The organism is Streptomyces violaceusniger Tu 4113 (genome assembly GCF_000147815.2).
GTDB lineage: Bacteria > Actinomycetota > Actinomycetes > Streptomycetales > Streptomycetaceae > Streptomyces > Streptomyces violaceusniger_A.
In genome coordinates this window covers 628,260-1,534,642 of the sequence record NC_015957.1, presented here as the reverse complement: position 1 = coordinate 1,534,642, position 906,383 = coordinate 628,260, and the positions used below count along the sequence as shown (strand labels likewise).

Annotated in this window: 802 protein-coding genes, 10 tRNA genes, 30 pseudogenes and 1 riboswitch (2 of these 843 cut by a window edge); of the genes and pseudogenes, 379 read left to right on the top strand and 463 right to left on the bottom strand. The window is 70.8% G+C overall.

What is annotated here, in order from left to right; genetic code table 11:
• The 4 genes from STRVI_RS06890 to STRVI_RS06875 form a co-directional block, all read right to left on the bottom strand.
• On the bottom strand, nt 1-1,927 hold the 5' portion of the coding sequence (locus tag STRVI_RS06890; protein ID WP_014054903.1) for an ATP-binding protein. Its footprint begins 401 nt before the window's first position; 1,927 of the gene's 2,328 nt are visible here — the first part of the coding sequence; it begins with the start codon at nt 1,925-1,927; its stop codon lies off the left edge, out of view.
• Nucleotides 1,928-2,021: 94 nt separating this feature from the next.
• Entirely contained in the window at nt 2,022-2,657 is a 636-nt protein-coding gene (locus STRVI_RS06885) for a DUF6879 family protein (protein ID WP_014054902.1), read from the bottom strand.
• Complete coding sequence (locus STRVI_RS06880) at nt 2,650-2,919, bottom strand: hypothetical protein (RefSeq protein ID WP_014054901.1); 270 nt, start codon at nt 2,917-2,919, stop codon at nt 2,650-2,652. Before STRVI_RS06880 ends, STRVI_RS06885 begins: the two co-directional genes overlap by 8 nt.
• Before the next feature lie 704 nt (nt 2,920-3,623).
• Entirely contained in the window at nt 3,624-7,064 is a 3,441-nt protein-coding gene (locus STRVI_RS06875; RefSeq protein WP_251982568.1) for a type ISP restriction/modification enzyme, read from the bottom strand.
• A 571-nt stretch (nt 7,065-7,635) separates the two neighbouring features.
• Here STRVI_RS06875 and STRVI_RS06870 point away from each other — a divergent pair.
• From STRVI_RS06870 to STRVI_RS50470, 6 genes and pseudogenes are all read left to right on the top strand, one after another.
• Complete coding sequence (locus tag STRVI_RS06870; RefSeq protein WP_043235496.1) at nt 7,636-9,225, top strand: TIGR02677 family protein; 1,590 nt, start codon at nt 7,636-7,638, stop codon at nt 9,223-9,225.
• Nucleotides 9,226-9,234: 9 nt separating this feature from the next.
• Entirely contained in the window at nt 9,235-10,500 is a 1,266-nt protein-coding gene (locus tag STRVI_RS06865) for a TIGR02678 family protein (RefSeq protein ID WP_014054898.1), read from the top strand.
• Nucleotides 10,497-14,642, top strand: a complete 4,146-nt coding sequence (locus tag STRVI_RS06860) for a TIGR02680 family protein (RefSeq protein ID WP_014054897.1) — start codon at nt 10,497-10,499, stop codon at nt 14,640-14,642. The genes STRVI_RS06865 and STRVI_RS06860 overlap by 4 nt, the downstream gene beginning before the upstream one ends.
• Nucleotides 14,643-14,688: 46 nt before the next feature.
• Nucleotides 14,689-15,936, top strand: coding sequence for a TIGR02679 family protein (locus tag STRVI_RS06855; RefSeq protein ID WP_014054896.1), 1,248 nt, complete (start codon nt 14,689-14,691; stop codon nt 15,934-15,936).
• A 42-nt stretch (nt 15,937-15,978) separates the two neighbouring features.
• A pseudogene (locus STRVI_RS54070) lies at nt 15,979-16,122 on the top strand (CopG family transcriptional regulator); the annotation flags it as partial.
• 4 nt (nt 16,123-16,126) lie between these two features.
• Nucleotides 16,127-16,267, top strand: a pseudogene (locus STRVI_RS50470) (IS5/IS1182 family transposase); the annotation flags it as partial.
• Here STRVI_RS50470 and STRVI_RS06850 read toward each other — a convergent pair.
• Together STRVI_RS06850 and STRVI_RS06845 are read right to left on the bottom strand one after the other, a co-directional pair.
• Nucleotides 16,255-16,791, bottom strand: a complete 537-nt coding sequence (locus tag STRVI_RS06850; protein WP_014054895.1) for a DUF2231 domain-containing protein — start codon at nt 16,789-16,791, stop codon at nt 16,255-16,257. The pseudogene STRVI_RS50470 and the gene STRVI_RS06850 sit on opposite strands and share 13 nt — an antisense overlap.
• 511 nt (nt 16,792-17,302) lie before the next feature.
• Complete coding sequence (locus STRVI_RS06845) at nt 17,303-17,776, bottom strand: hypothetical protein (RefSeq protein ID WP_014054894.1); 474 nt, start codon at nt 17,774-17,776, stop codon at nt 17,303-17,305.
• A 95-nt stretch (nt 17,777-17,871) separates the two neighbouring features.
• Here STRVI_RS06845 and STRVI_RS06840 point away from each other — a divergent pair, with 95 nt between their 5' ends.
• Entirely contained in the window at nt 17,872-18,237 is a 366-nt protein-coding gene (locus STRVI_RS06840; RefSeq protein ID WP_014054893.1) for a MerR family transcriptional regulator, read from the top strand.
• Between the two features lie 287 nt (nt 18,238-18,524).
• Here STRVI_RS06840 and STRVI_RS47535 read toward each other — a convergent pair.
• A pseudogene (locus STRVI_RS47535) lies at nt 18,525-18,921 on the bottom strand (DUF72 domain-containing protein); the annotation flags it as partial.
• Nucleotides 18,922-19,135: 214 nt separating this feature from the next.
• Here STRVI_RS47535 and STRVI_RS06835 point away from each other — a divergent pair.
• The gene (locus STRVI_RS06835) at nt 19,136-19,804 is read left to right on the top strand and encodes a lytic polysaccharide monooxygenase auxiliary activity family 9 protein (protein ID WP_014054892.1); all 669 of its coding nucleotides are present in this window, start codon (nt 19,136-19,138) and stop codon (nt 19,802-19,804) included.
• A 65-nt stretch (nt 19,805-19,869) separates the two neighbouring features.
• Here STRVI_RS06835 and STRVI_RS06830 read toward each other — a convergent pair whose 3' ends face one another.
• From STRVI_RS06830 to STRVI_RS06820, 3 genes are all read right to left on the bottom strand, one after another.
• Nucleotides 19,870-20,352, bottom strand: coding sequence for a hypothetical protein (locus STRVI_RS06830; protein ID WP_014054891.1), 483 nt, complete (start codon nt 20,350-20,352; stop codon nt 19,870-19,872).
• 85 nt (nt 20,353-20,437) lie between these two features.
• The gene (locus STRVI_RS06825; RefSeq protein ID WP_014054890.1) at nt 20,438-20,833 is read right to left on the bottom strand and encodes a DUF427 domain-containing protein; all 396 of its coding nucleotides are present in this window, start codon (nt 20,831-20,833) and stop codon (nt 20,438-20,440) included.
• Between the two features lie 88 nt (nt 20,834-20,921).
• Nucleotides 20,922-21,500 (bottom strand): MarR family winged helix-turn-helix transcriptional regulator, encoded by a 579-nt coding sequence (locus STRVI_RS06820; protein ID WP_014054889.1) that lies wholly within the window; start codon nt 21,498-21,500, stop codon nt 20,922-20,924.
• 128 nt (nt 21,501-21,628) lie between these two features.
• Here STRVI_RS06820 and STRVI_RS06815 point away from each other — a divergent pair, with 128 nt between their 5' ends.
• Nucleotides 21,629-24,052: an MFS transporter gene (locus tag STRVI_RS06815; RefSeq protein WP_014054888.1), complete on the top strand. Its 2,424-nt coding sequence runs from the start codon at nt 21,629-21,631 to the stop codon at nt 24,050-24,052.
• A gap of 301 nt (nt 24,053-24,353) precedes the next feature.
• Here STRVI_RS06815 and STRVI_RS06810 read toward each other — a convergent pair whose 3' ends face one another.
• From STRVI_RS06810 to STRVI_RS06795, 4 genes are all read right to left on the bottom strand, one after another.
• On the bottom strand, nt 24,354-24,590 hold the full coding sequence (locus STRVI_RS06810; protein ID WP_014054887.1) for a hypothetical protein: 237 nt from the start codon (nt 24,588-24,590) through the stop codon (nt 24,354-24,356).
• A 42-nt stretch (nt 24,591-24,632) separates the two neighbouring features.
• On the bottom strand, nt 24,633-25,919 hold the full coding sequence (locus STRVI_RS06805) for an MFS transporter (RefSeq protein WP_014054886.1): 1,287 nt from the start codon (nt 25,917-25,919) through the stop codon (nt 24,633-24,635).
• A gap of 134 nt (nt 25,920-26,053) precedes the next feature.
• Complete coding sequence (locus STRVI_RS06800) at nt 26,054-26,566, bottom strand: GNAT family N-acetyltransferase (RefSeq protein WP_014054885.1); 513 nt, start codon at nt 26,564-26,566, stop codon at nt 26,054-26,056.
• Between the two features lie 349 nt (nt 26,567-26,915).
• Entirely contained in the window at nt 26,916-28,031 is a 1,116-nt protein-coding gene (locus tag STRVI_RS06795) for a ferritin-like domain-containing protein (protein ID WP_014054884.1), read from the bottom strand.
• A 191-nt stretch (nt 28,032-28,222) separates the two neighbouring features.
• Between STRVI_RS06795 and STRVI_RS06790 the strand changes: the two genes are divergently transcribed.
• The 4 genes from STRVI_RS06790 (at nt 28,223) to STRVI_RS06775 (ending at nt 31,940) form a co-directional block, all read left to right on the top strand.
• Complete coding sequence (locus tag STRVI_RS06790) at nt 28,223-29,152, top strand: AurF N-oxygenase family protein (RefSeq protein ID WP_014054883.1); 930 nt, start codon at nt 28,223-28,225, stop codon at nt 29,150-29,152.
• A 191-nt stretch (nt 29,153-29,343) separates the two neighbouring features.
• Entirely contained in the window at nt 29,344-30,171 is an 828-nt protein-coding gene (locus tag STRVI_RS06785; RefSeq protein ID WP_014054882.1) for a TetR/AcrR family transcriptional regulator, read from the top strand.
• A gap of 127 nt (nt 30,172-30,298) precedes the next feature.
• Entirely contained in the window at nt 30,299-30,565 is a 267-nt protein-coding gene (locus tag STRVI_RS06780; protein ID WP_014054881.1) for a hypothetical protein, read from the top strand.
• A 127-nt stretch (nt 30,566-30,692) separates the two neighbouring features.
• On the top strand, nt 30,693-31,940 hold the full coding sequence (locus STRVI_RS06775; protein ID WP_014054880.1) for a C40 family peptidase: 1,248 nt from the start codon (nt 30,693-30,695) through the stop codon (nt 31,938-31,940).
• A gap of 20 nt (nt 31,941-31,960) precedes the next feature.
• Here the strand turns inward: STRVI_RS06775 and STRVI_RS06770 are convergent, their stop codons facing one another.
• The 5 genes from STRVI_RS06770 to STRVI_RS06750 all read right to left on the bottom strand — a co-directional run bounded on the left by STRVI_RS06770 (nt 31,961) and on the right by STRVI_RS06750 (nt 38,111).
• Entirely contained in the window at nt 31,961-33,325 is a 1,365-nt protein-coding gene (locus STRVI_RS06770; protein ID WP_014054879.1) for a styrene monooxygenase/indole monooxygenase family protein, read from the bottom strand.
• Between the two features lie 77 nt (nt 33,326-33,402).
• Entirely contained in the window at nt 33,403-34,014 is a 612-nt protein-coding gene (locus tag STRVI_RS06765; protein ID WP_228054154.1) for a GTP-binding protein, read from the bottom strand.
• Nucleotides 34,015-34,048: 34 nt separating this feature from the next.
• A complete protein-coding gene (locus STRVI_RS06760) occupies nt 34,049-34,441 on the bottom strand; it encodes a DUF742 domain-containing protein (RefSeq protein WP_014054877.1) in 393 nt (130 codons plus the stop codon).
• A complete protein-coding gene (locus STRVI_RS06755; RefSeq protein ID WP_014054876.1) occupies nt 34,438-34,923 on the bottom strand; it encodes a roadblock/LC7 domain-containing protein in 486 nt (161 codons plus the stop codon). The genes STRVI_RS06760 and STRVI_RS06755 overlap by 4 nt, the downstream gene beginning before the upstream one ends.
• Nucleotides 34,920-38,111: a sensor histidine kinase gene (locus tag STRVI_RS06750; RefSeq protein WP_014054875.1), complete on the bottom strand. Its 3,192-nt coding sequence runs from the start codon at nt 38,109-38,111 to the stop codon at nt 34,920-34,922. Before STRVI_RS06750 ends, STRVI_RS06755 begins: the two co-directional genes overlap by 4 nt.
• A gap of 389 nt (nt 38,112-38,500) precedes the next feature.
• Between STRVI_RS06750 and STRVI_RS06745 the strand changes: the two genes are divergently transcribed.
• Complete coding sequence (locus STRVI_RS06745) at nt 38,501-39,271, top strand: hypothetical protein (protein WP_014054874.1); 771 nt, start codon at nt 38,501-38,503, stop codon at nt 39,269-39,271.
• A 216-nt stretch (nt 39,272-39,487) separates the two neighbouring features.
• On the opposite strand, the gene STRVI_RS06740 is transcribed toward STRVI_RS06745, so the two are convergent.
• Nucleotides 39,488-40,057, bottom strand: a complete 570-nt coding sequence (locus tag STRVI_RS06740) for a MarR family winged helix-turn-helix transcriptional regulator (protein WP_014054873.1) — start codon at nt 40,055-40,057, stop codon at nt 39,488-39,490.
• 209 nt (nt 40,058-40,266) lie between these two features.
• Here STRVI_RS06740 and STRVI_RS06735 point away from each other — a divergent pair, with 209 nt between their 5' ends.
• Nucleotides 40,267-41,115 (top strand): lysozyme, encoded by an 849-nt coding sequence (locus tag STRVI_RS06735; protein ID WP_014054872.1) that lies wholly within the window; start codon nt 40,267-40,269, stop codon nt 41,113-41,115.
• 114 nt (nt 41,116-41,229) lie between these two features.
• Complete coding sequence (locus STRVI_RS06730) at nt 41,230-41,808, top strand: TetR/AcrR family transcriptional regulator (protein ID WP_014054871.1); 579 nt, start codon at nt 41,230-41,232, stop codon at nt 41,806-41,808.
• Between the two features lie 135 nt (nt 41,809-41,943).
• Here the strand turns inward: STRVI_RS06730 and STRVI_RS06725 are convergent, their stop codons facing one another.
• The 5 genes from STRVI_RS06725 to STRVI_RS06705 form a co-directional block, all read right to left on the bottom strand.
• A complete protein-coding gene (locus STRVI_RS06725) occupies nt 41,944-42,498 on the bottom strand; it encodes an NAD(P)H-dependent oxidoreductase (protein WP_014054870.1) in 555 nt (184 codons plus the stop codon).
• 106 nt (nt 42,499-42,604) lie between these two features.
• Nucleotides 42,605-43,210 carry a short chain dehydrogenase gene (locus STRVI_RS06720; RefSeq protein ID WP_014054869.1) on the bottom strand — a complete coding sequence of 202 codons (606 nt, stop codon included), beginning with the start codon at nt 43,208-43,210 and terminating at the stop codon, nt 42,605-42,607.
• A gap of 67 nt (nt 43,211-43,277) precedes the next feature.
• A complete protein-coding gene (locus STRVI_RS06715; protein WP_014054868.1) occupies nt 43,278-43,871 on the bottom strand; it encodes a Uma2 family endonuclease in 594 nt (197 codons plus the stop codon).
• 136 nt (nt 43,872-44,007) lie between these two features.
• On the bottom strand, nt 44,008-46,425 hold the full coding sequence (gene lon / locus STRVI_RS06710; RefSeq protein ID WP_014054867.1) for an endopeptidase La: 2,418 nt from the start codon (nt 46,423-46,425) through the stop codon (nt 44,008-44,010).
• A 137-nt stretch (nt 46,426-46,562) separates the two neighbouring features.
• Nucleotides 46,563-47,216, bottom strand: coding sequence for a rhomboid-like protein (locus tag STRVI_RS06705; protein ID WP_251982567.1), 654 nt, complete (start codon nt 47,214-47,216; stop codon nt 46,563-46,565).
• 543 nt (nt 47,217-47,759) lie between these two features.
• Here STRVI_RS06705 and STRVI_RS06695 point away from each other — a divergent pair.
• The 5 genes from STRVI_RS06695 (at nt 47,760) to STRVI_RS53430 (ending at nt 55,174) form a co-directional block, all read left to right on the top strand.
• Nucleotides 47,760-48,506, top strand: a complete 747-nt coding sequence (locus STRVI_RS06695) for a hypothetical protein (RefSeq protein WP_014054864.1) — start codon at nt 47,760-47,762, stop codon at nt 48,504-48,506.
• A 104-nt stretch (nt 48,507-48,610) separates the two neighbouring features.
• The gene (locus tag STRVI_RS06690) at nt 48,611-49,351 is read left to right on the top strand and encodes a response regulator transcription factor (protein ID WP_014054863.1); all 741 of its coding nucleotides are present in this window, start codon (nt 48,611-48,613) and stop codon (nt 49,349-49,351) included.
• 140 nt (nt 49,352-49,491) lie between these two features.
• Entirely contained in the window at nt 49,492-50,658 is a 1,167-nt protein-coding gene (locus STRVI_RS06685) for a HAMP domain-containing sensor histidine kinase (protein WP_078505682.1), read from the top strand.
• A gap of 247 nt (nt 50,659-50,905) precedes the next feature.
• A complete protein-coding gene (locus STRVI_RS06680) occupies nt 50,906-54,751 on the top strand; it encodes a multifunctional oxoglutarate decarboxylase/oxoglutarate dehydrogenase thiamine pyrophosphate-binding subunit/dihydrolipoyllysine-residue succinyltransferase subunit (protein ID WP_014054861.1) in 3,846 nt (1,281 codons plus the stop codon).
• A gap of 186 nt (nt 54,752-54,937) precedes the next feature.
• Nucleotides 54,938-55,174, top strand: a complete 237-nt coding sequence (locus STRVI_RS53430) for a hypothetical protein (protein ID WP_014054860.1) — start codon at nt 54,938-54,940, stop codon at nt 55,172-55,174.
• 170 nt (nt 55,175-55,344) lie between these two features.
• Here STRVI_RS53430 and STRVI_RS06675 read toward each other — a convergent pair whose 3' ends face one another.
• Both STRVI_RS06675 and STRVI_RS06670 read right to left on the bottom strand, forming a co-directional pair.
• Nucleotides 55,345-55,725 (bottom strand): MerR family transcriptional regulator, encoded by a 381-nt coding sequence (locus STRVI_RS06675; protein ID WP_014054859.1) that lies wholly within the window; start codon nt 55,723-55,725, stop codon nt 55,345-55,347.
• Between the two features lie 196 nt (nt 55,726-55,921).
• Complete coding sequence (locus STRVI_RS06670) at nt 55,922-56,692, bottom strand: SDR family NAD(P)-dependent oxidoreductase (protein WP_014054858.1); 771 nt, start codon at nt 56,690-56,692, stop codon at nt 55,922-55,924.
• Nucleotides 56,693-56,818: 126 nt separating this feature from the next.
• On the opposite strand from STRVI_RS06670, the gene STRVI_RS06665 reads away from it, so the two are divergent.
• Entirely contained in the window at nt 56,819-57,001 is a 183-nt protein-coding gene (locus STRVI_RS06665) for a DUF6104 family protein (protein WP_014054857.1), read from the top strand.
• Nucleotides 57,002-57,110: 109 nt separating this feature from the next.
• On the opposite strand, the gene STRVI_RS06660 is transcribed toward STRVI_RS06665, so the two are convergent.
• Complete coding sequence (locus tag STRVI_RS06660) at nt 57,111-57,926, bottom strand: AfsR/SARP family transcriptional regulator (protein ID WP_014054856.1); 816 nt, start codon at nt 57,924-57,926, stop codon at nt 57,111-57,113.
• 22 nt (nt 57,927-57,948) lie between these two features.
• Nucleotides 57,949-58,632 carry a TetR/AcrR family transcriptional regulator gene (locus STRVI_RS06655; RefSeq protein ID WP_014054855.1) on the bottom strand — a complete coding sequence of 228 codons (684 nt, stop codon included), beginning with the start codon at nt 58,630-58,632 and terminating at the stop codon, nt 57,949-57,951.
• Between the two features lie 148 nt (nt 58,633-58,780).
• On the opposite strand from STRVI_RS06655, the gene STRVI_RS06650 reads away from it, so the two are divergent.
• A complete protein-coding gene (locus STRVI_RS06650) occupies nt 58,781-59,401 on the top strand; it encodes a malonic semialdehyde reductase (protein WP_014054854.1) in 621 nt (206 codons plus the stop codon).
• Between the two features lie 82 nt (nt 59,402-59,483).
• Here the strand turns inward: STRVI_RS06650 and STRVI_RS06645 are convergent, their stop codons facing one another.
• The 3 genes from STRVI_RS06645 to STRVI_RS06635 form a co-directional block, all read right to left on the bottom strand.
• Complete coding sequence (locus tag STRVI_RS06645; RefSeq protein ID WP_014054853.1) at nt 59,484-59,882, bottom strand: nuclear transport factor 2 family protein; 399 nt, start codon at nt 59,880-59,882, stop codon at nt 59,484-59,486.
• Nucleotides 59,883-59,897: 15 nt separating this feature from the next.
• Entirely contained in the window at nt 59,898-60,842 is a 945-nt protein-coding gene (locus tag STRVI_RS06640; RefSeq protein ID WP_014054852.1) for an NAD-dependent epimerase/dehydratase family protein, read from the bottom strand.
• A 97-nt stretch (nt 60,843-60,939) separates the two neighbouring features.
• Entirely contained in the window at nt 60,940-63,786 is a 2,847-nt protein-coding gene (locus STRVI_RS06635) for a non-ribosomal peptide synthetase (RefSeq protein ID WP_014054851.1), read from the bottom strand.
• 384 nt (nt 63,787-64,170) lie between these two features.
• On the opposite strand from STRVI_RS06635, the gene STRVI_RS06630 reads away from it, so the two are divergent.
• From STRVI_RS06630 to STRVI_RS06620, 3 genes are all read left to right on the top strand, one after another.
• Nucleotides 64,171-65,028: a DUF4097 family beta strand repeat-containing protein gene (locus STRVI_RS06630; protein ID WP_014054850.1), complete on the top strand. Its 858-nt coding sequence runs from the start codon at nt 64,171-64,173 to the stop codon at nt 65,026-65,028.
• Nucleotides 65,028-66,143 (top strand): PadR family transcriptional regulator, encoded by a 1,116-nt coding sequence (locus STRVI_RS06625; protein WP_014054849.1) that lies wholly within the window; start codon nt 65,028-65,030, stop codon nt 66,141-66,143. Before STRVI_RS06630 ends, STRVI_RS06625 begins: the two co-directional genes overlap by 1 nt.
• 248 nt (nt 66,144-66,391) lie before the next feature.
• On the top strand, nt 66,392-67,186 hold the full coding sequence (locus tag STRVI_RS06620) for an antibiotic biosynthesis monooxygenase (protein ID WP_014054848.1): 795 nt from the start codon (nt 66,392-66,394) through the stop codon (nt 67,184-67,186).
• 158 nt (nt 67,187-67,344) lie between these two features.
• Here STRVI_RS06620 and STRVI_RS06615 read toward each other — a convergent pair whose 3' ends face one another.
• Both STRVI_RS06615 and STRVI_RS06610 read right to left on the bottom strand, forming a co-directional pair.
• Nucleotides 67,345-68,307: a zinc-binding dehydrogenase gene (locus tag STRVI_RS06615; RefSeq protein WP_043238081.1), complete on the bottom strand. Its 963-nt coding sequence runs from the start codon at nt 68,305-68,307 to the stop codon at nt 67,345-67,347.
• Nucleotides 68,308-68,484: 177 nt separating this feature from the next.
• The gene (locus tag STRVI_RS06610) at nt 68,485-69,729 is read right to left on the bottom strand and encodes an NAD(P)-dependent malic enzyme (protein WP_014054846.1); all 1,245 of its coding nucleotides are present in this window, start codon (nt 69,727-69,729) and stop codon (nt 68,485-68,487) included.
• Between the two features lie 508 nt (nt 69,730-70,237).
• Between STRVI_RS06610 and STRVI_RS06605 the strand changes: the two genes are divergently transcribed.
• From STRVI_RS06605 to STRVI_RS06595, 3 genes are read left to right on the top strand one after another with little or no spacing between them, the layout of a single operon-like run.
• Complete coding sequence (locus tag STRVI_RS06605; RefSeq protein ID WP_014054845.1) at nt 70,238-71,191, top strand: ABC transporter substrate-binding protein; 954 nt, start codon at nt 70,238-70,240, stop codon at nt 71,189-71,191.
• A gap of 43 nt (nt 71,192-71,234) precedes the next feature.
• The gene (locus STRVI_RS06600) at nt 71,235-72,173 is read left to right on the top strand and encodes an amino acid ABC transporter permease (protein ID WP_014054844.1); all 939 of its coding nucleotides are present in this window, start codon (nt 71,235-71,237) and stop codon (nt 72,171-72,173) included.
• Between the two features lie 5 nt (nt 72,174-72,178).
• Nucleotides 72,179-72,931 (top strand): amino acid ABC transporter ATP-binding protein, encoded by a 753-nt coding sequence (locus STRVI_RS06595; RefSeq protein WP_043238078.1) that lies wholly within the window; start codon nt 72,179-72,181, stop codon nt 72,929-72,931.
• Between the two features lie 91 nt (nt 72,932-73,022).
• Here STRVI_RS06595 and STRVI_RS06590 read toward each other — a convergent pair.
• Nucleotides 73,023-73,729, bottom strand: a pseudogene (locus STRVI_RS06590) (class I SAM-dependent methyltransferase).
• A gap of 124 nt (nt 73,730-73,853) precedes the next feature.
• Here STRVI_RS06590 and STRVI_RS06585 point away from each other — a divergent pair.
• Complete coding sequence (locus STRVI_RS06585; protein WP_014054841.1) at nt 73,854-74,516, top strand: CGNR zinc finger domain-containing protein; 663 nt, start codon at nt 73,854-73,856, stop codon at nt 74,514-74,516.
• A gap of 104 nt (nt 74,517-74,620) precedes the next feature.
• Here STRVI_RS06585 and STRVI_RS56325 read toward each other — a convergent pair.
• Nucleotides 74,621-74,788: pseudogene (locus STRVI_RS56325) on the bottom strand (S24 family peptidase); the annotation flags it as partial.
• Nucleotides 74,789-75,041: 253 nt separating this feature from the next.
• Here STRVI_RS56325 and sodN point away from each other — a divergent pair.
• Nucleotides 75,042-75,437, top strand: coding sequence for a superoxide dismutase, Ni (gene sodN, locus STRVI_RS06580; protein ID WP_014054839.1), 396 nt, complete (start codon nt 75,042-75,044; stop codon nt 75,435-75,437).
• Nucleotides 75,438-75,570: 133 nt separating this feature from the next.
• Here sodN and STRVI_RS06575 read toward each other — a convergent pair whose 3' ends face one another.
• The gene (locus tag STRVI_RS06575) at nt 75,571-76,131 is read right to left on the bottom strand and encodes a TetR/AcrR family transcriptional regulator (protein ID WP_014054838.1); all 561 of its coding nucleotides are present in this window, start codon (nt 76,129-76,131) and stop codon (nt 75,571-75,573) included.
• Between the two features lie 126 nt (nt 76,132-76,257).
• On the opposite strand from STRVI_RS06575, the gene STRVI_RS06570 reads away from it, so the two are divergent.
• Together STRVI_RS06570 and STRVI_RS06565 are read left to right on the top strand one after the other, a co-directional pair.
• Nucleotides 76,258-77,184: an NmrA family NAD(P)-binding protein gene (locus STRVI_RS06570; protein ID WP_014054837.1), complete on the top strand. Its 927-nt coding sequence runs from the start codon at nt 76,258-76,260 to the stop codon at nt 77,182-77,184.
• Between the two features lie 169 nt (nt 77,185-77,353).
• Nucleotides 77,354-79,798, top strand: coding sequence for a SpoIIE family protein phosphatase (locus STRVI_RS06565; RefSeq protein ID WP_014054836.1), 2,445 nt, complete (start codon nt 77,354-77,356; stop codon nt 79,796-79,798).
• Nucleotides 79,799-79,843: 45 nt separating this feature from the next.
• Here STRVI_RS06565 and STRVI_RS06560 read toward each other — a convergent pair whose 3' ends face one another.
• Nucleotides 79,844-80,353 carry a pyridoxamine 5'-phosphate oxidase family protein gene (locus STRVI_RS06560; RefSeq protein WP_014054835.1) on the bottom strand — a complete coding sequence of 170 codons (510 nt, stop codon included), beginning with the start codon at nt 80,351-80,353 and terminating at the stop codon, nt 79,844-79,846.
• 100 nt (nt 80,354-80,453) lie between these two features.
• The gene (locus STRVI_RS06555) at nt 80,454-81,557 is read right to left on the bottom strand and encodes a LysR family transcriptional regulator (protein ID WP_014054834.1); all 1,104 of its coding nucleotides are present in this window, start codon (nt 81,555-81,557) and stop codon (nt 80,454-80,456) included.
• A gap of 304 nt (nt 81,558-81,861) precedes the next feature.
• Between STRVI_RS06555 and snpA the strand changes: the two genes are divergently transcribed.
• Together snpA and STRVI_RS06545 are read left to right on the top strand one after the other, a co-directional pair.
• Entirely contained in the window at nt 81,862-82,527 is a 666-nt protein-coding gene (gene snpA / locus STRVI_RS06550; RefSeq protein WP_014054833.1) for a snapalysin, read from the top strand.
• 230 nt (nt 82,528-82,757) lie between these two features.
• The gene (locus STRVI_RS06545) at nt 82,758-82,970 is read left to right on the top strand and encodes a hypothetical protein (protein WP_014054832.1); all 213 of its coding nucleotides are present in this window, start codon (nt 82,758-82,760) and stop codon (nt 82,968-82,970) included.
• Between the two features lie 66 nt (nt 82,971-83,036).
• Here STRVI_RS06545 and STRVI_RS54065 read toward each other — a convergent pair whose 3' ends face one another.
• Nucleotides 83,037-83,630, bottom strand: coding sequence for an STAS domain-containing protein (locus STRVI_RS54065; RefSeq protein WP_078505146.1), 594 nt, complete (start codon nt 83,628-83,630; stop codon nt 83,037-83,039).
• A 228-nt stretch (nt 83,631-83,858) separates the two neighbouring features.
• Entirely contained in the window at nt 83,859-84,251 is a 393-nt protein-coding gene (locus STRVI_RS06535) for an STAS domain-containing protein (protein WP_050993894.1), read from the bottom strand.
• 265 nt (nt 84,252-84,516) lie between these two features.
• Between STRVI_RS06535 and STRVI_RS06530 the strand changes: the two genes are divergently transcribed.
• The 3 genes from STRVI_RS06530 (at nt 84,517) to STRVI_RS06520 (ending at nt 86,820) form a co-directional block, all read left to right on the top strand.
• A complete protein-coding gene (locus tag STRVI_RS06530; protein ID WP_014054829.1) occupies nt 84,517-85,176 on the top strand; it encodes an HAD family acid phosphatase in 660 nt (219 codons plus the stop codon).
• Between the two features lie 208 nt (nt 85,177-85,384).
• Nucleotides 85,385-86,323 (top strand): beta-ketoacyl-ACP synthase III, encoded by a 939-nt coding sequence (locus tag STRVI_RS06525; protein WP_014054828.1) that lies wholly within the window; start codon nt 85,385-85,387, stop codon nt 86,321-86,323.
• Nucleotides 86,324-86,424: 101 nt separating this feature from the next.
• The gene (locus STRVI_RS06520) at nt 86,425-86,820 is read left to right on the top strand and encodes a VOC family protein (protein WP_014054827.1); all 396 of its coding nucleotides are present in this window, start codon (nt 86,425-86,427) and stop codon (nt 86,818-86,820) included.
• Here STRVI_RS06520 and STRVI_RS06515 read toward each other — a convergent pair.
• The 3 genes from STRVI_RS06515 to STRVI_RS06505 all read right to left on the bottom strand — a co-directional run bounded on the left by STRVI_RS06515 (nt 86,809) and on the right by STRVI_RS06505 (nt 88,815).
• Nucleotides 86,809-87,594, bottom strand: coding sequence for a helix-turn-helix domain-containing protein (locus STRVI_RS06515; RefSeq protein WP_014054826.1), 786 nt, complete (start codon nt 87,592-87,594; stop codon nt 86,809-86,811). The two genes, STRVI_RS06520 and STRVI_RS06515, sit on opposite strands and share 12 nt — an antisense overlap.
• Nucleotides 87,591-87,815, bottom strand: a complete 225-nt coding sequence (locus tag STRVI_RS06510; protein WP_014054825.1) for a hypothetical protein — start codon at nt 87,813-87,815, stop codon at nt 87,591-87,593. Before STRVI_RS06510 ends, STRVI_RS06515 begins: the two co-directional genes overlap by 4 nt.
• Before the next feature lie 88 nt (nt 87,816-87,903).
• Nucleotides 87,904-88,815, bottom strand: a complete 912-nt coding sequence (locus STRVI_RS06505; protein WP_014054824.1) for a glutaminase — start codon at nt 88,813-88,815, stop codon at nt 87,904-87,906.
• A 170-nt stretch (nt 88,816-88,985) separates the two neighbouring features.
• Here STRVI_RS06505 and STRVI_RS06500 point away from each other — a divergent pair, with 170 nt between their 5' ends.
• Entirely contained in the window at nt 88,986-89,576 is a 591-nt protein-coding gene (locus tag STRVI_RS06500; RefSeq protein ID WP_014054823.1) for a peptidoglycan recognition protein family protein, read from the top strand.
• Between the two features lie 51 nt (nt 89,577-89,627).
• On the opposite strand, the gene STRVI_RS06495 is transcribed toward STRVI_RS06500, so the two are convergent.
• Nucleotides 89,628-91,238, bottom strand: coding sequence for a Na+/H+ antiporter (locus STRVI_RS06495; protein WP_014054822.1), 1,611 nt, complete (start codon nt 91,236-91,238; stop codon nt 89,628-89,630).
• Nucleotides 91,239-91,315: 77 nt separating this feature from the next.
• Here STRVI_RS06495 and STRVI_RS06490 point away from each other — a divergent pair, with 77 nt between their 5' ends.
• The 4 genes from STRVI_RS06490 (at nt 91,316) to STRVI_RS06475 (ending at nt 93,800) form a co-directional block, all read left to right on the top strand.
• Entirely contained in the window at nt 91,316-91,576 is a 261-nt protein-coding gene (locus STRVI_RS06490; RefSeq protein WP_014054821.1) for a UBP-type zinc finger domain-containing protein, read from the top strand.
• A 95-nt stretch (nt 91,577-91,671) separates the two neighbouring features.
• Nucleotides 91,672-92,217, top strand: coding sequence for a GNAT family N-acetyltransferase (locus STRVI_RS06485; protein ID WP_014054820.1), 546 nt, complete (start codon nt 91,672-91,674; stop codon nt 92,215-92,217).
• Nucleotides 92,218-92,463: 246 nt separating this feature from the next.
• On the top strand, nt 92,464-92,877 hold the full coding sequence (locus STRVI_RS06480; protein WP_014054819.1) for an anti-sigma regulatory factor: 414 nt from the start codon (nt 92,464-92,466) through the stop codon (nt 92,875-92,877).
• Between the two features lie 17 nt (nt 92,878-92,894).
• Nucleotides 92,895-93,800 (top strand): RNA polymerase sigma factor SigF, encoded by a 906-nt coding sequence (locus STRVI_RS06475; RefSeq protein ID WP_086019615.1) that lies wholly within the window; start codon nt 92,895-92,897, stop codon nt 93,798-93,800.
• Nucleotides 93,801-94,041: 241 nt separating this feature from the next.
• Here STRVI_RS06475 and STRVI_RS06470 read toward each other — a convergent pair whose 3' ends face one another.
• Nucleotides 94,042-94,587 carry a hypothetical protein gene (locus STRVI_RS06470; RefSeq protein WP_014054817.1) on the bottom strand — a complete coding sequence of 182 codons (546 nt, stop codon included), beginning with the start codon at nt 94,585-94,587 and terminating at the stop codon, nt 94,042-94,044.
• Nucleotides 94,588-94,667: 80 nt separating this feature from the next.
• On the opposite strand from STRVI_RS06470, the gene STRVI_RS06465 reads away from it, so the two are divergent.
• Nucleotides 94,668-95,636: a diacylglycerol/lipid kinase family protein gene (locus STRVI_RS06465; RefSeq protein ID WP_014054816.1), complete on the top strand. Its 969-nt coding sequence runs from the start codon at nt 94,668-94,670 to the stop codon at nt 95,634-95,636.
• A gap of 317 nt (nt 95,637-95,953) precedes the next feature.
• On the top strand, nt 95,954-96,211 hold the full coding sequence (locus STRVI_RS06460; RefSeq protein WP_014054815.1) for a WhiB family transcriptional regulator: 258 nt from the start codon (nt 95,954-95,956) through the stop codon (nt 96,209-96,211).
• Between the two features lie 157 nt (nt 96,212-96,368).
• On the opposite strand, the gene STRVI_RS06455 is transcribed toward STRVI_RS06460, so the two are convergent.
• From STRVI_RS06455 to STRVI_RS06430, 6 genes are all read right to left on the bottom strand, one after another.
• A complete protein-coding gene (locus STRVI_RS06455) occupies nt 96,369-97,838 on the bottom strand; it encodes a PAS domain-containing sensor histidine kinase (protein ID WP_014054814.1) in 1,470 nt (489 codons plus the stop codon).
• 372 nt (nt 97,839-98,210) lie between these two features.
• Nucleotides 98,211-99,281 (bottom strand): SIS domain-containing protein, encoded by a 1,071-nt coding sequence (locus tag STRVI_RS06450; RefSeq protein WP_014054813.1) that lies wholly within the window; start codon nt 99,279-99,281, stop codon nt 98,211-98,213.
• 51 nt (nt 99,282-99,332) lie between these two features.
• Entirely contained in the window at nt 99,333-100,892 is a 1,560-nt protein-coding gene (locus tag STRVI_RS06445; RefSeq protein ID WP_014054812.1) for a glycoside hydrolase family 3 protein, read from the bottom strand.
• A gap of 9 nt (nt 100,893-100,901) precedes the next feature.
• A complete protein-coding gene (locus tag STRVI_RS06440; protein WP_014054811.1) occupies nt 100,902-101,732 on the bottom strand; it encodes a carbohydrate ABC transporter permease in 831 nt (276 codons plus the stop codon).
• Nucleotides 101,729-102,730, bottom strand: a complete 1,002-nt coding sequence (locus STRVI_RS06435) for a carbohydrate ABC transporter permease (RefSeq protein ID WP_014054810.1) — start codon at nt 102,728-102,730, stop codon at nt 101,729-101,731. The genes STRVI_RS06440 and STRVI_RS06435 overlap by 4 nt, the downstream gene beginning before the upstream one ends.
• A 5-nt stretch (nt 102,731-102,735) precedes the next feature.
• Nucleotides 102,736-104,007, bottom strand: coding sequence for an extracellular solute-binding protein (locus STRVI_RS06430; protein WP_014054809.1), 1,272 nt, complete (start codon nt 104,005-104,007; stop codon nt 102,736-102,738).
• 261 nt (nt 104,008-104,268) lie between these two features.
• Between STRVI_RS06430 and STRVI_RS06425 the strand changes: the two genes are divergently transcribed.
• From STRVI_RS06425 to mctP, 3 genes are all read left to right on the top strand, one after another.
• Entirely contained in the window at nt 104,269-105,063 is a 795-nt protein-coding gene (locus STRVI_RS06425; RefSeq protein WP_014054808.1) for a GntR family transcriptional regulator, read from the top strand.
• A 231-nt stretch (nt 105,064-105,294) separates the two neighbouring features.
• Nucleotides 105,295-105,555, top strand: coding sequence for a DUF3311 domain-containing protein (locus STRVI_RS06420; protein ID WP_043235484.1), 261 nt, complete (start codon nt 105,295-105,297; stop codon nt 105,553-105,555).
• Nucleotides 105,552-107,165, top strand: coding sequence for a monocarboxylate uptake permease MctP (gene mctP / locus STRVI_RS06415; RefSeq protein WP_014054806.1), 1,614 nt, complete (start codon nt 105,552-105,554; stop codon nt 107,163-107,165). The genes STRVI_RS06420 and mctP overlap by 4 nt, the downstream gene beginning before the upstream one ends.
• A gap of 113 nt (nt 107,166-107,278) precedes the next feature.
• On the opposite strand, the gene STRVI_RS06410 is transcribed toward mctP, so the two are convergent.
• Entirely contained in the window at nt 107,279-107,770 is a 492-nt protein-coding gene (locus STRVI_RS06410; RefSeq protein WP_014054805.1) for an ATP-binding protein, read from the bottom strand.
• Nucleotides 107,771-107,923: 153 nt separating this feature from the next.
• On the opposite strand from STRVI_RS06410, the gene STRVI_RS06405 reads away from it, so the two are divergent.
• The 6 genes from STRVI_RS06405 to STRVI_RS06380 all read left to right on the top strand — a co-directional run bounded on the left by STRVI_RS06405 (nt 107,924) and on the right by STRVI_RS06380 (nt 113,994).
• The gene (locus tag STRVI_RS06405) at nt 107,924-108,775 is read left to right on the top strand and encodes a helix-turn-helix domain-containing protein (protein WP_014054804.1); all 852 of its coding nucleotides are present in this window, start codon (nt 107,924-107,926) and stop codon (nt 108,773-108,775) included.
• A gap of 10 nt (nt 108,776-108,785) precedes the next feature.
• Nucleotides 108,786-108,986 (top strand): DUF397 domain-containing protein, encoded by a 201-nt coding sequence (locus STRVI_RS06400; protein ID WP_014054803.1) that lies wholly within the window; start codon nt 108,786-108,788, stop codon nt 108,984-108,986.
• A gap of 10 nt (nt 108,987-108,996) precedes the next feature.
• Nucleotides 108,997-109,197 (top strand): DUF397 domain-containing protein, encoded by a 201-nt coding sequence (locus STRVI_RS06395; RefSeq protein WP_014054802.1) that lies wholly within the window; start codon nt 108,997-108,999, stop codon nt 109,195-109,197.
• A gap of 30 nt (nt 109,198-109,227) precedes the next feature.
• Entirely contained in the window at nt 109,228-109,950 is a 723-nt protein-coding gene (locus tag STRVI_RS06390) for a DUF6333 family protein (RefSeq protein ID WP_014054801.1), read from the top strand.
• Between the two features lie 172 nt (nt 109,951-110,122).
• Nucleotides 110,123-112,492 (top strand): LPXTG cell wall anchor domain-containing protein, encoded by a 2,370-nt coding sequence (locus STRVI_RS06385; RefSeq protein ID WP_014054800.1) that lies wholly within the window; start codon nt 110,123-110,125, stop codon nt 112,490-112,492.
• A gap of 344 nt (nt 112,493-112,836) precedes the next feature.
• Nucleotides 112,837-113,994 (top strand): serine hydrolase domain-containing protein, encoded by a 1,158-nt coding sequence (locus STRVI_RS06380; RefSeq protein ID WP_014054799.1) that lies wholly within the window; start codon nt 112,837-112,839, stop codon nt 113,992-113,994.
• A gap of 203 nt (nt 113,995-114,197) precedes the next feature.
• Here STRVI_RS06380 and STRVI_RS06375 read toward each other — a convergent pair whose 3' ends face one another.
• Nucleotides 114,198-115,112 (bottom strand): IPT/TIG domain-containing protein, encoded by a 915-nt coding sequence (locus tag STRVI_RS06375; RefSeq protein ID WP_014054798.1) that lies wholly within the window; start codon nt 115,110-115,112, stop codon nt 114,198-114,200.
• Between the two features lie 472 nt (nt 115,113-115,584).
• On the opposite strand from STRVI_RS06375, the gene STRVI_RS06370 reads away from it, so the two are divergent.
• The 5 genes from STRVI_RS06370 to STRVI_RS06355 all read left to right on the top strand — a co-directional run bounded on the left by STRVI_RS06370 (nt 115,585) and on the right by STRVI_RS06355 (nt 120,583).
• Nucleotides 115,585-115,872: a hypothetical protein gene (locus STRVI_RS06370; protein WP_014054797.1), complete on the top strand. Its 288-nt coding sequence runs from the start codon at nt 115,585-115,587 to the stop codon at nt 115,870-115,872.
• A gap of 51 nt (nt 115,873-115,923) precedes the next feature.
• The gene (locus STRVI_RS52515) at nt 115,924-116,088 is read left to right on the top strand and encodes a DUF7196 family protein (protein WP_014054796.1); all 165 of its coding nucleotides are present in this window, start codon (nt 115,924-115,926) and stop codon (nt 116,086-116,088) included.
• An 84-nt stretch (nt 116,089-116,172) separates the two neighbouring features.
• Nucleotides 116,173-116,679, top strand: coding sequence for a GNAT family N-acetyltransferase (locus STRVI_RS06365; RefSeq protein ID WP_014054795.1), 507 nt, complete (start codon nt 116,173-116,175; stop codon nt 116,677-116,679).
• A 180-nt stretch (nt 116,680-116,859) separates the two neighbouring features.
• Nucleotides 116,860-117,019, top strand: a riboswitch (cobalamin riboswitch).
• A 136-nt stretch (nt 117,020-117,155) separates the two neighbouring features.
• The gene (locus STRVI_RS06360) at nt 117,156-119,570 is read left to right on the top strand and encodes a ribonucleoside-diphosphate reductase subunit alpha (protein WP_014054794.1); all 2,415 of its coding nucleotides are present in this window, start codon (nt 117,156-117,158) and stop codon (nt 119,568-119,570) included.
• Nucleotides 119,561-120,583: a ribonucleotide-diphosphate reductase subunit beta gene (locus STRVI_RS06355; RefSeq protein WP_014054793.1), complete on the top strand. Its 1,023-nt coding sequence runs from the start codon at nt 119,561-119,563 to the stop codon at nt 120,581-120,583. Before STRVI_RS06360 ends, STRVI_RS06355 begins: the two co-directional genes overlap by 10 nt.
• A gap of 59 nt (nt 120,584-120,642) precedes the next feature.
• On the opposite strand, the gene def is transcribed toward STRVI_RS06355, so the two are convergent.
• The 8 genes from def to STRVI_RS06315 form a co-directional block, all read right to left on the bottom strand.
• Nucleotides 120,643-121,272: a peptide deformylase gene (gene def, locus STRVI_RS06350; RefSeq protein WP_043235481.1), complete on the bottom strand. Its 630-nt coding sequence runs from the start codon at nt 121,270-121,272 to the stop codon at nt 120,643-120,645.
• A 587-nt stretch (nt 121,273-121,859) separates the two neighbouring features.
• Nucleotides 121,860-122,846, bottom strand: coding sequence for a tetratricopeptide repeat protein (locus STRVI_RS06345; protein ID WP_014054791.1), 987 nt, complete (start codon nt 122,844-122,846; stop codon nt 121,860-121,862).
• Between the two features lie 233 nt (nt 122,847-123,079).
• Entirely contained in the window at nt 123,080-124,342 is a 1,263-nt protein-coding gene (locus STRVI_RS06340) for an HD domain-containing protein (protein ID WP_043235477.1), read from the bottom strand.
• 1,175 nt (nt 124,343-125,517) lie between these two features.
• Nucleotides 125,518-126,978 carry an HD-GYP domain-containing protein gene (locus STRVI_RS06335; protein ID WP_014054789.1) on the bottom strand — a complete coding sequence of 487 codons (1,461 nt, stop codon included), beginning with the start codon at nt 126,976-126,978 and terminating at the stop codon, nt 125,518-125,520.
• 355 nt (nt 126,979-127,333) lie between these two features.
• Nucleotides 127,334-127,651: a mycothiol system anti-sigma-R factor gene (gene rsrA / locus STRVI_RS06330; RefSeq protein WP_014054788.1), complete on the bottom strand. Its 318-nt coding sequence runs from the start codon at nt 127,649-127,651 to the stop codon at nt 127,334-127,336.
• Nucleotides 127,648-128,337: a sigma-70 family RNA polymerase sigma factor gene (locus tag STRVI_RS06325; RefSeq protein WP_043235475.1), complete on the bottom strand. Its 690-nt coding sequence runs from the start codon at nt 128,335-128,337 to the stop codon at nt 127,648-127,650. The genes rsrA and STRVI_RS06325 overlap by 4 nt, the downstream gene beginning before the upstream one ends.
• A gap of 295 nt (nt 128,338-128,632) precedes the next feature.
• Nucleotides 128,633-129,316: an alpha/beta hydrolase family protein gene (locus tag STRVI_RS06320; RefSeq protein ID WP_014054786.1), complete on the bottom strand. Its 684-nt coding sequence runs from the start codon at nt 129,314-129,316 to the stop codon at nt 128,633-128,635.
• The gene (locus STRVI_RS06315) at nt 129,316-130,131 is read right to left on the bottom strand and encodes an SOS response-associated peptidase (protein ID WP_014054785.1); all 816 of its coding nucleotides are present in this window, start codon (nt 130,129-130,131) and stop codon (nt 129,316-129,318) included. The genes STRVI_RS06320 and STRVI_RS06315 overlap by 1 nt, the downstream gene beginning before the upstream one ends.
• 48 nt (nt 130,132-130,179) lie before the next feature.
• Between STRVI_RS06315 and STRVI_RS06310 the strand changes: the two genes are divergently transcribed.
• From STRVI_RS06310 to STRVI_RS06295, 4 genes are all read left to right on the top strand, one after another.
• A complete protein-coding gene (locus STRVI_RS06310; protein ID WP_014054784.1) occupies nt 130,180-130,893 on the top strand; it encodes a M50 family metallopeptidase in 714 nt (237 codons plus the stop codon).
• Between the two features lie 138 nt (nt 130,894-131,031).
• Nucleotides 131,032-132,408, top strand: coding sequence for a 3-phosphoshikimate 1-carboxyvinyltransferase (gene aroA, locus STRVI_RS06305; protein WP_014054783.1), 1,377 nt, complete (start codon nt 131,032-131,034; stop codon nt 132,406-132,408).
• A 12-nt stretch (nt 132,409-132,420) separates the two neighbouring features.
• Nucleotides 132,421-133,428 (top strand): ribosome small subunit-dependent GTPase A, encoded by a 1,008-nt coding sequence (rsgA, locus tag STRVI_RS06300; RefSeq protein WP_014054782.1) that lies wholly within the window; start codon nt 132,421-132,423, stop codon nt 133,426-133,428.
• A gap of 171 nt (nt 133,429-133,599) precedes the next feature.
• Entirely contained in the window at nt 133,600-133,923 is a 324-nt protein-coding gene (locus STRVI_RS06295) for a DMT family transporter (protein WP_014054781.1), read from the top strand.
• Nucleotides 133,924-133,943: 20 nt separating this feature from the next.
• On the opposite strand, the gene STRVI_RS06290 is transcribed toward STRVI_RS06295, so the two are convergent.
• On the bottom strand, nt 133,944-134,513 hold the full coding sequence (locus STRVI_RS06290) for a TetR/AcrR family transcriptional regulator (RefSeq protein WP_014054780.1): 570 nt from the start codon (nt 134,511-134,513) through the stop codon (nt 133,944-133,946).
• A 169-nt stretch (nt 134,514-134,682) separates the two neighbouring features.
• Here STRVI_RS06290 and hisN point away from each other — a divergent pair, with 169 nt between their 5' ends.
• On the top strand, nt 134,683-135,480 hold the full coding sequence (gene hisN, locus STRVI_RS06285; protein WP_014054779.1) for a histidinol-phosphatase: 798 nt from the start codon (nt 134,683-134,685) through the stop codon (nt 135,478-135,480).
• 192 nt (nt 135,481-135,672) lie between these two features.
• Nucleotides 135,673-136,065: a CBS domain-containing protein gene (locus STRVI_RS06280; RefSeq protein ID WP_043238061.1), complete on the top strand. Its 393-nt coding sequence runs from the start codon at nt 135,673-135,675 to the stop codon at nt 136,063-136,065.
• Between the two features lie 139 nt (nt 136,066-136,204).
• Here STRVI_RS06280 and STRVI_RS06275 read toward each other — a convergent pair whose 3' ends face one another.
• Nucleotides 136,205-137,671 carry a catalase gene (locus tag STRVI_RS06275; RefSeq protein ID WP_014054777.1) on the bottom strand — a complete coding sequence of 489 codons (1,467 nt, stop codon included), beginning with the start codon at nt 137,669-137,671 and terminating at the stop codon, nt 136,205-136,207.
• Between the two features lie 162 nt (nt 137,672-137,833).
• On the opposite strand from STRVI_RS06275, the gene STRVI_RS06270 reads away from it, so the two are divergent.
• Entirely contained in the window at nt 137,834-138,247 is a 414-nt protein-coding gene (locus STRVI_RS06270) for a Fur family transcriptional regulator (protein WP_014054776.1), read from the top strand.
• An 81-nt stretch (nt 138,248-138,328) separates the two neighbouring features.
• On the opposite strand, the gene STRVI_RS06265 is transcribed toward STRVI_RS06270, so the two are convergent.
• From STRVI_RS06265 to STRVI_RS06250, 4 genes are all read right to left on the bottom strand, one after another.
• A tRNA-Met gene (locus STRVI_RS06265) sits at nt 138,329-138,405 on the bottom strand.
• Nucleotides 138,406-138,578: 173 nt separating this feature from the next.
• Nucleotides 138,579-140,417, bottom strand: coding sequence for a tetratricopeptide repeat protein (locus STRVI_RS06260; protein WP_050993633.1), 1,839 nt, complete (start codon nt 140,415-140,417; stop codon nt 138,579-138,581).
• A gap of 190 nt (nt 140,418-140,607) precedes the next feature.
• Nucleotides 140,608-140,681, bottom strand: a tRNA-Met gene (locus STRVI_RS06255).
• A 70-nt stretch (nt 140,682-140,751) separates the two neighbouring features.
• Nucleotides 140,752-143,694, bottom strand: a complete 2,943-nt coding sequence (locus tag STRVI_RS06250; protein ID WP_078505678.1) for a UPF0182 family membrane protein — start codon at nt 143,692-143,694, stop codon at nt 140,752-140,754.
• Between the two features lie 134 nt (nt 143,695-143,828).
• Between STRVI_RS06250 and STRVI_RS06245 the strand changes: the two genes are divergently transcribed.
• On the top strand, nt 143,829-144,392 hold the full coding sequence (locus tag STRVI_RS06245; RefSeq protein ID WP_014054773.1) for a PPA1309 family protein: 564 nt from the start codon (nt 143,829-143,831) through the stop codon (nt 144,390-144,392).
• Nucleotides 144,393-144,413: 21 nt separating this feature from the next.
• Here STRVI_RS06245 and STRVI_RS06240 read toward each other — a convergent pair whose 3' ends face one another.
• The 4 genes from STRVI_RS06240 to STRVI_RS06225 all read right to left on the bottom strand — a co-directional run bounded on the left by STRVI_RS06240 (nt 144,414) and on the right by STRVI_RS06225 (nt 147,712).
• Complete coding sequence (locus STRVI_RS06240; protein ID WP_043235473.1) at nt 144,414-145,508, bottom strand: YlbL family protein; 1,095 nt, start codon at nt 145,506-145,508, stop codon at nt 144,414-144,416.
• A 77-nt stretch (nt 145,509-145,585) separates the two neighbouring features.
• Nucleotides 145,586-145,768: a hypothetical protein gene (locus STRVI_RS06235; protein ID WP_014054771.1), complete on the bottom strand. Its 183-nt coding sequence runs from the start codon at nt 145,766-145,768 to the stop codon at nt 145,586-145,588.
• A 248-nt stretch (nt 145,769-146,016) separates the two neighbouring features.
• Nucleotides 146,017-146,475 (bottom strand): molybdenum cofactor biosynthesis protein MoaE, encoded by a 459-nt coding sequence (locus tag STRVI_RS06230; RefSeq protein ID WP_043238057.1) that lies wholly within the window; start codon nt 146,473-146,475, stop codon nt 146,017-146,019.
• Nucleotides 146,476-146,596: 121 nt separating this feature from the next.
• Nucleotides 146,597-147,712, bottom strand: coding sequence for an NAD-dependent epimerase/dehydratase family protein (locus tag STRVI_RS06225; RefSeq protein ID WP_014054769.1), 1,116 nt, complete (start codon nt 147,710-147,712; stop codon nt 146,597-146,599).
• A 192-nt stretch (nt 147,713-147,904) separates the two neighbouring features.
• On the opposite strand from STRVI_RS06225, the gene STRVI_RS06220 reads away from it, so the two are divergent.
• Complete coding sequence (locus tag STRVI_RS06220) at nt 147,905-149,389, top strand: zinc-dependent metalloprotease (RefSeq protein WP_014054768.1); 1,485 nt, start codon at nt 147,905-147,907, stop codon at nt 149,387-149,389.
• Entirely contained in the window at nt 149,386-149,913 is a 528-nt protein-coding gene (locus tag STRVI_RS06215) for an NUDIX hydrolase (RefSeq protein ID WP_014054767.1), read from the top strand. The genes STRVI_RS06220 and STRVI_RS06215 overlap by 4 nt, the downstream gene beginning before the upstream one ends.
• Before the next feature lie 71 nt (nt 149,914-149,984).
• On the opposite strand, the gene STRVI_RS06210 is transcribed toward STRVI_RS06215, so the two are convergent.
• From STRVI_RS06210 to STRVI_RS06195, 4 genes are all read right to left on the bottom strand, one after another.
• Nucleotides 149,985-150,743, bottom strand: a complete 759-nt coding sequence (locus tag STRVI_RS06210) for an AIM24 family protein (RefSeq protein ID WP_014054766.1) — start codon at nt 150,741-150,743, stop codon at nt 149,985-149,987.
• A 16-nt stretch (nt 150,744-150,759) separates the two neighbouring features.
• Entirely contained in the window at nt 150,760-151,443 is a 684-nt protein-coding gene (locus tag STRVI_RS06205) for an AIM24 family protein (RefSeq protein WP_014054765.1), read from the bottom strand.
• A gap of 11 nt (nt 151,444-151,454) precedes the next feature.
• Nucleotides 151,455-153,227 (bottom strand): TerD family protein, encoded by a 1,773-nt coding sequence (locus tag STRVI_RS06200; RefSeq protein ID WP_014054764.1) that lies wholly within the window; start codon nt 153,225-153,227, stop codon nt 151,455-151,457.
• Between the two features lie 165 nt (nt 153,228-153,392).
• Entirely contained in the window at nt 153,393-154,019 is a 627-nt protein-coding gene (locus STRVI_RS06195; protein ID WP_014054763.1) for a M48 metallopeptidase family protein, read from the bottom strand.
• A gap of 266 nt (nt 154,020-154,285) precedes the next feature.
• Between STRVI_RS06195 and STRVI_RS06190 the strand changes: the two genes are divergently transcribed.
• On the top strand, nt 154,286-155,425 hold the full coding sequence (locus tag STRVI_RS06190) for a ThiF family adenylyltransferase (protein WP_014054762.1): 1,140 nt from the start codon (nt 154,286-154,288) through the stop codon (nt 155,423-155,425).
• A 75-nt stretch (nt 155,426-155,500) separates the two neighbouring features.
• Nucleotides 155,501-157,033 (top strand): ABC1 kinase family protein, encoded by a 1,533-nt coding sequence (locus STRVI_RS06185; protein ID WP_014054761.1) that lies wholly within the window; start codon nt 155,501-155,503, stop codon nt 157,031-157,033.
• Nucleotides 157,034-157,218: 185 nt separating this feature from the next.
• On the opposite strand, the gene STRVI_RS06180 is transcribed toward STRVI_RS06185, so the two are convergent.
• The 4 genes from STRVI_RS06180 to STRVI_RS06170 form a co-directional block, all read right to left on the bottom strand.
• Nucleotides 157,219-157,530 (bottom strand): hypothetical protein, encoded by a 312-nt coding sequence (locus STRVI_RS06180; RefSeq protein WP_014054760.1) that lies wholly within the window; start codon nt 157,528-157,530, stop codon nt 157,219-157,221.
• Nucleotides 157,527-157,889 (bottom strand): WhiB family transcriptional regulator, encoded by a 363-nt coding sequence (locus STRVI_RS06175; protein WP_014054759.1) that lies wholly within the window; start codon nt 157,887-157,889, stop codon nt 157,527-157,529. Before STRVI_RS06175 ends, STRVI_RS06180 begins: the two co-directional genes overlap by 4 nt.
• A gap of 115 nt (nt 157,890-158,004) precedes the next feature.
• Nucleotides 158,005-158,271: a hypothetical protein gene (locus STRVI_RS47515; protein WP_014054758.1), complete on the bottom strand. Its 267-nt coding sequence runs from the start codon at nt 158,269-158,271 to the stop codon at nt 158,005-158,007.
• Nucleotides 158,272-158,411: 140 nt separating this feature from the next.
• On the bottom strand, nt 158,412-160,706 hold the full coding sequence (locus STRVI_RS06170; protein ID WP_014054757.1) for an ATP-dependent DNA helicase UvrD2: 2,295 nt from the start codon (nt 160,704-160,706) through the stop codon (nt 158,412-158,414).
• Between the two features lie 146 nt (nt 160,707-160,852).
• On the opposite strand from STRVI_RS06170, the gene STRVI_RS06165 reads away from it, so the two are divergent.
• Nucleotides 160,853-161,095 carry a mycoredoxin gene (locus STRVI_RS06165; protein WP_014054756.1) on the top strand — a complete coding sequence of 81 codons (243 nt, stop codon included), beginning with the start codon at nt 160,853-160,855 and terminating at the stop codon, nt 161,093-161,095.
• 1 nt (nt 161,096) lies between these two features.
• Here STRVI_RS06165 and nudC read toward each other — a convergent pair whose 3' ends face one another.
• From nudC to STRVI_RS06140, 5 genes are all read right to left on the bottom strand, one after another.
• Nucleotides 161,097-162,032: an NAD(+) diphosphatase gene (gene nudC / locus STRVI_RS06160; protein ID WP_014054755.1), complete on the bottom strand. Its 936-nt coding sequence runs from the start codon at nt 162,030-162,032 to the stop codon at nt 161,097-161,099.
• A gap of 51 nt (nt 162,033-162,083) precedes the next feature.
• A complete protein-coding gene (locus STRVI_RS06155) occupies nt 162,084-163,487 on the bottom strand; it encodes a dipeptidase (protein ID WP_014054754.1) in 1,404 nt (467 codons plus the stop codon).
• 54 nt (nt 163,488-163,541) lie between these two features.
• Nucleotides 163,542-167,210 carry an ATP-dependent DNA helicase gene (locus tag STRVI_RS06150; RefSeq protein ID WP_078505142.1) on the bottom strand — a complete coding sequence of 1,223 codons (3,669 nt, stop codon included), beginning with the start codon at nt 167,208-167,210 and terminating at the stop codon, nt 163,542-163,544.
• A gap of 95 nt (nt 167,211-167,305) precedes the next feature.
• Nucleotides 167,306-170,524, bottom strand: a complete 3,219-nt coding sequence (locus STRVI_RS06145; RefSeq protein ID WP_251982861.1) for an ATP-dependent helicase — start codon at nt 170,522-170,524, stop codon at nt 167,306-167,308.
• 382 nt (nt 170,525-170,906) lie between these two features.
• A complete protein-coding gene (locus STRVI_RS06140; protein WP_014054751.1) occupies nt 170,907-171,296 on the bottom strand; it encodes an MGMT family protein in 390 nt (129 codons plus the stop codon).
• Nucleotides 171,297-171,516: 220 nt separating this feature from the next.
• On the opposite strand from STRVI_RS06140, the gene STRVI_RS06135 reads away from it, so the two are divergent.
• The 3 genes from STRVI_RS06135 to STRVI_RS06125 all read left to right on the top strand — a co-directional run bounded on the left by STRVI_RS06135 (nt 171,517) and on the right by STRVI_RS06125 (nt 177,633).
• Entirely contained in the window at nt 171,517-174,282 is a 2,766-nt protein-coding gene (locus STRVI_RS06135) for a flippase-like domain-containing protein (protein ID WP_014054750.1), read from the top strand.
• A gap of 141 nt (nt 174,283-174,423) precedes the next feature.
• Complete coding sequence (locus tag STRVI_RS06130; RefSeq protein ID WP_014054749.1) at nt 174,424-175,932, top strand: alpha/beta hydrolase; 1,509 nt, start codon at nt 174,424-174,426, stop codon at nt 175,930-175,932.
• A 96-nt stretch (nt 175,933-176,028) separates the two neighbouring features.
• Nucleotides 176,029-177,633, top strand: a complete 1,605-nt coding sequence (locus tag STRVI_RS06125; RefSeq protein ID WP_014054748.1) for an alpha/beta hydrolase — start codon at nt 176,029-176,031, stop codon at nt 177,631-177,633.
• A gap of 120 nt (nt 177,634-177,753) precedes the next feature.
• On the opposite strand, the gene moeZ is transcribed toward STRVI_RS06125, so the two are convergent.
• The 7 genes from moeZ to STRVI_RS06090 form a co-directional block, all read right to left on the bottom strand.
• Nucleotides 177,754-178,932: an adenylyltransferase/sulfurtransferase MoeZ gene (gene moeZ, locus STRVI_RS06120; RefSeq protein WP_014054747.1), complete on the bottom strand. Its 1,179-nt coding sequence runs from the start codon at nt 178,930-178,932 to the stop codon at nt 177,754-177,756.
• Nucleotides 178,933-179,017: 85 nt separating this feature from the next.
• Nucleotides 179,018-179,785, bottom strand: a complete 768-nt coding sequence (locus STRVI_RS06115; RefSeq protein WP_014054746.1) for a spherulation-specific family 4 protein — start codon at nt 179,783-179,785, stop codon at nt 179,018-179,020.
• Nucleotides 179,773-180,822, bottom strand: a complete 1,050-nt coding sequence (locus STRVI_RS06110; RefSeq protein ID WP_014054745.1) for an NAD-dependent epimerase/dehydratase family protein — start codon at nt 180,820-180,822, stop codon at nt 179,773-179,775. The genes STRVI_RS06115 and STRVI_RS06110 overlap by 13 nt, the downstream gene beginning before the upstream one ends.
• Before the next feature lie 112 nt (nt 180,823-180,934).
• Nucleotides 180,935-182,245 (bottom strand): hypothetical protein, encoded by a 1,311-nt coding sequence (locus STRVI_RS06105; RefSeq protein WP_014054744.1) that lies wholly within the window; start codon nt 182,243-182,245, stop codon nt 180,935-180,937.
• On the bottom strand, nt 182,242-184,062 hold the full coding sequence (locus STRVI_RS06100; protein ID WP_014054743.1) for a DUF3492 domain-containing protein: 1,821 nt from the start codon (nt 184,060-184,062) through the stop codon (nt 182,242-182,244). Before STRVI_RS06100 ends, STRVI_RS06105 begins: the two co-directional genes overlap by 4 nt.
• 203 nt (nt 184,063-184,265) lie before the next feature.
• Nucleotides 184,266-185,774 (bottom strand): DUF3152 domain-containing protein, encoded by a 1,509-nt coding sequence (locus STRVI_RS06095; protein ID WP_014054742.1) that lies wholly within the window; start codon nt 185,772-185,774, stop codon nt 184,266-184,268.
• Nucleotides 185,758-186,792, bottom strand: coding sequence for an alpha/beta fold hydrolase (locus STRVI_RS06090; RefSeq protein ID WP_014054741.1), 1,035 nt, complete (start codon nt 186,790-186,792; stop codon nt 185,758-185,760). The genes STRVI_RS06095 and STRVI_RS06090 overlap by 17 nt, the downstream gene beginning before the upstream one ends.
• Before the next feature lie 208 nt (nt 186,793-187,000).
• Here STRVI_RS06090 and STRVI_RS06085 point away from each other — a divergent pair, with 208 nt between their 5' ends.
• From STRVI_RS06085 to STRVI_RS06070, 4 genes are all read left to right on the top strand, one after another.
• Nucleotides 187,001-187,231: a hypothetical protein gene (locus tag STRVI_RS06085; protein ID WP_014054740.1), complete on the top strand. Its 231-nt coding sequence runs from the start codon at nt 187,001-187,003 to the stop codon at nt 187,229-187,231.
• 136 nt (nt 187,232-187,367) lie between these two features.
• On the top strand, nt 187,368-188,009 hold the full coding sequence (locus STRVI_RS06080) for a TetR/AcrR family transcriptional regulator (RefSeq protein ID WP_014054739.1): 642 nt from the start codon (nt 187,368-187,370) through the stop codon (nt 188,007-188,009).
• Nucleotides 188,010-188,233: 224 nt separating this feature from the next.
• A complete protein-coding gene (locus tag STRVI_RS06075) occupies nt 188,234-188,461 on the top strand; it encodes a DUF3107 domain-containing protein (protein WP_014054738.1) in 228 nt (75 codons plus the stop codon).
• 206 nt (nt 188,462-188,667) lie between these two features.
• Complete coding sequence (locus tag STRVI_RS06070; protein ID WP_014054737.1) at nt 188,668-188,940, top strand: hypothetical protein; 273 nt, start codon at nt 188,668-188,670, stop codon at nt 188,938-188,940.
• Between the two features lie 133 nt (nt 188,941-189,073).
• On the opposite strand, the gene STRVI_RS06065 is transcribed toward STRVI_RS06070, so the two are convergent.
• On the bottom strand, nt 189,074-189,883 hold the full coding sequence (locus tag STRVI_RS06065; RefSeq protein ID WP_014054736.1) for a ferritin-like fold-containing protein: 810 nt from the start codon (nt 189,881-189,883) through the stop codon (nt 189,074-189,076).
• Between the two features lie 428 nt (nt 189,884-190,311).
• On the opposite strand from STRVI_RS06065, the gene STRVI_RS06060 reads away from it, so the two are divergent.
• Together STRVI_RS06060 and STRVI_RS06055 are read left to right on the top strand one after the other, a co-directional pair.
• Complete coding sequence (locus tag STRVI_RS06060) at nt 190,312-192,723, top strand: DEAD/DEAH box helicase (protein WP_251982565.1); 2,412 nt, start codon at nt 190,312-190,314, stop codon at nt 192,721-192,723.
• A 113-nt stretch (nt 192,724-192,836) separates the two neighbouring features.
• Nucleotides 192,837-193,703 (top strand): alpha/beta fold hydrolase, encoded by an 867-nt coding sequence (locus STRVI_RS06055; protein WP_043235465.1) that lies wholly within the window; start codon nt 192,837-192,839, stop codon nt 193,701-193,703.
• Between the two features lie 136 nt (nt 193,704-193,839).
• On the opposite strand, the gene STRVI_RS06050 is transcribed toward STRVI_RS06055, so the two are convergent.
• Nucleotides 193,840-194,769 carry an NYN domain-containing protein gene (locus tag STRVI_RS06050; RefSeq protein ID WP_043235464.1) on the bottom strand — a complete coding sequence of 310 codons (930 nt, stop codon included), beginning with the start codon at nt 194,767-194,769 and terminating at the stop codon, nt 193,840-193,842.
• A 215-nt stretch (nt 194,770-194,984) separates the two neighbouring features.
• On the opposite strand from STRVI_RS06050, the gene STRVI_RS52510 reads away from it, so the two are divergent.
• A complete protein-coding gene (locus tag STRVI_RS52510) occupies nt 194,985-195,137 on the top strand; it encodes a hypothetical protein (RefSeq protein ID WP_014054732.1) in 153 nt (50 codons plus the stop codon).
• 75 nt (nt 195,138-195,212) lie between these two features.
• Here STRVI_RS52510 and STRVI_RS06045 read toward each other — a convergent pair whose 3' ends face one another.
• From STRVI_RS06045 to STRVI_RS06030, 4 genes are all read right to left on the bottom strand, one after another.
• On the bottom strand, nt 195,213-195,818 hold the full coding sequence (locus STRVI_RS06045) for a MarC family protein (protein ID WP_014054731.1): 606 nt from the start codon (nt 195,816-195,818) through the stop codon (nt 195,213-195,215).
• Between the two features lie 94 nt (nt 195,819-195,912).
• Nucleotides 195,913-196,767, bottom strand: a complete 855-nt coding sequence (locus tag STRVI_RS06040; protein ID WP_014054730.1) for a PHP domain-containing protein — start codon at nt 196,765-196,767, stop codon at nt 195,913-195,915.
• A 206-nt stretch (nt 196,768-196,973) separates the two neighbouring features.
• Nucleotides 196,974-197,615, bottom strand: a complete 642-nt coding sequence (locus tag STRVI_RS06035; RefSeq protein ID WP_014054729.1) for a DUF6758 family protein — start codon at nt 197,613-197,615, stop codon at nt 196,974-196,976.
• 185 nt (nt 197,616-197,800) lie between these two features.
• On the bottom strand, nt 197,801-198,406 hold the full coding sequence (locus STRVI_RS06030) for a suppressor of fused domain protein (protein ID WP_014054728.1): 606 nt from the start codon (nt 198,404-198,406) through the stop codon (nt 197,801-197,803).
• Nucleotides 198,407-198,854: 448 nt separating this feature from the next.
• Here STRVI_RS06030 and STRVI_RS06025 point away from each other — a divergent pair, with 448 nt between their 5' ends.
• Nucleotides 198,855-199,955: a magnesium and cobalt transport protein CorA gene (locus STRVI_RS06025; RefSeq protein WP_014054727.1), complete on the top strand. Its 1,101-nt coding sequence runs from the start codon at nt 198,855-198,857 to the stop codon at nt 199,953-199,955.
• 54 nt (nt 199,956-200,009) lie between these two features.
• Here STRVI_RS06025 and STRVI_RS06020 read toward each other — a convergent pair whose 3' ends face one another.
• Nucleotides 200,010-200,969, bottom strand: a complete 960-nt coding sequence (locus STRVI_RS06020; RefSeq protein WP_014054726.1) for a DMT family transporter — start codon at nt 200,967-200,969, stop codon at nt 200,010-200,012.
• 85 nt (nt 200,970-201,054) lie between these two features.
• On the opposite strand from STRVI_RS06020, the gene STRVI_RS06015 reads away from it, so the two are divergent.
• A complete protein-coding gene (locus STRVI_RS06015; protein ID WP_014054725.1) occupies nt 201,055-201,600 on the top strand; it encodes a hypothetical protein in 546 nt (181 codons plus the stop codon).
• A gap of 151 nt (nt 201,601-201,751) precedes the next feature.
• Here the strand turns inward: STRVI_RS06015 and STRVI_RS06010 are convergent, their stop codons facing one another.
• The gene (locus tag STRVI_RS06010) at nt 201,752-202,501 is read right to left on the bottom strand and encodes a hypothetical protein (RefSeq protein ID WP_014054724.1); all 750 of its coding nucleotides are present in this window, start codon (nt 202,499-202,501) and stop codon (nt 201,752-201,754) included.
• Nucleotides 202,502-202,688: 187 nt separating this feature from the next.
• Between STRVI_RS06010 and STRVI_RS06005 the strand changes: the two genes are divergently transcribed.
• From STRVI_RS06005 to STRVI_RS05995, 3 genes are read left to right on the top strand one after another with little or no spacing between them, the layout of a single operon-like run.
• Nucleotides 202,689-203,972 (top strand): magnesium transporter MgtE N-terminal domain-containing protein, encoded by a 1,284-nt coding sequence (locus STRVI_RS06005; protein ID WP_014054723.1) that lies wholly within the window; start codon nt 202,689-202,691, stop codon nt 203,970-203,972.
• Complete coding sequence (locus STRVI_RS06000) at nt 203,962-204,492, top strand: DUF1003 domain-containing protein (RefSeq protein ID WP_014054722.1); 531 nt, start codon at nt 203,962-203,964, stop codon at nt 204,490-204,492. Before STRVI_RS06005 ends, STRVI_RS06000 begins: the two co-directional genes overlap by 11 nt.
• Before the next feature lie 42 nt (nt 204,493-204,534).
• Nucleotides 204,535-205,689, top strand: a complete 1,155-nt coding sequence (locus STRVI_RS05995; RefSeq protein ID WP_014054721.1) for an Mrp/NBP35 family ATP-binding protein — start codon at nt 204,535-204,537, stop codon at nt 205,687-205,689.
• 107 nt (nt 205,690-205,796) lie between these two features.
• On the opposite strand, the gene STRVI_RS05990 is transcribed toward STRVI_RS05995, so the two are convergent.
• From STRVI_RS05990 to sigE, 5 genes are all read right to left on the bottom strand, one after another.
• Entirely contained in the window at nt 205,797-206,456 is a 660-nt protein-coding gene (locus tag STRVI_RS05990; protein WP_014054720.1) for a hypothetical protein, read from the bottom strand.
• A 118-nt stretch (nt 206,457-206,574) separates the two neighbouring features.
• Complete coding sequence (locus tag STRVI_RS05985) at nt 206,575-207,045, bottom strand: sec-independent translocase (protein ID WP_014054719.1); 471 nt, start codon at nt 207,043-207,045, stop codon at nt 206,575-206,577.
• Nucleotides 207,046-207,144: 99 nt separating this feature from the next.
• Entirely contained in the window at nt 207,145-209,166 is a 2,022-nt protein-coding gene (locus tag STRVI_RS05980; RefSeq protein ID WP_014054718.1) for a trypsin-like peptidase domain-containing protein, read from the bottom strand.
• Between the two features lie 427 nt (nt 209,167-209,593).
• On the bottom strand, nt 209,594-210,523 hold the full coding sequence (locus tag STRVI_RS05975; protein WP_014054717.1) for an anti-sigma factor family protein: 930 nt from the start codon (nt 210,521-210,523) through the stop codon (nt 209,594-209,596).
• The gene (gene sigE, locus STRVI_RS05970; RefSeq protein ID WP_078505135.1) at nt 210,520-211,338 is read right to left on the bottom strand and encodes an RNA polymerase sigma factor SigE; all 819 of its coding nucleotides are present in this window, start codon (nt 211,336-211,338) and stop codon (nt 210,520-210,522) included. Before sigE ends, STRVI_RS05975 begins: the two co-directional genes overlap by 4 nt.
• 130 nt (nt 211,339-211,468) lie before the next feature.
• On the opposite strand from sigE, the gene STRVI_RS05965 reads away from it, so the two are divergent.
• Nucleotides 211,469-212,134, top strand: a complete 666-nt coding sequence (locus STRVI_RS05965) for an O-methyltransferase (protein ID WP_014054715.1) — start codon at nt 211,469-211,471, stop codon at nt 212,132-212,134.
• Between the two features lie 146 nt (nt 212,135-212,280).
• Here the strand turns inward: STRVI_RS05965 and STRVI_RS47510 are convergent, their stop codons facing one another.
• The gene (locus tag STRVI_RS47510) at nt 212,281-212,448 is read right to left on the bottom strand and encodes a DUF3117 domain-containing protein (protein WP_003966491.1); all 168 of its coding nucleotides are present in this window, start codon (nt 212,446-212,448) and stop codon (nt 212,281-212,283) included.
• A gap of 360 nt (nt 212,449-212,808) precedes the next feature.
• Between STRVI_RS47510 and STRVI_RS05960 the strand changes: the two genes are divergently transcribed.
• The gene (locus tag STRVI_RS05960) at nt 212,809-213,615 is read left to right on the top strand and encodes an enoyl-CoA hydratase-related protein (RefSeq protein ID WP_014054714.1); all 807 of its coding nucleotides are present in this window, start codon (nt 212,809-212,811) and stop codon (nt 213,613-213,615) included.
• Between the two features lie 56 nt (nt 213,616-213,671).
• Here STRVI_RS05960 and STRVI_RS05955 read toward each other — a convergent pair whose 3' ends face one another.
• Both STRVI_RS05955 and STRVI_RS51690 read right to left on the bottom strand, forming a co-directional pair.
• Nucleotides 213,672-214,268 (bottom strand): DNA-3-methyladenine glycosylase I, encoded by a 597-nt coding sequence (locus STRVI_RS05955; RefSeq protein ID WP_014054713.1) that lies wholly within the window; start codon nt 214,266-214,268, stop codon nt 213,672-213,674.
• Nucleotides 214,265-214,762 (bottom strand): DivIVA domain-containing protein, encoded by a 498-nt coding sequence (locus STRVI_RS51690; protein WP_123060277.1) that lies wholly within the window; start codon nt 214,760-214,762, stop codon nt 214,265-214,267. The genes STRVI_RS05955 and STRVI_RS51690 overlap by 4 nt, the downstream gene beginning before the upstream one ends.
• A gap of 138 nt (nt 214,763-214,900) precedes the next feature.
• Here STRVI_RS51690 and folP point away from each other — a divergent pair, with 138 nt between their 5' ends.
• Nucleotides 214,901-215,761 carry a dihydropteroate synthase gene (gene folP, locus STRVI_RS05945; protein WP_014054711.1) on the top strand — a complete coding sequence of 287 codons (861 nt, stop codon included), beginning with the start codon at nt 214,901-214,903 and terminating at the stop codon, nt 215,759-215,761.
• 61 nt (nt 215,762-215,822) lie between these two features.
• Here folP and STRVI_RS05940 read toward each other — a convergent pair whose 3' ends face one another.
• Complete coding sequence (locus tag STRVI_RS05940; RefSeq protein WP_014054710.1) at nt 215,823-216,572, bottom strand: TIGR00730 family Rossman fold protein; 750 nt, start codon at nt 216,570-216,572, stop codon at nt 215,823-215,825.
• A gap of 339 nt (nt 216,573-216,911) precedes the next feature.
• Entirely contained in the window at nt 216,912-217,982 is a 1,071-nt protein-coding gene (gene dapE / locus STRVI_RS05935; protein ID WP_014054709.1) for a succinyl-diaminopimelate desuccinylase, read from the bottom strand.
• Nucleotides 217,983-218,108: 126 nt separating this feature from the next.
• Between dapE and STRVI_RS05930 the strand changes: the two genes are divergently transcribed.
• Both STRVI_RS05930 and STRVI_RS56320 read left to right on the top strand, forming a co-directional pair.
• Nucleotides 218,109-219,062, top strand: a complete 954-nt coding sequence (locus STRVI_RS05930; RefSeq protein WP_435532577.1) for a hypothetical protein — start codon at nt 218,109-218,111, stop codon at nt 219,060-219,062.
• Nucleotides 219,063-219,277: 215 nt separating this feature from the next.
• Complete coding sequence (locus STRVI_RS56320; RefSeq protein WP_014054707.1) at nt 219,278-219,877, top strand: hypothetical protein; 600 nt, start codon at nt 219,278-219,280, stop codon at nt 219,875-219,877.
• A 254-nt stretch (nt 219,878-220,131) separates the two neighbouring features.
• Here STRVI_RS56320 and dapC read toward each other — a convergent pair whose 3' ends face one another.
• A complete protein-coding gene (gene dapC / locus STRVI_RS05920) occupies nt 220,132-221,229 on the bottom strand; it encodes a succinyldiaminopimelate transaminase (RefSeq protein WP_014054706.1) in 1,098 nt (365 codons plus the stop codon).
• Nucleotides 221,230-221,443: 214 nt separating this feature from the next.
• Nucleotides 221,444-221,770 carry a ferredoxin gene (gene fdxA, locus STRVI_RS05915; protein WP_014054705.1) on the bottom strand — a complete coding sequence of 109 codons (327 nt, stop codon included), beginning with the start codon at nt 221,768-221,770 and terminating at the stop codon, nt 221,444-221,446.
• Nucleotides 221,771-221,884: 114 nt separating this feature from the next.
• Between fdxA and STRVI_RS05910 the strand changes: the two genes are divergently transcribed.
• Together STRVI_RS05910 and STRVI_RS05905 are read left to right on the top strand one after the other, a co-directional pair.
• Nucleotides 221,885-222,901, top strand: a complete 1,017-nt coding sequence (locus tag STRVI_RS05910; RefSeq protein WP_043235460.1) for a GNAT family N-acetyltransferase — start codon at nt 221,885-221,887, stop codon at nt 222,899-222,901.
• An 18-nt stretch (nt 222,902-222,919) separates the two neighbouring features.
• Nucleotides 222,920-223,756, top strand: coding sequence for a transglutaminase-like domain-containing protein (locus tag STRVI_RS05905; RefSeq protein ID WP_014054703.1), 837 nt, complete (start codon nt 222,920-222,922; stop codon nt 223,754-223,756).
• Nucleotides 223,757-224,509: 753 nt separating this feature from the next.
• On the opposite strand, the gene STRVI_RS05900 is transcribed toward STRVI_RS05905, so the two are convergent.
• The 8 genes from STRVI_RS05900 to STRVI_RS05865 all read right to left on the bottom strand — a co-directional run bounded on the left by STRVI_RS05900 (nt 224,510) and on the right by STRVI_RS05865 (nt 232,590).
• A complete protein-coding gene (locus STRVI_RS05900; protein ID WP_043235457.1) occupies nt 224,510-225,115 on the bottom strand; it encodes a response regulator transcription factor in 606 nt (201 codons plus the stop codon).
• A 262-nt stretch (nt 225,116-225,377) separates the two neighbouring features.
• Nucleotides 225,378-226,649 carry a sensor histidine kinase gene (locus STRVI_RS05895; RefSeq protein WP_014054701.1) on the bottom strand — a complete coding sequence of 424 codons (1,272 nt, stop codon included), beginning with the start codon at nt 226,647-226,649 and terminating at the stop codon, nt 225,378-225,380.
• 162 nt (nt 226,650-226,811) lie between these two features.
• Nucleotides 226,812-227,555: an ABC transporter permease gene (locus STRVI_RS05890; protein WP_014054700.1), complete on the bottom strand. Its 744-nt coding sequence runs from the start codon at nt 227,553-227,555 to the stop codon at nt 226,812-226,814.
• Entirely contained in the window at nt 227,552-228,541 is a 990-nt protein-coding gene (locus tag STRVI_RS05885; protein WP_014054699.1) for an ABC transporter ATP-binding protein, read from the bottom strand. Before STRVI_RS05885 ends, STRVI_RS05890 begins: the two co-directional genes overlap by 4 nt.
• Before the next feature lie 186 nt (nt 228,542-228,727).
• Complete coding sequence (locus STRVI_RS47505; protein WP_014054698.1) at nt 228,728-230,887, bottom strand: hypothetical protein; 2,160 nt, start codon at nt 230,885-230,887, stop codon at nt 228,728-228,730.
• Nucleotides 230,888-231,083: 196 nt separating this feature from the next.
• On the bottom strand, nt 231,084-231,452 hold the full coding sequence (locus tag STRVI_RS05875; protein WP_014054697.1) for a DUF6113 family protein: 369 nt from the start codon (nt 231,450-231,452) through the stop codon (nt 231,084-231,086).
• Nucleotides 231,449-232,333 carry an N-acetyl-1-D-myo-inositol-2-amino-2-deoxy-alpha-D-glucopyranoside deacetylase gene (gene mshB / locus STRVI_RS05870; RefSeq protein WP_014054696.1) on the bottom strand — a complete coding sequence of 295 codons (885 nt, stop codon included), beginning with the start codon at nt 232,331-232,333 and terminating at the stop codon, nt 231,449-231,451. Before mshB ends, STRVI_RS05875 begins: the two co-directional genes overlap by 4 nt.
• 62 nt (nt 232,334-232,395) lie before the next feature.
• Nucleotides 232,396-232,590 carry a hypothetical protein gene (locus tag STRVI_RS05865; RefSeq protein WP_014054695.1) on the bottom strand — a complete coding sequence of 65 codons (195 nt, stop codon included), beginning with the start codon at nt 232,588-232,590 and terminating at the stop codon, nt 232,396-232,398.
• Between the two features lie 319 nt (nt 232,591-232,909).
• Here STRVI_RS05865 and STRVI_RS05860 point away from each other — a divergent pair, with 319 nt between their 5' ends.
• Entirely contained in the window at nt 232,910-235,072 is a 2,163-nt protein-coding gene (locus tag STRVI_RS05860; RefSeq protein ID WP_014054694.1) for a S9 family peptidase, read from the top strand.
• Between the two features lie 352 nt (nt 235,073-235,424).
• Here the strand turns inward: STRVI_RS05860 and STRVI_RS05855 are convergent, their stop codons facing one another.
• Nucleotides 235,425-236,699 (bottom strand): hypothetical protein, encoded by a 1,275-nt coding sequence (locus STRVI_RS05855; protein WP_014054693.1) that lies wholly within the window; start codon nt 236,697-236,699, stop codon nt 235,425-235,427.
• A 477-nt stretch (nt 236,700-237,176) separates the two neighbouring features.
• Here STRVI_RS05855 and STRVI_RS05850 point away from each other — a divergent pair, with 477 nt between their 5' ends.
• The 5 genes from STRVI_RS05850 (at nt 237,177) to STRVI_RS05830 (ending at nt 243,380) form a co-directional block, all read left to right on the top strand.
• The gene (locus STRVI_RS05850; RefSeq protein WP_014054692.1) at nt 237,177-238,181 is read left to right on the top strand and encodes an ABC transporter permease; all 1,005 of its coding nucleotides are present in this window, start codon (nt 237,177-237,179) and stop codon (nt 238,179-238,181) included.
• Nucleotides 238,182-238,252: 71 nt separating this feature from the next.
• The gene (locus STRVI_RS05845) at nt 238,253-240,046 is read left to right on the top strand and encodes an ABC transporter substrate-binding protein (protein WP_043238030.1); all 1,794 of its coding nucleotides are present in this window, start codon (nt 238,253-238,255) and stop codon (nt 240,044-240,046) included.
• Nucleotides 240,047-240,137: 91 nt separating this feature from the next.
• Nucleotides 240,138-241,115 (top strand): ABC transporter permease, encoded by a 978-nt coding sequence (locus STRVI_RS05840; protein WP_014054690.1) that lies wholly within the window; start codon nt 240,138-240,140, stop codon nt 241,113-241,115.
• Nucleotides 241,116-241,134: 19 nt separating this feature from the next.
• The gene (locus STRVI_RS05835; protein WP_014054689.1) at nt 241,135-242,208 is read left to right on the top strand and encodes an ABC transporter ATP-binding protein; all 1,074 of its coding nucleotides are present in this window, start codon (nt 241,135-241,137) and stop codon (nt 242,206-242,208) included.
• Nucleotides 242,209-242,234: 26 nt separating this feature from the next.
• Nucleotides 242,235-243,380 (top strand): ABC transporter ATP-binding protein, encoded by a 1,146-nt coding sequence (locus tag STRVI_RS05830; RefSeq protein WP_014054688.1) that lies wholly within the window; start codon nt 242,235-242,237, stop codon nt 243,378-243,380.
• A gap of 88 nt (nt 243,381-243,468) precedes the next feature.
• On the opposite strand, the gene STRVI_RS05825 is transcribed toward STRVI_RS05830, so the two are convergent.
• Nucleotides 243,469-244,254, bottom strand: coding sequence for a GNAT family N-acetyltransferase (locus tag STRVI_RS05825; protein ID WP_043235455.1), 786 nt, complete (start codon nt 244,252-244,254; stop codon nt 243,469-243,471).
• Between STRVI_RS05825 and STRVI_RS05820 the strand changes: the two genes are divergently transcribed.
• The gene (locus STRVI_RS05820) at nt 244,253-244,789 is read left to right on the top strand and encodes a hypothetical protein (RefSeq protein ID WP_014054686.1); all 537 of its coding nucleotides are present in this window, start codon (nt 244,253-244,255) and stop codon (nt 244,787-244,789) included. The two genes, STRVI_RS05825 and STRVI_RS05820, sit on opposite strands and share 2 nt — an antisense overlap.
• Here the strand turns inward: STRVI_RS05820 and STRVI_RS05815 are convergent.
• The 5 genes from STRVI_RS05815 to STRVI_RS05795 are packed head-to-tail and all read right to left on the bottom strand — an operon-like array spanning nt 244,779 to nt 250,407.
• Complete coding sequence (locus tag STRVI_RS05815) at nt 244,779-245,804, bottom strand: ABC transporter ATP-binding protein (RefSeq protein WP_014054685.1); 1,026 nt, start codon at nt 245,802-245,804, stop codon at nt 244,779-244,781. The two genes, STRVI_RS05820 and STRVI_RS05815, sit on opposite strands and share 11 nt — an antisense overlap.
• The gene (locus STRVI_RS05810; protein ID WP_014054684.1) at nt 245,797-246,804 is read right to left on the bottom strand and encodes an ABC transporter ATP-binding protein; all 1,008 of its coding nucleotides are present in this window, start codon (nt 246,802-246,804) and stop codon (nt 245,797-245,799) included. Before STRVI_RS05810 ends, STRVI_RS05815 begins: the two co-directional genes overlap by 8 nt.
• An 8-nt stretch (nt 246,805-246,812) precedes the next feature.
• Nucleotides 246,813-247,850, bottom strand: coding sequence for an ABC transporter permease (locus STRVI_RS05805; protein ID WP_014054683.1), 1,038 nt, complete (start codon nt 247,848-247,850; stop codon nt 246,813-246,815).
• Entirely contained in the window at nt 247,843-248,766 is a 924-nt protein-coding gene (locus STRVI_RS05800) for an ABC transporter permease (protein WP_014054682.1), read from the bottom strand. The genes STRVI_RS05805 and STRVI_RS05800 overlap by 8 nt, the downstream gene beginning before the upstream one ends.
• Before the next feature lie 3 nt (nt 248,767-248,769).
• A complete protein-coding gene (locus tag STRVI_RS05795; protein ID WP_014054681.1) occupies nt 248,770-250,407 on the bottom strand; it encodes a peptide ABC transporter substrate-binding protein in 1,638 nt (545 codons plus the stop codon).
• 203 nt (nt 250,408-250,610) lie between these two features.
• Between STRVI_RS05795 and STRVI_RS05790 the strand changes: the two genes are divergently transcribed.
• The 3 genes from STRVI_RS05790 (at nt 250,611) to STRVI_RS05780 (ending at nt 252,821) form a co-directional block, all read left to right on the top strand.
• Entirely contained in the window at nt 250,611-251,735 is a 1,125-nt protein-coding gene (locus STRVI_RS05790) for an epoxide hydrolase family protein (protein ID WP_014054680.1), read from the top strand.
• A gap of 109 nt (nt 251,736-251,844) precedes the next feature.
• On the top strand, nt 251,845-252,042 hold the full coding sequence (locus tag STRVI_RS05785; RefSeq protein WP_014054679.1) for a hypothetical protein: 198 nt from the start codon (nt 251,845-251,847) through the stop codon (nt 252,040-252,042).
• 107 nt (nt 252,043-252,149) lie between these two features.
• Nucleotides 252,150-252,821 carry a M15 family metallopeptidase gene (locus STRVI_RS05780; RefSeq protein WP_014054678.1) on the top strand — a complete coding sequence of 224 codons (672 nt, stop codon included), beginning with the start codon at nt 252,150-252,152 and terminating at the stop codon, nt 252,819-252,821.
• 51 nt (nt 252,822-252,872) lie between these two features.
• Here STRVI_RS05780 and STRVI_RS05775 read toward each other — a convergent pair whose 3' ends face one another.
• The 3 genes from STRVI_RS05775 to STRVI_RS05765 all read right to left on the bottom strand — a co-directional run bounded on the left by STRVI_RS05775 (nt 252,873) and on the right by STRVI_RS05765 (nt 254,396).
• A complete protein-coding gene (locus tag STRVI_RS05775; RefSeq protein ID WP_043235451.1) occupies nt 252,873-253,076 on the bottom strand; it encodes a hypothetical protein in 204 nt (67 codons plus the stop codon).
• Between the two features lie 216 nt (nt 253,077-253,292).
• On the bottom strand, nt 253,293-253,493 hold the full coding sequence (locus tag STRVI_RS05770; RefSeq protein WP_014054677.1) for a DUF397 domain-containing protein: 201 nt from the start codon (nt 253,491-253,493) through the stop codon (nt 253,293-253,295).
• 12 nt (nt 253,494-253,505) lie between these two features.
• On the bottom strand, nt 253,506-254,396 hold the full coding sequence (locus tag STRVI_RS05765) for a helix-turn-helix domain-containing protein (protein ID WP_014054676.1): 891 nt from the start codon (nt 254,394-254,396) through the stop codon (nt 253,506-253,508).
• Nucleotides 254,397-254,553: 157 nt separating this feature from the next.
• Here STRVI_RS05765 and STRVI_RS05760 point away from each other — a divergent pair, with 157 nt between their 5' ends.
• Together STRVI_RS05760 and STRVI_RS05755 are read left to right on the top strand one after the other, a co-directional pair.
• Nucleotides 254,554-254,991 (top strand): ATP-binding protein, encoded by a 438-nt coding sequence (locus STRVI_RS05760; RefSeq protein ID WP_014054675.1) that lies wholly within the window; start codon nt 254,554-254,556, stop codon nt 254,989-254,991.
• 62 nt (nt 254,992-255,053) lie between these two features.
• On the top strand, nt 255,054-255,413 hold the full coding sequence (locus tag STRVI_RS05755; RefSeq protein ID WP_014054674.1) for a hypothetical protein: 360 nt from the start codon (nt 255,054-255,056) through the stop codon (nt 255,411-255,413).
• A 121-nt stretch (nt 255,414-255,534) separates the two neighbouring features.
• On the opposite strand, the gene STRVI_RS05750 is transcribed toward STRVI_RS05755, so the two are convergent.
• The 7 genes from STRVI_RS05750 to STRVI_RS05720 all read right to left on the bottom strand — a co-directional run bounded on the left by STRVI_RS05750 (nt 255,535) and on the right by STRVI_RS05720 (nt 266,400).
• Nucleotides 255,535-256,704, bottom strand: coding sequence for an ABC transporter ATP-binding protein (locus STRVI_RS05750; protein ID WP_014054673.1), 1,170 nt, complete (start codon nt 256,702-256,704; stop codon nt 255,535-255,537).
• Entirely contained in the window at nt 256,697-257,755 is a 1,059-nt protein-coding gene (locus STRVI_RS05745) for an ABC transporter ATP-binding protein (RefSeq protein ID WP_014054672.1), read from the bottom strand. Before STRVI_RS05745 ends, STRVI_RS05750 begins: the two co-directional genes overlap by 8 nt.
• Nucleotides 257,756-257,766: 11 nt before the next feature.
• Nucleotides 257,767-258,744 carry an ABC transporter permease gene (locus STRVI_RS05740; protein ID WP_014054671.1) on the bottom strand — a complete coding sequence of 326 codons (978 nt, stop codon included), beginning with the start codon at nt 258,742-258,744 and terminating at the stop codon, nt 257,767-257,769.
• Entirely contained in the window at nt 258,737-259,663 is a 927-nt protein-coding gene (locus tag STRVI_RS05735; RefSeq protein ID WP_014054670.1) for an ABC transporter permease, read from the bottom strand. Before STRVI_RS05735 ends, STRVI_RS05740 begins: the two co-directional genes overlap by 8 nt.
• Before the next feature lie 148 nt (nt 259,664-259,811).
• The gene (locus STRVI_RS05730) at nt 259,812-261,455 is read right to left on the bottom strand and encodes a peptide ABC transporter substrate-binding protein (protein WP_014054669.1); all 1,644 of its coding nucleotides are present in this window, start codon (nt 261,453-261,455) and stop codon (nt 259,812-259,814) included.
• A gap of 507 nt (nt 261,456-261,962) precedes the next feature.
• Nucleotides 261,963-263,858 (bottom strand): translational GTPase TypA, encoded by a 1,896-nt coding sequence (typA, locus tag STRVI_RS05725; RefSeq protein ID WP_014054668.1) that lies wholly within the window; start codon nt 263,856-263,858, stop codon nt 261,963-261,965.
• Nucleotides 263,859-264,237: 379 nt separating this feature from the next.
• The gene (locus STRVI_RS05720; protein WP_014054667.1) at nt 264,238-266,400 is read right to left on the bottom strand and encodes an ABC transporter family substrate-binding protein; all 2,163 of its coding nucleotides are present in this window, start codon (nt 266,398-266,400) and stop codon (nt 264,238-264,240) included.
• Nucleotides 266,401-266,707: 307 nt separating this feature from the next.
• Between STRVI_RS05720 and STRVI_RS05715 the strand changes: the two genes are divergently transcribed.
• From STRVI_RS05715 to STRVI_RS05700, 4 genes are all read left to right on the top strand, one after another.
• Entirely contained in the window at nt 266,708-266,992 is a 285-nt protein-coding gene (locus STRVI_RS05715) for a hypothetical protein (protein ID WP_014054666.1), read from the top strand.
• A 75-nt stretch (nt 266,993-267,067) separates the two neighbouring features.
• Nucleotides 267,068-267,919, top strand: coding sequence for a hypothetical protein (locus STRVI_RS05710; protein WP_014054665.1), 852 nt, complete (start codon nt 267,068-267,070; stop codon nt 267,917-267,919).
• Between the two features lie 15 nt (nt 267,920-267,934).
• A complete protein-coding gene (locus STRVI_RS05705; protein ID WP_014054664.1) occupies nt 267,935-269,890 on the top strand; it encodes a fumarate reductase/succinate dehydrogenase flavoprotein subunit in 1,956 nt (651 codons plus the stop codon).
• A complete protein-coding gene (locus tag STRVI_RS05700) occupies nt 269,887-270,657 on the top strand; it encodes a succinate dehydrogenase/fumarate reductase iron-sulfur subunit (protein ID WP_014054663.1) in 771 nt (256 codons plus the stop codon). The genes STRVI_RS05705 and STRVI_RS05700 overlap by 4 nt, the downstream gene beginning before the upstream one ends.
• A gap of 76 nt (nt 270,658-270,733) precedes the next feature.
• On the opposite strand, the gene STRVI_RS05695 is transcribed toward STRVI_RS05700, so the two are convergent.
• The 8 genes and pseudogenes from STRVI_RS05695 to STRVI_RS05660 all read right to left on the bottom strand — a co-directional run bounded on the left by STRVI_RS05695 (nt 270,734) and on the right by STRVI_RS05660 (nt 280,316).
• A complete protein-coding gene (locus STRVI_RS05695; protein ID WP_014054662.1) occupies nt 270,734-273,427 on the bottom strand; it encodes a SpoIIE family protein phosphatase in 2,694 nt (897 codons plus the stop codon).
• 375 nt (nt 273,428-273,802) lie between these two features.
• Nucleotides 273,803-274,198, bottom strand: a pseudogene (locus STRVI_RS05690) ((deoxy)nucleoside triphosphate pyrophosphohydrolase); the annotation flags it as partial.
• A 278-nt stretch (nt 274,199-274,476) separates the two neighbouring features.
• The gene (locus STRVI_RS05685; protein ID WP_014054660.1) at nt 274,477-274,662 is read right to left on the bottom strand and encodes an SPOR domain-containing protein; all 186 of its coding nucleotides are present in this window, start codon (nt 274,660-274,662) and stop codon (nt 274,477-274,479) included.
• A 185-nt stretch (nt 274,663-274,847) separates the two neighbouring features.
• A complete protein-coding gene (locus tag STRVI_RS05680; protein WP_208949121.1) occupies nt 274,848-276,560 on the bottom strand; it encodes an APC family permease in 1,713 nt (570 codons plus the stop codon).
• A gap of 220 nt (nt 276,561-276,780) precedes the next feature.
• Complete coding sequence (locus tag STRVI_RS05675) at nt 276,781-278,526, bottom strand: purine-cytosine permease family protein (protein ID WP_014054658.1); 1,746 nt, start codon at nt 278,524-278,526, stop codon at nt 276,781-276,783.
• A gap of 223 nt (nt 278,527-278,749) precedes the next feature.
• The gene (locus tag STRVI_RS05670) at nt 278,750-279,502 is read right to left on the bottom strand and encodes a GntR family transcriptional regulator (protein WP_014054657.1); all 753 of its coding nucleotides are present in this window, start codon (nt 279,500-279,502) and stop codon (nt 278,750-278,752) included.
• Nucleotides 279,503-279,690: 188 nt separating this feature from the next.
• Nucleotides 279,691-280,056 (bottom strand): annotated as a pseudogene (locus STRVI_RS05665) (hypothetical protein).
• A gap of 14 nt (nt 280,057-280,070) precedes the next feature.
• Nucleotides 280,071-280,316 carry a hypothetical protein gene (locus tag STRVI_RS05660; protein WP_050993628.1) on the bottom strand — a complete coding sequence of 82 codons (246 nt, stop codon included), beginning with the start codon at nt 280,314-280,316 and terminating at the stop codon, nt 280,071-280,073.
• Between the two features lie 110 nt (nt 280,317-280,426).
• On the opposite strand from STRVI_RS05660, the gene STRVI_RS05655 reads away from it, so the two are divergent.
• On the top strand, nt 280,427-281,893 hold the full coding sequence (locus STRVI_RS05655) for a M1 family metallopeptidase (protein ID WP_014054656.1): 1,467 nt from the start codon (nt 280,427-280,429) through the stop codon (nt 281,891-281,893).
• Between the two features lie 51 nt (nt 281,894-281,944).
• Entirely contained in the window at nt 281,945-282,526 is a 582-nt protein-coding gene (locus STRVI_RS05650; protein WP_014054655.1) for a Uma2 family endonuclease, read from the top strand.
• A 62-nt stretch (nt 282,527-282,588) separates the two neighbouring features.
• Here STRVI_RS05650 and STRVI_RS05645 read toward each other — a convergent pair whose 3' ends face one another.
• The gene (locus tag STRVI_RS05645) at nt 282,589-283,494 is read right to left on the bottom strand and encodes a LysR family transcriptional regulator (protein ID WP_014054654.1); all 906 of its coding nucleotides are present in this window, start codon (nt 283,492-283,494) and stop codon (nt 282,589-282,591) included.
• Between the two features lie 70 nt (nt 283,495-283,564).
• On the opposite strand from STRVI_RS05645, the gene STRVI_RS05640 reads away from it, so the two are divergent.
• From STRVI_RS05640 to STRVI_RS05630, 3 genes are all read left to right on the top strand, one after another.
• Nucleotides 283,565-283,882, top strand: coding sequence for a hypothetical protein (locus STRVI_RS05640; protein WP_014054653.1), 318 nt, complete (start codon nt 283,565-283,567; stop codon nt 283,880-283,882).
• Nucleotides 283,879-284,631 (top strand): SDR family NAD(P)-dependent oxidoreductase, encoded by a 753-nt coding sequence (locus tag STRVI_RS05635; protein ID WP_014054652.1) that lies wholly within the window; start codon nt 283,879-283,881, stop codon nt 284,629-284,631. The genes STRVI_RS05640 and STRVI_RS05635 overlap by 4 nt, the downstream gene beginning before the upstream one ends.
• Nucleotides 284,632-284,983: 352 nt before the next feature.
• The gene (locus tag STRVI_RS05630; protein ID WP_014054651.1) at nt 284,984-286,306 is read left to right on the top strand and encodes an MFS transporter; all 1,323 of its coding nucleotides are present in this window, start codon (nt 284,984-284,986) and stop codon (nt 286,304-286,306) included.
• A gap of 197 nt (nt 286,307-286,503) precedes the next feature.
• Here the strand turns inward: STRVI_RS05630 and STRVI_RS05625 are convergent, their stop codons facing one another.
• Complete coding sequence (locus STRVI_RS05625; protein ID WP_014054650.1) at nt 286,504-287,397, bottom strand: hypothetical protein; 894 nt, start codon at nt 287,395-287,397, stop codon at nt 286,504-286,506.
• Between the two features lie 95 nt (nt 287,398-287,492).
• On the opposite strand from STRVI_RS05625, the gene STRVI_RS05620 reads away from it, so the two are divergent.
• Nucleotides 287,493-288,101 (top strand): TetR/AcrR family transcriptional regulator, encoded by a 609-nt coding sequence (locus STRVI_RS05620; protein ID WP_014054649.1) that lies wholly within the window; start codon nt 287,493-287,495, stop codon nt 288,099-288,101.
• A 13-nt stretch (nt 288,102-288,114) separates the two neighbouring features.
• On the opposite strand, the gene STRVI_RS05615 is transcribed toward STRVI_RS05620, so the two are convergent.
• The 5 genes from STRVI_RS05615 to STRVI_RS05600 form a co-directional block, all read right to left on the bottom strand.
• Complete coding sequence (locus STRVI_RS05615; protein WP_014054648.1) at nt 288,115-289,518, bottom strand: sensor histidine kinase; 1,404 nt, start codon at nt 289,516-289,518, stop codon at nt 288,115-288,117.
• Nucleotides 289,499-290,164: a response regulator transcription factor gene (locus STRVI_RS05610; protein WP_014054647.1), complete on the bottom strand. Its 666-nt coding sequence runs from the start codon at nt 290,162-290,164 to the stop codon at nt 289,499-289,501. Before STRVI_RS05610 ends, STRVI_RS05615 begins: the two co-directional genes overlap by 20 nt.
• Before the next feature lie 3 nt (nt 290,165-290,167).
• Complete coding sequence (locus tag STRVI_RS05605; protein ID WP_050993627.1) at nt 290,168-291,802, bottom strand: MMPL family transporter; 1,635 nt, start codon at nt 291,800-291,802, stop codon at nt 290,168-290,170.
• 741 nt (nt 291,803-292,543) lie between these two features.
• Nucleotides 292,544-292,684: a DUF4387 family protein gene (locus STRVI_RS50455; RefSeq protein WP_251982564.1), complete on the bottom strand. Its 141-nt coding sequence runs from the start codon at nt 292,682-292,684 to the stop codon at nt 292,544-292,546.
• Nucleotides 292,685-292,686: 2 nt separating this feature from the next.
• Nucleotides 292,687-293,655 (bottom strand): SDR family oxidoreductase, encoded by a 969-nt coding sequence (locus STRVI_RS05600; protein WP_014054646.1) that lies wholly within the window; start codon nt 293,653-293,655, stop codon nt 292,687-292,689.
• Here STRVI_RS05600 and STRVI_RS05595 point away from each other — a divergent pair.
• A complete protein-coding gene (locus STRVI_RS05595; protein ID WP_435532576.1) occupies nt 293,646-294,065 on the top strand; it encodes a DUF5914 domain-containing protein in 420 nt (139 codons plus the stop codon). The two genes, STRVI_RS05600 and STRVI_RS05595, sit on opposite strands and share 10 nt — an antisense overlap.
• A 202-nt stretch (nt 294,066-294,267) precedes the next feature.
• Complete coding sequence (locus STRVI_RS52505) at nt 294,268-294,423, top strand: DUF6131 family protein (protein WP_014054645.1); 156 nt, start codon at nt 294,268-294,270, stop codon at nt 294,421-294,423.
• A 336-nt stretch (nt 294,424-294,759) separates the two neighbouring features.
• Here the strand turns inward: STRVI_RS52505 and STRVI_RS05590 are convergent, their stop codons facing one another.
• Complete coding sequence (locus STRVI_RS05590) at nt 294,760-295,134, bottom strand: hypothetical protein (protein WP_014054644.1); 375 nt, start codon at nt 295,132-295,134, stop codon at nt 294,760-294,762.
• A gap of 437 nt (nt 295,135-295,571) precedes the next feature.
• Nucleotides 295,572-296,990, bottom strand: coding sequence for an ATP-binding protein (locus tag STRVI_RS05585; RefSeq protein WP_014054643.1), 1,419 nt, complete (start codon nt 296,988-296,990; stop codon nt 295,572-295,574).
• Nucleotides 296,991-297,512: 522 nt separating this feature from the next.
• Here STRVI_RS05585 and STRVI_RS05580 point away from each other — a divergent pair.
• From STRVI_RS05580 to STRVI_RS55880, 5 genes and pseudogenes are all read left to right on the top strand, one after another.
• A complete protein-coding gene (locus STRVI_RS05580) occupies nt 297,513-298,757 on the top strand; it encodes a helix-turn-helix domain-containing protein (RefSeq protein WP_043235446.1) in 1,245 nt (414 codons plus the stop codon).
• Between the two features lie 331 nt (nt 298,758-299,088).
• Nucleotides 299,089-299,883: a toll/interleukin-1 receptor domain-containing protein gene (locus STRVI_RS05575; protein ID WP_043238001.1), complete on the top strand. Its 795-nt coding sequence runs from the start codon at nt 299,089-299,091 to the stop codon at nt 299,881-299,883.
• Complete coding sequence (locus tag STRVI_RS05570) at nt 299,880-301,868, top strand: hypothetical protein (protein WP_014054640.1); 1,989 nt, start codon at nt 299,880-299,882, stop codon at nt 301,866-301,868. The genes STRVI_RS05575 and STRVI_RS05570 overlap by 4 nt, the downstream gene beginning before the upstream one ends.
• Nucleotides 301,865-303,223 (top strand): hypothetical protein, encoded by a 1,359-nt coding sequence (locus tag STRVI_RS05565; RefSeq protein WP_014054639.1) that lies wholly within the window; start codon nt 301,865-301,867, stop codon nt 303,221-303,223. The genes STRVI_RS05570 and STRVI_RS05565 overlap by 4 nt, the downstream gene beginning before the upstream one ends.
• A 47-nt stretch (nt 303,224-303,270) precedes the next feature.
• Nucleotides 303,271-303,495, top strand: a pseudogene (locus STRVI_RS55880) (RNaseH domain-containing protein); the annotation flags it as partial.
• Between the two features lie 420 nt (nt 303,496-303,915).
• Here STRVI_RS55880 and STRVI_RS05560 read toward each other — a convergent pair.
• Nucleotides 303,916-304,221, bottom strand: a complete 306-nt coding sequence (locus STRVI_RS05560) for a tyrosine-type recombinase/integrase (RefSeq protein WP_050993625.1) — start codon at nt 304,219-304,221, stop codon at nt 303,916-303,918.
• Between the two features lie 201 nt (nt 304,222-304,422).
• Here STRVI_RS05560 and STRVI_RS50450 point away from each other — a divergent pair.
• The 3 genes and pseudogenes from STRVI_RS50450 to STRVI_RS54055 form a co-directional block, all read left to right on the top strand.
• A pseudogene (locus STRVI_RS50450) lies at nt 304,423-304,542 on the top strand (RNA polymerase subunit sigma-24); the annotation flags it as partial.
• 660 nt (nt 304,543-305,202) lie between these two features.
• The gene (locus STRVI_RS05555) at nt 305,203-306,123 is read left to right on the top strand and encodes an IS3 family transposase (RefSeq protein WP_014054638.1); all 921 of its coding nucleotides are present in this window, start codon (nt 305,203-305,205) and stop codon (nt 306,121-306,123) included.
• Nucleotides 306,124-306,145: 22 nt separating this feature from the next.
• Nucleotides 306,146-306,325 (top strand): annotated as a pseudogene (locus tag STRVI_RS54055) (IS256 family transposase); the annotation flags it as partial.
• A 371-nt stretch (nt 306,326-306,696) separates the two neighbouring features.
• Here STRVI_RS54055 and STRVI_RS05550 read toward each other — a convergent pair.
• Nucleotides 306,697-307,548, bottom strand: a complete 852-nt coding sequence (locus STRVI_RS05550; protein ID WP_014054637.1) for a hypothetical protein — start codon at nt 307,546-307,548, stop codon at nt 306,697-306,699.
• Nucleotides 307,549-307,998: 450 nt separating this feature from the next.
• On the opposite strand from STRVI_RS05550, the pseudogene STRVI_RS05545 reads away from it, so the two are divergent.
• The 4 genes and pseudogenes from STRVI_RS05545 to STRVI_RS05530 all read left to right on the top strand — a co-directional run.
• Nucleotides 307,999-308,580: pseudogene (locus tag STRVI_RS05545) on the top strand (SPFH domain-containing protein); the annotation flags it as partial.
• 99 nt (nt 308,581-308,679) lie between these two features.
• Nucleotides 308,680-309,204 carry a PadR family transcriptional regulator gene (locus STRVI_RS05540; protein WP_014054635.1) on the top strand — a complete coding sequence of 175 codons (525 nt, stop codon included), beginning with the start codon at nt 308,680-308,682 and terminating at the stop codon, nt 309,202-309,204.
• The gene (locus STRVI_RS05535) at nt 309,201-309,887 is read left to right on the top strand and encodes an ABC transporter ATP-binding protein (protein WP_014054634.1); all 687 of its coding nucleotides are present in this window, start codon (nt 309,201-309,203) and stop codon (nt 309,885-309,887) included. Before STRVI_RS05540 ends, STRVI_RS05535 begins: the two co-directional genes overlap by 4 nt.
• Entirely contained in the window at nt 309,884-312,376 is a 2,493-nt protein-coding gene (locus tag STRVI_RS05530; protein WP_014054633.1) for an FtsX-like permease family protein, read from the top strand. Before STRVI_RS05535 ends, STRVI_RS05530 begins: the two co-directional genes overlap by 4 nt.
• A 77-nt stretch (nt 312,377-312,453) precedes the next feature.
• Here STRVI_RS05530 and STRVI_RS05525 read toward each other — a convergent pair.
• Nucleotides 312,454-312,660 (bottom strand): annotated as a pseudogene (locus STRVI_RS05525) (hydrogen peroxide-inducible genes activator); the annotation flags it as partial.
• Nucleotides 312,661-313,061: 401 nt separating this feature from the next.
• Nucleotides 313,062-314,150 carry a redox-regulated ATPase YchF gene (gene ychF, locus STRVI_RS05520; RefSeq protein ID WP_043237985.1) on the bottom strand — a complete coding sequence of 363 codons (1,089 nt, stop codon included), beginning with the start codon at nt 314,148-314,150 and terminating at the stop codon, nt 313,062-313,064.
• A 208-nt stretch (nt 314,151-314,358) separates the two neighbouring features.
• Between ychF and STRVI_RS47485 the strand changes: the two genes are divergently transcribed.
• The gene (locus STRVI_RS47485; protein ID WP_014054630.1) at nt 314,359-315,027 is read left to right on the top strand and encodes a DUF6542 domain-containing protein; all 669 of its coding nucleotides are present in this window, start codon (nt 314,359-314,361) and stop codon (nt 315,025-315,027) included.
• Here STRVI_RS47485 and ppgK read toward each other — a convergent pair.
• Entirely contained in the window at nt 314,933-315,724 is a 792-nt protein-coding gene (gene ppgK, locus STRVI_RS05515; RefSeq protein ID WP_014054629.1) for a polyphosphate--glucose phosphotransferase, read from the bottom strand. The genes STRVI_RS47485 and ppgK overlap by 95 nt on opposite strands.
• Complete coding sequence (locus STRVI_RS05510) at nt 315,721-316,764, bottom strand: 4-hydroxy-3-methylbut-2-enyl diphosphate reductase (protein ID WP_014054628.1); 1,044 nt, start codon at nt 316,762-316,764, stop codon at nt 315,721-315,723. The genes ppgK and STRVI_RS05510 overlap by 4 nt, the downstream gene beginning before the upstream one ends.
• A 53-nt stretch (nt 316,765-316,817) precedes the next feature.
• Here STRVI_RS05510 and xseA point away from each other — a divergent pair, with 53 nt between their 5' ends.
• The 3 genes from xseA to STRVI_RS05495 all read left to right on the top strand — a co-directional run bounded on the left by xseA (nt 316,818) and on the right by STRVI_RS05495 (nt 319,561).
• Nucleotides 316,818-318,038, top strand: coding sequence for an exodeoxyribonuclease VII large subunit (gene xseA / locus STRVI_RS05505; protein WP_043237979.1), 1,221 nt, complete (start codon nt 316,818-316,820; stop codon nt 318,036-318,038).
• Nucleotides 318,039-318,048: 10 nt separating this feature from the next.
• Nucleotides 318,049-318,363, top strand: coding sequence for an exodeoxyribonuclease VII small subunit (locus STRVI_RS05500; protein WP_014054626.1), 315 nt, complete (start codon nt 318,049-318,051; stop codon nt 318,361-318,363).
• Nucleotides 318,364-318,970: 607 nt separating this feature from the next.
• On the top strand, nt 318,971-319,561 hold the full coding sequence (locus STRVI_RS05495) for a malonic semialdehyde reductase (protein WP_014054625.1): 591 nt from the start codon (nt 318,971-318,973) through the stop codon (nt 319,559-319,561).
• Between the two features lie 94 nt (nt 319,562-319,655).
• Here the strand turns inward: STRVI_RS05495 and STRVI_RS05490 are convergent, their stop codons facing one another.
• On the bottom strand, nt 319,656-320,195 hold the full coding sequence (locus tag STRVI_RS05490; protein WP_014054624.1) for a DUF4245 domain-containing protein: 540 nt from the start codon (nt 320,193-320,195) through the stop codon (nt 319,656-319,658).
• Nucleotides 320,196-320,380: 185 nt separating this feature from the next.
• On the opposite strand from STRVI_RS05490, the gene glpX reads away from it, so the two are divergent.
• On the top strand, nt 320,381-321,412 hold the full coding sequence (gene glpX / locus STRVI_RS05485; RefSeq protein ID WP_014054623.1) for a class II fructose-bisphosphatase: 1,032 nt from the start codon (nt 320,381-320,383) through the stop codon (nt 321,410-321,412).
• A gap of 117 nt (nt 321,413-321,529) precedes the next feature.
• On the opposite strand, the gene STRVI_RS05480 is transcribed toward glpX, so the two are convergent.
• Together STRVI_RS05480 and STRVI_RS05475 are read right to left on the bottom strand one after the other, a co-directional pair.
• Nucleotides 321,530-321,886, bottom strand: a complete 357-nt coding sequence (locus STRVI_RS05480) for a WhiB family transcriptional regulator (RefSeq protein ID WP_014054622.1) — start codon at nt 321,884-321,886, stop codon at nt 321,530-321,532.
• A gap of 179 nt (nt 321,887-322,065) precedes the next feature.
• Nucleotides 322,066-322,752: a DUF1707 and DUF2154 domain-containing protein gene (locus tag STRVI_RS05475; RefSeq protein ID WP_063644364.1), complete on the bottom strand. Its 687-nt coding sequence runs from the start codon at nt 322,750-322,752 to the stop codon at nt 322,066-322,068.
• 220 nt (nt 322,753-322,972) lie between these two features.
• Here STRVI_RS05475 and STRVI_RS05470 point away from each other — a divergent pair, with 220 nt between their 5' ends.
• Nucleotides 322,973-324,676: a fumarate hydratase gene (locus STRVI_RS05470; RefSeq protein ID WP_014054620.1), complete on the top strand. Its 1,704-nt coding sequence runs from the start codon at nt 322,973-322,975 to the stop codon at nt 324,674-324,676.
• A 288-nt stretch (nt 324,677-324,964) separates the two neighbouring features.
• Here the strand turns inward: STRVI_RS05470 and STRVI_RS05465 are convergent, their stop codons facing one another.
• Nucleotides 324,965-326,059, bottom strand: coding sequence for a chitinase (locus STRVI_RS05465; protein WP_014054619.1), 1,095 nt, complete (start codon nt 326,057-326,059; stop codon nt 324,965-324,967).
• 166 nt (nt 326,060-326,225) lie between these two features.
• On the opposite strand from STRVI_RS05465, the gene STRVI_RS05460 reads away from it, so the two are divergent.
• The 6 genes from STRVI_RS05460 (at nt 326,226) to STRVI_RS05435 (ending at nt 335,051) form a co-directional block, all read left to right on the top strand.
• The gene (locus STRVI_RS05460) at nt 326,226-327,086 is read left to right on the top strand and encodes a hypothetical protein (RefSeq protein WP_150112881.1); all 861 of its coding nucleotides are present in this window, start codon (nt 326,226-326,228) and stop codon (nt 327,084-327,086) included.
• A gap of 137 nt (nt 327,087-327,223) precedes the next feature.
• Complete coding sequence (locus STRVI_RS05455) at nt 327,224-329,425, top strand: bifunctional polysaccharide deacetylase/glycosyltransferase family 2 protein (protein WP_167543195.1); 2,202 nt, start codon at nt 327,224-327,226, stop codon at nt 329,423-329,425.
• 78 nt (nt 329,426-329,503) lie between these two features.
• Entirely contained in the window at nt 329,504-330,922 is a 1,419-nt protein-coding gene (locus STRVI_RS05450) for a class II fumarate hydratase (protein ID WP_014054616.1), read from the top strand.
• Between the two features lie 68 nt (nt 330,923-330,990).
• Entirely contained in the window at nt 330,991-331,692 is a 702-nt protein-coding gene (gene fomD / locus STRVI_RS05445) for a cytidylyl-2-hydroxypropylphosphonate hydrolase (RefSeq protein WP_014054615.1), read from the top strand.
• Between the two features lie 134 nt (nt 331,693-331,826).
• Nucleotides 331,827-332,546, top strand: coding sequence for a class I SAM-dependent methyltransferase (locus STRVI_RS05440; protein ID WP_014054614.1), 720 nt, complete (start codon nt 331,827-331,829; stop codon nt 332,544-332,546).
• A 57-nt stretch (nt 332,547-332,603) separates the two neighbouring features.
• Nucleotides 332,604-335,051, top strand: a complete 2,448-nt coding sequence (locus tag STRVI_RS05435) for a SpoIIE family protein phosphatase (RefSeq protein WP_014054613.1) — start codon at nt 332,604-332,606, stop codon at nt 335,049-335,051.
• A 55-nt stretch (nt 335,052-335,106) separates the two neighbouring features.
• On the opposite strand, the gene STRVI_RS05430 is transcribed toward STRVI_RS05435, so the two are convergent.
• Both STRVI_RS05430 and STRVI_RS05425 read right to left on the bottom strand, forming a co-directional pair.
• Complete coding sequence (locus STRVI_RS05430) at nt 335,107-335,760, bottom strand: TetR/AcrR family transcriptional regulator (RefSeq protein WP_014054612.1); 654 nt, start codon at nt 335,758-335,760, stop codon at nt 335,107-335,109.
• A gap of 82 nt (nt 335,761-335,842) precedes the next feature.
• The gene (locus tag STRVI_RS05425) at nt 335,843-338,068 is read right to left on the bottom strand and encodes a transglycosylase domain-containing protein (RefSeq protein ID WP_014054611.1); all 2,226 of its coding nucleotides are present in this window, start codon (nt 338,066-338,068) and stop codon (nt 335,843-335,845) included.
• A gap of 242 nt (nt 338,069-338,310) precedes the next feature.
• Between STRVI_RS05425 and STRVI_RS05420 the strand changes: the two genes are divergently transcribed.
• The 5 genes from STRVI_RS05420 (at nt 338,311) to STRVI_RS05400 (ending at nt 343,266) form a co-directional block, all read left to right on the top strand.
• Nucleotides 338,311-339,267, top strand: a complete 957-nt coding sequence (locus STRVI_RS05420) for an SPFH domain-containing protein (protein WP_014054610.1) — start codon at nt 338,311-338,313, stop codon at nt 339,265-339,267.
• A complete protein-coding gene (locus STRVI_RS05415; RefSeq protein ID WP_435532608.1) occupies nt 339,213-339,563 on the top strand; it encodes a hypothetical protein in 351 nt (116 codons plus the stop codon). The genes STRVI_RS05420 and STRVI_RS05415 overlap by 55 nt, the downstream gene beginning before the upstream one ends.
• 87 nt (nt 339,564-339,650) lie before the next feature.
• Nucleotides 339,651-340,175 carry a PadR family transcriptional regulator gene (locus tag STRVI_RS05410; protein WP_014054608.1) on the top strand — a complete coding sequence of 175 codons (525 nt, stop codon included), beginning with the start codon at nt 339,651-339,653 and terminating at the stop codon, nt 340,173-340,175.
• Nucleotides 340,172-340,858 (top strand): ABC transporter ATP-binding protein, encoded by a 687-nt coding sequence (locus tag STRVI_RS05405; protein ID WP_014054607.1) that lies wholly within the window; start codon nt 340,172-340,174, stop codon nt 340,856-340,858. The genes STRVI_RS05410 and STRVI_RS05405 overlap by 4 nt, the downstream gene beginning before the upstream one ends.
• Nucleotides 340,855-343,266, top strand: coding sequence for an ABC transporter permease (locus STRVI_RS05400; RefSeq protein WP_014054606.1), 2,412 nt, complete (start codon nt 340,855-340,857; stop codon nt 343,264-343,266). Before STRVI_RS05405 ends, STRVI_RS05400 begins: the two co-directional genes overlap by 4 nt.
• Before the next feature lie 151 nt (nt 343,267-343,417).
• Here the strand turns inward: STRVI_RS05400 and STRVI_RS05395 are convergent, their stop codons facing one another.
• A complete protein-coding gene (locus STRVI_RS05395) occupies nt 343,418-344,413 on the bottom strand; it encodes a hydrogen peroxide-inducible genes activator (RefSeq protein ID WP_014054605.1) in 996 nt (331 codons plus the stop codon).
• 138 nt (nt 344,414-344,551) lie between these two features.
• Between STRVI_RS05395 and STRVI_RS05390 the strand changes: the two genes are divergently transcribed.
• Both STRVI_RS05390 and STRVI_RS05385 read left to right on the top strand, forming a co-directional pair.
• On the top strand, nt 344,552-345,106 hold the full coding sequence (locus STRVI_RS05390) for a peroxiredoxin (protein ID WP_014054604.1): 555 nt from the start codon (nt 344,552-344,554) through the stop codon (nt 345,104-345,106).
• Between the two features lie 11 nt (nt 345,107-345,117).
• Nucleotides 345,118-345,657: an alkyl hydroperoxide reductase gene (locus tag STRVI_RS05385; protein ID WP_014054603.1), complete on the top strand. Its 540-nt coding sequence runs from the start codon at nt 345,118-345,120 to the stop codon at nt 345,655-345,657.
• A 94-nt stretch (nt 345,658-345,751) separates the two neighbouring features.
• On the opposite strand, the gene STRVI_RS05380 is transcribed toward STRVI_RS05385, so the two are convergent.
• The 5 genes from STRVI_RS05380 to STRVI_RS05360 form a co-directional block, all read right to left on the bottom strand.
• Nucleotides 345,752-347,395, bottom strand: a complete 1,644-nt coding sequence (locus STRVI_RS05380) for an AI-2E family transporter (RefSeq protein WP_014054602.1) — start codon at nt 347,393-347,395, stop codon at nt 345,752-345,754.
• A 145-nt stretch (nt 347,396-347,540) separates the two neighbouring features.
• Complete coding sequence (locus tag STRVI_RS05375; RefSeq protein ID WP_014054601.1) at nt 347,541-348,260, bottom strand: transglycosylase SLT domain-containing protein; 720 nt, start codon at nt 348,258-348,260, stop codon at nt 347,541-347,543.
• A gap of 429 nt (nt 348,261-348,689) precedes the next feature.
• Complete coding sequence (locus STRVI_RS05370; RefSeq protein ID WP_014054600.1) at nt 348,690-350,024, bottom strand: PhoH family protein; 1,335 nt, start codon at nt 350,022-350,024, stop codon at nt 348,690-348,692.
• A 396-nt stretch (nt 350,025-350,420) separates the two neighbouring features.
• Nucleotides 350,421-351,182, bottom strand: coding sequence for an isoprenyl transferase (locus STRVI_RS05365; protein WP_043235438.1), 762 nt, complete (start codon nt 351,180-351,182; stop codon nt 350,421-350,423).
• 295 nt (nt 351,183-351,477) lie between these two features.
• Nucleotides 351,478-352,224: a prepilin peptidase gene (locus STRVI_RS05360; protein WP_014054598.1), complete on the bottom strand. Its 747-nt coding sequence runs from the start codon at nt 352,222-352,224 to the stop codon at nt 351,478-351,480.
• Nucleotides 352,225-352,307: 83 nt separating this feature from the next.
• On the opposite strand from STRVI_RS05360, the gene STRVI_RS05355 reads away from it, so the two are divergent.
• Together STRVI_RS05355 and STRVI_RS05350 are read left to right on the top strand one after the other, a co-directional pair.
• Nucleotides 352,308-352,781, top strand: coding sequence for a DUF192 domain-containing protein (locus tag STRVI_RS05355; RefSeq protein WP_014054597.1), 474 nt, complete (start codon nt 352,308-352,310; stop codon nt 352,779-352,781).
• Between the two features lie 102 nt (nt 352,782-352,883).
• The gene (locus STRVI_RS05350) at nt 352,884-353,288 is read left to right on the top strand and encodes a cold shock domain-containing protein (protein ID WP_014054596.1); all 405 of its coding nucleotides are present in this window, start codon (nt 352,884-352,886) and stop codon (nt 353,286-353,288) included.
• A 174-nt stretch (nt 353,289-353,462) separates the two neighbouring features.
• Here STRVI_RS05350 and STRVI_RS05345 read toward each other — a convergent pair whose 3' ends face one another.
• The 12 genes from STRVI_RS05345 to STRVI_RS05290 form a co-directional block, all read right to left on the bottom strand.
• Complete coding sequence (locus STRVI_RS05345; protein ID WP_014054595.1) at nt 353,463-354,758, bottom strand: SLC13 family permease; 1,296 nt, start codon at nt 354,756-354,758, stop codon at nt 353,463-353,465.
• A gap of 180 nt (nt 354,759-354,938) precedes the next feature.
• On the bottom strand, nt 354,939-355,574 hold the full coding sequence (locus tag STRVI_RS05340; protein ID WP_014054594.1) for an OmpA family protein: 636 nt from the start codon (nt 355,572-355,574) through the stop codon (nt 354,939-354,941).
• 8 nt (nt 355,575-355,582) lie between these two features.
• Nucleotides 355,583-356,167 (bottom strand): hypothetical protein, encoded by a 585-nt coding sequence (locus STRVI_RS05335; protein ID WP_014054593.1) that lies wholly within the window; start codon nt 356,165-356,167, stop codon nt 355,583-355,585.
• A gap of 42 nt (nt 356,168-356,209) precedes the next feature.
• The gene (locus STRVI_RS52000; RefSeq protein ID WP_014054592.1) at nt 356,210-356,953 is read right to left on the bottom strand and encodes a pilus assembly protein TadG-related protein; all 744 of its coding nucleotides are present in this window, start codon (nt 356,951-356,953) and stop codon (nt 356,210-356,212) included.
• Between the two features lie 8 nt (nt 356,954-356,961).
• Nucleotides 356,962-357,111, bottom strand: coding sequence for a hypothetical protein (locus STRVI_RS52500; RefSeq protein ID WP_162496074.1), 150 nt, complete (start codon nt 357,109-357,111; stop codon nt 356,962-356,964).
• Nucleotides 357,112-357,401: 290 nt separating this feature from the next.
• Nucleotides 357,402-358,289, bottom strand: a complete 888-nt coding sequence (locus STRVI_RS05320) for a DUF5936 domain-containing protein (protein ID WP_014054590.1) — start codon at nt 358,287-358,289, stop codon at nt 357,402-357,404.
• Between the two features lie 79 nt (nt 358,290-358,368).
• On the bottom strand, nt 358,369-359,307 hold the full coding sequence (locus tag STRVI_RS05315) for a type II secretion system F family protein (RefSeq protein ID WP_014054589.1): 939 nt from the start codon (nt 359,305-359,307) through the stop codon (nt 358,369-358,371).
• An 8-nt stretch (nt 359,308-359,315) separates the two neighbouring features.
• The gene (locus STRVI_RS05310; protein WP_014054588.1) at nt 359,316-360,782 is read right to left on the bottom strand and encodes a CpaF family protein; all 1,467 of its coding nucleotides are present in this window, start codon (nt 360,780-360,782) and stop codon (nt 359,316-359,318) included.
• Nucleotides 360,779-361,378 carry a TadE/TadG family type IV pilus assembly protein gene (locus STRVI_RS05305; protein WP_014054587.1) on the bottom strand — a complete coding sequence of 200 codons (600 nt, stop codon included), beginning with the start codon at nt 361,376-361,378 and terminating at the stop codon, nt 360,779-360,781. The genes STRVI_RS05310 and STRVI_RS05305 overlap by 4 nt, the downstream gene beginning before the upstream one ends.
• Before the next feature lie 406 nt (nt 361,379-361,784).
• Nucleotides 361,785-363,539, bottom strand: coding sequence for an AAA family ATPase (locus STRVI_RS05300; protein WP_014054586.1), 1,755 nt, complete (start codon nt 363,537-363,539; stop codon nt 361,785-361,787).
• A 16-nt stretch (nt 363,540-363,555) separates the two neighbouring features.
• Nucleotides 363,556-364,260 carry a Flp pilus assembly protein CpaB gene (gene cpaB / locus STRVI_RS05295; RefSeq protein WP_014054585.1) on the bottom strand — a complete coding sequence of 235 codons (705 nt, stop codon included), beginning with the start codon at nt 364,258-364,260 and terminating at the stop codon, nt 363,556-363,558.
• 26 nt (nt 364,261-364,286) lie between these two features.
• Nucleotides 364,287-365,192, bottom strand: coding sequence for a hypothetical protein (locus tag STRVI_RS05290; protein WP_014054584.1), 906 nt, complete (start codon nt 365,190-365,192; stop codon nt 364,287-364,289).
• A gap of 281 nt (nt 365,193-365,473) precedes the next feature.
• On the opposite strand from STRVI_RS05290, the gene STRVI_RS05285 reads away from it, so the two are divergent.
• Nucleotides 365,474-367,186 carry a chitinase gene (locus STRVI_RS05285; RefSeq protein ID WP_014054583.1) on the top strand — a complete coding sequence of 571 codons (1,713 nt, stop codon included), beginning with the start codon at nt 365,474-365,476 and terminating at the stop codon, nt 367,184-367,186.
• 248 nt (nt 367,187-367,434) lie between these two features.
• Entirely contained in the window at nt 367,435-368,445 is a 1,011-nt protein-coding gene (locus STRVI_RS05280) for a chitinase (RefSeq protein ID WP_014054582.1), read from the top strand.
• Nucleotides 368,446-368,529: 84 nt separating this feature from the next.
• On the opposite strand, the gene STRVI_RS05275 is transcribed toward STRVI_RS05280, so the two are convergent.
• Complete coding sequence (locus STRVI_RS05275) at nt 368,530-369,381, bottom strand: S1 family peptidase (protein ID WP_014054581.1); 852 nt, start codon at nt 369,379-369,381, stop codon at nt 368,530-368,532.
• Between the two features lie 126 nt (nt 369,382-369,507).
• Here STRVI_RS05275 and STRVI_RS05270 point away from each other — a divergent pair, with 126 nt between their 5' ends.
• Nucleotides 369,508-370,866 (top strand): M14 family metallopeptidase, encoded by a 1,359-nt coding sequence (locus tag STRVI_RS05270; RefSeq protein ID WP_014054580.1) that lies wholly within the window; start codon nt 369,508-369,510, stop codon nt 370,864-370,866.
• Between the two features lie 457 nt (nt 370,867-371,323).
• On the opposite strand, the pseudogene STRVI_RS05265 reads toward STRVI_RS05270, so the two are convergent.
• From STRVI_RS05265 to STRVI_RS05235, 9 genes and pseudogenes are all read right to left on the bottom strand, one after another.
• A pseudogene (locus STRVI_RS05265) lies at nt 371,324-371,686 on the bottom strand (ABC transporter ATP-binding protein); the annotation flags it as partial.
• 467 nt (nt 371,687-372,153) lie between these two features.
• Complete coding sequence (locus STRVI_RS47475) at nt 372,154-373,047, bottom strand: hypothetical protein (RefSeq protein WP_251982563.1); 894 nt, start codon at nt 373,045-373,047, stop codon at nt 372,154-372,156.
• Between the two features lie 71 nt (nt 373,048-373,118).
• Nucleotides 373,119-374,162, bottom strand: a complete 1,044-nt coding sequence (locus STRVI_RS05260; RefSeq protein WP_014054578.1) for a thiopeptide-type bacteriocin biosynthesis protein — start codon at nt 374,160-374,162, stop codon at nt 373,119-373,121.
• Nucleotides 374,163-374,184: 22 nt separating this feature from the next.
• Nucleotides 374,185-375,417, bottom strand: coding sequence for a lanthionine synthetase C family protein (locus tag STRVI_RS05255; protein ID WP_014054577.1), 1,233 nt, complete (start codon nt 375,415-375,417; stop codon nt 374,185-374,187).
• The gene (locus STRVI_RS05250; RefSeq protein WP_014054576.1) at nt 375,414-378,539 is read right to left on the bottom strand and encodes a lantibiotic dehydratase; all 3,126 of its coding nucleotides are present in this window, start codon (nt 378,537-378,539) and stop codon (nt 375,414-375,416) included. Before STRVI_RS05250 ends, STRVI_RS05255 begins: the two co-directional genes overlap by 4 nt.
• Before the next feature lie 93 nt (nt 378,540-378,632).
• Nucleotides 378,633-378,806: an FxLD family lanthipeptide gene (locus tag STRVI_RS47470; RefSeq protein ID WP_014054575.1), complete on the bottom strand. Its 174-nt coding sequence runs from the start codon at nt 378,804-378,806 to the stop codon at nt 378,633-378,635.
• Between the two features lie 38 nt (nt 378,807-378,844).
• Nucleotides 378,845-380,086, bottom strand: coding sequence for a methyltransferase, FxLD system (gene fxlM / locus STRVI_RS05245; protein WP_014054574.1), 1,242 nt, complete (start codon nt 380,084-380,086; stop codon nt 378,845-378,847).
• A gap of 401 nt (nt 380,087-380,487) precedes the next feature.
• The gene (locus STRVI_RS05240; protein WP_251982562.1) at nt 380,488-380,670 is read right to left on the bottom strand and encodes a hypothetical protein; all 183 of its coding nucleotides are present in this window, start codon (nt 380,668-380,670) and stop codon (nt 380,488-380,490) included.
• Nucleotides 380,671-380,735: 65 nt separating this feature from the next.
• Nucleotides 380,736-381,080 (bottom strand): hypothetical protein, encoded by a 345-nt coding sequence (locus STRVI_RS05235; protein WP_014054572.1) that lies wholly within the window; start codon nt 381,078-381,080, stop codon nt 380,736-380,738.
• A 292-nt stretch (nt 381,081-381,372) separates the two neighbouring features.
• Here STRVI_RS05235 and STRVI_RS05230 point away from each other — a divergent pair, with 292 nt between their 5' ends.
• Both STRVI_RS05230 and STRVI_RS05225 read left to right on the top strand, forming a co-directional pair.
• Nucleotides 381,373-382,197 carry a helix-turn-helix domain-containing protein gene (locus STRVI_RS05230; protein ID WP_014054571.1) on the top strand — a complete coding sequence of 275 codons (825 nt, stop codon included), beginning with the start codon at nt 381,373-381,375 and terminating at the stop codon, nt 382,195-382,197.
• Complete coding sequence (locus STRVI_RS05225) at nt 382,184-382,411, top strand: DUF397 domain-containing protein (RefSeq protein ID WP_014054570.1); 228 nt, start codon at nt 382,184-382,186, stop codon at nt 382,409-382,411. Before STRVI_RS05230 ends, STRVI_RS05225 begins: the two co-directional genes overlap by 14 nt.
• Before the next feature lie 81 nt (nt 382,412-382,492).
• Here STRVI_RS05225 and STRVI_RS05220 read toward each other — a convergent pair whose 3' ends face one another.
• From STRVI_RS05220 to STRVI_RS05190, 7 genes are all read right to left on the bottom strand, one after another.
• The gene (locus STRVI_RS05220) at nt 382,493-385,243 is read right to left on the bottom strand and encodes an alkaline phosphatase family protein (RefSeq protein WP_014054569.1); all 2,751 of its coding nucleotides are present in this window, start codon (nt 385,241-385,243) and stop codon (nt 382,493-382,495) included.
• 6 nt (nt 385,244-385,249) lie between these two features.
• Nucleotides 385,250-386,626 carry an ABC transporter permease gene (locus STRVI_RS05215; RefSeq protein WP_014054568.1) on the bottom strand — a complete coding sequence of 459 codons (1,377 nt, stop codon included), beginning with the start codon at nt 386,624-386,626 and terminating at the stop codon, nt 385,250-385,252.
• The gene (locus tag STRVI_RS05210) at nt 386,623-387,564 is read right to left on the bottom strand and encodes an ABC transporter ATP-binding protein (protein WP_014054567.1); all 942 of its coding nucleotides are present in this window, start codon (nt 387,562-387,564) and stop codon (nt 386,623-386,625) included. The genes STRVI_RS05215 and STRVI_RS05210 overlap by 4 nt, the downstream gene beginning before the upstream one ends.
• 318 nt (nt 387,565-387,882) lie before the next feature.
• The gene (locus STRVI_RS05205) at nt 387,883-389,355 is read right to left on the bottom strand and encodes a GntP family permease (RefSeq protein ID WP_014054566.1); all 1,473 of its coding nucleotides are present in this window, start codon (nt 389,353-389,355) and stop codon (nt 387,883-387,885) included.
• Between the two features lie 177 nt (nt 389,356-389,532).
• Nucleotides 389,533-389,946: a RidA family protein gene (locus tag STRVI_RS05200; RefSeq protein WP_014054565.1), complete on the bottom strand. Its 414-nt coding sequence runs from the start codon at nt 389,944-389,946 to the stop codon at nt 389,533-389,535.
• Complete coding sequence (locus tag STRVI_RS05195; RefSeq protein ID WP_014054564.1) at nt 389,943-390,776, bottom strand: IclR family transcriptional regulator; 834 nt, start codon at nt 390,774-390,776, stop codon at nt 389,943-389,945. Before STRVI_RS05195 ends, STRVI_RS05200 begins: the two co-directional genes overlap by 4 nt.
• Nucleotides 390,773-391,909 carry a sugar kinase gene (locus tag STRVI_RS05190; protein ID WP_106685840.1) on the bottom strand — a complete coding sequence of 379 codons (1,137 nt, stop codon included), beginning with the start codon at nt 391,907-391,909 and terminating at the stop codon, nt 390,773-390,775. Before STRVI_RS05190 ends, STRVI_RS05195 begins: the two co-directional genes overlap by 4 nt.
• A 243-nt stretch (nt 391,910-392,152) precedes the next feature.
• Between STRVI_RS05190 and STRVI_RS05185 the strand changes: the two genes are divergently transcribed.
• The 5 genes from STRVI_RS05185 (at nt 392,153) to STRVI_RS05165 (ending at nt 397,667) form a co-directional block, all read left to right on the top strand.
• Nucleotides 392,153-393,442: an amino acid deaminase gene (locus STRVI_RS05185; protein ID WP_014054562.1), complete on the top strand. Its 1,290-nt coding sequence runs from the start codon at nt 392,153-392,155 to the stop codon at nt 393,440-393,442.
• A gap of 46 nt (nt 393,443-393,488) precedes the next feature.
• On the top strand, nt 393,489-395,099 hold the full coding sequence (locus STRVI_RS05180; protein WP_014054561.1) for an N-acyl-D-amino-acid deacylase family protein: 1,611 nt from the start codon (nt 393,489-393,491) through the stop codon (nt 395,097-395,099).
• A 642-nt stretch (nt 395,100-395,741) separates the two neighbouring features.
• Nucleotides 395,742-396,389, top strand: coding sequence for a hypothetical protein (locus tag STRVI_RS05175; RefSeq protein ID WP_014054560.1), 648 nt, complete (start codon nt 395,742-395,744; stop codon nt 396,387-396,389).
• Between the two features lie 190 nt (nt 396,390-396,579).
• Complete coding sequence (locus STRVI_RS05170; RefSeq protein ID WP_014054559.1) at nt 396,580-397,149, top strand: SigE family RNA polymerase sigma factor; 570 nt, start codon at nt 396,580-396,582, stop codon at nt 397,147-397,149.
• Nucleotides 397,150-397,217: 68 nt separating this feature from the next.
• A complete protein-coding gene (locus STRVI_RS05165; RefSeq protein ID WP_251982561.1) occupies nt 397,218-397,667 on the top strand; it encodes a hypothetical protein in 450 nt (149 codons plus the stop codon).
• A 62-nt stretch (nt 397,668-397,729) separates the two neighbouring features.
• Here STRVI_RS05165 and STRVI_RS05160 read toward each other — a convergent pair whose 3' ends face one another.
• From STRVI_RS05160 to STRVI_RS05135, 6 genes are all read right to left on the bottom strand, one after another.
• Nucleotides 397,730-398,398 carry a TetR/AcrR family transcriptional regulator gene (locus STRVI_RS05160; RefSeq protein WP_043235432.1) on the bottom strand — a complete coding sequence of 223 codons (669 nt, stop codon included), beginning with the start codon at nt 398,396-398,398 and terminating at the stop codon, nt 397,730-397,732.
• Entirely contained in the window at nt 398,365-400,377 is a 2,013-nt protein-coding gene (locus STRVI_RS05155) for a CocE/NonD family hydrolase (RefSeq protein WP_014054556.1), read from the bottom strand. Before STRVI_RS05155 ends, STRVI_RS05160 begins: the two co-directional genes overlap by 34 nt.
• Nucleotides 400,378-400,731: 354 nt before the next feature.
• The gene (locus STRVI_RS05150) at nt 400,732-402,666 is read right to left on the bottom strand and encodes a dipeptide ABC transporter ATP-binding protein (protein ID WP_014054555.1); all 1,935 of its coding nucleotides are present in this window, start codon (nt 402,664-402,666) and stop codon (nt 400,732-400,734) included.
• Nucleotides 402,666-403,565 (bottom strand): ABC transporter permease, encoded by a 900-nt coding sequence (locus STRVI_RS05145; protein ID WP_014054554.1) that lies wholly within the window; start codon nt 403,563-403,565, stop codon nt 402,666-402,668. The genes STRVI_RS05150 and STRVI_RS05145 overlap by 1 nt, the downstream gene beginning before the upstream one ends.
• Nucleotides 403,562-404,521, bottom strand: a complete 960-nt coding sequence (locus STRVI_RS05140) for an ABC transporter permease (protein WP_014054553.1) — start codon at nt 404,519-404,521, stop codon at nt 403,562-403,564. The genes STRVI_RS05145 and STRVI_RS05140 overlap by 4 nt, the downstream gene beginning before the upstream one ends.
• Before the next feature lie 5 nt (nt 404,522-404,526).
• Nucleotides 404,527-406,155: an ABC transporter substrate-binding protein gene (locus tag STRVI_RS05135; protein WP_014054552.1), complete on the bottom strand. Its 1,629-nt coding sequence runs from the start codon at nt 406,153-406,155 to the stop codon at nt 404,527-404,529.
• A gap of 276 nt (nt 406,156-406,431) precedes the next feature.
• Here STRVI_RS05135 and STRVI_RS05130 point away from each other — a divergent pair, with 276 nt between their 5' ends.
• On the top strand, nt 406,432-407,643 hold the full coding sequence (locus STRVI_RS05130; protein WP_014054551.1) for a pyridoxal phosphate-dependent aminotransferase: 1,212 nt from the start codon (nt 406,432-406,434) through the stop codon (nt 407,641-407,643).
• A 92-nt stretch (nt 407,644-407,735) separates the two neighbouring features.
• Nucleotides 407,736-408,149 (top strand): hypothetical protein, encoded by a 414-nt coding sequence (locus STRVI_RS05125; protein ID WP_014054550.1) that lies wholly within the window; start codon nt 407,736-407,738, stop codon nt 408,147-408,149.
• A gap of 126 nt (nt 408,150-408,275) precedes the next feature.
• Here STRVI_RS05125 and STRVI_RS05120 read toward each other — a convergent pair.
• Nucleotides 408,276-409,038: pseudogene (locus tag STRVI_RS05120) on the bottom strand (RNA-guided endonuclease InsQ/TnpB family protein); the annotation flags it as partial.
• Nucleotides 409,039-409,088: 50 nt separating this feature from the next.
• Here STRVI_RS05120 and STRVI_RS05115 point away from each other — a divergent pair.
• The 3 genes and pseudogenes from STRVI_RS05115 to STRVI_RS05105 form a co-directional block, all read left to right on the top strand.
• A pseudogene (locus tag STRVI_RS05115) lies at nt 409,089-409,977 on the top strand (toxic anion resistance protein); the annotation flags it as partial.
• Entirely contained in the window at nt 409,974-411,605 is a 1,632-nt protein-coding gene (locus STRVI_RS05110) for a substrate-binding domain-containing protein (protein WP_014054548.1), read from the top strand. The pseudogene STRVI_RS05115 and the gene STRVI_RS05110, both read left to right, overlap by 4 nt.
• Entirely contained in the window at nt 411,592-412,218 is a 627-nt protein-coding gene (locus STRVI_RS05105) for a hypothetical protein (protein WP_014054547.1), read from the top strand. The genes STRVI_RS05110 and STRVI_RS05105 overlap by 14 nt, the downstream gene beginning before the upstream one ends.
• 160 nt (nt 412,219-412,378) lie before the next feature.
• Here STRVI_RS05105 and STRVI_RS05100 read toward each other — a convergent pair whose 3' ends face one another.
• Nucleotides 412,379-414,235: a phosphoenolpyruvate carboxykinase (GTP) gene (locus STRVI_RS05100; RefSeq protein ID WP_014054546.1), complete on the bottom strand. Its 1,857-nt coding sequence runs from the start codon at nt 414,233-414,235 to the stop codon at nt 412,379-412,381.
• Nucleotides 414,236-414,488: 253 nt separating this feature from the next.
• On the opposite strand from STRVI_RS05100, the gene trhA reads away from it, so the two are divergent.
• Entirely contained in the window at nt 414,489-415,199 is a 711-nt protein-coding gene (gene trhA / locus STRVI_RS05095) for a PAQR family membrane homeostasis protein TrhA (protein WP_014054545.1), read from the top strand.
• Nucleotide 415,200: 1 nt separating this feature from the next.
• Nucleotides 415,201-415,917, top strand: a complete 717-nt coding sequence (locus tag STRVI_RS05090; RefSeq protein WP_014054544.1) for a TetR/AcrR family transcriptional regulator — start codon at nt 415,201-415,203, stop codon at nt 415,915-415,917.
• Between the two features lie 221 nt (nt 415,918-416,138).
• Here STRVI_RS05090 and STRVI_RS05085 read toward each other — a convergent pair whose 3' ends face one another.
• Nucleotides 416,139-418,175, bottom strand: coding sequence for a thioredoxin domain-containing protein (locus STRVI_RS05085; protein WP_014054543.1), 2,037 nt, complete (start codon nt 418,173-418,175; stop codon nt 416,139-416,141).
• Between the two features lie 312 nt (nt 418,176-418,487).
• Between STRVI_RS05085 and fumC the strand changes: the two genes are divergently transcribed.
• Nucleotides 418,488-421,616 (top strand): class II fumarate hydratase, encoded by a 3,129-nt coding sequence (gene fumC / locus STRVI_RS55495; protein WP_014054542.1) that lies wholly within the window; start codon nt 418,488-418,490, stop codon nt 421,614-421,616.
• 36 nt (nt 421,617-421,652) lie between these two features.
• Here fumC and STRVI_RS05070 read toward each other — a convergent pair whose 3' ends face one another.
• Together STRVI_RS05070 and STRVI_RS46190 are read right to left on the bottom strand one after the other, a co-directional pair.
• Nucleotides 421,653-423,044, bottom strand: coding sequence for a mercuric reductase (locus tag STRVI_RS05070; RefSeq protein ID WP_014054541.1), 1,392 nt, complete (start codon nt 423,042-423,044; stop codon nt 421,653-421,655).
• 113 nt (nt 423,045-423,157) lie between these two features.
• Complete coding sequence (locus STRVI_RS46190; protein WP_014054540.1) at nt 423,158-425,803, bottom strand: serine/threonine-protein kinase; 2,646 nt, start codon at nt 425,801-425,803, stop codon at nt 423,158-423,160.
• 387 nt (nt 425,804-426,190) lie between these two features.
• On the opposite strand from STRVI_RS46190, the gene STRVI_RS05060 reads away from it, so the two are divergent.
• From STRVI_RS05060 to STRVI_RS05050, 3 genes are all read left to right on the top strand, one after another.
• Entirely contained in the window at nt 426,191-427,048 is an 858-nt protein-coding gene (locus STRVI_RS05060; protein ID WP_014054539.1) for an NAD-dependent epimerase/dehydratase family protein, read from the top strand.
• A 45-nt stretch (nt 427,049-427,093) separates the two neighbouring features.
• On the top strand, nt 427,094-428,041 hold the full coding sequence (locus STRVI_RS05055) for a LysR family transcriptional regulator (RefSeq protein WP_014054538.1): 948 nt from the start codon (nt 427,094-427,096) through the stop codon (nt 428,039-428,041).
• A 158-nt stretch (nt 428,042-428,199) separates the two neighbouring features.
• The gene (locus STRVI_RS05050; RefSeq protein ID WP_014054537.1) at nt 428,200-431,487 is read left to right on the top strand and encodes a tetratricopeptide repeat protein; all 3,288 of its coding nucleotides are present in this window, start codon (nt 428,200-428,202) and stop codon (nt 431,485-431,487) included.
• 115 nt (nt 431,488-431,602) lie between these two features.
• Here STRVI_RS05050 and STRVI_RS05045 read toward each other — a convergent pair whose 3' ends face one another.
• Nucleotides 431,603-431,851, bottom strand: a complete 249-nt coding sequence (locus STRVI_RS05045) for a hypothetical protein (protein WP_014054536.1) — start codon at nt 431,849-431,851, stop codon at nt 431,603-431,605.
• Nucleotides 431,852-431,858: 7 nt separating this feature from the next.
• Nucleotides 431,859-432,731, bottom strand: a complete 873-nt coding sequence (gene mca, locus STRVI_RS05040) for a mycothiol conjugate amidase Mca (protein WP_014054535.1) — start codon at nt 432,729-432,731, stop codon at nt 431,859-431,861.
• Nucleotides 432,732-432,828: 97 nt separating this feature from the next.
• On the opposite strand from mca, the gene STRVI_RS05035 reads away from it, so the two are divergent.
• Both STRVI_RS05035 and greA read left to right on the top strand, forming a co-directional pair.
• Complete coding sequence (locus tag STRVI_RS05035) at nt 432,829-433,233, top strand: DUF4307 domain-containing protein (RefSeq protein ID WP_014054534.1); 405 nt, start codon at nt 432,829-432,831, stop codon at nt 433,231-433,233.
• A 187-nt stretch (nt 433,234-433,420) separates the two neighbouring features.
• Nucleotides 433,421-433,918 (top strand): transcription elongation factor GreA, encoded by a 498-nt coding sequence (gene greA / locus STRVI_RS05030; RefSeq protein ID WP_014054533.1) that lies wholly within the window; start codon nt 433,421-433,423, stop codon nt 433,916-433,918.
• A 143-nt stretch (nt 433,919-434,061) separates the two neighbouring features.
• On the opposite strand, the gene STRVI_RS05025 is transcribed toward greA, so the two are convergent.
• From STRVI_RS05025 to STRVI_RS05015, 3 genes are all read right to left on the bottom strand, one after another.
• Nucleotides 434,062-434,925, bottom strand: a complete 864-nt coding sequence (locus tag STRVI_RS05025) for an ABC transporter permease (protein WP_014054532.1) — start codon at nt 434,923-434,925, stop codon at nt 434,062-434,064.
• Nucleotides 434,925-435,911 (bottom strand): daunorubicin resistance protein DrrA family ABC transporter ATP-binding protein, encoded by a 987-nt coding sequence (locus tag STRVI_RS05020; protein ID WP_014054531.1) that lies wholly within the window; start codon nt 435,909-435,911, stop codon nt 434,925-434,927. Before STRVI_RS05020 ends, STRVI_RS05025 begins: the two co-directional genes overlap by 1 nt.
• A 383-nt stretch (nt 435,912-436,294) precedes the next feature.
• Nucleotides 436,295-437,200 (bottom strand): AraC family transcriptional regulator, encoded by a 906-nt coding sequence (locus STRVI_RS05015; protein WP_014054530.1) that lies wholly within the window; start codon nt 437,198-437,200, stop codon nt 436,295-436,297.
• An 83-nt stretch (nt 437,201-437,283) separates the two neighbouring features.
• Between STRVI_RS05015 and STRVI_RS05010 the strand changes: the two genes are divergently transcribed.
• Entirely contained in the window at nt 437,284-438,300 is a 1,017-nt protein-coding gene (locus STRVI_RS05010) for an aldo/keto reductase (RefSeq protein WP_043235427.1), read from the top strand.
• Nucleotides 438,301-438,344: 44 nt separating this feature from the next.
• On the opposite strand, the gene STRVI_RS05005 is transcribed toward STRVI_RS05010, so the two are convergent.
• A complete protein-coding gene (locus STRVI_RS05005; protein WP_050993620.1) occupies nt 438,345-438,947 on the bottom strand; it encodes an aldo/keto reductase in 603 nt (200 codons plus the stop codon).
• Between the two features lie 124 nt (nt 438,948-439,071).
• Here STRVI_RS05005 and STRVI_RS50435 point away from each other — a divergent pair, with 124 nt between their 5' ends.
• Nucleotides 439,072-439,212 (top strand): hypothetical protein, encoded by a 141-nt coding sequence (locus tag STRVI_RS50435; RefSeq protein WP_435532575.1) that lies wholly within the window; start codon nt 439,072-439,074, stop codon nt 439,210-439,212.
• Nucleotides 439,213-439,326: 114 nt separating this feature from the next.
• Here the strand turns inward: STRVI_RS50435 and ilvA are convergent, their stop codons facing one another.
• Nucleotides 439,327-440,769: a threonine ammonia-lyase gene (ilvA, locus tag STRVI_RS05000; RefSeq protein WP_014054527.1), complete on the bottom strand. Its 1,443-nt coding sequence runs from the start codon at nt 440,767-440,769 to the stop codon at nt 439,327-439,329.
• A gap of 228 nt (nt 440,770-440,997) precedes the next feature.
• Here ilvA and STRVI_RS04995 point away from each other — a divergent pair, with 228 nt between their 5' ends.
• The 3 genes and pseudogenes from STRVI_RS04995 to STRVI_RS04985 all read left to right on the top strand — a co-directional run bounded on the left by STRVI_RS04995 (nt 440,998) and on the right by STRVI_RS04985 (nt 442,568).
• Nucleotides 440,998-441,498 carry a MarR family winged helix-turn-helix transcriptional regulator gene (locus tag STRVI_RS04995; RefSeq protein ID WP_014054526.1) on the top strand — a complete coding sequence of 167 codons (501 nt, stop codon included), beginning with the start codon at nt 440,998-441,000 and terminating at the stop codon, nt 441,496-441,498.
• A gap of 108 nt (nt 441,499-441,606) precedes the next feature.
• A pseudogene (locus STRVI_RS04990) lies at nt 441,607-442,101 on the top strand (sigma factor-like helix-turn-helix DNA-binding protein); the annotation flags it as partial.
• Between the two features lie 212 nt (nt 442,102-442,313).
• Complete coding sequence (locus STRVI_RS04985; RefSeq protein WP_014054524.1) at nt 442,314-442,568, top strand: hypothetical protein; 255 nt, start codon at nt 442,314-442,316, stop codon at nt 442,566-442,568.
• A 125-nt stretch (nt 442,569-442,693) separates the two neighbouring features.
• Here STRVI_RS04985 and STRVI_RS04980 read toward each other — a convergent pair whose 3' ends face one another.
• Nucleotides 442,694-443,857: a cystathionine gamma-synthase gene (locus STRVI_RS04980; protein ID WP_014054523.1), complete on the bottom strand. Its 1,164-nt coding sequence runs from the start codon at nt 443,855-443,857 to the stop codon at nt 442,694-442,696.
• 137 nt (nt 443,858-443,994) lie between these two features.
• Here STRVI_RS04980 and STRVI_RS04975 point away from each other — a divergent pair, with 137 nt between their 5' ends.
• From STRVI_RS04975 to STRVI_RS04960, 4 genes are all read left to right on the top strand, one after another.
• Nucleotides 443,995-445,092, top strand: a complete 1,098-nt coding sequence (locus STRVI_RS04975) for a hypothetical protein (protein ID WP_014054522.1) — start codon at nt 443,995-443,997, stop codon at nt 445,090-445,092.
• 196 nt (nt 445,093-445,288) lie between these two features.
• Complete coding sequence (msrA, locus tag STRVI_RS04970) at nt 445,289-445,975, top strand: peptide-methionine (S)-S-oxide reductase MsrA (protein WP_014054521.1); 687 nt, start codon at nt 445,289-445,291, stop codon at nt 445,973-445,975.
• Between the two features lie 90 nt (nt 445,976-446,065).
• Complete coding sequence (locus STRVI_RS04965) at nt 446,066-446,419, top strand: DUF6247 family protein (protein ID WP_014054520.1); 354 nt, start codon at nt 446,066-446,068, stop codon at nt 446,417-446,419.
• The gene (locus tag STRVI_RS04960) at nt 446,416-446,688 is read left to right on the top strand and encodes a hypothetical protein (protein WP_014054519.1); all 273 of its coding nucleotides are present in this window, start codon (nt 446,416-446,418) and stop codon (nt 446,686-446,688) included. The genes STRVI_RS04965 and STRVI_RS04960 overlap by 4 nt, the downstream gene beginning before the upstream one ends.
• A gap of 239 nt (nt 446,689-446,927) precedes the next feature.
• Here the strand turns inward: STRVI_RS04960 and STRVI_RS47455 are convergent, their stop codons facing one another.
• The 3 genes from STRVI_RS47455 to STRVI_RS04955 form a co-directional block, all read right to left on the bottom strand.
• Nucleotides 446,928-452,012: a wHTH domain-containing protein gene (locus tag STRVI_RS47455; RefSeq protein WP_014054518.1), complete on the bottom strand. Its 5,085-nt coding sequence runs from the start codon at nt 452,010-452,012 to the stop codon at nt 446,928-446,930.
• Between the two features lie 15 nt (nt 452,013-452,027).
• Nucleotides 452,028-452,393, bottom strand: coding sequence for a Pepco domain-containing protein (locus STRVI_RS51990; protein WP_014054517.1), 366 nt, complete (start codon nt 452,391-452,393; stop codon nt 452,028-452,030).
• Between the two features lie 261 nt (nt 452,394-452,654).
• A complete protein-coding gene (locus STRVI_RS04955; RefSeq protein WP_014054516.1) occupies nt 452,655-453,218 on the bottom strand; it encodes a flavoprotein in 564 nt (187 codons plus the stop codon).
• A gap of 134 nt (nt 453,219-453,352) precedes the next feature.
• On the opposite strand from STRVI_RS04955, the gene STRVI_RS04950 reads away from it, so the two are divergent.
• The 4 genes from STRVI_RS04950 (at nt 453,353) to STRVI_RS51985 (ending at nt 457,847) form a co-directional block, all read left to right on the top strand.
• Entirely contained in the window at nt 453,353-454,537 is a 1,185-nt protein-coding gene (locus tag STRVI_RS04950) for a helix-turn-helix domain-containing protein (protein ID WP_014054515.1), read from the top strand.
• Between the two features lie 492 nt (nt 454,538-455,029).
• The gene (locus tag STRVI_RS04945; RefSeq protein ID WP_353477031.1) at nt 455,030-455,302 is read left to right on the top strand and encodes a hypothetical protein; all 273 of its coding nucleotides are present in this window, start codon (nt 455,030-455,032) and stop codon (nt 455,300-455,302) included.
• 459 nt (nt 455,303-455,761) lie between these two features.
• Complete coding sequence (locus STRVI_RS04940; RefSeq protein ID WP_014054512.1) at nt 455,762-456,052, top strand: hypothetical protein; 291 nt, start codon at nt 455,762-455,764, stop codon at nt 456,050-456,052.
• A 595-nt stretch (nt 456,053-456,647) separates the two neighbouring features.
• A complete protein-coding gene (locus STRVI_RS51985; RefSeq protein ID WP_251982856.1) occupies nt 456,648-457,847 on the top strand; it encodes a PIN domain-containing protein in 1,200 nt (399 codons plus the stop codon).
• A 117-nt stretch (nt 457,848-457,964) separates the two neighbouring features.
• Here the strand turns inward: STRVI_RS51985 and STRVI_RS04935 are convergent, their stop codons facing one another.
• The gene (locus STRVI_RS04935) at nt 457,965-458,741 is read right to left on the bottom strand and encodes a GntR family transcriptional regulator (protein ID WP_014054510.1); all 777 of its coding nucleotides are present in this window, start codon (nt 458,739-458,741) and stop codon (nt 457,965-457,967) included.
• 169 nt (nt 458,742-458,910) lie between these two features.
• On the opposite strand from STRVI_RS04935, the gene STRVI_RS04930 reads away from it, so the two are divergent.
• The 4 genes from STRVI_RS04930 to STRVI_RS04915 all read left to right on the top strand — a co-directional run bounded on the left by STRVI_RS04930 (nt 458,911) and on the right by STRVI_RS04915 (nt 462,471).
• Nucleotides 458,911-459,273, top strand: a complete 363-nt coding sequence (locus STRVI_RS04930; RefSeq protein ID WP_014054509.1) for an SCO3933 family regulatory protein — start codon at nt 458,911-458,913, stop codon at nt 459,271-459,273.
• Complete coding sequence (locus STRVI_RS04925) at nt 459,273-460,583, top strand: FtsK/SpoIIIE domain-containing protein (RefSeq protein WP_014054508.1); 1,311 nt, start codon at nt 459,273-459,275, stop codon at nt 460,581-460,583. The genes STRVI_RS04930 and STRVI_RS04925 overlap by 1 nt, the downstream gene beginning before the upstream one ends.
• Nucleotides 460,580-460,777: a hypothetical protein gene (locus STRVI_RS04920; protein ID WP_014054507.1), complete on the top strand. Its 198-nt coding sequence runs from the start codon at nt 460,580-460,582 to the stop codon at nt 460,775-460,777. The genes STRVI_RS04925 and STRVI_RS04920 overlap by 4 nt, the downstream gene beginning before the upstream one ends.
• Before the next feature lie 278 nt (nt 460,778-461,055).
• Nucleotides 461,056-462,471, top strand: a complete 1,416-nt coding sequence (locus tag STRVI_RS04915) for a replication initiator (protein WP_014054505.1) — start codon at nt 461,056-461,058, stop codon at nt 462,469-462,471.
• Nucleotides 462,472-462,605: 134 nt separating this feature from the next.
• Here the strand turns inward: STRVI_RS04915 and STRVI_RS04910 are convergent, their stop codons facing one another.
• On the bottom strand, nt 462,606-464,051 hold the full coding sequence (locus STRVI_RS04910) for a recombinase family protein (RefSeq protein WP_014054504.1): 1,446 nt from the start codon (nt 464,049-464,051) through the stop codon (nt 462,606-462,608).
• 235 nt (nt 464,052-464,286) lie between these two features.
• Here STRVI_RS04910 and STRVI_RS04905 point away from each other — a divergent pair, with 235 nt between their 5' ends.
• The 4 genes from STRVI_RS04905 (at nt 464,287) to STRVI_RS04890 (ending at nt 468,247) form a co-directional block, all read left to right on the top strand.
• Nucleotides 464,287-465,975, top strand: coding sequence for a PP2C family protein-serine/threonine phosphatase (locus STRVI_RS04905; RefSeq protein ID WP_014054503.1), 1,689 nt, complete (start codon nt 464,287-464,289; stop codon nt 465,973-465,975).
• Complete coding sequence (locus STRVI_RS04900) at nt 465,972-467,036, top strand: cobalamin B12-binding domain-containing protein (protein WP_014054502.1); 1,065 nt, start codon at nt 465,972-465,974, stop codon at nt 467,034-467,036. Before STRVI_RS04905 ends, STRVI_RS04900 begins: the two co-directional genes overlap by 4 nt.
• A gap of 88 nt (nt 467,037-467,124) precedes the next feature.
• The gene (locus STRVI_RS04895; RefSeq protein ID WP_014054501.1) at nt 467,125-467,616 is read left to right on the top strand and encodes a GNAT family N-acetyltransferase; all 492 of its coding nucleotides are present in this window, start codon (nt 467,125-467,127) and stop codon (nt 467,614-467,616) included.
• Between the two features lie 220 nt (nt 467,617-467,836).
• Nucleotides 467,837-468,247, top strand: a complete 411-nt coding sequence (locus STRVI_RS04890; protein WP_014054500.1) for a hypothetical protein — start codon at nt 467,837-467,839, stop codon at nt 468,245-468,247.
• 74 nt (nt 468,248-468,321) lie between these two features.
• Here the strand turns inward: STRVI_RS04890 and STRVI_RS04885 are convergent, their stop codons facing one another.
• Nucleotides 468,322-469,671, bottom strand: coding sequence for a hypothetical protein (locus STRVI_RS04885; protein ID WP_014054499.1), 1,350 nt, complete (start codon nt 469,669-469,671; stop codon nt 468,322-468,324).
• 325 nt (nt 469,672-469,996) lie between these two features.
• On the opposite strand from STRVI_RS04885, the gene STRVI_RS04880 reads away from it, so the two are divergent.
• Complete coding sequence (locus STRVI_RS04880) at nt 469,997-470,191, top strand: hypothetical protein (protein WP_353477030.1); 195 nt, start codon at nt 469,997-469,999, stop codon at nt 470,189-470,191.
• Nucleotides 470,192-470,346: 155 nt separating this feature from the next.
• Here the strand turns inward: STRVI_RS04880 and STRVI_RS04875 are convergent, their stop codons facing one another.
• Nucleotides 470,347-471,132: a class I SAM-dependent methyltransferase gene (locus STRVI_RS04875; protein ID WP_014054497.1), complete on the bottom strand. Its 786-nt coding sequence runs from the start codon at nt 471,130-471,132 to the stop codon at nt 470,347-470,349.
• 119 nt (nt 471,133-471,251) lie between these two features.
• Between STRVI_RS04875 and STRVI_RS04870 the strand changes: the two genes are divergently transcribed.
• The 4 genes from STRVI_RS04870 (at nt 471,252) to STRVI_RS04855 (ending at nt 474,758) form a co-directional block, all read left to right on the top strand.
• Nucleotides 471,252-471,851 carry a TetR/AcrR family transcriptional regulator gene (locus STRVI_RS04870; RefSeq protein WP_014054496.1) on the top strand — a complete coding sequence of 200 codons (600 nt, stop codon included), beginning with the start codon at nt 471,252-471,254 and terminating at the stop codon, nt 471,849-471,851.
• Nucleotides 471,852-472,024: 173 nt separating this feature from the next.
• Nucleotides 472,025-472,390, top strand: coding sequence for a YybH family protein (locus STRVI_RS47445; protein WP_353477029.1), 366 nt, complete (start codon nt 472,025-472,027; stop codon nt 472,388-472,390).
• 33 nt (nt 472,391-472,423) lie between these two features.
• On the top strand, nt 472,424-473,173 hold the full coding sequence (locus STRVI_RS04860; RefSeq protein ID WP_014054494.1) for a vWA domain-containing protein: 750 nt from the start codon (nt 472,424-472,426) through the stop codon (nt 473,171-473,173).
• A gap of 115 nt (nt 473,174-473,288) precedes the next feature.
• Complete coding sequence (locus STRVI_RS04855; protein WP_014054493.1) at nt 473,289-474,758, top strand: hypothetical protein; 1,470 nt, start codon at nt 473,289-473,291, stop codon at nt 474,756-474,758.
• Nucleotides 474,759-474,769: 11 nt separating this feature from the next.
• Here the strand turns inward: STRVI_RS04855 and STRVI_RS04850 are convergent.
• Both STRVI_RS04850 and STRVI_RS04845 read right to left on the bottom strand, forming a co-directional pair.
• Nucleotides 474,770-475,789 (bottom strand): annotated as a pseudogene (locus STRVI_RS04850) (BtrH N-terminal domain-containing protein).
• A complete protein-coding gene (locus STRVI_RS04845) occupies nt 475,786-476,592 on the bottom strand; it encodes a MerR family transcriptional regulator (RefSeq protein ID WP_014054491.1) in 807 nt (268 codons plus the stop codon). Before STRVI_RS04845 ends, STRVI_RS04850 begins: the two are co-directional and overlap by 4 nt.
• A 232-nt stretch (nt 476,593-476,824) precedes the next feature.
• Here STRVI_RS04845 and STRVI_RS51980 point away from each other — a divergent pair, with 232 nt between their 5' ends.
• A complete protein-coding gene (locus STRVI_RS51980; RefSeq protein ID WP_150112880.1) occupies nt 476,825-477,004 on the top strand; it encodes a hypothetical protein in 180 nt (59 codons plus the stop codon).
• On the opposite strand, the gene STRVI_RS04835 is transcribed toward STRVI_RS51980, so the two are convergent.
• The 4 genes from STRVI_RS04835 to STRVI_RS04820 all read right to left on the bottom strand — a co-directional run bounded on the left by STRVI_RS04835 (nt 477,001) and on the right by STRVI_RS04820 (nt 481,155).
• Nucleotides 477,001-477,729 carry a helix-turn-helix transcriptional regulator gene (locus STRVI_RS04835; RefSeq protein ID WP_014054489.1) on the bottom strand — a complete coding sequence of 243 codons (729 nt, stop codon included), beginning with the start codon at nt 477,727-477,729 and terminating at the stop codon, nt 477,001-477,003. The genes STRVI_RS51980 and STRVI_RS04835 overlap by 4 nt on opposite strands.
• A 16-nt stretch (nt 477,730-477,745) precedes the next feature.
• Nucleotides 477,746-478,678: an alpha/beta hydrolase gene (locus tag STRVI_RS04830; protein ID WP_014054488.1), complete on the bottom strand. Its 933-nt coding sequence runs from the start codon at nt 478,676-478,678 to the stop codon at nt 477,746-477,748.
• Nucleotides 478,679-478,760: 82 nt separating this feature from the next.
• Nucleotides 478,761-480,008 carry a cytochrome P450 gene (locus tag STRVI_RS04825; RefSeq protein ID WP_014054487.1) on the bottom strand — a complete coding sequence of 416 codons (1,248 nt, stop codon included), beginning with the start codon at nt 480,006-480,008 and terminating at the stop codon, nt 478,761-478,763.
• Nucleotides 480,009-480,273: 265 nt separating this feature from the next.
• Nucleotides 480,274-481,155: a class I SAM-dependent methyltransferase gene (locus tag STRVI_RS04820; RefSeq protein ID WP_014054486.1), complete on the bottom strand. Its 882-nt coding sequence runs from the start codon at nt 481,153-481,155 to the stop codon at nt 480,274-480,276.
• A 47-nt stretch (nt 481,156-481,202) separates the two neighbouring features.
• Here STRVI_RS04820 and STRVI_RS04815 point away from each other — a divergent pair, with 47 nt between their 5' ends.
• A complete protein-coding gene (locus STRVI_RS04815) occupies nt 481,203-481,814 on the top strand; it encodes a helix-turn-helix domain-containing protein (RefSeq protein WP_014054485.1) in 612 nt (203 codons plus the stop codon).
• A 76-nt stretch (nt 481,815-481,890) separates the two neighbouring features.
• On the opposite strand, the gene STRVI_RS04810 is transcribed toward STRVI_RS04815, so the two are convergent.
• The 4 genes from STRVI_RS04810 to STRVI_RS04795 form a co-directional block, all read right to left on the bottom strand.
• Nucleotides 481,891-482,502, bottom strand: a complete 612-nt coding sequence (locus STRVI_RS04810; RefSeq protein ID WP_014054484.1) for a GTP-binding protein — start codon at nt 482,500-482,502, stop codon at nt 481,891-481,893.
• Nucleotides 482,450-482,830: a DUF742 domain-containing protein gene (locus STRVI_RS04805; RefSeq protein WP_050993885.1), complete on the bottom strand. Its 381-nt coding sequence runs from the start codon at nt 482,828-482,830 to the stop codon at nt 482,450-482,452. Before STRVI_RS04805 ends, STRVI_RS04810 begins: the two co-directional genes overlap by 53 nt.
• Before the next feature lie 245 nt (nt 482,831-483,075).
• Nucleotides 483,076-483,546 carry a roadblock/LC7 domain-containing protein gene (locus STRVI_RS04800; protein ID WP_014054482.1) on the bottom strand — a complete coding sequence of 157 codons (471 nt, stop codon included), beginning with the start codon at nt 483,544-483,546 and terminating at the stop codon, nt 483,076-483,078.
• Nucleotides 483,527-486,163, bottom strand: a complete 2,637-nt coding sequence (locus STRVI_RS04795) for a sensor histidine kinase (protein WP_014054481.1) — start codon at nt 486,161-486,163, stop codon at nt 483,527-483,529. Before STRVI_RS04795 ends, STRVI_RS04800 begins: the two co-directional genes overlap by 20 nt.
• A 470-nt stretch (nt 486,164-486,633) precedes the next feature.
• On the opposite strand from STRVI_RS04795, the gene STRVI_RS04790 reads away from it, so the two are divergent.
• Entirely contained in the window at nt 486,634-487,773 is a 1,140-nt protein-coding gene (locus tag STRVI_RS04790; protein WP_014054480.1) for a substrate-binding domain-containing protein, read from the top strand.
• A gap of 147 nt (nt 487,774-487,920) precedes the next feature.
• Here STRVI_RS04790 and STRVI_RS04785 read toward each other — a convergent pair whose 3' ends face one another.
• Entirely contained in the window at nt 487,921-488,766 is an 846-nt protein-coding gene (locus tag STRVI_RS04785; protein WP_014054479.1) for a calcium-binding protein, read from the bottom strand.
• 250 nt (nt 488,767-489,016) lie between these two features.
• Complete coding sequence (locus tag STRVI_RS04780) at nt 489,017-489,931, bottom strand: LysR family transcriptional regulator (protein ID WP_014054478.1); 915 nt, start codon at nt 489,929-489,931, stop codon at nt 489,017-489,019.
• A gap of 184 nt (nt 489,932-490,115) precedes the next feature.
• Between STRVI_RS04780 and STRVI_RS04775 the strand changes: the two genes are divergently transcribed.
• On the top strand, nt 490,116-490,868 hold the full coding sequence (locus STRVI_RS04775) for an SDR family oxidoreductase (RefSeq protein ID WP_014054477.1): 753 nt from the start codon (nt 490,116-490,118) through the stop codon (nt 490,866-490,868).
• A gap of 97 nt (nt 490,869-490,965) precedes the next feature.
• Here the strand turns inward: STRVI_RS04775 and STRVI_RS04770 are convergent, their stop codons facing one another.
• Nucleotides 490,966-491,964: an MBL fold metallo-hydrolase gene (locus STRVI_RS04770; protein WP_014054476.1), complete on the bottom strand. Its 999-nt coding sequence runs from the start codon at nt 491,962-491,964 to the stop codon at nt 490,966-490,968.
• Between the two features lie 83 nt (nt 491,965-492,047).
• Nucleotides 492,048-492,929 (bottom strand): serine hydrolase, encoded by an 882-nt coding sequence (locus tag STRVI_RS04765; RefSeq protein WP_043237905.1) that lies wholly within the window; start codon nt 492,927-492,929, stop codon nt 492,048-492,050.
• Between the two features lie 95 nt (nt 492,930-493,024).
• On the opposite strand from STRVI_RS04765, the gene STRVI_RS04760 reads away from it, so the two are divergent.
• Together STRVI_RS04760 and STRVI_RS04755 are read left to right on the top strand one after the other, a co-directional pair.
• Nucleotides 493,025-494,011, top strand: coding sequence for a LysR family transcriptional regulator (locus STRVI_RS04760; protein WP_014054474.1), 987 nt, complete (start codon nt 493,025-493,027; stop codon nt 494,009-494,011).
• A 177-nt stretch (nt 494,012-494,188) separates the two neighbouring features.
• On the top strand, nt 494,189-494,773 hold the full coding sequence (locus STRVI_RS04755) for a hypothetical protein (protein WP_014054473.1): 585 nt from the start codon (nt 494,189-494,191) through the stop codon (nt 494,771-494,773).
• Here STRVI_RS04755 and STRVI_RS04750 read toward each other — a convergent pair.
• A complete protein-coding gene (locus STRVI_RS04750; protein WP_014054472.1) occupies nt 494,770-495,552 on the bottom strand; it encodes a FadR/GntR family transcriptional regulator in 783 nt (260 codons plus the stop codon). The two genes, STRVI_RS04755 and STRVI_RS04750, sit on opposite strands and share 4 nt — an antisense overlap.
• A gap of 379 nt (nt 495,553-495,931) precedes the next feature.
• Here STRVI_RS04750 and STRVI_RS04745 point away from each other — a divergent pair, with 379 nt between their 5' ends.
• The 6 genes and pseudogenes from STRVI_RS04745 to STRVI_RS04720 all read left to right on the top strand — a co-directional run bounded on the left by STRVI_RS04745 (nt 495,932) and on the right by STRVI_RS04720 (nt 503,656).
• On the top strand, nt 495,932-497,599 hold the full coding sequence (locus STRVI_RS04745) for an ABC transporter substrate-binding protein (protein ID WP_014054471.1): 1,668 nt from the start codon (nt 495,932-495,934) through the stop codon (nt 497,597-497,599).
• Complete coding sequence (locus STRVI_RS04740; RefSeq protein WP_014054470.1) at nt 497,599-498,549, top strand: ABC transporter permease; 951 nt, start codon at nt 497,599-497,601, stop codon at nt 498,547-498,549. The genes STRVI_RS04745 and STRVI_RS04740 overlap by 1 nt, the downstream gene beginning before the upstream one ends.
• Before the next feature lie 127 nt (nt 498,550-498,676).
• On the top strand, nt 498,677-499,492 hold the full coding sequence (locus tag STRVI_RS04735) for an ABC transporter permease (RefSeq protein ID WP_425288530.1): 816 nt from the start codon (nt 498,677-498,679) through the stop codon (nt 499,490-499,492).
• Nucleotides 499,493-499,511: 19 nt separating this feature from the next.
• Complete coding sequence (locus tag STRVI_RS04730; protein WP_014054468.1) at nt 499,512-500,660, top strand: ABC transporter ATP-binding protein; 1,149 nt, start codon at nt 499,512-499,514, stop codon at nt 500,658-500,660.
• Nucleotides 500,657-501,682 (top strand): ABC transporter ATP-binding protein, encoded by a 1,026-nt coding sequence (locus STRVI_RS04725; protein ID WP_014054467.1) that lies wholly within the window; start codon nt 500,657-500,659, stop codon nt 501,680-501,682. The genes STRVI_RS04730 and STRVI_RS04725 overlap by 4 nt, the downstream gene beginning before the upstream one ends.
• Before the next feature lie 46 nt (nt 501,683-501,728).
• Nucleotides 501,729-503,656, top strand: a pseudogene (locus STRVI_RS04720) (gamma-glutamyltransferase family protein).
• An 80-nt stretch (nt 503,657-503,736) separates the two neighbouring features.
• Here STRVI_RS04720 and STRVI_RS52485 read toward each other — a convergent pair.
• Nucleotides 503,737-503,904 carry a hypothetical protein gene (locus STRVI_RS52485; RefSeq protein WP_167543179.1) on the bottom strand — a complete coding sequence of 56 codons (168 nt, stop codon included), beginning with the start codon at nt 503,902-503,904 and terminating at the stop codon, nt 503,737-503,739.
• Between the two features lie 101 nt (nt 503,905-504,005).
• Here STRVI_RS52485 and STRVI_RS04715 point away from each other — a divergent pair, with 101 nt between their 5' ends.
• The 3 genes and pseudogenes from STRVI_RS04715 (at nt 504,006) to STRVI_RS04705 (ending at nt 506,596) form a co-directional block, all read left to right on the top strand.
• The gene (locus STRVI_RS04715) at nt 504,006-505,559 is read left to right on the top strand and encodes a PucR family transcriptional regulator (protein ID WP_014054466.1); all 1,554 of its coding nucleotides are present in this window, start codon (nt 504,006-504,008) and stop codon (nt 505,557-505,559) included.
• A 355-nt stretch (nt 505,560-505,914) separates the two neighbouring features.
• Nucleotides 505,915-506,255: pseudogene (locus STRVI_RS04710) on the top strand (type II toxin-antitoxin system RelE/ParE family toxin).
• Nucleotides 506,252-506,596, top strand: a complete 345-nt coding sequence (locus STRVI_RS04705) for a helix-turn-helix domain-containing protein (RefSeq protein ID WP_014054465.1) — start codon at nt 506,252-506,254, stop codon at nt 506,594-506,596. The pseudogene STRVI_RS04710 and the gene STRVI_RS04705 overlap by 4 nt, the downstream one beginning before the upstream one ends.
• Before the next feature lie 57 nt (nt 506,597-506,653).
• Here STRVI_RS04705 and STRVI_RS04700 read toward each other — a convergent pair whose 3' ends face one another.
• From STRVI_RS04700 to mfd, 3 genes are all read right to left on the bottom strand, one after another.
• Nucleotides 506,654-507,049 (bottom strand): type II toxin-antitoxin system VapC family toxin, encoded by a 396-nt coding sequence (locus STRVI_RS04700; protein ID WP_014054464.1) that lies wholly within the window; start codon nt 507,047-507,049, stop codon nt 506,654-506,656.
• Nucleotides 507,046-507,324 (bottom strand): hypothetical protein, encoded by a 279-nt coding sequence (locus tag STRVI_RS04695; protein WP_043235419.1) that lies wholly within the window; start codon nt 507,322-507,324, stop codon nt 507,046-507,048. Before STRVI_RS04695 ends, STRVI_RS04700 begins: the two co-directional genes overlap by 4 nt.
• Nucleotides 507,325-507,421: 97 nt before the next feature.
• On the bottom strand, nt 507,422-510,976 hold the full coding sequence (gene mfd, locus STRVI_RS04690; protein ID WP_043235416.1) for a transcription-repair coupling factor: 3,555 nt from the start codon (nt 510,974-510,976) through the stop codon (nt 507,422-507,424).
• 711 nt (nt 510,977-511,687) lie between these two features.
• Between mfd and STRVI_RS04685 the strand changes: the two genes are divergently transcribed.
• The 8 genes from STRVI_RS04685 to STRVI_RS04650 are packed head-to-tail and all read left to right on the top strand — an operon-like array spanning nt 511,688 to nt 515,350.
• The gene (locus STRVI_RS04685; protein ID WP_043237884.1) at nt 511,688-511,999 is read left to right on the top strand and encodes a gas vesicle protein; all 312 of its coding nucleotides are present in this window, start codon (nt 511,688-511,690) and stop codon (nt 511,997-511,999) included.
• Between the two features lie 50 nt (nt 512,000-512,049).
• The gene (gvpJ, locus tag STRVI_RS04680) at nt 512,050-512,529 is read left to right on the top strand and encodes a gas vesicle protein GvpJ (RefSeq protein WP_014054460.1); all 480 of its coding nucleotides are present in this window, start codon (nt 512,050-512,052) and stop codon (nt 512,527-512,529) included.
• Between the two features lie 26 nt (nt 512,530-512,555).
• Nucleotides 512,556-513,284, top strand: a complete 729-nt coding sequence (locus STRVI_RS04675) for a GvpL/GvpF family gas vesicle protein (protein WP_014054459.1) — start codon at nt 512,556-512,558, stop codon at nt 513,282-513,284.
• Nucleotide 513,285: 1 nt separating this feature from the next.
• Nucleotides 513,286-513,549: a gas vesicle protein GvpG gene (locus STRVI_RS04670; protein WP_014054458.1), complete on the top strand. Its 264-nt coding sequence runs from the start codon at nt 513,286-513,288 to the stop codon at nt 513,547-513,549.
• Nucleotides 513,542-513,913: a gas vesicle protein gene (locus STRVI_RS04665; protein ID WP_014054457.1), complete on the top strand. Its 372-nt coding sequence runs from the start codon at nt 513,542-513,544 to the stop codon at nt 513,911-513,913. The genes STRVI_RS04670 and STRVI_RS04665 overlap by 8 nt, the downstream gene beginning before the upstream one ends.
• Complete coding sequence (locus STRVI_RS04660) at nt 513,910-514,764, top strand: GvpL/GvpF family gas vesicle protein (protein WP_014054456.1); 855 nt, start codon at nt 513,910-513,912, stop codon at nt 514,762-514,764. Before STRVI_RS04665 ends, STRVI_RS04660 begins: the two co-directional genes overlap by 4 nt.
• A gap of 59 nt (nt 514,765-514,823) precedes the next feature.
• Nucleotides 514,824-515,057: a gas vesicle protein gene (locus STRVI_RS04655; protein ID WP_043237878.1), complete on the top strand. Its 234-nt coding sequence runs from the start codon at nt 514,824-514,826 to the stop codon at nt 515,055-515,057.
• A complete protein-coding gene (locus STRVI_RS04650) occupies nt 515,054-515,350 on the top strand; it encodes a gas vesicle protein K (protein ID WP_014054454.1) in 297 nt (98 codons plus the stop codon). Before STRVI_RS04655 ends, STRVI_RS04650 begins: the two co-directional genes overlap by 4 nt.
• 7 nt (nt 515,351-515,357) lie before the next feature.
• On the opposite strand, the gene STRVI_RS04645 is transcribed toward STRVI_RS04650, so the two are convergent.
• Complete coding sequence (locus tag STRVI_RS04645; protein WP_043235414.1) at nt 515,358-515,819, bottom strand: MarR family winged helix-turn-helix transcriptional regulator; 462 nt, start codon at nt 515,817-515,819, stop codon at nt 515,358-515,360.
• An 83-nt stretch (nt 515,820-515,902) separates the two neighbouring features.
• On the opposite strand from STRVI_RS04645, the gene STRVI_RS04640 reads away from it, so the two are divergent.
• Nucleotides 515,903-516,274, top strand: coding sequence for a VOC family protein (locus tag STRVI_RS04640; RefSeq protein WP_014054452.1), 372 nt, complete (start codon nt 515,903-515,905; stop codon nt 516,272-516,274).
• 2 nt (nt 516,275-516,276) lie between these two features.
• Complete coding sequence (locus STRVI_RS04635; RefSeq protein ID WP_014054451.1) at nt 516,277-517,284, top strand: DNA-3-methyladenine glycosylase family protein; 1,008 nt, start codon at nt 516,277-516,279, stop codon at nt 517,282-517,284.
• Between the two features lie 109 nt (nt 517,285-517,393).
• On the opposite strand, the gene STRVI_RS04630 is transcribed toward STRVI_RS04635, so the two are convergent.
• The 4 genes from STRVI_RS04630 to STRVI_RS04615 form a co-directional block, all read right to left on the bottom strand.
• A complete protein-coding gene (locus STRVI_RS04630; RefSeq protein WP_014054450.1) occupies nt 517,394-517,792 on the bottom strand; it encodes a VOC family protein in 399 nt (132 codons plus the stop codon).
• 107 nt (nt 517,793-517,899) lie between these two features.
• On the bottom strand, nt 517,900-518,886 hold the full coding sequence (locus STRVI_RS04625; RefSeq protein WP_014054449.1) for an aldo/keto reductase: 987 nt from the start codon (nt 518,884-518,886) through the stop codon (nt 517,900-517,902).
• A 215-nt stretch (nt 518,887-519,101) separates the two neighbouring features.
• A complete protein-coding gene (locus STRVI_RS04620; protein WP_014054448.1) occupies nt 519,102-521,672 on the bottom strand; it encodes an ABC transporter permease in 2,571 nt (856 codons plus the stop codon).
• Nucleotides 521,669-522,457, bottom strand: a complete 789-nt coding sequence (locus tag STRVI_RS04615) for an ABC transporter ATP-binding protein (protein WP_014054447.1) — start codon at nt 522,455-522,457, stop codon at nt 521,669-521,671. Before STRVI_RS04615 ends, STRVI_RS04620 begins: the two co-directional genes overlap by 4 nt.
• A 466-nt stretch (nt 522,458-522,923) precedes the next feature.
• On the opposite strand from STRVI_RS04615, the gene STRVI_RS04610 reads away from it, so the two are divergent.
• Complete coding sequence (locus STRVI_RS04610) at nt 522,924-524,486, top strand: MFS transporter (RefSeq protein ID WP_050993618.1); 1,563 nt, start codon at nt 522,924-522,926, stop codon at nt 524,484-524,486.
• 135 nt (nt 524,487-524,621) lie between these two features.
• On the opposite strand, the gene STRVI_RS04605 is transcribed toward STRVI_RS04610, so the two are convergent.
• The 3 genes from STRVI_RS04605 to STRVI_RS04595 form a co-directional block, all read right to left on the bottom strand.
• Nucleotides 524,622-525,545, bottom strand: a complete 924-nt coding sequence (locus tag STRVI_RS04605; protein ID WP_014054445.1) for a hypothetical protein — start codon at nt 525,543-525,545, stop codon at nt 524,622-524,624.
• 211 nt (nt 525,546-525,756) lie between these two features.
• Entirely contained in the window at nt 525,757-528,990 is a 3,234-nt protein-coding gene (locus tag STRVI_RS47435; protein ID WP_078505119.1) for an SUKH-4 family immunity protein, read from the bottom strand.
• A 5-nt stretch (nt 528,991-528,995) separates the two neighbouring features.
• A complete protein-coding gene (locus tag STRVI_RS04595) occupies nt 528,996-529,973 on the bottom strand; it encodes an HNH endonuclease (protein WP_014054442.1) in 978 nt (325 codons plus the stop codon).
• A 196-nt stretch (nt 529,974-530,169) separates the two neighbouring features.
• Between STRVI_RS04595 and STRVI_RS04590 the strand changes: the two genes are divergently transcribed.
• Nucleotides 530,170-530,691, top strand: a complete 522-nt coding sequence (locus STRVI_RS04590; RefSeq protein ID WP_014054441.1) for a YwqJ-related putative deaminase — start codon at nt 530,170-530,172, stop codon at nt 530,689-530,691.
• Nucleotides 530,688-531,260 carry an SUKH-3 domain-containing protein gene (locus tag STRVI_RS04585; protein WP_014054440.1) on the top strand — a complete coding sequence of 191 codons (573 nt, stop codon included), beginning with the start codon at nt 530,688-530,690 and terminating at the stop codon, nt 531,258-531,260. Before STRVI_RS04590 ends, STRVI_RS04585 begins: the two co-directional genes overlap by 4 nt.
• A 54-nt stretch (nt 531,261-531,314) precedes the next feature.
• Here the strand turns inward: STRVI_RS04585 and STRVI_RS46180 are convergent, their stop codons facing one another.
• Nucleotides 531,315-532,883, bottom strand: a complete 1,569-nt coding sequence (locus STRVI_RS46180; protein ID WP_014054439.1) for a sensor histidine kinase — start codon at nt 532,881-532,883, stop codon at nt 531,315-531,317.
• A 156-nt stretch (nt 532,884-533,039) separates the two neighbouring features.
• Here STRVI_RS46180 and STRVI_RS04575 point away from each other — a divergent pair, with 156 nt between their 5' ends.
• The 7 genes from STRVI_RS04575 to STRVI_RS04545 all read left to right on the top strand — a co-directional run bounded on the left by STRVI_RS04575 (nt 533,040) and on the right by STRVI_RS04545 (nt 538,710).
• Complete coding sequence (locus tag STRVI_RS04575) at nt 533,040-533,933, top strand: hypothetical protein (protein WP_078505672.1); 894 nt, start codon at nt 533,040-533,042, stop codon at nt 533,931-533,933.
• 28 nt (nt 533,934-533,961) lie between these two features.
• Nucleotides 533,962-534,033: transfer RNA gene (locus STRVI_RS04570), tRNA-Gln, on the top strand.
• Nucleotides 534,034-534,140: 107 nt separating this feature from the next.
• Entirely contained in the window at nt 534,141-535,598 is a 1,458-nt protein-coding gene (glmU, locus tag STRVI_RS04565) for a bifunctional UDP-N-acetylglucosamine diphosphorylase/glucosamine-1-phosphate N-acetyltransferase GlmU (protein WP_078505116.1), read from the top strand.
• Nucleotides 535,599-535,669: 71 nt separating this feature from the next.
• Entirely contained in the window at nt 535,670-536,647 is a 978-nt protein-coding gene (locus STRVI_RS04560; protein WP_014054436.1) for a ribose-phosphate diphosphokinase, read from the top strand.
• 200 nt (nt 536,648-536,847) lie between these two features.
• Complete coding sequence (locus STRVI_RS04555; RefSeq protein ID WP_014054435.1) at nt 536,848-537,447, top strand: 50S ribosomal protein L25/general stress protein Ctc; 600 nt, start codon at nt 536,848-536,850, stop codon at nt 537,445-537,447.
• Nucleotides 537,448-537,531: 84 nt separating this feature from the next.
• On the top strand, nt 537,532-538,122 hold the full coding sequence (gene pth, locus STRVI_RS04550; protein ID WP_014054434.1) for an aminoacyl-tRNA hydrolase: 591 nt from the start codon (nt 537,532-537,534) through the stop codon (nt 538,120-538,122).
• 69 nt (nt 538,123-538,191) lie between these two features.
• Entirely contained in the window at nt 538,192-538,710 is a 519-nt protein-coding gene (locus STRVI_RS04545) for a hypothetical protein (RefSeq protein ID WP_014054433.1), read from the top strand.
• 626 nt (nt 538,711-539,336) lie between these two features.
• On the opposite strand, the gene ppc is transcribed toward STRVI_RS04545, so the two are convergent.
• Nucleotides 539,337-542,057 carry a phosphoenolpyruvate carboxylase gene (gene ppc / locus STRVI_RS04540; protein ID WP_014054432.1) on the bottom strand — a complete coding sequence of 907 codons (2,721 nt, stop codon included), beginning with the start codon at nt 542,055-542,057 and terminating at the stop codon, nt 539,337-539,339.
• A gap of 245 nt (nt 542,058-542,302) precedes the next feature.
• Between ppc and STRVI_RS04535 the strand changes: the two genes are divergently transcribed.
• From STRVI_RS04535 to STRVI_RS04525, 3 genes are all read left to right on the top strand, one after another.
• A complete protein-coding gene (locus tag STRVI_RS04535; RefSeq protein WP_014054431.1) occupies nt 542,303-543,283 on the top strand; it encodes an acyl-CoA desaturase in 981 nt (326 codons plus the stop codon).
• A complete protein-coding gene (locus STRVI_RS04530; protein ID WP_043235408.1) occupies nt 543,280-543,990 on the top strand; it encodes a TetR/AcrR family transcriptional regulator in 711 nt (236 codons plus the stop codon). Before STRVI_RS04535 ends, STRVI_RS04530 begins: the two co-directional genes overlap by 4 nt.
• Nucleotides 543,991-544,138: 148 nt before the next feature.
• Nucleotides 544,139-544,516 (top strand): hypothetical protein, encoded by a 378-nt coding sequence (locus STRVI_RS04525; RefSeq protein ID WP_251982556.1) that lies wholly within the window; start codon nt 544,139-544,141, stop codon nt 544,514-544,516.
• Nucleotides 544,517-544,526: 10 nt separating this feature from the next.
• On the opposite strand, the gene STRVI_RS04520 is transcribed toward STRVI_RS04525, so the two are convergent.
• Both STRVI_RS04520 and STRVI_RS04515 read right to left on the bottom strand, forming a co-directional pair.
• A complete protein-coding gene (locus STRVI_RS04520) occupies nt 544,527-544,733 on the bottom strand; it encodes a DUF397 domain-containing protein (RefSeq protein WP_014054428.1) in 207 nt (68 codons plus the stop codon).
• Nucleotides 544,730-545,569, bottom strand: coding sequence for a helix-turn-helix domain-containing protein (locus STRVI_RS04515; RefSeq protein WP_014054427.1), 840 nt, complete (start codon nt 545,567-545,569; stop codon nt 544,730-544,732). Before STRVI_RS04515 ends, STRVI_RS04520 begins: the two co-directional genes overlap by 4 nt.
• A 217-nt stretch (nt 545,570-545,786) precedes the next feature.
• On the opposite strand from STRVI_RS04515, the gene STRVI_RS04510 reads away from it, so the two are divergent.
• From STRVI_RS04510 to STRVI_RS04500, 3 genes are all read left to right on the top strand, one after another.
• Complete coding sequence (locus STRVI_RS04510) at nt 545,787-546,053, top strand: hypothetical protein (protein ID WP_043235402.1); 267 nt, start codon at nt 545,787-545,789, stop codon at nt 546,051-546,053.
• Nucleotides 546,054-546,276: 223 nt separating this feature from the next.
• On the top strand, nt 546,277-546,906 hold the full coding sequence (locus tag STRVI_RS47430; protein WP_014054426.1) for an ATP-binding protein: 630 nt from the start codon (nt 546,277-546,279) through the stop codon (nt 546,904-546,906).
• Nucleotides 546,849-547,982, top strand: a complete 1,134-nt coding sequence (locus STRVI_RS04500; protein ID WP_014054425.1) for a Gfo/Idh/MocA family protein — start codon at nt 546,849-546,851, stop codon at nt 547,980-547,982. Before STRVI_RS47430 ends, STRVI_RS04500 begins: the two co-directional genes overlap by 58 nt.
• Before the next feature lie 3 nt (nt 547,983-547,985).
• Here the strand turns inward: STRVI_RS04500 and STRVI_RS04495 are convergent.
• The 3 genes and pseudogenes from STRVI_RS04495 to STRVI_RS04485 form a co-directional block, all read right to left on the bottom strand.
• Nucleotides 547,986-548,243: pseudogene (locus tag STRVI_RS04495) on the bottom strand (Uma2 family endonuclease); the annotation flags it as partial.
• A gap of 172 nt (nt 548,244-548,415) precedes the next feature.
• Nucleotides 548,416-548,793, bottom strand: a complete 378-nt coding sequence (locus STRVI_RS04490) for a VOC family protein (protein WP_014054424.1) — start codon at nt 548,791-548,793, stop codon at nt 548,416-548,418.
• Nucleotides 548,790-549,614 carry a trans-aconitate 2-methyltransferase gene (locus STRVI_RS04485; protein WP_014054423.1) on the bottom strand — a complete coding sequence of 275 codons (825 nt, stop codon included), beginning with the start codon at nt 549,612-549,614 and terminating at the stop codon, nt 548,790-548,792. Before STRVI_RS04485 ends, STRVI_RS04490 begins: the two co-directional genes overlap by 4 nt.
• A 131-nt stretch (nt 549,615-549,745) precedes the next feature.
• Here STRVI_RS04485 and STRVI_RS04480 point away from each other — a divergent pair, with 131 nt between their 5' ends.
• Nucleotides 549,746-550,243 carry a MarR family winged helix-turn-helix transcriptional regulator gene (locus STRVI_RS04480; protein WP_014054422.1) on the top strand — a complete coding sequence of 166 codons (498 nt, stop codon included), beginning with the start codon at nt 549,746-549,748 and terminating at the stop codon, nt 550,241-550,243.
• Here STRVI_RS04480 and STRVI_RS04475 read toward each other — a convergent pair.
• From STRVI_RS04475 to galT, 4 genes are all read right to left on the bottom strand, one after another.
• Nucleotides 550,202-551,056 carry a LuxR C-terminal-related transcriptional regulator gene (locus STRVI_RS04475; protein WP_014054421.1) on the bottom strand — a complete coding sequence of 285 codons (855 nt, stop codon included), beginning with the start codon at nt 551,054-551,056 and terminating at the stop codon, nt 550,202-550,204. The two genes, STRVI_RS04480 and STRVI_RS04475, sit on opposite strands and share 42 nt — an antisense overlap.
• A gap of 402 nt (nt 551,057-551,458) precedes the next feature.
• Nucleotides 551,459-552,691, bottom strand: a complete 1,233-nt coding sequence (galK, locus tag STRVI_RS04470; RefSeq protein ID WP_078505110.1) for a galactokinase — start codon at nt 552,689-552,691, stop codon at nt 551,459-551,461.
• Complete coding sequence (gene galE / locus STRVI_RS04465; protein WP_014054419.1) at nt 552,658-553,686, bottom strand: UDP-glucose 4-epimerase GalE; 1,029 nt, start codon at nt 553,684-553,686, stop codon at nt 552,658-552,660. The genes galK and galE overlap by 34 nt, the downstream gene beginning before the upstream one ends.
• Nucleotides 553,683-554,726 carry a galactose-1-phosphate uridylyltransferase gene (gene galT, locus STRVI_RS04460; RefSeq protein ID WP_014054418.1) on the bottom strand — a complete coding sequence of 348 codons (1,044 nt, stop codon included), beginning with the start codon at nt 554,724-554,726 and terminating at the stop codon, nt 553,683-553,685. The genes galE and galT overlap by 4 nt, the downstream gene beginning before the upstream one ends.
• 162 nt (nt 554,727-554,888) lie before the next feature.
• Here galT and STRVI_RS04455 point away from each other — a divergent pair, with 162 nt between their 5' ends.
• A complete protein-coding gene (locus STRVI_RS04455; RefSeq protein ID WP_014054417.1) occupies nt 554,889-556,559 on the top strand; it encodes a sodium:solute symporter family protein in 1,671 nt (556 codons plus the stop codon).
• A 385-nt stretch (nt 556,560-556,944) separates the two neighbouring features.
• Complete coding sequence (locus tag STRVI_RS04450) at nt 556,945-557,316, top strand: hypothetical protein (protein WP_014054416.1); 372 nt, start codon at nt 556,945-556,947, stop codon at nt 557,314-557,316.
• Nucleotides 557,317-557,525: 209 nt separating this feature from the next.
• Here the strand turns inward: STRVI_RS04450 and STRVI_RS04445 are convergent, their stop codons facing one another.
• From STRVI_RS04445 to rsmI, 9 genes are all read right to left on the bottom strand, one after another.
• The gene (locus tag STRVI_RS04445) at nt 557,526-558,251 is read right to left on the bottom strand and encodes a response regulator transcription factor (RefSeq protein WP_014054415.1); all 726 of its coding nucleotides are present in this window, start codon (nt 558,249-558,251) and stop codon (nt 557,526-557,528) included.
• Between the two features lie 261 nt (nt 558,252-558,512).
• Nucleotides 558,513-560,348, bottom strand: coding sequence for a hypothetical protein (locus tag STRVI_RS04440; protein ID WP_014054414.1), 1,836 nt, complete (start codon nt 560,346-560,348; stop codon nt 558,513-558,515).
• Nucleotides 560,349-560,649: 301 nt separating this feature from the next.
• Nucleotides 560,650-562,467, bottom strand: coding sequence for an ABC-F family ATP-binding cassette domain-containing protein (locus STRVI_RS04435; RefSeq protein ID WP_014054413.1), 1,818 nt, complete (start codon nt 562,465-562,467; stop codon nt 560,650-560,652).
• Nucleotides 562,468-562,527: 60 nt separating this feature from the next.
• Entirely contained in the window at nt 562,528-563,454 is a 927-nt protein-coding gene (locus STRVI_RS04430) for a 4-(cytidine 5'-diphospho)-2-C-methyl-D-erythritol kinase (RefSeq protein ID WP_014054412.1), read from the bottom strand.
• Between the two features lie 349 nt (nt 563,455-563,803).
• Complete coding sequence (gene rsmA, locus STRVI_RS04425; RefSeq protein WP_014054411.1) at nt 563,804-564,673, bottom strand: 16S rRNA (adenine(1518)-N(6)/adenine(1519)-N(6))-dimethyltransferase RsmA; 870 nt, start codon at nt 564,671-564,673, stop codon at nt 563,804-563,806.
• A 131-nt stretch (nt 564,674-564,804) separates the two neighbouring features.
• Nucleotides 564,805-566,004 carry a resuscitation-promoting factor gene (locus tag STRVI_RS04420; RefSeq protein WP_251982555.1) on the bottom strand — a complete coding sequence of 400 codons (1,200 nt, stop codon included), beginning with the start codon at nt 566,002-566,004 and terminating at the stop codon, nt 564,805-564,807.
• A 130-nt stretch (nt 566,005-566,134) separates the two neighbouring features.
• Nucleotides 566,135-567,055, bottom strand: coding sequence for a TatD family hydrolase (locus STRVI_RS04415; RefSeq protein ID WP_014054409.1), 921 nt, complete (start codon nt 567,053-567,055; stop codon nt 566,135-566,137).
• Nucleotides 567,056-567,203: 148 nt separating this feature from the next.
• The gene (locus tag STRVI_RS53425; RefSeq protein ID WP_014054408.1) at nt 567,204-567,722 is read right to left on the bottom strand and encodes a hypothetical protein; all 519 of its coding nucleotides are present in this window, start codon (nt 567,720-567,722) and stop codon (nt 567,204-567,206) included.
• A 186-nt stretch (nt 567,723-567,908) separates the two neighbouring features.
• On the bottom strand, nt 567,909-568,784 hold the full coding sequence (gene rsmI / locus STRVI_RS04405) for a 16S rRNA (cytidine(1402)-2'-O)-methyltransferase (RefSeq protein WP_043235397.1): 876 nt from the start codon (nt 568,782-568,784) through the stop codon (nt 567,909-567,911).
• 138 nt (nt 568,785-568,922) lie between these two features.
• Here rsmI and STRVI_RS04400 point away from each other — a divergent pair, with 138 nt between their 5' ends.
• The 4 genes and pseudogenes from STRVI_RS04400 to STRVI_RS04385 form a co-directional block, all read left to right on the top strand.
• Nucleotides 568,923-570,701, top strand: a complete 1,779-nt coding sequence (locus STRVI_RS04400; protein ID WP_014054406.1) for a dolichyl-phosphate-mannose--protein mannosyltransferase — start codon at nt 568,923-568,925, stop codon at nt 570,699-570,701.
• A gap of 147 nt (nt 570,702-570,848) precedes the next feature.
• Nucleotides 570,849-572,492 (top strand): penicillin-binding transpeptidase domain-containing protein, encoded by a 1,644-nt coding sequence (locus STRVI_RS04395; RefSeq protein WP_014054405.1) that lies wholly within the window; start codon nt 570,849-570,851, stop codon nt 572,490-572,492.
• Between the two features lie 289 nt (nt 572,493-572,781).
• Entirely contained in the window at nt 572,782-573,282 is a 501-nt protein-coding gene (locus STRVI_RS04390; protein ID WP_014054404.1) for a YbaK/EbsC family protein, read from the top strand.
• 29 nt (nt 573,283-573,311) lie between these two features.
• Nucleotides 573,312-573,648 (top strand): annotated as a pseudogene (locus STRVI_RS04385) (EamA family transporter); the annotation flags it as partial.
• Nucleotides 573,649-573,661: 13 nt separating this feature from the next.
• Here STRVI_RS04385 and STRVI_RS04380 read toward each other — a convergent pair.
• From STRVI_RS04380 to STRVI_RS04370, 3 genes are all read right to left on the bottom strand, one after another.
• A complete protein-coding gene (locus tag STRVI_RS04380) occupies nt 573,662-574,876 on the bottom strand; it encodes a helix-turn-helix transcriptional regulator (RefSeq protein ID WP_014054403.1) in 1,215 nt (404 codons plus the stop codon).
• Nucleotides 574,877-575,886: 1,010 nt separating this feature from the next.
• Entirely contained in the window at nt 575,887-576,654 is a 768-nt protein-coding gene (locus STRVI_RS04375; protein WP_014054400.1) for an alpha/beta fold hydrolase, read from the bottom strand.
• Nucleotides 576,654-577,031: a DUF1330 domain-containing protein gene (locus STRVI_RS04370; RefSeq protein ID WP_014054399.1), complete on the bottom strand. Its 378-nt coding sequence runs from the start codon at nt 577,029-577,031 to the stop codon at nt 576,654-576,656. Before STRVI_RS04370 ends, STRVI_RS04375 begins: the two co-directional genes overlap by 1 nt.
• Before the next feature lie 74 nt (nt 577,032-577,105).
• Between STRVI_RS04370 and STRVI_RS04365 the strand changes: the two genes are divergently transcribed.
• From STRVI_RS04365 to STRVI_RS04355, 3 genes are all read left to right on the top strand, one after another.
• Complete coding sequence (locus STRVI_RS04365; protein WP_014054398.1) at nt 577,106-577,723, top strand: TetR/AcrR family transcriptional regulator; 618 nt, start codon at nt 577,106-577,108, stop codon at nt 577,721-577,723.
• Between the two features lie 107 nt (nt 577,724-577,830).
• Entirely contained in the window at nt 577,831-578,220 is a 390-nt protein-coding gene (locus STRVI_RS04360) for an effector-associated constant component EACC1 (protein ID WP_014054397.1), read from the top strand.
• 2 nt (nt 578,221-578,222) lie between these two features.
• Nucleotides 578,223-581,015, top strand: coding sequence for a caspase, EACC1-associated type (locus tag STRVI_RS04355; RefSeq protein ID WP_014054396.1), 2,793 nt, complete (start codon nt 578,223-578,225; stop codon nt 581,013-581,015).
• Here the strand turns inward: STRVI_RS04355 and STRVI_RS04350 are convergent.
• Nucleotides 580,988-581,788 (bottom strand): SDR family NAD(P)-dependent oxidoreductase, encoded by an 801-nt coding sequence (locus STRVI_RS04350; RefSeq protein ID WP_014054395.1) that lies wholly within the window; start codon nt 581,786-581,788, stop codon nt 580,988-580,990. The two genes, STRVI_RS04355 and STRVI_RS04350, sit on opposite strands and share 28 nt — an antisense overlap.
• A 161-nt stretch (nt 581,789-581,949) precedes the next feature.
• Between STRVI_RS04350 and STRVI_RS04345 the strand changes: the two genes are divergently transcribed.
• A complete protein-coding gene (locus STRVI_RS04345) occupies nt 581,950-583,215 on the top strand; it encodes a serine hydrolase domain-containing protein (protein WP_435532574.1) in 1,266 nt (421 codons plus the stop codon).
• Between the two features lie 468 nt (nt 583,216-583,683).
• Here the strand turns inward: STRVI_RS04345 and STRVI_RS04340 are convergent, their stop codons facing one another.
• The 5 genes from STRVI_RS04340 to STRVI_RS04320 form a co-directional block, all read right to left on the bottom strand.
• Entirely contained in the window at nt 583,684-584,454 is a 771-nt protein-coding gene (locus STRVI_RS04340; RefSeq protein ID WP_014054393.1) for an energy-coupling factor ABC transporter ATP-binding protein, read from the bottom strand.
• Nucleotides 584,451-585,215 (bottom strand): cobalt ECF transporter T component CbiQ, encoded by a 765-nt coding sequence (gene cbiQ / locus STRVI_RS04335; RefSeq protein ID WP_014054392.1) that lies wholly within the window; start codon nt 585,213-585,215, stop codon nt 584,451-584,453. Before cbiQ ends, STRVI_RS04340 begins: the two co-directional genes overlap by 4 nt.
• A 2-nt stretch (nt 585,216-585,217) precedes the next feature.
• On the bottom strand, nt 585,218-586,354 hold the full coding sequence (locus tag STRVI_RS04330; protein WP_014054391.1) for an energy-coupling factor ABC transporter permease: 1,137 nt from the start codon (nt 586,352-586,354) through the stop codon (nt 585,218-585,220).
• Nucleotides 586,355-586,548: 194 nt separating this feature from the next.
• Nucleotides 586,549-588,792: an MMPL family transporter gene (locus STRVI_RS04325; protein WP_014054390.1), complete on the bottom strand. Its 2,244-nt coding sequence runs from the start codon at nt 588,790-588,792 to the stop codon at nt 586,549-586,551.
• Nucleotides 588,793-588,933: 141 nt separating this feature from the next.
• Nucleotides 588,934-589,551 (bottom strand): TetR/AcrR family transcriptional regulator, encoded by a 618-nt coding sequence (locus STRVI_RS04320; RefSeq protein WP_014054389.1) that lies wholly within the window; start codon nt 589,549-589,551, stop codon nt 588,934-588,936.
• A gap of 133 nt (nt 589,552-589,684) precedes the next feature.
• On the opposite strand from STRVI_RS04320, the gene STRVI_RS04315 reads away from it, so the two are divergent.
• Complete coding sequence (locus tag STRVI_RS04315; RefSeq protein ID WP_014054388.1) at nt 589,685-593,047, top strand: S41 family peptidase; 3,363 nt, start codon at nt 589,685-589,687, stop codon at nt 593,045-593,047.
• Between the two features lie 145 nt (nt 593,048-593,192).
• Here STRVI_RS04315 and STRVI_RS04310 read toward each other — a convergent pair whose 3' ends face one another.
• The 4 genes from STRVI_RS04310 to STRVI_RS04295 all read right to left on the bottom strand — a co-directional run bounded on the left by STRVI_RS04310 (nt 593,193) and on the right by STRVI_RS04295 (nt 597,014).
• Complete coding sequence (locus STRVI_RS04310) at nt 593,193-593,513, bottom strand: hypothetical protein (RefSeq protein WP_014054387.1); 321 nt, start codon at nt 593,511-593,513, stop codon at nt 593,193-593,195.
• A 119-nt stretch (nt 593,514-593,632) separates the two neighbouring features.
• On the bottom strand, nt 593,633-594,541 hold the full coding sequence (locus STRVI_RS04305) for an SDR family oxidoreductase (protein ID WP_014054386.1): 909 nt from the start codon (nt 594,539-594,541) through the stop codon (nt 593,633-593,635).
• Nucleotides 594,538-595,488 (bottom strand): alpha/beta fold hydrolase, encoded by a 951-nt coding sequence (locus STRVI_RS04300; protein WP_014054385.1) that lies wholly within the window; start codon nt 595,486-595,488, stop codon nt 594,538-594,540. The genes STRVI_RS04305 and STRVI_RS04300 overlap by 4 nt, the downstream gene beginning before the upstream one ends.
• Nucleotides 595,485-597,014 carry a flavin-containing monooxygenase gene (locus tag STRVI_RS04295; RefSeq protein WP_014054384.1) on the bottom strand — a complete coding sequence of 510 codons (1,530 nt, stop codon included), beginning with the start codon at nt 597,012-597,014 and terminating at the stop codon, nt 595,485-595,487. The genes STRVI_RS04300 and STRVI_RS04295 overlap by 4 nt, the downstream gene beginning before the upstream one ends.
• Before the next feature lie 188 nt (nt 597,015-597,202).
• Between STRVI_RS04295 and STRVI_RS04290 the strand changes: the two genes are divergently transcribed.
• Nucleotides 597,203-597,904, top strand: coding sequence for a MerR family transcriptional regulator (locus STRVI_RS04290; protein WP_078505104.1), 702 nt, complete (start codon nt 597,203-597,205; stop codon nt 597,902-597,904).
• Nucleotides 597,905-597,985: 81 nt separating this feature from the next.
• Here the strand turns inward: STRVI_RS04290 and STRVI_RS04285 are convergent, their stop codons facing one another.
• A complete protein-coding gene (locus tag STRVI_RS04285; RefSeq protein ID WP_043237842.1) occupies nt 597,986-598,789 on the bottom strand; it encodes an exodeoxyribonuclease III in 804 nt (267 codons plus the stop codon).
• A 63-nt stretch (nt 598,790-598,852) separates the two neighbouring features.
• Here STRVI_RS04285 and STRVI_RS04280 point away from each other — a divergent pair, with 63 nt between their 5' ends.
• Nucleotides 598,853-599,395: a GNAT family N-acetyltransferase gene (locus STRVI_RS04280; protein ID WP_014054381.1), complete on the top strand. Its 543-nt coding sequence runs from the start codon at nt 598,853-598,855 to the stop codon at nt 599,393-599,395.
• Nucleotides 599,396-599,475: 80 nt separating this feature from the next.
• Here the strand turns inward: STRVI_RS04280 and STRVI_RS04275 are convergent, their stop codons facing one another.
• Nucleotides 599,476-600,642 carry a trypsin-like serine peptidase gene (locus STRVI_RS04275; protein ID WP_014054380.1) on the bottom strand — a complete coding sequence of 389 codons (1,167 nt, stop codon included), beginning with the start codon at nt 600,640-600,642 and terminating at the stop codon, nt 599,476-599,478.
• Nucleotides 600,643-600,963: 321 nt separating this feature from the next.
• Here STRVI_RS04275 and STRVI_RS04270 point away from each other — a divergent pair, with 321 nt between their 5' ends.
• The gene (locus STRVI_RS04270) at nt 600,964-601,464 is read left to right on the top strand and encodes a Dps family protein (RefSeq protein ID WP_014054379.1); all 501 of its coding nucleotides are present in this window, start codon (nt 600,964-600,966) and stop codon (nt 601,462-601,464) included.
• 120 nt (nt 601,465-601,584) lie between these two features.
• Here STRVI_RS04270 and STRVI_RS04265 read toward each other — a convergent pair.
• The 7 genes from STRVI_RS04265 to galU all read right to left on the bottom strand — a co-directional run bounded on the left by STRVI_RS04265 (nt 601,585) and on the right by galU (nt 607,028).
• Nucleotides 601,585-601,658: transfer RNA gene (locus tag STRVI_RS04265), tRNA-Ala, on the bottom strand.
• Nucleotides 601,659-601,734: 76 nt separating this feature from the next.
• Nucleotides 601,735-602,943, bottom strand: coding sequence for a divisome protein SepX/GlpR (sepX, locus tag STRVI_RS04260; protein WP_043237836.1), 1,209 nt, complete (start codon nt 602,941-602,943; stop codon nt 601,735-601,737).
• A 142-nt stretch (nt 602,944-603,085) separates the two neighbouring features.
• Nucleotides 603,086-603,709: a GNAT family N-acetyltransferase gene (locus STRVI_RS04255; RefSeq protein WP_014054377.1), complete on the bottom strand. Its 624-nt coding sequence runs from the start codon at nt 603,707-603,709 to the stop codon at nt 603,086-603,088.
• Nucleotides 603,706-604,257: a MogA/MoaB family molybdenum cofactor biosynthesis protein gene (locus STRVI_RS04250; RefSeq protein WP_014054376.1), complete on the bottom strand. Its 552-nt coding sequence runs from the start codon at nt 604,255-604,257 to the stop codon at nt 603,706-603,708. Before STRVI_RS04250 ends, STRVI_RS04255 begins: the two co-directional genes overlap by 4 nt.
• Nucleotides 604,254-604,736 carry a cyclic pyranopterin monophosphate synthase MoaC gene (moaC, locus tag STRVI_RS04245; RefSeq protein WP_014054375.1) on the bottom strand — a complete coding sequence of 161 codons (483 nt, stop codon included), beginning with the start codon at nt 604,734-604,736 and terminating at the stop codon, nt 604,254-604,256. Before moaC ends, STRVI_RS04250 begins: the two co-directional genes overlap by 4 nt.
• 65 nt (nt 604,737-604,801) lie before the next feature.
• Nucleotides 604,802-606,121: a molybdotransferase-like divisome protein Glp gene (gene glp, locus STRVI_RS04240; RefSeq protein ID WP_014054374.1), complete on the bottom strand. Its 1,320-nt coding sequence runs from the start codon at nt 606,119-606,121 to the stop codon at nt 604,802-604,804.
• 4 nt (nt 606,122-606,125) lie between these two features.
• Entirely contained in the window at nt 606,126-607,028 is a 903-nt protein-coding gene (galU, locus tag STRVI_RS04235; protein ID WP_014054373.1) for a UTP--glucose-1-phosphate uridylyltransferase GalU, read from the bottom strand.
• Nucleotides 607,029-607,113: 85 nt separating this feature from the next.
• Here galU and STRVI_RS04230 point away from each other — a divergent pair, with 85 nt between their 5' ends.
• Nucleotides 607,114-607,713, top strand: a complete 600-nt coding sequence (locus STRVI_RS04230) for a 5-formyltetrahydrofolate cyclo-ligase (RefSeq protein WP_078505668.1) — start codon at nt 607,114-607,116, stop codon at nt 607,711-607,713.
• A gap of 124 nt (nt 607,714-607,837) precedes the next feature.
• Here STRVI_RS04230 and STRVI_RS04225 read toward each other — a convergent pair whose 3' ends face one another.
• The gene (locus STRVI_RS04225; RefSeq protein WP_014054371.1) at nt 607,838-610,600 is read right to left on the bottom strand and encodes a penicillin acylase family protein; all 2,763 of its coding nucleotides are present in this window, start codon (nt 610,598-610,600) and stop codon (nt 607,838-607,840) included.
• Nucleotides 610,601-610,834: 234 nt separating this feature from the next.
• Here STRVI_RS04225 and STRVI_RS04220 point away from each other — a divergent pair, with 234 nt between their 5' ends.
• The 5 genes from STRVI_RS04220 to mscL all read left to right on the top strand — a co-directional run bounded on the left by STRVI_RS04220 (nt 610,835) and on the right by mscL (nt 615,288).
• The gene (locus tag STRVI_RS04220; protein WP_014054370.1) at nt 610,835-612,340 is read left to right on the top strand and encodes a potassium/proton antiporter; all 1,506 of its coding nucleotides are present in this window, start codon (nt 610,835-610,837) and stop codon (nt 612,338-612,340) included.
• A gap of 202 nt (nt 612,341-612,542) precedes the next feature.
• On the top strand, nt 612,543-612,923 hold the full coding sequence (locus STRVI_RS04215) for an FmdB family zinc ribbon protein (protein ID WP_014054369.1): 381 nt from the start codon (nt 612,543-612,545) through the stop codon (nt 612,921-612,923).
• A gap of 97 nt (nt 612,924-613,020) precedes the next feature.
• Nucleotides 613,021-613,866 (top strand): S-methyl-5'-thioadenosine phosphorylase, encoded by an 846-nt coding sequence (locus tag STRVI_RS04210; RefSeq protein ID WP_014054368.1) that lies wholly within the window; start codon nt 613,021-613,023, stop codon nt 613,864-613,866.
• Nucleotides 613,867-614,124: 258 nt separating this feature from the next.
• On the top strand, nt 614,125-614,688 hold the full coding sequence (locus STRVI_RS04205; protein WP_353477028.1) for an RcpC/CpaB family pilus assembly protein: 564 nt from the start codon (nt 614,125-614,127) through the stop codon (nt 614,686-614,688).
• Between the two features lie 132 nt (nt 614,689-614,820).
• Nucleotides 614,821-615,288 (top strand): large conductance mechanosensitive channel protein MscL, encoded by a 468-nt coding sequence (mscL, locus tag STRVI_RS04200; RefSeq protein WP_043237834.1) that lies wholly within the window; start codon nt 614,821-614,823, stop codon nt 615,286-615,288.
• A gap of 7 nt (nt 615,289-615,295) precedes the next feature.
• Here the strand turns inward: mscL and STRVI_RS04195 are convergent, their stop codons facing one another.
• Nucleotides 615,296-615,484, bottom strand: coding sequence for a hypothetical protein (locus STRVI_RS04195; protein ID WP_014054365.1), 189 nt, complete (start codon nt 615,482-615,484; stop codon nt 615,296-615,298).
• Nucleotides 615,485-615,487: 3 nt separating this feature from the next.
• Nucleotides 615,488-616,030 carry an AMP-binding protein gene (locus STRVI_RS04190; protein ID WP_240450673.1) on the bottom strand — a complete coding sequence of 181 codons (543 nt, stop codon included), beginning with the start codon at nt 616,028-616,030 and terminating at the stop codon, nt 615,488-615,490.
• Nucleotides 616,031-616,232: 202 nt separating this feature from the next.
• On the opposite strand from STRVI_RS04190, the gene STRVI_RS04185 reads away from it, so the two are divergent.
• Together STRVI_RS04185 and STRVI_RS04180 are read left to right on the top strand one after the other, a co-directional pair.
• A complete protein-coding gene (locus STRVI_RS04185; protein WP_014054363.1) occupies nt 616,233-617,375 on the top strand; it encodes a P1 family peptidase in 1,143 nt (380 codons plus the stop codon).
• An 88-nt stretch (nt 617,376-617,463) separates the two neighbouring features.
• A complete protein-coding gene (locus STRVI_RS04180) occupies nt 617,464-618,462 on the top strand; it encodes an FAD-dependent oxidoreductase (protein ID WP_014054362.1) in 999 nt (332 codons plus the stop codon).
• A gap of 7 nt (nt 618,463-618,469) precedes the next feature.
• Here STRVI_RS04180 and STRVI_RS04175 read toward each other — a convergent pair whose 3' ends face one another.
• The 3 genes from STRVI_RS04175 to STRVI_RS04165 form a co-directional block, all read right to left on the bottom strand.
• Complete coding sequence (locus STRVI_RS04175; protein ID WP_014054361.1) at nt 618,470-620,602, bottom strand: PTS fructose transporter subunit IIABC; 2,133 nt, start codon at nt 620,600-620,602, stop codon at nt 618,470-618,472.
• Between the two features lie 85 nt (nt 620,603-620,687).
• Nucleotides 620,688-621,632, bottom strand: coding sequence for a 1-phosphofructokinase (gene pfkB / locus STRVI_RS04170; RefSeq protein ID WP_014054360.1), 945 nt, complete (start codon nt 621,630-621,632; stop codon nt 620,688-620,690).
• Entirely contained in the window at nt 621,629-622,390 is a 762-nt protein-coding gene (locus tag STRVI_RS04165) for a DeoR/GlpR family DNA-binding transcription regulator (protein ID WP_014054359.1), read from the bottom strand. The genes pfkB and STRVI_RS04165 overlap by 4 nt, the downstream gene beginning before the upstream one ends.
• Before the next feature lie 337 nt (nt 622,391-622,727).
• On the opposite strand from STRVI_RS04165, the gene STRVI_RS04160 reads away from it, so the two are divergent.
• Nucleotides 622,728-623,465 carry a 3-oxoacyl-ACP reductase family protein gene (locus STRVI_RS04160; protein WP_014054358.1) on the top strand — a complete coding sequence of 246 codons (738 nt, stop codon included), beginning with the start codon at nt 622,728-622,730 and terminating at the stop codon, nt 623,463-623,465.
• Between the two features lie 153 nt (nt 623,466-623,618).
• Here the strand turns inward: STRVI_RS04160 and STRVI_RS04155 are convergent, their stop codons facing one another.
• Nucleotides 623,619-624,623, bottom strand: coding sequence for a sigma-70 family RNA polymerase sigma factor (locus STRVI_RS04155; RefSeq protein WP_014054357.1), 1,005 nt, complete (start codon nt 624,621-624,623; stop codon nt 623,619-623,621).
• A 372-nt stretch (nt 624,624-624,995) separates the two neighbouring features.
• Between STRVI_RS04155 and STRVI_RS04150 the strand changes: the two genes are divergently transcribed.
• Together STRVI_RS04150 and STRVI_RS04145 are read left to right on the top strand one after the other, a co-directional pair.
• Nucleotides 624,996-625,412: a hypothetical protein gene (locus STRVI_RS04150; protein ID WP_014054356.1), complete on the top strand. Its 417-nt coding sequence runs from the start codon at nt 624,996-624,998 to the stop codon at nt 625,410-625,412.
• A gap of 202 nt (nt 625,413-625,614) precedes the next feature.
• Complete coding sequence (locus tag STRVI_RS04145; protein WP_014054355.1) at nt 625,615-626,721, top strand: questin oxidase family protein; 1,107 nt, start codon at nt 625,615-625,617, stop codon at nt 626,719-626,721.
• Between the two features lie 68 nt (nt 626,722-626,789).
• Here STRVI_RS04145 and STRVI_RS04140 read toward each other — a convergent pair whose 3' ends face one another.
• Nucleotides 626,790-627,572, bottom strand: coding sequence for a dioxygenase family protein (locus STRVI_RS04140; protein WP_014054354.1), 783 nt, complete (start codon nt 627,570-627,572; stop codon nt 626,790-626,792).
• 121 nt (nt 627,573-627,693) lie between these two features.
• On the opposite strand from STRVI_RS04140, the gene STRVI_RS04135 reads away from it, so the two are divergent.
• The gene (locus tag STRVI_RS04135; RefSeq protein ID WP_014054353.1) at nt 627,694-628,194 is read left to right on the top strand and encodes a MarR family winged helix-turn-helix transcriptional regulator; all 501 of its coding nucleotides are present in this window, start codon (nt 627,694-627,696) and stop codon (nt 628,192-628,194) included.
• 131 nt (nt 628,195-628,325) lie between these two features.
• Here STRVI_RS04135 and STRVI_RS04130 read toward each other — a convergent pair whose 3' ends face one another.
• Together STRVI_RS04130 and STRVI_RS04125 are read right to left on the bottom strand one after the other, a co-directional pair.
• The gene (locus STRVI_RS04130) at nt 628,326-629,837 is read right to left on the bottom strand and encodes an MFS transporter (RefSeq protein WP_014054352.1); all 1,512 of its coding nucleotides are present in this window, start codon (nt 629,835-629,837) and stop codon (nt 628,326-628,328) included.
• A 176-nt stretch (nt 629,838-630,013) separates the two neighbouring features.
• Nucleotides 630,014-630,664 carry a TetR/AcrR family transcriptional regulator gene (locus tag STRVI_RS04125; protein ID WP_014054351.1) on the bottom strand — a complete coding sequence of 217 codons (651 nt, stop codon included), beginning with the start codon at nt 630,662-630,664 and terminating at the stop codon, nt 630,014-630,016.
• A 287-nt stretch (nt 630,665-630,951) separates the two neighbouring features.
• On the opposite strand from STRVI_RS04125, the gene STRVI_RS04120 reads away from it, so the two are divergent.
• Nucleotides 630,952-632,283: a M6 family metalloprotease domain-containing protein gene (locus tag STRVI_RS04120; RefSeq protein WP_014054350.1), complete on the top strand. Its 1,332-nt coding sequence runs from the start codon at nt 630,952-630,954 to the stop codon at nt 632,281-632,283.
• Here STRVI_RS04120 and STRVI_RS04115 read toward each other — a convergent pair.
• Nucleotides 632,249-632,878 carry a TetR family transcriptional regulator gene (locus tag STRVI_RS04115; protein WP_014054349.1) on the bottom strand — a complete coding sequence of 210 codons (630 nt, stop codon included), beginning with the start codon at nt 632,876-632,878 and terminating at the stop codon, nt 632,249-632,251. The two genes, STRVI_RS04120 and STRVI_RS04115, sit on opposite strands and share 35 nt — an antisense overlap.
• Nucleotides 632,879-633,028: 150 nt before the next feature.
• Between STRVI_RS04115 and STRVI_RS52475 the strand changes: the two genes are divergently transcribed.
• The 12 genes from STRVI_RS52475 (at nt 633,029) to STRVI_RS04055 (ending at nt 643,766) form a co-directional block, all read left to right on the top strand.
• Nucleotides 633,029-633,184 carry a hypothetical protein gene (locus STRVI_RS52475; RefSeq protein WP_014054348.1) on the top strand — a complete coding sequence of 52 codons (156 nt, stop codon included), beginning with the start codon at nt 633,029-633,031 and terminating at the stop codon, nt 633,182-633,184.
• Between the two features lie 5 nt (nt 633,185-633,189).
• The gene (locus STRVI_RS04105; RefSeq protein WP_014054347.1) at nt 633,190-633,468 is read left to right on the top strand and encodes a DUF4190 domain-containing protein; all 279 of its coding nucleotides are present in this window, start codon (nt 633,190-633,192) and stop codon (nt 633,466-633,468) included.
• Between the two features lie 96 nt (nt 633,469-633,564).
• A complete protein-coding gene (locus tag STRVI_RS04100) occupies nt 633,565-634,626 on the top strand; it encodes an aromatic ring-hydroxylating dioxygenase subunit alpha (protein WP_043237831.1) in 1,062 nt (353 codons plus the stop codon).
• A 35-nt stretch (nt 634,627-634,661) separates the two neighbouring features.
• Nucleotides 634,662-634,880 carry a hypothetical protein gene (locus STRVI_RS04095; RefSeq protein WP_043237830.1) on the top strand — a complete coding sequence of 73 codons (219 nt, stop codon included), beginning with the start codon at nt 634,662-634,664 and terminating at the stop codon, nt 634,878-634,880.
• Nucleotides 634,877-635,854, top strand: coding sequence for a PDR/VanB family oxidoreductase (locus tag STRVI_RS04090; protein ID WP_014054344.1), 978 nt, complete (start codon nt 634,877-634,879; stop codon nt 635,852-635,854). Before STRVI_RS04095 ends, STRVI_RS04090 begins: the two co-directional genes overlap by 4 nt.
• A gap of 152 nt (nt 635,855-636,006) precedes the next feature.
• The gene (locus tag STRVI_RS04085; protein WP_014054343.1) at nt 636,007-637,032 is read left to right on the top strand and encodes an ABC transporter substrate-binding protein; all 1,026 of its coding nucleotides are present in this window, start codon (nt 636,007-636,009) and stop codon (nt 637,030-637,032) included.
• Between the two features lie 61 nt (nt 637,033-637,093).
• Nucleotides 637,094-637,978, top strand: a complete 885-nt coding sequence (locus STRVI_RS04080) for a siderophore-interacting protein (protein ID WP_014054342.1) — start codon at nt 637,094-637,096, stop codon at nt 637,976-637,978.
• 258 nt (nt 637,979-638,236) lie between these two features.
• Nucleotides 638,237-639,811, top strand: a complete 1,575-nt coding sequence (locus tag STRVI_RS04075) for a pyridoxal phosphate-dependent decarboxylase family protein (protein ID WP_014054341.1) — start codon at nt 638,237-638,239, stop codon at nt 639,809-639,811.
• A gap of 26 nt (nt 639,812-639,837) precedes the next feature.
• Nucleotides 639,838-641,145 carry a lysine N(6)-hydroxylase/L-ornithine N(5)-oxygenase family protein gene (locus STRVI_RS04070; protein ID WP_043235391.1) on the top strand — a complete coding sequence of 436 codons (1,308 nt, stop codon included), beginning with the start codon at nt 639,838-639,840 and terminating at the stop codon, nt 641,143-641,145.
• Nucleotides 641,142-641,741 carry a GNAT family N-acetyltransferase gene (locus tag STRVI_RS04065; protein WP_014054339.1) on the top strand — a complete coding sequence of 200 codons (600 nt, stop codon included), beginning with the start codon at nt 641,142-641,144 and terminating at the stop codon, nt 641,739-641,741. Before STRVI_RS04070 ends, STRVI_RS04065 begins: the two co-directional genes overlap by 4 nt.
• Nucleotides 641,738-643,528 carry an IucA/IucC family protein gene (locus STRVI_RS04060; protein ID WP_014054338.1) on the top strand — a complete coding sequence of 597 codons (1,791 nt, stop codon included), beginning with the start codon at nt 641,738-641,740 and terminating at the stop codon, nt 643,526-643,528. The genes STRVI_RS04065 and STRVI_RS04060 overlap by 4 nt, the downstream gene beginning before the upstream one ends.
• A gap of 162 nt (nt 643,529-643,690) precedes the next feature.
• Nucleotides 643,691-643,766 (top strand) — tRNA-Arg (locus STRVI_RS04055).
• Between the two features lie 177 nt (nt 643,767-643,943).
• Here STRVI_RS04055 and STRVI_RS04050 read toward each other — a convergent pair.
• A pseudogene (locus tag STRVI_RS04050) lies at nt 643,944-644,350 on the bottom strand (arsenic resistance protein); the annotation flags it as partial.
• Between the two features lie 112 nt (nt 644,351-644,462).
• A pseudogene (locus STRVI_RS04045) lies at nt 644,463-644,808 on the bottom strand (ArsR/SmtB family transcription factor).
• A 16-nt stretch (nt 644,809-644,824) separates the two neighbouring features.
• On the opposite strand from STRVI_RS04045, the pseudogene STRVI_RS54040 reads away from it, so the two are divergent.
• The 3 genes and pseudogenes from STRVI_RS54040 to STRVI_RS04035 form a co-directional block, all read left to right on the top strand.
• A pseudogene (locus tag STRVI_RS54040) lies at nt 644,825-645,177 on the top strand (hypothetical protein); the annotation flags it as partial.
• Nucleotides 645,178-645,292: 115 nt separating this feature from the next.
• Nucleotides 645,293-646,339, top strand: a complete 1,047-nt coding sequence (locus tag STRVI_RS04040) for a hypothetical protein (protein ID WP_014054336.1) — start codon at nt 645,293-645,295, stop codon at nt 646,337-646,339.
• A 268-nt stretch (nt 646,340-646,607) separates the two neighbouring features.
• Nucleotides 646,608-646,970: pseudogene (locus tag STRVI_RS04035) on the top strand (succinyl-CoA--3-ketoacid-CoA transferase); the annotation flags it as partial.
• Between the two features lie 52 nt (nt 646,971-647,022).
• Here the strand turns inward: STRVI_RS04035 and STRVI_RS53420 are convergent.
• Complete coding sequence (locus STRVI_RS53420; RefSeq protein WP_050993612.1) at nt 647,023-647,307, bottom strand: MarR family winged helix-turn-helix transcriptional regulator; 285 nt, start codon at nt 647,305-647,307, stop codon at nt 647,023-647,025.
• Between the two features lie 63 nt (nt 647,308-647,370).
• Here STRVI_RS53420 and STRVI_RS04025 point away from each other — a divergent pair, with 63 nt between their 5' ends.
• Entirely contained in the window at nt 647,371-647,571 is a 201-nt protein-coding gene (locus STRVI_RS04025) for a hypothetical protein (RefSeq protein ID WP_078505102.1), read from the top strand.
• Nucleotides 647,572-647,899: 328 nt separating this feature from the next.
• A complete protein-coding gene (locus STRVI_RS04020; protein WP_014054335.1) occupies nt 647,900-648,121 on the top strand; it encodes a hypothetical protein in 222 nt (73 codons plus the stop codon).
• A gap of 324 nt (nt 648,122-648,445) precedes the next feature.
• Here the strand turns inward: STRVI_RS04020 and STRVI_RS46170 are convergent, their stop codons facing one another.
• The 4 genes from STRVI_RS46170 to STRVI_RS04000 all read right to left on the bottom strand — a co-directional run bounded on the left by STRVI_RS46170 (nt 648,446) and on the right by STRVI_RS04000 (nt 652,755).
• Nucleotides 648,446-649,231, bottom strand: a complete 786-nt coding sequence (locus tag STRVI_RS46170; RefSeq protein WP_014054334.1) for a hypothetical protein — start codon at nt 649,229-649,231, stop codon at nt 648,446-648,448.
• A 112-nt stretch (nt 649,232-649,343) separates the two neighbouring features.
• The gene (locus STRVI_RS04010; RefSeq protein WP_014054333.1) at nt 649,344-650,564 is read right to left on the bottom strand and encodes a helix-turn-helix domain-containing protein; all 1,221 of its coding nucleotides are present in this window, start codon (nt 650,562-650,564) and stop codon (nt 649,344-649,346) included.
• Between the two features lie 223 nt (nt 650,565-650,787).
• A complete protein-coding gene (locus STRVI_RS04005; protein WP_014054332.1) occupies nt 650,788-651,732 on the bottom strand; it encodes an NAD-dependent epimerase/dehydratase family protein in 945 nt (314 codons plus the stop codon).
• A 69-nt stretch (nt 651,733-651,801) separates the two neighbouring features.
• Nucleotides 651,802-652,755 (bottom strand): alpha/beta hydrolase family protein, encoded by a 954-nt coding sequence (locus tag STRVI_RS04000; protein ID WP_014054331.1) that lies wholly within the window; start codon nt 652,753-652,755, stop codon nt 651,802-651,804.
• Between the two features lie 266 nt (nt 652,756-653,021).
• Here STRVI_RS04000 and STRVI_RS54035 point away from each other — a divergent pair.
• Nucleotides 653,022-653,120: pseudogene (locus STRVI_RS54035) on the top strand (TetR family transcriptional regulator); the annotation flags it as partial.
• 507 nt (nt 653,121-653,627) lie between these two features.
• Complete coding sequence (locus STRVI_RS03995) at nt 653,628-655,091, top strand: FG-GAP and VCBS repeat-containing protein (protein ID WP_014054330.1); 1,464 nt, start codon at nt 653,628-653,630, stop codon at nt 655,089-655,091.
• Between the two features lie 289 nt (nt 655,092-655,380).
• On the opposite strand, the gene STRVI_RS03990 is transcribed toward STRVI_RS03995, so the two are convergent.
• Entirely contained in the window at nt 655,381-655,677 is a 297-nt protein-coding gene (locus STRVI_RS03990; RefSeq protein ID WP_014054329.1) for a GYD domain-containing protein, read from the bottom strand.
• A 255-nt stretch (nt 655,678-655,932) separates the two neighbouring features.
• Between STRVI_RS03990 and STRVI_RS03985 the strand changes: the two genes are divergently transcribed.
• A complete protein-coding gene (locus tag STRVI_RS03985; protein WP_014054328.1) occupies nt 655,933-656,919 on the top strand; it encodes an alpha/beta fold hydrolase in 987 nt (328 codons plus the stop codon).
• Nucleotides 656,920-656,926: 7 nt separating this feature from the next.
• Here STRVI_RS03985 and STRVI_RS03980 read toward each other — a convergent pair whose 3' ends face one another.
• Both STRVI_RS03980 and STRVI_RS46165 read right to left on the bottom strand, forming a co-directional pair.
• A complete protein-coding gene (locus STRVI_RS03980) occupies nt 656,927-658,180 on the bottom strand; it encodes a hypothetical protein (protein ID WP_014054327.1) in 1,254 nt (417 codons plus the stop codon).
• A 138-nt stretch (nt 658,181-658,318) separates the two neighbouring features.
• On the bottom strand, nt 658,319-659,983 hold the full coding sequence (locus STRVI_RS46165; protein WP_014054326.1) for a serine/threonine-protein kinase: 1,665 nt from the start codon (nt 659,981-659,983) through the stop codon (nt 658,319-658,321).
• Nucleotides 659,984-660,171: 188 nt separating this feature from the next.
• Here STRVI_RS46165 and STRVI_RS03970 point away from each other — a divergent pair, with 188 nt between their 5' ends.
• From STRVI_RS03970 to STRVI_RS03945, 6 genes are all read left to right on the top strand, one after another.
• On the top strand, nt 660,172-661,113 hold the full coding sequence (locus STRVI_RS03970) for a TetR/AcrR family transcriptional regulator (RefSeq protein ID WP_014054325.1): 942 nt from the start codon (nt 660,172-660,174) through the stop codon (nt 661,111-661,113).
• Between the two features lie 65 nt (nt 661,114-661,178).
• A complete protein-coding gene (locus STRVI_RS03965) occupies nt 661,179-662,072 on the top strand; it encodes a 3-keto-5-aminohexanoate cleavage protein (RefSeq protein ID WP_014054324.1) in 894 nt (297 codons plus the stop codon).
• 66 nt (nt 662,073-662,138) lie between these two features.
• Nucleotides 662,139-663,152: a 3-hydroxyacyl-CoA dehydrogenase NAD-binding domain-containing protein gene (locus STRVI_RS03960; protein ID WP_014054323.1), complete on the top strand. Its 1,014-nt coding sequence runs from the start codon at nt 662,139-662,141 to the stop codon at nt 663,150-663,152.
• Nucleotides 663,149-663,622, top strand: a complete 474-nt coding sequence (locus STRVI_RS03955; RefSeq protein WP_014054322.1) for a thioesterase family protein — start codon at nt 663,149-663,151, stop codon at nt 663,620-663,622. Before STRVI_RS03960 ends, STRVI_RS03955 begins: the two co-directional genes overlap by 4 nt.
• A 151-nt stretch (nt 663,623-663,773) precedes the next feature.
• Nucleotides 663,774-664,661, top strand: coding sequence for a class I SAM-dependent methyltransferase (locus STRVI_RS03950; RefSeq protein ID WP_014054321.1), 888 nt, complete (start codon nt 663,774-663,776; stop codon nt 664,659-664,661).
• 127 nt (nt 664,662-664,788) lie between these two features.
• On the top strand, nt 664,789-665,820 hold the full coding sequence (locus tag STRVI_RS03945) for a 1-aminocyclopropane-1-carboxylate deaminase/D-cysteine desulfhydrase (protein ID WP_014054320.1): 1,032 nt from the start codon (nt 664,789-664,791) through the stop codon (nt 665,818-665,820).
• A 121-nt stretch (nt 665,821-665,941) separates the two neighbouring features.
• Here STRVI_RS03945 and STRVI_RS03940 read toward each other — a convergent pair whose 3' ends face one another.
• Together STRVI_RS03940 and ligD are read right to left on the bottom strand one after the other, a co-directional pair.
• The gene (locus STRVI_RS03940; protein WP_014054319.1) at nt 665,942-666,880 is read right to left on the bottom strand and encodes an ATP-dependent DNA ligase; all 939 of its coding nucleotides are present in this window, start codon (nt 666,878-666,880) and stop codon (nt 665,942-665,944) included.
• Nucleotides 666,877-667,854 carry a non-homologous end-joining DNA ligase gene (gene ligD, locus STRVI_RS03935; protein WP_014054318.1) on the bottom strand — a complete coding sequence of 326 codons (978 nt, stop codon included), beginning with the start codon at nt 667,852-667,854 and terminating at the stop codon, nt 666,877-666,879. The genes STRVI_RS03940 and ligD overlap by 4 nt, the downstream gene beginning before the upstream one ends.
• Before the next feature lie 30 nt (nt 667,855-667,884).
• On the opposite strand from ligD, the gene STRVI_RS03930 reads away from it, so the two are divergent.
• A complete protein-coding gene (locus tag STRVI_RS03930; protein WP_014054317.1) occupies nt 667,885-668,985 on the top strand; it encodes a Ku protein in 1,101 nt (366 codons plus the stop codon).
• 210 nt (nt 668,986-669,195) lie between these two features.
• Here the strand turns inward: STRVI_RS03930 and STRVI_RS03925 are convergent, their stop codons facing one another.
• On the bottom strand, nt 669,196-670,023 hold the full coding sequence (locus tag STRVI_RS03925; RefSeq protein WP_014054316.1) for an NAD(P)H-binding protein: 828 nt from the start codon (nt 670,021-670,023) through the stop codon (nt 669,196-669,198).
• Between the two features lie 136 nt (nt 670,024-670,159).
• Between STRVI_RS03925 and STRVI_RS03920 the strand changes: the two genes are divergently transcribed.
• Nucleotides 670,160-670,768, top strand: a complete 609-nt coding sequence (locus STRVI_RS03920; RefSeq protein ID WP_043235383.1) for a TetR family transcriptional regulator — start codon at nt 670,160-670,162, stop codon at nt 670,766-670,768.
• Between the two features lie 9 nt (nt 670,769-670,777).
• Here the strand turns inward: STRVI_RS03920 and STRVI_RS03915 are convergent, their stop codons facing one another.
• A complete protein-coding gene (locus tag STRVI_RS03915) occupies nt 670,778-672,244 on the bottom strand; it encodes a glycoside hydrolase (protein ID WP_014054314.1) in 1,467 nt (488 codons plus the stop codon).
• Nucleotides 672,245-672,546: 302 nt separating this feature from the next.
• Here STRVI_RS03915 and STRVI_RS46160 point away from each other — a divergent pair, with 302 nt between their 5' ends.
• A complete protein-coding gene (locus STRVI_RS46160; protein WP_014054313.1) occupies nt 672,547-674,601 on the top strand; it encodes a GTP-binding protein in 2,055 nt (684 codons plus the stop codon).
• On the opposite strand, the gene STRVI_RS03905 is transcribed toward STRVI_RS46160, so the two are convergent.
• From STRVI_RS03905 to STRVI_RS03890, 4 genes and pseudogenes are all read right to left on the bottom strand, one after another.
• The gene (locus STRVI_RS03905; protein WP_167543178.1) at nt 674,598-675,296 is read right to left on the bottom strand and encodes an IPT/TIG domain-containing protein; all 699 of its coding nucleotides are present in this window, start codon (nt 675,294-675,296) and stop codon (nt 674,598-674,600) included. The genes STRVI_RS46160 and STRVI_RS03905 overlap by 4 nt on opposite strands.
• A gap of 129 nt (nt 675,297-675,425) precedes the next feature.
• Nucleotides 675,426-675,620, bottom strand: a pseudogene (locus STRVI_RS54030) (IPT/TIG domain-containing protein); the annotation flags it as partial.
• Between the two features lie 58 nt (nt 675,621-675,678).
• Nucleotides 675,679-676,338, bottom strand: a pseudogene (locus tag STRVI_RS54025) (IPT/TIG domain-containing protein); the annotation flags it as partial.
• A gap of 111 nt (nt 676,339-676,449) precedes the next feature.
• Nucleotides 676,450-677,202, bottom strand: coding sequence for an IPT/TIG domain-containing protein (locus STRVI_RS03890; protein WP_014054312.1), 753 nt, complete (start codon nt 677,200-677,202; stop codon nt 676,450-676,452).
• A 474-nt stretch (nt 677,203-677,676) separates the two neighbouring features.
• Here STRVI_RS03890 and STRVI_RS03885 point away from each other — a divergent pair, with 474 nt between their 5' ends.
• Genes STRVI_RS03885 through STRVI_RS03865 form a run of 5 tightly spaced genes read left to right on the top strand, consistent with a single transcriptional unit; the run spans nt 677,677 to nt 685,726 of the window.
• A complete protein-coding gene (locus tag STRVI_RS03885) occupies nt 677,677-679,380 on the top strand; it encodes a S1 family peptidase (RefSeq protein WP_014054311.1) in 1,704 nt (567 codons plus the stop codon).
• Entirely contained in the window at nt 679,377-682,010 is a 2,634-nt protein-coding gene (locus tag STRVI_RS03880; RefSeq protein ID WP_014054310.1) for a serine/threonine-protein kinase, read from the top strand. The genes STRVI_RS03885 and STRVI_RS03880 overlap by 4 nt, the downstream gene beginning before the upstream one ends.
• A 19-nt stretch (nt 682,011-682,029) precedes the next feature.
• Nucleotides 682,030-683,514 carry a VWA domain-containing protein gene (locus STRVI_RS03875; RefSeq protein WP_014054309.1) on the top strand — a complete coding sequence of 495 codons (1,485 nt, stop codon included), beginning with the start codon at nt 682,030-682,032 and terminating at the stop codon, nt 683,512-683,514.
• Complete coding sequence (locus tag STRVI_RS54020) at nt 683,511-684,443, top strand: hypothetical protein (protein ID WP_014054308.1); 933 nt, start codon at nt 683,511-683,513, stop codon at nt 684,441-684,443. The genes STRVI_RS03875 and STRVI_RS54020 overlap by 4 nt, the downstream gene beginning before the upstream one ends.
• A complete protein-coding gene (locus STRVI_RS03865; protein WP_014054307.1) occupies nt 684,440-685,726 on the top strand; it encodes an ABC transporter substrate-binding protein in 1,287 nt (428 codons plus the stop codon). Before STRVI_RS54020 ends, STRVI_RS03865 begins: the two co-directional genes overlap by 4 nt.
• Before the next feature lie 6 nt (nt 685,727-685,732).
• Here STRVI_RS03865 and STRVI_RS03860 read toward each other — a convergent pair whose 3' ends face one another.
• Complete coding sequence (locus STRVI_RS03860; protein ID WP_014054306.1) at nt 685,733-687,631, bottom strand: MFS transporter; 1,899 nt, start codon at nt 687,629-687,631, stop codon at nt 685,733-685,735.
• A 201-nt stretch (nt 687,632-687,832) separates the two neighbouring features.
• Nucleotides 687,833-690,493, bottom strand: a complete 2,661-nt coding sequence (locus STRVI_RS03855) for a D-alanyl-D-alanine carboxypeptidase family protein (RefSeq protein ID WP_014054305.1) — start codon at nt 690,491-690,493, stop codon at nt 687,833-687,835.
• Between the two features lie 255 nt (nt 690,494-690,748).
• Here STRVI_RS03855 and STRVI_RS03850 point away from each other — a divergent pair, with 255 nt between their 5' ends.
• From STRVI_RS03850 to STRVI_RS03840, 3 genes are all read left to right on the top strand, one after another.
• Nucleotides 690,749-691,498: a GOLPH3/VPS74 family protein gene (locus STRVI_RS03850; RefSeq protein ID WP_014054304.1), complete on the top strand. Its 750-nt coding sequence runs from the start codon at nt 690,749-690,751 to the stop codon at nt 691,496-691,498.
• 380 nt (nt 691,499-691,878) lie between these two features.
• Entirely contained in the window at nt 691,879-692,772 is an 894-nt protein-coding gene (locus STRVI_RS03845; protein WP_014054303.1) for a helix-turn-helix domain-containing protein, read from the top strand.
• 193 nt (nt 692,773-692,965) lie between these two features.
• Nucleotides 692,966-693,175, top strand: coding sequence for a DUF397 domain-containing protein (locus STRVI_RS03840; protein WP_014054302.1), 210 nt, complete (start codon nt 692,966-692,968; stop codon nt 693,173-693,175).
• A gap of 134 nt (nt 693,176-693,309) precedes the next feature.
• Here STRVI_RS03840 and STRVI_RS03835 read toward each other — a convergent pair whose 3' ends face one another.
• Nucleotides 693,310-694,137: a hypothetical protein gene (locus STRVI_RS03835; RefSeq protein WP_014054301.1), complete on the bottom strand. Its 828-nt coding sequence runs from the start codon at nt 694,135-694,137 to the stop codon at nt 693,310-693,312.
• 184 nt (nt 694,138-694,321) lie between these two features.
• Between STRVI_RS03835 and STRVI_RS03830 the strand changes: the two genes are divergently transcribed.
• Together STRVI_RS03830 and STRVI_RS03825 are read left to right on the top strand one after the other, a co-directional pair.
• A complete protein-coding gene (locus STRVI_RS03830) occupies nt 694,322-695,104 on the top strand; it encodes an SDR family oxidoreductase (protein WP_014054300.1) in 783 nt (260 codons plus the stop codon).
• Nucleotides 695,105-695,417: 313 nt separating this feature from the next.
• Nucleotides 695,418-696,989: a sodium:solute symporter family protein gene (locus STRVI_RS03825; RefSeq protein ID WP_014054299.1), complete on the top strand. Its 1,572-nt coding sequence runs from the start codon at nt 695,418-695,420 to the stop codon at nt 696,987-696,989.
• Nucleotides 696,990-697,064: 75 nt separating this feature from the next.
• Here the strand turns inward: STRVI_RS03825 and STRVI_RS03820 are convergent, their stop codons facing one another.
• Nucleotides 697,065-697,619 carry a GNAT family N-acetyltransferase gene (locus STRVI_RS03820; RefSeq protein WP_014054298.1) on the bottom strand — a complete coding sequence of 185 codons (555 nt, stop codon included), beginning with the start codon at nt 697,617-697,619 and terminating at the stop codon, nt 697,065-697,067.
• A gap of 293 nt (nt 697,620-697,912) precedes the next feature.
• Between STRVI_RS03820 and STRVI_RS03815 the strand changes: the two genes are divergently transcribed.
• Nucleotides 697,913-699,337 carry a glycosyltransferase 87 family protein gene (locus tag STRVI_RS03815; RefSeq protein ID WP_014054297.1) on the top strand — a complete coding sequence of 475 codons (1,425 nt, stop codon included), beginning with the start codon at nt 697,913-697,915 and terminating at the stop codon, nt 699,335-699,337.
• Here the strand turns inward: STRVI_RS03815 and STRVI_RS03810 are convergent.
• The 3 genes from STRVI_RS03810 to STRVI_RS03800 form a co-directional block, all read right to left on the bottom strand.
• Nucleotides 699,322-700,446 (bottom strand): ADP-ribosylglycohydrolase family protein, encoded by a 1,125-nt coding sequence (locus STRVI_RS03810; protein WP_014054296.1) that lies wholly within the window; start codon nt 700,444-700,446, stop codon nt 699,322-699,324. The genes STRVI_RS03815 and STRVI_RS03810 overlap by 16 nt on opposite strands.
• 182 nt (nt 700,447-700,628) lie before the next feature.
• On the bottom strand, nt 700,629-701,069 hold the full coding sequence (locus STRVI_RS03805) for a hypothetical protein (protein WP_014054295.1): 441 nt from the start codon (nt 701,067-701,069) through the stop codon (nt 700,629-700,631).
• A 175-nt stretch (nt 701,070-701,244) separates the two neighbouring features.
• On the bottom strand, nt 701,245-701,610 hold the full coding sequence (locus STRVI_RS03800) for a hypothetical protein (RefSeq protein WP_014054294.1): 366 nt from the start codon (nt 701,608-701,610) through the stop codon (nt 701,245-701,247).
• Nucleotides 701,611-702,069: 459 nt separating this feature from the next.
• Here STRVI_RS03800 and STRVI_RS03795 point away from each other — a divergent pair, with 459 nt between their 5' ends.
• Entirely contained in the window at nt 702,070-703,287 is a 1,218-nt protein-coding gene (locus tag STRVI_RS03795) for an RNA-guided endonuclease InsQ/TnpB family protein (RefSeq protein ID WP_014054293.1), read from the top strand.
• A 413-nt stretch (nt 703,288-703,700) separates the two neighbouring features.
• On the opposite strand, the gene STRVI_RS03790 is transcribed toward STRVI_RS03795, so the two are convergent.
• Nucleotides 703,701-706,313, bottom strand: coding sequence for a bifunctional FO biosynthesis protein CofGH (locus tag STRVI_RS03790; RefSeq protein WP_043235371.1), 2,613 nt, complete (start codon nt 706,311-706,313; stop codon nt 703,701-703,703).
• A 324-nt stretch (nt 706,314-706,637) separates the two neighbouring features.
• On the opposite strand from STRVI_RS03790, the gene STRVI_RS03785 reads away from it, so the two are divergent.
• Nucleotides 706,638-708,158, top strand: coding sequence for a CehA/McbA family metallohydrolase (locus STRVI_RS03785; RefSeq protein ID WP_014054291.1), 1,521 nt, complete (start codon nt 706,638-706,640; stop codon nt 708,156-708,158).
• Nucleotides 708,159-708,235: 77 nt separating this feature from the next.
• On the opposite strand, the pseudogene STRVI_RS54015 reads toward STRVI_RS03785, so the two are convergent.
• A pseudogene (locus STRVI_RS54015) lies at nt 708,236-708,498 on the bottom strand (NAD-dependent epimerase/dehydratase family protein); the annotation flags it as partial.
• A gap of 130 nt (nt 708,499-708,628) precedes the next feature.
• Nucleotides 708,629-709,288 (bottom strand): O-methyltransferase, encoded by a 660-nt coding sequence (locus STRVI_RS03775; RefSeq protein ID WP_014054290.1) that lies wholly within the window; start codon nt 709,286-709,288, stop codon nt 708,629-708,631.
• A gap of 87 nt (nt 709,289-709,375) precedes the next feature.
• On the opposite strand from STRVI_RS03775, the gene STRVI_RS03770 reads away from it, so the two are divergent.
• Nucleotides 709,376-710,026 carry a TetR/AcrR family transcriptional regulator gene (locus STRVI_RS03770; protein ID WP_014054289.1) on the top strand — a complete coding sequence of 217 codons (651 nt, stop codon included), beginning with the start codon at nt 709,376-709,378 and terminating at the stop codon, nt 710,024-710,026.
• A 68-nt stretch (nt 710,027-710,094) separates the two neighbouring features.
• On the opposite strand, the gene STRVI_RS03765 is transcribed toward STRVI_RS03770, so the two are convergent.
• The 5 genes from STRVI_RS03765 to STRVI_RS03745 form a co-directional block, all read right to left on the bottom strand.
• On the bottom strand, nt 710,095-710,838 hold the full coding sequence (locus STRVI_RS03765; RefSeq protein ID WP_014054288.1) for an SDR family oxidoreductase: 744 nt from the start codon (nt 710,836-710,838) through the stop codon (nt 710,095-710,097).
• 4 nt (nt 710,839-710,842) lie between these two features.
• Nucleotides 710,843-712,585 carry an N-acyl-D-amino-acid deacylase family protein gene (locus tag STRVI_RS03760; protein WP_014054287.1) on the bottom strand — a complete coding sequence of 581 codons (1,743 nt, stop codon included), beginning with the start codon at nt 712,583-712,585 and terminating at the stop codon, nt 710,843-710,845.
• A 200-nt stretch (nt 712,586-712,785) separates the two neighbouring features.
• Nucleotides 712,786-713,913 (bottom strand): LLM class flavin-dependent oxidoreductase, encoded by a 1,128-nt coding sequence (locus STRVI_RS03755; protein ID WP_014054286.1) that lies wholly within the window; start codon nt 713,911-713,913, stop codon nt 712,786-712,788.
• 275 nt (nt 713,914-714,188) lie between these two features.
• Entirely contained in the window at nt 714,189-714,971 is a 783-nt protein-coding gene (locus tag STRVI_RS03750) for an SDR family NAD(P)-dependent oxidoreductase (protein WP_014054285.1), read from the bottom strand.
• A gap of 58 nt (nt 714,972-715,029) precedes the next feature.
• Nucleotides 715,030-715,977 carry an LLM class F420-dependent oxidoreductase gene (locus tag STRVI_RS03745; RefSeq protein ID WP_014054284.1) on the bottom strand — a complete coding sequence of 316 codons (948 nt, stop codon included), beginning with the start codon at nt 715,975-715,977 and terminating at the stop codon, nt 715,030-715,032.
• Nucleotides 715,978-716,186: 209 nt separating this feature from the next.
• Here STRVI_RS03745 and STRVI_RS03740 point away from each other — a divergent pair, with 209 nt between their 5' ends.
• Nucleotides 716,187-717,233 (top strand): AraC family transcriptional regulator, encoded by a 1,047-nt coding sequence (locus tag STRVI_RS03740; protein ID WP_014054283.1) that lies wholly within the window; start codon nt 716,187-716,189, stop codon nt 717,231-717,233.
• Between the two features lie 139 nt (nt 717,234-717,372).
• Here the strand turns inward: STRVI_RS03740 and STRVI_RS03735 are convergent, their stop codons facing one another.
• Entirely contained in the window at nt 717,373-718,602 is a 1,230-nt protein-coding gene (locus STRVI_RS03735) for an amidohydrolase family protein (protein WP_014054282.1), read from the bottom strand.
• 157 nt (nt 718,603-718,759) lie between these two features.
• Between STRVI_RS03735 and STRVI_RS03730 the strand changes: the two genes are divergently transcribed.
• The 3 genes from STRVI_RS03730 (at nt 718,760) to STRVI_RS03720 (ending at nt 724,810) form a co-directional block, all read left to right on the top strand.
• Entirely contained in the window at nt 718,760-721,222 is a 2,463-nt protein-coding gene (locus STRVI_RS03730) for an ATP-binding protein (RefSeq protein WP_014054281.1), read from the top strand.
• A 128-nt stretch (nt 721,223-721,350) separates the two neighbouring features.
• Entirely contained in the window at nt 721,351-724,275 is a 2,925-nt protein-coding gene (locus STRVI_RS03725; protein ID WP_014054280.1) for an AfsR/SARP family transcriptional regulator, read from the top strand.
• A 214-nt stretch (nt 724,276-724,489) separates the two neighbouring features.
• Nucleotides 724,490-724,810 (top strand): hypothetical protein, encoded by a 321-nt coding sequence (locus STRVI_RS03720; RefSeq protein WP_150112879.1) that lies wholly within the window; start codon nt 724,490-724,492, stop codon nt 724,808-724,810.
• 552 nt (nt 724,811-725,362) lie between these two features.
• Here STRVI_RS03720 and STRVI_RS03715 read toward each other — a convergent pair.
• Both STRVI_RS03715 and STRVI_RS52470 read right to left on the bottom strand, forming a co-directional pair.
• Nucleotides 725,363-726,973 (bottom strand): FadD3 family acyl-CoA ligase, encoded by a 1,611-nt coding sequence (locus STRVI_RS03715; protein ID WP_014054277.1) that lies wholly within the window; start codon nt 726,971-726,973, stop codon nt 725,363-725,365.
• A gap of 61 nt (nt 726,974-727,034) precedes the next feature.
• Nucleotides 727,035-727,187, bottom strand: a complete 153-nt coding sequence (locus tag STRVI_RS52470) for a hypothetical protein (RefSeq protein WP_167543193.1) — start codon at nt 727,185-727,187, stop codon at nt 727,035-727,037.
• Here STRVI_RS52470 and STRVI_RS03710 point away from each other — a divergent pair.
• The 3 genes from STRVI_RS03710 to STRVI_RS03700 are packed head-to-tail and all read left to right on the top strand — an operon-like array spanning nt 727,159 to nt 729,604.
• Nucleotides 727,159-728,298: a lipid-transfer protein gene (locus STRVI_RS03710; RefSeq protein ID WP_043235368.1), complete on the top strand. Its 1,140-nt coding sequence runs from the start codon at nt 727,159-727,161 to the stop codon at nt 728,296-728,298. The two genes, STRVI_RS52470 and STRVI_RS03710, sit on opposite strands and share 29 nt — an antisense overlap.
• Nucleotides 728,299-728,306: 8 nt before the next feature.
• Nucleotides 728,307-728,840, top strand: coding sequence for a Zn-ribbon domain-containing OB-fold protein (locus STRVI_RS03705; RefSeq protein ID WP_014054275.1), 534 nt, complete (start codon nt 728,307-728,309; stop codon nt 728,838-728,840).
• Nucleotides 728,837-729,604 (top strand): enoyl-CoA hydratase/isomerase family protein, encoded by a 768-nt coding sequence (locus STRVI_RS03700; RefSeq protein ID WP_014054274.1) that lies wholly within the window; start codon nt 728,837-728,839, stop codon nt 729,602-729,604. Before STRVI_RS03705 ends, STRVI_RS03700 begins: the two co-directional genes overlap by 4 nt.
• Before the next feature lie 32 nt (nt 729,605-729,636).
• Here STRVI_RS03700 and STRVI_RS03695 read toward each other — a convergent pair whose 3' ends face one another.
• The 4 genes from STRVI_RS03695 to STRVI_RS03680 form a co-directional block, all read right to left on the bottom strand.
• Nucleotides 729,637-730,197, bottom strand: a complete 561-nt coding sequence (locus STRVI_RS03695; RefSeq protein WP_251982552.1) for a PT domain-containing protein — start codon at nt 730,195-730,197, stop codon at nt 729,637-729,639.
• A gap of 135 nt (nt 730,198-730,332) precedes the next feature.
• Complete coding sequence (locus STRVI_RS03690) at nt 730,333-730,893, bottom strand: hypothetical protein (RefSeq protein WP_014054272.1); 561 nt, start codon at nt 730,891-730,893, stop codon at nt 730,333-730,335.
• 157 nt (nt 730,894-731,050) lie between these two features.
• On the bottom strand, nt 731,051-733,696 hold the full coding sequence (locus tag STRVI_RS03685) for a serine/threonine-protein kinase (RefSeq protein WP_014054271.1): 2,646 nt from the start codon (nt 733,694-733,696) through the stop codon (nt 731,051-731,053).
• Nucleotides 733,697-733,926: 230 nt separating this feature from the next.
• Nucleotides 733,927-734,712: a VOC family protein gene (locus STRVI_RS03680; protein WP_014054270.1), complete on the bottom strand. Its 786-nt coding sequence runs from the start codon at nt 734,710-734,712 to the stop codon at nt 733,927-733,929.
• Between the two features lie 439 nt (nt 734,713-735,151).
• On the opposite strand from STRVI_RS03680, the gene STRVI_RS03675 reads away from it, so the two are divergent.
• A complete protein-coding gene (locus tag STRVI_RS03675; protein ID WP_014054269.1) occupies nt 735,152-735,799 on the top strand; it encodes a TetR family transcriptional regulator in 648 nt (215 codons plus the stop codon).
• Between the two features lie 152 nt (nt 735,800-735,951).
• Here the strand turns inward: STRVI_RS03675 and STRVI_RS03670 are convergent, their stop codons facing one another.
• Together STRVI_RS03670 and STRVI_RS03665 are read right to left on the bottom strand one after the other, a co-directional pair.
• Nucleotides 735,952-736,434: a nitroreductase family deazaflavin-dependent oxidoreductase gene (locus STRVI_RS03670; protein WP_014054268.1), complete on the bottom strand. Its 483-nt coding sequence runs from the start codon at nt 736,432-736,434 to the stop codon at nt 735,952-735,954.
• Nucleotides 736,434-737,828 (bottom strand): acyl-CoA dehydrogenase family protein, encoded by a 1,395-nt coding sequence (locus STRVI_RS03665; protein ID WP_014054267.1) that lies wholly within the window; start codon nt 737,826-737,828, stop codon nt 736,434-736,436. The genes STRVI_RS03670 and STRVI_RS03665 overlap by 1 nt, the downstream gene beginning before the upstream one ends.
• A 187-nt stretch (nt 737,829-738,015) precedes the next feature.
• On the opposite strand from STRVI_RS03665, the gene STRVI_RS55490 reads away from it, so the two are divergent.
• The 3 genes from STRVI_RS55490 to STRVI_RS03655 all read left to right on the top strand — a co-directional run bounded on the left by STRVI_RS55490 (nt 738,016) and on the right by STRVI_RS03655 (nt 740,329).
• Entirely contained in the window at nt 738,016-738,144 is a 129-nt protein-coding gene (locus STRVI_RS55490) for a hypothetical protein (RefSeq protein WP_014054266.1), read from the top strand.
• A gap of 185 nt (nt 738,145-738,329) precedes the next feature.
• The gene (locus tag STRVI_RS03660; RefSeq protein WP_014054265.1) at nt 738,330-739,508 is read left to right on the top strand and encodes a thiolase C-terminal domain-containing protein; all 1,179 of its coding nucleotides are present in this window, start codon (nt 738,330-738,332) and stop codon (nt 739,506-739,508) included.
• A 128-nt stretch (nt 739,509-739,636) separates the two neighbouring features.
• Nucleotides 739,637-740,329 carry a pyridoxine/pyridoxamine 5'-phosphate oxidase gene (locus tag STRVI_RS03655; protein ID WP_014054264.1) on the top strand — a complete coding sequence of 231 codons (693 nt, stop codon included), beginning with the start codon at nt 739,637-739,639 and terminating at the stop codon, nt 740,327-740,329.
• Nucleotides 740,330-740,446: 117 nt separating this feature from the next.
• On the opposite strand, the gene STRVI_RS03650 is transcribed toward STRVI_RS03655, so the two are convergent.
• Nucleotides 740,447-740,926, bottom strand: coding sequence for a Zn-ribbon domain-containing OB-fold protein (locus STRVI_RS03650; RefSeq protein WP_014054263.1), 480 nt, complete (start codon nt 740,924-740,926; stop codon nt 740,447-740,449).
• Entirely contained in the window at nt 740,908-741,360 is a 453-nt protein-coding gene (locus STRVI_RS03645) for a hypothetical protein (RefSeq protein ID WP_014054262.1), read from the bottom strand. The genes STRVI_RS03650 and STRVI_RS03645 overlap by 19 nt, the downstream gene beginning before the upstream one ends.
• Nucleotides 741,361-741,611: 251 nt before the next feature.
• Here STRVI_RS03645 and STRVI_RS03640 point away from each other — a divergent pair, with 251 nt between their 5' ends.
• From STRVI_RS03640 to STRVI_RS03625, 4 genes are all read left to right on the top strand, one after another.
• Complete coding sequence (locus STRVI_RS03640) at nt 741,612-742,766, top strand: flavin-containing monooxygenase (protein WP_014054261.1); 1,155 nt, start codon at nt 741,612-741,614, stop codon at nt 742,764-742,766.
• Nucleotides 742,767-742,976: 210 nt separating this feature from the next.
• On the top strand, nt 742,977-745,226 hold the full coding sequence (locus tag STRVI_RS03635; RefSeq protein WP_014054260.1) for an acetate--CoA ligase family protein: 2,250 nt from the start codon (nt 742,977-742,979) through the stop codon (nt 745,224-745,226).
• Between the two features lie 16 nt (nt 745,227-745,242).
• Complete coding sequence (locus tag STRVI_RS03630; RefSeq protein ID WP_014054259.1) at nt 745,243-746,058, top strand: enoyl-CoA hydratase/isomerase family protein; 816 nt, start codon at nt 745,243-745,245, stop codon at nt 746,056-746,058.
• Between the two features lie 84 nt (nt 746,059-746,142).
• Entirely contained in the window at nt 746,143-746,778 is a 636-nt protein-coding gene (locus tag STRVI_RS03625) for a flavin reductase family protein (RefSeq protein WP_014054258.1), read from the top strand.
• Nucleotides 746,779-746,841: 63 nt separating this feature from the next.
• On the opposite strand, the gene STRVI_RS03620 is transcribed toward STRVI_RS03625, so the two are convergent.
• The gene (locus tag STRVI_RS03620) at nt 746,842-748,176 is read right to left on the bottom strand and encodes an MFS transporter (RefSeq protein WP_043235366.1); all 1,335 of its coding nucleotides are present in this window, start codon (nt 748,174-748,176) and stop codon (nt 746,842-746,844) included.
• Between the two features lie 112 nt (nt 748,177-748,288).
• On the opposite strand from STRVI_RS03620, the gene STRVI_RS03615 reads away from it, so the two are divergent.
• Complete coding sequence (locus STRVI_RS03615) at nt 748,289-749,320, top strand: GlxA family transcriptional regulator (protein ID WP_014054256.1); 1,032 nt, start codon at nt 748,289-748,291, stop codon at nt 749,318-749,320.
• Nucleotides 749,321-749,367: 47 nt separating this feature from the next.
• Here the strand turns inward: STRVI_RS03615 and STRVI_RS03610 are convergent, their stop codons facing one another.
• From STRVI_RS03610 to STRVI_RS03585, 6 genes are all read right to left on the bottom strand, one after another.
• The gene (locus STRVI_RS03610; protein WP_014054255.1) at nt 749,368-750,006 is read right to left on the bottom strand and encodes a hypothetical protein; all 639 of its coding nucleotides are present in this window, start codon (nt 750,004-750,006) and stop codon (nt 749,368-749,370) included.
• 48 nt (nt 750,007-750,054) lie between these two features.
• A complete protein-coding gene (locus STRVI_RS03605; RefSeq protein WP_043235364.1) occupies nt 750,055-750,270 on the bottom strand; it encodes a substrate-binding domain-containing protein in 216 nt (71 codons plus the stop codon).
• A 75-nt stretch (nt 750,271-750,345) separates the two neighbouring features.
• Nucleotides 750,346-751,395: a Zn-dependent alcohol dehydrogenase gene (locus tag STRVI_RS03600; protein WP_043235362.1), complete on the bottom strand. Its 1,050-nt coding sequence runs from the start codon at nt 751,393-751,395 to the stop codon at nt 750,346-750,348.
• Between the two features lie 21 nt (nt 751,396-751,416).
• Nucleotides 751,417-752,883 carry an aldehyde dehydrogenase family protein gene (locus tag STRVI_RS03595; RefSeq protein ID WP_014054253.1) on the bottom strand — a complete coding sequence of 489 codons (1,467 nt, stop codon included), beginning with the start codon at nt 752,881-752,883 and terminating at the stop codon, nt 751,417-751,419.
• Nucleotides 752,880-754,280, bottom strand: a complete 1,401-nt coding sequence (locus tag STRVI_RS03590; RefSeq protein ID WP_014054252.1) for an acyl-CoA dehydrogenase family protein — start codon at nt 754,278-754,280, stop codon at nt 752,880-752,882. Before STRVI_RS03590 ends, STRVI_RS03595 begins: the two co-directional genes overlap by 4 nt.
• Nucleotides 754,281-754,348: 68 nt before the next feature.
• The gene (locus tag STRVI_RS03585) at nt 754,349-755,260 is read right to left on the bottom strand and encodes an SDR family oxidoreductase (RefSeq protein WP_014054251.1); all 912 of its coding nucleotides are present in this window, start codon (nt 755,258-755,260) and stop codon (nt 754,349-754,351) included.
• Between the two features lie 110 nt (nt 755,261-755,370).
• On the opposite strand from STRVI_RS03585, the gene STRVI_RS03580 reads away from it, so the two are divergent.
• Nucleotides 755,371-756,297 carry a cyclase family protein gene (locus STRVI_RS03580; protein ID WP_014054250.1) on the top strand — a complete coding sequence of 309 codons (927 nt, stop codon included), beginning with the start codon at nt 755,371-755,373 and terminating at the stop codon, nt 756,295-756,297.
• Between the two features lie 326 nt (nt 756,298-756,623).
• On the opposite strand, the gene STRVI_RS54010 is transcribed toward STRVI_RS03580, so the two are convergent.
• The 3 genes from STRVI_RS54010 to STRVI_RS03565 form a co-directional block, all read right to left on the bottom strand.
• Nucleotides 756,624-757,196 (bottom strand): ATP-binding protein, encoded by a 573-nt coding sequence (locus STRVI_RS54010; RefSeq protein ID WP_014054249.1) that lies wholly within the window; start codon nt 757,194-757,196, stop codon nt 756,624-756,626.
• 465 nt (nt 757,197-757,661) lie between these two features.
• The gene (locus tag STRVI_RS03570) at nt 757,662-758,666 is read right to left on the bottom strand and encodes an acyl-CoA dehydrogenase family protein (protein ID WP_014054248.1); all 1,005 of its coding nucleotides are present in this window, start codon (nt 758,664-758,666) and stop codon (nt 757,662-757,664) included.
• An 8-nt stretch (nt 758,667-758,674) separates the two neighbouring features.
• Complete coding sequence (locus STRVI_RS03565) at nt 758,675-759,838, bottom strand: acyl-CoA dehydrogenase family protein (RefSeq protein WP_014054247.1); 1,164 nt, start codon at nt 759,836-759,838, stop codon at nt 758,675-758,677.
• Between the two features lie 236 nt (nt 759,839-760,074).
• Between STRVI_RS03565 and STRVI_RS03560 the strand changes: the two genes are divergently transcribed.
• Nucleotides 760,075-761,709, top strand: coding sequence for an AMP-binding protein (locus STRVI_RS03560; RefSeq protein WP_014054246.1), 1,635 nt, complete (start codon nt 760,075-760,077; stop codon nt 761,707-761,709).
• On the opposite strand, the gene STRVI_RS03555 is transcribed toward STRVI_RS03560, so the two are convergent.
• Together STRVI_RS03555 and STRVI_RS03550 are read right to left on the bottom strand one after the other, a co-directional pair.
• Complete coding sequence (locus tag STRVI_RS03555) at nt 761,706-764,534, bottom strand: protein kinase (protein ID WP_014054245.1); 2,829 nt, start codon at nt 764,532-764,534, stop codon at nt 761,706-761,708. The genes STRVI_RS03560 and STRVI_RS03555 overlap by 4 nt on opposite strands.
• A 158-nt stretch (nt 764,535-764,692) precedes the next feature.
• Nucleotides 764,693-766,696, bottom strand: a complete 2,004-nt coding sequence (locus STRVI_RS03550; protein WP_014054244.1) for a serine/threonine-protein kinase — start codon at nt 766,694-766,696, stop codon at nt 764,693-764,695.
• 200 nt (nt 766,697-766,896) lie between these two features.
• Here STRVI_RS03550 and STRVI_RS03545 point away from each other — a divergent pair, with 200 nt between their 5' ends.
• Complete coding sequence (locus tag STRVI_RS03545; RefSeq protein ID WP_251982550.1) at nt 766,897-768,090, top strand: serine hydrolase domain-containing protein; 1,194 nt, start codon at nt 766,897-766,899, stop codon at nt 768,088-768,090.
• Between the two features lie 34 nt (nt 768,091-768,124).
• Here the strand turns inward: STRVI_RS03545 and STRVI_RS03540 are convergent, their stop codons facing one another.
• Nucleotides 768,125-769,831: a glycerol-3-phosphate dehydrogenase/oxidase gene (locus tag STRVI_RS03540; RefSeq protein WP_014054242.1), complete on the bottom strand. Its 1,707-nt coding sequence runs from the start codon at nt 769,829-769,831 to the stop codon at nt 768,125-768,127.
• 206 nt (nt 769,832-770,037) lie between these two features.
• On the opposite strand from STRVI_RS03540, the gene STRVI_RS03535 reads away from it, so the two are divergent.
• A complete protein-coding gene (locus STRVI_RS03535; RefSeq protein ID WP_014054241.1) occupies nt 770,038-771,312 on the top strand; it encodes a nucleotide sugar dehydrogenase in 1,275 nt (424 codons plus the stop codon).
• A 269-nt stretch (nt 771,313-771,581) separates the two neighbouring features.
• Here STRVI_RS03535 and STRVI_RS03530 read toward each other — a convergent pair whose 3' ends face one another.
• Both STRVI_RS03530 and STRVI_RS03525 read right to left on the bottom strand, forming a co-directional pair.
• The gene (locus STRVI_RS03530; RefSeq protein WP_106685612.1) at nt 771,582-774,059 is read right to left on the bottom strand and encodes a DUF6049 family protein; all 2,478 of its coding nucleotides are present in this window, start codon (nt 774,057-774,059) and stop codon (nt 771,582-771,584) included.
• Nucleotides 774,060-774,482: 423 nt separating this feature from the next.
• Nucleotides 774,483-775,640, bottom strand: coding sequence for a rod shape-determining protein (locus STRVI_RS03525; RefSeq protein ID WP_014054239.1), 1,158 nt, complete (start codon nt 775,638-775,640; stop codon nt 774,483-774,485).
• An 89-nt stretch (nt 775,641-775,729) separates the two neighbouring features.
• Between STRVI_RS03525 and STRVI_RS03520 the strand changes: the two genes are divergently transcribed.
• Nucleotides 775,730-776,173 (top strand): hypothetical protein, encoded by a 444-nt coding sequence (locus STRVI_RS03520; protein WP_014054238.1) that lies wholly within the window; start codon nt 775,730-775,732, stop codon nt 776,171-776,173.
• A 210-nt stretch (nt 776,174-776,383) separates the two neighbouring features.
• Nucleotides 776,384-777,097, top strand: a complete 714-nt coding sequence (locus STRVI_RS03515; protein ID WP_014054237.1) for a hypothetical protein — start codon at nt 776,384-776,386, stop codon at nt 777,095-777,097.
• A gap of 105 nt (nt 777,098-777,202) precedes the next feature.
• On the opposite strand, the gene STRVI_RS03510 is transcribed toward STRVI_RS03515, so the two are convergent.
• The 4 genes from STRVI_RS03510 to STRVI_RS03495 form a co-directional block, all read right to left on the bottom strand.
• Entirely contained in the window at nt 777,203-778,330 is a 1,128-nt protein-coding gene (locus tag STRVI_RS03510; RefSeq protein ID WP_014054236.1) for a GuaB3 family IMP dehydrogenase-related protein, read from the bottom strand.
• An 84-nt stretch (nt 778,331-778,414) separates the two neighbouring features.
• Nucleotides 778,415-779,917, bottom strand: coding sequence for an IMP dehydrogenase (gene guaB, locus STRVI_RS03505; RefSeq protein WP_014054235.1), 1,503 nt, complete (start codon nt 779,915-779,917; stop codon nt 778,415-778,417).
• A 157-nt stretch (nt 779,918-780,074) separates the two neighbouring features.
• Nucleotides 780,075-780,686, bottom strand: a complete 612-nt coding sequence (locus tag STRVI_RS03500) for a sigma-70 family RNA polymerase sigma factor (protein ID WP_014054234.1) — start codon at nt 780,684-780,686, stop codon at nt 780,075-780,077.
• A 290-nt stretch (nt 780,687-780,976) separates the two neighbouring features.
• Nucleotides 780,977-781,588, bottom strand: coding sequence for a response regulator transcription factor (locus STRVI_RS03495; RefSeq protein WP_003948568.1), 612 nt, complete (start codon nt 781,586-781,588; stop codon nt 780,977-780,979).
• A 408-nt stretch (nt 781,589-781,996) separates the two neighbouring features.
• Here STRVI_RS03495 and STRVI_RS03490 point away from each other — a divergent pair, with 408 nt between their 5' ends.
• A complete protein-coding gene (locus STRVI_RS03490; protein WP_014054233.1) occupies nt 781,997-782,311 on the top strand; it encodes a WhiB family transcriptional regulator in 315 nt (104 codons plus the stop codon).
• Nucleotides 782,312-782,381: 70 nt separating this feature from the next.
• On the opposite strand, the gene STRVI_RS03485 is transcribed toward STRVI_RS03490, so the two are convergent.
• Nucleotides 782,382-783,284, bottom strand: coding sequence for a LysR family transcriptional regulator (locus STRVI_RS03485; RefSeq protein ID WP_043235356.1), 903 nt, complete (start codon nt 783,282-783,284; stop codon nt 782,382-782,384).
• Between the two features lie 81 nt (nt 783,285-783,365).
• On the opposite strand from STRVI_RS03485, the gene STRVI_RS03480 reads away from it, so the two are divergent.
• A complete protein-coding gene (locus tag STRVI_RS03480) occupies nt 783,366-784,034 on the top strand; it encodes an MOSC domain-containing protein (protein WP_014054231.1) in 669 nt (222 codons plus the stop codon).
• Between the two features lie 83 nt (nt 784,035-784,117).
• Nucleotides 784,118-784,891, top strand: coding sequence for an SDR family NAD(P)-dependent oxidoreductase (locus tag STRVI_RS03475; RefSeq protein WP_014054230.1), 774 nt, complete (start codon nt 784,118-784,120; stop codon nt 784,889-784,891).
• 359 nt (nt 784,892-785,250) lie between these two features.
• Here the strand turns inward: STRVI_RS03475 and groL are convergent, their stop codons facing one another.
• The 3 genes from groL to STRVI_RS54005 form a co-directional block, all read right to left on the bottom strand.
• On the bottom strand, nt 785,251-786,876 hold the full coding sequence (gene groL / locus STRVI_RS03470; protein ID WP_014054229.1) for a chaperonin GroEL: 1,626 nt from the start codon (nt 786,874-786,876) through the stop codon (nt 785,251-785,253).
• Nucleotides 786,877-786,967: 91 nt separating this feature from the next.
• On the bottom strand, nt 786,968-787,276 hold the full coding sequence (gene groES, locus STRVI_RS03465; protein WP_014054228.1) for a co-chaperone GroES: 309 nt from the start codon (nt 787,274-787,276) through the stop codon (nt 786,968-786,970).
• 313 nt (nt 787,277-787,589) lie between these two features.
• Nucleotides 787,590-788,693, bottom strand: coding sequence for a polysaccharide deacetylase family protein (locus tag STRVI_RS54005; RefSeq protein WP_014054227.1), 1,104 nt, complete (start codon nt 788,691-788,693; stop codon nt 787,590-787,592).
• Nucleotides 788,694-788,737: 44 nt separating this feature from the next.
• Between STRVI_RS54005 and STRVI_RS03455 the strand changes: the two genes are divergently transcribed.
• A complete protein-coding gene (locus STRVI_RS03455) occupies nt 788,738-789,919 on the top strand; it encodes a class I SAM-dependent methyltransferase (protein WP_014054226.1) in 1,182 nt (393 codons plus the stop codon).
• A 320-nt stretch (nt 789,920-790,239) separates the two neighbouring features.
• Nucleotides 790,240-791,649, top strand: coding sequence for an acyltransferase (locus tag STRVI_RS03450; RefSeq protein ID WP_014054225.1), 1,410 nt, complete (start codon nt 790,240-790,242; stop codon nt 791,647-791,649).
• Nucleotides 791,650-791,708: 59 nt separating this feature from the next.
• Here the strand turns inward: STRVI_RS03450 and STRVI_RS03445 are convergent, their stop codons facing one another.
• Nucleotides 791,709-792,179 (bottom strand): ATP-binding protein, encoded by a 471-nt coding sequence (locus tag STRVI_RS03445; protein ID WP_014054224.1) that lies wholly within the window; start codon nt 792,177-792,179, stop codon nt 791,709-791,711.
• 189 nt (nt 792,180-792,368) lie between these two features.
• Between STRVI_RS03445 and STRVI_RS03440 the strand changes: the two genes are divergently transcribed.
• The 4 genes from STRVI_RS03440 (at nt 792,369) to STRVI_RS03425 (ending at nt 794,795) form a co-directional block, all read left to right on the top strand.
• On the top strand, nt 792,369-793,220 hold the full coding sequence (locus STRVI_RS03440) for a Scr1 family TA system antitoxin-like transcriptional regulator (protein ID WP_014054223.1): 852 nt from the start codon (nt 792,369-792,371) through the stop codon (nt 793,218-793,220).
• 10 nt (nt 793,221-793,230) lie between these two features.
• The gene (locus STRVI_RS03435) at nt 793,231-793,443 is read left to right on the top strand and encodes a DUF397 domain-containing protein (RefSeq protein ID WP_014054222.1); all 213 of its coding nucleotides are present in this window, start codon (nt 793,231-793,233) and stop codon (nt 793,441-793,443) included.
• 82 nt (nt 793,444-793,525) lie between these two features.
• Complete coding sequence (locus tag STRVI_RS03430; protein ID WP_043235354.1) at nt 793,526-794,362, top strand: arylamine N-acetyltransferase family protein; 837 nt, start codon at nt 793,526-793,528, stop codon at nt 794,360-794,362.
• A gap of 100 nt (nt 794,363-794,462) precedes the next feature.
• Nucleotides 794,463-794,795, top strand: a complete 333-nt coding sequence (locus STRVI_RS03425; protein ID WP_014054220.1) for a hypothetical protein — start codon at nt 794,463-794,465, stop codon at nt 794,793-794,795.
• Here the strand turns inward: STRVI_RS03425 and STRVI_RS03420 are convergent.
• Nucleotides 794,753-795,463, bottom strand: coding sequence for a hypothetical protein (locus STRVI_RS03420; RefSeq protein WP_014054219.1), 711 nt, complete (start codon nt 795,461-795,463; stop codon nt 794,753-794,755). The two genes, STRVI_RS03425 and STRVI_RS03420, sit on opposite strands and share 43 nt — an antisense overlap.
• A 242-nt stretch (nt 795,464-795,705) precedes the next feature.
• Between STRVI_RS03420 and STRVI_RS03415 the strand changes: the two genes are divergently transcribed.
• Complete coding sequence (locus tag STRVI_RS03415) at nt 795,706-796,563, top strand: polysaccharide deacetylase family protein (protein WP_014054218.1); 858 nt, start codon at nt 795,706-795,708, stop codon at nt 796,561-796,563.
• A 33-nt stretch (nt 796,564-796,596) separates the two neighbouring features.
• On the opposite strand, the gene STRVI_RS03410 is transcribed toward STRVI_RS03415, so the two are convergent.
• Complete coding sequence (locus STRVI_RS03410) at nt 796,597-797,514, bottom strand: alpha/beta fold hydrolase (RefSeq protein ID WP_014054217.1); 918 nt, start codon at nt 797,512-797,514, stop codon at nt 796,597-796,599.
• Between the two features lie 96 nt (nt 797,515-797,610).
• Between STRVI_RS03410 and STRVI_RS54000 the strand changes: the two genes are divergently transcribed.
• Nucleotides 797,611-800,142, top strand: a complete 2,532-nt coding sequence (locus STRVI_RS54000; RefSeq protein ID WP_014054216.1) for an AfsR/SARP family transcriptional regulator — start codon at nt 797,611-797,613, stop codon at nt 800,140-800,142.
• Nucleotides 800,143-800,474: 332 nt separating this feature from the next.
• Here STRVI_RS54000 and STRVI_RS03400 read toward each other — a convergent pair whose 3' ends face one another.
• From STRVI_RS03400 to tsaB, 4 genes and pseudogenes are all read right to left on the bottom strand, one after another.
• The gene (locus STRVI_RS03400; protein ID WP_014054215.1) at nt 800,475-800,738 is read right to left on the bottom strand and encodes a hypothetical protein; all 264 of its coding nucleotides are present in this window, start codon (nt 800,736-800,738) and stop codon (nt 800,475-800,477) included.
• The gene (gene tsaD, locus STRVI_RS03395; RefSeq protein ID WP_014054214.1) at nt 800,735-801,841 is read right to left on the bottom strand and encodes a tRNA (adenosine(37)-N6)-threonylcarbamoyltransferase complex transferase subunit TsaD; all 1,107 of its coding nucleotides are present in this window, start codon (nt 801,839-801,841) and stop codon (nt 800,735-800,737) included. Before tsaD ends, STRVI_RS03400 begins: the two co-directional genes overlap by 4 nt.
• A gap of 220 nt (nt 801,842-802,061) precedes the next feature.
• A pseudogene (gene rimI / locus STRVI_RS03390) lies at nt 802,062-802,508 on the bottom strand (ribosomal protein S18-alanine N-acetyltransferase); the annotation flags it as partial.
• 26 nt (nt 802,509-802,534) lie between these two features.
• Complete coding sequence (tsaB, locus tag STRVI_RS03385; RefSeq protein ID WP_014054212.1) at nt 802,535-803,203, bottom strand: tRNA (adenosine(37)-N6)-threonylcarbamoyltransferase complex dimerization subunit type 1 TsaB; 669 nt, start codon at nt 803,201-803,203, stop codon at nt 802,535-802,537.
• 179 nt (nt 803,204-803,382) lie between these two features.
• Between tsaB and STRVI_RS03380 the strand changes: the two genes are divergently transcribed.
• Nucleotides 803,383-803,949: a hypothetical protein gene (locus STRVI_RS03380; protein ID WP_014054211.1), complete on the top strand. Its 567-nt coding sequence runs from the start codon at nt 803,383-803,385 to the stop codon at nt 803,947-803,949.
• A 57-nt stretch (nt 803,950-804,006) separates the two neighbouring features.
• Here the strand turns inward: STRVI_RS03380 and STRVI_RS03375 are convergent, their stop codons facing one another.
• The 3 genes from STRVI_RS03375 to STRVI_RS03365 form a co-directional block, all read right to left on the bottom strand.
• Complete coding sequence (locus STRVI_RS03375; protein ID WP_014054210.1) at nt 804,007-804,225, bottom strand: hypothetical protein; 219 nt, start codon at nt 804,223-804,225, stop codon at nt 804,007-804,009.
• A gap of 212 nt (nt 804,226-804,437) precedes the next feature.
• On the bottom strand, nt 804,438-804,956 hold the full coding sequence (tsaE, locus tag STRVI_RS03370) for a tRNA (adenosine(37)-N6)-threonylcarbamoyltransferase complex ATPase subunit type 1 TsaE (protein ID WP_043237761.1): 519 nt from the start codon (nt 804,954-804,956) through the stop codon (nt 804,438-804,440).
• A gap of 590 nt (nt 804,957-805,546) precedes the next feature.
• Complete coding sequence (locus STRVI_RS03365; RefSeq protein ID WP_014054208.1) at nt 805,547-806,149, bottom strand: TetR/AcrR family transcriptional regulator; 603 nt, start codon at nt 806,147-806,149, stop codon at nt 805,547-805,549.
• 92 nt (nt 806,150-806,241) lie between these two features.
• Here STRVI_RS03365 and STRVI_RS03360 point away from each other — a divergent pair, with 92 nt between their 5' ends.
• Complete coding sequence (locus STRVI_RS03360) at nt 806,242-807,024, top strand: MBL fold metallo-hydrolase (protein WP_014054207.1); 783 nt, start codon at nt 806,242-806,244, stop codon at nt 807,022-807,024.
• Nucleotides 807,025-807,258: 234 nt separating this feature from the next.
• Here the strand turns inward: STRVI_RS03360 and STRVI_RS03350 are convergent, their stop codons facing one another.
• Both STRVI_RS03350 and alr read right to left on the bottom strand, forming a co-directional pair.
• On the bottom strand, nt 807,259-808,482 hold the full coding sequence (locus tag STRVI_RS03350; RefSeq protein ID WP_014054206.1) for an alpha/beta fold hydrolase: 1,224 nt from the start codon (nt 808,480-808,482) through the stop codon (nt 807,259-807,261).
• Between the two features lie 2 nt (nt 808,483-808,484).
• Complete coding sequence (gene alr, locus STRVI_RS03345; RefSeq protein ID WP_014054205.1) at nt 808,485-809,639, bottom strand: alanine racemase; 1,155 nt, start codon at nt 809,637-809,639, stop codon at nt 808,485-808,487.
• 83 nt (nt 809,640-809,722) lie between these two features.
• On the opposite strand from alr, the gene STRVI_RS03340 reads away from it, so the two are divergent.
• On the top strand, nt 809,723-811,207 hold the full coding sequence (locus STRVI_RS03340) for an NAD(P)H-hydrate dehydratase (protein WP_014054204.1): 1,485 nt from the start codon (nt 809,723-809,725) through the stop codon (nt 811,205-811,207).
• 197 nt (nt 811,208-811,404) lie between these two features.
• Here the strand turns inward: STRVI_RS03340 and STRVI_RS03335 are convergent, their stop codons facing one another.
• A complete protein-coding gene (locus tag STRVI_RS03335) occupies nt 811,405-811,773 on the bottom strand; it encodes a holo-ACP synthase (RefSeq protein WP_014054203.1) in 369 nt (122 codons plus the stop codon).
• Nucleotides 811,774-811,789: 16 nt separating this feature from the next.
• Nucleotides 811,790-813,637, bottom strand: coding sequence for a glutamine--fructose-6-phosphate transaminase (isomerizing) (glmS, locus tag STRVI_RS03330; protein WP_043237758.1), 1,848 nt, complete (start codon nt 813,635-813,637; stop codon nt 811,790-811,792).
• Nucleotides 813,638-813,765: 128 nt separating this feature from the next.
• On the opposite strand from glmS, the gene coaA reads away from it, so the two are divergent.
• Together coaA and STRVI_RS03320 are read left to right on the top strand one after the other, a co-directional pair.
• Nucleotides 813,766-814,743: a type I pantothenate kinase gene (coaA, locus tag STRVI_RS03325; RefSeq protein ID WP_014054201.1), complete on the top strand. Its 978-nt coding sequence runs from the start codon at nt 813,766-813,768 to the stop codon at nt 814,741-814,743.
• A 16-nt stretch (nt 814,744-814,759) separates the two neighbouring features.
• Complete coding sequence (locus tag STRVI_RS03320; protein ID WP_014054200.1) at nt 814,760-815,680, top strand: DUF389 domain-containing protein; 921 nt, start codon at nt 814,760-814,762, stop codon at nt 815,678-815,680.
• Nucleotides 815,681-816,011: 331 nt separating this feature from the next.
• On the opposite strand, the gene glmM is transcribed toward STRVI_RS03320, so the two are convergent.
• From glmM to rplM, 3 genes are all read right to left on the bottom strand, one after another.
• Entirely contained in the window at nt 816,012-817,370 is a 1,359-nt protein-coding gene (glmM, locus tag STRVI_RS03315) for a phosphoglucosamine mutase (protein ID WP_014054199.1), read from the bottom strand.
• 140 nt (nt 817,371-817,510) lie between these two features.
• On the bottom strand, nt 817,511-818,038 hold the full coding sequence (rpsI, locus tag STRVI_RS03310) for a 30S ribosomal protein S9 (RefSeq protein ID WP_014054198.1): 528 nt from the start codon (nt 818,036-818,038) through the stop codon (nt 817,511-817,513).
• A 41-nt stretch (nt 818,039-818,079) separates the two neighbouring features.
• The gene (rplM, locus tag STRVI_RS03305) at nt 818,080-818,523 is read right to left on the bottom strand and encodes a 50S ribosomal protein L13 (RefSeq protein WP_014054197.1); all 444 of its coding nucleotides are present in this window, start codon (nt 818,521-818,523) and stop codon (nt 818,080-818,082) included.
• Nucleotides 818,524-819,132: 609 nt separating this feature from the next.
• Here rplM and STRVI_RS03300 point away from each other — a divergent pair.
• Complete coding sequence (locus STRVI_RS03300; protein WP_043235345.1) at nt 819,133-819,993, top strand: hypothetical protein; 861 nt, start codon at nt 819,133-819,135, stop codon at nt 819,991-819,993.
• A gap of 36 nt (nt 819,994-820,029) precedes the next feature.
• On the opposite strand, the gene STRVI_RS03295 is transcribed toward STRVI_RS03300, so the two are convergent.
• On the bottom strand, nt 820,030-820,785 hold the full coding sequence (locus STRVI_RS03295; RefSeq protein WP_014054195.1) for a hypothetical protein: 756 nt from the start codon (nt 820,783-820,785) through the stop codon (nt 820,030-820,032).
• A gap of 306 nt (nt 820,786-821,091) precedes the next feature.
• On the opposite strand from STRVI_RS03295, the gene STRVI_RS03290 reads away from it, so the two are divergent.
• Nucleotides 821,092-823,179, top strand: coding sequence for a glycosyltransferase (locus STRVI_RS03290; RefSeq protein WP_014054194.1), 2,088 nt, complete (start codon nt 821,092-821,094; stop codon nt 823,177-823,179).
• A 98-nt stretch (nt 823,180-823,277) separates the two neighbouring features.
• Entirely contained in the window at nt 823,278-823,814 is a 537-nt protein-coding gene (locus STRVI_RS03285; RefSeq protein WP_014054193.1) for a hypothetical protein, read from the top strand.
• Here the strand turns inward: STRVI_RS03285 and STRVI_RS03280 are convergent.
• From STRVI_RS03280 to rpsJ, 37 genes are all read right to left on the bottom strand, one after another.
• Nucleotides 823,808-825,013 (bottom strand): PP2C family protein-serine/threonine phosphatase, encoded by a 1,206-nt coding sequence (locus STRVI_RS03280; RefSeq protein WP_014054192.1) that lies wholly within the window; start codon nt 825,011-825,013, stop codon nt 823,808-823,810. The two genes, STRVI_RS03285 and STRVI_RS03280, sit on opposite strands and share 7 nt — an antisense overlap.
• Entirely contained in the window at nt 825,010-826,029 is a 1,020-nt protein-coding gene (locus STRVI_RS03275) for a SpoIIE family protein phosphatase (protein WP_014054191.1), read from the bottom strand. Before STRVI_RS03275 ends, STRVI_RS03280 begins: the two co-directional genes overlap by 4 nt.
• Nucleotides 826,026-826,505, bottom strand: coding sequence for an anti-sigma regulatory factor (locus STRVI_RS03270; RefSeq protein ID WP_014054190.1), 480 nt, complete (start codon nt 826,503-826,505; stop codon nt 826,026-826,028). Before STRVI_RS03270 ends, STRVI_RS03275 begins: the two co-directional genes overlap by 4 nt.
• Entirely contained in the window at nt 826,489-826,899 is a 411-nt protein-coding gene (locus STRVI_RS03265) for an STAS domain-containing protein (RefSeq protein ID WP_014054189.1), read from the bottom strand. The genes STRVI_RS03270 and STRVI_RS03265 overlap by 17 nt, the downstream gene beginning before the upstream one ends.
• Nucleotides 826,896-827,774: an STAS domain-containing protein gene (locus STRVI_RS03260; RefSeq protein WP_043235341.1), complete on the bottom strand. Its 879-nt coding sequence runs from the start codon at nt 827,772-827,774 to the stop codon at nt 826,896-826,898. Before STRVI_RS03260 ends, STRVI_RS03265 begins: the two co-directional genes overlap by 4 nt.
• 174 nt (nt 827,775-827,948) lie before the next feature.
• Nucleotides 827,949-828,815, bottom strand: a complete 867-nt coding sequence (truA, locus tag STRVI_RS03255) for a tRNA pseudouridine(38-40) synthase TruA (RefSeq protein WP_014054187.1) — start codon at nt 828,813-828,815, stop codon at nt 827,949-827,951.
• Between the two features lie 86 nt (nt 828,816-828,901).
• A complete protein-coding gene (rplQ, locus tag STRVI_RS03250) occupies nt 828,902-829,453 on the bottom strand; it encodes a 50S ribosomal protein L17 (RefSeq protein ID WP_014054186.1) in 552 nt (183 codons plus the stop codon).
• A 175-nt stretch (nt 829,454-829,628) separates the two neighbouring features.
• Nucleotides 829,629-830,651 (bottom strand): DNA-directed RNA polymerase subunit alpha, encoded by a 1,023-nt coding sequence (locus STRVI_RS03245; protein ID WP_014054185.1) that lies wholly within the window; start codon nt 830,649-830,651, stop codon nt 829,629-829,631.
• 107 nt (nt 830,652-830,758) lie between these two features.
• The gene (rpsD, locus tag STRVI_RS03240; protein WP_014054184.1) at nt 830,759-831,385 is read right to left on the bottom strand and encodes a 30S ribosomal protein S4; all 627 of its coding nucleotides are present in this window, start codon (nt 831,383-831,385) and stop codon (nt 830,759-830,761) included.
• A gap of 27 nt (nt 831,386-831,412) precedes the next feature.
• Nucleotides 831,413-831,817, bottom strand: a complete 405-nt coding sequence (gene rpsK, locus STRVI_RS03235; protein ID WP_009715860.1) for a 30S ribosomal protein S11 — start codon at nt 831,815-831,817, stop codon at nt 831,413-831,415.
• Between the two features lie 66 nt (nt 831,818-831,883).
• A complete protein-coding gene (gene rpsM / locus STRVI_RS03230) occupies nt 831,884-832,264 on the bottom strand; it encodes a 30S ribosomal protein S13 (RefSeq protein ID WP_014054183.1) in 381 nt (126 codons plus the stop codon).
• Nucleotides 832,265-832,459: 195 nt separating this feature from the next.
• On the bottom strand, nt 832,460-832,573 hold the full coding sequence (gene rpmJ / locus STRVI_RS03225) for a 50S ribosomal protein L36 (protein WP_003956441.1): 114 nt from the start codon (nt 832,571-832,573) through the stop codon (nt 832,460-832,462).
• Between the two features lie 27 nt (nt 832,574-832,600).
• A complete protein-coding gene (infA, locus tag STRVI_RS03220; protein WP_003956442.1) occupies nt 832,601-832,822 on the bottom strand; it encodes a translation initiation factor IF-1 in 222 nt (73 codons plus the stop codon).
• Nucleotides 832,823-832,972: 150 nt separating this feature from the next.
• A complete protein-coding gene (gene map / locus STRVI_RS03215; RefSeq protein ID WP_014054182.1) occupies nt 832,973-833,809 on the bottom strand; it encodes a type I methionyl aminopeptidase in 837 nt (278 codons plus the stop codon).
• An 89-nt stretch (nt 833,810-833,898) separates the two neighbouring features.
• A complete protein-coding gene (locus STRVI_RS03210; protein ID WP_014054181.1) occupies nt 833,899-834,555 on the bottom strand; it encodes an adenylate kinase in 657 nt (218 codons plus the stop codon).
• Entirely contained in the window at nt 834,555-835,868 is a 1,314-nt protein-coding gene (secY, locus tag STRVI_RS03205; protein ID WP_014054180.1) for a preprotein translocase subunit SecY, read from the bottom strand. Before secY ends, STRVI_RS03210 begins: the two co-directional genes overlap by 1 nt.
• Nucleotides 835,869-836,072: 204 nt before the next feature.
• Nucleotides 836,073-836,528 (bottom strand): 50S ribosomal protein L15, encoded by a 456-nt coding sequence (gene rplO / locus STRVI_RS03200; protein WP_014054179.1) that lies wholly within the window; start codon nt 836,526-836,528, stop codon nt 836,073-836,075.
• A 1-nt stretch (nt 836,529) separates the two neighbouring features.
• Nucleotides 836,530-836,712 carry a 50S ribosomal protein L30 gene (rpmD, locus tag STRVI_RS03195; protein ID WP_009715866.1) on the bottom strand — a complete coding sequence of 61 codons (183 nt, stop codon included), beginning with the start codon at nt 836,710-836,712 and terminating at the stop codon, nt 836,530-836,532.
• Nucleotides 836,713-836,714: 2 nt separating this feature from the next.
• A complete protein-coding gene (rpsE, locus tag STRVI_RS03190) occupies nt 836,715-837,320 on the bottom strand; it encodes a 30S ribosomal protein S5 (protein ID WP_014054178.1) in 606 nt (201 codons plus the stop codon).
• 43 nt (nt 837,321-837,363) lie between these two features.
• Nucleotides 837,364-837,747 carry a 50S ribosomal protein L18 gene (rplR, locus tag STRVI_RS03185; RefSeq protein WP_014054177.1) on the bottom strand — a complete coding sequence of 128 codons (384 nt, stop codon included), beginning with the start codon at nt 837,745-837,747 and terminating at the stop codon, nt 837,364-837,366.
• A 3-nt stretch (nt 837,748-837,750) separates the two neighbouring features.
• Complete coding sequence (gene rplF / locus STRVI_RS03180; protein WP_014054176.1) at nt 837,751-838,290, bottom strand: 50S ribosomal protein L6; 540 nt, start codon at nt 838,288-838,290, stop codon at nt 837,751-837,753.
• A 20-nt stretch (nt 838,291-838,310) separates the two neighbouring features.
• Nucleotides 838,311-838,709, bottom strand: a complete 399-nt coding sequence (gene rpsH, locus STRVI_RS03175; protein WP_014054175.1) for a 30S ribosomal protein S8 — start codon at nt 838,707-838,709, stop codon at nt 838,311-838,313.
• Between the two features lie 260 nt (nt 838,710-838,969).
• Nucleotides 838,970-839,155: a type Z 30S ribosomal protein S14 gene (locus STRVI_RS47375; protein ID WP_003948630.1), complete on the bottom strand. Its 186-nt coding sequence runs from the start codon at nt 839,153-839,155 to the stop codon at nt 838,970-838,972.
• A gap of 3 nt (nt 839,156-839,158) precedes the next feature.
• Nucleotides 839,159-839,719, bottom strand: coding sequence for a 50S ribosomal protein L5 (gene rplE, locus STRVI_RS03170; RefSeq protein WP_014054174.1), 561 nt, complete (start codon nt 839,717-839,719; stop codon nt 839,159-839,161).
• Complete coding sequence (rplX, locus tag STRVI_RS03165) at nt 839,719-840,042, bottom strand: 50S ribosomal protein L24 (RefSeq protein WP_014054173.1); 324 nt, start codon at nt 840,040-840,042, stop codon at nt 839,719-839,721. The genes rplE and rplX overlap by 1 nt, the downstream gene beginning before the upstream one ends.
• 3 nt (nt 840,043-840,045) lie before the next feature.
• Nucleotides 840,046-840,414: a 50S ribosomal protein L14 gene (rplN, locus tag STRVI_RS03160; RefSeq protein WP_003998823.1), complete on the bottom strand. Its 369-nt coding sequence runs from the start codon at nt 840,412-840,414 to the stop codon at nt 840,046-840,048.
• A 130-nt stretch (nt 840,415-840,544) separates the two neighbouring features.
• Nucleotides 840,545-840,832 carry a 30S ribosomal protein S17 gene (gene rpsQ, locus STRVI_RS03155; RefSeq protein ID WP_014054172.1) on the bottom strand — a complete coding sequence of 96 codons (288 nt, stop codon included), beginning with the start codon at nt 840,830-840,832 and terminating at the stop codon, nt 840,545-840,547.
• Nucleotides 840,832-841,056, bottom strand: a complete 225-nt coding sequence (gene rpmC / locus STRVI_RS03150) for a 50S ribosomal protein L29 (protein ID WP_014054171.1) — start codon at nt 841,054-841,056, stop codon at nt 840,832-840,834. The genes rpsQ and rpmC overlap by 1 nt, the downstream gene beginning before the upstream one ends.
• Complete coding sequence (gene rplP, locus STRVI_RS03145) at nt 841,056-841,475, bottom strand: 50S ribosomal protein L16 (protein WP_014054170.1); 420 nt, start codon at nt 841,473-841,475, stop codon at nt 841,056-841,058. The genes rpmC and rplP overlap by 1 nt, the downstream gene beginning before the upstream one ends.
• Before the next feature lie 5 nt (nt 841,476-841,480).
• Nucleotides 841,481-842,308, bottom strand: coding sequence for a 30S ribosomal protein S3 (gene rpsC, locus STRVI_RS03140; RefSeq protein ID WP_014054169.1), 828 nt, complete (start codon nt 842,306-842,308; stop codon nt 841,481-841,483).
• Nucleotides 842,308-842,655 (bottom strand): 50S ribosomal protein L22, encoded by a 348-nt coding sequence (gene rplV / locus STRVI_RS03135; RefSeq protein ID WP_014054168.1) that lies wholly within the window; start codon nt 842,653-842,655, stop codon nt 842,308-842,310. The genes rpsC and rplV overlap by 1 nt, the downstream gene beginning before the upstream one ends.
• A gap of 40 nt (nt 842,656-842,695) precedes the next feature.
• A complete protein-coding gene (gene rpsS, locus STRVI_RS03130) occupies nt 842,696-842,977 on the bottom strand; it encodes a 30S ribosomal protein S19 (protein WP_014054167.1) in 282 nt (93 codons plus the stop codon).
• A gap of 12 nt (nt 842,978-842,989) precedes the next feature.
• On the bottom strand, nt 842,990-843,826 hold the full coding sequence (rplB, locus tag STRVI_RS03125; protein ID WP_014054166.1) for a 50S ribosomal protein L2: 837 nt from the start codon (nt 843,824-843,826) through the stop codon (nt 842,990-842,992).
• A gap of 47 nt (nt 843,827-843,873) precedes the next feature.
• Nucleotides 843,874-844,200, bottom strand: coding sequence for a 50S ribosomal protein L23 (gene rplW, locus STRVI_RS03120; protein ID WP_014054165.1), 327 nt, complete (start codon nt 844,198-844,200; stop codon nt 843,874-843,876).
• Nucleotides 844,200-844,853 (bottom strand): 50S ribosomal protein L4, encoded by a 654-nt coding sequence (gene rplD / locus STRVI_RS03115; protein WP_014054164.1) that lies wholly within the window; start codon nt 844,851-844,853, stop codon nt 844,200-844,202. Before rplD ends, rplW begins: the two co-directional genes overlap by 1 nt.
• A gap of 8 nt (nt 844,854-844,861) precedes the next feature.
• Nucleotides 844,862-845,506, bottom strand: a complete 645-nt coding sequence (rplC, locus tag STRVI_RS03110; RefSeq protein ID WP_014054163.1) for a 50S ribosomal protein L3 — start codon at nt 845,504-845,506, stop codon at nt 844,862-844,864.
• 13 nt (nt 845,507-845,519) lie between these two features.
• Nucleotides 845,520-845,828 (bottom strand): 30S ribosomal protein S10, encoded by a 309-nt coding sequence (gene rpsJ / locus STRVI_RS03105; RefSeq protein WP_014054162.1) that lies wholly within the window; start codon nt 845,826-845,828, stop codon nt 845,520-845,522.
• 480 nt (nt 845,829-846,308) lie between these two features.
• Here rpsJ and STRVI_RS03100 point away from each other — a divergent pair, with 480 nt between their 5' ends.
• Entirely contained in the window at nt 846,309-847,313 is a 1,005-nt protein-coding gene (locus STRVI_RS03100) for a GNAT family N-acetyltransferase (protein ID WP_014054160.1), read from the top strand.
• Nucleotides 847,314-847,526: 213 nt separating this feature from the next.
• A complete protein-coding gene (locus tag STRVI_RS03095; RefSeq protein ID WP_251982547.1) occupies nt 847,527-849,683 on the top strand; it encodes a PIG-L family deacetylase in 2,157 nt (718 codons plus the stop codon).
• 569 nt (nt 849,684-850,252) lie between these two features.
• Here STRVI_RS03095 and STRVI_RS03090 read toward each other — a convergent pair.
• The 16 genes from STRVI_RS03090 to STRVI_RS03015 all read right to left on the bottom strand — a co-directional run bounded on the left by STRVI_RS03090 (nt 850,253) and on the right by STRVI_RS03015 (nt 870,212).
• Nucleotides 850,253-851,416, bottom strand: coding sequence for an SRPBCC family protein (locus STRVI_RS03090; protein ID WP_014054158.1), 1,164 nt, complete (start codon nt 851,414-851,416; stop codon nt 850,253-850,255).
• Nucleotides 851,409-851,996 (bottom strand): hypothetical protein, encoded by a 588-nt coding sequence (locus STRVI_RS03085; protein ID WP_251982546.1) that lies wholly within the window; start codon nt 851,994-851,996, stop codon nt 851,409-851,411. The genes STRVI_RS03090 and STRVI_RS03085 overlap by 8 nt, the downstream gene beginning before the upstream one ends.
• A gap of 116 nt (nt 851,997-852,112) precedes the next feature.
• The gene (tuf, locus tag STRVI_RS03080) at nt 852,113-853,306 is read right to left on the bottom strand and encodes an elongation factor Tu (protein WP_014054156.1); all 1,194 of its coding nucleotides are present in this window, start codon (nt 853,304-853,306) and stop codon (nt 852,113-852,115) included.
• A 225-nt stretch (nt 853,307-853,531) separates the two neighbouring features.
• Nucleotides 853,532-855,652: an elongation factor G gene (fusA, locus tag STRVI_RS03075; RefSeq protein ID WP_014054155.1), complete on the bottom strand. Its 2,121-nt coding sequence runs from the start codon at nt 855,650-855,652 to the stop codon at nt 853,532-853,534.
• Between the two features lie 38 nt (nt 855,653-855,690).
• Nucleotides 855,691-856,161 carry a 30S ribosomal protein S7 gene (gene rpsG, locus STRVI_RS03070; RefSeq protein ID WP_014054154.1) on the bottom strand — a complete coding sequence of 157 codons (471 nt, stop codon included), beginning with the start codon at nt 856,159-856,161 and terminating at the stop codon, nt 855,691-855,693.
• A gap of 2 nt (nt 856,162-856,163) precedes the next feature.
• Entirely contained in the window at nt 856,164-856,535 is a 372-nt protein-coding gene (rpsL, locus tag STRVI_RS03065; protein WP_014054153.1) for a 30S ribosomal protein S12, read from the bottom strand.
• Nucleotides 856,536-856,912: 377 nt separating this feature from the next.
• Nucleotides 856,913-860,812, bottom strand: a complete 3,900-nt coding sequence (locus STRVI_RS03060; protein ID WP_014054152.1) for a DNA-directed RNA polymerase subunit beta' — start codon at nt 860,810-860,812, stop codon at nt 856,913-856,915.
• A gap of 98 nt (nt 860,813-860,910) precedes the next feature.
• On the bottom strand, nt 860,911-864,393 hold the full coding sequence (gene rpoB / locus STRVI_RS03055) for a DNA-directed RNA polymerase subunit beta (protein ID WP_014054151.1): 3,483 nt from the start codon (nt 864,391-864,393) through the stop codon (nt 860,911-860,913).
• 589 nt (nt 864,394-864,982) lie between these two features.
• On the bottom strand, nt 864,983-865,372 hold the full coding sequence (rplL, locus tag STRVI_RS03050; RefSeq protein ID WP_014054150.1) for a 50S ribosomal protein L7/L12: 390 nt from the start codon (nt 865,370-865,372) through the stop codon (nt 864,983-864,985).
• Between the two features lie 84 nt (nt 865,373-865,456).
• Nucleotides 865,457-866,017 (bottom strand): 50S ribosomal protein L10, encoded by a 561-nt coding sequence (rplJ, locus tag STRVI_RS03045; RefSeq protein WP_014054149.1) that lies wholly within the window; start codon nt 866,015-866,017, stop codon nt 865,457-865,459.
• Between the two features lie 274 nt (nt 866,018-866,291).
• Nucleotides 866,292-867,122, bottom strand: coding sequence for a hypothetical protein (locus STRVI_RS03040; RefSeq protein ID WP_014054148.1), 831 nt, complete (start codon nt 867,120-867,122; stop codon nt 866,292-866,294).
• Between the two features lie 204 nt (nt 867,123-867,326).
• A complete protein-coding gene (gene rplA / locus STRVI_RS03035) occupies nt 867,327-868,046 on the bottom strand; it encodes a 50S ribosomal protein L1 (protein ID WP_014054147.1) in 720 nt (239 codons plus the stop codon).
• Between the two features lie 94 nt (nt 868,047-868,140).
• Nucleotides 868,141-868,575, bottom strand: a complete 435-nt coding sequence (gene rplK, locus STRVI_RS03030; protein WP_014054146.1) for a 50S ribosomal protein L11 — start codon at nt 868,573-868,575, stop codon at nt 868,141-868,143.
• Between the two features lie 165 nt (nt 868,576-868,740).
• Nucleotides 868,741-869,655, bottom strand: a complete 915-nt coding sequence (nusG, locus tag STRVI_RS03025) for a transcription termination/antitermination protein NusG (RefSeq protein WP_014054145.1) — start codon at nt 869,653-869,655, stop codon at nt 868,741-868,743.
• An 83-nt stretch (nt 869,656-869,738) separates the two neighbouring features.
• Complete coding sequence (secE, locus tag STRVI_RS03020) at nt 869,739-870,032, bottom strand: preprotein translocase subunit SecE (RefSeq protein WP_043235335.1); 294 nt, start codon at nt 870,030-870,032, stop codon at nt 869,739-869,741.
• Nucleotides 870,033-870,139: 107 nt separating this feature from the next.
• Nucleotides 870,140-870,212 (bottom strand) — tRNA-Trp (locus STRVI_RS03015).
• A gap of 181 nt (nt 870,213-870,393) precedes the next feature.
• On the opposite strand from STRVI_RS03015, the gene STRVI_RS03010 reads away from it, so the two are divergent.
• Nucleotides 870,394-871,632 carry a pyridoxal phosphate-dependent aminotransferase gene (locus tag STRVI_RS03010; RefSeq protein ID WP_014054143.1) on the top strand — a complete coding sequence of 413 codons (1,239 nt, stop codon included), beginning with the start codon at nt 870,394-870,396 and terminating at the stop codon, nt 871,630-871,632.
• Between the two features lie 132 nt (nt 871,633-871,764).
• A complete protein-coding gene (locus STRVI_RS03005; RefSeq protein WP_043237748.1) occupies nt 871,765-872,778 on the top strand; it encodes an adenosine deaminase in 1,014 nt (337 codons plus the stop codon).
• A gap of 55 nt (nt 872,779-872,833) precedes the next feature.
• Here the strand turns inward: STRVI_RS03005 and STRVI_RS03000 are convergent, their stop codons facing one another.
• The 6 genes from STRVI_RS03000 to STRVI_RS02975 form a co-directional block, all read right to left on the bottom strand.
• Nucleotides 872,834-873,889 carry a UDP-N-acetylmuramate dehydrogenase gene (locus STRVI_RS03000; protein WP_014054141.1) on the bottom strand — a complete coding sequence of 352 codons (1,056 nt, stop codon included), beginning with the start codon at nt 873,887-873,889 and terminating at the stop codon, nt 872,834-872,836.
• Between the two features lie 164 nt (nt 873,890-874,053).
• Nucleotides 874,054-874,491, bottom strand: coding sequence for a MaoC family dehydratase (locus STRVI_RS02995; protein WP_014054140.1), 438 nt, complete (start codon nt 874,489-874,491; stop codon nt 874,054-874,056).
• Nucleotides 874,488-874,958, bottom strand: a complete 471-nt coding sequence (locus STRVI_RS02990) for a MaoC family dehydratase N-terminal domain-containing protein (protein WP_014054139.1) — start codon at nt 874,956-874,958, stop codon at nt 874,488-874,490. Before STRVI_RS02990 ends, STRVI_RS02995 begins: the two co-directional genes overlap by 4 nt.
• Nucleotides 874,959-875,042: 84 nt before the next feature.
• Complete coding sequence (gene rpmG / locus STRVI_RS02985) at nt 875,043-875,207, bottom strand: 50S ribosomal protein L33 (RefSeq protein ID WP_009715907.1); 165 nt, start codon at nt 875,205-875,207, stop codon at nt 875,043-875,045.
• An 86-nt stretch (nt 875,208-875,293) separates the two neighbouring features.
• Nucleotides 875,294-875,366: transfer RNA gene (locus tag STRVI_RS02980), tRNA-Met, on the bottom strand.
• Nucleotides 875,367-875,426: 60 nt separating this feature from the next.
• Nucleotides 875,427-875,499: transfer RNA gene (locus STRVI_RS02975), tRNA-Thr, on the bottom strand.
• 323 nt (nt 875,500-875,822) lie between these two features.
• On the opposite strand from STRVI_RS02975, the gene STRVI_RS02970 reads away from it, so the two are divergent.
• Together STRVI_RS02970 and STRVI_RS02965 are read left to right on the top strand one after the other, a co-directional pair.
• Nucleotides 875,823-877,100: a hydrolase gene (locus STRVI_RS02970; RefSeq protein ID WP_014054138.1), complete on the top strand. Its 1,278-nt coding sequence runs from the start codon at nt 875,823-875,825 to the stop codon at nt 877,098-877,100.
• Between the two features lie 24 nt (nt 877,101-877,124).
• Nucleotides 877,125-877,793, top strand: a complete 669-nt coding sequence (locus STRVI_RS02965; protein ID WP_014054137.1) for an NAD(P)H-binding protein — start codon at nt 877,125-877,127, stop codon at nt 877,791-877,793.
• A gap of 50 nt (nt 877,794-877,843) precedes the next feature.
• On the opposite strand, the gene STRVI_RS02960 is transcribed toward STRVI_RS02965, so the two are convergent.
• Together STRVI_RS02960 and STRVI_RS02955 are read right to left on the bottom strand one after the other, a co-directional pair.
• Nucleotides 877,844-878,335, bottom strand: coding sequence for a DUF3574 domain-containing protein (locus STRVI_RS02960; protein ID WP_014054136.1), 492 nt, complete (start codon nt 878,333-878,335; stop codon nt 877,844-877,846).
• 253 nt (nt 878,336-878,588) lie between these two features.
• A complete protein-coding gene (locus STRVI_RS02955) occupies nt 878,589-879,458 on the bottom strand; it encodes a DUF1206 domain-containing protein (RefSeq protein WP_014054135.1) in 870 nt (289 codons plus the stop codon).
• 166 nt (nt 879,459-879,624) lie between these two features.
• On the opposite strand from STRVI_RS02955, the gene STRVI_RS02950 reads away from it, so the two are divergent.
• Nucleotides 879,625-880,845: an amidohydrolase family protein gene (locus STRVI_RS02950; protein ID WP_014054134.1), complete on the top strand. Its 1,221-nt coding sequence runs from the start codon at nt 879,625-879,627 to the stop codon at nt 880,843-880,845.
• Between the two features lie 26 nt (nt 880,846-880,871).
• Here the strand turns inward: STRVI_RS02950 and STRVI_RS02945 are convergent, their stop codons facing one another.
• Entirely contained in the window at nt 880,872-881,300 is a 429-nt protein-coding gene (locus STRVI_RS02945; protein ID WP_014054133.1) for an MscL family protein, read from the bottom strand.
• A gap of 332 nt (nt 881,301-881,632) precedes the next feature.
• Between STRVI_RS02945 and STRVI_RS02940 the strand changes: the two genes are divergently transcribed.
• On the top strand, nt 881,633-883,144 hold the full coding sequence (locus tag STRVI_RS02940) for a glycoside hydrolase family 30 protein (protein WP_014054132.1): 1,512 nt from the start codon (nt 881,633-881,635) through the stop codon (nt 883,142-883,144).
• A gap of 128 nt (nt 883,145-883,272) precedes the next feature.
• Here the strand turns inward: STRVI_RS02940 and STRVI_RS02935 are convergent, their stop codons facing one another.
• A complete protein-coding gene (locus STRVI_RS02935) occupies nt 883,273-883,608 on the bottom strand; it encodes an EthD domain-containing protein (protein ID WP_014054131.1) in 336 nt (111 codons plus the stop codon).
• A 148-nt stretch (nt 883,609-883,756) separates the two neighbouring features.
• On the opposite strand from STRVI_RS02935, the gene STRVI_RS02930 reads away from it, so the two are divergent.
• On the top strand, nt 883,757-884,125 hold the full coding sequence (locus tag STRVI_RS02930) for a MerR family transcriptional regulator (RefSeq protein ID WP_014054130.1): 369 nt from the start codon (nt 883,757-883,759) through the stop codon (nt 884,123-884,125).
• A gap of 330 nt (nt 884,126-884,455) precedes the next feature.
• On the opposite strand, the gene STRVI_RS51970 is transcribed toward STRVI_RS02930, so the two are convergent.
• Nucleotides 884,456-884,545 (bottom strand) — tRNA-Tyr (locus STRVI_RS51970).
• Nucleotides 884,546-885,024: 479 nt separating this feature from the next.
• On the opposite strand from STRVI_RS51970, the gene STRVI_RS51965 reads away from it, so the two are divergent.
• Complete coding sequence (locus STRVI_RS51965; RefSeq protein WP_150112878.1) at nt 885,025-886,026, top strand: LPO_1073/Vpar_1526 family protein; 1,002 nt, start codon at nt 885,025-885,027, stop codon at nt 886,024-886,026.
• A 53-nt stretch (nt 886,027-886,079) separates the two neighbouring features.
• Here the strand turns inward: STRVI_RS51965 and STRVI_RS02925 are convergent, their stop codons facing one another.
• The gene (locus STRVI_RS02925) at nt 886,080-886,901 is read right to left on the bottom strand and encodes a class I SAM-dependent methyltransferase (protein WP_014054128.1); all 822 of its coding nucleotides are present in this window, start codon (nt 886,899-886,901) and stop codon (nt 886,080-886,082) included.
• Nucleotides 886,902-886,959: 58 nt separating this feature from the next.
• Between STRVI_RS02925 and STRVI_RS02920 the strand changes: the two genes are divergently transcribed.
• The 15 genes from STRVI_RS02920 (at nt 886,960) to STRVI_RS02855 (ending at nt 900,564) form a co-directional block, all read left to right on the top strand.
• Nucleotides 886,960-887,676, top strand: a complete 717-nt coding sequence (locus STRVI_RS02920; protein ID WP_014054127.1) for a GntR family transcriptional regulator — start codon at nt 886,960-886,962, stop codon at nt 887,674-887,676.
• A 469-nt stretch (nt 887,677-888,145) separates the two neighbouring features.
• A complete protein-coding gene (locus STRVI_RS55485; protein ID WP_014054126.1) occupies nt 888,146-888,274 on the top strand; it encodes a hypothetical protein in 129 nt (42 codons plus the stop codon).
• Nucleotides 888,275-888,371: 97 nt separating this feature from the next.
• Nucleotides 888,372-888,668 (top strand): hypothetical protein, encoded by a 297-nt coding sequence (locus STRVI_RS02915; protein WP_014054125.1) that lies wholly within the window; start codon nt 888,372-888,374, stop codon nt 888,666-888,668.
• Complete coding sequence (locus STRVI_RS02910) at nt 888,665-888,994, top strand: hypothetical protein (RefSeq protein ID WP_014054124.1); 330 nt, start codon at nt 888,665-888,667, stop codon at nt 888,992-888,994. The genes STRVI_RS02915 and STRVI_RS02910 overlap by 4 nt, the downstream gene beginning before the upstream one ends.
• The gene (locus STRVI_RS02905) at nt 888,994-889,380 is read left to right on the top strand and encodes an RRQRL motif-containing zinc-binding protein (protein ID WP_014054123.1); all 387 of its coding nucleotides are present in this window, start codon (nt 888,994-888,996) and stop codon (nt 889,378-889,380) included. Before STRVI_RS02910 ends, STRVI_RS02905 begins: the two co-directional genes overlap by 1 nt.
• Before the next feature lie 27 nt (nt 889,381-889,407).
• The gene (locus tag STRVI_RS02900) at nt 889,408-890,493 is read left to right on the top strand and encodes a hypothetical protein (RefSeq protein WP_014054122.1); all 1,086 of its coding nucleotides are present in this window, start codon (nt 889,408-889,410) and stop codon (nt 890,491-890,493) included.
• 238 nt (nt 890,494-890,731) lie between these two features.
• On the top strand, nt 890,732-890,983 hold the full coding sequence (locus tag STRVI_RS02895; protein ID WP_014054121.1) for a hypothetical protein: 252 nt from the start codon (nt 890,732-890,734) through the stop codon (nt 890,981-890,983).
• Between the two features lie 198 nt (nt 890,984-891,181).
• Complete coding sequence (locus STRVI_RS02890) at nt 891,182-892,750, top strand: hypothetical protein (protein WP_014054120.1); 1,569 nt, start codon at nt 891,182-891,184, stop codon at nt 892,748-892,750.
• A gap of 1 nt (nt 892,751) precedes the next feature.
• Complete coding sequence (locus tag STRVI_RS02885) at nt 892,752-894,869, top strand: hypothetical protein (RefSeq protein WP_014054119.1); 2,118 nt, start codon at nt 892,752-892,754, stop codon at nt 894,867-894,869.
• 222 nt (nt 894,870-895,091) lie between these two features.
• Nucleotides 895,092-895,406, top strand: coding sequence for a hypothetical protein (locus tag STRVI_RS02880; protein ID WP_014054117.1), 315 nt, complete (start codon nt 895,092-895,094; stop codon nt 895,404-895,406).
• Between the two features lie 86 nt (nt 895,407-895,492).
• Nucleotides 895,493-896,170: a class I SAM-dependent methyltransferase gene (locus STRVI_RS02875; RefSeq protein ID WP_014054116.1), complete on the top strand. Its 678-nt coding sequence runs from the start codon at nt 895,493-895,495 to the stop codon at nt 896,168-896,170.
• On the top strand, nt 896,167-897,006 hold the full coding sequence (locus tag STRVI_RS02870) for a bifunctional DNA primase/polymerase (RefSeq protein ID WP_014054115.1): 840 nt from the start codon (nt 896,167-896,169) through the stop codon (nt 897,004-897,006). Before STRVI_RS02875 ends, STRVI_RS02870 begins: the two co-directional genes overlap by 4 nt.
• Before the next feature lie 2 nt (nt 897,007-897,008).
• A complete protein-coding gene (locus STRVI_RS02865) occupies nt 897,009-898,481 on the top strand; it encodes a hypothetical protein (protein ID WP_014054114.1) in 1,473 nt (490 codons plus the stop codon).
• A gap of 468 nt (nt 898,482-898,949) precedes the next feature.
• A complete protein-coding gene (locus STRVI_RS02860; RefSeq protein ID WP_014054113.1) occupies nt 898,950-899,138 on the top strand; it encodes a helix-turn-helix transcriptional regulator in 189 nt (62 codons plus the stop codon).
• A 61-nt stretch (nt 899,139-899,199) separates the two neighbouring features.
• Nucleotides 899,200-900,564 carry a tyrosine-type recombinase/integrase gene (locus STRVI_RS02855; protein ID WP_014054112.1) on the top strand — a complete coding sequence of 455 codons (1,365 nt, stop codon included), beginning with the start codon at nt 899,200-899,202 and terminating at the stop codon, nt 900,562-900,564.
• 161 nt (nt 900,565-900,725) lie between these two features.
• Here STRVI_RS02855 and STRVI_RS02850 read toward each other — a convergent pair.
• A tRNA-Tyr gene (locus tag STRVI_RS02850) sits at nt 900,726-900,807 on the bottom strand.
• A 189-nt stretch (nt 900,808-900,996) separates the two neighbouring features.
• Here STRVI_RS02850 and STRVI_RS02845 point away from each other — a divergent pair.
• Complete coding sequence (locus STRVI_RS02845; protein WP_014054111.1) at nt 900,997-901,485, top strand: YajQ family cyclic di-GMP-binding protein; 489 nt, start codon at nt 900,997-900,999, stop codon at nt 901,483-901,485.
• Nucleotides 901,486-901,557: 72 nt separating this feature from the next.
• Here the strand turns inward: STRVI_RS02845 and STRVI_RS02840 are convergent, their stop codons facing one another.
• The 5 genes from STRVI_RS02840 to STRVI_RS02820 all read right to left on the bottom strand — a co-directional run.
• Nucleotides 901,558-901,950 (bottom strand): YccF domain-containing protein, encoded by a 393-nt coding sequence (locus tag STRVI_RS02840; protein WP_014054110.1) that lies wholly within the window; start codon nt 901,948-901,950, stop codon nt 901,558-901,560.
• Complete coding sequence (htpX, locus tag STRVI_RS02835; RefSeq protein ID WP_014054109.1) at nt 901,947-902,810, bottom strand: zinc metalloprotease HtpX; 864 nt, start codon at nt 902,808-902,810, stop codon at nt 901,947-901,949. The genes STRVI_RS02840 and htpX overlap by 4 nt, the downstream gene beginning before the upstream one ends.
• Before the next feature lie 255 nt (nt 902,811-903,065).
• Complete coding sequence (locus STRVI_RS02830; protein WP_014054108.1) at nt 903,066-904,649, bottom strand: NADH-quinone oxidoreductase subunit N; 1,584 nt, start codon at nt 904,647-904,649, stop codon at nt 903,066-903,068.
• A complete protein-coding gene (locus STRVI_RS02825) occupies nt 904,646-906,259 on the bottom strand; it encodes a complex I subunit 4 family protein (RefSeq protein WP_014054107.1) in 1,614 nt (537 codons plus the stop codon). The genes STRVI_RS02830 and STRVI_RS02825 overlap by 4 nt, the downstream gene beginning before the upstream one ends.
• A gap of 3 nt (nt 906,260-906,262) precedes the next feature.
• On the bottom strand, nt 906,263-906,383 hold the 3' portion of the coding sequence (locus STRVI_RS02820) for an NADH-quinone oxidoreductase subunit 5 family protein (protein ID WP_014054106.1). Its footprint extends 1,898 nt past the window's final position; 121 of the gene's 2,019 nt are visible here — the last part of the coding sequence; its start codon lies beyond the right edge, outside the window — the gene reads right to left on this strand; its stop codon occupies nt 906,263-906,265.

Sequence of the window (906,383 nt, the reverse complement as noted above, 5' to 3'; positions counted from 1 at the left end):
CCTCCAGGCGGAGGTTACGGAGGCTGAGAGCGATGTCGAGGGCGGCCTGGGCCGAGACCAGGGATGCCTCGACGTCGCCCCGTTCGCGTTGGACGTCGCTCAGCACACGGAGGATGTTGCCCTCGCCGCGCTGATCGCCGAGGGCCCGGTGCGCTGCCAGGACCTGGTCGATGACGGTCGCCGCCGCCGGAAGCCGCCCTGCGCGGTAGTGGGTGGTCGCGAGATTGGACATCCCCGTGGCGGCCCAGTGGGCGGCGTCCTGGTCCTGGAAGGCGGAGATGGCCTGCTCGAAGTAGCGGGCAGCGGAGTCGAGTCGTCTGCCGCGGAGATGGTTCAGCCCGATCAGGTTGAGTGAGCGTGCTTCGCCAAGGCGGTCGTCCAGGTCGCGCCGGATCGTCAGCGCGCTCTCGTGGGATTCGAGGCTCTCGGCCTGGCGGTTGATGCGGGTGTAGGCCATGCCGAGGTAGGTGTGGAGTGCGCCTTGTGCAGCGCGTTCCCCCAGGCGTTCGGCTGCCTCCAGCCCGATGCGGCCCACGGCCGGCCAGCTTGTGCCCGAGGCGGAGGGGAACTGCGCGTTCCACAGCACTGTGGCCAACTGCCACGCCAGTCGGTCATGGCCGGCGTCGGCCGCCGTACGCACTGCTTGGATGAGGTTGTCGTGCTCCCGCTCGGCCCAGTCCACGGCGGCGTCGTACTCGGAGAACGTCAGCGGGCTGACGTCGTCCGGGGCAGGGGTGAGGGGCACGCGATCCTCGGCGGGGTTGATCCAGCTCTGCGCGGCATCGGCGGTGTGCAGGTACCACTCCAGCACGCGGCGCAGAGCTGGCTCCCGCTCGGCCGGCGGCTCTTCGTGCTGGGCCTGGTCGATGGCGTAGGCACGCAGCAGGTCATGGAACCGGTAGCGGTCCTGGGCGGTCTGTTCCAGGAGGTGTGCACCGACCAGAGAGTCCAGCGACTGCCGGGACCGACTGGTGCTGGCCGACCCTGCCAGGGCCGCCGCTGCCTGCAGCCCGAATTCGGGTCCGGGGTGTAGGCCCAGCAGGCGGAACAGGCGGGCGGCTTGCTCGGACAGGGCGCGATAGGACCACGCGAAGACGGTGCGGACCGCTTCGGCTTCCTCGTCGTCGCCAGTGCTCAGGGCGTCCCAGAGGGCCGATTCGTCGCGTAGGTCGGCAATCAGGTCGTCCAGCCGTAGGTGGGGGTGACTGGCGGCGCGTTCCGCGGCTATCCGCAGGGCGAGCGGAAGTCGTGCGCACAACTGGGCCAGTTCGGCGAGCTGCCGTTCGTCATCGACCGGCCGGTATCCCGCGGTGACGACGCGCAGCAGGGCAACCGCCTCCGGCTCCGGCAGCACGCCGAGCGTGAGCCGGCGGGCCCCGTCGCGGACGGCGAGGCCGGACAGGCGGCTGCGGCTGGTGACCAGCACCAGGCTGTGTGCGCTCCCCGGCAGCAACGGCCTGACCTGGCCGACGGTGGCCGCGTTGTCCAGGACCACCAGTACCCGGCGGTCGGCCAGCAACGAGCGGTACAACGCGGCGGCCGCGTCGAGATCCTGCGGTACGGCTTCGGGCTGGACACCGAGCGAGGTCAGCAAGCGGTGCAGGGCCTCGCGTGCCGCGACCGGCTCTCCGGGGTCGTAGCCGCGCAGATTGGCGTACAACTGGCCATCCGGGAAACGCTCCCGGACCTGGTGCGCCCAGCGCAGTGCCAACGATGTCTTTCCGGCGCCGGCGGTGCCGGCGATCACGTATACCGAAACGACGAGCGGATCGCCGTCCTCGGTGGTGAGGACGGCATTCAACTGGCCGAGCTCATCGGTTCGGTTGACGAATCCGCCCACGTCGGCCGGTAACTGGCGTGGGATGGGGCTGGAGGAACCCCCCGCGTCCGGTGTGCCCCGCGCGTGGAAGTGGATGCCTCCGTGCACACTTCTCGCCTGGACGACGTCACGTGAGGATCCCGACAGCTCGGAGTGGGTGCTACCGAAGTGCTCGTCCTGTCCGCCTGGCGATGTGATCGGCCTACTCCCTTCCCGCGCCCAGCGTCGGCGGCTCAAGGTGCGCCACCTCACGGTCGAAGTAGGAGATCACCTCTTCACCCACCGCGTAGAGCGCCTTGATGTAGTTCTCCCAGCGCTCGACAAGATCACGGTCGGTGAAGCGGATCGCGCCGTTCGCAACTCCTGCTTCGGTGTAGACGACTTGGAAGAGGGTGCGGCCGCCCAGCACAACCACTTCCGGAAGCGGGCCGCTGTCCTCCGAGGCGGCCACCTGTTCGGCCGGAACGACCCTGATCCGCTGCCCGTACTGCGCACGCTGCCGCTGGGAGTGGAGTTCCCATTGCACATACGGCGTCAGTGGACTCTCGACCACCCGCACACGGTGAAAGGCATACCCCCTGCGCTCGTCCTCCTGAGCGGTCGCGGCCAAGGTGTCGCGCCGGTCGGCGAGGAGCCGAAGCGCCTCCTCCCAGTCACCCCGGCGCAGGGCGTCCCGGCTCGGACTGCCCTGCTCCTCGAAGTGCTGTCGGCGCTCCAGCTTCCAGGAACTCCCGTTACGGACCGCGTCCTCCCGTTGCCGGAAGTCCTGCTTGTAGGCGGTGCGGGTGAGCCGATCGCCCTGCTCGGGAACGAGAACGGGGGCGAGGAGATCAAGCATCGGGGATGTCCTTCTTCGCCGCGCGGAGCATGTTCCCCGGGATGACGACCAGCCGCTCATCAGGAGCGAGGCTCACGCCCTGCGGCAGGCGGGGGCCGTAGACGGCTGTCAGATCCCTGCCGATCACAGCCACATCACCGTTGTCGAGCTGCCAGATGTCCGGACACTCGTCATTGCCGTCGGAGTTCCCGAGTTCTTCGGCCGACTTCCCCAGCCGACGCTCGAATAACGCGGACGGGTCAGCCTCCCAGGCACGGGCCATGTCTGCCTCCGGTCGAGGTGGTCGAGCACGCTGTGGCTACCCACTGTATCCGGGGGCACACCCATAGGTGAGGGGGTCGCCCCACGGCCGAGCCGCCGGGCTGGTGGCATGGAAGCCGTCAGGGGCGGCTCCCCGTGCGGTCGGAGCGCCGGTCGGCTACGTGCGAGCTCGATTCACCGTCGCCCGGAAGGCGGTCTGGATCACCAGCTCACCGGGCATCGATGGTTCGGTGCATCCCCATGTGACGAGCATTTCGCCGGGGGCACCGGAAACCTAGGCCCTGACCAGCAGAAACGCTTGCCAGGGCCTTTCTTGCGCATGCCAAAACACACGGCCTGTTCGGCCGTCCCCACTCGAGCCCTCATGGCCCTGATCAGGGGTTTTCCCATCGCCAGGGGAACGAAATCCCAATCGCACGATTCCGCAAAATCCAATTTCTGTGGGACATACGTGGGCCAGAAAGCCGCAAGGCGGATCCGTCGATCACGTGCGGCGACCGGCCCGCACGGCCATAGGCCTGCCATCGACGCCATCGCCAAGCCTGCGCCAGCCACCGTGCTCGCCTCCGCCCCGGAGGCCTTCCCCCTCTGTGCGGCAAAGGCGTCACCGTCGTCAAGACCTCACACACAAGGCCGGGTCAGGTCAGCCCTCCCACGGACGGCGCCCCGACGAACTCACCCATGACACCGAGTCAGGCAACAGCTCTACGGATCTTGTCGCTTCCTGCGGGGTGCCTGCGTAGCGTCGGAGTTCCGACTCCTCCGTGGCCGCCTCATCGGATCGGTGGCCGGTGAGCCCCTCTCCGCGGTGAGTGGCCTGACGGCGTGCGGCTCGCGCGCCTCGATCCCCTCGGTACCGGGGATGGGGTCGGCCTGTGTCGGTGCGGGAGCGGAACGACGTGCGGTGTCAGGGACGGGCAGGACGTTCCGACGCTGCAGCTCGGCAACACTGACCAGCGGTGACGTGAGGACACCGTCGAGCAGCTCGTCCTGAGCCGACTGCAGCTCGACCAGATGCCACAGGACGGCAAGCACATGCTGAAGTTCCTCGCTCCAGGCCGGGCACCACCGGTCGGGCCGGATGCGGTCCAGCTGGCTGACGGCCCTGCGTGACGGCGGCCCGGTCCGGCGTTTCAACCAGCCGTCGAGAACGTTCTGTCCGCTGACCTGGTACTCCCGCATCTTTTGAGTCACCGGCCCGAAGGCTCCCTGGCCAAAATGGAGTTCGAGACCGTCGGGATCGTGGACGAAGCCATCGGGTAGCTCGTCCCCACCGACCTGCCTCCGGTACGTGATCGCCGGCTGCGCGGTCGTCCAGACACCCCGAGACCCACCGGGCCTCCCCGCCACCGGGTCCACGAGCCTCTCTCCAAAGGTCGAGGCCCAGATCACCTTCCGCCCGACATGCAGCGCCTCCGACCACAGGGCGGCGTCACCGGTGACCGGTACGCGGACGCCGTTGGTGGTGAGTTCGTCGTCAAAGCGGGAGCGGAAACCGGGGTGGGCCGTGATCGCGGCGATGTACGAGGCCAGGTCCTCGGCGGTGACAGGCACACCACCATAGGAGTTACGAAGGTGCTGGAGAAGGCCGGGAACCACATTGGGGGTGCCATCCTTCTGCAAGAGAGGGATCACCCTGCCACCGCCCCAGCCAGCGAAGTGATCCATATCCGGCATCAGCGCGGTGAACAGCGTGGCGGGGCCGTCGCCGAAACGTCCGGAGTGCTTCTCAACGATGTGTATTTGCCCCTCGGCCCGGTTCTCCCATAGCTCCGGCGAGCATCTATCGAGGACCCTGTTGTCCGGGATGATCCACTGCCGATCGAAGGGACGGAACGCGAAAAGTACCGGTTCCGGGCACTCGGGGACCGCCTCCAGCATCGACCCCCGTCGCTGTGTTGCCCCTGGGAGGGGCTTGACCTGCCGGTCGACGGTACGGCTCTGGGTCTCCCTGAACAAGGCACGCTTCTCGGCAATGTCCGTCTCGGCGGTCAACCTTCGCCATCGGGAGCGCAGCGTGTCAGAGTCCGGGGAGTAGACCCACGTCCGCTTCGGCAAGATGCCGGGCACAGTCCATGGCAGCAGGTCACCCAATGCGGGGTATGTGTCCCATGCTCCTCGTGCGGTGGGCGTGAACGGGGCTTGGGCGTCCTGGCGCACCGACCGCCACTGGTGGCTGTCCGGCTCAAGAGCCTCGAGCTGCGCGTACTTCTCCTCACGGGTGCTTCCGTCCAGGGCGACGTACCTGATGTGGGCGAGTTCGGTGTCCGCCCTGCTGCGGACGAACACGGCGATCGCCAGTGGCTGCTGGACGCCTTCGAAGAGGCGTGTCCGCATCGGCGGCTGAATGCCCTCCGGGCTAAGGTCGATGATCCAGCCCTCCGAACAAGTCTCACGTAGGTACTTTCTCATCCCCCGGAAACCAGGGCCACTGAGGAAGCCCGCGGTACTGATAAAGGCGACGATTCCGCGGTCCGACTCGGAACGATGCTGTTCGAAGACCTTGAAGGTGGCCCAGCGCCAGAAGTAGACATACAAGTTCTTGAGTTTATTCTCGTGCACTCCGTTTCTGCCACCGAGGCGGAAGTCATCCAGCAGAGGCGCTCTGTCGTCGCCCTCGTGGCCTTTCTCCACCCAGCCGCCCTCACCCTCGGCTCTCTCTCGATCCGGCGGGTTGCTGATCATGACGGTGACCTTCTGCTCACGCTTGATCCAGTCCGCCTTGCGGGTGTTCTCGACCAGAGGATCACCATCGGGCAGGAACGTGAAGAGCGTGGCCCTCTCGTAGGGGTCTGCGAGGGTGTCGGCGAGATGGAGCCGCAAATCGCCGAGTTGAGTGTCGGTGACTTGCTCGCGGAGGGTCTGGGTGATCCGCATCTGCGCGACCGCGTAGGCAGCCATCTGGCGCTCAAAGCCGATCAGTCGGCCCGCCAACTGTTCCACCGCTTCGCCGCGGAAGCCCTCCCCGCGGCGGGAGCGCTCCTCGGCGACCCTGTCGATGATCTCGCTGAGGAATGTGCCGGTGCCCATGGCGGGGTCGACGATCGTCACCTGCTCGTCGGCGAACCCCTCCACGCAACCCAGTCGGGTGCGCAGTACGGCGTCCGTGAGGCGGACCATCTCCCTCGCGAGGCGGGGCGGAGTGTAATACGTGCCGGAGCGTTTACGCAGCTCGCGATCGTATTCCTGGAGAAAATTCTCGTAGAGATGAACGTGGGCGTCGGGCTTCTGAGCTCGGATCGCCTCCCAGTTGACAGCGTCGATGACCTGCACGAGCGTGTCGATACGGCGGGCGAACTCTGCGTCTACCGTCTCCGTCAGCAACTGCAGGGCTCGGCCCATGACCGTGTTCTCGGCCTTCAACTCACGTGCAACGTCAACGAAGTTCCGGTCGGCGAGCGGTACGTTCTCGATACGGGCCAGCAGCAGGGCGAAGGCGATCGTCTGGGTGTAGCGGTCGGCGAAGAGGTGGTCGGGGTCTTGCCCATCGGTCGAGGGGAAGAGCACCTTGCTCCAGTGATGCGCGAGAGCGGTGAAGGGCTTGGGAACACGCCGCCGACTGCGGGGGCCGTCCGGTGCTCTGCGTTCGAGGGCAAGCTGCTCCAGCACCTCCTCTCGCAGGTACTGGCACAGTGGAGCGATGGACGTCACCAACTGACTCACAGTGGTGATGCGTTGAGGTTGCCATCCGAGAAAATCCCGGAGCAGATCCCGAAACGCCGCGCCGTCGGCTTCACGGGTACGCAACCGGCTGCCGGACCGGTATAGATCACCGTCGAGCCGGACCGTGCGGAGAGGCCGCGAACCGCCTCGGTACAGGCACCAAGTGTGGCCGTTGCTGTACAGCACGTTGGGCAGTCGGCGCATCAGCTCCCACTGCTCGCGGTCTCGCTTCGTGAAGCCGTCGGGCGTGACGTCGTGTCCAGGGGCCTTGAGCTCCAGGAAGCCAGCGATTCGCCCCGAGGTCTCCACCGCGTAGTCCGGACGCACCCGGGCCTCGGGCAAGGGGTACTCAGGGTGAAGGCGAGGACTCAGCTTCCAGCGTGCCCCGGAAGTCTCCACCAGCTTCACCACCGGCGGGCTGATGGATGCCTCAGTGTCGCTGACCCGCAGGCGCTCCCTGCACTCGGATCCGAAGTCTGCCACGAGAGCCCGTATCCACTCCTCCGGCACCTTGTCCCCCTACAGGCTGTGGTCTCGGGCGGTGGATCACCGCAGACACAGCCTTATTGGAGGTGAATGGGCCGACTCAGTGCGCACGGGGGGCGCGCGGGGGGCACTGACGGCGCGTTCCGTGACCGCTGGGAAACCAGGTGCGGGTGTTGGTCAGGAAGGGATCCCGAAGACCTCGCCGCGCTGTGCGGCAGCCGGGTCACCGTCATCAGGATCTGAGCGCGGACGTGGGCGAGCCGCGCCCTCACCTCCCGCACGCGGCGGCGGTCGTGCTGTGTCCGCCGGGTTTGTCAGTGGTGCGCCGTACGGTTTTCTTCGTGGCCGGCGATGTTTCTGGGGGCGGAGCCGGCTGCCGAAGAGGTACGTCGTGTCATCGTGCTCTCGGTGGGAGGTCGGTGTGGTCTGCGAGCGACCGGTCGCTCTGCGCATGCGGGGTGTGACGTGTCAGCGGCAGGGCGTCCCGTCAATCCCCGCGGCTCATCCTGTCAATCCCCGCGGCGGGGATTTCCGCCCCGGTGTACGTGTCGGGAAGAATGCCGGGACGATGACGTCACCAGCTTCCGGTCCGCGCGGCAGCGAGCACGCGCCGTTCATCCATCTGACCGTGCCGAACGCGGCCTTGTACCGTCAGGTGATGTGCGCGTTCCTCGCGGCGAAGGAGCGGTTCGCGGTGCATCTGCGGCCCGAGGACGTGCATGCCGCGCTGCCGCCGGAGCACCGGCCGACGGATCCGGACGCGGTGGTGAAGGCTCTGGACAGCCTCGTGGAGTGGGGCAATCTGCGGGCGGATCCGGACACCTCCCGGGTCACCGCGGTCGAGGACTTCTACCGCAAGCGGTTCATCTACCAGCTCACGCAGGCCGGGGAGGCCGCCGAGCAGGCGTTGTCGGTGTACGACGAGGCGCTGGGGCGGCGCGGTGCGCTGCAGGCGGTGGCACTGCACGACATCGTCACGCAGCTGCGGGCCCTTCTGGTGATCGCGGCCGAGCGGGAGGAGGGCGGGCCGGACGCGGCGAAGGCGCATCTGGCGCTGTCGGCGCTGACGGGCCGGTTCAAGGCGCTGGCGGAGAACGCGCGGGCGTTCATGGGGTCGCTGCAGCGCACCATGGATCTGCACGGTGTGGAGGTCGAGGTGTTCCTCGCCTACAAGGACCGGCTGATCCAGTACCTGGAGCGGTTCATCCAGGACCTGATCACGCTGGGCGGGCGGATCGCGGTGCTCATCGGCGAGCTGGAGCAGGACGGGCGGGCCGGTGTGCTGCTGCGGCTGGCGGCGGCCCGTGAGGCGGCCGACGCCGCGCCCGAGGACACCGAAAGCGCCGAGGAGCAGGCGTATGAGCGGTGGGCGGCGAAGTGGTCGGGGCTCACCGCCTGGTTCATCTCCGCGGACGGCCGTGAGTCGCAGGCCCGGCTGCTGCGCGGGCGGGCCCTCGGGGCGATCCCGCAACTCCTCGCGGTTGTCAGGCAGTTGAACGAGCGGCGGGCCGGGCGTTCGGACCGGTCCGCGGACTTCCGTACCCTGGCCCGCTGGTTCGCCGAGGCCCCGGACGACGAGGCGCGGCACCGGCTGTGGCGCGCCGCCTTCGGTCTGTACTCCGCGCGTCATCTGACCGTGGACGCCGATACCCTGGCCGAGCGCACGGCCCGCCCGGTGCCCGCGTCCATGTCGTGGGCCGAGGCCGAGCCGCTGCGGATCAGCCCGCAACTGCGCCGTACCGGCAGCTACGAACGCCGCGGGCGGGCCCGCCGGGTGCAGGACCGCTCCGAGCAGCGACACCGGCTCGCCGAGATCGCCGCCAGGCAGGCGGAGGAGATCGCCGCCGCCCGTGCCCGGCTCGCGACGGACGACACCATACGGTTGTCCGCGCTGGGAGAACTCGACCCGGCGGCCTTCGGGCTGTTCTTGCAGTTGCTCGGCGATGCCCTGGCCACGTGGCGACCCGGTATGACGAACACGGTGGCGACCAGCAACGACGGCTCGTTGGAGATCCGGCTGACGGCTCTCGCCGACGGGACGACGGCCGAAATCCGTACGCCGGGCGGGACCTTCCGCGGCCCCGACCACCTGATCGAGATCACCGACCTCACCCGACCCGGCCGCGCGGGACGGCCACGCACCGGCCGAGACGATTGAGGGGGAGCCATGACCACGCCCCTGGGCGAGGTGCTGGACGGCCGGCGAACGGCCGAGGTACACAAGGCGGCCCGGACGCTGTTGAAGGAGCCGCTGTTGCTGGCGCGGGGCCCGCACGCGGACGAGTTCCGGCTGGTGCGGCAGCACGCCTCGGAGCTGCGCGACTGGTTCGACCGCAACACCGGCTGGTCGCTGCGGGTGGATGCGGAGGCCGCCCGGCTGGCCCGGACGCCCGGCACCTTGGCCGATCCCACCCATCCGGCGCGCGAGGCGTCCCGTGGCCGCGTCGCGTTCACGCGCCGCCGGTATGTGCTGCTGTGTCTGGCGCTGGCCGCGCTGGAGCGGGGTGAGGCGCAGATCGCCCTGGGCCGCCTGGCCGAGCAGGTGGTGCTGGACGCCGCCGATCCCCACCTGGCCGCCGCCGGGGTGGAGTTCACCATGGAGCGCCGCGACGAACGCCTGGATCTGGCGGCGGTGGTGCGGCTGCTGCTGCGCTATGGAGTGTTGCGGCGGGTGGCCGGTGAGGAGGAGGCATACGTCAGCGGTAGCGGCGACGTGCTCTACGACGTGCAGCGGCGCGTCCTGGCCGGGCTGCTGGCCGCCCGCCGGGGTCCGTCGACGATCATCACCGAGGACTTCGAGGACCGGCTGGCCGAGCTGACCGCCGAGAGCGCGCTGGACAGCGACGAGCTCCGGTTCCGCGCGATCCGCCAGCGGCTGACCCGGAGGCTGCTGGACGACCCGGTGCTGTACTACGAGGAGCTGACCGACGAGGAACTCGTCTACCTGACCCGCCAACGCGCCTTCCTCACCGCCCGCATCACGGAACTGACCGGCCTGGTTCCCGAGGTGCGGGCCGAGGGCGTCGCCATGGTCGATCCGCACGACGATCTGACCGACGTACGAATGCCGGAGCAGGGCACGCACGGGCACGTCACCCTGCTGGTCGCCGAACACCTGGCGGCCATGGACGGCGGGGTGAGCCGCGCCGACCTCGAGCGCAAGGTTCAGGAGCTGGCCGCCGAACACGGTGCGTTCTGGTCGAAGAGCGCCAAACAGCCCGGCGCGGAGGCGGAGCTGGTCGGCCAGGCGCTGGAGAGGCTCACCGCGCTCGGCCTGGTCGCCGCCACCCCGAAGGGCATCGTCCCGCTGCCCGCGCTCGCGCGGTACGCGGTCGGCGAGACCGTCGTGACGGAACCGGGACAGGCTTCCTCCCGCACACCCCGTGTTCCTCGCACGCCCCACACACTCAAGCGAAAGGCACCGCAGTCGTGACCGCCCTGCCCGACCCGACACCCGGCCGGTGGCAGCCGCTGCGCATCGGCCTGGTCGACCTCTTCCATTACGACACGGAGGAGTTCTGGTTCCGTGACGGCCGCCTGCTGCTGCGCGGCAACAACGGCACCGGCAAGTCCAAGGTGCTCGCCCTGACCCTGCCTTTCCTCCTGGACGGCGACCTGTCCGCCCGCCGGGTGGAACCCGACGCCGACCCGGGCAAGCGCATGGAGTGGAACCTGCTGCTCGGCGGCCGGCACCCGCACCCGGAGCGGCTCGGCTACACCTGGATCGAATTCGGCCGCCGCGACCAGGACTCGGGCCAGGCGCACTTCCGCACGCTGCTGTGCGGGCTGAAAGCGGTAGCGGGCCGCGGCATCGCCCGCCACTGGTACGCGGTCACCGACCAGCGCGTCGGTGAGGAGCTGACCTTGCTCGACGCCACCGGCACCGCGCTGTCGCGGGATCGCCTGGCCGAGGCCGTCGCCGCACGCGGCATGGTCTACGACCAGGCGAAGGCGTACCGCCGGGCGGTCGACGAGGCGCTGTTCGGGCTCGGCGAGCGGCGCTACGCCGCCCTGGTCGACCTGCTCATCCAGCTGCGCCAGCCCCAGCTGTCCAAGCGCCCCAATGAGACGGCGCTGTCCCGCGCGCTGACCGAGGCGCTGCCGCCCATGGACCAGGCGGTGATCGCCGATGTGGCCGAGGCGTTCCGCTCCCTGGACGAGGAGAAGGAGGAACTGCGAGCGGCCGGTGAGGCCGAACGGGCCGCTTCCGCCTTCCTCGACCACTACCGCCGCTACGCCCGCGTGGCCACCCGTCGGCGGGCCCGGCTGCCGCGCAGCGAACACGCCCGCTACGAACAGCTGCACCGTGACCTGTCCCAGGCGCGGACCGATCGGGAGGAGGCCGAGCGGCAACGGGCGGAGGCCGCGGAGCGGATCGCCCAGCTGGAGGAGACGTCCGTGCGGCTGACGGCCCAGGACGCCGCGCTGCGCGCGGGTCCGGAGATGCGCAGCGCCCGGAAGCTGGAGCAGGCGGCGGCCGATGCGCGGCGCACCGCCGGCGAGCGGGCCCGAGCGGAGACGGACCGGGACCAGGCCGCCCAGGCGAACTCCCGCGCCCTCGGCCGCCTGACGGGCGCCGAAGGGCGGCTGGCAGCGGCCGAGCAGCAGGTCGGGAACACGCTGCGCCAGGCAGGGGAGACGGCCCGGGCGGCCCGGCTCGACGACGTGCTGGGGCCCCACGACGCGGTCCCGGAGGCGGAACTGCGCCACGCGGCCGAGGAGTCGGTGGCACGCCGGAGGCGGACCCTCGACCACGTGGAGGAGCTGGCCGCGGGGGCCGAACAGGCCGCCCGCGAACGGCGGGCCGCCGCCCGCCGCCTGGACGAGGCCCAGACCGAGGCCGCCCACACCGCCGAACGCCAGGCCCAGGCGGAGGCGTCCGCCACACAGGCGGGCCAAGACCTGGTGGGTGCCGTACGCGAACACCTCGACCGGTGCACGGAACTGGACCTTCCCGACCCGACGGGGCTCCTGGACGCTCTGCACGACTGGGGCACGCATCTGCACGGCCCCAGCCCCGCCCGGGAGCAGCCCGCGGCAGCCCACCGCGGGCAGGCCGCGGACCTGGCCGACCAGGCCGCCGCACTCGGCCACCGGCTGGCCGAACTGGCCGAGCGGTGCACCGCGGCCGAAAGGGAGCTGGCGGAGCTGGAGGCCGGTGGCCAGCACGGGCCGGAGGCACCCCGCACCCGCACCCCGGGCCTGCGCGACCGGACTCCCGGAGCGCCTCTGTGGAAGCTGATCGACTTCCACGACCACGTCACTCCGGACGAACGGGCGGGGCTGGAGGCCGCGTTGGAGGCGTCCGGGCTCCTGGACGCGTGGGTGTGCCCGGACGGCACCATGCTGGAGGCGAGCGGGCACGACGTGCTGCTGTCCCCGCTGCCTTCGCATGCGTCGCCGGCCGGCTCCGTGCTCGCCGACGCGCTGCGGCCCGCCGTCGACCACGGCGATCCCCGGGCCACGCAGGTCGGTGAACCGGCCGTGTCCGCTCTCCTGGCGGCCGTCGGTCTCGGGGATACCGGTGCACCCGGCACGTGGGTGGCGGCGGACGGTCACTTCCGCATCGGCGCGCTGACCGGCAGCTGGTCGAAGGAGGCGGCCGTGTACGTGGGTGAAGGCGCCCGCGAGGAAGCACGCCGCGCCCGGATCGGCACCCTGCGCGGCGAACTGGACGCCCTGGCCGCCAGCACGGCACGCCGTGAAGCCGAACGCGCCACGGTGGCCGCGCGCCGGCGCACCCTGGACGCCGAACTGGCCGCCGTCCCCGACGACGCCCCCCTGCGCCACGCCCACGCGGTGGCCGCCGCAGCGGCGGACGCCGCCCACCGGGCCCGCACCCGCCAGGAGGAACGCGCGGCCGAACTCACCGAGGCGGCCCGCCGCGAGGCCGAAGCGGCCACCGCACTCACCGAGACGGCCGACGCCGTGAACCTGCCCGCCGACCGACCGGCCCTCACGGCCGTCCGCCAGGCCCTGGCCGACCACACGGCCGCCCTCGCCGCCCTGTGGCCGGCCCTGCGCGACCGGGCCGAGGCGCGACGCGCTGTCGCCGACGAGCAGGCGGAAGCCGGCCGGACCGGGGAACGGGTGGCCGAACTGGACCAGCGTATGGCCGAGGCGGCCCGGCTCGCCGCCGCCGCGGACGAACACCACACCACTCTCCGCTCGACCGTCGGCGCGGCTGTCGCCGAGCTGGAGCGCCGTCTGGCCGAAACCGCGGGTGCCCTCGCCACATGCGAGCGGGACCAGAAGCAGGCCCGTCACGAGTACTCCGCCGCGGATCGCCGCGCCGGCCGCGCCGAGGGCCGTATCGAGCAGCTGGACAAGGACGTCCATGAAGCGGCGGCCACGCGCGCCGAGGCCATCGCCGCGCTCCAGCGGTTCGCGGCCACCGGCCTGCTGACCGTCGCTCTGCCCGAGGCTCCCGTACCGCCGCTGGACGGCGGATCCTGGGCCGCCACCCCGGCGATCGGGCTCGCCCGGGCGATCGAGGCGGCACTGTCGGGTACGGACGACTCCGAGGGCGCCTGGGAACGCGTGCAGAAGCGGCTCAGCGAGGAGTACAAGAAGCTCCAGGACGTCCTCTCCCGGGGCGGCCACAGCGCCACGGCGCGCATGACCGAGGACGGGATGATCGTCGACCTCGTCTACCAGGGCCACGGGCGGGCCGTGCCCGAACTGGCCGGGGCCCTGGCCACCGAGGTCCAGGAGCTGACCCGCATACTGTCGGCGCACGAACGCGAAATCCTGGAAACCCACCTGCTGACCGAGGTCGCCGGCACCCTGCAGGAGCTGATCGACACTGCCGAGCGCCAGGTACACGCCATGAACACCGAACTTGAGCAGCGGCCCACCTCCACCGGCATGAAGCTGCGCCTGATCTGGCGGCCCTCCCGCAAGGCACCGGCCGGACTGGCACAGGCGCGGGCACGGCTGCGCCAGTCCGCCGACGCCTGGGCGGCCGAGGACCGGGCGGCGGTCGGCGAGTTTCTGCAAGTCCAGATTGCCCGCGCGCAGGCCGAAAACGCCACAGGCAGCTGGCTGGAAGTGCTCACCACCGCGCTCGACTACCGCGCCTGGCACGAATTCGGCATCGAACGCCACCAGCACGGCACATGGGTGCCCGCCACCGGGCCCGCCTCCGGCGGCGAACGCGTCCTGGCCGTCTCCGTACCCCTGTTCGCCGCCGCCTCCGCTCACTACGCCACCGCCGCTCCACACGCCCCGCGCCTGGTCACCCTGGACGAAGCCTTCGCCGGCGTCGACGACGACTCCCGCGCCAAGTGCCTGGGCCTGCTCCACGCCTTCGACCTGGACGTGGTGATGACCAGCGAGCGTGAATGGGCCTGCTACCCGCAAGTGCCCGGCATCGCCATCGCGCAGCTCTCCCGCGTCGACGACATCGCCGCGGTCCTGGTGACCCGCTGGCAGTGGGACGGCGCCGAGCGGGCACGGGCCCCCGAACCCGACCGCCGCCTGGCGACGGTCCTCGCACCGGCACACTCCCCCGGAGAGCCCGAGCCCACCCCCACCGAGAACCCCGCACCCGGCCAGGACGCCCTGTGGGCCTGAGACGTGACGCAGGACCGCCCGTGGAGAGGAAAGGGAAGACCCTCACATGAGCGCACCCGACGCCCCCGCCGGGCACGTCGACCACGAGCGCCTCACCCGTCTCCTCGGCGATCCGGGCTGTGCCTGGCTGCTGGACCGGATACGCCGCCGCATGGAACGCGCCGAGCCACTCACCGGCTCGGTCATCCTGGCCGCGCCCACCGACGGCGAGCGGGCCGCCGTCGAGCGCCTGCTGGGCCGAGCCCCCGGCGGCGGGCGCTCGCTGAGCATCCGGCTCGACGCCGTCGACACCATCCTGCGCCGCTCCGGCATCAGCCCCGATGGCCTCGCCACCGCCGTCATCGCCCTCACCGGACCCGTCACCCTCCGCAGCGACGCACGCCGGCGGGAGGCGGACGCCTGGCACGACGCGTACACCCCGCTCACCGGTTTGTGCTCCGAGCGGCCCGAATTGACCGACTGGGGCGAGCACATACGCGTGAGCGGCCTCGTCCGCCGCCTCGCACGCGGCCCGGAGACCGCCCGGGCCCTGCTCACTTCCACCGCGACGGCGCTGCGGAGCCTGCCCACGGATCCGGCCGTCTCCCTCCCGGCCTTCGCCGCCCGCACCCTCGGCGATGCCCACGCCCTCGATGACGGCACCCCGCTCGCCACCCTCGTCCACTCCGGCATCCGCGCCCTGACCGGCTTCCCCGACGGCACCGGAGCCGAGTGGCGCCGCGAAGCATGGGCCTCCGCGGGCCTCCTCAAGGACGCCCTGTCCTCCACCGTCCTGACCCTGGGCCTACGCGGCACACCCGCGCTCGACTGGGCCACCGGCACCGGGGAACCCGCCGTGCTCACCCTGCGCCAGCTCACCCGCACCCCTCCCCGCACAACGCCCCCGGTGGTGCACATCTGCGAGAACCCGACCGTGCTCGCCACCGCGGCCGACACCTACGGCCCTGCCTGCCCACCCCTGATCTGTCTCCAGGGCCAGCCCTCGGCCGCCGCCCTCACCCTCCTGCGCCACCTGCACTCCCACCGGGCAAGGCTGCTCTACCACGGCGACTTCGACTGGGGCGGCATACGCATCGCCGCCGCCTTGCTGCAGCGCGTGCCCTGGCGCCCCTGGCGCTACACCACCGTCGACTACCGCGCCGCCGCCAGCAGAAGCCCCATGGCACCATCCCTGACGGGCACACCTGCCACCGCTCCCTGGGACCCGAACCTGCGGGCCGCCCTCAGCGAACTCGGCGTACGCATCGAGGAGGAAACCGTCCTCGACGATCTCCTGACCGACCTCGCACCCTGACAACTCACGGCCGCCTGGAGGATGCGCGGTAGCATAAGGGGCATCTCCGAGCCCACCCAGAAGTACTCGATCACGATGCCTCGGGACATCGCCGAAGCCGCTCGCGCTCGCAGCCGGCCGTCCGGCCTGTCCGCCTACGCCGCCGCGGCCGTGGCCCGCCAGATCGAGCGCGGCAACCTCAACAAGCCCGCGGAGGCTTGGGCGGCTGCACGGCTTCCGGCGCCTTCGCGTCCGCTGGGAACAGCGAGCCGACATCCACGAAGCGCTCCTGAAACTGGCCTGCTGCCTCATGACCCACCGGCAACTGAGCCAATGCCGTCAGCCGTTGTGATCCCGGTCGCCGTGGGCGGTCTTGGAGAAGCCGTCGTGCCAGGCGGCCTTCGCCCCGGAGTCCCCGATCCGGTGCACGTCCACGACTGCGCCCGCGGCCACCCCGACACACAGCACCGCCACCGCGACACGGACTAGCAGCGCATACCGCGACGCGACGGCCTGGGTCCGCTCTCCGGAGGCGGCCTCCGCCGCGGCCGACCTGCGGGCCGTCCACCAGATCACCGCCGCGAGGACCAACAAGGCCACAGCCCAGGGGAGCAACCCGTCGCCGAGTTCGGCGTGCCTGCGCACCAGGGCGTCGCTGTCCACGTGCTTTTCCAGCCACTCGCCGGCCCCCGTGGCCAGCGGCACACACGCCAGGGTCACCAATGCCAGGAGTGGCAGTGCAACGCCCATGCGCCGGGCGGCACTCGGCCATATGGCGCCGACCACGACCGCCAGTGCGCTCAGGGGAACGAGCACGACGACGAAGTGCACGATCAGGACGTGTGCGGGCAGACCGTTGACAACGGTGAGGCTCATCGGGTGTTTCCTCCAGAAAGCAACCGTGCGGAATCGACACACGCACGGTCTCCCCGTGCCGGCCGGTAGGGCGCGTCAGCCTGGCACAGAAAGTTCTCAGCTTCCTCTGAATCCGCGTCCTTCCGGAAGCACGCAGCGAGCCTCGGCACACCCCTCGGCCCGGCCCCGGTTACGCTCGCGAGCAGCCAGGCAACCACCCCGCAGCGGGCCTCAGCCAGAACGCCTCCGGCTCGCTCTCCGGATCAGCCCGGCCCAACCGACACCCGCGCCCAGCAACTCGTCGGCATTCGCGCCATTCGCCCGCCCGAGAAGGAAGCCCCTGGCGCTTTGGCCATCGAGATCGAACTCATTCGCCGGCGGCCGGAAGCGGCATCGTGCAGGCCACCACAGTGGTAATCGTGCTTCCACTGTGGTGTGGTTTCACTGTGTTGATCCAGCAAAGTGACCAGGTGGCCTGACCTCTCGATCGGCGCCGTCCGTCCCGCGTGCCGCTTCTGATCCGACCCGGACATCACCGAGCCTCGGCGCTGAGCGGGTGTTCGGCGGCCGGACCGGCGGGGCCGTCCATGAGGTTGGTGCGGGCCCGCCACCACGGCATTAGCTGGACGACGTCGAACGCCACCTCGACAACGAGAAAGAGCCACAGCAGCCGCGGGGCACCGTGGGCCATCGCATACGCCAGCCACGCGGCGAACAGCGTGCGCGCGACACCATCGAGGAGTCCGTGCAACGGCAGCGGCTTGACGATCCGCAGGACTGCCCAGACGACCACCACCGAACCCATCAGATTCGCATACAAGGTCTGCATCGGGTCACGGGCGGGCAGAACGCCCAGCCCGAGTGTGTCGCCCAGCGACGACAGTGCGGTGTGCAGCAGCGCGTAGGTCCACGGTGTGGCAAATCCCGCTGTGACCACGAGGTCGTACCAAGCACTCGCGCGGACGAGGCGGAGATAGGTGCGGCGAGAAGGGGCGAAAAGATGCATCACGACAAGGCTCCTGCTGGTCTCACGGCAGCGACGCCTCACCGTAAACAGTGGAGTACTCTCCAAGGTCAAGTCCGCGGTTCGGGGGGAGAGCCATGCGTATCGGAGAGCTGGCCACGCACGCGGGTATGACCAAGGACACCATTCGTTTCTACGAGAAGATCGGCCTCGTCGCAGGTCAGCGGCTGGCGAATGGTTATCGCGACTTCCCGGCGGAGACAGTGACTTGGCTGCATTACGTCCGCACCGCACAAACGCTCGGCTTCTCGCTGGCCGAGATCGCACAGCACGGGGAGAAATTGAGCGACGCGCCGGATGCCGCTGAGGCGTTGTCTGCGCTGTTGGAGGAGAAGATCCGGGTCATCGACACGCGTATGGCCGAGCTTGCCGTTCTGCGGGCCGATCTCGAAGAGCGCGTCGGCACCGGATGTCCCTTCCGGGTGGCTGACCGGGCCGGCTGAGCACCGAGCCTTTTACGGCCTGCCGATTCGTCGCCGAGGGCGTCGAGGCCCTGGCAACACCCCGGACCTCGCCGCAACAGCGGTCCTCGCCCCTCCGCCACCGCCGCACCGAGAGTCCGGAAGCCGGAGCCGGCCGACCGCAGACCGCCCGGCTTCCCCAGGCGGTCTGTCATCGCCCATCCGGGCGGCGCATGTTCCCAGCCATCCAGCCCGTCGGGCGGACCACGGCACGGAAGTGCAGAGCAGGTCGCGCCGTTGGTTCCCGACGGGTATGGATGGGCCGAAGCCCGGAGCGGTTTGACGCCATCAGGTGTCCGTGACGGCTGCCACACCTCGTCGAGCAGTCCGGGATCGACGTCTGCGGGCCGCGGCCGGTGGTCCCTTCGTCCGGCCAGTGCTGGGCGGAAATCGGCGGGCAGGGCGTTCGGGGTTGTCGGGTGCCCGGTGAGCAGGGAGAACGCCTTGACGTCGAAGCGGAATCCGTCCGGAGTGCGCTCGGTCCATAGGCCGCTGTTACGGGCGCTGGGCAGGGAGTAGTACGTGGCGTCGACCTCCACCACCGGGAACTGGGCAGCGTAGTGCCGCAGTCTCCCCTCCGCGTCGCGCAGCCCCGGCGGGTACCAACCGCTGGACAACCAGCGCGCGGTCCGTCCATGAACAGGTGCCGACCAGAATCTCGCCCATGCCCTGCCGACTACCCCGGGTCGGGGCGGGCGGCACCGTCGGGGAGGTCAACCAGCCTTGGGTTTTGGGCTGTTCGGGGTCAGTCGGGCGCTTCGGATGGGTTGTTGCCGCCTCGGCTCCAGGTTTCGAGGTCTCGTCGTTCGGGAAGCAGCCAACTTGGGAGCGCTCCCATCATATCCCGACACCCCCAAGGACGATGGAGGAAGATCGCGAAATGATTTGTCATGAACGCGGCAATTCCTTACGTTGGGCGTCTCGCGCCCTTGGTCTGCCGGCCGCGGCGCTGTTGTGCCTGATCCCGTGGTCCACCACCGCGAACGCCCATGGATCGGTCGTCGACCCAGCCTCCCGCAACTACGGGTGCTGGCTGCGCTGGGGAGACGACTTCCAGAACCCTGAGATGGCGAAGTTGGACCCCATGTGCTGGCAGGCATGGCAGGACAACCCGAACGCCATGTGGAACTGGAACGGGCTGTACCGCAACGGCTCCGCCGGTAACTTCCCGGCGGTGATCCCGGACGGGCAGTTGTGCAGCGGTGGCCACACCGAGGGCGGCCGCTACAACTCGCTGGACACACCGGGCGCCTGGCAGACGACGAACATCGGCGGCAAGTTCACCGTCAAGCTGTACGACCAGGCCAGCCACGGTGCGGACTACTTCAAGGTGTATGTGTCCCGTGAGGGGTACGACCCCACCACCCAGCCGCTCAAGTGGAGTGACCTGCAACTGGTCACCACGACCGGCAAGTACGCCCCCAGCCAGAACTACGCGATCGACGTCAGCACCTCCGGCTACACCGGTCGCCACGTCGTCTACACGATCTGGCAGGCGTCGCACATGGACCAGACGTACTTCCTGTGCAGTGACGTGAACTTCGGCTGAGCGGCGCCCCCAGCGGCTCAGGCACCCGCGCCACGACCCCGCCGGATGCGCCCTGTCCGGCGGGGTCAGATGAGGGGGCAGGGCAGGTCCGGGGCCCAGTGGTTGGGGGTGCAGGTGACCAGGGCCAGGGAGAGGAATGAGGTGCGGCCCAGGTAGAAGCCGAAGGAGACGTCCGTGCCGTGGGTCAGGCGGTCGGCGGCCGTGGTGACCAGGCGGGCCAGGCGGGCGGTGTCGGCTTCCTGGTGGGAGAGGAAGCCGGGGGCGTGTTCGGTCAGTTCGCGGCCCAGCCAGGCCGCCGCGTCCTTGGGCTCCTCGAAGGTGGCGCGGACGAGGGTGGGGGACTTCAGGAGCCAGAGGGACGTTTCCAGTGGGGGGAGCTCCGAGTGGCGGAAGGTTTCCAGGAGCGTGCGGTAGCGCTCCTGGTCCTCGCGGTGGTACTCCTCGTCCGCCGCCGTGGTGGGCGGGCGGGGGCGGTTGGGTGGGCGGCGGAGGGACTCCCGGTCGAAGAGCTCCTTCTCGCCCAGCCACGAGTACGCGTGGATGTGCACGCGTCAGGGGTTCCCCCCGGGGAGTTCCCGGAAGGCCCCTGATGGGGTGATGTCAGGGTGGGGTGCCGCCCTGCCGGGTGTTCTCTTACTTTGAGACGTCGATCTTCGCTACCGCGTCGTAGAACGACAGATGGTCCTTGATCTCCGCCACCTTCTCGATCGGCTGCGGGTACGCCCACACCACGTCCGGCCGGGGCTCCGCCTCGTCGCCTGCCGCGCCGCGGTAGGTCCAGTACGCGGCCTCGCCCTTGAAGGGGCAGGTGGTGTGGGAGTCGGTCGGCTGGAAGAGGGTCAGGTCCACGTCCTCCGGGGGGAGGTAGTAGCGGACCGGGAGACCGGTCTCGTGGACGAGCAGGGGGCGGCTCGACTCCGCGACGACGCGGCCGTCGATCGTCACCGTGACGTGCTGGGAGCCGTGCTCCACGTCCACGCGGTGTCCGCCGGTGCCGGTGGTCTGCGGGTGGGAAGCGGGGGTGGGCATCTCTTCCTGGCCTCCTCGGTATGGTCTTGTCTACGGGAACGTCCTCGGCGCCGCCGTCATTCCAGAGGCGCGCGTCATTCCGGAGGCGTTACGCCTCGCCCGTCTCGCGGGGCCAGGCCCGGCCATCCTGGCGCTCCACCTCGCGGTTGAAGCGGGTGAGGACGTCCTCGAGGCGGGCCACATCCTCGGAGGGCCACGACTCCAGCAGCCGGGACAGGTCGGTCTGCCGGCACGTCCGTTCCGCCGCCATGCGGTCGGCGCCCTGCGGGGTGATGCGGAGCTTGCGGGCCAGGCCGCCGTCGGGGTCCGCGATGCGTTCTACGAGACCGGCCCGGAGCAGGGCGCCGGTCTGCCGGTTGACGGTCGAGACGTCGAGCTGGAACGCGTCGGCCAACTGGCCGATGGACATCGCGCCCTCCACGTCGAGGCGGGAGAGGAGCAGATAGCCGGAGCGGTCCAGGCGGGTGGGGGTGCAGGATTCGGCGCCGAGGTTGGCTGGGGGAGCTGTGTGGGCTTCCTTGCCGGTGTCCGCTTTCGTGCTGGGCTTCCGGGGCTCCGCCTCGTGGGCCTCCGTCGCCTGGCACTTCCGTTCGCGGGGTGTCAGGACAGAACACCTGGCCACCAGCATGAGCTCGCGCTCCAGCCGCTCCAGCCGCCGATCCAGCACGATTCCTCCTCGTCTCCCCCGCGCCCCTCAATGGAAGTGTGCACGATACACGCCATGTGTAGGATGCACATCTCTCATCGTTCCACTTATCGCACATCTCTCGAAATCTCTTTGGAGGCGGCATTCGCATGCCCCAGTCAGCCCCACCTCGCCTCGCGGAACCTCTGAGCGCCGCGCCCTCCGGCACGCCGCTCCCGCGGGAGGTCGGCGGTGGCTTCGTGGCGGTGCTCGCGTTCTGCGGTATCGCCGTGTCCGTCATGCAGACGCTGGTCGTTCCGCTGGTCACCGAGCTGCCCCAGCTACTGCATACCACCAGTTCCAACGCGTCCTGGGTGGTCACCGCCACCCTGCTCGCCGGCGCCGTCTCCACCCCGGTCATGGGCCGGCTCGGGGACATGTTCGGCAAGCGCCGGATGCTGATGGTCGCGTTGGCGCTGATGGTCATCGGCTCGCTGACCTGCGCCGTCACCTCCGACCTGGTGGTGATGGTGATCGGCCGGGCCATCCAGGGCGGGGCCATGGGGGCCATCCCGCTCGGCATCAGCATCATGCGCGACGAGCTGCCGCCGCAGAAGCTGGGCTCGGCGATGGCTCTGATGAGCTCGTCGCTGGGCATCGGCGGCGCGCTGGGGATGCCCGCCGCCGCGTTCGTGGCGCAGCACACGAGCTGGCATGTGCTGTTCTACGGGGCCGCCGGCCTGGGCGTGATATCGATCGCCCTGGTACTCGCCGTCATCCCGGAGTCCGCCGTCCGCACCCCCAGCCGCTTCGACGTCATCGGCGCGCTCGGGCTGACGGCCGGACTCGTCTGTCTGCTGCTGCCCATCACCAAGGGCGGTGACTGGGGCTGGACGAGCGGCACCAGTCTCGGGCTGTTCGGCGCGGCCGTGGTGATCCTGCTCCTGTGGGGCGTCTTCGAGCTGCGCACCGCCGAGCCGCTGGTCGATCTGCGGACCACGGCTCGGCGTCAGGTGCTGCTGACCAACCTCACCTCGATCATGGTCGGCTTCTCGTTCTACGCGATGTCGCTGATCCTTCCGCAGTTGCTGCAGCTCCCGAAGGCCACCGGTTACGGCCTGGGCCAGTCGATGGTCATGGCGGGGCTCTACTTCGCCCCCATGGGCGTGGCGATGATGCTGGTCTCGCCGCTGTCCGCGCGGATCAACGCCGCGAAGGGGCCGAAGGTCTCGCTGGTCCTCGGGCTGATCGTGATCGGCGCGACGTACGGCGCGGGCCTGATGATGATGGACTACATCTGGCAGATCGTGGTGCTGTCCACCGCGCTCGGCGTCGGCATCGGCATCGCGTACTCGGCCATGCCCACGCTCATCGTCAGCGCCGTTCCGGCCGCCGAGACGGGGGCGGCGAACGGGCTCAACACCCTCATGCGGTCCATCGGCATGTCCACCTCCAGCGCGGTGGTGGGCGTGATCCTGGCGCACCAGACGACCGATTTCGGCGGGGTGGCGCTGCCGAGCAAGGACGGGTTCCAGACGTCGTTCCTGGTGGCGTGCGCGGCCTCGGTCGGCGGACTGCTGATCGCCCTGTTCCTGCCCGCGCGGCGGCGCGCCGGGCTGGCGGGCTCGGCTCCCGTGGCCACCTCGGCCCCCGCGACCGCGACCGCGGCGGACTCCGCCCCGATAGCCGACTCCGCACCCGTGGCCGCCCCCGCGCTCGTGGGCGCCCCGGCCGCCGTCGCCACCTCGGCCGCGACAGAGACCGCGGCAGAGGTCGGGGGTGTCGCCTACGCCGAGTACGGGGCGGAGGACATGCCCGCCCTCACCGGCAGCGTCATCCACGGCCGGGTCCTCGGCCCCGGCGACACCCCGCTCGCCGACGCCGCCATCACCCTCATCGACACCGGCGGCCGTCAGCTCGGCCGTACGGTCACCGGCCGCGACGGCCGGTACCGCGTGCCCGCCCCGGACACCGCGAGCGTCGTCCTCATCGGCTCGGCCACCGGGTACCAACCGCAGGCCGCCACGCTGCTGGTGACGGACCTGCCGGTGGTCTGCGATCTGCGGCTGTCCGGCGGGGGCGGGCTGACCGGGTCCGTACGGGCCGTCGGCGGGGAGCCGCTGGCCGGTGCGACCGCCACGGCCACCGGGCCCGAGGGCGACGTGGCGGCGTCCGCGACCGCCGACGAGAAGGGCGAGTTCGCGCTGCCGGAGCTGGCCCCGGGGACGTACACGCTGACCGTGGCCGCCGCCGGACACCGGCCGTACGCCACCCAGGTGGAACTCACCGTCGGTGAGCCGGTGCGGGTGGACGCGGAGCTGGCGCCGGCGGCCCGGGTCCGCGGCACCGTACGGGACCGGGGCGGCCGACCGCTCGGGGACACCCGGGTCTCGCTGCTGGACGCGTCCGGTGACGTGGTCGGCCAAGTCATCACCGGTGACGACGGGTCCTTCGGCTTCGAGGCGCTCACCGGCGATCACTACACGGTGGTGGCCAGCGGCTACGCCCCGGCGACCCGCCAGATCACGGTCGGCGGCGCGGCGGGCACCGAGCGGCGGGATGTGGACTTCCTGCTGGGTCACGGCGAGGAGTGAGACGGCCCCGTCTCGGGCCCGGAGCTTGAGGCGGCCCGCCTCCGGCCCCGAGCTTGAGGCGACCCCGCCTCCGCACGGAACTTGAGGCGGTCCGTCCCCGGCCCCGGAGCTAGCGGCGACCCCGTCGTCTCAACCGGGCCCCGGAGCTAGCGGCGGCCCCGTCGTCTCAAGCTCCGGGGCCCCCGCTGAAGGCTCTACGCGACGACGGCAGGCCGTCAGGCGACGGCAGGCCCGTCAGGTCAGCGGCGTCCAGAGGGAAGGAGCAGCGCCCCCGGGCGCTGCTCCTTCTTATTCCTCCCGCTCATTCCTCCTCCTCGGGGAGGCTCTCCCACGCCTCGCCCTTCCGGTACAGCTCGTAGCCCTCCTCGTCCGCGATGGACTCCGCCTGGGCACGGCTGCGCACGGAGATCTCATACGTGTGGCTGTCGACGGTCGCGTGGACGCCCGAGCCGTCGGTGACCGTCTCGATCGCATGCGTCTCGTAGATGACGCGTCCCGGCTCGCATTTGCTCCAGACCACATGCATGCTCACTGCCATCGGACCCACTCCCGCGCAGACGAGTCCCCTGGGTTCAGGGTCTCACCTGAGCGCCTGGTCCACCTGGCTTGACGTGGCCCCATGGCCTGAGGAGGCCCCCGTCCGGCCGGACGCCGCGACGGCCCCCCGGCTGCCGAAGAGCGCCATGTTCGCCAGGGCGAGGACCGCCAGCGCGCCCCCGAACCACATCACGCTGGGGGCCGCGATCACGTCCGCCGCCCGGCCGCCGAGCAGTGCGCCCAGCCCTATCGCCACGTTGAAGACCCCGACGAACAGCGCCGACGCCGCCTCCCGCGCGTCCGGCGCCGCGCGCAGCGCCCAGGTCTGGCAGGTCACCGACACCCCGCCGTACGCCAGGCCCCACACCAGCAGCAGTACGGCCGCCCCCGCCGTCGTGGCACCGGCGACCGGGATCAGCAGCTCGGCCGCCGCGAGCAGGGTGAAGATGACCATGAGGGTGCGGCGTGGATCGCGGTGGGCGGTGGTGCCGGCCAGGAAGTTCCCGGCGATGCCCGCCACGCCGTACGCCAGCAGCAGCATGCTGATCAGGCCCGTTCCGACCCCGGCGACGTCCTCGAGCACCGGGCGGACGTAGGTGTAGGCCCCGAAGTGGCCGGTGACCAGCAGCAGTGTGGTGATGAGGCCGGTCCGCAGCCGGACGTTGCGGAACAGCCCGGGCACCTCGCGCAGCCAAATCGTCCCGGCCATGGGCAACGGCGGCAGGGGGACGGCCATGGCGGCGGCCACGGCCGGCGACAGCGCGGCGATGGCGGCGAACGCGACCCGCCAGTGGACCAGATCGCCGAGGAGCGTCCCGGTCGGCACCCCGAGCACCGAGGCCACCGCGATACCGCTGAAGATCAGCGTGGTGGCGTGGCCCGTGGACCGCTCGGGCACCAGCCGCACCGCGAGCCCGCCCGCGATCGACCACACCCCGCCGATGCTCACCCCGACCAGCACCCGGGCGAACAGCAGGACGGCGAAGCCGGACGCGAACGCGGACAGCAGATTGGCCACGGCCAGCAGCCCCATCAGACCGCACAGCACCAGCCGCCGGTCGAAGCGGCCGACGGTGACGGTGAGCAACGGGGCGGCGAACGCGGCGACCAGCCCGGGCACGGTCATGGCCAGGCCCGCCGTACCGTCCGAGACGCCGAGCGCGGAGCCGATCGATGTCAGCAGGCCGACCGGCAGCATCTCGGTGGTGACCACCGAGAAGGTGCCGACCGCGACGGCGGCGACGGCGAGCCAGGCCCTGAGCGGCGAGCGCACCACCGGAGGTGACCCGGATGTGCCTGCCGGAGCGGTGAGTTCCGTGCTATTGGACATGCCTTGAGCGAACTGCTGTGCCCCTGCGGGAACAACACCCTGGCCTCGTCGGCCTCCCCCGCCCCGTTACCGCGCCGCGGCCACCTCGCCGCCCCGCGCCACCTCTGCCGCCTCACCCCACCTCGGCCTCCCCGCTACCCCACATCCCTGCGCATGCACACCCGTGGCCAGCGGTCCAGCCCGTGGCCCGCCTCGCAGCGCCGGATCTCCCGGAGGCCGGGGGTCAGCTCGGCCTCGGCCAGGGTCCGGAAGCCGCAGCGTGCGGCGTAGTACGGGGCGTTCCAGGCCACGTCGACGAAGGTGGTCAGGGTGAGCGCGGGGACGCCGTCGTCGGCGGCCCGTACCGCGATGTGGTCGATCAGGGCCCGGCCCACGCCACGGCGGGCGCTGTCGGGGTGGACCGAGATCTGCTCGATGTGGACGTTTCCGTCCACGGGGTCGGTGATCAGATACGCCATCGCCCGGTCGGCGTCGTCCACCGCGACCCAGGCCCGTCCGGCCCGCTGGTAGCGGCTCAGCTCCTCCAGGCTCAGGGGCTCGTCATCGGCGACTTCGTCCATCCCGACGTCCCGGAAGCAGAGTCCGGCGGCGCGCTCTATGTCCTGGAGGACGGGGAGCTCTTCACTGGTGCTCGTTCGAATCCGCACCCCACCATCATCCTCCGGAACGCCGGAACAAAGGTGTGCCCCCCACCGCCGTGGAGAGCACCCTTCGGCCGTTCCTTCGTTCCTTCATATGAAGGCATATGAACGCCACCGGACCGAGGTCACCCCAATGACCTCGGCCTTCTCCGTTGGCGATGATCAAGAACCTACCAAGAACACTGATTCGAGGGGAGGTTGAGGGGGCCACGAGGTCTCACGCGGTTTCGCGAGATCTCATCTGGCCTCACGCCTCACGCGGCCCCACGAGGTCCCATCCGGCCTCACGCCTCACGCCTCACGCGGCCCCACGAGGTCCCATCCGGCCTCACGCCTCACGCGGCCCCACGCGTCCTCATGCCTCGGCCTCGGCCGCGCCCTCGGCGATCGCCTCCTCGACCTCGCCCGTGCGCGCCGCCTCCTCCGCCGCGAAGCGCCGTTCGTCCAGCCGCTCGGCGAGTTCCTCATCCTGGCTCATCAGCAGGTCGAGGTTGCTGTCGCCCAGCTCCAGCACGCCCATGTCGACGTACGCCCGCTGGAGCCGCTCGCCCCACAGCCCGATGTCCTTCACACAGGGGACGATCCGGCTGAACAGCAGCTTGCGGAACATATGCAGGAACGGCGACTGCTCGCAGTACTCCTCGGCCTCGGCCTTCGGGATGCCGAAGTTCTCCAGGACCTCCACCCCGCGCAGCCGGTCGCGCATCAGGTAGCAGCCCTCGATGACGAACTCCTCGCGCTCCCGCAGCTCCGCGTCGCTCAACTGCCGGTAGTAGTCGCGCAGGGCCATCCGGCCGAAGGCGACATGGCGGGCCTCGTCCTGCATGACGTAGGCGAGGATCTGCTGGGGCAGCGGCTTGTCGGTGGTGTCGCGGATGAGGCCGAACGCGGCGAGCGCCAGGCCCTCGATGAGCACCTGCATGCCCAGATAGGCCATGTCCCAGCGGGAGTCGCGGAGGGTGTCGCCGAGGAGGGTCCGCAGATCGGTGTTGATGGGGTAGAACGTGCCGAGCTTGTCGTGCAGGAAGCGGCTGTAGAGCTCGGCGTGGCGCGCCTCGTCCATGGTCTGGGTGGCGGAGTAGAACTTCGCGTCGAGGTCGGGCGCGGCCTCGACGATCCGGGCCGCGCACACCATCGCGCCCTGTTCGCCGTGGAGGAACTGGCTGAACTGCCAGGCGGCGACGTGATGCCGCAGCTCGCCCTTGTCCCGTTCGGTCATCCGGTCCCAGTGGCGGGTGCCGTAGAGGGCGAGCGACTCATCGGGGGTGCCCAGGGGGTCGTTCGGATCCACCTCCAGGCCCCAGTCGATGCGCTTGGCCGCGTCCCACTGCTTGTCCTTGCCCTTCTGGTAGAGGGCGAGCAGCCGGGCCCGGTGGTCGTCGTACTCCCAGTTGAATCGGGCGGCGCCACCGGCGGGCACCTGCCACAGGGGGTCCCCGGGATCCATCGCGTAGAGCTCTTGCGTCGACACCGACGCCTCCTTCGCCTCGCTCCCCCGTGAACGGATGCGTACTCGGCAGGCTCACATGACCGTTACTCGCCGGTCAATAAGACCTCCTCAAGGGATTGACGCCGTTGCTGACACAGAGTCTCATAAGAGATATCCACCGGTAACCCATCCCACCGGCGTTTGTCCGAGCCACCAGTGAGGTGCCCTCAGCGATGACCACCACGACCGAACCCCCCGCGCTCCGGGACGCGCTCGGGCTGATCAAGGACCGCGAACGGGTCGCGGAGCGACTGCTCGAGTCCTCCGCCAGGCACTCCTTCGACCCCGACACCGAACTCGACTGGGACGCGCCGTTCGAGCCCGGCAAGTGGTTCTGGCCACCGGAGCTGGTCTCGCTCTACGACACCCCCATGTGGCGGCGGATGCCCGAGGAGCAGCGGCAACTGCTGGCCCGGCACGAGGCGGCGGCGCTCGCCTCCCTGGGCATATGGTTCGAGATCATCCTCATCCAGCTCATGACCCGGCACATCTACGACAAGCCCGCGACCAGCGCCCATGTGCGGTACGCGCTCACCGAGATCGCCGACGAATGCCGCCACTCCAAGATGTTCGCGCGGCTGATCACCAAGAGCGGCACCCCGGCCTATCCGGTCACCCGGCTCCACCACAATCTGGGCCGGATCTTCAAGGCGATCTCCACCACGCCCGGTTCGTTCACCGCGACCCTCCTCGGTGAGGAGATCCTGGACTGGATGCAGCGGCTGACCTTCCCCGACGAGCGCGTGCAGCCGCTGGTGCGCGGGGTGACCCGGATCCATGTGGTCGAGGAGGCGCGCCATGTGCGGTACGCACGCGAGGAGCTGCGCCGCCAGATGCTGCGGGCGCCGCGCTGGGAGGCGGAGCTGACCCGGATCGGGTCGGGCGAGTTCTCCCGGATCTTCTCGCAGGCGTTCATCAACCCCAAGGTCTATTCGGACGTGGGGCTCGACCGGCGCGCGGCCGTCGCTCAAGTGCGGGCCAGCGCCCATCGCCGTGAGGTGATGCGCAGCGGCGCCGGCAAGCTGACCGAATTCCTCGACGACGTCGGGGTGATGCGGGGCGTGGGCCGCCGACTGTGGAAGAGCTCGGGGCTCCTGGCCTAGGGCCGGGCCCAAGGCGGTGCGGGGCCGGGACCCGAGGGGATACCGCCTCGGGCCCCAAGGCGGCCCCGGGCCGGGACCCACGAGGGGCCACCGAGGTGGACGGTGATGGACTCGTCGTCGCCTCCGCCCGACATCGGGCCGGGACCAAGGGGGCATCCGCTTCGTCACGATGGCCGGTTACGCTGCCAGGCATGACGACAGGCAGCGGCACCGCTTCGGCGCCCCCGGAGGCGACACCCCCGGCGGAGGCGAGCGCCGCCGCACGCCCGGCGGCGGAACCCCCGGCCACCGCCCGCCCGCCGGCCGCCCGGCGGGGGAGCTACCGCAGGCTGAGCGTCGAGGCGCGGCGGGCCGAACTCCTCACCGCCGCGCTCGGCCTCTTCGCCCACCGCGCGCCCGAGGACGTGTCGCTGGACGATGTGGCCTTGGCCGCCGGTGCCTCCCGTCCGCTGGTCTACCGCTACTTCCCGGGCGGTAAGCAGCAGTTGTACGAGGCGGCGCTGCGCAGCGCCGCCGATGAGCTGGAACTGTGCTTCGCGGAGCCCAGGAGCGGTCCGCTCAGCCGCCGGCTGAGCCGGGTGCTGGACCGCTATCTGGCCTTCGTGGACAAGCACGACGCGGGGTTCAGCGCGCTGTTGCAGAGCGGCAGCGTGGTCGAGACCTCGCGGACGAACGCGATCGTGGACGAGGTGCGGCGGGCGGCGGCCGAGGAGATTCTGCTCCATCTGGCGGTCAAGGAGCCCGGTGCGCGGCTGCGGATGATGGTGCGCACCTGGATCACGGCCGTCGAGGCGGCCTCGTTGATCTGGCTGGACGAGGAGAAGCAGCCGCCGGTGGAGGAGCTCCGCGACTGGCTGGTGGACCAGTTCGTGGCGATGCTGACCGCCACCGCGACCACCGATCCGCAGGCGGCCCGGGTGATACGGGCCGCGCTCATCATGGAGCCCGCCGAGGGCCTGGTGGGGCGGCTGGCACGCCGTGTTGTGCCCGCGCTGGGCGAGGCGTCGCATCTGCTGTGACGGGTGCGATCGGTGACAGCCGTGATGGATGCGGTGGGTGACCGCTGTGACGGGGACGATCGGTGACTGCTGTGGGGGGCGCGGCCGGTGACGGCCGGGGCGCGGGCGATGCTGTGAGACTGGTGCGGTGAGAAGCGAGGAGACGCCCTTTGTGGGCGGGCCGCTGGACGGCCGGGTGCTGCCGGTGCTGGTCGGCCTCACCGGCCAGCCGCCGAAGACCTACGAGGTGCCGGTGGAGAACGAGGCGGGCGCACCGCCGACGGTGCATGTCTACCGCAGGGTTCCGGCCGCCACGTCCAAGCGGCTGGGCCTGGTCCGGGGCTGGGCCTATGAGTACGACCCGGAGGGAAAACCGGGCGGCGGGCTGAAGTGGCCGTGGTCCAAGCCGAGCTGACGGCCCGCCGGACGGGTGACCATATTCACCCGACTCGCCCACAATTCTCCTGAAGATACGAACGTCATGCCACGATCCTGCTGAGCTGGACGCCGAACAGAGGCGTCAGTGAGCCGGAGGTGATCACGTGTCAGGAAGGATCGTGGGCTCGGTCTGGGCGGCGGCGATCACGGCGACCGCCGCGCTGGTACCCGCCGTTCCGGCGGCGACGGCGACGGCCGCCCCCTCCCGCCCCGCCGACCGGTCCGTGTCCGAGCTGCTGACGCAGCTCAAGACGCTGTACCGGAAGGCCGAGGAGGCGACGGAGACGTACAACGCGACCGAGGAGAAGCTGCGCAAGCAGCGCACCAGAACCAGGGAGCTCACGACCGAGCTCATGCACGCCCGTACGGAGCTCGCCGACAGCCACGACGACGCGGGACGGCTGGCCCGCCAGCAGTACCAGGGCCACAGCACGCTCTCCTCCTACACCTTTCTGCTGACCCTGCTCACCCCCCACCCGGAGAGCGCCGCCGACGAGGCCCGTGAGCTGGAGCGGGCGGCGGGCCGCGAGGCCGCCCTGATGCAGCGGCTGACCAGGGGCGAGCGGCACGCCGACACCATCGCCACCCGGGCCCGGACCGCGCTGGACAAACAGCTCTCCCTGACGGCGAAACGAAAGAAACAGCGGGACAAGGTGGAGAAAAAGCTCCACTCCATCGAGAAGCTGCTCGCCGCGCTCAGCGCCCGCCAGATCGCCCAGGTGGCGCAGCGCGAGCGCCAGGAGACCGCGAAGGCGCAGCGCAAACTGCTCGGCTCCGGGGCGCTCGGCCCCGCGAACGGCGCCTCGCCGGACGCCCCCGCCACAGACGGCGGCACCCGCACCACCCCGGCCCCGGCCCCGGCCCCCGGAAGCGGACGGGCCACCCCCGCGGGCACCCCCGCCCCGGGCACCCCCGCCCCGGTCGCCACCGTCACCGCGCCCGGCCCGCGCCCGGCCCCCGGCCGCCCCGGAACGGCGACCGCGGAGGCCGGGAAGCGGGCGCTCACCTATGCGCTGAACCAGATCGGCAAGCCGTACGTCTGGGGCGCCGAGGGGCCGAACTCCTTCGACTGCTCGGGGCTGACCTCCTCCGCCTGGGCGTATGCCGGGCGGCTCATTCCGCGCACCAGCCAGGAGCAGTGGCGCCAACTTCCACGGGTGCCGCTCAACAAGCTGCGCCCCGGCGATTTGGTGATCTACTACAAGGGTGCGAGCCATGTGGCGATGTACGCGGGCAACGGCCAGGTGGTCCAGGCGCCGCGCCCCGGCCAGCGGGTGAAGCTCTCCCCGCTCGCCTCCAATCCGCTGCACGGCGCGGTGCGCCCGGGTCCGGCCACCGTGGCCAAGCGCTGAGCGCCCCGGCGACGCCGGTGTCAGCCGACGTACCGGCCCGCCCTGGCCTCGGCCCCGGCCCGGTCGTCGGCCCCGGCCTCCTCACAGACCTCAGCTCCCCCACAGGCCCCGGCTTCACCCTCCGCGGCCTCGGCCTCTTTCCTGACCTCGTCCAGATAGGCGGCCGTCTTCTCCGGCTCGTAGAAGAAGTTCTCGAAGTCGGAGGGGTCGTCGAAGCCATTGGCGATGCGGTGGGCGACGGCGGGGAAGGCGGCCCCCGCCCCGAGGAGGTCCACGATGTACTCCGGCGGCGGGCCCAGCATCGCGTTGGTCCACTTGGTGACGTGCCGTGCGGACTCCCAGTAGCGGTCGAAGGTCGTCCGCATCCACTCCTCGTCGAACGGCCGGTCGCCGTGCTCGACGATGCTCTCCAGATAGGCCGCCGCGCACTTGGCCGCCGAATTGGCGCCCTGCCCGGTGATCGGGTCGTTGGCCACCACCACATCGGCGACGCCCAGGACCAGCCCGCCGCCCGGCAGCCGCGCGACCGGGTTGCGCACGGTCGGGGCGTACCCCCCGGACAGCGTGCCGCCCGCGTCCGTCAGCTCGACCTTGGTGGCGCGCGCGTACTCCCAGGGCGTGAACCGCTCCATCAGCTCCAGGACGCGCGCCAGATGCTCCGAGGGGTCGGTGATGCCCTGGAAGGCGTCGACCGGACCGCCCGGGACGCCCTCCCAGAAGAGGATGTCGGCGCGGCCGGTGGTGGTGAGCGCGGGCATCACGAACAGCTCGCCGACGCCGGGGACGAGATTGCAGCGCACCGCCTCGATGCCGGGGTGTTCGGGGCGCGGGCCGAGCCCGTGCACATAGGCCACCGCGAGGGCGCGCCGCGGAGTGTCGTACGGGGAGCGGGCGGCGTCCCGGCCGAAGAGCGAGACCAGTTCGCCCTTGCCCGCGGCCACCAGCGCCAGGTCGTACTTTCTGTCGAGGACGTCCAGGTCGGAGACGGCGGCGCCGTGGACGACCACCTGGCCGCCGCGCTGCTCGAACGTCTCCATCCAGCCGGCCATCTTGATCCGCTGGTCGACGGACTGGGCGTGGCCGTCCAGCCGGCCGACCCAGTCGATGACCCGCGGATGGGCCTGGCCCTCGGAAGCCGGCGGCCCGGCGACGGAGACCCCGAGGCCCTCGACCCGCGGCGCCCGCTCCTCCCAGAAGTTGAGCTCCAGATCGCGCTCATGGCCCAGCGCGGTGTGGAACATGCACTGGGTGGACATCACCCGTCCGCCGCGGATCTCATCGGACGTCCGGTTGGACATCAGCGTGATCTCGTAGCCCTTGGACTGCAGGCCGAGAGCGAGTTGGAGGCCGGACTGACCGGCACCCACGATGAGTATCTTCCGCATGGCTGTCGACTCTCCCTCAAGCTCGGACCGGTAAAGGGAATGGAGCATTCCTTCCCGCGGGCGGAGCTGAGGTTACGTCACTCGGGTGAGGCGTCAACGGCGTGTCTCACCAGCGCCAGCAGCGCGTCCACGACCGCGATCCGGCGCCGGGCGTCCATCATCACCACCGGCACCGTGGACGCCACGGAGAGCGCGTCCCGCACATCCTCGGGCTCGTAGAGCGGGGTCCCCTCGAAGTGGTTGACCGCCACCACATACGGCAGACCGAGGCTCTCGAAGTAGTCCAGCGCCGGGAAGCTCTCGTCCAGGCGCCGGGTGTCGACCATCACCACCGCGCCGATGGCCCCGCGCATCAGGTCGTCCCACATGAACCAGAAGCGCTGCTGGCCGGGGGTGCCGAAGAGATACAGGACCAGATCGTTCTCCAGCGTGATCCGGCCGAAGTCCATCGCGACGGTGGTGGTCAGCTTCTCCGGCGTCGCCTCGAGGTCGTCCACGCTCTCGCTGGCCTGCGTCATCAGCGCCTCGGTCTGCAGCGGAGTGATCTCCGAAACCGCGCCGACGAAGGTCGTCTTGCCGACCCCGAACCCTCCCGCTATCACGATCTTGGTGGCGATCGGCGCGCGGGAGCGGTCCGTCTGCCACCTCTGGAGCACCTCCTCGGCCCCGGGTATCCCGGCCCCGGGTATCTCCGACGTCGCCGGCGGGGTCGCCGTGATCGTCTCAGAGCCTGCGAAGTCCACTGAGCACCCTTTCGAGCAACGCGCGGTCCGGCTGGCCGGGACCCCGCCCGGTGCCGTAGACGCGGATCTTTCCCTGGTCGGCCAGGTCGCTGAGCAGGACGCGCACCACCCCGAGTGGGATCTTGAGCATCGCGGAGACCTCCGCGACGGAGCGCATCCTGTCGCACAGTTCGATGATCGCCCGGATCTCCGGCATCATCCGGGCGTTCAACCCGCTGGGAGCCGGGTCGAGCGGTCCGTCCGGAGACTCCAGCGACGCCACGAAGGTCTCCACCAGCAGCACATGGCCGGAGCGGGTGCGACCGCCGGTGAGTGAGTACGGACGTACGCGAGCGGGTTTACGGGCGGGCCGGCCGGACCCGGCGGTCGTCACTGTGCGTGCTCCAGCGACCTGCGTAGTTCATTGCGGAGTTCGGGGGTGAGCACATGTCCGGCCCGGCCCACGAACAGTGCCATGTGGTAGGCGACGACGGTCATGTCGCAGTCGGGGGTGGCATGCACCCCGAGCAGCGAACCGTCGCTGATCGACATGACGAACAGACTGCCCTCGTCCATCGCCACCATCGTCTGCTTGACGCCGCCGGCGTCCATCAGCTTCGCCGCGCCGAGCGTGAGGCTGCCGACCCCCGAGACAATCGTCGCGAGATCCGCACTGGAGCCCTTGGGGCCGTCCTGTGCCGCCGGATCGGACGACGCGGCATGGTGCCGTGTGTCGGAGGAGAGCAGCATCAGCCCGTCGGTCGAGACGACCACAACCGAGCGGACGCCCGGCACCTCCTCGACCAGGTTGGCCAGCAACCAGTGCAGATTACGGGCCTCGCGACTCAACCCGTACGTACTACTGGGCGCATTCACCCGCGTGCCTCCTCAACCGTGCCACCCACGTTCTGCGCCCCCGTTTGTCCTGCTGTTCCCCGTTGCCGCCGCGCGGGCTCGCCCCGGGCGGCGACCTCGGCGGCGGCGTCCCGGCGTCCGTCGCGGGCGCCGCGCTGAAAGCCACCGAGCCGACGCCGCAGCTCCTCCGCGTTCACCGAGCCGGTCCGCTCCCGTGGGTCGGGCTCCCGGAGCGCCAGGTTCCGCGGTGTGCGTTTGGGAAGCCCCTTGTCGGTGCGCGCCGCCTGGTCCTGCGGGCGGGTGTGCTGGTCGGGGCCGATGGCGTACGGATCGACGGGGGACGGCTCACCGGCCGCCGCCGGGCCGCCCTGCGCCGTCGGGCCGCCGACCGCCGGGCCCCAGGCGTCCGCGCCGACGGGGCGGATGCCGTGGCCCGGGCCGCCGAACCGCCGGTCGAAGTCCTCGAAGTCCTCGTGGTCGTCGCCGTCGGCGCGGTCCGCGCCGCCCTCACGGCTCGCACGGCCCTCGCGGTCGTCGTGGTCCTCATGGCTCTCGCGGCTCATGCGATGGAGGGTCAGCTCCATCGTCCGCTCCACGGCCGGTACCTCCGGCTCCTCGACCTGGGCGGTCGGGGCCGTCTGGGGTGCCGGGGCGGCCTGGGATGCCGTGGCCGGTGCGTCCGCGCCGCGCCGTGCGCCGTCCTGTCCGTCGGCCCGGGCCGACTTGGGGACGCGCTTGGGCAGGGTGGGCAGCGCACCGCCGTTCCCCGGGCTCGGATGGCCGCGCGGCGGCGTGGGCTCCATGGGGTAGTCACGGCCCGTGTCCGCGGTCTGCCCCCACTGCCCGGCGGGGACGGCCCAGGAAGCGGACGGCTCGGAGTCCGGGGCCGCATCGACGGGCGTGGGCTCCGGGTCGAGCGGGGGCTCGGGCTCCGGCTCGGCGGCCTGGGGCGCCGGATCCGGCCCCGCGGGCGGCGCGACCGGCTCGGCCGACGGCTCGGCGTCGACACCGACGCCCACCGCGGCGCCGGCGCCCGCGCTCGGCACACCCTCCTGGTCCCGGGAGACCGAACGGGCCTGCCCGGGAAGCGTGTTGGAGTTCGCCTCGGCCTCGGACCCCGGGAAACCCAGGAAGGACGACGGTCCCGTGCTGCCGAACGTCGCGCTCACGCTCACCGGCGGGGCGGGCGGCAGCCCGGAGCCGGGCTGACCGGCCGGGAGGATCTTCGTCGGGAGGACGACCACGGCGGCCACCCCGCCCGGCTGCTGCTCGCGCAACTGCACCCGGATGCCGTGGCGCGCGGCGAGCCGCGTCACCACATACAGCCCAAGGCCCAGCGGGTCCTCCGGCTGGGGGCCCTGGCAGTACTCCGGCACCGGGTCGGCGAGCCGGGTGTTCAGCTCCAGGAACCGCTCGGGCATCATGCCGATGCCCTCGTCCTGGACGGAGAGCATGACCTCACCGGATTCCAGGAGCCAGCCGGAGACCTGGACCGCCGCGTCCGGCGGAGAAAACGATGTCGCGTTCTCCAGGAGTTCGGCGATCAGGTGGCTGACGCTGTCCGCGGCGAACCCGGCGACCTGGGCATGCGGCGGCAGCGCCTGGATCTGCACCCGGTCGTACCGCTCGACCTCGCTGATCGAGGCGCGCAGCACATCCAGCAGCGGCACCGGCCCCGGGTGGGTGGCCTTCTGCTCGGAGCCCGCGATGACCAGGAGGTTCTCGCCGTAGCGGCGTATCCCGGTGGCCAGGTGGTCGAGCTGGAAGAGCGTCTCGAGGCGGTCCGGGTCCTGCTCCCGCTCCTCCTGGGACTCGATGATGGCGAGCTGGCGCTCGATCAGGCCCAGCGAGCGCAGCGCGAGGCCGACGAAGCTGCCGTGGACCCGGGCCCGCAGCCCCTCCAGCCGGGTGGCGACCGCGTCCCGCTCGGCGCGCAGCCCGTCCCGCTCATCGGCCATCCGCTGGCGCTCGCCGACCAGCCGGGTGCGCTCGGTCTCCAGCTCGGCGACCCGCTCGTACGCCTGCGCGGCCTTGGCGTGGAGTTCGTTGACGGCCCGTACGGCGTCCGCGTACTCGTCGTCGCGGCCCTTGAACGCGACCGGCTCCTCGGCCGCCGGATCGGCCGCGACCCGCCGGGCGCCGAGCCGCAGCGCGGCCAGCGGCCGGGTCATCGAGCGGGCGCTGTGCACCCCGGCGCCGAGGGCGACCAGCAGGGCGGCGCCGACGATGCCGATGCGCAGCTCGAGGTCGGTGACCTCGTCGTCCCGCAACCGCGCGAGCTGGGCGGCCTCGGAGGAGGCCAGCGAGGACTGCGCGCCGCGCATCCGGTCGATCCGGGTGGCCAGGCCGGCCTCGACGCGGTCCTTGTCGAGGAAGAAGTCATTGCCCGCGAAGCGGTTCTGGTCGGTGAGCCGGGCGAGGTAGCGCTCGGCGTCGGTGACCTCGGTGCCGTTGACGGTGCGGCCGTAGGCGTCGCGCATGGCGGCCGGGGCGAGCTGCTCGAAGTCGGCGAGCGCGGACTGCTCGCGGAGGTTGGTCCGCTGGGCGGCGGAGACCAGCGTGGGCTGGCCGCCGCCCGCGTCGAGCGCGGCCAGCAGCAGTCCGCGGGTGGCGGACGCCTCCTCCACCGCGCGGCCGAGCGGGGCCAGCGCGGCGGTGGCGGCGGACTCGGCGTCGGCGGGGAGCCGGCGGGCGAGGGTGTCGGTGATCCCGTTCAGCGCCTGGACGGTCCGGGTGTACGAGGTGAAGACGTCGACGGCCGAGCCCTTGCCGGTCAGCGCCTGCTGCCGCACTTCGGGCAGGGCGTCGAGGAGCCGCCGGACCGAGGCCGGGACCTGCCCCCGCACCTCGCGGACGCGGCGGTCGACCCGGGCCCGCATCTCCTCGGAGACCCCGCGGCCGGAGGCGGTGGTGCGCCCGTCGGCGACGTACCGCGTCATGGCGTCGCGCTCGTCGGCGAGGGCGTGGGCGAGGGTCACCGCGCCGCGGTTGGTCTCCGCGAGGTCGACGAGCCGCTGGGCGTCGGTGGTGTCATCGAGGGCGAGCAGGACGGCGGGAGTCCCGGCCCCGAGGACGGCGACGGAGACGAGGGCGACCGATGTGGTCAGCCGACGACGGACTCGTGCGGTGTGCCGTCGCGGCGTCGCCTCGTCCTGGCGTGGCTCGCTTACCGCATCGCGCGTGGTGCCCCGAAGCCGCTTCTTCCGCACCGGTGCTCACAATCCATTCTCGCCCGACCGCTCTGTGAACCAGAGGTGACGACGGATCAACAATTGTGTTTCCCCACCTCTGGTAGGGATTCCGACCCTTCCAGGACGGGTCTGGGGCGGGCATGCATCACCCACCCGGCCACCCGAACGAGTGAACCGCATTGGGTAGTTGACCACCAACTTTGGCTCGCGGCCATACCCACCCGCCACCTTACGCGGATTGGTAAAGACCTCACCGCCCTGACAAGATGCCCACCCGCAGCTTCCCAGAAGTGTCAATCCCTCCCCAATCAGGCAGCCGAGAAACCGGCGCGGGATTTGGTACGGACCAACACCCGCCCAGCTCACCACGGCGGCGGTGATCAACAGCGGTCCGGCAGACTGAGGGAATGCGCATCGAACTCGCGACCGCCCCCGGCGATCAGCAATATCCCAACGAGGACTACGCATCGGTAGCCCTTCCGGCCTCGGGGACCGGCGGTGCGCTGGTGGTTCTGGACGGGGTGACCCCGCCCGCGGGCGACGACGGATGCGTACACAGCGTGAGCTGGTTCACCGCGCGCCTCGGCGGATCGCTGCTCGAACTGTCCGGTTCGCGACGGGATATGCCCCTGACACAGTGCCTCTCCGAGGCGATCGCCCGAACCGCCGCGTCACATGGTTCAACGTGTGACCTTTCTCACCATCTCACTCCGCAGGCAACCGTGGTCGCGGCGCGCTGGAGCGCCGAGCGCATCGAGTATCTGGTGCTCTCCGACTCGGTGTTGCTCATCGAGCCGGCCCATGGCGGAGTGACTCCGGTACTGGACGACCGCATCGACCGGCTGCGGGCCGAGGGCCGGCGGCTCGCCCCACTGCGCAATGCGGAGGGCGGCTTCTTCACCGCCGCCGCCGACCCCACGGTCTCCGACAAGGCCGTCACCGGGGAGTTCCCGCGCGGCGAGGTACGGGCGCTGGCGGCGCTCACCGACGGCGCGACGCGCTGGGTGGAGCGGTTCGGCGAGGGCGACTGGGCCGAGTGCTTCGCGCTGCTGCGCAAGGAAGGCCCGCAGGCGCTGATCGACCGGGTACGGGCGGCCGAGCACGCCGATCCGGACGGTACGGCGTTTCCGCGGGGCAAGACCCACGACGACGCGGCCGTGGTCTTCGTGGAGCCCTGACCGGCGGAGGCGCCCTCTTCCGGGGCGGGGCGACACGGCGCCATGCCTCCGGGGCGGGGTGACACGGCGGCCCTGCCTCCGGGGCGAGGCAGCGCGATTGCCCCGTCCCCAGGGCGGAGTAGCGCGGTTGCCCTGCCTCCGGGGCGGAGTAGCGCGGTTGCCACGTCCGCGTCGCCGGATGCGTGGGGGTCGCCGATCCTGGCGGGTATGAGCGCCTTACTCCTGCGTCGCCCGCGCCGCCTGACCGGGATCCCCGGCCTCCTGCTCCGCCCGCGCCGCCTGACCGGGGTCCTCGGCCTCCTGCTCCGCGTTCAACCGGTGCAGCAGTCTGGCGAGTTCGGCGACCTCGTCGCGCTCCCACGCGGCGAGGCGGCGGGCGTAGCGCGCCCGCCGGGCGACCCGTACGGCGCTGAAGCGGCTGCGGCCCTCCTCGGTCAACTCCACCAGAAAGGCCCGGCCGTCCGCCGGATCGGGCGTCCGCGTCACCAGCCCGAGCCCCTCAAGGGCGCGGAGCTGACGGCTCATCGTGGCCTTTCCGACGCCCACGAAGCCCGCGAGGTCGGTGGCGCGCTGCGGACCCGCGTCCTCCAGCCGCATCAGCAGGCCATAGGCGGCGGATTCGAGCTCCGGGTGGACCTCCCGGGCCAATTCCCCCGAAGCGGCTCGGGCTCTGCGGAGGAAAACCGCCAATTCGCGCTCCAGAGCCAGGAATGCGTGGTCCACACCAATGCCGCCCACGGTGCCACCCGCACCCTGTTCGGGTGGCAGTGCCGCGTTGTTGTGCACGTCAGAGCCCTCTCCGGGTTTTCACTTCGTGAAAGTTTCTACCACGCGCGGTTGTTACCGCAGCTCCACCAGTATTTCGCAGGATTAGACCAACGGCATCACACCCTCCCCCTTCCGTCGGCCTATCTACGCCCGTAGCGTCAGTCCTGACATGGTCATAACAATCTGACGTCCCTCTCTCCCCCCACCGAGGCTTCGGAGGCAACGCCATGCTCGTGCACAGACCTGGTTCGGTCCGACGCGCCCTCAGCGCGCTGATCGGACTCCTCGCCGCTCTCCTCGCCATGACCATCGCACTGCCCGGTGCGGCATTCGCCGCCCAGAGCCAGGGCGACAAGGCCATCCCCCACCCCGAGGACGACTGGGCGGGTTCACAGATACTCAAGCACGAGGGCGGATCCACGGCCGGCGAGGCGCCCACGGGGCTGCTCGCCACCGTCGAGGGCGTGGACGTCAGCAGCCACCAGGGCAACGTCAACTGGGCGACGCTGTGGAGCAGCGGGGTCCGGTTCGCCTACGTCAAGGCGACCGAGGGCACGAGCTACACCAACCCGAACTTCGCCCAGCAGTACAACGGCTCGCTCAACGTCGGCATGATCCGCGGCGCGTACCACTTCGCCCTGCCGAACAACTCGACCGGCGCCGCGCAGGCCAACTACTTCGTGGACCACGGCGGCGGCTGGTCCAAGGACGGCAAGACGCTGCCGGGCGCGCTCGACATGGAGTACAACCCCTACGGCGCGAGCTGCTACGGGCTGAGCGCCGGCGCGATGGTCAACTGGATCAAGTCCTTCAACAGCACCTACAAGGCGCGCACCGGCCGCGACCCGGTGATCTACACCTCCACGAGCTGGTGGAAGAGCTGCACGGGCAACTCCGCCGCCTTCGGCGGTGTCAACCCCCTGTGGATTCCGCGCTACGGCTCGTCCGTCGGCGAGCTTCCGGCGGGCTGGGGCTTCCACACCATCTGGCAGTACACCTCCTCCGGCCCGACGGTCGGCGACCACAACAAGTTCAACGGCGCCATGGACCGGCTGCAGGCGCTCGCCAACGGCTGAGCCCGCGCCTCCTCACCCCCCACATCCGGCGCGTCCGCCCTCCGGTGTACGGACAGGTCTGTCTGTACGCTGGAGGGCGTCGGTCGTCCTACGGCCAAGTCAAGGAGCATGATCATGAGCACCGCCCGCCCCTCCGCCCATGAGCGGATCCTGTCCACCGCGACCGCGCTGTTCAACGCCCATGGGGTGCGCGGCGTCGGCGTGGACCGGATCATCGCCGAGTCGGGCGTGGCGAAGGCGACGCTCTACTCCCACTTCCGCACCAAGGACGATCTGGTCCTGGCCTATCTGCACCGGTCGGACCAGCACTGGCGGGCGGCGCTGCGGCAGGCCGCCGAGGCGGCCGGCGCCGATCCCCGGGACCGTCTCGTCGGAGTCTTCGACGCGCTGATCGCGACGACCAGGCGGGACGGTTTCCGCGGCTGCGCGTTCACCAGGACCGCGGGCGAGACCGAGCCGGGCACCGCCCCGCACGCCACGACGGCCGAGCACAAGCGCGCCATACGGGCCTGGCTGACCGAGCTGGCCCGGGAGGCCGGGGCCGCCGACCCCGAGCGGCTCGGCCTGCAGATCTCCGTGCTCGTGGACGGGACGATGGCGGCGGCCGCGCTGGAGCCGCGGCCGGAGTGCGCGGAGGCGGCCCAGGACGCGGCGCGGGCGCTGGTCGCGGAGGCGTGCCCGGCGCGGGTGTAGCCCTCGTACACAGCGTCTGGCTCTCGTACGTACGCGAAGGGCCCGGCCGCCCATGGGGTCCCATGGGGTGCGGCCGGGCCCTTCGCCGTGTCGCGCGGGTGGGGCGTGACGCGTGGGTGGGGCGTGACGCGTGGCTCAGACGGCGGTCAGCTCCCGCTCCCGTATCACGCCGGAGGCCAGCAGCTCGCGATAGCGGTCCTGGTGCGCGGCGAGCTCGGTGTCGTCGAGCGTATGGGTGCCGTGCACGATGAGCGGCTCCTCGTAGCGCATCCCGGTGAGGTGGGCGGTGTTGTCGAACGGCTTGAGCAGCTCGACGACCGGGAAGCGGTGGAGCCCGTCCGGCCGGTACTTCTTCTCGGCGCCGCCCGTCGAGGTGGCGATGAGCAGCGACTTGCCGTGCAGCGAGGTGCCGCCGGCGCCGAAGGCGAAGCCGCGCAGGAACACCTCGTCCAGCCACTTCTTCAGCAGCGGCGGCGCCGAATACCAGTAGAAGGGGAACTGCAGCACGATCCGGTCGTGCTCCAGCAGCAGCCGCTGCTCGTGCTCGACATCGATCCGCAGATCGGGATAGGTGGCGTAGAGGTCATGGAGGGTGACCCCGTCCACCGGCCGGGCCGCCTCGGCGAGCGCGGCGTTGATGCGGGACGCGGCGAGGTTGGGGTGGGCGAGGACGAGCAGGGTGCGCGGCACGGATCCCTCCGGGATGACGAGTGCGAACAGACAGGTCTGTCTGTTTCGCTGGCGAAGCTACCAGACAGACCTGTCCGGCTGCCAACAGATCCGGCCCCGTCCCGGGTCAGCCGCGGCCGGACACGATCACCTGCCCCTGCGCCGCCCCCTCGATGACCTGCGCATACGCCTGGGCCACGGTCTCCACCGGGGTCCCCTCGGCGGGGTCCATGCCCAGCTTCTCCAAGGTTTCCCGCACCCATCCCGGGCAGATCGCGTTCACCCGCAGCCCGCGCTCCAGCTCGATCGCGGCGGCCCGGACGAAGGCGTCGAGCCCCGCGTTCACCAGCGCGCCGAAGGCCCCGCCGGGGGTGGGCTTCTCGAAGACCCCACTGGTGAGGGTGATGGACCCGCCGTCGCGGAGGTGGTGGAGGGCCCGGCGCACGAGGGCGACCTGGCCCAGCAGCTTGGCGTCCAGACCGGCGGTGAACTCCTCGTCCGAGGCGTCCCCACCGAGCGGGGTCAGCGCGCCGGAGGCGGCGCAGCAGACGACGGCGTCGATGTCCTGGACGGTCGCGAAGAGGTGGTCGAGGGTGGCGGGGTCGGCCATGTCGACGCGTACGGCGCCGGTGGCGCCGGTGCGGGAGGCCCGTACGACCTCATGCCGACCTTCGAGGGCGTCCGCCACGGCACGCCCGATGGTTCCTGTCGCTCCGATCACGATGATCTTCATGCGGCCCAGCGTGCCGGAGCGCGGGGCGCGCCGCCTGGCCCTGTGGGAACCAGGCAGCGCGGGTGAGTCAGTCGCGGGGGAACTCGTCGGTCTTGAGCGTGAGGCCCACAAGGGTGTTGGTCAGATCCACGTCATCACCGAAAGACACCGTGCGTTCGTTGACGTAGGCGCCTTCCTTGGGCTCGGTGAACAGATGACACCTGCCGGTGTAGGGGTCAATGATCAGGTAGACGGGGACCTCGGCAGTGGCGTATGCCGCCTTCTTGGGGCCGTAATCATTGGCACCCGTGCGCTTCGAGATCACCTCGGCCACGAACTCGACGTCCTGATGGCGCCACAGGCCCTTGGAGTTCTTAACAGCGCCCTCGGCGATCAGCGTCACATCGGTCGCGAAGCCGTTGAGAGAGCCGGGATAGTCGATACGGACATCCGACAGCACGTTCACGTTCACCCCGAAGCGATCTTCGAGAGCCCGCACGATCTTGCGGATGATGTGCCAATGGACGTCCCGCTGCGGCGACATGTAGATGTTCCCCTCGACAATCTCAACCTTGATTCCCTCGGGGACGGGCATCTTCTCGAGCGCCTCGAACATCGCGTCCAAGGTGAGTTCGTCGCTGCTGTCGGCCATCTCGATCCTGTCAATCGCCATGACGGTCACTGTGCCGCTCCTCCCCGCCGCGAACACCGAAGCTGCGGCCGGTTAGTCCAACGATACGCACGGCCGACAGGTCACGCGTGGCCCGGAATTCCGTTCGACACGGGATCCCGGGCCACGGCGCCACCGGCAGCGTCCGTCACGCCGCTGCCGGAACCTCGGGGGCGGCCGCCCGGGCGGGTTCGAGGGCCAGCTCCAGGACTCGGCGGACGTCCGAGACCGGGTGGACGTCGAGCTTGTCCAGGACCTCGGCGGGGACGTCGTCCAGGTCGGGTTCGTTGCGCTTGGGGATGATCACGGTGGTCACCCCGGCCCGGTGCGCCGCCAGCAGCTTCTGCTTGACGCCGCCGATGGGCAGCACCCGCCCGGTCAGGGAGACCTCACCCGTCATCGCCACGTCCGGGCGCACCTGGCGGCCGGAGAGCAGCGAGGCCAGGGCGGTGGTCATGGTGACGCCCGCGCTCGGGCCGTCCTTGGGGACCGCGCCCGCCGGGACGTGGAGGTGGACGCCGCGCTCCTTCAGGTCGCCGACCGGCAGCTCCAGTTCCGCGCCGCGGGAGCGCAGGAAGGAGAGCGCGATCTGGGCGGACTCCTTCATGACGTCGCCGAGCTGACCGGTGAGGTTCAGCCCCGCGCCGCCCGTCTCCGGGTCGGCCAGCGACGCCTCCACGAACAGCACGTCACCGCCCGCGCCCGTGACCGCGAGCCCGGTCGCCACGCCGGGGACGGCGGTGCGGCGCTCGGCCGGGTCCTGGGCGGACTCGGGGGTGTGGTGCGGCCGGCCGATCAGCGGGCGCAGCTCCGCCACACCGACGGTGAAGGGGAGTTCGCGCTCGCCGAGCTCGTGCTGGGCCGCCACCTTGCGCAGCAGCCGGGCGATCGAGCGCTCCAGGGTCCGTACGCCCGCCTCGCGGGTGTACTCGCCCGCCAGCTTGCGCAGCGCCTCGTCCGCCACCGTGACCTCGCCCGGCTCCAGGCCGGCCCGCTCCAACTGCCGGGGCAGCAGGTGGTCCCGGGCGATGGTGACCTTCTCGTCCTCGGTGTAGCCGTCCAGGCGCACCAGCTCCATGCGGTCCAGGAGGGCCTCCGGGATGGCCTCCAGGACATTGGCGGTGGCGAGGAAGACCACGTCGCTCAGGTCGAGTTCGACCTCCAGGTAGTGGTCGCGGAAGGTGTGGTTCTGGGCCGGGTCCAGGACCTCCAGCAGGGCCGCGGCCGGGTCGCCGCGGAAGTCGGAGCCCACCTTGTCGATCTCGTCCAGGAGGACGACAGGGTTCATGGAGCCCGCCTCCTTGATGGCCCGGACGACGCGGCCGGGCAGCGCGCCCACGTAGGTGCGCCGGTGGCCGCGGATCTCCGCCTCGTCGCGGACGCCGCCGAGCGCGACCCGGACGAACTTCCGCCCCATCGCGCGGGCGACGCTCTCGCCCAGGCTGGTCTTGCCGACGCCGGGCGGGCCCACCAGGGCGAGCACCGCGCCGCCGCGACGGCCGCCGACGACGCCGAGGCCCCGGTCGGCGCGGCGCTTGCGCACCGCCAGGTACTCGGTGATCCGCTCCTTGACGTCGTCCAGGCCCGCGTGGTCGGCGTCGAGCACGGCCTTGGCGCCCTGGATGTCGTACGCGTCCTCGGTGCGCTCGTTCCAGGGCAGCTCCAGGACGGTGTCCAGCCAGGTGCGGATCCAACTGCCCTCGGGGCTCTGGTCGCTGGACCGCTCCAGCTTGTCGACCTCCTTGAGGGCCGCCTCGCGCACCTTCTCCGGCAGATCGGCGGACTCGACCCGGGCGCGGTAGTCGCCGGACTCGTCCTCAGGGTCGCCGTTCAGCTCGGCGAGCTCCTTACGGACGGCTTCGAGCTGGCGCCGGAGCAGGAATTCGCGCTGCTGCTTGTCGACGCCCTCCTGGACGTCCTTGGCGATCGACTCGGCGACGTCCTGCTCGGCGAGGTGGTCGCTCAGCCAGGTGACGGCCAGCTTCAGCCGGGCCACCGGGTCGGTGGTCTCCAGCAGCTCGACGCGCTGGGCCACGCTCAGGAAGGGCGAGTAGCCGGAGTTGTCGGCGAGCTGCGCGACATCCTCGATCTGCTCCACCCGGTCCACGACCTGCCAGGCGCCGCGCTTGCGCAGCCAGCTCGTGGCCAGCGCCTTGTATTCCTTGATCAGTTCGGTGACGGTACCGGGCAGCGGATCGGGCACGATCTCCTCGACCGTGGTCCCCTCCACCCACAGCGCCGCCCCAGGTCCGGTGGTCCCGGCCCCGATGCGGACGCGGCGCACACCGCGGATCAGCGCGCCGGGGTCGCCGTCGGAGAGCCGGCCCACCTGCTCGATGGTGCCGAGCGTGCCGATGCCCGCGTACGTGCCGTCGACGCGGGGCACCAGCAGCACCTTCGGCTTACCGCTGCCGCTCCCACTGGAGCGTGCGGCGGCCTGGGCGGCCTCCACCGCGGCGCGTACCTCGGTATCGGAAAGGTCCAGCGGCACCACCATGCCGGGCAGCACGACCTCGTCGTCGAGAGGCAGTACGGGCAGGGTGAGCGGTGTGGACAGCGAAGCCATGATCTCCCCTTCGGCAGGCAACTTGAGTCGGCGAGACTCAAATAATCAATGCCCACTCAATGCACGGAGGGGTCTCAGGTGTTCCCGGACGCTCGTTCGCTGTGAGCGAAGCCGCCCTCGGCGGCGTCGCCGCCCTTCTAGGAGGGCCGCCACCTGGCGTTTCGCCGGACATAGAGCCAGCAGACGACGCCGATCAGCAGGGCGAGCCCATGGCCCCATTCGGTGAGCGGATCGAAGTCGACGAGGCTCCCGGCGACGAGCGCAACGCCGATCCCGCCGAGCAGCGCCCAGCGCAGCCGGGGCACCAGCAGCCCGGCGAGCGCGGCGGCGCAGGCGATCAGGCCGTAGCTGACCCCGTAGTCGAGGCGGCGCAGCGAACTGGCCGGGAGATCCCCGACGGCGACGGAGGCGGCCACCGGGAGCTCGGTGAGCAGCGTCGCCAGCACATGGCCGAGCAGGAACACCCCGGCGGTGCGCGCCCCGCCGACGCGCCGCTCCAGCGCGCCGAGCACCAGGGGGAAGACGACCAGATAGGGCGAGGTGATCCCGCCCACCGCCCACAACGCGCTGAACAGCAGCGTCAGCAGCGGCCGCTGGGAGAGGTGGGACACATCGGTACTGGAGTCCGCGAGCAGATCGTGCACGGTGCCGGGGTCGCCGAGGCGGGCGTAGAGCCCGGTGCCGAGCAGGACGAGCGTGTAGCCGAGGGTGAACGGCACGCGGATGAGCGTGCGCGGAAGCTTGTCGAGGAGCGGCGGCTTGCTGAGGCGCGGCAGCGCGCTCGGGCCCACCGCTGTGGCAGCCGTAAGGCGCCCGCGCCCCGCCGACGCCATAGAGGCCGCCCACGCCGTAGGCCCCGTCGAGGCCGCAGAAGCCGCAGCCCCCACCGACGCCGTAAGGGCCGCACCAGAGGCATCCGCGCCCGCAGAGCCGGGGTGCCCGGAGGCACCCGCACCCACAAAGCCCGAAGGCCCGGAGGCATCCGCACCCACCGACCCCATAGGCCCGGAGGCATCCGCACCCCCAGAGCCGGGTGACCCGGAGGCGTCCGTGCCTCCGGGCTCCCCGGGCTCCCCGGGCTCCGCGTCCGTCGTCCCTCGTATCGATGTCGTCAACGCCCGCGCCCCTTCCTCACTCCCTCTGCTCTCCCTCTGCTCTCCGCATATCCGCGACAGCGGGAACAACAACCCGGAGGCCGTGAGTCATGTCACCGTGGTGCCGGCTGTGACGCGGGCGACGTCGTGGCACCGGACCACCGGTGGAATCGGTTGGACCGGCGAGCGAGACCGGCGCGAGGATGGCGGCATCAGGACCAGCCGGGAGGACCCCACCCCATGCAGCCGCAGCCGCCGTACGACCTCCGCCCCGCCGACGACGACCGGCCGGTGACCGTCGACCGCCGGGAGGGTCCGTACGGCGAGGTGGTGCTGCGGCGGCGCGGTGACGGGGGGCCGTCGGGCGACGCCGTCTTCGAGATCATCGCCAATGGGTGCTTCCTCATGGACACCTCCGACGGCCGCTCCGAGCGGCTGCTCATCCGCGCCGCCCTGCGCGCGCTGCCCGCCGACCGGCCCTCCCCCGCACTGCTCATCGGCGGCCTCGGCGTCGGGTTTTCGCTGGTCGAGGCGGTGGCGGAGCCCCGGTGGGGGCGGATCGCGGTGGTCGAGCGGGAGGCGGCGGTGATCGACTGGCACCGCGAAGGACCCCTGGCGGCCGTGACCGCCGGGGCGCTGGCCGATCCGCGCGCCGAGATCGTGCACGCCGATCTGGTCGCCTGGCTGCGGACCGGCCCGCGCGCGCCGCAGACCCCGCAGAGCTATGACGCGCTGTGCCTGGACATCGACAACGGACCCGACTGGACCGTCACCGAGGACAACGACGGCCTCTACTCCCCCGCCGGGCTCGCCGCCTGTGCGGCGCGCCTGGCACCGGGCGGAGTGCTGGCCGTCTGGTCGGCGCAGCCGTCACCCGCATTCGAGGAATCTCTCCGGAATGCCGGGTTCACGCAGGTGCGTACGGAAGAGGTCGCCGTTGCCCGGGGTGTTCCCGACGTCGTGCATCTCGCCGTCCGGGGCGCGTAGCAAAGCCGCGTACGCTGGCTTTACGCTTGCTTGCCTACCAAACGCGGCTGAGCGATGACCAGGCGCGAGCCGCGGGTTTCACCGGAAGACGCAGGGGCGGGCGTATGGAGCAGACTCATAACGGTCACAACGGGACCGCCACGACCACCCCTGGCGCACAGCGCCGGGTCCTCGTCGTCGAGGACGATCCGACCATAGTGGACGCCATCGCGGCCCGGCTGCGTGCCGAGGGGTTCCAGGTCCAGACGGCGGGAGACGGTCCGGCGGCGGTCGACACGGCCGAGGCGTGGCAGCCCGATCTGCTGGTCCTCGACGTGATGCTGCCGGGCTTCGACGGTCTGGAGGTCTGTCGCCGGGTGCAGGCCCGCCGTCCGGTGCCCGTGCTGATGCTGACCGCGCGCGATGACGAGACCGACATGCTGGTGGGGCTCGGGGTCGGCGCCGACGACTACATGACCAAGCCGTTCTCCATGCGCGAACTGGCCGCGCGGGTGCATGTGCTGCTGCGGCGGGTGGAGCGGGCGGCGCTGGCCGCCCACACCCCGCGCAGCGGGATCCTGCGCCTGGGCGAGCTGGAGATCGACCACGCCCAGCGCCGGGTGCGGGTGCGCGGTTCGGATGTGCATCTGACCCCGACCGAGTTCGATCTGCTGGTCTGCCTGGCCAACACCCCGCGCGCGGTGCTCTCGCGTGAGCAGTTGCTGGCCGAGGTGTGGGACTGGGCGGACGCCTCGGGCACCCGCACCGTGGACAGCCATATCAAGGCGCTGCGGCGGAAGATCGGCGCGGAGCGGATCCGTACGGTGCACGGCGTCGGTTACGCCCTGGAGACCCCGGCGGCATGAGGAAGGGCCGCTGGGCGCGCAGGGTTCCCAAGGTCTGGCGGATCCCCGGGGCCCGGATTCCCAAGGTCTGGCGGATCCCCGGGGCCCTCATTCCCAAGGCCTGGCGGATTTCCGGGGCCCGGGTTCCCAAGGTCTGCCGGATGTACGTGGACCCCAGGGGCCGGCGGGCGTTGTCCCGCGCCACCTGGGCCCGGATCTGGGAGGCGCTGCGGCCCTTCGACCCGTACCGCTCGGTCAAGGCGGCGCTGGGGGCGCTGGTCATCGGCTCGGTGATCATCACCACGTGGCTGGTCTTCGCGGCGGTGCACTCCGATACCGAGCTGCGCGTGATCACCATCTTCTCGATCATCGCCTCGCTGCTGATCACCCAGTTCGTGGCACACGGGCTGACCGCCCCGCTGGACGAGATGACCGAGGTCACCCGGGCGATGGCGAACGGCGACTACACCCGGCGGGTGGAGGCGGCGGTGCGCCGGGACGAGTTCGGCGACCTGGCGACCGCGTTCAACCGGATGGCGGCCGACCTGGAGGCGGTGGACACCCACCGCAAGGAGCTGGTCGCCAACGTCTCGCATGAGCTGCGCACCCCCATCGCGGGCCTGCGCGCCGTGCTGGAGAACGTGGTGGACGGGGTCTCGGAGGCCGATCCGGAGACCATGCGGGTCGCGCTGCGGCAGACCCAGCGCCTGGGCCGCCTGGTGGATCAGCTACTCGATCTCTCCCGCCTCGACAACGGGGTGGTGCCGCTGCACGCCCGGCGGTTCGAGGTCTGGCCGTATCTGGCCGGAATCCTCAAGGAGGCGAGCATGGCCAAGGGCGCGGAGTCCCAGTCGGGCGCGCACACCCGTACGGACGTCCATCTCAATCTGGACGTCTCGCCGCCCGAGCTGACCGCCCACGCCGACGCCGAACGGCTGCACCAGGTGATGGCGAACCTCATCGACAACGCGGTGAAGCACAGCCCGGCGCACGGCCGGGTGACCGTGCGCGCCCGGCGCGGTGAGGCCGGCCCGGAGAGCCTGGAGCTGGAGGTGCTGGACGAGGGTCCCGGCATCCCGGAGGCGGAGCGGCACCGGGTCTTCGAGCGGTTCAACCGGGGCGGGCTCTCCCCCGACAGCTCGGCGAACGGGGGCCGGCGCCGCCCGGGCCCGGTCAGCGACGGCGGCACCGGTCTGGGGCTGGCGATCGCGCGCTGGGCGGTGGACCTGCACGGCGGGCGGATAGGCGTGGCGGAGTCCCCGCGCGGCTGCCGGATCAAGGTCAGCCTCCCCGGACCGGCCCCGGAATCCAAACCGGCCACCCCCTGAGATCAAAGTTGAAGTAAAGTCGCCCCTGTCGCGCCCATACGAGCGGCGGGGGTGCACGTTTGCGCTGCCCTACGTGAGGAAACACACGAAACTCCGGGTGTTTCCCGGTGAGTCATGCGCTGAAACCCGCCAATCAATGTGACTTGCGCGACGATGACCAGTGCGGCCTGCACGTAAGGGTCCAAGGGGCGTAGCCTTAATTCCCGCTGTCCACCACCTTAGGAAGCGGAAGAGGGCGGTTGCCGCCGTGTCGCCACAGTCCCCCAACACCTCGAGCGTCTCGACCGATGAACAGGACGGGCAGGGAAGTAACCCTGCCGCTGCCTTCGGCCCCAATGAGTGGCTCGTCGACGAGATCTACCAGCAGTACCTCCAGGACCCGAACTCGGTCGACCGAGCCTGGTGGGACTTCTTCGCCGACTACAAGCCGGGTCAGGACACCGGCTCCGCGGTGGCCAAGCCACCACAGGGAGTAGCCGCGAGCGCCGCCCCGGCGGCTCCGGCCCAGCCGGCGGAGGCCAAGCCCGCCGTCCCGGCCGCGAAGCCCGCCGAGGCCAAGCCCGCCGCGGCGGCCCCGGCCGCCCCGAAGCCCGCACCGGCGCAGCCCGCGGCCCCCGCCGCGAAGGCCGCCCCGACGGCTCCGGCGGCCCCGGCCAAGCCCGCTCCGGTCAAGCCGACTCCGGCCGAGCCGACGGTCTCCAAGAAGGAGCCCGCCGGGCCGTCCGTCGGCCCCGAGCTGGTCACGCTGCGCGGCCCCTCCGCCGCCGTGGCGAAGAACATGAACGCGTCGCTGGAGCTGCCGACGGCCACCTCGGTCCGCGCGGTCCCGGTCAAGCTGCTGTTCGACAACCGCATCGTCATCAACAACCACCTCAAGCGCGCCCGCGGCGGCAAGGTGTCCTTCACGCACCTGATCGGCTACGCCATGGTGCAGGCGCTGAAGGCGATGCCCTCGATGAACAATTCGTTCACCGAGAAGGACGGCAAGCCGACCCTGGTCAAGCCCGAGCACATCAACCTCGGTCTCGCCATCGACCTGGTCAAGCCCAACGGTGACCGCCAGCTCGTCGTGGCCGCGATCAAGAAGGCCGAGACGCTCAACTTCTTCGAGTTCTGGCAGGCGTACGAGGACATCGTGCGCCGCGCCCGCTCGGGCAAGCTGACGATGGACGACTTCACCGGCGTGACGGCCTCCCTGACCAACCCCGGCGGCATCGGCACCGTCCACTCGGTGCCGCGGCTGATGCCCGGGCAGGGCCTGATCGTCGGCGTCGGTGCCATGGAGTACCCCGCCGAGTTCCAGGGCACCTCCCAGGACACCCTGAACAAGCTGGGCATCTCCAAGGTCATGACGCTGACCAGCACCTATGACCACCGGGTGATCCAGGGCGCCGCCTCCGGCGAGTTCCTGCGGATCATGAACCAACTGCTGCTCGGCGAGAACGACTTCTTCGACGAGATCTTCAAGGCGCTGCGGATCCCCTACGAGCCGGTCCGCTGGCTCAAGGACATCGACGTCAGCCACGACGACGACGTCACCAAGGCGGCGCGGGTCTTCGACCTGATCCACTCCTACCGGGTCCGCGGCCATGTCATGGCCGACACCGACCCGCTGGAGTACCGCCAGCGCAAGCACCCCGACCTGGACATCATCGAGCACGGGCTCACCCTGTGGGACCTGGAGCGCGAGTTCGCGGTCGGCGGCTTCGCGGGCAAGACCATGATGAAGCTGCGCGACATCCTGGGCGTGCTGCGCGACTCGTACTGCCGCACCACCGGCATCGAGTTCATGCACATCCAGGACCCCAAGCAGCGCAAGTGGATCCAGGACCGCGTCGAGCGCAACCACGACAAGCCGGAGCGCGAGGAGCAGTTGCGCATCCTGCGGCGGCTCAACGCGGCCGAGGCGTTCGAGACCTTCCTCCAGACCAAGTACGTCGGCCAGAAGCGGTTCTCCCTGGAGGGCGGCGAGTCCGTCATCCCGCTGCTGGACGCGGTGCTGGACGCGGCCGCCGAGTCGCGGCTGGACGAGGTCGTCGTCGGCATGGCCCACCGCGGCCGGCTGAACGTGCTCGCCAACATCGTCGGCAAGTCGTACGCGCAGATCTTCCGCGAGTTCGAGGGCAACCTCGACCCGAAGTCCATGCACGGCTCCGGTGACGTCAAGTACCACCTGGGCGCCGAGGGCACCTTCACCGGTCTGGACGGCGAGCAGATCAAGGTCTCGCTCGCCGCGAACCCCTCCCACCTGGAGGCCGTGGACCCGGTCCTGGAGGGCGTCGTCCGCGCCAAGCAGGACATCATCGGCAAGGCCGGCACCGACTTCACGGTGCTGCCCGTCGCCCTCCACGGCGACGCGGCCTTCGCGGGCCAGGGTGTGGTCGCCGAGACGCTGAACATGTCGCAGCTTCGCGGCTACCGCACCGGCGGCACCGTGCACATCGTGATCAACAACCAGGTCGGCTTCACCGCCGCCCCGGCCGCGTCCCGCTCCTCGATGTACGCCACGGACGTCGCGCGCATGATCGAGGCGCCGATCTTCCATGTGAACGGCGACGACCCGGAGGCCGTCGTGCGCGTCGCGCGGCTCGCCTTCGAGTTCCGCCAGGCGTTCAACAAGGACGTGGTCATCGACCTGATCTGCTACCGCCGCCGCGGCCACAACGAGACCGACAACCCCGGTTTCACCCAGCCGCTGATGTACGACCTGATCGACAAGAAGCGCTCGGTGCGCAAGCTCTACACCGAGTCGCTGATCGGGCGCGGCGACATCACGCTGGAAGAGGCCGAGCAGGCGCTGCAGGACTTCCAGGGCCAGTTGGAGAAGGTCTTCACCGAGGTCCGCGACGCGGTCTCGGCCCCGGCTCCGGCCGAGGTCCCCGAGCCGCAGGCGGAGTTCCCGGTCACGGTCCAGACGGCCGTCTCCCAGGAGGTCGTCAAGCGGATCGCCGAGTCCCAGGTGAACACCCCCGACCGGATCACCGTCCACCCGCGGCTGTTCCCGCAGCTCCAGCGGCGCGCGGCGATGATCGAGGACGACTCGATCGACTGGGGCATGGGCGAGACCCTCGCCATCGGCTCGCTGCTGATGGAGGGCACCCCGGTCCGGCTCGCCGGCCAGGACTCCCGCCGCGGCACCTTCGGCCAGCGCCACGCGGTGCTGGTGGACCGCGAGACCGGCGACGACTACACCCCGCTGCTGTACCTCACCGAGGACCAGGCGCGGTACAACATCTACGACTCGCTGCTCAGCGAGTACGCGGCGATGGGCTTCGAGTACGGCTACTCGCTGGCCCGTCCGAACGCGCTGGTCATGTGGGAAGCGCAGTTCGGTGACTTCGTCAACGGCGCGCAGACCATCGTGGACGAGTTCATCTCGTCGGCCGAGCAGAAGTGGGGCCAGACCTCTGGTGTCACGCTGCTGCTGCCGCACGGTTACGAGGGCCAGGGGCCGGACCACTCGTCGGCCCGTATCGAGCGCTTCCTCCAGCTCTGCGCGCAGAACAACATGACGGTCGCCGCGCCGACGCTGCCGTCGAACTACTTCCACCTGCTGCGCTGGCAGGTCCACAACCCGCACCACAAGCCGCTGGTCGTCTTCACCCCGAAGTCGATGCTGCGTCTGAAGGCCGCGGCGTCGAGGACCGACGAGTTCCTCAACGGCTCCTTCCGTCCGGTGATCGGCGACGAGACGGTCGACCCGGCCGCGGTGCGCAAGGTGGTCTTCTGCTCCGGCAAGGTCTACTACGACGTGGCCGCGGAGCGGGACAAGCGCGGTGCGAACGACACGGCGATCATCCGCCTGGAGCGGCTGTACCCGCTGCCGGGTACGGAGCTGCAGGCCGAGATCGCCAAGTACTCGGGTGTCGAGAAGTTCGTGTGGGCGCAGGAGGAGCCGGCCAACCAGGGTGCCTGGCCGTTCGTCGCACTCAACCTGATCGACCACCTGGAGCTGTCGGTCGGCGCGGACGTCCCCGCCGCCGAGCGCCTGGTCCGGGTCTCGCGTCCGCATTCGTCCTCGCCCGCGGTGGGGTCGAACAAGCGGCACCAGTCGGAGCAGCAGGCGCTGGTGAACGAGATCTTCGAGATCTGATCCACCCCGTCCGACCCGGAAGGCCCGGTCCCGCGCTGCGCGGGGGCGGGCCTTCCGGCCGTTCGGGGTGCTCTTACGGTCAGATCGGCGGCGGCTCGAAGCCCCAGCCGGGGCGGGTCCGCCAGTTTCACCCGGTCCGGCGAGGATGCCCCGGCGTTCACATGGATCGGAGTCGACCGGGGCATCGTGAACCTCGCCACCAGCTCCGACGGCACGAACCACCAGGGCCGTCGCCTGTCCCGCTACCGGCGCCGGCAGGCCCTCGAACGCGCCGGACTCCAGGCCGAGCGGACCCGCTCGGCCACCCGCCGCCTCGCCCGTCGCCTACGCAAGGAGCACCGTAGGCAATCGCGCGCGCTCGGCGTGGGTGTGTGTCACCGCACCCGCACCCTCCCTCTCACCACTAGCCGGGAGCTGGGTTGATGCGACCTGTGACCGTCCCGTCGTAAGGGCAGCCGGGAGCGCGACGAGGTGCGAACGACCGGGCGTACAAGCTTGGCCGTGCACGGCCGAGAAGGTGACGAAAGCAGGTCAACGATGCCGAACCGCCGGCATGCTCTCCAGCGCTGTACGCGCGCTGGTGTCCTGGCTGCTCAGCCGGACGACGTAGGGCCCGCGGCCCGGTCGCCGGAGGCGATGGCCAGCCGCTCGGCGAGCTCCTCGCGCACCCGCGCGAGGGTGGCGATCCGGTCGTCCAGCACGCTCAGGCGGCGGCGCCCGACGTCCAGCATGGCCTCGGAGGGGCGGCTGCTGGGCAGGTCGCCGTCCAGGCAGGCGCCGAAGTGCTCGATGTCCTCCAGCGTGAGCCCGGCGTCCAGCAGATAGCGGATGTTCGCCACCCGCTGGATCGCCCGCTCGTCGTAGATCCGGTAGCCGTTGACCGCGCGTGTGGAGCTCAGCAGCCCTCGCTCCTCGTAGAAGCGCAGGGCCCGGGTGGTGGCACCGGTGGCCTTCGCCAACTCCCCTATCCGCATGCGGCGACACTACCCGCGGCCAGTCGGCAGGCACCTAGGGTCTGTCATTTGGATCAGGCCGGATCAGGGAGCGGGGTCTGGTGCGTGCGGTTGCAAGGCGGAGGAGGGAGTCGACGCGGAGCGTCGGCGAGTGACGACAACGCCGCAGATGCGCGTGCCAGACCCCGCGAGCCCGGCCTGATCCAAACGACAGGCCCTAGCCCACCAGTGCCCCGCCGTCCACGGGCAGGACGACGCCGGTGGTGTAGCCCGCCTCGGGCCGGGCGAGCTGGGTGATCCAGAAGGCGACCTCTTCCACCCGGCCGAGCCGCCGCAGCGGCACATGCTCGATCAGGGTCGTCCGCAGGGCGTCGATCTGCTCGGTGTCGAGCCCCTGGTGCCGCCCGATCGAGGTGGCGATGGGGCCGGGGGCCACACCGGCCACACGCACCCCGCGCGGGGCGAGTTGCACCGCCCAGCTCCGTGTCAGAGTGTCCAGGGCGGCCTTCAGCGCGGCGTACAGCTCGGTGCCGGGCATCGGCCAGCCACGCTGGCCGATCGCCGTACTGACGTTGATCACGACACCGGCGCTCTCGCCGAGATGCGGAACGGCGGCCTCGGTGAGGTACACCGGCGCGAGCAGATTGACGGCGAGCATCTCCTCCACGGCTTCCCGGCGGATGTCCCCGAGCGGCGCTTGCCGCACCACGGCGGCATTGTTGACCAGCACGTCGATCCGGCCGAACGCCTCCAGCGCGGCGTTAACGATCAGTTCGGCGGCGCCGGGCGCCGAGACGTCGGCCACCAGCGGCCGGATGCCCGGCGCGTCGGCGGCCGTCTCCTCGAGCCGGGCCGCCGTCCGGCCGACCACCAGGACCTGGGCGCCCTGCTCGGCGAAGGTCCGTGCGGCGGCCCGCCCGATCCCCGTGCCCCCACCGGTGACGATCACCGCTGTGCCGTCGAAGTGTGCGGCTGTCATGTCTGTCATGCCAACGCACCGTAAACATTGACGCCCGCGTCAAGGTCAACTCCGGCGGCCCTCGGGTCGCTCACCGGGCCGCTGTGCCGCATATCCTGGACGGGTAGATCCACACCATCCCGACCGGAGCGACCCTTGTACTTCACCGATCGCGGTATCGAGGAGCTGGAGCAGCGACGCGGCACCGAGGAGGTCACCTTCGAGTGGCTCGCCGAGCAGCTTCGGACGTTCGTCGACCTGAACCCGGACTTCGAGGTTCCGGTGGAGCGGCTGGCGACCTGGCTGGCCCGGCTCGAGGAGGAAGACGACGACCTCTGAGGGCGAACGACGTCCGAGGGCGACGACGTCCGAGGGCGACGACGCCTGAAGGCGAACGGCGTCCAAGGGCGCTGACGCATAAGCGCTACGCGGCCCTACCGGCCGCCCCTCACGCCACCACCGGTCCGCGCCCCGGCGCCCCCGCCTCGTGGTCCAGCCGGGGGTCGGACACCAGCACCGCCTGCTGCAGCCGCTGCAGCTTCGCCGAGGGTTCCAGCCCCAGCTCCTCCGTCATCGCCGTCCGCAGCCGCTGGTAGACGGTCAGGGCGCGGGTGCGCTGGCCGGAGCGGTGGAGGGCGAGCATGTACTGCCCGTGCATGCCCTCGTGGAAGCGGTGCTCCACGACCAGCGAGGCGAGGTCGCTCAGCACCTCCAGATGGCCGCCGAGCCGCAGCCGGGTCTCGATTCCGCGCTCGGTGACCGTGAGCCGGGACTGCTCCAGCCGGGCGACTTCCGCCTGCAGCGGGCGGCCGTGCGGGGTGACGTCCACCAGGGCCGGGCCCTGCCAGAGGGCCAGCGCCCGCCGGAAGGAGGTGTCCGCCGTCCGCTCGTCGCCGGCCTCCAGCGCGCCTTCGCCCTCGGCGACGAGGGCGCGGTACTGATGGACGTCGAGCTGGCCCGGGCCCACCACCATGGCGTAGCCCCCGGGCCGGGTCTGCAGCACATCCCGGGTGACGGCGGCCGACGGCATCCCCAGCACCTCGGCGAGCAGCTTGCGCAGATGCAGGATGTACGTCTGCAGCGTGGTCAGTCCGGTGCGCGGCGGATGATCGCCCCACAGCTCGGCCATCAGCGACTGCACCGGCACCATCCGGCCGGCGTGGAGCAGCAGCAGGGACAGGACCTTGCGCGGCTTCATCGCGCTGGGCACCCCGGACCGGGCGCCGAGGCCGAGTGTCAGCGGTCCGAGCACGCTCACCCGCATGGGTGGCACCTCTCTTCGGGCTTCATGGGCGGTAGGCACGGACGAGCAGGTCGGCGGCGCTTTCGCAGACGGCCGCGGCCTGCGCGTCGGCGAGCGGGCTGGTGCCGTACATCGACTGGTAGAGGCCCTGCTGGACGATCAGGGCCACGAACTGGCGGGCGGCGGTGGCCGGTTCCGGCACGCTCAGCTCGCCGCGGGCGGTGCGCCGGCCGAGCATCTCGGCGAGGTAGGTCACCAGTTGCTGGGGCTCTCCCTCGGCGCATGCGGGGCGCAGCGAGGGATGGCGGGCGACCTCGGCGATGACCAGGCGGCGGAGCGCGGAGGCCCGTTCGTCGAGGAGTACGGCGAGCACCCGGTGGCCGAAGTGGATCAGCGCGGTGCGGGCGTCACCGCCGTCGTACGCCTCGACGGGCTCGGTGCCGTCCGGTCCGAAGGCGTACGGGGAACCGGCGGCGAAACCGGCCGCCACGCGCTCCCGCTCCTCCTCGACGGCGGCGATGAACAGCCGTTCCTTGTCGCCGAAGTGGTTGTAGACGGTCTGCTTGGACACGCGGGCCTCGTCCGCGATGACGTCCACGCTCGCCCGGTTGTATCCCTCGCGCAGAAAGACGGCCACGGCCGCCTCCAATATCGCCTGCCGCTTGGCGGGCTGGGGGCCCGCGGGCCGCCCCGCGGCGCTGCGCCGGGGACCGCTGTCCGTCCGCAACGGCCCAACCTCCTCGCTCCGAGCCGGTCTTGCCCTCGATGGACGTGTGAGTCTAGCCTTCGTTTACTGCAATGGACTAGCCCGTCCAGTCCAATTAATTCATCGGCAGATCATGTCGTTTCCTCACCGCTTCACAAGGAGAGCTCCCATGAGCGCACCGGAGAGCAGCGGGGCCCTGAGCCCCCTCACCCTGGCGCCGGAGGCGCAGCGGCAGCTGTTCCTGGAGGCCCGGACGGCCAACACCTTCACCGAAGAGCCGGTGACGGACGAGCAGGTCCGCGCGATCCACGAGCTGGTCAAGTACGCGCCCACCTCGATGAACCAGCAGCCGCTCCGGGTGGTCCTGGTGCGCTCGGAGGAGGCGCGCGCCCGGCTGGTGACGCATATGACGGGGCGTAACCAGGAGAAGACGGCCAAGGCCCCGCTGGTCGCGGTGCTCGCCGCGGACCTGGACTTCCATGAGGAGCTGCCGCGGCTGGTGCCGTTCATGGAGAACCCGCAGCAGATCTTCGCCGACCCCGGCATGCGGGAGGCGTCGGCACGCTTCAACACCGCGCTGCAGGTGGGCTACTTCATCCTCGGCGTGCGCGCCGCGGGGCTCGCCGCCGGGCCCATGATCGGCTTCGACCACGCGGCCGTCTCCAAGGAGTTCTTCGAGGACGGGCGGCACGCGGCGGTCTGTGTGGTCAACATCGGCAAGCCGGGTCCGGACGCCTGGATGGGCCGGCTGCCGCGGCTGGAGTACGAAGAGGTCGTCCGTACGGTCTGAGACCTCTTCCGGAAGAACGGCCGTCCGCTCCCGTGCCTTCTCGGCGCGGGAGCGGACGGCTGTAGGGGCTTGTCGGGTTCGGTCAGCTCTCGATCAGTTCATGGAACGCCACGGTGTCGAAGATGTCCTCCATCCTCGCCGCCCTGCCGTCCCGCATCGTCCACGAGTGGACGAAGTCCAGCGTCACGGTCGTACCGCGGCGCGAGGTCACCTCACGGGTGCCGAACACCACGACCCGGTCGCCCTGTTCGATGAACTCCTTCGGCGCGAGCTTCATCCCGCCCAGCACGGTCGGCACATGGGCGAGGAAGTCCTTGATCCCCGCATGGCCCAGCTTGGTGCCGCCGAGCCCGTACTGGGCCATCCCCTCCGGATGGACCCACTCCACATCGGGGTGCATGCCCGACAGAATCCCCTCGATGTCGCGGTCGCGGAAACCCGCGTAGGAGGCGCGGATGGCCTCGATGTTCGCTGATGCCATGGTGGTCGCCACTCCTCAGACGGCGCTGTGCCGCGGCTCGGACGGAAGGTGCTCGGGGTGGAGCGCCTGGAGCGTACGCCGCACGCCCTCGCGCCACGGCACCCGGCAGGGTCCGGTGATCTCGCGCCGCCGGGTGGGGTCGAATTGATAGGTCTCGCGGGTGACCTCGCTGGGCACGAGCCGGGCCCGCACCCCGGTGAGCTCCTCCAGATGGCGCACGCAGTCGGTCATCCCGACCGCCTCGTCCCCGCCCCAGTTGACCAGCGTGGCCGGGGCCGATGCGGCGTTCCACAGCTGGGGGACGTGGGCGACGAGATCGTCCGTGTGGAGGAGCGAGCACCAGTTCTGGCCCTCCATGGGCACCGGTATCGGCTCGCCCGCGAGCATCCGCTTGAAGTAGAGCATCGGCACCCCGCCGTAGCCGCCCGGGCCGTAGGCGATGTTGAGCCGGGCGATGGTCGTCGGCAGGTTCAGCACCTGGGCGAACGCCCGTACCGCGCCCTCGGCGGCGATCTTGCCCACCGGGTAGGCGGGCAGCCAGTCGGCCACCCCGTCGACGGGGTCGTCCTCCGTGTACGCGTGGTCGAGGGTCTGCCGCTTGTAGAGCGCTCCGGTGGAGACGAAGAGGAACGCCTCCGCCCGCCGGCAGTGGCTCATCAGCCGGCCGGTGGCCACCGAGTTGACCTCGATGGCCGCGTTGACGTCGCCGTCCTCACCGCGGCGCACCGCCGAGTGGAAGACATGGGTGAAGTCGTCCGGCAGCCCCTCGTACGCCGCCGCGCCCAGGTCGTTCATGTCCCAGTGGAATGTGGTGATCCCCTGGTCGTTCAGCTCCTTCTCGGCACCGGGGGTGCCGAACCGGCCGAGGCACCACACCTCATTGCGCTCGGCCAGCGCCTCGGCCACCGGCCGGGCGACCTGCCCGGTGCCCCCGGTGACCAGGATCTTCTTGCCTTCCACCCTGCTCTTCTCCTTGTGCCTGGCCCGCTCGGGCCGCTGCCTGGCCCGTTCGGGCCGCTGCCTGATCCGCTCGGGCCTATGCCTGGTCCGCTCGGGCCTATGCCTGGTCCGCGGCCCGGGCCCGGTCGGCGTCGCCCAGCGCACGGTCGAGTTCCCTGCGCAGAACCGCCTGGAAGGCCGCGACATGCCGCGGACCCATCAGTGTGTAGTGCTCACCGGGTACGTCCAGATACCGGTTCGGCTCCGTGGTGTGCTCGTCCCACCGGCGCAGCTCGTTCGCCAGCCAGTCCTCCTTGGTGCCGCGCAGCGGGATCGCGTAGAAGACCGTCATGGACCGGGTGGTGCCGCTGGGGTGGTAGTCGCGGCCCAAGGTGGTGAGGCCGTGGGCCAGCTCCGCCCAGGCGGTGAACGTGTCGAGGTTCAGGTCGAGTTCGTCCAGCCGGGCGCCCGGGGCGATCCGCAGCAGATGCGCGAGCTGCTCCTCCCGGGGCAGGGGTCGCAGCTCGGCGGGGAGGTCGAGCGACTGCTTCTTGTTGATCAGGTCGAGGAAGAAGGCGAGGTTGGTCGCGGTCTCGACGAAGTCGAGTTCCTCCATGCGGTACTTGATATGCGGCGGAAGGTTGAAGCTGCCGACGAAGTCGACCCGCTCGCCCTGGGCCTCCAGCGCCTTGGCGATCTCGAAGGCCACGGCGCCGCCGTAGGAGTAGCCGGCGACGGCGTAGGGGCCGTGCGGCTGGCGGGCGCGGATGGCCTCCACATAGCACTCCACCATCTCCTCGAAGCTGGTGAAGGGCTTCTCGTGCTCGTTGAAGCCACGGGCGCGCAGCGCGTAGAACGGCCGGTCGCCGACGAAGTACTTGGCGAGGTTGACGAAGACCAGCACCTCGCCGACACCGGGGTGGACACAGAACAGCGGGGTCTTCTCGCCGCCGGTCTGCAGCGGTACCACCGGGTCGTACACGGCGTCGGGCGCGCCGCCGTCGCCGAGCCGGGCGGCGAGCTGCCGTACCGAGGGCGCCGTGAGCACCGTGATGACCGGCAGGTCCGCGATGCCCAGGCGCCGGTGGACCTGGCGGCGCAGCCGCAGGATGTCCAGCGAGGTGCCGCCCAGGTCGAAGAAGCCGGCGGTGGCGCTGATGCGCTCCGGGGCGGTGTCGAACATCTCGGCGTAGATCTCGGCCAGGGCCCGCTCGGTCTCGCCCTCGGGCGGGGTGTGGCCGCCGAGCCGGCGGGTGGTCAGCTCCGCGACCCGCTCGATGACGTCGTCGAATCCGCCGGACTCCAGACGGTGGCGCATGCGTCGGCGCAGCGTCTTGCCGAGGCTGGTCTTGGGGAAGGCGTCCTTGGGCAGCGGCAGGATGAGGAAGGGCCGAAAGCCCCAGTGGATCACGACGGTGGAGCGCACCGCGGTGATCATGCGGTGCAGCCCGGCCTCGTCGTCGTCCGCCGGTTCGGGGCTGACGGCGATGACGAGCTGCTCGGTGTCGCTGCCGGGGCGGCGCGTCGGGAACGCCGCCACAAAGCCGCTCGCGACATCGTCGAGCTGCTCCAGGGCGGCCTCTATCTCATGGCTGAAGTAGTTGACGCCATTGACGATGACGCTGTCCTTGCTGCGCCCGACGAGGGTCAGCCGGCCCTCGTCGATCCGGCCCAGATCGCCGCTGCGGAACCAGCCGTCGGGGGTGAAGGCCGCCTCGGTGGCCGCCTCGTCGTGGTAGTAGCCGGTGGTGATCATCGGCCCGCTGAGCTGCAGCTCGCCGATCTCGCCCGCGGGCAGCGCCCGGTGGTCGTCGTCGGCGACCCGGATCCGCAGCCCCTCGACGGGGGTCCCGAGGTTGGCGAACTCCTGGCCCACGTCGGTGACCGGGAACGCGCGGTTGTAGATGGATCCGGCGCAGGTCTCGGTCATGCCGAAGGCGGGCCAGAGGGCTCCCTCCCGCAGTCCGTACGGAGCGTAATGGGCGAGGAATGCCTCACCGGTCGCGACGACATTCGCCTCACCGCCGCTGACGATATGGCGCAGCGCGCCGAGATCGAGCCCTTCACCGCCCGCCGATATCTCCTCCGCTATCTCATGGGCGGAGGAATTGAGCGGACCGAGGAGGAAGTTCGGCGTAAAGGTCATCGTGACCTTGTGGCGGGAGATGATCCGGAGGAACCGCAATGGCTCCTCGAGGATGACCGCCGCCTCCACGTGCAATTGCTCGGCGCCCACATACAGCGGCAGCATATGCGCTTCCAGGAGCGCGGCCACATGGTCGTAGGAAATCCAGTTGAAAGTGGTGTCGGCGGCGGTGAGCTGTTGTTTCCCCGCCTTTCCGGCCATCGACGCCAGGATATTTCCATGGGTGAGCGTGACCGCCTTGGAATTCCCGGTGGAGCCGGAGGTCAGCACCAGCAGGGCGAGGTCCTCCGGGGCCGCGGAGTGCACGGCGGGCGGCTGCCCGCGCTCCGCGCCGGAGGCGTCCGCGGCCTCGTCCCGCAGCTCCTCCACCACGGCCACCGCGAGGCCGGGCACCTCCGGCAGCTCGGCGCGCATCGCCTCGGTGGTCACCAGCAGGGGACCGTCCAACAGCCGGTCGACATGGGTGAGTTGGGCCGTCCAGCGGGCCGGGTCACCGGAGATGGGCACCATCGGGCAGGGCACGAAGCCGCCCAGCAGACAGGCCCAGAGGGCGGTCAGGAATTCCGGCTGGCGGTCCAGCAGCAGGGCCACCGTGTCCCGCGGCCGCAATCCCCGGCCCCGGAGTGCGGAGAGGAGGTCGAGCGCCGATTCCAGAAGTTCCGGGTAGGGCTGCCGCACGGATTCACTCGCCGCGGGCCCGACCAGATAGCGCACCCCCGAATGAGCGTGGTCGCGCGCAGCCCGCAACAGCAACTGGGCAACCGAGAGCGGCTCCGGGCCTTCCTCTGGTGCCGAGGTATTCAAGGGTTGTGACGTCATTCCCCCGCAGCCCTCTTCCTTCCCGATTCTGAGGCCACGAAGGTAACAGCCCCAAACATGTGTCTCCATGACGCTCTACCAGTGCTCTAGCGAGACTCTAGCGGGGAATTTCCGGGGAGGAGGATTTTCTCGAAGAAGGGTGATCCGGTCCACAGGGAACGATGACTGCACCATGCATCCGTCACCGGCTCGCGCGATTGTGCACAGGTGCGCGCCCGTCCCGGCGGCGGCCACCGCCGGGACGGGCGACAGCCGGGCGCCGCCCTCCCGGGCCGGACCCGGCCCGGGCTTGACTCCGCAGGACCGCGATATATCGTGTTCAGTGGAGACACGATATGTTGCGTCGTCGTGACGCGTCGCACGTCCAGTCAGGGGAGGCCAGGGATGTCAGCCGGATCACAGTGGTCGATCACCGCGCCACAGAAGCTCACCTTCGACGACCCGGTCTCGGCCCTCGACGTCCGTATCGCGGGCGGCACGGTCAATGTGGTCGGCACCGGCGATGGTCCCGCCCGTCTCGAGGTCTCGGAGATCGACGGCCCGGCGCTGAAGGTCTCCCATGTCGACGGCACGCTGAGCGTGGGCTATGACGACCTCTCCTGGAAGGGCTTCCGCAAGTGGCTCGGGCAGTGGAACCGCAGCGCCCATGTCACCCTCACCGTGCCCGTCGACACCAGCGCCACGGTCGGCGTGATCGGGGGCTCCGCCGTGGTCTCCGGGCTGGCCGGCCGCGCCGAACTGCGCGGTGTCTCCGGCGACTTCACCCTGCTCGGGCTGACCGGGCCGGTGCGGGCCGAGACCGTCTCCGGCCGGGTCGAGGCGCAGGCCGTCACCGGCGATCTGCGGTTCCACTCCGTCTCCGGCGACCTCACCGTCATCGAGGGCTCCGGGCCCTTGGTACGGGCCGAATCGGTCAGCGGCGACATGGTGCTCGACCTCGCCCCCGCCTCGAAGTGCTCCGACATCGGACTCATCACCGTCTCCGGCGAGATCGCCATCCGGCTGCCGCACCCCGCCGACGCCGAGATCGAGGCCAACACGGCCAGCGGTTCGGTCTCCAACGGCTTCGACGATCTACGGGTCAGCAGCCAGTGGGGAGCCAAGAGGATCACCGGGCGGCTCGGCACCGGCAATGGCAGCCTCAAGGCCACCACCGTCTCGGGCGCCATCGCGCTGCTGCGCCGTCCGCCGTCCGAGGACGACACGGACACCACCGACGGCACCCAGGGAAAGGTCCTCTGATGCCCCCCGTATTCGCCCACGGCCGACTGCGCCTGTACCTGCTCAAGCTGCTCGACGAGGCGCCGCGCCACGGCTATGAGGTCATCCGACTGCTGGAGGAGCGGTTCCAGGGGCTGTACGCGCCCTCGGCCGGCACCGTCTATCCGCGGCTGGCCAAGCTGGAGGCCGAGGGGCTGGTGACCCACACCACCGAGGGCGGCCGCAAGGTCTACTCCATCACCGACGCCGGACGTGCCGAACTGGCCGACCGCGGCGGTGAGCTGGCCGATCTGGAGCTGGAGATCCGCGAGTCGGTCGCCGAACTCGCCGCCGAGATCCGGGAGGACGTCCGCGGCTCCGCGAGCGATCTGCGGCGGGAGATGCGGGAGGCGGCCCAGCAGGCCCGCGCCTCCGGAGGCACCGGCGGCACCGGCGGCGCCCAGGACAAGCACGGCCCGTGGGAGGGGCCGTGGGGCGACAAGGAGACCTGGCGGCAGGCGAAGGAGGACATGCGGCGCGCGAAGGAGGAGTGGAAGGAGCAGGCGCGCCGGGCGAAGGAGGAGAGCCGGCGGGCCCGGCAGGACGCCCAGCGCGCCCGTAAGCAGGCCAAGGACGCGCAGGACTTCGCGCGCGAGGAGGTCCAGCGGATCGCCCGGCGGGTCCAGGAGCAGACGCAGGAGCACATCCGGGCGGGCGACTGGCAGCAGGCGGTGCGCGAGGGGCTGGCCGAGGTGTCGCGCGGGATGAGCCGGATCTCCCGCCAGGGCACCTCGCGCTCGGACTGGGGCTGGGGCTGGGGCTGGGACGACGAGGCGTCCGGGCCGGAGACCAAGGTCGAGCGGATGGACATGACCAAGCCGGAGGGCGGCAGCAAGGAGGAGAAGCCGACCGGCGGTGGCAGCGAGGACAGCGGCAGTGGCGCGGCCGGAGTTCAGGAGCCCGAGTGGGCCAGGGACTTCACCCCGTCGGACGCCCCCGCCCGCGATCTGGAACGGCTGCTCGACCGGCTCCGCGACGACATCCGCGACGCGGCCCGCGACCACGGGGTGACGGACGCCCAACTGGCCGACGCCCGCCATCACCTGGGGGCGACCGCGGCGCGCATCACCGCGCTGCTCCGAGACGACCAGGCATAGGCCCGGCCTCCTTCTCGCTCAGGACCGGCCTCCTTCTCGCTCAGGACCGGCTTCCGTCTCGCTCAGGACCGGCTTCCGTCTCGCTCAGGACGGCTTCCGTCTCGCTCAGGACGGCTTCCATCCACCGCTTGACCTCAACCGCGGTTGAAGTTCCAGGATCGGGGTCGGAGGGGCGCACCACGGGGGGCGCCCCTCCGGCCCCGATCCCCGTGTCCTTCCCAGCTCTTCCCGACCGCGAGGAGACCGTCATGTCCGCCCTGCCCAGCTCCGGCCCGCTGCCCGATCTCACCCGGCCCGATGTGGGTGCCGCGCTGTTCAGCACCTGGAGCGTAGGCACACCGGAACGGCAGCGGGCCACGGTCGACGCCATCGCCGCCACCTGGGACGGCCACCTCTGGCCGGCACCCGAGTTGCTCTCCTACAACCTCTACGCGGGTACGGACGGCGATACGTTGATGCACCACTCCCAGTGGGCCAGTGAGGCCGCGTACCACGCCTTCGTCCGGACCCAGCGCCGGCAGCGCAACGACGAGATCGACAGCACGGTCCCGGACATCAAGAGGCTCGGCCTCTCCTCGTACCGCCACTACCGCGGCTTCCAGGCACCGGCCGCCCAGAGCGATACGCCGGACCCCGGGTCGGACCCCGGGCTGATCGTCGTGGTCGAGATCGACTTCGACGACCCCGACCCCGGGCTCCGCCGGTCCTGGATCGACCTGGTCATCGAGGCCCTGGAGAACGAGCCCGACCCGGGCCTGATCTCCGCCGACTTCCATCTGATCGTCGACGGCGAGCGCCATCTGAGCACCGACCGCGTCCGGGTGTTCAACTACGCCCGCTGGACCGGCGTGGAGACGTACGAGGCGGCGATGGCGGCCGATGGGCCGCGCGGCGGCGGCTCGTCCCTCTGGGACCGGGTGCGCGACTTCCCCGGTCTGGTGGGTTCCGCGTCCCGCTCCTATCGCTTCCGGCGGAGCTTCGTACCGCAGTCGGCGGCGGCGTCGCGGAATTCCGCGAATTCGCCGGAGCGCGAGGCCGGGTAGATCATCGCGCGGGCTTCGCGCCAAGCCTCCGGCATATGCTCGCCGCCGTCTCGGCGCTCTCTCGACGCCTTCTCGGCGCGGACCGGATCCACCGGGCCTGTTCGAATTCCCGCGCGAATCCCCGGCCCCCATCGCGACCGTGGAGGGCGGCACGGTATTCAGACCGTCAATACGACCTTGCCGAACAGATCGCCGCCCGCCATCTTCTCGAACCCCTCACGGGCCCGGTCCAGCGGCAGCACCGAGTCGATCACCGGTCGTACACCGCGGGCGGCGCAGAAGCTCAGCAGGTCCTCCAGCTCGTCCTTCCCGCCCATCGTGGAGCCGACGACCTTCAGCTCCAGGAAGAAGATCCGGTTGAGCTCGGTGGCCTTCGGGTTGGGGCCGCTGGTGGCGCCCGAAATCACCAGGGTGCCACCGGGCTTGAGGGACTTCACCGAATGCGACCAGGTCGCGGCGCCCACCGTCTCGATCACGGCGTCCACCCGGCGCGGCAGCCGCTCCCCCGGTTCGTACGCGCTCTCGGCGCCCAGCTCGACGGCGCGGGCCCGCTTGGCCTCGTCACGGCTGGTGGCCAGCATCCGCAGACCGGCGGCCGCGCCCAGCACGATCGCGGCAGTGGCCACACCGCCGCCCGCGCCCTGGACCAGGACACTGTCGCCGGGGCGCACCCCCGCGTTGGTGAACAGCATGCGGTACGCGGTCAGCCAGGCCGTGGGCAGGCAGGCGGCCTCCTCGAAGGAGAGCTCCTTGGGCTTGGGCAGCAGATTCCAGCTCGGGACGGTCACCTTCTCGGCGAAGGTGCCCTGGTAGCGCTCGGTGAGGATGGAGCGGGGCTCCTTCGGACCGACGCCGTGTCCGCTCTGGCCGATGACGGAGTGGAGGACGACCTCGTTGCCGTCCTCGTCGATCCCGGCCGCGTCGCAGCCGAGGATCATCGGAAGCGACTCCTCGCCGAGCCCCACACCGCGCAGCGACCACAGGTCGTGGTGGTTGAGCGAGGCGGCCTTGACGTTCACGGTCGTCCAGCCGGGCCGGGCCTGCGGCTCGGGGCGCTCCCCCAGTTCGAGGCCGTTCAGCGGCTGGTCACGGTCGATACGTGCGGCATAGGCAGCGAACATGATCCCGACCTTAGGCCGCACGGCGATCCCACGGAACCACGCCACGGTGTGACCCCGCTCGCCCACCGCACACAAGCCGACGGGCCGGTCCACCCCTCCGGATGAGGGGCGGACCGGCCCGTGAAGACACAGCCCGCGATGGCCCGGCGCGCGATGGCGCCTGGGCCCTGGCGGGCGTCAGCGGCGGGCGACGCCCTCCGCGCGGGCGGCCGCGGCGACGGCCGCGGTCACGGCGGGGGCGACCCGGTCGTCGAACGGCGAGGGGATGACCTTGTCCGCGCTCAGCTCATCGGCCACCACCGCGGCCAGCGCCTCGGCGGCCGCGAGCTTCATGCCCTCGGTGATCCGGGAGGCCCGGACCTGGAGGGCGCCCGCGAAGATGCCGGGGAAGGCGAGGACGTTGTTGATCTGGTTCGGGAAGTCGCTGCGCCCGGTGGCGACCACGGCCGCGTACCGGTGGGCGACGTCCGGGTGGATCTCCGGGTTGGGGTTGGCCATCGCGAAGATGAAGGCGCCCGAGGCCATCTTCGCCACCGCGTCCTCCGGCACCGTGCCGCCGCTGACGCCGATGAAGACGTCGGCGCCGTCCAGCGCGGCCTCCAGGGATCCGGTGAGCCCGGCCTTGTTGGTGAACCCGGCCAGCTCGCGCTTGACGTCGGTGAGGTCCTCGCGGTCCTGCGAGACGACGCCCTTGCGGTCGCACACGGCGACATCGCCGATGCCCGCCTCGGTGAGGATCCGGGCGATGGCCACACCGGCGGCGCCGGCGCCGGAGATGACGGCGCGGAGCTGGCCCAGCGCGCGGTCCGTCAGCCTGGCGGCGTTGCGCAGCGCGGCGAGGGTGACCACCGCCGTGCCGTGCTGGTCGTCATGGAAGATCGGGATGTCGACCCGCTCCTGGAGCTTGCGCTCGATCTCGAAGCAGCGGGGCGCGGAGATGTCCTCCAGATTGACGCCGCCGAACGAGGGCGCGAGCCGGGCGACGGTCTCCACGATCTCGTCCACGTCCCGGCAGTCGAGCGCGATCGGCACCGCGTCGACACCGCCGAACTGCTTGAAGAGGATCGCCTTGCCCTCCATGACCGGGAGGGACGCCTCCGGGCCGATGTCACCGAGCCCCAGCACCGCGCTGCCGTCCGTCACCACGGCGACGACCTGGGACTTCCAGGTGTAGTCGTGGACGAGCTCGGGCTGCTCGGCGATGGCGCTGCAGACCTTGGCCACGCCCGGTGTGTACGCGAGGGACAGATCGTCCCGGTCGCGCACGGGCACGGTCGCCTGGACGGCCATCTTGCCGCCGCGGTGCAGGGCGAATGCCGGGTCGAAGGGCTCTTCGCCGGTCACGCCGTCGGCTCCTTCGCCACTGCCGCTTGTGCTGCCGCTTGTGCTGTCGCTGCGAGGATTGACCATCTCCGCTGCCACTGTTTGACCCCTTTGTCGTTTTTCTGTCGAGGGTATCCGCCCCAGGTTCGGAGCGGGCGGGCACCGCGTCGTCCCATTCAGCGGATGACCACCGCATGGGTCTGGGTACGGACGCCGGGCGCGTCGCACACACGCCCTGAGCCCCGGGTGAGGGGTGCCGTCTGTTCTACCTGAAGCGCACGTCGAGCGACGAGCGTGTTCCGGTGCGATGACACCGGAAAACCGGGCATTAAGGCTGAAGGCGGGCGAATCTCTAGGGAAAGTCCATGCCTCCGTCACGCGCTGTTCTCCGCGTGATCATGAGCCCGCCCCGCGTCTCGGGCCGTCGCTGTCCGGCCGGCGCCGCTGTCCGGTTGTGCACCACGGGGATCGCCCGTTATCCGATTTTGACATGGCCGGCGGCCCGCACGGGCCCGTCCGATGACAAGATGCCCCAATCACACGAGATCGCGACACCCACAAACGTGTTCCCGAGATCTCGCCCCCTCACCCTGCCGGAGGAACCAGCATGACCGCCAGCTTCACGCCCCGTGGGGCCACCCTGAAGTCCCGGATGGCCTCCGTCGGCGCGATAGCGGTGGCAGGTGCCTTGCTGCTGACGGGCTGCGGCGACCAGACCGACAAGGCCACTGGTGGGTCGAACACCAACGCGGCCCCGCTCTTCAACCAGCTCCCCAAGGAGATCCAGAGCGCCAAGGTGATCAAGGTCGGCTCGGACATCAACTATCCGCCGGTCGAGTTCAAGAAGAACGGCGAGGTCATGGGCATCGACCCGGACATCGCCGACGCCCTCGGCAAGCAGCTCGGGGTGAAGTTCGAGTTCAACAACGGCACCTTCGACACCCTGCTCTCGGGCCTGCGCTCCAAGCGTTACGACATCGCCATGTCGGCCATGACCGACAACAAGGGCCGCCAGGAGGGTGTCGACCCGGACACCGGCAAGAAGGCGGGCGAGGGCGTCGACTTCGTCGACTACTTCACCGCGGGTGTCTCGATCTACACCAAGAAGGGCGCCAACACGGGGATCAAGACGTGGGACGACCTGTGCGGCAAGAAGGTCGTCGTGCAGCGCGGCACCGTCTCCCACGACCTGGCCAAGTCCCAGTCGAAGACCTGCCAGAAGAACGGCAAGGGCAAGATCTCGGTCGAGGCGTTCGGCAATGACACCGAGGCCCAGACCCGGCTGCGCGGCGGTGGCGCCGTGGCCGGCTCCAGCGACTTCCCGGTCGCCGCGTACGCCGTGAAGACCTCCGGCGGCGGCAAGGACTTCGAGCTCGTCGGCGAGCAGGTGGAGGCGGCCCCGTACGGCATCGCCATCGCCAAGAAGAACACTCAGCTTCGCGACGCCATCAAGCAGGCCCTCGCCCTGATCGTCGCGAACGGCGAATACGACAAGATCATCGCGAAGTGGGGCGTCAAGGAAGGCGCGGTCACCAAGGCCATCATCAACGGCGGCAAGTGATCCGGCCCTCCCCCGTCCGCGCTCGCGCTGAAAGGCACCATCCGTGACGACAAAGATTGACAAGGCGGGTCCGGTCGACGCCCCGCCGCCGGCGCCGGAGAACATCAAGGCCATCCCGGTGCGGCACTACGGCCGCTGGGTCTCCGCGGTCATCACCATCGCCGTGCTCTTCCTGCTCATCTCCGCGTTCGCCCGCGGCGATGTGAACTGGAACGCCATCCCGGACTACTTCTTCGACGGCGAGGTCCTCAGGGGCGTTCGCAACACCGTCTGGATCACCATCCTCTCGATGGTGCTCGGCGTGGTCCTCGGCATCATCCTCGCCGTGATGCGGCTGTCGAAGAACCCGGTGACCGCCTCCATCGCCTGGGGCTACATCTGGTTCTTCCGCGGCACCCCGGTCTATGTGCAGCTACTGGTCTGGTTCAACCTCGGCCTGGTGTTCGACTACATCAACATCATGCCGATCTACAAGGACGAGTGGTCGGACTTCATGACCCCGTTCCTGGCCGCCCTGCTGGGCCTGGGCCTGAACGAGGCCGCGTACATGGCCGAGATCTGCCGGGCGGGCCTCCAGTCGGTCGACGAGGGTCAGTCCGAGGCCGCCCAGGCGCTCGGGATGAGCCACGCCAAGACGCTGCGCCGGGTGGTGCTGCCGCAGGCGATGCGGGTGATCGTGCCGCCGACCGGCAATGAGTTCATCAACATGCTCAAGACCACCTCGCTGGTGATCGCGGTCCAGTACTGGGATCTGCTGCAGGCCACCTCCGAGGTCGGCCAGAACTCCGGTGCCACGGCGGAGATGCTCTTCCTGGCGGCCGCCTGGTACCTGATCCTCACCTCCGTCCTGAGCGTGGGCCAGTACTACCTGGAGCGGTACTACGCGCGCGGCTCGAGCCGCAGCCTGCCGGCCACCCCGCTGCAGCGGGTCCGGGCCAATCTGCTCTCCTTCAGCAACCGCTCCGGAGGTGTCGGCGCATGACCGCCATGGTGAAGGCCGAAGGCGTCCACAAGTCCTTCGGCCCGGTGCAGGTCCTCAAGGGCATCGACCTCGAGGTCGCGCCGCGCGAGGTGTTCTGCCTGATCGGCCCGTCCGGCTCCGGCAAGTCCACCTTCCTGCGCTGCATCAACCACCTGGAGAAGATCAACTCCGGGCGGCTGTCCGTCGACGGCGAGCTGGTCGGCTACCGCCAGAAGGGCGACAGGCTCTACGAGCTCAAGGACCGCGAGGTCGCCGAGAAGCGGCGCGACATCGGCATGGTCTTCCAGCGCTTCAACCTCTTCCCGCACATGACCGCGCTGGAGAACGTGATCGAGGCGCCGGTCCAGGTCAAGCGCGAGACGAAGGCGGTCGCGCGGGAGCGCGCGCTGAAGCTGCTGGACCGGGTGGGCCTCGCCGACAAGGCGGCCAACTACCCCTCCCAGCTCTCCGGCGGCCAGCAGCAGCGCGTCGCGATAGCGCGGGCGCTGGCGATGGAGCCGAAGCTGATGCTCTTCGACGAGCCCACCTCGGCGCTCGACCCGGAGCTGGTCGGCGATGTGCTCGATGTGATGCGCGGGCTCGCGGAGGATGGCATGACGATGATCGTCGTCACGCATGAGATGGGCTTCGCCCGCGAGGTCGGGGACTCGGTCGTCTTCATGGACGACGGCGTGGTGGTGGAGTCCGGGCACCCGCGTGAGGTGCTGACCAATCCGCGGCACGAGCGGACGAAGTCGTTCCTCTCCAAGGTGCTGTAGGCGCTGTCACGGGCGCGAGGTAGGCGCTGTCACGGCCACGAGGGCGGTACGGGCACCTGCCCGTACCGCCCTCGCGCACTCCCCACCGGCATCACTTCAGCCCGAGCACCATCGCGTCCGAGGGCGAGCACCATACGGCCCGCGCCTCCGCGAAGCCCCCCTCGCGCAGCGCCTCGGCATGCCAGGCGACGGGCTGTGTCTCCCCGTCCGCGTGGTCGCCGTTCGCCGGATCGCCGAAGATCGTGAACCGCTCGGCCACCGGTGCGGCGAGCGTCTCGTCCCGTGCGGCGGCCTGCCACCACTCCGCCCAGTCCTGGACGCCCGGGCGGGCATATGGTCCGCGTTGAGGAACACCCCGCCCTCCCGCACGACGCCCGCGATCTGCCCGTACAGCACCCGCAGCTCGTCCGAGCGCAGCCAGTGGAGCGCCGTGGCGGTCAGGACGGCGTCGTACGTACCGTGCGGCAGCCGCCCGGTCCATCCGGGATCGCGCAGATCGGCGGTCACGAACTCGGCGCGCGGCTCGGCCGCGAAATGGCCGCGGGCGATCGTGAGCAGCGCGGGGTCGAGGTCCACGCCGGTGCTGGTGGCGCCCGGGAACCGGCCCAGCGCCCGGTCCGAGATACTGCCCGTGCCGCACGCCAGGTCGAGGATCCTCGGCTCCGGGCCGACGACGGCCTCGACCGCGTCGAGCATCACCCGGAACCGCTCCTCACGATCGGGGAGGTACCACTCCTGCTGCCGGTCCCAGCTCCGCTGCCACGCCTGCCAGTCCGCCACGGCGACGGTGTCCGTCATCGAGCCCCTCCAAGCCATGCGTCGTAAGCCATGCGTCATCGTCTCCGGCGCAGCCGCCCCGTAATACCCTCGTAGGCAGAACGCCTCTTACCCGACTCTAGATGCCCCGTCGTAAGGACCACAAGTGGAACTGGCTTATTACTCGGATCTCGCCGTGCGCCTGGTCAACAGCGAGGAGCCAAGCCGCGGCACCGACACCCTGACCTCGGTGGAGGCCGTACGGGCGCTCTTCGGGGAGAGCCGGCAGGCGGCCCGGCGGACGACGGACGCCGATGTCACCCGGCTGAGGTCGGTCAGGGCCCGGCTGCGCGCCGTCTTCAAGGCGGCGGCGGGCGGCGACGAGGTGCTGGCGGTGGACCTGCTGAACGCACTGCTCATCGAGTTCCCGGTGAGCCCGCAGATCTCCGGCCATGAGATCCGCGACGAGGACGGCCGCCCCAAGTGGCATATGCATATCGCGGACTACGCCGCCAACGCGGGCGCCGGATACGCCGCGACCGCCTCGATGGGGCTGGCCTTCCACCTCACCGAGCTGGGCGCCGACCGGCTGGGCATCTGCGAGGCGTCCCCCTGTCGCAACGCCTATCTCGACACCTCGACCAATCGATCCCGGCGCTACTGCTCCGACCGCTGCGCGACCCGCGCCAATGTGGCCGCCTACCGCGCGCGCAAACGCCTGGACGCCGAGCGGTCGGCCGGCGCCGAGCGCAGCCGGCGCCAGGACCGCCAGCCCACCGGCCGTACGGCGGACACCGCCCAGAAGACCAGCCCGGCCATGGACCGCTGACCACCGCGTCCGGCACCCGGGCGCGGGCGCAGCCGCAGCCATGCCCGGGCGACCACCAGCTCGTCCGGCACGACGCCGAACTCCCGGCTGTCGTTCTCCACATACGGGTTGTCGCCCTTGACCCACCAGCCGCCCTCGCGCCGCTCCACCGCGCGCTTGACGATCAGCAGGTCCTGCCGGAACGGATGGCGCACCACCACCACGTCCCCCGGCCGCACGGGCGCCCCGTAGCGGACCACCAACTGGTCGCCGGGGTACAGCGTCGGCTGCATCGACGGGTTGTACACCTCCGCGAGCCCGATCCGCAGCAGTCCGCGCTGGTCGCGGTCGGGCTCCTGCCCGTGATCGCCCAGCTGCTCCCGCATCACGGCACCTCCGGTCCTCAACCCCGCACCATCACGATCCCAGGCATCCCAGCCTGTCACCGGACTTTTGACCTAAGCCCCCCGGGGCACCCGAGAAAAGGCTTCCCCCACGGAGTAATCTCGCACCTGAGAAGACGATCACGAATGGAAGGACAGCTCTATGCTCTCCCGCCTGTTCGCCCCGAAGGTTAAGGTCAGCGCGCACTGCGACCTGCCCTGCGGTGTGTACGACCCGGCCCAGGCCCGTATTGAAGCCGAGTCCGTCAAGGCCGTCCAGGAGAAGTACCAGGCCAACGAGGACCCGCACTTCCGCGCCCGTGCCACCACCATCAAGGAGGAGCGCGCGGAGCTCGCCAAGCACCATGTCTCGGTGCTGTGGAGCGACTACTTCAAGCCCCCGCACTTCGAGAAGTACCCGGAGCTGCACCAGCTGGTCAACGACACCCTCAAGGCCCTGAGCGCGGCCAAGGGCTCGACCGACCCGGCCACGGGGCAGAAGGCCCTGGACTACATCGCCCAGATCGACAAGATCTTCTGGGAGACCAAGAAGGGCTGACCGCTCTTCCCTTGCATGGCCAGACCGCACCCGAGCCGCCCCGAGTGGCCCGGGTGCGGTCTTCTTTGCAGGGAACGTCCATTTCACAGGGAACGTCCTTGACGGGCACGGGGGTTGACCGGCCCCCGCCCGCTCACCCCCGCGGGCTGATCCCCGCCACGGCCAGGCCCAGCAGCCGGTCCGCCTCGGTGGCGGGGTCCGGGTGGTGCTGGGTGGCCAGCGCGATCCCGGCGATCAGGGTGACCAGGTCGACCGCGGTCGCCCCGGGGGCCATCACACCGGCCCGTTCGGCTCGCCGCAGCAGTGGCTCGCCCGCCTCGGTGAGCGTGTCCACGCAGGGGTTCGCATGTTCCGGGGCGAGTTCGCCATTGCGCAGCAGCGCGGTGGCCAGGCCCTGCACCGAGGCGGAGTAGACGGTGAGCTCACCCAGCCACTCCAGCAGCGCGGCCCGTACGTCCTCCGCCTCGGCGAGTTCGCGGGCGCGGGCGGCCAGGACCTCGATCCGCTCGCGGAAGACGGCCTCCAGGAGGGCGCTGCGGGTGGGGAAGTGGCGGCGCACGGTGGCCGAGCCGACTCCGGCGGTGCGGGCGATCTGTTCCAGGGAGGCGTCGGCGCCGTGGGCGGCGACCTCCTCCTCGGCCACGGCGAGGATGCGCTCGTAGTTGCGCCGGGCGTCCGCGCGCTGGGCGGGCATGGCGTCACCTCCGGGTTGCTAAGTGGCGGGGCCCTCCGTATCGTACCGAGCAATAAGTGGCGGGGCCCGCCGTTTAGTGTCCGTGCAGTCGATAAGTCGATATCGCCATGCCCGAGGAGCAGCAGCATGCCCATGAACTCCCCGACATCCGCCCCCTCCGCCCCCGTTCTGGTCACCGGCGCCACCGGACAGCAGGGCGGCGCCACCGCCCGCGCGCTGCTCTCGGCGGGCGTTCCCGTACGGGCCCTGGTCCGCGACCCGGACACCGAGCGGGCCAAGGCCGTGGCGGCGCTCGGCGCCGAGCTGGTCACCGGCGACCTGCTCGACCTCGACTCGGTGCGGCGGGCCGCCGAGGGGGCGCGCGCCGTCTTCTCGATCCAGATGCCCGATATGAATGACCTCCAGGGCGACTCCGAGTGGGTCCAGGGAAGCAACCTGATCGACGCCGCGCGGGACGCGGGGGTGGCGCAGTTCGTGCACACCTCCGTCTCCGGCGCCGGACAGCACCACACCGCGCCCGGCTGGGCGGAGGGCCGCTGGGCGGCGCTGGAGCACTACTACGCGACCAAGTCCGGCCTCCAGGACCGGGTCCGCGAGGCGGGCTTCCGCCACTGGACGCTCCTCAAGCCCGCCTTCTTCATGGAGAACTTCCTGTCCCTGCTCCCGAACGGCCCCGAGGGCGGCCTGGCCACCATCCTCCAGCCCGGCACCGAGCTCTCCCTCATCGCCGTCGCCGACATCGGCACGGCGGCCGCCGCGGCCTTCGCCGACCCGGAGCGGTTCCACGAGGTCGAGCTGGAACTGGCGGGCGAGTGCATGACGATGGCCCGGGTCGCCGAGGTCCTCTCCGCCGTCGTGGGCACCGAGGTGACCGCCCCGTCGATGACCGCGGACGAGGCGCTCGCCGCCGGGATGCCGCAGTGGGGCCTCGGGCATGTGCGGCTGAACGAGGTCGGCCAGCCGGCCCGTCCCGAGTTCGCGCGGGCCCTCGGCCTCCCGCTCACCGGCTTCGCCGAATGGGCCGGGCGCCATCTGGGGCCCGCGGCGGCCTGACCCGCCCGCGGCCGCCTGACCCGCCCGCCCCGGCAGCGGCGTCCGCTCCGGCTCAGCAGCGGCGTCCGCTCCGGCCCGGGCTGTGGTTGATGCCCGGACCGGAGTGGACGAGGCTGGAAGAGGACCCTGGTGGACGGACCCGGTGCCGTCCCCGGAGGGATGGGCGACCATGATGCGCCACGACAGCGGCTCCACGCGGGAGTGGGGCGGCCTGGACGAAACGGAAACGGCGAGGGCCACCGTCACCGATGACGGGACGCTGACCAGCTGGAACGACGGTGCCCGCCGGCTGCTCGGGTATCCGCCCCCGCAGGTCGTGGGGCGGTCCGCCGCCGAGCTGCTGGCCGATCCGGCCCGCGCGCGCGACGCCGGGGCCCGCCGCGCCCGCACCCGGCTCACCCGGTGGCACGGGACGGTGGCGCTGCGCCACCGGGACGGCCATGAGATGCCGGTGCGGGTGCTGGCACACCACAGAGAGCCGGAGGGCGACTGGCTGCTGGTGGCCGCGGCACCCCGGGCGGAGCTGCCGCCCGAGTCCTGGAACGACGCGCTGATGCGCTGGGCCTACGCGCAGTCGCCCTGCCCGATGGCGATCTACGACGCCGATCTGCGGCTGCGCAAGGTGAACGACGAGATGGCCCGCGTCGTCGGCCTCCCCGAAGCGGAGATCCGCGATCTGCGGCTGTCGGAGGTCGGGGGCAAGCTCCGGAGCGAGCAGCTCGAAGCCGTCATGCACCATGTGCTGACCACCGGCGAGCCACGCGAGATGGAGACCTACCTGCGCACCGGCGGCGAGACCAAGGAGCACGCCTGGTCGGCCCGGTTCGCCCCGCTGAAGGCGAAGGACGGCCAGGTGTACGCGGTCTGCCTGGCGGCGCATGACATCACCGAGCAGTATCTGGCCCGCCAGCGGCTGCTGTTGCTGAGCGCGGCCAGTGAACGGATCGGCAGCACCCTCGACATCGACCACACCGCGCAGGAGCTGGCCGACGTCTGCGTACCGCGGCTGGCCGACTACGCCAGCATCGACCTGCTGGACCGGCTGGCCCAGGACGAGGAGCTGCCGTCCGGGCCGCTCACCGGCCCGATCGTGCTGCGCCGCGCGGCCATGCAGTCCCTCTACGAGGGCTGCCCCGAGTCCGTGGTGCCGGTGGGGAAGGTGGACACCTATCCGCAGGTCTCGCCGATGGCGGAATGCCTGGTGGTGGAGCGGCCCCTCATCTACGCGACCACCGACCCCATGATCGCCAAGTGGGGTGCGCTGAAGCCCGCCCGGGCCCGTTCGATCCGGCGGTTCGGCATTCACTCGATCATGGCGGTGCCGATCCGGGCGCGGGGGACGACGCTCGGGGTGGCCGTATTCGCCCGCCACCACACTCCCGAGCCGTTCACCCAGGACGATGTGGTGCTGGCCGAGGAGATCACCACCCGGGCCGCCGTCTGTGTGGACAACGCCCGCCGCTTCACCCGGGAGCGCGACACCGCCCTGGCCCTGCAGCGCAGCCTGCTGCCGCGGACCCTCCCGCAGCCGCCGGCCGTCGAGGTCGCCTCCCGCTATCTGCCCGCGGGCCCGTACGCGGGGGCGGGCGGGGACTGGTTCGACGTCATCCCGCTCTCCGGGGCACGGGTCGCGCTGGTCGTGGGCGATGTGGTCGGCCACGGCATCCAGGCGTCGGCCACCATGGGCCGGCTGCGGACGGCGGTCCGTACTCTCGCCGACGTCGATCTGCCGCCGGACGAGCTGCTCACCCACCTGGACGACCTGGTGATCCATCTGGCCGCGGAGACCGGCGCCGAGGAGTCCACCGGGGATGTGGGGGCCACCTGTCTGTACGCGGTCTACGACCCCGTCTCGCACCGCTGCTCACTGGCCGCGGCCGGGCACCCGCCGCCGGCGCTGGCCAGGCCCGACGGCACCGTGGAGTTCCTCCCGGTACCGGCCGGACCGCCGCTGGGGGTCGGCGGGCTGCCCTTCGAGTCGATGGAGACCGAGCTGCCCGAGAACGCCGTGCTCGCCCTCTACACCAACGGGCTGATGGCCGTATGGGACCGCGATGCCGACGAGGGCCGTCTGCTGCTGACCAACGCGCTGGCCCACCCCAGCGGGTCCCTGGACGGCACCTGCGACGCCGTTCTGCGCACGCTCCTCCCCGCGGGGGGCGCGCTCGACGACGTCGCGCTGCTGCTCGCCCGCACCCGCTCCCTGGACGAGGCGCACGTGGCCACCTGGGACGTGCCCGCCGACCCGGCGTGGGTGGCCCGCTCCCGCCGGAACGTGACGGAGCGGCTGACCGAATGGGGGCTCGACGAGGCCGTCTTCACCACCGAGCTGGTCGTCAGCGAGCTGGTCACCAACGCCATCCGGCACGCCGTCCCGCCCATCCGGCTGCGGCTGATCCATGACCACTCGCTGATCTGCGAGGTCACCGACTCCTCCAGCACCGCCCCGCATATGCGCCGCGCCCGCACCTTCGACGAGGGCGGCCGCGGGCTGCTGCTGGTCGCGCGGCTCAGCCAGCGCTGGGGGAGCCGGCAGACCGCCGAGGGCAAGACGATCTGGTCGGAGCAGACCCTTCCGGTCGGGCTGCCCACGGGACTGCCGGGCCTGGACTGAGCCGGCCGGGGGCGGGGTGGGGTGCGTGGGGGCGGTCGGCCCGCGTCAGAAGCGCCAGCGCGTCTGGCCGTACACGTCCTTGCGGAAGCCGAACGCCGTGGCCGGGGCGACCCGGTGGACCAGGGCCTCATGGCCGTCGTGGTGGAAGGCGCCGTCGCGCACCTGGAAGGTCCACTCCGCGCCGTACTTCGCCACGTACGCCGCGGCGATCCGCTCGAGCGTGGCGTCCTCCCGCACCGGCTCGGCCTCGCCCTCGACCACCAGGTCCAGCCCCTCGTGCAGCACGCCCGCGCCCGTGGTGAGGACGCAGCGCGGATCGTGCGCGAGGTTCCGGGCCTTCTGTTCCTCGGGGCCGGTGCAGAAGCAGAGCGCGCCGTCGAACCAGACGGCGATGAGCGGGGTGACATGGGGGCGGCCGTCCCGGCGGACGGTGGACAGCCAGTACAGCTCAGCCGCCGCCAGCGCCTCACGTCCCTCCGGCCAGGGCGTGGCGGTGGCGTCCGGGCTGCTGAAGCGGGTGTCCAGCGCGGTCTGCGGATCGTGCTCCGTGATCATCTGCTCGCTCCTCGGGTGGCATGCGGTGCGGTCCCGGGTGCTTGGACCGCGCGGCGGAGCGAAACTCATCGCTCGCCGCCACCCGCCCCCCGGAGGGGTGCTACGAGACCTCGGCGGGCCCGGCGAGGTCCAGGATGTCGAGGGCGTCGCGGGTCCGGGGCTCATGGGAGCGCAGCAGCGGACTCTCGTTGCGGACCAGCCACTGGCGGTACGCGGAACTCGCCCAGGCGATCTCGAAGTACGCGTCCGCGAGATCGCCGAAGAGGGCGTCGACGTCGAGCGGGGCGCCGGGCGCGGTGTCCGGATCGGGTCCGGCCGCCTCGGTGTCGGTCTCGGTCGGGAGCGCCGTGTCCGGGTCGGGTCCGGGGGCCCCGGTGCGGGCCGCCGGGACCGCCCGTGCGGCCAGGAACAGCCGGACCGTCAGCGGATCCCCGTGCAGCGGGCGGACGGCCACGTCCTGGCGGGACCGCGCGGTGGGCTGGCAGGGGGTGACCACCTCGCCCGAGGCGACCAGGTCGGCGGCGGTCAGATAGTCCCCGTACACCACCCTCGGATTGAGCCCCGCGGCGGCCAGGACCCGGCGCAGCCCGGGCCCCTCGCCGTCCACGCTGGGGTCGACCATCCACTGGTCGGCGGCGAGGTCGGCGAGCCGCACCGCGGGCCGCGCGGCGGCCGGATGGGTTTCGGCCAGCGCCACGAACTGCGGCTCCCGCTCCACGAGCACCCGGCGCTCCACGCCCTCGGGCACCCGCAGCGGCGCGCCCTCGACCTCGTGCACGAAGGCGACGTCGAGCTGGTTGGCGGCGACCATCTGCAGCAGCGCGTTGGCCGAGACGTCGATGTGGATGGTGGTGTCCGCGTCGGGATAGCGGTCGCGGAGCCTGCGCAACCAGCCCACCACGGCCCGGCTGCCCGTGCTGCCGATGCGCAACCGGGCGTCGGCGGTCTGCCCCGCCTCCAGCCGGACCTCGCTGACCAAGGCGTTCATCTCGGCCACGATCGGCCGGGCGCGGCACAGCACGGACCGCCCCAGCGGGGTCGGCCGGCTGCCGGTGACCTCCCGCGAGAACAGCCGGCCGCCGATGGTGTTCTCGATGCGCCGGAGCTGGGTCGTCAAGGATGGCTGGGTCATGCCCAGTTGGCGCGCCGCCTTCCGTAGGCTGCCGGTGTCGGCAATGGCGCACAGTGCACGGAGGTGCCTCACCTGGAGCTCCACGGCGGGAGCATATCTGCGCCCTTGTCGGTCACACCAGACTCTGAAACCACTCCAACCCATACCGGAATTGATCAATCGGTGGTCAAACACCGGTCAACGGGACGGCAAACCGCCATCCCCGCAAAGGGCTTGAGAGCCCGGCGGGGGATATGCCTTCGTACTATCACCAGTTGATATCTCCGCGTACGGCTCGATCTCCTCAAGACTCGGCGTCAGCCAAGAGTTCATCCCACGGCCCCGGCCGCCACCCCACACGGCGACCGGGGCCCGAGGGCGATGAGGAGCCCCCCACATGTCACTCCGCAAGCTCGCGCTGTCCGCGACCCTCGGCCTCGGCCTGGCGGCCGCCCTGTCCGCCGTGCCCGCCTCCGCGGCCACGCCCGACCACTCCACGACCCAGCGCAGCGCCGCGGCCGCCGGCTACACGGCGAGCGGCGAGGAGAAGGCCGACACCGACGCCTTCATCAAGGCCGTCATGAAGTCGGCCCTGGCCAAGCAGGCCAAGGCACCCCGCGGGGCGGCGGCCGTCACCGTGACCTACGACGCGAGCCAGGCCCCGACCTTCCAGTCGCAGATCTCCCGCTCCGCCCAGATCTGGAACTCCTCGGTGAGCAACGTGAAGCTGCAGGCGGGCAGCAACGCGGACTTCACCTACCGCGAGGGCAACGACCCCCAGGGCTCGTACGCGAGCACCGACGGCCACGGCAGCGGCTATGTCTTCCTGGACTACGCCCAGAACCAGGAGTACGACTCGACGCGGGTCACCGCGCACGAGACCGGCCACGTGCTGGGTCTGCCGGACCACTACGAGGGCCCGTGCAGCGAGCTGATGTCCGGTGGCGGCCCCGGCCCGTCCTGCACCAACTCGCAGCCCGACCAGGCCGAGATCAGCCGCGTCAACCAGCTCTGGGCCAATGGCCTGGCCAAGCTCGAGAAGCAGCTGGCCAAGTCCCACTGAGCCCGCTGAGACCGCCAAGCCACTGATCCCCTGGATCAGGGCCTGACCGCCCGCACCCGGTTCCCGACGCCGGGTGCGGGCGGTCGGCGTGTACGGGGCCCGCCCACCGCGATAGCGCACGGGAAGCGCCGCCGCCTCCGGCCGGAGGTACCGTATAGACACCAGGAGCATTTCGCACAAACCGGCCGGATTCCCTCCAGTCTGGGGCCCGGCCCCAGGGAGTGAGCACCATGGAGACCCTGATCACCGTGGTCGTCATCCTCGCGCTGATCGGGGTGGGCGCGCTGCTGATCCACCGGACCAATGTCCAGAACGGCAACCGCATGTCCGCCGAGAGCCACGACGATTCCCCGGCCGGCGGACGGCCGCACCATCGCACCTGGGGCCGCCGGCGGCAGCACGCGGGCCAGGGGGTCACGCCTCCCCAGGACCGCCGTACCTGAGTCCGGCCATATCCCGGCCACATCCCGGCCGTGCGAGGCGCCCTACTCCTCGCCGTGCGAGGCGCCCTACTCCTCCTCGCGCAGCGCCTCGTCCAGCGTGGCGACCGGGCGGAGCACATCCAGCATCCGCCCCGCCCGCAGGGTGCGCAGGATCAACGCGTTGTCGCAGACCAGCCGCATCAGCCCGCCCCGCTCCATGACACGCCGATGGGCCCGGCACAGCAGTCCCAGGCCCGAGCAGTCGAAGAAGGCGGCCGGCCGTAAGTCCACGATCACCGCGGGCTTGTCCCCGGCCGTGGCCGCGTCCAGCGCCGGTCCGACACTTCCCACCCCGGCGATGTCGATCTCACCGTGGAGTTCCACGACGGTGTACCCGCCGACCCGGTGCGTACGGGCGCGGGGAGTGGTGACGTCCGCGGCGGCGCCGTCCTGAGCGACCGGATCACCCTGAGCGACCGGATCACCCTGAGCGGCAGAATCATCCCGGGCGGCCGGACCGTCCTGAGGGGCGGAATCCCCGCCGGAGGACGCCCACGCGGCCGGATCCCGGCCGGAGGGCCCCCATGCGGCCGGATCCCCGCTCGCGGGCCCCTGCGCGGCGTCCTGGGCACCGCGCTCCAGCGGCACCGGCGCATCACGGGGAGCGCCTTGCTGCGTCATCGCGATATCCCCTCGGAACGGCACACTGCCCCCTCTCACCTTCGTCAGGGTCCCGGAAGCGGGCAGGGTCGGGCATCGGGCGTGAATCCGCCGGGTCCTTGGGCGACGTCTCGCGAGCGTAAAGGGGTGACCGCCGGTTACAGAGGTAGGAACGCAGCATTCCGCCGGTGAATACCGCTCGTCCGAGTGAATTTCGGTTCTTACTATTGACACTTGGTCAGATACGGCCTAGGCGAAGGCATCACCGCCCCCTCCGGCCACCGGACCCGCCACCCCCGCGATCGCCGGAGTCAGATCCTCCAGTACCTCGAACGCGTCGTCCAGCCGGACCATGCGCAGCAGCCGCACAAACCGCGGTTCGTCGATGACGAGCCGCAGCCGCCCGTCCCGCTCCAGCACGCGATTGCGCAATCGGCACAGTAACGACAATCCGGCACAGTCCAGGAAGGTGACCGGCCGTAGGTCCAGGACCAGATCCGGACACCGTGCCTGGATGAGGGAATCGAGCCGAGCCACGATCCGCCCCGCGGCGAAGATGTCCAACTCTCCCGCGATCTCGGCGACGGTGACGCCGCCGAGTGCGTGGACTCGGACGCCGAAGGCGGGCCGATCATCGAACATGCAAGCCTCCTTGACCTGGTGGAGGCGCGCGACACCGGAGCCCGCGGCCACGCCGGTCATCGCCGGGGTCCAGGCCGGCCCTTCAGTAGATGACATACCCATCTACCGGCTGACCAGTCAACGAACGGCGCGGCACATGTCGTTGGCCTATTAAGACCCCTCGGCCGCGAACTGTTACTCGCCGGTAAAGCAGGGGTCTTCTCAAGTCCACCGGGAGCCGTGAGCATGCCATCCGGCAATCGCCTCGAAGTGAAGGATGTGACCGATGACAGCAGGACGCGTGCGATCACGGCGGCTCGGCATGACGACGGTGGTCGTCGCCCTCGCCATCGGCGTCGGCGGAACGGCCACCACGGCGACCGCCGCCACCCCCGGCACCACGGCCACCACGGCGGCCACGGCGGCGCCGTCGAGCGCCACCGCCGCCGAGGACGTCGACTACGAGACCTGGCAGCGCGATGTTCGCGCCATCATCGACGAGCAGGCCCGCCCCTACATCGAGGAGCGCACCGCCAACCCCTCGGGCGAGAAGCAGGCCATCGTCCTGGACATCGACAACACCTCGCTGGAGACGGACTTCGGCTTCACCTTCCCCCAGCCCCCCGTCGAGCCGGTCCTGAAGCTCTCCCAGTACGCGCACGACCGCGGCGTGGCCATCTTCTTCGTCACCGCGCGGCCCGGCATCATCTCCTGGCCGACCGAGTACAACCTGGACAAGGTCGGCTACTCGGTCGCCGGTCTGTACGTACGCCACCTGCCGGATCTCTTCCGACACGTGGCCGACTACAAGACCGCCAAGCGGGCGGAGATCGAGAAGAACGGCTACACGATCATCGCCAACATCGGCAACAGCCCCACCGACATCAGCGGCGGCCACGCCGAGAAGTCCTTCAAGCTCCCGGACTACGACGGCCAGCTTTCCTGAGTCACGGTCAGGTCATCCCCTTCCGCCACCGCCGATCACCCCCCACCGGGGAAAGGTCGAAAACTCCAGATCTTGGCGCCCAAGATTGGTGAGTAGGCCGAGCGCACGGCACGTCTGCTCCGCTCAACACTGGACACACCGCAGACTGTGCGTCGAGATCTCCGCAATCGGCGCGGATACGTCGGCACTGGCGCGAAGGGGATGACCGATGACCGGCTCACACGTACTGGCACTCGGCCACTACCAGCCCGCGAAGGTGCTCGGCAACGAGGACCTCGCGGCCATGGTCGACACCAGCGACGAGTGGATCCGCAGCCGGGTCGGCATCCGCACCCGGCATCTGGCCCGCCCCGACGAAACGGTCGACGAGATGGCGGCGGCAGCCGCCGCCAAGGCGCTGGCCCACAGCGGGCTGGCCCCCTCCGACATCGACCTCGTGCTCGTCGCCACCTGCACGGCGATCGACCGCAGCCCCAACATGGCGGCCCGGGTCGCCGCCCGGCTCGGGCTCGCCTCCCCCGCCACCATGGACCTCAATGTGGTGTGCGCCGGTTTCACCCACGCCCTGGCCACCGCCGACCACACCATCCGGGCCGGGGCGGCCACCGCGGCCCTGGTGATCGGCGCCGACAAGTTCAGCGCGGCCACCGACTGGACCGACCGCTCCACCTGCGTCCTGACCGGCGACGGCGCGGGCGCGGCCGTGGTGGTGGCCGCCGAGCGGCCGGGTGTCGGCCCGGTGGTGTGGGGCTCGGTCCCGGAGATGGGCGGCGCGGTCCGTATCGAGGGCACACCGCCCCGCTTCGCGCAGGAGGGCCAGACCGTCTACCGCTGGGCCACCACCCACCTGCCGCCGATCGCGCGGCAGGTGTGCGAACGGGCCGGGATCTCCCCGGAGGACCTGGCCGGTGTCGTGCTGCACCAGGCCAATCTGCGGATCATCGAGCCGGTCGCCCACAAGCTGGGCGCTGTCAACGCGGTGATCGCCCGCGATGTGGTGGAGTCCGGCAACACCTCGGCGGCCAGCATTCCGCTCGCCCTCTCCAAGCTGGTCGAGCGCGGGGAAGTGGCCTCCGGCGCCCCGGTGCTGCTCTTCGGCTTCGGCGGCAATCTGTCGTACGCCGGCCAGGTCATCCACTGCCCCTGACTGCCGCGTCCTGCAAAACCTCCGGCGGCGCCCCGGCCGCCTCCACCAGGACGTCCGATTCGTTCAAGACCGGCCGTCGGCCCGCTGCCTACGCTGCCCGTATGACAGCACGATTCAACGCCATCGGCCTGGTCGTCGCCGACCTGGCCACCTCCCTCGCCTTCTACCGCCGCCTCGGCCTCGACATCCCCGCCGAGGCCGACGCCCAGCCGCACGCCGAGGCCGCCCTGCCCGGCGGGGCGCGGCTGATGTGGGACACCGTCGAGACGGTGCGCTCCTTCGACCCGGAGTGGACGCCGCCGAGCGGCTCCCACCAGGTGGCGCTGGCCTTCGCCTGCGACAGCCCGGCCGATGTGGACAAGACCTACCAGGACCTCGTGGGGGCGGGCGTACGCGGAAAGAAGGAGCCGTGGGACGCGCCGTGGGGCCAGCGCTACGCGACGGTCCTCGACCCCGACGGCAACAGCCTGGACCTCTTCGCCCCGCTACCCTCCTGACCCCTGAAGCAGACGGCCCAGGGGGACGCCGGTCAGGGTCCTGACCTCGCGGGCGAGATGTGCCTGGTCGGCGTAGCCCGCCGTGGCCGCGCCCGCCGCGAAGGGGACGCCGGTGCGCGCCAGGTCCAGGGCCCGGTTCAGCCGCAGCACCCGGCCGAGCGTCTTGGGGCCGTAGCCGAACGCGGCGAGGGAGCGGCGGTGCAACTGCCGCTCCCCCAGCCCCACGGCGGCGGCGATCCCGGCCACGCCCGTCCCGCGCGAGACCCCGGCGACGACCGCGGCGAGCACCGGATCGGGCGGCTCCGCCGTCCGCAGGCGGCCCAGGGCGGCGTCCTCCAGCAGGCGGCCCTGGGCGGCCTGCCGCGCGGCCGTCCGCTCGGTGTCGGCGATCCGCTCGGCGTCGGCGATCCGCTCGGCCAGCCGCCGGACCTCCGCGCCCGGCCAGAGCGCGGCCAACGGCACGAGCTGATCGCGGAGTTCATGCGCCGGTACGCCGAGCACGGCGGGGCCCTGGCCCGGGGCGAAACGCAGGCCCACGGCGCGGGTGCCGGGCGGGCCGGGGGCGAGACGGGCGCGCGTGTCCGGCCCGGCGACCAGCAGCTCGCCGTCGGGTCCCGCCTCGCTCCAGATCAGATCCGTGCAGCCGTCCGGGAGCACCCGCTGCGGCCCGGTGCCGGCCGTACGGGTCCACACCGCGGCGCCGCGGCCGAGCAGCGCCCTTCGCTCCCGGTAGGCGTCGCACTCCCGGTCTTCAGGCTCCCCGTGCTCGCTCAAGGGACCTCGCGCAGATACATCGCACCGCACGAGTGACAGAAGGGCCCCGAGTCACCCGTGGCCCACAGATCGGCGGCCTGGGTCTCGGCGTCCGGGTCCAGCTCCCGCCCGCACATCGCGGTCGTTCCGTTCGCGCGGACCATGTGCCAGATCTTGACGGGCGCGCCCGCGACCCGGCCGGAGCTGCCCTCCTCGTATTCGGCGCGCATCTCATGCTGCATGGCGGTACACCTCCTGCTCACCACCACTACTCTCCATGCTCCCGCCGCGCCAGGCCGAGCGCCACCTCCGCCGCCGCGCCCGCCGCCGCTAGAAGACGGACCAGCCGGTCAGCGTGGTGAAGTGGTCCAGGGCCGCCACTCCGGCCACCGAGTTGCCGCGGGCGTCGAGGCCGGGGCTCCAGACGCACAGCGTGCAGCGGCCGGGGACCACCGCGACGATGCCGCCGCCGACGCCGCTCTTGCCGGGCAGTCCGACGCGGTAGGCGAAGTCGCCCGCCGCGTCGTACGTGCCGCAGGTGAGCATGACCGCGTTGACCCGCTTCGCCTCGCTCTGCGACAGCAGCCGCGAGCCGTCCGCGCGCAGCCCGTGGCGGGCCAGGAAGCCGCCGGCCAGGGCCAGGTCGCGGCAGCTCATCTCGATCGAGCACTGCCAGAAGTAGTGCTCCAGGACGGTCGGCACCGGGTTGTGGAGGTTGCCGTAGCTCGCCATGAAGTGCGCGACGGCGGCATTACGGTCGCCATGGGCGGACTCGGAGACGGCGACCTCCTGGTCGAAGGCGAGGTCCGGATTGCCGCTCTCGGCGCGCAGGAAGTCCAGCATGGTGGTGCTGGCGTCGCCGGTAAGGGTCTGCAGCCGGTCGGTGACGACGAGCGCCCCGGCGTTGATGAACGGATTGCGCGGGATGCCGTTCTCGTACTCCAGTTGCACCAGGGAGTTGAAGGGATTGCCCGAGGGCTCCCGGCCGACCCGCCGCCACAGCTTCTCGCCGTCGTCGGCGAGGACGAGCGCGAGGCTGAACGCCTTGGAGATGGACTGCACCGAGAACGGCCGCTCCCAGTCGCCGACCCCGGTGACATGGCCGTCGACATCGGCGAGGGCGATCCCGAAGCGGTCCGCGTCCACCGAGGCGAGCGCCGGGATGTACTGCGCCACCCGGCCCCGGCCGATCTGCGGTTTCACCTGGGCCGCGACCTCGTCCAGCACTGCCTGGTAGTCCATGGTGCGGTGCGTCTCCCGGTGCGATGTGGAACGGATGGATCGGCTCGCACGATAACGCGCCCCCCACCATCCATCACCCCATGTGTTTATGTGCGTGCGATGGGTAAGCAAGCGGATGAACGAGGCGGACCACGACCGGGGCCCGCCGTACGACCAGAACGGAGGCGGTCATGGCCTCACCCATGTCCGCGGGGGACTTCCTGGCGGCGCTGACGAACGAGGGCGTGCGGGTGACGCAGGTCGGCGACTGGCGGGACCACAACAGAAACCACAAGGGCCCGTGGGGCCCGGTGCACGGGGTGATGATCCACCACACCGTCACCTCCGGCACCGAGGAGACGGTGGAGATCTGCCGGGACGGCTTCGAGGGGCTGCCCGGCCCGCTGTGCCACGGCGTGATCGCCAAGGACGGCGGCGTCCATCTGGTCGGCTACGGCCGCGCCAACCACGCCGGTCTTGGCGACGACGACGTCCTGCGGGCGGTGATCGCCGAGAAGGCCCTGCCGCCCGACAACGAGGCGAACACCGACGGCAACCGCGCCTTCTACGGCTTCGAATGCGAGAACCTGGGCGACGGCGAGGACCCGTGGCCCGAGGCCCAGCTCGACGCGATCGCACGGGCCGCGGCGGCCGTGTGCCGCCATCACGGCTGGACCGAGCGCTCGGTGATCGGCCACCTCGAATGGCAGCCGGGCAAGGTGGATCCGCGCGGCTTCACCATGGCCGCGATGCGCGACCGGATCCACGAGCGGCTCAAGTAGCACCCTCGCCCGGCAGCATGGGCGCTGGACGGCCGCGGAGGGGCCGGGGCCTCAGGCCCCCTCCTCCGCGGCCCCCTCCCGGTAGAGCGCCGCCTCCTCCAGGTCCAGCCGCCGCAGCAGCGACCGCAGCATCTCCTCGTCGATCCGCCGGGCGTCCCGCAGGTCCACGAACACCTTCCGCTCGGCCTCGATCATCTCCCGGGACAGCCTCCGATAGGTGTCGTCCGCCGATTCGCCGGTCACCTCGTTGACCGCCCCGAGACGCTCCCATACGGCGTTGCGGCGCTGTTCCAGCACGGTGCGCAGCCGGTCGGCGAGCGGCGGGGGCAGGGCGTTGCGCTCATCGTCGAGCAGCTCCCCCAGGCGGCTCTCGGCCGCCAGTGACGCCTGGTTCTGCGCCTGTGCCTCGGCGAGGGTCTCGGCCCGTGGATCGCGGCCCGGGAGCCCGAGCAGCCGGATCAGGGACGGCAGGGTGAGCCCATGGACGACCAGGGTGCCGATGACGGTCGTGAAGGTCAGGAAGAGGATCAGATTGCGGGCCGGGAAGGGTTCCCCGCCGTGAATGGTCTGCGGGATCGAGAAGGCGATGGCCAGCGAGACCACCCCGCGCATCCCGGCCCAGCCGATGACGACCGGCGCGGTCCAGTTGGTGCCGGGCTCGCGCTCGCGGATCCCGGGGAAGAGCATGCGCGGCACGAACGTCGAGGGGAAGACCCAGACGTAGCGGGCGGCCACCACGGTCAGGAAGACGACGGCCGCGTACCAGGCGGCCTCGCCCGCCCCGTACTCACCCAGGCCACCCAGCACGACCCGCAGTTGCAGCCCGATCAGCGCGAACACCGCCGACTCCAGCACGAAGTCGATCATCCGCCAGACCGCGGCCTCCTGGAGCCGAGTCGCGAAGTCGACCTGCCAGGAGTGGTGTCCGAGGTAGAGCCCGACCACCACGACGGCCAGCACACCCGACGCCTGGAACTGCTCGGCGGTGGCATAGGCGACGAAGGGGATGAGCAGCGAGAGGGTGTTCTGCAGCAGCGGATCCCGCATCCGGATGCGCAGCCAGTGCAGCGGCACCATCAGGATCAGCCCGACCACCACGCCGCCCACGGCCGCGAAGGCGAACTCCCGCAGGCCCTCGGCCCAGCTCACGCCCTCCCCCACCGCCGCGGCCAGCGCCACCCGGTAGGCGGTGATCGCGGTCGCGTCGTTGAACAGGGACTCGCCCTGCAGGAGCGTGGTGAGCCGGGAAGGCAGCCCGATCCGGCGGGCGATGGCGGTGGCGGCCACGGCGTCCGGCGGCGCGACCACCGCGCCCAGCACCAGCGCGGCGGTCAGCGGCAGCCCCGGGATCACCAGATGGGCGACCACGCCGACCGCGACCGTGGCAAAGAGCACATACCCGACCGACAGCAGCGCGATCGGCCGCAGATTGGCGCGCAGATCCAGATACGAGCTGTCCAACGCGGCGCTGTGCAGCAACGGCGGCAGCACCAGGGGCAGCACGATATGCGGGTCCAGGGTGTAGTCGGGCACCCCCGGGACGTACGAGCCGACGAGCCCGACCACGACCAGCAACAGCGGCGCGGGCACCGGGGTCCTGCGGGCCGCGCCGGCGACCACCGCACTGCCCGCGACCAGCATCAACAACGGCAATACGTCCATCGACCGACCCCGTCCCCGCCGGTCGCACCGACGGTCGTCCATGTGATCCGCCCACGCGGCGTTTTAGTCTGGCAATCATGAGCGAGTGCCTGCATGTTCCCGCACTGCCGCGCCCCGAGCCGGAGCCGCGGTCCGACACCTGTCCCGAGTGCCTGGCGGTCGGCAGCCATCCTGTCCAGCTTCGGAAGTGTCTGGTGTGCGGCCACGTGGGCTGCTGCGACTCCTCGCCATACCAGCACGCCACCCGGCACTTCGAGGAGACCGGACATCCGGTGATGCGCAGCTTCGAGGAGGGCGAGGAGTGGCACTGGTGCTATGTGGATCAGTTCATCGTGTAGGTCCGGCTCCGCGAACGCCCTGGTCTTGGCGTTTTCCGCGCATTGCGGGAGATCGACCTCCGCGTTTGTCGGCCCGGGCAGCTAGCCTTCACCACATGATCCGATCAGCCAAGCCGTCCGACGTCCCCGCGATCCATGCGATGATCCGCGAGCTGGCGGACTACGAGCGGGCTCCGCAGGAGGCGAAGGCCACCGAGGAGCAGCTTCGTGAGGCGCTCTTCGGGGCGCATCCCGCGGTGTTCGCGCTGATCGCCGAGGAGACCGGCGGCGCCGGAGAGCCCGGCGGGCCGGTGGGGTTCGCCCTCTGGTTCCGTAACTTCTCCACCTGGACAGGCACCCATGGCGTGTATCTGGAGGATCTGTACGTCACCCCGCGGGCCCGCGGCGGCGGCCACGGCAGGGCGCTGCTCGCCGAGCTGGCGCGGATCTGCGTGGAGCGGGGCTATGCCCGCTTCGAATGGTCGGTGCTGGATTGGAACGAGCCCGCGATCGGCTTCTACGCCGCGCTCGGCGCGGAGCCGATGGACGAATGGACGGTGCGCAGGCTCTCGGGAGAGCCACTGCGAGGGCTGGCCGCTCAGGCCATGGGCACCGCCGTGACCAGCGATTCCCTGAGTGAGGCGACATCTCTTTCGAATTGAGACCGCAAACCCTCTAGCCACGCTGCGTACTCATGTGCTTACTATGAGTGATATCGCGGCTCTGTGGGCCGGGGTTCACCCGTGATGGGGGCCGTGCTTCGTCCGGGCGACACCGAACCGCAGATCGCGATAGCGTCGCAGCCAAAGTACATACAGCGCCGGTCCGTCCACCCTCCACCATAAGGGTTCGGGGCCGACGCTCCAATCAGCTCAGCTCAATCAGCTTGTGTCACCTTGGAGGTGAGGGTGTCCCAGATCGCAGGCGAGCCCGGGACCCAGGACTTCGTGGAAGTCCGGCTGCCCGCTGCGGGTGCCTATCTGTCGGTGCTGCGTACGGCGACCGCCGGCCTCGCAGCCCGCTTGGACTTCACCCTCGACGAAATCGAGGATCTGCGTATCGCCGTGGACGAGGCATGCGCGATCCTGCTGCAGCAAGCCGTGTCCGGCAGTGTGCTGAGCTGCGTCTTCCGCTTGATCGACGACGCACTGCAGGTCACCGTCTCGGCTCCCACCACTGACGGCCGCGCCCCCGAGCGCGACACCTTCGCCTGGACGGTGCTCTCCGCACTGGCGGGCAAGGTGGACTCGACCGTGGCCGAGGACCGAACGGTCAGCATCAGCCTGTACAAGGAGCGCGGCGCCGGCCCCGGACAGCCGTGACGGAAAAAGGGGGCTCCGTGAGCACTGCATCATCGCGGGGAGTGGGTACCCCGGCCATCCCGCACCCGCCGGCCCGGCCGCATCCCGCGGACTCGGAGGCGGCAGGAGACCGACCAGAGCGGGCGGACCACATGGATCAGCACGAGCAGGTGCATCAGCAGCACGATCCACATGACCGGAGCGGCGCGCGGGCGATGTTCCTCGAGCTGCGCGGGCTGCCGGAAGGCTCCACCGAGCGGGCCGAGATGCGCAACCACCTCGTGCGTATGCATCTGCCGTTGGTGGAGCACCTGGCCCGGCGCTTCCGCAACCGCGGTGAGCCGCTGGACGACCTCACCCAGGTCGCCACCATCGGGCTCATCAAATCCGTGGACCGGTTCGACCCGGACCGCGGGGTGGAGTTCTCGACCTATGCGACACCCACGGTCGTCGGCGAGATCAAGCGCCACTTCCGTGACAAGGGCTGGGCGGTGCGGGTGCCGCGCCGGCTGCAGGAGCTGCGGCTGTCGCTGACCACGGCCACCGCGGAGCTCTCCCAGCGCCATGGCCGCGCCCCGACCGTCCATGAGCTGGCCGAGCAACTGTCCATCTCCGAAGAGGAGGTGCTGGAGGGGCTGGAGTCCGCCAATGCCTACAGCACCCTGTCCCTTGACGTACCGGACACGGACGACGAGTCCCCGGCGGTCGCCGACACCCTCGGCGCGGAGGACGAGGCGCTGGAAGGCGTCGAGTACCGCGAATCGCTCAAACCGCTGCTGGAGGATCTGCCGCCGCGCGAGAAGAAGATCCTGCTGCTGCGCTTCTTCGGCAATATGACGCAGTCGCAGATCGCGCAGGAAGTCGGCATCTCCCAGATGCATGTCTCCCGGCTGCTGGCCCGCACACTCGCGCAGTTGCGCGACAAGTTGCTGGTCGAGGAGTAGCGAGCGCATCCGGCCCACGGTGCCCGGGGCTTCCCGGGCACCGGCCGTGGGACTCTCCTGTCAGCCGTGTCCGGCGCTGGGGTGACCGGCTAGGCGGCCTCGATGAAGTCCGGTGCGGTTCGGGTGCGCCCCAAAGGGGGCGCGGGGCTGTGTCGATGTGCGGCTCCGCCGCGTGGGCGCGACCAGCCACGACACAGCCGCGGATGAACGACCGCACCTCGCGGCACTCCCCGCGGAGCGCTTAGGCGTCGCGGGGGCCGATACCGAGGGCCTCGGTCGCCGTCGGGTTGATCAGCAGCGCCAGGACGGCGAGGGCCGCGATGGCGGTGACCACCCCGGCGGCGATCAGCCCGCCGCCGTTCTGCACCAGCGTCCAGGCCACCGGCAGCGCCATGAGCTGAGTGATCATCGCGGGGCCGCGGCTCCAGCGGCGGCGCAGCCACAGTCCGCGGGCCGCCAGCAGCGGCAGCAGGGCCAGCGCGACCACGGTGACGCCGAGCATCTCCGCCTGCTGGGGGCTCTCCGGGTTTCCGGTCAGCCCCATGATCAGTACGTAGACGCCGAAGCCCAGCAGCACCACGCCCTCCGCGGCGGCCAGCACCGCGGCGGCGGTCAGCCGGGTGGGGCGGGGCCCGGTGGGCGCGTCGTCGGCGGCGCCGGTCGCCGTGGCGGCGGCCTCGGCGTCCGGCCGGGCCGTGGCCTGCTGCGCCGCGGCCTTCCGCTCGGTCGCCTTCCGCGCCGTGACCCTCTGTGCCTTCTTCGCGGTAGCGGACTTCTTACTGCTCACCCCAGCAGCGTAGCCGCCCCCGGGCCGCCCGGACCCTACCCCCCTCGGGCCGGTCGTCTCGGATAGGTAGGCTGACGCGCATGCGCGCGCTCCTTGTGGTCAATCCGGCAGCAACCACCACCAGTGCCCGCACTCGGGATGTTCTGTTCCATGCGCTCGCCAGCGATCTGAAGCTGGACGTGGTGACCACCGAGTACCGGGGTCATGCGCGCGATCTGGCCCGGCGGGCGGTCGACGGCGGCACTCATGAACTGGTCGTGGCCCTGGGCGGCGACGGCACCGTCAACGAGGTCGTCAACGGACTGCTCCACCACGGCCCCGCCCCGCGCGAACTGCCCCGGCTCGCGGTCGTCCCGGGCGGCTCCACCAATGTCTTCGCCCGCGCGCTGGGGCTGCCCAATGACGCCGTCGAGGCGACCGGCGCCCTGCTGGACGCGCTGCGGGACGGCACCGAGCGCACCGTGGGCCTCGGGCTCGCGGCCGGCACCCCCGGCACGCCGGACGAGTCGGTCCCGGCGCGCTGGTTCACCTTCTGCGCCGGGCTCGGCTTCGACGCGAGCGTCATCGGCCGGGTCGAGCAGCAGCGCGAGCGCGGCAAGCGGTCCACCCACGCGCTCTACATACGCCAGATGGTGCGGCAGTTCATCGGAGAGCCGTATCGGCGGCAGGGCGCCATCACGATTCGGCGGCCCGGCCAGGACCCGGTCGAGGGGCTGGCGCTGTCGATAGTCTGCAACACCTCCCCGTGGACGTTCCTGGGCAACCGCCCGGTCTACGCGTCCCCGCAGGCGTCCTTCGACACCGCCCTCGACGTGCTGGGACTCACCAAGCTGTCGACGTCGGCGGTGACTCGCTACGCGACTCAGCTACTGATGTCGACGCCCGAGCGCGGCCCCCGCGGCAAGCATGTGGTGGGGCTCCACGACGTGGAGGACTTCACCTTGCAATCCCAGGCGCCACTGCCGTTCCAGATGGACGGTGACCATCTGGGACTGCGTACGAGCGTGACGTTCACAGGCGTACGCCGTGCACTGCGTGTGATTGTGTGAGTGAGACCGCAAAAAGTCCTTCCACTCGAACGTTTAGGCTGGCCTCCACCCACCGGAAGTACGGCTGTGACTGAGTCGACACCAAGGAATCAAAAAAAACTTTCCGGAAGGGGTTGTATCCGCCGCCGAGGTTTGCGAGTCTCTTCTTGGCGATCGGGACGGCCTCCAGAAGGCCCCCTTGAGAGCCCGAACCCCCACCTCATTCCACGGGACCGCACCAGCCCCAACTGGTCGGCGTCCCTACCCTTGCGGGGGGATTCGTGAAAGCGTTCACATTCACAAGCAACGAGCCCGCAATACGAGGAGATGGAGCAGCCATGGACTGGCGTCACAACGCCGTTTGCCGCGAGGAAGACCCCGAGCTGTTCTTCCCCATCGGCAACACCGGTCCTGCGCTGCTGCAGATCGAGGAAGCCAAGGCCGTCTGCCGCCGCTGCCCCGTCATGGAGCAGTGCCTGCAGTGGGCGCTTGAGTCCGGCCAGGACTCCGGCGTCTGGGGTGGAATGAGCGAAGACGAGCGCCGCGCCATGAAGCGCCGTGCCGCTCGCAACCGGGCACGCAACGCCAGCGCCTGAAGCCCGCACCCCGTGGCCCCCGAGCCGCAGCGCGTAGTACCCCCGATGCGCACAGCAAATTGAGCTTTGAGCCCCGGACCAGATGGGTCCGGGGCTCAGTGCTTTCCGGGGTACGGGGCTATGCCCGTCCGGCAGTTGTAGAACTGTGGCCGACGCCTCAGTGCTTCTCGGCACGCACCGGGAAGTCCAGCACCACACGGGTGCCGCGCTCCGGGGCGGGCACCATGTCGAACGTCCCGCCCAGCTCGCCCTCCACCAGGGTGCGGACGATCTGCAGGCCCAGGTTTCCGGCCCGCTGGGGGTCGAACCCCTCGGGCAGCCCCCGCCCGTCGTCCTGGACGGTCACCATCAGCCGGCTCTCCTCACCGCTGCCACCGCGCACCGCCGAGACCTCGACCGTGCCCTGCTCCCCCGGTCCGAAGCCGTGCTCCAGCGCGTTCTGCAGCACCTCGGTGAGGACCATGGACAGCGGGGTGGCGACCTCGGCCTCGAGAATGCCGAAGCGCCCGGTGCGACGGCCGGTCACCTTTCCGGGCGATATCTCGGCCACCATGGCCAGCACCCGATCGGCTATGTCGTCGAACTCGACCCGCTCATCGAGGTTCTGGGAGAGGGTCTCGTGGACTATCGCGATCGAGCCGACCCTGCGCACCGCCTCGTTGAGCGCCTCCCGTCCCTGCGCCGAGTCCATCCGGCGGGCCTGCAGCCGCAACAGGGCGGCCACCGTCTGGAGGTTGTTCTTCACCCGGTGGTGGATCTCCCGGATGGTGGCGTCCTTGGTGAGCAACTCGCGCTCGCGGCGGCGCAGTTCGGTGACGTCCCTGAGCAGCACGAGCGATCCGATGTGCAGCCCCTTGGGCTTGAGCGGAATGGCCCGTAGCTGGATGACCCCGTCGCCGCCCTCGACCTCGAACTCCCGGGGCGCCCAGCCGCTGGCCAGCTTGACCAGCGCCTCGTCCACCGGGCCGCGCACCGGGGCGAGTTCGGCGGTGGTCTTGCCCAGATGGTGGCCGACGAGGTCGGCGGCGAGCCCGAGGCGGTGGTAGGCGGAGAGCGCGTTGGGGCTCGCGTACTGGACCACCCCGTCCGCGTCGAGCCGGATCAGCCCGTCGCCCGCGCGCGGTGACGCGTCCATGTCGACCTGCTGATCGGGGAACGGAAACGATCCGGCGGCGATCATCTGGGCGAGGTCGGACGCGCTCTGGAGATAGGTGAGCTCCAGCCGGCTGGGGGTCCGTACGGTCAGCAGGTTGGTGTTCCGCGCGATCACTCCGAGGACCCGGCCCTCCCGCCGGACCGGGATGGACTCCACCCGGACCGGCACCTCCTCGCGCCACTCGGGGTCGCCCTCCCGGACGATCCGGCCCTCGTCGAGCGCCGCGTCGAGCATCGGACGGCGGCCTCGGGGGACGAGATGGCCGACCATGTCGTCCTGGTAGGAGGTGGGCCCGGTGTTCGGCCGCATCTGGGCCACCGAGACATACCGGGTGCCGTCGCTGGTGGGGACCCACAGCACGAGATCGGCGAACGAGAGGTCGGAGAGGAGCTGCCACTCCGAGACCAGCAGATGGAGCCACTCGAGGTCGGAGTCGTCGAGTGCGGTGTGCTGGCGTACGAGGTCGTTCATGGAGGGCACATGGTGAGCCTACCCTCAGCGGTGGATTAGCCTATTCGCGCATAAGCATGGACAGACAGCAGTGGTCTAGTCCAGAATATCGAGCACTGCGATCTTCCGCTCTCCCCGCACAGGAGGGCGGATCGAGGAGCCCGGAGCGCTCTGCCCTGACCGCCCGGGGTCCTCAGGTCGGCCGCTCGGCCGATGCAACTCCGGGCTGCGGTGCCGGGTGGGTTGAGGGTCCCGCCCTGGCGCCGCGGCCCGCGGGTGTCCCACCCGTCGTGCTCAAGGCTCCCGAGCACCCGTCGTACTCAGGCTCCCGCGCCTCCTCGAAGGCCGCGGGAGCCTTTTCCGTACCCCAAGCCGTACGCCCGGCCGTACGCCTCAGCGGGTCTCCGTCACCTTCGCCAGCGCCCTGGGCGCGTCCGGGTCCTGGCCGCGCGCGATCGTCACCTCGTACGCCAGCATCTGCAGCGGGAGGATCTCCAGGATCGGCTGGAGCTCCTCGGCGACTCCGTCCGTCGGCAGGGCGAACCCCGCCGAGGCCCGCTCCACCTCCGACGCGCCGCCGATGACGACGAGGTCGGCGCCCCGGCCGCGCAGCCGCTCCAGGACCGGCTGCAGCGCCTGGCCGCCCTTGCCCTCGGTGACGATCGCGATCACCGGCGAGATGTTGTCGACCATGGCGAGCGGACCGTGCAGCAGATCGGCGCCGGAGTAGGAGAGTGCCGGAATGTAGCTGGTCTCCATCAGCTTCAGGGCGGCTTCCTTGGCGGTCGGATAGCCGTAGCCCCGGGAGGTGAGGACCATCCGCTCGGCGAAGCGGTAGCGCGCCGCGAGCTGCCGGACCTCGTCCTGGCGGTCGAGGATCTGCTGGGCGAGGTCGGGCAGCACCTTGGCGGCCGCGCCGTCGCCACCGCGCAGCCCCTCCACGAAGAGGTAGAGGGCGAGGAGTTCGGCGGTGTAGGTCTTGGTCGCGGGCAGCGCCTTCTCCGGCCCGGCCAGGACGTCGATGTGGAACTCGGAGACGGCCGCGAGCGGCGAGTCGGGGTTGTTGGTCACCGCGAGGGTGATCGCACCGGCCGCGCGGGCGGCCTCGGTGGAGGCGACCAGGTCCGGGGAGCCGCCGGACTGGCTGACGGTGATCACCAGCACATCGGTGAGGTCCGGCTGGGCGCCGTACGCGGTGGTGGTGGACATGGAGGTCAGACCGCACGGCTTGCCGAGCAGCACCTCGAGCAGGTACTTGGCGTACAGCGCCGCGTTGTCGGAGGTGCCCCGGGCGGTGAGCAGGACGAAGCGCGGGTTGCGGGCGGCGATCCGCTCCGCGACCTCGCGGATCCGCGGGGCGCCCTGGTCGAGGATGCGGCGCAGCACGGCGGGCTGCTCGGCCATCTCGCCGGACATGATCCGGCCCGGCTGGTCGCTGCGCTGGGCCGTCGTCGTGGCGGACATGCTGGGTGCCTCCAGGTGGCTCTGTGCCGGCTGTGCTGAGGGGGCTGGGGATCAGTCCCCGGAGTGGTCACCGGCGCCGATGCCGGCGATCACCTCGGCCGCCGCCCGTCCACACACCCGGGCGGCGCCGTGGGTCGCGATGTGCAGCGCTCCGGCGGGCGGCGCCTGGGGCACGCCCATCTCGACGACGACCGTCTCCGGCCGGGCGGCGAGCAGGGCGTCCAGCGCGTCGGCCATCCAGGGGTGCCGGTGGACATCGCGGACCACAGCGACGATCCTACGGTCCGCCGCCGCATCGAGCATATTTTCGATCAGCGCGGGGACGCCCCGGGCCTCGGCGTCCTGCCGCCCGTAGGTGGCGGCCTGGGTGCCGGGACGCAGCCGGGCCAGTTCGGCGCCGACGCCCCAGGGGGTCTCCTCGCCAACCGCGATGTTGGCGACCGGGGTGAGGGCGGCCACGTAGGCGGGCCCGGTCACCGGCTCGTACGACAGCCCGGCCGGGGTGACTCTGAGCGCCCGGCGCGCGGCGGCGAGCCCCACCCCCGCGGCGGGCTCGATGCCGTGCGCCGCGCGCGGTCCCGCGGAGTGCCGCGTCCACTCCCCCAGGGCGCGCACCCGCGCCGCCGCCTCGGCCAGCCGCTCCTCCGCCAGCCGTCCCTCGAGGACGGCCGTGACCAGCGCGTCGCGCAGCCGCAGCACGGTGTCCTCGTCGGCGAGCCCGCCGCCCACGCAGATCGCGTCGGCGCCCGCGGCGATGGCCATGACGCTGCCGTGCTCGATGCCGTACGCGTCGGCGATGGCCCGCATCTCCATGCCGTCGGTGACGATCAGCCCGTCGAAGCCGAGGCCGCCGTCGGCCACGGGCCGGCGCAGCAGGCCGTGCAGCGCGGCGGGGCTGAGGGTGGCGGGCAGGTCGGGGTCGAGCACGGGCAGCAGGATGTGCGCGCTCATCACGGCCTTGGTCCCGGCGGTGACGGCGGCGCGGAAGGGCACCAGTTCGCGGGCGGTGAGGGTGTCGAGTCCGGCGTCGATGCGCGGCAGGGCGTGGTGGGAGTCGACGGCGGTGTCGCCGTGGCCGGGGAAGTGCTTGGTGCAGGCGGCGACCCCGGCGCTCTGGAGGCCCTCGATGTACGCGGCGGTGTGCCGGGCGACGAGCCCGGGTTCGGCGCCGAAGGAGCGCACGCCGATGACCGGGTTGTCGGGGTTGGAGTTGACGTCGGCGGAGGGCGCCCAGTTGAGGTTGACGCCGCACTCGGCGAGGCGGCGGCCCAGCTCGCGGGCGACGGCCCGGGTCAGCTCCGGGTCGTCGACGGCGCCGAGTGCCAGATTGCCGGGGAAGGAGGAGCCGGCGCGCACCTCGAGCCGGGTGACGTCGCCGCCCTCCTCGTCGATGGCCACCAGGACGTCGTCGCGCTCGGCGCGCAGCTCGGCGGTGAGGGCGGCGAGCTGCTCGGGCGAGGCGATGTTCCGGCCGAACAGGCCGACGGAGGCGAGCCCCTCGCCGAGCCGCCGCAGCAGCCAGTCGGGGGCGGTGGTGCCGGTGAAGCCTGGCTGCAGAACGGTGAGAGCGTCGCGGGTGAGGGTGGCGGAGTCATGCGCGAGGGTCGTCATAAACCGGGATCATCCCTTCACAGCGCCGGAAGTGAGCCCACCGACCGCCTTGCGTTGCAGAAACAGGAACAGGATCAGGATCGGGATGGCGAACAGCGAGGCCGCCGCCATGGTGGCACCCCAGTCGTCGCCGAAGGCGGTCTGGAAGCTGGACAGCCACAGCGGAAGCGTCTGGGCCTCCGGGTCCTTGTTCAGGATGAGGACGAGCGGGAATTCGTTCCAGGCCGTGATGAAGCCGAAGAGCGAGGTGGCCATCAGGCCGGGCGCCAGCAGCGGAAAGATCACCCGGACGAACGCCTGCGGACGGGTGCAGCCGTCGACCATCGCCGACTCCTCCAGCTCCTTGGGGATCGCGGCCACGTAGGCGCGGAGCGTGAGGATCGTGAAGGGCAGCACCATGACCATGTAGAACAGGGTCAGCGGAAGCAGGCTGTTCAGCATGTCGCCGTCGCGGACGAGCATGTAGACGGCGATGACCAGGACTTCCCAGGGCGCCATCTGCGCGATCATGAAGGTCACCAGGAAGCCGCGGCGCCCCTTGAACCGCATCCGGGCCAGGGAGAACGACGCGAGCAGCGCGATCACCAGCGAGAGGGCGACCGCCGAGAGGGTCACGGTGAGCGAGTTGCCCACCAGCGTCCAGAAGTTCTTGGCGTCCAGGGCCTTCTGGAAGTGGTCCAGGGTGGCACTGGTCGGGAACCACACCGGGTCCTCGGAGATGACGTCCGAGGTCGGCTTGAAGGCCGTGGTGAACATCCAGTAGACGGGGAACGCGAAGCCGATGAAGAGCACGACGGCGGTCACGTTGGGCCACAGCCGGGCGAGCGGCGAGCGCTTCACAGCTCGTCCTCCTCTTGCCTGAGCACGATCCGGAGGTAGTAGGAGGTCAGCGCCAGCAGGACGGCGATGGTCAGCAGCGAGATCGCGGCGCCCATGCCGTAGTGCTGATTGCCCACGCCCTCGATGAAGGCGTAGACGGGGAGGGTTTCGGTGAGCCGGTCCGGGCCGCCCTCGTTGATCGCGAAGACCTGGGTGAACGCCTTGAAGACCCAGATGACTTCGAGGAACGTCGTGGCCAGCAGAAACGGCTTGAGGAAGGGGAACGTCACCGAGGTGAAGCTCTTCCAGGTGCCGGCGCCGTCGAGCGCGGCCGCCTCGTAGAGCTCGCCGGGGATGGTGGTGGTCGCGGCGTAGAGGTTGATCGCCACGAAGGGGATCGACTGCCAGACGATCAGCACGGTGATGATGAAGAAGGTGGAGAACTGGCTGCCGGTCCAGTTGTAGTGCGCCATGGAGTGCCAGCCGAGCGCGTCCAGCACCCAGTTGACCACCCCGAAGCGGGCGGCGAAGAGCCACTGGAAGACCGTGGTGCCGGCGATGGGCGGCATGGCCCAGGCGAGCACAAGACCGACCGAGAGCAGCAGCCGCATCTTGCTGCCGAGGCGGGCCAGCAGCAGTCCGACCAGGGTGCCGAGCAGCATGATCAGCACGACGTTGACCGCGGTGAAGATCATCGACCGGAGGGTGACCCGCCAGAAGTCCTCGCTGGTCAGTGTCTCGCGGTAGTTGTCGACGCCGTTCCACTCGGTGAGGTGCTGGATGAGCTGCCGCATATTGAGGTTCTGGAACGACAGCAGGCCGTCCTTGACCAGCGGCCAACCCAGCAGCAGCACGGTCGCCACCAGCGCGGGCAGCAGCAGGAGGTACGGGGCGGCGCCGGTCAGCCGTCCGCGCCCGGGGGTGCCCGGGGCCGGGCGGCGGGTGCCTGGCGGCTCCCCGCTCCGGCGGACCCCGGCCGCCGCCGGGCCGGGGTCCTGGCGTTCGGTCGCTACGGGCATTGGGCTCAACGCTCCTGGCTGAGGCGCTTGTTCAGCTCGCCTTCGACCGACTTGGCCGCCTCGGCGGGCGACTTACCGGTGAGCACCGCGGTCATATAGGTCTTGACGGGGTTCGGGGCGTTCTCCACCGGGGCCCATTCGGGGATCAGCGGGGTGGTGCCGCCGGTCGCGGCGGCCGGTGCGGCGGCCAGTCCGGCGGGGTTGCCCTTGAGCTGCGCCTGGAGCGACTCCTTGTTGGGGATGACGCCGCCTTCCTTGGCGAGCTGTCCCTCGTAGGTGTCATTCAGTGCGATCTTCAGGAACTCCTTGGCCAGCTCCTGCTTTTCGCTGCCCGCGGCGACCGCGAGGTTGGAGCCGCCGAGGAAGACGCCCTCCGGCTTGCCGGCGGTCTCACCCGGGATGGTGAAGTAGCCGAGGTCCTTCTCGATCTTCGGGTTGGCCTTGATCGCGATACCGGCTTCCCAGCCCATGCCGATGAACGCGCCGGTCTTGCCCTTGGCGAAGACCTCGCCCTGCTGCGGGGTGGCCTCGTCCTTGTCCTTGGGGGCCTTGCTGAAGGACTGGTACTGCTGGTAGATGTCCATGGCCTTGCCGACCTTGGGGTCGGCGAGGTTGGAGACCCACTTCTTCCCGTCCTTCTTGACGAGGTCGGCGCCGGTGCCGATGGTGAGCCCGTCGAAGAAGTACCAGTTCTGGCCAGGGAGATAGATCGGCTCGGCGTCCGTCTTCTTCTGGATGGTGTCGAGGTCCTTGAAGAACTCGGTACGGGTCTTGGGGGTGTCCTTGATCCCGGCGTCGGCCCAGATCTTCTTGTTGTAGAGGACGACCCGGTTGGCCGCGTACCACGGCGCCGCGTACTGCTTGCCGTCGTAGACCGCGGACTTGTTGATCGACTCCGCCCAGTCGGCGCCGATCGACTTCTTCAGGTCATCCAGTTCGGCCAGTCCGCCGGTCTGCGCGTACGACGGCGTCTGGGTGTTGCCGATCTCCAGCACATCCGGCGGATTGGATTCCGAGAGCGCGGTGGTCACCTTCTGCTGAATGCCGTTCCACTGCTGGATCTCCAGCTTCAGCTTGGCGCCCGTCTTCTTCTCGAAAGCGGCCTTGACATCCTTCGTCCAGCCGTCGGGCGTAGAGCCGTCCATCGCCCAGACGGTCAGCGTCTCGCCCTTGAAACCATCCGCTCCGGCCTTTTTGTCATCGCCGTCGGACCCACAGGCCGCGACGGATACCAGCATTGCCGCGACACCCGTCGCCGCTATGAGCCCACGCTTCACAGCACTCTCCTCAGAAGGCCGGACGAGGGGTTTAATGGTCCAGACCAGTGCCCGCAGCTTGGCCTAGACCTTTTGGGGTGTCAAGGGTGTATAAGAGTCACCGGCGGCTCCGTTACCGGACCGACACTTCCCGACATCCGGACCGAGCGGATGCCCGGAGCCGGGACCGTGCCACGATGTGAGGCGCTGGATTCTTCAGGAGACCGGTAACGGCGGCAGACGCCGGTGACGGCAGCGGACCAGGAGTCGGAAGGGCGCGCGATGGAGACCGAGGGGGCAACGGCGGCAGCGGCGGCCATCACGACGGCCGAGAGCGACGGCAACGGCTCCGCCGGGGCGCGTACGGCGCGCGTCCCGAAGTACTACCGCCTCAAGCGCCACTTGCTGGACATCACCGAGACCCTGCCACCGGGCACCCCGGTCCCGCCGGAGCGCACCCTGGCCGCCGAGTTCGACACCTCGCGCACCACCGTGCGCCAGGCGCTGCAGGAGCTGGTCGTCGAGGGACGGCTGGAGCGGATCCAGGGCAAGGGCACCTTCGTGGCCAAGCCCAAGGTCTCCCAGGCGCTGCAACTCACCTCGTACACCGAGGACATGAAGGCCCAGGGCCTGGAGCCCACCTCCCAGCTCCTGGACATCGGCTATGTCACCGCCGACGACCGGCTCTCCGGGCTGCTGGACATCGCCGCCGGCGGGCGGGTGCTGCGCATCGAGCGGCTGCGGCTGGCCAGCGGCGAGCCGATGGCGATCGAGACCACCCATCTGTCCGCCAAGCGCTTCCCCGCGCTGCGCCGCAGCCTGGTCAAGTACGCCTCGCTCTACACGGCGCTGGCCGAGGTGTACGACGTCCGCCTGGCCGAGGCCGAGGAGACCATCGAGACCTCGCTGGCCACTCCGCGCGAGGCGGGGCTGCTGGGCACCGATGTGGGGCTGCCGATGCTGATGCTCTCGCGCCATTCGCGGGACGCGTCCGGGGAGCCGGTGGAGTGGGTGCGGTCGGTCTACCGCGGGGACCGCTACAAGTTCGTGGCCCGGCTCCAGCGGCCGAACGGCTGAGCGGCGGTACGTCCGGGGCGCGCCAAGGCTGAGCCGCGCCACGCCCGAGCAAACGCTACGGCTGGGCCGTACACGGCGACCTGCTTTCTTTCTCATACCGATATACGGACGGGTAGTGACGACCGCCGGGCCGGGGGCTTAGATTTCCTGCGCATTACACAAATGATCAGCTGGGATCCAGGTGATCGACTGTGCCGCAGGTGATGAGCCGAGGGGACTGGAGCCCGCCGCATGTCAGACACGTCCGCTTCACCCGGCAGGAGACCGGTCGTGACGCCTGCGCGCGTCGTGGCCGCTCTGTGCCTGATCGCACCCTTTGTCGGAATGCTCTGGGTCGGCTCGTACGCCAAGGTCGAGCCGACCCTCATCGGGATCCCGTTCTTCTACTGGTACCAGATGCTCTGGGTGCCCATCTCGGCCGTGCTGACCTCGGTCGCCTACATCCTGGTCCGCCGTGAGCAGCGGGCACGCAAGGGGGGTGAGTCGGCATGAACGGCGGAGTGAACGGCGTCGCACTCGCCGTCTTCATCTTCTTCTTCGTGGTCGTCACGGCCATGGGGTTCCTGGCCGCGCGCTGGCGCCGCGCCGAGAACGCCAACAACCTCGACGAATGGGGACTGGGCGGCCGCAGCTTCGGCACCTGGGTCACCTGGTTCCTGCTCGGCGGCGACCTCTACACCGCGTACACCTTCGTCGCCGTCCCGGCGGCGATCTACGCGGCGGGCGCGTCCGGCTTCTTCGCGGTCCCGTACACCATCCTGGTCTACCCGCTGATCTTCACCTTCCTGCCCCGGCTGTGGTCGGTGTCCCATAAGCACGGGTACGTCACCACGTCGGACTTCGTCCGCGGCCGCTTCGGCTCCAAGGGGCTCTCGCTGGCCGTCGCGGTCACCGGCATCCTCGCGACCATGCCGTACATCGCCCTCCAGCTCGTCGGCATCCAGGCGGTGCTGGACGTGATGGGCGTCGGCGGCGGGGAGAACACCAACTGGTTCATCAAGGACCTGCCGCTGCTGATCGCCTTCGGCGTCCTCGCGGCGTACACCTACTCCTCCGGGCTGCGCGCGCCCGCGCTGATCGCCTTCGTCAAGGACACCCTGATCTACATCGTCATCGCGGTGGCGATCATCTACATCCCGATCAAGCTGGGCGGCTTCGACGACATCTTCGCCGCGGCGAACGACAAGTTCACCAAGGCGGGAACGGGTTCGCTCGCACCCCCGGCGGAGGGCCAGTGGGCCTACGGCACCCTGGCCCTGGGCTCGGCGCTCGCCCTGTTCATGTATCCGCACTCGATCACCGCGACGCTCTCCAGCCGCAGCCGCCAGGTGATCCGCCGCAACACCACGATCCTGCCGCTGTACTCGCTGATGCTGGGGCTGCTGGCGCTGCTCGGCTTCATGGCCATCGCCGCCGGGGTCCAGGTCGAAAACGGCCAGCTCGCCATCCCCCAGCTCTTCGAGGACATGTTCCCCGACTGGTTCGCGGGCATCGCCTTCGCCGCGATCGGCATCGGCGCCCTCGTCCCGGCGGCCATCATGTCGATCGCCGCGGCGAACCTCTTCACCCGCAACATCTACAAGGACTTCCTGCGGCCGAACGCCACGCCGGAGGAGGAGACCAAGGTCTCCAAGCTGGTCTCGCTGCTGGTGAAGGTCGGCGCGCTGATCTTCGTGCTGGGCATGGACAAGACCGTCGCGATCAACTTCCAGCTCCTGGGCGGTATCTGGATCCTCCAGACCTTCCCGGCCCTGGTGGGCGGCCTGTTCACCCGCTGGTTCCACCGCTGGGCGCTGCTGGCGGGCTGGGCGGTCGGCATGGTCTACGGAACGTGGAAGGCGTACGACACCCCGAGCGGCACCCAGAAGCACTTCGGCAACACCGCCGATATGCCCGCCATCGGGGAGATCGGCTACATCGGTTTCACCGCGATCGCGCTCAACGTGCTGGTGACCGTCGTCCTGACGGTGGTGCTGCGCGCGCTCAAGGCCCCCGACGGCATCGACGAGACCACCGCCGCGGACTACAAGGCGGACGCGGGCGACCCGGGCGTCCAGGCCGACCTCCCGCCGGCCACGGCGGGCTCCCCGGGCGGCCACTGACGCCTGCGGCGGTCTGCGCCGACTGACGGCGAACGGGCCGTCGGCTCCCCCTGACTGACGGGGAGCCGACGGCCCGTTCGCCGTTTCGCCGACCCCGCCCATGTCCGCGCGTTTCAGGCGGCGATCTCGTAGGCGTCGCGGGGCGGCTGGGGTGCGAGTTCGAACCAGAGCAGCTTGCCGCTCCTGCCGAACAGCTCGTCGGCGAGGGCGTAGCCGCCCCAGTTGTCGGCGCAGATCCGGACGATGAGCAGGCCGCGCCCGTACGTGGCCTCGGTGTTCGCGGCGGCCTCGGCGAGGGCGGACGAGCGGTCGAAGAGGGCCGGGGGCTTGTCGAAGGGCGGCGGGATATCCGGATTCGTGTCCCACACGCTGATCCGCAGACGCCCCTCCACGGCGCGGATGCGCATTTCGGCCGGACCCGTGGTGTGGCGGTAGGCGTTCGTGACCACCTCACTGGTCACGAGGGTCGCGGGGTCGGTGAGGCCACCCATGCCGTGCCGGGCGAGGACCGCACGGAGGGTGGTCCTCGCGATGGCGGCGGCGCGGGGGTCGTGGGGCAGGCGCAGCGAGTACGACCAGGGGTTTTCCGGGGGTGGGGTGGGCATGAAGTCTTCGGTCTGTGCGTGGAGTTGGGCTGTGTCCGGGCACACACCGTAGAGCTTGCAATGGCCTATATTCCATTCAGGCGACGAAATGCGGGCCAAGTTGCCCTGTGTGGGTGACACGTGCACACTGTGTGCCGACCAGGAGGACGAACCATGCCGTCGAGCACCACCCCGACGCTGCGTCAGCAACGACTGGGCGCCGAGCTGCGCAAACTCCGCGATCGCGCCGGCCTGTCGACCACCGCGGCCGCCTCGCTCCTCGGCGTCAACCAATCCCGCATCAGCAACATCGAGGCCGGGCGGTACGCCGTGGGCGCCGATCGCGTCCGCACCATGGCGTGCAACTACACCTGCGCGGACACTCGGCTGGTCGATGAGTTGGCCGCCATGACCGGAGGCCGTACCCGTGGCTGGTGGGAGGAATACCGGGAGATCCTCGTCCCCGGCTTGCTCGACCTTGCCGAACTGGAGCACCACGCGGCGGACCTGCGCATCGCATCGGTGGTCCACATGCCCGGCCTGCTGCAAACCACCCAGCACGCGCGCACCATCTTCAGCGAGGCCATTCCTCCCCTGGCGGGATACGAAGTGGAGCACCGGGTCTCGTTTCGCATCAAGCGGCAGGCGGTCCTCTACGGGGACCAGCCGATCCCGCTGACGGTCGTCCTCCACGAGGCCGCCCTGCGCATGGGTTTCGGTGGCCCGGAGACAACCCGCGAGCAGCTCGACCACCTCATCGAGATGAGCGAACACGACCACATCACCATCCTGGTGATCCCCTTCGGCGGCGGCACGTTCCCCGGCTCGGGCCAGCCCATCGTCTATGCTCACGGCCCGGTGCCGCAGCTCGATACCGTCCAGTTGGACACGGACCACGGTTGCGAGTTCATCGACGCGGAGGCCAAGTTGGTGATGTATCGCTCGGTGCTGGACCGGATGGAAAGCTGCGCCCTTGAGCCCGCGAAGTCGCGCAACCTGATCCATGACATCGCGCAGGACACCTGAGAGGGAACACATGCGCACCCACCACTGGCGGAAGTCCTCGTACAGCTCCCAAGGGGCCAACTGCCTCTACGTCTCCGCATCCGACAACGCCACGATCCGACTGCGCGAGAGCGACGAACCCAACACCATCCTCACCACCACCCCCACCGCCCTGAGCGCCCTCATACGCAGCGCCAAGGCCGGGCAACTCGACCACCTCGCCAAGGCATAGGGCGGGCCGAATGCGCACCCACCACTGGCAGAAGTCCTCGTACAGCTCCGCAGGCAACGCCTGCCTGTACGTCTCCGTACCCGACAACGCCACCATCCGACTCCGCGAGAGCGACGAACCCGACACGATCCTCACCACCACCCCCCACGCCCTGGACGCCCTCATACGCAGCGCCAAGTCCGGGCGACTCGACCACCTCGGCAGAGCGTGAGGGCGGGGGCGGCCCGCTACGGTGTCATCCATGTCTGACGAGGAGACCCTGTGGGACTACCCCGCCGATGAACCCGTGGAGCGGCACGGCGAGTTCACCCTGACCGTCGTACAGCCGCCGTTCCCCGGCCCAGAGGGCGTGCTGGAGGCCCACGACGAGGCCGGAGCGCGGTCGTTCGCGGAAGCGTTCGGCACCGTACAGCGGGTCCTGGAGTACCAAGGGGCGATTCCCGCCACCGAACTCATCGACGTGGACACCCGCGCCGACCTGGATGTGATCCGGGTCGGCTGCTGGGGCGGCGTCATCCAGATCAACGACCCTGCCCTGATCGGCCTGTCCGAGAGCTTCCCCATCGAGGAGCAGGCCGAAGCGCTCGCCGAGCGCTACCCCGACGCGGTCATCGTCGCCGCCGCCGACATGGACCTTCCCGGCGCCGACTACGGCACCTGGAAGATCGTGCACCCCGGCGGCGCCCGCATCTTCGCGGCCGGTTTCGCCGGTGAGGAGGACTGGGATGTCGTGGGCGAGGTGACCGCGGTTCTCGATGCCTTCGGGATCACCCCGGAGCAGGCCGCCGCTGCCGGGGTCGACCCGGCCCACGCGCCGGGAAGCTTCGCGTGGGACGCCCTCGCGGGTCTTGCGCTCAAGGCTGTGTCGCCCACCGACCGGCGCGGCCTGACGGCTTCCGTCTTCCGTGTGCGGCGCACCGAGGATGCCGTCGTTTCGATGGAAGACACCTGGTTCGATCAGTAACGATTCGGGAACCAGGAGAACTTGACGCGGACACGCCGTAAAAAACCCGGAACACCACGCGCCCCGCCCCTTAACGTGAAGCGTCGTCGGCGCAACCAACACCTAGACGCAGTCTCGGAGCCCTCTTGCGCGCCGCGGTCTTGAACGGGGGCTCTCAGGGGGAGGGCGCACGTTGAACAGCCTCATATCCAAACCCACGCATCCACGGCGCCTCTGGGCGCGCCTGGTGGTCGCGTTCACCGCGGCGAGCGCCGTGACGCTGACCGGTCTGCCCGGCCTCCACACCGACGAGGCCGAGGCCAAGCCCCGCACGCAGCGCTGTGACGAGAAGTACCTGGGCCAGAAATTCGACCGCACTCCGGCGAACTCCGGACCCCCGGACAACCTGGAGTACGACGCCTGGCCCAACGACGAGACCTACACCTACGACAACCCGGCCAAGGCATACGACGGCGTCCTCCCGCCCACGGAGAAGCAACTCGAGAAGGCGGGCACGGACTACCGCAAGTGGCAGCGGATCGCCAACAAGTCCGGCAAGCCGGCCGACCGCGTCATGGAGATCTACGCCCGCTACCAGGAGCAGCTTAAGCGGGGCGGATACACGGACTTCAGGCGCTATCTGGACGTGAAGTACATCGGCAAGCCCGGCAACAACTACCGCGGCGAAGCCTTCATGGGGCGCATGGTCAAGAAGTACAACATGATCGGCCCCGACTGGTGGTGTGAGGACCCCGTCGACTACACCGACGAAAACGGCAACAAGAAGCGCCGCTGGGTCGACGCCCGTAACCGGCGAACCGACGTGCACGTCGAGGGCAAGTCCAACGGCGAGGTCCAGCAGAAGCAGGTCGACGCCGACCGGCAGATCGCCAAGCAGAACAAGGACGTCACCAACCGGTATCTGACCGGTGCGCGGACCGACCAGGCCACGAAGGGGCGGATCGCCCAGCTCAACAAGGACATCCAGCAGGACCGCCAGACCACCCGCACGGTGGCCGGGATCAATGAGCGCCGTTCGAACGCGATCGAGCGCACCCAGAACCCGAACAACTACACGCGCTACGACCCGCGGTTCAACCCCGACCCGCGCAAGAACGGCATGCGCGGCCCGATCATCGACCAGGCACTCCGGTCGGGGAAGTCCCTGGAAGAGGCCCAGAAGCTCCAGCGCATCTACAACGGGAACAACTCGCGCGGGTACTTCATGCGCGGCCCCGGCGGCATCGACTTCTCCAGCCTCGAACTCAGCTACGTGGGCGCCCCCGTGAAGGGCAAGGGCTTCAACTACTCGATGAAAGCCGACTACGCCAAGGACCCCGACAGCAAACCGGGTTACGGCGGGGACGCCAAGCTGTCGATGTCCTCGGACGCCATGTTCACCTGGCTCGCGCTGACGCCGGACAAGTTCTGGGTCAACCTCAACCCGGACCAGCCCGAGACGATCATGGACAGCAAGTTCGCGTCCACCGACGCGGGCCGTGTGCTGCTGGAGGCCGACCTTCGCCTCAAGCACGACTTCTTCAAGGCCATGGACCCCAAGACCGAAACCGGCAAGGCGGCGTGGGACGGCCTGGTCAAGCGCAACGGCTGGCCTTGCCTGAACTCCGGCCGCAACTGGATCGAGCCCAAGACGGCCAAGGTCCGTGAGCAGGACGGCGGCGTCTACATCCTCGACGCGCCGCTGAAGCTCCAGTCGGAGTACATGGACATCAACACTCCCGGCCCCGGCGGCGGCAACTCCTGTGCCAAGGACCTCACCAAGGCCGAGATCGAGCAGAACGAACGCGTCCTCCACAACACCGTGGTCCCGCTCGTCGAGAAGTGGATCAACACCGAGCCGCAGTACGCCGACCTGCGCCGGGTCTACAACGCCCGCGTCGCGGCCGAGTACATCCGCCGTAAGGACGCGGTGTCGCCGACGGACTTCCACAACATCATCAACAGCAACGACGTCAAGCGGTGGCCGCTGCGCGCCCCGCACCAGGACTGGGACAAACAGCAGGTCTTCGACAAGTACCGGAAGATCTTCACCGAGGGCGAGTTCAAGTACGAACTCACCAAGGGCCAGGAGGTCTGGGTGATCACCGTCGGCGGCGTGGACTTCTCCAAGGCCCCCAAGCGGAACATCAGCCGCACCCAGTTCAACCTCGAGCACCGCGGCCTGGACAAGACCACCAAGACCTCCACCGGTGCCGAAACGACCTACCGGGACACCGAGACCACCTATCTCGGAGGCACCTCCGGCAAGCTCCCCGGCGACGACCCCACCCCGACGCCCACTCCGACACCGACGCCGACGCCAACCGATAAGCCCACGGACAAACCGACCGACCAGCCGACCACTCCGGCGCCCGACCCGTCCACCCCGGGCGGCGGCGACGGCAGCCAGCCCCCCGCCACCAAGGACCCGGACGGAAACCTCGCCCACACCGGATCCGACACCCCTGTGGCTCTGATCGCGGGCATCGCCGCGGCTCTCGCAGCGGTCGGCGGAACGCTGGTGTGGTGGATGCGGCGCCGCAAGACCACCCAGGACGGCTAGTCGGTTTCGCTGGAATCGGTGGCTCGTTGATCCGGGGACGGCTCCTCGATCGTGCGAGCACATCAGCACGCGGCCGGGGCCCCGAAAAGGGGCTCCGGCCGGCGAGCCGGCCGACAACCCGCGACCTGCCGCCGGCATCCCAGGTGAGGCGCTGACCGGCCATGTGCCGGAGGCGGCCCGGGCGACCGCTTCCGACGTCGAGCCGGTGCTGACCCGGGGGCTGTCCCCACCACGTTCGTTACAGGCAGCCGGACGCTGATCCGGCGGGACAGCAGGATCGCCCCGAGCGATCGTGATCGGAAAAGCTGAAGGCCGGTTTCGCGAGACTTCCCAGGAGTTCACTCGTGCGCAAACAGGCAGGTCAAAAGGTTCGTTCGGCCCGATGCGGGCACGGGTGGCGCGGGGCCGGTGCCGCTGTCGCCGTGGGGGCCGTGATGATCGGCGCCCTGGCGCCGCAGGCGGCCTTCGCCGGCGCCCGCCCGGACCGCGGCGTCCAGCAGGGACTGAACGCGCTGGTACATGCCGATGGAGTCCCCGCCGCGCTGGCGAGCGTGCGGGACCGGCACGGTCACACCCGTACCTACACCGCCGGGATCGGCGACCTGGCCACCGGCGCCGAGGTGCCCCCGGACGGACAGGTGCGCATCGGCAGCAACACCAAGACGTTCACCGCCGTGGTCGTGTTGCAGCTGGTCGCCGAGGGGAAGGTCGGCCTCGACACGCCGATCGAGACCTACCTGCCCGGCCTGGTGCGCGGCGAAGGCATCGACGGGCGTCGCATCACGGTTCGCCACCTGCTGCAGCACACCAGTGGGTTGCCCGACTACGTCCCGTACCTCGACGACGAGCCCCGCTCCTACACCCCGCCCGAGCTGCTCGCCGCCGCCCTCCGGCACAAGGCCGACTTCGAACCCGGAACGAGCTGGCGGTACAGCAACACCAACTACGTCCTCGCCGGCATGCTGATCGAGAAGGTCACCGGACACTCGTACGCCGAGGAGGTCGACCGGCGCGTCATCAAGCGCCTGGCGCTGCGCCACACCTACTTCCCGAAGCCCGGCGAGGTGGACATCCGCGAGCGCCACCCCCACGGTTACGACCGGAGTTCGGCCGACGCACCCTGGCAGGACGTCACGGAGCTCAACCCCTCCTGGGGCTGGGCGGCCGGGCAGATGGTGTCCACCAACTCCGACCTCAACCGCTTCTTCTCCGGGCTGCTGTCCGGGCGTCTCCTCCCGGCGGCCCAGCTCGCCCAGATGCGCACGACCGTCCCCGCCGCGTACTTCGGTCCCGGTGCCCGCTACGGGCTGGGCCTGGTGAGCAAGCCGCTGTCGTGCGGCGGCGTCTACTGGGGCCACGGCGGCAGCACCACGGGCTACGAAACCCGGGGCGGGGCCACCGACGACGGCCGCGCCGCCGAGCTCGCGGTGACCACGCAGCCGGGCGACCCGGCGGTCATGCGGCACGTGGACACGGACGTGGACCGGGCGTTCTGCCGCTGAGCTCAAGACGGCCCATAGGGGCCCAGTACGGCCTTGGGGACCAGCCCCTCGGCGCGGAGGCGGCATAGTGCCGCTCGGCGGCCCCGGCGCGGTGCTCACGGAAGGTGACCGGTGAGTCCTCAGCAGTTCGAACGGACGTCGCCGGTCACCGGGCCCTGATGGAAGGGGCCCGATGACCGGCACGGTTCGGCCGGATGTGCGCGTCAGACGTAGAGGAAGCCGCCGGGGACGGTGACGGTCCCGGTGGCCGTCACCAGCGTGACGGTCGCGGTGCCGGGCACCCCGGGCGGGGTGGTGCCGGTGACCGTGGTGGCGGTGGCGGTCACACCCGTGGCGGGAACGCCGTTGAACAGCACGCCCAGCACGCTGCCGAGGTTGGTGCCGTTGATGGTGAACGCGGTGCCGCCGGCGGCGGGTCCGGTGGCGGGCGTGATGTTGGTGGGCGCCGGGGCGGGCGGCGCGACGAAGTAGGTGAAACCGCCGGGGACGGCGGCGGTGCCGTTCGGGCCGCTCAGCACCACAGCGACGGTGCCGCCCCCGGGCGGGCCTGCCGGGGTGATGCCGATCAGGCTGGTCCCGCCCGGGTTGATGGTCAGGATGGCCGACGGGACCCCGCCGAAGGTGACACTGGTGACACCGGTCAGGTTGGTGCCCGTGATCAGGTACAGGGTGCCGCCGGTGGTCGGCCCCACGGTCGGAGTGATGGAGAAGGCGGTGGGCGGCGTCGGCGCCACGTAGGTGTACACCTGGCTGTTGCTGGTGCCGGCGGTGGTGGTGACCAGGACCTGGACGGACCCGGGCGCGTGCGGCGGGGCTATCACCACGATGACGTCGTTGGTGGGGTTGCCCGGCCAGCCGCCACCGGGCCAGCCACCGCCGCCCCAGCCGCCGCCCCAGTCACCGCCACCGGAACTGCTCTGGCTGACGATCTGGGCGGGCACGCCGCCGAAGGTCACGCTGATGACATTGCGCAGGTTCTGCCCGTTGAGCTGGACGAGGTTCCCACCGGCGGCGGGGCCCGAGTTGGGCACCACGGACAGCAGCAACGGCGGCCCCACCTGCGACGGGGGCCAGTTGGCCGCGGTGGGGGCGGCGGTCGCGAGAGCGGTCGAGGTCATGGTTGGTCCTCCCGGGGAGGGGTCGGGTGTGCGCCGACGGCATGCCGATGTCGTGGGCAGGCCGCTGGTCAACGCCTCGTCGTCGCCGCGTCGTGGCAGGCGCGGTCGAGGCAGGCCGGCACCGGAGGAACGGAAAGCCGCCGGGCGGCCGGTCAGGGCGCGGAAGCGATGCGCCGAATGAGAGCGGAACTACGGGACGAACGCCCGGCTCCTGGATGGCCTACGAGGTATGGGGCACCCTCGGCGGCACGTTTCCAGTTATCCACGCCCACCCCCGTCGCTCAAGGTTCCAGGGCTGCCATCACTCGTTTGGCGCATCTGGGCGCGCCCGGCGGCGAGCTTGTATGACAAGCGCTCCGCTATTCGGGGGAACGCGCGGCCGGAGTATGGCCTGCCGTCCTCCACCGTGCCTCTAATGAGTGACATCGGCAGTGCCAACCCGTGCGGGACCACCCGGGGAGGGAGCGATCCGATGAGCCTCGCCGCGTTCCTCCTCGCCCTCGGCACCACCTGCCGTATCACCCGCTTCATCACCAAGGACACGCTGGCGGCGGGGTTCAGAACCTGGGTCGCCGACCGCTTCGGCGACGACTCCCGGCCCTCCTACCTCGTCAACTGCGGCTGGTGCACCAGCACCTGGGTCGCCGCAGCCATCGCCGTCTACGCCTCCTTGCTGCACACCACCGCGTGGTTCCACCTCCCGGCCACCGCCCTGACGCTCTCCTACCTCGCCGGGGTCGCCTCGCGGTGGCTGGACTGACACCGACCTGCACTGGGCTCGAGGGAGACTCGAGGGAAAGGAACGGCAGCCATGGCCTGCAACTGCGGCGGAGGGGCACGTGGCCCGCGACCCGTTGTCGTCTATGAGTTGACGCTGCCGGACGGCACGGTCCGGCGCTATTTCACCTATCAGGAGGCCGACGCCGCCAATAAGCGCGCGGGCTCCACCGGAGTGATCAACACCGCCGTCCAGTGACGGCGAAGCGCGGCGAGTAACGCCGAAGACCGGCGCCGGCGGCATGGCGGCCCCGCTGTCAGTGGTGTGCGGCAGACTGCGGACATGGACATCACGATCAGACGCGCGCGGGACGAGGAACTGGACGGAATCGGCGAGCTCACCGCGCAGGTGTATCTCGGGGACGGGCTCCTGGACTTCGGCGACAGTGATCCATATCTCACCACCCTGCGCGACGCCCGGCGCCGGGCCGCCGAGGCCGAGCTGCTGGTCGCGGCGGACGCGGCGAGTGACGAGGTGCTGGGGGCCGTGGCGTTCGCCGTGTACGGCGGGGCGTATGCGGAGCTGGCCCGGCCCGGCGAGGGCGAGTTCCGGATGCTGGCCGTGCGGGCGGAGTCGCGGCGGCGCGGGGCGGCCGAGGCGCTGGTGCGCGCCTGCCTGGACCGGGGGCGCGCGCTGGGGCTGCGGCGGATCGTGATCAGCAGCCAGCAGTCCATGACCGCCGCCCACCGGCTGTACGGTCGGCTGGGGTTCGTACGAGCCCCGGAGCGGGACTGGTCGCCGATAGCCAAGTTGGAGCTCACCCTGTGGGCGTTCACCGTGGAGCTGTGACGACCGGCGGCGCGCGCCCTGGGCCCATGGGCTCTCGCGCGCCGGGCAACGGGCTCTCGCGCGCCGGGCTACGGACTCGCGTGCGCGCCGGGCCACGCCCCGCCACGGGCCCCAGGTCACGGGCCACCTTCGGAACGCATTAGCACATTCATGCGAAACTCCGCACCTCGCGACACAAGATATGGGGGTGCGTGCGTCGGCCGACACAAGATGTATGCTCGTCCTCGCTGCCGCCGCAGGGAAATCCGGTGGGAATCCGGAACTGTCCCGCAACGGTGTACGTGTGCGCTTATGCGGCGTGCCCGTAAGTCCGAGCACCTGCCGACAGCCCTGTGTGAACACGTCCCCCGGCCTCGAGGGTTGGGCCGATGGACGCTGCGTGGTGTGCCTGACGTACGAGGAGTACGGCATCGGCATGCCCGTACGCGCCCATCGCACCCCCTCGTGGCCCCGGCCGAGCGAGGGAGAGCACCTCAGTGACCATCGCGCCCGCAGATCCGGTTTCAGAGCAGGCGGTTTCTCAGGCAGCGCACGACGCGCCCGGAACCGCCCTGCTGCGGACCCTCACCGGACTCACCGCCGACCTGCCTGCCACCGACCCCGGTAAGGTCGCGGCCGCCGCCCTGCGCGGCCGCCATCCCGGCTCGGACGAGGCGGAGTTGCGCGGCCTGGCGATTGAGGCGGCCGCCGGGCTGATCGCCGAGGAGCCGGAGTACTCGCGGCTGGCCGCGCGGCTGCTGGCGCTCACCATCACGGAGGAGGCGGCCGGGCAGGGCGCGGTCTCCTTCTCCACCTCCGTCCAGGTGGGCCACCGTGAGGGCCTGCTCGCCGACTCCACCGCGGAGTTCGCCGCCGCCCACGCCGCACGGCTGGACGCGCTGGTGGAGCGGGCCCTGGCCGACGGCGCCGACAAGCGCTTCGGCTACTTCGGACTGCGCACCCTCTACAGCCGCTATCTGCTGCGCCACCCCATCACCCGTCAGGTGATCGAGACCCCGCAGCACTTCCTGCTGCGGGTGGCCTGCGGGCTCGCCGAGGACCTCTCGGAGCGGGCGCTGGACGACGTGGCCGAGCTGTACCGGCTGACCAGCACGCTGTCGTATCTGCCCAGCTCCCCCACGCTGTTCAACTCCGGCACCCGGCATCCGCAGATGTCGTCCTGCTATCTGCTGGACTCGCCGCTGGACGAGCTGGACTCGATCTACAACCGCTACCACCAGGTGGCGCGGCTGTCGAAGCACGCGGGCGGCATCGGCCTGTCCTACTCCCGTATCCGGGCGCGCGGTTCGCTGATCCGGGGCACCAACGGGCACTCCAACGGCATCGTGCCGTTCCTGCGCACGCTCGACGCCTCGGTGGCCGCCGTCAACCAGGGCGGCCGGCGCAAGGGCGCGGCCTGCGTCTACCTGGAGACCTGGCACGCGGACCTCGAGGAGTTCCTGGAGCTGCGGGACAACACGGGCGAGGAGGCCCGCCGTACCCACAACCTGAACATCGCCCACTGGATCCCGGACGAGTTCATGCGCCGGGTCGAGGCGGACGCCGACTGGTCGCTGTTCTCCCCGGTCGACGCGCCCGCTCTGGTGGACCTGTGGGGCGACGAGTTCGACGCCGCGTACCGGAAGGCCGAGGCCGAGGGGCGGGCGGTCAAGCAGGTCCCGGCGCGGCAGTTGTACGCCCGGATGATGCGCACCCTCGCGCAGACCGGCAACGGCTGGATGACGTTCAAGGACGCCGCCAACCGCACCGCCAACCAGACCGCCGAGCCCGGCAGGGTCGTCCACTCCTCGAACCTGTGCACCGAGATCCTGGAGGTCACCAACGACGGCGAGACCGCCGTGTGCAACCTCGGCTCGGTCAACCTCGCCGCGCACCTGGACGAGGACGGGCAGGTGGACTGGGAGCGCCTGGACGCCACCGTCCACACCGCCGTGACCTTCCTCGACCGCGTGGTGGACATCAACTTCTACCCCACGGACGAGGCCGGGGCCTCCAACTCCCGCTGGCGCCCGGTGGGTCTGGGCCTGATGGGGCTGCAGGACGTCTTCTTCCGGCTGCGGCTGCCGTTCGACTCGCCCGAGGCCAAGGCGCTCTCCACGCGGATCTCCGAGCGCATCATGCTCGCCGCGTACGAGGCGTCCTGCGAGCTCGCCGAGCGCCACGGCCCGCACCCGGCCTGGTCCGAGACCCGCACCGCGCGCGGTGTGCTGCACCCGGACCACTACACGGACGCGGTGGCCACCTGGCCGGAGCGCTGGGAGGCGCTGCGCACCCGGATGGCGAAGTCCGGGATGCGGAACTCGCTGCTGCTGGCGATCGCGCCGACCGCGACCATCGCCTCCATCGCGGGCGTCTACGAATGCATCGAGCCGCAGGTCTCCAACCTCTTCAAGCGCGAAACGCTCAGCGGGGAGTTCCTGCAGGTCAACTCGTATCTGGTGGACGACCTCAAGAAGCTGGGCGTCTGGGACGCCCATACCCGCGAGGCGCTGCGCGAGTCCAACGGCTCGGTCCAGGAGTTCTCCTGGGTGCCCGCGGACGTACGGGACCTGTACCGCACCGCGTGGGAGATCCCGCAGCGCGCCCTGATCGAGATGGCGGCGGCCCGCACCCCGTACCTCGACCAGAGCCAGTCGCTGAACCTCTTCATGGCCTCGCCGACCATCGGCAAGCTCAGCTCGATGTACGCGTACGCCTGGAAGCGCGGCATCAAGACCACGTACTACCTGCGCTCGCGTCCGGCCACCCGGATCGCCCAGAGCGCCCGTGGCGGCGGCGCCGCCGCCACCGCGCCCGCCCCTGCCCTCATCCCCGTACAGCAGGCTCCGGCCGAGGCCGACGCCATCGCCTGCTCCCTGGAAAACCCCGAGTCCTGCGAGGCATGCCAGTAACCATGAGTGACACCAAGAACCTGCTCGACCCGGGCTTCGAACTCACCCTGCGGCCGATGCGGTACCCGGAGTTCTACGACCGCTACCGCGACGCGATCAAGAACACCTGGACCGTGGAGGAGGTCGACCTCCACTCCGACGTCACCGACCTCGCCAAGCTCTCCCCCGGTGAGCAGCATCTGATCGGCCGTCTGGTCGCCTTCTTCGCGACCGGCGACTCGATCGTGTCCAACAACCTGGTGCTGACGCTCTACAAGCACATCAACTCCCCCGAGGCGCGGCTGTATCTGTCCCGGCAGCTCTTCGAGGAGGCGGTGCACGTCCAGTTCTATCTGACGCTGCTGGACACCTACCTCCCCGACCCGGACGACCGCGCCGCGGCCTTCGCCGCCGTCGAGAACATCCCCTCCATCAGGGAGAAGGCGGAGTTCTGCTTCCGCTGGATGGACTCGGTGGAGAAGATCGACCGGCTGGAGACCAAGCAGGACCGCCGCCGCTTCCTGCTCAACCTGATCTGCTTCGCGGCCTGCATCGAGGGGCTGTTCTTCTACGGCGCCTTCGCGTACGTGTACTGGCTGCGCTCGCGCGGGCTGCTGCACGGCCTGGCGACGGGCACCAACTGGGTGTTCCGCGATGAGTCGATGCACATGGAGTTCGCCTTCTCGGTCGTGGACACCGTCCGCGAGGAGGAGCCGGACCTCTTCGACGACGAGCTCCGGCAGCAGGTCACCGACATGCTGAAGGAAGCCGTCGAGGCGGAGCTGCAGTTCGCCCGCGATCTGTGCGGGGACGGGCTGCCGGGCATGAACACCGCGTCGATGCAGGAGTATCTGCAGTGCGTTGCCGACCAGCGCCTGATGCGCCTCGGCTTCCCCGCGGTCTTCGGCTCGGAGAACCCGTTCTCCTTCATGGAGCTGCAGAACGTCCAGGAGCTGACCAACTTCTTCGAGCGCCGCGCCTCGGCCTACCAGGTCGCGGTCGAGGGCTCGGTCGCCTTCGACGACGACTTCTGATGCCACAGGGCGGGCCGGACCCCGCCTGGGTCCGGCCCGCCCTGTGAAGTACGGCACACTCAGTCGTTGGGCACCGTCTCGTAGCGGGCGGTGCCCTCGGCCATCTGCTTCAGCACATCCTTACGGTCGCGCTTGGAGAGCCGGTCGGTGTACAGGTAGCCGTACAGGTGGTCGGTCTCGTGCTGCAGACAGCGCGCGAAGTAGCCGGTGCCGCGCACCGCGATCGGCTCGCCGTCGAGGTCCTGGCCGCGCACCACCGCGTAGTCGGGGCGGGCCAGCTCCATATAGGCCGTGGGGACCGACAGACAGCCCTCATTGGAGTCGTCCAGCACCCGGCGGTCGGCGGGCAGCTCCTCCAGCACCGGGTTGCACACCGCGCCCACATGGCGAACGCCCTCGTCGTCCATGCAGTCGTAGACGAAGACCTTAAGGTCGACACCGATCTGGTTGGCGGCCAGGCCCACGCCCTCCGCCGCCCGCTGGCTGGCGAACATGTCGTCGACGAGCCGCGCCAGCTCCTCGTCGAACACGGTCACGTCCCGGCACTCCTTGTGCAGGACCGGGTTGCCGTAAACGGTGATCGGGCGGGCGGTGCCGCGCTCGCGGAAGGCCCGCTCACGCTCCTCGCAGTCCTCCGTGTCCACGACGAAATCGTCGACCACCTGTTGTTTCGTCCCTTGCTGCGACATCGTCCGCCGTGTGCCTTCCCTCAACCGTGATGCGTTGCCCTACAGGGTACGGGCACGACGCGCCCGGGCGCGGTGTGCTTACGCGCTGTGAGCGGGCCTCCACGGGCCCTGGTGGGGCGTACAGGTCGGCTAGGGGGTATCCGGCGGGTCTCTCCCCTCCCCGCCCCTTCCCGCAGCATCGATATGCGGCTCCGCCGCGTGGCAGGGCTCCGCCTCTGGACCCCGGCTGCCGAGGAGGCGATCGTCGCGGCAGCGGATGGCCGGGCGGAGGCCCGCGCACATCCGCGTCGCCCGGCCGGAGTCTGGGGCGGCGTCCCACCACGAGGCGGAGCCGCACATCGATGCTTCGGGAAGGGGCAGAGCCCCAATCCGGGGCCCGGGGCAGAGCCCCAATCCGGAGCCCGAGGCAGAGCCCCAATCCGGAGCCCGAGGCAGAGCCCCAATCCGGAGCCCGAGGCAGAGCCCCAATCCGGAGCCCGGCGCAGAGCCCCGGTTTCGGGAAGGGGCGGGGAGGGGACAGCCCGCCGCAGGCGTCACGGCCCGCCGAGCCCCCTAGGCCCCCAGGGCAGCCGCCAGCCGCCAGGCGGTCAGCAGACCTCTTCCAGATCCCGCCACTCGCGGGTGTCCGGGCTGTCGGCGACCCAGCCGTCCAGCAGCCCCCGCACCAGCCCACCGGGCGCCGCGATCCCGCATTCGCGCTCGGGGACCCACAGCGAACCCGAGCCCGCCATACGGTGGCCCAGCGGCCCGGGGTGGCCCGGTTCGCTGTGGTCGTGCGGGTCCAGATGCTCGCCCTCGCCCTCGTCGCTGGGCATCCGGCTCTCCGAGCAGGAGCGGCACAGCAGCCGCACCGACGACGACCAGTCCTCGGCCGCGAAGCCCGCGTCCGCCGCGAGCCGCTCCAGGGCGTCCCGGTCGGCCTCGGTGGCCGCCTCCAGCAGCACCACCCAGGTCGGCACCGGGGACGGCGCCCACAGCTCGATCTCGTCGAAGACCGGGTACGAGGGACCCGCGGAGGTCACGCGCTCACCGTGCGGTACGCCGTCGTGCAGCACCACCTCGCCCCAGCGCCGCCCGGACGACGGCAGCGGGATGGACAGCACCTCGATCCGGGCCGGGTCCAGCCGGCGGCCCCAGACGACCTCGGCCTCGCCCTCCGGGGACAGCCTTACCGCCGCGCTGCCCAGCTCCATGCCGAGCGGCTCCCCGGACGCGGACGCCTCTCCGGGCACCTTCAGCCCGTACGCCTGCCAGGCGCGGCGGGCCAGCGGCCAGTCCTGCAGCGCGGTGGCCGCGATTCCCACGTTCCACCAGTCCGGAGCGCCCGTCTCGCGGTCCAGCAGCGCGACCGCCCGCAGCCCCGCGGCGCGCGCCTGCTCCCAGTCGTGCCGGAACTTGTGCAGCAGCGCCAGGTTGAACCAGGACTCCGACAGCCACGGCTCCAGGTCGGCGGCGCGGGTCAGCAGCGCTCCCGCGTCCTCGTACCGGCCGTCGCCGATGAGCGTGAACGCACGGTCCGTGGCCTGCCGCCATGAGGCGGACGGCCGGTGCCGTACCTTGCCGAAGATCTTCACGATTCCCGCCTGCCGGTATCGAAGTCGTCCCGTACCAGATGCCTTCGCGGACGGCGTCGCCCTCCCTCGAAGACAACCTGCCACACATTCGCGGACATCTCAGCCCGGCCCCTCACCCTCCGGCCGGGATGCGAAGCCCTCCACACCTCCTTGCCACCGGCCATTCGGCCTGGCACCCCTCTCCTCGCATCCAACCATGCCCCTCGGGAGGCCCGCTTATTACCGGCGAGTTCTCACCGGGGCCGGCCGTACACCTGGTGCGACAGCACCGTGGCGAGCGTCTCGACCACGATGGGGTCGAAGTCGCGCGCCGTGGCCAGCCGCAGCCGCTCCAGGGCGCGCAGGGCGGCCGCCCCGGCCGCACCCTCGGCCCCTGGCCCGCTGACCAGCTCGGTATACGCGTTCACCGCGCGCACGATACGCGCGGCGAGTGGCTGCTCGCGGTACGGGTCCGCCTGGCGCTCCACGACCTGTGCCACCTCGGCGGGTACCCCGGTCTGGCGGACCACAGCGCCGCCGAGCAGCGCGATTTTGCGCTGCTCGGCGGCGGGCAGCGGCTCGGTGGCCCCGGCGGGCACCGGGTCCAGCAGCGAGAGCTGGCCGATGTCGTGCATCAGCGCCGCGTACTCCAGCACGGTCAGCCGCGGCTCGGAGAGCCCCAGCTCACGCCCCACCGCCCGGCTGAGCGCGGCCACCTCACGGGCGTGGCCCGTCGGGGTGTACCCGGCTATCTCGGTCGACCGGGCCAGGGAGGCGATGGTCTGGCGGTAGGTGGCCCGTATCCCCGCGTAGCGGCGGTAGGAGTACTGGATCAGCAGCAGCGGCACCGCCAGCACCGGCACCGGCCACAGCCCGGCGACGGCCACGGTGAGCGGCATCACCACCGCGGTCGCGCAGACCGCCGCCGCAACGCCCGGCAGCGACCGCAGCTCGTCGCGGAGCAGCGGTCCGTAAGGCCAGCCGGTACGGGCGCGGGCGAGCGCGGCGGCCAGGACGGCGTCACACAGGGCGGTGAGGGCCAGCAGGGCGAGCAAATAGCCGACGAGATACGGGCTGTGGCCGAACCAGGAGCCCAAGAGGCCGGTCCGGTGCAGCGGTTGGAAACAGATGGCGGCGAACGCGACGGTGAGCACCCGGCGGGCGGTGTGGCCGGGGTCGACCGGGCAGCCCAGCGCCAGCGGCGCCACCAGCCCGGCCAGGGAGGCGGCCACGACGACGGTGACCACCTGGAGGACACCGTGTGTGGTCGGCTCCCCGCCGAGCCGCCCCAGCAGGGCGTAGCCGAGGGCACCCGCGGCGGCGACGGGCGCGGGCTCCCCACGCGGATCGGGCACCCCACTACCCCCCGGAAGGGCGGGCGGAGCCTCCACGCACCGGATCGCCTCCCCTACGGCGATGAGCGCCCCGAAGGCCAACGCCGCCTCCGGCTGCCGCACCCCGTGCCACTCGGTCCACACGAGCGCGACCACGGCAAGCGCCCCGGCCGCGCCATACACGGCGACAACGGTAAGGCCGCCATAACGGCGCCCCGATATGCGCTCCCGGGCCCGGGCACCCACGCCGTCTTCGCGGTAGCCCGCGCCCCGGCTTCCCTTACGGACACCCGCGCCGCGGCTCGTCCAGCGGACGCCCACGCCGCCCTTACGGACACCCGCGCCGCGGCCCGCCCGGCGGACGCCTGGACCGCCCTTGCGGACACCCGCTCTCCGCCCCTCTTCGCGGACGCCCACGCCGCCCTTACGGACGGCCGCGCCCCGCCCTTCCTCGCGACCGCCCGCGTCCCTGCCTCTCTCGGGGAGGCCCGCGCCACGGCCCTTCCCGCTAACGCGCGCGCTACGGCTCGCCTGGCGGGCGCCTGCGCCCTGGTCTCCCCCGGGGAGGCCCGCAGCCCGGCCCTCCTCGTGGACGTTCTCGCCCCGGCCTCCCTTACGGACGCCCCCGCCGCGGCCCTCCTCGCGGTCCGCAGCCGGACCACCGCCCGCGTCGGCGGCCGTGGGCCGGGCCTCCTTACGGGCGGTCGCGGGCTCGCCTTGCTGTCCGCGGGCGCGGTCAAGGGCCCGGTCGTGTCGTTCCGCGAGCCAGCCGAGGCTGCCGCGGAGGGCCTTCGGGAGGCGAGGTGCGGCCGGTGCCGGGACGGAGCGGGCCGCCCCGGATGGCCACTGGGCCGCGCTCTCGTCCCGGTCACCCCGTCCGGGGCGGGTCGTGCCACGGCCCCCGCCCCCGCCCGAGGCTTCCGGGCCACCCGGGGCGACTGCTGCGTCCGGCGAGACGGGCTCTCCCCCGGCCCGTCCCGGGGCCACCCCGGGGCCGTCCGGGGCGGCGCGGCGGAGGGCCCGGTCGTGTCGTTCCGCGAGCCAGCCGAGGCTGCCGCGGAGGGCCTTCGGGAGGCGAGGTGCGGCCGGTGCCGGGGTGGAGCGGGCCGCCCGGGATGGCCACTGGGCCGCGCTCTCGTCCCGGTCACCCGGTCCGGGGCGGGTCGTGCCACGGCCCCCGCCCCCGCCCGAGGCTTCCGGGCCACCCGGGGCGACTGCTGCGTCCGGCGAGACTGGCTCTCCTCCGGCCCGTGCCGGGGCCACCCCGGGGCCGTCCGGGGCGGCGCGGCGGGGACGCCGGGCGGGCCGGGGGTCCCGGTCCGAGCCGCCGGGGGCGGTGGGCGGGTCCTGCTTGGGGCTCATGGCCCACCGCCGGGGGCGCCGAGGCCAGGACGGGGCTCGGGGCCGTCAGCCGAGCCGGAAGCCGCCGCGCGTACCAGGGGCGGCAGCTCCAGCGGCGGGCTCAAAGGATCTGGCGGGACGTTTCCGCGCTCCTCGGGGGCGTCCGCGGTGACCGCCGCATGCCAGCCGTGGCGGTCCAGGGCGGTGCTGAGGGCCCGCACCATCCGGGGGTCGAACTGCGACCCCGCACACCGCTTCAGCTCCTCCACGGCCGTGTCCACCGGCCGGGCCCTGCGGTACGTACGCGTGGAGGTCATCGCGTCGAAGGCGTCCGCCACCGCGACCACCCGGGCGAACTCCGGGATCTGCGCCCCGGCGAGCCCGTACGGATAGCCGCTGCCGTCCAGCCGCTCATGGTGGTGGAGGATCGCGGCCCGCGCCTCGCCCAGGAAGCCGATGCCGCGCACCATCTCGTCGCCGTACTCGGGGTGGAGCTCGATCACCCGGCGCTCATCGGGGGTGAGCGGGCCGTTCTTCCGCAGCAGCCGGGTGGGCACGCCGAGCTTGCCCACGTCGTGGAGGATGCCCGCGATCCGCACCACCTCCAGCCGGTCGCCGCTCATGCCCAGCTCGCGGGCGATCATCGCGGAGGCCCGGCCGACACGCTCGCTGTGGCCCCGGGTGTAGCGGTCCTTGATGTCGACCGCCTGGACCAGGGCCCGGATGGTGGCCTGATGGGCGGCGCTCTCGCGGCGGTAGAGCACGAATCCGCAGGCGCAGACGTACATCGGCAGCAGCACCAGCAGGGCCGCCGCCGGTCCGTAAGGGCTGCGCCAGAGCACCGCCATGGCGAGCCCGGCGGGCCCGTGCACCAGATACGGGGCGAGCGCACCGGGCAGCCGGCCGCACCAGGCGGCGCGCGGGGAGTGGCGCTCGGCGGTGACCAGCACCCCGCCCTCCAGGGCGGTGGCGGTCAGGCCCAGAACGAGCGCGGCGGCGACGGCGGCCGCCAGGGCGTACGCAAAGCCGGGCGTACCGGATGCCTCGGCGACGGCAAGCTGCGCAGCGGGGTCCTGTGCGCCGCCACCGAGCGCCCACAGGGCGCTGAGGGCCCGAGAGCCGCCCAGAGCCGCGAAGGCGCACGAGGCGGCCCAGACGGCCAGCGAGAGCCGTGCGGCGCGCCAGGCCCGCCGTGTCCCGGCCGGGGGCCGCTCGACGCGGGCGAGCAGCGCACCCGGCACGGCGACCAGCGCCGCGGCGGCGGGCGGCAGCAGAAAAGCCCCGGCCAGAAGGACGGGGCTGCACCATTCGGGCCAGCGGGCGCGGACCCTGGAGCCCACCGCGTGCACCACGGCGAGCAGGGCGGCCGTGGCCCAGGGGACGGCCGCTCCGGGCCGTACGGCCGGGGCGGCACAGAGCCCCCCGGCGAGCACGGCGCACAGGACATAGGCGCGCGCCCCGTGGGGAAGTGCCCGCACGGTGTCCTCCTCCCCATCCACGTCCGTTGCGCCGCCCCTCCAGGACGGGGGCGGGTCAGGTGGTTGGGGAGCTTAGGCCGGACTGGGGCGGATGAGATCGGAGGGACTGTCCGATTACACCCCTTCGAGTGATGATCTGATCACCGAAGGTGGGGCCGGGAACCCGCCAGGCTCGTTGACGATCAACCAACCGGTCGAGGATCGGCTGACGATCAATCGACGGACGGTCGACGGGCAGTCGTTCAACGCGCCCCATCGACGAACGGTCATCGAGGGACGATCCACCGGCGCTCAAGGCCGGGGGTCACTCCTGGCCGGGGGTCACTCCTGGGCGGTGGTCACTCCTGGGCGGTGGTCACTCCTGGGCGGTGCTCGGAGCGTTCGTCTCCGCGGTGACCTCACGCTCGGGCACCACCTGCCCGGCGCGGATCAGCTCGATCCGCCCCATGACCTTCGAACGGAGGTCGCTGGGCACGTCGTCCTGGCCGCAGCACCGCGCCACGAGCTTCTTCACGGCCTTCTCGAGGCCGTACTTCTCCAGGCAGGGAGAGCACTCGTCGAAATGCACCTCGAACTTGGCGCAGTCGCCGTCCGGCATCTCGTGGTCGAGGAACTCGTAGAGGTGATCGAGAACCTCGGAGCAGTCCGTCTCATGCGGCTCTCCGCAGCTCATGAGTCCGCGCCTTTCCGATCGTGCGACTCGTCCGCCCCGGCGGCCGCGCCCGCGGGGACCAGCCCGCGCCCACGGGCGTAGTCCTCCAGCAGATCGCGAAGCTGGCGGCGCCCACGGTGCAGTCGGGACATCACCGTACCGATGGGTGTACCCATGATGTCCGCGATCTCCTTGTAGGCAAAGCCCTCGACATCCGCGAGATAGACCGCGATGCGGAACTCCTCGGGGATGGCCTGAAGGGCTGCCTTGACATCGGAGTCGGGCAGGTGGTCGAGGGCCTGCGACTCGGCGGACCGCAGACCGGTCGACATATGCGACTCGGCGCGCGCGAGCTGCCAGTCCTCGATCTCCTCGGCCGCGCTGCGCTGGGGCTCCCGCTGCTTCTTGCGGTACGAGTTGATGAAGGTGTTGGTCAGGATGCGGTACAGCCACGCCTTGAGGTTGGTGCCCTCACGGAACTGGTGGAAGGACCCGTACGCCTTGGCGTACATCTCCTGCACCAAGTCCTCGGCGTCGGCCGGGTTCCGCGTCATCCGCAGCGCGGCCGAGTACATCTGGTCCAGGAAGGCAAGGGCGTCCCGCTCAAAGCGCGCGTTGCGCTCCGAGGACGTCTCCTGCGACCGCTCGACCGGCTCTCCCTCGGTAACGCCGTCGGTCCCTGCGTCGGTCCCAGTGACCTGACCCACCTCCTCCAGCTTCGCGTCGGGTCCGGATGTGGACCCGCTCGAATCGGAGAATAGACGACGATCCGGTGCGCCCGCCGCTCCGATCTTCACAGCCTGTGCCGCCTGGAGCTGCGACCAGTCGAGGTCAGCGCCGTGCGGACGGGCCGGGCAAGCAAGCGAACCCATGCGGGAATCTCCCTTTCCTCGTATTCCGCGTATCAGTGCCTCTTACACGGTGAGTACCAACGGCCCTTACAACACGGGACCCCTCCGTCGCATTCCCGCGCCCGGCCCCGGCTCCCCCGGCCCGCCCAGGTCAGGCCAGGGCGCGCGGCAGCCAGTCGGCGACGGCGCCGGTGATCAGGGCGAGCGCCGCGGGCTCGTCGAGGTCCGCCGATTTCGGCAGGCCGAAGACGTGATCGCCGTACGGCACCGTCACGAGCTCCATGTCCGCGGGCAGCTCGGGGAACTCCTCCGGCCGTCCGAAAGGGTCCCGGCCGCCCTGGACGATCAGCGTCGGCACCCCCGTGGCCAGCAGCTCATCGGCCCGGGACCGCTCCGGCTTGCCCGGTGGGTGCAGCGGGAACGACAACGCCAGCACGGCCTTCGCGCCCAGCTCCCGGCCGGTCCGGCAGGCCACCCGCGCCCCGGCGCTGCGGCCGCCCGCCACGATCGGCAGCCCGGCCTTCTCCAGCGCGGGCCACAGGGCGCGCCATCCGGTGTCCAGGGTCGAGGGCGCGGGCGCGATCTTCTTGCCCGCCACCCGCCACGGCTGCTCGACCAGCGCCACGCTCACCCCGCGCCCGGGGAGCACCGCGGCCAGCGCGCGCAGGTCGCGCGCCTCGATGCCCCCGCCGGCGCCGTGGCTCGCGGCGAGCAGGGCATGGGCGCCGGGCGCGTGATGCCAGGTGATCCGGGCGTCCCCGGCCGGGGTCGGCACCGTCTCGGTCGTCACCGTCTCGGTCGTCACCTCGGGCGATTCCGTCTTCTTGGCGGCCATCAGAACAGCGTGCCCTCCTCCGGGGCCTCGAGTTCCTCCAGCAGCTCGGGGCCGTTGTTACGGACATCACTCACCCCGGTCGCCACCGGATAGGCCCGCAGCAGCCCGGAGGGCGGCGGCGCCAGCAGCGGCAGCAGGTCGTCGGGGTCGGTGCGGGCGGGATCCAGCCAGGAGGCCCAGCGGTCCTCGGTGAGAACCAGCGGCATCCGGGGATGGATCTCGGCCAGCGACCGCGGTCCCTCGTCGTGGCCCACGCCCCCGAAGGGCTCCTTGTCCGCCTCGGTCGTGATCACCGTGCAGGTCACCCACCACGAGCGCGGATGATCGTCCGGCAGCGTCCGGTCCCGCCAGAACTCGTACAGCCCGGCCATGGCCATCACCGAGCCGTCCACCGGGGTCACGAAGTACGGCTGCTTGCGGGGCCTGCGCTTGCCCTTCTCCTCGAGCTGCCGCTCCTGCGCCGCGGTGACCCACTCGTAGTAGCCGTCGGCGGGCAGGATGCAGCGCCGGGAGGCGAACGGGCGCCGGTAGGAGGGCTTCTCGTGCACGGTCTCGGCCCGTGCGTTGATCATCTTCGCGCCGCCCTCGGGCGACTTCGCCCAGGAGGGCACGAGCCCCCACTTCAGCGCCCTGAGCTGGCGAACCGGGCGCGGCTCGTCTGCGTCTTTAAGAGGGCGTTCGAGCACCGCGTACACGTCCTTGGTGGGCGCGACGTTCCAGTCCGGCGCCAGAGTCTCCTCCGGTTCCCACTTCTCCACTCCGAAGATGCCGACGAGATCCTCCGGCTTCCGGCTCGCTGCATATCGACCGCACATAGGTGCCACACTGCCACGACCCCTACCGACGCGAGGAGCCGCCAGCACATGGACGCAACGAACGCCGCCGATCTGTGGGACCGGGTGACCGGCGCCCAGCCCGACCCCACCACCTGGCTGGTCGTCTCCACCGGTGTGGTCGCGCTCGCGGTCGTCGTCTTCCGTACCGCCTGGCGAATAGCCCGTAACGCCGTCACGATCGCCCACGAGGGCGGCCACGCCCTGGTCGCCCTGCTCAGCGGGCGGCGGCTGGACGGCATACGGCTGCACTCGGACACCTCGGGGCTGACCGTCTCCCGCGGCAAGCCCACGGGCCTGGGCATGATCCTCACGGCGGCGTCCGGCTACACCGCCCCCTCCCTGCTGGGCCTCGGCGGCGCCTGGCTGCTGGCGGCGAACCACATCACCCTGCTGCTGTGGGGGACGACGGCGCTGCTGGTCGCGATGCTGGTGATGATCCGCAACGCGTATGGCGTCCTTACGGTCGTCATCAGCGGGGCCGCCTTCTTCCTCGTCTCCTGGCTGACCGGGCCGGACGTCCAGGCGGGGTTCGCGTATGCCGTGGTCTGGTTCCTCCTCCTGGGGGGTGTGCGCCCGCCCTTCGAGCTCCAGCGCAAGCGCCGGCACCAGGGCGCGTACGACTCCGACCCCGACCAACTGGCCCGGCTGACGGGCATTCCGGCCGGCGCCTGGCTGCTGCTCTTCCACGTGGTCTCGCTGTGTTCGCTGCTCGCCGGCGGGCGCTGGCTGCTGGGGCTGTGACCCGTACGCGCGTCCGGCGCGCCACCCCCGGCGCATAGTGCGCGACCCTCGGCGCGCGGTAGCAGCGCCGTGTTTCGACTGGGTTTCGCCACTTTCGATCAAGATTGGCACTCCGGGCGAACCACTAAAGTGAGACCCATGACCGGCATTGAGACCTCCCCGGGCGATCACACCGCCCTCTGGCCCGCTCCGACCGCCGATGGAGCGGTGGCCGCGACCGTCACCGTGCCCGGATCCAAGTCGGTTACCAACCGCGGTCTGATCCTGGCCGCGCTCGCCGCCGAACCCGGCTGGCTGCGCCGCCCGCTCCGCTCCCGCGACACCCTCCTGATGGCCGCCGCGCTGCGCGCCATGGGCGTCGGCATCGAGGAGACGGTGTCCGACGGCGCCCTCGGCTCGGGCGGCCCCTCCGGCGGCGGAGAGGCATGGCGGGTCATCCCGGCGGGGCTGCACGGCCCGGCCACCATCGACGTCGGCAACGCCGGCACCGTGATGCGCTTCCTGCCCCCGGTCGCCGCCCTGGCCGACGGCCCCGTCCACTTCGACGGCGACCCCCGCTCCCATGAGCGCCCGCTGCACGGCGTGATCGACGCGCTGCGCGCCCTCGGCGCCCGCATCGACGACGACGGCCGCGGCGCGCTGCCGATGACCGTGCACGGCGGCGGGGCGCTGGACGGCGGCCCGGTCCGCATCGACGCCTCGTCGTCCTCCCAGTTCGTGAGCGCGCTGCTGCTGTCCGCGCCGCGCTTCAACCAGGGCGTCGAGGTGCGCCACATCGGCGCCGCGCTGCCCTCCCTGCCGCACATCCGGATGACCGTCGACATGCTGCGCGCGGCGGGCGCACGGGTGGACACCGCGGAGGCGGGCGGCGAGCGGGGCGTCTGGCGGGTGGCGCCGAGCGCGCTGCTCGGCCGCGACCTGGTCGTCGAGCCCGATCTGTCCAACGCGGCGCCGTTCCTGGCCGCCGCCCTGGTCACCGGCGGCCGGGTGACCATCCCCGACTGGCCGGACCGCACCACCCAGCCCGGGGACGAACTGCGCCGCATCTTCACCGAGATGGGCGGTTCCTACGACCTCACCGACGCCGGTCTGACCTTCACCGGAACGGGCCGGATCACCGGGATCGACGCCGATCTGCACGAGGTCGGCGAGCTCACCCCTGTGATCGCGGCGGTCGCGGCGCTGGCCGACTCCGAGTCGGTGCTGCGCGGCATCGCGCATCTGCGGCTCCATGAGACCGACCGGCTCGCCGCCCTCGCCAAGGAGATCAACGAGCTCGGCGGGGACGTCGCCGAGACCGAGGACGGACTGCGGATCCGCCCCCGGCCGCTGCACGGCGGGATCTTCCACACCTACGAGGACCACCGGCTGGCCACCGCCGCCGCCGTACTGGGCCTCGCCGTCGACGGTGTGCTGGTCGAGAACGTGTCCACCACCGCCAAGACCCTTCCCGACTTCCCCGGTCTGTGGACCGGCATGCTCGACGCGACGACGACCTCGGCGCGGAGATCCTGAGAGCCTGGACTCATGCGCCGCTACGGCAAGCACACCGACGAGGATGACGTTCGGGTCCGCCCCAACCGCAAGGGCAACCGGCCGCGCTCCAACATCCGCCCCAAGCACGAGGACGCCGCCGAGGGGTTCGTGCTGACGATCGACCGCGGCCGGCTCACGGTCCTGGTCGAGGACCGCACCATCACCGCCATGAAGGCCCGCGAGCTCGGCCGTAAGGGCGTCGTGGTCGGCGACCGGGTCGCGGTCGTCGGGGATCTGACCGGCGACAAGGACACGCTCGCCCGGATCGTCCGGGTCGAGGAGCGCTCCTCCGTCCTGCGCCGGACCGCCGACGACGACGATCCGTACGAGCGGGTCGTGGTCGCCAACGCCGACCAGCTAGCGATCGTGACCGCGCTCGCCGATCCGGAACCGCGCCCGCGCCTGATCGACCGGTGTCTGGTGGCCGCCTTCGACGCGGGGCTCGAACCGCTGCTCGTGCTCACCAAGTCCGATCTGGCACCCGCCGAGGAGATGCTGAAGACCTATGAGCCGCTCGGCGTCCCCTTTGTCGTCACCAGCCGTGACGAGCTGGCCGACGGGGACACCGCCGACCGGGTGCGGGAGCAGCTGACGGACCGGATCACGGTCTTCGTCGGCCATTCGGGCGTGGGCAAGACGACGCTGGTGAACGCGCTGGTCCCGGACCACCAGCGGGCCACCGGCCGGGTGAACGCGGTCACCGGCCGCGGCCGCCACACCACCACCTCCGCGCTCGCGCTGCCCCTGCCGGACACCAAGGGGTGGGTGATCGACACCCCGGGCGTACGGTCCTTCGGGCTGCACCATGTGGACCCGGCGCGGGTCATCCACGCCTTCCCGGACCTGGAGCCGGGCACCGAGGGCTGCCCGCGCGCCTGCAGCCACGACGAGCCGGACTGCGCGCTGGACCAGTGGGTGGCCGACGGCCACGCCGAACCGGCCCGGCTGTACTCCCTGCGACGGCTGCTGGCGACCCGGGAGCGGCGGGAGGGCGACTAGGGCCCGTCCGGGGAGCAGCCCGCCATAGGCGCTCAAGATCCGCGGGACACCTCCTGGGGAGCGTGTTTGCCGTCCACCCGGGACGGTAAATGGATAATCGCATCAAGGAGTCCAGGCGACCGGGCGGGCCCCGGGCGGCGGCAGCCGACGGCGGCACGGGAGGGCATCTCTATGGCGTGGCTGCTGGTCGTGGTCGCCGGGCTTCTCGAAACGGGCTTCGCCGTCTGTCTCAAGCTCTCGCACGGCTTCACCCGCCTCTGGCCGACGGTCGCGTTCTGCGCGTTCGCGCTCGGCAGTTTCGGACTGCTGACGCTGTCCCTGAAGAAGCTCGACGTGGGGCCCGCGTACGCGGTGTGGACGGGGATCGGGGCCGCCGGGACCGCGATCTACGGCATGATCTTCCTCGACGATCTCGTCTCCATGCTCAAGATCGTCTCCATCAGCCTGGTGATCATCGGCGTGATAGGACTCCAGCTCTCCGGCTCGGCCCACTGAGCCCGGCCGCCCGGGTGGGTTCAGGCCAGCACCGTGCGCACCATACGGGCCACATCAGCCACCGGGGCGGGCGCCACCACGTACGACAGGGCCAGTCTGGCGACCGCCTCGCAGGCCAGCGGCAGCTCGACCGCACCGGGCGGCCAGTCGCCCGCCAGCAGCCGCACCGCCCGGTCCCGCGCCTCGCCGAGCAGCTCGCCCGGCGCGGGCAGCGGGCCGGGCGGTGCCGTCCTTACGGACGTCACGGACGTCGGCAGCCGCTCGTTCCAGCAGCCCGTGAGCACCGCCCGCACCAGTGGATTCTCGGTCGCCGAGCGGACCGTCCACACCGCCGCGGCGGCCAGCCGCTCCCTGGGGCCCGCCGCGCCGGACGCCCCGGACAGCGCCCGCTCGACCCCGCTCAGATACGCGTCGGCCTCGCGCCGCACCAGAGCACGGGCGAGGCCCTCCTTGCTGCCGAACTCGTTGTAGAGGGTCTGCCGGGAGACCCCGGCCGCCGCCGCGACCTCGGCCATCTTGACCCTCGGCCACGGACGGCCCTCGAGCGCGGCGAAGGCCGCGTCGAGTAAGGATTCACGCGCTGCGGGCATCGTCGCCTCCCAGAGCGGGCATCGCCGCCTCCCAGCGGCATGTGCCCGACAGAATTGACGGGCCGCCAGATGAAGTCAAGAGCCCCGCACGGGCCGACCCGTACGGCCCGCGTCCCTGGCATGTGGAGTCGCGTGGCTCCCGGTCTTTTCCGCTCGATACTGTTCGGCCATGCCCGACTACCACGATGACCTGCGTCTCGGCCACGTCCTCGCCGACGCCGCCGACTCGACCACCATGGAGCGGTTCAAGGCGCTCGACCTCAAGGTCGAGACAAAACCCGATATGACGCCGGTGAGCGAGGCCGACAAGGCGGCCGAGGAGCTGATCCGCGGCTCCCTCCAGCGCGCCCGGCCGCGCGACGCGGTGCTCGGCGAGGAGTTCGGCAGCGAGGGCAGCGGCCCGCGGCGCTGGGTGATCGACCCGATCGACGGCACCAAGAACTACGTGCGCGGGGTCCCGGTCTGGGCCACCCTGATCGCCCTCATGGAGCGCGGTGAGGGCGGCGACCGCCCGGTGGTCGGGGTGGTCTCCGCGCCGGCGCTGGGACGCCGCTGGTGGGCCGCCGAGGGGCTGGGGGCGTACACCGGGCGCAGCCTGTCCTCCGCGTCGCGGCTTGCGGTCTCGAAGGTGAACAGCCTCTCCGACGCCTCGTTGGCGTACTCCTCGCTCAGCGGCTGGGAGGAGCGCGGCAAGCTGAACGGCTTCCTCGATCTGACGCGCGCCTGCTGGCGCACCCGTGGCTACGGCGACTTCTGGCCGTACATGATGGTCGCCGAGGGCTCGGTGGACATCTGCGCCGAACCGGAGTTGTCGCTGTGGGACATGGCGGCCAACGCGGTGATCGTCCAGGAGGCGGGCGGCCGCTTCACCGGGCTCGACGGCGTGCCCGGCCCGAACAGCGGCGACGCGGCGGCGTCCAATGGGCTGCTGCACGGGGCGATGCTGGACTATCTGCGGTCCTCCTGAGGGCCCACCGGTGTGAGAGCCGGACGAGAACCGGAGTGTGAACCGGAGCGCGGGGCGCGCTCGGCGGCCCGTCGGCCACCGCGCGCCCTTGTTGGATCCACCAAGGCATGTGAACATGAGAATCCAAGACCTTGTGAACTTGTGAATCTATTCTCGAATGGGTTCACCAAGGAGGTGGCTCCATCCATGCCCATGCACGTCCGTGACGCCATGAGCTCGGTGGTCCTCACCATCGGCCCCGCGCACACGCTCCGTCAGGCCGCCCGGCTGATGTCCGCACGCCGGGTCGGATCGGCCATCGTGCTCGATCCCGACACCTGCGGCCTGGGGATTCTCACCGAGCGCGACATCCTCAACTCGGTGGGGGCGGGCCAGGACCCCGATCAGGAGACCGCGCACGACCACACCACCGCCGACGTCGTCTTCGCCGCCCCCGGGTGGACGCTGGACGAGGCGGCCCGCACGATGACCCAGGGCGGCTTCCGCCATCTGGTCGTCCTCGACGCGGACGGCCCCGTCGGAGTGGTGTCGGTGCGCGACATCATCCGCTGCTGGGCCCCGATCCCCCAGCCCGTACCGGCCTGAGGCGCACCGGAAGCGGAACCGGACTTCGCACCCGGCTCACCGCATCCGTCGCACCCGCCCACGGCACACCGCGCCCGGCACACGAAGAGGCCGGAGCCCAACGGCGTCCGGCCTCTTCGGTTGATACGGCAAGCGTCCGTCAGCCGCGCAGGGCCTGAACCGCGGCCTCCAGCCGCTTGCCGTAGTCGGCGTCCGCCTTGCGGAAGTTCTCGATCGCCCGCTGTGCGATGTCATCGCGGGAGACCTTGGCGATGAACTGCGCCAGATTCTCGATCAGGCGCGCCTTCTCGTCGTCCGACATCAGCCGGTAGAGGTTCCCCGCCTGGACGAAGTCGTCGTCCTCGGCATGCGAGGGGGCCTCGTGGTCACCGGTCCGGCCGGAGACCGGGGACGGCTGCCACAGTGGCCGGCCGGTCTCCGCCGGGCCGCCGAAGCTGTTGGGCTCGTAGTTCTTGGCGCCCGCGTGACGGCCGTCGTACAGGAAGCCGTCCCGGCCGTAGGTGCGCGCCTCGGCCGCGTGCGGACGGTTCACCGGCAGGTGGTCGGCGTTGATGCCGACGCGGTAGCGGTGGGCGTCGCCGTACGCGAAGAGGCGGCCCTGGAGCATCTTGTCCGGGGACGGGCCGATGCCCGGCACGAAGTGGGCCGGCGAGAAGATCGACTGCTCGACCTCGGCGAAGATGTTCCGCGGGTTGCGGTTCAGCTCCAGCTTGCCGATCTCGATCGGCGGGTAGTCCTCGTGCGGCCAGACCTTGGTCAGGTCGAACGGGTTGAAGCGGTAGTTCGCCGCGTCGGCCGCCGGCATGATCTGCACCTGCACGGTCCAGGTCGGGAAGTCACCGCGCTCGATGGCCTCGCGCAGATCGCGCTGGTGGCTGTCCGGGTCCAGACCAGAGGTCTCGGCCGCCTCGGCGGTGGTGAGGCTCTTGATCCCCTGGTCGGTCTTGAAGTGGTACTTCACCCAGAAGACCTCGCCCGCGGCGTTGTTCCACTGGTAGGTGTGCGACCCGTAGCCGTTCATGTGGCGGTACGAGGCGGGGATGCCGCGGTCGCCGAACAGCCAGGTCACCTGGTGGGTGGACTCGGGCGAGAGCCCCCAGAAGTCCCAGACGTTGTCCGCCTCCTGCGAGCCGGTGTACGGGTCGCGCTTCTGGGTGTGGATGAAGTCGGGGAACTTGATGGCGTCCTTGATGAAGAACACCGGGGTGTTGTTCCCGACCAGGTCGTAATTGCCGTCCTCGGTGTAGAACTTCAGCGCGAAGCCGCGCGGGTCGCGCACCGCGTCCGCCGAGCCGAGGTTGCCGGCGACCGTCGAGAAGCGCAGGAACGTCTCGGTCTGCTTGCCGACCTCGGAGAGGAACGACGCGCGGGTGTACTTGCTCACGTCCGCGGTCACGGTGAAGGTGCCGTACGCACCGGCGCCCCGCGCGTGCACGATCCGCTCCGGGATCCGCTCGCGGTTGAAGTGGGCGAGCTTCTCGATCAGGTGCTGGTCCTGGATGAGGACCGGACCGCCGACGCCCGCCGTCTCGCTGTTCTGGTTGTCCGCCACCGGAGCCCCGGACTCCGTGGTCAGCGGACCAGTGATGTTGTCCTGGACCGTCACATGCGCCTCCTGCGTACTCGCATTCTGTCCCTTGGTCTGGGGCTGTTCTCGATCCTACATTGGACAATGTCTAAGTCAAGAAGCATTGGAAAGTCGTACCCGATCTGGCCAAGGACCCGTCCGCTGCTACCCTTGTCCTTATCTGACTGATAGGTGAATGGCATGAGTGACCTGCTGGAACGGCTCAGGGGACGCGGCTGGAGGCTGACGGCGCAGCGGCGTGTCGTCGCCGAGGTCCTCGACGGGGACCATGTGCACTACACCGCCGACGAAGTCCACGCGGCGGCGGCCGTGCGACTGCCCGAGATCTCCCGCGCGACCGTCTACAACACCCTCGGCGAGCTCGTCTCGCTCGGTGAGGTGATCGAGGTCACCACGGACGGCAGGGCCAAGCGCTACGACCCGAACGCACACCACGCGCATCAGCACCTGGTGTGCGCGAAGTGCGGCACCATCCGCGACGTCCACCCCTCCGGCGATCTGCTCGCCGACCTGCCCACGCAGGAGCGCTACGGCTTCGCGATCTCCGCGGTCGAGGTGACCTACCGGGGGCTCTGCCCCGACTGCGCGGCCTGAGAACGACCGCGAGAGACGGCCACGACAGACCGCCACAACAGGCGAAAGGCCCGGATCCTGGAGGATCCGGGCCTTTCGTATTGGTAGCGGGGACAGGATTTGAACCTGCGACCTCTGGGTTATGAGCCCAGCGAGCTACCGAGCTGCTCCACCCCGCGTCGTTGTGTTGCAACCTTAACCCGGGGTGGACGGCAGGAGCAAATCGGTTACCGGCGGGACGCCCGCCGGTGGCTCCGGGCCGGGGTTCCGGCCCGGAGCACAACGCCATGAGCTACCCGCGACGCCGCGAGCTCCTGCTACGCGCGAGCTGCCCCTGCTCCACGAGCTCCTGCTACGCCGTGAGCTCCTGCTGCAGCGCGTCCCGCAGCCGCGCCGCGCGCTCGGTGACCTCCGCGGGCCCCAGCTCCACCGCCCGCGCACACCACCGCTGCCCCTCGGTGAGCGCCCCGCGGCGGGCCGCGAGCAGCGCGAGCCGCAGCGCGGCCCGGCCGTGCCCCGCCTCGGCGGCACGCGTCCACCACAGGGCGGCCTCCGGCTCGCTGCCCTCCCGGGCCAGCAGCAGCCCCAGGTTGAACGCGCCGTTGCTGCTGCCTGCCTCGGCCGCCGCCCGGTACCAGCGCGCGGCCTCGACCACGTCGCCGCGGGCGGCGGCGAACATGCCCACCCGCACCTGGGCCCGCCGGTGGCCCTGGCGCGCGGCACGCTCGTACCACTCCTCGTACTCGGGGACGTGCGGCCCGGAGCCGTCGTCGGACGGCGGGGTCGGGAAGCGCGTCCCGGACGAGCTGCCGAAGCCGGTGCCGGTCGCCGGATCGCCGCCGACCGACGAGCGGTCCAGCAGCGCGGCCAGCCGGAAGGCGCCCTCGGCGCTGCCGCCTCCGGCAGCGCAGCGCAGATGGCGCTCGGCGCCCTGGAGGTCGCCGTCCCGCTGCAGGGCGAGGCCGACCTGCAGCGCCGCCTCGGTGTGCCCGGCGGCGGCGGCCCGCTCGTACCACTGCCGGGCCGCCCGGCCCTCGCCCCGGCCCGCGTACAGGATCCCCAGGTTGAACGCGGCGTCGACGCTGCCCGCCTCGGCCGCCTTGGAGAACCACGGCTCGGCGCCCGCCGCGTCGCCGCGCTGCAGCAGCATGACGGCGACCGCGTTGGCGGCCTCGCGGTGGCCCGCGTAGGCGGCGCGGCGGTACCACTGCTCGGCCTGTGCGGTGCGGCCCTGCTCGGCGCAGAGCAGCCCGAGGTTGTAGGCGCCGTTGATGTCCCCGGCGTCGAGCGCGGCGCGGTACCAGCGCTCGGCGGTCTGGGTCTCGCCCCGGTCGGCGTGCAGCGCGCCGAGCGCGTTGGCGGCGTTGCCGTCGCCGTCCTGGGCCGCCCGGTGCCACCAGACGGCCGCGCTGTCCGTGTCGCCCGCGTCGCGCAGCAGGAAGCCGAGCGCACAGGCGGCGCGGGACTCACCGTCCTTGGCGGACATCAGGTACCAGCGGCCGGCCTCCTTGGTCTCACCGCGCTTCTCCAGCAGCGTGCCGAGGTGGAGCGCGGCGCGCCGGTGGCCGCGCGCGGCGGCCTGCCGGTACCACTGCTCGGCCTCCTGCGGCCCGGCCCCCTCGGCGCCGCGGCGGCGCTCGGCCACCGGCTCGTCGCCCTCGTCGCCGCGGTCGTCCAGGATGCGGGCGAGCCGGTACGCGGCCTCGCGGTGGCCGCGCTCGGCGGCCGTGCGGAACCAGCGCTCGGCGCCGATGTCGCTACGGTGCTCCAGCAGATCGCCCAGCGCGTACGCGCCCAGGGTGTGGCCGGATTCGGCGGACTGGCGCAGCCAGTACTCGGCGGCGGGCTCATCGCCCCGCTCACGGTGGTGCCGGCCCAGGGCGTGGGCCGCGGCGGCGGATCCGGCGACGGCGGCTATGCGCCACCAGCCGGCCGCCTCGTCGGCGTAGCCGCGCTGGTGCAGCAGGACGCCGAGGTTGTTGGCGGCGGCGCGATCGCCCGCCGCGGTGGCTCCCCGCAGATGCGGTTCCGCACCGTCGACGTCACCGCGGCGCAGCAGCAGCGCGCCCAGTGCGCTCATCGCGGCGGTGTCACCGGCCTCGGCGGCACGACGGTGCCGGGTCTCCTCCTCGGCATCGTCATGCGTGTGCACAAAACGCCCTGTCTCCAACAGACTGACCCTGTCCCCCATAAATCCCATCGTGACATCACCCGCATCCGGCGTACACCTGGTATACCGCAGCCGAGGAGGTCACTTCAGCGTTTTGTCGACATGCCCACAGAGAGACAACCCAAACGCTTGTATCCGCATTCCCCGAGTGGACGCTCGCAGAACACACAACAAGGCCCGGATCCTTGCGGATCCGGGCCGTGTCTGTCAGTAGCGGGGACAGGATTTGAACCTGCGACCTCTGGGTTATGAGCCCAGCGAGCTACCGAGCTGCTCCACCCCGCGCTGTGTTGTCACCACCGTATCACGGTGCGCGGGGTCGGCCGCCCGGCCGTTCTCGCAGGTCGTCAGAGGGTCAGCCGCCCTTCTTGCCGGAGCCGTCACCGGCGCTCTGGCTCTGTGGCTGGTTCTGCTTCTGCCCCGGCTTGTCGCCCGCCTTCGCCTCCGCCTTGGCGGCGCGGTTCAGAGCGTTCCTCAGATCGTCCTGGGCCCTGCCGTACGCCTGCCAGTCCTGCGGCTGCTTCTGGAGCGCGTCCTGGCCGTCCTGATACGCCTTCTGGGCGTCCTTGAGGGCTTCTTTCACCGTGGGGTTGGCGCTCGACGGTGGCTCCTGCCCGCCGTCGCTCGGTGGCTGCTGCTCGGACGACTTGCCGAAGACCGCGTCCAGGGCCTCGCCCAGCGTGTCCTTGAAGACGGTCTCCTTGCCGTAGGAGACGCCCACCTTCTTCAGCAGCGGGTAGTTGGCGCTGCCGCCGCGGGCGTAGACCGGCTCGATATACAGGAAGCCGTTGTCCAGTGGCACGGTGAGCAGATTGCCGTACTCGATGTCGGAGTCGGTGCCTCTGAGGTTCCGGACGAACTCGGCGACCTCCGGATCACCGTTGAGCTCGCTCTGCACCTGTTGTGGCCCTGGCACGTTGGAGGTGACCTTCAGCAGTCTTATCGTGCCGTAGTCCTTGCTGTTGGCATCCGCGTCGATCGACATGAACGCGCCCAGGTTGGGACGCCCGTTGGGGGTGAACGTCGTCGTCAGCGAGAACGTCTGCCCCTTCTGGTCGGGCATCTTCATGCTCAGGTAGTACGGCGGCACCGCGTTCCCGTCCTTGTGGGTCGGGTCCTCGGGGACCTGCCAGGCGTCACTGCCGCTGTAGAACTGCGTCGGGTCGGTGACGTGGTAGCGGGTCAGCAGCTCGCGCTGGACCTTGAAGAGGTCCTGCGGATACCGCAGATGCTCCATCAGGTCCTTGCTGATCTTCTCCTTGGGCTCGACCGTCCCCGGGAACGCCTTCTCCCAGGTCTTCAGGACCGGGTCCTTGGTGTCCCACTCGTAGAGCTTGACCGTGCCGTCGTAGGCGTCCACGGTCGCCTTCACCGAGTTGCGGATGTAGTTGACCTTGTTCTGCTGCGCGACCACCGAGCGGTCTCCGTCGCTCAGCGAGTCGGCCGTACTGTCGCCCAGGGTCGTGCGCGAGGCGTACGGATAGCCGTTGGTCGTGGTGTAGGCGTCGACGACCCACTTGATCCGGCCGCCGACCACCGCCGGATAGGCGTCGCCGTCGATGGTCAGCCAGGGGGCGACCTTCTCGACGCGCTCCTTGGGGGTGCGGTTGTACAGGATCCGCGAACCGTCGCCGATCGCGCCCGAGTAGAGGATCTGGGGCTCGCCGAACGCCACCGCGTAGGCGGCGCGGTTGACCGGGTTGGAGAGGCTGACCCCGCTCTTGCCCTTGTAGCTGGTGGTCTTCTCGCCGTTCTTCTCGTAGTCGAGCTCCTTCTGGGGACCACCGACTATCGAGTACTGATCGGTCTTCTCGCCGTAGTAGACCTGCTGCTTGTAGGTGCCGACCCCGCCGCCGCTGGAGCTCTTGGTGGGCAGCCCGGACTCGGTGAAGTCCGGCGAGCCGGCCGGGTCCGCGTTGGGATCGGTCGTGGTGCCCTTCGCCGCCACCATGCCGTAGCCGTGGGTGTAGGTGAAGTGGTCGTTGATCCAGTTCCGCTTGGGGATGCCGTTGAGGTTCAGCTCGCGGACACCGACGACGGTGTCCTGATCCTTGCCGTCCGCGCCCTTGTAGCGGTCGACGTCGAGCGTCGAGGGGAACTGGTAGTACTTCCGCTCCTGCTGGAGCTGCTGGAAGGTCGGCGAGATGACGCTGGGGTCGATCAGCCGGTAACTGGCCGTCGTATTGGCGTCCTTACGGAGCTTCTCGCCGCCCTCGCTGCCGTTCTTGCCGGAGTAGTCCGCCACCTTGGAGTCGTCGATGCCGTACGCCTGGCGCGTGGCCTCGATGTTCTTCTGGATGTACGGCGCCTCCTTGGCCTGCTCGTTCGGCTGGACCTGGAACTTCTGCACGATCGCCGGGTAGAGCCCGCCGATGAGGATCGCCGACAGCACCATCAGCCCGAAGCCGATGACCGGCAGCTGCCAGGTGCGGCGCCACAGCGTCGCGAAGAAGAGCACCGCGCAGATGGCCGCGATGCAGAACAGGATCGTCTTGGCGGGCAGATAGGCGTTGGCGTCCACATAGCGCAGACCCGTCCAGTTGCCCGTCGCCTTGAAGTCGCTGGACTTCACCGCGAGCCCGTAGCGATCCAGCCAGTACGCCACCGCCTTGAGTGCGACGAAGACGCCCAGCAGCACCGACAGATGACCGGTGGCCGCGGCGGTCGCGCGGGCGCCCGGGCTGGTGACCCGCAGGCCCCCGTAGAGGTAGTGCACCAGGGCGGCGGCGATGAGCGAGAGCACCGTGGCCGCGAAGCCGAAGCTCAGCAGAAAGCGGTACCAGGGCAGATCGAAGGCGTAGAAGGCCACGTCCTTGTGGAACTGCGGGTCCTTCTGGCCGAACGGCACTCCGTTGACCCACAGCAGCCAGATCTGCCACTGGCCGGCCGCCGAGGCGCCCGCGATCAGCCCGACCAGGGCGGTGACCGCGAGCAGCACCCACTTCTTGAACGGGGCGATGCCCATCCGGTAGCGGTCCAGGCTCTGCTGCTCCATGGACATCGCGCTGAGCGGCGGCCGCAGCCGGTGCGCCAGCCAGATGTTGATCCCCACCGCCGTGGCCATCAGCACGCCGAAGACGAAGAACAGCCCGATCTTCGTCTTCAGGGTCGTACTGAAGACGGACGAGTAATGAAGCGAGCGATACCAGAGCCAATCCGTCCAAAACCCGGCAAACATGACAAAGAGCATGGCCAAGACGGCCAGCACGCCCAGGGTCATGAGCAGGGTTCTGGCACGCCGGGACGGTCGGCCGACTCTCATCCGCGGCCCTGTCGGGCCTCCGCCGCGGTCCGGCATCTGGAAAGCCAAGGTGCGCACCTCGAAGTTCGCTGTCGATTGAGGGACCCTGAACTCCAGGGCCCACCTGATGCAACTTACTCAGGCTTTACTCAGTTCCCGTTTCCGGGTCCGAACAGGGCACGATATGAACCATGTCCAACGCAACCCCCGGCACCGACCCGCTGGCCTCGAATCCTCTGACCCGAGCCGTCCTCGAAATCGACGAGTACGCCTCAGGGCTCGGCTGGGACCAGCCCGCCCGGCTCTTCGCCCTCGTCGACACCGCCCGGCTGCGCGCCGAGGAGCCCGGCCTCGCCTCCCAGCTCGGCCTTGACGAGGGCGGCGAGGTAATCGCCGCCCTGACCCCCATCGAGCAGGACGAGCTGCCCTCCGGCGCCCCGCTGGACGAGTTCCTCGCCACCATCGCCTGGCCCGACGCCGTGACCGGCTGCGCCCTGACCGTCGAGCGGCAGATGCTGCCGCCGTCCGCCGAGGGCTCCGTGCCCAAGGGCCTGGCCGACGCCGAGCTGGCCAAGTGGGTCGCCGAGCACCCGGACCGCCAGGAGGTCCGGATGACCGTCGCCGTGCTGCGGAACGGCACGCGTGAGTCGGCCCTGCGGCTGCGGGAGAAGGACTCCCCGACCGAGGTGCTCACCGGTGCCGGCCTGGTGCCGGGCCTGGCGGAGGCGCTCACCGCCACCTTCGCCACCGACTGACCGCTGAGCGGGGGGCGCCGCTCAGCCCGTCGTGCACTTCGGCAGACCGGCGGTGTCCCCCTTACGGATCTTCTCGAGCGCCTTGAGGGCGTCGTCGATCGTGTGCACCTTGACCAGCCGCAGGCCGCCCGGCACGTCCTTGGCGGCGGCCGCGCAGTTCTCCTTGGGCGTGAGGAAGTAGCGGGCGCCCGCGTCGCGCGCGCCGATCGTCTTCATCTCGATCCCGCCGATCGGACCGACCGTGCCCTTGTCGTCGATGGTGCCGGTGCCCGCGATGTACTTCCCGCCGGTGAGATCGCCGGGCGACAGCCGGTCCACGATCCCGAGCGCGAACATCAGACCCGCGCTGGGCCCGCCCACGTCCGCCAGCTTGATGTCGATCCGGAACGGGAAGGTGTAGTCGACCCCGGCCTGGATGCCCACGATGGCGCGGGAGGGGCCCTGGTCCGCCTTAGCGGTGGTGATCGTGACGCGCTCCTCGCCGGTGGGCTGCTTGCCGCGCTTCTCCGCCGCGGCCACATCCTTGGCCGGGACGACCGAGAAGGCCACCTTCTGGCCCGGCTTGTGCTTGGTGACCAGTTTGGCGACGTCATCGGGCTCGCGCACCGCCGTGCCGTCCACCGACTTGATCACATCGCCCGCGTGCAGCTTGCCCTGGGCCGGGGCGCCCTTCTGGACGGCGCCCACGATGACATGCGCGGTGACCGGCTTCTTCAGCGCCCGCAGCGCGGCGACCTTGGCGGACGCCTGGGACTGGGTGAACTCCTCGGCGTTCTGCTGGTCGACCTGGTCCGGGGTCTTGTCGTCCGGGTAGAGGGTGCTGTGCGGCACGACCACGTCATCGTGCGCCAGCCAGCCGTAGACGGCCTCCACGAGGTTCATCCGGTACTCGGAGCCGGTGACGCGGACCGTGGTCATGTTCAGATGGCCACCCGTGGTCTCACAGCTCTTACGGCCCGAGATCTGCAGCACGCACTCCCCGTTGTGCTCGCCCAGGGTGTTGTACGTCGGCCCGGGAGACATCTCCGCGTACGGCACCGGGATCAGCACTCCGGCGCAGAGCAGCGCGATCAGCATCAGAAGGGAGGCGAGCATCGTCGCGGTGCGGCGTGGCATGGAACGACAGTACGGGACCCGTCCGTCAGTCCACTGTCGGGGCCGTCCGTACGAGGGGCGGCGGGGACGGGGCGCGGTCAGGCCGCGGCGTCCGAATCGGAGGACCGGCGCTCCATCGCCTCGCGGAAGCGGGCGTATCCGGCCAACTCAGCTACGTCCCCCCCGGACTTCCGTTTTACGGCCCGGGCGGCTATGCCCGCGTATATCGCCGCGGCTATCGCCGCGAACAGCGGAATCAGCAACCAGAGAAGCGCACCCACAGCAGCCTCCCGACCCCTGGAAAAATCGCGGCTCACGACCGCGACTGACAGATGAGCAGATTAGTCCTCTGCCAGGTCAACGCTCACGGCAGGGTGGGGGTTACGCAAGTGGAGTACACCCTTCCGTGCCCAACCGCATTCCCGCTACCCGCCCACCGGCCCTCCCGTCGCCCGACCACCACCCCTCAACGAGGCACTACGCGCCCACCCGCCCTCCCGTCACCCGACCACCACCCCTCAACGAGGCACTACGCGCCCACCCATTCCTCGGTGCCATCCGCGAATGACTGGTGCTTCCAGATCGGCACCTCACGCTTGAGGTCGTCGATCAGACGGCGGCAGGCGGCGAACGCCTCCGCGCGGTGCGGGCAGGAGACGGCCACCACCACGGCCAGATCGCCGATCACCAGATCGCCCACCCGGTGCACGGCGGCCAGCGCGCGGACCGGGAAGTCGGCCACGACCTTCTCGGCCACCCGGCGCAGCTCGGCCTCGGCGGTCGGATGCGCGGAGTAGCCGAGGGCGCCGACCTCCGCGCCTCCGTCGTGGTTGCGCACGGTGCCCACGAACAGCGCCGTACCGCCCGCCGCGGCATCCCCCACCGCCCCGAACACCTCGTCCACGGACAGGGGCCTGTCACGGACGGCGAGCAGCCGGATGGGGTTGGCGGCCGCGAGTTCGCCGGGATGATCGTACGAATGTGCCATGCCGTCCATCGTGCCGCACCGTCCCGTCCTCGCGTAATACCGGATCCCGGAAGGCGCCTTCCGGTACAGGCCCGTGGCAGGCGCGTCGCAGGCCCGGACCAGGCCCGTCTCAGGCCTTGTCTCAGGCCCGGCGGCGCGCCTTACGGGCGCGGCGCACGATCGCCGCGGTGCCCACCAGGGCCACGGTCGCGCCCGCGGCAGTGGCGCCGAGCGTCGTGGCGTCCTTACGGCCCAGGCGTCGGCCGGCGACCGTATGGCGGCCGGAGACCTCCTCCAGCAGCTCCGCCAGGACCTCCTCGTTGGTCCAGCGCGGCCGCCAGCCCGCCGCGTGCAGCCTGCTGCCGCTGATCGCCCACGGGTGCATCGTGTACGCGAGATCGCCGGCCGGGGACGGCGTCAGACCGAGCCGGTGCAGCCGGGAGGCGGCGCCCAACGCGACCGCCGAGGGCAATTCCATGCGCCGGATTCCGGACAGCTCCTCGACCTCCTCCTGCTCCAGCCAGCCCTCGCAACCGACCGCCAGCTCACCCTCGACCTTCTCCAGAGCGGCGTACTCCAGCGCGCCGACCAGGTCCTCCACATGGCAGAACTGCCAGGTGGGACGGGATCCGGCGACGACCAGCAGCCGCGGTGACTCGAAGTAGCGGGTGAGCGCGGTGTCCGTGCCACCGACCAGGATCGCCGGGCGCACGATGGTCACATTCAGCCCCGGATGCGCCCGGGGCGCGCGCTCCCCGAGCCGCTCGATCTCCAGGAGGTCGCCGACGCCGGTGGCCTCGGCGGTCGCCCGCAGCTCCGCGTCCTCGGCGAGCGGCACGGCGTTGTCCGGGAGCGCCCCGTAGACCATCGCGGAGGTGCACAGCACCACCCGGCGCACCCCGGCCGCCGCGGCGGCCGTAAGGACGGTCTGGGTGCCGCGCACGTTGTAGGCCGTGCGGGCGGCGGAGTCGGTGCCCAGGTCCAGGTCGACGGCGAGGTGGACCACCACGTCCGCGCCGCGCAGCTTCTCGGCGATGGCCGGATCGCGGACGTCCAGCACATGCCACTGCGCCTCGGTCACCTCACCGCGGCGTTCATCGATGGCCAGGACCTGCTTGACCTCTTCGGACTCCGCGAGCCGCTGCGTGAGCAGGGCACCTGGGCCCGAGGCGGCACCGGTCACCGCCACGACGGGTCGTCGTGCGGCGCGAGCCGTATCGTTTCGCGCAGCGCGAACTTCTCGGTCTGGGGAACTCACCGGGCGTCTCCAGCGGTTGTCTTCAGTACGGAGCGCATGCACGCATACGTACCAGGTGACGTCCATCCTGCCGCAGGGCGGCGATCAGCGAAGCACCGAGCCCGGAAACCGGCGAGGTGTCTAGGCTGGGTGGTGATGTCGGGCATCCGCCACCGGCCCGGGAGCCGGTGGCCCAACGAGCCGAGGAAACCCGTGAGTGACACCCCATTCGGATTCGGCCTTCCGCCGGAGGAGCCGGAGGACGGCGACGACGGCAAGAAGAAGGGCGGCCAGGGCGGCGAGCAGGGCCCCGCGAATCCCCTCGGGTTCGGAGGCGGACCCGGCGGAGCGGGCGGCGCGGACAATCCGTTCGCCGCGATGTTCGGTTCGCTGAATCCGGGCGACCTGGGCGCCGCCTTCCAGCAGCTCGGGCAGATGCTCTCCTACGAGGGCGGCCCGGTGAACTGGGACATGGCCAAGGACATCGCGCGCCAGACCGTGGCGCGCGGCACCGCCGACGGCAGTAAGGACGAGAGCGTCGGCCCCGCCGACCGTGCCGCGGTCCAGGAGGCCGTGCGCCTGGCGGACCTGTGGCTGGACGGCGTCACCTCGCTGCCCTCGGGCTCCGGGAGCGCCGTGGCCTGGAGCCGCGCCGAATGGGTCGAGGCGACCCTGCCGGTGTGGAAGGACCTGGTGGACCCGGTCGCCGAGCGGGTCGGCGCCGCCATGGGCGATGTGCTGCCCGAGGAGATGCAGGCCATGGCCGGCCCGCTGCTCGGGATGATGCGCTCGATGGGCGGCGCCATGTTCGGCACCCAGATCGGGCAGGCGCTGGGCGTGCTGGCCGGCGAGGTGGTCGGCTCGACCGATATCGGGCTGCCGCTGGGCCCGGCGGGCAAGGCGGCCCTGCTGCCGGTCAACATCGCGGCGCTCGGCTCCGGCCTCGGCGTGCCCAAGGAAGAGGTCCGGCTGTATCTGGCCCTGCGCGAGGCGGCCCACCAGCGGCTCTTCGCCCATGTGCCGTGGCTGCGCTCGCACCTCTTCGGCGCGGTCGAGGGGTACGCCCGCGGTATCAAGGTCGACACCGCCAAGCTGGAGGACGCGGTCGGCCAGCTCGACCCGACCCACCCCGAGCAGCTGCAGGAGGCACTGCAGCAGGGCATGTTCCAGCCCGAGGACACCCCCGAGCAGAAGGCCGCGCTGGCGCGCCTGGAGACCGCTCTGGCGCTGGTCGAGGGCTGGGTGGACGCGGTGGTGCACGCCGCCGCCAAGCCGCATCTGCCGTCCGCCGACGCCCTGCGCGAGACGCTGCGGCGGCGCCGGGCGAGCGGCGGCCCCGCCGAGCAGACCTTCGCCACGCTGATCGGCCTGGAGCTGCGGCCGCGCCGGCTGCGGGACGCCTCCCGGCTGTGGGCCTCGCTGACCGACGCCCGGGGCCTGGAGGGGCGCGACGGGCTGTGGGCGCATCCGGACATGCTGCCGACGGCGCAGGACCTCGACGACCCGGACGGCTTCGTCCACGGCGAGCAGCTTGACTTCTCCGAGCTGGACAAGATGCTCGGCGAGGCGGCGGGCGGTGAGGACCGTAAGGACGGCCCCGAGCGCCCCGACCTCCGTAAGGACGACCCCGACCGTCCCGACCTCCGTAAGGACAGCGAGAGCGGCGAGGACGACGACCGGGGCGACGGCGAGAAGTGAGTCTGCACCAGGACGCGGCGCGGGTGCTCACCGAGTGGCCCGCGCCCGATGCCGCCCAGGAGCGGCTGCGGCGGCATTACGGCGACCATCTGGCCGCGTATCCGGACGGCATGTGGAAGGCGTGCGGGGACGGCCACATCACGGCGAGCGCCCTGGTGGTCGACCCGGACTCGAAGCGCGTGCTGCTCACCCTGCACCGGAAGCTGCGGATGTGGCTGCAGATGGGCGGCCACTGCGAGCCGGACGACAGCACGCTCGCGGGCGCGGCGCTGCGCGAGGCCACCGAGGAGTCCGGGATCGAGGGGCTGACGCTGCTGCCTGGCGGCCCGGTGCGCCTCGACCGGCACCACACCCCCTGCGCCTGGCATCTGGACGTCCAGTACGCGGCGGTCGCGCCCCAAGGCGCGGTGGCGGCGATCAGCGACGAGTCACTGGATCTGCGCTGGTTCGGCTACGACGAGGTGGCGGATGTGGCCGATGAGTCGGTGCGGCACCTGGTGACGCGCACCCGCGCGCTGTTGTGAGGAGCGCGCCGGCCGCGAACCGGGGAGTCCGCGGCCGCCGTGCTCCATCGACGTGATCAACGTGACCGCGGTCAGTTGCTGAAGATATTGCCCTGGTTCTGACCACGGGCGCCCTGCTGGCCCATGCCGAACTGCGCGGCCATGCCGCCCCCGACCACCGCGTTCTGCGGCGGGAGCAGCTCGCTGGGCTGCACCAGGGCGTAGCCCTGGCCGAGGAAGCTGAGCTCCCAGCCCTCGCCGGTGTTGCCGCGCCGCCGCCAGACGCCCGAGGAGTGCGTCTGCGCCTGCATCTGGACCCGCAGTGAGCTGGACCAGGCGACGATGGCGTCCGCGTCGACGTTGACGTACTTGTCGGGGGTGACCTGGAGCAGCAGCGGCTGCCCCGAGGTCATCAGCGCGACCTTGCCGTGGCCGGAGATGTTGAGGTTGTACTTGCCGGAGCCGGAGATCCCGTACTGGCTGTCCACCGCGATCGTCTCCCAGTGCAGCGTGGAGTCGAGCGCGAGCACATAGGAGCTGTCGACGGTCAGCCCGTCGTGGTCCACGTCCATCACATGGATGTGCTGGGCGAGGTTGGCGAGGTAGACGGTGCCCTGCCCGGAGCAGCGCATCAGGTCCAGGCCCTCACCGGCGCGGCTGCGGGTCATGCGCTGCCCCGGCGTCTGGTACTCGCCGTCGAACTCGATGAGCCCCTGATAGGCGACCATGCTGCCCTTACGGGCGAGCACATCCTCATGGCCGCTCAGGGCGACCCGCAGCAGCTGCGGGTTCTGCAGCGCGTAGCGGTCCTGCGTCTGGGCCTCGGTGAAGGCGAAAAGCGGGCTCTGCATCTGGTGTCCCTCCCCCTCAGCCCCGGGCCCGGAGCCGGTCGGTGCTGTCCTCACTGGGCTGTACGACGACGAAGCCCTGCCCGGAGAATCCGAGCTGATATGCCTCGCCGCTGCCCCGGCCGATCAGGGACGACGCCTTGAAGCTGCGCTTGCCCTTCACCTTGAGCCCCGAGGACCAGGCCACGAGCGCGTCCGGGTCCACATAGGTCTCGTCCTCACCGCGGCCGCAGTCGACCACGATGGGGGTGCCGCGGGAGGTCAGGGCGACCCAGCCGGTGCCGGAGACGCCCACGTTGAACAGGCCCTGCCCGGCGAACTTGGCGATGCCCTTGACCCGTTCGACGCCCCACTGGAGGTGTGCGTCGAAGGCGAGGAGGTTGGTGCCGTTGACCGACAGCGCGTCGCCGTTGAGGTTGATGCACACGACGTTGGCCCCGTAGTCGGCGAGGTAGAGCAGCCCGTCGCCGCTGCACCGCATCAGCGGGGCGCCCTCGCCGGTCAGCCACTGGGAGGCCATCTGACGTACCGCCGGCGGGTTGGGCTCGTACTGGACGAAGCCCTCATAGGCCACCATCGAGCCGGTGCGGGCGAAGAGGTCCTGGCCGCTCTGCATGGCGACCTTGAGCATGCTGGCGCCGTGGTTCTCCATACGGGCGGCGACCGGGGCGGGTGCGAAGCCCGAGATCATTTGCTGGTCCATGACGGGCTCCTTCAGACCTCGTAGGGCTGGACGACGATGAAGTTGCCGGGCGCGCCACGGAACTGGAGGTTCACGGTCTCCCCGCTGTGGCCGGGATAGGCGCTGCGGCGCAGCCGCACCTGGCTGGAGATGATCACCTGGGATCCGGCGGACCAGGCCACGATGGCGTTGCTGTCGGCGAAGGTGGTCGGGGTGACGGGGAGGACGACCGGCGTGCCCTCGGTCTTCACCACGACGGTGCCGGTGCCCTGGAACTGCATGGTGAACAGCGCGCCACCGGGGATGCCGTGACCCTCGATCCGGCGCACCTCGTGGTGCAGCGACTCGTCGAAGGCGAGCACGTTCTCGGCGGCGACACAGATGGCGTCGCCCTGGAGCTCGATCGGGTGGAGTTCGGCGGCGTTCTCGGCGAGGAAGACCTGGCCCTGGCCGGTGCAGCGCATCAGCTGCATCTCCTGGCCGGTCGCGTTGCCGACGATCCGGCCGCGGAAACCGGCGCCCTTGTAGCTGAAGTCGACCTTGCCCTGGTAGAGCACCATCGTGCCCTGGCGGGCGAGCACGGGCTGCCCGCCGACGCCGAGGTCGACCCGCATCAGCCGGGGGTTCTGCGGCGTCCAGCGCTGGCCGGTGGGCGCCTCGCGGTACTGGACGAGCGCGGCCTGGAGCCCGGGCGCGCCACCGCCCTGGGGGACGCCCATGGCCTGCGGCTGACCGTAAGGAGCGGGCTGACCGGGGTGGCCTGGCTGACCGGCCTGGCCGGGGTACGGCTGGGCGGGCGGCTGACCGTACGGCGCGGGGGCGGGCGGGGTCTGGCCCGGCGGCTGTCCGAAGGGGGCCTGCTGGCCCGGAGGCGGGGGCGGCGGCACCTGGCCGGGCGGGGGCACCTGCCCAGGGGGCGGCACCTGACCGGGCGGCGCGATGGGTGCGGCGATGGTCGGGGCGCCGTGCATCTGCGGGGTGCCGGGGGCGGGCGGCTGAACGCCCTGAGGGGGCGTGCCCTGGGGCGTTCCCTGCGGAGGCGTACCCGGGGCGGGCATCCCTTGGGGCGGCATCCCCTGCGGGGGCATCCCCTGGGGCGGCATCCCCTGCGGCGGCGTTCCCTGGGGAGCGCCGAAGGCGGGGGCGGGCTGCGGTGCGGGCGGCGCCGGGGCGGCCGGGGCAGCGGTCGCGGCCGGGGCTGCGAAGCCCGGGGCGGGGGCTGCCTGGCCGGGCGGCGCGAAACCGGGCGCGGCGCCCTGGGCGGGGGCGGGCTCCTCCTCGGCCACTTCACCGCCGAAGTTCTTGAGCAGCGCGTCCAGTCCCCCGTCGAAGCCCTGCCCGACGGCGGCGAACCGCCAGACGTCCTTGAGGTAGAAGTCGCCCAGCATCACCGCGCGTTCGGTGCTGAACTCCGAACCGGTGAAGGAATACCGGGCCACCTCCTCGCCGCCCGCGACGATCCGGATGTAGCCGGGGCCGATCTGCGACATCTGCCCGGCGCCGTCGAGGGTCGCGGTGAAGGAGAGCTTCTGGATGGCGGAGGGGATGCTGTCGAGCGTGACACGGAACGAATCCGTGTCACCGGCCTGCGCCCCGAGTTGCTGTATCGCTTCTTCAGGGGATTTCGGCTGGTTGAAGAAGATGAAGTAGCGGTCGTCCGACAGCCGCTCGTTCGCGTCGAGCCCGAAGCAGCTGATGTCGAACGTCAGGCCGGGCCCGGCGATCTGCACCCCGACGTACAGATCCCTCCCGGCCGTCAGATCACTGATCCTGGCCTTGTGGCCGCGCTGGAATTCCCTGGCCATACGTTAGGACCGTCCCCCATCGCCGTACCGGTGAGTGCATTGCGCGCCAGGCTAACCGCTGCCGCCGACTATGAGCGACGCCAAGGAACACGGGTGTGGTTCCGTTACGGCACGGGGGTGGTTCCGTTACGGCACACGCGTGGCCCCACGGCCGCGCGTGGTCCCCTACGGCTGGTCGTCCCCGGGCCCGGAAAGATGCGGCAACCGCCCGGCGGCGACCACCCCTTCGAGATAGCCCCGCGCCCGCTCGGTCCGCGGATACGCCTCCAGAAGCTGCCAGAAGCGCCGGCCGTGACCCGGCACCAGCAGATGGGCCAGCTCGTGGAGGAGCACATAGTCCACGACGTACTCGGGCATGCCCTGGAGCCGGTGCGAGAGCCGGATGCTGCCCTCGGCGGGGGTGCACGACCCCCAGCGGGTGTTCTGGTTGGTGACCCAGCGGACGGAGGCGGGCCGGGCCCGCCCGCCCAGGTACTGGCCGGAGAGCAGCTCGGCGCGGGCGGCCAGCTCCGCGTCGCCCAGCATCCGCTTGCTCTCCTGCGCGGCCAGCTTGTCCAGCATGACGCTCACCCAGCGCTGCTCCTCGGCCTCGGACATCCGGGCGGGGATGAGGACGACGGTGCGGTCGCCCTCGCGATAGGCGGAGACCGTCCTGCGCCGCCGGCTGCTCCGGCGGACCTCGACCGCGCTCGCGCCCGAGCCTCGGCTCTGCGGGCTCGGGACGGTGCGCGGTGCGCTCGCGGCGCTGCGGGGGTTCTCCCCCGCGGTGCGAGAGGACGGATCGGCGGGCACGCCCCGACGTTACCCGGTGGCCGCCGGGGAAGTCCCGCCCCGCACCTTGTTGCGGACCGAACCACTCCACGGTGTGCACGGCTTGTACGACCGGCGTTCGTACGACTTATTCCACCGCCTGTGGATAACGCTCTGCGGGCTTCGGGTGCCGGCCCGCATGCTGAGGGCGGTGCAACGGAAGCGAACCGGTGCAACTCAACGCGAAAAGTCATGAACAGGTAAGTACAGACACGAAGATCCACAGAACATCACACGGGGGGGCGGCGATGCATCCGATGCTCAAGCCCGCGCTGCGGCGCGGCTGGCGGAGCCGGGACACGATCCAGTTCGGGGTGGCCCGGGCGCATGCGGTGGTGATGGGGCCGGTGGACACGGCCACGGGCAGCTTTCTGGAGCTGCTGGACGGCACACGCGGTCTGCCGCTGCTGCGGCAGGAGGCCCGGGCCATCGGGCTGCCGGAGGGCCGGGCCGACGCACTGGTGGACCGGCTGGCGGCGGCCGGTCTGCTGGACGAGCCGAGGGACGGCGGTGAGCCCGCCGCGGCCCTGGACCGGCTGCGGCCCGACGCGGGGGCCCTGTCGGTGCTGCATCCCGAGCCCGGGGCGGCGGCGCGGCTGCTCGCCGCACGGCGGGCGATGCGGGTTCAGGTGCGAGGCGCCGGCCGGGTCGGGGCGGCGGTCGCGGCCGCGCTGTCGGGCTCGGGGATCGGCCGGGTCGATGTGGTGGACGGAGGCCGTGTCGAGCCCTGGGATGTGGCTCCCGGCGGGCTGTCGGCCGAGCAGATCGGGGAGCGCAGGGATGTGGCCGCGCGTCGCGTGGTGCGACAGACCGCGCCCGGTCCGCTGCCGCGCCGGTCCGTGCGTGAGCGGACCTGCGCAGAAGAGCAGGTCCCCTCGGGAGAGCCCGGTCTGGCGCTTGTGGTGATCGCCCCGCGTGACGGCCTCGCCGCATACGCACCGGATCCGGAGTCGGCCCAGCCGCTGCTCGCCTCCGGGACACCCCATCTCTATGCGGGAGTCCTCGAGGCGACGGGGGTCGTGGGGCCCCTGGTGGTGCCGGGCATGACGCCCTGCGCGGGCTGTGCCGCGGCGGGCCGTGCCGAGCGGGAGCCCGTCTGGCCGCGGATGCTCGCGCAGTGGCGGTCCGGGCGGCGGCGGACCGCCCCGGCCTGTGACGCGGCGCTGGCGATGGTGGTGGCGGGGCTCACCGCGGTGCAGGCGCTGGCCTTCCTCGACGGCCGGCCCTCCGGGGGCGCGGGGGTCCGGTGGGAGTTGGCGCTTCCCTCCCTCGTCTGGGAGGCGCGTCCGGTCGTAGCACATCCCGGATGCGGCTGCGGAGCAGCCGGGGAGGAGGATGCCGTATATGCCTCGGCCGCAGAGGCACCGCACGCGACAATGTCCGGGTGACCCACGTCCGTGGAGTGGGCGACGGGGGCCCGGGGGCCACCCTCCGGGATGGCACGGCTGTAGTTGGAGGGGCGCATGACCGATCTGCCGCGCAAGGCGATCACCCGTACCGCCAAACTGGCGGCGCTGCCCTTGGGATTCGCGGGGCGCGCCACGTGGGGGCTCGGGAAGCGGATAGGGGGACGGCCGGCGGAGATGGTCGCGCGCGAGGTACAGCAGCGCACCGCCGAGCAGATGTTCAAGGTCCTCGGTGAGCTCAAGGGCGGGGCCATGAAGCTCGGGCAGGCCATGTCGGTCTTCGAGTCGGCGCTGCCCGAGGAGATAGCCAGGCCCTACCGAGCGGCCCTGACCAAGCTCCAGGAAGCGGCCCCTCCCATGCCCAGCCGCACGGTCCACGCGGCTCTGGAGGAGCGGCTGGGCCCGGACTGGCCGGAGCTGTTCCAGGAGTTCGAGGACAAGCCGGCGGCGGCCGCCTCGATCGGGCAGGTGCATCGGGCGGTCTGGCACGACGGGCGCACGGTGGCGGTCAAGGTGCAGTACCCGGGCGCGGGCGAGGCGCTGCTGTCCGACCTCAACCAACTGAGCCGCTTCGCCCGGGTGCTGGGGCCGCTGGTACCGGGGCTGGACATCAAGCCGCTGATCGCGGAGTTGCGCGACCGGGTCGCCGAGGAGCTGGACTACGAACTGGAGGCGGCGTCCCAGCGGGCCCATGCGGAGGAGTACGCGCAGGACGCGGAGATCGTGGTGCCCGCGGTGGTGCACCAGAGCGATCAGATACTGATCACCGAATGGCTCGAGGGGATACCGCTCTCCGAGGTGATCGCCGACGGCACCCAGGAGGAGCGGGGCCGCGCCGGGCAGCTACTGGCCCGCTTCCTGTTCTCGGGGGCGTCCCGCACCGGACTGCTGCACGCCGATCCGCATCCGGGAAACTTCCGGCTGCTGACCGGTGACGCCCCGGACGGACCGCCGGAGCGGTGGAAGCTGGGGGTGCTGGACTTCGGTTCGGTGAACCGGCTCCCGGAAGGGCTTCCGGAGCCCATCGGCATCGCACTGCGCATGGCACTCCAGGGCGACGCCATGGGGGTCTACGAGCTGATGCGCGGGGAGGGCTTCGTCAAGCCGACCATCGAGATGGACCCGGACGACCTGCTGGACTTTCTGCTGCCGATCCTCGAACCGGCCCAGGTCGACGCGTTCGTCTTCGACCGGCAGTGGCTGCGCAGCCAGGCGGCGCGGATGGCCGACCGTCACTCCCCCGTCCATGAGCTGGGCAATCAGCTGAATCTGCCGCCCGCCTATCTGCTGATCCACCGGGTGACCCTGAGCACCATCGGGGTGCTGTGCCAGTTGGGCGCCACGGTGCGGCTGCGGGATGAACTCGAGGCATGGGTCCCCGGCTTCGCCAAGAGCCCGGAACCCGAGGACGGCGCCGAAGCTGAAGAAGGCGCCGCAACCGGAGAAGCCGTCGAAGCCGAAGAACTCGCCGGTATCGAAGAAGGCGCCGAAGCCAAAGAAGCCGCCGGAACCGGGGAAGCCGCCAAAGCCGGAGAAGGTGCCGCACAGGGCACCGAGGAGAAGTCCGAGGCCGCGGAGACCTCGGCCTGAGCACGCGCGGCACCCGGCCGCGCCTCTGCCGCCGGGTGGTGTCGCCCCGGAGCGCAGGCGCTTCGGGGTAGCCAAAGGGCCGGTCCGATCGGACCGGCCCTCTGTGGTCACGTGACGGGTCGGCGTATGACCCGTCGGCGTGTGGTGCTGTCAGCCCCGGCTCTGGCCGGTACCGCACCTGGTGGTCACTGCATGAGCGCCATGGCCAGGGCACGGCGGGCGCGGAGCGAGGCACGCTCCGCGCGGCGCTGCATCCGGCGGGCGGCGGCGAGCCGAGCGGCGGGCCGTTCGGACTCTGCCTCCTGAAGCCGGTCGTGCATATGCGCACGCGCCAGGGCTTCTTGGATGAGTTGCATCTCTCGGTTCCTGTTCTGGCGCGACTCGGGCGCGCCGGACGTTTCGGGTGCTGGGGTGTCGGAGACCGGTGGGGTCATCGTCGGGACCTGCTTCATGGGGTCGTGCGTCGCTGGGCGATCGATGGTGCCGGTGGTGCTCATGCCGCAACCGGGTTCTTACGCGGGCGGCCACGCGGCCGCTTGCGGGCGACCACCACGCCCTGGACGAAGAGCTCCCCGCCCCAGACGCCCCAGGGCTCGCGACGGTCCTTGGCACCGGCGAGGCAGGCCTCACGCAGCGGGCAGGTCTGGCACAGCGACTTCGCGTACTCGACGTCGGCCGGGGACTCGGCGAAGAAGACCTCCGGGTCGTACGAACGGCACGGAACAGCTACACCCAGGTTCTCGATGGCGTCATCGAGTTCGGTGAGGGCGGTGAGCGGGGTCAAGGAGTCCTCCGAGGAGTCAGGCGGTGGGTTCAGGTCGGTCGATGCGGACGGGGCGTGTGCGTTGAGTTGCACGGTGTGTGGTCCTCGTCTCTTTGGTCCGGCTGGTGGCCGGGCTCTGGCAAATCAAAAGGGCCGCGGATCCCGGTGTGGGTTCCGCGGCCCTGGAAGGTGCCGACCTGATCCTGGATCAGGCTGGATAACTCCAGGGTTCGAGCCTGCGGAAGGCCCACGTCTTGTGGTGCTGCTGCGTCGCCCGGGATTCGGCACCATTGGCCGCAAAGGCATAGGCCATTGCCTGTGCCACTGCCGTTACCGCAGGTGCCTGGATCGGTCGCTCACTGAGGCGCTCCTCATTGACGCCGGGCATACCGGTGCCAGGAAGCGCGGAGCCGAGCAGGCAGGTGGCGACGACCGATCGATCGGCCTTTTTGATGGTGTTGATGAAGGTGATCACTGGTCTTCGCCTCCTCTCGGCGTCTCAGGGACCGATCGAAACCAGTCCGGGTGTTCAGTACAACACGGAATCCTCGGCTCCTGGAAGGGCCGTTGTCTCCGTGTTCGGAAGGCTATGGGTATGGCCTCCGCGCGCGCAAACTATTTTTCCGTCGAGTTTTGCCAAGGGTCACCCGAATGGCTTCCCCCGGCACCGTCGTCCCCCTCGCCATCGACTGCCGAGGGCAGTTCCCGCCCCTCGCACAGCGCGAGAACGTCGGCTCCGAACCGGTCGAGCTTGCGTCGTCCGACACCGGCGATGCGGGCGAGCTCCGATCCGGTTCCCGGAACGGCCTCGGCGATCGCGAGCAGTGTCTTGTCGGTGAACACGCAATAGGCCGGCTGTCCCAGCAGCCCCGCCTGCTCCGCCCGCCAGTCGCGCAGCCGCTCATAGAGCGCCTCGTCCAGCTCGGACGGGCAGCCCTCGCAGCGCATCAGCTTCATCTCGCCCGCGTCGGTCAGCGCCCGGCCGCACACCCGGCAGTGGACCGGACCGCGCCGCCTGCGCACCCCGCCGCCCCCGCCCGGGGCCGCCGCCCCGCGCTCGATTCCGCCGGCCCCGCCGAGGGTGCGGGCGCCCACGGCCTGGGAGCCGGGCCGCAGCCCGTTGAGAAAGCGGGTGGGGCGACGGGAGGCCCGGCCGCCCGGAGCCCGCGAGAGCGCCCAGGACAGCGTCAGATGGTGACGGGCGCGGGTGACCCCCACATAGAGCAGCCGACGCTCCTCCTCGATCTGCTGGTCCGTCTTGGCGTAGGTGATCGGCACCATCCCCTCGGTGAGACCGACCAGGAAGACGGCGTCCCATTCGAGGCCCTTGGCCGCGTGGAGTGAGGCGAGGGTCACACCCTCGACGGTCGGGGCGTGCTGCGCCGCCGCCCGCTCGTCGAGCTCCGCCACCAGATCGGAAAGCGTGGCCCCGGGGCGGCTGCCCGCGAAGTCCTCGGCGAGCCGCACCAGGGCGGCCAGGGACTCCCAGCGGTCGCGCACCGCGCCCGACCCCGCCGGGGGCTCGGGCGTCCAGCCACGCGTGCCCAGCACGGCCCGCACCTGGGACGGGATGTCGGCATCCGCCAGCGCCGGGTCGGTACTTCTGCCGCGGGCCGCGCCGCGCAGCAGCAGCCCCGCCTCGCGCACCTCGGGCCGCTCGAAGAACCGCTCGGCGCCGCGGAGCTGATAGGGCACCTGGGCATCGGCCAGCGCCTGCTCATAGAGCTCCGACTGGGCGTTGACCCGGTAGAGGACCGCGATCTGGCTCGCCGGGACGCCGCCGCCCCCCTGCTCGACCGGGGTGATCAGCTCGCGGATCCGGCGGGCGGTGCCCTCGGCCTCGGCCGGCTCGTCCGCATAGGCGGCGTAGACCGGGTCGGGGCCCGCCTCCCGCTGGGAGACCAGCTCCAGCCGGTGCTCGGCGGCCCGGCCGCGGGCCTGGGAGAGCAGCCCATTGGCCAGGTGGACCACCTGCGGGGTGGAGCGGTAGTCCCGGATCAGCTTGACCACCGTGGCCCCGGGGTGGCGGGTGCGGAAGTCCAGCAGATGGTCGGGGGTGGCGCCGGTGAAGGAGTAGATGGTCTGGCTGGCGTCCCCGACCACGCACAGGCTGTCCCGGTCGCCCAGCCACAGCTCCAGCAGCCGCTGCTGCAGCGGGCTGACGTCCTGGTACTCGTCGACCACGAAGTGCTGGTACTGACGGCGCACCTGATCGGCGATGTCGTGCCGCTCCTGGAGCACACCGACCGTGAGGAGCAGCACATCCTCGAAGTCGATGACGCCGCGGTCGCGCTTCAACTGCTCATAGGTGGCGTAGATCCGGCCGATCTCGGCGGCGTCGCGGGGGGCCTCCCGGCCGGATTTGGCGGCCACGGCCGGATAGTCCTCGGGCACGGTCTGGGTGACCTTCGACCATTCGATCTCGCCGGTCACGTCCCGCAGCTCATTGCGGTCCAGCCGGACCCGGCACCGCGTGGCGGCCTCTGCCACGAGCTGCACCTTGCGCTCGACCAGCCGCGGCACCTCACCGCCGACCGCCTTGGGCCAGAAATACTGCAACTGCCGCAGGGCCGCCGAGTGGAAGGTGCGCGCCTGCACCCCGCCCGCGCCGAGCTGCCGCAGCCGGCCGCGCATCTCCCCCGCCGCCCGGTTGGTGAAGGTGACGGCCAGCACACTGGCGGGCTGGAGCATGCCCGCGCGCACCCCATAGGCGATCCGGTGGGTGATGGCGCGGGTCTTGCCGGTGCCGGCCCCGGCCAGCACGCACACCGCGCCGTGCAGGGACGTCGCCACCTCGCGCTGCTCGGGGTCGAGCCCGTCGAGCACCGCGTCGGCGTCACGCGGCGTGGCCGCGTAGGAACCCGGTGTGGAGCCCTGCGGGAACAGAGTGGAGGACGTTGCTGCAGTCACCCCGCCATGCTGCCAGGTCCCCTGGGACCCCCGTGCCGGTTGTCCACAGCCGTGGCCTTCCGGTCATATGAATCCGGGAATGACCGGCGGAGGGTGAGCGTTCACCTTCTGCCCACCCAACACGACCCCGAGGAGAGCGAAGACCGATGTCCGGCACTGTGACGATGTACAGCACCACCTGGTGCGGCTACTGCCGCCGTCTGAAGGGGCAGATGGACCGCGAGGGCATCGCCTACACCGAGATCAACATCGAGCAGGACCCGGAGTCCGCGGCCTTCGTCGAGAAGGCGAACGGCGGCAACCAGACGGTGCCGACCGTTCTCTTCCCCGATGGGTCGACCCTGACCAACCCGTCCTTGGCGCAGGTCAAGGCCAAGGTCGGCGGCTGAGTCAGCCTCGCGGCAAGGGCTCGCCGTACCAGAGTTCGATCAGCCGGGCCGCGATCGAGATACCGGACGGAGGCAGGACCTCCCCGGACTCGATCGCGGCCCGCAGGTCGTCCCGGGAGAACCAGCGCGCCTCGTGGATCTCCTCCCCGTCCACCTGGATCAGGGAGGACGTGGCCTGTGCCATGAAGCCGAGCATCAGGCTGGACGGGAACGGCCACGGCTGGCTGGCCACGTACTCGACCTCGCCGACCGTGACGCCCGCCTCCTCCGCCACCTCGCGGACCACGGCCTGCTCGATCGACTCGCCCGGCTCCACGAAGCCCGCCAGCGTCGAGAAGCGCCCCTCCGGCCAGTGCACCTGCCGCCCCAGCAGCGCACGGTCCTGCTCGTCCCGCACCAGCATGATCACGGCAGGGTCGGTCCGCGGGTAGTGCTCGGCGCCGCACGCGGGGCAGCGGCGGATATGACCCGCCGCCGCGATCATCGTGCGCTCACCGCAGCGTGAGCAGAAGCGGTGCAGCCGCTGCCAGTTCTCCAACGCGACCGCGTGCACCAGCAGCCCCGCGTCGCGCTCGGACAGCAGCGCGCCCGCCTCGCGCAGCCCGGCGGGGCGTGCCGACTGGTCCATCCGCCCCGGCAGGGAGTCCTTCTGCAGCGCGAAGTAGCGCACGCCCTCCTGGTCGGTGCCCAGGAAGTAGCGGTGGTTCTCGGTGGGCGGGGCCTCGAAGGACGGGGTCATGACGAGCTCGGTGCGGCCGTCCGGGGTGTCGTCGACCAGGGCCTGGCCGCCGGAGACCACGAAGACACGCGTCGTCGGGTGACTCCACGCCGCCGCCAGCCACGCCTCGTCCAGGCGGTGATGCGCGGAGCGGTCGATGCCGCTCGGGGCAGCGAGCGTGATCGGCCGGTCGGTGGCGTGGTCGGTCCAGGTGGTCACGGTTGCTTCCAACTCCCCCAGCGAAATGGGTGGTTTACGTACATGAGCGAGCTATTCCCGCCCATTCTCGGCGAGATCGTCCCAGAGATGGGCGGCCGTCTCGGCACCCTTCATGAGCAGGCCGAGCTCGACCTTCTCGTTGGGCGCGTGCCAGCCGTCGGACGGCACCGAGATGCCCAGGAAGAGCACCGGGGCGCCGAGGACGTCCTGGAGATCGGCGGCGGGGCCCGATCCGCCCTCGCGGGTGAAGCGGACCTCCTGGCCGAAGGCGCGCCCCATGGCCCGGACGACCGACTGGAGCGCGGGGTGGTCCAGCGGGGTCAGACAGGGGCGGGTGGCGCCCCAATAGGTGATCTCATGGCGGATACCGGCCGGGAGCCGGGCGGCGACCCAGTCCCGTACGGCCGACTGGACCTTCTCCACGTCCTGCCCGGCCACCAGCCGGAAGGACAGCTTCAACTGGGCGGCCGAGGGCACGATGGTCTTTCCGCCCGGCCCTTGATAGCCTCCGCCGATGCCGTTGACCTCGGCGGTCGGACGGGCCCAGATCCGCTCCAGGGTGGAGTACCCCGCCTCGCCGAGCGAGGCCCGCGAATGCGCGGTCCGCAGCCAGCCCGCCTCGTCGAAGGGCAGCTCGGCGAAGAGCTCGCGCTCACGGTCGGTCAGCTCCACGACACCGTCGTAGAAGCCGGGGATGGCCACCTTACGGTCGGCGTCGTGCAGCGCGGCGGCCAGACGGGCGGCCTCGGTGGCCGGGTTGGGGACCGCGCCGCCGAAGGAGCCGGAGTGGATGTCCTGGGCGGGCCCGTGGAGATCGATCTGGCATTCGACGAGGCCCCGCATGCCGGTACAGACGGTCGGGGTGTCCTCGGACCACATCCCGGTGTCGGAGACGATCACGGTGTCGCAGGCCAGCCGGTCGGCGTGCGCGCGGATCAGCTCGGAGAAGTGCGGGGAACCGGACTCCTCCTCGCCCTCGATCAGCAGCTTGAGGTTCACCGCGGGCGCGCCACGGCCGGTCACGGCCAGATGCGCGCGTATCCCCAGGGTGTGGAAAAGGACCTGCCCCTTGTCGTCGGCGGCGCCGCGGGCGTAGAGCCTGCCGTCCTCGATGACGGGCTCGAAGGGGTCGGTGCGCCAGCCGTCCTCGCGGTCGGCGGGCTGGACGTCGTGGTGGCCGTAGACGAGCACCGTAAGGGCGTCGGGATCGCCGGACGGCCATTCGGCGAAGACGGCCGGGGCGCCCGGTGTGTCCCATATCTCAGCCACCGGGAAGCCCGTCGCGGCCAGATGGCCCCTCAGCCACTCGGCGCTGCGCCGGACGTCGTCGGCGCGGGCCGGGTCGGCGGATACGGACGGGATGCGCAGCCACTCGGAGAGTTCGGCGAGAAAGGCGGCGCGATGGTCGTCCACATAGGCGCGGACGGCGTTGTCCGTGTCCGGGGTGTTGCTCATGCATGTGAGCCTATCCGGCCCGCGCCGGGACGAGGGCGGGGGCCGCCGGGGCGCTCATGAGCGCTCGCTCTCGGTGACGGCTTCGGCGTCGGTATGGTCATTTCCGGCCGCGCCCTCGGCCCCGTCCCCGGCCACGTCCGCCTCCGCGCCCCCATCCCCCTCATCCGGCTCGCCGAGCGGACCGCCGCCGGTCCCGCCGCCCGGCTCCCCGAGCAGGACGCGCTCGAGCCCGGCCCGGCCGGGCAGTCCGGCGGGGCGCACGACCTCACCGCTGCGCACGTACACGAACGCCGCCGTGACCGCCGACAGGGGCAGTCCATGCTGCTCGGCCCAGGCGAGGCGGTAGATGGCCAGCTGGAGCGGGTCGGCGTCCTGGGAGCGGCCGGTCTTCCAGTCGACGATCTCGTAGCGCGGGCCGCCGTCGGGGCCGCTTCCGGACGCGCGGTACACCGCGTCGATCCGGCCGCGGATGATGCGGCCCGCCAGGGTCAGCTGGACCGGCACCTCCACGCGGTAAGGGGTGCGACGGGCGTACGGCGTGCGCGCGAACGCCTCCTTGAGCGCGGTCAGATCCCGCTCGTCGGCGATCTCCGCCTCGTCCTCCTCGCCGCCAGGCAGCTCGTCGGGGCCGAGGAAGGGCAGCGACAGCGCCTCGAAGCGCGCTTCGACCCAGGCGTGGAAGCGGGTGCCGCGCCGCGCGGCGGGGCGCGGCGGGCGGGGCATGGGGCGGGCCAGCTCCCGTGCGAAAGCGTCCGGGTCGTCGGCGAGGCGCAGCAGCTGGGAGGCGGTCAGCGTCCCCGGCAGGGGCACCTCGTGCACGGTCTCGCGGGCGCGGCGCAGCTCCCCGGCGAGCGCGTCCAGATCGCGGTCCCAGGAACTCGCCAGCCGGGCCTCCTCGGGTGCCAGCTCGTCCTCGGCCGGTTCTCGCGTGATATCCGGCACACCGGGTTCCGGTGCGCCGTAAGGATCGGCGTGTGGCCCGTCGCCGTACGGCTCGTCCTCGTATGGCTCGTACGAGTCGTCGGCAGCTCCGTACGCGTCCGCGTCCTCGTAAGGGTCCTCCGGAGGCGCGGGCCACTCCGGGTCCTCCAGGGGTTCAGGCTCCTCCGGTGGCTCCAGATCGTCCATGGGCTCCGGGAACGGACCCCCGTCAGCCGAGGAGTGCCCCCCGTCCTGCGCGGTCGGCCCCTCCCCCGCCGTCTCGATGCGCGCCAGATGGGCGAGCACCACATCGGCGGCGCGCCGCCGGTGGCGCAGCGCTGCCGGGTCCAGCGGAAGCGGCCAGGCCCGGTCGGCCGCCGACGCCCGCAGGGCCGGGTTCTCCGCGCCCTCCTCCGGCGGCTCGGCCCATGCCTCGACCTCGCCGTACCCGGCCTCACAGTGCTCGCGCAGCGCGTCCAGGAAGGCCGACGGGCCGCGCGGCCGCTTCTGGGTGGGGCCCCACCAGTGGCCGGAGCCCAGGAGCAGCGACCGCGGCCGGGTGAACGTCACATAGCCAAGCCGGAGCTCCTCGGTCCGCTGATGCCCCTTCATGGCGTCCTTGAAGGCCGCGATCCCCTTGCTGTCCCAGGCGGTGACGTCCGGGAGGGTCCGCGCGTCCCCGCGCAGCTCATGCGGCAGGACCTTCGCGTTCGCCGTCCAGGACTCGCGGGACTGCTCGCTCGGGAACTGCTTGGCGACCAGCCCCGGCACCGCCACCACGTCCCACTCCAGCCCCTTGGACTTGTGGGCGGTGAGCACCTTGACCGTGTTCTCACCGCCGGGGAGGGCGTTGTCGAGCCCCTTCTCGTACTGCGCGGCGGTGCGCAGGAAGCCGAGGAAGCCCTGCAGGGTGGCCTCGCCCTCCACGGCCGCGCCGCCCTCCCGGCCCGCGAAGGCGGCCGCGACGTCCAGGAAGTTGCCGAGCGTCTCGCGGCGGCGCGCGGCCAGGGCGTGCGGTGAGGCGGACAGCTCGACCTCGAGGCCCGTGGTGGCCAGCACCCGGTGGAGCACGTCCATCAGCGGATCGGCCAGCGAGCGGCGCAGTTCGCGGAGTTCGGCGGCGAGCCGGGCGAACCGGATCCGTGCCTCGGCCGAGAAGGGCAGCCCGTCGTCCGGGCCGCCGCCCGCCTCCAGGAAGGTGTCGAGGGCGTCGGCGAGGGAGATCACCTCGGAGGGGTCGGTGCCCTCGACGGCCCCGGGGAGCCGTAGGTCCGGATCGTCGTCCGCCCCGTCCGGCCCGCCGTGGAAGACCAGCGCGCGGGCGCGGCGGCCGAGCAGCGCGAGGTCGCGGGGGCCGATCCGCCAGCGCGGCCCGGTGAGCAGACGGACCAGCGCGGCGTTGGCCCCCGGGTCCTGGAGGACCTCGCAGACGGCCACCAGATCGGCGACCTCCGGCAGATGCAGCAGCCCCGACAGGCCCACCACCTCCACCGGAATGTCCCGCTCCACCAGGGCGCCCTGGATCTGCGCGAAGTCACCCGCCGTACGGCACAGGACCGCGATCTCACCGGGCGGGGTGCCGGTGCGCACCAGGTGGGCGATGGAGTCGGCGAGCCAGGCCAGCTCCTCGGCGTGGGTGGGCAACAGCGCACAGCGCACCGCTCCGTCCCGCTCGGCACCGGGCGCGGGGCGCAGTGCCTCGACGCCCTCGTGCATCGCGCGCAGCGGGGCGGCCAGCCCATTGGCGAGGTCCAGGAGGCGGCCCCCGCTGCGCCGGTTCTCGCTGAGCGCGAACCGCCGCGCCGGGCTGTTGTCGGCGTGCCGGAAGTGCTCGGGGAAGTCGTCCAGGTTGGCCACGGAGGCGCCGCGCCAGCCGTAGATGGCCTGGCAGGGGTCGCCGACGGCGGTGACGGGGTGTCCGGTGCCGCCGCCGAAGAGACCGGACAGCAGCAGCCGCTGGGCGACCGAGGTGTCCTGGTACTCGTCGAGCAGGACGACCGCGAACTGCTCGCGCAGGATCCGACCGACCTCCGGGTGGTCGAGGGCCAGGGTCGCCGAATGGGCGATCTGGTCGCCGAAGTCGAGCAGATCGCGGCGCCGCTTCTCCTCGCGGTACGCCTCGACCAGGCCCAGCAGCTCCTGGCGGGCGCGGGCGGCCTCGGGCACCTTGCGCAGCGCCTCGTTGGTGAGCCGCGCCCCCTCCAGGGTCCGCAGCAGCTCGGTGTCGTACGCGCGCAGCCGCTCGGCGGGGACGAGGTGCTCGGCGAGCTCGGCGTCGAGCGCGAGCAGATCGGTGACCAGGTCGGAGAAGGGGCGGGTGAGCGCCGGATACGGGCCGGGGGCCGAGCGCAGGACGCGCGCGGCGAGCTGGAAGCGGGTGGCGTCGGCGAGCAGCCGGGCGCTCGGCTCCAGGCCGACGCGCAGCCCGTGGTCCTTGAGCAACTGTCCGGCGAAGGCGTGGTACGTGGAGATGACGGGCTCGCCCGCGGCCTCCTCGGTGGCGCCCGGATCCGGGTCCTGGTCCACGATGCCCGCCGTGACGAGGGCCCTACGGACCCGCTCGGCCAGCTCTCCGGCGGCCTTGTTGGTGAAGGTGAGGCCGAGCACCCGGTCGGGCGCGACCTGTCCGGTGCCGACCAGCCAGACGACGCGGGCGGCCATCACCGTGGTCTTGCCGGAGCCCGCCCCGGCGACGATCACCTGCGGGGCGGGCCGTGCGGTGATGCACGCCACCTGCTCAGGGGTGAACGGGATCCCGAGGAGTTCCTTGAGCTCCTCGGGATCGGTGATGCGGGCTGCCACTCCAGTGAGGCTATCGGTGCCCACCGACATGCCCCGCCGCCCTCGCCGCCCCGGTGGGCGGCGGCCCCGGGGTCCGGGCCCGATACGCGAAAGCGTCACTCGACCACATGGCGCCCCTCCGCGCGGGCGCTGCACGCGCCGCGGAAGGCGCAGCGCTCGCAGTGGTCGCCCGTGGTCGGGGTGAACCGCTCGTCGAGGACGCGCCCGGCCGCGGTGGCGAGCAACTGCCCCACCCACTCGCCGTCCGGCGGCTCCTGGGCCTGGACCTTGGGGACGTCGTCGCCGCCGTCCTTCTTGGCGGCGCCCTGCCGTAGCTGGACGAGCTCCGCGCCGCCCGCCTCGGGGCGCCCGCCCTCGAAGAGGTCGTCGACGGCGCCCTCGCGCACCGCCAACTGATAGGCCGCCAGTTGGGGATGGTGCTCGACATCGCCCCGGGTCACGGCCTGCTTGCCGGTCTTGAAGTCGACGACATAGGCGTGCCCCTCGCCGTCCGTCTCGACGCGGTCCATGCTGCCGCGGATGCGCACCTTATAGACGTCGGCTTCGAGCGTGACGTCGAAGGAGTGCTCGGTGGCGACCGGGGTGCGGCCGCCGCGCTCCATCACATGCCAGTGCAGAAAGCGCTCCAGGGCCGCCCGTGCCTGCTCCTTCTCCTGCCGTGACTTCCAGGGGGCGTCGAAGGCGAGCGCGTCCCATACGGAGTCCAGGCGCTCCATGAGGACCGCGAGATCGGCCGGGGTGCGTCCGGAGGCGACCTCGTCGGCCAGGACGTGCACGACGTTGCCGAAGCCCTGGGCGGCCGTCGAGGGCGCGTCGGCCTTCACCTCGCGCCCCAGGAACCACTGGAGCGAGCAGGTGTTGACGAGCTGGTCGAGGGCGCTGCCGGACAGCGCCACGGGCCGGTCCCGGTCGCGCAGCGGGACCTCGCTGTGTGTCGGCTCGTGCAGCCCCCACCAGCGGTGCGGATGGGCGGCCGGGACCAGCGGCCGGCCCTCCTCGTCGCGCAGCGCCGCGAGCCGCGCCAGCCGGCGCGCGGCGGCGTCGCGCAGCGCCTCCGAGGCATCCGGGTCGACGGTGGTGGCGCGCAGCTCGGCGACGAGCGCGGCGACGGACAGCGGGCGGCGCGGCCGCTGGGTGACGTCGGTGGGCGGGACGCCGAGTTCGGTGAGGAAGCGGGAGGGCTGGTCCCCGTCCTCGGAGGCGGCCTTGACGGCGGTGACCACGAGCCGCTCCTTCGCGCGGGTCGCCGCCACGTAGAACAGCCGCCGCTCCTCGGCCAGCAGCGCGCCCGGCGGCAGTGGCTCGGCCAGTCCGTCCCGGCCGATCCGGTCGGCCTCCAGGAGCGAGCCGCGGCGCCGCAGATCGGGCCACAGCCCCTCCTGCACCCCCGCGACGACCACCAGGGCCCATTCGAGCCCCTTGGCGCGGTGGGCGGTCATCAGCCGTACGGCGTCGGGGCGGACCATCCGGCGGGAGAGGGTGTCGGCGGCGATGTCCTGGGCGTCGATCTCCTCCAGGAAGTTGAGGGCGCCGCGGCCGCCGGTGCGCTCCTCGGCGCGGGCGGCGGTCTCGAACAGCGCGCACACCGCGTCGAGGTCACGGTCCGCGTTCCGCCCGGCGGTGCCGCCGCGCTGCGCGGCCCGCTCCAGCCGCCCGGGCCAGGAGGTGCCGTCCCACAACTGCCACAGCGCCTGTTCGGCGGTGCCGCCCCGGGCCAGCGCCTCCCGGGCGGTGCGCAGCAGCGGCCCGAGCCGCTGGGCGCCGCGTGCGTACGCCGGGTCGTGGACGGCCAGCCGCTCGGGCTCGGCGAGCGCCTCGGCGAGCAGGACGTCGGAGGGGCGCGGCACCGCGCGTCCGGCGGACCGCTCCTCCTCGCGCAGCGCACGGCCCAGGCGGCGCAGATCGGCGGCGTCCATCCCGCCGAGCGGCGAGGTGAGCAGGGTCAGGGCGGTCTCGACGCCGAGGACCGCGGACAGCCCGCCGCTGTCCGGCAGCGCGGCCGTGGCGGCGGCCCGCAGCGCCGTCAGCAGGGGGGCCACGGCGGGCTCATGGCGCAGCGGGATGTCATCGCCGTCCACCTCGACGGGGACTCCGGCCGAGGTGAGCGCCCGGCGCACACCGGGGATCGAGCGCCCCCCGGCGCGCACCAGGACGGCCATCTCGCGCCACGGCACCCCGTCCTCCAGATGGGCGCGGCGCAGGATGTCGGCGACGTTGTCGAGCTCGGCGCCCGCGGTGGGGTACGTGTACGCCTCGACGCGGCCGCCGTCGCGGACGGCCGCGAGCTCCCGATGCGCCCTTACGGCTCGCGCGGGCAGCCGGGTGAGCGGCATCCGGCCGGTGATCCGCCGGGTGGCCGCGAGCAGGACGGCCCCCGAGCGGCGGGAGACGGTGAGGACCTCCATGTCGGCGGGCCGGCCGTCCGCCCGCGGGAAGTCCTCGCGGAAGCGGAGGATGCCGCCCACGTCGGCACCGCGGAAGGCGTAGATCGACTGATCGGGGTCGCCGAAGGCGAGCAGGGTCCTGCCGCCGCCCGCGAGCGCCCCCAGCAGCCGGCCCTGGGCCACGTCGGTGTCCTGGTACTCGTCGACGAACACGGCGTCGTACCGCCCCGCCAGCTCGGCCGCGACCTCCGGCCGCCCGGCGAGCAGCACCGCGCGGTGCACCAGCTCCGCGTAGTCCAGCACCCCCTGGGCGTCCAGGACGTCGAGGTACTCGGCGAGGAAACCGGCCGCGGCGGACCAGTCGGGGCGCCCGGTGCGCTCGGCGAACTCCCCCAGCGCCCGTGGGCCCAGGCCCAGCTCCCGGCTGCGGGCGAGCACCGCGCGCACCTCGTCGGCGAAGCCCCGCGTGGTCAGGCAGGCGCGCAGGTCGTCGGGCCAGCGGACGAAGGCCCGGCCCTCGCGCGCCAGCTCGGCCTGGCCGGCGAGCAGCTCCCTGACGACGACGTCCTGCTCCGGCCCGGAGAGCAGCCGCAGCGGATCGACGAAGAGATCGACGTCCTGGTGGGCGCGGACCAGGGCGTAGCAGTAGGAGTGGAAGGTCGTGGCCCGTGGGGCGCTCGCGCCGCCCAGGCGCGCGGCCATGCGGTCGCGCAGTTCGACGGCGGCCTTACGGCTGAAGGTGAGCACAAGGAGCCGCTCGGGGTCCGCGCCCTCGCGCACCCGGCGGGCCACCGCCTCCACGAGCGTCGTCGTCTTGCCCGTACCGGGCCCGGCGAGCACCAGCAAGGGGCCGCCCCGATGCTCAGCCACAGCGCGCTGCGGTGCGTCCAGGACAGGAAGGGCTCCGGGCTCCGGCCGATGACGGAGCAGGCGGTAGACGCCCGAGGACGACTGCCGTGAGGAGGGCTGCCGCGCCTGCCGCTGCCGTGGAAGGGACGAGGGGGAGGAGCTCACGTTGGATCGCCGGTCCTGGTGGGTTGGCTGGGTGCGGGACAGCCTCTCATGCACGGCGGGACCTCACCCGTATGGCTGTGGATACCGCCGGTACGACGACTGCGGGCGCGGCGCACAGCAGTACATCCCCGCACGCCCGGCACGCCGGTACGGCCCCACGCGCACGGCACATCGGTACCGCCCCGCGCGAATCGCACACGCGTACGACCCCGCGCACACCGCGCCCCGGCACGGCCGCACGTCCACCCTCCCCCGGCACGGCCACCGCGGCCCCGGAACATCACCGCATGCGGCCCCACTACCGGCCGTGGTCCTGCCCGCCCCCGTCCCACCGCGCCCTGGCCATGTCGATCCGCGGCAGATGGCCCTCGGCCGAGCGCGCCGCCTCGCGCAGCGGGGTGCCCTCCTCGCGGTAGTGGTCAAGAGCGCGCAGCTCATGGCCGGGCAGCAGCGCACCGTCCGCGCGCACCACCCGCCACCACGGCACGGCGCCCCCGTAGAGCGCCATCACCCGCCCCACCTGGCGCGGCCCGCCCTCCTCCAGCCATTCCGCGACGTCCCCGTAGGTCATCACGCGGCCGGAGGGGATCGACTCGGCCACGTCCAGCACCCGCTCGGCGTACTCGGGCAGCTCGTCAGCGCTGTCCCCGTCCTCCGGCTCCCTGCTGTCCCTGTTCTCCCGGCTCATCCGCCCCATCCTGCCGCACCCCTCCGACAGCCCCGCCGACGGCCGCGCCGAGCGCCCCGTGAGCGGTGGCGAGGGGCCGCTCGGGGGCGGATTGCGGTTCGATCACGCATTGTGCGGGAATCCTCAGCAGGGCGTACCATTCGGGGTTCACGTCCCCGAAATGCACCCTGATGCCCCCCTCCGCAGCCCGGGCATGCCACCATCTTCCGGGCGGTGACTGGTGATACGAGATCAAGAAGAGACGGCGAAGCAGCAGGGTGCGCAGCCTCCGGAGGAGGAGGCCCGCACCCCGGAGTCATTGCCGCACTCCAAGGCGCCGTCCGGCGGCCGGCAGGAGCCCCCGGAGGCGGGGGATGACTGCGGCCCGGACGGACCGGAGGGCCATGTGGACCGGGTCTCCGGGGACGAGCCGCTGCTGCCCGCCCGTGTCCACCGTCCCGCCGATCTGCTGCGGCTGCTGCTCGGGGTCCTCGGCATGGCCGTCGTACTGGCCATCGCGGCCTTCGCCCACGGCACCACCGCGGGTCTGGAGAAGGACATCGGGCACGGCGCCAACCAGGCGCCTCCACTCCTGATCGACTTCGCGGGGCTCACGGCCGGGGTGGCCGTCCTCGTCCTGCCGGTGGCCTTCGCCTTCGAGCGGCTGATCAAACGGGACGGCCTGCGGATCGCCGACGGTGTGCTGGCCGCGGTGCTGGCCCACGGCGTGTCCCTCGCCACGGACCTGTGGGTCGCCAGGGCCGCCCCCGGCTCGATCCGCGAGGCGCTCACCCAGCCCGCGCCCGGCGGCGCCTTCAGCGACCCCGTGCACGGCTATCTCGCCCCTGTCATCGCCTATATGACGGCCGTCGGCATGGCCCGGCGCCCGCGCTGGCGGGTGGCCATGTGGTGCGTACTGCTGCTCGACGCCTTCGCGGTGCTCGTGGGCGGCTACACCACACCGTTCTCGATCATCCTTACGGTGCTCATCGGCTGGACGGTGGCCTACGGCACGCTCTACGCGGTCGGCTCCCCCAATGTGCGCCCCACGGGCCAGAACCTGCTCGCCGGGCTGCGCCGCGTCGGCTTCAACCCGGTCAGCGCCATGCGCGCCGAGGAGCCCGAGGACGTGCACGGCGGCCACGGCGACCGGAGCCGCCGCTATCTGGTCACCCTGGAGGACGGCCCGCCCCTGGACGTCACCGTGGTCGACCGGGAGCAGCAGGCCCAGGGCTTCTTCTACGGCGTCTGGCAGCGGCTGACCCTGCGGACGATCACCCCGCCCCGCAGTCTCCAGTCGCTGCGCCAGGCCCTGGAGCAGGAGGCGCTGCTCGCCTACGCGGCCATCGCAGCCGGGGCCAACGCGGCCAAGCTGATCGCCACCTCCGAGCTGGGCCCGGACGCCGTGATGCTGGTCTACGAGCATGTCGGCGGGCGTCCGCTGCACGCCCTGCCGGACGCGGCGATCACCGATGAGCTGCTGGCCGGGGCCTGGCACGAGGTCCACGCGCTCCAGTCGCGGCGCATCGCCCACCGGCGGCTGGACAGCGACGCCCTGCTGGTCGACCGGAACGGCACGGTCATCCTGACCGATCTGCGCGGCGGTGAGATCGCGGCCGGTGACGTGGTGCTGCGGATGGACGTCGCACAGCTCCTGACCACCCTGGGCCTGCGCGTGGGCGCCGAGCGCTCCGTGGCCGCCGCGGTGGCGGTCCTCGGCCCGGACGCGGTCGCCGACAGCCTGCCGCTGCTCCAGCCCCTGGCGCTCGGCCGGGGCACCCGCGCGACCCTGCGGCAGCTCGCGCGCGAGCGCGCCCAGCGCCAGCGGGACGCCGTCCTGGAGGCGTCACACGCCGCCAAGGAGGCCAAGGAGGCGCGGGACGCCGAGGAGACGAACGCCCAGGAGCCCGGGGCCCCGGAGGCGGCCACCAGCGACCGCAGGACCAGCAAGGCCGAGAAACAGGCGGAGAAGCGCGCCATAGAGGAGGCCGTGGAGGACGCCCGCGAGGAGGATCTGCTCTCCCAGATCCGGCAGCAGGTGCTGCTGGTGAGGCCGCAGGCGCCGATAGAGCCCGAGCGGCTGGAGCGCATCAAGCCGCGCACCCTGGTCAGCTTCTGCGCGGGGGCCTTCGCCGCGTACTTCCTGCTGTCCCAGTTCACCCATCTCAAGCTGGGCGCCCTGGTCGGCGAGGCCAACTGGATCTGGGTCATCTTCGCGCTCCTCTTCTCGGCGCTCACCTATCTGGCCGCGGCGCTGAGCCTGCTCGGCTTCGTCCCGGAGAAGGTGCCGCTGCCGCGGGCGGTGCTGGCGCAGGTCGCCGCCTCGTTCGTGAAGCTGGTGGCGCCCGCGGCGGTCGGCGGCGTCGCGCTCAACACCCGCTTCCTGCAGCGCGCGGGGGTGCGGCCGGGGCTCGCGGTGGCCAGTGTGGGCGCCTCCCAGCTGTTCGGGCTCGCCAGCCACATCGTGCTGCTGCTGACCTTCGGCTACATCACCGGCACCGAGCGCACCCCGGCGCTCTCGCCGTCCCGGACCGTGATCGCCGGGCTGCTGACGGCCGCCGTGCTGGTCCTGGTGGTGACCGCGATCCCCGTCCTGCGGAAGTTCGTGTCCACCCGGGTGCGGTCGCTGTTCGCGGGCGTCATCCCGCGCATGCTGGACGTGCTGCAGCGGCCCAAGAAGCTGCTCACCGGCATCGGCGGCACCCTGCTGCTGACCGCCGCCAACGTGATGTGCCTCGACTCCGCGATCCGGGCGTTCGGCGGTGAGCTGAGCTACGCGAGCATCGCCGTCGTCTTCCTCGCGGGCAACGCCCTGGGGTCGGCGGCGCCCACTCCCGGCGGTGTGGGCGCGGTCGAGGCCGCCCTGATCGCGGGTCTGACCTTCGCCGGGCTGCCGTACGAGACCGCCGCGCCCGCGGTGCTGCTCTTCCGGCTGATGGTCTTCTGGCTGCCGGTGCTGCCCGGCTGGGTGGCCTTCACCCACCTCACCCGCAGAGAGGCGCTGTAGGGGCCGTGAAGGCCCCGCCGGAGCCCTCCCGCGGGCACCGGCCGCCCGGCACCCCTCTCACCCGTACGCCCCCGCTGTGCGCGCGCGGGCCGCCCGCCGCCCGCAGGATGGCGATACGCCGCCACCCCCGGGAGGGCCGCCGTGTCCCGACCTCTGCGCCTCGGTGCGCTGTCCACCGCCCTGCTGCTGGCCGTCCTGGCCGCCGGATGCGGTAGCGGCGGAGGCCGGCCGGACACCTCGGCCCATCAGAAGCTGCACTGGTCAAGCTGCCCCGCCCCCTCCCCGGACCAGGACGCGGCCGCCACCAAGGCCCCGGGCGGGCAGTGGGAGTGCGCGACGCTCCATGCGCCGCTGGACTATCGCAAGCCGCACGGCCGGACCATCGGCATCGCCATGATCCGTGCCAAGGCCACCGACCGGCGCCACCGGATCGGCTCGCTCATCTTCAACTTCGGCGGCCCCGGCGGTTCGGGCGTGGCCACCCTCCCGGCCCTCGCCAACAGCTACAAGCAGCTACGCACCCGCTACGACCTGGTCAGCTTCGATCCGCGCGGGGTCGGGGAGAGCGCCGGGGTGCGCTGCCTCGGGGACCGGCAGCTCGACGCCTACTACGCCGCGGACTCCACCCCGGACAACAAGGCCGAGGTGAAGAGCCAGCTCCGCCGGGTCAAGACCTACGCCGCCGCATGCGAGAAGAACTCCGGCACGATCCTGCCCTACGTCGGCACCACCAACGCCGCCCGCGACATGGACCTCATGCGGAGCGTCCTCGGCGACAAGGAGATGCACTACTTCGGCGTCTCCTACGGCACCGAACTCGGCGGCGTCTACGCGCATCTGTATCCGAAGAAGGTGGGGCGAGCCCTCTTCGACGGGGTCGTGGACCCCATGCAGACACCCGAGCAGGGCGCGCTCGCCCAGGCCAAGGGGTTTCAGCGCGCCCTCGGCGACTATCTGAAGGCATGCACCAGGAGCAGCGTCTACAGCTGCCCCAGCCAGCCCCGGATCCGCTCGCTGCTGAAGCGGCTCGACGGCCATCCGGTGCGCGGCTACGGCGGCCGGAAGCTGACCGAGTCCCTGGCCGACGGTGGCATCGCGCAGTCCCTCTACTCCCGGGACTACTGGCAGTACCTCACCCAGGGGATCGCGGGCGCCCAACAGGGCGACGGCAGAATCCTGCTGGCCCTGGGCGACGCCTTGAACGGACGCGGCCCGGACGGCCACTACAGCACCCTGCAGTCCGCGCTGACCGCCATCACCTGCGCCGACTTCAAGCAGCGCTATACGGTCGCGGACATCGAGCGGAAGCTGCCCGCCTTCCGTAAGGTCTCCCCCGTCTTCGGCGACATGATGGCGTGGGGCCTGACGCAGTGCACCGACTGGCCGGTCCGCGGCGCCTGGACCACACCCGACGTGAGCGCCAAGGGGGCCGCGCCGATCCTGGTCGTCGGCAACACCGGTGACCCGGCCACCCCGTACGAGGGCGCGGGGCGGATGGCGAAGGAGCTGGGGCCCGGGGTCGGGATCGAGCTCACCTACAAGGGCGAGGGCCATGGGGCGTACGACAGCGGCAACGCCTGCGTCCGAAAGACCGTCAACGCCTATCTGCTGCAGGGCAAGGTGCCGGGGAAGGGCAAGATCTGCGGCTAGGCCCGGGTCCGCGCCCGGGCCCGCCTCGCGAACCGTGACGGCATTGAGAAGAAGTACGGACGATTCCGCCCGCGCCTCCTCATAGGATCTCCGGATATGCCGAGTTCCCCACGCACCATACGGACCAGGGCGCTGGTCTCCATGACCGCCATAGTCGCCCTCATCGCCGTCGCGGGCTGCGACGGAGACGGGGGAAGCGAGCAGGGCAAGGCGTCGGCCAAGCCCTCGGCCCCGGCCCCGGCCGCGCCCTCGGACTCCGGGCTGCCGGGCTCGCTCACCGCTCAGAAGCTCAACTGGTCGTCCTGCCCTGCCCCGACCACGATCCAGGGCACCGGTGAGAAGCCGGGAGATGAGTGGGAATGCGCCACGCTCAAGGCGCCGCTGGACTATGCGAAGCCCAAGGGCGAGACGATCGATCTGGCCATGATCCGTGCCAAGGCCGACGGGCCGGGCAAGCGCATCGGCTCCCTGGTGTTCAATTTCGGCGGACCCGGCGGCTCCGGTGTCTCCTCGCTCCCCGGTTTCGCCGCCGCCTACGACACCTTGCGCTCCCGCTACGACCTGGTGAGCTTCGATCCGCGCGGGGTCGGGGAGAGCGCCGGGGTGACCTGCCAGAGCGACAAGCAGATCGACGCCTCCGACTCCGTCGACGGCACTCCGGACGACGACGCCGAGGTCAAGACAGCGATGGCGGACGCCAGGGCGTTCATCAAGGGTTGCCAGAAGCGTTCCGGCACGGTGCTCGCCCATGTGGACACCGTGAGCGCCGCCCGCGACATGGACCTCATGCGGCAGGTGCTCGGCGACGACAAGCTGTCGTACTTCGGCATCTCCTACGGCACCGAACTCGGCGGCGTCTACGCCCACCTCTTCCCCGGCCGGGTGGGACGCGCGGTCCTGGACGCCGTGGTCGACCCCACCGAGGACCCCGAGCAGGGCTCCTACGGCCAGGCGAAGGGGTTCCAGCTTGCGCTGGACAACTACCTCAAGGACTGCGCCAAGAAGGGCGCGGCCTGTCCGACCGGCGGCGACCCGGCGGCCGGTGCGGACCGGATCGTCGGCTTCCTGAAGCGGCTCGACAAGAAGCCGCTGTCCACCGAGAGCGGCCGCAAGCTCACCCAGGACGGGGCGCTGGGCGGTATCGCCGCCGCGCTCTACGACAAGGAGAGCTGGAAGTACCTGACGATCGGGCTGCAGGAGGCGATGCAGCTCGACGAGGGCAATCTGCTGCTGGCCATGTCGGATTCGATGTCCGGCCGCGACGACGACGGCCACTACAGCAACATCAACGCCGCCAATGCCGCCATCAACTGCGTGGACGACAGGCAGCGTTACACGGTGACCGATGTGAAGGCGCAGTTGCCGCGCTTCCGTAAGGCGTCACCGGTCTTCGGCGAGTACCTGGCCTGGGGCCTGCTCGGCTGCACCGACTGGCCGGTGGACGGCACCACGGACACTCCGGACGTCAGCGCCAAGGGCTCGGCGCCGATCCTCGTGGTCGGCAACACCGGCGACCCGGCCACCCCGTACGAGGGGGCGCGGAAGATGGTCAAGGAGCTGGGCGAGGGCGTGGGTGTCGAGGTCACCTACAAGGGGCAGGGCCATGGCGCGTACAACAGCGGCAACGCCTGTATGACGAAGACCGTGAACGCCTATCTGCTGGACGGGAAGGTGCCCGCGGGCGGCAAGACCTGCCGGTAAGGGGCTCACGAAGCACTGAGGGGGCCGGGACCGCCGTAAGGGGCTCATGGAACGGCAAGGGGGCCGGACCCGCCGTCGGTGCGGCGGGTCCGGCCCCCTGGTGCGCGGTGCGTCAGAAGATCAGTAGACCGGCTTGTCGGGCTCGATCTGGTTGACCCAGCCGATCACGCCGCCGCCCACATGGACGGCGTCGGAGAAGCCCGCGGACTTCAGGACGGCCAGGACCTCCGCCGACCGGACACCCGTCTTGCAATGCAAGACGATCTTCTTGTCCTGCGGAAGGTCCTGGAGGGCGCCACCCATCAGGAAGTCGTTCTTCGGGATCAGCCGGGCGCCGGGGATCGAGACGATCTCGTACTCGTTCGGCTCGCGGACATCGATGACGTCGATGTTCTCGCCGTCGTCCATCCACTCCTTGAGCTGCTTGGGAGTGATCGTCGAACCGGCCGCCGCCTCCTGGGCCTCCTCCGACACCACACCGCAGAACGCCTCGTAGTCGATCAGCTCGGTGACGGTCGGGTTCGGACCGCAGACCGCGCAGTCCGGGTCCTTGCGGACCTTGACCTGGCGGTAGGTCATCTCCAGGGCGTCGTAGATCATCAGACGCCCGACCAGCGGGTCGCCGATGCCGGTGAGCACCTTGATGGCCTCGGTGACCTGGATCGAGCCGATGGAGGCGCACAGCACGCCCAGCACGCCGCCCTCGGCGCAGGACGGGACCATGCCGGGGGGCGGGGGCTCCGGGTACAGGCAGCGGTAGCAGGGGCCGTGCTCGGACCAGAAGACCGACGCCTGGCCGTCGAAGCGGTAGATCGAGCCCCAGACGTACGGCTTGTTCAGCAGCACGCACGCGTCGTTGACCAGATAGCGGGTGGCGAAGTTGTCGGTGCCGTCCACGATCAGGTCGTACTGGGAGAAGATCTCCATCACGTTGTCCGCCTCGAGGCGGCCCTCGTGCAGCACGACGTTGACGTACGGGTTGATGCCCAGGACCGAGTCACGGGCGGACTCCGCCTTGGGGCGGCCGATGTCCGCCTGGCTGTGGATGATCTGGCGCTGCAGGTTGGACTCGTCGACCTCGTCGAACTCCACGATGCCGAGCGTGCCCACGCCGGCCGCGGCGAGGTACATCAGGGCCGGAGAGCCGAGGCCGCCCGCGCCCACACAGAGCACCTTGGCGTTCTTCAGCCGCTTCTGCCCGTCCATCCCGACATCCGGGATGATCAGATGGCGTGAGTACCTGCGGACCTCGTCGACGGTGAGCTCGGAAGCCGGCTCGACCAGCGGTGGCAGCGACACGGGGACTCCGTAAGGGAAGGGAGCAAACGGTTCACCCCCGCGTGAGCGGGGAGGTTTTCTTCCTGTAACACTGCCACGCCCCATCTCATTCCATGACACGTGGTCCGAGTCGCGAGACGATCTCGTCCCAGTAGCCGGGCAGGGCCTTCCAGGGGGAATCCGCGCAGGTCCGCCCCTCAGGATGGGCCGTACGGTCGGTGAAGTAGATCGTGCCCGCCCCCTGCCAGCGGGCGATCCTCAGCGCTTCCTCGAGATGGCGGCGGGGAACGCCGTGCACCTGGTGGCAGAACCGTTCGGGCGGATACCCCGCCGTCCACTCGGCCACCTGGGACCAGCGGTAATCCGCCCACGACCCCCGGAAGGTCACGAGCTGATCGGCGAGCTCCATATAGCCCTCATGCGGGTGGATGCCCTGGCCGAGCACCAGATACGCCCCGCCCAGCAGCGCGCGCAGCGTGGCCACCGTACGGCGGACGTCCGGCAGACCGGGGCGGTCCACCGGGCAGCGGTCCAGGCAGAAGCCGTCGACCTGGTACCAGTCCAGGAAGTGGTTCGCGTCACTGATCAGCTCGCCGAAGGGGCGGGTGCCGCACCGCAGGTCGAGGTGGCCCAGCACCCGTACGCCCGTGGCGCGCAGCCTCGACGCCGCCGTAAGGCAGTGCGGATCCCTGCTCGTGCCGGGGCCGCGGGAGACGTTGAGGACCGCCCAGTGCAGGGGCGTGCCGGGGCGGGTGAGCTCGGCCCACTCGGTGGGCGCGACCAGGGGGTGGGCGTAGCCGGGCACTCCGAAGCCCAGCCGGTCGGCGGTGGCCGGGGTGTTGTGCGAGGGGCCCGCGGGGATCAGATGCGACATGCCGCCTCCATCCAGATGTCGGCGAGCGACTCCTCCAGTGGGATCCGGGAGCGCCAGCCGAGCCGGTCGCGGGCGGTGCGCACATCGGCCTGCTGCCAGCTTCCGCAGCCGTCCGGATAGGGATAGGTGGTCGCGTTGCCGGAGCCTCCCGGGCCGCCGCCGTGCTCGGCCGCCGCCTGGGGGTGAGCGGGCGCGTGGCCGTAGGCGGTGGCATGGGCGTGGGCCGTGCCGTGGTGGGCGGGCGCCGGGATATGGCCGGCGGCGGCTGGGACGCGCCCCGGCGGGGCGTCGATCTCGTGCAGGGCGCCGCCGAAGCCCGCGACCCTGGCGAGCACGGAGGCCGCCTCGCGGAGCCGTACGGCCCGCCCGGTGCCGATGTTGACGACGCCCTGCGCCGCCGACAGCGAGGCCGCGTGGACCGCCCGCGCCACGTCCCGTACGTCCACGAAGTCGCGCTGCACGCCGAGGCCGCTCAGCTTGAGCTCGCTCTCGCCGGACTGCATCGCGCGCCGCATCGCCTCCGCGAGCCGCCCCAGCGGCGAACCGGCCGGAGTGCCGGGCCCCACGGGCGAGAAGACCCGCAGCACCACCGCGTCAAGACCGGAGCCCAGCACCAGCTCGGTCGCGGCGAGCTTGCTCACGCCGTACGGGCCGCCGGGGCGCGGCACGGCGTCCTCGGCGGTCGACGAGCCGGGCTGCGAGGGCCCGTACTCGGCGGAGCAGCCGATCTGGACGAGGCGGGCGCCGCAACCGCTGCGGCGCAGCGACTCGCAGACGGTCGCCACGGCGACGGTGTTGTGCCGGGTGAGCTCGCGCGCCCCGCCGCGGGTCGCCCCGGCGCAGTTGATCACGACGCCGGGGTGGACCGCGTTGAGGAAGCGGGTGAGCGCCCCGGGACTGCCGTTGGAGAGGTCGAACCGCACATCGGCGTCATCGCCGCGGCCGAGCGCGGTGAGCTGGACGGCGGGGTCGGCAAGCAGGTGTTCGGCGACGTAGCGGCCGAGAAATCCGCCGGAACCGAGCAACAGGACTCTCATCGGTCGCGCCTCCCCGTGCCGGCGCGCTGATCGGTCGTGTCGCAGCTCATGTGGTTGCTCCTCGGACTCGTCAAGGGGGGAAGGACGGGGGGTGGCGGGTTCGGTGAGCGCCTTACGGGGCGCGGTCCGGGGCGGTGCCGGTGATACGAGCGGTATGGGCGGTACGCGCGCCCGGGCCGCCGTGGGCGGAGGCCCGGCACAGGGCGCCGAACGCGTAGATCAGCAGCGCGAGCGCGGCGGCACCGCAGGCGGCCGCGGGGATGGCGGCCGTGCCGTGGGCGGCGGTCAGCCGTGCCACCGGCGCACCGAGCGGCCCGGCGCCCGGCAGCCGGGCGGCGGCGGCCGTCGCCAGGGCCGCGGCCTGGACCGCGCAGGCCACGGCGGTGCCGATCAGCGCGGCCCCGCGGAAGCCGTGGACGGCGAGCAGCCGGGCGAGGAACAGCAGCGCGCAGAGCGCCACGACGGCCGCCTCGGCCATGGAGGGCGGCGTGGCGGCGGGGGGTGATCCGGGCACCGTCAGCCGGGCCGCGAGCACCAGGGCCGCCAGACCGCAGAGGAAGGCCGTCACCACACCCGCGAACAGCGGGCGCACCCCTGCCGCGAACTCCTCCAGCCCACGGCTGACCGCCAGCCTGCGGCGCGCCCTTACGGCGAACCAGCGGGCACACCACGCGGCGGGCGCGACGGCCAGGGCGAGGAGGACGGCGGCCTGTGTCGCGGGCGCCGCTTCGTAAGGGCGGCGTCCGTCGAGGAGCCCGGTGAGCAGCCAGTCCCCGACGGCGGCGTAGCCGAGGAGCCAGCCGGCGCCGAGGGCGTACGCGATACGGCCCCCGCGTCCGCTGCCACGAACGCGCAGGGGCCCGCGGCGCAGGCACAGCCACAGGGCGATGACCGTCAAGGCGGCGCCGCCCGCGCCCACGGCGAGGCCGACGGTGGCGTCCTTACGGATGGCATCGACGCGGAGGACGGCGGAGGCGGTCGCCGCGCACAGGGCGCCCGGCAACAGCCACAGCGCCCCGAGCGCCATGCGCGCCGCCAGCGCGCGCCCCGGCGCGGCAGCGGCCGGGGGCGCGGGCTCCTCGGCGCGCGGCACCCGGGCGTACAACTCCTCGGCGAGCGAGAAGACATCGCGATGCCGGAAGCGTGCGGCGGGGCGGTCCGTCACACCGTGGGCCTCCAGCCCAGCGGCGATCTCCAGCGGATCGACGGCGCGGGCGCACAGGTCGTGGTGGTGGTGCATCAGCACCCGCACCGGATCGGCGGGCCCGCGCCGCCCCTTGCCCTGTCCCCTCCCGGCGCCGGTGCGCGCGGACGCCTCGTCCGGCCGCCGGGAGACCGGCACCCGGACCTCGGACAGGGCGCCGAGGCCGCGGTCGGAGGAGGCGCGATCGAACGGGCCGTTCCCCCGGGGAGGCGTGGTCATGCGCCCTCCTCGGACGGCCGCGGGCCCACGCCCAGCGGCTCACGCGGCGGTGGGGTGGCCCAGGCGGGGGTGTGCTCCGGGGCGGAGCGGGAGGCGAGCGGGCCGGGCAGCCAGTGGCCGAAGCCGTCACCGTCGCGGCCCGCGGTCCAGCGCCCCGGGACATGGGCCTCGGCGGGGCGGGCGAACGGCAGCGGCCCGCCGCCCTCACCGACCTCCTCGCGCCGCACCGGGCAGTGCGACATCAGCTCCAGATAGATCCCGCGGAAGGCCGCGACGTTCTGCTCGACGGTGAAGAGCTCCAGCGCACGGGCGCGCGCGGCGGCGCCCAGGCGCGCGCAGCGCTCGGGGTCGCCCAGCATCGCCAGGCACGCATCCGCGAGCGCCCGGGGATTGCGCGGGGGCACCACGAGCCCGGTGCCGCCGATGACCTCGCATACCGCGCCCACATCCGTGGACACCGTGGCCCGTCCGCAGAACATCGCCTCGACCAGCCCGACCGGGAAGCCCTCGACCACGCTGGACAGCACCACGACGCCGCCCGCCCCATAGGCGTCGGCCAGGGTCGGCACCTCGGGGTCGCCGAGCCGCTCGAAGGAGACCGGGTTGTCACCGGCGGAGTGGGCGTCCGCCGCCTCGTCGGGGAAGAGATGCTCGGCCAGCGCCCGGCAGTGGGCCGGATAGCCGTCCGTCTCCGGGTCCTCGCCGTGCCGGGTCTCGATGATCCTCAGCCGGGCGTCCGGCTGCCACCTGCGCACCTCCGCGAAGGCGTGCAGCAGGGCGATGACGTCCTTGGGGGGCTCGATCCGGCCCACCCACACCAGCGTCCGGTCGTCGCCGCCGGACTGGGCAGCGCCCTGCTCGCCGACCTCCGCGAAGCGGGCGGCGTCCATGCCGGGGTAGACGGTGCGCAGCCGCTCCCGCTCGGCGCCGCACCGCTCCTGCCAGCGGCGCGTATGCGTATTGCCCGGGGTGATCAGATCCGCCCGTGCGTACGCCTCGGCGGCCAGCCGGCCGTGGAACGTGGCCAGCAGGGTCCGTACGGGCCCGGGGAGCGGCCGGCCGTCCGCCGCGTCGCCCCCGCCCGCCAGATAGCACTCGCGCAGCCGTACGCCGTACTCGGTGAGCAGCAGCGGTGTGCCGAAGCGGCGCTTGGCCAGCAGCCCGGGCAGTACGGCCGCACCGCCGGTCGCGGCGTGGCACAGGTCCACCCCGGACAGCCCCGGATCACCTCCGGCGCCCTCGCCGTACCAGTCGAGCGACAGCGGGCGCAGCGCGCGCTCCAGCGCCTCGGTGACGGTCAGCAGATCGGCCACCCGCACCTGGTGGGCGCCGTGTGGCGCCCCAAGGGTGCGGCAGGCCCGCTCCAGCGTCCTTACGGCGTCCTCGGAACGGAGCGCGGCGGGCAGTCCGCCGTACTCCCCGGCAAGGTCGGCGAGGCCGTGGAGACCATTGGCGAAACGGTCCGCCTCGGCCGGGGAGCGGCCGGGCACGCCGGAGCCATGGGGCGCGCCGGAACCGTAAGGCGCGCTGATCGCCGCGGCCAGCTCCCCGAAGTGCTCGGCGAACCGCCGCCGCTGCCGTCGGCCGCCAAGCCCGCCCCGCCGGCGCTCCGGCTCGCCCCACAGCGGCGCGGTGCGCACCAGGCCGACGTGGCGCGGCAGATCGCCCCAGCCTCCGGCCTCCTGGCCCGGGCCGCGGCTGAGCGCGTACACCTCGAAATCATGCTGGGCGAGGCCGCGCACCAGCCGGTCGCACCACACCCGCGCATCACCGGTCGCATACGGATAGCCACCCTCCGTAAGCAGTCCTACGCGCATGAGCGCACCCCCGATCTTCCAAACGGGCCGTCGTCCTGCCGCCGTCACCGGCGGCGGCCGCCGTCAGGCAGCGGGAGCACGTTATGCGCGCAGAGCCCCGGTGCGACGGACGGTTGTCCGTCGCACCACCGGAAGGGGTGAACGCACGTGACCTATCGGGAATTCAGGCGTTGGGGCGCGCTATACGCGCCAGCGCGGGGCCGTCAGCCCTTGGGGAACGGCCAGGCGTTGGGGCGGCAGGTGGCGCCGTCCGTCGACAGGAACTTGGTCTGCTGCATCATCACCGGCGCCAGCGCGCCCTGCTTGGGGCAGATCTCATGGTTGTGGCCGAGACGGTGGCCGACCTCGTGGTTGATGAGCATCTGGCGGTACAAGTGCATCTTGTCGTCGCCGTAGGTCCTGGCGCCCTGCGCCCACCGATAGGCATTGATCATGACGCGCTCGGTCGACGCCGAGTCGCAGGAGACGTTGTCCTCGGTGGTGTCGAGGCCGGACTTGGCGCACCACACCGCCGTGGTCCCGGGACTCGCGAGGGTGATGACGAAGTCCGCATGGCCGGACGAGACCCGCTCGAAGGTGCGAACGCCACCATGCGCCCAACTGCGGTCGTCGTTGAGCGTCTTGTGCACGGCCTCGGCGAACAGCTCGCCGTCGAGCGGCAGTCCCTTCTCCACATCGACGCGGTAGCGCATCATCTGGCCCCGGCCGGGGGCCTTGTCGTGCCCGCCGACGGCCTGGAAGGAGCCGGAGCCGCGCAGCTTGGCGTCGAGCGGGAAGACGGTCGCCATCTTCGCGTCGTAGGTGACGGGGGCCGCCGGGCCGGCCGAGCGGGCCGCCCCGCGACCGTCGTCGGTGCGGGAGTCGCGGCCGCCGCGGGCGGCGGCGTCGCCACGCTCCGGGCCGTCCTGGGCCTGCGTCTTGCCGCCGCTGTGCGGTCCGCTCGCGACCTGTCCGGCCACCACGACGGCCAGCACGGTGGTCACGGCCGCGGCGGCGACACCGGTGAAGGTGCGCCCCTTACCGGTCTTGGTGACGCCGCGCGCCCCCTTGCCCGCGGGACCCGTCTCGTCGTCGTCCGGTCCGCTCCCGCCGTCCCCGCCGGAGCCGCCGCCGATCCCGTCGGAGGGGGTGGCCGCCCGCTGCGTACGGCGCTGCGGGGGCACTCCGCCGGGCGCCCCGGCGGCGAAGACGTCATCGCCGTCGCAGTCCAGGGCGTCGGGGGTGTCGAACGCCTGGACGTACTCCTTGCGCGGGCCGGGCATCAGACCGGCCGCGCCGCCCGTGCCGCCCGTGGTCGGGCGCTGCGGCGGGTTCATGGTGCGCATGCCGTAAGGGGGTCGCTGGCCACCGGGACCGCCGGGGCCCCTGGCTCCGCCCGGACCGCCGCCGCGGCCACCGACCGCGCCCCAGCCGCCGCCCGCCTCGCGCTGCTCGGGATGCCCGCCCCTGGTGCGCGCGGCGGGGCCGCCCGCTCCGTGAGGCAGCCTCGGCACGCCCTGCGGCGGGGTCACACCGGGATCCACGGCACCGGGCCCCGCCGCGGCGCGACGCCGTCCGGTGCCCGGTCTGTCGTCCTCCGGGGCCGGGCCGGATGCGGTGTGCTCGACGAACTCGGGGCCCGAGCCCTGCCCCTGTTCGGAGCCCGCCGCCGCGGACCGGCGCTCCCGGCCCTCCTGGCTGCCACGTGCGCTGTGTTTACCCACGCGCCGCACCGCTCCCGTCCGCACCGGACGCCGGTACGGCCCCCCGCGCCTTCCGGCTGTCCCGGTCATCTCGTTCTTCAACGCCGTCGAGCAGCTCGCGCATCCCGCGCGCCACCGCTTCGGGATACTCCATCATCGCCACATGCCCGGCGTCCAACAGCGTCAGCAGACGCGAGTCGCGGAAGGTGGCGTTCGCCCGCTGCGCCATCCTTACGGACACCAGTTGGTCGCGGCCGCCGTAGACGAGCAGCGTCGGGGCGAGCACCCGCTCGGCCTGGCGCCACAGGGAGTGCTGGCCGCCCAGGGCGTACGAGTCGACGACACCGCGTGCCGAGCGGCTCAGCGCGTCCCAGAAGTACGGGAGGGCGAGCCTGCGCTCGAACTCCTCGACCGCGTAGGCGAAGTCCTCCCGGCCGACAAGGGACGGGTCGCCGAAAGTGAGCAACATCACTTCGCGGGTGCGCCGCTCCGCGTCCCAGTCCTTCGTCATGCGGGTGAACAGCCGGGTCACCCCGGGCACCGCGAGCAGACCGGTCGGCACCGCCGTGCGCTGCGGGCGCAGCTCGGGCAGCGCGGGCGAGACGAGAGTGAGGGTGCGCACCAGATCCGGCCGCACCGCCGCGACGCGCGTGGCGATCGAGCCGCCCATCGAATTGCCGACCAGATGGACCGGCCCGCGGTCCTGCGCGTCGAGATAGCGGATCACGGCGCGGGCATGGCCGGTTATGGAGTAGTTGCCGTCGTCCGGCGGCGGGGAGTCGCCGAAACCGGGGAGGTCGAGCGCCTCGCCCTCCACTCGGTCGGCGAGCAGTTCCATGAGCGCCGACCAATTCTGCGAGGAGCCGCCGAGGCCATGCACGAAGAGCGCGGGCGGCAGCCCGGAGGCGGACGGCGGACGGCAGCGCACGGTCATCGTGAGCCCCGGAACGGAAGCGGCCCGCAGCTTCTCACCCGCTCCGACCCGCACGGAGCTCGCGGGCGGGACCGCCGCGACGATGCGGGCTTCCGGCGGCTCGGTCGAAGACATGCGCCAATGTTACGAGACGATCACGTACGCGACCGTGTGTTCACGCTCACAGACCGCGTAGCGTCCGAAAGTGACCTCTCCTAGGCTCGTAAGTCACAGGGGCGATCGCCTTGCCCCTGGGTAGTCGCCAGTGGGTAAGCCCTCAGTGGGACGCCACCTGTGGCGGCCGCCAGTGGCAGCCGCCACAGGGCACAGGGAAGGGGAGTACATGTCCATCGACCCAACCGACCCCGACACCTTCGAGGACTCCGTCGAGAACACCGACGAAACCGCCGTGTACGACGTCGAGGCTCCCGAGGCGGACGCCGCCGAACAACATCGCGAGGTGATCGCCCGCCGCGACGAGCCGCTCAGGGCGGACGAGTTCGTGGAAGCCAACGAGGCCGACCGCGCGGAGCAGGCCCGGGTGGTCGAGGTGAACGAGGAGGACTACCGATGACCTGCGTCATTTGTGGGCTTTTCATAGAGTCCGGTCCGTGAAATTCTCCGCACGAACCGCGCGCCGCCTGTTACCGAAAAGTACGATGGCGGACGCGATGGACATCGTGCATAGGGATCATTCATTGGGAGGCGGCGTGACAGCCATCGAGCAGACCGAGGCGCGCCCACGGGGTACGCGCCTTCCGCGCCGAGCCCGACGTAATCAGCTCCTGGGGGCCGCTCAGGAGGTCTTCGTGGCCCAGGGCTACCACGCGGCCGCGATGGATGACATCGCCGAGCGCGCCGGGGTCAGCAAGCCAGTGCTCTACCAGCACTTCCCGGGCAAGCTGGAGCTCTATCTCGCCCTGCTCGACCAGCACTGCGAGTCCCTGCTGCACGCGGTGCGCACCGCGCTCGCCTCGACCACCGAGAACAAGCAGCGCGTCGCGGCGACCATGGAGGCGTACTTCGCCTACGTCGAGGAGGAAGGCGGCGCCTTCCGGCTCGTCTTCGAGTCCGATCTGACGAACGAGCCCGCGGTGCGCGAGCGCGTGGACCGCGTCTCGCTGCAGTGCGCCGAGGCGATCAGCGAGGTCATCGCCGAGGACACCGGGCTGTCCAGGGACGAATCGATGCTGCTGGCCGTGGGCCTCGGCGGGATCTCCCAGGTGGTCGCGCGCTACTGGCTCTCCAGCGAGAGCGAGGTGCCGCGGGAGACCGCTGTGCAGTTGCTCACCTCGCTGGCCTGGCGCGGTATCGCGGGCTTCCCGCTGCACGGGGCCGAAGGCGGGCACTGAGCGCCCGGGCGTCATTTCCGGCCACGAGGGCGCGGGGGCGCGGCGCCGCGAGCGCTCGGGACCGCTGAGCGCTCGGGGCCCGAGAGGGCGTGTTCGCGGCGGCGGGTGTGTTCGCTGCGGGCGTGCGCCCGCGGCCCCCGGCGGGTGTCCCGGCACGGCTAGTGTGTGCTGGGTACAGCGCGGATGGCCGCGCTACCCCAAATGACCGTCGGAGGGACAAGGCCGTGGAGGTCAAGATCGGCGTGCAGCACGCGCCCCGCGAGATCACTTTGGAGAGCGGGCAGTCTGCCGAGGAGGTCGAGCGCCTGGTGGCCGAGGCGCTCGGCGGCAAGTCTCAGGTGCTGATCCTGGAGGACAGCCACGGCCGTAAGGTCCTGATCCCGGCCGACCGGCTCGCCTACATCGAGCTCGGCGAGCCGAGCGCCCGCAAGGTCGGTTTCGGCGCGGCCTGACGTATTCAGCCGACGGCGGCGGGGTTTGGTGGATCTTCCACCAAACCCCGCCGCCGTTTGTGTGCGCGTACACACGCCCCCGGCACTCCGGGCACCACAGACCGCCCCCGTGGGCAGGGTTGCCTTCGCTTGAGCGCGGGTAGGACGGGCTCGACCGACGCGTGATCACGTGTCGGTTCCGATCCGCTTACGGGAAGGACGCGCCAATGCTGTTCTGGGAAGCGCTCGCCTCGGTACTGATCGGTCTCGTCATCGCGTACGGGGCGCTCCAACGGCTCCCCCGAAGGCTGCCCGCGCGGCGCCTCGTCCTGTCCACCGGCCCCGCCGCCGCGCTGCTGGGCGCTCTGCTGACCCATACGGTGCTGGGCTCCGGGCACACGGCGCCCGTGCTGATCGTCGCGCTCGGCTTCGCGGCGGCCCTGCTGTCGCTGCTCATCCGCCCCGCCAGGACGCGCCGCCAGCGTTCGGTCCCGGCGTAGGCCCCGTCCGGCAGCTCTTCGCGGGCCCGCGACGCCTGGCACGGCGCCCCCGGATACGACCAGGGGCGCCCCCTGGGAGGCGCCCCCTGCTCCAGACGCCGAGGTCACAGGCGCGAAGATCCGCCCGAAGGGCTTAGGCGGCGAGCCCCAGGGCGGCCATCCGCTTGGTGTGGGCCTCGGTGATCCGTGAGAACATCCGGCCCACCTCCGCCAGGTCGAAGCCGCCCGCCAACCCGCCGACCAGCATCGTGGAGAGCGCGTCACGGTCCGCGACCACCCGCTGGGCCTGCGACAGCGCCTCGCCCATCAGCCGCCGCGCCCACAGTGCCAGCCGCCCGCCGACCCGCGGATCGGCCTCGATCGCGGCACGCACCTTCTCGATCGCGAACGACGCGTGCCCGGTGTCGTCGAGCACCTGGAGCACCAGATCGCGGGTGTCGGAGTCCAGCCGGGCCGCGACCTCGCGGTAGAAGTCACTGGCGATCGAGTCGCCCACATACGCCTTGACCAGGCCCTCCAGCCAGTCGGACGGCGCGGTCTGGCGGTGGAACCCGTCCAGGGCCGCCGCGAACGGCTCCATCGCCGCCGTCGGCTCCTCGCCGACCGCCGAGAGCCGGCCCCGAAGCCGCTCGAAGTGGTGGAACTCGGCGGACGCCATCTTCGCCAGCTCCGCCTTGTCCTCAAGGGTGGGCGCCAGCTTGGCGTCGTCCGCCAGCCGTTCGAAGGCGGCCAGCTCGCCGTAGGCGAGGGCGCCGAGCAGATCCACCACGGCGGCCCGGTACTGCGGATCGGCGGCCGCCGTGTCCCAGTTCTGGGCGGCGATCCCGGTGGGCGCCGGGGCCTTCTCCCCGCTGCCCTCCCCCGAAGCTGCGTGGTCCCCGGCGCGGTCTCCGGCGGGCGCGGCGGGCGTCTCAGGCGTGTCAGGCGTCTCCATGGAGCGCACAATAGCGCTCCGCGCCCCGGGGAAGGCCCTGGTCAGCCATGCCCACGGATGCCCCGCATCGGACTGCCCGGTCACAGATGCGTGCTTCCGGGGTACAGTGATAAATGCGCCCGTCGAGTATCGGCGGGTTGTTCCACGAATGCGGATGCCCGGTCGGTGGCCCGATCGGCTCCAAACCCGACCGCCCTCCGCGCGGCGCGCATCACTTTTGCGTACGGCAGGAGGGACCCGCTCGCGGCGTGAGCGCTCGAGCGAAGGCCGTGGTCCCGCGCCGAACCGGCCATCCCCAAGGCCGGTGCACCCGGGCGCCGTGCGACCCCCTTCGCCGCTTCTCGCCGCGTCTCACAGAAGAGGCAAGCATCCTGACCACTTTCCGAGAACTCGGGATCCTCCCCGAGACGGCCGAGGCCCTGGAAGCCGTCGGCATCATGTCCCCGTTCCCCATCCAGGAGATGACGCTTCCGGTTGCCCTCTCCGGCACCGACGTCATCGGCCAGGCGAAGACCGGCACCGGCAAGACGCTGGGCTTCGGCCTGCCCCTGCTGGAGCGCGTTGTCGTCTCCGCGGACGTCGAGGCGGGCCGGGCCAAGCCCGAGCAGCTGACCGACGCCCCGCAGGCGCTCGTGGTCGTCCCCACCCGCGAGCTGTGCCAGCAGGTGACCAACGACCTGCTGACGGCCGGCAAGGTCCGCGCCGTCCGCGTCCTGTCGATCTACGGCGGCCGCGCCTACGAACCGCAGGTCGAGGCCCTGAAGAAGGGCGTCGACGTGGTCGTCGGCACCCCGGGCCGACTGCTGGACCTGGCGGGCCAGAAGAAGCTTCGGCTCTCCTCCGTCAAGTCACTCGTCCTGGACGAGGCCGATGAAATGCTCGACCTGGGCTTCCTGCCCGACGTCGAGAAGATCATCCAGCTGCTGCCCGCCAAGCGCCAGACGATGCTCTTCTCGGCCACCATGCCGGGCCAGGTCATCTCGCTGGCCCGGCGCTATATGTCGCAGCCCACGCACATCCGCGCCACCGCGCCGGACGACGAGGGCGCGACCGTGGCCAACATCACCCAGCATGTCTTCCGCGCCCACTCCATGGACAAGCCGGAGGTCGTGGCGCGGGTGCTGCAGGCCGATGGCCGCGGCCTCGTGATGATCTTCTGCCGGACGAAGCGGACCGCCGCCGACATCGCCGATCAGCTCGCGCGCCGTGGCTTCGCCTCCGGCGCGGTCCACGGCGACCTCGGCCAGGGGGCGCGCGAGCAGGCGCTGCGCGCCTTCCGTAACGGCAAGGTCGACGTGCTGGTGTGCACCGACGTCGCCGCGCGCGGCATCGACGTCGAGGGCGTCACGCATGTGATCAATTACCAGTCGCCCGAGGACGAGAAGACCTATCTGCACCGCATCGGCCGTACGGGTCGCGCGGGCGCCTCGGGTATCGCCATCACGCTCGTCGACTGGGACGACATCCCGCGCTGGCAGCTCATCAACAAGGCGCTGGACCTGGCGTTCCATGAGCCGGAGGAGACGTACTCCACCTCCGAGCACCTCTTCGAGCTGCTGAACATCCCCGCGGGCACCACCGGTGTGCTCCCGCGTGGTGAGCGCACCCGGGCGGGGCTCGCCGCCGAGGAGATCGAGGACCTGGGCGAGACCGGAGGCCGGGGTGGCCGCGGCCGCCGGGCCGCCGCCCCGGCCACGGAGGAGCGCCCCCCGCGCAACCACCGGGTACGCCGCCGCACCCGTGGCGGTATGACCACGGACGGCACGGGCGCCCCGGAGGGCGCGGCGGCGGCCGAGTCCGCCGCCGACACCGCCGAGGGTGCCACCGAGCCCCGACGGCCCCGCCGACGCCGCCGTACGCGCGGCGGTGCCGCGACGGCCCACCCCGAGGCGGCCACGGCCGCCGTCGACACGGCGGAGGCGGCCCAGCCGGAGGCGGAGCCCGCTGAGGCCTCCGCGAAGCCGCGCCGCCGCCGCACCCGGGGTGCCGCCAGGACCGCCGAGGCGGCGACAGCGGGCGTCGAGACGGCCAAGGGCACCGAGGGCGCCACGGAGGAGTCCGCGAGCACCGTCGCCGTCGAGTCGGCGGAGACCGCGGTGATGACGGTGGAGGCCACGGAGGCTGCCGTAGAGGCACCCGCGAAGCCGCGCCGCCGTACCCGCGCCAAGGCCGCCGAGGCCGCCCAGACCGCCGTGGAGACGGCCGAGGGCACGACGGACGCGGTGAACGGCGCCGAGACCGTCGAGGCACAGCCGGAGGCCGTGGAGGCCCCCGCCAAGCCGCGCCGTCGCACCCGCGCCAAGGCTGCCGAGGCCGCGGAGGCCGCTGTCGACACGGCCGAGGGCACCGCCGAGGCGGCCACGCCCCGGCGCCGCACCCGCGCCACCGCCAAGGCCGACACCGCCGACGCACAGCCGGAGACGGAGGCCACCGAGGCCCCCGCCAAGCCGCGGCGCACCCGCGCCAAGGCCACGAAGGCCGCGGAAGCCGCTGTCGAGACCGCCGAAGGCACCGCCGAGGCCACCGACACCGCCGAAGCCGCCAAGCCGCGCCGTACGCGTGCCAAGGCCGCCGAGGCCGCGGAGGCCGCTGTCGACACGGCCGAGGGCACCGCCGAGGCGGCCACGCCCCGGCGCCGCACCCGCGCCGCCACCAAGGCCGACACCGCCGACGCACAGCCGGAGACAGAGGCCACCGAGGCCCCCGCCAAGCCGCGCCGGACCCGCGCCAAGGCCGCCACGGCGGCACCGGCTGCGGACGAGGCCGGGGCCGAGACCGCGCCCGCCAAGCCCCGGCGCCGTACGCGCGCCAAGGCTGCCGAGGCCGTCGAGGCCACGGCCGAGGGCTGACGCGCAACCGCGCCACAGCGCATGGCATGGCCAGGGGCCCGTTCCGCGACACCGCGGGGCGGGCCCCTGGCCGTTCACGTACCGTTTCCCGCGACCTGTATAGCCTCATCCCCATGAGCAGGCCGCCCTTTCTCACACTGCCCGCGGGCGCCCGCGCGTACCGCCTCCGGACCGCGCGCGGGGAGTTCGCCGTCCATGACGCGCGGCCCGCTTCGGCCGCGCGCGGGACCGTCCTGCTGGTCCCGGGGTTCACCGGGAGCAAGGAGGACTTCATCGCGCTGCTGGAGCCGCTCTCCTCGGCCGGCTTCCGGCTCGTCGCCGTCGACGGGCGGGGGCAGCACGAGAGTCCTGGCCCCCGTAAGGAGGCCGCGTACGCCCAGGACGAGCTGGCCCAGGACCTGCTCGCGCAGGCCACCGCCCTGAGCGCGGCGACCGAGGACCCGGTCCATCTGCTCGGGCACTCGCTCGGCGGGCTGATCGCGCGGGCGGCCGTACTGCGCGACCCTGGGGCGTTCGCCTCACTGACGATCATGAGTTCCGGCCCGGCGGCCATCTCCGCCCCGCAGTGCGCCCGGATCAAGCTGCTGATCGACGCGCTGACCGTGATGGACATGGAGTCCGTATGGCAGGCGATGCGCGAGCTGGATCCGCCCGAGGCGGCCGACGCGGCGACACCGCCCGGGGTGGCGGAGTTCCTGCATCAGCGCTGGCTCGGGACCGTACCGGAGCAACTGATCGTCACAGGGCGGCAGCTTGCCGCTGAGCCGGACCGGGTCGATGAGCTGGCGGCGCTGCGGCTGCGTACCCATGTGCTCTCCGGTGAGTCGGACTACGCCTGGCCGGTGCCGCTGATCGACGAGATGGCCGGACGGCTGGCCGCCCGCCGGACCGTGATCGATGGCGCCGGGCACTCCCCCAACACCGAGCGGGCCCACCCCACCGCCGACGCCCTGACCTCCTTCTGGCGCGACGTGGGCTGAGGGACGCGGACTGAGCGACGCGGGCTGAGCGACGCGGACTGAGCGACGCGGGCGGGGCTGAGCGACGCGGACTGAGCGACGCGGACTGAGCGACGCGGACTGAGCGACGCGGGCTGAGAAGGCAGCTCGGAAAGGATCAGTACTGCGCCTGCAGATGCTCCCAGAAGCCATCCCGCAGTGCGCGCCGCAGATCGGCGTGGGCACGCAGCGAGAGCCGCAGCAGCCCCTCCGCGTCGATCAGCAGCTCCTGGTCCACGGAGCCGGGCAGATACGGATGGCCCGGCAGCAGCTCCGCGAGCGTCTCCCGGCCGCGCGCGGACAGCCACTGGGCGGCGATCTGTGCCCCGACGAAGCGCACCTCGTCCCGGGTCGGGGCGGGCCCGCACAGCGGCGAGTCGCCGTTCAGCTCGTAGCCGGTGGCCCGCCGGGTGACGTACGGCTTGCAGAAGTCGAGGTCGAAGGTGCGCTGGCTGTCGACCTCCCACAGCAGCGGCTCGGCCTGGTTGCGCCCGTCGAGGGCCTCGATGCCCCACAGATGGACGCGTGCCCCGTAGCCCTGGGCCGCCTCGACGGCGGAGACCAGGTCCTCGTCGCCGCCGATCAGTACGGCGTCGCCGATGGCGCGGTGGCGGGCGAGGGATTCCAGGTCGGAGCGGATGAGCGAGTCGACGCCCTTCTGCTGGTTGTTGGCGTTAAGGTTGCCGAGCCGCACCTTGACGTCGGGCAGCTCCGCGATGCTCTGCTGCTCCGGGGTGTGGATCCGGCGCCGGGCGCCGTCGAACCAGTAGACGCGCAGCAGCCTGCTGTCCGGGAAGATCGTGCGCGCCTTGTCGATGAACGCCTCGATGAGCCCCTCGGCGTCCAGCTCGAACGCGCGGCGGTCCTCCGTACCCGCGACGAGCCGGCCGGCGGCCGCGTAGACATACCCCGCGTCCACGAAGATCGCGTGCGTCGAGGGCGTGGTCGCGACCTCGGCGAGCACGCGCTGCAGCAGCTCGTTGGTGCGCTCGATGCCCGCGACGATCGAGGCGAGGTCTGGTTGGCCCGGAGGCATCGCTTCACTCATACGCGGTTCATTCTCCGGGCGGCCGTGTGAGAGGCACAACCGGACCCCGCACCGGCCACCAGCAGATACTTAGGCTGCGAAAAAATTTTATTAGCGTAGGGAATGTTTTTGGGGGACCCTCTCGTTGAACACGTACAGGAGGGCGCGGCAGCGACGCTGCGCGGCTCCGTACACATCAGTTCTCCTTCAGGAGGATCAGACGAAGGGAGAAGCCTTTGCGCTTCGAGATCATGCGCCTTGACGATGTCGATGGCAGTGCCATCGACAGCACCGTCGTAGACGCCGCCTCCGTCAACCGGATCGTGCAGCAGGCCGCCGCTATCGGCCAGCGCATCTACATCCGTCCAGCCGAGACCGCCGCCCGGTAGTGCCGTAAGGCCCTCCAGCAGCACAGAGCGTCGAGCGCCCCCGTACCGCGACGGTACGGGGGCGTTTGCGTCATGTCAGGCGGTATGGGCCACCTGGAGGACCCCGTTGATGATCTGCTGGACCGCGATGGCGGAGAGCATCATTCCGGACAGCCGGGTGACCAGCACCACTCCCCCTTCCTTGATCACGCGAATGATCAGCAGCGAGTAGCGCATGGTGAGCCACAGCACGACATGCATGGCCACGATCGCGGACCACACCGCCACCTGATCCGCGAGCCCGGGCGCGTGCTGGACGGCGAGGATCACCGAGACGATCGCGCCCGGCCCGGCCAGCAGCGGCATGCCGAGCGGGACGAGCGCCACATTGACGTCCTTGGTCTGGCTCGGCTCGTCGCTCTTACCGGTCAGCAGACTGAGCGCGATCAGCAGGAGCAGCAGCCCGCCCGCGATCATCAGCGCGGGGACGGAGACATGCAGATAGTCGAGGATCTGCTGACCGCCGATGCCGAAGACGGCGATGACGCCGAAGGCGACGGCCGCCGCCTGGCCCGCCATCCTGCGCTGCACCTTGGCCGGACGGCCCGAGGTCAGCGCGAGAAAGATGGGTGTGATGCCCGGCGGGTCCATGATCACGAACAGGGTGAGGAAGAGGGAGCCGAAGACGGCGACGTCGAACATGGTGAATGGCCTTGCGGGGACGAACAGCGGTGCACGCTGATGCGGTACGGGAAACGGAGGGAAGGCGGAAGAAGGGGAGGCGGGAGGGGCGCGCTCAGCCGCCCGCGCCCGGCACCGGGAAGGCTCCGGTCGCCCGGCGCACGATCTCCCCGTAGACCTCGGGGTCGGTCGTGTACTCGCCGAGCCGACAGGTCTTACGGCTGCCGTGGTAGTCGCTGGAGCCGGTGGCGAGCAGACCGAGCTCGGCGGCGAGGCCGCGCAGCCGCGCACGGGTGTCCTCGTCGTGGTCCATGTGGTCGACCTCGACGCCGTCGAGACCCGCCGCAGCCAGCTCGCCGATCGCGCTCTGCGGTACGCACTGGCCCCGCTTGACGGCCAGCGGATGCGCGAAGACCGCGACCCCGCCGGCGCCCTTGATCAGCCGGATCGCCTCGAAGGGGTCCGACTCGTGCTTTTCCACATGCGCCCGCCCGCCGTCGGCCAGCCAGTCCTGGGTGAAGGCGTCCGAGACGCTCTCCACGACGCCCAGCTCGACCAGCGCGGTGGCGATGTGCGGCCGTCCGACGGCCCCGTCCCCGGCGATCTCCGCCACCCGCTCCCAGGTGATCGGCACGTCCAGCTCGCGCAGCTTCGCGACCATCGCCTGGGCCCGGGGCACCCGGTCGTCGCGCACCAGCTCGCGCTCGGCGGCCAGCTCGGGCTCGTCCGGGTCGAAGAGGTACGCCAGCATGTGCAGGCTCACCCCGTTCAGGCGGCAGGACAGCTCGGCGCCGGTGACCAGTGTCAGCCCGGAGGGCAGCGCCCGTGTCGCCTCCGCGTAGCCGCCGACGGTGTCGTGGTCGGTGAGCGCGACGACGTCCAGACCCGCGGCGGCGGCATTGCGCACCAGCTCGGCGGGGGTGTCCGTACCGTCCGAGGCAGTGGAGTGGGTGTGCAGATCGATGCGCACGGCACGGGCTCCAAGCTGCGTTCGGGACGGACCGATGGGACGCCCCAGCATAACCACGCCCGCAGATGCCCGGGTCAGCCCCCCTTGACCAGCGCTGGAGCCGCCACCAGCGGCGAGGCTCCGGCGGTAGGACTCCGACGACGAGGTTCCGGCGGTAGGACTCCGACGACGGGGCTCCGGCGGTAGGACTCCGGCGGCGAGGCGGATCAGGGCGAGAGCAGCCTCGGTGAGAGCGCCCCGCAGGGCACCAGGTCGACCTCGGCCCCCGCGTCCCGCAGATCGGTGAGCACCATCTCGTCGTACATCAGCAGCCCGGTCTGCTCGGGCCAGACGACCGCCCACAGCCACAGCCCGCACGCCTCGCCCGCGAAGACGGCGCGGTCGTCCGGGGTGCCTTCGACATGCCACAGCGGGGTGGGGCGCCCGGCGGCCAGCACCTTGACGTGCGGCGGCTTGTCGACCCGCATCCCCGGCCCCGGATCGGGCCCCGGGATGCCCGCGAAACGCGCGCCGAGCCCGACGCCCAGCTCCTCGGCGATCAGCAGCAGCTCCCCCGCGCCGCCCAGCGGTCCGGGTCCGGAGCAGGCCACAGCGGTGGCCCGGCCGCCGCTACGGTCGTCCCCGGCGCAGGCCACACCGGTGAACAGCCAGCCCACGGGCAGCGGCCACGGCATCCATACGGGCACCCTGGCGCGGTTGGTGACGACCACGAGCGCTTCGACGCTCGGCGGAACGACCGGCTGTTGAGGGTGCACCGTGCCGTGCACTCCGCACTGCCAGGAGTCGGCGAAGAGACCGGGTGCTCGCACCCGGCCACCGCATTTCGGGCAACTGGGTTCGCCCCTCATAGGCCCCCACGGTCCTCCCCGGTCGTCGTCGCGTCAAGGACGATCACCCGTCCGGAGGTCACTTCCCGCAGGCGTCCCCGTCGGGTCCCGCAGGCGTCCCCGTCGGGCGCCCCGCCCGGGAGGGATGGGCCGTCGGCACCGCGGTTCGTCCGGCGCCTCGGCCGCGAAAGACGTCCTTACGGGCCTCAGCCCGTCAGCGGCACCCCGGCCCGCGCCGGGTCGCGCAGATCCGTACCGTGCCGCAGCCAGCGGTCCTGGAGGGCGCCGGCGCCGTGCACCCGCTTCCACGCCGCCTCGTTCGCGGTCATCGGCAGCACCGGCAGGAAGCGCACCGGCTCCATCGGCTCCAGCAGCTCCAAGTCCTCGACCAGGCCGCCCGGTTCGGCGACCAGGACGGAGCTGAAGGACGCCCCGGGCCACAGCGGCCCGCCGAGCTCCAGCGACGCGCCGGGGGTCACCACGACCCCCTCGACCTGGGGGGAGGCGGCCAGCACGGCGAGCGGGCGGAGCACCTCGTCGAGGATGGCGAGGTCGGGGCCGCGGCCGCGCGCCCTTACGGTCAGCACCAGCTCGGCGCGCGGCCCGCGCAGGGGGTCGGCGACGGCGGCGGTCGGGCTGGTCATCGGATGGTCCGACATGCCGAGAGTGGCGTAGCGGATCACATCGCTCTCGTCCCGGAATCGCAGCACGTCAATGCGGTCCGTACCGACGAAAGTGATGGCCGCGCGGGCGTCCGGCTCGCCCAGCGCGGTGATCAGCCGGGCCTCGACCAGCTTAAGAACGTCTGACATGCGGTGAGCATAGATCGCGTATCGAACGGGCAAAGCGGCGACGTAACGGTTCTGCCGACTGATAGCCTTAATCCCTGCCCAGGGAGTTACACGTCGTCCCTCACGGGGGACCGGCCGGAGGAGGTGGGGCTGCGGTGGATCCTAGTCGACCGTGCAGTACCGACAGTTCTCCCGTCGTTTCCCCTTGGTATGCGAATCCATGATCTGAAGCCTTCCGTACCCCGCCCCCCGGCGGTGAAACACGCGAAGCCATCTCGCATCCAGGGCAGCTGACGGTAGAGCGCCTTCGTACCGCTTTGTTCAGTTCCGCGAACTTCCGTCAGCGCCATCGCACGGAGCGCCGCCCGCTTTGCGGACGTACGGGCACCGGGTGCCGTACGTCCACCTTCCGGGCGCAGCGCTGCGCCGCGCGCCCGCCGCTGACGGCCGGCCCGTGAAGGAGCCCGTCATGTCGATGATCCGTGACCTGCGTGCAGCCGTCCGCCCCGCCCTGCGCCGCACCCGTAACTCCAGTGACTACGACGCGACGCGTGACCCTTCGGTCACCAGCGCCGTCGTCGACTGCGCGGTCTACCGCGACGGCAAGCGGGTCAGCGACCACGTGAGCCCGGCGCAGGCCATGGAGCGGGTCCGCGTGGAGGGCGGGTTCGCCTGGATCGGGCTGCACGAGCCGACCGAGCGCGAGTTCGCGGGGATCGCCCAGGAGTTCGGGCTGCACCCGCTGGCGGTCGAGGACGCGGTGCAGGCCCATCAGCGGCCCAAGCTGGAGCGGTACGACGACACCCTCTTCACCGTCTTTAAGACCATCCACTACGTCGAGCACGCCGAACTCACCTCGACCAGCGAGGTGGTGGAGACCGGTGAGGTGATGTGCTTCACCGGCCGGAACTTCATCGTGACCGTGCGGCACGGGGGCCAGGGCTCGCTGCGCGCCCTGCGCCACCGGCTCCAGCAGGACCCCGAGCTGCTCGCCAAGGGCCCCTCCGCGGTGCTGCACGCCATCGCCGACCAGGTCGTCGACGGCTATCTCGCGGTCGCCGACGCGGTGCAGGACGACATCGACGAGGTCGAGATCGACGTCTTCTCGGCCGCGACCTCCCGGCGGGGCGGCGACGCGGGCCGGATCTACCAGCTCAAGCGCGAGGTCCTGGAGTTCAAGCGGGCGGTCTCGCCGCTGCTGCGGCCGATGCAACTGCTGAGCGAGCGGCCGATGCGGCTGGTGGACCCGGACATCCAGACGTACTTCCGGGATGTCGCGGACCATCTGGCGCGGGTCAACGAGCAGGTGCTGGCCTTCGACGACCTGCTGAACTCGATCCTCCAGGCCAATCTGGCGCAGGCCACGGTCGCGCAGAACGAGGACATGCGGAAGATCACATCCTGGGCGGCGATCTTCGCCGTGCCGACGATGATCGCGGGAATCTACGGCATGAACTTCGACTACATGCCGGAGCTGCGCTGGAAGTTCGGCTACCCGACCGTGCTCGTCGTCACGGTGGGCATCTGCTTCGCGATCCACCGCGGCTTCAAGCGCAACGGCTGGCTGTAGAGCCGGACCCATAGCGGGCGGGCCCCTATCGGCCGGGCCCGTCCGAGGGGGTCTTCATCGGACCGGGCGGGGCTTCCTGCCGTCCGCCATGATGACCAGCGCGAGCCCGCCGAGAATCACCGCGAGCGCGGGGTAGGCGGCCACGGGCGGCATCTGGCCCAGCCACAGGGCCGCGATCAGGGCCGCCCCGGGCGTCTCCAGCAGGATCGCGGTCGAGGTGATGGAGGGGCCGAGGCCCTTGACCACCCGGTTGATGAGGGTGTGCCCCAGGAGCTGGGCGGTGACCGTCAGCACGGCCAGTTGCAGCCAGGTGGTGCCGCTGTAGCCGCCGAGCCGCGCGCCCGCCACCAGGCAGGTCAGCAGCAGGAGCACGCTGGTGGTGGCGTAGCAGACATAGGCGTACGCGGTGGTGCTCACCGAACGGCGCACCTCCGCCCCGAGGAGTACGTACCCGGCCGCCGCCACCCCGCCCAGCAGCGCGAGCGCGTCGCCCAGCAGGGCGCGCGGGGAAGCGGACAGATCGATGCCGGTGAGGATCACCGCACCGAGGATCGCGAGCCCCATGCCCAGCCAGGCGAGTGTGGGCGGGCGGTGGCCGCGCAGCCGCAGCAGCAGCGCCGTCCAGATGGGGGTCGTGGTCACCAGCGCGGTAGAGGAGGCCACCGACGTCATGTGCAGGCTCGGCAGCCAGGCGCCGAAGTGCACCGCGAGCAGCGCCCCCGCCCCGACCGACAGCAGCGCCGCCCGGCGGCCCATCCCGCGCAGCTCGCCCCGGTGGCGCCACAGCGCGAACGGGGTGAGCGCGCCCACCGCCATGGCGTTGCGCCAGAAGGCGATGGCGAGCGCGGGCGCCACCGTCGCGGCGGCCAGCGGCGCGGAGAGCGAGACACCGGCGATGGCGACCGTAAGGAGCGCGATGTCGACGGGAACGCCACCACCGGGACGACCGCCGTCACCGGGCGCGGCGGGGGTGGTGGGGTGGGCTGGGGTGCGGGCGGCTCGGGCGATGGGCACGGCGCCAGCGTAAGGCGCATGAGCATAAAACGGAACTGACATTTCACAGGCTGGGACGGGTGCGTGACTGGCCTAGGCTGTCGGCATGACGCAGACGCCGATGGACCGTGCCCTTGTCGAGGAGGCGGCCAAGAAGTCCGCCCTCATCTGGGTCCAGGGCACCGAGGGCGCCCCGCGCGCCCTGTGGCACATCTGGCACGAGGGTGCGGTCTGCCTCGTCGGGGACGGGCCCCAGGAGCAGCCCCTCCAGGGCCTCGGGCTGACCGACGGCGGAAGCGCCACGGTGACCGTGCGCAGCAAGGACAAGGGCGGGCGCCTGGTCGGCTGGCCCGCGCGGGTGGTCGAGCTGGCCCCGGGCGGCGAAGCGTGGACCTCGGTGGTCGACGAACTCAAGGGCAGGCGGCTGAACGCGCCGGACGCCGACCACATCGCGGAGCGCTGGGCGCGCGAATGCCGGGTGCTGCGGCTGGAGCCCGCGCCCGGGGCGCTCGCCGAACACCCCACCGGCTCCCTGGCGGCGACCCCGCTGTCGTCCCCGGCGACCACCCGCCGGCCGATCCCGGCGGCGCTCCCGAAGCTCCTCGCCCGCCGCAAGAAGCGCGCCCGTGACGCCCGTAAGGACGCGTCGTAGCTTCTGACGCCGGGTAAGGCCGCGTCCTGGCTCCGACGCCCGTAAGGCCGCGGCCCAGCCCTGACGCCCGCCGTAAGGCCGCGTCCTCACTTCAAGGACGCGCCCTCGCCGCCCATACGGGCGCTCGCGGCTACGGCGCCCGCGGGACCGACTACGGCGCCTCCGGGATCTGCTGCCCGTAGTCGAGCACATGGCCCTTCTCCGGGGCGGCGAGCTTGAAGCCCTTGTTCCAGTCCGCGAGCTGGATCACACCCGCGCCGCCCGCCCGCTGCAGCCGCAGCGGATAGGGCCGGCCCTCCAGGGAGACATCGAGCGATCCGCCCTCGCCGGCCTTGCCCGCGCTGATCCGGATCGTCCGTACGCCCTCCACCTGGCCGTGGTCGCCCGTGGCGACCTTGCCGTGCAGGCCGAGCAGCCCGTCCAGCAGCAGCTTCATATCGGTGAAACCGCTGAGCCGCTGGTAGGAGGGGTCGCCGGAGGGGACCTTCACATACTTGTCGTCCAGCTTCCCGGCCGCGTCGGCCGCGCCGCCGTGTCCCTTGTCCCCGCCGTCATGAGACCAGAAGCCCGCGTCGGCCTTGAGGTAGAGCTCCTTGCCGACGCGCAGCAGCTCGAAGCTGGAGCCCTTGGTGGAGACCTGGCCCGTGCCGCCGTCGGCCTTGAGGCGCATGTTCAGCTTGTAGGTGGCTCCCTGGGTGACGAGCGTGCCCGAGAGCCGCACCGAACTCGCGCCGACGACCGCCTGACGGGTCTTGCTCTCGATCTTCGTGGCGGGGAGCTTTCCCACGCCGTTCGTCCCCGCGTCGGGGTCCTGCTCCCCACCGCCGCCGCCACACGCGGCGAGCGTGGCGGCCAACCCCGCGCACATCGCCGCAACGACAGCCCTGTTCCGGGTGCGCACGTCCGCTCTGCCTCCTGATGCCGGTGCAGTAGGGCAGCGTACCGGTGCCGTCCCCCGGTGTCCGCAGGGTGCCGTACCGCCCTCGCCCGGCGGCAGGGCAGGTGCGGGCACGTTAGCCTGAACTCGGTGAAGAGCGGATCATTACCTTGAATGACCATAAAACCCCACATACGAGGGGAGGCAGGGCATGCCGGCAGGCGCCCCCCGGGTCTTCGTCTCGCATCTCGCGGGCGTCGCCGTCTTCGACCCGAACGGCGACCAGGTGGGGCGGGTGCGCGATGTCGTGGCGATGCTGCGGCTGGCCGGCCGCCCGCCGCGGGTGCTCGGCCTGGTGGTCGAGGTGGTCGGCCGCCGCCGGATCTTCCTGCCCATGACGCGGGTGACCGGTGTGGAGTCCGGCCAGGTCATCACCACCGGTGTGCTCAACATGCGCCGCTTCGAACAGCGCCCCACCGAGACCCTGGTCCTCGGCGAACTGCTCGACCGCACGGTGCACCTGGTCGAGACCGGCGAGCCGGTGACGGTCCTCGACGTGGCGATGACCCAGCTCCCGGCGCGCCGGGAGTGGGAGATCGACAAGGTCTTCGTACGCCGCGGCAAGACGGGCGCGCTGCGCCGCCGCGGCGAGGCGCTGACCGTGGACTGGTCGGCGGTCACCGGATTCTCGCTGGAGGAGCAGGGCCAGGGCGCGGAGAACCTGCTGGCCACCTTCGAGCAGCTACGCCCCGCCGACCTGGCCAATGTGCTGCACCATCTCTCCGCGAAGCGCCGGGGCGAGGTGGCGGCGGCCCTGGACGACGAGCGGCTCGCGGACGTCCTGGAGGAGCTGCCCGACGACGACCAGGTGGAGATCCTCGGCAAGCTCAAGGAGGAGCGCGCGGCCGACGTCCTGGAGGCCATGGACCCCGATGACGCGGCCGATCTGCTCTCCGAGCTCCCCGAGCCCGACAAGGAGCGGCTGCTGGACCTGATGCGCCCCCGCGACGCGGCGGACATGCGGCGGCTGATGTCGTACGAGGAGGGGTCGGCGGGCGGTCTGATGACGACCGAGCCGATCGTGCTGCGCCCGGACGCCACCATCGCGGACGCGCTCGCCCGCGTGCGCGACCAGGACCTGTCCCCCGCGCTCGCCGCCCAGGTCTATGTGTGCCGCCCGCCCGACCAGACGCCCACCGGCCGCTATGTGGGCATCATCCACTTCCAACGGCTGCTGCGCGACCCGCCGTTCACCCTCGTCGCGGCGTCCGTCGACACCGATCTGCCGACGCTGCCGCCGGACACCCCGCTGCCCGTCGTCGCCGGCCATCTGGCCACCTACAACCTGCTCGCGGCGCCCGTCGTGGACGAGACCGGCTCCCTGCTCGGCGCCGTAACGGTCGACGACGTGCTGGACCATCTGCTGCCCTCCGACTGGCGGGAGCGCGAGCTGTACGCCGGGATGGCCCTGCCGGAGGCCTCCGATGGACGGTGAGGGCATCCGGCTGGACCGGCCCAAGGCACGGCGCCGCAGCCCGCTGCCGCGCTGGGACCCCGAGGCGTTCGGCAGGGCGTCGGAGCGGATCGCGCGCTTCCTGGGCACCGGGCGGTTCATCGCCTGGATGACCGCCTTCGTCGCCTCATGGCTGGCCTGGAACATCCTGGCGCCGTCGCGGCTGCGGTTCGACCCGTTCCCGTTCATCTTCCTGACGCTGATGCTCTCGCTCCAGGCGTCGTACTCCGCCCCGCTCATCCTGCTGGCCCAGTACCGCCAGGCCGACCGCGACCGCGTCAACCTCGAACAGGACCGCAAGCAGAACGAAAGGTCGATCGCCGACACCGAGTTCCTCACCCGGGAGATCGCGGCGCTGCGGACGGGTCTGGGCGAGGTCGCCACCCGCGACTGGCTCCGCGACCAACTGGAGGATCTGCGCCGGGAGCCGGACGGCGGACGGAGCGCCCCGCGGCCCGGCGGCCACGGCGAACCCCGGCCGAGTGAGGAACGCGACCGCTGACGGCCATCCCGTCTCCCGCCCTCGGCGCCGTACCATCTCCGTATGGCTACCGACACCCTCCCAGCGCCGAGCGAAGACGCGGTACGCGCCGCGCTCGCGACGGTCAACGACCCGGAGATCCACAAGCCGATCACCGACCTCGGCATGGTCAAATCCGTCGAGATCGCGGCGGATGGCTCGGTCGCGGTGGTGGTCTACCTCACAGTCTCCGGGTGTCCGATGCGGGACACGATCACCAGCAGCGTGCGGACGGCTGTCGCCGAGGTCGAGGGTGTGACCGGGGTCACGGTCGAACTCGATGTGATGAGCGACGAGCAGCGGCGTGAGCTGGCCACCTCGCTCCGCGGCGGCAAGGCCGAGCGCGAGGTGCCCTTCGCCCAGCCCGGCTCGCTGACCCGGGTCTACGCGGTGGCCTCCGGCAAGGGCGGCGTCGGCAAGTCGTCGGTGACGGTCAACCTGGCCGCCGCGCTGGCCGCCGACGGGCTCAAGGTCGGCGTGGTGGACGCCGACATCTACGGCCACTCGGTGCCCCGCATGCTGGGCACCGACGGACGGCCCACCCAGGTCGAGAACATGATCATGCCGCCGTCGGCGAACGGCGTGAAGGTGATCTCGATCGGGATGTTCACCCCCGGGAACGCCCCGGTGGTCTGGCGCGGCCCGATGCTGCACCGCGCGCTCCAGCAGTTCCTGGCCGATGTCTACTGGGGCGACCTCGATGTGCTGCTCCTCGACCTCCCCCCGGGCACCGGCGATATCGCGATCTCCGTCGCCCAGCTCGTGCCCAACGCCGAGATCCTGGTGGTGACGACGCCGCAGCAGGCCGCCGCCGAGGTCGCCGAGCGGGCCGGTGCGATCGCCGTCCAGACCCATCAGAAGATCGTCGGCGTGGTGGAGAACATGTCCGGGCTGCCCTGCCCGCACTGCGACGAGATGGTCGACGTCTTCGGCACCGGCGGTGGCCAGGTGGTCGCCGACGGGCTCAGCCGGACCACCGGCACGACGGTGCCGGTGCTGGGCTCCATCCCGATCGACGTACGGCTGCGCGAGGGCGGCGACGAGGGGAAGCCGATCGTGCTGACCGACCCCGACTCCCCGGCGGGCAGCGCGCTCAAGGCGATCGCGGACAAGATCGGCGGACGGCAGCGCGGCCTCGCGGGCATGTCGCTGGGCGTCACCCCGCGCAACAAGTTCTGAGCGCACGCTCGGCCACGGCCTTACGGCTCGTGCTCGGCCACTGCCACGGCCTTACGGCTCAGGGGCGGCTTCCTCGGGAAGCCGCCCCTGAGCCTTTGGCGCCTGCCTTACGAGTCGTAGCGGGTGATGTCCTTGACCACCGCGAACCCCAGGCCGTAGGCGCTCATCCCGCGCCCGTACGCCCCGATGTGCACGTCCTCGCCCGCCGTTCCGGCCAGCACCCAGCCGTACTCCGACTCGCGGTAGTGGAAGCCGGTCGGCACCCCGTCCACCGGGAGCGAGAGCTGCGACCAGCTCTCACCCTCCAGATCGTCCGCCAGCTCCCAGGCGATCGCGGTCTGCTGGTCCAGCCAGTCCTGGCGCAACGCCCGCTCCATCCGTGTCGGCCAGGTGCACGACAACAGACCGGAGCCGGCCAGCCAGGCGGCCGAGGAGACCGAGGTGGCCTCCAGCTTGCCGGTGCCGTCGGCGCTGTCCCGCCCCGGGCGGCTGGCGACGGTGACGACCACCGTGAAGCGCTGCTGATCCATATCGGTCTCGACGCGCAGCGACGGCTCCTCGCCATGGCCGGTCGAGCCGTACTCGACGATGCCATCGGCCGCCGCGCCCACCTGCATCAGCCAGCGGGGGCCGGTGAACGCCTCGTCAAGCCCGTACCAGGGGAAGCCGGCCATCAGATAGCCGTCGACGCTCCGCCGGGCATCGGCGGGCATCCCCTGCGCAGCCGCTGCCACCCCTCGTTCCCCTAGCCGACCCGTGGTCTCCATGTGCGCGCGGCCTCCTCGTTGCCCTGCGTTGTGGGCGGCCCGCCCCCCTCGGGCGACCCTCACCCCGGACAAAGGGAGGATAGCCATACGGGTCAACCAGGCCGGGCATACGGGGGGATCAAGTGGCGTCGGAGTCGAAAGGCGGACGCTCCTCGCGGCTCGGCTCCTCACGCTTGCGCAGCAGGTCAGGTGTGCTGGAGTCGCCCTTGGACAGGGACGGCGGGGTGGTGCCGGAAGCCCCCGAAGAGCCCTGCGGCGAATCACTCTCCCGGCCGTTCACCACGTCGGCGACCTCCGCCATCTCCTTACGGAGGTCGAAGCCGTTACGGATCTCCTTCAGGCCGAACTCATCGGAGTCCATCACATGCTTGCGCACGAAGGTCTTGGGGTTGAGGTCCTCGAACTCGAAGTCCTTGAACTCCGGCCCCAGCTCGGAGCGGATGTCCTCCTTGGCGTTGTCGGAGAACTCCCGGACCTTCCGGATGAACTGCGAGACGTCCCGAATCACCTTCGGGAGCTTGTCCGGGCCGAAGACGAGCACCGCAAGGACAACGAGCGCGACAAACTCGAGAGGTCCTATGTCCAGCACCTTGCAGCTCCTCAAGACGTCTGGGCCCGGGCCTGGGCCACTCAACACCGTACCTGGCGGCAGGGTCGGCGTGGGAGACGGCCGGGCCAACAACGCGCGTCAGCCGCTGCTCGCCGAACCCAGGGTCAGCTCCGCGGTGCGCTTCTTACCGTCGCGCCTGACGGTGAGCGCGAGCCGGTCACCGGGGCGGTGGCTGCGGATCTTCACGATCAGCTCCTGTCCGCTGTGCACCGGGACGCCGTCCACCTCCGTGATCACGTCACCGGCCTTGATCCCCGCCTTGTCGCCGGGGCCGCCGGAGGTGACCGGCGGGCCGCTGCCCGCACCCTTGGTGTTCACCCGGGCGCCGTCGCCCGTGTAGCCCATGTCGAGGGTCACGCCGATCACCGGATGGGTGGCCTTCCCGGTGTTGATCAGCTCCTCGGCGACCCGCTTGCCCTGGTTGATCGGGATGGCGAAGCCCAGGCCGATACTGCCGCCCTGTCCGCCGCCGAGGCCCGAACCGTCGTCGGCCGCCCGGATCGCGCTGTTGATCCCGATGACCCGCCCCTTACGGTCGACCAGGGGGCCACCGGAGTTGCCCGGGTTGATCGGCGCGTCGGTCTGCAGCGCGTCGACATAGCTGACGTCGCTGCCGTCCTCCTTCTCGCCGCCCGCGGTGATGGGGCGCTCCTTGGCGCTGACGATCCCGGAGGTGACGGTGCCCGCCAGGTCGAAGGGGGCGCCGATGGCCACGACGGGGTCGCCGACGCGCACCGAGTCGGAGTTGCCCAGCGGCAGCGGGGTGAGCCCGGAGACGCGGTCGACCTTGACGACCGCCAGGTCATAGCCGGTGTCGCGGCCGATGATCTCGGCCTTGGCGTCCTGGCCGCTGTTGAACGTCACCGATATGTCGCCGTCCGCGCCGGCGGGCTGGACGACATGGTTGTTGGTGAGGATATGGCCCTGCTTGTCGAGGACGAAGCCGGTGCCGGTGCCCTCCTCCGAGCTGCCGCGCACATGGATGGTCACCACGCCGGGCAGCGAGCTGGCGGCGATCCCGGCGACGCTGCCCGGGGCCCTGGCCTCCTTCTCGACCGGGGCCTGCGGCAGCTTCACATCGACGCCGCCGGAGGCGTTGTCCCGCTCCGCGTAGGCACCGATACCGCCGCCGAGGCAGCCCGCGACCAGGGCGATCAGCAGCACGGCGATCCAGGCGCCGCGGCGGGAGACCGTCTTCGGCGTCTTGGGGGCGGCGGGCGGGACCACGGTCCAGGGGTCGTAACCGCGCCACTGGGCGGTCGGGGCGGGCTGCGCCATCGGGGCGGGCCGGTGGGGATCCGCGGGCCCCACCGGGAGCTGTGTGCCGTGCGGCGGGGTCATCCCGGGGTGCGGCGGCATGGGCGCGGGCGCGCTCTGCCCCGGTACGGGGCCCGCGGCGGGCGGCAGGGTGGTGCCGTGGGGCGGGGTCATCCCGGGGGCCTGGGGCGGTACCTGGGGCGTCCCGGGGGCCTGGGGCGGCGCCTGGGCCATGCCGGGGGCCGGAGGCGGTACCTGGGCCAGGCCAGGGGCCGGAGGCGGCGCCTGGGCCAGGCCAGAGGCCGGAGGCGGCGCCTGGGCCAGGCCAGAGGCCGGAGGCGGCGCCTGGGCCAGGCCAGAGGCCGGAGGCGGCACCTGGGCCAGGCCAGAGGCCGGAGGCGGCACCTGGGCCAGGCCAGAGGCCGGAGGCGGCACCTGGGCCAGGCCAGAGGCCGGGAGCGGTGCCTGGGCCAGGCCAGGGGCCGGAGGCGGCACCTGGGCCAGGCCGGGCGGGACATGCGTGCCCTGCGCGGGGGTCGCCACCGGGTGCTGGACGGGCGGGGCCGGGGCCCAGGGTCCGGGACCCCCGTAGGGCGGGGTGCTGTACGGGTCGGGCTCGTGCAACGGCCGGGGCGCCGGCCCCTCGGGCGCGTGACCCTCCATGGGCGCGTCCGCAGGGGGCGCGTCCGCAGCGGGCGCGTCCGCAGGCTCCGGCGGCGCCTGCGCGGCGGCAGCCTCCGTACGCTCCTCGGCGCCCTCCACCGTGCCGCTCGACTGGTCGCCGGGCCGTGCGGCGACCGGGCGGCTCCACCACTTCGGCTTTGGAGCCTTCGGCTCGTCCATGATCTCCCCTTTTTTGAGGGCTCGGTTCGCCTCCGGGGCGCCTAAGCCTCCCCCAGCTACCGCTGGGAGGTACCCCCTGTCGACGGTCGACCGTGCTCGGCCGCTCTCCCTTACGACAGCGACGCGCCCCTTCGGCTCGCCCCCAGCTACCGCTGGGAGGTGCCCCCGGCCGGTAAGCCCAAGCACCCGGACACACTACGGCGCCCTTCGGCTTACCCCAGCCACCGCTGGGAATGCCCCCCCGGCCGGTAAGGCCGAGCACCCTTCGGCTTGCCCGGTGGGTGTCCTGGCCGGTAAGGCCAAGCCGCGCTGCCCGGAGCCGATTCAATCAGGTCCGTCGGCGCTCGCGCAGGGCGGACGTGAGGACCTTGTCATGATCGGCAAAGAGACGGGCGGCCGGCGACATCGCGCCGTCACCGCCGTCGTACTACTTCGGGGGCGCGCCGACCCCGAGATACGGCGAGCCGCCCGACGTGGGCCGGGACGGGACCTCCAACTGGGTCGGCGCGGGGGCCGGGGGTGTGGAGTTCGCCGTCCGCAGCAGCTCCGTGACCGAGAGAATCGGCTGTATCAGCGGATTCAGCGCCGCCCCTACGGGCTGGCGCAGCGCCGGTGGATGCGGGGTGGCCGTCGGGGACGGGGTGCCCGTCCGGGTGTCCGTGGTGGCCAACAGCCCCACCTCCTGGCGGGTCCGCTCCCGGACGCCCGTGCTCACGGCGGGGTCGGCATCGACCGGGGCGACCGCGGTGTCGGCACCGTCGGCCGAACTTCCCGGGGGGTCGACCGCCGCGTCCAGCGGAAGGGCCGCGCCGAGCGCGAAGGCCGCCAGCGAGACCGCTCCGGCCGCCGCGAAGGCGAACCTGCGGCGCGCGGCGGGGCGCTCGACCTCATGGATCCTGAAGCCGCGCTGACGTGAGGCACGGGCCGATGCCGCCGGTGCGATCGCGGTGCCCGGGGGCATCGCGGGCACGAAGGCGAACGCCCGCTCCCGTCTCTCCTCCGGCTCCCGGACGTCGCGCACCTCACGGATGTCCCGTGGGGCGCCGCGCATCTCGCGCGGGCCGAAGACGCTCGGGCCCCCGCCCCCGAAGGGGGAGCCGCCCATACCGTCGTCGCCCGCGGCCGGCAGGCCCTGCAGACGCGCCAGAAAGCCCTCGGACGGTGCCGGGGGCGCCGTCTGGGCGAACACATTTTTCAGCCGACGCTGAGCATCGGCTTCCGCCTTGCACTTGCAGCAGGTGGCGAGATGGGCGAGGACGCGCTCACGCGCGTCATGCCCCAGCTCACCGTCGACCAGAGCCGCAAGGCGGTCGCCGAGATGCTGCTCGGCGGGGGACGGACCGCCTGATCGGGTCACGCGATTCCGACCTCCCCGCTCAGCCGGGGGGCCGTGACACGCGGCTCCACCGCGGCGACCTCATGCTGCTGACCGGTCCGCGCCGCGGGGGCACGGTGCTGCAGCGCCTTGCGCAGATGCGAGCGGCCGCGGTGGATGCGGCTGCGCACGGTGCCCAGCTTGACGCCCAGAGTGGCCGCGATTTCCTCGTACGACAGCCCCTCGATGTCACAGAGCACCACGGCGGCCCGGAACTCCGGGGCGAGGGTGTCCAGCGCCTGCTGCACATCGGCGTCGAAGTGGGTGTCGTTGAAGTGCTGCTGGGGAGAGGGCTCGCGGCTGGGGAGCCGCTCCGCCGCGTCCTCGCCGAGGGCGTCGAAGCGGATGCGCTGCCGACGGCGGACCATGTCGAGGAAGAGATTGGTGGTGATGCGGTGCAGCCAGCCCTCGAACGTGCCCGGGGTGTACGTCGACAGCGAGCGGAAGACGCGGACGAACACCTCCTGGGTGAGATCCTCGGCGTCGTGCTGGTTACCGGTGAGCCGGTAGGCGAGGCGGTAGACCCGTGCACTGTGCGTGCTGACGATCTCCTCCCAGGTAGGAGGCGTCCACGCCGGCGCGTCCGCGTCCGTGGCGAAGGTCGCGGTGGTGGCGGGTTCGGCGAGGGGCGCACCTCCCGTGCCCTTCGGGCTACGGGTGCGAGAACGGTCAGCGGTGTTGGTCACGGATTTCGGCTCGCCCACTGACCTGCGAAAGCGCTTCAGCACTCGCCGGTCACCGGCCGCAGCCGCACCTCCCCTGTCGGCTCTGGTGGTCTCCAGTAGAGCCCCTACCATATCCACCTCGCCCGTTAGCTCCGGATAAGCATTTTTGACCTGCATTTGGTCGTGATCCATACGGTCCCCCCGGCTTCTACAACGCCTGGTCCCATCTGCGGGTTCCCGAGCGCAGCGGATACAGTCACCGTTGCGCCAACTACGGGGACAGGAGAGGGTCATTACCGGCAACCGGCAGACGAGCTGGGCGTTCGCCGACGCGTTCGTCGCCGAGGACGAAGCCCTTCACTGGGCCCGTGACCGGGCCCGGGAGGCAGGGCTGCGCTCGGTGTCGGCGGGCACCGGCGCCGCGCTGCGGCTGCTCGCTGCCGCCGCCGACGCCAAGGTCGTCGCCGAGATCGGCACCGGGACGGGCGTCTCGGGGATCCATCTGCTGCGCGGAATGCGCCCGGACGGCGTGCTGACCACCGTGGACACCGAACCGGAGATGCAGCAGTTCGCCCGGCAGGCGTTCCGCGCGGCCGGGTTCACCGGGAACCGGGCGCGCTTCATCCCCGGCCGCGCCCTGGATGTGCTGCCCCGGCTGGCCGACGGCGGATACGACCTGGTCTTCTGCGACGGCGACCGGCTGGAGTGCCTGGACTACCTCGCCGAATCGTTGCGTCTGCTGCGGCCCGGCGGGCTGGTCTGCTTCGAGGGGGTCTTCACCAACGGGCGGACCGTGGACTCCGCCGCCCAGCCCACGGAGGTGCTGCGGGTGCGCGAGCTGCTGCGGACCGTACGGGAGTCCACCGTGCTGCAGTCGTCCCTGCTGCCGGTGGGCGACGGCCTGCTCTGCGCGGTCAAGCGGGGCTGAAACGGCCTGCCGGCCGGTCCCCCGCCTCGTCTGCCCGGCCGGTCCCCCGCCTCGTACCGCGACCCCTTACATGCGCTGCCCCGGCGGTCGGTACCTGACGTACCGGCCGCCGGGGCAGCGCGCGGGTGATGGTGGGCCGCAAGCCGTCAGCCGACGACCTTCTTCAGGGCGTCGCCGAGGGCGTCGGCCTCGTCCGGTGTCAGCTCGACGACGAGCCGACCGCCGCCTTCGAGCGGAACGCGCATGACGATGCCCCGCCCCTCCTTGGTCACCTCGAGCGGGCCGTCGCCCGTCCGCGGCTTCATGGCCGCCATGCTCGTTCCCCTTCCTGAAACCAGCTCATCGCAGCCGACAACCCAGGTGTCACCGGCATCGAACACGTTGCTTCACTCTCATTATCCCGCATGGCATGACCCGATGACCAACATCGGTCGGCAACGCCTGTACGAGACGCTCCCCCAAAACCACCCAATTCGGGGAGGGGGTCGCGGTAGCGTACGCCCGCCGTCACCGAACGAAGGGTCGGTTCTTTGACGCAGGTCACATGTCGGTCGGTCATGATCTCCGGCATGCTGTGCGCTGACCGCCGCGGTGGGTCCCCTCGCGGGCCCGCCGGTGCGGCCGCCGCACGAGCCACCCGCCAATTCGCCTCGCCTCACCGCCGGAGGACCGCCATGGCCGACACCGTGCTCTACGACCTCGCCGAGGGCCTCGCGACGATCACGCTCAATCGTCCCGACGCGATGAACGCCCTGAACATCGACACCAAGGTGGCGCTGCGCGACGCGCTGCTGCAGGCCGCGGAGGACCCGGCGGTGCGGGCGGTGCTGCTCACCGGCTCCGGGCAGCGGGCCTTCTGCGTCGGCCAGGACCTCAAGGAGCACATCGGCCTGCTGGCCGCCGACCGTGACGGCAGCGGCGAGGGCTCGACCATGAGCACGGTGGCGCTGCACTACAACCCGATCGTCACCGCCATCGCCGGGATGCCGAAGCCGGTCGTCGCCGCCGTCAACGGTGTCGCGGCGGGCGCCGGGGCGGGCTTCGCCTTCGCCGCCGACTACCGGATCGTCGCCGACACCGCCTCCTTCAACACCTCCTTCGCCGGGGTCGCGCTGAGCGCCGACTCGGGGGTCTCCTGGACCCTTCAGCGGCTGATCGGATACGGCCGCGCGGCGGATCTGCTGCTCTTCCCGCGCGGTATCGACGCCCAGGAGGCGCTCGACCTGGGCATCGCCCACCGGGTGGTCCCGGCCGACGAGCTGGCCGGCCAGGCGGCGGCGGTCGCCCGGCGGCTGGCCGAGGGCCCCACCGCGGCCTATGCGGCGCTCAAGGAGTCCCTGGCCTTCGCCGCGGGCCGCACCCTCACCGAGTCCCTGGCCATGGAAGACGAACTGCAACGCCGCGCGGGGGCCTCGGACGACCACGCGATCGCGGTGAACGCGTTCGTGAACAAGGAGAAGCCGAGGTTCATCGGCCGCTGACCGGCTCGCCCCGGCCGCCCGCGGCCGGGGCTCAGAGCGCGTCGCGGCCGGGGCGCTCAGACCGTGTCGCGGCTGTGGCAGTCGGCCAGATGGTCGTTGACCAGGCCGCATGCCTGCATCAGGGCGTAGGCCGTGGTGGGTCCGACGAAGCGGAAGCCGCGCTTCTTGAGGTCGCGGCTAAGGGCCGTGGACTCCGGGGTGATCGCGGCGACATCGGTGGCGGTCCGCGGCACCGGGCGGCCGTCGGGGGCCGGGGCATGGGACCAGATCAGCTCGTCCAGCTCACCGGGTGCCAGGGCCGCCGCGGCGCGGGCGTTGGAGATCGTGGCGGCGATCTTGGCCCGGTTGCGGATGATCCCGGGGTCGGCGAGCAGCCGCTGCTCATCGGCCTCGGTGAACTCCGCGACCTTCGCGATCGAGAAGTCGGCGAAAGCGGCCCGGAACCCCTCCCGGCGGCGCAGGATCGTCAGCCAGGACAGCCCGGACTGGAACGCCTCCAGGCTGATCCGCTCATAGAGCGCGTCATCGCCGTGGACCGGGCGGCCCCACTCCGTGTCGTGGTAGACGCGGTAGTCGGCCATGGTCTCGGCCTCCAGGCCCCAGGGACAGCGCAGCAGACCGTCCGGCCCCGGAACCACACCTTGCCCGCTCATGCGCCCTGCCCTTCGTAGCCGTGTCCCTCATAGCCGCGCCCGTCGTAGCCGCGCCCCTCGAAGAGGTTTCCCTCGAAGCCGTCCTCGTCGAAGCCGGGCCACTCGGGGCCGGGGCCCTCGCGGCCGCTCCGCCCGAAGCCGTGGTCGCTCTCCGGGGCCGACAGGGGACCGGGGCCGGGTCCGGGGAGCGACGACGGCTTCGGGCGCGCGCCCGCGAGCGCCGCCTCCAGCTCGGCGATCCGGGCGTCGCGCTCGGCGAGCTCGGCACCGAGGCGGCCCAGCACATCGTCGACGTCCGCCATCCGGTAGCCCCGCAGCGTCATGGGGAGCCGCAGCGCCTCCACATCGGCGCGCGCCAGCGGCCGGCCGGCGGGCAGCGGCTCGTCCAGCCGGTCCGGGGGCGCTTCGGCGAGCGGGCCGTCACCGCCGCCGACGACGGCGAGCGTGACCCCGCCGACCACCACGACCAGCGCGATCAGCAAGAACAAGAACACGGTGATCGTCTCCCCGTCAGATGCATGGTTGAGTCTGTGTCCGTCGGCCTCGATAACTGTCTGCACCGATCGTGCCATGCCCCTCCGACAGTTATCGTCGCTGCCCGCAACCTGGAAGAAGACATGAAGGAAGTTCGGATGCTGCGGCTGGGACGACGTGAGTTCGGCGAGAACGAGCGAGTGATCATGGCGATCGTGAACCGGACACCGGATTCCTTCTACGACCAGGGTGCGACCTTCCGCGACGAGCCCGCCCTGGCCCGCGTGGAGCAGGCCATCGCGGACGGCGCCGCGATCATCGACATCGGCGGCGTCAAGGCCGGACCGGGTGACGAAGTGAGCGCCGAGGAGGAGGCGCACCGCACGGTGGGCTTCGTGGCCGAGGTGCGCAGGCGCCATCCGGACGTGGTGATCAGCGTGGACACCTGGCGCCATGAGGTCGGCGAGGCGGTCTGCGCCGCGGGCGCGGATCTGCTCAACGACGCCTGGGGCGGGGTCGACCCCAAGCTGGCCGAGGTCGCCGCCCGCCACGGCGTCGGGCTGGTGTGCACCCACGCGGGCGGGGCCCGGCCGCGCACCCGCCCGCACCGGATCGGCTACGACGATGTGGTGGAGGACATCCTGCGGGTCACCCTGGAGCTCGCGGACCGCGCCCTCGAACTGGGGGTGCGGCGCGACGGGATCATGATCGACCCGGGCCATGACTTCGGTAAGAACACCCGCCACTCACTGGAGGCGACGCGCCGGCTGGGCGAGCTGACGGAGACCGGCTGGCCCGTCCTGGTCTCGCTGTCCAACAAGGACTTCGTCGGCGAGAGCCTGGACCGGCCGGTCAAGGAGCGGCTGATCGGCACGCTCGCGACGACCGCGGTATCGGCCTGGCTGGGGGCCCAGATCTACCGGGTGCACGAGGTGGCCGAGACCCGTCAGGTGCTGGACATGGTGTCGTCCATCGCGGGCCACCGGCCCCCGGCGGTCGCCCGCCGGGGACTGGCCTGAGGAAGCCCGCCGGGGACCGGCCGGGCGGGGACCGCCCCGGCAAGGCGCCAGGAGCGCGCCGTCAGACGCCGGACTCCTTGGTCACCAGGTCGATCACCTCGTCGATGTCGTCGGTGAGGTGGAACAGGTCCAGATCGTGCGGGGACGCCTTGCCCTCCGCGATCAGGGTGTTCCTGAGCCAGTCGACCAGGCCCTTCCAGTAGGCGCTGCCGAACAGGACGATCGGGAAGCGGGTGACCTTCTTGGTCTGGACGAGGGTGAGCGCCTCGAAGCACTCGTCGAGCGTGCCGAGCCCGCCAGGAAGCACCACAAACCCCTGGGCGTACTTCACAAACATCGTTTTTCGCACGAAGAAGTAGCGAAAGTTGACGCCGATGTCGACGTACGGGTTCAGGCCCTGCTCGAACGGCAGCTCGATGCCCAGGCCGACCGAGACGCCGCCCGCCTCGGTCGCGCCGCGGTTGGCGGCCTCCATCGCGCCCGGGCCGCCGCCGGTGATCACCCCGAAGCCCGCCTCGACGAGGGCCCGGCCGATGCGGACCCCCGCCTCGTACTCCGGGGACCCCTCGGGCGTACGGGCGGAGCCGAACACGCTGATCGCCGGGCCGAGCTCCGCCAGGGTGCCGAAGCCCTCGACGAACTCCGACTGGATGCGCATCACCCGGAACGGGTCCTCGTGCACCCAGTGCGTGGCCCCCTGGGTGTCCAGAAGCCGCTGATCGGTCGTCTCGGGTCGCATCTGGTGGCGGCGGCGCACGACCGGGCCCAGACGCTGCTCGTGCAGCGCTCGCTCTTCTTCGGCGTTGCCCACTGTGTGCTCCCTTCGCCAAGACCAAGATCTGGTCAAAGATCTGTGGTTCAGGGTAGGCCCCCTCGGGCGGCCTGGAGCGGAAATCCCGGCCACGCTCACCCACCGAACCGCTGATCACAGCTCCAACGACCGCCCGGCGCCGCCAGCCGATGTCCGACGGATCGTGACGCCTGCGGCGGGCTGCTCCCCTCCCCGCCCCTTCCCGGCGCCTGACATTTGCGGCTCCGCCGCATATCGCCGCGACCCACAGCCCCTCCGGCGTTTGAGGAGCGAGGTCCAGGGGCGGAGCCCCGGCGGGGGCCGGACACCCCGTGCAGCGGGTCCGGCCGCCCGGCGCCGCTAGCCGGCCAGCCAGGTGCGCAGTCGTTCTTCGGCCTGCAGGACGGCGGCGACCGGTACGTGCTCCTCGCGGGTGTGGGCCAGCTTCGGGTCGCCGGGTCCGTAGTTCACCGCGGGCACGCCGAGCGCCGAGAAGCGGGCGACATCGGTCCAGGCGTCCTTGGGGGCCACCTCCACCCCGAGCGTCGCCACGAGGGCGGCGGCCGACGGGTGGCCGAGACCGGGCAGGGCGCCGGGCGCGCTGTCGGTGAGCTCGATGTCGAAGCCGGTGAAGACCTCGCGGACGTGCGCGAGCGCCTCTTCCTCGGAGCGGTCGGGGGCGAAGCGGAAGTTCACCGTCACCGTGCAGAAGTCCGGGATGACATTGGTCGCGTGGCCGCCGTCGATCCGTACCGCGTTGAGGCCCTCGCGGTAGGTGAGCCCGTCGATCTCCGCCCGCCGGGGGACGTATCCGGCCAGCCGGTCCAGGATCGGCGCGGCCTTGTGGATGGCGTTCTCACCGAGCCAACTGCGCGCGGAGTGGGCGCGCCGCCCCTGCGTGCTCACCCGTACCCGCAGCGTGCCCTGGCAGCCGCCCTCGACCTTGCCGTCGGTGGGCTCCAGCAGCACGGCGAAGTCCCCGGCCAGCCACTCGGGGTGATTCCTGGCCAGCCGCCCCAGCCCGTTGAGCTCGGCGGCGACCTCCTCGTGGTCGTAGAAGACGAAGGTGAGGTCGCGGTTGGGCTCGGGCACGGTCGCGGCCATGCGCAGTTGTACGGCGACGCCCGACTTCATATCGGAGGTGCCGCAGCCCCACAGCACGCCGTCGTCGTCGAGGCGGGAGGGCACGTTGTCGGCGATCGGCACGGTGTCCAGATGGCCCGCCAGCACGACCCGCTCGTCCCGCCCGAGGTTCGTACGGGCGACGACGGCGTCCCCGTCCCGGTCGACGGTGAGATGCGGCAGGGCCCGCAGGGCCTGCTCCACCGCGTCGGCGAGCGCCTTCTCCTCACCGCTGACCGAGGGGAAGTCGACGAGCCGGGCGGTGAGCCGGGCCGCGTCCAGGGACAGGTCGAGTTCTGGGTGTGCCATACGGCCGACCCTAGCCGGTCGGCCGTGGCGCCCGGCGGCCCAGGCGGCCCCGGCCACGGCGGCCCAGGCGGCCCCGGTCCTGGCCGCCCAAGCGGCTCGCGACGTGGCGTTCCCCACCCCGCGCCCATGATCCGGCGAGGCCGCGCGAGCTCCAGTACCGTGTGGCGCGTGCCCCTGTCCGTCTTCTCCCACCGCGCCCGGCTGCTGCGGGCCGCGGTCGCCTGTGCCGTACTGCTGGCGCTGGCCGGATATCTGGCGGCGCAGTTGCTGACGGGTGGTGTGGGACCGCCGCGCTGTGTCGTACGGGCGAACGGCGAGGATGTGCGGCTCTCCCCCGAACAGACCGTGAACGCCGCCACGATCGAGGCCGTGGCCGCCTCCCGCGGACTGCCGGAACGGGCCGTCACCATCGCGCTGGCCACCGCCCTGCAGGAGTCGGGGCTGCGCACCATCCGCCACGGGGACCGGGATTCGCAGGGGCTGTTCCAGCAACGCCCCTCCCAGGGCTGGGGCAGTGTGCGGCAGATCCGTGATCCGGTCTACGCCGCCGGGAAGTTCTACGACGACCTGGTGCGGTTGCCCGGCTATTCGCGGCTGCCGCTGACGGTGGCGGCGCAGCGGGTGCAGCGCAGCGGTTTCCCGCAGGCGTACGCGAAGCACGAGACCGAAGCGGTGGTGCTGACCGGCGCCCTCACCGGGCGCTCCGGGGCGGCCCTGAGCTGCCCGGGACCGCCCGACGACGGTCAGGCGGGCGATCCGCTGCGCGTACGGGCGTCGCTGAAGCGGGAGTTCGGCTCCGAGACGGAGGCGCGGCCGGCCCCGGCCGGGCACGTCGGCGGCAAGCAGGCCGCCCCCTCGCCGCACACAGTGGTGGTTCCGGTGCCGAAGGCGGCGGCTCCGGGGCGCGCGGGGCAGCGCGGCTGGGAGATCGCGCACTGGGCGGTGGCCCACTCGGACGAGTTGCGCATCGAACGTGTCTCTTACGGCGAGCGCGAATGGAACGCCCGGAATTCCGCGGCGGGTTGGCGTCCGGTCAAGGGGATTTCCGGGGCGGAAGTGCGGATCGTCACCATGCGATAGCGCATGGAATCACCGCAGTTCAGGGCGGTTGACGGCGCATTGTGCGGCACGTGCGGAGGAATGGCCCGGGCGTATTACACGCAGAACCGGATTATGCGACGCATTGCCAACTCTTTGCCTTGTCTCACCGCAACCTTCGCGGGGTTCACGCGGTATTCACAGCGTCCGAATCGCCGGGCACCGCACACCAATTGTCCCTCCGCCAAAGGAGAACCATGTCCCTCCCTCTCACCCGTCGGATCGCCCGGGCCGCACTGCTGGTCGCGGCGAGCGCGGCACCCGTCGTCGGCGCCGCCGGGGTCGCGAGTGCGGCGGAGCCGGCCCAGCCGCAGTCCTCCAAGCTGGGGCTGTCCTCGCTGGACGCCGCCTCGGTCGGTGAGGTCGCCGACGTCGCCTCGCAGCAGGTCGGGAGCACGGCGGGTGACGTCAGCAGCAAGGCCGGCGGGACCGTCAAGGAGATCCTGCCGGGCAGGACCGCCCCGGCGAACGTGGCCCCGGCCAAGCCCGCCCAGCCTGCCAAACCCGCGAAGCATGCGAAGCCGGCGAAGCCCGCCAAGGGCGCGAACGCCACCAAGTCCGCCAAGGCCGCCCCGGCCAGGGCCGCCCACGCCAAGGTCGCCGGTAAGGGCGAGGGCAGGGCCCTCGGACACGGAAATGGCAAGGGCGGCGCCCACGCCAAGGGCAAGGGCAGGGCGGCCAAGCCCGCGCAGCCCGCCCAGGCCGCCGCCCCGCAGGCCCCCGCGCCCAGCGCCCCGCAGGGCGCGGACCTCCCGGTCAAGGACCTGCCGATCAAGGGCCTGCCGCTGATCGGCTGATTTCGCCGGCCGGGGGTACCTCCCAGCGGTAGCTGGGGGCGAGCCGAAGGGGCGCGTCGCTGTCGAAAGGGAGAGCGCGCGCGAGGGCTCCGATCGATATGCGGCTGCCGCCGCGTGGGCGACCGAGCACGGTCGACCGTCGACAGGGGGCACCTCCCAGCGGTAGCTGGGGGAGACTAAAGCGCCCCGGAGGCGAACCGAGCCGCAAAAAGGGGCCCGGGGAGTGCGAAACTCCCCGGGCCCCTTCGGCTCTTTCAGCCCGCCAGTCGCCGGACCGCCGCCGCCACGCGCTCGTCGGTCGCCGTGAACGCGACCCGGACGTGCCGCTCCCCCGCCGCGCCGTAGAACTCGCCCGGGGCCACCAGGATGCCCAGCTCGGCGAGGGCGCCCACGGTGTCCCAGCACGGCTCGTCCCGCGTCGCCCACAGATACAGCGACGCCTCGCTGTGCTCGATGCGGAAGCCCTGGCCCTCCAGCGCCGACCGCAGCGCGGCCCGGCGCCGCTCATAGCGCTCGCGCTGCTCCGTCACGTGCTTGTCGTCGCCGAGCGCCGCGACCGTGGCCGCCTGCACCGGTGCGGGCACCATCATTCCGCCATGCTTGCGGATCTTCAGCAGCTCGCCCAGCACCGCCTCGTCACCGGCGAGGAAGGCCGCCCGGTAGCCCGCCAGGTTGGACCGCTTGGACAGCGAGTGGACCGCCACCAGCCCCTCGAAGGACCCGCCGGAGATGTCCGGGTGGAGCACGGAGACCGGGTCCGCCTCCCAGCCCAGCTCCAGATAGCACTCGTCGCTGACCACCAGCACCCCGTGCTCGCGGGCCCAGGCGACCGCGGCGCGCAGCTCGTCCTTGGACAGCACCCGGCCGGTGGGGTTGGACGGGGAGTTGAGCCACAGGAGCTTCAGCCCGGCCGGGTCGAGGTCGGTCGGCTCGTCGTACGGCACCGGCTCGGCGCCCGCCAGCCGCGCGCCCACCTCGTACGTCGGATAGGCGAGGCGCGGGAAGGCGACCCGGTCGCCGGGGCCGAGACCGAGCTGTGCGGGCAGCGAGGCCACCAGTTCCTTCGAGCCCACCACCGGCAGCACCTGGGTGTGGGTCACCCGGGCCGCGCCCAGCCGCCGCTCCACCCAGCCGGTGAGGGCGTCGCGCAGCGCGGTCGTGCCCCAGACGGTGGGATAGCCGGGGCTGTCCGAGGCGTCGGCGAGGGCCGCGCGGATCAGCTCGGGGACCGGGTCGACGGGGGTGCCCACCGAGAGGTCGACGATGCCGTCGCGGTGGGCTGCGGCGATCGCCTTGTACGGTTCGAGCCGGTCCCAGGGGAAGACCGGGAGGCGGGCGGATACGGGTGGCACGGGGTGGCTCGCTTTCTTCGGAACTGCCCGGGTTCTTCGGAACTGCCCGGGCCGAGGGCCCGGGAACCCGGTGGCTTCCGGCCGGACCGGTGGATCCCGGAGAGACCCGGGACCCACAGGAACGCCGGGAGCGCCCGGGAAAACAGCCCGGTCCCGCAGGCCACAGGCCATACGGGACCGCCGGCTGCTTCCGGGCGCTGTCGCCGGGGCAGGGTTACTCGTCGTGCTCCTGCGGCGGAAGCGCGGCGATGAAGGGGTGGTCCCGCTCGATCAGGCCGAGCTTGCTCGCACCGCCGGGCGAACCGAGCTCGTCGAAGAACTCGACGTTCGCCTTGTAGTAGTCCTTCCACTCCTCGGGAGTGTCGTCCTCGTAGAAGATCGCCTCGACCGGGCAGACCGGCTCACAGGCCCCGCAGTCGACGCATTCGTCCGGGTGGATGTACAAGGACCGCTGGCCCTCGTAGATACAGTCGACGGGGCACTCCTCGATGCACGCCTTGTCTTTCAGGTCGACACAAGGCTGCGCGATGACGTAGGTCACGCTGTCGTTCCTCCTCGTTAGGGCTGCTATCGCGCGGGAGCGCGGCGTCGTCGATGCCCGCACCTAGTATCTCCGTTCTTGGGCACCAGACGCACATGAGGGGCTGACTGAGCTGTGGATTTCACCACTGGCGGACGTCTTGAAGTCCGGATCACCCCGGATGACGTGGGAAAACGCGTCTCGGTCAGGTTGATCACCGGAGAGCGTGAGCCCGCCCCCACCTTCACCGACGTGGTCGGTGTTCTCACATCGTGGACCGAGGGCTCGCTCGCCATCACGCGGCGCACCGGTGAGGCGGTGCGGATCGCCGAGTCGTCCCTGGTGGCGGGCAAAGTGGTGCCCGCCGCTCCGGCCCGCCGCCGTGGCCCCGCCGCGACCGCGCCCGAGCTGGACCGGGTCGCCGCCAGGGCCTGGCCGCCCATGATCAGCGAGCCGCTGGGCGAGTGGACGCTGCGCGCCTCCGGCGGATTCACCCGGCGCGCCAATTCGGTACTGCCCCTCGGCGATCCCGGGACGGGGCTCGACGAGGCGCTGCGCCGGGTGACCGACTGGTACGCGGCGCGCGAGCTGCCCGCGTACATCCAGGTCAGCACGGGCGCCGAGGGCACCCAGGAGCTGCTCGCGGCGGAGCTGGAGAGCCGCGGCTGGACGCGTGAGGTCTCGTCGCGGATACGCACCGCCGCGCTCGCCCCCATCGGGGACCTGGACGCAGACGCCTCGGCGGTGACGCTCTCCCGCCAACTCGACGACGCCTGGCTGGCCCGCTATCAGCGGTCGTCCGGCGAGCCCTCCCCCGAGGCGCGGACGGTGCTGTCGGGCGGCCCGTCCGTGTGGTTCGCCACCGTGGCGGGACGGGAGGGAGACGCCCCGGACGCGATCGGGCGCTGTGTGGTGGACGGCCGCTGGGCCGGGTTCACCGCCGTGGAGGTCGCCCCGGAGCGGCGGCGCAAGGGCCTGGCCAAGGCCGTGATGACGGCGCTGGCCCGCAAGGCGCTCGACGAGGGCGCCTCGGCCGCGTACCTCCAGGTGGAGACGGACAATGACGGTGCGCAGGCCCTCTACGAGGGCATGGGCTTCACCGTCCACCACAGCTACCATCACTGGCGCGCATCTGGACAGGATGTGCGCTGAGCAGGGTACGAGTCGGCTATGCCACGGATGAACGACACGTCCCGCCGCCGGCGGTTCGCCGACGCGGCCCGCGAAGAGCGCCCTGATCTGGCGCTGCTGTGCCTGCTGGTCGGCATGGAGGCCGATTCCGGACTGGACGAGGCCGGACTCGACGAAGCGCAGATCGAGCTCGACCGGCTGGCCGGTCAGCTCCCCTTCTCCCCCGGCGCCCCCGAGGACTGGGCCGCCGCGCTGGCCCGCCTCCTCGGCGAGCGCCATGACTTCCGGGGCGGCCCGGCCGACTACCGGCGGCTGGGGTCCTCGCTCCTCCACACGGTGCTGCGGCGCCGCCGTGGACTGCCGATCCTGCTGTCCGTGGTGTGGATGGAGGTGGCGCGGCGGGCGGGCGCGCCGGTGTACGGGGTGGCGCTGCCGGGCCACTTCGTGGTCGGCTTCGGCGATCCTTACGGAAGCCATGTGCTGGCCGATCCGTACGACGGCGGGCGGCCGCTGTCCAGTGAGGACGCGGCGACGCTGGTGTCGGGGGCCACGGGCGCCCCACTCTCCGCGTCGATGCTGAGCCCGGCCGGGCCGCTGGACATCGTGCTGCGGATCCTCAACAACATCCGCGCCTGGGCGTCCGCCCGCCCCGAGCGCACCGATGTCCGGCTGTGGGCGGTCGAACTGTCCCTGCTGCTGCCCAGCCACCCGGCCGAGCTGCGCTACGAGCGGGCTCAACTCCTGGTGCAGCGGGGCGACTTCATGACCGGCGCCAAGGAGTTGGAGGACTACGCGGAGGTGGTGGAGGCGGTGCGGCCCGACGCCGCCGAGACCGTACGCCACGAGGCCCGCGCCGCCCGCGCGATGCTGAACTAGCGGCTGCCTGGTGGGTCTTCGCGCCCGTGGCATCGGCGGCCGCTCGGCCTCGGGGCCCACGGCGTCTGGTGCGGGGGGCATGTCCCGGTGGTGGCCGGGGGCACAGTGGCGGACGCTGGGGCGTCGTGCCGGGCGTCGTCGGCTCCGGCGTCCGGTGCAGGGGGCACCTCCCAGTGGTGGCCGGGGACACAGTGGCGGACGCTGGGGCGTCGTGCCGGGCGTCGTCGGCTCGGTGCGTCCGGTGAGGGAGCACCTCCCAGCCGTGGCCAGGGAAACAGTGGCGGACGCTGGGGCGTCGTGCCGGGCGTCGTCGGCTCGGTGCGTCCGGTGAGGGAGCACCTCCCAGTCGTGGCCAGGGAAACAGTGGCGGACGCTGGGGCGTCGTGCCGAGCGTCGTCCGATCGGTGCGTCCGGAGCAGGGAGCACCTCCCAGTGGTGGCCAGGGGGCCGTGCGGGTGCCGGGGGGCCCGCGAAGATCCACCGGCCGGGCCTGGCGGCTGTCCGGTGGTGGTCAGGGGGCAAGGGGACCAGGAGCGGACGCTGGGGGCGTCGTACGGGCGTCGTGGGCCGGGGAACCTCCCGCCGGGCAGCGGCCTGGCCGCCTTCGGTGGGCCGACCGTCGCGGGACGGCGGCCCGCCTTCCAGCCCCTCCGGCGCTTGAGGAGCGGGGCCCAGGGGCGGAGCCCCGGCGGGGGCCGGGGCCGGGGCCGGGCCCCGGTTGCGGGAAGGGGCGGGGAGGGGAAAGCCGCGCCGTTACAGCCAGCCCTTTTCGCGGGCGATGCGGACGGCCTCGGCCCGGTTGCGGGCGGCGGTCTTCTGGATTGCCGTGGAGAGGTAGTTGCGGACCGTGCCCGGCGACAAGTGCAGGGCGCGGGCCAGTTCGGCGTTGGTCGAGCCGTCCGCCGAGGCGTGCAGCACCTCGCGCTCCCGCGCGGTCAGCGGGCTGGCCCCGTCCACGAGCGCGGCGGCGGCCAGCGTGGGGTCGATGACCCGCTCCCCGCGCAGCACCCGCCGTATGGCGTCGGCGAGCTGGGCCGCCGGGGCGTCCTTGACCAGGAAGGCGTCGGCGCCGGACTCCATGGCGCGGCGCAGATAGCCGGGGCGGCCGAAGGTGGTCAGGATGACGATCCGGATCCCGGGCGCGGCCCGGTGCAGCGCGGCGGCGGCCTCGATCCCGCTCATCCCGGGCATCTCGATGTCCAGCAGCGCCACATCGGGGCGATGGGCCCGGGCGGCGTCCACGACCTCGTCGCCGCGGGCCACCTGCGCGATGACCTCGATCTCGTCCTCGAGCCCGAGAAGCGCGGCCAGCGCCTCCCGCACCATGGACTGGTCCTCGGCCAGCAGTACCCGGATCACGCCCCGCAGCGTATCCGCTCCTCGTATCCGCTCTTGCGGGCGCTCCCTCCGCGCGTTCCTTACGGCGCGGCCCCCGCCAAGCGGCCCCGCCGGTGCGAACCCCTGCCGAGTGGCCCCGCCGACCAGCCCCGCCGACCAGCCCCGCCGACGCCGACCCCCACCGACCAGCCCCGCCGACGCCGACCCCCACCAAGCCGCCCCGCCGACGCCGACCCCCACCAAGCCGCCCCGCCGACGCCGACCCCCACCGACCAGCCCGCCCCTACGGCGCGGCCTGTGAGGGCAGCTCCATGTGGGCGCCGCGGGAGAGCGGGACCAAGGCGCGGAGGGTGAAGCCGCCGCGCTCGCCGGGGCCGGTCTCCAGGCGGCCGTCGGCCAACTGGAGCCGCTCGGCCAGCCCGGTGAGCCCGTTGCCGTGCGGGCCGGTCGCGCCGCGGCCGTCGTCGGTGACGGTCAGGCACAGCTCGTCGTCCGTCTCGTCGAGCGTGACCGCGCAGCGGCGCGCCCCGCTGTGCCGCACCGCGTTGGTGACCGCCTCGCGCAGCGCCCAGGCCAGCGCCCCCTCCTGGTCGGGCGGCAGGTCCGAGTGCTGGGTGGCGGCCCGGCTCAGGTCGGCGGCGATGCCCGCGGCGGCGAGGGCGGTACGGGCCCCGGCGACCTCGGCCTCCAGGGTGGGGCGGCGGAAGCCGCTGACCGCCTCCCGGACGTCCACCAGCGCCTGCCTGCTGACCCGTTCGATATCGGCGACCTGCCGCGCCGCCTGCTCGGGCTTGTCGGGCAGCATCCGGCCCGCCAGCTCGCTCTTGAGCGTGATCAGGGAGAGCGAGTGGCCCAGCAGATCGTGCAGATCGCGGGCGAGCCGCAGCCGCTCCTCGTTGGCGGCGAGCTGGGCCACGGTGGCGCGGGCGGCGCGCAGCGCCCGGGTGGTGCGGACCATCTGCCGCACCCCGCTCATCGCGAACCCGCCGAGCAGCGAGGGGATGACCAGGGCGGACAGCAGCCCGTGCGAACCGCGCACCAGCACCCCGACGGCCACCATGAACGCGGTGTTCAGCGGAATCGCCCACCGCGAGAGCCGCAGCGGCAGCACCGCCCCGTAGGCGACGGACACATAGACGCACAGCACCAGCCAGGCGTCGCCCATGGTGAGCGTGAGAACCGCGGCGAGCACGCAGGACGTGCCCAGCGCCCCGAAGACCGCGGCCCGGCTCAGCACCCGCCCGGTGTGCCGGAAGACCAGCACCAGATAGATGGCGACGAAGGCCAGCAGACCGAGCGCGCCGCACACGGTGGCGGGGACCGTGTGGTGCCCATCGGCGAGATCGCTCACCGGCGCGCCCATATAGGCCATCCAGATCCCGATCCACATCAGCTTGATCAGGACCTGCCGACGGTTCTCGGGGCTCTGGCCGATGGCGGCCGGCCGGTCGTGCTCGTCGTCGTACGCCATCGCGTCGGCCCACCAGGTCAACCGGCGGCGCACGCCGAGGCAGCGCTCCGGATCGCCGTCGGTCCACTCGGCCCGGTCAGCCATGGTTCTTCTCTCCTCGGATCACGTCTCGGGTCACGCCCTCGGTGATGCCTTACGGCTGTCCTTCATCCCTTACGGCTGTCCTTCATGCCTTACGGCTGTCCTTCATCCCTTACGGCTCTCCCTCATGTCTTACGGCTCTCCCTCACGTCTTACGGCTCTCCCTCACGCCTTACGGGTGTCCTTGCGGTACAGCCACGCCGCGCCGCCCGCGAAGAGCGCCAGATAGGCGATGAGCAGCGCGACGTCCTTGACGTGCGGGGCGCCGCCCAGCTCGATCGCCTGGCCGAGGGCGGTGTAGGCGTGGGTGGGCAGATAGTCGCCGATGTTCCGCAGCCACTGCGGATAGGACGTGGTCGGCATCCACAGCCCGCCGAGGATCGACAGACCGAAGTAGATGATCATCGTCAGCGGGCGTACCGCGTCCCCGGTCGCCAGATAGCCGATGGCCACCCCCAGCGCGGCGAAGACCAGAGAGCCCGCCCAGATGGCGCCGGTCAGCGCCGCCCACTCCCAGGCGGCGTCCAGCCGTACGCCCTTGACGGCGGCGGCCACCACGAAGACGATCACGATCGACGGCAGGGTGGCCACCGCACCCACCGCGATCTTGGCCGCCACATAGCCGCGGCCGGGCAGCGGGGTGAGCCTCAGTTGCCGGGTCCAGCCGCCCTCGCGCTCCTTGGCGATCCGCTCGCCGTTGCCCATCAGTCCGGCGGTCAGCGCCCCGAAGGAGGCCATCGCGACCATGTAGTAGAGCGGCATGGACAGCCCGGTGCCGGGCACGCGGTCGTCGGCGTCGGTGCTGCCCGCGATCAGCAGGAAGAGCACGGACGGATAGATGACCGTGAAGAACATGAACTTGCGATTGCGCAGGGTCCGCGCGATCTCCAGCTTGACCAGCGCCTTCATCGTGCGGACTCCTCAACTGTGGGCGCGGCGTCGCCGGCCACGTCGGTGGCGGCGTCGGTGATGGCGAGGAACGCCTGCTCCAGGCCGAGGCCGGTGACCTCCAGGCCGCACGGATAGAGCCCGAGCCCGTAGACCGCGTGCACGGTCGCGTCCGCGTCGGTGGACCGGATGCGTACGGTACGCCCCGAGATCTCGATCCCGGTCAGCGCGGGCAGGGCGCGCAGCGTCGCCTCGTCGACCGGCCCGTCCAGTTCGAAGGAGATCCGCCGGGCCCCGGCCATCGCCTTGATCTCGGCGGACGAGCCGTCGGCCAGCACCCGGCCGCCGTGCAGCACGATCACCCGGTCGGCGACGGCGTCGGCCTCGTCGAGGTAGTGGGTGGCGAACAGGATGGTGCGGCCCTGCTTCGTCTGCTCCCGCATCGCGCCCCAGAAGGTCTGCCGGGACGACACGTCCATACCGGTCGTGGGCTCGTCCAGCACGATCAGATCGGAGGCGCCGGCGGTGGCGAACGCGAAGCGCACCCGCTGCTCCTGACCGCCGGAGAGCTTGTTCACCTTGCGGGAGGCGATCTCGGCGATCCCCGCCCGCTCCAGCACCTCGTCCACCGGATGGCCCTTGGGGTGCAGCTCGCAGGCCAGCCCCACCAGTTCGCGGACCGTCACGTCCTCCATCAGAGCGCCGCTCTGCAGCATCGCGCCGACCCGGCCGCGGACGACGGCCTGGCGCGGGGTGGTGCCGAAGACCTCCACCCGGCCGGAGTCGGGGTGGCGCAGGCCGAGCAGCAGATCGAGGCTGGAGGACTTGCCGGCGCCGTTGGGGCCCAGCAGGGCGACGGTCTCCCCCGGGTACAGCGTGAGATCGAGATCGGCCACGGCGCGCACACTGCCGTAGCTCTTGTTCACCTTCTCGAAGCGGACCACGGGCGGGGCGCCCGTGGTGGCGGCCCCGGTGCCGGGGGCGGAAAGAGCGGTCGTTGCGGTCATGGCCACAAGCCTGGCCGAGGGCGGGCGGCGCCCGGCAGTGTCAGCGGTCGTGACCTGGGGATGACAGATGTCATGGGCCGGGGCATGACGCGCCGGGTGGACGTGACGCGGGCCGGGAGACATGACACGGCCCCCGCCCGGTGCCGGTGCCGGGCGGGGGCCGTGTGGTGAACGGGCGGGGCCCGCTCAGTTGTCCTTGCCGATGACGCCGATGCGGTCGCTCGGCGTCTTGCCGAGCAGCGCCTGCCGCAGCGCGGACTCCACGTCCTCCGGGGTGACGGGCTTCTTGCTGCCGTCGCCCCGTTCGAGCAGAACGCCGTCGAAGGTGCTGCCGTACAACTGCTTGAGGACGGGCAGGTCGTAGTGCTCCACCAGCTTGCCGTCGATCACCTTCATGGAAAGGATCTTCGGCAGCGACTTGTCCGGGCCGAACGGAATCGAGTGCTGGGCGTCCGTCCGCACCGTGACCAGACCCGACATCGCGGGCTTGGCGAAGCTCTTCATCTTCCGGTCGACCTCGGCGTCGCTGACCGTGGGGCGCCGCACGGCGACCGGCAGGGTGATGGCCTTGTTCCGGCCGGTCTCGGCGCGGAGCCGGAACCCTTCCGAGACGGCCTTGACCGCCGTGTCCACGCTCAGCCCCTTGCCCTCCTTGCCGTACACCGCGACGGGCTTGCCGGAGCTGAAGTCGATGCCGCCCTCGCGGGCCGTGCCGGAGTCGCCCGCGAGCCGCTCCAGGGCGTCCCGCAGCTTCTCCTCGTCGACCGTGACCGCGGGGTCGGCCTCATGGGTGCCGCCGAAGAGCGAGCCGATCACGGTGACCGGGTTGTAGTCCCGGCCCGCGAGGTCCCGGACCGTGGCCTCGGTGTCGAGCGCCAGGCCCGCGACGGAGGGCTTGATCTCCTTCTGCTGGCCGTCGACCGACACCGTCAGCGGGGCGGTGGTGCGCTTGCCCAGCGCGGCGTCCAGCTTGTCGACGGCGACCTGCTTGGAGCTGCCGCCGATGTCGACGCCGAGGACGGTGGTGCCGTTCGGCACATCGGCGTGGTTCATCACCAGCCCGGCGGCGTAGGCCCCGCCCGCGATCACCAACAGCAGGCCCGCGACCATGACGACCTTGGAACGGCCCTTCTTCTTGGGCTTGCCGGCCTTCGGGGCGGACGGCGCCGGGGCGCTGTTGCCACCGGGCGCCGGGGCCCCGAGGCCGCCCGGGGCGGGCGGCGCGGGCGGCCTGGACCGGCCCTCGCCCGACGGCACCACGGGCACCCCGCTGACCAGCGTGTCGCTGGAGATCTGGTCCGGCGGCACCCCGCCGCCCGGCGTGGGCTCGGGGTCGCGGAACAGGGAGGGGGACGGATCGCTCCCGAGGTCGTCCCTGAACCCCTCCCCGGGGCCGGTCAGCGGGCCCGCGCCGGTGGTGGCGCCGAGACTGCCGGACATCGGAGAGCCGCCCGGCGGGGTCGGCGGCTGGGCGGCCGGGCCGCCGCCGGCCAGCGGACCCACCCCGCCCGGTGGCGTCTGCGGGTCGCCGCCGTACAGGCCGCCGGCGGGGCCCGGTCCGGGCGGGGCCAGCAGCTCGCTGTCGTGCGGGCCCGCGCCGGGGCCGGACGGCGGCATGAACATGTCGCCGGTGACCGGGCCGGTGGTGGGCCCGGTCGGCTCGGGGTGCCCGGACGGGGCCTGGGCGTCGGTGAAGTACGGCAGATCGGCGACGGGGCCGCCGCCCTGCTGCGGGGCCGGGAACCCCTGGGTGACCTCCGGAGAGGGGAACCCCTGGGTGGTGTCCGGCGCCGGGAACCCCTGAGTGGTCTCCGGGGCCGGGGTCATCGGCGGCGTCGGCGTACTGCCGGTGGCCGACGAACCGCCCCTGGGCCTACGGGGCGAGAACCAGTCGCTGGTCCGCTGCTCGCCGTCGCCCTTCTTCTCGCGGTTCCCGGAAGGCTCGTTGGGCCCGCCGGGCTCGGCCGACACCCCGCGCTCCGGCGTCGGCGGGTAGTCGACCCGGGGCAGGGCGCTGGTGGGCTCGGGGGCGTCGTCGTCCCCCCCGGAGCGCTGCGCGGGCACGCCGTCCTCCGCGACGGGCGTGCGCATGACCACCGGCGGAATGGGCCGCGATCCCGGAATGTTGATCTTGATCCGGGTCGTCAGCGTGGTCTCGGTCTTCGGCTCCTCCGGCTTGGCCGCGGCCCGCGCCTGCCCGTCGTCGGCGAACTCCTGCGGAACCTCCTGCGTGGGGTTCGGCGAGGGGTACTGGCGGGATCCGTACGGCGGGGTGCCCGACGGGTAGGCGGCACCGCCGCTTCCCTCCCGGGGCCCGGAGGACGAACTGTCAGATTCACGGCTCAAAGCAGGTTCTCCCAGTTAGCTCCGCCGCCCGTCAGACCTCACGCGGGCGGCTCGGCGGCGGCACCACCATACTGGGCGGTGCGGACGCGCACTTGACGGCCGCCGGATCACCGCATCCGGTACGCCCGAGGCGCACCCTTCGCCGCATGTCCGAAGGGCCTCCAAGCGCCGAGGACGTCGTGCCGAAAACGTCACGTCACTTACCAAGTCGGACCGGCGGGCCAGGAGGTTGCGGCACCAGAGGCAACGTGGCGCACATCACACCGATGAACATCCCGCCGAGGAGGAAAGCGTACGACCCCAGCCCGGCGCCGAAAAGGAAATCCCCTTCCGAGCGGGAGGAAGTGAGCAGCAACACGGCCACCGTCCAGGCCCCCGCGGGCACTCCGCCGCCCATCCGGGCACCCGCGGCCTTGACCCCGCCGTAGCACAGGCCCGCGATCGCGAGCAGCGCCAGCAGCAACCCGCCGGGGAACCATGCCGCTTGGACCAGCGCACCCGCGGCGCCGACCAGCACCCCGGCCACGGCGAGCAGGGCGTATCCGCCCAGGCGCGGGGCCGTCATGCCGCCACCCCCGCGAACAGGTCGTCCTCGCGGCCCGCCCCGGCATCGCCCTTGACCAGCCGGTAGTGCTCATGGACGAACATCGGCTGGGCCAGATCGTTGGAGAGCGCGAAGAAGGGTCCGTCCACCGCGATCTGGGTGGCGTGGGCGCGCATCGCCGCCGCCTTCGCCCCGGTGTGGGCGGTGCCGTCGATGAACGCGGTGACGTCCGAGTCCGGCACCACTCCGGGGACGTCGTCGACCGTGGCGACGCCGGGGAAGAGCGAGTCACGGCCCGCGGCCCGCAGCCGGGCGAAGCCCTCCTCGACAGCCGAGCGCGGCACGCAGTTCCAGTAGACCTTCGCGATGTCGTGCGGCTCGCCGAGCTCCGGGCGGAAGTCCGCGTCGGCGGCCAGTTCCACGGCGCGCATCGCCACGCGGTGTGCCTGGATGTGATCGGGGTGGCCGTACCCCCCATGGGTGTCGTACGTCACGAGAATCTGTGGCCGGATCTCGCGGACCACGGCCACCAGGTGCCCCGCGGCCTCGTCCAGGTCGGCCTGCCAGAAGCAGTCCGGCCGGTCGTTCTGCGGGGCGCCCATCATCCCGGAGTCGCGATAGCGGCCGGGACCGCCCAGGAAGCGGTGGTCCTCGACCCCCAAGGCACCCATGGCCGCGGCGAGTTCGCCGATCCGGTGCGGACCGAGCGCGTCGTCGCGGTTGGCGGCGAGATGTGCGAGGGCAGGCGGGATGACCTCGCCCTCCTCACCGAGGGTGCAGGTCACCAGGGTGACGTATGCGCCCTCGGCGGCATATTTCGCCATGGTCGCGCCGTTATTGATCGACTCGTCGTCCGGATGTGCGTGCACCAGCAGCAGACGACGGGCGGGAAGAGCGGTCATGGGCACAGCCTACGATTCGCACACCAGTGCCCACGGGTCGCACGCCCCGGCCCCGCTCGGGGTCAGATCTTCACGCCGCCGATCATGTCCGCCACATTGGTGGTGAGGTCGTCGATCGTCGGGGCTACCGAAGAACTCGCCAGGTAGAAGCCGAGGAGGACACAGACGACCGCATGAACCGCCTTCAGCCCTGCCTTGTTCACGAGCATGAAGACGATGATCAGCAATAGCACTGATACCGAGATCGAGAGCGCCACAGCGGCTCACCTCCAGATACACGCACTCGGACGGACAACATATTGATGCCACAGAGGGGCTACCCACTATGCGCAATCGATCATAACTATGGCGGTGTACACATGACTCGGTGCACGGGAGCATGACAGGGGCGCATGCCTGATCGCACGAACTTCCGCGCCCCCGGGGCGCTTTCTCGGTGGTTATGCGCCATCTCGCCATCACACGGGGCCGGTTGACCCCCACCTCGTTCCGGCCGGACCGTGCCAGGGGCAACGCCGCCCCGGCCTACCGATCCGTACTCTCCCTCGCGCTGATCCTGAGCCGTACGCTCGCCCTATGACCGGACAGCTCTCGTTCCCACGGCAGCACGCGCGGACCCAACGGTTCACCCTCGGGGCACCGCGGGCCCTCGCCGTGGCCCCCGACGATTCACGCGTCGTCTTCCTGCGCTCCCGCTCGGGCACCGACCGGACCGGCGTCCTGTGGGTGCACGACCTCGCCGGGCAGCGCGAGTACCCCGCCGCCGACCCGGCCGAGCTGCTCGCCGGCGCCGGCGAGGAGCTGTCCCCCGAGGAGCGGGCGCGGCGCGAGCGCAGCCGCGAGGGGTCGGCCGGAGTGGTCGGCTACGCGGTGGACACCGCCGTCGAGCGGGCCGCGTTCGCCCTCTCCGGACGGCTCTTCACCACCGATCTGCCCGCGGGCACCACCCGCGAGCTGCGCGTCCCCGGTCCGGTCGTGGACCCGCGCCCCTCGCCCGACGGCCGCCATATCGCCTATGCGGCGGGCGGGGCGCTGCGGGTCACGGGCGCGGACGGCGCGGACGACCGGGCGCTCGCGGAGCCGGAGGAGGACACCGTCACCTACGGCCTCGCGGAGTTCATCGCGGCCGAGGAGATGGACCGCTCACGCGGCTTCTGGTGGTCGCCGCGGAGCGACGCCCTGCTGGCCGCCCGGGCCGACGACGCCCCCGTACAGCGCTGGTGGCTCGCCGACCCGGCCCACCCTGGCCAAAAGCCCGCGGAGGCCGCCTATCCGGCCGCGGGCACCGCCAACGCCGAGGTGCGGCTGGTTCTGCTCGGCCTGGACGGCTCCCGTACGGAGATCGAGTGGGACCGGGAGCGCTATCCGTACCTCGCGCGGGTGCACTGGTCGGCCTACGGTCCGCCCCTGCTTCTGGTCCAGGCCAGGGACCAGCGCAGCCAGCTCTACCTGGCCGTGGACACCGACACCGGACGGACCAGCACGGTCCATGTCGACGAGGACGCGGTTTGGCTGGATCTTTTCCCCGGGGTGCCGGCCTGGACGGAGGACGGACGCCTCGTCCGCATCGCGGATGAGGGCGGCGCCCGGGTGCTGATGGTCGGCGACCGCAAGTTGACGTCCGGTGCCCTCCAGGTGCGCGCGGTCCTCGACATCGGCACGGACGACGTGCTGTTCTCCGCCTCCCCCGGGGCCGGTGCTCCGCTGCCCGAGCAGCCGGGCGAGATCGACGTCTACCGCGCCTGGTTCCGGGGCAGCGGCGACCAGGGCGGCTGGGAGCCGGTCGGCAAGCGGCCCTTCCCTGCGGTCCACTCCGCGACGCGCGGCGGTGAGGTGCTCGCACTGGCGTACACGGGGCTGGAGCGGCCCGGGGTGAGCGTGGAGATCCTCCGGCCCGCCGACCACGGCGCGGCCGAGCGCATCGCCGAGATCGCCTCGTACGCGGAGCGGCCCGTCATCACCGCCCGCCCCGAGCTCCTCTTCGCGGGCAAGCGGGACATCCCCTGCGCCGTGCTGCTGCCCAGCGGCCACCGGGAGGGCGACGGACCGCTGCCGGTCCTGATGGATCCTTACGGTGGGCCGCACGGCCAGCGGGTGGTCGCCTCGCACAACGCCCACCTCACCTCGCAGTGGTTCGCCGACCAGGGCTTCGCGGTGATCGTCGCCGACGGCCGCGGCACCCCCGGCCGCTCCCCGGCCTGGGAGAAGGCGGTACGCGACGACTTGGCCGCGGTCACCCTGGAGGACCAGGTCGAGGCGGTGACGGCGCTCGCCGAGCGCTATCCGCTGGACCTCGGCCGGGTCGCCATCCGCGGCTGGTCCTACGGCGGCTATCTGGCCGCGCTGGCGGTGCTGCGCCGCCCCGATGTCTTCCACGCGGGCGTGGTGGGCGCCCCGGTGACGGACTGGCGGCTGTACGACACCCACTACACCGAGCGGTATCTGGGCCTGCCCGACGAACAGCCCGAGGTTTACGCCGCCAACGCGCTGATGACCGACGAGGGGCTGTCCGGCGCGGCGGAGACCGCCCGGCCGATGATGATCATCCACGGTCTGGCGGACGACAACGTGGTGGCCGCGCACACCCTGCGGCTCTCCTCGGCGCTGTTGGCCGCGGGCCGTCCGCATGAGGTGCTGCCGCTGTCCGGGGTGACCCATATGACCCCGCAGGAGCAGGTCGCGGAGAATCTGCTGCTGCTGCAGGTGGACTTCCTCAAGCGGTCCCTCGGGATGCGGTAGCCCGCGAGGCGCTCCGCGGAAGAGCCGCAAACTGCCGTGCTTTGTCCGCGGCTGCGTCGTGGCTGGTCCCACGCGGCGGAGCCGCATATCGACACAGCCGCGGCGGAGCCGTACAACGACACAGCCCCGCGCCCCTTCGGGGCGCACCCGAACCGCACCGGACTTCACCTGGCCGGTGGATCTTCGCGCCTGTGACATCAGCGGCTGCCGCCGCGGGGCCCGCGGCGGCTGGTGCAGGGGCACCTCCCAGCGGTAGCTGGGGGCGCCGTGCCAGGCGTCGCGGGCCCGCGAAGATCCACCGGACAGGGCCTGGGCCCCAGGGCCGCGCTGGTCCGCCGTCACCAGCCCGCCGTCACCAGCCCGGCGGCGGTGCGGGAGGCGCGGGGGGTGCGGACGGCGGCGGGGGCGCGGCGGGCGGGGCCCCGGGCGGCGGGGGCACCAGCGGCGGGATGCTGGGCGGCGGCGGGCCGTATCCCCCGCCGCCATAGCCGCCACCGCCGTAGCCGCCACTCCCGTGTCCGCCGCTCCCGTAACCCCCGCTCCCGTAGCCACCGCCGTAGCCTCCGGCCCCAGAACCGTCGCCGTAGCCCCCGGGCCCATAGCCGTCGTAACCGCCGGACCCATAGCCGTCATAGCCGCCGTACGCCGGGGCGCCCGGCCCCGGCACCCCGGTGAACGCGGCGCCGTCGACCCCCTCCTCAACGCCCCGCCGAGCCAGCGCCAGGAGGGCGATCAGCCCCGCGATGGCCTCGAAGAAGCCGGTGAGCACGCTGAGCACGCCCACCGTCGGCAGATCGCTGAGGTGGTCCACATAGTCCAGCTTGATGTAGAGCGACGCCTCGCTGATCCCCGTCACCATGACCAGCGCCGCCGCCGTCATCCCCAGCGGACGCGCCAGCGGGGCACGCGCGAGCGCGGCCGCCGCGGCGGCCAGGCACAGTGCGACCGCCGCCCACGCCGTCCAGGCACCGGGCGGCGAGAGCAGGGTGGGCAGCGTGTGCTTGCCGGTGAGCAGGTACTTGTAGATCTCCCAGCCCCGCTCCTGGGCCCAGTAGATCTGCCAGGCGGCGATGACGGCCCCGCCGGCGCCCAGGAACAGCGCGCCGGTGACCGCCGCCCCGGGCGAGGGGCGGCCCGGCGGCCGGTCGGCGGGCGAGGCCAGGTGCCCGGGCGGGGCGAGGTCGGCGGGGCGTCGGACGGCGGCCACCACGGCCAGCAGCAGGCCCCCGAGGACCACCTGCGCCCAGGCGCTGAGGTTGGCCCGCGTCTTCAGATCGCCGGGGATGCCCTGCAGCCAGTCGGAGTTCAGGTTCCACAGGCTGGGCAGGCGCACCGCGACGGTCACCACCGCGACCGTGCCGAGCGCGCCCGCGGCGGCCGGTGAGCGCAGGGCGGTGATCCCGACTACCACGTAGACCAGCAGCAGCACGAGGTCGAGCAGGGAGGAACCGAAGATCCCTCCGGTGGCCCGGAACGGCAGCCCCGCCCACGTCCACCACAGATGGTTCGCCTCGTCGGCCTTGTCGAGGTCGTGGATGATCCACGCCAGCGAGATCAGCCCGAGAACCGCGCAGACGAGCGCCCCGAAAAGGCGCCCTCCGCTGTTGAGTATCCGTCCCTGCCCCATAGCCGTAGGTTTCCCCCGCCTCGTACCCCGGGCAACCGTCGCGAGGCGAAGAAAAATACGGATCGTGACCGTCCGGCGGCCGCGGAAGGGGGGCGACCGGCCGGGGCCATATGGCGCGCCCCGACCGGTCCACGGCACCCGCACGGCCGTACGCAGTTCAGCCTGACGCGTCCGTATATCGGTGTTGCGACGGATGAGTTGCCGACGTGTTAACGCGCTTCCTGCGCATAGAACATGCTTTGTCTCCTATGAGGAGTCCCTGTCAAGCACGCCCTGACCTCGATCTGCCAAATCTTCGCTCAAGACTCGAATGAGCAGCACATCCACCCTCCCCGGCCCCTTGACTGGGCCGTTCCCCGATTGCGAAAGTCCGCTCAACCCGGTACGCACGCACCACCTTGGCGAGCGGGCGGCGACATGACGCGCATAGACAACGCGAGTTGACGGTGTGACACCAGTGCGGGGGGACGCTACGCGATGACGACTCCATCCCAGTCCGGCGTGGTCGAAAAGGCCGCACCGGGCACGGAGGGCGAGGCGCCGGCCGGTCTGGCGCCCCGCCAACTCATGTGGCGGCGCTTCAAGCGCGACCGCACGGGTGTCGTCTCCGCATGCTTGGTGATCTTCTTCTTCGCCGTCGCCGTGCTGGCGCCGGTGATCTCCTGGCTGTACGGCAAGGATCCGTACACCACCTACGGCCTGGACCGGCCCGCGCTGCTGGACCCCCTCACCAGCTATCCGATGAAGCCCAACGGGGGCATCGACGGGGAGTTCTGGTTCGGCATCGAGCCCAAGCTGGGCCGCGATGTGCTGACCCAGCTCGTCTACGGCATCCGCACCTCGCTGCTGATCGGGCTGGCCGCGACCGTGCTGTCCACGGTCACCGGCATCGTGATCGGCGTGGTGGCGGGCTATCTGGGCGGCCGCACCGACTACTTCCTCGGCCGGCTCATCGATCTGCTGCTGTCCTTTCCGCAGCAGCTCTTCTTCGTCGCCTTCATGCCGGTGGTGACCGCGCTGTTCGTCAGCCCGCAGAAGGAGACGCCCACCTATTTCCGGGTGACGGCCCTGGTGATGGTGTTGTGGCTGCTGGGCTGGATGCAGCTCGCCCGGCTGCTGCGCGGCCAAGTGCTGTCCCTGAGGGAGCGTGAGTTCGTCGAGGCGGCCAGGGTGACCGGCGCCTCGCCGTGGCGGATCGTCCGCAAGGAGCTGCTGCCCAACCTCGTCACGCCCATCCTGGTGCAGTCCACGCTGATGCTGCCGAACTTCGTGACGACGGAAGCGGCGCTGTCCTTCCTCGGCGTCGGCGTGGTGGAGCCGACCCCCGACTGGGGCCGGATGTTCGCCAAGGGCGCGAACTTCTACGAGGGCGACATCACCTACATGTTCTTCCCCGGCATCGCCATGGTGGTCTTCGTGGTCGCCTTCAACCTGCTCGGGGACTCGGTCCGGGACGCGATGGACCCGAAGACCACGCGGTGACCGGGGGGCCGGAGGGCCCAAGGCAGAGAACGGCAAGTCTTCCGTCCGATGAGGCAGGTGCAGTGACCACGATGACGCCGAAGAAGAACAGCCGCAGAGCCCGTACCTATGCCGTCGCCCTGACCGCGGGCGCCCTGGCGCTCGCGGGGTGCAGCAGCGGAGGCGGCGGCTCAAATCCCAAGGGGTCGAACGAGCCCAGGATGGAGTCCCAGGACGTCACCCTCGGCACCGCCGCCGACTCCACCGGACCGGCCAAGGACCTGCCGGGCGCCAAGAAGGGCGGCACCGTCACGGTGCTGCAGCGGGACGCCTTCGAGCATCTGGACCCGGGGCAGATCTACGTCAGCGATGAGCTGATCGCGCAGACCCTCTACAACCGGACGCTGACGAACTACCAGTTCGACGACAAGACGGGCAAGGCCAAGCTGGTCGGCGACCTCGCCACCGACACCGGCAAGTCCTCCGACGGCGGCCGCACCTGGACGTACACCCTCAAGGACGGGCTGAAGTACGAGGACGGCTCGCCCATCACCTCCAAGGACGTCCGGCAGGCCGTCGAGCGGCTCTACGCGCCGTATCAGACGAACGGGCCGACGTATCTGCAGCAGTGGCTCTCCGGTGAGGGCCAGAAGTACCGCAAGGCGCTTCCGGACGGCCCCTACAAGGGCAAGCATCTGCCCTCGTCGGTGCTGGACACCCCGGACGGCAAGACCATCGTCTTCCACTTCGACCAGCCGCGCGCCGAGGTGCCGTTCGCGGTCGCCATGCCCAATATCAGCGCGGTGCCGCCGGGCAAGGACACCAAGGAGAAGTACGACAAGGCCCCGCTGGCCTCGGGCCCGTACAAAGTCCGGAACTTCAAGTCGGGCAAGGGCGTCGAGTTCGTCAAGAACGACCAGTGGGACCCCAGGACCGACTCGATACGTCATCAGTACGTCGACGGGTTCGACATCTCCTTCGGCCACCAGTGGGTGGACTCCACCCGCCGGCTCCAGGCCAGCAAGGGCGCCGACCGGAACGGGATGACGCTCACCAACGCGGTCGACCCCTCGCAGATCTCCACGGTCCTCAAGGACAAGGAGGCGATGGCCCGGTCGCTGACCGAGACGCAGCCCTATGTGGACGTCGTCTCGATCAACACCGATCGGGTCAAGGACAAGAAGGTGCGCGAGGCGATCGCCTGGGCCTTCCCCAGCGGGCAGTACCTCCAGCAGTTCGGCGGCCCCAAGGGCGGTGAGGTCGGCGGCGGGCTGGTCGGCCCCACGCTCAAGGGCTACGACCCCTCCTTCGACCCGTTCCAGAAGAAGAAGTACCCCGGCGGCAACGCCAAGAAGGCCAGGGAGCTGCTGAAGGAGGCGGGCAAGGAGAACTACGAGCTCGTCTACGCCTACGGCAACGGCGACACCCACCAGGACGCCTCGGTGGTCGTCCAGCGGGCCCTGGAGCGGGCCGGGTTCAAGGTGCAGAAGAAGGAGATCGACCAGTCGACCTATTACACGCAGATCGGAAAGGTCAAGAACAAGTTCGACCTGTACCGGTCCTCGTGGGGTGCCGACTGGCCATCCGCCTCGACCGTGGTCCCGCCGGTGTACGGCGGCGAGAACGTCTACGACGACTCCTCGAACTACTCGCACCTCGACGTCCCGGCGGTCAACGCGGAGATCGGCAAGGTCGCCAAGGTCGGCGACCTGAGCCGGGCCACCTCGGAGTGGATCAAGCTCAGCGAGAAGATCCTCACCGATGACGTCCCCGCGGTCCCGACCTTCTACAACCGGCTGTTCACCCTCTGGGGCTCGGGCATCGGCGGAGTGAAGTTCAACTCGGTCTACGGGGCCGTGGACCCGACGGCCGTCTTCATCAAGTAGCCGCGGCCGTCACCAGGCAGCGCAGACCCCGGCCGCACCCCTATCGGCGGGTGCGGCCGGGACCCGCCCCTAGCGGAAGATCACCGACGTCATGTTGAGATTCCTCGCCCGCCGGTCCCTCGGCGCGATCGTGATCCTGATCCTGATCAGCGCGATCACGTTCTTCCTCTTCTTCGCCCTGCCCGCCGAACCGGCCCGGCTCGCCTGCGGCAAGAACTGCGACCCCGTCTCGCTCGCCATGATCAACAAGAACCTGGGTCTGGACCAGCCGGTGCCGGTCCAGTACGCGAAGTTCATGGTGGGGATCGTCGCCGGGCGGGACTTCGCCGTGGGGCACTGCAGCGCCCCCTGCTTCGGCTACTCCTTCGTCAGCCAGGAGCCCGTCTGGGGCACCATCGCCGACCGCTTCCCCACCACCCTCTCGCTCGCCCTCGGCGGTGCCGCCGTGTTCCTGGTCTGCGGGATCGGCATCGGCATGATCGCGGCCTGGCGGCGCGGCACCTGGATCGACAAGTTCTTCAGCTCGCTGTCGCTGCTCGGCGCCTCGATGCAGATCTACTTCGTCGGAGTGCTCGCCCTGGCCTGGTTCGTCAGCGGTCTGGGGATCATGGACCAGCCCGCCTACTACCCCTTCACCGACAATCCGGCGAAGTGGTTCAGCGGGATGCTGCTGCCCTGGGTGGTGCTCTCCCTGATCTTCCTGGCCAACTACAGTCGGATGACCCGCTCCCAGATGGTCGAGCAACTGCAGGAGGACCATGTCCGCACGGCGAGAGCCAAGGGACTCTCCAGCCGTACGGTCTTCTTCCGCTACGCCTGGCGCGGCGCCATCGCCCCCATCATCACCATCTTCGGCATCGACCTCGGATCGCTCTTCGGCGGGGCCATGGTCACCGAGTACACCTTCACCCTGCACGGCATCGGGCGGCTGGCGGTGGAATCCGTCCAGCTCACCGATCTGCCCATGCTGATGGGCGTGATGCTGGTCAGCTCCGCGGCCATCGTGGTGTTCAACATCCTGGTCGACGCCGCCTACGCCTTCATCGACCCGCGCGTGCGCCTCGCCTGACAGACCCGGAGCTGCCGAGATGACCACACTCACCAAGCCCGACGACGGCGCGACGCCCCCACCGGCCGGCCCCGGCGACGGCGCCTTCCTGTCCGTACGCGATCTGTACGTCCGGTTCTCGACCGAGGACGGCGTCGTCAAGGCCGTCGACGGCCTCTCCTTCGACCTCGAACGCGGCCGGACGCTCGGCATCGTCGGCGAGTCCGGCTCCGGCAAGTCCGTCACCAACCTCACCGTCCTCGGCCTGCACGACCCGCGCACCACCACCGTCAGCGGCGAGATCCTGCTGGGCGGGCAGGAGCTGACCGGGGCGCCCGAGCGCACCCTGGAGCGGCTGCGCGGCAACACCATGGCGATGATCTTCCAGGATCCGCTGACCGCCCTGTCGCCGTACTACACGGTGGGCCGCCAGATAGCCGAGCCGTACCGCAAGCACACCGGCGCCTCCAAGAGCGAGGCCCGCTCCCGGGCGATCGAGATGCTGGAGAAGGTCGGCATCCCCAACCCCGGCCTGCGGGTGGACGATTATCCGCACCAGTTCTCCGGCGGGATGCGGCAGCGCGCGATGATCGCGATGTCGCTGGTCTGCAACCCCGATCTGCTGATCGCCGACGAGCCGACCACCGCCCTCGACGTCACCGTCCAGGCCCAGATCCTGGATCTGCTGAAGGACCTGCAGCAGGAGTTCGGCTCCGCGATCATCCTCATCACCCATGACCTGGGCGTGGTCGCCAACACCGCCGACGATCTGCTGGTGATGTACGCGGGCCGGGCCGTGGAGCGCGGTACGGTCCGCGAGGTGCTGCGTGCGCCCCAGCATCCGTACACCTGGGGGCTGCTGGGCTCCATGCCACGGCTGTCCTCCGCCGTGGACGAGCCGCTGAACCCCATCCCCGGCTCCCCGCCGAGCCTGCTCAGCCCCCCGCCGGGCTGTCCCTTCCATCCGCGGTGCCACTACACCGACCAGGTGGAGGGCGACCGCTGCGCCACCGAGCGGCCCGTGCTGCCGGACGGCCGCGGCGCCGCCTGCCACCTGAGCGCCGAGCGGAAACAGACCCTCTTCACCGAGCAGATCAAGCCCCGGCTGGGCTAGGGGCCAGGGCCTAGGAGCGCTGACGCATGAGCATCGAGTCGGGCACACCCGAACCTCTCCTGGTCACCGAGAAGCTGACCAAACACTTCCCGATCATGGGCGGCTTTCCCTTCAAACGGAAGATCGGGGCCGTGCAAGCGGTGGACGGGGTCGATCTGACCGTGCACGCCGGGGAGAGCTTCGGGCTGGTCGGCGAGTCCGGCTGCGGCAAGTCCACCACGGGCCGGCTGCTGACCAGGCTGCTGGAGCCCACCGCCGGGAAGATCACCTACCGGGGCCAGGACATCACCCACGCGGGCCGCAAGGAGCTGGCCCCGATCCGCTCCGAGATCCAGATGATCTTCCAGGATCCGTACTCCTCGCTGAACCCCCGGCAGACCGTCGGCACCATCATCTCCGGCCCCATGGAGATCAACGGCATCAATCCGCCGGGCGGCCGCGAGGGCCGGGTGCGCGAACTGCTGGAGATCGTGGGCCTCAACCCCGAGCACTACAACCGCTTCCCGCACGAGTTCTCCGGCGGCCAGCGCCAGCGCATCGGCGTGGCCCGCGCACTCGCCCTGGAACCCAAGCTGATCGTCGCCGACGAGCCGGTCTCGGCGCTGGACGTCTCCATCCAGGCGCAGGTCGTCAATCTCCTCCAGAAGCTCCAGCGGGAACTGGGCATCGCCTTCCTGTTCATCGCCCATGACCTCGCCGTCGTACGCCACTTCTCGCAGCGCGTCGCCGTGATGTACCTGGGCAAGGTGGTCGAGGTGGGCGACCGCGACTCCATCTACCACCGCCCCCGCCACCCGTACACCCACGCCCTGCTGTCCGCGGTGCCGGACGCGGCGGTGCTGATGGCCGAGAACGTCAAGGACACAGCGGACGCCTCGGATACCGAAGAGGCCGCCCGCCGCGAACGCATCCGGCTCGCCGGGGACGTCCCCTCCCCCATCAACCCGCCCTCCGGCTGCCGCTTCCGCACCCGCTGCTGGAAGGCCCAGGACAAGTGCGCGCAGGAAGAGCCGCCGCTCCTGCGCCTGGACGGCAACCGCGAGGGCCATCTGTCCGCCTGCCACTTCCCCGAGGACCCGACCCTCGAGGCCCGCGAGGAGGACGTCGTCCTCGACCCGGCGCTGATCGCGGCGGAGTCGGCGACGGGAGCGCCACCGCGCAAGGAGCCGTAAGGGACTGGCTGCTCGGGCTCAGAAGCGCAGAAGCCCAGAAGCCCGGCAGAAGCCCAGAAGCCCGGGAGCCTATGCGGTCCCGGCGATCTCAGAAGCGCGAGAAGGCATGCGCACGGCCGATGGCGGTGAACCCGCGGCGGCCGTACCAGTGCAGCGGCCAGTCGTCCTGGTCGGCGACGAGGAACCGCAGCCCGCACCCCGCGGCGGCCGCGCGGCGCAGCGCCGCGGTCAGGACGGCGTCGGCGTGGCCGCGGCGCAGGTACGGCTCGGCCGTCGCCACCTCCTCGATCTGGGCGATCCCGGCGGCGGGCTCCAGGTACAGATCGGCCCAGGAGGCGACCTCGCCGCTGTCGTCGTGGGCGGCGAGGAAGAGCACCTCCTCGGCCCCGGCCCGCCGCGCGGTACGCCGCTCCACGAGGTCGTGCACGGTCCGCTCGTCCGCGTCCGGCATCCACCGCCGCTGCTGCGCCGTCACCGCCCGCCGCAGCGGCCCGTGCGGATCCGGCCCCAGCTCCCGCTCCACCACATCGGCCGCCGCGGCCGCCGGCACCGGCCCGGTGTGGACCATCAGCACCTCGGTCACATGGCCGTACCCGGCCCGTTCGAGCGCGGGCACACAGAGAAGTCCCAGCGCCTCGTCATGGACCGTGATCCGGCGGTGCGGAAGGAAGGCCATGACCTCGTCGGCGAGCGCGGGAAGCCCCTCGGGGTCGGCGGGCCCGACGATATGGAGCTGATTGTGCTCATGGGAGCGTGCGTAGCCCGCATGCAGCACCAGGAATCCCCCCGGCACCTCCCGCACCTCACCGGCCTGACGACGGGCAAAGGAGATCCGGAAGTCCTGGACGCGCCGCGCATCATAGGGTCCTGGCATGGCTGTTCCTCATCCTCCGGTCTATCAGGAGTACTACACCCGCACACCCTTTCAGCTCTTCTCGGGCGTCGGCTGGAAGCGGCTGGTGGCCTTCCGGGCCGATGAGTCGGGCGTCACCCTGGGCGGCCCCGTGACGCGATACCACCGGTTCTTGGCCGTCGTGCCGTGGCGGGACATCGAAGCCGTCGTCGTGTGGGCCACGAAAAAGGAACTGGAGAGGCCGATACGGCGGATAGGTCTGAAGTTGCGGCAGGGCGTGCCGGACGTTCCCGGCCCCGACGTGAAGATCAGCCCGCAGCTCGCCGCAAGTGCGGCGCCGCATATCGAGTACCAGGTCGTCAGGAACAACCGCGTCATCGCCTTCTGGAAGGTGGACCCCACCCGGCTCGCCGCCGCGGTGCGGGCGTTCGCCCCGCACGTTCAGTTGCGTGTCCACCCGGTGCACCGGCTGCGCCCGGGGCAGGGCGGCGGGCCGGGGCAGGGCAGCGGGCTGGGGCGCGGGTCCGGCGGGAGCATCTTCGACATCATGCCCTGACCTCCGTGCGCTCCTCCGCGAAGTGGCAGGCCGAGGCGTGGGCGGCGGGGCCCGCCAGGTCCGTCGGCACCGCCAGCACCGGCGTCTCCGTCGCGCAGCGCTCCTGGGCTTTCCAGCAGCGGGTGCGGAAGCGGCAGCCGGAGGGCGGGTTGGCCGGGGAGGGGACGTCGCCGGGGAGCAGGATGCGGGTCCGGCGGGTGCGGGCCACGGGGTCGGGAACCGGGACGGCGGAAAGCAGGGCCTGGGTGTACGGGTGGGTGGGGTGGTCGTAGATCTCGGGGCCCGTTCCCGTTTCGGCGAAGCGGCCCAGGTACATCACGGCGACCCGGTCGGCGATATGCCGGACCACCGACAGATCGTGGGCGATGAAGACGTACGCCAGGCCGAACTCGTCCTGCAGCCGCTCCATCAGATTGACCACCTGCGCCTGCACCGATACGTCCAGCGCCGAGACCGGCTCGTCGGCGACGATGACCTCCGGCCGTAGCGCCAGGCCCCGGGCGATGCCGATGCGCTGGCGCTGGCCGCCGGAGAACTGGTGCGGATAGCGGTTGAGGTGCTCCGGGCTGAGCCCCACGACCTCCAGCAGCTCCTGGACCGCCCGCCGCCGGTCGCCCTTGGGGGCCGCCTCGGGGTGGATCTCGAAGGGCTCGCCGATGATGTCGCCCACCGTCATGCGCGGGTTGAGCGAGGTGTACGGGTCCTGGAAGACCATCTGGATGTTGCGGCGGACGGCCCGCAGCGCGCGGCCCGAGAGCCGGGTGATGTCCTCGCCCCGGTAGTGGATCGTCCCGGCGGTCGGCCGTTCCAGGCTGACCAGCAGCTTGGCCACGGTGGACTTGCCGCAGCCGGACTCGCCGACGATGCCGAGCGTCTCCCCGCGCCGCAGGGCGAAGGAGACCGTGTCGACCGCCCGGACGGCGCCGATCCGCCGCTTGACCACCACGCCCTGGGTCAGGGGATAGAGCTTGGCCAGGTCGCGGACCTCCAGGACCGGCTCGTCGGGCTCAGCCATGCAGCTCCTCCTTCCAGAAGTGGCAGGCGCTGGTCCGTTTGTCCGCCCCGGCGTCCGTCCCGGCGTCCGCCGCCACCTCGTACAGCGGCGGCCGTTCGGCGCGGCAAATGTCCTGGGCGCGCGGGCAGCGCGGGTGGAAGGGGCAGCCGGAGGGCATGGTGAGAGGGCTGGGCGGCGCGCCCTTGATCGCGTAGAGCCGCTCGCCCCGGTGGTCCACGCGTGGCACGGAGTCCAGCAGTCCGCGGGTGTAGGGGTGGGCGGGGCGGCGGTAGAGGTCGCGCACCGGCGCGGTCTCCACGATCCGGCCCGCGTACATCACGGCGATGGTGTCGGCCACGTCCGCGACCACGCCCAGGTCATGGGTGATGAGGACGAGCCCCATGGCGTACTCCCGGCGCAACTCCGCGAGCAGGTCCATCACCTGGGCCTGGACGGTGACGTCCAGGGCCGTGGTCGGCTCGTCGGCGATGATCAGCTCCGGCTCCAGCGCCATCGCCATGGCGATCATGATGCGCTGGCGCATCCCCCCGGAGAACTGATGCGGATAGTCCCCGGCCCGCTGCCCCGCCGCCGGGATGCGGACCCGGTCCATCAGCTCGACCGCCCGCCGCCGGGCGTCCTTGCGGGACATCCCCCGGTGCGCCTCGTACATCTCGGCGAGCTGGGCGCCCACGGAGACCACCGGGTTGAGGGCGGAGAGGGCGTCCTGGAAGATCATCGCCATCGCGGCGCCCCGGATCCGGCGGCGCTCCCGCGCGCCCATCGTCAGCAGATCCCGCCCCCGGAACAGCACTTGGCCGCCGGTGACCCGGCCGGGCGGGGAGTCGAGGATGCCCATGACGGCTTGGGCGGTCACGGACTTGCCGGACCCGGACTCGCCCAGCACGGCGAGGGTGCGGCCCGCGTCCAGGCCGTAGCTCACCCCGCCGACGGCCTCGGCGACCCCGTCCCGGGTGCGGAATTCGACGCGGAGGTCCCGTACCTCCAGTAGGCGGGTCATGGCCGGACCTACCGCAGCCTGGGGTCGAGGGCGTCGCGCACCGCGTCGCCGAGCATGATGAACGCGAGCACCGTGACCGATAGCGCTCCGGCGGGCCACAGCAGCATGTGCGGGGCGTTGCGGATCTGGGTGGCGGCGGAGGAGATGTCGATCCCCCAGGAGACGGTGGGCGGTTTGAGCCCCACGCCGAGGAACGACAGCGTGGCCTCCAGCGAGATGTAGGTGCCCAGTGCGATGGTCGCGACGACGATCACGGGGGCCACGGCGTTGGGCGCGATATGGCGCAGCAGCGTCCGGCCGCTGCCGGCACCGAGCGCCCGCGCCGCCTGGACGTAATCGTGCTCCTTGACGGTGACCACCGAGCCGCGCGCGATCCGGGAGATCTGCGGCCAGCCCAGCAGCACGATGAAGCCGACGACCGGCCACACCGAGCCGCTGGTGACCACCGACAGGAAGACCAGGCCGCCCAGCAGGATCGGGATGCCGAAGAAGACATCGGCGATCCGCGAGAGCAGCGCGTCCCACCAGCCGCCGAAGTACCCGGCGAGCCCGCCCAGCGCGCTGCCCAGCAGCGCCGCGCCGAGGGTGGCGCAGATGCCGACGGTGATGGAGGCGCGGGCGCCGTAGACCGTGCGGGTGTAGACGTCGCGGCCCTGGAGGTCGTAGCCGAAGGGGTGGCCGGGGGCCGGGCCGTCCTGCGCCCTGGCGAGGTCGCCGTGGTACGGGTTGCCGCTCGCGATCAATTGCGGCCGGACCGCGATGAGGACGAGGAAGAGGATGATCAGCGCGGAGACGATGAAGACGGGGTTGCGGCGCAGATCGTGCCAGGCGTCGGACCACAGCCCCCGTCCGGTGGGCGCGGCCGGTCCGCCGGAGCGGCGGCCGGGCTCCTTGCGCCAGGGGAGGGGGAGGCGCCAGGGTCCGCGCCGTGGCCCGCCCTTCAGGGTCTGGGAGCCGGGGGTGGTGAGGTCCATCGGACCGCCGCCGCTGCCGGCCGGTGCGATCGCCTCGGTCATGTCGTAGCGCGGGTCAAAGGGCTCAGGCATACCGGATCCTCGGGTCGAGCACGGCGTAGAGGAGGTCGACGAGCAGATTGGCGAGCAGGAAGACGATCACCAGGACGGTCACGAAGCCGACGACGGTCGGCGAGTTCTGGCGCAGGATGCCCTGGTAGAGCTGGTAGCCCACGCCGTGGATGTTGAAGATCCGCTCGGTGACGATGGCCCCGCCCATGAGCGCGCCGATGTCCGTGCCGATGAACGTCACCACCGGGATCAGCGAGTTGCGCAGCAGATGGCGGGTGACGATGCGGTGGCGCGGCAGCCCCTTGGCGACGGCGGTGCGGACGTAGTCGGCGCGGGCGTTCTCCACGATGGAGGTGCGGGTGAGGCGGGTGGTGTACGCGAGCGACACCAGCCCCAGCACCACCCCGGGCAGCAGCAGTTCGGTCAGCGGCGCCGCCGGGGAGACCGAGGGTCTGGCCCAGCCCCAGGTCACGCCGAACAGATACTGCAGCACCGTGCCGCTGACGAAGGTCGGTACGGCGACCACGACCAGGGTGAGCAGCAGCACCGAGGTGTCCAGCCCCCGGCCCCGGCTCAGCCCGCTGAGGACGCCCAGGGTGATGCCCAGCGCCATCTCGAAGACCACCGCGACCACGGTGAGCCGGAGGGTGACGGGGAACGCGCTCGCCATCAGCTCGGTCACCGGCTGCCCGTTGAAGGCCGTACCGAAGTGCCCGCTGAAGACCTGCCCCATGTAGTGCGCGTACTGACGCCACAGCGGCTCGTCCAGATAGAGGTCCTTACGGATCCTGGCCGCGGTGGCGGGGTCGGGGGCCTTGTCGCCGAAGAGCGCGGCGACCGGGTCGCCGAGCGCGTACACCATGAAGAAGATCAGGAAGGTGGAGCCGATGAACACCGGGATCATCTGCAGCAGTCGGCGCAGCGCATAGCGGCCCATGGCTCAGCCGACCCTGATCCGTGCGTAGACCGGGACGCTGAACTGGTTGAGCGCCACCTCGCTGAGCCGCTGCGAATAGCCCGCGCTGCCGTTCTGGTACCACAGCGGAATGGCGGGCATCTGCTGGGCGAGGACCTTCTCCGCGTCCCGGAAGTCCGCGATGGCCCGGCCGTCCGCGGAGGCGGCGTTGGCCTGGTTCACCATCCGGTCGAAGCCGGTGTCGCTGAAGTGGCCGTCGTTGGAGGAGGCGCCGGTGTAGTACAGGGGCTGCAGAAAGTTCTGGATCAGCGGATAGTCCATCTGCCAGCCGGCCCGGAACGGCCCGGTCATCTCCTTGCCCGTCATCTTGTTGCGGTAGTCGGCGAAGGTGCCGACGGGTTTGCCGACACAGGCCCGGTCGCTTCTCAGCACGGTGTTGACGCTGTTGCAGACCGCGTCCACCCAGTCCTTGTGGGAGCCGGTGTCGGCGTTGTACGTGATCGTCATCCGCCCGCCGGGCAGCCCGCCGCCCGCCTTGATCAGCTTGCGCGCCCGGGCCGGGTCGTAGCGGCAGGCGTCCCCGCACAGCCCCGGCCGATAGCCGCCCTGGCGGCGCAGGACCGGCGAGGTCCAGTCGGTCGCGGCGGTGCGGGTGCCGTGGAAGATCCGCTCGGTGATCTGCGCGCGGTTGATCGCCATCGAGATGCCCCGGCGGACCTTGGCCTTGGCCGGGCCGCTCCAGGCGCGGTCGTACATCGGGAAGGTGAGGGTCTGGATGATCCCGGCGGGCTGGTTGATGTAGCGGTCGCCGAGGTCGGAGCGGACGAACTTGAGCTGCTGCGCCGGGACATCGTCGACCAGATCGAGATTGCCCGCCTGGAGATCGGTGTAGGCGGTGTTGTTGTCGGTGTAGACGCGCAGATCGACGCCCTTGTTACGGGCCTTGTCCGGCCCGCGATAGCCGTCCCACGCGCGCAGCTTCATCACCGAGCCCTTGGTGTACGACCGCACCTGGTACGGGCCGTTGCCGACGGGCTTCCTCAGCCAGGCGGCATGGTCCTCGAAGAACGCCCGGGGCAGCGGCGCATAGGCGTTGTAGCCCAGCGTCTTGGGCCAGGTGGAGAACTTCTGGGTGAGCCGGACGGTGAAGGTCCGCTCGTCCTTGACCCGCAGCCCGGAGAGAGTCTTGGCGGTGGGGGCGCCGGAGTCCGGATGGACCTTGTCGTAGCCCTCGATGTACTCGAAGAAGTAGGCGTTGCGCTGCTTGTGGTCGATCCGGGCGCCGTAGTTCCAGGCGTTCACGAAGGACGCGGCGGTGACCTTCTCCCCATTGGCGAACCGGCGGCCCTGCTTGAGGGTGATGGTGTAGTTCCGCTGGTCGGAGCTTTCGATCCGGTCCGCGAGCGCGTTCTTGGCCTCGCCGCTCCTGGGGTCGTAGCGCTTGAGCCCCCGGAAGATCATGTCGAGGACCTTGCCGCCCTGGACGTCATTGATATTGGCCGGCTCCAGCGGATTGGGCGGATCGCCCCAGGACGAGCGGACGACACCGTCTTCGGCGCCGCCGTCCCCGCCGCCGCAGGCCGTCAGGGGCAGGGCGACGGCGGACACGCAGAGCGCGGACAGCGCGCGCCTGGCATACAGGGAATACGGGGCTCCGCGCATGGCGCCTCCCGAGGATCCGGTTCAAGATCCGCCTTTGGCCCCATCTGACATCCCCTGGCGCGACGGCGCACGTCGATGACCGCTGTCCGGGGTCGCGGGCCCCGGGCACCGCAAGCCGCCGAAGGTCGCGGCGACCCTCGGCGCCGCAAGCCGCCGAGAGTCGCGGACGCTCCCCGTCCGCGTCCACCCCTACCGTGCGGGCCATGGAGATCCATCCCTTCCGCATCGCCGTCCCCCAGCCCGAGCTCGACGATCTGCGCCGACGCCTGGAACACACCCGCTGGCCGAAACCGCTCCCGGGCGCCGGCTGGTCCGACGGGACCTCGCTCGACCACGTCCGCGAGCTGGCCGGGTACTGGGCCACCGGGTTCGACTGGCGGGCGCAGGAGGCGCGGCTGAACGCGTTCCCCCAGTTCACGACGGAGATCGACGGGCAGCGGGTGCACTTCCTCCATGTCCGCTCACCCGAGCCGGCTGCCCTGCCGCTGCTGATCACCCATGGCTGGCCCGGTTCGGTCGCGGAGTTCACCGAGGTCATCGGCCCGCTGGCCGATCCACGCGGGCGCGGGGGCGACCCGGCCGACGCCTTCCACGTCGTCATCCCGTCCCTCCCGGGCTTCTCCTTCTCCGCCCCGCCCCGCGAACCCGGCTGGGGCATCCGCCGCATCGCCACCGCGTGGACCGAGCTGATGCGGCGCCTGGGCTACGAGCGCTACGGCACGCAGGGCGGCGACTTCGGCTCGCTGATCTCCCCCGAGGTGGCCCGGGTGGCGCCGTCCCGGGTCGTCGGCGTCCACGTCAACGCGTTGGTGACCGTGGGGTCGGCCGACCCGGCCGGACCGGAGGAGCTGACCCCGGCGGAGCGCTCCCGGCTGGCCGGTGTCGAACGCTGGCACCGCGAGCTGTCCGGCTACGCCGCCATCCAGGGCACCCGCCCCCAGACCCTCTCCTACGGCCTCGCCGACTCGCCCTCCGGGCAACTGGCCTGGAACCTCGACTGGTTCGCCGCCCACGGCGACAAACCGGACGCCCTCGACCGCGACGCGGTCCTCACGAACGTCTCCCTGTACTGGTTCACCAACACGGCGGGCCCCTCCGCCCGCCTCTACAAGGAGGCCGCCTCGGCCTGGGGCACACCCCCCGAGCGCTCCGGCGTCCCCACCGGCGTCGCGGTCTTCCGGGGCGACACCGCGATCCGCCGCCTCGCCGAGCCGCACCACACGATCACCCACTGGTCGGAGTTCGAGGCGGGCGGCCACTTCGCGGCGATGGAGGTCCCGGAACTGCTGGTGGATGACGTACGGACGTTCTTCCGCGACCTGCGCTGACCGGGGCCCGTACCGTCCGTACCGGTGAGCCCTGCTCGGGAGGGGTCCCGAGCACTTCCACTGATGATGGCCGCCCTGTCACCGAGGTGAGAAACCAAGGAAGTCCGCCATGACCCCTGTGCAAGCCGACTGGCTGTCCATCGTGTTCGCTCCCATCGGCGTCATCGCGCTGGTGACCGCCTTCTTCGTACGGCGCTCGGCGTCCCAGAGAGGCGAGTCCATGCCTGCCTGGGGCACGGCCGTGCAGGGTGTGGGGATGGTCCTCGTGATGTGCGTGGCCCTCGTCAACATGGCGTGGGGTACGTGAGGGAAGCCGACACCGCCCCCTGCGGACACCCACGGGCAGCGGTTCATCCGAACGAGCCGCTGGGCAGGCAGGAGGGACGGCCGACCAGCACCCGCGAGGAGAGCCCCATGACCAACTCGCCCTTTCCGGCGGACCAGCGGATCGTCCTGATCGGCGATCCACGCGTCAGGGCGGTCCCGGTACGCGAATGCGGCGAACCGCTGGTCGACTGCCGGGGCCGGCTGCGGGTGGACCCCCGGCGGGCCGACCCCGCGGGACACTTCGCACACCTCCGGGCCGGCGTCGTCGAACGGCTGGAGCGCGCCGAGAAGCTGCTGCCGCACGACTGGCGCTGGCTGCTGGTCGAGGGCTACCGTCCCCCGGCCCTCCAACAGGAGATCTTCGACGGCTACGCGGCCACGCTGCGCCGGCTCGATCCGGACGCCGACGAGGAGCGGATCCAAACGGCCACCAGCCGCTGGTGCGCCCCGGCGGAGACGGCCGGACACGTCGCCGGGGCCGCGATCGATCTGACCGTATGCACCCGCGACGGCGCCGAGATCGACATGGGCAGCCCGGAGGCCGCGACCCCCGAGGAGAGCGCCGGGACCTGCTACACCCACGCCCCCGACCTGCCCGAACGGGCCCGCGAGAACCGGGCGTTGATGATCGAGGCACTGTCCTCGGTCGGCATGGTCAACTACCCCACCGAGTGGTGGCACTGGTCCTACGGCGACCGCTACTGGGCCTGGTCCACGGCCGCGCCTGCGGCCGTCTACGGCCCCGTACCGCAGCCCTGAGCCCCCGGCGACCGACGGGCCCGGTCCGTGTCCGCCCCGAGCAGCCGGTCTTCAGACCTGCTGCACGGCCACCAGCTTGCCTCGGCTGCCGAGCCGGTCGAGCAGATGCCGGATGTCGTCGGGGTCGGAGGTGGCGATCGCCGCCCCTTGCCGTACGGCGAGCACGGCGACGGCTCCGTCCACCGGATCCGACGTTCCTGCCAGAGCCAGCGATTCCCCGATCTCCCGCGCCGCCGTCTCGTCCCATTTGAGCATGGGTCGGGGGTGACGGGCGGCGCGCCATCGCCGGGCGCCGGCCGCCGAAGGGTGGGCGCCGGTGGCGGCGCCCGTGCTCGGAGGCCCGAGGCCCTTGCCGGACTGCCGGACCGCCTCCGGATTGGCAGGGGGGTGGGGTACCCCTCTGAAAAACGCTTGACAAATTAGTTGCGCCAGGTCAAGCACTTTCGGAAGGGGTGCCGGGAGGGGCGCGGCTCACCCTTCGATGCGGTCGAACTCCCCCGCCTTCGCAGCCCGCAGGAACGCGCGCAGCGCGGCCGGGGTCGTGGCTATGACGACCTCCGGGTCGTCGCTCTCGCGGAGGTGAGGGGTGCCGGTGGGGTCGGCGGCGAGTTCGACACAGTTGGGCGCGTCGCCCGTGCTGAAGCTGGACTTCCGCCAGGCAAACGAGGACATGCGGCTCTCTCCTTAGAGAAGCGGGTAGAGGATGTGCTGGATGAGCCCGAGGGAATCCTTCGCCGTGCGAGCTTCCGGCGCAGCCTCAGCATCCACTGGGGGCAGGGCCAGTTCGCTCAGTCTCGCGAACGACTCCCCATATTCGGACAGCGTTTGGCGCTCGTCGAGGAACTGCGCCTTGCCCACCTGGTCGACGAGCACCGTGCCCAATTCCACCACGCCCGGTTCGATCACCATGAACGGGTGGCTGAAGGCCGCGCTTCCCTCGTTGTCGATGGGCACGATCTGGATCGTGACGTTCGGCAAGCGAGACACCTCGATCAGCCGCAGCAGTTGATCACGCATCACCGCGCGACCACCGTAGAGAACGCGCAGCGCCGCCTCGTGGACGATGGCGTGGAACCGAGGAGACCGCTCGCCCGGCAGAACCTTCTGCCGCCGCATCCTGAACTCCACGGCCGCGTCACGCACTTCACTCACAGTCGGCGAGAAGCCGCTGCTGTGCACGGCCGTCGCGTACTCGAAGGTCTGGAGCAACCCCGGGATGAACAGCAGCTCGTAGTTGCGCAGGGCAACGGCTCCGGTCTCCAGCTCGGCCAGGTCGAGGTGGGTCGCACCCAGAGTCGTGCGGTAGTCGCTCCACCATCCGTTCCCGGGTTCCTGCCCCAGAGCCAGCAGAGCGTCAACGGGATACGTATACGTACCACCCAACGCTTCCGTCAGCTTCTGGAGGCGTTCGGCCGACAGGCCAGTGCGGCCCGCCTCGACATTACTGAAGTGCGGCTGACGCATCCCCACCACCTGGGCCGCCTCACCGACAGTCAGCCCCGCAGCCTCACGCAGCCTGCGCACCTCGATGCCGAATCGGCGCTGCCGATACGTGGGATCAGCCCTGAGCCCCATGCGGTTCCCCTCTCTCGTGCGGCGAGTGTTGCGCGATGCACGCGCATGCGTCCACTCCGTAACCCCACTCAATCCGGATCGGTTGAATATATACGCGCCGCATCGCTACCTTACGTATGGCGCCAGTCACACAAGGCACTCAACCGGAGGCTGCCCCATGCGCACGCCCGAAGAGCCCTGGTCCTACGGCCTGTTCATCCCTCACGACCCGCGCGCCGTAGGCGTCGTACGGGCCACCATCCGCCACGTCCTCAGGGCGGCGCGGCTCGACTGCATCGTCGGCACGGCCGAACTGCTCGTATCGGAGCTGGTCACCAACGCGTACCGGAACACCACCACCGACGCGTACGTCAGCATGGACTGGGAGCCCACACCGCCGGACTTCCGGGTCACCGTGTGGGACTCCGGCTGCGGGCTGCCACAGCAGGTGGTGGCGAACGCCGAGGACGAGAGCGGGCGCGGGCTCACGCTCGTCGAGTCGTGCTCCGACACCTGGGGCGTGCGCGACTACACCGACAAGGACACGGGCGTCACCGGCAAGGCCGTATGGTTCACGCTGACCCCGCCGCCACCCGTGATGGGGCAGGCTCAATGAACATTGGCCTGCAACGATCGCCCTATGTGGACGACCTACGGCACACCGGAGGAGACGGCGCCGTGAGCACACAGCCCATAGAGGACTCCCACGACGAGCCGCTGTTCCCCATGCCGCCGCTGACCGAGCAGGCTCTGCGGGTTGCCGTGCGCTCCCTCGACCTCGGCGCGGCCGTCCGATTCGAGGAGGAATTCCACAGCGCCTGGCAGGAGGCGGTGCAGACGGACAGCACCGTCCCCATGCACACTTTCCTCCACCGCTGGGGAGTCTTCGTTGCTCTGCGGCGCCACCCGGATCGGGCTCGACGACTCTACGAGTTGGAGGCGGCCGTCGCCGATGCGCCCAGCATCGAGGACGCCCGGCGCGCCTCGGCCGAGATCGGAGTGCTGTTGGACGCCGCGCGTCGCGAGGTCGCAGCGTGAGCGATTCCGTGCAGCATTGGCCGGAGTCGGACGGGGCCTGAACGACGACGAGGGCCGCCCGGGACGTGGTGATCACGTCCCGGGCGGCCCTCGTCGTTCAACAGCGGCCCGCAAGAGGGCGTCAGGCGTGGACCACGTCCTTCTCCTCCGCGAAGTGGCATGCCGACTCGTGTGCCGCGGGCGAGTCCGATCCGGCGAAGCGCTCCGGGATGGCCAGGAGCGGGATCTCCTTGGCGCACTTGTCCTCGGCCTTCCAGCAGCGGGTGCGGAAGCGGCAGCCGGAGGGCGGGTTGGCCGGGGACGGGACGTCGCCGGTGAGGATGATGCGTTCGCGGCCCTCGCGCGACTGAGGGTCCGGGACCGGGACGGCCGACAGCAGCGCCTGGGTGTAGGGGTGCGTCGGGTGGTCGTAGATCTCGGTGTCGGAGCCGATCTCGGCCATCTTGCCCAGGTACATCACGCCGACCCGGTCGGAGATGTGCCGGACGATGGACAGGTCGTGGGCGATGAAGATGTAGGACAGGTTGAACTCGTCCTGCAGGCCCTCCATCAGGTTGATGACCTGTGCCTGGACGGAGACGTCGAGCGCGGAGACCGGCTCGTCGCAGATGATGATCTCCGGGTTGAGGGCGAGCCCGCGCGCGATGCCGATGCGCTGGCGCTGGCCGCCGGAGAACTGGTGGGGGTAGCGGTTGATGTACTCGGGGTTGAGGCCCACGACGTCCAGGAGTTCCTGGACCTTGCGGCGCCGGTCGCCCTTGGGAGCCACCTCGGGGTGGATCTCGAAGGGCTCCCCGATGATGTCGCCCACCGTCATACGCGGGTTGAGCGAGGTGTACGGGTCCTGGAACACCATCTGGATGTTGCGGCGGACGGCCCGCAGCGCGCGGCCCGACAGCCTGGTGATGTCCTGGCCCTTGTAGAAGACCTCGCCCGCGGTGGCGGTCTCCAGGGTCATCAGCAGCTTGGCGACGGTGGACTTGCCACAGCCGGACTCGCCCACGATGCCGAGCGTCTCGCCCTGGTAGAGGTCGAAGGAGATGCCGTCGACCGCCTTGACCGCGCCGATCTGCCGCTTGAAGAGGATGCCCTGGGTCAGCGGGAAGTGCTTGACCAGATTGCGCACCTGGAGGATCGGCTCGCCGCGGTCGACCTTGGCATCGAGGGCCGCGACCGCCTCGTCCTCGGTGGCGGCGTCGACCGTCTCCACCTCCGTGACGTTGGGGGTCGCGTCCACGGCCGGTTCCGCGGCCGGTTCCATGGCCGCCTCGTTCTTCTCGGTGTCAGCCATGGAGGGTCTCCTTCCAGAAGTGGCACGCGCTGCCGCGGCCCGGCAGCTCCGTGCCGTCCTGCTCGGTGACCGGCACCAGCGCGGGGACGTCCGTACGGCAGATGTCCTCCGCCTTGGGGCAGCGCGGGTTGAAGGCGCAGCCCGAGGGGATCTTGAGCAGGTTGGGCGGCAGCCCCTTGATCGCGTAGAGCTCCTGCCCCTTGCGGTCCAGGCGCGGGATGGAGTCCAGCAGGCCCCGGGTGTAGGGGTGGGCCGGGCGCTTGTAGAGCTCGTACACGGGGGCGGTCTCGACGATCCGGCCCGCGTACATCACGGCGATCTTGTCGGCGACGTCCGCGACCACGCCCAGGTCATGGGTGATCAGGATCAGACCCATGTTGTACTCACGCTGAAGCTCCGCGAGCAGATCCATCACCTGGGCCTGGACGGTGACGTCGAGGGCCGTGGTCGGCTCGTCGGCGATGATCAGGTCGGGCTCCAGCGCGAGCGCCATGGCGATCATGATGCGCTGGCGCATACCGCCGGAGAACTGGTGCGGATAGTCGCTCACCCGCTCCTTGGCCGCCGGGATGCGGACCCGGTCCATCAGCTCGATGGCCTTGGCCTTGGCGTCCTTCTTGGACAGGCCCTGGTGGACCCGGAACATCTCGCCGAGCTGATAGCCGACGGAGAGCACCGGGTTCAGCGAGGAGAGCGCGTCCTGGAAGATCATGGCGATCCTCCGGCCGCGGATCTTCCGGCGCTCCTCCCCCGACATGGTGAGCATGTCCTCGCCGCGGAAGAGGATCTGGCCCTGCGGGATCTTCCCGGGCGGCATGTCGAGGATGCCCATGATCGCCTGGGCGGTCACCGACTTGCCGGAGCCGGACTCGCCGAGGACGGCGAGCGTCTCACCGGCGTCGACGCTGTAGTTCACGCCGTTGACGGCCTTGGCGACACCGTCCCGGGTGTGGAACTCCACATGCAGATCGCGGACTTCCAGCAGTGGGGTGCCGTCGTCGCCTGCACCCTCGCGGACGGCGTCGTCCGCGGTCTTCTCGATGGTGGTCACGTATGCCCTCCTCAGCGCAGCTTGGGGTCGAGGGCGTCGCGCACCGCGTCGCCGAGCGTGATGAATGCGAAGACCGTGAGGCTCAGCATTCCGGCCGGGAAGAGCATCACATGCGGGTTGTCCCGGATGGCGTCCTTGGCCGACGAGATGTCGATGCCCCACGAGATCGTCGGGTCGGCGAGGCCGAGACCCAGGTACGACAGCGTGGCCTCGGCTGAGATGTAGGCGCCGAGCGAGATCGTCGCGACCACGATGGTGGGCGCGAGCGCGTTGGGCAGGACGTGCCGGAACAGGATCCGGTTGGTGCCCGCGCCGAGGGCGCGCGCCGCGGTGACGTAGTCCGCCTGCTTGGCCGTGATCACCGAGCTGCGCATCACCCGGGCGATGGTGGTCCAGCCCAGGAAGGCCAGCGCCGCGATCACCACGTACACCTTGCGCTCGGTGAACGCGTTCAGCACGACCATCGAGCCGAGCAGGAACGGCAGACCGAAGAAGATGTCGACGATGCGGGAGACGATCGAGTCGATCCAGCCGCCGAAGTACCCGGCCAGCATGCCCAGCAGGCCACCGAAGATGGTGACCGAGGCCGTCACCCCGACACCGACCATGATGGAGGCGCGGGTGCCGTAGATGACCCGGGCGTAGATGGAACGGCCCTGCCCGTCGTAGCCGAACCAGTCGGCCTGGAAGAAGTGCGTCAGCTCCGGCTTGGTCAGGAAGTGGTTGGTCAGGTCGCCGTCCTTGGGGTCGGCGCCGGTGAACAAACCGGGGAACAACGCGATGCTGAGCAGCAGCACCAGCAGCACCGCCGAGACCCAGAACAGCGGCCGGTGGCGCAGCTCGAACCAGGCGTCGCCCCACAGCGAGCGCGGCTTGCCCTGGGAGACGGGGCCGGCGGCGGGGGCGGTGTCCACCTCGGTCGGCGGGGCCACGGCGTCGACCGCCGTGTCGACCGCCGTACCGGACTGGGATTTGGTCATGTCAGGCATACCGGATCCTCGGGTCCAGGACCGCGTACAGCAGGTCGACGACTAGGTTGATCAGCAGGATGACGAGGACGAAGATCGTCACCGTGCCGACGATGGTGGTGCCCTCCCGCTGTCCGAGCGCCTTGAAGAGCAGGTTTCCGACGCCCTGGACGTTGAAGATGCCCTCGGTGACCACCGCGCCGCCGATGAGCGCGCCGATGTCGGTGCCGAGGAAGGTGATCACGGGGATCAGCGAGTTGCGCAGCAGGTGGACGCCGATGATGCGGCGGCGCGGCAGGCCCTTGGCGAGCGCGGTGCGCATGTAGTCGGCGCGCAGGTTCTCGGCGAACGTGGTCCGGGTCAGCCGGGCCACATACGCCATGGAGAGCATCGCGAGGACGAAGCCGGGCAGCAGTAGCTGCTCCAGGTTCGTCGAGTCCTGCACGTTCGGTGGCAGCCAGCCGAGCTCGTCGGCGAAGATGAACCGGGCCAGGTAGCCGAGGACGAAGACCGGCATCGAGATGACGATCAGCGTGAAGATCAGGACGCCGGTGTCCACGGCGCGGCCGGCCTTGAGACCGGCCCAGGCACCGAGCCCGATGCCGACGATGATCTCGATGGTGAGGGCCACCGCCGCGAGGCGGAGGGTCACCGGGAAGGCCATCCCCATTTCCTCGGAGACCTCGCGACCGCCGAAGGTCTTGCCGAAGTCTCCCTGGAAGAGGTTGACCATGTAGTCGATGTACTGCCTCCACAGGGGCTGGTCCAGCCCGAACTCATGGCGGAGGGACGCGACCTGCGCGGGGTCCGCGGCCTTGTCTCCCCACATCGCCCGGATTGGGTCACCGGGCAGTACGTGGACCATGAGAAAAATGATCAGAGTAGTCCCGATGAACACCGGGATCATCTGGAGCAGTCGCCTGGCGACGTAGCGCCCCATCATGCCTCCATGCCGTTGGGGGGCGGCGGAGGCCACGTCTCGTCTGCGCCACGCGGGTGGGGGGATGAGCTGCGGGCCTCACGCCTGCGGGCCGGTGCCGCCGCTCCCTGGTGGGAGGAGCGGCGGCACCGGCCGGCGGTCCCGATGATTACTTCTTCTTCACCTGGACGTCGGTGAAGATGGGGTCGCCGTCCTGGCCGTAGGGGATCTTCCCCCGGACCTTGTTGGACTGGCCGCTGTTGACCTTGTAGAACCACAGCGGGATCGCCGGCATGTCCTTGGCGAGGACCTGCTCCGCCTGCTGGTACAGCTTGACGGTCTCATCCAGGGTGGCGGCCTTGTCGGCCTTGTTGGCGAGCTCGTCGAACTGCTTGTTGGCGTAGCCGCTGGTGTTACCGGCCGCCTTGGAGCCGTACAGGTCCCTCATGAAGTTCGAGTTGACCGGGTAGTCGAGCACCCAGCCACCGCGGTACATCGACTTGACCTGGTGCTTGTCACGCGCGTTCAGGTCGGCCTGGAAGTCGGGCTTGGAGTCGCCGACGCAGTCGACGCCGGTGGCCTTGCGGATGCTGTTGCAGACCGCGTCCACCCAGGGCTTGTGGTCCTGGTCGGCGTTGAACTGGATCGAGATCTTGTTGCCCGGGACACCGCCGCCCTCCTTGACGAGGGCCTTGGCCTTGGCCGGGTCGTAGGTGACCTGATCCTTCAGCGCACCGGCCTTGTAGCCGATCACGCCGCGGGCGACAAAGCTGTCGGCCGGGGTGCGGGAGCCGTGCAGCACGGTCTTGGTGATCGTGTCGCGGTCGATCGCCATGGACAGACCCTGGATGACCTTGGGGTCGATGTTCTTGAACTGCTTGGTGTAGAAGGCCGGGACGACCGACTGGACCGCCGAGTACTCCTCGTCGATCGCGCGCTTGCCGAGGTCCGACTTGTAGTTGGTCAGCGCGGTGGTCGGGACCTGCTCGATCCAGTCGAGGTTGTTCGAGCGCAGGTCCGAGTAGGCGGCGTCGGCGGTGGTGTAGTTCTTGAAGTCGATGCCGCCGTTCTTGGCCTTGTTCGGGCCCTGGTAGCCGTCGAACTTCCGGACCTTGATCATCTTCTTGTGGTCCCAGGAGACGAACTTGTAGGGACCGTTGCCGACCGGCTTCTCACCGAAGCCCTTGGGGTCCTTGAAGAACCCGGTGGGCAGCGGGGTCCACACGTCGTAGCCCAGCTTGTAGGCGAAGTACGAGACCGAGCTGTTGAGCTCGATCTTGAACTCGTTGTCGTTGACGACCTTGAGGCCGGACATCTTGTCGGCCTTGGGCTTGCCCTTCTCCGGGTGGACGTCCTCGTAGCCCTTGATGTCCTGGAACCAGCTCGAGTTGGTCTGGTTGTTCGACACGTTGGCCGACCAGTTCCACGAGTCCACGTAGGACTTGGCGGTCACGGCCTCGCCGTTGTGGAACTTCCAGCCCGGCTTGAGCTTGACGGTCCAGACAGAGGAGTCCTTGTTGGGGGTGACCGACTCCGCGTTGACGTAGACCAGCTTGCCGGTGCCCGGCTCGTAGTCCACCAGCCCCGCGAAGATCGTCCGCAGCACGCGGCTGCCCTGACTCTCCTTCGCGTTCGCCGGCTGCAGCGGGTTCTGCGGCTCGCTCAACTGGGCGGTGAGTATCCCGTTCGGGTCCGCCGCCCCCTTGTTCATATCGTTGCTGCCGCTGTCGCTGCCGTTACCACCGCAAGCGGTCGCGGCCAGCGCCACGACCGCTGCCAACGCGACCCACTTGGCGCTCTTGGCACCGCGCATGGGTTTGCCTCCTCAGGAGTCCACTGTCACTACGAGAGGGGGCGCCCGGAGACACGCTGACACCCCTGACAGCGAAAGGGACCGGAACCCCCCAGATGTGCTCGTAGGTCCGCGCTCCCCACAGCGTGTGACCCATTGACCCGAGCTCAATGGACCCCATGATTGAGCACGTCCGGCCCTTAAACCACACCTTATGGGTCTCGCTTTGGTCACAGCATCTACGCGCGGAGCTTCGAAATCCGGACAAAACTGCCCCAGACAGACACACGCGAAACGGACTGTTAACACATCATGCGGAGCCCGGGCTCCGATACCCGGACGCTCAGATCCGGATAACCGCTTGACGGGCACCTTCCTGACATGGCAACAGCCCGGACCCCCGCGGTGGAAGCGGGGGGTCCGGGCCGTTGGCAGCTCACTGACGCACAGGGGGGCGCCTACGCTCCGTGATCGGCTCCGGAGTGCGCATCGGCGCCCGGAGCGGGCCCCGGCGCCCGGGCGTGAGGGTCAGCGCTTGGCGCGGGCGGCGGAGCGGGCGCGCTCCTTCTGGTCCAGCACCACCTTGCGGATCCGCACCGTCTCCGGCGTCACCTCGACGCACTCGTCGTCGCGGCAGAACTCCAGGGACTGCTCGAGCGAGAGCAGCCGCGGCGGGACCAGGGACTCGGTCACATCAGCGGTGGAGGACCGCATGTTGGTGAGCTTCTTCTCCTTGGTGATGTTGACGTCCATGTCGTCGGCGCGGGAGTTCTCGCCGACGATCATGCCCTCGTACACCTCGGTGCCCGGCGAGGTGAAGAGCACGCCGCGCTCCTGGAGGTTGGTCATCGCGAAGGCGGTCACCGCACCCGAGCGGTCGGCCACCAGCGACCCGTTGTTGCGGGTCTTCAGCTCGCCGAACCACGGCTCGTGACCCTCGTGGATGGAGTGCGCGATACCGGTGCCGCGGGTCGCGGTCAGGAACTCGGTACGGAAGCCGATCAGGCCGCGGGAGGGGACGATGAACTCCATGCGGACCCAGCCGGAGCCGTGGTTGGACATGTTGTCCATCCGGCCCTTGCGGGTGCCCATGAGCTGGGTGACCGCGCCCATGTGCTCCTCGGGCACATCGATGGTGATGCGCTCGATCGGCTCGTGGAGCTTGCCCTCGATCTCCCGGGTGACCACCTGCGGCTTGCCGACGGTCAGCTCGAAGCCCTCCCGGCGCATGGTCTCCACCAGGATCGCCAGCGCCAGCTCGCCCCGGCCCTGCACCTCCCAGGCGTCCGGGCGCTCGGTGGGCAGCACGCGCAGCGAGACGTTACCGATCAGCTCGCGCTCGAGCCGGTCCTTGACCAGCCGCGCGGTGACCTTCCGGTCCTTGACGGCCGACTTGTCGGCACCCTTGCCGCCGGGGCCGCGGCCGACCAGCGGGGAGGTGTTGGTGCCGATGGTCATCGAGATCGCGGGCTCGTCCACGGTGATCAGCGGCAGCGCGATCGGGTTCTCCGGGTCGGCCAGGGTCTCGCCGATCATGATGTCCGGGATGCCCGCGACCGCGCAGATGTCACCAGGGCCGGCCACCTCGGCGGGCTTGCGGGTGAGCGCCTCGGTCATCATCAGCTCGGTGATCCGGACGTTGGAGATGGTGCCGTCGCGCTTGATCCACGCGACCGTCTGCCCCTTCTTCAGCTCGCCCTGCTCGACCCGGAGCAGCGCGATACGGCCGAGGAAGTTGTCCGCGTCCAGGTTGGTGACATGGGCCTGGAGCGGTGCGGCCGCGTCGTACTCCGGCGCCGGGACGGTCTCCAGCAGCGCGGAGAAGAACGGCTGGAGGCTGTCGCTGTCGGCCGGGACGGTGCCGTCCTCCGGCTTGGTCAGCGAGGCCACACCGTCACGGGCGCAGGCGTAGACGATCGGGAACTCGATCTGCTCCTCGGTCGCGTCCAGGTCCAGGAAGAGGTCGTACGCCTCGTTGACGACCTCGTCGATCCGGGAGTCCGGGCGGTCCGTCTTGTTGATGCACAGGATCACCGGCAGCTTGGCCTGGAGCGCCTTGCGCAGCACGAAGCGGGTCTGCGGCAGCGGCCCCTCGGAGGCGTCCACCAGCAGGACCACGGCGTCGACCATGGACAGGCCGCGCTCGACCTCACCGCCGAAGTCGGCGTGGCCGGGGGTGTCGATGATGTTGATGGTGACGGGGTCGCCGCCGTCCGCCGGGTGGTACTTCACGGCGGTGTTCTTCGCGAGAATGGTGATGCCCTTCTCGCGCTCCAGGTCGTTGGAGTCCATGACCCGGTCGTCCACGTGCTGGTGGGCGGCGAACGCACCCGCCTGCTTGAGCATGGCGTCGACGAGGGTCGTCTTGCCGTGGTCGACGTGGGCGACGATGGCGACGTTACGAATGTCGTGGCGCGTGGGCATAGAAGCGCGCTTCTCCCGGTTTCGTGGGTGGCGGCGCGCTCCTTGTGCGACGCGCCTTCCGCCGGGCTGATCACGCCTCGGCCTCACCCCCATGGTACGGGGACGGCGCGAAGACGGATGCCGCAGCCCGTCCCGGCCGGGTCTTTCCCCTCCCCGCCCCTTCCCGATACCAGGGGCTTCGCCCCTGGAACCCCCGCCGGGACTCCGCCCCGGACCCCGCTCCTCAAACGCCGGAGGGGCTGGGTTGGCAGGGGCTTCGCCCCTGGTACCCGGGGTCCAGGGGCGAAGCCCTGCCACGCGGCGGAGCCGCATTTCGATGCGGTGGGAGGGTGCGGAGGGGAGCAGCCCGCGGCAGGCGTCAAGATCCGTCGGCCACCCCCTAGCGGCGGAAGCCGATGTCCTGGTAGCGGGGGGTGGCGAAGCCGAAGGCACCCGCGTTGACCAGGTCCTTGCGCATGGCGATCAACTGAGGGCGCTGATAGAGCGGAATCGATCCGGCCGCCGCCCAGATCCGGGCGTCCGCGCGGCTGACCAGGGAGCGGGAGGCGCCGCCGTCCAGCTCGGAGAGCGCCTGGTCGAAGAACTGGTCGATCTGGTCGGTGCCCACCCGGGTGTAGTTCTGCTCGACGACCAGGGAGCCGTCGGCGGCGGGCTGCGGCTTGGCGTAGATGGGGCGGCCGTCGGTGGCCGGGTAGGCGGAGGCGGGCCAGGAGTAGAGGGCCAGGTCGTAGTCGCCGGTGGCGATGTGGTCCCGGAAGTAGCTCTCACCCGGGACCTTGGTGATCTCGGTCCGGACGCCGATCTTCTCCAGCATCCGCGCGATGCGCTCGCCGACCGTGCTCAGCGGGGCGGCGGTCCGGTCGTCGGGGAGGACGAAGCGCAGCACCAGCGGCCGTCCCTTCTTCCGTACGACGGCCGCCTCCCCGAGCCGTCCGGACCGCCCGGCGTCACCGGCCGCGGGGGCGGCGTCGGAGGGGCGCTCGGAGTTCGTGGCGGAGTTCGTGGCGGAGGTGGAGGCGGTGCCGGAGGCGCTCTGGGACGCGCTTCCGGAGGCGCTGTCGGTGGCGGGGTCCGTGCCGGTGGCGCTGTCGCTGGCGAGGTCCGTGCCCGGGGCGCCGTCGGTGGCCGGGTCCGTGGCGGTGGCGGTCGGGGCGCTGTGCCGCCTGCCCCGGTCGTCCGTCTTGCCGTCGAGCGCCTTCTGCCGGCCGGCGTCGCCCGCCCGCCAGCCCGCGTCCGCGAGCAGCGACTGCGCGGCGTTGGTGTCCTTGTCGCCGAGGGCGCCGCTGTGGTCCTTGTAGCCCGGCTGGCCCGCCATGAGCAGATGGTTGCCGAGCGGCTCGGACGGCAGCCCCATCGGCTTCAGCACCAGCTTCGCCAGGGCCTTCCGGTCGATCGCGCGGGCCACCGCGCGGCGCACCCGCTCATCGGCGAGCGGGCCCTTGGTGCCGTTGAGGGCGAGCTGGGTGTAGGCGGAGTCCAGGGCCTTGCGCAGGGTGAACCTGCTCAGCGCCCGGGTCTGCGACCGGTTCTTGTCGGTGTCGTCAGTGTCGCCGGTGGCCTTGTCGGTGTCGCCGGTGGCTCCTCCCTCGGCTCCGGCCGCCTCCCGGCCGCCGGTGGACTGCTCCGGCGCGCCCGCCTTGCCCGGGGCCGAGGAGCCCTGCTTGGTGCCCGCGGCCTGCTTGTCCGGGGCGGTGGCCCGGATGCGCCGGGCGGTGGCCCGGTCCACCTCGGCCAGATCGAGCTGCCCGTCGATCAGGGCCTCGTCGCGCTGGTCGGCCGGCACCGCCTGGAAGACCAGCCGGTTCAGCCGCGCCCGGTCGCCCCACCAGCGGGGGTTGCGGACGAGGGTGACGGAGCCGTCCGAGACCTCGCGCACCATGAAGGGTCCGGCGCCGACCGCGAGCCCCTTGGTGGCCGGTGCGGTGAAGACCGCCGGGTTGCCCATCACGCTCTTCGGGTACAGCGGGGTGAACAGCGAGCGCCAGTCGGTGTACGGCTTGGCGAAGGTGACCTTGACCTCGTGTTCCTTGTCCCCGGGTTCGATCTTGGCGATCCGGTCGTAACCGGCGTTGCGCGCCGTCCCGTACGCCTCGTCGGTGCCGCGCAGCGCCCGCCACTGGGCCTGGAAGTCCTCCGCGCCGATCGGGCGGCCGTCGCTCCACACCGCCTTGGGGTTGAGCTTGTAGACCACGACCTGCTTGGGGTCGGACGAGGTGACGTCGGCGGCGGTCAGATAGTCGCCGTTGCGCTGTGGCCTGCCCCGGGCGTCGAGGGTGTAGAGGGAGGGCAGCACGGCGCCCGCGATCCGCTGGGTGCCCGTGTCCGCGGTCTTCTGAAACGCGTTGAGGGTGGTGGGTGCCGCGTCCAGGGCCCAGTGCAGGGTGCCGGTACCGGCGGTCGCGCTGCGCGGCGCGGAGGCGACGTCCCAGGCGGCGGGTGGCGGCGGGCCGTCGTCGTCCGAGCTGCAGCCGGTCAGTACGGGCAGCGGCAGCATCACCCCCGCGGCGAGCAGCATGGCGCGGCGGCGCTTGGTGAGGGGCATGACTCGTACCTCCGCAGGGTGACGGATATATGCGCATTTGGCATAGTGTGACGCTGATCGCATATAGTCCTCACTCAAAGCGACGGTTCATGGGACAGCACGCCGAGAGGGCCACGGAGACGGCCATGTGGGGAAAGGATCACCCGAGCGGATCAACGCGGCGGGCGCACACTCCGGCGCGCGGCGGCGGAATCGCGCCGGTGGCACCGCCAATCCCGACAGATCCCTTCACAACCACGACCATGGCGAGTAACACTCGCTGTCGCATGAGCGTCGCCAACCGCAACCGCGGAAGTGAGGGCAAGTCATGTCCTTGACCGACGACTTGACGGCCGTCCAGCGCTGTCTCGATGACCTGGTCCGTTCCGTCTCCCGGCTGGAGCAGCGGGTGGGCGCCGGCGGACTGGAGATACGCCGTGTCCGCACCGACGCGGACCACCTCCGCGAGAGCCTCGCCCTCCTGCGCGAGACCGCTCCCGAGGAGCGACCACGCCCCGAGATGGTTCCGGTCCCCGACGCCCCGTACGACAGTGCGCTGTGGTCGGACGTCGACGACGAGGGCCTCGGCGCGCGCGATCGCCACGCGCCCTAGGGACGGCCCGGCGCGCCTCCCGTCGTCGGGGCGCCCCCCATCGTCCCCCCATACCACTCCACCGCGGAGTTCCCTTTGGCCACAGGCACCGACCCCCAAGCCACCACACCCGCGCCCGCGGACCGCGGGACGGCCCCGCACGGCGTGCACGGCGCCTCACGCGCCGCCATTCCCGCCCGTCATCTGCGCAGCGACCGCTGGTGGCTCTCCCCGGCGATCACCGCCGCAGGGCTGTTCGCGTTCATCGTCTACTCCACCTGGCGAGCCTTCGCCGGGGACGACTACTACGCAGAGCCGTATGTCTCCCCCTTCTACTCGCCCTGCGTCGCCCAGAACTGCGTGCCGATGAAGGGCGGTGCCAACTGGGAGATCTTCGGTGCGTGGTGGGGGCTGTCCCCCGCGCTGCTGATCCTGATCTTCCCGCTGGGGTTCCGGCTCACCTGCTACTACTACCGCAAGGCGTATTACCGCGGCTTCTGGGCCTCGCCGCCCGCCTGCGCCGTCGCCGAGCCGCGCGCCAAGTACACCGGCGAGACCCGCTTCCCGCTGGTCCTGCAGAACATCCACCGCTACTTCTTCTACTTCGCGGTGATCGTCGCGGGGATCCTCACCTATGACACCGTGCTCGGCTTCCGGGACGAGCACGGCCGCTGGGGCCATATGGGCCTGGGCACCCTGGTGCTGCTCGCCAACATCGCGCTGATCTGGGCGTACACCCTCTCCTGCCACTCCTGCCGCCATATCGTCGGCGGCCGGATGAAGCACTTCTCCCGGCACCCGGTGCGCTATCGGCTCTGGGGCTGGGTGAGCGGGCTCAACGCCCGCCATATGCAGCTGGCCTGGGCCTCTCTCATCAGCGTCGCCGTCGCGGACTTCTACGTCTATCTGGTGGCGAGCGGTGCCTTCGACGATCCCCGCTTTTTCTAGGAGAGGTGCTCATCGATGACGCAAGTCGAGCGGCAGGCGTGGGACGTGGTCGTGATCGGCGCGGGCGGCGCCGGGCTGCGGGCCGCGATCGAGGCCCGCGAGCAGGGCATGCGCTGCGCCGTCATCTGCAAGTCGCTGTTCGGCAAGGCCCATACGGTGATGGCCGAGGGCGGCATCGCCGCCAGCATGGGCAATGTCAACGAGCGCGACAACTGGCAGGTGCACTTCCGCGACACCATGCGCGGGGGCAAGTTCCTCAACCACTGGCGGATGGCCGAGCTGCACGCCCAGGAGGCCCCGGACCGGGTCTGGGAGCTGGAGACCTGGGGCGCGCTCTTCGACCGCACCCCGGAGGGCAAGATCTCCCAGCGGAACTTCGGCGGCCATGAGTACCCCCGCCTCGCCCATGTCGGGGACCGCACCGGACTGGAGCTGATCCGCACCCTCCAGCAGAAGATCGTCTCCCTGCAGCAGGAGGACAAGGCCGAAACCGGCGACTACGAGTCCCGGCTGAAGGTCTTCCAGGAGTGCACGGTCACCCGGATCGTCAAGGACGGCGACCGGGTCGCCGGGGTCTTCGGCTACGAGCGCGAGTCGGGGCGTTTCTTCGCGATCGAGGCCCCGGCCGTGGTGCTGGCCACCGGCGGTATCGGCAAGTCCTTCAAGGTGACCTCCAACTCCTGGGAGTACACCGGCGACGGCCACGCGCTGGCGCTGCTGGCGGGCGCTCCGCTGATCAACATGGAGTTCGTGCAGTTCCATCCGACCGGTATGGTCTGGCCGCCCTCGGTGAAGGGGATCCTGGTCACCGAGTCGGTGCGCGGCGACGGCGGGGTGCTGCGCAACAGCGAGGGCAAGCGCTTCATGTTCGACTACATCCCGGACGTCTTCAAGGAGAAGTACGCCCAGTCCGAGGGCGAGGCCGACCGCTGGTACGAGGATCCGGACAACAACCGCCGACCACCCGAGCTGCTCCCGCGCGACGAGGTGGCCCGCGCCATCAACGCCGAGGTGAAGGCGGGCCGGGGCTCCCCGCACGGCGGGGTCTTCCTCGATGTGTCCACCCGGATGTCCCCTGAGGTCATCAAGCGGCGGCTGCCCTCCATGCACCACCAGTTCAAGGAGCTCGCGGACGTCGACATCACCGCCGAGCCCATGGAGGTGGGCCCGACCTGTCACTACGTGATGGGCGGAGTGGACGTCGACCCGGACACCGCGGCGGCGACCGGGGTGCCCGGTCTGTTCGCCGCGGGCGAGGTCGCGGGCGGGATGCACGGCTCCAACCGGCTCGGTGGCAACTCCCTCTCCGACCTGCTGGTCTTCGGGCGCCGCGCCGGGCTCCACGCGGCCCGCTACGCCCAGGAGACCGCGGCCTCGGGCACCCGTCCGGTGCCGGACGAGACCCAGCTCGACCTGGCGGCGGCCGAGGCGCTGCGCCCGTTCAGCGCCGAGGCCGGTGAGCCGGACGAGAGCGCGGGTCCTGCCGGGCCGCCGGAGAACCCGTACACCCTCCACCAGGAGCTGCAGCAGTCGATGAACGACCTGGTGGGGATCATCCGGAAGGCCGGGGAGATGGAGGAGGCGCTGCACCGGCTGGCCAGTCTGCGGGTCCGGGCGCGCCGCGCCGGGGTCGAGGGCCACCGGCAGTTCAACCCCGGCTGGCATCTGGCGATCGATCTGCGCAACATGCTGCTGGTCAGCGAGTGCGTGGCCCGTGCCGCGCTGGAGCGGACCGAGAGCCGCGGCGGGCACACCCGCGACGACTGCCCGGAGATGGACCGCGAATGGCGGCGGCTCAATCTGGTCTGCCGGCTCTCCGACCCCTCGGGCGGACTGGCGGCACCCGACACCGGACACGGCCAGATCCGGCTGGAGCGGCGCGAGACGCCGCCGATCCGGCCCGATCTGCTGAACCTGTTCGAGAAGGACGAGCTGGTGAAGTACCTGACGGACGAGGAGCTGACCCAGTGAATGCGTACGAGGCCCACTTCCGGGTGTGGCGGGGCGACCAGGACGGCGGCGGTCTGAAGGACTTCCACGTCGAGGTCAACGACGGCGAGGTCGTGCTCGACATCGTCCACCGGCTGCAGGCGACCCAGGCCCCCGATCTGGCGGTCCGCTGGAACTGCAAGGCGGGCAAATGCGGTTCGTGCAGCGCCGAGGTCAACGGCCGCCCCCGGCTGCTGTGCATGACCCGGATGTCGGTGTTCGACCGGGCCGAGACGATCACCATCACCCCGCTGCGGGCCTTCCCGGTGGTGCGGGATCTGGTGACGGACGTGTCGTTCAACTACACCAAGGCCCGCGAGGTGCCGTCCTTCGTCCCCCCGGAGGGGGTGGGGCCGGGCGAGTACCGGATGTGGCAGGAGGACGTGGGGCGGTCGCAGGAGTTCCGCAAGTGCATCGAATGCTTCCTGTGCCAGGACACCTGCCATGTGGTGCGGGACTTCGAGGAGAACAAGGAGGCGTTCGCCGGGCCGCGGTTCCTGATGCGGGTCGCGGAGCTGGACATGCATCCGCTGGACGCGGCGGCCGACACCGGGCTCGACCGCAAGCGCACCGCCCAGGAGGAGCACGGACTGGGCTACTGCAACATCACCAAGTGCTGTACGGAGGTCTGCCCCGAGCAGATCAAGATCACCGACAATGCGCTGATCCCGCTCAAGGAGCGGGCGGTGGACCGTAAGTACGATCCGCTGGTCTGGCTCGGCAACAAGATCCGGCGCCGGGGGCAGTAGCTCCCCTTCGTGTCGCGGGCCCGCCGATGGCGGGCCCGCTGCCGTCAGGGGCCGCTTTCGCACCGGCCGTGGCCCGTCACCAGAGGCTGAGCAGCGCCTCCACCGAGTCCGGCTCCGAGGACCGGCCGTCCGGCAGGGCCAGCTCGAACCAGACGGTCTTGCCGAGCGGGGTCCGCCGGCTCCCCCAGCCCGCGCTGAGCAGCCCGACCAACTGCAGCCCGCGCCCGCCCTCGTCGGTGTCCCGGGCGCGCCGCCGCCGGGGCTGGACCAGACCGCCGTCCCAGACCTCGCACACCAGCGTGCGGTCCAGCAGCAGCCGTAGCCTGATCTCGCCCTCGCCGTACCGCAGGGCGTTCGTCACCAGCTCGCTGACCAGCAGCTCGGTGGTGTCCACCAGACCGTCAAGGCCCCAGGACTCCAACTGCTCCCGGGCCAGTTCGCGGGCCCGGCCCACGGACTGCGGGGCGCTGGGAAGGTGCCAGTCGCCGACCGACTCGGCCGACAGGCCCTGCACCCGGGCCATCAGCAGGGCGATGTCGTCCTCGCCGTGGTGGGTGTCGAGGGTGCTCAGGACGTGGTCGCAGACGTCCTCGAGGGATCCGGCCGCGGCGTTTCCGCCGTCGGCGCCGTCAGGGGTGTCGAGGGCCGCGCGCAGGGCCTGGAGCCCCTCGTCGAGGGTGTGGTCGCGGGACTCGACCAGACCGTCCGTGTAGAGGGCCAGCAGCGCGCCGTCGGGGAGCTCGACCTCGATCTCCTCGAACGGTTCGCCGCCGACGCCGAGCGGCATACCGGGCGGGACCTCCATCAGCAGGGCGTTCTCACCCGGTTCCACCAGGACCGGGGGCGGATGTCCGGCGTTGGCGAAGGTACAGCGGCGGGTGACCGGGTCGTAGACGGCGTAGACGCAGGTGGCGAGGTAGACCTCGGTCAGATCGGAGGAGTCGTCGGCGGCCTTGCCGCGGGCGCGCGATCCCGGCCGCGCGCCGGAGTGCGAGCCGCCCGGTGTGCCGAGGCCGAGGGCGATCTCGTCCAGCGCGGAGAGCACCTCGGCGGGCTCCAGGTCGAGCAGGGCGAGGGTGCGTACGGCGGTGCGCAGTTCGCCCATGGCCACGGCGGCGCGCAGCCCCCGCCCCATGACGTCGCCGACCACCAGCGCGGTGCGGTGCCCGGGCAGCTCGATCACGTCGAACCAGTCGCCGCCCACCTCGGTCGCCGCGTTCCCCGGCAGATAGCGGCAGGCGATGTCGAGCCCGGCGGCCTCCGGGTCGCCGGGCGGGAGCAGGCTGCGCTGCAGTATCAGCGCGCGTTCATGTTCTCTGCGGTACAACCGGGCGTTGTCGATGCTGACGGCGGCGCGGGCGGCCAGCTCGACGGCGAGCGCGCGGTCCCGTTCGCCGAAGGGCTCGCTGCCCTTGGTACGGGAGAATTGGGCGAGGCCGACGACGGTGTCGCGGGCGACCATCGGCACCACGAGGGTGGACTGGAGCATGGCGCCGAGCTCCAGGCTCTCACTGCCGTCCCGGCCGGGGACGACCCGGACCTGGGCGGTGCGCAGGGCGTGGGCGCACAGGGAGTTGAAGGGGTAGCGGTGGACCTCGCCGACCTGGATGGGCTTGGGGTCCTCGGCGGTGTTGACGCGGCAGATGTCGCCGAAGGGGACCGGGCCGTCGGAGACCGCGCTGGCGAAGGCGACGCGGCGCAACTCGGCGCTGCCGTCGGCGAGTCCGGGCGGGGTCTCGTCGCCGGAGAGCAGCCCCTGGTAGAGGTCGACGGAGGCCAGATCGCAGAACTGCGGCACGGCCACGTCCAGCAGTTCCCGGGCGGTGGTCTCCAGATCGAGCGAGGTGCCTATTCGGGCCCCGGCCTCGTTCAGCAGCGCCAGATTGCGCCGTACGCCCGCGGCCTCCTGTTCGGCGCGGCGGCGGCCGGTGACGTCCGTGGCCAGTCCGGCGATGCCGATGGGGCGGCCGGAGCCGCTGTGCAGCCGGTAGAGCGAGACCGACCAGCGGCGGCGGTCGGTGCTGCCCGGAGTCTGGCCCATGAGCGGCATATCGGTCAGCGCCTGCCCGGAGTCCAGGACCTGGCGCAGGGCGGCGGCCAGCCGGTCGGCCTCGCCGCGCGGCAGCAGATCGTGCGGGGTCACCCCGCGGTATTCCTCGGTGGGGCGGCCGAAAACCTTCGCAAAACGCTCATTGACCCGGAGCATCCGCAGATCGGTCCCGAAGAGGAAGAAACCGAGCGGAGATTGACCGAAAACGGCCTGTGAAGAAGCAAGATCAGTTTCCAGCCCGCGCAACGCACTGACGTCCACCGCGATACAGAGCGCGGCCCGCTTCCCGTCCTCATCCTGAGCGGGCATCACATAGACCTCGGCGATGCCATGCCCGCTCGGCGCCTGGGGGCTACGGTAGGGAACCAGCCCGGTCCACTCCCGGCCGTCCAGGATGTCGGCGACCGCGCGATGGCCGGTCTCCTGGTACTCGGGCGGTACGAACGCCTCCACCGGATCCTTGCCGATGGCCTGGCGCGCCGTCAGCCCCAGTAGTTCCGCGGCCCGTTCGCTCCACTGCGCGATCCGGCCGTCGGACCCGAGCGCGAAGGAAGCGACCTGGATGTAGTCATAGATCGAGCCGGGCGGGCTACTCTGCCACACCGCCGACATCGAGGACATGGGCGACATGTCCGGCACCGAAGACCCTTGTGACACCGGCGACACCTGCGAACCAACCGTCTCCTCGGGGATATCAGCCCCCGCTGGCTTCTCGCTCATGCGCCCGTCCCCTCCGGCTCAGGTGCTCCGACCGGCTTCAGATAGCCGAGTATCCAGCACATCGGCCATCCCGAGTACGGTCTTCACGATCACAGCACTATCTCAGCCCGCCATCGGTTTCCGTCCCCGCTTTTGGTGAAGCGCTCATGATCAGCGCTCCCCCTCACTCCTAACCAGGTGGAGGCGGCTCGAACCCCATGGATTCTCCCTGTACGAGACCTCGAACGGGTCCCGCGCGGGACGATCTCAAGGGGTGCGCGGAGGGGCGCCCTCGGTGCCCTGCCCGGCACGCTGCTCGGGACCCTGTTCGGGGCCTTGCCCGGCGCCCTGCTCGCGGTCTTGCCCGGCACGCTGCTCGGCGCCCTGCCCGGCGCCCTCGGCCGCGCGCAGCCGGCGGACCGCCTCCGCCACCGCCGGCCGGTCCTCGTCCAGCCAGTCGACCTCGTCCACCCGGTCCGGGGGGAGCCAGCGCAGCTCGTCGTGGTCCTCCAGCGGGCGCGGCTCACCGGAGCGCAGGGCCGCGGTCCACACCCGCAGCACATAGCCGGGTTTCAAGGGCCACTCCCCCGGCAGCGGTTCGAGCGGCTCGACCTCGACCCCGAGCTCCTCGCGCAGTTCGCGGACGAGCGTCTGCGGCGGGGTCTCCCCGGGCTCGGCCTTGCCGCCGGGCAGCTCCCAGCGGCCGGCGAGCTCGGGCGGGGCGCTGCGCCGCGCGGCCAGCAGCCGCCCCCGGTCGAACACCGCTCCACCCACCACCACACGCACGCTCATGCGCCGCACCTTAGCCTGCCTGGCCTGCGCCGATACACACCCGGGCCCCGAGGCGGACGCCCCGGGGCCCGGGTGTGCAGGTATTCCTGCGGATGGGCCGGATTCCGGTGGACTGGCTCAATTCCGGGAAGACTGACCGAATTCCTACGGGCTGGCCCATTCCGGGGGCTGGCCGGATCCTTACGGACTGACCCGAATCCTGCGGGCGGGCCCGGCACTTGTCCGCCGAGCCGATTCCCGCGGGCCAACTGGACCGGCCGGCCGGACTGACTGACGACCTAGCCGGACTGACGGGACGCGGCGGTCCGCTCGACCACGTACAACTGCTCCTGGCCCTGGCCCTCCAGGCGGTCGGCCACCTCCTGGGCCTCCGTCCTCGTGGCGTAGCGCCCGACGCGGTAGCGGTTGCCGTTGGTGTCCTGGCGGATCACGAGCCAGGGCAGCACAGCGTTCCCGTCACTCATCTCCCCGCCCTCTCCGCTGTGGCCCGCCCGGGCGTACGCCCCCGCGACACCATGAAGGAAATCCCGATCCGCATATGCCCGAGCCTACGCCCTACCTTCACGCAGCGGATACGTGTTCTTACAACGAGGCACTCATCCGGCCATGTCTCAGACGTATGCCCTCCGTATGTCCTCGGACGTATGCCTCAGACGCGCGCGTCGGCCTTCGCCCGGCCGTCGTCCTCGCTGCCCTCGCCGTCCTCACCGGCCGGGGCGGTGCCCAGCTCGCGCTCGGCCTCCAGCAGCGTCGGATTGCGCCATGCGCTGCGTACGCCCCAGACGTAGAAGGCCAGCCCGATCAGGGCGACGACCAGGATGTCCCAGCCGCCCGGCAGATAGCCGCGGCCACCGAACTCCTTGCCACCGGCCCACGACACCGCCGCCATGACCAGCAGATACGTGACCATCCAGGCACCGGCGGCCAGATGCGGCCGAAGCTGCGCCCACGGCTTGCGCAGCTCGTACCACGCCCAGATCGGCAGCCCGATCGCCATGATGAAGATGACCTTGCCGGTGAGCGGCCAGCGGGCCCAGTACAGCACCAGCGAGCCGAAGACCATCGCGACCGGCGCGATCACCGGCATCGCGCGCAGCTTCACCGGACGCGGCAGGTCCGGGGAGAGGCGGCGCAGCGACATCACGGCGACCGGACCGGTGATGTACGAGATCACGGTCGCGACGGAGACGATCTCGGCCAGCGAGCCCCAGCCGCGGAAGACCGCGAGGAAGATGAAGGCGATCCCCAGGTTGAGCAGCAGCGCCGGACGCGGAATGCCGGTCTTGGGGTCGACCTTGCCGAAGATGCTCGGCAGATGGCCGTTCTCCTGGACGCCCTGGATCATGCGGGAGGTGGTGGCCGCGTAGATCATGCCGGTGCCGGACGGGGAGATGAAGGCGTCGGCGTACAGCAACATCGCCAGCCAGTTCAGGCCCCAGGCCAGGGACAGATCGGCGAGCGGGGAGTTGAAGGAGAGCCCGGACCAGCCACCGTGCGCCAGATCCGCGGCGGGGACGGCGGTCAGGAAGGCGATCTGCAGCGCGACGTAGATCACCAGCGAGATGAGGATCGAGCTGATGACGGCCTTGGGCAGCGACTTCCCGGGGTTGCGGGCCTCACCCGCCATGTTGAGCGGCGACTGGAAGCCGTTGTAGGCCCAGACGATGCCGGAGACGGCGACCGCGGTGAACACGGAACTCCACCCATTGGGGGTGAAGCCGCCATGGCCGGTGACATTGCCGGTGTCGAAGTGCGACAGCAGCAGGGCCCCGGCGGTCAGGGTCGGCACGACCAGCTTGAAGACGGTGATCGCGGTGTTGGTCTTCGCGAAGAGCGTGATCGCGAACCAGTTGAGGAAGAAGTAGAAGAGCAGCAGCACGGACGCGAGGGCGACACCGCTGCCGGTCAGCTCCTTCCCGTCGTACAGCGCCTTGGCCCAGCCGAAGTCCCAGGAGCTCATGTACTGCACGGAGGCGGTGGCCTCACCGGGGATCACGGAGACGATGGCGATCCAGTTGGCCCAGGCGGCCAGATATCCGGCCAGCGAGCCGTGGGAATACTGGCCGTACCGGACCATGCCGCCGGCCTTGGGGAACATCGAACCCAGCTCGGAGTAGGTCAGGGCGATGGTCAGGGCGACGGCGGCGCCGATCACCCAGGCCAGGATGGCGGCGGGCCCGGCCAGCGCGGCGGCGCGCTCGGCGCCGAAGAGCCAGCCGGAACCGATGATCGACCCGAGACCCACGGCGGTGAGGGCCACCGGTCCGAGTGACCTTCGATAATGCGAGTGGGAACCCTGCTCCGTGCTCAACGTTCCTGGCACTCCCTTCGCCCCCCGACGACCGGACACAAACCGATCCATCGTAAGAGCGAAATGGAAGATCGCCTTCCAGTAACCCCTTTCACCTGCGCCGATGTGAGTTTTGCAACAACGGACGCTGGAACCGCGCTCGGGTTCTGGGGGGCGGGAACCAGGCTCAGGAGCGGTGAACGGGGCCAGGGGGTCAGGAGCCCTGAGCGGGACCGGGGGTCAGGAGCCGTGAGCGGGACCGGGGGTCAGGGGCCATGGGCGGGGTCCACGATCAGGTGCCGGTGGCCGAACGCGTACGCACGGTGGGAAGCGGCATCAGCACCGGCTCGCCCGTGGGCGCCTTACGGCAGACATCCCCGCACTCGGCGTCCAGTGAGCAGCACAGCGAGCAGACGGCCCCCGCCCGCACCGGGCAGTCGGCGATGTCCGGCAGCTCGTACGCCGTCTGGCACGAGGCGCAGCGGTGAGTGGCGGTGATGTCCGGGACCTCGACACCGGGCCCGTTCACCGGGTTCCGCCGGGCCAGGTAGTAGCGGCCCCCGGTGAGCCAGGCCAGCAGCGGGCAGAGCACCAGCGCCAGACCACAGGCGATGAAGGTCGAGAACGCCTCAGCCACCTCCCCGAAGGCCCCGAAGAAGGCGATGATCGAGACCGTCGAGGCGATCACCATCGCACCGAATCCGGCGGGGTTCACCGGATGCAGATACGCCCGCTTGAACTCGATGTACTCCGGGCTCAGCCCGAGCGGCTTGTTGATGACCAGATCGGCGGCGACGGCGGCGATCCAGGCGATGCCGACGTTGGAGTAGAAGCCCAGCAGCTTGTTGAGCGCCGCGAACATGTTCATCTCCATCAGCGCCAGCGCGATGGCGAGGTTGAGGAAGATGTACCAGACCCGGCCGGGGTGGCGGTGGGTGACCCGGGAGAAGAAGTTGGACCAGGACAGCGAGCCGCTGTAGGCGTTGGTCACATTGATCTTGATCTGGGAGACCACCACGAAGAGCGCGGCGGCGGGCAGCGCGACCGAGCCCAGCCAGGGCTTCAGCGCCTCGATCTGCGGGGCGATGGGCTCCAGCGCATGGGTCTTGCCGACCGCGCCCAGCGCCACGAACGCGAGGAAGGCGCCGCCGATCTGCTTGGCCGCGCCGATGACCACCCAGCCGGGGCCGGCGGCCAGGACCGCCAGATTCCAGCGCCGCCGATTCTCCTCGGTCTTCGCGGGCATGAACCGCAGATAGTCGGCCTGCTCACCGATCTGCGCGATCAGCGAGAGCGCGACACCCGTGCCCAGGCCGTATCCGATCCAGTCGAAACCGGAACCCGCGCCCTCGGTCCCGCCGAAGGAGGCGAACGCGCCCCAGGAGTCCGGTGCCTCGAAGGCCAGCACCACGAACGGCAGGGCGAGCCCGATCAGCCAGATCGGCTGGGTCCACGCCTGCACCTTGGCGAGCGCGCCCATGCCGCGGAAGACGATCGGGATCACGATGAGGGTGGTCAGCAGATAGCCGACCGGCAGCGGGATATGGAGGGCCTGGTGCATGGCCTGCGCCATGATCGAGCCCTCCAGCGCGAAGAAGATGAAGGTGAAGCTGGCGTAGATCAGCGAGGTCAGCGTCGAGCCGAAGTAGCCGAATCCGGCACCGCGGGTGATCAGGTCCATGTCCAGGCCGTAGGTCGCACAGGCGCGGGCGATGGGGATACCGGTCAGGAAGATGATCGTCGCCGCGGTGAGGATCGAGGCGATGCCGCTGCTGAAGCCGTAGGTGAAGACGATGGACGCGCCGATGGCGAAGTCCGCGAGATAGGCGATCCCGCCGAGCGCCGTCGAGGCGACCATGGTCGGCGACCAGCGGCGGTAGGAGTGGGGTGCGTAGCGCAGCGAGTAGTCCTCGCGGCTCTCGTCCGCCGCGAGCCGGGCGTACCCGCGCCGAGGGGCCGCTGCCGCGGACGCTCCCGCCTCAGGTGCGGCCGTATCGACCGCATCGACCGTGCCGACCGCATCGACCGCATCCGTCATACCGGCTTCCCCTGTCGCTCGGGCCGTTCCGTTACGACCCAGGAAGCTAGAAGCCGCAGGTGACGGGCGGCGGCGGTGCGGCATTGCCGGGCCGTTACGACGGCGGGGAGGCGGTTAACTCGCGGTAAGACGCGCCGGGACGGGCCGCCCGACTATCGGTGAACGGTGACGGGAACGGCAAACACTGCCGGAGACGCCAAGCACCAAAAGGCCAAACGAAAGATCACTTCACCGGCAGCCGATAGGCGACCCGATAACGCTCGGCGAGCACCACCACATCGGCGGTCTCCACCGGACGGCCGCCCGCGAAGTACGTACGCGAGGTGACCAGCACCCAGTGCCCCGGCACCCCGCCGAGCGCCAGCACCTCCTCGGCCCGGCCGGGCCGCGCGCCGACCTCCTCCGCCACGTTGTCCACCACCAGATCGAGGGCGGCCATCCGGTCGACGACCCCGCGCCCGGCCAGGGGCCCCTCCTCGGGCAGCATCACGGGCGTACGGCCGGTGACGGCGAGCGGCTCCCAGGAGGTGGAGAGCATGACCGCCTCCCCCTGCGACTGGAACACATAGCGGGTGCGCATCACCCGCGCCCCCACGTCGATCCCCAGCCGCCCGGCGGTCTCCGCCCCGGCCTCCTCCTGCTCACTGTGGGCGTCCCAGCTCCCGAGGACCCGCTCATCGGCCTGCTCCTGCCGGAACGGCGTGGCCTCCCCAGCGGCATGAAACCCACCCCGCACCACCCGCCGCGGCACCGGCTGGGCCCGCACATACGTCCCCGACCCCGACCGCCCCTCGACCAGCCCCTCGGCCATCAGCACCTTGCGAGCCTCGAGCGCGACGGTGTCCGAAACCCCGTACTCCTCCCGGATCCTGGCCTGAGAGGGGAGACGCGCATGCGGTGGCAGCTCACCCCCGGCGATCTTCTTCCGCAGATCGTCGGCGACGCGGAGGTATGCGGGCTGGTCACCAAAGGCCACGTGCACTCCCTGGGTTGACAGGGAGCCACAGCTTGGCAACCCAGCGTTGTCGATTGCAACTCAAGGCCATAGCTTCACTAGAAGTGGTGAACTGCAGCTCAGAGACGTTTAACTCGCCCAAAGCCCGCTGAGCTGCCCAACCCCGCCCACCGCCCCGCCCTTTGCAACCGCGACGCACTTTCGCCCCGTCAGCTCACGCTCTTCTCGATCGCCTCGAAGATGTCCGCGTCCGTCTCCTTCTGCCAGTCGGGGAGATCAGCCCAGTCGGCCACGTACCCCGGCTTCGGATCCTCGAAGTGCCGGTACATCTACGCGATCCAGCACGTCGCGACGAAGCGGCCCTTCTGCTCACGCGTCAGGCGCGACGCATGCCCACCACTCAGCTCGAGGAACTGACGCACCTGCTCACAGACCGCGCCGGCGGCCTCCCGCTCCCACTCCGGGGTGTCCTCCCAGGGCGTCACATAGCCGGGCTTGGGCTCACCGGGGAAGTGCCGATGCACGCCCGCGATCCACGCCTCACGGAACAGCCGCGCACCTTCGGTCTGCGACATATCCATCCCCTCCGTCACGTCGCACTCAGCGCCTTGATCTCGGCGTCCAGATTCGCGATGCGCCTGTCACGAGCGAGTGGGCCGAACTCCGAACGCAGGGCTTGGAGTCTACGGGCGACATAGCCGGAGGAGGATTCTCGCGCCAGGTGGAGCGCCTCGCGGGCGTACGCGACCACCTGCTCCGGGTCCTTGCGCCTGACTCCGACGGCGGCCTCCAGGAAGCCAGGCCCCAGGTCGTCGCCGCGCCGGAGCCGGGGCACATCGGAACACTGATCGTGCGGGCGGCGCGGGGCCGGCCTTGATCTCCGCCGAGCGGGTCCCGGCGGCCGCTAGTCTCCTGAGCAGCAGCCGCCGAAGCGTAGGGATCGCGATGGACGACGAACCGCTCGCCTGGGAGCCCCGACGCGTGGCGCCCAGGCCCGTTCGCCGCATCTCACGGGTGCTGACCAGCGTCGTGTTCATGGCGCTGTGCGTCGCCGGCTGCACCGGTGGGGCCGGGGCGCAGGGCTCGGCCGGAGGGTCCCGGGCCAGGGCGGGCACCGCAGGAGTCGGCGACGCACTCTTCCCCCGGCTCGGCAACGGCGGCTACGACGTGCGGAGCTACCGCCTGGCCCTCGACTACACACCCGGCTCCCGCCGCCTGAAGGGCACCGCCCGGATCACCGCCCGCGCGGATCGCGCCCTGAGCTCCTTCCACCTCGACCTCGCCGGGCTGCGCGTCCGGAAGGCCACGGTGAACGGCCGCCCCGCCAAGGCCGCCCGCAGCGGCACCGAGCTGGTCCTCACCCCCGCCTCGGCCCTCCCCAAGGGGCGCGCCTTCACGGCCACCGTCGTCTACGACGGCGAGCCGAAGACCCTCACCGGCGAGGACAGCGGGAAGGAGGGATGGATCCGCACCGACGACGGCGCCGTGGCCCTCGGCGAGCCGACCGGCTCCATGACCTGGTTCCCCGGCAACCATCACCCCTCCGACAAGGCGGCCTACGACATCGCCGTCACCGTCCCCGAGGGCTACACCGCCGTCTCCAACGGAGAGCTGACGGCCCAGCAGACCCGCGACCGCCGCACCACCTTCCGCTGGCACATGGGCGAGCCCATGGCGAGCTATCTGGCCACCGTCACCATCGGCCGCTTCGACGTCCGCACCACGACCACCGGCACGGGCCTGCCCGTCTACGTCGCCGTCGACCCCACCGAGGCCAACCGCGCGAAGCACATCGCCGACCAGGTCGACGACGTCATCACCTGGGAGAGCCGCACCTTCGGCCCGTACCCCTTCTCCTCCACCGGCGCGGTCGTCGACCATCTGCCCGGCCTCGGCTACGCCCTGGAGACCCAGACCAAGCCGTTTTTCGACGCGGCCCCGGACAAGACGCTCGTCGTGCATGAACTCGCCCACCAGTGGTTCGGCGACTCGGTCACGCCCCGGGTCTGGAAGGACATGTGGCTCAACGAGGGCTTCGCGACCTACGCCGAGTGGCTGTGGGAGGAGGACCACGACGGCCGCACCGCCCAGCAGATCTTCGACGACTTCTACGACGGCACCGACAACGAGAGCGAGGGCATCTGGGACTTCCCGCCCGCCGACCCCCCGAGCGTCGCCAGCGTCTCGGACCCGCCCGTCTACGGCCGCGGCGCGATGGTGCTGCACCAGCTCCGCCGGGCCGTCGGCGACAAGACCTTCTTCTCCATCCTCCGCACGTGGCTGGGGGACCACCGACACGGCAACGCGGACACGAAGCAGTTCATCGAGCTGTGCGAACGCAAGTCCGGCAAGGACCTGACCCGCCTCTTCGACGTCTGGCTGTACGGCAAGGGCAAGCCGAAGAATCTGTGACGGCAGGGGGAGGCAACGCCTCCCAACGCCCGAAACCGCTACGGTTGACTCATGACCGCCCTCCCCGATTGGATGCGCCCGCCCCGCCCCGAGGGCTGGTTCGCAGATGATCTGGACCGCTTGCCGCAAGCACCCCGTCATACCGAGCTCATCGACGGAGCACTCGTTTTCATGATGTCCCCGCAGAGGTGGTGGCACGGCCACCTCGTCACGATGCTCACCGTCGCGCTCATGGAGCAGGTGCCCGCAGGGGCGAGGGTCGGCCGCGAGATGACGGTCAAGCTGGATCAGCGCAACCGGCCCGAGCCGGATTTGTTGGTGACGACAGCCGACTTCGACAGGGACCGCACCTGGTTCGCGGCGGATGAGGTGCAACTCGTCATCGAGGTCGTCTCCCCCGAATCGGCCCACCGGGACCGGACGGTGAAGCTCCGCAAGTACGCCGAGGCCGGGATTCCCCACTACTGGTGCATCGAGGACGAGGGTGGGACCCCCGTCGTCCACGTCTATGAGCTCGACGAACCGACCGGTGCCTACGCCCCCGCCGGAATCTTCCGCCACAGCCTCCAGCGGACGGTCCCCTTCAAGGTAAACATCAACCTGGACGACCTCACCCCCGACAAGAGCAGGTGAGACGACGGGCCGGACTCCGGGATTCCGGCCCCCTTCGCGCGTCGCTATCCCCATGAGGGGGCTCAGACGCCCCCTCGGCCCGACGTCAAGGACGCCCCTGACGCATCGGCCCCGACCATGCCCGCCATTCGGGGAGGAACCCTCAGCGCCGCGGCCACGAACGAGGCGAGCAGCGGGCGGCGGTCCTGTTCCTTCCAGGCGAGCACGAGGCGGCTGAGCGGGGCGTCGGATACCGGTACACCGACGAGGCCGGGCGGGAGCGGCTCGACCAGCGACCGGGGGAGCACGCCGATCATCCGGCTCACTTTGATCATCTGGAGCAGTTGGACCACGTCGGCGACCTCCGGACCGGTGCCGTCGCCCCCTGGCACGCCCTTCCAGCGCGGCAGGGTCTCGCCCTCCAGATCGGCCATCCGCACCGAAGCGAGCCCGGCCAGTCGGTGTGCGGAGGGGACGATGGCCACCCGCTCCTCGGCGTGGAGCGTCTCGTGGTCCAGGCCGTCGAGATCGTCGAACGGTACGTAGAGCAGGCCGACGTCGGCCCGGCCGTCGAGCAGGAAGTCGGTGCGGTCGGCGGGGCCGCTGAAGAGGATGTCGACCCGGCGGGCATCGGGCTGGTGGGCGTACTCGGCCAGGATCCCGGACAGCAGACCGGCGTCGCCGCCGGGCTTGAGTACGAGCCGAAGGTGCGCCTGGGTGTCGACGGCACGCCGGGCGCTGCGGACGGCGGCGGCGACCGCGTTGAGCGCGTGCCGTCCGTGCTCCTGCAACGCTTCCCCGGCCGGTGTGAGCTCGACGTGCCGGCTGGAGCGGAGGAACAGCGGGACGCCGAGCCGGGTCTCGATCCGTCGGATCGCCTTCGACAGCGCCGGCTGGGCGATCGAGAGCCGGGCGGCGGCCCGGCCGAAGTGCAGCTCGTCGGCGACTGCGATGAAGTACTCGAGCTCGCGGGTCTCCAGTTCAACCATGCCTGTAGGTTATCGCTGAATTCCATACTGATCTTGGACACTTGCGGCATGTGGTCGCAAGAATTACCGCATGATCCAGCACACGATGATCGTCTCCTTCGATCAACCGCTGCCCGACACGGAACTCGACCAATACCTCGGGGATATCGAACGGGCCATGCTCGACACCGGCTTCGCGCAGTCGGTCGCAGCCCGCCGCCACATTCCCGTCCCCGGGGAGGAGGCCATTCCCGCGCTGATCGCGACCGCGATCGTGCAGTTCGCCGTGGCCGACATCGACGCTCTGGCGAAGGGGTTCGCCGCGCCCGCCCTGCACGAGATCATCCACCGCTGGCAGTCGCGGCACCCGTACAAGGTCGCCTGGGCGAACCACGAGCCGCTGGCATGAGCGCCGCAACCCGGAAAGCGGGACTGGTCACCGGCGCGGGCAGTGGGATCGGCCGCGCGGCGGCGCTGGAGTTCGCCCGGTGCGGCGCCGCGGTCGCCGTGCTCGACATCGACGAGAGCACGGCCGCCGAGACCGCCCTGATGATCAGGGAGGACGGTGGGGAGGCACTGGCCATCCCCGTCGACATCGGCGACGAAGGCTCCGTGCGGGCGGCCGTCGAGCGTACGGTCGCGGAGTACGGGGGCCTCGACTTCGCCGTGAACAACGCCGGCCTGGACTCCCATCACCGGCAGCTCGAGCAGATGACACTGGCCGAGTTCGAGCGCGTGGTTCATGTCAATCTGGCCGGAACCTTCCTGTGCATGAAGTACGAACTGCCCGCACTGCGCCGCCGCGAGGGCGGCGCCATCGTCAACATCGCCTCCAACGGCGGCCTGTACGCGATCCCGACCGCCCCCGCCTACGTGGCCGCCAAGCACGGCATCGTCGGGCTCACCAAGGTCGCCGCCGTCGATTACGCACCGGACAGCATCCGGGTCAACGCCGTCTGCCCCGGCCCGACCCGTACTCCCGGGTTCGAGCGGGTGGCGGCCGGTACCGACCTGATCGCCATGCAGGAGGCGATCACGCCACTCGGCCGGATGGCCAACCCGGAGGAGGCCGCGGCCGCTGCCGTCTGGCTCTGCTCGGACGCGGCGTCCTACATCACCGGCATCGCGCTGTCGGTCGACGGCGGACGGCGAGCCTGAGGAATCCGCCGCGCACGGGTACCGGGCCCTCCTGAGGTCACATGGCCCCCGCCCCCGCGCGCTCCGTCGCCCGCGCTCCTGAGGAGCCGGGTGCGGAGGGGGCCGCCGGGTCTCGAGCCAACGGATCGCGCTCGGGTCCCGGCGCCCAGCGGGAGGGGCGCGGGGTTCCGCGCCGTACCCCGCGCCCCACCGGGCACGGCCCAGCCCGCCGTCCCCGCACCACACGAACGCCCCCTCCCCCGACCCGGCCCACCCCGCCGGGCCGCACCGGCGTACCTCCGCCCTCCGCGCATGGCCCCGATCAGCGGCAGCGACCGGGCGAGAGGCGGGCGGTGAGAACGGAATCGGATCATTGAGCACCCCCGCGTTCCCTCGCACGGGCGGGAAACCGCCCCGGAGCCTGTCCACGCCGACCGGCACCGCACTCGCCGTCGGCCTGGCGGTGATGACACTGGAAGGCTTCGATCTCGTCGCGTTCGGCGCGACCACACCACTGCTGCTCGACTACCGGCCCTGGGGTCTCACGGTCGCCCTGGTCGGCCTGCTGGGCAGCCTCACGCCCATCGGGATGCTCATCGGCTCCCTGCTGGTCGGCCAGTTCACCGACCGGTTCGGCCGGCGCCGGACGACCCTGGTCAGTGCCGCGCTCGTCAGCGCCGGGATGTTCGTCTGCGCCGCGGCACCCCTGCCGGCCCTGTTCGGTGCGGGCCGTTTCGTCGTCGGGCTCGGCGCCGGTGCGATCTACCCGGCGATGGCCCCGCTGATCTTCGAACTCGCTCCTGACAGACGGAAGAATCTGTACTCGGGGATCGTGCAGTGCGGAACCCCCATCGGCGGCGCGTTCGCGGCCCTCGCCGCCAACACGTTGCTGAGCGGGCACAGTTTTCACGCGGAGTACCTGGTCGGCGGGATTGCCGGTCTGCTCGTGCTGCCCATGGCCTACGCCTGGCTGCCCGAGTCCACGGAATACCAGCGGGCGGCGACGACGTCGGCCCCGGCCCCCGGCAGCCGCGGTGTACGGCTGGTGCTGAAGCCGCCGTACCTCACCACCACACTGCTGTTCTGCGCCATGGCGGCCCTTTCGTTCCTGCTCATCTTCGGCATGAACACCTGGCTGCCAGAGCTGATGAGGACCGCGGACTATCCGCTGCGGTCCTCGCAGACCTTCCTCGTCCTGCTGAATCTCGGCGCCACCGTCGGCGGACTCGCCATGGCGCTGCTGGCCGACCGTGCCGGATCGAAGGGAGCGGTCACCGCCAGTTTCGCCCTCGGAGCCGCCGCGATCGTCGGCATGAGCGCCCAACTGCCGCTGCCGGTGCTCTACGGCATCGTGGTCCTCGGCGGCTGCGGCGCGGTCGGCGTCCAGGGGCTGCTCAATGTGTACATTGCCCGCACCTATCCGGTGACAGCGCGGGCCAGCGCGGTGGGCGTCGCGCTCGGAGTGGGCCGCATCGGCGCGATCGCCGGCCCCACGCTCGGCGGCTGGCTCCTCGCGGCCGACCTGGCACCCCGGTGGAACTTCATCCTCTTCGCCGTCCCCGCCGTCCTCGGCGCGATCCTCGCCCAGGCCGCCGGCGGACGAACGTCCCGCGACCGCGGACGAACGCCCCGCGACCGGGGCCGTACCGCTCCCGCGCCACGCGCCCAGGAGTCAACGGCCGGACAGACGCCATGAAAGAGCACCCCATGGACATACGACATCGCCGTCGTCGGCTGCGGCCCGGTGGGACTGACCAGCGCCCGCCGCACCCGAGACAACGGAGGAGCCCCGGCATGACCTACGTCCCGCCCCGGACGAAGGAGAAGATCGCCCATCTCCGTGCCCGGCGTGTGCTGGGCATCTGACCACCTGTCTCCGGACATCAGCGGAGCTCAGCCGAGGGCCTGCCGTAGAAGTGCGTCGGAGGCTGAGGCGAATCGCGCGACGCGATCCTTGTCCAGCCCTTTGGAGGGCAGGATCGGCCTGGCCTTGTTGTTGAACAAGGTCCCGGTGCGTCCGTTGAGGTCCGGGGTGAACAGGAGCGGCACGATTCGCCTGGCGTACGTGTCGGGGGACTGGGAGAGGAGACCGATGACGGTCTCGGCGAGGCGGTGGGTGAGGCTGCCTTCGCCCAGGTAGTTGGCGCGGATTCCGGTCTTGATGACGCCAGGGTTCAGGCCGAAGTACGCGGGGCCTGGCAGCGTGTTCTCACCGCCGAGGACGAGGGCTTCGTTGGCGGCCACGGTGTTGATGTGTGCCCGCATCCCGGTGTAACCCCTCTCGGTGTTGAGGTCGTCGGGATCGCCGGTGGCTCCGGAGCCCGGGGCGCCCATGACGAACACCCGGGGCTGCGGTGAGCCCTGTGGGCGGGCGGTGCCGAGGCGGGGGGCGAGACCGCGGAGTACGGCGAAGCGACTCAAGTAACTGACCGCGATGTCCCGTTCAAGGTGTTCTGCGGTCTCCTCCCGGTTCTTGGCCGCGAAGGTGCCCAGGGTGAACAGCACGACGTCGTCGGACTCCACCGGGAGTTCCCGTCCCAGGCGGTCGGCCTCGCGCATCGAGGCGAGGTCGGCCTTCACGAAGGTCAGCTGTTCGGCCGGAGCGTCGCGGAAGGTCCGTCCGGCCACCGTGACTTCGGCCCCGCGCGCCAGGGCTTGTCGGGCGATGGCCCGGCCCAGGCCATTCGTGCCGCCGATGACGGTCAGTCGCCTGCCCGACAGATCGAGTCGCTCGATCGGGGTGGGGCGCAGGACCACGCTGCGGTCCACGACTCCGTTCATGCCCATCTCAACCAGCTCCTTCTCGGCCAACTGTTCCAGCTTCAACCGTAGCAGTAGCGGACTTTACCCCGCTTTCGTGTCGGGGCGTAAAGTGGTGCCTCATGGATCACCCCGTCGTGCCTCTCGGTCAGCCACGCGCCGAGCGGGTGGACGCCGCGCGCAACCGCCGGCGGCTGCTGAACACGGCGCGGGAGATGATCGCCGAGGTCGGAGCGGAGAAGGTGACGATGGACGGCCTCGCCGAGCGGGCCGGCCTCGGCAAGGGCACCGTGTTCCGCCGCTTCCGCACGCGAGCGGGCGTCTTCCACGCCCTCCTGGACGAGGATGAACGCGCCTTCCAGGAACAGGTGCTGTACGGCCCGCCACCGCTCGGACCGGGCGCGGACCCGGCCGAGAGGCTGATCGCCTATGGGCGCGCCCGCATCGCCTTCCTGCTCGAACGCCACGCGCTCGCCCGCGCCGCACTCGACCGCGCCCAGCCGATCCCTGCCGGGGAGGCCGTCTTCTCGCCCGCGCACATCCGGGTACTCCTGCGGCAGGCCCGGCCCGACTGCCCGGATTCCGACAGCCTCGCCCTCCAGCTCGCCGCCGCGCTCGAAGGCCCGATCCTGCTGTACCTGGTCATGCCGGAGCGGGCCGAAGCCACCCGCCACTTCGAGCGGCTGGCGGACAGTTGGCAGGTCTTGGTGCAGGGCGTCTGCCGAACCTGAGTGCGCTGCCGGCTCAGGTGCGGGCGATGGGCAGCCGGAGGGTGAAGGAGGCGCCGACTCCTGTGTCCCGTGAGGCGCCGACTCCTGTGTCCCGTGTGGTGGGGGGACGGTCGGTGACCGTGAGCGTGCCTCTGTGCGCGGTGGCGATGTCGCGGGCGATGGCCAGGCCGAGGCCGGTGCCGGAGTCGGGGCCGCTCTGGCGGGTCCGGGCGGCTTGGAGGCGCACGAACCGGTCGAAGATCCGGTCGCGGTCGGCGGGCGGGATGCCGGGGCCGTCGTCGCTGACCTGGAGGACGGCCGTGTCGGGGCCGTCGGTGGTGACGGTGAGCTGGACGTGCGTGGCGGCGTGGCGGTCGGCGTTGTCGAGGAGGTTGCGGATCAGGCGGGTGAGTTGATCGGGATCGCCGAGGACGCGGACGCCGTCGTCGGTGTGGATCTCCAGGGGGATGCGGGCGGGGACGGACCGGGCGGCGGTGCGCGCCAGTGCGGCCAGGTCGATGGGCTCATGGTGGGTGAGCAGGGTGTCGTCGTCGGCGCGGGCAAGCAGTAGCAGGGAGTCGACGAGGCGCTGGAGGCGGGCGGTTTCGGTGACGGCGCGTTCGGCCAGATCCGGCCAGGGGGCGCGGTCGGGGTAGGCGATTCCGACCTCCAGGGAGGTGCGTACGGCCGCGAGCGGGGTGCGCAGCTCGTGGGAGGCGTCGGCGACGAAGCGGCGCTGGCGGGTCGCGGAGTCCTCCAGGCGTTCGAGCATCGAGTTGAGGGTGCCGGTCAGGCGGCCGATCTCGTCGTCGCCGGTGGGGCCGGGGATGCGGCGGTGCAGGTCGCTGCCGGTGATCTCGGCAGCCTCGGCGCGGATGCGTTCCACCGGCCGCAGGGTGCGGCCGATGAGCACCCAGGACATGCCGAGTGCGCCGAGGACGACCAGCGGCAGGACGAACAGCAGATGGCCCTGGAGGTCGTTGGTGACGATGCTGAGGATGCGGGTGGAGGCGCCGGTGTACACGACCACGGGTGTGGTGCCGGCGACGTAGCGCTGGGCCACCACGTGTTCGTCGTCGTCCGTGCCCTGTCCGGGAACTGTCCGCGGCGTGGTGCTGCCCGCGGGCAGGGTGTACCGGGCGGGCCGGCCCTGGACGTTCGCGGTGGCGGCCACCACGGTTCCGGAGCCGTCGACGACCTGGGCCCAGGCGCTCGGGTCGTCGGGGACGGCGGGCAGGGGCTTGGGCCAGGTTCCGTCGGCGGAGCGGCCGACGGATGTCGCGTAGGAGGTCAGCGTCGTGTCGACGTTCGCGCGTACGGAGCTGACCAGCGTGATCGCGATCACCGCGATGCCGAGCGCGAGGGCGGCGGTGACGATCAGGGTGGCCATGAGCGTGACGCGCAGCCGCAGCGAGCGGCTAGGGGCGGTGCGGGTCAATGCGGTACCCCCTGCCTCGTACGGTCTCGATGACGCTCGCGTCGGTCTTGCGGCGCAGGTGGTGGATGCGGACCTCGACGACGGCAGGGTCGGCCCGGGAGGCCATGTCCCAGCAGTGTTCCAGGAGTTCGGCCTTGGAGACGGTGCGGCCCTCGGCGCGCAGCAGGTACTCCAGCACGCTCGCCTCACCAGGCGTGAGGGCGAGGGGCCGGCCGGCGAAGTGGACCGCGTGGGTGGCCGGGTCCAACGTCAGCTCCCCGGACCGCAGTTGGGCGGGGCGCTCACGGGTGCTGCGGCGCAGCAGGGCCCGCAGGTGGGCGAGCAGCACCGGATAGGAGAACGGCTTGGTGAGGTAGTCGTCGGCGCCCAGATCGAGGCCCTCGGCCTGGTCGAGAGGGGCGTCCATGGCGGTGAGCATGAGGATCGGGGTCCACTTGCCGGCTTCGCGCAGCCGTGCGCAGATCTGGTAGCCGTCCAGGCCCGGGAGCATGACGTCCAGGACGATCAGGTCGAAGTCGTGCTCCTGCGCCAGCCACAGCCCTTCCGCCCCGTCGGCGGTCAGGCAGACGACGTAGCCCTCGGCTTTCAGCCCCCAGGTGAGGGATGCGCCGAGGGCCTCGTCGTCCTCGATCACGAGAATGCGCATGGCTCAAGCATGCCGGGACAGGGCCGGGTGGGCGTCCTCATGCGCGCCGCCGTCCGTGCCGTCTGTTCCGTGTCCGCCGTGGTGGTCACCGTGACCGGTGGCCTGCGGCTTGATACGCAGCAGGCGGGCGGCCCAGGCCGGCAGGTACCAGTTGGCGCGGCCGAAGAGCACCACCAGGGAGGGGGTGAGCAGGGTGCGTACGACCAAAGCGTCGATGAGGATACCCGCGGCCATACCGGTGGCCATCATCTTGATGGTCACGTCCGGCGAGGACGACAGGGACACCAGGGCGAGGAACAGGATGAGGGCGGCGCTCGTGACGAGGCGCCCGGTGCGGGAGATGCCCTCGACCACGGAGGCGGGGGTGTCGCCGGTGCGGTCGTGGGCCTCACGGATCCGATCCAGGATGAACACCTCGTAATCCATGGACACCCCGAACAGGAACCCGAACAGAAGCATCGGCACGAACGGGCTGATCGAGCCGGTGGCGGGGATGCCCCACAGGGCATGCGAGCCGTAGCCGTGCTGCCAGATCAGGACCAGTACGCCGTACGCGGCACCGACCGAGAGCAGGTTGAGGGCGACGGCCTTGGCGGGCAGCAGCAGGGAGCGCATGCCGCGGGCCAGCAGAACGAAGGTGAGCAGCGCGGCGACGGCCAGGAGCGCGGGGAACCAGGTGGACAGGATGTGGGTGACGTCGGCCGACTGGACCTGTTCGCCGCCGATCATCGCGTTGTGCGGGACGGCGCCGCGCAGCTGGGACAGGGCGGTACCGGCGTGCGCGGTGCCGATCTCGTGATCGGGCAGCGCCATGATCACCGAACTGCCGGAGTGGTGCCAGGCGGGTATGTCGGCGGCCAGGACGCCGTGGAGGTCGGGCAGGGTCCGCAGGGTGGCGGCGGTGGCCGCGGGGTCGGTGCCTGCGGGCAGTTCGATGGGAACCGAGGTGAGTACGCCGGTGGGGAACCCGTCGTGCTGCAGGGCCCGCAGGCCCTGCTCGGCCGGGCCGCCCCCGGCGAGCGACGTGCTGATCGGGGAGGCGATGTTGATGGTCAGCCCGAACGCGCACAGAGTACCCAGAATCGCGGTTCCCATAAGGGCCGCGGCCTTGGGGCGGGCGACGATCGTGCGGGCGGTGCGCGTCCACATCCGGCCAGGGCCCGCCGTGGTGCGACGGTGCAGGCGGATGCGGTCCATCCGCGGTCCGACGGAGGCCAGCAGCAGCGGGATGGTGGTGAGCGCCACCAGAGCGGCGATGGAGGGGATGAACAGTCCGGACAGGCCGACGCCCTGGATGAAGGAGACCGGGACGACGGTCAGCGCGAACAGGCCCAGTGAGGCGATCAGCGCGCTGAAGGCCACCGAGTGCCCGGCGCGGCGCATGGAGCGCAGGACCGCCTCGCGGTTGTCGGCGCCCTTGTCGCGCTCCTCCCGCCAGCGGTTGACCAGCAGCAGCGAGTAGTCGATCGACAGGCCGAGGCCCAGCAGGGCGACGATGAACTGCACCGAGGGGTTGATGGCGATGCTCGTGGCGTAGGTCAGGCCCCAGATCGCCAGCTGCATCGTCAGCACCGAGACGACCGCCGACAGCAGCGGCAGCAGGGCCAGCGCGGAGCCCGAACACCCAGGCCAGCACAACCAGTGCGAGCCCGCCGCCGAGCAGGATCTCGCTCAGCACGCTCGCACCGCTGCTGCCGCCGCCGGCGCTGAGCTCCTCGATGCCGGTCCGGTGCACCGTCGTGCCGGGCACCGCGTGCGTGATCGCGCTGCTCATGCCGTCCATGACCTGCGCGGGAACCGTGGTACCTGATGCGGGCGGGTACACCATGACCAGGGTGGCGCGGCCCCCGGTGCCCACCAGCGCCTTGTCACCGGTGTTCGCGTAGGACAGATCGCGGACCCCGGCAACGCCGGACGCCACCTTGTCGGCCGCGGCCAGACCGGCCTTCGCGGCGGGGCTGTCCGCGGTGATGCCCTTCGGCAGGTCGACGACCAGCACGCTGGGCTTGGCGGACGCCCCGCCGTACTCCTTGGCCAGCGCGACGTTGGCGTCGTAGCTGGCGGTGCTGACGGTCGTGCCGCTCTTGAGCCGGCCGGCGACATGCGGCGCCATCACCACACCGACCACGGTGACGGCGGCCCAGACCAGGGCCACCCAGAGTCGGTGCCGCATGACGAATGCGGCGAAGCGTTCCACGGAAGAGAACCTCCAGGAGGGGGCCGGTCCACAGCGGCCCGGCGACGGTTCCCGAAGCTAGAAAGGCCTACCTTTCGATTTCCTTATCCGCCCGTGTTCCTCGACGGCGTCCACCACCGAGCCCGGATCAGCATCAGGCCGGGGCGGGCAGCATCAGGCCGGGGCGGGCAGTCGCATCTCCATCAGGGGGCGTACCGCTGTCCGGCGTAGCAGTCGTTGTCGCGCAGGTCGCCCTGGATGGTCGGGCGAGACAGGGAGACCTTCACTGCGAGGGCGAGTGGGTGGTTGACCAGCAGGATGCGCTCGGGATCCGTGCCGAACACGGTCAGTCCGCCTGCCCGCCCGGCCGCGGAGTCGGCGCGGACCGGTGCGCGGTCCAGTCGGCGCGGCCGCCCGCGCCCATTGCTCCGGTGCCTGCGGCGAACTCGGCCCCGCTCCGGCACCGCAGCTCGCGCCGGGAGATGTGGGCGACGAGGGCGGGGAAGACCGGGCGCAGCGCCTGGCACCAGCGCAGCCAGGGCGGCGCGTGGACGCGGGGAGCGCGGCGGACGATGCCGTCGGTGAGCAGGCCGGCCACCCGCGCCGGAGTCTGGACGCGGCGGGCGAACCGGGGCTGGTGCGCGCGCAGGGCCCGCAGTACCGGGTTGTCGTCGATGCCGCCGATCATGTCGGTGCCGGTCCAGTGCAGGTAGGCGACGCCGACGGCGATGCCGTCGGGTTCGAGCTCGCAGCGCAGGGATTGGGCGAAGGACTCCGCACCCGCCTTGGAGGCGCAGTACGCGCTCATCATGGGCGCGGAGCCGAACGAGGCAGTGGAGGCGACCTGGAGGAAGTAGCCGCGGGTGCGGGTGAGGTGGGGCAGGAAGGCCCTGGCGGTGTTGGCCGCGCCGGTCAGGTTGACGTCGACGACCCGCTGCCACAGGTCGGCCTCGGTGTCGCGGAAGGGCCCGCTGACGGCGATGCCCGCGTTGGCCACGACCACGTCGGCGGGGCCGAGCCGTGTTTCGACCTCGCGTGCGGCGGCGTCCAGGGCGGCCGGGTCGGTGACGTCCGCCTCGACGCACAGGGTGGGCGTGGGCAGCCCGGCCGCCGCCTCCCGCAGCCTCTCCTCCTCCCGGCCGAGCAGCGCCACCCGTGCACCGGCCTCGGACAGCGCGGTGGCGACGGCCGCGCCGACGCCGCGGGCGGCTCCGGTGACGACGGCCACGCGTCCGCTCAGCGGTGAGACACCGGTGTGCGGGCTCGGGGAGCGGGCGATGCCGCGGCGGCCGAGTCCTCGTCCGCTTGTCCTCATGGTCCTCATCTCCTGCCGACGGGGGCGCGCCCGGCGGCCCGGCCTGTACGGCGGACGACGGCGCGGAGGCCCTCACCCTCGACGTGTCCTTCAAGGTGGCGGGCCGGCTGGTCGTGCCGGTCCACCCCGCACTGCTGCGCATCACCGAGGGCGCGGGCGCGGGCTCCGTCGTGGGGAGGCACGCCATCCCGCTCGGCGCGGACGGTTCCGGCCACCCCCGCACCACCGTCATGGAGACGGTGGTCGCCGCCTCGGACCGTCCGGGCTTCCCCGCCGCCCGCCGATCCGCGCCGCTGCCGCGCCCCCTGGTGCGCGCCACGGCCGGGCGGCTATGCCGGGACGTCCCAGCCTACGCCGAGCGGCGCCAGCAGCTGCGGTCGACGGGCCGCTTCCCGGGCTGGGCGGGGTGAACGCACCACTGCTTTTCTCTTGGGCTCGGTTGGATTCGAGACCCCGAGCGATCGAACGAGGAGAAACGGAACTGCGACACGCTTTCCGCAAAAGGCCCGCCCAAGGGCCATTACGTCCGGCCGTAACAGGGGAACGAGTTGGCGTGGAGCTGATTCGAGAGGATACTGAAATTGGAGCGTTCTCGAAGGATCGGAGGAATCCATGATCGCCCTCGGGATCATTCTCCTCGTCGTCGGCTTTGTGACCGGCATCTCCATCCTGTGGACCATTGGAATCGTCCTTCTCGTCATCGGAGCGATCCTCTGGGTCCTGGGCGCCACCGGGCACGCGATCGGTGGGCGTCGGCACTACTGGTAGCAGAGCCGTCGATGGCAGGGCCGGCCAGTGGCTGCACCCGGCCTTACTGGGCCGTGTTCCGGGCGGAAAGAGCCCTCACGGGCTTTCCATGCCAATGGCAGTTCTTCTGCATTTCCGGCCGTTTTCCGGATTGGGCCATCATCGCGCGACGCGGAGTCCGCACAGCGCGGGCACCGGGCACTGCCCCCAAAGGAGATGTGACCGGCGGGTCAGGCGAAAGCCGAGACCAGGACAGCGTTGAGGGCTCGACCGGCGCGCGCCGGTCGAACCCTCAACGCGTTCAGTGTCCGGTCGGCAAGACAGCGCCTCCTCCAGTGCCGACCAGGGGTCCGCGACTCATGAGTCGGAGTAGCTGAAGTCGCCAACGGTCCAGCCGCTGACGTCCTTGATCGCGACGCGGTACATCCCGCCCGTCTCGGGGATTGCCATGCTTCCTTGCAGGATTCGGGCGACGTGAAAATGCAGATGGGTGGGCGGCCCACCGCGGTCGGGCCGGCCCTGCGTCTGGTCGGCGGTGAAGACGCCGGAGAAGGGGCCGAGGCGGTCCGAGTCCCTCAGGATCTCCGACACACGCTGCCTCCATACGGCTTCGGGAGCCAACCGTCCGGTGATGACAGCGCCGCCGGTGACCACGGTCAGGGACATCTGATTGCTCTGCTCGGACTCCACCGTGGCGGCCAGGTCAACGAGCAGTTCGTCAGTGTTCGACATGAGAGCCGATTTTATTCATCGGTCCGGCCGGCTGTACCCCACCGGACGCGGCGGCCCCGGCGGTCAGGCTCCTGCGCGGGCCGCGGCAACGCTGTTCGGCCCTGTCACGGAGGACAGCCGTGAAGGCTCGGCGCCGGGCCGAACCGACCCGGCATCGCCGGCCGCACTTACCGCGGAGACCTCATCTTCCCAGGTCAGCGACGCGGGGGAGGTCATACGTTGAAGCGGAACTCCACCACGAGCCTTTGACCTGCGGAAATGCCGCGCCATCCCAGCACCGTCCCAGCACGGGATCCACGACAGGGTACGAGAAGGCTCAGGATCACCAACGTTACACAACAGCGCCGGCAAGGAGCCGAGGTCCCAGAACTTCTCCGCAACGTCTGTTCAGCCTGATCGCGTTCCCCAACTTCCGTGCCGCGCCTACCATCCGCCACTCACAGCGACCAAGCGGTCAACAAATCGCGGGGGCCGTAGGCGGCATCGAGCCCCGCACAGTCGACGCCGCTGCGCGAGACCGCCACGACGGGGACAGGTTCGTCGGTGAGGGCGGCGCGGTGGCGGTGGAGAGCTGCCAGATCGTGCCGGTCGAAGGGCGACTGCTCCAGCCACTTGATGGAGCCGACGAAAAACAGCTCCTTGGCGATGGGGGCGCGATCCGCCCCGACGATATCGATCTCGACATTGTTGGTACGGGTCCAGTAGCCGCCCACTGCGCGGGCCGCGGGCAGCCGGTCGTCTGGCAGTATCCGCGCCAGGGCCTCGCGGACAAGGGGCTCGATCGCACGGCCGCGCCAGCTGGTCCAGTTTTCCCTGATCCGCGCCAAGGTCAGATCGCCGCGCCCCCGCTCGATCTCCTCCATGGACGGGCCAAGCAGGTGCAGCCAAAACCGCAGGTAGGGATCTGTCACCCGGTAGCGGCGATCCTTCGACGGACGCAGCGATACGGGCAGCTCCGCGGCCACGATCCGCTTGTCCGTAAGCAGCTCCAACGCTCGCTGCAGCGGCGTCGCCCCGATCCCGCCGGCCGCACGGGCGATGTTGGTGAAGGTCCGCTCACCACTGCCGATAGCCGCCAGCACCGTACGGGCCTGAGCCTGCGGGGGGAATTCGGCAGCCAGCGAGCGCTCGGCGGACACCAGCAGGGCGGAGACCGGATCGTTCAGCGCCTCATTGAGGAAGTCCCACAGCCCCGCGCCGTGTGGCCACTCCGCGCAGATCAGCGGCAATCCCCCGGTGACCAGCGCAGCGTCGAAGGCTTCCGCCGGATCCAGCCCGAGCATGCGCCCCACCTCGGCGGGGTTCAGCGGCCCCAGCACCATCTCCCGGCCGCGTTGATGGAAGGGTCGCCCGTAGCTGTTCAGAGCCTCCATCATTGACAGATCGGAGCCGATGAGAACCAGCAGCACCGGCTTGGTCTCCAGCACCCGGTCCCAGGCCCGTTGCAGCATCCCCTCAAAGGTGCCATCGACATCCATCAAGTACGGCACCTCGTCGATGACCAGCACGCTCGCCCGGTCGGCGGGCAGCGCCGCGGCCAGCACATCGAACGCGGCATCCCAGCTCTCCGGCCGCGCGGCGGCCACCAGCCCCGCCAACGGCAGCGTCGATGCTTGGGCGTCCCGGGCCAGCCGTGCCAGATCATCTCTGGGGGACGCACCGGTCGCCGCGTAGAACAAGAACGGGGCTCCGGAGCGCTCCGCAAACCGCTCGACCAGTCGCGACTTGCCCACCCGGCGCCGCCCACGCAACATCACGCACCGACCGGGCCGCTCCCCGCCAACCCCTGCCGCCACCTTCTGCAGCTCTCGCTCCAACGTCGCCAGCTCCTGGCGACGGCCCACAAAATCCACCACGTCTGTCGACCTCCACTCACGAAACTAACGACGATGTTACTAACATCGACGTTAGTATATCACTTTCGCCAGTTGTGGCTCCCGGTCACGAGTCATGGACCCGCGCCCTACGGACCGTGCGGCCACCGAGTCGGTAGTGCCAAGCAGGGGTCAAGGCCGGCACCCCAGGCAAATGCCGCGTCACCGAAGGCCACGCCGGCGCCGTAGGCGGAATTCACGCTTTCGTTGTCCAGGTGGATGCCGAGGAGGTGGTCGGCGATCTCGCCCTGGAGCGCGGACTCCAGTGGTCGACTCCGGTCACTACAAGGAACGGACGGAGAGCAGAAGAGGCAACGGGCAACCCCGTCGAACCCCGATTCTTGAGGCGCACCTCGTGCCAAACTTACTTTCGGATGCGAAGCGAAACAACTCCGTCACGCCAAGTGTTCGCGGTCGGTCTTCGTGTCAGCCAGTGAACGTCGCATGAAAGTTCCCCGTGAGGGCGCACGGCTCTCACGGTCGCTGTTCAAGGGGATGTTAATGATGAGTGCAACTTTACGTTTCGGCCCGGAACTTCGCCGTCTGCGACAGGAAACGGGGCTTACTCTGACCGAGTTCTCCGTGGCGCTCAATTACGACAAGGGGCACCTCAGCAAGGTGGAGCGCGGGGAGCGTTCCGCGTCCCCCGAACTGGCCCGGCGGTGCGACGCCTTCCTCGGCGCGAAAGGTGAGCTGCAGCGCCTGGTCGTCCGCCCCGAGACCGACTCGGACACCACCGAACCCCCCGCCACCCCGAGCCTCTGGCTCGTCGGGCGTCGGGGGGTCCTCGCGGCGGGTACGGGGTCGCTGATCGACCTCGGCCTGAAACTCGGCGGTCAGGCGCCCTCTGCAGCCGATCCCCTCCTTCCCTTCTTCCGCATGCAGTTCGACCAGCTACGACAGCTCGGCCAGTCCACCGCGCCGAAGGTCCTGCTTCCCCTGCTGGAGACGCAAACGCGCACGGTCGCCGGGCTGGCCGCCGACGCCCCGTCCGCCACTCGGGCCCCCGCGCTCCTGCTCGCGTCGCGGTTCGCGGAGTTCACCGGCTGGATGGCCCAGGAGGCCGGGGACAGCGGCGCGGCGCTCAGCTGGACCGGTGAGGCCGCCGAACTGGCGCGCGCCGGGGGCGATCCGTACCTCGGTTCCTACGCGCTCGTGCGACGCGCCCTGGTCACGCTCTACGGCGGGGACGCCGCGGGCACCGTCGCCCTGGCCCGCCGGGCCCAGAGCGACGAACTCCCGCCGCGCATCCGGGGACTCGCGGCCCAGCGGGAGGCGCAGGGACATGCGCTCGTCGGCGACGAACGCGACTGCCTCCGCAGCCTCGACAGGGCGAGGGAGCTGCTCGACAGCGATGACGCCCGCAGCGGCGCGGAGCCCGTGATCGGCACCACCCACGTGAGCGATCCGGCGGCGATGACGACCGGCTGGTGCCTGCACGACCTCGGTCGCCCCAAGGCCGCCACCGAGGTCCTCGACCAGGAGTACCGCCGCCTCCCGCCGCACGCGCTGCGCACCCGTGCCCGGTACGGCTTCCGCAGGTCCTTGGCCCACGCCGCCTCCGGAGAGGTCGAGCACGCGTGCACGATCGCCGGGGAGCTCCTGGCGGTGATGCCGGCCGTGCCCTCGGCGACGGTGAACAGCGACGTCCGGCGTCTCGCCCGGGAACTCTCCCGGTTCCGGAGCAGCCGGGCCGTACGCGATCTGCAGCCGGCTCTGGCAGGGGTACTCGCCCCCGCGCACGACTGACACCGGCTCCACGACCGGCACCGGCTCGAGCCGCCCGGCTTGCCGGACTACCCGGTCCCTCCAGCCCTCCGGATCCCACGGTCCCCGGCGGAACCCTCTGATCCCCGTCCGATGCGTCGCACCGCGCCCCCAGCTTCTTCGGGCTGCCCGCGGCCAGCGACGCGCCGGGCGGCGCACCTCCATCCGTACGCCCTCCCGTGGACGCGCCATGCCGTCACACGGTCGGGACCTCATGGCCCATGCGGACCGGGGCCTCGGAGCCCAGGTCCGCAGCCCCCGCTCGTACCCATTCACCCCCGTCTTCCGTCTTCCTCTCACGAAGGGAACCTTCATGCTCGACGTCTTCGTCAACTACCGCACAGGCGACGAGGAATCCGCCGCGACCATGATCGCTCGGGAGCTCGCCCGGCGGTTCGGCGCCGAGCGGATCTTCTTCGCCAGCAACTCGATCGAGCTCGGACACCGCTTCCCGGTGGAACTGGTCAGGGCGGTGGAAGAGTGCGAGGCGCTCCTCGCCGTGATCGGCCCGCGCTGGGCGGGGGTGCGGAGGGCCGACGGCCGCCCCTCCCTCGAAGCCGAGCAGGACTGGACCCGACGTGAGATCCAGACCGCGCTCGACCGCGGGATCCTGGTGATTCCCGTGCTCGTCGGAAAGGCCACGCGGATCGACCGCGCCCTTCTCCCGGACGACCTGCGGGAGCTGGCGGACTGCCAGTACAGGCGGTTCGCCCACCGCAACGCCGAGTCGGACCTGACGGCGCTCGGCGACGCCCTCGCCCGGCTGCTGCCCGACCTGGGCGCGGTGGACCGCGATGCCCGTGCGGCGCGGGAGGGGGCGGAGGCGAAGTCCCGCAAGAAGTCGGCCCAGGATGTCGGGCACACCAGGATGCGGACGCGCGACGTCGAGCAGCGCGTGCGCGGCGGCATCGGAAACCTCAACGGAGATCTGTCCGGCACCTTCGTCAACGAGCCGCAAGGGCCCGTGAACACCGGTCGCGGCCACCAATACAACGCCCCCCACTTCCAGGGCGACAACACCGGGGTGCAATTCACCGCGGGTGACAACGGCGGTACGGTCCACCAGCGCTTCGAGCGTGAGCCCCGGCGCTCGGACGACGAACGATGACCGAGCAGGACCGCGTCACCGTCAACGATCCGCGTGGCCCGGTGAACAACGGCCCGGGGCCCCAGTACGTCTTTTACGGCGTCGGCGCGGATTGGATGCTCCGAAAAGGGGTCGAGTCTCTCCGGATCGTCCGCGAGGACCGGATGCGCCTGGCCGACCGGTTCGTTCCGCCGGTGGGCTACCGCGTCGCCGCCGACCGCCTGGAGAAGCCCGGATCGGTGGTGCTGCTGGGAGCTCCGCCCGGCAGCGGCCGCCGCGCCGCGGCGATCATGCTGCTGCACGAGCTCGGTGAGCACGAGGGCGCCAACGATGAGGCGGTCCGGTTCGAGGAGCTTCCCGCCACGGACAAGGACGAGGCCCCTCTCGCCCCCGGTGAGGGGGACCGCTTCCTCCTTGACCTCTCCGGGATCGCCGATGAGGAGGCGTACGCCAAGGCCCAGCGCCACCTGGCCGTGCGCCGGTCACAGGTCCAGGAGGCGGGGGCCCACATGGTCGTCGTCCTGCCGTCGGGCATGGAGCACGCCCACGCGACGGACCTCGAACCGCCCACGGTGACGCTGGGGCGACCCCGGGGCGTCGCCGTCGTCACCCGGTACCTCCGCATGGACCAGATGACCTTCCGCCCCGCGGACCTGGGGAGCGCCGACCTCCAGCGCCTGTACGACCGCTCCCCCATGCGGGAACTGGCGCGGCTCGCGGGGCTGGTGAGGGCCGCTCGCGACAGCGGCCGGTTCGGTGCCGACTTCGCGGGATGGCTCGACCAGGCGCTGCACGCGGTGACCGACCGTGCCGGTGAGGTGGGCCGACAGGTGGCCACGGTCCGCACCGCGCCCGAGCGGGCCCTGCTGCTCGCGACGGCGGTGTTCGAGGAGGCCCGCGCCGACACCGTCTACGAGGCGTGGCACGGCCTGATGAGGACGGTGAGGCACGAGGAAGAAACGACGACCGAGCTCGCACGGGCGGATTTCGGGGAGCGATTGGCGGCGCTCGGGATCGAGCGAGACCCGGACGGACGGCTCCGCTTCGAGCGGCTGGCCTACGCCGACGCGGTACGGACGTACTTCTGGGCGAACTTCCCCGGGACGCGCGACGACCTCAAGGACTGGATCGGCCATGTCGCCGGGCTCCGCGGTCTGACCGCCGACGACCGGGTGAGCGTCGTCGTCCGCTTCGGCGAGCGGTCCCTGGCCGTCGGGCGGCCCGACCACCTCTTCGACCTTGTGGTCCGCTGGGCGAACAGCGCGACCGGTGCGTCCTGCGACCCGCGAGCCGTCGCGGCCCTCGAACTCGGTCTCAGCCACGAGAGGTTCGGGGGCTGGTTCCGCAGGCGGATGTACGAGTGCGCGAGGTCCGGCCCCTTGTCGGACGGCCTCGTCCGCGTCCTGACCGTCGCGTGCCGACAGAGCCTTGGCGCTACACACCCGAATCAGGCGATGGTGCGGCTCCACTACCTCGCCGTACGGAAGGGGGAGGCGGCGCGCGAAGCCCGGGAGGCCCTTCTCGACCTCGGCGGTCGCGACCGTCGACTCTACCGGCTGTTGATCGACCGCCTGCGGGACCGGACGCGTCGGGAGCCGCGCGGGGCGGATCCCCATCTCCGGCTGCTCACGGAGCTGTTGAGGAGCGACCGGGCACCGGACCCGCCGCCGTGGCCGGACCTGTTCCTGGGCTGGGAGACGGTTTTCTCCCAGCCGCCGACGGAGCTCTGGAAGCCGCTGGTGATCAGTTGGCTGACCGCCGCGGCGGGCGACAGCACGCGGGAGATGGCGCTGGGCGTGATGGTCGGTGCGACGCGCGGCCGCGCGGCCGCTCTCCACCGCCTCTACGCCATCGCCTGCGACTGGGCGGGGACCGCGCGCCGTCCCTCCCAGGCGACGGCCGTCGCCGCCCTCTTCTGGCAGCACATCGACCACGCACAGTACGCCCGCACGGAGAGTACGGAGCGTGCGGGCGCCGGACCACGGACCACGGAAGAGGCACAATGAAACACCGCTTTCGCAGCCTGCTGTTCGTCGCTCTCTGCAGCCTCGCACCGGCTGTTCTCGGAAACCTCCTGCACTGGTCGGCGTGGCTGTGGGGCTTCATGTCCATGGTCACGGCCTCTGGCTCCCTGCTGCTCGTGATGACGGTCTTCATCGGTGGCGGCGCGTCAGCCGACCCGTACGAGCCCGGGGAGCCTGAGCCACCAGCGGTGCCGACGGAGCAGCCGTACCAGGAGACGCGGGTGGTCGACGCGGCACTGCCGAGCGCGGCGGACGGCTACGACTTCCTCTTCTCCGCCACCGTGTGGTGGAGGCCGGCCCTCAACCACGCCGAACGGTCCAACGGCGCCTCCCCGGCCCTCGCCCTGTCCTCGATCGTCAACCGGGCCCTGGAGGTCGTCCGCCAGGAAGAGCCCGGCCGGGCGAGCTTCGCGCGGTATCTCCTGGAGGGGGAGCTGGGCGTCCCGCTCCCGGACCGGAGCGGACGGGTGAAGGCCCTGGCGGCCGATGTGACGCTGACCCTCGCCCCCGCCGACCGTGAGCGTCTGCGGAAGTTGAACGACCTTCGCAAGGAAGAGGAGATCTGGGAGTACGAGCGTCAGCACGAGCGCAACAAGCGGCGCTATCTCGGTGACGACGTGCTCAAGAGCGCGGGCAGCGCGGTGGTGTGGTGGCTGTCCCGTCACGAGAACGAAATCGAGAAGGCGGTCGACATGATCGGCCCGCTCGCCCAGATCGCGGCGGCGGCCAACGACGAGGAGGTGCCCGAGCTCTTCCGCCACCTGCTCGTCCCGCCTGTGGGCGCGCGGAGCGAAGCGACCGTCGGGGGCCCGCTGTGGGAGGGACACGGCCAGGGAAAAGGGACGTTCGAACGCGAGGAGGAGGTAGGGGTTTCGGATCGGCTGCTCCTGTTGCTGGCGGCGGTGGGCCTGAAGCCGGACATGGACGAGTACACGGTGTTCGTGCACCGTGTGGTGCGGAGTCTGGAAGCGGCCGGGCTGGACGAGGCCGCCGAGGAGATCAGGCGGACCCTTCTGCCGGCACACGACGAGGACGGGGGCGAGGGGACGGAGGGTGGCCCATCGGGCGAGGGGGACACCACGGGGCCCTGGTCGGCGGGCTTCCCAGCCCCCGAGGGCTCGCCGTTCAGCGACGCGGCCGCGGCCCCGGATGCCGACGCGGGCGCGGACACGTTCAGGCCGGGGGCGGCGGAGAGCGGCGCGGGCGAACAAAACCAAGGCTGGTGGGAGACAAGCGAGGACGACATGACACCTCCGCACCTCTGGGACACCTCGCACAGCCCGCACCGGGCCGCCGCACCTCGCGTAAGGGACGAGGAAGACGAGGACGGGGGCTGATCCGGTAGGCGGTCGGCTCTCCGGGGCTCCCCTCACCACGCACCGCAGCCGGGGGAGCCTCCTCCTGTCCCGAGACCTGGGCGAGACCATCACTCGCTGGGACGCTGACCCGGGCAAGGGCGGGGAGGAGGGGAGCGGGAGACGAACGAACTCAATCGCCGTGGCGGGCTGTCACGGCGACCGAGATCTGTCCAGGCGGTGCAGCCGAAGGGGTCGACCAGACGATGCTTGCACGGGCGACCGCGCGCTTGTGTCACCAGACCATCGCCTGATCCGACCGCTCCCCCTACCAGCCAAACAGCTCGGCCTCGCCCCCTCAGTACCGGCGACCGGCGCCGCCCGAGGCCGCGCGCACTCTCGCGGGAATCTGCCCGCGATTCAGCACGGGGACCCCACCGGCATCCCAGCACGATTCCAGCACGGTAGGGATGAGCAGGGGTGATAACAGGTGACGACAGGTCAGGTTTCCCAGCACCATCCCAGCACAGGAAAAGACCAGGGGCCCGACGCCGAAGAGTCGGACCCTATCTGACCTGCATGTTTGCCAGATCAGCGACGTGGTGATGCGTCAGCCACTACACGTTGAAGCGGAACGTTCAACGCAGTGCTCCCACCTGCAAAAACGTCGGTCACGCTGATCGTATCCAGCACCGATCCAGCACCGTCGGAACTCATCCAGCACATCCAGTACGTCACGCTGCGGAGGCAGGCGCCTGCGAGTCTGTCACAGCCGGGCGCATGGCGTTCCGCATGACGTCCCGACAACGGTCCCACGCTTCGGGGACCAGGTGACCGTAGATGTCCACGGTGGTCTTGATCGACTTGTGGCCGAGCCAGCGCGAGACCTCGTGGATCGGTCCGCCGTTTGCCCATGCGGTCGAGGCGAAGAAGTGCCGCAGCGAGTGCGGGGTGTACTTCGCGGTCCCGTCGGGCTTGGTGATGCCGGCCGCGATCTGCCCCTTCCGAAAGTGGTACGCGTAGGTGGTGGCCGTGGGCATGACGCCCTTCCCGCGATCCCGCGGCGGCGAAGAAGAACTCGACCACCCGTGGCCGTCCGGCCTTGTCCTGAAACTCAGGAGGGATCGGTCGGCACATGGCCTCATGCCCATGACATTCCTCGACGATGAACGGCGCCACCAGCACATCGCGGTACTCGCCCTCCCGCCGGTGCTTGAGCGGGACGAGCCTGGTCTTGCAGCGGCGCGATCGACACCGTCATGGCGGTGCGCATCGACGACGGCCTGATCACCGGGCTCAACGCGGTGCGCAACCCCGAGAAGCTGTCGCACCTGCGGGAAGAGAACGACCTGCGGCACTGAAGCCGGTGAGCGAAGCGGGCAAGGCCGGATCACCGACCAACGGTCTTGGGACTCGCTCGGCCGGCTCGTCGGGCGCCCCAAAGCTCACGCAGCCTGAACCACCTCAACTGGTCCACAGGTTGTGGCCATTCCTCAGGTTCCGGCGGGAGCGATGAAACCCACATTGAACCGACCCCCACTGCCACCCGTTACGGATAACGCAAGCACCCGCACAACCACTGGAGAGAACGCACGCACGACCGGCGAGCCCGAGGCGTCTCCCGGCAAGCACCCTGACCGGCCCGCGATCCGGGCTATGGCCTGGTCGAGCATCGCTCGCTAGCGGACAGGGCCACGCTTTGGCCCACGGCCTCCGCACGATCTTCAGGAGTTCGCGCAACTCCCGATGATCACATGGTGGCCGTACCTGTTCCCAGCCGGGTCCACCAAAAGATCGCGAAACCGAACACGAGGACCGGACGCCTCTTCAGTGACTTCCCTCCAGCGGGTATTTCCTCGGGGCAGGCATCGTCTGGGCTCCTCTCGTGAGACCTACCCGACCTGCTGTCACCTCTCCCCGCATCTCGGGGGAACCTCACATGCCCAGCTCAAGCGGGCGAACGAGGTCCTGCGGACGGCCTCAGCTTTTTTCGCGGCCCAGCTCGACCCGACCCGGCCCAGGTGACCGCGCTCGTCGATGCGCACCCGCACCTGGGGGTCGAGCCCGTACTCCGGGAACTTTCCATCCCCTCCTCCACCTACTACCGCTGGCGCCAGGCCGAGAAGGAGCCATGCGAGCGACGCCGCCAGGACGCCGAGCTCACCGGGAAGATCCGGCAGGTCCACGCCGACTCCGGCGGGATCTACGGCTCACCCCGCGTGCACGCCGTCCTCCGGCGTGAAGGCATCCACGTCGGCCGCAAACGCATTGAACGGCTCATGCGCCAAGCCGGCCTGGCCGGGATCAGTCCCCGGCGGGGCAAGGGCTTCACCCGACGTGACCCGGACGCGGAACCGGCCCCTGACCTGGTGCAACGCGACTTCACCGCGAACGTGCCGAACCGGCTGTGGGTCACGGACCTGACCATGATCGCGACGGAGGAGGGCCCGCTGTGGCTGTCCGCGATCCGCGACGCGTTCTCCCGCCGGGTGGTGGCCTGGGAAACCTCCGCCCGCGCAGACGCCGATCTGGTCCTGACCACGCTGGAGTATGCCCTGGCCAGCCGCGAAGTCGCCCCCGGTGAGCTCATTCACCATGCCGACCACGGCTGTCAGTACACGTCCGTGAAGCTCACGACACGCCTGGTCAGGGCCGGTATCCAGGCGTCCATGGGCTCGGTCGGCGACTCGTTCGACAATGCCCTGGCGGAGAACCTGTGGATGGTCATCAAGACCGAGTGCATCCGCGGCCGCGTCTTCCCCACCAGAGCCGAAGCGAACCTCACGCTCTTCGAGTACATCGACGGCTTCTATAACCCCCGCCGCATCCAGAAACGGCTCGGCTACCTCAGCCCGATCGAGTACGAGGAGAAGCATTACGCCAGCCAGGCAACGGCCGAACAAGTGAACCTGAAACCACGTCAACCCTCCCTGACCAGCTAGTCAGCCACCCCCGTACAGCGGGGGAACCTCACCTGACCGAACCGCCGCGATTCGTCTGATCGGTGCCGTCCTGGCCGAACAGAACGACGAATGGACCGAAGCCCGCCGCTACATGGGCCGCGAACTCCTCGCCAAGGCCCGCCTCCACCCGATCGAGTCAGGAACCGACCAACCCGACCTGCCCACCGAACTCACCGCATAGCCTCAACAACGGATCACCGAGTGGCCGTCGATACACCACTCCAGCGGACGTGACCCTCCGGGTCGTCGGAAGGTCAGTGCCGACGGTTCTCTACGGGCCGTCGGCACCGACTGTGCAATGTGGAAGACATGCTTGGCAGGGCGAGCTGACCAGGCCGCGTTAGGGGAGGCGGCCTGGTCCGGCAGGGGAGGCCGCAGCCTCGTCAGGCCCGTCGAAGAGTGTCCCCCTGCTCGGACGAGGCCTGCTGCGGCACCGACGGTGCTGCTTCGGCCAATGGCCCGGCCAGGACACGCCGCTGCCGTCGGCGAATCGGGGGCCAAAGGCGCCGCGATGTCGGGATGAACCTGAGCCTGCCCCCCGAGAGACTGTGGCTAGTCCGCTGCCCGGGCCGTTTCCAGAGCTTCGGCCGTCAGTTTGCCGAGTGGGCCGACGGCGTCGGCCACGCCCAGGCAGGTGCTGTCGCGGAAGACACCGAGTTCGTAGTGCACGGACTCGGTGTCGACGGAGCGGACCGTGAGCCCGATCTCGTAGTCGCCCGGGTAGGTCACCTCACCGAGATACTGGATCTGGTACGACCACGGGGGTAGATCTGGCACCGAGCCCGCACCACTCGTCCCGATCGAGTGCAAGGTGAACGTGGCGACGGCCTCGTCGTACCAAGTGGCCAGTGCGATGAAGTTGACGTGCTGGTTGGAGTCGACGTCACCGATCCGGGAACGCAGCGGGGCCCAATACAGGTAGTGGGCACGTTGCAGGCGCTCTGGGCGTGGACGGGCAGCTGCCGACGATCCTGTCTCCGGTAGCTGTATCTCGGCGAGATCGTCGATCAACTCGTCGGGAAGCTGGAGCGGCCCCGAGTTGTCGGCCAGCACGACAGTGGCGTCGCCACTCCCCACATGCTTGCCGCCGACCACGATCGCCTGTTCGAAGGTGAATGAGGAGCGCCCGACCCGGCGAACGCCGGTGTGCACCTGCACGCGGGTACCGGTCGGTCCAGCCTGAGCGAGCCGGTTGACCCGTTGGCCGACGAGCAGTATCTGGTACGGGCCGAACCCGCCCGTACCGGTGAGGCGTTCGAAGCGGCGCAGTGGCAGCCGAATCCGGGCGTCTTCCAGCCAGCGGGCCATGCCGATCGTGCTTGCCCAGCCGTCTTGGCCAAGATCGGCCTGCCGCACCCGGACGTCGACCTGGACACCGAAATTCTGATCGTCAGCAGAGCTCATGCATGATGACCCTAGAGCAAGGTCAACTACCCCACCAGGTCGGACAGTACGTGCCACGCGACCAGCTCCAGTTACCTCCGGCCCGCGCTGCGACTGTGCGCGGCACCGACGGTCTTGCCTTTGTCGACCCACGACCTGCTCCGCCAAGCTCGCCCGGCATGCCTACAGCCAGCACAGCTCTACGCCACCGCTCCGGCTGACCCTCGGCCTTCTCAAAGGACATGGCTTTCACGGCAGCGGACTCGCCCACGGCCCGAACCTGTCCCGTTTGTCACCTCGGGGGAGTCTCGTTCGCCGCTCAGCGCGTGATGCGATGAGAATCCGACAGCTTGAACGAGAACGAGTGCGAATCCGACAGCTTCAATGCGACAGGACAGGCGTACGTCTCACAGTGTTGTCCCTTGGGCCGGACGAGGGCCATCGTCAATGAGAAAGGGACACGCGAAAATCGTCGCCGCGATCCTCACCATGTGCGGCCTCAACACCATCGCCCCCGGTGAGGCCCGGGTGGTCCAGCTCTTCGGCCGCTACCGCGGCACCATCCGCACCGACGGGCTGCGCTGGGTGAACCCGCTCACCAGCCGCGAGAAGATCTCCACCCGGGTGCGCAACCACGAGACCCCGATCCTCAAGGTCAACGACGCCTACGGCAACCCGATCGAGCTCGCCGCGGTCGTCGTCTGGAGGGTCGAGGACACCGCCCAGGCGATGTTCGAGGTGGACGACTTCCTGGAGTTCGTCTCCACCCAGACCGAGGCCGCGGTGCGGCATATCGCCATCGAGTACCCGTACGACGCCCATGACGAGGACGCCCTCTCGCTGCGCGGCAACGCCGAGGAGATCACCGAGAAGCTCGCCATCGAACTGCACGCCCGGGTCGAGGCGGCCGGGGTCCGCATCATCGAATCGCGCTTCACCCACCTCGCCTACGCCCCCGAGATTGCCTCCGCGATGCTCCAGCGCCAGCAGGCGGGCGCGGTGGTGGCGGCCCGCCGGCAGATCGTGGACGGCGCGGCCGGCATGGTCGAGGCGAATCAGCCCTGACCCCGCTCGCACCTGCCTGACCTGCGATAACGCACCCCGCAGCGCAGCTATACACTCCAGGTATACGCATGATGTAGAGTGCTGGGCATGTCAATTGGCCACACCCTGCTCGGACTCCTCGAGGGCGGCCCGCGCCACGGCTACGACCTCAAGAGAGCCTTCGACGAACGATTCGGACACGACCGCCCGCTGCACTACGGGCAGGTCTACTCGACCATGTCCCGGCTGCTGAAGAACGGCCTGGTGGAGGTCGACGGCATCGAGCACGGGGGTGGCCCGGAGCGCAAGCGCTACGCCATCACCGACGCGGGCATCACCGATGTGGAGCACTGGCTCACCGAGCCCGAGAAGCCCGAGCCCTATCTCCAGTCGGTCCTCTACACCAAGGTCGTCATCGCCCTGCTCACCGGGCGCGACGCGGCCGATCTCCTCGACGTCCAACGCGCCGAACATCTGCGGCTGATGCGCGAACTGACCCAGCGCAAGCGCGAAGGCGACCTCAGCGACCAACTCATCTGCGACCACGCCCTCTTCCATCTCGAGGCCGATCTGCGCTGGCTGGAACTCACCGCCGCCCGCCTCGGCCAACTCGCCAAGGCGGTGCGTTCATGACCCCGACAGGATCCCTGCTGATGGCCGACGACCTGCACAAGTCGTACGGCCCTACGCCCGCGCTGGACGGCGCGGAGTTCTCCATCCACCCCGGCGAGGTCGTCGCCGTCATGGGCCCCTCCGGCTCCGGCAAGTCGACCCTGCTGCACTGCCTGGCCGGGATCGTCCGGCCGGACTCCGGCTCGGTGCACTACGGCGGGCGCGAGCTGTCCGCCATGTCGGACAGCGAGCGCAGCAGCCTGCGCCGTGGCGAGTTCGGCTTCGTCTTCCAGTTCGGCCAGCTCGTCCCCGAGCTGACCTGTGTGGAGAACGTCGCGCTGCCGCTGCGGCTCAACGGGGTCAAGCGCAAGGAGGCGGAGGCCCGGTCGCTGTCCTGGATGGAGCGGCTGGAGGTCGACGCCGTGGCGGCCAAGCGGCCCGGCGAGGTCTCCGGCGGTCAGGGGCAGCGCGTGGCGGTGGCCCGCTCGCTGGTCACCGGGCCGCGGGTGCTGTTCGCCGACGAGCCGACCGGCGCGCTGGACTCGCTCAACGGCGAGCGGGTCATGGAGCTGCTGACCGAGGCGGCCCGGGAGACCCGTACGGCCGTCGTCCTGGTCACCCATGAGGCGCGGGTCGCCGCGTACTCCGACCGCGAGGTCGTCGTGCGCGACGGCAAGGCGCGGGACATGGCGGGCGCCCGATGAGCGGCCCGGACGACGGCCACGCCGGCCCCGACGACGGCCACACCGGTACGAGCGGCCGCACCGGCCAGGCGACCCTGACGGCCGTACCGCCCCGGCCCCCGACCCCCGAGGAGCCCCCGCAGCGCCCCGGCATCACCCGCTGGGCCGCGGACCTCGCCATGGGCGGGCGGTTCGCGGTCACCGGCGGCCGGGAGAGCTGGGCCAGGACGATCATGACGGCGGTCGGGGTGGGCCTTGGCGTCACACTGCTGCTGTTCGCCGCCTCCGTCCCCACCATGGACGCCGGGCGCACCGAGCGGTCCAACGCCATCGCGGCCTTCGGCTTCGGGGAGGAGCCGGAGCCCGGCCCCGGCACGGTCCACGTCGCCCAGGCGGACACCGACTTCCGCGACGTGGACATCTCGGGCATGGTGATGGCGCCCGACGGCGCCCGTCCGCCCCACCCGCCGGGCGTCAGCGGCGTTCCGGCCGCCGGGGAGATGTATGTCTCCCCCGCGCTGAAGAAGCTGCTCGACTCCGACGAGGGCAAGCTGCTCCGGGACCGCTTCCCGTACCGCGTCGCCGGGGTGATCGGCGACAGCGGACTGTCCGGCCCCACCGAGCTGCGCTATTACGCGGGGATCACCCCGAAGCAGTTCGACAGCGTCCCCTCCAGCTACCACCTCGACAGCTGGGGTGCCCAGGACACCAGCGGGGACGAGCTGGACCCCGCGCTGGTGCTGCTGGTCGTCATGGGCTGTGTGGTGCTGCTGCTGCCGGTGCTCATCTTCATCGCCACCGCCGCACGCTTCGGCGGCGAGCGGCGCGACCGGAGACTGGCCGCGCTGCGGCTGGTGGGCGCCGATATCCACATGACCCGGCGGATCGCCGCGGGCGAGTCGCTCTTCGGCTCGATCCTCGGGCTCGCGGTCGGCGCCACGCTCTTCCTGCTGCTGCGGGAGGCCGTCGGCGGTGCCTCGATGATGGGCCTGAGCTTCTTCACCTCCGACATCATGCCCTCCTTCCCGCTCGCCCTGGCGATCGTGCTGACCGTGCCCGCCTCGGCCGTCGCCGTCACGCTCATCGCCCTGCGCGCCATCGCCATCGAACCGCTGGGCGTCGTACGGAACGCCACCCCCAAGCGGCGGCGGCTGTGGTGGCGGCTGCTGCTGCCGCTCCTCGGCATCGGGCTGCTGGCTCCGCTCGCGGGCGGTTTCGGGGTGGGCAGTTCGGGCGGTGACTTCCAGTCGTACCAGGCCGCGGCCGGTGCCGCGCTGCTCCTCATCGGCACCACCGCGCTGCTGCCGTGGCTGGTCGAGTCCGTCGTGGAGCGCTTCGGCAAGGGCTCGGTGCCCTGGCTGCTCGCCACCCGGCGGCTCCAGCTCAGCAGCGGCACCGCGGCTCGCGCGGTCAGCGGCATCACGGTGGCGGTCGCCGGGGCCATCGCGCTCCAGATGCTCTTCGCGAGCGTGGAGGGCCAGAGCACCGAGGAGACGAACCAGGACCCGAACCGCGCCCAGCTGATGATGAACATGAAGGTGGACAACGGCGCCCAGGCCCGCGACGCCTTCGACCGGCTCGGCGCGGCCAAGGGCGTGCGCAGCGTGCTCGAGATCACCGAGGGCTCCATCTCCGACGCGCACAGCAAGGCGAAGGACCCGGCCGACATCCGGACCAACTCCCTCACCGTCGCCGGCTGCCCGGCGCTGCGCGAGCTGGCCCACATCACGAGCTGCCGGGACGGCGATGCCTTCATCGTCACCCGAGACCCGGAGTACACGGGCCCCGACAACGCCTTCGCGAAGCCCGGCGCGCAGGTCAATGTGGCCTTCGACGACGAGGACATGCCCACGCCCGGCAAGCAGAAGCTGTGGACGGTCCCCCGCTCGGCCAAGAAGGTGGAGTCCAGGGAGGACCCGACCGGCGCCCTGCACTCCGGCATCTTCGCCACCCCCGGCGCCTTCGACGTCTCGGACCTGGCCAACCCGCAGGCGGTGGCGATGCTCAGGCTGGACCCGAAGGTGCCGGACGCCGACGAGTACGTACGCAACGCCAGCGTGACGATCGCCCCGACGCTGGACGTGACGCAAATCACCAGCTCGTCGCAGTCGTCCGAGTTCCAGACGATCCGCAACGTCCTGTTCATCGGCGCCACCTCGACCCTGCTGCTCATCGGGGCCAGCATGATCGTGACCACCCTGGAGCAACTGCGGGACCGCAAGCGACTGCTCTCGGTCCTGGTCGCCTTCGGCACCCGGCGCTCCACGCTGAGCTGGTCGATCCTGTGGCAGACCGCGGTCCCGGTGGTGCTGGGCCTCGCACTGTCGCTCGCGGGCGGGCTGGCACTGGGCGTCCTGCTGCTGAAGATGGTCGGCCAGCCGCTGGCCGTGGACTGGGCCGGACTCGCCGCGATGACCGGCATCGGCGCGGGCGTCATCCTGGTGGTGACCCTGGCCAGCCTGCCGCCGCTGTGGCGCATGATGCGCCCGGAGGGCCTGCGCACCGAGTAGCCCCCTACTGGCAGAACACGCGCCGTCGCGGCGGGGAGGGACCCCCGCCGCGACGGCGCGTCGGCGCGCGGCCCGCGTCAGCGCGCGACCTGCACCGGCAGCGGTCGCACCGCATCCCGGAGCGTGGTGGCCAGGGCGATGCGGCGGGCGGGGGCCGGGTCGGCGAAGTCGCCGGTGGCCAGGTCCTCGTTACGGCCGGTCTCGACCCGTAGCGCGGTACGCGGCAGCAGCGTCACCCCGAGCCCGCCGCCGACGAGTTGCACCAGCGTGGAGAGCCCGGCGGCCCCTGGGACGCCTCGATCTGAAGGCTCCAGAAGAACGCCCCGCTCGTATGGCGGTGCCGGCCTCAAAGTCGTGGGTACGATTCCGGGCGAGTTCCGCCCCCGGAGCCACTGGGCCTCCCGCCAGGCGAGCAGGTCCCCACACCAGCCGCCAACGGACGTCCCCGACAGCGCAGAGGCCATCGCGACACCATCCGCGACCAGGCAGCGCCACATCCGACTGCCGCCCCGTCAGCTCGATCCAGCACGGATCCAGCAGCGGTAGGGATGATCAGGGATGACAACAGGTGACGAGACGTCAGGTGATCCAGCAATGGCTATGGCGGCGGGGTCGGCCCCGCTAGGGACCGACCCCGCCTGACCTGCGCATTTGCCAGATCGTCACGTCGATGCTAGGGCGGTGACTAAACGTTGAAGCGGAACTCCACCACGTCCCCGTCCTGCATCACATAGTCCTTGCCCTCCATGCGGGCCTTGCCCGCCGAGCGGGCCTCGGCTACCGAGCCGGTGGCGAGGAGGTCCTCGTAGGAGATGACCTCGGCCTTGATGAAGCCCTTCTGGAAGTCGGTGTGGATCACACCGGCCGCCTCGGGGGCCGTGGCGCCCTTCTTGATGGTCCAGGCGCGGGATTCCTTGGGGCCGGCGGTGAGGTAGGTCTGCAGGCCCAGGGTGTCGAAGCCGACGTGGGCGAGGGTGGCGAGGCCGGGTTCTTCCTGGCCTACGGACTGGAGGAGCTCCAGGGCCTCGGCCTCGTCCAGCTCGGCGAGGTCGGCCTCCAGCTTGGCGTTGAGGAAGATCGCCTCGGCGGGGGCGACGAGGGCGCGCTGTTCGGCCTTGAAGGACTCGTCGGTGAGCTCGTCCTCGTCGACGTTGAAGACGTAGAGGAAGGGCTTGGTGGTGAGCAGGTGCAGCTCGTGGAGGAGGGCGGCGCGCTCGCTGCCCTGGACGATGCCGGCGGAGAAGAGGGTGCGGCCCTCGTCGAGGATGGCCTTGGCCTCTTCGACGGCCTTGACCTGGGGCTGCTTGTCCTTCTTGATCCGGGACTCCTTGACCAGGCGCGGCAGCACCTTCTCGATGGTCTGGAGGTCGGCGAGGATCAGCTCGGTGTTGATCGTCTCGATGTCGCTCTTCGGCGAGATCTTGCCGTCGACGTGGACGACGTTCTCGTCCTTGAAGGCGCGGATGACCTGGCAGATGGCGTCGGACTCACGGATGTTCGCCAGGAACTTGTTGCCCAGGCCCTCGCCCTCCGAGGCGCCCTTGACGATGCCCGCGATGTCGACGAAGTCGACGGTGGCGGGGAGCTTGCGGGCCGAGCCGAAGATCTCGGCGAGCTTGTCCAGGCGGGGGTCGGGGACGCCGACCACGCCGACGTTGGGCTCGATGGTGGCGAACGGGTAGTTGGCCGCCAGCACGTCGTTCTTGGTCAGGGCGTTGAAAAGGGTCGACTTGCCGACATTCGGCAGACCGACGATTCCGATCGTGAGCGACACGTTGGCGACTTCCCGTAACTTCCCGTGGTCGGGATGTGAGGACAGAGGACGGACCCCGGCGGGGCCGGTCCACCAGTCTACGGGGCCGCCCCCGATCACCCGGCCGATCACCCGGCCGGGCTGACAATCGGTCGAACACACTGCCAAGGTCCTGCGAAGGGCGTGTCCAAGACCGGATTCCCGCCCTCCAGCCGCCTACGTTGGTCGGGTGGAGCAATACAGCACGCGTACGCCCCGCCGCGCGGCGGCCCCGTCGCCCCGCCCGGCCGCGGACGACACGTATACCGGCCGGGGCCGAGGCACGGGCCAGGGCCGTGGGCGGCCCGGCGGCCCGGTCCGGGATGCCCGGCCGCCCGCGCGGCGGACGGGGCCGTCCGGTCCGGCCGCGGCGCTGCCCGCCGCCCTGCGGCGGGCCCGGGGGCTGTCCCTCCCGGGCCCCCGGCTGACCGGGCTGGGCGCGGGGCTGCTGACCGCGCTCACGATGCTGGGCATCGGCTGCCTGGACGCGCTGCTGTTCTCCAGCTCACCCACCGTGTACAGCGTGCTGTTCCTGCCGGCCTGCGCGGCCTGCGGACTGTGGGTGCGCCCGGCCGATCTGCTGGCGGCGCCGGTGACGGCGCCGCTGGCCTATACGGCCGGGCTGCTGCCGATCAACGACGGTTCCGCCGGGTTCGGCGGACAGGCGGTGGGGGTGTTCACCGCACTGTCGCTGCAGGCCGGCTGGCTCTACGCGGGGACGCTGCTGACCGTGGTGATCGTGCTCGTACGGCGGGCCGTGCTGGTCACCCGGCGTCGTCGGCAGCAGCGGCCGCGGCCATCGCGGCACCCACGATCCCCGCGTTATTCTGCAGCTGCGCAGGCACGATCTCGGCCCTGACGCCCTCGATCAGCGGCAGGAACTTGTCCGCCTTACGGCTCACCCCGCCGCCCAGCACGAAGCGCTCCGGTGAGAAGAGCATCTCCAGGTGATGGAGGTACTTCTGCACCCGGCGCGCCCAGTGCGACCAGCTCAGCTCGTGATCGTCCTTGACCTTGGTCGAGGCCCGCTTCTCCGCCTCGTGGCCGTCCAGCTCCAGATGGCCCAGCTCGGTGTTGGCCAGCAGATGCCCGTCGGTGAAGAGCGCGCTGCCGATGCCGGTGCCGAGGGTGAGCACGATCACGGTGCCCTTGACGCCACGGGCGGCGCCGAAGGCCACCTCCGCGACCCCGGCCGCGTCCGCGTCGTTCAGCACCGTGACGGGGCAGTCCAGCCGCTCGCCGAGCTGTGACGCCAGATCGGTGCCGATCCAGCTCTTGTCGACATTCGCGGCGGTAAGGGTGACACCGTTCTTCACCACGCCCGGGAAGGTCACCCCGACCGGCCGCCCGGACCAGTCGAAATGCCGGACGACCTCCACCACACCGTCCAGGACCGCCTCGGGCGTGGACGGGTGCGGGGTGAGGACCTTATGGCGCTCCTCCACGAGCTCGCCCCGGTTCAGGTCCACCGGGGCGCCCTTGATGCCCGAACCGCCGATGTCGATGCCGAACACCTTCGCCGCGGACGCCCCCGTGGCCCCCTGGTCCTGCGTCACCGCTGGGATCCCTCCGCGTCGGCGGCGACCGCCGCGGCCTCCGGCTCACCGGCGGACGTCGCGGCCGCTGCCGCCTCCGCCCGCAGATCCCGGCGCAGCTCCTTGGGGAGCGAGAAGGTCAGGGACTCCTGCATGGGCTGGACGACCTCGACATCGCCGAAGCCGCGCTCCGCCAGCCACTCCAGGACGCCCTCGACGAGCACGTCCGGCACGGAGGCGCCCGAGGTCACGCCGACCGTGGTGACGCCTTCCAGCCATGCCTCGTCGATCTCGCTCGCGTAGTCGACCAGATGGCCGTCCTTGGCGCCCGCGCCGATGGCGACCTCCACCAGCCGCACCGAGTTGGAGGAGTTCTTGGAGCCGACCACGATGACCAGGTCGGACTCGGCGGCCACCTGCTTGATGGCGATCTGGCGGTTCTGGGTGGCGTAGCAGATGTCGTCGCTGGGCGGGCTGATGAGCTGCGGGAAGCGCTCCTTGAGCGCGTCCACGGTCTCCATGGTCTCGTCGACCGAGAGGGTGGTCTGGGAGAGCCAGACGACCTTGGACTCGTCGCGCACCTCGACGTTCTTCACATCGTCGGGGCCGTCGACCAGGGTGATGTGGTCCGGGGCCTCACCGCTGGTGCCGATGACCTCCTCATGGCCCTCATGACCGATCAGGAGGATGTCGTAGTCCTCCTTGGCGAACCGGACTGCTTCCTTGTGGACCTTGGTCACCAGAGGACAGGTGGCATCGACGGTGGCCAGCTTGCGCTCGGCGGCCTCCTCGTGGACCACCGGCGCGACACCGTGCGCCGAGAAGATCACGATGGAGCCCTCGGGCACCTCCTCCGTCTCGTCGACGAAGATGGCGCCCTTTTTCTCCAGGGTCCGGACGACGTACTTGTTGTGGACGATCTCCTTGCGCACATAGATCGGCGCGCCGTACTGCTCCAGGGCCTTCTCGACGGCGATCACGGCACGGTCGACACCGGCACAGTAGCCACGGGGGGCCGCGAGCAGGACCCGGCGGGCGGAGGTTGCAGTCATGTCCCCCATGGTAGGGGCGATGACCCCGGGGTCTGTCGGTGGTGACCGATACCCTCGCGGTCATGGCTGTCAACACGTCCGCGGAGGCGCCGATCCCGGTCGGCGAGGTGTCCCGGCTGATCGGGAGCTGGATCGACCGGCTCGGCGCGGTGTGGGTCGAGGGGCAGATCACCCAGCTTTCCCGGCGCCCGGGCGCCGGTGTGGTGTTTCTGACCCTGCGCGACCCCAGTTACGACATCTCGCTGACCGTCACCTGCTTCCGCGCCGTCTTCGACAGAATCGCGGACACGGTCACCGAGGGCGCGCGGGTCGTGGTGCACGCCAAGCCGGAGTGGTACGCGCCGCGGGGCCAGCTCTCCCTGCGGGCCGCCGAGATCCGCCCGGTGGGAGTGGGCGAACTGCTCGCGCGCCTCGAGCAGTTGAAGAAGGCGCTGGCGGCGGAGGGGCTGTTCGCGGCCGACCGCAAGAAGCCGCTGCCGTTTCTGCCGCAGTTGATAGGGCTGGTCTGCGGGCGCGCCTCGGCCGCCGAGCGCGATGTGCTGGAGAACGCACGGCTGCGCTGGCCCGCCGTCCGCTTCGAGGTGCGCAATGTGGCGGTGCAGGGGGTGCACGCGGTGCCGCAGGTGATCGAGGCGGTCAAGGAGCTCGACGCGCTGCCGGAAGTGGATGTGATCGTGGTGGCGCGCGGCGGCGGCAGTGTGGAGGATCTGCTGCCGTTCTCCGATGAGCAGCTGGTGCGGGCGGTGGCCGCGTGCCGTACGCCGGTGGTCTCCGCGATCGGCCATGAGCCGGACTCACCGCTGCTCGACCTGGTCGCCGATCTGCGCGCCTCCACGCCCACCGACGCGGCGAAGAAGATCGTGCCGGATGTGGGCGAGGAGCTGATGCGCGTCCAGCAGCTTCGGGAGCGCGCGCTGCGCAGTGTGCACGGGCTGCTGGACCGGGAGGAGCGCGGGCTGGCCGCCGCGCTGGCCCGCCCGTGCATGCGGGAGCCGCACCGCATGGTGGACGAGCGCGCGGAGCGGATCACGGCGGTGCTGGAGCGCGCCCGCCGCTGCCTGGGCCATCTGCTGGACCGGGCCGACTCCGAGCTGGCCCACACCCAGGCGCGGGTGGTGGCCCTCTCCCCCGCCGCGACGCTGCGGCGGGGCTATGCGGTGCTGCAGCATCCCGACGGCTCGGTGGTGCGGGCGGCCGACGAGGTCACGGAGGGCGAGGAGCTGCGGGCGCGGGTCGCCGAGGGCGAGTTCCGGGCGCGTGTCGCTGTCGGTCCGGCTGAATAGGGTGAGGGGCATGGCGAAGACGGACGAGCAGGCCGAGCAGACCGCGCAGAGCGCACCGCGGGCGGAGACCACGCTCGGCTATGAGCAGGCGCGGGACGAGCTGGTCGAGGTGGTCCGCCGCCTGGAGGCGGGCGGCACCAGCCTGGAGGAGTCGCTCGCGCTGTGGGAGCGGGGCGAGGAGCTGGCGAAGGTCTGCCGCCGCTGGCTGGAGGGCGCGCGGGCGCGGCTGGACGCGGCGCTGGCGGACGAGACGGACGCGGACGAGGACGGGGGCGGGGGCGGGGGCGGGGGCGCCGAAGGCGCGGAGCGCGCGGCGGAGGGATGACCGCCGGCGGTCTATCGCTCGCCCCTTATTGCGCGCCGCCGACCGGCCCGGCTGGGTTTATGGCCGGGACCGACCGGCCCGGCTCGGATTATGCCCGCCGTCGCACGGCCGGGCTCGGTTGTTGCCCGCCGTCGGCCCGGCCCTGCTCGATCGCGCCGTCCACATATCGCGCTCGCTTGCTGTCCGCCGTCTAACGGCCGCGCTCGATTGGCACCGTCGACCTCGCCCGCGCCGCCGACCGGCCGCAGTCGATCACGCCGTCCACGGCCGCGCTCATCGCGCCGTCCACCTGCCGCGCCCGATTGCTGGCCGTCTTCGACCGGCCGCCGTCGACCGCCAGCCGTCCACCGGCCGCGCTCGATCACCCGCCGTCGACGGCCGCCCTTCACCGTCCGCAGTCGGTCCCGGCCGCCGTCGACCCCGGCCCCCCTCGACCCACCGCCGTCGCACGGCCGCACTCGGTTGACCGCGCCCCGCCCAGGCGCGCTGCGCACTGTGATTCGGAGCACCATCCGCACCCTGCGCCAACTTTTTAGTTGAACATTAATCTAAGCGCCGTACAGTAGAAGCCGTCAGCGATATCCCCGCTTATGCAGAGGTTTCTTCCATGGCACTCGTACTCGACCCCGCCGCTCAGGACCTTCTCTTCCGTGAGGCCCGCACCGCGAACACCTTCACCGACGAGCCGGTGACCGAGGAGCAGGTCCAGGCGATCTACGACCTGATCAAGTACGCGCCGACCGCGTTCAACCAGTCGCCGCTGCGCGTCGTGCTGGTCCGTTCCCCCGAGGCCCGTGAGCGTCTGGTCCAGCACATGGCCGAGGGCAACCAGGCCAAGACCTCCACCGCGCCGCTGGTGGCGATCCTCGCCGCGGACAACGAGTTCCACGAGGAGCTGCCCGCGCTCTTCCCGCACTTCCCGCAGGCCAAGGACGTCTTCTTCGCCGAGCGCGCCGCCCGTGAGCAGGCCGCCGGGCTGAACGCCTCGCTGCAGGCCGGTTACTTCATCCTGGGCATCCGCGCCGCCGGTCTCGCCGCCGGCCCGATGACCGGTTTCGACGCCGCCGGGGTCCAGAAGGAGTTCCTGGACGAGGACCACACCCCGCTGGTGGTCATCAACATCGGCAAGCCGGGCGAGGACGCCTGGTTCCCCCGTGGCCCGCGCCTGGACTACGACGAGGTCATCACCACGGTCTGATCGGCCACAGGCCACAGAGACACGAGCCACAAGCCACAAGCCGAAGGGCGTGGCCCGAACCATCGGTCCGGGCCACGCCCTTCGGCCGTCGCGCTCAGCCCTTCTTCTCGGTGAGCGCGGCGGCCATCTTCGTCAGTTGCCCGTACGACGCCGTCCCGGTGACCACCGTCGTCACGCCCGGCTTCTGGCGCACCAGCGCGTCGTACTTGTCGCCCTCGTAGCGGACCCACTCATCGCCGTCGATCCGCTGTGTGCGCTTCGTCTCCCGCGCCTGCTGTGTGACCTCTTCCACGAACGGCACGGGCTTGCCGTCGCTCTGCTCGACCGCGATGTACTCCTCGTCCTGGTCGAGGAAGCCGAGGTGCCAGAGCGCGCCGTCCGGCTCGGCGGCCGGGCGGTAGGTCACCGACGTCGCGCGCCAGCCCTTGGGCAGGCTCCCGGACTCGGGGGCGGCCACCGGGTACGGGGCGGCGCGGCGGGCCGTGTCCAGCTCCACGCGGTAGTCCACCGTCTTCACCCCGGAGCCCTTGGCGCCCTCGTCGTGCGGGATGCCGAAGAGGTAGATGCCCGCCGCGACGACGCCGATCGCCGCCAGCGACAGCACCATGTCCCGGACCGTCTCTTTGCCACGCATACCTGCCACGCCCCCTATCGTCCCTCATCCGGTCGCCGCACCTCGCAACAGGGCCGTGCTCATGCGTGGGGCTGTCTGCTCACTTAGCCAATCAGCGGATAAGGTCATGAACACCCTCACCCTCCTAGCCCCCTGCGGGAAGGAGGGACTTCCCGGTCCGTCGCCGTACAGAAAGGTGCGCTCCGATGACCGAGCATCATCTCCCCTCCCCGCTCGAGGTCAGCCCCGAGGCTCCCGATCGCAACCTCGCCCTGGAACTCGTCCGGGTCACCGAGGCGGGCGCCATGGCCTCCGGCCGCTGGGTGGGCCGCGGCGACAAGAACGGCGCCGACGGCGCCGCCGTGAAGGCCATGCGCTCCCTCGTGCACACCGTCTCGATGAACGGCGTCGTCGTCATCGGAGAGGGGGAGAAGGACGAGGCGCCGATGCTCTTCAACGGTGAGCGCGTGGGCGATGGCACCGGCCCGGAGTGCGACGTGGCCGTGGACCCCGTGGACGGCACCACGCTCACCGCGAAGGGCATGGCCAACGCCGTCTCCGTGCTCGCGGTCGCCGAGCGCGGCACCATGTTCGACCCGTCGGCCGTCTTCTACATGGACAAGCTGGTCACCGGCCCCGACGCCGCCGAGTTCGTCGACATCACGGCGCCCCCCGGCGTGAACATCCGCCGGATCGCCAAGGCCAAGAAGTCCAGCCCCGAGGACGTCACCGTCGTGGTCCTCGACCGCCCCCGCCACGAGGGCATCGTCAAGGAGATCCGGGAGGCGGGCGCCCGGATCAAGTTCATCTCCGACGGCGATGTGGCCGGCGCGATCATGGCCGCGCGCGAGAGCACCGGTGTGGACCTGCTGCTGGGCGTCGGCGGTACGCCGGAGGGCATCATCGCGGCCTGCGCGATCAAGTGCCTCGGCGGCACCATCCAGGCCAAGCTGTGGCCCAAGGACGACGAGGAGCGGCAGCGCGCCCTCGACGCGGGCCACGACCTCGACCAGGTCCTCGAGACCGACGACCTGGTCAGCGGCGACAATGTGTTCTTCGTCGCGACCGGCATCACCGATGGGGATCTGCTGCGCGGGGTGCGGTACCGCGCGGAGACCGCCACCACCCAGTCGCTGGTCATGCGGTCCAAGTCGGGGACCATCCGGCAGATCGACTCCACCCACCGGCTGGCCAAGCTGCGCGCCTACGCCGCCGTCGACTTCGAACGGCCAAGCTGAGCGCGCGACAGCACGTAACGCGAACAGGATCTCACGCGGACGGCGCCTAGCGCGGACGGCACATGACAAGGGCCGGGTCCCGCCTCCCGGCGGGGCCCGGCCCAGGTCCCGAAGAGTTCAGCCCGCGGCGGCGACCTGCACCGCGCGCTGCAGCTCCGCCTCCCGCCGCCGGCGGCGGGCCAGCACGACCCGGCGCTCGGCCGCGGTCAGCCCGCCCCACACGCCGTACGGCTCGGGCTGCAGCAGTGCGTGCTCCCTGCACTCGACCATGACCGGGCAGCGCGCACAGACGCGCTTGGCGGCCTCTTCCCGCGACAGCCTGGCAGCCGTGGGCTCCTTGGAAGGAGCGAAGAACAGCCCGGCCTCGTCCCGTCGGCACACCGCCTCCGAGTGCCAGGGGCCGGCCTGATCCCGCGCGGGGACGCGCTGCGGGGGCACGGCGGCTTCCAGCAGGGGCTGATGCGGTTGCAGCACGGTCTACTCCTGACGACGGCTCCGGTGGTCACCCTTGCCCGCCTCGAGGTGTACGGCCCCGTGAGCACCCCCATCAGCCGTACGAGAGACGATGCACCAAGCCTTACCCGCTGTGCGCGCGCTTATGCACACCGTTGTCCCACCCGGAACTTCCCGCGCGCATGCTCGTTCTTCAGGGCTTATGCCCGAAGGTTCTTCAGCCGCTTCCCCCGCTTGGGCTTGGCCTCGACACCGCCGAAGACCGCGAACCCGGTGACGTGGATCACCGGTGCGTCGGGGTCCTGCGCCTCGTACGTCCTGACGTCGAAGCCGCCGAGGATGCCCGCGCCCGAGCCGCGGAGCGAGACGTTCTCCGGGACCTTGATGTCCACGCCACCGAAGGCGGCCACGACATTGATGACGATCTCCCGGTGCTCGAAGACCGCCTCGGTCAGATCGATTTCGACGCCGCCGAAGACCGCCAGGGCGTTCGTACGGCGCCTGACCCGCCAGCGGCCCTTGCGCGTCGAACCGCCGAAGACCGCCACCAGGTTCTCCGACTCGGGCACGGTGCGCGCCCAGTCCGTCTCCGCGTCGCGCGCCTGCGCCGAGCCGGCGCCGCGGGCGGGGGCGACGGGCAGATCGCGCACCAGGGGCTCCAGCTCGCCGAGGGTCTTGGCGCGATAGACCGCGTCGATCCGCTCGGCGTGCTCCTCGGGCTCCAGCCGCCCCTCGGCGAGGGCCTCCCGCAGGATGTCCGCGATCCGGTCGCGGTCCGCGTCGGACGCGCGAAGCTCCGCCTCCGCGACGGGCGCGGACGCCGGGACCGGGACCGGGGTCGGAGCCGAGGCGGCCGCGGGGGCGGGTGCGGGGGCGGATTTGGTCAGGGTCACGGGCTGCTGCTCATCCACGGACTCAGGGTATCCAGTCGCGATCTATCGCGACTAGGGGACGATCCCTGACGTCTCCCTGATCCTTTCCCCTACCGGTCCCCGCGCCCGCTACTGAGCCCTACCTCACAGGTCCCGTTCCGCCGCCCCGTTCTACGCTTGTGGACGCGCTGTCGACGAAGTCAGCCGAAGCCCTGTCGAGTGAGGAATGGCCGCGATGCCCCCCGTCTCCCGTCCCGCCCACCCAGCGTTTGCCTATGCGGACCTGCTGCCCCTGGGAGAAGACACCACGCCCTACCGCCTGGTGACCTCCGACGGCGTGAGCACCTTCGAGGCCGATGGGCGCACCTTCCTGAAGGTCGAGCCGGAGGCGCTGCGCAGGCTCGCGGCCGCGGCGATGCGCGACATCTCGCACTATCTGCGCCCCGCCCACCTCGCCCAGCTCCGCCGCATCCTCGACGACCCGGAGGCCAGCGCCAACGACCGCTTCGTCGCGCTGGACCTGCTGAAGAACGCCAACATCGCGGCCGCCGGGGTGCTCCCGATGTGCCAGGACACCGGCACCGCGATCGTCATGGGCAAGCGCGGGCAGAACGTGCTGACCGAAGGCGGCGACGAGGAGGCCCTGTCGCGGGGCGTCTTCGACGCGTACACCAAGCTCAATCTGCGCTACTCCCAGATGGCCCCGCTGACCATGTGGGAGGAGAAGAACACCGGCTCCAACCTGCCCGCGCAGATCGAGCTGTACGCGACCGACGGCGGCGCCTACAAGTTCCTCTTCATGGCCAAGGGCGGCGGTTCGGCCAACAAGTCCTTCCTCTACCAGGAGACGAAGGCGGTGCTGAACGAGGCATCGATGATGAAGTTCCTGGAGGAGAAGATCCGCTCGCTGGGCACGGCCGCCTGCCCGCCGTACCACCTGGCGATCGTGGTCGGCGGCACCAGCGCCGAGTACGCGCTCAAGACCGCCAAGTACGCCTCCGCGCACTACCTGGACGAACTGCCCGCCGAGGGCTCCCCGACCGGCCACGGCTTCCGCGACAAGGAGCTGGAGGAGAAGGTCTTCGAGCTGACGCAGAAGATCGGGATCGGCGCGCAGTTCGGCGGCAAGTACTTCTGCCATGACGTCCGGGTGGTCCGGCTGCCGCGCCACGGCGCCTCCTGCCCGGTCGCGATCGCCGTCTCGTGCTCCGCCGACCGCCAGGCGCTCGCCAAGATCACGCCGGAGGGCGTCTTCCTGGAGCAGCTCGAGACCGACCCGGCGCGCTTCCTGCCGGAGACGACGGACGAGGAGCTGACCAAGGGCGCGGGCCCGGACCTGGACGCGGTCGCCATCGACCTCAACCGGCCGATGGACGACGTCCTGGCCGAGCTGACCAGGCACCCGGTCAAGACCCGGCTCTCGCTCACCGGCACGCTGGTCGTCGCCCGGGACATCGCGCACGCGAAGATCAAGGAGCGGCTGGACGCGGGCGAGGAGATGCCCGAGTACCTGAAGAACCACCCGGTCTACTACGCGGGCCCGGCCAAGACCCCCGAGGGCTACGCCTCCGGTTCGTTCGGCCCGACGACGGCGGGCCGGATGGACGCGTACGTCGAGCAGTTCCAGGCGGCGGGCGGCTCGAAGGTCATGCTGGCCAAGGGCAACCGCTCGAAGCAGGTCACCGACGCGTGTGCCGCGCACGGCGGCTTCTACCTGGGCTCGATCGGCGGTCCGGCGGCGCGGCTGGCCCAGGACTGCATCAAGAAGGTGGAGGTCCTCGAGTACGAGGAGCTGGGCATGGAGGCGGTCTGGAGGATCGAGGTCGAGAACTTCCCGGCGTTCATCGTGGTGGACGACAAGGGGAACGACTTCTTCCAGGATCCGGCGCCGCAGCCGACGTTCACGAGTATTCCGGTGCGGGGGCCGGGGGTGGCGTAACGCCTGCGGGGCGGCGGGGGCGTGGATGCGCCCCCGCCGCCCTTACCCGTCCCATCCCGGGGGCTCCGCCCCCAGGCCCCCGCCCGGCCCGGGACGGGCCTTGTCCTCAAGCGCCGGACGGGCTGGATCAGGGGCTCCGCCCCCTGGACCGCCGACCGGCCCTGGGCGGGACTCGTCCTCAAGCGCCGGACGGGCTGGATTACCCGGGACCGCCCTGTCCTCAAGCGCCGGACGGGCTGGGACAGGGGCCTGGGCGGGGCTCGTCCAAAGGCGGGACGGGCTGGGCATTCAGCCTCTCAGTGCTGCCTCGAAGGCGCCGGGGCGCTGGAGGACGCCGCTGCAGCGCGTGTTCGGGACGACGTTCTCGGCCGTCTCGGGGCCCGCGGCACCGGCCGTGGGGGCGGCGGGGGTGGCCGACTGGGTCATTTCCGGGGTGCACGGCTGGTCGCGTTCGGCGGACCACATCGACAGCCGTCCGATCCCCTTGTCCGCGGCGAACCGCGCCAGCCCGGACGCGTCCTCCAGCGTGAAGGTCTCGCCGGTGACGTCGTTGACCCCGATCATCGGCGTCACGGCGAGCACCTTCCAGGCGGCGGCGTCGGACATGCCGAGCACCTCGCGGATCCGGGCCTGCGCGGCGGTGGCCGCCTGGACGGCGTAGTCGCCCATGTCGCCCGTATGGTCCCCGCTGTAGTTCATCGCCATGATGTTGACGGTCGAGAGGATGACCCCCTCCTGTTTGGCGGCCTCCAACTGGGCGACGCTCTCGGCGGTCAGCCCGTCGGGCATGGCGGGCAGGGTGAAGGAGATGTTCAGGCCCTCGTGGGTGCGCTGGATCAGCGCGAGCGCCTGGGCGCGGCGGGCGGCCGCCTCGGTGTTGGCGAGCGCCTCGCCCTCGAGGTCGAAGTCGATCCGGTGCGCCTGGTATCGCTCGATCACCTCGGTGTAGGCGGAGGCGAGTTCGGGGACGTCGGTGCAGACGGTGGCGAGCTCGGTGCCCTCGGCGCCGCCGAAGGAGATCCGTACGTCGCCGCCCGCCCGGCGGACGCCCTCGACCCGGGCCTCGAGCGCCGGGTCCTCGGGCGAGGTGCCGCCGTCCCACGCCGGGGTGCAGCCGTCGCCCGCGACGACGAAGCCCAGCGTGAACTCCTTGACTCCGCGCGCGGCCGCGGCGGCCATGTCGTACGCCGAGTCCGACCAGGCGTTGACGTACGGCACGAACTCGGCGGGCGTCCGTGCCGCGGGGGGCTGCGACGCCTGCGGCTGTGAGGGCGCGGCGTGCGGCTCGGGCGACTGCTTGTGGTGTCCCGCCCATACGGCGATGGTGGCGCAGACCACCGCGCCGGCCACGGCGATTCCGCTCATGCGGGGGCTGGCCCTCATGGCTCTGGCTCCTTCTTGAGGTCCGGTACGAGGCGCCGGGGGCTGCGCCGCCCGTGCCGTTCTCCGCGCCAAACCTCGCATATTCAGTGAAGCCTACTGAACTATGACACACCGCATGTTTGACTTATATGTCGCATGTCGTATTTTCTGCATTAGCCTCTTCCGTATGGATCCTCAGTCAGATGTGGCCGAGCGCGCGCCTTCGCGTCCCCTCCGCGCTGACGTGGCCCGGAAGGGGCCCGTGTTCGTGGACCTCTCCGGGCGCCGTGGCCGATTCGTACGACATGTGGGCGTAGTCGCGGGGGCCGCCTGCCTCGGCTATTCGGCGGTCCTGGGGTTGGGCTACGCGGGCGGTACGCCATTCGCGCCGCAGACGCTGATCCCCGGGCATCCCGTCGCCACCGAGGCGTTCGGCCGGGAGCCGAAGCACACCCCGGAGGGGCGTTCGGGGCCCTCCGGATCGCATGAGCGGCCCGACGACGAGTACGAGTACGCGCCGACCCACCGTCAGCATCAGCGCCACCGGTACGACTCCGAGCGCCCGGAGCCCCAGTCCGCCCGGCAGCCCATCGCCCTTCCCCCCGTCACCACCCGGCCGCGGCCCGCGCCTCCGCAGCCCGCCCCGCCCAAGGCCCACCGCGCGGCGCCGCGGCACTCCCCCGCGCACCCCCGCCCCGGCGCCCGCGAGTCCGCCGAGGGGCACCGGCCCGCCAAGCACCGCAAGCACGCCCACGCGCCCTCGCATCCGGCCGCCCACCCGTCCGCCAAGCACCCCGCGGACGCGTCGCACACCCCGCCGAAGAAGCACTCCGACGCCGCCGAGCCACCGGCCAAGGGCTCCGGCCACCCGCAGGCCCCCGGCCGCACCACGAAGCCCGGCCACGCCAAGTCCCCCCAGAAGCCCCAGACCCAGAAGCCCCCGCAGGCCGACCCGCCCAAGCCCCCGAAGGGCCCCCAGGGGCCCGCCGGAGGCGGCGCCCCGGCCGGTGGGCCGGGCGCCCCCGAAGCCGACGGCGAGGGGTCATGACCGGCGGCAGACCGCCGAGGCTGCCCAGGCCGCGCCGCCGACCCCCCGCGCCCCGTCAGGACGGCTCGTCCCGCACGGCGTTCCGGCTGACCGGCTCCGGGCGCCGCGCCGCGAGGCTCACCGGCAGACTCCGGGTCATGGGCAGGCTCAGGCTCACGGGCAGGCTCCGCACCCCCAAGCTGTCCAAAGCTGACGGCCACACTCCCAAGCTCCGTACCGTCAAGCTGCGAAAGCTCCGTACCCGCACCCGCATGGTGCTCGCCCTCGCGACCCTGCTCGCGCTGGTATGCACCCTGCTGCTGGACGGCTATCTGCACGCCGAGGTCGGCAACGACGCCCGGGTGTACCGCTCACACGCCTCGCGCACCGTCCCCGACCGGCTGCGCAAGGGCGGGCCGGTGATCACCTTCGGCCGGAAGGGGAAGGCCACCGAGCACGCCATCCCGTCCAGGACCATCGCGCTGACCTTCGACGACGGCCCGGACCCCCGCTGGACCCCGAAGATCCTCGACGTACTGCGCCGCCACAAGGTGCGGGGGACCTTCTTCGTGCTGGGCCAGATGGTGATCCGCCATCCGGAGCTGGTCCGCCGGATGCGGGCCGCGGGCCATGAGGTCGGGGTGCACACCTTCTCCCATGTCGACCTGTCGTACCAGGACAAGGGGCGCATGGACCGCGAACTGGCCCAGTCCCAGCTCGCCCTGGCCGGTGCGGCGGGCATCACCAGCTCGCTCTTCCGGGCGCCGTACGCCTCCAAGGTCCGCGCGCTGGACGACCGCACCTGGCCGGTGCAGCAGCACATCGGCTCCAAGGGCTACATCAGCGCGTTCGTGGACGCCGACAGCGAGGACTGGCAGCGGCCCCCGGTCAAGGAGATCGTCCAGAACGCCACTCCCGAGGGGAAGAAGGGCGCGTCCGTGCTCTTCCACGACGCGGGCGGCAACCGCGCGCGGACCGTGACGGCCCTGGGGCTGTACATCGAGCGGATGCAGAAGAAGGGCTACTCCTTCACCACCGTCACCGGCGCGCTCGGCGCCCACAGCGCCAACCACCCGGCGCACACCCTGCCGATCTGGGAGGGCCGGGCGCTGATCTGGGCCGCCGCGTTCACCCACGACGCGCTCCCGTTCCTGATGGGGCTGCTGGGCCTGGTGGGCTTCTCGGTGATCGGGCGGCTGCTGCTGATGGTGCTCCTCGCCTGGTGGCACCGGCGCTCGCGGGAGCGGCGGCGCTGGAGCCGGGTGCAGGAGGTGACCGATCCGGTGAGCGTGATCGTGCCCGCGTACAACGAGAAGGAGTGCATCGCCAACACCCTGAGGTCGCTGTCCGCCTCCACCCACCCGATCGAGATCCTGGTTGTGGACGACGGCTCCACCGACGGCACCGCCGATATCGCCGAGGCGATGGGGCTGCCCAACGTGCGAGTGCTGCGCCAGGCCAACGCGGGCAAGCCCGCCGCGCTCAACCGGGGCATCGCCCACGCCGGCCACGAGCTGATCGTGATGATGGACGGCGACACCGTCTTCGAGCCCACCACCATCCGTGAGCTGGTCCGTCCGTTCGCCGACTCGCGGGTGGGCGCGGTCGCGGGCAACGCCAAGGTGGGCAACCGGGGCAAGCTGATCGGCGCCTGGCAGCACATCGAGTATGTGATGGGCTTCAACCTCGACCGGCGGATGTACGACCTGCTGCGCTGCATGCCCACCATCCCCGGCGCGATCGGCGCCTTCCGCCGCCGGGCGCTGCTGGAGGCGGGGGGCATGAGCGCGGACACCCTGGCCGAGGACACCGACATCACCATCGCCCTGCACCGGGCCGGGTGGCAGGTGGTCTACCAGGAGCACGCCCGCGCCTGGACCGAGGCGCCCAGCTCCCTCGGCCAGTTGTGGAAGCAGCGCTACCGCTGGAGTTACGGCACCATGCAGGCGCTGTGGAAGCACCGCCGCTCGCTGATCGACCGGGGGCCCTCGGGGCGGTTCGGCCGGGTGGGGATGCCGCTGGTGGTGCTGTTCCAGATCCTCACCCCGCTGTGCGCGCCGCTGATCGACCTCTTCACCCTCTACGGGGTGATCTTCCTGGACCCGGTGCGCTCGCTGCTGGCCTGGGGCGCGCTGCTGCTGGTGCAACTCCTGGGCGCGGCGTACGCGTTCCGGCTGGACCGGGAGGACTACCGGGCACTGGCCGTACTGCCGCTGCAGCAGATCGCCTACCGCCAGTTGATGTATCTGGTGCTGCTGCACTCCTGTGTCACCGCGGCGACCGGCGCCCTGCTGCCGTGGCAGAAGCTCAAGCGCACCGGCGAGGTGGACACGCCGCGGGCGCCGGAGGCCGTACGGTGACCGGGCTCACTTGTTCGGCACGGCGGGCGCGGGAACACGGGGTGGCGTGATGACGCTGTGCTGGACGGAGGTGTCCCCATGACCGACGAGAGCCACCGCGACGACAGCCCCCGGGAGGGCTACCGCATCGAGCACGACTCGATGGGAGAGGTCAGGGTCCCGGCGCACGCCAAGTGGCGCGCCCAGACCCAGCGGGCGGTGGAGAACTTTCCCGTCAGCGGGCAGCGGCTGGAGCGGGCGCATATCGAGGCGCTGGCCCGCATCAAGGGCGCGGCCGCCCTGGTCAACGCGGATCTGGGCGTGGTGGACAAGGACATCGCGGGGGCCATCGCGGAGGTGGCGGCTCAGGTCGCCGAGGGCCGCTGGGACGATCACTTCCCGGTGGACGTCTTCCAGACCGGCTCCGGCACCTCGTCCAATATGAACACCAATGAGGTGCTGGCCACCCTGGCGACCGAGCGCCTGGGCCGTCCGGTGCACCCCAATGACCATGTGAACGCCAGCCAGTCCTCCAACGACGTCTTCCCCTCGTCGATCCACATCGCGGCCACCGCGGCCGTCACCCGCGATCTGATCCCGGCCCTGGCCCATCTGGCGGAGGCGCTGGAGCGCAAGGCGGCCGAGTTCGCGGAGGTGGTCAAGGCGGGGCGCACCCATCTGATGGACGCCACTCCGGTGACCCTCGGTCAGGAGTTCGGCGGCTACGCGGCCCAGGTGCGGTACGGGATCGAGCGGCTGCGCGCCGCGCTCCCCCGGCTGGCCGAGCTGCCGCTGGGCGGTACGGCGGTGGGCACCGGGATCAACACCCCGCCCGGGTTCGCCGCCGCCGTCATCGCCGAGCTGGCCCGCACCACCGGGCTGCCGCTGACCGAGGCCCGGGACCACTTCGAGGCGCAGGGCGCGCGGGACGGGCTGGTCGAGACGTCCGGGCAACTGCGGACGATCGCGGTCGGCCTCACCAAGATCTCCAACGATCTGCGCTGGATGGCGTCGGGCCCCCGCACCGGGCTCGCCGAGATCGCGCTGCCCGATCTGCAGCCCGGCTCCTCGATCATGCCGGGGAAGGTCAACCCGGTGATCCCCGAGGCCACGCTGATGGTCGCGGCGCAGGTCACCGGCAATGACACCACCGTCGCCATGGCCGGGGCCGCCGGGAACTTCGAGCTCAATGTGATGCTCCCGGTGATCGCCAGGAATCTGCTGGAGTCGATCCGGCTGCTGACCAATGTCTCCCGGCTGCTCGCGGACCGCACCATCGACGGGATCACCGCCAACGTCGAGCGGGCCCGAGAGTACGCGGAGTCCTCGCCGGCCATCGTCACCCCGCTGAACCGCTACCTCGGCTACGAGGAGGCGGCGAAGGTGGCCAAGCGGTCGCTGGCGGAGCGCAAGACCATCCGGGAGGTGGTGCTGGAGTCCGGCTATGTGGAGCGCGGGCTGCTGACCCTGGAGCAGTTGGACGAGGCGCTCGACGTCCTGCGCATGACACATCCTTAGCCGGGCGTTGGCCACCGGTTGCGGCATAGGTCACGGCATCGCGGCCCCGGCGCACCTAAGATCTGCTCATGACAGCGGACATCGCGGAGACGACGGGGACGGCGGACATCGCCCGGTGGGCACCGGGTGACCATATCCTGTGGCGCTATCGGGCCAACGCCTCCGAGCTCATCCACATCTGCCGTCCCGTGACCGTCGTCGAGGACACCGCCGAGCTGCTCGCCGTCTGGCTCGCCCCCGGCACCCCCTGCGTCAAACCGCAGCTCACCGACGGCACCTCGGTGCACCACGAGCCGCTGTCCACCCGTTACACCAAGCCGCGGACCACCGCGCTGTCCCAGTGGTTCGGCACCGGGGTGCTGAAGCTGGCCCGGCCCGGCGAGCCGTGGTCGGTGTGGCTGTTCTGGGACCAGGGCTGGCAGTTCAAGAACTGGTACGTGAACCTGGAGGAGCCGCTGGTCCGCTGGGCCCGCGGGGTGGACTCCGAGGACCACTTCCTGGACATCGCGGTCTACCCCGACCATAGCTGGGAATGGAAGGACGAGGACGAGTTCGCGCAGGCGCAGCGGGCCGGGCTGATGGGCCCCGAGCAGGCGGAGCGGGTCCGGACCGCGGGCCGGGCGGCCGTGGCGGCCATCGAGTCCTGGGGACCGCCGTTCCGGGACGGATGGGAGGACTGGCGGCCCGACCCCGCATGGTCCGTGCCCGCCCTTCCGGCGGACTGGGGCCGTACGGACAAGAAGCACACCTCGGCACACTCGAGGTCATGAACCTCTTGTCGTGTCCCAGTGTTTCAAACGTAGGATCGTCGTCCGGAACACTGCCCATGCGGGACACCAGACGCCGGCGCAAGTCACGGGCGACGCACAAGATCTGACGTATTGTCACAGGAGGGGGCGGAGTCGTGAGCGGTGAGGACGCGTGCAGGGACGGTTACGAGGGCTACGAGGACTTCGACCGCCTCGCACTGGACCGCAGCGGTCAGGCGGACGCCTTCGACACCATCAGCGACCGCTATGACGAGGCCTTTCCGTACAAGGAGGGCCAGATCGCGGCCGGTCAGTGGCTGGCCGAATCGCTGCCGCCCGGCTCCCGGCTGCTCGACGTCGGCTGCGGTACGGGCCTGCCCACGGCCCGTCAGCTTGTGGACGCGGGGCACGAGGTGGTCGGGATCGACATCTCCCCGGGGATGCTCAAGCTGGCCCGGGACAATGTGCCGGAGGCCACCTTCCACCATGTGGACATCGTCGATCTGCGGGTGGGCGGACGGTACGGCCCGGGAGGCCCCCTGGAGCTCGGCCCCTTCGACGGCATCGCCGGCTACTTCACGCTGCTGCTGCTGCCCCGCCCGGAGATCCCGTACGCACTGCGGACCCTGCACGCGGTGCTCAGACCCGGGGGGCTGCTGGGGCTGGGCATGGTGGAGGCGGACATCGACGACTTCCCCATCCCGTTCCTCGGCAACTCGGTCCGGGTATCCGGTTATCTGCGGGACGAGCTGCGCCAGGTCGTACGTGAAGCGGGCTTCGAGATCCTCGGGGAGGACTCACACGCGTACGCCCCGGCCAGCACGGACGTACCACCCGAGATCCAGCTCTATCTGAACTGCCGACGACGTGCCTGACACTCGGTGCGCCCACGACCTGCGGGCGCACGGCCCCGGACGGATGGAAACCCACGCGTGACGGAGCACCCCACCTCCCACAACAGGCGGCAGGCGGCCACCTCTGCCGCCGCCCCGGGCGCGCCCGCGCCCGACGACGCGCACGGCGCGGTCCCGGACCCGCGGACCGCCGTGCGGCAGACGGCTGCCCCCGGCCAGGAGCCCGGCGGCGGCCGCCCGCGTCCTGCTGAGCCCCGTCCGGTCGGCGCCGGCCCCGCGGGCCCGGCGGCCCATGACGGACCCCCGGGCCCCGAAGGGGAGCCCGTGCCGCGCGCCAGAGAGCGCGGCGGCGCCCCCGAGCGCGGCGACAGCGCCGACCGGACGGGGCGCGGGCGCCGTGGCCGGAGCGGAGCCGACGGCACCGACGGGCAGGGAGGCGCCGCCGCGGCGCGCGGTGGCGGAGGCAGGGAGCGCCGGAACACGGCGGAGAGCGAGCACCCGGCGCAGCCGGAGCACGGCACACCGGAGGGCGAGCCTGTGTGGGACGCGGATCGCAATGCCGCAAGAGGCGCGTCGGGCCGGCCCGGAGGGCCGAGCGGCGGCACCGGCCCCGATGAACAGCCCCCGGCCGCCCAGAGCGGCGGCCGGGGCCGGGGAGTGGCGCGCCGGGGAGCCGGTGCCGGCGAGCACCCGGAGCGGGCCGGTGAGACCCACGCGGCGGCCGCCGCCGCGGGCGAGGTGGCGTACAGCGCTCCGGAGGGCGGAGTGCCCACGGTGCCGCCCGCGAGCGGCACCGCCGCCGCCGAGGCCGCCACGCGCGACCGGGGCGGCGACCGGCTGCGGTTCGTGGGGGCCGCGACCCGGCGGATCGCCCGGGGCATCGACCTGGACGAGATCGTGCTGGGCCTGTGCCGGGCCACCGTGCCCACCTTCGCCGACGCGATCCTGGTATATCTGCGCGATCCGCTGCCGGTCGGCGACGAGCGCCCGGTCGGCCCGGTGGTGCTGCGGCTGCGCCGCACCGACCGGATCCCGCTGGACCCGGACACCGAAAGCGGCCGGCTCTCCCTGCTGCCCTCCCAGCCGGATCTGTCGCCCGCCGTGGGCGGCGGCCCGGCCGCCGAGCTGTGCGAGGTGGAGGCGGGCGGTCCGCTGGCCGAGGTGCTGCGCGGGGTGCGGCCGGTGTTCGGCGACTCGCAGGCCGCCCGCGCCGCGCTGCCGGAACTGCTCGGCGAGGGCCCCTCGGTGGCGACCGGTCAGCGCACCGTGCTGGCGCCGCTGCGCGGCCGCCGCCGGGTGATCGGCGCGGCCGTGTTCGTACGCCGCCCGGACCGGCCGCCGTTCGAACCGGACGATCTGCTGGTGGCCGCGCAGCTCGCCACCCACACCGCGCTCGGCGTCGACAAGGCCGTGCTCTACGGGCGCGAGGTGTACATCGCGGACGAGCTGCAGCGCACCATGCTGCCCGACTCGCTGCCGCAGCCCACCGGCGTCCGGCTGGCCAGCCGCTATCTGCCCGCGGCCGAGACCGCGCGGGTCGGCGGCGACTGGTACGACGCGATCCCGCTGCCGGGCAACCGGGTGGCGCTGGTGGTCGGCGATGTGATGGGCCATTCGATGACCTCCGCCGCGATCATGGGCCAGCTCCGCACCACCGCGCAGACCCTGGCCGGGCTCGATCTGCCGCCGCAGGAGGTGCTGCACCACCTCGACGAGCAGGCCCAGCGGCTGGGCACCGACCGCATGGCCACCTGTCTGTACGCGGTCTACGACCCGGTCGCGCACCGCATCGTGGTCGCCAACGCGGGCCATCCGCCGCCCATTCTGCTGCACCGGGGCGGCCGCGCCGAGGTGCTGCGGGTGCCGCCGGGGGCGCCGATCGGGGTCGGCGGGGTCGACTTCGAGGCGGTCGAGCTGGACGCCCCGGCCGGGGCCACCCTGATGCTCTACACCGACGGTCTTGTCGAATCGCGGATGCGCGATGTGTGGACCGGGATCGAGCAGTTGCGGGAGCGGCTGACCGCCACCGCCCGGCTCACCGGCCCCAACCCGCCGCCGCTGGAGCCGCTGTGCGACGAGGTGCTGGACATGCTCGGCCCCGGCGACCGCGACGACGACGTGGCGCTGCTCGCCGCCCGCTTCGAGGGCATCGCGCCCAGCGATGTCGCCTACTGGTTCCTGGACCCGAAGGCGCAGACCGCCGGGCAGGCGCGCCGACTGGCCCGCCGGGCACTGGCCCGCTGGGACCTGGAGGATCTGACCGACGCGGTGGAGCTGCTGGTCAGCGAGGTGGTGACCAACGCGGTGCGCTACGCCGAGCGGCCGATCACCCTGCGGCTGCTGCGCACGGACGTCCTGCGCTGCGAGGTCGGGGACGACGTCCCCCAGTTGCCGCGGCTGCGCCAGGCCCGGCCGTCCGACGAGGGCGGCCGCGGGCTGTATCTGGTGAACCGGATGGCGCGGCGCTGGGGCGCGACCCGGCTGTCCACGGGCAAGGTCGTCTGGTTCGAGCTCGCGATGCCGTGAGGCGCACGGTCGTGAGGCGTACGGTCCCGGGCCGCCCGGTGCGGGGCCGTACGGTTCAGGACCTCGCGCTGAGGTAGGCCACGACCATGTCGCCGAGCATCCGGCGGTAGTGGGCGCGGCGCTCCGGGTCCAGGGGGTCGCGGCCGAAGAGGGTGCCGAAGGTGTACTGGTTGGCCACCGGGAAGACGGCGAACGAGCTGATCATCATGTGCACGTCGACGGCGTCCGTGTCGGTGTCGTCGCGGAAGACGCCCTGCTCACGGCCGCGGGCGAGGATCCCGGAGATCAGGTCGATCACCGGGGTACCCGCCTTGGCCAGCGTCTCGGACTTGGTCAGGTGCTCGGCCCGGTGGATGTTCTCGATGGACACCAGCCGGATGAAGTCGGCGTGTGCGGTGTGGTGGTCGAAGGTCAGCTCGGCCAGGTGCCGGATGGCCTCGGCGGGGTCCAGACCGGTGACGTCCACGGCCTGTTCGGCCTCGCGGATACCGGTGTAGGCGCGCTCCAGGACCTTGATGTAGAGCTGCTCCTTGCCGCCGAAGTAGTAGTAGATCATCCGCTTGGTGGTGCGGGTGAGGGTGGCTATCTCGTCCACGCGGGCCCCGGCGTAGCCGCGCTCGGCAAATTCCCGGGTCGCTACGTCCAGGATCTCGGCCTGGGTGCGGACGGCGTCGCGGAGGCGGCTGTTCTTCGGCGGCTGATCGCTCATGCTGGCCCACTCTACGTGCAGTGGCCTTTCCGGCCATGCGGTCCGGTGCGGGCGTGCCGAGGGGCACGCCCGCACCGGGCCGTCACTGTTGGTCTCTGCGGAGGAAGCCGCCCTCGGCCGAGGACGAACTCGACGGGTCGGGGGCGCTCGGGGAGGCGTCGTCCGACGGCGACCCCGACGGGGACGACGTGGGCGACTCGCTCGTGGACTCGCTGGCCGACGGGGACGACGAGGGCGACTCACTGGTGGACTCGCTCGCCGACGGGCTGGACGACGGCGACTCCGAGGTGTCGCTCGTGCTCGGCGACGGCGGCGGCTTGACCGCCGCCCCCATGTCGGTGTCCAGGTCGAACTTCGAGGCCTTCTGGCCGCTCAGCGCGGTCTTGGTGTACGCGGCCCAGATCTGGGCCGGGAAGCCACCGCCATTGACCCGGCCGCCGCCCGCGGTGCCCTTGAGCGACACCTGCTTCTTCTCGCCCTCGCCGAACATGCCGACGGAGGTCACCAGGTCGGGGGTGTAGCCGGAGAACCAGGCCGACTTGTTGTCGTCCGAGGTGCCGGTCTTGCCCGCGACTGCCTGGCCCTGCTGCCGCACCGCCTGGCCGGTGCCGTCGTCGACCACTCCGGTGAGGACGGAGGTGACGGAGTCGGCGGCGCCGCGGCTTATCGACTGGCCGTTGACCGGATCGGGCAACTGGGGCCGTTCATCGCCCTTCTCGGCGGACTTCACGATCGCCGGGGTGACGGTCTTGCCGTGGTTGTCGAGGGTCGCGTAGACCCCCGCCATCTGCTTGGGGCTGGCGCCCATCACGCCCAGCGACATCGCGGGGCGCACGTCGAAGCCGTTGTCCACCCTGCCGTCCATGCCGAGGTCCATGGCGGTGTCCTTGACCTTGCTCAGCCCCACGTCCACCGCCATCTGGGCGAAGACGGAGTTGACCGAGTTGTTCATGGCCTTCTGGACGGAGATGGGCCCGTAGGACTTGTTGTCCTCGTTCGGCGGGGCGAAGGCGGTGTCACTGCCCTTGACGGGCCGCCTGCTGGTGCCATCGTAGATGGTGCTCGCCGTGATCGGCGTGCCGTCCTGGGTGGCCGAGCCGTTCTCCAGGGCCGAGGCGAGGATGAGCGGCTTGAAAGTGGAGGCGGGCTGGTAGTCCGAGCGGGTGGCGTTGTTGGTCCAGTGCTCGGTCGCACCGGCACCGCCATACATCGCCACGACGCCGCCGGACTTGGGGTCCACCGAAACCGCGCCCACCTGAGCGTCGCCGTCCACCTTGCGCTTCTTCGGGTCCAGCTTGTCGGTCAGCTCGGTGCGGACCGCCTTCTCCAGCGCCTTCTGCTTCTTCCGGTCGATGTTGAGGGTGACCGTCCAGCCGCCGGCCTCGAACTCGTTCTCGTCCACCCCTGCCTTGTACAGCTCCTTCTTCGCGGAATCGACGAAGTAGCCCGCCTGGCCGTCGAGGCCCGGGATGGGGCGGGGCTCGATGGGCACCGGGAACTTCATGCCCTCGCGCTCGCTCTTGGGCAGCCAGTCCTTCTCCACCATGTTGTCGAGGACGTAGTTCCAGCGGGCCTTCACGAGCCGCTTGCCGTTGGGGCCCGCCGCCGACCAGTCGTACTGGCTGGGCGACTGGAGCACCGACGCGAGATAGGCGCCCTGCTGGACGCTGAGGTCCTCGACGTCCTTGTCGTAGTACGCGCGGGCGGCGGCCTGGATGCCGTAGGCGCCGCGGCCGTAGTAGCTGGTGTTGATGTAGCCCGCGAGGATGTAGTCCTTGGACTTCTGCTGGTCGACCTTGAGCGAGATGACCAGCTCCTTCAGCTTGCGGCTGACGGTCTGTTCCTGGCTCAGGTAGTAGTTCTTGACGTACTGCTGGGTGATGGTGGACCCACCCTGCTTGCCCCGGCCCAGCGCGGTGTTGATCAGACCGCGGGCGGTGCCGGTGAACGAGACGCCGGAGTCGCTGAAGAAGTCCTTGTTCTCGGCGGCGACAAAGGTGTGCTGCACCTTCTTGGGGATCTTGGACAGCGGTACGGACTCACGGTTGACGTCACCCGTCTTCGCCATGATCGTGCCGTCGCTGTACTTGTAGATGTTCGCCTCCGCCTTGGCCGCGGCGTTGGCGGGCGGAACATCGACCCACAGATAGAGGACGAAGAACGCCCCGATGAGCAACGCGCAGAACCCCAGGACGTAGCCGAGCACCCATTTCCAGGTGAAGAAGCGGCGTATGCCCCCCGACTTCGCCGCCCGCTTGGCTCGGCGAGCGCCCTTCTGCCGCGCGCGTCGCTCTTCCGCTCTACCCATCGCTCCCGCCGCTCCAGTCCATAAGCCCCCCAGGTCAGCTCATGAAGCTAACACCGCAACAACCCTCAAATGCTCATCGATCTAGCTTTTTCCGAAGGTGACAAAAAGCACCCACTCCAAGGGAACTGACGGCTTACGGGTGCCAAGGGTTGCCAGGAGCACGTAATGTGCTATCACTTTGATAGGACGCACTAGAACGCGAGAACGCAACCGCACCACCGAACGGAAACGGGGATCCATCCATGTCCGACGCCACCTCCACCGGGGGCATCACCGACCAGGCCGATATACCGGCCCTTCCGGAGCCGAAGGTCCGGGAGCGGCCCGCGCACAACGTCAGCGGCGGGCTGGCCCTGCTCGGGGGTCTGGCCGGATTCGCGGGCGGGGTCGGCCTGATCTTCGCGGGGGCCGCCGTCGCCTCCGACCACAAGGGCGCCGGGTCCACCTTGCTGATCGTCTCCGGCATCGTGGTGATCGTCGCCGCGATCCTCACCATGTGCGGCCTCAACACCATCGCCCCCGGTGAGGCCCGGGTGGTCCAGCTCTTCGGCCGCTACCGCGGCACCATCCGCACCGACGGGCTGCGCTGGGTGAACCCGCTCACCAGCCGCGAGAAGATCTCCACCCGGGTGCGCAACCACGAGACGGCGGTCCTCAAGGTCAACGACGCCTACGGCAACCCGATCGAGCTCGCCGCGGTCGTCGTCTGGAGGGTCGAGGACACCGCCCAGGCGATGTTCGAGGTGGACGACTTCCTGGAGTTCGTCGCCACCCAGACCGAGGCCGCCGTGCGGCATATCGCCATCGAGTACCCGTACGACGCCCATGACGAGGGCGCCCTGTCGCTGCGCGGCAACGCCGAGGAGATCACCGAGAAGCTCGCCATCGAACTGCACGCCCGGGTCGAGGCGGCCGGGGTCCACATCATCGAATCGCGCTTCACCCACCTCGCCTACGCCCCGGAGATCGCCTCCGCGATGCTCCAGCGCCAGCAGGCGGGCGCGGTGGTGGCGGCCCGCCGGCAGATCGTGGACGGCGCGGTCGGCATGGTCGAGGCGGCGCTGGCCCGGATCACCGAGGAGGGGATCGTGGCACTGGACGAGGAGCGCAAGGCCGCGATGGTCAGCAATCTGATGGTGGTGCTCTGCGGGGACCGCTCCCCGCAGCCCGTTCTGAACACGGGCACGCTGTACCAGTGACCGACGAGAGCGGGCCGAAGGGTCGGCAGCCGCGGCAGCGCAAGCAGATGCTGCTGCGGCTCGATCCGGCCATCCATGACGCGCTCGCGCGCTGGGCCAACGACGAGCTGCGCAGCGCCAACGCGCAGATCGAGTTCCTGCTGCGCAAGGCGCTCGCGGACGCGGGCCGGCTGCCCGGCGCGGTGCGCCCGATCCCGCGCCGGGGCCGCCCGCCGCGGCGGCCCGCCGAGGGCCCCGAGGGCGGGGGCCCCTCCGAGGGCCCGGAGAGCCCCGGCCGCACACCGAACCAGCCCTGACCCTGCTCACACCTCCCTGACCTGCGGCAACGCATCCCGCAGTGCAGCTATACACTTCAGGTATACGCATGATGTAGAGTGCTGGGCATGTCAATTGGCCACACCCTGCTCGGACTCCTCGAGGGCGGCCCGCGCCACGGCTACGACCTCAAGAGAGCCTTCGACGAACGATTTGGACACGACCGCCCGCTGCACTACGGGCAGGTCTACTCGACCATGTCCCGGCTGCTGAAGAACGGCCTGGTGGAGGTCGACGGCATCGAGCACGGCGGTGGCCCGGAGCGCAAGCGCTACGCCATCACCGACGCGGGCATCACGGATGTGCAGCACTGGCTCACCCAGCCGGAGAAGCCCGAGCCCTATCTCCAGTCGGTCCTCTACACCAAGGTCGTCATCGCCCTGCTCACCGGGCGCGACGCGGCCGATCTCCTCGACGTCCAACGCGCCGAACATCTGCGGCTGATGCGCGAACTGACCCAGCGCAAGCGCGAAGGCGACCTCAGCGACCAACTCATCTGCGACCACGCCCTCTTCCATCTCGAGGCCGATCTGCGCTGGCTGGAACTCACCGCCGCCCGCCTCGGCCAACTCGCCAAGGCGGTGCGTTCATGACCCCGGCAGGCTCCTTGCTGATCGCCACGTCCCTGAACAAGACGTACGGTCACACCCCCGCGCTGGACGGTGCGGACTTCTCCATCCACCCCGGCGAGGTCGTCGCCGTCATGGGCCCCTCCGGCTCCGGCAAGTCGACGCTCCTCCACTGCCTGGCCGGGATCGTCCGGCCGGACGCCGGCACCGTCCACTACAACGGGCGCGAGCTGACCGCCATGTCGGACACCGAGCGCAGCGGTCTGCGCCGCGGCGAGTTCGGCTTCGTCTTCCAATTCGGCCAGCTCGTGCCCGAGCTGAGCTGTGTGGAGAACGTCGCCCTGCCGCTGCGGCTGAACGGCACCAAGCGCAAGGAGGCCGAGGCCCGCGCCGAGTCCTGGATGGAGCGGCTGGAGGTCGCGGACGTGGCCCACAAGCGGCCCGGCGAGGTCTCCGGCGGCCAGGGGCAGCGGGTCGCCGTCGCCCGGTCGCTGGTCACCGCGCCGCGGGTGCTGTTCGCCGACGAGCCGACCGGCGCGCTGGACTCGCTCAACGGCGAGCGCGTCATGGAGCTGCTGACCGAGGCCGCCCGCGAGTCCCGTACCGCCGTGGTGCTGGTCACCCACGAGGCCCGGGTCGCCGCCTACTCCGACCGCGAGGTCGTGGTCCGCGACGGCAAGGCCCGGGACATGGCAGGGGTCCGATGAGCGGCCAGGACGCCCCGGCGCAGGAGCCCCGCACCCGCGCCTCCGTCGCCCGCTGGGCCGCCGACCTCGCCATGGGCGCCCGGTTCGCGGTCACCGGCGGCCGGGAGAGCTGGGCCAGGACGATCATGACGGCGGTGGGCGTCGGCCTGGGGGTGGCGCTGCTGCTGGTGGCCTCCTCCGTCCCCACCGCGTACCAGGAGCGCGGTGAGCGGTCCGACGCCCGCGCCGCGCTGGGCTTCCAGGAGGACCCCGAGCCCGGCCCCGGCACCATCCGCCTCGGCCCGGCGAGCACCACGTACCGCAACCAGGACATCGACGGCCTGGTGATGTCGCCCGACGGCGACAGCCCGCCCCAGCCGCCGGGCATCAGCCATATCCCGGGCCCCGGTCAGATGTGGGTCTCGCCCGCGCTGAAGAAGCTGCTCGACTCCGACGACGGCAAACTGCTGCGCGACCGCTTCCCCTACCGCACCATCGGCACCATCTCCCACGACGGACTGTCCGGCCCGACCGACCTGCGCTACTACGCGGGGATCACCCAGAAGGCGTTCGACCGGGTGGCCGCCGACTACCACATCGACCGCTGGGGCACCAAGAACGTCGGCAAGCCCCAGCCCGTCGACCCCGCGCTGCTGCTGCTGGTGATCATCGGCTGTGTGGTGTTGTTGCTGCCCGTGATCATCTTCATCGCCACCGCCACCCGCTTCGGCGGTGAGCGGCGCGACCGGCGGCTGGCCGCGCTGCGGCTGGTCGGCGCCGACAGCCATATGACCCGGCGGATCGCCGCGGGTGAGTCGCTCTTCGGCTCCCTCCTCGGGCTGGCCGTGGGCACCGGACTGTTCCTGCTGGTGCGCGTGTTCATCGAGGGGATCGTGGTCTGGGACATCAGCTTCTTCGCCTCCGACATCGTGCCGACCGCCCCGCTCGCCCTGGCGATCGCGGTGGCCGTGCCCGCCTCGGCCGTCATGGTCACGCTCCTCGCCCTGCGCGGTATCGCCATCGAGCCGCTGGGGGTCGTACGGAACGCCAGGCCCAAGCGCCGCCGTCTGTGGTGGCGGCTGCTGCTGCCGCTCCTGGGCATAGCCCTGCTGGCGCCGCTCGCGGGCGGCTTCCAGGCGGGCAGCGCGGGCGGTGACGCCAAGGCGTACCAGGCCGCGGCCGGCGCCATCCTGCTGCTCATCGGCGTCACCGCGCTGCTGCCCTGGATCGTCGAGGCCGTGGTGGAGCGGTTCGGCGGCAAGGGCTCGGTGCCCTGGCAGCTCGCCACCCGCCGGCTCCAGCTCAGCAGCGGCACCGCTTCGCGCGCGGTCAGCGGCATCACGGTCGCCGTGGCCGGGGCCCTCGCGCTCCAGATGCTCTTCGCCAGCGTGGAGGCCCAGAGCACCGAGTCGACCGGCCAGGACCCGCACCGCGCCCAGCTGATGGCGAACATCCCGGTGTCCAACGGTGCCGAGGCCCGCGACGCCTTCGCGCGGTACCGCGCGACCAAGGGCGTGCGCGACATGCTCGGTGTCACCGACGGCTCCGTCTCCGCTCTGCGCCACAGCAAGGACGACCCGTCGACGGCCCCGGTAGAGTCCCTCACCGTCGCCGACTGCCCCTCGCTGCGCGAGGTGGCCCGCATCACGAGCTGCAAGAACGGCGACGTCTTCCTCGTCGACGCGTCGCCCGACTACTACGAGGCCGGGGAGAAGTTCGTCAAACCGGGCGCCCAGGTCAATCTCGCCTTCGACGACGAGAGCATGCCGGACCTGCGCCACAAGAAGCTGTGGACGATTCCCGGCTCGGCCAAGGTGGTGAAGTCCCGGCTGGACCCGATCGGCAGTGAGCGCACCGGCATCCTCGCCACCCCCGGCGCCATCGACGTCGCCGAGCTGGGGAAGCCACAGGCGGTGGCCATGATGCGGATGGATCCGAAAGTGCCGGACGCGACCGAGTACGTGCGCAACACCAGCGCGGCGCTCTCCCCGGCCATGGATGTCATGCGGCTCAGCAGCACCTCGCAGTCGGATCAGTTCGCGGTCATCCGCAAGGCCCTGTTCATCGGCGCCACCGCGACCCTGCTGCTCATCGGGGCCAGCATGATCGTGACCACCCTGGAGCAGCTGCGCGAGCGCAAGCGGCTGCTGTCCGTCCTGGTGGCCTTCGGTACCCGGCGCACCACGCTGAGCTGGTCGGTGCTGTGGCAGACCGCGGTCCCGGTGGTGCTGGGCCTGGCGCTGTCGCTCGCGGGCGGGCTGGCACTGGGCGTGCTGCTGCTGAAGATGGTCGGCCAGCCGCTGGCCGTGGACTGGGCCGGGCTCGGCGCCATGACCGGTATCGGCGGCGGCGTGATCCTGCTGGTGACCCTGGTCAGCCTGCCGCCGCTGTGGCGGATGATGCGGCCGGAGGGTCTGCGGACGGAGTAGGCACCCCTACCGCCCCACTTCGCCCGGGGGCCGTTCCCCACCATGGGAACGGCCCCCGTCGGCATGTCCAGGCGGACCGGCCCCCGGGGGCGTGTCCAGGCGGATCGAGCCCCGGGGGCGTGTCCAGGCGGGTCGAGCCCCGGCGGCGTGTTCAGGCGGACCGGCCGGAGGCGGACCCTCCAGAGGCGGACCGGCCGGCGACCCGTACCGGCAGTGGCCGCAGCGCTTCCCGCAGCGCCTCCGCGAGCGCCTCGAACTCCTCCGTGCGCGCCGCGCCCGCCCGCATGGCCAGGGCTATCCGGCGGGCGGGTGCCGGATCGGCGAAGTCGCCGGTGGCCAGATGGTCGTTGCGCCCGGTCTCCACCCGCAGCGCGGTACGCGGCAGCAGCGTCACCCCGAGACCGCCCGCCACAAGCTGCACCAGGGTGGAGAGCCCGGCGGCGCTGGTGGTCACCGGGGTGCCCTCGGCGCGGCCCGCCTCACGGCAGATGTCCAGGGCCTGGTCACGCAGGCAGTGGCCCTCGTCGAGCAGCAGCAGATCCAGCTCCTTGAGCGCCTCGCGGGGGATGTCATCGCGTCCGCCCAGCCAGTGGTCCCGCGGCGTGACCAGGACGAAGTCCTCGTCGAACAGCGGCATTTCGACCACCCCGGGGGCGCCGAGCGGCACCGCGAGCAGCAGCAGATCGAGGCGGCCGTGGGCCAGCCCGTCCAGCAGCGAGGCGGTCTGCTCCTCGTACACCTGGAGATCGAGCCGGGGATAGCGCTCATGCACCAGCCGCAGCACGGTCGGCAGCAGATACGGCGCCACGGTCGGGATCACCCCGAGCCGCAGTACGCCGGTGAAGGGCGCCCGCGCCGCCTCGGCCTCCTCCAGCAGCTCCCCGACCGCCTCCAACACGGTGCGTGCCCGGACCGCCAGCCGCTCCCCCGCCGGGCTGAGCAGCACCTTGCGCGTCGTACGCTCGAGAAGCTGGACACCGAGTGTCTCCTCGAGGGCCGCGACGGCGCCCGAGAGCGCGGGCTGGCTCATCCCGATGGCGGCCGCGGCATCGCGGAAGTGCAACTGCTCCGCGACCGCGACAAAGGCTCTGAGCTGGGAAATGCTGGGCTGCCGTGGTTTGCCCGCCGGTGTGGCTGATGCGGCCACTGATAGCCACCTCCAATCAACCCCACCGAGTGTAGCTATTTCACTGATCAATGCACCCTGTGCCAAGGTGGGACCGTCCAACCCCAGGAAAACCCGGACGACCGGGCCTTTCCTACGCAATACCTGCAAGGAGTGTGCGTGCTCACCGTCGGTGACAAGTTCCCCGAGTACGACCTGACCGCCTGCGTGTCGCTGGAGAGCGGCAAGGAGTTCGAGCAGATCAACCACAAGACCTACGAGGGCAAGTGGAAGATCGTCTTCGCGTGGCCGAAGGACTTCACCTTCGTGTGCCCCACGGAGATCGCCGCCTTCGGCAAGCTGAACGAGGAGTTCGCCGACCGTGACGCCCAGATCCTGGGCTTCTCCGGCGACTCCGAGTTCGTCCACCACGCCTGGCGCAAGGACCACCCGGACCTGCGCGACCTGCCGTTCCCGATGCTGGCCGACTCCAAGCACGAGCTGATGCGCGACCTGGGCATCGAGGGCGAGGACGGCTTCGCACAGCGCGCCGTGTTCATCGTGGACCAGAACAACGAGATCCAGTTCACCATGGTGACGGCCGGTTCCGTGGGCCGTAACCCCAAGGAGGTCCTGCGGGTGCTGGACGCCCTGCAGACCGACGAGCTGTGCCCCTGCAACTGGAGCAAGGGCGAGGACACCCTGGACCCGGTGGCCCTCCTCTCCGGTGAGTGAGCTGATTCCCCATGGCACTCGATGAGCTGAAGTCCGCGCTTCCGGACTACGCCAAGGACCTCAAGCTGAACCTCGGTTCGGTGATCGGCAACTCCGAGCTTCCGCAGCAGCAGTTGTGGGGCACCGTGCTGGCCTGCGCGATCGCCTCGCGCTCGGCGCGGGTGCTGACCGAGCTGGAGCCGGAGGCCAAGGCCAACCTCTCGCCGGAGGCGTACACCGCCGCCAAGTCGGCGGCCGCCATCATGGCGATGAACAACGTCTACTACCGGACCCGGCACCTGCTGTCCGACCCGGAGTACAACAACCTGCGCGCCGGGCTGCGGATGAACGTCATCGGCAACCCGGGTGTCGAGAAGGTCGACTTCGAGCTGTGGTCGCTGGCCGTGTCCGCGATCAACGGCTGCGGAATGTGCCTCGACTCGCATGAGCAGGTGCTCCGCAAGGCGGGCGTGGACCGCGAGACGATCCAGGAAGCCTTCAAGATCGCCTCTGTCCTCCAGGCGGTCGGCGCCACCCTGGACGCCGAGGGCGTCCTGGCCGCCAACGGCTGACCCACTCGGTCACGAGACCGTTCGGTCGCGGAGACCAGCACGGTCGCGGAGACCCGAAGGGCGCCCCACCGATCGGTGGGGCGCCCTTCGGCGTTCAACGGCCACGGGCCGGGCCCGGGCTACCGGGCTCGGCGTCCTTCCCCGGCGGCGCGTCCGGCGGGTCGGTGGGCGCCGCGCCGGAGGCGGTGGCGCCGTGCGGGCCGGGGACGGCGCGCAGCGCGTTCTCCTGGCTGTAGCTGCGCAGGTAGCCGACCGCCGTGTTGACGACCGCCACCAAGGGAACGGCCACCACCGCGCCGCCGATGCCGCCGATCAGCGAACCGGCGGCGACCGAGAGCACCACGGCCAGCGGATGGACCCGCACCGCCCGGCCGAGGATGAAGGGCTGCAGGATATGGCCCTCGATCTGCTGCACGGCGAGCACCACGATCAGCACCATCGCCCCCGTGAACACGCCCTGGGTGACAAGTGCCACGACCACCGCGAGCGCGCCGGAGACCACCGCGCCCACCAACGGGATGAAGGCGAAGAGGAAGATGAAGACGGCGAGTGGCACCGCCATCGGCACATGGAGGAAGAACAGACCCACGCCGATGAAGATCGCGTCGATCAGCGCCACGATCACCGTGCCGCGCACATAGGCGGTCAGCGTCGCCCACGCCCGCGGACCCGCGCCCGCCACGCCCTCGCGGGCCGGGGCGGGGACCAGCTTGAGGGTCCAGCTCCAGATCTTCGGGCCGTCGTACAGCAGGAAGAGCGTGGAGAACATCGTCAGCAGAAGGCCGGTCAGCACCTCCACGACGACCGTGACGCCCTCGAGCCCCGCCGAGGTGATCTGCTCGGTGTTGGCGCCGACCGCCTCGCGCAGACTCTTGGCGATGTGGTTGATCTGCTTCTCGGTCACATGGAACGGGCTGTGCAGCAGCCAGCGCCGCAGATCGTCGATACCGGCCTGGACCTCGCCCGAGACCTCGTCGACGTTCTCCATGACCTGCCAGACCACGAACCACACGACCAGGCCCATGACGACGAAGCCGGCGATGAAGGTGAGCGCGGTGGCCAGCCCACGCGGCACACCGCGCCTGCGCAGCCGGGTCACGGTGGGTTCCAGCAGCGCGGTGATGAGGAGCGCGACGGTGAAGGAGAGCACCACCAGCTCGACGGAGCTGATGACCCTCATGAGCACCCACACCGTGCCGCCGAGCACCAGCAGCCGCCAGGCCGCCTCGGCGGCGACGCGGACGCCCCAGGGGACGGCGTCCACCGGATCGGGTTTGGCGGAGACGGCGGGGGCGTAGGCGGGCGGGGCGGGCACGCTGGACGGCTCCGGCCGGGGAGCCGCGCCCTCCGCGCCCTTCCCCGCGGCGCCCTCGGCACTCTGGGGACCCTCGGGGCTCGCGGAACTCCGGGGACCCTCGGGACTCCCCGGGCTCACGGAACTCTCCCGGCCCTCAGCCCTCTTGGCGCTCTCGGCGCCCTCAGTCTCCCTGGCGCTCTCGGCTTCACCCCGTGCGGCTCCGGCGCCCTGGTCCCGGCCCGCTCCGGTGCCGGGCGCGCCCCCGGACGGCCGTGCCCCCCGTGGGCGTTCCTCGGATGGTTCGGGCCCCGACGGGGGCCTCGGGCCGGCGTCGCCGTCGCCCTCGCGCCCCCGCATCTCGGCCTGTTGGGATTCCAGCCGGTGGGCGAGCCGGGTAAGTCCGGTTCCCAGCCTGCCGACCCACTGCGGCAAATTGGACATTTCTCGTTTCCTACCCCCAGGTTCCCCCTCGGCCGTCAAGGAGACGTTACCTGCTGGGGATGCACCAAACCCCCGGCCCATGGGCCGGGGGTTTGGTGAAGTGTGCGAGCGTGCGCCGCTGCCGGGATGGCCCGGTCCGATCGGCTCAGTAGTGGCCGTTGGCCTGCCAGAACGACCAGGCGTCACACGGGCTGCCATAGCGCTCGTTCATGTAGTTCACGCCCCACTTGATCTGAGTGGCCGGGTTGGTCTGCCAGTCGGAGCCCGCCGAGGACATCTTGGAGGCGGGCAGCGCCTGTACCAGACCGTAGGCACCAGACGAGGGGTTGCTGGCCTGGTAGTTCCAGGTGGACTCGTGGTCCACGATGTTGCTGAAGCACTGGAACTGGCCACTCGGAACGATCTGCCGCGCCATCGACTGGACTTCGGAGATCGTGTAGGAGGCCTGCTGGGGGAAGTCGCCGACGTCGCGCGAGGCCGAACGGCTCGCGACGTCGTCCTTCTTCTGCTTCGCCTCCCGCTCCTTGGCCAGCTTTTCGGCGGCTGCCTTGTCCGCGGCGGCCTTCTTGGCCTTCGCGTCCTTGGCCGCCTGCTTGCGGGCTGCCTCCTCGGCGGACTTGCGCGCCTCCGCGTCGGCCGCGGTGGACTGGACGTCCGCCTGCTGCGTCAGGGATGCGGTCTGGGCAACGGCCTGCTGCCCGGCGGGTATGTCCGCAAGGAGCGTCGAGTCGGCGGCTGTCGCCTCGATCGGGTCGGACGAGCCCTGCTGCTGCTGTCCGCCCGCGGCGACGCCGACAACGGCGCCCACAGTGGTGACCGCGGTGGCCGAGGCCACTGCGAATCCCCGGACCGAAATCCGGCTCACTCGGTTTCCTTCCAGCTCGCCCGCTTAGGTGACCTCGCGGGCGCAATCGTGCCCCTGACGCTGGCCTCCCCTTGTTCCGTCCCCGGTGGTACACGGTGGGGTCGGCTGGTCACGGGAGGCACGGGCCCGGTGGGGATCTCCCGCGGGAGATCCTCGAGGTGCTCGGGCGGCATACGGCGAACTCTCTTCAATTCTGGTGTTGCTGTGGTTCTGTACCGCTGGGGGTACCGGTGTGCCGTATGCGGGGCCTGACGGAACCCACAGACTGCCGGACGCGGAGCCCCCGAGGCAATTCCCCGCCAGGTGTGAAAGCTCACATCCCGTTTACGCCCTAGGATTTCTGGAAATCCCCGCGCGCCAAGACGCCGCGCGGCTAGGCTCATTGGCCTTTCCGCGCGGCGCCCTGTGGTCGCAAACGACTCAACCAGCTCAGATGTGGCCGTCCTCCAGCATTTCGGTCACCAGTGCCGCGATCGGCGAACGCTCGGAGCGGGTCAGCGTGACATGCGCGAACAGCGGATGCCCCTTCAGCTTCTCGACGACCGCCACCACACCGTCGTACCGCCCGACGCGGAGGTTGTCCCGCTGGGCCACGTCGTGGGTCAGCACCACCCGGGAGTTGGCGCCGATCCGGGACAACACGGTGAGCAGCACATTCCGCTCGAGCGACTGGGCCTCGTCGACGATGACGAAGGCGTCATGGAGCGAGCGGCCGCGGATATGCGTCAGCGGCATCACCTCCAGCATCCCGCGCCCCACGACCTCCTCGATCACCTCGGCGCTGGTCACCGCGGACAGGGTGTCGAAGACCGCCTGAGCCCAAGGGCTCATCTTCTCGGCCTCGGAGCCGGGCAGATAGCCCAACTCCTGGCCACCCACCGCGTACAGCGGGCGGAAGATCATCACCTTGCGGTGCTGACGCCGCTCCAGCACGGCCTCGAGACCGGCGCACAGCGCCAGCGCCGACTTGCCCGTACCGGCCCGGCCGCCCATCGAGATGATACCGACCTCCGGGTCGAGCAGCAGGTCCAGCGCGATGCGCTGCTCCGCGCTGCGCCCGTGGATCCCGAACGCCTCCCGGTCGCCGCGCACCAGCCGCACCTGCCCGTCCGGGGTGACCCGGCCGAGCGCGTTACCACGCTCGGACTGCAGCACCAGACCGGTGTGCACGGGCAGTCCGGCCGCCTCGGGGACAAACGCGGTCTCGGCGGCGAACAGGTCGTCCACCTGTTCGGCCGAGATGGCGAGCTCCGCCATCCCGGTCCAGCCCGAGTCGGTTATCGCCAGCTCCGCGCGGTACTCCTCGGCGAGCAGACCCACCGAGGACGCCTTGATGCGCAGTGGCAGGTCCTTCGATACGACGGTGACGTCATACCCCTCGGCCTGCAGGTTTCTGGCGACCGCGAGGATCCGCGCGTCGTTGTCCGGCATACGGCCGTGATGCAGGAAGGCCGCGGGCAGGACACCCGGGTCGGAATGGTTGAGCTCGACACGCAGGGTCCCGCCCAGATCGCCGATCGGGATCGGTGCGTCCAGGCGGCCGAAGCGGACGCGGTACTCGTCCAGCAGGCGGAGCGCCTGCCGTGCGAAGTACCCGAGCTCCGGGTGATGCCGTTTGGCCTCCAGTTCCGTGACCACCACGACCGGCAGCACGACTTCGTGCTCGTCGAAGCGGGCCATGGCATTGGGGTCGGCCAGCAGGACGCTGGTGTCGAGGACATAGGTGCGCCGGTCTTGCTCGCGGCGTTTCTTGCTGGTCACCACGGGTGGACGTACCCCCTCGGGAGAGGTTGGGGTGCGACGGCGTCGCGGGAGTGAGGTATCCCCGCCGTAGACGGGGAACGGACCGGGCTCAGGCCCTACTGGGAGGGCCGAGCGCCGGCCCTCCGCGTCATACGCACGATCCGCACAGTCGTCCGTGTGCAAAGGGCCTCCCGGACGGACGGCCCAATGCCGTCCGCTGGCAGTTCGACACCCGACTGGACAGGTGGGACAGGGCGTCGACCTGGAAGGGATATTCCCTCGAACGTGCGGGGGCATGCAACGGCATATGACGGCGCGGATATGAACGTTGTGAAACCAGCGTGCTACACGGCCCCGGGCCGGACGCCGGTCGGCGTCCGGCCCCGGGCCGGTGAACTGCCGTGCTACAGACCGGAACTAGTTGCCGTACCTGCGGTGACGGGCGGCGTAGTCGCGCAGTGCGCGGAGGAAGTCGACCTTGCGGAAAGCGGGCCAGAAAACTTCACAGAAGTAGTACTCCGAATGGGCGCTCTGCCACAGCATGAAGCCGGAGAGCCGCTGCTCACCGCTGGTGCGGATGACCAGATCGGGATCGGGCTGCCCACGGGTGTACAGGTGTTCGGAGATGAGGTCGATGTCGACGACCTCGGCGAGCTCCTCGAAGGAGGTGCCCTTGGTGGCGTGATCCAGCAGCAGCGACCGCACCGCGTCGGCGATCTCCTGCCGTCCGCCGTAGCCGACGGCCACGTTGACCAGTATTCCGTCGATGTGCTCGGTGTCCCGCTCGGCCTCCTTGAGGACCGTCTGGGTCCGGGAAGGCAGCAGATCGCGGTTGCCGACGTGGTGCACCCGCCAGCGGCCGTCGGTGGCCAGATCGCGCACCGCGCCCTCGATGATGCTCAGGAGCGGGCCCAGCTCATTCTCGGGGCGGTCCAGGTTGTCGGTGGAGAGCAGCCAGAGGGTGACGACCTCGACGTCCGTCTCGCTGCACCAGCCGAGCAGCTCCTGGATCTTGCTGGCGCCCGCCTTGTGCCCCTGCTCGGCGGTGCCGCCGGCGGCGCGGGCCCAGCGGCGGTTGCCGTCGAGGATGACGCCGATGTGCTTGGGCACCTGGGCGTGATCGAGGCGGCCTTCCACCCGGCGTGCGTAGAGCCCGTACACCAGGTCGCGCAACTTCACGTCTTCCAGCCCCTCAGTGCCTCGCATGGCTTGCCATGGCAGTCCGCCCCAAGGCCGACACCCTACTGCGGGGCGGAGGGGCTGGCTAACCGGGACGGCCAAATGACGGGCCTGCGTCACGCTTCGTAGCCGACCGTGCGGGATACGTACCGCCCCTGAGGCCCCAGATGCCCCAAATAAAGCGGGCCGGTCCGTGGGGGGGAGTACGGACCGGCCCGAGGGGGGGGGCTTCCACCATAACGCTTCGTGAGGGGATGTCCATGCATCGGCGGGGCCGGCAATTCGCGCGTCGGTGTCATCCGGCCCCGAGCGCCCCCAGAACCAGCCCCGCGCCCGCCCCGAGGATCATGAACGGGCCGAACGCCATCGCGGTCCGGCGCCCGGCCCGCCGGGTCAGCACCAGGGCCGCGGCGCAGCAGGAGCCCAGCAGCAGCCCGGCGAAGGCGCCCACGAAGAGCACGTCCCAGCCGTACCAGCCCAGGGCCACCCCCAGCGTCAGCGCCAGCTTGACGTCGCCGAACCCCATCCCGCTCGGGCTGATCAGGAACAGCACCAGATACGCCCCGCCCAGCACCGCGCCGCCCAGCAGCGCGCGCGGCCAGGACCCGGCGCTGTGCGGCAGCAGCGCCGCCGCGCCGAGCAGCATCGCGACCCCGCCCGCCATGGGCAGGGTGAGGACGTCCGGCAGCCGGTTGACCGCCAGGTCCACGGCCGTGAGCAGCACCCCCAGCGGCACCAGCAGCAGCCACACCGCCAGCTCCGGGCGCGCGCCGACGGCCGCCGCCAGGCCCGCGCACACCAGCGCGGAGAGCGCCGCGGCGGGCACCGGGCCCGTCCCGTAGTCCCGCTCGCCGCCCCGGCAGCCGGCGCAGCGGGCGGGGCCCAGCCAGCCGCGCGCCGGGCCGGTGAGCGCGTGCCCGCGCGGACAGGCGCCGCGCCAGGGCTCCTCCGGATCGACGGCCAGCCGGTAGAGCGGGCGCGGTACGAGCAGCCCGGCGGCCGCGCCGTACGCGGCGGCGAGCACGATCAGCAGCGGTTGCACGGGCCGAGCCTACGGAAGCGCCCGGCCGGTGGAACACTGCGCGGGAAGGGCGGACGGTGCGGGAAGGGCCGAAGGGGGGCCGGATGGTGGGCCGCTGGCGGGACGGTACGGGGACGCTGCACGTGGTCGGCGGCGCGGACGGAGCGGACGGCGCAGAGGAGGACCGGGAGGGCGCGGAGGACAGCGCGGGGCGCGCGGAGGGCTTGAGCGCGGGGCGCGCGGAGGGCATTCCGCTCACCATCGCCGCCTCCTATCGCGCCCGCGCCCGCGGTCTGCTCGGCCGGGACGGGCTGACCGGCGCGCTCCTCCTCACCCCGGCGAGCGGGGTGCACACCTTCCGGATGCGGTTCGCCATCGACGTCGCGTATCTGGACCGGCGGCTCACCGTCGTGGACGTCCACACCCTGCGTCCCGGCCGGCTCGGGCGCCCCCGGCTGCGCTCCCGCCATGTCCTGGAGGCGGAGGCGGGCACGTTGGAGCGCTGGGGCGTGCGGCGGGGCGTGCGCGTCGTGATCGCCCCCGGCCCTTCAGCGCCGCCCCCTCCTTCTGTACGCTGACTTCTCGGTGTCATGGTTGGGACACCCTCGATCGCGGTCGAGATTCATCGAGGTAGCGGTCGGGATCATCGAGGTAGAGGTAGTAGGGGTAGGGGTGGCACGGTGACGACCACGGGCAAGATTCTGCGTTTCGACGAGTTCCGCGGCTACGGCTTCATCGCTCCGGACGACGGTGGCGAGGACGTCTTCATGCACGCCAACGACCTGCTGGACGAGAAGCACCTGTTCCAGCCGGGGTCCAAGGTGCGGTTCGTTCCCGAGTACGGCGACAAGGGGCCCAAGGCGTCGGAGGTCCGCGTCCTCGAGCGCGCCGCCGCGCCGGTCATACGGCCCTCCGGGCCGGACGGCGACGACACCATGTGCGATGTGCTGTCGGTCGCCGAGCTGCGGCAGGAGCTCACCGAGGCGCTGGTCGAGATGGGCGGCAGCCTGACCGCCGACCAGATCAAGCAGGTGCGCAGGCGGGTCATCGAGCTCGCCCAGGCGCACAACTGGATCGAATCCTGACGTCGGGCCGCATGGCGCCCTGACAGCGGGCTGAGGGCCGCCGCCGCGACGAGCCGTCGCGACGGCGGCCCCTCGCGTTCCGGCGCTCCTCAGCTCCCGGCACTCCTCGGCTTCCGGCACTCCTCGGCTTCCGGTGCTTATCGGCTTCCGGCACTCCTCGGCTTCCGGTGCTTCTCAGCTTCCGGTGACCTTCAGCATCATCCACATCGCCGCCGTCGCGGCCACCACGGTCGCCGGTGCGGTCAGCAGCCCCAGACGGGTGAACACCCCCAGGTCGGAGCCGGTGTCCGGCTCGTGGTGATGCACTATGCGCCGCCACAGCAGGGTCGCCAGGGAGCCGACATAGGTGAGGTTGGGCCCCAGGTTGACGCCGATCAGCACAGCGAGCACGGGCCCGGTGCCGCCCGCGGAGGCGATCGGCAGCAGCGCCAGCACGGCGGGCAGATTGTTGATGAGGTTGGCCAGCACCGCCGCGACCGCCGCGATCCCCAGCAGCGCGGGCAGGGTCGTCCCGGTGGGCAGCACCTGGGTCAGCGCGTCCTGGAGACCGCCCGCCAGCACGGCCTGGACCACCACCCCGAGCGCCAGCACGAACAGGCAGAACAGCGGCCCGGCCGCGCCGATGGCCCCCCTTACGGTCGTCTCGCGGCGCCGTAGCGCCCTTACGGTGAGCACGAGAGCGCCCGCCCAGGCCGCCCACTGGGGGTCGAGCCCCGCCAGCGAGGTCCCGACGAACCCGGCGAGGGTCAGCAGCAGCACGGTCAGCGCGAAGACCGGCACCCGGGGCCAGTCGGCGGGCGGGGGCTCGGAGGTCCCGGCGGCCAGATCGACGGCGAAGAAGCGGCGGAAGACCAGGTACTCGATGCCGATGGTCAGCAGCCAGGCGGGCCCCATCAACACGGCGAAACGGGTGAAGGAGACCCCGCCGGCCTGAAGGGCGAGCAGATTGGTGAGGTTGGAGACCGGAAGGAGCAGGGACGCCGAGTTCGACAGATGGGCGCAGGCGTAGACATGTGGCCGGGACCGCGCCCCGAGCCTGCCCGCCGTGGCGAACACCACGGGCGTGAGCAGCACGACGGTGGCGTCCAGGCTCAGCACGGCGGTGACGACGGCCGCGACGGCGAACACCCCGCCCAGGAGCCGGTCCGTACGCCCCGCGCAGGCCCGCGCCACGGCCTGGCCCGCCGCCTCGAAGAGCCCCTCGTCCGCGCACATCCGGGCCAGCAGCAGTACGGCGGCCAGAAAGCCCACGACGGGCAGCAGCTCCCGGGTCTCCGCCCAGGCCCGGGCGGGCGAGACCGCCCCGGCGGCCACGACGATCCCGGCGGCGGGCACGGCCGCGACCGCTTCCGGCAGGCCCCGCGGGCGCGCCACCGCGAAGGCCAGTACGCCGAGCAGCAGGACGACGGAAAGGGACTCGGCGACGGCGGTACTCAGAACGGACTCCGGCGGATGGTGCGATCGGCACACCCATGATGCGGCATCGCGCCGCCAGGACTGCTCAGGCGGTTGTGGGGAGCCGGGAGCCGGGTCCGCTCAGGCGGTTGTGGGGAGCCGGGAGCCGGGAGCCGGGACTGCTCAGGCGGTGTGGGGAGCCGGGAGCCGGGTCCGCTCGGCCCGCCCGTCCTGGGGAGCCGGGAACCAGGCCGCTCAGGCGGTCCTGGGGAAGCTGACCTCCACCCGGCGGTTGCGCTTCCGGCCCTCCTCGCTCGCATTGTCCGCGATCGGGTACTGCTCGCCGTAGCCCCGGATCTCGTAGTTGACGGAAGGTTCGAGGTCCTCGGCGAGCGCCTGCTGCACCGCGTTGGCCCGCTGCTTCGACAGCACGATGCCATGGCCCGCGGAGCCCAGGTCGTCGGTGAAGCCGAAGACTCGGACGCTCTTGGCGTTCTGCCGCTCGGCCTCGGAGGCGATCTCCTTGATCCGGGCCTTCGCCTCGCCGCCCAGCTTGGCGCTGTCCTTGCCGAAGAGCACCTCGGCCTGGAGGGCGAACTTCACCTTGGCGTTGGTGTCCTCCCGCCGCTCGTCGCCGTCGTCCGTCTCGACCACGGACTTGATGTCCAGGACCCGGCCGGGCGCCAGCTTGGCGCCCTCGGGCATCCGCAGATCGGAGTCCTTGGCGTCGATCTTCAGGGGCGGGGTGGTGTCGGCGGGCGCGCCGGGGCCGCTGTCCGCGTGGGCGGGTGGCGCCGGGGCGGTGAGGGTGACCAGGAGCGCGGTGGAGGCCAGCGCGGCGAGTACGGGGCCGCGGCGCGCGGGGCGGCGGGCCGTCGTCTGCGGTGTCATGGCCCGGCTCATCCGGAGAGGGTGATGCCGACGGACGGCATGGTCGGGATCTGGAAGTCGACCTCCGTGACGCTCTTCGGCGGGGCCGGGAACTGGGCGAACAGCGGACGGCTCTCGTTGGGCTTGATCCCCGAGAGCCCCGTGGTGCACAGGCACTGGCCGTCGGTGTCCCGGAGGACGAGATAGCGCTTCTTGCCCTTCTCGTCGATGAGGGATGCTCCCGAGACGGACGACAGGGACTTCACCTCGGTCTCCTTCGAGCGCCAGTCGATCGCGTTGAAGAGCCGGCTGCCGTGGTTGGTGACGGTGGCGCTCACCGTGACGAACCCGCCGTCGTCGCGCTCCGCGGAGTGCAGGGTGACGACGATCCCGCCGGGACCCTTCATCTCGCCGATGGTCTTGGACGAGTCCGCCGCGGGCTGCTGATCCCCGCCGTCGTCCTTGGGCGCGGTCGACGTCCGGTCCGCGCCGTCGCCGGGCTTCTTGTCGTCGCCGCCGCCGCTGCCGCACCCGGCCACGGCGAGGGCCAGGGCCGCGGCGAGCGCCGTCGCGGCGGCCCCCCTCCGGGCCTTCGTCGTGTGCCGAATGCTCATCGCTCGCTGTCCTTTGCTCTTCGTTCGCTCGTCAGTCGGCCGTCAGTCGGCAAGGTGCACGGAGAAGAGGTCCTTGGCGTCGGGGAAGAGGTCGAGACGCGTCGGGTCGATGGTCAGGTCGAGTCCGTCGCAGCGGAGGTCGATGGGCGGCTTGTCGTCCTTGCCGTCGCCCTTACCGCCGTCTCCGCCGCCCTTACCGCCGTCTCCGCCGCCCTTACCGCCGTCTCCGCCGCCCTTACCGCCGTCTCCGCCGCCCTTACCGCCGTCTCCGCCTCCGCCGTCGTCGGGCCCCTTGGTCGGCGGGGCGGGCGGCTCGGCCGTGCAGCGCGGGGTGACGACCGCCTTGGCCGTCGCCTTCGCGTGCTTGGTCTCCGTGCCGGGGATGACGGTCTTGCCCACGGGCTTCTGCGTCCTGACGGTGACGGTGAAGGACGTCGGCAGGAACTCGGGCCCGTGGCAGTCGGTCACGTCCGCGCCGTTCTGACCGGCGAACCACCGCGCCTCATCACAGGCGCTGGTCGAGCCCAATCCCCGCCCGTTCAGCAGGTCGTCCCAGGCGCTGCCGTCCGCGATCGCCTTCAGGAACCCCTTGCGCAACTGGTCGCGGTAGTCCTGGGCGGCCGCGAGGGCCGCCGCGTCGGCGGCGGTCTGTCCGCCGTTGCGGGTGGCTCCGGCCTGGCCGACGGCGAAGAGGGCGAGCGCGAGGAAGAGCAGGCCCGCCACCGCGGTGATGTAGATCGGAAATGCCTGCCCCGCGTCGCTCCTGAGATCTCGGCGCGCTGTCACGGGACCGGTCAGATGCCGACGACCTGTGAGATCTTGTCGGAGATGGCGTTCGCGATCATGCTGCCGAAGTCCGTGGTCGACAGGACCAGCACGATGGCCACCACCACGGCGATGATGCCCAGATATTCGATCGAGGTCTGTCCCCGATCGTTCCGCATGACGCGCTTCCCCATTGTGTTCCCCTCCATGGGCTGCCGTCCCACCATGGTCCGGCGACTCAACCCCCGTGGTGTCGCTCGCGACACGAGCAAAGTACGCCGAAACAGCCGTCTCGGAACAGTGCCCCAGGAAGCATTGCCTTCCCCGTTCACCACGTTCGAACCGTGGACGTGACGACCGGCCCCGGTCGTGCATCCGTCTCACCCCCTCCCGCCACCGAGGAGTTCTCCGTCGACGACTGTCCCACATTCAATTGCAACCGCGAAGGAGCTTCACCTAAAAGAGACCGTCAGTCCCCGGTCACCGAGCCGAAGTCGGTGCCCGAGCCGATGAAGAACCCCGCGACGAGCAGCACCATGGTTCCGGGCACCATGAAGGTCGTGATGACCATGGTCGCCTTCGGCACCGCGCGCGCCGCGCGCCGCCGCGCGTTCTGGGCGTCCGTACGGCGCATGTCGTTCGCAATGGCGATCAGCGTCTCGACAATCGGAGCGCCCAGCTCCTCCCCCTGCTGGAGGGCGGTGACGAACTGCGCGACCTGTTCCGAGTCATTACGTTTACGTAGCTCCTCGAACGCATGGCGGCGACTGACCCCCATGTCCATTTGCCGAAGTGTGATGCGAAGTTCATCCGCCCAGGGACCCTCGTACTTCTCCGCGACCCGGTCCAGGGCCTGACGGAAGCTCAATCCGGCGCTCACCACGACGGCCAGAACGTCCAGAAAGTCCGGCAGTGTCCGCTCGATCGCGTCCTTGCGCTCCCGCACCGCCGCCCAGATGCCCACCTCGATCCAGAACAGCCCGAACGCCACCAGCAGCAGCGCCAGCAGGACTTGACCCTTGATCAGCATCACCAGCGCCCCGCCGAAGCCGAGCGCCCCGTAGACCGCCCGCCGGGCCGCGTAGCGGTCCACCGTCAGACCGCCCGGATTGCCCGCCAGATCGATCCGGCGGCGGACCCTGGCCACCCGCTTCTCGCCCATCAGCCGCAGCACCAGCGGGGCGTAGCGGATGCCCAGCCGGTCGACTGCCGAACCGACCGCGGTCGTCCGGCTGGAGCCCACCTCCAGGGCCACCGCCAGGTCGCTGGGCAGCTTGGCCTCGCTGCGGTAGAGCGCGATGCCGTAGGCGATGCCCGCCACCGCGAGACCGGCCGCCAGCGCCAGCAGCAGTGCCATCTCCCTGAGTCCCCTTTACCTGTTTACCTGGATTCGCTCGTACGTCGGTCTCGGCGATCTCGGACGGTCCCGGACGACCTCAGACGTCGATCTTGGACATGCGGCGGATGAGGAAGAAGCCGATCCCGTACAGGCAGAAGGCCACGACCACCGCGGCCTGCCCCCAGAAGGACGAGGTCATCCGGTCCAGCGAACCGGCCGCGATCCGGTTCATCAGCAGCAGCGTCCCGATCCCCAGCAGCGGTACGACATAGGCGGTGACGGTCACCTGCGAGAGCTGGGTGCGCACCTCCCGCCGGGTCTCCTTGCGCTCCTCCAGCGTCTGGGTGAGGTTGCGCAGCGAGCTGACCACCGTCCCGCCCGCGCGGTTGGACAGCACCAGCGTGGTGACCAGCACCACCAGCTCCCGGGAGGGCAGCCGCTCGGCCAGCTCCTCCAGCGCGTCGTCGATCGAGTGGCCGACGGCCAGCTTGGCCGCGACCTTGGCCAGCTCCTCGCCCGCCGGCGCCTCCATCTCGTCCGCCGCCATGCCGAGCGCGGTGCGCAGCGCCAGCCCGGCCTGGGTGGCATTGGCCAGGATCCGTGACAGCTCCGGCAGTTGGTTGATGAAGCGCTCTATCCGCTTCTGCCGCTGCCAGCCGAGGAACGCGAAGGCCCCCCAGACGGCGATCACCGCCGCTATCGGGCCGAAGAACGCGGCGAGGAAGGACGCCGCGATCAGCCACAGCCCGGCCGCCGCCCCCGCCGTGTAGACGAAGAACTCCCCCGGAGTGATCTCCAGGCCCGTCGCCGCCAGCCGCAGCTCCAGCTTCCGGCCGAGGGAGGTGGTGCGCAGCCGCCGGTCGACCCCGGCGAAGCGGCGCGCCCGGCCGGTGCCCGGCAGCGGGCCGGTCTCCGACAGCCGGTCGATCAGCGCGCGCTGCTGCTCCTTGCCGCGGACGTAGGTGTGCACGCCCACGACGCCGAGCGCGCCGCACACCAGCGTCGCGCCGAGGGCGGCCGTCGCGAGATGGTCCATGGGCCCTGCTACCTCCGGTCCCTGGGGTCGAACGGGGGTGGATCGAACGAGGGTGGATCGAACGAGGGTCGGTCGTGCGGGGGCCGGCCGAACGGCGGCCGGTCATGCGGCGGCCGGTCGTGCGGGTCGTATCCGGCGGCGCGGGTGGCCAGTTGGGCCGGGAAGGCGGCCACGCCGAAGGCCGGCGGCACCGATTCGCTCGCCAGCCGCAGCCGCTCCGCGATCCGCTCCGGCAGCGGGAAGTAGCCGAACCGCCCGTGCACCACCCGGTCCGCGCCCATGGGCTGGGCGTCGAAGCGGCAGACGGTGGCGATGCGGTACGCCTCGTGGCCGTGGCTGTCGAGCAGCGCGATCTCGCTGATCCGCCGGGAGCCGTCGGCGTTGCGGACGAGCTGGACGATGCAGTCCACGGCGCTGTTGATCTGGTCCCGCAGCGCCTCGTAGGGGATCGCCACCTCCGACATGGAGGCGAGCGTCTGCAGCCGCATCAGCGCGTCCTCGGCGCTGTTGGCGTGGACGGTGGCCAGCGAGCCGTCGTGGCCGGTGGACATGGCCTGGAGCATGTCGAGGGTCTCACCGCCGCGCACCTCGCCGACGATGATGCGGTCGGGGCGCATCCGCAGCGAGTTGCGGACCAGGTCGCGGATGGTGATGCGGCCCTTGCCCTCGACGTTGGGCGGCCGGGATTCCAGCCGGATGACATGGGTCTGCTGCAATTGCAGCTCGGCGGCGTCCTCGACGGTGATGATGCGCTCCCCGTCGGGGATCAGCCCGGAGAGGGCGTTGAGCAGCGTGGTCTTGCCGGAGCCGGTGGGGCCGGAGACCACGACGTTGAACTTGGCCCGCACCAGCGCCGCGAGCAGCAGCAGCATCTGCTCGTCCAGCGTGCCCATGCCGATCAGCTCATGGAGGGTGTAGGCGCGGGGGAAGCGGCGGATGGTGAGCGTGGCGCCGGTGAGGGCGAGCGGCGGGATGATCACGTTGACGCGCTCACCGGACGGGAGCCGGGCGTCGACCATCGGATTCGACTCGTCCACCCGGCGGTTGACCGTGGAGACGATGCGCTCGATGGTCTGCATGAGCTGCTCTTCGGAGGCGAAACGGACGGGGACCTGCTCGACCCGGCCGGAGCGCTCCACGAAGATCTGGTCCGGGCCGTTGACCATGATCTCGGTGATGGAGGCGTCTTCGAGGAGCGGTTCGAGCACCCCGAGGCCGAGCGCCTCGTCCACCACCCGGCGGATCAACTGGGAGCGCTCGGTGGTCGAGAGCACCGGGCCCTCGCGGCTGATGATGTGGCCGAGCACGCGCTCCAGCCGGGAGCGGCGCTCGGCGGCGGAGAGCGCGGACATCTCCGCGAGGTCGATCTCCTCGAGCAGCTTGGCGCGGTAGGCGGAGACGAGGTGGCCGTCCTGGCGTCCGCCGCCGCCCTCGCCGGGCCCCTCGGGCGCGGTGATACGGGCCCGCAGGCTCATCGGTCGCCTCCCATCGCGGCGGGCGCCAAGCCGCCGTTTCCGCCGTCTCCTTGGCCGTCGTCGCAGGGCATCGTGGCGCTCTTCTCGGCGCTGCCGAAGTCGAAACCGGGGATGACGGAGGGGATCTCCACGGTCGCGGTGGCCCGCGCCTCCCCGCCGCCGCAGCCGCCGCTGCTGATACCGGCGCCGTCGGCCAGCCATCCGCTCATCGCCGCCTTCCCGGCGGCCTGCGGGCTGGTCCGCGGCTCGTCCAGCGACGCCGTGCGCGCCGCCGCCCGCGCCGCGGTCCCGGCCTGCTGCGCGGTGTACGCGGCGATGCCGAGCTGCGCGGCGGCGAGTGCGACGAGGATGAGGATCGGCAGGAACCCCAGGAACTCGATGGACGCCGACCCGGTGTCGCCCCGCCCCCGGCGCGATGCGGCGGGACGCCGACCCACCCGGACCGAGCCCGCCGCCGGGCGGTGCCTGGCGATTTCCGCGCCCGGACCGGCCCCCGGCGCCACGGCGGCACGGCGCCGTACCAGGGCGCGACCGACCACGCCGCGCCACCGCGACGAGCCGCACGCCGGGGCGGGCCGTCGGACCGCTCGCACCACGGCCGCCTCCTGGCGGTCCCGCCGCCGGGCGGCCTCCGCCGCGCCGCGGAGTCCCACCGATACCGAGCCCTGGCCCCCCGGCCACGCGGCGGGGAGCCGGCGGCTGCCGCCCCGCCAGGCTGTCGCCCCGCCCCGACGCGCGGAGACGGCGCGAAGCGATGCCGCACCACCGGCCGCCCCGCGCCCACGCAGCGAACCGAACGCCCCCGGGCGGCGCCGCGCTCCGGACCCACCGCCCGGGAACGCCCCGGACCCACCGCCCGGAGGCGTGGCGGACCCACCACCCAGGAGCACCACGCGCCCACCGCCAGCGGGCGTCGCCGCCCCCGCTTGCCCGCGCGACTGAGCGGTGGCCACCGTAAGGCTCGCGTCGGGAGGACGCACCGGTTCCCGGTGACGGGTCATGTCACTTCCCTCCGCCCGCCAGGTCGCTCTCGTCCGCCGCGCCCGCCGTGCCCGTGACCGTCCGCGGGAAGTCGGCGGCGCCCGGGAAGAGGATCGGGACGTGGAGTTTGACCGTGGCCTTGTAGACCGAGCCGTCGCCGCCGCCGCAGTCGATGTCGGCGCTCCAGGAGCCGGGGATGTCCTTGCTCGCCGCGTCCTGGCAGGCGCCCGCTCCCTTGGTGGCGCCCGCGCGGGCGCCCTTGTCGGCCGAGTTGCCCGCCAGCGAGTACGTATAGCCGACCAGCACCACCTGCCAGACGACCGCGAGCACGATCAGCACCAGCGGCAGGACGCCGAGGAACTCGACCGTCACCTGGCCGCGGTCGCCACCCCGGTCGCCGCCGCGCTTGCGCAGGAAGCCCTTGGTGGACGGCGGGGCGATCTCGTTGAGCGCGTCGGTGCCGTCGCCCACGCTGCCCTGCGCCGGGTCGCCGCCCGCCTCTATGGCATGGCGCCGCCGCAGCCCGGGCAGGGCGCGCTCGCCGCCGCCCCCGGCCGCATGGCCGCCCCGGTGGGCGGCGCGGCGGCCACCGCCCGGGGGCGCGGCCTCCACCAGGCCCAGCTCACCGGCCAGCCCCCACAGCGCCTGTTTGACGGCCGACTTGGCGTCCAGGTCCTGCATCCGGCCCGAGTCGACGGCGGGCTGAAGCTCCTTGAAGCCGGCCGGGATCGCCGTGCGCGCCACGGTCGTCCCGGTGGCCCGCTGGACGAGCTGCGGCTGGATCTCCGCGCTGCGGGTGTGCCGGTTGACCACGGTCACGGTCTCCTCCGCCTTGCGGATCTGGAGCCGGTCCCACAGCCGGACCATGCGCTTGGCGGCGCGCACCGCGACCACGTCCGGGGTGGTCACCAGCAGCGCGATGTCCGCGGTCTCCACGGCGGCGGCGCCCGCGGAGGTCATCTGCGTACCGCAGTCGACGACCACGAGCTCGAAGCGCGACCGCAGCGCGCCGATGACCTGGCGGGCGGTGCGGTCGGTCACCTCCTCGCCGCGCTCGCCCTCGCCCGGCGCGAGCAGCAGCCCGAGCCCGGTCTGGTGGGTGAACACCGCGTCCTGGAGCACCCGTGGCGAGATGTCGCTGATCTGCGCCAGATCGGCGATCGAGCGCCGGAACTGCACATCGAGGTACGAGGCGATGTCCCCGGACTGCAGGTCCAGGTCGACGAGCGCGACCTTACGGCCCGCGGCCCGCGCGGCGAGCGCGAGCTGCACGGCGGTCACGGTGGTGCCGACCCCGCCCTTGGCGCCCGCGACCGCGACCAGTTGGCCGCCGGGCCCGGCGGCGAGCGGATCGCCGCCGCCTCCGAGATGGCGCCGCACGCCCGTCGCCCACTGGGCGGCGCCCTGGACGCGGGCCGCCAGCTCGTCGTACGACAGCGGTATCCCGGCGATGCCGCGGGCCCCGGCGTCCATGGCGGCCGAGTACAGCGCGGGCCCCGCGTCGGCGGTCACCAGCACCACGCCCACCGCCGGGAAGCGCAGCGCGATCTCGCGGATCAGCTCCAACGCCGGGGCCGGGCCGATGCGCTCATGGACGAGGACGACCTCCGGCAGCTCCTCCAGGGAGGCGGCGGCCAGCGAGGCGAGGGTGTCGAGCAGCAGGGTCGAGTCGCCGACCGGCGCCGACGGTTCGACACCGGGCAACTGGCCGAGCAGCCCGCTCAGGGAGCGGGCGGCGTCGGGGTCGCCGGCGGCCGGCAGAATCCTGATCGTCACCGCGGCACCTCCTCACTCATTTGTCGCCGTCGAGGGTGTAGGTGCGGTCGCCGGGACCTATGGAGGTGCCCCCGCCGGGAGCGACCAGCGCGAGCCGCACATGTGAGGCGAAGGACTCGGCGTACGCCACGCGCTGTGCGTTCTTGGTGTCGAGCGCGAAGGTGATCGGCACGGCCTCGTTGATCCGCCGTTTGTCGTCCTGGTTGGGCTCCAGGGCGGTGATCCTGCCGAGGTCGAGCACCTCGGCGCCCGCGACGATCAGCTTGGAGACCGGTTTCTCGCCCTGGGTGCTGCCCTCGAAGGTCGCGTAGATGTTGACCTCCGCACCCGGGGTGATCTTGCCGGCGACGCCGGTCGCCGCGTCGATCATGATGGCGATCTCCTGCTGCCCGGGCTTCAGGGCGGGCCGGTTCGCGATCATGTCCCGCTGCAGCAGCGACCCCTTGGCGAGCTGGGTCACCGCGATCTTCCCGCGTAGCTCGGCGAGATCGGTGACGGCGGTGGAGGGCACATAGCGCTTGGGCATCGAGACCTTCTCGAACTCCCCCGCGTCCAGCGCCTTGTAGGGCTTGACGTCCGAGGTGAGCTTGTAGGCGGTGGTCTCGGGGCCGACCTTCGACTCCACGTCGTTGACGACGGAGAGCACTCCGGCGAAGGCGCCGACGGCGCACAGGACCGACAGGAGCAGCAGGATGACTCCGCGGCGCTGGCGTGAATTCATGGGACGCACAACCTCGTTCGGGGACGTTACCGGCTGGTCAGGGCGGGACGTTGGGACGTGAGCAGTGCGGGGATCTCATCGCCGCGGGCCACCGGGCAGGAGCAGAAGGCACAGCGGTCGCCGATGAGTTCGAAACCGCACCAGTGGCATTCCTCTCTCCGTACGGAGGCCACGAGCTGGTAGAGGACCGAGAGGTCGGGGATGGCCGCGGCGAACTCGATCAGCTTCGGAGTGCCCCACCAGCGCGCCGACTCGGCGGGCAGCGGCACCTCTTCCACGCCCCGTACGCCCCATGCGGGGGCGAGGGCGCCGGTGACCCAGTCGTCGCGGCCCGCGCCGCCGTCCCCGTAGCCATGGCTGTTGAGCTGGCCCCGGGCGACGGTCATGGAGGTGGCGTACCCGGGGGCGGGCAGCTCTGCTGCGCCGCCGACCTTCACCAGTTGTGGGGTGGGGTGGGCGAGCACCCCGAAGTGGGCGCCAGGCACCCAGGACTTGACGTGCGAGGTGAGGCTGACCGGGACCCGGTCCAGCCGGGCCACACTGCCCAGCAGGGCGCCCGCGTGAATGTAGTGGGAGAGCAGCCGGGCGGCGCACGCCAGAACGCCGGGGCTGAAGTCGGATACGGAAAGCTGGCGCAACTGACGGGCCAGTACGGCGACGGCCAGCGGGGGCAGTTCGAGCGGCAGCAGCGCCATCCGGTCGCTCTCCAGGACGGAGCGCACGATATGGAGCCGGCGGACCACGGCCGCGGGGGTCGCGGCGGGATAGAGCACGACGAGGTAGCCCTGCTGATCGAGAAGGGTCCCGACCTCGGCGAGGGCGTCGTCGAGTGACTGTGCGTCCGGCGGGCGGAGCACGACGGCCGACGGGGTCTGCCCGTCGGGCGGCGGAAGCACCAGCTCACGGCCGGTGACTGCTATCGCGGTGGGCACGTCGGCTACCCCGTCTCACATCGGCGCCGAGCGGCGGCGGCCGGAGGTCGTTACTGCCCCTGTCTCATTACTGCCCCTGTCCTGGTGCGTCGTCACTTTATCCACGAAAACGGCGTGAGAGAACAGTTCCTCTGGGTTACGCCACCCGGCTCCGATGCGGAGTCCGCGCATCCCCTTGACAAGGTTATTGGTCTGGACCACTTTACGTTCATACGGTGGCCACCGTCCGCAATCTCCTCCTTCACACCGGCTTCCCAACGGATTCCCCCACGGAGGCAGTTATGGACCGTGCCCGACACCCCCGCCCCACCCGACTCAGACGCGGCTTCGCCCGGCTGACCAGCGCATTCGCCACCATCGCCCTGGGCGCCACCGGTCTGGTCGCCCTCGGCGGCACCGCCGCGGGCGCCGCCGCCGCCAACCTCGCCCAGAACCCCGGCTTCGAGTCCGGCCTCAGCGGCTGGACCTGTTCCGCCGGGAGCGGCGCCACGGTCGCGAGTCCCGTCCACGGCGGCTCGGCCGCGCTCAAGGCCACCCCGGCGGGCACGGACAACGCCCGCTGCGCCCAGACCGTGGCCGTCAAGCCCAACTCCTCGTACACGCTGAGCGCCTGGGTCCAGGGCAGCTATGTCTACCTCGGCGCCGGCGGCACCGGCACCACCGATGTCTCCACCTGGACGCCGTCGGCGCCCGGCTGGCAGCAGCTCAGCACGAGCTTCACCACCGGCGCGGGCACCACCTCGGTCACCGTCTACACCCACGGCTGGTACGGCCAGCCCGCCTACTACGCCGACGACATCAGCCTGACCGGCCCCGGCGGTGACCCCGGCGACCCGGTGCCGGGCGCGCCGAGCGGGCTGCGGACCGGCGGCGCCACCTCGTCCTCCATCGACCTGTCCTGGTCCCCGGTGACCGGCGCGACCGGCTACAACGTCTACCGCGACGGCTCCAAGGTGCAGTCGGTGGGCGGCGCTTCGGCGACCGTGACGGGTCTGGCGGCCTCGACCTCGTACCAGTTCCAGGTCACCGCCACCAACGCGGCGGGCGAGTCGCCCAGGTCGTCCGCCGTCACGGGCACGACCACGGCCGGAGGCGGCGGGGGCGGCGGCACCGTCCCGGGGCACGCGGTCACCGGGTACTGGCAGAACTTCAACAACGGCGCGGCCGTGCAGAAGCTGCGCGACGTCCAGAACCAGTACGACATCATCGCGGTCGCCTTCGCGGACGCCACCGGTGCCCCCGGAGCCGTCGACTTCACCCTCGACCCCGCCGTCGGCTACGGCAGCGAGCAGCAGTTCAAGGACGACATCAAGGCCAAGCAGGCGGCCGGGAAGTCCGTCGTGATCTCGATCGGCGGCCAGAACGGCACGGTGTCCATCAACGACCCGGCCTCCGCCAACAACTTCGCCAACTCGGTCTACGCCCTGATGCGGGAGTACGGCTTCAACGGCGTCGACATCGACCTGGAGAACGGCCTCAACGCCACCTATATGAGCCAGGCGCTGCGCGCCCTGTCGGCGAAGGCCGGGCCCGGCCTGGTGATCACCATGGCCCCGCAGACCATCGACATGCAGTCCACCTCGGGCGCCTACTTCCAGACGGCGCTGAACATCAAGGACATCCTGACGGTGGTCAATATGCAGTACTACAACAGCGGCTCGATGCTGGGCTGTGACGGCAAGGTCTACTCCCAGGGGTCGGTCGACTTCCTCACCGCCCTCGCCTGCATCCAACTGGAGGGCGGTCTTTCGCCGTCCCAGGTCGGCCTCGGCCTGCCCGCCTCGACGCGGGGCGCGGGCAGCGGCTATGTCTCCCCGGCGATCGTGAACAACGCCCTGGACTGCCTGGCGCGGGGCACGAACTGCGGCTCCTTCAAACCGGCCCGGACCTACCCGGGGCTGCGCGGCGCAATGACCTGGTCCACCAACTGGGACGCGACCGCGGGCAACGCGTGGTCGAACGCGGTGGGCCCCAAGGTCCACGGTCTGCCGTAGCGTGACGCGGCTCCTCCCGGGGGGGATGCCCCTCCCGGGGGGATGCCCCTCCCGCGGGGATGGGCCAAGGGGGCCGGGGCGCAAGCGCTCGGCCCCCTCATCCGCATTTTTCACCCGCACGGACAGGGAAGATGACGCCTGGGGTTGACAACGGCATTGGTCTGGACCACCTTATACGCACGCCACAGGGGCCCCTGAACGCGCACTCGCACCACCTCCCCCACATCCCCCCACGCACGGAGGCTGTCGTGGTACGCGCACAGTTCACCAAGCGACTCCTCGGAGCCGCCGCAGTCGTCGCCATCGCCGCCGGAGGGCTGATATCCGCCGGCTCGGCCAACGCGTCGGAGGACCACCCCGACGCCAAGCAGCGGGCCGCCGCCGTCCCCGGGCACGCCGTCACCGGGTACTGGCAGAATTTCGACAACGGCGCGACGAAGCAGAAGCTCTCGGACGTCCCGGACGACTACGACATCATCGCGGTCGCCTTCGCGGACGCCACCGGCTCCCCCGGAGCGGTCGACTTCAAGCTCGACCCCGCCACCGGCTACAGCGACGAGCAGCAGTTCAAGGACGACATCAAGGCCAAGCAGGCGGCCGGGAAGTCCGTGATCATCTCCGTCGGTGGCCAGAACGGCACGGTGTCCATCAGCGACGACGCCTCGGCCGACGCCTTCGCCTCCTCCATCACCGGCCTGATGGACAAGTACGGCTTCAACGGCGTCGACATCGACCTCGAGAACGGCGTCAACTCCACCTACATGACCAAGGCCCTCAAGGCCGTCCACGACAAGAAGAGCGATGTCGTGGTCACCATGGCGCCGCAGACGATCGACATGCAGTCGGCGTCCACCGAGTACTTCAAGACCGCCCTGGGGATCAAGGACTTCCTGACGGTGGTCAACATGCAGTACTACAACAGCGGCTCGATGCTGGGCTGTGACGGCAAGGTCTACTCCCAGGGCTCGGTCGACTTCCTCACCGCCCTCGCCTGCATCCAGTTGGAGAACGGCCTCGACCCGTCCCAGGTCGGCATCGGCGTGCCCGCCTCCACCAGCGGCGCCGGCTCCGGCTATGTCGAGCCGGGCGTCGTCAACAACGCCCTCGACTGCCTCGCCAAGGGCTCCGGCTGCGGCTCGTTCAAGCCGTCGAAGACCTACCCCGGCATCCGTGGCGCGATGAGCTGGTCCACCAACTGGGACGCGGCCAACGGGAACGGCTGGTCGAAGGCGGTCGGCCCGCACGTCCACGGGCTGTAGACCCTCAGGGAACGAACGACAGTTCGATGTACGCCGGTGCGCCCCGCTCACGCCATACGGGGCGCACCGGCGTACTGGTGTTCGCTACGGCTTGGGCAGCGCACACCCCGCCAGTTTCAGGTCGATCTTGTTGCCGGTGGTCACGCACTTGGTGATGCCGTAGGTCTCCTGGGCGTAGTTGATGCCCTGGCGCACCGTCACCGCGCCGTTCTCGTCCACCTCGCACGGGTTGTTGAGGGTGCAGCGGCCGCCGTCCTCGTTGCCCGTGTTGTTCACGGCCACGACCTTGCCGGACGCCGGGTCGACGACGGGAGAGCCCGAGGTTCCGCCGATCGTGTTACAGGCGGAGGTGTAGCGGACCGAGTCCTTCCAGGTCCAGTCCCCCTCCTTAAGACGGTATGCAAATCCGTCGATATTGCAGGCGTAGATCTTCTTCCAGTAGCCGGAGACCACATTGATCGCGGAGCCCTGGGTCGGGTGGCTGTCCGACAGCGGCAGCGCCTTGATGCCGTACGCCGACTGGATCTGGGCGTATGTGGACGTGAGCTGGTACAGCGAGATGTCGGTGTCGGTCATCGTCGCGTACGCGACCTTGCTCGCGCGTACGGTGCCGGCGCTGCCACCCGAGGCGGTCAGCAGGGTGAAGCTCCGGGTCGACGGCTTGTCGACGATCACCTCTCCCGCGCCGGGGAAGCCGCTCTCCAGGCAGTGGCCGTTGGAGAGCACGAGCGCGGGGTCGGTGTCGGCCGAGCCCGGCGTCCGGACGACGGAGCCGGAGCAGTTGCTGAGCGCCACCGTGCCCGCGAAGGTGACGGCCTTCGGGGCCTTGGCTTGGGATGCGGGGGATGCGGCCGCCGCGGGCGCCGCGCCCGCGCCGACGAGGGTCGCGCCGCCCAACAACAGGGCCGAGAACGCACCGACGAGAGATCTGTTCATGCGGGGGGTTCCTTCCCTCGATGAGAAGTTCCTTCGGCTTCGACCATTTCCAACCCTTGCGCATGTCATGCGCATGGCCGAACACTGGCGCAGCAGTCGCTCGCCCTTAACCCCCCAGGAGATGTCATGCGACGTCGCATCCGCGGTAGACGGGCCACCGCCCTCACCGCCTTGCTCACCCTCGCACTCGCCGCCCCCATGGCAGCTCAGGCCGACGATCCCGCTCCACGGCCCGGCACCGACCGCACCGCGTCACCCACTGCCCAGGGCGCCGACGATAGCGTCCGCCAGTACGAGGTTTCCGGCCCCGCCACCCGGGCCGACCGCTCCGCCGTCGCCGCCACCGGCGTGTCCATCGACGAGGTGGACGCCCGCTCCCTGGTCGTCACCGCCGACGCCGCGCAGGCCAAGCGGCTGCGCGCGCTCGGCTACCGGCTCACCGGGCTCCAGGGCCCGCCCGACCGCAGCGAGGGCAGGTCCGCCAAGCCCTTCGACTTCCCCTCGGCCGATGCGAAGTACCACAACTACGCCGAAGCGAGCGCCGAGATCAACGCAGCGGTGGCCAAGTATCCGTCGATCCTCAGCAAGCGCGTCATCGGAAAGTCGTACGAGGGCCGGGACATCGTCGCCCTCAAGATCAGCGACAATGTGGCCACGGACGAGAACGAGCCCGAGGTCCTCTTCACCGCCCATCAGCACGCGCGTGAGCACCTGACCGTGGAGATGGCCCTCTATCTGGTGCGGCAGTTCACCGAGGGCTACGGCAGCGACCCCCGGATCACAGGCGCGGTCAACGGCCGGGAGATCTGGATCATCCCGGATGTGAACCCGGACGGCGGCGAGTACGACATCGCCACCGGCTCCTACCGGAGCTGGCGCAAGAACCGCCAGCCCAACTCCGGCTCCTCGTCCGTCGGCACCGACCTCAACCGCAACTGGGACTTCAAATGGGGCTGCTGCGGCGGCTCCTCCGGCTCCCCCGGCTCGGAGACCTACCGCGGCCCCAGCGCCGGCTCCGCCCCCGAGGTGAAGGTCGTCGCCGACTTCGCCCGCAGCCGCGTCGTCGGCGGCAAGCAGCAGATCAAGGCCGCGATCGACTTCCACACCTACAGCGAACTGGTGCTGTGGCCCTTCGGCTGGACGTACGACGAAACCACCACCGGCATGACGCGGGACGACTACGACGCGTTCGCGGCGGTCGGCAAGAAGATGGCCGCGAGCAACGGCTACACCCCCGAGCAGTCCAGCGAGCTCTACATCACCGACGGCGCGATCGACGACTATCTGTGGGGCACGCAGAAGGTCTTCGCCTACACCTTCGAGATGTACCCGACCGACTCCGGCGCCGGCGGCTTCTACCCGCCCGACGAGGTCATCGACCGCGAAACCAGCCGCAACCGCGACGCGGTGCTCCAACTCGTGGAGAACGCGGACTGCATGTACCGCTCGATCGGCAAGGAATCGCAGTACTGCACCTCAACCTGAGCCAGGCCGTACGGCACGACGCGGGCGCAGTCCCGGCGGGAGACCGCCGGGACGGCACCTCGCGAAGACCCTCTCCGGTGCTGGCCGCCTGTGCGATGTGCTGGCTTACGTGGCCGACAACGTGGTCTCGCATTCCCCGCATCGCCGCATCGCCTGGCGCGTGGTGTTGCCCTCTGTCGCGGTTGCCGGGTAGCCGCTGCTCAAGCGGTCCCAGAGACCGGGCGGCGGGTCGGGGATCCATCCCCAGCGCGGGGCACGGCGCCCGCCGCCTGGGTAGCCGCCGTTTTTGCCCAATTGTGCAAGCCTCTGCGGACGTGGGCGCGGCTATGTACGGGTAACGCTTTCCCGGATCGTGCAGCCGCTCGTGCACAGCGGCGTGGCGAGTTGCTCACTCAGCTCGTCGGGAAGCTTTCCAGCTTGACTCTTCTGCGCCGGTACGGGTCATCGATCTGGAGAGCCGCCCGAGTGCCGCCGCGCCGGCCACGACGGGCAGCGCGGGCAGCGCGGGCAGCGCCTGATGAAGGCGGTCGGCCACGGCTCCGGGTCCAAGGATCGGCTGCATGGCGCGGGCGGTCGCGGCCAGGCCGACCGCGGCGGCGGCGCCTGTGACCAGTTGGCAGGCGGCGAGGAGAAGAACGGCAGTGCGGTCGAGATGCCATGCCATTCGACAGATGCGGCGCAGCACGGACGGCAGGCGGGCGCCCATGTGCGTGAAGGACACGTCGCCGAGCGGGTTGATGGAGTATTCGCCGCTGTAGCGGATCTCCGCAGGTGGCGGAGGGGGCGGCGTCTCAGAGTTTGCAGTCGAGGCGTCAGTCACAGTCACCTGTGTCCCTCCTGGGGGTCGGGGGCCGCACCTGGGTGGCTCGGCGGTGCACGGCATAACGACGCGGCGCCGGAATCGAACGCGCTCGATTCCGGACGCCGTGGGGTCCTTGAAACGCAAGGGGTCGAATATGCGGACATGGTGTTGGGGCCGTTCCCGAGCGGAGAGGATTGGCCGAATCGCCGATGCCGATAGGCATGTGGCGGATGAGGTTTTCGCGGACCGAGACCGTTCTCGCTCAATCGCGATCAGCGCCGCTAGGTTCCAGACCACGCAGGCTCGGTGACGCCGCTTGGCCAGTTCTGCCCGTTCTTCGCAGGAATTCGCATACCTCTGCACCTCCGCGATCCGGGTTTCGAGATCTGGGCAGGTCAGGCGGGGCCGGCACACCAGGGGAAAGTGCGAGACCACGCGATGTGCGATTGGACTGCTGCCTGCAATGCTGTGGTGCGGGTGTGTGCTCATGTCGCGGCCTGCCCGTCGCCCTGCTGAGCCGGGAGCGGTGATCCGCACTCTGCGCGGGGACTTGTCGGCGTGATTCGTTCAAGGGCCCCTGGGGCAACGGTCGGGCCGCTTGGTGGGGGAACCGGACGTCCCAGCAGATGTTCAGCGCGGCGGCGAAGTGGCTTGGCGAGGTCGAGGTTGTCACCATGAGTCGTGCTGTGGAGGATCTGAGTGATGACGGCGAGTTCGGCGAACCAGCCCTCGGGGGTGTTAAGCACGTCGTTCAGTTCGCGGCGGACGCAGGCGGCGACGGAGGGGATGAGCAGGCTGTAGCTGTGGAGCACGGCAGCGTCGTAGCCCGTTGGAGCGAGGCCCCAACCTTCCCAGTCGAATATGTGGAGTTCGGGCGCGCAGAGGTTCGCCCAGTGGAAGTCACCATGCGTCGTCGACCATGACGGTGGTGTGGTGTCGATCGGTGTGCCGAGGAACTGTGGCATGGCGCGTTCGAGGAAGGGCTGGCGCACGGTGAAGCGGTCGGTGGGCACCGGAGCGATGTCATGTAGCACGGCGCGAACGGTTCTCCACCAGGTGGCCGGCAGTTCCGGGGCAATGGTCAGTGCGGAGGTTGGGGAGGCGGGCCGGGCGGTGACCCGTTCGTACAGTTCCGCGCGGTACGTCCATTGCTCGTCGTTCCAGTCGTGAACGACGCGTAGTCGAGGGCGGGGTACCGATTCCGGGATGGCCTGTTGGGCCGCAACGGAGCCGTTCCAGAACGTGGCGTTGATCTCGCCGGACGGGGCGCAGCCGACGCGGAGCCAGGCCGGGCCGCTGGGTGCGATGACGGACAGGCTCAGCGTTCGGCCGCGCCACCCCCATGTCTCGCCTGCCTCTTGTTCGGGCCGGGTGGCCAAAGCAGCGCAAGCGTGTCCGTGGGCGGTTCGCATCCGTACCGTGGTCTTGGGGTCGTTGGGTTCCGTGGACATCAACTGCCTTCCCATGAGGGGTTATCGGGCAGGGTCGACGGGTTCATCACGGTGTCACGTGCCGCCCGCGCGAGGATGCCCTGTGTCCGGCTATCCAGGCCCATGCGATTCCAGGCGAAGATCACGTGGTGGGCGAGGACGTCTCGCACGCCCCGGTGGAGAGTGCCCATATGTGCCGCGCCTCCCAGGCGCCGCCCTGCGGTCTCGAAGGCAGCGGCCCAGGGTGCTATGAAGGCGAGCGAGCCACCCTCGTTGAATGGAGGGCTGGTGGGGCTGGTGTCGAGTTTCATCAGGACTTGCAGCGCCGCAGTCATCCCGGTCAGCCGGGCGGCGGGCGTATCGGAGGGCAGGGGGCGCAGCTGTTCCACGCGGTGCCAGATGTCGCCCTGCTCGTGCGGTTCCTGACCAGCGCCGAAGAACAGAGTGCAGCACAGCAGGACGGACAGCTCCCGGCGGCCAAGGGTGCCGCCCGGCATCGCGCTGGAGTCATGACGGCGTACGTAGTCGAGGACGCCCCAGCTATCGGCGTGGAATAGATCGTGGGCCGCGTCCATGCCTTGGGGGCCGCCGAACACCAGAGACTCGGGCTCGTAGATGGTCTGCCACCATCGGTCAACCAGACCGTCGGCCATGAGCCTGTCCAGGATTTTGCTCACGGCACTCTCGGCGTCGGCACGAGTGGCCGCGGAGCCGGACTGACAGCGGAGACGCCAGCAGGGGTACTTGCGAAGGAACCACCAGTTGGCAAGCGCCCCGGTCTTCTCTGCCTGCTCCAGTTGTGGTCCAAGGCCGGCAAAAGCGGTCTGCTCGGCGGCGCTCCAGTCGGCAAATTGAATGGAGACTGAGTACCAGCCCTGAGCGGCCTCGGCTTGAGCTTCGAGGGCGTGCTCTCCCGCGGCCTGATAGACCTCGACGGCATCGGCGAGGTCGCCGACCTTCATCCCTGCACGGGCGGCAGCCTGGTAGAGCGGGACGCCAGCCAAAACTTCCAGAACGCTCTTGGCCACCTGGTGCGGCGAGACCGAAACTTCCACTTTCCTCATCCCTTCCTGATCCGGGGGCGGCTCAGTTGATGAGCAGCCACGAGTCCCACCCGGAGACCGGCGGTGTGGTGTGGGCGGCGGTGTGCAGGGCAAGAGCAAGTCCCGTAGTCCCTTCGAGCAAGCCGATGTCTTCGCCAAGACCAGCACGGCACTGCTGAATGAGGCGGTCGGCCAAGACGGGCACATGCACGCTGACCTCCGGTGTGCACGCGTCACGGCCAACCCGCCAGACGGTCTGGTACAGCCCGGCCCAGCCATGGCAAAGGCTGATACCCGTGATCCGGCCGAGCTGGTCCGGGTCGGACAGGCAGCCGACGAGGGCATGTTCAGCCATCTGCTGACGTGCGATATCTGTTGTGGCGATGGCTGCGAGCTGCTGAGCGCGGGCCAGGCCGGGGGTGCCGTAGCACCAACTCGGTCGCCCTGGGCCGGATTGACCGGGCCGACCGGTGCGCAACTGGTCGCGGGTGATCCACTGCGGCCACCACGGACCGGAGTCGGCGTGCTGCCGCCAGGTATCCAGCCATGCACTGATCATGTGGAGGGCTTCGTCGTGCCCGTCTACGGTGACCCCGCGGCGCCGGGCCTGAGCAAGGAGCGCGAGCGGCCCGGCGATACCGTGCGCGATGCCAAAGTTGCCGTGCCCGCCACGGAAGGCATCGGACTGCTTGACCTGGGGGTCGTGGAAGACCCACCACCCCGGCAGGGTTTCGTCGTCGGCCCGCAGCGGTTGCGTCAGGCGTACAAGGTAGGTCAGGACCCGCCCCAGAGCGTCGTTGCCGGCCGCGTGTTGGAGGAGATGGGCGCCGAGCCCGGTCAGGCCGTGAAGGAGGTCGTACTCGCCGAAGGCGGGAAGTTCACCGCGGTCGATACGTGCATGTGCGAGGTCAACGCGGCGGTGGGTGAGCGCGGTGACGGACTTTTCCACTCCGGTCCGGGCTGGACCGTATCGCACGGTTCCGTCAGCCTCGGCCGCGCGGAGAACGAAGGCGAGAGCGGGTGCGCCGAAGAGCAGGTTGGCGTCATCCGCAGCACTGACCCCATCCCTGGCTGCGGCCGTCACCCAGGAGTGTGCGGTCTGCCAGCTACCCTCTCCGGAGTGAGCGCGCTCGATGTGCAGCAGTGCGACACCTGCCGCCCCCTTGGACAGGGACTGCGTACGCCAGCCCAGTTCAGCGGGGAGCGGTTCGGGCGTCGTCAGCAGCTGGGCAATCTCCTGCGCGGCGGCGGACGCAGTGCTGGTCGGCGCGCTCACCGAGTTTCCTTCCGTTCGTGGACGGTCTGGCGCAGGGCCGAGGCGCGGGCCAGCCGGTGGCTGACCCGTTCGCGGTCCGGGTCGACACCGATGGTGCGGACGTGATGCATGTGGAGTAGGGACCTGAGCACGCTGTAGGGCTCGCGCTGTAGGGCAAGTTGCGTGCGGTAGGCGGCAAGGACAGTTCGGCGTCGTTCCCAGGCACGTGTCACGGTCTCAGCGCCCGGCGTGGCGCGCAGCGTCGCCCAGCCGTCGCGGGGGTCCGCCAATCGCATCCCGACATCCCGCACGCTCTGGTCCAGCTTGCCCTGCTCGTGAGGGAGATGGTTGATCAGCCAGCGCATGCCGATGTCGGGGGTTTCTGCGTAGGAGGCAGCGAGGTCGACCAGGCCGGCGGCGGTGACAGCTTCGGGCGGCAGCCCGGTGCGGACGGCGAGCGTGATCTGGGCGAGGGCAGCGGCGGAGTCAGCGGCGAAGACCTCGTGTGCCGCGTCCATCGCCTCGCTGTGACCGTAGCGTCCGGCTTCGGGGTGGTAGGTGGCGAGCTGGAGGTGCGCAAGAAGGCCGCAGCCACGCAGGTCAGCGGCCCACTCTCCGACCTGGGTGGCGGCCTGTCCGTACTGGTCGGGACTGGGCAGACGCAGATAGAGACTCAGGTACTGCTCGGCGTCGGGGCGGGTGGTGTCGCGGTGACGCCTGAACCACCACTGCCGAAGGCCGGTCCAGCCGTCGAGGAGGCGTGGCAGGTGCTCAGCCACGACTTCGTCCTGGCGGTCCGGGTGTCCATGAACCTGCGCGTACAGCCACGATGAGCGGCCCGGCAGATGCCCCGCGTCACTCTCGATCGCTTGAAGGCGCGATGGCGTCACCGGCGTCTGTTCTGCGGCACGTGGGTGGGCAAGACGCAGCGGGAGGAGGAATTCGTGGGCGCGGCCGATCCAGGCCAGGTCGGCAGGGGTCGGGGCCTCCTGCAACTCGACCTCGCGGGCGGCGCCGAGGCGGTTCCTCAGCAGCACCCGGTGGAGCGGCTGGGAAAGGTCGAGTGGCAGGCGCAGGTCGGACTCGCACACAACGATGGCTTCCGGGGCGCGTAGCCGACGACGCCATGTCTCAAGGGCGCCTTCCCATTCGGCCAGCGGGGCAGCGGGCTTGGGAAGGTCTGCGGCCGTCAGGAGCCAGCGTGCCGGCGAGAGCACGGTCCGGCCGTAGCGCAGCCGCGGCAGGTACGGCAGACGTACCGCGGCTCCCCAGTCGAACGCCTTGTAGACGGCGCAGCGTGCGGTGGTGATCTCGGCGAGGAAGCGGGCGAGCGGCGGGGTCAGCGTGCCCGCCTCCAGGGCGTGCATGACCCGCGGTTCGATGCGCCTGCCGGTCGATAGCTGGACCAGGTGGAGCTGGCGAGCGTCTGCAGTGACCGCGAGGTCGCGTAGCTGGATGAGATCAGGGTGGGGATCGCGGTGCTCAGAAAGGGAGATCGTGTGAGGGAGCAGTTGGGGCGTCCGGACGACGTTCTCGCTGCGCCGTCGGCGTGGGGGGAACGACAGCTGGGCGGCAATGGCCTCCGGGGCGTCCGTGCTCAGGGCGGCGTATGTGTCGGAGAGGTTCTTGCGGTCGGCCTCGGGCAGCAGGTCAGCGAACCGTCCGGCCATGCTGCTGCCGGGGCGTGGGGCTGCGGTAACAAACAGACGAAACGACCCGTTCCCTACGGTCTGCGGCGAGGTGGCGTGGATCTGAAAGGCGAGTTCGGCTCGCGGCGGCGGGAGCATTTCGGAGGGGTTGCCGACCGTCAGGCTGCGGACGACGGGCTCGGTCAGCACGATCTCTTCAGCACCGTCGATGACGGCCTGCTGGACAAGGGCAAGGAGGGTTTCGTCGCGTTCGGTCAGCGTGCGCGCGGTGTTCGCGACCGGCGAGCCCAGGTATCCGGCGGGCAGCCCTAGCCCGGTGTCGCTGACCAACTCGGTCACGGGGACGACGGCTCCCACTCCGTACCGCTGCCGAAATCGGACGTGGAAATCCTTCCATCGTGGATAGCCGAACGGGTAGGGCGTCAGGCGCAGCAGCGCGGAGGCAGCGGTCTCGGCCTCACGGATGACCGCCTCGGGAAGGGATACGTCGCAGTCCAGGGCTGTATCGACAACCAGCGGCTGTGGTGCGATGTCGCATATCGCGTTCATGCGCTCAGCCACCGTTGCCCTCATGGCGTGGGCGGCGGTGGGGGATGCGATGTCGTTGTGCCACGACAGGTCTTCGTGAACCATCCGCAGGTGCTGCACCAGGCCGACGAGGTCGGGCAGCTCGTCGGCATCAGCCACCTCAAGCTGTGCCCGGAGGTGACCCAGGGCATCCGGGACGGTCATCGGCGGCCGGAGATTGGTGAGCAGGAGGTGTTGGGTGACGAGTTCGGCCAGCAGGGAACTGATCTGCTTCGGTGGCGCGGTCGGGAACTCGGCGGCCAGCAGTGTGACAAGCTCCCCGAAGCGGATGGGTTCGCGAGCACCCTCCGTCGCGGTGCGCACCGGAGGCGTGTGGCCGACGGATATCTCGAGCGGCGCGAGCACACCAGGAGGGTCGTCGGGCGGCTCGCCTGGGACAGCGAGTCGGTCCCCGCGCACGAACGCGACGGGGTTCGTGATCACCGTCAGACGTTCCAGCAGGCGGGGATGCTGCTCCAGACGGGTGACGACGGCCCCCAACCACTGCGCGTCCGCCCTGGCGACTGTGCGGTGGCTCTCTCCCCAGCGAACGTGAGCTTCGGTGCCGACTTGAGCCGTGCTGACTCCGGCGAACAGACCGAACGGGGTGGCTCGCCCCTGCCAGCGCAACTGGTAGGAGGCCAAAGACGCCACGAGGCGGCCCACCTGGCGGGCTTGGGCGGGGCGCCCTTCAATCAGGACCGAGATCTGCTGGGCCAGCACGGGGCTGGCGGTCTCCACGGCCCGCCGGGCCTCTTCGTGCTGCCACACGTGTTTCAGCCAGGCCAGTCCCTCGGCCACCACTGCCTCAGGAGAACCGGTCATGTTCAGTCCCTCAGCGAGAGGCGCCCCGTCTGGATGCGTCGTGGCGCGCACGAGGGGCACGCCAGCCAGTCGGTACAGCAGCTGGTCCGCTCCTGCTGTCATCAGCTCCTCTTCCCTTTCGACAGCGTGCGGGGGCAGGTGTTGCCGGTGGCGTCGGCCGGGACGTCCGCCCGACACCACCGGCAGTGATCAGCGTCAGGCCGGGTCGCCCACGAACGAGGTGCAGGCCGTGCCCGAGCAGCTGGAGCCGCAGTTGTCGCTGGTGTCGCGCAGCAGGTCACGGACCGGCAGACCGGCCTCGATGACGCGGACGTCGAGCGTGAAGTCCACATCGACCTGGGTGGTCGCGGCTTCGGGGTTCATACTCATGCTGTTCGCTCCTTCTGAATGAGATGGTGCGGGTTGCCCTAGCTCGCCGGAGGCAAGTCCTCCGTCGACCAGGAGATGAGGACGCGGACATGCCGCTTGTTGATGACTCGCCCCTCGGGGAGCCGGTCATCGGGGGTGTCGGCCGGGTAGGCCGCGATGCTCGGGCCGCGCCCGCCGCGGTGGTCACGGCTCCAGACAAGGATCTGCTCGGCCATGGTGTCGGCGAGCGCGGCGGCGTCCGGCCCGAAGGCGTGTGCTCCGAACTCGAACACGGGATCTGGTTCCTCGCCCAGCTTCCGCAGGGCGAGATAGGCGAAGCTGCCTCCCTCGACCACGGCCGGGCAGGCCATCTTGTTCTGTGGGGAGACCAGGCCCGTGTCCAGCTTCGGGTCGACTGCGAGGAGACAGAAGCCGTCCAGTGCGGTGGCCAGCCACATCTGGAGCGTGTCGAACTGCTCCTGGCGGGGGATCTTCACCCCCGACCACACTTCGACTCGCTCGGTGTCGAGCGCACCGTTCAGCGAGTCCGGCTCGGCCGGCCACTCGTCATCAAACCGCAGGCCGATCTCCTTGCCGCGCAGGAGTAGCAGTCGTTCCTGGTGCGCTCCAGCTCCCTGCATCGTGACGAAGCCGCAGATCTTCGCCGAGTGGCTGACCAGATGATCTTCTTCTCGGGCGAAGGTGATCGATCGGGTCAGGCCCCGCATCCGAAGGGGAACGGTGATGGTTCCGCCGTCAGTGAGCTGGTCCACCCAGGCCGACGGGATGTCCCAACTGCCGACCGTGACGATCGTCCTGTCGTAAGGGGCGTGCTCGGCGCACCCGTCCTCGCCATCCGTGAGGACGACGTGCACTTGCGGGTATCCGGCCTCCTTCAGGCAGGCGCGGGCCCGGTCAGTAACGTCCGGGTCGATGTCGATGGTGGTGACCTCACCGTTCGCGCCGACCAGCGAGGCCATCAGCGCGGCGTTGTAGCCACCGGAGCCGATTTCCAGGCAACGGTGACCGGGCCGGAGCCCCGCCTGCTCCAGCATGGTGGCCTGGATTTCCGGAGCGGACACCGAGCTGATGGTGATGCCGTTCTCGTCCCGCTTCGTAGCCACATGGGTCTGGGCATACGCCTTCTCCAGGGTCGCCTCAGGGGCGAACAGGTGCCTGGGCACCTCCCGGAACGCCGCTTCGACCTCCTTCGTCTGGATCACGTGCTGGGTTAAGAGCTCATTCGCGAGCTTGTCTCGCAGCTCTGCTGCCGAGGGCGAGTCGGCGGTCACTTCGGTCATGGAGGGGCTTCCCTTGCGGTGGTACGGCGCAACTACGTTTGGAGAAAAGGGCGTTGGTCCTGGACGTTTGGGCAGATCACGCTAGTCAGAACGACGCGCCTTCGCGTCGGATACGCGCCGCTGCGGGGGGCGCCTGCGGAGATCGGCTGAAAAGCGGTCTCGGAGATCGCCACCGCTGTTCTGCCTCCTCTCGTCCAGGCTCTGTGTGGGGAGGAGCCAGTGGAGGGGGACTCCTTCCCACACGATTCGTCCGCCACCGAGCCGTAGTTCCAGGTCCGGTTGCCGGGTGGTGCACCCGTCCGTCGCCGACGACGGGCGGGCGGGTGGTCTTTGAGTCTGCGCCGTCCCGGCGGGAGACCGCCGGGACGGCACCTCGCGAAGGCCGCGAGGGCGGTCGGTCTTCAGTAACGCTGTCGGCCGCCCGGGTAGCGGACAGGCTGACGGCACTCGGGCGCATCGGGGGGCGGGGGCTGCTCACCGAGCGCGTAACACAGTGCCGCGTGCAGTTGCTCCGCCTCCGCGGGGGTCAGCTCCAGCTCGGCGATGGCATGATGCCGCCCGCCCCTGCTGATCTGGAGCGGCAATGCGAGTTCCCCACCGTCCACCCGGCGCAAGCCCCGGCCCGGAACGGGACCGATCCGCCAGTCGGTCACCACGACCCCGCAGCGCTCGCAGGCGCCGTACCCACGTCCGGGCCGTCGCCTTCGTCGTACGAGGGCAGGCGGGCGCCCCTGCTCTCAGCGACCCGCAGCACATCGCGTAGCGCCTCACACAGCCGGTTTGCGAGGAAGCGCAGTTCGCGCACGTCTGCCTTGGGGTCGTCCAGCAGTGGCCGGGCGTGCCGGAGGAGCTCCGCCCCCATGGACACCTGTACGGCCTCGATCGTGTCCGCACGTCGACTCAGCGGGCTGTTCGCGCCGTCCGACGCCAGATAACACGGCTTGCCGTTCGGGTCCGTCCACGGCAGCAGGCGCAGCCCGGCCATCGCGCTCATTCGGACACCTCCACACCGTGGATCACCGCCCGAACCGCTGCCCGATGCCGGCCGGACGGCAGTAAGGCGAGAATCGCACTCCCGCATGCGAGGAACCGCCTCATAAGGTCGCTCACGTTCATCAGCTCCGTTCAGCTGGTGGGCCACGCCCTCGGGCCGGTGCACCCCGGTCGCGAGGGTTCTGCGTCTCTTCACGCTGTGTGGCGATTCCCTCACAGAGTGGAGGTCGTTCTGGCTACGCTGCTAGGAGGGCGCGCCTGACAACGCACCTTTCAACTCGGGGAGTCAGCCCATGCAGATGGATCGAAGGCCACGCACCGCCAGGGAGAAGTACGGCGAGGAGCTGAGGCTCCGCCGCATAGCCGCCGAGATGACGCAGGAAGCGCTGAGTGAGCGCGTGGTGTGCTCGCCCACGCTGATCAGCCATTTCGAGGCGGGGCGCCGGTTGCCGAGGCCGGACGACGCGGCGCGGATCGACCAGGCGTTGGGGACGGACGGGTTCTTCGTCCGGTGGCTGGAGGATCTGGAGTCGAAGTTCGCCGACCACTTCGCGGTCGCGGCGGAATTGGAGCGGCAGACGTCGGAGATGCGGTTGTACGGTCTCTCGCTCGTTCCTGGACTGCTCCAGACCGACGCCTACGCACGTGCGGTGCTGAGCGCAGCCAGCCCTAACTACCGCTCTGAAGATCTTGACCGGCGCGTGGTCAACCGCGTAGAGCGTGCCCGGATCCTCGATAATCCGTTGAGCCCTGTCGTATGGACCCTGTTGGATGAGGCAGTACTCCGACGCCGGGTCGGTGGGCCGCATGTCATGGCGGAACAATTGCGCAAGGTCGCGGACATGGCCGAGGCCGGACGATTGCGGCTGCACGTGGTGCCATTCGGTATCGGGGCGCACGCTCTCATCGAGAGCATGGTCACCCTCATGAACTTCACCGATGCCGCACCCGTCGCCTACGTCGAAGGTCTACGCACCGGCCACTTGATGGATGATCCGGCCCTGGTGAGTTCCTGCCAGTCAGCCTACGATCTCGCCATGGGCGATGCGGAGTCGCATCAGGATTCCCTGGCCCTGATCAGGGCTATAGCGGAGGAACACGAACATGACCAGCACTGATCACACCGTCTCCGACGCATCCACCCTCACCGGGTGGTACAAGTCCAGCCACAGCGGGCCCAGCAACGGTGACTGCCTCGAAGTAGCGCGAGGCCACGCCACCGTGCCCGTCCGCGACAGCAAAGACCCGCACGGCCCGGCGCTCGTATTCGAGCCGTCCGCGTGGTCGGCGTTCGTCTCCGCCGTCAAGCGCGGGGAGTTCCCCACCATCTGACCCGGGGTGCGGGCCATACCGCAGGCGGGCCCCTGACCGGCGATGACGCCGACCAGGGGCCGCCCTGCACGTGAGCCTGCGTCAGCCGTCGTTCTCCGCTGACGGGATGTAGGCGCCCGGCACGTCCTGAGGAGCGTAGATCTTCTTCTCACCCGGGTACGGCTTCGCCCAGTTGTGCGTCGCGTACCACGTGAAGTGGTTCATCTGGGCGGGGGGAGCGTAGTCCGGAACGGCGCTGGGACCGGTCAGCCGCTGCTTCGACTTCCACTGGTCCCACTGGGCGGCGACGTTCTTCATGTCCGTCGGCACCGAGGCCGACGGCACGGCCGCCGCCTTCAGGCTCTGCGCCGCGGGGGTGTCCAGACCACAGGACGGCGGGGTCTTCACCCCGTCGGTCAGCGAGGTCCGGTTGGGCAGCGCCTTGAACGGCGTGAAGTCCGGGCGCTGGGTGAACGCCGAGGCCATCGGGGTGGCCGCGGTGTCCTTCTGGTTCATCGGCTGGATCCCGAGGATCTGCTCGATGGTCCGCATCATGTTGATCTGCGAGTAGTAGTGGCTGTCCACCGCACCGTGCTTGGCCCAGGGGCTGATGATCTGGACCGGGGCACGGTGGCCGTCGACGTGGTCGAGACCCGCCTGGGAGTCGTCCTCGACGACGAAGATCGCCGAGTCCTCCCAGTACTTGCTGTGCGAGATCTTGTCGACGATCTGGCCCACGGCGAGGTCGTTGTCCGCGACCTGAGAGGCAGGGCTCACCGGGCCACCGGTGTGGTCGCTGGAGAGCCAGAACATGTTCAGGTTCGACGGACCGTTCTTCTCGAAGTCCTTCTTCCAGATCTGTGCCCGGTAGACGTCCGGGACGCTGGTGTCGAACTTCGGGAAGCCGTGCACCGACACGTCGTTGAGCGACGGGATCGGCGAGGTCGAGTTCAGCGGGTAGGCGGTGTCCTGACCGGTCGCCGCCATGTTCTTGCTGTCGCAGTACAGGTTCTGCCAGCTCGCGCCCGACGGCTTGGTCAGGAACTGCTGGAACTCACCGAAGTTCCGCACCGACTTGCGGGCCGCCTGCGCACCGGTCCAGATGAAGCCGGTCTTCTGGTGGCCGAGGGCGTCGTCCTCGGTGTCGTAGCTGCGGGTGTACTCACCGGCCGAGGACTCGGTGTACTCCGGGTTGTCGGCCTGCATCAGCCAGTTGTGGCCTTCAGCGGAGTTGGTGCCGATGTCGTACGTGTTGTCGAACAGGCCGAACTGCTTGGCCAGGGCGTGCTGGTTCGGCGTGACGTTCTCGCCGAACTGGGTCAGCGACGGGTCGCCGTTGCCCTGCGGCATGTCACCGAAGACCTGGTCGTAGGTCCGGTTCTCCTTGACGAGCAGGAAGACGTGCTTGATCGTCGAGCGGTCGCCGAGCTTGACCGGGACCGGCACCGGCTTGGCCGAGGTGCCGTCGGTCTTCTTGAGGGACTCGCCGTTCCAGCCGTTCTGCTTGAAGACCTTGCCGGTGTAGGACCTGATCACTCGGTCGTCGGGCAGCGTGAACTTCTGCACGCTCGACGTCGTGTCGTGGGTGCCGCGACCGCCGCTTTCCTTACGGCGGGCGTCGATGCCACGGGTGTTGGAGACGTACACCTCGTTGCCGGAGGTGGTGATCTCCGAGGGGAAGTAGTCCGTGGGGAGCAGGCCGACGTAGCTGACCGGCTCCTGCGCGGAGGTGAACTTGTAGACGGCGACGGCGTTGGCGCGGCCGAGGGTCACCAGCAGGTGACCGTCGTCGGTGAGGGTCACCGCGTCGGGCTCGTAGCCCACCCGGGCCTTGGCCCACGGCTGGGTGGAGATGGTCTGGACGACCTTGTCCTTCGCCGTGTCGATGACCGACACGTTGTTGTCGGCGGTGTTGGTGACGAACACCACGCCGTTATTGGCGTACACGGCGGTCGGGTGCAGACCGACCTCGATGCTGGAGACCGCGGCGTCCTGGTTCGCCAGGTCGATGACGCTGACCGTGCCGCTGGTGGTGGCAGCGGTCTTCTGGTCGGCGAGTACCTGCGTACCGTAGGAGTTGATCGTGGGCTCGCCGGGCTTGGCCGGGCGGCCACCCTCGTTGCTGACGTAGAGCTTGTCGCCGACGACGGTCATGTCGCGCGGGGCGTTGCCCACGGCCCAGCTCCGCTTGATGGTCCCGGTCGCCGCGTCGAGGGAGACGACCCGGTTCTGGCCGTTGACCGCGGAGTACACGGTCTTGCCGTCGGCCGAGAACACGGCCTCGCCCACCAGGGCGTGCTGGGAGCCGTCCGCCGGGATGGTGACGGTCCGCGGGCTGGAGACGCTGCCGTCCTCGTTCACGGTGAACACGGTGTAGCCGTCCGGCTGGCCCAGCCAGAGCTGCTTGCCGTCGGGCGAGTACGTCGGGCCTTCCTGGCCCACGTTGTTGCTGCTGATGCGGGGGTTCGACGACGCGGCGTTGCTGACGAGCTGCTGCGTCTTCCAGTTCTTCAGGTCCACGATGGCCAGGGCCGCGCCACCGTCGGTGACCGAGGCGGCCATGTGCGTGCCGTCCGGGCTGACCGACGACGACATGATCTTGCCCTGGTTGATGACAAGACGGTCGCCGTACGGGGCGATGTACTGGTTGCTGGAGACGACCTGGCCATTCTTGGTGACCTGACCGACCTGGTCCTTGCCGAACTGGTCGGTCTGCGCGAGCGCCGTGCCGGCGGCCACGAGGGCGACAGCGGTGGTGCCCGCCGTCAACAGCGGTATCCGGCGGCCGATGCGTCTGCTGATGAGGTTGATCCGGGCTTCCTCGACGAGTTTGCGGCGGCGAGTCACCTGCATTGAGGGTTATCCCTTCGGGGTGGTGTCGAGCAGTTCGACGTTGCCGTCGAACTGCCACAGCGGGTTCGGTGCGTCCCCATCGGGGGTCCGCACCAGGAAGTAGCCGTTCACTTCCTTCGGTCCATCGCCATCGGCCATGAACCGCCCGTCCGGAGTGACGTCGAGTTGGTAGATGGCCTGTCCGGTGGCCTCGACGCCGGGAAGATGCCAGGTCACGACGCAGCGCCAGTCGTTGCCCGGGCCTTGTGCCGCGACCCTGGTGCTTCCCTTGTTGCAGGACGCCGTGGCCTTCAACTGGGCCTCGGTGACGGCGGGACGGTTGAGTTGGTCGGTCTGCATGCGGTACAGGTGCGCGAACGCCGTGGCGAGCGAGCGCTGCACCTTGTCCTGCTCGATCCCGGAGCCCGTCGCCGAGGTCGTCGCGGCGACGACCGCGAACGACGCGGCGGCCACCCCGACGAGCGGCAGGACTCCGATGGTGATCGCGCGGCGGCCCGAACCGTCGTGGGCCAGGTTGGTGAAGTCGCGCCGTACGAAGAGCACATACGCCAGCGCCGTCGCGACCACGGCCCATACGAGGCTGACAACGATGCCGATCAGCAGCGGGCCGAGTTGCCGGGGGCTGGTGAACAGACCGTTCCAGGAGATGAAGGCGTAGCTCGGCAGGGCGACGCGCACGGCCGCCGGAAGCGGCAGCATCTGGGCGACCGCCATCGCGAGCGAGACGAGCACGGGCACCAGCAGCCCCATCGGCGACCGTCCCAGCGTGACCGACCCGAGGAAGCCGAGTGCGGCGAGCGCCAGCGTCGGAGCGAGGACGCAGACCCAGGAGAGCAGGACCGAGACGGCGGCGTCCGACGGTGCCAGGAGATGGCCGTCGAGACCGACCAGCGGCTGGTCGCCGACCACGAGGAGGCCGCCGACGGTGCTGGAGACCGCGAGCCCGGCCACGAGCAGCAGCAGGACGGCGAGACTGGCCACCGCCTTCGCCACGAAGATCCGCCGAGGCGAGCGGACCGCGACGAGCAGATGGCGCCAGGTGCCGAGCCGGTCCTCGGAGGCGAACACATCACCGGCCACGACCGAGGTCAGCAGCGGGAGCGCCCAGGTCCCCGCGAAACCGAGCAGCACCAGCGGCCCGGCCCATCCGGAGGCGAGCATCCAGCGCCCGAAGAGGGTGTCGACGGGAAGCGTGCTCTGCTGGCTCACCCCGGCGACGAAGAGGGCGGGAGCGATCCAGCAGGCGAGGACCAGCAGGCGGATCCGCCACTGGGAGACGAGCTTGACGAGCTCGAAGCGACAGGCGCGGGTGACGGGGACGCGACGGCCCCCGGTCACCTGCTCGGGTTCCTGTTCCCGGCTCCGGGTGAGGGCCGCGGTCATCTGTCCGCCTCCTGCTGCTCGGTGAGGGCGAGAAACGCGGCTTCGAGCGGGGACACCATGGGAGTGAGCTCGCGCAGCGCGACGCCCCTCTCCACCAGCCGCACCACGAGTTGGTCGAGGGCCGGCATCAGGGCGCGTACGACGAGCAGTCCGGCGTCCTGCCGCACCCCGGGGTCGTCGACGACCTGGATCCCCGGCGCGTCGTCCGCCAGCCGGCGCGCGGCCTGCGGGTCGGAGGTGAGCAGCCGGTAGTCGAGTTCGCGGTTCTCGGTGGCCAGCTTGGACAGCGGGCCGGAGAAGACGACGCGTCCGGCGGCGAGGATGGTCACCTCGGAGCACAGCGCCTCGAGGTCGTCCATGTTGTGGCTGGAGAGCACGACGGCGGTTCCGTCGGCCGCGAGCCGGCTGAGGACACCGTGCACGTGCTTCTTGCCCGCCGGGTCGAGGCCGTTGGACGGTTCGTCGAGCACGAGCAGCCGGGGCTTGGTCAGCAGGGCGGCGGCGAGCCCGAGCCGCTGGCGCATGCCGAGGGAGAAGCCGCGGGTACGGTCGTCGGCGACGTCGGTGAGACCGACCTCGGCGAGTACGTCGTCGATCCCCGCCGTGCGCGCGTCGTGGCCGCGGAGTGCGGCCAGCGCGGCGAGGTTCTGCCGTGGGGTGAGCGAGGGGTAGAGAGCGGGGCCGTCCACGAAGCCGGCGACACCGTCGGGAGCGTCGAGTGCCCGCTCGACCGGTGTACCCAGGACCTCCAGGCGACCGCTGTCGGCGACCGCGAGCCCCAGCAGAAGGCCGAGCAACGTCGTTTTTCCGGCGCCGTTCGGTCCGACCAGGCCGTGGATCCGACCCTGCGTTACATCGAGATCGATGCCGTCCAGGGCGACGACATCACCGAAGCTCTTCGTGATACCGCGAGCCCGGAGTGCGCGGAGTTCTTCCATGGGTCCCTTTCCTTCAAATACCTCAAGGACCCTATGGATTGATCATGCTGCTCAGGGGGATGGAGAGTTGAATCTACGTAGAACATGAAACGACTTGGCATTCGCGACGTCGTCGCCGAGCACCAGCTCACTCTTTGGGGCCAGCATTCTTTGCCATCATTTGATCAAAATCGGATGCTCCCATGAATCAGTTGCAATGGTGAATGCTGCGGTGAATGCCAACTGGGCACGGAGCGGAATTGAGCTGGAAGCGACGGCCCCCGCATCCCGGCGGTTTCCGCCGGGATGCGGGGGCCGTCGTCATGCGGGCGCCGTCCGCTAGATGACGATGCTCAGCAGGGCCGCCACGACGAAACCGGCCACCGACAGCACCGTCTCCAGGACCGTCCAGGACTTCAGCGTGTCGCTCTCGGAGATGCCGAAGTACTTCGCCACCATCCAGAAGCCACCGTCGTTCACATGCGAGGCGAAGATCGAGCCCGCCGAGATGGCCATGATGACCAGCGCCAGATGGGCCTGGGAGTAGTGGCCCTCGGAGAGCATCGGGGTGACGATGCCCGCCGTCGTGACGATCGCGACCGTCGCCGAGCCCTGGGCCACCCGGAGCACCACCGAGATCAGCCAGGCCAGCACGATGACCGGCAGGCCCGCGCTGTCGAAGGCGTCGGCCAGGGCCTGGGCGACACCGCTGCCCTTGAGGACCGCGCCGAAGACCCCGCCCGCACCGACGACCAGGAGGATGTTGCCGACGGGCTTGAGGGAGGCGGTGGAGACGGTCTCCAGGGACTTGCGGGACCAGCCGCGCCGGATGCCCAGCAGGTAGTAGGCGAGGAGCAGGGCGATCGTCAGCGCCACGAAGGGGTGGCCGAAGAACTCGATGACCGAGCGGCCGGTGCTCGGGTCCAGCGCGACGGAGGAGAAGGTGGCGCAGAGGATCAGGACGAGCGGGGTGCCGATGATCGCGAGCACCGTGGCCACCGAAACCGGCCGCTCGGCCGGGGCGACGCCGGAGGCGCGCTGCTGGGCCGCGACCGCCTCCCGGGACTCCTCGGCCGCCTCGACCATGTCCTGCGGTACGGGGACGAAGATGCGCTTGCCGATCCAGGCGGCGTAGCCCCACGCGGCGAGCACCGACGGGATGCCGACGACGATGCCCATCAGGATGACCCAGCCCAGGTCGACATGGAACAGTCCGGCCGCGGCCACCGGGCCGGGGTGCGGCGGCAGGAAGGCGTGGGTCATGGACAGGCCCGCGAGCAGCGGCATCGCGTAGAGCAGGATGGACTTGCCGCTGCGCTTGGCGGCCGCGTAGACGATCGGCGCGAGGACGAAGATGCCGACGTCGAAGAAGACGGGTATGCCGAAGATCAGGCCGGTCAGGCCCATCGCGAGCGGTGACCGCTTCTCCCCGAAGATGCCGAGCAGCCGGGCGCTGAGCGCCTCCGCGCCGCCGGACACCTCGAGTATCGCGCCGAGCATCGTGCCCAGGCCGATGATGATGGCTATGTGGCCGAGGATGCCGCCCATACCGGATTCGATGAGCGAGACGGCGTCCGACTTCTGGACCGTGCCGAAGAGTTCGGTGACCGAGAGACCTGCGGCCAGACCGACCGCGATGGAGACGCCGAGCAGCGCCACGAAGGGCTGCAGCCGGACCTTGATGATCAGGTAGAGCAGTAGCGCGATGCCGAGGGCGGCGACGGTCAGCAGACCGGCGGTGCCGTCGATGAGCGCGAGCAGACCACCGGTGTGGGGTGGTGTCTCGGCAGCGGGAGCGGCCGCGAGCAGCATGGGGAACTCCGGGTGTGGGTAGGGGGTACCGCCGCACGGCGGGGGGCCGCGCGCTGGATGAGCGTGGGTGCGGTTGATCAGGGCTCGAGCTTCCGGCGACGGGGACGGTGAGGACGAGTCAGGGGTGGAACCCGCGGCGGGCGGGAGGCGCTCCCGCCCGCCACGGGGTTTTCGGGGTCAGCCCAGGACGGCGAGGGCGTCGATCTCGACGAGCAGACCGGCGGGGAGGCCGACGTAGACCGTCGTACGAGCGGCCGGGGCCTCCTTGAGGTCGGCGAAGAACTCGTTGTAGATCTCGTTGAATTCGGCGAAGTGGCCGGTGTCGGTGAGGTAGACGCGCACCATCATGGCGTCCTCCCAGCTCGCGCCGCCCTCCTCCAGTACGGCCTGCACATTGCGCAGGGTCTGCAGGGTCTGCTCGCGCAGGGTCGGCCCGACGGGGGTGGGGGCCTGGCCCGCGACGGCGGGGCCGAAGCCGACCTGACCGGCGACCTGGAGGACGTTCCCCTTCTTCACACCGTGGGAGAACTTGGCGGGCGGGGTGGTGTGCGTGGCCGGGGTGATCGGGGTCTTCTGCAGCTTCTCGGTCATGAGGAGGGCTCCTCGGCTTTCTTCTCGGGTGTTTCTGCTGTTACTTGGGAAGGGTTCTGCGAGGCGTGGGACACCGGTGCGGACACCAGGGCGCCGCCCGAGTATTCCCGGCTGATCTCCTCCGCCGTGCGGCGCACCAGCGGCAGCAGGGAGAGGAGTTCCTCGGCGCTGACGACGACGTTGGGCGCCGACACCGAGCAGGCGGCGACGACCCGCCCGTCCGTACCCCGGATCGGCGCCCCGACGCAGTTGATCGACTCCTCGTGGCCGCCGAAGTCGGTGGCCCAGCCCTGTTCGCGTACGGTCGCCAGCTCCTTGAGGAACGCGGCGGCGTTCGGTGTCGAACGGGGCGTGTACGCGGGGTAGGTGAGCCGCTCGGCCAGCGTCCGCCGCTCGGACTCGGGCAGATCGGCCAGCAGCAGCTTGGCCACGGCGGCGACGGTGATGGCGACGGGCTTGCCGATCCGCGAGTACATCCGCACCGGGTAGCGGCTCTCCACCTTGTCGATGTAGAGCACCTCGTTCTCCTCGTACACCGCGAGGTGGACGGTGTGCCCGCACCGCTCGTTGAGCGCCAGCAGATGGGGGTGGGCGATCTCGCGTACGTCGAGGTTCTCCACCGCCTCCTGCGCGAGCGCGAAGAGGCGGGCGCCGAGGCGGTAGCGCTGGTCCTGCTGGCGGTAGACCATGCCGTGCTCATGGAGGGTGCGCAGCAGCCGCAGCGCGGTCGACTTGTGCACGCCCAGCCGCGTGGCGACCTGCTCCAGGTTGGCCGGGCCCTCCGCCAGCAGCGGCAGGATGCTCAGCGCTCGGTCGACGGTCTGGCTCATGAGTCGGATACCTCCACCGCTGCGGTCTCGGCCCACTTTTCGGCGGGAGTCGGCAGATCTGTCCAGCCGGGGCCGAACCGCAGTGTGCCCCACTGCGCGGCATCGAGTGCCACCAGGTGGTCGGCGTGCTCACGGGAGGGCGGGGTGCCGAGGTCGCCGGGGACGGTGAGGGCGGCGGCGGCCATGAGGTGGCCGTGGCGCAGCCGTTCGGCGACGGGCAGGCCGCGCAGGGTGCCGGAGAGGAAACCGGCGGCGAAGGCGTCGCCCGCGCCGACGGGGGCGACGACATCGACGCGCGGGGCCGGTTCGAAGGTGACGTCGTCGGTGCCGTCCGGGCAGCGGGCGTAGGCGGTGGCCCCGGCGCCGCCCTGCTTGACGACCAGCAGCTCCGGTTCGGGCAGCGCCGCCCGGATCGCCGCCGGGCCGCTCACCCCCCAGACCGCCTCGGCCTCGTCCTCGCCGACGAAGACGAGGTCGCAGCCGCGGGCCAGGCCCAGCAGGACGGCGGGGCCCCGTTCGGCATCCGCCTCCCGCTGCCAGAGGGAGACCCGGTAGTTGAGGTCGAAGGAGACGAGGGGGCGGCCGGGGGCGCGTGCGGTCAGCTCGTGCATCAGCGTGCGGCAGTCGGCGGAGAGGGCCGGGGTGATCCCGGTCAGATGGAGCACCCGGCCGGACCAGGCCCGCTCCCGGGGGATGAGCGCCGGGGACATGGCCGCGGCGGCGGATCCGGCCCGGTAGTAGACCACCTCGGCGAGCGGCTCAGGCGAATCCGGCGACTCCGCGGGTCCGTTCCCGTCGGCGGCGCCGTTCCCGTCGGCGGGTCCGGCCCCGTCCACCGTTTCGGACCCGTCCACCTGCTCCGAGCCGACGGCGCGCTCGCCCGCCGTGCGGAAGTAGATGCCGGTGGGGCGGTGCGGATCGCGCTGGACGTAGGCCGTGTCCACGCCGGTGGCCGCGATCTCCCGCACCAGGTGCTCGCCGAAGCCGTCCGTGCCCACCCGGCTGATCCAGCGCGCGCGGTGCCCGGCGCGGGCCAGGCCACAGGCGACATTGGACTCGGCGCCGCCGATGCCCCGGGCGAAGGAGGGGACGTCCGCCAGCCGACCCGGGCGGGACGGCACGAAGGTCACCATCGACTCGCCGAGGCAGACGACGTCGACGACATCGATGACGTCATCGACGACATCAGCAACACCATCGGCGGCCTCGACGCTGGGGAGAGGGGACACGGTTGGTCTCGCTCCTCGTGGGTGGACGGATGGGGGTCAGCCACACACCGTTGACCCGGTGCTGGGCGGGATGTTAGACAGCGCTAAGCGATATGCGCAATGAACGTTGCAGAGATTGCAACCGGAATCTGTAATGGAGGCGCCTCCATGGCCACCGACCACAGCGACCAGGCCATCGCCGCTCTCGCGCAGGAGCGCGTGGACCACCGCTTCAAGGGGCTGCCTGCGAGCGCCGAGGGCCTTACGGTCGGCGAGCTCGCCGCCGAGCGGCGCTCCCTGTTCACCGGCGGCTTCACCACGCCCGTGCTGGCGCTGTCGGCCGAGGCGCTGGAGCACAATCTGGTGGCGATGGAGCGCTACTCCGCCGCCCATGGGCTCGCCTTCGCCCCGCACGGCAAGACCTCCATGGCCCCCCAGCTCTTCGAGCGCCAGCTCGCCCACGGGGCTTGGGGCATCACCGCGGCCGTCCCCACCCACGTGCGGGTCTACCGGGCCTTCGGCATCCAGCGGATCTTCCTCGCCAACGAGGTCGTCGACGCCGCCGCCCTGCACTGGCTCGCGGCCGAGCTCGACGCCGACCCCGATTTCCGCTTCATCGCCTACGTCGACTCGGTGCGCGGCGTCGAGCTGATGGACGCGGCGCTGCGGGAGGCGGGCGCGCGACGGCCGGTGGAGGTGGTGGTCGAGCTGGGCGGCGGCGAGGGTGCACGGACCGGGGTCCGTACGGAGGCGGAGTGCGCGGCGGTCGCCGACGCGGTCGCGGCCACCGGGACCCTGCGGCTGGTCGGCGTGGCCGGCTACGAGGGCGAGGTGCCGAAGCCGGACGGCGAGCGGGTGCGGGCATGGCTGCGCCGGCTCACCGCGCTGGCCGCGGAGTTCGACGCGGCGGGCCGCTTCGAGGGCGTGGACGAGGTGGTCGTCAGCGCGGGCGGCAGCGCGTGGTTCGACGCGGTGGCCGACGTCCTCGCGGAGTTGCCCACGCTGTCCCGGCCGGTGCTGAAGCTGCTGCGCTCGGGTGCGTACGTCTCCCACGACGACGGTCACTACCGGCACCTCACCCCCTTCAACCGCGTCCCGGAGGAGGGCGAGCTGCACCCGGCCTTCCGCCTGTGGGCCCAGGTCGTCTCCCGCCCCGAGCCCGGCCAGGCGTTCCTCAACGCGGGCAAGCGGGACGCGGCCTATGACCTCGACCTGCCCGCACCCCAGCTCATCCGCTCGGCCCGCGACGGCTCCACCCGCCCCGCCACGGGCCTGGCCATCACGGCCCTCTCCGACCAGCACGCCTGGGTCACCGTCGCGGACGGCACGGAGCTGGAGGTCGGCGACTGGGTGGCCCTGGGGCTCTCGCATCCGTGCACCAGCTTCGACAAGTGGCAGCTCATTCCGGTGGCGGAGGCGGACGGCACGGTCACGGACTACATCCGCACCTGCTTCTGACCCCTCCGGGGCTCCGCCCCACTCCGCGCACAGGGAGACGCACCCCATGGACCTGGTCATCCGCGACGCACGCGTCATCGACGGCACCGGTGGTGCCGCCTACCGGGCCGATGTGGCCGTGGACGGCGGCCGGATCGCCGCCGTCGTCCGTGAGGACGGCGGCGGGCCGCGCCCCGCCGCCCGCCGCACGGTGGACGCGGACGGCCTCGTCCTCTCCCCCGGCTTCATCGACATGCACGCGCACAGCGACCTCGCGCTGCTGCGCGACCCCGACCACTCGGCGAAGGCCGCGCAGGGCGTGACCCTCGAGGTCATCGGCCAGGACGGGCTCTCGTACGCCCCCGTGGACGACGAGACCCTCGCCCAGATCCGTACCGCCATCACCGGCTGGAACGGCGACGGTTCCGACATCGACTTCACCTGGCGCACCGTCGGGGAGTTCCTCGACCGCCTCGACCACGGCTTCGACGGCCAGGGCATCGCGGTCAACGCCGCCTACCTCATCCCCCAGGGCACCGTCCGGATGCTCGCGGTCGGCTGGGAGGACCGCGACGCGACACCGGCGGAGGTCGCCCGGATGAAGGAGCTGGTGGCCGAGGGGCTTCAGCAGGGCGCCGTCGGCCTCTCCTCCGGCCTCACCTACACCCCCGGGATGTACGCCTCCGACGCCGAACTCACCGAGCTGTGCCGGGTCGTGGCCGCGTACGACGGCTACTACTGCCCGCACCACCGCTCCTACGGCGCCGGCGCCCTGCGCGCGTACGAGGAGATGGTGGCCCTCACCCGCGAGGCCGGCTGCGCGCTCCACCTCGCCCACGCCACCATGAACTTCGGCCTCAACAAGGGCCGCGCCCCCGAACTCCTCACCCTCCTCGACACCGCCCTCGCCGACGGCGCCGACATCACCCTCGACACCTACCCCTACCTCCCCGGCTGCACCACGCTGGCCGCGATGATGCCGAGCTGGGCGGCCGAGGGCGGCCCCGACGCGGCGCTCGCGCGGCTGCGCGACGACGGGACGGCCGAGCGCATCCGCCATGTGATGGAGGTGGAAGGAGCGGACGGCTGCCACGGCGTACCGATGGACTGGGACACGATCGAGATCTCCGGCGTGAACGACCCGTCCCTCACCGGCTACGTCGGCCGGACCATCGCCGCGAGCGCCCGCGAACGCGGCGAGGCCCCCTGGATCACCGCCCGCCGCCTCCTCCTGGACGACCACCTCGGCGCGACGATCCTGCAACACGTCGGGCACGAGGAGAACGTCCAGGCGATCATGAAGCACCCCGTCCACACAGGCGGCAGCGACGGCATCCTCCAGGGCGCCAAGCCCCACCCCCGCGCGTACGGCACCTTCCCCCAGTACCTCGGCCGCTACGTCCGCGAGCTGGGCGTCCTCACCCTGGAGGAGTGCGTAGCCCACCTCACCTCCCGCCCCGCGGCCCGCCTCCGCCTCCCCGACCGCGGCCGGATCCACGAGGGCTACCGCGCCGACCTCGTCCTCTTCGACCCGGAGACGGTGGCCGCGGGCTCGACCTTCGACACCCCACGCACCCTGCCGACCGGCATGCCCCACGTCCTCATCGACGGCCGCTTCGTCATCGAGAACGGCCGGCGGACGGACGTCCTGGCGGGACGTTCGGTACGGCGCGCCTAGGTCCTGATATCCGATCGGCGCCGGACTCGGCGCTCAGTCGCACCGCCCGCACAGATACCCGCGCCGCACAGCGGACCGAGCCCCGACCACCCCCGGCACCGGCACCCACCGCCCGCGGTGCGCCCGCCGCGGCGGCGGACCGTACGGCGACTGCCAGGCCGGCCGATCGCGCCGTACGACCGGGGGGAGCTCGGTGGTGTCTCGGCACCCGGTGCGCAGCGCGAGGGACCAGGCGTTGATCGGGAGGCAGAGGGGCACGACAGCCCACTTCTTGGACACAGAGTTCTTGGACACAGAGTTGACCGCTTCCAGTGAGAAGACCACAGCGAAAAGCAGCACGCCGCATATGCGCGACGCGCGACGGATCAGCGCTTGGGGTGTCTCACTTGGTGTACAACGGCATGTCCTTGACAGAGCGACGGTGGGCGGAAGCACGGTACCGGCACACGGAAGTGCGGCTCCATCGATTTTCGGGCGGATGGCGACGCGCCTGACGGGTCGAGGCAATATGCGCGTCCTTCCCCTGCTAACGGCCGTGTTAGCGGGGTGTTAGCGGAGCGGCAGCCTTGCGGTAGCGGCCCCGGTCAGAGTGGGTGACGTACCGAGAGAACAACGTCACCGACTGCCCCCGGGGGACTCGAAATGAACGCCAACACCACCGTCCGCACCGCTCGTCGCCGCACCATCCGCATCGCCGCCGCGGCCCTGATCGCAGCCGCCGGCCTCAGCCTGACCGCCTGCAACAACGACACGGCCGACACCGGCACGAAGAAGCCCGCGGCCTCCGCCGAGTCCAGCACCGGGGGCTCCTCCTCCGGAGCCAAGGGCTCCGACGCCAAGCCCGAAGCCAAGACGGGCGCTACGGACAAGCCGACATCCGCAGCCGGCGACCAGACCTTGGTGGACGGCAGCACGGCCAAGATCGACAAGCTCGGTACCCAGCGCTACCGCCTCAAGATCATCAACGATGGTGCCGTCCTGGCCACGCTGGAGACGAACCAGCGCGATGCCGGGCTCGACGCCAACGGCATGTACGTCGTGCTCACGCTGGGCGGCGAGGTTCACTCCTGGATGGGCGGCGAGCACAACGGACCGGGCACGTTCAAGCTCGCGGGCGGCTGGACGGCCAAGGTCACAAAGGTCGGCGACGCCCACTTCCGCGCGGACATCATCGGCAACGAGGGCTCGGTGGACGGCACGCTGGAGGCGAACGGGCACGACGCCGGGCTCGACGCCAACGGCGTGTACATCGTGCTCAGCGCCGGCGGTGTGATCAGCGCCCACCAGTAAGCACCTGCCCGACCGCTGCGGCGGAGCTGCCTACGGCGGCTCCGCCGCAGCCGTGTTCGCCGCCCGTCGCGGACCCGCCGCGCGTCGCGGACCCGCCGCGCGTCTCCCCCTGTGACCCAGCTCTCATCGTGGCCATGCAGCAGATGAAGGGGCCTCCCCGTCAAGGAGGGATGACAGGAAGGGAGGACGTGTGGATCTGGCAACTGAGTGGAAGCTGAGAACGAGCCTCACCGAGGCCGGTTCGGCGGAGATGGACTTCCATGGTTTCGTCGCGACGCGGTCGGCCGCGTTGTTCCGCGGTGCCCTTGTCTTGACGGGGAACCGTGAGGCGGCGGAGGACCTGGTCCAGGAGACGCTGGAGCGGGCCTGCCGTAAGTGGCGCACGATCGCCGCCAAGGATGCTCCGGACGCCTACGTTCGGCGGATCATGGTGAACCTCGCCAATGACCGGTGGCGGAGGTTCCGCCGCATGGTTCCGCATCAGGACAGCGGTGAGCGGGCGGTTGCCGGGGACGAGTACGGGCGTATCGACAGCAGGGACCAGTTGGTCCGCGCCCTTCAGTGTCTGCCGATGCGCATGCGCACGGTCGTGGTGCTGCGGTACTTCCACGATCTGTCCGATGCCGAGATCGCGGCGGACCTGGGCATCTCACCCGGCACTGTGCGGTCCCAGCTCTCCCGTGGCATGGACAAGCTCAGAAGCCAGTTCCCCGCGCTTTCCGGCCCTTCACCGAGGCAGCCCACGGAAGGAACCCGATGACCTCGCATGGTTCGCGGCCTCCCGGCTGCACCGGTTCTACGCCCTTCGAAGAGGAATTGGTGAACGCCATGAACGACTTTGTGAACGCGGCCGAGGCGCCGGACTTCGACACGGCCGGCATTGTGCGCAAGACCCGTCGTAAGCGGGCCACGGCCATCGCGGGCATCGCCACCGCCCTCGTCGTGGTCGGCGGCGGCACCGCCCTGGCCTCCATCAACGGCGGTTCGGACACCTCGAAGCCCGCCGCCGCCGGCACCGTGACCGCCGCCCCCGAAGCCGCCGACCCCGAAGCCGCCTACGTCGTGCTGGAGGACAGCAAGTACAAGCTCGACTTCGGGGGGCTCAGTCTGGACTTCGCCAAGCAGCAGCTACTGAAGTCGCAGCTCAAGCTCGGCAAGGTCAGCGAGGTGGACTGCGGCAAGAACGGCAAGCCGGGCACGGTCGTCGAGGTCTCCCCCCACAGCCCGAACGCCGTGCCCAGAGGCGCCAGTATCAGCCTGATCCTCTGCGCCGGGTGACCTGAGGCGCCCTGTCCCCCCGGCACAGGTACCGGTGCCGGGAGGGGCGGGACACTTTCCGCTCAGCCCTCCAGCTCCGCCGCCACGAAGCGGCGCAGGTGGCGGCGGGCGTCCGCCACGGTCAGGGCGGGGGCCTGGCGCAGGCGGCGCAGGGCCAGGCCGTCGGCCAGGGCGGAGAAGCGGAGGGCGAAGTCGGCCGGGTCGTCGCATACGAAGTCGCCCTCGTCCCGGCCCCGTTCGACCAGGGACTGGATCTCGCCGTGCCATGCCTCGTAGCGCTCGGCCTGGCCACGGGCGAAGGACTCGTCGCGTTCGCCCGCGTTCCAGTAGTCGAACCACATCCGCCAGTGCTGGTCCGTGTCGTCCGTGAAGAGCGCGTCGATGAGCAGCCGCAGCCCCTCCGCGCCGCTGGTGGCCGTCGCGGCGGCCTCGCTCAACGCGGCGTAGTAGCGCTCGATGTGCAGCACCATCGCCTCGGAGAGGACTTCCTGCACGCTCTCGAAGTGGTACGTGACCGTGCCGACCGAGACCTCGGCCGCGGCCGCCACCTCGCGCACCCCGACCCCCTTGGTGCCGCGCTCCGCGATCAGCGGAACGGCGGCCTCCACGATGAGGCGGCGGCGCACCTCGGTGGGCTGCCGGGTCCGGCGCGAGGCCTCGACGGCGCGGCGCGGGGGGCGGCGTTCGGCGGGGGACGTCACGCGGAAGTCCTCGGCGTGGTGTGGTGCCATGCGCGCGTGGCCACTGTCTCTCCGTTCGCCCGTGCCTCGATGCTGCTGTCCATGATGAATTCCTCCGCCGTGGCACGCAGTTCCACGGCGGTGACGACCTCCGCGGCCCAGGCCCCGCGCCGCAGCCGGATGGTCCACCGAGAGCTTGCCACGGCCGACAGCGGATCGTCGGAGCGGATGCGGTACGTCTCGCGGGCGCTCTCCTCGTAGCGCAGACCGTCGGGATAGGTGCGGGAGCCGCCGTAATTGGGGTCCACGTCCAGTACCCACTCGCCCGTGGCCACATCGTGGGTGACGGTCCGCTCGGGGCGTGGTTCGGCGGGCGGGTCGACGGTCACGGCGAGCGGCACGGCCTGCTCGGGCTCCTCGAAGACGATGGGCGGGCGGCCCGCGTCGGCGCCCGGATCCCGTACGGGCAGCAGCAGTGCGCTGTCCCCGGGCCGTACGGTCAGCCGGCCGCGCTCGCCGTGCGGCCAGACCCACGGCCAGTACGCGTCGGAGACGGCGACCCGGATCCGGTGGCCGGGCGGGAAGGCGTAGCCGGTGGCGTTCAGCTCGAACTCCACGTCCTCTTCGCGCCCTGGCTGCCACTCCACGGCCTTGTCCCGCCCCTTCCTCGACAAGAGGTTGAGCACCCCACGGGTGACGAGGGTGGACGAGCCGTCGGGCGCCACATCGCAGACGCGGGCGATGACATGGGCGCGTGGGGTGGCGCTGTCCAGGCGTAGCCGTACGCGGGGACGGCCCAGGATTTCCACCCGCTCTGTCAACGGCTGTGAGTCGAAGCGGACCGAGCGGCCGTCCTCCTCGCGCTGGTCGGGCGGCAGATCGGTGGCGTTGCCGAAGGGGAAGAAGCGGCCCGCGTCCAGCCCGGTGTGCAGCGGCGAGCGGACGATCACCGGCTCGTCGGCGGGGCCGCCGAGGGGGCGTTCGTCCCAGGTGACGGACGGCGACGGCCAGGCGTCCTCGCCGACCCAGCGGCCGGGCATGGTGTCGTACCAGGTGGCGGGCGGTACGGGCTCGTTGATCCAGGCGCGCAGCGGCGGCTCGTCCAGCACGCCGGTGGGCTCGTCCTTCAGCCAGTGATCCCACCAGCGCAGGGTCTCCTGCAGGAAGCCGATCGCCGGGCCCGGCGGCAGCCCCCGGTCCGGGTACTGATGCGACCACGGGCCGATGAGCCCGCGCACGGGCGCGTCGAGGTGTGCCAGCAGGCGCAGCACGGTGTCCCGGTACGGATCGGCCCAGCCGCCGACCGCGAGCACGGCGGCCTCGATCGCGCCGTAGTCCTCGCAGACGCTGCCGTGCCGCCAGTAGTCGTCCCGCTCCTGGTGGGCGAGCCAGGTGTGCAGATACGGCTCGAGCGCGTCGAGCCGCTCCCGCCACATGGGCAGCCAGCGGTCCTCGCCGACCGAGGTGGGGTGCGGGGGGCGGGCGGTGAACGCCAGCATCGTCCCGGCCCAGGCGAGCATGTCGATGCCGAGGACGGCGCCGCCGGTGTAGTGGACGTCGTTGTCGTAACGGTCGTCGGTGGAGCAGACGGTGACGATCGCCTTCAGCGGCTCGGGGCGCAGGGCGGCGATCTGGAGGGAGTTGAACCCGCCCCAGGAGATCCCGAACATCCCCACCTTGCCGGTGCACCAGGGCTGCTCCGCGAGCCAGTTGACGACGTCGACGCCGTCGGCGAGCTCGGTCGCGGTGTACTCGTCGAGCATCACGCCCTCGGAGTCGCCGCTGCCGCGCAGATCGACTCGTACGGAGGCGTAGCCGTGCCCGGCGTACCAGGGGTGGCGCTGGGCGTCGCGGGGTGCGGTCCAGTCGCTCTTGCGGTACGGGAGGTATTCGAGGAGGGCGGGGACGGGGGCGGTCTCGGCGTCGGTCGGGCGCCAGATGCGTGCGTGCAGCCGCGTTTGCCCGTCCCGGGTGGGGATCCATACGTCCTCGACGCGCACTTCGCGGGCGAAGGTCTCGCGGTACTTCACGCCTCTCCTTACGGGGTGGGGTTGGGTGTGGGGCGGGGGTGGGTTGTTGCTGCGGGTCGGATGCGGCTGCGGGTCGGGTGCGGCTGCGGGTCGGGTGCGCCTGCGGATCGGGTGCGCCTGCGGATCGGGTGCGCCTGCGGCGGGCGAGCCCCCACCCCGCCCCTTCCCGAAACCGGGGCTCCGCCCCGGACCCCGCTCCTCAATCGCCGGAGGGGCTTGAACTGCGCCGCGCGCAGCTCGCGGAACGGGTGGGCACAACCCGCCCACCGGCCCGCACCCGGCGGCGAGACCTCAAGGGGCGCTCCCCACGGGGGGCGGGGCCGGCCCCGGTATCGGGAAGGGGCGGGGTGGGGGCTAGCCATCCGTCGGCCGCCACCTGCGTACCCGGTGGCCCCCGCCCAGCTCATCCCACACCGCCCCCGGCTCGGCGGCGTCCGCCCACTCCTCGGCCGGGGCCGAGGCCGCAGCCCCCTCCGCCTCCGGATCCGGCTCCAGCGCCGCTGCCATCAACGCCCGCGTATACGGATGCCCCGGCCCCTCGAACACCGCGTCCGTGGGCCCCTCCTCCACCACCACCCCCTGCCGCAGCACCACCACCCGGTCCGCGATCCCCCGCACCACCGCCAGGTCGTGGCTGATGAACAGGCACGCCAACTCCCGCTCGCGGCGCAGATCGTCCAGCAGCCGCAACACATCGGCCTGTACCGAGACATCCAGCGCCGTCGTGATCTCGTCCGCGATCAGCACCTCCGGCTCCCCGGCCAGCGCCCGCGCGATCCCGATCCGCTGGCGCTGGCCGCCCGACAGTTGCGCGGGCAGCCGGTCGGCGAAGTCGGGGTCGAGGCGGACGTCGGCGATGAGCCGCCGGGCCCGCGAGGCCGCCTCGCCCCTCGACCCCGCCGAGCCGAAGAAGCGCAGGGGCCGCCGTATCGCATCGCCCACCGAACGCCGCGGATTGAGCGAGGTGTCCGCGTTCTGGAAGACGAGCTGCACGGTGCGGCGCAGGGCAAGCGGACGCCGCCGCGCGGGGGCACCCAGATCACCGCCGGACGCACCGCCCGACGCACTCCCCGACGCAACCCTCGCCGCACCGCCCGACGCGTCCTCGGACGCACCCTCCGACACAGCCCCCGCCCCACCGCCCGACGCAACCCCCGTCACACCCCCGGACGCGCCGACCGCCGCATCCCCAGACGCACCGCCCACCGCATCCCCCACCCCAGCCCTCATCGTCCCGCCCGACGCCCCCCGCAGTCCCGCCAGCGACCACGCGATCGTCGACTTGCCACTCCCCGACTCGCCGACCAGCGCCAGCACCTCCCCCCGCCGCACGCTGAAGGAGACCCCGTCCACGGCGCGGCTGGTGCCGTAGTCGATCGTCACTTCCCGTACGTCCAGCGCCTCGGCCGCGTCCGCGGGCACCTCGGCCCGGGGCCGGATCTCGCGTGTGCCGTCCTCGCCCACCAGTGCCAGCCCGGCGTCCGCGACGCGCGGGACGCTGGCCAGCAGGCGGCGGGTGTACGGGTCGGCGGGGGCGGCGAAGAGCCGCCGGGTGGGGGCGGCCTCGACGACCCGTCCGGCGCGCAGCACGCACACCTCGTCGGCCATGTGCGCGACCACGCCGAGGTCGTGGCTGACCAGGACGGCGGCGAGGCCGAGTTCCTCGCGCAGGGCGCCGATCAGGTCCAGCACCCCGCGCTGGGTGATCACGTCGAGGCCGGTGGTGGGCTCGTCCAGGACGAGCACCTTGGGGCGGGCCGCGATGGCCATGGCGATGGCCACGCGCTGCTGTTGTCCGCCGGAGAGTTCATGCGGATAGCGGCGGGCGAGTTCGCGCGGGCGCGGCAGCCTGACCTGCTCCAGCAGGTCCGTGACGGGCACCTCGCCGCCCGCCTCCGCGATCTGCCGTCCGATGCGCATGCTCGGTGTCAGGGCGTGGCCCGCGTTCTGGGAGACCATCGCGACCGTACCGCCGCGCAACCGCCGCAGCTCCCGCGCGGAGAGCGCGAAGACGTCCTTGCCCTCGACGGCGACCCGTCCGCCGGTCAGCCGCGATCCGTGCCGCAGATGTCCCAGAAGCGTCGCGGCGACCGTCGACTTGCCGCTGCCCGACTCGCCGACCAGGGCCAGCGTCCGGCCGGGGCCGACCTCCAGGGACACCTCGTCCACGACGGGCACCTCGCGCCCGCCCGACCCGCCCGAACGGTAGGCCACGGACAGGGCGTCCACCGAGACGATGGGCGTCGTCTCCGCCGAACCAGTCGCGTCCGCCGAAGTGATGGCCGTCATCAGGAGCCCTCCCGGATCCGGTCCACGCCCCACGCCTTGGACAGGCCGTCGGCCGCGAGGTTGAGCCCGACCACCAGCGTGGCCAGGGCGATGATCGGCGCGAGGCTGGCCATCGGGACGACGGTGATGGCGGTGCGGTTCTCCGAGACCATCAGCCCCCAGTCGGGGGTGGGCGGGTCGGCGCCGAAGCCCAGGAAGGACAGCGAGGAGATCAGCAGCACCACCCAGGAGGCGCGCATCGCGAACTCGACGCACACCACGTCGGTGATGTTGGGCAGCACCTCGCGCCGCAGGATCGCCCAGGTGCTCTCGCCGCGGGCGCGCGCCGCGGTGACGTAGTCCTGGGGGACGACGGCGAGCGCGGCGCCGCGCACGACCCGTACCACCTGGGGGACGCAGACGACGGCGATAGCCAGCACGATGACCGCGGATCCGGTGCCCAGCGCGGTGACGATCACCAGCAGGACGAGGATCGCGGGGATGGAGAGCACCGCGTCCAGGACGCGCATCAGCAGATCGTCCAGCCAGCCGCCGCGCAGGGCGGCCGCGCAGCCGAGGACGGCGCCGAGGGCGACGGTGAGGACGGTCGCGGTGACGGAGACGCCGAGCGCGTACCGCCCGCCGTACAGCACCCGGGTCAGCACATCGCGCCCGTAGCTGTCGGTGCCCGCCCAGTGGTCCGCGCCGGGCCCGAGCAGCGCGTGCGAGGCGTCGCCGGTGGTGGGGTGGTAGGGGGTGAGCAGCGGGGCGAGCAGCGCGACCACGAGGTGGACGGCGACGATCGCGAGCCCGATGGCGGTGGGGCGGGAGGAGCGCACGGCGCGCCAGGTGCGGGCGGCCACGCCGGGCCGGACGGGCGCGGGCGGCACGGCGACAGCAGACGCTTCCAGCGAACTCATCGGATCCTCCCTCCTCGGGTGCGGAGCTTGGGGTTGAGGGCCATGGAGCCGAGGTCGGCGGCGAGGTTGCACAGGACGTAGACGACGGCGCTGATGAGGGCGATGGCCTGGATGACGGGCAGGTCGCGGTTCTGGACGGAGGAGAGCATCAGCTTGCCGATGCCGGGGTAGTTGAAGACGTTCTCGACCACGGCGACGCCACCCACCAGCCAGGCCACGTTGAGCGCGATGACGTGGAGGGTGGGCAGCAGGGCGCTGGGCAGCGCGTGCCGGGTGACCACCCGCCAAGTGGACAGCCCCTTGAGCCGGGCGGTGGTGACGTATTCGCTGGCCATGACGTCGATCACCGAGGTGCGGGCCATCCGCACGATGTACGCGGCCATGACGATCGCGAGCGAGGCGGCGGGCAGCCAGACCGCCGGGAGGAGCTGCCCGGTGCTGGCGCCGGGTCCGTACAGCACCACGGCGGGGAGCACCGGCACCGTGACGGAGAAGGCGAGCACCAGCACGGTGGCCACGACGAATTCGGGGACGCTCATCCCGATCAGGCTGACCGTGGAGATCAGGTGGTCGGGCCAGCGGTCGCGGTAGAGCCCGGCGACGATGCCGAGGACGAGGGAGCCGGTGACCGCGAAGAGGATGGTGACGACGGCGATGAGGGCGGAGTTGCCGAGGTACTGGGCGACCTCGCCGCCCACCGGTTTGGTGGTGACGAGCGAGGTGCCGAAGTCGCCGTGCAGGGCGCCGTTGATCCAGTGGCCGTAGCGCTCCCACGCCGGCTGGTCGAGCCCCATCTGCTTGCGCAGCGCGGCGACCGCGTCGGGGGTGGCGTCCCTGCCGAGCACCTGGGTGGCGACGTCGCCGGGCAGCGCCTGGACGGCCAGGAAGACCAGGACCGAGGAGAGCAGCAGGGTGCCCAGCGCGGAGACCACGCGGCGGACGAGGAAGGTGAGCATGCCCCTCATGCCCCCTTCAGGCCGATGCGGAGGTAGTCGAACTCGAAGCCGTGCTCGGCGTAGCCGCGCACCTTCCGGGAGATCCCGACGAGCCGGTCGGCGAACATCGGGGTGATGGCCCCGCCCCGCTCGACGACGAGGGTCTGCGCCTGTCCGTACAGCTCGCGCCTGCGGCCCGCGTCGGTCTCCCGGCGGGCCCGGTCGAGCAGCGCGTCGAACTCCTTGTCGGCCCAGGCGGTCTCGTTGTACGAGGAGCCGCCGCGGAAGACCTGGTTGAGGAGCTGGTCGACGGGGCGCCCGGTGTACCAGTAGGTGGCCATGAGCGGCTTCTTCATCCAGATCTGGGTGTAGTACGAGTCGGCGGCCGCGGTCTTGACCCGGATCCGGATGCCGGCCCGCCCGGCCGACTCCTGGTAGGCGAGGGCCATGGGCGTGAAGATCGGGTCGTACGAGGAGGTGTAGAGGTCCACCGCCAGCCGCTCGTGCCCGGCCCTCTTCAGCAGGTGGCGGGCCTTCTCGGGGTCGTGGGCGGGGTGGGCGGCGGTGTGGGTGGGGTCGTTCGGCGGGACGGGGTTGTCCCAGCCGGCCGTGCCCGCGCCCTGGAGGGCGGCCTTCAGGATGTGCTCGGGGTCGTAGGCGAGCTTCATCGCCTGCCGCACCCGCACATCGGTGAAGGGCTTCTCGGTGGTGAGCATCGGCAGCACGTACCACTGGGCGTTCTCGGCGCGGGCGATGGTGGCGCGGTCGGAGGCGGCGATGACCCGGGCGGTGGCGAAGTCGAGATTGGTCTGGGAGAGCAGATCGACCTGTCCGGCGAGCAGGGCATTGGAGCGGGCCTGCATATCGGCGACGGAGTAGAAGTCGATGGCGTCCAGGACCGGGCGCCCGGCCCAGTGGTCCGGGTAGGCGGTGACCCGGCCGGGCCCGGCGGCGGCGAAGGATTCGAGCCGGAACGGGCCGGTGCCGATGCCGGTGCGGCCGATGGAGCGGGCGCTGCCGTCCGGGACCACGTAGCAGTTGTAGTGGGTGAGCAGGCTGGGGAACTCGGCGTGCGGGCTCTTCAGCGGGACGACGAGGGTGTGGGCGTCCGGGGTGCGCAGCCGCTTCGGGTCGACCAGCGGGGACAGCACGGGGGCCTGCGGGGAGGCGGTCGCGGTGTCGAGGATGTGGCGCAGGGTGTAGGCGGCGTCGGCGGAGGTGAAGGCGCGGCCGTCGTGGAAGGTGACGCCGCGGCGCAGCCGGAAGGTCCAGGTGGTGGCCTTGGCGTCGGGCTCCCAGGATGCGGCGAGGTCGGGGGCGACGGTGCCGTCGGGCCCGATCCGGACGAGGCGGTTGTAGAGCGCGCCGAGGTATTCGTACGCGGAGAGCGCGCTCGCGGGGTCGAGGGTCTCGGCATCGGAGGCGGGCGGCCGGGCGATGCGCAGGGTGCCGCCGCGGTCGGGCCGCCCGGCCGGGCCGCGGGTGGGCACGGCCCTCGTCGGGGACGCGGAGGCGGCTCCTGAGCAGCCGCTCAGCAGGGCGGAGCCGCCGAGCGCACCGCCGATCGCCGCCGCGGTGGTGAGAAGCGACCTCCGGGGCAGCCCGGCCGCGGCGGGGGTCGTTCGGTGGGAGGTCTCGGACGTGAACGGGGACATGAACGGGGGCACCCTTCCCTTACTCGTTCAGTCGAACGATTGGGTGAAGTCTGTGAACGATAGCCACGAGCCCCGTTCGGGCCAACCCTTCGTTCGCGGAAATTAACGCCGGAAACAGAGTCGTTACCCGGCGCGGAGAGCGGCCCGGCGACGGCGCGCGGGGTCGCGGACCCCGCCCCACGACGCCCCCGCACACCGTCCGTACACCCTCCGCGCACCGTCCACGTGGCCAAAAACACCGAGCGGCTCCGGATACTCCGCCGTAGGGTGGCCGACATGCAGGTGATCCAGTCCACGAAGCTCGCCAACGTCTGCTACGAAATCCGTGGCCCGGTGCTCGAGGAGGCGATGCGGCTGGAGGCGGCAGGACACCGCATTCTCAAGCTGAATACCGGCAATCCGGCGACCTTCGGCTTCGAATGCCCCCCGGAGATCCTCGAGGACATGCTCCGCAACCTCGGCGACGCCCACGGCTACGGCGACGCCAAGGGGCTGCTGTCCGCGCGGCGCGCGGTGATGCAGCACTACCAGACCCAGGGCATCGACCTCGACGTCGAGGACATCTTCCTCGGCAACGGCGTCTCCGAGCTGATCCAGATGTCGATGCAGGGGCTGCTCGACGACGGCGACGAGGTGCTCGTCCCGGCCCCCGACTACCCGCTGTGGACCGCCTCGGTCTCACTCGCCGGTGGCACCGCCGTCCACTACCGCTGCGATGAGCAGTCGGACTGGCAGCCGGACCTCGCCGACATCGAGCGCAAGGTCACCGACCGCACCAAGGCGCTCGTCATCATCAACCCCAACAACCCCACGGGTGCCGTCTACGGCGAGGAGATGCTGCGCGGGCTCACCGACATCGCCCGCCGCCATCGGCTGATCGTCTGCTCGGACGAGATCTACGACAAGATCCTCTACGACGGGGCCACCCACACCCCGACCACCACCGTCGCCCCCGATCTGCTGACCCTCACCTTCAACGGGCTCTCCAAGGCGTACCGGGTGGCGGGCTACCGCAGCGGCTGGCTCGCGGTCTGCGGCCCCAAGGCGCACGCCGCCAGCTATCTGGAGGGGCTGACCATCCTGGCCAATATGCGGCTGTGCGCCAATATGCCGGCGCAGCACGCGGTGGCCACGGCGCTCGGCGGCCGTCAGTCGATCAACGACCTGGTGCTCCCCGGCGGCCGGCTGCTGGAGCAGCGGGACACGGCGTACGACCTGCTGACCCAGATCCCGGGCGTGACCTGCGTGAAGCCCAAGGGCGCGCTGTACGCGTTCCCCAAGCTGGACCCCAAGGTCTACAAGATCAAGGACGACCGGCAGATGGTGCTGGATCTGCTGCGGGCCGAGAAGATCATGATCGTGCACGGCACGGGATTCAACTGGCCGGAGCCGGATCACTTCCGCATCGTCACGCTGCCCGCCAAGAAGGATCTGGCGGACGCGGTGACCAGGATCGGGAACTTCCTGGACGGATACGGCCAACCCTGATCTTTTAGCCCCGGCTCAACTCTTTTTAGCCTCAGCTCAACTTTAGACAGAGTCTAAGTTAGGATGGTCTCCTGACCCCTTGGAGGCCATCCATGTACGAGCCGATCCGCACCAAATCGGTCCACAGCATGGCCGAGCCCACGCCCGACTTCCCGCACCGCACCCGCGAGGAAGAGCTGGACATCCGGCTGGCCGGACATCTGACCGCGCTGCTCACCGTGACCGACGAGCTGCGCGCCCGCACCCCGCACCCCGGCCTCGACGACGCCGCCCAGCGGCTCGCCGAGCAGGCCGCCCGCCTGCGCGACGGCCACGCCCCGCTGCGTGCGGCCCCCTCGACGACGGAGCCGGACGCGGCGCATATCGCCGCCCTCCACCAGCGCGCCCACACCCTGGCGGGATGGGCCCTGGTCGTGGCCACGTCCCGTGACGACACGGCGGCCTCGACGCTGGCGGCCGAGCGGCTGGAGGCACATGCGGCGGCGCTGGGGCTCACGGAGGCGTAGCCGGACTCGCCGGGAGCGGACTCGCCGGGAGCAGGCGCGGCCCGAGTCGGCGGCGCGACCTGAGCCGGCGGCCCCAGGGCCGGGTACGCCCCAGCGAATCACTCAAAACTGCGCGAGCTGGCGGTGCGGCGTGCAGCTTGGCCACCTTCCGGGCCGCAGCCCGGTGCTTCTTCGTCCGGCGTCTGGTGCGCTTGGGGAAGGTCGCAAGGTGCTGCTGGGCAGCGGTCAGCTCTTCCGCCATCGACTCCAGGAATCGCGGGTTCTCCTTGTGCTCCCCGTTGGAGCCAGTGAAGAAGTGCACCGTGCCCATGTCGATGCCGACGATCCTGCCCGTGCCAGGAAGCGGCTCGGCGGGCACCTCGTCGCAGGCGAGGACCACGTACCAGCGGTTGCCCTCACGCTTCACCGAGACCGTCTTGACCCGGCCCTTCACGGAATGGTGCTGATGCACCCGCACGTGCCCCACGCCCTGGAGACGTACACGGGTGTGGGCGTCGTTGGGGGTGGAGTCCCAGCGGCAGCCGTCCCCGTCCTTCGGGAAAACGACCGTGTCGAAGTGGCCCAAGCCCTTGAACCTGGGGTATCCGGGCTTTCCGCCGCTCCTGACCCGGCGGAAGAACGCCTGGAACGCCTTGTCGAGCCGCCTGAGGGTGGCCTGCTGGCTCGAGAAGGACCAGCGGCCCTGACGCTCCGGGTCGGACACCCGGATCTCCCTCATCTGGGCGGACTGATCACCGTACCTGACGCTGGTCTTCGACGTGTGCCGCCAGGCGTCACGGCGCTCTTGCAAGGCCCCGTTATAGAGCGAACAGTGGTCCCGCAGCATCTGGGTCAGGGCCTGCGCCTGCCGAACGGTAGGCCGCAGCAGGAACTTATACGCACGCAGCAACGCGCCCGGTGGTCCCCTCGAAAGAAGGTCTGATCGGGAAGGACGGGGACGGCGACGCCCAGACCCGGGTCTCGTCCTCACTGGTCCAGCTGCGCCGCACCGTCGAGGACCTGGACCCGCGCGACACCCAGCGGGGGGGGCGCACGGCGGCTGCTGTCCAAGCTGCCGGGCGGCAACAAGCTGCGCGATCACGTCGCCAAGTACGCCTCCGCCCAGGGCACCCTGAACAAGATCGTCGGCTCGCTGCGCGGCGGCCAGGACGAGCTGCGCCGGGACAACGCCGCGCTGCACACCGAGCGGCTGCGGCTGTGGGAGACGATGGGCAAGCTCCAGGAGTACGCGATCCTCACCGAGGCCCTGGACACGGCGGTCGAGCGGCGGATCGCCACGGTCGAGGCCACCGATCCGGTGCAGGCGGACGCGCTGCGCGCCGATGTGCTCTTCCCCGTACGGCAGAAGCACCAGGACCTGCTGACCCAGCTCGCGGTGTGCGCCCAGGGCTATCTGGCCATGGACGTCGTACGCCGCAACAACGAGGAGCTGGTCAAGGGCGTCGACCGGGCGGCGACCACGACCGTCTCGGCGCTGCGTATCGCGGTGATACTGGCCTCCGCGCTGGACAACCAGCGCAAGGTGATCGAGCAGGTCAACGCGTTGCGCGGGACGACGGAGGACCTGATCCGCGGCAACGCGGAGATGCTGGCCACCCAGAGCAGGGAGATCCAGCGGATCGCGGCCGACCCGGCGGTGGGCGCGGAGACGCTGCGCAACGCCTTCCAGCAGATCTACCGCACGCTGGACGCGATCGACACCTACAAGGTGCAGGCGACCGAGTCGATGGCGGCGACGGTCGAGTCCCTGACCGGCGAGTTGCAGCAGGCCAGCGCCTATCTGGAGCGGACCCGGTCGGCAGGCGCCATCGAGGGGTCCCTGCAGTGACCGCGACGGCGGACGGCGGGCTGCCGCGCCGTGGCCTGCTGGCCCTCGGGCTCGCGGCCGCCCTGCCGCTGGTGAGCGCCTGCAGCTCCGGCTCGAAGGACGACGAGGGCGGAAAGGGCGGAAAGGGCTCGTCCGCCGGCACTCTGCGGGTGCTGGCGAGCAGCGAACTGGCCGATATGAAGCCCGTGCTGGACGCCGCCCGCACCGCCACCGGTGTCACGGTCGACGCCACCTGGTCCGGCACGCTGGACGCGGTCGACCGGGTGGCCTCGGGGGCGGCGGCCGGAGCGTTCGACGCCATCTGGCTCTCCTCCAACGACTATCTGCGGCTGCGCCCCGAAGCCGCCAAGAAGATCACCTCCGAGACCCCGGTGATGACCTCTCCGGTCGCCTTCGGCATCAAAATGCCCGCCCTGAAGCGGCTCGGCTGGGACCCGGAGCGGGTCACCTGGTCGGAGATCGAGCGGGCGGTGGCGGACGGCCGGCTGACGTACGGCATGACCGACCCGGTGCGCTCCAACTCCGGCTTCTCCGCGCTGGTCTCGATCGCCTCGGGGCTCTCCGGCGCCCAGTCGGCGCTGCGGGAGGCGGACGTCCGCAAGGCCACGCCGAAGCTGAAGGAGTTCTTCACCGGGCAGAAGCTGACCTCCGGATCCTCCGGCTGGCTGGCGGACGCGTTCATCCGGCGCGGCTCGGTCGACGGCCTGATCAACTACGAGTCCGTGCTGCTCACCCTGAACCGCGACCACCTCATGGACCTGGCGGTGATCCGCCCCAGGGACGGTGTGGTCACCGCCGACTATCCGCTGACCGTCCTCGCCTCGGCCTCGCAGGACGCCCGGGACTCGGCCCATGCGCTCGCCACCCATCTGCGCGGCACCGAGGCGCAGCGGCAGCTCACCGAGCGCACCTTCCGCCGCCCGGTGGTGGCCTCGGTGCGGCCGGCCGCCCGGCTGTCCACGGCCAAGCGCCGTGAACTGCCCTTCCCGGGCAGCCTCGCGGTCGCCGACGGTCTGCTCGCCTCCTACGAGAACGATCTGCGCCGCCCCTCGCGCACCGTGTACGTCCTGGACACCTCCGGCTCGATGAACGGCGACCGGCTGGCGCAGCTCAAGCGGGCGCTCGGCCAGCTCGCCGGATCGGACGTCTCGCCCACCGGGGACCGCTTCCGCGACCGTGAGGAGGTGACGCTGATGCCGTTCGGCTCCCGGGTCAAGGGGGTCCGTACCCACACCGTCCCGGGCGAGCGCCCGGCCCCCGTACTGGCCGCGATCCGCGCCGACGCCGAAGCGCTCACCGCGGACGGTGACACGGCGATCTTCAGCAGCCTCCAGGCGGCGTACGACCATCTGGCGCAGCGGCGATCGGCCCTCGGGGACGACCGGTTCACCTCGATCGTGCTGATGACGGACGGCGAGAACACCACCGGAGCGACCGCCTCCGACTTCGACGCCTACTACCGGCGGCTGCGTGGGCCGGAACGCACCGCCCCGGTCTTCCCGATCGTCTTCGGCGACTCCGACCGCTCGCAGCTCCAGTCCATCGCCACCCTCACCGGCGGGCGGCTCTTCGACGCGACCAAGGGCTCGCTGGACGGGGCCTTCGAGGAGATCCGTGGCTACCAATAAGACCGGCGGGCCCGGCCGGCTGCTGGGCTATCTGGAATCCCGCAAGAACCTGGCCGGAGGCGCGGCCGGGCTGGTGGGCCTGGCCCTCACCTTCACCGGTCTGGCGGGCGCCTACTGGCCGGTGGTGGTGGCGGGCCTGTACGGCGCGGGCGCCCTGATCGCCCCGCCGGAGCGCCCGGCCGCACCCGACTTCCCCGACGCGGCCGAGCAGTTGGACGGGCTGCGGGGCGACTTCGCGACCCTCAGGGAGTATCTGGCGCGGATCGAGCTGCCGCCGGCGGCCGGCGGCAAGCTGGCCGAACTGGACGGGCTGATCGAGGCCCTGCTCGACCCCGGCTGGGTGGGCGAGGCGCTCGCGCTCGACCCCGAGGCGGTGTACGCGCTGTCGCGGATCATCCAGCAGGACGTTCCCGAGGCGGTGGACGCCTACGCCCGCACCCGCTGGTGGACCCGGCTCACCCCGGGCACCGAGCCGCCCGAGCGCCATCTGGAACGGCAGCTCGCGCTGCTCTTCGACGAGGCCGACGCGATGGCCTCGGCGCTGCGGGAGGCGGAGGCGCGCCGCCAGCAGACCCACACCCGCTATCTGGAGGAGCGGGGCCGGGGGGCCTGACCGTACCGGTACGGGCCGTACGGCCTCTGCCGTGGAAAGGCCCGGGGCCCGCACCTGAGTGCGGGCCCCGGGCCTTGGGCTGTGCTCCTTGAGGCTGCGCTCCTTGGGACTGCGCTCCTTGGGGCTGCGCTCCTTGGGACTGCGCTCCTTGGGGCTGCGCTCAGCCCAGGCGCTTGACCAGCGCGTGGTATTCGTCCCACATCTCCTTGGGCGTGTGCTCACCGAAGGTGTTGAGGTGGTCGGGCACCAGCCCCGCCTCCTCGCGCCAGACCTCCTTGTCGACCGTGAGCAGCAGCTCGAGCTCGGCGTCGTCGAGGTCCAGACCGTCGGTGTCCAGCGCCTCGGGCGTCGGCAGCACCCCGATCGGGCTCTCCACGCCCTCGGCCTTGCCGTCCAGCCGGTCGACGATCCACTTCAGCACCCGGCTGTTCTCGCCGAAGCCCGGCCAGACGAAGTGCCCGTCGGCGTCCTTGCGGAACCAGTTGACGTAGTAGATCTTCGGCAGCTTGGCGGCGTCCGCGTTCTTGCCGACCTTCACCCAATGGGCCATGTAGTCGCCCATGTTGTAGCCGCAGAACGGCAGCATGGCGAACGGGTCGCGGCGCAGCTCGCCGACCTTGCCCTCGGCCGCGGCGGTCTTCTCGCTCGCCACGTTGGCGCCGAGGAAGACACCGTGCTGCCAGTCGAAGGACTCGGTCACCAGCGGAACGGCACTGGCCCGGCGGCCGCCGAAGAGGATCGCCGAGATCGGCACGCCCTTGGGGTCCTCCCACTCGGGCGCGATGATCGGGCACTGACCGGCCGGCACGGTGAAGCGGGCATTGGGGTGGGCCGCGGGCGTCTCGCTCGCCGGGGTCCAGTCGTTGCCCTTCCAGTCGGTCAGATGGGCGGGCGGCTCCTCGGTCATGCCCTCCCACCACACATCGCCGTCGTCGGTGAGCGCGACATTGGTGAAGACCGAGTTCCCCCACAGGGTCTTCATCGCGTTGGCGTTGGTGTGCTCACCGGTGCCGGGCGCGACGCCGAAGAAGCCCGCCTCGGGGTTGATCGCGTACAGCCTGCCGTCCTCGCCGAACCGCATCCACGCGATGTCGTCGCCGATCGTCTCGACCGTCCAGCCCCGGATGGTCGGCTCCAGCATCGCGAGGTTGGTCTTGCCACAGGCGCTCGGGAACGCCGCGGCCACGTACTTGGCCTCCCCGCGCGGCGGGGTGAGCTTGAGGATCAGCATGTGCTCGGCGAGCCAGCCCTCGTCCCGCGCCATCACGGAGGCGATGCGCAGGGCGTAGCACTTCTTGCCGAGAAGGGCGTTGCCGCCGTAGCCGGAGCCGTACGACCAGATCTCCCGCGCCTCCGGGAAGTGCGAGATGTACTTGGTCGGGTTGCACGGCCAGGGAACGTCGGCCTGGCCCGGCTCCAGCGGGGCGCCGAGGGTGTGGACGGCCTTGACGAAGAAGCCCTCGTCGCCGAGGACGTCGAGGACCTCCTGTCCCATGCGGGTCATGGTGCGCATGGAGACGGCGACGTAGGCGGAGTCGGTGATCTCGACGCCGATCGCGGACAGCGGCGAGCCGAGCGGGCCCATGCAGAAGGGCACGACGTACATGGTCCGGCCGCGCATGGAGCCCCGGAAGACGCCCTGCTCCCCCGCGAAACTGCCTTCTTCTCCGCAAAAGATGGCGCGCATCTCGTCGGGGTGTTTCCAGTGGTTCGTCGGGCCCGCGTCCGCCTCCTTCTCGGAGCATATGAACGTACGGTCCTCGACGCGCGCCACATCGCTCGGATCGGATGCGGCGTAGTACGAGTTGGGGCGCTTGATCGAATCAAGGCGTGTGAAGGTGCCCTTCTCGACGAGCTCCGCGCACAGGCGGTCGTACTCCGCCTCCGAGCCGTCGCACCACACCACACGATCGGGCTGGGTGAGGGCGGCGATCTCGTCGACCCAGGAGACGAGCTCCTGGTGGTTCGTGGGGCTCGGGGTGGTGGTGAGGGAGGAAGCCACATTGCTGGGCGCCACGATCGCTCCATCCCGCCGGAACCGCACACGCTCCGGCGTTATGATTGAGGGTTTTGGACGGATATGTGCACTCATATCCGTTTATGGAGACAGCTACCCCTTGGGGGCTGCGACCCGGATGCTCAGCTCATCCGGTGCCGACCGCGCTCATTTGATCATCCGACTGTGTGGGCCATCTGTCCAGTGGGCGCTTTGGTGACCATCACCACTCGACACGGACCGGTAACTTACGGTGGCGTAGGGCGTAGGTAGCATGAGCGGCATGACTGCCGCCGCGCCCGATGCCGCCGTTGAGAACCCCCCAGGACCCCAAGCGGCCCCGCCGCTCCCCCTGAAGCCGATGCTCCGCGGCTGGCTGCACGCCGGCATGTTTCCCGCGGTCCTGGTCTCGGGGGTGGTGCTGACAGCCCTCGCCGACAGTCCGCGCGGGCGGTTGGCCTGCGCCATCTTCACGCTCACCGCATGTGCGCTGTTCGGCACCAGCGCCCTTTACCACCGCGGCAATTGGGGGCCGCGCACCGCCGCGGTGCTGCGGCGGCTGGACCACGCCAATATCTTCCTGATCATCGCGGGCACGTATACGCCCTTCACCATGCTGCTTCTGCCACACGGCAAGCAGCAACTGCTGCTGTGGCTGGTGTGGGCCGGGGCGCTCGCCGGAATCGCCTTCCGGGTCTTCTGGGTCGGCGCCCCGCGCTGGCTGTACACCCCGTGCTACATCGCGCTGGGCTGGGCGGCCGTCTTCTTCCTGCCCGACTTCCTGCACACCGGCGGCGCCGCCGTCATGACGCTGATCATCGTCGGCGGGCTGCTCTACAGCGTGGGCGCGGTGATCTACGGCACCAAGCGGCCCAACCCCTCGCCGCGCTGGTTCGGCTTCCACGAGGTGTTCCACAGCTTCACGCTGGCCGCCTTCGTCGTGCACTACGTCGGCATCTCCTTGGTGGCGTATCAGCACGCCTGAGATGCCCAAGGCCACACCCCCCACATCACAACCGTCACAGCCGTCACAGCCGTCACAGCCGTCACAGCCGGAACGCAGGCCCGGGCCCGGGCCCGGGCTGCGCGAACGGAAGAAGATCAAGACCCGGCAGGCGATCCGGCGCGCCGCCCTGCGGCTCTTCGCAGAGCAGGGCTACGAGGCCACTCCGGTGGACCGGATCGCGGCGGCCGCCGACGTCTCGACCAGCACCGTCTTCCGCTACTTCCCGGCCAAGGAGGACATCGTCCTCACCGATGAGTACGACGCGCTCATGGCGGAGGCGATCCGCGAGCGCCCGCGGGACGAACCCCCGACCGCCTCCCTGCGCCATGCCGTCGTGGGGCTGCTGGGGCCCGCGGCGGGTGCGGAGCGCGAGGAACTGCTGGCCCGGCTGGCCCTCGTACGGCAGGTCCCGGCGCTGCGCGCTCGGATGAGCGGCGGCCTGGCCGACAGCGGAACGCTGCTGGGCGAGGCGCTGGCCGAGCGCAGCGGCCGGGCCCCGGACGACTTCGAGGTACGGGTCGCGGTGGGCGCCGTCCTCGGCGCCCTGCGCGAAGCCGTCTTCCACTGCCTGGACCACCACCACCTGCCGACGGCAACCACGGCGAGCACCACGAGGGCCACCGCCACCCGCGCCGACGCCATGACAACGGCCATCGACCGAGCCCTGGACCTCCTCTCCCGAGGCATCCCGCTATGACCCGCGGTGCGGGGCCGCTGTGCCCTGCCGTGCGCTTCCGGGCGGCCCGCTGGAGCTGACAGCGGGCTGACCCCGGCCTGACCTCGGAGCTGGTCGGGGATGGCCGAAGTGGACCCGGACCCGGGCCGGGGGGTGGCCCGCAGCTCAGCCGGGAGCTGGCCCCGGGGTCGGCCGAAACCGACCCGGGGGCCCGGTCCGGCTCCCCGTCCGGCCCCCCCGGCTCAGCCGCCCAGTTTCGCCGTCAGGGCCTCGACGTCGGCCGTCGGTGCGTCGCAGGTGAAGCCGCGGCAGACGTACGCCGCCGGGCGTCCCTCCAGCAGGGGGCGGTCCTGCAGCAGCGGGACCTCCCCGGAGCCGGGCTCGCCGACCGCGACGACCGCGCCGGGGGCGGTGGCCAGGAGTGCGGCGCGGTGCAGGGCGCGGGTCGCCGGGTCGTCGCCGGGGCCGACCACCGCCACCTCGCGCGGCCCGTCGAGCCGGGCCTCGGCCACCGCCAGGCCCCAGCCGATGAAGCGGGGCACCCGGGGGCCGAGGGCCCGCACCACGGCGAGGGCACGCTCGGCCGTCTCCCGGTGGCGGGAGCTGCCGGTGATGGCGGCGTAGGACAGCAGGGCTCCGGCGGCGGCCGTCCAGCCGGACGGCGCCGCGTTGTCCGTCGGGTCCTGGGGGCGGCGGATGAGCGCCTCGGCGTCATCGGCGGTGTCGAACAGCGTGCCGTCCTCGGCGGTGAACCGGGTCAGCACGGTGTCCAGGAGCAGCCCGGCGAAGTCCACCCACGCCCCGTCGCCGGTGACGGCGGACAGGGCGAGGAAGCCCTCGGCCACATCCGCGTAGTCCTCGAGCACGCCCGCGTGGCCGCCCGCGGTGCCGTCGAGTGAGGTGCGGGCCAGCCGCCCGCGCTGGTCCATGTGGAGGCGCATCAGCAGCTCGGCGGCCTCGGTCGCGACGTCCACCAGGTCGGGGCGGTCGAAATAGGCACCGGTCTCGGCGAGAGCCGCGACGGCCAGCCCGTTCCACGCGGCGACGATCTTGTCGTCGCGGCCGGGGCGGGCCCGCCGCTCCCGGGCGGCCAGCAGCCGCTCCCGTACGGAGGCGACTCGGCCCGCGTCCGCCGGCCGCTTACCGTCGGGCAACTGGAGCACGGAGGCTCCCTGCTCGAAGGTGCCCTCCTGGGTCACGCCGAAATACCCGGCGGCGAACTCCGCGTCGGCCTCCCCCAGCACCTCGCGCAGCCGCTCGGGCGTCCACACGTAGTACGCGCCCTCGACATGCCTGCCGGTGCCGTCGTCGCTGTCGGCGTCCAGCGCGGAGGCGAAGCCGCCCTGTGCGGTGCGCAGCTCGCGGACCATGAAGTCCGCCGTCTCCAGGGCGACACGGCGCGCGAGGTCCGAGCCGGTGGCGCGCCACAGATGGGCGTAGACCCGGCACAGCAGTGCGTTGTCGTACAGCATCTTCTCGAAGTGCGGCACGGTCCAGCCGGCATCGACGGAATAGCGGGCGAAACCGCCGCCGAGCTGGTCGTAGATACCGCCGCGGGCCATCGCCTCGCAGGTGGCCGACACCATCTGCAGCGCGCCCTCGGAGCCGGTGCGGGCGTGGTGGCGCAGCAGGAACTCCAGCGCCATGGACGGCGGAAACTTCGGCGCACCGCCGAAACCGCCCCGCGTGGCGTCGAATTCGCGGGTCAGCCCCATGAGCGCGGCGTGCAGATCCTCCTCGCCGGGCGGCGCGGGCGCATCCGAACCCAGGGCGATCCCGGTGCGCTGCGCCAGGTCCTCCACGATCCGCCCGGCGACGTCCACCACCTCCTCGCGGCGGTCCGTCCAGGCGGCGCTCACCCCCTCCAGCACCTGCCGGAAGGACGCCATACCGGGCCGGGGCCGGGGCGGGAAGTACGTGCCGAAGTAGAACGGCTGGGCCTCGGGGGTCAGAAAGACCGTCATGGGCCAGCCGCCCTGCCCGGTCGCGGCCTGCACCGCCTCCATATACACCGCGTCGACGTCCGGCCGCTCCTCGCGGTCGACCTTCACGGAGACGAAGTGGGCGTTGAGATAGTCGGCGGTCGCCTTGTCCTCGAACGACTCATGCGCCATGACATGGCACCAGTGGCAGCTCGAATAGCCGACGCTCAGCAGCACGGGCACCCCGCGGCGGCGCGCATCCTCGAACGCCTTGTCCGACCACGGCCACCAGTCGACCGGGTTCTCGGCATGCTGAAGCAGATAGGGGGACGTCTCGTGCGCCAGGCGGTTCGGCATGGGTCCATCCTCCCCCACCCGGCGAGGCAGACGAAGTTATCCACAGGGCGCGGCCGAGAGGCCCCGGATCCGCTGTGGACCGGACGGACTCGCCCGGCCCACTCTGCGTGGGGATGCGGAAGGCGGCAAGCCTGTGAGCGCGGGCGCGGGGGTGCGGCCGGGAGTGCGCAGTGGGCGCATGCGGCCCGGCGGCGCGAGGATGGTTATGTGGGGTTTTGAGCTTCGTGTGTGGAGTTCGCGGCGGGGCGGAGCCGGGAGTCAGGACTGCGCGGATCAGTCCGAACAACGGCCGCTCGAGAAGGATGAAAAGTCATGAGCACGGACAAGAGGGTGCGCGGTTCCGGAGGGGTCGCCGTTCTGCGTGACCCGATCCGCAATCGCGGGACCGCGTTCACGGAGGAAGAGCGCACGCAGTTCGGGCTTACCGGTCTGGTGCCGCCGGGAGTGCTGTCGGAAGAGCAGCAGGCGGTGCGCGCGTACGAGCAGTTCATGGCACAGCCGACGCCGCTGGCGCAGAACACGTTCCTGGAAGCGCTACGGGACCGCAACGAGACGCTGTACTACAAACTGCTCGTCGATCATCTGCCCGAGATGCTGCCGATCGTGTACGACCCGGTCGTCGGGCAGGCCATCGAGCAGTACAGCCATGAGTACCAGCGTCCGCGCGGCGTGTATCTGTCGGTGGACGATCCCGACTCCGTGGAGGCCGCGTTCGCGAACCTCGGGCTCGGTGCCGACGACGTCGATCTGCTGGTGGCCACGGATGCCGAGGAGATCCTCGGCATCGGCGACTGGGGCAGCAACGGCATGGGAATCTCGCAGGGCAAGCTCGCCGTCTACACGGCGGCCGCGGGCATCGACCCGGCCCGGGTCATCCCGGTCATGCTCGACGTCGGCACCAACAACGAGACCCTGCTCAACGACCCCATGTATGTCGGGCTGCGGCACTCCCGCAACCACACCGAGGCGTACGACCGGCTCATCGACGCCTACATCACGGCCGCCTCGCGGCGCTTCCCGAAGGCGCTGCTGCACTTCGAGGACTTCGGCCCGTCCAATGCGCGCCGGATTCTGCTGGAGTACGCGGACAAGGCCTGCGTCTTCAACGACGACATGCAGGGCACCGGCGCGATCACCCTGGCCGCCGTCCTCGCCGGCGTACGGGCGGCCGGCACACCGCTGGCCGAGCAGCGGGTGGTCGTCTTCGGCGCCGGCACCGCCGGAGTGGGCATCGCCGACCAGATCCGCGACGCGATGGTCCGCGCCGGCGCCCGTAGGGAGACGGCGGCCCAGCAGATCTGGCTGGTCGACCGGCAGGGCCTGCTGCTGGACGACATGAACGATCTACGCGACTTCCAGACCCCGTTCGCCCGCTCGGCAGGCGAGGCCAAGAGCTACGAACGGGACGGCGAAGGCCGGATCTCCCTCGCCACCACGGTGGCCGAGGTACACCCGACCATCTTGATCGGCACCTCGACGGCCGGTGGCACCTTCACCGAGCCGATCATCCGGACGATGGCCGCGCACGTCGACCGGCCCCTGATCTTCCCGCTCTCGAACCCGACCGAGAAGATCGAGGCCCACCCGGCCGACCTCATCCACTGGACCGAGGGCCGGGCGCTGATCGGCACCGGCACCCCGTGGGATCCGGTGTCGTACCAGGGCGTCGCCTACAAGATCGGGCAGGCCAACAACGCCTTGGTCTACCCCGGCCTCGGCCTGGGCACCGTGGTCTCCCGCGCGCAGCACGTCACCCCCGGAATGATCCGCGCCGGCGCCGAGGCGGTCGCCGGCCTGGTCGACACCACCACCTCCGGCGCGTCGCTGCTCCCCGGAGTGGCCAACCTCCGCGCCTCCTCCGCCACCGTCGCGGTCGCCGTCGTACGCCAGGCACTCGAGGAGGGTGTCGCCCGCGCCAGGATCGATGACGTCGTGCAGGCCGTACAGAAGGCGATGTGGCAGCCCGAATACTCCGACCACCCCGCCAGAGGGACGACGACGGCCGCGGACCGGACCACGCCCACCGGCACCCGCGTCGAGAGCGACTCGATGGGCCAGATCGAGGTACCCGCCGACCACTACTGGGGCGCGCAGACTCAGCGTTCCCTGATCCACTTCTCCATCGGTGACGACCGCATGCCCAAAGCCGTCTACCACGCCTACGGCTATGTCAAGAAGGCCGCCGCCATGGTCAACCAGCGCGCCGGCCGCCTGGACGAGCGGCGCGCCGCCGCGATCATCCAGGCCGCGGACGAGGTCGTCGCCGGCGACTTGGACGCGGAGTTCCCGCTGTACGTATGGCAGACCGGCTCGGGCACCCAGTCGAACATGAACGTCAACGAGGTGATCGGCAACCGGGCGAGCGAGCTGCTCGGCGGCACCCTCGGCGCCAAGCACCCCGTGCATCCCAACGACCATGTCAACATGGGCCAGTCGTCCAACGACACCTTCCCCACCGCGATGCACATCGCCACCGTGCTCGAGGTCACCGGGCATCTCCTGCCCCAGGTCGACCGGCTCACCCAGGCGATCCGCACCAAGGCCGAGGCATGGGTGGACGTCGTCAAAATCGGCCGCACCCATCTGCAGGACGCCACCCCGCTCACCGTCGGGCAGGAGTGGTCCGGCTGGGCCACACAGCTACACGATGCACGCACCAGGCTGGCCGACAGCCTGCGTGCCGTCCACCAGCTCGCCGCCGGGGGCACCGCCGTGGGCACCGGCCTGAACGCTCCCGACGCGTTCGGCGAGCAGATCGCCGCGCAGCTCGCCGAGCTCGTCGGCCATCCCTTCGTCGCCGCGCCCAACAAGTTCGCGGCGCAGGGCTCGCTGGACGCGATGGTCGCGGTGAGTGCCGGGCTGCGCGGCCTGGCCGTCGCGCTGATGAAGATCGCCAACGATATGCGCTGGCTGGCCTCCGGACCCCGCGCCGGGCTGCATGAACTCAAGCTGCCCGCCAACGAGCCCGGTTCCTCGATCATGCCCGGGAAGGTCAACCCCACCCAGCAGGAGGCCATGGTCATGATCTGCCTGCAGGCCCTCGGGGAGGACGCGCTCATCGCCTCCGCGGGGGCACAGGGCAACTTCGAGCTCAACGCCATGCGCCCGATCATCATCGACAACGTGCTGCACTCGGCCCGGATCCTCGGCGACGCCTGCGAGAAGCTGCGCCGCTACAGCGTCGAAGGCACCGAACTCGACCGACCCACGATCGACGGGTACGTGGATCAGTCCCTCATGCTCGTCACCGCGCTCAGCCCCACCATCGGCTACGACAAGGCATCCGCGATCGCGCACAAGGCCGACGACGAGGGCACCACTCTGCGCGAGGCAGCCCTCGCCTCGGGCGTTACGGCCGCCGACTTCGACCGCCTCGCCGACCCCACCACCATGGTCGGCCGGCCGCGAAGCGACCTGGGACTCGACCGACCCAACGACTAGCGGTCCGACGACACCCACGCCTGACCCCTCTCCCCTCTACTGGGCGTCGAGGCTCATAAAGAGGGTGTTCAGGCCCTCCGCCAGCAGCGGATGCGTGAAGACGGCATTCGCCATGGCCGGATACGGGAGCTCCCCCAGCATGGCGACCTGGATGATCGTCATGATCTCGCCGCCTTCCGTGCCGAGCACGGCGGCGCCGAGGATCTGCTGGGTGTCCGCGTCGATGACCGCCTTCATGAAGCCGCGCGTCTCCCCCGTCTCGAGGGCCCGGATGACGGCGCTCATCGGCAGCTTCGCGACGCGGACCGAGCGGTTCTGCTCCGCGGCCTGTCGCTCGGTCATGCCGACGCGGCCGAGCTGCGGGTCGATGAACACGGTGTACGGGACGATCCTGTCCCGCGTGCTCGCCTTCCCCTGGCCGAGCAGGTTGGTGCGCAGGATCCGGTAGTCGTCGAAGGAGAGGTGGGTGAAGGCCGGGCCGCCTTTGACATCCCCCATGGCGTAGACGCCGGGGACGGAGGTTTCCAGGTACTCGTCCACCTCGATGAAACCGTTGTCGCTCAGCCGGATGCCGGCCGCCACCGGCGTGAGTGCCTCCGTGTTGGGGACGCGGCCGATGGCCGACAGCAGGTGGGAGCCCTCGACCCGGCGCTCACCGTCCGGGGTGCGCACGGTCAGCCGCATCCGCCCGCCGCCCGCCTCTTCGACCCGTTCCGGCGTCGCCGACGTCAGGACCGTGATCCCTTCATCGCGCAAGAGGGTGGCGACCTCGTCGGATACGTCATCGTCCTCGCGCATCAGCAGGCGGGGGCCGGTCTGGACGATCGTGACCTCGCTGCCGAACCTGCGGAACATCTGCCCGAATTCCAGCCCGATGTAGCCGCCGCCGAGGATGATCAGGTGCTCGGGGAGCTCGCCCAGCTCCATGATCGACGTTGAGTCCAGGACGGGGACGCTCTGCGCGCCGCTGATCGTAAGCTGCCTGGGCCTGGTGCCCGTGTCGATGACGATCACCGGCGCGCCGATCTCCCGCGTCCCGCCGTCCGGCAGGGCGATCTCGACCGTCTTGGGCCCCGTGAAGCGGGCCTCGCCCTCGATCAGGTCGAGCCCGTCCTGCGGCAGGCGGCTCGCGTAGTTCTCCCGCGCGCCCGCGACCATCGCCCGCTTGCGCTCCCGCACGGCGGCGAGGTCGACCGACACCGGACCGGTCCGCACGCCGTACTCCGCGCCGCGCCGCGCCTGGTGGGCGGCGCGTGCGCTGGCGACCATGGTCTTGGTCGGGGTGCACCCGGAGTTCACGCAGACGCCGCCCAGGTGGCCGCGCTCGACGAGCGCCACCTTCCTGCCCGCCTTCGCGAGATCGATGGGCAGGAACCGGCCGCCCTGGCTGGTCCCGATCACCATCACGTCATAGCTCTCGTCTGCCACAGGCGATCGTAACCCTGCGCATCATCATACGCACCGAGAGTGGTCGGCGAGTGTGTTGCTGACGCCATCGCCCCCGGCTCCTGCCACGACGAGCCCATGGTGTGATCCTTGAATCACACCTTCCAGGCCGCCGGGTGAGCACTCCGCGCGATCGCGACCGCGATGTCGCCGAGGGCATCGTCCCGGAGCCCGGCCTCGGTGATTTCGTCGGCGATCTCCAGTGCCCGGTCGACATCCGCGGGGAGGTAAGCCGCCGCGGCGGCCCTCAACATGTGGTCGCGGCAGGGGCCGTAGTACTCCTCGGCTAACTGCCTTACGACGCCCGGACTGTGGGTTCCGAGCCCTGGATAGCGCCTCGACCAGTCCGACCACAGCTCTTCTCGCTTCGAGGCCGAGCGGAAGGCCCTCACCACCTTTTGCAGCAGCTGGATCAGCCGACCGGTGCGCTTGGGGAGGCCGTCGCCCACCGCGACGGCGACATCGATGAGAGCGACTGCGATCTGGTTCCGGTCCGAGTCCTTCAGCAGGTAATCGGGAGCGATGGCCCAGTTGAGGAGCCGCTCGGCTTGTACGGGATCCGCCGCGGCGAGGTCCGAGGCAAGGGCAGCCACGGCGTAGGGGGTCACCCCCTTCGGGTCGGCCTTGCCGGCGTGGTCGGCGGCCCGTCGCGCGCGTGCCGGGTCGACGGCCGCCGCGGCACGGGCGACCTGCCCCATCAGCGAAGCCTGCTCCCACCCCACCTCGCCGAGAGCCGCCTCGTAGGCTGCGCGGAGCCACGAACGCGCGAGACCGGGCTGCGTTCCGGCGGCCGCTCCGCGGCTTTTGCACGCTTCTTCGGCCATCTCGATGAACGTCTCCGCCTCGTGCCTCGCTTCCCCGATCCGCCGGGCGAGCCGTTCTGCCCGTGCACCGTCGAAACGTACGAAAGCTACGGCTGTCCGCCGCAGTGCGTACCGGTCGGGGCCGGTGACCGTTTGGCGGCTGCTGCCGAAGAGGCCGAGGGGACCCCGCGGGGTCCGCACCTCCTGTGACACCTGCAGTTCCAGCGCGTTTCGTTCGGCCAAGTCGAGCAGCAGTGGCACCACGTCGGTGTCGGTGATGGAGGCAGACCGGAGCGCGCTCGTCCAAGCGGACGCCCGGTCTTCCGGGGGCATCGCGCCGACGATCCGCTCGGCTCGCTGGGGATCGAACGCCGCCACCGTCTCGGCGGTCCATTTAAGTGCCGATCGCCGCTGGCGCGTCGTCTCCACGCCCCGGGCCCGCTCCTCGGCGAGGTCGATCAGACGTTCGGCGCATCCCGGGTCGGCAGCCCGACCGGCGGCCGCGATGCGCACCAGCTGCCAGGGGAGGGAGAAAGCGATCTCGGGATCAGGGGGCAGGCGACGGGCGAGCTGTTCGACGCGGGCCATGAGGCGGACAGCGCGTTCGGGATGAGTCCCGCTCACCCGGCCGGCCAGTTCGGCCAGGTTCTCGACCATCTCCTCAGGCGCGCCGCGGTCGTCGTGGGCGACCCGTTCGACGCGGTCCAGCCACGGGACGGCACGCTCGGGAGCATGCCTGGTCAGGTACCACGCCACGGCCGAGGAGACGAGTGGCGATGCCTCGTGGTCCGGCGGAAGCCCCTCGATCAGCCGCTCGGCCTGCTCGAACAACTGCCGGGAGTGGCCTGGGTCGGTCGCCTCATCGGCCAGGCCCAAAAGGATCAAGCAGTGTTGCACCGCGGGGACACCGGCCAGGACGCGCCCGGCCGCGTCCGGCGCCGTGGTGACGACCGCCTCAGCCACGCGGACCCGGGCGTCGATCTGTTTCTCACGGTCGTCGATGCGGCAGACCAGCTCCACCGCAGGAACCAGCGCCGGCGGCAGTTCCGAGAGCGGACCGCTGGATTCCTCGGTGCTTCCAGGGCCGGTGCCGGGGTCGCTGTCGTCGCCCTCCTCGGAGGCCCGTCGCAGCAGCTGCCGGACTTCTTCCGCCGAGCCGGGGCGCCGTCCAGGATCGCGTTCCAGGAGCCGCGCGACCAGGTCGGTCAGCGCGGTGGGCAGGCCGGGACGTATCGCGTCGAGCCGGGGGGCGTCCTCTCCGATTTTCTGGGCCATGAGGGCGAGGGCACTGTGGCCGGTGTAGGGCGGTCGGCCGGTCAGCAACACGAACAGGACGCCGCCGAGGGCGTAGAGATCCGAGCGTTTGTCGCCCCGCTCCGCGCCGAACTGCTCGGGCGCGGCGTACTCCGGCGTGCCGGCCGGGGCGAGTTGCGACGAGCGGACCAGGGAGAAAGCGGTCTGGAGGAAGCCCGCGATGCCGAAGTCGACGACCTTGACCTGGCCGTCGGAGGTGAGCATCACATTGTGCGGCTTGATGTCGTAGTGGACGATGCCGGCGGTGTGGGCGGCGGCCAGCGCCGCGCAGATCCCATCGGCGATCCGGAGCACGCGGCCGGGCTCCAGCCCGCTCTCCTGGTGGATGATCCTGCTGAGGGGCGGGCCGTCGACCTTTTCCATCACGAGGAAGAGCACGCCCTCGTGCACACCCCGGTCATACAGCGCCACCACGTTCGGGTGGCTGATCTGGGCGGCGGCGACCGCCTCGCGTTCGAACCGCGCCGGCAGGTCAGGAGCGAGGCCGTCGTCGAGGACGAGCAGCTTGAGGGCCACGTCACGGTGGAGGTTGTGGTCGCGGGCGGCCCACACCTCGCCCATGCCGCCCCTGCCGAGCCGACGCACCAGTTCGTAGCGGCCGGCGATCCGCTCACCACGCTCCATGGGCCCCCCTTCACCACTCGGTTACCCCTGAGGCATGACGCCAGGCGGCGCGATCGCGGTTGCGGCGTCGCACCGCCGAACACGCTGGGCCTGCGCCACATCATGTTCGCCGTCGAGGACCGAGGCATCATCGTCGCGCTCGCCGAGCGGCTCGGCTGAAGGCTGCCAAAAGGCCGTGGCCCAAGAGGCACCCGGGGCACCCACGCCGGGGAGCCGCGCCGAACCGCTGGCGCCGTTCCATCGGTCCGCAGCGGCAGGCGGGTCCGACCCCGCCTCGGCCGGCTGATGCCGCCGCGGCATCACAGCGGGCGGAACAGGTCTTGGACGCGGGTCCCTCCCCGGCCGCAGGGTGGAAGCGATCCCGAAAGAAGCGGAAGGACGCACGTCATGAAGGTCTTCGTCACCGGCGGCTCCGGTTACATCGGTAAGGCGGTCATCGAGGCGCTGAACCGGCACGGTCACACCGTGCGCGCGCTGGCCCGCAGCGAGCACGCGGCCCAATCGGTCCAGTCGGTCGGGGCGGCCGCGGTGCGCGGGGGCCTGGGGGACCTCGCCGTTCTCAACGACGCCGCGGCCCATGCCGAGGCCGTCATCCACCTCGCCCAGGCCCGGACGGGCGAGGAAGACCTCGCCGTGGCCACCGCCCTGCAGGACGGCATCGGCCTGGGCGCCTACGTCCACACCGGCGGGACCTGGGTCTACGGCGACACCGACGGCGTCGCAGACGAGGACGCTCCCTGGAACCCGCCGGCGGTGGTCGCCTGGCGCCGCCCCGTCGAGGACGAGGTCCTCGCCCGCGCCGTTCGCGGCGGCCGTCCCATGATCATCCGCGCCGGACTGGTGTACGGCGGCGACAACCGGCTCATCGACACCCTCTTCACCCAGCCCGGCCGGAAAGCCGGCGCCATCGCCCACATCGGCGACGGCCTTCAGCGCTGGGCCCTGGTCCACGTCGAAGACCTCGCGGAACTCTACGTGGCGGCCCTGCGTGCCAAGGCCGGTTCGGTCTACGTGGGTGTCGGCGGAGTCAATCCGACGGCCCGGGACGTCGCACAGGCCGTGAGCCACGGGGTCGGGCTGGAGGGCAGGACCGTGTCCATCACCCTGGAGCAGGCCCGTGCGGAGATGGGGCCGATCGCCGATGCCTTCGCCCTGGATCAGCAGTTCACCCCGGCCCGCGCCCGCGACGAGCTCGGTTGGGCCCCCGCCTTCACCGACCCGCCGGCCGTCTTCGCGCGAGGTTGACCGGCGCGTCCCCACGGGCCTCGGGTAGGAAGGACGACGGGGACGATGAGAGAGGGCACCGGCGTGGACGTCGACCTGCGCAAGCTGCGCTACTTCGTGGCGGTCGCCGAGGAACTGCACTTCGGCCGCGCCGCCGAGCGGCTGCATATCGCCCAGCCGGCCCTGTCCCGCCAGATGCGCGCGCTGGAGGACGACCTCGGCGTCCAGCTCCTGCGCCGCGACCGACGTGGCACCGAGCTGACCGCGGCCGGAGCCCGGCTCCTGGCGGAAGCCCCCCGGCTGCTGGCGGCCTCCACGGCCATGGTCCGCGCGGTCACCGCCGCGGCCGTCGACACCCCGAGGTTCACCATCGGTTTCATGCCGGGCATCACGGTGACCCCGGCGGTGCGCGCCCTGACCTCCCGCCACCCGGGACTGGACGTCCGGCTGCTGCGGACCGGCTGGCAGGACCAGGTCGAGGTGCTGCACGACGGCCGGGCCGACGTCAGCATCGTCCGCCTCCCCGTCGACCAGCACGGGCTGCGGGTGCGGCCCCTGTTCACCGAACCCCGCGTCGTCGTGCTCCCCGCGGACCACCCGCTGGCCACGAAGTCCTCGCTCCCGGTCGGCGACCTGGCCGGCGAGCATCTGCTCCAGGACCCCGACGCCGTACCGGAGTGGCGGGATGTGGCCAACGAGCTGCGCACCGGAGAGCGCGCCGAAGTCCCACCGATCAACAGCGTGGAGGAGAAACTCGAACTGGTAGCGGCCGGGGCCGGCATCTGCGTCATCCCGCTCTCCACCGCCAACTTCTACACCCGCCACGACGTCGTCATCCTCCCCGTCGAGGGCATCGGAGCGGGCCATGTCTGTCTCGCCTGGAGCGCCACCCGCAGCTCACCGCTCATCACCGACTTCACCGCCCTCGCCGATCTGCTGACCCCACCGCGCATTCCGTCCGGAACGTCGGAGTCCGAGAACGACGGAGCCGACGAAGCCGACGCCGACCGCTGAGACCTCGGCCCCGCCTGTCAGGGGCCGCAGCGGGCTGAAGCCCGGGAGTCATCACTCGGCGAGGCAGGCGAAGTTGTCCACAGGGGAGTTATCCACAGGGCTGCCGGATAAGAGCCAGAAGCGGAAGACTGAGGGCACTGCTGCAGGAGGGGGATCACATGCCGGGGTCACTGGCGGTGCTGCGGGACAGCCACCGGACGGAAGTTGAGCGGCTGCTGTCGCGGGCCGTGGAGGAGGAGGTGCGCCGCTCGGGCGGGCGCACCGATGGCGGGGTGCTGCTCAGCCGCGCGCGAGGCGCGCTGGACGAGATGGCCGCGACCGCCGCGGAGGAGTACGGGGCGTATGTGCTCGCGTTGGACGAATCCGACGTGGGCAGCAGACCGCTCTCGGAGCGGCTGTCGCGCGGGCAGCTCGGCACCCCGGCGCTGGCCGCGACGGTCGCCGCGGCGGCGGCCTTCGGCGCGGATCTCACCTACGGCACCTCGGCGGGCACGGCGCTGGGCGCGGGGGTGACGGCCGCCGTGGCCGGATCGGCCGCCGCCGTCGTCAAGCTCACCACGCGCCATTGGCCCGCCGCCCACCGCCAGGCCGCGCTGCGCAACCAGCCCGGCGGGTCCGAGCAGTTGCGGCTGCAGTGGCTCACGGCGGTCGAGGTGCGGGGCATCCGGCCGTTCATCGACCAGCACCGGATGACCTCGGCCGCCACCCGCCAGGGCGGCGGTTCGGCCAAGCGCTCCACCTCCTCCTCGACCGGTCAGGTGCCGAGGCTGCGCGGTGCGGACCGCAGCCAGGCGGCCCGCAGGCGCACCGTGCTGGACCAGTCCTTCGCCCATCTCCCCGAGGCGGAGGGCCCGTTCGCCGGGCGCCGGGCGCAGCTCACCCAGATCGCGCAGTGGGTGCAGCAGGCCAGAGCGTCCACCGAGACCCAGCCCACGGTGGTGCTGCTGGAGGGCCCGCCGGGCTCCGGCCGGACGATGCTGGCCGTGCGGGCGGCCCACCATCTGCGCGATCAGTTCCGCGGTGCGTGCCTGGTCGATCTGCGCGGCGACAGCCCCGAGCAGGCCCCGCTGCCGACCCGCGACGCGCTGCTGCATCTGCTGAACCGGCTCGGCGCACCCCGCGACCAACTGCTCTTCCGGGAGCGGTCCTCGCAGGACCAGCACATCAGACGGCTCACCGAGCTGTATCACCAGTATCTGACCGGGCTGCCGGTCACCATCGTGCTGGATGACGCCCACGACGCCGAGCAGGTGCGCACGCTGATCCCGGAGCGGTCCGACAGCCTGGTCCTGATCACCTCGCGCACTCCGCTCGATCTGCCGGCCGACCTCGCCGCCCGGGTGCACCGGATGGAGGTGGGCCCGCTGGACGAGCCGGGCGCCGAGGAGCTGCTGCGGACCTCCGCCGAGGAGCCCACCGGGACCGGCCCCTATGACGGGCAGTCCGTGGAGCGGATCGCCGAGCTGTGCGGGCGGCTGCCGCTGGCGCTGCGGATCGCGGGCTCCTCGCTCGGCCCCCGCACCCCCGCCGCCCTGGTCACCGAGCTGGAGGCGTACGGGCCGGTGGGAGCGATCGAGCGCGCCCTGTGGCTGCGCTACACCGACCAGCAGGACGGCGCCCGGCGGCTGCTGCGCCGGCTGGCGCTGGCCGGGCGGGCCAGCCTGGGCGGCGCCGCGGCCGCGGCGCTGCTGGACACGGATGAGCAGGCGGCCGGCCGCCATCTGGAGGCGCTCGGCCGGGCCGGGCTGATCCAGCATGTGCGCGGCAGCCGCTACCGCCTCCATGACCTGGTGCGCTCCTTCGCCCATGCCCGGCTGCTCGACGAGGAGCAGCCGGAGCAGCGCACCGCCGCGCAGGAGCGGCTGATCCGCAGCTATGCCGAGCTCGCGGATTCGGTGATCCGGCTGGTCGACGGCAAGACGTCCACCCGGGCCGATATGTTCGGCAAGGGCGCGGCGGGCGGCCATGGTTTCACCTCGCTGGACGCGGCGCTGCGCTGGCTGGACGACGAATCGAGCTTCATCACCGCCGCGCTGCGCCATGCGGAGGGCGTGGACCAGTCCGCGGTGCTGCATCTGCTGGGCGCGTTGTGCGACTACTGCCTGCTGCGCGGCGATCTCTACCGGCTGGGCGAGATCAGCGAGCTCACTCAGGCCGTGGACCAGGGCCTGCTGATGCGGTCCGTGCAGTGGCGCACCGGTATCGCGGCCCGCCAGCTCGGCGAGCTGGACCAGGCGCGCACCACGCTGTCCTCGGTGGTGGACCTGTATTTCGAGGCGCAGCACCAGGCGGGCGCGGCCCGTGCCCTGTGCAGTCTCGGCATCACCCTGCATCACCAGGGCAATCTCGGGGAGGCGGCGGCCAAGCTGCGCGAGGCGCTGGAGCTCCAGCAGGCCGAGGAGCTGCGCGGTGACCGGGGCTGGACGATGCACGCCCTGGCGGCCGTGGAGCGCGACCGCGGCGGGCTGGCCGAGGCGCTGGAGCTGTTGGACGCGGCCCTGGAGCTGCATCAGGAGAGCGAGAGCCTGCACGGCCAGGCGTGGGCGCACTTCCAGCTCGGCCAGGCATGTCTGCGGATGGGCGAGGTGCCGCGCGCCGAGGCCGAGCTGCGGAGCGCGCTGGACGCCTACAGCCGCACCCATGACCAGCGCGGTGAGGCATGGGCGCTCACCCAGCTCGCCCGGGCCCGGCTGGTGGCCGGGGAGGCGTCGGCGGCCGTCGACCAGTTGCGCCAGGCCCTCTCCCGCCACCGGGAGAACGAGGACGCGCGCGGTGAGGCCTGGACGCTGTACTACCTGGGCCAGGCGCTGGAGGAGCGCGGCGACCACGATTCGGCGCTGCGCGAGCTGGAGCGGGCCCGCCTGATGTTCAACCGGATGCGGGATGTGTACGGGCTGGCGTGTTCCCGTCATCACTCGGCGCGGGTCACCCGTGATCTGCGGGCGGCGCAGACGGGCTCGCTGCGCAACAGCGGCTTCGCCCGCCAGCTCCTCCAGGACGCGCGGCATGACTTCCGGCGGGTGGGTGTGGCCCATGGCGAGGCATGGTCCTGCGTCGAGCTGGCGGTGATCGACGCGGGAAACGGCAAGGCGGCGCAGGCGCTGGAGCTGGTGGACGAGGCGGCCGGGCTGTTCGCGGGGTACGGGGACCGGCGCGGCCGCTCCTGGGCCCGGTTCCTGCGCTGCACCCTGCTGCCGTTCGCCTCCGCGGGCGGTTCGGTCATCGGCACGGCAGTGGCCCAGGAGGAGCTGGCGGAGCTGGCACGGGAGATGCGCGAGGAGGGCACCGCAGGGGATTCCCGGCTGGAGGGGTGCGCGGAGGCGTTCGCGCTGGTGCTGGAGCGCGGCGTCGAGCCGGAAACGGGGTGGCAGGCATGGCAGCTCGGCATGGTGCCGAGCCGCCACTCGCGCGAGGTCATGGCCGTGCGGCCGGAGCCTCGCGGCTAGGCCGGACAGGGCCTGGTCACGAAGAGCGCGGAGAGGGGCCGGGATATGCGAGATCCCGTCGGCCGGGCCGGGAGGCCCCGCTCACGCGGGGCACGCGGTCGGGCCCGGCCAGGGTTCAGGCCGTGCGCTCCTCGCCCTTGGTGGCTTCTGCGGAGGCCGTCGTCGGAGCCTTGCCGGGCTCCGGCCCCTCCTCGAAGTCCACCCGCTTCATGTGCTTGTTCATGGACTTCATCAGGAACCACACCGCCGCGCCGATCACGGCGAAGACGATGAAACCGAGGACGCCCGGGGTCACCTTGTTCTCGTCCAGGTCCTTGGCGAGCGGTACGAGATGCGTCATGGCGAGGGTGCTGGTGGCGCTCATCATGGGCTCAATTGTTGCGGATGCCCGCGAAGAGGTCGTCCTCGGGGAGGGAAGTGTCCACAAGTGACTTGGCGAGCTCGTACTCCTCGGTGGGCCAGACCTCCCGCTGGACGTCCATGGGCACCCGGAACCAGCCGCCATCGGGATCGATCTGCGTACGGTGCGCGATCAGCGCCTTGTCGCGGATCTCGAAGAAGTCGGCGCAGGGCACATAGGTGGTCAGGGTGCGCTCGGGCCGGTTGAAGGTCTTCCAGCGCTCCAGCCACTCCTCGTACGGCGAGTCCAGCCCGCGGGCCAGCAGCGCCTCATGCAGGGCGACGGTGCGCGCCCGGTTGAAGCCCTGGTTGTAGTAGAGCTTCTGCGGCTGCCAGGGCTCCCCCGCCTCCGGGTACTTCTCGGGGTCACCGGCCGCCTCGAAGGCCACCATCGTGATCTTGTGGGTCATGATGTGGTCGGGGTGGGGATAGCCGCCGTTCTCGTCATAGGTGGTGATCACCTGCGGCTTGAACGAGCGGATCAGCCGCACCAGGGGCTCCGCCGCTGCCTCGACGTCCTGCAGTGCGAAGCAGCCCTCGGGCAGTGGCGGCAGCGGATCGCCCTCGGGGAGTCCGGAGTCCACAAAGCCCAGCCACTCCTGCTTGACGCCGAGGATCTCGCGCGCCTCGTCCATCTCCTTGGCGCGGACCTCGTGAATGTTCGCCTCGATGTAGGGATCACCCTGGAGCTTGGGATTGAGGATGGAGCCGCGCTCTCCACCTGTGCAGGTCGCGACCAGCACGTCCACCCCCTCAGACACGTACTTGGCCATGGTGGCCGCGCCCTTGCTCGACTCGTCATCGGGGTGCGCATGCACGGCCATCAAACGCAGCTGCTCAGTCAAGTTCGATCCTCAGTGATTCGTCGTGGAAGACGGCTTCTATAGTGACCTAAACCAGGGACAAATAATTCCGATGTCTCTCCCAGCAGGAGGAACGCCCATGGCCGCCGTGCGCGAGGGTCTTCCCGACGGGCGATACGGCCGGTCCGCGGACGCGCGTGCCGACCGCACGCTGAAGATCGTCGGCGCGGTGCTCGGTGCCGGGCTGCTGGCCCTGATCGCGTGGTTCGGATACGACTACATCGCCGGTCAGGACGTCAGCGGCCGGTTGACCGGTTTCAAGGTGGTCGCCGACGACGCCGTCGACGTCCGGCTGGAGATCACCAAGGACAAGGACGCCACCGGTGTCTGCACCGTGCGTACCCTGGATGAGTACCACGACGAGGTCGGCCGGAAGGACTTCACCTTCGACCAGCGCGAGGGCGACCTGGTCAAGGTGGTGACCGTGCGCACCACGGCCCGGGCGACCAGCGCCGAGCTGATCGGCTGCGAGCCCGGACGATAATCGGACCGGACGTGTCGGCGGCTGCCCCGATCTGACCAGCACTGACGGCTTTCCTGCGCATTGCGCCCAGTTCCCTCCTCCCCGTTTCTTGCCGGAATTGTTAGGCTCGTGGTTTCGCCCCGCTTTGAAGGCGCACCCTTCTGAGTAGGGCGTTCATTTGTATTCCCAGCACCGACGAGGAGCACCTGTGACCCAGACCAGCGAGAACGTCACCTGGCTGACCCAGGAGGCGTACGACCAGCTCAAGGCCGAGCTGGAGTACCTGTCGGGTCCCGCACGTGTCGAGATCGCGAAGAAGATCGAGGCTGCCCGGGAGGAAGGTGACCTCCGCGAGAACGGGGGCTACCACGCCGCCAAGGAAGAGCAGGGCAAGCAGGAGCTCCGAGTGCGTCAGCTGACGCAGCTCCTGCAGCAGGCGAAGGTCGGCGAGGCACCCGCGGACACCGGCGTGGTCGCCCCCGGCATGGTGGTCACCATCGCGTTCGACGGCGACCCGGACGACACCCTGACCTTCCTGCTCGCCTCTCGTGAGTACGCGAGCGCGAACATCGAGACCTACTCGCCGCAGTCCCCGCTGGGCTCGGGTGTGAACGGCAAGAAGGTCGGCCAGGACGCGGAATACGAGCTGCCCAATGGCCGCACCGCCTCAGTGCGGATCCTGGAGGCCAAGCCGTACCAGGGCTGAGCGCCCGGTGTGGAGCCCCGGCCGGGCGGCCGGGGCTCCTCCACGATCACCACACCCCCTGCCGGGGCCGCTCCCGATCACCACACGCCCCAGCGGGCCCCAGCGGGGCCGCTCCCGATCACCACGATCCCCGGCCGGGCCGCTCAGGCGGTCGCCGAGCGGTATTTGCGCACCGCCAGCGTCCGGAAGAGCACGATGATCAGCAGTGACCAGAGGACCGACGCCAGCGCCGGATGCTGCATCGGCCAGGCGTCCGAGACCACGCCCTCCGGATTGCCGAAGAGCTGCCGGGACGCCTGCACCGTCGCGCTGAAGGGGTTCCAGTCGGCGATATGGCCCAGCACGGCGGGCATCTTGCTGGACGGCACGAAGGCGTTCGAGATGAACGTCAGCGGGAAGAGCCAGATCAGCCCGCCCGAGGTGGCCGCCTCCGGCGTCCGTACCGACAGGCCGATCAGCGCGCCGATCCACGAGAAGGCGTAGCCGAGCAGAAGCAGCAGCCCGAACGCGCCCAGCGCCTTCAGGGCGCCGTCATGGATCCGCCAGCCCACGATGACCGCGACGATCGCCAGCACCACCAGTGTCAGCGCCGTCTGCACGAGATCCGCGAGCGTACGGCCGGTGAGCACCGCGCCACGCGCCATCGGCAGTGACCGGAAGCGGTCGATCAGCCCCTTGTTCATATCGTCGGCGATCCCCGCCCCCGCGCCCGCCGTGGCGAACGTCACGGTCTGCGCGAAGATCCCCGCCATCAGGAACTCGCGATACACCGTGGCATCCGCGCTGGCCTGCCCCGGAACCATGATCGCGCCACCGAACACATAGCTGAACAGCACCACGAACATGATCGGCTGCACCAGGCCGAACACCACCATCTCCGGGATGCGCATCATCCGCAGGAGATTGCGCTTGGCGACCACCAGCGAGTCCCGGACGGAGCGCAGCGGTCCGCCGCGCGGCCGGGGGGCCGCCGCGACGGTGGCACCGGTCTCCTCGACGACGGCCATCACTCGACTCCCTTGCTCTCGGCCTCGCCGCCGCCCTGGAGTCCGTCCTCGGTCCCACGGCCGGTGAGGGAGATGAACACGTCGTCCAGGGTCGGGCGGCGCAGCCCGATGTCGTCGATCTCCACACCGCGGGTGTCCAGTTCGCGGATGACCTCGGCGAGCAGCTTGGCGCCGCCCACGACCGGGACGGTGACCTGACGGGTGTGCTCCTGCACGGTCGTCTCGCCCTTGCCCAGGACCCGCAGGACCTCCTGGGCGACCGCGATGTGCTCGCGCTCATGCACCACGACCTCCACCCGCTCCCCGCCCGTATGGGCCTTGAGCTGGTCGGAGGTGCCGCGGGCGATGACCCGGCCGCGGTCGATCACGCAGATGTCATGCGCCAGATGGTCCGCCTCCTCCAGATACTGCGTGGTCAGCAGCAGCGTCGTGCCACCGGCCACCAGCTCCTGGATGACCTCCCACAGCGCCTGCCGGTTGCGCGGGTCAAGACCGGTGGTCGGCTCGTCCATGAACATCACGGGCGGGCTGACCACCAGGGCCGCGGCGAGGTCCAGCCTCCGGCGCATCCCGCCGGAGTACGTCTTGGCGGTGCGGTCGGCCGCCTCCGCGAGGCTGAACCGCTCCAGCAGCTCACTCGCGCGGGCTCTGGCCGCCCGCGCTCCCATCTGGTAGAGCTGGCCGACCATCTGGAGGTTCTCGCGGCCGGTCAGATACTCGTCCACGGCGGCGAACTGGCCGGACAGCCCGATGGAGCGGCGGACCTCGTCGGGGTTCTTCAGCACGTCCACCCCCGCGACCACCGCCGTTCCGCTGTCCGGGCGCAGCAGCGTGGTGAGCACGCGCACCGCGGTGGTCTTGCCGGCGCCATTGGGGCCGAGCAGTCCGAGCACGGTTCCTTCCGGTACGTCGAGGTCGACGCCGTCCAGAGCCCTTACGTCGCCGAAGGTCTTCACCAGACCCTCGGCGTGAATAGCGCCTGGCATGTTGGCACTCCCGGGGTTGGGGCCGTTCCACACTCAATCAAGGCATAAGTCCGACCATATGGGCAGCGCTCGGCAGCAACTGGACGGCAATGGTACCGGGAACGCGATACATCGCGACATACGCGAGGCAAAGAAAGCAGGACAGGGCAGCGCAGCCGACGGCATGGCTGTCCGTGGGTGGGGAAGTCCGCAAGCACATCCCGGACTACTTCCTGATCACGGAGCACGGCCCGGTGGTGGTGGACGTCAAGCCGCGTCGGCGTCTGTCCGCACCGGCGGTGGCTTTCGCCTTCGCGTGGGCCCGGCAGGCGGTGGAGTCGCGGGGGTGGCGATATGAACGGGCGATCATCGATCTGCACTGGGGTGTGCGGGCACCGTGCCTGTCATCCTGTGGTGTCCGGTTCTCCCTCGTGGGCCGCGTCGGCGAGGCCGGCGAGGTGCCGGCGGATTCGTACGGCGTCCTGCAGAGGCGGAAGGCCGTACGCCTGACGGTATTCGCGGTTGAACTGGGAGGTGCTGACGTAGCCGACGGCGGTCGCCGCCTCGGTTGCTGTCTCTCCCTCGGCGAGGATCCGACGGCGCGCGTCCTGCAGGCGTACGCCCTTTTGGAACCGGCGCGGACTTGTCCCCATGACGGCCCGGAACTGGCGATGCAGGGTGGTGGGGCTCATCCGGGCCTCGCGCGCGATGTCCTCGACGCGCAGCGGTTCGGCTGCGTGCTCGGTGATCCACCGGGCCACCTGGCGCATCCGGCCGGTGGCCGAGTCCGCCAGGACGCACGCGCGCAGCTGCGCGCCCAGGGGGCTTTCCAGCAGCCTGTACAGAAGCTCGGCCTCCCGGTGTTCCGCCAGCGCGGGAATGTCCTCGGGTGTGTCGAGCAGGCGGGCCCAGCGTGCCAGTGCGTCGAGTACGTCGGGGTCGGCCCGCACGCTTCCCAGGGCCTCGGGCTCGTAAGGGCCTCGCGCGGGCCTCGCATCGGCCGCCACGTCCGCGAGCAGGCGCGCGTCCAGGTGGAGCACCGCGGAGCGATACGGAACCTCTTCGAACACGGCGACGACCGGCATCGTCACCGGATTCAGGTACATCTCGCCCGCTCGTGCCACCCGGCTGCGGGCGCCGACCACGGTGCGTTTGGCGCCGCGGGCCACCAGGCAGACCATCGGCGTGTAGGTGAGATCGGTCGGCGGGACCGGCGTGTCCAGCGCGACGACGCGCAGCCGGGGCACCGCGCTGGGGGTTCGCGGCTGGGTGCGGTGGCGGCTGATCAACTCGGCGAGATCGGCTGGCATGCACCCTCCGGTGGGAGTTTCAGGCAAGAATACGCCAGCGCGTGCCCATGCTTCCCTGAGGCGTGATGCCTAGCGTTGACGGCATGAACAGCGAGAAAGCAGCACTTCCGCAGCGGCACCTCGGATCCCAGGGCCTGCAGGCCGGAGCCATCGGGCTGGGCACGATGGGAATGACCGTGGCGTACGGGGACTCGGACAGCGCCCGGTCCGAGGCCACCATCCGCCGCGCGTACGAGCTGGGCGTGACCCTCTTCGACACGGCAGAGATGTACGGACTGGGCGAGGGCAGCAGCGAGAAGCTGCTGGGCCGGGCGGTGGAACCGTTCCGCGACGAGGTCGTACTGGCGACGAAGTTCGGCTTCGACATGAGCGATCCGTCGGACATCGGCACCCGTCTGGACAGCCGGCCGCAGCGTATCCGGGAGGTCGCCGAGAACAGCCTGCGCTACCTGCGCACCGATCACATCGACCTCCTGTACCAGCACCGCGTCGACCCCGACGTGCCCATCGAGGACGTCGCGGGAACCGTCGGTGAGCTGATCGCCGAAGGCAAGGTGCGCTGGTTCGGCCTGAGCGAGGCGGGGCCGGACATCATCCGCCGCGCGCACGCGGTCACGCCCGTCTCGGTGCTCCAGACCGAGTACTCCGTCCTCGAGCGTTCCGTCGAGGCGCAGATCCTCCCGGTGATCCGCGAACTCGGCATCGGATTCGTGCCGTACTCGCCCCTGGGCCGCGGGTTCCTCACCGGCGGCGTGCAGCCGGCCACAGCGTACCCGGCCAACGACATGCGCAGCCGGGACGACCGCTGGCAGCCCGGCAACTACGAGCGCAACCTGGCCGCCATCCGTTCCCTCACGGCACTGGCGCAGAAACGGGGCATCACGGTCACCCAGCTCGCCCTGGCGTGGCTGCTGGCTCAGGGAGACGAGATCGTGCCCATCCCGGGCACGCGTGATCCGGACCGGCTGGCCCAGAACGTCGCCGCTGCCCGGATCGACCTCACCGCGGACGAGCTGGCCCGCGTCCAGCAGATCGTGCCGCACGGCGCCGCCGGCTCGCGCTACCCGCGGGAGCGCATGCCCAGTTGGTCCGCTCGGTGACGTAAAGGGCGTTCGGTCAGACGACGCGCGGAAAGGGCGTTCGGTCAGACGACGCGCGAGATCTCGGCCCAGTTCGGGCGGGCGATCTCGGCGGCGTCGTCGATGGCGCCGACAACGGCGGCAGGCAGGGGGCCCTCGGCCACCGCGGCGAGGTTCTGGGTCAGGTGCGCCGGTGAGGAAGCCCCGAGGATGATCCCGTCTCCCGCCTCGCCGCGCAGTTGCGAATGGTGCACCAGCCAGCGCAGTGCCGCGGAGATCGGCGACACTCCGGCCTGCCCGCAGGCTTCACGCATCGCGTCGAGTGAGGCCAGGTAAGCCGGGTTCAGGTAGCGCGAACGGTAGAGCTGCCCCTGCGGCAGGTTCGGGTCCCACCGAGAGCCCGGCTCGGCCTCCCTGGACGCGAAGCCCGGTGCGAAGGCGCCTCCCGCGAGTGGGTTGTAGGCGTGGAACCGCATGCCGAGCTCGGCCAGGTCCCAGAACAGCTCGTCCTCGGCGCGGCGCGAGACCGCGTTGTACAACCCCTGATAGACCGTCGGCTGGACCCATCCGTTCGTCGAGCAGATGTCGAGGACCGTCCGCACATCCGCCGCACTGACATTGCTGAGGCCGAACTCGCGGAAGAGCCCCTCACGGTGAAGCTCGTCCACGGCTCGCGGTCGTCTGCCGACCCGTTTCCACCGTCACACCGCGGGGCACGCGGCGCCAGGGCGAGCCCTGACTATGCAGACCAGTACCAGGCACCTGAGTGCCGTCCGGCGCAATACTGGGATCATGGAGCAGCACGTCAATCCCTCCAGCGGCCCTGCCGGCAGCAACGAACTGGGCGACTTCCTGCGCGCCCGCCGCGCCGCCCTCGGCCCGCACCAGGTGGGCCTGCCGGACGACGGCCGTCTGCGCCGGGTGCCGGGGTGAGATCCCACAGGCCGACGGTCGACAGGGCCGCCCGGGGGCGACGTCGTACCGGGCGACGGCGCCCCCGGGCAACCAGGCATCAGCCCCGCCGCGGCGGCGGACCCTCTCCCGTCGTCAGGCCATCACCGTGTACCCGGCCCCGCTCAGCGCCTCCCGGACCTCCTCGCAGTGGTCCGTCCCCTTCGTCTCCAGGTGCAGCTCCACCTCGGCCTCGCTCAGCCCGAGCCGCGGATTGGTGCGTACATGGCTGACGTCGAGCACATTGGCGTCCAGCGTCGACAGCACCCCCAGCAGCGTGGCCAGCGCCCCCGGCCGGTCGGTGAGCCGCAGCCGCAGCGACAGATAGCGCCCCGCCGCGGCCATGCCGTGCCGCAGGATGCGCTGCATCAGCAGCGGATCGACGTTGCCGCCCGAGAGCACCGCGACCACCGGCCCCTCGAAGGACTCCGGCGCCGACAGCAGCGCGGCCACCGGACTCGCGCCCGCCGGCTCCACCACGAGCTTCGCCCGCTCCAGGCAGAGCAGCAGCGCACTGGACAGCTCGTCCTCGGTGACCGTACGGACCTCGTCGACGAGATCGTCGATGATCTGGAACGGCACATCGCCCGGCCGCCCCACCTTGATGCCGTCCGCCATCGTCACGGGCGCCTCGATCGAGACCGGCCGCCCGGCCGCCAGCGACGGCGGATACGCCGCGGCGCCCTCCGCCTGCACCCCCACCACCCGCACATCCGGCCGCAGCGCCTTCACCGCCACCGCGATCCCGGCCGCCAGCCCGCCCCCGCCGATGCCCACCACCACGGTGCGCACCTCGGGACACTGCTCCAGGATCTCCAGCCCCACCGTGCCCTGCCCCGCGATGATGTCCGGGTGGTCGAAGGGGTGGATGAAGACCGCGCCCGTGCGCTCGGCGTACTCCTGAGCCGCCCGCATCGTCTCGTCCACGATCTGGCCGCGCAGCCGCACCTCGGCGCCGTAGTCCCGGGTGGCCGCGATTTTCGGCAGCGGGGCGCCCTCGGGCATGAAGACCGTCGAGCGCACCCCCAGCAGCGAGGCCGCGAGGGCGACGCCCTGCGCATGGTTCCCGGCGCTCGCCGCGACCACTCCGGCCGCCCGCTCCTCGGGGCTGAGCCCGGAGATCCGCACATAACCGCCGCGCAGCTTGAACGACCCGGTGCGCTGCAGGTTCTCGCATTTGAGGTGGACCGGCGAGCCGACCAGACCGGACAGATAGCGGCTGCCCTCCAGCGCGGTGAGCCGGGAGATCCCCGACAGCGTCTTCTGCGCTCCGCGGATGTCGTCGAGAGTGATCCTCTTGATCGTCCCGGGTCCCTCGGAGACGGAAGCGGAAGCAGGGCCCCCGGGGGCGGAGCCCTCAGGGCCGGACCCCTCGGAGCCAGAAGCGGAGGCGGGCCCCCCGGAGCCGGAAGCGGCGCCGGAAGCGAGGTCAGACCCCGCGGAACCCGTGGAGGCGGAAGCAGAAGCGGAGGAGGTGGGGTGCGAGGCCGGGCCGGACCCGGAGCCGGGCCCGTCCTCGTCGCCGTGTCGTGCAGCCATGGTCCCCAGTCTGGCAGCTCACCCCCGGCACGCCCCCGCGGCCCGGGCCGGCACCGGTCGGGTACCGGGCCAAGGCCCACCGGCGGGCTGCTGCGACGGATAACGGCTCAGAACGGCAGGTTGTGGCTCGGAGGTCGTCAGGTTTCTGCAGCCCCCGTACGGGCAGGGCCCCGGCCGCGTACTCTGTGCCACATCCCACAGACCACCGCATGAAGTGAGCCCTATGCCATGCCCACCCAATCGGACATGACGACTCAACTCGACACCGGCGTACTGGACACGCTCCAGCATCAGGTCGCCGTCTTCGCCCGCCGTGCGGAACAGACCCGGCTCGGCGGCGTCGGCCAGGCCCGCAACTCCATGGACCGAGCCGCGTATCTGCTGCTCAACCGGCTCGACCAGGAAGGCCCGATGGGGGTCAAGGCGCTCGCGGGGAGCATGGGCATCGACTCGTCCACCGTGACCCGCCAGGTCGCCCCGCTGGTCGACTCCGGCATGGTCAAGCGCACCTCGCACCCCGAGGACGGCCGCGCGGTCGTGCTGCAGCTCTCCCCGCGCGGCAAGGCCCGCCTGGAGGAAGTGCGCTCCTCACGGCGCGACCTGATGGCCCGCGTGACCGACGACTGGACGGCGGAGGAGCGCGATCTCTTCTGCGATCTGCTGACCCGGTTCAACATCGCCCTCTCCGCCGCACACAGCACGGTGCCCCAGGCGTCGCCCGCCACCTGACCCCGGCGCGACCGCGCCACCGCACAGACCTCGCAGACCTCTTGGCAGACCTCTTGACCGGGTGCCCGTGCCTGCCGTGTCCTAAAGGAACGGGAGGCGGAGGACGTGGTGCGAGAGCGGCGGGCAGCACGGGATGGCCGCCGGGCCCGGGAGTTCGAGATATTCGTCGCGGGCGCGGGTGGCCGCCTGCTGCATGCGGCCGCGCTGCTCACGGGGGAGCCGACGGGGGACACCGAAGCCGCCGAGCGCCTGCTGACCGCCGCGCTCGCGCGCACGTACGCCCGCTGGGACCGGCTGCGCGGCGAAGATCCGTACGACCACACCCGCCGGACGCTGGCCGCCCTCTTCGCCCACCGAGGCCACCGCTACCGCCACCCGCGCGGCGGCCTCCTGGCCCGGCTCACCCCGCAGGAGCGGCTGGTGCTGGTGCTGCGGCTGTACGAGGGGGTCGCGGAGGAGCAGACGGCGGCGGCGCTCGGCCTCCCGGTCGAGCGGGTCCGGGCGATCTGCACCCGCGCGGTCACGGCGATGCGCAGCGCGACGCCGCGGCGCGGTACGTACGGAACGCCTTCGTCCACCGGAACGCCCGCGTCCGCGGGGCAGCCTCCGGCCGGTGGAACACCCCCCTCTGCGGGACAGCTCCCGCCCGAGGGACAACCTCCGCCCGCCGGAACGCCCCCGTCCACCGGCCGCCGGACCGCCACCGGCGCGGCCGGAGCCGGGACGGGAGCCGGGGCTGGGACGGAAGCCGGAGCCGGGACGGAAGCCGGAGCCGGGACGGAAGCCGGGGCTGGAACAGGGACCGGGGTGGCGCCATGAGCTTCCCGGACCGCAAGGAGACCGAGGTCCGCCGGATGCTGGAGGGCCCGCATCCGGCGCTGCCGCCGGATCTGGCGGGCCGCGCGACCGAACGGGGGCGGCGGATGCTCCGCCGCCACCAGGTCGTACGCACCATCGGCTGGCTGCTGCTGGTCGCCGCGGTCGTGGCCTTCGCCGTCTGGGCGGCGATCGTCGAACCGTGGACCGCGCCGCCGCCCACCGACACCACCCCACCCCTCGAAGGGTGGTGACCACCGGAGGAGGACGGTGACCACCGGAGGAGGACGGTGACCGCCGAACGACGGTGACCGCCCTCAAAGATCCGCGGGTAGGGCGGCAGGCGATCAGGCCGCCAGGCAGCCACCCGGCCCAGCCGTCAGCCCAGCGCCCGGCTCAGGTCCATGAGCAGATCGTCGACCGACTCGATACCCACCGACAGCCGTACGAGATCCGCCGGCACCTCGAGCGCCGAGCCTGCCACCGAGGCGTGCGTCATCCGCCCCGGGTGCTCGATCAGCGACTCGACGCCGCCGAGCGACTCCCCGAGCGTGAACAGCCGCGCCCGGTCGCACATGTCGACCGCCGCCTCCTCGCCGCCCGCGACCTGGAACGACACCATGCCGCCGAAGGCCCGCATCTGTTTGGCCGCGATCTCGTGCCCCGCGTGCTCCGGCAGCCCCGGGTAGTAGACCCGGGTCACCTTGGGGTGCGCGACGAGCATCTCCGCGATCCGCGTGGCGTTGGCGCTGTGCCGGTCCATGCGGACGGCGAGGGTCTTGATGCCGCGCATCACCAGCCAGGCGTCGAAGGGCCCGGCGATGGCGCCCATCGCGTTCTGGTGGAAGGCGAGTTCGTCCCCGAGGCCGGTGTCGGAGACGACCAGCGCACCGCCGACGACGTCCGAGTGCCCACCCATGTACTTGGTGGTGGAGTGCACCACGACGTCCGCGCCGAGCGCGAGCGGCTGCTGGAGGTAGGGGCTGGCGAAGGTGTTGTCCACCACCAGCCTGGCCCCCGCGGTGCGGGCGATGTCGGCGACGGCGGCGATGTCGGTGATGCCGAGCAGCGGGTTGCTCGGGGTCTCGACCCAGATCACCTTCGTACGGGGGCGGAGCGCGGCCCGTACGGCCGCCGGGTCGGAAGTGTCGGCGACCGACCACTCCACCCCCCAGCGCTCCACGACCTTGGCGAACAGGCGGAACGTACCGCCGTACGCGTCGTCCGGGATGACGACATGGTCGCCCGGCACCAGAAGCGTGCGCAGCAGGCAGTCCTCGGCGGCGAGACCGGACGCGAAGGCGAGGCCGCGGCGGCCACCCTCCAGCGCCGCCAGGTTCGCCTCCAGCGCGCTGCGGGTGGGGTTGGCGGAACGGCTGTACTCATAGCCGCCCCGCAGACCGCCCACCCCGTCCTGCTTGTAGGTGGAGACCTGGTAGATCGGGGGGACGACGGCGCCGGTGAGCGAGTCGGCCTCCTGGCCCGCGTGGATGGCGAGCGTCTCGAAACTCTGAGGGTGCCCCTCGGGGTGCTGGTGGCTCATGCGCCCGAGCGTAACGCCCGACGCGCCCGTGCCGGATTCAACGACCGCCGAGGCGCATAGGCTGGACCACAAGCCGTTCTGGGCCACCAGCCGTTCTGGACCACCAGCCGTTACGGAACTTCACACGGGGACACCTCATGGAGCTTCTGATCTTCCTCATCGCCATCGTCATGATCGGCGGGCTGATCGTCATGCCGGCCCTGCGGCGGCGGCGCGGGGGCCGCGAGGCCGTGCGGGGGATGATGCGCGCCTCGGATCCGCAGGAGTACGGCTTCGTACCGCGCGAGCGGCTGGACGTACGGCTGCCCGGCCCGGACCGGCAGCTCATCGACGCCCTGGAGGAGGTCCAGGCCCGGCAGGACTGGCAGCCCGCCGCCCGCCTGCTCGCACTCACCGAGGCCACCTCGGAGCTGCGCTGGCAGCGGGTGCAGACGCTGGCCGGGGCGGCGGCCTTCGAGCTCGCCCAGGCCCCCGGCCAGGGCGGGATGTGGCTGCGCACCTGGCGGGTGGCGGCCCCCGAGGACCCGGGCGCGGCGGCGGTGCAGGCGGAGTTCCTGGTCCGTCAGGCGCTGCTCGACCCGTCCTCGGTCGACTTCCGGATGATCCTGGAGGAGGCCCGGGACGTCTGCCACGAGGCGGCCCGGCTGGCCCCGGACGACCCGGTGCCGCACATCATCGAACTCGGCGTCGCCCGCGGTATGGCCTACCGGCAGGCCGACTTCGAGGAGCTGTGGTCCAAGGTCACCAAGCTCGCCCCGCACCATATGGGCGCCCACCTCGCCGCCCTCCACTACTGGTGCGAGAAGTGGCACGGCTCCCAGGACCGCGCCGACACCTTCACCCACGCGGCCGCCGCCTCGGCGCCCGAGAAGAGCCTCCTCCCCGCGCTGCCCCTCTTCGGCGTCTTCGAGCACCTGCCGGAGGCGAACCTCGTCCGCACGCTCTACCGGAGCGAGGTGATCGTGAAGGCGATCGAGGGCGCGCTCTTCGCCGTCCGCCACGCCCCCGCCGACCACCCGGTGCTGCCGCACGTCCGCCATCTGCTGGTCTTCTTCCTGGTCCGGGCGGAGCGGTACGCGGAGGCCCTTGAGCAGCTTCGCCACGTGGACGGCCATGTGGGCGCGGTCCCGTGGTCGTACGGGGCGGACCCGGCGGCCGAGTACACGGTCTACCGGGCGCTCGCGGTCGCGGGCTGGGAGGGCGGGGGCGGCTCCCCGGCGACGCTGCCGCGGTGAGGTGAGGTGACGGGCGGCGGAATTCAGACACCCCGAAGCCCGTTGTAACAAGCGGACGGCGCAGGGAGACACCCCGCGCCGTAAGACCCGCACCAGCGCAGGGACCACACCCACCCGAGGGCACGCACCCGCCCCAAGGGACCACACCCGCCCGAGGAACCACACCCGCCAGCCGGATCCGCATGGGAGCCCAGTGATGTTGTTCAGCCGCCACAAGAACCACCTCCCCACCCCCGAGGAGGCGCTGAAGGGCCGCGCCGAACCGGGCTTCCCGGTCCCCGACCGCCACACGGTCCTCGGCAACCCGCTGGCCGGCCCGTACCCCGAGGGCCTGGTCGTCGCCGACTTCGGCCTGGGCTGCTTCTGGGGCGCGGAGCGGAAGTTCTGGCAGGCCCCGGGCGTCTGGACCACCCTCGTCGGCTACCAGGGCGGCCACACCGAGAACCCCACCTACGAGGAAGTCTGCAGCGGGCTGACCGGCCACACCGAGGCCGTCCGCGTCGTCTTCGACCCGACCGTCACCTCCTACGCCGCCCTCCTGAAGCTCTTCTGGGAGTCCCACGACCCCACCCAGGGCTTCCGCCAGGGCAACGACGTCGGCACCCAGTACCGCTCGGCGATCTACGCACACTCCCCCGAGCAGCAGTCCGAGGCCGAGTCCTCCCGCGCCTCCTACCAGTCCGTCCTGACGGGCTCCGGCTACGGCGAGATCACCACCGAGATCCTCCCGGCGGGCCCCTTCTACGCGGCCGAGGCATATCACCAGCAGTACTTGGACAAAAACCCGGCCGGCTACTGCGGCATCGGCGGCACGGGCGTCAAGCTAAGTGACCCGTCCGGGGGCGGCTCCTGCCCTACGGGCATCGCCCCCGCTGGAAGCTGAGGCCTCCGCCTCACTCATTCGGGCGATGTGATCGAGCTTGGACTCGATACGCTGCTCCCAGGGATCAGAATCTCGCCCATGGGAGCAGCAATGACCACCTCCAGCGCCGGGCAGCCACTCATCCCTCAGCCGCCTGCCACCGTCACGGCCCTCCGCCAGGCCGTCGCGCAGATCGTGCCCGCCGCCCTGCCCGCCTTCACACGGGAGCTGGATCAGGCCGCCGATCAGTCCCGCCAGGCTTCCGATCTCGCCCCCCTCCAGCGGTTCATCGCCCAGTGGGCCGTCTATATCCACATCCAGCGGCAGCCGAATGTCGCGAAAGAGTTCCGTCACTGGGAGGACACCGCCGAGATCGGTGACGCGACGCAGGCCCGCCGCGCCGCATCCGCTCTCGGCAAGATCCTGGACGACGCATACGCCGCGCTCGGCCTCCCGCCGCGGTGAGCGCCGACTGGCGCTGGGAATACGACCCCGATCACGCCCACGTCGCAGGCGGCATCCCCGCTCACGTGGTGGCTGAAGTCGAGCGTCTCGCGGAGCAACTGGTCGGCCTGGCAGGGATGGGAGTCGACGTCAGCGATTTCGGCAATGGCCCCCGGCCGGGAGGCATGCGCCGCATGGACGCGGCGGACGGCTGGTTCCACTTTCTGGTGGCACCGCGAGACCAACTCATCGTGATCGTCCGCATCATCCCACCCTTCCCACACATCTAACTCGGGCACCCGCTGCCCAACCGGTGACTGCGTCTCGCCCAGGTAGCCCCCTGTCCAACGGACGACCTTCCCGTCTTCACGAGGCATGAGAGGAACGACGAGCAGCACGCCATTGGGTCACATGGCACGACAGGCTGGGCGGCACGGGGGTCAAGCTAAGTGACCCATTCGAGGCGTCGTGCCCGACGGGCATCGCACCGGCTGCGGAGCCGACGGAGAAGTAAGCGGTAGCCAGAGGCTCAGGTCCAGCCACTCACGCTTACGCCCTTCGGTACCAAACTCCAAGCCTGTCTTACAGCATCCCCAACGTCGGGAACCACCATTCCCAACACCGAAAGCCTCTCCGCGACATCGCGAATAGAGCAACCTAGCCTGTGGGCAGCAAGGAGGAGATGCTCAAGCTCGACTGGTTCAGCGACCGGAACGTAATCCCCCCCAACCGAAGCCTTGACTCTCAACATGGTCAAATCAGATGGGCTTGGCCGGCCACTGGGATACTCAAAGTCCTGGACTGTGAAACCAGCAGCCTGGAGTCTCAACGAGACTTCTAGCGGGCTGCGTGAGCAATGATCCGATACCACTAGGACCAAAGCGGCTGACACAAAGTCGACCGGACCCTTGATCTGCTTGAAAAGTTCACCATCTCTGTGATGGTAAGTATGCGTACCCGGGTACGAAACTTTGATACCCAGTTCCATGAGACGCTTACGAGCAGCAACCACCGAAACACCTGCAATTTCCGCAGCCCGGACTACGGCCTCCGTAGACATCCAATCCGTAAATGAAATCGCGTGAACGTTCTCAAGTAGAGCAACGTCGAGCTCATCGGCCCGCTGGAGATCTTCCGGGACATCACGAACAATATATCCCCTCTGTTCCAGATACTGGACGGCTCTAGAAATTGACCCACCCCGCCATCTAGCGCACCACAGAACAGCCCCCAGGGGCACTGCACGGCGGTTTCTGTAGGGGATCCAATCCCGAAGGACAGTGAACTCCTGGTAGTCGCCGCCCATTTTAGGCAACTCATCGGGGATCTCGGGAACTCTCATCCCCAGCGCAGCAAGTCGATCCCTAACAGCGTCAGAACTCATACGGAAAGATTCAGCAGCTAGCACTACGTGTGCAAGCGGTACCTCCACCGTAGGGTCGAGCCAGTCAGTTTTTCGATATTCGCTCGTGTCCAGCCCCTCAGCCAAGAGAGAGATATCCCGATCAATTAAAGCATCAGGGTAGGTTTCGAAAGGAACTTCGAGCCCCATCTCGCTCAACTGGTGAGCAACCATTTCCAGCGTCATGCCAGTGCGTGCAGCAAGAAAGTTGAGCACAGGAAGCGAAACAGGCTGTGCGGGATCTACGGTTCGATAGACTCCTCCAGATTGGTTTAGAAGACCTGCACCTTCCGGCGTAACGTGTGGAACTTCTCCCTCCACTCGCATCCCAAAGGCCTGGAGCCTCTTAGCGATGGTCAGTGGAGATTCCCCGGTTGTGTGCGCAGCGCGGATAACGTCCGCGACATTCGCCCGGCCGGAACGGACACAGCTGCGACTCAAAGCGCGGTGCAACTTATAGTCAGCGCCGATGTAAGTGTCGATAGGTGGTTTGTATCCCAGCTCGCCGTATGCGGCCCTAGCTTGCTTAACACTTAAGCGGAGTTTTTCGGATGCGGCTATCACTCTCCGAGTGTCAAAGGTACCCGTGAACCAGGGAGATCGTCCATCAAACCTGTCGCTGAGCAAGATCATGGCCAGCTTCGATGTCTCACTCCCTTCCTCTTTCAGTGGGATGCAGCGAGATACGTCATAGCCGAAATCAGTCAGAATGCTGATTGCTTCTGGAACAGTTACTTTGGCGCTATGACAGGCCTGCAACAACGATACGGGCGAAATGGGCGACCTCTGAGGAAACGGTCGATAGTCACCCCTTTCTCTTTGTGCTCCCAGCAATGAGTAGAGGACTGGCCTCAGCATCGAAAGAGCCTTGGATGCGAACGGCACAGACTGGCCTAGGGTCTCAAGCTGTTGAATTACGGAAGCTAAGTCCCCGTGAAGCCTTCGAGAGGCGTGGAGGGCTCTAGCCAAACTACTGTGAGCGTCCCACCGTTGTGCGGCAAGCGCACTTAGGTTGCCGCCAAGTAGGAGAGAATCAGAAGGCAGTGCCGGCCGAATTACTGCAGTGTCCCAGTCTGCAGGACATAGATCATCTAGGCATTGCTTCACTTCGTCCGGGAAGTGGGCAGCATATCGCCACAGAGACAGGTGCGGCGGAAGGTAGGCGACCGTAGGCGCGTCCGGCAATGCATTCACTGAGCTCAGGTCTCGCTCAACGAAGTTTCCACTCTGCCAGTCAGCGCGAAGTACTTCGTCTCCGGGAAAATATCCTGTGCGCCCCATCGGAGCGAACCCGTCATCGTAAGCCAGACTGGCATCAAGGTCGACCAGCCCCTCGACTATAACATCAGCAAGTCGCGGTTCTACGTTAGCCGCCTTTTCAAGCCAACGGCTCGTAAGGAAATCGGCAGACATCAAGCTCGTAGTCGCCGCCCGCAACTTCCTCGTTACTGGCTCGGAGACATCGTCGATGATTTGGTTGCGGTCAACTGTCAGTCGTGGAACCCTTTTCCTTTGTCCATCCGATACGATTACTGCGCCTCTGAGATTAACGACAGCACCCGGAATATGCATGACATTAGTACGGTCGGCCATCTTGGATTGGTCGACAGGAATACCCCAACTGCCTTCGACGGAAATCCCATCGACGAGCAGGGCCCCACCATACTCGCACCAAAAAACCTCGCCACCCGGATCAGCTACCACATTCCCTGAAGCATCGATGCGTCCTTGATCAAAGGAAGCACTTCTACTGATATAGGTGTTCGGCTCCCAAAGATCGCGCTCGCCCTCAAACTCAGCGGCAGTGTTGTACACAGCTACGCCCAGGACAGGTCGAAGAGCCGCCACACATGAAAAATCGCTAACGTCACTACGTAGGTAGAGTCGAACGCGCGTACCACAGGCTTCGCCCAGGAATTCGACGTCGTCTGTGCTCTCCTCAACATGAAATAGGTTATCGGGACCAGTTATAGCGACCTTCAGAACGCGCCCCCTCGTCCGGTCCCTATGGAACTTACAGGTAGTCACCTCAATTTCATCGGCGAGCATGAAGTAGCTGAGCACACCAATGCCAAATCGACTGTTCTCGTAAAATGAAATGCCTTTCCTTCGCCATTGCAGCTTCTCCTCCTGGAACTCCATCAAATGGGAGAGTCGAACCCCGCCTTGGGCGAAAGCATGAAGTAATTCCCCCCGACCCATGCCTGAACCGTTATCAATGCATTCAACAAATCGCACACTTCCGACCGAGCCCTGGCGAATCTCGATTCGGCCCTGCCATGTGTCTTCGCCTTCTCCAGGCCTGAAGCTTTCCCGCGCCTTGCGCACATTGCAGGCATCTAGGGCATTCTGATAGAGCTCTCGTACGGCTAGAGATCTATCGGAATACAACTGTTCGCCAGCCAAGAGGTCTCGAACCCTTGTGCCATCGAGCCCGAACCGAGTTGCAACGGGCAGAAATTTCAAGCGGCCCGTTTGCGCGTCCTCTTCAGGACCTACCCCGTCACCAGAGGCCCTGTTCGGGAGCCTTTCCAATCCCCTGACACCCGTTGCTGTGTAAAGTAGGCCGTCTAAAGAATCTGCTCGTTCTTGTAGGGCTACCATCACGGCTTGGTGCGGACAGCGTGCCTCAAGGCGGAGGGTGCGACCAGCGGCCTGCCATCTCGCATTCCTTATGGTTTCTCTGATCTGCAGGAATGTTATGCGGTCTTTTCCTCCTGAATGCTCCACCAGTACAGGCGGTAGCTCAGCTATATCTAGAGCCATTGCTTGAGAAGCAGCGAGAATATACCCAATCAACTGATAGCGGATTTCCCTCCGGCCGGGGTAGAAATCGGGTTCCTCCGCTAGTGTGCTCCCCCCGTAGAACATGGCTCGAAACAGCCATGAAACCGTATCAATTGTTAGAACGTCTGTGAGTTCATCGGTCCCGGCTAGTACTACATCGAGATAACGCAGCAACTCATCTTCGTGCTTATGGGCATCGCCAGGTCGAGCTAGATATTGGTGCAGCACCCATGAATCTGCAATTTTCCGGTCACGGCGTCCTCTTATAGAGCTGAGCCTGGACTCCGTTTGGCGCTGCAGTCGAGGGTATGGCAACCACGCCTCGTGCGTGCCGGCGAGCGCCTCAAAGGACCGGTTAAGGATTTGATCGACTTGCCGCGCCAACCGAATTCGAAAACCGTGGTACAAGTGAGGTAGGAGCACCAAGAGGGCTACCTCAGCTGTCGCGAATTGGGAGTCCCTCGGAAGGTAGCCGATCACCTCTTCTAGATTTTGAGACGTCCGCCCATGCGCATGCCAATCAATCCACGGGTCAGATAGCAGCAGCCGCTGCTCTTCCCGGATATTTTCATCTAGGCGAGAGCACACCAGTCCTACCTCATACTGGGCACGGTTCCTCTGATGACCGGAAGAGGTCATTTCCCAGACAGCATTCTTCGAGGCTAGTTCTTTGGCGCTCTTGGGGCACCGATCGGGTAAGATTGGAAATCTTAGAGTGCCCTCTTCTCCGCTTAGGCGGGGCACCTGGATGGGAGCACTGCTGCAGTGGTGTGCATGAAGGTCGCCCATCACCTCTTCCATCATCCTGCGCAGTAGATCTACGGGGAGATGACCGTCGATGTCTGACAGGACTTCTCGGAAGGCCTGTGTGAATAGGCTAAACGTCTCACTCTCGATTGAATCAGTAGATAGGAAAACAGCTGGCTGCTCGGGAGCGCATGCCATTAGGTAGGTAAGTCGTTCAGAGCCTTCCGGTGGAGACACGGCCGGCATGTGAGAAGGGTAACGGGAGTCAATGAGTCGATCTCGGCAAGCGTCAACTATAAACAGAACCTGTTCTACGTCGCTTGCTTCTACGAGATCAGCCCAACCTCCATCAAGTTTTACGTTAGTTACGCTCATGGTCTGCTGGCCAGTCAGCTTGGAATCATGCGCGGCAAACCAGTGTGTGCGATCGAAATGATACCCATGGCCACTGAGATAGACGACTAGATGGTCTCTCGGGCGCCCTCCCTGAATGAAAGCCTCAATCCGTTCATTTAGCGTAGACGCGTCAAGATCCCCGCAGGCGCTCCCCTGGTCGATGTAGTAGCCATGGGCGGATAACGACTCTCGGACTGCTTGATACTCCCTCGAAAGGAACTGCAGGTCTGGCCAGTCCGTGGTCTCATACTGGTTCACGAAGAGCAAAAGAGCCCTGTGCATTTTATGGCACCCTTATTATTCCGAGCTGCGCGTGCCGAAGATCAGGGTCATTCCTCCCTTTCCCTCCACCTCACTAGTGCCGATTAGGCGAATCCCTCCCTTGGCGGAGATCTCAAATGACAGTTGCACCTCCTTGAGGGGAAAACGCCCTGTGGTGTCTGCTACACGCTCGAATACATCGCGTAGGGTGCCGACCGCGCTCTCGATGCTTTCCCGTAGACGTTCTGACGTGAGAGTCACCGCTGTGAACTCAGAAGTGCTGCCTGGTCGGCGGAGCCCTTTTGTGCCCGCGGAGCGGTTCGCTTCCGCGTCCGCTTCCTCGGGATCTAGCCTCACCACGACTTCAAGGCCATTGATCTGTGCCTGGTTGCCCAATGACACCTACGTCCCCCCACCTTGACGGTTCCTCCTGTAGAGCGTAGCCACGAGCTAGGCCGCTCACAGGGCTTACGCAAGAACTTGCGACATGTTGGCCTGCCTCGGTGTGGCTCTGGTAACACCGGAGGGGATAGATGGCGGCACTTCGGCGCGCCAACACGGGCGAGGTGCGATCTACGGACCGTAGGCACGTCAAGTCCTCGGTACGGTCATGGTTGTGTCCGGTGCACGGGCGTCAAACTAAGTGACCCGTCCGAGGGCGGCTCATGCCCCACCGGGATCGCGCCCGCTGACGGCTGAGGCAGCCGCTTCCAGGGCCAGGTGCCACGGATAGTTCTCCGGTCGGCCCTGGCCCGGCTTGTTGGGTACGAATCCGCCTTCCCCGTACAGCACGCGCACCCCCATCGCGCGCAGCGTGGCAACGCTGGTGTCGAACTGGGTGTGCTGGACGTAGGCGGCGTTGACGCACGGCATGGCCACGGTGGGGATGCGCTTGCCGATGGCCTCGGCCACGAATCCCACGATGAACTTCTCGGTGATCCCCAGTGCCCACTGGTTGATCGTGTTGAAGGTGGCGGGCGCCAGGACCGCGACATCCGCAGGGGGCCAGGCGTCCGGCTCCCGGGGCAGCTTGTACTGACTGCGCACCGGGTGCCCGGTCAGCTCCTCCAACGCTGGCAGCTCGTCGTCAAGCCAGCGTGCGGCCGTAGGGGTCAATCCGAGGCAGACATCCCAGTCGGCCGCCTGCGCACGTTCGATCACACCAGCGATGTTCAGCACCGGCGGGGCGGCACTTCCGAACAGGTAGAGCACACGGTTCGCGGTCATGTGGGCAGTCCACCGTGCGGCGCCCTCCCTCCGCAAACCCCGCCCCGCTCAGGGTTGAGATCGCCGTTCAACGTCTTCTGCCGTGGCCTGGCGGGTAGCGTTTCCGTTGAGTGAGTCATGAAAGGGAGGCATGCATGCCGCTCCCCGACGACGAGCACACGGGCGCTCGGATCGCACATCACCGGAAACGGGCTGGGCTGACTCAGCGGGGGCTGACTCAGAAAGTCCCCTACTCCTACAGCCTGCTCACCCAAGTTGAGTCCGGGCACAAGCCAGCCAGCCCTGACCTGGTGGCCGCTGTCGCGAAAGCGCTGTGCATCGACGTCACGGCACTGACCGGACAGCCCTACGTGACCGAGCTACAGAAGGACCGGTTGGCCGCGTTGGTCCGCCCGATCCGTGAAGCTCTCGACCTCTACGACCTGGGGGCCGATCCGGCGATCACGCCGCGCCCCACTCCTCAGCTCGTCGCGGCTGCCCAAGCTCTGTGTCAGCAGGTCCGGGCGACGAAGCTCCATGATGCTGCCCTTGATCTCCCAGGAACGATGGCGGAGATCACTACAGCCGCGTATCGGACGCCGTCGTCCGAGTTGTGGGCTGCCCTGTCGAGTACCTACCGCACCGCGCATGACCTGGCCGTGAAGCTGGGCTACTACGACTTGTCCACGGTGGCTCTGGACCGTATGGACTGGGCTGCCTCGCGGGCATCCGATCCGTTGCTCTCCGCAGTGCGCCAGTACATGCGTGCCCTCGTCTACTTCCGAGAGGGCGAGTACACCATCGGTCAGCGGCTCGTAGCGTCCGGGCAGGGGCTGTTGGAACAGTCTCCGCAGTCGCGAGAGCGGCATGCTGTTGCCGGGCAGCTTCACCTCGGAGCAAGCATCATCGCTGCCCGCGCTCATGACGAAGACGCGGTAAAGAACCACCTCACCGAGGCCCGGTCCTACGCGGACCGGACAGGCGAAGCGACGGACGTGCACTGGCTGTCCTTCGGCCCCACGAACGTCACCGTGCACGCGGTGTCGGCTCATGTCGAGATGCGACACTACGGCGAAGCTCTGCAAGAGGCCGCGAAGGTGCGGATACCGCAGGACTGGGCTGTCTCCCGCGCCGCTCACTTCTACGTGGACCAGGCACGCGCCCAGATGGAAGCAGGGCGCTCTGAAGCGGCCTTGAAATCGATCGTGACCGCGCGGAAGCTGGCGCCGCAGCAGACCAGGTACCACGCGGGCGCTCGCGAGACCATCCGGGGCCTGATCCACTTGTCCCGTCGCACCCCGGACAGCCTGGATCACCTGGCTGCTTGGGTGGGCCTCTGACACTTTCACCGCAGTAGCCCCCGGCTTTCACTCAACTGTGAAAGTTGGGGGCTTCGCATGTCACCAGCATGAATACTCAGCCGGTTTTTCATCCGCCACAGGACCCCGGCGACGCGGGCGTGCGTCCCGGGGCGTGGCCAACCTGAGGAAGCAGGTCGACATGCGGAACTGTATCGGCAGGGTCTTCGAACCGTTGGTGAGAGTGCTGCGGCCCGGCCGGGGACGTCATCGCACGGTTGGGACACGTCGGCCGGTGGACTGTGCTGATGCCCCGACGTTGCAACTGCCTCGTGTGCACCAGATGTCGCGTAAGCCTGTGCTGCGCGGCGAGGACGTGCAGCTTGTCCGACCGTATCTGGTGGCTCATGAGCGTCGGAAGGACGTGCCTCGGGTGGAACTGCTCTGCGCGCCGCACGGGATGGTGGTGGTCAGGTGAGTGCACAACCGCGATTGCTTCCGTGGCCCGGCCCTGCTGGGAAGCCGTGCTACCTGGTGTCGGACGCGGACGGTGAGGGCTACCTGTCGCGGCTGGCCGACGAGATGGAAGCCGTTCAGCTTCAGATGGGGGCTGAACTCATCGGTCACGCCCGTCTGCTGCTCCGCGACCGAAAGGCGGACGTGCGAGAGCTCCGCTACCTCTCGGACCGTCTGATCGAGGCACTACAGGATGCGCTCCGGATCGCGGAGAGTCGTGGCGGGCGTCTGCTGGTGTCCGACGAGTGCGAGAGCGATAAACCAACTCAAACGAACGAGGGAACCGAATGAGTCGGGCGTCAGACGGCTGGCAGGTCGGTCCCGCACCGGGGCGTGGTCTGCGTCCGAGGACAGACGGTCTGTTTGAACTGCCGCTTCACGTGCGCCGCCCCGGTCGCGCGTCCCTGGCATCGCTGGTGCTGACGGTGGTGGAAGCGGAGCAGTTGCACGCCGCCTTGTGTTACGCGCTCGGCGACGAGGCCGCACCTGAGGACGCGCCGGAGTGCCGAAAGCCAGTCCGTTACCCGGGCGGCCGACAGAGGTACTGAGGTCCCTCGGCGGAATCACGCGCAACAACCGAAGAAGCGATGCCGGACCACCCCTTTTCGCCTGGACAGCTGCCGGGGTGGTCCGGCTGGGGATCGATCACGAACCCCGGTGCCGATGGTACCGGGGTCGTCGTCGTGCTCCCGCTCGACGTGGCCCGGTCATTGATTGTCAGGCGGCTTGCAGAGAAGGGAACTTGACCAAATGGGCGGCCCTGAGGACGACAGGTTCGACGGAGAGGCGGCAGACCTGGAGGCGGGGATATGGGTACGCGGAGTGGACTACATGAGCGGCTGGCGGGACGCGAGGGAGGCCGCGACCGAGCTGGGCGAAGCGCTGAGGCTCGTCGGCGTGGAGACGGCAGGAGTGCGGCTGCGTGCCGCTTCGGGCACGGACGGCTCCGGGGTCGTGCGGTTGGAGTTGTCGGCGGCGTCGGCGCGTGAGGTGGCGATGCTGGCGCGGGTGACGGCGGCCCGGCTGGGCAGGGCCAGCTGATCGGGGTGGCCGGTGGCGGGCGTGCGGTGCTGGATCGGTGCGCTGTGGGCACGCCGCCGGCCGTAGCGGATTTTGGGCGGGAGCTGCCACGGGGCGAGAGAACAGGGGGCCTTACGCTGGCCCGGCGAATCGGGCGGGTCTGTGATCCTGCCCGCGTTTGCGACCGATCGGCCCCCTGTTCTTAGAGGCTCGCCCCGTGGTGGCTGCCTAAAATCCGCGTAGGCCGTCGGCCCCAGCCACAACACCTCCGCCCCGAACGGCGGTCGGCTCCTCGGCGAGCGCTCGCGGGTGCGCTGGGAGTGCGGGCGGTGGGCGCCCGACGGGACCGGCGGCCACGCCGCAGCCCGGCGGGGCGGCCAGACCGCCCGGCGCGCCGCAAGGCGCGCCCTTGAGTAAGTGAAGACAGGTTTCGACAGTCAATGTCAGCATCGCGGAGCTGACCGACTGAGGGCGGGCAACAAGCTGAGCGGCGTCGCCCCTGCGTGCACACCACCCTTGCTAGCCGGGGAGGTAAGCCGTATCCGGTGCAAGCACCCATGCCTTCCTGGCACGCTTGACCAGAAGCGTGAGGGGGAGGAACGCCACCTTGATCATTATGGATACGTGCATTCTGCGGGAGTGTGGACTGGGGAGCAGTAGCGCGGATCTGCTTCGCACGATTCGCCAGGTAGGCATCGAACGCGTCGCGGTCCCGTGGATGGTGATGGAGGAGCTGGCTGCTCAGCAGGCGGTGAAGTACCAGCAGAAGTTCAGGGCAGCGGAGGACGCTGTTCGAGCTCTACAACAGGCCACCCCGTGGTCAATTCGTACAATGCTACTTGGAAACCCTGCCCCAGATCGGGTGCGGCAGCACTGGCGTGATGCATACGGCACCATCGTCGATGTCATTCCAACAAGCGAGAGTGCCCTTCGTGAGGCCGCGTTCCGCGAGGCCAATGCGTTGGCGCCCTGCAAGGCATCCGATGGTGGAAAATCAGCAAAGACTGGGTTCCGCGACGCAGTAATCTGGTTGTCGGCCATCGAATACGCTAAGGAGCACCCAGAAGAGGTCACTTATTTCATCAGCTCGAACACGAGAGATTTCGGAGACGGATCATCATACCCATTCCCGATGAACCAGGATCTCAGGGGACTGGCTGAAAGGTTCATACACCTGACAACGCTCGATGGTGTCGTGTCCCGTTTTGCGCAGCCTGCGGAGACAGACGAGGACGCGGTTCGGAGGGCGTTGACTTCCTCAGACAGCCTCCAAATCATCACTGAAGAGCTAATGGGTCAACTACAGGCTCGCCGCACATCCTTCCAGTGCACCATCTCCTGGGGCCGCCTGGGGGACGACGTGAAACGTGCGAGCGTATTTGGTTTTGCGTCGCCCGTGAGCGTATTGGGATCTTTTCGCGACGTAGACGCGTACCGCATGGGAGAGCATGAGTGGTGCACAGCAACTGTCCGATGGGTCATTTACGGAACGGCGACCATCATTGCCCCTATTGGCCTTGCTCCTGCGGGCTGCGCTTGGGAGACGCGGGTCCTCTTTAACCCGAGCAGCGACGACCCTCGCCTCACAGTACTCCGCAGTTCCAATAGCACGGCTCTTGAGAATGGCGACTTCAATGTTGTTCCAGCAGAGCATTGGCTTGATGAAACCGAGGACTTGGACGGCGGCTCCCGTATAGCCCTGGAACGCCAGCTAAGGAATATGTTGGTCTTCAGCAACAGCTTTGAGAACCGACAAGTGCGCAAGAGTCTGTCATGGCTAAGGAACGCCGTGCGGCACGAGCTAGACGAGAACTAAGGAAACGGCCACTCGCTGAAGCGAACCGGTGTCGCTTGTTCACTGGTCGATTCTGCTATCCGCCCGTCTCGGGGAGTGCGCCTCCAACCTTCAGGATTCCTAGAGCGAACAGCCTCATTAATCCCTAACTGCGTTGATTCGGCGAGAGGTATCGGCCGTGATGCGGTAGGCGACTTGGGCGCGGTCGGCGCTTGCGCGGAGTTCTTCGAGGATCAGCGGGCGGTCGTCGGTGCCGTGGGTGACGCAGGCGGTGTGGAGGATCGGGGTCGCGTCGGGGGTGTTCAGCGTGCTGCGTTCGTCGGGCAGTGGCATGCGGGCGCTCACGGTCTCGTGCCAGGTGAGTTTGTGTCCGGCGGCGGTGAGGATGGCGTAGATCTGTTCCGGGTCGGTGTCCGGCGCTTCGGCTAGCTGTTCGGCCTGGTCGGCGGTGGCGAACGGGATCAGCACGGTGTGCAGGGCACGGGTTCCGGTGTCGGGGTCGGCCAGCAGCCGGTCAACGCCGAACAGTGCTTCCCCCTCGGCGAGTCCGAGCAGCGGGCCCGTAGTCGCGGTGGTCGCGGTGCGGTAGATGGCCGGGGTCTCGGTCTGCTCCCACGCGTGGTGTCCGGTGCGGAAGGTCTTGCCGCTGCGGGTGATGGTGCGCTCGATGGTGACGGCGGGGGCGGGCAGGGCGCGGACGTAGCTGCCCTTGCCGTGAATGACCTCGATGAGTCCTTCGGCGCGGAGTGCGGCGATGGCTTTGCGGACGGTGGGGCGGCTGACCTTGTAGCGCTCGATGAGCTGGCTCTCTGAGGGGAGCGGGCTCCCGGGCTTGTACTCGCCTGCGGCGATGCCGCTGCGGATCTCGGCTGCAACCTGCTGGTACAGCGCTCCGGGGCGCTGGATCTCTCCCATGCCGGGCTCTCCTCATCACCTGTCGTCAGCAGCCCTGACGTGAACTGATGTCACTCGTAAGCATAAGTACTTGCCTCCGGCCGTCAAGGCAGGCATAGTCGGAACTCGTAAGTACGAGTGATGTCACATGACGTGTGACGTCCTGGCTGGCCAAGGAGGCCCACACCCCATGCAGTCCATACCTGTGGACACCACCCGACTCGGCGTACTGCGGTGCGCTGTCGGGCCCGAACCGAAGATCGCGGACTTTGAGAGCAAGGAGGTCAAGAAGGACCGGGACGGCAACACGGTCTACACCGTCGCCGTGACAGTGCGGCAGGACGGGCGGCGCGTCTCGGTGATCGAAATCGCCGTCCCCGGAGAACCCAAGGGAGTGGTGGAGGGCTCGGAGGTGCGGGTGACGGGACTGGAGGCGTTCGCCTGGGCAATGGGCGACCGTCACGGCATCAGCTTCCGCGCCGCTGCCATCACCCCTATACCGGCCCTGGCCTCGTCCGTAACGGCCCCGGCGGGTAAGGGCGGTGGTGCCTGATGAGTCAGCTTCTCCTCCCTGCCGTGCTGGTGGCGCTGGCCTGGACGGTTGCGCTCGCCACCCGTCGGCCGGAGCGGTGGCCCCACTGGCGTTGGTACCTGTTCGGGTACCCGCGTACCGCGCTGCGGGTGATGGTCACCTGGCGCAAGGTCGCTCACCTCAATGACCTCACTGTCTCCCACCAGCCCAACCGGCGCCTGCTGGGTGACCTGGCGGTCAAGGGCGACCCCTTGCGCACCCACGCCCCGCGCTGCTCCTTCCCCTGGCCCACGCCGAACGGGCTGTCGGTGCGGGTGCGGCTGCACGCGGGCCAGACTCCGGCCCCGTTCCTGGCGGCGGCTGAGGCGTTAGTGCATGCCTGGCGGGTGCACGCGGTGCGGGTCGTCTCCCCCGAACGCGGCATCGTACTGATCACCGCGACGGCCCATGACCTGCTGGAACACCCCGACCGGCCCACGGGGGAGGTGTCGGCGTCGCTGCTGTCGGCGGTGGTCGGCGCAATGGAGACCGGTGGGGCGTGGGTGATGGACTTCCGCCGCGTGCCGCACTGGCTGATCGTCGGCGCCACCCGATCGGGAAAGTCCACGCTGATCGCCCGGCTGATCACCGAACTTGCCTCGCAACCCGTCGCCCTGGTCGGCATCGACTGCAAGGGCGGCATGGAACTGGGCCTGTTCCAACAGCGGCTCTCAGCCCTGGCCACCTGCCGCAGTCAAGCGGTCGCCATGCTCGGCGCCCTGGTGGTCGACATGCAAGAGCGCATGCGCACCTGCCGTGCAGCCGGGGCCCGCTCCATATGGGAGCTGCCGGAGAAGGAACGCCCGGTGCCCGTGGTGGTGGTCGTGGACGAGATAGCTGAGCTCTACCTGACCAACGGGAGCAAGGAGCAGCGGGCGGAGGCTGAGCAGTGCTCGACCTACCTCCTGCGCCTGGCCCAACTCGGGGCGGCACTCGGCATGCATCTGGTGGTGGCCGGACAGCGGGTCGGCTCCGATCTCGGGCCAGGTGTGACGGCGCTGCGCGCCCAGTTGAGCGGGCGTGTCTGCCACCGGGTCAACGATCCGGGCACCGCCGAGATGACCCTGGGTGATCTGAACAAGGATGCCGTGGCGGTGGCGCAGTCCATCGGGGAGGCCGAACAGGGCGTCGCCGTGACCGCGGGTGATACGGGCAGCTGGATGCGCGGGCGGTCCCACCTGACCACCCCCGCCGAGGCCCAAGTCACGGCGGCTGAGTACGCGGGGCTGGCGTTCCGCCTGGCTGGGGTTGCCCGTGCGTTGGAAGACCTGGACGCGGGTGAGGGCGCATGAGTGAATCCCTGGTCCTCTCCCTGGCGCTGCTCTTCGGGCTCGCGACGGTCCTGCTCCTGCGGTCCCGCGCGGTGCGGTGGTGGGAAGCGCTGTTGATCGGCCTGTTCGGCATGTACCTGGGCCAGACCCCAGTCATCGACAGCACCAACGGGCTCGTGAACTGGCTCCTGTCCGGCTTCACCCACAACAGCTAGACCATCCCGGGAGGCCCCACCAGATGACCATGCGTCGTGTCCGCTGCCCCGTCTGCAAGGGAGAGCGCTACCGCAGGACCCGCACCGGACACCGGCGGCGCTGCCGCTGCTGCCGGGGCACCGGCACCATCCGCTAACCCACCCATTCGGCCCGCGAACCAGGGAGTGATCGCCATGGACGACACCCACCCAACCGCATCCATCCGTGCCGCTGCGGCGGCCCACCCTGGGAGGTCCCCACCATCACCGCCGAGAACGCCTCGGCTGACAGGCGCGCCGTGCTCGACCGTGCGGCGCGCCTGCGTCAGCTCTTCGAAGTAGACCGAGACTTGATCCGCCTCGTCCAAGGCCCTCGCTTCGGCCGCTGGTTAGAGCAGATCACCGCTACCGGAGGCAGCGCCCACCCGATCCACCTCACCGGCTCCACCACCACCCGCGACACGCTCACGGGTGAGGTACTGCACCACTACGACACCCGCGATGAGCCTGGCGAACGGCTCCTGATCCGCTGCCGCAACCGCCGCCAAACCGTCTGCGCCCCCTGCTCCCGCCTCCACGCCGGCGACACCTTCCACCTCGTTCGTGCCGGACTCGTCGGCGGCAAGACCGTACCGGCGGACGTCCGCGAGCGACCCCGGCTCTTCCTCACCCTCACGGCCCCCAGCTTCGGCCCCGTCCACCACGTCACCGCTGACGGCCGGCGCTGTCGACCGCGCCGCGACGGCGGAGAGTGCGAACACGGCCGTCCCCTCGGCTGCCCGGCCGTCCACGACGCAGACGACCCGCTCACCGGCCAGCCGCTGTGCCCCGACTGCTACGACTACCCGGCACACGTCCTGTGGCACGCGCACGCGGGACGGCTGTGGAAGGCGTTCACCGACAACCTGTACAACCACCTCGCCGCCCGTGTCGGGCGCACCCGTACCGGCCTGCGGCGCAGCCTGCGCATCTCCTACGCCAAAGTCGCCGAGTACCAAAAGCGCGCAGCCGTCCACGTCCACGCTGTCGTGCGTCTGGACGGCGCACGCGGGCCAGACGATTCGCCCCCGGTCTGGGCAACGGCCGACGTGCTCACGGCCGTGGTCCGCACCGCCGCTGCGGCCGTACGGCTCCGTACCCCCTTCAGCGCGGTCCTGGGGGAACACGAACTGCGCTGGGGCGCCGAACTCGACGCCCGGCCGCTCCGGGCCTTCGGCGACGGTGAGGGCCTGGCCGACGACGCAGTAGCCGCCTACGTCGCCAAGTACGTCACCAAAGGGGCCACCGACACCGGGGCCGGACTCGACCACCAGATCACCAGCCCCGACGAGATCACAGCTGCCCCCGTGTCGGCACACGTACGCGCCCTCATGCGCACCTGCTGGCGCCTTGGCGGCCTCCTCGAACTGGAACCCCTACGTCTGCGCTCCTGGGCTCACACCCTCGGCTATCGGGGCCACATCCTCACCAAATCCCGTGCCTACTCCACCACCTACACAGCACTACGCGCCGAACGCGCCAACCACCAATCCGGCGAAACCCAACCCGCCGACCCCGACCTGATCACAGACGCCCACTGGCGCTACGTCGGCTCGGGGCACACCCCCGGCGCCGCGCTCCTGGCTGCCGGAATCGCCGAAGACCACGCCCGAAATCGTGAGATCGCGCGCGAAGAAATTGCGGCTGACTCCAGGGGGCCTGTTGGCTCCGGATGACCTTCGTCGGCGCGTAGCCGCTTCTCGCGCCCGGCAGGGGCTCCCTCCAGTCATTGAAGACCTGGCGGTGATCGAACGTGCGGTGCGGGTCTTCGCTCTCGTGGAGTCCGAATCCCGCTCCGCACGTCCCCGCGTCAGGCGATCCAATCGATGACGAACCGGTCAGGGTCCCACCTCTTGCGAGGGTTCGCGGGAAGTACCTCGATGGATCGGACAGCGGCGGTGATCACCGCCCGCCGCTGGGAGTCGTTCATCTTCTTCCAGCGGCTCAACATGTCCTCATAGCTGCCGACGAACCCCAGCAAGACGGCTTTCCGCGACACCTTCGCGAGCCTGGCCCGGTTGCGCTCCAGCCGTTCCTGAATCGGCGCACGGGCCACCATCCACTCCTTGCGGCTGATCGCCTGGTTGCCGTAGTCCTGGGCCAGCTCCTCCAGTTCCTCCTCATCAGCCCGAACCTTCTCGTACAGCCCGCTGCCGTCCTCGTCCGGCTCGCGCAGACGCTTCATGAAGGTGGGCGACTCGAACGCGGCCAAGACCATGTCTCGGATCTGATCATCGGTGCGCTCGGCATTCGCCGCCGTACCACCGCAGGCATTCGTACCCGGTGTGTTGGGGCAGACGTAGCGCGGTACACCAGACCGAGGACGGCCGACCATGCCCCACCCACATGCCTTACCGGGCTCCCCGGTCGGCTTGCCGCAGCGAAGGATGCCGGACAGAAGGTAGCTGCGGTTGCCGCCGTCGTTGGTCCGGCGCCGGTCGGGGTCACTCAGCAGTGCGCGTAGTCGGTCGGAGTCCTCATGACTGATGGTCCCGGGCCATACGGCATCGCCAACGATCTCCCCCAGGAGCGGGCGAGTGCTCTCCCACGATCGGCGCGGGGTGTGCTCCCGGCGTCCGCTGATCCTGGCCGACGCGAGCATGCGACGGAGTCCGCTCGGCTTCCACGGGATGCCTGCCGCCGTGACGATCTCCCGGCCTTTCCAGTCCCGGCAGATGCTTGCCAGGCTCTCCCCCGCCAGGACGCGGCGGGCGCCCTCTCGGATGATTTCCGCTTCGCTCTCACGCACAGTGATCCGGTCGTCCTCGTACCCGAAGGGCCGCTTACCGCCTCCGGCGACCTTGCCCGCCTCGGCAGCCTGCCGCCGCTGCCGCTGCTGACGTTCGGCTTTGTGCTCCGCCTCGTGCCGTGCGGCAGCTCCCAGCATCCGGGCGATCATGCGGCCGGTGGGGGTCGCAAGATCGATCTCGCCGCTGACGGTGGCCAGCTCCAGACCATGCCGGTCGGCAAGATCGATCACGTCTTCGAGTTCTCGCGGGGAGCGGGTAAGGCGGTCCACATGCCAGCAGACGACAGCGTTGATCACGCCTTCGTTGATGTCCTCCAAGAGCTCCTGCCACTTCGGGCGGGGCGCTCCGGAGTATGCGCTGACGTCGTTGTCGGGGTAGACGTCTACGACATCCCACCCCTTGCGAGAGCACAGCGCGCGGCAGTCTTCCTCCTGGCGCGCGATGCCCAGACCCGCGCCGCCCCGGTCCTGGCTGATCCTGACGTAGATCGCTGCTCGTATGGCCATGGGTCACATAGCTATACCCTCGTAGGCACGGGCGTCTCCTGCCCGATCGGGGTGGCCCCGGCGGAGGGCTGACCTGCGCATCGATAGTCAGCCCCTGGGCCTCCCAGCCCTCCAGCGACGCCCCCGACGCCCACCAATGCACCCATGCGACAACCACACCGGACAAACAGAATGGAAGGTGGAGCAACCCGGGCACTATGGGCGCGGCAGCCCCATGCGCAAGAGGCGGTGGCCGATGACGGACGACAGCGGCGGCGGGGGCGGGGGCGCATGGGAGTGTGTCCCGTCGCAGCTCGGCGAGCTGCTGGATCTTGTTGACGAGGCCGTCGTCATCTGCGACCGGGCCGACGGGCCCGTCCGCGGATTCAACCGCGCCGCAGCCCGCCTCTTCCCCCGGCTGCGCCCGGGCGGACCGGTCAGCATGTCAGCGGCCGCGCCCCTCGCCCGCGCCGCCGCCCGGCGGGCGGAGCACTTCTCCGCCGCTTACGAGGGCCGCGGGCTCACCGGTCGCCTGCACACCGCCGGTGGGCTCACGGTGTGGCTGGTCCATCAGGTCAGCAGCGCCCAGGAGGCCGAGGCCGCGCTCGCCCACGAGCGCGAGAAGTCGGCGTTTCTGGAGGAGACCACCCGGCGCCTGGGCGCCTCGCTCCATCACGGCCGTACGGTCCGCGCGCTGGTCGAGATCGTGATCCCGAAGCTGGCGGACGCGTCCGTGGTCGTCCTGCCCGTGAGCGGGCGGCGTACCCGCTGGCACCGGGCGGGTCCGGGCGATGCCCGGTGCTCCGGGGAGGTGGCGGTCGAGACGCTGGAACGGGTGCCCAAGGTCGCGGACGCGCTGTACGGGCTCCAACCGCGCCCCACTGTCGTACGCCCTCAGGAGATGGACGCGCTCGACGAGGTCATGCCCGGCGAGTTCGGTCACGTCGAGGACGCGCTGGTGGTCCAGCTCGCCGCGGGGGGCGTCCCGGCCGGTGCGCTGATCATGCTGCGCGGCCCGGAGCGTGCCCGCTTCGACGACGCGGACATCGAGCTGGCGCATCGGTTCGCCGTACGGGCCGGACTCGCGCTGGCAACGGCGGCGCTCTACTCGCAGCAGGCCCAGACCATCGCCGTCCTGCAGGCCAGCATGGCTCCGGAGCCGCTGCCGTCGGCCGACGGCCTCAGGCTCGGCGCCGCCTACCGGCCGGCCGCGGAGGCTCTGCGCATCAGCGGCGACTTCTACCATGTGGCCCCTTCCGCCGCGGGCGGGGTCACGTTCTTCTTCGGCGACGTGTCCGGCAAGGGCGCGGAGGCCGCGGTGGTGGGAGGGCAGGTGCGGCAGAGCATGCGCACCCTGGCCATGGTCCGGACGGGGCCCGAGCCCCTGAGCGATCTGCGGCTGCTCAACGACCTCGTCATGAGCGCCGGCCACCGCTTCACAACCCTGGTCACGGGTTCCGCCCGCCCCTGCGACGACGGCTCGGTGAAGGTCGAGATCGCCAGCGGCGGCCACCTCTCCCCGCTCGTCCTGCGCGACGATGGAAAGGTGGCGGAAATCGTCTGCGAGGGCATGCTCCTCGGAGCGGTGCCCGATCCCAGTTTCGGCCGTACCGAGTGCCGTCTCGAACCCGGCGAGCTGATGCTTCTCTACAGCGACGGGGTCACGGAGGCACGCGGTGGTGCGAGCGGGCGGGAGATCTACGGCGACGAACGCCTCGTCGACGCGCTGGCGAGCTGCGGCGGCATGCAGGCGCCGTCGGTCGCCGAGCGGCTGGAACTCCTCACGACCGAATGGCTCGCCGGCCGCCCGCACGACGACATCTCCATCCTGACGCTTCAGGCACCGCCCCGCCGTGGCGCACCGTCCCACCGTGGCGCACCACCGCACCATCGGCCCGAGGGCCCCGGCGGGTCCGGAGATGCCGGGGAGGCCGAGGCCCCATGAACGGCACCGGGATCACCGACACCGCCCGCGCGGACTTCGACACCTGCCTGGCAGGTGCGGACGAGGACGGAGCGCTGGAGCTGGCCACCGGCCTGGTGACGAGTGGCGTGAACGCGGAGGACGTACTGCTCGGCCTGGTGGCACCCGCCCAGGTCAGGGTCGGTGAGCGGTGGGAGTCCGGCGAGTGGACGGTGGCGCAGGAGCACGCCGCCACCCATGTCAGCCGGCTGACAGTGGACGCGATCGCGTCCACCGCCCGCACCGTACGCACACCTGCCGAGGCGGGCCCACCCCGCCATGTGCTGGTGGCATGCAGCGACGGCGAATGGCACGTGCTGCCCTCCCACATCCTCACCGAGGTGCTGCGCCTGCGCGGCTTCCACGTGCGCTCACTCGGCGGCTCGGTCTCCCCGCACGAGCTTCTCTCGGACGTCCATCAGAACGGCCCCGACGTGGTCGCTCTCTCCTGCACCCTGTCGTGGAACCTTCCGCTCGCCCACCGCCAGATCGAGACCTGCAGATGCGCCGGCGTTCCCGTCATGACGGGCGGACCGGGATTCGGCCCCGACGGCACATGGGCGTACGCCCTGGGCGCGGACCTGTACGCGGCCGACGCCCGTGGCGCCGCGGAAGCACTGCTTCACCCCTGGCCCCCGGTGACATGCGGGGAATCGTCGGTCCAGGCCGGTGCCGTGGAGGCGTACGCCGTACTCGTCCGGCAACGCCCCGAGCTGCTCGCTCACGTGACCCACGCGCTGCGTGACGTGCTCCCCGGCTTGCGGAACCGCTCGGGCATGGAACACGAGGAGGCCGCCGATTTCCTCGGCCGGCTGCTGGACTCCCTGGCCGCGGCCGTATTCGTGGACGACGAGCGCGTATTCACCGGCCACCTCGCCTTCGCCGCGACCTACCTCTCCGCCCGCTCAGTGGACCCCCGCTGCCTCCTCACGCTGACGGATGCCCTGACCGCCCGCCTGCGCGGGGCCCCCCGGGCCCTCACCACACTCGCGGCGGGGCGCCGATGCCTGATCGAGCGGGGGGCTTCCCGCTCTCACGAATGAGCGGGCGGGGCGGCGACGGTCACATCAGACTGATTCGGCACGAGAAATTCGGTCGGAAGGGCTGAACTCCGTTGCTAGCGTATGGCGGATGGAAATCCGGGCGTTCGAGGAGCGTGACTGGTCGCAGGTCTGGCCGATCGTCGAGCAGATTGTCCGCAAGGGAGACACCTTCTGCTACGACCCCCACCAGACTGAGGCGCAGGCACACGAGATGTGGGTGGTGCCGCCCCCGGGACATGTCGTGGTGGCCGTGGAGGGCGAGCGGGTGCTCGGCACGTCGAATATGTACCCCAATCGGCCCGGTCCCGGTGCCCATATCGCCAGTGGCAACTTCATGGTGGCGGCTGAGGCGCGCGGCCGGGGTGTCGGTCAGGCGCTGGGCGAGTATCTGCTCAACTGGGCCTCGACCAGCGGCTTCGCCGGTGTGCAGTTCAACGCGGTCGCGGCTTCGAACGCGCCCGCTGTCGGACTGTACGAGCGCCTCGGGTTCACCCTCATCGGCACCGTGCCGGGCGCGTTCCGGCATCCGGAGTTGGGGCCGGTCGGCCTGCACGTCATGTATCACGACCTGGGTGCCTGACCCTGTTCACGCCGGTCGCCTGGTTGGTCCCCGCGCTCGTTCCTTGGTGAGAGCTGAGCAGCCATGGGGCTGCCTAAGCTCAGCCGCGAGGAGCGCGTCAATGTCTGCACCTTCGCGCAGGCAGGCGCCTGGCTGGGGAACTGGCCTACTTCCGCAGTGATCCGGCCAATGCGGGGCTCTGCGTGCATGACAATGGCGTATGCGTCACAACATGCACCCCATGGCGACTTCGGGGGCACGAAGCAATGCGCTGGGTGGGCTGGGCCAGTGGTGGGGCGTTCTGGCAGGTCTGCTGCTCATCGCAGCATGGATCAATTCGGCTGCCGGACCAGCCGTAGTGATCGCGCTCTCAGCGATCACAGTCGCATGGTGTCTCTTCCAGGCGCCTGTGACGTGCGGCGCTCCGGTACGCGGCCGCGACGACGGTTGCCGGAACAACGCGTCCGGACTCCTCCTCGGATGTCATATCCGTCAGCACCGCTGGCAGAAGCTGAAGATGCTCATCCTCCGTCGTCAAGTCCGCCAATTCTGCGCGGGGCTGTTCTCGGACGGAAAGGCCACCACCCTGGCAGGCGTAGGCAGCTTCGTGTCGGGCCTCGTTGCCCTTGTCCCCGGTGTCGTCGTGCACTGATCGATACACACCAAGCCCGCCCCCGGACGCCCCTGGCCACGATGGTCCGGGGCATCCGGCTACTGCACGTCGTTTCAGGCGGCCACCAGTTCACTCGCTCGCTCGTTGAAGTCCGCGACCAGGCGGTGCCTGCCGAAGGGCTTCATGCGCTTCTGCAAGTCCTGGACCGCTTCGACAGCTCGGGACGACTTGACCTGCCGGGTGAGAGAGATCGTCCGCATCCCGGCCGCATGGGCCGCTTCCAGATCCTTGCTCTGAAGGTACGCGGCCGCCAACGCCGCATGTGACATAGCGCCCCGACGGGCGCGCTTCTGCTTGCGGGCATGGTCGATTGACCTGCGGGCGTGATCCTTGGCGTTCTGCGGTTCGTCAAGATCACGGAAGGTGTTGGCGTGCTCCCCGTGCAAGTACGCCGGGTCGATGAACGCGGCCCACTCCTGCTCCTCTTCAGGACGCACACTCTCGTACGAGGTCTCCGATTTCGCGATCGCCGACACCGCCGCTCGCTTGTCACCGAGCTTGGCGCAAGCACGAGCCTCCAGCGCCCAGAGATCGGCCAGACATGCAGGGGATGCCGACTTGGCGAGTCCAGCCCGGCCCGACTGGGCGAGCCTACGACCCTCTTCGGGGTGACCGAGAAGCGTGGCCTGATCCGCCATCCCGGCCAGCACATGCGCGCCGAGGGCGGGATTGCGCGACTCCTCTGCGAGACGGAGCGACTGGATGAGGTAGCGCTGCGCCGCCCCGTGCTCCCCGTTGTCGTATGCCATCCAACCCAGCAGATACGTCTGCTCGGCGGCGGCCTCGCACAGAGCGCGCCGAACCCGCTCGGTATGCGTGCGTCGCAGCAGCGGGAACACATGGGCGTTCATGTAGGCAGCCAAGGTGAGGCGGCCTGCTCCGCCGCCCTGGAAGATGTCCATCTGCTGGAAGACGCCGAACATGTTCCGGACTGCGCTCACGTCCTCCAGCCTCACCCTGGGGCCCGGCTTGGGCTGCTGGTCGAGCGTGCTCAACAGCCAGTCTCGGCTTGGTCCGATGCCGGCAACGGCGGCGAACGGTGCTGAGGCCAAGAACTTACGACGGTCCACGTCGGCCCTCCCCAAGTCGGCAACGGCTTCCACGGTAGCCAGGAAGGAAGGGCTGTACACAAGCCCTCTGTCCGCCGTCGCACTGTCGCCGAGCCCCAAGTCGTACGTCGTGACGCGGTAGCCCATGGCTGCCGAGAACGCATCCGCCAGGATGTCGGGTACGGGGGGCCGGGGTTGTTCTCCGGTCAACCAGCGTCGAACGCTCGTGGCATCCGGGGCAATATGCGGCTGGCCCCAACGCTTGGCTTGAACCCTTGTTCGTCGAGCTAACTCGCCTTGACTCATTCCGGATCGAGCCAGCCAATCGGACAGCTTTTCGTTCGGCGTTTTCATGATTCACGGCCTTCGGTCATGAACGAATGCGGAACCAACACCTTTCAACACCCCTACAGGCGCTACCCGCTGATGTGCCAGAGAGGTTGCCTAGGTGTAACCCCGCGACCGGGCGAAGGGTCCGGGGCGTGGGCAACGCGGTGAGGAGCGCCAACGTGAGAGAGAGTATCGCCAATTGGATCGAACAATCACAGTTGCCCGCATATTGCTTTCACGGGCAGGAGGTGGCGATTCGATGAGCGCAGGCCCCCGCCTCCTGCCTTGGTCCGACCCGAATGGGAAGCCCTGTTACCTCGTCACGGATCACCATGGCTACGTCTCGCAGGTGGCTGATGAGATGGAGGACCTACAGCTCCGCACAGGCGCCGAACTGATCACTATCGGGCACGAGATGCTGGGCGACAACAAGGTGAGCGCCATGGAATTACGGTATCTCGGGAACCGGCTCTGCGAGGCACTGCGCGACGCCCTGCGGGTGGCCAAGAGCAGGGGCGAGCGACTACCTGAACCAGAGGAATAGGGTGAGGGATGCGCTGCGGGCGCGCCTCCGGCCGTAAAGGCAGCGAGTGGACATCACCAAGGGGGTGGGTGGTCAGCCGCGATACGTGCCAGTCCGGCGAATCGAGCGCCACTGGAGCCTCCTCGACGAACAGGGCCGTGAGGCCATGTGCCGGGTCAGGCAGGGGCAGTTCGCGTCGCGGTGATCACCACCGTTGCGTACGGCATCGTGAAGCTGCCGCCCATCGCGTCGATGGCTGCGCCAACACCCTCCAGCACTTCCGCCAGCTTGGCCGAGGGGAGCCGGGTGAAGGCGCCCTGGGCGGGGATCTGGTCCAGCCACGCGTCCCGGGTGTAGGTCCGCTCCCAGTCGAACCGCCACTGCTCCGGTTCGCCGAACGCGCCCGCCTCTCGCATTCCGTCGGCGGCCTTGGTGAGTATCGGCTGGTTGGCGTCCAGGCCGCCCCGCGTCATCGCCCGGAAGTCGAACGGTGCTTCGGGCACGACCCGTTGGCAGATCGTGGCGACGGCTTCCGCCAGGTCGGGCGGGAGCTGGAAGACGTTCCAGAACGCGGTCAGTCGGGCGTGGGGCCGCAGGACCTGAGCGGCTTTGGCCGCCCCCGCGGCCGGGTCGACCCAGTGCCATGCCTGGCCCGCGATCACGGCGTCGAATCGCCGACCGGCCGGGTCCCAGGCTTCGAAAGTCGCGACCTCGACCTCCGTCCCGAGCCGCCGCGCCACCTCGGCCATCCGCGCGTCCGGCTCGACCCCGAGCACCGTGCGGCCTGCCTCCTGGAACTGCCGGGCCGCGATACCGGTGCCACAGCCGACGTCGAGGATGTCGAGGACATTGGGGACGTCGGGGCCGGGGCTGCCGGTGGCGATCCGGTCCACCATGGCTTGGGGATAGCGGGGCCGAGCCTGGTCGTAGCGTTCGGCATCCGAGCCGAACGACTCCGCCATCTGTCGGTGTTGATGAGGCTCGTTCCCGGAAAACGGTAGAGTGGGCATGCGCCCACTATGAGTGGGCACATGCCCACTCGTCAATGGAGCGGGCCCGATGAGGTGAGGAGGGACGCACGGTGCCGACAGGGGTGGCCATGCGTGACGTACGCGAGCAGCTCTTCCACGCCGCCGAGCGAATCCTGCTCCGGGACGGGCCGAGCGCGCTGACCAGTCGGGCGGTCACCACGGAGGCGGGCTGCGCCAAGGGCGTCCTGCACCGGCATTTCGCCGACTTCGACGCCTTCCTCGCCGAGCTCATCCTGGATCGCATCGCCCGGCTCGACCAGCAGTCCGCCGCCCTGCGCGACTCCGCCAGGACCGGCGCCATCGCCGACCACCTCGCCGACGCGCTGACGACCCTGTTCGAGTCGGTCGCCGTGGCCCTCGTCAGCCTCGTCACCTCGCGCGACGAGCTACGCGCCCGGCTCCGCGAAACCACGCCGACCGGCGTGCCGCTCCTGACGGAGGCCACGGCCATGATCGCCTCCTACCTCGCCGCCGAGCGGGACCGGGGACGCATCGCGGCCGACGCCGACATCGACGCGCTCGCGCCGACGTTGATCGGCGCCGGGCACCTGCTCTTCGCGGACCGCGAAGCCGGGCCGCCGGATGCCGGGGCCCTCCGCAAGGTGGTGACCACCGTCATCGCCGAGGCCGTGCGGGATGCGCGGCCCTGATACGACGATGTCGGCAGACAGGACCCGGCGTACAGGCCGACTCGTCCGCCCCGCCACCACCGTTGCTGCCGCTTCGGGCCTGTGCGCGTGCCCATGGACAGCGTGGACGCACATCACGGAAGTTCTGGATCTACGACCGACCGGGATGTCCTCTGCAGCACGCCCGTTCATCCATGGACCGGAGGCCAGACATGACCGCTGCCACCCGTGATCTGTTCGAGCGCTACCACGCGTGCTGGGAGTCCCGCGATCCCGACCGGATCGCCGGGCTCCACACAGCCGACTCGGTGTTCCATCTGCACTCCGGCCAGGACCCCGTGCGCGGGCAGGCCGCCATCCGGGAAGCGGCGGCCGGGATGTTCGAGCTGGTCCCCGAGCTGGGCGTTTGCCTTGGTCTCGCTCCGCGTCGGGGAGGACTTCTGGGTCGTCCAGTGGAAGCTGAGCGGCACGTCCGCGGCCGGGGTCGCGATCGACATCGACCTCGCGGACTTCGTCCTGGTCGAGGACGGCGCGGTGAACCCACCGGGGCCGCCTCATGATCGAGTTCATCGGTTGGGGGACAATCACCGGCTATGGCCATCGACTACCGCAAGCGCCCCCAGACGCCCGCCCCCGCGATCAGTCTGGAAAAGGTCGCCGCCCAGGCTCCGGGGCTGGTCAGCCTCTACAAGACGGCTGCGGTCTCGCTGGCCAAGCACGGCGCCGACGGGCAGCGTGCCGCGGTCTATCTGGTTCTGGACCGCTCCGGGAGCATGCGCCCGTACTACCGCGACGGCTCCGTACAGCACTTGGCGGAACAGACGCTGGCCCTCGCGGCGAACCTCGATGACGACGGGATCGTGCCGGTCGTCTTCTTCTCCACGGAGATCGAGGGGACGGCTGAGATCAGCCTCGATGCCTACCAGGACCGGATCAACCCCCTGCACGACTCGATGGGGCACATGGGCCGCACCAACTACCACGTCGCCATGCAGGCCGTCATCGACCACTACCAGTCGTCCGGAGCCGACGACCCGGCATTCGTCGTCTTCCAGACCGACGGCTCCCCCACGTCCAAGGCGGCGGCAGAGCATGTGCTGTGCACGGCCGCCAAGCTGCCCATCTTCTGGCAGTTCATCGGGTTCGGCAAGGACGAGTTCCGCTTCCTGCACAGGCTTGACGACCTGCCGGTCCCGAACCGGCGCATCGTCGACAACGCCGGATTCTTCGCCGCCGGACCGACGCCGAAGGACCTCTCCGACGCCGCGCTCTACGATCAGTTGCTCCATGAGTTCCCGCAGTGGCTCGCCGCCGCCCGCTCCGCCGGTGTCCTGAAGGACTGAGGACTGCCGGGCCGAGAGCGTGGGCATCCCAGAGCACGTGGCTACGCTCGCGGCGGCCACCTCGCCCGGCTTGATCATGGGCGGGCCCCGCTCCCGACCGGCCGGAGGGCCCCGGATGCGCCCAGATCACCTCACCGGCCCGGAACTCCGGCTCTGGGAGGCATTCGCCGCAGGGGGCGAAGTCGACCTGCGTCCGCGCGACGCGGTCGGCGGAACGGTGATGGACGGCGGCAGTTGGGGGCCGGGGCGGCAGGTGCGGGCCTCGGTGATCCGCTCGTTGCTGCTGGGCGGTGCCGATGCCATCAGCGGTGAAACTGCGATGGTCCACCTGGTGGGTGCCCGGATATCGGGGAAGCTGCGCCTGGTCTTCGCTGAGGTGTGCTGCGTGCTGTGGCTGGAGGAGTGCTGGTTCGAGGAGGCGCCGCAGCTGTATGGGGCCACACTTCGGGTGACCAGTTTCGGCGGCTCGTGCCTACCGGGGCTTGGGATGGGCGCCACGACGGTTGACGGGAACCTCGACCTGATGAACTGTCGCGTTCAGGGCAAGGTCGACGTGCATGACGCGCATATCAGCGGGAGCCTGCTCCTCCAGGGCGCGCACCTCTCCCATGCCGGCGATGTGGCCCTGGACGGCGGACGCCTGGAGGCGAAGGGCGTCGTCGGGACCGGCGGATTCCGCGCCGACGGGGAGCTGCGGCTGCTTCAGGCGCGCCTCAGTGACGGTCTGCACCTGCGCGGGGCCGCGCTGCACCGACCTGGCGGTGAGGCCCTGTCCGCCCCCGGTATCCAGGTCTCCACGACCATCGATTGCGGCGAGGGCTTACGCGCCGACGGAGCCATCACGCTGACCGGCGCCACCGTCGGCGGGTCGGTCAGCTTCGATGACGCGTCCCTCACCCCCACCCAGGGAAATGCCCTCTCCTGCCAACACCTCCAGGCCGGGGAGCTGCGCCTTCGCCCCGCACGGGCCACGGGAGGCATGGACCTGCGCCACGCGGCCATCGGTGTACTCCGGCTCCATGACGACGGTCACGAGCAGCCGCCGCTCCAACTCGACGGGCTGGTCTACCGGTCGCTGGAACGGCACCTGGCCGTCAACGAACGCCTTGAGCTGCTGAGCCGCGATCCCGACGGATACAGGCCGCAGCCGTACCAACAGCTCGCCACCGTCTACCAGTCCATCGGCCAGGACCGCGAGGCCCGGACCGTGCTCCTGACCCGCCAACGTCACCGCCGCACGACCCTCCCCTGGTACGCCCGGGCTTGGGGGTATGTGCAGGATGCCGCCGTCGGGTACGGCTACGTGCCGGAACGTGCCGCGGTGTGGCTGCTGGCCCTGCTCGCCGCCGGAACCACCGTCTTCGCCCTGCACCGGCCCCACCCGCCCAGTGGTACGGCCCATCCGGTGTTCAACCCCGTGATGTACAGCCTGGACCTGCTCCTTCCCGTGATCGACTTCGGCCAGGAGCGGGCGTTCCAGCCGACGGGGCCGACCCAGTGGATCGCCTGGCTCCTGATCGGCGCGGGCTGGCTGCTGGCCACGGCCCTCGCCGCAGGCGTCACCCGGATCCTCTCCCGCCAATAGTCAGGGGTTGATCAGGCACGGGTGCCGCCAAAGCCGCCAAAGGTTGCCAGGTTGCTCAGCGCTCGCATGGCCGCGCGCTCTATGCGGGAAAGGTCGTGGAGGATGGCGCCGGCCTATACGAGGCACTGCGGATTGCCTGATGCACCGGCGTGGGTGATGAGTGCGGCGACTTCCGTCCATAGGGTGGCTGCCTCGGCGTACATCGCGTGGCCGGTGCGCAGGTGGTCGCTGTCGAGCAGTTGGGTGCATTCGGCGAGGAAGTCGCGGTAGAGGTTGCGGAACAGGGCGCCGCCGGTGCCGGCCTGCTCCATCAGGAGGGCGGCCTGGGGTAGGTCCCGCTGTGGGTTGTCGGTCCGCTGGAGCCAGGTGCGTACCTGCTTGCCGGCCTTTTCGATGCCTCGGTGGCCGAGGTTGGCGATGGGCGGGTTGAGGAAGGCGTCGGCGCAGGCGGTGATGGCGGGAATGATGTGGGCCTGTGGTGGGGTGGGCAGGTCGCTCGGGGCGGTGAGGGTGAAGGAGCGGTGCTTGGCGGTCATCGGGCCGCGCGCGGCCCTGGCCCGGGCGAGGCTGGTCAGGCTGGTGGTTACCGTTCCGCCTTGCTGGTCGGTGTCCACCAGGTGGGCGTCGCGGTCGTCGTAGCCGTACATGGCGACGACATGACCGCCGAAGTGCACCTTCGATCCGAAGTAGTCCAGGTGGTAGCTGTCGAGCTGCAGGCCGACGGGGCGGCCGGCCTCGATGAGGGCCGCCACGTTCCCCCATGCCCGGCGGGGGGAGGTGGTCTCCTGGACCAGGAGGTCCAGCCCGAGTGCGGTGGCCAGGTTCCTGGTCAGCTCGAAGGGCTTGACCCGTCCCCCGAGGAAGGGGAAGCCCAAGCTCTTGCTGTCCCAGTAGATGAAGGACAGGCCGGAGCCGAGGCCGAAGAGCATGGGCTCGGAGAGATCGAGTCCCTGGTGCCGCAGCAGGACTCCCAGAGCCGACGTCTCGCAGTGCTGGGTACTGCGGGCGTCAAGGTCAATCGCCGTGGTCATGCCGTGCTTTCCTGGACGGGGATGATCAGCCGGGTCGTCCATTCTTCTTGCGGTGCCTCTGTCGGCCCGACGAGATAGACCTCACGTACCGGCGCTTGGGGACGCAGTCCGCGTTCGTGGGCAGCGGCGAAGAGAGCGTTGTAGGCCAGGGGGAGCTGGGCATAGGGCCCGATGTGCACGGTCTCGGCGACGGGTCCGCCGGGCAGCGTCTGGAACTCCAGGCCGGGCGTCCCCTCCCCCTGCGAGGTCTGCGCTCCGACGGCGATCTCCATCCGCTCTTCCAGATCCAGCGGATACAGCCCCCACAGCGGCGGCTCCCATGCGATTCCCTCCTTGCCGAGCACCGGCAACAGCCGGCCCACGCATGCCCCGAACGTCTCCCCGATCTCCTCGAAGGCGCAGACCGCCCGCACCACCGCCAGCCGTCGCTCCGGCTCGCTGCCCATCGTCACCTCATAGCCGGGAAGACCGCCCTCCGCCAGCCGCTCCAGCATCTCCAGCCGTGCCTGATCCCTGCTGATCCGCTCGGCCAGCCGGTCCCGTTCGGCGCGCAGGATCTGGGCCCTGGATTCAGGCTCGGCGGCCAGCGCCTGGGCGATCACGGCCAGGGGGAGATCCATCTCGCGGAGCAGGGCAACGGTCAGGGCATCACGTGCCTGTTCAGGCGCGTAATAGCGGTAGCCGGAGTTGGCGTCCACGCGGACCGGCGCCAAGAGCCCCGTCTCGTCGTAGTGCCGTAGCTGCTTGATGCTGAGCCGGCACAGGCGGGCGAAGCGCCCGATGGTGAGGAGTTCTTCGTGCATGCCGTCATGGTGGACTCTCCGACGGTGGGAGAGTCCAGGGCAGTCGCGGCCCCGTCGGTACGATCAGTGGGGAACGGGAATTCGGCCAACGGAGGTGCGGGTCATGTCCGAGTCGAGCGTGTCCGGGTCCGGGGGTGGGGTCGGCCGGAGTGATTCGCCTGGCGTTGGGTTGGGGCCCACCGCCGTTGTGCTTGGTGTCTTCTCTGTTGTCGGCGCTTGGGTGCCCGCGCTCGTGCTTGTCACCCTTCCGTGGACGATCATCGGCGGAGCGCTCGCCGTTGTCCTCGGTGCCATGGGCATTCACCACGCCCGCCGCGGCGTCGGGCGGCTGTGGGCCGCCGTCGCCGGGACGGCCCTGGGCGTCGGGGGGTTCGTCGGCTCCACCGCTCTCATCTGGAGCTTTGGCGGCTAGTGCCGTGGCCGGGCGGGTGTAAGTGGGGCCAGTGCGGTGGGCCCTACCGCGGTGGCGGCGGTTGAGCCGAGGAGTAGGTCGGTCAGGTTGTGGGGCTGGGCCTGCTCGCCGGTGGGAGTCGCCGCTGTGATCCGGTCCAGGCGGAAGCCTCGGCCCGCGCGTCGGGTGCGGCACCAGGCGATGAGGTACCAGCGGCGGTTGGCGGTGAGCAGTCCGGCCGGTTCCACGACGCGGGTGCTTTCGTGTCCTGCCGCGTCGGTGTAGGACAGCCGCAGCGCCAGGTTGTGGGAGAGGGCCTGTTCCACCGCGGTGCGCACCTCGGAGTCGGTTCGCGTCGGCAGCGTAACGATGCGTGCGGCGAGTGTCCGGGCCGCCGTCGAGGCGGGGCCGGTCATCGAGGCCGCGATCTTCTGCGCTGCCGTACGGGCCGCGCTGGAGTAGGGGGTGGAGGCGTCGGCCGTGGCGAGCGCGGCGGTCAGTGCCGAGGCTTCATCGGGGGTGAAGTGGATCGGGGGCAGGGTCATCTCGGGGGCGATCGACCAGCCCCCGCCTCGTCCGGGTGTGGTGCGCACCGGGACACCCGTCTGCATCAGAGCCTGGAGGTCGCGCTGCACCGTGCGGGTGCTGATCTCGAACCGCGCGGCGAGCGCCGCGACCGTCAGCGGTCGCGGCGCGGCCGCGCGCAACTCTTCCACCAGCGCATAGAGCCGGGCCGTGCGGTTCATGAGGCCGACGCTACCGTCACACGGTGGCCAGGAAGTCCCGCTCCCGCTGGTGTTCCCGCTCGGTGATGGTCAGCGGGAAGAGGGTGAAGCCGTGCATCGCGCCGGCGACGACGCCGAGTTGCGCGGGCGCGCCCGCCGCCTGCCATCGCCCGGCCAGAAACAGGGAGTCGTCCAGCAGCGGATCCTCGGTGCCGATGACGATCCGGGCGGGCGGCAAGCCGGCCAGGTTCGCGAACAGCGGTGAGACCTCGGGGTCGCGGCGCTGCTCCGCGCCCATCCCTGGGGTGAAGAGCCCGTAGGTGCTCCTGAGCGAGTCGGTATTGCTGAGCAGCCGCCTGGAGCCGAATGACCGCTGGCTCGGTGTCATCGACAGGTCGTAGGGGCCGAAGAGCAGGTTGGCCGCCCGGAACGCGCCGGTGATGCCGTGCCGGTCGCGAAGGCGTAGCAGCGTCACGACACTCAGGTGGGCACCGGCCGATTCGCCACCGATCAGCAGCCGTTCGGTACCGAACTCGGTCGCGGCGTGCTCCACCAGCCATCGGGCGGCCGCTTCGCAGTCATCGGGCCCGGCGGGGAACGGGTGTTCCGGCGCCAGGCGGTACTCCACGCTCACCACGGCAAGCCGTGCCTGCACGGCCAGCCGCCAGAGCCGTTCATCCTGCCCGTCCGCGGAGCCGAATGCCCAGCCGCCTCCGTGGATGTGCAGGTACACGCCGTCGACGCGATCCGGTACGAACGTCCGGACCTTCACCCCGCCCTCAACGACGCGGCCTTGGGCGTGCGCCAGCCTCACCGGCGGGGTGTCGCCGCCGACCCGGTTACGCCGCAGGAGCGCCAGCGTGGACGCGCTCGGGGTTTGTCCGCGGGCCGGACGGCTCGCCGCGGCAGCCTCGAATTGCTCGTTGAAGGCCAGGGTCTCGGCGAGGCAGTCCTCATCTGTGATCGTCATGCGCAGACAGTCGCAGGTGCCCGCGACACCACCCTGTCACCCTTTCTTTGTGAGCTACGTCATGAGCCTGGCGCGCTGCTCGCTACCACACCACAGGGACCTGTTCGAAGCTGTCCGTGAGGACTCCCTCGCGCCGCGCCAGTTCGGACGACGGGATCGCCAGGTCGAGACCGGGCAGGCGCTCCAGCAGGATCTCCAGGGCGACCTGGAGTTCGGTGCGGGCCAGGGCCTGGCCGATGCAGGAGTGGGCGCCGGCGCCGAAGGCGAGGTGGCGGTTGGGGGAACGGGCCAGGTCGAGTTCGTTCGGGTCGGAGAACATCCGCTCGTCGCGGTTGGCGGAGGCGACGACCGACAGGGTCGTACTGCCCTTCGGGATCACCTCGCCGCCCAGTTGCATGTCCTCGGTGAGGTAACGCGGCATGCCCGGGCCCCGGTTGACGTCGAAGCGCAGCAGCTCCTCCACGGCCGGGCGGATCAGCGAGCGGTCGTCCAGCAGGCGCTGCCAGCGGGAACGGTCGTCGAGCAGGACCGGGACCAGCTTCCCGATCACGCTGGACGTCGTCTCGTGTCCGGCGTGCATCAGCCCCTGCATGATCTGGACGAAGACCGCCTCGGGCAGGCGGCGGTCGGCGGCGTCGGTGACCTCGATCAGCTTGCTGAGCAGGTCGTCACCCGGTTCGCGTCGCTTCCGGGCGATGTGCTCACGCAGATACGTCAGGAGTTTCTCGCGGGCGGTGCGGGTCTCCGGCTCGCCGTAGCGGTCCCGGCTGAACAGGGCGCCGGACCAGTACGAGAAGCGGTCCCAATCCTTCTCCGGTACGCCCAGCAGGGCGCCGACGACCCGCACCGGAAACGGATACGCGAACCCCGCCCAGAGGTCCGCGGGCTTCGGCCCGGCCTCCATGGTGTCCACCAGGGCATGCGCGATGGCGACGATCCGGGGGCGGAGCGCGCTGACCCGCTTGGCGGTGAGGGTCTGGCCCACCAACCGCCGCCAGCGCTGGTGCCGTTCGCCCGTACCGGTTCCGTCCGGGCCCGCCTCGCTCACGTCCCGTGGGAAGCGCGGATCGGACAGCATCGTGTGCACATCCGCGTACCGCGTCAGCACCCGCACAGGGGCCCCGCTCGACCGCAGCGTCAGCTCCGGCACCGGGCAGCCCTCCGCCCGCAGCGCCGCCCATTCCTCCGGGGGCTCCAGGGGGTGCTCCGCTACGAACGGGAAGTCGCCCAGGGGGCAGCGTGCTTCCGCGCCGCCTCCCGCTTTCGGGCCGCCTCCCGCATTAGGGCCGCCCTCCGCTTCCGTCTCGCCTGCCACTTCCGCTTCGGCCATAGAGCGCCTCCAGAGACGTACGACGTGCGGCGAACAGTTACTCACCCCTCCTGGGCGAAGTCAAAGCGGCTACCGGCTACGGACGTTACGGCCGTCGGCTGCCTCAGCGGTGGTCTTCAGACCGCGCAACCACGCTTCGAGGCCGCCGCCGAGGGCCTCGGTCGCGGTGGGAACGTCCGCTTCGGCCTGGGCGCCGGTCCAGGTTTCCCCCCAGACCAGCCGAGCACCTGAACAGCTCAAGCCCATGGCCGGTGACCGCCTCGGGTCACGGGCGGCGCGCCGCCCACAGCGTGCGCTCGGCGCGGACGGTGAGATCGTCGCGCCGTAGGAGGCCGTCGGGGCCGTCGCTGTCGAGGAGGTGGTCGAGTGTGGCCAGGTCGTCGGAGCTCAGCTTTCCGGCGATGCGGGAACGCAGCATTCGAAGGGAAGCCTGGGCGTAGCGGGCGGTGGGCTCCGGCAGTGGGGGACGCAGATCGATGGTGAAGGGGCGCTCCACCTCGACGGTGAATCCGGCGCGGGAGAGGCGCGGGCCCCAGTCGGAGCCCAGGTCCGGCAGGCTCTCGGCGTGGGCTTCGGCCCGTGCGGCGTGACAGCGGGCTTCGAGTCCGGGGCGCCCTCGGCCGACGTCATCGGGGAGGAATCGCGGGAAGCCGGCCATCTCGATCACTGCCAGGAATCCGCCGGGGCGCAGCGACTCGAAGATCTCCCGCAATCCGCGGTCGGGGTCGGTCAGGTGGTGGAGGGACGCCGACGCCCACACCAGGTCGACGGCGCCGAAGTCCGGCCATGCGGCGTCCAGATCCGCCTGGACGGCGCGCACCCGGTCCTCCACTCCGCGTGCGCGGGCCTTGCCTCGGATGTGGTCCAGGAGCCGCGGGGATCGGTCCACGGCGGTCGCCTCGGTGTCCTCGAACCGCTGGAGGAGGGCGAGGGTTCCGGCACCGGTGCCGCTGCCCAGGTCGAGAATCCGGTGCGGCGGTTCGTCTCGCGTCAACTGGGCCAGGACATCCGTCACTTCGGACAGGAAGGTGTGCAGCACTTCGGCGTCGAGGTCCAGGAGTTCGGCCATGGCCGACTCGCCCCACTCGTCCGCATCAGCCGCGTGGTTGTGGTGGTGGTGATGGGGGTGATGGTGGTGATCCGTCATGCTCCGAGCCTAAGAGGGCCTTGCTCCGGCGGCATACCATCTTGCCTATGACGCAAGAGGACAGCGCTCTCGACGGCTTGGTCCGCAAGCGGATCAGGGGACTGCGTTCGGCCTTGGGCTGGTCGCTGGACGATCTGGCCGCCCGTTGCTACCTGAGCCCCTCCACGCTGAGCCGTATCGAGACGGGGCATCGGCGGATCAGTCTTGATCAGTTGAGCGCGATAGCGCGGGCCCTGGGGACCACTTTGGATCAGCTGGTGGAGTCGGACGCCGACGACGACGTGATCATCCGGCCGCAGCATGACATGGCGCGCGGGCTGACCACCTGGATGCTGAACCGGCAGCCCGGGGTCATCGTGGCCAAGATGCGCCTCACCAAACCGGCCCCGACCAGCGCCAAGGCGCTGAAGATCCATCCGGGCAGGGACTGGTTCACCGTTCTGTCCGGAACCGTCACGCTCGTGTTGGGGGACCGGCGAATCCTCGTCGAGACCGGCCAGGCCGCGGAGTTCTCCACCATGATCCCCCACGCCTTCGGGGCACACGAAGGACCGGCGGAGATCCTGGGCATCCTGGACCAGGACGGGCGTCGCACCCATCTGCGGCCGCGGCCGAACGGGGCCGGGGGGAGGTCGGCCGAGGACGACGCCGAGGGCTGAACCCCCGGGTGCCCCGGCCGGTGCCGTGCGCCGCGCCCGCGAACCGCGACCGCGTCGTCAGCCCTCCGTCCTCGCGTCAGGCCGGATTGGCGGATTGGGCGCGGGAGAGGGCCACGTCGAGGACGACCAGGAGGGCGTCGCGGACCGAGCGCGTCTCGCGGGCGTCGAAGACGATCAGAGGGACGTGCTCGGAGATGTCCAGGGCCCAGCGGACCTCGTCCAGATCGTGCTGGACGTCGCCGTCGAAGGCGTTGATGGCGACGGCGAACGGGACGTCCTTGTGCTCGAAGTAGTCCACCGCCGCGTAGCAGTCGTCCAGGCGACGGGTGTCCACGATCACCAGACCGCCGAGTGCGCCCTCGACCACGTCGTCCCACATGAAACCGAAACGGTCCTGGCCCGGCGTGCCGAACAGGTAGAGCTTCAGCTTCGGGTCGATCGTGATGACGCCGAAGTCCATGGCGACCGTGGTGGTGGTCTTGCCGGGGGTGTGGGTGAGGTCGTCCACGCCCGCGGCGACCTCCGTGATCAGCGCCTCCGTGGTCAGCGGCCGGATCTCGGAGATCGCCCCCACGGCCGTGGTCTTGCCGACCCCGAAGCCACCGGCGATGACCAGCTTGACCGGCAGTGGCGGTTCAACTGCTGTCGCGGAGTGAGCCCCGTGAGTCGGGGACGGCACGGAGACCATCGATAACCCTTCGCAGTACGGAGATGTCCTGGACGGTCCCGGCATTCGGGACGTGGACCGCCAGATGTCCTGCGGCGCGCAGGTCCTCCGCGAGGACCCGGACCACGTTGAGATGCAGATGCAGCCGGGCGGCCAGCTCCGCCACCGACTGGGGACGCCGGCAGGCGGCGACGATGTCGCGGCGTTCGAAGGTGAGCGACCGCAGGGCGGACAGCCCGTCCGGCGTCGTCACGATCTGGGTCTCGACGGGGAGCGGCGGCCCGGTGCCGCTCCCGGCCACCCGACCTGCGGTCAGCAGGAACGGCCGGATGGCGGAGGCGCGGCCAATGGGCTCGGTCGGGCCTACGGGCTCGGTCGGCTCGACGGGTTCCGTCGGTCCGACGGGTTCCGTCGGCTCGACAGGTTCCGTCGGCTCGACAGGTTCCGTCGGCTCCTCGGGCTCCGTCGGCTCCTCCGGGGCGTCCCGTGCGCTGTCCTCCGCCTCGTGGGCTGCCGCCTCATGCGCTGCCGCGTTGTGCGGTACCGGTTCACCGGCGACCATCTCGCCCCCTCCTCCGTGCGCCGCCCGATCCGTCAGCCGACGGACCCGGCGCTCTTCTTCAGCTCCATGACGAGCTGCGGGGTGAGCGCGGCCCCGGCCCGGTTGGCGAAGAGGGTCATCTCGTACGCGATGTTCCCGAGCTTCGCCTCCTTCGTGGTCACCACACCGAGCACGGCACCGCAGCCGATGGACGACACCAGCACATGGCCGCCCTCCAGATCGATGATGACCTTGTTGAGGTCGCCGAGGCCGTAGTTGCCGGAGGCACCGGCGGCGAGGCTGGTGACACCGGAGACGATCGCGGCGAGCCGCTCGGAGTCGGACTGTTCGCGCAGTTGGGAGACGGCGATCAGCAGACCGTCGGAGGACACCGCGATGGCGTCGACGACACCGGCGGTCTCGGTGGCGAACCGGTCGAGCAGCCAGGTGAAGTCGGCCGCGGCGGCTCGCAGATCGGTGGTCTCCCGCTCAGCGGAACCGCTCTTATCTGTCGGCGTGGTCACTTCCCGACTCCTTCCGGGGGCGCTGATGTGTCGATGGTGTGGCTTCGGCCTGGGAGCCGGTGGCGCTGTCCTGCTCCGCCCTGCGTACGGCGGCCTCGAACTCGTCGAGTTCGGAACGGACCGCGTCGGCGTCGGCGGGCCGGCGCACGGCCGGGATCGCCCGGTCGGCCGGTGGCGTGGTCTTGTCGAGGGTCGCGCCCCGGACGCGGCGGCGCAGCGGGCGGGATGCGGGGGCGGAGGCGGACGCGGCCGGAGTGGCGTGCGGCTCGTCCGCGGCAGACCGCTCGTTCCCGGTGGACGGCTCGTTCCCGGTGGTCGGCTCGTTCGCGACGTTCGGCTTGGTCGCTGCCTTCGTTGTTTCCTGCGCGGTGCGAGCCGACTCCGCGTTCGTACGGGACGCCGCCGGGACGCGCCGTGGCAGACCGGACTCCGTCGCGGGCGCCGCCGGGCGCCGCTCGGGCGCAGGCGTGGCGGCGGGAGACGTGGCGGCCGGAAGCGTGGCGGTGGGCCCGGGTTCGGGCTCCCGCCCGGCCCCCGCCGACCCCGACCCCGACCCTGACCCTGACCCAGGTGCCGTAACCGACCCTGACCCCGACCCCGTAGCCAACTCCGCCCCCCGCGCCACCAGCAGCGCCGACGGGACCCAGACACTGCCCGTGACCCCGCCGCCCGGCGTACGGCTCAGGGTGACCCGGATGCCCCAGCGGCGGGCCAGGCTGCCGACCACGAAGAGGCCGAGCACCTTGGTCGGTACGAGGTCGAGTCGCTCGCGGCGCACCAGGCGGGCGTTCTCCTCGTCGAGGCGTTCCCCGGCCAGGCCGAGGCCGTGGTCGATGACCTCGATCAGCGCCCCGCCGTCCGCGCTGACGTCGGTGCCGGGCCGGACGACGACCTCGACGGAGGTGTCGGAGGGGGAGAACGCGACCGCGTTCTCCAGCAGTTCGGCGAGCATCAGCGTGAGGTCGCCGCTGATGTCGGGTGCGACGGTGACCTCGGTCTCGGACCGCAGGGACACCCGCTGGTACCCCTCGATCTGGCCGAGCGCCGCCCGGATGACATCGGCCAGGGTGGTCGGCCGGGCGTCGAGTTCGGTCTCCCGGATTCCGGCGAGCAGCATCAGGCTGTCGGCGTTGCGCTGGAGGCGTACGGCGATGTGGTCGATGCGGTAGAGCCGCTCCAGGATGTCGGGGGCGGTCTCCTGGCGTTCGACGGCGTCGATCAGGCTGAGCTGGCGGGTGGTGAGGTTGCTGACCCGGCGGCCGACGTTGCCGAACATCTCGCCGACGTTGCGGCGGCTGAGCACCTGCCGCTCCAGCAGCGCCGCGGCGGCGACCTGCACCTGGTTGAACGCCTCGGCCAGATCGCCGATCTCGTCGCGCACCGGGACGGGGATCGGGCGGGGCCGCAGCGGGGTGCTGTCGGTCGCGTCGTCGTCCTCGTCCTCGACCTTGGCGAGTTCCTCACCCGCCACCTCGACCACCTGGTGGGCGGCGCCGGTGAGCGCCGCGAGGGGGCGTACGACGGAGCGCCGGACCAGGAAGGAGAAGGCCAGCCAGGCGGCGAAGCCGAGGAGGGCGAGGGCGAGCAGCGCCAGCGCCTTGTGCAGGGCGTCCCGGGAGAGGCCGTCGGCGCGGTGGGCGATCTGGCCGGTCAGCGAGCGGGCGATCTCGAGGCGGGCCTCTGCCTGCCGCGAGATCGCGGCCATCTCCGTGCGCAGCTGCCGCGGCGACTGGTCCTGCAAGGAGCCGGGGTCGATCTGGAGCTCCGCGAACCGGTCGTCGATGCCGTTCGCCTCGGAGTTCCGCTCGATGCCGTCGAGGCGCAGGACCTGGTCGGGGTCGGCGATTCTGGCGAAACGTTCCGACTGCTCCTCGTAGACCCGGTGGGCGCCGACCGCGCGGGTGTACTCGGTGAGGCCGTTGGCGTCCCGGGTCTGGGCGGAGAACACCCCGCCCTCGAAGGCCGCGTGGGCCGCGTCGGCGCGCAGCACGGCGTCGACCAGGTCGATGACGGAGGACGAGGAGCTCTCGGAGAAGTGGTCGAGTCCGATGCCGTCGATGAGATAGCCGACGGCGGCGGCGTACGCGGGGTCGATACCGGCGGCGGGCACCGAACCCCGTTCGACCTTGTCCCGCAGCACGCTCAGGCGCTGGATGTAGTCGAGGGCCCGCGCCTCGTCCTTCGGCAGGTCCGATCCGAACGCGGACCGCACGGCGGCGGCCTGCTCATCGGTGGCCCGCTGCGCCCGGCGGTAGTCGACGGTCGAGGGCAGGGTGGCCCCGGAGCGGACCGGCTCCTGCTCGACGGCCAGCAGGAGCGCCTCCCGGTGCTCGGCCTGTACGCCATTCATCAGCCGGGCGACCTGGCCGCTGTCGCGCACCCGCTCGGCGATCCGGTCGGCGTCGCGGGCCTGCTGCACCTGGCCGTTCACGCCGACGCCGAGGAGCACGCCGACGACCGCCAGGGGCACGATCACCAGGACGTTGAGCTTCCGCCGGAACGGCCAGCGGTCCAGGAGCGCACCGGGCGCTTCGGTCCTGCGACGGGGCCGAGGACGCTGTGGCGCGTGCCCGGACGGCTCCTGTTCGAGTGGCGGGTCCGCCGTGTCCACAGACACCCAGGTCCTCCTTCGATGTGCCCCTGAGCGGTGACCGAGGTGTTGTTGCCGCCATGGCCGACACCGGGGAGCGGGACGTCGGCGACGGCTTTCCGGCCGGAATGCGACGGCGGGATTGCGCCACATGCCTGACCGGGCGTGAACACTACCGCCTGCACGGACACGCGCAAGGCATGCCCTCTCAAGGACTGCGTAAATTCCACGGATTGCTGGGTTTAGGTCATCTCCGCATCGCCCCCCACCCCGCCAAACGCCCCGCCGGAGTCCGGAAGGTGTCCGCGCGGTGCCCCTGGGGTGGCGGCCGAGGGCGCCGCGTGACCTGGCTTGTTCACGACTGTGCTCGATGGTGGCCGCAGGTGCCGAAGGGGGCTGCCCCGCGCGGCGCCGCCACCCGTAACCTGTCTCCTCCCAGCCCCCGGCCGACCCCCGGCCCGTACTCTCCGTACCCTCCGTGCCCTGCGAGGAGACCCGTGCACCCCACCCGCAAGGCGGCCCTGACGGCCATCGCGCTGCTGGCCGTGGCCACCGCCGGCTGCGAGCCCGGCGCCGCCTCCACCTCGTCCCACCGGAGCTCCGCCGAGCCCGGCTGCCCGACCGCCCTCACCAGAGCCGAACAAGCCGTCAAGAAGGCGGAGGCCGCCGACGCCCCCTGGAAGGGCCCCACCACCGGGCCCGAGGCGGCCGGTCACGGCAAGAGCATCGTCTTCATCGCCCATGACCTCTCCAACCCCGGGCCCGCCGGGGTCGCCCAGGGCATCCAGGAAGCCGCCGGCCTCCTGCGGTGGAGCGCCCGCACCCTCAACGGCCAGGGCACGCCGGCCGGTTACCGGGCCGCCTTCAAGAAGGCTCTGGCCCTGAAGCCGGACGGCATCGCCATCGCCGGTTTCGACACCGGCAGCGTCGCCGACGAGGTCAAGCAGGCCAAGGCGGCGGGCATTCCGGTGCTCGGCTGGCACGCCGCCCCGACCCCCGGCCCCGACGGGGACCCCGCGCTGTTCAGCAACGTGACCACCCGGGTCGAGGACGTGGCGAAGATCAGCGCCGACTGGATCATCGCCCGCTCGGGCGGCCGCGCGGGGGTGGTGCTCTTCACCGACGCCACGGTCCCCTTCGCCAAGCGCAAGTCGGACCTGATCAAGAAGGAGCTGGCCACCTGCTCCGACGTCAAGCTGCTGAGCTACCAGAACATGCCGATACCCGAGGTCAACAAGCGCGCCATCGGGGAGGTCCGCTCCCTGCTCTCCCGCTACGGGGACAAGTGGACCTACTCGGCCGCCATCAACGACCTGTACTTCCGGCACACCGCCGCCGCCCTGCGCGCCGCGGGCAAGGACGGGGCGGGCGCACCGTTCAACATCGGCGCGGGGGACGGCGATCCGTCGGCCTTCCAGCGTGTCAACGGGGAGCGGTTCCAGGCCGCCACGGTGCCCGAGCCCCTCACCGAACAGGGCTGGCAGATCGTCGACGAGTTCAACCGCGCCTTCGCGGACAAGCCCGCCAGCGGATACGTCCCCGCGGTGCACATCAGCACCGCCGCCAACAGCGGCGGGGCGCTGTCCTGGGACTCCGAGGGCTATCGGCAGGCGTACCGCAAGATCTGGGGCAAGTAAGGCGGCGCGGCCGGGCGGGAAACGCGACGGCAGGGCCTCCGGCGGCTCGGTGCGCGGTGGCCCGCGGTGCGGGTGCGCGGCGCCGAGCCGCTCGGGAGGCCCTGCCGTCAGGTGGACCTGATCCTGGTGGACCTGATCCTGGTGAACCTAGTCCTGGTGGACCTCGTTGCTGCCCGGGCCACCGGAGAGGGTGTCAGTGCCCTGGCCGCCCCACAGCACGTCGTTGCCGCTGTTGCCGTAGATCGTGTCGTTGCCGTCCTCGCCATACAGCGTGTCGTCGTCCTGGTCGCCGTAGATGACGTCGGCGCCCTTGCCGCCGCGCACGATGTCCTTGCCGGTGCCCCCGTGCAGGACGTTGTCCCCGGAGCCGCCGGTGATGGTGTCGTTGCCGGCGTCGCCGTAGCATTCCTGCACGCAGTTGGTGATGGTGTCGTTGCCGTCGCCGCCGTAGGCACCGAAGCCCATGACACCGCCGCCGCCGTCGATCTTGTCGTCGCCGGCGTCGCCGTGGAACGTCGGCGCCGCGTTGCCCTTGAGGACATCGTTGCCGGCGCCACCGTGAATTCCGGCGTAGGCATTGCTATCGGCATCGAGCTTGATGGTGTCGTCGCCGTCACCGAGGTCGACGTCGTAGCTATCCGAGTCGTCGGAGTTCTGCGGGATTTCCACCGCGCACTGGGCGACGGAGTGGTCGCTCGCGGTCGGGTAGGTGCACTCGTCCCAGTTCGCCGCTTCCGCATCGATGGTGATGTCACCGTTGTCGCGGAAGGTCAGGACGTAATAGTCCTCGAATTCCCCACGGCTGACGATCTGCTCGGAGACCGACAGGTTGTTCTTCTGTCCCGCGGCGGCCTTGTACCAGAGCTCACCGTCTTCGTGGACGAGGGAGCCCGAGGTCGTCGCGGCCGCCTGGGCGGCAGGCGCCGCGAGAGCGGCTCCCCCCAGGGCGAGAGCGAGGGTGGCCGTAGCGGCCATGGTCCGGTACATGCGCATAAGGGTGTGGCCCTTCGTGCAATCAGTGCCGATCAAACCGGCGGAGAAAGCGCCGATGCGGTCACCGGGCGCCGGTGATCGGCGATTTGGTGTTTCCGATCGCCCTGGTAGACCGAGATTGACGGCAAGCGGTTGCACCGGGAATCCCCTAGTTTCCCGCAGCCGCAGGTCATCCCCTTTTTCAGACGTAGTTGCGCTATCAAAAGTTCCATCGCGGCAACCACTTATTTTGAACTGCTTAACTCTTTGTTCACCGAGTGGCCGTTGAGGCGGCCGAGGGCGGACCGGTGAGGTGGACCCGGGCGCACTTACGGAAGGCCGCCACGAGGCGGCTGTTGTCGTCGGCGCGGGTGGCCAGCACCACATGACTCGGCTCGACCCCGCGCAGCGGGACCGTGACGAGATCGGGGCGGAGGCCCTGGCCATAGGCGCCGGGTGCGATGGTCACGGCCTGCCCGGAGGCGATGAGTTCGAGCTTGTCCTCCACGCCCTCGGCGAGGGGGCCGTCGGGTGCGCGGCTGCCGTCGGGGCGGGGGTCGATCCGCCAGAAGGCGTTCCAGACCGGGTCGGCCCCCCGGATCAGGGGTTCGTCGGCGATGTCGGCGACGGTGACCGACTCCTTCCCGGCCAAGGGGTGGTCGACGGGCACCACCAGCACCCGGGGTTCGTCGTAGAGGACCGTCACCTGCAGATCACCGGTCGGGAACGGCAGCCGGGTCACCGCCGCGTCCACCCGGTGGTCGAGCAGGGCGGCCCGTGCGTCGTTCCAGGTCAGGTGCAGGGTGCGGACATCGGCGTCCGGGTTCCGGTGGCGCAGCTCGCGCACCGCCGGGGTGACGATGACGTTCATGATGTAGCCGATGGTGATCCGGCTCGGCTCGGCGGCGGCCCGCGTGTGGGCCGCCGCCTGGGCGGCGGATCGCAGCAGCGCCTTGGCGCGGGGCAGGAAGACCTCTCCGGCCTCGGTGAGCTTGCTGCCCTGCGGGGTGCGGTCGATCAGCCTGGCCCCTAGCTGTCGTTCGAGCTGGCGGATCTGCCGACTCAGGGACGGCTGGGTGATGTGAAGGGCCTCGGCGGCGCGGCGGAAGTGCCGGTACTCGGCGACGACGGTGAAATACCGCACCAGCCGAAGATCGAGATCCACCGGAGGCGGCGTGTCTGCCATGCCCTCACGCTAGCCGCGCCGATCCGTCGGCCGCTACTGGGCAATCCCCTTGAGCTGTGGTGATGCCTGACTCGTATCTCCACATGCGGAACAGGCCTTGGACGCGGATCCAGGGCCTTTCCTAGCGTGGCGTAGGCAGTTCGTCGCAGTTCCCCCTTTTTTTTGCAGCAGCGAGGAGAGACGCATGTCCGCACCCGTAGCCCTGATCACAGGTGGCACCAGCGGAATCGGAAAGGCCACCGCCGAATTGCTCCATCGTCGCGGATATCAGGTGATCGTCACCGGGCAGAACCCCGACACCATTGCCGCGGCCGAGAAGGAATTCCCCGAAGGCGTGGTGGTGGTGCGCGCCGACGCCCGCTCACTGGCCGAGACCGACCGCGTCGTCGAGGAAATCCGTGAGCGCTTCGGGGGACTCGATGCCGTATTTCTCAATGCCGCCATCATCCGCAGGCTACCGATCGAAGCCGATGTATTCGACGAGGCCGCCTACGACGACCTTTTCAGCGTCAATGTCAAAGGCCAGTTCTTCACCCTCCAAAAGGCTCTCCCCCTACTCCATGACGGAGGTTCCATCATCTTCAATGTAGGGATCGGCGCCACCAGGGGAATTCCCGGCGGGGCCGCCGTCAGCGCCGCCACCAAGGGAGCCGTGCTTTCCATGGTGCCGTCCCTCGCCCTCGAACTGGCTCCCCGGCGTATTCGGGTCAACGCCGTCAGCCCCGGCCCGATCGACACCGGAATCTGGGCCAAACAAGGGATGCCGGCCGAAGTGCTGGAAGAGGTCGCCAGGGCCACGGTCTCCCAGGTCCCGCTCGGGAGGTTCGGGACGAGCGAAGAGGTCGCCGAACTCGTGGCGTTCCTGGCCTCGGACGCGGCCGGCTTCGTCACCGGGGAGAACATCGTCGTGGGTGGGGGTGTCGGGATCAGGTCGTAGGGACGCGCCGTACAGGCCCGGTTGCCCAGGGGCGAGCAGGTCGTTCACAACCGAGCGGGTCGTTCACTGCCGAGCAGGTCGCTCAAGGCCGGGCAGTTCAGAAGCGGTACGGCGTCGCGTACTCCGGCAGCAGGATGCGGGAGCCGGGGCCGGCCTCGCGGATCCGGGCGAGGAAACCGTCCAGGTCGATCGTGGGGTCGCGGTGCGCGCCCTCGTCCAGGGGGAGTTCGAAGTTGTCCCAGTGCACGGGGACCACGGTGGCGGGGTGACCGAGCGCCTTCAGCAGGCGGGGGACGTAGCGGTGGGTGGCGGAGGTGCTGGAGGTGGCGATCATGGCCACGTCGGGGCGCAGACCGGCGGCGTCCCGTTCGCTGAAGTCGCTCGCTCCCATGAGGAAGGCCGAGAGCCCGTCGGGCAGCGTCACGTGGAAGGCCAGGGTGTCGCCTTCCGGGAGGTCGGAGATGGTCTGGGGGCGGGGCGGGGGGCCGGTGAGGGTGCCGGGGGCGAAGTAGCTGTAGGAGTCGTTACGGCTGTGGCGGCTGGAGACCGCCTCGACCACCAGGCCGTCGAAGTCCAGCACCTCACCGCCCCTCACCACGGCGATCCGGGCCTTGTCGACACCGAGGGCCCGGAGCAGGTGGTACGTGGTCTCGGTGCCGACGATCCGCGCGTCCGGGGCGGCCGCGGCGATGTACGGGACGTCGTTGAGGTGGTCCCAGTGGCTGTGGCTGACCAGGATCAGCTCGGGGCGGCCTATATGGCGGTCGATCGTCGCGCCGTCCGTGGTCAGCGGCGTCTTCGGATTGAAGCTCTTCTTGAAGAGTCCGGTTTCGAAGCGGCTCAGATAGGGGTCGAAGAGGATCGTCCGGCCGCCGCCAGTGTCGATGCGCCAGCCGCTCGTACCGAGCCATTGGAAGGTCGCGTCCGAGGTCTTCGCGTTCGCGGTCCCCGCGTTCGAAGTCTTCGCGTCGGAGGGCCTGGGGTCACGCTGCGCCGCCTGCGCGGCCGTGGGGAGGACGGCGGGTACGGCCGCGCCGGCCGCCGCTCCCCGGATCAGCAGACGGCGGTTGAAGCGCGATGCTCTGTTGGCGGTCATGGGCACAGCAGAGCAGTTCTCCGGACCCACAGTCCAAGATCGGCGCGGCACTCCAGCCATATCCGGTTCCGTATCAGGCCAGGTCAGCGGCGTCTGAGCGCGTCCACCGCCAGCCGCGCCGCCCGCCCGATCGCCGCGTCCACCGCCGTACGTGCCGCCGCGGCCGAGGCCGTACCGGCGAACACCGCGACCGCGTACCGGCCGCCGTCCGGGTAGCGGACGACGCCCGCCTCGATGTGCAGGCTCGGCAGCGTGCCCGTCTTCGCCGCGACCAGGACGTCATCGGGGAAGCCGCAGGCCAGCCGCTGACGGAAGACCTGACGGGACATCAACTCCCGCACCAGCGCGCACGCCGCCGGGGAACCGGCCCGGTCCCGCCAGATCAGGCCCAGCAGGGTGGTGATGTCGCGGGGTGTGCTCGAGGTGGTGTGCCGGGGGTCCAGGACGCGGAAGCGGCGCAGCCGCTCGAAGGTCAGCGTCGGATAGACGGCGGCGAACTCCGCCTCGTCCCTCGCGCCCGCGTCCTCGAACATCGACTCCAGCAGCTCCCGGGGGCCGCCGACGATCCGCGTGCGGTCCAGGCCCAGTTCGGCCGCCAGCAGCCGCACGGTGTCGAGGCCGATCCGGCGCATCAGCGCGTCCGCGGCGGAGTTGTCGCTCACGGACAGGGCGAAGTACGCCAGGTCGCGCAGGGACATCTCGACATCGTCGGCGCAGCCCGCGGTGCCCCAGCCACCGAGGCGGTCGGGGGCGGTGATGACCACCCGTTCGCGGGGGTCGAGCTGTCCGGCGTCGGCCTGCCGGGCGAACTCCAGCACCAGCAGGATCTTGAACACGGACGCGATGACGACCTGGTCGTCCACGCCGAGGCCGAGCTCACGCCCGGGCGCGTCGATGTCCACCGCGTGCAGCCGGGCTTCGGCATCCGCCTCCGCGAACACCTCCGCGATCCGCTTCTCGATCATCGCCGTGTCGACCAGCGCCGGGGCCCCTGATTCCCCCTTGTCCAACGCTCCCCCTCGTCCCTCCGGCGTCTCGTCCCGTCGCATAGGGTCGGCCGGTGGATCTCATACGCCACCTGCGCCTGTTCATTGTCGTCGCGGAGGAGCTGCACTTCAGCCGCGCCGCCGATCTCCTCGGCATGGCACAGCCGCCGCTGAGCCAGTCCATCCGGCGGCTGGAGCGGGAGTTGGGGCTGGAGCTGTTCGACCGCTCGGCCCGCCAGGTGCGGCTCACCGCCGCCGGTGCGCTGCTGCTGGAGGAGGCGCGCGAACTGCTCGCCCGCGAGGAGCGGTTGCGTACGGTCATGGCGCGGGTCCGCGACGGGGAGCTGGGCACGCTGCGGGCGGGCGTACCGCCGCAGACGCCCGCCCGCACGCTGCACGCCCTGCTGTCGGCGTGCGCGGAGGAGTTCCCGGGACTGCGGATCGACCTCCAGGAGGTGGACACGGCCGAGCAGGTGCGGCTGCTCGCCGCCGCCCGGCTCGACGTGGGTCTGGTGCACCATCCGGTGGCGGACGCCGACGATCTCGTACTGGGGCCGTCCGCCGGGGCCGAGTTGGGGGTCGTCCTGCCCCGGTCCTCCCCGCTGGCCCGCCTTTCCGAGGTGACGCTGGCGGACCTTACCGGCCATGAGCTGTTTCTCTTTCCCCGGGCCGCGGCGCCGGGGTGGTACGACCGCATTCTCGATATCTGCCGGGAGGGCGGTTTCACCCCGCCCGCGGTCCGTCATGCCCGTAATCCGGAATTCCTGCTGGGGCTGGTGGCGTCGGGACGCGGGGTGGCGTTCGACGACGGGCAGGTGGCGGGCAAGGAGCCGCGGGCCGCCTGGCGCCCGCTGGCCGGCCGGCCCCTGATGCTGTGGATGTCCGCCGTATGGCCTGCGCATTCGGCCCATCCGGCGGCGCCTCCGTTCGCCCGGATCGCCGCGGAGGTCATCGCGCGGGAGGGCCCGCCCAAGCGGCTGCTCACGCCTCCGGAGGAGACCAGTCGGCCCCGGCCGTGGTCGGTGGTCTTCGAGCCCGGCGCCGGTCCGGCGACACCGTGAGAAACCCGCCGTAGGAAAGCGCCGCGGAAAGCAAGCCAAGAAACTGATCCTGATTCCACTTCACATTTCCTGGAGAACATCGCGGGAACCCATGGAGTTTTACCAGATCCGCCTGTCAAGATCTTCCCTCATACCTTCCCCGTTCACTCAGGAATATCAGGGATTCTCGTGCGGAAAATGAATACGGCCGCCACCGTGGCCGTCGCGGTGCTGGCTCTGGCGTTGACCGGCTGCGGCAAGGACGACGACAAGGGCGCCCAGTCGTCCGGCACTTCCGACAAGGCCGCGGCCGTCCAGAAGGGCGACGGCTCGGAGCGCGGCACCGCGTCCGCCACCCCCACCGGTGCGAGCCCCAGCCCGAGCCGTACGAAGCCCGCCGGGAAGAGCCCCGGCGCGAGCCCGAGCAGCCCCCGGGCCACCCGCACCGCCGACAGCGTCACCCCGGCGCCCCGCCGCACGGCCCCGAAGACGCAGGCCCCGGCACCCACCCGCGCGGGCGCCCCGGCGAGCGTGCAGGGCACGTGGTACTCCCAGGTGCGCGATCCGAACGGCAAGCCGCTCGTCATGACCGTGACCGGCGGTTCCTTGACCGTGGGGTACCAGGGCAAGTCCTGCCCCGGGACCATCAGCGCGAGCATGGCCGTCTCCATGACCTGCCAGGGCGAGACCATCTCCGGCGGCACCGCGGTGGTCAGCGGCGACGGCCAGAGCCTCACCATCAACTGGCCGCAGGGCAACCCCGACCGGTACGTCCGCCCCTAAGGCCAACCGGGCAGGGGAGCCTGTCTCCCGCCCGCCTCAACTCCCCCGTCGCCCGCCTCAACTCCCCCACCCCGCGCCTCCGTACGCCGCCGCTGCTCCTCGATCCGGTGCAGCACCGAGTCCAGATGCGTCTCGGAGGCCGCTCGGGCCGCCTCCGGGTCGCGGGCCTCGATCGCCCGCAGGATGGCCTGGTGCTCCTCGATCGTGGCGCGCCGACGTGCGGCGGACAGCGAGGTCTCGCGCCGCCCCGGCTCACCGATCTCGTAGACCCGGTCCAGCAGCCGCAGCAGCAGGGGGTTGCGGGTGTACTGGGCGATGGCGCGGTGGAAGGTGCGGTCCAGGTCGGTGAACTCCCGCCGCGTGGGCTCCCGTCGCATCGCGTCCAGCAGGGCGTGGAGCTGGACGATGTCGGCGGGGGTGGCACGCCGGGCGGCGCGCGCGGTCACCGAGGGCTCGATACACGCGCGCACCTCCATGACCTGCAACAGCTCCGCCGTGGCGTCGAGCCCCGAGGCGAGGATGTCGCCGCGCGGGGTGGCTCCCGGGTCGAGTACGACGGTGCCGGAGCCGGGGCGTCGGGCGACCAGTCCGCGGGAGGCGAGGGCGCGCAGCGCCTCGCGGACCGAGCCCCGGGAGACGCCGAGGCTCTCCGCGAGCTCCCGCTCCGGAGGGACGCGGGAACCGGGCGGCAGCTCTCCGCTCAGGATCAGCCGCTCCAGGCCGACGGCCAGGGCGTCCGGCCTCGACAGGGTGGAGTGCCGCAGTTGCCGCCAGTCCATCTCCTGGCTTTCCTCCGCCTTCTTCAGCTTTCCCGAGCTTCCCGTACTTCGCGCGCTTTCCGAACTTCCCGGGCTTCTCCATCGTCCCGGGCCTTTCCGGACCCTTCCTGGCTTTCCCGAGCTTTCCTGTGACCTTTTCCGGTCCGGCCGGTGGTCCAGAGTCTCATATCCGGCGGACCTCTCCCCCGGCCTCCTCCCGGCCGCCGAGGCGACGGGATTTAACCAGGTGGTGACAGGCGGGCAACCGAAGTCGCTTGGCCCGCCCGCTACCGTCCACTGAAGCAATGTGGTCCTACCAATGGACCAATCACCTGTCCCTGCGCCATCCTGACCGCACCGCAGCGCGCGCTCTCCGTCCCCAGCAGTGAGGCATCCCGCCATGCGCCCAAGAACGAGCGGACCCAGCGACCGGCCCCCACCCACCCGCCACCGACCGCGTGCCGCGGCCCTGGCCGCCCGGGTGCTGTGCGTGCTGGTCGTCGCCGCCACCGCCGGCTGCGCCTCCCTGGTCTCCCCCACGGCCGAGGTGGGCGCCGACCGGATGACCGACCCCCGGCCGGTCCGCAACGGCGGAACGCTGGCCATCGCCCTCAAATCGGACCCGGACAAGCTGGACCCCTCCCTGGCCAGCACCGCCGTGGGCCGCACGGTGTTCGCCGCGATGTGCGAGAAGCTCTACGACGTCGACGCCCAGGACCGGTTCGTGCCGCAGCTCGCCGCCGCCCCGCCCACCACCAGCGACGGGGGCCGCACCGTCACCATCAAACTGCGGCGCGGCGTCCGGTTCGCCGACGGCACCCGGATGGACGCGAAGGCGGTCAAGACCTCCCTCGACCGGCACCGCACACTGCCCGGATCCGTCCGCGCGAGCGAGCTGAAGCCCGTCACCTCCGTCAGGGCGGTCGGCGACGACACCGTACGGCTGCGCCTGAAGAAGCCGTACGTCCCGCTGCTCGCGCTGCTCGCCGACCGCGCGGGCATGGTGATGTCGCCGGCGGCGCTGAAGCGCTACGGCGACGGCTTCGCGAGCCACCCCACCTGCGTCGGCCCGTTCCGCTACGCCGAGCGGGTGGTGGGCGACCGCATCGTGCTGGACAAGGACCCGAACTACTACGACGCCGACTCCGTCCATCTGCGGCGGGTGATCTACCGCACCATCACCGACGGCAACGTCCGGCTGGCGAATCTGCAGTCCGGTGACATCCAGGTCGGCGACCAGATGGACCCGGTCCAGGTGGGCAGGGCGCTCACCGAACCCGGGCTGCAGCTCTTCAACTCCCCCTCGCTGGGCTACTACGGACTGACCCTCAACATCGGGAACACCAAGGGCGCCGGGGCGCCGCCGGGCCGGATCGACACCCCTATCGCGCGGGATGTGCGGGTGCGCGAGGCGTTCGACCTCTCCCTGGACCGCGCCCTCATCAACACCATCGTCTTCCAGGACCGCTACCGCCCCACCTGCGGCCCGCTCCCCTCCGGCACCCCGTACGGCACCGGGGCCCGCTGCCCGGCCCGCGACCTGGCCAAGGCCAGACGGCTGCTCAAGGCCGCCAAGGTGGCCACCCCGGTCCGGGTGCGGCTGCAGATCAGCACCACCCCGGAGGACAACCGGCTGGGCCAGGTCGTCCAGGCCATGGCCAAGGAGGCGGGCTTCGCGGTGAGTCTGGCGCCGACCGAGTTCGCCACCGGCCTGGAGCACTCCCGCGCGGGCGACTTCCAGGCGGCGACGACCAACTGGTCCGGACGGCTCGACCCGGCGGGCAACATCGACGTGTTCGCCGGTACCGGCGGCGCCCAGAACTACGGCGGCCTCTCCGACCCCGCCATCGACCGGCTGATCGCCGAGGGCGGCGCCACCGCGGGCAAGGCCGCCCGCCACAGGATCTACGCCCGGCTTGTCGAGCGCGTCCGCGCCCAGCACACCGTGCTCTATCTGATCCAGCCCACCATCTACGTGTCCGTGACGAAGAAGGTCGCCGGGGTGAAGGTCTTCGGCGACGGGCTGATCCGCGTGAAGGACGCCGGATACGCGAAGGGAGGGAACTGATGTCCTATCCGATCCGCCGTCTCGGCGAATCGCTGATCACCCTCTTCCTGGTCAGCGTCGTGGTCTTCGCCGGCGTACGGGCGCTGCCCGGCGACACCGCCACCGCGCTGGCCGGGGAGGAGCCCACGCCTGAGGCGATCGCCCAGATCCGCGCGAGCTACGGGCTGGACGACAACATCGTGGTGCAGTACGTGCGCTATGTGCGGCACGCCGCCACCGGCGACCTCGGAGTCTCCTCCCGCACCGGACTGCCGGTCCTGGACTCGGTCCTGGAGGCGCTGCCCGTCACCCTCGAACTGTCCGCCCTGGCCCTGCTGCTCGCGGTCGTCGTCGGCGTGGGCGCCGGGGTGGTGGCGGCGGTCCGGCGCGGCCGGCCCGAGGAATGGCTGGTCAACGCGGTGGCGCTGCTGGGGCTTTCGGTGCCCGCCTTCTGGCTCGGCATCGTGCTCGTCCTCGCGTTCGCCATCGCCCTCCCGGTCTTCGCCGCCTCCGGTTTCGTGCCGTTCGGCGTGGACCCGATGGAGAACCTGCGCCATATGGTGCTTCCGGTGATCGTCCTCGGCTCCGGTCTGGCGGCGGTCGTGATGCGGCAGACCCGCGCGGCCATGCTGGGCTCGCTGTCCGCCGACTACGTCCGCACGGCGCGCGCCAAGGGGCTCTCCAGCCGTCAGGTGATCATGGGGCACGCCCTGCGCAACAGCCTGGTCACCGTGGTGACCGTGCTCGGGCTGCAGCTCGGGCACCTCATCTCCGGCGGGGTCGTCACCGAGCAGATCTTCGTCCTGCCGGGCTTCGGCAAGCTCACCATCGACGCGGTCTTCTCCCGCGACTACGCGATGGTGCAGGGCGTGGTGCTGTTCACCTCGGCCGCCTACATCCTCGTCAACCTCCTGGTCGACCTGGCCTATTCGGTGATCGACCCCCGTATCCGGCTCGGAGGTGCCCAGTGAATATCCGGCCCGTAGGTACCGAGTCGAGCATCCGCGTCGGAGGTGCCCAGTGAGCGCCGCTGCTACTGCCCTTCCCGCCGCCGAGGAGCGGGAGCGGGCCCCGCTCGCGCCGCTGTCCCGGCTCCGGCTGCTGACCCGCAACAAGCTGGCCCTCACCGGGGCCGTGGCCGCCGCGATCCTGGTGCTGATCGCGGTGTTCGCACCGCTCATCGCGCCGTACGACCCGGCCCGGCCCGACTTCTCGGCCGCCCTCCACCAGCCGGGCTGGGCCCACTGGCTGGGCACCGACGACCTGGGCCGCGATCAGCTCTCCCGGGTCGTGTACGGGGTGCGGGCCTCGCTGCAGATCGGTCTGCTCGCCGTGGCGCTGGCCTTCGCGGCCGGGGTGCCGCTCGGGCTGATCGCGGGCTATTACGGGCGGTTCGCCGACTCGGTGGTCTCGCGGCTCACCGACACCCTGCTCGCCTTTCCCTTCCTGGTGCTGGCGGTGGGTCTGGCCACCATCCTCGGACCGTCGCTGCTGAACGCCACGATCGCGGTCGGCGTCTCCCAGATCCCGGCCGTCATCCGGATCACCCGGGCGGAGACGCTACGGCTCAAGCACCTCGACTATGTGGCTGCGGCCGTGGCCAATGGCGGCGGGGACGGCACCGTGCTCTTCCGCCACATCCTCCCCGGCGCCCTGTCCGCGCTGACCGTCCAGGCCACCGTGGGCATCCCCTCCGCGATCATCGGCGAGGCGCTGCTGAGCTTCCTCGGCCTCGGCATCCAGCCGCCGTCCGCCTCGCTCGGGGTGATGCTCTCCAGCGCCCAGGCGTACATCGCCGCCGCGCCCTGGATGGCGGTCTTCCCGGGGCTCGCGATCATCGCCGCGACGCTCGCGTTCAATCTGCTCGGGGACGGGCTGCGCGACATCCTCGACCCCCAGGGAGACAGCCGATGACCACGTCGGGAGAGAACCGATGACCACCTCCGCGACCCCGGCCCTGAGCGTGCGGGACCTGTCCGTGGTCTTCCGCACCCCGACCCGCGTGGTCCACGCGGTGGACGGGCTGTCGTACGACATCGCCGCCGGTGAAGTGCTGGCCGTGGTGGGCGAGTCCGGCTGCGGCAAATCCGTCACCTCCACCGCCGTGATGGGGCTGCTGCCGCCCACCGCGCACGTCGGCGGCTCCGTCCGGCTGGGCGGACGGGAGCTGGTGGGGGCGGACGAGAAGGAGCTGCGGGACGTCCGCGGCCGGGAGATCGCGATGATCTTCCAGGAGCCGATGACCTCGCTGAACCCCGTCCTCACCATCGGCCGCCAGGTCGGCGAGGTCCTCCGGCGCCATCAGGGGCTCGACCGCCGCGCGGCGCGCGAACGGGCCGTGGACCTGCTCGACCTCGTCGGCATTCCCGCCCCCGCCCAGCGGGCCCGCGACTATCCGCACCAGCTCAGCGGCGGTATGCGGCAGCGGGTGATGATCGCCATCGCGATCGCTTGCGACCCCGCCGTGCTCATCGCCGACGAGCCCACCACCGCGCTGGACGTCACCGTGCAGGCGGGCATCCTGGAGGTGCTGCAGTCCCTGCGGGAGCGGCTCGGCACCGCCATCGTGCTGATCACCCACGATCTGGGCGTGGTCGCCGACATCGCCGACCGGGTGCTGGTGATGTACGCGGGGCGGGGCGTCGAACAGGCCCCGGTGGACGAGCTGTTCACCGCGCCCCGCCATCCGTACACCCGCGGGCTGCTCGGCGCCGTGCCGGTCCCCGGACGGCGGCGGGCGGCGGGCGGACGGGGGCGGCTCCAGGAAATCCCCGGGCTGGTGCCGAGCCTCACCGAACAGCCCGACCGCTGCACCTTCCAGCCCCGCTGCTCCTCTGCCGATGAACGGTGCGGGGCGCAGCGGCCCGCGCTGCGGGCGCTGCGCGAGCGGCACGAGCGGCACGAGCGGCACGAGCGGCACGAGCGGCACGAGGCGGCGTGCTGGTATCCGGTGCCGGTCGATGCCGGGCATCCGGACCATCCCGACCGCCCGGAGCAGACCGAAGGCACCGAGCAGACCGAACGCACCGGGCATCCGCACCATCCCGACCGCCCCGACCCCGATCAGGAGGCCGCCTCATGACCGCCGCCGTCGCGTCCGTGGAGGCGTCGCGGGATGACGCCGTACTCGACATCAGCGGCCTCGTCCGCCACTTCACCGGTCCGGCCGGCACCGTCAAGGCGGTCGACGGGGTCAGCCTCAGCATCGGCCGGGGCGAGATCGTCGGCCTGGTCGGGGAGTCCGGCAGCGGCAAGTCCACGGTGGGGCGGTGCGCCGTACGGCTGGACCGGCCGACCGCGGGCAGCGTGACGATCAACGGCCGCGAGGTGACCCGGCTGTCGAGGCGGGCGCTGCGTCCGCTGCGCAAGGACTTCCACCTGGTCTTCCAGGACCCGTCCTCCTCGCTCGACCCCCGGATGACCGTGGGCGCCATCGTCGCCCAGCCGCTGCGGCTGCACCGCCTGGCGTCCGGCGACGCGCTGCGCGACCGGGTCGCCGCGCTGCTGGCCCAGGTGGGGCTGCGGCCGGAACTGGCGCGGCGGCGGCCCCATGAGCTCTCCGGCGGGCAGCGGCAGCGGGTCTCGATCGCCCGCGCGCTGTCGGTCGATCCACAGCTACTGGTGGCCGACGAGCCGACGTCGGCGCTGGACGTCTCCGTCCAGGCGTCCGTGCTCAATCTGCTGGCGGATCTGCAGCGGGAGCGGCGCTTCGGCTGCCTGTTCATCACCCATGACCTGGCCGCGGTCGAGTACCTCGCCGACCGGATCGCCGTGATGTATCTGGGGCAGTTGGTGGAACAGGCCCCGGCCGCCGAGCTGTTCGCCGACCCCAAGCATCCGTACACCCAGGCGCTGCTGTCCGCGGCCCCGGTGCCGGACCCGGCCGCGCAGCGGTCGCGCGCCCGCATCGTGCTCAGCGGGGAGCTGCCCAGCCCGCTGGATCCGCCTCCGGGCTGCCGCTTCCACACCCGTTGTCCGCTCGCCGTCGACCGCTGCCGCACCGAGCCGCCCGCGCTGCGCGGGCTTGCGGGCGGCGGCGGCCGGCAGGTCTCCTGCCATCTGGTGGCGGACGACGGAACGGCGCCGGACGCCTCGGCCCCCTGAGATCCGCCCGCACACCCGCCCCCGTACGAGATCAGGAGCCCGCCGCATGTTCACCACCCGGCCCACCCTGCAGGGCACCCATGGCATGGTGTCCTCCACTCACTGGCTCGCCTCGCAGTCCGCCATGGCCGTCCTGGAGGACGGCGGCAACGCCTTCGACGCGGCCGTGGCCGCCGGGTTCGTCCTGCATGTGGTCGAGCCGCATCTGAACGGGCCCGCCGGTGAGGTGCCGATCATCCTCGCCCCGGCGGGCGGCGAACCCACCGTGCTGTGCGGCCAGGGCCCGGCCCCCGCCGGTGCCACCATCGACCACTACACCGCGCTCGGCCTCGACCTCGTCCCGGGCACCGGCCCGCTCGCGGCGGCGGTGCCCGGTGCGTTCGACGCCTGGTTGGTGCTGCTGCGCGACCACGGGACGAAGCGGCTCGCCGAGGTGCTGCGGTACGCGATCGGCTACGCCGAGCACGGCCATCCCGCCGTCGAGCGGATCGGCGAGACGGTCGAGGCGGTACGGGAGCTGTTCGAGACCGAGTGGACGACCTCGGCCGAGCTGTACCTGCCGGACGGGGAATCCCCCGCCGCCGGACGGCTGCTCACCAACCCCGCGCTCGCCGCCACCTGGCGGCGGCTGATCGCCGAGGCGGAGGGGGCAGGGCCGGGGCGCGAGACACAGATCGAGGCGGCCCGCCGGATCTGGCGCGAGGGCTTCATCGCGCGGGAGCTGGCGGACGCGGCGGCCCGGCCGGCGATGGACTCGTCCGGGCAGCGCCACGCCGGGACGCTCACCGGGGACGATCTGGCCGCCTTCGAGGCCACGTACGAGGCGCCGGTCAGCCACTCCTGGAACGGCTGGACCGTGTGCAAGGCCGGGCCCTGGAGCCAGGGGCCGGTGCTACTGCAGCAACTCGCCCTGCTACCGGACGGACTGACCGCGGACGACCTGGGCACGCCCGACTTCCTGCACACCCTGATCGAGGGCGGCAAGCTGGCCATGGCCGACCGCGAGGCGTGGTACGGGGACGCCGCCGACGTGCCGCTGGCGGAGCTGCTCTCCCGTCCGTACAACGACGAGCGGCGGCGGCTGATCGGCGAGGGGGCCTCGTACGAGCTGCGCCCGGGGCACCCTGGGGGCCGCACGCCGCGGCTGAGCAAGCAGGCACTGGCCGCCGTGGCCCGCGCGGCCTCCGGGACGGCCGGACCGGTCGCCGGGCCGGGCGGCGGGGAGCCGACGGTCGGCGGACCGGACCGGGGGCCGGCCCTCGGCGGACCGGCGGTCGGGGGATCAGCGGCCGTCGGGGGTCGGCCGTTCGGGGATCGGCTGCGGGCGAACGGGCCGACGGCGAACCGGCCGTCGGGACGGACGGGGTGACGCGGGGCGACACCTGCCACCTCGACGTCGTGGACCGCTGGGGCAACATGGTCGCGGCCACGCCCAGCGGTGGCTGGCTGCAGTCCAACCCCGTCATCCCCGCGCTGGGCTTCCCGCTCGGCACCCGGCTCCAGATGACCTGGCTGGACCACGGACTGCCCAGCTCCCTCACCCCCGGCCGCCGCCCCCGCACCACGCTCACCCCCTCGCTCGCACTGCGCGGCGACACCCCCGTCATGGCCTTCGGCACCCCGGGCGGCGATCAGCAGGACCAGTGGAGCACGCACTTCTTCCTCGGGGTCGCACTGCGGGCGCCGGTGCGCTCCGGGCTGGATCTGCAAGGCGCCATCGACGCCCCCAACTGGCACCAGGAATCCTTCCCCGGCTCCTTCCACCCGCGGGCGATGACGGCGGGACGGGTGGTCGTGGAGTCGCGGGTCGGCGAGGCCGCCGTAGCCGAGCTGCGCCGCCGCGGCCACGATGTGGTGGTCGGCGAGCCCTGGTCGGAGGGACGGCTGTGCGCGGTCGCCCGCGACCCCGAGACGGGGGTGCTGCTGGCCGCCGCGAATCCGCGGGGCGCGCAGGGGTACGCGGTGGGGCGGTGACCGCGGTGGGGCGGCGTGCGCGCCAGGTGGTGTCCGACGGATCGTGACGCCTGCGGCGGGCCGCACCCCTCCCCGCCCCTTCATCGCGGTGTAGGCGGTCCGGCGCTCCTCGATGCGGCGCCGCCGGTCCTCCGTACGCGCGCCCCCTCCCGTTGACGTACCGTCATGCGCTGCTGGAGGAGGGACGGGAAGAGGGCGCCGAGGATGCCGACGACGGCGGTGATCATGGCGGCTATGACGGTGGACACCGGCCGAGCCTGGCCGCGCCCCTTCCCTTGGCCGCCGCCGATTCCGAAGACCGGTCCGAGCCCTTTCGGGAACCCAGGCGATCGGAACTAATGTGCTTTTCATGCCCGCATCGCCCTCCGAAGTGCGCGCCGACCGCGCCGACCGCGCCGACAACGTTCTCGCCCTCGCCCGGCTGGCCTCCAGGCGCGGGGCGGTACGGGAGATGCTCGGCTGGCTGACCCGGCGCACCGGGGGCCCGGCCATGCTGGTCGGGGACACGGGCCGGGTGCTGGCCGGGCCGGGCGGGGAGCACGACCCGGCGGTGGCGCGGCCGGTCGCCGACGCCGCCGCCGACGCGGCCGTCGAGCTGCACCGGCGCGGGGCGCCGTCCGCCGTGCTGGGCGGGGGCGAGGGGCCTCCGGTGCATCTGATCGCGCTCGACACCGACCCGCGCACGTATCTGGCCGTCATCGGGCCGGACGATCCGCACTGCGGAATGCTGCTCGCCGACGCCGCCCGCACCCTCGCCCTGTGCTGGCGGCTGGAGCAGGCCGAACGGGCGCGGCGGCGGATCGAATCGGCCGAGGAGCACAGCCGGGAGGCGGTGCTGCATCTGCTGATGGTGGGCAGCGTGCCCGCCGCGCAGCGGATCGCCGGGGCGCTGCGGCCGGCGCTGCCCGCGGTGGTCCAGATGTATGTGATCGAGTGTCCGCAGCCCCGGCGGCGCGAGATCGCCCGGCGGATCGACCGCGAGGCAGGCGGCGCGGCGTGGATCGTGCCGTGCCCGGTACGCCCGAACCACGTCCTGGCGCTCGTACCGCCGGAGACGACGCCCCCGGCCGCCGGGACGGACCGCGCCACGGCGAGCGACGACCCTCACCCCCCACTCCCCGCATCACTGGACCTGCTGATCGTCCGGCTGGTGCCGGAGTGCCGGGTCGGGGTGAGCGCGGCGGTCGCGCTGCGGGACACGCCGACCGCCTATGAGCAGGCCATCCACGCACTGGCGGTGGCCCGTAACGCGCCCGAGCGCCGCGCCGGATTCGGCGGCGACGTGGACGTGACCGTACTGGCGGGCCCGGAGGGGTATCTGTGGGCGAGCGAACTCCTGGCGCCCTGCCTGCGCTACGCCCCGGCCCGCCGCGCCGACCCCGGCCCGCAGGAACTGCTGGGCACACTCGGGTCGTGGCTCAGCTTCGGTGGAGCGGCCAGCCGCCATCTGAAGATCCACCGCAATACGCTCGCCGCGCGGCTGCGCCATCTCGATGAGCTGCTGGGCGTGGAGGTCAGCCGCAGCCTGGCCGCGCAGTCGGCCGCCTGGCTCGCCCTGCGGCTGCACACCGCGCCCCAGGCCGCGGCGGCCCGCGCCCAGGCCCCGCCGGGACCCACCGCCACGCTGGACACGGTGCTGGGCACACCCGCCGCCGGGACCTGGGCCCGGGCCCAGTTGCGCCCCCTGGAAGCGGCCAGGCCCACGGCCGGTGTGGAGACCGTACGCACCTGGCTGCGCGCCGACGCCCGACTCCCCGCGGCAGCCGTCGCCCTCGGCATCTCGCCACCGGGCGCGCGCAAGCGCCTGACCAGGGCGGAGGACGTGCTGGGCCGCTCCCTCCTGACCGCGCCGAGCGCGAAGTACGAACTGTGGCTGGCCATGCGGGCACTGGGCTCACTCTGAGACCGGCCCGCACCCCGGGCCGTTCGCGTCAGCGCACTAGCCGTTCGCCCCCGTTCTCACCGTTCACCAGAGCACTCACCGTTCGAACGGGAACCACCCGCCGCCCTCACTGTGCACATCGTTCCTCGCCGCCGCTGCCACGCCCGCCTAATGTCCTGAACTGGCCCAGCCCGCCGGGCCTCACGATCCGGGGCGGCCGCCGCGCGACGACGGGGGTGTTGCGCGCGGCCCGCCCCTGCCCCCGCCCGGCGCCGGCCCACCCATGCGAGTGAATGATCCGGCAATAAAAGCATGCGCTTCTACAAGTGACTGCTTATACTGGCCTGTGACGTGGTCAATCAACATCCATGACGAGGTGGCCGACTGGTTCCTCGCCCTATGTGCTCACGATCCGCATTCGGCCGACTCGGTGGAGCAGGCCATCGAGCTGCTGGCCGAGATAGGACCGAGCCTCGGTCGTCCTATGGCCGATGTGATTCACGGCAGCTCGATGAAGAACCTCAAGGAGTTACGCCCGGGCTCGGGGGCCGGACCGAAATCCGCATCCTCTTCGTCTTCGACCCCGACCGGGAGTGCATCCTCCTCGTGGCGGGCGACAAGGCGGGCAATTGGCGACGCTGGTACGACACCGCCGTTCCGCTCGCCGAGGAGCGCTACCGGCAGTACCTCGACCACAAGGAGAAGGCGGCGGAATGAACGGTTTCACCTCGTGGGACGAGGTCAAGAGGAGCGCCGAGCGGATCCGTCGCGAGGCCCACCCCGAAGTGGGCGAGGCCGAGTGGGCGGCTCGTAAAGAGGCGGCACGTCTGCAGCAGGAGGCCCACCTCTTGGGCCATCACCTGCAGCGGCTGCGGAGGGAACGGGGGCTCACCCAGCAACAGGCCGCCGTCCAGCTCGGCATCACCCAGGCCCGCGTCTCCCAACTGGAGCAGGGCAAGGCGGTGGACCTCACGGCGATGCGCGCCTATGCGCAGGCCCTCGGCGCCCGGCTGACGCTGGTGCTCGAAGTCGACGATCAACAGATCCGCATCGCCTGAGCGCGATCGCGCCCCGGGGCGGCGCGGCCCGCCCCTGTCCCCGCCCGGCCCGGGCGGTCAGCCGATAACTTCGATCTCGCAGCGCGCCACGGTGCAACGGCTCAGCCTGGCGTCGCCGGTAATCAGTGGAGCCCGGTATACCTCCGCAGCCGCGACGTACGCCGCGTCGTAGCCCGAGACCTGGCTCCGCAGCTCCCACATCCGTATGAGGAGCGGCTGGACGCCGATCGCCTCGATCGACGCCCCGGTCAGCGCGGCCACGGCGTCGTCGGCGCGAGCTTGGGCGATCTTCTTCCCGAGGAGCCGACCGCGTACCGCGTGGAAGGTCTCGAGGATGAGATGGCCGGGCGCCGCCCAATGCGGATCCTGGGCGAGGCGGGCGCGGGCCGCCTTCCCGGCGGCGGCGTCCCCGGTGAGCGCTTCGGTGAGCACGCCCGCATCAACAATGATCACGCGGTCTCTCCCGGTTCGCCCGGCGAGAAGCCGAGCCCGGCGGCGCGCGCCGTGCGATCGGCGTCGAGCTCGCGCACGGTCTCGTTCATGGAGCTCTCGGCGCCGTCCGATCGGCCCTCGAAGCGCTGCAACAGCGCAACGTTGCCCGCTCGCTCGGCCTCGTTCTTGACCAGGTCCAGCAAATATCCCTGGAGGGACTGGCCCAGCTGCCTCGCCCGTTCGGCCAGTATCGCGCGGACCTCGTCCGGCACATCCCGAATCTGTAGAGCCACCATGCATGCATTTTCCATTGCACGGTGGCTCCGCGGGCAAGCCGGTTACCGACAAGCCACCCTTCAGAACAGCCGCACCCCCACGACCCCAGGGTCGTCGTCACGACCCCAGGATCGTCGTCAGGAACTCCCCCGTCCATGCCAGCAGCTCCCGCCCCACCAGCGGCTTTCCGCCGATGCGGGCGGTCGAGGGGCGGGGGACCAGGATCTGCTTGGTGGCCGGTTTGATCACCGTGCGCTGGTAGAGGCGCTTGAGGCGCAGTTCCTGGGATTCGCGGAGCTCCACCGGGGAGAAGCGGACGTTGGAGCCCTGGAGGGTGATGTCGGTGACGCCGCAGGCGCGGGCCAGCAGGCGCAGGCCGGCGACCAGGAGGAGGTTCTCCACCGGTTCCGGGAGCTTGCCGTAGCGGTCGGTGAGCTCCTCGCGGACGGCGCGGATGTCGTCCTCGCTGGTGGCCGAGGCGATGGCGCGGTACGCCTGGAGGCGCAGGCGCTCGCCGGGGGCGTAGTCGTGCGGGACGTGCGCGTCGACCGGAAGCTCGATCTTGACCTCCAGCGGCGCTTCCTCCTCCACGCCGCCCTCGATCGAGGCCCGGTAGTCGGCCACGGCCTCGCCGACCATCCGGACGTAGAGGTCGAAGCCGACGCCCGCGATATGGCCGGACTGCTCGCCGCCGAGCAGATTGCCCGCGCCGCGGATCTCCAGGTCCTTCATCGCCACATACATGCCCGCACCCATCTCGGTGTGCTGGGCGATGGTGGCCAGCCGCTCATGGGCGGTCTCGGTGAGCGGCTTCTCCGGCGGGTAGAGGAAGTACGCGTAACCGCGGTCGCGCCCGCGGCCGACCCGGCCGCGGAGCTGGTGGAGCTGGGAGAGGCCGAAGTTGTCGCCGCGCTCGACGATCAGGGTGTTGGCGTTGGAGATGTCGATACCGGACTCGACGATGGTCGTGGAGACCAGTACGTCGAACTTCTTCTCCCAGAAATCGACCACGACCTGCTCCAGGGCGGTCTCCGACATCTGGCCGTGGGCGGTGGCGATCCGCGCCTCGGGGACGATCTCGCGCAGCTTCGCCGCGGCCCGGTCGATGGACTCCACCCGGTTGTGGATGTAGAAGACCTGGCCCTCGCGGAGCAGCTCACGCCGGATGGCCGCGCCGATCTGCTTCTGCTCGTACGGCCCGACGAAGGTCAGCACCGGGTGGCGCTCCTCCGGCGGGGTGGTGATCGTGGACATCTCGCGGATGCCGGTGACCGCCATCTCCAGGGTGCGCGGGATGGGGGTGGCGGACATGCTCAGCACGTCCACATTGGCGCGGAGCTTCTTCAACTGCTCCTTGTGCTCGACGCCGAAGCGCTGCTCCTCGTCCACGACGACCAGGCCCAGGTCCTTGAACTTGGTCTCGGAGGAGAAGAGCCGGTGGGTGCCGATGACGATGTCGACCGCGCCGTCCTTCAGCCCCTCCAGCACCGCTTTGGCCTCGGTGTCGGTCTGGAAGCGGGAGAGCGCCCTGACGTTGACGGGGAACTGGCCGTACCGCTCGCCGAAGGTGCCGAAGTGCTGCTGCACCAGCAGGGTGGTGGGCACCAGCACCGCGACCTGCTTGCCGTCCTGGACCGCCTTGAAGGCCGCGCGGACCGCGATCTCGGTCTTGCCGTAGCCGACGTCGCCGCAGATCAGCCGGTCCATCGGAACCGACTTCTCCATGTCCTCCTTGACCTCGGCGATGGTGGTGAGCTGGTCGGGGGTCTCCGCGTACGGGAAGGCGTCCTCCAGCTCGCGCTGCCAGGGGGTGTCCGCGCCGAAGGCATGGCCGGGCGCCGCCATCCGGGCGGAGTAGAGCCTGATCAGGTCGGCGGCGATCTCCTTGACGGCCTTCTTGGCGCGCGCCTTGGTCTTGGTCCAGTCGGCCCCGCCGAGCCGGTGCAGGGTCGGCGCCTCCCCGCCCACGTACTTGGTGACCTGCTCGAGCTGGTCGGTGGGGACGAAGAGCCGGTCGCCGGGCTGGCCGCGCTTGGCCGGGGCGTACTCGACCACCAGATACTCGCGGGTGGCGCCCTGGACGGTGCGCTGCACCATCTCGATGTAGCGGCCGACGCCGTGCTGCTCGTGGACGATGAAGTCGCCCGCTTCGAGGGTGAGCGGATCGATGGTCTTACGGCGGCGCGCGGGCATCCGCGCCCCGTCCTTGCCCGCGGCCTTCTGCCCGGACAGATCCGTCTCGGTCAGCACGGCCAGCTTCAGGGCCGGGTCGACGAAGCCGTAGTCGATCGAACCGCAGGACACATGCACCACGGACGGCTTGATCTCGGTGAGGTCGCCGTCCAGCCGGGCCGCGATCCCCTCGCCGCCGAGTACCTCGACGGTGCGGGAGGCGGGGCCGTGGCCCTCGGTGACATAGACCGTGCGCCAGCCGTCGGCGAGCCAGCCCTTGGTGTCGGCCAGCGCCCGGGCGGTGTCGCCGCGGTAGCTCTCGGTGGCGTGCATGCCCAGCTTGACGGTGTCCCCCGCCGCGTCAGCGGCAAGTGTCTGCGTCAGCTCCTCGTCCGCCGCGAAGGGGCTCACCGACCACCACATCATGCCCAGCTCACGGGCCCGGTCACGGACGTCCGCGATGCCCCGCAGGGAGGCCGCGCCGACGTCGATCGGGGCCTCCCCGCCCCCGGCCGTGGCCGCCCAGGACGCCTGCAGGAACTCCTGGCTGGTGGCCACCAGGTCCGCCGCCCGGGTGCGCACCCGCTCCGGCTCGCAGACGACCGTCATGCTGCCCTTCGGCAGGACGTCCAGCAGCAGCTCCATCTCGTCCACCAGGACGGGGGCCAGGGACTCCATGCCCTCGACCGCGATCCCCTCGGCGATCTTGCCGAGCAGCTCGCCCAGCTCGGGATGGGCCTCGGCGAGGGCCGCGGCCCGCTCCCGCACCTGGTCGGTCAGCAGCAGCTCCCGGCAGGGCGGGGCCCACAGGCCGTGCTCGGCGACCTCCAGGGAGCGCTGGTCGGCCACCTTGAAGTAGCGGATCTCCTCGATGTCGTCGCCCCAGAACTCGATCCGGAGCGGATGCTCCTCGGTCGGCGGGAAGACGTCCAGGATGCCGCCGCGCACGGCGAACTCGCCGCGCTTCTCGACCAGCTCGACCCGGGAGTACGCGGCGGCGGCGAGCCCGTCGACGATCTCTTCCAGGTCGGCGGTCCCCCCGGCCCGCAGGCTCACCGGCTCCAGGTCCCCCAGCCCCTTGACCTGCGGCTGCAGCACGGACCGCACGGGCGCGACGACAACCGAGACGGGACCGGCCGCCGGGTCGTCCTGGCGCGGATGGGCCAGCCTGCGCAGCACCGCGAGGCGCCGCCCGACGGTGTCCGAGCGCGGGGAGAGCCGCTCATGCGGCAGCGTCTCCCAGGACGGGTACTCCACCACTGTGTCCGGCGGGAGCAGCGAGCGCAGCGCGGCCGCCAGGTCCTCCGCCTCCCGGCCGGTGGCGGTCACCGCGAGTACGGGACGGCCCGCGGAGCGCGCCAGCGCGGCGATGGCGAACGGGCGGGCGGCCGGCGGGCCGACCAGATCGACCTGGGGACGATGCCCGTCGGCGGCGCCGCGCACCGCCTCGGCGAGCGCGGGGTCCTTGACGACGACGTCGAGCAGACCGGTGAGGCTCATAAAGGGGTATTCCATCCCGGAGGCGGACAACGCGAACGACCCGACACGTGTCACGGGCCGGGGTCTTCCAGAGTACGGCCACCCGACGACAGCCTGCATGATCTCCCGGATCTCATCCATGGCCACCTGCCACTTTGGATCCTGCTTGTCGAGCACCTGGGCGGCCCGCTCAGCGGCATGCGGACGTCATCTCCGCCAGGCGGGGAGGGCGCGACCTGACCGAGTGCGGCACGCGGTGCGGGGAACGTCTTATCAGGTCTGGGGATCAGCGCCCCACCACCGTGAACCGGCTGCGTGGCCCTCTGCCCTCCAAGGGTGCCTCGATCACCGTACGGCAGGCGGGGGTGACGGGTGAGGCGGTTACCCCCTTGCCGCCCCCGCCGTCACGCGGCCTCGGACCGAGTGAATGTGGCACCGGCCCCCGGGGTGAGCCCACGAGCCGCGTCCCCTCGCGGTGGCCGTAATGCCGCACCGCCCGCTCGGTGCGCCGCCTCACCGCGGACTGAGCAGACGACGCCCGGTCCCGGTGCGCTGCCCCGTGAGCGCACCGGGGCCGGGGGCGTACCGCGTAACAGCCCGGCAGCCCGGCAGCCCGAGGCCCGAGCAGCCCGAGTCCGGAGGCGGGCGGCTCCCGGCGGTAGCCGCTGACGGTCCCACGTCCGGCCCATCACGACAGGCGGCCGGACACACCCTGTGATCACACTGATACACATGGCAGAGGGAAAACCGCACCCATCGTCCACCAAGACGAGCCCCCGGTCACGGCCGCCCAGGCCGGCCGAGGCCGCCCGGTACGCGTGCGAACAGCTCGCCTCACTGATCGTCCATGAGCCCGAGGGCGTCAGCGGCGTGACCCGCGACGAGGACGGCTGGGTCGTCAGCGTGGACGTCCTCGAGGTCGCTCGGATCCCCGACACCACCAGCCTGCTGGCCACCTACGAGGTGCGCGTCGACCAGCGGGGCGAACTCCAGGAATACCGGAGGGTCCGCCGCTACCGGCGCGGTGCGGCCGACGACTGCTGAGACGACCGCTGAGACGACCGCTGAGAAGACCGCTGAAAGGACGCCCCGAGATGCCCACTGGCACATACACGGAAGAGGTCGTCTGCATCCAGCGGACCGGCACCCTCTACGACGTCCTGGAACTCATCCTCGACCGGGGCATGGTGATCGACATCTTCATCCGGGTCTCCCTCGTCGGCATCGAGATCCTGAAGATCGACGCCCGCATCGTGGTCGCCAGCGTGGACACCTACCTCCGCTTCGCCGAAGCCTGCAACCGCGTGGACCTCGAATTCGACCGCAGCAAGACCGTTCCCGAACTGCTGGGCGGGATGGCGGGCGGCGGCGGGAGCCCGGCCGGCCGGATGGCCACCGGCCTCGGCAAGAAGAAGGCCAAGAAGGCGGTGGAAGGCGTGGGAGAGAAGGTCAAGAAGGTCGTCGGGGCCGATGACGACGAGGAGGAAGAGGAGCGGGAGAGCCGCCCCCGGCGGCGCACCGCGGCCGCCGGCTCCCGCCCCCGCCGCCGTTCCGCTTCTTCCGAGGAGGACTGATCCGTGACTCCGAGGAGGACTGATCCATGACCGCGCCCGGGAGCGTGTACGTCTACGGCGTCGTCCGCGCCACCCACGCGGTGCCGCCCGGCCGCACCGGAGTGGGCGAGCGGCCCGCTCCGGTCCGTACCCTCCGGGCCGGAGCGCTGGCCGCGGTGATCAGCGACGCTCCCGCCCGGCCGCGCGCCAAGCGGCGCGACCTCCTCGCCCACCAGGACCTCGCCCTGGCGCTGGCGGTGGACGGGCCGGTGCTGCCGATGCGGTTCGGGATGATCGCCCCCGACGAGGAGGCGGTGCGGCAGCAGTTGCTGTCCTCCCAGAACGACTGCCTGGCCGCGCTGGAACGCGTCGACGGGCGGGTCGAGATGAACCTCAAGGCGCTGCCCACCGAGGCCGACCTGAGCTCGCTGGTACGTGAGGACCCCGAGGTGAGCCGGTTGCGCACCGCCGCCCGCAGGGCCCCGGGGTACGAGGCCAGCGTGCGGCTCGGCGAGGCCGTGGCGCGCGGGCTGAGGCGCAGAGCGGCGGCCGCCGCGGCCGCGGTGCTCGCGGAGCTCTCCGCCGTGGCGGACGCCAAGGTGCACGGCCCGGAGGTCGAGGGATGCGTGCTGAACGTCTCCTTCCTGCTGGACCGGCGCGAGGAGCGGCGGTTCCACGGCGTGGTGGAGCGCTTCGCGGCCGGCCACCGCGACCGGGTCGAGCTGCGGCTCACCGGACCGCTGCCCTGCTACAGCTTCGCGGAAGGCCGGGCCTGACATGGGGGTACTGAGCCAGGTCGTCCTCTTCCCGCTGGCGCCGGTGCACGGGGTGGTGTGGGTCGCGGAGCGCATCAGGGACGTCGCGGAGGAGGAGCTGTGCCATCCGTCGGTGCTGCGCGCCCGTCTGGCCGCGCTGAACGAGGCCCTGGAGTCGGGGGCGATCGGCCCCGAGGAGTTCGACCGGGAGGAGGACCGGCTGCTGGACCTGCTGGAACGCTCAGGCAGCCAAGGAGGAAAGGCAAGGGTGAGACGCCATGACTGAACGCGACCTCGCGTGCACCCCTCCCCCGACCACCGGCCCGCCCTCCTCCGACCTCGCCGAGATCCTGGAGCGCGTCCTGGACAAGGGCATCGTGATCGCCGGAGACATCAAGATCGACCTGCTGGACATCGAACTGCTCACCATCCGGCTGCGGTTGTTCATCTCCTCCGTGGACACCGCCCGCAAGGCCGGGATCGACTGGTGGGAAACCGATCCCGCCCTCTCCTCGCGCGCCGCGAAGGACGCCCTCGCCCAGGAGAACGCGGAACTGCGCGAACGGCTCCACGCCCTGGAATCGCGCATGGACTCCGATGAGCTGAGCGCGGTCGGCGCCACCGCCGGCGAGAAGGGCGCGGGCACATGACCCCGCCCGAGGCCCCCACCCTCACCTACGCCTTCGCGGTCTGCCGCGGCGGCGCCCTCACGGCGTTGGCCGCGCTCCCCGGGCTCGGCACCGGCGCCCCCGTCCGTACGTTCGCGGCGGGCCCGCTCACCGCCGTGGTCCAGGACGTGCCCGCGGCCGGGTTCGAGGAGGAGGCGCTGCGGCGGCGGCTGTCCGACCGCGATGAGCTGGAGCGCTGCGCCCGCGCCCACCACACGGTGATCACGGCGGCGTCGGCACTGGCCCCCACCGTTCCGCTGCCGCTGGCCACCCTCTATCTCGACGACAACCGGGCGCGCGAGGCCCTGGGCGAGCGGGAGACCTCCCTCCTGACCGCGCTGGACCGGATCACGGGCCGGGCCGAATGGGGCGTCAAGGTCTACGCCCAGACGGGCCCGCCGCCCGCCCCGGAAGCCGCCCCGGCGGACGGACCGGCACCCGGCCCCGCCGGCGGCCGGGCCTATCTGGACCGCGTCCGCACCCGGCAGCGGAGCCGCGAACAGCACCACACCGTGACGCTGCGGGCCGCCGAGCGGGTGGACATCGCCGTCCGGAGCCTCGCCGTGGCCGCGCGCCGGCTGCGCCCGCACGGCGTCGAGGTGACCGGGAAGCACCGTACCCATGTGCTGAACGCGGCCTACCTCCTCGACCTGGGCCGGGAGCGCGAACTGCGCGCCGCCCTCGCGTCGTTGCGCCGCGACGAGACGGACGTCCAGATCGAGCTCTCCGGGCCATGGGCGCCCTACTCCTTCGCCGACGGAGGAATCGACGGGGGACTCACCGGCGGAGGGACCGCCGACGCGAGACGCACCAACGGAGGGATGTGCCCATGACCAGGGCCGCCTGGGACGCCGCCCCGGCCAAAGCGGCATGGGAAGCGGCCCCCGCCGACATCGCCCGCAAAGAGGCCCCCGCATGGGGCACCACCCCCGCCGAGGCCCTCGGACCGCTCGGCGTCCCCCTGGTGGACCTCCTCGACCGGGTGCTCGCCACCGGCGTCGTCGTCACCGGCGATCTGGTCATCGCGATCGCCGAGGTCCCCCTCGTCCGCCTCTCCCTGCACGCCCTGCTCTCCTCGGTCAACGAACGGGTCCCGGCCCCGTGGACCGACAGCGGCCCGCTATGAGCCCCCCGACGCCCCCGACCCCCACCCACCTCGACATCGACCGCGACTCGGTCGGCCGCGACCTGGTGGCCCTCGTGCTGACGGTCGTCGAACTCCTCCGCCAACTGATGGAGCGCCAGGCCATCCGCCGCATCGACGTGGGCGGCCTCACCGACGGTCAGATCGAGCGCATCGGCACCACGCTGATGCTGCTCGACCAGCGCATGGCGGAGCTGTGCGACCAGCACGGACTGACGCCGGAGGACCTCAACCTGGACCTCGGCCCCCTGGGCACCCTGCTCCCCCGCGACTGATGCGGACTCAGCCGCCGAGGGCTTTTGCCATGCGGTCGAGGTCGGCGAGCAGGGCGGCCAGGCGCCGTTGCGGGAAGGCCTCGACCATCGTCCGCTCGATGGCGTAGACGGCGGACCGGGCCGCGTCGAGCCGTTCGCGGCCGGCCTCGGTGAGGTGGGCGGGCAGGGCGCGGCCGTGGTCGGTGGTGGCGGGCCGGGAGATCAGGTCCGCGTCCTGGAGGCCGCGCAGGACGACGTTCATGGACTGCCGGGTGACGAAGGTGCCGCGGGCGAGTTCGGCGTTGGACAGGCCGGGCCGCTGGTCGAGGAGTTCCAGGCAGGCGTACTGCGGCACCGTCAGACCGCGTTCGCGCAGCGCCTTGTCCATGGCGCCGCGCAGCGCCGCGGCGGCGCGCTTGAGGCGGTATCCCACATGTTCGGTGACGTCGTGAGCGGGGTGCGGCGGGGTCACGGGAGTCCGGTCTTCCATGTCAGGATTTTGACATAGGGAGGGGGTGTGCGTACAGTCCGGGAATGTCAGAGTCCTGACATCAAACAACCTGGGGAGGACCCATGACCGCCACCCTTGACGGCCCCGACTTCATCGCCCTGCAGGTACGCGATGTCGAGGCGGCGGCCGCCTTCTGCGAAAAGCACCTCGGACTGCGCCGGGCACCGGCCTCGCCTCCCGGTGCCGTGGTGTTCACCACCGAGCCGATCCCGTTCGCCGTCCGCGAGCCGCTGCCGGGCGTGGAGCTCGACGACGTCGCACGGCCCGGCCTCGGCGTGGCCCTGTGGTTCCGCACCACGGACGCCCAGGCGCTGCACGACCAGCTCGCCGACGCCGGGGTGCCCATCGTCGCCCCGCCGCAGGACAGCCCCTTCGGCCGCACGTTCACCTTCATCGGCCCCGAGGGCTACGCCATCACCGCGCACGGAGGCTGATCGTGACCGCCGTCTCCCTCACCCCGGCCGGTCCCTTCTCGCTGGCGGCGAGCGTCCGCTTCCTGGCGGGCTTCACCCCCGCGAGCTATTCCGGCACGGCGGACGAGGTGCTCCGCCTGGCCTTTCCCGCCGACGACGGCCACTCGACGGTGGCCGCCGCGGTGCGGCAGGAGGAGACGGCGGATGGTGAAGCGGGCGGGGTACGGGCCGAGTTCACCGTGTATCCCGGCGTACCGGACGGCGACCTGGACGGCTCTCCGGCGGACCCCGTGTCCGCCGGGGCCGCCGGGCCGGGGCCCCTATCCGCCGGGGAGCCGTCCTGGCCCGACGCGGCCGTCCGGGCCCAGCTCGCGCGCATCCTCTCGCTCGACGTCGACGGAAGCGGCTTTCCCGAACTCGCCGCCGCCGACCCCGTGGTGGCCGGGCTCATGGCGGAATTTCCGGGCCTTCGGCCGGTGTGCTTCCACTCCCCCTACGAAGCCGCCGTGTGGGCGGTCATCGGCCACCGCATCCGGATGACCCAGGCCGCCGCCATCAAGGCCCGCCTCGCCGAGCGGTACGGACGGCGGGTCCAGGTCGCGGGCCGGACCCTGCACGCCTTCCCCACCCCGCCGGCGCTGCGCGCGATCAACCGGATCCCCGGCCTGACCGAGGTGAAGATCGAGCGGCTGCACGCGCTGGCGGAGGCGGCCGACGCGGGTGAACTCGACGCCGCACGGCTGCGCGCGATGCCGGCGGACGACGCCCTTACGGCGCTGCGCACCCTTCCCGGCATCGGCCCGTTCTCCGCCGAGCTCATCCTCATCCGCGGCGCCGGGCACCCCGATGTCTTCCCGCGCCACGAACGGCGACTGCACGCGGCCATCGCCACCGCGTACGGCCTCGACGAGACCGCCTCCGGCGACATCGGCCGGCTGGCCGGGATCGCCGACGGCTGGCGGCCCTACCGCAGTTGGATCGCGCTCCTGCTGCGCGCCCGTGCCGAGCGCATCGGCCGCCACGTGTCGTAGCCGCACGGAACAGAAGAGCCGGTCCGCCCCCGTCGCGGACCGGCTCTTCCACCGGCTCTTCCACCGGCTCTCGACACCGGCTCTTCCACCGGCTCCCGGCCGGGTGCGGTCAGCCGTTCTCGACGACCATCAGTGCGTTGCCGTCCCCGTCCCGGAAGCTGAACATCGGCGGCACCGGGGCGCCCCAGCGCTGGACCTCCGGGTCGGTGTCGACGCCGCGCGAGCGCAGCGTCGCGTGGTCGGCGTCGATGTCCTGCGAGGTGAGGATGATGCCGGTCTCGTAACCCGGCCCCTGGCCGCCCTCGCGCGGCAGGACGAGCGCGATCCCGGTCGGGGCGCCGGCCGGGCCCACCTCGATCCAGCGGTGACCGTCGCCGAAGGGGGTGTCGGCACGCTTCTCGAAGCCGAGCGTGCCCACATAGAAGTCCAGCGCCCGGTCCTGATCGGCGACGGTGACGGCCACCCGGCCCACCTCGGCGAGCCGGGTGCCTTTCGCGGTCTCGGTCATGTGATCTCCCTTGGGGTGATGCGTTCACCACCTGAGACCCCGGGGCACCGCGGAACTCATCGGTCGCCCGCCGATCGACCTTCATGCCCGCTGAACCACCGTGGCGGTCAGCGGTTGACGAAGGCCAGGCTCTTCTCGTCGTACCGGGTGCCGGCCACCTCGCCGGCCGGGGCGGCGGCGTCGATCGCGGCCAGTTCCTCGGGCGACAGCTCGATCGTGGCGGCGGTCAGGTTCTCCTCCAGGTACTTCTGGCGCCGGGTGCCCGGGATGGGGACCACGTCGTCGCCGCGGTGCTGCACCCAGGCGAGGGCGAGCTGGCCCGCGGTGACGCCCTTCTCGGCGGCCAGTTCGGTCAGCTTGCCGACGATGGCCAGGTTCTTTTCGAGGTTGCCGTCGGCGAACCGGGGCTGGGTGCGGCGCACATCGCCCTCCGGCAGACCCTCGGTCGAGGTGTAGCGGCCGGTGAGGAAGCCGCGGCCGAGCGGGGAGAAGGGCACGAGGCCGATGCCGAGCTCGCGGCAGACCGGGGCGATCTCGTGCTCCAGGTCCCGCGTCCACAGCGACCATTCGCTCTGCAGCGCCGCGATGGGATGCACCGTGTGGGCGCGGCGGATGGTCTCCGCGCCCGCCTCGGACAGGCCGAGATGGCGCACCTTGCCCGCCTGGACCAGCTCGGCCATGGCGCCGACGGTCTCCTCGATGGGGACGTCGGGGTCCACGCGGTGCTGGTAGTAGAGGTCGATGTGGTCGACGCCGAGCCGCCGCAGCGAAGCATCGCACGCCTGGCGGACGTAGGCGGCGTCGCCCCGGATCGCGGTCGGCTCCCCGAGCTGGTTGGCGAAGCCGAACTTGGTGGCCAGGACCGCCTGGTCCCGGCGCCCGGCCAGGGCCCGGCCGAGCAGTTCCTCGTTGTGCCCGGCGCCGTAGAAGTCGGAGGTGTCCAGCAGCGTGACGCCGAGGTCGAGGGCGCGGTGGACGGTGGCGATCGACTGGGCGTCGTCCGAGGCGCCGTAGCCATGGCTCATGCCCATGCAGCCCAGGCCCTGGGCCGCGACGGTCAGCGCACCCAGGCGACGGGTGGGCAGTGCGGACATCGGGTACCTCCCTCGTGGTCGTGACGATTGGTCGTGACGATCACGCTAGGAGTTGGAGCGCACTCGAAGTCAAACGCCCGGAGCACCCGAGCGGTCCGGCCCGGTGCACAGGAAAAACCGGCCCGGTGCGCTCCCCCGTCGCACACCGGGCCGGTCGGCCTTCTGCCCCTCCCCCATGGAAGGGCAGCGGGCCTCATTTCCCCCGTTGGCTCTGGCTATTCCGTGGCGATCGCGTTCAGCACATTCATCCGCGCCGCCCGGAAGGCCGGGACCAGCGCCGCGATCAGACCCACCACGGCCGAGCCGATGAACACCGTGATGATCGTCGGCCACGGGATCTCCAGGGTCTTCAGACCCTCGAGCGCCAGCAGCTTCTGGGCCGTGGTTCCCCAGCCCATGCCAAGACCCAGCCCCAGCAGCGCGCCGAAGAGCGCGATGACCACGGACTCAAGCCGGATCATGCGGCGCATCTGGCGGCGGGAGAGGCCGATGGCGCGCATCAGGCCGATCTCACGGGTCCGCTCGACGACCGACAGGGCCAGGGTGTTCACCACACCGAGGACGGCGACGATGATCGCCAGCGCCAGCAGACCGTAGACCAGGTTGAGGAGCTGACCGACCTGGTCCTTGACCTCCTGCTTGTAATCGGTCTGGTCGCGCACCTTCACCGACGGGTAGTGGTGCAACTGGGCCTTGAGGGAGGCGTACGCCGCGTCCTCCTGGCCGTCCTTGGCCTGCGCCAGGATCATGACGTCCGCCGGGATCAGCTTGGCGGGGACATAGTTCTCGACGGTGGCGATGTTGAGGTACAGCGCGCCCTTGTCGAGGCTGACGTCGTCCGAGGTGATCGCGGCGACGGTCAGCTTGGCGGTCCGGCCCTCCTTGAAGGCGACGGTCAGGGTGTCGCCCTTCTTCACCTTGTGGTCCTTGGCGAAGCCCTCCGGCACCGACATGGCGTCCTTGCCGTACGCGGCGGCCAGATCGCCCTCGACCACCGGGGTGCGCAGGTCCTCCGCGTACGTCGGGCTGGCGGCCGAAAGGTCCTTGGTGACCGTCTTGCCGTCCGGCAGGGTGACCTTGGCGCCGTCGATGTTCTTGGCCTCGCTGATGTGCTTCAGGCCCTTGGCCTGGCGCACCGACTTCTCGATCCCCTCGGTGATCGGCTGGCCCATGTCGGACTGGATGATGAAGTCCGCGCCCACCGACTTGTCCAGCTCATCGGTGGCCGAGGCGACCATCGAGGAGCCCACCACCGACAGACAGGCGACCAGCGCCAGGCCGATCATCAGGGCCGCGCCGGTGGCGCCGGTGCGCCGCGGGTTGCGCAGCGCGTTGCGCTCGGCCAGCCGGCCGACCGGGCCGAAGATCCGCAGGACGACGGTGGCCAGCGCGCGGACCACCAGACCGGCCAGCAACGGGCCGATGACGATGAAGCCGATGAGCGTCAGCACCACGCCGACGCCCAGGAACATCGAGCCGTCGACCGCCTTGTCCGCGTTCCCCGCGACCACCAGGGACGCCGCGCCACCCGCGGTGAGGAGGGTGCCGATCACGCCGCGGATCCAGCCGGCCCTGCTGTCCGCCGGGGTGCCCGCGTCGCGCAGGGCCGCCATCGGGGAGATCTTCCCGGCCCGGCGGGCGGGGATGTACGCCGCGATGACGGTGACGATGACGCCGATGCCGATGCCGATGATGGGCGTGGTGGGCTTCACCGTGAGCTGGTCGGTGCTCAGATGCAGACCCGCGCTGCCCATGATCTTCATCAGGCCGACCGCGAGGCCGACCCCGCCGAGGACACCGAGGATCGAGCCGACGATGCCCAGCAGCAGCGCCTCGATCAGCACCGACCGGTTGATCTGCTTCCGGCTGGAGCCGATGGCCCGCATCAGGCCGATCTCACGGGTGCGCTGGGCGACCAGCATCGAGAAGGTGTTGACGATCAGGAAGATGCCGACCAGGACGGCGATCCCGGCGAAGCCGAGCATCGCGTACTTCATGACGTCCAGGAACGAGCCGATGCCGTCCTCGGCCTCCTTGCTGGACTCGGCCTTCGTCTGCACCTTCACAGCGGTGCCGAGGTCGGCCACCACGCTCTTCTTGAGCTGCTCATGGCTGACGCCCGGCTGGGCGGTGAGCTGATAGCTGGAGTACACCCCGGGAGCGCCGAGCAGTTTGCGCTGCGCGGTGTCGGTGTCCATGAAGACCAGCGTGGCGCCGGGGTTGGTCACCTGGAACGTGGCAATGCCGACGATCTTCGCGCGGAACTCGCCGGGGATGGCGATGATCCGCATCTCGTCGCCCAGCTTCAGCTTCTTGTTCTTCGCGGTGTCGGCGTCGACCATCACCTCGGTCGGGCCGCGCGGCGCGTGACCGGAGGTGACCTGGACCGAGCGCGTCTCGGTCGGGTCCCAGTTGGTGCCGATGGTCGGGGCGCCGGAGTCCGAGCCGATGCTGTTGTCGTTCCGGTCGGCGGCGGTGATCGACTGGCTGGTGGCGTCGCCGATCACCGACTTGACGCCGTCCACCTGCTTCAGCCGCGCCAGCTCAGAACCGGGCAGCGAACGGATCCGGCCCTGCCGGGTGTCGTTGTCGCTGGCGCCCTTGGGGCTGACCGTGACATCGGAGGCGGTGCTCGCGAAGAGCTTGTCGAACGTGGCGTTGGTGGTGTCGGTGAAGACGAGCGTGCCGCAGACGAACGCCACCGACAGCAGCACGGCGATCGCGGACAGCGCCATCCGCCCCTTGTGGGCGACGAAGTTGCGCAGTGAGGTCTTGAGAACGGTCATGACACCCGTCCTCGCGCGTCGAAGTGCTTCATGCGCTCCAGGACCAGATCGGCCGTCGGGTTGTACATCTCGTCGACGATCCGGCCGTCGGCCAGGTACAGCACACGGTTGGCGTAGGAGGCGGCGACCGGGTCATGGGTGACCATCACGATGGTCTGGCCCAGCTCGTCCACCGACCGCTTGAGGAAGCCCAGCACCTCGGCACTGGCCCGCGAGTCCAGGTTTCCGGTCGGCTCGTCACCGAAGATGATCTCGGGACGGGCGGCGAGGGCGCGGGCCACCGCGACGCGCTGCTGCTGACCGCCGGAGAGCTGGTTCGGACGGTGCTTGAGCCGGCCGGACAGACCCACGGTCTCCACCACCTGGTCCAGCCAGGCCCGGTCGGGCTTACGGCCCGCGATGTCCATCGGCAGCGTGATGTTCTCGATCGCGCTGAGCGTCGGCAGCAGGTTGAACGCCTGGAAGATGAAGCCGATCCGGTCCCGGCGCAGCTTGGTGAGCTTCTTGTCCTTCAGCCCGGTGATCTCGGTCTCGTCGATGAAGATCTGCCCGGAGCTGACGGTGTCCAGACCGGCCAGGCAGTGCATCAGGGTCGACTTGCCGGAGCCGGACGGGCCCATGATCGCGGTGTACTGCCCGCGGGCGATGTCCACGTCCACATGGTCCAGCGCGACCACCCGGGTCTCCCCCGAGCCATACGCCTTGACCACCTGACGTGCACGGGCGGCGACGGCCGTATGTCCTCCGCTGCCCCCGGTCCTGGGAATCGATACAGCCGTTGTCACTCTTTCTCCTTCAGTAATTGATCGGCGATGTCGCTCCCCGACCACGGCATCCAGATTGCCGTGATCCGGGAACCTCCGCGATGGGGAAGGACTCCCTCTCAGCGGTAGGGCTAGCCCCACCCCCTCGGTCGCGCAGCCCGTAGCAACCTTATGAAGCCGGGACGACAGGCTCCTCATCCGCCCGGACGAACCGGGAGTAGGAGTACAGGGCGGGCATCCCCTAGGGGAGTGAGTCCTGAGGCTGACCCGGACTCGGGGTAGATTCTGCACCCTTCCGCCACGTCAGGCTCAAGCCGGGCCTTCTGGACAGCCTGGATGCGTTCTTCCTCCAGCCTGTCCCGCCATGGAATCGTGGGTCGTACAAGAATCGTGCGTACGGGAGTCCCGCGTACGAACATCAGGGACACGTGCCGGCGCGTACCGGCGAAGGGAGCGCGCCACCGTGGGCGGCACCGCACGACGGCCGATGGACGCCGACCCCAGACCCCCCGCACCCCAGCCGCACCCCGGCACCCCCACCCGCCGCGGCCGCCGCCCCGTCGCCGCCGCCCTCATGCTCGGCATGGCGCTGGCCGCGCTCGACGCGACCATCATCTCCACCGCCGTACCGCAGATCGTCGGCGACCTCGGCGGCTTCTCCGTCTTCTCCTGGCTCTTCTCCGGCTATCTGCTCGCCGTCACCGTCTCCCTGCCGCTGTACGGAAAGCTCTCCGACACCTTCGGCCGCAAACCCATCCTGCTCGCGGGCATCGTCGTCTTCCTCATCGGCTCACTGCTGTGCGCCGCCGCCTGGAACATGACGTCCCTCATCGCCTTCCGGATCGTCCAGGGACTGGGCGGCGGGGCACTCCAGGGCACCATCCAGGTCGTCGCCGCCGACCTCTACCCGCTCAAGGAGCGCCCGAAGATACAGGCCAGGCTCTCCTCCGTCTGGGCGCTCTCCTCGGTGGCGGGCCCCGCGATCGGCGGCGTGCTCGCCGGATACGCCGACTGGCGCTGGATCTTCCTCATCAACCTGCCGGTCGGCGCCCTGGCGTTCCTCCTCATCACCCGCCATCTGCACGAACCGGGACGGCGCCGGGAAGGCCGCCCCAGGATCGACTGGGCCGGGGCACTCGGCGTCTTCCTCACCGGCGGACTGCTGCTGACCGCCCTCGTCCAGGGCGGAGTGGCCTGGGACTGGCTGTCCGCCCCGTCACTCACCATGCTCGGCGGCGCCGCCATATGCGCCGCGGCCACCGTATGGATCGAACGGCACGCCGCCGAACCGCTCATCCCCGGCTGGGTCTGGCGCCGCCGCACCATCTCGGCCGTCAACCTCGCCTTCGCCGCACTCGGCCTGCTGATGATCGCCCCGACCGTCTTTCTGCCCACCTACGCCCAGTCGGTGCTGGGACTCGGACCCATACCGGCCGGTTTCGTGCTCTCCACGATGACGCTGAGCTGGCCGATCGCGGCCGCGCTCAGCAGCCGCGTCTACAACCGCGTCGGCTTCCGGCGCTGCGCCATCACCGGCATGGCCGCCGCCACACTGATCCTGGCCGCCTTCCCCCTCCTCCCCTACCCCGGCGCCGCCTGGCAGCCCGCGCTGATCATGCTGCTGCTCGGGGGCGCCCTCGGGCTCTTCCAACTGCCGCTGATCATCGGAGTGCAGTCGTCCGTGGGATGGGCCGAACGCGGCACCGCCACCGCCTCGATCCTCTTCTGCCGCCAGGTCGGCCAGAGCCTCGGGGCGGCGCTCTTCGGGGCCGTCGCCAACGCGACCCTGGCCTCCCGGCTCACCGCAGCCCCCGACGCCATCCGGCCGGGACTGCCCGACGACCTGGACTCGGTCTCCCGCGCCCTGGAACACCCCGGCACCCTCACCGACCAGGCGGCCGACTATCTGCGGCGGGCCGTGGACACCGCCGTCGACCACGTCTACCTGGGCTCGGCGACCGCCGCGCTGCTCGCGCTGCTGGTACTGGTGTTCCTCGCCCCGCGCCGCTTCCCGGTCCGTACCGAAGCCGAGGCCGAGACGGAATCCTGACGCGGTCGGACTGGACGGAGCCGGGACCGGGCGGCATCCGCTCCCCCGTCGGCGGTCGCATGCCCGCGGCCCGGCGATGCGCTCAGGACTCGGAGCGCGGCGATGCGCTCAGGAACTCGGGGCGCGGCAGTGCGCTCAGGACTCGGGGCGCGGCGCCGCCGCAGCGTCCTCCGCCGCCACCGACCTACCGGTCAGCGCCGCCAGACTGCCACGCACATGCTCCAGATGCGCCTTGAGCTCCTCACGCCGCTCCACATGCTCGCGCAGCGTCCGCTCCGTCTCCCGCGCCAGGCGCTCCTCGCGGGCCCGCGCCTGGGCGATGATCTCCGCCGCCTGCGCCTGCGCGTCCTCCTGCCGCAGCCGCGCGGTCTGCTCGGCCATCCCGTACTCCCGCTTGGCGTCGGCGAGCGTCGCCTGGGCGTACTCCTCCAACTGGGCCAGCCGGGCCGCCATCGCGTGGTCCCGCTCGGCCAGTTCACGGCCCGCCGCCTCCCACCGCTCGACGTGCTCCCGCTCCTGCTCGGCCAGGATCCCGGCGGCGCGCTGCCGCATCTCCTTCAGCTCCGCCAGCGCCTGGGTCCGCCACTCCTTGGCGTCCTGACGCGAGACGGCCCGCAGCTCGTCCACATCCACCTGGCCCGACTCCAAGGTCGCGCGCGCCGCCACCTCGGCGGCCTCCCGGACCCGCTCGGCCTCGTCACGAGCCGCGTCCCGCACCGTACGGGCCACGGCCTGCGCCGCCTCCCACTCCTCCTGCGCCGACGCCTCGGCCGCCGCCCGCAGACAGACGACCTCCTCCTCGGCCGCCATGAGGATGAGCTGGGCCCGGTCGCCGAGCGACTCATACGTCTGGGGGGCCAGTTGGGCGATCACCTCGCGCAGCCGCTCCGCCTCGGCTGACAGCTCATTGGCCAGCACGGTGAGGCGCGCGGCGCGCTCCCACGCCGCGTCCCGTGCTTCGGACAGCTCCGCCACATAGTGGTCGACCTGCGCGGGCCGGTAGCCACGGCCCCGTCCGCCGACGATGGTGAAGCCCTGACGTGACACCGATGCGCCCATCCTTGGAACCCCTTTTGTCCGGTATGCAACGCGCTTCGGCGCACATCTTTATAGATGGCCTCTCATCCCCCATAACGCGACACTCCGCCCAAATCTCCGGCCGGGACCGCCGCCGGTGACAACAACGACGAGGCGCCCGCCCCCGTCACGGGGGTCGGGCGCCTCGATCGGCGTTCCTACAGTGCACGCGGTCACAGCCGCGCGGACGGACCTACAACAGACCGTCCCACATCTGCTCCAGCAGCACCGCCCACCAGTTGTCCGGAGCCGACAACGCCGCCGGATCCAGACCCGCAAGCTGCGCCTGGAAGTCCACCGTCCACCGGCCCGCCTGGTCCGGCGTCAGCCCGTACCGCAGCCGCCACATCCGGCCCAGCAGCGCCATACAGCGCACGAACTCCGGCAGCCCGGAGTTCACGAACTGTGGCGGCGTCGGCTGGGGCGTCGCCTCCAGCGGCACCGCCACGATGTTCGCCGTGCCGTACTGCACACAGAGCTGACGGCCGAAGTCATTGCCCATGACCAGGTACGAACCCGCGTCCGACGCGGACTGCACCCCACGCTCCGCCGCCAGCTCCGCCAGCGTCGGCACCGGGCGGCCCGCCTGCGCCTGCGCCCAGAAGAACGGACCGAAGTCCAGCGGCAGCCCCGCCCACACCAGCGTCTGCGCCACCACTTCCGGAACGCCCATCCGCGACACCGCACGCTGGTCGAAGCGGACGATGCCCTGCGGCCCGAACGCCTGGCCCAGCTCATGCGCCAGCCCCTCCGGCGGCACCGGCGGAATCGGCTGCACCTGGCTGGGATGCGGCAGCGGCACCCGGTTCGGCGCCGGACGGGCCGGGCCGTCCGCCACCTGGTGCAGCTCGCCCTGGTGCGCCAGCAGATGACGCACACCCTGCTGCCGGGTCGCATGATCACGGCCGTACGGAGCGGTGTGACTGATCCGCACCTGCGGCCAGCTCTCCCGGATCATCCGGGCACAGTAACCACCGGGCAGATCACAGGACTCCAACTCGGTATGCAGCTCCAGCACCTGCTGCGGCGGCACGTTCATCGCCCGCAGCTCATGCAGGATCTGCCACTCCGGATGCGGCGTCCCGGGCGCCGAACGGCGGATGAGCTGCTGCTCCGAACCGTCCTGCGCGCGGTAGCGCAGCACCGCCATATAGCCCGGACCCACGGTCGGCTGGCCGGGGGGCGGCGGCGGATACGCATAGCCGGGCTGCGACCCCATACCCGGCACGGGCGTGCCGGGAGCTGGCGTACCCGGGGCGGGCATGCCTGGGGCAGGTGTGCCGGGCGCGGGCATACCCGGAGCGGGCGTGCCCGGCGCGGGCGTGCCGGGCGGCGGGGCCAGGCCCTGGACCTGAGCGCCGGCGGGCGGCGGCATACCGGGAGCACCCGGCGCGCCCGGTCCACCCGGATACGGCGACCCGGCCGCGCCCGGCGGGGGCGGCGGCGTCTGCGGACCACCCGCACCGGGGACACCGGGTGGGCCGGGCGGCTGCGGGCCGGATGGAGCACCCTGCCCCGGAGCGCCTGGCATGCCGGGCGGCTGCGGGGCACCGGGGGGCGGGATCTGACCGGGCGTACCCGGACCGCCCGCGAGCATCGTCGCGGCAGCATGCACCCCGCCGCCGGGCGTACCGGGCGCACCCGGCGGAGGCGGCGTCTGACCGGCACCGTGCGCACCGGGGGGCGGCGTCTGACCGGCACCAGGCACCCCGGGAGGACCAGGGGGGCCGGGAGGACCGGGGGGGCCGGGCGGCTGCGGGGCACCCGGGGGCGGCGTCTGGCCGGGCATACCCGGACCGCCCGCGAGCATCGTCGCGGCAGCGTGCACCCCGCCGCCGGGCCTACCGGGCGCACCCGGCGGAGGCGGCGTCTGCCCACCGCCCTGCCCACCGGGAGCACCGGGAGCACCGGGAGGGCCGGGTGGCTGCGGGCCGCCACCGGGGCCGTCGGGGCCGAGCTGCGAGACCAGTTGCGTCGGTACGTATCCCCCGGCCGGAGCGCCGGGGGCACCGGGCCCGGACGGCGGCGGAGGCGTGGAGTCCGCACCCGGCCGGGCACCGGGCGCCCCCGGCACACCGGGCGGCGGAGGCATCGCACCGCCGCCCGCCTTGCGGGTGGCGGCGTCCGCGATGTCACCCGGGTTGGCTCCGGGGCCGGCACCCGGAGCGGCACCGGAGCCGCCCTGCTGCGCCGGGAAGTCGAGGGACGGGGCGATGGCCGTGGGCGGCAGCGAGCTGCCGCCGGACATCAACTCGGTCTTGGCGTCGGGCCGTACACCCGGCGGCGGAGTGTCCTCGTCGTCGGAGCCCGCGAGCGGCGGCGCGAAGACCGTGGCGGGCGGGGCGACCGAGCGGTCGTCGTCGCCCCTGATGTCCGTACCGGCCCACGGCGTACTGTCGCCTGGCGTGGCCGCGTTGCCGGACCGGCCCCCCGAGGAGGACGTACCGGCGTCCGGCGCGGGCGGGGCCCACGGGCTCGCCCCACCGGGGGCCGCCCCACCGGGGCCCGCCCCACCGGGCGGAGGCGGCGCGCCCTGCCAGCCCTCACCGCCGGACGGGACACCCTGGCCGGGCCGGGCGTCCTGCTGCGAGCCGGCCGCGAGCGGGCGCGCGACACCGTCGGACGGCCAGTCGTCCACGACCCCGCCCCGCCCCTGCGGCGCACCCGGAACAGGCCCGCCAGGAACAGGCGCACCCGGAACGGGCCCAGGCGCAGCAGGCGGCCCCGGAACGGGCGGCGCACCCGGCGCGCCGTGCGGCGCGTCCGGCGCGGCGCTCCGTACCCCGCCGTCCGACGGCCAGTCGTCCTCGCCCGAGATCCTGGGTGCCGACACCCCGGGCCCGGCCCCCGGCCCACCGGCCGACGGCCAGCCGTTCTCCGGAGGCAAAGCAGCCGAAGCGGCGGAAGGAGCAGGAGAAGCCGAAGGAGCAGGAGAAGCCGAAGGAACGGAAGGGGTCGATACGGGCGCGGACGCATCGGGCGCGCCCCCGCCCGGCTCCGCCCCCGGCCGCTGCCCGGGAAGGTCCGCCGGCCCCTCGGACCGGCTGCTCATCGCGTCCGCCGCCTCCTGCAGCCACTCCGGCGGAGTGAGCAGGAAGGACGTCGCGTTCAAGTCGATGCGCTCTTGTCGGCCAGTGGTGGACTCGTCACGGGAGCCGTCGGTCGTGCCGTACCGCTCCTCGTAACGGCGGATCACCTCACCCACCGGCAGCCCCGGCCACAGCGTGGTCTCGCCGCTGTCGCGGGCGATCACGATCCGCGTGCCCTCGGCCCCCCGGCCCGAGACCGGCCCGTCCGCCCGGTCCTCGGCCCAGACCACGAAGCCCAGGTCGAACTCCCGAACCCGCGCCTCGCGCTGCTGATAGGCCGGCACATCGCCGTTGATCCAGAGTTCCGCGCGCTCCTGCGCCTGTGCGAAGGTCACCATCGCGCTCACCCCTCCACCGGGACGGCGTACGCGAATCCACCGTCCACCATCAGGTTCGCCACGGTCTCCAGCTCCGGCGGATTGCCCGCCAGCCGGAGCAGGAAGGCGTCGAAGTCGTCGCCGCACGGCAGCAACAGCCGCCCCACCCGCTCCTGGACCGTCCAGCCGTCACGGTCCCGCGCATCGTCGTACGCACAGAACCACACCGAGCCGATCGCGTCACCCTTCACCTTGACCGCGATCACACCGCCCTGGACGAAGCCCACGCCCAGATAGTCCTTGGTGAAGTGGTCCCGCAGACACTTGTTGATATAGACGAGGTCATTGACCGCCGCCTCATCGCGCACCGTGAAGAACGGCTGGTCGATCAGCAGCCCCAGCTCCGGGTCCAGCGCCGTGCCGACCGGCGCGCAGCCGCCCGCCGCCTTGAGGAAGGCGCGATACGACTCGGGCAGCCGATAGCCCAGATCCTCCTCGACACCGAGCACCTGCTCCTCGGTGACCGAAATGCCCCTCAGCGGCAGGCCCACATGGATCGGCCGGGTCTCCTGCAACGGGCGGGTGCCCCGCTTCTCCTGGTCCACCTGCGCCGTCGCAAGGCCGCCGTGATGCCGCAGCAGCGCCTTGACCTCGACCGGAACCAGCTCCATCCGGCGGGTGCCGACCACGTGGTGCCAGGTCCAGCCGTGCGGGGTGGCCACCGCCGACGCCCCGTTCCACAGCTCATGACCGGTGGCGTGCAGCGCCGCGTTCGCCGAGACATAGTCCGTCAGCCGAAGCTCGTCGACGCCGAACCCCTCCGGGGGCTCGGCGATTTCGGCGGCCGCACGCGCATACGGCGAGAAGTCCGGAAAGCCTTGTTCGTCCACTTGGACGCCCTTGGGGTGGCGCGCGGCCCGGACGGGATCCGGGAAGTGCACGACCTGCCCGGCGTAGGCCGTGTTCGGTGGCGCGGCATGCTGCCCGAGCCGACCTGTCGTCATGGCGGTTGCCCCCTGCTGATGCTGGCTACTGGGCACAGCCTATGCGGTGACGCAACCGGCCGAACCGGGCGGCCATCCCCCCTCATGACGGCCTCCGCCCCGACCAGGTCGTTCAGGCCCGGACTACCGCAGCGCCCACGCGATTTGGCAATCTGATCATTGCAACCGGGGGATTGCACAGGGAGGGATCCACCACATGCACATCACGCAGAGCAACGGAGGCGGCGACGGCGCCGCCCTCGCAGCCGGCGACCCCCGGCTGAGATGGAGCAGCGTCGACCCCGACGCCGGCCCGCCGCCGCTCCACCGCCGCCGCGACGGCATCCTGCCCGCCGTCGCGGCCGCGCTGTCCGTCCGCGGCGAGACGCTGACCTGCACCGGAGGCAAGGCCGAACAGCCGCCGACGCTCCACCCACTGGTCCAGGAATTCCTCGACGCACTCGCCAGCGGCCAGCGCGAACGTTTCACCGGCCGCTGCCCCGAGGCGATCCTGCTCTCCCGCCACCTGGCCAACGTCGAAGCAGGCCGCTCCAAGCGCGCCTCCCGCAAACCGCTCACCCAGGGTGAGGCCCGCCGCTCCCTCAAACAGGCCAAGCTCACCACCCGCAGGATCCGGGAGGCGGGCGACCCCCAGCACGGCAGCTACGCCCCGCCCTGCCTGTCCTGCGCCGCGCTGCTGGCCCACTTCGGCGTACGGATCGTGGGTGAGACCACATGAACCAGGCACATCAGGCACCACAAGCACCACAGGCCCCGGGGGCGGCGCAGACACCGCCGACACGCCCGGCCCGACAACCCATCGACCGCCTGGACGTCACCCGCTTCTCCGTCGCCGTCGACGCCGCCCTGCGCGACGCCGGCTGGCAGCCCGGCCGCTGGGACATGCACCGCGCCGAAGTCTGGGCCGACACCCTGCGCGCCCACACCTCCCCCGCAGGCCACCGGCACGCCGTCTTCCCGGCCGCCGTCGAGGCATGGGCGGAATTCGGCGGCCTCCACATCCAGCCGCCCGGCGCGGGCCGCGAAATCGCCCCCACCCCCTTCCGCATCGACCCCCTGCACGGCCTCCACCTCGCCCGCACCCTCGGCGACCTGGGCCACGCCCTCGAAACCGAGATCTGCCCACTGGGCGAAGAATCCGACGGCCAGGCACTGCTGACCATCGACGCGGAAGGCCGCGTCTACAGCCTCGACCACACCGGAGACTGGTACCTCGGCCCCACCCTGGACGCCGCCCTCAGCACCCTCGTCACCGGCGCACTCCCGGCCAGGCTGGCCCGCGCATAACCCCCGCACCGCGCATAACCCGCGCACCGCGCGCGATCCGACCGGCCGCGGGCACTAGGCGCTCTGCGCCCGCTCCACGCCCCCGCCGCGGCCCCCGGCCGCGGTGCCGTCCGCCGGCCGCCCCTCCGACCGATCCCCGCGGTCCATGTGATCCTTCTCATCCATGCCGTCGGTGTGATCCGTGTCATCCGTACCGTCCGGGATCACCGCCGACACACGGAAGCCACCCGCCTCCGTGGCCCCCGACACAAAACCCCCACCGAGCGTCGACACCCGCTCCCGCATCCCGACCAGACCATTCCCCCCACTCGGCAGCCCGGCATCCGCCGCACCCCGCTCCGACGGCCCGTTCTCCACCTGAACCGCGATCTCGGCCGAACGATGCGCCACCCGCACCCGGGCACTCGCGCCCGGAGCATGCTTATGGACGTTGGTCAGCGCCTCCTGCACCACCCGGTACGCCGTCTGCTCCACCGGAGCCGCATAACGCCGCTCCTCACCCTCCACCGACAGCTCCACGGCCATCCCCGCCGCCCGGGACTGCCCGACCAGCGCCTCCAGCTCCGCCAGCCGCGGCCCCCCGAGCGCCCCCACATCCCTCCCCGCCGAACCCGCGGCCTGCGCCGCCGCCGAAGCCGCGGCCGCCACCGACGCCAGCGGCCGCTCCTCAGCAGCATCTGTGGAGGGCTCGTCGACATCGCCAGAAGACCCGGCCGCACCGGCGGCCGGATCCCCGGCAGCCGACACCGCCCCCGACGCGACAGCGGCCGAAGCCGCACCCGGAGCCCGCAGACCATCCTCCGACCGCAGCACCCCCAGCATCTGCCGCAACTCCGTCAGCGCCTGCCGCCCCATATCGCCCACCAGCGCCGCGTTCTTCGACGCCTTCTCCGGATCCTTGAGCGCCACCGCCTGCAACGCCGCCGCATGCACCACCATCAGGCTCACCCGGTGCGCCACCACGTCATGCATCTCCCGCGCGATCCGGGTCCGCTCCTCATTACGCGCCCACTCGGCCCGCTCCTCCGCCCGCTCCGCGAGCAGCGACAGCTCCCGCTCCAGACCGTCCGCCCGCTCCCGCAGGCTCTCCACCAGCCGCCGCCGCGCCCGGACATACAGCCCCAGCAACACCGGCGGAGCGGTCAGCCCCAAGGTGAGCACCATGGCGAACATCGGGGCCTCCCACACGGAGGTCCCCAGACCACTCTGCGGATTGTCCAGCCGAAGGCCGATCACCGTGACGAGGAAGCTCCCCACCGCCGCCATCCCGGCCAGCAGCGCCGTGATCCGGCGCGGCACCTCGGACGAGGCCAGCGTGTACAGCGACACGACACCCAGCAGCAGACCCATTTCGGCGGGCGTGATCGCGATCGATATCAGCACCACGGCGATCGCCCAGCGCCGCCGCAACACCAGCGCGGCCCCGACAATCGCCCCGATCAGCACCCCGGCGGCAACCGGAATCCGGGCATTATGCGCGAAAAAGACGCCCTCTACGGCACACTCCACCGCCGACACCGCGGCGAGCAGGACATCGAGCCCCATACTCCGCCGCCGCGACCACCACCACGACCCCACGGGCACGCCCTGCGCACCCGCCGCCTCTTCCCCCGTCGAACTCATAGCGACCAGCCTACGGCCGGGCGCAGGCGCTTTTCCCGGGGACACGGCGGCGCATAAGAGACTCGAACATCAGGCAAAACCGCCCATTTAACTCGAACGAATGAATCGCCCACGTTTTCGACCCGGCGCGCCCTGATGTCGAACGACCCTGTGGCCATGAACGCACCACAGCGCCGCGACGGCGACAGCGTGGGCGGCCTCCTCGACGGGTCGACCACGTTCGAAGAACTGAGAGAACGGGCGATCGCGTTACGGAAGGAGGGGATGAGCCGCCGACAGATCCGCGACCGGCTGAAGGTCAGCAACAACGACATCCTGAACCGCCTCCTGGAGGGCGAGCCGCCACCCGAGTGGACCAAGCGCCCCAACGCCAAGGACGACCTCCGGGCCAAGGCGCGCGAGATGCGGCTGCAGGGGATGACCTACGACAGGATCCAGCTCGAGCTCGGCTGCTCCAAGAGCTCCATCTCGCTCTGGGTCCGCGACCTGCCGAAACCGGACCGGCCGCCGCGCACCCGGGAGGAGGCGTCGGCGATCGCCAAGCGGGGGTGGGAGGCGACGCTGCGGCAGCGGGAGGTCGAGCGGCAGCGGACGAAGCTCGCGGCGGCGCGGGAGATCGGCCCACTAACCGACCGCGAGCTGTTCATGGCAGGGGTGACGCTCTACTGGGCGGAGGGAGTCAAGGACAAACCCCACACCAGACGCGAGTACCTGCAGTTCATCAACAGTGACCCCGACGTCATCACACTGCATCTGCGGTGGCTGAACCTGCTCAAAGTTCCTCGCGAGCATCTGCGTCTCCACGTCAGCATCCACGAGTCCGCCGATGTCACCTCGGCAGAGCGCTACTGGGCCGATCTGACCGGCGTCGATGTCAGCACTTTCGGCAAGACGACCCTGAAAAAGCACAACCCAGAGACCGTCCGCAAGAACATCGGTGACGACTATCGAGGCTGCCTCGTGGTCTGCGTGGCGAACAGTGCTGACCTATACCGTCGCATTGAAGGCTGGTGGTACGGCATAGTGGTGGGGGCCCAGTCGACAGACTGACCGAATGTCCGATTTAGGTCATTTGCCCTCCCCTGTGGTGTAATAGGCAGCACAGTGGCTTTTGGTGCCATTAGTCCGGGTTCGAGTCCTGGCAGGGGAGCTTCAAGTTCGGGTCCTGACCGTCCGGCTCGGGACCCTCCTTCCTTTCCGCCCGGAAACCTCTCGGTATCCTGCGGGTGTCCACCCCCGAAGCCGAAGGGCACACCCGTGAGCGCCAACCGCCCGGCAGCCGTCGTCGTACTCGCAGCGGGTGAAGGCACCCGCATGAAATCGGCGACCCCGAAGGTTCTGCACGCCCTCTGCGGCCGCTCCCTCGTCGGGCACGTCGTCGCCGCCTCCCGTGAGCTCTCACCCGAGCATCTCGTCGTCGTGGTCGGCCACGCCCGGGAGCAGGTCTCCGCGCATCTGGCCGAGATCGACGCCGAGGTGCGCACCGCCGTCCAGCACGAGCAGAACGGCACCGGGCACGCCGTCCGGATGGGTCTGGAGGAGCTGTCCGACAGCGGGGTCGCCCTCGACGGCACCGTGATCGTCGTCTGCGGTGACACGCCGCTGCTGACCGGCGAGACGCTCCAGCGGCTCGCCGCGGCGCACTCCGACGACGGGAACGCCGTGACCGTGCTGAGCGCCGAGGTCCCCGACGCCACCGGCTACGGCCGGATCGTGCGGGACGACGCGAGCGGCGCCGTCACCGCGATCGTGGAGCACAAGGACGCGACCGACACGCAGCGCGCGATCCGCGAGATCAATTCCGGGGTGTTCGCCTTCGACGCGCAGTTGCTCACCGACGCCCTCGGCAAGGTGCGCACCGACAACAGCCAGGGTGAGGAGTACCTCACCGATGTGCTCGGCATTCTGCGCGAGGCCGGGCACCGGGTGGGCGCGTGCGTGGCGGCGGATCACCGGGAGATCCTCGGGATCAACAACCGTGTGCAGTTGGCGGAGGCGCGAAGGCTGCTGAACGACCGGCTGCTGGAGCGCGCGATGCTGAGCGGGGTGACCGTCGTCGATCCGGCCACCACCTGGATCGATGTGACGGCCACGTTCGAGCCGGACGCACTGGTGCACCCGGGTACCCAGTTGCTGGGGGCCACTCATCTGGCCGCGCATGCCGAGGTGGGGCCGAATTCCCGGCTCACCGACACCACGGTCGGCGCGGGCGCGGTCGTGGCGTTCACCGTCGCGGACGGCGCGGTGGTCGGCGCGGGGGCGAGTGTGGGGCCGTACGCGTATCTGCGTCCCGGGACCCGGCTGGGTGCGAGGGCCAAGGCGGGTACGTACGTGGAGATGAAGAACGCCACGATCGGCGAGGGCACCAAGGTGCCGCATCTGTCCTATGTGGGCGACGCGACGATCGGTGAGCAGACCAACATCGGTGCGGCGAGCGTCTTCGTGAACTACGACGGTGTGAACAAGCACCACACCACCATCGGCAGCCACTGCCGGACCGGGGCCGACAACATGCTTGTGGCTCCCGTCACGATCGGGGACGGCGCGTACACCGCTGCCGGCTCGGTCATCACCAAGGATGTGCCCCCGGGCTCGCTCGCCGTCGCACGCGGGCAGCAGCGGAACATCGAGGGCTGGGTTGCCCGCAAGCGCCCCGGAAGTGCCGCGGCACGGGCCGCCGAGGCCGCTCGTCGGGAGGACGAGAGGCAGCAGTGACATCTGCACAGGTACGTCGTGCGGGGCGTACGGTGAGAAGTGCACCAAAGTGACATCCAAGGAGACTTGTTGTGACCGGGATCAAGACGACCGGCGAGAAGAAGCTGATGCTCTTCTCCGGCCGCGCCCACCCCGAGCTGGCCGAGGAGGTCGCCCATGAGCTGGGCGTCAGCTTGGTCCCGACCAAGGCATTCGACTTCGCCAACGGCGAGATCTACGTCCGCTTCCAGGAGTCCGCGCGCGGTGCCGACTGCTTTTTGATCCAGAGCCACACGACTCCGATCAATAAGTGGATCATGGAGCAGCTCATCATGGTCGATGCGCTGAAGCGGGCCTCCGCGCGCTCGATCACGGTGATCGTTCCGTTCTACGGCTATGCCCGTCAGGACAAGAAGCACCGTGGCCGTGAGCCCATCTCGGCGCGGCTGATCGCGGACATGCTGAAGACGGCGGGTGCCGACCGGATTCTCACGGTCGATCTGCACACGGACCAGATCCAGGGCTTCTTCGACGGTCCGGTGGACCATCTCTTCGCGCTGCCGGTGCTCGCGGACTATGTGGGTGCCAAGGTCGACCGGTCCAAGCTCACCGTGGTGTCGCCGGACGCCGGCCGGGTGCGGGTCGCGGACCGCTGGTGCGACCGGCTGGGCGCGCCGCTGGCGATCGTGCACAAGCGGCGGGATCCGCATGTGGCCAATCAGGTCACGGTTCATGAGGTGGTCGGTGATGTGCGGGGCCGGGTGTGTGTGCTGGTCGATGACATGATCGACACGGGTGGCACCATTTGTGCGGCGGCGGACGCGCTGTTCGCGAATGGCGCGGAGGACGTGATCGTGACGGCCACGCATGGTGTGCTGTCGGGTCCGGCGGCGGACCGGCTGAAGAATTCCAAGGTCAGTGAGTTCGTCTTCACCAATACTTTGCCGACTCCGGGCGAGGTGGAGCTGGACAAGGTGACGGTGCTGTCGATGGCGCCGACGGTCGCTCGCGCGGTGCAGGAGGTCTTCGAGGACGGCTCGGTGACCAGCCTGTTCGAGGAGCAGGCGTGAGCGGCTTAACCTGCTCGGACCGGGTCTGGAGGCCACTCCCGTACGGGGGTGGCCTCAACCGTTGGTAGAATCGTGGGGTTGCTCGGCGAGGGAGGCCGCGTCTTATCGCGGCTGTCCGTTATCGACGCGCTCTTCGTAGCAAGGTCTGTCGTGGGCCGGGTGACGCCCACACACCGTAAACGATCTACGAGGAGTGCCCCATGGCCGAGGTCAAGATCTCCGCTAAGCCCCGTACCGAGTTCGGCAAGGGTGCGGCCCGGCGTACCCGTGCGGCCAACCGTGTTCCCGGCGTGGTCTACGGCCACGGCGTGGACCCGCTGCATGTCACGCTTCCGGCGCACGATCTGCTGATGGCGCTGAAGACCCCGAACGTTCTGCTCCGTGTGAAGGTCGAGGGCGGCAAGGACGAGCTGGTCATCCCGAAGGCCGTGCAGCGTCACCCGATCAAGATCGGCGTGCTGGAGCATGTCGACCTGCTGCTGGTGAAGAAGGGCGAGAAGGTCACCGTGGAGGTGCCGATCCTCACCGAGGGCGACCTGGCCCCGGGTGGCAACCTGCTCGAGCACCTGCTGAACGCCCTGCCGGTCGAGACCGAGGCGACCCACATCCCGGAGTCGGTCACCGTCTCCATCGCGGGCCTGGACGCGGGTGCCACCATCCACGCCAAGGACATCACCCTCCCGGCGGGCACCACGCTGGCCGTCGAGGAGGACGCGGCCGTGCTGCAGGTGGTCGCCGCCCAGGCCGAGGCTCCGGCCGAGGAGGGCGCCGAGGGCGAGGGCGAGGGCGCCGAGGCGTAGTCTTCGGCTGCTCCCTTCCGCTTTTCCGGCCGCCGTCCCGCCCCTGTGGCGGGGCGGCGGCCGTCCTCAAGGAGAGACATCCAGATGACGGACGACGCGAGCCCTTGGCTTGTGGTGGGCCTCGGCAATCCCGGGGGCGAGTACGTGGGCAACCGCCACAATGTCGGCTTCATGGTGGCCGATCTGCTGGCCGGGCGGATGGGTGCCCGGTTCAAGGCGCATAAGTCGCGGGCGCAGGTCGTCGAGGGCCGGGTGGGTCCGCCGGGGCCGTCGAGTCGCCGGGTCGTGGTGGCCAAGCCGATGTCGTTCATGAACCTCTCGGGCGGTCCGGTGACGGCGCTGCGTGACTTCTACAAGGTGCCGGTCGGTCATGTCGTGGCGGTCCATGACGAATTGGACATCGATTACGGTGCGCTGCGGTTGAAGGTCGGCGGGGGTGACAATGGCCACAATGGGCTGAAGTCGATCACCAAGTCGCTGGGGGCGGATTACTGCCGGGTGCGCTTCGGGATCGGCCGTCCGCCGGGTCGGATGGATGTCGCGGCGTTTGTGCTGAAGGACTTTTCCGCTGCGGAGCGCAAGGAGTTGGATTACTTCGTGGACCGTGCGGCGGATGCGGTGGAGACGCTGATCGCGGATGGGCTGGAGCGCGCGCAGGGGACGTACAACTCCTGAAAAACGCCGTTCGCCCGTTTGTCCGTCGGAAGGTTGACCGAGTCGCCGGGGATGGCAAGGATCGCCGCCATGGCTTCCACCGGTGTGACCAAGCGCAGCCGTACGCGGCGGGCGGGCGAGAGCGCGTACGGGCTTCTGTTGCTGGCGAAGAACGTGGCGATGGGGCTTGTCGCGTTGCTGATCCTGGTGGCCGGGGTGTGGTCGTCCTGGGATGACGCCAAGCCGACGATGCTCACCAAGGGACTTGAGCGCGGCACCGTCACGGTCTCCGACTGCGGAGACGACTGGTGCACCGGCTCGTTCGCCCCGGCCCGCGCGGGTGGCGAGGCCCATGGCCGGGTGCGGGTCGACAAGGCGGTCACGGACGGGACGGGCGACCGGGTTCCGGTGGCCCTCAAGCCGGGCACGGACCGCGCCGTTCGCACGGGTGCCGCGGGCGTCCTCCACGCCTGGGTCCCCTTCGGCGGCTCCCTCCTCCTCACCTCCCTGATCGTCGCGGGCGGCCTCGGCCTGCGCCGCACGGGCTGGACGATGGGCCTGTTGGGCGCGGCCCTGCTGGGCGCGTCCTTCGCCACGCTTACGCTGTAGCGCTTTTCCCGGCGCCCCCGCGTCTGGGCCCGCCTCACGTCAGGCGCCACTACGCCGTGGTGTGACGGCTCGCGTGGCGCGGCCAGTTCGGCACCGCACAGACGCTGTGACGATCACCGGGCGCCCCTGCGGTCTTGGGCCCGCACCTCGTCTCGGAGCCACCCCGCCGTCGCGTAACCGCCCCCGTGGCACGGCCAGTTCGGCACCACCGGACTCCGCCGTGAAAGTCCTCGCCATCGCGGATGGAAAGAGAACCCGCCAGGACACGGCCGACCGCCAGAGCACGCTGACGCCGTAGCGATCACCGGGCACCCCCCGCCGTCTCGGGACCCGCCTCGCCACGGGACCACCCCGCCGTCGCGTAACCGCCCCCGTGGCACGGCCAGTTCGGCACCGCCGACCACCGCCGTGAAAGTCCTCGCCATCGCGGCGGGAAAGAGGTGGCGGCTGGCGGCTGTGGGGCACGACGTGCGCCCCAGCCGTGGGGCTGGGCAAAGCAGCGGCGGAGCCTGCTGCTTATCGGGGGGGCGGGGGCGGAGCCCCCGGGAAACTCAACACCCCATCCGACACCGGGCGGGTCCGCTCCCCGTGGGGAGCGGACCCGCCCGGTGTCGTGTACGCCCTGGTCAGCCCGTGTTGCGGAGGCCCGCCGCGACCCCGTTGACCGTGAGGAGGAGCGCGCGGCCGAGCAGCGGGTCGGGCTCCTCGCCTCGTTCACGCGCGGTGCGCTGGCGGTGGAGCAGGGTCACCTGCAGGTACGAGATCGGGTCGAGGTAGGCGTCCCGGACGTGGAAGGTCTGCTTCAGCACCGGGTTGGAGTCGAGGAGTTCGCGCCCGCCGGTGATGCGCAGTACCTCCCGCACCGTCAGTTCGTGTTCTTCCTGAATGACGTCGAAGACGTGCTTGAGGTCCTCGGGGACCAGCGTGTCGACGTAGTGCCGGGCGATCCGCAGATCGGTCTTGGCCAGGGTCATTTCGACGTTGGACAGGAAGTTACGGAAGAAGTGCCAGTGCTGGTGCATTTCGTCGAGGACGCCGTCGAGTCCGGCTTCGCGGGCGGCCTTGAGGCCGGAGCCGACGCCGAACCAGCCGGGGACGATCTGCCGGGACTGGGTCCAGCCGAACACCCAGGGGATGGCCCGGAGTCCGTCGAGGCCCGCGCCGGAGTCGGGGCGGCGGGAGGGCCGGGAGCCGAGGTGGAGGTCGGCGAGCTGGTCGACCGGGGTGGAGGCGAAGAAGTACGCGGGCAGGTCGGGGTCGTCGACGAGTGCGCGGTAGGCGCCGTGGGCGGCGTCGGAGACGGTTTCCATGGCCCCGTCCCAGCGGGCGAGCGCCTCGTCGGACTGGCGGGGCGCGGTGTGCAGGGCGGATGCCTGCAGCGTGGCGGCGACGGTGAGTTCCAGGTTCTCGCGGGCGAGCGAGGGCACGAGGTACTTGTCGGAGATGACCTCGCCCTGTTCGGTGACCTTGATCTCGCCTTCGAGGGTGCCCCACGGCTGGGCGAGGATCGCGTCGTGGGTGGGGCCGCCGCCGCGGCCGACGGTGCCGCCGCGGCCGTGGAAGAGCCGCAGCCGTACGCCGTGCCGGTGGGCGACGTCGCGCAGCAGTCGCTGGGCGCGGTGGATCTCCCACTGGGAGGTGGTGATGCCGCCGAACTTGGAGGAGTCGGAGTAGCCGAGCATGACCTCCTGGACGTCGCCGCGGAGGGCGACGAGCCGCCGGTAGGAGGGGTCGGCGAGCATTTCGTCGAGGAGCTTGTCGGCGATCTTGAGTTCTTCGGTGGTCTCCAGCAGCGGGACGATGCCGATCTTGGCCCAGCCGGCGTGGAGGTCGATCAGTCCGGCCTCGCGGGCGAGGACGGCGGCGGCGAAGACGTCGTCGGAGCCCTGGCACATGGAGATGATGTAGGACTCGACGATTTCGGGGCCGAAGCGCTCGAAGGAGTCGCGGATGGTGCGGAAGACGCCGAGGGTCTTGGCGCCGGCGGCGTCGAGGGGGGCCGGGCTGGGGGCGAGGGGGCGCCGGGAGCGCAGTTCCTTGGCGAGCAGCTTGCGGCGGTAGTCGCGCGGCATGTCGGCGTAGCGCCAGGATTCCTCGCCGAGCCGGTCGAAGAGCTGGCCGAGGGCGTGGTGGTGGGCGTCGGCGTGTTCGCGGACGTCCATGGTGGCGAGCTGGAGGCCGAAGGCGGCGAGGGTGCGGATGGCGCGTTCGAGCCGGCCGCCGGCGATGAGGTGGCCGCGGTGGGCGCGCAGGGAGTCCTGGATGAGGTGGAGGTCGGCGAGGAGTTCACCGGAGCCGAGGTAGTCGCGGCCGGGCTGGTGGGGGGTGTCGCCGGCGAGCCGTTCGCGGGTGTTGACGATCTTCTGCCGCATGCAGGTGGCCTTGAGCCGGTAGGGCTCTTCGGCGTTGAGCCGCTTGTAGCGCGGGCTGATCTCGGGCAGCAGTTCGAGGTCGCGCTGGAGGGAGGCGAGGAGTTCCTCGGAGGCGCCGGTGTTGCGGATGGAGCTGGAGAGGGCGGCACGCAGATCGTCGATGATCTCCAGGGCGTCGGTGATGCCGTGTTCGTGCTGGAGGATCAGGACGTCGCGGGTCACCTCGGGGGTGACGTTGGGGTTGCCGTCGCGGTCGCCGCCGATCCAGGTGCCGAAGGTGAGGGGGCGGGTGGTGGCGGGCAGCTCGACGCCGACGCGCATCAGTTCGGCGGTGAGGTCCTCGAGGACGTCGCCAACGGCGCCGGCGTGCAGTTCGTCGAGGTAGTAGATGGCGTTGCGGGCCTCGTCGGCGGGTTCGGGGCGGGCGACGCGCAGCTCGTCGGTCTGCCAGAGCAGGTCGATGTTCTCGGCGAGCCGCAGGTCGGCGCGGCGGGCGTCGCCGCCGACGGCGAGGGTGTCGAGCAGTTCGGCGATACGGCGGAGCTTGGTGAGGACGGTGCGGCGGGCGGCCTCGGTGGGGTGGGCGGTGAAGACGGGGCGGACGCCGAGGTGGGCGACGGTCTGCCGGAGGTGCTCGGGGTCGGCGTCCTTGAGCTGGTCGGCGGTGCGGGCGAGGATGCCGCCCTCGGCGGCGCGGCGGGTGCGCAGCTCGCGGCCGCGGTGTACCTGTTCGGTGACGTTGGCCAGGTGGAAGTAGGTGGAGAAGGCGCGGACCAGCTTGGCGGCGGTCTGGAGGTCGGTGGAGCCGAGCAGGTCGGCGGCGGCCTCGCCGTCACTGCGGGTGAGGGCGCGGACGCGCTCGACGAGTTCGAGGAGGTCGGGTCCCTCCTGGCGGACGAGCGTCTCGCCGAGCAGGTCCCCCAGACGGCGGATGTCGGCACGCAGAGCGGCGTTGGTGTGGTCGGCACTGCTCACAGGTGCGGGCTCCTTGCAGTGAACGGGGTTCGAAGCGCGGCATCAGGGCTTGCGCGGCGGGCGCCGCGGGCTGCTGACCCGGTGCTTTCGGCCATGTGCGGACCGCGCTGTCCGACGTCCCCAGGATAGGCGGCACGACCCTGGGTGGGACCAGAGCCCTATTGCCCCGCTTCCCGGCCCTGCCATACTTACGACGCCGTAGGTTACGGATCCGTAGCCATGCCCCGAGCCCCACGAGGGATCCCATGACTGCAAGCCCCGACGTGGTAAACGACACGCCGAAGGCCCAGGAGGCCCCGCTTCCCTCCGCCACGCTCGGCGGGGACAGCAAGCGCTCCATCGAACAGATCACCCTTCTCCTGTTCATCACCGTCCCCTTCGTCGCGCTGGTCGCGGCGGTTCCCCTGGCCTGGGGCTGGGGGGTGAGCTGGCTGGATCTGGCGCTGATGGTGTCGATGTACTACATCGGCTGCCACGGCATCACGATCGGCTTCCACCGTTACTTCACTCATGGCTCGTTCAAGGCGAAGCGGCCGTTGCGGATCGCGCTGGCGATCGCGGGGTCGCTGGCCGTGGAGGGGCCGCTGGTCCGCTGGGTGGCCGATCACCGTAAGCACCACAAGTTCTCCGACGCGAATGGCGACCCGCACTCCCCCTGGCGGTACGGCGAGACCGTTCCCGCCCTGATGAAGGGGTTGTGGTGGGCACATATCGCCTGGATGTTCGATGAGGAGCAGACGTCCCAGCTCAAGTACGCACCGGATCTGATCAGGGACGGTGCCGTCCGGACGGTCTCCCGGCAGTTCGTGGTGTGGACGCTGGTCTCCCTGAGCCTGCCCCCGCTGGTCGGCGGGCTGGCCACCTGGTCCTGGCAGGGCGCGGTGACCGCCTTCTTCTGGGGGTCCCTCGTCCGGGTAGCCTTGCTGCACCATGTGACCTGGTCGATCAACTCGATCTGCCATGCGGTGGGCAAGCGCCCGTTCAAGTCGCGGGACCGCTCGGGCAATGTGTGGTGGCTGGCGGTGCTCTCGTGCGGCGAGTCCTGGCACAACCTGCACCACGCGGATCCGACCTGTGCCCGGCACGGCGTGATGAAGGGGCAGCTCGACTCCAGCGCCCGGATCATCCGCTGGTTCGAGAAGGCGGGCTGGGCGTATGACGTCCGGTGGCCGAGCCAGGACCGTATCGACGCCCGCCGTCAGGAGGAGTCCGTCGGAGCGGCATGATGGAGGGCGTGGCGACCGACAGTAATACCAGCGGCGAAAAGGGCCGGCCGGCCCGGACCGGCCGGCCCTCCGGATCCGGGACCCGGCGGCCCCGCCGGGTCCGGATGACCGGCAAGGAGCGCCGGGAGCAACTGCTGGACATCGGTCGCACGCTCTTCGCCGAGCGTGGCTTCGAGGGCACGTCGGTGGAGGAGATCGCGGCGAAGGCGGGGGTCTCCAAGCCGGTGGTGTACGAGCACTTCGGCGGCAAGGAGGGGCTGTACGCGGTCGTGGTGGACCGTGAGATGCGGCGGATGCTGGACATGGTGACCACATCGCTGACCGCGGGCCATCCCCGGGAGCTGTGCGAGCAGGCCACCTTCGCCCTTCTGGACTACATCGAGGAGTACACGGACGGGTTCCGGATCCTGGTCCGCGACTCCCCCGTCGCCCAGTCGACGGGCACCTTCGCCTCGCTGATCAGCGATATCGCCACCCAGGTGGAGGACATCCTGGGGCTGGAGTTCAAGGCCCGCGGCTTCGACGCCAAGCTGGCCCCGCTGTACGCGCAGGCGCTGGTGGGCATGGTGGCGCTGACGGGCCAGTGGTGGCTGGACGTCCGCAAGCCGAAGAAGGCCGAGGTCGCGGCGCATCTGGTGAATCTGGCCTGGCACGGTCTGGACGGTCTGGAGCAGAAGCCGCGGCTGATAGGCCACCGCAAGGCCTGATCCCGGGGCTGGTCCGCGCGTCCCCCTGCGGGGATGATGGAGGCCCAGGGGGAGGGGGATCCATCGCATGAGTACGGGGGATCGGTCCGAGGCGCGTCGGAGGGCGGTGGCCGTGGGGCCAGGCGTCTGTCATGCGCTTGGCCTGACGATGCTGGGCATCACGGAGTGGGTGCGCGCGGACCTGAAGGACGCGACGTCGATGACGTCGCACGGCTATCTGAAGGGCATGGTCGAGTTCGCGGGCTCGCTGGCCGACACGGACTGGTACCAGCCCGCCGTGGACCTGTACGACCATGTCTCCCTCGGTGAGCCGCGGGCCGCCCTGTGGGCGGCTGTGATCATGGCACTCGTCGTGCGGCTCAACCGCTACGGGCCACAGGAGGCCCAGTTGCTGCTGTCCTGGGTGGCCGCCGCGTACTGCCTGCTGGCCACGCTGGCCCTCCTGCCGTATCTGGCCGCCCCGGGGGCCGGCGTCATTCTGCTGCTGGCGCTGAGCGGGGGCGTGGTGAACGTGGCGACCCGCTGAGCGGCCGGCCTCAGTCGCGCCGGCGCCCCGCCTTCACCTCGCTGACGAACGAGGCGAAGGCGTCGGCGGGGAAGGTGAGGACGGGGCCGGTCGTGTTCTTGGAGTCGCGGACGGCGATGTGGGTGCGGAGGTCCGCGACCTCGACGCACTCATTGCCCTCCCCGCCGCTGTAGCTGCTCTTGAACCAGGCTGTCGTGAGGGATATGCGCTCGGTCATGAGGTCAGCTCCTGTCTGGCTTTGGCCAGCAGCCGCAGCGAGGCCGAGGTGTCAGCCGCTTGAGAACGAAGGTAGTCGAAGGTCAACTTATAGGCAGCAACTTCCTCGGCCTCATCGAGGTACAGGCCACGGCGGCGCATCTCGATATAGACGACGGCCATGGAATTGAGGGGGTTTCGTTCGTCGTTCCGGCCGAGGATGACGAAGTGACCGGCTCCGGCGGCATGCGCTCCAGCGCTGAAGGGCAGCACCTGGATCTCGATGTTGGGCTCCCCGGCCATGTCATGCAGGTGCGCCATCTGCTGGGCCATCACCTCACGGTCTCCGACATCGCGCCGAAGCACCGCCTCGTCCAGCACCACCCACAAGTGCAGCGCTGGGTCTCTCGCGAGAATGCCCTGCCGCTGGATGCGGGCGTCGACCATGCGCTCGATCTCGTCGTTCGGGCTCCGGACTTCTCGGGCCTGGTGGACCGCCCAGGCGTAGTCCCTGGTTTGCAGCAGGCCGGGGATGACGGTGTTGGCGTACAGGTGCTCGTACTCCGCCTCATGCTCGAAGGAGACCAACGGGTCGAGCCACTCCGGCACCGCACTGTTGCCCACCCACCAGCCTTCGGTCTGCGACTTGGCCACCTGGACCAGGGCCTCCCGCTCCTCCACGGATGCTTCGCAGGCATCGGCCAGAGCCTTGACCGTGGCCCAGCGGATACGGGCGCGGTCCTGCCACATCTCGTACCGGCTCACCGTTGTCTTGCTGACGCCTGCGCGTTCGGCGACCTGTACCTGCGTCAACCCGCATCGCTCGCGCAGGGAGATCAGTCCACGGGCGATCTGCATGCGCCCAGCGGGACCTGTCTGTGTAGCGGTCATCGGCAGCCCCTTTCCGGCTGATCAACGCGGCGAGCGTATGCGGCACTTGAGCTGCGTCAGCCTCTTTGAGTGACCAGTCACTCACATTAATGAACTTCCCTCACCGTCGAGACCTTCATGGGATTCCCATGGCACGCTTCCCGTGAAATGCCCGCCGCCAACTCCCCCAAGGGAGCTGCTGCCCATGACACCGCACACCCCCACCGCACTGGCCGTCGCCGCCGGAGCCCGGTTATCCGACGTCGAGTGGGCCTGGCGAACCGGGCGGGCGGCGGAGGTGCCCATCGGCACGGCATGGGACGTCACGCGAGTGACCGGCACGATCGGGGCAGTCGCCCTGCAACGGCTGCGAGCGGGCGGCACGGCCCTCGGGCTCGTACTGGAAGTGCCCCTGCGGGCGACGGTCGAATTCCTCGCGCCGCCCGGCTGCTCGCGAGCTGGCCGCCGCTGACCGGCACGCGCTGCGTCGCCTCCGGCGCCATGCGGTGGCCGTCACCCCTGGCGAATCTCCGCGCCGGCCGCCGGGCCGCCTGCGGGCGGCGCTGGATCGTGGAACCGGTCACGGCGTGCCCGCTCACCCACCGACGGCGACGAGCTGTGCGAGGCCGTCGCCGCCGCGCTCGCCCATCTCGCCGGGGTGTGGCTCTCCGGTATGCGCATCAAGGGAGCCGGTCGTGGACCAGTGCGCCGCATCTCTTGAGGCGGTCGGTGCCGCCCTCGGCAGCGCCACGCGACCACAGGCGCTCAGTCTGTGGACGCTGCCCGGCGGCGATCTCGCTTCCGCGTCCGCGGCTCGTCGGCATGTGGTCGGGACGGCGCGTTCATGGGGATTGGCCAGGGAGACCACGGAGGCGCTGGAAACCGTGGTCAGCGAACTCGCCGCCAACGCGCTGGAACACACCGCCAGCCGCTCGGTCGCGGTCACGCTCGCGCGGGCCGGGCGCTCGGCCGTCGTCACCGTGACCGATGAGGGCGCGGGCGACATCCCGGTCGCCGCCCTGCCAGAGGGAGACGACGAGCACGGCCGCGGTCTGTTCATGGTCGCGGTGCTGGCGCACCGCTGGGGTGAACGACGCTCCCGCGAGGGACTGACCGTATGGGCCGAGGTCGTCATGGGAACGAAACCTCCGCAGGAAGCGGTCACGAAAGCCGGAGATGCCAACCAGTGTTCGACGCCTTGCGAACACTCGGCTAAGTTGGGTGTCCTTCCCGCGCGTTCCGCGTGTTCCTCCGAAGGAGCTCTGTCATGCCCTCATCGGCTTCCGGTCCCCGCACCCCCGTCCGCGTCGGCATCGTCGGCCTGAGTGCGAACGGCGGGTGGGCCGCCCGCGCCCATGTTCCCGCGCTGGCCGCCCTGGACGGCTATGAGCTGCGGGCGCTCAGCGCGAGCAGCGAGGAGTCGGCCCGCGCGGCGGGCGCGAAGTTCGGCGTGCCGCTGACCTTCGGCAGCGCCGCGGAACTCGCCCGGAGCGAGGAGGTCGACCTGGTGGTGGTGACGGTCAAGGTGCCGCACCACCGTGAGCTGATCGTGCCGGCCCTGGAGGCGGGGAAGCCGGTGCTGAGCGAGTGGCCGCTGGGCACCGACCTGGCGCAGGCCGAGGAACTGGCGGCGCTCGCCAAGACCAAGGGGGTGCGCACGGCGGTGGGTCTCCAGGCCCGCTCCGCCCCGCCGGTGCGCTATCTGCGCGATCTGGTGGCCGAGGGCTATGTGGGCCGGGTGCTGTCCACCACCGTGGTGGGCTCGGGTCGGGGCTGGGGCCCGACGTTCCGCGACGGCGGCGACTATCTGCTGGACCGGGCCAATGGCGCGACGCTGCTGTCCATCCCGTTCGGCCACACCGTCGACGCGCTGGCCATGGTGCTCGGAGAGTTCACCGATGTCGCCGCCACGACGGCGACCCTCCGGCCCCAGGTGACACACGAGCCGAGCGGGCGGACCGCGACCATGACGGCCGAGGACCAGATCGCGGTCACCGGGGCGCTGGAGTCGGGCGCGGTGGCCGCCCTCCACTTCCGGGGCGGCACCTCCCGCGCCACCGACTTCCACTGGGAGATCAACGGCACCGAGGGCGATCTGGTGGTCAAGGCCGACTCCGCCGCCCTGTGGATGGACCGGGTCACTCTCCATGGCGCCCGCGGATCCGACACCGGGCTGACCGAGCTTCCCGTTCCCGCCTCGTACGAGCGGCTCCCGCGGTTCGCCGGACGCTCGACCGAGACCGCGTACAACGTGGCGTACGCCTACGCCCAGTTGCTGGAGGACCTCACCACGGGCACCCACCTCACCCCGGACTTCGCCCATGCGGCCGCCCGCCACCGACTCCTCGACCGCGTCCAGGAGTCGGCCCGCACCGGCACGCGCCTGACCGTCACGGCCTGACGGTCACGGCCTGATGATCGCGTCCCCGATGACGAAGCCCTTCGCGGGGCCGTCGGGAATGGCGGCGTCGGTGCCGTACGGGACGCGATGCTCGTCGGCGTAGACGGCCTTGTCGGGGTTGGGGTCGGTCAGCACGACGATCGTCCCGTCACCGTCGAAGTCGTCGATCAGGACGTAGAGCGGGATGCCCGCGCGGGCGTACGCCCGACGCTTGCGCTCCCTGTCGCGCGACTGGGCTTCCCGCCCCGGTGAGACCACCTCGAAGACGGCCTGGACGCCGCTCGCGCTGACAGTGCACCTCGCGGACGGCCGCTATGCCGCCTACCAGGGCGGAGACGTCATCCACCGCCGCAAGGTCTGGATCCCCGACGGCACAAGCGACGCCGTGACGCTATGCGTCCGCAGAGGCCCGTCACGGCCAATCCCCAGCCGATCATCCGATCGGGTGGTATCCCATCGGCTCCAGGAACTCGAGCCGGTTGCCGACCGGGTCCTCGGAGTAGAAGCGGTGGTGGGCCGGCAGTTCCTCGTTCCAGAGGACCGGGGCGCCGTGGGCGGTGAGGCGGGCGGCGAAGGTGTGGATGTCGACGACCCGCAGGCCCGGGTGGGCCTTGCGGGAGGGGCGGAAGCCCGGCTCGATGCCCAGGTGCAGTTGGACCGGGCCGCAGCCGAACCACAGGCCGCCGCGTGCCGCCAGGGTGGGCGGTTTGGGGATCTCGGTCATGCCGAGTGCCTCGCCGTAGTAGGCGCGCAGCGCGGGCTCGCTGCCGGGCGGGGCGGCGAGCTGGACGTGGTCGAGGGCCGTGATCATCGCTGGGCCGTGCGGGCCACGACGAAGATGCGGCGGAACGGGAAGGCCGTGCCGTGGGGGCCGGAGGGGTAGGCGTCGCGGAGGCGGGCGGCGTAGGCGGCGAGGAAGCGGTCGCGGGCGGGCGGGTCGGCGGCGAGGGCGGTCAGGACCGGGCGCAGGGCGGTGCCCTTGACCCAGTCGAGGACGGGGTCGGGGCCGGTCAGGACCTGCACATAGGTGGTCTCCCAGGCGTCGACCTCGCAGCCGAGGGCGGCCAGGCGCTCCAGGTACTCGGTCGGCTCCAGGACGGAGGCGGGGTCGCGGACACGGTCGGCGAGGCGGTCGCGCCACTCGGGGGCGTCGCACAGGTCGCGCAGCAGGGTGTGGCTGGGCGCGGTGAAGTTGCCGGGGACCTGGAAGGCGAGGGTGCCGCCGGGGCGCAGTCCGGCCAGCCAGGTGTCGAAGGAGTCGGGGTGGCCGGGGATCCACTGGAGGGTGGCGTTGGAGACGATCAGGTCGTAGGGCTCGTCCGGCGCCCAGTCCCGCACATCGGTACGGCGCAGGTCGAGGCGGCCGCCGCCGGTGGTGGGGCCCGCGACGGGCTGGGCCTCGGCGAGCATCTCGGCGGAGTTGTCCAGGCCGGTGACATGGGCGTCGGGCCAGCGGTCGAAGAGCAGGACGGTGACGTTGCCGGGGCCGCAGCCCAGGTCGGCGATGCGGGGCGGGCGGCCGGGGCCGGTGGGCAGCTCGGGGACGCGGGCCAGCAGGTCGAGGAAGGGGCGGGTGCGGTGGCCGGCGTGGCGCAGATACTGCCGGGGATCCCAGTTGGGTGCGGTGGTCATGGTCGGTCCCCCTGTGGGTACGGTCGGTACGGGGCGGCGTGACTGCTGCGCGTCCCGGTGCCTTACCGTTGCCCACGATATCTCTTGATGTCAAGAGACTTCATGTCGACAGACCCACTACACTGATCGCCATGGAGGACGAGGTCGATCGGCTGGTCGCGGCGTGGCGGCGGGAACGCCCCGACCTCGACGTGGAACCGCTGGAAGTGCTCAGCCGGGTCAGCCGGCTCGCCCGCCATCTGGACCGGGCGCGGCGGATCGCCTTCGCCGAGCACAATCTGGAGCCCTGGGAGTTCGACGTCCTGACCTCGCTGCGCCGGGCCGGGCCCCCGTATCAGCTCTCCCCCGGGCAGTTGCTGACCCAGACCCTGGTCACCTCGGGCACTATGACCAACCGCATCGACCGGCTCGCCAAGAAGGGGCTGGTCGAGCGGGGGCCCGACCCGAGTGACCGGCGCGGTGTGCTGGTCCGGCTGACCGCCGAGGGGCGTGACCGCGCCGATCAGGCACTGGCCGGACTGCTGGACCACGAGCACGCCATTCTGGCCGAGCTCTCCCAGGCCCAGCGCGCCGAACTGGCCGCGCTGCTACGCCAGTTGACCGCCCCGTTCGACAATCTCCCCGGCTAGGTCGACCGGGCCCACACCGGCGCGCCGGGCCAGCGCCACGGCCGCCAGCGTGGAGTGCACGCCCAGCTTGCCCAGCACATTCTGCATATGGGTGCGGACGGTGTGCGGGGAGAGGAAGAGCCGCTCGGCGACGGCCTTGCGGCCGAGCCCGGCCACCATACAGCGCAGCACCTCCCGCTCACGCGGCGTCAGCGACTCGACCAGGCGCTCGCTTTCGGTGCGGTGCTTACGGGCGGCCGTCAGCTCCCGCAGGACGCCGGTGAGCAGTGCGGGCGGCAGATGGGTCTCCTCCCGGAGCACCCCCCGGATGACCGCGAGCAGCCGGACCAGTGAGCAGTCCTTGGCGACCCAGCCGGACGCCCCGGCCTGCAGCGCCACCGCCGCGCGGCGCGGATCGTCGCGCTCGGCCAGCACCACGGTGCGCACCCCCGGCTGGGTGGAGCGGACCGCGCCGACGAGCCATATGCCGTCGGCCACCCGGCCGTTCACCGCCCGGGCGGGGCCGCCGTGCGGCCCGCTGTGCGGTCCGCCGTGGATGCCGTTGTGCGGCGTGCCGTTGGCCCCGCCGTAGGCCACCTCGGCCGGCACCGGGAGCGGTGGCCCCGCGCCGTCGGCGGCCGCGCCCAGATCGGCGTCGACCAGCAGAATGTCAAAGCGGCGCCCCTCCGCCGCGGCGCGCTCCAGACAGCGCAGCGCCGCCGGGCCGCTACCGGCCGCCGCCACGTCCACGTCCTGTTCCGCCGCGAGGGCGGCGGCCAGTGACTCGGCGAAAATACGATGGTCGTCAACCACGAGAACCCGAATACGTGCCACGGACAACCCCCCAGTCGCCGGATGAAGATTCCGGATACACCGAGAAACAGTGCGGGTACGGCGCCCGGCGCAAGGTCACCGCAACCCGCACGGCCGCCGCCGTGCTGTGATTGCTACCCCGCCCCGGGCGTCGTACCTGACTGTCTCGCCCCCTGAACAAGCGTCGGCCCCCACCGACGCTGTACTCAGAGTAAGGCCGTGGTCTCATATAGGAAGCGGATTGGCGAAACTGACTGTTCTCGGCTGTTCACTGTGTGTTTCTTGTTCGCTCTTGGGGACTGAGTGATCCACGAGCCGCGAAGTTTTACCGAGAACGATCCGAGAAGCGATCAGGGGGCCGGTGGCGACGGCCGGCCACAGCCGTCGCACCCCGCCCGGTTGCAGCCGCCGCACCCCGTCCGGCTACAGTCGTCGCGCCCCCGCGCTGGGCACCGCCGGGAAGATCCGCGGAGCGCCGTGGCCTGCCGCGCCGAACGCCTCGGTCACCGCCTTGCCCACCGCCTCCGCATCCGCCTCCGCCACCAGCACGATGGCCGAGCCGCCGAAGCCGCCGCCGGTCATCCGCGCCCCGAGCGCACCCGCCGCGTTCGCCGACTCCACGACGAGGTCGAGCTCCGCGCAGGAGATCTCGAAGTCGTCACGGCAGGAGGCGTGCCCGGCGGTCAGCACCGGTCCGATGGACCGCGTGTCCCCCACGTCGAGCAGCTCGATGACCTGCTCCACCCTGCGGTCCTCGGTCACCACATGGCGCACCCGCCGCCGGGTGGTCGCGTCGTAGCCCAGCCGTTCCAACTGGGCGAGCGTCGCGTCCAGCCCCTCGAAAGGCACATCGCGCAGCGCCGGCACCCCGAGCGCCTCGGCGGCCGCCTCGCAGGCGGCCCGCCGGTTCGCGTAGGCGCCGTCGCCCAGCTCGTGCTTGACGCGGGTGTCCACCACCAGCAGCCGCAGCCCCTCGGCCGCCAGGTCGAACGGCACCTGGCGCTGGGTCAGATCACGGGCATCGAGGAACAGGGCGTGTCCCTCGGTACAGCACGCGGACGCCATCTGGTCCATGATCCCGCAGGGCACGCCCACGAAGACGTTCTCCGCGCGCTGGCAAAGCTGGGCGATACGCCCCGGGGTGATCTCCAGCCCGTACAGGTCGCTGAGCGCGGTGGCCGTGACCACCTCCAGCGCGGCGGACGACGACAGCCCGGCGCCGGTGGGCACGGTGGACTCGAAGTACAGGTCCGCACCGCCGGCCGCGCCGGTCAGCAGCCCCGCGTCGCGCAGCGTCCAGACCACTCCGGCCGGATAGGCCGCCCAGCCGCCGCGGTCGCCGCCGCCGGTCCCGCCCGCGACCGGCGCCAGCTCCTCGACCCGCAGCTCGACGGTCCCGCCCGGGGCGTCGCCCGAGTGGAGCCGCAGCACCCCGTCGGTGCGCGGGGTGGCGGCGGCCAGGCAGGTGTGGGGCAGGGCGAGCGGCATGACGAAGCCGTCGTTGTAGTCGGTGTGCTCGCCGATCAGATTGACCCGGCCCGGCGCCGCCCAGACGCCGCCGGGCTCGGTGCCGTAGACCTCGTGGAACCCCGCCGTGGCCCGCCCGGGGCCGTGCTCGTCCGTCACTGACTCTCCCTCCGCTGCGCGAACTCCCATGCGTCCGCGACGATTCCGGCCAGGTCGGCGCGGGTCGGGCGCCAGCCCAGGCGCTCCTTGGCGCGCTCGGCGGAGGCCACCAGGACCGCCGGGTCGCCGCCGCGGCGCGGGGCGGCGATCTCCGGGATGGGGTGGCCGGTGACCTGGCGCACCGTCTCGATGACCTCGCGGACGGAGAAGCCGTTGCCGTTGCCGAGGTTGCAGATCAGGTGCTCGCCAGGATGGACTCCGCGGCGCGCAGCGCCTCCGCTGAGGGTGGTGGTGGGAGACGGGAGGGCGGCGCCGAGGGCGAGCAGATGGGCGTCGGCGAGGTCGGCGACGTGAATGTAGTCGCGGACGCAGGTGCCGTCGGGGGTGGGGTAGTCCTCGCCGAAGACCGAGATCGCCTCACGCCGGCCCTGGGCGACCTGGAGCACCAGGGGGATGAGGTGGGACTCGGGGTCATGGCGCTCGCCGTAGGCCCCGTAGGCGCCCGCGACGTTGAAGTAGCGCAGGGAGACCGCGGCCAGCCCGTGGGCGGCGCATTCGCCGCTGATCATGTGGTCGACGGCCAGCTTGCTGGCGCCGTAGGGGTTGGTCGGCGCGGTCGGCAGGTCCTCGGTGATCGGGACCTGGTCGGGCTCGCCGTAGGTGGCGGCGGTGGAGGAGAAGACGAGGGTGCGCACCCCGGCGTCACGCATCGCGGCGAGCAGCTCGGTGGTGCCGCCCACATTGTTGACCCAGTACTTCTCGGGGTTGACGACGGACTCGCCGACCTGGGAGAACGCAGCGAAGTGCAGCACGCCGTCGAAGGTGGGGTCGAGCCACTTGCCGGCGTCCTGGATGCGGCCCTCGATGAACTCCGCGCCCTCGGGGACCCCCTCCCGGTGCCCGGTGGACAGGTCGTCCAGCACCGTCACCCGGTGGCCGGCTTCGAGCAGATGCGCCGCGACCACGCTGCCGACATAGCCGGCGCCGCCGGTGACCAGGTACTTCTTCTGCTGCGCATTGCTCACTTGCTCGCTACCTCTCGCAGTCGCTCGGCCGCGGCCTCCGGCGGCACATCGTTGATGAACACATTCATGCCGGATTCGGAACCCGCGAGGAACTTCAGCTTGCCGGAAGTGCGGCGGATGGTGAAAAGCTCGAGGTGAAGAGCGAATTCACCGCGGTCGGTCATGCGGTACGGCGCCTGGTGCCAGGCGGAGATGTAGGGCGTGGGCGGCTCACCCTCCCCGAAAATCCGGTCGAAGCGCTTCAAGAGTTCCAGATACATCTGTGGAAACTCTGTGCGCGCGGCCTCGTCCAGCGACGGCAGGTCCGGGACCCGCCGCTTCGGGTAGAGGTGCACCTCATACGGCCAGTGGGCGGCGTAGGGGACGAACGCGACCCAGTGCTCGCCGTCGAGCACCACCCGGCGCCCGTCGGCCAGCTCATCGGAGACCACATCATCGAACAGATTCCGACCGGTGGACACACGGTGCTCGGCGAGCGAACGGAGCATCAGCCGTGTACGAGGGGTCACGAAGGGATACCCGTAGATCTGGCCGTGCGGGTGGCCGAGGGTGACGCCGATCTCCTTGCCGCGGTTCTCGAAGCAGAAGACCTGCTCGACGGCGGGGTGTTGGGCCAGCTCGGCGGTGCGGTCGGTCCAGGCGTCGAGCACCAGAGCGGCCTGCGCGGCGTCGAGGTCGGCGAAGGAGGCGTCGTGGTCGGAGGTGAAGCACACGACCTCGCACCGGCCCGAGTCCCCGGCCAGCGACGGGAAGCGGTTCTCGAAGACCACGACGTCGTAGCCGGCGGCGGGGATCTCGCTGTGCCGCCCCTCGCGGGAGGGACACAGCGGGCACTGGTCGGCCGGCGGGTGGTAGGTGCGGGCCTGGCGGTGGGAGGCGATCGCCACCCGGTCGCCGAGGAGGCGGTCGTGCCGGATCTCCGAGCTGGTCGCGATGGGGTCGAGAGGCCGCTGGTCGACGGCGTCGCGCACCGCGTCGTCGCGCGCGTCGTAATAGATCAGCTCGCGTCCGTCCGCAAGCCGCGTCGCCGTCTTCTTCACTCCGCCAGCTCCTGTCAGGTGCACCAAACACAACTCAACATAATGAACCACAAGCCAACAGTGGCGTCAATGCACGGCGAAGCTGCTCGGACAAACCACAAGAATTCGGATACGTTCACCGAACGTTTCTGGTGCATTCCGTTCAGGCGATGAGGCGAGACCATGCACTATCTGGCCGAAGGGCTCCGGCTTCCCACCAACGCACTCGACTACACGATCCTGATCCTCTACTTCGCCGTCGTCCTCGGCGTGGGATTCGCCGCCAGAGCGAGCGTCAAGACCAGTCTCGACTTCTTTCTCTCCGGCCGGTCGCTGCCCGCGTGGGTCACCGGTCTGGCCTTCGTCGCCGCCAATCTGGGGGCCCTGGAGATCCTGGGGATGGCCGCCAACGGCGCGCAGTACGGGGTGTACACCGTGCACTGGTACTGGGTCGGGGCCATTCCGGCCATGGTCTTCCTCGGCCTGGTGATGATGCCGTTCTACTACGGTTCCAAGGTACGGTCCGTGCCCGAGTTCCTGCTGCACCGCTACGGCCCGTCCTCGCATCTGCTCAGCTCGATCATCTTCTCGATCGCGTCCGTGCTGATCGCGGGCGTGAATCTCTACGCGATGGCGATCGTGGTGGAGGCGCTGCTGGGCTGGCCGCAGTGGGTGGCCATCGTGGTCGCGGGGCTCTTCGTGCTCGTGTACATCACCCTCGGCGGGCTCTCCTCGGCGATCTACAACGAGGTGCTGCAGTTCTTCGTCATCCTGGCCGCGCTCATCCCGCTCACCGTCGTCGGCCTCCGGCGGATCGGCGGCTTCGGCGGGCTGAAGGACAAGCTCGTGGACTCCCACGGTCCCCATTTCGTCTCCGCCTGGGGCGGCACCGGCATCGGCTCCGCCAACCCCCTGGGGGCCAACTGGCTGACCATCGTGCTGGGCCTCGGCTTCTGCCTGAGCTTCGGCTACTGGACGACGAACTTCGCCGAGGTGCAGCGCGCCCTGTCGGCCAGGAACCTCTCGGCCGCCCAGCGCACCCCGCTGATCGCCGCGTTCCCGAAGATGTTCATCCCGCTGATCGTGGTGACGCCGGGCCTGATCGCGCTGGTGATGCAACCGGACATCGGCAAGAAGACGAGCGGTCTGCAGTACAACGACGCGATTCCGCTGCTGATGAGCGAGCTGCTGCCGAACGGGGTGCTGGGGCTCGCGGTGACCGGGCTGCTGGCCGCCTTCATGGCGGGCATGGCGGCCAATGTGTCGTCCTTCAACACGGTCTTCACCAACGACATCTGGCGGGCGTACGTCAGGAAGGACCGGCCGGACGAGTACTACCTGCTGACGGGGCGGGTGGTGACGGCGATCGGCGTGCTGGCCGGTATGGGGACGGCCTTCATCGCCTCTTCGTTCAGCAACATCATGAACTACCTCCAGACGCTGTTCTCGTTCTTCAACGTGCCGCTGTTCTGCGTCTTCATCATCGGGATGTTCTGGAAGCGGGCCACCGGCCCGGCCGGGTTCTGGGGGCTGCTCTGCGGCACGGTGGCCGCGCTGATCAACTACTTCTGGCTCTACCGGGCGAATGTCATCTCCATCCCCAGCGACCAGGGCGCCAACTTCGTCTCCGCCATCGTGGCGTTCGTGGTCGGCGGTGTGGTGATGGTCGCGGTGACCCCGTTCACCAAGCCCAAGCCCATCGAGTCACTCGCCGGTCTGGTCTACGGCACCACCGCGCCCGGGGTGGCCGAGCCGCCGGCGCCGGGCGACGAGGCGTGGTACCGCCGTCCGGCCGTGCTGGGCTGGGGCGCGCTGATCCTCGCGGCCCTGTGCTACATCCCGTTCTCCCTGTGACCGTTCCTGGGCAGTGAGCGGGAGCAAATCCGCTCACTGGCACGCCCCGACCGGTTTTGGGCGCACTGGTCGTCCGCTTTCGCATCCCGGGCGGCGACACGGATCGCGTCCGTGGTCCGAGCCGGGCGGGCGGAGTCCCTCACGACCTGGCCACGTGGATACGGCCAGAGGCGACGGGGAGGCCCTGAACCATCTCTCCGGTGGAGCAGGGGACCCGCACACTGGCACCGCACCCGGCGTCCCAGATCGCACAGCCACGCCAACCCGACCCCACCGTGGCGCCACAAGGCCAGAAGCCGACCATCACACGATCGAGCTATACCGGCCTTACGCACGCTCCCGGACGAGCACTTGCCAACCCTCCCGCGGATAAGGAGCCCACACCATGAATGAGGAGTACGAATACCGGCACGAGGTCGAGGAGCTGGAGCGGAAGTCGGCGACCGCGGCGCGGCTGTTCGATGTGCGGCGGATCATCGGCGGGCTGTTCGTGATCTACGCGATCATCGTCCTCATCGCCGGGTTCACCGCCTCGGACGCGGATGTGAAGAAGGCATCGGGCATCAACATCAACCTCTGGACCGGATGGTCCATGCTCGCGGTCGGCCTGCTCTTCCTGCTGTGGATGAAGCTCAGGCCGCTGTCCGCCCCCGGGGCCGGGCCCAAGCCGGAGTCCGGGCCGGGGGGAGGGGCAGGAGCCGGAGGACCCGGAACCGGAGGACCTGGGTCCGGAGGGCCCGGAACCGGTGAGGGCTGAGCGGCGCGGGCCGCCGCGAGCCGGGGCGCGGGCCGCCGCGAGCCGGGGCGCGGGGCTGCTACGGCGGCGAGGCTGGCTACGGCGAAGCGGCCCACGGGGCTGCCACCGCGCCGAGGCGGACTACAGCTAAGCGGCCCGCAGGGCTGCCAGCACGCCGACACGGACTACGGCTAAGCGGCCCGCAGGGCTGCCAGCACGCCGACGCCGGGCTACGGCCCCGACGCAGGCGGCTGGGGCGCAGGCGATTGCGGCGCGGGCGACGCGATCCGGCGGGACGCCGCGCGGTCCAGCAGCCCGGTGCGTGCCGCCAGGGCCGCCGCCTCCAGCCGTGAGCCCACCCCGAGCTTCATCAGCACCCGCTGCACATGCGTGCGGGCCGTGCTGGGGGCGATCCCCATGCCCGCCGCGATCAGCCGGGTGTCCTCGCCCTCGGCGACCCGCACCAGCACCTCCACCTCGCGCGGGGTCAGCATGCGCAGCAGCCGGGCGCCCTCGTCGTCGGGCTGGGCCGCGGGGTTGAGCAGCTCCGCGAACGCCCCCTGGAGCAACTGGGGCGCCACGGCGGCCTCGCCCGCGCGCGCCTTCGTCATGGCGCGTTCGACGCCCTCGATCCGCTCGTCGTGGCGCACATAGCCGGATGCGCCGGCGGCGAAGGCGGCGGCTATGCCGCGTGGGCTCGGCACCGGGCCGAGTACCACGACCGCGACCTGCGGCCGCTCCTTCTTGATCTGCACCACCGGGTCGAACACCCCTGGTTCGGCGGGTGCCGCCGTGCCCAGCAGGCACACTTCCGGTGCCCGGCTCACCACCAGGTCCGCCGCGCCCGCGCTCGGTGCCGCCGCGGCGAGCACCCGGTGCCCGCGCAGCTTCAGCGCCGAGGCGAGCGCCTCCGCGAGCAGACGATGGTCATCGACCACCATGAGTCGCACGCCCATGAGCTCCCCCCATTCGCTCAGGGGGGAAAGCTACACGCTTGTTCGACGTTGCGCGCCCCTTACCGGGCAGAAGCCCCCCGGAATGCCGAAATCCCGGCCATTAGTGCCTACTTGAGGTCCGGTTGACGTCTGAATCGGACCGATGCGGCCGGGTTCCGCGCGGGCGCGTGCCCCGGTGCTCCGCCGGGGCGTAAAGCGGCGGCCCCGCCCGTACGGTGGGTACGGGCGGGGCCGCCGTGGGCCTGGCGAACGCCGAAGGGGTCAGCTCGCGCCGAAGATGATCGCCAGCGGGTCGCCCTTGTCGTAGGTGCCCGACGGCTTGGTGGCGTAGACGTCGCTCATGAAGAGGTGCTTCGCGGAGTAGATGATCTCCGAGTAGCTGGGGCTGAACTTCGACTCCACCTCATGGGAGGAGACGGGGTTCTGCAGCAGCTTGGTCTTGGCGTACGACTTGGGGTCGATCTGCCAGACCGCGCCGCCGGCCTCCCAGGTGCTCTCCTGGTAGGCGAGGACGGAGCCGTCCTCGTCGAGGCCGAGCGGGGTGAGCGCGGCGCCCTTGACCCCGTCCGTCTTCCCGATCGGCTTGCCGTTGGCCAGGCTGAACGCCACGACCTCGTTGGCCGTCGCGGCGGTGGAGTCGGTGCGGTCCTCGGAGCCGAGGAAGAGGGTGTTGGCCGACTTGGAGACGGCGATCTTCCGGCAGCCCTCGACGTTGGTCGAGTCGCACTTGGCGTCGTACTTGCCGTTCTCGGTGCCGATCTTGCCGAGCACCTTGCCGGTCTTGGCGCTGTCGTCGATGGACAGGAAGTCCGAGACCGCCGAGCCGGTCGAGTCACCGGCGTCGAGGCCGATCACCAGCGGGTCGGTGGAGGCGACATGGACGTAGTCGATGCCCTGCGAGACCTTGTAGGCCGACTTCACCGCGCCCGTCTTCGGGTTCAGCGTCTGGACCTGGATCTGCGGGTTGTCGTAGTCGCCGCAGCGGCGCACCGCGACCAGCTTGTCCTCGCCGCCCGCGTAGCCGTCGTCCGAGCACTGCTCGCCGGACTTCGGCTTCCACAGCGCCTGGCCCGAGGTGGACCAGGCGGCGCCGCCGCTGGTGCCGCCCGCGGCCACGGTGCCGCCGCCGATGGTGACCTCGTCGAAGCGGATCTTCTCGTCACCCTCCTTGACGCTCCGGTGCCAGAGCATCTTGCCGTTCTTGAGGTCCAGCAGCCCGACCTCGGTGCAGCCGGGGTACTTGTCCTTGGCCGACGGCTTGCCCTCCTGGTAGAGGACCGTGGTCAGCCCGTCCTTGGTGAGGTGGTCCGAGGACCAGCAGACCGCGCCGTCCAGCGGGATCGTCCACTTCGCGGTGCCGCCGCTCAGCGGATAGCCCACGATCTTGTAGACGTCGGCCTTCACGAAGGCGTCGTCGGTGACCCACATGCCCTCGACGGTGACCTGGTCGGAGACCTTGGGCATCGGAACCTTGTTGAGCAGTTTGGCATCTACGGTCTTGGCGGGCTTGTCCCCGCCGCCCGTGGAACCGCTTGAAGAAGAGCCCTGGCTGGACTGTTTGTCCTTGCCCTTGGCCTCGCTGCCGCCGCCGTCGTCCTTGGTGGCGAACCAGATGCCGCCGCCGATGATCAGCGCGACCGCGACCACGGCGCTGACGATGATCGCCATGCGCTGCTTGGACTGGCCGGAGCCGCCGGGGGCGCCCGGACCGGGGCCGCCGGGGAACTGGGCCTGCGGCGGCTGGCCGTACTGCTGCTGCCCGTAAGGCTGCTGGCCGAATTGCGACTGACCGTAAGGCTGCTGGCCGTACTGCTGCTGCCCGTACTGCGGCTGGCCGTAAGGCTGCTGGCCGGGCGCCGGCTGCTCCGGGTAGCCGTAGCCGCCGGCGCCCGGCGGGGGCGTCTGCGGCGGGGCGGGCGGTGCCGCCGGGGGCGGAGGCGGGGTCTGCGGTGGCTGACCGGGTGCCTGCGGATAGCCGTAACCCTGCTGGCCCGGAGGCGGCGTGGGCGGCTGCTGCGGATAGCCGTAACCAGGATCCTGCGGTGCCCCGAAGCCGCCCTGCGGCGGCTGGTTGGGCGGCGGAGGCGGCTGTGACATGCGAAATCCTTCAGGTGCGGGACCCACCGACCGACCGGCCTCCCCCGCGATCCCGGTGGTCAAAGCCCTCCGGGAAGGAGCGAATCGGACGTGGAACCCCGCCATTGAGCGGAAGGCAGGCGGGAGTTCTTTGTATCACCCGTAAGGGGCGCAATAGGGAGCAGTTTCCAGGTCATCGACCAGCTGAGACCGGCCTGTGACGCGACCGTTGCCAGGGCGCGCGCCAGGGGCGCACAGCCTCTTCACGCGATGCTTTCAGGCCACTCACATCCGGAGGGCCCGCCCCTTACTCCTCCGCCGCTCAGGCGTCGTCGGCCAGCTCCAGCCACTGGGTCTCCAGGTCGTCCCGCTCCCCCGTCAGCTCCCGCAGTCGGGTGTCGAGCTCGGCGACCTTGGAGAAGTCCGTGGCGTGCTCGGCGATCCGCGTATGCAGGTCGGACTCCTGCTCGCTGATCCGGGCCAGCCGCCGCTCGATCTTCTGGAGTTCCTTCTTGGCGGCCCGCTGCTCGGCGGCCGACCGCTGCCGGGCGACCTGTTCGTCCGGCTTCTGCTTGGCGGGCGCGGCGGCCGGGGCGGCCACGGCCAGGGCGCGCTGCCGCCGCTCCAGGTACTCGTCCACGCCGCGCGGCAGCATCCGCAGGGCGGCGTCGCCCAGCAGCGCGAGCACCCGGTCGGTGGTGCGCTCGATGAAGTAGCGGTCGTGACTGATGACCACGAGCGAGCCGGGCCAGCTGTCGAGCACGTCCTCGAGCTGGGTCAGGGTCTCGATGTCCAGGTCGTTGGTGGGCTCGTCCAGGAAGAGCACATTGGGCTCGTCCATCAGCAGCCGCAGGATCTGCAGCCGGCGCCGCTCACCGCCGGAGAGATCGCCGACCGGGGTCCACTGCTTCTCCTTGGTGAAGCCGAACTTCTCGCATAGCTGCGAGGCGGTCATCTCCCGGCCCTTGCCCAGGTCGACGCGCTGCCGCACCTGCTCGACGGCCTCCAGGACCCGCAGGTTCGGGTCGAGTTCGGCGACCTCCTGGGACAGATACGCGAGCTTTACTGTCTTGCCGACCGTGACCCGGCCCGCGGCGGGCTGCTGTTCGCCCTCGCTGCGGGCGGCCTCGGCCAGGGCGCGCAGCAGCGAGGTCTTGCCCGCGCCGTTCACCCCCACCAGGCCGATCCGGTCGCCGGGCCCCAACTGCCAGGTCAGATGCTTGAGCAGCATCTTGGGCCCGGCGGTGACGGTCACGTCCTCCAGGTCGAAGACGGTCTTGCCGAGCCGGGAGTTCGCGAACCGCATCAGCTCGGCGCTGTCACGCGGCGCCGGCACATCGGCGATCAGCGCGTTGGCGGCATCGATGCGGAAGCGGGGCTTGCTGGTGCGGGCGGGGGCGCCGCGGCGCAGCCAGGCGAGCTCCTTGCGCATCAGGTTCTGCCGCTTGGTCTCCTCGGTGGCGGCGATGCGCTCGCGCTCGGCGCGGGCGAAGACGTAGTCGCTGTAGCCGCCCTCGTACTCATGGACGGCGCCGCGCTGGACGTCCCACATCCGGGTGCAGACCTGGTCGAGGAACCAGCGGTCGTGGGTGACCACCACCAGGGCCGAGCGGCGGGCGCGCAGATGCCCGGCCAGCCAGGAGATGCCCTCGACGTCGAGGTGGTTGGTGGGCTCGTCGAGGACGATCAGGTCCTGCTCGGCGATCAGGAGCTGGGCGAGCGCGATACGGCGGCGCTCACCGCCGGAGAGCGGGCCGATGACGGTGTCGAGCCCCTGCGGGAAGCCGGGCAGGTCGAGCCCGCCGAACAGCCCGGTGAGCACATCCCGGATCTTGGCGTTGCCCGCCCACTCGTGGTCGGCGAGATCGCCGATCACCTCATGGCGGATGGTGGCCTCGGGGTCGAGGGAGTCGTGCTGGGTGAGCACGCCGAGCCGCAGATCCCCGGCGTGGGTGACGCGGCCGTCGTCGGCGGGCTCCAGCTTGGCGAGGATCCGGATGAGCGTGGTCTTGCCGTCGCCGTTGCGGCCGACGACGCCGATGCGGTCGCCCTCGTTCACCCCGAGGGAGACGCCGTCCAGCAGCGCACGGGTGCCGTACACCTTGCCGACGGATTCAACGTTGACCAGGTTGGTCGCCATCACACTCCATTACGCGGATCGATCGGCTCCCCAGGGTAGTCGCCGTGCGGGGCGCCTCGCTCAGGCGTCCACGAGCCGTGCCCCGGGGACCGGGCCGGAGGTGATCCGGACCGTGCGGCAGGTGCCCGAGGCGGCCAGCGCGCCCGCCACCGCCTGCGCGGCCTCGGTGTCCTTGGCCAGGAAGGCGCAGGTCGGGCCCGAGCCGGAGACGAGGGAGGCGAGCGCGCCCGCGTCCGCACCGGCGCGCAGGGTGGCGGCGAGCGCGGGGCGCAGCGACAGCGCGGCGGGCTGCAGATCATTGGATACGGCGGCGGCCAGCGCGGTGGCGTCGCCGGTGCGCAGCGCGTCCAGCAGCGCCTGGGAGGGCTCGGGGTCCGTGACGTCGGCGGCGCCCGCACCCGCGCCGGACGTCTCGCGCAGCCGGTCGCATTCGCGGTAGACGGCGGGGGTGGACAGTCCGCCGTCGGCCACGGCGAACACCCAGTGGAAGGTGCCGCCGGTCTCCAGCGGGGTCAGCAGCTCGCCCCGGCCCCGGCCGAGGGCGGCGCCGCCGACGAGGCTGAAGGGGATGTCGCTGCCCAAGTCGGCGCAGATGTGGAGGAGTTCGTCGCGGGCGGTTTTGGTGCCCCACAGCGCGTCGCAGGCCAGCAGCGCCCCGGCGGCGTCGGCACTGCCGCCCGCCATGCCGCCCGCGACGGGGATGTCCTTGGCGATGTGGAGGTGGACGCCGGGCGCGATGCCATGCCGTTCGGCGAGGGCGACGGCGGCGCGGGCGGCCAGGTTGGTGTGATCCAGCGGCACCTGGCCGGCGTCCGCGCCCTCGACGGTGATGCGGAGGGTGTCGGCGGGGGTGGCGGTGACCTCGTCGTGGAGCCCGACGGCGAGGAAGACGTTGGCCAGATCGTGGAACCCGTCGGGGCGCAGCCCGCCGACCGCGAGCTGGACGTTGACCTTGGCGGGCACACGGGCGGTCACGGGGCGGGTCACGGGGCTCCTCGGTGCGGGTTCGGTGTTCCGGTGCGGACATTGTCCCGCCTACGGGGGTGGGCCTGCGGGGCGTGGGCCTACGGCGGGCTGGTTCCCCACCCCGCCCCTTCCCGTAACCGGGGCTCCGCCCCCGCACCCCGACGGGGTTCTGCCCCGGACCCCGTGTCGGGGGCAAAGCCCCCTGAGCGGAGCTCGACGGGATCTGGGGCGGAGGTGCTCCACCACTCAGCCCCTCCGGCGTTTGAGGAGCGGGGTCCGGGGCGGAGCCCCGGTGGGGGTGCGGGGGCTTGCCCCCGTTCGGGAAGGGGCGGGGTGGGGAATGGGCCCGCCGTAGGCGCGTCGGGTGGGGTCAGGACGCCGCGGGGCCGTGTTCGGCGATCGCCGCGAAGTCCTCCACCGTCAGCGATTCGCCGCGCGCCTGCGGCGAGACCCCGGCGGCCTTCAGTGCCTCCTCCGCGGCCCCCGCCGACCCGGCCCAGCCCGCGAGCGCCGCCCGGAGGGTCTTGCGGCGCTGGGCGAACGCCGCGTCCACGACCGCGAAGACCTCTTCCCGGGTGGCAGTGGTGCGCAGGGGCTCGTCCCGGCGTATCAGCGAGACCAGGCCGGAGTCGACGTTGGGGGCGGGCCAGAAGACGTTGCGGCCGATCGCGCCCGCGCGCTTGACGTGGGCGTACCAGGCGGCCTTCACGGAGGGGACGCCGTAGACCTTGGAGCCGGGTGGGGCGGCGAGCCGGTCGGCGACCTCGGCCTGCACCATGACCAGGGTCCGCTCGATGGTCGGGAAGCGCCCGAGCATATGGAGCAGCACGGGCACGGCGACGTTGTAGGGCAGGTTGGCGACCAGGGCGGTCGGGGCGGGGCCCGGCAGTTCGGTCACCCGCAGGGCGTCGTGGTGCACCAGCGCGAAGTGGTCGGCGCGGTGCGGCAGCCGGGCCTCGACGGTCGCGGGGAGGGCTGCGGCGAGGACGTCGTCGATCTCGACGGCGGTGACCCGGTCGGCGGCCTCCAGCAGCGCGAGGGTCAGCGAGCCGAGCCCGGGGCCGACCTCGACGACCACGTCCTCGGGGCGTACCCCGGCGGTCCGGACGATGCGGCGGACCGTGTTGGCGTCGATGACGAAGTTCTGGCCGCGCTGTTTGGTCGGGCGTACGCCGAGCCGCGCCGCGAGAGCGCGGATGTCGGCGGGGCCGAGCAGGACATCGGGATCGGTGGAGCTCACCCGGGAAGTTTACGGCCGCTCTTCAGGACCCCGGTTCACGGACGGGACAGGGCATCCCCACGCTCGGGATGCCTGGTCCTGCCCGTTTCCGGCCCGGGCACCCCCATCGGTAGTCGGGGCGAGCCCCCGGCCTAGTGCTGGAGCTTGCGCCCGCACGTCGGCCACGGGCCGGTGCCGCGCTGCTGGTAGAGCTTCTTGGCCCGGTAGGTCTGTTCGGCCGGGGGCGCGTCCTGGGGGCGGCCGTGGCCGCCGAGGTCGCGCCAGGTGCCCTGGTCGAGCTGGTAGAGGCCGCCGTAGTGGCCGGAGCCGTCGACCGCGTCCGCCCGGCCGCCCGATTCGCAGCGCGCCATCGCCCGCCAGTCGAGCCCGTCCGCAGGGCCCCCGACGCGGGCGGGCACGGTCATGGTGCCGACCCGCACGATCCGGGCCACCGGCGGCTCGACGATCTCGCTGCGGATCTTCCGCGGCCGCTGCCGTACGCCGTTGACGCTGCGCACCCGGTAGCTGGTGCGCAGGGTGCCCGGTTCGCCGGGCCGCGCCACGAGCTCGGTGCCCTTGGGGAGGGTGGGGTCGGCGCGGCGGACGGTGGTGAAGGGCACCGGCTCGTCGCGGACCTCCTTGCCGCCGGTGATCCGCATCACCGTCACGGTCTGGCCGTCGCGCGGGAAGCTGTCCTGGGGGACGGAGGTGGTGTCCTGGCCGCGCAGGGTGAGCCCGGTGGCGGCGAGGGCCTCGCCGACGGTGGCCGCGTTCGTACGGATGGTGTGTTCGCGCCCGTCGGCGAGGAAGGTGACAGTGCGCTCGGTGCGCACGTGCAGGAGCAGGCCGCGGCTGGTGATGGCGGCGGAGCGGGAGGCGGAGAGATACGCGCCCTCGGCACGTACGCCCAGTTGGCGCAGTGCGTCGTCAACCGTGTGGGCGGTGGTCCACACCCGGCGGCGCTCGCCGTCGAGGGTGAGGGTGACCGGGCGGCCGTAGCGGACGGCGATCTCGTCGCCGTTGGCGAGCCGTTCCCCGGGCGCGGGGGCGACGATGTCGTGCTCGCCGACGCGGACGTCCTGGTCCGCCAGCAGCTCGCCCACGTCGTCGGCGTAGGTGTGCAGGGTGCGCGCGTCGCCGTCGACGCTGAGCCGTACGGCCTTGTCCTGGGCGACGAAGGCGGAGGTGCCGCCCGCCAGCGCGGCGACCACCATCGCCTGCGGCAGCAGCCGGCGCATCGGGTCGGTCCGGCCGGTGGCGCCGCGGCGGGCGGCTCGGCGGGCGGCGGCTCGGCCGCCCGAGACGCGGTGGCTGCCCCTACGGCTCACAAGAACACTCCCGTAACACTCCACAAGTCCACTGGTCAGGGCGTTGAGTCCGGGACTGTAGCGGAGTGGGGGTGACTCTCCAAAGCGAAATCATCACGCAGTGTGATCGATTGCGTCGGATCGCCACCGCCCCTCACGAGGCGCCACCGCCCGCTCAATAGCCGAAGACGCGCGCCGTATTGGCCGCTACGGCGGTCGCCAGGGTGTCCTCGGGGACGCCCTTGACCTCGGCCATGGCCCGCAGGGTGAGCGGAATCAGATACGGAGCGTTAGGCCGTCCGCGGTAGGGGACGGGGGTCAGGAACGGCGCGTCGGTCTCGACGAGGACGAGGTCGAGCGGGGCGGCGGCGAGGGCGTCGCGCAGCGGCTGGGCGTTCTTGAAGGTGACGTTGCCCGCGAACGACATGTAGTAGCCGCGCTCGGCGCAGACCTTCGCCATGGCCGCGTCACCGGAGTAGCAGTGGAAGACGACGGTGTCGGGCGCACCCTCCTCGGCGAGCACCCGCAGCACATCGTCGTGGGCCTCGCGGTCGTGGATGACCAGCGCCTTGCCGTGCTCCTTGGCGATGGCGACATGGCGGCGGAACGAGCGCTCCTGGGCGGCCATGCCCTCGGGGCCGGTGCGGAAGTAGTCCAGGCCGGTCTCGCCCACGCCCCGCACCTGGGGCAGGGCGGCGAGGGCCGCTATCTGGCCGAGGGCCGCGTCCAGGGCGGCGTCGCCGCCGGGCTGCCGCGCCCCCTGCCGGGACCAGCCGTCGGGGTCGCCGAGGACGATGCGCGGCGCCTCGTTGGGGTGCAGGGCCACGGTGGCCCAGACGCTCTCGTGCGCCGCCGCGGTCTCGGCCGCCCACTGGGACCCGGCCAGATCACATCCCACCTGGACGACGGTCGTCACGCCGACCGAGGCGGCCTTGGCCAGTGCCTCCTCGACCGTGCCCGGCTGCATGTCCAGGTGGGTGTGGGAATCGGCGACCGGGACCCGCAGGGGCTCCGGCGGCGGCGGGGGCGCGTCCTTTTCCTTTTGCGCGCCGCTCGCCTTGCCACTGCCGCCGGGGGTCGATGCTGTTTTCGCCATGGTTGCGATTCTATGAATCCCGGTGAATGGGCGGTGAATCGCGTCCGGCCGCTCAGTTGACCCGCGCCCGGCTCAGGTGAACCGGCTCAGGTGAGCCCGCTCATGTGAAACAGCTCATGTGAAACAGCTCATATGAACCGGAACCTACTCAGTCGCGGTGGTGCTGAAAGGGATGCAGCAGATTCGCCAGATGCCAATGGTGCGCACGGCGTCGCGCGGGGCCCTCATTTTCCGGCGCGCCATCCGCCCCGGCGCCCGTCCCGGCATCCGCCCCGGCGCCCGTCCCGGCATCCGCCCCGTCCGTCCCCTCCGTCGCGCCGGTGCCGGCCTCCGCGCCCCGGGCGGTGTGCGGCCTCCCGCGCCGCGCACTCTCCAGGACCGAGGAGACCTGCCCCGAGCGCATGATCCGCACCAGATGCGCACCGCAGTTGACGCAGTCGGGGCTCGTCAGCGGGGACGGAACGCGCAGGCCGCCGGTGAAGTAGACGACGAAGGCCCGGCCCTCGCCGTCCACGTGGTGTTCGATGTCGTACGACCGCTCCCAGCCGTGCCCGCACTTCATGCAGGCGAAGGCGTAGGCCTCGTGGGCCACCTCGCCGGGCCCGGCGGAGGGGGTGTGGGCGGCTATCGGATGAGCACCGCTCGAGGTTCCCGCTATATCGCTCATGGCAGCTCCTCTTGTCACACAGGACAAGTCTTCCGGGTTGGGATCGCCCCAGGTCTTCCACACACAGTGGACGCCTTTCCCGCCGCTACCGCATCGGCTCTTCCCGCTCTTTGAGCGAGATTTGGCACCGGCCTTCCCAAAACCGGCATGCAGCTACCCGGCTACTAACCTGAGCTTTGCCTTTCGCTACTGTGCTTTACCTTCTCGTGGCGCGCTTCCCGTCGCGTTCTTCGCCGCCACCACGGCGTCGAACACCTGCCGCTTGGGCAGCCCGGCCTCCTGCGCGACCGCCGCGATGGCCTCCTTACGGCGCTCACCGGCCTCCTCGCGCACCGCGACCCGGCGGGCCAGCTCGGCGGGGCCCGCCTCCTCGGGGCCGGGCGCGGGGGCGCCCTCGACCACGATGGTGATCTCGCCGCGCACGCCCTCCGCCGCCCAGGCGGCCAGCTCCGCCAGCGGGCCGCGCCGCACCTCCTCGTACGTCTTGGTCAGCTCCCGGCACACCGCGGCGCGGCGGTCCGGGCCGAACACCTCGGCCATGGCCGCCAGGGTGTCGTCCAGCCGGTGCGGGGCCTCGAACCAGACCAGGGTGCGGCGCTCGTCGGCGACCTCGCGCAACCGCGTCAGCCGCTCCCCCGCCTTGCGCGGCGGGAACCCCTCGAAGCAGAAGCGGTCCACCGGCAGCCCGGACACGGCCAGGGCGGTGAGCACCGCGGACGGGCCGGGCACGGCGGTGACGGTGATCCCGCGCTCCACGGCGGCGGCGACCAGGCGGTAGCCGGGGTCGGAGACCGACGGCATGCCCGCGTCGGTGACCAGCAGCACCCGGGCGCCCTCGGCCAGCGACTCGACCAGCTCGGGCGTGCGGGCCGACTCGTTGCCCTCGAAATAGGACACCACCCGCGCGGCCGGGCGCACGTCCAGGGCCTGGGTGAGGCGGCGCAGCCGCCGGGTGTCCTCGGCGGCGATCACGTCGGCGGCCGCGAGTTCGGCGGCCAGCCTCGGGGGCGCGTCCGCCGTGTCGCCGATGGGGGTCCCTGCCAGTACGAGCGTTCCAGTCACGCCCACCATCCTCGCAGCCGCCCGCGGCAGGCCTCGCGCGCCCGCCGCCCCGGGCACGAATCCCCGGTTCGCCGCGCGAATCCCCGGTTCGCCGCCTTTCCCCACCACACTCACAGACCCCTTCCCTACGATGGCCCGGTGAGCAGTGACACCGCGACCCACGCCCAGCCGGGCAAAGCCACCGGCCAGCAGCAGCCGGCCTGGCAGCGCCGGCTGCGCCGCTTCGGATACGCGGGCCAGACCCGGCCCGGCGTACGGGAGCGGCTGGTCCCGCCGTACGCCGAGCCGGGCACCCGGCTCTGGGAGGTCTTCGGCGCGACCCCCTCGGCGGCGGCCAGAATCGCCCGCTGGAGCGGCTGGGGCGGGCCGCTGCTGGTCGCGCTGTGCGCCGGGCTGACCCGTTTCTGGCGGCTTGGCAGCCCGGACAACGTCATATTCGACGAGACGTACTACGCCAAGGACGCCTGGTCGATCTGGGAGTACGGCTACGAGGGCACCTGGCCGAAAGCCGCCAACGACCGGATCCTGGAGACCCCGCAGCACATCCCGCTCAGCGACGCGGCCTCGTATGTGGTGCACCCGCCGGTGGGCAAGTGGGTGATCGGCCTCGGCGAGCAGCTCTTCGGGCTGCATCCGTTCGGCTGGCGCTTCATGGTCGCGCTGCTCGGCACGGTCTCGGTGCTGATGCTGTGCCGGATCGGGCGGCGGCTGTTCCGGTCGACGTTCCTCGGCTGTCTGGCGGGCGCGCTGATGGCCGTGGACGGGCTGCACTACGTGATGAGCCGCACGGCGCTGCTCGACCTGGTGGTGATGTTCTTCGTGCTGGCCGCCTTCGGCTGCCTGCTCGTCGACCGGGACCAGGCACGCGCCAGGCTGGCGGCGGCGCTGCCGGCCGATGAGGACGGCACACCGCGGCCGGATCCGGCGGTCGCCCGGGGCCTGAAGCTGGGCGCGCGGCCGTGGCGGATCGCGGCCGGGGTGCTGCTGGGCCTGGCCATCGGCACCAAGTGGAACGGGCTGTATGTGCTGGCGGCCTTCGGCCTGATGGCCGTCCTGTGGGACGTGGGCAGCCGCCGTACGGCGGGCGCCCTCCGCCCCTACCGGGCGGTGCTGCGGCGCGATCTGGGCTGGGCGTTCGTCTCGCTGGTGCCTGTGGCGATCGTCACGTACATCGCCTCCTGGTCGGGCTGGTTCGCCTCGAGCGGCACCGCCGACCGGGTGCGCGGCTGGCGGCACAGCGGCTACTTCCGCCACTGGGCCGAATCCCAGAAGCCGGACGGCGGCGGCTATGGCACCGGCGGCGCCTTCGACTGGCTGCTCAACCCGCTGCGCAGCCTGTGGCACTACGAGTCCGAGGTCTACCAGTTCCACGTCAACCTGGACTCGCCGCATGTCTACCAGTCCAACCCGTGGAGCTGGATGGTGCAGTCCCGCCCGGTCTCGTACTTCTACGAGTCCCCGCGGGCCGGCCAGGAGGGCTGCCCCACGGACGCCGCCGAGAAGTGCGCCCGTGAGGTGCTGGCCCTCGGCACCCCGCTGCTGTGGTGGACGGGCTGTTTCGCGCTGCTGTACCTGCTGTTCCGGTGGGCGCTGCGGCGCGACTGGCGGGCGGGCGCGATCCTGTGCGGGATCGCCGCGGGCTATCTGCCGTGGTTCCTCTACCAGGACCGGACGATCTTCTCCTTCTACGCCGTCGTCTTCGTGCCGTTCCTGTGCCTGGCGGTGGCGATGATGATCGGCGCGCTGCTGGGGCCGCCGGGAGCGAGCGAGACCCGCCGGGTGATCGGCGCGGTCGGCTCGGGCGCGCTCGTTCTGCTGATCGTCTGGAACTTCATCTACTTCTTCCCGCTCTACACGGGCCAGACGATGCCGATGGACTCCTGGCGTGCCCGGATGTGGCTGGATACCTGGATCTGATCCCCGGCCCGCCGTCCGGATCCGGCCCCCGCCCCCGCGCCCTCACCGGTGAGGGCGCGGGGGCTTCTCTTGGTGCCGGTAGAGTGCCGGGCACCGCGGCCTCCATCGACTGATGGAGGGAATCGAGAACACTGTGGGGGTTCTGTAATGCGGAGTGGCGCGAGAGCCGCGATCGTCGGTGCGGTGTTCGCCGCCATGGTCGGTGTTGCCGGTTGCGGCGGCGGCCAGGACGATTCATCCAGTGCGAAGGACGGTGCGAGCGCCGGCTCGGGTGACGACAAGCCGTCCCTGAAGAACGTGAAAACCGGCCCGCCCAGCGCGGCCGAGGTCAAGACCACCGCCCGCGCGTTCCTGGCGGCCTGGTCGGCGGGCGAGACGGCGAAGGCCGCCGCCCTTACGGACGACACCGGCGCGGCCACCACGGCGCTGGGCGACTACCGCAAGAAGGCCCATGTGGCCAAGGTGGCGCTGGAGCCGGGGCAGGCGAGCGGTGCGAAGGTGCCGTTCTCGGTCAACGCCCAGATCTCCTCCGGCGGTCAGAGCGTCCCCTGGACGTATGCATCCTCGCTGACCGTCACCCGCGACACCAAGACCGGTAAGCCGGTCGTCGGCTGGAAGCCCTCGGTGGTGCAGCCCGACCTCGCCGAGGGCGACACCCTGAAGACCGGCGCGTCCGAGGCGCCGCCGATCAAGGCGGTGGACCGCGACGGCAAGGAGCTGACCGCCGCCGAGCACCCGACCCTCAAGACCGTCCTGGCCGCGCTGCGCGAGCGGTACGGCAAGAAGGCGGGCGGCAAGGCGGGCGTGGAGACCTGGATCCAGCGCGGCAAGGGCTCCAAGTCCCCCGACAAGACCCTGAAGGTGCTCTCCAAGGGCACCCCGGGCACGCTCCGTACGACGATCGACGCATCGCTCCAGAGCACCGCCGAGCAGCAGGTGAGCAAGCGCACCAAGGCGTCGGTGGTGGCGGTCAAGCCCAGCACCGGTGAGGTCCTCGCGGTGGCCAACTCCCCCGCGAGCGGCTTCAACACCGCCCTGCAGGGCTCGTACGCACCCGGCTCGACGATGAAGATCATCACCTCGGCGACGCTGATCGACAAGGGTCTGGCGGCATACGGCAAGGCCCATCCGTGCCCCAAGTACTTCTCGTACGGGGGCTGGAAGTTCCAGAACGACAAGAAGTTCGAGATCAAGAACGGCACCTTCGAGCAGAGCTTCGCCCGCTCCTGCAACACGGCCTTCATCAGCCAGGCGGGGAAGCTGAAGAACGACGACCTGACCAACGAGGCCCGGAACGTCTTCGGCGTCGGGCTCAACTGGCAGACCGGCGTGCCCTCGTTCGACGGGGCGGTGCCGGCGCAGTCGGGGGCCTCCAAGGCCGCCTCGCTGATCGGCCAGGGCGGGGTGCGGATGAACCCGCTCAACATGGCGTCGGTCGCGGCCACGGCCTCCACCGGCACCTTCCGCCAGCCGTTCCTCGTCTCGCCGTCGCTGGACGACCGGACCCTGGCCAAGGCGAGCAAGACGATGAAGCCGAGCACCCATGACCAGCTGCGCAAGCTGATGCGGCTGACCGCCACCTCGGGCACCGCCGCCCAGGCGATGGCCGGGATGAGCGGCGACTTCGGCGCCAAGACCGGTTCGGCCGAGGTGGACAACCAGCAGAAGCCCAACGGCTGGTTCAGCGCGTACCGCGACGACATCGCGGCCGCTGGTGTGGTCCCCGAGGGCGGCCACGGCGGCGACACCGCGGGCCCGATGGTGGCGGCGCTGCTGCGCGCGGGCGGCTGAGCCGGCAGTTCTGTCCAGTTCCACCGGCATGACGGCACGGGAGCCGGGCGGGCGCTCAAGCGCCCGCCCGGCTCCTTCGCGTTCAGCCGACCGGCCGGTGCTGTCCACGGGATCGGGGGCCTGGGCGTCGTAGCGGCCCCCGGTCGTGCTGATCAGTCGTGCTGGTCAGTCGTGTTGATCATTCGACGCCGGTGCGACTCCGGGACGACCGCTGCGGCCTCGGGACAGCCAGTGCGACCCCGGGGAAATGCCCTGGCGTGGGCGGCGGGCCCGTCGATAGCGTCGTCCCATGGTCGATTCCACTCCCACCCCTGACGCCGCCGCCCACCCCCGCTTCGCCGACGCCCTGCGCGAGCTCGGCCTGGACGTCGAGGTGCGCCGCTTCCCCGACGCCACCCGCACCGCCGCCGAGGCCGCCGCGGCCATCGGCTGTGAGCTGAGCCAGATCGTCAAGTCGCTGGTCTTCGAGGCGGACGGACAGCCGGTGGTGGTGCTGATGGACGGTGCGTCACGGGTCGACGTCGAGCTCGTACGGCACGAGCTGGCCGCCGGGAGCGTCCGCCGGGCGAACGCGGCGCTGGTACGGGAGACCACCGGCTACGCCATCGGCGGGGTGCCGCCCTTCGGCCACCGCACCCGCACCCGCGTCCTCGCCGACCGCCGGCTGCTGGACCACGAGACCGTATGGGCCGCGGCGGGCAACCCGCACACCGTCTTCCCGCTCGACCCCAAGACCCTGATCGCGCACGCCGACGGCACCCTGGTGGATGTGCGCGAACGGTCCGCGTGACTCCGCTCGTCGCGGCCGCGGTGTAGCGCCGCTCATCGCGGCCGCCACCCGGCTACATCGCCTGGCCGACGATCCTGGAGGGCTTCGCCATCCCCGCCTGCGCCCTGGCAGATCCAGCGCGGTGCGCTCCTTCGCCAGATGTGTCCCGTCGCAGCGCGCGGACTGCTATCGGTCTCCGCCTACGGCCTGGTCCTAGGGGCCCGGACCCAGGCCGAACTAGCCCCGATCGCGGCGCTGCGCGTATCGTCGATCATCGTGGGCGCGGCAATCGGAACACTGTTCTTCAAGGAGCGGTTCGGCGGTCCGAGGATCGCGGCGGCAGGGCTGACGGTGGCGGGCATCGGGCTGATACTGCACGCGAGCTGATCCGCTTCGTCTTTCAGGCTGCCTCTTGTTCGGCGAGCAGCGCCGCGACTTCCGGCACGTCTGCGTAATCCTGCAACCGGCGAAGGATGACCCGGACCCGTTCCGCTGTTCTTTCCGAGGACACGTCAGATGAGATGCCGATGACTCGTTCCGCTACGGCTGCCGCCTCTTCCGGTTCGTTGGCATCAGCAAGAGCCACGGCAAGCCATGAGAGGTACAGGGCCAATTCGCGAGTATGGGTGGTGTCGTATCCGCTGAGCACGTTCCGAAGCAAGGGAACAGCGCGCAAGGGTCGGTGCAATTCCGTGTAGACCCGCGATTCCATGACCCGGAACTCCCCGGCGTCCACCCAATACAGGTAGGCGGGTGATTCCGTGCCGGGCGTATCTTCCGCCAACGCTTCTGAGGCTTCCCCCAGGGCGCGCATAGCGGGTTGGGCGTGCGCCTTGCCCATCTTGGTGTGAGCCCAAGCCACACGGTCCAGATACAGCGCTCGGGCTTTTGGCGGGGCATCGCTGCCAGCGTCGCTCAAGGCGGCATGCGCCAGCGTGACCCCTTCGGCTTCCCGACCCGTGTTGCTGTACTGGTAGGCGAGTGATCCGGCGATATTCCCGGCCAGCGTGTGGTCTTCCGCCTGTGTCGCCGCACTGATCCCCAGCCGGTAGATGCGCTCAGCTTCACCGTGCTGTCCGGCATCGCTGGCGATCCATCCGGCAATCTGCGCCAACTCGCCAAGCTGCCTGAGAAGTTGCTGCCCTACTTCACTGGTGTGCGCGCCGTGCCGGTACAGCTTCACAGCGGAACGAAGTTCCCGGAGTGCGGGGCGAATCAAGTCACCCCCGGCCAGAACGTCGTCGGCAAGCCTAAGACCGTGCACCCGCTGCTTCAGGTCATCCACCGCACCCATGCCGATTTGGCGCCCTCTACGGGTTTGCAGCGGAGTTAGCGGGTCCTCTTCGGGCAGGAAGTCGGCCAGGGTCGGCAAAGGTGGCTGAGTCGGCTCCTGAGGTGCTTTCAGTACGTCCGCGGTGACACCGAGGGCCGAAGCGAGGAATGGCAGCCATTCACGAGGGGTGCGCTTCCCTGTCTCCCACCGACTGACCTCTTGCCGCCCGATCGGCTCTCCGCTGACCCCTGTCGATCGGCACACCTCGCGGGCCAGACGTGCCTGGCTCCAGCCCCGCTCTTCGCGTAGGCGCTTGATGTTGGCCCCGATGACGCTGGTCATGTCCCAATTGTGGCCGACAGTTGGCCGACAGGGGGCCGCTATGCAGTCACTCAATAGAGCGGAAGCGTGAGGCGAACAGCAAGGACCCCCGCGACCGTGCAACCGGTCCGGGGGCGTGGCCCGCAACCCCGTGGAGGTTGACGACGTGTCCCAAGCTACAGCGAGACTGCTCCTGGCACTGCTGCGGTTCTTACTGCCTCCTGTGGGCCGCCATCGGGCCAGTGATCAACCCCCGTTGCACCGGCCCGTGAGGGCGCCCCGTGTGCCAGCACCGCGGGGTGAGGACATCGGGCTTGTCCGCCCGTACCTGGTGGCTCATGAGCGACGGCGAGAGGCACGGCAACAGCGAGCGCGCCGCCGTGCCCTCTGGTTGGCCGTTCACGGCATCGATATCGGCCCCCGGCGGATTCACGGAGTGGAGGTTTCCGTATGACGGGCCGACCCACTGACGCATCAATGCCCCCGCACTGCAATAGCCAGGCATCCTCGTTAGCCTCCTCCAGAAGGCTCGTATGCAGCTCTTGTGCGCTGTCATCGATGGCAGACGCAGCAACCTGCGACGTGTGCGCCGCGCTGCTCAGGCAACAGGCAGCGCATGTCCGGTCGGGGGACACCGAGCGACTCGCACTGTGCATGAAGGAACTTCGCAGGCATCAGAGCGGCTGGTCCCACATGGGGCGCGCATGAGCCAGGAACCAGCTCTCATGACCGTGCGCGTGTCTCGGAACGGGGGCAAGACCTTCGGCCCCATGGCCATCTACAGGGCGTCCAACGCGTCTCTCGAACCCCTGAAGTCGTCAGCGTGGCCACCGTGCGAGTGCCCTAGGTGCGCCTCGTCCCCTGATGCACGACGACTTCAGGCGGCGCTGGCCCGGCTACTGGGAGAGAGCTAGGTCTCAAGCGCTAAGTCACACGAGGCAATGTGCCGAGGCTCATGCGAGGGGATGGGCGAGGGTGCCGTCCCCATCCCGGACGGCACCATCGCCTGTGCGGCATCCACGTGGGTGCGACTACCCGTCGTCCAGCGACGCCCAGAAACGGGTGAGCGCCTCCGCACCGCGGCCGGGGTCGTGCGTCATCCACCAGTGGCCCAGCCCATCGAGGACCTCCACCCGGGCACCGGCGCGGCGCGCGGCGCGGCGTCGCTGCTCGGCGGTTCCCACCACGTGGTCCTCGGTGGCGAGGAACACGAGTCCCGGCCGCCGCGCCGCGTTTTCCAGGTTCCGGCCGAGCTCGGCCATCACCGGTGGCATGGCGGAGGTGTAGAGCGCGATCACGGCCCGGCCCATCGCCTCGTTCTGCCCCTGGGCGACCCGCTCGGCCGCCGCCTCGCCCATCCCCCGCTCGACGAGCGTCGCGATCCGCTGCTCGACGGGCGCGCCGAAGCGTGCGGCCACATCGGCCTCTCCGATTCCCGGTGTCTGCCATCGCTGGGCGAGCTCATGCCAGACGTAGTCGGGTTCGAAGGCCGCGATCGTGTCGCTGGCCCAGCTCCGTACGAGGTCCGGGCGGTTCATCACCGCGTTGAGGACGTGTCCGCCGCCCCAGTCGTGGCCCACCAGGTCCACGGGCTCGGCGAAGCGTGTCAGCTCACCGATCAGCCAGTCGCGATACTCCCCGACGGTCGCCCCGAACCCGGGCGGCAGCGGCGCGCCGAACCCGGGCGGGGACAGACAGATGAGGTCGGCCGGAGCAGCGCCGGCGGCCTTCAGTTCGGCGAGCAGGGGGTCCCAGACGGCCGCCGTCTCGGGATTGCCGTGTACGAAGACGGCGGGCATCAGACCACGCTCCCCTGGAGCGGCACAGTCGGCTGCAGAACCGATTCCACCAGTGCCTCGGCGCGGAGATGGGACACCGCCCGGTAGTCGGGGTCACGGGCCATGTCGGCGAACGCCTGGCGGCTGGGGTAGCGCACCAGGAGCACCGCGTCCCATGCCTGCCCGTCCTCGGCGACCAGGGCACGACCGCCGTCCCCGAGGTACTCCACCCGCAATCCGTACCGCGCGTTGATCTCCGGGCCCAGCGCCTCGATGTAGCGCTGGTAGCTCTCGCGACCGCCGTCCGGGCGGAACCGCAGCAGGTTCAGCATCACCACGGGGCCGCCGGGATCTTCGGCCAGCAGCGCATCGAGGGCGCGCTCATCAATGTCGATCATTGAAACCTCCAGTCAGGATGAGTGGCACCGTATAAACTTGTTGGACGACACGCAAGTTAGTGAGGACTCTCGTCATGACGACCCCCCGCCGCACCCAGAAGCAGCGTCGCGACCGGGCCGAAGCCGCATTGCTGGCGGCCGCCGCCGAGCTGGTCGTCGAGCAGGGAGTGCGCTCGCTGACGCTGGCGCGGGTGGGTGAGCGAGCCGGGTACAGCCGCGGAATCGTCACCCACCACTTCGGCTCGAAGCAGGCTCTCCTCGAGCTCCTGGCCCGCACCGCACAAGCCGGGTTCGTGCCGGGCCTTACCGATCTGCCCCCGGGGCTGGACCGCCTCCTGCGGCTGATCGACGGCTACATCGGCCAACTAGGCCAGGTGGGCGCCGCCCATCGCGCGTTCCTGCTGCTGTGGGCCGAGGCGCCCACCATGCCGGAACTGGCACCGATCTTCCGCGAGCGGGACGAGTCGTTCAGGGCCGATCTGCGCGACGATGTGGCGGCCGGAATCGCCGACGGCACCATCCGCCACGACCTCGCTCCCGAGGAGGTCGCGGTAGCGATCGTCGGGCAGCTCCGAGGAATCGGGCTGCAACGACTTCTCGACCCGCACGCCGTCGACACGGAACGCCTGCGGCGGTCGGTCACCGAGCAGTGGCGCCGGGCGCTGGCCACACCACCGGCGCGGCAGCCATGAGCGGGCGGCTTGCCCCCGAACTCCGGTGACCTTGCTCTTCGTTGATCCTGCGCGGACGCCCCTGGGTAGGACAGAATCGGGGAGACCGTCGTCACAAGGGGGACTTGGTGCGGATCGACGTAGCGGTGAACGGTGGGGAGGCGGAGCTGCGATCGCTCCTCGACTGGCTGAGACGGGATCCGGCCGCGCGCCGCGGCGCCCAGGTGGAGCTGGTCCAGGCCGAGCCGTCGCCGGGCCAGATGGGCGTGCTCACCGATGTGCTGCAGTTGGTCACCGAGAACGCCTGGAGCGCGGCTTCCTTCGCGCTGGCGCTGTCCACCTGGCGGCAGACACGTCCGCACGCCCGGCGGATCACCGTGCGCCGTGGTGACCTTACGGTCGACCTCGACGGCGGCGACGACGAGGAGCTGCGGCGTCTGATCGACGCGCTGGAGCGCCCGGCCGCGCCCGATCCGGAACGGGACCGGGACCGTCAGGCCGACGGAGGAGGGCGGTAGCCGTGGCCGTTCTGCCCAATCCGTCCGCCACCCGCGCGGTGCTCATCGGCACCAGCCGCTATGCCCACCTGGAGCCGATCCCGGCGGTGGCCAACAACCTGAGCGCGCTGGCCGCGGCCCTGTGCGCGCCCGGTTCCTGGGGGCTGGCGCCCGAGCACTGCACGGTCATCGAGGACCCCGCCACCGCGGTCGAGGTCCTCGAGGCCGTCCGGACCGCGGCCGAGGAGGCCACGGACACCCTGCTGGTGTACTTCGCCGGACACGGTCTCGTCGAACCGCGCCGCGGCGAGCTCTTCCTGGGGCTGACCGGATCCATACAGCACCGCTCCTACACCGGACTGCCGTACGGCACGCTGCGCGACGTCGTGCTCGACGGGCGGGCCGGGCGCCAGGTGATGCTCCTCGACTGCTGCTTCAGCGGACGCGTGCTCGGCTTCATGAGCACGGCGAGCGCCGAAGCGGTGATCGACCAGGTGGAGATCGAGGGCACCTATCTGCTGGCCTCCGTCCCCGACACCAGCTTCGCGCTCGCCCCGCCCGGCGAGCACCATACGGCCTTCACCGGTGAGCTGCTGGGACTGCTGCGCGAAGGGGTGCCGGGCGGGCCGGAGTTGCTGGACCTGGACACGGTCTACGCGCAGGTGTACGCGGCGCTGCGGGCCAAGGGGCGGCCGCTGCCGCAGAAGCGCGACCGCAATACGGCGGGCGGGCTCGCCCTGGCCCGCAACGCCGCCTGGGCACCGCCCGGCTTCGGCCCGCCGCCCCCGCCGTACGACCACGAGCCGACGCCGCCGCCCACGTTCATGGGCACGCCCACGCCGCCGTACGCGCCGGAAGCGGCGCCCGCGGGCCACGAAGCGGCCGCCTCGGCTCCCGAGCCCGTGCCGCTGCCCGGGGTGCCGCCGATGCCCACCTGGTCGCCGATGGCCCTGCCGTCGCCCGCCCCGCTCCCCGCCCCCGGCGGCGCCTCTGCGGGCCGCCGCCGCGCCGTCACCTACGGGCTGGCGGGAGCGCTCTTCGTGGCCCTGGTGGCCGCGGGCATACCTCTGGCGATGTCATGGATGAAGGGCTCCTCCAAGGACGACTCCGGGCACAACACCTCGAAGTCGTCCAGCACCCCGAAGCCGGGCCCCACCTCCGGGAACAACGCCGCGGCCAAGGGGGGCGTCGTCAACCCCTCGACAAAGCAGGGCGGGACGCTGAAGTTCATCAGCAAGGACGACGCGGATTCATGGGACCCTCAGCGCAGCTATTTCGGCTTCGTCTGGAACTTCTCCCGCTTCTACGCCCGCCAACTGGTCACCTACGCCCCCAAGCCCGGTAAGGACGGCACCGAACTGGTCCCGGACCTCGCGGAGAAGAAGGCCGAGGTGACCGACGGCGGCAAGACGTACACCTACACCCTGCGCAAAGGGATCACCTGGGAGGACGGCTCCCCGATCACGCCCGAGGACATCAAATACGGCATCGAGCGGATCTGGGCTCAGGACGAAATTTCCGGTGGCCCGATCTTTATCCAGCAGGCGCTCGATCCCGGCCATACCTACAAGGGGCCGTACAAGGACACGTCCAAGGACAAGCTCGGCCTGAAGGCCATCCAGACTCCGGACGACAGGACCATCGTCTTCAAACTGCCGAAGGCCAACGGCGACTTCGAGCGCATGCTGGCGACACCGTCGGCATCACCGGTGAAGAAGACGAAGGACACCAAGGAAAAGTACCAGGACAACCCGTTCTCCTCGGGGCCGTACAGATTCGGCTCCTACCAGCCGGGCACATCGCTGGAACTGGTCCGTAACACCGAGTGGGAGCGGTCGTCCGATCCGATCCGCGCCGCCCTGCCCGAGCGGATCACGGTGAATTTCAGCAGCGACGAGCAGACAAACACGAAAGCCCTGTTCGCGGGCGACTATGACCTGGACCTGCAATCCTACGGACTCACCGGGGCCTCCCTCAACCAGGCCACGAGGAGCTCCGACCTCAGTGCCCGGCTGGACAGCCCGTCCAACGGGCTGCTCCTGTTCGCGGCCCTCCCCCGCTCCGTCAAACCGCTAAACAACGTCCACTGCCGTAAGGCGGTCCTCTACGCGACGGACAGGAAGAACCTGCAGACCGCCGCGGGCGGTCCACAGACCGGCGATATCGCGCACCATATGCTCCCGCCCGCCATCGGGGGCTCCGACTCCTCCTACGACCCGTACGAGACGCTCAAGAGGAAGGGCAAGCCGGACACCGACAAGGCGAAGGCCGAACTGAAGGCGTGCGGAAAGTCCAACGGATTCAGCACCACCATCGCGGTGCGCAACAATCACCCCACCGACGTGGATGTCGCGATGTCGCTCCAGGCATCGCTGAGAAAAGTCGGCATCACCACCGAGATCGATCAGGTCGACGGCACCCATTTCAGCGAGACGACAGGCGCGCCCGCGACGGTGAAGAAAAAGGGATACGGCATCGTCCTGTACCGCTGGCTCGCCGACTTCCCGACCGGTCAGAGCTTTCTGCAGCCGCTCGCCGACAGCCGTTTCATCCTGCCCACCGGCAATCTCAATGTCGCGGAGCTGGACGATCCCACAATCGACGACCTCTTCGACACGGCGATCGCCGAACAGGATCCGGCGAAGGCCGGGAGCGACTACGCGCAGATCAATCGGAGGATCTCCGACTCCGCCGCGTATCTGCCCATTCTGTTCCAGAAGAGCGTGATCTGGCGCGGCTCCCGGCTGACCAACGTCTATGCGAGCGAGCCCTGGGAGGGCCGTTACGACTATGTCTCGCTGGGCGTCTCCAAGTGACCGAAGGCCCTGCGCACCGCCACGTTCGTGGTCATGATGCCGCCGTCCACGGGGAGGGTGGTCCCGGTGATCCAGGCGGCGTCGGAGGAGGCGAGGAAGGTGATGGCGGCGGCGATGTCGGCGGGTTCGCCGACCCGGCCGAGGGGGTAGACCTCGGCGGCGCGGCGCAGGGTGTCCTCCTGGCCGTCCCAGCCGGGGGTGCGGATCGTGCCGGGGGCCACGAGGTTGACGCGGACGCCTCGCCGGGCGGCGTGGGCGGCCAGGGTGCGGGTGAGGCTGCCCAGGCCCGCTTTGGCGGCGCTGTAGGCGTGGTTGCCGAAGTCCTGGATGCCGTTGACCGAGCCGACGTTGACGATCGCGCCCCGGCCGTCCGCGGCGGCCAGATGCGGCAGCGCGGCGCGGGAGCAGCGGAAGGCGCCGCCAAGGGTGACATCGATGTCCTGCTGCCACTCGTCGTCGAGCTGGTCCTCGAACAGCGGGGTGTCGACGTGGCATGAGTGGGCGCTGTTGACCAGGACGTCCAGCCTTCCGAAGCTCCTTACGGCGTGCGCCACGGCCGCCTCGGCGTCCGCCCGCCGGGCCACGTCGCAGCCCAGCGACTCGGCCTCGCCGCCGTCGGCCCGTATGGACGCGGCGGCCTTCGCGGCCCGTTCGCCGTCCAGGTCGGTGATCAGCACCCGGGCGCCCTCGTCGGCGAAGCGGCGGGCGGTGACCTCGCCGATCCCGCGTCCCGCGCCGGTGAGCATGACCGCGTAACCCTCGAATCTCCGCACCGTGTGCCCCTTCTCGTCGGCTCTCGGACCGCCGCCGCCCCACGGTGACGTGTCCGCCGGTGATCCTGCCCGGCCCCGGCATGATCCTCACCCGCGGGACGTTGCACCATAAGGAGAAACACAGCACACACGCGCGGGTCGGCATGGCGGGAGTCGGATCAGTGGTGGACGTCCAGGGCACGGTGGCCGACGGTTTCGAACCGGTCCGGGACGCCTTCGCGGCGAACTTCACCCGGCACGGCGAGCGCGGTGCGGCCATGGTGCTCTACCGGGAGGGCGAGAAGGTCGTCGATCTGTGGGGCGGCACCAAGACCCCCGACACGCAGACCGCCGACACGCAGACCGCCGACAACGACGACGAGAGCAGCCCCGAGGCTTCCGGCGGCGGTCCCGAGCCCTGGACCCAGGACACCGCGCAGGTCGTCCGGTCGGTCACCAAGGGCGTCGCCGCCGCCGTGCCGCTGCTGCTGCATCAGCGCGGCCAACTGGACCTGGACGGCCGGGTCAGCACCTACTGGCCGGAGTTCAAGGCGGCCGGCAAGGAGCGGGTGCTGGTGCGGCATCTGCTCGCGCACCGCACCGGCGTGCCCGTGCTCGACACCCCGCTGACCCCCGCCGAGGCCGTCGACGGCATATCCGGGCCGCGGGCCGTCGCCGCCCAGCGCCCCGTATGGGAGCCCGGTACGGACCACGGCTACCACGCCCAGACGTATAGCTGGCTGCTGGGCGAGCTGGTGCGCAGGGTCACCGGGCGGACCATCGGGCGCTGGATCGCCGAGGAGATCGCCCGCCCGCTGGGGCTCGACCTGTGGCTCGGGCTGCCCGAGGAGCAGCGGGGCCGGGTCGGCCGGATCGCGTCGGTGGAGGCCCTCGCCGCGCCCGCCGCCCACGGTCCGCGGCTGCGCCCCAAGCGGTCGGTCGCCGAGGCGTATCGAGACCCCGAGTCGCTGACCCGGCGGGCGTTCGCCGCGATCACCCCGATGCCGGACGAGAACGACCCCGGCTATCTCGCCGCCGAGCTGCCCGCCTCTGGCGGCGTGGCCACCGCCGAGGCGCTGGCCCGCTTCTACGCGGCGCTGATCGGCCCGCTGCCCTCGGCCCGTACGGCCCGCTCGGGGGGCAGGCTCTTCGCCCCGGCGACGCTCACGATGGCCCGTACGGAGGAGTCCGCGGGGCCGGACCGGGTCCTGGTCGTCGGCACCCGATACGGCCTCGGCTACATGCTGCACGGCCCCGCCTGCCCGCTGCTGGGGCCGGGCTCCTTCGGCCACCCGGGGCGCGGCGGCTCCCTCGCCTTCGCCGACCCGGAGGCGCGCATCGGCTTTGCCTACGTCACCAACGGTATGCGGCGCGGTGTCACCGCGGATCCGCGTGCGCAGGCGCTGGTGCGCGCGGTGCGGACCTGCCTGGCGGCGCGGGAGGCGTAACCGCCCGAGGGGCCGCAGGTGCGGCGGGGCGGCGCGACAGAGGTGGCGTTACAGCGCGCGCCCCGAACCCGTGCGACCCCATGCGGCACGAGCCGTACCGGGGCAGCGCGACGGCCCCTGCCGAGCGGTCAGGGGCCACAGAAGCTGATGAGCCGCGTCAGCGAGGGTCGGGCGCCGCGAACTCTCCACCCTGACAGCCGATATGAACGATGCCCAGGGACGACGCGGGGAAGACCAACGCCGGACCGTTGGGAACCTTGCTGTCGCGAACGGGGACAGCGTCAACAAGCCGAGCACCAACGCCGTGTGGCATGGCGGAAGTCCACGGGCTCAATGCCTCCAAGCAAGCGCCGATCACTTCGGCCGACGCCTCGGGCGATAGTGCATAACTTCTCAGCGGATCGTGAGCGCCTGAGACGCCGTCAGCACGCCGCGCCCCCGCGCGGGTGAGCGGCCGGCCCCGCCCCGTCACCTCACCGGCGCCGTCACCGAGCGGGGATCGAAGCCAAAGGGGAGCTCCAGCCGGTGCTCGCGCATGAGCTCCTCGTCGCACAGCAGCTCCTGCGTCCCGCCGTCCGCCGCGATCACCCCGCCGCTGAGCACCACCGAGCGCGGGCACAGCTCCAGCGCGTACGGCAGATCGTGGGTGACCATCAGCACGGTCACCTCCAGGGAGCGCAGGATGTCGGCGAGTTCGCGGCGCGAGGCCGGGTCGAGGTTGGACGAGGGCTCGTCCAGGACCAGGATCTCCGGCTCCATGGCCAGCACGGTCGCCACGGCCACCCGCCGGCGCTGCCCGAAGGAGAGGTGGTGGGGCGGCCGGTCGGCGAACTCCGCCATTCCGACCCGCTCCAGGGCGCGGCGCACCCGCTCCTCCAGCTCCGGGCCGCGCAGCCCGGCCGCGGCCGGGCCGAAGGCCACGTCCTCGCGCACGGTCGGCATGAAGAGCTGGTCGTCCGGGTCCTGGAAGACGATGCCCACCCGGCGGCGGATCTCGGCCAGATGCGCCTTCGCCACGGGCAGCCCCGCGACCGTGACGGTCCCGGCGCCCGCCGTAAGGATGCCGTTGAGGTGCAGCACGAGCGTGGTCTTGCCCGCGCCGTTGGGGCCGAGCAGCGCGACGCGCTCGCCGCGGGCCACGGTCAGATCGACGCCGAAGAGGGCCTGATGGCCGTCGGGGTACGCATAGGCCAGACCGGCCACCTGGAGGGACGGCGGGGTGGTGGCGGGGTCGGTCATGGGAGCATCCATCCGGTCAGGCAGACCGCAAGCGCGGTCAGCGGGAGGGCGGCGGCGTGCGTCCACTGGGCACGGGACGCCGTCACATCGTCGATCACCGGCATGGTGCCCGTATAGCCCCGGCTGACCATCGCCAGGTGGACCCGTTCGCCCCGTTCGTACGAGCGGATGAACAGCGCCCCGGCCGAGGAGGCGAGCACCCCCCAGTGGCGGACCCCGCGCGCCTCGAACCCGCGTGACTGGCGGGCGATCCGCATCCGGCGCATCTCATCGGAGATGACGTCCCCGTAGCGGATCATGAACGAGGCGATCTGCACCAGCAGCGAGGGCATCCGCAGCCGCTGTAGCCCCAGCAGCAGGGCGCGCAGCTCGGTCGTGGAGGCCAGGAGGACGGAGGCGGCGACGCCGAGGGTGCCCTTGGCGAGGATGTTCCAGGCGCTCCACAGCCCGGACTCGCTGAGCGACATCCCCAGCACGGCCACCCGCGGGCCCTCCGCGATGAACGGCATCAGCACGGCGAAGGCCACGAACGGGATCTCGATCAGCAGCCGCCGCAGCAGATACCCGGCCGGTATCCGGGCCGCCGCCGCCACCCCGGCCAGCAGCAGCGCGTACGCCCCGAAGGCCCAGGCGGCCTCGCGGGGCGTGGAGACGACGACGAGGACGAAGCAGAAGACGGCCGCGATCTTGCAGTGCGGGGGGAGGGCGTGGACGGGCGACCGGCCCGCCCGGTAGAGCTTGTGCGCGTGTCCCGCGCCCATCGTCAGCCCCGCCCGCTCTCGGCCGTCGCCCGGCGCCGCCGTACGACGATGAAGACCCCGGACCCGACGGCGAGGGTGGCCCCCACGCCGATCACCCCGGCGAGCCCGCCGGAGAGCCGGGCGTCGGAGATGTCCTTGACGCCGTAGTCGGCGAGCGGGGAGTCCTTGGCGCCGTGGTCCTCTTCCTTCGCGTCGATCCCCTTGTCATGGGCGACCTTCTCCAGCCCGTCGGGACTGGCGGAGGCGTAGAAGCTCACGACCCCGGCGCACAGCAGCGCGGCCGCGAGCCCGGCCAGCCATACGCGCCGCGCCGACCGCTGCGGCACGGCGGCGGGCTCGCGGGTCGCGGAGGTCTCGCGAGTCTCGGAGGCGGGGGTCTGAGGCGCCTCGGAACTCGCCGTCGAGGATTCGGCCGCCGGTGCCCCGGCCCGGGCCACCGCTCCCGGAGCGGCCGGGGCCAGCGGGCTGTCGCGGATCTCCAGCGGACGCGCGGTCACCCCCCGCGCCCCGTAGACCAGATCCGGCCGTACGGCCACCACGGCACCGACGGTCAGCGCGGTGATCGCCGCCTCGCCGATGCCGATCAGCACATGCACCCCGACCATCGCCGCGAAGACCTTGCCGATCGCCACATCGGCCGTGCCGCCGAGCGCGTAGATCGCCGTGAAGGCCACCGCCGCGGCCGGTACGGAGACCAGCGCCGCCACAAAGGACGCGACGGTGACCGTACGGCGGCGATGCGGGGCCAGTTTCACGATCGTGCGGAAGATCGCGTACGCCACGACCGTGGTGACCAGGGCCATGTCCGTGATGTTGACGCCGAGCGCCGTAAGGCCGCCGTCCGCGAACAGGACGCCCTGCATCAGCAGCACCACGGAGACGCACAGCACCCCCGTATACGGCCCCACGAGTATCGCGGCCAGCGCCCCGCCCAGCAGATGCCCGCTGGTCCCGGCGGCGACGGGGAAGTTGAGCATCTGCACGGCGAAGATGAACGCCGCCACCAGCCCGGCCAGCGGCGCGGTCCGCTCGTCGAGCTCCCGCCGGGCACCGCGCAAACTGACCGCGACGGCCCCGGCGGCGACCACACCGGCCACCGCCGACACCGGCGCGTCGATGAATCCGTCGGGCACATGCATGGCGGGACTCCGCTCCTGAGCTGCTGCTATCGGCCCGATGGTAGCCCGTACCTGCAAGTCATTCGCAAGAGCGCGGTCATCGCGGAATCGATCGGGATGGCCCAGGATCACACGCCGACGGCGGCCTTCCGGGATCGGAAGGCCGCCGTCGGGCCGAAACGTAACGTCGGCTTCAGACGCGGGTCAGACACAGGTCAGACGCGCGTCAGCTCGGCGTCCGGGTCGGAGTCGCGCTGCTGGGCCACGGGGGGCGCCTCGAGCTGCTTGCGCAGTCCCTCGCCCTCCACGTCCACGTTGGGCAGCGCCCGGTCCAGCCAGCGCGGGAGCCACCAGGCCGCCTTGCCGAGCAGGGCCAGGACCGCCGGGACGATGGCCATACGGACCACGAAGGCGTCGAAGAGGACGGCGGTGGCGAGGCCGAAGCCGATCATCTTGATCATCGACTCGGACGAGCCGATGAACCCGGCGAAGACGCTGATCATGATGACCGCGGCCGCGGTGACCACCCGGGCGCCGTGCCGGAAGCCGGTGACGACGGCCTGGCCGGGGCGCTCGCCGTGGACGTACGCCTCCCGCATCCGGGTCACCAGGAAGACCTCGTAGTCCATCGCCAGACCGAACACCACACCGATCATGAAGATCGGCATCATGCTCATGATCGGGCCGGTCTCCTCGACGCCGAACAGATCCGCCAGCCAGCCCCACTGGAAGACCGCGACCACCGCGCCGAGCGCCGCGACGACGGAGAGCAGGAAGCCGAGCGCCGCCTTGAGCGGCACCAGGACGGACCGGAAGACGACCATCAGCAGCAGGAAGGCCAGTCCGACGACGAGCACCAGATAGGGCACCAGCGCGTCGTTGAGCTTCTGCGAGATGTCGATGTTCATCCCCGTCTGGCCGGTCACCAGCACCTCGGCGCCGGTGTCGGCCTTGAAGCCGCTCGCCTCGTCCCGGATGTCGCCGACCAGGTTCTCGGTGTCGATGCTGCTCGGCTTGTACTTGGAGATGACGGTGAGCGTCGCGGTGTCACCGGCCTTGTTGAACGTGGCCGGGCTGACCCCGGCCACACCGTCCAGGCGGGTGATGGTCTTACGGACCTGCTCGGCCGCGCCCTTGGCATCATCGCTGCCCTTGGCATCGACGACCACCATCAGCGGACCGTTGTAGCCGGGGCCGAAGCCATCGGAGATCGCGTCGTAGGCCTGGCGCTTTTGGCTGCTGACCGGCTGCGAGCCGTCGTCCGGCAGGCCGAGCTCCAGGCTGACGGCGGGCACGGCGGCCGCACCGAGGCCGAGCACGGCCACCAGGAGCACCATCAGCGGGCGGCGCAGCACGAAACGCGCCCAGCGGGTGCCCATATTGGGCTTCTCCTCGGCGGAGGCGTCCGGACCCGCCGCAAGGCGCTCCTCCAGCCGCCGGCGCGCCTTGCGCCCGAACACCCGCTTGCCCGCGAAGCCCAGCACCGCCGGGATGAGGCTGATCGCGATCAGGACGGCGATGACGACCGTACCGGCCGCGGCGAAGCCCATCTTGGTCAGCATCGGGATGTTGACGACGGCGAGGCCGACCAGCGCGATGACCACCGTAAGGCCGGCGAAAACGACCGCGGAGCCCGCGGTGCCCACGGCCCGTCCGGCGGCTTCCTCCCGGTCCCGCCCCTCGGCCAGCTCCGCGCGGTAGCGGGAGACGATGAACAGCGCGTAGTCGATGCCGACCGCGAGGCCGATCATCATCGCCAGTGTCGAGGTGGTGGTGGACAGCCCCAGGGTGGTGGCGAGCGCGGTGATCGACGCGATGCCGATGCCGACGCCGATGAGCGCGGTCAGCAGCGGAAGTCCGGCGGCGACCAGCGAGCCGAAGGTGATGGCGAGGACGACCGCGGAGATCGCGATGCCGATGATCTCGGTCGATCCGGTCTCCGGCATCTCCTGGAGCGCGTCACCGCCGATCTGCACCTTCAGGCCCGACTTCTCGGCCTTCTCCCCCGCCTCCTTCAGACCGTCCTTGGCGGGGTCCTTCAGCTCCATGGAGTTGACCTTGTAGCTGGTCAGGATGTACGCCGTGGAGCCGTCCTTGCTGACGGCCCGGGCCTGGTACGGGTCGGCGACCGAGGCGACCTGCGGCGAGCTCGCCTTGAGGTCGGCGACGGTCTTGGTGACCACCGCCTTGTTGTCCGGGTCGGTCATCTTCTCGCCGCTCGGGGCGCGGAAGACCACACGGGCGGTGGCGCCGTCCGCGTTACCTCCGGGGAACCGCTGTTCCAGCAGGTCGAATGCCTTCTGGGCCTCGGTGCCCGGAATGGAGAAGCTGTCGTTGGCGGGCGGGGAGGCGGTGGCGGCGCCGACGCCCGCGACCGCGAGAAGCGCCACCCATATCAGGGCGACGAAGCCGCGTCGCCGGAAGGCGAACCGGCCGAGTTTATACAGGAAGGTGGCCACGAGAAGAGGTGCTCCCGTCGGTTGGATGGCACTGGGCAGGGATGGGTGACCGAGCCGGCGACGAGAGCGGCGCGCCGGTCGGGGCCTTATGTGGTTGTGCGGAGGGGAGGGGGGAAGGGGGAGGGGGAAGTGAGAGAAGGGCTACGCGGCGCCGAGCGCGGGGAGGATCACGGCGTCGATGTACTCCAGGAGATACGTCTGGTCCGGCTGCTGACCGTCGACGAGCGGTCGGGCGATGAACGCGCCGCACACCATGTGCACGACGAAGTTCAAGGCGGGCCGGTCCGGGGCGATTTCGCCGCGGTCGACGGCGCGCCTCAGCAGCGCGTTGAGCGCGTCGATCTCGGGATAGATCAACAACTCTCGCAGGGCCTCATGAAGGTCCGGGTTGTCGTGGCTTGCGTGGGCGAGTCCCCTCATCAGCGCGGCGTCCCGCTCCCGGGCGCTCTCCGAGCACCGCACGATCTCCTGCAGATCCCCGCGGAGCGTTCCGGTGTCGACACCCTCGAGCAGAACGGGCTTGGTGTGCCGCAGCGCGGTCGCGACCAGTTGCGGCTTGCCTTTCCACTGGCGGTAGAGGGTGGCCTTGCTGGAGTGCGTACGGGTCGCGACGGCGTCCATCGTCAGACCGTCGTACCCCACCTCGCCGAGCAGCTCCACCACCGCCTCGTACAACTCCCGCTCGCGCTCGGGGGAGAGTCGGCTGCGACGCACCCGGGCGGTGTCCCGGTCCTCCGTTGCCTGGTCCATGGCCGGCATGGCGTGTCGCCTCCCTCCGAACGAAACGGTTTCGTACTCCGCCAGCATAAGCGCGGCACTATCGAAACAGCACCGTTTCGCTCGTGGTCTGGGTCACAGAACCGAGTTGCTCCAAATGGCGTAGCTCGAAAACATGGGTGGGGTGGAGCCTTACAGAAGCGACGACGACCTGGCGTACCTGCGATTTCCGCATCTGCACGGCGACTTGCTGTGCTTCGCGGCCGAGGACGATCTGTGGGTCGCCCCGCTGACCGCCCCCGACGGGCCCACGGGGCGGGCCTGGCGGCTGACCGTGGACCGTACGCGTGTCGGACCTGCCCGCTTCTCCCCCGACGGCTCCCAGATCGCGTTCACCACCTGGCGCAGCCTGGACCCGGAGATCTATCTCGTCCCCGCGGCCGGCGGCCCGGCCCGCCGGCTGACCTACTGGGGCAGTACGGACGCCCAGGTCTGCGGCTGGACCCCGCCGGACCAGGACGGCGTCTCCCAGATCCTCGCGGTCTCCTCCCATGAGCAGCCGTTCTCCCACTTCTCCTGGGCCTACACCCTGCCCACCGACGGCAGCCCCGGCGGACGGCTGCCCTGGGGGCCGGTGGCCGATATCGCGGTGGCCGACCTCGACGGCGAGCGCCGCACCCTGCTGCTGACCGGCAAGCCGCCGCATGAGCCCGCCACCTGGAAGCGCTACCGGGGCGGTGCGACGGGCCGGCTGTGGCTGCACGGCACCCGGCTCGCGGAGGAGCTGAACGGCCATCTGGACGCGGCGATGTTCGTCGGCGGCCGGATCGCCTTCCTCTCCGACCACGAAGGCATCGGCAATCTCTACTCCTGTCTGCCCGACGGCACCGATCTGCGCCGCCACACCGACCACGCCGACTTCTACGCACGCCACGCCTCCACCGACGGCTCCCGCGTCGTCTACCAGTGCGCGGGCGAGCTGTGGCTGGTGGACGACCTGGGCCCGGACGGCGTGCCGCGCAAGCTGGACGTACGGCTGGGCGGGGCGCGGACCGGGCGGCGGCCCTACCAGGTGCCGGCCGCCTCGCATATCGACTCGCTGTCGGTGGACGCCACGGGCCGGGCCAGCGCGGTGTGCGTCCGCGGCAGCCTGTACTGGCTCACCCACCGCGACGGCCCCGCCCGCACCCTCGCCGACAGCCCGGGCGTCCGGGTGCGGCTGCCCGTGATGCTGGGCTCGACCGGCCGGGTCGCGTACCTCACCGACGCGGAGGGCGAGGACGCCATCGAGATCGCGCAGCTACCCCGGGCCAGCGGCCCCGGCGAGCCGCGCCGGCTGGCCGCCGGGCTGCTGGGCCGGGTGCATGAGCTGGAGTCCTCGCCGGACGGCGACCTGCTCGCGGTCGCCGCGGGCGACGGGCGGCTGCTGCTGGTGGACACCTCCGCCGACGGGGACGGCGAGGTCACCGAGCTGATCCGGTCGGACAACGGCCCGGTGGGCGACCTGGCCTTCTCCCCCGACTCGGCATGGCTCGCCTGGTCCCACCCCGGGATAGGCCGCACCCTGCGCTCGATCAAGATCGCGCGGCTGGCCGACCGGACCATAGTGGACGTGACCAATGGGCGGTTCGAGGACGAGGAGCCGGTCTTCACCAGCGACGGCCGCTATCTCGCCTTCCTCTCCTGGCGCGGCTTCGACCCGGTCTACGACGTGCACACCGGCGACCTCTCCTTCCCGCTGGGCTGCCGCCCCTATCTCGTACCGCTGTCCTCCGCCACCCCCTCGCCGTTCGCGCTCTCCCCCGAGGGGCGCCCGGCGGCGGGCGGGCTGGACCCGGACGACAGCGGGGACGACGGCGACGGCACGGTGACGGTCGAGGTGGAGGGGCTGGCCAGCCGGGTCACGGCCTTCCCGGTGTCCGCGTCCAAGTACTCCTCGCTGCACCCGGTCAGCGGCGGCGGACTGGTGTGGCTGCGCTGGCCGATCTCGGGCGCGCTCGGCGAGACGTTCGCCAACCCGGCCGAGACCTCGAGCCGCCCCACCCTGGAACACTTCGACCTGGCGAAGGCCAAGCGGACCGAACTCACCAGTGAGCTGGACTGGTTCGCGGTCAGCGGCGACGGCACCCGGCTGGTGGCCTACGACGACGGCGATCTGCGCGCGATGCCCGCCACCGAGACCGGCGACAGCGACTCCACGGTCCACCTCGACATGCGGCGGATCCAGCACACCGTCGATCCGGCGGCCGCGTGGCGGCAGGCGTACGACGAGGCCGGGCGCATCACCCGGCACTACTTCTGGGACCCGGGGATGTGCGGTGTCGACTGGGACGGGGTGCTCGACCAGTACCGCCCGCTGATCGAACGGGTCGCCTCGCCCGAGGAGTTCGCCGATCTGCTCCGCGAGACCCTCGGCGAGCTGGGCACCTCGCACGCCTACGTCGCCGCCGCACGCCGCAACGAGGGCCCGCCCCACTACCAGCGCCCCATGGGACTCCTCGGCGCCAACCTCACCCGGACCAAGGACGGCCGGTGGGCGGTGGCCCGCATCCTGCCCGGTGAGTCCTCCGACTCCCGGGCCCGCTCGCCGCTGGCCGGTCTGGGCATCCGGGACGGCGCCGTCCTCACCCATGTCGACGGGCGCCCGGTGGACCCGGTGGCCGGTCCGTTCCCGCTGCTGACGGCCGCGGGCGGCACGACGGTGGAGCTGACCTTCGAGCCGCCGGACGGTGAGGGACCGGCGCGCCGGGTCGCGGTCTGCCCGCTGATCGACGACCGGCCGCTGCGCTACCAGGACTGGGTCGCCCAGCGCCGGGCCGTGGTACGGGAGTTGAGCGGCGGGCGGTGCGGCTATCTCCACATCCCCGACATGGGCGGCTCCGGCTGGGCGCAGTTCAACCGCGATCTGCGCCGCGAGATGTCGCTGCCCGCGCTGATCGTGGACGTCCGGGGCAACGCGGGCGGCAACATCAGCGAGCTGGTGGTGGAGAAGCTCACCCGCAAGGTCATGGGCTGGGACCTCACCCGCAACGCCCAGCCCGTGTCGTACTCCAGCAACGCGCCGCGCGGGCCGATCGTCGCGGTCGCCGACGAGGCGACCTCCTCCGACGGCGACATGATCACCGCGGCCTTCAAGATCCAGGGCATCGGCCCGGTGGTGGGGCTGCGCACCTGGGGCGGGGTGGTCGGGATGACCGGCCGTCACCGCCTCGGCGACGGCACCTCGATCACGGTGCCGATGAACGCCGCGTGGTTCGACGCCTACGGCTGGGGCGTGGAGAACCACGGTGTGGAGCCGGACATCGAGGCGCCGCGCTCCCCCGTGGACTGGGCGGAGGGCCGCGCTCCGCAGCTCGGGGTCGCCGTCCGTACGGCGCTCGATCTGCTGGAGCGGCATCCGGCCGCGACCCCGCCGGACTACTCGGACGTCCCCGATCTGCGCCGTCCCCAACTGCCGCCGCGCGGGGGAAGTAAGCCGTCTCGGAAGGGAAGCAAGTCCTCGCGCAAGGGAAGCAAGCCGCCCCGCAAGGGGAAGTGAGCGCTTCCGTCGGGAGGCCGGGCAGGACGCTTCCGCCGGGAGGCCGGGGCAGGAGCGGCGCCGGGCGCAGACAGGCGCAGGGGCAAGCGCAGGGGCGCATTCCCATGGTCGCCCATGGGGATGCGCCCCTCCCGCCCTGGCCCCGTCACATCTCTTCGAAGGGCTCCTGGTCCATCGTCTCCTCGTCGCCCATGCCCGGCTGACGGCGCTCACGGCTCATCTGCTCGGACTGCCCGCGGGCCTCCGGCCGGTCCTGCTGGCCACGGCGCTGCTCCTGCCCCGGCTCCCGGCGGGAGCGCTCCTCCATACGCTCACCGGACTGCATCCGCTCGCCGGACTGCATGCGCTCACCGGACTGCATGCGCTCACCAGGCTGCTGGCCGCGCCGCGGCTCCTGGCTCCGCCCGCCCTGCGGCTTCCGCTTGGCCTGCTGACCCTTGTCGTTCGGCTGGTCCTTGGGGCCCATGTGTCACTCCTCATCGGGTGAATGGCGTCGGGCCCGACAAGAGTTACATGTGCCGACTTTCTCCGCATTCCGGATCGGAGGAGTCGAAGAAAGCGCAGGTCAGCGCGGTTGACGGAGCGTTACTGGTAACGCTCCGTGTCTGCCGTGCGCGCCTTCTCGTCCGCCGCGCCGCCCTCGCCCAGCAGACGACCGCCCCGCCCCTCCCGGGTCGCCGCCAGCCGCGGTTCGGCGCGGCGCATCTCGCGCCGCCCCACGGCGTGGATGAACGCGGGCAGATAGCCGCGCACCGACTGCATACCGCGCAGCCACCACTGCGCGTACACATGCGCCGACCGGCGCTCGATGCCTGCCACCAGCCGGTCCACCGCCGGGCCCAGCGGATAGGTGCGGCCCGCGGGCCAGGGCAGCCGCTGCCGCAGCTCACGCATCACCTCGTCCTGGTCGGCGCCGCGCACCATATCGGTGTCCGTCCAGCTCAGATAGCCCACGCCGACCCGCACCCCACGGTGGCCCACCTCGGCCCGCAGACTGTGGGCGAACGCCTCGACTCCCGACTTGGACGCGCAGTACGCCGTCATCATGGGCGCGGGCGCGAGCGCGGCGAGCGAGGCGATCTGCAGCAGATAGCCGCGGCTCGCGATCAGCGCGGGCAGGAAGGCACGGGCCGTGGTGACGCTGCCCAGCAGATTGACCTCGATCACCCGGCGCCAGGCCGTCTCGTCGGAGTCGAGGAACGGACCGGCCTGGGCCACGCCCGCGTTGGCACAGACGATGTCCACCGCGCCGAACCGCTCCACGACCTCCCCCGCCACCCGTGCCATCGCCTCGGCATCGGTGACATCGGCATGCCAGTGGGCGGAGTCGGTCGGCAGCCGCTTCGAGACCCGCTTCAGCTCCTCGGGCTCCAGGCCCACCAGCGCGACCTTCGCACCGCGGGCGGAGAGCTTGCGCGCGAGCAGCTCGCCGACACCCCGCGCCGCGCCCGTCACCACCGCGACCTGGCCCTCAAGGCTCCTGCGCGCACTCATGTCGTCTGCTCCTTCGCTTCAACCGCTGTTGTGGGGTGGGACGTCCCGAACTCCTCGACCAGGCCGCGGATCACTCCGGTGACCGCCTCGGGGTCCTCCACCGGGGTCATATGGCCGAGCCCCGGGAGCTCGATGAGGCCGGTGCAGTGCGGCAGCGCGGCGGCCAGGGCGTCGGCGTGCTCGGGCGGGGTGAGCCGGTCGGCGGTGCCGACGATGACGGCCGTGGGCAGGGTCAGCTCGCCGATGCTCGCCTCCAGTTCGAGGTCGAGCAGGACGCGGCCCCATCCGCCGCGTACGGCGCGGGGGCAGGCGTGCAGGATCCGCGCGCACATGTCCACCGCGGCCGGGTCGGCGCCGGGGCCCATCGTGACGTAGCGCACCAGCCGCTTGGCGAGCGGGGTGACCGGGCCCAGGGGGGCGCGTGAGCCGAGGAGCACGCGGTGCACCCGCGCCCGTGCCCGCGGGGAGCGCAGCGGCACCACCCGCGACCGGTCCACCAGCCGCGAGGCGCCCGTGCTGCACAGCACCACGGCGGCCGCGCGCTCGCGCAGCGCGAGGCGGTCGGCCGCGGCCATCAGCGTCATCCCGCCCATGGAGTGGCCCGCCAGCACGGCCCGCCGACCGGGCGGAAGGGTCGCTTCCAGCACCGCCACCAGGTCGTCGGCCAGGGCGTGGGTGCTGTAGCCGCCGGGCCCCGGGGCCGGGCTGCGGCCATGGCCGCGCTGGTCGTAGACGATCACCCGGTGGTCGGCCGAGAGGGCGCGCACCACCGGCGCCCAGAAGGCCGTGGAGCAGACCCAGCCGTGCGCGAGCAGGACCGCCGGGGCGTCCTCGGGGCCGTGCAGCTCCGTGTGGAGCCGGCTCCCGTCGGCCGAGACGACCGTCAACTCGCTCTCCGGGACGGGCGGGGCGTACGGCCCGACGGTCGGGGAAGGAAGCCGCCTCACCGCGATCCCCTCCCCGCACCCGCCGTGGACACCGTGGCCTTGACGGGCCCGGTGTGCGGCCGTAGCACCGTGTACTCGGCGAGGTCCACGCGCCGGGTGACCTTGCGCAGCTCGCTGGTCGTCCCGGGCCACAGGGTGGTGTTGCGGCCGTTGTCGAGGTACCAGCTGTCGCAACCGCCGGTGTTCCACACCGTGCGCCGCATCCGTTCCTGAATCATGTCCGTGTAGGCGCGCACCGCGGACGGCCGGGCGTCCAGCGCGACCTTGCCGCCCAGGGTGTCCAACTGGCGCAGATAGTCGGCCATATAGGCGAGCTGCGCCTCTATGACGAGGATCATCGAGCTGTTCCCGAGGCCCGTGTTGGGCCCGATGATGGTCAGGAAGTTGGGGAAGCCGGCCGGGCTGGTGCCGCGCAGCGCCTCCATCCCGCCCTTCCACTCCTCCGCGAGCGTCGTCCCGCGCACCCCGGTCACCCGCTGCGCTATGGGGACGTCGGTCACATGGAAGCCGGTGCCGAAGATGATCGCGTCGGCCTCGGTCTCGGAGCCGTCGGCACCGACGAGGGTGGCGCCGCGCACCTCCTTCAGCCCGGCCGGAACCACGTCCACATGCGGCTGGGCGAGCGCCGGATAGTAGTCGTTGGAGAGCAGGATGCGCTTGCAGCCGATGCGGTAGTCCGGGGTCAGCGCCGCCCGCCGCGCCGGGTCCTTGATGGCCCGTCGCATATGCGCACCGGCCAGCCGCTCGACGAACCGCATCTCGCCCGGCCGCTTGGTGAAGGCACCCACCTGCAGCTCCCGGATGCCCCACAGCACTCCGCGGCGCAGCGCCCGGGTGGCCGGGACCCTCGAGTGCAGCCATCGCTCCAGGCCGCTGATCCGGCGGTCCATCCGCGGCAGCACCCAGGGCGGGGTGCGCTGGAAGAGGGTGAGCCGGCCGACCTCGCGCTGGATGGCGGGGACGATCTGTATGGCCGAGGCGCCGGTGCCGATCATCGCCACGCGCTTGCCGCGCAGATCGGCGGTGTGGTCCCAGCGCGCGGAGTGGAAGACGGCGCCGGGGAAGCCGTCGAGCCCGGGAATATCCGGGATCCGGGGGTCGGCGAGCGGACCGGTGGCGCTGACCACGACATCGGCGGTCAGCGAGCCCCGCACCGTCTCCACCTCCCAGTGCACCGCCGCGGAGTCCCAGCGCAGGGACCGCACTTCGGCGCCGAAGCGGAGGTGCGGCCGCAGCCCGAAGGTATCGGCGACCCGCTCCAGATACGCGCGGATATGCGGCTGGCCGGAGAAGTTCCGGGGCCAGTCGGGGTTGGGCGCGAAGGAGAACGAATACAGATGCGACGGGACATCGCAGGCACACCCCGGATAGGTGTTGTCCCGCCAGGCCCCGCCGACCGCCTCCGCCCGCTCCAGGACCACGAAGTCCGTGATGCCCGCGCGGCGCAGCCGCACCGCCGCTCCCAGACCGCCGAATCCGGCCCCGATCACCGCCACCCGCACATGCTCATGCGTCAGCCCAGCCATGCCGCCGCCTCCCAGGAACGCGAATACGACCGTGCCAGCAATCACTGGCACGATGGGAGCGTAGGACAGGGATCTACCGAGCGGTAGGGGCTGTGGACAACGAAGTTACCGCCGGTCGCACCCGACCGGCCGCGGCATAGGCTTCAGTTGTGGCGACGAGCGAAGCGGACGAGGTACGCGAGTACCGCATGCCGGAACTGGCCGAGAAGGCCGGGATCACCGTGCGCACCCTGCGCTTCTACCGGGAGCGCAAGCTGATCCCGCCACCGCGCCGCGACGGCCGGATCGCCTGGTACAACGACCACCATCTGGCCCGGCTGCGGACGATCGCGGGGCTGCTGGAGCGCGGCCACACCCTCGGCGGAATCGCCGAGTTGATCGCCGCCTTCGAAAGCGGCCGCCGGGACGTCGGCGAGCTGCTCGGGCTGCCCGGCGCGGCCCCCTCCTGGCCCTCGGAGACCCCGGTCCGGCTCACCCCCGAGGCGCTCGCGGACTACTTCCACGGCGAGGTCACCGCGGAGAACCTCACCACCTCGCTCGACCTCGGCTATCTGGCCGTCGACGGCGACGAGATCGTCCACCTCAGCCGCCGCCTGCTGGACGTCTCACACACCCTGGTCGAACAGGGCGTCCCGCTGGCCGCGGTGCTCGCCGCGGGGCGCGAGGTGCGTGAGCATGTGGAGGCGATCGCCGAGACCTTCGTCACACTGCTGCGCACCCATGCGGCGGCGGACGCCCTGGAGCACGGCGAGGACGTCGGCGAGACCGTGGAACGGCTGCGGCCGCTGGCCACGAGCGTGGTGGACGCCGAGCTGACGATGGCCATGAACCGCCGCATGCGGGCGGAGACGGACCAGACGCCACCCGGCGGCCACTCCGGAAATCAGTGAGCCCACGGAGGTCGGCGAGCCGACGGGACCAGTGCGCCGCCGGACGTCAGCAAGCGCACGGGACCAGTGCCCCCGCGAAGGTCAGTGAGCCGAGCCGTAGGCCACCGTCACCGGGGCGTGGTCGCTCCACCGCTGGTCGTAGGCGGGCGCCCGTTCCACGACCGCCTTGACCGCACGCCCGGCGAGCCCAGGGGTCGCGATCTGGTAGTCGATGCGCCAGCCCGCGTCGTTGTCGAAGGCCCGGCCGCGGTAGGACCACCACGAGTACGGACCGGCGACGTCGGGATGCAGGGCGCGCACCACGTCCACGTACCCCGCCTCCTCGAAGACGCTGGTCAGCCAGGCGCGCTCCTCCGGCAGGAACCCGGACTTCTTCTGGTTGGCCTTCCAGTTCTTGAGGTCGGCCTCCTGGTGGGCGATGTTCCAGTCGCCGGCCACCAGCGCCTCGCGCCCGCCGGCCGCCGCCCGTTCGCGCAGCTCCTTCAGATACGGAAGGAACTCCGCCATGAAGCGCTCCTTCTCGTCCTGGCGGTCCGTGCCGACCTCACCCGAGGGGAGATACAGACTGCCGACGGTCACGCCGGGCAGATCGACCTCCACATAACGGCCGCTGCCGTCGAACTCGGACGACCCGAAGCCGACCCGTACGCCCTCCAGCTCGCGCCGGGCGTACACCGACACCCCGGCCCGGCCCTTGGCCGCCGCGGGGGCGTGCACCACATGCCAGCCGTCGGGTTCGCGGACCGCCTCCGGCAGCTCCTTGGGTTCGGCGCGTACCTCCTGGAGGCACACCACATCGGCCGCGGTAGCGTCCAGCCAAGGGCCGAAGCCCTTCTTGGCGGCGGCGCGCAGCCCGTTTACATTCACGGTCGTCACGGTGAGCACCTCCGGCACGATACGCGACAAAAACCACGCGCCCATCCACTGCATAGAAGTACGATTCGACGCATGAATATTCAACCAATCCGCTACGACCACCCCGACGCCCTCAAACTCGACGAGGAAGTGCAGGCGGAGTACGCCGTGCGCTACGGCGAGGGCGATCTCACGCCCATGGACGCGGCCCACTTCGACCCGCCGCACGGCCTCTACCTCATGGCCTACGACCCGGACGGCACCCCGGTCGCGACCGGCGGCTGGCGCAGCCAGGAGCGGAGCGAAGAGGGCTACGAGGACGGGGACGCCGAGATCAAGCGGATGTTCGTGGTCCGCGCGGCGCGCGGGCGCGGGCTGGCCCGGCGGATCCTCGCGGCGCTGGAGGACAGCGCGCGGGAGGCGGGGCGGGTGCGGATGGTCCTGGAGACCGGCACCGAGCAGCCCGAGGCCATAGAGCTGTACACCTCGTCCGGCTACGCACCGGTGCCGAAATTCGGGCTCTACCGCTTCGAGGAGAGCAGCCGCTGCTACGCCAAGCTCCTTACGGCCGCGCCCGTGGAGCCAGCCGTAAGCCCATCCATAGGCCGGTCCGTGAAGCCATCCGTAAGGCCATGACGAGGGGCCCGCTCCGGATCCGGACGCAGCGTCCGGATCCGGAGCGGGCCCCTTACGTCTGCCGTGCGGCTACGGGCCGGTCAGCCCTGAGCGGCGTACTTCTTGCTGACGGCCTCGAACACGCCCTTCGCCTCGGCTCCCAGATGCGGACCGGCGAGCCAGGTGTGTCCGTAAGAGCCGATCGAACTGTTGGACACCAGCACCGTCTTGCCGTCGTTGTTGACGAACCAGCCGCCGCCCGAGGTACCGCCGGTCATCGAGCAGCCGATCCGGTACATCGTCGGCGAGGTGGGCGAGAACGACAGCCGCCCCGGCCTGCTGGTGCAGTTGAACATCTTGGCCCCGTCGTAGGGCGGGGCCTGCGGATAGCCGTACGCGCCGATCGAGCTCACCCGGTCCGCCGACGGCGCCCCGAACCACACCGGCACCGAGGCCCCGACCGTCTCCTGCAGCGACTTGCCACCGCCGCCCTCGGGCTTCACATGCAGCACCGCGAAGTCGTACGCCGACCCCACCCCGCCGGTCTTACCGCCGTTCGCGATCCACTCGGACGAGGTCTGCGACCAGTCCGCCCACCACACGCCGTAGGGGCTGACCGCGTTCTGGGCCGCCGTCCGGGTCTGCTCGGCCCCCAGCCCGTTGTCGTTGTACGAGGGCACGAAGACGATGTTGCGCATCCAGCCGCCCTGCTTGCCGGAGTGCGCACAGTGGCCCGCGGTCCACACCAGGTTGGACTTCCCCGGGTGCGCCGGGTCGTCGACAACCGTGCCGGAGCACACCATCGGCCCCTCGGGGCTGTCGAAGAACACCTTCCCGACCGGCGCCATGTTCTGGTGGTACGGCCGCGAGACCTGCTTGGCCGGCACGGCGGGCGGCTCGGGGTCGGTGGCCGCCTGATCCTGGCCGGCGCTCTGCGTGGAGACGGTGGTCGACGAGTCCTTCGCCTTGGCCATCCGGGAAGGCTGCCAGAAGTTCTTGATCATCGGATTGGCGAATTCCGATGCCTTGCGGGCCCACTTGTCCCAGTCCTTCCAGCCGCCCTCCTTCCACTTCTTCAGGTCGTCCAGACTCGTCGGGACGCCTTCCGGCAGCTGGATCCCGTCCTTGGCCTGCTGCCCGGCGGGCGCGGCCGAGGAGTCCGACGCGGAAGCCGCCTCGTCGTCACCGGGCCCGCAGGCGGAAGCGGAGACCACCAGCAGCGCGGTCATGGCCGCGACCGCCACGGTGGAACGGCGTATGAGTGGCATGGAGCCTTATCCCCCTGTTGTGGTGCAGTTGTTGTGCTGTGCTGTGTCGCGTCTGCCCTACGGCGCTTTCACGCCACGAAGCCACTGGACAGGGCATCTACTATGCCCGCGCCCCTGGCCTGCGCCATCACCTGTCCCCCGGCCCGCACCAAACACGAACGCGGTCAGCACGATTCCATGACATCGCCGACCTCGGGCGCGCCCACCCGACTGGATCAGGCGCGGTGGCGGCGGAGAGAGACCTCCATAGGCTGGATCCCATAGGAGGGCCTTCTGCTCCAGGGGTCTGCCGTGCCGTGACGCTTTCGAAGGAGACACGCCATGCCCGCTTCTCCTGGGGATTCCCGACGCTCGGAGGGCGACGCCGCCGGATTCACGGCCTCGCCGCAATTCGCCCAGGCGTTGCAGCAGATCGTGGTGGATCTCGTCGAACTGCACCTCCAGGGAAAGCAGGCCCACTGGAACCTGGTCGGCCACAACTTCCGGGACCTGCACCTGCAACTGGATCAGATCGTCGACGACGCCCGGGAATCGGCCGACACCATCGCCGAGCGCATGCGCGCTCTCGCCACCGTGCCGGACGGCCGCTCCGACACCGTCGCGGCGACCACCACACTCCCCGCGTTCCCCGCGGGCGAGGTGAACGTGAGCGCCGTTGTCGACCTCGTCACCACGCGCCTGCGCACCACCGTCGACACCCTGCGCACCCACCACGACCAGATCGACAACGAGGACCCCTCCACGGCCGACCTCCTGCACGCGATCATCGATTCCCTGGAGAAGCACGCCTGGATGGTCAGCGCCGAGAACCGATCCGTCTGACCCCATTCCCCGCATTGCCGAAAGGCAGAGCCGGGAAACCGAGAACCACGTCACCACCCGCTGCCGGACGACACCAAAAAGCCCCCGCCGAATTTCCCCGGCGGGGGCTTTGAGCTGCTGTGGACCTGAGGGGATTTGAACCCCTGACCCCCTCGATGCGAACGAGGTGCGCTACCAGTCTGCGCCACAGGCCCTTGCAACGAGTGAAACTCTAGCATCCCCTCCGGGGTGCTTGGTAATCCGTTCCTCGCTGGTCAGTGCAGGGGCTCGTCACTCGTTGGCAGCACGCGGCCGGTCCTCGTCGGCGTACTGGTCGAAGAGGGGAGTGCGGCCGCGGTCTCGGGCGCCGCGGGGCGGGGTGGCGGCCGGGTCCGGGGCCGGGGCGGGGCTCTGGGCGGAGGTGGGGTCGACGGTGCTGGAGCGGGCGGAGCTCCAGGCGTCGGGGGCGGCCAGGTCGACGCTGCCGGTGGCGCGCGGGGCGACGGGGGCGGTGACGTAGGTGGGCAGCGGGACGGGCACCGGCTCCCAGCCCGCCCCGGCGGCCGGGCCCCGCTCGCGCTCGCGCTCCTGGTCCACCCACTCGGCGTGATCGGTCTGCTCCACCAGCGCGCGGCGCCCGGCCGCGTGCCGGGAGGGCACGGGTGCGGGGGCGGGCTCGGCCTCGGCGGGGGCGGGAGGGCCCGCGGGGCCGTCGTCGGCGGTCCGGCCCTCGGCGGGCGGATGGGCCCGGGGGCGGCGCTCCCGCAGCCGCTGTGCGGCCTGCTCGGCGTGGCGCTGGTCCATGGTGAACGCGAAGCGGCGGCGCTCCTGGGCGCGGAGGTAGGCGATATAGGCGCTGAGGAGTATGGCCGGGATGCCCGGGGCCCACAGGAAGGCGAGGCCACCGACGGCGGCGACGATCGCGCCGAGGGTGAAGGCGAGGAAGAGCATCACGGTGGTGCGGCGGCGGCGCGCGAGCACTCGCGCGCGCCGTCCACGGTCCAGCGCGCTCCAGGCTCCGCTGCCGCCCGCGCCTCCCGCGCCTCCCGTGCCGCCCGCGCCGCGTGCACCGCTCGCTCCCCCGGCCGCCGGTGCCGGCGCGGCCTCGGAGGGGGCTTCGGCGGCCGCGGGAGCGGGGGCGCGCAGGGTTACGGGGTCGGCGAAGGCCCGGACGTCGACCGCGTCGGTCACCGCTTCCGGGTCGGCCGCGTAGCGCCCCGGCCCGGACACGGCGGCGCCCCCTGCGACGGGGGCGTCCGCGTCCTCGGCGGTGCGCTCCACGGGGTCGTCCGCCGGGTCCCCGGGGCGCTCGAGGTCCGCACGGCTCTTGGCGTAACGGCGCTCCATGCCCGCCCGTCCGGACAGCAGCCGGATGGCGGTGCTGAAGCGTTCCGTCGGACGGGCCTCATTGAGCTCGTCCTGCCTACGAAGCCACATCGGCACCAAATAGGCGGCCCAGGCCCCGACGATGACTGCGTAGATGAGGCCACTGCTGCTCACGCTCACACGGTAGAGGGGTCCGCATGAGGCCATCTGCCAATTGGCGCGGTGTGTCGCACGATCTGGCTGATATCTCGAAAGTTTTTTGTGATTGATGGGATGACCAGGCTGGAAATGTTCTCCCGTTATTCGAACAGGTATTTTATTTCCGTGACGCGCCTGGTCGAGTCCGGTGCCACCGGCTCAGCAGTCCCTCGGACAGTTCCTCCACCGTGAGCGCGTAGACCAGGTGATCCCGCCATGCGCCGTCGATGTGGAGATAGCGCGGCCGCAGTCCCTCCTGGCGGAATCCGAGTTTCTCCACCACCCGGCGGCTGGGCAGGTTCTCGGGCCGGATGCACACCTCGACGCGGTGCAGTCCGACGGCGCGGAAGCAATGGTCGACGGCGAGCGCGACCGCGGTCGGCATCACTCCGCGCCCGGCCACCGACTGGTCGATCCAATAGCCGACATGGCCCGAGCACATCGACCCCCAGGTGATCCCGGCGACCGTCAACTGCCCGGCCAGCCGCCCCTGGTACTCGATGATGAACGGCAGCATCCGCCCGGCATGCGCCTCCGCACGCAGATGGCGGACCATCTGCCGGTAGGAGGGCCGGTGGGTGACGGGGCCGCCCGGCGGGGGCGGCGGGATGGTCGCCTCCCAGCGCCGCAGCCACTCCCGGTTGCGCTGGTTGACCTCGCGCCAGGCGCGCTGGTCGCGCAGCTTTATGGGGCGGAGGACGGTGTCGCCGTCCGCCAGTGCGACCGGCCAGGGGGCGTTCAGCGCGCGCTCCCGTCCGGCCCCGCGGAATCGGCGGGAGCGGCGGGGCCGGCGGGTCTGCGGTGGTCCCCGCCGTGGATCTGGTCGACCGCGTGGGCCAGGAGGCGGCCGAGCACCTTAAGGCCGTCACGCACCCCGCCGGTGGAGCCGGGCAGATTGACGATCAGGGTGGTGCCGGCGACCCCGGCGAGCCCCCGGGAGAGCGCGGCGGTGGGCACCTTGGCGAGCCCCTCGGCGCGGATGGCCTCCGCGATGCCGGGGATCTCGTAGTCCAGGACGGCGCGGGTGGCCTCCGGGGTGCGGTCGGTGGGGGTGAGACCGGTGCCTCCGGTGGTCACCACGACGTCGTACGAGGAGGCCACGGCGTCCCGCAGGGCGGCCTCCACCGGATCGCCATCGGGCACCACGCGCGGGCCGTCCACGGCGAAGCCGAGGCCCGCCAGCCCCTCGGCGATCAGCGGGCCCCCGGTGTCGGCGTAGACCCCGGCGGCGGCGCGGTTGGAGGCGGTGACGACCAGGGCGCGGCGGTGTGGCGCCGCTGAGCCGCTCATGTCCGGCTCCAGTCGCCGGACTTACCGCCCGTCTTCTCCTCCACCCGGACGTCGGTGATGACGGCTCCCTTGTCGACGGCCTTGACCATGTCGATCACCGTCAGGGCGGCGACCGAGACCGCCGTAAGGGCCTCCATCTCCACGCCCGTGCGGTCCGTGGTCTTCACGGTGGCGGTGATCTCGACGGCGTCGTCGGCGACCGCGAGATCCACCGTGACGCCCGACACCGCGAGCGGATGACACAGCGGGATCAGGTCCGGGGTCCGCTTGGCGCCCATGATGCCCGCGATCCGGGCGGTGGCGAGGGCGTCGCCCTTGGGGAGGCCCTCGCCGCGCAGCAGTTCCACGACGCGCGGCGCGACGCGTACGCGGCCGCTCGCCCGGGCGGTGCGCGCGGTGACGTCCTTGGCCGAGACGTCGACCATGCGGGCGGCGCCCGACGGGTCGAGGTGGGTGAGATGGTCCTGGGCGCTGCTCATCGTTCTCCCGGTCCGGGCCAGGTGGCTCCTGTGTGGGACGACACCGTACCCGCCGCTGATGGCGGCTAGGCCAGCAGGACGACGTCCACCTCGGCGCCGGGGGCGACCTTGGTGACGTCCTCGGGGACGACGATCAGCGCGTTGGCGTGTGCCATGGCCTTGATCAGGTGCGATCCCGCGCCGCCCACCGGGCTGACGGTGGCCGGGCCGTCGATCGTGGCCGGCTCGTACCAGCCGCGCAGGAACTGGCGTCTGTCCTTGGGCGAGGAGGCGACGCCCTCGGGGCAGACCGCCCGCTCGATGGTGCGGTGGATGTCGGTGCCGCCGAGCATGGTGCGGATGACGGGGCGCACGAAGAGCTCGAAGGAGACGTACGAACTCACCGGGTTGCCGGGAAGGGCGATCAGCGGCGTGTCCTCCGGGCCGACGCGGCCGAAGCCCTGGGGCTTGCCGGGCTGCATGGCCAGCTTGCGGAAGTGCACCTCGTGCATCGCCTCCTTGACCACGTCGTACGCGCCGACGCTGACCCCGCCGCTGGTGACGACGACGTCGGCGCGGACCAACTGGTCCTCGACGGCGGCGCGCAGCGTCGCGGCGTCGTCGGCCACCGCGCCCACCCGGTAGGCGATCGCGCCGGCCTCCCGGGCGGCGGCGGTGAGCTGGAAGCTGTTGGAGTCGTGGATCCGGCCGGGGCCCACCTCCTCACCGGGCTGGACCAGCTCGCTGCCGGTGGAGATCACGACCACCCGCGGCCGGGGCCGCACCTTCACGGTGGCGCGGCCGAGCGCGGCCAGCAGCCCGATCTGCGGGGCGCCCAGGAGCGTGCCGGCGCGCAGCGCGAGCTCGCCCGCGTCCGCGTCGCTGCCCCGGGTGCGCACGTGCTGGCCCTCCCGCACCGGGTGGAAGACGCGCACCCTGCCGCTTCCGCCGTGGGGGTCCGAGCCGCGCGCGGGCATATGGGTGACCGGCCCGCTGTCGAGGCCGCCGTCGGTCCACTCGACGGGGACGACGGCCTGGCCGCCGGGCGGGGTAGGGGCGCCGGTCATGATCCGGGCCGCCTCGCCGGGGCCCACGGCGGGCAGGTCACCGCTGCCCGCCGCGATGTCGCCGACGACGGTCAGCACCGCGGGATGGTCCTCGGTCGCGGCCGCGACGTCAGCCGTACGGACGGCATAGCCGTCCATGGAGCTGTTGTCGAACGGCGGAAGCGCGCCGGGGACGGTGACGTCCTCCACCAGGACGCAGCCCTGGGCTTCGAGCAACTGCAGCTCGATGGGCTCCAGCGGGTGGACATGCCCGAGGATGTCGTCGAGGTGCTCGGCCACCGTCCAGACCCGGTCCTGGTCCGGGCCGTGATCGGCGGCCCGTTCTGCGGTGCTGCTCAAGGTGCTACATCTCCTCAGTGACGTAACTGCGAAGCCATTCCCGGAACTCCGGGCCCAGGTCTTCACGTTCGCACGCGAGTCTGACAATGGCACGCAGATAGTCGCTACGGTCGCCTGTGTCGTAGCGGCGTCCCTTGAAGACGACGCCATGCACCGGGCCGCCGAGGTCCGGACTGGAGGCTAGCGCCTGCAGGGCGTCGGTGAGCTGGATCTCGCCACCGCGGCCCGGCTCGGTCCTGCGCAGCACCCCGAAGACGGCCGGGTCGAGCACATAGCGGCCGATGACGGCGTAGTTGCTGGGCGCGTCCGCGGGGTCGGGCTTCTCGACCAGGCCGGTGACCTGGACGACGTCGTCGTCCACGGTCGGCTTGACCGCCGCGCAGCCGTAGAGGTGGATCTGTGCCGGGTCCACCTCCATCAGGGCGATGACGCTGCCGCCGTGCCGCTCCTGGACGTCGACCATGCGGGCCAGAAGCGGGTCGCGGGCATCGATGAGGTCGTCGCCGAGGAGGACGGCAAAAGGCTGGTCACCTACGTGCGGGGCGGCACAGAGCACGGCGTGGCCGAGACCCCTGGGGTCTCCCTGGCGGACGTAATGCATGGTCGCAAGGTCGCTGGATTCCTGGACGCGGGCGAGTCGGGTCTCGTCGCCCTTGCGGGTCAGTGCCTCTTCGAGCTCGTAGTTGCGGTCGAAGTGGTCTTCCAGGGGTCGCTTGTTACGACCGGTGACCATGAGGACGTCGGACAGTCCGGCGGTGACGGCTTCCTCGACGACGTACTGGATCGCCGGCTTGTCGACGACCGGCAGCATCTCCTTGGGGGTGGCCTTGGTGGCCGGAAGAAAGCGGGTTCCGAGCCCCGCGGCAGGGATGACAGCCTTGCTGATCCGAGTACGCGATTGAGTCATGTTCCGAACCCTATCCGGTCCCTTTAGGACGAATGATGAGCATTCGGTGAATATGACATGAGACAGGAAGATTGCGCACCCAGTGATCAACTTTGACGGTAGTAAGCGCGCATTGCGGAGACGTCACCTGACGATGAGGTCCAGGTTGACGGCGGATGACATCGAGAAGGCCGGCGCCGCTCTGGCGTGTCGTGCCCTGGAGCTTCCCGAGATCGCCGGGGCGGCCACGGTGGCGGCCTACGTGTCCATGGGGAGCGAGCCCGGTACGCACGCCCTGAGGGAGGCCCTGCGCGCCCGGGGGGTGCGGGTGCTGCTTCCGGTGCTGCTCGATGACGACGATCTCGACTGGGGCGAGGACGAGGGGCCGGAGCGGCTGGCGCCCGCCCGGCGCGGCCTGCTGGAGCCCGAGGGACCGCGGCTCGGCCCGGAGGCGGTGACCCGGGCGGACGTGGTGCTGCTGCCCGGGCTCGCGGTGGACCGGCGCGGGATGCGGCTGGGCCGCGGCGGCGGCTCCTACGACCGGGTGCTGGCCCGGCTGGTGGGCGCGGGGGCCGGTCCGGCGCTGGTGGTGCTGCTGTACGACGGTGAGGTGCTGGACGAGGTGCCCGAGGAGGGCCACGACCGCCCGGTGCACGCGGCGGTGACCCCGTCGGGCCTCCACCGCTTCACACCGCGGCCCCGCTGAAGGCGCCCTGAGGCGTCTCCCGGCGGGGCCGCGAAAGTCGGCGGGCCCGGGACCGACCGGAGGCGAAAACGCCCCTCAGACGGCCACCGGGCCCTTCAGAGCCCCGTGCGGGGCCCCGGGGTCGCTACGGGGTGAGCGCCAGCTCGTCGTCCGTCGACTTGTCCACGGCGCTCTTGCTGAACGCCCAGGGCAGCAGCTCGCCCTTCGCCCACTTCTCGGTCTGGTCCGTGTAGTGCGCGTCGTAGGCGTGGCCGGAGGCACCGGTGAGGTTGATCCAGCGCGACTTGTCGAGGTTGTCGAGGTTGACGACCATCCGCATCGACGGGACCCAGGTGACGTCGTAGCCGCCCGCCGCGTTCCAGCCGGTGGCGTTGACCGCCGCCTCGCCGCCGGAGAGGTTCCACGGGCCGCGGTTGAGGAGCCACTGCACCACGCCGGGGCCATCGGTGCCCAGGGTCTGGTTCTTCAGCGTCAGCCGGTGCAGCCGGCCCCAGCTCCAGCTATTGATGTCCTTGCCCAGCTTCGCGGTGAGCTCGGAGCGCGCGGCTCGCATGGCCTGCCCGAGCAGCTCGTCACGGTTGGTGGCACCGGGCTTGTTGCGGGTGCCCGCCGTCTTCCACCAGTTGTTCTTCGGATCCTTGATGATGTCGCGCACGACCTCGTACCAGCGGTCGCCGCCGTCCGGCTGGGCCATGTCGGCGTCGCGCTTACCGCATTCGCGCACCAGCCGGGCGTTGCCGTTCAGATCCTCCAGCGGACCCGAGTCGTCGGCCGGGCGCACCCGCAGGCACTCCCCCTTGACCCGCAGCTCCTTGGGGAGCTTGTCGCCGAAGGCCAGCTTGAGGGTGTTGCGCCAGACGGCGTTGAAGTACGCGGCGGCCGCCGAGTCCGAGTCCTGGGTGTAGTCCCAGCTCTCCAGCAGCTTCTGCGCCTGCCGTACGTAGTCGTCCTTGACGTCGATCTTCAGCAGATAGGGCGTCAGCACCTTGGCGATCTCGCTGCTGTTGTCCATCTGCAGGGACTGCATGTCGTCCGTGGAGATCTTCCCGCCGTCCTTGGTCTTCGACTCGATGAGGTCGGTGATGCGCTGGCTACGCGCGCCGTACCCCCAGTCGTCGGTCAGCAGATACGGGTAGTTCTTCTTGTCCACGACGGCCTGGTTGGCGGTGACGATATAGCCGCGATCGGGGTTGAGCTCCCAGGGCAGCGCCGACTGCGGAATGTACTTGCTCCACTTGTAGCGCGAGTCCCAGCCGGGCGCCGGATAGCGGCCGTCGCCCCTGGAGCGCACCGGGATCTGGCCGGGCGCCTGATAGCCGATGTTGCCCTTGGTGTCGGCGTAGATGAGGTTCTGGGAGGGGACCGCGAAGTCGCGGGCCGCCTTACGGAAGTCGCTGAAGTTCTTCGAGGTGTCCAGCTTGAAGACCGCGTCCATGGTGTTGGACGGGGTGAGCGCGGTCCACTTCAGCGCCACCGCATAGCCGTCGCCGCGGTCGGGGGCCACATCATCGGCGCCGCTGCCCACCGGGGCGTCCTTGCCGACGGAGGTGAGCTCGTCATCGCGGTCGGAGACGATCGGGCCGTTGTTGGTGGTGCGGACGGTGATCGTCCGGCTCTTGCCGCCCGCGACCTTGATGGTCTCCTCGCGGGTGGTGAACGGGAGCTGCTTGCCGTCGTAGAGATAGCCGTTGTCGGTGACCTTCTCCAGGTACAGGTCGCTGACGTCGGCGCCCAGGTTGGTCATGCCCCAGCTGATGTCCTGGTTGTGACCTATGACCACGCCGGGCAGACCGGCGAAGGTGAAGCCCGCCGCGTCGTACGGACAGGCGCTGGTGACCTGCTTGCAGTGCAGCCCCATCTGGTACCAGACGGACGGCAGCTGGGGCGCCAGGTGCGGGTCGTTGGCGAGCAGCGGCTTGCCGGTGGTCGTGTACTTGCCGGAGACGACCCACGAGTTGGAGCCGATACCGGTCCCGTTCGGGCCGAGCAGCGCCGGGACGTCGTCCAGGGTCTTGGAGAGCGAGGAGAGCTGGCCCTGCAGCCCCTGAGCGGCTCCGGTGGCCCCTCCGTCCGCCGTGCCGCCCGTACCGCTCGTGGAGCCCGCCGGGGTGGCCTTGGGATCGAACTCGTCCGTCAGCTCGTTGACGCCGCCGCCCTGGACGATCGGCTTGTTCCGGCTGTACGGGTAGGACGGGTAGAGCTCATCTATCTGCTTGGCGCTGAGCCTGCTGGAGGCCAGTGCGCGGTCCACCTCGTCCTGCATATTGCCGCGCAGGTCCCAGGCCATCGCCTTGAGCCAGGCCAACGAGTCGACCGGGGTCCACTTCTCGGGCTTGTAGCCGTCGTTCTTGAAGTCCAGGGCCGCGTACTCGACGGACAGCGCATCGCCCTGGTGGTCCTTGAGATAGGCGTTGACGCCGTCGGAGTAGGCCCGCAGATACTTCTTGGTGTCGGGCGAAACCTTGGTGTCGTACTCCTGCTTGGCCACCCGGTGCCAGCCCATGGTGCGCAGGAACGCGTCGGTCTCCACCTGGCCGGAACCGAACATCTCCGAGAGCCGCCCGGCCGTCATATGGCGGCGGACGTCCATCTCCCAGAAGCGGTCCTGGGCCTGGACGAACCCCTGGGCCCGGAAGAGGTCCTCGGAGGTACCGGCGTAGATCTGAGGTATCCCATAGCCGTCACGTTTGACCTGAACGGGTCCGGACAACCCCTTCAGCTGCAGCGATCCCGTGGTCTCCGGGAATGAGGCACGAACTGTACTGATGCTCCAGTACGCGCCGTAGCCGACGCCCCCGACGAGCAGCAGCACGACTGCGATCACGAACAGGCGGAGACGTCGGCTCTTCTTCTTTTTGGGAGAAGAGCCGGTTGTGTTGGCGGGCATCGCTGTCCTTCGAGGGGCAGGGTGAACCTGGAGTGCTGGAGCAACCATAGGCGCAGGGCTGTCGCCGCCCCTACGCGGAGTCATGACTGACGCTTCGCACCGGCCACCGACCGGGCTCGTACACCTCGGCGAAGGCTCCTCGTGGGAGGCTCGCGTCAAGATCCCGTAAAATGTTAGGTAAGGCAATGAAGTTCCGGTCGGCGGGGCCCTGTTCGCAGCGTTCCCTCCGCTCCCGTGAGAAAGGGTCGGCCCCTGACTGTTCACCACCTCAATGAACTGCTGTTGATCTGCTCGCTCGTCCTGCTTTTCGCGGTGGTGGCCGTAAGGATCTCCTCGCACAGCGGGCTGCCCACGCTGCTGATCTATCTCGGGATCGGTGTCGCGATCGGCACGGACGGGATCGGCGTCACCTTCAACGACGCCGAGCTGACACAGGTCCTCGGCTACGCCGCGCTGGTCATCATCCTGGCCGAAGGCGGTCTCGGCACGAAGTGGGGCGAGATCAAACCCGCCCTGCCGGCGGCCGCCGTCCTGTCCACCGTGGGTGTCGCGGTGAGCGTGGGGCTCACCGCGACCGCAGGACACTATGTGGTGGGACTGGACTGGCGGCAGGCGCTGATCATCGGCGCGGTGGTGTCGTCCACGGACGCGGCGGCGGTCTTCTCTGTGCTGCGCACGGTGCCACTGCCCAAGCGGCTCACGGGCGTCCTGGAGGCCGAGTCGGGCTTCAACGACGCCCCCGTGGTGATCCTGGTGGTCGCCTTCTCCAGCCACGGCGACCTGGAGCCCTGGTACACCCTGATCGGCACGATCGCCCTGGAGCTGGCGATCGGCGCGGTGATCGGCCTCGCGATCGGCTGGCTGGGCGCGTACGGCCTGCGGCATGTGGCGCTGCCCGCCTCGGGTCTGTACCCGATCGCGGTGATCGCCATCGCGGTGACCGCCTACGCGGGCGGTGCGCTGGCACACGGCTCCGGCTTCCTCGCCGTCTACCTCGCCGCGCTCCTCATGGGCAACGCACGGCTGCCGCACTGGCCGGCGACGCGCGGCTTCGCCGAGGGGCTGGGCTGGCTGGCCCAGATCGGGATGTTCGTCCTGCTGGGACTGCTGGTCACCCCGCATGAGCTGGGCGATGACGTCCTGCCCGCCCTGGCGGTCGGGCTGGTGCTGACCGTGGTGGCCCGGCCGGTGTCGGTTCTGGTCAGCACGGCGCCGTTCCGGCTGCACTGGCGGGAGAAAGCACTGCTGTCCTGGGCCGGGCTGCGCGGGGCGGTGCCGATCGTCCTGGCGACCATCCCGGTGGTCAGAGATGTGCCCGGCAGCAGCCGGATCTTCAACATCGTCTTCGTGCTGGTGATCGTCTACACCCTGGTCCAGGGGCCGACGCTGCCCTGGCTCGCCACCCGGCTGCGGCTCGAGGAACCCGAGCCGGCCGACCTGGGCATCGAATCGGCGCCCCTGGAGCGGCTGCGCGGCCATCTGTTGTCTGTGTCGATTCCCCAGGCGTCCAAGATGCACGGCGTCGAGGTCGGCGAGCTGCGGCTGCCCACGGGGGCCGCGGTCACGCTGGTGGTCCGGGGCGGGACCAGCTTCGTACCGCTGCCCTCGACGGTGCTGCGGCGCGGTGACGAGCTGCTCGTGGTGGCCACGGACCCGGTGCGCGACGCGGCGGAACGGCGGCTGCGGGCGGTGGGCCGGGGCGGCAAGCTGGCGGGCTGGCTGGGCACGGGAGCGGGCTGAGGGGGCGGGCTGGGGGGCGGGAGCGGGGGCCCGCCGGGGGTCCGCGAGGGCCCGGAACGGGAGCCGGGAGCGGGAGCCGGGAGCGGGCCTCGGACGGTGGGTTCGATCACCGTACATCCCGTCCCAGTGGACTGACGCGCAGGAATACTGCACTATGGAGCGTCGTTAGCACTCATTGAGTGAGAGTGCCAGGAGGAAGAACGTGCCGACCTACCAGTACCAGTGCACCGAGTGCGGCGAGGGCCTCGAGGCGGTGCAGAAGTTCACCGACGACGCGCTCACCGAGTGCCCCAACTGCACGGGACGCCTGAAGAAGGTGTTCTCCGCGGTCGGCATCGTGTTCAAGGGCTCCGGGTTCTACCGGAACGACAGCCGCTCCTCTTCCAGCAGCACGAGCGGCGGTTCCAGCAAGCCGGCGGCGAAGAGCGACAGCTCCGACTCGTCGTCTTCCTCGTCCTCGTCCTCGGACTCTTCTTCCTCGTCCTCTTCCTCGACGTCTTCGTCGTCCGGGTCTTCGTCGTCCGGGTCTTCGTCGTCCTCGGCGTCCTCCTCGTCGTCTTCGTCGTCGAGTTCGGCCGCCTGACCCGGCCACCTCTCTTCGGCTTCATCGGCACCCCGCCGCCTCCACCGGGAGGAGGCGGGGTGCCGTTCGTGCGGACGCGGGTGGCTAGGGTGATCGCATGGTCGAGACCAGCAGGCAAGCAGACATAGGGGTCATCGGGGGATCGGGGTTCTACACGTTCCTCGACGACGTGACCGAGATCACTGTGGAGACTCCCTATGGGGCGCCGAGCGACTCGCTCGTCCTCGGCGACATCGAGGGGCGACGGGTCGCCTTCCTCCCGCGGCACGGCCGCAAGCACCACCTGCCGCCGCACCGCATCAACTACCGCGCCAACCTCTGGGCCCTGCGCTCGCTCGGGGTGCGGCAGGTCTTCGGCCCATGCGCGGTGGGCGGGCTGCAGCCGGAGTACGGACCTGGAACGCTGCTCGTCCCGGACCAGCTGGTGGACCGCACGAAGGCGCGTACGCAGACCTACTTCGACGGCGAGCCGCTGCCGGACGGCCGGATTCCGAACGTCGTGCACACCACCTTCGCCGACCCGTACTGCCCGGTGGGGCGGAGCGCGGCCGTGGACGCGGCGCGCGGACGCGGCTGGGGGCCGGTGGACGGCGGGACGATGTGCGTGATCGAGGGGCCGCGCTTCTCCACCCGGGCCGAATCGCGCTGGCATGCGGCACAGGGCTGGTCGGTGGTCGGCATGACGGGCCACCCGGAGGCGGTGCTCGCCCGTGAACTGGGCCTCTGCTACACGTCGTTGACGCTGGTCACCGACCTGGACGCGGGTGTGGAGACCGGTGAGGGCGTCACCCACACCGAGGTGCTGAAGGTCTTCGGGGAGAACGTGGGCCGACTGCGTGAGGTCCTCTTCGACGCGGTGGGCAAGCTGCCGGAGACCTCCGCGCGGGACTGCCTGTGCACCCACGCCCACGACGGCTGGGACCTGGGGATCGAGCTTCCGTAGGGGCGGTGCGGGGTGGACGGGTAGACGCGCACGGCGGCCGCTGTGGGGCGGGTGTCGCTCGCCTGGGTGACCGAGTTGTCCACAGCCCGGTGGCCGTCCACAGGCCCGAGCGGGATCGGGTGGGGGCGGGCATGGTGAGGGGGCCAGAAGCACTCGGTCCCTCACGGCAGGCGGTGATGTGCCATGTCCCATCCGTCCCCCACTCTCGCGTTACCCCGCTCCGCTCCCCCGGCCCGTGCGGTGCCACGCTTCGATCCGGTGCGCACCGAGCGCTCCGGCGGATTCCGGCTGCGGCGGGCCGTGCGGCGGCGGCGCCGTGCGATGGCGGCGGGGCTGGCGCTGACAGCCGCCGCACTCGCGGCCGCGGCACCGCCCGGACAGGGCCACACGGACGCGGAGTCCTCGCGGGTGCCCGCTCCGGCGGGCGAGGAGCGTCGGGGCGGCCCGATCCCGGCCATGGTGTCGGCGCCGGTCCGGATCGCCGACGCGGCGGCGGTGCGGCTGCTGCACCCCGGTGACCGGGTGGATGTGCTGGCCACCCCGCTCCCGGGCGCCACACGGACCGGGTCGTCCGGTGCCACGGCACGGGTGGTCGCCCGTGGGGTCCGGGTGGCCCAGGTGCCGGGTTCCCGGAGCGGCCGCTCGACGACCGACGGCGGCGCGCCGGAGCCCGGTGCGGAGGCGAGCAGCGACAGCGCGCTGGACGAAGGGATGGACGGCGGCGGGGCGCTGGTGGTGCTGACGGTGCCGCGAGCGGACGCCACCGCCCTGGCCGGGGCCGCGGCCGGCTTCCGACTGGCGGTGACGCTATGCCGCTGCTGACTCCCCCGACTCCCCTGATGTCCCTCTCACCTGCGGGTGTAGGTTGCGGAACCGTCCGCTCCAGCACCGACGCGGCGAGAGAGAGGCAGTGGGTTGAGCCAGGAGAAGGTAACCGAGGAGAAGAAGAGCGTCATGGAAGGGTTCAAAGCCTTCCTGATGCGCGGCAATGTGATCGATCTGGCCGTCGCGGTCGTGATCGGAGCCGCCTTCACCGCCGTCGTGAACTCAATAGTGAAGGGCCTCATCAACCCCATAGTCGGAGCCTTCGGCACGAAGGATCTCGAGAAGTACCGCTCCTGCCTCGAGGGGCCCTGCGAGACCAACGCCGCGGGCGATATCGACCACGGCATTCCGATCCTCTGGGGAAGCGTGCTCTCGGCCGTGCTGACCTTCCTGATCACCGCGGCGGTGGTGTACTTCCTGATGGTGCTGCCGATGTCACGCTATCTGGCGCGCAAGGCCGCCAAGGAGGCGAAGGCGGAGGAGGAGCAGGCCGTCGCGGAGGCGGAGGAGATCCTCCTGCTGCGCCAGATCCGCGACGAGCTGGTCGCGCAGCGTGGCGCGGCCGTCGACGGTGGCGGCAGCGGCTCCAGCGCCTAGGGACCCGTCAGAGGTGGTGGGGCGGCTTCTCGTCGAGGAACCGGGCCAGACCAGCGGCATCGTCGGCGCTGTCACCGCCGGGAACCCGCTCACCCCACCCGTGGTCCGTATCGTCCGATGACCGCTGCGCCAGTGGATCGTCGAAGATCAGCGCGGCGGCCGGATCGCGCGGTCCAGGGGCAGGGGCGGTGTTCATGCCTCAAGAGTACGGCCCGGGCAGCGGCTCGGTGTATCGGCCGAGCTCGTCGTGCCACCACAGGTCACGCCCGGGCGTCCAGGACACCGGGCAGGCCAGCCGGTGCACGACCAGCACGGACCGCACCCCGGGGCAGCCGGCCAGCGCCCGGTCGACCTGCCGCTTGAGCGGCTGCAGCTCCCCGCGGTGCTGCCCGGCGTCCGCGGTGATGACGACCTTCGCGTCGACCTCCCTGATCCGCTCGCGCAGCTCATGGGGGCGCAGCCCCACGGGGAGGCTGGCGCGGACGACGTCGAGCCGGCCGCAGGCGAGCGTGGCGATCACGGACTCGGGCACCAGCGGCAGATGGACCGCCACCCGGTCCCCGGCGCGGACGCCGAGCCGGGTGAGTGCGGCGGCGGCCCGGGCCGCCTGGTCGAGCAGCTCGGCATGGGTGAGCTCCTCGGTGCAGTCCGGCTCGCTGATCCAGCGGAGGGCGACCCGGGCGGCCCGCCGAGTGTCGGCGGCCAGTGTCGGGAGCTCCTCCGTCCGAGACGTACGGGGCACGGCGGTCTTCTTTCGGACGGGGGCGAACGGCATACAGCCCAGACTGCTGTCACGCAATCAACGTCTGATGAACGCCCTCTATATGAGAGGTCCTCATCCCGTCCTGCACCCTTCGCCGGCGATCGCGGGCGGGCGGACAAGGGAGTGGTTCGCGCCTCGGTCCCCGACCATGCCATGGCTTCCCGTGCTACGCATAGCTTCCATGGACGCCGAGCGGACAAACTCCGAATCAACCCCCACCGGTCCTGCCGACGGCCTGACGGATGTCCACGGACTGCGGGTGGGCCATGCCCAGCGGTCCGGTGGCGGCCGGCTGACCGGGACGACCGTGGTGCTGGCCCCGGAGGGCGGTGCGATCGCCGCGGTCGATGTGCGCGGGGGTGGTCCCGGCACCCGGGAGACCGATGCCCTCGATTCGAGGAATCTGGTTCAGCGTGTCGATGCCATCGTGCTGACCGGCGGCAGCGCGTTCGGGCTCGACAGCGCCTCGGGGGTGGCCTCGTGGCTGGAGGAGCACGGCCGGGGCTTCCGGGTCGGTCCCGATCCGGCGCAGGTCGTTCCGGTGGTCCCGGCCGCCGCCCTCTTCGACCTGGGCCGGGGCGGCGACTGGCGGGCCCGCCCGGGTGCCGCGCTGGGGCGCGAGGCGATCGAGGCGGCGGCCGGTTCGGAGCCGGGGGCGCCGGTCGCGCAGGGCAATGTGGGGGCGGGCACGGGCGCGGTGGCCGGTGGGCTCAAGGGCGGCACCGGTTCGGCCTCCACGGTGCTGCCGTCCGGTGTCACGGTGGCCGCGCTGGTGGTGGTCAACGCCGTGGGATCGGTCGTCGATCCAGGTACGGGTGTGCTGTACGGGGAGCACTACGCGCCGTCGGACGAGGGCGGGCCCCGCAGGCCCAGTGCGGCCGAGCACGCGGAGGCGATGCGCCGACTGACCGACGCGCGGGCCGAGTCGGGGCGGCGGCAGGCCGCGTCGATGCGGCCTCCGCTGAACACCACGCTGGCCGTGGTCGCCACCGATGCCGTGCTCACCCGGGCCCAGGCGCACAAGCTGGCGGGTACGGCGCATGACGGTCTGGCGCGGGCCGTCCGGCCGGTGCATCTGCTGTCCGACGGCGACACGGTCTTCGCCCTGGCCACCTGCGGGCGTCCGCTGATACCGGAGAGCGGCCCCGAGGGCTCCGACGATCCGGCGTTCGGGGTGCACCGGGAGAGCGGTGCGCTGAACGAGGTGCTGGCAGCCGGGGCGGATGTGCTGACCCGGGCATTGGTCAAGGCGGTGCTCGCGGCGGAGACCGTGGACGGCCCGGGCGGTGTCTTCCCCGCGTACCGGGATCTTTACGGCCGCTGATCCGGCCCGTTGCTCTTTCGACCGGCGGTAAGGATGCGTCCGGCCGGGCGAGAAACGGGTCGGGGAGACGGAGAGAAGGGGGGTTGATTTGGACACCGATCTGCTGATCGTCGGGGGTGGCCCGGCGGGCTGCGCCGCCGCCGTGATGGCGGCGAGCGTGGGGATGCGCTCGTTGCTGATCGAGTCGGGCGACGCGGTGTGCGGGGCGCTGCGGCGCATCCCGGTGCTGAGCAATGTCCTCGGAGTCACCAACGGCCCGGATCTGGCAGCGGCAATCGAGGCCGGTCTGGCGCGATGTGATCTGTGCCGGGTGGAGCTGGGCAGCCGCGCCACGCTGATCGACGCCTTCGACGACCGCGTCGAGGTCACGGTCGAGACCGTGGCGCCGGTGGGGCCCGCGCGGGGGCGTGGGGCGCGGCTGACCGCTCCGTTTGTGGTCGTCGCCACTGGGGTCGGGCCGCTCGATCCTGAGGGCGTGGGATGGCTCGGGGGCGTGGCGGGCCGGGCGCTACCGCCGCTGTGGGAGGCGGATCCGGCGGCGATCGACGGCCGGACGGTGCTGGTCCTGGGCGCGGACCGGCCCCTGGGCACCGTGGCGCGGGCTCATCCGGGGCTGAGGACCCGCTTTGTGGTGGCGTATCCGCCCGAGGACGCCTACAAGACCGAGGAGATCCGGCGGGACTCGCGGGTGGAGCTGGTGGCCGTGCGGCGGCTGGAGTTGGGGCCCTCCTCGGCACCGGTCAGCGCCGAGGTCCGGACGGTGGAGGGCGAGCGACGGGTTCTCACAGCCGGTCTCGGCTTCCTCAACCTGGGCAGCGCCCCGGCGCCCCCGGCCGGGGCCGTGGCCGCCGACCGGTCCGGGTACTGCCCTCCCGCGAGCCAGCACCCGAGGGTCTTCACCGCCGGTGATCTGCGGTCGGTTCGCTTCCAGCGGATCGCGACCGCCATGGGGTCGGGTGGCGAGGCCGCGCTCGGTGCCTACTACGCATCGCGCGGCCTGCCCACGGAGACCGGGGAGCTGCCCACGGAGACCGGCGGTCCGCCCAGGGACGTGGGCGGGCCGCCGGACCCGGCAAGGGGTGGCTGAGATGCGGTCAGGCCGCGACCGCCACCTTCGACTCGTCCTCGGTGGTACCGCCCGGGGCGGCCTTGCCGCCCGCCTGGCCGGTGGCCTCCGCCTCCGTCGCCTTCCGCAGCCCCTTGAGGAAGACCACCAGACCGGCCGAGACCACCGTGCCCGCCACGATGGCCAGCAGGTACAGGAACGGCTCGCCGATCAGCGGGACCACGAAGATGCCGCCGTGCGGGGCGCGCAGCGTGCAGTCGAAGGCCATCGACAGCGCACCGGTGACGGCACCGCCCACCATCGAGGAGGGGATCACCCGCAGCGGATCCGCCGCGGCGAACGGAATGGCGCCCTCAGTGATGAAGGAGGCACCCAGCACCCAGGCGGCCTTGCCGTTCTCCCGCTCGGTCTTGGTGAACAGCCGTCCGCGCACGGTGGTGGCGAGGGCCAGTGCCAGCGGCGGGACCATACCGGCGGCCATCACCGTAGCCATGATCTTGAGGCTTCCGGTGGAGGGGTCCGACACCGCGATACCGCCGGTCGCGAAGGCGTATGCCACCTTGTTGACCGGACCGCCGAGGTCGAAGCACATCATCAGGCCGAGGAGGACGCCGAGACCGATGGCGTTGGCACCGGAGAGGCCGTTGAGCCAGTCGGTCATCGCTTCCTGCGCGGAGGCGATGGGCTTGCCGATCACCACGAACATCAGGACGCCGACGATCGCCGAGGAGATCAGCGGAATCACCACCACCGGCATGATGCCGCGCAGCGCCGCCGGGACCTTGAATCGCTGGATGCCCATGACGACCGCGCCCGCGATCAGACCCGCGACCAGACCGCCGAGGAATCCGGCCTTGATGGTGGTCGCGATGTAGCCGCCCACGAAGCCGGGGACCAGACCGGGCCGGTCGGCCATGCCGTAGGCGATATAGCCAGCAAGCACCGGCACCAGGAAGGTGAACGCCGCACTGCCGATCTGGAAGAGCAGCGCGGCCCAGCTGCTGGTCTCGGCCCAGACGAAGTGGTCCGCCACCGACTTGGCACTCGCGATCTCGTAACCGCCGATCGCGAAGGCGAGCGCGATCAGCAGACCGCCCGCGGCGACGAACGGGACCATGTAACTGACGCCCGTCATCAGCCACTTGCGCAGCCGGGTGCCGAAGCCGTCACCGGCGGGACCGTCCTCGTCCATCGGCGCCGAGCGCCCCGCCGCGCCGTCGGCCGGTGCGCCGGCCTCGCCGCGTGCGGCCTTCGCACGCGCCTCGGCGATGAGTTCGGCGGGGCGGTTGATGCCCGCTTTCACTCCGACGTCCACCGTCGGCTTGCCCGCGAAGCGGGCCTTGTCCCGGACCTCCACATCGTGCGCGAAGACCACCGCGTCGGCGGCGGCGATGGTGGCCGCGGGGAGCTTGTCGAATCCGGCCGACCCCTGGGTCTCGACCACCAGCTCGACCCCGGCCTCGCGACCGGCGTTCTCCAGCGCCTCGGCGGCCATATAGGTGTGGGCGATACCGGTCGGGCAGGACGTCACGGCGACGATCCGGAAGGGGGCCACCGGCTCCGAGGCGGTGGCCTCAGCAGCGGCAGGCTGAGCGGTGGCGGGCTCAGCAGCGGCAGGCTCACCTGCCGCGGCGGGCTGCTCGGCCCCCGATCGCTCGGCCCCCGTCCGCTCGGCTCCGGTCTGCTCGGCTCCGGTCCCCTCGGCGGCGGGTGCGCTCTGCTCCTCGCCGCGGATCAGGGCGGCCGCCCGTTCGGGGCGGTCGGCCGAGCGCAGCGCATCGGTGAAGCCGGCGTTCATCAGCTGCCGCGCCAGGCTCGACAGGATGGTCAGATGGTCGCTGTCCGCGCCCGCCGGGGCGGCGATCAGGAAGATCAGATCGGCCGGCCCGTCCGCCGCGCCGAAGTCGATCCGGGCCGCGCTGCGCCCGAAGGCCAGGGTCGGCTCGGTGACATGTGCGCTGCGGCAGTGGGGTATGCCGATGCCGCCGTCCAGGCCGGTCGGCATCTGCTCCTCGCGCGCCGCCACATCGGCGAGAAAGCCGTCGAGGTCGGTGACCCGGCCGACCGCGACCATGCGTTCGGCGAGCGACCGGGCGGCGGCTTCCTTGGTGTCGGCGGACAGGTCAAGGTCGACCAGATCCGCGGTGATCAGCTCACTCATCTCGCGGCTCCCTTGTGTGCGGTGCCGCCTTGGGGGAGGCGGGCGGACGGAGTGGGGATTGGGGGGTGGGAGTGGGGACGGCCGGTCACACGGGCTCCTTGAGCACACGGTCCAGCGGGATATCCGCCGTCGTGACGACTGCGGACGGATCGAGGTCGGCCGGGGTCGGCATGGCGCTGCCCGGCAACTGCACCGCGGCCGCCCCGTGGGCCACGGCCGAGGCGAGTGCGGCGGGCCCGGCGCCGCCCGCCGCGAGGAATCCGGCGAGCGAGGCGTCGCCGGCGCCGACGTTGCTGCGCACGGCGGCGACCCGCGCGGTGCCGAAGTAGGCGCCCGTCTCGTCGACCAGCAGCTGACCGTCGGCGCCCAGGCTGGCCAGCACGGCGCGGGCACCGAGCCCCCGCAGCTCCTCGGCCGCCTTGACCGCCTCGCCCACGGTGGCCAGCGGACGGCCCACGGCCTGCGCCAGCTCCTCGGCGTTGGGCTTCACCACATCGGGGCGCTCGCGCAGGGCGGCGGTCAGCGAGGGGCCGGAGGTGTCCAGGGCGATCCGGGCGCCCGCCCGGTGGGCCCGCGCCACCAGCTCGGCGTACCACTCGGGTGCGAGCCCGCGGGGCAGGCTGCCGCAGCAGGCGATCCAGTCGGCGCTCTCGGCGCTCGTACGGACGGCCTCCAGCACCGCCTCGGCCTCGGCGTCGCTCAGCTCGGGCCCGCCCGCGTTGAGTTTGGTGAGGGTGCCGTCCGGTTCGGCCACGGAGATGTTGACCCGGGTCGAGCCCGCCACGGGCACGCCCGCCGCCTCGATGCCCAGCTCCCCCAGCAGCCGTGCGAGTAGTGCGCCCTCCGGTCCGCCGAGCGGCAGCACGGCCACCGTGCGATGCCCCGCGGCGGCCACGGCGCGCGAGACATTGACGCCCTTGCCGCCGGGGTCGACCCGGTCGGCCGTGGCCCGCAGCACGGCGCCGCGCTCCAGCGCGGGGATCTCGTACGTACGGTCGAGGCTGGGGTTGGGGGTGACGGTGAGAATCATGCGCGTGCCACTTCCGTGCCCTGGCGCTCGATGGCCAGGGCGTCCTGCGGGCTGAGCCCGGTGTCCGTGATGAGCAGATCGACATCGTCGAGGCCGCCGAACCGGGCGAAGTGCTCCCGGCCGAACTTGGCGGAGTCCGCGAGCAGCACCACCCGCCGGGCCGCCGCGATCATGGCGCCCTTGACGGCGCCCTCCGCGAGATCGGGTGTGGTGAGCCCGCCGTCCAGCGAGAAGCCGTTGGTGGCGAGGAAGACCACATCCGCCTTGATCTCGCCGTAGCCGCGCAGCGCCCATGCGTCCACGGCGGCCCGGGTGCGGTGGCGGACCCGTCCGCCGACAAGGTGCAGCGCGATACCGGGGTGGTCGGCGAGACGGGCGGCAACCGGCAGGGCGTGGGTGACGACGGTGAGCTTGGCCTCCAGCGGGAGGGCGGCGGCGAACCGGGCCGCCGTCGAGCCCGCGTCGATGATCACGCTGCCGTCGGACGGCAGTTCGGCGATGGCGGCCCGCGCGATCCGGTCCTTCTCATCGGCGGCGGTGGACTCCCGCTCGGCGAGATCGGGCTCGAAGTCCAGACGGCCGGCCGGGATGGCGCCCCCGTGCACTCGGCGGACGAGCCCCGCCCGGTCGAGGGTGCGCAGATCACGCCGCACGGTCTCGGCGGTGACCTGGAACTCCTCGGCGAGGGACAGAACATCCACCCGCCCGCTTTCACGGGCGAGCCGGAGAATCTCCTGCTGACGCTCCGGTGCGTACATGTGGGTTTACGTCCCTTCCATGCCCGAACCTGTGATTTCGCGGCCAGATTACGTGGGCGATGCTGGAAAGTAAACAGACTCGGGCACGAAACGAACTCGGCCGGGCATGGACGGGTCGCGATCGCTCAGCGACCTCCCTTGGCTGCCTGCTTCGGACGGCCAGCTCTGAGTCCCCGCGCCGCGCGTCGCCGCAGCGCACCGTCCGTATCCCGCCGGACTTCCGCGACCCACCCGGCCAGGATCGAGTCATGTCCCCCTCATCAGGAGGGACCACCGCACAGCGGAATTTCCTCGCATAGTTCGCATACCTCGTGCAGTTCGCATACAAGGAGAAGACATGACACTCGACGGCAAGGCGGCCCTCGTCACCGGCGGCAGCCGGGGCATCGGCGAGGCCCTGGCGATACGGCTCGCCGAGGACGGCGCCGATGTCGCCCTGACCTACCACAGCCAGGCCGAACGCGCGGCGGACGTCGTCGACCGGATCAAGGCGCTCGGCCGTCGCGCCTGGGCGGTGCGGGTCGACGGCGCCGACGCGCAGGCGGTACGCGCCGCCGTGGACGGGGCCGCCGCCGAGTTCGGCCGACTGGACATCCTGGTCAACAACGCGGGCGTCGGCGCCCTCGGGCCCTTCGCCGAGCTGTCGCTGGAGGATGTGGACCAGGTCCTCGCCGTGAACGTCCGGGCGCCGTTCCTCATGGCGCAGGCGGCCGCCGCGCATATGGCCGACGGCGGGCGGATCATCAACATCGGCAGTTGTATGGCCGAGCGCGTCGCCTTCCCCGGCGGCAGCCTCTACGCGACCAGCAAGACCGCGCTCACCGGCCTCACCAAGGCCCTGGCCCGTGAACTCGGCCCGCGCGGGATCACGGCCAACCTGGTCCACCCCGGTCCGACGGACACCGATATGAATCCGGCGGACGGCGAGAGCGCAGCACTCCAGAGCGGTTTCACCGCACTCGGCCGCTACGGCCGTCCCACGGAGATCGCGGCGACCGTGGCCCATCTCGCGGGCGACAGCGGCCGCTACATCACCGGGGCGTCGATCGCCGTGGACGGCGGCTTCGCCGTCTGACCGCCCCACCCGGCCCGCGGCCGACCCCGCTACACCACACAGGCGGCCCGCACCCGGACACAAGCGAGCCCCGGCGCCAGGGGGGAGGCGCCGGGGCTCGGTCCATGGGTTGGAGAGGGTCTGGTGGCGGCTGGAGTCTGCTGTCCCGAGAACTCAAGCCGCTGCGTCGAAACCGGTCTGGCGGGCCATCTTCTTCAGCTCAAGCAAGGCATGCTTCTCGATCTGGCGGATGCGCTCACGCGTGAGGCCATGCTGCTTGCCGACCTCGGTCAGGGTGCGCTCCCGGCCGTCGTCGATGCCGTACCGCGCCTTGATGATGGAAGCGGTGCGGTCGTCGAGGCGGCCGATCAGGTCCTCCAGCTCCTCGCTGCGCAGCAGCGTCATCACCGACTGCTCGGGCGAGACGGCAGAGGTGTCCTCCAGCAGATCGCCGAACTGGGTCTCCCCTTCGTCGTCGACCGACATGTTCAGACTGACCGGGTCGCGGGCCCAGTCGAGCACATCCGAGACCCGCTCCATCGTGGAGCCGAGCTCCACGGCGATCTCGGCGTGCTCCGGCTCGCGGCCGTGCTCGCGGTTGAACTCCCGCTGCACCCGGCGGATCCGACCGAGCTCCTCGACCAGGTGGACGGGCAGCCGGATGGTACGGGACTGGTCCGCGATCGAGCGCGTGATGGCCTGACGGATCCACCACGTGGCATAGGTCGAGAACTTGAATCCCTTGGTGTAGTCGAACTTCTCCACCGCGCGCACCAGGCCCGCGTTGCCCTCCTGGATCAGGTCGAGCAGGGGCAGCCCACTGCGCGGATAGCGGCGCGCCACAGCCACGACGAGGCGCAGGTTGGAGCGGATGAAGATGTCCTTGGCGCGGGCACCTTCGGCGGCTATCGCCGCCAGCTCCTCGCGGCTCGCACCTGCGGCAGGGGCCTCCTCAACCTCGCCGTCCAGGATCTGCTGGGCATACACCCCCGCTTCGATGGACTGGGACAGCTCGACCTCCTTCGCCGCGTCCAGCAGCGGGGTACGAGCGATCTCGTCGAGATACATGCCGACCAGGTCGCGATCGGCGATCTCCCCGCCTGAGGCGCGAACGCTGTTGGCCCCATCAGTGCCACCAGCGGCGGCGGACTGATTACGGGCGACGGCACGGGTTGCCATGCGTGCTCCCTTACAGATGGATCGGGCGCGGACTATGGACGGAATCTCCGGTGTCGGGTGCCCCGTCCGAAGGAAACAACGACTGGAATCAGGACAGAATTCCCATCAGGCCCCCACCTTTTTACGATCATGCAGTATCCTGTCCACCCACACGGGGCTCAGCGCACTGCCGAAGCGGCGGGAAGCGCAGGTCAGACCCCCTGTACCGCCGCCTTCTGCGGCTCTCCCGCCCGTCTCTCATCTGTCAAGACGAATCTCGCGGGCTCCCGGTTGCCCGGATGGCCCATCGCCCCGGGTTGCCCGGCCCTCCACATGGGTGTGCGCTGGAAAGTGACAGGTCAGGGCGGGGACGCGGCGACGAGGAGTTCGGTCATGAATGCCCCCACAGCCCCGGTGAGCCACCGCCACCATCCGCGGCTCCACCTCCCACTGCACCCCTCCGCCTCCTGGGGCATCCCCGTCGTTCTGGCGGTGCTCTTCGGCGGCTGGATGATGTTCGTGGACCACAATCAAGGCTCCACCATCCCCGCGTCCGCCGTCCTCGGCGTGGTGTCGGCGGTGGTGGTCGGGGTGCTCTGCTACGCCCTCGGCAGGATGACGCCGAGCCTGATGCCGGAGCTCCGGGCTGTGCTCTACGGGACGCTCCTCGGCTGTGCGCTCGGCTTTCTGCACGCCGTGAGCGGAGGCTCGGTGTACCGGTCCGCGGGGATCGGGCTCGGGGCGGGGCTCGCGATGATGGGCATAGTGTTCTACGTCTTCCACGTACGGGAGGAGCGCCCTCGGCAGTAGCCCGTGATCCGCCATGACCCGTAGCCCGCAGCCCGGTAGCCCGGTAGCCCGGTAGCCCGCCGCAGCCTTCCGTAGCCCCGGCCCAGACCTCCGGCCGAGGCCCCCGGCCCTCCCGCCCCGGCCCCGGCTTAGGTCGTTGGTCCCCGCACGCTTCCGTCCCCGGCCCGATTCGGGACCGTCCCGCCCTCCCTAGCGTGAGGTCATGACAGACGACACGAGTGGAACCCTCGACGAAGCCCTCGAGCGACTGCATGCCTCAGGCCCCGAGCATGAGGGATGGCTGAGCAATCACGCGCCGATGGCCGTGGAGGCGCTGGTGCGTCACGGCCAGGGCCGCACCGTGCACCGGTGGCTGGACCGCTATCGCGACAAGCTGGAGGAGATGCCGGGCTCGTACGCGCGGATCACCGAAGAGAACTGGCGCGAGGCGCTCGGCGATCCACGCCGTCTCGCCGACTGGCCCGCCTACTTCGACCGGGAGCTCACCGACCGCCCCTGGCGGGACGTGCTCGCCGTGTGGTGGCCACGGCTGCTGCCGGGCATCGCGGGCGGCGCGACACATCCGGTGATCCGCGTCGGCCATGCCGTACGGACCCTCCTGGACGACCCGGGCACTACGACCGCTCCCCGCACCGCCGAACTGGCCCACGCCCTCGGCTACTGGGCCGCCCGGCACGCCCCGCTGCCGCCGCTCCGGCAGCGGCCGGGCCCCGCCTCCGGGACGGCGGCCGACGCACTGGCCGCCGTGGAGCCGGTCGCGGACCAGAGCGGTGGCATACGGGCGCGGCTGGCCCGGCTCACCGCCTTCCCCACCTGGCCGCCCACCCCGCAGCCCGGCCGGCCGACCGCCCCGCAGCCCACCAGCCGGACGACCGCCCCCGACGCCGCCGACCCGTCGGAAGAGGCGCGCCGGCGGCTGACCGAGCTGGTGCGGGCCGCGACCCATCGCTACGCCACCCACGGCCACGGCTCACCGGTCATGCTGGTCCACGCCGCGACCGCGCCCAACGCCGTACTGCGCGTCCTGCCCGCGCTGCCGCGCGAGCTGTGGGTGCCGAGTCTGGACGCGGCATGGGCGGCGAGCGCCGCGGTCACGGCGGTGTACGCGCCGCGGGAGCCGCTCCCGGCCGACCGGCTGCCGTCCGCGGCAGGCGTCACCCCCGAGGAGGTCTTCGCCCGCGCCGCCGTGCACGGCGATGAGCACGCCATCAAGCTCACCGACACCGCCCTCGATGTCGCCCAGGGCCCGGACGCCATGGCCCTGGCCGCGGCACTCCACGCCTGCGCGATGATCGATCCGGCGCTCTGAGGCGGGCACGAGCCGGTCCGTACCCGCTCGGACCCACCCCCTCGCCGAGCCCTCCCCGCTCCCCCCACTCACCCCAACTGCACCGACCGCTTCGCCAACCCCATCCAGAAGCCGTCGATAACGCTCCGCTGGCTGCCCAACTCCGCCTCCGCCGCGCCCAGTGTGACGAACAACGGCGCGAAGTGTTCGGTGCGCGGGTGGGCGAGCCGTCCCGCCGGGGCCGTGTGCTCGAAGTCCAGCAGCGCGTCGATGTCCTGGGCGTCCAGGGCCCGCTGCCCCCAGTCGTCGAACTCGGCCGACCAACTGGGCGGCGTCGGGCCCCTCTGCCGCATCGCGGCCAGGTTGTGGGTGAAGAAGCCGCTGCCGACGATCAGGACGCCCTCGTCCCGCAGCGGTGCCAGCTTCCGCCCGATCTCCATCAGCTTCCGCGGGTCGAGGGTCGGCATCGAGACCTGCAGGACCGGGATGTCGGCCTCCGGATACATCTCGACCAGGGGCACATACGCCCCGTGGTCCAGCCCCCGATCGGGGATGTCCTGGACCGGGGTACCCGCCGTGCGCAGCGTCTTACGGATCCGCTCGGCGAGCTCGGGGGCGCCCGGCGCGGCGTACCGCACCTGATAGTAGTGCTGGGGAAACCCCCAGAAGTCATAGACCAGCGGCGCCTGCTGGGTGGCCCCGACCGCCAGGGGCGCCTCCTCCCAGTGGGCGGAGATCATGAGAATGGCCTGAGGCCGGGGCAGGCCCGCGGCCCAGGCGGCGAGCTGTCCGGGCCAGACCGGATCGTCGGCGAGCGGCGGAGCACCATGACTGAGGTAGAGGGCGGGCATACGCCCGTCGAGCGCGGACATGAAGTCTCCTCGGCAGAGCTCGACAAGGTACTTGAAGTCTCAAGCAATCGCGGCATTACTGTACCGCACACTTGTTTAAACTTCAAAAAGTGTTCTCTAGAATGGACGCGTGGACGACGCCATGAAGACCCCCTCAGACACCGAAGAACCGCGTTGGCTGACCGATGACGAGCAGCGCAGTTGGCTGGCGTATGTCCAGGCGAGAATGCTTCTGGAGGATCACCTCGACCGCCAGTTGCAGCGCGACGCCGGCATGCCCCACGTCTACTACGGGCTGCTGGTGAAGCTCTCCTGGGCGCCACGCCACCGGATGCGGATGACCGAACTGGCCGAGGCCGCCAAGATCACCCGATCCCGGCTGTCCCATGCCGTCGCGCGCATGGAGAAGGACGGCTGGGTCCGGCGCGAGGACTGCCCCGACGACAAGCGCGGGCAGAACGCGGTCCTCACCGACAAGGGACTCAAGGTGCTGGAGGAGACCGCCCCCGGCCATGTATCCGCCGTGCGGATGGCCGTCTTCGACCGGCTCACCCCCGAGCAGGTCGAGCAGTTCGGCACCATCTGCCGGATCGTCGCGGACGGTCTGCAGCCGGAGGGTGCCGACCTCCCCTGGCTGCGCTGACGCCCCTGGGACCGACACGCGAAGGCGCACGAGGCGCACGAAGGCGCGAGAAGGCGCACGAAGACCCCGCTCCCCCAGGATTCTCCCCAGGGGAACGGGGCCTCCGCCCTGCTACGAACTACCTCAGCGCGTCAGTGCGCCATGACCGGAATGGCGTCCTCCACCGCTCCTTCTTCATCGGAGCCGGCGACCGCGCCGCCGCCCCCCTGATGTCCGGCGTTGACCATCGTGATGGCGATCACCCCGGCCAGCACCAGGATGCCGACCGCCCACCAGATGGCGGCCGTGTAGCCGTGCACCATCGACTGCAGCTCCAGCGCCGTGCGGGAAGGGGCGCCCGCCGCATGCGACTTGGCGTACGCGGTGGTGGCGCTCGCCGCGATGGTGTTCAGGAGCGCGGTGCCGATGGCGCCGCCCACCTGCTGCGAAGTGTTGACCATCGCCGAGGCGACACCCGCGTCACGCGGCTCGACACCATGCGTGGCCAGGCTCATCGCCGGCATGAAGGCGGTACCCATGCCGAGGCCGAGGAACAGGAACCCGGGCAGGATCAGCGCCGGGTACGAGGTGTCCAGGTCGATCTGGGTCAGCAGCAGCATGCCCACCGAGGCGACCAGGAAGCCCGGCCCCATCAGCAGCCGCGCCGGGACCCGGGTCATCAGCCGGGCGCCGATCTGCGTCGAGCCGGTGATCATGCCCGCGACCATCGGCAGGAAGGCGAAGCCGGTCCTGACCGGGCTGTACCCCTTGACGACCTGCATGTAGTAGGTGAGGAAGAGGAACAGGCCGAACATGCCGATGATGGCGAGGCCCAGCGAGGCGTAGACACCGCCCCGGTTCCGGTCGGTGACCACGCGCAGCGGCAGCAGCGGCGCCTTCACCCGCGACTCGACGGCCACGAAGGTGATCAGCAGCACGGCCGCGGCGACGAACAGACCGATGGTCAGGCCCGCGGACCAGCCGTCGGACTCGGCGCGGGTGAAGCCGTAGACCAGCGAGACCAGACCCGAGGTGGCCAGGAGCACACCGGGGACGTCCAGCCGGGAGGTGTTGCGGCTCTCCACCGGGTCGCGGATCACGGCGACCGCGCCGATCGCGGCGACGATGGCGAACGGAATGTTCACGAAGAAGGTCCAGCGCCAGTTCATGTACTCGGTCAGCACACCGCCGAGGATCAGACCGACGGCACCGCCACCACCCGCGATGGCACCGAAGACACCGAACGCCTTGGCGCGCTCCTTGGGGTCGGTGAACATCACCGCGAGCAGCGAGAGCGCGGAGGGGGCGAGCAGCGCGCCGAACACACCCTGCAGCGCCCGCGCGCCCAGCAGCACGCTGCTGTTCAGCGCGGCGCCGCCGATGGCCGAGGCGGCCGCGAAGCCGGCCAGGCCGACGATGAAGGTCCGCTTACGTCCCCACAGGTCGGCGATCCGGCCGCCGAAGAGCAGCAGTCCGCCGAAGGCGAGGGCGTAGGCCGTGATGACCCACTGCCGGTTGCCGTCGGAGATGCCGAGGTCGGCCTGGGCGCTGGGCAGCGCGATGTTCACGATGGTCGCGTCGAGCACGACCATGAGCTGGGCGAGGGCGATGAATATCAGCGCTTTCCAGCGCCGGGGATCCACGAATTGTGCCGTTTCAGGCATGGGAGAGCCTACCTAGCGGTGCGGAGAGTGATAAATGGGACGAGTGGGGCCGGTCGAGGTCAGGCCGACGCAGGCCGTTGGGTAACAGGTAGCGAGAAGCGTCGACGCACGTACAGAAGACTTGTGAACGCGCGCGAAATAAGCGGTGCTCCGGGATCGGCCGGATGCGATCTATGTCACGGCCGGTGCTGCAGATCCTCCAAGGTCACGGACTCGCCGGGTAGTTCGGAGCGCGCCGGGGCCTGCAATCCGTCCAGGAACAGTTGTAGATGCCGGTGCACAAAGGCGTCGAAGTCCACACAGAAGCTGCCGGGCAGCGGCCGGGTGAGCTGGTTGAGCGCGACCATGAGATCACCGACACCGATGTCGGTGCGCAGTCGGCCCTCGACTTTCGCGGCCCCCATCAGGGCCTCGACACCGGCGGACAGACGGTCGCGGACGGCTATGAGATCAGGGTGCTCCTTGTCGAGGCCGTCGGAGAGCAGAAGGCACAGCGCGCCGATGCGCTCATCCGCCGCGGCATGGACGAAGCGCCGCAGTGCCGAGAAGGAGTCGGCCTCCTCGGCCAGGGCGGATTCGGCCTGGTCGGCGACGCCGGACATCACCGCAAGCGCCACATGGTGGATGAGCTCACGGCGGTCCGTGAAGTGCCGATAGATCGTGGCATTCCCGACCCCCGCCCGTCGAGCGATTTCATCGAGGGGGATATGAGCCCCGGATTCGACGATCACCTCACGGGCGGCCACGACAATACGCTCCCGATTGCGCAGGGCGTCCGCGCGCAGCCGGGGCTGCGCGGACTTCGCGGTCATCGTGTCGGCGGCCATCACAGCACTCCCTTCCGCGTACGGATCCATGCGTACGGTTTTCCGGCGGCTTGGTGGCGACACCAGGCCCCGGCCCAGACGTTCGAGCTTCAACATTTCCGGGGAGTCAGTCCCCGTTTATGCGGTCATCGGGTTAAACGGGGAATCACTCCCCGGAATTTCCGCGTCCGCAGGTGACCTGCCTCACACCTGTCCGGCACCCCCGCCACCCGGACGGAGCAGGTCATTCCCCCGCTCGGCGGCACCCCACGAGCGCCCCGGCCCGTGCCGTCGCAGCGTGGTCGGCAATGAGGCAGACGCATGGGACCACCCGTCACCGCATACGAATACGCCGGCCCCGCAGAGGCAGCGCATTCGCCACTGCCGCCGTGCTCACGGTGGCGGTGGTCGCCCCGGCGGCGACTCCGCGTCCCGCGTCCCCCGCGCCCCCGAAGCTGGCCCCGGTACCCTCCGGACGGACGGCCTTCGGCTCGCTCGCGCCCTGCGCCCTCGCCTCCGGCCGGGGGCTGCAGATGTCCGAGGGCATACCCACCAGCCGCGGCTACAGCCGCAGCACCGGCACGGTCCACGCCCTCAACCTCATGATCGACTTTCCCGATGTGCGCGGCCAGGGCGCCGCCCGCCAGCGCTTCCAGGAGTTCTTCCCCCAGACCACCCGGTGGTTCGCGCAGAGCTCGTACGGACGGCTGGACTACCGCCCCGAGATGCCGATCAGCCACTGGCTGCGGATGCCCCGCTCGTTCCGCGCCTACGGCATCAAGCGCGGCAGCCCCTTCGACCCGGGCTATCGCAAACTGGTGGCCGACATCGCCAAGGCCGCCGATCCCAAGGTCGACTTCCGCCGCTACGACCTGGTGAACGTCCTGGTCACCCCGAACGCCGGGCCGCCCGCCGCGCATGCCGTGCTGTCCGTCACCTACGCCGACAACCAGCAGGCCCCGACCGCCGACGGCGTGCCGCTGGCCAATGTCTCCTTCGTCTACAGCCGCCAGGACGACGGCTCCGGCTCGCTGCGCCGCACCGGATTCCGCGTCCTGCCCCATGAGAACGGCCATGTCTTCGGGCTGCCCGATCTCTACACCCGGGGCGGCGGCGACAAGGCCGGCCACTGGGATGTGATGTCCGAGGACTGGGGCGCCGGCAACGACCTGCTGGCCTGGCACAAGTGGAAGCTGGGCTGGCTCGGCCCGCGGCAGATCGCCTGCGCCGCCCGCTCCGGGGTCTTCGCGCACGCCCTGTCCCCGCTGAGCCGCCCGGAGGGGACCAAGCTCCTCTTCGTCCCCGTCTCGCCGTCCACCGGCTATGCGATCGAGGCGCGCGCGACCGGCGGCAACGACGAGGCCATATGCAAGCCCGGTGTGCTGATCTCCCGGGTGGACACCGGTGTCGACTCCGGCGGCGGCCCCGTCACCATCATGGACTCCACCCCCCACGGCCGCGGCTGCACCCGGGAGCGCAACGTCCACCCCGGGCTCAGCGACGCGGCCTACGCACCCGGCGAGACCTTCCGCGCGGAGACGAACGGCCTGCGGATACGCGTCCGCGTCACCGGCCGGGACGCGGCCGGGGACTTCGGCGTGGAGATCACCCGTCGCGCCAGTGCCGGCGCCCGAGGCTGATCAGCATGAGCTGCTTGCGCGCGGTGTCGGCGACCCGCCGCTCCAGCCGCGGATGATCCGGCTGCGCCTCCAGGAACGCCGTCGCCGTCATCACCATGTGGTCCACATACAGCTCCGCAAGCATCCGGACATCTTCCGGCGGCCAGCCGTCCGGCGTCAGCCGCGGGGAGAAGTCGGCGGCCACCTCATCGGCGAATCGGTCCAGCTCGGCGGCGATGGCCTCGCGCACCGCCCGCACCCCGCCATGCCGCTCGCGTGCGATGAAGCGAATATGCGCGGGATAGCGGCGGACATGCTCGGCGACCGCCTCGACGGTGGCGTCGATCCGCTCCTCGTCACCGTCCTGACCTGCGAGTATCGCGCCGATCATATGGTGCAGGCTGCCCAGGGACTCCTCGACCAGCGCGACACCGAGATCGCTCAGATCCCGGAAGTGCCGATAGAAGGCGGCCGGCGCCACCCCCACCGCCCGCGTGACCTCGCGCAGCCCCAGACTGCTCAGGCTCTGGTCCTCCAGCAGCCGCAACGCCGCGTCCATCAGGGCGCGCCGGGTCTTCTCCTTCTGGGCCTGCCGGACCCCGGACGTGTGACTCATATCATTCAGTAAACAGCTGTTCGCTGAATTTTTCCAGGGCTCGGCGGGGTACTCTAGAACTCAGTGAACAGTTGTGATTCCAACTGTTCACCGAACAACCACCATCCGCACGCCAACCGCATCCGGATCGTCACTTCGAGAGAGGCTCACATGCTCTTCATCGTCGCGGCACTCGCCCTGATGGGAGTTCTTCTGGGGGCGGCGGCGCACACTCCGCTCCCCCTGTTCCTCGCCGCCGCGGGCGCCATCGGCGCCTGGCTGCTGATCTTCTTCATCCGCGAACGCACCGGGCACAAGGGGAGCTGAGACCCATGGCACTCACCGCACCGTCCCGCACCTCACCGCTCCGGGCGCGCAGGGACGCCGATGGTATGGCCGTCGCCTCCTTCGTGCTCGGCCTGATCGGCCTGCTGCTCTTCAACGCGGTCTTCGGGCCCTGCGCGATCGTCCTGGGGACGCTCGCGCTCGCCCGGGAGACCCCCCGCAGGGGCCGGGCACTGCTCGGAATCATGCTCGGCATCGCCGACGTGGCCCTGCTCATCGTCCTGCTGACGCTGAATCAGTCGGTCTTCTGGCAGTTCGGGAGCTGACCCGCCCGGCAGTTCACCGGCACCTCCCCGCGCGGCCCTTCCACTCAGTGGAAGGGCCGTTGCCCGTGCGTGACGGGCGTCACCACGCTGGCACGCATGACCGCCTTCGCGAGAAACCAGTGGTACGTCGCCGCCTACGGCCGCGAGATCGGCCGGGAGCTGCTGGGGCGCACCATCCTGAACGAGCCCATCGCCTTCTACCGCGCCGAGTCCGACGACACGGTCATCGCGCTCGCCGACCGCTGCGTCCACCGCCGCTATCCGCTCACCGCCGGCCGTCTCGACGGCGACACGGTCGTCTGCGGCTATCACGGCTTCACCTACGACACCGGCGGCACCTGTGTGTTCGTACCGGGCCAAAAGCGCGTCCCGCGCACCGCCCGGGTCCCCTCCTACCCCGTCGTCGAGCAGGACTCGCTGGTGTGGGTGTGGATCGGGGACCCGGCGCTCGCCGATCCCCGCTCGGTGCCGCGCGCCCCCTGGCTGGCCGATCCGCGCTGGACGACCGTGGGCGGCATGGAGCCGATCGACGCCGACTACGGCCTGCTGGTGGACAATCTGCTGGACCTGTCCCACGAGACGTACCTGCACAGCGGCTACATCGGCACCGCCGAGGTCGCCGAGACCCCGATCACCACGGAGGTCGACGAGGGCGCGGGCGTCGTACGGGTCAGCCGGCATATGGACGACGCCGAGTGCCCGCCGTTCTACGCCCGTTCCACCGGGATCGACGGCCGCATCACCCGCTGGCAGGACATCGAGTACCACGCGCCCTGTCTCTATCTCCTGCACAGCCGGATCGCCCCGGCCGGGGTGCTGCCGAGGCCGGACGGCTCCGATCCGGACGCCTTCCATGTGGAGATCACCTACGCCATCACCCCGTCCACCGACCGCCATGTGTACGACTTCTGGGCCGTCTCACGGGACTTCGCGCAGGACGACGAGGAGGTGACCACCTTCCTCCACGACCTCAACCGGACCGTGGTGCTGCAGGACGTGGCGGCGCTGAATCTGCTCCAGAAGGCCCTGGAAACCGAGCGCGAGGGCTATCAGGAGCTCAGCATCAACATCGACACCGGCGGTCTGGCCGCGCGCCGCATCCTCGCCCGCCTCGCCGCCGAAGGAGAGCGGACCGCGGCCGTGGCGGCCACGAAATGAAGCGCGAGCAGCGCGCAGCGCTTCCGTTGAGGGTGGTGTCGGGCGACGGATGGGCGAGCGGCGCCCCCACGGCCGAGGTGTACCGGATCGACTGGCTGCCCGGCACCGATGTGCTGCACGGGGTCTGCCACTGCGGCGCCGAGCGCACCGCCGAGGACCCGGTCGAGCTGTGGCAGTGGATGCTCGCCCACCCCACCGGGCACCACCCCACCGGACACCGTCCCGCCGACCACCGTAAGGAGACGACATCGTGAACCCCGGCGGCGAGTACGAGGACACCCTGCTGGTGGCCCGCCGGGAGGACGTGGCCTCGGACGTGGTGGCGCTCACCCTGCGCCATCCGACGGGCCGTGAACTCCCCGCCTGGGAGCCCGGCGCCCATCTCGATCTCGTCCTCGCCCCGGGCCCGACCCGGCAGTACTCGCTGTGCGGCGACCCCGCCGACCGCGCCTCCTGGCGGATCGCGGTGCTCCGCGCACCCGCCGGGCGCGGCGGCTCCGCCCGGGTGCACGACACCCTCGCCGAGGGGAGCACGGTGCGGGTGCGCGGCCCGCGCAACCACTTCGCGCTGCGCCCGGCGGCCCGCTACCTGTTCATCGCGGGCGGCATCGGCATCACGCCCCTCCTCCCCATGACGGCCGCCGCCGAGGCCGCGGGCGCCGACTGGCGGCTGCTGTACGGCGGGCGCACCCGTGCCTCGATGGCCTTCGCGGACCAGCTCACCGCCCGTTACGGCGACAAGGTGCGGCTGGTGCCGCAGGACGAGGAGGGGCTGCTCGACCTCGCGCCGTATCTCGACGCCCCCTCCGCCCCCTCCGCCCCCGGCACCCTCGTCTACTGCTGCGGTCCCGAACCGCTGCTCCAAGCCGCCGAGCAGGCGTGCCGCGGGTGGCCGGACGGGGCTCTGCACACCGAGCGCTTCCAGCCCCGTACGGACGCGGCGGGCGCCGAACCGGCGCGCGGAGCCTTCGAGTTGGTGCTCACCCGCTCCGGGCTGACCCTCACCGTGGAGCCGGAGCGCAGTGTGCTGCGCACGGTCGAGGCGGCGGGGGTACCGGTTTTGTACTCCTGCGAGGAGGGCACGTGTGGGACGTGCGAGACGGATGTCGTCGAAGGAGAGGTGGACCACCACGACTCCGTGCTCACCGGCGAGGAGCGGGCCTCGGGCGAGACCATGATGATCTGCGTCTCACGCTGCCGTGGCCCCCGATTGGTGCTGGACCTGTGAATCCGCCCTGAACCGCCGTATGAGCCCCTCGATGTGAGGTTCGGAACGACCCCACCCACTGGACAACCAGGTTGGTTAGGCTAACCTAACTACGTCCTCGGGTTGCCGTCCCGCGAACCACGTCCCCGTACGCATCGAGAGAGAGCACCTTTATGCGCCAGGCCAGAGCACTCCCCCTCTCCCGTCGCGGTCTGCTCGCCGCAGGCGGCGCCCTCGGACTCGGAGCCCTGGTCACCGCCTGCGGCGGCAACGGCGGTTCGGGCTCCGGCGGCGATGACGGCGGCGGCTCCTGGTCGTTCACCGACGACCGTAAGAAGAAGATCAGCCTCGACGGCCGGCCCCAGCACATCGTCGCCTACATCGCCGCTGCGGCCGCACTCTACGACTTCGGCATCGAGAAGCAGATCACCGGCGTCTTCGGGCCGACCACGCTGAAGAACGGCAAGCCGGATGTCCAGGCGGGCGACTTCCCCGTCGACCAGGCCACCTCCCTCGGCAACACCTGGGGCCAGTTCAACGTCGAGAAGTACGCCTCGCTCGGCCCCGATCTGCTGATCACCAACATGTACGACCCGGGCGCGCTCTTCTACATCCCGGACGACAGCAAGAAGAAGATCCTCCAGCTCGCCCCCAGCGCCGCCATCGGCACCGGCCGGGTCTCCATGCTCGAGCCCATCAAGCGCTATGCGGCGCTGGCCGAGGCGCTCGGCGCCGACCCGAAGGCCAAGAAGGTCACCGACGCCAAGGCGCGGTTCGAGAAGGCCTCCGAGACGCTGCGCAAAACCGTCACATCGCACCGGATCAAGGTCATGGCCTGCTCCGCCAGCGCCGACCTCTTCTATGTCTCCAACCCGAAGATCAATGCCGACCTGATCTACTTCAGCGAGCTCGGCGTCGACTTCGTCGTCCCCGAAAAGCCCGACAAGGGCGGCTACTTCGAGAGCCTGAGCTGGGAGAACGCCGACAAGTACGACGCGGATGTGCTCTTCCTCGACAGCCGCACCGCGACCCTCCAGCCCGGGGCCCTGACCTCCAAGCCGACGTGGTCCAAGCTCGCCGCGGTCAAGGCCGGTCAGATCACCCCCTGGAGCAGCGAGCCGCGCTTCTCGTACGCCGGCGCCGCCCCGCTCGTCGAATCCCTCACCAAAGCCATCCAGGACGCGAAGAAGCTCCGCTGAACGGTCAGCGCGACCGGTCGGCCCGGCCTCCCCACGGCAAGCGAAGGGAAGACCCTCTGTCATGACCACCGCAGCCACCACCACCGCCACCACCGCCATTCCGTTCCGCTTCTTCGACGCGCGGGTCGTGCGGAGCCGCCCGCTCGGACCGTCCATGGCACGGATCACCTTCGGCGGCGCCTGTCTGAAGGACTTCACCAGCGGCGGCCGCGACCAGCGCTTCAAACTCTTCCTGCCGCACCCCGGCCAGAGTGCACCGGTGGTCCCGGTCGAGGCGGGGGAAGGCTGGTTCGCCACCTGGCGGGCGATGGACCCGGCCGAACGCGGCATCATGCGCTCGTACACGGTGCGCCGGCAGCGTCACGACCCGCACGAGATCGACGTGGACTTCGCGCTGCACGACGACAGCGGCCCGGCCGCCCGCTGGGCCGCGCGCGCCGAGACGGGCGACCGCGTGACCCTGCTGGGCCCGGTCGTGGAGGACAACGGTGGTGTCGACTTCCGGCCGCCGTCCGGCACCGACTGGGTGCTGATCACCGGCGACGAGACCGCGCTGCCCGCCATCGCGGGCATCCTCGAATGGCTGCCCGCCGACCTGCCCGTCAAGGTGTGGCTCGAGGTCCAGCACGCCGAGGACATGCAGGAGCTGCGCACCGCGGCGAAAGCCGAGATCACCTGGCTGGTCCGGGACACCGTGGCCCCCGGCACCCCGCGCTCCGCGCTGCTGCGGAACGCCGTGAGCGCCACCGAACTGCCCTCCGGTACGCCGTACGCCTGGATCGCGGGCGAGGCCGGGACCGTCAAGGAGCTGCGCCGCCATCTGGTGCGCGAACGCGGCTTCGACCGCAAGGCCGTGACCTTCACCGGCTACTGGCGCCTGGGCACCTGTGAGGAACAGCTCGTCGAGGAAGCCGTGTCGGGCACCGGCCCCGCGACCGACGACTGACCCCAGCGCCGTACCGGACCGGGTCCTCACCACCGCATTCCCCTACTCCCTACGGGACCGCGAAAGACCGGCCACTGGACGACGGGCGGCCACCGCTCGGCGCGCCCCCACGCGCCCTGTCGCCGCGTCCGGCGCCCCCGCACGCCCATCAGGCCATCAGGCCGTCAGGCCACGGGCCGAGGGCCGCCGCCCTCCCCCACCAGCCGCATACCCGCGCCCTCCGCACGCCCGCATGCTCATTTCCAGAAGGGACAGACCGTGAGTTTCCTCGCGCAGACCGCTGAGGACCCGTCGCCGGAGCCGATACCCGGGGCGGCGGATGGCAGGGCCCACCTGTTCAACGGCCGTACGGCGGAACGCTATCGGCGCTCCGTGACCGACGGCGTCGGCCTGGTGGCCTCCACCGTCGCCCGCACCGACCGCCCCTTCACCGGCGTCACCCCCGCCGAGCTCGCCCCCGAGATCTCCGGAATCGACCTGGAGCGGCCGCTCGGCGATCCGGACGCCGCGCTCAAGGAGCTGGAGAGCGTCTACCTCAAGGACGCCGTCTACTTCCACCACCCGCGCTATCTCGCCCACCTCAACTGCCCCGTGGTGATCCCCGCGCTGCTGGGCGAGGCCGTCCTCTCCGCCATCAACTCCTCCCTCGACACCTGGGACCAGAGCGCCGGCGGCACCCTCATCGAGCGCCGGCTGATCGACTGGACCACCGAGCGCATCGGCCTCGGCGAGGCCGCGGACGGCATCTTCACCAGCGGCGGCACCCAGTCCAATCTGCAGGCGATGCTGCTCGCCCGCGACGAGGCGTGCACGCTGGTGGAGAAGGAGGCCGCCGCGGCCGGCGAGACGGTCGCCAAATCCGCCATCCTGCCGCGGCTGCGCATCCTCACCTCCCAGGTCAGCCACTTCTCCATCCAGAAGGCCGCCGCCATCCTGGGGCTCGGCTACGAGGCCGTCGTCCCGGTCCCCTGCGACCAGGACCGCCGGATGCGGACCGTCGCCCTCGCCCACGAACTGAACCGCTGCCGTCGCGAGGGCCTGATCGTCATGGCCGTCGTGGCCACCGCGGGCACCACCGACTTCGGCTCCATCGACCCGCTGCCCGAGATCGCCGAGCTGTGCGACCGGCACGGCACGTGGATGCATGTGGACGCCGCGTACGGCTGCGGGCTGCTGGCCTCCCCGACCCGCCGCGGGCTGCTCGACGGCATCGAGCGCGCCGACTCGGTGACCGTGGACTACCACAAGTCCTTCTTCCAGCCGGTCAGCTCCAGCGCCGTGCTGGTCCGTGACCGCGCCACGCTCAGCCACGCCACGTACCACGCCGACTATCTCAACCCCGAGCGCAGCGCCCGGAACCTCATCCCCAACCAGGTCGACAAGTCCATCCAGACCACCCGCCGCTTCGACGCGCTCAAGCTGTGGCTGACGCTGCGGATCATGGGCGCGGACGCCGTCGGCGCCCTCTTCGACGAGGTGGTGGACCGGGCCGCCGAGGCATGGGCCCTGCTGGACACCGATCCGCGCTACGAGGTCGTCACCGAGCCCCAACTGTCCACGCTGGTCTTCCGCTACGTACCGCCGTCGGACGGGCCGGGCGACCCGGACCTCGTCGACCGGGCCAATCTGCACGCCCGCGAGGCGCTGGCCGCCTCCGGTGCGGCGGTCGTCGCCGGAACCGTCGTCGACGGCCGTCACCACCTCAAGTTCACCCTGCTCAACCCGGAGACCTCGCTCAGCGACATCGCGTATGTCCTCGACCTCCTCGCCGAGCACGCCGGTCAGTACCTGGCCCTGCACATCGAGCCCGAACTCAGCTCGCGCGCCAGTTGAGCCCCCTCACCCCGCCGGAGACCCTCGTGCCCACCCCGCACACCCATGACTTCATCGCGGTCGGGCTCGGCCCCTACAACCTGGGCCTTGCCTGCCTGACCGAGCCGATCGAGGAACTCGACGGGCTGTTCCTGGAGAGCAAGCCCGAGTTCGACTGGCATCCGGGCATGCTGCTGGACGGCGTCACCCTGCAGACCCCGTTCATGGCCGACCTGGTGACGCTGGCCGACCCCACCTCCCCGTACTCCTTCCTCAACTACCTCAAGGAATCCGGGCGGCTGTACTCCTTCTACATCCGCGAGATCTTCTATCCGCTGCGCGCCGAGTACAACGACTACTGCCGCTGGGCCGCCGCGAAGCTCATCTCCGTCCGCTTCGGCCACGAGGTGACGAGCGTCGAGTACGACGATGCCGACGGCCTCTACACGGTGCGCGCCCGGCGTCCCGCCACCGGCGAGACCACCACGCACCACGCCCGTCATCTGGTGCTGGGCACCGGCACCCCGCCCTTCCTCCCCGAGGTGTGCCGCGGCCTGGACGGCGATCTGGTGCACAACACCCACTACCTGGGGAGCAAGGAGGCGCTGCAGTCCAAGGAGTCCATCACCATCGTCGGCAGCGGCCAGAGCGCGGCCGAGATCTACCAGGATCTGCTCGCCGACATCGACACCCACGGCTACCGGCTGAACTGGGTGACCCGCTCTCCGCGCTTCTTCCCGCTGGAGTACACCAAACTCACCCTGGAGATGACCTCGCCCGAGTACGTGGACTATTTCCACGCGCTCCCCGAGGACACCCGCTACCGGCTGGAGAGTGAGCAGAAGGGCCTGTTCAAGGGGATCGACGCCGACCTCATCAACGGCATCTACGACCTCCTCTACCAGAAGAGCGTGAGCGGCCCGGTGCCCACGCGGCTGCTCACCAACACCGCGCTCACCGGCGCGGAGTACGACGATCTGTCCGGCACGTACACCCTGGGGCTGCGCCATGCGGAGCAGCAGCGGGACTTCTCGCTCACCACCCACGGACTCGTCCTGGCCACCGGCTACCGCTACCAGGTGCCCGCCTTCCTGGACCCGGTACGCGACCGCATCCGCTGGGACGGCCAGGGCCGCTTCGACGTCGCCCGCAACTACAGCATCGACACCACCGGGCGCGGCATCTTCCTCCAGAACGGCGCCACCCACGCACACAGCCTGACCTCCCCGGACCTGGGCATGGGCCCGTACCGCAACTCGTGGATCATCCGTGAGCTGCTGGGGCGGGAGCACTACCCGGTGGAGAAGTCCATCGCCTTCCAGGAGTTCGGCGCACCGGAAGGAGCCATCGCATGACACCGTCGCCGGTTTTCGAGCACACGGACGCGCGCCTGGGCACCTTCACCCTGCGCACCCTGGACCCGGCGGCCGATGCCGGGCTGCTGCACGGCTGGGTGACCCACCCCAAGGCGTCCTACTGGATGATGCAGGGGGCGGACGAGGCGGAGGTCGCCGCCGAGTACCGCAGGATCCACGAGCATCCGCACCATGACGCGTTCATCGGCCTGCACGAGGGCCGCCCGGCGTTCCTGGCCGAGCGCTACGACCCGTCGCGGGTGGAGCTCGACGGGCTCTACCCAGCCCGGCCCGGCGACGTCGGCATGCACTTCCTCTGCGCGCCGACCGACACCCCGGTGCACGGCTTCACACTGGCTGTGATCACCGTCGTCATGGAGTTCTGCTTCGCCGATCCGCATGTCCGGCGCGTCGTCGTCGAGCCCGATGTGCGCAACGCGGCGGTGCACGCGCTCAACGCGGCCGTCGGCTTCGAGATCGTCGAGCGGATCGCCAAACCCGAGAAGGACGCCTACCTCAGCGTCTGCACCCGCGAGCGGTTCGAGGCCGCCCGCACCGCCCTCGCCGCCCGCGCCGTCCAAGGAGTGACCCGATGAGCCCCCGCGACGCCGTCGCCCACCTCACCCCCGATCTGTGGGACCGGGCGGGCCGCCTCCTCATCCGCAAGGCCCTCGCCGAGTTCACCCACGAACGCCTGCTCGCCCCCGAGCTCGGCCCCGACGGCCGCTACGCCGTGACCAGCGACGACGGGGCGGTGACCTACCGCTTCGCCGCCCGGGTGCTCTCCCTGGACCACTGGCTGGTCGAGGCGGACAGCATCACCCGCCACGACCGGACCGGCGCCGAACTCCCCCTGGACGCCCTGGACTTCTTCATCGAGCTGAGAGGGCGGCTGGGCCTCGGCGAGGACGTCCTCCCCGTCTACCTCGAGGAGATCAGCTCCACTCTCTCCGGTACGGCCTTCAAACTGGCCGCCGAGCCGGTGGGCGCCGCCCAACTGGCCACATCCGGCTTCCAGGAGATCGAGACGGGGATGACCGAGGGCCACCCCTGCTTCGTCGCCAACAACGGCCGTCTCGGCTTCGGCATCCACGAGTACCTCTCGTACGCCCCCGAGACCGCGAGCCCCGTCCAGCTCATCTGGCTCGCCGCCCGCCGCGACCGCTCCACCTTCACGGCCTCCGCGGACCTGGACTACGACGCACTGATCCACTCCGAACTGAGCGAAGAGACCCGGGCCCGCTTCGCGCAGACCCTCACCGACCTCGGCCTGGACCCGGCCGGCTACCACCTGCTGCCGGTGCACCCCTGGCAGTGGTGGAACAAGCTGTCGGTCAGCTTCGCCGCCGAGGTCGCCCGGCAGTATCTGGTGTACCTGGGCCCCGGCGACGACGAGTACCTCGCCCAGCAGTCGATCCGCACCTTCTTCAACACCAGCGACCCCTCCAAGCACTATGTGAAAACCGCGCTGTCGGTCCTCAACATGGGCTTCATGCGGGGCCTTTCGGCCGCCTACATGGAGGCGACCCCGGCCATCAACGACTGGCTGGCCGGCCTGGTCTCCGCCGACGACACCTTCCGCTCCTGCGGCTTCTCGATCATCCGGGAACGAGCCGCCATCGGCTACCACCACCGCCAGTACGAGGCCGCCACCGCGAAGGGCTCCCCGTACCGCAAAATGCTCGCCGCCCTGTGGCGCGAGAGCCCCGTCCCGACCCTGGAACCCGGCCGGCGCCTGGCCACCATGGCGTCCCTCCTCCACACCGACCCCGACGGCGCCTCCTTCGTCAGCGCCCTCATCGAGGAATCCGGCCTCACCCCCGCCACCTGGCTGCGCCGCTACCTGGACGCCTACCTCACCCCGGTGCTGCACAGCTTCTACGCCTACGACCTGGTCTTCATGCCGCACGGCGAGAACGTCATCCTGGTGATCGAGGACGGCGCCGTCCAGCGCGTGATCTTCAAGGACATCGCCGAGGAAATCGCCGTCATGGACCCCAGCGCGGTCCTCCCCCCGACCGTCGAACGCATCCGCGTGGACGTCCCCGAAGACAAGAAACTACTCTCGATCTTCACCGACGTCTTCGACTGCTTCCTCCGCTTCCTCAACGGCATCCTGGTCACCGAGGGCCTCCTGGAGGAGGACACCTTCTGGCAGACCGTCGCCGACTCCGTCCTGGCCTACCAGCGATCCGCCCCCCACCTGGCGGACAAATTCGCCCAGTACGACATGTTCACCGAGGACTTCGCCCTCTCCTGCCTCAACCGCCTCCAGCTCCGCAACAACCGGGAGATGGTCGACCTGCAGGACCCAGCCGGGGCCCTTCAGCTCATCGGCACCCTGAGGAACCCGATCGCGGACTTCGGGCAAGCGGGGGACTGAGGCGGCCGGTGCCCTTCGGGTGCTTCGGACCGGGGCTTCGGGCCAGGGGCACCCCCGGCCCGAGCCTTCGGCGGCCCGGAGCACCCGAAACGATCCAAGTGCACGACCCGCTACACTGTGGCGGTGCGACGCGGCGGCACCACCATGCCGCCCTGACGCCGGGCCTCCGTAGCTCAGGGGATAGAGCACCGCTCTCCTAAAGCGGGTGTCGCAGGTTCGAATCCTGCCGGGGGCACCATGCCTGACCAGGCCGAACGCCCCCGCGATCGTGGATCGTGGGGGCGTTGACGGCAGAGGTTGACGGCAGTTCCTACCTACGGGGCCGGAGCAGCCGGGTCCATGTGGCCCATCGCCTCACGACGGCTGTCGTCGTTCACATGCGTATAGACGTTCATCGTGACCGCGATCTGCGAGTAGCGGTGAACGCCGGCGTCGTTGAGCGCGGATAGTCCAGTCCCACGGCCTTGCCCAGTGCCATGGACCCGGCCCACATCAGGGCGAAGTAGACCAGCAGCGGCAGTGCGATCCGCGCTGCGCCACGTCCATCGGCTGTGAGGTGATCGCGTCGCCTTGGAGGGCGAACCGGACGACGATCGTGAACAGCAGCCCGTACAGGGCGAACGGGCCGATGCGCGGGATGAGCTTGGTCTCGTACCAGGCCCGGCCCTTGGCTCTCTCGCCGAGGCGCCGGGTGAGGAAGCCTGCCACCAGGGGGATGCCGAGGAAGATCAGCACGCTGCGGGCGATCTTCCAGACGCTGATGTCGAGACCGGTCTGTTCCAGGCCGAGCCGGCCGGGCAGCACGGTGGGGTTGAACCACCCGAACGGCCGGCCGCCATCGCCAACAGGATCCACATCGCAAGGAAGCGGTCCACGAACGACAGGCGCGCGGCGACGGGAGCAGCCGAAGACGCCGCCGTGGGGTCGGCCGCCATCAGGCGTCCCGCGCCGTTCCAGCAGGCTCGGGCAGAGGCTCCCCGGCGGGGCGGGTGAGGATCCCGGCGAGCCGGTCGGTCATCTCCGGCAGCAGCCAGTAGTAGACCCAGGTGCCCCGGCGCTCGCAGTCGATCAGCCCGGCCTGCCGCAGCAGCTCCAGGTGATGGGAGATCGTCGGCTGCGACCATCGAAGGCAGGGGTCAGGTCGCATACGCACACCTCGCCCCCGGCGCGGGAGGCGATCATCGACAGCAGCCGCAGCCGCAGCCGTATCGGATCGCCCACGCCTTGAATACCTTCGCCGGCTCGATGGACTGTGCCTCGTCCAGGGGAGCGGTCAGCAGTCCTGGGCAGCAGCCGGGCGAGGCGGAGCAGGAGACGCGGCCGGATCACCTCGGCGTCGAGGTGACGTCCACCGACCAGGTCACCGCCGCCACCGACCGCCTGAAGCACGCGGGGCTCGCCACCTTCGAGGAGAGGACACCTCCTGCTGCTACGCCCTCCAGGGCAAGGCCTGGGTCCACGGTCCCGGCAAGGAGCCCTGGGAGGTCTACGTCGTCAAGGGTGACGCCGATCAGATGGGCAAGAGCGCGGCACTCGACACCGCCGACGCCTGCTGCACAAGCGAGCCTGCCCCGACGGAGGCCCTCGAGACCGCCACGGGCAGCGAACGCCGAGGCAGGACTGGACCCGTTTGGCGGCACACCAGGTGAGCATGCGATCACCTGTAGTTACAAATAGAACGTCATCTCGCCATCCCGGTTGACCAGCATGGCCGCTGGTGCCGGTGGTGCGCCGCTTCACTACAGCGCTGAGGAAGGCGTAGCGATGAGGTTCATTTCGCGGTCCGGTGCCATGACCGTCGCGGTCGGTGCGGGACTCTCCCTCGCGATCCTGCCGACCGGGGCGGCCAGTGCCGCCGAAGACATTCGAGTGAGGTGCAACGACATCCCCGGCCTGGTGGACGCGATCGACCAGGCCAACACCAGCGGTGCCCGCATCACCCTCGCGCCCCGCTGCACCTACACACTGACCACGCCGGACAACCCGGACGATGGGCTCCCTGAGATCACCGGGGAGGTGACCATCTCCGGCAACGGCTCCACCATCCGACGCGACCCGGACGCCACGGAAAGCTTCCGCATCTTCCACGTGGTGTCCGGTGGCACACTCACGCTGAAGTCGCTCACGGTCAGCGGCGGCGTCAGCAGCAACTCTGGCGGCGGAGCCCTCAACGAGCGGGGCACACTGAACCTGAACGACGCTGCCTTCAAGGACAACTTCGCGGTTACCGGTGGTGGCGTCTCCAACAACGGTGGGCAGCTCAACCTCGACCGCACCACGGTCGAGCGCAACCGCGCGGCCAGCTTCGGCGGCGGAGTCCTCAACACCGGTAACGGCACAGCGACGATGAAGCACGGCTCCCTGCTCAAGAACCGGGCGGTCACCAGCAATGGTGGCGGTTTTGAGAACCAACTGGGTACCGCGTCCCTGGAGTCCGTATCGGTCAGGGGCAACACCGGCATTGAGGGTGGCGGCATCCGCAACGTGAACACCTCCACCCTGAACCTGAAGTCGACCACTCTCAAGGACAACATCGCGGTGAGAGGCGCGGGCCTCTCAAACTTCTCCCCCGCCGCCACCGCCACCCTGGTCGACAGCCTGGTCACACGTAACACGGCGATCACCGCCGGCGGCGGCATCGACAACCAATCGGGTCAGGTGACGCTCACCAACACCAAGGTCATCGACAACACCCCGGACAACTGCGCCCCCGAAGGCAGCGTCCCCGGCTGCACCAACCCCACCGCCACCGTTGACCCGCCCCCCACACAAAGGCTCCAGTCCGACGACGACGTCAAAGACCCCGAGTGAGCCACCTGGTCCGAACCGCGGCCATGAGCTCCTGACCGCAACGACGTAGAAGGGCGGGACCCACTCACCGGGTCCCGCACTTCTGTGCGCCGTCCGACTACTCTGCTGAGTTCCGAGACTCAGGTCCCGGACCGGGTGCGGCGGGTGGAAGCCGCCTTCGCCACCGCCGGCCCGGCCGACCGCCTCAGCGGCACGTCGGCGTCTCCTGGACTGGAGCGGGCCGTCGGCGGCGGAGGGCGGCAGAGAGAATGTCCGGTCGGCCCGGGCGATCGCTGTGGCGTTCATGGTGATCATCTTGATGCGGGCCACCAGAGATCTCGCGAACTGGACCATCCCCGGGAAGATGATCAAAGGGATGGGCGGCGCCATGGACCTCGTTCGCGGAGCCCGGCGCGTCCTCGTCCTGATGGACCATACGGCCAAGGACGGCAGTCCGAAGATCGTCGAGGACTGCGCGCTCCCCCTCACGGGCAAACGGTGCGTCCAGCGCGTCATCACCGACCTGGGCGTGATCGACGTTACGGAACGCGGCCTGGTCCTCGCCGAGGCCGCCCCGGGCGTCTCCACCGACGAGATCCTGAACAGGACCGGCGCGCATCTCGACGTCCGGGCGGCCGCCAGGCCGACGTGACGCGCCCGCCGGAATCCCGGTCAGGTACGCGGCGGTCCGCCCGTCACCCGCATCAGCGTGAACGATCCGCTTCACTCTGAGCGAGGGACTCCGTCAGACGCTCCAGGCGCATGGCGAAGGCGGCGGCCTCACCCGGCAGCCACGTCGCCATCTCCTCGGCCAGAACGGATTCCAGCGCCCCTCGCAGCGCCGCGACCGCCCGCTCTCCCGCAACGGTGAGGACCAGCCTGGTGGCACGGGCATCAGCAGGGTCGGGGCGACGGTCGATCAGCCCGGCCTCCTGCAAGCGGGTCGCGTAGCGGGTGGTGACGGTGCGGTCCCGCTCTCGCACCAGCACCAGCCCGCCGTACGCCCCGAAGACGTCCTGCCCGAGGGCATCGACTCGACCGCGATCAACGGGATGACCGTCCGCAAGGGTTCGGTGGCCGCGTTCGTCAGCAATGCCATACGACTGAACGACCTCACCGAGGGCACCCCCGAGCACACAGCCGTCGTCACCCAGATGCGGGAACTCGCCCCCGCCCTGCACACCATCGGCCTCTTCGAGGTCTTCCAGCCCCTCTCCCGCGAAGTGGAACGGATCCTCGCCGAGGTCGCGTAGCACGGCGCAGGCAGCCGACCGCCGCCCAGCACCCGGGACGAACAGCGCGAACCCGGGTGCGGGCCGCCCCAAGCGCCCCCCAGGGGTCGCTCCCGGAGCATCAGCGCATCTGCGCATTATCGTGTCAGAACGGGCGGGGACTCAGTAGGAATTGGGATACGAAGTGGTGTACGCGAGGAGTTCCGCTCAAGGTGGAGAGTCCGCAGGTCAGACCCTTGATCGCCCAACCTCGCCGCCAAAACGGTTGTTGCCGTCCGGGTCTATGCTGTGCAGGGGACATGGACAGCCGCAGCGAACCGGACAGACGTAGGCGCATACTGGGGGGCCAATGACAAAACCTGCCGCATCGAAGCGTCATCTGCCCACCAGCCCCTTCAAGGCGCCGGCCACACCAGCCCCCAAGCACTTCGCCGTGGGCGACCAGGTCACACACGACATCTACGGCCTCGGCCGGGTGATCGGCATCGAGGACGGAATCGCGGTCCTCGTGGATTTCGGCTCGTCGCAAATGCGGATCTTGAGCCCGTACGCCAAGATGACCAAGCTGTAGCGTCCGCTGTGCCCGGTCACGGCACGCCAGGCCCCTTCGGGAACCTGTAACGAAAGAGAGACCTCTCATCGATCTCACCTCGCTGTTCTCGGCTCCGGAAGGGCAACCCCGCTGTTCCACCGCAGCAGCATTGCCGCTTCCGACGACAGACCCGTTCCAGGCCCCGGACTTCGGGGAAGACGAGATCTTCCTGCTCGAGGATGCACCGGGACCCGCTTCGAGCATGTGTGCGGCGCGACCCAAGGCGGCTTAGCTCCCACGAGTCACGGTGGTTCCGGGAGCCGGCCGGGGCCGCCTGAGCCCCGTTCCCGCACGGCCGGGGGCTTACGGCGGTGCCTCATCCGGCATCCCTTGACCGGGCCCGCCGCGCAGCCTCCTCATGGGCGCGCAACAGCCGCTCACCCTCCGAGCAGATGGCGCCGGGCGTCCGGCAAGCCGGGCAGCCCGCGGCGTGGTCGAGGGCTGCCCGCCACGGCCCATTGACGTGCGGGTCGGCGATGGGTTCGGGGGCCGCCATCGGGTCCTGCCTCGGTCGAGGGCGCGGCGCATGGCGGCCGCCTGGGTCACGGCGTCGGCCGGGTAGTCCCGGGCGTGGGTGGGGCAGGCGTAGACGGTGCGGCCGGCGACGCTGCCGCTGTGCTCGATGGCGACCGGGACCGGCTCGTCGGTGGGCAGTTGGCAGCGATAGCAGAGCTGCCGGCCGTCCGGTTTCGGGCCGAGGATCTCCCTGGCGGCCTGGGCCAAGGCGTCGCGAAGCGGCTGGGTGTCGGTGAGACAGCGGTCGAGACGGAAGGGCACCCGCCAGTACAGGGAGTGGCCAGTAACCCAGGAGGCGGGCGGCACACCGAGGAGGGTGCCTTCGTCGGCGAGTTCGGTAAGGACGCGGACCTGCCGGATGCACCAGCTACGGGCGGTGTCGACTCCGATCAGCCAGTACGTCTTGCCGTAGGTGTCGTCCTGGATGACGGCACCGGATCGGTCGCCGAGCAGATCCAGGGCACGGTCCGCGACTGCGGTGGGCGCGGAGATGGCGTCCCACCATGTGCCTACCGGTAATGCCTCGATGTCCTGCTTGTTCGGTGGTTCCCACGGCAGGGTTCGGTTCGTCATGATCGGCTCCGTGCACGGTCTGTGTACTGACCGTCACATCGTGCCGACGCGACAAGGCCCCGATTTCCCTAAGATAGGGACATCGAGGCCTTGACTTAGCGTGCCGGATTAGCTACACACCGCTCCATTGGGCGAACTCGCGCAGCGGCTCTGCCGCCCTCTGCCGGGCCCGTAGCAGCGTCCCGACGGTCTGGTGCACTTCGGGGTGATAGCGGGTCAACTGCGGCGCCTTCGCACGCGCCTGCTCCAGCGAGGCGAGCGCATCGTCATGGCGAGCCGTCCACGCCTCCGCGCCGGCACGTCGGATCAGGAAGCCCGCCACCCTCGTGGGCTGATACGACTCGGGCAACCGCACATCGTCTGCGACGCGTACCGCGGTCTCATAGTCGTCCTGGAACATGGCGACATCCAGCCGCCCGAGGTTCACGTTCAACTCGCCGAACGCCAGCGCGTACCGAGAGCCGGGCGGATTCTCGGCGGCATCTGCGGCGGCTCCGGCTTCCGCAAGCTCAGTGGCCTGACCGAGCCAATCCCTTGCGGCGGTGTGGTCCTTCTGTACGGCAGAGAGAGCCGAGGCACGTAGCAGCAGGGTGCCCCGCACGGCGGTGGTCGCCGGGTCGCCGTCATCGTCCAGATCACGTAGCGCCTGCCTCATCAACGCCACACCTCGGTCCGGGCGCGAGGTTTCCGCATGGGTGATGACGGCGCGCTCGTACCTCTCGACGGCGACCTGGCGCGGGTCACCGGAGTGGGGCGCGGCTACGGCCATGCGTGCCAGGGCGAGCCGTGCGAGGTCCATGTAGCCGAGTCGGTACGCCACGATCGCCGTGGTCCGCGCGATCTCGGCTTGCAGGTTGTGCGCTCGCTCGCGATCCCGGCCCGGCACCGTGTACGTCTGTACGGCTAGGGCCGTATCGGTGATGAGTCCTGGCAACGCCTCAGCCACCGTCCCGAACTCACCCTTGGCGCGCTTCTCCGCGATGGCCTTCGTGTCTGCTGCGATGTCGTCCAGTGAGCGCGGCGGCAGATCGTCCTCGGCGGGAATGTCCCACGCGTCGAGCGCGCTGCTGATCGGCGCGAGTAGTCGATCGAGCTGATCCTTCTGCAGCATGTGGATGTACGGCTGGCCGTGCAGTACGGACAAGGTGACTTCGAGCGCGCGGGCCACCGCTGCCAGCACGGACGGGCTGGCGGGCTGCTCGCCGGTCTCAACCCGGGAGAGCTGGCTGGTGGATACGTGGGCACGCCGACCCAGCTCAGCGAGGGAGAAGTCGCGGATGATGCGGAACTCACGGATCCGGACGCCGATGTGCTTGTCATTGGTCTCGGGCATACTGACTCCCATAGCGTGCTGACACTCGCAATGTACCCCCGGCCGGCTCCACGGGTACTCCTGATCGGCCTTCATTTCCGTGGGGGCCGTCCGGCGATCCATGCAGGATGCAGCCCCCTCGGCCGGTCCCAAGACCGGACAAGGGGACCGAGATGAGTCCCGCCCTCAAGTCCCAGTGCCAGGGCAGGGCAGGGCAGGGCCGTGCCCAGCGCTGGGCCCTGGCTCAGGTGTTGTTGCCCGCGCGCAGCCATGCGATGTAGTCGGCGGCGGCTCGTTCGGTGTCGTATTCGGCCTGGTAGCCGGTGTCTTCCCGGAGGCGGCTGATGTCGAGGACCATGGGCGGTGTGTCGCCTCCCGTGGGGAGGTCGACCTGGGCGTCGGGGGCCACCTTTTTGATCGCTTCGGCGAGCTCGGCATTGGTCGTGGCCCGGCCGGAGCCGACGTTGTACGTGCGGTGGTTCAGCTTGTCCGCGAGCTGGAGGAGGGCGAGCGCACGCCCGGTGTCCGGCACGTAGTTGAGGTCGATCCCGTCCTCGGCGAAGGCCGGCCGCATGAGGTGGGAGAGGTCCGGGGCGGTGCCGCGGGCGGCGGCGTGGATGAGGGCGGGGGCGGCGAAGAACGGTTCGGTGTGGCCGAGCGGGCCCCAGGTGCCTGAGATGCGGTAGTTGACGATGTCGATGTCCGTGGTGTCGGCGAGGAATCCGCCGAGCAGTTCACCGACCTTCTTGAAGGTGGGGATCGAGACGGGTGCGTTCAGGGGCAGTGGAGCGTCTTCGCGTAGCGGTCCGTCGTTCTCGACCCCGAAGTAGACGCCGATCGTGCTGGCGACGCCCAGCCGTCGCACGCCCCACTCCTGCGCCGCCTGCGCGATGTTCAGCAGTCCGTCGAGCGCCTGCCGTGTCGTCTCGACCGCCGCGTCGGGGGTCGGGGACCAGGGATAGGACGCTGCCAGGTGCACGATGCCCGTGATGTCGTGGCGGCGGCCGATCGCGAGCAGGGCGTCGCGATCGGTGATGTCCGCCTGCTCCACCGCCACCCGCTCTCCGGCGAGCATGGCCGGGAGTTCACGGGTGTGGCGCTGGGCCACGACGCAGTCTTCGCCCAGGTCGAGCAGGGCTCGCACGGTGTGGGAGCCGATGAAGCCGAGACCTCCGGTGACGAGGATCACCGCTTGTCCTTTCTGTTCTGTAGCGGTCTTGATCGTTTCTGTAGCGGTCTTGATCGTTGGAGGGCTCTCTTACTTGCTCTGCAGCTTCCCCAGCGCGCTGGGGTTCTCTTCCAGGGCGCTGACCGCCGTCTTCCAACTGGTGTCCTCGGGGTGGAGGGCACTGCGGAGGAAGGCCGTGCTGAGGTGCTGGATCAGCGCGACGCGCGCGGGGCTCTCGTCCGTCGTCTCGGCGACCTCGTAACCGGGGATGCCGCCGAGCGAGTGCTCCGCCCCGAAGAGCGTGAGCAGGGCCTTGTTTCCCGGGCTGTAGGTGTACGGGTCGGTGAACCAGTCCGGTCCGCGGGTGGACAGGTGGGACCGGTCGTTGTCCCCGGCGACGATGAGGGCCGGCATGGTCATGGTCTCGAAGGACGGCCGCATGAAGGGGAGGTGTTCGACGGCGAACGGCGTCAGGTCGTCGCCCAGACCGGTCAGGGCGAACAGCACGCCCGCCTTGACGCGGGGGTCGGACATGTCCTCGCCGGGAACGCCGTCGGAGCCGAGGACACGCGCGCCCAGCAGCGCGCTCGCGCTCTGGGCTCCCCAGGAGTGGCCGGCCACGGCGATGCGGTCGCGGTCGAGGCGCCCGCCGAGGCCCGGGACGGAGGCTTCCAGAACGTCGAGTCCGTCCAGTACGCGTGTGAGGTCCTCGATACGGAAGCGCCACATCCGCGGCGTACGGGGGTCCTCGGCGGGGATGCCGAGGGTCCGGGAGTCGAGGTGGGTGGGCTGGATGACCACGAAGCCCTGAGCGGCCCAGTGGTCCGCCAGCGGGGCGTAGCCGTTCATCGACCAGCCGAAGCCGTGCGAGAAGACGATGACGGGCAGATCGCCGCCGGTCGCGGGGGCGGACACGCGGACCTGGAGATCCTCCCCGCGGCCCGGGGCGGACAGGACGACCGGCTTCGCGGATACCACCGTGGTGGGCGCGCCCGGGGTCTGCTGCGCGTTCGTGGTGTTCGAGTCGGGCCTGGGGATGGGCATGGGGAGTGCCTTCCGTTCGGTTTCTTCGCGCTGGTGGTCCGTGGCGTCGCAGGCCGGGCCGGGGGAGGGAGCGAGGAGGGTTTCTCACACCCGGCCGCGTCGACACCGGGTATCGACGACCGCGTGTGCTGTTTCGGTCCGGTGGAGCGTGCGAGGGCAGGGGACGGCCTGGCCGCCCGTCCCCCGGTCTGCCATCATGACCGAAGCGGAACGTTGCTCCGCTAACGATACGGAGCGATGTTCCGCTTTGCAAGAGCGGTCATGGAGGCATCGGAAACCTCTGCATCGGCGCCGAAAGCGATCCCCACTACGACGCCCGCCAACTGGTCAAACTCCTCGTCGCAGGACTACGCCCACCGCACTGACCGGCGGGGCGACTGACGGCCGGAGTCGGCGTCAGGGATGGGTCAGCCGCCCGGGCAGGGAGCCGGTAGGTGTTGGCGCCGGGGCGCCGGGTCTGTTCGATCCACTCGTCGATACGCGTCCAGATTGCGGCGATGTGGTGCGCTGCGCACGCGGGGCCGGCCGCTCCCCCGATTGACCGACTCGCCTGCGCATTGGAGCTACGGGCGGAAGTCGCCTCAGATCCTCATGGGGAGGGCCGCCCTCCCGTCGCCCTGCCGTCGCTGTGCCATCGCCGCGCCATCACCCAGTCGGCGGGCGCGTCCGCGCCTTGGCAGCAAGTGTCGAACCGCGCAAGGGAGTTGAGCCCGCCGAGCGAAGATCACGGCCCGGTCTCGTTCTTCTTTGGTTGGGCAACCGTTCAGCTTCCAGACAACTCTACTTTGGCGACCCTTCCGTTCCGGCCGCCGGGGGAGACAGATGGCGGTCGGGGCTCAAGGGCGACCCAATGCGTTACTGATGGAGGATTTGTGCGCAATAGAACCCGAGGTGTGGTGGGTGTGGCGGTCGGCGCCGTCGTCACCGCCGCTGTGGCCGCCGGGGCCGGCGCCGCCGTGTCGAACGGCGACGGGGCCGACCAGAAGCAGCCCTCCCCCAGGGCCGCCGCGGCAGGAAAGACCACGGGCGACTTCGACGGCGACGGATATGCCGACCTCGGCGTGGGCGCGCCCGACGGCACCGTCTCCGGGAAGTCCAAGGCGGGCTACGTGGGCGTGACCTACGGGGCCCAGAGCGGCGTGGACACCGGCCGGCACGGCACGTTGTCGCAGGCCAGCGCGGGGGTGCCCGGCACGCCCGAGGCCGGGGACCACTTCGGCTCGGCCGTGGTGCGCGGCGATGTGGACGGAGACGGGTACACCGATCTGATCGTGGCCGCGAACTCCGAGGCCATCGGCACCGCCAAGCGGGCCGGTTCCGTCACGGTCGTCTTCGGCTCGAAGGACGGCCTGTCCAGCGACGCCATCGCCTTCCACGCGCCCAAGGCCACCGCCTACGCGATGTTCGGCAACACCATGGCCGTGGGCGACTACAACCACGACGGCCGCGACGACATCGCCATCTCCGACGGCACCAAGGTCCAGATCGTCGGCGGCGCGGCGAACCTGCGCGAGACGGCCACCCCGAAGATGTCCAGCGTCACCCCGCCCGGCGGCGGAGCGGGCATCGAGCATCTGTCCTCGGGCGACATCAACGGGGACGGCTTCGCCGACCTGGTCACCGTCGCCTACCAGGACGACCCCGCCGACGAGGGCACGCTCGGCGTGCTGCCCGGTTCGTCCGGGGGGCTGAAGAGCACGTCGCTGGGCGAGGACGTGGCGCTGCCGTTCGCCTCGTACCAGGCCGTGGTCGGTGACATCAACGGCGACGGCAAGGACGACGTCGTCACGGACACCGGCTTCGAGGACGGTCCGGAGGACCAGCGCCTGCGGACGTACCCGGGCACCGCCCAGGGCCTCGACACCGCGAACCCGGTGGACTGGAAGGGCAAGGCGCAGAGCGGCACCGCCTCCCAGCTCACCGACATCAACGGCGATGGCAATGACGACCTCGTCGTCAGCGACACCGCCGCGGAGGCCCCCGGCGGCTACAACGACGCCGGCGCCATCACCGTGCTCAAGGGAACCAAGAACTGGCTGACCGACGCGGGGGCGCAGACGTTCTCCCTCGACACCGAGGGCGTTCCCGGCGAGATGGCGGGCAACGACAAGTTCGGGGACGCCGTCTCGGCGGCCGACTACAACGGCGACGGCAAGCCCGACCTGGCCGTCGGGGTCCCGAACCGGACCGAGGGCGCGGGCGCGGTGGCGCTCCTGTACGCGGGCGCCGACGGGCTCACCGCCGAAGGCTCCGCCCTGATCGGGCCGGGCGATCTCGGCTCCCCGGCGGCCGATGCCGCCTTCGGCACGGAGCTGTCCGGCCGCGCCACGAAGTAGCACCACCGCACGTAGCACCACCTCGTTGTTGTTGGTTCGGTGGCCTGGTCCGACTCTTCCGGGCCGGGCCATCGGCCGAATACGACCATGAATGGGTGTGCGGGCGCGTAGCGCCGACTCTTCCTCGCCGGGGCCCGGGCACGAACGTCGTCCACCAGGACGGACGCCCGCGCCGTCCACCCACTCATCGGGTGAGTCACAGGGCCGCCCCGTCGCGGGTCGGCCCTTCGCGGCTGGGCCCCTTCGCGGCTGGGCCCCGTCGCGGCTCGGCCCTCCCCGCGCAATCTCCTCAGCCCGCGGCCTTGGCGATGATGCCCCGCATCTCCTCGCGGTCAAAGGCCCGCAGGGTCGTGGTGCGCACCTTGCCCACCGCGCCGAGCTGCAGGGACGCCGCGGTGGCGGTCTCGTCGTCGGGGGCCTCGATCATGCACACCAGGTCGTACGGCCCGTCCGTCCAGTAGATGTCCACGAGCCTCGCCCCGAGCTTGTTCAGCGCCGCGGCGAAGTCCTCGGTGCGCTTCGTGGTGTCCTTGTAGGCGCGGACTCCCTGCTCGGTCCAGTTCAGCAGCGTGATGTAGGTCGCCACGCCCCTCACCTCCCAGGAGAAGAACCCCCTGAGTTCAAGTCTGGGAGCGACGTCCTGAATCCGCACGCCTGGCACCCCTGGCACGCCTGACACCGCTGGCACCGCTGGCACCCCTGGCCCACCGGACGCGGTCGACGGCCACGGTCAGGTTTGCCGAACCGGCAACAGGCATGGCCCGCGCCACCGAGGTCACGGCAGGGTCGGACCGTCGGCCGCCACGCAGAGTGCGTGCCCGAGCGCCCCCGGGAGAGAACCATGCCGCAGCCACCCACGACCGACCTCACCCACCGTCCGGTGTCCTCCCCCGCCGGGCGGATCCACGTCGTGGAGCAGGGCACCGGCCCACTGGTGCTGCTCGTCCACGGGTTTCCGGAGTCCTGGTACTCATGGCGCCACCAGCTCCCGGCGCTGGCCGCGGCCGGGTACCGGGTGGCCGCCGTCGATGTGCGCGGATACGGGCGCTCGTCCAGGCCCGGGGCGGTGGACGCGTACCGGATGCGGGAGCTGGTGGCGGACAACGTCGCCGTGGTGGAGGCGCTCGGCGAGGAGTCCGCCGTGGTGATCGGCCACGACTGGGGCTCGCCCATCGCCGCCAACTCCGCCCTGCTGCGGCCGGATGTGTTCCGTGCCGTCGGCATGCTGAGCGTGCCGTACTCCCCGTCCGGCGGTCCCAGGCCCAGTGAGGTCTTCGCCGGGATGGGCGGGGAGGAGGAGTTCTACGTCTCCTACTTCCAGGAGCCGGGCCGGGCCGAGGCGGAGATCGAACCGGATGTACGCGGCTGGCTCGCGGGAATCTACGCCGCGCTGTCCGGCGACACCATGCCCGGACCCGACCTGCCCGACCCGCACTTCATCACGCGCGGCGCGACGATGCGCGAGCGGTTCCCCGCCGACCGGCTGCCCGCCTGGCTGAGCGAGCAGGACCTCGACGCCTACGCCGGTGAGTTCGAGCGGACCGGACTGAGCGGGGCGCTGAACCGCTACCGCAACATGGACCGGGACTGGGAGGAGCTGGCCGAGTTCAACGGTGCGCCCATCACCCAGCCGTCGCTCTTCATCGGCGGTGCCCTGGACGCCTCCACCACCTGGATGGGCGACGCGATCAAGGCGTACCCGACCACGCTGCCCGGGCTCGTCGGTTCGCACATCCTCGATGGCTGCGGCCACTGGATCCAGCAGGAGCGCCCCGAGGAGATCAACCGACTGCTGGTCGACTGGCTGAATTCGCTCTCCGCGTCCTAGGACTGCCCTAGGACCCGCGGCGGTCCTGCTGCCGCTGGAGGGCGCGGAAGTCGTCGAAGAATCCGTAGCTGTGGGCCGGTGGACCGTCGTCCGGTCGCTCGACGGTGCGGTTGGCGTAGAGGCTGTTCAGGAGCCAGGGCTGCTTGTCCGGGCCGAAGTTCTCGGTCATGGCGGCGCCTTGGGTGACTCCGTACGTCGCCACGGCGAGGCGCCCCGTGTCGCGGAAGTGGCCCACCTGGTCCCGCAGGAAGTGCTTGTTGCGCTCGAACCAGGGGCTCATGGCGAGGAAGTCGTGCCACTTCTGCTCCGGGAAGGGATGCTCGATCGCATCCCGGATCAGTTTCCACACCGGAGTGTTCGACGGAAGGTGGTAGCGGCGGGCGAAACGGGTGGGGATCGTGTCGCTCAGGTGCTGCTTCCAGAGCTGTACCAGGGAGAACTCGGTGACGAGGAATTTCTGGTCGTCGCGGAGGCGGGGCAGGATGTAGTCGAGGTAGGGCTGTACCCGCTCCGGCGCGGCGACGTGGGGGTGGATGTCGACGCCCTCGATCTCCGGGGTCCGGCGCGCGAAGGACAGCCAGCGGTCGGTGGCCGCCGTCTGCTCGTCCGGCTTGTCGAGGTGGTTGAGCGCGCCCATGTAGAGGTGGGTCCGGCAGCGCGAGGGAAAGTGCTTCTTCCGGTACGCGATGATGTGCTCCGCGACCGTCTCGTAGAACGCGTTCATCGCGCCCGAGCGGCGGTCCTGCGGGAGGCTCTCGATGAAGGGCTCGTTGGCGATGCCCAGGACGTCGACGGTGTCGAGGACGGTGTGCAGGACCCGGTCGACCCGGGCGAGTTCCGCGGTCATGGCCGAGCTGCCCGGTCGGGGTATCGCCCGGTGGTTGTACGGGAACTTCAGCGAGAGCACCGTGCCGTAGCCCTGGTGGTGGGCGTCCAGGAGTTTCTCGATGGCGCGCTGGTGGGAGGCGTCGGCCGTGACCTCGGGCATGGGGACGAAGCCCCGGAGCCAGCTCGCGGAGAGATCCCGCAACTCGGCGAAGGTCACGCTGTCGGGGTCCTCGTTGAAATTCGCTCCCAGCACGCCGTCCGGATCGGCGGCCGGACCGTCGGCGGACGCTCTTTCCTCGGGGGCGTGGCTGGTCTTGTCGGCGGGGCGTTGTTCGCCCTGCGTGCAGCCGGCGGCTATCAGAGCCCCACCCGTCAGGGCCAGAACCCGCCGCCGTGACAGCGGCTTCTTCCTCGTTTCCGTATCCGTATCCACGTGACGTTCCCTGTTCGTGCTGGTTTCCCGGCCCGTACCGGCCGGACTGCCCGGGAGGATACGTCTGCGGGGGCTGCCAGTTGCCCAGGGGACCCACATTTTTCGCGGGGCCAGGTCCCCGGGTGTGCCGTTGCCCGGTCAGTGGGTGATCTGGACGGTGACGGTGATGGCGCCCCTGTTGTCGTGGAGGCAGCCCTCACCGTCGTTGATGCGGAGTTGGAGGATGCCCGGGCGGGTGGCCTGAAAGTGCCAGGCGCGGCCCACGGCGTGAGGGTTTCGGGGATTTCCCGGGTAGCGGCCCAGGAGGGCGCCCAAGGGGGCGTCGGAATGCACCTTGCAGTCCGTCCAGGCGAAGCGGAGGGCTTCGTCGTCGGCGCGGGTGTGGCCGACCGGGCCGACCAAGGGCAGATTGGCGGCGTCCACCGTCCAGGAGCCGGTGGCGTAGCGGACGCTCACCTTGTCGCCCTTCCGGACCGGGGTGGTCGTCGCGGACTGCCAGCCGCGTGCCGCGTCCACGGTCACCTTCGTCGTGCTGGTGGCGGGCTGGGGCGATGCGTCGTCGCCGCTGTCACTGTCGGACGGGGGCCCGAAGGTGAAGAAGAGCGCGGTGGCGAGGCCCGCCACCGCGAGCGTGGCGCCCGCCGTCCACCACCATGTCCGGGCCCGCCCACGGGACCGAGGGGGTGGCGGCCCGGCCGGGGCGACGAGCGTCGGGTCCCGGTCCAGGTCCGGCGTCTGGGTCGGGGCCGAGATCAGCGTCGGGTCCCGGTCGAGGGCGGGGGTCCCGGTCACGGTGTGGGGCGCGCCTGCCGTGGGGGTCGCGCTCACCATCGGGGTCGCGGTCATCGTGGGGGTGTCCGCCAGGTAGGCGGAGGTGTCCGCGTCGTCGCCCGGGGTTCGTAGCGGACCCGGCGTTGGTACGGGCCCCGGCGTGCGTACGGGCCCCGCGGGCGCGGCCGGGGGCAGCGGGCCCGGGTCGTCCGCGCCGTCCGCGACGCGTTGCAGGGCGGTGCGGAGCGTGCCGGCGGAGGGGCGCTGCCCCGGGGACTTGTTCAGCAGGGCCTGCACGATGGGCCGCAGGGGGCCGACCCGTTCCGGGATGACCGGGTCCGCGAAGGTGACGGCGTGCAGCGCGGCGGCCCCGGTGGGGCGCTGGAAGGGCGGCACGCCGGAGGCGACCGCGGACAGGGTCGCGCCCAGCGACCACAGGTCGGACGGCGGGCCGGCCTCCTCCGCGGTCAGCCGCTCGGGCGCCATGTAGCCGATGGAGCCGAGGAGTTCACCGGTGGTGGTGAGCGACTCGTCGTCTTCGAGGGCCGCGATGCCGAAGTCGGTGAGGACGGCGCTGCCGTCCCCGCGCAGCAGGATGTTGGCGGGCTTGATGTCGCGGTGCAGCGCCCCGGCGGCGTGCACGGCCTCCAGCGCGCCGAGCAGTTGCAGCCCGAGGGCGGCGGTGTGGCGGGGCGGCAGGGGGCCGCTGTCGGCGATCCGGCGGGCCAGGGAGGGGCCGTCGATCAGCTCCATCACGATCCAGAGCCGGTCGTCGTGTTCGACCAGGTCATGGACGCCCACCACATGGGGGTGGCGCAGCCGGGCGACGGTACGCGCCTCCCTCTGGGCCCGACGCAGCCGTCGGTGGTGCTCGTGGTGGTCGCTCGCGACGTGCAGCTCCTTGGCGGCGACCTCGCGCGCCAGCATCTGGTCGTACGCGCGCCAGACCGTGCCCATGCCGCCGCGTCCGAGCCGGTCGCCCAGCTGGTAGCGGCCGGCGATCAACCGCATGTCGTCCCCGCCCGATGTCACCCGATCTCTCCTGCTCTCACGCCCGGTGAGCATAGTCGGAAGTGTTCGAACCATATCGATCTCAACTGATGCAACAGTCAGCCTGCATCGCAATGCTCGGGTGAAATTCCCCCCGATTTAAGGAGGAAGCGGGCATTCACCATCCGCATTCATTGCGCTTATCTCAACGCGTCCGTACCGTGTCGGCCATGCGGCAACAGTTCGAGGTGGCGGAACGCGTGCGCGAGGTGATCGGCAAAGCCGGTTGTACCCAGCGCGAATTCGCCCGGCGGGTCGTCATGGACCCGTCCAAGCTCTCGCGTTCGCTCAGCGGTAGCCGGCGCTTCACCGTGGCCGAGCTGGCGCGGATCGCCGACGCCGGAAACGTGGACGCCGGATGGCTCCTCGGCACCGCGGGGACCGGCGGGGCCGCCGACGCACCGCGGCCGCCCGCCCCGGCCGCGCTTCCCGACAGCGGGCGGCCGTTGCAGATCGTGCGGGAGACGGTGCGGCTCATCGCCGAGCGCGGCTTCCACGCCGTACGCGTCGCCGACATCGCCGCCGCCTGCGACACCAGCACCGCCACCATCCACTACCACTTCCCGGGCCGCGCCGAGCTGCTCGAAGCCGCCGTGCGCTGGTGCATGGACGAGGACACCGCGCGCCGCGCCGCCCGGACCGCCACGGCCGACGACGCGCGCGAGGAGCTGCGGCAGCTCATCGCGCTGCAGGCGCCGTACACCGAGCGGCAGCGGCAGCAGTGGCTGGTGTGGATGGACCTGTGGGCCGAGGCCGCGCGGTCCACGGCCATCGGGCGGCTGCACGCCGACTTCTACCAGCAGTGGCGGCGGACCGTCGCCGAGGTGATCCGGCGCGGGATCGAGCAGGGGGTCTTCCGCACCGTCGACCCGGAGTTCAGCGCGCTGCGCCTGACCGCGCTGATCGACGGACTGGCCATTCAGGTGCTCGCCACCGCGCCCGGCGAGGGCGGCACGACCGCCGAGGCCATGGACCTCGCCTGCAACGCGTACGTGGACTCCGAATTGACCGTACGCACGACCGCACGACCGTCGGCACGTCCGTCCGCACACCCGACCGCACGGCGCTCCGGCGCCGATGAGGCCGGGCCGGCCGACCAGCCCGGACCGTAGGACGGCCGACCAGCCCGGACCATAGCTCCGCGCTGTTCCGCACCGTAAGAGAGGGAGAGAAGCCCATGCCCATGAACGACAGCGTCATCATCACCTGTGCCCTGACCGGCGCCGGTGACACTGTGGGCCGCAGCCCCCATGTCCCCGTCACCCCCGAGCAGATAGCCCGCTCCGCCGTCGAGGCCGCGGAGGCCGGGGCGGCCGTGGTCCACATCCACGTACGCGACCCCGAGACCGGCGCCCCCGCCCGCGATCCGCGGCTCTACCGCGAGGTCGTGGAGCGGGTCAAGGAGACCGGCACCGACGTCGTCATCAACCTCACCGCGGGCATGGGCGGCGACCTGGTCATCGACCCGGAGAACCCGCTCACCCACCTCCCCGGCACCGACCTGGTCAGCGGCCTGGACCGGCTCCCCCACGTCGAGGATCTGCTCCCCGACATCTGCACCCTGGACTGCGGCTCGCTCAACTTCGGCGACGGCAGCAACCTCTACGTCTCCACCCCCGACATGCTGCGCACCGGCGCCAAGCGCATCCAGGAGCTGGGCGTCCGCCCCGAGCTGGAGATCTTCGACACCGGGCAGCTCTGGTTCGCCAAGCAGTTGCTGGCCGAGGGGCTGCTGGACGACCCGACCGTCTTCCAGCTCTGCATGGGCATCCCGTGGGGCGCCCCGGCCGAGCCGGGCGTGCTCCAGGCCATGGTCAACATGCTGCCCGAGGGCGCCCAGTGGGCCAGCTTCGCGCTGGGCCGGACGCAGATGCCGTGGGTGGCGCAGTCCATCCTGCTCGGCGGCAACGTACGGGTCGGGCTGGAGGACAACCTCTACCTCAGCCGGGGCGTCAAGGCCACCAACGGCCAGCTCGTCGAGCGCGCGGTCCAGATCACCGAGCTGCTGGGCGCGACGGTCGCCACGCCGGACGAGGCCCGGCAGCGGCTCGGCCTCAAGCCCCGCGCGTAATCCCCCCACCAGCTCCTCGTCTCCCTCATCTCTCTCCTCTCCCCCCCTCACACCCTTAGGACCGCCATGCCCTCATCCCCCTGCGCCCCCGAAGAGGTACGCCGCGTCGCCTGCGTCGGCGCCGGAGTCATCGGCGGCGGCTGGGTCGCCCACTTCCTGGCGCGCGGCTACGACGTCACCGCCTGGGACCCGGCTCCCGACGCCGAGGAGAAGCTGCGCCGTCTCGTGGCCGCCGCCTGGCCCGCCCTGACCCAGATCGGCCTCGCCGACGGCGCCTCCCCCGACCGGCTGACCGTCGCCGCGACCGTCGAGGAGGCCGTGGCCGACGCGCAGTTCGTCCAGGAGAGCGCCCCCGAGAAACTGGAGCTCAAGCGGTCGCTGCTGGCCCAGCTTGACGCGGCGGCCCCGCCCGGAGTCGTCATCGCGTCCTCCACCTCCGGCTATCCGATGACCGATATGCAGACCGAGGCCGCCGACCCCGGCCGCCTCGTCGTCGGCCACCCCTTCAACCCGCCGTATCTCATACCGCTGGTGGAGGTCGTCGGCGGGGAGAAGACCGACGCCGCGGCGGTCGAGTGGGCCTCGCGCTTCTACGAGGTGGCGGGCAAGTCCGTCATCACCATGGAGCGCGAGCTGCCCGGCTTCATCGCCAACCGGCTCCAGGAGGCGCTGTGGCGGGAGGCGCTGCACATGGTCGCCAATGGTGAGGCCACGGTGAAGGAGATCGACGACTCGATCACCGAGGGGCCCGGGCTGCGGTGGGCGTTCATGGGTCCCTGCCTCACGTTCGCCCTGGCGGGCGGCGAAGGAGGCATGGGACATATGCTCGACCACTTCGGACCCTCGTTGAAGTCTCCGTGGACCCGTCTCGAGGCGCCTGAGCTGGACGACACGCTGCGTGCGGCCATGGTCGACGGCTGTGACGAGGCGGCGGGCAGCCGTACCATCGCGCAGCTCGTCGCGGAGCGGGACCAGGGCGTCATCGACGTCCTGCGGGCGACTGGCCGACTGCCGCGGCAGCGCGCCGAGGGGACGGATGCCATCGCACATACCCCCAGCACCATGGGAGACGAGAAGTGAGCACCACGCTCCCCGACTACCGGCAGACCGTACGTCCCGAGTGGATCGACTACAACGGCCATATGAGCGAGGCGTTCTACGTCCTCGTCTTCGGCCACAGCACCGACGAGATGATGGTGGAGACCGGCCTGGACTCCGCCTACCGCGCCAAGACCGGCTGCTCCCTCTACACCGTGGAGTCGCACATCCGGTATCTGAGCGAGGTCGACGAGGGCGCCGAGCTCACCATCCGTACGCGCGTCATCGGCGTGGACGAGAAGAAGGTGCGGTTCACCCACGAGATGCATGTGGGCGAACCGATCGGCGCCCCCGTGGCCACGACCGAGCTGCTCGCGCTCCACATCGACCAGAACGAGAGCCGCTCGGCTCCGTTCCCCGAGGAGATACGGGAGCGGCTGACGGACCTGGTGGAGAAGGCCCCCGAGTGGGCGGGCCGGGCGATCGGCCCGGTTCCGGCCGAGGCGGGTTGAACGACCGCCGTCCCTCCTGAACGCCCCGGCCCCGGCATCGTCCGGGGGCCGGGGCGTTCGCCGTTCCGGATGAGGGACGGCATGAGGTTGAATGGCGGTGGAGGCGGTGGCGGAAACGCCTAGGGACGCGCGTGCGAGGAGTGACGACGCCATGGCGGACGCCGGAGCGGGCACCGGACCGGAAGCCGGGCCGGACGGGAGCGGGAACGGCGAGGGCGGTCGGCGCGTCGAGCTGAGCGAGGTGCCCGAGACCTTGCTGTGGAACCTCCATATGCGGGCCGCCGAGGCCCGCCGGGCGCGGACCGTGCTGGATGACCCCAAGGCCGTGGAGCTGGTCGACCGCATCGACTACCCCTTCGAGGAGACCTTCGGAGCGCCCACCCCGCTGCTGGCACAGGGCCACGCGCTGCGCGTCCGCACCTTCGACATGGCCGTACGGGCCTTCCTCGACGAGCATCCGGACGGCACGGTCGTCACGCTCGCCGAGGGTCTTGAGACGCAGTTCTGGCGGGTGGACAACGGTCGGGCGCGCTGGCTGTGCGTGGAGCTGCCGGAGACCGCCGAGGTGCGGCGCGCGCTGCTGCCGGACGAGGAGCGGCGGCGCACCCTCGCCCGCTCGGCGCTCGACCTGTCCTGGCGGGACGAGGTCGATCCCGCGCGCGGGGTGCTGATCACCGCCCAGGGGCTGCTGATGTATCTGCGGCCGACCGAGGTGAAGGACCTGATAGCGGGGTGCGCCGAGCGGTTCCGGGGCGCGGCGCTGGTCTTCGACGCGGTGCCGCGGTGGTTCAGCGCCCGGACGACGCGCGGCGAGATGCGCACCGCGCAGGGTTATCGCACACCGCCCATGCCGTGGGGCATGGACGCGGGCGAGCTGCCGAAGGTGCGGACGGCGCATCCGGCGATCACGGACGTACGCGAGGTGCCGCCGCCGCGCGGGCGCGGCTTCTACTACGGGGCGGTGGCGCCCCTGATGCGGTGGCTGCCCGCGGTACGGAACCTGCGGCCGACGATGACGGCGATAGCGCGCTTCTCGTAACGCTCGCGCTCCACCGGTCAACCCACCGCTTCGCCGAGGACCGCCGCGAGGTGTCGGACGCGTCAACTTTTTCCGACGCGTCGGCCCTCCGTGACACGGCGGCGAGAATGGACGGGTGAGACGCCCGATGGACACCTCCGGCCCGATACGGCCCCGGCTGCCGTCCCCCGTGTGGGACGTGGCCGACCCATGGCTCGCCGAGCGGGGCGTGGAGCTGCGGCTGAAGCGGGACGATCTCATCCATCCGCTGGTGCCGGGCAACAAGTGGCGCAAGCTCACCCCGAATCTGCGCGCGGCCGTCGAGCAGGGGCACACCCGGCTGCTCACCTTCGGTGGTGCCTACTCCAACCACATCCGCGCCGTGGCGGCCGCGGGGGCCGCGCACGGGCTGTCGACGGTCGGGGTCATCCGGGGCGACGAGCTGGCCGGCGCGCCGCGCAACTGGTCGTTGGCGCGGGCCGAGGAGCATGGCATGGAGCTGGCCTTCGTCACCCGCTCCGCCTACCGCGAGACGCTGCGCGGCCTGAGCGAGAACGACCCGGGCCCGCTGCGGGGGCTGGAGGAGCGGTGGGGGAGCGCCTACGTCCTCCCGGAGGGCGGTACGAACGTCCTGGCGGCGGGCGGGGCCGCGGACCTCGTCGCGGAGCTGCCCGACCTCGGCTCGGGCGATGTGGTGTGCTGCGCCGTCGGCACGGGCGGCACCCTCGCCGGTATCGCGGCCGCGCTCCCAGCCGGTGCGCGGGCGGTGGGGTTCGCCGTGCTGAAGGGGGCGGACGGCTATCTGGAGGGTGAGGTGGCCGAGCTGCACCGGCGCGGGTGGGGGCGCGCGTTCGGCGACTGGCGGATCGAGCACGGCTATCACGGCGGCGGGTACGGGCGCGTTCCGGTGGAGTTGGAGGCGTTCGCGGCTCGGTTCGAGGAGCGGCATGGGGTGCGGGTGGAACGGCGGTATGTCGCGAAGATGCTGTGGGGTGTGTACGGGCTGGCGGAGCGGGGCGAACTGGCTCCGGGCAGCCGGGTGACGGCTGTGATCACGGGGCCGCCGGATCCGGAGGGTTCGGCGGGTGCGGTGGGTGCGGCGGGTTCGGCCGGTACAAAGGGGTCGGCCGGTACGGAGGGGTCGGCCGGTACGGCCGGTGGGGGCCGGCCCGAGGCTTGATCCGACGCGCGGGCCGCCTCGGGGCCCGGCCTCGGCCACGGCTCGGTGCCGATGGCGAGCGGGCCGACCACGGTCGGATCACGGGCGCGGCGCCGGGGCGCGCGGCGCGCGGCGCGCGACGTCAGTCCGGGATGCGAAGGCGCATGACCGTCGTCGCCGCGTGGCGGACCGTGCTTTCCTGGCGGACCTCGACCGTCAGGTCCGGGGCGATCGGGCGGTAGGCGATCTCGGCGCCGACCCGGTCCAGTGCGGTGGGGAGTTCGGCGGGCGGGGGCTGGGGGTCGGGCAGATCGCGCAGTGCCGTGCTGAGCTGGGCCCGGACGGCCGTGGCGAGCGGGGCGGAGATCACGGGCGCGTCGTCGCCGGGGAGCACCAGCGCGAGGGCGCGCGGGCGGAGGCGGGGGCCGACGACGCCCACGACGACGGCGTCACGGGTCTCCGAATGGCGCAGCTTCCGCCAGTGGCGGCCCGGCCGGTAGGGCTGGTCGAGGTCCTTGATGACCAGGCCCTCGACCCCGATCTCCGGAAGCGCCTCGTACCAGGTCGCGGCGAGCTGCGGATCGGTCGTCATCGGCACGGCCTGCAGCGGTGGGCCGAGCGGTTCGAGGAGCGCCATCAGCCTGGCCCGGCGCTCCGCGTACGGCAGCGGCCGCAGATCCTCCTCGCCGATCGCGAGCAGGTCGAAGGCGGCGTAGGAGGCGGGCAGTTCCCGGGCGAGCCGGCCCGCCCGGGACTCGGACGCGGCGAAGGCGCGCTTCTGGACGGCGGCGAAGTCCGTACGGTTGCCCGCCCACACCACCACCTCGCCGTCGAGGACCGTGCCGGGCGGCAGCGGCCGCGCGGCGGCCTCCAGGTCGGGGAAGGCGCGGGTGATGATGCGGCCGGAGCGGGCCTGCATCCTTACGGCGTCCACCAGCCGGAAGATCAGCAGCCGATGGCCGTCGAACTTGGGCTCGTACGCCAGCCGCCGTCCGGGCGGGGCGGTCGGCAGGGTGGGGACGACGCGGGCCAGCGCCACGTCCACGGGCGGCTGAAGAGGCGGCTCAGGGGACGACGTCATCGGTCGACCGCGCCTTCGTCGTCGGCGTCCTGTTCGCCGTCGCTTTCACCGGCTTCTCCGTCGCTTTCACCGGCACCGCCCTCCCCCGTCGGCAGCGGGCGCGCCTGCGCCGGGTCCAGCAGCGGGGCGAGCAGATCCCCGTGGCGTTCGAGCCGCGCGGGGATGTCGTCGATCAGGAAGGACAGCGCCCCCGGGGCCTGGCACTCCTCGACTTCCTCCCAGGTGACGGGCGTGGAGACGGCCGGTTCGGGGAGGGCGCGGGGGGTGTAGGGGGCGGCGGTGGTCTTCGCGGCCGCGTTCTGGCTGAAGTCCACGTACACCTTCCCCGGGCGCAGCGCGCGGGTCATCTTGCGGATGACCAGATCCGGCATGGCGTTCGCGGCCTCCAGGGCCAGCCGTCTGGCGTAGGCGGTGACCTGGTGGGAGGGCGTCGGCTCCACCGGCACCAGCAGATGCAGCCCCTTGGAGCCACTGGTCTTCGCATACGCCGTAAGGCCATCGGCGGCCAGCCGCTCGCGCAGCCATACGGCCACGACGCGGCAGTCCACGATCGTGGCGGGCGGCCCGGGGTCGAGGTCGAAGACGAGCCGGTCGGCGATGCCCACGCCCTGGTCGATCCGCCACATCGGGGCGTGGAACTCCACCACGAGGTTGGCCGCCCACATCAGCGAGGGCAGGTCCTCGATCAGCACCTGCCGCGCGGTCTCCCCCTTATGGCGGGTGACCTCGACCGTCGTCACCCAGGAAGGCGTGCCAGGAGGCGGGTTCTTGGTGAAGAACTTCTGGCCGTCGGGGCCGTCCGGGTAGCGGAGGAACGCCAGCGGCCGCCCGCGCAGATGACCGAGGAGCGGGTCCGCGGTCGACGCCAGGTAGTGCAGCAGCTCGCCCTTTGTGGTGCCGGTGGCCGGATGGATGACCTTGTCGAGGTTCCTGAGCGCGATCCGCCGCCCCTCCACCTCCGCGATCGGGGACATACGATAAGAATCTCACGAAAGGGATCAAGCATGCGATCTATCTGGAATGGGAACATTTCCTTCGGTCTGGTGAGCATTCCGATCAAGATGTATCCGGCCACCGAGGACCACTCGATCTCGTTCCGGCAGATCCACACCCGCGACGGCGGCCGCATCCGCTACCGCAAGGTCTGCGAGCTCGAGGGGAAGCCGGTCGAGTCGAGCGAGATCGGGCGGGCATACGAGGACGCGGACGGCGCGCTGGTCCCGATCACCGAGGAGGACCTCGAGGCCCTTCCGCTGCCCACCACCCACACCCTGGAGATCGAGGCGTTCATCTCCGCCGCCGAGATCGACCCGCTGCAGATGGGTGACGCCTACTACCTGGGCACCAGCGGCGCCGCCGCGGCCAAGCCGTACACCCTGCTGCGCGAGGCGCTCAAGCGCAGCGAGAAGGTCGCCATCGCCAAATACGCCCACCGTGGCCGCGAGCGGCTGGGGATGCTCCGCGTCGTGGGCGACACCATCGCGCTGCACCGGCTGCTCTGGCCGGACGAGGTGCGCGAGCCCGCGGGGGTGGCCCCCAAGGAGAAGGTGACCGTGAAGCCGGCCGAACTGGACCTCGCCGACACCCTGATGGAGACGCTCGGCGAGGTGGATCTGAACGATCTGCGCGACGAGTACCACGAGGCGCTGGAGGAGCTGGTGGCGGCGAAGGTGTCAGGCGCCACGCTCACCGCCGAGCCCGGTGAGCGGCCCGCCGGCGCGCAGGTGGTCGACCTGATGGCGGCGCTGAAGGAGAGCGTCCGCAGCGCCAAGGAGGCGCGGGGCGAGGAGGCCGGGGAGGGCGCGAAGGGCGAAGCCGAGGAAGAGGAGGAAGGGGAGGGAGCGGAGGCGACGGTCCATGAGCTGCGCGGCCGCAAGAAGGCACCGGCGAAGAAGGCGCCCGCGGCGGCGAAGAGGACGGCGACGGCGAAGAGGACGGCGACGGCGAAGAGGGGTGGGACGAAGACGCCAAAGACCGCCGAGTCGGCGGAGGAGCCTGCGGGGAAGGCCGCCGGGAAGAAGCAGACGGGTACGAAGAAGGCCGCGGCCAAGAAGACCACCGCGAAGAAGCAGACGGGCAAGCGCGGCACGCGGACCGCCTCCTGAGGCGGCCCTGGCACCGGCGAGCGCGCACCGCCTGCGCGCCCGCGGCGGGCTATCCCCTGCCCGCCCCTTCCCGAACCATGGGGCTCCGCCCCCTGGACCCCGGACGGGCTGGAATCAGCCCCTCCGGCGCTTGAGGAGCGGGGTCCGGGGCAGAGCCCCGGTTGTGGGAAGGGGCGGGCAGGGGAAGGCCGGCCGCAGGCGCGACCCCGGTCAGCGGAACGCGGCCACCCGGTCCTCAACCCACTGCGCGAACGTACGCCCAGGACGGCCCGTGATGCGCTCCACCTCGGGCGAGACCGCCTGCGGCCGGTCCACCAACTCCGCGAAGACGCGCAGCAGCGAGTCCGCCATCTCCGGCGTGAGGAACCCGCCGGCCATCCGCTCCCGCGCCGCCTCGTGCGGGATCTCCTCGTACCGCAGCGGCCGACCGACGACCTCACCGATGATGCGCACCTGATCGGCGAAGCTCAGCGACTCGGGTCCGGTCAGCTCGGGCGTCTGGCCGACCAGGTCGTCGGCGAGCAGCGCACGGGCGGCGACCGCGCCCATGTCGGCCTCGTGGATGGGGGCCATCTGCGCCCCGGCGTACGGCCCGTACACCACATCCCCGGCCTTGATCTGGTCCACCCACTGCAGCGCGTTCGCGGCGAAGGCGCCCGGGCGGACGAACGTCCACTCCAGCCCCGTGCGCTCGATCTCGTCCTCCAGCGCGCGGTGGCGGACGCCGATCGGGTTCGTGTGCGGATCGAGGTCCTGCAGGACGGAGGACGAGGAGAGCATCACGATCCGTCGTACACCGCTCTCCTTGGCCCGCTCCAGGAGCTTCTCGGTCCCGACCTGCCACACCACCGCGGGGTTGAGGAACAGTGCCGTGGCGCCGTCCAGGGGCATCTCCTCGGTCCGGGCCGCCCGTACGCCCTCCGGCAGCCGGGCCGCCTCGGGGTCGCGGGTGAGCGCGAGCACCTCGGCGCCCGCGTCGGCCAGCTCCTTCACCACATGACCGCCGACGTTTCCGGTGGCTCCGGTCACCACGAACATGATGAATCTCCTCGCGTGTCCTGCGATGGGTACCTAACCGCAGTCAGGTTCATCCAAACAGATGATGTTGTCAAACGATTAGATGAGAGCCTGTCGGGAACCCCCCGGCTAGCCTGTCCGGGCCGAGGAAGAGGAGATGACGACCATGCAGGGGACGCCCAAGAGGCCCCGCCGCGCCCCCACGCCCGAGGAGCGCAAGCAGTGCCCGGAGCGCTCCCGGCGGCTGCTGATGGAGGCGGCCAGGGACGTGTTCTCCGAGAAGGGGTTCGCGGGCGCCCGCGTCCAGGACATCGCGGACCGGGCGGGCCTCAACAAGCAGCTCATCGCCTACTACTTCGGCGGCAAGGAGGGCCTCTACCAGGAGCTCACCCGCGAGTGGCTGGCGCGCGAGGCGACCTTCAACGACCCCGCGGTCCCCTTCGAGGAGCTGGTCGTCCGCTACCTCCGGGAGGCGTTCGACGACCCCCGCGCCATCCGGCTGACCGTCTGGCGCGGGCTGACCGGCGAGGCCGCGGACGAGCATCCCGAGGACCTCTCCGATATGCGGCGCCGGCAGGCGGCGGGCGAGCTGGCGGACGACCTCGACCCGGCCGCCGTGCTGCTGATGTGCTACGCCGTGGTCTCCGCACCCGCCACGATGCCGCACGCCGTCCGCCAGATCTTCGGCATCGAGCCGGACTCACCGGAATTCCAGGAGCGGTGGGAGGAGCAGTTGCGCCGCATCGTCCGCCACCTGGCGGCGTGAGACCCCGCCCTACTCCACCACCCCGTCGATCTGGAACGTCTGCACCGACTTCTCGGCGAACGGAACGCTCAGCCGCTTGCCGTCCAGCGCCGTGTCCCGGCGCGCGGTGTACAGATCGCCGGTGCCCGAGGTGTGGGTGGACCAGCGCGGCACCAGCCCGCCGGTGCCCCCGGTGACCTGGCCGAAGCGGGACAGGTCGAAGGTCAGCGTCTGCGCGGCGCCGGGGTTGACGGCGACGAGGACGAGCCGGCGCGCGCCCGGGTCGTACGCGGCGACGGCGTGGTCCGAGCCGGTGTCCAGGATCCGCATCCCGGGGCGGATATGGCGGGTGAACTGGGCGAGCACGTAGTACTTGGTCTGCACGGCGCCGGGCTGGGCGGAGTCCGGGTCGTAGTGGATCAGCGCCCAGCCGGCGCTGGGATCCATCACCTGCCAGTAACACCACGCGGTGGGGTGCAGCCAGCGGAAGTCCAGGCAGAGGTTGGTGGCCAGGGTCAGCCCGGTGCCGTCCTTATCGCCGGTCTCGGAGTTCCAGAGCGTCTTACCGGCCGCACGCACATCCGTGTACAGCAGATCGCGGCGGCCGCCCGAGCCCTGGTAGCCGTGGACGTTGACCTGGTCGACCAGGGCGCGGGTGGCCGTGTCGAAGGAGCCCCAGGTGGTGCGGGCCAGGTCGTAACTGGTCTCGTCCGACGCCGAGATCCGGGTGCCGGTCAGCCCGCGCGCGTCGAGCTCGGTGCGGAGGTGGCCGAGGACGGTCCGCTGAACCGCCGCGTCGATATGGCAGCCCTCCTGCGTGCCGTCCGCCTTCCACCACGCGGAGGACGGCTCGTTGAACGCCTCGACGGTGGCGAAGCGGACGCCCCAGTGGTCCTGGGCGTAGCGGGCGGTGGCGGCGAGATAGAGCGCGAACTGGCGGTAGTTCCAGGACTGGAGATTGTTGCCGCCGTCCGCCGCACCGGACGGGTTGTGGTTGAGACACATCCACCACATGGGCGAATTGGCGAACAGCTCGCTGACGGCGCCGCGTTGGACGGCCTTGACCAGCGCCGCCCGCTGGACCGCGTCGGCGCCCCAGTGCCAGGCCGAGGAGGCGGGGTCCTCGCTGTTCCAGTCGTGCCAGTAGCCCTCGATCTGCTTGAAACGGGGGATGTTGGGCGAGGCCACCATCGATTCGCCGCCCACACTGGTCCAGGAGCAGCCGCCGAGGTTGTAGCGGGCGATGTTCAGCCCGAGGCCGGGCAGCGATCCGCCGCCGTAGCCCACGGCCTTGGTGGTGAAGAAGAGATCGGCGAAGTCGTCCCGCTGCCCGAAGAGATTGGCCCACCAGGCGAGCGAGGTGCCCCAGCCCTCCCAGGCCCCATGGTCGGTGCCTGGGTCGACGCCGATGGTCTCGTCGGCCCAGGCGGTGCCGGTCATGAGCGCGGCGCCGAGCACCGTGGTGCCCGCCGCCGTCAGAAGCGTTCTGCGCCGCATCGTCCGTCCCCTCCGCCGCACCGGCCCCCGTCGCTTACGAAGCGTCGGGGCAGCGGCGGGCGTTGTCGAGAGGTGTGACAGCGCTTTCTACGGACGGGTCATAGGCGGACGGGGCCACGGGCGGACGGCGGCCCGGCGCGGTGACGGGCCGTCGGTAATTCGGTTGCCTCCGTCCGCCCCCGTGTCCACGATGTCCGGGACCTCACCGCTACGAGCAGGAGCACAGGAGCAACAGATGCGCCGATTCCTCGGAACGACTCAGCGCCCCTACCGGACGACCGTCTTCGAGGACTTCAGCATCCATGCCCAGCTCTCCACGGGTCTCTCGGACCCTCAACATCGGCGTGCTCGCCCATGTCGACGCCGGTAAGACCAGCCTCACCGAGCGGCTGCTCTACGACGCCGGGGTGATCGACCGGCTCGGCAGTGTCGACGCCGGGGACACCCAGACCGATACCGGCGAGATCGAGCGGCAGCGCGGTATCACCGTGCGGACCGCGGTCGCGTCGCTCACCGCCGGGGACACCCAGCTCAACCTGATCGACACCCCCGGCCATTCCGATTTCATCGCCGAGGTCGAACGCGCCCTCGGCGTGCTCGACGGCGCGGTGCTCGTGCTGTCCGCCGTCGAGGGCGTCCAGGCGCAGACCCGGGTGCTGATGAAGACCCTGCGGCGGCTGCGGCTTCCGGTGCTGCTCTTCATCAACAAGATCGACCGTGCGGGCGCCCGCGACGCGGGACTGCTCGCCGACATCCGGCGCACCCTGGCGCCGCATCTCCTCCCCCTGACGGCGGTACGGGAGCTGGGCACGCGGAACGCGTACGTCCGCTCGCGCTCCCTCGACGATCCGGGGATGCGCACGGAGGCGGCCGAGGTGCTGGCCGAGATCGATGACGCGATGCTCGCGCGGGTCGTGGACGGCCCGCTCCCCTCGGCCGAGGAGGTGTGGGCCGCGCTGGCGGCCCGTACGGCGGAGGGGCTGGTGCATCCGGTCTTCTTCGGCTCGGCGCTCAGCGGTCAGGGCGTCGGGGCGCTGGTCGAGGGGGTCGCGCGGCTGGTGCCGCCCGCGCCGGGCGGGGCGGAGCCGCGGGGCACGGTCTTCGCCGTGGAGCGCGGTGGGGGCGGCCGGGGCGGGGCCCGGGGTGGCGACGGCCGGACCGGTGGAGGCGGCCGGTCGGGTGGGGGCGGCCGGTCGGGTGGAGGCGGCCGGTCGGGTGGGGGCGGCGCTCGGGGCAGCCGTACGGCGTATCTGCGGCTGTTCTCCGGTGAGGTGGCGTTGCGGCAGCGGGTGACGCTGCACCGCCGCGGGCCCGGTGGCGCCCTTACCGAGCACACCGGGCAGGTCACGGCGCTGGAGGTCGTCGGCGCGGCGGGGGCCGCGCGCGGGCCGCTGACCGCCGGGAACATCGCGCGGATCAAGGGGCTGCCCGGGGTCCGGGTCGGCGACCGGCTCGGGCCCGTCCGCGACGTACCGTCGGACCGGCCGCACTTCGCCGCGCCCACCCTCCAGACCCTCGTCCACGCCCGCGAGCCCGGCGCCGCCGCCGCGTCCCGGCTGCACACCGCGCTGCTCGACCTGGCCGACCAGGATCCGCTGATCCACGCGCGGGCGATGCCGGACGGGGCCACCTCGGTGCTGCTGTACGGCGAGGTGCAGAAGGAGATCATCGCGGCCACGCTGGTCCAGGACTACGGCGTCGAGGCGGAGTTCGAACCGAGCCGTCCCGTGCTCGTCGAACGCCCCTCGGGGGTCGGCGAGGCCGGTCGTGAGATCGCCCGTTCCGGTCACACCGGGCCGTGGGCGACCGTCGGGCTGCGCGTGGAGCCCACCGCGCGCGGCGCCGGGGTGGTCTTCGGCTACGAGACCGAACTGGGCGCGCTGCCCCGCGCGTTCCACACCGCGATCGAGGAGACCGTGTACGACACGCTGTTCCACGGCCCCCGGGGGCGCTCAGTGACGGACTGCCGGGTCGTCCTCGTCCGCTCCGGCTTCCTCGGCCCGGAGAGCACCGCGGCCGACTTCCGCGACGTCACCCCTGTGGTGCTCGATGAGGCGCTGGAGCGGGCGGGGTGGCGGGTGTACGAGCCGTACCACGCCTTCGAGCTGGAGCTCCCGCCCGAGACGCTCGCCGCGGTCAGCGCCCAACTCGCCGCCGCCGAGGCGGACATCGGCGAGAGCGTGGACGGTGCCACGGGATGGCTGCTCCGGGGCGAGATCCCGGCCCGCCGGGTGCACGGTTTCGAGCACGTCCTGCCCCGGCTGACGCACGGCCAGGGGGTGTGGTGGTCCCGGCCGTGCGCCGACCGGCCGCTGCGCGCCGGGGCGGCGCGCGAACCGCACGCCTGGCGCGGCTAGATTCCGGGCCCCGCCACCCGGGTGTAGACAAGGCTGTTGCTGGTGCCGCCGGGCGTGGTGAGCCGCACATTCACCGGACCGGCGGGCCCGGACGGGTCGATGGCGGTGACCCAGGTGTCGGACACGACGGTGAAGGAGGCGGGTGTGGTGCCGAAGAGCACCGTGCTGGTCGTGGTGAGACCACTGCCGAAGAGCGTGACCGTGGTCCCGGCGTTGAGCGGCCCGCCGGTCGGCGACAGGCTGGTGAGGACGGGAACGGCGACATAGGTGTACGGGACGCCGTTGCTGGTGCCGCCGGGCGTCACCGCCGTGATCTGCACGGTGCCGCTGCCCGGCGGCGCCTCCGCCGTGATCTGCGTGGCCGACACCACCGTGAACGACAAAGCGGGCGTCGCACCGAAGCGCACCGCCGTCGCACCGAGGAGATTGGTGCCGGTGAGGGTCACGATGTTGTCGCCGGAGACGGGGCCCAGGGCGGGTGCGGCGCCGGTGAGGGTGGGGACGCCGACGTAGAAGTACGTCACCGCGTTGCTGATGCCGCCCGGCCCGGTCACCGTGATCTGCACCGGCCCGGCGGCCCCCGGCGGGGCGATCGCCTTGATCTGGGTGGCCGAGACGACGGTGAACGACGTGGCGGGCGTGGAGCCGAAGGTGACGGCGGTGACGCCCGTAAGGTCGCTACCGATCAGCGTCACCGTGTTCCCGCCGACGACCGGACCCTGCCCCGGGGACACGGAGGTGAGCACGGGCACGGGCGCCGCCACATAGCTGTACGCCAGCCCGTTGCTCGTCCCGCCCGGCCCGGTCACCATGACCTGCACGGTCCCACTCCCCGGCGGCGCCACCGCCGTGATCTGCGTGACCGACACCACCGTGAACGACAAAGCGGGCGTCGCACCAAAACGCACCGCCGTCGCACCCGTGAAACCACTCCCCGTCAACGTGACCGTATTCCCCCCCGGCCGCCGGACCCTGCCCCGGAGACACCCCCGACACCACCGGCACCGGCACCGCCACATAGCTGTACGCCACCCCACTGCCGGTCCCACCCGGGCCCGTCACCGTGACCTGCACGGCCCCACTCCCCGGCGGCGCCACCGCCGTAATCTGCGTGACCGACACCACCGTGAACGACAAAGCGGGCGTCGCACCAAAACGCACCGCCGTCGCACCCGTGAAACCACTCCCCGTCAACGTGACCGTATTCCCCCCGGCCGCCGGACCCTGCCCCGGAGACACCCCCGACACCACCGGCACCGGCACCGCCACATAGCTGTACGCCAGCCCGTTGCTCGTCCCGCCCGGCCCGGTCACCGTGACCTGCACGGCCCCACTCCCCGGCGGCGCCACCGCCGTGATCTGCGTGGCGGAGATGACCGTGAAGGTCGTGGCGTTGGTGGCCCCGAACCGTACCGCCGTCGCGGCGAGAAGGTTGGTGCCGGTCAGGGTGACGACCGTGCCGCCGGAAGCGGGGCCCGTCGTGGGAGAGATCCCGTTGAGAGCGGGGGCGCCGGCGTAGCTGTACGCCAGCCCGTTGCTCGTCCCGCCCGGCCCGGTCACCGTGACCTGCACGGTGCCGCTGCCGGGCGGCGCCACCGCCGTGATCTGCGTGGCGGACACGGCGGTGAACGACGTGGCCAGGATCGGGCCGAAGCGGACCGCCGACGGCTGGATGAAGTTGCTCCCGGTCAGGGTGACCAGGGTCCCGCCGCCGGGAGAACCGGCGGCGGGGCTCACGGAACTGATCACAGGAGGGGACGCCTCGGCCGTCGAGGGACCGGTGCCTGTACCTGTGGCTTGAGGGCTACTCAAGGTGGATCTCCTTCTGGCGAGTCGTCCCACGGGTGATCAGATATTCGGGCCGGACACGTACTGGAACTGGGTCGCGGCGGCGGCGGTGCCGCCCAGAGTGGTGACCGCGATCTCGGCGGGGCCGGGCGCCCCGTCCCCGGTGGGCGGCGAGACTGCGGCCAGGCTGGTGTCGCCGATGACGGTGAACGACGCCGCGACACCGCCGAAGGTCACCGACTGGGTGGTGGACAGGTTGGTGCCGGTGATGGTCACCGCGGTGCCGCCGGAGGGCGGGCCCGAGCTGGGCGTGAAGCCGGTGACCGTCGGCGTGTCCACATAGGTGTAGGAGAAGCCGTTGTTGCTGCCGCCCGCGGTGGTGACGCTCACCCCGACCGTCCCGGCCGCGGCGCCGGCCGGGACGACCGCCGTGATCTGGCTGTCGGAGACGATGGTCGGCGTCGCGGTGTTGGCGCCGAAGTGCACGGCGCTGGCGGTCGACAGTCCGGTGCCGGTGATGGTGACGGTGTTGCCGCCGGCGAGCGGCCCGGCGACGGTGCTCAGCGCGGACTTGAAGGGCGCGCCGATGTAGTAGAAGTTCAGCGGGTTGCTGGTGCCACCGGCCGTGGTCACGGTCACCGGCACCACCCCGCTGCCGGACGGCGACGTGACCGTCACGGAGCTGGCGCTGTTGGCGGTGATGGTGGCCAGTTTGCTGCCGAAGTGCACGGCGGTGGCACTGCCGAGGTTGACGCCGGTGACGTTGACGGTCTGTCCGCCGGCGGACGATCCCTGACTGGGTGAGATGGGCATGACGCAGTCCTTCCTGAGGTCAGGTGAGGTGAGGTGAGGTGAGGTGCGGGGCGTTGAGGTGGACGGGACCGGGCGGGCTGGACCCGCTCGCGCTCACGGAAATCCGGTGCGCGACCGCGGGCGTTGGGGCACCCGCCCGGTCCTCCTCGCGGTACGCCTGGCGCCCGGCTCCGGCGAGGACGCGGCGCCCCCCAGCGCCGAAAGACAACGGCGGGGGTCCCACCGCACACTTTCAGTAATCCATCCGACGTAGCCCGCCACAAGATGGGTGACGCCACGTCACCCGAATGGCCGGGCGTGCGGGATGGGCCGGGCCGGGCGCCGCACGCGCCCGGCCTGCCATCCCGCTCCACGCCTTCCCGGCACGCCCCGTTCCGGGCCCGGGTCCACCCCTCACCCGTTCCCGTGACCCATCGGACGGACGGGTCACTTCCGTACCTCCCGGGCGTATGCTCTTGCCACATGGGGGCGGAAATGGGCATTACCGCCGATGAGACCTCCAGCGGGGGCACTTGGCGGGTAAGGATCCGGAGTTCGGCCGGTGACGTCCTGGGCGCCGGGATCCTTCTGGGCAGCGAGACGGTGCTGACGTGCGCCCATGTGATCCCCGACGACGGGCTTCCGGTGCCCGCCACCGAGGTGCTGATCGACCTGGTCGAGGTGCCCGACGCCGCACCGGTCCCCGCACGCGTCGCCGACGGCGGCTGGGTGCCCCAACGCTCCGACGGATGTGGCGATGTGGCGCTGCTGCGGCTGGGCCGGCCGCAGCCCGCCGAGCACGCCGCGCCGCTCTACCGGCTGCCGCCGGTGCTCGGCCGCCCGGTGTGGATGGGCGGCTTCCCCAAGGGGCTCGACAACGGCCACTATCTGCGCGCGAAGACCGCCGGACGGGTCGGCCCGCGGGCGGAGTGGGTGGGGCTCGACCCCAAGTCGCGCCGGGATGTGGTCCGTAAGGGCTTCAGCGGCGCCGGGGTGGAGGACGAGGCGACCCGGCATGTGATCGGCATGGTCGTCAGCCGGTACGACGACCCCGTCGGCGTCCCCTCCGCCGAGCGCCTCAGCGTCTCCTACATGATCCCGGTTGAGACGATCGTGCGCCATCTGCCGGTGGTCCAGCGCTGGTTAGGGGGCGACCCGGGGGTGGACCGGCCGCTGGTCTCCCCGCTGACCACCGGCGTCCAGGACATCGGCTTCGCCCAGCGGCTCGCCGTATGGCTGCGCCGGGAGCCCCTCAGCGGGCGCCCGGACATCGCGGACGTGGAGACCGTGGTCATCGAGGACGACGACCACGTCCGGTACGAGGCGCTCAGCCGCGCCATCACGCTCGCCGACCGCGAGCTGTCGGGCGGCGGCCCGGACGAGGCGGTCTCCGCCGCGCCGCACGGCACCGTACCGCCGCTGGGCAGTGTGGACCTGGCCATCGACGTCACCGGGCGCACCGACACCGAGGTCGCGCTGCGGGTCGCGGACCGGATGGATCTGCGCTCGCCCGGCGACACCTCCCCGCTCAGCCGGGTCCGGGCCAACGCGGTGCCGCTCACCATCGTTGCCGTCGGCGTGGACCGCGCCCGCGACCCGGAGGCGCTGGTCGGCTTCATGAAGCTGCTCGCCGACCGGGGCAGTCGGCTGATGCTGGTCTTCCGCGACCCCCACTCCCGTGGACTGCGCCTGGCCGAGCGGCTGTTCCGCCCCGAGGCGGCCCGGATCGACGCCTGGCTGGACGAGCTCGCCGGGCGGGTCGCCCTCGCCGCCGACCGCGAGCACGAGGCGGCCGAGCGCGGGGCGCGCCGCTCGTCCCTGTCGGACGCCGAGGACGCGACGGCCTTACGGATCAATCTGACCCGGCTGCGCTCCGACCCCGAGCTGCGCTCCCACCGCATCGTCGCCAAGCTGGCCGCGTTCGAGCACACGGTCCGGACGGTCGCCGAGCGGGCCGAGGAGACGCTGCGGGTGATCGAGGCCCAGCAGCCCGCGGTCCAGGAGCTGAAGTGGCAACTGGTGTCGTACACGGCGATGCTCGGGAGCAAGGCCGAATCCGAGCGGGCAGAGCTGATTCCGCTGCACCGCGCCGCGGTGCGACTGCTGGCCACGGTGCCCTGTGATCTGCCGGAGGCCCGCCGCGCCGTCGACCGGTTCGTGGCCGCTGTGCACACGCCGCCGGAGGGGGAGGCGCCATGACGGAGGGCAATCGTCCGGACGGCAGTGGTCCGGACCGCAGTCGTACGGGCGGCAGTCGTACGGGCGGCAGTCGTACGGGCGGCAGTCGTACGGGCGGCAGTCGTATGGGCGGCAAGCATCCGGACGGCAGTCGTACGGGCAGCAAGCATCCGGACGACAGTCGTACGGACAGCGATCGCCCGCACTGCAATCGCCCGGATTGCCGCGGTGAGGGCCTGGGCCGGATCAACGCCCGGGGGTTCTGTACGGAGTGCGGCCGCAGGGCCCTGCCCACCGTCCCCGAGCCCACTCCCCCACCCACCCAGGCGCGCACTTCCGCACCCGCCCAGGCGCGCACACTCCCGTCCACCCGGCCCGGCGAAGCTCTGATCTCCGAGTCCACCGCGACCACGACCCGTGCCCGCCGCCGCGATGTGGCGCGGAAGTTCACCGTCCGGCCGGCGGGCGAGGATCCGCTGGCCCTGCCCCGGGTCGAACTGCCGTCGCTGCGCGATCTGGTGATGGACGATCCGCATCCCCCCTCGCGCGGCCAGACCTGCGGCTGGGAGGGGTGCGAGGAGATCGTGGGCGCGCCCTACGCCGGGCAGCCCGCGCTCTCCAGGGGCTACTGCCCGCGCTGCCGCCATCCGTTCGACTTCGCCCCGCGGCTGAGCCCCGGGGATCTGCTGGGCGATCAGTACCGGGTGATCGGCTGCGTGGGGTACGGCGGGCTCGGCTGGGTCTATCTCGCCGAGGACACCCAACTGGACGACCAGCCCGTGGCCATCAAGGGCCTGATCAACAACGAGGACGAGGCGGCCCTGCGGACGGCGGTCGAGGAGCGCCGCTATCTGACCATGCTCGACCACCCCGGCATCGTCCGGATCATCAACTACGTCACCCAGCCCGATCCCCGGGACGAGACCGCGCTGGCGGGCTACATCGTGATGGAGTTCGTCGGCGGGATGACGCTCGCCCAGATCAAGGACCACATCGCGGACGCGGTGAAGCCGTACGACGGGCCGCGGCTGTACGAGCACATCCTGGCCTACGGCTGTCTGGTGCTGCGCGCGGTGGGCTACCTGCACGGCGAGAAGCTGCTGTACTGCGATCTCAAGCCGAGCAACGTCATGCACTACGAGGACCGGGTCAAGGTGATCGACCTCGGCGCGGTGTGGCGGCTGGGCCAGCGGGACGGCGGGCCGCCCGTGATCACCGAGGCGTTCGCCGCCCCCGAGGTGCTGGCCCGGGGCACCTCGGCCCTCACCGAGCGCCATGATCTCTTCGGGGTCGGCAGGACGCTCGAAGAGCTCTCCGACAAGGCCACCCGGCAGGCCCAGCGGCCGCCGGGCCTGGGCGCCGAGTCCTACCGCCGGGTGCTGGCCCGCGCCACCGCGGCCGACCCGGACCGGCGGTTCGGATCGGCCGCGGCGATGTCCGAGCAACTGTGGGGCGTACTCCGGGAGATCCACTCGCTGCGGCTGAGCCGGGAGCAGCCGCAGCCGTCCACGCTCTTCGCCCCGACCTCGGCGCTGCTGGACTCCGCGCTGGGCCGGATCCCGGACCTGGAGCGCTGGCTGGACGGCGACCCGCGCCCGCTGCTGGCGTCCGGGCTGCCCCGCCCCGAGCAGGTGCCGCCCGGGCTGCCGGTGCCGTTCCCGGACGCGGCGGATCCCGGCGCGGCGCTGCTGGGCGTGCCGACCGACAGCGGGCCCCGGCGGCTGATCGAGCAGTTGCACGCCTTCCCCCGCCCCTCCGCCGAGATCCGGCTGCGCACCTGCCGCGCCTATCTGGAGCTGGGCGAACGGGAGGCGGCGGCCAAGGAGTTGGCGACCTCCGTGGAGCTGATCGGCTCGGCCGCCCCGTACGACTGGCGGCTGTCCTGGCACCGCGCCCTGCTGCGGCTGGCGAACGGGGCGGTGGCCGACGCCCGGCGGCAGTTCGACGAGGTCTACAGCGCTCTGCCCGGAGAGTACGCGCCCAAGCTGGCGCTGGGCTACTGCGCCGAGCACCTGGGCGACCACGAGGCCGCCAAGCGGTTCTACGAGGCGGTGTGGCAGCGCAACCGCTCGCAGGGCAGCGCCGCGTTCGGGCTGGCCCGGCTCCGGCTCGCGGCGGGCGACCGGGGCGGCGCGGTGGACATCCTCGGCGGGGTGCCGAAGGTCTCCCGCCACTACGACGCCGCACGGATCGCCATCGTGCGGGTGTTGTCGGGGCGGCTGGGGCACCCCGACGCCCTGCCGACGGCCGAGGATCTGGCGGAGGTGCGCACCCGGCTGCCGCGGCTGTATCTGGACGAGGGGCGGGAGTCAGGACCGGCCCGCGACCGGCTGACCGCGGAGTCGCTGGAGGTGACGCTGGACTGGGCGGAGCGGCAGTCCGGCGCCGGGGTGCGGATGGGTGAGCCCGCCGGGCACGCCCGTTCAAGGCGCTGGGGACGGAGGGGGCGCGCCGCCGCTGCGGGAACCGAAGCGCCGCGGAGGGGAACCGAACCCCCGTCACTGGTGTATGGAGAGTGGGAGGACGAAAGCGCGCTGCGCGCCGAATTGGAGCTGACCCTTCGCCGGCTGGCCCGGCAGGCGGACAGCCCCGAGGCGCTCGGCGCGCTGATCGACCACGCGAACGCCATCCGGCCCGTGACCCGCGTCTGACGTCTGACAGGGGGATCAGATGTACGAGGACCGTAGAGATCGACAACACGCCCCGGGCCCGGAGGGCGCGGACGGGGGCCCGGCCCTCACCCTGCGGGTGCATCAGAACAAGTACCTCCCCGCCTCGGCGGGCCGCACCGAGATGCACGCCATCGTCAGCGTGCGGGCCCGCGGCCTGGGCCCGGCGGCGGCCCGTACCGCCGCTTCGGAGGTCATCGTCATCGACTGCTCGATGTCGATGAGCTGGCCGCCGACGAAGATCGCGGCGGCGCGGCGGGCCACCGCCACCGCGGTCGGCATACTCCGCGACGGCATCCGCTTCGCGATCGTCGAGGGCACCGAACAGGCCCAGGTCGTCTATCCGTTCACCGGCGGCATGGCGGTCGCGGGGCCCGACACCAAGGCCGCCGCCGCCCGGGTCGCGGCCCGGCTGCCCGCGGTCGGCGGCACCGCGATCGGCTCCTGGCTGGATCTCGCCCGCCGGCTCCATCTGCGGCAGTCCACCGCGATCCAGCACACCCTGCTGCTCACCGACGGCCGCAATGAACACGACCCGCCCGGCTATCTGGACAAGGTGCTGGACGCCTGTGCCCCGCATTTCACCTGTGACGCGCGCGGTATCGGCGACGGCTGGGACGCCACCGAGCTGAAGCGGATCGCGCGCCGGCTGCACGGCAGGGCCGATGCGGTGCTGGAGGATGCCACGCTGGCCGCCGAGTTCGAGGAGATGGTCTCCGCCTCGATGGCCAAGGCGCTGGCCGGGGTGCGGATCCGGATCCGCGCCCGGGCGGGCAGCCGGGTCGGCTTCGTCAAGCAGGTGCACCCCACCCGGGTGGACGTCACCGACGAGGGCGTCCGCCCCGATGAGCGCACCTGGGAGTGGACCACCAAGGCATGGGGCGACGAGACCCGCGAGTACCAGGTGTCCGTGCTCGCCGATCCGCGGGGCGATCCGACGGGCGACGACGTCGAGCTGGCCACCGTGGAGCTGGCGGTGGAGGGCGACACCGCGCTGCCACCGCCCGAGCCGGAGTCCCTGCTGGTCCAGTGGACGGACGAGGTGCTGCTGTCGTCCCGGATCGACCCCCGGCTGGCGCATTACGACGCCGACTCCGAGCTGGGCCACGCCATCACCGCGGGCTGCGACGCGTACGAGGCGGGTGACCGGAAGCGGGCCCACCGCCAGTGGGGGCGCGCCGTCCAGCTCGCCCATCAGCTCGGCAGCGAGAAGATGCTGACCCGGCTGGGCGGGCTGGTCCACATCGTCGACGCCGCCACCGGCGAGGTGCGGATCCGCGAGCCCATCCGGCCGCTGGACCTCAACTCGGCGATCATCGTGTCGGAGGAGAGCGTCCACTTCGTGGGGGTGGAGCGCCCGAGGGCCGCCGCGCCGCCCGCCGCGGATGTCAGCTGCCCGGCCTGCGGGCGCCGGGCGCCCGCCACCGCCGAGTTCTGCCAGCAGTGCGACACTCCGCTGGGCGCCGAGCCGGGCGGTGCGACATGAGCGGCACCCGCGCCTTCCTGGTCCGCCGGCTGATCGCCCTGCTGGGGGTCACGGCGCTCGCCGTGATCGCGCTGCTGGCCGCGTACTTCGGCGTCAGCCGCAACTCCGCGGCGGTGACCGGCCGGTCCACCCCGGCGATACTGCAGGTCGCCGCCGCCATCGACGCGCTGGACGCCTCCTACGACGAGGCGAAGCGCAGCATCTCGAGCCCCACGGCGGAGTTCGAGGGGCTCAGCGAGGAGTACCGCAACAAGCTGTCGACGGCCAAGCAGAGCCTGGCCCAGGTGTCCAAGAGCACCATCGGGGGCGAGTCGGCGCGCGGGTCGCTGCGCACCACCGCGGCGCTGGTGACGTCCTACGGCGACACCATCGAGCAGGCGTACGCCAGCCGCGACAACCCGACGCTCAAGAATGCCTACGTGAGGTATGCCGACTCCATCCTGCGGCATGACCAAAGCGGCATCCTCGACCGCCTGAAGTCGGTGCAGAAGCGGCAGTTCGATGTGCTCGACGACCAGACCTCCTTCGGCTGGCTGCTGTCGTTCGCCTGGTGGCTGCTGGTGCCGGGGCTGTTCGTGACGCTGGCGGCGCTGCTGGTGCACACCCAGCGCTATCTGCGGCGCCACTTCCGGCGGCTGGTCAGCCCCTGGCTGGCGGCGGCGACCGCGCTGCTGGTCGCGTTGCTGCCGCTGGCCGTCTTCACCTATCAGACCCAGGACCGGCTGGAGTCGGCCCGGACCAGCCTGACCCGATCGACCATCGGCCGCACCGGCGGCCCCACCGCCAGGGAGGTCGCGAGGACGATGCGGAGCGCGCAGTGGCAGGCCGGTGCGGTCGGCTGGATACCCGTGGGCGGCGCCGTGCTGGCCGCGCTGATCCTGGTCGGTCTGCAGCCCCGCATCGACGAGTACCGGTTCCAGCCCCGATGAGCGCGGCGAAGCGGTCCGGCCAGGCCACGGCCACCGTCCTCGGGCTGTGGATGGTACTGCTGTGTGTCGTGGGCGCCGGCGATACGAGCGGCTGGCAGTCGCGCGGCAGTGTCAGCGTGCTCGCGTCGTGGACCAGCGCCGAGGGCAAGGCGTTCCGGGACTTGCTGGACACCTTCACCAGGCGCACCGGCGTCCATGTCGACTACCAGGGCACCACCGCGCTGCGCGAGGTGCTGTCCTCGGAGGTCGGCTCCGGAACGCCACCCGATATCGCCGTGCTGCCGAGCTCCGGCGAGCTGGCCGCCTACGCCAGCCAGCGCCAGCTCACCCCGCTGAACCGAGTGATCCCGAGCCGGGAGCGCAGGGCGTACGGACGGCTGTGGACGCCCCAGCTGAGCGCCAACGGGTCGGTGTACGGCATCGCGGTCAAGGCCGACCTCAAGAGCATCGTGTGGTACGACCATGGCCGCCGGACGGGCACACTGCCCGCCCTCGCCGCCGACGGCCGCCAGTGGTGCGTGGGCATGGGCGACGACGCGACCTCCGGCTGGCCGGGCACCGACTGGATCGAGGATCTGCTGCTCCAGCAGCAGGGCAGATCCGTCTACCAGGACTGGGCGACCGGCGGGCTGCCGTGGACGGATCCGCGGGTGCAGCGGGCCTGGGAGAGCTGGGGTTCGCTCTTCGGCAGGGACACCGCGCGCACCGCGCTGATCACCGACTTCCGCAAGGCCGGGAGCAAGCTGTTCGACGCCGACCCGCCGTGCGCACTGGAGCACCAGGGGTCGTTCATCCGCAGCGGCTACCCCCGCCCGGACAAGGCGGACTTCACCTTCTCCCGCAGCCTGCTCCCCGATGCCGACCGTGGCTCCACCGCCCGGGAGGTATCAGGGGACTTCGCCGCGATGTTCCGTGACACCCCGCAGGCACAGGAGCTGATGCGCTATCTGGTCTCCGCCGAGGCCCAGCGGACCTGGGGCCGGCAGACCGCCACCAAGAGCACCCACCCGTTCTTCGCCAACCCTGGCGTCCCGCTCGACGCCCAGGGCGATGACAAGGTGGACCGGAAGATCGCGGAGACCCTGCGGGGCTCGGACTCGCTGTGCCTGGACGCCTCGGACGCCATGCCCACCCGGATGCGGCTCGCCTTCCAGCACGCCGCGCTGACCTACCTCAGCGACACCACCCGGCAGCCGGACGGGTTGCTGCGCAGCCTGGAGAAGATCCGCCAGAGCCTGCGCCACGCCGACGACCAGCCCTGGCTGTCGACGGTCTGCGGCTGAGCGGGCTCACGGAACCATCTCGTCCGGGCAGGGTGTGCCGCGCGGCAGCTGGTACTTGCCCGTTATCCGGTAGACGCCGGGCCGGGGGGCGTGCAACACCGTCCACTCGTCCTCCGGCTGGCCCTCCTCACCGCCCTCGGTCTGCTTGGTGAGGCAGCCCTCGCGGTTGACCGGAAGCTGGTCGTCCTCCCCCTTCGGGGCCCGGACGCTGTGCCCGTCGTCGTCCATCAGGCCCAGCCACGGCGAGTACGGGATGCGGATGAGCACCGGGCCCTTGGAGCGAACCGACAGCACCAGCTGGTCGGCGCCCGCGCGCTGCACGGTGGCAGGCGGGTCGGCGATCTGCGTCGGGTCCTTGACCTCGTACAGCTTCCAGTTGGCGTCGGACCAGACCTGGCGCAGATACGGCAGCTCGGTGCCGAGCAGCTTGGCCTCCTGCTCCGCCGCGGTGTCCGGGGCGTCCGCGGGCAGCACCACATAGTGCACCGCCCAGCGCTTGAGCCATTCGTGGTAGCTGGCCGAGGTCAGAGTGTCGTCGCCGTAGAAGATCGGGTTCCGGTCTATATCGCGCTGGCGATTCCAGCCGCGCGCCAGATTGACGTACGGGGCGAGCGCGGAGGACTCGCGGTGGCTGCGCACCGGAACCACCTCGACCCGGCCCCGGTCGGCCTTCTCCTGCTTGAGCCGGTCGACCAGCGGCGCCAGCTCACGGGCCCAGGACGCCGAGGGGGTGGTGTGGATGACGTCGTCGGCTGTCTTGACCCCCTGCCATATCGTGACGGTCGCGAGCGCCAGCACGAGAGCGGTCCAGCGGCGGCCCGCCGGCGTCGAGCGCAGCTCGGCGCGCGGGGGCTTGCGCAGGGCGGGCATCGCGGCGATCAGCACCACTCCGCCGAAGATCATGCCGAGGCGGGAGATGTTGGTGCCGATCTGGGAGGGGATCACCCAGGTGAGCACCACCCCGAGGCAGTAGAGCCCCGCCCCGACCCGCACCGTCGACCATGTGCGCGGCACGCACATCAGCACGGCGGCACCGGTGATGAACGGCAGGATCACCGACCCGATGGTCATCGGCTGCTCACCGGAGAACGGGAACAGCCACGCCGACAGGCCGACCACCAGCGCGGGCGTGACCCCGAGCGCGTACGCGGCGGGGCGCCGCCTGGTCAGCCACAGACCGGCGGCCACGACACCCACGAACAGGCCGGCCACCGGGCTGGACATGGTCGACAGCGCGGCCAGCAGAGCGGCCAGTACGAACCGTCCGGTCTTGTGGTGCCAGTGCCGGGACCGCCATCTGCGCGGCCAGGCGAAGATCACGGCCACCGCCGCGAGCCCGAACATCGCGCCGAGCCCGAAGGTCACCCGGCCCGAGATGGCGTTGCAGGTCAGCGCGAACGCGCCGTAGAGGGCGGGCCACAACGGCCGCCGCACGACACGGCTGCGCACCAGCAGCAGCGCGAGCAGCCCGGCGGACAGCGTCCCCGCGACCACCATCGTCGAGCGGACGCCGAGGACCGCCATCAGATAGGGCGAGATGACGCTGTACGAGACCGGGTGCATCCCGCCGTACCAGGCCAGGTTGTACGCCGAATCCGGGTGCTGGAGGGCGAACTCCGCCCAGGCGTCCTGCGCGGCGAGGTCACCGCCGCTGTTCGCCAGCAGCGCCACCCACAGCAGATGCAGCAGCGCGGCGGCGGCAAGCGAGGCGCATACAGGATGGCGCAGCGCCGTCCGGGCGCGCTGGAGCAGCCCGCCGGAAGCGGTCCGGCCGCTCTCACGCTCCGCCTCGGCCGGGCCCGTCGGCTCGGCCGACCAGCGCTGCGTGGGTACGCGTATTCGTGCGGCGGTGCTCTCCTCCGAGCCCCCGCTTTCATCGGCCCGTGTCGGATCCACGGTGGTCACTGCGGCTCTCCCCGTCTTCCCCCGAGGTCTGCCCCCTCGTCCTCAACCCCGCACCGGATCACTCCGGTTCGCATGCGGCGGGTCCAGGCCGGGGACCCACCGACGCTAGCACGCTCGGGCGGCCCCGAACCGCGTCGGGCCCCGGCGGCGTTTCGCGCCGGGGCCGCTTCGCTCGTCCCCTTAGCCCACTTCCCCGCTGGGTCAGCCGATACGGGTCAGTTTCGCGCCGAACGACGGCTCGGGCAGGTCACCCTGCAGGGCCACCGGCGCCGTGAGCTGTCCGGGGCCCGTGCCCACGGTCACCTCGCCGACGACCGTGCCCGCCTTGGCGGAGTGCGGCACCTTCTTACCGCCGTCACCGATCTTGATGTCGACCCCCAGACCGGACCAGCCGACCGCCTTCAGCTCCTTGGTGGCGACGACCGGCGTGGTGCCGCCGAGCCCATCGTCGATCTGGCCGACCACATCGCCCTTCTTGATGACGGTGGCCGAGGTGAGGGCGTCCTGCAGGGTGCTGATCAGCTTGTAGCTGTTGGTCTGCGCGAGCTGGAGGCTGGCGTCCAGCGTGGTGGTCGCGCGCTGTTCGAGGACGACACCGAGGATCCGCTGCTTCTTGCCGTCGATCGTCCGCACGGCGCCCCACATCAGCGCACCGCCGGCCGGGGTGGACGAACCGGTCTTGATACCGATCACACCCGGCTTCACCAGCAGATTGTTGTTGTTGTAGATCCGGTCGCCGAGCCCCGGGATCTCGGCGTTGGGCGTCGCCACGACCGCCCGGAACGCCTCGGACTGCATCGCCGCCTTGGCCAGCTTGAGCTGGTCGGCCGCGGTGGACTTGGTGGACTCCTTGAGGCCGCTGGGGTCGGTGTAGGTGGTCTGCTTCATCCCCAGGCCCTCGGCCGCGTCGTTCATCTTCTTCACGAACGCGTCGAGCGACCCGGCGTCCCAGCGGGCGAGCAGCCGGGCGATGTTGTTGCTGGAGTTGATCAGCAGCAGCTGGAGCAGTTGATGCTGGGTGAAGGTCTGCCCCTCCTTGACCGCCGCCCGCGACTCGTCGGCGGACTTGGCCTCCTCGGCCGCCTGCGCGTCGATCGTGATCTTCGGGCCCTCCGCGTCTCCCTTCAGCGGATGGTCCTTGAGCACCACATAGGCCGTCATGACCTTGGTGACGCTGGCGATCGGCACGGGCTTCTGATCCCCGGAGGTGCCCAGGCTGCCCACGCCCTCGACCTCCGCGGCGGACTGCCCCTGGCCGGGCCACGGCAGGGACAGCTCGCCGCCGCCGAAGCGGTAGGAGGCGTCGGCGGTGAGCTTCAGCGCCGGCTCCGGCAGCGGCCGCAGCGCCTGGACGACGCCCAGGATGATCACGAGCAGCGCGGCCAGCGGCGTCCAGATCTTGACCCGGCGGACCGCCGTCCGCATCGGCGTCTCGGGCTTCGGCGGCGTGTTGGTGAGCTGCGCCAGCAGGTCGAGCGGCGCGGGCTGCTTGCCGTCCGTGGACAGCGGCGGCAGCGGCTGCTGCTTGGTCCGCTCGGCCTCGGGGACGCCGGCCGGCGGGGCGGCGGGGGCCGACGACGCGGCGGGGGCGGTAGGCGCGGTGGAGGGCTTCGACGGGGCCGGGTCGTCGGGGGACCGCAGCGGTACGAACTTGCTGGTCCGCTCGTTGTCCGACTCGGCGGCGGGCTTCTTGGCGGGCGTCTTCTCGGACGCCTTCGCCTCGGACGCCTTCGCGTCGGTCTTGGCGTCGGACGCCTTCTCGGACGTCTTCTTGTCAGCCGGGGGGCTGACCGCCTTGAAGGCGGTGGTCGGCTGGTCGACGCCCTTCTTGCCGCCCTTTCCGGGCTTCTCCGGGAGCACGCCGAAGGCGGCCGTCGCGCGGTCGACCGGCTTGTCGGAGGCGTCGTCGTCCGCATCGGACGCGGCGGCCTTCTCGGACGCGCCCGTGGGCTCGCCCTCCTCGGCCCCCTCCTTCTTCTGGGCATCGCCGTCCGTCTTTGGCTTCACCGTGCGGAAGACGGCCGTGCGCTGATCGACCGACGGCTTCGACGGCTCATCGCCGTCCTCGTCACCCTCGGTCTCGGCTTCGGACGCATCTTCAGCCTTCGCGTCGGCGTCAGCCTTGGGCTTGACCGTACGGAAGACGGCGGTTCGCTGATCCACGGCCGACTCCGACGACTCGCCGCCGTCCTCGTCGCCCTCGCCCTCGCCCTCGCCCTCGCCCTCGGAGGCACCCTCAGCCTTCGCGTCGCCGTCAGCCTTCGGCTTCACCGTACGGAAGACAGCCGTCCGCTGATCGACCGACATCTCCGACGGCCCGTCGCCGTCGTCGTCCGCCTCGGCCTTGGCTTCGGCCTCGGGCGCACCCTCAGCCTCTACTTCGGCGTCGGCGTCGGCGTCGGCGCCATCCTCACCGTCCGCGTCATCCGCGTCATCCGCGTCCGCTTCCGGCTCCACGTCGGGCTCGGGCGCATCCCCCTCGCCCAATTCGTCCGCCGCACCGGAATCCGCCTCCGGCTCGTCCTTCGCCCCCGACGTCCCGGAACCTTCGCCCCGTTCACCATCGCGAACACCAGAAACGTTTGCGTCGTCCCCGTCGGCCACCGGTGCCTTCGGTTCCGCTTCAGCCTCCGCTTCGGCCCTCGTCCCGGAGGCCGCCTCGGAGGTCACATCGGGCTCATCGGAAGCCGACTGCGGCTCACCGGAACCCGACCGGAGGTCGTCGGACACGACGGCGACCGCCGTCGAGCCCTGGGCCGCCTCCGCTTCGCGCGAGATCGCGAGCCGCGGATCGCTTTCTCCCCTAGCCGTCTCCCCCGACGACTTCTGCTGATCCGACCTGCCGGGGGACTCGCCCGCCACCGATGCCTCCTCGATATGTGTCGCGGGACGCCTTACGCCCCGTGGCGTCACGTCCCGCAGCCCAAGCTCTACCAGTGTCCTGTGTGTCCGGCATGCGATGGTGCAACGCCACAGCCGGAGAGCGTCTTCAGGTGCCCGCCCACCCGCTAGACGAGAAAGACATACCTACTGGTTCCCACCCAAACCCCCCAGGCACTCTCGACAGACCAATGTGAGAGGGGTCACCCTGTCATTCATCCACGCGGGGAGGCATGGATGGGCAGGAGCCGCAGAACAATTCCGGAGGAGCTTCTGCTGCTCGCTTTGGACCCGACCACGGGTACCACGGCGCAGCCGCAGTCGCTCGACCTGGGTCTTGCCGGGGCACAGCTAGTGGAGCTGGCCCTGGCCGGACGGATAGCCCCTGACGGGGATCGTATCGCCGTGGTGCTGCCACGGCCGACCGGAGATCCGACTCTGGACTCCGCACTGGAGTTGCTGCGCCGACGCGGCAGCCCGGTGCGCGCGGTCCACTGGATCGGCGGGCCCCGGCTGGGGCTGCGCCAGACGTACCTCACGCACCTGGAGCGTTGCGGCATGGTGCATGCCGTGGCGGGCCATATGTGTGGCGTACTGCCGACGACGCGCTACCAGGCGACGGAGACGGCGATCAGCCGGGAGATCAAGTCCCGGCTGGACAGTGCGATCCGCACCGGCGTACCGCCGGACCCGCGGACCGCCGCGCTCGCCGCCCTGGCCCACGCGGTCGGGCTCGGCAAGCATCTGTATCCCGGGAACGAGGGGCGTTCCTCGCGCTCCAGGCTCCGGGATCTGATCCGGCACGACCCGATGGGCGGTCTGGTGGCGCACGCCGTGATGGACGTGCAGAACGGTGTCGCGGCGCAGCCACGGCGCGCACCGGCCCCGGGCCGACAGGCAGGGACAGGCGCCGCGGCGGAGCCCGCGGCCGGCGTTCCGGCCCAGCCGTCCCGTCGCGGGAGCATGGCCCGCGTCGGAGCGCGCTGAGGCCCCTTCGGGGCACTACCGCACCACCACGTACAACCAGCCCGTCGAACGCACCAGCAGCCCGTCAGCGGGGCGGCGGAGACCGTTCCCGGCACCGTCCGGGGCGGAGCGCCACCGTCCGGCTCCGGGCAGCACCCAGCACCACACACGCTCCACCGACCGCACCGCAGTCCCCACTGACCCGGTTCGGGAGCCGCTGAAGCGCGCGGGGTGGTGGGACGGCCGATTTGGACGACCGGCCGTCCCACCGCCCCGCGCGCGCGTTCGTCCACCGTGGTGCGGCCGCCTTTGTGCGGCCATTTCCCAGCGCGCTCCCGTCCCGTAGTGGCAGGCTGCTGAACAGCAGAAATCAGCAGTACGAAGCCGGAGGTGCACGTCCTGTGACATCGAACGTCGGCCCCACTGTCCGGCGACGCCGGTTGGGCCAGGAGCTGCGCAGACTCCGCCAGGAGAAGGGCATGACGGCGGAGGAGGTGGCGGAGGAGCTGATGGTCTCCCAGTCGAAGATCAGCCGACTGGAGAACGGGCGCCGCAGCATCAGCCAGCGCGATGTGCGCGACCTGTGCCGCACCTACAAGGTGGAGGACAAGGCGCTGGTCGATTCCCTGATGCAAATGGCGAAGGAGTCGCGCCAGCAGGGTTGGTGGAACGCGTTCGGCGATGTGCCGTACAGCGTCTACATCGGTTTCGAGACGGACGCGGCGTCCCTGCGGGTCTATGAACCCCAGGTGCTGCCCGGCCTCTTGCAGACACCGGATTACGCGGAGGCGGTGATCAGCGGCGCCCTCCCGGAGGCCCCGCAGGACCAGATCGCCCAGCGGGTCCAGGTCCGGCTCAGGCGCCAGGAGCGGATCACCGATCCGCTGGCCCCGCTGCGGCTGTGGGCGGTCGTGGACGAGGCGGCGATGCGCCGGGTGGTCGGCAACTCGAAGATCATGAGCGATCAGCTGGACTATCTGGTCCGGATGAGCCACGAGCCCCATGTGACGGTGCAGGCGCTTCCGTTCGACATGGGGTCGCATCCGGGGATGAGCGGGCAGTTCACCATCCTGGAGTTCTCGGACGAGTCGGACACCAGCGTCGTCTATCTGGAGGGCGTGACCAGCGACCTGTATCTGGAGAAGCTCAGCGATGTGCAGAGCTACAGCATGATGTACGAGCATCTGCGGGCCCAGGCGCTGAACGCGGATCAGAGCCGCCAGTTCATCACCGAGATGGCCCAGGAACACGCCCGCCGGCACCAGGAGGAGGGGGAGGCGGCCCCGGCGGACTGACGGGGGACGGAAACGCTCCGGCGCGAACGATGAGGGGCGGAGGCTACACCTCCGCACCGTGCTGCGGAAGGGGCCACGGGAATATGCCATCCGGTCGAGTGAACGGCCCGCTTTCCGGACGATGTTGCCGAGTAACGTCGGTGACGCCTCCAATCGGGGGTGCGCCTCATCGACAAAAAGCATCGGAGCAATCGTGTCCATTCAGCAGGGAAAGACGAGCATGTGGGTGAAGTCCTCGTACTCGGCCGGAAACGGCGCTTGCGTGGAAATCGCCTCCCCGGTCGCCAGCGAGATCGCCGTGCGCGATTCCAAGGACCCCCAGGGACCGACGCTCAGCTTCGCCCCCGCATCGTGGTCGGCCTTTGTGTCCGACGTCAGCCGTGGCGCCTTCGACCTCGGCTGATTGGCCTGACACCCGGCCGTGGTAGCGCGGTCGGCGGCGCAGGACCGCAAGCCTGTACCCCGAGCCCTCTCGACCGGTCGCCGTCCCTGCCGAGAGGGCTCTAGGCGTTTCCGGCGCATTCCGGTGTCGCCGCTTCAGCGGAGTTCTGCCACGTATTGGTCTGTACCGGGAATCGTCGGAATGAACGGCGCCATGAATTCCACCCGGCCGAGTCCGGCATCGGCCACCTCGCCGTCGAGACCGGTGAAACAGCGCTCCCAGCATTCGCGGGGATCGGACTGCAGGAACCAGAGCAGGGTCAGCCGGGTGTCGACCCCCTCGACCTGCTTCACATACGCCATCCGGTCCAAGGGCAGCGGGGTCGGCCGGAAGACCGTGACCATCGCGGCGGGCGAGCCCGCGAGCCGGCGCGGCAGATGTCTGGACCGAAGCCATGCGAGCAGTTCCTCCCGCTGCTCCGGGCCCTCGGTCTCGATCACCTCCAGCGCCAGCCCGGCATAGGGGTGGTCCAGCGCGTGGTGATCGCGCGGACCGGCCGCCCCGTCCCGGTAGACGGTGGCCTCGTGGTCCTGGAAGGCGGTGAAGACATGCCTGCGGTCCTGGTAGACCCGCCCGTCCCGGAGCAGCCGCTTGTTGATCCCGACCGTCCACCGCATATGGTCCGCGTAGCGCCCCTCGGTGAGCCAGTAGACGGAGAGGTAGCAGCCGGCGGTCACCGGCTGGGCGATCGCCGACTTCTCCGGATAGCGCAGCAGTTGCAGTTCACGGGTGGCGACCCAGCGGCGGCCCGCGTAGATCCACGGCATGGCCATCGCGCCCGCGATGAAGTGGTCGTCCTCGTACCAGCGGTTGTAGGCGTACTCATGGCCCGGATGCGGCTCGACCATCGTGATCAGGGCATGCCCCGGGCGCACTCCGTACGGGCCTACGGCGGCCAGTTCCGCGTACGCGTCGCTTGTCATGCCCCCCAGGTTTAGCTGACGCGACGTCAGTTGGGGAGGGGCTGTCCGTATCAAGTGCGCGGAATCGGACGGCGGCAACACGGCCGGGAGTGGCCTTTCGCCGGAGCCTGGGCGCTGCCGCGCTCTGGCCATCTGAGGGCCGCACCCCTAATCTGACGCGACGCCAGACACGGGAGGTGCCGCCATGCCGCTGCAGGACAAGACCGTCGTCGTCTCCGGGGTCGGGCCGGGGCTCGGGGCCCGGGTGGTGGCCGCGTGCGTCCGGGACGGGGCGCGGGTGGTGATGGGGGCGCGGACCGAGGAGCGGCTGCCGAAGGTGGCGGAGGAGGTCGATCCGGGCGGTGAGCACACCGCCTGGCGGCCGACCGACATCGCGGACGAGGAGCAGTGCGAGGCCCTCGCCGCGCTCGCCCTTGACCGCTTCGGCCGGATCGACGCCGTCGTCCATGTGGCCGCGCTGGACAGCCACTTCGGCGGGCTGGAGGACGCCGACTTCATGTCCTGGGCCCGGGTGGTGGACATCAATCTCTTCGGGACGCTGCGGATGACCCGCGCCTGCCTGCCCGCGCTCAAACGGAACGGCGGCTCGGTCGTGCTGATCGGCACCCAGTCGTCGTCCGCCGCCCCCACCAGGGTGCGCCAGACCGCGTACGCCGCCTCCAAGGGCGCGCTGACCTCCACCATGTACGCGCTCGCGCGCGAGCTGGGTCCGCACCGGATACGGGTCAACACCGTGCAGCCCGGCTGGATGTGGGGGCCGCCGGTGCGCGCGTATGTGGCCTTCACGGCACAGACCGAGGGCGTGAGCGAGGCCGAGGTGCTGGCCCGGCTCACGGATGCGATGGCCCTGCCCGAGCTGGCGACGGACGGGGATGTGGCGGAGGCCGCGGTGTTCCTGGCCTCCGACCGGGCCCGGGCGATCACCGGACAGTCGCTGCTGGTGAACGCCGGTGAGCTGATGCGTTAGCGCGACTCCTGTCCGGCCTTTCGGGATCCCGCTCCCGTACGACCCATCGTTCGGTGGGTGTGCGTCTGACGAAGTGCCCGCTCATCGTGGGTTCACGAACAGGCGAACGACAACGCCCCGTCAGGTCAAGAAAGAGTAAATTCGTTCCTCTTTCTGATCTGTGTTCACACTCGTGACCCGCAGAACCCTTGACCGGTCACCCGAACGAGCGGTTCAATCCCGGAAGTACCCCGCTCCCGCTCGGGGGAACCGCCCATGACGAACGTCGCGGCGAAGTGCGCTCCCGTTCATATGGCGGACCCCTGGAGGGGACATGAACAGTCTCGACTGGGTTGTACTGATCGGCTACTTCGGTGTCATGGTCGGCATCGGCCTCTGGTCGCACAAGCGCGTGGACAACGTCAGCGACTTCTTCACCGCGGGCGGCAAGATGCCCTGGTGGCTGTCCGGAATCTCGCACCACATGTCCGGCTACAGCGCGGTGATGTTCACGGGATACGCGGCCATCGCCTACCAATACGGCATCACTTCCTATGTCACCTGGTCCTTCCCGATCGCCATCGGCATCGCGATCGGCGCCAACCTCTTCGCTCCGCGCCTCAACCGGGTGCGCAGCAAGCTGAAGGTGGCCTCACCGCTCGAATACCTGAAGAACCGCTACAACCTCCCCACCCAGCAGGCGCTGGCCTGGTCCGGGGTGCTGCTGAAGATCGTCGACGTGGGCGCCAAGTGGGCGGCCATCGCCACCCTGTTGTCCATCTTCACCGGCGCCTCGCTCAACCAGGGCATCCTGATCACGGGCGTGGTCACCGCCATCTACTGCACGGTGGGCGGGCTGTGGGCCGACGCGCTCACCGAACTCGGCCAGTTCATCATCCAGTTCATCGCGGGCATCGCGATGCTGATCGCGGTGCTCAATGAGCTGGACGGCTTCTCCACCTTCTGGACCGTCTGGGACGACCTCCCCAGCAGCCACCACGAGCCCACCGTCGGCCCGTACACCTTGATCTTCCTGCTGGCCTACCTCTTCATCAAGACCTTCGAGTACAACGGCGGCATGTGGAACCAGGCGCAGCGCTACATGGCGACCGACAGCGCCCACTCCGCCAAGCGCTCGGCCCGCCTGTCGGCCATCCTGTGGTTCGTGTGGCCGCTGGTCCTGTTCTTCCCCATGTGGGTCGCGCCTCTGATCATCAAGACGGACAAGCCCGCCGACTCCTACGCCGAAATGGCCGAGCATCTGCTGCCGCACGGTCTGCTGGGGCTGGTGATCGTCGGCTTCTTCTCGCACACCATGGCGATGTGCTCCTCGGACGCCAACGCGATCGCGGCCGTGGTGACGCGGGACATCATGCCCGCGATCTTCAAGTCCGTCCGGGCATGGTCCACCCGCACCGGGCTGCTCGCCGCCCGCTACACCACTCTGCTGTTCCTGGCCCTGTCCATGGCCATCGCCACCCAGGTCAACTCGGACTTCTTCGGCGACATCATCACCGTGGTGATCAAGTGGGTCGCCGGGCTGATGGGGCCGATCGCGATCCCGATGATGCTGGGCATGCTGCGCGCCTTCCGCAAGTCGGGGCCGACGGCGGCGCTGGTGAGCTGGGCCTTGGGTCTGATCGCCTTCTACCTGGTCAACTACCCGATCAACGACGCGATCGACGGAGGGGTGAACCTGGAGTACCAGATCTCCGTCCCGCTCGCGGTCTCGCTCGTGCTCTTCATCGTCATCGGCTACATCAAGCCGGAGGACACCCCCGAGCGCGATGCCATCCTCGCCTCGCTCAACTCGGATGACGACGGGCCGGGTTCAGCGAGTGCCGCACTGTCGGAGCCCGAGCAGGGCGCGACCGGCCAGAAGTCGGTCGCGGGCGCCACAGACTGACGCCCTCCGCACTGCGGCCATGATCCGGGCCGCCGGTCACCACGCATCGCGGGGTGACCGGCGGCCCGGTTCCGTCTATGGGTTCGCGCCGGTCGTCAGATCGCGCTGCATGAGATGGGTGTCGATCCAGCGTCCGTGCTTACGGCCGACACCGGCCAGCTTGCCCGCCGGGGTGAAGCCGAAGCGCCGGTGCAGGGCGGCCGAGGCGTCGCTGCCGGAGTCGGCGATGACCGCGACGACCTGCCGTACGCCCGCCTCGGCGCAGTGGGTGAGCAGGGCGCCGAGCAGCGCGGCCCCCAGCCCCGCGCCGGTCCGGCCGGGGGCGAGGTAAATGGCGTCCTCGGCGGTGTGGCGGTACGCGGGCTTGGGGCGCCAGGGCCCGGCGTAGGCGTATCCGACGACCGTACGGCCGGCGCCTTCGGCGACCTCGGCGACCTCGGGGACCTCGGCGACCAGGAACGGCAGGCCCCGGTCGGTCAGCTCCGCCAGCCGCCGCGCCCAGTCGTCGACGGTGGGCGGGACCTCCTCGAAGGTGACGACGGTCTCGGTGACGTAGTGGCTGAAGATCGCGGCGATGGCGCCCAGGTCGGTGTGGGTCGCATCACGTATGACGGCGGCGGAGGCAGGCATCGGCCCACCTTACGGCGGACGGTCCCGGGGGCGGCCGCCTTACGGCCAACGGCCCTGGGGGGCTGCCGCCTTACGGTCGGCCCGGCCCCGGCGGCGGGGCAGAAGTGGAATGTGGTGCGGGAGTGGCATTCGGGAGATCCACGCTGTCCAGGCAATCTCTCCTCCACCTGCCGTCCACATCCGGAACGTACGATGGGCGGCCGTCCGAGCCGACCGCCACCGATCGCACCACCCCGGACCCGACTCGACCCGCCCCGACCGAGCCGCGGTCCCCACGGACCTCTGGAGCCCCCGTGACCGCCATACAGACGATCACCGACTCCCGGATCCACCGGGCCCGCGCCTTCGTACTGCGCCGGCCGGTGCTGTGTGCGGCGGTCTTCTGCCTGCTCTCCTTCACCGGGTTCTGGATCGCGCAGCGGGCCGCCCAGGTGTCGATGGTCGATCTGCTGGTCTATCGCGCCGAGGGATGGACCGTACGCAATGCTCAGGATCTGTATGACATGCGGGCGACTCAGCACAATCTCCCCAATACCTATCCACCGTTCGCGGCGCTGATCTTCACCCCGCTGACCGTGATGGGCACGGGCGTCCTGCGGACCTTCGGGACGGCCGTCAACCTCGGCCTGATGGTCGCCGTGGCCCATCTGTCGCTGCGGCTGATCGATCTGCCCGCCCGGGTGCCGCGACCGGCCGCCGTCCTGGCCCTGGCCGCCGTCGCGGTGTGGTGTGAGCCGGTGTGGACGACCCTGCGCTACGGGCAGATCAATCTGCTCATCACGGCGCTGGTGCTATGGGATCTGACCCGCCGGGCGGGCCACCGCTGGGCGGGGCTCGGTACCGGCATCGCCACCGGGATCAAGCTGACCCCGGGGCTCTTCGTGGTCTTCCTGGGGCTCGCCGGACTGCTCCTCGGCCTCCGCCGGCTGTGGGCGGCCGGGGCGGCCCGGAGGCGAGCCGAGCCCGGCAGCGGGCCGCCGCGGGGCCGCTTCCTGAACGACCATCTGCGGCGCGCGGCCGTCGCGACCGCCTCCTTCGCCCTTACGGTCGCGTTCTCGGCCCTGGCGCTGCCGCATGACTCCCGGCGCTTCTGGACCGAGGTCCTCTTCGCGACCGACCGCCCCGGCGATGTCGAGGGCGCGGGCAACCAGAACCTCAAGGGCACGCTCGCCCGCATCCTGCACACCCCCGACCCGGGCATGTGGTGGCTCATGGCGGCCGCGCTGGTCGGCTGTGTGGGCCTGGCCACGGCGGTCGCCGCCCAGCTTGCCGACGACAGCCGACTGCCGAACGCCCGCGCCTGGGCGGCCCTGACCTGCGCGGTGACCGCCCTCATGATCAGCCCGGTCTCCTGGTCGCACCACTGGGTGTGGGCCGTCCCGATGGTCCTGCTGCTCGCGGTGGAGGCGGTGCGGCGGCGCACGGCGGGCTGGACGGCCTGGACGGTGGTGACCGGCCTGCTGTTCTGCTCCTTCATGGTCTGGTACGCGCCCCACAGCAGGCCGACCCGGGTGGAACTCCACCAGAACCCCGCCCAGATGCTCCTCACCGCCGTCTATCCGCTGATCGGCATCGCCTTCCTGGGCGTGGCCGCATATCTGACCCTGCGCGCCGTAAGGCGTCCATGGGAGGGGACCGGGACCGTACGGCGGCGGATGGCCACCGCCGGTCCGGATGCGGCGCGGCGGCGGCCGGAGCGGACCTACGCGCGCGGGTAGCGGGTGAGCCAGGCCGGGGAGGAGCTGCCCGGGCCGTGGAGCGCGGGGCCCTGGGTCATCTCCATGGCGAAGTCGTCGGCCAGCTCCAGGATCGTGCCGCGCCCCTCGACCTCCGCCAGCCAGGCGGGCGGCAGCGCCGTCTCGCCGTGCAGCGCGCCCAGCAGATTGCCGCAGATGGCCGCCGTGGAGTCGCTGTCCCCGCCGTGGTTGACCGCGAGCAGCAGCCCATGGCGGACGTCCTCGGCGACCAGCGCGCAGTACAGGCCCATCGCCAGGGCCTCCTCACCGCTCCAGCCCTGGCCCAGGGACGCGACGCGCTCGGGGGTCGGCAGGCCCTGCCGTACGGCGCCCAGCGCGTACCGCAGCGCGTTGGTGGTCTCCTCGTGGCCGGGGCGGGTGGCCAGATGCGCGAGGGCGCGCTGGACGGCTCCGTCCAGCGCCTCGCCGCGTGCGAGGCCGTGCACGATGAGGGCGAAGGCACCGGCCGCGAGATAGCCGGTGGGGTGGCCGTGGGTCTGCGCCGCGCACTCGATGGCCAACTGGAAGACCAACTGCGGCTCCCAGCCCACCAGCAGTCCGAAGGGGGCGGAGCGCATCACGGCGCCGCATCCCTTGGAGTCGGGGTTCTTGGGCGCCTCCAGGGTGCCCATGGTCTCGTCGGCGAGCGCGGTGATACAGGCCCGGCCCGGGGAGCGCTGGGCGTACAGCCACTCCTCGCGGGCCAGCCAGCCGGCGTCCTTACGGCGCTCATCGGGGCCCCAGTCGCGCTGGGTGGAGTACCAGCGGCGGTGTGCGGAGTGGATGTCGGTGGGCGGATGCCAGGCCCCCGTGTCCCGGCGCACCTGCGCCCGTATCAGCCCGTCCACCGTGAACAGGGTCATCTGGGTGTCGTCGGTGACCCGTCCGCGACCGCCATAGGCGGGCAGGAAGTCCGTCACGCCCTCGGCTCCGTGCGCCGCCCTGATCTCGTCCAGCGAGGCGAACTCGACGGCCGCCCCCAGCGCGTCCCCGATGGCCCCGCCGAGCAGACAGCCGCGCACCCGGCTGCGGAAGTCCTGCTGTTCGGCGCGGCCCCATACGCCGGTCGCTGCGCTGGCGGTTGCGGTCACGACCTATGCCTCTTTTCTTCGCTGCATGAATGGCCCTGAACTGTCTTTGAACTGTAATGGACACCGAATGATCGCCTCTTGGTCGCCGAGGATTGTGAAGGCGTCATCACCGGGAAGACGACGGATGGACGCATTCCGAAAATGCGAATTCCCTCACCGAATGTCGTATGCGCTCCGAGCCCTTATCCGAACGCCGCCGGTCCGGGCTCCAGGGCCGCGCGAAGCTCGGCGAGCGGCGCGCGGAGGGCGGTGAGCAGGGCGGGATCCGCCCCGGGTATCCGGGCGAGCTCCTCCAGGGAGCGCATGGCGACGTCGACGACCTGCCAGTACGGCCGGGTGGCGGGCAGCTCCGCCACGAGACGCTCCGCCCCGGCCCCATCCCCGAGGGCGGCCCTGCTGATGATCGGAGCGGCCACCCGGGCCTGTGCGTCCCATTGGCCGCCGTGCTCCTCCAGGAGCGCTTCGAAAGCGGCCCACAACCCGCGCGCCTCGATGCGACCGGCCGTGCAGCTCACCACCATCGCGTGCTCGAAGGCGAGGTCGAGGTCCTGGTCCTCCAGGGCCACCGCCCGTGCGATGTCCGTGGCGGCCTCGGCGTACCGGCCCGCCAGGCGGTGGCACATCGCCCTGGACTCCAGCGCGAGCAGGCTGTCGGGGCGGAGCCCGAGCGCCCGGTCCAGATCGGCGAGGGCGGCCCTCGCAGCCCTCCGGTAAGGCGGAGGCCGAGCTCGATCGCCTGCTCGTCGGTCACGCACTCGGCCGTCAGCAACTGCCGGGCCTCCGTCTCCGTGAACGGGATCAGGGGTAGGTCCACGACGAGGTCGGCTTAGTCGGCCCAGAAGCGCGTCCGGCTGGCGTCACCACGGCGTTGGCCGGGACCGAGCCGTAGCGGCCCTCGAGCATCACATCGCGTAGCCACAAGTCGAGCAGCGGGCCAGAGCGCTCATAGGTGTCGAAGAACCACGCCACCCAGGGCACGGAGGCGGCCACCTCGCCCACGTCCTTCAGGAACGCGGGGGTAAGGACGTCCAGGGGCGATATCACCAGGTCCACATCGTCATGGCTGCGCAAGCGGGCGCTGAGCTTGGCCCGCGCCCGGTCGGCGGCCTGTGCGATCTGAGCCGATTCCGCCGCCCCGGCGAACGCCCCGACGCCCGGCACCATGCCGAGCCCGATCAGCCCCGCCCGGGCGACGAAGGCGCTCGACGCCGACGGGGGTCGCCCGCCGCCTCCTCCGGCGGCTGCAGCGCGGGCTGCCGCGCCGCCGAATCGGCCTCGTGGCGCCGCTATCGGTAGGTCGACGGCAGCTTGTTGAACGACTTCAGCGGATGGCCCTGCTGGGCGAACTGGGCACTGATGGCCGCCATCACCAGGATCCCCGGAGAATGCCCCAGCCTTCAGGCCGGGGAGGAATCGGTGTCCCACGTAGCGGGACAGGAGAAGCCGGATCGCCGCTGGGCGCTCCGGCGCCCACCACGGGAGAGCTGAGGGCGACCTCCAGGAGGTGAAGGCTCCCGGAGTTGAGGGACCGCCGGTCCACAGCAGGTTGGTCGGTCACCCGTTCGGGTAGGTCTGCCGGGATGCGGCGTCACAAACGGACGGTAACGCTACGTTGGCGACGTGATGACGCCGAGTGAAGCCGACGAGGCCGGGCACGCCCGGTACACGTACCGGCTTCGCGTGTCCTCCGCCGCCGGTACGGCGCTGCTGGCGGAATGGGACCGGTGCCGGTGGATCTGGAACGAATGCGTCGCCAAGTCCAAGGCCACCCACCTGCACAACACGACCACGGGCGAGAAGCGGACCTGTGGCCCGGCGCAGCTCGACCGGATGCTGACCGAGGCGCGGGAGCGTACGCCGTGGCTGCGTGCGGGTTCCAGTGTTCCGCAGCAGCAGGTGATCCGGGACTTCGGCAGGTCTCGTGCCAAGGCGCACAAGGACATCCGCGAACGTCTGCCTCAGCGGCAGCGGGCCGGTATGCCGCGCTGGAAGAAGAAGCGCGAAGCCTCGCCGACGCTCAACTACACCCGGCGCGGGTTCCGCCTGAAGAGCGGACGCCTGCATCTGGCGGGCCAGATCGCGTTGACGGTGGTGTGGTCGCGGGAGCTGCCCGCCGAACCCTCCTCGGTGCGCGTCTACCAGGACAGCATCGGGCACTGGTACTGCTCGTTCGTGGTCCCCACGAAGGTGCGGCCGCTGCCGGAGACCGGCCGGGTGCTCGGTGTGGACTGGGGCGTGCAGCAGACCGCGACCACCACATCAAACGCCCACGACCTCCCGCACCCTCAGTACGGCCGCAAGGCCCAGGCCAGGCTGACCCGGTACGACCGGATGATGGCCCGCCGCAGACCGAGGAAGGGGCAGGCCGCCTCGAAGGGCTACCGCGAGGCGAAGACGTGGCGGGCGAAGACCTACGCGAAGATCGCCCGGCAGCGGCAGGACACCGGCCGCAAATGGGCCAAGAAGGTGGTGACCGACCACGATGCCATCGCCGTCGAGGACTTCAAACCGAAGTTCCTGGCCAGGTCCTCGATGGCGCGCAAGGCGGCCGACGCCGCCATCGGCGCCACGAAGAAGGCCCTGATCGAGATGGGCCGCAACCACGGGCGGGACATCCGTCTGGTACATCCAGCACACACCACCATGGACTGCGCATCGTGCGGAGCGAGAACCAAGCACGCACTGCCGCTGTCCGAGCGCACCTACACCTGCACCGCATGCGGAGCCGTCTCCCCCAGAGACAAGAACTCCGCCCGCGTGATGCTCCACCGGGCAGGTCTGGACCCGGCTGGCGCCGAGGGCGTAAGACCACCGGGAGCGCAGCTCCCGGAGGCAGCCTGAGCCAGGAATCCCCGCTCAGCCCTGAAGGAAGGGCTCCCCTCCCTTCAGGGAGGGGAGCAGTCAACGACTCGTCCACGGAGGCGGTGAGCGCCCGGTGTTCCCGCGCGGTGTTCTCCAACTGCCGCAGCAGCGTCGTCTTGCCCACCCCGGCGTCGCCGCGCACATGGAACAGGAAGTGGTGCGCGGCGTCCTCGGGCGGCACCGCGAAGTTCTCCCGGAACGCGGCCAGCTCCTGCCGTCGCCCCACGAACCGGCGCCGCTGCCGGATCAGCTCCCGAATCGTCGGACGCTGCGCTGCCATGGGTGCCCCTTCCCCCGCTTCCCATGGCAGCGTATCCGCGCGGCGCGCCCCCGAACCCCGAGCCGGACTCGGTCCAGCCCTGAGCCGGGCTCGGTCCGACCGTGAGCCGGGCTCAGTCCGCCAGCACCGGGAGCAGCTCCGGCAGATGGCCGTCCGAGGCGAGGGCCGCGGCCTGGCGGTCCTCGGGGACGGGGCCGTAGGTGGTGGTGCGCGGGCGGGCCGGGCGTCCGGTCAGCTCGGCGATGGCGACCAGGTCCTGGATGGAGCGGTAGGAGCCGTAGGAGGAGCCCGCCATACGGGAGATGGTCTCCTCCATCAGGGTGCCGCCCAGGTCGTTGGCGCCGGAGCGGAGCATCTCGGCGGCACCATCCGCGCCCAGCTTCACCCAGCTCGTCTGGATGTTGGGGATATGGGGATGGAGCAGGATCCGCGCCATGGCCGTGACGGCGCGGTTGTCGCGGTTGGTGGGGCCGGGGCGGGCGATACCGGCGAGGTAGACGGGGGCGTTGGTGTGGATGAAGGGGAGGGTGACGAATTCGGTGAAGCCGCCCGTCTCCTGCTGGATCTCGGCGAGCAGCCGCAGATGGGCCAGCCAGTGGCGGGGCTGGTCCACATGGCCGTACATCATCGTGGACGAGGACCGCACCCCCAGCTCATGCGCCGTCTTGACGACCTCGACCCAGGTGGCCGTCGGCAGCTTGCCCTTGGTGAGGACCCAGCGCACCTCGTCGTCCAGGATCTCGGCCGCCGTGCCGGGGATGGTGTCCAGGCCCGCCTCGCGCGCCGCCTCCAGCCATTCGCGGATGGACATCCCGGTGCGGGTCGCGCCGTTGACGACCTCCATCGGGGAGAAGGCGTGGACATGCATCCCGGGCACGCGCTCCTTGACGGCGCGGGCGATGTCGAAGTACGCGGTGCCGGGCAGATCGGGGTGGATGCCGCCCTGCATGCAGACCTCCACCGCGCCCACGTCCCACGCCTGCTGGGCGCGGTCGGCGACCTGGTCCAGGGAGAGGGTGTAGGCGTCGGCGTCCGTACGGCGCTGGGCGAAGGCGCAGAAGCGGCAGCCGGTGTAGCAGACATTGGTGAAGTTGATGTTCCGGGTGACGATGTAGGTGACGTCGTCGCCGACCGCCGCCCGGCGCAGATCGTCGGCGATGCGGCACAGGGCGTCGAGCGCCGGGCCGTCGGCGTGGAACAGGGCCAGCGCCTCGGAGTCGGTCAGCTTGGTCGGGTCGTCGGCGGCCTGGGCCAGCGCGGCCTTGATGTCGCCGTCGACGCGGGAGGGGACCATCCCGGGGGCCGCGGCCTCGCGCAGCGCCTCCCAGTCGCCGTAGACCTCGTCGAAGTCCTTACGGCGGTCACCGGTGCGGCCCTCGGTGTCGATGGTGTGGTGCAGATCGGTGCGGCCGGAGGCGCTGAACGCCTCCTCCGGCTCCTGCCAGGGCAACCCGGTGAGGGTCGCGTCCTCGCGGGCCAGGCCGGTCCCGGGGTCGGCGAGGGCGGTCACATGCGGCAGCAGCCGGGGGTCCAGCCAGGGCTCGCCGCGCTGGATGTACTCGGGGTAGACCGCGAGCCGTTCGCGCAGGCTGAAGCCGGCGGCGGCGGAGCGCTCGGCCAGCTCGTCCACCTGGGGCCAGGGGCGCTCGGGGTTGACATGGTCCGGGGTGAGCGGGGAGACGCCGCCCCAGTCGTCGATACCGGCGCCGATGAGCTGCTCGTACTCCGCGTCGACCAGGTTGGGCGGGGCCTGGATGCAGGCGGACGGGCCCAGGATGTGGCGGGCCACGGCGACGGTGGCCACCAGGTCGTCCAGCTCCGCGTCCGGCATCCCCCGCATCGCGGTGTCCGGTTTGGCGCGGAAGTTCTGGATGATGACTTCCTGGATGCCGTGGTACGAGCGGGAGACGCGGCGCAGCGCGAACAGCGACTCCGCCCGCTCCGCCTGCGTCTCGCCGATCCCGATCAGCAGCCCGCTGGTGAACGGGACGGAGCTGCGCCCGGCGTCCTCCAGAACGCGCAGCCTTACCGCCGGCTCCTTGTCGGGCGAGCCGTAGTGGGGGCCGCCGGGCTCGCTCCACAGCCGCTCGGCGGTGGTCTCCAGCATCATGCCCATGGAGGGGGCGACCGGCTTGAGCCGCTGGAAGTCGGTCCAGGTCATCGCGCCGGGGTTGAGGTGGGGCAGGAGGCCGGTCTCCTCCAGGATGCGGATCGCCATGGCCCGTACGTACGCGATGGTGTCGTCGTACCCCTCGGCCTCCAGCCATGCGCGCGCCTCGGGCCAGCGGTCCTCAGGGCGGTCGCCGAGCGTGATCAGCGCTTCCTTGCAGCCCATTTCGGCGCCCCGGCGGGCGATGGCGAGGACCTCGTCGGGCGACATGAACATCCCGTGGCCCGCGCGGCGCAGCTTGCCGGGCACGGTCGCGAAGGTGCAGTAGTGACACTTGTCCCGGCACAGCCGGGTGAGCGGGATGAAGACGCTGCGCGAGTAGGTGATGACCCCGGGGCGGCCGGCCGCCTCCAGGCCCGCGTCGCGGACCCGGGCGGCGGAGGCCATCAGATCCTTCAGGTCATCTCCACGCGCCTGGAGCAGCACCGCCGCCTCGGCGGTGTCCAGCGCCACGCCGTCGCGGGCGCGCTTGAGCGCACGGCGCATCGCGTTGGCTGTGGGGGCGGCGGAGCCAGTCGGGGCAGCCGGTTCGTTTCCCTGCGCGCTCGTGGTCATCCTCCGAGCATACGAGCGGTGTGTGACACCGCCAGACGGGCCGGGCCTGCGGTTTTGTGGGTCTGATCACGGCTGCCGCGGGCCATGGGCGGGAATAGGACACCGTGAAACGTGCGGGCTACACGCGGCGGGTGCCGACGGCCTTGGCCCGGACGGGACTTGGCGCGGTGCGGACCGTCGCGCGAGAGGGACGGAGGCGGCGCGGGGGGATGTACGTTCCCTCGTCGCCATGGAGTTATCCACAGGGCTTTCCGCGCGTGTCACCCACGCGTACAACGGTGTCACGAGGGTGTCGGACGGCACTCTCGACTCTGGGGGTCCCTCATGCAGCGACGCGATGTACTCAGGCTCTCCGCGCTTGCGGGCGCGGCGGGTGTGCTGACACTCGATCCCATGACCTTCACCCAGGCCGAAGCGGCCGGCCCGGCCGACGGCCATGAGCAGACGAAGACCCTCAGCGGCCATCTGCCCACCGGCGCGCCGGACTTCGTCTATGTGCCCGTCGAGGTGCCGCGCGGGGTGCGCGAGATCGCCGTGTCGTACAGCTACGACAAGCCGACCGTCCCGGCCGGCACGCAAGGGAACGCCTGCGATATCGGCATCTTCGACGAGCGCGGCACGGAGCTGGGCGGGCGCGGCTTCCGCGGCTGGTCCGGCGGGGCCCGTACGGAGTTCGCCATCAGCGCCGAGGAGGCGACGCCCGGCTATCTGGCGGGGCCGGTGAAGGCGGGCACCTGGCATGTCGTGCTGGGGCCGTACACGGTCGCCCCCCAGGGCCTGGACTACACGGTCACCGTCACGCTGCGGTACGGCGCGCCCGGCACCCCCCGCAAGCCGGTCTATCCGCCGCAGCGGGCGAAGGGCCGGGGCCGCGCCTGGTACCGGGGCGACTCGCATCTGCACACCGTGTACTCCGACGGCAAGCGCACCCCGGCCGAGCTCGTCGCCGCCGCCCGTGCCGCGGGGCTGGACTTCATCACCACCACCGAGCACAACACCACGTCGGCGCATGCCGCGTTCGAGGGCCTGTGGGGCGATGACCTGCTGATCCTCACCGGTGAGGAGATCACCACGCGTAACGGTCATGTGGTCGCCCTCGGCACCGACCCCGGCACCTTCATCGACTGGCGCTACCGCGCCCGGGACAACCGCTTCGGCCAGTTCGCCCGCAAGGTCCGGCAGGCCGGCGGCCTGGTGATCCCGGCCCATCCGCACGGCACCTGTGTCGGCTGCAACTGGAAGTTCGGCTTCAACGACGCCGACGCGGTCGAGGTGTGGAACGCGGACTTCACCCCGGATGACGAGGTCACCATCTCCGAGTGGGACAACACCCTGGTCGCCGCCTCCCGGGGCGAGGGCCGCTGGCTGCCCGCCGTCGGCCACAGCGACGCCCACCGCGAGCCCCAGGTCGTGGGCCTGCCGCAGACGGTGGTGCTCGCCGACGACCTGTCCCGCACCGCCCTCCAGCAGGGCATCCGGGCCGGCCGAAGCTGGATCGCCGAGTCCTCGAAGATCGACCTCACCTTCGAGGCGGTCGGCGGGCGCGGTAAGCACGCCGGTATCGGAGAGCGCCTGAAGGTCGGCGGCGCGGAGGAGGTGACGGTCCGGCTGAAGGTCTCCGGCGTGGGCCCGGGCTGCTCGGTGCGGTTCATCACCGACCAGGGCCAGCTCTACGGCACGGCGGTCCCCGACTCCGGGACGCTCACGGCCGAATGGCGTACGACGGCGTCCTACGCGGCCTATGTGCGCGCCGAGGTGCGCCACGCCCCGGCGGACGGCGGGGCGTCGGGGATACCGGGACCGATGGCGGCGATGACGAACCCGATCTGGCTCGGCGAGCACTGACGGCTTCGGCAGGCACTGACGGACGCCTTCCCGGCCGCCGGAGCCGTCGGGGCACCCGGCGGCCACGCCGTCCGCCGCCGCTCGGCCCGGTTGTTCACCGCCGGGTTGGCGAAGTCGTGCTTGTTGGCGAGGTGGACGACGGCATCGGCGGCGTCGGCGCCGGAGCGGGTGCCGTCGAGGTCGTCGAGGTCGCCGCGGAGCACCCGGGCGCCCTGGCCTCGAGCGCGGCGGCGGAGGTGTCCTAGCGGGCGAGGCCGGTGACCTGGTGCCCGGCGTCGAGCATGTGGTCGACCACGGCCGAGCCGATCCACCCGGTCGCTCCGGTGATGAATACCTGCATGTCAATGCTTTTTCGGAGAGGTTCGCGACGGTCTGCCGCGGACGGATCGTGACGGCGGCCCGAGCGGGCCGCCGGCGGTCTTCGGGGTCGGCCGGTGATCGCCCACCGGCCGACGGCCCGGTCCCCCGGGTCAGAGGCGGCAGCTCATCTCCATGCCGTCCTCGATGGGGAAGGTGACGTTCTGGTAGCCGTTCGCCGGGTCGCGTACGTAGCCGAGATACGACCGCAGGAGGCCCTCGCCCTGGTCGACGTCGTCGGCCACGACGAGGGCGCCGGGTCGCAGACGCGGTTCGAGCATCCGCAGCACGGGCAGGCACAGGTCCTTCCAGCCGTCGAGCAGGACCAGCTCCAGGGGGCCCTCGATGTCGGCGAGCGTCTCCCGGGCGTCCCCTTCCAGCACGGTGATCACGTCGTCCAGCCCGGTCTCGGCGAAGGTGCGGCGGGCCGCGGCGATCTTGTCCTTGCTCATCTCCGTGGTGATGACGCGCCCGGTGCCGTTGTCCCGCACGGCGGCGGCCAGATGGAGCGTGGAGATCCCGAAGGACATGCCGAATTCGACCACCGTGGCCGGGCGGATGGCGCGGACCAGGTTGTAGAGCAGCTTCCCGCCCTCGGCGGAGATCGGCATGTAGATCCCGGCCGCGGCGTCGGCGAGCTCCTGCGGGGCCATCGATTCCTGTGCGCCGGACGGCAGTTGCCCTTGGGCGGTCTCGTCCTGCTCGGCCAGCGCGAACATCCGGCTGATGGCGGTCTCGACCCGGGGGTCGGCAAGCGTGTGAGTGACTGTCATGAGTTTTAGAGTAGACGCGACGTTGCGTCTTGTCTAGAAGAGGTGGAGCGAGGGAGGGTGGTTATCCTGAGATCTCGGGGAGGCGAGATGGCACGCGCGACACAGACCGCCGGGACGAGCGGCACCGACCGACCGGCACCACGCCACCACGGCAACCGGCACGGGCGCAGCGAACAGGCCCGGCTGGCGGTGCTGAACGCGGCGGACGATCTGCTGGCCGAGAAGGGTTTCGCGGGCGTCACCATGGAGGGCATCGCCACCCGGGCCGGGGTCGCCAAGCAGACGATCTACCGCTGGTGGAGCGCCAAGACCGACATCCTCATGGACGCCTTCCTCCAGGATGTGGCCGAGGACCTGCCCGTGCGCGACCGCGGTGATCTCGCCCTGGACCTGCGCAGCTATCTGTGCGACCTGGCCGGGTTCCTCAGCGCGTCCGACGCCGGCGCCGTCTTCAAGGCCCTGGTCGCCCAGGCGCAGCACGATCCGGGGTTCGCCCGGGACTTCCGGTCCCGGTACCTCGACGACCAGCGCCGCCGCGACTGCCTCCCGCTGGAACGGGCCATGGAGCGCGGGGAGTTGCCGCCCGGCCTGGACCTGACCGCCGAGACCGACCAGCTCATGGGCCCCCTCTACTACCGGGTGCTGGTGACCGACGAACCTATCGGCCAGGACTTCACCGACCGGCTCGTGGACGCCTTCCTCCACCGCCACGGACTGACGCCACCGGCGAACGACTGACACCCGGTCCAGGAACAGGGGCCGCTCCCCGGTCCAGGTCCAGGAAGAGGAAAGCGGGCCCCGCCCCGTCAGCCGAGAGGCCGCCCCGCGCGGACCCTGCGTCCGCCGTCGACCACCAGGTCCGCGCCGGTGATCCAGGACGCCTCGTCCGAGACCAGCCAGCGGACCGCGCGCGCCACGTCCTCCGGTTCGCCGATCCGCGCCAGCGGGAGCGCCGCGGCGATCTCCCGCTCGCCGGGCTCCCAGACGAAGCGGGCCATCTCGGTGCGGACCAGCCCCGGGGAGACGGCGTTGACGCGGACGGCCGGGGCCAGTTCGGCGGCGAGCTGGCGGGTGAGGCGGAGGAGGGCGGTCTTGGCGGTGCCGTAGGCGCCGACGCCCGGGCCGACGCCGTGGGTGCCCTCGGTGCAGATGTTGACGACCGCGCCGCCGTGGTCGCGCATCCAGGCTCGCCAGGCCGCCTGGGTCAGCCGCAGCGGGGCCTCCACATTGACCGTGAAGGCCATGCGCCAGGCGAGTGGGTCCACCGTCATCAGCGGGCCGAGCGGGGCGTTGGTGGCGGCGTTGTTGACCAGGATGTCGAGGCGGCCGAACTCCACGAGGGTGCGGGCCACCGCCGCCTCCAGATGGGCCGGGTCCGCCACGTCCCCCGGGCAGGCGATGGCGCACGGGCCGAGGCCGCGTACGGCATCGGCCAGCTCCTTCGGGTCCCGCGCCGTGAGGCACACCGCGGCGCCGTCCGCCGTCAGCGCCCTCGCCACCGCCAGGCCGATACCGCGTGAGGCGCCCGTGATCAGGGCCGCGCGTGCCATCGGCTCAGCTCCTCGTGCTCACCGTCTCCGTGTCCCGGCCCGACCGCAGCACCCTGCCCGGCACCGCGCCGGTGATCTCGTCGTCCCGGATGGTCTCGGTGCCGCCCACCCGGACGCTCACGATCCCCATCGCCCGCGAGTCCAGCCGAGGGCTGTCGCCCGGCAGGTCGTGCACCAGCCGCGCCTGGCCCGCGTCGATCCGCTCGGGGGCGAAGAGGACCAGGTCGGCGTGGTAGCCCTCGGCGATCCGGCCGCGTTCGCGCAGCCCGAGCAGCCGCGCCGGATCGTCCGTCAGCATCCGTACCGCCCGCTCCAGGCCGACCAGCTTCCGTCCGCGCAGACAGTCGCCGATGAAGCGGGTGGTGTACGGGGCGCCGCACATCCGGTCCAGATGGGCCCCCGCGTCCGAGCCGCCGAGCATGACGTCCTCGTGCTCCCAGGTCCGCCGGCGCAGCTCCCAGCTCGCCGGGTCGTTGTCGGTCGGCATGGGCCACAGCACCGTGCGCATCTCGTCGGCGGCGCAGATCTCCACCAGTGCGGCGAAGTCCTCCTGGCCGCGCTCGGCGGCGACGTCGCGGACGACCCGGCCGGTCAGCCCGGCGTTGGCCGCGCTGTAGGTGTCGCCGATGACGTACCGCCCGAAGTGGGTGAGCCGGCGGAAGACCCCGGCCTCGGGGCTGCTCGCGCGGCGCAGCATCTCCGCCCGTACGTCCGGGTCGCGGAGCTTCGCGATCCGCTCCGGGATCGGCAGCCCCAGGATGTCGCCCCAGCCCGGGATGAGGTTCAGCGCGCAGAAGGTGCCGAGCGACATGTTCATGGGGGTGAGGATCGGCATGGTGAGCGCGACGATCCTGCCGCCCGCCTTACGGGCCCGTTCGCCGGCCTGGAGCTGGCGCGGCACCCGCTCGGGGACGGCCGCGTCGATGGTCAGCACGTTCCAGTTGAGCGGGCGGCCGGCGGCCGCGCTCATCTCCACCAGCAGATCGATCTCCTCGTCGGCGAATTGGTCGAGACAGCCCGCCACGATCGCCTCGATCTGCGTCCCCTCGTGGTCGCCGACGGCCCGGGAGAGCGCCAGGAGTTCCTCGGGCCCCGCGTGACGGGAGGCGACCGGCCGTCCGTCCCCGTCCGAGTGGGTCGAGGACTGGGTGGTGGACAGCCCCCACGCCCCCGCGTCCATCGCCTCGTGGAAGAGCCGCAGCATCTCCTCCAGTTGCGCGGGCGTGGGCTGTCCGCCGATCGCGTCCTCGCCCATCGCATGGCGGCGCAGCGCGCAGTGCCCCACCATGAAGCCCGCATTGACGGCGATCCGGCCCTCCAGCGCGTCCAGGTACTCGCCGAAGCCGTGCCAGTTCCAGGGCGCGCCCTGCTCCAGCGCCACCAGCGACATGCCCTCGACCCGGCTCATCATCCGCCGGGTGTAGTCGGCGTCGCCGGGCCGGTCGGGGTTGAGCGGGGCGAGGGTGAAGCCGCAGTTGCCGCCCGCGACGGTGGTCACGCCGTGGTTCATGGAGGGGGTGGCGTACGGATCCCAGAAAAGCTGGGCGTCGTAGTGGGTGTGCGGGTCGACGAACCCGGGCGCGAGGACGAGCCCGGTGGCGTCCTCGGCGGACCGCGCCGGTTCGGTGACGGTCCCGGGCTCGGCGATGGCCACGATCCGGCCGTCCCGGATGCCGACGTCGGCGACGTAGGAGGGCGCGCCGGTGCCGTCCGCCACGGTGGCGCCCTTGATCAGGTGGTCGAGCACGGGTGGATCCCTTCTCGCGTCTGCGGCTGCCGGGTCTCGGCTCGCACGTCTGCGGCTGCTGGGGCTCTGCTCTCGCCTCCGCGGCTGCTGGGGCTCTGCTCTCGCCTCCGCGGCTACGGAGCCTCCGCTCTCGCCTCCGCGGCTACGGAGCCTCCGCTCTCGCCTCCGCGGCTACGGAGTCTCCGCTGTCGCCTCCGCCGCTACCGGGTCCCGGCGTGGCGGAAGCGGGTCGTGCGGTGCACCGGATCGGTGTCGATCTTCGGGATGACGTGCTCGCCGATGAGCTTGACCGTGTTCATCGTGTCCTCGTAGCCGATCCCGATCGGCAGCCCGAACGACAGTTGGTCGGCCCCGGCCTGCTCCCACCGCTTGCACTGGCGGAAGACCTCGTCCGGGTCGCCGCAGATCATCAGCTCCTCGGCGATGAGGAGTTCGATGATCTCCTCGGTGTACTCCGGCAGCAGCTCGGGCCACTCCGGGATGCCGTCCGGGCGGGGGAAGGTGTCGTGGTAGCGGAAGAGCAGCGACTGCAGATAGTTGAGCCCGCCGCCGACCGCGATCTCCACGGCCTTGGCATGGGTCTCCGCGCAGATCGCGGTGGAGGTGACCATCACGTTGTCGTTGACGAAGCCGCCGACCGGCTCGGCCTCCTTGATCGCGTTCTTGTAGGAGTCGAGGACCCACTCCATGTCCGAGACCTTCTGGATGGAGAAGCCGAGCACCCCGAGGCCCTTCTTGCCGGCCATCGCGTACGAGGGCGGCGACCCGGCCGCGTACCACATCGCCGGGTGGGAGCCCCCGTACGGCTTGGGCAGCACCTTGCGCGGCGGCAGCGACCAGTGCTTGCCCGTGAAGCCCTGGTATTCGTCCTGCAGCCACATCTTGGGGAACTCGGCGATCGTCTCTTCCCAGATCTCCTTGGTGGCGTTCATGTCGGTGATCCCCGGGAGGAAGCCGAGGATCTCGTGGCTGCCCGCGCCCCGGCCCGAGCCGAACTCGAACCGGCCGCCGGAGAGGTGGTCGAGCATCGCGACCTTCTCGGCGACCTTGACCGGGTGGTTGACCTGCGGCAGCGGGTTGAAGATGCCGGAGCCCAGGTGGATGCGCTCGGTGGCGTGGGCGAGATAGCCGAGGTAGACATCGTTCGCGGAGAGGTGGGAGTACTCCTCCAGGAAGTGGTGCTCGGAGGCCCATGCGTACTTGAAGCCCGACCGGTCGGCCTGGATGACGTACTCGGTCTCCTCGACGAGCGCGTGGTGCTCGGCCTCGGGGTCGGTTCGGCGTCGGCTTTCAGGGACGTATCCCTGCACAAAGAGTCCGAATTCCATGGAGGTTCACCGCCTCAGACGACTCAATCTGACGGATCGTCAGATTTTGATTGACTCTGGCACCGCGGACAGGGACCGTCAAGGGCCGCGGCCGCGCCGGACCCGGAGGGGTCCTAGGGTCTGTGGTTTGGATCAGGCCGGATCAGGGAGCGGGGTCTGGTGCGTGCAGCTGCAAGGCGGAGGAGGGAGTCGACGCGGAGCGTCGGCGAGTGACGACAACGCCGCAGATGCGCGTGCCAGACCCCGCGAGCCCGGCCTGATCCAAACGACAGGCCCTAGAAGACCGAGACGCCGGTCAGCCAGCCGCCGTCGACGACGAACGGCTGGCCCGTCACATACGACGAGTCCTCCGACGACAGGAAGAGCGCCAGCCGCGCCACCTCCTCCGGGCGGCCGATCCGGCCCAGCGGCACCAGCTTGCGGTAGAGCTCGTCGACCGCCGCCGACGCCTCCGCGGCGTCGGCGCCCGGGTCGAGCTGGGCCGGGTTGGTCATGGGGGTGTCGATCGCGCCCGGGCAGATCGCGTTGACCCGGATGCCCTTGTCCGCGAGCTCCATCGCCGCCACCCGCGTCATCCCCACCACCGCCGCCTTCGTCGCGGCATACGAGGTGAGGAAGGGCATACCGGACAGGGCGACGTACGAGGCGGTGTTCACGATCGTCCCGCCGCCCGCCGACCCCAGCTCCGGCGCGAGGGTCCGCATCCCCAGGAACGCCCCGACCTGGTTGACCTGGACCACCTCCAGATACTCCGTGAGCGGGGTGCTGACCAGCTCGTTGAAGCGGAGGATCCCCGCGTTGTTGACCAGGCCGTCCACCGCGCCGAAGGCGTCCTTGGCGGCCTCGACGGCGGCGTTCCAGTCGTCCTCCCGGCCCACGTCCAGATGGACGAAGCGGGCGCTCTCGCCCAGCTCCTTGGCCAGCGCCTCGCCCGGCTCGTCCAGCACATCGCAGAGGACCACCCGCGCGCCCTCCGCCACGAACAGCCGCGCCTCGTGTTCACCTTGTCCGCGCGCCGCCCCGGTGATGACGACGACCCGCCCGTCCAGCTTGCCCATTCCGTTCTCCCTAGTCATCGAGCCAGTCATCGAGCCAGTCATCGAGCTAGTCATCGAGCTAGTCATCGAGGTGCGGAGCGACATCGGCGGCGAAGGCCGCCATCTGGTCGGTCAGTTCGGTGTGGTCCCGGCAGCGGAACCGCACCTGGATCTGGTCCACCCCCATCGCGGCGTACGCGCGCAGGCTCCCGGCCAGCCGCTCCGGCGCGCCGGTCAGGGTGCGGCGCCCCACGTCCCAGCTTGTCTCGCCCACGTACAGCGGTTCGGTGATCGCGCCGATCTCGGCGGGCTCGTCGATTCCCGCTTCTTCCCGCAGCGCGCGCAGCCGGGCGAGCTGGCCGGGCAGCCGGTCCCGTGGATCGCCCTGCGGCAGCCAGCCGTCGCCCCGGATCGCCGCCCGGCGCACCGCCGCGGGCGAGGAGCCGCCGATCCACAGCGGGGGCCGTGGCGTCTGGACGGGGCGCGGGGCCTGCCCCAGACCGCTGAACGCGAACCGCTCCCCGCGGAAGTCGGGGAACTCCTCGGGCCCCAGCGCCGCCTTCAGCGCGTCGACCGTCTCGTCCAGCAGCGCACCGCGCCGGGCGAAGTCCACCCCGAGCGCCTCGAACTCCTCCCGCACATGCCCGGCCCCGACCCCGAGGATCAGCCGGCCGCCGGAGAGGTGGTCGAGCGTCGCGTACTGCTTGGCGGTCAGCAGCGGATGCCGCAGCGCGGCCACCGCCACATGGCTGAGCAGCCGCACCCGCTCGGTGGCCGCGGCGAGCCAGCCGAGAGTGGCCACCGGGTCGTACCAGACGGTGCCCATCGCGGCGGCCAGCCGCCGTGGGATCGCGACATGGTCGCAGACGGCGAGGTAGGAGAAGCCGAGCCGGTCGGCGGCGCGGGCGACCGCGAGCAGCTCGGCGGGGCCCGCCGCCGCCTCCCATGGCTCGGCGTAAAGGGTGGACTGCGACTGGACGGGCAACTGCATGCCGTAGCTCAACCGGCCCCGGGGCAGGACGCGCATGCCGGGCCTCCTCGTCGGTGGACCGCCATCGTCGTATCGGACGTCGGACATGGTGGTATCTGACGGTCCATCAGACAAGGGGTACGGCAGCCTCGTCCCGCATGGGAGGCCCTGCTAGCGTACGGACGTTCGGACCTCGGGCCCATCGCCCGCCGCCCCGCTCAGGGGCCACCACGGGGCACAGTAAGGGGCACACAGAGGGGCACGTGATGATCGAGACGGTCTTCCGCTGCGACGATCTGCCCAGAGCGGATCGGTTCGACTTCTGGCGCGAGCAGATGACACAACTCCTGGCGCCCATGGAGATGAGCAGCGACCACACCGGTGACTTCCGGGGAGAGGTGCGCATCCTCGAGTTCGGCGCCGCCTCCGTGTGGCCCACGAAGTTCCGTGAGATGAACTTCCGGCGGACGCCCAAGCTGATCCGGCAGTCCGACCCCGAGCTGTACCACTTCTCGTTCATCCAGGAGGGAAACCTCCAGGTCTCCCAGTCCCGCCAGGAGGCCGCGCACCGCGCGCAGGGGCTCTACGTCGTCGACACCTCGCGCCCCTTCGACTGTCTGGCCTTCGGCGGCCCTCCCGGAGGCGTGGGCCTGGAGATCCCCAAGGCCCTGATACCGGTCCCGCACGACCGGATCGACCGGCTGCTCGCCCGGCCCATCCCGGCGCGCGGGGGCGTCGGTGCCCTGCTGACCGGGTTCCTCGCCCGGCTGGCCGCGGACCGCGGCTCCTACGGCCCCTCCGACGGCCCGCGCCTGGGGACCGTACTGATCGACCTGGCGGCGGCGCTGCTCGCCCAGGCCGTCGAGGCCGACGACGCCCTGCCGCCCGAGACCCGCCGGCACGCACTGGCCTTACGGGTGCAGAGCTTCATCCAGCGGAACCTGTCCGACCCGGAGCTGTCACCGGCCACCATCGCCGCCGCGCACCACATCTCCGTCGGCTATCTGCACCGCCTCTTCCGCGCCCGCGACACCACGGTCTCCGCATGGATCCGGCAGCAGCGGCTGGACCGCGTCCGGCGCGACCTCACCGACCCCGGCCTCCACACCGTCCCCATCCACGAACTCGCCGCCCGCTGGGGCTTCGCCCACCCCGCCGTCTTCAGCCGCGCCTTCCGCGCCGCGTACGGCATGCCGCCCAGCGACTACCGCCACCTGGCGCTGGTGTCCCGCGCGCCGGGCGCAACCCCGCGGCGCCCGGTGCGCACGGACTCCCGGCCCTCCGCACCACCCACGGCCCCTGTCACTTCGTAGGGGTGGGTGACGGCGTTGGGAGGGGGAGGGCCGGTATGCCCCACAGCCTGCCGGAGCACCCGGAGGATGTCATTGACCGGCAGTGACCGGTTTCTTGCTCCTCCGTGACCAAGGCCCCACGGAAGCCCGGCGGTCCGGGCTACGCCCCCGGCGCCCCCGCCCAGAGCCCGTCCGCCGTGAGCCCCAGCAGGTCGATGGCGTTGCCGCGCACGATCCGCTCCACGACATCCGGCGCCAGATGCCCCATCTGCGCCTCGCCGACCTCGCGCGACTTGGGCCAGGTGGAGTCGGAGTGCGGATAGTCCGTCTCGTACAGCACGTTGCCGACCCCGATCGCGTCGAGGTTGCGCAGCCCGAAGGCGTCGTCGAAGAAGCATCCGTACACATGCTCCGCGAACAGCTCGGACGGCGGGCGCAGCACCTTGTCGGCCACTCCGCCCCAGCCCCGGTTCTCCTCCCACACCACGTCGGCGCGCTCGAGGATGTAGGGGATCCAGCCGATCTGGCCCTCCGCGTACATCACCTTGAGGTCGGGGAAGCGCTCGAACTTCCCGCTCATCAGCCAGTCGACCATCGAGAAGCAGCAGTTGGCGAAGGTGATCGTGGAGCCGACCGCGGGCGGCGCGTCCGCGGAGGTCGAGGGCATCCGGGAGGAGGAACCGATGTGCATCGCGATGACCGTGCCGGTCTCGTCGCACGCGGCGAGGAACGGGTCCCAGTCGTCGGTGTGGATCGACGGCAGCCCCAGGTTCGGCGGGATCTCCGAGAAGCAGACGGCCCGCACCCCGCGCGCCGCGTTCCGCCGCACCTCGGCGGCGGCCAGTTCGGCGTCCCACAGCGGGACGATGATCAGCGGGATCAGCCGGCCCCGGGCCTCGGGGCCGCACCACTCCTCCACCATCCAGTCGTTGTACGCCCGGACCCCGAGCAGCCCCAGCTCGCGGTCGGCGGCCTCGGTGAAGGTCTGCCCGCAGAAGCGGGGGAAGGTCGGGAAGCAGAGCGCCGACTGGACGTGGTTGACGTCCATGTCCGCGAGCCGGTCCGGCACCGAGAAGGAGCCGGGCCGCATCTGCTCGTAGGTGATGGCCTCGAGTCTGACCTCGTCCCGGTCGTATCCGACGGCGGTGTCCAGCCGGGTCAGCGGCCGGTGCAGCTCCTCGTACACCCACCAGTCGGCGAGCGGCCCGTCATCCCCGGGCGCGCCCATCTTCGGGGCGAACCGGCCGCCGATGAAGGTCATCTCCTTCAGCGGCGCCCGGACGATGCGCGGCCCGGTGTCGCGGTACCTGGACGGGAGGCGGTCCCGCCAGACGTGAGGGGGCTCAACCGTGTGGTCGTCCACCGAGATTATCTTCGGGAAGCTCTCCATGACTGCACGGTAGCGCCGATCTGACGGATCGTCAGCTCACTGGACACCTCCCGCGAGGATCGGGGGATGCCACGGACACGTCGAAGTCTTTACTGACGTACGGCCCACAGGCACGGCAGACTGGCCGTACAGCGAGGAAGCGTGTGCGGGGGGCACCATGGTCGGCGACGAGCGCCTGGGGCGGCGGACAGGTTCCACCGGATCCGTACCGGACCGGCGGTGGCGCGGTGACGAGGCACACCTCGCCCTCGGCGAGGACCCGGACCCCGCCCTCGACCGGACACGGATCGGGCTGGAGTGGGAGAGCGGCTACCGCGCCGAAGTCGTCCCCGGGCTCCGGCCGCACGCCGCTCCACGGTCCGCCGCCGCGTTCTCCCGGCCCACCGCCGTGGGCCGCCCGCAACGCCCCCTGGCCGCCGTCACCACCGCCGTCCGCCCCGCGCAACTGCCCGCGGCGGTGGCCGACTTCACCGGCCGCGAGGACCTCGTACGGGAGCTGAACGACCGGCTCGCGCCCCCCTCCGACCGGCCGGCCGCCATCGCCATCGCCGGTATCGGAGGCATCGGCAAGACCGCCCTGGCCGTCCATCTCGCGCACACCGCCCGGCACCACTTCCCCGACGGCCAGCTCTACGTCGACCTCGGCGGTGCGGGCTCCTCCCCCGCCGACCCCGAAACCGTGCTCGGCGCCTTCCTGCGCTCGCTCGGCACCCCTGACGCCGCCATCCCGGACGGCACCGAGGAGCGCGCCGCCCTCTACCGCGCCTCGCTGGAGGGCCGCCGGGTCCTCGTCCTGCTGGACAACGCCCGCGACGCCGCCCAGGTCCGGCCGCTGCTCCCGGGCGAGGGCGCACCCGACTGCGTGGGGCTGATCACCAGCCGCGCCCATATGGCCGACCTGGACCGCGCCCACCTGGTCGACCTGGACGCGATGAGCCCGACGGAGGCGTTCGCCCTCTTCGCGCTGATCGTCGGCGAGGAGCGGGCGATGGTCGAGCGCGCGGCGGTCATGGAGGTGGTGGCGTCCTGCTCCTACCTTCCGCTCGCCATCCGCATCGCGGCCTGCCGGCTCGCCTCCCGCCGCACCTGGACCGTCTCCGTTCTCGCCCGCAAACTCGCCGACGAGCGCCGGCGGCTGGACGAGCTGCGGGCCGGGGATCTGGCGGTGAAGGCGACCTTCGGGCTCGGCTACGGACAGCTCGACCCGGCCCAGGCCCGCGCCTTCCGCCTGCTCGGCCTGGTCGGCAGCCCGGACATCTCGCTGCCGGCGGCGGGCGCGGTGCTCGGCCTCGACGTCGAGGAGACCGCCCGGCTGCTCACCTCCCTCGTGGACATCTCGCTGCTGGAGTCCGCCGTACCGGGGCGCTACCGCTTCCATGACCTCGTACGGCTCTACGCACGGGCCTGCGCCGAGCGGGAGTCGCAGGCGGCGGCGGAGCGCGAGGAGGCGCTGTCGCGGCTGCTGGACTTCTACCTCGCCACGGCGGCGCGGGTGTACGCCATGGAGCGGCCCGGGGACCGGATGGTCGAGCACCTGGAGCCCACCGGCCACCCCGGGCTGTGCTTCGAGACCTCCAGAGCCGCCCTGGACTGGCTCTTCGCGGAGGGCGACTGCCTGCTCGACTGCGTACCCAGATGCACCGGGGAGACCACCCGCCGCCGCGCCGGGGATCTGCTGCTGGGCGCGCTGGACCTCGCCGAGTCCGGGGCCCGGCCGCGGCAGTACGAAACGGTGGCGCGGGCGGCCGGCGACGCGGCCCACGCCGCCGGGGACTCCCGTACCGAGGCCCGCGCCCGCTCGGCGCTGGGGCATCTGTACAGCTTCACGGGCCGGTACGCGCAGGCCGAGCGCGAGCTTCGGCGCGCGCTGGAGCTGGACGGCGGGGATCCGGTGATCGCCAGCCGCGCCTCCAACCAGCTCGGCATCGTCACCAACGGCCTGGGGCGGTACGACGACGCGGAGCGGTTCCTCGGACAGGCCCTCGACGCGTTCCGCGCCGATGCCAACGAGGCCGGTGAGGCGAGCGCCCTGGCCAATCTCTCCCGGCTTCATGTGAGCCGGGGCCGCACCCGGTCCGGCGTGGAACTGGCCGAGCAGGGGCTCGCCATCTACCGCAGGCTCGGCGCCCCCCTACGGCTCGCCAACGGGATGTACACCCTCGGCATCGCGCTGACGCGTGCCCATCGTCTGGAAGAGGCGTCCGTTCATCTCTCCGAGGCGCTCGACCTGTTCCACGAAGCCCGTCAGCCGCTGTGGGAAGGCATGGCCCATTTCCGGCTGGCCGAAATGCATCTGGCAGCGCATCGCCCCACCAAGGCGGTGGCGCACGCCGAGCAGTCCCTCGCCCTGGGCGGTCTCGGCGGCGAGTGGCGGCGCTTCTCCTTTCTCACCGTTTTATCGAAGGCCCTGATGGCGGCCGGGCAGCGCGGCCGGGCCGAGGACTGCTGGAGTCAGGCGCGGGCCCTTCGCGAACGGCTGGGCTCACCCGAGCCCGAGGAGGTGCGCCAACTGCTGGCGGCCTCGGCGCCGGATCTCCCGGCGTCCACGGATCCGAATCCCGGCCATCGGGAAGCCTTCGGAGTCGGCCCCCCGGTGTCCGAAAGCGAGCCCCGGAACTGACGATCCGTCGGCCTGTCGAGGTCTCGAAGTCGGGCGGGCCTTGTGGAGAGGTCCGGCCCCTACTGACGTGAGGGGTATCGGCAAGGCAAACTGGCCCGTGCAACTGGGAGCAGAGGCAGGGGGAGACCATGACCGGCGAGAAGGAGCGGGCGCAGGAGCAGTCCTTGCGCTTCACCGTGCTCGGACCGGTACGGGCCTTTCGGGGCGAGGAACAGCTCAGCACCGGATCACCGCAGCAAAGAGCCCTGCTCGCCGCTCTGCTGCTGCGCGGCGGGCGCACCGCCACCGCCCCCGAACTCGTCGACGCCCTATGGGGCGACGATCCGCCGGACGCCGCCATCGCGGCGCTGCGCACCTACGCCTCCCGGCTGCGCAAGGCGTTCACCCCGCATTCGGACATCCTGGTCAGCGAATCGGGCGGCTACGCGGTCCAGGTGGGCCTCGGGGCCCTGGACATCGACGTGGCCGAGAGCCTGGCCGCGGAGGCGGAGAAGGCCCGGCACTCGGGCGACCGGCTGCGCGCCCATGAGCTCATCGGCCGGGCGCTGGACCTCTGGGACGGTGAGTCCCTGGCCGGGCTGTCGGGGCCCTACGCCACGACCCAGCGCGCCCGGCTGTCGGAGTGGCAGCTCGTGCTCACCGAGACCAGGCTCGATCTCGACCTGGAGCTGGGCCACCACACCGAGGTGGTCTCCGAGCTCACCGCGCTGACCGCCGCCCATCCGCTCCGGGAGCGGCTGCGCGAGCTGCTGATGCTGGCGCTCTACCGCAGCGGCCGGCAGGCCGAGGCCCTGGCGGTGTACAACGACACGAGGCGGCTGCTCGCCGAGGATCTCGGTGTGGACCCCTGCGCGGAGCTGTCCGACCTGCATCAGCGCATTCTGCAGGCGGATGCCGAGCTGGCGGTCCCGGTGGACGACCGCACGCACGCCGGGCCCAGCTTCGTCAGGCCGGCCCAGCTCCCCGCGACGGTCGCGGACTTCACCGGCCGGGTCGCCTTCGTCGAGGAGCTGAGCGATGAGCTCGCCACCGCCGAGGGGCGTGTCATGGCCGTGTCAGCAGTGGCCGGAATCGGTGGGGTCGGCAAGACGACGCTCGCCGTGCACGTCGCCCACGCGGCCCGCGCCCACTTCCCCGACGGCCAGCTCTACGTCGACCTCCAGGGCGCCGGCCCGGTGCCCGCTGAGCCCAACGCGATCCTGGGCGCCTTCCTGCGCGCCCTCGGCACCCCGGACAGCGCGATCCCCGAGGGCGTCCACGAGCGAGCCGCGCTCTACCGCTCGATGCTGGACGGCCGCCGGGTGCTCACGCTGCTCGACAACGCGCGCGACGCCGCGCAGGTCAGGCCGCTGCTGCCCGGTACGCCGGGCTGCGCCGCGCTGATCACCAGCCGGACCCGGATGGTCGACCTGGAGGGCGCCCACCTGGTCGACCTGGACGTGATGAGCCCCGAGGAGGCGCTGGTCCTCTTCACCCGCATCGTGGGCGCGGAGCGGGTCAGTTCGGAGCGCGACGCGGCCATGGACGTGGTGGCGGCGTGCGGTTTCCTGCCGCTGGCCATCCGGATCGCGGCCTCCCGGCTGGCCTCGCGCCGCACCTGGACCGTCTCCACGCTGGCGCGCAAGCTCGCCAACCAGCGCCGGCGGCTGGACGAGCTGCGGGCGGGCGACCTGGCCGTACGGGCCACCTTCGAGCTGGGCTACGGCCAGCTCGAGCCGCCGCAGGCCCGGGCGTTCCGGCTGCTGGGGCTGGCGGACGGCCCCGACATCTCGCTCGCCGCGGCGGCCGTCGCCCTGGAGCTGGACACCTTCGACACCGAGGAGCTCCTGGAGTCCCTGGTCGACGCCTCCCTGCTGGAGTCCGCGGCGCCCGGCCGCTACCGCTACCACGACCTCGTACGGCTCTACGCGCGTGACCGCGCGGAGCGGCACCAGTCGGCCACGGAACGCGAGGCGGCGCTCTCCCGGCTGCTGAGCTTCTACCTCGCCACGGCGGCGCGGGTGTACGCCATGGAGCGGCCGGGCGACCGGCTGGGCGACCACCTGGCCCCCGCCGACCACCCCGGCCTGGTCTTCCCGCATCAGGACGCCGCCTTGGACTGGCTGTTCACCGAGGCCGACTGCCTGCTGGCCTGCGCCCAGCAGGCCGCCTCGGGCACCACCCTGGGCCGGGCGGCGGATCTGCTGCTCGCCGCGATGGACCTGGCCGAATCCGGTGCCAACGCCCCGCGCTACGAGGCCGTCGCCCGCGTCGTCAGCGAGACGGCACACACGGTCGGCGACATCCGGGCCGAAGGCCGGGCCCGCACCTGCCTGGCCAAGGTGCGCAACCTCACCGGCCGGCTGGAAGAGGCCGACGCGGAGGCGGAGCGCGCCCTGGCCCTGGGCTCCACGGTCGAGGACCACGTGACCATGGGCCGCGCCCTCACCGAGCGCGGCATCATCGCGCACCTCAGCCGTACCCGCTGGGACGACGCGGAGCGGCATTTCCTCCGCGCCATCGACGCCTACCGGGCCGTGGACGACCAGCCCGGCGAAGCCAGCGCGCTGTGCAACCTGTCCCGCGCGTATGTGGAGATGGGCCGCATCGACAGCGCCGTGGACCTGGCCCGGCAGGGCGTGCGGATCTACGGGAGCCTGGGGCGCACCCTGCGCCTGGCCAACGGGAAGTACGCGCTCGGTATCGCCCTGACCGGGGCCGGAAGCCTGGCGCACGCGCTGGAGCAGCTCACCGAGGCCCTCGGCCTCTTCCGTGAGCACCGCCAGCCGCTCTGGGAGGGCATGACCCACCAGCGGATGGCCGAGGCGCATCTGTCCATCGGGCGCCCGGCGGAGGCCGCCACCCACGCCGAACAGGCCCTCGCCCTGCGGGGCATCGGGGGCGAGTGGCGCCGGGCCATCGTGCTGACGCTGCTCGGCAAGGCACTGCTGGAGCTCGGCCAGAACGAGCGCGCGGATGCCTGCTGGCGTGAGGCGCTGTCGATCCACGAGCGGCTCGGGGCGCCCGAGGCGGAGGACGTCCGCGGGCTTCTGACCCCCGCGACCGCGGCATAATCGCGCGTCCCGCCGACCGTTCATCAATCGTTTATCGCTGTCCGGGAGTCTTAGTACCGGTCGACCCGTCCCCGCGGGGGGCAGACGGGTCGGTTGCGAGGTCACACCGTAAGGTGGGCGGCCCTTTTGAGACACCTGTCCGGCGACCCACGGGGGAGTCGCCGGGCGGGTGTCAACGGGCCTCTACCGACCAGAGCATCCGATGGAGTTGATCGTGACAAGCACGGACAAGAAGCCCCAGTCCGACACCTACCGGCCACTGGAGGCCGACCCGGCGACCCTCACTCCGCAGGACGAGGGCCACACACCGACGCCACCAGAGGTGGTCACCCAGGGCGAAGGCCACACGCCCGCACCGCCGCAGCTGATCACGCAGGGGGAGGGGCACACGCCCGCGCCTCCGCAGCTCAGCACCATGGACGAGGGTCACACCCCGGCGCCGCCGCAGCTCAGCACGCAGGGGGAGGGCCACACGCCCGCGCCTCCGCAGCTCAGCACCGATGGCGAAGGCCACACTCCCTCGGCACCCCAGTAGGAACACCACGGAACGTCGTTCGTATCCAACAGGTAACCGCGGGGCCGATGTCGATGACGCGGAGGGGACGTCATCGGCGTCGGCCCCTCTGTGCGGGCGCCTCCGGACGAGCGGCTCCACGCACCACCGGGCGGGCCCCCTTTCCGCCAAGCTTCGACCACTTCCGGCCAGATGGCCGAACACACGTACCCCTCTTTGTTAATTTGCAGTACAAAATAGATAATCACCCCCCGTATCGGAGGAACCGGAATGACTCGTGCCACAAAGGGCATTGCGACCTTGATTATCGCGATAGGTGCCGCGGTCGGAGCCACAAGCCAGACAGCCGCATTCGCAGCTGCAAGCGATAGTCACACCCCTATCGTCGGCGTGGACAGTAGCGAATACGCCACTGCTGCCGCCCCGGCCCCGCAGGGCGAGGGCCATGCCCCCACCAGCCCGCAGTAGGCGCGGCGAGACGACTTACGAAGGCCGAAGGGGCCGGGCGAACCTGCCCGGCCCCTCTTGGTGATGCCCCGCCCGCGCGCCCGCCTTCGGCGGCGGCCGCGGCCGTCAGGAAAGCGGCCGGCCCGCGCGCAGCTCGGCCTTGAGGACCTTGCCGCTGGCGTTGCGCGGCAACTCGGCCAGGAACACCACCTGCCGTGGCACCTTGTAGTTGGCCATCTCCCGGCGCGACCAGGCGATCAGGTCGTCCGCGGTCAGCGTCGAATCCGGGCGCCGGACCGCGTACGCCTTGGCCACCTCGCCCAGGCGCGCATCCGGGATGCCGACGACGGCGACGTCGGCCACATCGGGGTGGCGGGCGATGAGTTGCTCGATTTCGGCGGGATAGGCGTTGAAGCCGCCGACGATGAACATGTCCTTGATGCGGTCGGTGATGCGCAGATTGCCCTGCTCGTCCATCACCCCGACATCGCCGGTCCGCAGCCAGCCGTCGGGGGTGATGGTGCGGGACGTGGCGATCGGATCCTCGAAGTAGCCGGGGGTGATGTGGTAGCCGCGGACCCAGACCTCGCCCGGCCGCCCCGTGGGGAGTTCGCGTCCGGTGGGATGGGCGATCTTGATCTCGGTGTCCGGAATCGCGCGGCCCGCCGTGCCCGCGATGACCTCGGGCGGATCGCCACGGCGGCACATCGTGACGGTGCCGGACGCCTCCGTCAGGCCGTACGCCGTCAGGACGGTGCCGACCCCGAGCTCCGAGCGCAGCCGTTCCACCAGCTCCAGCGGGACCACGGCGGCGCCGGTGACGACCAGGCGCAGCGTGGACAGGTCATGGGCGGCGCGGGACGGGTGGTCGAGGAGCGACTGGTGGAGCGTGGGCGGGCCGGGGAGGACGGTGATGCGCTCGGCGGCGATATTGGCCAGGGCGGTCTCCACGCTGAAGACCGGCTGCGGCACCATCGTGGCGCCGCGGCTCAGACAGGCGATGATGCCCGCCTTGTAGCCGAAGGTGTGGAAGAACGGGTTCACGATCAGATAGCGATCGCCCGTCGCCAGCCCCGTGATCTCGCTCCAGGTGTCGAAGACGCGCACGGTCTGGAAGTGCGTGGTCACGACGCCCTTGGGCCGGCCGGTGGTGCCGGAGGTGAAGGTGATGTCGGAGGGGTCCGTGGGGCGCACCGCCTCCGCCCGGGACCGGACCTCCTCCGGGGATACGGCGTCGCCCAGTGCCAGGAAGTCCTTCCAGGTGCGGAAGTCCTCCGGGCCGTTGTCGGCGAGGACGACCACCTCCCGTAGGTAGGGCAGGCGCGGCAGCGGGCCGTGGCCCGCCCCCTCCCCCGCCGCCCGGCGCAGCGACGCCACATAAGAGGTGCCCAGGAAGGTACCGGTGATGAACAGGTGCGAGGCCCGGGTGCGGCGCAGCACATACGCCGCCTCGGCGCCCTTGAAGCGGGTGTTGACCGGGACCAGCACGCCGCCCGCGGTGACCGCGCCGAGCGCCGCCACGATCCAGTCGGTGGTGTTGGGCGCCCAGATCGCGGCGCGGTCGCCCGGTTCGAGACCCGAGGCGACGCACGCGGCCGCGGCGCGTTCGATCCGGGCGCCGAGCTCGGCGTACGAGATCCGGGCGCGGCCCTCGACCACGGCCTCGGCCGGGCCGTATCGCTCGACCGCCGCCCGGATCAGGGCCGGGACGGTGTTCCCCTGTGCCATCCGTTGCATCGGACCGCTCCCCTCCCCGGAACCCGGGACGGACGACCCCACTAGCTGACTACCCGTCAGATTAGCGGTAGCCTTCCCCGCTGTCAGCACCGGTGAACGCGACCACGGAGGCGGCCATGGGGGCGACGAGGACGACGGCGGGGGCGACGGCTGGGGCGACGGCTGGGGCGAACGCGGGGGCGACCTTGAAGGACGCGACGGCGATAGCGGGCATCGGGCAGACCCCGTTCGCCAAACACCTCCCCGAGTCCGAGAAGACCCTGGCCTGCCGGGCGATCCTGGCCGCGCTCGACGACGCCGGCATCGCCCCCTCCGAGGTGGACGCCTTCGCCTCGTACACCATGGAGGAGACCGACGAGGTCGAGGTCGCCAAGGCCATCGGCGCCGGGGATGTGACCTTCTTCAGCAAGGTCGGCTACGGGGGCGGCGGTTCCTGTGCGACCGTCGCGCATCTGGCCGCCGCGATCGCCACCGGACAGGCGAGCGTCGGGGTGGCCTGGCGGTCGCGCAAACGCGGCAGCGGACCGCGCCCCTGGACCAACACCCGGGCGCAACTGCCCACCCCGGCCCAGTGGACCCGGCCGTACGGACTGCTGCGCCCGGCCGATGAGATCGGGCTGCTGGCCAGGCGCTATATGCATGAGTACGGCGCGACCCGCGATCACTTCTTCAATGTCGCGCTGGCCTGCCGCAACCGGGCCAATCAGAACCCCGCCGCGATCATGTACGACCGCCCGCTGACCCGCGAGATGTATATGACCGCGCGCTGGATCAGCGAACCGCTCTGCCTCTTCGACAACTGCCTGGAGACCGATGGCGCGCTGGCCTGTGTGGTGGTGTCGGCCGAGCGGGCGCGCGACTGCCGGCAACGGCCCGTGTACGTGCACTCCGCCGCCCAGGGGCTGCCCGCCCAGCACCACGGGATGGTCAACTACTGGAACGACGACCCGCTCACCGGCCCCTCCTGGACCGCCGCCCGCCGGCTGTGGAAAACCGCCGACTTCGGGCCGCAGGATGTGGATGTCGCGCAGATCTACGACGCGTTCACCCCGCTGATCCCGCTCTCCCTGGAGGGCTACGGCTTCTGCGCCCGCGGCGAGGGCGCCGCCTTCACCGAGGGGGGCGCGCTGGAGATCGGCGGACGGCTGCCGCTCAACACCGGCGGGGGCGGCCTCAGCGAGGCGTACGTCCATGGCTTCAACCTCATCACCGAAGGGGTCAGACAGCTTCGCGGCACCGGCACCGCCCAGGTCCCCGGCGCCACGACCTGCCTGGTCACGGCGGGTGAAGGGGTTCCCACATCGGCCCTGCTGCTGAGGAGTTGACCGACGCCATGACACAGATGGACACGACGACGGACGCAACGGCCAACGCGACGACGGACACGACGGCTGACGCGACGACGGCCGCGAGCGGCGGAAGCGAGGGGTCCGACGGCCTGCTGGCGCCCGTGCCCGACGAGGACGGGGCGCCCTTCTTCGCCTACGCGGCGCGCGGCGAACTGCGCGTCCAGTGCTGCGCCGACTGCGGCGAACCACGCTTTCCGCCCCGGCCCTGCTGCCCCCACTGCCAGTCCTTCGACTGCCTGTGGAAAAAGTTGAGCGGCCGTGGCCGGATCTGGTCGTACGTGCTGCCCCATCCCCCGCTGTTGCCCGCCTACGCGGCGCAGGCGCCGTACAACGTCGTTCTCGTGGAGCTCGCGGACGCCCCGCGCATCCGGCTGGTGGGCAATCTGGTCGCCGCCGCGGACGCCGCGCTGAACTCGGTCCCGCCGGAGCGGATCCGCATCGGCGCGCCCGTGAAGGCCGCCTTCCACGCGACGGAGGGCGGACTCACGGTGGTGCGCTGGCTGCTGGAGCGGCCATGACGGTCCGCATACGGGTGGAGGAGAGCGGGGTCGCGGTCGTCACCCTCGACCGGCCCGAGCGGCACAACGCCATCGACCTGGAGACGGTCGGCGAACTGACGGCCGTATGGCGGCGCTTCCGCCACGACGACACGGTCCGGGCCGTCGTCCTCACCGGCGCGGGCGGCCGGGCCTTCAGCACCGGCATCGACCGCTCGGTGGAGGTCGCGCAGCCGCCGTCGCCCTACGCGATGGACGATCCGCTGCGCACCGTCGGGCCCAAGGCGAACGACCTGTGGAAGCCGGTGGTCGCGGCGGTGGCCGGGATGGCGTGCGGCGGGGCCTTCTATCTGCTGGGCGAGGCCGAGTTCATCGTCGCCGACGAGACGGCGGCCTTCTTCGATCCGCACACCAGCTATGGGATGGTCAGCGCCTACGAGGCCGTCTATATGGCGCAGCGGATGCCGATGGGCGAGGTCGCGCGGATGGCGCTGATGGGGACGGCGGAGCGGCTCTCGGCCCGGCGGGCGTATGAGACGGGCCTGGTCAGCGAGGTGGCCCCGGCCGGTGAGGCCCTTACGGCGGCCATCCGCGCCGCGTCGGTCATCGCGTCGTACCCGACGGAGGCGGTGCAGGGGACCGTAAGGGCGCTATGGGCGGCGAAGGAGGGGGCGCTGGCCCAGGCGCTTGCACAGGCCCCGCAGTTGATCGCCCTGGGCAATCTGCCGCCGGGACGCCAGGCCGCGCTCTTCGCGGCCCGTACGCCCGGCTTCCGTACGCGGTGAGGCCACCGGCTCCGGGTCGGCTTCTCGGGGCCTCAGGTGGAGCTGGGGTACTTGAGCGCCGAGGTGACCTTGCAGGTGAAGGAGGTCTGCTCGGTGAGGTAGCGGTAGGAGGTGGCGCTGAGGGTCTGGCTGCTGCCGGACGCCACGGTGACGGACTTGTAGTCGGATCCCAGCAGGCTGCCGCCGCTCTGGTTTTCCCACTCGATGGTGATCGAGTAGTGCATGGACTGCGTCTCGGGGTTCCTGAGGTCCAGGGTGTACTGGAACGAGTGGGTCGACTCGTCGTAGTCGCAGCCGGTGGCGGTGATGTCGTTCGTGCCGTTCGAGTTGTAGGTGGGCGGCGCGGAGTAGGTGTAGGAGGGCGTGGGGGCCTCGTACGACGGCACGTCGAGGTCGGAGGGGACGCCGCTGGGCAAGTCGGTGGGCACGCCGGTGGGCAGCCCGCTGGGGAGGTCGGTGGGCCCGGACGCGGGGTTGTCCCCGCCGCTCCCGCCCGAGACGAACCCGCCGAGGCCGCCGTCGTGACTTCGGCCCTTCTTTCCGCAGCCGGTCAGCGCGATGAGCCCGACCAAGGCGACGGCGAATATACGCATGGAGCGGCGTTGCATGGCATGACCCCCGTTGAAAAGACACATTCAAGCCAGCCAGGGCTGGTTGACAAGTGCACGCCACCCTAGCAACGGGTTTTGCTACCCCAAAGTCACCTATGAGCGCGCCTGGCCCGGCTCTCAGAGGACGGAGACGACCTCACACCGGACCACGGTTCCCGACACCGAGGGATCATCGAGCGGCACCCGTACGGTCCTCGACTTCCCCGCGGGAACCCGCACATCGGCGCGCCCGGAGGTCAGGGTCGAGCCGTCCCGGTCCTGGAAGCTCATGTCGACGAGGTAGGTGTCGGCCGCGCCCGAGCGGTTGCGCACCTTCACGGTCGCCGCCGGACGGCCGCTCTTGTCCTTACCGGCGCAGATGACGACGGTCGCCTGGGGCCCGTTGGACGACGCGGTGCTGCCCGAGGAGCCGCTGGACGCGCTGTCGCCGTAGTCGTCATCGTCATAGTCGCGGTAGCGGGAGCCGCCGGAGCCCGAACCGGTGGTGGAGCTCTCGTCGTCGGAGTCCGAGTAACCACCCGAGCCGGAACTGGAACCGGAGCCGGACCCCGAGTGGTGCGAGGACGAGCTGGAACAGCCGCCTCCGCCACCCCCGTGGCCATGGCCACGCCCCTTGAACCCGGTCAGCGCCACCAGCACCACGGTGAGCACGGCCGCCAGCCGTAGACCACGCCGCATCACAGACCCCGTCCCCCGAAGACCGCGTAGAGAGTTACCCATCGACCTCCCGGCTCCCAGGAGGTCGATGAACGCCCGCAACCGTAGCAGGAATTGTCAGGGACACAGCCCGCAACCAGCCGCCGCGGCGCGTCATCGCGTCGCCCCCGGGGGTGGGTCAGGCCCGGCCGCCCGACGGCCGGGACTGGCCCGTGCCCTTGACCGCGTCCAGCGCGTAGACGCACCGGTCCTTGCTGCACGCGTACACCACACCCCCGGCGGCCACCGGGGACCCGGTGATCTCGCCGCCGGTCGCCAGCTTCCAGCGCAGTTGTCCGCCCGCCGCGTCCACCGTGTAGAGGCAGTGGTCGGCCGAGCCGAAGTGGACCCGGCCGTCGGCGACCACCGGCGAGCCGATGACCTCGCCGCCCGCCGCGAACCGCCACTTGGGCGTGCCGGTGACCGCGTCGAGCGTGTAGAGCGCGCTGCCACTGCCCAGATGGACCGAACCGTCGGCCACCAGCACCGGCTCGATCGACTGCCGGGCCTCGGTGGCGATACGCCAGCGGTCGCGGCCGTTCGCCGCGTCCAGCGCGTACACCGTGCCCAGATAGTCGGCGATGTAGATGCCGCCGCCGGTCACCGCGGGCCCCGGCGCGTACGCGGGGGCGCACAGGAAGACGGCGGGCGCCTCGAAACGCCACCGCACATCCCCGCGGGCGGCGTCGAGCGCGAGCACCCGCGTCCCCGCGGAGACATAGACCACCCCATCGGGCGCCGCCAGCAGACGCAGCGGCACACCGCCGCACGACGCCGCGTCGCCCACCGGATACGACCAGCGCTCCGCACCGGTGCGCGCCTCCAGGGCGCGCAGCCGCGCGTCCGCCCACACATATACCGTGCCGTCGTGGACGGCCGGGCCGGACTCGGGCGTCTCGAAGTCGGTCTGGAGGCCCTGCATCTCCCACAGCAGCTCGCCGTTGGCCGCCTCCCACGCCTGGACGCCACCGCCGCGCGTCCCGGTGACGACCGTGCCGCGGTCGACCTTGAGGGAGTAGACCCAGCCGTCGGTCGACAGCCGCCAGCGCTCGGCGCCGTCCTCCGCGTCCAGCGCGTACAGCGTGGGGCCGTCCGAGGCGTGGATCCGGCCGTTCTCCACGGCCATCGCCCACGCCACGTCGCGCGTCTTGAACTGGCGTCGGCCGGTGGCCACATCCAGCGCGTGCACCTCGAACGAGGTCACATACAGCAGCTCGCCGGCCACCGCCGGGGTGCCCCAGACGTCGTTGGACATCCGGAACCGCCACGGGCGCCAGCGGCCGTGCCCGGCTCCTGCGGCATGCGGCTCGGGCGGCTCGGCCGACGGGGAGTGGGTCGGCGGCGGGACGGCGGCCGTGCCGTCGCCCCCGTTCAGCCCTCCGGTGGTCACCCCGGCCGGCGGGCGCACCCAGCCGGTCGCGGGCCCGGTGCCGTGCTGCGGCTGCGGGTCCCGCGCCTGGTCGGCCCGGAGCCCCGGGCCGATCGGCACCTGCGAACCGGGCAGCCGCACCGACCCGTCGGCCCCCGCGGGCGCCGGGGCGGGCGCGGCGGCGGCGGACGGGGCGGCGGCGGACGGGGCGGCGTGCCGCCCGGGCCCGATGGAGCCCAGTGCGCTCGGCGGGCTTGCGGCCTCCGGCGTGCGCAGGCCCCCGCGCGGATCGCTCACGCCCACCGGCTCCCAGCCGCCCGCACCGGCGGGCCCGGCCGCGGCCGCGCCGTGCCGCCCGCCATGGCCCTCCGCGGGGCCTCCCGCGGCGGGCGCGTACGAGGGCGGCGGCGTGGGCGGACGCTCCGGCGGAAGCGGCGCGGACGGCCGGCTGCCGTCGCTCGCGGCGTGCCCGGGACGGCCGCCGCCGGCCGCGGGCCGGGTGGCGCCGCGCACCTGGTTGCGGCCGCTGCGCTTGCGCTCGATGAGCGCGACGGCGCCGGGCGGCAGCCAGGCCGAGGCCGTACCGCTGTCGTCGGCGTTGGAGGCGAACAGATGCGGGGCGAGCTGGGATTGCAGATCGGCCGGGGACGGCCGCCGCTCGGGCTCCATCTGCATGCACGACTCGATGAGCGGCCGCAGCTCGTCGGGCAGCCCGGCCAGGTCGGGGCCCTCGCGCAGCAGCATGAACACGGTCTCCACCGGGTTGGCGCCGTGGAAGGGCGCGTGCCCGGTGGCCGCGAAGGTCAGGGTCGAGCCGAGCGAGAAGATGTCACTCGCGCCGGTCACGCTGCGTGAGTCGCGCGCCTGCTCGGGCGACATATAGGCGGGGGTGCCGACCGCGACATTGGTCATCGTCAGCCGGGTGTTCGAAACACCGGAGGCGATACCGAAGTCGATCACGCGCGGGCCGTCCTCGACGACCAGCACATTGGACGGCTTCAGATCCCGGTGGACCAGGCCCGCGCCATGGATGGACTGCAGCGCCTCGGCGACCCCGGCCGCCAGCCACCGCACCGCCTGGGCCGGCATCGGCCCGCACTCGTTGATGATTTCCTCGAGGGAGGGGGCCGGCACATAGGCCGTGGCCAGCCATGGCACCGCGGCGCGCGGATCGGCGTCCACGACGGCGGCCGTATAGAAGCCGCTGACCGCGCGGGCCGCCTCCACCTCACGGGTGAACCGGACACGGAACAGCTGGTCCTCAGCGAGCTCGGTCCGGACCGTCTTGATCGCGACCCGTCGGCCCGATGCCGAGCGGGCCAGATAGACCAGCCCCATGCCGCCCGCGCCGAGACGGCCGAGCACCTCGAAAGGGCCGATCCGCCTCGGATCGTGCTGCGTCAGCTGCTCCACCACTTGCCTGCCACCTCCCCGTGGGGGCTTGAAAAAATACAGCCCCGTGCAGCGTCTCACCGACAAACCAACCGGCGGCACGCATCCTGCATTCTCTCTGGCGAAGGCGGCGGTTGCGAACCCGGGGGCGAATCGTCGTGTCATCGGGCGATACGGAGCCGGGGACCGTCCGGTTCGGCCAAGGATCATCTAAGTGCCCTCAGGCCCGTATCGCCCAGTCCTCCGGCCGGGGTTCAGCCTGCCGTCGAGGTGTCGATGACGGCGAAGGCCGCGCCCTGATTGTCCGCAAGGACCGCGAAACGCCCGTACGGCGTATCTTCGGCGGTCTTGAGAACCCGCCCGCCCAGCCGGTGGGCCGTGCGCAGCGTCCGATCGCAATCCGCCACCACAAAGTACGTCAGGAAGTGGGCGGGCAGAGCGGCCGGGTACTCCTCGCCGATCACGACGCGTCCGCCGATCGCGTGACGGAGGTCCGGGGGCTCTCCGCGCGGCATCCACAGGACCAGATCGGCCGACGCGCCCTCGGCGGAGGGCTCCATCCCGTATCCGAAGACCGCCCGGTAGAAGGCGTCCACGGCGCGCGGCTGACGGGTGTGGACCTCGGTCCAGCCGTATGAACCGGGCCCGCCGCGCCGCCCGAAGCCGGTGTGGCTGCCCGCCTGCCAGATCCCGAAGACGGCGCCGCCCGGGTCGGCGGCCGTCGCCATGACGCAGAACCGGTCGATCCACACCGGCGGGGTGATCACCCGGCCACCGGCCTCGCGGATCCGGGCGGCGGTCGCGGCGGCGTCCTGGGCGGCGAAGTAGATGTTCCAGACGGTGGGCATCCGGCCGTCCGGCTTGGGGACCAGCCCCGCGACCTCCTTACCGCCGAGGAGGGCACGGGTGTACGAGCCGTAGTCCGTGGCGATCTCCTCAAAGGCCCAGCCGAACAGCTCACCGTAGAAGCGCCGGCCCGCCGCGAGGTCGGACAGCAGCACATCCGCCCAGCAGGGCACGCCTTCCGCGAATGCCGCCATGGCCCGGGTCCTCTCGCGTCCCTCGCTCCTCTCAGTCCTTGACCTGAAGCTCGGCCCTGGACCTCGGCTCTCGGAGCTTGCTCACAGCCCGTTTGGAGATGCTTGGCACGTATTTGGAGCAACTTGGCTCGTTTACCTCACTTGCCACGCTAACGGGGGATCGCCCGGTCTGCTCGCCCCGGAACTCGAAATATTTGGCCAATCCTTTTCGCGCCAAGACGGATCCGACCGCGTCATCCACCGTTGTTATCCACAGCCTGTTGATAACACAATTCACACGTGTGGGTGAGCAGTGATTGAGGGCTTGACGACGACGGACGGGGGTCGGAATCAGCCATTCCAGCCTGCTCAGCGAGGCTCACAAACCCTCTCATCCCGCCCTAACCCCATTTGCACGCAGCCGAATCGCGCTCCGATCACCCCTCGGTAAGCTGACGGCATGACAGGACAAGTACGCACAGTCGACGGGCGGGTGGCCGGTCGTCGCGGGCAGGCGACGCGGCAGAAGCTGCTCGACTGCCTCGGCGAGATGCTCAGCACATCCCCGTATCGAGACGTCAAGGTCATCGATGTGGCACGTAAGGCAGGGACCTCGCCTGCGACGTTCTACCAGTACTTCCCCGATGTGGAGGGCGCCGTCCTCGAGCTCGCCGAGGAGATGGCGAAGGAGGGTGCGAACCTCACCGATCTGGTCGCCGACCGCTCATGGGCGGGCAAGTCCGGCGCGGCGGCGGCGGAGGACCTGGTCGAGGGGTTCCTCTCCTTCTGGCGCAAACATGACGCCATCCTGAGGGTGGTCGACCTGGGCGCCGCCGAGGGCGACAAGCGGTTCTACAAGATCCGCATGAAGATCCTCAACTCTGTCACCAACTCCCTTACGGACGCCGTCAAGGAGCAGCAGGCCAAGGGCCGGATCGACGACGACCTCAACCCCGCGGCCATCGCGGGCTCGCTGGTCGCGATGCTGGCCGCGGTCGCGGCGCACCAGAAGGGCTTCCAGAGCTGGGGCGTCAAACAGGCCGACCTGCGGCCGAGCCTGACCTGGCTCGTCCACCTCGGCGTCACCGGTCGGAAACCGCCGAAGTAACGAATCCGCACCCTTCCCCTGCCCCTCCCTCGGCCTCTCCCTGCCGGCCTCTCCACGCCGGCCGCCCGGCCGAGCCCGCACGTCCTGTCACGCCGCGGCGGATCACTCCCGAGTGATCCGCCGCGGCCTTTTTGCGCCCCCGACGGACCGGCTCAGGGCTCCTCGGTGCGGTGAAGGCGGAAGAGGCGGATCTCGCGCTCCACCCGCGACTGATAGCTCGCGTAGGGCGGCCAGAAGGCGAGGGCCGCCGCCCAGGCCGCCTCGCGCTCGGCACCCTCCAGCAGCCGTGCCCGGACGACGATGTCCCGGCCCCGCCAGCTGATCTCCGCTTCCGGGTGCTTCAGGAGGTTCGCGGTCCAGGCCGGATGGCCCGGGCGGCCGAAGTTGCTGCCGATCAGGAGCCAGGTGCCGCCGTCCTCCGGCATACAGGCCAGCGGCGTACGGCGGGGAAGCCCCGACCTCGCGCCGCGCGCGGTAAGGATCACGCCGGGCAGCATCCGCGCGCTCGGCAGCACCTTGCCGCGGGTCAGCCGGTGGACCGTGCGGTCGAAGGCGGGGATGACATGGGGCGCGACCTTGGCGAAGGCGCGGGTCGAGGACACCTTCCGGACCAGCTTCACGCCGAAACCGGCCATCAGACCGTCACCACCTTCCGCGGCCCGTCATGCCCGTCCCGCCCGTCGCGGCCGTTGGGCCCATCGTGCCTGTCAGGGCCATCGTGCCGACCGTGCCCGCCGTATCCATCGTTCCCCCCGCGCCCGCCATGGCCGCCGTAAGGAGCGCGATCGGCCGCGCCGAAGAGTCCCTCCCGTTCCGCGGCTTGGGCCCGAAGCCGGTGGACGGGGCCGAAGAGCAGCTCGTCGGAGGCGGCCCGCTTGAAGTAGAGATGTGCCTCATGCTCCCAGGTGAAGCCGATGCCGCCATGTAGCTGCACCGCCTCGGCCGCCGCCATGCGCTGCGCCTCCAGCGCCTGCGCGAGCGCCAGCCCGCCCGCGACCGCGGCTTCCGCGCCCTCCGCACCGCCCTGGGCCGCGCCCGTGCCCTCCGCACCGCTCTGGGCCGCGGCCCAAGCGGCGTAGTACGCAGCCGAACGGGCCGCCTGGACCGCGACGTACACATCCGCCAGCCGGTGCTTGACCGCCTGGAACGAGCCGATCGGGCGGCCGAACTGCTCACGCGCCCGCACATAACCGACCGTCCGCGCGAGGGCCGCGTCCGCCGCCCCCACGGCCTCGGCGGCGAGCACGGCCGCGGCCGCCGCACCCACGGCCGCCAGCGCCTCCGCCACCCCGTCCCCGCTCCCGCCGTCATCCACCCCCAGCAGTTCGGCGGGTACGTTCCGCAGCTCGATGCGGGCCTGCGGGCGCGTCGCGTCGAGCGCGGTCAGCCGGGTGCGGACCAGCCCGTCCGCCTCCGCCGGGACGAGGAACAGCAGCGTCCGCCCGCGCGTGTAGCCCCCGGCGCGGGCGGCGACCAGCAGCAGTTCGGCGCTGTGCCCGCCCAGCACCTGCTCCACCTGCCCATACAGCCGCCACCCGGCACCGCCACCGCTGTCCGGGCGCGCCTGGACACCCCCCGCGCGCCCCCCACCGGCCCACGCGCCGTCCCGCGCTCCTACGAGCCCCAGCGCTTCCGGCAGCGCGCGCCCCGGCACCGCGAGCGCCGCCGTAAGGGCGCCCTCCGCGATCCGCGGCAGCAGCTCGGCGCGCTGCACCTCCGTCCCGACCGCGGCCACCAGGGGCGCGGCGAACACGGCGGTGGCCAGAAGCGGCGAGGGCAGCAGCACGCGCCCCGTCTCCTCACAGGCCAGCGCCAGCTCGGTGACCCCGCAGCCGACACCCCCGTACGCCGACGGAAGGGCCAGGCCCGGTAGCCCGAGCGTCCGGGCGAGCTGCTGCCACAGGGCCTCGTCATAGCCGGCCGCGGCCTGGACCGCCGCCTTGACCTCGTCCGGCCCGCACCGCTCCCGCAGGAGTGTGCGCAGCGTACGGCGGATCTCGTCCTGTTCCTCGGTGAACGCGGCGTCCATCGGCGAGCACCTCCACTTTCTGACGGACCGTCATACTAGGGAGGGGCTCCGGACTTTCCCACCCCTCCGCACCCCTCCACGGCTGAACTGCCGGCACCTCACCACGTTCCTCCCCACTGGCTCCGCCGGAGCGCAGACCGGCGGCGGCCCTGTCCCCCGGGGCCTATCGGAGGAGCGAGGAGGGGTGATGGACGATCGGAGCACGCAGGAGACGAGCGACGACCGATGGACCGGCCCTGACAAGTGGCAGGTCATCATCGGAGTGCTGAGCCTTCTGGTGGCGATCGCCGCTTGTGTGGGGCAGTTCCTGCAGTAGCCGGGCGCCTCACGCGTGGTCCGGACGGGGCTTGTGCTCGAGGCGCGAGCACGGCCATACGGGAGAGCGTCCGGACCACCCCCTTCCCCCGGCATCCCCGCGCGCAGCACCCTCACCCACCCCCCTTTTCGCTCCCTCCTCCACCCCCTCTTCCCCGCCCCCAAATCTGATGTACCGTCAGATTCATGTCGCCCGCAGCGCAGCGCACCCGTAAGGTCGCCGTCGTCGGCGTCTCCCTCTCCGACTGCGGCCGCGTCGACACGGCCACCCCCTACGCCCTCCACGCCCAGGCCGCCCGCCGGGCCCTCGCCGACTCCGGCCTGGAACGGTCGGTCGTCGACGGCTTCGCCTCGACGGGGCTCGGCACCCTCGCGCCGGTCGAGGTGGCCGAGTATCTGGGGCTGCGGCCGACCTGGACCGACTCGACGGCCGTCGGCGGCTCCACCTGGGAGGTCATGGCGGCGCACGCGGCGGACGCGATCGCCGCCGGGCACGCCCGCGCCGTCCTGCTCGTCTACGGCTCCACCGCCCGCGCCGACATCCGCGCGGGCCGCCGCACCGCGAACCTCTCCTTCGGGGCGCGCGGGCCGCTGCAGTTCGAGGTCCCGTACGGGCACACGTTGGTCGCCAAGTACGCGATGGCCGCGCGCCGCCATATGCATGAGTACGGCACCACACTCGAACAGCTTGCGGACATCGCCGTTCAGGCCCGCATCAATGCCGGGCACAATCCGGACGCGATGTTTCGCGAACCGATCACGGTCGATGACGTCCTGAGCGGCCCGACGATCGCCGACCCCTTCACCAAACTCCACTGCTGCATCCGCTCGGACGGCGGCTGCGCGGTGCTGCTCGCGGCCGAGGAGTACGTACCGGACACGGCGAAACCCACGGTGTGGGTGCTGGGTTCGGGCACGGCCGTCTCGCACACCACCATGTCCGAATGGGAGGACTTCACGGTCTCCCCGGCCGCCGCCTCGGGGCGGGCGGCCTTCGCACGGGCGGGCGTCCGACCGTCGGATATCGATGTGGCCGAGCTCTATGACGCCTTCACCTATATGACTCTGGTGACCCTCGAAGACCTGGGCTTCTGCGCCAAGGGCGAGGGCGGGGCATTCGCGGCGAAGGGGCGGCTGACGCGGGACGGCGAGCTGCCGACCAACACCGACGGCGGCGGCCTCTCCGCCTGCCACCCGGGGATGCGCGGGCTGTTCCTGCTGGTCGAGGCGGTACGGCAGCTACGCGGCGAGGCCGGGGAGCGGCAGGTGCGCAAGGCGGATGGACGGCTCCCGGAGCTGGCCGTGGCGTCGGGGACGGGGGGCTGGTTCTGCTCGGCGGGCACGGTCGTCCTGGGCCGCGGCTGACCGGCCCCACGCGGGGGGCTGGGGACGGTCCGACGGCTGGGCCCGCGCCGGTCCCGGCTCGGCCCGCCCCGGCCGTACGTACGCACCCGCTTGCCCCGGCCCGTCGCGGGTGATCGGATGGGGAGCCGATGAGCGATGACCAGAACGAGGCTGAGGCATTCCGGGCACTGCTGCGCGGCCTGCGTGTACCCCATGCGGGCGAGCTGCCGGTCTTCGACCCGGACACGGCCCCGGACACACCGCTGCCGCTCTTCCGGCGGTGGCTGCGAGAGGTCGCCGAGGCGGGGGAACCCGGCCCGCACACCATGACCCTGGCCACCGCGGACGCCGACCGCCACCCCTCCCAGCGCACGGTGATGCTGCACGACGCCGATGGGCGCGGCTGGCACTTCGGCACCCATCGCACCAGCCGTAAGGGCCGGGAGCTGGCCGAGAACCCGTACGCCTCGCTCGCGTTCCACTGGATGCGGGCGGGCCGCCAGGTGCGCGTCAGCGGACGGGTCGGCGAGGCCGGGCCGGAGCAGAGCGCGGCCGATCTGCGCGGCCGGTCCCCCGCGGCGCTCGCGGCGGCGCTGGCCGGGAGCGGACGGCAGAGCGAGGTGCTCGGCTCGCACGAGGAGCTGCTACGGGCTTTCGAGATGGCGTACGAGCGGGCCGAACGCGAACCGGACGCGACCGCCCCCACCTGGACCCTGTACGTCCTGGAGGCGGACGAGGTCGAGTTCTACCAGGAGGAGGCGCGGCGACGGCACGTACGGCTCCGCTACCGCCGCGACCCCGGCGAGCGCGGCGGCTGGCGGCGGGAGCTGCTGTGGCCATAGGGGCAGTACGACCGCATGGCGACGACCGTAAGGGTGCGACGAGAAGGCGAACGCGACCGTAAGGCGTGCACCGTGACCGTAAGGCGTGCACCGTTGAACAGTGCGACCGTAAGGCGGTCACGCCGTAACACCGGGCAGGCAGGCGAGCAGCGGCCGGAAGACCGGAACGGCAGGAGCGTCCCGCTCGGCGGCATCGGCCGCCCGGAACGCCACCCGGAGCCGCATCCCGACGCGCGGGCCGCCCGCCGGGGCCTCGATGAGTTCGGTCATCATCCGCGGCCCCTCGGCGAGGTCGACGACGGCGGCGGTGTACGGGACACGTGCGCCGAACGGCGGCAGGTCATTGCGGTGCACCACGGACCACGTGTAGAGCGTCGCGGCGCCGCTCGCCTCCTCCCAAGTGACGTCCTCGCTCCAGCAGTACGGGCAGAATTCGCGCGGGTAGTGGTGGGCCAGTCCGCAGTCGGCGCACCGCCGGATCAACAGCCGGCCCTCGGCCGCGGCGTCCCAGTAGGGGCGGGTGAAGGCGTCGATCTCGGGCAGGTCGAAGCGCGGAGCACCCGCGGGCGGCGCCGGGCTCACGGGAACAGCCCCCATGCCTCGTCGAGCGACCAGGTCTGCCAGCTCATGCCGAAGAGCCCGACCACGGAGATCAGCACCATCATCGAGTTCTGCCCCTGCTCCGCCCAGTCGTGGATCATGAGCAGGAAATAGAGGAGATTGAGCACGATCGCGCCGACCAGGGCGATGGGGGTCAGAAAGCCGAGCGTCAGGCCGAGGCCGAGGGCGAGTTCTGCGTAGACGACGACATACGCCATGACCTTGGGACGGGGTGTCACCACCGCGCCGAAGCCGCTGCGGACAAACGCCCAGCGGTGCTTGGCGGCCACGCCCACCGCCCAGCCGATACCCGTGCCGCGCTCGAACCAGTCCTTCTTGTCCTTGTGGCGCCAGCTCTCGAGCCACCACAGGCCGAGTCCGATGCGCAGTACGGCGAGCCATTCGGCCCCGCTGAGCCCGATCGTCCGCATCGTGCCCCACCTCTCCCATCCCAGCGAATCTGACGGTACGTCAGTTTCACGGCCCGGGAGCGACCCGCACAAGGGGTCGCACCAGCGGAAGGGAAACCGACGGGATGCGGGAGTAGCGACCGCCGAAGCAGCGACCGGCGGAACGGCAGACCGACAGATACCGGCCGTGACCTGTCCGCAATCCATTCGGAATCACTTTGACCGGATCGCTTTGACCGAAACCCGTCAAATACCCGGCTACGCTCACCCGCATGGCTGACAGCTCCCCCGAGAAGTCCTCACCCGTTTATGTGATCGGCGGTGGACCGGGCGGACTCGCCGCCGCCGCCGCGCTCAGCCACCGCGGGATCCGCGCCGTCGTCCTGGAGAAGTCCGAGGCGGTCGCCGCGTCATGGCGGAACCACTACGACCGGCTGCATCTGCACACCACGCGCCGGCTGTCCGCGCTCCCCGGCCTGCCGATCCCCCGGCCCTACGGGCGCTGGGTCGGGCGCGACGACGTGGTGCGCTATCTGGAGCGCTACACCGAGCACCACCGACTGGAGATCGTCACGGGGGTCGAGGTCTCCCGCATCGACCGGTCGTCCGACAACACGGAGTGGGTGCTGCGCGCCACGGGCGGCCGTGCGCTGTCCTCGCCCGTGGCCGTCGTCGCGACGGGTTTCAACCACACCCCACGGGTGCCGGACTGGCCGGGCCGCACCGCCTACACCGGTGAGCTGCTGCACGCCGCCCACTACCGCAACGCCCGCCCCTTCGAGGGCCGCGACGTGCTCGTGGTCGGCGTCGGCAACACGGGCGCGGAGATCGCGGTCGACCTGATCGAGGGCGGCGCGGCGCGGGTGCGGCTGGCGATCCGCACCGTGCCGCACATCCTGCGCCGCTCCACGGCCGGCTGGCCCGCGCAGGCGACCGGCATCCTGGTGCGCAGGCTGCCGCGGCGCGCGGTGGACCGGGCGGCGCGGGCGATGTGCCGGCTGAGCATGCCGGATCTGACCGAGCACGGTCTGCCCTGGCCCGACACCGGGCTCTACACCCGCGTACGGGAGGGCGCGATCCCGGTCCAGGACGTGGGGCTGGTCGACGCGGTACGGACGGGGCGGGTGGAGGTGGTCTCGGCGGTCGACTCCTTCGACCTGGACAAGGTGGTCCTCACCGACGGCTCGCGGATCAGCCCCGAGGTGGTGATCGCCGCGACCGGCTACCGGCGCGGCCTCGAGGAGCTGGTCGGTCATCTGGGCGTGCTCGACGACCGCGGCCGTCCCCTCCCCCACGGTCGGCGGACCCTGAAGTCCGCCCCGGGGCTGCACTTCACGGGCTATACGAACCCGATCAGCGGGATGCTGCGAGAGCTGGCCATCGACGCCCGGAAGATCGCCAAGACAGTGGCCCGCACGACGGCTTGACCGCGGAGCAGGCACCGGGGGCGCGCGGCCAGGCACGCATTCCGCCGCCCCCGCCGTCACCCTGCGTGTTCCTGGCGCCCCGAGCATTCCTGACAGGCCGTCAGTTCAGTAACCTGACTACTGGGTAATGTGACTTGGCGTCAGTTTTGCCGCCGAACCACCCGGTCACCTGCCCGGTTATTGGCCAACGAGCAGGAGTGGCGGATACCGATGCTTGGATCGACCTACGGCACCCTGACCACCAACTCCCGTCATGCCCGCGCCGTCGCCTGCGGGCGGGCCCCCGGCCCCGCCGTGCACGCCTCCAGCAGGGAGGCGGCGGGCGGGCCCGTCGAAGGCGCGGACGACGTGGACGTCAGCGGGCGCCCGCTGCACTCCGCCGTCCCCGATCTGGACCGCTTCTTCCATCCCGAGTCGGTGGCCCTCATCGGCGCCTCCGACGCGGACGGCCGTCCCAACACCGGTATCACCCGCCAGCTTCTGGCCTGGGCCGAACGCGTCGGCGCCCGGCTGCACCCGGTGCATCCCTCCCGTCCCGCCGTCTTCGGCATTCCGTGCGTACCGTCCGTGGCCGCGCTGCCCGAACCCGTCGACCTCGCCGTCCTCCTCGTCCGTGACCCGCTCCCGGTCATCGAGGAACTCGACGGGAGCAAGGTGAAGTTCGCCGTCGCCTTCGCCTCCGGCTTCGCCGAGACCGGCCCCGAGGGCGCCGCCGCGCAGGCCCGGCTGGCCACCGCGGCCCGCGGCGCCGGGCTGCGGCTGCTCGGCCCCAACACCAACCTCAACGCCTTCGAGAAGTTCCGCGACGACCTCGACGGGCCCGCCATCGCCCTCATCACCCAGTCAGGCCACCAGGGCCGCCCGGTCTTCACCCTCCAGGAACTCGGCATCCGGCTCAGCCACTGGGCCCCGACCGGCAATGAGGCCGATCTGGAGACCGCCGACTTCATCTCCTACTTCGCCGACCGGCCCGAGGTCGGCGCCATCGCCCTGTACGCGGAGGGGCTGAAGGACGGCCGCAGCTTCCTCCTCGCCGCCGACCGGGCCGCCCGCGCCAAGGTGCCCGTCGTCGCCGTGAAGGTCGGCCGCACCGAGACCGGCGCCCGCACGGCCGCCTCCCACACCGGCAAGCTGACCGGCTCGGACGCAGTGGTGGACGCGGCCATGCGGCAGTTCGGCGTGATCCGCGTGGACGGCCTGGACGAGCTGCAGGACACGGCGGCGCTGCTCGCCCGCGCCCGCCCGCCGCTCGCCGAGGGCGTCGTGGTGTATTCGATCTCCGGAGGCACCGGGGCCCACTTCTCCGACCTCGCCACCGCTGCGGGCCTCACCCTGCCCACCCTCTCCACCGAGAAGCAGGCCGAGCTCCACCAGTGGATACCCGGCGATCTCAGCGTCGCCAACCCGGTCGACAACGGCGGCCACCCGGTCGGCGACTGGCGCGGCCGCAAGATCATCGACGCGATCCTGGCCGATCCCGCCGTGGGCGTGCTGATCTGCCCGATCACCGGCCCCTTTCCGCCCATGAGCGACAAGCTGGCGCAGGATCTGGTGGAGGCGGCGGAGCAGACGGACAAGCTGGTGTGCGTGGTGTGGGGGTCGCCGGTCGGCACCGAGGGCGCCTACCGCACCACCCTGCTGGGCTCCTCCCGCGTGGCCACCTTCCGTACATTCGCCAACTGCATCACCGCCGTGCGGGCCTATCTGGGGCACCACCGCTTCACCGCCTCCTACCGCTCCCCCTTCGACGACGCCCCGCGCACCCCGTCTCCGTCCCTGCGCAAGGTGCGCGATCTGCTGCGCCCAGGAGGCCGCCTGAGCGAGCACGCGGCGAAACAACTGCTGCGGGCGTACGGCATCCGGGTGCCGCGCGAGCAGTTGGTGACCAGCGCCGCCGCGGCCGTCCGCGCCGCCGGGCTCGTGGGCTATCCCGTCGTCATGAAGGCATCCGCACCGCAACTCGCCCACAAGACCGAACTGGGTCTGGTCCGGCTGGGGCTGACCTCGGCCAGCCAGGTCCGCGACACCTACCGGGAGCTCACCGACATCGCCCGCTGCGAAGGCGTCGAGCTGGACGGGGTGCTGGTCTGCCAGATGGTCCAGCGCGGGGTGGAGATGGTCGTCGGCATGAGCCATGACACCCTCTTCGGCCCGACCGTGACCGTGGGTATAGGGGGCGTGCTCGTCGAGGTGTTCCGCGACGCCGCCGTACGCGTCCCCCCGTTCGGCGAGGACCAGGCGCGCGCGATGCTCGCCGAACTGCGCGGCCGCGCCCTCCTCGACGGTGTGCGCGGCGCTCCCCCGGCCGATGTGGACGCGCTCGTGGAAGTCGTGCTGCGGGTCCAGCGCATGGCCCTGGAACTCGGGGACCACCTCGCCGAACTCGACGTCAATCCGCTGATGGTGCTGGAACGCGGCCAAGGCGCCGTGGCACTGGACGCACTGGCGATCTGCCGCTGACCGATGGAGCGTTCCCATGACCTCTCCCTCCCCCGAAGAAGCGCTTGACTCCGTTGTACGGCACACCACTGACAACGGCGTCTCGTGGATCACGCTCAACCGCCCCGCCGCGATGAACGCCATCACCCCCGACCAGCGAGAACACCTGATTTCGCTACTGGACCACGCCTCCGCGGACCCGACCGTCCGGGCCGTCGTGCTGACCGCCACCGGCAAGGGCTTCTGCGCGGGAGCGGATCTGCGCGGCGCACCGGCCGCGGCGGAACGCGTCGCGGGCGATGTCGCCCGGCTGATCCGCGGCGGAGCGCAGCGGCTCATCGCCGCCGTCCTCGACTGCGAGAAGCCGGTGATCGCCGCCGTCAACGGCACCGCTGCCGGGCTCGGCGCCCATCTCGCCCTCGCCTGCGATCTGGTGCTGGCCGCCGAATCGGCCGTCTTCATCGAGGTGTTCATCCGCCGCGGTCTGGTCCCCGACGGGGGCGGTGCGTATCTCCTGCCCCGGCTGACCGGCCCGCAGCGCGCGAAGGAGCTGATGTTCTTCGGCGACGCGCTGCCCGCCGCCGAGGCCGAGCGGCTGGGCCTGGTCAACCGGGTCGTCCCGGACGACGAACTGGCCAAGACCGCCCGCGCCTGGGCCGAGCGCCTCGCGGCCGGCCCCACCCGCGCCCTCGCCCTCACCAAGGCGCTGGTGAACGCCTCCCTGGAGTCCGGCCGCCCGGCCGCGTTCGCCGCCGAGGCGGCGGCGCAGGAGACCAACATGACCACGGCCGACGCTCAGGAGGGCGTGAGCGCGTTCATCGAGCGCCGGCCCCCCGTGTACCGAGGCCGCTGAGAGACCCACCCCGCCAGAAAAACCAGGAAAGCCGTCACAAACGCCAGGAAAGCCGTCGGGCAAGCCAAGAAAGGGGGACGGGCCATGATGGGACACGCCGGTATGGCCGCCACCGCCGTCCGCTACCTCCGGGCGGTCGGCTCGCCGACCGCCTCCGTACGACCGGTCGAACCGCTGCCCCCGCCGGAGCTGCGCTGTGTGCGCGACGATGAGCGGCCCCCGGTCGACCCCGCCGAATTCCGCCGCGTGCTGGGCCATTTCGCGAGCGGGGTCACCGTGATCGCCACCGTCGACGCGACCGGCCCGACCGGGTTCGCCTGCCAGTCCTTCGCCTCGCTGTCCCTGGACCCGCCGCTGGTCGCCTTCATGGTCGCCCGCACCTCCACGACCTGGCCGCGCATCGCCCGCGCGGGCGTCTTCTGCGTCAACGTCCTGGGCGCTCACCAGGGCGAGCTGTGCCGCGCCTTCGCGGTCAGCGGCTCCCGGCGCCCCGACAAATTCGCGGGCGTCCGCTACGAACCGTCTCCGGTCACCGGCTCACCGCGTCTCGCGGACGTCCCGGCGTGGATCGACTGCGCGGTCCACGCCGTGCACACGGGCGGCGACCATCTGGTCGTGGTGGGCCGCGTCCGGGACCTGGGAACGGACGAGTCCGCGGCGCGATCGGGGCCGCTGCTCTTCCACCGCGGCTCCTTCGGGGAGTTCACGGCGCATCCGTGAGCCCGCGCGGCCTTCCATAAGGCGTCGCGCGGCCTTCCGTAGGCCCCGCAAGGCCGCGCGACCCTAGGCCGTCGCCGCCGCGCCCTGCGCCTTCGGGCCGCGGTGGATCACCAGCGACATCAGCGCGGCGATCGCGCACAGCGCCCCCGCGCCGTACCAGACCAGGTCGTACGAGCCAAAGGCGTCCCGCGCCATACCGCCCACGAAGGCCACGACCCCTGCTCCCACCTGGTGGGAGGCGAGCACCCAGCCGAAGACGATCGCACTGTCCTCTCCGTACTGCTCCCGGCACAGCGCCATGGTCGGCGGCACGGTGGCGACCCAGTCGAGACCGTAGAAGACGATGAAGAAGATCATCGGCGGATGCACCGCCTCGTCCAGCAGGATCGGGAGGAACATCAGGGAGAGGCCGCGCAGCGCGTAGTACATGGCCAGCAGCCGGCGCGCGTCGAAGCGGTCGGTGAACCAGCCGGAGGCCACCGTCCCGATGATGTCGAAGACGCCGATGACGGCGAGCAGGCTCGCGGCGGCCGTCACCGGCATGCCGTGGTCGTGCGCGGCGGGCACGAAGTGGGTCTTGACGAGGCCGTTCGTCGAGGCGCCGCAGATCGCGAAGGTGCCCGCGAGCAGCCAGAAGGTGCCGGTGCGCGAGGCCGAGGCGAGGGCCTTGACGGCCCGCCGGGCCGCGCCGCGCCGGGGTGCGGGCCGCGGGGTGGGCGGCCCGTCGGCGCCGTACGGGGCGAGGCCCACGTCCGAGGGGTAGTCGCGCAGCAGCAGCCAGACGAGGGGGACGATCGCCAGCGCGGCGATCGCGACCGTCAGCGCGGCGGGCCGCCAGTCGTGCCGTTCGACGATCCGGGAGAGCAGCGGCAGAAAGATCAACTGCCCGGAGGCACCGCCCGCCGTGAGGATGCCGGTGACCAGACCGCGCTGGGCGACGAACCACCGGTTGGTCACGGTCGCGGCGAAGGCCAGCGCCATGGAGCCGCTGCCGAGGCCGACCAGCACGCCCCAGCAGAGGATGAGCTGCCAGGGCTCGGTCATGAAGACCGTAAGGCCGCCACCGGTCGCGATGACGGCGAGCGCGGCCGCGATGACCTTACGGATGCCGAAGCGATCCATCAGAGCGGCGGCGAAGGGTGCGGTGAGCCCGTAGAGGGCGAGGTTGACGGAGACCGCGAACCCGATCGTGCCGCGCGACCAGCCGAACTCGTCGTGGAGTGGATCGATGAGCAGACCGGGAAGGGAGGCGAATCCGGCGGTGCCGATGATCGTCACGAAGGCGACGGCGGCGACCGACCAGGCGCGGTGCGGAAGGCGTGGGAGGGCCCGTCGTGGGGGCCGGTCGGGCTGCTCGCCCTGTTCGGGAGCTCCGGAAAGTTCGGTTGTCTGCGTCACCGGACCAGCATTGAGCAGCGGTTCCGTCACGACGAGTGGCCCGTGGGACAGCCTTCGCTAGGATCGGGCCACACCCCTTGAGGGGCCATGTCCGAACGACGGGAGGCCGGAAGTGCCCCAATCCCCGCCCGGTAACGCCAACGGGCGCCATCGCGTCGTCGTCCTCGCCCTCCCCGGTGTGATCCCCTTCGAGCTGGGCATTCCGTACCGGATCTTCGGCAAGGCCCGCTCCGCCGACGGCCGGCGGCTGTACGAGGTGGTCACCTGCACCGTCGAGCCCGGTCTGGTGCCCACGGACGCCGACTTCCCGATCGCCGTGGCACTCGGCCCGGAAGCCCTCGCCGAGGCCGACACCATCCTGGTGCCCGCCTCGTACGCACTCGGCCCGGTCCGCGAGGAGGGCCGGATGACCGAGCCGCTCGCCACCGCGCTCGCCCATGCCCGGCCGGGCGCGCGCTGGGTGTCCATCTGCACCGGTTCGTTCGTGCTCGCCGCCGCCGGTCTTCTCGACGGCCGCCCGGCCACCACCCATTGGGCCAGCGTCGGCCAATTCCAGCGGCTCTTCCCGACGATCAAGGTCGATCCGAATGTGTTGTTCGTGGACGACGGCGATGTGCTGACCTCGGCCGGTGTCGCTTCGGGGATCGACCTGTGTCTGCATCTGGTGCGGCGCGACCACGGCACGGCCGTCGCCAACGACGTCGCCCGGCACAGCCTGGTGCCGCCCCACCGCGACGGCGGCCAGGCCCAGTACATCCCGCGCCCGCTGCCCGAGCCCCAGCAGGCCACCACGACGACGGCGCGCGCCTGGGCGCTCGGCCGGCTGGACCGGCCCATCTCGCTGAGGGAGCTGGCCGCCCAGGAGTCGATGAGCGTGCGGACGTTCACCCGCCGCTTCCGCGAGGAGGTCGGCGTCAGCCCGGGCCAGTGGCTGACCCGGCAGCGCGTCGAGCGGTCCCGTCATCTTCTGGAGGACACCGATCTGTCGGTGGGCCAGGTGGCGCGCGAGGCGGGTTTCGGCTCCCCCGCGTCCCTGCGCCAGCACTTCCAGGCGGCCGTGGGCGTGAGCCCGACCGCCTACCGCCGCACCTTCCGCGCGGGCGCCGAGGCCGGTACGGCTTCCGGCGCCGACGCCCGTGCGTAGGCCCTGTCCGGCGGTTCTTAGCGGGAGCGGGACAGGGCCTGGCCCGCTCAGCCCGTCACGGCCGCTTCCGCGCCCCCGAGCCGCCAACTGCGGACCTGCACCCAGGTCATGTCCCGCCACCACTGCGCGTTCCAGTCGTCGCTGTGGAAGCGGAACAGCGAGATGGTGTCGGCGGTCAACCGCTTGGGCGGATCCGCGTCGAGAGTGTCCAGGAACTCCCCGGTCTCCTCATAGAGGTCGGGCCGCAGGGTCAGTTCATGGGAGGCCACGGACAGATGCGCCCGGAATTCCGCCGGGTCGAAAGGTTTGAAGAGAAAGTCCGGCTGAACGGTCGACACCGGCGCCAGCGCGGTGTTCACCGAGATCCCGGGGTTCGGGGAGCCGTCGGGCAGATCGTGCAGATTGAACCCGATGCCGCCTCCGCCCTTCTCGATGCCCGTGTTGTACGCCGTGAAAGCGCTGGTGTCCGACAGCGCCGCGCCGATCCGGTCGGCCAGCTCGCCCTCGGGCGCGTCGGTGGGCACATTGCCCGCGAGGGTGGCGTGGGGCGGGTAGGCGGCGCAGGAGACCAGTCCGTACTGCTGCCTGAGCAGCAGATGGAGATCGGTCAGCAGGGCGCAGGTGCGGTGGTCGGGGCGGAGGAAGACCCCGTAGCGGAAGGGCGAGGCGGCCGTTTGCACGGACATGGTTTCTCCGGACGTCAGGGGCGCGGCTCCGGCGGGCGACCCCCGAATTCAGCGCCGGATGGGGACGGGTGGGGGCGGGGCGGTGGTGGTTCCGGCCACCACCGCCCCGCGCAGGGGGATATGGCGCGTGGGCATGGAGCGGTCGGCACGCAGCTCCAGCAGCAGGTCGATGGCGCGTCGGCCGATCTCGTCCAACGGCTGGCGCAGCGTGGTCAGCCCGAGGAGCGGGGTGGTGAGCGGCCCGATGCCGTCGAAGCCGGTCACCGATATGTCAACAGCCCCCGTCGTCAAGACGCCGCCGGAAGTGGTCGAAGCCCGTCGGAAGTGGTTGGAAGCCCGTCAGAAGGTGAGCACGGCGCGCGCCACCCGGCCGTGGTGGGCGTCGTCGGCGGCCTTGGCGAAGTCCTCCAAGGGGTAGGTCCTGCTGACCAGTTCGTCCAGCAGCAGCCGCCCCTGCCGGTAGAGGTCGGCGTACAGGGCGATATCGGCTTGCGGACGTGAGGAGCCGTAGCGGCAGCCCAGGATGGACTTGTCCAGATACATGGAGGAGACCCGGAAGGCCGCCTCGGCGTCGGCGGGCGGCACACCGAGGAGCACTGCCTGGCCGCGCCGGTCGAGCAGATCGACGGCCTGACGGATGAGCCGGGTCGAGCCGACGCATTCGAATGCGTGGTCGGCGCCGGTCGGCAGGATCTCCCGTACGGCGTCGGTGGAGGGGACGAAGTGGGTCGCGCCGAAGCGCCGGGCCAGCGGCTCCTTGGCGGGGTTGGAGTCGACGGCGACGACAGGGAACGCCCCGGCGATCCGGGCCCCTTGCAGCACATTCAGCCCGATGCCGCCGCTGCCGATGACAACGACCGACTCACCGCGGTCCACCTTGGCGCGGTTGAGCACGGCGCCGACGCCGGTCAGGACGGCACAGCCGATGAGGGCGGCGGAGACGAGCGGAATCTCCTCGGGGATCCGCACCACCTGGACGGCGGTGACGAGGGTGCGCTCGGCGAAGGCGGAGTTCGAGGCGAAGTTGTACAGTCGCTCGTCGCCGCGGCGGAAGGGCCGGGTCGGCCGGCCGATGGCCGCGCGGCACATGGTGGGGCGGCCCCGGGCGCAGTCGGCGCAGGTCCCGCAGTTGGCGAGGGTGGACAGCGCCACATGATCGCCGGGAGCGACATGGGTGACGCCCGGCCCGACCTCCTCGACCACGCCCGCGCCCTCGTGGCCGAGGACGGCGGGGAGAGGGAAGGGGATGGTGCCGTCGACGACCGACAGATCGCTGTGGCACAGCCCCGCGGCGGCGATGCGCACCAGCACCTCGCCGGGGCCGGGGTCGCGCACCTCCAGGTCCTCGACCACGCGCGGCGCCGTGCCGTCGAAGATGACGCCTCTCATCCTCATCACCCTTCCGGTGCCTCAGGAGACCCAGACCAGCGACTGGAGTTCGCTGTACGCGTGCAGGCCGAACGAGCCGCCGTCGCGGCCGACTCCGCTTTCCTTGAACCCGCCGAACGGCGTCTCGGGGTGGCGCTGGGCGGTGTTGATGCCGACGTTTCCGCTGCGCAGACGGGCGGCGAGGGTCCAGGCGCGGCCCGCGTCGGCGCTGAAGACGTAGTCGTAGAGGCCGTAGGGGGTGGCGTCGGCGATCCGCACCGCCTCGTCCTCGTCATCGAAGGGCATGGCCACGACGACCGGTCCGAACAGCTCCTCCCGCGCGACGGTCATCGCGGGGCCGGCGTCGGCGATGAGGGTGGGGGCGACGTAGAAGCCGGGCTTGCGGGCGGGGCGTTCGCCGCCCACGACGATCCGGGCGCCCTGCTCACGGGCGTCGGAGACATACGCCTCGACGCGATCGCGCTGCGCGGCGGAGATCAACGGACCGACGATCGTGGAGTTATCCACAGGGTTCCCGATCTTCAGTGACTCTGCGTAATGTGTGAGTGCGGCGATGACCTTCTCGTACAGCGATCGATGGACGAGCACACGGGTCGGCGCCGTGCAGATCTGCCCGCTGTGAAAGGAGAAGGTCGAACCGACCGCCCCGACCGCCGACGCGATCGCTCGCTCGTCGGCGTCCCCCAGGACGATGGCCGCGCCCTTGCCCCCCAGTTCCATCAGGGTGCGCTTCATCGACCTCCCCGCGGATTCGGCGATCTTCTTACCCACGGCGGTGGATCCGGTGAAGCTGACCATGTCGACACCGGGGTGCGCGACCAGCGCCTCGCCGGCGGCCGCGCGCGAGCCGGTGACGACATTGAAGGCACCGTCCGGGAGCCCGGCCTCCTTGAGCAGGGGGCCGAGTTCCAAACAGCACAGCGGGTCCTGCGGCGCGGGTTTGGCCACGACCGTATTGCCCATGGCCAGGGCCGGGGCGACCTTGCCCGCGAGATTCGTGAGAGGGAAGTTGTAGGAGGTGATGCAACCGACGACACCAAGAGGACGGCGGACCGCTGCCGCTCCGATCAGCCCGCCGGGCGCCAGCGGGGTGGCGGCCATGGGCAGCGGGGCGAGCGGCACCGTGTCCGGTTCGAGGGCGCCGCGCGCATAGCGGCGGAAGCGGTCGATCGCCGGGGGCACCTGGAGGGAGGAGGTGACGCGCAGCGTCGCCCCGGTCTCCGCCTGGACGAGGGGCACCAGGTCCGGGGTGTGCTCGGCGAGCAGATCGGCGGCCCTGTCGAGTACGGCGGCGCGCTCCCGGGGGGTAGTGCGCGACCAGCCGTCGTACGCGGCGCGGGCGGCCCGGACGGCGGCGTCCACGTCGGCCGGGTCGGCCTCGGGGGCATGGCCGACGGTCTCCTCGGTGGCGGGATTGATGACGGGGTAGTGCCCGTTCCCGGGATCCCGCCACGAGCCGCCGATCCAGTGCGCATAGGTCTTCGTCATCGGCGTGATTCCTTGGGGAGGTGAAGTACGCGCTCGGCGATGATGGTGCGCTGGATCTCGTCCGAGCCGCCGTAGATGGTGTCGGCGCGGGAGAAGAGGAAGAGACGCTGGAAGGCGTCGAGTTCGTACGGCCGGCCGGCGGTCCAGCGCGCCGGGCCGAGTGCGGCCGCGGCGCCCCTCACCTGCACGGCCAGCTCGCCGAGCCGCTGATGCCAGCCGCCCCACAGCAGCTTGGCGACGCTGGGCGCGCCGAGGTCCTGCGCGCCGGGGTCCTGCGGGCCGGGGTCCCGTGGGCCGGGGGCCTGGGGGTCCGCGCTCCCCGGGGGGAGGTCGTGGGCGGCACCCTTCCGCGGAGCGGGGTCCCGGGCGTCGTTCGAGGCAGGGTGAAGGGCAGGGTCCCGGGCGTGGTTGGCGTTCGGGTTCGGGTTCGGGTTCGGGGTGGGCTTCTGTGCGGCGCCCAGGGTGCGCAGGGCGTTCCAGCGCATGGCCTTGAGCTCGGCCCACTGCCGTATGAGCCGGTCACGCAGGACGGGCTCCTCTGCGGCGCCGGTCTCCAGCGCCAGTCGCACCACCCGGCTCAGCTCCTGGGCGAAGCCGATCTGCTGGACCAAAGTGGAGACCCCGCGCTCCACCGCGAGCAGGCTCATGGCCACGCGCCAGCCGTGGCCCGCGCCGCCGACGAGGTGTTCGGCGCGGGCCACGGCCCCGTCGAAGAACACCTCGTTGAACTCCGCGGTCCCGGTCAGTTGCCGGATCGGCCGCACCTCGATCCGTCCCGGCTGGTCCATCGGCACCAGCAGAAAGGAGAGTCCATGATGACGCTGTGAGCCCTCCTCGGTGCGCGCCAGCACAAAGCACCAGTCGGCTTCGTGGGCGAGGGAGGTCCAGATCTTCTGCCCGGTGATGCGATAGGTGCCATCGCCCGGGTCGCGGACGGCGCGGGTCCGTAGCCCGGCGAGGTCCGAGCCCGCGTCGGGTTCGCTGTAGCCCTGGCACCACAGCTCCTCAGCACGGGCGATGGGCGGCAGAAAACGGGCGCGCTGTGCGGAGTCGCCGTGCGCGAGCAAGGTGGGCGCGAGGAGGTTCTCGCCGATATGGCCCAGTCGGCCGGGCGCCCCGGCGCGGGCGTACTCCTCGGCCCAGACGACCTGTTGGGTGAGCGTCGCCGCGCGATTGCCGTACGCCCCGTCCGTACGGTCCCAGCCCAGGCCGATCCAGCCGCCCGTGCTCAGCTCGCGTTCCCAGGCGCGGCGGGCGGTCATATCGCCGCGCGCCTCGCCGGGGTGGCCGCCGGGCTCCTGTTTGAGGGCGGCGAACGGTCCGGTGAAGTGCGCGGCCAGCCAGTCGCGCGCCTCGGCGCGGAACCGCTCGTCCTCCGGTCCGAAAGCGAAGTCCACGGCCTCTCCCCTCGTCGGCGCTGGTCGGTGTTCCCGGCAAGCCCTGCCGTTGTCGCCGTTTGTCGCGGTCAGGCGTTGGGGCGTTGGCCGGTGGCGGCGGCCTGGGCCATGGCCTCCAGTTGGGCCAGCATCGGCATGGGATCGGTGCCGACCGTGCCCGGGAGGAAGTCGGCGATCTTGTCCGGCGTCCAGGCGCCCTCGGTGTATCCGGCGCGCAGCTCACGCGGCTGGGCCCAGACCGCGATCTTGGGGCCCGCGATCGTATAGACCTGGCCGGTGATCCGCTCCGCGCGGGCGCGTTCGCTCAGCAGATAGACGACCAGGGCCGCCACATCCTCCGGCTCGCCGATCTCCTTGAGCTCCATCGGCACATTGGCGGACATCCGGGTGCGGGCGACCGGTGCGACACAGTTCGCCGTGACGCCGTACTTGTGCAGCCCCAGCGCGGCGCTGCGCACCAGGGAGATGATCCCGCCCTTGGCGGAGGCGTAGTTGGCCTGGGCGACGCTGCCCTGGTGGTTGCCGCTGGTGAAGCCGACCAGGGTGCCGGAGCGCTGGCGGCGCATCACCGCCGACGCCGCCCGGAAGACCGTGAAGGTGCCCTTGAGATGGGTGGCGACGACCGGGTCCCACTCCTCCTCGGACATGTTGAAGAGCATCCGCTCGCGCAGAATCCCGGCGACGCAGACGACCCCGTCCAGCCGTCCGTACCGGTCGAGCGCGGTGTCCACGATCCGCTGGCCACCGGCCATGGTCGAGACGTCGTCGGCGACCGCGACCGCCTCACCGCCCGACGCCACGATCTCCTTGACCACGGCCACGGCGACCTCGCTGCTCGGTTCGCCGCCCTCGATGGAGACCCCGTAGTCGTTGACGACGACCCGTGCCCCTTCGGTCGCGCAGGCCAGAGCCACCGCTCGTCCGATACCGCGTCCGGCCCCGGTGACGGCTACCACCTTGCCGTCCAAGAAGTTGCCCACGTCGCGTCCCCTCCCGGAGTTTCTGACGGTCCGTTAGATTTTTGAGCAGACGCGGCCCGAGTACAAGCCCTCGCGCACAAACGACGACCGGGAACGACGAAGGAGATGCCATGCCGCTGCCAGCCGAGTTCCACGAGATCGCCAAGCGCGTCAACAACTGGGGCCGCTGGGGGACGGCCGACGAGATCGGCACGCTCAACCTGATCACCGATGCCGTGGTCCGGGAGGCCGCCGCGACGATACGGACCGGCCGTCGCATCCCGCTCGCGGTGCCGCTGCGACAGGACGGCATCCAGACCGGAGTGATCCCCGGGCGGATCAACCCGCTGCATACGATGATCGCGGTCAACTTCGAGATGTTCGGCCCAGGTACCGTGGCGACCAGCGACGACGCGGTGACGATGGGGCTCCAGGCCGGCACCCACTGGGACGGACTGGCCCATGTCTCGCACACCGGCAGGATCTACAACGGCCGCCCCGCCGCCTCCATCACCACCCATGACCGCGCCGCCTTCAGCGGTATCGAGAAGGCGGGACCCCTCGTCTCGCGCGGGGTCCTCCTCGATGTGGCGCGCGCCCGGGGCACCGAGCGGCTGCCCGAGGGGCATACGGTCACCCCCGAAGACCTCGACGCCGCCGAGGAACTGGCCGGGACGACGGTGCGCCCCGGCGATATCGCCCTCGTCCGCACCGGGCAGATCCAGCGGTATCTGGCGGGCGAGAAGGAGGCATACGCCTACCCCTCACCGGGCCTCTCCCTGCGCACACCGGAGTGGTTCCATGCCCGCGATGTGGCGGCGGTCGCCAATGACACCTTGACCTTCGAGGTCTTCCCACCGGAGATCGAGGACCTCTGGATGCCGGTCCACGCCCTCGACCTGGTCGAGATGGGCATGCTCCAGGGCCAGAACTGGAATCTGGAGGAACTCTCCGACGCCTGCGCCGAGGAGGGGCGCTACGCCTTCCTGCTATCGGCCCCGCCCGAGCCGTTCGTCGGTGGCACGGGCGCTCCCGTCGCCCCCGTGGCGATCCTCTGACGCCCATTCCCCCGTCACGCCCATCCCCCTGGCGCCCGCCCCCTCCGGCGCCTCGGCGTCCCCGACGCGCGCAACGGACAGCGCGCGTCGGGCCCAGAAGGGGGCGGCGGGTCGATCTTCTCGGGCGGCGGTGCGCTCATGCGCGCCCCGAGCACGGCACCGCGCACCGCCACCCGGCTCCCGACGCTGAGCCCTGGTTCAGCAGCGGGGGCGCGACCCGCACTCGCCAAGGAACGTCACCGTGAACACAGGGCTCACAGAGACACCACAACCCTCGGCGTCCCCTCGCGACGAATCGCTGATCCTAGAGTGATCAACCGAACACGTCACGTCAACACCTGGTCTGGACTTTGCCTGGTTCGTCCTATGTGTGACGGCGCATGAGAGGCCGCTCGCCTCCTGGAAAGCGGCTCTTCGCCCTTCGCGCGGTCGATTTCACACCAGATCCGCTTGCCGGAGCCCTCCGGCTGCCAGCCCCATCGGTCGGCGAGACCGTCGACCAGCTCCAGACCGCGCCCATGAGTGTCCTCCTCATCGGCACAGCGCTGGCGCGGCGCGCGGTCGCTGACATCGGCGACCTCGACCCGGACCGTTCCCAGACCCGCGCCCCGGCTCACGAACGGCCCTGGGGCCCCGCCTCCGCCGACACCGCCACCGTTCCCGCCGCCGCCCCCGCCGCCCATCGACTGGGCGGGGAAGAGCATCCGCAGCACGGCCGGGCAGCCGGTGTGCACCACGGCGTTGGTGACGAGTTCGGAAATGAGCAGAATCAACGTCTCAGCGAGCGGCTCGTCGGCTCCGATCCCTGATCCGACGAGCCGCGAACGGGCCCACCTACGGGCACGGCTCACCTCCGCCGGATCGGGCCGGACCTCCATCTGCGCCTGAAGCACCTGCACTGCTCACACCATCCGAACCGGCACACACATCGCCTTGTACCTCCAAGAGGTCACGGACCGTGACGTTCCCCCAGCTACCGCTGGGAGACTTGCGCGACAGCATGGTTGACGTACAGTCACCCCAACAAGCGCTTCGGTCATATTCCAGCGCCAAGGAGTATGCGTGGGGCATACTGTGCGACACACGTCCTGAGGACTCGAACACCGAAGCTCAGGCGTCGCATACCCGGCGCGAGCGGGGCACATCGGCATGCCCGGAATCGCCCCATGGGCAACGCCGGGCTTCTTGCACCCCATAAGCGCTCGCACCCCACGGAGAGTACCCGAGCCCGGGCCCGACTCCCCCCTGTGACGAGTCACGCCTAGGAAACAACCTGGTATCAACGCTCGGTCACCTCAGACGCCCTGGGGATCTCCCCAGAGAATGCGACATCCCAACAATTCAGGCGTATCCATCGAGCTCGGCTACAAACATGTTTCAACGGTCGACACGAGCCCGGCCGCAAGCTCCTCCTCCGCCGCCGCCGCGCACTGCCACTGACCTGCCCGCACCCAGGCCCGCTTGAGATGCAGATGGACATCCGCCTCCCAGGTGAAGCCCATCCCGCCATGGACTTGTAGACAATCGCGGGCATTGTGGACAGCGGCCTCATCGGCGAGCAGCTTGGCGGCCGCGATGTCACCCGGGTCTTCTGTGACCGCCGCCGCATACACCACACTTCTGGATGATTCCGCGCGTACCAGCATCTGGGCGCACAGATGCTGTACGGCCTGGAAGGCACCGATCGGCCGACCGAACTGGGTGCGCCGCTTGGCGTGGTCCACCGCGAGTTCGACCGTTCGGGAGGCGCTGCCGAGCTGTTGTGCCGCGGTCAGCAGCGCCGCCTCGCGGCGCAGCCGGGCGGCGATCCCCGAACGGCCCGGCCCCGCCTGGTCCTGCCGGGTTCGGGTCGGCGCCGTCCGGTGCAGCGGGGTGGCCGGGTCAACGGACCGCATCGGCTCCGCCGCACGCGCCACCTCCGCCGCCGGGATCAACTCGACCGCCGTCGACCCCAGCGCCAGCACCGCGTCGGCGGAGGCCAGATGCTCGACCGGCGCCCGCGCGCCCTCCTCGTCCAGCGCCGTCACCACCGTCTCGCCCTGAACAGCACCCGCCGCCAACGCCGCCGAAAGCCCGGCCGCCAGTTCTGTCGCGACCAGCGGCCCCGGCAGCAGGGCCCGGCCCGCCTCCTCGAAGGCCAGCACCGCCTCCGGCAGCCCCAGTCCCACCCCGCCCGCCGACTCCGGCACCCGCAGCGCGAAGAGCCCCGCCGCGCCCAGCTCCCGCCACAGGGCCCGGTCCAACTCCGCACTCCGCTCCGTGTCCCCGTCCACCGCCGCCCGCAGCCGGGTCCGCGGAAAGCGCCGTTCCAGCAGCTCGCGCATCCCCGCCCGCAGCGCCCGCTGGTCGTCCGTGAGCTGGAAGTCCACGGCTTCGCTCACCGTCCCTTCGGCAGGCCGAGGATCCGCTCGGCCACGATGTTCCGCTGAATCTGCGAGGTCCCCGCGGCGATCGTGTACGAGAGCGACGAGAGCCGGTCCGCGACCCACTCCTGACCGGCGTCCAGCGCGTCCGGCCCCAGCACCTCGGCGGCCGCCTCGTACAGCTCCTGCCGCACCTGTGAGAAGCGCAGTTTGAAGACCGAGCCGCCGACGCCCGGCACCCCGCCGGTGCGCTGCGCCTCGCTCACATTCCACTGGGTGAGCCGCCACAGCGCCGCGCACTCCGCCGCGAGCCGCCCCAACCGGCGCCGCAACACCGCGTCGTCCCAGCGTCCGTTGGCCTTCGCCGTGCGGGCCAGCGCCTCCAGCACCCGCCTGCAGGCGACCACTTCGCCCACGAAGGCCGTACCGCGCTCGAAGGAGAGGGTCACCATGGTCACCCGCCAGCCGTCGTTCTCCTCCCCGACCCGGTGGGTGACCGGCACCCGCACCTCGTCCAGGAACATCTCGGCGAACTCCGCCGTCCCGGCGAGGGTCCGCAGCGGCCGTACCGTCACCCCGGGCGCGTCCATCGGCATCGCCAGCCAGGTGATGCCCCGGTGCTTCGGCGTGTCGGCGTTTACCGGCGCGGTGCGCACCAATAGTTCGCACCAGTCGGCGATCTCGGCGTGCGAGGTCCAGATCTTGCTCCCGTTGACGACATACGTATCGCCGTCCCGTACCGCCCGGGTGCGCAGCGACGCCAGGTCGGAGCCGGCGTCCGGTTCGGAGAACCCCTGGCACCACACCTCGTCCCCGCGCAGGATCGGCGGCAGCCAGCGGGCCCGCTGCTCGGGGGTGCCCTCGGCGGCGATGGTGGGGCCCGCGTGCAGCAGACCGACGAAACCGGCGCCCACATAGGGGGCACCGGCCCGCTCGGTCTCCTCCAGGAAGATCAGATGCTGGGTGGGCGTCGCGCCCTGGCCCCCCGCGTCCTTCGGCCAGTGCAGCCCGGCGTAGCCCGCGTCGTGGAGCATGCGCTGCCAGCCGCAGTCATAGGCGCGGCGGCCGGGCCAGTCGGCCGGATGCGGGCGGTCCGGCAGCATGGGCAGGGCGTCGGCGAGCCAGGCGCGCAGCCGGTGCCGGAAGTCCTCCTCGTCCTCCGTGAAGGCGAGATCCATCAGCGGCCGACCTCCCTTTCTGATGGCCCGTCAGACAGGGGCGGGCATCCGCAGGCTAGTCCGCACCCCCTGGACCGACAAGGCGCGCGGCCTTACGCTTCCAGCACTATCTGATGGTCCGTCAGTTATCGTCCGGGGCCGGGGCGGGTCGGGCCGGGTCGGCGCGCGGTTCAGCCCCGCGCCACGAGCACGCGATCGCCTCGAACGGTTCCGGAAGAGTCCCACGGGAGGCCGGGATGACCGACGTCGCGCAAGACGCGCAAGAGCTCGGCAGCTCGGCGACGCTGTGGGAACTGCTCGAACGGCGTGCCGCGCTCACCCCCGACGCCCCCGCCCTGCTGCAGGCCGGCGCCTCCGCCCGCCATGACCGGCGGCTGACCTTCGGCGCCCTGCGCACCCGCGCCGAGCGGACCGCCGCCGGGCTGTACCGGATGGGGATAGGCCCCGGCAGCCGGGTCGCCTGGCAACTGCCCACCCGGATCGAGACGGTCGTGCTGACCATGGCGCTCGCCCGCCTCGGCGCCGTGCAGACCCCGCTGATCCCCTACTACCGCGACCGCGAGGTGCGGTTCGCGCTCCGCGAGTCCGGGGCGCGGTTCTTCGCCGTGCCCGGCCACTGGCGCGGCGTCGACCACACCGCGATGGCCCGGCGCCTGGCCGCCGAACTGCCCGAACCGCCACTGGTCTTCGAGGCGTACGACACCCTGCCGGTGGCCGACCCCAAGGCCCTGCGGCTCCCGCCGCCGCCCACCGACGGGCGGGCCGTCCGCTGGATCTACTGGACCTCGGGCACCACCTCCGACCCCAAGGGCGTGCTGCACACCGACCGCAGCCTCATCGCCGCCGGCGCCTGCCTCGCCCACGCGCTGCGGCTCGGCCCGGACGACGTGGGGTCCATGGCCTTCCCGTACGCCCATGTCGCCGGGCCGGACTACACCGTGATGCTGCTGCTGTACGGCTTCCCGGCCGTGCTGCTGGAGCACTTCTCCCTGCCGGAGTCGCTGCCCGCCTACCGGCGGCACGGGGTGACGGTCGCGGGCGGCAGCACCGCCTTCTACTCGATGTTCCTGGCCGAACAGCGCAAGGACCCCTCGCGCAGGCTCATCCCCACCCTGCGGCTCCTCGCGGGCGGCGGCGCGCCCAAACCGCCCGAGCTCTACTACGAGGTCGTACGGGAGCTGGGCTGCACGCTCACCCACGGCTACGGGATGACCGAAGTCCCCATGATCACCATGGGTGCGCCGGACGACACGGACGAGAACCTCGCCACCACCGAGGGCCGGCCGCCCCGGGAGATGGAGATCCGGGTGGTGGACGGTCAGGTGGGGCTGCGCGGCGAGGCGGTCTGTGCCGGATATCTGGACGACGCCGAGACCCGTAAGGCGTTCGACGCGGACGGCTTCTTCCTTACCGGCGACCTCGGCCATCTCACGGAGAGCGGCCATCTGGTGCTGACCGGCCGCGCCAAGGACATCATCATCCGCAAGGGCGAGAACATCTCGGCCAAGGAGATCGAGCAGCTCCTGTACCAGCACCCGGACGTGGGTGATGTGGCGGTGATCGGCCTGCCCGACCGCGACCGGGGCGAGCTGGTCTGCGCCGTCGTGGAGCAGCCGGCGGGGGCGGAGGCGCTGACGCTCGGCCGGGCGGTGTCGTATCTGCGCACGGCGGGGCTGTCGGTGCACAAGCTGCCGGAACGGCTCGAAGTGGTGGACGCCCTGCCCCGCAATGAGACGCTCCGTAAGGTGCTCAAGTACCGACTGCGGGAGCGGTTCGCGGAGCACGGCGCCCAGGCGGCATGGGACGGCGCCCAGGCAGCACGCGAAGAAGCTCAGGAGAAACCCAGGCCCGGGACGACGCCTGAGCGCTAGCCGTTGGTCGTGCTGTACGTGGCCGTGGCCTGCTCGAAGTAGCGGTTGACCGCGCTGCGCTCGTCGGACGGGCCGATGACCAGGACCACGTGGTAGCGGCCGTCGATCAGCATCGCGAGATTGCGCGCGTACACGTTCCGCCCGCTGCTGTCGCGCCAGCTGAACGAGCCCTCCGCCATCGCCGTCCGGCCGACGTCGATCCGCCGCAGCCCTGAGGACGAGGCCCAGGAGGAGCCGCGGAAGGCGGCCAGTTCGGCCTCGCGGTCCTGCTGGTACGCCATCGGGTCGCCGCCGAACTCGGACATCTTGTCCCGTCCGGCCACGACCACCAGCTCGAAGTCGCCGCCGATGTAGCGGATCTGGCCGCGGCCGTTCTCGCCCCGGCGGGTCCAGTCCTCGTGGACGGCGACCTTGAAGCCCTTGGGGTCCTTGCGGACCGCGAAGCCCTTCGCCAGCCCGGCCGGATCGGTGGACTGCGGCTCCTGGTCGCCGGGGTCGGCCGGCTTTCCGGCCTTCCCCTCGTTGCCGTCGCCGCCTGCGGGGTCGTGCGGCGCCGCGCTCGGCGTACCGGCCGAACCCGTACGGCCCTGGCCGTCGTCGTCCTTGGCGCGCGGCATGAACATCATCGCGTAGACCACCGCCGCCGCCAGCACCAGGAAGATCAGCAGCAACAGCATCCGCCCCAGCCTGCGCGGCTTGCGCTGGGCGGGCGCCGACGCCTGCCGGGTCTCCCGGGCCTCCCGAGGCTCTGTCTTCTCCCGGGGCGCCCGAGTTGCCCGCGTCTCCCGGGGCGCCCGAGCCTCCCGGACCTCCCTCTTCTCCCGCTTGTCGCGCCGGTGCCGGGCGTGCCCGGCCGCCGCGTCGGCCGCCGCCGCGGGGCGGCGGCCCCGGCCCCTGCGCACCAGCCAGCCCCGCCGGCGGACGATCGGCAGCCGCCGGGGGTCGGACGCCCCGCCCGCGCCGAGCGACGGCACCGTGACCGTACTGCTGCCGACGTCCGGCTCGGGCGCCGACCGGATCAGGGACCGCAGCCAGCCGCGCAGCTCCTCGAAGTCGGGGCGCTCGGTGGGGTCCTGGCGCATCAGCGACTCGACGACGGGGCGCAGCGGACCGCATTCCTCCGCGTACGCGGGCGCCTCCCCGCAGACCATCTGCACCAGCTCGGCGGCGCTCTCCTCCGGGTACGGGGCATGGCCCTGCACCGCGCGGAACAGCAGCGCGCCGAGCGCCCACAGATCGGCGGCGGGGCCGACCGGTGGCGCCAGCCGCCAGTTCTCATGGACCGGTCCGGCCTGCTCGGGTGCCCACCGCTCGGTGACGGCGCCGACCACGACGATGCGGGCCTGGCGGGCCCGTTCGGCGGCGAGCGCGGTGGCGGGGCCGCCGGCGGCGGCTCCGCCGGTGTCCCAGGAGCCGCCGCCTTCGGAGGCGGCCGGCTGGGCGCTCTCCTCACGGTCCGGCTGACCGGGCCATGGGGCGCCGCCGGGCTCCGGCTCGGGCTCGGGCGTGGCCGCGGGGGCGGGCTCGGGGGCGTGCGGGGAGCGGGTGGCCGCCTCGACGTTGGCCCGCGCGGCGGCTCGCGCGCCCGCCGCGTAGGCGGCGATGGCGCTGGCCCGCGCGGCCCGGGCGGCCGCGCTGGGCGCGTCGGCACCGGTGCCGCCCGGTTCGCCCTCCCTGCTTCCCGGCTGCCCCGCCCGGCGCGGCCCGGGCAGCCCGCCGGCGGCCCCCTTGTCCCGGTAGGGAGCCATGGGCCCGCCGGTCCCCGGACCGAACGTCACCTGATCCCGGTACACCGGACCGCCGAGGCCGGGCCCCGAACTCGCCTCCGCCGCCCCGTGGTCGCCGTAAGGCGTCCGTGACTCGGGCAGGCCCGTCTCCGTGCCGTGGCCACTGTGTTCCCGGCCCTCGGCGTCGGGCCGCGAACCGGCCCCCGCCGGTTCATGGCCGCCGTAAGGGCCGCCCGGGGGCAGGAAACCTCCGGCGGGGCCCTGGTCGCGGTAGCGCGGGCCGCCGTTCGGCCGCGCCTCGCCGCCCTCTCCCGTACGGGCTCCGGGGATGGCGACGCGCCCTTCGTCTCCTCGCCCGGCCTGGCCCTGGGGCCGGTCCGGCTGGTCGCCGGAGCCCTCCGGGCCCTGCGGCAAGGCGGCCGGGGTCTCATCCGGCCGGGGCTCCTCGGCGGCGGGGTCGCCGGTCGACGGCGAGGACGCGGGCGCCGGAACGGGGTCGTAGCCGCACAGCGCCTCTTCCGCCGCGCCCGCCGCCAGCCCCATGAGCATCGCGCGGCCGTCGTCGCACAACAGCACCGTACGGGTGGTGATGTTGCGGTGGACCCAGCCATGGGCGTGCAGGGCGCCGAGCGCCGTAAGGACGTCGTTGGCGACCTCGGCGGCGCGGTGCGGGGACAGCGTGCCCTCGGCGAGCAGCGCGGCCAGCGGGCGGCCGGAGACCAGTTCGCTGACGATCCACAGGCTTCCGGCCTCCGCGAAGACATGGAAGACCTGGCCGAGCCGCGGATGGTCGGGGATCTGCGCGGCGGACGTCGCCGCCGCGATGGCGCGCCGGACGGCCGGATCACCGCCGCCCCGGGCCGTACGCCCGGCACCGGCGAACGTGCCGTTCCGTCCCGAGGGCCCGCCGCCGCCCCACCGCGCGTCCTCGTCGACGACTTCGGCGTCGACGACCTCCGGCAGCGGTATCTGCCGCAGATGGACTTCCTGTCCGCTGTAGGTGTCGAAGGCGCGGGTCTCGATGAGTTCGTACTCATCGGCGGGCGGAAGGGGCAGGCGATAGCGGTCGGCCAGCACCCGGCCCGCGTACTCCTCCACGACGCCTCCCCAAGCGCGCGATCAACGCCGCCCTCATCAGCGATCAGCGCAGCGTGAAACCGTCAAATGTGGTCGTTTTTGGGCGGGTTCCAGCGGCCGCGCACAGTCTAGGGCCTCTCACAATACGTGCCCGAACGACGCTTCGCCGACAGGAGTGTTCAGTCCGTAATCTTGAAGGTGTTAAAGGCGGTCTGACGGAGGGTGGCGCACTCCTTGTCGTTCCACTTGCTCGCCTCGCAGGTGATCAGTATGGCGAAGCCATGGCTGCCGTCCGCCTTGAAGCCGCGGTTGAGCACCCGGACCCGCTTGCCGTCCTGATCGCGCTCGAACTCCCAGTCCGCGACGGTCGGATAGCCGCGCCAGTCGATCGACTTGATGCCGAGGCCCTTGTAGCCGGCCATGGTGCGCCGGGCGTTGTCCTCGCCCTTGCGCCAGTCCGCCTCCGCGTCCGACCTCGGCGCGTTGGTGAAGTCGATCTGAATACGCGGAACGCTGGACCCGCCGTAGTACTTACGGCTTCCGGCATAGCTCCCGGAGTGGACCGACCAGCCCTCCGGCATGGCCATGCTGAACGGGAAGTCGGCGGACTTCACGGTCTGGTAGCCGTCGGGCAGGCCGCCCTTACCGCCGCCGCCCTTGCCCTTACCGCTGTCGTCGCCGCTTCCGCCGCCGCCCTTGCCCGAGTTGTCGTCCGAGCTCTCGGAGGCGTCCGTGCCCGGCTGCGAACCCGACTTTCTGCCGGAGCTCCCCGCCTTCGGCGACGCGCCCTCCGACTGGCCCGCCTTGTCGGCGCCCTGGTCGTCCTTGGCACCGCCCGAGGCCCCGGCCGAGGTCGACTTGTCGCCGCCCGAGGCGCCCTTGGCCTTGTCGCCGTCTCCGCCGTTACTCAGGACGACGGCGAGCACGGTGCCCACGATGGCGAGCACCACGACCACCGCGATGATGATCAGCGTGCGCCTGGGGACCACATCGGTGATCGAGGCGCGCGGCGGTGCGGCGGGCCGCGGGGCGGGCGCGCCCGCGGGCGTCGCGGCGGCCGGCTCGGCCTTCGCCGCCGCGCCGGACTTCGCCGCGCCGGATTTCGCAGCCCCGGCCTTCGCAGTCCCGGACGCGCCCGACTTCTCCGCCGGCCCCGCCGCGCTCCCGCTGTCCGCCTTCTTCGTGGCCGCCGTGGCCGCCGCGTTGCGCACGGACTTCAGCGCACCGCGCCTGCGCTCCGAGACGCCCGGCTCCTTGGCCTCGGCGGCGGCCTCGTCCTCCGCCGACGGGGCGGGCGGCAGGCTCATCGTGCGGGTCGCGTCGGCGGGGACCTTGGTCTCCTCGGGGGCGCTCACCGCGTGTTCCAGCAGCACCCGCGCCCCGGCCTCGTCGAGCCGCAGGGCCGGGTCCTTGGTGAGCAGACCGTAGATGACCTCCTCCAGCGGGCCCGCGTTCTTCGGCGGCTCCACCGGCTCGGTCATCACGGCGGTCAATGTCGCTATGGCCGTGCTCTTGTCGTACGGCGGCACACCCTCCACCGCCGCGTACAGCAGCCCGCCCAGCGACCACAGGTCGGCCGGCGGACCCGGCTTCTGGCCGCGGGCCCGCTCCGGGGAGATGTAGGAGGGCGCGCCGACGAGCATGCCGGTCGAGGTCACCGAGGGGTCGCCCTCGACCTGGGCGATGCCGAAGTCGGTGAGGACGACCCGGCCGTCGTCCGAGATCAGCACGTTGGAGGGCTTCACATCGCGGTGCAGGATGCCCGCCTGGTGGGCGGCGCGCAGCACATCGAGGACGGCGAGCCCGACCTCGGCGGCGCGCCGCGGGGTCAGCGGGCCGTCGTCGCGGACGACATCGGCGAGCGAACGCCCCTCGATGAGCTCCATGACGATCCACGGGCGGTCGTCCTCGTCGACCACGTCATAGACGGTGACGGCGCCGTTGCTGCGGATCCGGGCGATCGCCTTCGCCTCGCGCAGCGTACGGGTGATGAGCCGTCTCTTCTCGTCCTCCTCCACGCTGGACGGGAAGCGCAGCTCCTTGACCGCGACCGTACGGCCGAGGGTCTGGTCACTCGCACGCCAGACCGTGCCCATGCCGCCCTGACCGAGGATCTCTCCGAGCCGGTACCGCCCGGCGAGGAGGCGCCCAGTCGAACCCTGCGTCTTCTCAGCCTCCGACATGCGACCCCTCTGCGAATCTACCCACCCTGAACCCACCCTGGGAGAGCGTCCATTGTCTCTCATCCGCGGACCCGGAACCGCCCGGGGTCCGGGGCGCGGCGTGGCGGCCACCGCGGTACCTGCGACCATCTGGACGTACGCAGGAAACGGAGGTCCGTGTCATGCCCATCTCCGCCATACGATGGCACAGGCGGAGCCGTATGCCGACCGCTGTGGCGCTCACGGCCGCCCTCGGACTCGCCCTGTCCGGCTGCGGAACGGCGGCCACGGGAACGGGCCGGGACGCGGACCCGCGGGCGAATGAGGGCGCGGGCGGTGGTCATGGCGGCGCGGGCGGTGGTCATGGCGGCGCCGTGCGCACCGCCGTACGCCGCTTGGCCGCGCAGGGCGACGCGCCGGGGGCGGGGGTGCTCATCCGCCGGAAGGGCGGGGGCACACGGTTCATCGCGGCGGGGGTCGCGGACGTCCGCACCGGACGCCGGATCCACCGGAGTGACCACTTCCGAGCGGGCAGCCTCACCAAGACCGTCATGGCGGCGGTGACCCTGCGGCTGGCCGCACAGAAGCGGCTCGGCCTGGACGACACGGTGGAGAAGCACCTTCCGGGGCTGGTGCGCGGCCACGGCAACGACGGCCGGAACATCACGATTCGTCAGCTTCTGAACCACACCAGCGGGCTGTTCGACTACACCGAGGACCCGGCACTGGCGCGTCAGCTCTCCGCCGCGGCCGACCGCACCCGCACCCCCGCCTCCCTGGTGCGGACCGCCCTCACCCACCGCCCGTACTTCGCGCCCGGGTCCAAATGGCGCTATTCCAACACCAACTACGTCCTGCTGGGCATGGTCGTCCAGCGGGCCACCGGCCACTCCTACGCGGCCGAGGCCCGGCGCGAGGAGCTCGACCCGCTGCGCCTGCACGGCACCTCCTTCCCCGGCACCCGCACCACCCTCCCGGCCCCGCACGGCCGCGCGTACACACGGGACGGCGGGGCCCGGGACAGCGAGGCCCGGAGCGACGGCGCCCGACGCGATGTCACCGACCTCAACCCCTCCTTCGCGGGGGCCGCGGGGGAGCTGGTCTCCACGCTCGACGATCTGAGCCGCCTCCTCTCCGGGCTGCTGCGCGGCACGGTCGTGCCCCCGGCCGAGCTGCGACAGATGCGCAACACCTCCGCCTCCGACGGCCAGTACGGCATGGGGCTGTTCCCGGTGCGGCTGCCGTGCGGAGTGACGTTGTGGGGCCACAACGGCGAGATCAACGGCTCCTACGCACTGGCCGTGGCCACCCCCGACGGCCGCCACACCCTCGCCTACCGGCTCAACAGCACGGCCGGTTCCGGGCTGACCGGCGAAACGTCTCTCCTCGAGGCCGAGTTCTGCCCTCGCCGGTAGGACACCGGCCTTCCACGGCGGGATCACGCACCTCCTACAGCGGGATGATGTCCGGCGCGCCCAGCCTCGCCGCGTCCGCCGTCAGATCGTCCGGCTGCCGCTGGGACTCGCGCTCCGCCTCCACCCGCTTCTCGTAGTGCTGGACCTCCCGGCCGGTCTGGTCCTCGCCCCAGCCCAGCACGGGCGCCATCAGCTCGGCCGCCTCGCGGGCGCAGCGCGTACCGCGGTCGAAGGTCTCGATCGAGATGCGGGTGCGGCGGGTGAGGACGTCGTCCAGATGGCGGGCCCCCTCGTGCGAGACGCCGTAGACGATCTCGGCGCGCAGATAGTCCTCCGCCCCGGCGAGCGGCTTCCCCAGCGACGGGTCGGCCGCGATCAGGTCCAGCACCTCCTGCGTCGCCGAACCGTAGCGGTTGAGCAGATGCTCGATCCGTGCCACATGCAGCCCGACCTGCCGGCCGATCCGCTCCCGGGCGTTCCACAGCGCCTTGTAGCCGACGGCGCCGACCAGCGGGATCTCTTCGGTGACGCAGGGCCCGACCCGGCGGTCGAGGCCGTGCACCGCCTCGTCGACGGCGTCCTTGGCCATCACCCGGTACGTGGTGTATTTGCCGCCCGCGACCACCACCAGGCCCGGCACCGGATGGGCCACGGTGTGCTCGCGCGAGAGCTTGCTGGTGGCGTCCGACTCCCCGGCCAGCAGCGGGCGCAGCCCGGCGTAGACGCCCTCCACGTCGTCGCGGGTCAGCGGCACCGCGAGGACCTCGTTGACATGCTCCAGCAGATAGTCGATATCGGCGCTGGAGGCGGCCGGATGGGCCTTGTCCAGGTCCCAGTCGGTGTCCGTGGTGCCGAGGATCCAGTGCCTGCCCCAGGGGATCACGAACAGCACGCTCTTCTCGGTGCGCAGGATCAGCCCGGTCGTGGAGTGGATGCGGTCCTTGGGAACGACCAGGTGGATGCCCTTGGAGGCCCGGACATGGAACTGGCCGCGCTCCCCGATCAGCGCCTGTGTCTCATCCGTCCACACCCCGGTGGCGTTCACCACCTGCCGGGCGCGGACCTCGAACTCACCCCCCTGCTCCAGGTCGCGCACCCGGGCGCCGACCACGCGCTCGCCCTCCCGCAGGAAGCCGACCACCCGCGCGCGGTTGGCCACCTGCGCGCCGTATTTCGCCGCCGTGCGCACGAGCGTGGCGACATAGCGCGCGTCGTCCATCTGGGCGTCGTAGTACTGCAGCGCCCCGACCAGCGCGTCCTTCTTGAGGCAGGGGGCGACCTGCAGCGCCCGCCGACGGGACAGATGGCGGTGGGTGGGCAGTCCGCGGCCGTGCCCGGAGGAGATCGACATGGCGTCGTAGAGCGCGACGCCCGATCCCGCGTAGAGCCGCTCCCAGGCCCGGTGTTTCAGCGGATACAGGAACGGCACCGGTTTGACCAGGTGCGGTGCGATCCGCTCCAGCAGCAGCCCGCGCTCCTTCAGCGCCTCGCGCACCAGTGCGAAGTCGAGCATCTCCAGATAGCGCAGTCCGCCGTGGATCAGCTTGCTGGACCGACTGGAGGTCCCGGAGGCCCAGTCCCGCGCCTCGACCAGACCGGTCTCCAGGCCGCGCGTGGCGGCGTCCAGCGCGGTGCCCGCGCCGACCACTCCGCCGCCCACGACCAGCACATCGAGCTCACGGTCCGCCATCCGGGCCAGCGCCTCGCCGCGCTCGGCCGGTCCCAGTGCCGGTGTCTTCACCGCTGCCTCCCGTTGCGATCGACGTCACGCCGCCCTGCCGATTTTCCCGGCTTTCGCTCCTCCGTGCCATGCCACTGCCGCGCCCACCGCCGCGACACTGCGCCAACACCTCCCATCAATACTGAATACGAGTCATATTTCCGCTTAGTCTGTCTGTGGGGGGTTTGCGCCATTCGACATCGTCCCGGGAAGGACGACACGACGTCATGCCCGCAGATCTCGCCGTCATCGGACTCGGTCATCTCGGTATTCCTCTCGCCCAGGCCGCCACCGCCGCCGGCGTCCGTACCGTCGGCTACGACCCCGATCCGCGCGCCGCCGCCGACCTCCGGTCCGGACGGCTGCCCTCCGGCTCGGGCGGCGAGGGCCGGCTGTCCGCCGCCGAACTGCGCCGGATGGCCTCCCAGGGCTTCCGGATCACCGCCGACCCCGCCGAGCTCGGCCGCGTCCGCACCGCCGTGATCTGCGCACCGACCCCGCTCGGGGACGACCGCAGACTGGATCTGTCGGCGGTCGGCGAGGCGGCCCGTACGCTCGCGGCGCGGCTGCGTCCGCACACCACCGTTCTGCTGGAATCGACCGTGTACCCCGGCACCACCGAGGAATTCCTCCGTCCGCTTCTCGAGGAGGGATCCGGGCTGCGGGCCGGGCGCGATTTCCACCTCGCCTACTCCCCCTGCCGCCACGACCCGGGCAACCGCGCCCACGGCCCCGCCAACACCCCCAAGGTCATCGGCGGCCTCACCCCCGCCTGCACCGAGGCGGCCGCCGCCTTCTACGGCCGCTTCACCGAGAAGGTCGTCCGGGCCCGCGGCACCCGCGAGGCCGAGACCGTCAAGGTCCTGGAGACCAACTACCGGCACGTCAACATCGCCCTGGTCAACGAGATGGCGGTGTACTGCCACGACCTCGGCGTCGATGTGTGGGACGTGGTCCGCTGCGCCGAGACCAAGCCGTTCGGCTTCCAGTCCTTCCGCCCGGGCCCTGGCGTCGGCGGCCATGGCGTACCGGTCGACCACGGCCATATGGCCGACCAGCAGCGCGGCCTCGGCCTCCCGCTGCGCATGGTGGAGCTCGCGCAGCAGGTCAACGGGCGGATGCCGGGCTATGTCACCCGCCGCTGCACGGCCCTGCTCAACGAGTACGGGAAGTCGGCGCGCGGCGCGCACGTCCTGCTGCTCGGCGTCGGCTACAAGGCCGACGTCGCCGACGCGGAGGGCTCACCCGCCCGGGAGATCGCCTCCCGGCTGATCGAGCTGGGCGCCCGGCTCAGCTACCACGACCCGTACGTCGCGCGGTGGCGGGTGCTGGGGCGCGAGGTGGAGCGCGCCGACTCGGTGTACGAGGCGGCGGCCGACGCCGACCTGACCGTCCTGCTGCAGCCCCACCGCACGTACGACCTGCAGGGGCTCGCCGTGAAGGCCCAGTTGCTGCTGGACACCCGGGGGGCGGGTCCTGCGGGGACGGCGCACCGGCTCTGAGACGCGGAGGGTATGAGGCTCGGGGGTCATGAAGCACGCAGGTCATGAGGCGCGGGGGTCATGAAGCGCGCAGGTCATGAGGCGCGGCGGCTTCGAGGCCCCCGCCGCCCCTGAGACCCGCCGGATCTGAGCCCCGCTGGCTCCGAGCCCCGCTGGCTCCGAGACCGGCTGGCTCCGAGACCGGCTGGCTCCGAGACCCGCTGGCTCCGAGACCCGCTGGCTCCGACGCCCCTGAGGGCCACTTGCTCCGGCTCCGCCTCGCCCCGCTGTCAACGACGCCCCGCACGCCGCGCACGCCCCGCACGCCGCGGCCGGAACGCGGCCGCCAGCACGATCAGCGCCGTCCCGCCCAGCACGAAGATCACCGCGCCCGACGGCACCGACCGCACATTCGCCGTGAACGTCATCGGCGCGCCCCAGGGCAGTCCGTCGGCGGTGGTGTAGAGCTGGGCGGTCAGCCGCACCGGGCCGTTCGCGTACGCCTTCACCCGGATCCGCACCGTACGGCTCACCGCCCGTGACGCCCGGACCGGCATCGCGCGGTCCCGGGCGTTCAGCCGCTCGGGGCGGCTGGAGAGGACCCGCAGCTCCACCCCGGTGAGGTCCTGCTGCAGCCCGTTGTCGACGGTGACCGGGATGGTCGCCGAGCCCCCGGCCACCACCACCATGGACTTCGGCACCAGCCGCACCGACGCGATCGATGCGGTCAGATAGCGGGACACCCCCCGCTGGTACGAGGCCGCGCCCGACGGGTCGGCGCGCCAGGCGGTCGCGACGGAGCGGGCCAGCGCGGCCCGGACGGACGCGGCCGTGGCCCGCGCGTCCGACAGCACCTTGGCCAGCGCGCGCATCCGCCGCCGGTCCCGGACCACCGCCGCGAGCCGGGCGGGCGGCAGCTCGGAGGCGTGCCGGGCGAGCGGATAGCCGTCGAAGCCCCGCAGCCGCCCCGCCGTGGGCTTGCGCAGCGCGGCCGTGAACCCGGCCGGTTCCAGCCACCCCGCCTTCCGGCCCTCGGCCACCACCGTGAGCAGCACCCGGGCGACCGCGAGCGGCATCCGGCGCGGGGGCACCATCACCAGCTCGCGCCGGGCGTACGGCAGCTCCCGCGCGGCCGTCAGCGTCTCGGCCAGCAGCCGCTGCCGCAGCAGCAGCCGGGCGGGCTCGCCGGAGGCACCCGCGGCCGGGTGGCTCGCGAAGAGCTGGGCGGCGATCGCCGCGTCGTAGCGCAGCGCGGTGGTCCCGCCCTCGAGCGAGACGGCGCCGTCGTCGGTGGCCCCTTCGGAGACCAGCTCGCCCTCGGAGGCCACCCCGGCGCCGGAGGCGAGCACCGTGTCCAGGCCGAGCTCCTTGGCGTACCGGGCGATCCCGTCGTCCAGCTCACCGCCCGCGGGCCAGCCCACACCGGTACGTGCGCGGACGCCCAGCGCCCGGTCCACCACGCTGCGGCCGGTGTGGGAGGCCCGCCGCAGCAGACTCGCGAGCGGGGCGCCGCCGCCGCGGGCGAGCGAGGCCAGATCCGGGTCCGCGTACGGCAGCGCGATCACCTCCCGGCCCCGGACCGCCCTGCGGAGCGCGGCCAGCCAGTCCGCCGCCGCCTCGCCGCCCTCCCCCTCGGTGGCCTCCTGCGGATCGCTGTCGCCGGGCGTACGGGCCACCCGGTACCCGGCCGCCATGGCCCGCGCCTGGACGATCAGATCCGGATCGAGGACCCAGGTGACCGGCTGTCCCTTGCCCATCTCCACCAGCCGCCGCAACCGGCCGCCCGGCCCGAAGGCGGCGGTCAGCTCGTCGTCGCGGAAAACGGGCAGCACGCTGTCCTGGGTGCGCAGGGTCAGCGCCTCCATCCGCGGGATGTCGAGGACCGGCCACAGCACGGTGGTGCGCAGCGGCTCCAGCCGCGTGGCGTCGGGGTAGGCGGACAGATGGGCGCGGGTCAGCCCGAGCACCGTCCCGGCGCCGGGACCGCCCTCGCGGACGACGTCCACGGTGAGCGCGTACGCCCCGGCGTCGTCCAGCTCCAGGTCGGGGACGGGCACGGTGAGCCGGAAGCCGCGCTCGGCGCCGGTCGGCAGCGCGGCGAGACGGGCCGTGCGGCCGGGCACCTCGGGGCCGTCGGCCCGGGTCAGAGGCGCGCGGCGGGCCACGGCGGAGAGCCCGCCGCGGGTGTCGATCGCGCCGGACGCGCCGATCCGCACCCCGATATGCGCGGGGCCGAGACGCCGCCCGGAGGTATTGGTGACCCGCCCGGTGATCCTCAGGTCGCCACCCTGGCGGATCACCGCGGGGGTGAGGGAGGCCAGTTCGACGGACACGGGGTACGACCGCGAGTGGCTCTGTGCCGGGGTGACGCCGTACGACCGCGAGGGGCTCTGCGCCGCGGTGACGCCATACGCCCGCGACCGGCCCTGCGCTGTCGTGACGCCGTACGAACGCGACGGGCCCTGCGCCGCGGTGACGCCGTACGCCCGCGACCGGCCCTGCGCCGCGGTGACGCCGTACGCCCGCGACCGGCCCTGCGCCGCGGTGACGCCATACGCCCGCGACCGGCCCTGCGCCGCGGTGACGCCATACGTCCCGCGGCCGGGCGCCGGGCCCACGGCCTCGGCGGACCCGGTGGGCGTCACCGGTACGGAAGTGATCGCGACCAGGATCGTGGTGACGGTCGCGACGACCGCCCGCCCGTACGTCCCGCCGCACCCCACGACCACCACCTCGACGCCCGCGTCTGCCGTCCGCCCGCGCCGCACGGGACCGACGCGGTGTCACCAGCCCACCACGCCGGGGACGATGCCGCACTCTCAAGACCCCCGCCCCGGGGAGGGGCCTTGGTGGACCGCGGCCCTGGAAGCCCCTGCGGGCCCGCCCCGGGGCGTCTCACCGGCACGGCGCGGCCCGAGGCATCACGCCAGCACCGCACGGCCCGAGACGTCACACCCGCACGAGGTGGCCCCGGGGCATCACACCCGTACGGTGCGATCCCGAGGCTGTGCCCCGAGGCATCACGCCAGCACCGCACGGCCCGAGACGTCACACCCGCACGATGCGATCCCGGGGCGTCAGCCACACAGTGTCCGGCCCGCGGAGGGTCACCTGCACGGCGCGGCCCGGAAGCCTCGCACCCACGCGGCGCGGCCCGAACCCTCACACCCACACGGCGCAGCCCCGAAGCATCACACCCGCACCGTGTCCGGCCGGCGAGGCCGTGCGTCCATCGCGGTGCGCAGTGAGGCGAAGTCCTCCACACAGCGGCCGGTGCCGATGGCGACACAGTCCAGCGGGTCGTCGGCCACCAGCACCGGGATGTTCAGCTCGCGCCCCAGCCGTACGTCCAGGCCACGCAACAGGGCACCGCCGCCGGTCAGCACGATGCCGCGGTCCATGATGTCGCCCGCCAGCTCGGGCGGGGTCTCGTCGAGCGTGGACCGCACCGCCGCGACGATGCTGTCCACCGGCTCGGAGAGGGCGTGCCGTACCTCGTCCGCGGTCAGTTCGAGCACCTTGGGCAGCCCGGTCGCCTGGTCGCGGCCGCGGATGGTGCAGCGGTCCGGCGGCAGCAGCGCCTGGGTGTCCTCGGGGTCCTCGCTCTGGCCCGGGATGAACACCTCGACATTCCGCTCGGGCCGCCGGACGGCCTCCGACACCCGGGGCACGGACAGCGACCCGGCGGGCGAGGCGGATCCGATGGAGACCTTGATCTCCTCGGCGGTCCGCTCACCGATCGCCAGCGCGTACTGCTTCTTCACATAGGAGGTGATCGCCACGTCCATGGAGTCGCCCGCGGTACGCACCGACCGCGCCGTGACGATGCCGCCCAGCGAGACCACGGCGACCTCCGTCGTACCGCCGCCGATGTCGACGACCATGCAGCCGGTCGGCTCGCTCACCGGCAGTCCCGCCCCGATCGCCGCCGCGATGGGCTCCTCGACCAGATGCACCTGACGCGCCCCGGCCTGGGTGGCGGCCTCCATCACCGCGCGCCGCTCAACGCCCGTGATCCCGGAGGGCACGCAGACGACCACACGGGGACGGGCGAGCCGGCGGCTGCCCATCACCTTCTTGATGAAGTACCGCAGCATGCGCTCGGCGATCTCGAAATCGGCGATCACGCCATCGCGCAGCGGTCGCACGGCGACGATGTTCGCCGGCGTCCGCCCCATGGTCTCCTTGGCCGCCGTGCCCACCGACAGCACACTGCCGTCGGCTGTGTTCACTGCCACAACCGACGGCTCATTGAGCACGATGCCCCTGCCCCGTACGTACACCAGTGTGTTGGCGGTGCCGAGGTCGATACCCATGTCACGCCCATTGAACGACTTGTTCTGCGCCATAAGTTGACATTATTGCTTATGCCGGATTCTGTCCCGGCACTGATGTCATTCGCACCACCGTACGGCTATGCCACTGCTACCTTGCGGTCATGATCGCGTCCGCACCTTCCGCAGCTCAGGCCCCACGACCGGCCCGTGGTCTCGCGGCGGGCATCGCGGCGGCGCTGCTCGGGGCGCTGGTCTTCGGCTTCATCCAGGGGAAAATCGGCCACCGCGGCCAGGAGGTCGGCTACTGGGCGCTGTGCATCGGGCTGTTGACCGGCGCCGCGCTGGGCAAGCTGGGCGGCCGCGCGCCGCTACTGGCACTCATCGGCATACCGCTCGCGGTGGCAGGCGTCTCGCTGGCGCAACTGCTCGGCGTCGCGGTGCTGATGGGGGACGAAAGCTCCTGGCCCACCACGGACACCCTGATCGGGCACTTCGGCCTGGTCATGGACCACTGGCGCGCTGACATCCTGGGGCGCAACGACATCACCTTCTACGCCGTGGCCGGCGCGGAGAGTTACCTCGTCGCGAAGCGGATCACCGAGTAGCGGCCGACGAAATCCGCATATGCCGGGCCAGCGTGTCTCCGTCCGGTCCCAGCCATGTCACGGACGACAGACACGACTTGTCTGATTGTCATGCCTGCCTGTTACTTTTATGGCTCGATAGTTTCCACCCGCGTTCCCAGCCCGCAGCCGCTCATCAGCTCGACTGTCCCCGGAACGCGGTCTCAACACCTTCATCCTCGGGGGAATTCCATGAGCCAGAACTGGCAGCAGCCACAGCAGCCGGGTGGCTACCCACAGCAGCCCGGCGGTTACCCGCAGCAGCCCGCCCCGCCTCAGCAGGCCGGTGGCTACGGCACCCCGCAGCCGGGCTACGGCTACCCGCAGGGGCAGCCCCAGCAGCCGCAGCAGCCCCAGCAGCAGTACGGCGGCGGCTTCCCGCCGCCCGCGCCGCCGGTCGGCCGTCCGGGCAACCCGATGCTGGCGGTGGGTGCCGCCATCGTGGCCACTCTCGTCGGCGCGTTCCTCTACGCGTTCCTGCTGAGCGCGATGGCGGACACGGACGGCCCGGAGGTGAAGGTCACGCAGTTCGCCTATGCCGGCGTGATCGTGGGTGCCCTCATCGGCTTTCTTGTTGCCAAGTTCGGCGGCCGGAACCCGGCGCTCTGGGTGGTCGGCGCGGTTCTGGCCCTGGCCGCAGTGTTCCTGGGCGAGCTCTACGGCTACGCCATGATCATGAGCGATCTCCTGGACAAGAATGCGGACCAGTTGCAGTCCATCGGCATGAAGCCGATGTCCGCGTCTGAGATCTTCTTCCAGCATTTCAACACCCCCCTGGTCAAGGGCATGCCGGGTGGCGGACTGTTCGACGGCTGGAAGGACGACTCCGACGCCATGACCTACATTTTCATGGCACTCGCGCCAGTCGCCGCAGTCAGCACCGCCTACCGCATCAGCAACCGCTGACCCCACGCGCGACGCGCGCACGGCGACACAAGAGAGATAAAGGAAGGCCCCGACCGCGATGCGGTCGGGGCCTTCCCCTTGCTGAAGAACAGCCGTGCAGCAGGCTCAGCTCTTGTCGCGGGCCGACGGGGCGACCGTGACCTCGACCCGCTGGAACTCCTTCAGCTCCGAGTAGCCGGTCGTGGCCATGGCCCGGCGCAGCGCACCGAAGAAGTTCATCGAACCGTCGGGGATGGAGGAGGGGCCGAGGAGGATCTCCTCGGTGGAGCCCACCGTGCCCAGGTTCATCCGCTTGCCGCGCGGCACCTCGTCGTGCACGGCCTCCATGCCCCAGTGGTGACCGCGGCCCGGTGCGTCCGTGGCCCGCGCCAGCGGGGAGCCCATCATCACCGCGTCCGCGCCGCAGGCGACGGCCTTCGGCAGATCGCCGCTCCAGCCGACGCCGCCATCGGCGATCACATGCACATAGCGGCCGCCGGACTCGTCCATGTAATCCCGGCGGGCGGCGGCGACATCGGCGACCGCCGTCGCCATCGGCACCTGGATGCCCAGCACATTGCGGGTGGTGTGCGCGGCGCCGCCGCCGAAGCCCACCAGCACACCGGCGGCGCCGGTGCGCATCAGATGCAGCGCGGCCGTGTAGGTGGCGCAGCCGCCCACGATCACCGGAACATCCAGCTCATAGATGAACTGCTTGAGGTTGAGCGGCTCGGCGGCGCCGGAGACATGCTCGGCGGAGACCGTGGTGCCGCGGATCACGAAGATGTCGACGCCCGCGTCCACCACGGCCTTGGAGAACTGCGCCGTGCGCTGCGGGGACAGGGCGGCGGCGGTCACCACGCCCGCGTCCCGCACCTCCTTCAGGCGCTGGCCGATCAGCTCCTCCTTGATCGGCTCGGCGTAGATCTCCTGCATCCGGGTGGTCGCGGTGCGCTCGTCCAGCTCGGCGATCTCCGCCAGCAGCGGCTCCGGGTCCTCGTAACGGGTCCAGAGCCCTTCCAGGTTCAGCACCCCGAGGCCGCCGAGCTCACCGATGCGGATCGCGGTGCGGGGCGAGACCACGGAGTCCATCGGCGCGGCCAGGAACGGCAGCTCGAAGCGGTAGGCATCGATCTGCCAGGCGATCGAGACCTCCTTGGGGTCCCGGGTGCGACGACTCGGCACAACGGCGATGTCGTCGAACGCGTACGCCCTGCGGCCGCGCTTGCCGCGCCCGATCTCGATCTCAGTCACGTGGGTGCCTTTCCCTGTTCACGAACAGCCGTCCCAGTATCCCTGCCCGGACCTGCGCAGGGTCGCCCGGGTGAACGGCGCGGGTCAACGGCCGGAGTAGTTCGGCGCCTCGGTGGTCATCTGGATGTCGTGCGGGTGGCTCTCCTTGAGACCCGCCGAGGTGATCCGCACGAAGCGGCCCTTCTCCTTCAGCTCCGCCACATTGGCCGAGCCGACATAACCCATCGACGCCCGCAGACCGCCCACCAGCTGGTGCGCGACCGAGGCCAGCGGACCGCGGTAGGGCACCTGGCCCTCGATGCCCTCGGGGACCAGCTTGTCCTCGGAGAGCACGTTGTCCTGGAAGTAGCGGTCCTTGGAGAACGAGCGGGCCTGGCCGCGCGTCTGCATCGCGCCCAGCGAACCCATGCCCCGGTAGGACTTGAACTGCTTACCGCTGATGAAGACCATCTCGCCCGGCGACTCCTCGCAGCCGGCCAGCAGGCTGCCGAGCATCACCGTGTCCGCACCGGCGGCGATGGCCTTGGCGATATCGCCCGAGTACTGCAGGCCGCCGTCGCCGATCAGCGGCACCCCGGCCGCATGGCAGGCCCGCGCCGCTTCGTAGATCGCCGTCACCTGCGGCACGCCGATGCCCGCGACCACGCGCGTGGTGCAGATGGAGCCCGGGCCGACGCCGACCTTCACCCCGTCCACACCCGCGTCGATCAGCGCCTGGGCGCCGTCCCGGGTGGCGACATTGCCGCCCACCACATCGACCGAGATATTGGACTTGACCTTGGCGATCATGTCGAGGATGCCCCGGCTGTGGCCGTGCGCGCTGTCCACGACCAGGAAGTCGGCGCCGGCCTCGACCAGCGCCTGCGCCCGCTCGTACGCCTCGTCGCCGACGCCGACGGCGGCACCGACGACCAGCCGGCCGCCCGCGTCCTTCGCCGCGTGGGGATACTTCTCCGCCTTCACGAAGTCCTTGACCGTGATCAGGCCCTTGAGCACGCCCGCGTCATCGACCAGCGGCAGCTTCTCGATCTTGTGGCGGCGCAGCAACTGCATCGCGTCCTCGCCGGAGATCCCCACCTTGCCGGTGACCAGCGGCATCGGGGTCATGACCTCGCGGACCTGGCGGCCCCGGTCGACCTCGAAGGCCATGTCACGGTTGGTGACGATGCCGAGCAGCTTGCCCACCGCGTCCGTGACCGGCACACCGCTGATGCGGAACTTCGCGCACAGCGCGTCCGCCTCGTGCAGCGTGGCGTCCGGCCGGACCGTGATCGGGTCGGTGACCATGCCGGACTCGGAGCGCTTGACCAGGTCGACCTGGTTGGCCTGGTCCTCGATGGACAGATTGCGGTGGAGCACGCCCACCCCGCCCTGCCGGGCCATGGCGATGGCCATCCGGGACTCGGTGACCTTGTCCATGGCGGCGGACAGCAGGGGCACATTCACCCGGACATTCCGAGAGACCCTGGACGAGGTGTCGACCGCGTTCGGCAGCACCTCGGAGGCGCCCGGCAGCAGCAGCACGTCGTCGTACGTCAGCCCGAGCATGGCGAACTTCTCAGGCACTCCGTCGACGTTGTCAGTCATGACACCCTTCCAAATGGTCTTGCCCCAGCGCGGACTCCCATGCTAACGGGCTCCCCGAGTGCCTCATTCCGCCTTGTGGATAACTTCTCAGTGAGCTGCTGAACGCGGAAGGCACAACGAGGTAACGAGCGCGACCGGGGACCGGCAGGCCCTCGGCTCACTGCTCGGCGAGCGCGCGCAGCCTGCTCAGGGCCCGGTGCTGGGCGACCCGCACCGCTCCGGGGGACATGCCGAGCATCTGCCCGGTCTCCTCCGCCGTCAGCCCGACCGCGACCCTCAGCAGCACCAGCTCGCGCTGGTGCTCCGGGAGGTTGGCCAGGAGCTTCTTGGCCCATTCCGCGTCGCTGCTGAGCAGCGCCCGCTCCTCGGGCCCCAGCGAATCGTCCGGCTGCTCCGGCATCTCGTCCGAGGGGACGGCCGTGGAGCCCGGGTGGCGCATGGCGGCCCGCTGCAGATCGGCGACCTTATGGGAGGCGATGGCCACGACGAACGCCTCGAAGGGCTTTCCGGTGTCGCGGTAGCGCGGCAGCGCGCACAGCACCGCGAGACAGACCTCCTGCGCCAGGTCGTCCACGAAGTGGCGGGCATCACCCGGAAGTCGGGACAGCCTCGTGCGGCAGTACCGCAGGGCCAGCGGATGGACCAGGGCCAGCAGGTCATGAGTGGCCTGCTCGTCCCCTTCGACGGCGCGCCCGACGAGGGCGCCGATCGGCCCCGTGCCCCCGGGAGCGCCCTTGGCGGCTCCTGGGTTCTCGTCGTCGCGCGGCATCCATCCATGGTGCCTCGGGCCCGGTGGCTCTGTGGCACCGCGTCCGTAGTTGTGCGCTGAAGCGTTATGAGCAGGTGCGCCGGCTGTCGTCACGTCCTGCGCTCTCCCCTCACGCCCGACCGACTCGTCCCCGAGGAACTCCACACCTTCAAGGATGCGGCATAGCGCGGGGAACTGGTACAGGCCACCGCGACAGGGCCCGCCGCGCACGCTCTCGCCCCGCCCGCCGCCCGGCGGGCGGGGACCGTAGCGCCCCCGCTGCGCAGCACGTCAGAACGGTCGTGGCCGAGTCAGCGGACCAGACCCCAGCGGAACCCGAGGGCCACCGCATGGGCCCGGTCGGACGCGCCGAGCTTCTTGAACAGCCGGCGTGCATGCGTCTTGACCGTGTCCTCGGACAGGAACAGCTCACGGCCGATCTCCGCATTGGAGCGGCCGTGGCTCATGCCCTCGAGCACCTGGATCTCCCGCGCGGTGAGGGTGGGCGCGGCGCCCATCTCGGCCGAGCGCAACCGGCGCGGGGCCAGCCGCCAGGTGGGGTCGGCGAGCGCCTGTGTCACGGTGGCGCGCAGCTCGGCGCGCGAGGCGTCCTTGTGCAGATAGCCACGGGCGCCGGCGGCCACGGCCAGCGCGACGCCGTCGAGGTCCTCGGCGACCGTGAGCATGATGATCCGGGCGCCCGGGTCGGCGGAGAGCAGCCGCCGCACGGTCTCGACCCCGCCGAGACCGGGCATCCGTACGTCCATCAGAATCAGATCCGAGCGGTCGGCGCCCCAGCGGCGGAGGACTTCCTCGCCGTTGGCCGCCGTCGTCACACGCTCGACGCCGGGCACGGTCGCCACCGCACGGCGCAGCGCCTCTCGGGCAAGCGGGGAGTCGTCGCAGACGAGGACGGATGTCATGGCCGTCCTCCGCAGCTGATGCGCGTCACCTTGAGCCTCCAGGCTGGTACATATCGTCACCTGAGCGATTGACAGCCCCGGATATCTGTCCGAGAGCTTCACTCATCAACCGCCTCCGCACTCTCAACGACGGTCACCCGAAAGAGTTACGGGGTTCGGCGGCCACCTTCGACACTCTACGTGAGGGCGCGGACACGGAGCAGCTTCGTCGCACAGGTCGCGCCCTTCGCGTCTCCCCCATAGGGCAGCCCCCGAGGCAGTCCCTTCGGTGGCATTTGGCGACCTTGCTTCCAATTTGCCGGTCTGTGTGGCTAGATTCGCAATGAGTCATATTTACATCTACTTACACCGTAGGTGTACGACCCAGGACGCAGCGTCCGCAGCCGATCGCATCGAGGAGATAAGGCAATGGCAGATTTCTCCCGTCTTCCCGGCCCGAATGCCGACCTGTGGGACTGGCAGCTCCTGGCCGCGTGTCGCGGGGTCGACAGCTCGCTCTTCTTCCACCCGGAGGGGGAGCGCGGCGCTGCCCGCAGCGCACGCGAGATGTCGGCGAAAGAGGTGTGCATGCGCTGCCCGGTACGAGCGCAGTGCGCCGCGCACGCCCTCGCCGTACGCGAGCCTTACGGAGTGTGGGGCGGACTGACCGAGGACGAGCGCGAGGAGCTCATGGGGCGGGCACGCCACCGAGCGGTCGCCGGCACCGGGGCCCCCGGATCCTGATCGGAGCCCGGTCGCAGCCAATCGAAGAAACGTTCCTTCTGCCACCACCCGGTGCGCGAGTGCCCGGCGCTCATCTGCGGGCCGCCTGCTCCAGCCGGTCCAGCGTCGCCGCCACCGCCGGGACGCGGGCGAGGTCGGGCAGGGTCAGCGCCACCACTTCCCGGCGCACCGCAGGTTCGACCTCCAGCGTCGTGGCACCCTTGGCCCGTACGGACTCCAGCGCCAGCTCGGGCAGCACCGCGACCCCCAGCCCGGCCCCGACCAGGCCGATGACCGTCGGATAGTCGTCCGTCGCGAAGTCGATCCGCGGCGTGAACCCCTCGGATTCGCACACCTCCACCAGATGGCCCCGGCAGCGCGGACAGCCCGCGATCCACGGCTCCCCGGCCAGCTCGGCGATCCCCACCGCCCCGGCGCCCGCGAGCTTGTGCCCCTCCGGCACCACGCCCACCAGCCGGTCGTTCAGCAGCGGCCGCAGGACCAGATCGTCCCACTCACCCGAAGCCTCCTCGCTCATCTGCGGATACCGGAAGGCCAGCGCGATCTCGCAGTCGCCCGAGCGCAGCATCTCCACCGAGCCCGGCGGCTCGGCCTCCACCAGCGAGACCCGGGTCCCCGGATGCGCCGCGCGCATCTCGGCGAGCGCCATGGGCACCAGGGTCGAGCTGCCGCTGGGGAAGGACACCAGCCGCACCCGGCCCGCCCGCAGCCCGGCGATCGCCGCGACCTCCTCCTCGGCGGCGGTCAGCCCGGCCAGGATCCCGGTGGCATGCCGCACCAGCGCCCGGCCCGCCTCGGTCAGCCGCATCTCCCGCCCGCTGCGGATCAGCAACGGAGTGCCCGCGGCGCCCTCCAGGGCCTTCATCTGCTGGCTGACGGCGGGCTGGGTGCAGCCCAGCTCACGGGCGGCGGCGGAGAAGGAACCGGTGGCGGCCACCGCGCGCAGCACCCTGAGATGGCGGGCCTCGATCATGCCTCCGAGCATAAGCGGCCCTTGGGGATGGGTCGGGATATTACGTCGACGCTTTGACCGCACTGCCCTACGGTGCGGGTCATGCTGCAAACTCCAGCCGTTCTCACGGTGAATCTGGGCCGCGCGACGCCGACCGATTACACCGACTGGCCCACCGGCACCGGTATCGACAAGCGGCCCGTCGAGCGCCCGGTACGGGTCGCGGCCCCGGGGCCGAAGGGCCAGGGCGCCGGCGGTCTGTCCGGTGACACGGTCTGCGACACCCGCCACCACGGCGGCGACGACCAGGCCGTCTACGCCTACGCCCGGGAGGACCTCGACGTCTGGCAACAGGAGCTGGGCCGCGAGCTGGCCAACGGCGTCTTCGGCGAGAACCTCACCACCAGCGGCATCGACGTCAGCGGCGCCCTCATCGGCGAGCGCTGGCGGGTGGGGAGCGAGCTGCTGCTGGAGGTGACGTCACCGCGCATCCCCTGCCGTACGTTCGCGGGGTGGCTGGGCGAGCGGGGATGGGTCAAGCGGTTCACCCAGGCCGCCGTCCCCGGGGCGTATCTGCGAGTGCTCGAACCCGGCGAGATCCGCTCGGGTGACCCCGTCGAGATCGTGCACCGGCCCGACCACGAGGTGACGGTCGCCTTCCTCTTCCGCGCCGAGACCACGGAGCGGGAGCTGCTGCCGAGGGTGCTGGTGGCGGGCGACGCACTGCATCCGGAGGCGCGGGAGGCCGCCCTCAAGTACCGGTCCCGCTGACGGAAGTGTTCATTCCGGCCCAGATCGCTCACGGTCCCGCTCGGCGGTCCGCCGGGGCCTGCCGCGGCCGATAACGTGCGCGTATGACGACTGCATTGATTACCGGAACCACCGCGGGCATCGGGGCCGCCTTCGCGGGCCGGCTCGCCGCCGACGGGCACAATCTGGTGCTCGTCGCACGCGACGAGAAGCGGCTGCGGGAGCAGGCGGCGGATCTGCACGACCGGCACGGCGTGGAGGCCGACGTGCTGGTGGCGGATCTGTCCGAGGATGACGGAATCGCTGCGGTCGAGGACCGGCTCCGGGACCGCACCCACCCGGTCGATCTGCTCGTCAACAACGCCGGTTTCGGTAACCGCGACCGCTATCTGGAGGTGCCGATCACCGATGAGCTGCGGATGCTGAAGCTGCATTGCGAGGCGGTGCTGCGGCTGACCAGCGCGGGCGCCGAAACGATGCGCAGCCGCGGCCGCGGCGGAGTGATCAACGTGGCCTCGATCGCGGCCTTCTTCCCGCGCGGCACCTACGGGGCGAGCAAGGCGTGGGTCGTGCAGTTCACACAGGGCGCGGCGAAGGACCTGGCGAGCGCGGGCGTACGGCTGATGGCGCTGTGCCCGGGGTTCGTCCGTACGGAGTTCCACGCGCGAGCGGGAATCAGGCGGGAGAGTGTGCCGAGCTGGATGTGGCTGGACGCGGACCGACTGGTCACGGCGGCCCTGAAGGACTTCGCCCGAGGCAAGTCGCTGTCCATCCCGGACCCGCGCTACAAGGCGATGACAAGCCTGGCCAAACTGGCCCCACGCTCGGCCATCTCCACCCTCTCCTCCAAGGTCGGCCGCCCCCCGGCCAAGGCATGACCCTCCCGGGATTACCCGCGCCCCCGGGCCGAACACGAGACGAACAGGCGCCCGGGGCCACCGGCGAGTGCGGACCGTGGGCGCCTCCGGCGGACAGCCCCCACCCCGCCCCTTCCCGAAAGAGGGGGCTCCGCCCCCTCACCCCGCCGGGGCTCCGCTCCTCAAACGCCGGAGGGGCTGAATTCACTCCGGCGGGCAGGCCGTAAATATGCGGTCCAGGACGCCGCACCGGAGGCCCCGCCCCCGCCACCCACCACACAACCGACCGCGCACCCGCCGCGGAACGAACAGCGAAGGCGCGGCCGCCCCAGGGCGGCCGCGCCTTCGGCACAGCAGAGCGACGCGCAAACGCAAGTGCGTCAGTGCGAGTGACCGTGGCCGTGGCCCCCGGCGCCAGCCTCTTCCTCGGCCGGCTTCTCCACCACCAGCGTCTCGGTGGTGAGCAGCAGCGAGGCGATCGACGCCGCGTTCTCCAGCGCGGAGCGGGTGACCTTGACCGGGTCGATGACGCCGGCCTTCACCAGGTCGCCGTACTCCTCGGTGGCCGCGTTGTAGCCGTGGCCCTTCTGGAGCTCGGCGACCTTCGAGGTGATGACGTAGCCCTCGAGACCGGCGTTCTCGGCGATCCAGCGCAGCGGCTCGACCGCGGCGCGGCGGACGACCGCGACACCGGTGGCCTCGTCGCCCTCCAGGCCCAGGCTGTTCTCCAGCACCTTCGCGGCGTGGACCAGCGCGGAGCCACCACCGGAGACGATGCCCTCCTCGACCGCGGCGCGGGTCGCGGAGATGGCGTCCTCCAGGCGGTGCTTCTTCTCCTTGAGCTCGACCTCGGTGGCCGCGCCCACGCGGATCACGCACACGCCGCCGGCCAGCTTCGCGAGCCGCTCCTGCAGCTTCTCGCGGTCCCAGTCGGAGTCCGTGGCCTCGATCTCGGCCTTGATCTGGTTGATGCGGCCGGCGACCTCGTCCGCCTTGCCGCCACCGTCGACGATCGTGGTGTCGTCCTTGGTGACGGTCACGCGGCGGGCGGTGCCCAGCACGTCCAGGCCGACCTGGTCCAGCTTGAGGCCGACCTCTTCGGCGATGACGGTGCCGCCCGTAAGGGCGGCGATGTCGCCGAGCATGGCCTTACGGCGGTCACCGAAGCCCGGGGCCTTCACCGCGACGGCGTTGAAGGTGCCGCGGATCTTGTTGACGACGAGGGTCGAGAGGGCCTCGCCCTCCACGTCCTCGGCGATGATCAGCAGCGGCTTGCTGGCGTTGGCCTGGATGATCTTCTCCAGGAGCGGCAGCAGGTCCTGGATCGAGGCGATCTTGCCCTGGTGGATCAGGATGTACGGGTCCTCGAGGACGGCCTCCATCCGCTCCTGGTCGGTGACCATGTACGGCGAGAGGTAGCCCTTGTCGAAGGCCATGCCCTCGGTGAAGTCGAGCTCCAGACCGAAGGTGTTGGACTCCTCGACGGTGATGACACCGTCCTTGCCGACCTTGTCCATCGCCTCGGCGATCAGCTCGCCGACCTGCTTGTCCTGCGCGGACAGCGCGGCCACGGCGGCGATGTCGGACTTCTCGTCGATGGGGCGGGCGGTGGCCAGCAGGTCGTCCGAGACGGCCTTGACCGCCGCGTCGATGCCCTTCTTGAGGGCGGCCGGGGAGGCGCCGGCGGCCACGTTCTTCAGGCCCTCGCGGACCAGGGCCTGGGCCAGCACGGTCGCGGTGGTGGTGCCGTCACCCGCGATGTCGTTGGTCTTGGTCGCCACCTCCTTGACGAGCTGGGCGCCCAGGTTCTCGTACGGGTCCTCGACCTCGACCTCGCGGGCGATCGTGACACCGTCGTTGGTGATGGTCGGAGCACCGAACTTCTTGTCGATGACGACGTTGCGACCACGGGGGCCGATCGTCACCTTGACGGTGTCCGCAAGCTTGTTGACGCCGCGCTCGAGGGCGCGACGGGCGTCCTCATCGAACTTCAGGATCTTCGCCATGAGTTGCGTATGTCCTCTCAAACGAACCGCGCCCCGACCCCGGCTTCAGACGCGGGCACCGGGGCGCGGCTCATAGGCAAAACTTCGGTGATTACTTCTCGACGATCGCGAGGACGTCGCGAGCCGAGAGGACGAGGTACTCCTCGCCGCTGTACTTCACCTCGGTGCCGCCGTACTTGCTGTAGAGCACGACGTCACCGACGGAGACGTCGAGCGGAAGGCGCTTGCCGTCCTCGAAGCGGCCCGGGCCCACGGCCAGGACGACGCCCTCCTGGGGCTTTTCCTTGGCGGTGTCCGGAATGACCAGGCCTGAGGCCGTGGTCTGCTCGGCGTCGAGCGGCTGGACCACAATGCGGTCCTCGAGCGGCTTGATGGCAACCTTGGAGCTGGTGGTCGTCACGATCCGACCTCCCCCTTCGGAGATCTCACGGGGTTAACTGTCTGAGGTGGCGACCAGGTAAATCCGTCGTCGCGGGTGCCGGACCTGCCCGTCGCTGTATCCCTGGCACTCATCGGTCCCGAGTGCCAGCCTCGACATTATGACGCGGTTAGCACTCAGTCAACTAGAGTGCCAAGCGACGTGGTGTCGGCCCCCGCTCGCCACCTCATCACCGCCTTACGGCCGCCACGCTCCGGGGCCGCGGGCACTCCGCGCGGCCCCGCCCCGCTCCAGAGCCCCAGGCCGTCTTCGCAGCCCCTCCCCGCAGGCGCCGTCACACATAGTCCTCCAGCCGCCCGATCGTGAACCCCTGGGCCTGGATCGCCCGCACCAGCCCTGTGATCCAGTCGGTCATCGACTGCCCCTCCAACTGCTCCGGCCCCCGGAAGTGCGCGAGGATGATGTCCCCCGGCAGCAGATGGTCGCCGGAGCGGTAGGCCAGCCCGTGGGTCTCCATCTCGGCGCGCCACAGCACCACCGTCCGCGCCCCGCAGAAGCCCGCCGCCCGCAGCGTCGTCTCGTCGTACTCCCCGAAAGGGGGACGGAAGAGGCGCGGGGCTTGACCGAAGTGGTCCCACAGGTTGTCCCGCTGGCCGCAGATCTCCCGCACCTGGTCGTCATAGGCCATACCGGCCAGGCTGGGATGGGTGAGGGTGTGGTTCTCCATGGGGTTGCCGAGCCGGCGTAGCCGGTCGAAGTAGTCGTAGTGGTCCCCGATCACGTTGTCGGTAAGGAACCCGGTGAACGGCAGCCCGAGCTCGCGAGCCTGCTCCACGAAGCGCGGATCCTTCTCGATCCCGTCGTCGATCGTCACGAAGACCACCCGCTGGTCGGTCGGCACCTGCCGCACGATCGGCGGCAGCCCCCACTGCTGCGGCCCCGACCGCCCGAGCGCGGGCTTGACGGCGGGCGGGGCCGGAGGCCGCTCCAGCGGCCGGTCCAGCCCCCAGCGGCGGTAGGCGTCGGAGGCGCCCATCGGGGCCGAGTGCGGCAGTGCGGAGCCCGTGCCGGACGGCCCCGCGGCCGGCGGGGAGGCGGACGCCGAGGCGTCACCGGAGCCCGACGGCCCGTCCGGGAACGCGCCGTCCCGGGCCTCGCCCTCGTACCCCTCGTACACCGGCCCGGACAACGCCGGTGGCCGCCGCTCCGGCTCCCGTCCGGACGGCGGCTGCGAGGACGACGGCGGGTCGTCCAGCCGGGAGGCGAGGGAGGCCGGCGGCATGGGAGCACCATGACGGGAGCCGGTGTGCGGCTCGGTGGCGGCGCCGAGGGATCCGCAGGCCGTGAGCACGGCTGCCGCGCCGACGAGAACCAGACAGCGAGGAAATCCAGTCTTGATCATCATCACATAAGTGATCTTCGGTCCAGAGGCGCGCATCTGCGCGCCGTACGCGGGCGAATGCGCTCGCGGGAGCGGGGAGAATGGGCCATGTGGACGTTGACGCCTTCGACTCACTGCTCGGCGACGAGGGGCAGGCGCTGCTCTCCGGGCTCCGCGACTACGACCCGGCGAAGGAGCTCGCCACCGCGACGCGGCTGCGCCGGGACCACCCCCCGGCGCTGGTCTCGGCGGCCCTGACCCAGGCCACGCTGCGGCAGCGGGCGGTGGCCAAATTCGGCCCCGAGGACGCGCACCGCATGTACTTCACGCCGAACGGCGTCGAGCAGTCCACCCGCACCTCCGTCGCGGCGTACCGCGCCGCCCGCTTCGCGGAGTTCGGCGTCCGCCGCATGGCCGATCTGTGCTGCGGCATCGGCGGCGACGCGATCGCGCTCGCCCGTACCGGGATCTCCGTACTCGCCGTCGATCGCGACCCGCTGACCTGCGCCGTCGCCCGCGCCAACGCCCAGGCGCTCGGCCTGGCCGAGCTCATCGAGATCCGCTGCGCCGATGTCACCGACATCGACACCCGGCCCTTCGACGCGGTCTTCGTCGACCCGGCCCGGCGCGGCGGCCGGGGCCGCGTCTTCGACCCCGAGGCGTACTCCCCGCCCCTCTCCTGGGCCATCGAGGCCGCCCGCACCACCCCGCGCGCCGCCCTCAAGATCGCCCCCGGCGTGCCGCACGAGGCGGTCCCCGAGGACGCGGAGGCCGAGTGGATCTCGGACCACGGCCAGGTGAAGGAGGCCGTCCTGTGGTTCGGCACCGCCCGCCCCGGGCTGCGCCGCGCCACCCTTCTGCCGAGCGCCCACTCCCTCATCGGCACCCCGCACCTCCCCGCCCCCGAGCCCGGCCCGGTCGGCCGCTGGCTCTACGAGCCGGACGGGGCCGTCATCCGCGCCCATCTCGTCGCCGATGTCGCGGCCCGCGTCGGCGGCCGGCTGATCGACCCGACGATCGCCTACATCACGACGGACGAGCTGCGCCCGACGCCGTTCGCCACCGCGTACGAGATCACGGATGTGCTGCCGTTCAACCTGAAGAGGCTCAAGGCGCTGCTGCGGGAGCGGGAGGTCGGCATCGCGACCATCAAGAAGCGCGGTTCGGCGGTCGAGCCGGAGCAGCTCCGCAAGAAGCTCCGGCTCGAGGGCGGGAACGCCTGCACCATCGTGCTGACGCGCTCGAAGGGCTCCCCCACGATGCTCCTGGGGCACCCGGCTTAGGGTCTGTCGTCAAAGGGGGCGCCCGGCCGCGAGCGGCGGCTGGTGCGGTCGATCGCAAGGCGGAGCGTCGCCCCCGTACTGGGCGTACTCGGGTGATGCGACAACGCGGCGAGCGGCCGTGCCAGGCGTCGGGAGCAGGGCGCCCCCTTTGACGGCAGGGCCTAACACGGCCACGACCGCCGAGAAAGATCGAGGCCGAACGGAAGGTGCGGAATTTCCCTAAACCCGGCTCCGGTGCATGAGGCCGCTCGCGACCGGGGCGTTAGGGTCGACGCGTCGACGCGACAGCGTGTTCGGTCCCGACGAAAGAGCGTGTGAGTATGACGGCATCCGCCACCGAGAGCGGCGCCAAGCGAACGTTCACCGTGCGCGCCGGAGAAGCGAGCGGTGACCGCCTACGGCTGAGCGTCTACGACATGCTCATCGGTCCGATCTATACACCGCGTGCCTTTTTCTATCGGGAGACGCTCGACGGCGAGGCGCTCCGCGCCTCCCTCACCAGGACATTGCGCAACTTCCCGATCCTTTCCGGCCGCATGAAGAGGGATTCCGACGGCGGTCTCAGTGTGCTCTGCGACGATGGCGGTGTGCGCTTCGTCGAGGCATACGCATCCGAGCCCATGCCGGACTACGGGCCTCGGCATACGGCGAAAAAGGGGCTGGAGCGCCATCTCAGTCACGCCATGCCGTTCTGGGTGGTTGACCACGATACGCCGCTTTTCACGGTGAAACTCACCCATATGAAGGGCGGGGGCTCCATCCTGGGCCTCACGATGAACCACGCCGTGGCCGACGGGTCCAGCTATATGAGCTTCCTGGAGAGCTGGGTGAACGAGCACCGGGGCCTCGGATACGCCAAACCCAGCCACGACCGCGGCGTCATCGACACGCTCGGCGCCTTGGCCACAGGTGACACCCGTACGGGCGGCGCCCATCTCACGGTCACCGGGCGAGGCCAGAAGGCCGCCTTCATCGGCCGCACCGTGATGGGCAGCCTCGGCAATGTGACGACGGTGACCACCCGCTTCACTGCCACCGAACTGGCCACCATGAAGGACACCGCGATGGCCGACCTCGCGGGCACGGAGCGGTGGGTGTCGACCAATGACGCGCTGACCGCCCATCTGTGGAAAGTGCTCGGCGAATTGCGTGACCGCCCCGACGCGAGCGAGGAAAGGCTCGGCCTCATCGCCGACTTCCGTTCGTCCGCCGGCGAAGCCGTACCGGATGACTACTGGGGCAACGCCGTCACCAACACCCGGCCCGGAATGACCGCGGCCGAACTGCGCTCCCGTCCTCTCGGCGAGGTCGCCGCGGCGGTCCGCGCGGGCCATGCCATGAACACGGAGGAGAGGATCCGCGAGGAAACGGCATTCCTCTGCGCCGAACGCGATGCGGGACGCTTCAAGCGCGTCATGACCACCATGGCCCTGGACGCGTTCGACGGCACCATCGCGATCAACAACTGGTCGAAACTCCCCTTCTACCGCATCGATTTCGGCCAGGGCGCCCCCTTCTGGTACGACTTCACCTCGACCCCCATTCCCTCGACCGTGCACATAGCGCCGACCCCTGCCGACCAGAACGGCGCCCGCGATGTGCACATGGCCCTGCCCCGCACCCAGGTCCGAGCCCTTCGGGAGCCGTCCTGGGCGAGCCGGTTCCACCGTTACGCGGAGTCCGGCGAGACATTTCCGCTGACTTTCATGGACTCCAAAGCCAAGCGGTGAGGAAAGCCGAGCGGTGAGGAAAACGGTGCCGAAGGTCCCGCGACCATAAAACGCCGAGGTTAATCCTCGTCGCCCTCCGCCTTGCCCGCGAGTTCGAACCAGACCCCCTTCGCGTACGTCCCGACCGTGTCCCCCTCCGCCGTCCCCCACGCGTCGGCCAGGGCCGCCACCAGTCCGAGGCCGCGGCCGCGGAGACGATCGCCCTCGGGCAGGCGTGCCCCGGTGGGGAGTTCGGCGGAGGCGTCGTAGACCAGGACGCGGAAGCGCGGCGGCTCGATCACCACACGCAGCATCAGGGAGTCGCCCTCGGCGTGCAGAAACGCGTTGGTCGCCAGCTCCGAGGTGCACAGCGTCGCCGTGTCGACCAGTTCCTCCTGCCCCACGGAGTTCAGAACGCAGGCCACGAAGTCCCGGCAGACCTTGGGGGAGGTCGCGTGGCGGCTGCTCTGGAGGGTGTAGACGTACGGGTCCCTCGAGGGAACGGGCGGGCGGCGTGGGGGACGGTCGTCGGACTCGTGATCGGAATCCATGGGGCAACTCCCTGTGAGGGGGCCGACAGCGCGCGTACCGTTACGGCGATCAACGCGCAGTAGCGGAAACGACACCTACGGTAGAGGCCGTCACCTAACTAGTGCCACCAGATCGCCGAAATTAGTGAGTAGATAGACCCATTCGTGGCCACGCGCCACACTGGGTGACGACCCACGAGGAAGGCAGGCATGGCTTCGAGGACCACCATCACGGCACGTCAACGCCGACTTGGCACGGAGCTTCGGAGGATGCGCGAGCACGCGGGTCTCACCATCCAGGAAGCGGCCGACCGGCTGGGCACCAATCGCTCGCACGTCACCAACATGGAACTGGCCCGGTTCGGCGTCAGCGAAGAGCGCGTACGCACACTCGCCGCCAACTACGTCTGCCCGGACAAGGCATACGTCGACGCGCTGGTCGCGATGGCGACCGAGCGCAAGCGTGGGTGGTGGGAGGAGTACCGGGGGACGCTCGGCGCCGCCGGTCTCGATCTGGCGGAACTGGAGTACTTCGCCACGAGCCTGCGCGTCGTGGAGCTGATGCACATCCCCGGACTCCTGCAGACCGAGGACTACGCCCGGTCGGTACTGAGCACGGCCGTCCCCGGCTGGTCTCCCACGGAGCTCCGCCGAAGACTCTCCCACCGCATGAAACGCCGGGACATCCTGGACCTGGACGACCCGCCGCCCTGCACATTCATCATCCATGAGACGGCGCTCCGCGTACGGTTCGGCGATCAGCGCGTGATCCGCGCGCAGCTCGACAGCCTGCTGGAGTCCTCGGACCGCCCGAACGTCTCCGTTCGGGTCGTCCCGATCGGGGCCGGAGGATTCCACGTCGCCGGCATCTCCGTCACCTACGCCACAGGCCCCGTGCCGCAGTTGGATACCGTTCAACTCGACGTCGCGCAGGACGCGGCGTTCCTCGACGGGGAGTCCCAGCTTCTGAACTACCGGGCGGTCATGGACCGGACCGAAGAGCTGGCGTTGTCAGAGAAGGAGTCACGTGACTTCATCCGCGAGACCGTTCAACAGATGTGAGGGCGAAAGAATGTCCGAGGCCAACTGGCGCAAGTCTTCCTACTCCGGCGCGGGGGACGGAAACTCCTGCATAGAACTCGCCCTCATAGGCACGGCCGTCGCCCTCCGCGAGAGCGACGACCCCCGCACCGTCCTCGCCACGACCCCCGTGAAGCTGGGAGCCCTGCTCCGGTCCATCAAGGCGGGCCAGCTCGATCACCTCGCGGCGGCCCCGAAGGCCTAACGGACCTACGTCCAGGGGACCAGGTGCGCCCCCCACCATGAGCGGAGGCCGGTGCCGGGGCCGCGGCGTTACGGTCGGCGGTATGGAACCGACCCGCACCGACCTCGATCTTGACGCCTATCTGGCCCGTATCGGCTGGACCGGCGACCGGCGCCCCGTGCCCACCGCGGAGACGCTGCGGGCGGTGCATCGGGCACACCTCATGTCCATCCCGTTCGAAAACCTCGAGCCCGTCCTCGGCTCGGCCCCCTCCCTCGCCCTCCCCGACCTCGAGGCCAAGCTGGTCCGCGGTCGGCGCGGCGGTTACTGCTACGAGCACAACACGCTGCTGACCGCCGCCCTCACCGCCCTCGGCTTCGGCGTCACCGGCCTCTCCGGCCGGGTCCGGGTCGGAGCGGCCCCGGGGGCGGTCCGTCCGCGTACGCACATGCTGCTGCTGGTCGAGATCCCGGGCGAGGAGCGGCGTTATGTGGCCGATGTGGGCTTCGGCAGCATCGGCAGCCTCCTGGAGGCCGTGCCGCTCGTGGCCGGCACCGAGTTCCACGACGGCACCCGGCGCCATCGCTACGTCCGCGAGCCGTACCCCGGCGGGCTGGAGGACCTGTGGGTGTTCCAGGCGTTCCTCGACGGCTCCTGGCAGGACCAGTACGCCTTCACCCGGGAGCCCTGCCACGCGTCCGACTACGTGGTGATCAACTGGTACGTCGCCACCAGCCCGCGCTCGCCCTTCCAGCACAGCCTCTACGTCCAGCGCGCCACCCCGGACCGCCATCTCTCCCTGTCCGGGCGGACCCTCGTCGAGACCGGCTGCGACGGCACCCGTAAGGAGCGCCAACTCGCCGACAACGACGAGGTGCTGGGCGTTCTCGCGGCGGACTTTTGCATCGAATTGCCCCCGGACACGGTCCTGCCGGACTGACCTCCGGTAAGAAACTCCGGGTGGCTCTCCACACCGGCCCCGGTCATGGCACGATCATCCCGCGACTGGGCCGATGGGAGGATGGCAGAGACGGTGGAACATGAGTAATGACAAACTGTCCGTATCGGACCAGGATCTGTCGCATCTCATCAAAGACCTTGAGGGAATGCTCAGTTACCTCGAGGAACAGATCGAGCGTCTCGGCCACCTGAAGCAGTCGGTCGACCCGGACGACCACAAGGGGCCCGCCGCCGCCGCGTACAAGAAACTGGAGCGCGACGCCTATATGGACGCCGTGCGGATCAGGCAGCTGCTGACCCGCATCGAGGAGACGGCCAAGCAGCGCGGGGAGAGCCCGAACGAGCGGTACGAGGAACTGCGGCACCGCTTTCAGTCACTGCAGAAGCCGTCGTCACAGAAGCCGTCGTCGTAGGGGGAGCCGGGACCGGGCGCGTCCGGGGCGCAGGCATCCCGGCCGTGGGTATCCGGAACGCCGGTGTCGGGGCGGAGTTCGCGGCTGACCAGGCGGTAGTAGTCGATCGCCTTGGCCATGCCGAGCGCCCCGGCGACCGCGAAGACGATGCCGATACCGGCGACGGTGCCGAAGCTCTCCGTACCGATGTCCGCGAAGACGGCGAACCCGCCCAGCGCCAGCCCGAGGCAGGTCAGCACGATGGACGGGCCCAGCCAGAGGAGCGCGCCGCCGGAGACTCGCCAGTGCGGCAGCGTCCGGGGGTCACGCTCCAGCTCCGCCCAGTCGCGGAGGCACGCGCCCACGAAGACGTCGCGCCGGATGCCCGAGGCCACCCCGAGGCTGGAGGGGACCGTGGCGCCCAGGGCGAGACCCAGGAAGATCACGCCCAGCACGTGCTCGATGATCTCGCCCTTCACCAGGAACTGGAACCCCGAGACCGCGAGGCTCCACCCCAGCGCGAAGACGAGCGTGGACAGCCACAGCAGCAGCGCCCGATGTGGCGCCAGGTACCAGCGCGCCAGCGCCCCCATCGCCCGCGCCCGCTCCTCCAGCAACCCGGCGCGGTCCTTCCACGGCCGCTCGTCCGGGCCGGGCGGCGGTGGCGGAAGCTCGATGGGCGGCGTCATGACGTCCTTCCTCATGGCACTCATGGCACTGCTGGCACGCACGTCACTCGTGGCACTCACAGCACAGCGGGATACGCCGACGCAGTCTCTCAGCTCGCGAGGCCACTCCTCATGCGAAGCCCCGCAGCGAAGCCCCCGCATGCGAGGCCCCCGCTTGACCTTCTCACTGATGTGAGGGTTTCACGATGCCCATCAAGCGAACCGAACCGAACCGCCGCACCGCACCTATGAGGTGAGCTCTGATGGACAACCAGCTCTTCGACTACAGCCCCATCGTCGAACGCGAACCGATCCACTGGCCGGACGGCGCCCGCGTGGCCTTCTACGTCGGGCTGAACGTCGAGCACTACCAGGTCGACCGCCCCTCGACCAGTATCTTCGCCGACACCAGGGCGCTGGCGCCCGACCCGCTGAACTACGGGTGGCGGGACTACGGGCCCCGGGTGGGCATCTGGCGGCTGATCGAGAGCCTGGACCGGCACCAGGTGCGGGCGAGCGTGATGCTCAACTCCGACGTCGCCGAGCGCTACCCCCAGATCATCCGGGCCGGCCGCGAGCGGAACTGGGTGTGGGCGGCGCACGGCAAGAACAACTCGGTCCTCCAGGCGGACATGTCCCCCGAGGAGGAGCGCGCCTACCTCACCGACGTGATCGACACCATCGAGAAGGCCACCGGCAGCAGGCCGCGCGGCTGGCTGGGACCGGCCCTGACCGAGACCTTCCGCACCCCGGAACTCCTGGCCGAGCTGGGGCTGGGATACGTGCTGGACTGGGCCAACGACGACCAGCCGTACCGGCTGAACGTGCCGGGCATGCTGAGCGTGCCGTATTCGATCGAGGTCAACGACGTCCAGCTGTTCGTGGGCAAGAGCCTCAGCGGGCCGGACTTCGTCCGGATCGTCAAGGACCAGTTGGACCAGCTCTACGCCGACGCGGCCACCAGCGGCCGGGTGATGTCCCTGGTGCTGCATCCGTTCGTGATCAACCAGCCGTTCCGGCACACGTACGTGGACCAGGCGCTGGAGTACGTCGTGAACCACCCCGGGGTGTGGGTGACGACCAGCGACGAGATCGCCGAGCACTACGCCCGGACGGCGTGACGGCGAAGCTCTAGTGCTGTTGGGGCTCCGGCTCTAGCGGGAGAGCAGCTCCCGCAGGTGCTTGGCGATGTCGGCGGGTGCCTCCTCGGCCATGAAGTGGCCGTAGCCCACGGTGCGGTGCTTCAGGTCGTCGGCCCAGGCGCGCCACACCGCCGCCGCGTCATAGCCGAGGGCGGCGCCCCAGTCCTGCTGGAGCACGGTGAGCGGCATCGTCAGCCGGCGCCCGGCGTCCCGGTCGGCCCGGTCGTGGTCGACGTCGACACCGGCGGAGGCGCGGTAGTCGGCCACGATCGAGGGCACCGCGGCGCGGCAGGCGTCCAGATAGGCGGTGCGGACGTCGGCGGGGATGGCGTCGGGGTCGCCCGCCCACAGGTCCAGGAAGTGGCCGAAGAAATCGTCGGGGCAGGCGGCGATCATCCGTTCGGGCAGCCCCGGGGGCTGGGCCATCAGATAGAGATGGAAGCCGACCGCGGCGGTGGTGCCGCGCATCACGTCCCACATGTCGAGGGTCGGCAGCACGTCCAGGCAGGCGAGATGGGTGATCGCCGCAGGGTGGTCGAGACCCGCCCGGAAGGCGACCAGGGCGCCGCGGTCATGCCCGGCCAGGGCGAAGCGGTCATGGCCGAGGGCGCGGGCCAGGGCGACGATGTCGGCGGCCATGGTGCGCTTGGCGTAGGCGGCGCCGTCGGCATCGGCGTCGGCATCTGCTTCGGCGTCGGCATCCGCATCGGCGGCCGGTTTGTCGCTGGCGCCGTAGCCGCGCAGGTCGGGGCAGATCACGGTGTGGTCGGCCGCGAGGTCGGCGGCGACATGCCGCCACATCAGGTGGGTCTGCGGGAAGCCGTGCAGCAGCACGAGGGGGCTGCCCGAGCCCGCGACGGCCGCGTTCAGGGACACGCCGTCGGCGACGGGGACGCGCCGGTAGTCGAAGCCGGAGATGAGAAGGCCCATGTTTCCGCCCTTGCTGTGGATGGTCCAGGTGTGACCAGGTGCCTGTCAGCCTGCCGGGCGCGGATGAGCATCCGATCAGCGCGCTACGGTGACCGCATGCGGGTCGGGTTCGGGGTGCTGGGGCCGGTGGTGGCCTGGGACGCCGACGAGCGCGCCATCGCGCTGAAGGGGCCACGGCACCGCGCGGTGCTGGCCCGGCTGATCGTCGCCCGCCGTCGCGTCGTACCCGTATCCCGGCTGGTCGACGACCTGTGGACGGAGCCGCCTCCGGGGGCGGTCGGCGCGGTACGTACGTTCGTGGCCGCGCTGCGCCGCGCCCTGGAGCCGCAGCGCCCGCCCCGCAGCCCCGCCCGGCTGCTGGTCACCGAGGGGCCCGGGTACGCGCTGCGCGCCGATGCGGACGCGGTGGACGCCTGGCGCTTCGAACAGGACGTGTCCGCCGCCGCGACCCTGCCGCCGGACGGCGCGCTGCCCCGGCTGGAGCAGGCGCTGAGCCGGTGGCGCGGCCCCGCGTACGCGGAGTTCGCCGACGAGGACTGGGCCCGGGGCGAACGCTCCCGGCTGGCGGAGCTGCGGCTGCACGCCGTCGAACGGCAGGCGGAGGCCCGCCTGGCGCTGGGCCGGGCCGCCGAGGCGGTCCCGGACCTGGAGGCGCATCTGGCCGAGCACCCCTGGCGCGAGGGCGCCTGGCGGGCGCTGGCCCTCGCGCTGTACCGCACCGGCCGCCAGGGCGACGCGCTGGCGGTCCTGCGCCGGGCCCGGACGCTGCTGGTCGAGCAACTGGGCGTGGACCCGGGCCCGGAACTGCGCCGCCTGCAGACCGACATCCTCGCCCAGGCGCCCCACCTCGACCCCGCCACGGCCGGGGGCGGGGCAGCCGCCCGGGTATGGGCGGAAGCCGCCGCCGCCTACGACCGCACGGTGGCCTCCGGCGCACGGGCCCGCCTGGAGTCCACGGTCGGCCTCCTCCGCGACCTCTCGATGACCGGAGGCGGCGGCCTCCGGACAGCCCGACAGCAACGCGTGGCCGCGGTCGCGGCAGCGGAGGAACTGGGCGACCCCGAACTGACCGCCCGCGTCATCGGCGCCTACGACGTCCCGGCAATCTGGACCCGCCTGGACGACCCGGAACAGGCGTCGTCGATCGTGGCCGCAGCCGAACGCACGTTGGCCGCGCTCGCGGCCGGTCCCGGGGTGCCAGGCGACGGGGCCCCTGTGGTTGAACCCCCTGGCCATGGGGCGCCTGGCCATGCGGCGCCTGCTCACGAGACGCCCGGTCATGAGGCCCCCGGGCATGCGGCGCCTGCTCACGAGACGCCCGGTCATGAGGCCCCCGGACATGGGGCAACCGATCACGCGGCCAGCGCTCGCAAGGGAATCAGCCAGGAGCCCTCAGGCCAGGAGGCGCGCGCTCACGGGGCCCCCGGGCATGGGACGCCCAGTCATGAGACCCCCGGCCATGGGGCGCCCGAGGACGAGGCAACCGGCCCCGACGCGCCCGACCACGAAGCACCGGGGCGCGCGGTGACCGGGCACGAGGGCCCCGGACACGAGGGCCCCGGACACGAGGCGCTGAGCAACGAGGTCCCCAGCCATGGGGCAACCGGCCGCGACACGCTTGGCCACGGCGCGCCGGAGCGCGCGGTGACCGGGCACGAGTTGCCCAGCCGCTGGACCTCCGGCTACGAGGCCGTCGGGCGCGGGAGTTCCGCCGGGGGAAACCTCGGCGCGCCCGGGGCTACTGGCGAGGTGGCGCCACGTCATGAGGCGGTGCGGGCGCGGCTGTTGGCCACGGTTGCCGTCGAGTCGCGTGGGGGTCGCTCCGAACGTGGCCGCCAAGCGGCTCGGCAGGCCGAGGAGATCGCCCGGCGGCTGGACGATCCCGCGCTGCTGGCGTTCGCCCTGAACGGTGTCTTCATGCAGACCTTCGACCACGCGGGGCTGGCGCCGCGCCGGGACGCGACCGGGGCCGAGCTGATCGCCCTGTCGGCCCGGCACGGCCTGGTCACCTTCGAGGTGCTCGGCCATCTCATCCGGCTCCAGGCCCGCAGCGCGCTCGCGGACTTCGCTTCTGCCGACCGGCACGCGGCCGCCGCCGACCGTCTGGGCGAACGCCATGAGCGGCCGTTGGTAAGCGTGTTCACCGAGTGGTACCGGGCACTACGGCTGGCCGCGACCGGGCAGGCGGCCGAGGCCGAGGCGGCCTACCGGGACGCGGCCACACGGCTGGACGGCGCCGGGATGCCCGGTCTGGAACACGGTCTGCTGCCGCTCGCGCTGCTCTGTCTGCGCGTGGAGCAAGGGCGGCCCGCCCCGACCGACGCGGACCTCGACTGGGGGCCGTACGCGCCCTGGGCCCGCCCGCTGGTGCTGCTGGCCCGGGACCAGCGCGCCGAGGCCGCGGCGGCGCTGCGCGCGGTCCCGGAGCCGCCCCGCGATCTGCTGCTGGAGGCCCTGTGGTGTCTCACCGGGCGGGCGGCCATCGCCGTCGGCGACCGGGAAACGATGGCGCGCGCCCGCACCGCCCTCGCCCCGGCGGCGGCAGAGCTGGCCGGGGCGGGCAGCGGACTGCTCACCCTGGGCCCGGTCTCCGGGCACCTCGCCGATCTCACGGATGCCCTCCGGTGAGGGTGAGCGTGAGGGCGTGGCCGGGGGCCGTAAGGCAGGGAGGCGGTACGGCCGGGGACAGCAGACGGCACGGCCCGGGCAGCATTACAGGCGGGGGCTCGGGGGTACGCCGGGGCTCGAGGTACGGCCCGGGACGGCACAGCCGGAGCGCGCGGTACGGCCGGGGGCCGCACCGCCAGGGCGCGGGGCACGGCCGGGGGCGCACGGTAGGGCCGAGGCAGCACAGCCAGGGAGCGGGGCAGCGCCAGGGCCGCCGTACGGCGAGGCGCGCCGTACGGCCAAGGCGCGGGACACAGCCGGGGCCGCCGCGCGGCCGAGGCGAGCCGTGCGGCTCAGTTCTCGTCCTTGACCGCCTCGAAGCGCCAGCGGTGCACCGCGCGTCGGGCCAAGTCCTCCCCCGGTTCGGGGAGTTCCGGCAGGTCCGGGGTGTCGTAGGCACCGTCCCACCAGGTGATGACGAGGACGCGGTCCTCGGGCGCGCGGAAGGTCTCGCGGCGCAGCGGGGCCGGGTCGAGGGGCTGGCGGGTGGCCCACGCCAGCAGCTCATCGCCCTTCCCCGCCACGGCTCGGGCTTCCCACATCAGCGCGACGGTCATGCGTACAGGTTCTTCCGGCTCAGCTCGTGCACATGGTCATGGGAGTGGGCGTGCGCGTTCGGGTCCGGGACGTGCGGATCCGTCACCGGAAGCGAGGAGTCCGCCGACAGGTCCCAGGCCGAGGCGGACCGTCCCCGCGTCACCATCTCCGCGCCGAGCGCCGCGACCATCGCCCCGTTGTCCGTGCACAGCTTCGGCCGCGGCACCCGCAGGGTGAGGCCCGCGTCCTCGCAGCGGCGTTCGGCCAAGGCCCGCAGCCGGGAGTTGGCGGCGACGCCGCCGCCGATCATCAGATGCGCCACGCCCTCGTCCTTGCAGGCGCGGACGGCCTTACGGGTCAGCACGTCCACGACCGCCTCCTGGAAGGAGGCCGAGACATCGGCGATCGGGACCTCCTCGCCCGCCGCCCGCTTCGCCTCGATCCAGCGGGCGACAGCGGTCTTCAGCCCCGAGAAGGAGAAGTCGTACGCGGCATCCCGCGGACCGGTCAGCCCACGCGGGAAGGCGATCGCGTCCGGGTCGCCCTCGCGGGCGATGCGGTCGATGACGGGGCCGCCGGGGAAGCCCAGGTTCAGCACCCGGGCGATCTTGTCGAACGCCTCGCCCGCCGCGTCGTCGATGGTCGAGCCGAGCGGGCGGACGTCGGAGGTGATGTCGGGCGCGAGGAGCAGCGAGGAGTGGCCGCCGCTCACCAGCAGCGCCATCGTCGGCTCGGGCAGCGGACCGTGCTCCAACTGATCGACGCAGATGTGGGAGGCGAGGTGGTTGACGCCGTAGAGCGGCTTGCCGAGGGCGTAGGCGTACGCCTTGGCGGCCGAGACGCCGACCAGCAGCGCGCCGGCGAGCCCGGGGCCCGCGGTGACGGCGATGCCGTCGAGGTCGGAGGCGGCGACCCCGGCCTCCTTCAGCGCACGCTGGATCGTGGGGACCATCGCCTCCAGATGGGCGCGGCTGGCGACCTCGGGGACGACACCGCCGAAGCGGGCGTGCTCGTCCACGCTGGAGGCGACGGCGTCGGCGAGGAGGGTGTGGCCGCGGACGATGCCGACGCCGGTCTCGTCGCAGGAGGTCTCGATGCCGAGGACGAGGGGTTCGTCAGCCATGGGTCTCGGTTCCTTGTACTGAGGTCGCGGGGTTCGCGGAATTCGCGGGGTTCGCGGTGAACGTGCTGGTCTCGGGGGACCCGTTCGTGTCAGGGGACGCGCCGACGTCAACGGGCGCGCTGGTCTCGGTGGGCACACCAGCCTCGGGGGACACAACCCTCTCGGGGGACACACCCGCCTCGCCATCCGCGGCAGTCACGATGCCCCCCGCCGTCACACCCGGCGCCGCCGGGTCGGACAGCCGCATGACCAGGGCGTCCACATTGCCGGGCTGGTAGTAGCCCCTGCGTATGCCGATGGGCTCGAAGCCGAAGCGCTCGTACAGCCGCTGCGCGCGGGCGTTGTCGACCCGCACCTCCAGCAGCACCTCACGGCATTCGAAGGCGGTGGCGGCCGTAAGGAGGTCGGTGAGGAGGCGGGCGCCGAGTCCGGTGCCCCAGTGGTCGCGGGCGGAGGCGATGGTCTGGACGTCGCCGGTGCGGTCGAAGACGGCGAGCCCGGCGTATCCGACCAGCCGGGGCCCGCTCTCCGCCACCACATAGTGCCGGGTGGCGTCCCGGCCCCGGGCATGGGCGAGCTCGGACCAGAACATCCCCCGCGACCAGGCGTCCTCGGGGAACAGCTCCTCTTCGAGCTCCATCACCCGACCCAGGTCCCACCAGCGCATCTCGCGCAGCGTCACGGTCGCGCCGCTCACTTCGGGGTGACCACCTTGTAGTTGGCGGGCACCTTGGCGTCGGGCCGGCGCAGGTACAGGGGCCGGGGCGGCGGCAGCTCCTCGCCGCGCGCCAGCTTCTCGGCGGCGAGCGAGGCGAGCGCCCCGGCCGACTGGTACTCCGGCATCCCGGGCGGTACGTCGGCGAAGGCCGCCGGGTAGAGCAGCGCGCCCGCGCCGACCGCGGGCAGCCCGGCGACCCGCTCGGCGAGATCGGCGGGGTGGTCGACGGCGGGCTCGGTGACGCGGGTCCGGGCGTCGTCGTAGCGCGCCCAGTAGACCTCCTTGCGCCGCGCGTCCGTGGCCACGACGAAGGGGCCGTCCAGACCGGCCCGCCCGGCGGCGTACGCGATCCCGTCCAGGGTGCACAGCCCGTGGACGGGGACGCCGAGGGCCGACCCGAAGGTGGCCGCGGTCACCAGGCCCACGCGCAGTCCGGTGTACGGGCCGGGACCCGCCCCGACGACGATCTCCGTCACCGCGGCCAGCTCGGTGCCCGCCTCTTTCAGCGTCCGGTGCACGGCGGGCAGCAGCAGCTCGCCGTGGCGCCGGGCGTCCACGTCCGAGGATTCGGCGATCACTGCGGAGCCGTCGTGCAGGGCGACGGTCACGGCGGGGGTGGCGGTATCAAGAGCGAGCAACAGCACGAGAACAGCCTACGGCGCGCCGGAAGGTCGTTCTTTCGTACCGACCTTTCGTACCGACGGTGGAACAGCTCGGTCACCGGTCGGCCGGAGCGCGGCGGGGCGGCGGGCGCCGGTGCTACCGTCGCCGTAAGTGTGTACGGGCCGTCAGCACGTACTGACCGCAGGAGAGGGTTGCCGCCGTGCCAAGGAGCAGTACCGGGCCCGCTGTGGTCGTACTCACCGCCGCCGCGCTGGGCGTCGTCGGATTCCTCGGCTACCAGGCCGCCGCGACCGCGCCCGACCATCCGACCCAGGCCCGGCCCGGGTCGCACGCCGCCGAGTCCAAGAAGAAGGACAAGGACGGCGCGGCGTCGAAGCAGAAGTCCACCGCCCTTCCGGCCGGCTCCGGCACCGGCGTACGGATCGTCTACGCACTGGGCGACAAGCGGGTCTGGCTGGTCGGTGCCGACGGTAAGGCCACCCACACCTTTCAGGTGGGCCCGAGCCCGGCCAGCCCCGACCCGGGAACCTACTCCGTGACCTCGCGCAACAAGGGCGGGGTCGGATCGGACGGAGTGCAGGTCGAGCACGTCGTCGTCTTCCACTCGGAAGGGGGGGTCGTGTTCGGTTTCAGTGCGGCGGTGGACGGGTCGATGCCGGACCCGAACGCGCGCAAGCGGACCGGGGCCGTCCGGGAGAGCCGGGCGGACAGTGCGGCGATGTGGGACTTCGCCCAGGTGGACACGAAGGTCGTCGTCATCCCGTAGCCCGGTAGTCCGGTAGTCCCGTAGTCCGTAGCGGAGATGACGCAGCCCCGACGGGCGCTATGCCGCGTCGCGCTCCTCGTCGTCCGCCGCGGGCTCGGACTCGGACTCGGACTCGGCTGACGCGGGCGTCTGGGCGGACGCGGGAGTCTCCTCCTCGGCCGGCCGAGGAGGCGTCGAGACCGCGCTCGCCGCCGCACACGCTGCCAGGAGCTCCGACATCGACGGTGACCGGTCCTCGCGCGCGCCGGTCCCGGCCACGGGGTCGTGGGCCGACATGGATGCCTCCTGAGGGTGCTGGGGCAGTCGAGCGGAGTTAGGCAGACCTAACCCACGCTTTCTCCCCCCATGTGACCACGGGCGATGCCCGGAATGCAACAGCATGCCGACGGCTTGTCGGAAACTACTCGGCATCTGCACGCGAGCTCTACCCGGCGGCTCTGCCGGGCTGGACCGTCCCGCGGCGCTACCTCGCTGCGCTACCCCCGGCGCTACCCCGCGAGCGACGCCAGGTCCTCCCCCGCCCAGCGGGGGCCGACGCCGGTCACCACCACGTCCCGTACGTCGTCCACATCGGCGGCCATCGCGTCCGTGACCGCCATGTCGCTGCCCACCGTCCGCTGGATCACCACATGCAGCCGGTCCTCCGCCAGCCCCTCGACCTTCCCCTCGCCCCACTCCACGGCCACCACCGAAGCCGGCAGGGAGACGTCGAGGTCCAGGTCCTCCATCTCGTCGAGGCCGCCGTTCAGCCGGTACGCGTCGACATGGACCAGCGGCGGACCGTCGCCCAGCGAGGGGTGCACCCGGGCGATCACGAAGGTGGGGGAGGTGACGGCGCCACGGACGCCGAGCCCCTCGCCCAGGCCCCGCGTCAGGGTCGTCTTGCCCGCGCCGAGTTCACCGGTGAGCAGGACCAGATCGCCGGGGCGCAGCAGCTTGGCGAGTCTGCGGCCCAGGTCCCGCATCTGGTCGGGAGAGGTGACGGTGATGCGCGTGCCTACGTCCATACTCGCCGATGGTACGGGCACGAAAAGCCCGGCGCGGACCGGCACGAACGCCCTGGCCGGGCGGTCGGACAGCCGGCCGGACGGCCACGCGGACACCGTCAGGACAGGCACCGAGCCCACCGGGTACGGCCCGCCCGGCCACCGGGTACGGGCCACCGGACCGCCGGGCACCGCCCACCCAGCCACCGGGCACAGGCCACCGGACCGCCGGGCGCGGGCCACCGGACCGCCGGGCACCGCCCACCCAGCCACCGGGCACAGGCCACCGGACCGCCGGGCACCGCCCACCCAGCCACCGGGCACGGGCCACCGGACCGCCGGGCACCGCCCACCCAGCCACCGGGTACAGGCCACCGGACCGCCGGGCACCGCCCACCCGGCCACCGGGCACGGGCCACCGGACCGCCGGGCACCGCCCACCCGGCCACCGGGCACGCGCACCGAGCCGCCCGGGACCAGACGCCGGACGGCCAAGAGCAGGCCGCGGGCCGCGGCCCGCGGCCCGCGAGAGCAGCTCGGTCAGGTGGCCGTTGACCACCTCGGGATGCCCCATGATCACCAGATGCCCGGCCTCCCGGTCCGGCGTGCGGTCAGGGCTGGCCCAAGGCCCGTTCGATCGCGCGGCGGGCCCGGCCCGCGGCCGCCCGATCGTGCTGGAGCTGCATGGCCGCGTTCAGCGCCAGTCCGGCGGCGACGATCTCGAACAGCGCCTGCTCGATGTCGAACCCGGCGGGTAGCTCGCCGCTCTCCACCGCCGCGGCCAGGTCCGCCCGCAGCCGTTCCCGCCAGCGCGACCACACCTCGGCCACCGCGTCGCGGACCAGGCCGGGGCGGCCGTCGTACTCGCTGAGCGCCGCGGTCATCAGACAGCCGCCGGGCAGCAGCGGCGCTTCCAGGTAGCCCACGGAGTTGGCGCACACCGCGCGCAGCCGCCGCAGACCCGGCGGCTCGGCCAGTGCGGGCTCGACCACCCGGTGCCAGAAGTCCACGAACGCCTTGTCCAGCGTGGAGATCTGCAGCGTCTCCTTGGTGCCGAAGTGCTTGTGCACCCCGGACTTGCTCATCTCCAGCTCCTCGGCGAGCCGGCCGATGGTGATGCCGTCCAGCCCTTCCTCGGAGGCGATCTCGGCGGCACGGCCGAGGATCCGGCCCCTGGTGGCCTGCGCTTCCACCGCTGAGCGTCGTGGTGACATGCGACGAGGATAGCGTACGGCCGTTCGCTATTGCTTTAGAGAACGGCCGTACGCTAAATTCCATGGCAACCACCGGGACGAAGGAGTGCGGGATGCGGGTGCGACGACTGGGCTGGGCCGGACTGGAGATCGAGGCAGGCGGCAAGCGACTGGTGATCGACTACGTGCGGGACCTCTCACCGCTGTTCACGGGGTGGAAGCCCGGCGAGGGGCTGGCGGTGCCGAGCGGGATGGTCACCGCCGCACTGGTCACCCACCTGCACCGGGACCACACCGACGCGTCCGCGCTCGCGAACGCGCTGACGCCGGGGGCGCCGGTGCTGCGACCGGCGCCCGGTCACGGCGACGACGTGGACAACGTGACGACGCTGCCGGCCGAGCGCGAACTGGCCCTGCACCGGCTGGCCGCCGAGGTCGTGGATGCCTGGTCCGCCCGCGACGTCGGGCCGTTCCGCGTCACCGCGGTCCCCTCCGTCGACGGGCTGGGCGACCCCCAGCTGAACTGGGTGGTGCAGGCCGACGGGCAGCGGGTCTTCCACGGCGGCGACACGATGTTCCACGGCTACTGGTGGCGCATCGCGCGCCGGTTCAGCCCGTTCGACGCGGTGTTCCTGCCCGCCAACGGCGCGGTGGTCGACGCGCCGCACCTGCAGCCGCCGAGCCCGCTGCCCGCCGCGATGGACCCGAGGCAGGCCGCCGCGGCCGCGGAGATCCTCGACGCCCGGTACGCAGTGCCCATGCACTACGAGACGGAGCAGCCGGACAAGATCGAGGGCTACGTCGAGGTATCCGACCCGGAGAAGGAGTTCCGCACGCACGCCGGACGCCGCGCACACGTGCTGGCCGTCGGGGAATGGCTGGACCTGGCCACATGACCGGAAACTCCGCCGTGCCAACGGGCCCAGGCAGCAACAGGACATAGGTCCGACGCGCACGAAGGAGACCACGACTTCCACTGGTCACGCCGGGCGCTGGAGCACGACGGCGCCCGGCTCCCTGAGGTTGCCGGCCTCGGCCGGGCAGAACTCGCCGAGCCGCGCGAGCGATACGCCGCCGGCGACCGACCTCGGCACCAGGCCGCCACGGCGGCCCCCGCAGGCCCCCGCCCCTCAGCCCGACACGCCCCACTTCGCCCGGTCGCCCGCCCCGTCCACGGCCCGCGAGAGCAGCTCGGTCAGGTGGCCGTTGACCACCTCGGGATGCTCGAGGATCACCAGATGCCCGGCCTCTTCGAGGATCACCAGCTCAGCGCCGGGAAGCAGCTCCGCGATCGCCTCGCTGTGTTCCATCGGGGTGATGAGGTCCTTGTCGCCCGCGAGCACCAGCACCGGCCGCCCGTCGAAGTGCGGCAGCGCGGCCGCCTTGTCGTGGGCGATGAACGCCGGGTAGAACTCCGCCACCACATCGATCGGCGTGGCCTCGATCAGCCGCTCGGCGAACCGTGCGACCCCCGGGTCCACGTCCTTCGAGCCGAACGAATAGCGCTTGATCAGCCCCGCGAAGAGATCGGCGGTCGCCCGCCGCCCCCGCTCGACCAGGTCGGCCTGCCAGCCCAGCGCCTTGAGCAGCCCCGGCAGCACCCGCCGCACCGCGTTCACCCCGACCACCGGGAGGCCGAAGCTGACCTCGCCCAGCCGGCCCGCCGAGGTGCCGATGAAGGCCGCGCCGATCACGCGTTCGCGGATCAGGTCGGGGAACTGCGCGGCGAGCGCCATCATCGTCATCCCGCCCATGGAGTGGCCGACCAGCACCAGCGGGCCCTCGGGCGCGGCCGCGTCTATGACCGCCTTCAGATCGCGGCCGAGCTGGTCGATGCTGATCGCCTCGCCGTCCGCCTGGGAGCAGCCGCGCGCCGAGCGGCCATGGCAGCGCTGGTCCCAGTAGACGGTGCGGACCACCTCGCGCAGCGCTGAGCGCTGGAAGTGCCAGGAGTCCTGGCCGAGGCAGTAGCCATGGCTGAAGACCATGGTGACGGGGGTGGGGGTGCGGCGCCCGAACCGCCGCTTGCGTCGCGGCGAGGGCGCGGCGGCGTTCTCCCGCACCTCTTCGACCTCGTAGTAGAGCTCGGTGCCGTCGTCGGCGATCGCCCTGCCCGGAGTGCCGCGCAGGGTGCCGTAAGGGCCCTCGGCGTCCAGTGCGAGGCGCGCCTTGCGTCGTACGCCGCGGCCGACCGTCAGCCGCTCCAGCGCGACGCCCGCGGCCGCCCCCGCCGCGAGCACGCCGATCGTGGCTCCCGCGAATCCGGCGCCCCGGCGCCAGCTCACGGCTGTGGCCCCCGCCGCGACTCTCGTCGCCATCTCTGCCGTACTGCCGGCCGTGCTCTCGTCGCCCATGGTCAGTTCCCTGTGCCCCCGTCCTCACCTACATAAACGCGGGGGATCCGGGCCGAGATTCGCGTCACGATCTCATAGGCGATCGAGCCCACGGCACGTGCCCAGTCCTCGGCGGTCGGCTCGCCCCGGTCACCCGGACCGAACAGCACCGCCTCGTCCCCCGGGGCGGCGGTGTCCCCGCCCAAGTCCACCACGAACTGGTCCATGGCGACCGTACCCGCGATGGTCCGCCACTTTCCCGCGACCAGCACCGGGCCGGTGCCCGAGGCATGGCGCGGAATGCCGTCCCCGTATCCGACGGGCACCAGCGCGAGAGTCGTCTCGCCGGGGGTCACATAGCGGTGCCCGTAGGAGACGCCGTGCCCGCCCGGCACCCGCTTGACGGAGGCGAGCGCGGCGGAGAGCGTCATCACCGGCCGCAGGCCGAAGTCGGCGGCCGTGCCGAGTTCGGGGCTCGGGGAGATGCCGTAGGTGGCGATGCCGGTCCGGACGAGGTCGAAGTGGGACTCGGGCACGGTCAGGGTCGCCGGGGAGTTGGCCAGGTGGCGCACCTCCGGCCGCAGCCCCGCCTGTTCGGCGTGTGCCACCATTTCGCGGAAGACGGATAGCTGGGCGCCGATGGACGGATGGCCCGGCTCGTCCGCGCAGGCGAAGTGGGACCACAGCCCCGTCACCCGAATGGCCCCTTCCGCCTCGGCCGCGCGGGCCTCGTCGACCAGGGCGGGCCAGTCGGCGGGCTGGCAGCCGCTACGACCGAGCCCGGTGTCCGCCTTGAGGTGGAGCCGCGCCGTACGGCCGCACGCGCGCGCCGCCGCGACGGCCTCGCGCAGCGCCCACAGCCCGCTGGCCGAAACGTCGATATCCGCCTCGATCGCCTGCCGCCAGGGCCCGCCGGGCGTCCACAGCCAGCACATCAGCCGGCCCGTGTCCCCCGCCGCCCGCAGCCCGAGCGCCTCCTCGGGCGTGGCCGCGCCCAGCCAGCTCGCGCCCGCCTTACGGGCGGCGCGCGCGCACGGGATCATGCCGTGGCCATAGGCGTCCGCCTTGACCACGGCCATCAGCTCGGCCGTGGGTGCCGCGTCGCGCAGCGCCCTTACGTTGGCCCGTAGGGCGGCCAGATCGACCACGGCACGGGCGCGCATCGGTGTCTCGTCCATCTCCGTCAGTCTCTCAGGCCGATCAGCCGACCGGAGTGCGTGCTTCCACGCACGGAGTGCCCTCTGTTCGAGAGACTAAGAGCATGAGGATTGCCTACAGCGTGGAGACCGTAAGGACCGCCGAGCGCCAACTGATGGCGCGGCTGCCCGAAGGAGCGCTCATGCAGCGCGCGGCGGCGGGGCTCGCGGCCGCGTGCGCCGATCTGCTGGGCCGGGTGTACGGCTCCCGGGTGGCCCTGCTCGTCGGCAGCGGCGACAACGGCGGTGACGCGCTCTACGCGGGCGCCCGGCTGGCCCGGCGCGGCGCCGGGGTCACGGCGGTGCTGCTCAACCCCGAACGGGCGCACCAGGGCGGGCTCGCGGCGCTGCGCGCCGCCGGCGGGCGCACGGTTCCGGCCGAGGGCGGCCAGGCCGGCACTGACCGAGGCGAAGCGGCCTCCGACGACGCCGAGGCTGCCGTGGCCCGCGCCGACCTCGTCATCGACGGAATCGTCGGCATCGGCGGCAAGGGCGGGCTGCGGCCCGACGCGGAGCGGCTGGTCCGGGCGGTGCGCGGCATCGTCGTCGCCGTGGATCTGCCCAGCGGGGTCGACGCCGACACCGGCGAGGTGCGCGGCTCCGCCGTGCGCGCCAACGCCACGATCACCTTCGGCACGTACAAGCCGGGGCTGCTCATCGACCCCGCCCACACCCACGCGGGCGCCCTGCGGCTGATCGACATCGGCCTGGACGCCCATCTTCCGGCCGACCCCGACGTGGAGGCGCTCCAGCACGAGGACGTCGCGGCGCTGCTGCCCCGGCCCACACCCGAGAGCGACAAGTACCGGCGCGGCGTGGTGGGCGTCGTCGCGGGCTCCGCCCGCTACCCGGGCGCGGCCGTCCTGGCCGTCTCTGGCGCGCTGCGGGGCGGCGCGGGGGCGGTGCGCTACGTCGGCCCCGCCGCCGACAACGTCATCTCGCGCTTCCCCGAGACCCTCGTCCACACCGGGCCCCCGGCCAAGGCGGGCCGCGTCCAGTCGTGGGTCGTCGGCCCCGGCCTCGGCGACGGCGCGGCGGCCAAGCACTCCCTGGACGACGTCCTCGCCTCCGACGTCCCGGTCCTGGTCGACGCCGATGGGCTCCACCTGCTGCCCACCGGGAGCGACCTGCGCAAACGCGAGGCGGCGACCGTCCTCACCCCGCATGCGGGCGAGGCCGCGGCGCTGCTCGGCGTGAGCCGCGAGGAGGTCGAGTCGGGCCGCCTCGCCGCCGTCCGGGCCCTGTCCGAACGCTACGGCGCGACCGTCCTCCTGAAGGGGTCCACCACGCTGATCGCCGCCGAGCACCAGCCGGTACGCGTCAACCCCACCGGCACCGGCTGGCTGGCCACGGCGGGCAGCGGCGACGTGCTCTCCGGCCTGATCGGTTCCCTGCTCGCCACGGGCCTCCCCGCCCGCGATGCCGCCTCCGTCGGCGCCTACCTCCACGGCCTGGCCCCCCGCCGCACCACGGCCCCGCATGGCGCCCCTATCGCGGCGTACGACGTGTCGACGGCGCTGACGGACACGTGGCGGGACGTGCTGGCCTGAGGGTTCCGCGGGTTCCGCTGGGTGCGGGTGCGTCGTTGCGGGTGCGGGTGCGGGTGCGTGGGTGGTGCGCCTGGTGTTCGTGGTGGGTGCCGGAGGCCCCGCCCCCGGCACCCACCACACAACCGACCGCGCACCCCAGCAACCACCACGCACCCGCACTCGCAAACCGCACCCGCAAGCCGCACCCAGCGGAACCCTCACCCCTCCGCGATCACCACCGCCGACGCGACCCCCGCGTCATGGCTCAGTGAGACGTGCAGTCCCCGCACCCCCAGCCGCTCCGCGCATACGGCGACCGTGCCGCGGACGGAGAGACGGGGGCGGCCGCTGGGTTCGGTGAGGATCTCGGCGTCCGTCCAGCGGAGGCCGCCGGGGGCGCCCAGGGACTTGGCCAGGGCCTCCTTGGCCGCGAAGCGGGCTGCCAGGGAGGCCATGCCGCGGCGTTCCCCGCTCGGCAGCCACAGCTCGCGCTCGACGAAGAGGCGGTCCGCCAGGCCGGGCGTGCGTTCCAGCGCCTCCGCGAAACGGTCGATACCGGCCACGTCGATGCCCACGCCGACGATCACGCCGTCATCCGTCGGGTCACTCCACGGTCACCGACTTGGCGAGGTTCCTCGGCTGGTCGACCTCGTTGCCGCGCGCCGTGGCCAGCTCGCATGCGAAGACCTGCAGCGGGACGGTCGCGACCAGGGGCTGCAGCAGGGTGGGGGTGGCGGGGATCTCGATCAGGTGGTCGGCGTAGGGGGCCACCGTCTCGTCCCCGCGCTCGGCGATGACGATCGTGCGGGCGCCGCGTGCCCGGATCTCCTGGATGTTGGAGACGATCTTGTCGTGGAGGACCGAGCGTCCGCGCGGGGATGGGACGACCACCACGACCGGTACGTCGTGCTCGATCAGCGCGATCGGCCCGTGCTTGAGCTCGCCCGCCGCGAAGCCCTCGGCGTGCATGTACGCGAGCTCCTTGAGCTTGAGCGCGCCCTCCAGGGCGACCGGGTAGCCCACGTGACGGCCCAGGAACAGGACCGTGTTCTTGTCCGCCAGGGTGCGGGCCAGCTCGCGTACCGGCTCCATGGTCTCCAGGACCTGGTCCACCTGGGTCGCGATCTCCGACAGCTCGCGGATCACGGAGAGGATCTCGTCGCCCCACTTGGTGCCGCGCACCTGGCCCAGGTAGAGCGCCACCAGGTAGCAGGCCACCAACTGGGTGAGGAACGCCTTGGTGGAGGCGACGGCGACCTCGGGCCCGGCGTGGGTGTAGAGCACCGCGTCCGACTCGCGCGGGATGGTGGAGCCGTTCGTATTGCAGATGGCCAGCACCTTCGCGCCCTGCTCCCGCGCGTGCCGCAGCGCCATCAGGGTGTCCATGGTCTCGCCGGACTGGGAGATGGCGATCACCAGCGTCCGCTGGTCCAGGATCGGATCGCGGTAGCGGAACTCGCTGGCCAGCTCCGTCTCGCAGGGGATCCGGGTCCAGTGCTCGATGGCGTATTTGGCGATCATTCCGGCGTGGTAGGCGGTGCCGCACGCGACGATCACGACCTTGCTGACCTCGCGCAGCACCGAGGCGGGGATGTGCACCTCGTCCAGGCAGAGGTTCCCGGCCAGGTCGATCCGGCCGAGCAGGGTGTCCGCGACGGCCTTCGGCTGCTCGGCGATCTCCTTGAGCATGAAGTAGTCGTAGCCGCCCTTCTCGGCGGCGGAGGCGTCCCAGTCCACGTGGTACGGGCGGACCTCGGCCGGCGCCCCGTCGAAGTCGGTGACGACCACACCCTCCCGGCGGGCCTCCACGACCTGGTCCTGGCCCAGCTCGATGGCCTCGCGGGTGTGGGCGATGAAGGCGGCCACGTCGGAGGCGAGGAACGCCTCGTCCTCGCCGACGCCGACGACCAGAGGCGAGTTGCGGCGCGCCCCGACCACCACATCGGGCGCGTCCGCGTGCACCGCGACCAGGGTGAAGGCGCCGTCCAGGCGGCGGCAGACCTGCCGCATCGCCTCGGCGAGGTCGCCGCAGGAGGAGAACGACTCGGCGAGCAGATGCGCCACGACCTCGGTGTCGGTCTCGGAGGCCAGGTCGTGGCCGCGCTCGGCCAGCTCGGCGCGGAGCGCGGCGAAGTTCTCGATGATGCCGTTGTGGACGACCGAGACCCGGCCCGCGTTGTCCAGGTGCGGATGGGCGTTGGCGTCGGTCGGGCCGCCGTGGGTGGCCCACCGGGTATGGCCGATGCCGGTACTGCCGGTGGGCAGCGGCCGGTCGGCCAGCTCCTTCTCCAGGTTGGCCAGCTTGCCCGCCTTCTTGGCGGCCGCCAACCCGCCATCGGCCAGCACGGCGACGCCCGCCGAGTCATAGCCGCGGTACTCCAGCCGCTTGAGTCCGGCGAGGACGACATCGAGGGCCGACCGCCCTCCCACATAACCAACGATTCCGCACATGGACGCAGCGTACGACCCCCGGCCCCGGGCCGGGGTGACCGACCCCACGCCGCAACCGCGCTCACTCGGCCGGTCCCTGCCATGACAATGAGGGGGTGATCACGTCAAGCGCGCGCGCGGCGCGCACCGTGCGCGGCCCGCAGCGGCGGAGCGGCGAGGCGACCCCGTATGTGGATCTGTCCCGCGCCGAGTGGAGCGCGCTGCGGGACAAGACCCCGCTGCCGCTGACCGCCGAGGAGGTGGAGAAGCTGCGGGGACTCGGCGACGTCATCGACCTCGAAGAGGTGCGGGACGTCTATCTGCCGCTGTCCCGGCTGCTCAACCTCTACGTGGCCGCCACCGGCAATCTGCGCGGCGCGCTCAACACCTTCCTCGGCGACACCAAGCGGGGCAACGGCGCCCAGCCAGGTACGCCCTTCGTCATCGGCGTGGCGGGCAGTGTCGCGGTCGGCAAGTCGACCACCGCCCGGCTGCTCCAGGCGCTGCTGGCCCGCTGGCCCGAGCATCCGCGGGTGGAGCTGATCACCACCGACGGCTTTCTGTACCCCAACGCCGAGCTGCGGCGCCGCGGGCTGATGTCCCGCAAGGGGTTCCCCGAGAGCTACGACCGCAGGGCGCTGACCCGCTTCGTCGCCGATGTGAAGGCGGGCCGGGCGGAGGTGTCGGCGCCGGTCTACTCGCACCTGATCTACGACATCGTGCCGGACGAGCGGCAGACCGTGCACCACCCCGACATCCTGATCGTCGAGGGGCTCAATGTGCTGCAGCCCGCGCTGCCGGGGAACGACGGGCTGACCCGGGTGGGGCTCGCGGACTTCTTCGACTTCAGCGTGTACGTGGACGCCCGGACCGAGGACATCGAGCGCTGGTATCTGGGCCGCTTCAGGAAGCTGCGGGAGACGGCCTTCCAGGACCCCTCCTCGTACTTCCGCAAGTACACCCAGGTCTCCGAGGAGGAGGCGCTGGACTACGGCAAAATGATCTGGCGGACCATCAACAAGCCCAATCTGAAGCAGAACGTCCAGCCCACGCGGGGCCGGGCGACGCTGGTGCTGCGCAAGGGGCCGGACCACAAGGTCCAGCGGCTGTCCCTGCGCAAGCTGTGAGGAGCGTACGTACGCCATGCTGCACTTGCGGTTGATCGTCCCCGCTGACCGCACCGAGGCGGTGGTACGCACCGTCGGGAAGACGGTCGGCGCCACTCATCTGGTGGTGCTGCCGGGCGCCGCCCGCGAGCCCGCGGGGGACGTCGTCATGTGCGACGTGGCGCGCGAGGCCGGGGACGGTCTGCTGGGCGAGCTGCGCGAGCTGGGTCTTGACGAGACCGGGTCGATCGCGGTGGAGAACATCGACCTGTCGCTGTCCAAGCGCGCCGACAAGGCGGAGGAGGAGGCGCCCGGCGAGGGAGCGGACGCGGTCCTGTGGGAGCAACTGGCGGACGCCACCCATGAGGAGTCCACGCTCTCGGTCACCTATCTCGCCTTCCTCGTCATCGCGACGATGATCGCGGCGTGCGGTGTGGTGCTGGACAACGCGATCCTGATCGTCGGCGCGATGGCGGTGGGCCCGGAGTTCGGGCCGCTGGCGGGGCTGTGCACGGCGCTGGTGCGGCGCGCGCCGCGGCTGGCCGCGCGCTCGGCGATCGCGCTGCTGGTCGGGTTCGCGGCGGCGATGGCGCTGACCACCGGCTTCAGCATCGTGATGGACGCCTTGGACCTCTTCAGCAGGGACATGCTGGAACGCGCCCGGCCGAACACGGACTTCATCTGGAAGCCGGACATGTTCTCGTTCGTGGTCGCCGTGCTCGCGGGGATCGCGGGAACGCTTTCGCTGACGTCGGCGAAGTCCGGGGCGCTGGTGGGTGTGGCGATCTCGGTGACGACGGTGCCGGCGGCGGCCAATGCGGCGGTGGCGCTCGGGTATGGGGACATCGAGCAGATGTGGGGCTCTACGGAGCAGTTGCTGCTGAATCTGGTGGGGATTGTGGTGGCGGGGACGCTGACGTTGGGTGTGCAGAAGGTTTTGTGGGGGCGGCGGGGGTAGCTTCCCCCACCCCGCCCCTTCCCGCAGCATCGATGTGCGGCTCCGCCGCGTGGTGGGGCTCCGCCCCGGACCCCGGGATCCACGGGCGAAGCCCCTGTCGCACGGCGGCGCCGCATATCGACGCAATCCAGCCCCTCCGGCGTTTGAGGAACGGGGCCCAGGGAGAGGCGAAGCCCCGGCAGGGGCCAGGGCTGGGCCCCGCCTTCGGGAAGGGACGGGGAGCCAATCCAGCCCCTCCGGCATTTGAGGAGCGGGGTCCAGGGGCGGAGCCCCGGCCGGGGTCTGGGGCAGAGCCCCGTTAGCGGGAAGGGGCGGGGAGGGGAAAGATCCGCTAGCCCAGGGCCGACTTCACCGCGTCCGCCAGGCGCCCCGCGACCGAGCGGGCCTGTTCGATGTCGGCCGCCTCGACCATGACCCGCACCAGCGGCTCGGTGCCCGACGGGCGGAGGAGTACGCGGCCGGTCTCGCCCAGCTCGCGCTCCGCCTCGGCGACGGCCGCGGCCAGGTCGGCGCTGGAGGCTACGCGGGACCTGTCCACGTCGGGGACGTTGACCAGGACCTGGGGCAGTCGCTCCATGACGGCGGCGAGGTCGGCCAGGGTGCGGCCGGTCGCGGCGACGCGGGCCGCCAGCAGGAGTCCGGTGAGCGTGCCGTCACCGGTCGTGGCGTGGTCGAGGACGATCACATGGCCGGACTGCTCGCCGCCGAGCGCGTAGCCGCGGGTCTTCATCTCCTCCAGGACATAGCGGTCCCCGACCGCCGTCTGGACCAGCTCGACGCCCTCGCGCTTCATGGCCAGCTTGAAGCCGAGGTTGGACATCACGGTGCCGACCACCGCGTCCCCCCGCAGCTCGCCCGCCTCGCGCATGGCCAGGGCGAGGACGGCGAGGATCTGGTCGCCGTCGACCTCGCGGCCACTCGCGTCCACCGCGAGACAGCGGTCGGCGTCCCCGTCGTGGGCGATGCCGAGGTCGGCGCGGTGCTCCACGACGGCGGCCTGGAGCCGGGCGAGGTGGGTGGAGCCGTAGCCGTCGTTGATGTTGAGGCCGTCCGGGTCGGTGCCGATCGTGACGACCTCGGCCCCGGCGCGGGCGAACGCCTCCGGGGAGACGCGGGCGGCGGCGCCGTGCGCCCCGTCGATGACGACCTTGAGGCCGTCGAGCCGGTTGGGGAGGGCGTTGACCAGGTGGGCCACGTAGGCGTCGAAGCCCTCCTCGTAGGGCCGGAGCCGGCCCACCCCGGCGCCCGTCGGCCGGTCCCACGGCTCACCGGAGGCATGTGAGCGGTAGATGGTCTCGATACGGTCTTCCAGCTCGTCGGCCAGCTTGTGGCCGCCGCGGGCGAAGAACTTGATCCCGTTGTCGGGCATCGGGTTGTGGCTCGCGGAGAGCATCACCCCGAGGTCCGCTTCCAGCGCCCCGGTCAGATGCGCGACGGCCGGTGTGGGCAGCACGCCGACCCGCAGGACGTCGACTCCGGCGCTGGCCAGCCCCGCCACCACGGCCGCCTCCAGGAACTCCCCGGACGCTCGCGGATCCCGCCCGACCACCGCCACCGGCCGATGGCCCTCGAAGGTTCCCGCCTCGGCGAGCACATGCGCCGCCGCTACCGACAGGCCGAGCGCCATCTCAGCCGTCAGATCGGCGTTGGCGACGCCGCGCACACCATCCGTACCGAAGAGTCGTCCCACTGGTGTCCTCCGAAGTTACGAGCTGGGGGGCAGAAGCTTGCTTGTAGGTATACGCCCCCTGGTGGCGATAGCCGAACGCCCCGGGGGCACTGGTGGTGCCGCCGGGGCGTTCGGGTGAAGCAGCGGTGCCGCGATGGGCGTCAGCGCTTGCTGTACTGAGGCGCCTTGCGGGCCTTCTTCAGTCCGGCCTTCTTACGCTCGGTGGCGCGGTCGTCACGGGTCAGGAAGCCGGCCTTCTTGAGCGGGGCGCGGTTGTTGTCCACGTCCGCCTCGTTCAGCGCGCGGGCGACGCCCAGACGGAGCGCACCGGCCTGGCCGGACACGCCACCACCCGCGATGCGGGCGATCACGTCGTAGCGGTCGTCCAGCTCGAGCACCTTGAAGGGCTCGTTGACTTCCTGCTGGTGAACCTTGTTGGGGAAGTACTCCTCCAGAGTACGACCGTTGATCTTCCACTGCCCGCTGCCCGGCACGATGCGGACGCGCGCCACGGCGTTCTTGCGACGCCCGGTGCCGGCGGCCGGCTGCGGGTCACCGAAGCGGGAAGCGAGCGACTCGGAGGTGTACTCCGACTCGACCGTCTCAACGCTCTCGGTGGTGTACTGCTCGACATCGAGGGGGGTCTCGGCGGGGGTCTCGGCGGGGGTCTCGGCGGTGGTCTCGGCCACGATGCTCCTCAGATTCTCTTCGTCGTAAGGGGTGGCCGGGACTACTGCGCGACCTGGGTGATCTCGAACGGGACCGGCTGCTGAGCGGTGTGCGGGTGCTGGCCGCCCGAGTACACCTTCAGCTTCGAGAGCATCTGACGGCCCAGGGTGTTCTTGGGGAGCATGCCCTTGATGGCCTTCTCGACGGCCTTCTCCGGGTTCTTCTCCAGCAGCTCGTCGTAGCGGATGGAGCGCAGACCACCCGGGTAGCCGGAGTGGCGGTACGCCATCTTCTGGGTCCGCTTGTTGCCGGAGAGGTGCACCTTGTCGGCGTTGATGATGATGACGAAGTCACCAGTGTCGACATGCGGCGCGTACACCGGCTTGTGCTTGCCCCGCAAGAGGGTGGCGGCCTGAGTGGCCAGACGGCCGAGAACAACGTCGGTGGCGTCGATGACGTGCCACTGACGCTGGACGTCGCCGGGCTTGGGGCTGAACGTACGCACGGTCGTAGCCTTCGCTTCTTCAGTGAGTGGGGTCTCCCCGGATCCGCTAGGACCGAGGGGACGGGTCCGGACAAGGCCACCCGGACGATCACGACAGCCTTGGCCGCACCTCGGTGACGCATCCGAGTGCCTGCCGCTGGTCATCGGCCCGGTGGACCGGCGTAACGGCCTCTCACGTGAGAACGAGCAAGCCAATACGCATAACGAACTGGCAGAATACCGGCCCGCCCCACCGCGGGTCAAAACGCCCCCGCGCTTGCGGATGGGTCCGTCGACCGCATCCCATCGCGGCCCGCATCCCTGGAGCGCCGACCGAGCCCCCGCGCGCCTCACAGGGGCTCCGCCCACCCGCCTCACAGGGGGCTCCGCCCACCGCCGGGAGGCGCCTGCCCACCGGGACACCACGGGCCATCCTGGCCGAACGCGACATCACCGCACCTCCGCCCGCCAGCGAGTACGGCGGCGGGAGCGGTGGAGGCGACCGCACTCCCGCGAGTCAAAACGCCCGCGCGCCGCGGATGGGGTCCCCGACGCGGGCCGGTCCCGGGCCGCGCCCGGCGTCTCGCCGGTGGGTCCAAAGCGTCACCCGGCCGGTCTAAGATGCGCGCCATGAGCTTTGGGCAAGGGGGGCCTTACGGGCCCGGGGGATCTCAGCCGCCTCAGCCGTCGGCACCGGACTGGTCGGCGCTCGCCGACCAGTCCGCCCGCGCGGGCCGGCGCCGCAAGCTGCTCTTCATCGGCGGCGGGGCGCTGGCCACCGCCGCCGTCGCCGCGATCGTGGCCACCGCCGTGGTCAGCAGCGGCCACAAGGACAAGGGCGGCGGCGACTCGGCCGGCGGGCTGCCCACCCCCCAGGACCTCCCCAGCGAGTCGGCGGCGCCCGAGCCCACCTTCTCCGATGTCGCGCCGCCCGCGCCGCCGAAGCCGCTGGACATCATCTCCAGCGCCCGGCGGGACAAGGCGCCGCTGTCCGCGGCCACCCTCTTCCCGGAGAAGCGCGCCGCGAAGGACGACCGCTCGTACACCAAGGCGGCGTCCGCCTCCACGACGAGCTGCGCCGCCGGCACCCAGGGGGCGCTCGGCTCGGTGCTGACGAACAACGGCTGCCGCAAGCTGCTCCGGGCCACCTTCTCCCGGGACGGCGTCGCGGTGACGGTCGGCGTCGCCGTCTTCGACGGCAAGGCGGCGGCCGAGAAGGCCAAGAACCAGTACAAGCCCAATATCGCCTCGCTGACGGGCGGGGGCGTGCCGGCCTTCTGCCGCCGGACCGCCTGCCAGAGCTCGGCGAACGCGATCGGGCGGTACGCCTACTTCACGATCTCCGGCTATACGTCGGGCAAGGCGGTCACGGCGTCGGACACCGCCGCCCTCCAGGCCGGGCGCGATGTGGCCGACTACACCTTCCGCCGCATCCTGGCCCGCGGCAGCGCCCAGGCGTCGGCGGAGGCGTCCGCCACCACCGCCAACTGAGCCGCCGGTCCCCCCGCCGGGGGGACCGGGGATCCGCTACGACGCGGCGCCCCGCACGGCCTTCTCCACCTTCGCCACCTGGGCGTCCACCAGAGCGGCCGGGACCTCGGACTTCGTGGGGTCCGAGATGTTCGTCCCGAAGAACACCATGAGCTGCGACCCGGACCGCACCGCCGTGAACTTGACGACGGCCTTTGCCTCGCTCGCGTCATGCAGGCTGAAGGCCAGCGCCTCGTCCCCCGCCTTCGGCGCTTCGAGCGGTGCCACCTTCTTGACGTCCGACTTCTCCCCGGTGCCGTCCTTCGCCGGGAATCCGCCCTGGCAGGCGGTCACCGCCTCGCGCAGGTCCTTGATCGTCCGCTCGGCGTCGCCCGGCCCGTAGGAGGAGACCCGGATCAGGCCGGCGCCGCCGATCTTCGCCTTGGTGAGGCCGGTGGCGAAGGCGCGGTGGACGCTGGCCTTCGGCGCCGGGTCGTACTGGGACCCCATCAGCGCGGCCAGCGGCTGGCACTCGGCCTTCCCGGACTTGGCCGACCCGCCCTCGCTGACCTCCTTGTCGGTCATCTTCTGGATTTCGAACCCCTTGAGCTCACCGCTCGCCAGGGTGGCCCGCTCCAGGGCGGACGCGGACAGCGCCTTCGCGGCCGAGGCGGTGCTCGCGGGCTTGTCGTCCTGCCTGGCGCCGTCGGACTTGTCGTCACCGGAGTCGCTGCCGCATCCGGTCATCAGCCCCAGCGCCGCCACCGCCGCGATGGCCGCGCCCATGGTCCGCTTCGCACCGGACTCGTTCATTTCTCTGTCCACCCCTGGTCGATATCGGGCCCGTACGGCCACCGCACGGACACCCCGCAGACTCCCAGAACACCGGGAGGGTTGTACTCCCTTTCCCGAATGTGGTGGATCCCATATCACCATGCGCATAAGCAACCTTCGCGGCCCTGACCAGTCTTACGGACCGATCGGTCCTTACTGGCTCCATACCGGCATCACACCAGCCCCATATCGGCGTAATGCAGCCTGGTTCGGAACCACAACAGAGCACGGCCTCGGAGGGGAGGGCACGCCGCGGCGGATCAGCTTCGCCGGGCGTACATCACCGTGAAGATTTCTTTCCTGCTCCACAACGCCTATGGCATCGGTGGCACCATCCGGTCGACCTTCAATGTGGCCGCGGCGCTCGCCGCTCACCACACCGTGGAGATCGTCTCCCTGATCCGCACCATCGACGCCCCGAATCTCCCCCTCCACCCCGCCGTACGGCTCAGACCCCTGATCGACCTGCGCCCCCACGCCGACGGAGCCCGGGCCAACGACCTCGGCCATCCGCTGCTGATGCGGCCCAGCGCCCATATCCCGGACGCCGAGGCCAGGGGCACCACCAACTTCAACGCCCTCACCGATGAACGCGTCGCCGGGTATCTCGACCGCACCGACGCCGATGTCGTCATCGCCACCCGCCCCGGTCTGGTCATCTACCTCGCCACGCTCGGCCGCACCGGCCGCTTTCTGCGGATCGGCCAGGAGCACCGCCTCTACGGCACCCACCGCGCCGAGATCCGCGCCGCCTGCGACGCCGCCATACCCCACCTCGACGCGTACACCTCCGTCTCCGAAGCCGACGCGGCCACCCACCGGGCCCACCTCCCCGGTGTCACCACCCGGCTGACCGCCCTGCCCAACGGGGTGCCCGCCACCGGGATCGAGCCCTCCGACGGCCGCGCCAAACTGGTCGTGGCCGCGGGCCGGCTGATCCCGGTCAAGCGCTACGACCTGCTGGTGGCCGCCTGGGAGACGGTCGCCGCCAAACACCCCGACTGGCGATTGCGCATCTACGGCCGCGGCCCCCAACTCCCCGCGCTGCGCCGCCAGATCGACGGGCTCGGGCTGGCCGACCACATCACCCTGATGGGCGCCCACTCCCCCATCGAGACCGAGTGGGCCAAGGGCGCGATCGCCGCCGTCACCTCCCGCGAGGAGTCCTTCGGCATGACGATCGTCGAGGCGATGCACTGCGCGGTGCCCGTGGTCGCCACCGACTGCCCGCACGGGCCGGGCGAGATCATCACCGACGGCCGGGACGGGCTGCTGGTGCCGCCCGGCGACGCCGACGGGATCGCCAAGGGGCTGCTGACCCTGATCGAGGACGGCGAACTGCGCCGCTCGATGGGCGAGGCGGCCCGTATCGCGGCGCGGCGGTACGCCCCGGAGCGCGTGGCGGCCTCCTACGAGCGCCTCATCGAGGAACTCCACACCGCCCGCGGCACCGAGGCCCCGGCCGGGCGGCGCCGTACGGTCGCACCCCTGCGGGGCCGTACGGCCGGGACGCCGCTGACCGCCACCCTCAAGGGCGCGGTCAAGCGACTGGTCCGCAGGCCGCTGCGGCCTGTCGCGTCCTGCCGGGTCACCGCCGAGGGCAATCTGTCGGTGCTGCTGGAGCCCGCCGAGGTGCGCGGCGGCGAGCTCGAACTGACCGTCACCCGCCGGAAGAGCGACGAGCCTCCCCTCCGCGTTCCGCTTCAGCCCCCGGCGAGCATCGCGCCGTCCGAGCCCTGGACGGCCACGCTCGACCGGGCGACGCTCGATCTGGCCGAGGGCCGCTGGGATCTGCATGTGGTCCGCCGCTCCGACGGCGTCCGCCGCCGGGTCGGCTGCCGCTTCGCGGAAGGGCGCGGGCTGTTGGGCCTGGAGCCGCTGCCCGGCTCCCCCGTCGCCTGGTGGATCCCCTACGCCACCGTCGACGGCTATCTCGCGCTGCGCGCCTGGCGGCGCCCGGTCCATGCCGAGGCCCAGGTGATCCGCATGGACTCCGAGGGACTCGCCGTCGAAGGCACCCTGTACGGGGCGCGCTTCGGGCCCGACGCCGCCCCGACCGCGGTGGCCACCCCGTCCCGCGGCCCGGCCCGCTCGTTCCTCACCGGCGCCACGGCGCTGGACGGCGGCCGGTTCCGCTTCACCGTCCCGTACGAGCGGATCCAGCAGGCCCGTACGGACGACGAGGGCGCCGCCGCCTGGACCCTGACGCTCCATAAGTCCGCGGGGGCAGAGACCCCGATCCCGATCGGCCGCATCGTGGGCGACATTGTGGACCGCGACAAAACGGACCTCTTCCCGGTCACCCACGGTGTCCGACCCCACCTCACCCGCACCGGAGACCTCACCATCATCTCCCCCATCAGAGACAATTGAGAGACGTGAGTCATGGGTGCGGTGTTTGCCGCGGAGATCACCGGTAACACTCGGTGATACCAGCCTCGAGCGAGGAAAACTCTGCGGAAGGCACAACGATGTCAACTGTCACGCTCATCATCCTGGTGGCGGCCCTGGCCGCCATGGCCGGCCTTGTGATCGCCCCCTCGGTCCGGCAGGGCCGCAAGGGCGAACTGCCGGTCCGAAGCCTGCCCTCGGAAGCCAGGGAGCAGTACGCGGCGCGGTGGGCGGGAGTGCAGGAGCGATTCGTCGACTCTCCCGGCTGGGCGCTGCGCGAAGCCGACCGGCTGCTGGGCGCCTTGGCCGTCGACCGCGGCTATCCGGCCGAGTCCGACGACAAGCGGATGGACGCGCTGTCCATCCGTCACCCCGGGGAGATCGACGGCTACCGCCGGCTGCACGCCATGGCGGCGCAGGTACCCGAGGGCCAGACCGCCGAAGCCGCCACCGAGCGGATGCGGGAGGCGCTGGTCGCCGCGCGGCCCCTGTTCGAGCAACTCGTGCGCGCACAGCCGCACGACGAGCGCCCGCTCCCGCCCCCGGTCCCCCGTCAGCGGGATCTTCAGCAGAGCCGTATCCCGGGGCAGCGCCTCGGCCCGGCCGCCGATCACTGACCGGTGAGCCGCACCGCCAGCGCGAGGGTGTCATCCGGATGCAGGATCACCGTGTGCATATCCTCCGCGATGGCGCCGGGGACCTCCTCGATCGGGCTCTGCAGATGCTTGTGCGCGGCCTCGATCAGGCGCCTCTCGCCCTCGATCGGGTCCCGGCGGCTCTCGGTGAGCCCGTCGGTGTAGAGCAGGAGGAGGTCCCCGGGGGCCAGCCGCTCGGTCAGCGGTGTCTCGCTCCCGGGCAGCGGAAAGCCGATCCCGCGCCCCCGGGCCTCCAGATAGCGGGCCGATCCGTCGCGGCGCAGCAGCAGCGCGGGCGGATGGCTCCCGTTGGCCAGCCACAGCTCACCGGTGGCCGGATGGATCCGGGCGAGCAGCACGGTGGCCATCACGGCCCGGTCGAAGGGGTGCAGGATCTCGTCGGTGCGGGCCACGATCGACTGGAGGCGGTGGCCCTCCAGCGCCAGGGTGCGCACCGCGTGGGTGACGTTGAGCGCGCTGCGCGTACTGGTCACCCCATGGCCCAGCGCGTCCACGATGGTGATGTGGACGGTGCCGTCGGGCAGCACGAACCAGTCGTACAGATCCCCGCCGGTCGGCGCGTCGGTGCCGGCCGGTTCGTAGTGCACGGCGAGTTCGAGGCCGTCGGCCTCGATGAGCGGCGGGCGCAGCGCGTCCTCCAGCTCCCGCAGGGTCTGGCCGTGCGCGGTGCGCAACTGCTTGTCCCGCTCGTCGAGCTGGACGTAGAGCGCGAGCACCCCGCTGTTGGTCTCCTCGAGTTCGTCCTTGAGGCGGCGGTGCTCGGCGGTGAGCGCGTCGGCGGCGGCCAGCACGGCGCGCAACTCCTCCGCGGCGAGGGCCTCCTCGCCGAGGGCCTCCTCGGCGGCGTCCGCCGGCGGGCCCGCCGGAAGGCGCCAGACCACCTCGTCCTGGGTCACCGCCTCGGGGGCCATCGGCAGCTCCGCCGCCGGGCCCGTATCGCCCGGCGTCCGCAGCACCACCGTGAGCAGCCCGTCGTCCGGGTCGTACGCCCACTCCAGGACGGTTTCCCGCCCGGCGCGCAGCGCCGTCCCGGCGGCCTCGGCGGCGGACAGCACAAGGCGCCCCCGGACCTCCGGGTCCAGGGCGTGCTCCCGGGCCAGCGCCCGAACGGCCCGGCTGAGCCGGGCCGTCGTGGCGCAGGTGAGGTTCCTCGTCGTCATGGAAGCCTTAAGGGTGACCTGGCCGCGAGCACCGTGGCGTCGTCGCGGACGCGGCGATGGCCATGGGCGAGTGCGGCGGACAGCAGGGACGGCGGAAGACGGAGCACGGACGGGGGCGGGTCCAGCGCCCAGCGGGCGTCTATACCGTCGCTGTGCAGCACCGCCGTGGCGCCCTGGGACAGCGGGAAGCCGTGGACGCGCGGGGTGGGCATGCCCCAGCCGACGATCCCCGGCTGTCCGGTCAGCCGGTGCTCGACCCCGCCCGGGGTCAGGGCGAGGGCCCGGATGTTGCCGATGCCGCAGTAGTCGGCGCGATCGTGGTGCAGCCGCAGCAGCCCCACGGCGGCGCCGCGGGTGTGCCGCAGGGCCCGGTTCATCCGGGTGAGCACGTCCGGCAGCGGACGGTCGGGGTCGGTGTGGAAGGTCCGCAGCGCCGCCTGGGCCGCCTCCTCGGCGGCCCGGCCGTGGCCGAGGCCGTCGAGGACGACCGCGGTGCGGGCGGCGTCCGTGTCGACGATCCCGCGGGCGTCGCCACAGCCCTCCTCCCCTTCGGCGGGCAGACAGATCGCGCCCACCCCCTGCCACTCCGGCCGCTGCTCGCCCGGCGCGGTCAGGCGGGCGCAGGCCCAGGTGCCCACGTCGGTGCCGTCGGCGCTGCGCATGGTGAAGTGGGTCGCCATCCTTCTGACGGCGCCGAGCCCGACCCCCAGCGTGCCGGAGGTGGTGTAGCCGTCGGCCAGACAGCGCTCGGGGTCGTGCATACCGGGGCCGCGGTCGGCGGCGAGGATCTCCACCCCGTGGCCCAGCGGCAGCGGCTGGACGTAGAGCGTGCCGTCGCTGGCGTGCTTGTCCAGGTTGGTCGCCAGCTCGGAGGCGATCACCGCCGCCTGATCGGGCAGCGCCCCCGGCAGCTCGCACTCCCGGGCCACCGCACGCGCCGTCTCGGCGGCCAGATGCACGGCGCTGTGGTGATCGACGCGCACCTGGGCGGTGGGCACCGTGAAGATACGGGTCACCGGGCCGCCCAGCGGATGACGACCACGACGGTGCCCTCGCCCGGGCCGGTGCGCACGGTGAACTCGTCCATCAGCCGCCGGGCGCCGCCCAGCCCGTGCCCCAGGCCCGAGCCGGTGGTGAACCCGTCGGTGAGCGCCGCCTCGAGGTCCGCGATGCCCGGCCCCTCGTCCTTGACGGTCAGCCGCAGCCCCCGCCGCCCGGAGGGCTCGCGCGGATAGTCGAGGGTGACCGTGCCGCCGCCCCCGTGGACATAGGCGTTACGGGCGAGCTCGCTGGCGGCCGTGACCACACGGGTCTGGTCCACCAGGCCGAAGCCCACCTCGACGGTGGCCGCGCGCACCGCATGGCGGACCGTCAGCAGGTCCTCCTCGGTGCGCACCGGATACGTGGCCGGCGCGGGCATACGCCGGCTCTCGGCCCGCGCGGGCCGCTTGGGCCCGTGGGAGGCGAGGGTGGATTCACCGGGCAGTGCCACGTCGGGCCCCTTCCAGGGGCTGCGGGGCCTGACGCCACCCCAGCGCGGCCATCCCCTGCTCCGGATTGAGTGCGGTCTCCACACCGACCAGTTCGATCCCCAGCTCGACCAGGGTGATCGCCACCGGCGGTCGCATCCCGGCCACGATCACCCGGGCCCCCAGCAGCCGGGCCACCGTGGTCAGCTCCATCAGCGTCCGGGCCACGAAGGAGTCGATGACCTCCAGCCGGGAGATGTCGATGAGCACCCCACGGGCGCCCTCGGCCGAGATCCGCTCGGTGAGCTCCTCGGTGAAGGCGATGGCGGTCCGGTCGTCGAGCTCATTGAGCAGGCCGGTGACCAGGACATCTCCCAGTCGCAGAATCGGAACGCCGGGTGAGCGATGACCGTTCACCGACCATCTCCTTCGTCACCGTCGGGACCGGGCCCGTCGATCAGCTTGATCGCGGCGGCCAGCGCGTCGGCCAGCGTCGCCCGCGTGAGGATGGTGGACAGATCGATGCCGAGCTGGGCGATGGTCTGGGCGATCGAGGGGCGGACCCCGCTGATCACGCAGTCCGCGCCCATCAGCCGCACCGCGTTCACGGTCTGCATCAGATGCTGGGCGACGGCGGTGTCCACCGTCGGCACACCCGTGATGTCGATGATCGCGACCAGCGCCTCATGGTCCTGGATGGCCTGGAGCAGATTCTCCATCACCACCTGGGTCCGGGCGGTGTCCAGCGTGCCGATCAGCGGCACCGCCAGCACCTGCCGCCACAGCCGCACCACCGGTGTCGACTGCTCCATCAACTGCTGGCTCTGCCGGCGGATGATCTCCTCCCGGCCCTCCACATACGTCTCGAAGGACAGCGCCCCGGCCACATCCAGCAGCCGGTTCATGAAGACGGCCGAGGCGAACAGCTCCTCGGCGTCCCGGGTGTCCCGCTGCACCGCCTTGAGCAGCGCCTCCTTGAGCGCGAGCACCGCGAGCGAGGTCGCCGTCGGCGTGGCCCCCGCCCGCGCCCGGCGCATCGACAGCCCCACCACGGCCTCGTGCAGCCCCGGGGTGGTGGTCACCACCCGGTCCACCGGCACACCGCTCTGCAGGCCGGGAACCAGCGCCTCGATCAAGGCGTCGGCCTCCTCGCGGAGTTCGGCCTCGCCGATGTCGGTGTCAAGCAGGGCCTGCTCCATCTGCAGCTCGACCCAGCGATCGGCGATTTCCTCGTCGCGCTCCTGCAGAGCCCTGGTCAGGCGCTCTCGCACAGCGGCCTCGCTGGTACTCACGCGGATCCCTTCGCGGTCGGCGACCGTTGTCGGTTGGCAAATTTTATCGATCTTCCGGAGGCCCCGGAAGTCGCATCATGCCGATCGCCCCGCCGCCTTGACTCAGTCTTCCAGTCGTCGGCACACGAGGCGCGTGGCGAGTACCCAATGATCGGCCGCCCACACCCGCCGTTTTCAGCAGCAGCCGGAACCGATCGCCGTCGCGCCCGGCAGGGAGCGCTTGTTGCGGGACTCCCGGTTACGGGCGGCGAGTTGGTCATCGGCCGGATAGCCGACCTCCTCCAGGGTCAGACCATGAGGACGGACGACATGGACGGCGGAGTCGCGCACCCCCGCGGCGAGCACCTTGGCCGGCCAGTCCCAGGGACGGTGGCCGTCGCCGACGAAGAGCAGGGCGCCCACCAGCGAGCGCACCATGTTGTGGCAGAAGGCGTCCGCCCGCACGGTCGCCGTGATGACACCGTCCGCGCCGCGCACCCAGTCCAGCCGCTGGAGGGTGCGGATGGTGGTCGCGCCGTCACGCTTCTTGCAGTACGCGGCGAAGTCGTGCTCGCCCAGGAGCCGTTCGGAGGCCGCGTTCATGGCGGCCACGTCCAACGGCCAGTCATGCCACAGCACATGGCCGCGCAGCAGCGGATCGACCCCGCCGGGGTGGTCGGTGACCCGGTAGGCGTAGCGCCGCCAGATCGCGGAGAAGCGGGCATTGAACCCGGGCGGGGCCTGCGCGACCTTCCAGACCCGTACGTCATGGGGCAGCCGGCCGGCGAGCCGCCGCAGCAGCCTGTCCCGGTGCTCGGCCCACAGCGCCTCGGGCAGATCCACATGCGCCACCTGGCCGCGGGCATGGACCCCCGCGTCCGTGCGGCCCGCGACGGTCAGCTCGAAGGTCTCCGAGGAGCGCGTCACCGTCCGCAGCGCGCTCTCCAGCTCGCCCTGCACGGTGCGCCGCTCGCGCTGCTTGGCCCAGCCCGAGAAGTCCTTGCCGTCGTAACTCAGATCCAGCCGGACCCGTACGAAACCGGGCGCCGCCTCGTCACTCACTGGGCCGTTCCTCTCCATGCGGAACGGGCCCGCTCCCAGATTCTGGGGGCGGGCCCGTCCGTGACAACGAAAGCCGTAGCGACGCCTCAGGCGTCCTTCGCGGCCTCATCAGCCGCGTCCGCGGCGGGCTCGGCCGGAGTCTCGGTCGCCTCGGCCTCAGCGGCCGGGGCCTCGGTGGCCTCGTCCTTCTTGAGGTTCGCGGCGGCCGTGTCACCGGCAGCGTCCTTGGCGGTGCGCTTGGTGGCGGCCTCGGCCTCGCCGACGGCCTCCTGCTGCACGGTCAGCGCCTCGACCAGCTCGATGACCGCCATCGGGGCGTTGTCGCCACGACGGTTACCGATCTTGGTGATCCGGGTGTAGCCACCCGGCCGGTTCTCGTAGCGCGGGCCGATCTCGGTGAAGAGGGTGTGCACGACGCTCTTGTCGCGGACGGTCTGGAGCACCAGACGGCGGTTGTGAAGGTCGCCCTTCTTCGCCTTGGTGACCAGCTTCTCCGCGACCGGGCGCAGGCGGCGGGCCTTCGCCTCGGTGGTGGTGATCCGGCCGTGCTCGAACAGCGCGGTGGCGAGGTTCGCCAGCAGGAGCCGCTCGTGCGCAGCGCTGCCGCCCAGACGGGCGCCCTTGGCGGGCTTCGGCATTGGTGTATCTCCTAGGTGTCTGCACCGGCCGTATCAGGTACCAGTGTCAGTTACCGGCGAGCGGCCGCCCGCCGGAAATTTTCGTCGCCCGCCGCACGGACTCGATCAAGCTCAGCAAAATCAAGCCCGTCCGGCGATTGAGGACAGCGCCTCAGCCCCAGCGGCGGGGCAACGATCAGTACTGCTCGGTCTCGACGAAACCGGCATCCGCGTCGTCATCGGCGCCGAAGGCGTCAGCGGCGGCGGTCGGGTCGAATCCGGGCGGGCTGTCCTTGAGCGCCAGGCCCATACCGGCCAGCTTCGCCTTGACCTCGTCGATCGACTTGGCGCCGAAGTTCCGGATGTCGAGCAGGTCCGCCTCGGACCGCGCCACGAGCTCACCCACGGAGTGGATGCCCTCGCGCTTGAGGCAGTTGTACGAGCGGACGGTGAGCTCGAGCTCCTCGATCGGCAGCGCCAGATCGGCGGCGAGGGCGGCGTCCGTCGGGGACGGGCCCATGTCGATGCCCTCGGCGTCCACGTTCAGCTCGCGGGCCAGGCCGAACAGCTCGACCAGGGTCTTACCGGCCGACGCCATGGCGTCACGCGGCCGCATGGCCTGCTTGGTCTCGACGTCGACGATCAGCTTGTCGAAGTCGGTGCGCTGCTCGACACGGGTCGCCTCGACCTTGTAGGTGACCTTGAGCACCGGCGAGTAGATGGAGTCGACCGGGATCCGGCCGATCTCCTGGCCGACCTGCTTGTTCTGCACGGCGGAGACGTAACCGCGGCCACGCTCGACCGTGAGCTCCATCTCCAGCTTGCCCTTGCCGTTCAGCGTGGCCAGGACCAGGTCGGGGTTGTGCACCTCGACACCGGCCGGCGGGGCGATGTCGGCGGCGGTGACCAGACCCGGGCCCTGCTTGCGCAGGTACATCACGACCGGCTCGTCGTGCTCCGAGGAGACGACGAGCTGCTTGATGTTGAGGATCAGGTCGGTGACGTCCTCCTTGACGCCCGGCACGGTGGTGAACTCGTGCAGGACCCCATCGACCCGGATGCTGGTGACGGCCGCACCGGGGATCGAGGAGAGGAGCGTACGACGCAGGGAGTTTCCGAGGGTGTAGCCGAAGCCCGGCTCCAGCGGCTCGATCACGAACCGGGAGCGGAACTCGTCGACGACCTCTTCGGTCAACGAGGGACGCTGAGCGATCAGCATGGGTTTGCCTCCAGTCTTCGGCGCCCGCTATTTGACGCCGAACCCTTCAATGGTACGGGCGGTACGCGCCAAACGGCTCCGTACCGCCCGTATCGTCCAGCGGTCTACTACTTGGAGTAGAGCTCGACGATGAGCTGCTCCTGCACCTGGGTGTCGATCACCTGGCGCTCGGGCATGGAGTGCACGAGGATCCGAAGCTGCGACGGAATGGCCTCCAGCCACGCCGGCACCGTGCGCTCGCCCGCCTCGGCCTGAGCCACCTGGAAGGGGGTCAGGGTCCGGGACTTCGTGCGGACCTCGATGATGTCGTTCACGGTGACGCGGGCCGACGGGATGTCGGTCTTGCGGCCGTTCACGGTGATGTGTCCGTGGCGGACGAGCTGACGTGCGTGGTCGCGGGACTTGGCGAAGCCGGCCCGGTAGACCACGTTGTCGAGGCGGGTCTCGAGGATGCGAAGCAAGTTCTCACCGGTCTTGCCGGACTTCTTGTTCGCCTCCGCGTAGTAGCCACGGAACTGCTTCTCAAGGACGCCGTAGATGCGGGTCGCCTTCTGCTTCTCACGGAGCTGCAGCAGGTACTCGCTGTCCTTGGTGCGCCCGCGACCGTGCTCACCCGGGGGGTAAGGACGGATCTCGATCGGGCACTTCGCGCTCTCGCACTTGCTCCCCTTGAGGAAGAGCTTCTGCTTCTCCCGACGGCAACGCTTGCAGTCGGCCCCGGTGTAACGCGCCATGTTTCTGTTGTCTCCTACTTCAGCCGGTCAGACGCGCCGACGCTTGGGCGGGCGGCATCCGTTGTGCGGAGTCGGAGTGACGTCCTGGATCGAACCCACCTCCAGGCCGGTGGCCTGGAGCGAGCGGATCGCGGTCTCACGGCCGGAGCCCGGACCCTTGACGAACACGTCGACCTTGCGCATGCCGTGCTCCTGTGCGCGGCGGGCGGCCGACTCGGCGGCCATCTGCGCGGCGAACGGAGTGGACTTGCGCGAGCCCTTGAAGCCGACGTGGCCGGCAGAGGCCCAAGAGATCACATTCCCGGTCGGGTCCGTGATCGAGACGATGGTGTTGTTGAACGTGCTCTTGATGTGAGCGTGCCCGTGGGCGACGTTCTTCTTTTCCTTGCGGCGCACCTTCTTGGCGCCGGCCGTCCTGCTCTTCGGAGGCATTCCTGAATTCTCCCGTGGAGGTGGTCGGTCCTACAGCTCGGACCGCTTGACAGCGTCCGGTGCGGACTACTTCTTGCCCGGCTTCTTCTTACCGGCGATGGCGCGACGCGGGCCCTTGCGGGTGCGGGCGTTGGTGCTGGTGCGCTGGCCGTGGACCGGAAGGCCGCGGCGGTGGCGCAGACCCTGGTAGCAGCCGATCTCGACCTTGCGGCGGATGTCGGCCTGGATCTCGCGACGGAGGTCACCCTCGGTCTTGATGTTGTTGTCCACGTACTCGCGGATCTTGACCAGGTCTTCTTCGCCCAGGTCACGAACGCGGGTGTCCGGGTTCACACCGGTGTTGGCGAGCGTCTGCTGGGCAAGGGTGCGACCGATGCCGAAGACGTAAGTGAGGGCGACCTCGACGCGCTTTTCGCGCGGGAGATCAACGCCTGCGAGGCGTGCCATGAATCTGGCTCCAGATGGTTGTCGGAGGTCTTCCGCAGCACCACTCCCGGCCACCGTTCGCACGGCTACCGGGTCCCCGGCCTCCGACCGGGGGTGTCGTCCCCGCGAGGCGGGAACGGGTGACTGCGTATGTACGCAAAGTTATGACGTCGCGCGAAGATGCTGCGAGTGATGCAGGATTCCGGCCGGTGTGCGTCAGCCCTGGCGCTGCTTGTGGCGCAGGTTGTCGCAAATGACCATGACCCGGCCGTGGCGGCGGATCACCTTGCACTTGTCGCAGATCTTCTTGACGCTCGGCTTGACCTTCATGGTGTGAGGTTCTCCGGGTCGTGAGATCTACTTGTAGCGGTAGACGATCCGTCCGCGCGTGAGGTCGTACGGAGACAGCTCCACCACGACCCGGTCATCGGGCAGGATGCGGATGTAGTGCATGCGCATCTTGCCACTGATGTGCGCGAGGACCTTGTGACCGTTCTGAAGCTCCACCTTGAACATCGCGTTCGGCAGAGATTCGATCACGGTGCCCTCAATTTCGATGGCGCCTTGCTTCTTGGCCATGTCCTGCTTTCGGGATCGGCTACCTTGATCGGCTCGCAACATGCGGGAGGGCATGCGTGAGCCGACGTGTCAGTCTACGTCAGGGCATCCCGAAACACGAATCCGGGGCATGATGCCCCGGAATCGAGATCTTTATGCCCACAGAGATCGTCAGGCCAGGGGATCGGGCGCGGTCTCCACGCCCAGCTCGGCCAGCTTGGCCTTGCCGCCGTCCACGGCGGTCAGCACCAGCGGGCCCTCCTCGGTCAGCGCGACCGAGTGCTCCCAGTGGCTGGACCAGGTGCCGTCGTCCGTCTTGACGGTCCAGTCGTCGGACAGCACATGCGTCTTCGCGGTGCCCAGGCTCACCATGGGCTCGATCGCGATGCAGAAGCCGGGGCCCAGCCGCGGGCCCTTGCCGCGCTTCCGGGAGACGTAGTTCAGCAGATGCGGGTCCATATGCATCTGGGAGCCGATGCCATGGCCGCCGTAGTCCTCGATGATCCCGTACCTGCCGGAGGCGGGGCGGGGCTGGCGGCGGATGTAGCCCTCGATGGCCTTGGAGATGTCGATGAGCCGGTGGCCCTTGCGGACCGCCGCGATCCCGGCCCACATCGACTCCTCGGTCACCCGGCTCAGCTCGTACAGCTCCGGGGCGTGACCGGTGCCCACGAAGGCGGTGAAGGCGGCGTCGCCGTGCCATCCGTCCACGATCGCGCCCGCGTCGATGGAGATGATGTCGCCGTCCTTGAGGACGGTCTCCTGGTCCGGGATGCCATGCACCACGATGTCGTTCGCCGAGGTGCAGATCGTGGCGGGGAAGCCGCCGTAGCCCAGGAAGTTCGACTTGGCGCCGTGGTCGGCGATGACCTTACGGGCGACGTCGTCCAGGTCCTTGGTGGTGGCGCCGGGGACGGCAGCCGCCCGCGTCGCCTCATGGATGGCGGCGACGACCAGTCCCGCCTCACGCATCTTCGCGATCTGCTCGGGAGTCTTGATCTCCACCATCACTCAGCCTTCCGCGGTCCATCGATTCTGCTCAACAGTACGGCCGCGACGCCCGGGGCGGGCGTCGCGGCCGTCACACACTCTGTTTGCTAGGCCGCCTTGGCGGCCAGGGCGTCCATCGCCCGCTGGGTGACCTCGGACACCTTGCCGAGCGCCGAGATCGTCACGACCAGGCCCTTGGCCTTGTAGTAGTCGATGATCGGCTCGGTCTCCCGGTGGTAGACCTCCAGTCGTTTGCGGACCGTATCCTCGCTGTCGTCCTCGCGCTGGTACAGCTCGCCGCCGCAGACGTCGCACACTCCGGGGACCTTCGGCGGCTTGTACTCCACGTGGAACGTGTGCGAGCTGTCATTACGGCAGGTACGCCGGCCCGCGATGCGCTTGATCACCTCGGACTCGGGGACCTCCAGGTCCAGCACCGCGTCCAGCGAGACCCCGCGCTCAGCCAAATAGGCGTCCAGGGCCTCGGCCTGGACCAGGTTCCTCGGGAACCCGTCCAGCAGGAAGCCCGACTGTGCGTCCGGCTGGTCCAGCCGGTCCTCCGCCATGGCGATGGTGACCTCGTCCGGTACCAGCTGCCCGGCCCGCATGTACTCCTGCGCCTGCTTGCCGAGGGGGGTGCCCTGGCTGATGTTCGCGCGGAACAGGTCGCCGGTGGAGATATGCGGGATCGACAGCTTCTCGGCAAGGTACGCGGCCTGCGTACCCTTGCCGGCTCCCGGAGGCCCGACGAGGACGATTCGCATCAGCGGAGGAACCCTTCGTAGTGTCGCTGCTGAAGCTGGCTCTCGATCTGCTTCACAGTCTCCAGGCCGACACCCACGATGATCAGGATGCTCGTGCCGCCGAACGGGAAGTTCTGATTGGCGTTGAGCGTCACCAGTGCCACCGTGGGCACCAGGGCGATCAAGCCCAGATAGAGCGCACCGGGCCACGTGATGCGGTTCAGCACGTAGCTCAGGTACTCCGCGGTGGGACGACCAGCCCGGATACCCGGGATGAACCCACCATACTTCTTCATGTTGTCGGCAACTTCTTCGGGGTTGAAGCTGATGGCGACATAGAAGAATGCGAAGAAGACGATCAGCAGGAAGTACGTGGCGATGTAGATCGGGTGGTCGCCCTTGACGAAGTTCTGCGAGATCCAGGTCGCCCAGCCGGCCTTCGAATTGGAGAACTGGACGATCAGCGCCGGAATGTACAGCAGCGATGAGGCGAAGATCACGGGGATCACACCCGCCTGGTTCACCTTCATCGGGATGTAGGTGGACGTACCGCCGTACGAGCGACGGCCGATCATGCGCTTGGCGTATTGCACCGGGATCCGGCGCTGGGCCTGCTCGACGAAGACCACCAGGCCGACCATGGCCAGACCACAGAGGATCACCAGGCCGAACTCCAGCCAGCCGCCCATGATCTTGCCCTGCTGCTTGATGCTCCACATCGCGCTCGGGAACCCGGCGGCGATCGAGACGAACATCAGGATCGACATGCCGTTGCCGATGCCGCGGTCGGTCACCAGCTCACCGAGCCACATGATCAGCGCGGTGCCGGCGGTCATCGTGATGACCATCACGGCGGTGGTGAAGATCGAGTCGTCCCGGACGATCTGGCCGCCCACGGGGCAGCTCTGGAAGAGCGAGCCGCTGCGGGCGGTGGCCACCAGGCCGGTGCCCTGCAGGATCGCCAGCGCGATGGTCAGATAGCGGGTGTACTGCGTGATCTTCGACTGCCCGGCCTGGCCCTCCTTCTTGAGGGCTTCGAGGCGCGGGATCACCACGGTCAGCAGCTGCAGGATGATGCTCGCCGTGATGTACGGCATGATCCCGAGCGCGAAGATGGTGATCTGGAGCAGTGCGCCACCACTGAACATGTTGACCAGGCCGAACAGCCCCTGCTGGCCCTTGGCGAGGTCCATGCACGTCTGGACATTCTTGTAATTGATGCCCGGGATCGGGATATGTTGCCCGAGCCTGAAGAGCACGATGATGGCCAGCGTGAACAGCAGCTTCTTGCGCAGGTCGGGCGTCTTGAACGCCCGGGCGAACGCGGTGAGCACGGTGCCTCCTGCGCCCCCCGCGTGCGTGCGCGAGAGGTGACGGTCTTGAGGATCGACGAATACTTATCAGCCAGGACCCGCGCGAAGGCGTACCGCGCGGAAGGTAACAACGCACGCCACCTTACCGGCGACCCGGCCCCGCTTGGAACGACCAACCGGGGATGCCCCGTATCTGGAGCATCCCCGGTCGGGTGTGCACCGTGCTCAGACGAGCTCGGTGACGGTGCCACCGGCACCGGTGATCTTCTCCTTGGCGGAGCCGGAGACGGCGTCGACCGTCACCTGGAGCGCCACGGAGACCTCACCGGAGCCCAGCACCTTGACGAGCTGGTTCTTGCGCACCGCGCCCTTGGCGACCAGATCGGCCACCGTGACCTCGCCACCCTGCGGGTAGAGCGCGGCCAGCTTGTCCAGGTTCACGACCTGGTACTCGGTGCGGAAGGGGTTCTTGAAGCCCTTGAGCTTCGGGAGCCGCATGTGGAGGGGCATCTGCCCACCCTCGAAGCGCTCCGGAACCTGGTAGCGGGCCTTGGTGCCCTTGGTGCCACGACCAGCGGTCTTACCCTTGGACGCCTCACCACGACCGACACGGGTCTTGGCGGTCTTGGCGCCCGGGGCGGGCCGGAGGTTGTGGACCTTCAGCGGGTTGTTCTCCGCCATCTCAGTCGACCTCCTCGACCGTCACGAGGTGCCGCACGGTGGTCGCCATGCCGCGGAACTCGGGGCGGTCCTCCTTGACAACCACGTCGCCGAGCTTCTTCAGCCCGAGCGAACGCAGGGTGTCGCGGTGGTTCTGCTTGCTGCCGATGTAGGACTTCGTCTGCGTGATCTTCAGGCGGGCCATGCTCACGCACCCACCCCGGCACGCGCCCGCAGCAGAGCGGCGGGAGCGACGTCCTCCAGCGGCAGACCACGACGGGCGGCGATCTCCTCGGGGCGCTGAAGGCCCTGCAGAGCGGCCACCGTGGCGTGCACGATGTTGATCGGGTTCGACGAACCGAGCGACTTGCTGAGCACGTCGTGGATGCCCGCGCACTCCAGCACGGCGCGCACCGGGCCACCGGCGATCACACCGGTACCGGGGGACGCCGGCTTCAGCAGCACGACACCCGCGGCCTTCTCGCCCTGGATCGGGTGCGGGATGGTGCCGGCGATCCGGGGGACCTTGAAGAAGTGCTTCTTGGCCTCCTCCACGCCCTTGGCGATCGCGGCCGGCACCTCCTTGGCCTTGCCGTAACCGACACCCACGGTGCCGTCACCGTCGCCCACCACGACCAGCGCGGTGAAGCTGAAGCGACGACCACCCTTCACAACCTTGGCGACGCGGTTGATCGCGACAACACGCTCGACGTAAGCGGTCTTCTCGGCGGCAGCGCCACCGTCCCGCCGGTCCTTCCGGTCCCGCCGCTCGCCGCCACCGGCGCCGCCACCGCGGCGCTGGGGTCCAGCCATTGGATTTACCTCTCTCGTTTCCGCTTTGCGTTGGAACCGGGGCTCAGAACTTCAGCCCGGCCTCGCGGGCGGCGTCCGCCAGAGCGGCAATCCGCCCGGCGTACTTGTTGCCACCACGGTCGAACACGACGGCCTCGATGCCCGCGGCCTTCGCCCGCTCGGCCACCAGGGCGCCCACCTGCTGCGCCAGGGCGCTCTTGTCGCCCTCGGCCGCCCGGACGGCGCTGTCCAGCGTCGACGCCGAGGCCAGCGTGTGGCCCGCGATGTCGTCGATGACCTGCGCCACCATGTGACGGTTGGACCGCGTCACCACGAGGCGAGGGCGGACCGGCGTGCCGGAGACCCGCTTGCGGACGCGGATGTGACGCCGCTTGACGGCAGCAGCCTTACGGGCGTTGCCCTTGGCAATCTTCACACCGTATGCCATGGCTTACTTACCAGCCTTTCCGACCTTGCGGCGGATGACCTCGCCCGCGTACTTCACGCCCTTGGCCTTGTACGGATCGGGCTTACGCAGCTTGCGGATGTTCGCGGCGACCTCGCCGACCTTCTGCTTGTCGATGCCCTCGACGCTCAGCTTGGTCGGGGACTCCACCTTGAAGGTGATGCCCTCGGGGGCCTCGACCAGGATCGGGTGGCTGTAGCCCAGGGCGAACTCCAGGTTGGAGCCCTTGGCCTGGACGCGGTAACCAACACCGCTGATCTCGAGCGCCTTGCTGTAGCCCTGGGTCACGCCGGTGATCATGTTCGCCACCAGCGTGCGGGACAGGCCGTGCAGGGCCTTGTTCTGACGCTCGTCGTTGGGGCGGATGACAACGAGCGTGTTGTCCTCACCCTTGGCGACATCGATCGGCGCGGCGACGGTGTGCGAGAGAGAACCCTTGGGGCCCTTCACGGCGACCGTCCGGCCATCGATGGTGACGTCCACACCAGCGGGAACCTGGATGGGCAGCTTGCCAATGCGCGACATGTGCTTCCTCCGTTCCCTGGTTACCAGACGTAGGCGAGGACTTCCCCGCCCACGCCCTTCTTGCCGGCCTGCTTGTCGGTGAGGAGCCCGTGCGACGTGGAGATGATCGCCACGCCCAGGCCGCCGAGCACCTTCGGCAGGCTGGTGGACTTTGCGTAGACCCGCAGACCCGGCTTCGAAATCCGCTTGATGCCGGCGATCGAGCGCTCGCGGTTCGGGCCGAACTTCAGCTCGAGGGTGAGGTTCTTGCCAACCTCGGCGTCCTCGACCTTCCAGCCGGTGATGTAGCCCTCCTGCTGGAGGATCTCCGCGATATGCGACTTGATCTTGCTGTGGGGCATCTGGACGGAGTCGTGATACGCCGAGTTCGCGTTTCGCAGACGTGTCAGCATGTCTGCGATCGGATCGGTCATGGTCATGATGGCCTTCGGCCTCTCTCGCCGGGGTTTCCTGTATGCGCCATCCCTCTCACCCACTCACGGTGGGCACGGGTGCGGCGCGGGGACCTACGGCGTAGTAAGGATTCTGGGCGGCGAGCGCCCAACCGTTCCACTCTACGGGAGTGGACGGGCGGGGCTCGCCATCCATTTACTTACCGAGAGTCCGGTACCAGCCCAAAATTCCATCTTTCGCCCGCCAGAGCGTCCGTTGAGGGCGGTGGCGGGAGACGGGTGGGCTGTTACCAGGAGCTCTTGGTCACGCCCGGCAGCTCGCCACGGTGAGCCATCTCACGAAGGCACACGCGGCACAGGCCGAACTTACGGTAGACAGAGTGCGGACGTCCGCAACGCTGGCAGCGCGTGTATCCACGCACGCCGAACTTGGGCTTGCGGGCGGCCTTGGCAATGAGAGCCTTCTTCGCCACGGCTCACGCCTCCTTGAACGGGAAGCCGAGGTGACGCAGCAGGGCGCGGCCCTCGTCGTCGTTGGTCGCCGTGGTCACCACGGTGATGTCCATACCTCGGACGCGGTCGATCTTGTCCTGGTCGATCTCGTGGAACATGACCTGCTCCGTGAGACCGAAGGTGTAGTTGCCCCGGCCGTCGAACTGCTTCGGCGACAGACCGCGGAAGTCGCGGATGCGCGGCAGCGCGAGCGACACCAGACGGTCCAGGAACTCCCACATGCGGTCACCGCGGAGGGTGACGTGGGCGCCGATCGGCTGGCCCTCACGCAGCTTGAACTGCGCGATGGACTTACGGGCCTTGGTGACGGCGGGCTTCTGGCCGGTGATCGTGGAGAGGTCGCGGATGGCGCCCTCGATCAGCTTGGAGTCGCGGGCGGCGTCGCCCACACCCATGTTGACCACGACCTTGGTCAGACCCGGGATCTGCATGACGTTCTCGTAGGAGAACTGCTCCTGCAGCTTGCCCTGGATCTCTTCGCGGTAGCGCGCCTTGAGGCGCGGTGCAGTGGTGGTGGCAGTCATCAGATGTCCTCACCGGTCCGCTTGGCAACGCGGATCTTGTTGCCCTCGTCGTCGAAGCGGTACCCGACGCGGGTGACGACCTTGTTGCCGTCCTTCTCCACCACGAGCTGTACGTTGCTCACGTGGATCGGGGCTTCGGTCGTCACGATGCCGCCGGTCTTCGAACCACGAGCGGTCTGTCCGGCCTTGGTGTGCTTCTTGACCCGGTTGACACCCTCGACCAGGACCCGGTCCTCGCGCGGGAAGGCCGCGATGACCTTGCCCTGCTTGCCCTTGTCCTTACCGGTGATGACCTGGACCAGGTCGCCCTTCTTGATCTTCATCGGTTACAGCACCTCCGGCGCGAGCGAGATGATCTTCATGAACTTCTTCTCGCGCAGCTCACGGCCCACCGGGCCGAAGATACGGGTGCCACGGGGGTCGCCATCGTTCTTGAGGATGACGGCCGCGTTCTCGTCGAAGCGAATGTACGAACCGTCCGGGCGGCGGCGCTCCTTGACGGTGCGCACGATGACCGCCTTGACGACGTCACCCTTCTTCACGTTGCCACCGGGGATCGCGTCCTTGACGGTGGCGACGATGACGTCACCGATGCCCGCGTAGCGGCGACCGGAGCCACCGAGAACACGGATGCAAAGGATTTCCTTCGCGCCCGTGTTGTCGGCGACGCGCAGTCGCGACTCCTGCTGGATCACGTCTATCTCCTGATCGTCTGCCGGTTCCCGGCAGGGGCTGAATTGTCCAGCCCCTGCCGAGCCTGGCGGAACTGTCCTGCGGACTATTGCCCGCAGGCTGCGTTACTTGGAATTCCCTTGCGGGAATTACCTACTTGGCCTTCTCGAGGATCTCCACGACGCGCCAGCGCTTGGTCGCGGACAGCGGCCGGGTCTCCATCAGGAGGACACGGTCGCCGACACCCGCGGCGTTCTGCTCGTCGTGCGCCTTGAGCTTGTTCGTACGGCGGATGACCTTGCCGTACAGCGCGTGCTTGACGCGGTCCTCGACGGCGACGACGACGGTCTTGTCCATCTTGTCGCTGACGACCAGACCCTCACGGGTCTTGCGGAAGCCGCGGTTCTGCGTTGCGTTCTCAGTCACATTCGTCTCGCTCATCAGGCGCTCTCCACCGTCTCGATGCCGAGCTCGCGCTCCCGCATCAGGGTGTAGATCCGGGCGATGTCCTTGCGGACGGCCTTCAGCCGGCCGTGGTTCTCAAGCTGTCCGGTCGCCGCCTGGAAGCGGAGGTTGAACAGCTCTTCCTTGGCCTCACTGAGCTTGCCAACGAGGTCCTCGTTGTTCAGCTCACGCAGCTCGGACGCCTTGGTACCGGCCGCCATCACGACTCACCTGCCTCGCGCCGCACGATCCGGCACTTCATCGGGAGCTTGTGAGCAGCGCGGGTGAGCGCCTCACGCGCAGTCTTCTCGTTCGGGAAGGACAGCTCGAACATCACCCGGCCGGGCTTGACGTTCGCGACCCACCACTCCGGCGAACCCTTACCGGAACCCATGCGGGTCTCGGCAGGCTTCTTCGTCAGCGGACGGTCCGGGTAGATGTTGATCCAGACCTTGCCGCCACGCTTGATGTGGCGGGTCATCGCGATACGAGCGGCCTCGATCTGACGGTTGGTGACGTACGCCGGGGTGACGGCCTGGATGCCGTACTCGCCGAACGCCAGCTCCGTGCCGCCCTTGGCCATGCCGGACCGCTTGGGGTGGTGCTGCTTGCGGTGCTTGACCCTGCGAGGGATCAGCATGTCGGTCAGGCCTCCGTTCCGGTGCTCTCAGCAGCCGGAGCGGCGGTGGCCTCGGCCTTGGGGGCCTCGGCGGGGGCGCTCTGCTGCTGCTGCGGCTTACGGCCACGGCCACCGCGCTCGCCACCACGGCGCTGCGGGCGGTCGCTGCCACCGCGCGACGGGCGGTTGCCGGCGCGGGCGGCGGCGTTCTCGGCACGGACCTCGGCGATGTTCTTGACGTCGCCCTTGTAGATCCACACCTTGACGCCGATGCGGCCGAAGGTGGTCTTGGCCTCGAAGAAGCCGTAGTCGACGTTGGCACGGAGCGTGTGCAGGGGCACCCGGCCCTCGCGGTAGAACTCCGAGCGCGACATCTCGGCGCCGCCGAGACGGCCACCACACTGGATCTTGATGCCCTTGGCACCGGCCTTCATCGAGCTCTGCATCGACTTGCGCATCGCACGACGGAAGGAGACGCGGGAGGAGAGCTGCTCGGCGACGGCCTGGGCCACGAGCTGAGCGTCGACCTCGGGGTTCTTCACCTCGAGGATGTTGAGCTGCACCTGCTTGCCGGTCAGCTTCTCCAGCTCGCCACGGATACGGTCGGCCTCCGCGCCGCGGCGGCCGATGACGATGCCCGGCCGGGCGGTGTGGATGTCGACACGGACGCGGTCACGGGTGCGCTCGATCTCCACCTTGGAGATGCCCGCGCGCTCCATGCCCTTCGTCATCATCCGGCGGATGGCGACGTCTTCCTTGACGTAGTCCTTGTACAGCTTGTCGGCGTACCAGCGCGACTTGAAGTCGGTGGTGATGCCGAGCCGGAACCCGTGCGGGTTAACCTTCTGGCCCATTACCGGGTTCCTTCCTTGCTGCTGACGACCACGGTGATGTGGCTGGTCCGCTTGCGGATCCGGTAGGCGCGGCCCTGGGCACGCGGACGGAACCGCTTCAGGGTCGGGCCCTCGTCGACGTACGCCTCGGAGATGACGAGGCTGTCGGCGTCGGTGTGGTCGTAGTTGTGCGCGGCGTTGGCAATGGCGCTGTCCAGCACCTTGCCGACCGGCACGCTCGCGGCCTGCGGGGCGAAACGCAGGACCGCCTGAGCCTCCGTGGCACTCATGCCACGGATGAGGTCCACCACGCGGCGGGCCTTCATGGGCGTGACGCGGATGTACCGCGCCTGGGCCCTGGCTTCCATGGTTGTCCCTTCGGTGTCTGTCATGAGTCTTTTCCGCCGATCAGCGACGACGCGACTTACGGTCGTCCTTCTCGTGGCCGCGGAAGGTGCGGGTCGGCGCGAATTCGCCGAGCTTGTGGCCGACCATCGACTCGGTGACGAACACCGGGACGTGCTTGCGGCCGTCGTGCACCGCGATCGTGTGGCCGAGCATGGCCGGGACGATCATCGAGCGGCGGGACCAGGTCTTGATGACGTTCTTGGTGCCGGCTTCGTTCTGGACATCCACCTTCTTGCTCAGGTGGTCGTCGACGAAGGGCCCCTTCTTGAGACTGCGCGGCATCTAAACCCGCTCCTAGCGCTTCTTGTTCGTCTTGCGGCGGCGGACGATGTACTTGTTGCTGGCCTTCTTCGGCGAGCGCGTACGGCCCTCCTTCTGACCCCACGGCGAGACCGGGTGGCGACCACCGGAGGTCTTGCCCTCACCACCACCGTGCGGGTGGTCGACGGGGTTCATGACCACACCACGAACGGTCGGGCGGACGCCCTTCCAGCGCATGCGGCCGGCCTTGCCCCAGTTGATGTTCGACTGCTCGGCGTTGCCGACCTCGCCGACGGTGGCGCGGCAGCGGACGTCGACCAGGCGGATCTCACCGGACGGCATGCGGAGGTGGGCCATGGAGCCCTCCTTCGCCAGCAGCTGCACGGAGGCACCCGCGGAGCGGGCGAACTTCGCGCCGCCGCCGGGCCGCAGCTCGATGGCGTGGAGCGTGGTACCAACCGGGATGTTGCGCAGCGAGAGGTTGTTACCGGGCTTGATGTCGGCGCCGGGGCCGTTCTCGATCCGGTCGCCCTGCTTCAGGCCGCGCGGCGCGAGGACGTAGCGCTTCTCGCCGTCGGCGTAGTGCAGCAGCGCGATGCGCGCGGTGCGGTTGGGGTCGTATTCGATGTGTGCGACCTTCGCCGGGACGCCGTCCTTGTCGTGACGGCGGAAGTCGATCACGCGGTACGCACGCTTGTGACCGCCACCCTGGTGGCGGACCGTGATGCGGCCGGCGTTGTTACGACCACCCTTGCTGTGCAGCGGGCGGACCAGCGACTTCTCCGGCGTGGACCGCGTGATCTCGACGAAGTCGGCGACGCTGGAGCCACGACGGCCCGGGGTCGTCGGCTTGTACTTGCGGATACCCATTTCTCAGTCCTCGGAAGATTCCGGACTTCTGGACGTTCCGATCTCCGTTAGGAGACCGGGCCGCCGAAGATGTCGATGCGGTCGCCCTCGGCGAGGGTCACGATGGCGCGCTTGGTGTCCTTGCGCTTGCCGTAACCGGTCTTGGTGCGCTTGCGCTTACCCTGCCGGTTGATCGTGTTGACCCCGGTGACCTTGACCGAGAAGACCGCCTCGACGGCCTGCTTGATCTGGGTCTTGTTGGCGCCGGGCGCGACGATGAACGTGTACTTGTTCTCGTCGAGCAGCGCGTAGCTCTTCTCCGAGACCACCGGCTTGACGAGAATGTCTCGGGGGTCGGTGAAGGTCTTGCTGGTGACAGCGGTCGCCTCACTCATCAGGCGGCGCTCCCTTCGGTCTTCTCAGCGGCCTTGGGACCAGCCACGAAGGACTCGAAGGCGGCCTTGGTGAAGACCACGTCGTCGGAGACGAGCACGTCGTACGTGTTCAGCTGGCCCGGCTCCAGGATGTGCACCTGGGGCAGGTTGCGGGCGGACAGCCACGCGGCCTCGTCGCTCCGCTCGGCGACCAGGAGCAGGTTCTTGCGCTCGCTGATCTTGCCCAGCAGGGTCTTCGCGGCCTTGGTGGAGATGTCGCCGTCGACCACGCCGGTCACGACGTGGATCCGCTCGTGGCGCGCCCGGTCGGAGAGGGCACCGCGCAGCGCGGCGGCCTTCATCTTCTTCGGGGTGCGCTGGCTGTAGTCGCGCGGCACGGGACCGTGCACGACGCCACCGCCGGCGAACTGCGGCGCGCGGGTCGAGCCCTGGCGCGCGCGGCCGGTGCCCTTCTGGCGGTAGGGCTTCTTGCCACCGCCCCGGACCTCGCCGCGGGTCTTGGTCTTGTGCGTGCCCTGGCGGGCAGCGGCCAGCTGGGCGACGACGACCTGGTGGATCAGCGGAATGCTGACCTGCGTGTCGAAGATCTCCGCGGGGAGCTCGACGGTCCCGGCCTTGTCGCCTGCCGGCGAAAGGATGTCAATGGTGCTCATCGGTTACCTCAGGCCCCCTTGGCCGCGGTACGGACCAGGACGAGGCCGCCGTTCGGACCAGGAACCGCTCCCTTGATCAGGAGCAGACCCTTCTCCGCGTCAACGGCGTGGACGGTCAGGTTCTGGGTGGTGACCCGCTCATTGCCCATGCGGCCGGCCATGCGCAGGCCCTTGAACACGCGGCCCGGGGTGGCGCAGCCACCGATGGAGCCCGGCGAGCGGTGCTTGCGCTGGGTGCCGTGGCCGGCGCCGAGGCCGGCGAAGCCGTGGCGCTTCATGACACCGGCGGTGCCCTTGCCCTTGCTGGTGCCGGTCACGTCGACCCTGACACCGGACTCGAACACCTCGGCCGTGACTTCCTGGCCGAGCGTGTACTCACCGGCGTCGGTGGTACGCAGCTCCACCAGGTGGCGGCGCGGGGTCACATCGGCCTTGGCGAAGTGGCCCTTGAGGGGCTTGTTCACCTTGCGCGGGTCGATCTCGCCGAAGGCGATCTGGACGGCGCTGTAGCCGTCCGCGTCATCGGTACGGACCTGGGTCACGACGCACGGACCGGCCTTGACGACGGTGACCGGGACGACACGGTTGTTCTCGTCCCACACCTGCGTCATGCCGAGCTTCTCGCCCAGGACGCCCTTGATCTGCTTAGCCATCTCGCGCGTCACCTCAGAGCTTGATCTCGATGTCGACGCCCGCCGGCAGGTCGAGACGCATCAGCGAGTCGACGGTCTTCGGCGTGGGGTCGAGGATGTCGATGAGGCGCTTGTGCGTACGCATCTCAAAGTGCTCGCGCGCGTCCTTGTACTTGTGCGGCGACTTGATGACGCAGTACACGTTCTTCTCTGTGGGCAGCGGCACCGGGCCCGCGACCGACGCACCAGTGCGCGTCACCGTCTCGACGATCTTCTTCGCCGAGGAGTCGATGACCTCGTGGTCGTAGGCCTTGAGCCGGATGCGGATCTTCTGTCCCGCCATGGCTACTTCGTAGTCCTGTCTCTCGTAACGCTCTGGGACCCGGTGGCGTGCGCGTCCTTCTCCACCCACTTCCGACCCACGCGGTCGGGTGTGTCGCAGTCCTTCTCATAGATCTCCATGCGGAGATCCCTGGTGAAGGGGGTTGCTGGGGGAGAAAGTCACCCACCGGGCGCCTGGCTGGGGCCCCGCTGACGCTTCCCGGAAGATTCCCGTACTTCCGCCCCTGATCAGGGGCGACGAGTACCGTGGGACTCGCTTCCAGTCCTCCCGGCGAGAGGCGCGCAGCATCGGCACTCAACCGAGCAACCTGGTCAGTGTGCCATAGCGGGCACCGCCGACGCCAATCAGGGAGCGGGGAAGCATACCCCCTACGAGTGAGCCCGCAAACCCGCGGCCAGCTCTACCGTGGCCCCTTCGCATGCTGGTGCGGCGTATCCCGCCCACGGTAGTTTCGGCGCGCCGAGAAGAGGGGGGATCGGAATGGCCGGTATGCCGCTGCGGGTGGAGATCTTACGGGCGGGCGAGGAGCACGTGGAGCAGATCGCGCGCCTCGCCAGGTCACGGAGTCTGAACGGGCCGGACGGCGCCCGAGGCCCGGTGCAGGGCGGCTCGACGGAGGGCGGCTTCCTGGTCTCGGCGTACACCGAGGCCGACTACCGCGCCCGGCTGGAGAGCGCCGAGCACTTCTATGTGGCGGTCAAGGGCGGGCAGGTGCTGGCGTTCCTGCTGGCCTACAGCTCCGACCGGGTCGAGCCGGACGAATGGCTGAACCGCCGGATCAAGACGGCGCTCGGCAGCTTCCTGGTGATCAAGCAGATCTGCGTGGCCCGGGACGCGGCACGGGGCGGGATCGCCTCGATGCTCTACTACCACGTCCTCGACCAGTGGCACGAGAGCCCGGTGATCGCCGCCGTGGTCAACGATCCGCCCAACGACGCGTCCGCGCGCTTCCACCACAAGCTCGGCTTCCAGGAGCTGACCCGGCTGACCCCGCCGGACGGGCTGCCCCGGGTGGTGTGGGTGTGGCGCAAACCACGTGAGGCGATGCTGCACGCGCAGTACGGGATCGCGGTGGACCTCTACAAGCACGAGGACAACCTCAACTGGCAGAAGCTGAACAACTTCTTCTACATCACGGCGGGCCTCGCTGCCGCCACCGCCTTCTGCCTCGGCAAGGAAGGCGCGGGAGGCACCCTGGGCAAGGGGCTTGCGATGATCATCGCGATCATCGGCATCGGGTTATCGCTGGGCTTCTCGCTGATGCTGCGCTTCGGCCGTCAGTACCTTCTGGCGCGCAAGGAGACGGTGATCGAGCTCGAGGAGTACATGGCCTGGCACGGTGGCGAGCGGATAGTGAATCGCCGCACCGACGACCCCGGCTCCGCCTATCTGAAGGTCTCCCCGACCGGCGCGATCATGATGCTGCTGCCCGTGCTGGTGGCGGCCTGCTGGCTCGCGGTGCTCGGGGTGCTGATCTCCGACTGAGCGACCCGGCTCCATCGTCATGGGCGCCCTCGTGCGCCCGTGCGCCCGCACGTCCTCGCGCCCTCGCGCCCTCGCGCCCTCGTAGCGAAGGACGATGTGTCCGGACTGTGACCGATACCTCCCGGCCATAGGGCAACCTGTCAAGATCATCGCCCGTCCTTTCACTCGGAGCAGCCGGCGACTACGCGCTGCCGAAGTGACAGGGTCACCAAATTGAACAGTCGATGGACAGTGCGGGGAACGGGCACCACCCGCAGGCAGACGCTGGCCGCGCTGGCGGCACTCACCGCGGCCGGAGCGGCCGGGGTCGCCGGGGTCGCCGGTTGCGGGGGTGGAGGCTCGCGTGGCACGGCATCCGTGCCCGCCGGGCCCGCGCGGGCCGATGGCCCCGGGGCGGCGGAGCCCTTCACCTCGACGGTGGGCGACAAGCAGGCGCTGCTGCTGCAGGTCATGGCGCACCCCGACGACGATCTGTACTTCATGAACCCGGACGCCGAGCAGGTGCTGCGCTCCGGCGTCCCGGTGGTGTGCGTGTACGTCACGGCCGGTGAGGCCCGGGGGATCAACCACCAGGCGGGGACGCCGATCCCGCCCGCCGACAAGGCCGCCTACTCCGCCTCCCGCCATCAGGGGCTGCGGCAGGCGTACGCGCGGATGATCGGGCTGAACCAGTTCGCGCCCTGGCAGCGGTCGGCGCTGCGGCTGCCCGGCGGGGTCACCGCGGAGACCAACACCCTCGCGAACGGGGCCCGCAGGGTCCGGCTGGTCTTCCTCAACATCGCGATGCTGTCGGAGGGCGGCGTACGGATCCCCGCGCTGTGGAGCACCCCGGGCGCCGTGATGAGCACCCTCCGAGCCGCCGGGTCCCCGGTTCCGCACCCGAGTTCGTACGGCCATCAGACGCTGGTCGACGTGCTCGCCGAGATCATGGACCGCTATCGGCCCACGCTGATCCACACGCTGGACCCGGACCCCGACTTCCAGGTGCACGACGTGCTGCACCCCAAGGACAACGATCAGCCGGGGTGCTCGGACCACCGCGACCACACCCCGGTCGCACTGTTCACCTGGAAGGCGATCGCCCAGTGGGTGGCCGCGTCCGCCCAGCGGGACAAGCACGCCCCGCGCTTCACCACCACCGCGTTCCGCGGCTACTACAACCAGCGCTGGCCGCACAATCTGCCGCCCGCGGTGCTCGCCCGGAAGGCGCGGGTGATCAAGTCCTACGGCGGCGCCCCGGACTGGGACTGCGGCAACGCGGCCGGTTGCGGCGACTACGGCCAGGGCGGCGTGCGCCCGCTGCGGAACCGTAAGGGCTGGATCCGCTCCACCCACTACCGCTACCCCACCGCCCTGCCCGCCCCCACCACCGACGCCCAGGGCCGGCTCGTGGCGTACGGCGTGCTCGGCGCCCAGGCCGTGCGGTGGCGCGAGACGGCACCCGGCAGCGGGCGGTTCGGTGCGCCGCTGGGGCTCGGCGGCGGACCGCTCGCCCCGGCCCTCACCGCGGTGCGGGACAGCGCGGGGCGGCAGGTGCTGTTCGCCCTGCGGTTCGCTGCGCTGGGCGGCCAAGGCGCGGCCGGCCTGCGCGAGATCGTGGTGCTGGAACAGCGCCGCCCGGACGGCCCGTTCCGCGCCTGGACCGGACTCGGCACCCCCGAGACCAGCACCGAACACGGCCGCCGGGTCGGCTGCCCGGCGGCGGTCGCCACCCCCGACGGCCGGGTCCATCTCTTCGTACGGACCGCGGACAAGGGCCTGGCCACCCGAGTACGGGACGGGAGCGGCCACTGGAGTCCCTGGCAGCGGCTCGGCGGCGCCGAGGTCCAGGACGGGATGACCGCGCTGCTGGACGCGGAGGAGCGGGTCCATGTCCTCGCCCCCGGCCGCGACACCGTCCACCACTGGGCCCAGGAGTGGGCCGGTGGCCCGGTCGCCCTGCGCCCGCCGACCGGTCTGCCGCGCCCCGGCGGGGATCCGCTGGGCGCCGCGGTGGCCCCCGACGGCTCGCTCACACTGGTCTACCGCACCCCCGCGGCCACCGTGCCCGCCGTCCACGGCGACGACACCTCGCTCACGGTGCGGCACTTCGAGGGCTACGGGGCGATCGCCGCGCACACCGTGGCCGAACCCTCCGGCCGACGCGAGGCGAAGACGCTGCTGCTGGTCGGCCGCGACCTGGGCGGGGAGGTCCAGGTCCAGTACGGCACCGGCCCGGACGCCAGGCCCCTGCGCTCCCCCGGCCGCCTGATCCCGGTCGGCGCGCCGGCACTGCTGGCGGACGACGGGCACCAGGGCGTCTGCGTGGTGGGCATGGCCCCGGACGCCACCCCATGGATCTGGCGCCCACGCCCCACGTCGCGCGCATAGCGCCCTCCCGGACCCCGCTCAGCGGGCGGGGCCCGGGGCGGCATCCCCGGTGCACGTCCGGGCCCGCATCCCCGGCGCCTCATGCCCCCGGGGTGCCCCCGGGCGGCATCCCTGGTCCACGCCCCAGTACGCACGGGCGCGGTGCAGCGACCCTCAGTCCACGTACCAGTGCGGCGCCCCTGGACGGCCTCCCCAACCCGCATCCCCGGCGCCTCATCCCCCGGGAGTGCCCCCGGGCGGCATCCCTGGTCCACGCCCCGGTGCGGTGCCCTCCTGTCCGGTGCCCCCGGTGGGCAGCGCCCCCGGTGCGCCGCTAGGCGGCTGCCCCGGGCCGCGTACCCGGTGCAGCGATCCTCGGTCCGCGTCCCAGTGCGGCGCCCATGAAAGGGGCACGCCGATCCGCGGGCCTGGTGCGGCCACCCCGATCCGCGTACCCGGTGCGGCCTTCCCGATCCGCGTCCGGCAGACCTTCCCGCCGTACGGCATGACCGGGCCCCACCCGCCGTCTCCGGTCCGGGTGGGGCCCGGTCATGTCCGGCTCTCGGCCGGGGGCGCGTTGGTGTGCGCGCTCAGCGCCGGGCCGCGGCGGCGCGCCGTCGCTGGCGGGGGACCTTGGATTCCTCGGCCTCTTCGGGCAGTTCGGGCTCTTCGGGCTGCTCGGACTCCTCGTACGCCTCGGCGTCCTCCGGCTCCTCCTCGTCCTCCTCGAAACCGGATTCCGGCTCGGACTCGGCGTCTTCGGGCTCCTCCTCGTACTCCTCCTCCGGCGCCTCGTCCTCATCCGCATCCGCGGCCGCGCCGTCGTCGTCCTCGTACGCGTCCTCCGCCTCGTCCGCGCGCTCTTCCCCGGCGTCGCCTTCGACTTCGCCCTCGTCGCCGGACTCGGCCCGCGGCTCATCGGCTTCTCCCCCGGCCTCGGCCTCGTCCCCGGCCTTGTCGCGCTCTTCCTCTTCCACGGCCGTCTCGTGGTCCCGCACGACCTCGCCGTCCCGGATCTCGCCGCGCCAGCCGTCCGTGGCCTCGCCGCGCATCATGATGAACTTGCGGTAGAGCTTCAGGTCGAGGCGCGCCCGTCGGCCCTGGGCCCGCCAGATGTTGCCGGTCTTCTCGAAGAGGCCCTTGGGGAAGTACTCCAGGACCAGCAGCACCCGGGTGAGGTTGTCGCCGAGCGGATGGAAGGTGACGACGCCCTTGACGGTGCCCTTCGCACCCTCGGTGGTCCAGGTGATCCGCTCGTCGGGCACCTGCTCGGTGACGTTCGCCCGCCAGCTACGGGTGGACTTGGCGACCTTCACCTTCCAGTTGCTGCTGGTGTCGTCGGCCTTCTCGACGCTGACGACCCCCTTGGCGAAGGTGCTGAACTCCTGGAACTGGGTCCACTGGTCGTACGCCTCGCGGACCGGCACGCCGACGTCGATGTCCTCGACGACCGTCACGCTCTTCGACTTGCCGCCTCCGCTCTTGCCCCGGCCCTTGCCGAAGGCGCCCTTGACCTTCTCCTTCAGCGACTCCTTGAGTGAATCCTTCAACTGGGACGAGCCGGCCTTCATCAGCGCCTGCCCAGGCGACTTGCCCTCGGCGAGGGACTGCGCGCCCTTGGCGAGACCGGTGCCGAGACCGGAGATCGCATGCGTCGCCCGCGCCTGGACGTAGTGGCGCAGCTCGTCCTTGAGGCGGTCGGTGGCCGGGTTCCTGACGATGTCGTCCTTGAGCTTGCCCAGCGTGTCAGCCATTGCGGCCCCCCGCGGTGCTGGCGGTCTTCTTGGCCCGGGCGGCACCGGAGGAGGCGGTCTTCTTCGCCTTGCCGGAGCCGGAGGCGGCGGTCTTCTTCGCCGGGCGGGCCGGGGCCTTGGCCGCCGCCTTGCGCGGAGGCTTCGGCGGCCTCGGTTTCCGCTTCGGCTCGGATTCCGCGTCGGCATCCTCCGTCTGGGCGGGTTCATCGTCCTCGGCGCGGTCCTCGCCCTCGGCGCGGTCCTCGTCCCGGGCGTCGTCCTCGTCCTCGCCCCGCTCCTCCTCGCCCGCACCGCGCAGCAACGCGGTGCGCTCATGCAGCGAATCGGCGAGGCCGCCCACCCGGTCGGACACCGCCTTGGTCGCGGCCTGCCGGGTGGCGTCGACGAGTTCCTGGCGCACCTGTCCGTTGAGGCCGCTCAGCAGCGGCATCTCGGCGAGGGACTTCTTCAGCTGCTGCGGATCCAGCGTGATCTTCTTACCGGCCAGCAACATGCCCAGCCCGAAGGCGAGTTTCGCCTTCTTGGTGCGCCCGAGGAGGTAGCCTCCCACGATCGCGACCGTGATCTTGCCATTTGTCATCATCTGTTCGCTCCCGAAGTCGAACGCGGCTTCGATGTGGACGGCCGGGTACCCACATACGAAAGAGCCCCACCCGCCAGTGGCGAATGGGGCTCTTTGCTCCGGGGAGCGTCAGGTCACTTGTTGATCTTGGTGACCTGGCCGGCGCCGACGGTCCGGCCACCCTCACGGATGGCGAACTTCAGGCCCTCCTCCATGGCGACCGGCTGGATCAGGCTGACCGACATCTCGGTGTTGTCGCCCGGCATGACCATCTCGGTGCCCTCGGGGAGGGTCACAACGCCCGTCACGTCCGTGGTACGGAAGTAGAACTGCGGACGGTAGTTGTTGAAGAACGGCGTGTGGCGGCCACCCTCGTCCTTGGACAGGATGTACGCCTGGGCCTCGAACTCGGTGTGCGGCGTGACCGAACCCGGCTTGATGATGACCTGGCCGCGCTCGACGTCCTCGCGCTTGATGCCACGGAGCAGCAGACCGACGTTCTCACCGGCCTGGCCCTCATCGAGCAGCTTGCGGAACATCTCGATGCCGGTGACCGTGGTGGAGGTCTTCTCCTGCTTGATGCCCACGATGTCGACGTTCTCGTTGACCTTCAGCACACCGCGCTCGATACGGCCGGTGACGACCGTACCGCGACCGGTGATGGTGAAGACGTCCTCGATCGGCATCAGGAACGGCTTGTCGACGTCGCGCTCCGGCTGCGGGATGGACTCGTCGACGGCCTTCATCAGGTCGAGGACGGTCTTGCCCCACTCGGCGTCACCCTCGAGCGCCTTGAGCGCCGAGACCTTGACGACCGGCAGGTCGTCGCCCGGGAAGTCGTACTCGGAGAGCAGCTCACGGACCTCGAGCTCGACGAGCTCCATGATCTCCTCGTCGTCCACCATGTCGGCCTTGTTCAGGGCGACAACGATGTACGGCACGCCGACCTGGCGGGCCAGGAGCACGTGCTCCTTGGTCTGCGGCATCGGGCCGTCGGTGGCGGCGACCACGAGGATGGCGCCGTCCATCTGCGCGGCACCGGTGATCATGTTCTTGATGTAGTCCGCGTGACCGGGGCAGTCAACGTGCGCGTAGTGACGCGACTCGGTCTGGTACTCGACGTGCGCGATGGAGATGGTGATACCGCGCTGGCGCTCCTCAGGAGCCTTGTCGATCTGGTCGAAGGCCGAGGCCTCGTTCAGGTCCGGGTACGCGTCATGCAGCACCTTGGTGATCGCAGCGGTAAGCGTGGTCTTACCGTGGTCGATGTGACCGATGGTGCCGATGTTGACGTGCGGCTTAGTCCGCTCGAACTTCGCCTTCGCCACTGGGGTCCTCCTGTGGAGTGGTTCTGTAACGCATCCACGCTTTGCGGATGGGTTCAGGTTTTCTTACCGAACCGGCCAGGACCCCGAGGGGATGCCCTTCGCCGTATTCGTCTGGGGGCCGGCGCCAGGGGCTCCGTCCTGGAACGCGGTGGACGCGCTCCACGACGAATGTCCCGATGCCTTGTGCTTCCAGCCTAAAGGGTGAGGAAAGCGGATGAACCCGCCTTACTCGCCCTTGGCCTTCGCGATGATCTCCTCGGCGACGTTCCGCGGAACCTCGGCGTAGGAGTCGAACTGCATGGAGTAGCTGGCGCGGCCGGACGTCTTGCTGCGCAGGTCGCCCACGTAGCCGAACATCTCCGACAGCGGAACCAGGCCGGTGACCAGCTTGGCGCCGCTCCGCTCCTCCATGGACTGGATCTGCCCGCGACGGGAGTTGATGTCGCCGATCACGTCACCCATGTAGTCCTCGGGCGTGGTGACCTCGACCTTCATCATCGGCTCGAGCAGGGCCGGGCTGGCCTTGCGGGCAGCCTCCTTGAAGGCCATCGAACCGGCGATCTTGAACGCCATCTCGGACGAGTCGACCTCGTGGTAGCCACCGTCGAGCAGGGTGACCTTCACACCGGTCAGCGGGTAGCCCGCGAGCACGCCGAACTCCATGGCCTCCTGGCAGCCCGCGTCCACGGACGGGATGTACTCCCGCGGGATACGGCCACCGGTGACCTTGTTCTCGAACTCGTAGCCATCGCCCTCGAGCGGCGCCAGCGCGATCTGCACCTTCGCGAACTGGCCGGAACCACCAGTCTGCTTCTTGTGCGTGTAGTCGTACCGCTCGACCGCCTTGCGCAGCGTCTCGCGGTAGGCCACCTGCGGCTTACCGACGTTGGCCTCGACCTTGAACTCGCGGCGCATACGGTCGACCAGCACGTCCAGGTGCAGCTCGCCCATGCCGGAGATGATCGTCTGGCCGGTCTCCTCGTCGGTCTTGACGCGGAAGGACGGGTCCTCCTCGGCAAGCCGCTGGATCGCGACAGCGAGCTTCTCCTGGTCGCCCTTGGACTTCGGCTCGATGGCCACCTCGATGACCGGGGCCGGGAAGTCCATGGACTCCAGGATCACCGGGTTCGACGCGTCGGAGAGGGTCTCACCGGTAGTGGTCTGCTTCAGACCCATGACGGCGACGATGTCGCCGGCACCCACCGAGTCGATCTCCTCACGCTTGTTCGCGTGCATCCGGTAGATCTTGCCGATGCGCTCCTTCTTGCCCTTCACGGAGTTCAGCACCTGGGTGCCGGCGTCCATGCGGCCGGAGTACACACGGATGAAGGTGAGCTTGCCGAGATGCGGGTCGCTCGCGATCTTGAACGCCAGAGCCGAGAGCGGCTCCTCCTCGGACGGACGACGCTTGATGACCTCGTCCGGGTCCTTGACCGAGTGCCCCTCGATCGCCTCGATGTCGATCGGCGACGGGAGGTACCGGACCACGGCGTCGAGCAGGGGCTGCACGCCCTTGTTCTTGAACGCGGTGCCACAGAACACGGGGGTGACGGTGATGCCGCCGCCCTTGCCGGAGGCGATGGTGATGCGGCGGATCGCCGCGTAAAGCTGCTCCACGGTGGGCTCCTCGCCCTCCAGGTACAGCTCCATCATCTCTTCGTCGTTCTCGGCGACGCCCTCGAGCAGCTTGCCGCGCCACTCGTCGGCGGCCTCGGTGTGGGTCTCCGGGATGTCGACGGTGTCGTACATCTCACCCTTGGTCGCCTCGGCGGACCAGACCAGCGCCTTCATGGTGACGAGGTCGACGACACCCTTGAAGTCGGCCTCGGTGCCGATCGGCAGCTGCATGACCAGCGGCACCGCGCCCAGGCGGTCCGTGATCATGTCGACGCAGCGGTGGAACTCGGCACCGGTGCGGTCGAGCTTGTTGACGAAGCAGATACGCGGAACGCCGTAGCGGTCCGCCTGACGCCACACCGTCTCGGACTGCGGCTCCACACCGGCGACGCCATCGAACACGGTCACGGCACCGTCGAGCACGCGCAGCGAACGCTCCACCTCGACGGTGAAGTCGACGTGGCCCGGGGTGTCGATGATGTTGATGGTGTGATCGACGTTCTCAAGCGGCCAGTGACAGGTCGTCGCGGCCGACGTGATCGTGATGCCGCGCTCCTGCTCCTGCTCCATCCAGTCCATCGTGGCAGCGCCGTCGTGGACTTCACCGATCTTGTAGCTCACACCGGTGTAGAACAGAATCCGCTCGGTGGTGGTCGTCTTGCCCGCGTCGATGTGTGCCATGATCCCGATGTTGCGGACCTTGGCCAGGTCAAGTGAAGTGGTGGCCATCTGGCTCAGTCTTCTCTCGGATCTCGATGGGGTAGCGACTACCAGCGGTAGTGCGCGAAGGCCTTGTTGGACTCGGCCATCTTGTGGGTGTCCTCACGCCGCTTGACGGAGGCGCCCAGACCATTGCTGGCGTCCATCAGCTCGTTCATGAGCCGCTCGGTCATGGTCTTCTCACGACGGGCGCGCGAGTAGCCCACGAGCCAGCGCAGGGCGAGGGTGGAGGAGCGGCCGGGACGGACCTCGACCGGCACCTGGTAGGTGGCGCCACCAACACGACGGGAGCGGACCTCGAGGGTCGGCTTCACGTTCTCCAGGGCGCGCTTGAGCGTGATGACCGGGTCGTTGCCGGACTTCTCGCGCAGGCCCTCCATGGCGCCGTACACGATGCGCTCGGCGGTGGAGCGCTTGCCGTTCAGCAGCACCTTGTTGATGAGGGACGTCACCAGAGGAGAGTTGTAGACCGGGTCGATGATGACCGGGCGCTTCGGGGCGGGACCCTTACGAGGCATTCTTACTTCTCCTTCTTGGCGCCGTAGCGGCTGCGAGCCTGCTTGCGGTTCTTGACGCCCTGCGTGTCGAGGGAGCCGCGGATGATCTTGTAACGAACACCCGGCAGGTCCTTCACACGACCGCCACGCACGAGCACGATGGAGTGCTCCTGCAGGTTGTGCCCCTCACCCGGGACGTAGGCGGTGACCTCGATCCCACTGCTCAGCCGGACACGCGCGACCTTGCGGAGCGCCGAGTTCGGCTTCTTCGGCGTCGTGGTGAACACGCGAGTGCATGTCCCACGGCGCTGCGGCGACCCCGCGAGGGCGGGGGTCTTGTTCTTCTCGACCTTGTCCTGGCGGCCCTTGCGGACCAGCTGCTGGATCGTAGGCACCGTTTCTCCGGTTTCTGTGTGCCAGTCTCGATAAAGCTAACCTGGAGTTCCTCCGACCCACGCGGTCGGGTGTGTCGCGCACCGCAGCCCTCTGCGAAAGTTCGGAGAGTGCGGATTGTTGGTGTCGACACCTCGGCCCCTCGCATGCTGAGGCACCTCCCCGCCGAAGGCTGGGGGCGCACACGCAAGGACCCGGGCACACCCCAGGCACAAGGTCTGAGCGTACCTACCTCATCGACTTCGGTCAAAACAAATGCAGAGCGCCCCGACACGCCGGAAATGGGCTACTCGACTTTCGCCTCCGGCCGAGCCGTCCGGAAACGCCGCGGGGCGGCCACCCCACCATGGGGGTGACCGCCCTGCGAGCGGATCGTGACTTACTGGTTGTACGGACCGTAGTCGTAGTCCTCCAGCGGAACCGCCTGGCCGGAGCCCGTGCCGAAGGGCGAGTAGTCGATGTCGTCGTAACCGACGGCCGAGTACATCGCGGCCTTCGCCTCCTCGGTCGGCTCGACCCGGATGTTGCGGTAGCGGGACAGGCCCGTACCGGCCGGGATGAGCTTACCGATGATGACGTTCTCCTTGAGGCCGATCAGGGAGTCCGACTTGGCGTTGATCGCCGCGTCGGTGAGCACCCGGGTCGTCTCCTGGAAGGACGCCGCCGACAGCCAGGACTCGGTCGCCAGCGAGGCCTTGGTGATACCCATGAGCTGCGGACGGCCGGAGGCCGGGTGGCCGCCTTCCTGGACCACACGACGGTTCTCCGACTCGAAGCGCGAGCGCTCCACGAGCTCGCCCGGCAGCAGCTCGGCGTCGCCGGACTCGATGATCGTCACCCGGCGCAGCATCTGCCGGATGATGATCTCGATGTGCTTGTCGTGGATCGACACACCCTGCGAGTTGTAGACCTTCTGGACCTCGCCCACCAGGTGCACCTGGACGGCGCGCTGGCCGAGGATCCGCAGCACGTCGTGCGGGTTGACGGCACCCACGGTCAGTGGCTGGCCGACGTCGACGCGGTCGCCCTCGCCCACCAGGAGACGGGCTCGCTTGGAGACGCCGAAGGCGGTCTCGTCGGAGCCGTCGTCCGGGGTGACGACGAGCTTCTTGGTCTTCTCGGTCTCCTCGATCCGGACGCGGCCGGCCGCCTCCGAGATCGGGGCGACACCCTTGGGCGTACGGGCCTCGAAGAGCTCGACGACACGCGGCAGACCCTGGGTGATGTCGTCACCGGCCACACCACCGGTGTGGAAGGTACGCATCGTGAGCTGGGTGCCGGGCTCACCGATGGACTGGGCGGCGATGATGCCGACCGCCTCGCCGATGTCCACCAGCTTGCCGGTCGCCAGCGAGCGGCCGTAGCACATGGCGCAGGTGCCGACGGCGGACTCGCAGGTGAGCACCGAACGGGTCTTGACCGTCTCCACGCCGTGGCGGACCAGCTCGTCGATGAGCACATCGCCCAGGTCGGTGCCGGCCGGGGCCAGGACCTTCCCCTCGACGACGATGTCCTCGGCGAGGCAGCGCGCGTACACGCTGGTCTCGGCGTCCTCCGCCTTGCGCAGCACACCGTCCGCACCCTTGGACGCGATCACGAGCTTGAGACCGCGGTCGGTGCCGCAGTCCTCCTCGCGAATGATCACGTCCTGGGAGACGTCCACCAGACGTCGGGTCAGGTAACCCGAGTCGGCGGTACGCAGGGCGGTGTCGGCGAGACCCTTACGGGCACCGTGGGTGGAGATGAAGTACTCCAGCACGGAGAGACCCTCACGGAACGACGCCTTGATGGGCCGCGGGATGGTCTCGTTCTTCGCGTTGGACACCAGACCACGCATACCGGCGATCTGACGCATCTGCATCATGTTTCCGCGCGCGCCCGAGTCGACCATCATGAAGATCGGGTTGGTCTTCGGGAAGTTCGCGTTCATCGCCTCGGCGACCTCGTTGGTCGCCTTGGTCCAGATCGCGATCAGTTCCTGGGTGCGCTCGTCCTTGGTGATCAGACCACGCTCGTACTGCTTCTGGACCTTCTCGTCCTGCGCCTCGTACCCCTCGATGATGCCCTTCTTGGCCTCGGGCACGACCACGTCGGAGATGGCGACGGTGACACCGGAGCGGGTGGCCCAGTGGAAACCGGACGCCTTCAGGTTGTCCAGCGTCGCCGCGACGATGACCTTGGGGTAACGCTCGGCGAGGTCGTTGACGATCTCGGAGAGCTGCTTCTTGCCCACCGAGTAGTCGACGAACGGGTAGTCCTCGGGCAGCAGCTCGTTGAAGAGCGCGCGGCCCAGCGTGGTGCGCAGCCGGAAGCTGTCACCGGGCTGCCAGGCGGGCTCGCCCTCCTCCGGGATCGGCGGGGTCCAGCCGCGCGGCGGGACGGTGCCGATGGGGAAGCGGATGTCGACCTTCGCCTGGAGCGAAAGCTCCCGGGCGTCGAACGCCATGGTCGCCTCGGCGGCCGAACCGAAGGCCCGGCCCTCGCCCTTGACCTCGCGCTCCTCCTCGTCGGTGGTGAGGAAGAACAGGCCCAGCACCATGTCCTGGGTCGGCATGGTCACCGGCCGGCCGTCGGCCGGCTTGAGGATGTTGTTCGAGGACAGCATCAGGATGCGGGCCTCGGCCTGCGCCTCCGCGGACAGCGGCAGGTGCACGGCCATCTGGTCACCGTCGAAGTCCGCGTTGAACGCGGTGCAGACGAGCGGGTGGATCTGAATGGCCTTGCCCTCGACCAGTTGCGGCTCGAAGGCCTGGATGCCGAGGCGGTGCAGGGTCGGCGCACGGTTCAGCAGCACCGGGTGCTCGGCGATGACCTCTTCGAGCACGTCGTACACGACCGTGCGGCCGCGCTCGACCATGCGCTTGGCCGACTTGATGTTCTGCGCGTGGTTCAGGTCCACCAGGCGCTTCATCACGAACGGCTTGAAGAGCTCCAGCGCCATGGCCTTGGGCAGACCACACTGGTGCAGCTTGAGCTGCGGGCCGACGACGATGACCGAACGGGCCGAGTAGTCGACACGCTTACCGAGCAGGTTCTGACGGAACCGGCCCTGCTTACCCTTCAGCATGTCGCTGAGGGACTTCAGCGGACGGTTACCGGGACCGGTCACCGGGCGACCGCGGCGGCCGTTGTCGAACAGCGCGTCGACGGCCTCCTGCAGCATCCGCTTCTCGTTGTTCACGATGATCTCGGGGGCACCGAGGTCAAGGAGACGCTTGAGGCGGTTGTTCCGGTTGATCACACGGCGGTACAGGTCGTTCAGGTCGGAGGTCGCGAAGCGGCCACCGTCGAGCTGCACCATCGGACGCAGGTCCGGCGGGATCACCGGGACGCAGTCCAGCACCATGCCGTTGGGGCTGTTGCGGGTCTGCAGGAAGGCGGAGACGACCTTGAGGCGCTTGAGCGCACGGGTCTTCTTCTGGCCCTTGCCGGTCCGGATGATCTCGCGGAGCTTCTCGGCCTCTTCGTCGAGGTCGAAGGACTCCAGGCGCTTCTGCAGCGCCGCGGCGCCCATGCCGCCCATGAAGTACGTGCCGAAGCGGTCACGCAGCTCGCGGTAGAGCAGCTCGTCGCCCTCCAGGTCCTGGACCTTGAGGTTCTTGAAGCGGTTCCACACCTCGTCGAGACGGTCGATCTCGCGCTGGGCGCGGTCACGAAGCTGCTTCATCTCGCGCTCGGCGCCTTCGCGCACCTTACGGCGCACATCGGCCTTGGCACCCTCGGCCTCGAGCTCGGCGAGGTCCGCCTCGAGCTTCTTGGCGCGGGCCTCCAGGTCGGCGTCGCGGCGCTGCTCGATCTGCTGACGCTCGACGGAGACATGGGCCTCCAGCGAGGGCAGATCGCGCGTACGGCGCTCCTCGTCCACCCACGTGATCATGTAGGCGGCGAAGTAGATGACCTTCTCGAGGTCCTTCGGGGCGAGGTCGAGCAGGTAGCCCAGACGGCTGGGCACGCCCTTGAAGTACCAGATGTGGGTGACGGGAGCGGCCAGCTCAATGTGGCCCATCCGCTCACGGCGCACCTTGGCGCGGGTTACCTCGACACCGCAGCGCTCACAGATGATGCCCTTGAAGCGGACGCGCTTGTACTTACCGCAGTAGCACTCCCAGTCCCGGGTCGGACCGAAGATCTTCTCGCAGAAGAGTCCGTCCTTTTCGGGCTTGAGGGTGCGGTAGTTGATGGTTTCCGGCTTCTTGACCTCACCGTGGGACCACTGACGGATGTCATCAGCGGTGGCGAGGCCGATCCGCAGCTCGTCGAAGAAGTTGACGTCGAGCACTTGTCGTCAATCCCTCTTTCAGGGTCGTGTCTTCGGGTCTGATTGGGGGTCCGGGGAGAGACCGGGGCGTCTTGGTGGGAGCGCCCCGGCCAGACCCGTCAGACCTCTTCGACGCTGCTCGGCTCGCGCCGGGACAGGTCGATACCGAGCTCCTCCGCAGCGCGGAAGACGTCCTCGTCGGTGTCGCGCATCTCGATGGACATGCCGTCGGACGACAGCACCTCCACGTTGAGGCACAGGGACTGCATCTCCTTGATGAGCACCTTGAAGGACTCGGGGATGCCGGGCTCGGGAATGTTCTCGCCCTTGACGATGGCCTCGTAGACCTTCACGCGGCCGGTCACGTCGTCGGACTTGATGGTCAGCAGCTCCTGGAGGGCGTACGCGGCGCCGTAAGCCTCCAGCGCCCACACCTCCATCTCGCCGAAGCGCTGGCCACCGAACTGAGCCTTACCACCCAGCGGCTGCTGGGTGATCATCGAGTACGGACCGGTGGACCGGGCGTGCAGCTTGTCGTCCACCAGGTGGTGCAGCTTGAGGATGTACATGTAGCCGATCGAGATCGGCTCCGGGAACGGCTCACCGGAGCGGCCGTCGAAGAGATGGGCCTTGCCGGACGACTGGACCAGGCGGTCGCCGTCGCGGTTCGGGATCGTCGAGTCGAAGAGACCGGCGATCTCGTCCTCGCGGGCGCCGTCGAAGACCGGGGTCGCGACGTTGGTGCCGGGCTGGACCTCGTCGGCGCCGATGGCCTGGAGCCGCTGCATCCAGTCCTCGGAGCCCTCGACCTTCCAGCCGCGGGAGGCCAGCCAGCCGAGGTGGATCTCCAGGACCTGTCCCGGGTTCATTCGGGACGGGACACCCAGCGGGTTGAGGATGATGTCGACCGGGGTGCCGTCCTCCAGGAACGGCATGTCCTCGACCGGCAGGATCTTGGAGATGACGCCCTTGTTGCCGTGACGGCCGGCGAGCTTGTCACCATCGGTGATCTTGCGCTTCTGCGCCACGTAGACGCGGACCAGCTGGTTCACGCCCGGCGGCAGCTCGTCGCCCTCTTCGCGGTCGAAGACGCGGACGCCGATGACCTTGCCGATCTCACCGTGCGGCACCTTCAGCGAGGTGTCACGGACCTCACGGGCCTTCTCACCGAAGATCGCGCGCAGCAGCCGCTCCTCCGGGGTCAGCTCGGTCTCACCCTTCGGGGTGACCTTGCCGACCAGGATGTCGCCGGCGACGACCTCGGCACCGATCCGGATGATGCCGCGCTCGTCGAGGTCGGCGAGGACCTCCTCGGAGACGTTCGGGATGTCCCGGGTGATCTCCTCGGGGCCGAGCTTGGTGTCCCGGGCGTCGACCTCGTGCTCCTCGATGTGGATCGAGGAGAGGACGTCGTCCTGCACCAGACGCTGGCTGAGGATGATCGCGTCCTCGTAGTTGTGGCCCTCCCACGGCATGAACGCCACCAGGAGGTTCTTGCCGAGCGCCATCTCGCCGTCCTCGGTGGACGGGCCGTCGGCCAGCACCTGGCCGGCGATCACCCGCGCACCCTCGTCCACGACGACCTTCTGGTTGAAGGAGGTGCCCTGGTTGGAGCGGGAGAACTTGGCCACCCGGTAGGTGGTGTAGGTGCCGTCGTCGTTGGCCACCGTCACGTAGTCGGCGGAGACCTCCTGGACGACACCGTCCTTCTCGGCCTTGATGACGTCGCCGGCGTCGACCGCACAGCGGTACTCCATGCCGGTGCCGACCAGCGGGGACTCCGCCTTGATCAGCGGCACGGCCTGACGCATCATGTTCGAGCCCATGAGCGCGCGGTTGGCGTCGTCGTGCTCGAGGAAGGGGATCATCGCGGTCGCGACCGACACCATCTGGCGCGGCGAGACGTCCATGTAGTCGACGTCGTCGCCGGGGATGTAGTCGACCTCGCCGCCACGGCGGCGGACCAGGACGCGGTTCTCGGCGAAGCGCAGGTCGTCCGCCAGCGGGGCGTTGGCCTGCGCGATGACGAAGCGGTCCTCTTCATCGGCGGTCAGGTAGTCGACGTCGTCGGTGACGACACCGTCGACGACCTTGCGGTACGGGGTCTCGATGAAACCGAACGCGTTGACCCGGCCGTACGAGGCGAGCGAGCCGATCAGACCGATGTTCGGGCCTTCGGGCGTCTCGATCGGGCACATGCGGCCGTAGTGCGACGGGTGCACGTCACGGACCTCGAAGCCCGCCCGCTCACGGGAGAGACCACCGGGGCCGAGCGCGTTCAGACGGCGCTTGTGGGTCAGACCCGACAGCGGGTTCGTCTGGTCCATGAACTGCGAAAGCTGGCTGGTGCCGAAGAACTCCTTGATGGAGGCGACGACCGGCCGGATGTTGATCAGGGTCTGCGGCGTGATCGCCTCGACGTCCTGAGTCGTCATGCGCTCACGCACGACGCGCTCCATACGGGCCAGACCCGTGCGGACCTGGTTCTGGATCAGCTCGCCGACGTTACGGATACGGCGGTTGCCGAAGTGGTCGATGTCGTCGGTCTCGACGACCACGGACTGGCCGTTGTCCCCGACGGTCTCGGTCTCACCGGCGTGCAGCTTCACCAGGTACTTGATCGAGGCGATGACGTCCTCGACCGTGAGCACGCCCGCGTCCAGCGGAGCGGCCGAACCCAGCTTCTTGTTGACCTTGTAGCGGCCGACCTTCGCGAGGTCGTAGCGCTTCGGGTTGAAGTAGAGGTTCTCCAGCAGCGTCTGCGCGGCCTCACGCGTGGGGGGCTCGCCCGGACGCAGCTTGCGGTAGATGTCGAGCAGCGCGTCGTCCTGGCCCTGGGTGTGGTCCTTCTCCAGGGTGGCGCGCATCGACTCGTACTCGCCGAACTCCTCCAGGATCTGCTCGGTCGTCCAACCGAGAGCCTTCAGGAGAACGGTGACGGACTGCTTGCGCTTGCGGTCGATACGCACACCGACCATGTCGCGCTTGTCGATCTCCATCTCCAGCCAGGCACCCCGGGAGGGGATGACCTTGACCGAGAAGATGTCCTTGTCGGACGTCTTGTCGATGGAGGAGTCGAAGTAGACACCCGGCGAGCGGACAAGCTGCGAGACGACGACACGCTCGGTGCCGTTGATGCAGAAGGTGCCCTTGTCGGTCATGAGCGGGAAGTCGCCCATGAAGACCGTCTGGGACTTGATCTCGCCGGTCTCGTTGTTGGTGAACTCGGCCGTGACGAAGAGCGGAGCTGCGTAGGTGAAGTCACGCTCCTTGCACTCGTCGATCGAGTTCTTCGGCGGCTCGAAACGGTGATCACGGAAAGTCAGGGACATCGACCCGGAGAAGTCCTCGATCGGGGAGATCTCCTCGAAGATCTCTTCCAGACCGGACTTGGTGGGGACGTCCTGACCGCTGTCCAGCGCAGCCTCGACGCGAGCCTTCCAGGCGGCATTGCCGAGCAGCCAATCGAAGCTCTCGGTCTGCAGCGCGAGGAGGTTCGGGACCTCGAGAGGCTCCCTGATCTTCGCAAAGGAGATGCGCAGCGGGGCGGTGCTGGCGCCATTGTTCGTATTGGCAGTCGAGGCGTTGCGCGAGGCGGCCAAGAGGGGGTCCTTCCGAGGGCTCGGACTCACTACGCGCGTACCGGTCCTACCGAGAGCCCATGGATGAAATCCCCGGTCAAGGAGTTTCCATCAGTAGGGCTCGAAGGTAGGTATGCCCCTGGTGACGGGCAGGGAGCAGCTAACAGGCAGCGCAAAGGGTCAGTGTAGCCACTTGGCACACTGATGTCCAGCGCCGAGTTCCTGAGACCGGCAGTGCCAATCTCTCCCTCCGGTGAGGGGGCGCGCCCCTCGTTGTCTTCATCCGCCCTGTCGGCAGCCCGCGCGCTCGATGCGCATACCGATACTGCCCGCTTCGCCGACGATCCATGCCTCGGATTTTTGGATCGATGTGGCGTCGCGTCCTGAGAATTGCGCGCTGCGTGCCGTTCGTCAAGGCCCCCCACTCCGGCGAGATCGTCACAGGGCGTGGCGACAGGCAACGAAGATCACCCTACCTCCACAACCCCGTAAGACAATGTAGCCGTGACGGGAACGCCGAAGGGCGACCACCCGAACGGGTGATCGCCCTTGGCTGGAACCGGGCCGCGCCGCCGGACGTCCTACCGGCGTGTGGCGGCGGGCCGAGAGGTCACTTGACCTCGACGGAGGCGCCGGCGCCCTTGAGGGACTCGGCGGCCTTCTCGGCGGCGTCCTTGGCGACCTTCTCGAGAACGGGCTTCGGGGCGCCGTCCACGAGGTCCTTGGCCTCCTTCAGACCCAGGGAGGTCAGCTCACGCACGACCTTGATGACCTGGATCTTCTTGTCGCCGGCACCGGTGAGGATGACGTCGAACTCGTCCTGCTCCTCCTCGGCCGGGGCAGCGGCACCCGGGGCGCCCGGGGCGGCGGCCACGACGGCGGCCGGGGCGGCGGCGGTGACGTCGAACTTCTCCTCGAAGGCCTTCACGAACTCGGAGAGCTCGATGAGGGTCATCTCCTCGAACTGCGCGAGCAGGTCGTCCTGGCTGAGCTTCGCCATGATGGCGGTCCTTCCACTAATTCGGCAGGTGGTGCCGGATGTACATGTCGGCGGGCTTCCCGGCCCGCTGCGACCGGAGCCTGATTACTCGGACTCGGCCTCGGCGGGAGCCGGGGATTCGGCACCGCCCTGCTCGGCCTGCTTCTGCCGGAGCGCCTCGGCGGTCCGGATGAACTTGGACAGCGGGGCCTGGAAGAGCGCGGCAGCCTGGGACTGCTTGGCCTTCATCGCACCCGCCAGCTTGGCGAGCAGCACCTCACGGGACTCGAGGTCCGCGAGCTTCTTGATCTCGTCGGCGGACAGCGCCTTGCCATCAAGGACACCGCCCTTGATCACGAGAGCGGGGTTCTCCTTGGCGAAGTCACGGAGACCCTTCGCCGCCTCGACCGGGTCACCGGTCACGAAGGCGACGGCCGACGAACCCGCGAACAGGTCGTCGAGCTGGTTGATCCCGGCCTCGTTGGCCGCGATCTTGGTCAGCGTGTTCTTCACCACACGGTACTGAACGTTCTCACCGAGCGAACGGCGCAGCTCCTTGAGCTGCGCAACGGTGAGACCGGTGTACGCGGTGACGAGAGCCGCGTGGGAGGTGCGGAACTTCTCCCGCATCTCGTCGACGGCTGCGACCTTGTCAGGACTCGCCATGAGCCTCGGCCTCCTTCCGGGTGATGAGGACCGCTACGGCCTGAAGGAAGGAGACTGACAATGCGAAAACGCCCCGGCGCAGGCGCTCGGGGCGTAACTCGACCGGCACAGGCTCACGGCCCGTTCGGGAGTTCAACCACATACACCTACGCAGGCCGCCCGCAGCTAGCGGATCCTTCAGCCACCGGACCCCTTAGGGGGGCACAGCGACAACCAGCGGTCTTTGGCTTCTGTAGGAGATTACGCGAACGGGCCGCGGCCAGGCAAATCGGCTCTACTGCTGGAGCATGTCCTGGAAGTCCACGGTGTCCGAGGACGTCGGCTCCTCGACCGTCACGGCGGTGCCGTAGTCCGAGTAGTAGACGGTGGAGTCGTATGAGCCGTTGTTGCTCTGGGCCTGCTCACGCTTCTTGACCAGCAGGTTCTGGTCGTCGACCCACAGGTCGATGGTCTCGGTGTCCATGCCGGAGGTCTCAAGCTGCTTCTGCAGGGCGTCCAGATCCGACTGGCTGAGCTCCTTGGACTGCATCTTGGCGATCTCGGAGACCTTGACCGTGCCCGTGTAGTGCGTGGCCTTGACGCCCTTCACGTTCTCCGAGCCCACGCTCTTGACCTTGCCCGTGGCGAGCAGCAGCTCCACCGAGCGCGACGGGTTGTTGTTCTGCATCTGGTCCTTCAGGAACGCGCCCGAGGGACCGGCCTTCTGGGCCAGCACGTCGTAGTCGTACTTCACCCAGTGCTTGCCGCTGCCGGCCTGCGCGGCGAACTCGTCGCCCATGTTCAGGAACATCGCGTCCGGGGTGTAGCGCGCGTCCATCGCCTTGCCCTCGATCGGGGAGGAGGCGATGGCGCCACCGCTCTGGGTGATGGACATGTTGGCCCGGATGCCGTTGGCCCAGTCCATGGAGCCGGACATCTGGGAGTTCTGCTCGCCCATCTTGGTGGTGCCCTCGACCTTGGCCGAGTTCTTCTGGTCCGTCCGCTGCGAGGCCAGCTTGAGCGCCGCCAGCGGGCTCATCGCGGACTGGCCGGACTTGTCGCCCGTCTTCTCGCCGGCCTTGCCGTCGTCGGACTTCTCGCTCCCGCACGCGGTGAGGCCGACCATGAGAACGACGCTTCCAGCGGCTATAGCCCAACGCGCACCGACATGAGTACCGCGCACGGCTCCCCCTTATTTTTATTTCTCTTTTACGTCTGCAGTGACTTTAGCGGAGCGGACCGACAACGAAAGACGCCGGGCCCCCGCACCTTCGACGCGGTGCGGGGGCCCGGCGGTTGCACACCGTGGTGCGCTGGTTCAGGGGCGGCCTCAGACGGCCTCTTCCTCGACCAGCAGGTTGCGGGTGCGGTTGGCGTCCAGCGGGATGCCGGGGCCCATCGTGGTGGTCAGGGTCGCCTTCTTGATGTAGCGGCCCTTCGCGGCGGACGGCTTGAGACGGTTGATCTCCTCCAGCGCCGCGGCGTAGTTCTCCACCAGCTTGGTCTCGTCGAACGAGAGCTTGCCGATGATGAAGTGCAGGTTGGAGTGCTTGTCGACGCGGAACTCGATCTTGCCGCCCTTGATCTCCGTGACGGCCTTGGCCACGTCCGGGGTGACGGTTCCGGTCTTCGGGTTCGGCATCAGACCACGCGGACCGAGCACCCGGCCGAGGCGGCCGACCTTGCCCATGAGGTCCGGGGTGGCGACGACGGCGTCGAAGTCCAGACGCCCCTTGGACACCTCGTCGATGAGCTCGTCGGAGCCGACGATGTCGGCGCCGGCGGCCTCCGCGGCCGCAGCACGGTCACCGGTCGCGAAGACCAGGACCCGGGCGGTCTTACCGGTGCCGTGCGGCAGGTTCACGGTGCCGCGGACCATCTGGTCGGCCTTGCGCGGGTCGACGCCCAGGCGCATGGCGACCTCGACGGTCGCGTCGAACTTGGTCGCGGAGGTGTCCTTCGCGAGACGGACGGCCTCGAGCGGGGCGTAGTTGCGCTCCCGGTCGATCTTGGCCTCCGCAGCGCGGAGAGTCTTGCTGCGCTTGCTCACTGTTGCTCCTGATGTTGTGGAGTTCGTGGTCCGGGCCAGCGCTTGGCCCTGCCACACGTGGCTGCGGGGGCTCGAGGCCCTCGCCGTGGAGGTGTCAGCCCTCGACCGTGATGCCCATGGAACGGGCGGTGCCGGCGATGATCTTCGCGGCGGCGTCCAGGTCGTTGGCGTTCAGGTCGGGCATCTTGGTGGTGGCGATCTCACGCACCTGGTCGCTGGTGATCTTGGCGACCTTGGTCTTGTGCGGCTCGCCGGAGCCCTTCTCCACGCCCGCGGCCTTGAGGATCAGCTTGGCGGCCGGCGGGGTCTTGGTCACGAAGGTGAAGGAGCGGTCGTCGTAGACCGTGATCTCCACCGGCACGACCATGCCACGCTGCGACTCGGTCGCGGCGTTGTAGGCCTTGCAGAACTCCATGATGTTGACGCCGTGCTGGCCCAGCGCGGGGCCGACCGGCGGGGCCGGGTTCGCGGCGCCGGCCTGGATCTGGAGCTTGATCAGCCCCGTGACCTTCTTCTTCTTGGGAGGCATGCTCTCTCCGGGTCCTAGTGAGAGGTGGTTCGCCTCCGAACCGGATCATCCGGATGGAGGCATACCGCACAACGATAACGGGTATAGGTGTGCGCCTAAAAACCGAGCAGGTCAGACCGGCCGTGAAAGCCCGTCTGACCTGTTCGGAAGTTCCGTAGAGGAGACTCAGTTCTTCTGGATCTGGTCGAAGCTCAGCTCGACCGGGGTCTCCCGGCCGAAGATCTCCACCAGGCCCTTGACCTTCTTCGAGTCGGCGTTGATCTCGTTGATCGTCGCCTGCAGGGTCGCGAACGGGCCGTCGGTGACCGTGACCGAGTCGCCGACCTCGAAGTCCAGCACCTGGACCTCGACCTTGCGGCTCGGCGCCGGCATGCCGCTCTCCTCGGCCGCGGCCTTGGCGGCCTTCTCCTCGGCCTCGGGGGCGAGCATCTTGACGATCTCGTCCAGGGTCAGCGGGTACGGGTCGTAGGCGTTGCCCACGAAGCCGGTGACGCCCGGAGTGTTGCGGACGACACCCCACGACTCGTTCGTCAGGTCCATGCGGACGAGCACATAGCCGGGCAGCTTGTTCTGCCGGACGTTCTTGCGCTCGCCGTTCTTGATCTGGACGATCTCTTCCTCGGGGACCTCGGCCTGGTAGATGAAGTCCTCGACGTTCAGCGAGACGGCACGCTGCTCCAGGTTGGCCTTCACGCGCTTCTCGTAGCCCGCGTAGGTGTGGATCACGTACCACTCACCGGGCAGTCCGCGCAGCTCCTCGCGGAGCGCCTCGACCGGGTCGACGACCTCTGCCTCGGCGGCGTCCGCTTCCTCCGCCTCGGCCGCTTCCTCCGCCTCGGCCGCGTCCTCTGCCTCGGCCGCGTCCTCTGCCTCGTCCAGCCCGTCCGGCTCGGCCTCGAGGGCCGCATCGGCCTCGAGGGCGTCCTCGCCCTCGACACGCAGCGCCTCCTCCTCGGCGGGCACGCCCGCCGCGGCGTCGGCTGCCTCAGCCTGGTCGGAGTCCGCCGCCTCAACGATGTCGAGCTCGTCCTCACGGGACTCGACGGGCTCGGCGGCGTCGTTCAGGTTCGGGTCAGACACTGTAGCTGCTTCTTCCTGGCTTCAAAGGGGTGGAACGTGCGAAAGAGGCGACGCCGGGACGGCGGCCGCCTTTCGCGTGGGTCTCAGCCAAAGACGTACTTGATGGCGTTGTTGAACCCATAGTCAATCACGGTCACGATGCCGATCATGATGAGGACGAAAACGATCACCACACTGGTGTACGTCGACAGCTGACCGCGGGTCGGCCAGACGACCTTCCGCAGCTCAGCGATGATCTGGCGGTAGAAGAGCGCGAGGCGGCCGAAGGGCCCCTTCTTCGCGCGCTTGCCACCACGGCGACCCCGCTTGGTCGCCACCTCGTCCTCATCGGGACGACCGCTCTCAGGCGTCGCGGTGGAGCCAAGGGCTTCCGTCACTCGTCCTCACCTGAATCCGGGTCGTGGCCGTGCCGCGTCCGGCCCGGCCGCACAGCGGTGCTTGTCCTTGCGTACGCATGCACGCACCCTGATCAAAGTGCGTGTAGCAGGGCCGGAGGGACTTGAACCCCCAACCGCTGGTTTTGGAGACCAGTGCTCTACCAATTGAGCTACGACCCTTCGCGGCACCACCAACCTACCGCATACATCCGGCTGCACGGAGTGTGCGGTCGGATGCGGCTGTTGATCGGCCAACGACGGTTGAGTGTACGTGCTTGGCGGCCGGGCGTCGAACGAGAAGCGCGCGAAGTCTCCGCAAACCCGTGTGCCACCCATTTCGCCCGTCTGCGACGATGCATCTATGACCGCTGCTACTCCCCCCGTACAGTCCCCGACCGACCGGCGGGTATCGGCCCGGATCGGCTCGATCTCCGAGTCCGCGACCCTCGCCGTCGACGCCAAGGCCAAGGCCCTCAAGGCCGCCGGCCGTCCGGTGATCGGCTTCGGCGCCGGTGAGCCCGACTTCCCCACGCCCGACTACGTCGTCGACGCCGCGGCGGCGGCCTGCCGCGATCCGAAGTACCACCGCTACACGCCGGCCGGCGGGCTCCCCGAGCTCAAGGCCGCGATCGCCGCGAAGACGCTGCGCGACAGCGGGTACGAGGTCGAGGCGGCCCAGGTCCTGGTGACCAACGGCGGCAAGCAGGCGATCTACGAGGCGTTCGCCGCGATCCTGGACCCGGGCGACGAGGTCATCGTCCCCGCGCCCTACTGGACCACCTACCCGGAGTCGATCCGGCTGGCCGGCGGTGTCCCGGTGGAGGTCGTCGCCGACGAGACGACCGGCTACCGCGTCTCCGTCGAGCAGCTCGAAGCGGCCCGCACCGAGCACACCAAGGTGCTGCTCTTCGTCTCCCCCTCGAACCCCACCGGCGCGGTCTACAGCCGTGAGCAGATCGAGGAGGTCGGCCGCTGGGCCGCCGAGCACGGGCTGTGGGTGCTGACCGACGAGATCTACGAGCACCTGGTCTACGGCGACGCCAAGTTCCACTCGCTGCCGGTCGTGGTGCCCGAGCTGCGCGACAAGTGCATCGTGGTCAACGGTGTCGCGAAGACGTACGCGATGACCGGCTGGCGGGTGGGCTGGGTCATCGGCCCCAAGGACGTCATCAAGGCCGCGACCAACCTGCAGTCGCACGCCACCTCGAATGTGAGCAATGTCGCTCAGGTCGCCGCGCTGACCGCCGTCTCCGGCGACCTCGACGCCGTGGCCACGATGCGCGAGGCGTTCGACCGCCGCCGCCGCACCATCGTGCGGATGCTGAACGAGATCGACGGCGTCGAGTGCCCGGAGCCGGAGGGCGCCTTCTACGTCTACCCCTCGGTCAAGGGGTTGCTCGGCCAGGAGATCCGCGGCAAGCGGCCGCGGACCAGCGTCGAGCTGGCGGAGCTGATCCTGGAGGAGGCCGAGGTCGCGGTGGTGCCGGGGGAGGCCTTCGGCACCCCGGGCTATCTGCGGCTGTCGTACGCGCTGGGCGACGAGGACCTCGTCGAGGGCGTCTCCCGGCTGCAGAAGCTGCTGGGCGAGGCGAGCGCGTAAGGCGCGCGGGTCGCACGCGCGTAGGGAAACGGGCCGGAATCCGCGGGGCGGATCCGGCCCTTCCTCATGCGTGCACCGCCCCGTTCGGGGAAAGCGGTACCGGCGGGTCCGGTCGTGCGGCAGTATCTGGAGATGGCACGCGATGTACACCTGCTCCCCAAAGCGCATCTGCATCTTCACTTCACCGGCTCCATGCGCCCCGCGACCCTCCTGGAACTCGCCGACAAGTACGGCGTCCACCTGCCCGAGGCACTGAGCGGCGGTGAGCCGCCGAAGTTGCGGGCCACCGATGAGCGCGGCTGGTTCCGCTTCCAGCGGCTGTACGACATCGCACGATCCTGCCTGCGGGACGCCGACGACATCCGGCGGCTGGTGCGCGAGGCGGCCCAGGAGGACGTGCGGGACGGGGCCCAGTGGCTGGAGATCCAGGTCGACCCCACCTCGTACGCCCCCCGTCTGGGCGGGCTGATCCCGGCGATGGAGGTCATCCTGGACGCGGTCGAGAGCGCCTCCGCGGACACCGGGCTGGGGATCAGGGTGCTGGTCGCCGCCAACCGCATGAAGCATCCGCTGGAGGCCCGCACCCTGGCCCGGCTCGCGGTGCGCTACGCGGACCGCGGCGTGGTCGGCTTCGGCCTCTCCAACGACGAGCGGCGCGGATTCGCCCGCGACTTCGACCGGGCCTTCGCCATCGCCCGGGAGGGCGGGCTGCTGGCCGCGCCGCACGGCGGCGAGCTGTCGGGCTCCGGCAGCGTGCGGGACTGCCTGGACGACCTCGGCGCGGCCCGGGTCGGCCACGGGGTGCGCGCGGCGGAGGACCCACGGCTGGTCGCCAAGCTCGCCGAGCGCGAGGTGACCTGCGAGGTCTGTCCGTCGTCGAACGTGGCGCTCGGGGTCTACGAGAAGCCGGAGGACGTCCCGCTGCGGACGCTCTACGACGCGGGGGTGCCGATGGCGCTCGGGGCGGACGACCCGCTGCTCTTCGGCTCCCGGCTGGCGGCGCAGTACGAGCTGGTGCGCGAGCACCACGGCTTTACGGACGCCGAACTGGCCGAGCTGGCACGGCAGTCGGTGCGCGGGTCGGCCGCGCCGGAGGAGGTGCGGCAGCGGATGCTGGCGGGGATCGACGACTGGCTGGCGGGCTGAGCACCTCCGGATATCCGGAAGTGGCCCCTTACCTACGGAAATCCGTAAGGCGACCTCAGAGACTCACGCCGACCGTCACCGGCTCGTTGACCAGCCGGACCCCGAACGCCCCCTCGACCCCCGCCACCACCTCGCGGGCCAGCGCCAGCAGATCCTCGGTCGTGGCCTCGCCCCGGTTGGTGAGGGCGAGCGTGTGCTTGGTGGAGATCCGGGCCGGGCCGGTGCCGTAGCCCTTGGTGAAGCCCGCCTTGTCGATCAGCCAGGCCGCGGAGGTCTTGATCAGGCCGTCGCCCGCCGGGAAGGCGGGCGGCGCGGTGTCCGGGCCCAGGCGGTCGGCGACGCGGGCCTGGAAGGCGGCGTAGGCGTCCTCGGTGAGCACCGGGTTGGTGAAGAACGACCCCGCGGACCAGGTGTCGTGGTCCCCCGCGTCGAGCACCATGCCCTTGCCCGCGCGCAGTCCCAGGACGGTCTCGCGGGCGACGGCGGCCGGCACCCGGTCCCCCACCTCGACGCCGAGCACCCGCGCGGTCTCGGCGTACCGGACGGGCGCGGAGAGGCCGCCCGCGTCCTCCAGCTCGAAGCGGACCCGGAGCACCACATGGCGCTCGGGGTCGGCCTTGAAGCGGCTGTGGCGGTAGGAGAAGGCGCAGTCGGCGTTCGGGATCGTGACGACCTCGTCGGCGCGGCGGTCGTAGGCGATCACCTCGGTGATCGTGGTGGAGACCTCCTGGCCGTAGGCGCCGACGTTCTGTATCGGCGTGGCCCCCGCGGAGCCGGGGATTCCGGCGAGGCATTCGATGCCCGCGAGCCCCGCCCGGACCGTACGGGCCACGGCGTCCGACCAGTTCTCGCCCGCGGCGAGCTCCAGGCGGGTGCCGTCGAGCGTGAAGCCACTGGTCGCGATCTGCAGGGCGGTGCCGTCGAAGCCCTTGTCGGCGATGACCAGATTGCTGCCGCCGCCGATCACCAGCAGCGGGGTCCCGGCCGCGTCGGCCGCCCGGACCGCGGCGATGATCTCGTCGTCGGTCGTGGCCGTGATCAGCCGGTTGGCCGGTCCGCCCAGGCGGAAGGTGGTGAGGGGCGCGAGAGGGGCGTCGTGGAGTTCCTGCACGCGCTCAAGAGTACGGGGGCGCCTCTGGGGCCCTGGGGTGGCCGCCCCCGGTGTGGGGAGTCCGGGGGCCGACGGGGCGTGCGGCCCGTAAGGGGCTCAGGCGGGCTTCACACGCTGTGGCGTGCTCTCATCCGCCGGGGGGCCGCTCGGGCGCGGTCGAGGGCTCAGACGAGCCGTACCACGGCGCGGGCCCGGCCCAGCACCTTCTGCCCGGCGCTGGTCGCCGTGATGTCGAGGCGCACCGTACGGGCCTCGTCGTCCAGCTTGGCGGTGACCTTGGCGCCGATCTCGATGAGCGCGCCCTTGTCGTCGTTGGGGACCACGACCGGCCTGGTGAAGCGGACGCCGTACTCGATGAGGGCGCCGGGGTCGCCGGCCCACTCGGTCACCACGCGGGCCGCCTGGGCCATGGTGTAGGCGCCGTGCGCGATGACGTCGGGGAGGCCGACCTCCTTGGCGAACTTCTCGTTCCAGTGGATCGGGTTGAAGTCGCCCGACGCGCCCGCGTACCGCACGAGGTCGGCGCGGTTCACCCGGAACTCGCGCATCGGCACCTCGGTGCCGACCTCCACGGAGTCGTACGAGATCTTGGCCGTCGTCATCTGCTCTCCTCCACCTCTGCGTCGGCGGCGCGGGCCACCAGCGTCGTGAACGACGTCGCTACATGATCACCCGCCTCGTCGTGGACCTCACCGCGGACGGACAGGATGTCGTTGCCGGCCAGCGACTTGATCGAGTCGATGATCGAGGTGACCGACAGGTGGTCCCCCGCGCGGACCGGGCGGGTGTACTCGAACCGCTGGTCGCCGTGGACCACCCGGCTGTAGTCCAGCCCCAGTTGCGGGTCCTCGACAACCTGCTTCCCGGCCGCCTTGAAGGTGATCGTGAAAATGAACGTCGGCGGGGCGATCACGTCGGGGTAGCCGAGGGCCCTGGCCGCCTCGGGGTCGGTGTAGACCGGATTGGTGTCACCCAGGGACTCGGCGAATTCCCGGATCTTCTCCCGGCCGACCTCGTAGGCCGCGATGGGCGGGTAGGTCCGCCCCACGAAGGACTGGTCGAGCGCCATCGGCGCACACCTCCTGCGATTGAATTACCAACGAAACGAGGCCGCCCCCCGCGAGTGGGGGCGGCCTCGAATGAGAGCTTATTGCTATCGCGTCTCACGGTGCGCGGTGTGCGCGTTGCAACGCGGGCAGTGCTTCTTGATCTCAAGACGATCCGGGTCGTTGCGCCGATTCTTCTTGGTGATGTAGTTCCGCTCCTTGCACTCCACGCAGGCCAGCGTGATCTTCGGGCGGACGTCGGTGGCAGCCACGTGAGTGCTCCTTGACGAACTGATAAAGGGTTAACACAGAAAGAGTAGCCGATCGAAGGACCGACCCCGCAATCGGCTACTGTCAGTAGCGGTGACCGGACTTGAACCGGTGACACAGCGATTATGAGCCGCTTGCTCTACCGACTGAGCTACACCGCTGTGATGCGAGTGACTCCCCGCTCGACACAGCGTAGCCGAACGGGAAACCTCACACATCAGAGCCCCAATACGGAATCGAACCGTAGACCTTCTCCTTACCATGGAGACGCTCTGCCGACTGAGCTATTGGGGCGAGCGATGAAGACATTACACGGTCGGCCGCCGAAGGTGAAATCCGTATCGCCCCCTCGTCACCCTGGGCTCAGGCACCACACCGGTACGACTATTCGGCTCCTCCGCGAAGCCGCCCCCACCGCGTCCTAGGCTTCGGATCGCACCCGCGTGATCTTGGCTGCGCACGCATCCGACGCGTGCCCGGCGCGTTGCTCGTCGCCTTACCCCTCGCGTGCGAGGCGCGTACCCGTGGCGCCCTGGCGTCACCGCCACCGCCCTCGTCACGCAACCGTCGCGCGCCCCTGTGCGCCCCGCGCACGCCCTGCGAATCCCAGGAGTGCGATGCCCGAGAGCCAGCAGCAGCCTCAGCAGCCGCCCAGGAACGGCGGCGCGGGCCCCGAGCCCACCGCTCTGGTGCTCGGCGGCGTCCGGCTCGCCGACGGGCGCACCGTGGACGTCCGGCTCAGCGGCGGACGGATCGAGGCCGTGGGCACGGCGGGCAGCCTCGTCCCCGGCACCCGGCTGGACCTCGGCGGCTATCTGCTGCTGCCCGCCCCCGCCGAACCCCACGCCCACTGCGACACCGCCCTTACGGCCGACATGGCGGGCCCGGTCCCGTACGCCCCCGTGGACATCCAGCGCCGTACCGTCGAGGCCGCGCTGCTCCAGCTCGGCCACGGGGCGACCGCGCTGCGCACCCATGTCCGCATCGGCGGGGTGCACGGGCTGCACTCCCTGGAGGCGGTCCTGGAGGCCGGCCGGACCCTGCGCGGGCTCACGGAGCTGAGCGCGGTGGCGGTGCCCCGGGTGCTGACCGGCGCCGCCGGGGCGGACGGTCTGGCGATGCTGCGGGACGCGGTGGAGATGGGCGCGGCGGTCATCGGCGGCTGCCCCGACCTCGACCCGGATCCGACCGGCCACGCCGAGGCCGTCCTCGACCTCGCCGCCCGCCACGGCTGCGCCGTCGATCTGCATACGGACGGTGACGACCCGGCCCGCCTCGCCCGGCTCGCGGCGATGGCCGGGGGCCTGCGGCCGGGCGTCACCATCGGCCCCTGCGGCGGGCTGTCCCGGCTGCCCCTGGAGAGCGCGGGGAGGATCGCCGAGCGGCTGGCGGCGGCCGGGGTGACCGTCGTCTGCCTCCCCCAGGGCGACTGCGCCGGGCTGGAGCGCCAGGGGATGCGAGGAGCGCGCCCCTGCGCCTGCGCGCCGGTGCGGCTGTTGCGCGCCGCGGGCGTCCGGGTGGCCGCGGGCAGCGGGGCGCTGCGGGACGCGGTCAATCCGGTGGGCCGGGGCGATCCTCTGGAGGCCGCCTTTCTGCTGGCGTCCCGGGGCGAGCTGCGGCCACAGGAGGCGTACGAGGCGGTGTGCGGGCGGGCGCGGGCCGCCATGGGGCTGGCCGACGTGCGGGTGGAGGCCGGTTTCCCGGCGGAGCTGCTCGCGGTGCGCGGGGACGGGCTCGCGGGGGTGCTCTCGCTCGCGTACAGCAGGGTCGTGGTGCACCGGGGCCGGGTGGTGGCCCGTACCAGCGCGGTGCGGGAGTACTGCGACTCGGCGGCCGCGGTGGCGCTGGACCTGCCCCGGCAGGCGCGGTCGCAGAGCGGCGGCGAGCAACAGTAGGCCGCACGGCGTACGGTCGGGATCATGCGCATTGTCATCGCTGGTGGACATGGACAGATCGCGCTGCGGCTGGAGCACTTGCTCACCGCGCGCGGAGACGAAGTGGCGGGCATCATCCGCAAGCCGGAACAGGCGGGCGACCTGCTGGCGTCGGGCACCGAACCCGTCGTCTGCGACCTCGAGTCGGCCTCGCTGGAGGACGTGGTCAAGCATCTGGAGGGCGCGGACGCGGCCGTCTTCGCGGCGGGTGCGGGCCCCGGCAGCGGTGCCGCCCGTAAGGAGACCGTCGACCACCGGTCCGCGGTGCTCTTCGCGGACGCGGCCGAGCGGGCCGGGGCCCGCCGGTTCCTGATCATCTCCTCGATGGGCGCGTCCCACGAGCCACCGCCGGACACCGACCCGGTCTTCGCCGCCTATCTGCGCGCCAAGGCCGCGGCGGACGACGACATCCGCGCCCGGGACGGCCTCGACTGGACGGTGCTGCGCCCGGGCCGGCTGACGAACGACCCGGGCACGGGCCGGGTGAAGCTGGCCGAACACACGGGCCGGGGCGAGATCACCCGCGACGATGTGGCGGCGGTCCTGGCCGCCCTCCTGGACGAGCCCCGTACGGCGGGCCGCACGCTGGAGCTGATCAACGGCGACACGCCGGTGGCGGAGGCGGTGGCGGCGGTGGCCGCCGAGCGGGGCTGAGACGCGGGGGCGGTCGGGGTGGCCGGAGTGGTCGGCTCCGGCCCGATGGCTCAGAAGTCCACCCGGGCCGGTGCGTCGGCCCGGGCCACGGACTCCTGGGCGTACTGCCGCTCGTACGCCGTCCGGATCCGTTCGATCCGCGGGTCCTGCGTCGGGGCCTCGGACCTCGGGTAGAGCAGGATCACCTCGTACGAGCGCTCCCGCTCGATCGTCCCGTTCTGGTCCCGCCACTGCCCCCGGCCGTCGTGGATCGTCAGGCCGGAGGGGAAGCGCGGGGTGATCTGCCGGTCCACGAAGGCCAGGAACCGCTTCTCGGTGACGGGCGGCCCGCCGTCGGGGCGCTCGGTGCCGAAGAAGAGCCGGGTCTCGACGTAGGGCTTACCCCGGTCCACGGCGCCGCCTGAGGTCGCGACGGCGGGCGGGTCGTCCAGCGCGGCGTACGCGGCGACGGGGGTGGCGGCGGCGAGGGCGAAGGCCGCCCCTATGGCGGCGATACGGACGCGGGGCTTCATGGTCGGCAGGCGGGGCTTGAGGGTCGGCATCGTCCGATGGTCCCGGCGCCCGGAACCCCGGGGAAGACCGCCTTACGGGGCACATCCGTGCGACACGCGCGAGGCGCGGGGGCGGGGGCCCGGCGCCGGGGACAGAGGGGCAGGCGGCGAGATCGGGCCCGGTGCCACCCGGCACGCGACAAGGAGGCCGAACCCGAGCCCCCTGGCACAGGGATCGCGCTCAGGTCCGGCCCCACGAGCACAGACAGAGCCAGGCCCGAGCGCCCGGGCACATGCAGCGCGCTCAGACCCGGCGCCACCGGGCCATCGCGAACGAGAACACCCCGAAGAGCGCCAGCCCCAGTGCCACCGCCATCAGCAGCCACGGCCCCGCCGCCGTCCCGGCGAAGGTCCGCAGGGTGTCGTCGATACCCTTCGCCTTGCCCGGGTCGTAGCGCACGGCGGCCGAGAGCGCGAAGCCGCCCGCCACCGCGAACACGGCCCCGCGGGCCACCCCGCCGCAGACCCCCAGCGCCTCCACGGCCCGCCGCGTCCGCCGGGACATCGCGCCCACCTTGAGGTGCTTGCGGAAGGCGCGCCGCAGCGCCCGTACCGCGATCCACACCCCGGCCGCTGCCACCGCGGTCCCGCCGGCGGCGACCAGCCACCGGCCGTACGGCAGGTCGAGCGTGCGGGCCGTCACGTCCTGGGACTGGCGGTCGCTGGAGCCGCTGCCCTGCTCACCGGTGGCGAAGGAGAGCACGGAGTACGCGACGACGCCGTAGAAGACCGCGCGGGCCGCCCCCGCCAGCCGCTTGCGTACCGCGCCCCCATCCGGCCCCGCGGCCCCGAAGACCGCCTCGGACAGCCGCCACAGCGCCATGCAGACCAGCCCGATGCCGACCGCCCAGACCAGCGCCGCGCCGAACGGCTGCTGGGCGAGGACCTGGAGCGCCCCGCCCCGGTCGGCCTGCTCGCCGCGGTCGCCCAAGGCGATGCGCAGCGCCAGGACGCCGATGAGCAGATAGAGCACCCCCCGGGTGGCCAGCCCCCAGCGGGCCGCCGCCTCGATGGCCCGGCTGCCCGCCTGGCGTGGGGTGCGTGTGCGCGCTGCCGAACCCAGTCCGCGTGCGATCGACGATGCGTTCACCGTTTCCTCCCGGTTGTCGCACATCGTGTGCCCCGGACGTAGGTGCGGAAACGGGACTTTCTCTTGTTGGTTGAAGCGATCCGCCCTACTCTGCCGCCAGAATCTGACGAACCGTCAGATCAAAACGGGCCGTCGGATCAGATCAAACGGAGCGACAGGATCACCACGAATAGACCGGGGAGATGGCGAGATGACCGACGAGACGAACGGCACGACCGAGCTGCCTCGGGTCATCAGCGTCGATGACCATGTGATCGAGCCCGCGCACCTCTTCGAGACCTGGCTCCCGGCCAAGTACCGGGACCGCGGCCCCAAGCCGCTGACGGCCGGGATCGGCGAACTGGCCTACGTCGGCGGCAAGTACAAGTTCACCACCGACCCGGACGGCCAGCTCACCGACTGGTGGAGTTACGAGGGCGACCTCTTCCCCTACAAGCGGATCATCGCCGCCGTCGGCTTCTCCCGCGACGAGATGACCCTCGACGGCATCACCCGCGAGCAGATGCGCCGCGGCTGCTGGGACCCCAAGGACCGCCTCGCCGACATGGACCTCAACCATGTCGAGGCGTCGCTGTGCTTCCCGACCTTCCCCCGCTTCTGCGGCCAGACCTTCGCCGAAGCGAACGACAAGGAGGTCGGGCTGGCGTGCGTCCGGGCGTACAACGACTGGATGGTCGAGGAGTGGTGCGGCGACAGCGGCGGCCGCCTCATCCCGCTCTGCCTGATCCCCCTGTGGGACGTCGACCTCGCCGTGCAGGAGATCCGCCGTAACGCGGCCCGCGGCGTCCGCGCGGTGACCTTCAGCGAGATCCCCACCCACCTCGGGCTCCCCAGCATCCACAGCGGCTACTGGGACCCCTTCTTCGCCGAGTGCGAGGCCACGGGGACGGTCGTGTGCATGCACATCGGCTCCTCCTCCCAGATGCCCGCCGCCTCCCCCGACGCGCCGCCCGCCGTCCAGGCGGCCCTCAGCTTCAACAACGCCATGGCCTCGATGATGGACTTCCTCTTCAGCGGCGTCCTGGTCTCCTTCCCGCGCCTCAAGCTGGCCTACGCCGAGGGGCAGATGGGCTGGATCCCCTACGCCCTGGAGCGCGCCGACGACGTCTGGGAGGAGCACCGGGCCTGGGGCGGCGTCCGCGACCTCATCCCCGAGCCGCCGTCCACGTACTACTACCGGCAGATCTACTGCTGCTTCTTCCGCGACAAGCACGGGGTCGCCTCGCTCGACACGGTCGGCGTGGACAACGCCACCTTCGAGACCGACTACCCCCACGTCGACTCCACCTGGCCGCACACCCGCCGCATCGCCGCCGAGCATGTCGCCGGGCTCTCCCCCGAGACCACGTACAAGATCCTGCGCGGCAACGCGATCCGCATGCTGGAGCTGGACCTCGACGGGGCGCGGTAGGGGGCGGCGGCCAGTGGGCTGGGCGGCTAATCCATGCGCGGCTGATCCGAGGCGCAGTAACGGCACTTGCGCGCCGCCTCGGGGAGGTCCTCGGCGAGGCATTCCGGGCAGGTCTTGACCGGGCCCGGCTCGCCGAAGACCTCGGCGCCCCGGCGGGCCTGGGTGTACTTGTACGGCGTGACGATCACGAAGTAGATGACGGCCATGAAGATGATGAAGTAGATCAGGGCGGAGATGAACGACCCGATGTTGATGTAGGTCGCGTTGTTCCCCACGTTTCCGAGCTGCCAGCCGAGCCCGACCGCCTTGCCGCCCTGGAGCCGGGCGATGACCGGGTTGATCACGGAGTCGGTGAACGCCTTGATCAGCGTCGAGAACGCCAGCGCTGTGACCAGGCCGATGGCGACAACAATGACATCACCGCGCATGAGGAAGTTCTTGAAGCCCCTGAGCACGATCCGCCCTCTCTGTCCTGATACGGGGGAATCACCACCCTAGGAGCGGCCCCACGGAACCCAGGGCGCGCCACGACGGACGGCCGCCCGTACGGCGGCGGGGGCGCACTTAATCCACGCCATGAGGTAAGTCGTCCGCGAGGCTTGACGCCCGGCGGCAGGCCTCGGATCATCACAGTCACCGAGCACCGTGAACACACCGGTGCTTCGCTGCTCCGCCGCTCCGCCGCTCCGTTGCCGTGAACACACCGGTCACCGGAGTTTCCCCTTCCTTCTCTCCGGCCGTGACCGCACCGGCCCGAGCCTGTCCGCACAGGAAAGGCATCGGTTTCATGAGATCCGTCAGATCCAGATCCCCTCGTACCACGCGCACCGCCCTGGTGAGCGCCCTGGCCGCGGTCGCCGTGGCCGCCGGCCCATGGCTGACCTCCCCGGCCGACGCCACGACCGCCGACACCGGCTCGGTCAGGGCCGGCGAGAGCGTCAACGTCTATCTGACCACCACCTCCGGCTCCGACGGCCGCACCGTCGTGAAGGGCCTGGAACAGCAGGCGCCCATCCGGTTCGGCTCGGGCGGGGGCGGCAGTGTCACCGTCGACGAATCCAGGATGTATCAGGAGTTCTCGGGCGCCGGGGCGTCGTTCACGGACACCGCCGCATGGCTGTTCAACAGCAGCGGCGCACTGAGCCAGAGCACCCGCGACGAGGTGATGCGCAAGCTCTTCTCGCCCACGGACGGCATCGGGGTGAGCTTCCTGCGCAACCCGCTCGGCGGCTCCGACCTGGCCCGCTTCGGTTACACCTTCGACGATGTGCCGGCCGGGCAGACCGACCCCGGCCTCGCCAGGTTCTCCATCAACCACGACCTGGCCGACGTCCTGCCGCTGACCAAGCAGGCCAGGCAGCTCAACCCGGCGCTGAAGGTCATGGCCTCGCCCTGGACCGCCCCGGCCTGGATGAAGGACAACGACCAGCTCAACCAGGGCTGGCTGGAGGCGCAGTACTACGGCACGTACGCGAACTACTTCGTGAAGTACATCCAGGAGTACCAGAGCCGGGGTGTGCCGATCGACTACGTGACCGTGCAGAACGAGCCCACCTGCTGCGCCGGCTACCCGTCGATGCAGTGGAACGGCTCCGGGCTCAACTACTTCACGAAGAGTGAGCTGCTGCCCAAGCTGGCGAACGCGGGCCTGAAGACCAAGGTGCTCGCCCTCGACTGGAACTGGGACCAGTGGGCGGGCTTCGGTGCGCCCGTCGTGGACGACGCCGCCGTCCGCAACCACCCGAACTTCGGCGGCATCGCCTGGCACGGCTACGGCGGCAACGTCGGCCAGCAGACGACCGTCCACAACCAGTACCCGAACGTGGACGCCTTCGACACCGAGCACTCCGGCGGCACCTGGGTCGCCAATCAGCAGCAGGAGGACATGCACAACCTGATCGACTACACCCGCAACTGGGGCAAGAGCTGGATCAAGTGGAGCCTCGCCGTCGACCAGAACAAGGGCCCGCACAACGGCGGCTGCGACACCTGCACCGGCCTGGTCGCCGTGCACAACGGCGACGGCCAGAGCGGCCGGGTGGACTACACGGTCGAGTACTACACGATGGGCCACCTCACGAAGTTCGTGAAGCCCGGAGCCCGCCGCATCGACTCCAGCGCCAGCTCCACGGTGCCGAACGTGGCCTGGAAGAACCCGGACGGCTCCAAGGCGCTGATCGCCTACAACGACACCGGCAGCCAGCAGACCCTGAAGGTCAACTGGGGCAGCCAGTCCTTCAGCTACCAGCTCCCCGCCCGGGCCTCCGCCACCTTCACCTGGACCGGCCCCCAGTCCTAGGCCCGGCGCAAGGCCGCGCCCCCGCTCCACCCTGAACACAGCAAACGGCCCCTGACTGCGTTTCCGCAGTCAGGGGCCGTTTTCCACGGTGGCGGCGCCTGCGGCATGCGGCGCGCAGCCCCAACGGGCTAGATCACAACCCTTTCTTCAGTGACCATTACCGCCACCGAATTCATATCGATGAACCTGCTCTCGTCCGGGTTCACCAACTCCTTGTAATTCTTGGAAGCGAAGAAGGCGTCGTGATCCGTCCAGCTTTCAAACCAGATTTCGGTGAGGCCATCGTAGGCGGGAGCCGGATAGCCTTCGGCGGTCACCGGGTGGGAGACGGTGTACTTCTTCACGTACTGCCGTGCTTCCGGAATGGAGGTGAACAACGGGGCATGACGGTTTCGGTGATGCTCGACGAATTCCTCGACGGCCATTCCATCGATACGGTTGATCATGAAGGCGAACTTGATCACGAACTTCTCCCTTTCGTGCTCGCGGACGCGAGAGGTGGGCGACCGGATGCCCTGGACGACGACGGCTCGCGAGCCATGGGGTTAAGCTAAACGCTCACATCGATGTCAAGGGCAAGTCGCTGTGACCCAATGCACACAAGGGGTTGAGATGCGGATCGGTGAACTGTCCGCCCGGACAGGGGCGAGCCGTCGATCACTGCGCTACTACGAGCAGCAAGGCTTGCTGGTCAGCACAAGGTCCCCCAGTGGTCAGCGGTGCTATGGCGACGATCATGTCCAGCGGGTGGCGCTGATTCAGACATTCCTGGCCGCCGGAATGTCCAGCAGGACCATCCTTCAGATGGTCCCCTGCATGACAGAGCCCAACATGGACAGAGCCCAGCAAGCCTTGACCGTAATGAATCAGGAGCGAACCCGCCTTTCCTCCACAATTGACAGCCTGACCACCGCCAGAGAAACACTTGAGCGCCTCATCGATGTCAACCTGACCTTTCTGGCGAACACGGCGGATGACTAGGTCTCGGGCCGACCGAATCAACATTCCGGTCTTCCTCTGGTGAAACGGTCTCAGCGCCGTACGCCCTACGGTCCCGAAAGACGGCGTTCAGGCCGGAGCAGCAGGCATCACGCTGGGCGTCCAATCCGTATGACCTGCGTCACGCCTGCTCTCGCTGTGACTGAACCCGGGCGTGAACTCCGTAGCGGTCACGCGCCCCACACACAGCGGTCAGCACACGAGACCGAGCGAGACATAGCGGGATGGACCACCCATTCCGGGAACCATCCCTGTTTGCCGACGACAACGGCCCCTGACTGCGTTTCCGCAGTCAGGGGCCGTTTTCCACTGTGGCGGCGCCAGGATTCGAACCTGGGTAGGCTAAGCCGACGGATTTACAGTCCGCGCATCGCTCAGCCGTTGACCAGCGGGAACGCCTCCGTGGCCATGGAGTGCCCCACACCTGCCCCATTCCCAACCGCGTGGTGAGGGACCGGACTTCGACGACATGTGCGTTCGGTCACCGACACGGCTGACAAGGCTGGTCTACTGCTGGAAACTTGCTCTGTGGCAAGCACTCAGCACCGAATACTTTGGGGCGCAACCGTCGCCGTCGGAATCGTCATCATCGGGATCAGCATCTGGCTCGGCCTAGAGAAGGCCGCCCTGCTAGCCGGGATCCTCGGTACACTTTTCGGCTTGTTCGGCGTGTCGATCGGGGGGCATCAGCTACTTAGGGCGCCCCAGCAGAGCACACGGAACGGAGCTCCACGACAGTCCCAGCACAGCGGGGACAACTCGGTTAACTTCCAGAGCGGAAAAGACATAAACATCGGCGACAATAACCAGTTTGGGCGCCAATGAGGAGATGGAAGACCCAGCGGCAGTCGGCAGGAAATGATTCCAATAACTTTCAGGCCATGGGCGACATCAATTTCGGCATCGGATATAGCGACGCCAAGGAGATAGCCAAAGACGCAGCCATGGAAGTTTTTGAGAAAAACTTTGAACTACTGGCACAAGATGCGCACGAGTTGGCTCGCATCCGAGCAGAGGAACTGACCAACGTATTCCTCGAAGCAGTACAGGAGAAGTCCCTCCCAGTCCTGGCAGCCATGCGGGATCCGGGCGTTCAATCCTCCCTCCTCACCGCACAGTCGGGGTATGCAAAAACTGGCGATCCTGATCTCGGGGATGTCCTAGTAGAGCTCCTCGTTGATCGGATCCATCTGAACGATAGGAGAAATACAGCACAGCTAGCTTTAAAGAAGTCCCTTGAAGTGGCGGAGAATCTTTCAAAAGAACTCTTCGCTCTGCTGTCCTTCAACATGATGGTGAAAGAGGTCAGCTTCGGTGAGCTCTCAAGCGTGGAAGAGGTAGCCGACTCACTCGCTCGCGCTATCCATCCATTCGCTAGCGATCTCACTGCCGTACACCCCTCAGACTTGGACTACCTAGCTGGCCTCGGCTGCCTCATTCACGCCGCTGGCACTTTGCCACCTGGGCAATCCATGGGCATGAATTACCCCGGACTCTTCAGCAGAGGGTTCACGGAAAAGGAATTGATGCATGCCGATCACCTCATATCCTCACCGCTCGTGCGGCTGATTAACTCAAACGAAGGTCGCTATCAGATTGACGCCGGAACCAAGATGGGTCTCCAGGCGCTAATCGACACTCATGAAGCGCAAGATCTTGCAGATGCGGCACTTCATGCCTTAACCACAACGCGACTCCAGGATCACGAGATCGAGGAAATGTTGATTTCGAGTAGCCCGGAGCTTGAGGAACCAATTCGGCGCGGCAAGGAGCTCGGGCTAGCCGGCTATCTGAACACAGCGATCGGGACGGCTATAGGACATGCGAATGCGCGCCGTACAATCCCGGGATTCAGTCTGGACTTCAGTAACATGTTGTCCTGACCATGCACCCGCCGACCAGTTCCTATCGGTGACGACGCGCATTCACTTCACCGTCACATATCGCCGTCAGAGGCTCTTCCGACGGCGAGAAGATGAGAGCTGGCCGCGAGCAGTTCGGGGTAGGGCTCAGCCATCCGCGCGGCTGTCAGCGCGGAGGCGAACAGGTCGTCCGTAGGCCCTTCCCCGGGCTGCTGCTCCACTGCCTTGAGCAACGACCATGCGGGGCCCTCGATCCCGAACACCTCGACGTCGGTCAGCCCCGCCGCACGCAGTTCGCCGGCCAGTTCCTCGGCACGGTGGAAGTAGGCCAGGGTGAAGCCTTTGCCGTCGTGTACAGCGGTGCGGAGGATCTTGGAGATGGCCGTCTGTAGACGGTCGGTGTGTAGGTGGGCGTAGCTGACGTGCTCGAAGAGGGAGGCATACCGGTTGATGCCCGCCGCGGCGACCAGTCCCCCCGGCTTCACCACGCGCCGCGCCTCCGAGAGGGTCTGGCGGCGGTCTTCCGGGTCGGGCAGATGGTAGAGCGGGCCAAGGAGCTGCACGACGTCGTAGCTCGCGTCTGTCGCGTCCAGCGCTCGCGCGTCGCCCTGCGTTGCGGGGCAGATCGTCGCAGCCTGCTCGACGTGTCGGGCCACGGGGTCAATCAGCTCGACCTTGTAGCCATCTTCGATCAGCCACCGTGCGTGCGCGCCTGTGCCTCCCCCCACGTCGAGGACGCGCGCCGGGGCCGGTGGGAGGAAACGGCGCAGGATCTCCTGGGTGCGGATGAGTTCCAGCCGCCCGTCTGCCGACATGCTCAGCCGGGCGTTCTCGTCGATGACCTGTGAGTAGAAGTGTTCGATCTCCGGTGCTAGGGCCAGCTCTGGTTTCGGCATGAGGGCAGTATGCTGTGTACCGGTGGACCAGTCCAGTACGGACCTGACAAGGGGAGCCATGGCGCTGCTGAAGTACGAGGAAATCGCGGAATCCCTGCGGTCCCGGATCGCAGCGGGTGAGTTCGGGCCGGGCGAGATCGTCCCATCGGGACGGGATCTGGCCGAGCAGTGGTCCGTGTCACGGGCCACTGCCGTCAAGGCCATGGACGTGCTGCGAAACGACGGTGTGGTAGAGGCCAAGCAGGGCACGGGGTTCATCGTCACCGAGACCCCCGTGGGACGGCCGGCGGGCGGGCGCCGGGCCGGTTCGGCGCGCGTGACCGGCGGCATGCCGTTCCTGCGCGTGGGTGCCCCCGACTGGGCGACGCCTCCGGCACATGTGGCCGAGGCGCTTCGGATGGACGGCGACACGGAGGCACTTCGCCGGGTGCGCGTGATGCAGCTTCCCGACGGCAGCCCTCACAGCTATGCGGTGGCGTGGTTCCCGCCCGAGGTGGCGGATGCGGCGCCCCGCCTGGCCCAGACCGCTCCCATTGCGGAGGGCACGACGCGGTACGTGCGTCGGCAGACCGGCCGGTTCCCCGTGGAGGGGACGGACGTCACAAGGGTGCGTCTGGCGACGGAGGTCGAGGCGGAGCACTTGGGTCTGTCGGACCCAACCCCGGTGGCGGTCGTGCTGCACACGGCGTACGACCAAGAGGGGCGCCCGCTGGTCTGCGAGGAAGGGGTCACGCCGAGCCCTCTCTACGAGCGGGAAGAGACCTACGCGATGTAGCCGTCACGCACGACAGAAGGGGCTGGACCGGTCCGCCGGTCCAGCTTTTTTGTTCCCAAAAAGCAGCCCTCACCAGCAGAGATGCGATGAACCGCAATCGAATCCCACCCGAAGAGGTTGACTGGACCGGTCCACCGGTCCAGTCTATGGATGTGGCCGCAAGCCAGCCCGAACCCTTCGGGGGCGGGGCTGCTGCGCCATGCCAAAAGGGGCCCGGGACAGAGCGGGCCGAGGGACCCGGACCCCTGGTCAACCGGAGGGCAAGACCGAAAGGTCAACGTCTCGCGTGCCTGAAGCGGGAGCACGCTCCCGAAGGCGAGACAGCAGAGCTGACAACTGCCCGATCCGCCCGTCTCGAACGGGCGGTGAGGGGAGAGCGTCAGCCCTCCACGCACAGCGGCCCCGCACGGTGCTGGAACACCGGACGGGGCCTGAGACCACACCTGCCATGAACAGGAGAACGGTCCTGATGAACAAGCGTATCGGCATACCTAGCGCCGTCGTCCGGCTCACCGAGGCCCAGCGGGAGGAACTGGCCCGCAAAGCCGCTGAGGCCAACCGGCGCAGCGAGGACAACGCTCGCGCGAAGCACGGCTGAAGGCCGCTGCCCCACCCACAGAACGGCCCGCGGCGCCGGTGTTGCAGCACCGGCGCCGCTGTTTTGGGCCGTTTCCATCCGAGAGGAGTACGCCCCAATGAAGTGCATCGTTGCTGGTCATGAGGCCGTTACCGCGAAGGATTTCGCGGAGTTGGCGTTCGGTATCGACTTGGAGCTGTTCACCGGTTCGGCCGCGGAGACTGAGGACGACCGCAGGGCGCGTCTGGACGTGGCCCGCGCGGTGCTCGCGGAGCTGCGCGAGTCGGACCCGGAGGCCGCGGCGTACGCGACCGCGCTGCTGCGCACCGGTCCGATGAAGGGCAGGCGGCCGGCCGGTCGGCGCCCGCGCCGATCGGTGCGGCGCCCTGCGGTGCGGACGGCGGTTGCGGCATGAGCGAGGGTCTGGCGTTTGACGACCTGGTCGTACCGCTGCGCACGCTGCGTCTGCTGGCTGCGGACTTCGGGCACCTTCCGGCGCCGACCGTGAGCGTTTCGCCCATCTACCCGAAGCGGTTGGAGCTGTCGCTCCACTCCGACCTTCCCGGTTTCGAGGCGTGGCGCGAGGCACTTGGCATCGCGCCGGAGGACGTGAGCCATCGGGTACAGCGTGACGGCCGTACCCAGGTCCTGCGTACGGCGACCACCTACGCGGGTGCTGAGCTGGAGCTGGTCGGCTACGGCGACGTTCCCGCTTCGGTGCAGGTTGAGGCGGCGGTCTGATGTCGCCGGCGTTCGGCAAGTGCTTCGACCCGGCCGGCGCCCGCTGGGGGATCCCGACGTACCCCTGGCGCTATGCGCCGGATGACAGGTTGGCCACCAGGCGGCAGTTACGGGCCCGCGGCCTGCGCCCCGGCGGACAGCCGATCGCAGCGCAGGTGATGCGGGTCAACCGCCGCACGGGGGAAGTGCGGGTTGCCTACCTCTACCGCATCGACCGGGCCAAACAGGTCCGGCCGATGACCTCCCGCAAATGGGGCGCGCTGGCGCTGGCGATGCTCGCCCGCCGGACCTGCCCCCGCTGCCGGCTCGATGTCGGCTACTGCATACCGCGCTCGCGCGGCATCTGCGGCCTGTGCATCGCCACCGAGGAACAGGCCACCGCCTAACCCCTCTTCGAGAACCAGGAGCTCCCAATGAACGACACCCCGGAAAGGCCCCTGACCAGGGGCCAGACGATCGTCCTGTGCGCCACCGCAGTGCCCATGGTCGCCTTCGGCGGCCTGGGCGCAGTCGGCACCTACAGCAACATCACATCCGTCTTCCACCGGTCGGCCACCGCGCTCGGCGTAGTCGCGGCCGGTGAAGGCGCGACGCTGGTGCTGGCGCTGGTCCTGGTCGGTTTGACCATGCTGGGGCAGTCGGCCCCGGCTGCCGTGCGGATCGGGCTGTGGACGCTGCCGGCGGTGGCCTCGGTGACCGGCGCCGCGGTCGCTCAGTCGACCACGGAGGCGGTGGTGTTCGCAGTCACGCCCATGGCCATGTGCGTCTCCGCGGAGGGCATGGGCCTGCTGGCCCGCCGGATCGTGGTCTACCGCACCGGCGTGGACGCCGAATCGCAGCGCCGGAACGCGGCCGTGATGCAGCGGCTCGCCTACCACCGCGCCCGCGCCGCCAACCACCCCAAGAAGAAGGCCCGCGACGGCTCGGAGTTGGAGTCGTGGAAGCTGGCGAAGAAGGTCGGCGCGGGTGATGCCCTGCTCGGGGCGAACCTGGTCGACGTCCAGCGCGGACGGATGACGACCGGCGCGGACGCGGCGCTTGCGGGCATGTTCGCCCTGCCCGTCACGCCCGTCACGCCTTCTGCCCACGGCGTCACGCCCGCCCCGGCGCCGCTTCCTGTCGAGGGCGGGGATGAGGAGGGCGTCACACCCCCCATGACGGGCGTGACGCCGCCCGTGACGGAGGAAGACACGCAGGTCACGCCCGAACTGGAGACCGTGCCGCCGAAGGGCGTCACGCCCGTGACGGCCCCGCCGGAGACGCCCGTGACGCTGGAGGAGATCGCGGCTGTCGCCAGCGTGCCTACGCCGGTTGTGGGGGAGCCGCTGAGCGATTCACAGCTCGTGGTCGTCCTGCGGCACCTGCGCTACACCGACGACCCGCCCCTTTCCTACCGCCAGGCCGTGGCCGCCTTCCGCGAGGCCGGTTTCGTCGGCGGGGAACAGCGGGTGCGCCGGGCGTGGGGCTCGCTGATGTCCCACGAGGAAACCGGCGCCTGAGAAGCGTCCGGCACCACCAATGAGGGCCAGCCCAGGGCAATTGGGCTGGCCCTCATTGCGACTGCCGGAAGCAGTCGACCGCACCAGTGAAGCAGACCCGGTGAGCCCCGGCGAGCGGCACCTTTCGCAGACCCGGCGAGCAGACCCGGCGCGCTGATCTCGACATCCCACACGGCCGCAGCCCACCAAGAAGCCGCGCGCCGCCCGATCAACCCGATGCGACAGGGAGAAACCCGCAGTGACCACCCAAGCTCAGCAGACCACCGGCCCGGCCGCTCAGCAGCAGGGCTCGCACCACTTCGTCCTGACCCTGCAGAAGCCGCACGGTGGGGGCTTCATCAGCGCGACGTTCGCCAATACCTTCACGCCCCGTCCCGGTGACACCCGGGCCGACCTCTACGAGGTGCTGCGCAAGGAGATCACGCAGGCGCACCCGGAGCTGGCGGACGCGAACGTCATGTTCTTCTCGCTGGAGCCCAACGGGCTCTGAGCGGCGAGTACGGACCGATTCACCCCGGCGCGGTTGCGACTTCATGGTCCGGCTGACCGGTGGCAGGAGATCGCCGCCGCCCACCCGCGTCACCAGTAGGACCCGCCCCCAACTCCCTTTTCAGCAGTCGCCCGGACGCGGCCGGCCAAAGCGTGCGTCCGGGCGCTGCTCTCCCTTCAGACAAGGAGTGCTGTCAGCATGACCGACACCAGCACCGAAGCGGTAGCGGCCCCTCAGGCCACTGCCGCACCGCCGGTCGAGAAACCGCCTGAGCCGACACCCGCCCCGGCCCCCGCCGCTGCGTCCGGGGTGGAGCACACGCCGGGCGGGTGGCCGGTGGTGCCGCTGGCGATGACCGGCGCGAACACCACCATCGGCGCGGTCGCGTCCGCCGGCCTGGTCGGCGGACCGGTCGGCGCCATGGTCGCCGCCACCGGCGCCGTGGTCCTGGCCACGGTGGCCGCCGCCCGCTCCCGCAAGCCCAACCCCCGCCGGAATGCCCGCCGGGCCACCGCCCGCGCTGCTGGCCGTAGCGCGGGCCTGCACCGCAGCGGCGCGTTCGGCGGTGGCCGGACGGGGAACCGTTCGGGCGGCACCCGTACGGGCCGCTCGGGCGGTATGCCGGGCCGGAACCGCTCCGGCAACGGCCCCGCTGCTCGCCATGGTGGCGCGTCCACCAGCGGTAAGACCCTCGGCAAGGCCGGACACGGCGCGTCCAAGCACTCGCCCGGCGGCGCGGGGAAGAGCGCCGGTCGCATCGGGCAGATACGGAGCCTGCGGGCGTCGCAGCAGGCTAGGGCCGGATCCCGCGCGGACCAGCGGGCGCAGACCTCCGCGGCCCGCCGCGCGGTCGCCGACGCCCGCCGCAACGCCAAAGCCGCCGTCGGCACCAACCGGCTGGGCAAGCGCGGGGCCTCCGGCGGTGGCCTGCTGGGTGGTGCCGTCCGCAAGGCCCGCGCCGCGCGGGATGCGGCCATCGACAAGAACCGCGCCCGGCGGGACGCCAAGACCGGCGCCAATGTGGCGGCGCAGCGGGCGGCGGTCCGCAAGGCCCCGGCCCGGAAGGCGGCCCGGAAGGCGCTTCGGCGGTCCGCGGCCCGCTTCCACGGGCGTCGCCTGATGGCGGCCCTGCTCGCCCTGCCCGTGGGCCTGCTGGGCTGCCTGACCACCCCGCTCGGCCGCAAGCTCGGCATCCCGTGGCTGATGCACCCCGGCCGCCGCCTGTACCGGCGCCTGGTCCTCACCGCAGCCGAGCAGCGCGCCGCACGGGACGAGACCACCCGCGAGCACCTGCGCGAGCAGGAGGGCGCCGCCGACGCGGAGGCCGCGCAGGACGGCACGGAAGACGTCGCGGACAGCGTGGAGCGGCCCGCGGCCAAGGTTCCCACCGGCACCACACCTCAGGTGAGTGAAGGAGAGCACGTGTCCGGTTTCCAGTTCGAAGAGACCGCGGCCGAGATGGAGCAGGCCGCCAACTCCTACGACCCCGACAACGCCATGGAGATCCTGGCCATGGTCGAGGGGCTGCCGGCCGCGCTGACCAGCGTGGCCAATGTGATGAAGATCCTCGCCGAGCGCTCCGACAGCGAGTTCCCGCTGGAGAAGGAGGTCGCGTCCGGCTTCAACGACATCTTCGGCGCCCTGATGAGCACCGTCGCCGTCGCCGAGGACATGGGCCCGCTGTTCCGGCAGGTCCACGCCCAGGACATCGCCCGCCACGAGGACCCCCGCAACGGCAACCAGGCAGAGAAGGGCTGGAACGTCTGAGATGAGCGCCACCGCCACCGCCAAACAGCACAGCAGTGGCCCGGTGCTGGACTGGGCTGCCGGTCACGGACCCGTGACCGGCGCCTTGTCCGCGACCACCGGAGCCTTCGCCGTCGCCACCACCGGCGCCGCCACCTCCATGCCCCCCGGCTGGGCACTCGGGGTCGGCGCCGCCGGGGCCCTCGGCCACACCGTCGTCGGGCTGCGGGTGCGCAACGCCGGCCGCACTCTGGCCACCCGCGCCGCATCCTGGCTCGTCGGGGCCGGCTGGACCACCTGGGCCATGACCCACGGCCCGCTCACCTGGACCGCCCTCGGGTCCCTGGCCACGATCGGTGTCGGGATCGGCGCCGCCGCCCGCTCCACCGCCCTGTTCGAGGAGGCGCGAGAAGAGGAGGCATTCGCGGCCGAGCAGCGCCAGATCGCGCAGGAACTCTCCGCGGAGCGCCGGGAGATCGCCGCGGAATGGGTGGAGCGGATCCGACGGATCTGCAACATCACCGTGCGCGTGCTCGGCGTGGAGAAGTGGGAGACCGGTGCCGGGTACTCCCTGGACCTGGAACCGCAGGGCGGCATCACCTACGACCGCATCGCCCAGTACTCCGTGCAGCTCTCCGCAGATGCCCGGCTGCCGCACGGCTGCACCGCCACCGCCGCCCCCGGCATCCACCAGGGCCGGACCATCATGGACGTGACCACGGTCAACGTCCTGGAGGAAGAGCGCACCTACCCGGCCGACTACGGGCCGCTGTCGGTGATGACGGGCATCCCGTGGGGCTACCGCACGAACGCCGAGCAGATCCGCGCGTACCTGCGGGAACAGTGCGCGCTGGTCGTCGGCCCGACCGGATCGGGCAAGACCAACATGGTGCACGCGATCCTCGCCGGGTTCGCCCGCGCGGAGGACATGCTGACCTGGGTGATTGACCTCAACGCAGGCTCGGCGGGCCTGCCCTGGGTCCTGCCCGTCCTCAACGGCGAGGTCCGCACCCCGGAGGGCAAGCCGGTCCGGCCGGGGGTGGACTGGCTCGCCGGTACCTACGAGGAAGCCGTGACCATGCTGGATGCGGCGGTACGGGTCGCCAAGCAGCGCAAGATGGGCTACCAGGACCTGCTCGCCAAGGCGAATACGGACCTGCTGCCGATCAGCCCGGCCATCCCTCAGATCATGCTGGTGATCGATGAGGGCGCGGAGATCCTGGCCAGCACCGACCGGCGGATGCGCAAGCTCGGCGAGAAGATCCTGGAAGTCATCCGGATCGCCCGCGCCATGGGTCTGCGCACCGTGCTGACCGCGCTCGGAGCAACCGGCAGCGTCCTGGGCAATCTGATGATCCGCCGGGAAGCCAAGGTCCGCGTCGCACTCACCGGCGGCGAGACCGAGGGCATGGACCTGAGCAAGATGTTCCCCGGCACCCGCGGCCTGCGCGTGGACCAGGCCCCCTACAAGGGGTCAGGGTTCATGGGCACCCCGGAGTCCCCGGCCGCGCTGTTCAAGACCTGGCGCGTCCTGCCGAACCAGATCAGGGAGATCATCGCCGCCACATCCGACCGGCACCCCGTCCTGGACACGCTGTCCGCCAAGGCAGCCGGGCCCGCCTACGCCCGCCGCTGGGACGCTGACCGCATCGGATGGATGCGCGACCACACCCCCCGCACCGACGAGGGCACCGACAACGCTCCATCAGGGTCGGGGCTGAATCTGTCCGCGCTGCGGGGCGAGCAGGACAGCGGGCAGGACTCGCCGGAAGACGAGATGCTGCGCCGTTTCCGGGCCGAGATCGATGCCCAGTTCGCCACCGCCCCCGACCCGAGCGCCCCCGACTCGGACGCTCTCCCGGCCGACCGGGGTGGGCTGAACCTGTCGGCGCTGCGGGGCGAGCAGGACAGCCCCGCGCAGCGGGAAGCGCTCGCGCTGCTGCTCGCCGCCGGCGCCGAGGGCACTGGAGCATCGGCCATCGCCCGCGCGCTGGCCGACACCCACGGCACGACCCGTCAGACGGTCGTCGGCTGGCTCAAGGCGTGGGTGGAGAACGGGACCGCCGTGCGTGTCGGGGAGGGCACCAAGGCCCGCTACGTCCACCGCCAGCACGCCCCCGGGCAGCCCCCCGAGAGCTGATCGCTTGTCGCCTGTCGGCACGCACCGCACAACAGGCCCCATGGACGGGCTGGGAGGCCCGGAAATGGCTTGTGACCTGCGAGGCGACAAGCGACAAGACAAGACAAGCGACAAGCCAGACGACAAGCCGCACGACAAGAAAGACGACAAGCACACCACCCACCGCACGGGCCCGCGCCACCTGTCGGCGCGGGCCCGCGGCACACCCCGAGGGAGCCAGAAATGAGCCAGCACACCCCGCCCGGCCAGATGGCCCCGCACATACCCGCCGACGTCTACCAGCGCGCACAGGCCACCGGACAGCCGGTCGTCATCGTCGTCAACGACACCACCCCGACCGGCTTCCCGTGGCAGCGCGTCCTGATCCCGTTCGCCATCGCCGGAGCGGTCGTCGCCGGGGGCTGGGGACTGGCCGCCGCCCTGTGCTGGCTGATGGACGTCGCCGCCCACACCGCAACCGTCATCGCCGGAGCCACCGCCGGCCCCCTCGGCGTCGGCGGCATCACCCTCAAGCTCTTCCAGCCCAAGAACAAGTAACGCCCGGGGCGGCCCCCTCTCACGCCAATGAACCGGGGCCGCCCCGGGCGGTTTCTCCGTCCCCAAGGAACAGGAGTACTCCCAGAATGACTCAACCGACCCTGATCCGGCGATCCCGCCTCCCGCGGGTGCTGGATGCGTTCTGCTGCCAGGGCGGCGCCGGCATGGGCTACCGCCTCGCCGGATTCGACGTGACCGGCATCGATCTCGCCCCACAACCGCGCTATCCGTTCCGCTTCATCCAGGCCGATGCGGTGGCGTTCATCCGCGAGCACGGTGCGGAGTTCGACTTCATCCACGCCTCCCCGCCGTGCCAGCACGACAGCGAGTGCCAGCGAATCCAGGGCAACGCCCATCCCGACCTGATCGCCCCCACCCGCGCCGCTCTGGAGTCCACCGGCCGCCCGTGGGTGATCGAAAACGTCCGCGGCGCGGTGCCCAAGCTGCGCGGGCCGGTGATGCTGTGCGGGCCCATGTTCGGGCTGGCCACCTACCGGCACCGGTACTTCGAGCCCGGCGGCGGACTCGTCCTCACGGCCACGAAGCACCCGGCGCACACCGTGCCTCAGGCGAAGATGGGCCGCCCGGTCCCGCCCGGCTGGTACGGCCAGTACATCGGCAACTTCTCCGGCGTCGGCCAGGCCCGCCGTGTGATGGGCGTGGAGTGGATGAACCGCGACGGCATCCGCGAATGCATCCCGCCCGCCTACACGCAGTGGATCGGCCGTGCCTTCCTCACCACCCGATGGGAGGTAGCCGCATGAGCGGGCACCTGCACACGGCCCTCCGGCTCGCGGCCGAGGGCCTGCCCGTGCTGCCGCTGCGCAAGGGCAAGGTGCCCTTCGGGAACTGCCCGGCCTGCGCCAGGAACGCCTGTGGCGGCCGACCGAACATGAAGACCCCCGGCCCCTGCATCTGTCCCGACCCCTGCCACGCGTGGGCCGCCGCCACGACCGACCCGTCCGTCATCGCCTCGCCCGCGTGGGCGCCGGCATGGCGGGAGGCCCTGACGGTGGCCTACCACCCCGGCGGCGCCGGCCTCACCGTTGTCGACCTCGACAACGCGGCGGCCGTCGCGTGGGCCCGCGAGACGCTGCCCGCCACCCGCACCGTCGCCACGACGCGCGGCGAGCACTGGATCTACCAGGGCGCCATGCGCTCCGTAAACGCCGTCCGTGACGGCGTGGACATCAAGTCCACGATGGCCTACGCCCGGTGGCTCGGCCCCGGCACCGGCACCATGACGTCGCTGCCGGCGGTCGTGCGCGCCCTGGCCGTGAAGGAGCCCTCCACGGTCCGGCAGGCGCCGCACGCCGTCACCGTGCCCGCATGGGCCGGGGAAGGCGCGTGCCGCCACCGCACGCCCACCTACCTGGACCGTGGCATCGCCATGGCCGAGCAGCGCATCACCGAGGCCCGCAGCGCGGTCCATGCCACCGTCTACCGGACCTTCCTCGCCGTGCTCTCCACCCACGGCCGGTGCGGCTGCCTCACCGAGGCCCACATCGCGCGACTGTTCACCGCCGCGCAGGCCAAGGGCGAATCGCCCCGGCACTGCACCGATGCGTGGACCAACGCCCGGACCACGTTGGGACTGTGACCATGTCCGACGACGAGAAGAACCCCGCCCGCGAGGTCATCACCGACTACGCACAGGCCCACTTCCGGTACTTCCGCACCGCCGACGGAACCGTGTACGCGCAGAAGAACGGCCACCCGGTGGCCCGCCCGATCCGCTCACAGGGCACCACGGGAAGCCACCGCCAGGAACTCATGGTCGGCCTGTTCAGGGACGGGCGCGGCGTGTTCAACGGGACCGCACTCAAGGAGGCATTGGACTTGATCGAAGCACTCGCGCTGACTGAGGACGTACAGCCCACCCACATCCGCGTCGCCCCCGGATTCGACGGGGCGACCTGGCTGGACCTGGGCCGCAACGACGGCAAGTCCGTCCGCATCCACCCCACCGGCTGGGACATCCTCACCCCCGACCCGCAGGAAGTCTGCTGGCGGCGCACCCAGCTCACCGGCGAACTCCCCCTGCCCGCCAAGGACACCGACGGCAAGGGCATCGACCTCCTGCTCCGCCTGTGTAACTTCGCCAGCGCAGAGACCGAGTGCCTGGCCATCGCCTGGCTGATCGGCTGCCTGGAGCCGTCCGTGCCCGTGCCCGCCCCGTTCCTCACCGGCCCCCAAGGGGCGGGCAAGTCCACCGGCGGCCGGATGCTCGTACGGATCATCGAGGGCATGAGCGGTGACCTGCGCCGGGCGCCGAAAGATGAGGAAAACATGATCACGGCCGTTGCCGCCGGATGGGTCACCGCCCTGGACAACCTCTCCCACCTGCCCCCGGACCTGTCCGACCTCATGTGCTGCATCGTGACCGGCGCCGAGAGCATCAAGCGCGCGCTGTTCACCGACGGGGACGTCGTCCGCTCCCGCTACCGGCGCCCCATGCTCCTGACCGGCATCGACGTCGGCGTCATCAGGCCCGACCTCGCCGAACGCCTCCTCCCGCTCCGTCTCGTGCGGCCCCGGGTGCGGCGAACCGAGGCAGAGCTGTGGACCGAGTACGCGGAGATCCTGCCGGTAGTTCTCGGCTCCCTGCTGGACCTGACAGTCAAGGTGCGGGCCGCCCAGGCGGACACCCCCACCGACCTGAGGATGGCCGACTTCGCCCACCTGTGCGCGCAACTCGACACGGCTACCGGCTTCGGCTCACTGGCCGCGTACCGGGCCAGCCTCGATGACCTCAACGACGACGTCATCGAAGGAGACCTCCTCGCGCAGACGGTTCTCAAGCACGCGGCCGGGCTCGACACGGGCGCGGAAGTGCGTATGTCGTCCTCGGAGTGGCTGCACTGCCTCACCGGCCTCTACAGCGGCGAGGAGTGCCGCCCCCTCAAGGGCTGGCCCACCACCGGCAAGGTCCTCTCCGACCGGCTCAAGCGGCTACAACCGACCCTCGCCGCACGCGGCGTCCTCATCGACTGGGGCCGCACCAGCTCCGCCCGCTACATCGAGATGACCCGCCCCGCGACACCGCCCCCGCACCAGCAGGACGCGGCGTTCTGACCCGCGCCACCACGGCGCCGAACAGCAAGAGGAGCACCCAGCGCCCCTGCACGGTGCTCCTCTTGCTGTTCCGGCGGCCTGCCGCCGCCGCACAAGACGCGCCGCGCAGCGGCTCCTTCTTCACGTCCTGAGCCGCACCGCACCACCACAGACACCACCCCTCTCTTTTTCCTAAGAGAAGAGACCCTGCGTCACCCACGTCACCAGCCACCCGACCCCGGCCCCTGACCAGCAGTGACAGCGGTGACGCAGACGGCCAAACCTGCGTCATCACGCGTCACCCGCGTCACAGGTGACAGAACCCCGCCCCACCCTGTGACACGCCCCGAGCTGCCCTCGTCACTGGATAACCGCAGGTCAGAGCCGCAAATGACGTGCGTGACGCGATGACGCAGAAATCCGCGCTTCGGACAGGCGCGGCCCCTGGAAAGCCCAACACCCCGCCATCAGAGCGAAGGAGTCGAACGCGTGGCACGCGACGACAAGCTCAAGCTCCCCGACGTCCTCAAAGAGATCAAGATGAGCCGTGCCGCCTTCTACCGGATGCGCGCCCGCGGCAAGGCCCCGAAGCTCATCAAGCTCCCGAACGGCCACCTGCGCGTCCGTCGAAGCGACCTCGACGCCTGGTGGCGAGACCTCGACTCCCCCGCTTACTGACCCACCCCCGAAGGGGACCGGCCGCGCCGCGACCGGTCCCCTTTCGCATGGAAGGAACCACGTGGCGCACACGTTCAAAGTCCGCGTCTGGGCCGTACGGCAGCGGAAGGACCGGGGGCAGTCCTCGGCCGAGCTGCGCTGGAAGGTCGGGGACACCCCGCACTCCCAGACGTTCCGCACCAAGACCCTGGCCGACGGCCGCCGCGCGGAACTGCTCACCGCAGTGAACAACGGCGAGCGGTTCGACGAGGCGACCGGCCTGCCCCTGTCTGAGCTGCGCAAGCTCAATGACGTGAGCTGGTACCAGCACGCCCGCGACTACATCGAGATGAAGTGGCCGGCCGCTCCCGCGAAGACCCGGACCACGCTGGCCGAGGCCATGGCCAGTGCCACCCCTGCCCTGGTGAGTACGCGCCGCGGCATGCCGGAGGCTCGGCAGCTTCGCCGCGCGCTGTATAGCTGGGCTTTCAACCTGAACCGATGGACGGAGGACCCACCCGCAGACGTACAGCGCACGCTGGAATGGGTCGAGCGACACGCGGTGCCCATGAGCGCCCTGGATGACCCGCTGCTGCTCCGGAAGGTGCTCACAGCCTTCACGGTCCGGCTGGACGGGAAGGCCGCCGCCGCTTCTGTGGTCCGGCGGAAGCGTGCGATCTTCCACAATGCCCTTGGGTTCGCCGTGGAGGCTCGGCGGCTCGACGCCAACCCGCTTCCGCAGGTGCAGTGGTCCATCCCCAACCCTGTGGAGCAGGTGGACCCCGGGGCCGTGGTCAACCCACGGCAAGCCCGTCGTCTGCTGGAGGCCGTGAGCGAGCAGGGCGACCGAGGGAAGCACCTCCGGGCGTTCTTCGGGTGCCTCTACCACGCTGGGCTACGCCCCGGTGAGGCCGTGTGGCTGCGCCGCGAGAACTGTGAGCTGCCCCTGGAAGGGTGGGGCACGCTGCACCTCGACGGCTCCCGGCCGCGCGTCGGAAGCTCCTGGACCGACTCAGGCACCGCCCATGACCAGCGCGGACTGAAATGGCGCCCCGAGAAGGACGTGCGGCACGTCCCGATCCCGCCCGGCTTCGTGTCCATGCTGCGGGAGCACCTGGAGACGTACGGCGCGGCCCCCGATGGCCGACTCTTCCGGACCGCCCGCGGCGGTCTGGTTCAGGAGAGCGGCTACGGGGAGGTCTGGGCACGGGCCCGAAAGGTGGCGCTCGGGCCGGAGCAGCGGGCTTCACCGCTTGGCGCCCGCCCGTATGACCTGCGTCACGCGTGCGTCTCGCTGTGGCTGAACTCGGGGGTGGACCCCGTAGAGGTCGCGCGCCGTGCGGGTCACACGGTCGCCGTGCTGCTGAAGGTCTACGCGAAGTGTCTGGACGGCGCCACAGCCATGGCGAACGCCCGGATCGATGAGGCGCTGAAGAACTGGGGATGATCCCCGAGCGTGCCCCACGCATGCCCCACACGCAGTGGTCAGCACGCGAGATCGGGTGAGACACAGCGGGATAGACCGCCCCATTCCGGGCGCGATCCTCGCTCGCCAACGAAAACGGCCCCCGGCTGCGTTTTCGCAGCTCGGGGGCCGTTTTCCCACTGTGGCGGCGCCAGGATTCGAACCTGGGTAGGCTAAGCCGACGGATTTACAGTCCGCTCCCATTGGCCACTCGGGCACACCGCCTGGGATGTGGCCAGGCGCCCCGCTCTCGCGGTGCTGCTCCCTGGCAACGACGTAAACAATACCTGATGCGCGGGGGTGCTTCGCCACCCGGTTGATCGCCTCTGGATCATGGCCGAGATCGCTAGGCTGGCTGGAGCGGTCCGCTGGGCCGTGCCACTGACGGATCTACGTACGAGGAGCCAACTCAAGATGGCCGACTCCAGTTTCGACATCGTCTCGAAGGTCGAGCGGCAGGAGGTCGACAACGCTCTGAACCAGGCGAGCCGCGAGATCTCCCAGCGCTACGACTTCAAGAACGTCGGCGCCTCGATCGAGTGGTCGGGCGAGCGGATCGAGATGCGAGCCAACTCCGAGGAGCGGGTCAAGGCGATCCTCGACGTCTTCCAGTCCAAGCTGGTCAAGCGCGGGATCTCGCTGAAGGCCCTGGACGCGGGCGAGCCCCAGGCGTCGGGCAAGGAGTACAAGATCTTCGCCTCGCTGCAGGAGGGGATCTCGCAGGACAACGCGAAGAAGGTCGCGAAGATCATCCGCGATGAGGGGCCCAAGGGCGTCAAGGCGCAGGTGCAGGGCGAAGAGCTGCGGGTGACCTCCAAGAACCGGGATGACCTGCAGGCCGTGATCGCCCTGCTCAAGGGCAAGGACCTGGACTTCGCGGTGCAGTTCGTGAACTACCGGTAGCCGGCACTCGGACCGGTGCGGCAGGGGCGGTGCGGCGTGGCCGTGCCGCCCCTGGTGTTGTCGGCGGGCAGGTCAGCGGTGGCCGAAGGGCTGGTCGGTGGGGACGATGTCGACGCCGAGGGGAGCCAGGGAGATCGGGATGAGCTTGAAGTTGGCCAGGCCCAGGGGGATGCCGATGATCGTGATGCAGAGGACGACGCCGGTGAGCAGGTGGCCGAGCGCCAGCCACCAGCCCGCGAGGATGAGCCAGAGGACGTTGCCGACGCAGGAGGCGGCTCCGGCGCCGGGGCGGGGGACGGTGGTGCGGCCGAAGGGCCAGAGGGCGAAGCCGGCGATGCGCCAGGAGGCGAGCGCGAAGGGGATGCCGATGATCGTGAGGCAGAGGAGGACCCCGGCGAAGACGTAGAGGATCGCCATCCAGAGGCCGGCGAAGATCAGCCAGATGAGGTTCAGGAGGGTTTTCACGGTTGGTGTCCTGCCATCTGCTCGAGTCGGGCGATGCGCTCCCGCATGGGCGGGTGAGTGGAGAAGAGCTTGGCCATGCCCTCACCGGCGCGGAACGGGTTGGCGATCATCAGGTGGCTGGCGGTCTCCAGGCGGGGCTCGGGCGGCAGCGGAAGCTGCTTCGTACCGGCTTCCAGCTTGCGCAGGGCGCTGGCGAGGGCCAGGGGGTCGCCGGTGAGCTGGGCTCCGGAGGCGTCAGCCTCGTATTCGCGGGAGCGGCTCACGGCGAGCTGGATGATGGAGGCCGCGAGCGGGCCGAGGATCATGATCAGCAGCATGCCGAGGAAGCCGGGGCCCTCGTCGTCGTCGGACCGGCCCATGGGGATCAGCCAGGCGAAATTCACCAGGAACATGACGACGCTGGCGAGCGCGCCCGCGATCGAGGAGATCAGGATGTCGCGGTTGTAGACATGGCTGAGCTCATGGCCGAGGACCCCGCGCAGCTCGCGCTCGTCCAGCAGCCGCAGAATGCCGTCGGTGCAGCAGACCGCCGCGTTACGGGGGTTGCGGCCGGTGGCGAAGGCGTTGGGGGCCTCGGTCGGGGAGATGTAGAGCCGGGGCATCGGCTGACGCGCGGCCGTGGAGAGCTCGCGCACCATGCGGTACAGCCCCGGTGCCTCGAACTCGCTGACGGGGCGGGCGCGCATCGCGCGCAGGGCCAGCTTGTCACTGTTCCAGTAGGCATATGCGTTGGTCCCGAGTGCGACGACGACCGCGATGATCAGCCCGGTGCGGCCGAAGAGGCTGCCGATGAGGATGATGATCGCGGACAGACCACCGAGGAGTACGGCGGTCTTCAGCCCGTTGTGCCGGCGGTGCACTGTGTGCCCTCCCGTTGTGCCGCAGGGGAACGCTTTGCCTGGTGTCTCCACCTTCCAGTGGACCCTCCTGAAAAAGTCAACGCCAGGCGAAGGGCACCAGTTCCCTTGTGCACACGGGTGCGGGCGCGCGGCCGATGCCGACGGCCCGCACGGCCGGATCCGACCGCCCGCACGGCCGGTGGCCGATGACCGAGTTGAGGCCGATGGCGGCCGTAAGTAGGGCGAACGGAGACCCGCGGCGGACGCGGGAGCGGTTTACAGCAGGGTGTCCGAGGCGAACCGCAGGACGAGCTGCGGGGCGCCGGACAGGGCGATGCCGACGACCGCGGTGAGGCCGATGGCCGCCGTAAGGGGAATGGCGCGCGGGCGGGCGACGGCCGCCCCGGCGGCGGGCGCGGGCTCCGCCCCGGCGGCGGGCGCGGGCTCCGCCCCGGCGGCGGGCTCGGGGGCGCGGAAGAGCAGCGCCGTCCACTGGAGGTAGTAGTAGAGCGCCACGACCACGTTGAGCGCCATCACCACCGCGAGCCAGCCCAGCCCCGCGTCCACGGCCGCCGAGAAGACGGTCACCTTGGCAAAGAGCCCGATGACGCCCGGGGGCAGCCCGGCCAGGCACAGGAGGAAGAAGCCGAGCGCCAGGGCGGCGGCCGGGCGGGCCGCGTACAGCCCGCGGTAGTCGGTGAGGCGGTTGGCCGGGCTCGTACGGGCCACCAGGGCGGCCACGGCGAAGGCGCCGAGGTTCACGGCCGCGTACATCAGGGCGTACGCGACGGTGGAGCCGATGGCGCGGGAGGCGTCCTTGGCGGAGTCCGCGTAGCCGGCCGCGGCGATCGGGACCAGCAGATAGCCCGCCTGGGCGACGGAGGACCAGGCGAGCAGGCGTACGGCGCTGAAGGCGCGCTCCGGGCGCTGGCGCAGCGCCGCGGCGTTCCCCGCGGTCATGGTGAGGGCGGCCAGGACGGCGACGGCCGGGCCCCACACATCGGCGTAGGAGGGGAAGGCGAGGACGGTCACCAGGATGAGGCCGGAGAAGCCGACCGCCTTACCGACGACCGATAGATACGCCGCGACGGGCACGGGGGCGCCGACGTAGGTGTCGGGCACCCAGAAGTGGAAGGGCACGGCGGCGGTCTTGAACGCGAAGCCCACCAGGGTGAGCACGACCCCCGCCTGGGCGAGCGTGTCGAGCCGCGGGTCGACATGGGTGAGGGCATCCGCGATCCGGGACAGATGGAGGCTGCCGGTGGCGGCGTAGACGAAGCTGACGCCGAGCAGCATCACGGCGGTCGCGGTGACCGAGGAGAGGAAGAACTTCAGCGCGGCCTCGGAGGACAGGCGGTCGCCACGGCGCAGGCCCACCAGGGCGAAGGCCGGGAGCGAGGCCACTTCGAGGGCGATGACCAGGGTCGCCAGATCGCGGGAGGCGGGCAGCAGAGCCGCCCCGGCGGCCGAGGACAGCAGCAGGAACCAGAATTCGCCCGCCGGGAGTTTGAGGTCGTCGAGAGCGCTGAAGGACAGCAGCCCGGTGAGCAGCGCCCCGCCGAGCACGAGGAACTGGATGACGAGGGTGAAGGTGTCGGCCGTGTAGCTGCACGCGTGGGCGCCGCTGGTCAGGCAGAAGGTGGAGCGGTCGCCGTCCAGCAGCGGCAGCAGGGCGAGCGCGGCCAGGGCCAGTCCCGCTATCGCTCCCCAGCCCAGCAGATGCTTCCTGCGCTCGGGCAGGAAGAGGTCCGCGACGAGGACGGCGAGGCCGGCCAGGGCCGCGATGGTGGGCGGTGCGACGGCGAGCCAGTCGACGGACTGGACGAGGCTGGTGGCCAGGCTCGTGGCGTTCGCAGTCATCGGTTGCCTCCCGCGAGGAGCTGCTGCACGGCCGGGTCGGTGAGGCCGAGGAGGGCCGCGGGCCACAGTCCGGCGAGGACGGTGAGGGCCACCAGGGGGCTCCAGGCGGCGAATTCATAGCCGCGGACGTCGGCGAGGGCGGGCCGCTCGGGCTCGGTCCCGACGCGGGGCTCGATCGGATGGTCACCCATGCAGACGCGGCGTACGACGATGAGCATGTAGGCGGCGGTGAGCAGGGTGCCGAAGCCGGCGAACGCCATATAGGTGAGATACGCCGGGCGGCTGAGCCCGTCGGCGGGGTCGAAGGCGCCGAACATGGCGAGCATCTCGCCCCAGAACCCGGCGAGTCCGGGCAGCCCCAGGGAGGCCACGGCGCCGAAGGCGAGCAGTCCGCCCAGGCGCGGCGCCCTGCCGTACAGGGCGGCGCCGCTGGTGCCCGCGAGCTGGTCGAGGTCGGTGGTGCCGGAGCGGTCCTTGAGGGCGCCGACGAGGAAGAAGAGCAGTCCGGTGATCAGGCCGTGGGCGATGTTGGCGAAGAGCGCGCCGTTCACGCCGGTGGGGGTGAGGGTCGCGATGCCCAGCAGCACGAAGCCCATATGGCCGACGGAGGAGTAGGCGATCAGGCGCTTGAGGTCGCCCTTGGCGCCGGTGCGGGCCAGGGCCAGGCAGGCGAGGGATCCGTAGATGATGCCGACCACGGCGAACGCGGCGAGGTAGGGCGCGTAGGTGTGGGCCGCCCCGGGGGTGATCGGCAGCACGATGCGGACCAGCCCGTACGTGCCCATCTTGAGCAGCACGCCCGCCAGCAGCACCGAGCCGACGGTGGGGGCGGCGGTATGGGCGTCGGGCAGCCAGCTGTGCAAAGGCCACATGGGGGCCTTGACGGCGAGTCCGACGATGATGGCGAGGGCCGCGATCAACTGGGTGGTGTGGCTGAGCCCGGAGCCCCCCGCGCCGGAGGCGCTATCGGATGCAGTGCTGGCGAGTGCCACCATGTCGAAGGTGCCGCCCCCCAGCCCGACGAGGAGCAGGCCGAGCAGCATGACGACGGAGCCGAGCAGTGTGTAGAGGATGAACCGCCAGGCGGCACGGTCCCGTTCGCCGCTGCCCCACCGGTTGATGAGGAAGTACATCGGGATGAGGACCATCTCGAACGCCAGGAAGAACAGCATCAGGTCCAGCACCGCGAAGCTGGCCAGGGTGCCGGACTCGAGGAGCAGCAGCAGCGCGACGAAGGCCCTGGGGGACGGCCCGGCGGGCCGGTTGAAGTAGGCGTAGAGCGCGCTGAGGAAGGTCAGCAGCGCGGTCAGCACGAGCAGCGGCAGCGAGACGCCGTCCACGCCGAGGTGGATGCGGATGTCCAGCGCCGGGATCCAGCCGATGTCCGTCTGGGCCTGCATCCTGGCCGGGTGGTCGTGGTCGAAACCGGCGGCCAGGGCGATGGCGGCGGCGAGCACCACTCCGGTGACGGTCACGCCGTGGCGCAGTACGGCCTGGTCCGGCCCGCGGCCGCGCAGCCCGGGCGGGGCCGGGAGCAGGGCGGTGACGCTGCCGAGCAGGGGGAGCACGACCAGGGCGGCGAGGAGGAGTTGCAGGACGGTGTGGTTCACGGGTCAGGCTCCCGCTGCGACGAGGACGGCGGCCACGGCCAGGACGAGGGAGCCCGCGAGCAGCGCGCCGAGGTAGGTCTGCACATTGCCGGTCTGGGCGCGGCGGACGGCCGCGCCGAGCAGG

What these genes read in the sequence shown, in the direction of transcription:
- STRVI_RS03735 (WP_014054282.1), bottom strand. Translation starts at nt 718,602, where the DNA reads ATGGAGAGCTTCCCGAAGATAATCTCGGTGGACGACCACACGGTTGAG.
- ilvA (WP_014054527.1), bottom strand. Translation starts at nt 440,769, where the DNA reads ATGGCTGCACGACACGGCGACGAGGACGGGCCCGGCTCCGGGTCCGGC.
- glpX (WP_014054623.1), top strand. Translation starts at nt 320,381, where the DNA reads ATGACCGAGCATCATCTCCCCTCCCCGCTCGAGGTCAGCCCCGAGGCT.
- STRVI_RS06460 (WP_014054815.1), top strand. Translation starts at nt 95,954, where the DNA reads ATGGACTGGCGTCACAACGCCGTTTGCCGCGAGGAAGACCCCGAGCTG.
- STRVI_RS03880 (WP_014054310.1), top strand. Translation starts at nt 679,377, where the DNA reads ATGACGGAGGGCAATCGTCCGGACGGCAGTGGTCCGGACCGCAGTCGT.
- rpsJ (WP_014054162.1), bottom strand. Translation starts at nt 845,828, where the DNA reads ATGGCGGGACAGAAGATCCGCATCCGGCTCAAGGCCTACGACCACGAG.
- STRVI_RS05215 (WP_014054568.1), bottom strand. Translation starts at nt 386,626, where the DNA reads ATGACCGCGGCCCTCACCCGGAGCCGGGAACAGGAACCCGAGCAGGTG.
- STRVI_RS03415 (WP_014054218.1), top strand. Translation starts at nt 795,706, where the DNA reads ATGGACAACCAGCTCTTCGACTACAGCCCCATCGTCGAACGCGAACCG.
- STRVI_RS06870 (WP_043235496.1), top strand. Translation starts at nt 7,636, where the DNA reads ATGACGTCACCAGCTTCCGGTCCGCGCGGCAGCGAGCACGCGCCGTTC.
- STRVI_RS04500 (WP_014054425.1), top strand. Translation starts at nt 546,849, where the DNA reads ATGCCCTCATCGGCTTCCGGTCCCCGCACCCCCGTCCGCGTCGGCATC.
- STRVI_RS05130 (WP_014054551.1), top strand. Translation starts at nt 406,432, where the DNA reads ATGCAGGTGATCCAGTCCACGAAGCTCGCCAACGTCTGCTACGAAATC.
- STRVI_RS04640 (WP_014054452.1), top strand. Translation starts at nt 515,903, where the DNA reads ATGACCGCCACCCTTGACGGCCCCGACTTCATCGCCCTGCAGGTACGC.
- STRVI_RS04860 (WP_014054494.1), top strand. Translation starts at nt 472,424, where the DNA reads ATGGCCATCGACTACCGCAAGCGCCCCCAGACGCCCGCCCCCGCGATC.
- STRVI_RS04935 (WP_014054510.1), bottom strand. Translation starts at nt 458,741, where the DNA reads ATGGGAGAGATCCAGCGCCCCGGAGCGCTGTACCAGCAGGTTGCAGCC.
- STRVI_RS04010 (WP_014054333.1), bottom strand. Translation starts at nt 650,564, where the DNA reads ATGCCCGAGACCAATGACAAGCACATCGGCGTCCGGATCCGTGAGTTC.
- galK (WP_078505110.1), bottom strand. Translation starts at nt 552,691, where the DNA reads ATGGGAGTTCGCGCAGCGGAGGGAGAGTCAGTGACGGACGAGCACGGC.
- STRVI_RS02925 (WP_014054128.1), bottom strand. Translation starts at nt 886,901, where the DNA reads ATGCCGAAACCAGAGCTGGCCCTAGCACCGGAGATCGAACACTTCTAC.
- STRVI_RS04295 (WP_014054384.1), bottom strand. Translation starts at nt 597,014, where the DNA reads ATGGCTGGGCTGACGCATGAGCATGTGCGGGTGGCGGTGATCGGGGCC.
- rplD (WP_014054164.1), bottom strand. Translation starts at nt 844,853, where the DNA reads ATGAGCACCATTGACATCCTTTCGCCGGCAGGCGACAAGGCCGGGACC.
- STRVI_RS05385 (WP_014054603.1), top strand. Translation starts at nt 345,118, where the DNA reads ATGGCACTCGATGAGCTGAAGTCCGCGCTTCCGGACTACGCCAAGGAC.
- STRVI_RS52505 (WP_014054645.1), top strand. Translation starts at nt 294,268, where the DNA reads ATGATCGCCCTCGGGATCATTCTCCTCGTCGTCGGCTTTGTGACCGGC.
- STRVI_RS03885 (WP_014054311.1), top strand. Translation starts at nt 677,677, where the DNA reads ATGGGCATTACCGCCGATGAGACCTCCAGCGGGGGCACTTGGCGGGTA.
- rplQ (WP_014054186.1), bottom strand. Translation starts at nt 829,453, where the DNA reads ATGCCGAAGCCCGCCAAGGGCGCCCGTCTGGGCGGCAGCGCTGCGCAC.
- STRVI_RS02940 (WP_014054132.1), top strand. Translation starts at nt 881,633, where the DNA reads ATGAGATCCGTCAGATCCAGATCCCCTCGTACCACGCGCACCGCCCTG.
- STRVI_RS05230 (WP_014054571.1), top strand. Translation starts at nt 381,373, where the DNA reads ATGCAGATGGATCGAAGGCCACGCACCGCCAGGGAGAAGTACGGCGAG.
- STRVI_RS06295 (WP_014054781.1), top strand. Translation starts at nt 133,600, where the DNA reads ATGGCGTGGCTGCTGGTCGTGGTCGCCGGGCTTCTCGAAACGGGCTTC.
- STRVI_RS03410 (WP_014054217.1), bottom strand. Translation starts at nt 797,514, where the DNA reads ATGGGCCTTCTCATCTCCGGCTTCGACTACCGGCGCGTCCCCGTCGCC.
- STRVI_RS05840 (WP_014054690.1), top strand. Translation starts at nt 240,138, where the DNA reads ATGTTGAGATTCCTCGCCCGCCGGTCCCTCGGCGCGATCGTGATCCTG.
- STRVI_RS06560 (WP_014054835.1), bottom strand. Translation starts at nt 80,353, where the DNA reads ATGATCACGGAGCACGATCCGCAGACCGCGCTGGACACCCGCTTCAGC.
- STRVI_RS05635 (WP_014054652.1), top strand. Translation starts at nt 283,879, where the DNA reads ATGAGCGCCGCAACCCGGAAAGCGGGACTGGTCACCGGCGCGGGCAGT.
- STRVI_RS06000 (WP_014054722.1), top strand. Translation starts at nt 203,962, where the DNA reads ATGGACGGTGAGGGCATCCGGCTGGACCGGCCCAAGGCACGGCGCCGC.
- STRVI_RS06270 (WP_014054776.1), top strand. Translation starts at nt 137,834, where the DNA reads ATGAGTGACCTGCTGGAACGGCTCAGGGGACGCGGCTGGAGGCTGACG.
- msrA (WP_014054521.1), top strand. Translation starts at nt 445,289, where the DNA reads ATGTTGTTCAGCCGCCACAAGAACCACCTCCCCACCCCCGAGGAGGCG.
- STRVI_RS53425 (WP_014054408.1), bottom strand. Translation starts at nt 567,722, where the DNA reads ATGAGCGATATAGCGGGAACCTCGAGCGGTGCTCATCCGATAGCCGCC.
- fusA (WP_014054155.1), bottom strand. Translation starts at nt 855,652, where the DNA reads ATGGCCACCACTTCACTTGACCTGGCCAAGGTCCGCAACATCGGGATC.
- STRVI_RS05310 (WP_014054588.1), bottom strand. Translation starts at nt 360,782, where the DNA reads ATGAGCCTGCGGGCCCGTATCACCGCGCCCGAGGGGCCCGGCGAGGGC.
- STRVI_RS05490 (WP_014054624.1), bottom strand. Translation starts at nt 320,195, where the DNA reads ATGCGTGGCAAAGAGACGGTCCGGGACATGGTGCTGTCGCTGGCGGCG.
- STRVI_RS04810 (WP_014054484.1), bottom strand. Translation starts at nt 482,502, where the DNA reads ATGGTCTCCGTGCCGTCCCCGACTCACGGGGCTCACTCCGCGACAGCA.
- STRVI_RS03350 (WP_014054206.1), bottom strand. Translation starts at nt 808,482, where the DNA reads ATGGGCGACGAGAGCACGGCCGGCAGTACGGCAGAGATGGCGACGAGA.
- STRVI_RS04490 (WP_014054424.1), bottom strand. Translation starts at nt 548,793, where the DNA reads ATGATCACGGCCCTCGACCACGTCCAGCTCGCCGCCCCGCCCGGCAGC.
- STRVI_RS06650 (WP_014054854.1), top strand. Translation starts at nt 58,781, where the DNA reads ATGAGCGCACCGGAGAGCAGCGGGGCCCTGAGCCCCCTCACCCTGGCG.
- STRVI_RS06835 (WP_014054892.1), top strand. Translation starts at nt 19,136, where the DNA reads ATGATTTGTCATGAACGCGGCAATTCCTTACGTTGGGCGTCTCGCGCC.
- STRVI_RS04885 (WP_014054499.1), bottom strand. Translation starts at nt 469,671, where the DNA reads ATGAAAACGCCGAACGAAAAGCTGTCCGATTGGCTGGCTCGATCCGGA.
- dapE (WP_014054709.1), bottom strand. Translation starts at nt 217,982, where the DNA reads ATGGCACACCCAGAACTCGACCTGTCCCTGGACGCGGCCCGGCTCACC.
- STRVI_RS06605 (WP_014054845.1), top strand. Translation starts at nt 70,238, where the DNA reads ATGACCGCCAGCTTCACGCCCCGTGGGGCCACCCTGAAGTCCCGGATG.
- STRVI_RS06855 (WP_014054896.1), top strand. Translation starts at nt 14,689, where the DNA reads ATGAGCGCACCCGACGCCCCCGCCGGGCACGTCGACCACGAGCGCCTC.
- STRVI_RS05135 (WP_014054552.1), bottom strand. Translation starts at nt 406,155, where the DNA reads ATGTCCCCGTTCACGTCCGAGACCTCCCACCGAACGACCCCCGCCGCG.
- STRVI_RS06625 (WP_014054849.1), top strand. Translation starts at nt 65,028, where the DNA reads ATGCCCCCCGTATTCGCCCACGGCCGACTGCGCCTGTACCTGCTCAAG.
- STRVI_RS03300 (WP_043235345.1), top strand. Translation starts at nt 819,133, where the DNA reads ATGAGCTTTGGGCAAGGGGGGCCTTACGGGCCCGGGGGATCTCAGCCG.
- STRVI_RS04855 (WP_014054493.1), top strand. Translation starts at nt 473,289, where the DNA reads ATGCGCCCAGATCACCTCACCGGCCCGGAACTCCGGCTCTGGGAGGCA.
- STRVI_RS03550 (WP_014054244.1), bottom strand. Translation starts at nt 766,696, where the DNA reads ATGTCGGAGGCTGAGAAGACGCAGGGTTCGACTGGGCGCCTCCTCGCC.
- STRVI_RS03360 (WP_014054207.1), top strand. Translation starts at nt 806,242, where the DNA reads ATGCGGGTGCGACGACTGGGCTGGGCCGGACTGGAGATCGAGGCAGGC.
- STRVI_RS03455 (WP_014054226.1), top strand. Translation starts at nt 788,738, where the DNA reads ATGGGCCATGTGGACGTTGACGCCTTCGACTCACTGCTCGGCGACGAG.
- STRVI_RS03295 (WP_014054195.1), bottom strand. Translation starts at nt 820,785, where the DNA reads ATGAACGAGTCCGGTGCGAAGCGGACCATGGGCGCGGCCATCGCGGCG.
- STRVI_RS03625 (WP_014054258.1), top strand. Translation starts at nt 746,143, where the DNA reads ATGATGGGACACGCCGGTATGGCCGCCACCGCCGTCCGCTACCTCCGG.
- rplJ (WP_014054149.1), bottom strand. Translation starts at nt 866,017, where the DNA reads ATGGCGAGTCCTGACAAGGTCGCAGCCGTCGACGAGATGCGGGAGAAG.
- STRVI_RS06205 (WP_014054765.1), bottom strand. Translation starts at nt 151,443, where the DNA reads ATGGACCAGCAAATGATCTCGGGCTTCGCACCCGCCCCGGTCGCCGCC.
- rplO (WP_014054179.1), bottom strand. Translation starts at nt 836,528, where the DNA reads ATGGCGGAGAACAACCCGCTGAAGGTCCACAACCTCCGGCCCGCCCCG.
- STRVI_RS05835 (WP_014054689.1), top strand. Translation starts at nt 241,135, where the DNA reads ATGACCACACTCACCAAGCCCGACGACGGCGCGACGCCCCCACCGGCC.
- STRVI_RS04250 (WP_014054376.1), bottom strand. Translation starts at nt 604,257, where the DNA reads ATGAGCGGCTCAGCGGCGCCACACCGCCGCGCCCTGGTCGTCACCGCC.
- STRVI_RS47510 (WP_003966491.1), bottom strand. Translation starts at nt 212,448, where the DNA reads ATGGCGGCCATGAAGCCGCGGACGGGCGACGGCCCGCTCGAGGTGACC.
- STRVI_RS05220 (WP_014054569.1), bottom strand. Translation starts at nt 385,243, where the DNA reads ATGCAGGTGACTCGCCGCCGCAAACTCGTCGAGGAAGCCCGGATCAAC.
- STRVI_RS54005 (WP_014054227.1), bottom strand. Translation starts at nt 788,693, where the DNA reads ATGCGCGCCTCTGGACCGAAGATCACTTATGTGATGATGATCAAGACT.
- STRVI_RS03725 (WP_014054280.1), top strand. Translation starts at nt 721,351, where the DNA reads ATGACCGGCGAGAAGGAGCGGGCGCAGGAGCAGTCCTTGCGCTTCACC.
- STRVI_RS03375 (WP_014054210.1), bottom strand. Translation starts at nt 804,225, where the DNA reads ATGTCGGCCCACGACCCCGTGGCCGGGACCGGCGCGCGCGAGGACCGG.
- STRVI_RS06525 (WP_014054828.1), top strand. Translation starts at nt 85,385, where the DNA reads ATGACCGGCTCACACGTACTGGCACTCGGCCACTACCAGCCCGCGAAG.
- STRVI_RS06805 (WP_014054886.1), bottom strand. Translation starts at nt 25,919, where the DNA reads ATGTCCAATAGCACGGAACTCACCGCTCCGGCAGGCACATCCGGGTCA.
- STRVI_RS05770 (WP_014054677.1), bottom strand. Translation starts at nt 253,493, where the DNA reads ATGTCCTCGTTTGCCTGGCGGAAGTCCAGCTTCAGCACGGGCGACGCG.
- STRVI_RS05225 (WP_014054570.1), top strand. Translation starts at nt 382,184, where the DNA reads ATGACCAGCACTGATCACACCGTCTCCGACGCATCCACCCTCACCGGG.
- STRVI_RS03965 (WP_014054324.1), top strand. Translation starts at nt 661,179, where the DNA reads ATGCCCATGAACGACAGCGTCATCATCACCTGTGCCCTGACCGGCGCC.
- STRVI_RS06190 (WP_014054762.1), top strand. Translation starts at nt 154,286, where the DNA reads ATGCATCCGATGCTCAAGCCCGCGCTGCGGCGCGGCTGGCGGAGCCGG.
- STRVI_RS03280 (WP_014054192.1), bottom strand. Translation starts at nt 825,013, where the DNA reads ATGACGACGAGGAACCTCACCTGCGCCACGACGGCCCGGCTCAGCCGG.
- STRVI_RS03210 (WP_014054181.1), bottom strand. Translation starts at nt 834,555, where the DNA reads ATGCGAATCGTCCTCGTCGGGCCTCCGGGAGCCGGCAAGGGTACGCAG.
- mctP (WP_014054806.1), top strand. Translation starts at nt 105,552, where the DNA reads ATGAACGGCGGAGTGAACGGCGTCGCACTCGCCGTCTTCATCTTCTTC.
- STRVI_RS05650 (WP_014054655.1), top strand. Translation starts at nt 281,945, where the DNA reads ATGACCGCCCTCCCCGATTGGATGCGCCCGCCCCGCCCCGAGGGCTGG.
- map (WP_014054182.1), bottom strand. Translation starts at nt 833,809, where the DNA reads ATGGTGGAGATCAAGACTCCCGAGCAGATCGCGAAGATGCGTGAGGCG.
- STRVI_RS02875 (WP_014054116.1), top strand. Translation starts at nt 895,493, where the DNA reads ATGACTCAACCGACCCTGATCCGGCGATCCCGCCTCCCGCGGGTGCTG.
- STRVI_RS02830 (WP_014054108.1), bottom strand. Translation starts at nt 904,649, where the DNA reads ATGACTGCGAACGCCACGAGCCTGGCCACCAGCCTCGTCCAGTCCGTC.
- STRVI_RS06105 (WP_014054744.1), bottom strand. Translation starts at nt 182,245, where the DNA reads ATGACCACGCCTCCCCGGGGGAACGGCCCGTTCGATCGCGCCTCCTCC.
- STRVI_RS06495 (WP_014054822.1), bottom strand. Translation starts at nt 91,238, where the DNA reads ATGGACGTATTGCCGTTGTTGATGCTGGTCGCGGGCAGTGCGGTGGTC.
- typA (WP_014054668.1), bottom strand. Translation starts at nt 263,858, where the DNA reads ATGCCCACGCGCCACGACATTCGTAACGTCGCCATCGTCGCCCACGTC.
- STRVI_RS03650 (WP_014054263.1), bottom strand. Translation starts at nt 740,926, where the DNA reads ATGGGGGCTGTTCCCGTGAGCCCGGCGCCGCCCGCGGGTGCTCCGCGC.
- tsaE (WP_043237761.1), bottom strand. Translation starts at nt 804,956, where the DNA reads ATGGACGTAGGCACGCGCATCACCGTCACCTCTCCCGACCAGATGCGG.
- pfkB (WP_014054360.1), bottom strand. Translation starts at nt 621,632, where the DNA reads ATGATTCTCACCGTCACCCCCAACCCCAGCCTCGACCGTACGTACGAG.
- STRVI_RS05400 (WP_014054606.1), top strand. Translation starts at nt 340,855, where the DNA reads ATGAGCGGCCAGGACGCCCCGGCGCAGGAGCCCCGCACCCGCGCCTCC.
- STRVI_RS04535 (WP_014054431.1), top strand. Translation starts at nt 542,303, where the DNA reads ATGACTGCAAGCCCCGACGTGGTAAACGACACGCCGAAGGCCCAGGAG.
- STRVI_RS46170 (WP_014054334.1), bottom strand. Translation starts at nt 649,231, where the DNA reads ATGACGAACCGAACCCTGCCGTGGGAACCACCGAACAAGCAGGACATC.
- STRVI_RS02995 (WP_014054140.1), bottom strand. Translation starts at nt 874,491, where the DNA reads ATGACGACGGCCAAGATCTCGTACGACTCCGTGGAGGTCGGCACCGAG.
- STRVI_RS04595 (WP_014054442.1), bottom strand. Translation starts at nt 529,973, where the DNA reads ATGACGACAGGTCGGCTCGGGCAGCATGCCGCGCCACCGAACACGGCC.
- STRVI_RS04390 (WP_014054404.1), top strand. Translation starts at nt 572,782, where the DNA reads ATGGTCGATTCCACTCCCACCCCTGACGCCGCCGCCCACCCCCGCTTC.
- STRVI_RS06840 (WP_014054893.1), top strand. Translation starts at nt 17,872, where the DNA reads ATGCGTATCGGAGAGCTGGCCACGCACGCGGGTATGACCAAGGACACC.
- STRVI_RS05750 (WP_014054673.1), bottom strand. Translation starts at nt 256,704, where the DNA reads ATGGCTGACACCGAGAAGAACGAGGCGGCCATGGAACCGGCCGCGGAA.
- STRVI_RS03400 (WP_014054215.1), bottom strand. Translation starts at nt 800,738, where the DNA reads ATGACCGTCGCGCTGATGTGGGAAGCCCGAGCCGTGGCGGGGAAGGGC.
- STRVI_RS05715 (WP_014054666.1), top strand. Translation starts at nt 266,708, where the DNA reads ATGTCCTTGACCGACGACTTGACGGCCGTCCAGCGCTGTCTCGATGAC.
- STRVI_RS05885 (WP_014054699.1), bottom strand. Translation starts at nt 228,541, where the DNA reads ATGACCGCAACGACCGCTCTTTCCGCCCCCGGCACCGGGGCCGCCACC.
- STRVI_RS06025 (WP_014054727.1), top strand. Translation starts at nt 198,855, where the DNA reads ATGTCGATGATCCGTGACCTGCGTGCAGCCGTCCGCCCCGCCCTGCGC.
- STRVI_RS04845 (WP_014054491.1), bottom strand. Translation starts at nt 476,592, where the DNA reads ATGCACGAAGAACTCCTCACCATCGGGCGCTTCGCCCGCCTGTGCCGG.
- STRVI_RS06745 (WP_014054874.1), top strand. Translation starts at nt 38,501, where the DNA reads ATGCGCATCGAACTCGCGACCGCCCCCGGCGATCAGCAATATCCCAAC.
- STRVI_RS04780 (WP_014054478.1), bottom strand. Translation starts at nt 489,931, where the DNA reads ATGGCAGACACGCCGCCTCCGGTGGATCTCGATCTTCGGCTGGTGCGG.
- STRVI_RS04925 (WP_014054508.1), top strand. Translation starts at nt 459,273, where the DNA reads ATGAGTCAGCTTCTCCTCCCTGCCGTGCTGGTGGCGCTGGCCTGGACG.
- rpsK (WP_009715860.1), bottom strand. Translation starts at nt 831,817, where the DNA reads ATGCCTCCGAAGAGCAGGACGGCCGGCGCCAAGAAGGTGCGCCGCAAG.
- STRVI_RS04280 (WP_014054381.1), top strand. Translation starts at nt 598,853, where the DNA reads ATGAATATTCAACCAATCCGCTACGACCACCCCGACGCCCTCAAACTC.
- STRVI_RS04275 (WP_014054380.1), bottom strand. Translation starts at nt 600,642, where the DNA reads ATGCCACTCATACGCCGTTCCACCGTGGCGGTCGCGGCCATGACCGCG.
- STRVI_RS05335 (WP_014054593.1), bottom strand. Translation starts at nt 356,167, where the DNA reads ATGAGCATTCGGCACACGACGAAGGCCCGGAGGGGGGCCGCCGCGACG.
- STRVI_RS03985 (WP_014054328.1), top strand. Translation starts at nt 655,933, where the DNA reads ATGCCGCAGCCACCCACGACCGACCTCACCCACCGTCCGGTGTCCTCC.
- STRVI_RS05640 (WP_014054653.1), top strand. Translation starts at nt 283,565, where the DNA reads ATGATCCAGCACACGATGATCGTCTCCTTCGATCAACCGCTGCCCGAC.
- STRVI_RS06530 (WP_014054829.1), top strand. Translation starts at nt 84,517, where the DNA reads ATGACAGCAGGACGCGTGCGATCACGGCGGCTCGGCATGACGACGGTG.
- STRVI_RS05380 (WP_014054602.1), bottom strand. Translation starts at nt 347,395, where the DNA reads ATGTCCAATTTGCCGCAGTGGGTCGGCAGGCTGGGAACCGGACTTACC.
- rpsS (WP_014054167.1), bottom strand. Translation starts at nt 842,977, where the DNA reads ATGCCGCGCAGTCTCAAGAAGGGGCCCTTCGTCGACGACCACCTGAGC.
- STRVI_RS03320 (WP_014054200.1), top strand. Translation starts at nt 814,760, where the DNA reads ATGCTGCACTTGCGGTTGATCGTCCCCGCTGACCGCACCGAGGCGGTG.
- STRVI_RS03700 (WP_014054274.1), top strand. Translation starts at nt 728,837, where the DNA reads ATGACGGTCCGCATACGGGTGGAGGAGAGCGGGGTCGCGGTCGTCACC.
- STRVI_RS06865 (WP_014054898.1), top strand. Translation starts at nt 9,235, where the DNA reads ATGACCACGCCCCTGGGCGAGGTGCTGGACGGCCGGCGAACGGCCGAG.
- STRVI_RS03595 (WP_014054253.1), bottom strand. Translation starts at nt 752,883, where the DNA reads ATGACGAAGACCTATGCGCACTGGATCGGCGGCTCGTGGCGGGATCCC.
- STRVI_RS04525 (WP_251982556.1), top strand. Translation starts at nt 544,139, where the DNA reads ATGCTGGGCATCACGGAGTGGGTGCGCGCGGACCTGAAGGACGCGACG.
- STRVI_RS05015 (WP_014054530.1), bottom strand. Translation starts at nt 437,200, where the DNA reads ATGCCAGCCGATCTCGCCGAGTTGATCAGCCGCCACCGCACCCAGCCG.
- STRVI_RS06445 (WP_014054812.1), bottom strand. Translation starts at nt 100,892, where the DNA reads ATGACGACCCTCGCGCATGACTCCGCCACCCTCACCCGCGACGCTCTC.
- STRVI_RS03805 (WP_014054295.1), bottom strand. Translation starts at nt 701,069, where the DNA reads ATGTGCCACCGCCTGGCGGGCCGGTACGCCGAGGCCGCCACGGACATC.
- STRVI_RS04900 (WP_014054502.1), top strand. Translation starts at nt 465,972, where the DNA reads ATGAACGGCACCGGGATCACCGACACCGCCCGCGCGGACTTCGACACC.
- STRVI_RS03440 (WP_014054223.1), top strand. Translation starts at nt 792,369, where the DNA reads ATGGCTTCGAGGACCACCATCACGGCACGTCAACGCCGACTTGGCACG.
- STRVI_RS04775 (WP_014054477.1), top strand. Translation starts at nt 490,116, where the DNA reads ATGTCCGCACCCGTAGCCCTGATCACAGGTGGCACCAGCGGAATCGGA.
- STRVI_RS04610 (WP_050993618.1), top strand. Translation starts at nt 522,924, where the DNA reads ATGGACGCCGACCCCAGACCCCCCGCACCCCAGCCGCACCCCGGCACC.
- STRVI_RS03010 (WP_014054143.1), top strand. Translation starts at nt 870,394, where the DNA reads ATGACCGCTGCTACTCCCCCCGTACAGTCCCCGACCGACCGGCGGGTA.
- STRVI_RS51965 (WP_150112878.1), top strand. Translation starts at nt 885,025, where the DNA reads ATGGGCGACATCAATTTCGGCATCGGATATAGCGACGCCAAGGAGATA.
- STRVI_RS06200 (WP_014054764.1), bottom strand. Translation starts at nt 153,227, where the DNA reads ATGGCCAGGGAATTCCAGCGCGGCCACAAGGCCAGGATCAGTGATCTG.
- snpA (WP_014054833.1), top strand. Translation starts at nt 81,862, where the DNA reads ATGTCACTCCGCAAGCTCGCGCTGTCCGCGACCCTCGGCCTCGGCCTG.
- STRVI_RS05830 (WP_014054688.1), top strand. Translation starts at nt 242,235, where the DNA reads ATGAGCATCGAGTCGGGCACACCCGAACCTCTCCTGGTCACCGAGAAG.
- STRVI_RS03520 (WP_014054238.1), top strand. Translation starts at nt 775,730, where the DNA reads ATGATCGCGTCCGCACCTTCCGCAGCTCAGGCCCCACGACCGGCCCGT.
- STRVI_RS03930 (WP_014054317.1), top strand. Translation starts at nt 667,885, where the DNA reads ATGCGATCTATCTGGAATGGGAACATTTCCTTCGGTCTGGTGAGCATT.
- ligD (WP_014054318.1), bottom strand. Translation starts at nt 667,854, where the DNA reads ATGTCCCCGATCGCGGAGGTGGAGGGGCGGCGGATCGCGCTCAGGAAC.
- pth (WP_014054434.1), top strand. Translation starts at nt 537,532, where the DNA reads ATGACGGACGACGCGAGCCCTTGGCTTGTGGTGGGCCTCGGCAATCCC.
- STRVI_RS06435 (WP_014054810.1), bottom strand. Translation starts at nt 102,730, where the DNA reads ATGCCCGTAGCGACCGAACGCCAGGACCCCGGCCCGGCGGCGGCCGGG.
- STRVI_RS04625 (WP_014054449.1), bottom strand. Translation starts at nt 518,886, where the DNA reads ATGTCCGCACTGCCCACCCGTCGCCTGGGTGCGCTGACCGTCGCGGCC.
- STRVI_RS06030 (WP_014054728.1), bottom strand. Translation starts at nt 198,406, where the DNA reads ATGTCAGACGTTCTTAAGCTGGTCGAGGCCCGGCTGATCACCGCGCTG.
- STRVI_RS05625 (WP_014054650.1), bottom strand. Translation starts at nt 287,397, where the DNA reads ATGGGCATGAACGGAGTCGTGGACCGCAGCGTGGTCCTGCGCCCCACC.
- STRVI_RS05450 (WP_014054616.1), top strand. Translation starts at nt 329,504, where the DNA reads ATGACCGACGAGAGCCACCGCGACGACAGCCCCCGGGAGGGCTACCGC.
- STRVI_RS03630 (WP_014054259.1), top strand. Translation starts at nt 745,243, where the DNA reads ATGACCTCTCCCTCCCCCGAAGAAGCGCTTGACTCCGTTGTACGGCAC.
- STRVI_RS03245 (WP_014054185.1), bottom strand. Translation starts at nt 830,651, where the DNA reads ATGCTGATCGCTCAGCGTCCCTCGTTGACCGAAGAGGTCGTCGACGAG.
- fxlM (WP_014054574.1), bottom strand. Translation starts at nt 380,086, where the DNA reads ATGACCGAAGTGACCGCCGACTCGCCCTCGGCAGCAGAGCTGCGAGAC.
- STRVI_RS04715 (WP_014054466.1), top strand. Translation starts at nt 504,006, where the DNA reads ATGCCCGCATCGCCCTCCGAAGTGCGCGCCGACCGCGCCGACCGCGCC.
- STRVI_RS04085 (WP_014054343.1), top strand. Translation starts at nt 636,007, where the DNA reads ATGCGCCAGGCCAGAGCACTCCCCCTCTCCCGTCGCGGTCTGCTCGCC.
- STRVI_RS04135 (WP_014054353.1), top strand. Translation starts at nt 627,694, where the DNA reads ATGAAGACCCCCTCAGACACCGAAGAACCGCGTTGGCTGACCGATGAC.
- STRVI_RS02910 (WP_014054124.1), top strand. Translation starts at nt 888,665, where the DNA reads ATGAGCGAGGGTCTGGCGTTTGACGACCTGGTCGTACCGCTGCGCACG.
- hisN (WP_014054779.1), top strand. Translation starts at nt 134,683, where the DNA reads ATGCCCGACTACCACGATGACCTGCGTCTCGGCCACGTCCTCGCCGAC.
- STRVI_RS05235 (WP_014054572.1), bottom strand. Translation starts at nt 381,080, where the DNA reads ATGAGCGCGATGGCCGGGCTGCGCCTGCTGCCGTGGACGGACCCGAAC.
- STRVI_RS06815 (WP_014054888.1), top strand. Translation starts at nt 21,629, where the DNA reads ATGCCCCAGTCAGCCCCACCTCGCCTCGCGGAACCTCTGAGCGCCGCG.
- STRVI_RS05410 (WP_014054608.1), top strand. Translation starts at nt 339,651, where the DNA reads ATGTCAATTGGCCACACCCTGCTCGGACTCCTCGAGGGCGGCCCGCGC.
- STRVI_RS05500 (WP_014054626.1), top strand. Translation starts at nt 318,049, where the DNA reads ATGGCGAAGACGGACGAGCAGGCCGAGCAGACCGCGCAGAGCGCACCG.
- STRVI_RS04815 (WP_014054485.1), top strand. Translation starts at nt 481,203, where the DNA reads ATGACGCAAGAGGACAGCGCTCTCGACGGCTTGGTCCGCAAGCGGATC.
- STRVI_RS04225 (WP_014054371.1), bottom strand. Translation starts at nt 610,600, where the DNA reads ATGCCCGCCAACACAACCGGCTCTTCTCCCAAAAAGAAGAAGAGCCGA.
- folP (WP_014054711.1), top strand. Translation starts at nt 214,901, where the DNA reads ATGCTGCGGCTGGGACGACGTGAGTTCGGCGAGAACGAGCGAGTGATC.
- STRVI_RS04575 (WP_078505672.1), top strand. Translation starts at nt 533,040, where the DNA reads ATGAACGCACCACAGCGCCGCGACGGCGACAGCGTGGGCGGCCTCCTC.
- STRVI_RS03775 (WP_014054290.1), bottom strand. Translation starts at nt 709,288, where the DNA reads ATGACAGTCACTCACACGCTTGCCGACCCCCGGGTCGAGACCGCCATC.
- STRVI_RS04145 (WP_014054355.1), top strand. Translation starts at nt 625,615, where the DNA reads ATGACAGACGACACGAGTGGAACCCTCGACGAAGCCCTCGAGCGACTG.
- STRVI_RS06730 (WP_014054871.1), top strand. Translation starts at nt 41,230, where the DNA reads ATGAGCACCGCCCGCCCCTCCGCCCATGAGCGGATCCTGTCCACCGCG.
- STRVI_RS04630 (WP_014054450.1), bottom strand. Translation starts at nt 517,792, where the DNA reads ATGACCGAGACCGCGAAAGGCACCCGGCTCGCCGAGGTGGGCCGGGTG.
- STRVI_RS03755 (WP_014054286.1), bottom strand. Translation starts at nt 713,913, where the DNA reads ATGGAATTCGGACTCTTTGTGCAGGGATACGTCCCTGAAAGCCGACGC.
- STRVI_RS55485 (WP_014054126.1), top strand. Translation starts at nt 888,146, where the DNA reads ATGAACAAGCGTATCGGCATACCTAGCGCCGTCGTCCGGCTCACCGAG.
- STRVI_RS04875 (WP_014054497.1), bottom strand. Translation starts at nt 471,132, where the DNA reads ATGGCGGAGTCGTTCGGCTCGGATGCCGAACGCTACGACCAGGCTCGG.
- STRVI_RS04320 (WP_014054389.1), bottom strand. Translation starts at nt 589,551, where the DNA reads ATGCCGGCCATGGACCAGGCAACGGAGGACCGGGACACCGCCCGGGTG.
- STRVI_RS06425 (WP_014054808.1), top strand. Translation starts at nt 104,269, where the DNA reads ATGGAGACCGAGGGGGCAACGGCGGCAGCGGCGGCCATCACGACGGCC.
- STRVI_RS04160 (WP_014054358.1), top strand. Translation starts at nt 622,728, where the DNA reads ATGACACTCGACGGCAAGGCGGCCCTCGTCACCGGCGGCAGCCGGGGC.
- STRVI_RS02880 (WP_014054117.1), top strand. Translation starts at nt 895,092, where the DNA reads ATGAGCCAGCACACCCCGCCCGGCCAGATGGCCCCGCACATACCCGCC.
- rplE (WP_014054174.1), bottom strand. Translation starts at nt 839,719, where the DNA reads ATGACTGCCACCACCACTGCACCGCGCCTCAAGGCGCGCTACCGCGAA.
- STRVI_RS04340 (WP_014054393.1), bottom strand. Translation starts at nt 584,454, where the DNA reads ATGACCGACCCCGCCACCACCCCGCCGTCCCTCCAGGTGGCCGGTCTG.
- STRVI_RS03675 (WP_014054269.1), top strand. Translation starts at nt 735,152, where the DNA reads ATGACAGGACAAGTACGCACAGTCGACGGGCGGGTGGCCGGTCGTCGC.
- STRVI_RS05675 (WP_014054658.1), bottom strand. Translation starts at nt 278,526, where the DNA reads ATGACGGATGCGGTCGATGCGGTCGGCACGGTCGATGCGGTCGATACG.
- STRVI_RS05785 (WP_014054679.1), top strand. Translation starts at nt 251,845, where the DNA reads ATGACCCCTGTGCAAGCCGACTGGCTGTCCATCGTGTTCGCTCCCATC.
- STRVI_RS05260 (WP_014054578.1), bottom strand. Translation starts at nt 374,162, where the DNA reads ATGAGGAAAGTGGAAGTTTCGGTCTCGCCGCACCAGGTGGCCAAGAGC.
- STRVI_RS06055 (WP_043235465.1), top strand. Translation starts at nt 192,837, where the DNA reads ATGAGCAGGCCGCCCTTTCTCACACTGCCCGCGGGCGCCCGCGCGTAC.
- STRVI_RS04650 (WP_014054454.1), top strand. Translation starts at nt 515,054, where the DNA reads ATGAGCCCCCCGACGCCCCCGACCCCCACCCACCTCGACATCGACCGC.
- STRVI_RS03770 (WP_014054289.1), top strand. Translation starts at nt 709,376, where the DNA reads ATGGCACGCGCGACACAGACCGCCGGGACGAGCGGCACCGACCGACCG.
- STRVI_RS47435 (WP_078505119.1), bottom strand. Translation starts at nt 528,990, where the DNA reads ATGGTGACCTTCGCACAGGCGCAGGAGCGCGCGGAACTCTGGATCAAC.
- STRVI_RS05355 (WP_014054597.1), top strand. Translation starts at nt 352,308, where the DNA reads ATGGTGGGCCGCTGGCGGGACGGTACGGGGACGCTGCACGTGGTCGGC.
- STRVI_RS02950 (WP_014054134.1), top strand. Translation starts at nt 879,625, where the DNA reads ATGACCGACGAGACGAACGGCACGACCGAGCTGCCTCGGGTCATCAGC.
- STRVI_RS04185 (WP_014054363.1), top strand. Translation starts at nt 616,233, where the DNA reads ATGGACGCCGAGCGGACAAACTCCGAATCAACCCCCACCGGTCCTGCC.
- STRVI_RS04515 (WP_014054427.1), bottom strand. Translation starts at nt 545,569, where the DNA reads ATGCAGATCGCCCGTGGACTGATCTCCCTGCGCGAGCGATGCGGGTTG.
- rplB (WP_014054166.1), bottom strand. Translation starts at nt 843,826, where the DNA reads ATGGGTATCCGCAAGTACAAGCCGACGACCCCGGGCCGTCGTGGCTCC.
- STRVI_RS06885 (WP_014054902.1), bottom strand. Translation starts at nt 2,657, where the DNA reads ATGCTTGATCTCCTCGCCCCCGTTCTCGTTCCCGAGCAGGGCGATCGG.
- STRVI_RS04740 (WP_014054470.1), top strand. Translation starts at nt 497,599, where the DNA reads ATGTCCTATCCGATCCGCCGTCTCGGCGAATCGCTGATCACCCTCTTC.
- STRVI_RS05730 (WP_014054669.1), bottom strand. Translation starts at nt 261,455, where the DNA reads ATGCGCGGTGCCAAGAGCGCCAAGTGGGTCGCGTTGGCAGCGGTCGTG.
- STRVI_RS04930 (WP_014054509.1), top strand. Translation starts at nt 458,911, where the DNA reads ATGCAGTCCATACCTGTGGACACCACCCGACTCGGCGTACTGCGGTGC.
- STRVI_RS03945 (WP_014054320.1), top strand. Translation starts at nt 664,789, where the DNA reads ATGGACACCTCCGGCCCGATACGGCCCCGGCTGCCGTCCCCCGTGTGG.
- STRVI_RS04965 (WP_014054520.1), top strand. Translation starts at nt 446,066, where the DNA reads ATGACCACCTCCAGCGCCGGGCAGCCACTCATCCCTCAGCCGCCTGCC.
- STRVI_RS03560 (WP_014054246.1), top strand. Translation starts at nt 760,075, where the DNA reads ATGACCGACGTCGCGCAAGACGCGCAAGAGCTCGGCAGCTCGGCGACG.
- STRVI_RS03750 (WP_014054285.1), bottom strand. Translation starts at nt 714,971, where the DNA reads ATGGGCAAGCTGGACGGGCGGGTCGTCGTCATCACCGGGGCGGCGCGC.
- STRVI_RS06690 (WP_014054863.1), top strand. Translation starts at nt 48,611, where the DNA reads ATGGAGCAGACTCATAACGGTCACAACGGGACCGCCACGACCACCCCT.
- rpsE (WP_014054178.1), bottom strand. Translation starts at nt 837,320, where the DNA reads ATGGCTGGACCCCAGCGCCGCGGTGGCGGCGCCGGTGGCGGCGAGCGG.
- STRVI_RS05550 (WP_014054637.1), bottom strand. Translation starts at nt 307,548, where the DNA reads ATGAGCTCTGCTGACGATCAGAATTTCGGTGTCCAGGTCGACGTCCGG.
- moaC (WP_014054375.1), bottom strand. Translation starts at nt 604,736, where the DNA reads ATGAGCAGCGCCCAGGACCATCTCACCCACCTCGACCCGTCGGGCGCC.
- STRVI_RS05890 (WP_014054700.1), bottom strand. Translation starts at nt 227,555, where the DNA reads ATGAAGGCGCTGGTCAAGCTGGAGATCGCGCGGACCCTGCGCAATCGC.
- STRVI_RS05875 (WP_014054697.1), bottom strand. Translation starts at nt 231,452, where the DNA reads ATGACGGCCCCGCGCCTGGGCGGATACGCCCTGCTCGCCGTGGCCGGG.
- STRVI_RS02960 (WP_014054136.1), bottom strand. Translation starts at nt 878,335, where the DNA reads ATGCCGACCCTCAAGCCCCGCCTGCCGACCATGAAGCCCCGCGTCCGT.
- STRVI_RS04125 (WP_014054351.1), bottom strand. Translation starts at nt 630,664, where the DNA reads ATGGCCGCCGACACGATGACCGCGAAGTCCGCGCAGCCCCGGCTGCGC.
- STRVI_RS05800 (WP_014054682.1), bottom strand. Translation starts at nt 248,766, where the DNA reads ATGGGCCGCTATGCGCTGCGCCGACTGCTGCAGATGATCCCGGTGTTC.
- rpsC (WP_014054169.1), bottom strand. Translation starts at nt 842,308, where the DNA reads ATGGGCCAGAAGGTTAACCCGCACGGGTTCCGGCTCGGCATCACCACC.
- STRVI_RS06035 (WP_014054729.1), bottom strand. Translation starts at nt 197,615, where the DNA reads ATGAGGGGCGAACCCAGTTGCCCGAAATGCGGTGGCCGGGTGCGAGCA.
- STRVI_RS05740 (WP_014054671.1), bottom strand. Translation starts at nt 258,744, where the DNA reads ATGCCTGACATGACCAAATCCCAGTCCGGTACGGCGGTCGACACGGCG.
- STRVI_RS04950 (WP_014054515.1), top strand. Translation starts at nt 453,353, where the DNA reads ATGCCGCTCCCCGACGACGAGCACACGGGCGCTCGGATCGCACATCAC.
- STRVI_RS03485 (WP_043235356.1), bottom strand. Translation starts at nt 783,284, where the DNA reads ATGATCGAGGCCCGCCATCTCAGGGTGCTGCGCGCGGTGGCCGCCACC.
- STRVI_RS06400 (WP_014054803.1), top strand. Translation starts at nt 108,786, where the DNA reads ATGCGCACCCACCACTGGCGGAAGTCCTCGTACAGCTCCCAAGGGGCC.
- rplF (WP_014054176.1), bottom strand. Translation starts at nt 838,290, where the DNA reads ATGTCGCGCATTGGCAAGCTGCCCATCCAGGTTCCCGCTGGTGTGGAC.
- STRVI_RS46180 (WP_014054439.1), bottom strand. Translation starts at nt 532,883, where the DNA reads ATGAGTTCGACGGGGGAAGAGGCGGCGGGTGCGCAGGGCGTGCCCGTG.
- guaB (WP_014054235.1), bottom strand. Translation starts at nt 779,917, where the DNA reads ATGACTGACAACGTCGACGGAGTGCCTGAGAAGTTCGCCATGCTCGGG.
- STRVI_RS04375 (WP_014054400.1), bottom strand. Translation starts at nt 576,654, where the DNA reads ATGCCCGCCGTCTTCGTACACGGCAATCCCGAGACGGCGGCCGTCTGG.
- STRVI_RS04660 (WP_014054456.1), top strand. Translation starts at nt 513,910, where the DNA reads ATGACCCCGCCCGAGGCCCCCACCCTCACCTACGCCTTCGCGGTCTGC.
- STRVI_RS05340 (WP_014054594.1), bottom strand. Translation starts at nt 355,574, where the DNA reads ATGACACCGCAGACGACGGCCCGCCGCCCCGCGCGCCGCGGCCCCGTA.
- STRVI_RS03610 (WP_014054255.1), bottom strand. Translation starts at nt 750,006, where the DNA reads ATGTCCGTGCAAACGGCCGCCTCGCCCTTCCGCTACGGGGTCTTCCTC.
- STRVI_RS04025 (WP_078505102.1), top strand. Translation starts at nt 647,371, where the DNA reads ATGACCGTCCGCAAGGGTTCGGTGGCCGCGTTCGTCAGCAATGCCATA.
- STRVI_RS04485 (WP_014054423.1), bottom strand. Translation starts at nt 549,614, where the DNA reads ATGACCACCGCACCCAACTGGGATCCCCGGCAGTATCTGCGCCACGCC.
- STRVI_RS03525 (WP_014054239.1), bottom strand. Translation starts at nt 775,640, where the DNA reads ATGGCGCAGAACAAGTCGTTCAATGGGCGTGACATGGGTATCGACCTC.
- STRVI_RS05705 (WP_014054664.1), top strand. Translation starts at nt 267,935, where the DNA reads ATGACGCAAGTCGAGCGGCAGGCGTGGGACGTGGTCGTGATCGGCGCG.
- STRVI_RS04040 (WP_014054336.1), top strand. Translation starts at nt 645,293, where the DNA reads ATGAGGTTCATTTCGCGGTCCGGTGCCATGACCGTCGCGGTCGGTGCG.
- STRVI_RS05565 (WP_014054639.1), top strand. Translation starts at nt 301,865, where the DNA reads ATGAAACACCGCTTTCGCAGCCTGCTGTTCGTCGCTCTCTGCAGCCTC.
- STRVI_RS06510 (WP_014054825.1), bottom strand. Translation starts at nt 87,815, where the DNA reads ATGCAGCATGAGATGCGCGCCGAATACGAGGAGGGCAGCTCCGGCCGG.
- STRVI_RS51985 (WP_251982856.1), top strand. Translation starts at nt 456,648, where the DNA reads ATGGATACGTGCATTCTGCGGGAGTGTGGACTGGGGAGCAGTAGCGCG.
- xseA (WP_043237979.1), top strand. Translation starts at nt 316,818, where the DNA reads ATGGCTGTCAACACGTCCGCGGAGGCGCCGATCCCGGTCGGCGAGGTG.
- STRVI_RS02965 (WP_014054137.1), top strand. Translation starts at nt 877,125, where the DNA reads ATGCGCATTGTCATCGCTGGTGGACATGGACAGATCGCGCTGCGGCTG.
- STRVI_RS03960 (WP_014054323.1), top strand. Translation starts at nt 662,139, where the DNA reads ATGCCCTCATCCCCCTGCGCCCCCGAAGAGGTACGCCGCGTCGCCTGC.
- STRVI_RS06880 (WP_014054901.1), bottom strand. Translation starts at nt 2,919, where the DNA reads ATGGCCCGTGCCTGGGAGGCTGACCCGTCCGCGTTATTCGAGCGTCGG.
- STRVI_RS06720 (WP_014054869.1), bottom strand. Translation starts at nt 43,210, where the DNA reads ATGAAGATCATCGTGATCGGAGCGACAGGAACCATCGGGCGTGCCGTG.
- fumC (WP_014054542.1), top strand. Translation starts at nt 418,488, where the DNA reads ATGAGCACGGACAAGAGGGTGCGCGGTTCCGGAGGGGTCGCCGTTCTG.
- STRVI_RS03830 (WP_014054300.1), top strand. Translation starts at nt 694,322, where the DNA reads ATGCCGCTGCAGGACAAGACCGTCGTCGTCTCCGGGGTCGGGCCGGGG.
- groL (WP_014054229.1), bottom strand. Translation starts at nt 786,876, where the DNA reads ATGGCGAAGATCCTGAAGTTCGATGAGGACGCCCGTCGCGCCCTCGAG.
- rplV (WP_014054168.1), bottom strand. Translation starts at nt 842,655, where the DNA reads ATGGAAGCCAGGGCCCAGGCGCGGTACATCCGCGTCACGCCCATGAAG.
- STRVI_RS54020 (WP_014054308.1), top strand. Translation starts at nt 683,511, where the DNA reads ATGAGCGGCACCCGCGCCTTCCTGGTCCGCCGGCTGATCGCCCTGCTG.
- STRVI_RS04415 (WP_014054409.1), bottom strand. Translation starts at nt 567,055, where the DNA reads ATGGCGAAAACAGCATCGACCCCCGGCGGCAGTGGCAAGGCGAGCGGC.
- STRVI_RS05810 (WP_014054684.1), bottom strand. Translation starts at nt 246,804, where the DNA reads ATGACCCGCCTACTGGAGGTACGGGACCTCCGCGTCGAATTCCGCACC.
- STRVI_RS05055 (WP_014054538.1), top strand. Translation starts at nt 427,094, where the DNA reads ATGAGAGAGGGCACCGGCGTGGACGTCGACCTGCGCAAGCTGCGCTAC.
- STRVI_RS06570 (WP_014054837.1), top strand. Translation starts at nt 76,258, where the DNA reads ATGCCCATGAACTCCCCGACATCCGCCCCCTCCGCCCCCGTTCTGGTC.
- STRVI_RS03660 (WP_014054265.1), top strand. Translation starts at nt 738,330, where the DNA reads ATGTCGCCCGCAGCGCAGCGCACCCGTAAGGTCGCCGTCGTCGGCGTC.
- STRVI_RS04195 (WP_014054365.1), bottom strand. Translation starts at nt 615,484, where the DNA reads ATGAACACCGCCCCTGCCCCTGGACCGCGCGATCCGGCCGCCGCGCTG.
- STRVI_RS02920 (WP_014054127.1), top strand. Translation starts at nt 886,960, where the DNA reads ATGGCGCTGCTGAAGTACGAGGAAATCGCGGAATCCCTGCGGTCCCGG.
- mshB (WP_014054696.1), bottom strand. Translation starts at nt 232,333, where the DNA reads ATGACCGCTCTTCCCGCCCGTCGTCTGCTGCTGGTGCACGCACATCCG.
- STRVI_RS05210 (WP_014054567.1), bottom strand. Translation starts at nt 387,564, where the DNA reads ATGGAAGAACTCCGCGCACTCCGGGCTCGCGGTATCACGAAGAGCTTC.
- STRVI_RS03850 (WP_014054304.1), top strand. Translation starts at nt 690,749, where the DNA reads ATGGGCAGGAGCCGCAGAACAATTCCGGAGGAGCTTCTGCTGCTCGCT.
- STRVI_RS03970 (WP_014054325.1), top strand. Translation starts at nt 660,172, where the DNA reads ATGCGGCAACAGTTCGAGGTGGCGGAACGCGTGCGCGAGGTGATCGGC.
- STRVI_RS05250 (WP_014054576.1), bottom strand. Translation starts at nt 378,539, where the DNA reads ATGACAGCAGGAGCGGACCAGCTGCTGTACCGACTGGCTGGCGTGCCC.
- STRVI_RS04605 (WP_014054445.1), bottom strand. Translation starts at nt 525,545, where the DNA reads ATGGGCGCATCGGTGTCACGTCAGGGCTTCACCATCGTCGGCGGACGG.
- STRVI_RS47445 (WP_353477029.1), top strand. Translation starts at nt 472,025, where the DNA reads ATGGACCGGAGGCCAGACATGACCGCTGCCACCCGTGATCTGTTCGAG.
- STRVI_RS05125 (WP_014054550.1), top strand. Translation starts at nt 407,736, where the DNA reads ATGTACGAGCCGATCCGCACCAAATCGGTCCACAGCATGGCCGAGCCC.
- STRVI_RS04830 (WP_014054488.1), bottom strand. Translation starts at nt 478,678, where the DNA reads ATGACGATCACAGATGAGGACTGCCTCGCCGAGACCCTGGCCTTCAAC.
- STRVI_RS04365 (WP_014054398.1), top strand. Translation starts at nt 577,106, where the DNA reads ATGACGACCCCCCGCCGCACCCAGAAGCAGCGTCGCGACCGGGCCGAA.
- STRVI_RS06140 (WP_014054751.1), bottom strand. Translation starts at nt 171,296, where the DNA reads ATGAGCCGGGAGAACAGGGACAGCAGGGAGCCGGAGGACGGGGACAGC.
- STRVI_RS03715 (WP_014054277.1), bottom strand. Translation starts at nt 726,973, where the DNA reads ATGCAACGGATGGCACAGGGGAACACCGTCCCGGCCCTGATCCGGGCG.
- STRVI_RS04155 (WP_014054357.1), bottom strand. Translation starts at nt 624,623, where the DNA reads ATGGCAACCCGTGCCGTCGCCCGTAATCAGTCCGCCGCCGCTGGTGGC.
- STRVI_RS06615 (WP_043238081.1), bottom strand. Translation starts at nt 68,307, where the DNA reads ATGTTCGCTGCCTATGCCGCACGTATCGACCGTGACCAGCCGCTGAAC.
- STRVI_RS03745 (WP_014054284.1), bottom strand. Translation starts at nt 715,977, where the DNA reads ATGCGCGTCCTGCCCCGGGGCCGGTTGAGCTACGGCATGCAGTTGCCC.
- STRVI_RS04765 (WP_043237905.1), bottom strand. Translation starts at nt 492,929, where the DNA reads ATGATCGAGAAGCGGATCGCGGAGGTGTTCGCGGAGGCGGATGCCGAA.
- STRVI_RS04995 (WP_014054526.1), top strand. Translation starts at nt 440,998, where the DNA reads ATGCCCACCCAATCGGACATGACGACTCAACTCGACACCGGCGTACTG.
- STRVI_RS03425 (WP_014054220.1), top strand. Translation starts at nt 794,463, where the DNA reads ATGAGTAATGACAAACTGTCCGTATCGGACCAGGATCTGTCGCATCTC.
- STRVI_RS06060 (WP_251982565.1), top strand. Translation starts at nt 190,312, where the DNA reads ATGTCCCCGTTCCCCATCCAGGAGATGACGCTTCCGGTTGCCCTCTCC.
- STRVI_RS03100 (WP_014054160.1), top strand. Translation starts at nt 846,309, where the DNA reads ATGGCCGGTATGCCGCTGCGGGTGGAGATCTTACGGGCGGGCGAGGAG.
- STRVI_RS04590 (WP_014054441.1), top strand. Translation starts at nt 530,170, where the DNA reads ATGCACATCACGCAGAGCAACGGAGGCGGCGACGGCGCCGCCCTCGCA.
- STRVI_RS02845 (WP_014054111.1), top strand. Translation starts at nt 900,997, where the DNA reads ATGGCCGACTCCAGTTTCGACATCGTCTCGAAGGTCGAGCGGCAGGAG.
- STRVI_RS04745 (WP_014054471.1), top strand. Translation starts at nt 495,932, where the DNA reads ATGCGCCCAAGAACGAGCGGACCCAGCGACCGGCCCCCACCCACCCGC.
- STRVI_RS05180 (WP_014054561.1), top strand. Translation starts at nt 393,489, where the DNA reads ATGGACCTGGTCATCCGCGACGCACGCGTCATCGACGGCACCGGTGGT.
- STRVI_RS03730 (WP_014054281.1), top strand. Translation starts at nt 718,760, where the DNA reads ATGGTCGGCGACGAGCGCCTGGGGCGGCGGACAGGTTCCACCGGATCC.
- STRVI_RS04305 (WP_014054386.1), bottom strand. Translation starts at nt 594,541, where the DNA reads ATGAGTGCGCGCAGGAGCCTTGAGGGCCAGGTCGCGGTGGTGACGGGC.
- STRVI_RS06115 (WP_014054746.1), bottom strand. Translation starts at nt 179,785, where the DNA reads ATGTCGCATCTGATCCCCGCGGGCCCCTCGCACAACACCCCGGCCACC.
- STRVI_RS05960 (WP_014054714.1), top strand. Translation starts at nt 212,809, where the DNA reads ATGGCCGACACCGTGCTCTACGACCTCGCCGAGGGCCTCGCGACGATC.
- STRVI_RS03665 (WP_014054267.1), bottom strand. Translation starts at nt 737,828, where the DNA reads ATGGACGCCGCGTTCACCGAGGAACAGGACGAGATCCGCCGTACGCTG.
- STRVI_RS03795 (WP_014054293.1), top strand. Translation starts at nt 702,070, where the DNA reads ATGACGCCGAGTGAAGCCGACGAGGCCGGGCACGCCCGGTACACGTAC.
- STRVI_RS06500 (WP_014054823.1), top strand. Translation starts at nt 88,986, where the DNA reads ATGGCCTCACCCATGTCCGCGGGGGACTTCCTGGCGGCGCTGACGAAC.
- STRVI_RS04065 (WP_014054339.1), top strand. Translation starts at nt 641,142, where the DNA reads ATGACACCGTCGCCGGTTTTCGAGCACACGGACGCGCGCCTGGGCACC.
- STRVI_RS04310 (WP_014054387.1), bottom strand. Translation starts at nt 593,513, where the DNA reads ATGGGCCCCAAGGACCAGCCGAACGACAAGGGTCAGCAGGCCAAGCGG.
- STRVI_RS05315 (WP_014054589.1), bottom strand. Translation starts at nt 359,307, where the DNA reads ATGGACCATCTCGCGACGGCCGCCCTCGGCGCGACGCTGGTGTGCGGC.
- STRVI_RS03655 (WP_014054264.1), top strand. Translation starts at nt 739,637, where the DNA reads ATGAGCGATGACCAGAACGAGGCTGAGGCATTCCGGGCACTGCTGCGC.
- STRVI_RS05575 (WP_043238001.1), top strand. Translation starts at nt 299,089, where the DNA reads ATGCTCGACGTCTTCGTCAACTACCGCACAGGCGACGAGGAATCCGCC.
- STRVI_RS03920 (WP_043235383.1), top strand. Translation starts at nt 670,160, where the DNA reads ATGACGACCATGCAGGGGACGCCCAAGAGGCCCCGCCGCGCCCCCACG.
- STRVI_RS06410 (WP_014054805.1), bottom strand. Translation starts at nt 107,770, where the DNA reads ATGCCCACCCCACCCCCGGAAAACCCCTGGTCGTACTCGCTGCGCCTG.
- STRVI_RS05470 (WP_014054620.1), top strand. Translation starts at nt 322,973, where the DNA reads ATGCCCCCCGTCTCCCGTCCCGCCCACCCAGCGTTTGCCTATGCGGAC.
- STRVI_RS05905 (WP_014054703.1), top strand. Translation starts at nt 222,920, where the DNA reads ATGCCACGGATGAACGACACGTCCCGCCGCCGGCGGTTCGCCGACGCG.
- STRVI_RS06565 (WP_014054836.1), top strand. Translation starts at nt 77,354, where the DNA reads ATGATGCGCCACGACAGCGGCTCCACGCGGGAGTGGGGCGGCCTGGAC.
- STRVI_RS04130 (WP_014054352.1), bottom strand. Translation starts at nt 629,837, where the DNA reads ATGCCTGAAACGGCACAATTCGTGGATCCCCGGCGCTGGAAAGCGCTG.
- STRVI_RS04940 (WP_014054512.1), top strand. Translation starts at nt 455,762, where the DNA reads ATGGGCGGCCCTGAGGACGACAGGTTCGACGGAGAGGCGGCAGACCTG.
- STRVI_RS06280 (WP_043238061.1), top strand. Translation starts at nt 135,673, where the DNA reads ATGCACGTCCGTGACGCCATGAGCTCGGTGGTCCTCACCATCGGCCCC.
- STRVI_RS04705 (WP_014054465.1), top strand. Translation starts at nt 506,252, where the DNA reads ATGAACGGTTTCACCTCGTGGGACGAGGTCAAGAGGAGCGCCGAGCGG.
- STRVI_RS05680 (WP_208949121.1), bottom strand. Translation starts at nt 276,560, where the DNA reads ATGGATCGGTTTGTGTCCGGTCGTCGGGGGGCGAAGGGAGTGCCAGGA.
- STRVI_RS03445 (WP_014054224.1), bottom strand. Translation starts at nt 792,179, where the DNA reads ATGGATTCCGATCACGAGTCCGACGACCGTCCCCCACGCCGCCCGCCC.
- STRVI_RS04920 (WP_014054507.1), top strand. Translation starts at nt 460,580, where the DNA reads ATGAGTGAATCCCTGGTCCTCTCCCTGGCGCTGCTCTTCGGGCTCGCG.
- STRVI_RS05685 (WP_014054660.1), bottom strand. Translation starts at nt 274,662, where the DNA reads ATGAGTGACGGGAACGCTGTGCTGCCCTGGCTCGTGATCCGCCAGGAC.
- STRVI_RS03820 (WP_014054298.1), bottom strand. Translation starts at nt 697,619, where the DNA reads ATGCCTGCCTCCGCCGCCGTCATACGTGATGCGACCCACACCGACCTG.
- STRVI_RS04100 (WP_043237831.1), top strand. Translation starts at nt 633,565, where the DNA reads ATGACCGCCTTCGCGAGAAACCAGTGGTACGTCGCCGCCTACGGCCGC.
- STRVI_RS06450 (WP_014054813.1), bottom strand. Translation starts at nt 99,281, where the DNA reads ATGTCCGCCACGACGACGGCCCAGCGCAGCGACCAGCCGGGCCGGATC.
- STRVI_RS03890 (WP_014054312.1), bottom strand. Translation starts at nt 677,202, where the DNA reads ATGCCCATCTCACCCAGTCAGGGATCGTCCGCCGGCGGACAGACCGTC.
- tsaD (WP_014054214.1), bottom strand. Translation starts at nt 801,841, where the DNA reads ATGGCTGACGAACCCCTCGTCCTCGGCATCGAGACCTCCTGCGACGAG.
- STRVI_RS04060 (WP_014054338.1), top strand. Translation starts at nt 641,738, where the DNA reads ATGAGCCCCCGCGACGCCGTCGCCCACCTCACCCCCGATCTGTGGGAC.
- STRVI_RS04210 (WP_014054368.1), top strand. Translation starts at nt 613,021, where the DNA reads ATGGTCGAGACCAGCAGGCAAGCAGACATAGGGGTCATCGGGGGATCG.
- STRVI_RS03600 (WP_043235362.1), bottom strand. Translation starts at nt 751,395, where the DNA reads ATGAGAGGCGTCATCTTCGACGGCACGGCGCCGCGCGTGGTCGAGGAC.
- STRVI_RS05510 (WP_014054628.1), bottom strand. Translation starts at nt 316,764, where the DNA reads ATGGGGGACATGACTGCAACCTCCGCCCGCCGGGTCCTGCTCGCGGCC.
- STRVI_RS05405 (WP_014054607.1), top strand. Translation starts at nt 340,172, where the DNA reads ATGACCCCGGCAGGCTCCTTGCTGATCGCCACGTCCCTGAACAAGACG.
- STRVI_RS05855 (WP_014054693.1), bottom strand. Translation starts at nt 236,699, where the DNA reads ATGGGGCAGGGACGGATACTCAACAGCGGAGGGCGCCTTTTCGGGGCG.
- STRVI_RS05050 (WP_014054537.1), top strand. Translation starts at nt 428,200, where the DNA reads ATGCCGGGGTCACTGGCGGTGCTGCGGGACAGCCACCGGACGGAAGTT.
- STRVI_RS06535 (WP_050993894.1), bottom strand. Translation starts at nt 84,251, where the DNA reads ATGTTCGATGATCGGCCCGCCTTCGGCGTCCGAGTCCACGCACTCGGC.
- STRVI_RS06405 (WP_014054804.1), top strand. Translation starts at nt 107,924, where the DNA reads ATGCCGTCGAGCACCACCCCGACGCTGCGTCAGCAACGACTGGGCGCC.
- rpsD (WP_014054184.1), bottom strand. Translation starts at nt 831,385, where the DNA reads ATGGCGCGTTACACCGGGGCCGACTGCAAGCGTTGCCGTCGGGAGAAG.
- STRVI_RS03765 (WP_014054288.1), bottom strand. Translation starts at nt 710,838, where the DNA reads ATGGCACGCGCGGCCCTGATCACGGGCGCCTCACGCGGTATCGGCCTG.
- STRVI_RS03865 (WP_014054307.1), top strand. Translation starts at nt 684,440, where the DNA reads ATGAGCGCGGCGAAGCGGTCCGGCCAGGCCACGGCCACCGTCCTCGGG.
- STRVI_RS06545 (WP_014054832.1), top strand. Translation starts at nt 82,758, where the DNA reads ATGGAGACCCTGATCACCGTGGTCGTCATCCTCGCGCTGATCGGGGTG.
- glmS (WP_043237758.1), bottom strand. Translation starts at nt 813,637, where the DNA reads ATGTGCGGAATCGTTGGTTATGTGGGAGGGCGGTCGGCCCTCGATGTC.
- STRVI_RS06645 (WP_014054853.1), bottom strand. Translation starts at nt 59,882, where the DNA reads ATGGCATCAGCGAACATCGAGGCCATCCGCGCCTCCTACGCGGGTTTC.
- STRVI_RS03005 (WP_043237748.1), top strand. Translation starts at nt 871,765, where the DNA reads ATGGCACGCGATGTACACCTGCTCCCCAAAGCGCATCTGCATCTTCAC.
- STRVI_RS04955 (WP_014054516.1), bottom strand. Translation starts at nt 453,218, where the DNA reads ATGACCGCGAACCGTGTGCTCTACCTGTTCGGAAGTGCCGCCCCGCCG.
- rplR (WP_014054177.1), bottom strand. Translation starts at nt 837,747, where the DNA reads ATGGCATACGGTGTGAAGATTGCCAAGGGCAACGCCCGTAAGGCTGCT.
- STRVI_RS04670 (WP_014054458.1), top strand. Translation starts at nt 513,286, where the DNA reads ATGGGGGTACTGAGCCAGGTCGTCCTCTTCCCGCTGGCGCCGGTGCAC.
- STRVI_RS05010 (WP_043235427.1), top strand. Translation starts at nt 437,284, where the DNA reads ATGAACAGCGAGAAAGCAGCACTTCCGCAGCGGCACCTCGGATCCCAG.
- STRVI_RS06085 (WP_014054740.1), top strand. Translation starts at nt 187,001, where the DNA reads ATGTCCATCGACCCAACCGACCCCGACACCTTCGAGGACTCCGTCGAG.
- STRVI_RS03790 (WP_043235371.1), bottom strand. Translation starts at nt 706,313, where the DNA reads ATGACCACGAGCGCGCAGGGAAACGAACCGGCTGCCCCGACTGGCTCC.
- STRVI_RS05805 (WP_014054683.1), bottom strand. Translation starts at nt 247,850, where the DNA reads ATGCCTGAGCCCTTTGACCCGCGCTACGACATGACCGAGGCGATCGCA.
- STRVI_RS04890 (WP_014054500.1), top strand. Translation starts at nt 467,837, where the DNA reads ATGGCGACTTCGGGGGCACGAAGCAATGCGCTGGGTGGGCTGGGCCAG.
- STRVI_RS05270 (WP_014054580.1), top strand. Translation starts at nt 369,508, where the DNA reads ATGCGACGTCGCATCCGCGGTAGACGGGCCACCGCCCTCACCGCCTTG.
- STRVI_RS06505 (WP_014054824.1), bottom strand. Translation starts at nt 88,815, where the DNA reads ATGGACTACCAGGCAGTGCTGGACGAGGTCGCGGCCCAGGTGAAACCG.
- STRVI_RS03640 (WP_014054261.1), top strand. Translation starts at nt 741,612, where the DNA reads ATGGCTGACAGCTCCCCCGAGAAGTCCTCACCCGTTTATGTGATCGGC.
- STRVI_RS03670 (WP_014054268.1), bottom strand. Translation starts at nt 736,434, where the DNA reads ATGGCCGGTTTCGGCGTGAAGCTGGTCCGGAAGGTGTCCTCGACCCGC.
- STRVI_RS05720 (WP_014054667.1), bottom strand. Translation starts at nt 266,400, where the DNA reads ATGCCCCTCACCAAGCGCCGCCGCGCCATGCTGCTCGCCGCGGGGGTG.
- STRVI_RS05760 (WP_014054675.1), top strand. Translation starts at nt 254,554, where the DNA reads ATGCGCACGCCCGAAGAGCCCTGGTCCTACGGCCTGTTCATCCCTCAC.
- STRVI_RS05045 (WP_014054536.1), bottom strand. Translation starts at nt 431,851, where the DNA reads ATGAGCGCCACCAGCACCCTCGCCATGACGCATCTCGTACCGCTCGCC.
- infA (WP_003956442.1), bottom strand. Translation starts at nt 832,822, where the DNA reads ATGGCCAAGAAGCAAGGCGCCATCGAAATTGAGGGCACCGTGATCGAA.
- STRVI_RS05455 (WP_167543195.1), top strand. Translation starts at nt 327,224, where the DNA reads ATGGGCAGGCTCAGGCTCACGGGCAGGCTCCGCACCCCCAAGCTGTCC.
- STRVI_RS03800 (WP_014054294.1), bottom strand. Translation starts at nt 701,610, where the DNA reads ATGGTGCCGGGCGTCGGGGCGTTCGCCGGGGCGGCGGAATCGGCTCAG.
- STRVI_RS56320 (WP_014054707.1), top strand. Translation starts at nt 219,278, where the DNA reads ATGTCCCTCCCTCTCACCCGTCGGATCGCCCGGGCCGCACTGCTGGTC.
- STRVI_RS04165 (WP_014054359.1), bottom strand. Translation starts at nt 622,390, where the DNA reads ATGTACGCACCGGAGCGTCAGCAGGAGATTCTCCGGCTCGCCCGTGAA.
- STRVI_RS04820 (WP_014054486.1), bottom strand. Translation starts at nt 481,155, where the DNA reads ATGACGGATCACCACCATCACCCCCATCACCACCACCACAACCACGCG.
- STRVI_RS06490 (WP_014054821.1), top strand. Translation starts at nt 91,316, where the DNA reads ATGAGCGAGTGCCTGCATGTTCCCGCACTGCCGCGCCCCGAGCCGGAG.
- STRVI_RS04825 (WP_014054487.1), bottom strand. Translation starts at nt 480,008, where the DNA reads ATGGCCGAAGCGGAAGTGGCAGGCGAGACGGAAGCGGAGGGCGGCCCT.
- STRVI_RS06165 (WP_014054756.1), top strand. Translation starts at nt 160,853, where the DNA reads ATGTCCGGCACTGTGACGATGTACAGCACCACCTGGTGCGGCTACTGC.
- STRVI_RS04105 (WP_014054347.1), top strand. Translation starts at nt 633,190, where the DNA reads ATGGCACTCACCGCACCGTCCCGCACCTCACCGCTCCGGGCGCGCAGG.
- STRVI_RS55490 (WP_014054266.1), top strand. Translation starts at nt 738,016, where the DNA reads ATGGACGATCGGAGCACGCAGGAGACGAGCGACGACCGATGGACCGGC.
- STRVI_RS06770 (WP_014054879.1), bottom strand. Translation starts at nt 33,325, where the DNA reads ATGCGGAAGATACTCATCGTGGGTGCCGGTCAGTCCGGCCTCCAACTC.
- STRVI_RS05930 (WP_435532577.1), top strand. Translation starts at nt 218,109, where the DNA reads ATGATCCGGCGAGGCCGCGCGAGCTCCAGTACCGTGTGGCGCGTGCCC.
- STRVI_RS05790 (WP_014054680.1), top strand. Translation starts at nt 250,611, where the DNA reads ATGGAGATCCATCCCTTCCGCATCGCCGTCCCCCAGCCCGAGCTCGAC.
- STRVI_RS54065 (WP_078505146.1), bottom strand. Translation starts at nt 83,630, where the DNA reads ATGACGCAGCAAGGCGCTCCCCGTGATGCGCCGGTGCCGCTGGAGCGC.
- STRVI_RS04080 (WP_014054342.1), top strand. Translation starts at nt 637,094, where the DNA reads ATGACCACCGCAGCCACCACCACCGCCACCACCGCCATTCCGTTCCGC.
- STRVI_RS05765 (WP_014054676.1), bottom strand. Translation starts at nt 254,396, where the DNA reads ATGGGGCTCAGGGCTGATCCCACGTATCGGCAGCGCCGATTCGGCATC.
- fomD (WP_014054615.1), top strand. Translation starts at nt 330,991, where the DNA reads ATGACAGCGGACATCGCGGAGACGACGGGGACGGCGGACATCGCCCGG.
- sodN (WP_014054839.1), top strand. Translation starts at nt 75,042, where the DNA reads ATGCTCTCCCGCCTGTTCGCCCCGAAGGTTAAGGTCAGCGCGCACTGC.
- STRVI_RS04175 (WP_014054361.1), bottom strand. Translation starts at nt 620,602, where the DNA reads ATGAGTGAGCTGATCACCGCGGATCTGGTCGACCTTGACCTGTCCGCC.
- STRVI_RS06365 (WP_014054795.1), top strand. Translation starts at nt 116,173, where the DNA reads ATGGACATCACGATCAGACGCGCGCGGGACGAGGAACTGGACGGAATC.
- STRVI_RS02885 (WP_014054119.1), top strand. Translation starts at nt 892,752, where the DNA reads ATGAGCGCCACCGCCACCGCCAAACAGCACAGCAGTGGCCCGGTGCTG.
- rplX (WP_014054173.1), bottom strand. Translation starts at nt 840,042, where the DNA reads ATGAAGATCAAGAAGGGCGACCTGGTCCAGGTCATCACCGGTAAGGAC.
- STRVI_RS04510 (WP_043235402.1), top strand. Translation starts at nt 545,787, where the DNA reads ATGACACCGCACACCCCCACCGCACTGGCCGTCGCCGCCGGAGCCCGG.
- STRVI_RS47455 (WP_014054518.1), bottom strand. Translation starts at nt 452,012, where the DNA reads ATGCACAGGGCTCTTTTGCTCTTCGTGAACCAGTATGAGACCACGGAC.
- STRVI_RS05060 (WP_014054539.1), top strand. Translation starts at nt 426,191, where the DNA reads ATGAAGGTCTTCGTCACCGGCGGCTCCGGTTACATCGGTAAGGCGGTC.
- STRVI_RS02900 (WP_014054122.1), top strand. Translation starts at nt 889,408, where the DNA reads ATGAACGACACCCCGGAAAGGCCCCTGACCAGGGGCCAGACGATCGTC.
- STRVI_RS04665 (WP_014054457.1), top strand. Translation starts at nt 513,542, where the DNA reads ATGACTGAACGCGACCTCGCGTGCACCCCTCCCCCGACCACCGGCCCG.
- alr (WP_014054205.1), bottom strand. Translation starts at nt 809,639, where the DNA reads ATGGACGAGACACCGATGCGCGCCCGTGCCGTGGTCGATCTGGCCGCC.
- STRVI_RS05285 (WP_014054583.1), top strand. Translation starts at nt 365,474, where the DNA reads ATGGACCGTGCCCGACACCCCCGCCCCACCCGACTCAGACGCGGCTTC.
- STRVI_RS02905 (WP_014054123.1), top strand. Translation starts at nt 888,994, where the DNA reads ATGTCGCCGGCGTTCGGCAAGTGCTTCGACCCGGCCGGCGCCCGCTGG.
- STRVI_RS04910 (WP_014054504.1), bottom strand. Translation starts at nt 464,051, where the DNA reads ATGGCCATACGAGCAGCGATCTACGTCAGGATCAGCCAGGACCGGGGC.
- STRVI_RS04370 (WP_014054399.1), bottom strand. Translation starts at nt 577,031, where the DNA reads ATGATCGACATTGATGAGCGCGCCCTCGATGCGCTGCTGGCCGAAGAT.
- STRVI_RS04725 (WP_014054467.1), top strand. Translation starts at nt 500,657, where the DNA reads ATGACCGCCGCCGTCGCGTCCGTGGAGGCGTCGCGGGATGACGCCGTA.
- STRVI_RS05025 (WP_014054532.1), bottom strand. Translation starts at nt 434,925, where the DNA reads ATGGCCGTCGTCGAGGAGACCGGTGCCACCGTCGCGGCGGCCCCCCGG.
- STRVI_RS03915 (WP_014054314.1), bottom strand. Translation starts at nt 672,244, where the DNA reads ATGCGGCGCAGAACGCTTCTGACGGCGGCGGGCACCACGGTGCTCGGC.
- STRVI_RS52475 (WP_014054348.1), top strand. Translation starts at nt 633,029, where the DNA reads ATGCTCTTCATCGTCGCGGCACTCGCCCTGATGGGAGTTCTTCTGGGG.
- STRVI_RS03365 (WP_014054208.1), bottom strand. Translation starts at nt 806,149, where the DNA reads ATGTCACCACGACGCTCAGCGGTGGAAGCGCAGGCCACCAGGGGCCGG.
- STRVI_RS05620 (WP_014054649.1), top strand. Translation starts at nt 287,493, where the DNA reads ATGGATCACCCCGTCGTGCCTCTCGGTCAGCCACGCGCCGAGCGGGTG.
- STRVI_RS06355 (WP_014054793.1), top strand. Translation starts at nt 119,561, where the DNA reads ATGCCAGTAACCATGAGTGACACCAAGAACCTGCTCGACCCGGGCTTC.
- STRVI_RS06575 (WP_014054838.1), bottom strand. Translation starts at nt 76,131, where the DNA reads ATGCCCGCCCAGCGCGCGGACGCCCGGCGCAACTACGAGCGCATCCTC.
- STRVI_RS05955 (WP_014054713.1), bottom strand. Translation starts at nt 214,268, where the DNA reads ATGAGCGGGCAAGGTGTGGTTCCGGGGCCGGACGGTCTGCTGCGCTGT.
- STRVI_RS04520 (WP_014054428.1), bottom strand. Translation starts at nt 544,733, where the DNA reads ATGACCGAGCGCATATCCCTCACGACAGCCTGGTTCAAGAGCAGCTAC.
- STRVI_RS04330 (WP_014054391.1), bottom strand. Translation starts at nt 586,354, where the DNA reads ATGCATGTGCCCGACGGATTCATCGACGCGCCGGTGTCGGCGGTGGCC.
- rpsM (WP_014054183.1), bottom strand. Translation starts at nt 832,264, where the DNA reads ATGGCACGCCTCGCAGGCGTTGATCTCCCGCGCGAAAAGCGCGTCGAG.
- STRVI_RS05430 (WP_014054612.1), bottom strand. Translation starts at nt 335,760, where the DNA reads ATGAGCGATCAGCCGCCGAAGAACAGCCGCCTCCGCGACGCCGTCCGC.
- STRVI_RS05495 (WP_014054625.1), top strand. Translation starts at nt 318,971, where the DNA reads ATGGCACTCGTACTCGACCCCGCCGCTCAGGACCTTCTCTTCCGTGAG.
- STRVI_RS05140 (WP_014054553.1), bottom strand. Translation starts at nt 404,521, where the DNA reads ATGCTCACCTTCCTCGTCCGCCGCGTGGTCTCCGCGCTGGGCACCCTG.
- STRVI_RS04150 (WP_014054356.1), top strand. Translation starts at nt 624,996, where the DNA reads ATGAATGCCCCCACAGCCCCGGTGAGCCACCGCCACCATCCGCGGCTC.
- STRVI_RS03565 (WP_014054247.1), bottom strand. Translation starts at nt 759,838, where the DNA reads ATGGATCTCGCCTTCACGGAGGACGAGGAGGACTTCCGGCACCGGCTG.
- STRVI_RS03635 (WP_014054260.1), top strand. Translation starts at nt 742,977, where the DNA reads ATGCTTGGATCGACCTACGGCACCCTGACCACCAACTCCCGTCATGCC.
- STRVI_RS06260 (WP_050993633.1), bottom strand. Translation starts at nt 140,417, where the DNA reads ATGGGGGACAGGGTCAGTCTGTTGGAGACAGGGCGTTTTGTGCACACG.
- STRVI_RS04450 (WP_014054416.1), top strand. Translation starts at nt 556,945, where the DNA reads ATGAATGAGGAGTACGAATACCGGCACGAGGTCGAGGAGCTGGAGCGG.
- STRVI_RS06110 (WP_014054745.1), bottom strand. Translation starts at nt 180,822, where the DNA reads ATGAGAGTCCTGTTGCTCGGTTCCGGCGGATTTCTCGGCCGCTACGTC.
- STRVI_RS06100 (WP_014054743.1), bottom strand. Translation starts at nt 184,062, where the DNA reads ATGCGCGTAGGACTGCTTACGGAGGGTGGCTATCCGTATGCGACCGGT.
- STRVI_RS02955 (WP_014054135.1), bottom strand. Translation starts at nt 879,458, where the DNA reads ATGTGCGACAACCGGGAGGAAACGGTGAACGCATCGTCGATCGCACGC.
- STRVI_RS06465 (WP_014054816.1), top strand. Translation starts at nt 94,668, where the DNA reads ATGCGCGCGCTCCTTGTGGTCAATCCGGCAGCAACCACCACCAGTGCC.
- STRVI_RS06370 (WP_014054797.1), top strand. Translation starts at nt 115,585, where the DNA reads ATGAGCCTCGCCGCGTTCCTCCTCGCCCTCGGCACCACCTGCCGTATC.
- STRVI_RS05425 (WP_014054611.1), bottom strand. Translation starts at nt 338,068, where the DNA reads ATGGGTAGAGCGGAAGAGCGACGCGCGCGGCAGAAGGGCGCTCGCCGA.
- STRVI_RS03040 (WP_014054148.1), bottom strand. Translation starts at nt 867,122, where the DNA reads ATGGTCGGCCTCACCGCGTGCGGGAGCGAGAAGTCCGACGACGGCAAG.
- STRVI_RS05610 (WP_014054647.1), bottom strand. Translation starts at nt 290,164, where the DNA reads ATGCGCATTCTCGTGATCGAGGACGACGAGGCCCTCGGCGCATCCCTC.
- rpmC (WP_014054171.1), bottom strand. Translation starts at nt 841,056, where the DNA reads ATGGCGGCCGGTACCAAGGCGTCCGAGCTGCGTGAGCTGAACAACGAG.
- STRVI_RS06290 (WP_014054780.1), bottom strand. Translation starts at nt 134,513, where the DNA reads ATGCCCGCAGCGCGTGAATCCTTACTCGACGCGGCCTTCGCCGCGCTC.
- STRVI_RS04380 (WP_014054403.1), bottom strand. Translation starts at nt 574,876, where the DNA reads ATGACCAGCGTCATCGGGGCCAACATCAAGCGCCTACGCGAAGAGCGG.
- STRVI_RS03680 (WP_014054270.1), bottom strand. Translation starts at nt 734,712, where the DNA reads ATGGCGGCATTCGCGGAAGGCGTGCCCTGCTGGGCGGATGTGCTGCTG.
- STRVI_RS06630 (WP_014054850.1), top strand. Translation starts at nt 64,171, where the DNA reads ATGTCAGCCGGATCACAGTGGTCGATCACCGCGCCACAGAAGCTCACC.
- STRVI_RS05895 (WP_014054701.1), bottom strand. Translation starts at nt 226,649, where the DNA reads ATGGCTGACCGGGCCGAGTGGACCGACGGCGATCCGGAGCGCTGCCTC.
- STRVI_RS04455 (WP_014054417.1), top strand. Translation starts at nt 554,889, where the DNA reads ATGCACTATCTGGCCGAAGGGCTCCGGCTTCCCACCAACGCACTCGAC.
- STRVI_RS04770 (WP_014054476.1), bottom strand. Translation starts at nt 491,964, where the DNA reads ATGACCGCCAACAGAGCATCGCGCTTCAACCGCCGTCTGCTGATCCGG.
- STRVI_RS04435 (WP_014054413.1), bottom strand. Translation starts at nt 562,467, where the DNA reads ATGGCGACCAACCTGGTCAACGTTGAATCCGTCGGCAAGGTGTACGGC.
- STRVI_RS06185 (WP_014054761.1), top strand. Translation starts at nt 155,501, where the DNA reads ATGACCGATCTGCCGCGCAAGGCGATCACCCGTACCGCCAAACTGGCG.
- STRVI_RS06455 (WP_014054814.1), bottom strand. Translation starts at nt 97,838, where the DNA reads ATGAACGACCTCGTACGCCAGCACACCGCACTCGACGACTCCGACCTC.
- STRVI_RS04445 (WP_014054415.1), bottom strand. Translation starts at nt 558,251, where the DNA reads ATGGGCGTGCGACTCATGGTGGTCGATGACCATCGTCTGCTCGCGGAG.
- cpaB (WP_014054585.1), bottom strand. Translation starts at nt 364,260, where the DNA reads ATGAATTCACGCCAGCGCCGCGGAGTCATCCTGCTGCTCCTGTCGGTC.
- STRVI_RS05980 (WP_014054718.1), bottom strand. Translation starts at nt 209,166, where the DNA reads ATGGACGAGCCGAAGGCTCCAAAGCCGAAGTGGTGGAGCCGCCCGGTC.
- STRVI_RS04585 (WP_014054440.1), top strand. Translation starts at nt 530,688, where the DNA reads ATGAACCAGGCACATCAGGCACCACAAGCACCACAGGCCCCGGGGGCG.
- STRVI_RS04675 (WP_014054459.1), top strand. Translation starts at nt 512,556, where the DNA reads ATGACCGCGCCCGGGAGCGTGTACGTCTACGGCGTCGTCCGCGCCACC.
- STRVI_RS05195 (WP_014054564.1), bottom strand. Translation starts at nt 390,776, where the DNA reads ATGAGCCAGACCGTCGACCGAGCGCTGAGCATCCTGCCGCTGCTGGCG.
- STRVI_RS05995 (WP_014054721.1), top strand. Translation starts at nt 204,535, where the DNA reads ATGGCTACCGACACCCTCCCAGCGCCGAGCGAAGACGCGGTACGCGCC.
- STRVI_RS06045 (WP_014054731.1), bottom strand. Translation starts at nt 195,818, where the DNA reads ATGTTCGACGTCGCCGTCTTCGGCTCCCTCTTCCTCACCCTGTTCGTG.
- STRVI_RS05460 (WP_150112881.1), top strand. Translation starts at nt 326,226, where the DNA reads ATGGATCCTCAGTCAGATGTGGCCGAGCGCGCGCCTTCGCGTCCCCTC.
- STRVI_RS05205 (WP_014054566.1), bottom strand. Translation starts at nt 389,355, where the DNA reads ATGCTGCTCGCGGCCGCTCCCGCTGCCGAGACACCACCCCACACCGGT.
- STRVI_RS06155 (WP_014054754.1), bottom strand. Translation starts at nt 163,487, where the DNA reads ATGAGCAACACCCCGGACACGGACAACGCCGTCCGCGCCTATGTGGAC.
- STRVI_RS04530 (WP_043235408.1), top strand. Translation starts at nt 543,280, where the DNA reads ATGATGGAGGGCGTGGCGACCGACAGTAATACCAGCGGCGAAAAGGGC.
- STRVI_RS06315 (WP_014054785.1), bottom strand. Translation starts at nt 130,131, where the DNA reads ATGTGCGGTCGATATGCAGCGAGCCGGAAGCCGGAGGATCTCGTCGGC.
- STRVI_RS03420 (WP_014054219.1), bottom strand. Translation starts at nt 795,463, where the DNA reads ATGACGCCGCCCATCGAGCTTCCGCCACCGCCGCCCGGCCCGGACGAG.
- STRVI_RS52500 (WP_162496074.1), bottom strand. Translation starts at nt 357,111, where the DNA reads ATGCGGAACGATCGGGGACAGACCTCGATCGAATATCTGGGCATCATC.
- trhA (WP_014054545.1), top strand. Translation starts at nt 414,489, where the DNA reads ATGAGCGGCATGACTGCCGCCGCGCCCGATGCCGCCGTTGAGAACCCC.
- STRVI_RS06845 (WP_014054894.1), bottom strand. Translation starts at nt 17,776, where the DNA reads ATGCATCTTTTCGCCCCTTCTCGCCGCACCTATCTCCGCCTCGTCCGC.
- STRVI_RS06240 (WP_043235473.1), bottom strand. Translation starts at nt 145,508, where the DNA reads ATGCCACGCCGCACCGCGACGATGCTCGCCTCCCTTCTGATGCTGATC.
- STRVI_RS06390 (WP_014054801.1), top strand. Translation starts at nt 109,228, where the DNA reads ATGTCTGACGAGGAGACCCTGTGGGACTACCCCGCCGATGAACCCGTG.
- STRVI_RS02890 (WP_014054120.1), top strand. Translation starts at nt 891,182, where the DNA reads ATGACCGACACCAGCACCGAAGCGGTAGCGGCCCCTCAGGCCACTGCC.
- rpsG (WP_014054154.1), bottom strand. Translation starts at nt 856,161, where the DNA reads ATGCCTCGTAAGGGTCCCGCCCCGAAGCGCCCGGTCATCATCGACCCG.
- STRVI_RS03940 (WP_014054319.1), bottom strand. Translation starts at nt 666,880, where the DNA reads ATGACGTCGTCCCCTGAGCCGCCTCTTCAGCCGCCCGTGGACGTGGCG.
- STRVI_RS05820 (WP_014054686.1), top strand. Translation starts at nt 244,253, where the DNA reads ATGGCTGTTCCTCATCCTCCGGTCTATCAGGAGTACTACACCCGCACA.
- STRVI_RS52515 (WP_014054796.1), top strand. Translation starts at nt 115,924, where the DNA reads ATGGCCTGCAACTGCGGCGGAGGGGCACGTGGCCCGCGACCCGTTGTC.
- STRVI_RS05655 (WP_014054656.1), top strand. Translation starts at nt 280,427, where the DNA reads ATGGACGACGAACCGCTCGCCTGGGAGCCCCGACGCGTGGCGCCCAGG.
- STRVI_RS03495 (WP_003948568.1), bottom strand. Translation starts at nt 781,588, where the DNA reads ATGACATCCGTCCTCGTCTGCGACGACTCCCCGCTTGCCCGAGAGGCG.
- STRVI_RS03545 (WP_251982550.1), top strand. Translation starts at nt 766,897, where the DNA reads ATGCCGACCGCTGTGGCGCTCACGGCCGCCCTCGGACTCGCCCTGTCC.
- STRVI_RS06675 (WP_014054859.1), bottom strand. Translation starts at nt 55,725, where the DNA reads ATGCGGATAGGGGAGTTGGCGAAGGCCACCGGTGCCACCACCCGGGCC.
- STRVI_RS04975 (WP_014054522.1), top strand. Translation starts at nt 443,995, where the DNA reads ATGGAGCTTCTGATCTTCCTCATCGCCATCGTCATGATCGGCGGGCTG.
- STRVI_RS04290 (WP_078505104.1), top strand. Translation starts at nt 597,203, where the DNA reads ATGCCGGAACTGGCCGAGAAGGCCGGGATCACCGTGCGCACCCTGCGC.
- STRVI_RS03835 (WP_014054301.1), bottom strand. Translation starts at nt 694,137, where the DNA reads ATGACAAGCGACGCGTACGCGGAACTGGCCGCCGTAGGCCCGTACGGA.
- rplL (WP_014054150.1), bottom strand. Translation starts at nt 865,372, where the DNA reads ATGGCGAAGCTCAGCCAGGACGACCTGCTCGCGCAGTTCGAGGAGATG.
- STRVI_RS05420 (WP_014054610.1), top strand. Translation starts at nt 338,311, where the DNA reads ATGTCCGACGCCACCTCCACCGGGGGCATCACCGACCAGGCCGATATA.
- STRVI_RS05175 (WP_014054560.1), top strand. Translation starts at nt 395,742, where the DNA reads ATGAACGCCAACACCACCGTCCGCACCGCTCGTCGCCGCACCATCCGC.
- STRVI_RS03090 (WP_014054158.1), bottom strand. Translation starts at nt 851,416, where the DNA reads ATGGCTGACACGCTGGGCAAGCTCAAGGACGACATCGTCAGGAACCCG.
- STRVI_RS06420 (WP_043235484.1), top strand. Translation starts at nt 105,295, where the DNA reads ATGTCAGACACGTCCGCTTCACCCGGCAGGAGACCGGTCGTGACGCCT.
- STRVI_RS05020 (WP_014054531.1), bottom strand. Translation starts at nt 435,911, where the DNA reads ATGCCAGGCGCTATTCACGCCGAGGGTCTGGTGAAGACCTTCGGCGAC.
- STRVI_RS02970 (WP_014054138.1), top strand. Translation starts at nt 875,823, where the DNA reads ATGCCCGAGAGCCAGCAGCAGCCTCAGCAGCCGCCCAGGAACGGCGGC.
- STRVI_RS04120 (WP_014054350.1), top strand. Translation starts at nt 630,952, where the DNA reads ATGAGGCAGACGCATGGGACCACCCGTCACCGCATACGAATACGCCGG.
- STRVI_RS05185 (WP_014054562.1), top strand. Translation starts at nt 392,153, where the DNA reads ATGGCCACCGACCACAGCGACCAGGCCATCGCCGCTCTCGCGCAGGAG.
- STRVI_RS06735 (WP_014054872.1), top strand. Translation starts at nt 40,267, where the DNA reads ATGCTCGTGCACAGACCTGGTTCGGTCCGACGCGCCCTCAGCGCGCTG.
- STRVI_RS05780 (WP_014054678.1), top strand. Translation starts at nt 252,150, where the DNA reads ATGACCAACTCGCCCTTTCCGGCGGACCAGCGGATCGTCCTGATCGGC.
- STRVI_RS04905 (WP_014054503.1), top strand. Translation starts at nt 464,287, where the DNA reads ATGACGGACGACAGCGGCGGCGGGGGCGGGGGCGCATGGGAGTGTGTC.
- STRVI_RS06685 (WP_078505682.1), top strand. Translation starts at nt 49,492, where the DNA reads ATGTACGTGGACCCCAGGGGCCGGCGGGCGTTGTCCCGCGCCACCTGG.
- rpmJ (WP_003956441.1), bottom strand. Translation starts at nt 832,573, where the DNA reads ATGAAGGTCAAGCCGAGCGTCAAGAAGATCTGCGACAAGTGCAAGGTG.
- STRVI_RS03705 (WP_014054275.1), top strand. Translation starts at nt 728,307, where the DNA reads ATGACACAGATGGACACGACGACGGACGCAACGGCCAACGCGACGACG.
- sigE (WP_078505135.1), bottom strand. Translation starts at nt 211,338, where the DNA reads ATGGTAGGGGCTCTACTGGAGACCACCAGAGCCGACAGGGGAGGTGCG.
- STRVI_RS04140 (WP_014054354.1), bottom strand. Translation starts at nt 627,572, where the DNA reads ATGTCCGCGCTCGACGGGCGTATGCCCGCCCTCTACCTCAGTCATGGT.
- STRVI_RS05535 (WP_014054634.1), top strand. Translation starts at nt 309,201, where the DNA reads ATGACCCCGACAGGATCCCTGCTGATGGCCGACGACCTGCACAAGTCG.
- STRVI_RS03500 (WP_014054234.1), bottom strand. Translation starts at nt 780,686, where the DNA reads ATGCCGCGCGACGACGAGAACCCAGGAGCCGCCAAGGGCGCTCCCGGG.
- STRVI_RS06520 (WP_014054827.1), top strand. Translation starts at nt 86,425, where the DNA reads ATGACAGCACGATTCAACGCCATCGGCCTGGTCGTCGCCGACCTGGCC.
- rplP (WP_014054170.1), bottom strand. Translation starts at nt 841,475, where the DNA reads ATGCTGATCCCTCGCAGGGTCAAGCACCGCAAGCAGCACCACCCCAAG.
- STRVI_RS03085 (WP_251982546.1), bottom strand. Translation starts at nt 851,996, where the DNA reads ATGACAAATGGCAAGATCACGGTCGCGATCGTGGGAGGCTACCTCCTC.
- STRVI_RS06825 (WP_014054890.1), bottom strand. Translation starts at nt 20,833, where the DNA reads ATGCCCACCCCCGCTTCCCACCCGCAGACCACCGGCACCGGCGGACAC.
- STRVI_RS03925 (WP_014054316.1), bottom strand. Translation starts at nt 670,023, where the DNA reads ATGTTCGTGGTGACCGGAGCCACCGGAAACGTCGGCGGTCATGTGGTG.
- STRVI_RS06050 (WP_043235464.1), bottom strand. Translation starts at nt 194,769, where the DNA reads ATGAGTGAAGCGATGCCTCCGGGCCAACCAGACCTCGCCTCGATCGTC.
- STRVI_RS02870 (WP_014054115.1), top strand. Translation starts at nt 896,167, where the DNA reads ATGAGCGGGCACCTGCACACGGCCCTCCGGCTCGCGGCCGAGGGCCTG.
- rsgA (WP_014054782.1), top strand. Translation starts at nt 132,421, where the DNA reads ATGCGCCGCTACGGCAAGCACACCGACGAGGATGACGTTCGGGTCCGC.
- STRVI_RS02865 (WP_014054114.1), top strand. Translation starts at nt 897,009, where the DNA reads ATGTCCGACGACGAGAAGAACCCCGCCCGCGAGGTCATCACCGACTAC.
- STRVI_RS04555 (WP_014054435.1), top strand. Translation starts at nt 536,848, where the DNA reads ATGGCCGAGGTCAAGATCTCCGCTAAGCCCCGTACCGAGTTCGGCAAG.
- STRVI_RS04685 (WP_043237884.1), top strand. Translation starts at nt 511,688, where the DNA reads ATGGCAGAGGGAAAACCGCACCCATCGTCCACCAAGACGAGCCCCCGG.
- STRVI_RS03475 (WP_014054230.1), top strand. Translation starts at nt 784,118, where the DNA reads ATGACGACTGCATTGATTACCGGAACCACCGCGGGCATCGGGGCCGCC.
- STRVI_RS06790 (WP_014054883.1), top strand. Translation starts at nt 28,223, where the DNA reads ATGACCACCACGACCGAACCCCCCGCGCTCCGGGACGCGCTCGGGCTG.
- STRVI_RS03515 (WP_014054237.1), top strand. Translation starts at nt 776,384, where the DNA reads ATGAGCCAGAACTGGCAGCAGCCACAGCAGCCGGGTGGCTACCCACAG.
- mscL (WP_043237834.1), top strand. Translation starts at nt 614,821, where the DNA reads ATGGAAGGGTTCAAAGCCTTCCTGATGCGCGGCAATGTGATCGATCTG.
- STRVI_RS05190 (WP_106685840.1), bottom strand. Translation starts at nt 391,909, where the DNA reads ATGGTGACCTTCGTGCCGTCCCGCCCGGGTCGGCTGGCGGACGTCCCC.
- STRVI_RS05085 (WP_014054543.1), bottom strand. Translation starts at nt 418,175, where the DNA reads ATGCCGAACCGCCTGGCGCACGAGACGTCCCCCTATCTGCTTCAGCAT.
- STRVI_RS04115 (WP_014054349.1), bottom strand. Translation starts at nt 632,878, where the DNA reads ATGAGTCACACGTCCGGGGTCCGGCAGGCCCAGAAGGAGAAGACCCGG.
- STRVI_RS04895 (WP_014054501.1), top strand. Translation starts at nt 467,125, where the DNA reads ATGGAAATCCGGGCGTTCGAGGAGCGTGACTGGTCGCAGGTCTGGCCG.
- STRVI_RS46160 (WP_014054313.1), top strand. Translation starts at nt 672,547, where the DNA reads ATGCCCAGCTCTCCACGGGTCTCTCGGACCCTCAACATCGGCGTGCTC.
- STRVI_RS06785 (WP_014054882.1), top strand. Translation starts at nt 29,344, where the DNA reads ATGACGACAGGCAGCGGCACCGCTTCGGCGCCCCCGGAGGCGACACCC.
- STRVI_RS06180 (WP_014054760.1), bottom strand. Translation starts at nt 157,530, where the DNA reads ATGAGCACCACCGGCACCATCGATCGCCCAGCGACGCACGACCCCATG.
- STRVI_RS05735 (WP_014054670.1), bottom strand. Translation starts at nt 259,663, where the DNA reads ATGGGGCGCTACGTCGCCAGGCGACTGCTCCAGATGATCCCGGTGTTC.
- STRVI_RS05275 (WP_014054581.1), bottom strand. Translation starts at nt 369,381, where the DNA reads ATGAACAGATCTCTCGTCGGTGCGTTCTCGGCCCTGTTGTTGGGCGGC.
- STRVI_RS06395 (WP_014054802.1), top strand. Translation starts at nt 108,997, where the DNA reads ATGCGCACCCACCACTGGCAGAAGTCCTCGTACAGCTCCGCAGGCAAC.
- STRVI_RS06620 (WP_014054848.1), top strand. Translation starts at nt 66,392, where the DNA reads ATGTCCGCCCTGCCCAGCTCCGGCCCGCTGCCCGATCTCACCCGGCCC.
- STRVI_RS05845 (WP_043238030.1), top strand. Translation starts at nt 238,253, where the DNA reads ATGACGCCGAAGAAGAACAGCCGCAGAGCCCGTACCTATGCCGTCGCC.
- STRVI_RS03480 (WP_014054231.1), top strand. Translation starts at nt 783,366, where the DNA reads ATGCTGCAAACTCCAGCCGTTCTCACGGTGAATCTGGGCCGCGCGACG.
- STRVI_RS06250 (WP_078505678.1), bottom strand. Translation starts at nt 143,694, where the DNA reads ATGCCGGACCGCGGCGGAGGCCCGACAGGGCCGCGGATGAGAGTCGGC.
- STRVI_RS04000 (WP_014054331.1), bottom strand. Translation starts at nt 652,755, where the DNA reads ATGCCCATCCCCAGGCCCGACTCGAACACCACGAACGCGCAGCAGACC.
- STRVI_RS06125 (WP_014054748.1), top strand. Translation starts at nt 176,029, where the DNA reads ATGCCGAGTTCCCCACGCACCATACGGACCAGGGCGCTGGTCTCCATG.
- STRVI_RS05860 (WP_014054694.1), top strand. Translation starts at nt 232,910, where the DNA reads ATGACCGGACAGCTCTCGTTCCCACGGCAGCACGCGCGGACCCAACGG.
- STRVI_RS04440 (WP_014054414.1), bottom strand. Translation starts at nt 560,348, where the DNA reads ATGTCACAGCCGCCTCCGCCGCCCAACCAGCCGCCGCAGGGCGGCTTC.
- STRVI_RS03450 (WP_014054225.1), top strand. Translation starts at nt 790,240, where the DNA reads ATGACGGCATCCGCCACCGAGAGCGGCGCCAAGCGAACGTTCACCGTG.
- STRVI_RS05850 (WP_014054692.1), top strand. Translation starts at nt 237,177, where the DNA reads ATGACGACTCCATCCCAGTCCGGCGTGGTCGAAAAGGCCGCACCGGGC.
- STRVI_RS04315 (WP_014054388.1), top strand. Translation starts at nt 589,685, where the DNA reads ATGGGTGGGGTGGAGCCTTACAGAAGCGACGACGACCTGGCGTACCTG.
- STRVI_RS04480 (WP_014054422.1), top strand. Translation starts at nt 549,746, where the DNA reads ATGGAGGACGAGGTCGATCGGCTGGTCGCGGCGTGGCGGCGGGAACGC.
- STRVI_RS06090 (WP_014054741.1), bottom strand. Translation starts at nt 186,792, where the DNA reads ATGTCTTCGACCGAGCCGCCGGAAGCCCGCATCGTCGCGGCGGTCCCG.
- STRVI_RS04835 (WP_014054489.1), bottom strand. Translation starts at nt 477,729, where the DNA reads ATGAACCGCACGGCCCGGCTCTATGCGCTGGTGGAAGAGTTGCGCGCG.
- STRVI_RS05570 (WP_014054640.1), top strand. Translation starts at nt 299,880, where the DNA reads ATGACCGAGCAGGACCGCGTCACCGTCAACGATCCGCGTGGCCCGGTG.
- STRVI_RS04620 (WP_014054448.1), bottom strand. Translation starts at nt 521,672, where the DNA reads ATGACCGTTCTCAAGACCTCACTGCGCAACTTCGTCGCCCACAAGGGG.
- STRVI_RS05645 (WP_014054654.1), bottom strand. Translation starts at nt 283,494, where the DNA reads ATGGTTGAACTGGAGACCCGCGAGCTCGAGTACTTCATCGCAGTCGCC.
- STRVI_RS03645 (WP_014054262.1), bottom strand. Translation starts at nt 741,360, where the DNA reads ATGCGGACGATCGGGCTCAGCGGGGCCGAATGGCTCGCCGTACTGCGC.
- STRVI_RS06635 (WP_014054851.1), bottom strand. Translation starts at nt 63,786, where the DNA reads ATGACGTCACAACCCTTGAATACCTCGGCACCAGAGGAAGGCCCGGAG.
- STRVI_RS04785 (WP_014054479.1), bottom strand. Translation starts at nt 488,766, where the DNA reads ATGCGCATGTACCGGACCATGGCCGCTACGGCCACCCTCGCTCTCGCC.
- STRVI_RS02915 (WP_014054125.1), top strand. Translation starts at nt 888,372, where the DNA reads ATGAAGTGCATCGTTGCTGGTCATGAGGCCGTTACCGCGAAGGATTTC.
- STRVI_RS03430 (WP_043235354.1), top strand. Translation starts at nt 793,526, where the DNA reads ATGGAACCGACCCGCACCGACCTCGATCTTGACGCCTATCTGGCCCGT.
- galU (WP_014054373.1), bottom strand. Translation starts at nt 607,028, where the DNA reads ATGACTCAATCGCGTACTCGGATCAGCAAGGCTGTCATCCCTGCCGCG.
- rpsH (WP_014054175.1), bottom strand. Translation starts at nt 838,709, where the DNA reads ATGACCATGACCGATCCGATCGCAGACATGCTGACACGTCTGCGAAAC.
- STRVI_RS03285 (WP_014054193.1), top strand. Translation starts at nt 823,278, where the DNA reads ATGTCAACTGTCACGCTCATCATCCTGGTGGCGGCCCTGGCCGCCATG.
- STRVI_RS04395 (WP_014054405.1), top strand. Translation starts at nt 570,849, where the DNA reads ATGCGGAGTGGCGCGAGAGCCGCGATCGTCGGTGCGGTGTTCGCCGCC.
- STRVI_RS06320 (WP_014054786.1), bottom strand. Translation starts at nt 129,316, where the DNA reads ATGGCCGCCAAGAAGACGGAATCGCCCGAGGTGACGACCGAGACGGTG.
- STRVI_RS05695 (WP_014054662.1), bottom strand. Translation starts at nt 273,427, where the DNA reads ATGAGCGAGAAGCCAGCGGGGGCTGATATCCCCGAGGAGACGGTTGGT.
- STRVI_RS03580 (WP_014054250.1), top strand. Translation starts at nt 755,371, where the DNA reads ATGCCGCTGCCAGCCGAGTTCCACGAGATCGCCAAGCGCGTCAACAAC.
- STRVI_RS03435 (WP_014054222.1), top strand. Translation starts at nt 793,231, where the DNA reads ATGTCCGAGGCCAACTGGCGCAAGTCTTCCTACTCCGGCGCGGGGGAC.
- STRVI_RS04645 (WP_043235414.1), bottom strand. Translation starts at nt 515,819, where the DNA reads ATGGAAGACCGGACTCCCGTGACCCCGCCGCACCCCGCTCACGACGTC.
- STRVI_RS04985 (WP_014054524.1), top strand. Translation starts at nt 442,314, where the DNA reads ATGAGCTTCCCGGACCGCAAGGAGACCGAGGTCCGCCGGATGCTGGAG.
- rplW (WP_014054165.1), bottom strand. Translation starts at nt 844,200, where the DNA reads ATGAGTGAGGCGACCGCTGTCACCAGCAAGACCTTCACCGACCCCCGA.
- STRVI_RS06660 (WP_014054856.1), bottom strand. Translation starts at nt 57,926, where the DNA reads ATGCGGGTGAGCGTGCTCGGACCGCTGACACTCGGCCTCGGCGCCCGG.
- STRVI_RS04730 (WP_014054468.1), top strand. Translation starts at nt 499,512, where the DNA reads ATGACCACCTCCGCGACCCCGGCCCTGAGCGTGCGGGACCTGTCCGTG.
- STRVI_RS03875 (WP_014054309.1), top strand. Translation starts at nt 682,030, where the DNA reads ATGTACGAGGACCGTAGAGATCGACAACACGCCCCGGGCCCGGAGGGC.
- STRVI_RS02930 (WP_014054130.1), top strand. Translation starts at nt 883,757, where the DNA reads ATGCGGATCGGTGAACTGTCCGCCCGGACAGGGGCGAGCCGTCGATCA.
- STRVI_RS47470 (WP_014054575.1), bottom strand. Translation starts at nt 378,806, where the DNA reads ATGAGTATGAACCCCGAAGCCGCGACCACCCAGGTCGATGTGGACTTC.
- STRVI_RS05815 (WP_014054685.1), bottom strand. Translation starts at nt 245,804, where the DNA reads ATGGCTGAGCCCGACGAGCCGGTCCTGGAGGTCCGCGACCTGGCCAAG.
- STRVI_RS04020 (WP_014054335.1), top strand. Translation starts at nt 647,900, where the DNA reads ATGACAAAACCTGCCGCATCGAAGCGTCATCTGCCCACCAGCCCCTTC.
- STRVI_RS52470 (WP_167543193.1), bottom strand. Translation starts at nt 727,187, where the DNA reads ATGCCCGCTATCGCCGTCGCGTCCTTCAAGGTCGCCCCCGCGTTCGCC.
- STRVI_RS03690 (WP_014054272.1), bottom strand. Translation starts at nt 730,893, where the DNA reads ATGCGGCGTGGTCTACGGCTGGCGGCCGTGCTCACCGTGGTGCTGGTG.
- rplC (WP_014054163.1), bottom strand. Translation starts at nt 845,506, where the DNA reads ATGGCTAAGCAGATCAAGGGCGTCCTGGGCGAGAAGCTCGGCATGACG.
- STRVI_RS04755 (WP_014054473.1), top strand. Translation starts at nt 494,189, where the DNA reads ATGAATACGGCCGCCACCGTGGCCGTCGCGGTGCTGGCTCTGGCGTTG.
- STRVI_RS05150 (WP_014054555.1), bottom strand. Translation starts at nt 402,666, where the DNA reads ATGACGGCCATCACTTCGGCGGACGCGACTGGTTCGGCGGAGACGACG.
- STRVI_RS04695 (WP_043235419.1), bottom strand. Translation starts at nt 507,324, where the DNA reads ATGGTGGCTCTACAGATTCGGGATGTGCCGGACGAGGTCCGCGCGATA.
- STRVI_RS05580 (WP_043235446.1), top strand. Translation starts at nt 297,513, where the DNA reads ATGAGTGCAACTTTACGTTTCGGCCCGGAACTTCGCCGTCTGCGACAG.
- STRVI_RS02990 (WP_014054139.1), bottom strand. Translation starts at nt 874,958, where the DNA reads ATGGCGCTCGACCAGTCCTTCGTGGGGCGGACCTACCCGCCCATCGCG.
- STRVI_RS04750 (WP_014054472.1), bottom strand. Translation starts at nt 495,552, where the DNA reads ATGGACTGGCGGCAACTGCGGCACTCCACCCTGTCGAGGCCGGACGCC.
- STRVI_RS06670 (WP_014054858.1), bottom strand. Translation starts at nt 56,692, where the DNA reads ATGACAGACATGACAGCCGCACACTTCGACGGCACAGCGGTGATCGTC.
- STRVI_RS03695 (WP_251982552.1), bottom strand. Translation starts at nt 730,197, where the DNA reads ATGCGTATATTCGCCGTCGCCTTGGTCGGGCTCATCGCGCTGACCGGC.
- cbiQ (WP_014054392.1), bottom strand. Translation starts at nt 585,215, where the DNA reads ATGGGCGCGGGACACGCGCACAAGCTCTACCGGGCGGGCCGGTCGCCC.
- STRVI_RS06485 (WP_014054820.1), top strand. Translation starts at nt 91,672, where the DNA reads ATGATCCGATCAGCCAAGCCGTCCGACGTCCCCGCGATCCATGCGATG.
- STRVI_RS54000 (WP_014054216.1), top strand. Translation starts at nt 797,611, where the DNA reads ATGCGGGTCGGGTTCGGGGTGCTGGGGCCGGTGGTGGCCTGGGACGCC.
- STRVI_RS06375 (WP_014054798.1), bottom strand. Translation starts at nt 115,112, where the DNA reads ATGACCTCGACCGCTCTCGCGACCGCCGCCCCCACCGCGGCCAACTGG.
- STRVI_RS04270 (WP_014054379.1), top strand. Translation starts at nt 600,964, where the DNA reads ATGCCCGCTTCTCCTGGGGATTCCCGACGCTCGGAGGGCGACGCCGCC.
- STRVI_RS06810 (WP_014054887.1), bottom strand. Translation starts at nt 24,590, where the DNA reads ATGGCAGTGAGCATGCATGTGGTCTGGAGCAAATGCGAGCCGGGACGC.
- STRVI_RS06005 (WP_014054723.1), top strand. Translation starts at nt 202,689, where the DNA reads ATGCCGGCAGGCGCCCCCCGGGTCTTCGTCTCGCATCTCGCGGGCGTC.
- STRVI_RS04545 (WP_014054433.1), top strand. Translation starts at nt 538,192, where the DNA reads ATGGCTTCCACCGGTGTGACCAAGCGCAGCCGTACGCGGCGGGCGGGC.
- STRVI_RS03535 (WP_014054241.1), top strand. Translation starts at nt 770,038, where the DNA reads ATGCCCGCAGATCTCGCCGTCATCGGACTCGGTCATCTCGGTATTCCT.
- STRVI_RS05600 (WP_014054646.1), bottom strand. Translation starts at nt 293,655, where the DNA reads ATGAGGACAAGCGGACGAGGACTCGGCCGCCGCGGCATCGCCCGCTCC.
- STRVI_RS06695 (WP_014054864.1), top strand. Translation starts at nt 47,760, where the DNA reads ATGCAGCCGCAGCCGCCGTACGACCTCCGCCCCGCCGACGACGACCGG.
- STRVI_RS46190 (WP_014054540.1), bottom strand. Translation starts at nt 425,803, where the DNA reads ATGGAGCGTGGTGAGCGGATCGCCGGCCGCTACGAACTGGTGCGTCGG.
- STRVI_RS05200 (WP_014054565.1), bottom strand. Translation starts at nt 389,946, where the DNA reads ATGACCGAGAAGCTGCAGAAGACCCCGATCACCCCGGCCACGCACACC.
- def (WP_043235481.1), bottom strand. Translation starts at nt 121,272, where the DNA reads ATGTCGCAGCAAGGGACGAAACAACAGGTGGTCGACGATTTCGTCGTG.
- STRVI_RS50435 (WP_435532575.1), top strand. Translation starts at nt 439,072, where the DNA reads ATGGAGCAGCACGTCAATCCCTCCAGCGGCCCTGCCGGCAGCAACGAA.
- aroA (WP_014054783.1), top strand. Translation starts at nt 131,032, where the DNA reads ATGACCGGCATTGAGACCTCCCCGGGCGATCACACCGCCCTCTGGCCC.
- STRVI_RS06210 (WP_014054766.1), bottom strand. Translation starts at nt 150,743, where the DNA reads ATGCAGAGCCCGCTTTTCGCCTTCACCGAGGCCCAGACGCAGGACCGC.
- STRVI_RS03490 (WP_014054233.1), top strand. Translation starts at nt 781,997, where the DNA reads ATGGCAGATTTCTCCCGTCTTCCCGGCCCGAATGCCGACCTGTGGGAC.
- STRVI_RS05990 (WP_014054720.1), bottom strand. Translation starts at nt 206,456, where the DNA reads ATGGAGACCACGGGTCGGCTAGGGGAACGAGGGGTGGCAGCGGCTGCG.
- STRVI_RS05560 (WP_050993625.1), bottom strand. Translation starts at nt 304,221, where the DNA reads ATGCCCACGGCCACCACCTACGCGTACCACTTTCGGAAGGGGCAGATC.
- STRVI_RS03950 (WP_014054321.1), top strand. Translation starts at nt 663,774, where the DNA reads ATGGCGGACGCCGGAGCGGGCACCGGACCGGAAGCCGGGCCGGACGGG.
- STRVI_RS04980 (WP_014054523.1), bottom strand. Translation starts at nt 443,857, where the DNA reads ATGAGCCACCAGCACCCCGAGGGGCACCCTCAGAGTTTCGAGACGCTC.
- STRVI_RS05465 (WP_014054619.1), bottom strand. Translation starts at nt 326,059, where the DNA reads ATGAGGGCCAGCCCCCGCATGAGCGGAATCGCCGTGGCCGGCGCGGTG.
- STRVI_RS06850 (WP_014054895.1), bottom strand. Translation starts at nt 16,791, where the DNA reads ATGAGCCTCACCGTTGTCAACGGTCTGCCCGCACACGTCCTGATCGTG.
- STRVI_RS05320 (WP_014054590.1), bottom strand. Translation starts at nt 358,289, where the DNA reads ATGGCACTGCTGCTGGCGCTGGCGGCCGGTCTCGCGGTGGCGGGCATC.
- STRVI_RS03740 (WP_014054283.1), top strand. Translation starts at nt 716,187, where the DNA reads ATGATCGAGACGGTCTTCCGCTGCGACGATCTGCCCAGAGCGGATCGG.
- STRVI_RS05160 (WP_043235432.1), bottom strand. Translation starts at nt 398,398, where the DNA reads ATGGCACCACACCACGCCGAGGACTTCCGCGTGACGTCCCCCGCCGAA.
- STRVI_RS05775 (WP_043235451.1), bottom strand. Translation starts at nt 253,076, where the DNA reads ATGCTCAAATGGGACGAGACGGCGGCGCGGGAGATCGGGGAATCGCTG.
- STRVI_RS05165 (WP_251982561.1), top strand. Translation starts at nt 397,218, where the DNA reads ATGAACGACTTTGTGAACGCGGCCGAGGCGCCGGACTTCGACACGGCC.
- STRVI_RS06245 (WP_014054773.1), top strand. Translation starts at nt 143,829, where the DNA reads ATGTCCAACGCAACCCCCGGCACCGACCCGCTGGCCTCGAATCCTCTG.
- STRVI_RS05530 (WP_014054633.1), top strand. Translation starts at nt 309,884, where the DNA reads ATGAGCGGCCCGGACGACGGCCACGCCGGCCCCGACGACGGCCACACC.
- rpsQ (WP_014054172.1), bottom strand. Translation starts at nt 840,832, where the DNA reads ATGAGCGAGACGAATGTGACTGAGAACGCAACGCAGAACCGCGGCTTC.
- lon (WP_014054867.1), bottom strand. Translation starts at nt 46,425, where the DNA reads ATGGCTTCGCTGTCCACACCGCTCACCCTGCCCGTACTGCCTCTCGAC.
- STRVI_RS05540 (WP_014054635.1), top strand. Translation starts at nt 308,680, where the DNA reads ATGTCAATTGGCCACACCCTGCTCGGACTCCTCGAGGGCGGCCCGCGC.
- STRVI_RS03785 (WP_014054291.1), top strand. Translation starts at nt 706,638, where the DNA reads ATGCAGCGACGCGATGTACTCAGGCTCTCCGCGCTTGCGGGCGCGGCG.
- STRVI_RS03340 (WP_014054204.1), top strand. Translation starts at nt 809,723, where the DNA reads ATGAGGATTGCCTACAGCGTGGAGACCGTAAGGACCGCCGAGCGCCAA.
- STRVI_RS03825 (WP_014054299.1), top strand. Translation starts at nt 695,418, where the DNA reads ATGAACAGTCTCGACTGGGTTGTACTGATCGGCTACTTCGGTGTCATG.
- STRVI_RS06070 (WP_014054737.1), top strand. Translation starts at nt 188,668, where the DNA reads ATGCTGTTCTGGGAAGCGCTCGCCTCGGTACTGATCGGTCTCGTCATC.
- rpmD (WP_009715866.1), bottom strand. Translation starts at nt 836,712, where the DNA reads ATGGCCCGCCTGAAGATCACGCAGACGAAGTCCTACATCGGCAGCAAG.
- rplK (WP_014054146.1), bottom strand. Translation starts at nt 868,575, where the DNA reads ATGCCTCCCAAGAAGAAGAAGGTCACGGGGCTGATCAAGCTCCAGATC.
- STRVI_RS05825 (WP_043235455.1), bottom strand. Translation starts at nt 244,254, where the DNA reads ATGCCAGGACCCTATGATGCGCGGCGCGTCCAGGACTTCCGGATCTCC.
- gvpJ (WP_014054460.1), top strand. Translation starts at nt 512,050, where the DNA reads ATGCCCACTGGCACATACACGGAAGAGGTCGTCTGCATCCAGCGGACC.
- mfd (WP_043235416.1), bottom strand. Translation starts at nt 510,976, where the DNA reads ATGAGCCTCACCGGTCTGCTCGACGTCGTCGTCAAGGACCCCGCGCTC.
- STRVI_RS06230 (WP_043238057.1), bottom strand. Translation starts at nt 146,475, where the DNA reads ATGGCACATTCGTACGATCATCCCGGCGAACTCGCGGCCGCCAACCCC.
- STRVI_RS06310 (WP_014054784.1), top strand. Translation starts at nt 130,180, where the DNA reads ATGGACGCAACGAACGCCGCCGATCTGTGGGACCGGGTGACCGGCGCC.
- STRVI_RS05590 (WP_014054644.1), bottom strand. Translation starts at nt 295,134, where the DNA reads ATGTCGAACACTGACGAACTGCTCGTTGACCTGGCCGCCACGGTGGAG.
- STRVI_RS05145 (WP_014054554.1), bottom strand. Translation starts at nt 403,565, where the DNA reads ATGAGTTCGCTGGAAGCGTCTGCTGTCGCCGTGCCGCCCGCGCCCGTC.
- STRVI_RS05035 (WP_014054534.1), top strand. Translation starts at nt 432,829, where the DNA reads ATGGCCGCCGTGCGCGAGGGTCTTCCCGACGGGCGATACGGCCGGTCC.
- STRVI_RS05090 (WP_014054544.1), top strand. Translation starts at nt 415,201, where the DNA reads ATGCCCAAGGCCACACCCCCCACATCACAACCGTCACAGCCGTCACAG.
- rsrA (WP_014054788.1), bottom strand. Translation starts at nt 127,651, where the DNA reads ATGAGCTGCGGAGAGCCGCATGAGACGGACTGCTCCGAGGTTCTCGAT.
- STRVI_RS05795 (WP_014054681.1), bottom strand. Translation starts at nt 250,407, where the DNA reads ATGCGCGGAGCCCCGTATTCCCTGTATGCCAGGCGCGCGCTGTCCGCG.
- STRVI_RS06595 (WP_043238078.1), top strand. Translation starts at nt 72,179, where the DNA reads ATGGTGAAGGCCGAAGGCGTCCACAAGTCCTTCGGCCCGGTGCAGGTC.
- STRVI_RS06015 (WP_014054725.1), top strand. Translation starts at nt 201,055, where the DNA reads ATGACGCAGACGCCGATGGACCGTGCCCTTGTCGAGGAGGCGGCCAAG.